This is a genomic window from Pseudoalteromonas sp. PS1M3 (assembly GCF_016865405.1).
Classification (GTDB): Bacteria; Pseudomonadota; Gammaproteobacteria; order Enterobacterales; family Alteromonadaceae; genus Pseudoalteromonas; species Pseudoalteromonas marina.
The window spans coordinates 57,672-980,417 of record NZ_AP022624.1 but is presented as its reverse complement, the minus strand read 5'-3'; the positions used below and the strand labels follow the sequence as shown (position 1 = coordinate 980,417).

Genomic DNA, 922,746 nt, shown 5'->3' with positions numbered 1-922,746 from the left:
TGCAAAGCAATACCCAACGCAGCAATGTGCATCTATTTTTGCAGAAGTTAATATGCGTTTAACACACAAAGCGTCTGGTGATGTAGTGTGGTTTGCAACGTCGTCAATAGATAGTGCCAGCTTTCACCGAGAGCCGCTAATTTACAGCTTAAGTGAAGAACAAAGAATTACAAACGAACTAGAGGTTGTTGCATTTATCCACCAGCAAAACACAGAAGAAGCACGTTTAGCTAGAGTGGGTAAAGAGGTGAAAATCCCTGAGTATCAAATGCTGTCTAAATTATCTAGCCTAAGTAAGTTAAGTGGTCCGTGTAGCCGCACAGAAGTCAGTGCTCTAACACCTATGATGCAATTTTACTTAAGCAGTATCTTAATAGATAAAATTAAAGTTCAGTAAAAGTAACATTTGCTACATTTTTTTACAGATTAAGGGTACACCTTAACAATATACTACGCACTATAACAACAAATAATCAGGCTCAACGTGGATGAAATATACCTTACTTAACCGTACTCTTTTTAGTATTGTCTTGTTCAGTTTGAGCCTTATAGCGACCTCAGCCCAAGCAAGTAATCGTTATTATGCAGACAACACGCTTGAGCCAACTCAAGGCTTTGCATGGGACTGGAGCGCAGGGGCAAGTTATTTTGTAGAAGATACCTACCTAGTCGGCACTAATGCCTACGACACCGATTTAGAGCTCGATTTAAGCCTTGCTGTATCATACGACCGATTTTATCTCGACTTTGACCATAACCAACTCAGTGGTGGTCTTATTATCGGCTACAGTATCATTGATAAGTATGATTGGGGCTTGGATATACTGGGCACGAACACCCAAGCAGGCTTTGACGAGAAAGGCCTTGGCTTTTATAACAGTGGTGTAATTGCAGAGCTTGATGGCATAAAGTCTCGTCGCTATGATTTTGGTGTTGGTCTAAGGCTTACACGCCGATTCGAAAACTCTCAAATCTCATTTGAATACCTTTATGATGTTTCTGGCGCCCATAACAGCTGGGTTGTTAACACCTTCTTTAGCCAAATTTTACCGTGGCGAAACTGGGAATTTAGATCCGGTGTTGGCGTAAGTGCTTATTCAGCTGATTTTACAAATTATTATTTTGGCATTGACCAAGAAGAAGTAGCCGAAAACCGACCTTTTTATGATGCACATGCAAGTACCAGCCTAATATTTGAATTTCATGCTGAATACCCAATGAGCCAAGATTGGGTTTTTCTAGCTGGCTTTCTTTCCACATGGTTTTCAGCAGAAATCGACGACAGCCCAATTATTTCTCAAGGGTATCAGCATAAAGCCAAGGTAGGCCTACGTTATGTTTTTTAGATGGTTTTGTTCGCTAATAATTTTTCCTGTATCAGCGCTTGCGCAATCTAGCGATACACAAAATACTTTAACCGCGGTTCCTGATACGTGCGTAGCTCTTCGTGAAGGCCGCGATTGTTATGCCGACGTTGTTATTACGTGGCACCAACCCATTATTGGTAATTATTGCCTACGCGATGCAACATCAAAATACATTATGCAATGTTGGCTCAAACAGCAACAAGGCACATTAAATTACGCGTTTGATTCTAAGCAAAGTATCGCATTTGAACTATTTGATAGTAATACATCAAAAATAATTGGCACTGCAGAAGTAAAACTTCAGTGGGTATATCAAAACAGACAAAAAAAGCGTCGCTGGCGATTATTTTAGCCACTGCATTAAGGATAATTTATGGATAATTACGGCACTATTTTATTAGTAGAAGATGATGCATCATTGGCTCAGTGGGTAGCCGAATACCTAACTGAACAAGGCTACACTACACATGTTTGTCACCGAGGTGATGAAGTTGTCAGTCAGGTAAAAACCTTGAACCCAAACATTGTCCTACTTGATATTATGTTACCTGGTCAAGATGGCATTAGTGTATGTAGAGAACTTCGTAGCTTTTATAATGCGCCTATTATTATGCTTACAGCACGTGATGAAGAAATGGATGAAGTTATAGGTTTAGAGGTAGGTGCGAGCGATTATATAATGAAACCAGTACGCCCGCGCGCTTTGCTCGCTCGTATAAAAGCGGCGCTTCGTCAAAGCAGTGAGCCCAATAAATTGGAAAAAGTAGAAAGCACAATTTCGGTCGGTTCGCTTAATATTAATACCGAATCGAGAAACGTGAAATTTAACGGCCAAGACGTTAATATTTCCAGTGCAGAATATTTACTTTTGCATTATTTGGCAAGTAATGCGGGCCAAGTTGTATCACGTGACGCGGTTTTTAAAGCCACTAAAGGACGTGAATACGACGGACTTGATAGAAGTGTCGATGTGCTTATTTCTGCACTAAGAAAAAAGTTTAGCGACGACCCACAAAACCCTGAAAAAATTAAGACAATTTGGGGGCGTGGTTACTTGCTCGTCTCTACTGCATGGTAACTTACAGCTGTATGCTTAAATGAAAAAGTTTTACATATCACTACTTGGCAGCGCACTGGTATCTATTGTGGTTTTAGGGTGGCTTATAGACGCCTTTAGCCAGCAAGCACACACCCCACAAGACGAATTTAGTGTGCAAAGCAAAATGATGATGGGGTTTAGTAAGCAACTGGCAAATATTCCCACCTCTGAACGTGGCGCATATGTTAAGCAGCTAGGTGAAGAGTTTGATCTATCAATCGATTATAAACCTAATGAATCACTTGCTTTACCTCCTTCATTATTACTTCAAATGCATGCTGTCGGCGGATTGATTTTAGAAGATCAGCAAGGTTTTTATATGCTGTATAGCAACCAAGCGCTAAACCCCTTTCATATTTCTATGCGACTTAAAAAAAGCGCAGACACCGATAAACGAAATGATATATTTTTAACTTTGCTTTTTTATGCTGGCTTATGCATTTTAATGGGATTCATTATTGCGCCACTCGCTAAGCGACTAAGTGTACTCAATGAGGCTGCTAAACAGTTTGCATCAGGCAATACACAAGCCAGAATTAACGCCTCGCATTTCACGTATATAAGAGATGTAGAGTTAACGTTTAACCGTATGGCGAGCCAAATTGAAAAACTTGTCGCTGAGAATAAATTAATGGCATCAAGTTTATCGCACGATATACGCACCCCTATTGCCTGTCTTCGCTTTGGCTTAGATGCCGCCTTAGATACCCATGATGAGAAAAAAATAAAAACCTATTTAGAGCGTATGGAAAACGATTTAGATCATATGGAATCCATGCTTAAAAGCTACTTAGCGTTTGCAACACTTGAGCAAAACGCAAACAAATTGACGTACTCTTCTACAAATATAAAGCATTACCTTGAAAACATTTTAGTTCAGCTTGCCCCAAAGTTAGAATCACAAATGCTAAGTGTTGATCTTAATAGCTCAACTGACATTATTGTGGCCGACCTTCATTGGTTAGCACGTGCAATTACAAACCTGCTGACCAATGCCTGCGATTTTGCCGAACAATATATCTACTTGAGCGCCAAAGTTCACGAACGCCAACTTATCATAACTGTTGAAGATGATGGCCCAGGGATTGCCCAAGAAAACTTTAAAAATGTATTAAGCCCATTCTTTAGAGAAGAAGATCATAGAAACCGCGCAGATAAAAGCTATGGCCTTGGCTTGGCTATTGTTGAAAAGGTCGCTGACTGGCATAACGGTACTATTACTGTTAGCAAAAGTAAGCACTTAGGCGGAGCCTGCTTTACCCTTAGTATTACCCAGCATTATAAATCGTAAAGTATAAATTACGCGGTGTAATTAACATTTTTAAAACAAAATCAACCCATTAATTTTAATCTACTCCTAACATTTACTAAAAACAGCGCATTAATCACACCACTGGAAAACTAAATTATGTGGGATCAGCAAATAAGCACTTTTTATTTTTTTACATTTCCAGTAGATTGTCAGCGCCGTTAAAAAACAGAGAAGTATAATAATATGAGCGCAGTTAGAGGCGAGTTTAGTTCTCGCTTTGGATTTATTATGGCCGCCGCCGGCTCTGCCGTAGGTTTGGGCAACATATGGGGCTTTCCCACACAAACAGCCAGTAATGGTGGTGCCGCATTTTTAGTTGCCTATTTAGTGTTAGCTTTCTTTTTAGCTTATCCTGCGCTAATGGCCGAACTCATGATTGGTCGGCACGGGCAAGCCAACGCCGTCGTTTCTTTAACTAAAGTATCTAACAAACCTTGGCAAAAAAACTTTGCATTTATTGTCGGCTTTGGGGGTATTTTATGCGCCGGCTTTATACTTAGTTTTTATGCTATTGTTGCAGGTTGGATGCTCAGCGCAACAGCCCAACCTATCGCCGCCTTGGCCGGAGCCGACGCAGCATCAACTTGGCTAAGCGAGCAATCACTTACTCGCAACGTTATTTTTACCCTTGTTTTTATTGTTTTAACAATAGCAATCATTAGTCGTGGTGTTGAAAACGGTATCGAAAAATGGTCAAAGCGCTTGATGCCCGCTTTATTGGGGATTTTATTTTTATTAATTGCTTATGTACTGACTCAAGAAGGTGCAATGGAAGGGTTAAAAGCCTACTTGTTACCTGACTTTTCGTCTATTTTTGACACTCAGTTAATTGTGAGCGCCTTAGGTCAAGCGTTTTTCTCATTATCGCTTGGCACAAGCGTTATGATTATATACGGCTCGTATATTAGTAAAAAAGAAAACCTAGTGTCTCTTGGTGCATACGTAACGTTAATTGATGTGTTTATTGCCTTTGTTGCTGGTTTACTTATTATTCCTGCTATGTATGTAGCTCAAGCACAAGGTGTTGAGATATTTTCTGCCAGCGGAAAATTACTCTCAGAAGATACTTTAGTATTTCAAGTATTACCCGCTTTATTTGAAGGTATGGGCAGTGTAGGTTTATTTGTTGGCTTTGCATTTTTTGCCCTAATGAGTATAGCTGCGCTCACTTCGTCAATATCAATGCTTGAAGCACCTGTTTCCTATGCCGTAGAACGCTTTGCCTTGAAGCGCATTCAAGCAACGTGGGTCATTGGCGCCTTGATAGCAGTTGTTAGCATTACGATTGTGTGTAACCTAGGCGCATTATTTGGTTTAGTGATCACACTTACCACTAAGGTTGCGCAACCATTACTTGGCTTAATGTGCTGTATTTTTGTAGGCTGGATTTGGTATAGAAATTCATTACTACAAGCCATTCAACAGGGCAATCCCGAGGTACAAACTACGCTATTTTGGAAAATATGGCCTTGGTATACTAAGTTTGTGTGCCCTATCGCAATAGGTGCAGTGTTTGTCCACTCGTTATTAAGCTAACAACAACTCATATAAAAGCCCACACTTGTGGGCTTTTATATGATTATAAATTTAACTAGCCGTTGTTAGTTTTTAGTACCATATCTTGATGCGGTATACCGTCCTCTAAATATGCATCCCCTGTACACTTAAAACCAAATGACTCATAAAAGTCCAGTAAATAGGTTTGCGCACCGATAACTATGTCCCGTTCAGGCCAATGCGTTTTACAACACGCTATTGCCTGTTCAACCAATTTACTAGCGATCCCCTTTCCTCTGTGATGCTCACTAACTAGAACACGTCCAATTGCGCTGTACTGTCCGTTTTTTTCATAACAACGGGCGTAGCTCATTAACTGCATATTATCTAACGTATAAATATGCTGAGTAGTTTCAGAAGTATCAACATCATCCAGCTCAGGGTAAGGGCACTTTTGCTCTACAACAAATACGTCTACGCGCCCTTTCATAATTAAAAACAAGGTATGAGGGGTCAGTTTATCAAATGGTTCACAGTTAAAATGCATGGTAATCCTTAAACAAAAACCCAGCAGAAGCTGGGTTTAGTATCGCTATAGTACGAAATGAAAATAAAATTACATTCATCGCTATACAGTATAAAAAGTATTAAGCGAATAAACGCTCTAACTGATCACATAATTGAGACAAGTTTACATGGTCATGCTCAATGGTTACATCAATATACCCATCGCCTCTAAATGCACGGTCAAGCTCAATTAAAACGTGAGTTTTGTGGGCTTCTGGTACAAATGACAACTCGATTTCTTGAATTCCAAATAAACTTCTGCTGTTAGGTTTATATTCAAGCTCTTGGTAACACCCTGAAACTGAAGCAAACGTAGAGGCACGTAAAAAACCTTTTTCAACATCGGCTTTAGATAAACTAAAACCTAATTTATCCATTGCCTGCATACACGTTTTCACTGCTTCATTTGGGTAAATATGAAGATGGTCTTTGTCTGTTGGATCTAGTGCTAAATCAATATCTAGTCCAGTTTCTAACCAAACATGGGACTGGTTGTAACCCGCGTTAATTTCAGTGATCGGTGTTTCTGAATGCAAACGCGCTTCAAAAGGTATGCTTTTTACGTCACCGGGTTCCAACTTACCTATATCGGTAATTCGCCATTGATCAATTACATGATTAGTAAAATAATCACCTTCATCTCCAGCCACTTTAACACGGGTCATTAGTAGTAAATCTAAGCCTGCAATTTCTTGACTAACGTCACCCGCTGTAATGACAATATTAGCGTTAAAAAGTTGCCCTGGTTGCAGATGTTCAGTCTCTAAAATAGTGTCAACTTTTGCTGCACCAATACCAACTGATGCTAAAATTTTTTTAAACATATAATTCTCCTTAAGCTGAGCCGCTCTTAAATATGCCCTAACTTAAACGTCTTCGTTACCTCATCTTAACCATAATTAAAAGCCGTTGTCAGTTTAAAAGTAGGATTAAAATGCTTTTAACGGTTAAATATGCATGATTTGTGCGTTTATTATCCAAACAACGTGTTAAAAGCGACTAAATAAACAAAGCTCAAGTGGTATATTTAATTTTCATTAATCGCTGTTTTTAGCTACACTGCAGTACCAAATGATGTAATTTTAAGTATTATGGAACTAATCTACTTTGCTACCGCATTTGTGTGTGGTTTTGCCATTTATCAATTAAAACTTCCCCCTCTTATTGGCTTTTTGCTGGCGGGCTTTGCGCTTAATTTAGCTGGTTATAAAAGTACAGAATTACTTGATACAATTGCCGCATTGGGCGTTACTTTGTTGCTATTCAGTATTGGCTTAAAACTTAAAGTAAAAAGCTTAATAAAACCCCAAGTGTGGGCACCTGCTTCCCTTCATATTATATTTAGTAGCGCTATTTTTAGCGGTTTCATGTTGTTATTAGGTGTGTTTGCCCTGCCCCTTTTTGTTGACTTAAGTTGGCAAAGTGCCTTGTTGGTCGGCTTTGCTCTTAGCTTTTCAAGCACTGTATTTGCGGTAAAAGTATTAGAAGAGCGCGGTGAAATGGCCAGCCTACACGGTAAAATCGCTATTGGTATACTTGTAATGCAAGATATTTTTGCGGTTATATTTTTAGCTATTAGTACAGGAAAAGTACCCAACATTTGGGCGCTGGCTATTGTTATTGCCTTGCCTTTAATACGCCCTATTATGTATTTTATGCTCAACCGTTCTAAACATGGTGAACTGCTTCCTTTATTTGGTTTCTTTTTTGCGCTTGTTGCTGGTTATAATGCATTTGAATTTGCAGGCCTTAAAGGTGATTTGGGTGCGCTGATCATAGGCATGATGTTTGCCCCACATAAAAAAGCGGGCGAGCTATCAAAATCCTTACTCAACTTAAAAGATATTTTACTTGTCGGTTTTTTCTTAAGCATTGGTTTAAATGCTGAATTAACAGTTGATTCGCTTATCATTGCCATTGTGCTTATTTTTGTACTCCCTGTTAAAGTTATTCTTTATTATGTGTTTACTAACGCGTTTAAATTACGTGCACGTACCTCGCTACTTACCGCATTTACCTTATCTAACTACAGTGAATTTGGCTTGATTGTATGCGCTGTTGCAGCTTCAACAGGTATTATTACCCCTGAATGGTTAGCCGTTATGGCTATTGCGGTATCTATTACCTTTGTTATTGCCTCACCCCTTAACAAACGCTCTAATGAATTATATGTAAAAGTAGAAAGCTGGTTAGTAAAGTTTGAAAGCAAAACACGCCTAGCCGAAGAATTACCAGTAAACCTTAATGATACAAAAATTGTTATTTTTGGTATGGGCCGTATTGGCACCGGTGCTTATGAAACTATTAATATGACTCACCCCAATTTAGTAGCGGGTATAGATATAAAACCCGAAGTTGTCGATAAACATATAAGTAGAGGCCGTAAAGTACTGATTGCAGACGCTACCGACCCTGACTTTTGGCAACGTGTAAACCACTCTCACGTTGAAATGGTCATGTTAGCAATGCCAAAACACATGCAGAACATTTTTGCATTAGAGCAGCTTCAAGCGTCAGGTTACACAGGGCAAGTTACTGCAATTGCAAACTACCCAGATCAACAAAAAGAGCTTGAAAGTATGGGTGTGCACTCAACGTATAACTTTTACTTAGAAGCCGGTAGTGGTTTTGCTGAACATGTAAAACAAGAATTGTTTGGTGAAAAATAGTATTTACTATGTGTAAAGGCACAAAAACAATTCTTTTTCATTAGTAAATAAATAAAAAGCAATTGTATTTACATTCCTTTACAAGTGCATGCACCACGTCTGCAAAAAACAGGTAAACTGTCTTCGTTGGTTAAATATAACCCATGTTAAATACAACCTAGTTAGACTCCAGCTAACAAAAGTTGTGTCGGGCTTTTTACACCAACAAAAATTCTTAAATCAGAGGGCCTACTCCCTCACTCAATAGGCTGTTTCTTGCCCGTCACAGCCTATTTTATTACTCTAAAATACCTTACACTAACCCCATTGATACACTTAAAAGCAAACCTATGGATCCGGAACAATTAAAAATTGCCATAAACACTAAAATGCCGTTTGGAAAATATTCAGGTCGTCCATTATTATTACTTCCCGAACCTTACTTAGTTTGGTTTAAACAGCAAGGTTTTCCAGATTCAAAACTAGGCAGTCAGTTAGCTATGATGTACGAGGTTAAGCTAAATGGCTTAGAGCAAATGCTTATGCCATTGCTAGAAAAAAAATAAAATTTTACGAAACTATTTTATAAATTGACGGTCTATTTAATTGCTACTTGTTGATTTTGGTTTTAACCACAAAAAAAGCGCCTTTTGGCGCTTTTTTTATTTTTTAGTTTTGCTCTATGGGTAAGCTAATAATGAACTTTGCTCCACCTAAAGACGAATGTTCAATACGATAACTTCCCTGATGCCAAGCAATAATTTTAGCAACAATCGCTAACCCAAGGCCAAATCCACCTGTTTTTTTGCCTCTACTTTTATCAAGCCGCGTAAAGGGCTTAAATACGTTTTCTCGCTCTATTTCAGCAATGCCCCTGCCATCATCTTCAATTACAAACTGTACTTCGTTATGCTGAGTAACAAGCGATATTTTAACTTGGCTATTAGCGTATTTAATTGCATTACCAATTAAATTTTGAAAAGCGCGCGCCATAAAATGCGGATCACATTGGTAAATCAGGCTGCTTGGTAATGCTTCATCCAAATTAATTTTCTTATCAAAATTAAGCTTTTCAACGCTAACTTTTATTAACTCAACCAAATCAGTTGGGTATGGTTGTAGGCTAGGTTGTTGAGAGTCTAGTTTTGCGTAGTCAAGCATCTCAGAAACTAAACTTTCAAGCTCATTAATATCGCTGTTCATATTAGCAATATAAACTTCACTTTTTTCATCTGATAAACGTTCATCTAGCATTACTGTTGCAAACTTTAAGCGAGCTAAGGGGGTTCTAAATTCATGAGAAACCGACGAAGTCAGCTCTTGTTGAGCGTTTAATAAAAAACTGATGCGTTGTTGCATTAAACTGAGTGTTTCAGTAATTGGTAAAAAAAACGATTTGGAAGTATCAGAGAGTTGAAAGTCTTGAGCACCTTCAACGGCTTTACAAGCATTACGCAATTTAGAGAAGTCACGCCAAAGTAGAAAACTCCATAAGCCTACGGGAATACCCACAATAGTGAGCAATAATACGTATGGCCATACAGAGGTCGTTACGGGGGTATCTAATCCTATAGGCCCTACCTGCAAAAGCTCATTGTCATTGAGGGTAATATACCAAACAACTCGCTGTTGTTTGTCATATAAATATAGATAGTGCTGACTATTTAACTGAGCCAGTTGTTCTTGAGGTAGTGCTAAATCAGCACGACTAATAACAAGGCTGTTGTAGTGCTCCTTTAATTTTGCTAATCCATTGGGTGTTTGTGAAAGCAGCCAAAGAGACTGCCCAAATTCGTCATCAAGAAAAACGTGCTGTTGCGATTCATCATATGGCCATAATTGTTCTATAACACCGCTAACAACAAACAATGAAACCACAATATAAATATATAAACTTGCAAACAGCTTTCCCATTAATGCCTATTAACCTTGTATTTAAAGATCCCACGCATCGGAAACAAATAAGTAGCCTTGACCCCATACTGTTTTTATACGAAATGGCTTGTCGCTATTATCACCCAGCTTTTTACGGATACGCGACACTCGAACATCAACGGTGCGATCGAGCCCGTCATATTGGCGACCAATCATATGTTGATGTACATGCTCTCTACTAAGCACTTGGCCAGCGTTTGAGGCTAACAACCAAAGTAACTCAAACTCATGTGACGTTAACACAATCTCTTTGTCAGATAATTGCACTATACGGCTAGTCTTATCAATGATTAAATCACCAAACTGTAATTCTTCACTCGTTTTTGTCACTGTTTGACCACGGCGTAATAGCGCATTGACTCTTGCGAGTAACACACGAGGCTCAGCTGGTTTAATAACATAATCATCTGCGCCAAGTTCTAAACCCAATACTTGGTCAAAATCTTCGCTTTTAGCGGTTAACATTAAAATTGGTAGAGAAAACTTATCACGCACTTGACGACACACGCTAAATCCATCTTTGCCCGGCAACATAACATCTAAGATCATTAAATCGGCGTGATTATTTTCTAAATAACCAAACACCTCATCACCACGTTCTAAAACTGCGACTTCTAATCCATTATGTTCAAGGTAATCTTTTGTGAGTTGCTGTAAACCAAGATCATCTTCAACAAGTAGAATTTTTGGCATTGATTGCTCCTAAATTAAAAAAAGCTCCATGGTGAACGAAGCCGACGCCTACTTTTTTGTACATGAGTACTTTGTACTTCAACCTGTGCTTTAGCTATTAACACGCCAGATTCCGAATTGATTAAAGAGTATATGGTTTCGACCTGAACACGCGCTTTATAATTAAACTCTCCTGCGCGCTGCTGTTGCCAGCAATGTATCTTTTTACTCTGTTCATATATGCAAACATCCCCCACCACATCGCCCTGCCATTCAAACTTTAAATCAAGATCGCAAAAGTCCTGTACCTGAGAAATGACACATACTTTGGGTGACACAGTAAACGACGCAGCTTGCGCATTACTGAGAGGGATAAGTAGTGGCGCTAAAAATAAAATGACCATTAATTGTTTCATATTAAAAAGTGCGTTCGAATCCTATAAATGCAGTCATTGAATAGTCACGCTCTAAAAGCGGACTATCATTAATAGCCGAGTAGTCATAATAAGCTAAATGGAAACGAACAGAATATTCATCTCTTAAGGGTAATCGCCCATCAATTTTTGCATAAGGTTGCCAACTGCTGGCAACCTCAACATGGCCCAATAAAGTTTCGCCGTCTTTAAGGCCATAATAATAGGTATTTAGTTCCGCAGATTTATAATTTAAACCAAACGATGGTTTAATATTTACGGGCCCAAGTTGGGTATGGTATTGCCACTGTAATGCACCGCGAACACCGTTATAAACATTTGTCACATCATGCAGTAATTGAACAGAAAACACATGGTGATCATTCACATAATGATAAGCAAGCCCTGTGTCTAAGGCTAAGTGGCGTTTATGTAGGTCATTTAAATTAACATTTTTTACTGAAGAGGCCTCTGCAGCTTGCAAATAAAATGGGCTATCTGCATTGCTGCTTTGCAGCGTAAACACATTACTTGGATGCCAATCTATAAAAAAACGAGACTCAGTATTAAGCTCGCTAACAACGTTAAATTGGTGTTTAGAAGTTTGAAGTAAAGAATAGCCTAAACGACCATTATCAAAAAACCAATCTTCAGCATAAAACGCTATTTGAGGAATAACGACTAAAGGAACATTATCACCACCACGCACAGGATTAGTGATCACACCGACCCCTGCGTTAATACTAAAAATTAGCTGATGAGATTGAACATGCTGCTCTGAGAACTCTTGATCCGAATACGTATTTGGCTTGGCACTTAACGTAAAACAAGTGAGCAAAAAATTTAAACAAAGAATGGTAAATAGAAAGAAATTAAACCGCATCAGCGTAAATCAGAGCATAAAATTATTCATTTACGGATAGTAACAAGGTTACCTAAAACTATCTGTAGCTGATTACAATCATTCACACTTTTTATGCACAAAGTAAAAGTTTAAACCCCTTATAAAAATTAGATATCAGGGGCTATTTCTACTCGGTTGCGTCCATGTGTCTTAGCAATATAAAGTGCTCTATCGGCACGCTCAACCAGCACTGAGCTTTTTGTAAACGGTCGTAGCATAGCTAATCCAAAGCTTGCTGATATTGCACGTTTGTTATTTACATCTTGTTTTTTACGAATAGCTAATTTCGCAATTTCTTGCCTTATACACTCAGCAAAAGCAACTAAATCATTTATGGTGTCAAAATAAGCAGTAATACAAAACTCTTCCCCGCCATAGCGATACGCTTTTGCTTTGTCGGTTAAGTTTTCTTTTACTTTTTTTGCCACTAGCTTAATAACTTCATCGCCTTTTTGATGGCCAAAGTCATCGTTAAATCGCTTAAAGTGATCAATATCAAACATAATCAGTGCAGCAAGGGAGCTTTCTGTCGTTTGCTCTGAGTACTCACGGCAAAAGTCATTAATATCAGAGTCAAATTTACCTCTGTTATAAAAACCTGTTAATGGGTCTGTGTCGGCAGCTTCTTTAGAAAGATTAAGCGCTTCTTTTAAGTCTTTAATTTCATTATATGCAACCGATAGCTTTGTTTGAAATTCGCGAGCAGAGTCTTGCATTGCAATTGACTCATCAGTCAAACGCTCAACACAACCAAGAATATCATTAAAAGAGTTAGTATCTATCAGGCTGTTTATTTCGTTCTGCGAGTCAATCAGTGAAGTACTGAAACTTTTAGAATGACCAAGTGTGATACTTATATCTTGCTGGATATTTTCAACCGTATTATGAAATTTATCCGACATTTCCTGAAAAAGAGCTAAATCTTCATCACTAAGATGCTTATCAAATATTTCTTTTGCTTTACTTTGAGTGCATGTTTGGTGCTCTGAAATAACTTGATCTAATTCAATGTTTAAAGACGGTTTATTACCCTGAAAATAGCAATACCAAATAGCATAATTAATAGGCGTTACCGGCATACGGTACTTCACCATCATGGGTACTGCTTTTTTTAAATACTGAGCGGAATGAGAAAGTGATACAGCATTATTCATAAAGAACTCTCAAGCGTCATTTTTATTATTAGCATTCAATGTTAAGTAATAGTAAACCTTTACGCAAGCCATAATAATACTATTTTATGAACTTATTTAACGGTAAAAAAATCTAAATCGCTTTTGCGTCTAAAGTTTGTGCAATATTCCACAAAGCACTAATAGCGGGGTCGTTGAGCTCTTTTCTTAAAACGGCTAAGCCAATGTCAAAGCCTTCAGGGGCTTGCATTTTTGGTGTGAGTATCTGTACTTTGTCTTTTAGTGGGCTGTTATCTAATACTATTTTAGGAACCATTGCTACACCAAATCCTAGGCTAACCATAGACACCATTGCCTCATGCCCCGCCACTTGTGCATAAATTTTTCCGTGAATATTGTTTTTTCGCCACCACATTTCTAGGCACTGCCTAGAAAAACCCTGTTCAGGCACAATAAACTCTAATTCAGACCAATCAAGCTCTGTATTGTTTGATGTTAATTTTTCAGTAATCGTACATTGAACTTTTGGACCAATAAGCACTAATGGTGAATGGCCTATATCTACAAAAGCAATTTGCGCGGGTAATTTACCGGGTTTAGCTGCTATTGCCATTGATTCATGACCATCGAGCACACGGTTTATAGCTAGTGCAGGGTCGCCCGTATTTAAAGTTATTTCTATATACTGATGCTGCGCTCTGAGTTGCTCTAAAATTTGATGCAAAAAACTATAAGAGGCGGTAACAGAGCAATAAATACTGACTTTTCCATAAATATGTTGCTGTGGCTCTTTCACATTAGCTTTAAATCGTTGCCAGTTAGCGAGGGTAGCAGTGGCGTAATCAATAAAAGACTCTCCCTCTTTTGTTAATTTTACACTGCGGTTATCGCGCATAAATAGCGCAACGCCCACCTCTTCTTCTAGGTGTTTAATATTACGACTTAATGTAGGCGCACTCACATGGCAAAGCTCACTTGCTCTAGCAAAGTGCAGTGTTTTAGCCAACGCTAAAAAATATTTTAAATGCTTATGATCCATAGCAACACCAGTATTTCATATTTTGAAATACTTTAATTCAAATATATCATTTTACGCAAGTAACATTTTTAAATATGGTGTTTACAAGCGCAAAATACAGCGCATCTAACAAACATATTTATAGGACACTAACAATGGCGAATTACTTTAATACCTTACCTTTACGCGAACAATTAGCGCAATTAGCGCAATGTGAATTTATGGACGCAAGCGAATTTACAGACGGTGTTAACGCACTTAAAGGAAAAAAACTAGTTATTGTAGGCTGTGGCGCACAAGGTTTAAACCAAGGCCTTAACCTACGCGATTCAGGTTTAGACGTGTCTTATACGTTACGCGATTCAGCTATTACTGAGCGCCGCCAATCATTTTTAAACGCATCTGAAAACGGCTTTACTGTAGGTACTTACCAAGAGCTAATTCCAACAGCTGACGTAGTACTTAATTTAACGCCAGATAAACAACACACAGCAGTCGTTAACGCCATCATGCCGTTAATGAAGCAAGGTTCTACACTTGCTTACTCACATGGCTTTAATATTGTTGAAGAAGGCATGCAGGTTCGCGAAGATATCACAGTAATCATGGTTGCACCTAAATGCCCAGGTTCTGAAGTACGTGAAGAGTACAAACGTGGTTTTGGTGTACCAACACTTATTGCCGTTCACCCAGAAAACGACCCACAAGGTCATGGCCTAGCACAAGCTAAAGCCTACGCTGCTGGCACAGGTGGTGACCGCGCAGGTGTGCTTAAATCGTCATTCATTGCTGAAGTTAAATCAGACCTTATGGGTGAGCAAACTATTTTATGCGGCATGTTACAAACGGGTTCTATTTTATGTTTTGACAAAATGATTGAAAAAGGAATTGATGCAGGTTACGCATCTAAACTAATTCAATTTGGTTGGGAAGTGATCACAGAAGCTCTTAAATACGGCGGCGTAACAAACATGCTTGACCGTTTATCTAACCCAGCAAAAGTGAAAGCATTTGAACTTAGTGAAGAGCTAAAAGTTATTATGCGTCCACTTTATAATAAGCACCAAGACGACATCATCGACGGTACATTTTCACGTGTAATGATGGAAGATTGGGCAAACGATGATGCTAACCTTCTTAAATGGCGCGCAGAAACAGCTGAAACTAATTTTGAAAAAACACCCGCTGGTGATGTAGAAATTTCAGAACAAGAATTCTTCGACAACGGTATTTTGATGGTCGCTATGGTTAAAGCAGGTGTTGAACTTGCATTCGAAACTATGACAGCGGCTGGCATTATTGAAGAGTCTGCATACTACGAGTCGCTTCACGAAACACCACTGATTGCTAATACCATTGCACGTAAAAAGTTATTTGAAATGAATCGTACTATTTCAGACACTGCTGAATATGGGTGTTACTTATATAACCATGCTTGCTTACCATTACTTGCTGACTTTATGAAAAATATTGACACAGATGTAATTGGTAAAGGCTTAGGTGAGCAAAGTAACCAAGTAGACAACAAAGCGTTAATTGAAATTAATACAGCGCTGCGTGAGCACCCGGTTGAAATAGTAGGCGCTAAATTACGTGGCTATATGTCAGCCATGAAAAAAATTGTTTAACGTTATCCTTTAAGTTTCGCTTGTTAGAAACCAAGCTCACATGCTTTGCGTGTGGGCTTTTTTATGCCCTATAGTTTAGTTAAAAAAGGGCTATTTTCATGTTCATTCGCATTATTTAACTCTAAATAAATTGTGTGCTAACATCATATTCTACTTCGTTGTAAAAAATTATTATAAAATGATACAAAAACTCTCTATTACCCAAAAAATCACAGCACTTGGCAGTGGCATCGCTATTTTTGTTGCAGCACTCATTGGTATTACATCGTTATACAGTTCTGAAGATATAATAGAACAACGCATGATTGAGTCAGAGCTACCAGGTAAGTTGCAAACAATTAGTAACCACATTGGTGGTGAAATAAATATGCTAATTGGTGCTGCAGAGCAACTCTCATCTAACGAGTTTATTTTACAATGGTCACAAACTAATAATAACGATGCATTGCTTTTAAAAGAGCTTAACCGCTTGGTAGAACAATACGACCTAGCCACTGCATCGTGGGCTAACCGAAACACCGCACAATACTGGAATCAGGATGGTTTTTTACGCGTATTAAAAAACGATGAAGCCGATGGGTGGTTTTTTGCCTTCAAAGAATCAAGAAAACCCTACTCTATCAGTATTTACCAAGAGTCAGTGAACGACGTAAAAATGTTCATTAACCACCAACAAGTAAATGGTAAAGGTTTGGCAGGGCTTGCAAAAAGTATTACTGACATGCAAAAGCTACTGCAACAATTTAAAATTGAGCAAACAGGGTTTGTATTTATTGCTGATAAAAGCGGCCTTATTCAATTGCACAAAGATTCGAGTAAAGTAGCAAAAGCAAACATTGACTCGGTTTATGGATCGAATATTAGTAATCAAATATTAAGCTCGAATGGCTTTAAGTTAAAAGAAATCGACCTCGATGGCCAAGCCACTCTCGTAGCAGCGACCCCGATAGAAAATACTGACTTATTTATTGTGGCTCAAGTGCCAAAAAGTGAAGTATTTGCAAGTGTAAGTACGCTTCAGTGGCAAATATTTACATTTACTTTAATCATTGCCTTAATTGCTAGCCTAATTAGTTACTTATTAGCGCGTTCGTTGTCTTCGCCGTTATTTAAAATGGGCGAATTATTCTCTCGTTTAGGTTCTGGCGACGCAAACTTAGCATACAGGTTACCCGAATCAAGCCAAGCCGAGCTTAATAACTTAAGTGCGGGCTTTAATCAGTTTATTAGTAAAATTGAAGTGGCCATTGGCCAAGTTGCCACAGAAAGCCACGATATAAAGCGCAGTTCTGACCATGTGTTTGAACAAGCTAAACGTAATTCTCAGGCTATAGACAGCCAAAAAGAACAAACTATTTCTGTAGCCGCAGCCATTAACCAAATGGGTGCAACTGTTCAAGAGATTGCTCAAAGCGCAGCTAACGCCGCCAAACTTACCGATAGCAGTCGCGAAAACACAATGCAAAGCCACAATCAGGTAATGCAAAGCCAAGCAACTATCTCTGCGCTTGCAAGCGACATTGACGGCATAACAGAGCAAGTGTCACTGCTCTCTAAAAAGACGGTTGATATTGCCAGTATTATTGATGCGATTCGCAGTATTTCAGAACAAACAAATCTATTGGCGTTAAATGCGGCAATCGAATCTGCTCGTGCTGGTGAGCATGGCAGAGGGTTTGCGGTTGTTGCCGATGAGGTAAGAGCGCTGGCAAACCGCACTTCACAATCAACTAACGAAATTCAATCAATGATTGAAGAGCTGACCCAAATATCAGATGACGTAGTAAAAGATATTAGCCAGTCAAAAGATAAAGCGCAGCAAAGTGTGGGGGCCATGCAAAACTCCGTTGAGTTACTTGATGTGATTAGCGAAACATCTAATCAAATAAATGACATGGCAACCCTAATTGCAACGGCTACCGAACAACAAAGTAATGTAGTCGCCGATGTAGGGCGTAACATTGAGCAAATTAGCGAAATTAGTGACAACGCCATGAGTGAGCAGATGAATACTGAGCAAGCTATTCGTGACCTAGCAAGCAGCGCTCAAACATTAGATGCCTTAGTGGCAACCTTTGAAAAGCACCGTTAAAACCTCTGAACTATACCAATTCGCTTAATCAATGATCCCAATGGGTTGATATCAACGCGAATTGGTATTAAACACCTCCTCTAAACAAAATTGCGACTACAATTAGTTTGGAGGTGGTTATGCAAACTAATCAATTTAAGTTTTTGATCATATTTGTAGGGCTATTTGCGCTGGGCGCATGCAGCTCAACACCGCTTGTCGCACCCCCGGTTAAACTGACCCAAATAAATTCGTTTGAGTCACATACTCTAGAATCACCAGAACAAATATTTACTCTCAGCGACAGCCTCAAGCAGCAGCTCAAAAGCCATTTAAAAAGTAAGCAATCTGCCCAAACGCTAGCACACAATATATTGAGCTTTTTACTTAAAAATGGTGATGATTCGCTTTCATATCAATCGGGGGCAACCCTCACCGCATCAAAAACCTTTAAAAACTTAAATGCAAATTGCTTATCGCTCTCTATTTTAGCGTATAGCCTTGCTGACTATTTAGGTATAAAAGCTCGGTTTAATAACGTTCATATCCCAGAATATTGGGCTCTTAACAATGGATTTAACCTACTGACAGGCCACATTAACTTAAGTATTGATACCGCCACTGAACCTTCTAACCAGTCGGTATTTATTTACCAAGGCAAAAAACGCTTAATAATAGACTTTGACCCTAATAGCCGTCAGGCTCGCTTTAAAACAACACCTATTGCATATTCCGGAGCATCGTGAACAGTGATTCCGGCCCATCGTGAACACCCGTTCTGGTTTTAGCGTGAACGCTCATTCCGGTTTTATCGTGAACACTTTTGACTGATTTTCCGGAATCGGTGTTCACACCAAACCAGTACAATTTCAACGCATTGATTATTAATTACTTTGTTAAGCTATTTCCTTTTTGTATTACTGAGGAAGGGATATGGCGACTAAGAGGATCACAATGCGTAAAATTCGAGAAGTGTTGAGGCTACATTTTGCTGCCCAACTCAGTGTCAGAAAAATAAGTGCCAGCACTAAGATCAGTGTCGGTGGTATTCAAAAACTACTCACTAAAGCCAGAGCTTTATCGTTAAGTTGGCCACTGCCCGACGAGCTTGATGATTCTGTGCTTGCTAGTCAGTTCTATCCTCGCGCCGACACTCGGCCATCCCAGCGATTTGAAGTGCCAGATTGGCCAGCCATTCGAAAAGAATTAACGGGCAAAGGCGTCACCAAGAACTTACTCTGGGAAGAATATACTCAGCAATATCCGAATCGTTGTTACAGCTATTCTCAGTTCTGCGATCGCTATATGACCTGGCTTAAAAAGCAAAAACGTTCGATGCGACAAGTGCATAAAGCAGGAGAAAAACTCTTTGTCGATTATGCGGGTCAAACGATGCCCATTGTTTGTAATGCGACGGGTGAAGTGAAGTTCGCCCAGATATTCGTGGCGGTGATGGGCGCATCAAATTATACATTTTGTGAAGCAACCTGGAGCCAAAGTCTACCCGACTGGATCGGCAGTCACGTGCGAGCATTTGAATTTATCGGCGGTATACCTGACATGGTTATCCCCGATAATTTACGCAGTGGTGTCAGTAAAGCGTGTCGCTACGACCCTGATGTTAACCCGAGTTATCAGCAATTGGCCGCGCATTATGGCACCGTGATTGTGCCTGCTCGTCCCAGAAAACCACAAGATAAAGCCAAGGCCGAAGTGGGCGTGCAAATCATTGAACGCTGGATACTCGCCAAGTTACGACACCAAACCTTTTTCTCATTAGCTGAGCTAAACCATTGCATCAAAGCCTTACTGCTTGAGGTCAATAATAAGCCCTTTAAGCAACTGAGTGGGACACGACAATCATGGTTCGAGTCAATCGACAAACCCGCCCTCGCGCCTATGCCCAAACTAGCTTATCAATTCACGGATATTAAACACGTCAAAGTGAATATTGATTATCACGTTCAGTATGATAACCATCTTTACTCGGTACCCCATCACTTGGTGGGTGAAAAGCTTGAACTTCATGCCAAAGACAACTTGATTGAGGCTTATTTCAAGCATAAACGCATCACCAGTCACCCGAGAAAATATCATCCGGGCATGACCACCACATCCGAGCACATGCCTGTAAAGCATGAGAAGCATCATAAATGGTCACCAGGGCGTTTAATGAATTGGGCGAAAGATATTGGAGATGACGTTTTGCTCTGGGTGAAAGCACAATTGGCACAGAAACAACATGAAGAACAAGCGTATCGTGTGTGCTTAGGCTTACTCAACCTATCAAGAAGCTATCCCGCCGATCGGCTCAATAACGCCTGTGCGATAGCCAATCAATACAGTTTATATCGGTTAAAACATATCAAAGACATACTCAGTAGCAACCAAGATAAATTGCCGCGAACGCAAGAAGAGCCGTCGACGTTATTGCCACAATCCCATGAAAATATCCGTGGTCCTAAAAGCTTCCATTAAGGTAAGGAAATTCTATGTTAGAACAAACGATAACTCAGCTTCGTCAACTCAAACTCAGTGGTATGGCCAACGCCTTAGTGAGCCAAATGGAACAACCAAGTACTTATGAAGGGTTGTCCTTCGATGAGCGACTACAACTGCTAGCAGACAGTGAAGCCCAAGACCGAGAGAGCCGAAAACAACAACGCTTACTTAAAGCGGCAAAACTTAAATTAGCCGCTAACGCCAGAGACATAGATTATCATCACCCGCGAGGTCTCAATCAATCGATGATGGCATCGCTACTGCAATGTGATTGGCTGAATAAATCACAAAACTTACTGATCACAGGCCCTTGCGGTAGCGGTAAAACCTATATCACTTGTGCGCTTGCGCATACAGGATGCATGAAAGGCTACAGCGTTAAATATTACCGACTCTCAAGGTTGATGCTTGCGCTGACACAAGCCAAAGCAGATGGCACTTACAGTCGAATGTTACAGTCACTCGCTAAGATCGACTTACTCGTTTTAGATGATTGGGGGCTTGAGCCACTTAAAGCGGCACAACGAAATGACTTAATGGAGATCATGGATGATAGGCACGGCAGTTCATCAACCGCCATCATCAGTCAATTACCCACCGAAGAATGGCATCAATCCATCGGCGATAATACCTTAGCCGATGCCATTTTAGATCGACTAATGCACAATGCTCATCGGATAAAATTAAAGGGGGAGTCTATGAGAAAAATTCAATCTAAAATTGACCATCGTGAACACTTAGGTTAAAAATGTCATGAACCCAATGCGTGGAATTTAAGTGTTCACGATAAAACCGGAATCGGTGTTCACCATCACCGGAATACGCACCTATTAGCAAAAACACTATCACAGCCATGTTTTATAACAATAAAGGGGCTATTGCACTTGTTAATAAGCAGTACGACTTAGCTTATAACTACTTTCGTAATGCAGTTAAAGTCGACTCTAGTTTTAGTGCTGGGTGGGGGAACTTAGGCGTGTTGTTTAGACAGTTAAACTACCTAGCTGAAGCAGAACAAGCATACAACTACGCAATTTCTCTTAATCAAAACAACAATACTGCACAGGGTAACTTAGCTGCTTTATATCAGTTAACAGGCCGGTCGAAGTTAGGTACTGACATCTTAAAAAAATTACACATCAAGCGCCAAAACAACCCTTATTACTATATATCCCTTGGTAATACAGAGTTTGAGCAATCTAATTTTGCACTTGCATTAGCACATTATAAAAAAGCCTATAGCCTTGCGCCCTCATTACACGAAAGCCACTTTGGCCAAGCTAGCGTGTACTTTAAATGGGGAAACACCCAAAAAGCGATATACCATCTTGAACAAGCAGGCAAAAAAGCTGACTTTTTACATGACAAAAAACGTTATGAGAGTAAATTAAACGCATTACTTTCATTAACAGCAAAGCTATGACCATTAAATACTTTTTATGCTTAATTTTAATATGTGTGTGCACTAATAGTTATGGAAGTGCCCTACACATGCAGCTTATTGATGATTTAAACCATTTAGCAAGCAATACGCTCATGGGCCGAAAAACAGCAACAGAAGGTGCAGCAAACACGCGAGCATACCTACATAGTAGGCTTTCTAAGTTTAATCTAAATGTAAGTGAGCAAACGTTTACTTATAAGTCAGGCATTTTTGAGCATGCACAAGGCATAAATATTATTGCAGTGCACACCAAATCTACACAACGTAAAAAAATAATTATTACTGCCCATTACGATCACCTTGGTAAGCGAGGTGGACAATATTATTTTGGGGCAAACGACAATGCAACAGGCGTTGCTGCCCTGCTTTACTTGGCGTCTTCGTTACAAAATAAAGAATTCCCTTACGAATTGGTATTTGTATTAACTGACGCAGAAGAAAATGGCTTACATGGCAGTAAACACTTTGCACAAACGCTTAACTCAAATAACGTTTTAATGAATATAAATTTAGATATGCTTGGGGTGAAAAAACATAAATCCCGCGTGTATGCATTAACATCCTACTCATTAAAACAAAAACTTAAGCCCGTATTCACCGCCTTAAATAACACTAAAATAACAGTCAAACCTGTCTATTCGTCAAAACAAATGAATCGGCTAATTAAATCACAAAATATTGATTGGCATAAGGCAAGCGATCATTATTCATTTGCGCAAAACAACATACCGTATGTTTACTTTGGAATGGGTCACGACCCTCACCACCACACAACTAAAGACACCGTACAGCACATTGATATACCTAAGTATGTAAGTACCGTACTCGCAATAGAGGGCTTTATTAAAAAGTTAGCGCACCATCATTATGATGATTTAAACGCTGAAACATAAGCCTCTTTTTTTGCCCTTGGTAACTTTTTTATTTTACACTCAAGCTTACTCGCTTCGCTTTTACTCCCAACTTCCTGCTGATGAATAAGTATAAGAGGCCCTTTACCTTTTAAATTTTTCGCCCCTTTACCCGCTTGATGCGTTGCAAAGCGCTTATCTACATTAGTAGTAATGCCGGTATACCAGTGCCCAAACCGTGTTTGCACTATGTACAAGTGCCATAAAGTGCCTGAAGTATGTGTTTTTGGCTCTAGGGTTTGTAAACTTTTTTCATTATTGGTGGTCAAAATATTACCTTAATACCCTTAACTCAAAACAATTGCTTAAAAGGGTTTTACCTTCAGTGACTAATCGGTATCATGCAGATTATAAAAAATAAGGATCACAACAAACAATGCAGTCGTTAAAAACTTTTTCTCTTTGGCTTATCGTCGCTTTAACACTTAGCTCTGCAGCAGGTTGCTCTAGCTGGGTATACAGAATAAACATCCCTCAAGGTAACTTTTTAGAGCAATCGGATGTTGAAAAGCTTCGTGTAAACATGACTCGAGACCAAGTTATTTATGTATTAGGCCGTCCTATTGCCACAGATGCTTTTGATAACAACACATGGCGTTATGTTTACAGCTTTAATAAAGGCCGTGAAAACGAGCAACATAAAGAGCTAGTGATTAACTTTGAAAATGAAAAACTTGTTTCGCTTTCAGGTGACTACGATCAGCCAGAAAATTTCAACACCCCTTTAGAACAATAATATTGTCGCTAAAGTAAAAAGGTAAGCTTTGCTTACCTTTTTTTATACCTAAATTATCGCTCGAGTGGGCGACCACCCGTTATTTTATTTGCTCGGCCTTCTTCTTTTGCCTTTTCAGCGCGTTTTCTTCGTGCATCTTTAGGGTCTGCAATTAATGGACGGTATATTTCAATACGATCACCATCTTTTAATTCGTAGTTTGCCTTAACCGTTCTATTCCATACACCTAATGTAAGTGCATTTGCGTCTATTTCAGGGCACTTTTCAATAATACCCGACTGAATAACCGCTTGTTCGGCCGTGCAGCCTGGCTGCACCTCAATCGATAAACAGGTTGCAGTAGTAGGTAAAGCAAAAACAACTTCAATGTTAATCATATTCGCGCTCCGTATACTTCTTTAGCCCGCGAAGTAAAAGCACTTACCATATTTTTTGCAACATCATTAAAAATTTTACCAAACGCAAGCTCAATAATTTTGCTCGAAAATTCAAATTCAAGCTCTAAATAAACTTTGCATGCATGGGCATCTAATGCTTGAAAATGCCAACGCCCTTTAAGCGTTTTAAATGGACCATCAACCAGTTTTAATAACACGGTTTGTTCGTCTATAAAGGTGTTTTCGGTGGTAAACCACTTTTTTATACCCGCCTTAGATATTTCTATACTCGCGGTCATGTTATTATGCTGCTGCGAAACAATTTTTGAATCAGAACAATTTGGTAAAAACTGAGAATAAGCTTCTACATCATTAACTAGATCAAACATTTCTTTAGTGCTGTACATAACCAGCGCACTTTTTTCAATTTGTGGCATACTCACTCCCAAATGTGTGGGCGAATTTTAGCAAGCTTTGTTCGTTTCCCCAAACTTTCATGACGCATAAATTAGATCTAATTTTTTAAAATCATTACTAAAAATCGATGTAAAACATCTCACATTACGTATATTATAGGGCACTATGGCTAAGAAAAATTCATCAAAATCGACAAGCAATACCATCGCGCTAAACAAAAAAGCGCGACATGAGTATTTTTTACACGATAAGTTTGAAGCAGGTGTCGAACTACAAGGCTGGGAAGTAAAAAGTATCCGAGCTGGTAAAGTAAATATCTCTGAAACTTATATACATCTTAAAAACGGCGAAGCATTTTTACTTGGTAGTCAAATTCAACCATTAAATAGTGCCTCTACTCACGTTATTTGCGACCCTATGCGTTACCGAAAGCTTTTACTAAGCAGACGAGAACTTGACCGCTTAGTGGGAGCAACTGAACGTGACGGCTATTCATTAGTGGCTACAGCCATGTATTGGAAAAAATGTTGGGTGAAACTTGAGTTTCATTTAGCAAAAGGTAAAAAAATGCATGACAAACGCGAAGACGGTAAAAATAAAGACTGGTCGCGCGAAAAAGAGCGCTTAATGAAGCACAAAGTTTAAATAAAACGCCTAACTCAGTTAGGCTTTTTTTTATAAAAAAACCAAGCGCCATTTGTTTTATTAATACACAACAAGACCATTATTCAGCCTAAATATACCTATAAATAATTTATTACAATTTTATTGTGAATCAATTAATTTAATTATTACTCTCAATGAGGTTGTATTTTTTATTTCTAAAATAAAGCATATGCGCCTATTTAAACCTGCTTCAGCGCATAACATCTGCTTTAAAATCATCCCAAATCACACTAAAACCCATACTAAAATCACATTTCAGTCTCATTGCTAACACTTAAGTTACATGATATTAATGTCGTCGCTTGTTATATCAATCCGCTTAAGTATGGGATTTATTTAACAATTTAAAAGGATTGGTATTGAGCAACTAAACTTATTACATATCAACAAGGATTTAAGGATGAAGCAATCAATTGCATTTACGCCAAGTATTATTATTGGCGCAACACTTTCATTATCAGCGGGCTTTACAACAACAACTTACGCCGCTGAAGAAGCAAAAAAAGTAGAACGCATTGAAGTTACAGGCTCGCGTATTAAACGCTCTGACATTGAAGGCCCATCACCAGTGCAATCAATCAGTAAAGCCGATATTGAAAACATGGGTTACGATAACCTTCAACAACTACTCGAAAGAATGCCTGTTGCAGGCAGTGGTACTTTTTCTACACGTGGTAACAACCAAGATTCGACGGCAAATGGAGCTGCCGCTGTAAGCTTGCGAGGCTTAGGTGCCGACGCAACACTTTACTGATTAACGGGCGCAGAGTCTCAATTAGTGCGTTTGCAGAAGGGATAACTAATTCGTTTGTCGATATAAACAGCATTCCAGTATCGGCTATTGAACGAATAGATATTTTAAAAGACGGTGCATCTGCAATCTATGGCTCTGATGCTGTAGCCGGTGTTGTTAACGTTATTTTGAAAAAAGATATCGATGGCGTAGAGGTAAACTTAGGGTACGGCGGCACTGATGGCCCTAACTATGAAGAAACGACAGCAAGTGTTGTTTGGGGTACCACTAGCGAAAAAAGCAGTGCGTCAGTAATCATTGATTACTTTAAAAACACATCGCTTTCATCAGATGAAATGGGCCGCTTGGGTACCGCAAACCAATCTCCTTATGGCGGTGAAGATTTCCGTTCATCTCGTGGCTTCCCTGGCTACTTTTACGTTGATGGTGTAAAAACAATTGACCCAGATTGCCCAGCAGAAAACGCAACTGCAAGCGGAAGCTGTTTATTTGATTATGGCCCGTTTGGCTACATAGCCCCAGCTGCTGAACGTATTGGCGCAATATCGCAATTTGAATATCGCTTTGACAATGGCATTACGGGCTTTTTAGAAATGGCCGTTCAGCACAATACGTCGGTTGCAGCGGGTGCACCAACCCCACTTGACGAAGATGCAGGCCTAACGGTACCAGCAAATCATCCTAATAACCCATTTGGGCAAGACATCGAAATTGGCCGCTACCGTACTGTAGACGCGGGTGCCCGCCAATGGGATATTGAATCAGACACAATGCGAATTGTGGCTGGCTTAAAAGGCGAAATTAACGACTGGAGCTGGGAAACAGCAGTACAAAAAGGTCGCAGTAAATCAATGCAAACCGGCGACCGCTCGCAAGGTTGGGTTCGTACTGATTTCTTACAACAAGAAATTGACGCAGGTAATTACAACCCATTCGGCGGTACATACAACGACCCGGCAGTTGTAGACAGAATTACCACCAGCCTTGTTCGTCGTGGCGAATCGCATATGACTTCATTTGACGCAAACATTACTGGTGAAGCATTTAGCTTTGGCGACGATGTTGTAATGATGGCCGCTGGTATCGAATACCGTGAAGAAGACGTCAGCGATATCCCAGATGATCAATTCCAACGTGGTTTAATATTTGGTACTGAATCTGTATCTGCATCAGCAAACAGAGACCAGTACGCCGCGTATGTTGAGTTTTCAATTCCACTTGCAGAAACCCTAGAGCTACAACTGGCTGGTCGTTACGATGACTACAGCGACTTTGGCACCACTACCAACCCAAAGGTTGCACTTCGCTGGGCACCAACCGATGAAATTACGGTTCGTGGTTCATGGGCGCAAGGCTTTAGAGCCCCTTCTCTTGCACAAGTTGGTTTAGGTCCATCTCAAGAAAGTCAGTTTTTTGTAGACACGTACCGCTGTCAAGCAACAGGGAAAGACTGTAGCGCACTTGATTACAACATTGAGTTTGCAGGTAACCCCGATCTACAACCAGAAGAATCTGAATCTTGGAACGTTGGCTTTATTTGGGCACCAACAGCCGAATTTGGTCTGAGCGTAGACGTGTGGAGCATCACACAAGATAACAAAATTGACGAGCAAGAATTTGGCCCTATTTACGCCTCTGAATGTAATAACCAAAACAGCACAGTATGTGTTCGTTTATCACCAAATGGTGGCGATGCGTTAGGTACTATTCAAAAAATATTTAGCACCTTTGAAAACGTATCATCGCAAGAAGTGTCGGGCGTTGATATTTCAACAAACTACAATCACTCGCTTGACGATTTAGGCTTATTAAAATTCAATTTAGAATGGGCATACCAAGATAAATTTGAAAAAGATGGCCGCGATTATACCGGTGAATATGGGTACCCAGAGCACCGCTTTATCTTCTCAACTAACTGGGAAATGGGCGCGTTTAACACTAACTTAAACATTAGTTATGTTGGTGAGTTTGAAGATACACCAGATATCGACTTCGATGGTAACTTAGATTTCGATACTAATACATCACGTATGGTTGACTCGCAAACACTGGTTGACTTACAAACGTCTTACCGTGTTTCTGACTCTGCTAAAGTATCGTTAGGTATTAATAACTTATTTGATGAAGAGCCACCATTTACAATTGGTGACGGTGATTCTGATTTATACGGCTACGCCTCGGGTGTTCATAACCCACGCGGTCGTTATATCTATACTAAAGTAAGCTTTTCTTTCTAAACGCTACATAAATAAAAAAACCGCCAACTGGCGGTTTTTTTTATTTAAACAAAAGGGCTAAATTATAGCTCGCCTTCGTTTTCAGAAAGGAACTTAGCAACACCTTCAGGGCTTGCATCCATACCTTTTTTACCTTCAGTCCAACCAGCAGGACAAACTTCACCGTTCTCACTGTGGAACGCTAGTGCATCAACCATACGGATCATTTCGTCAATGTTACGACCTAGAGGTAAATCGTTAACTACTTGATGACGTACGTTACCTTCTTCGTCGATTAAGAACGAACCACGAAATGCAACACCCGCTTCAGGGTGTTCAACGTCGTATGCTTTACAAATTTCGTGTTTAACGTCTGCAACTAGTGCGTATTGTACTTTACCAATACCGCCGTCAGCTACAGGCGTGTTACGCCATGCATTATGAGAAAACTGAGAATCGATAGAAACACCAATTACTTCAACGCCACGCTTTTTAAACTCTTCAAAACGCTTATCAAATGCAATAAGTTCAGAAGGACATACAAAAGTGAAATCTAATGGGTAAAAGAAGATTACAGCTTTTTTACCTTTAATTGTTTCGTGTAGATTGTAGCTATCTACAATTTCACCATTACCTAAAACTGCTGCAGCGGTAAAGTCTGGTGCCTGGCGGCCTACTAATACACCCATTTTATTCTCCAAATATTTTGAGTTTGTTTTCAATTGCTTTCGCAATGCTGGTACATATATGGGCGCTAAAAGTTAAAAACCAATAGCACCTACACATAATTTTTTTGTATATTAGATATAAAGTTTTAAAAAAGATAATCGTATTTACCGATGCGGGCAATCGAAAATACCGAACAGAAAATTAAAACACCGCAAATACAAAAAACCTGCAAATGCAGGTTTTTTTTAAAATGTTTAGTCCATTATATCCGACGGCATATCGCCACGAATTTTTTGCCAAATTTCACCCGTTTGATGACCATATTTACGCATCATCGAAATTGCACCATCGTGCTCATTATTTTGCGCTAATACAGTTAAATCTTTATAAAACTGACGGGCAAGCTCGCGGGTACCCGGATCTGAAAAGTAATGACAACCAATTTTAGAATAGAACCCTCTAAAACCGTTTAAAATTAAAACATAAATTCGGTTATTACCTGCAACGGCCAATTCGTGATGCACTTTATAGTCATAATCAGCAAATGCTTGTGCTGTATCTTCAAGTTCGTGACTTAATGATAAAATTTCAATTACACGTTCAGGATTAAGCTTAATCGCAGCACGGGTATAAATAGCACTTATATTTGTTCGTGCAGACAATAGCTGATCTGTCAGCTCAGGCATTTTATCTTCATCTAAACGTGCTAACGTTTCTAATATGTTTAAGCCCGACGTTTCCCAAAAGTTATTAACCTTTGTTGGTTTGCCGTGCTGAATAGTTAGCCAGCCGTCTCGCGCTAAACGCTGTAACACTTCGCGTAATGTGGTTCTTGTTACGCCAATTAACTCAGAGAGCTCTCTCTCAGCTGGTAGAATTGAACCTGGAGGGAAATCGCCATTCCAAATAGACTCAACTATGTATTCTTCAGCAAATCCTGCTGGGCTTTTCGCTTTAAAAATTCTCATCCAATTCCCACTCGAATTAATCTACAACGTTTCGCTTACGCGAATAACTGACTGATTGTACCAGACGAAACTCAACTAACAAGTAAAGTAAGATATATTGTTAAATTGAACATACACATCAAGGTAGAGTTACTGAACGGCAAGAGCGACTGGCCATTTAAAAGGAACAAAAATCGCTTTTAATAAACAAATTCATTGAAAATACCATATTACAATTAGGCTAAACATAGGGGAAATATTGCAAGTAACGAGACTCAACTTAGTGGCTGAACTAACAGCCAATTGTACACATTGAAGATTTTAAATGTCTGAAGTCAAGATTTGACCCCAATCACTCTTATTGTGGAATCGATTTACACGCCCGATTACTTTACGTCTGTATCATTGATAATACAGGACTTATACTTGTTCACAAGAAAATTAAAGATGACCCAGAAGCACTATTAAAACTACTAAAACCGTATATCGGTGACATTGTAGTTGGCGTAGAATGCATGCACTGTTGGTATTGGGTCGCTGACTTTTGTAAAGAACACACTATCGACTTTATTCTCGGTCATGCTTTGTATATGAAAGCAATTCATGGCTGTAAAGCCAAAAACGATAAAATAGATTCATATAAAATTGCCAAACTCATCCGTGGGGGGAACTTTCCACTTGCTTATGTGTATGACAAAGATATGCGTGCTACGCGCGACTTATTACGCAGAAGAACTAAAATTGTTCGCCACGGAGCTGATTTAAAAGCCCATGTCGCCAATACCGCCAGCCAGTACAATTTACCTGCCCACAACGTGAATTTAAAGAACGTCTGCGACAGAGAAAAGATGCGTTATTACTTTCCTGATCCCGTTGTTCAACGCTCTATTAATTTAAACATGGCCATACTCGATTGCTATCACAGCGAGCTTAAGCCTTTAGAGCATTATATTGAACAAATGGCCAAGCAACACAATCCTGTTCACCTTAATATCTTGCAAACAATAAATGGTATAGGCCGCATTCTCGCACTTACCATTATTTATGAAATTGGTGACATCAATCGCTTTTCAAGCGTACAAAAGTTCGCTTCATATAGTCGGTTAGTCAAATGTAAAGCAGAGTCTGCCGGTAAAACCTATGGCACCCAAGGCAACCAAATTGGCAATGCACATCTAAAATGGGCGTTCTCCGAAGCCGCTGTATTGCTGCTGCGTCACAATCACAACGCCAACAAATACCTCGAAAAACTACAAAAACGAATGAGCAAAGCCAAAGCATTGTCAGCGCTTGCGCATAAGCTTGGTCGCTGTGTTTATTATATGCTTAAAAAAGAGACGGTATTCGATGAAGCAAAATTCTTAAAGAGTTAGTCACGGTACTGAGTGAGCTGAACATCTAACTGGATATAAGGCTGAGCATCAATCAATTGGGTGAGCTAATAACCAACAAGGTTTAACCTGATTATATACCTACAGACCTAAGCCACTTGTCTTGATTAGACGCTCAGTACGCGTGCATTAATACAATAAACAAAGTCGCTTACACCTGACTTGAGCCTGAAACTAACTGGATCATAATGATGAAACCAGCCGCCTTGAATAGTGCCATGATGAGGTTAACCGATGAATGTCTAGTGCCCCAGCAACCCCAAAAGGATATAGGAAAAAGCTGGCTGCGATGAGATCGCAATAAGAGAGCCTCTATATGTGTTTGCCGTAAGCTACTTGCTTAACAGCCGTATCGACAGACGAAGTAAACGAATTTGTTTATTGATTTAGAATTGACCGTCAATTTATAAAAACGGTCAAAAAGAACACTAATGCCTATTGACAGAGTTAAGGCTCATATGTGTTAGGTAACAAATTACACCTTACCTAGCTTTGTGGCAAACTCTAAAGTACTTCTATCATTTGCCCACGTATTAAGTTTTACAAAAGACTCTTCAAGTAACTCATATAAATCCGTTTTGAAGTCATCAATTTTCAAAGCCTTTATGGGAGTTTCGTGCTTCCAGAAACGTTCATTAGCTGTATCTTCAGATGCACACAACCATAAATTAAAATATCCACCAGTTTCAGATGAAAGGTAAAGCTGAATTAAGCATCTAACGTTAGTGCCCCAAACAATTGAGCGCTCTGGACAATCTTTCTGATTTTTTGTAATTATTAAACTGTGTTTATTAGCAAATTTTTCGAAGATAGGATCTAGTTCTAAAAGAGGTTTTTCTAATTGATTAAAATCCATAATATAAATTAAACGCTATACGTTCCTTGTTACCTAACATGTTTATAGCGAGCTAATCGCGCGTATTTCTACCATAGCGTAGCTCGTTTTCTTATTGGTTTATTTTTAACAAACTTGCCAACTAATTGCCAGTGTTATTAAAATTCATACATGCGCGTTTTCTTCTCAGTATAAAACGAGCGACTGAGCTATAACTGTATATAAATACAGCACCAATTCAATGGATTGAAAATGAAAACTCGCTCTGCGTATTTAAATTACATTGCAGACTATATGCTCACTCGACAGTATTCAGTATTCACTAAGAACTATTAATGCTTATTTGAGTTGGATCGCAAACTTTATTCACTTTCACAACAAACGCCACCCAAGCTCAATGGGAAATTCAGAAGTCGAAGCGTTTTTGGACCATATTGTATTAAAACGTAACATTTCAGCTAAAACACAAAGTGCAGCTTTAAATGCACTAGCTTTTTTATATAAACATATTGTCAAAAATGAACTTTCGTTAAACTTGAACTTTGCTCGAAGTAAACGACAACCCAAATTGCCTGTTGTAATGACACCCGATGAGGTCAAACAATTAATGATTCATCTATCTAAGCGATATTACTTAATCGTGGGGTTGATGTATGGTAGTGGCTTGCGAGTGATGGAAGCTGTGCAACTGCGAGTAAAAGACATTGATTTTGATTATAAATGTATTCAAATTTGGAACGGGAAAGGCAATAAACATCGTATCGTTACCCTTGCAACTGAGTTGCTCCCGTTACTTAGAAATCAAATAATGCAAGTTGAAGAATATTTGCGATTAGATTTACAAAACGAACAATACACTGGCGTATGGATGCCAAACGCTTTAGCTCGTAAATATTCGTCAGCTAACAAATCACTCGCGTGGCAATACTTATTTCCTTCTTATAAATTAAGAAGTGATCCAGAAACTGGCGAGATACGGCGTCATCACTTCCATCCAACATGTGTTAGGAAAGCGGTTAAAAAGGCATTAAAGCAAACCAATATTACAAAGATTGTGACCACTCATACCTTTCGCCATTCTTTTGCAACACACTTATTACAAAGTGGAGCAGATATAAGAACGGTGCAAGCTCAGTTAGGCCATACAGATGTTAAACCACGCAGATTTACACTCATGTCTTACAGCAAGGGGCAAACGGTGTTGTTAGCCCATTAAGCAAAATTTTCTAGCGTAAAACCCGCCATGAGGCAAACAAATGGACAAAGCACATATTTTCCAGTAGCAAGAATGTAAATCCATCAAAACCACAATATGCATAAAAACATATCACAAAGTATTTCAATATAGCCATTTAGAATACTGAAACAATATTTGGAGGATATCTATAAAACTTTTTTATATACCTCTTTTTGTTGCCGCGTACTTTTTCGTGCGTCATAATCTAACGCCTTATTTATTAGCGGACTTTTTATGAACTGGCTTGCGCAATTACCGACTCAACGAACACCTTGGCTTTTATTCACTGCGATTGTTTTTATGCTAGAAGTAACCGCATTGTTTTTTCAATATAAAATGGGGTTAGCGCCCTGCATTATGTGTATTTATCAACGTACCGCGGTGTTAGGATTACTTGGCGCGGGTATTGTTGGGTCAATTAATCCACAAAGTAAAATAATGCGTATAGTTGCTTACATTACTTGGGGTGTATCGAGCATTTGGGGGTATTTAATTGCCCGTGAGCACATAGATATGCAAACAACAACAGATCCGTTTGCGTTTAGCTGCGAGTTTGAGCCTAACTTTCCATCGTTTATGCCGCTGCATGAATGGATACCGAGCTTTTTTGAAGCCACTGGCGATTGCGGTAACATAGATTGGGAGTTTTTATCGCTCAGTATGCCGGCTTGGATGGAAATTATTTTTGGGCTATTCGCTCTAACATTTTTTATTGTATTAGGTAGTCGCTTAATACTAAAAAGAACGGTTTAATAATTATGTTTACCTTTTTTTCTAGTCAACTTAAACAGTTGCAACATTTAAAAATACGCGAGAGACAGCTTGTTATAGCACGGTCTTTATCAATGCTGTCACCTACCGACCGTGTATTACTGCGTATTATCAAAATATTGCTATTAAGCCCGTTGTTTTTAATATTTACACTTTTTGAAGGTTGGATAATCATTCCCTTTTTAATACTCGGTGGGCTTTTTTATCCGTTATTAACCTCTCCGGTCGATATAAATTTTGCCAGAAAAAACTTAGACGATGCACTACAACAACATGAAAAGGGCGCTTAGCGCCCTTTTGCTAAAGTTTAACTTTTCCTTCTAACTTAGCCATTACTTTTTTGCCAATCCCCTTCACTTTGGCCAAGTCCTCAAGGCTTGTAAATGAACCATTTTCATCTCGGTAATTTACTATTGCTTGTGCTTTCTTTTTACCAATTCCAGGAAGTTTAGCCAACATTTTTGCATCTGCATCATTAATACTTACCGCTTCGATGGGAGCCATAGATTTGCTCACTTCAGGTAATTGCGCGTAAGAGGTAGTAATGGGTAGGATACTTAGCAAACTTGCTATAAGTAAAAGTTTAAATATTTTCATTTATTCGTCCTTATTGTCCATTTTAGAACATATTTATTTTAATTATTAGGGAAGACCATAAATGACAAACGCGAGGCTAGCCACTTTGGAAGTACCTAAATGCATTATCACTTTTATCCGAAATCCTTAAAATGCAGCTGGTACAACCAAGTGATATATTAAATAAAGTTAAGTTACCGTTTTTTGTCAAATTTAAGACACTTAAAAATTACAACTCTGCGCTTGCATATTTACTTGTAAACCTTTACTGTATATAAAAACAGTAATCTTATGGTTTTTTATAAACCACAGTGCCAAGCAAGTTTGCAGGAGAAATCATGGCTGTTGTTGTTAAATATGTTGTAGAACGAAACGGAGTCGAGCGTATGACGTTTACTACTAAGAAAGAAGCTGATGCCTATGACAAAATGCTAGACATAGCAGAATCACTTGAGCTGATGCTAGAAAAAGTAGACGTGCCATTGAGTGAGCAACAAATAGAATCGCTTGCGTTAGAAATAGCAAAAAGTAAAGACGACTTTATGTCGGTACTTAAAGGTGCCAAAGAGCCTACTACTAAAGCGGCAAGTAAAAATAAAAAATCAGATAACGTTGCATCTATTGACGATAACAACGCTAAACAAGCAAGCTAAACATTTTGCAAATAAAAAGGGAGCAACTTAGTTGCTCCCTTTTTTATAGCTTTTATAAAAACGAATATTAATTAAAGCTCTTTTTCAACTTCATCAAATAACGTTGTTATATCTGAGTTAGGCTCATTGGTTGCTAAACTTACAACTACAATAGCAATACTTGCAAGTATAAAGCTTGGGACAATTTCGTACATTACGCTACTTAAACTTTCACCGTTGATTGTGAATGGGCCGTAAATCCATAGTAAAACAGTAACTGCACCCACAACCATACCTGAAAGCGCACCCGCAAAGTTCATACGTTTCCAGTAAAGGCTAAACAATACAAGCGGGCCAAATGCAGCACCAAAGCCAGCCCATGCATTACTCACTAAGTCTAAAATAGAACTGTCTCTATCGTATGCGAGGTAAATAGCAAGTATTGCCACAATAGACACACTAATGCGCCCTACTAGTACAAGCTCTGCGTCACTGGCTTCTTTACGTAAAAATGTTTTGTAAAAATCTTCAGTTAGTGAGCTTGAGCTTACTAATAGCTGAGATGAAATTGTACTCATTATTGCAGCTAATATTGCCGCAAGTAAAAAGCCAGCAATAAGTGGATGAAACAACAGCTCTGACAGGATCAAGAATATAGTTTCAGGATCATCCACAACTATATTGTTTTCATAAGTGTATGCTGCACCAAAAATACCCGTACCTACCGCACCAATTGCAGCGACAATCATCCAAGACATACCAATACGACGTGCTGTTGGCATATCTTTAACACTGCGCACCGACATAAAGCGAACAATAATATGTGGTTGACCAAAGTAACCCAAGCCCCACGCCATTGCTGAAATAATACCTAGCGCAGACCCTGCGCCTATCCAACTTAGCATGTCTGGATTAACACTGTTTAGGGTTGACTGCAGTGGTTGCTCTAGCAAAGAGTAAGCTACAGCGGGTACTAAAATAAGTGCAATAAACATAATACAGCCTTGCACGAAGTCAGTTAAGCTAACCGCTAAAAAGCCGCCAAAGAGTGTATACAAAACAACAACACCCGTTGTGATGTATAGCCCCATTTCGTAGCTTAAGCCAAATGAGCTTTCAAATAGTTTACCACCGGCAACAACACCTGAAGAGGTATACAGTGTGAAGAACACAATAATTACAACAGCCGACACAACACGGAGTAAATTTGATTCATCGTTAAATCGGTTAGAAAAGTAATCAGGGATGGTAATGGAGTCATTAGCTTTCTCAGTGTAAACCCTTAAACGCGGCGCGACTAAAAAGTAGTTTAACCATGCACCGGCAATTAAGCCAAATGCAATCCATGTGCTACTTAAGCCAGTAACAAACATGGCGCCAGGTAACCCCATTAAAATCCAGCCACTCATATCTGAAGCACCCGCTGAGAGTGCTGCAACACTTGGCGACAAGTTTCTACCACCCAGCATATAACCAGAAACATCACTTGTTGACTGCTTATAGGCATATAAACCAATACCTAACATAACAACAAAATATAGTGACAATGAAATGATCATTCCTGTTTCCAAATTCGCCTCCATAAAACAATTAAAAGTAGCAGGCTTTTGATCCGAATATTGACTCTTAAAATTTTATAATAAAGTCACTATTAGGATAAAAGCATTCCTTTGGACTATATCATGCTTGTAACAAAAATCTCTATTTGTTGCATTTTCTTAGTTTAAAAATAATCATGTTGAAAACAATTGCTAAAAAAACTTTTTTACACGCAAAAAAATAGCCAAACGCTTTTATTTAATAATGATATTTTATTATTTAGTAAAATATACAGCATGCTATTTTGTATGTTTTCTAATATATTATTACAATAGCGACTGACTCGACTGACACGGATTTTTTTATGTATTTTTATGCTGCGCGCCAACCTATTTTAAATCGTGATAAAGAGCTTATTGGTTATGAGCTTTTATTTCGTGATGGCGTGGATAATGTATTTCCCAATATAGATGGTGACGAAGCAACTACACGCTTAATTGAGGGCAGTCAGTTTAACTTTGGTTTAGAAGACTTAACCGATAACAAACCCGCTTATATTAACTTTACACTAGAAACCTTACTTAAGGGTTACCCTACCCTGTTGGGTAAAGACACCATTGTTGTAGAAATACTTGAAACAATTCAACCGGGTAAACGTTTACTTGCGATTGTTAAAAACCTCAAAGACAAAGGCTACACCATCGCGCTCGATGATTACATTCACCAGCCGGTGTGGCGCCACTTTTATCCGTTTATCGATATTATTAAAATCGACTTTTTAACATGTGATTTAGCAACAATAAAAACCATTATAAAAGAGCTAAAGGCGCACCCTCATATAAAGCTTTTAGCTGAAAAAGTAGAAACCTACGAAGCATATAGCTTAGCGTTAGAGCTTGGTTTTGATTATTTTCAAGGGTTTTTCTTTTCAAAACCAGAAATGGTGCAAAGTAAAGCGTTACCACCATCAGAAATGGCACTTGCAGAATTACTTTACCAAACGTCAAGTGTAGAGATGGACCTAAAAAAAATCACCGATGTATTTGAGCGCGACGTAAACCTATCTTACAAACTGCTCCGATACTCAAACTCAGCAGCCTTTACACGACGAGCTGAAATAAGCACTATAAAACAAGCACTTATTGTTTTAGGTGCCCAAGAGATCAAAAAACTTCTCTCTTTGTTATTTGCTGCACAAGTATCGGCTGATAAACCGGTAGAGTTAATTAGGCTATCACTTACACGCGCTCGCTTTTGTGAACTGTTAGCTATTTCACATGGCCAAATGAAAGACACCGGCATGGCATTTTTAACCGGTATGATGTCGTTAATGGACGCTATTTTAGATGAAAGTATGCAAAGTGTGATGCAAAAGCTTCCTTTGTCTAACGATATTAAGGCAGCTCTGTTAGATAACGAGGGGTTATTAGCGCAATACTTAAACCTTGTTAAACATTACGAAAAGGCTGATTGGTCACAAGCAAACGACATTTCAACAGCACTTAATATTGCAGATAAAGTACCTGATGCGTATCACGAGGCACTTAGTTGGGTGAACGAGCAAATGAGTTTGATGGTTAATACCTAATACTTGCCAAGCATTATTCTATAAAAACGCCAGCATTAAGCTGGCGTTTTTATTTTGATTTGGCTTATAAACTTTCTAAAAAGTCTTCATCAAAGTCGGCAGGCTCTTCTTTAATTGGCGGGTTGCCATCGTAAAGTTCGAATAACTGACGCTGAAAATAAATATCTTTTACAAATAAATACGGGTCAAGTGAGTCATTTAAAAGCCCTTCTTGCGCCATCAATGAAGCACGCGCTTCTACCGCTTTTAACGCAAATACTAGCACCGTTTGTGGCGTAGTTAAGGCAATTTCAGGCAGAACAAAGTTGTCTACTACGTCACCGGTTAAGTTTCTTGCTGTAGTAGGCCCCATTGCAGGTAGCATTAAGTATGCACCATCACCAATGCCCCACACACCCATTGTTTGGCCAAAATCTTCATCAACTCGATTTAAACCAAGCGAGCTAGCAACATCAAAAATACCAAAAATGCCCACGGTAGAATTCACTAAAAAGCGCGCAAGGCTTACACTTGCGTTACCCGGTTTACCCTGTAGCCCAGCATTTACTATATCAACCGGTGCAGTTAGGTTATCCGTAAAGTGAACAATGCTTTGACGCACAGGCACAGGAGTCACGGCAACATAACCAACCGCTGCTGGGCGAAGTATGTAAGCGTCTAAAACATCCATATTAAAGTCATACAACGGACGGTTAATACTTTGCAGTGGATCTCTTTCATCAACTTTGCTTTCTGGTACTTGCGCACAACCGGCCAGTATCAAAAAGCTTAAAAAAGCTAAACTTTGTCTTAACATTTTTCGTCCTTAAGGTATTAATGTATCTATTTTAAGTTGGTATTCACTTACACTTTCACGCTTTAATGAGCCAGAATGCCCTTCTAATTCACCTGAACTTGGCATAACAGAGTCATCAAGCGAAATACGCGCCGATATAATAATATCTTCTGCGCTAGACAAGTTCATACCTTCAACCATGGCAGTGCTATCGTTTAACTCAACTGTAACAGGGAATGAATATGAAGTGAGTTTTACAGCAGCAATCGGCATTGGCGAACCATTTGCCGCTTTTGCAAATACAAATAAAGTCCCCTTTTCAGGCAGTTTATTTATAAGCTCACTAGCAACATTAACGGTAACAGCAATGCTGTTGGCTTTAGTTACTGGCATTACCGAGCCTTCGCTTTGCATTTGCAGTTCTATATCTGCAATACGCTGAGATATTAAACCATAGCGAGAATCATTTTTTTCCATACTGGCTAGCAATACTTCAAAGGCGGCTTTAGCTTGAGGCCAGTCTTTTCGCTCGTAAGCAATGAGCGCTAATAACGAAATAGCATCTAAGTTAGTCGGTTCTGCGTTTAACACTTTAGACAACATACCCGCTGCACGCGTCATATTCGCTTCGCTACCCTCAAGTAGCAAGATTTGGCTGTAACTTATTAACACCTGTTTATTATCAGGGTTCATGCGCAGTGCTTTATCAAATGACTGCTGAGCCATATCAAATTCATTCAGTGACATGGCAACACGACCAAGTAACATCCATGCCATTTCATCATCGCCTGAACGGCTTAACTTGGTGCGTAACGCCAGTGCAAATGCTTGTAACTCATTTTGAGTAAGCTGCTCGCCTTTTTGCATCACAGCGCGCTCACCGTATTCGGTCAGGTTATCCATGGCATCGTGCCATGCTGAAATTTGCTGTTGACTACCCGTTAAACTATAAAAAATACCGCTTAGTGCAATAACAAATGCGCCCCCTGTCAGGGCAAAAATACGGTTGTTACCTTTGCTAATTAATGACTTTTCTGGAGAAAGCTCATTAAGCAAACGGCGTTTTAGTTCAACTATCGATTCAGAATAGTTAGCATCATCTATACGTTGATTATCTAAATCGGTTTTTAAATCAACCAAACGTTGTTCGTAAATACTTATAAGCTCGGCATTTGCGTTGTGAGTAATTGTTTTAACACGCTCTTTTTGTAAAAAAGGCAGCATAACAAACGCCAGTGCAATCAGTGTGAGTAAAGCAAAACACGCCCACATTAAAATCATTTAACTTTGCTCCTGACGTTTATTTTGTTCAATTAGCTTATTTAAAAGTACTTCATCTTGGTTGCTCCAAGTCTGCTTTACAGACGCTTTACGCTGACGAATGACAATAAAACCAAACCCAACAATAACAATTAATACCGGCAACACCCAAAGTACTAGTGTTGCAGGTGTAACAGGTGGGTCGTAATGAACAAAGTAACCATAGCGGTCAATCATGTAGTCAATTACTTCATCTTTGGTGTTGCCTTCTTTAACTAGCTCTACCACTCTTTCACGTAGGTCTTTGGCAACAATAGCGTCTGAATCAGCAATGTTTTGATTTTGACATTTAGGGCAACGAAGTTCTTTTGTAAGCTCTTCAAAACGAACCGCTTGCTCGTCGGTATCAAATACGTAGCGATCAGTTTGCGCTAATGCACTCGTAGTTAGTAAAAGGCTGAGTGAAAACAATAGCCACTTCATTATTTTAGCTCCTGCATCATAGGTGCAAATTTAGAACGCCATACTCGTGGATTTATATCACCGGTATGGTGTAGCAAAATAGTGCCGTTTTTATCGATTAAAAATGTTTCTGGCGCACCTGAAACACCCAAATCTAACGACAGCGTTCGATGTAAATCCAAAATATTAAACTGATAAGGGTTACCCGCACGCTCAAGCATATCTTGTACTTCAGTACGTAGTGCTTGCATGTCAAACGGGCCATCAAAGTCGGCGTCGTAGCCTTGCACATAATACAAGCCAATAATTTTAATGCCTTGCTCTCGCAGCTTTGTTAAGTAGCCCAGCTCAGCTAAACAAGTTGGGCACCAAGTGCCCCATACATTTAGTAAATATACCTCGCCTTTTAACGCTTCGTTAGTCCATTGCTTGTTGTCTTGCATTAAATCAGGAAGCGTAAAAGCAGGCATTTCATGGCCTATTCGCCCAGTTTGTATTTCGCGTGGGTTTGCAAATAAACCTTGGTATAAAAACACACATACAAAAGCAAATACTAAAAGAGGCGCTATAGCTAACAATTTACGGTTCATAACACACTCTCCGCTGCTGCTTTTCGAGCTGTTTTTGCAGATGTACGGTAACGTTTATCAAACAAAATCATAAACCCTGCAAGTGAAATTAATACACCACCAATCCATAACCAACGCACAAACGGCTTGTGGTATATGCGGAGCGACCAAGCCCCTTGGCTTAATTGCTCACCGAGAGCAAGGTATAAATCACGTGTAAAGCCAGCATCAATGGCGGCTTCTGTCATAAATTGCATGCCAATATCGTATTTACGTTTTTCAGCGTATAAACGAGTGACTACATCATTGTTTTTTAGCACCGTAACAACACCAGCATGGCCACTGTAATTAGGTCCACGGATTGTTTTAACACCTTCAAAGCGGTAGTTGTATTGATTAAGCTGCACTATATCGCCTTTCTTCATCGATACATCACGCTCAACAGAGTACGCAGAGGTTAACGCAACGCCCGCAATAACAAATGCCATACCAATGTGGCCTAGCACCATTGCCCAATAACTAACACCTAAGCGTTTTAACCCTTCTTTTAATGTGCCATGCACTGCGGCTTTAGTGTAAATGTCAATCAAGGTTGAAACAGCAACCCACACACCCAGCGTTGTTGCTAAAAGCGTAAGTGGTGTCACTTCGTCGTAAGCTGAGAACAACCATACACAAGTGATCGCCACACTGGCCAAAATACCCACAACAATTTTATTTTGTAAAAACGCCCATTTGTTTTGCTTCCAGCGTAAAAAAGGACCAATGCCCATTAAAATAGCAAATGGCACAAGTAGTATTGCAAACATTTTATTAAAGAACGGTTCACCTATAGAAATACTGCCTAAGCCCATTTCTTTGTGCACCATAGGCAATAAAGTACCCAATAATACAATTAAGGTCGCCACAACTAAAAAGATATTGTTTAGCCACAATGCCACTTCGCGCGATACAAATTTGTAGCGTCCTTCGCTGTGAACTTGCGATACGCGTAATGCGTAAAGCGCCAAACCACCGCCAACAACTATTCCTAAAAAGGCGAGTATAAACAGGCCTCTGTCGGGATCAGTTGCAAACGCATGAACTGATACAATAATACCTGAACGCACAATAAACGTTCCCAGCAAGCTTAACGAAAATGCTGCAATTGCCAGTAATACGGTCCACGATTTAAAAATGCCGCGCTTTTCTGTCACGCTTAGCGAATGAAGTAAAGCGGTTGCAACAAGCCAAGGCATAAGCGACGCGTTTTCTACTGGATCCCAAAACCACCAGCCACCCCAGCCAAGCTCTGCATAAGCCCACCAACTGCCAATAGTAATACCTAAACTTAAAAAACCCCACGCGGTCATTGTCCACGGACGTGACCATTTAGCCCACGTGTTATCAAGCTTACCTGTTAAAAGTGCTGCAATAGCAAACGAAAAAGCAACCGATAGCCCAACATAACCCATGTAAAGTAATGGCGGGTGAATGATCATACCGGGGTCTTGTAAAAGCGGATTCAAATCTCGCCCTTCTACCGGAAAATAAGGAAGTAAACGTTCAAATGGGCTTGATAATAGTAAGGTATACATCATGAAACCAACACCTAAAAAACCAAGCACGCCTAAAACACGGGCACGTAGAACCCAAGGTAATGACTTTGAGCGAGCAGCAACAACAGCAGTCCATCCTGCTTGCATCACTAACCAAAGCAATATTGCTCCTTCATGGCCGCCCCAAGTCGATGTTATTTTGTAATACCATGGCAGTGTGCTACTCGAATGATACGCCACATAAGATACGGTAAAGTCGTCAGTTAAACTTGCGTAAATAAGCGCAGCAAACGAAATTAATACAAACGCAAACTGACCAATAGCTAAAGAGGGGGCAGCACGCATTAAGCGAAGATTACCTGTATGCGCGCCCCAAAGTGGAAAAATACATAATAAAACGCTCAGCACCATGGCAAGCGTTAAAGAAAAATAACCAATTTCTGGGATCATAGCTAATTACCACTATCTAAGTTGTATTTTGGTTTTTCATGCTTAATACCTTTAACCGCTTCAGCAACTTCTGCAGGCATGTATTCTTCATCATGCTTGGCCAGTACTTCAAACGCTTCAATGACATTAGGCTCAATTAAAACACCTTGCGCAACAATACCCTGCCCCTCACGAAACAGATCAGGCAATATTCCCTGATATTTCACAGTCACTAATGGACCTGTATCAATTAATTTAAAACTCACTTCTAAGCTTTGCTCGTTTCTTTCAACAGATCCTGGGACTACCATGCCACCAATACGAAGCTTTTGACCAATAAAAGGTTTTTCTTTGTTTGGGCCTTTGCCATCAATCAATTCGCTTGGGGTATAAAATAAGTTTATGTTTTCTTGTAAAGCATAAAGCACTAAGCCAATGGCAGAACCCAAACCAAATAAAATAGCAACAATCACTAATAAGCGTTTTTTACGTCTAGGGTTCATGATGCTTGCTCCTGCTTGGCTTGTTTTATACGCTCTTCACGCACAATCTGTTGCTCTACTGAAGCCATAATATGCTTAGTATCTCTTAAAGAGCTCACTAAAATACCCAGTAAAATAAGTGCGCATGTGCCAAATGAAAGCCATACATAAAATCCATAGCCTCCCATTGCAATAAAATCAGAAAAAGAGTCAAACTGCATAATTACCCCCTATTAAGCAACTGGCGCACCCATGGGCGATGCTTTTCACGTTGCAAAATTTCATTTTTAAGACGAATTAAAGTGACTGTGCCAACAAACGCTGCAAAGGCTAAAATATTTACCATTAATGGCCAAAACATGCTTGGGTCGACCGCATTGGTATTAAATTTAGTGATGCTTGCTCCCTGATGGAGGGTGTTCCACCACTCAACCGAAAAGTGAATGATTGGTAAATTGATCACCCCTACAATCGCTAAGATAGATGCAGCACGGCCCGCTGATTTTTTATCTTCAAAAGCGTGGTATAACGAAATTACGCCCAAATATAAAAATAATAAAATAAGCTCCGATGTGAGTCGTGCATCCCACACCCACCAAGCGCCCCACATAGGTTTACCCCAAGCAGCCCCGGTTATAAGTGCTATTGCAGTCATACATGCGCCAACAGGTGCAATTGCTATAACGGCAAGCTCTGCGTTTCTGAGTTGCCATACAAGCGCAACAATGGCAGCAATGGCCATAGAGGAATATGCCCCCATTGATAAAATGGCAGAAGGAACATGAATAAAAATGATACGGTAGCTGTCTTTTTGTTGGTAATCGGCAGGTGCAAAACCAAGCCCCCACACCCAACCAACGAGCATACTAACAACCGTAACTACGGCAAAATAAGGCAGTAACGTATTGCATAACTGGTATGCACGCTCTGCTTTAGCATAGGGATGTAACCACTTCCACATTAACTTATACTCACTTTTAAAGCTGACGATATGGCGATTGGTGCGCTAATTATAGCGATGACTAACATAGCACCAAGGATGGCAAGTTGCCCGCTATAATCCAGCGACATAACACTGGTGTCGATAGCCGACGTTGCAAAAATTAGAACAGGAATATACAAAGGCAGTACGAGTAAACTCATCAAAATACCCCCTTTTTGTAGCCCAACAGTAAGCCCAGCACCTATTGCACCAATAAAACTTAATAACGGTGTACCCAATAATAACGTTAAAACAGTGGCCACCAGCGCATTACTATCTAAATTAAGTAATAAAGCGAATAACGGGGTCATTAATACAAGGGGCAACCCCGTCACAACCCAATGTGCAGCCACTTTTGCAAGCACTGTAAGTGACAATGGGTACGATGAGGCAATTAACTGTTCGAGAGATCCATCATTAAAGTCATCTCTAAACAGTTTATCTAAGCCCAACATGGTAGAGAGTAAAGCTGCAACCCAAATGATACCGGGCGCCATTCTAGCAAGTAGACCGGGCTCAGGACCTATTGCTAACGGAAACAAAGAAATAACAATTAAAAAAAACAATATTGGGTTTACAATTTCAGCTCGCTGGCGAAAAGCAAGCTTTATATCTTTAGTAAAAACCGCACTGAATAGTAACCAATAAGAGTGTTGACGAGTCATCAGTGGCGGTACTCCAATGTGATTGTTTGTAAATCACTAAAGTGAGTAGTTAGGTCTTGGTGGGTAGTTAATAATATGGCGCCATTATTATTTAGATGTTGAGTAAATCGCTGCTGCAAAAACGCAACACCGCTTTTATCGAGCGCAGTAAATGGTTCGTCTAATACCCATAAATTTGCGTCGCTTAGCCAAAGTCTAACTAATGCAACTCGTCGTTGCTGGCCTGCCGACAGCATTCTAACAGGCACATCTTCAAGACCGACCAAGCCTAGTTTTGCTAAAATTGGGTAAAGGTCAGGCTCATTTGAATAACCGTTGATCCGTAACCAAAAGCGTACATTTTCAACAGCGCTCAACTGAATGTTAACACCCGTTTTGTGGCCTATAAAAAGTAAGTCGTGGGCGAACTCTTCATAGTATTTATTTATTGAGCGTTCTTGATACAAAACCTCGCCTTCATCAGGCGCAGAAAAGCCAGCGATGATACGCAATAACGATGTTTTACCAGCCCCATTAGGACCCGCTAATTGCATGATTTGACCGCTTTTAAGGCTAAAATTAAGGTCCGCAAACAAACAACGTTCTTGCTTGATGCAGGAGACGGACTTAATGTGTAACAAGATGACGATTCTCTCTGCCAAAAATTAGGCGTTAGTCTACCATAATGATAGGGTAATACGAATATTGCTTTAAAATCGATTCACTTAAAATAGAGAAAACTTGATTTAAAATAATGAATACGCCAACGCAAATAACATTATCCAATTCATTGGTTATCAATTCATCAACTAATAACCAAACCAATGAGTTACCACAATTACCAAGTGAAGTACTTGCGGCTAAAAACATTCAATTTTCAAAAGACTCTATCACGCTAGAAGTGCTGGTTAATAAGCAATGGCAAACGCTCAGACTAGGCACAAGCAATGCCCCTCAATCTTTAGATAAAATTGCTAGCGCGCGCATTCAACTAAGCGCAGACGGAAAGCAGCTATCTATTTTGCCAAATGCAGCAACAATTAAACTTAACCAGCCTGCCCAATTACAACGCTTATTAAATTTTATTAGTACCGGCGCAGAGGTTGAAAGCAAGCCACTTTCAGTTCAGCTTGCTTTAGCGCCAGCACCAAAGCTAATTATTGATAAGCTCAATGCTAGTATTGCTATTAATAAAGAGGTTGCTCAGCTACTCAGCACAGAGCAACCTTTAAAACTAGTCATAAGTACCAACAGTAAAGGCGCGCAAATTGATGTTATTAACCGCTTTGCTGATACCGTTCATACCCAGCCGTTAAGCCAAACAAAGCTGGTTAAAATGCTAGCAAGCTTGTTACCCAATGCACAACTACAGGCAACGCCTAAATTAGCCATTATAACGCATCCGCAAAAATCAGGCTCTTTCACCACGCAAGTATCAAACACGCAGCTTGCTGAACTGCCTAACTCGCCCGTGAAAGTGACTGTTGCAAATCAAGCCGATAAGCTTGTAATAACAACACAAACTCAAAGCGTAAAAGTGATGCTGAGTAACTCTTTTACTAAACCTTTTAATGAATTACTTACTGCGCAACACGCTAATTTACAAACCGCGCCAGCGCAGTTCAATAACACCGTTAAAGCAAGCCCGCTGGTGAGTACTCATAGTCCTATAAAGTCTTGGCTGCAAACTAGTTTTAGTGATTTTAAAACACGAATCAATGATGCAGTAAATTATTTTGAAAACAAATCGTTTGCAAACGAAAACAAATCTCAAATCGCACAATCACTCACTTTACAAAAACAGTTTATCGCCCCGTCCTCACTAACAAGTAGAATTAATTTAATTGAACATGCAGGTATACAAGTTCCTAATAGCGCGCAAAAGCCAAGTACTGAACTTGTTAATATTTTACCTAAGCACTTCTCTCAATTACCCCCTATTGTGCAGTTAACACAGCTAATAAAAGCAAATGTTGCTGTTTGGCAGCCTCCTGGTGGCAAAGTTATCAGTAGTCATTTGCCTATACCCAATGCTAATACGGCAAATACACCAGAACATAACCCCCAATCAATCGAAAAAGCCTCAGCCCAAAGTAAAGCTGAGGTAGGTGCACAATCAGGCGCACTGTTAAGCACTCAAACAAAGGCAGAACCCGCAACCAAAAATACAGAGCAAGTATTAAAAACCCAAACAGTGCAAGTTCAATCCACCTTGAGTAACGACCTACAAAAACAAACGACAATTAAAGAGTTAAATTCTCTTCCTGTTACAAAAGTGGGGCTTAGCCACGCTCAACAATCTAATGCAGATAATAAACTGGCCACACTCCCTACCCTGAAAGCCAATAGCCCAGCAACCCAACAAACACATGCTGTATCTTCTACACCAGCAAGTAACACCCTATTTAATACAGTATTTAGTAACACAACAACTATTGCCTCACCAAGCCAAATGTTGCAACCTATTGAAGCTAAGATATTAACGCCGCTTTTAAAGCTGCCACCATCGCATGATTCAACTCACAAACTCACTGAAGAAAAAATTTCATTGAGCAGTCAAATAGCCGATATTCAAGTTAAAGCGACTAAGCAAACACCTGACCTCAATGCGCTGGTTAATCAAGCTTTTAATCGTATGGTATCAAGCAGCAACGTTAGCCCGACTGCCGTGCAAAGAGAGATATTAGCGACGCTGCAGCCTCACAGCCTCACGCATGACACCCTGCAAAGTAGCTTTACCAAAGGGCTTGAGCAGCTAGCGGTTAGTATTTTGGCGGCGCCTATTATTAACCAGTCTGTAACCCCAATTACCTTTGACTCAAAAACAGGCATTGATGCATTACTACAGGTGCTTATGCCTACGTTTAAAGCTGGCAAAGCAAGTTCAAAAATACTAGAGCAACTTCAGCAATCACAAGTGCAAGCACTTGCTGGAGAGCTTACTCAGGTTAAAAACACGCTCACACAGGTAAGTGTTTCAACACCAAGTCAGCAACCCGAAAGTAACCCGCTGGCACAGTTTTTACTTCCGATGAAATTACCGCCAGAAGCAGCCCAAACAGAAATAACACTAGGGCAATATAAAAAACCATCGGCCGATAAGCTAGAGCCTAAAAATGTCTGGTTTGTTAGATTAAATTTTGATTATGCTGATCTCGGTCAACTACAAATTACCGCCGAGCTAATGGACAAATCGCTCGATTGCCAATTATTAGCATCAAGCCAAGAAGTGAGTGCCATTGCCCACCCTCACCTTGATAACCTGCGCTCAAAACTGGCTAAACACGGCTTACAAGTTGCTGAACTAAACCTAAAACGAGGGGAGGCAACCCATGCTGCTTTTTATAAATCCCATGCAATTATTAATATTAAGGTGTAGCTATGAGTGATTCCCCTAAGAGCAAGTCGGCAATTGGCCTTTTATACGAAGCAGGAAGCACGCCTTCAGTGAGTGTTAAGGGGTTTGGGGAGTTGGCGGAAGAAATAATCGCTGCAGCAAAACAAAAAGGGATCATGATCCACGAAGATCCCGATTTAGCTAAAACCTTATCGCACCTCGAATTAGGTGAAGAGATTCCAAAAGAGCTTTATTTTGTGATTGCAGAACTGATTGCGTTTTCGTATGTATTACGTGGGCAGTTCCCACCAGGGTGGCAGGATTTTCAAGGTAAGCTAAATATAAAAGCTTAAAATTGAAAAAGGCGCAAAGCGCCTTTTTCATTTACTTTGGTAAATTAGTCATTTTTTTCTGCTCAAGCATTTCTTTCCAGTGCATTACTTCGCTGGGTAAAATAGGGGTTTTACCTTCAAAGCCAGCCACTTCAAGCATTTCTTCAATACTTATAACACCTTTTTTGCTTTTAAATACGCCACGTACGTACGCAATCGCATGCAAACCACGATCAGAATTAAATTTCTGCTCAATGTAAAAATACTTATGATCCCAGCCCACTAACTTAGTGCTAATAGTGTATTTTTGCATGGGTTTAATATCACGGATGTAAGTAATAGCTGTTGCATTAACAATAGGAAACCAACGTCGTTTCATTATTTGTTTTAGCAAACCTACTCGCTCAGTCATCCACGTACGCGACAAGTCCATCATGGCCAAATAGCGCGAATTAGTTAAATGTAAATTAATATCACAATCTGTAGGAAGTGCTTTGTAATCAATATCTACCGTATCGAGTAAATCTTGATAGTGTTTATTACGCTTAATTTTAAAAAATAATAATAGGAGTCGAATATATAAGTTCACAACAAAGGTCTTACCAGCAAAATTTTACTGAGTGTATCACAAGCACTTGCTAAGACGTATGTTCTCCCTTACTCTTTATTACTCATATATATAAAAATAAAATGCTTATGAAACCTCTACTACATATAATTACGTTTATTGGATTACTCGTACCAAGCTATTCAGCACTCGCTGATTTTTCATTACCCGGCAAAGGCACTATTACCTACTCAACGGGTATACAAAAAGAATTTGACTTTGGTTTTGCTTGGCAACAAAAAGCTGAACAATTTAAAATTGGCGCTAAAAGCTACAATATGCAAAGTATTCCAAGTTCATACTCAGTTGCAATTACACTATCAAAAGATGAAAGCCAGGTATGGGTTCAAGAGTTTAACAATGGTTTTATTGAAGGGTTTAATTGGCAAATTGGTGAGCATACTGTGTCACTAAAAAAACAAAAGTTTAGCGACCGAGTAAAAGGCGACTATGTAATTGAGCTTAACAACCGTAGTTACTTTTTTACGCGCAACAATGCCAGTATTGTTATTAACTTTAATGAAGACGGTATAGAAACGATTGCTATTGATGGTGTTACAAAAAACATGGGGACTAAAAGCTAGTCCCCTGTTTTAATTTTAGAGTCATCTAAACCTTAACGGTTTTTCTGTTTATACCGTAGTCACGCAACTTATTTGCCACTGCGGTATGACTAAGCCCTAAACGTTTAGCTAGTTGCCTTGAGCTTGGGTAAGCAGGGTAAAGTTTACGCAGCAACGTTGCCTCAAAACGCTTCACAGCTTGATCAAGCGAGCCTTCAAAGTCTGACTCCAAATACCCTAACTCATGTGTAAAGGTAGGTAGTTGTAAATGCTCTAAACGTAACTCGCTATCATCTAACAATGAGACTGCGCGGTAAATAGCATTTTCAAGTTGGCGAACATTACCAGGCCACGGATATTCTTGTAAAAAACTCAAGCACTCTTGTGATAATAACGGAATAGCATGGCCATTTTGCTGGGCATATTTTTGGATAAAATGCTCTGCCAGAGGACCCACATCGGCTTTGCGGTCTCGTAACGGAGCAATTTCGAGAGTTAATACATTAATTCGATAGTACAAGTCTTCTCTAAACACACCTTCTTGAACCATTGCGGGTAAGTCTTTTTGAGTAGCGGCTACAATACGAACATTAACCTTTACTTCGTTCTCATCGCCTACTTTTCTAAACGTTCCGTCTTGTAAAAAGCGCAAAAGTTTAGTTTGTAGCTGGGTCGACATTTCACCCACTTCATCTAAAAATACTGTACCGCCGTCAGCTTGCTCTAGTACACCGCGTTTAGGCGCTGCATTTTCTTCGTAGCCTGCATAACCAAAAAGCTCAGACTCCGCTACATCATCAGGTAACGACGCGCACGAAAGCGCAATAAATGGCTTCACAGAACGGTTTGACGCATAATGACACGCTCGCGCAAGTAACTCTTTACCTGTGCCTGTTTCACCCGTGATGAGTATGGGTGCTTCTAACTGTGCCATTTTTCGTGCTTCACGCACAACACGGCGCATAGCAGTACTAAAGTTATGAATGGTGGCAAAGCTTTCTTGTCCGTAGCGTCTAAATGCACTAACTTGCTGACCTAAACGGCTTTGCGACTTAATGTTAATAACCGCACCAGCTAAAACATCGCCTTCACTGCCTTGTGGCACGGCAATTGGTAAAATATCTGCAATAAAGTCTTCGCCAGCTACTTCAACCCGAGTCGTTTGGCCTAACACTTCCTTGCCTTCTAACCAACGCGTAAAGTTAAAGCCCTTTAGTAGGTTATTTATGTTAGCACCAATAACTTCTTTTTCACTTAACTGCAGGTCTTTACAGGCAGCATCGTTGCATAAACGTACCCAGCCCTTAGCATCAATAGAAATAACACCATCAGGTAATGCACGTAACAAGGTATTTAATTCGTTATGCTCTCGCTCAGAAGGGAGAAAAGCGGTAGTGCGTACATCATGCACACCATCAATCAGACGGATAGAAGGCATGATTTTTTGAAACTGCTCAAACTCTATTTCTGGGAAGCTCACATACATACGGCAATTGACAGAATCGACCTCAATACCTTTTAAATCAACACTGTAGTTAACTAAAATATTAAGGATTTCTTGGGCGATACCGATCCTATCAGCACAGTGAATATCTAGACGCATACATCCTCAAAGCAGGAAAAACTAAATTAGCCGAATAATACGCTAAGTCGCTTTGATAAGGTAGCTTATTGTAAACATTTTTGGACAAGTCTGCGTTTTAATTAACACATAAGAATAACAACATAAACACGCTACACAGCAGAGCTAGCCTGCTACATAGCTAAATTACTTTTAACCTTGAGGGTAAGCAGACCATTCTTCGCCATCAAGTTGTATGTAAGGTCGTTTATTAACATACATCATGATTGTGCCCGCATTTTCAGCAACTTTTGGTGCTTTTGGCAAGTTTTCAACTAAATTGGCAATGCTGTTATTACCCCCAAAAACATTTGTCTCAAGTGTTTTTGCAACAATTTCAGATAAGGCAAAGTAACTAGTCGATTCGTTAATCATAATTTGCGAATAACTTTTAACGTCTGGGCCAATAAATTTAATAGCAGCTGGTACAGATACAATAGTAGGGCTTGGTATTTCACGAAGGCCAGCAAACTGTACCTTGTCACCTTTTAATGCTGCACCATGTTCGGGTACTACCATTAACATGACATTACGGCCGCGCTTTTCAAGGTTTTGAATAAAACGATTAATATCAGATAATAAATTAGCGTGCCTGATTGGGTAACTTTCAAGGCTATTCATGCGTTTTTTATTGGCAAGCTGGTTACCATCGTGAAGGCTTGTTGTGTTGTAATACATTGCACACGGCTCACAATCTTGCGCTTCATTTTTAAGCCAACTATCTAGCACTGCACCGTCAGAATAAATAGGACTGTCGTCAAAGCCGTATTGCGCTACTGGAAGTGAATCAATATTAAGTGGTTTATAGTTTAGGCCACCAAAGCGATTAACCAAGCCTTTAAAGTCATCGAAGTGGCCATCGTGGTTCATCACAACGCTGCTTTGATACCCTAATTTTTCTAAGTTTTTAAATAAATAACATTGCTCTGGTGCATCACTGAATAAAGCCGTTTGGCTTGTTTGCCCACAACTTGCGCGTAAAAGCCTAATAGCTGCAGGCCCACTGTATGATGTTGCTGAGTTAAAATCTGAAAACACCACATCAAAATCATTAAACATGTCTTCAACACTAACGCCAATAGCGTTCAAATCATCAATCGCCATTGAACAAATATTTAAAACGATGACATCGAACAGTTCGCCATTAACTTGCGAAGGAAAATGGCTAATTAAATGGCTTTGTTGTTGATAAAAGTCTGACAATTTTTGATCAGGCGTTTGGCTTTCGCGCGTGATGACTTGTGCTTGATTAATAGGCTCATTTCTAATTGTTGTATTTGTAGAGTTGGCATTTACTATTGTGCCTGGTTGTTCACCCTCTCCTTGCCATCCAATCAAAAGTAGCCCAACAATAGTAATTGTTGTAAAACGTAACCACTGAGATGTATACCAAAAACACACGGTAATAACGAATAATGCCAATAGCATATCTACACTGATGACACGTGCTAAAAGTTCAAAAAAATAGCCAAAGCTGAAATCTTGAACATTACCAGCTTGCTTTGTCAGCCTATTTATTGGGGGCAACCAAGAGTCTTGGTAAAGTATGACAATCGCAAAAATACCACCAAGTACATGTTTTAACTTTTCAATAATCGCTTTTTTAAATTTGATTGCTAAAAGTGCTGCAAGGGCTGCATTGGTTAATACATTAAAATCAATTGCGCCGTAATAAAACAAGGCAAATTTAGCTAAGAAATAAAGATTCCACGCTCCTAAACCTGATAATTTCACTGCTCATCCTTCTTTTTTTTATTCGGTGTATAAGGTTCAAGTACTTCGTGTTTAAAAGTAAGCTTGTAATAATATGTTTTTACTCTGGCCAATATTTGAGTTGCCGACATGCAAAGTACAATACCGACTATAATTGCCAAAATAACGGTAATAAAAAGCTGATTAATACTCATTGGTTAAGCCTTTAATCTCATTACAAATGACACAGCATCGGGGCGCGCATCATTTGTAAACTCAGGTGTGTCTAACGACTCAGTAATCCCTTTTGACACTCCGGGTTCAAACTTATAGCTATCATTCTCTGTTAACTGTTTAGAATAATCAGTAACCTGTTTACCGCTATAAAGCCGCCTTAATTGCTTACATTCTTGCTGTATATGAAAATGATCTGAAATAACATTTTGCTGCACAAAAAAGTCACTCGTTTGTAGCTTGAATAAATGCTTAATTGCATTATTTACGTCGTTCTCTCTACACGCATGCAAGTACAAATACACGGTGTTATCTGCAAGGCTAAATACATCCCCTTCACGCTTAATATGAAACAAGTGTAAAGGGTGAATGGGCTCTATGCGGGGTAATAACTCAAGCTTAACCAATACGCCGCTAACACCCAGATTAACAGCAGAGTCACTATGAACCTCTACTTGGCGCGTAAATTCATCAAAAGGTAAATAGCCTTTAGAAAACGTATTTTCTGTATATTTCAGAACGTGCTCGACAGATGGCGGTAACGGTCTAGAAAATTGAAACCCTTGAATAGATTGAATTTGAGATAATAATCGCGAAGGTTCAGAAAAGCTATACAAAATAAGGTTAACGCCTAAAGTTAAAAATAAACATTCATCTTGATGGCGAATAACGCCATCAACATTTTGTACTACCAATTTCAACCAACGACCGCAGCTTTTCCTCAGTTCAAAGCACTGTTTACCAAGCAGTGCTAAATCTGTGTAACGCGTCACAGCAAACACCAATGTTGCCGCTTTTAATTTGGGGCCTTTGTCAAACAGCTCATTATTGTCTTTTGCGGTATAATAATGCGTAGGCAATTTTGTACCGATTGGTACCGCGCTTTGCACTAACCAAACATCGTCCTCATCTGGAAAATGCGAGCCATTGAATACTTTTAGATCGTTTACAGTTCCCTCTTGTACCAAAAACTGATTATCTTCAAGCGAAAGTTGAAACTGCATATCAGCAAATACACCCGTAGTGTGATGCCAATAATCGTACTCTAAAACGCGGGTAGCGGAATCATTATCTACAAAAATTAATCCATCAAAAGATTTATTAAGCTGCCTTATTAAAAATCGATAGTGTGTTACTTCTGGACCAGATAGCAAAAATAATAAGGTAACCCCTGTTTTTTTTGCAAACTCACTGTAATCGTTCATTATTGTTTTTGTGCTAGCTTCGGTTGCTACACTCAATAGCTCTGTGTTGAAGTGGATAAACACTAGCGCATTTTTTAATTTTTTATACGCGCCTATCTCTTTAATTATGCCTTTGTTTATTCGCTCTATTGAGTAATGCTGTGTCTCAGATGAGAGAGAAAATGGATGAACTTTACTGCGTTTGTACGCAGTATTAATTGCTGCAGAAAATGACGACTCAAAAAAAGATTCAACGTCTTGAGAAACAATGTAAATATCGTTTGCGCAATTTTGGTTAATTGCATGTAAAGCAAACTCAACCACAAAATTATCTAAAGGCGCTAAAACAGCATAACTTGAAGCCGATTTTAACTCTTTTGCAGCCGGCTCTAAACCCGTTATGTTAAAGTTATGCACTTAAAAAGCCCTCAAAAAAAATACTTTTTTACTAGTTTTACCCGCTATTCTATATATAATAGCCAAATATTGTCCACTTTTAATAAAAATAAATATTACGCTTACAAAGGTTGTGATGAACAATTTAGCTACAAAAAGCTCACAAATACTCACATCAAGTGACATAGAAAACCTAGCTCGCCGTTTTGGTGGGAAAAGTGACGACTACATAGAAATTATGAATACACAAAAAAATCAAAAAACAATTAACAAGTATGCGCTATTGAAAGAAATTGATGACGCATTAAAAACATCTAAAGAAAAAAAATAAAAAAGGTAAACTCCATTGCAAAGGATTTTTATTAAAGGTATCAAAGGCGGCGTAGGTAGCACATCAGTTGTTGCAAACTTAGCGTGCGTTTTGAAAAAATCTGATGTTGATGTGGTTGCCATAGACCTAGATGCTAAAAGTGACCTCGGTTTGCACTTTGGCCTTAAGTGGACAGCCACAAAAGGTTGGAGCAACGAGAGTACTTTTGACGATGCGTTATTGCATTTTCGCAAAGACAGCGATGGCGTTCTTTTTTTACCCCATGGCGATAATGAATCAACGTTAGATGAAATTATATCCACAATTAACAATTGCAAAAATCTGGATTATAAAGAATCTGCTTGGATAATATTCGACTGCCCTTCACACATTAATATTTCTCACTACCCGTTGGAAGAAAACGATATTGTTATTGAGCTAGTCACTTGCGATGCAATTTGTCATAGCCTCATATACAAGCGCCTACAAACCCTTAAGTCAGTAGAGTCAAGTTGGAAACACTTTTTTGTTGTTAATCGTTACAACGCAGCCTCAGTGTTAGAATTTGATCTATTTTCTCTTTGGCAATCTACATTACCATTTATGGCGCCGTTTTTTATCAACAGTGATGAAGTTATTAAAGAGGCCACAGCTAATCGTAATGTAGCCCTTAATTGCGCACCATACAGTGTAGCGAACGATGACTTTGAAACACTGGCTGGTTGGCTTGTAAGTAAGGCGGCGAACTGACGATGAGCTTTACTCTTTTTTACAAAAGGCCCATACACAGCACATTGTATATTCTATTGAGTATATTATTCACTGATAAGCTTGTGCGTTACATTTTATTTAAATTTCATAGTTACTTTAATCAGCACAAAGTAAATGTAATTGAAGCCTTTTTAATGCCCTTCATAACTTTGTTCGGTTCATTATTTGTAAATATAAAAAAGAACAAAGAAAACTTTGAGTTAGCGTTATATAACTATTATCCACACTTAAGGTTACCATACAGAACTTATATCTATTCCAATATTATACGCTTTGTTATTCAGAGCATATTTTTGCTTTTTGCTGTTCATAAACCCAAAAAAAAATCAGTGTCCATAAAAAAGCATGCTGTAAATTATTTTTATGACGGGGTCAGTTACAGCCTAAGGCAACTTCGTTGGTACGACCTTAAATTAGGCCGATTAATAAGGCGCCTTTTTTCCAAAAACAACAAGCCTAAAAAAAGTGCTTTTAAAACAATGGCAGACGCTCGTATTTGGCAGAACAAACTTATTAAATACATCGTTGTTGCACTGATATTATTCTTGCTTGCCATATTTGTTACCATTCCCTTTAGCCTTGAAGCGCAAGCAGTGTTTATTAGCTTTATTTTACTGGTTGCTTACGCGCTCAAACGCGTAAAAGGCCATATGGCCACGATTGTAATGATTACCTTATCTGTCACTACATCTTCGCGGTACTTGTGGTGGCGATACACTGAAACACTTAATTGGGATGACCCTTTAGCACTTACATTAGGTGCAGGCTTGTTACTAGCAGAAACATACGCATGGATGGTACTTATTTTAGGTTTTTTTCAAACTATTAACCCACTTGAAAGAAAACCTGTCATGTTGCCAAAAAATACTGACTTATGGCCAACGGTAGATATTTACATTCCTACTTACAATGAACCTTTAAGTGTTGTAAGGCCGACTACCCTTGCCGCATTAAGCATAGATTGGCCAGCAGATAAGCTGAAAGTATATATTTTAGATGATGGTAAACGTCCTGAGTTTGGTGAATTTGCTAAACAAGTGGGTGCGGGTTATTTAACAAGACCAGATAATAACCATGCAAAAGCCGGAAATATGAATAGTGCTATGCGCTACACAGATGGTGACTATATTGCCATTTTTGATTGCGACCACGTACCTGCTCGTTCATTTTTGCAAATGACCATGGGACAGTTTTTAAAAGACAGTAAAGTGTGTTTAGTACAAACACCACATCATTTTTTCTCCGCAGATCCATTTGAGAGAAACTTAAATAACCACAGTCAAATTCCAAACGAAAACATGTTGTTTTACGGGCTTATTCAAGACGGAAACGATATGTGGGATGCTACGTTCTTTTGTGGTTCGTGTGCGGTACTCAAAAGAGAAGCGCTTGATGAAATAGGTGGCTTCGCTTTTGAAACCGTCACCGAGGATGCTCATACTGCGCTGCGAATGCAACGCGCAGGTTATAAAACTGCCTATATAAATATCCCTCAAGCTGCTGGCCTTGCCACTGATAGTTTATCAGCTCATATTGGCCAGCGAATTCGTTGGGCACGGGGCATGGCGCAAATATTTAGGCTCGATAACCCGCTGTTGGGCAAAGGCTTGAACATCCCTCAGCGACTTTGCTACTTAAACGCTATGCTGCATTTTCTATCAGGTATTCCGCGCATTGTATTTTTAACCGCGCCCCTGGCACTTATATACTTTAATGCGTACATTATTTACGCGCCATTTTTAGCTATTTTTATCTACGTTGTACCTACACTTATTCAAATAAAAGCAACTAACTCACGAATACAAGGTAAGTATCGCTATTCGTTTTGGGGCGAAGTTTACGAATCTGTGCTTGCTTGGTACATATTAAAGCCAACAACAGTTGCTTTGTTTAATCCAAACAAAGGTAAATTTAACGTTACCGAAAAAGGTGGATTAAACGATAAAGAGCATTATGACTGGGGTATTTCTAAGCCATATTTGGTTTTACTCGCTATTAATTTAGTCGGTATGTTAGTCGGTATTTTACGCCTGTTTTTTGGCGACCCTACGCAAGTTGGTGTACTGCTGATTAGTATGGGGTGGGCGCTTTATAATATTATCATTTTGGGTGCTGCGGTTGCCGTGGCAGCAGAAGCTCGCCAAGTTAGGCATTCACACCGCATTAAAGCAAACTTCCCAGCGGGAGTTCGTTTAGCAAATGGCCACACGTTAAAAGTAAAAATTACAGATTACTCCGATAACGGCGTAGGAATAGAAACCGACCATGCGCATGCTTGTCGTGTAAACGATAAAATAGAATTATTAATGAGCCGCGGTAATAAGCAATTTTCGTTTACTACCCATGTTTGTAATACTCGGGGTAATCAAATTGGCTTAACCATTAAAGATTTATCTCTTGAAAAACAGCGCGCGTTTATACAATGTACATTTTCACGAGCTGATGCGTGGCTTGACTGGCAAAATAACTTTAGACATGACCGCCCATCTTACAGTTTTAAAGAAGTGCAAAAAACAAGCCTTAGAGGGTTTAGTAACTTGCTCTTCCACGCACCAAGAGTGCTTCAACCTATCATTCAGTTTATGACTAATTTAGTTGTATACGTAAACTCATTTACTCCAAAAAGACCAATAGTGCATAATAATTATGATTAAAAAGTTGCTTAATATATCCCTAACATTGTCGCTTATTTGTTGTGCTTATTTTGCGCATGCAATTGAGCCATTACAAAATAAATCAATGTTCATTAATGGATACCCTGAGAGCGCTCAGGTGTCGAGTTTACGCTTAGAGTTTGAAGCGTTAGGCTTTACAGGTTTTAGGCTCAACGGGGTAAATAATAACTCCCGCGTTGACTTTACAAACCGAATAGATAAATTGAGCACCAATTTAAAGCTTAACTTTTCGTATACTAACTCGCCTTCATTAATCGCGAATGTTTCGCACTTAAAAGTATACTTTAATGATAATTTAGTCACTGTTTTACCTATTAACGAACAACTTAGTATTGTAAAGAACACAGTGCAGCATAGCCTCGATCTTAACGCTAAATACATTCAAGATTACAACCAAGTCCGCTTTGAATTGGTTGGTTATTACGACCTTAGATGTCAAGACTACTTCAGCCGTACTATTTGGACAGAAATAAATAAATCAAGCAACATAACGCTCGATCAAAAGCAACTCGCTATCGATAGCCGTTTAGAATACCTCCCAGAGCCGTTTTTTGATGAAAAGGATTACAATAAGCTTAACCTTCCATTTGTATTTGCTAAAACACCCAATACCCAAGCTATTGAGGCAGCAGCAACGCTATCGAGTTGGTTTGGAGCCCAAGCTGATTGGCGTGGATTTAATTTTCCCGTAACGTTAAATAAATCGCCTGATCAACACAGTGTGGTTTTTATTACTAATGATTCAAAACCTGATTTTTTGAAAGATTACCCAGATGTTGAAAAACCAACAATTGAAATCATTTCAAACCCATTTAATCGTTATTATAAAATGTTACTCATATTGGGCCGTGATGAAGCTGATTTAAAAACAGCGGTGACTGGCCTTGCATTTGGCCACAAAGTAATGACAGGAAGAAGCGCAAGTATTGAAGCCATAAATCAGTTGCCACTTCGAAAAGCGTATGATGCACCACGCTGGCTTAGAAGCGATCGTCCAGTGCATTTTGACGAGCTTATTGACTACCCTACACAACTACAGGCGCAAGGTCTTAATAATGGTCCTGTAAAACTAAACATTCGCTTTGCACCTGATCTATTCACGTGGCGTGAAAGAGGAATACCTATTACTCTTCAGTACCGTAGCACGCCAGAATCAGAAGCCATCGACTCTCGTTTAAATATGCTAATAAACCAAGAATTTATAAGTGGTTTTTTACTCGATAAAAACAACGATTTATTACAAACAACACAAGCGTTGTTGCCACTAGTTGCCAATACCGACACCACACAAAGCACTGAAGGCTTTTCTGTAAATGGCATTAATTTAGCTAACAGAAATGAGCTTAACTTTGACTTTAGATTTGGTGTACTCAAAAAAGGTGAATGTGCTGTTGCACCTCCTGGCGGTGAGTTTGGTGTTATTGATGGCGATTCAAGCATTGACGTAAGTGAATTTGATCACTATATCGCATTACCAGATCTGAACGTATTTGCTAATAGTGGCTTTCCTTTTACCAAATATGCTGATTTACAACAAACACTGGTGCTTATTGATGAAAACCCAACACCAAATGCTTTAACCGTTTTATTTAACTTAACGGGGCACTTTGGCGCGATCACCGGTTACCCAACCCATAGAATGAGTGTTGCTCATTTAAATGAGGACGCTGATTTAGATGATAAAGACATACTCGTTATTGCTAAACCTAACAGTATTGCTAATGACTTAGATGAAGATGCACAAACAAATGTTTTGCTTAACAATAATCAGCGCGCAATTAAACAAGCAATTTATAATGGTGCATACGACGAACAAACGACCGATAAAGTAGAGGTTAGTATTAAAAGTAGTGGCGATATGGCTGTTATAACAGGGTTTCAATCACCGTTTGACTCAGACCGCTCTATCGTCTCGTTGAGTGCTACGACGCAAAATGCATTTACTATACTTGACGATGTTCTAATGAACTCAGAAAAATTAGCTCAAGTAAAAGGTAGTGCAGCCATTATCAACTCACAGGGTATTAAAACCATTCAAGTAGATGAGCAATACTTTGTAGGCCATATCCCAGTCCATACATTAGTGTGGTTTCACTTATCTGATCATCCATTTATTTTGGCATTACTGTCTATTTTAACGCTATTGCTGATCTCATTTATCTTATGGCGATTATTACAAGCATTAACTTACAAGCGTTTAGCTGAAGGAGACGAATAATGAAATCACTCGTTAATATGTTTTTTACCGTGATGGCACTATTTGCTTTCAATGCCAACGCACAAGTTGAACAGTGCGAACCTTGGCAGTCGTGGCAAGTGTTTAAAAATCATTTTATAAGCCAAGACGGCCGCGTTATTGACTTGGGCAGTGATCAAAGTATCACAACCTCTGAAGGCCAATCATATGCACTATTTTTTGCGCTTATTGCCAACGATAAAGCCGCTTTTGATTCTGTTTTAAATTGGACCCAAGAGCATTTATCAGAGGGCGATTTAAGTACGCGTTTACCAGCATGGAAATGGGGACTAGATAAAAACCGCGTAGGGGGGATTTTAGATTCAAACCCTGCGTCAGATTCAGACCTATGGATTGCCTACAGTTTATCGCAAGCGGCAATTTTATGGGATGAACGCCGCTATAGTATTTTAGCCGCAGTGCTTGCTCAACGTATAATCAGAGAAGAAACCGCCTACATAACGGGCCTTGGCCTTTCTTTACTCCCCGCACCTGCCGGTTTTGAGTTTGACAATGAGCGCTATAAGCTAAATCCTAGCTACTCGCCGTTATTTATTTACCAGCAATTTAAAAAGCTTTATCCACATTCACCGTGGCATCAACTGCACGAAGGATCAGCTAAGTTAATTTTAGATACCGCACAGCAAGGCGTTAGCCCTGATTGGGTTATGTTTGATTCAAACCGCGGTTTTTACTACGACAGAAAAAATACAGATTTAGGTAGTTATAATGCAATTCGTGTTTACCTTTGGGCAAGTATGATGGCAAAAGATTCACCCTACAAACAAGAGCTTCTTACTCAGTTTGCACCGTTTATGGACACTATTGAAGAGCGCGGCCATGTTCCTTTAAATACGTACGCTCAATCAGGTAAATCTGAAAAAAGAGGGCCTTTGGGCTTTAACGCTGCCCTGTTGCCTTTGTTAGCAGAGCAAGGTAATGATGAGCTAGTAATGGCCATTCAGCAAAAGCTAATGATTGATAAGTCTTTTACGCAAACACGTTATTACGACAGTGTATTGCATTTATTTGGTGAAAGTGCTGTAAACAAGCGCTTTAAAATAACGGCTGATGGAACGCTACAACCTACTTGGAGCACTGAATGTCGTTAAGGTTGGCCTTAGCTTGTACATTGGCACTAAGCACTAATTTAAATGCCGCAACAATAAATGATATTGATACACAATCGGTTGATTGGTTATTAAACCAAATTAGTATTGGTGAAGCACAACAAAACAAAAGACTTGTTGAAGATAGCCTGCAGAAGTTGGTTGCAATTGCCCCTACCCGAATAGAAACGCAATGTGCGCTTGCACATTACGACTTTACGAATGGCAATACAGACCAGGCAAACTTGTTATTAAGTAAGCTTGATAACCAACTAACACAACAAACACCTTGCGTAAAAAAACTCAAGGTTATGTCTCGTATTCAAGGTAAAGACAAGGCAGTAATTCAAGAAGCAAAGCTGCTTGCTCGTGCCGGCAGGTATGAACAAGCACGTCAAATTTACAATAAAATATTTAATGATGTTTATCCTACTTTAAACTTTGAGCTTGAGCATTTAAGCTGGTATGCCCAGGACAGCGCTCAATGGCAAGGGGTTAAAAATGGTTACAAACAATTATTAAAACGCTATGACAACCTAGGCACTATAGAAGTTGCTTATGCCAGACATTTACTAAGACGTAACCCACGCGATAAAGCAGCTATGCGTATTTTAAGTAAGTATGGATCGACATCGGGTTTTAGTGATGAAGTTGAAAGTATTTGGCTCTCTGCATTAAAAAATATGCCAATAAACAGTAATACTGACAAGCAATTTCAGCAATACTTTATACTTTACCCGTTTAGTAATAAGGGAGAGTTACAGTATCAAGACTTTAAAAAGCAATTAAAAGCACGCCAAAAATTATTAGCCGACCCGGCTTATCAGCTCTGGTTAAAAGGCAATAATCTACTCGAACAAGAAAAGTTAAAAGCAGCAGAACCTCTTCTGTTAAAAGCCTTAAAAGGCCGCCCTACTGACGGCGAAATCATGAACAGCTTAGGCATACTTTACCTACAACTAGGTGAAAATGGTAAAGCCTATAATTATTTTACACGTGCACAAAAATACACTGCCGACTTTGCAGAGCGAAATACCCTTAAAAGCATGGCTAAAACAGCTAAGTTTTGGCTGTATATTCGCCAAGCAAGAGACGCTATAGATAGCAGTGAATTTAGAGTTGCTAAGCTAAAACTCGATTTAGCCGCCGCATTAGAAGAAGAACCTAATACCGTATTGGCGAATCGTGGCACCTTACAATTTACCCAAGGGCTATATTCACAAGCTGCGCTTACCTACCAAGTGGTGCTTAAAAGCGAGCCTTTAAACGAAGGCGCCCTATTTGGCTTACTTGAAATTGCAAAGCTTGAACAAAGTGAAAAAACGCTCACATCTTTTTTTAATCGACTTTCATTTTCACAAAAAGAAATATTAAGAGCGTCATATTTAAGCTCATTAAGTAGCGTGTATAGAGCTAAGGCAACAAAGCTAACTGAAGCTGGTGAATTAGAAGAGGCTGAAAAAATATTAAAAGAGGCTATTCAAGCAACACCAGAAGAGCCTTGGTTATATTACGACTTAGCGTTTATATATCAACAAAAAGGACTCACCGACAAAGCCCGCTCATTGTTTAATAATGTATTGTGGCAATTTCCGCTAAATTCACAGCTTAGGTATAGCCATGCACTGTTTTTGCGTGCTTTAGACGATTACCAAGGTGCGCTTGCTACGCTTCAGTATATTCCATTTAAATCTCGCGATGCTGACATTGTATCTCTTGAACAACAGTTACAACTTAATGAGTCTTTAGCTCAAAGCGAACGTTTTATTAATTCTCAAAATAAAGCGGCTGCTATTTATCACTTAAGTGCGTTAGAAGCACAAAATTTAACGCCACCAATGAAAGCTGAGCTAGCACGAAGCTGGTTTAGCATAGAAGAACAAAACCACGCTTTAAAACTCATGCGTGACGCATTAGCTGAAGACCCCTCATTATCAGCCTATTGGCATATGTTGTATGGAGAATGGCTTTTAGCACAGGGTAATAAAGCTCAGACTACGGATTGGTTTAATCGTTATCGGCTTCCTGAAAATGCCTCTGAGAGTGAAATAGATCAGTTTGTGCAATTACAAAATGCCTATTATTCTGAGTATTTTAGTGGCAGTGATCTTATTGCGAAGCTAAATCAGCTCGATCGAAAATACCCAAGTTCAGCAGCAACAACAACTGCGCTAATAAATGCAAACTTAGCACTTGATCAAAACCAATCAGCGATTATTTTATACGAACAAAAACTAAAAAATAATCAGTTAATTGAACCCCAAGCTTTAATGGCAATATCCAAAGCCTATAGAGCACTTGGTGATGATTTCCAAGCAAAAGAGGTCACACAGCTCGCCATTGAACAAAGTACAACGCAAGAAAGTTATTTTCAGCGTCAAATTATGGAATCGTTAAACGATTTTAATTACGCAGGTGATGCCCTTTACTTAGCCGAGCAACTTATTCAAAAAGCACCTAATGATTTAGAGCTTCGTTATTTAGGCGCGCAAGTTGCTGCTAATTTTAATGAAACAGAGCAAGCACAAACGTGGTACGCACAAACGCTTTCACCTAATCGTCAACTAAATGAAAAAGAACTCTACGCATCACTTTCGCGCATTAATGAAAACGACGAGTGGTATATAAACGGTGCCAAACGAGAACTACTCAGCCAACAAAACAAAAACCAAGCCTACATTGCTGTTGGTGTAAATTTTAGCGGACAAGTAAGTACTGAAAGTGAGGCTACATTGGGCGCTGGTTTAGTCCCTATTGAAGCGTACTTTCCGCTTTGGCAGGGGCAAGGCTTTGTAAAAATAGATCCTACAAGTATTAGCGCGCAAACAACACGATTTGACGAGCAATTTGCTGGCAGTCGATACGGTCAAGGCGCTTTGTGTATATTTACCTGTGGTATTGACGAGGTAAGTCCTGAGCAAGATGGCGTTGATATTGGCATTGGTTGGCAAAACGAAAACTGGCGCGTAGATATTGGTACAACACCACTGGGCTTTTTAATCGAAGACATTGTATGGGGTATTAATTACTCGGACGACTTTGGTGACTTTGGTTATAGCCTTGAATTAGAAAAACGACCAGTAACCAGCTCAGTACTGGCCTATGCTGGTCTTGAAGACGTTAATACCGGTAAAATTTGGGGGGGGTTCGCTCAACCGGTTTAACCGCTAATGTTTCTCATGATTTAGGCGGCGATTGGGGGTTTTGGTCTAGTGCTGACTTTACATTATATAAAGGTCAAAACGTAAAAGATAACCAGCGCTACCGCTTGATGGGCGGTACCTATTATCGTGTAATAAGTAATCAAGATCGCGAATTTACAGTGGGTGCAAGTTTATTGCATTGGGCGTATAAATTTAATTTAAGTGAAGAAACCTGGGGCCACGGCGGCTACTACAGCCCACAGAACTATATTGGGTTATCGGTTCCTTTGACCTACGATGCACGATGGGGTGATGACTTTGTATACCGCGTAAAAACAGGCGTGTCGTATTCGCAAACTAAAACGCAAGCCATCGATTTTTTTCCTAATGATCCTGACCTTCAAGCTGAAGCCTTTGTTCGCCAACTTGAAACCGGTGTAGACCCTGCCTTTGATTCAGATACCAGTGCGGGCGTATCGTACAACTTAGAAGGCAGCTTTGAATACAGAATAACCCCACATTGGTTCTTTGGTGGTTATTTAGCTATTGATCGTTCTGACTTTTACGAACCTAATTTTGGCCAACTGTATATCCGTTACTACTTCAATCCTGTTTACGGGACCCTAGAGTTTCCGGGTACACCTATTATCCCTTATGCTGAGTTCTAACTTAGCATAAGGTGATACACCGCTCAGTACTTCCCCTCGCCTTGAGGTATATGTATACTTATGCGCAATTGTAGCTAGGATAAGGGTGTGTCTCTTACCTTGTGGTGTTACAGCCATACAGCAAATCATTATCTTAGATACAAATAATATACTGGTGGTCGAGCACTTTAACCTTATAAACAGGCTAACTGAGCTAAAGCAAAAAATTATAAGGCCATCACAACAATTCTTTAAGTTAGGAAGTAAATATGAGTTCAGCTCCAGATAGTGGCTGGTTTGGCCACCCTAAAGGACTTTCGACATTGTTCTTCACTGAAATGTGGGAACGAATGAGTTATTACGGTATGCGAGCTATGCTCGTATTATTCATGACAGCAAGCTTACAACAAGAAGGCCTTGGCTTTACGGTTGCATCAGCGGCTGCAATTTATGGTTTGTACACAGGTGCGGTATACTTTTTAGGCTTACCTGGCGGTTGGTTAGCAGATAGATTATTTGGCGGCCAAAAAGCGGTTTGGTACGGTGGTATTATCATTATGTGTGGCCACATTATTTTGGCCGTTCCACATGAATATTCATTTTTTATTGGTTTAATTTTTGTTGCAACAGGTACGGGCTTACTCAAGCCAAATATCAGTGCAATGGTAGGCCAGTTGTACAGCGATGCTGATGAGCGTCGTGATGGCGGTTACGCTATTTATTACATGGGTATTAACTTGGGTTCTTTAATAGGCTACTACGTATGTGGTTACTTTATGGAGAACGTAGGTTGGCACTGGGCATTTGGTGCAGCAGCTGTTGGTATGGCCATTGGTTTAGTACAATACAAACTTACCCTTGATAACTTACCAGAGCACAGCGCTTTACCTGCTAATCCATTAAGCGCTAAAGGCACTTCACGTACTTGGGGCGCTATCGCGTTGTTTGTGGCTGTTGTTGCGGGTGTTACCATAGCCGCTATGACTGGTGCTATCATTATAAACCCTTCAGTTGTAGCCGGTTATACAGCTGTTATATTTACTGTTATATTCTTTGTGTACTTTGGCCTTATTTATTTTAAAGGCAAATTAACAGGCGAAGAAAAACAAAGAATGTGGGCGTTATTTTTAGTGTGTGTTGCCTCTGCATGTTTTTGGTCTGGTTTTGAGCAAGCCGGCTCTTCGTTAAACCTATTTGCCCGCGATTACACCGACCGACTAATTGGTAAGTTTGAAATTCCAACTACGTGGTTTCAATCTTTAAATTCAATTTTTATTATTGTTTTATCACCTTTTTTCGCTGCGCTTTGGATAAACCTGTCTAAAAAAATGATATCGCCTACTTACAGCGTAAAATGTGCATTTGGCTTAATTATTATGGCCTCAGGCTTTTTAGTCATGTTTATGGCAGCACATTATGCAGCAGAAGGCTTAAAAGTAGCGCCTTACTGGTTGGTAACTACGTACTTTTTACACACAGTGGGTGAGCTTTGTTTAAGCCCTGTTGCATTAAGTGCAGTAAGCAAGTTATCGCCTCGTCGCTATACGGGCCAGTTAATGGGTGTGTTTGTTTTAACTTACTCTATTGGTAATGTTATCTCGGGCATACTTGCTGGTAACTTTGATCCTAATAACGTTCAAGAAATCCCTACCCTATACTTACAAATTGCATTATTTAGCATTGGTGTAGGTATTGTTTTAGTGCTTATGAGTTTTAAAGCGAAAATATGGGAAAAACAAGGATTAGAGACCTAATTCGGTTAATCCTTTTGTACTAATAATTATTTACTGCATATTCCAAATGTAGTAACAAATAAAAAATGCCCCCATAATTGTTATGGGGGCATTTTTATACAGCTATGCTCCCATACTTTTAACTGATATTATGCATTAATAAATTGTTAAATTAGACACCCGAGGACTGCTGTATATGTTATTGGACAAGTTATTAAAAATAGCTGCAATACCATTTTTGCTCTTTATGTTAAGTGCATGCGGTGGTGCGAGTGATGCAGTAACGGTTAATCCAAATGATCCTGTTGAACCCGAGCCCACCCTACTTTCTTTAACTGCTGCTAACGGCTTAAACTCAACGTTAGATAACGGGGGGTTTGAATTAATTATCCCTGCAAATATAGCTTCATCAAATAGCGAAATCACTTACGAAAAAACAACGCTAGATGATGCCAACGCACAGTTAAACATTATCTCTGATTTACACACCCTTATACCCGACCCTGACATTTCATTTTCAGACTCCTTTACTATTAGAATAAAAATACCTGAAGACTATGTACTCGGTGGGCAATTATTCATAGCCAGACAGTTAGGTCTAAATAGTTGGGAAACGATTATTAACTCAACCGTAAGCGATGATTATGTCAGTGCACAAGTGAATCAAGTCGGCACTTATGCAATTCAAATGCAGCGTAAAGAAACATTCGCCGATATTGGTCCAACATGTGAAGCGAGCGCAACAACACAATCGGTACGCTTTGTTCATGTAGCAGACTTACATGCTCGTTTTGGGTATGAGGAACAATACTTTAGCCGTATTAAAGCCTATTACAATCAAGTCGCCAACCAAACACCACATACCCTATTTACCAATGGTGGTGACGATTATGAAAAAGGCACGGTAGCAGAGCAACTTTCACAAGGTACAGCAACCGAAGAAGCCATTAAAGCGATGCAGTTTGATATCCGTGTTGTGGGAAACCACGACTATGCATGGGGGCCAGAAAAGCTACTGAGCTATTCGCAAGATGATAAAGCGATTGTGCTTGCAAGTAACACTCGCTATGAAGGGGAGCAACTTCAAGATTTTGCCGCTGTGAGCTTTGCAAAAGTGCAAGTGGGCTGTGTTACCTTAGGTGTATTTGGCATGACGTCGGTGCCATGGAATGAATTAGATGAGCCACAGCAAGACGATCCAATCCCAGATTTTATAAAACAATTTAAAATGAGCTGGGAGTGGCAACAAGTCGCACAAAGCATTGTAAACCAATACCGTGATGATGTTGATTACATGGTAATGCTAAGCCATCTAGGAGTAGGCCTAGACACAGATATGGCAACTGACGTTGCAGGTATTGATTTAGTATTAGGGGGCCATACCCATGGCGGCGAAAGCTTTGATACACTAGAAAATGGCGCCATTGTTATTCAACCTGACTTTTATGCAAAAGGGATAACCGACTTAACACTTGAGTTTAATTTAGCTGATAGAACATCACCTGTTGTGAACTATCAAACGATTGCCACTGAAACTATTACTGAACGTGATGAACCAACAAAGCAAGCCATTGATGAAATTATGGGCCGTTACGCTCCTGATGCACAAACCGAAATAGCTATTTCAGAAAACTACCCTAGTGCAATTGAGTTAGCTGAAATAACAGCATTAGCCGCGCAACACGAAAGTTCAATCACAGCTGCACTTTTAAACCCCGAACTGGTTCAAAAGCGTTGGACACCCGGCACGCTCACACAAGAAGATTTTCACGAAGCATTTTACGTAGAAAGACAGCCTTCAAATACACCCGGTTTTAACGCAATATATAAAGTGACAGTAACAGGTACAGACTTAACATCTATGTATGCAAGCCAACCTGACTGGTTTTTACTCACACCGGATAACATTCAAGCAACCAGCAATTATGATGTCGCTTTATTTAAAGGCGCAGCGCTTAACCCTGAATTATTTTTTAATGGTGTCACATTTTCAAACGTAGAACCCATTGCCGAAGCATGGTGGTTACTAGATCAGTACGCCCGATTTAGAACAAGCCAGTGCTTATACCTAGATACCAACAATCAACTGTTTTCATGTACAAACGAAGAAAACATAACGGTATGGAATTTTGATAATACAGCAAGCCCACTTACAGCAGATTTTGGACCTTCAGTACTCAGTTACTTCGATCCTGAAGAAAAAGACTGGGGCCCAGAAGAAACTCAATATAAAACCACTACCGAACTGGGCATTAGTGATTTGAGTGATGGGCCGTCAGGTGTAATGGCATTTTCAAGGCATGCACCAACCGAAGGCCTACATATTAACTTAAACACACCCGCTAACGGCGATTATGCCGCTGATGGCATGGTTTCAGACTACACACTTGTAATGGATTTATACTGGCCAGCAGAAGGCCAAGATATTTACCGTGCGGTTGTTCAAGCGGATACCGTTAACTACTTAACCGACGATGCCGACATATTTATTGACCCAAGTGGTGGTTATGGTAAATCAACCAGCGACAGCGGCTATTTTGGCAATACACAACCCGACTCTTGGCATCGTGTCGCTTTAGTATTTTATACTGCACCTACCAATGGCGTATTTGAAGTGTATATAGATGGCGAACTAGTGGGCGTAAAGGAAGATGGAGAAATAAACAACCGCTGGGCACTCAAAGACGCAGTGCTGCTGTTTAATGATGACAACTTTGAAACCGAGCCAGGCTACTTAAATGCCATGCTTTATGCCGGCCGTGCAATGAGCCGCGACGAAATAAAAAGCTTAGGTAATGCGCAGCAAAAACTCACTTACGAGCAAGCAACACGCGTACTTAATCAAACCATTGAACGCCATTACCAAGCTGCGCCTGAAATAAAACCAAACTTGTGGTTACAACAGCGTAGCAAGTTTTTTGGTGAACACGCCAAAAATGTAAACAATTAATTACACCTAACCCTATTTCATACCACTTCAAAAAAGAGAGTTTAGCTACTTAAACTCTCTTTTTTATTACTACAATTCATAAACTTAACCAAAAAAAAGCCACTAAAACTGTTTACTTTTACAGCGTAAAAATTTTCTACTGTATTGACTCAAAACAACTTGGACACAAACGTCCTATAAAATTTACACACCACTCAATTACTAAATACCTGGCTGCTCTTCCCCTAAATCTAATTCTGGTTAATTATCTTGCCATTAACACAACAACAAATAATCACAGTGCTTACATTGTGGGAGTAATTAAAATGAGTGAAGTAACTAACTATTTAGGTTTAGTCGGTATTGAATTTACTGAATACGCCACGCCTGATGCAGATTACATGGACAAAGTATTTACTGACTTTGGCTTTTCAAAGCTTAAAAAGTTTAAAGGCAAAGACATTGTTTATTACAATCAAAACGACATTCACTTTTTACTGAACAACGAGCGTGAAGGTTTTTCTGCTGAATTTGCTAAAAGCCATGGCCCTGCAATTTGTTCAATGGGTTGGCGTGTTGAAGATGCTCAAAAAGCATTTGAAACTGCAGTAGAGCGCGGTGCAAAACCTGCAACCGATTCTACACACAAAAACCTTCCTTACCCTGCAATTTACGGTATTGGCGATAGCCTAATTTACTTTATTGACCAATTTGGCGATAAAGGCACTATTTATGAAAGTGACTTTGAAGATTTAGCAACGCAAACGGTTGTTGAAGACAAAGGCTTTAAGCGCATCGACCACCTAACTAATAATGTTTATAAAGGCACAATGGAAACATGGGCAAACTTTTATAAAGATGTGTTTGGTTTTACAGAAGTACGTTACTTTGACATTAAAGGTCAAAAAACGGCGCTAATTTCATATGCGCTTAAATCTCCATGTGGCACCTTCTCAATTCCAATCAATGAAGGTAAAGGCAACGACAACAACCAAATTGACGAATACTTAGGTGAATACAATGGCCCAGGCGTTCAACATTTAGCATTTTTAACTGACGATTTAGTTAGCTCGCTAGACAAGCTAGATAAATCAACTATTGCAACGCTCGATATTATTCCTGAATACTACGACACCATTTTCGACCGTGTGCCGTGGGTAAAAGAAGACAAAGACAAAATTCGCGAACACCAAATACTGGTTGATAGCCAAAGCGAAAATTGTTACCTACTACAAATTTTCTCTAAAAACTTATTTGGCCCAATTTTTATAGAGATGATTCAACGCGTTGATGATGGCGGTTTTGGTGAGGGTAATTTCCAAGCGTTATTTGAATCAATTGAACGCGATCAAGAGCGCCGCGGCGTTTTATAATCTTTTTGAGTAAATTAAAAGCAGCGACCTTCGCTGCTTTTTGTCGTTTTAATATTTAAAATGTATGGCTTAAAGTGCAAGTATGCTTAAATAAATACTCCATTGTTGCCATACAGTTAAACCAAAGGAAATGTAATGAGCCTAATTAACGAAACCCATGATATTAATTTAACAAGCTGGGTAGAGTCAGCGAATGTTGCCAATTGCGACTTCCCTATTCAAAACTTGCCATTTGCCGAGTTTCGTCGCAAAGGCACTAACGAAGTATTTCGTGGCGGTGTTGCGATAGGTGATCAGGTTATCGACCTTGCAAAACTAAATGAGCTAAATGTATTTACAGGCGACGCTAAAACAGCACTCGATGCAGCGAGCGAGTCAACGCTAAATACATTTATGGGTTTAGGGCAGCAATATTGGTCAGCACTTCGTTTAGCCCTTTCAAAAGCATTACGCGAAGGCGCTGATTTTCAAAAAGATATTGCGAGCGTATTAATATCGCAAGCTGATATTGAATTTTCATTACCATGTCGTATTGGTGACTACACCGATTTTTACACTTCTATTTATCATGCAACAGCAGTAGGTAGTTTATTTCGCCCTGATAACCCATTATTACCAAACTATAAATGGGTACCAATTGGTTACCATGGCCGTTCTTCATCTATTGATGTGTCTGGGCAAACATTTCACCGTCCTAAAGGACAAACTAAAGCACCTGATGCTGATGTACCCTCGTTTGGTCCATGTAAACGCCTTGATTACGAGCTAGAGCTTGGCATTTACTTAGGTAAAGGAAATGCGCTTGGCGATGCAATTGCAATCGAAAATGCAGAAAATCATGTATTTGGCTTTTGTGTGTTTAACGACTGGTCGGCCCGTGACCTACAAGCTTGGGAATACCAACCATTAGGTCCGTTTTTAGCGAAAAACTTTGCATCAACAGTGTCTCCTTGGATTGTTACAACAGAAGCACTCGCACCGTACAGAACAAGTTGGACCCGTGATGAAAACGATCCACAACCTATGGAATATCTAGAGTCTGCCGCTAATCGCGAGCAAGGCGCATTTGATATTCAAATGGATGTAAAAATTCAAACCGAAAAAATGCGTAGCGAAGGGCACTCTCCTACCCGCGTATCTACCTCTAGCTTTAAGCATTCGTACTGGACTGTAGCTCAAATGGTCACTCACCATACGGTTAACGGGTGTAACTTTATGCCGGGTGACATGCTGGGTTCGGGTACGCAATCGGGCCCTAAACATGAAGAAGCGGGCTCTTTACTTGAACTTTCTCGTGGCGGTAAAGAAAAAATAACGCTAAGCAATGGCGAGCAACGCAGCTTTTTAGAAGATGGCGATAACGTTATCATGCGCGGCTGGTGTGAAAAAGAAGGCTTTGCGCGTATTGGTTTTGGTTCAGTTGAAAGCACGGTTTTAGCCGCAAAATAATCTCAATCAAACATACTTAAATGAAAGGGCTGCTTTTAAAAGCAGCCCTTTTTTATTAATTTTTGAACAGTTACAATTTTTTTCTGGCTTTTTAAGCTCAGATTGATACATTATTCCGGTTAGTAGCCAGTGTTTATATGCCATGTCAGTATTTATAAAGTCTTACAAAAAACTTTTTCCAGCTCGCCAACTCCTTATTCGTCAAAATGGCGAGGTTAAGCATGTTGTTTTAGCGCCTTGGTTACAACTTTTTGCAATAGTGCTTATTTTAGCAACACTTGTATGGGTGAGCATTTCTAGCTTTCGTGTATACACACAAACTAACCATATCTCTGACATAGAAAAAAATCAGCTTAACAAACAAGTACTATGGGAACAAAAAGTTAGCGAGCAACAACGTCTTCACGAGCAACAACTCAAACAGCTAGTAACTCTTGAACAAAAACAAGCGCTACTTCAAAGCATGATCGAATCTTTACCTGCTTCAATCAGTCAAGACGTTATTCAGTTAGGTGAAGAGCTTGAGTCACCTATTAACGAAAATAAAAGCGAATTTCATGAACCCTTAGTTGATGAAGACCCAAATGCTAAGCAAGTTGATTTAGGTAAGCCTATTAGTTTTGAAACACGTTTGGCACATTTAAATGAGCAATACGAACAAAGCTTTAATTACCTAGACAAAAAAATAAACGAACGACATAACGCTATTTTAGCCATGCTTAAAGGCGCAGGCCTTGATGCCGCTTTGGAAGAACACCTAGCAATTAACTCTTTGCATATTGCTCAAGGTGGCCCTTTTGATGTATTCGATGAAACAAATATACCCGGTCATTTTTTGGCTATAGTTGATAAGTTAGTCGCGTTAAATAATCTAGAAAATTTATTAACTGAATTACCTAACACCCTGCCCTTACCCGCTGCAAAATATTATATTTCAAGTAGCTTTGGCTTACGTAAAGACCCAATGAATAACCGCCGAGCATTTCACAAAGGCGTAGACTTAGCGGGTTGGCACAAAACCGAAATTTTTGCTCCGGCCGACGCTGTGGTTCTTCGTGCAGGGCGTAATGGCGGATATGGTAACTTTATTGAACTCGAACACAAAAATGGCTTAGTAACTCGCTTTGGCCATTTAAATAAAATAAAAGTAAAAAAAGGCCAGCACATTGCCAAGCACGATGTAATTGGTTTAATGGGGAGCACTGGTAGAAGTACTAGCACTCATTTACACTACGAAGTATTGGTTAATGGCGAACAAGTCAATCCTCTAAAAATAACAAAGGCGCTTTCTCGTGTTCGGTAGAAAAAAATCAACAAGTACTAACCTAAGAAAGGTTAATCATACCCCCTCTATTATTTCTGAAGATGTGCGCCTTACTGGCACTTTAATAAGCCAAGGTGAGGTTCAACTTGATGGTCGCATAGATGGCGACATAAAAGCCGAGCAGTTAGTTATAGGCTCCTCCGGTGTAGTTGAAGGAATTGTTGAAGCAGTAGGCATTGTTGTTAAAGGCACTGTTATTGGTTCTATCAATGCAAGCGAAGTAAAAATACAAAGTGGTGCTCACGTCCATGGCGACGTATTTCATGATTCATTGAGTATAGATGCTGGCGCTATAATTGAAGGCAACTTAAAGCAACGCACTGAAAAAGAGACAGTAGAGTTAACTGCTGAACCAACTGAAAAAGAAGTTAAAACACTGATTGAAGAAGATGACAGCGGCTTGTCGTTTGTAAATAAACAAGCCACGGATAAAAGCGAGCGGTAGGCTATTTTTTCTCAGTAATATACATTGTAATATCTGCAGTGAACACGAGTTCGTTGCGGGTATTATAAAGCTTTACTGGTACTACTAAATCTTCTTTATCAATCCACTGGCGTGGCAAATCAATTTCAGCAATAGCCGTAACGTCTGTATCAACCTTTGCCAAATATTGTACGGTCATTCCCTTGGGTATCCAACGATGGGTTTTTACCGGTACAGTCGCGTCAACCATTACCCCTGCACATAACTCAGCCAAATTACATTGCGCAATTGCATGAATCGTTCCAATGTGGTTATGAACACTACGACGATTTTTAACAACAGCACTACAGTGCCCTTCTCGCAGATCTAATACGTAGGGCTTCATTGAGCCAAAGTAAGGTGCTTTAAAACAAACAGCTTTAGTAAAAAGCCAATTGCCAAAGGGTAAGTTTTTAAATTTATGCCACGTTTTAACTAGTGGTGATTGATTTGCCATTTTTATTATCCAGTTACAGTTACTTTATTAACGCTAACACATCAGACCAGTTTAAAAAAGCCGTTTTAATTACGGCTTTTATTATGTGTTTAACAAAAAATACGAATGACGACGTATGCATAGGCCAAAAGCCCTTTCTTTTTTACGAGTGCCCCCCTAAAATACGCGAAAAAGGAGACTCAATGCATACACAGCCCGCAAAACCTAATCTAACTTTATTACTTATCTTAGCGTTGCTCGTTATTTTTTGCCCTATGGCTATTGATATTTATCTGCCCGCTTTTCCTACCATAGCAGAGCAATTTTTGGTGACTGAGCAACAAGTGCAGCAAACTGTTGCCATTTTTATGTTAACCGTTGGACTAGGTCAATTAATTGCAGGGCCATTAGCAGATAGATTTGGCCGAAAGCCTGTCGCATTAGTGGGTATTAGCTTATATGCAGGCTCTGCGTTACTTGCTTACTGTGCCCCTTCGTTTGAAGTATTACTTTCTGCTCGTGCATTACAAGGGTTAGGTGCATGCGCCACATTTGTTGTCGCTTTCGCTATTGTAAGAGATAAATTTGGTAGCGAACGTAGCGGCCAAATTATTACCTACTTGAATGGCATTGTGTGCTTTATTCCTGCGTTAGCGCCCATTTTAGGTGCTTGGTTAACTGTTAAGTTTGGCTGGGAAATGAACTTCTTATTTTTAACTGGGTTTGCATTGGTAGGCTTTATTGTTACGTTTTTCTTTTTTAGAGAAACACGACCAGCTGATAGCGTTTATCAGGGGCATATTCTCGATTTAAGACGCTTTATACCCATTATTTCAACGCCACTATTTTTATTTAATAGCTTGCTTTGCATGGTTACTATGTCGGTTATTTTAGTGTTTGTCACCCTCGCACCTGGCTGGATAATTACTGAGCTTGGCGGAAGCGTAGCTAATTTTACATTTTGGTTTTCACTTAATGCCGTTTTAAGCATTATTGCCAGTTTTATTATGCCACTGTACATCAAACGCCACCCCAAACGTGCTTTAAAAATAGGGTTACTGCTATTGGTTGGCTCGGGGTTACTTATGTTCCTGTTTAGCCAATATAAATCAGCTTTGGCGTTAATGATCCCCATGTTTGTGGCTGCATTTGGTTTTGCGCTCACTCTTGGCTCTGCAGCAGGAAGAGCATTAAGCTTGTTCCCTAAACAAGCGGGCACAGCTTCAGCGTTGCTTGGTGCAATGCAAATGAGTGGGGCAAGTTTGCTGGTATTTATTACTCAATTTTTACAGTTGCAGACCCCTATATTAATTGGCGTCCACTTTTTATTATTGGTCCCTTTTAGCTATTTATTGTTTCGCAAAGCGCAGTTTTCATAACCCCCCCCAACAAAAATTCATCATTAATGGGTAAGTAATTTTTATTTACCCCTTTCACTGCACATTAATCACCCAACCAGAATTATTTCATTTTTATTAACAATTCACTATTGCAATCTAGGTACAGCTGCTCTATCGTTGAATTAAGTTAACACGTGGTTAACAAGATAATTCTAGGATGTAAAAATGAAAAAAAATAAACTTGCCTTAGCATTAATTTTATCTGGTCTATGTACTGCAGGTAATGCAAGTGCACAAAACGATCGTTTCATAATTCAAGTCGATAACAACAAAAAAGGTGTGGTAAAAGCACTTACTAAAAAACTCGGTGGTGATATAAAAGTTGACGGTAATGGGTTTATTGCCGCTAAATTTACTGGTCACGATTTAACAAGCTTAAAAGGTTTACTAAATAACCCTCACATAAAACTTATTGAAGAAGACCAAAAACGTGTTCCTTTATCATTATTCAATGATGACGCCGGCAATGCAATGCAACAACAAATTACACCGTATGCTGTTTATCAATCTCAAGCTGATCAGGTAACATTTGACGCGAATGCGGGTATGAAAGTATGTGTTATTGACTCCGGTTTAGACAGCACAAACCCTGATTTCATTTGGGGAAATATCACTGGCGATAATGACAGCGGCACAGGTAACTGGTTCGATAATGGCGGACCACACGGGACTCATGTGGCGGGTACTATAGGTGCTGCAGATAACAACTTAGGTGTTGTAGGCATGGCACCAGGCGTTGCTATGCACATAATAAAAGTGTTTAACGAATCAGGCTGGGGTTATTCATCAGACTTAGCACAAGCTGCTAACTTATGTTCTCAGGCAGGTGCAAATATTATCAGCATGAGTTTAGGTGGTGGTGGCTCAAATAGTACTGAGTCAAACGCTTTTGCTAATTTCACTAACGCTGGAGGCCTTGTAGTTGCAGCGGCAGGTAACGATGGCAATAACGTTCGTTCATATCCAGCTGGCTATCCATCAGTTATGATGGTAGGCGCAAATGATGCAGATAATCAAATTGCTGACTTTTCACAATTTCCAAGCTGCTCATCAGGTAAAGGTAGACGTGTTACAACTGACGAAACAGTATGTGTTGAAGTGACTGCTGGTGGTGTAGATACGCTTTCAACATACCCTGCTGGCATGGCATCCGCAGCAAATATGTCTGCTGACGGCACACCCTACGCTTCATCCGCAATGGAAAATACTGGTCAAGCATCAGCATCTGCGTACTTTATGGGAACTGCACAAAATATTGATAATGGTGCTGCTGGGAAAGTATGTTTAATCGACCGTGGTGTCGTTTCTTTTTATGACAAAGTAGCAAACTGTGAAAACTCAGGTGGAATAGGCGCTGTTATCATTAACAACGAAGCTGGTATGCTTTACGCAACACTAGGCGATACTAACAATACAACAATTCCGGCTGTGGGTGCCGCATTTGAAGATCGCACTGCACTGCTTGGCAGCACAACGATTACAATAGATATTGGCGCATCAGATTATGGATTCATGAGTGGTACATCAATGGCAACGCCTGCAGTGTCGGGTATTGCTGCTCTTGTATGGTCAAATCATACTGACTGTACGGGTACAGAGATTCGTGATGCTCTAAAAGCAACTGCACAAGATCAAGGCGCAACAGGGCGTGATGATTACTTTGGACACGGTATTGTAAAAGCAGCCGATGCTGATGCCTATTTAACTGCGAATGGTTGTGCAGGTAGTGGTAATGGGGGCGGCGGTACCGACCCAGAGCCTGTAGGTGACATAACGCTTTCTGCTTCAGGTTATAAATCAAAAGGCACCAAGTATATTGACCTTAATTGGGCTGGCGCAGCAACAAGCCAAGTTGATGTTTACCGCAACGGAAGCAAGGTGACAAGTACAGCTAATACTAATAGCTTCACTGATAGAATATCTACCAAAGGTGGCGGCACATATACCTATCAAGTATGTGAAGCTCAAAGCACAAGCGCCTGCTCTAACAACTCAACCGTTACTTTTTAATAAAACGTAACTTAAAAAAGCGGGCAACAGCCCGCTTTTTATTTACCTAGTTGCTTGATAAACTCACTCATATTTAACAATCAATTCTAATAATGATTAATCCCGATTTTCTCTTCTCTTTTTTAGTTGCTAGTTTTTTAATGGCGGTTGCCCCAGGCCCCTCGAATGCGTTTTTAATGGCACAAACATTTGCAAATGGCCGTACTGCGGGTATGCAAAGTGCGTTTGGTTTTGCATTAGGTGGTGTTGTGCATACCTTTTTTGCCGTAATAGGCTTAAGTGCTATTTTAAAAGCATCACCCGCTGCCTATAGTGCTGTTCAATATACCGGTGCAGCTTATTTGTGTTATTTGGGCTTTATGATGATAAAAAGCACGCTAAAAAACACAGCTACTGCCACACAAACACAAAGTGAAGATAAGCCACACGTAAGCACCGCTAAAAAATCTAATGTGATGTTTCAAGCCATGATGACCGAGGTACTTAACCCTAAGGTCGCTTTATTTTTTATTGCTTTTATTCCACAGTTTGTAGACCCGAGCTTATCATCAGCCACTTTTCAGCTCGCATTTTTTGGCCTGCTATACCCTATTTTTGCTTTTCCAATAGACTGCACGTATATTTATTTTGGCGACAAAATCGCACAGTTTTTTAGGCAGCATCCAAACAGTCAACTTTGGATTGATAGAGTAACGGGAATGATATTTATTGCCCTAGCTATTAATCTACTATTATAACTTTCCTAAATTTTGCTAACAGTTGATGTAACTATGAGCATTTAGGCACAAATAAAAAGAATTAATATGGAACAAAAAACGCAATCTCTCCCTGCAAAGAAAAATATTGCCCTTGTTGCTCACGATGGCAAAAAAGCCGCGCTAAAGCTGTGGTGCGACAAACATAAAAATACACTTAGCAAGCACACCTTATACGGCACAGGTACAACGGGGCATTTAATTCAAAAAAGTACAGGGCTTGATGTTGTTCAGCTTTTAAGTGGCCCTATGGGTGGCGACCAGCAATTGGGCGCAAAAATAGCAGAGCATGAAATTCATGTTTTAATATTTTTTTGGGACCCTTTAGCTTCTCAGCCTCATGACCCTGATGTAAAAGCATTACTGCGCTTAGCGGCAGTGTGGAATATTCCTGTAGCGTGTAACGAGGTAAGTGCTGATATGCTGTTAAGCTCTCCTTTAATGGAAAACGAGCTTGAGCGTACCTTGCCAGATTACGAAAAATACCTCGCAACCCGACAAATAAGTCTTTAAGCCTTTTAAGTTACTTATAAAGCATGCTGGCCCATTTCGTCAGGCCAGCAGTTACACTACCAAAATGGTCACCATTGACCATATTAATATCACCTAAGTGCTCGCTAAGTGCTGCTTTAATTAGTGGAGACTGCGCACTGCCCCCCGTTAAATAGATAACGTCTGGTGTTGTTTGTGCATCGTTTATTGCTTGTTTTGCCAAAGTGACTATTTGGCTAATACTACTCTCTACAGCTAGCGATAAATCATAAACAGATAAGTTTTTACTAAGTTCAGTATCTAAAAAGCGCAAGTCACAGTTAAAGTCAGGTGTTGACGAAAGGGCTATTTTTGCGGCTTCACCTTGTTGAACAAGTTGATGCCCTTGCTTATTTTGTTGTAAGTTAATTAAGCGCTTATAAAGATCTGGTGCACTTACATCTCGCAACTGTGCATTAAGCTCTCGCGCCTGACTTTCACTGTAAAATTGGCTTTGCAAATTAACATCGTTAATTTTACATGCCTGCCAAAATGGCTGATTTGGCAAAGGTAATCCCGATTTAAATGTACTGCCAAGCCCTAATAAGGGCATTAACCCATGAAAGCTCAATGCAATATCTAAATCGTTTCCACCAACGCGTTTACCGCTGTGAGCTAAAAAGTCGTTATCGCGCTGACTATTTCCTCTAAAACTTGGGCCCATTTGCACAAACGAACAATCACTGGTCCCCCCACCAATATCTATAACCAACACTTTCTGATCGTGTGTTAAATCACTTTCGTAATCGATACCTGCTGCTAGCGGTTCGTATAAAAAATTAACGTCTTTAAAGCCTGCACGTTTTGCAGCTCGCTCTAAAATACCCACAGCTTGCTGGTTCGACTGTTCACCGCCTACCGCCTGAAAGTTTACAGGGCGGCCAATAACAGTTTGAGTAAGTACTTTTTCTAAAGACTGCTCTGCGCGTTGTTTTATTTTTAAAATCATTGCTGTTGCAATGTCTTCAAAAAAGTTAATTTGGCCTTGCTTTAAACCGGTTGCACCAAAAAACGATTTGGGTGACTTAACAAAGTATCCTTCTTCAGGAAATTGAACGTATTCACTAATTGCTTCACGGCCAATAAATAAGGTCTCATCTGAAGGTTGTAAATCAAGGTCTGATTTAATTCGAGGCAATGAGTTTAAAAGGGCTTGGCGTTGAAATTTAAAATCTTGTTCATGCGCGGTTCCTTTCAAATGCTTAGCAACAAAATCAACTACCAAAGCACTGTGATGCGTATAAAGTGTAGAAGGTAAGTAATGCTTGCCTTGCTCTAAAGGCACTAACTGAACATTATTATTGTTCATTACACCCATAGCACAATTTGAACTACCGTAATCAAAACCTACAAACATATACCACCACACATTACCAAAAAGGCCGCGCAATTTAGCATATTTAAGATCACTTTTAAATTGCTATATGCTTTCCCTTACTCTTAAAAAGCTAGCAAAGCGAGGAAGGCCATTTTTTGTCAACCCATGAAAACGATAGGTAACGGTGCTACCAATGGCCGGTGGGTTTTGACGTTGTGCATCGCTAAATCCTGTACCAATTGAAAATAGCTGCCCAGAGGCTGACTTAACGCGCAGCGCACCAAGCATCCCCGTGTATTTACCTTTACCCGGCAAATGAGCAATGACAACCGCCTCAGCATCAAGGTAAGGCTTTAACTTTAACAAAGCACCACTTCGTCCACTTTTGTGTTTAGCATCAGCTAAGTGCAACATAACGCCTTCTGCACCCTGCGCAGTTATGTTATTAAAATAGTCAGAAAGCTGTTTGTTATTTTTAAATCGACGCTGTTTAACAGCTTGGATATGGGGCTGATTAATGTGTGTAACAAGTTGGGAATAATTTTTATAACGCTCGCTAAAAACTAAGGTTTTATCTGGCATATCAAATATCTTGTAAGTGACGGCTTGCCAGTCTTTGTTATTTGGGATTTTAGTTCTTACTATACCGCTTAATGCAGCAAAGTGTTCTCGTTTAGTCCAAAGCTCGCCATCTAACCACGTATTGGGCAGGGATGCAGTAAACCAATGTGGTGCATTAATTATATTCCCTTTGCGAGTAACAAACTGTGTGCCCGTCCATATAGCTCTTACACCGTCAAATTTTTCGCTGACTAAATACGCACTAATATCATTGTGCTTTTCTTCATCATACACTTTGGCTAATAATACAGAAGGCTGAGAAGTATAAGCCGAGCAGCTAAACAAAATAACCGTAATTAATAACATCCATTTTATAGCAATCATTAGCGCATCCAAGCTAGGTAATAGTGACTTACACTATAGTTGAGATTGCACCCATTGCCAAAACTCATCAAGGTCACCCATGCAATAGGTCGCTTTGCTAAAGTCATGATCTTTGGTGTGGCTATTAGCAATAGCAACCACCCTTAAACTCGCATTATTTGCGGCGCTTACGCCTGTAAACGTATCTTCTATGGCTATCGCATTTTCTGACTTTACGTTTATTTGCTTTAAAGCGAGTAAATACGGGTCGCCTGCAGGCTTAGGGTTAATTACATCGTCTTTAGTAACAAGAGTATCAAACAGCTCATAAAACCCTAACCCTTTTAGAATTGGCATAGCTTCGCTTGTTGCACTTCCGGTGACAAGCGCCATTTTTAAGCCACTATTTTTAACCGCTTTTAGCGTTTGTTCTACATATGGCATAAGCGGTGGTAAGTTCGTTTTGACGTATTCACCAAATAATCGATATTTTTCAGCAGCTAAAAACTCAGCACTGACTGATAAATTATTCTCACTTTTAATTTCAATTGCCGCTTCTAGTGTAGGACGCCCTGAAAACCGCTGACAAAATTCATCTTCTAAATAACTTACCTCAAATGGCGCTAACAATGTGCTCCAACATAGAAAATGCATCGCTTCTGAATCGACTAGCGTGCCATCCATATCAAATAAAATGGCCTGTAAGCTCATGATCTCTCCTTAAATTAAAGTGCTAAAAAAAGGTGCTAGAGCACCTTTTTTTCATTATTACTGGGTTAAACCCGCCGGCGGCTCACCAAAAGCTTCTTCACCGGTTTCAATATCAACTAACTCATAACCACGGGCTTTACGAACCACCTTAAGCACAGGTTTTTCAAAAGCAGTTTTTAAGCGCTCCGAGTCATCTTTTAATTCATCAAGCGTTGTACCAAACGGTGCTGCGCCTGTTTCTGACCAGTTAGTTACTTTACCATTTAGGTTATATTCTACTTCGTGTATTTGATATTGCGCCGCTTCATCTTTTGTTGCTTCACAAAAAATCACACGGTAATTCCAAAATCCAGCCATTATATTTCTCTATCAATAAACCAATTATGCGCTACTTTAACAGCTCTAAAAGGGATCACAAAATAAAAAGCCTGCACAAGGCAGGCTTTTAAATGTAAATTTCTAATCTATTAATTAGAAAAATTTAACTTTAAATTCAGCACCAACATAACGCTCTTCATTAACAATACCCGTGTTATTGTTAAAGTCGATTGCGCCTATTGCTTGTTGCTCATCAAATAAGTTACGAACAAAACCAGCAACTTCGTATTCGTAGTCACCTTGTGCCCATCTGTAACCTGCACGAAGACCAACTTCAGTTAAAGGCTTGCCTTCAAACTCTACAGATTCATATAAGAACATGTTGATTTTGCTGCGGTAAGAAATGTCACCATTTGCAAAGAAATCACCATCTTCAAGCTCTTTAGTGTAACGAAGTGTAAAGTTAGAAATCCACTCTGGTGCATGCGGTAAGCTGTTACCGTCTAAAATTGCACGAGCTTCAGGACCAAAAGGACCTGCAACTTGGAAAGTTGGATCTGTCACAGTACACTGGCCACACACAGCTACAGCTAGGTCATTATCTTTAAGCTCAGTTTTGTTATAGCTTAAGTTAAATGTTGCATTAAGCTCGTCGCTTAATACCCACTCAGTGTCTAACTCAAAACCGTAGCCCGTGGTTTTATCTGCATTGATTAAGCGGTTAAAGTTTGCGCCACCACCTACAGCAGTCAATTGCTGATCGCTCATTGTGTAGTAGAACACAGTTGCGTTTACGCGACCTTGTCCGTCTAGCACGTCTGATTTAATACCTGTTTCGAATGAAGTCACTGTTTCAGAATCAGCGGTTGTTACTTCATCACCAAACAAAATACGACCTTGTAAGCTTGGTGCACGGAATGTGTTAGCTACACGGCTGTACCAGTTTACATCTTCGTTTACTTTGTAGTTTGCAGATAAATCCCAGCTCACGTGGCTATCGCTAACATCTTGCTCGATAAATAAAGCACCACCGCCAACAGGGCTAAGTGTACGATCTGCAGAGAAATCTTTTTTATCATCAGAGTAACGAAGACCTGCTGTTACTTTTAAATCATCCGATACAACATAATCAACCGAGCCAAATACTGCCCATGCTGTTGTGTCTTGCTGCTGTTTTACATACCCGTTTAAGGCGCCAGCATTTGGTGATGAAAACGTGTCATAGCTAAAGTTTTCAATTGTTAGCTCTTCGTCAAAGTAAAAAACGCCCACTTGATAGTTTAAGTCGCCGTCAAAGTTACTTGATAAACGAAGCTCTTGAGTAATTTGATCTTGCTCAGGGATACCATCGGCACTTTCTGAAGGGAAAGGAATAAAGCCAGGCCCCATGTAATCAGGAAGGAAGACAGCACCGTAACCACCGTCAATATCACCACGAGAGTATATTTCAGCGCTTTCCCATGCAGAGATAGACGTTATAGTGTGGTTTTCAAGATCCCACTCAAGTCTTAGACTCATACCTTCAGATTCTACTTGTTGAGTAGAACGAGCACCGGCATCTTGATATACAACATCGTGCTCATAGTTATCGACTAATTCGTTAGAACCAGACTCAATAACATTTGCGCGGAACGCGATAGGTGAACCATCTAAATCACGTGTGTGATAGTTTAATAAAGCAGAAAAATCATCGCCTTCGTATAAAAACTGAATACGTGCTGCTTTTTCAGTATAACCGCCCTGTTGATCTTTAGCTTCAAAATTAGGTGCTTGGTTATCTATGTAATCATCTTTATCTTGCCATAATAATGAAACGCGAGCAGATAAACGATCTGTTAACGCACCACCTACAGCACCTTCAGTGTCTACTGCGCCACGGCTACCGTATGAAACCGCACCGTAACCGTCGAACTCTTGGCTAGGTTTAACTGAGTCAAACTTAACAAGGCCTGCTGGCGTATTACGGCCAAATAAAGTACCTTGCGGACCACGTAATACTTCTACGCGTTCAACATCAAATACAGGAAAGCCTTTTAAAATCGCATTTTCTTGAACAACTTCATCAACAACTAACGATACAGGTTGAGACGCATTTAAATCGAAATCCGTGTTACCTAAACCACGTACGTAAAAACGTGGGAAAGAACGGCCAAATGAAGATTCGATAGACAAGCTTGGAATTTTTGCGTTCATAAAACGAATATCCATGCCTGCCGAGCTGTATGCATCAAGGTTATCACCTTGCAGTGCAGATACAGCTACAGGCACCTCTTGAGCATTTTCTACACGTTTACGCGCAGTAACTTGAATAACTTCTAATTGGTTATTTTTTTTAGCCGTTTCTTCTTCAGCAGCAAATGAAGAAACAGAAGTGCCAGCAGCAGATAATAGTGCGGCATTAATGATTGTCGCTATTGCAGATTTTTTAATTGCTTTCATGTCGGGTTTTAACCTTTTGTATGCACTCTTGATCAACGATTTTTTGTGTTGCGCAATGTATTCATTGCGGGCTCGTACAATTTTTCGCGACTTGGCTATATGCGCGCGGACCTCATTATCGAGAGTACAAAAACGAAATAATGAGGCTGAACGAACGAGTGAGATTATACCACTGTGTGATAAATTTACTGCATAAAATCTTTGTAATTTTGAAACTTTTTTGCAACATTTAACCACAAGATAGCGGCTTTTTATTACTTTTTAGATGTAAAAACCCAATTATAAGGACATATGTCCTTATCAATAAAACTGCAAATAAAGTAGCAATTTTAAAGTTTTAACTTAAAAACCTAACTTAGGTACGCTTTTTGCTAACGAAGAAAAAACCGCACTAGGCGGTTTTTTCCTCAATGCTTTATCACGTTCGTTTTAAGGCTATTTCTCCATCTATATGAATGTCTCGTTGAGGGAACGCAATCACTACATTATTTTGCTCAAATACATCGTACAGACTAAAGCGAATATCACTGCGCACGGTTCTAAGCATGGTTTCAGATTCAGCACATACCCAAAAAACAGCGTTAAAAACTAATGAGCTATCGGCAAAGTCGTCAAATAGCACTGCCGATTTTGGTGTTTTTAAAATCGCTTTATGCTCATCAAGCACCTGTTGGATGAGTTTTTTAACTAAAACTACATCCGATCCATAAGCAACACCTACGCTTACCGACGAGCGTGCATTACCATCAATTAACGTCCAGTTTGTTACTGTGTTTTCTAGTAATTGGCTGTTGGGGATCAACATATGTACGCCATCATTTCGACGAATCCGCGTTGAACGTGTATTTATAGTTTCGACGACCCCCTTGGCACTGCCTACTTCTAAAAAGTCACCTATTCGAATAGGACGCTCCCACATTAATATCCAACCGCTTATAAAGTTATTAATTATATTTTGCGCACCAAACCCCACACCTATTGCAATAGCACCCGATACAAATGCAAAAGCCGTTAATGGAATATTTAATACTTCTAGCGAGGTAAAAACTAATATGGCGATACTTAAAATAAAATAAATACGCGTGAATAAATGAACAGCATCTTGGCTTATTTTTTTGGCGAGTAGAGTTCTTTTTATTAACTTACCAATGTGTGTCACCACAAACCACATTGCAAATAAAATAAGTGGCACCTGAATTATTTTTGCCACTGTGAGTTGTATATCGTTGTAACTAAATACAACAAAAGAAAGGATTTCGTTTATTTGTTCTAAATTCATTTATTTTCCAATCAGGGGGTCTTTAATATTATTATAGAGTGAATGTGTTTTAATTAACTAACATTAGCACGCCACAATGCAATTTAACTGACTTTAAAAATTGCACTTTGTTATTTTGCAGTACTTGTGCCACCAAAAAACAAACAACACAAGCTACTTTTACCTACCTAAACATCTATTTTTAGCTAATTTGCGTTTAAATCCTGCATAATCTCGATAAACTTTATTGTATATAAATCAAAATTTGGTAAGTTAAGTGGGTTTTTCGACTCGAAAAGCCTATTCCGGCTAATCTTTCTATGGAGTTATTATGCGTAAAACCCTAATCGCCACTACAATTGCTAGTGCATTATTACTATCTGCCTGTTCAGAAAATAAATCAGAAACACAAACAATGGCAAAAGAAAGCGCAGCACAAGTGCAAGACGTAAACGCAAGCAATGTGTTATTCAAACCAAGTCCTTTACAATACATGGCACCTGAGTTTGATAAATTTGGTACTAAAGATTACGAAGCTGTATTCGACGCGGGTATTGCAGAGCATACAGCTCAAATTCAAGCAATTGCTAATAACCCAGAGCCAGCAACATTTAAAAACACATTAGTTGAAATGGAACTATCTGGTGAGTTATTGAACCGTGTATCAACGGCATTTTATAACTTATCGGGCCTAATTTCAGATGACGAATACCAGCGCATTAGTAAAAAAATGGCGCCAGTATTATCGGCTCACTCTGATGACATTTATTTAAACGGTGCTTTATTTGAGCGCGTTCAAACAATCTATGATAACCAAGCAGCACTAAGCGCTGAAGATCAACGCCTTGTTGACTTTTACTACAAGCAGTTTGTAAAAGCCGGTGCTAAATTAAGTGACGAAGAAAAAGCAAAAATGCGCGAAATTAACGCACAACTTGCTAACTTATCTACTGCGTTTTCGCAAAACGTTTTAAAATCGTTTAAAGAAGATGTAATTGTTGTTACTGACAAGTCTAAACTTGCAGGCCTTTCTGAGGGTGAAATTGCAGGCCTAGCAGCTGCAGCTAAAAAAGCAGGCAAAGAAGGTTACATAATCACGCTTGTGAACACCACGCAACAGCCTATTTTATCAAGCCTTGAAAACCGCGAGTTACGTGAGCAAATTTTTACTGCCTCAGCAAACCGTGCAGCACAAACAAATGGCCCTATCATCATTGAAGAAACAAACTTACGTGCACAAAAAGCAGAGCTTTTAGGCTACAAAGATTGGGCTTCGTATGTAATGACCTCGCGTATGGCGCAAACAACTGAAAATGTATACGGCATTTTAGATGACCTTGCCCCTAAAGCAGTTGAAAAAGCAAAAATTGAAGCAGCAGCTATCCAAAAAGTAATTAATGATTCGGGCGAAAGCTTCGAACTTAAACCTTGGGATTGGGCATTTTACGCTGAAAAAGTACGTGCTGAAAAATACGACCTAGACCCTGCGTTAGTTAAACCTTACTTTGAAATGAGCTCAGTAATTAACGATGGTTTATTCTTTGCGATGAATAAACTATACGGTATTACGTTCAAAGAACGTCAAGACTTACCGGTTTACCACGAAGATGTAACCGTTTATGAAGTATTCAACGCTGACGGCAGTGCAATTGGTTTATTTTACATGGACCCATACGCACGTGAAGGCAAGCGTGGCGGCGCATGGATGAGTGCATACGTAAGCCAAAGCGGCTTAAAAGGCACTAAACCTGTTATTTATAACGCGCAAAATATTCCAAAGCCTGCTGAAGGCGAGCCAACGCTTATGACCTTTGACGAAGTGTCGACTATGTTCCATGAATTTGGTCATGCGGCTCACGGTTTATTCTCAGATGTTAAATACCCAAGCCTTGCTGGCACTGCAACAGCGCGTGACTTTGTTGAATTTCCATCTCAAGCACATGAAGATTGGATGATTGAGCCTAGCGTACTTGCAAATTACGCTAAGCACTACAAAACAGGTGAGCCAATTCCACAAGCATTGCTTGATAAAGTATTAGCATCGCAAAAATTCAACCAAGGTTTTGGTACGACTGAATATTTAGCGGCTGCTTTACTGGATATGGAATGGCATTCATTTGGTTCAGATAAGAAAATCAATGATGTTCAAGAGTTTGAAAACGCAGCGCTAAAAGCTCATGGTATTGATTACTACCCTGTACCACCGCGTTATAAATCAAACTACTTTAGCCATACATTTGCCGGCGGTTACTCTGCGGGTTACTACGCATACCTTTGGACTGAAGTATTTGCAGCCGATGCATTTGCACACATGGAAAACAACGGTGGTTTAACACGTGAAAACGGCGACAACTTCCGTAAAGAAATCTTATCAAAAGGTAATAGCCGTGACTTAATGCAAAGCTACATTGAGTTTAGAGGTCAAAAACCAACAACCGACGCACTACTTAAGCGCCGTGGTTTAGTAGAATAATAACTTAACTTATTATTTTTAATATAAAAGCCCGCTTGCGGGCTTTTATTGTTTATACCTTAATTTATAACAGATAAACTTAGCCAATTAGTTATTACACAATGATGGTTATGGGCTATTTATTTGCAGTGACCCTACTTTGGGCATTTTCGTTTAGTTTAATTGGCGTATATTTAGCTGGGCACGTTGATGCATGGTTTAGCGTATTAATCCGTGTTGCGCTAGCTACATTGGTATTTTTACCGTTTATCAAACGCCTTCCTCCCGCCACCGCAATCAGGCTTATGTTGATAGGCGCTGTGCAACTTGGGGTTATGTACAGTTTTTACTACCACTCATTTTTGTTTTTAAGCGTCCCTGAAGTATTGCTTTTTACTGTTATGACGCCGCTCTATATTACTTTATTAAACGATACCCTTAACAAACAGTTTAATCCGCAATTTTTTATTGTTGCCTTAATTGCCGTGCTGGGTGCAGTAGCAATTCGTTATGAAAATCTCGACAATGACTTTTGGCTAGGGCTGTTGCTTGTACAAGGAGCCAATTTAAGTTTTGCAACTGGGCAAGTTACATACAAACGGTTAATCCAAGGCAAGCAGCTTGACGACAAGGCGGCATTTAGCTGGTTTTTTATTGGCGCCCTTATTGTTGCAGGCTTATGTTACGCATTATTTGGTAACTCGAGTAAGCTGCCAAGCACAAATACACAATGGGGGATTTTAATTTATTTAGGGATAGTGGCCTCAGGCTTGGGTTATTTTTTATGGAATAAAGGCGCAACGCTTGTCAATGTTGGGGCGTTGGCGGTCATGAATAACTTACTCATCCCTGCCGGTATTATTGTTAATATTGTTATTTGGAATAGAGATGCCGATATTTTTAGGCTAAGTATTGGTGCAGCAATAATGCTTTTAGCGTTAGTGGTTAATCAGATAATGACGAAAAAATAAGTTCACTTTTCTGTCGTTTAATTGTCATTAAGAGTTACTAAGGTAGTGCAACTTTTATTTTTTAAGGATAAACAATGAAGCGTATTACCTTATCTGCCAGTTGCCTTCTAATTGTTGCACTTACCGGTTGTGACGATGAAGTTAAAGTAGTCGAAAAAGACGTTTTAGTAACTAACACTGAAGTTGAAATTGTAGAAGTACCCACGCCAGTCGTTGTAGAAGTGGCCCAAGGTAGCAATGTTCAACTTGGCACACGCCCTGATTATTTAATTAACGACATGGCGCCAAGCGAGTTAAAAACACAATTAGCATCATGCCAAGATGGCCCATTTTATAAGACAGACTTTTCAATTGGGCATCGCGGTGCCCCAATGCAATACCCTGAACATACTAAAGAATCTTATATTGCAGCAGCGCGAATGGGCGCAGGTATTGTAGAGTGCGATGTAACGTTTACAAACGATAAAGAACTAGTGTGTCGCCACTCACAATGTGACTTACATACTACCACTAACATTTTAGCTATCCCAGAACTTGCCGCCAAATGCAGTGTGCCATTTACCCCAGCCGATCCAAATACCGGGGCTTCCGCTTCAGCAAAGTGCTGTACAAGCGATATTAGCCTGAGCGAATTTTTAACCCTTGAAGGAAAAATGGATGGTGCGAATCCTAAAGCCACCACAGTGGCAGAATACCTTGACGGCACCCCAAATTGGCGTACCGATTTATACTCAAAAACAGGAACGCTATTAACCCACAAGCAAAGTATTGAGTTATTTAAAGAGTTGGGTGTAAAAATGACCCCAGAGCTTAAGTCGCCTCAAGTTAGCATGCCTTTTGATGGTATGAGCCAAGAACAATACGCACAAAAAATGCTTGATGAGTACACGCAATTAGATGTTCCCGCAAATCAGGTATACCCACAATCGTTTAATTTAGACGATGTTAAATATTGGATTAACACCAACCCTGAATTTGCAGATCAAAGTGTTTATTTAGATGGTCGCGATAGTGAAGCTGGTTTTGACCCGAGCAATCCAGCAACATGGCAACCAAGCATGGCTGAACTGGTTGCTGACGACGTTAAAATACTTGCGCCTCCCATTTGGATGATGCTTACCATCGATAACGATAACAATATTGTTCCTTCACAATACGCAATTGACGCAAAAGCGGCAGGTTTGAAGCTCATAGCATGGAGCCTTGAGCGCTCAGGGCCGCTAAATGAAGGGGGTGGTTATTATTATCAGTCAATTGCTGATGTAATCAATAACGATGGCGATATGATGACTGTAGTTGATGTTTTAGCAAAACAAGTGGGTGTAATGGGTATATTTTCTGATTGGCCGGCCACGGTAAGCTACTACGCAAGCTGTAATAAAATGCCAGCTAGCATTTAAAAACGCATTTCAGCGGTCGTTTATTCTGCTGCGCTCAGTTACCATAAAGGAATTACCCAACCTTTTTAACTGAGCGCTTTTATGATCATCCAACAACATAATACCGACTTACCAACGCCAACAGGCCTAATGCGAACCACAGTGTATCGTCCACAAGCCGATGGGCAGTTTCCTGCCATTGTTTTTTATTCTGAGATTTTTCAGCAAACGGCTCCTATTGCTCGAAGTGCCGCACTTTTGGCAAGCCATGGTTTTGTTGTACTCGTGCCTGAGGTATTTCATGAGTTAAACCCTATAGGGACTGTACTTGCTTACGATGATGCAGGTAAAGACAAAGGCAATGCGGATAAGTGGAAAAAACCGCTTGAGCATCACGATAGCGACACACAAACATTAATCGATTTTGTAAAATCGCAGCAGTATTGCTCAGGTTCAGTGGGGGCGATGGGCGTATGTATTGGCGGACATTTAGCTTACAGAGCTGCACTTAATCCCCAAATTAAAGCAGCGTTTTGCTTATACGCAACGGATATTCACAGCAATACATTACCAGCTCAAGAAGGAAACAATTCATTTGAGCGCATGGCCGATATACAAGGTGAAATACATTTTATTTGGGGTAAACAAGACCCTCATGTACCACAAGAAGGCCGCAGTAAAATTTATCAGCAATGTGTAACGACAGGCATTAACTACCAGTGGCAAGAAGTTAACGCGCAACATGCCTTTATACGTGATGAAGGTGAGCGATACGACGGTGCATTGGCAATCGCAATGTACCAACAAGCCGTGGCGCTATTTAATCGCACTTTATAAACACTTAAAAAAACGTCTTACTAAGTACTTTTCAGCATACCCAGCGCGGTATGCTGCTTTACAAAGTAGGCTTTTAAATAATCAATAAATAACCTAAGTTTTTTAGAGCCTGTAGCGCCAGGCGGAAACACCCCGTAAAGCTCAATATCTTTAGTTTTGTAATCGTCTAATATGATCTCTAGTAGCCCAGCTTGCACTTTTGGCCAGGCATCATATAAAGGAATACGGCCAAGGCCATGCCCTGCCTCTACAAATGCCGTGCGTGCTGCCGCATTATTTGTGCTTAAACCACCTTGCATTGTAATGTCGTGTTTTTTGCCATCTTTTTGAAGCGTTAAAGTTTTACTCCCCAACTGATACACAACCCATTTATGCGCTTTTAACTCAGCTGGCGTTTTAGGTTTACCAAAATAGTTAAAGTAATCTGAAGAGCCACAAATACAGGTACTCATTGTGGTCAGTTTTGTCGCTTGTAAGTTTGAGTCACTTAACGCAACACCTCGAATGGCAATATCAAAACCATTTTTTATTATATCTACTACGTCGTCGGTTAGCTGTAGGTCGATTTCAATTTTTGGATATTGGCGCTTAAACGTATTTATAGCGGGTACAATTAATTGCATCCCTACATTAACGGGGCAACTCACTTTAAGTAAACCTTGCGGCTCGCTTTTTATATTCTCTATTTGTTGATTAGCGGCATTGGCTTGCTCAGTAATAACGCGACAACGCTCGTAGTACGCTATACCGGCCTCTGTAAGTGTCATTGTGCGAGTAGAGCGGTTTAAAAGTGTAACTTCAAGCTGGGTTTCTAATTTTTTTAAGTGATAGCTTGCCACAGCACGTGTTAAACCTAATTGCTTAGCGGCGGCTGTTAAACTTCCCTGCTCTACAATTTGTGCAAACACCACCATACTTTTTAATTGCTCAAACGACACTTTCATGGCTTTTCCGCCTAGTTAAAATTCAACCTACTCATTGTATCAATTATTAAACCAATAAAGTCAAATTTATCATCGTTGTTTAAAGTAATTTAAATGCATATAGTAATGATACGAGTTTGGTGAATACCAAATACTAATTAACTCAATTATCGAAGGAATATAGTTATGGCTAAAAAAATACTTATGGTACTTACTTCACATGCGGATCTTGGTAACACAGGTGAAAAAACCGGTTTTTGGGTTGAAGAATTTGCAGCACCTTACTACGCATTTGTTGATGCTGGCGCTGAAGTGACACTTGCGTCTCCTGCTGGTGGCCAACCGCCAATTGACCCTACAAGCACACTTGCTGATTTTCAAACCGATGCAACTAAACGTTACGATGCAGACAGCGCAGCGCAAGCGCTAATGGCCAACACACATGCACTAAGCGAAGTAAACTCAAGCGATTACGACGCAGTATTTTACCCAGGCGGCCACGGCCCATTATGGGATTTAGTAGATAACACCGATTCTGTATCACTAATTGAAAGTTTTGTTAAAGAAGAAAAACCAGTTGCTGGCGTTTGTCATGCAAGTGCTGTGTTTTTAAATGTTAAAGATGCAGACGGCAACGCATTGGTAGCAGGTAAAAAAGTGACTGGTTTCACCAACAGTGAAGAAGAAGCTGTACAACTGACCGACGTAGTTCCTTTTTTAGTGGAAGACGAGCTAATCAAAAAAGGTGGCGACTACCAAAAAACTGAAGATTGGGGTGTACTTGCCCTAGAAGATGGTTTGCTGATAACGGGTCAAAACCCTGCAAGCTCAGAGCTTGCTGCTAAAAAACTATTAACTAAATTGGGTTAATAGCATTTAAATACTAAAGGCCAACGCGGCCTTAATTAAGCACAGCATTTGAGCTGTGCTTTTTATTTGCTTTTCATTACCAAATACAATTCCTATACTGGCAACTGTTTAAGGTCAATTAGGGAAATTTATGACAACCAAGCCTACGTCTCTGTCATTACTAACAACGACTCGCTTTGCTATATTTAGCATTGTCGCTGCTTGCTTTGTACTTCAAGTTATTAATAGCCTTCCTGGTATAAACCTTAATGGTTTAGGTATTTACCCGCGCAGCATACAAGGATTAATAGGCATACTTTGCGCTCCCTTTTTACACGGTAGCTGGTGGCACTTTGCCAGTAACATGCTGCCTTTTGCGGTGCTCAGCTGGCTCATTTGTCAATACAGTGTTAAACGGTTCTACTCTGTATTTATTTTCACCGCACTTTTGGGCGGGTTATTAGTCTGGGCATTTGGCCGTAGTAGCCTTCATGTTGGTTTGAGCGGCGTAATATACGGGTTGTGGGGTTTTATTCTCTGCTATGGCGTGGTCAGGCGTTCGCTAAAATCAATCATAATCGCTATCGTTGTTGCCATACTTTATAGCGGATTTATTTGGGGCGTATTGCCGCAACGCTTTCATATTTCGTTTGAAAGCCACTTATTCGGAGCCCTAAGCGGGTTGTTTTTGGGTTATAAATTAGCAAAAGCAGATAGACAAAAAGGTTTGTAAAAAATTATTTTAAGTGAATCAATCTAACAGTGAGGTTATTTATGAGCGATACAAACGATTACACACCAGCCAAAGTGTGGACGTGGGAAAGTGAAAGTGGCGGTAAGTTTGCCAGTATTAATAGACCCATAGCTGGGGCAACTCATGACAAAACCTTGCCTATTGGCGAGCATTCATTTCAACTGTACTCGCTGGCAACGCCTAATGGCCAAAAAGCCGCTATTATGTTTGAAGAACTTTTAGAGCTTGGCCTTAATGATGCGCAATACGATGCTTATCTAATTAATATTGGCGAGGGAGATCAGTTTGGTTCTGACTTTGTTGATATTAATCCAAACTCAAAAATCCCTGCGTTACTCGATCACTCAACAACACCGCCAACTCGTGTATTTGAGTCGGGCTCTATTTTGCAATATTTAGGTGAAAAATTTAACGCACTTATACCCAAAAGCCTTGTAGCAAAAACCGAGTGCCGTAACTGGTTATTTTGGCAAATGGGCTCTGCACCCTACTTAGGTGGCGGATTTGGCCACTTTTATAGCTATGCGCCAAGTAAGATGCAATACCCCATTGACCGCTTTACTATGGAAACCAAACGCCAACTCGATGTACTTAATCAGCATTTAAGCAATAACGACTACATGGCAGGTGATGAATATTCAATTGCCGACATTGCTATTTGGCCTTGGTATGGCTCACTTGTTTTAGGCGACTTGTACGATGCTGCTGAGTTTTTAGACGTTGCCTCTTATACGCATGTTGTTAGATGGGCCAAACAAATTTCTGAGCGTCCAGCGGTTAAAAGAGGTCGTCGTGTTAATCGCACATGGGGGCCCGAGGAAGAGCAGTTAGCTGAACGACATAGCGCAGACGACTTTAAATAAAGTGCTAGAATGCATCAAAAAAGCCAGCTTAAATGCTGGTTTTTTATGTCCGCTATAAATATGGCGCTACTAAAATGATCACATTAACCTGCCTGAAAGTAGAATATTTAAACATATCAACCTAGTATAAATTTACTTACCTAAAAGCAGTGTAAAGCCGTGGTCAAACTAACAAAAGAGCAAATTTATAAGCGCCTTAACAATGAAGAAGATGCTAAAGCCTGCAAAGAAATTGATGAGTCTGCATGTAAAGAGGTGCCCGGTAACTTCATTATTTTATTACTGAGTCAGCTGTTTAGTAAGTTTGCAGACGCACTACTCAACCCCAAAGTTACGCTTCCCTGGTTAATGCATAGCTTAAACGTACCTGGCAGCTTTATAGCGTGGCTTGTGCCAATAAGGGAGTCTGGCTCTTTACTTCCGCAGTTGGCCATTGCCGATGTGATCCGCAAATTATCTGTTCGTAAATGGGTGTGGGTAATTGGCGCTATTGCGCAATCGATATGTATATTAGCCATGGTAGGCGTTGCTTTTGTATTAGAGGGAAAACAAGCAGGCTTCGCTATTTTAGGTTTGTTAATATTATTTAGTTTAGCGCGAGGCTTTAATTCAGTCGCAGCAAAAGATGTACTGGGTAAAGTGATCCCCAAAAAACAGCGAGGCAATATTAGCGGCTTAGCGGCAAGTATTGCAGGTTTGGCAACCCTAACCTTTGGACTACTGATGTGTTTTTTTTCACAGCAGAAAGAACAAAACACAGTATTAATTGCCTTGGTATTGGGCGCAATAATGTGGATTGTGGCGGCCTTTTTTTATAGCCGCATAAATGAATACAAAGGGGCCACCGACGGTGGGAAAAACGGGCTACTGCATGCATTTACAAAACTTAAACTCCTTTACCAAGATAAGCAATTTGCCCACTTTGTTGTCACACGTGCTTTTTTATTGTGCTCAGCTTTAAGCGCGCCATTTTATATTATTTTAGCGAGTCGCCAATCGTTTGAGTTTTCGTTACTTGCAACATTTATTGCTGTATCGGGGTTAGCCAGTTTAGTGTCCGCGCCAATTTGGGGGCGATTAAGCGACCTATCAAGCCAACGAGTTTTAGTACTTAGTGCCATGCTTGTAACTTTTAATGGCTTAACGGTATTTGTTATTGCAACCTGGTTTAACCATTTATTGAGTGTTTGGTGGCTACTGCCTACGCTTTACTTTTTACTCTCTGTTGCTCACCAAGGTGTTCGCCTTGGCCGCAAAACGTATTTAGTCGATATGGCACAAGGAAACAAGCGCACCGACTATGTTGCAGTAAGTAACACGGTTATTGGCGTACTTTTACTCATGTTAGGCAGCATTGGATTACTTGAGAGCTTTTTATCTACCGCTGAACTTATTTTGCTCTACAGCCTGCTTGGGTTTTGTGGCGCCATTAGTGCATTATTTTTACCTAAAATAGAGTAATTCTAACCATACCAACTTGCACAAATACCTAAAGCAGCTTACTTGATTAAACTGCACTGTGGACAATAAACCTATCTTTAGCAAATATGTTCAGCTCTTAGGTTAATTAAGCTAACTAGCATAAACATTTTATTACAATTACTTACACCCTAACGTTAGTTTTTGCCGTAGGCTGAAAAGAGTTAAATATTCGCCTACTTAAAACTATACAAAGGGATTTACCATGTTAAAACCGTTTAGTGCATTACTTATATTGCTTGCGCCTAGTACTTTATTAGCGCAAACCATGTCGATTAAAACCACTGAAGGGTTAGTAACAACCGACTCGACAACATTATTTGCTTTTAACAAAGAGCTTAAGCAGCTAGAACGCATTGATTTACTATCAGCACAAAACTCTCAGCTCGTTCTGCCTGACAATGCAATTGGTTTTGACGTGGCAACACTTGCGAATACAAATGATAAGCAAGCGCTTGTGGTAGCAAGTGACGGCATTTACAAAGCGGATAAAGAAAAACCTTCACTTTTATTTGCATATACATCAGTAATAAACCAGTTAGAAGTAACAGAGTTTGAAAAAATAAACTTTATCATTGATGCCAACAAAGATGGTCTGAGTGATATTTTGCTTCCAGACTTAAACCAAACAACCCTTTATATTCAAACTAACAACGGCCAATTTACCCCTCATACTTTTGAAAAAAAGACGCAGTTTACTGGTGATTTTTCAAAAGATGGTCTCACCCTTGAGGTTGATATTAATAACCAACCTACAATTACGGATTTTAATCACGACGGCCTAAATGACTTAGTGTTTTTAAATAAACAAGGCGCCGATGTGCTTTACGCAAATACTAATGGTTACAACAAAGCCATGGCTGACGTTAATTTTAATATTGAGTTGGGCGAGCTTAGTAACGGTGAAAAACGCAAAATAAAGCAGCTTCTTGATATAAACAACGATGGCTATTTAGACTTTATTACCAAGCAATATAAGCCAGTGGAAGGTATGGATTCGCTCGATATTGACATAGCGCATAACCTTTATTTGGGTAATAAAACAGGGTTTAGTCAAACACCTATTAAATTGTTAAATACCAGCGGCCCTAGTCAGCTTGTATTTGAAACAGACTTTAATAACGATGGCTTAATAGACCTGCAAACAATGGACTTAGACATTGGCCTTGGCACTATTGCCTCTATGGCTATGGGCGGTGGTAAAACTGACGTAGATGTAGAAATGAATATATATAAGCAACAAACCGATGGCTCATTTGCTAGTAAATCAAGTATAGAAATTGACCTTGAGATGGAAATAAATATGAGCAATGGCGATGCAACCCCACCTTTATACATAGGCGATATAAACGGGGATGACAAAACTGATGCGGTATATAAATACAGCAAAAAAACGCTCTATGTTTACTACGGCGAAGAGAACAATTTGCTGAACAAAAAGCGTAAAAAAATAAAGTTAACCCTACCTAAAAAAAGTAAAGATATTTTGTTAGTTGACATTAACCAAGACGGTAAAAAAGACTTTGTATTTAAATTTACCGAAGAAGATGGCACCAGTAAAATTAAAACCCGCTTAAACTAACCACCTATACAAAAAGCCCAGTATTACTGGGCTTTTAATGTCAGCTTTTACACATATTTACGCTTTAATACTGAGTAACGAATCAGATTCAGACAAGCCAAACTTTTCTTGAACAGCCGATAGTATAGCGTCTTTATCTTCATCGTTTATTTGGCTTGAATACTGCTCGAGTAATTCATCAAGGTAACTTACTACATCTTCTGTATTAACTTGCTCTAGTGAATTTTGTGGCGGTGGAGGCGGTCTTTGCCCTTCAGGGCGGCCAGCATCACCAATACTTTTAGCATCAAATTCAAGCTCGCTCATTAATTCTGCCAGCTCTTTAGTGGGTGAAATACCCTGCTCTTCAAACGCAGCTTGAATGCTCTTTGCATCTTCAGAGGTTAAGTTTTCGGGATCAAATTGCGCTAGCGTTTCTTTTACAAAATCACTTTGTTCTGATGTTAGCGATACAGCTTGGCTTTTTTGCTGCGGCATAAAATTAGTAGCGTTATTGTTTATTGAATTGATCATGTTAGTTTCCTTTCAACGTTCACGACGAGGCGGTTTATGTTCACTTAATTCTTGCTCGCTGATTTCCCCATTACCGTCAGCATCAATTTCATCAAAAATAGTCTGTGCGTCACCGTGAGGTGGCTTTTTAGTATTAAATTCATCAAAACTAATTGCACCATTGCCATCGGTGTCGAGAGTTGAAAAGTCTGGCTTAGGCGGTTTGTTATTACTTCCTTTTGCAGCAATATTGGCCGAAAAAACAATGCTAAGTAATACAATTATTGCCGTTGATGTTAAATGCTTCATAGTAATAACCTTATATTTAGGGCGTGTTGATACCGTAAACTTACACCTTAAAAACGCAAAAAATGTGCAAACAATAAGGAAGTATTAAATAATTTAAAAAATTGATGTGTTCTAGGGCGTTCTGGTTGCTCAATTTACAATCAGCAGATAAGCTAACGAAAGCATGTGTAAATGCGCGTAATACTGCCCTTAATTCTCAAAGCTGATATACTGCTTGAGCATATAAAACAACTAATTACAGAGCACTTTTTTAAATAATGATTAATAACCAACTCCACTTAGCAGGCAAGCTGTGAAAACACCAAAACGCTTACAACCCCTTATCGATGACGGTTTAATTGATGAAGTACTTAGCCGACTAATGAGCGGTAAAGAAGCCGATGTATTTGTAGTTCGCTGTGGTGAACACATTCGGTGTGCAAAGGTTTATAAAGATGCTGTTAAACGCAGTTTTAAAAAAGCCGCACAATACCAAGAAGGCCGAAAAGTTCGCGGTGGTCGCCAAGCTCGCGCAATGGGAAAACGCTCAAGTTACGGGCGCCAGTTAGAAGAAGAAATTTGGCAAAATGCTGAGGTTGATGCTCTTTCTCGTTTAGCTAGAGCCGGTGTGCGTGTACCCGATACATATTTTTGTGTTGATGGTGTTTTACTTATGGAGCTTGTGTCTGACAGCGAAGGCGATGTTGCGCCGCAGCTAGGCCATGTAAGTATGAGTAAAGAGGAAGCTATAAAACAACATACACTGATGATGCATTACATTATGCTTATGCTGTGCGCGGGTATTATTCATGGAGACTTATCAGAGTTTAACGTGCTTGTTGACGATAAAGGCCCTGTGATTATTGATTTACCGCAAGCTGTAAATGCGTCTGCTAACAATAGCGCTGAAGCCATGTTTGCTCGTGACGTAAACAACATGCGTCGTTACTATAGTGAGTTTGCACCTGAGTTGTTAAATACCCAATACGCTAAAGAAATGTGGGCGCTATTTGAAGAGGCAAAACTTACACCTAATTCTATACTCACCGGTGAATTTGAAGATGACAGCGAAGAAGCTGACGTTGATTCAGTACTAGACGAGATACAAGCTGCAGCCGATGAAGAGCAAGAGCGACTAGCGCGCATTAACTTTTCAGACGAAGAATAAAACGCCAACGTTTTTGTTAATCGCTTTGTTCCCTTATTGCGGGTGTACAAAGCGATAACCTACCCCATAAACAGATTGAATCACACTCTCTGTTTTAGTTAATTCATCCAGCTTTTTACGCAATTTTTTTATGTGGCTGTCAATCGTTCTATGACTCACAATACGCTGATCGGTGTACATGGTATCCATTAAGCTATCTCGTGAATAAATTCTACTCGGGTTATTAAACAAAGGTTTAAACAACTGAAACTCAAAGTTAGTTAGCTCGATGTCGTTATCTTGGTATTTTACTTTATAGGTGGTTTCATCTAATTGCATTACCGATGTTTGTACTGCTGAAACGTTGAGACGCCTTAAAATAGCTTTTACCCGCGCAACCAACTCTGCGTAACTAAACGGCTTACAAATATAATCATCTGCGCCTAACTCAAGCCCTAGCAAGCGATCTATTTCTTCCACTTTGGCCGATACCATAATAATAGGCACATTGGAAAAACGCCTAATCGCTTTACATAATTCGATTCCGCTTTGACCTGGTAACATTACGTCTAGCAAAATAAGACTTGGCCTATTAATTTCAAGCCATGGAAGTACGTCATTCCCATGGTGTATTTGATGAGTATTAAAATGATGATTCATTAAAAAATCACTCATTAGATTAGATAGTTTTTCTTCATCTTCAACTATCAAAATGTGTTCACTCATTGGCACCTCTATTCGTAACGTAAATTCAAACCACTTAATAAAGTAGGCAATTTAAAGATTAGGTTTAAACATTGTTAAATGGTTGGCAGGCGTATAATAATAGCTAAACCACCTAGGTCCGCTTTTTCTGCGACTATCTCACCATTATGACCTTCAACTATATGTTTACAGATTGATAAACCAAGGCCTGAACCACCTTCTTGGCGGTTACGCGCACCGTCAACTCGATACAGGTATTCAAACAAATGCGCTAAATGTGAAGGCTCTACCCCAACTCCATTATCCTCAATACTCAGCTCAATAAATGACTGCCCTTTTTTACTTATGTTTTTAGCTGTTATTGAAATAGTCGTGCACTGAGCATAATGAACTGCATTCATTAAAATATTATCAAACAACTGCAGTAGCCGTGTTTTATCAGCCTCAACATTGGCGTATTGAGCACTATTTAATAGATAAAGTTTGATTGTATGCTGCTCAAATATAACCTGATATTTTTGCTCGATTGTATTTAACAGTATTGTTAAATCGGTTGGCTGCATGGTGTAGTGCATCCCCCCTAATTCGGCACTATTTAGCATATGTAAATCATCTATTAGGCGCTTTAAATGCATCGCCTCATCATTAGCTGAACTAATATTTTGGGTGTTAGGCTCACGTACGCCAAGTAACATTGCTTCAAGTTCACCCAGCAAAATACTCATTGGTGTTCTTAATTCGTGAGAAATATTTGCTAACCAGCGTTTACGTACTTGCTCATCTTTAGCTAGTGTAAAGGCCAGTGTATTAAAATCTTCACTTAATTGGCCTAATTCGTCTTTTCTATCAAGAGTCAGCTTAGTAGTGAAGTGACCTTGCGTAAGCTGATGCATCCCGGTTGCTATTTTTTTTACCGGACTTACTAAATGCCGTGATAGTAAAAAAGTTAACAGCAACGTAAATAAAGCAGCAGCTATAGCAATAAACCATAAGTAGTCTGTTTGCTGTTCTAAAAAATCAAGCTCGTAGCCATCAACCAAATTATCTCTTTTTGAAACAGCTAAATAACCAATGACTATATTGTTAACAGTAATTGGCGTATTGATATAGGTGAGTTCATCGAGATAACGCCCTCTTATCGGTTGCTTATTTTTATCAAGTAACGCGTAATGAGCAATATCGTTTGGTCTAGGAGGGCCTTTCATATCAAAGCGACCGCGTTCAGGTGGTGGTGGCCTCATTAACCGGCCTCTAGGACTTGGGCGCTCTGCAAATTCAGAAAATTGGCTGCTTTGTAACTCGGCTTCAACAAGGCGTCTAAAACTTTTATTGTCACGGATGACTTCGTCCCACGAGGCACTGCTTTCATATTGCTTTGCGAGCTTTGTTACAAGCGGCTCAAGTGCTTTTATTTCTTTTGCATTCACATAATCAATAACACCTTGGCCTATGCTCCATTGTATAAGCACCACCAGCCCCGCAATAATGCTAAAGGTAAAGCTAAACAAAATTAAAAAAAGTTTATTGTGAATTTTCATGGGGAAGCGTTCACCTTAAAATTAAACCGCCACTTATAACTTGGCCATATTTAAATAAGTTTAACAACTAAACGTGCAAACAATGTGCACCTACTTAAAAAAATTGTACAAAAAAGGCGACCTAAGTCGCCTTTGTATTGTTTAGTTTTTTAAATGTTTATCAAAAAAATCTAAAAAAGCCTGCAGCGTTTTAACGCGATGTGCTTGATGCGATAAATAATGATCGCCATCTTCTAACTCAATATAAGTAACGTCTTTATTTTCATCGTCTAATTCATCTTCCATTTCCCGGCTATGGTAAACAGGCACTACACTGTCATCACTGCCATGAACCAATAATATAGGTCGGTTAATGTGCTTTGCATACGTTACAGGAGAGTTAGCTTCTAGCATATCGTCGTCTGTACCAAACTGCTTTCTGACTATTTCTTTATTGGTAAAGTAACGCGCTTTAAAAACAAGGTGTTCTAAATCACTTACGCCTGCAAAACTGGCAGCACATTTAAATGTTTCAGGGTGCTTAACAACCGCCATTAACGCTGCATAACCACCATAACTTGCGCCACCAATACAAATTTTTTCAGGTTGTGCAATACCTTGTTCAATAAGCCAATTGGCGCCATCTTGTAAATCGTCTTGCATGGCTAAACCAAAACCTTGAATCGATTGCATTAAAAACTCATAACCATATCCGCTTGAGCCTCTAAAGTTTGGCTGTAATACAGCGTAACCATGATAAGCCAATAATGCAGTCCAATAATCAAAGTTAGCGTAATCTCGCGCCATTGGACCACCATGCGGAAATATTATAGTGGGTAATTTGTCGCCCTTTTTATACCCTACAGGCAACGTTAAATAACCTTCAATGGTTAATCCATCTCTCGCTTTGTAACTAATGCGTTCTTTACCGCCGTATACTGTTTCATCAATTTGCGGATAGGCATCGGCAATGGCGCTGACCTGGTTTTTTGTTCTATCTCCTAATAAATAACTACCTGACGACTTTGCTGAACTAACGTAAAGTATGTATTTTTGTTGATCTTTAGTGGTGCTTAAAATATCAATATCGTAGTCGTCTTTAGGAAGCGATACTCTTAAAGAGCGGTGAAGTTTATCTAAATCTGCATCCCAGTAGTTTACCCCGTCCTCTATGTGAGAATCAGTAAACCCTGCAACCTCGCCTGTTTTGCTAGAATAAAAAATAGAACCATCAAAGTCGTATTTATCATTGCTGTAAATTAACTCGCGCTCTTTGGTAGTTAGGTTAAGTCTAAACAATGCATCTCGCCCGTTGTGCAAAGCCGAGATATATAAAAGGTTAGGGTTTTTATCAAACCCTAATATAGAAATACTTTGCTCACTAAATACTTCGTAATCAAATAACGTGTCCCAGTCTCCGGTCTCAGCGTTAAGTAATTCATAAGTAAATTGTGTTTCGTCCATTTTTTTAGCGATTCGCACATTACCTTGCCTGTCGGCAAACCAATCTGTTACGTTATTGCGCTGTCTTTGTACTTTACTTTTGCGCAATGTATTAAGATCTAGCTCGTATACAGCAGGGTTATTTGGCACTGTAAAATCACCCTGTACCAAAATTTTATCTTCTTGTTCTGGTAGAAAGCTCACTATACGGTCTGCAAATTGAGGCTGACGCTCATCTCGAGAAGGGACAGCTCTAAACGCTAATTTAATCCCATCTTTATTTGTGAGATTGTACGAGTACAAAAGTGTAGATGTATATTTAGCCCCGCCAAATTGGTACTTAATAAACCTAGCACCCAGCAAAATAACGTTATCATTAGCCCAGCTATACCAATCAAAAAATACAGTGCGGTTGTCTGCATTTAAAATTGCTTTTGTATCTCCTGTTTTGAGGTTTTTAACCATTAACACTAAGGTGCCTTTGTGGTTTCGAACAAAGGAAAGGTTCTCACCATTGGGAGATAGTTTAATTTGGCTAAAGTCTTTTAAGCCCGCAAAGGCTTCTATCGGCAATTTTTTATCTTGTGCGGCGAGAGTATTAAAGCTAATAAGAGTGATCAATGCAGCAGCAATAAGTTTACGCATCAAAAGTCCTTTTATTTTTATGTTTTTAAATCAGGTCCGTATTCTATAACTGAGGGCGCTTAAGAACAAATTTATCTTTTGTCGTACTAAAGTAATCGCCACCCATTTTCCCTACAGCCTCTAATCGAGCAGGATCAATATAACCGTTTACTAATATTTCATCATCAACACATATACCAACAATATCCAATAACATCATTTTTCCGCCACCGGCTTTTTCTGAAACCGTAATTACATCACGCAAGATACATTCATAGCGAACTTTAGAAGCCTCTACACTTGGCGGACTCACTAATAAACTTGGCGTCTGTTGTATATTTACTTCATCAAACTCGCTCACGTTATTGGGGTAATTGGCACAGCTTTGGTTCATTTGTTTAACTAAGTTATGGCTAACAATATTGACCACACACTCTTTAGTCGCCAGTAAATTAGTTAACGTGTCTTTGTTAGCGTGATCACGCGGATTTACCTGAGTAACACTTAATACAGGAGGATTACAGCTTGCTACGGTAAAAAATGAGTACGGAGCAATGTTCGCAATCCCTTTTTCGCTTAACGTGCTGATCCATGCAATGGGGCGCGGGCTTATACCGCCCACTAAATATGAATATACATTGTGATCAGCATTACTAGTTAAATCTAAAAACATATTTTTCCTTATTCTTATTAAAACTAAATCGCAATTTAAAACCTTTACGTACTAACAACTTTAACTTTTTATTTTATTGCGTTTTTTGTAGCAAACAGTACCTGTTAATGAAAATACAAACGCAATAAAACACCAAATAACGTGAACATTAATATACTAATTTAAGCTAAGAGTCGTAAATTAAATGCGTGAAAAAATAAATATAGTGTGGTTTAAACGCGATTTACGCTTAAGCGATCATCAGCCATTAAAAAGTGCGTTTGATACTGGCCTACCTACCTTACTAATGTACAACTTTGAACCACTTCTGCTGGAGGATGCTCATTATAATGAACGACACTGGCGCTTTGTGTACCAGTCTATTGTTGATTTAAACTCTCAATTAGCGCGCTTTAATGCAAAGGTGTATATATTTAACGAGAACATGCAAACTCTGCTTCAAAGGCTTAATAAGCAGTTTGAAATATCATATATTTTTAGCCACCAAGAAATAGGGCTAAATAATACCTTTGAACGCGATTTAGCAATTAAAGCTTGGTGCCACCATAACCATATTAACTGGCAAGAGTCGCCAACAGGCGCTGTTATTCGTGGTAAAAAAAACCGTGACAATTGGAACGAACGCTGGCAAAAAACAATGCAGGCTCCGCTTGCTATACCCAATTGGAAGAATGTTAATTCCGTCAAACTTAAAAATTATAAAAATCCAGAATTATCTGAAACATACACTCAAGATGATGACAATTTTCAGCAGGGCGGCCCGCTTCATGCAAGAGAAGTTTTGCAAAGTTTTTTTACTCAACGCGGTAAAGGCTATCAAAAAGGAATATCTAGCCCTAGCTTAAGCCGCACCCATTGCTCTAGACTATCGCCATATTTAGCATGGGGAAATATAAGCCTTAGGCAAGTTTATCAAACTGCGATAGACGCTTATCATTCAAACCATCCCGATAAAAAAGGTTGGAAGCGCCCGCTTGCTGCTTTTGTATCTCGTTTGCATTGGCATTGCCACTTTATGCAAAAATTTGAAAGCGAATGCACTATGGAGTTTAAAGCATTAAATCCGGGCTATCATTCATTTCCGTATCGTACCGATAAACATGTAAAGCATGATATTGAGCGTTGGGCGCAGGGGCAAACAGGCGTGCCTATAATAGATGCATGCATGCGCTGTTTAAAGGCCACCGGTTATATTAACTTTAGAATGCGCGCTATGTTGGTGAGCTTTGTAACACACCATTTAAATATAAGCTGGCAGCAAGCAAGCTTTCCATTAGCTAATTATTTTTTAGACTTTGAACCAGGTATTCATTATCCGCAAATTCAAATGCAGGCATCGGTTACGGGTATTAATACCATTCGCCATTACAACCCGATAAAACAATCAGAAGATCAGGACCCAACAGGCGCCTTTATAAAAAAGTGGTGCCCTGAACTTGAAAAGCTCCCTATTGAATATTTACACGAGCCGTGGGAGCAAACACCAATGGAAGCGCTTTTTAACGATTTTAAACTGGGTGAAGATTACCCCGAGCCTATGCTTGATTTAACACTCGCCTCAAAAGACGCCCGCGAGCGATTATGGCAATACCGAGATCGTCCTGAAGTTAAACGTGCCATAGGAAAAATACTTAGAAAGCATGTTGCAATCACACCTAACACAAGCAAAGTAAAAAATAAAAACACCGCTAAAAATAACACTAAGGTTAAGTAACTATGGCGCATAAAAAACTAAACCTACCGCAAAAAATTTGCCCTATCTGTAATAAACCGTTTGCGTGGCGTAAAAAATGGCAACGAGATTGGGACAATGTCATTTATTGCTCAGAGCGGTGTAAACGAAATAAAAAGTGATTGCAATATACTGGCGTCTATTTTGCAACATCATCTGAAATTAATGTTTTTTCGGTTTTATTTAAGCTTTTTGTAAATAACGCTTACCTAATCTGAAAAACTTACATTTAAACAAGGAGAAGATGATGACGATTAAAAAAACGGCAAACTCAACCTGGTCTGGCGATATTAAAACAGGCAAAGGCAGTATTTCAACGCAAAGTGGTGCACTTGATAAACAGCCGTACGGCTTTAATACCCGTTTTGAAGATGAGCCAGGCTCAAACCCTGAGGAGCTAGTAGGTGCCGCACACAGTGCCTGTTTTAGCATGGCGCTGTCGCTTGCATTAGGTGATGCTGGTTTTACAGCAGATAAAATTGATACCAAAGCAACGGTAAGCCTTGATGAAGTAGACGATGGCTTTGCAGTGACGCATATAGCACTTGAAGTAAAAGCACGTATTAGTGACATAGCTAATGAGCAGTTTCAGGCCTTATGTGAGCAAACTAAAAAAGGCTGCCCTATCTCAAAGCTGCTTAATACTGAAATGTCGCTTAATGCCACACTCGATAGCGCCTCATAACCGACTCATAGTTATTTTCAATAATATGCAACTTAAGCCAAGTAAGTTTTTCACTTGGCTTTGCATTCATTAGCCAACCCTTTTTGAGTTGTTTAAATCTAGTAAATCGTTAAGTAGTGCAATCCCCATACCCAACGCAGGCCATATTACCCATAAATAATTTGGCGAGGTAATTAAATTAATGACTGTTAACAATGTTAATACAGCTAAATAACGCTTTAGATTTTCAAAAAATGTTGATGTATTCATATTTACTCTCCTCTTTGTGTATAGGGTTATTTTTAAGCATAAACAAAACAAATACAGCTGTTAAAAGTCACTCAATATTATGACAAGTGTCATTAGTTAGGTCTTACTTATTAGTTACTTATTACTAGTTAAAGTATAAAAACCCATACTTTAACTTGTTTGTGTTAAGATCCATCTTAAACTAACCTTAAATACTTATATTAAAAAGGCCGAACTAAATGAATGAAAAATCAACAAATTGCACAAAAGTTACCTGCAGTAACTGTGAAGATGCAAACACACTTGAGTTTGATTTTTCAATGGCGTTTCAACCGATCATAAATTGCCAAAGCAACAATATTTTTGGCTACGAGGCATTAGTGAGGGGACTAAACGGCGAATCTGCTTATTCTATTATTTCTAAGGTAAACGAAAGTAACCGCTATGCGTTTGACCAGCTTTGCCGTATTAAAGCAATTGAACTTGCAGCCAAACTAGGCATTACCTCAATGCTAAGCATTAACTTTTTACCCAACGCTATTTATAAGCCTGAGCGCTGCATACGTACTACATTAGAGGCGGCTAAAAAGTATAATTTTCCTATTAAAAACATCATGTTTGAATTTACCGAGGTAGAAAAAGTAGAAGATACTGCACATATAAAGCGTGTAGTTGATTATTACCAATCATTAGGCTTTAAAACCGCCACAGACGACTTTGGTGCAGGTTACTCTGGCTTAAATCTACTTGCTGACTTTCAAACAGATATCATTAAGCTAGATATGGCACTTATACGAGATATAAACAGCGATAAAAAACGCCAATTAATAGTAACCCACTGCTTAAATATGTTTCGTGATTTAAATATTACAGCACTGGCTGAAGGTATAGAAACAGTAGAAGAATACGTGTGGCTTAAACACGCGGGGGTTGAATTAATGCAGGGGTATTTATTTGCAAAGCCTGGCTTTGAGTGCTTACCCAATGTGAACCTTGATTTGTAAAGTAGAGAATAATCGCACACCTTAAATTTATACAAAGCTTGATTAATGCCGCTCATTGTAAAACGGCATTAATCTGTTAAGTCTGGCCTACTGCTTACCTGACCATGCCTGCACTAATTGGGTTAATTGCTGTTTTATATCATTACTAGCAATTGCCTGACTTAGGGTTTCAGTTAACACTTTAATTTCGTCCTGATTACTATTTTGTGCAATAACCTCACCTAACTGCTGCCCAAACATCGTAATTGTTTGATTAACATTATTAGCATTGAGTGTTTTATTGAGTTCGCTTAAATGAGAATGTGCGCTACTTTTCTCAATGACACTAACTAGCTCTGCAACACTGCTTTTATCTGGCGCTTGGTGTAATAAGCTTTGAAGTGTTTCATTAAGTACATTAAAGCCCTGAGAGCTATCTAAATTGGCCAAACCTTCGCCAACCGTGCCAATTGATGCATTGTAATCATAACTTAAGTTACTTTTACTAAGCTTACTTGCAATGCCCTCTAACGCCTCATGCAAATATCCCATTTGCTCAACCGCCATCATTACCGGGCTACCAGCACCATCAAGTTTATTTAACCTAACAAAGTCACCTTTAATTTGCTCATAGCGCGCTTGTTCTTGCACTGTAGCAGTACCACGCAGTTCACCTAACTTAAGTAGATTCTCTTCAGAGCCTTTACTGAGTGTTTGAGCCTCACCTCGGTAATGATCGCAAATTAAATTCTCGAGCTCTTCGTCATTCATAGCTGCTACAACTTTTTCAGCCATTTTATTCATATTACGGTAGCTACCTTGTAGCTTGAACGGCGGCTCTGTACGGTAGTTGTTGTCTTGCGCAGCTGAAGCAATATATTGCGCATTTACTTTTAATACGGTGTCTCTAATAGTGATCAGTTTATTAATTACCGCTTTAATTTCGTTTACCTCAGCTTGTGAGTAACCATACTCAAGCTCGTTAAGTGGTATATCTTCACCTTGGCAAATACGCACAAATTTGTATAAATCGTCCATATTTCTGTTTGCCAGCGGTGCAAGCACGGAGTTAGATGTAAGGGCATTTTCTATAAAGCTCATTGCAAACTCTTGCTCGCACCCTGCTAACGTATCACCTAAGTTATAAATATCGGCCCTGTTAGCAAGCATATCCGGTATTTTAAAGCTCTCACCCGATTCGGTATAGGGGTTACCCGCCATAACCACAGCAAACTTTTTACCACGTAAATCATACGTTTTACTTTTGCCATTCCACACGCCATCAATTCGGCGCGAGCCATCACATAGCGAAATAAACTTTTGTAAAAATTCAGGGTTTGTATGCTGAATATCATCTAAATAAAGCATTACGTTATTGCCCATTTCAAAGCTTTGATTGATTTTAGCAATCTCTTTTTCGGCAGTTGCGTTAATGGCTTGAGATGGGTCAAGTGATACTTGGTCGTGCCCTATTGACGGGCAATTTACTTTTACAAATGTTAAGCCTAGGCGGTTAGCCACGTATTCAACTAACGTAGTTTTACCATAACCAGGCGGCGATATAAGTAATAGCATCCCCATTAAATCGGTGCGTTTGTTTTTACCCGCTGAGCCAATTTGTTTTGCTAAGTTATCGCCAATAATTGGAAAGTACACTTTATTAATAAGCTGGTTTCGCACAAATGAACTCAAAGGCCGCGCTTTAAATTCATCTAATTGTAAGCGCTCTTTTTGCTCAGCTAAAATTTCACTGCGAAGAGAATGGTATTGCTCAAAGGCAGGGACTTGTTCAGTAATATACTCTCGCGTGCGTGCATAAAACGACGCATAATCAACTTGAAGTGTTTGCTCACTTATTTGCTTATGCTGCCCCATTAATCCACTAACAGTGTAATCGGCATTTACATCTAAAACGCTGTATTTGAAAGAAGTAGAGGCTGTTAAATGAAGGTAATTCGCAGCTTCAGCTTGAACTTCAGCGCTAATATTACTGTGTTGTAAACAATAGGCATTTAGCCAACTTAAATAAAGTAGACCGCGCTCATCTGTGCTATTAAGTGTGGTATTAGCTTGGGTTAGCTCTTTGCTAAACCCCTTACTATTTGCATCACTATTAAACTGCTCGGCGAGGTTTTTAGCTTGCTGAGATACTATAAACAGAGGCTCATCTGCACTTTTTTGCTGCGCCAATTGCTTAATTAAATATGCTGCGCTGAGCTCACTTGATAAATTACTAAAGTGCACAAGCATACGAGGTATCGTATTTAAAAACTCGCTGATATATTCACTCAGTTGAGATGTTAAAGCGCTAATAAAGTTAATTGCGCCAAAGTGCGTTTCCATCAACAATGCATTTTTTGCTTGGTGATAAAAAGTAGCCAACTGTTCTGCTGACAATTGTGCGCTGTAAAGCTGCGCAACTACCCTACAACTCACTGGGTAAATGAGTAAATCAAGGGTGCTTTTTTGATTAAGTAAAGACTCTATTATTGCGCTTGCGTCATGATCGTGAATGCCCTTTTCGTAACCTTCTTGGTAACGGGGCTCTGCAAATTTTTGCACTACATTTAAAAGCGTACCGTTGTCTTTAGCTTGCTGTAATTGTGTAAATGTAAGTGTATGCTCACTATTTTCGCAGGCTAATAAAATTTGCGCAGCTAAATATTCACCACGATAAATAGCGCTGTTTTCAGACACGAGCGCTTGCTGCCACAAGTGACGGCTTTGCGCTAATGTTTCAACACTTTTTGCGTCGGTAATCGGCTCAAAGTAATCGGTCCCTGTTAAATGCAGCATTAGCTGCTCATCGCGAGGCAGTAACGTTAAATCAAGTAATTGTTTATTAACACTAAATGCGTGTTTACCTATACTTACCGTATTACCGCCATCGGTAAATATATCTTGTTTATCACGTAATGAGCGAATGCCCTGATCTTTGCTTGCTTTTAGTTTTGACTGAATATCATCGGCACGTATTTCGTCGCCAATATCTTTTAACTCTTGCGTAAGTGCTCGTAACTTACTGATCATCGGATCAGCTGCAAAGTAGGTGTTTAACGCATCTAACTCAGTGAAGCTTTGCGAACGTCGATTAACGCCCTGTAAAATACGCTCTGCGGCATTTGCTAAATTAAGCGCACGTCGCTGACGCGCATCAATTAGGCTTTGCTTATGTGCTTCAAAGCTTTCGTAAACGTCGTCTCGCTTGGCTATTATTTCACTAAGGTATTCATCAAAATCGCTAAATTGCGACTCGAGCTCTTCTAGCTGTATTAGCAAACGCGATAATTGATCGTCACACGCTTCTGGGGTTTTTGCATTATTTAATGCATTAGTAATACTCTGCGAAAACAACTTAAAACGGGCGGCAAACTCAGCTTTAGCCTCAATGCTGCCTAAGCTTTTTTGGCGTATTTCTATGCCTGCTTTTGCCCTATTAACTAACGCATACACACCGCTAATATCTTCTAAAATTTGGGTGCGAATACGGCTATCGTCTATGTCTAAATCAAGCATAGTGTGGTTAAGTAAATCAAGTTCCACACTTTGTTTATCAAGCTCAGCAACATAGGTTTTGAGTTCGGTTACGCTTTCACTCTTAGCGCTTAGCTCTTCGAGTTCTTTTAACTTTTTATGATACGGCTCAAGTGCTGTTGATTGCTGTAAAAAAGCAGCAGTAGCTTGGCTTACACCGCTCAAATGCTCATCTACATCAGCTTGTAACTGGTTAAGTGCATCGGTGTCTATATACTTAATATCTTCAAGGCTGATTATTTGCCCTTTTAGTACTTTTAACGCGTCTATTGCCGTAACAAATTCAGACACTGCTTTAAAGCTATCGGGGCGAACCTCTCGTGTTACTTCTGTGTACTGTTTAGTTATATCTGCAAGTGCTTGCTTAGCTTTGTTCTGTATTTCAGTTACTTTTTCAAACTCATCAAGTACTTGTTCTGCTGTCTCAAAAATACTGTGCAAGCTTTGCGCTATGTCAGCAAACTCATTTTCATTAAGCCAATGATAGCGATCAAATATATTTCGACTCAGCGAAATCATATCTTCGTAGTGAAACAAACTTGGGCTTTGCTCGTTAATCGCTTTGCATACACTATATAAATCTGAAATACCGCGTACTAAATCGGGGTTACCAATTTTTCCAAAAAAACTCGTTAAAGCAGGTGCATTGGCGGCAAACTCAGCTGATACAAATGGGCTTTGCCATATTTGGATTGGGTGTACGCGTTCAGCTTGTTCATTATCGGCTTTGAAGGTTAACGCGATGCCATCGTTGTAAATACCATAACCGTGACAGTAGATTGGGTTTTGTAAGTTTTTATCAATAATATTGTAAGCAAATAAAGCATAGCGTCCTTCGCTTGGCTCATAAAATACATACAATACATCTTCGCCATTGGGCGATTTAACTTGGCGATGAAATTCTAAATCATCAATTTGTTCTTCAAATGAGCGAGCCTGTCCCGACTGCAAATAGTAACCACCGGGAAAAATAATACCGTGGTCTTCGGGCAGCGTAACACATGCGCTACCAATGGCATCTTGGCGCATGACCTGCAAAGTGCGGCTGTTAAAAATAAAATAGCGCCACTGCTTTTCTCGGTATGGCAAAATTTTAAGTAAAATCAAGTCACCCACTTGCGCGTATTCAACCTCGCTATCAGCAAGCGATTGGTTTTTATCTTCAACAGGTTCTTGATGAATGCCTTCGCCGGTTTCGGTGCTGTTTTCTATTTTTATGGTGAGTGTGCCACCAATGGTTTCTACAAATACGGTATCAGCAATATTTATATGACCGTGACGCCCTTCAACATGGTCACTGCGGTCTGTTTGTTGCCATTCAAAATCATAATCGTGTGCGTGCTTTATATCGCGTTCACCGCGATTATCTATATAATGAATAGTGTTATCTGGGTGTATCTCCCATCTAAACACTCGCACATCAGAGAGCTTTTCACCAATCTGAAACAGCGCAAATAACTTACCGTTTTGCTGATATAGGTGCTGCAGCTTAGTTTGCTTGTAGTAAGTATAAAGCTCTTCAAAATCTCTAATAAAACGGGTATCGGTTAAAAATAAGGTTTTTTCTGGGTATGGCTCAATTTCAAAGTGATCCTCTTGCTGAACCAATTTGTGCACACTAAATACATCATCAATCGAGGTTTCTTTTTTCAGACCCAAAAACACGTTGTAAGCAAAAATAACCTTGTCGCCTACAATCACAATATCGCGAGGCGTACAGTTTTGCTCAGTTCGCGCACGCACGCGCCCTTTAACTTGAAGCTCTGTACTACCAAACTCGTTAATGCGTGAGGCATTAACTTTATCTGTTTGCGTTTTTAGTGTTACGCCAAAATTATTTAAACGACGCTTAATTAAATCGTACGATCCCTGCTCTAAAGCATGTTGTGTTGAGTCCGTCATTAAACCTTTCCTGCAGTATTACTTTTGTATGTGTGATCAAAAAAGCCGTAAATTATAAATTACGGCTATAGATTGAGAGGGAGTTAGTCTTGCGGATCGAGTTTTATTTTCTCGTCAAGGCCGCTGCCCATATTGCTCCCTAACATACTTAGTAATTGGCTTTTTTCAGCAGCAGTAGTGTTACTCAATTGCTTTAATAATTTACTCATATTAAGGTTTTTCATGGTTTCAGCTGAGCCGTTAGCGCCCGCTAATACTCCTTTCAAATCCTCAATTAAATTGCGATCACCATTTAAGTGATCTTTAAATACAGTTTGTACTGTTTTGCTTTCATCTACTAAACCATCTATTGATTTACCTAAGCTAATAGCACTCATAAACTGGTTAAAGAACTGACCATCGCCGCCCATAATATTAATATCGGCATCGCCTAGTGCTTTGCTCATCACTTGAGCTTGATGCTCTGCTATGTCTTTGCCTGCCTCAATTTTAGCCAGCACTAGCTCTTTTTGCTGGTTTAGTTGCATTGTAAAGCTTTCGTAGTCACGGGCATCTTGGTCCATCGCATTAAGCGCTTGTAGTTTTTCTTCAAGACCTTTGGCCTCTGCAAGCATCTTACGTTCAAGGTTAATGGCTTCAACTTCACCTTGTTTCTCATTCGCATCAGCCATGGCTGTTTGTACTTGCGCTTGAGATAGCCCTATTTCACGGTTACCTTGTGCTTCTGCTTCTAATTTTTGACGCAATACTTTAGCATCCACTTCACCCTGCATTGCGTTTGCTTGTGCTTTAGCTGTAATTACGTCTGCTTCAGCTAAGCCCTGTGCCGCTGTTTCAACTTGTTGTGCTTGGGCAAGTATCTTTTTAGACTCAGCTTGCTGATTAGCAATACGCAGCTCTGCATTAGCCATTGTTTCAAGTTCACGGGCTTTAAATTCAGCAGCTTGATCTTGCGCTTTAGCAGCTTCAATATCTTTAACTAATGCTTCTTCTGCTTCTGCTTTAGCTCGGATTATAATGGCGTCTTTTTCACGCTCTGCACCGGCTATAACCTGTACATCTTTAATACGCTCTTGCTCTTCAGCTACCGACTTTTCGACTATTACGCGGTCGCGCACTACATCTGCAATTTCTTTGCGTTCTACTTCAAGTGCTTTTTCTTTGTTAATACGTAAAATTTCAGTTTCTCTTTCTCGTTCAATAACTTCTATTTCACGAGAGCGTAAAACTTTTTCTTCTTCAATACCCAGTACTCGCAGTCGGTTTTGCTCTGCAATATCAAGCTCACGTTGCTTGTTTTGCTCGCTAATTCCAATTGATTCTTCAGATTGAATTCGAGCCTGTTCTGATTTTAAACGCTCTTCGTGGCGTACTTTTTCAGCTTCGGCGTGTTCACGCGCTTTAACGGTTTCAATTTCACGAACTTGACGCGACATTGCATCTTGTTTTTGGCGTTCTATTTCAAGTGATTTTTCAGTGGCTTCTTGGTTTTGTATTTCTACTTTTGCGCGCTCATCACATTTTAACTGATTGGTTAATACATTTTGCGCTGCTGTCATTTCGGTAATACGGCGAATACCTTCTGCATCAAGAATATTTTGTGAATCAAGCTTTTCAATCGACGTTTGTTCTAGATAATCAATGGCAACATCTTCAAGTGTATAGCCAGATAAGTCCTGCCCTATCACTTCTTTAATGTTGTCTCTAAATTCGTTTCGGTGAGTAAATAACTCAACAAAATCCATTCGCTTACCAACCGTTTTAAGTGCCTCTGAAAACTTAGCTTCAAATAATTCTTGCAGCGTTTCATGCTCTGATGCACGTGCACAACCTACTTGCTTTGCTACACGTAAAATATCGTCTTTGTTTTCATTAACACGAATATAAAACGTAATGGCGATATCGGCACGTATATTGTCTCTACAAATCAAGCCGCCTTTGTCTTTACGTTCAAGTACCATGCGCTTTGTTGAAATATCCATCACTTCCATTTTATGGATAACAGGGTAAACAATGCCACCGGTAGTGGTAACGTCTGGCTCACTTTTCATTTTATTTATAATGAGAGCTTGGCCTTGTTCCACTTTGCGATAAAACTTGCCAACAATTAACAAAATAGCAAAAATGACCGCTATCGCTATACCTACAAACGTTAATATAGGTAGTAAGTTATCTAAAAATTCCATGTTATGTCCTAACGTAATTATCAATTTATTATGTGTTATTTACAGCAAAAAACGGCGTTGTGTTACCAAGGTTTGGCAGTAACAATATAACAATGCTGCTTTTTTATATGCTCAAGTAATATTACCGTATCACCTGCGCTGAAGGGGTATTCGTCATGCGATCTTATTTCAATGAGTTGCTCAGTGCCTTGAAAATTAACTCTGCCTTGACCAAACGTTGGCGTCACCTTTCCAGTAACAACCGTGCACTCAAGACCCAATAAGTCGCTACTGCGAGAAGTTTCTACACTTGAGAAAAAGCGTTGTAATGGTTTTGAAATAATAACTGCAATTGGTAAAGCAATAATCGCGCTTACTACCAGCATCACTAAGCCAAACACATAAAATAAAACACCATCACCAAGTAGGTAAGCAAAAAACTTATGTGCATAAATACTAATTAGCCAGCTAAGCATAACCACTAAACTAATTGATACCGTAATAGGAATACTGCCAAAACCAAAGTTTGACGCTGAATGGGCGCTATTTGAATTAGATGAACTGGGCTCTATGTCTAAATCAGATTCAAACATATCAATGTCAGCAAACCCTAATAAAGTGATCATCCAAAAAAGGATTACAACCAAAAGCAGGGCCGTGAAAATAATGGTAGGAAACGTAAGTGCTAAATTCAAAAAGTCCATATTACTGCTATCCATCTGTATTAATACATTTACACAGTATGATTTTTACCATTTTGAAGAGAGTTTGTTAAGTTTTTTATAATAATTAGCCATTGGTTTATAAAGAATTGTAAATAGCTCACCTCTATTTTAATTACCTCATTATAAACCCACTATTTGTAGGCATTTTTCAACGGTCAATTTAGCTCACTTACTTTTAGATTGAAGTATTCTATCTGCACGTATGACTTTTTAACGATAGCTACTATATCACTGCAAGTTACACCGATAATAATGACTACGATCAATACAATATTCGCTTCGTGGCCCAACTTTAACAGATACAAAAAAGCCGCCTTACTAGTTAAGCAAGGCGGCTTTCATATTAAAACACTGATAACTTACATATTACCTAGCTCAATCATCATTGCGGTATACATGCGTAAATTAAGCTCTAATTGCTCAAGTGTAATAAATTCATGCTCAGAGTGGCCTGTATAACGTTTACCAGGCATTGAAGGTCCAAACGATACTGCATTATCAAATAGTTTTGCGTTAGTGCCTCCACCAATTGATACAAAATCGGCTTTTTCGTCGCCGGTAAAGTGCTTAAATATATCTAGTAGCTTTTGCGCATGCGGCGCATTGTCTAACAGCATAGGATTACCTATCACTGTATCTATACTCTCGAGTGTAACGTTATTGTTAGCTTGCCATTGATTAACGGCTGTCTCTATTTGTTGCTTTAATACATCTTCACTTTTACCAACAGGGCGACGAGCATTAACAGCTAACGTTAGTTTATTCCCGCTGCGCTCAATGACGGTTGGGGCTACGGTCATTGGGCCCATAAAGTCATGCTTATAGGCAATATCGCCAAACTGCTTACCGTGAAGATCTAACCCTATCAGTTGATTTACAAATTTAATAAGTTGTCCATCGCTATTGTTTTCAAGTGCGATTCCATCAAATAGCTCGGCTAAATGTGCAATAGCGTTCACGCCAGATTCGGGCTCAGATGAGTGCGCAGACATGCCCTTTACATTAATGGCAATGGCGTTATTTTTTTTACTAAAGTTAAATTCAACTTGATTTAGTTGCTTTGCTTTTGTTTTTAGTTGGTTAACTAGCGCATTGTTTGCATTATGCAGTACTAAACTTGCATCTTCTGGTATTTGGCTTTTGAAAGCACCACCAGCAAGGTCGCTTACATACACTGCTTTTTGATCTGATATGGCATTAAATGTAGGAGAAATTAAGCTCCAACCTTTTTCAGCAACCACTACCGGGTATGATGCATCAATGGTTACTGCATACTTTGGTTGCTCATATGTTTTCATGAACTCAGTAAGTGGGCCCCAATCAGACTCCTCAGCCAGATAAATCATCAGCTCAATGCGGTTATTGAGCTCAATACCTTTATCTTTAATCGCTTTCATGGCGTAAAGCGCGGTAGCGATAGCGCCTTTGTCATCTTCGGTACCACGGCCAACTAATTTACCTGGCTCAGAGGTATCAATAATAAAGGGGTTTTGCTTCCACTTACTCGCATTAGCTGGCTGCACATCACCGTGTGTTACCACTGTTACCTTGTCTGTTTGTTTACCCATGCCAATAAGCACGGTGTAACCAAGGTCTTGGTAGTCGAACCCAAGCTCTGCAGCTTTCATTTTTAATACCGATTTAAAGTTAATAAAATCTGGGTTTTGTGGTGCGGGTATTGAATCTTTATTTACTGTAGGAAAAGCAACTAAGTTAGTTAGCGTGTGTACTTGCGCATTTTGGTAGGTATTTACAGCGTAATCGGCAACATTATCAATATTTTTATGTAACTGTGCGTGCGCGCTAAACGCGAACAAAAGAGCACTGGCTAAAGCTAACTTTTTCAAAACTTATTCCATTTAATTAATAACTAAGGGCTTTAATTATAGCGCCCACACAGCATTACAAATAGCGCTTTGCGGTAATTTAACAAACTATTAAGTGTAAATATTTATATGGCGGCTTTAATATGGATAGCGGTATAATAAGCGGCTTAAAATAATTGGGGTAAATCAGTGTGAATCGTCGTAAAAAAATAGTCACAAAGTTTCAAAAGAAAGACAAACGCGCTAACGCTAAATTACACAAAAGTAATAAGCCCGCGTATATATCAAAAGCAGAACGCGAGAAGCAAGAACAACAAGCAGAACAATCAACCCAAATTGAACAAAACCAAGAGCAGCCGTAACCTGCTCTTAGTTGTAAATTATATAATCACCTTAAAATGCGACACTCATCCCTATATTAAACGAACGCCCCTGCCCTGCGAGCTGCTCAAAACCAGTGCTTTCGCCTTTTTTAAGCTGCGCAATGCTCACCCCACCAAGCGGTAGTTGATAGTACTCGTCAAATAAATTACTCACTTGTGCACTTAACGTTAAGTCGCCCCATGACGCTTTTGAACCTAAATTTACAGTGTTGTAACTATCGGTTTGGTTTTCTAATCGGTTGTTATCGACGCGTGTTTTAGCATCATTCCATTGCCACGACAGCGTATTTTCAAAGCGGCCGAGTTGATGGTTAATTGCAAGCTTAGTATGCAGTGGTTTTATTTGATAAAGCGGCTGGTTGGTATCATCTCGCTTTGCACGTGTATTAGTAATATTGGCATTTAATTGCCAATTACCGAGTGCTTTAGATTGATGAATATTAGCGGCTAAATCTAACTTAACCCCATACAATACGGCATCCGTATTAGTAAATTTAAGTATGTTACGTGTTGTGTTTTCTAAGCCAAATCGATTGAAAGACCTGACGATGTCTGCATCAATGTAGTCAGATGCATTGGTATACCAAATGTTAGCACTTACTTGCCAGTCGTCGTTTTGAGCCGATTTAATATAAGTAGAGCTTATTGTATGCGCGGTTTCTACTTCTAAATTTTGGTTGCCTATATAGCCATTGCCATCACCGTACCAACCAATCATGGTGGTTGCCATATTGCTCACACCCCAGCTGTATCGCTCATACAAATTAGGTGCTCTGTTTTTGCGAGCAAGACCAAGCTGTAGCTCGTCAGTATGAGTAAGCTGATAATTAAGTAATACATTGATATCAACCACCGTGTCTGATTTATCGTGCTCTTTGCTATTAAAAGCAGCAGCGGCACTTGCGTTACTGGGCTGCATTGGCATGGCGCTCATAGTCATCATTGCCATACCTTCATTATATGGCTGAACATTGTCAGCACGAGTATTTACATGCTCAACACGTATACCTGAATTTAACCACAACTGAGTATTTATTTGGCTCTCAAATTCTGCAAATGCTGCAATACGCTTACGCTGACCATTATTTATATTAATGTAATCGTTAGGGCCCATCATGGCGGAACCTTCAACAGCAGACCACCAATCATCAATTCGGTAATCATAAAATGCCTGTCCTAGTAATAGACTACTATTACTATTTAAGTTTAAACGCCATTTAATTTGAGAGCTTATATCGCGCGCATCGGTATTCATTGGCATCATGCCGGTTTTCTCAAGGCTAAAAAAACCCATTTCGTGTTTAACCTCATGCCAATTAAGTTGGGCTTCCAATTCACTGTTTTCCAATACACGCTTGTATTGGGCTGTAGCGCCATAACTTGTGTTATCAGTCATATCCATATACTGATTAGCAAAGCCCTGATAAGGTGTTTTTTGATGTGTAAGCTTAATTACAAACTGTTGTTTTTCGTCTCGTATTGCTGCAGAAAGCGCATGGTTTTGAACGCGATATAAGGTATCAAATACTAAATTTCCATTTCCGTCTTCATAACTTTTAGCATCACTAAATGCACCTTGGTAATTAAAGCTCAAATTATCACTTGTTATACGTGCCCCAACGCCCACTTTTCGTGCATTATTTACGCTATTATATTGAGCAGATACATAACCCGAATGCCACCCTAGGCCACTACTTTCGCTGTACTGTGGTGAAATAGAATTAACGCTTATTACCCCAGCAATATTATCACCACCGGCACTTACCGCTGATATACCCGCAATAACATGATAAGCCGTAATTTGATTAGCAGAAACATACGAAAGCGGAGGGTTCATATGATTAGCACATGCCGCTGTAACATCAGCCCCATCGACTAATACTTTTACTCTATCCCCCATCAAGCCATTTAAAATAGGCAAATTAGACACCCCACCTGCAGCAGAAAAATCCACACCTAAATCATTTAGTAATGATTCTGCAGAGCCAAGTGCAAGGTGTTTATTTTGCGAATGTCCATGAACCTCAATAACTTCTAAAGAGGTGTCGGCTGCAAAGACTGCTGAAGAAAATATGCTGCCTATAAAAAAAGCCAAAGGCGTTAATAAATATGTGTTTGGAGTGTTGCTTAAATCTGCCATTTTATAATTATGCCACTGTAATAGTTGGACTAATTATAATTCTTGAGGCTAGAATAAAAGCGCGACAAATTGTCGCACTTTGCTCATTTTATTTTAAATATGCCTGCGTTATTCATCATCAAAAATATCTTCTATTTTTAATTCAAATAACCGCGCTGCTTTAAACGCCAGCGGTAAACTGGGATCAAACTTACCTTTTTCAATTGCATTAATGGTTTGGCGCGATACATTTAATAATTCAGCTAGTTTAGCCTGTGTTAGATTTTGCTCAGCTCTGAGTACTTTTAAGCGGTTTTTCATTCATCGCCCTCATCACAGCTGTAGCGTTTGTTAAGTATGCAGGTGCTAATTAAATAATATAAATCGTATTTATTTAACTCTATCTAATGACTTAGCCTACCGCTTAACTTAAACTAAATGCCTCAAGTTTTTCTATATTCATTTCAAAAATTTTTGCATTTATAACCCATAGTGCTTTTTTGCTCTGGCGTTACTTTTTTATATTTAAACATCTAATTCAAAGGGGGTTTATGAAACCTGATGTTACATCTATACCCAATCAGCTAAATAAAACGGCTATTTTAATTGTGCTGGCGTTAGGCACCTTTATTTTAGGTTTATCTGAATTTTCGATGATGCCAATGTTGCCCCTTATAAGCGAAACATTTGGTACTACACCTTCTCAAAGTGGTTATGCTATAAGCGCTTATGCTATGGGCGTAGTGGTTGGCGCGCCAGTGTTAATGCTAACAACGGCTAATATGCGAAAACGAAAAGCACTGCTGATTTTTTTAAGTTTAATGTGTGTATCTAATGGGCTTAGTGCATTGGCTACGTCGTTAGAGCAGTTAATCATATTTAGGTTTTTGAGTGGATTGCCTCATGGCGCTTATTTTGGTGCTGCCATTTTGCTTGCATCTGATATTGCGCCGCAAGGTAAACGAGCCAGCTTTATGTCAAAAGTATTTATGGGATTAACCATTGCAACTATTGTTGGTGTGCCCGTTGTAACATTGGTAGGCCAAAATTTAAGTTGGCGTTACTGTTTAGCTGGTGCCGCAGCGATTGCTTTTGTTGCATTTATTTTAGTTTATAAAGTCGTGCCCAACATAGACAACGCTAAACCCTCTAACTTATTAAACGAGTTTGGTGTGCTCAAAAACAAGCTCGCATGGTCAATTTTAGGCATTGTTATTATTGGCTTTGGTGGTGTTTTTTGTATTTATACCTACATTGCTGACACCATTTTAGATGTAACAAATACAGCGCCTTATACTATCTCGGTGGCAATGGTAATGTTTGGCATTGGCTGTACACTGGGTAATTACGTTTTAGGAAAAGCTGCAGACAAGTCGGCAATAAAAACGACTGGCTTTGCGCTTGTATGCACCATTATTTTTGCATTTGCTTATGTTACGGCAAGTTATAATATTTGGGTGCTTTATGCGGTTATTTTTTTCATCGGTTGTAGTGTCGGTTTAGCGACATTAATTCAAAGCCTACTAATGGATGTAGCACCTGAAGGTCACGCGATGATAGGCGCATTAGTTCAATGTGCATTTAATACAGCAAACGCAATTGGCCCGTGGGTAGGTGGAATCGCGATTGCCAAAGGGGCTGCGCCAAATCAAACTGGCTATGTCGCTGCGGCATTATTTTTAGGTGGCTTAGGAATGTGGTTGCTGAGTTATTTACAACTTAATAAGTCTCCCGATTTAAACACAGTTAATTAATCACAACACAAAAAGAGCGACTGATAAGCCGCTCTTTTACTTTCATATCAATAATTTTTACGAATCTAACGACGCCATATCAATGACAAAACGATAACGTACATCTGAATTTTCCATCCGTTCGTATGCAGTGTTAATTTCGTCAATGTTAATCATTTCACACTCAGGTAATACATTGTTTTCACCACAAAAATCGAGCATTTGCTGCGTTTCTGCTATACCACCTATAAGTGAACCTGCAACCTGACGTCGTCCCATTAATAATGGCACTGTATTTAACTCTTCAACAGGCCCCACTTGACCAACAATAATTAATGCTCCATCTATATCTAATAGCGGTGTATAAATTGATAGGTCGTGTTTAACTGGCACTGTATCAATGATCACATCAAATGCTGACTGCGATTCTTTCATTTCGTCATCATTTGTTGAAACTAAGTAATGCTGGGCACCAAGTTTAACAGCATCTTCTTTTTTAGATTCGCTTCGGCCAACAACAGTTACCTCAGCACCCATTGCTACGGCATTTTTTACCGCCATATGACCTAAGCCACCCAGGCCTACAACTGCAACACGGCTGCCTTTTTTAACGCCCCATTTATGTAGTGGAGAATACGTAGTAATACCTGCACATAACAACGGTGCTACGCGTGAGAGATCTAAATTCTGTGGTATTGAAAGTACAAACTCTTCACGAACTACAACATGCTTAGAATACCCGCCTTGGGTCATTTCTCCGGTTTCTCTGTCTTTACCGGCATAAGTGCCAACCATGCCCTCACGGCAAAATTGCTCTTCATTATTGTCGCACTGATCGCAGCTTTTACACGAATCAACCATACAGCCTACGCCAACGGTATCACCTTGTTTGTATTTTTTAACATCGCTACCAACCGACTTAACTTTGCCAACAATTTCATGGCCTGGCACGAGTGGGTATTTTACACCGCCCCAATCGTTTCTAACGGCGTGTAAATCTGAATGGCAAACACCGCAGTATAAAATTTCAATTTCTACATCGTTATTTCGTAAATCGCGGCGTTCAAACTCAAACTCTGTAAGCTCAGACCCTTGGCTTTTTGCTGCATATCCTACTGTTTTCATCATAACTCCATAGTTGTTTAAAAATTTAAAACGCATTGAGTATGTACTTTGAGGAGTGAATACAAACTGAAAAGCAGCCACAAAAAAGCCCAAATATTATTTGGGCTCAATCACATACTACTATTTAAGGCAGTGTTACTTAGTAAGCTCTGCGTTAATTTCGTCAATTAAAGTATTAATACGCTCGGCATTTTTACCTAAATCGCTGCGACCAACACGTGATTTACTTCTTATATCAACAAAACGCTCAGTACCTTCATCAACAATACGAACAACAACATCGTCTTTAAAGCCAAACCACGTTGTGGTGTCTGTTGCTTCTATTAAACCAAGTGGTTTATTAGCGCTTACCAATTCCCAGCCTAAATTTTTAATTGCTTGCTCGGTTGCTGCAATTAAATCACTTTGCGACTGTGCAAAGTTAAGGGTTGTTAGTTCTGGGTAAGCTTTACGTTGTTGTACCGCGGTTTCTTCCCCTGCGTATTCAACTGGATTTGGTGCGTCAGCGCGAAGTGGTGCAATAGCAACAAATTTAGGCGGGTTAACCAAGTCGGTTGAAATATCATGAATTGGCGGCACATTTTTGGCTTTATTCATCATGTTAAGCGGCATAGCAATAGCAACCACAGAAAATACTACAGCAACGATAGCACTACCAAATGAAGCGGTTTTACGCATAAATATTAACTGTACTAGCAGTAAAACAAGTGCTGCACCACCCACATACACGCCGTATCTAAAGCCTGTAAAAGCAAGGCCTAAATCAACCACGCCAAACTTGTATAAAGGGCCTGGTAATACAACCAGTAAAAAGGCGATTAAACTCACCAAGCTGACTAAAATCTTCATTCTTGTGCTCCATTTTGTGTGTAATTGTTATTTTGTAAACAGCACTTATACTGCGCGTGCTTGATTATGGTTTACCATTAGCAACTAATTACATAAAAAAGTCCAATGTTGTGCGATCAAAGTTAGTCAGATTAGGAAATATGTCGCTCAATTCAGATGATGAAACGCCAAACCATTGCGCCAATGAGGCAAAGTATTGCTCATTTGCCACGCTTGGGATGAGCCTGCCACTGCCAACGTCTTGCGGGCCGTCTAAATGCTGCGTTAAAAATTCACCATAGATATCGCCTCCTTTAACCGCTCCTCCCATTACTAGTTGATTGCCAGCCCAACCATGATCGGTGCCATCACCATTTGAGGTCAGCGTTCTACCAAAGTCCGACATCGTAAAGGTCGTTACTTTTTCTGCCATATTTAGCTCTTGCATTGCGCTATTAAATTCGCTCAAGCTTTGCGCTAATGAATTTAACAAAAGCGGGTGAGTTTCTAATTGGTTGTCGTGGGTGTCAAACCCGCCCATTGAAACAAAAAACACTTGGCGCTGTGTTGCTAAAGTAGACTGCACACTAATTGCTTTTGCCACTGCGGCCAATTGCTGAGAAACACTAGAATCGCTGAATGGTGTTATCAGCTCTGGGGCAGTCTCTAACGCATTGTTCATAGTTTGAGTATTGTTAATAGCCGAATTAAAGCTTTTTGCATAAGCATCACTAAGCGGATGATGAGTATTGCCCATTATACGATTCATAATGTTAGTTACGTGGTCTGTGCGTGGTTGATAACCGCCAAATGCATTTATACGACTAATCCCACTTTTATTTAGTGCAAACGCTTTTGTTTGGCTGCCTGTTTGCCACAGATTAGTTCCATCTAACGACACATTGGCAGCAAACTGATCCTGCTGATTTAAGCGCTCTAACAAACGTGCTCCCCAACCACTGTTCAGCGACTGTTTTTCACGGCCATACATCCAAGATGCTTGCTGATCATTATGAGAAAATAAGTGCTTAGGTAACGCCACTGCATTATTTTTGTAATCGTTATAACTTGTTGGCGCAAGCAAGGTACCCACCCCACCAACAAACGCTAAATTAGATTCATTAAAAACACGTTGAATAGGCGACAATGATGGATGCAACCCTACACCACCTGCAAACTGGGTTGCAGTATTTAAAGTAATTGGCGATGCAACAGCTAAATTTTGTCGGCTTTGTTCGTACAAACTACGCTGCTCACCTTCAAGGGGTACCAACATGTTGAGTGAATCGTTACCGCCGTATAAAAAAATGCATACTAGTGCTTTGTAGTCGCCTAGTTCAACTGCATTAACAGAGCCTGTAAGCGCTTGTAGTTGCAAACTAGTCAGTGCGGCTGCCGATACACCGCCTTTTAAACATAACGACAAAAATTGTCTTCTATTAATGCTCATTATGTCTCTCCTAGTACTGCAAATTAAATTCAGGTGAAATAGCAATCATATAAAGTAAATACGATACCCGTTCGCGATATTGATCGTCATCAAAATAGGCATCTAAATCTAATAATGCTTGGCGTGTGTCACTACTCATAGAGCCTGCAAAATACAGTACGTTGTATTGATCGAGTAAGTAGTTAACCCCATTGTTTTGCAAGGTATTCATATCGTTAATGATGTAAACATAAATACCGCTTGGATTTAAATCGGTGTGCGCCTCTGCAGTACTCCACACCAAATCGGCAAAGTGCTCGTTCATGGTGCCTATAATCGTTGCATCACCGGCTATTTGTAGCTCAGGAGCCACTAATGAATTTGTTCGCAACTGAGCAGGCTGGTAGTCAGGTCTAAAAAAGTTAAACACCGAACTCGACTGCATAGGTCCTTGCCCATATCGGTCAACTAAATTCCATGTTTTGTAATAACCTTCGGGTGACCTTGCGTTTAGGTTTCGCCAAAATTGGACTGTTTTAAGAAGCGGTTCTTTTATTTTACCTTGGTAGCTTAATACACTGCCATAATGACGAGCTTCATCATCTAAATATATAGCTTTTACTACTGCTGCTAGATCACCTCGAACGCCTTCGCCATTATCATTAAACACACTGGCAATTCGCTCTACATATTGCGGTGTAGGGTTTGATGTAATTAGTCGTTGTATTAACTGCTTACTGATAAAAGGCGCTACATTTTGATGGTTAAATAAATTATCAAGCGCTAGTTGTAACGACTCTTGCGCACCATACCCTTGGGGAATAATGTCGCCGTTTAATAACGTTTTTTGCTTTTGTGAATGGTACTCTTCAAATGCTTGCATAGGCGCAACATAGTCGCGACTTTTGCGCTTAAATGTTTCACTGCCTGCAAATGTCCACCCTGTAAATACACGAGCAAACCCTTCTATTTCTGCTTGGCCATACGTTGCAATAGTATTACCGTTAGCGTCTAATTTAGCGGTACCGTCTTGGTTTAGCTCATCAAGCCCGATAGTAAATAACTGCATAACCTCACGGGCATAGTTTTCATCGGGGCGAATATTAAGTGCATCATCGGCCTTTTCGTTACCCAAATGGCTAAGATAAGTGCCCATGATTGGCGATAAAGTTACCGCCTCAAGTAAATCACGAAAATTACCAAATGCATGCGTTAGCAGTAAATCGTAATATGTCACCATGCCTTCTGGCTGAGAGCGTAAATCGTTATTGAGATCAGACACTACAAGTATTTCACTCAGCGCAAAGGCCACGCGCTGGCGTAGTTGATCGTCGCTTTGCATTACGGCTTTCCACCACGCGTCTATTCGGCTTATATACCTAAAATCTTCATCGTCATTAGTAAACACCATATAGTCACGATGATACTTAATGGGCAATGCCAGTTGGGCATCAAGCCATTGCAGCTCACTTTGACCTTGCGCGTTTTGTATTTCTACAAGCGTTGGCCCCATGCTTCCTTGATGCAACAACCGAGCTGCAGAAAATGCATCCATGCTATTGCGGGCAAAAAAATTGACCGTTTTAACGGTAGTGGCCCCTTCGTTATCGGTCGCGGTAACATTAAACGCATACTCTGAAGGCGTGTAAGTTAATGCATCAGCCAATTTAACGCTAACTGAGCTTGCGTTTACTGGCTCACTTAACACAGTAGGCCCCGAAGTTTGTTGCCAAATTACACTTGCGATGCTGCCGTCAGCATCGCTGGCTGTTGCTTTTAGCTCAATAGTTTGGCTTTTTATGATATCACTGGGTAAGCCCAACAGGGTTAAAGAAGGAAGTTTGTTACCATTAACGGTTGGAGTATCATCTGAGCCAGAACCACCGCAGGCACTAAGAAAAAAGACTGAGCTTACTATCAAAACTAATTTATAATGCATGTTAAATCGCCATGATATTTTGGTTTAAGTAAGCAATTGCCTACTTAGTTTAATGCATTAATTGAAACACAAAATTTACATTTTTTCCTTTTATTTTTTGTAATCGAAACTTGACTAACGTTCAAAATTGCACAAACTACGGGGGTTAAACAGCCAGAGACTCACACATGAAAACAGAAATTAGTTATCGTTTTGAATCATCGCAAGTGGCCAACCGTTTTTTACATGAGTTAAAAAACTGGCCAGTGAACGATGTTAAAACACGTCTTTTTAATGGAGGTGATAGCGTAAAAGTAAGCTATGATTACGACGAAACAGGCTTCGATTATACCATTGCCGAACTTGATGATTTAGCCGAGCAACATGGAGGAAAAGAAGTTTAGCGCAGCGTAATATGTATTAAACTTTTAGCATTAATAGTAACAATTCGCGATGGTGGTTTAATTATATTGATTTAATTAAGGCTCTATCTCTTCCGGTGTTTTTTGCCTCGTACAGCATAACGTCTGCATCTTTAATTAATGATTTGGCTGTGATGCTTTCATTATCCATAGCCTTTGCCGTTGCAAAAGCACAGCCTACACTTATAGTTAAAGCATCACTTACTTTAGAGCCTTTGTGAGGTAATTTAAGCGCATTTACATTTTTTCGTAATTGTTGAGATATTAGTTCAAATTGCTCAAACGAAAGCTGGTTAAACAGCATTATAAATTCCTCACCTCCATAGCGTGCTGCTATACCATTATTTGATTTGGCGGTTTCTTTTAAAACACGACATAGTGCTTGTAAGGCACTATCTCCTTCTTGATGACCATAACAGTCGTTGTACAACTTAAAGTAATCAACATCAATTAGCATTAATCCCAACGTTGTTTTTTGATTGTGGGCATCATGCCACTGTAATGTGTAAATTTCTTCAAAGGCACGTCGGTTATAAATTTGCGTTAACTCGTCTATTTTACTTATTTTTTCAAGTTGTTCGTTTTGTTTTTTGACCTCTTTTATTAAGGAATTAAAACCATTTATAAGTACACGCATTTCTAAAAACTGATTTTTAAAATGAAGCGGTTGAAGGTCATTTTTAAGTAACATTAAATTGATTGCCGATGCACCATTAATTAATGGTGTAATAAAAAAGCGATTAACTATGTAAAAGCCAATTAGTGAGACAATAAAAAACATTAACAAAATAATTATTAAGTATTGGTCAAATAAAACGGGGATACGCTGGTGATGATGCTTAATATCCATAAGCAAAATTGGGTTACCATTTATATCTAATAATGTCCTTTGGCGCTCTGTGGCTATTTCCTCATTTTGAATTCCATCACTAAGAGCAACTGCTTTTTGTGGTGCGCTGTCTTTGTTTATTAAAGTGTAGCTTAGCTTTACTTGTGCCATTTCTGCCATTTTAGCAAATTGTGACTCCCTTACTTTTTTAATAAAAACAATACTACCAACAGGCTCTCCTGTTTTATTTGTTCGTTGAATTACGTGCGATGCAAACATAACAGGACCATGCTCTGTACTTAAAAAACCAAAGCGTTCTGACGTATTTTTTTTATAAGGTAGGATAGTACGGTTAGGTAAATGAGTATTTAGATCAAATTCTGGCAGCTCAAAGGATTGCTCCTGAATGTAATCAAAAGTATGCCCATAAACTTGTTTAAAGTTCATGTCGTAAATAAATACACCATCTATTTTGAGTGATTTAAAGGTATCGTCCACATAATTTGACTCAATATAGTCTTTATCAAAGCTCGTCATGTAATCGTAAGAGTCATCCCACACCGAATAATCGTAATTTAGGGTTTTTAAGAAAACAAACTCTCTGTTTAAAGCAATTTCTAGGCTTAATAGCTCTCTATTTTGGTAGTCTTTAATGTTTTCATTTATTGCTGGTAGCGTAAAAAAATATCGATAGCTGACCAATAAGCTAGTCACAAAGCACATTAAGATTAAGGTACCTATTATTACAAAAAATCTTAATGTCATTATTAGTCCCCAGGGTCTGAAGTAGCTTAATTAATTTTATAAATAGCGCTTATCTATAGTTTTTTAAGTGTGCTTGGGTTTATTCTGCGCCAATATAACTAGTTTAATGATGATTCCGGCATTAATGTTATTGGCATAGTACAGCGCATTAGCGTACCTTCGCCAAGCTCACTTTCTACCTCAATTGAACCATTATGCTCTTTTAGCACGTTATAAACGATGGCCATTCCCATCCCCGTTCCCTTCCCTACTGGTTTTGTTGTATAGAATGGTTCAAAAATATGGCTTTTAGTTTGCTCGTCCATTCCACAGCCATTATCAGCAATTTCAATATAAATATTTTTTTCGTCTGAAAATAACTTGATGACTATTTTACCTTGCTTGCCATCAACTAAATCACACGCATATTTTGCATTTAGCAGTATATTTACAAACACTTGGTTAATTGCCGATAAATTACAATAACTCAATGGCAGCTCTTCATAATCACATTCCACCTGACAACTTTTTAGCTGATTGGCGAGTAACTTAATGGCACCATTTAATGACTCAGTAATATCAGCCATAGCCAATAAGTTATTTTTCGGTCTGGCAAAGTTAAGCAAATTATTTACTATGGCAGCGATACGTTGAAGTCCCTCATGAGTGTCGCCGAGCAGTTCATCTAAATCTTCTAAAATAAAATCTATATTCGTTTCTTGGTCGAGCTTAACCAATTGTGCTTCAAGCTCTGAAGCCGAGATAGACTTATCTATGAACTGCTTAGATATCTGCATTAATGAATGAAGTGTTGGTTTAAAGTACTTAATGCTTTCTACATTACTCATTACATAAGCAAGCGGGTTATTTATTTCATGTGCTACGCCTGCCGATAACGTACCGAGTGTTGCCATTTTATCGGTTTGCATTATGGTTACCTGCTGGCTTTTTAGCATGCTCAGCTTTTCTTTTAACTCTTGATTAGCGCAAAATAACTTACGTGTTTTATCTTCAAGTAAAACTTCTAACTGATCTCTTGCCGCTTTTTCACGCAAATACGCTTTTTTGTAGTTATAGTCGTCTTCAGCCATTTAAAGCCTCATACTTCACTTCAATAACGCACTTGTCAAAGCCGTCGTGCATACATTCAACATGGTTTAAAGAAACATCAATACCGTAGTGCGAAGCCGCACCATAAATAAGCCCTTCTGCGCACATACATAACTGCCTTTTAGAACGGTAATGCATTAAAATAAATCCATCTTCAATCAGTTTAGACTCTATTTCTGGTAGGTTTGGTTCATGGTATAGCTTAGCGACTTCAACATGAATGACCTTATCAATCCCCATTATTAACTCTGCAAAACTATTAAAGCCTTTCGCAACCGTTGGGTGGCTTCTGTTTAAGTGGCCAAACAAATACTCACCAAATGCTTTTAATACTTCGGGCATAGTCATCGATAGGGCTGTCGCTTCATCCTGGGCTAAACCAATTATCTCTTCATCTGGGTAACTTTGTGCAGAAATATACACACGGCCATCAGGGGCGTTTTTTTCAAGTAACTCATCCCATGCCGCCATACCGCACTTTTCAATAACCAGTGCCTCTAAGCCTCTAAAAATTATGCCTTTCATGTTTTATCCTTATTTATTACTTAACCACCATTGCTCTATGTCGGGAAATAGCGCTAAGTCATCTATAAAATCAAACTCTTCAAGATTAAAGTTAAACGCATTATTGCAAAACACATGTTCAACAATCATGTGAATCACGGTTAATGATATGCTTTTTTGTGAGGGTAATTCATCAATCAATTGCGCATCGACTATTTTTTGGTCAAACCCCCAAAGCGCCAGTAAATAAGCACTTAACACAAACTTAGGTACAACTTCGTTATCTAAGTCGCCATGAGGATCACTCGTTATAATTAACTCACCTATAACACTTAATAACCCTACAGCACATGCGAGTAATTGAGTTTGGCGATCTTGCTTTATATATTTTGCTAACGATTGCGATAACTCTGCTTTTTTATAGCCTTTGTCTATTAAGTGATTAATTGCTTTTTGTTTATTTTTACTAAGTAACTGATGAGATAACTCTGAAAAAACCACGATTGCTCTGAGGTTTATTAAGCCAATCCTTACAATCGCTTCTTTTACACTTGAGGTGCTACTATCAAACCCCATAAAAGCCGAGTTAGCAATTTGTAAAACTTTACCAGCCAGTAAAGGATCGTGCCTAACATCTTTTTCTAAAATAGAAATATTAGGCTCGCTTTTATTGAGCTCATTGAGTAGGTTTTGCGTTACCTCACCTAAAAACGGAAGCTCAGAGAGTTGCCCTAAAATAATGCGATGCTCACCGCTAATAGGAAGTGTTTTTAAAACAACAGCACTATTTATTACGCTCTCTAAATGTGACTGAGCAAAAGGCTTAACTAGGTGAAAATGGATTACATTATTTAATTGTAGCTGGTAATTCCCACTCATATCACCTGTTAATAAACACCTAAGCGCAGATGGGCAGAGCTCTTTAGCTTGTTCTAAAACGTTTTTCCCCGTGGGAAGTTGCATCATCGAATCACAAAAAATAATATCAGGTAAGGCGTTGTTATTTATTTGCTGTTCAAATTGAGTAGCAACTTGAACTGTGTGCACATAAGCACTGGGGCATAAACGGTTAAGCGTGCGTATTAACGCACGTAACAGCAGTTCGTCGTCATCAATAATAAGAATATTGATTTTTAAATCATGCATCTACTACACCTAAAGCTATAACGTACTAGTTTATAATTAAAGCGTAGTATATTTTTATCAATACCCCTACTTTCAAAGGCGCTAATTAATAAAAAGTAAATGCATGGTTTTATTCATGATATTTACGGATCATCGCCACTTTACCGTTTTCAACTTCTATTACTTCCATCATTACTGATGTGTACTCAATTGGCTGCTTACTTTGTGGGTGAATGCCTTTAGCGTGGTTTTTATAACGAATCGCAAAACCGCTATCGTTAAATATAAAAGTATTGAGTAGCTCACTTTCATAGTGGGTATGCGCGCCTAAGTAAAAGCTCATGCCTTTGCGCATTAGTTTTTTGCCTTCGGCAGTGCGAGAGTCATCTACTTGATACGGTATGTGCTGACTGCCAACATCGTCCGTTAATAAGCTAAGGTAGGCTTCAAGCTCTTTTTCACTTGCGTTAGGCGCTTGCGTTGCGGTCATGGCGCTGTAGTAATGCTGTGCAAATTTGTTTAAGTCCAGTGCCTCTTCAGCATCAACCAAAAAGGTACTCACTAATAGCAAACCAAATGTAAATAGTCGCTTCATCACTTCTTCCTTGTAGTTAAAAGTATTGATTTATTTATAGGTACACTATATTCATATGCTCAAAAATAAAACAAATACTTTTAAGTTAATAAACCTACATTTTGCTTTTTACTCTATTGGTTGCCACGCTGTTGGCTGGATCGTCGGGCCAAAAATGCTTGGGGTAACGTCCTTTCATTTCTTTTTGTACATCGCGATAACTACTAGCCCAAAAGTGCGCAAGATCTTGCGTAAGTTGTAAAGAACGCTTACCTGGTGAGAGTAATTCCATAAGCAGTGGCAGCTTGCCATTTGCAAGCATTGGCGTACTTGTTAAGCCATACACTTCTTGCATGCGCACGCTAAGTTTTGCGGGGCCATCTAGCTGGTAATTAATTTTTATATTTGAGCCACTCGGTACCGTTAACCTAAGCGGTAACAGCGTTTTTAGGGCTGTTTGCTGTGTCCAGTCAAAACAATTTTGCAGTGCTTCAAAGTAGTTAAACTTTTTAAGCTGCTCCAGCGTTTTTATATCCTGTAAATATACGCCTAACCAATCATCAGCTGTTTCGATAAGTTGCTGCTCGCTTATTGCCGGGAACGTATCTGGCATAAACTGACTAGCTAAACTCATGCGTATTAATAATTGCTGCGCATCGGGTTGTTCATTAAATAATGCAAAGCCGTGTTTAGTAAATAAATTAAGCCACGCTTTGGCGCGCTCGGTTTTATCAAGCTTTTGCTTACTTGGTTGGCTTGTAAGCGTAATGGCGCCGAGCTTTACTTCGTCTTGATGGATAAAGCGCGCGGTTTTTTCATCAAACTCACAGCGGGCAAGCGTAGTAAACAAATGCGGTAAGTAATCTTTTAGCTCAAATGGGCTAAGTGCGGTGGCTGCAAAAATACGCGTGCCTTTATGGCCGCCCATGCTTGCAATAGCAAGGTAGTCATCGTTATGCCAGTAATCGGTGTTTAAATCAGCGCCCGCACCATTGGCAAGTAAGTAGCCATTACCGCGTTTTTTTGCAATGCGATCGGGGTAAGCTAATGCCACCAGCAAACCTAAATACTCGGTGTTTAGCTCACTGTTACTGTCGGTTACTTTTAAACGGCTTTGCCAGTATTTTAACTGCTGTTTAAATACTGGGTGTGGCCTTTGCTGTTGGCTATGTAGCGCCAAGCTTAGCTCGTTGGCGGTGTTTATTCGGCTCTCAAGCAGCGCCACTAAATAAAGTGCTAAACGGTAAATACCAGGGAGTTCTATCTCAAGCGCCTGCGCTTTTAAAAGCATATGCGCTAAGCGAATATCCGCCCCAAAACCCAGCATGTTGCTGCCCAACTTGGTTAGCTTGCCTTTGCCGTCGATGGCTTCAAGCATAGTTAGTAAGCTCATTGCTTGTGTGCATTGCTGCGCTGTTGGCGTATCAAGCAAGGTGAGTTCGCTAATATTTGCGCCCCACTGTTTTGCTTCAAGCATAAGTTGGCTTATGTCTGAGGTGAGTATTTCGGGGCTATCGTGACTATTACGTCGCTCAAAGGTTTGCTTTGAGCCAAGCCTGTAAACAACACCGGGTTCTATTCGCCCTGCACGCCCTGCACGCTGCACGGCAGAGGAGCGCGATATACTTTGTGTTGTAAGCTCTGTTACACCTGTTCTTAAGTTATAGCTCGCTGCGCGGCGTTTACCGCTATCAATAACAATGCGAATGCCTTCAATGGTTAAGCTGGTTTCGGCTACATTGGTGGTAAGCACTATTTTGCGCATACCCTCAGGCGCAGGAGCAATCGCCGCTTGCTGATTGTCTTTATCTTGCTCGCCAAATAACGTGACAACTAGGCAATTACTTGGCAAATCATTAAGGGCCTGTTGTACGCGTAATATTTCAAATTGCCCAGGCAAAAACACCAGCGCACTGCCGCTTTGCTCTTTTAGTGCTTGTTTTATTAAAGAGGGAATAGCATCTAACCATCGACTTTCATCTTTTATGGGTATATATACTTCGTCTATGGGGTAGCTTCGCCCGCTTGATTGTATAACTGGGCAATCAAAAAATTGTTTATAGCGCTCGGTATCAAGGGTGGCCGACATAAGTAGTATGGTTAAATCGTCACGCAGTGCACTTTGGGTCTCTAAAGCAAAGGCCAGGGAGGTATCGGCTGCAATTGAGCGTTCATGAAACTCATCAAATATCAGTAAATCAATGTCGCTTAATTCAGGGTCGTTTTGTAGCATGCGGGTAAGCATGCCCTCGGTGACTATTTCAAGGCGCGTATTACTGCTTACTTTACTCTCGCCGCGTACTCGCAAACCAACACTCTGGCCCACTTTTTCGTTTTGGCACTGTGCTAAGTAATTGGCAATATTACGTGCTGCTAAGCGGCGCGGCTCCAGCATTACAATACGTTTAAAATGGCTGTCGCGCATAAGCTGTAGCGGCAACCATGTTGATTTACCTGCACCAGGCGGTGCTTGTAATAACGTTATAGGATTGCTTTGTAATGTAGTTACGAGTTGTTGATATATGTTTTGAACCGGCAGCACTGCTATTTACCCAAAATTGCTTTGCAGGCATTGTAGCAAAAAATAATCGTGCGACGGCGATTCATATTATTAGTATTTGATGACTATAGGCGTAAAGCACTATCAAATTAAATAGTAACTAACTTTCATCGACTCTCTCAATGAATGAAAATTTTAGCTTACTAATTTTAAAATCTCTTAAAGTAACATCTCAAAAAAGAGGGCTGCCAGCTCATGTCTCCCAGATACGTCTGCTTTTTTATAAATAGCAGATGATTGATTACTTATAGTTTTTTCTGACTTTTTTCTAATGCTAGCAATTTCTGATGTTGATAATCCTTTTATCAACAATAGTGCAATTTCTTTTTCAGTCGCCGTTAATCCCCACTTTTGGAACTGCATTTTAATTTCATTAAAAAATACGACTTTTGAATTTTCTAATTGCTGATTAAGCAGCCTAATATTTTCTTTCGAAACCGTTAACTGTGCCAAATTTAACTTTTCATTGGTAGTACGCCTGTGAATATCAATCATCAAATAAACGAACAAGGCTAGCGATAACACAATTAACATGATCTCTTGCCAAATATGCACAGGTTCCACATTGCTTAAAATATCTATTGATAAATCAATCAATTTAAAAATAACGATTAAAATTAATGTAAAAGAAATCAGTTTGTCTTTATGCATTTTCACCCAGCCATTAAAAAAGCCACAATAATGTGGCTTAGTTATTATAGTACATCTAATTACTCTAGCTCAGCCTCAGAGGCAAGTATGTATTGATTACCGACCCATTGACCTTCAATTTCGATAATACTGCCAACAGTTAATGCCGCCATAAAGGTTGTTAAATTTACATCTCGGTCATTAAGCTCTAATTCTGCATTTGCAGAGAGTCGTACTTCATAGCCATTAATCATAAAGCTGTTTGCAGTTAAAAGCTCAGTGACTGTTCCTTCAAATTCAACATAGCCACCGATATGGTCGCCATTGTCGCCGTCATCACCGTCATCACCGTCATCACCGTCATCACCGTCATCACCGTCATCACCGTCATCACCGTCATCACCGTCATCATTCTCAAGTTCAACTTTACCAAGTACAAACACATTATTTGCATCGTATTGACCTTCAATTTCAACACGATCACCCACAACAAGCTGTGCTAAAAATGTTTCTAACGAAACCAATACATCATTAATAATGTATTTTGCATTGGCATCTAGCTGTATTTCAGCGCCGTTAACTGTGATTGAATTGCTTAAAATAGCAGTTACCTGCCCTTTCATTTCCCATTCTTGGTTATATTCGTCTTGATCTTCTTTTTCTATTTTTAAAACACTTAAAAGCGGCGACGTGTTCAAATAAGCTATCTCAACGTAATCGTTAATATTTAAAGAATCAAAATTAAAGTATTGCTCGTCATCGTCTTCAAATCGGCTAAATTCGTTAATTGCATATACCACACCATTAACAGTAATCGTTTTATTAACAGAATCTATATCTTCAATAATGCCTTTTACTTTTCCGTCTGACGAGTAGTCTGGGCGTTTTAGTTCAACCGAAGTGACTTGATTGTTATTAATGTAAACCTCAACAAACATACCCACGGTTAAATCATTAAGTAATGTGCCTTCAACGTCAATATTATCAGCAAAGTCAAACACTTGACCATTAACTCCCATAGACGTTGCGCTGATTTGCGTAATTAACCCCTCGATTTCGTATCGTAGTACGCTATCGTCATCAACATCTAATGACTCTTCAACTGTTCTGGCATCAACCTCTGTTGCCACCATAACATCGCCAAGTAAATTACCCTCTACTTTTACGTAGGTATCGTTTGTCAATAAGCCATCAAGTACGGCTGAGCTGTAGTCAATCACTACATTGTTAATAGTAAACTGTAATGCGGCTTCATCTAAATTCGACACAATGCCTGCCGTGTATTCATGATCGTCATTATTTACATCCGTATCGGCCTCAATGTACGACGCTAAAAAAGTACCATCTGCTTGCGGGTAACCACTTATTTCAACCCTTTGACCCACACTAATGAGCGCCTCTGACGTATCAATAAAGTGAGTTAGGTCGTTATAATAGACAACCGTATTAGCTATCAGTAGTTGGCCTGTGCTGCGGTCAATACTTTGTATAGTGCCTTCAATTTCGGTATCGTATTCAACATCTTGGGCAATCCATTCGCCTGAATCATTTTCTTGTGCTGAAAAACTAATTTTCATACCAACACTAAGCGCGCTTAATTGAGTGCTTAAACCATTTTTCATTATGTTACTTGTGTCTGTATTGTACTTAACACCATCAACATAAATACTGCCAAAGCCCGTGATCACACCTTGGGTTACAACAAGCTTAGGTGAAACAGACTCAAGCGATGAATTAACAGCATCAAGTATTGGCTGCTCTTTTTGCTCAGAACCACCACACGCGGTTAATATGGTAAGCGCACTAAAAGTGGTGAATATATGTTTATTCATTTTTTTCATACTAATAATCCTAGAGGTTAATTGTATATACTTTATACATACTGCATAGATACTTCAATTAGAACTATTGACCTATATAAGCCATTAGTAAATAGGTAATTATACCTACCCCTCCTAACATTATGTTTTTAAAAATAAAATCAGATAAAATATTTAATAGTAAAATTAAGAAATAATTACATACTGCTATGTATAATTTTTAATAAAAACTCAACACCAAAAACAATACCACCTAACATAAAAATATAACCAACTAATAATAAGAACAATAAATTCATTATTATCTCTTGGTACAAGGCTTGCTACTTTATAACTGACAGTCAATTCACTAACCTAAAGTAAGGATAAACTTATGAACAGCGATCGTATGAAAGGTAATTGGAACGAACTTAAAGGTAAGGCGCAACAAAAATGGGGCGATCTTACTGACGACGATTTAGACAAAATTGAAGGTAGCCGTACAGAGCTAGTGGGTAAAATCCAGCAGCAGTATGGTAAATCTAAAGAAGAAGCAGAGCGTGAAGTTGATGAGTTTGAAAAAACTCACTAATCGCTAACTTCTAAAAAAACCGCCATTTGGCGGTTTTTTTTGTTTAATGGCTAAAAAGTACGCTATTTACACTTTTAATTGGTTACCTATAGGCAGTTGCCTAATGCGCTTACCACAAGCGGCAAAAATAGCGTTACACAATGCGGGTGCATAAACAGGTGTTGCGGGCTCGCCTACACCTGCAGGTGGGGCATCGCTTTGTATTATTTCTACTTCTACCTCTAAAGGTGAATCGCTCATACGCGGTACGCGGTAATCATGAAAATTACTTTGCTGTACGCGACCTTTATCAAAGGTAATACCGTCGCTAATAGCAGTGGTAATACCGTAAATAGAACCACCTTGCGTTTGGTTTTTAACGGTATCGGTGTTTACTACCGTACCCGCATCAATAGCCACCCACGATTTAATCACGTTTAAATCACCAGCGTCCGATACCTCTACCTCAACCACAGTAGCCACATAGGTTAAAAAGCTGCGGTGCGCAGCAATACCTAAGCCGCGCCCTTTTGGAAGTGTTCTCCCCCAATTTGCCATACTCGCTGCTTTTTCAATAACATGACGCAAACGGCTTGTTTCAAGTGGATAAACCGCTTTATCGCCACCGTAGTTATTATAGTTTGCGTTCTGGTTTGCAAAATCGATAGTACGCGCTGGCCCAATGGTTTCCAATAAATAATCTTTTGAGTCTTTACCCGCCTTGTGGGCAGCCTCATTTATAAATGACTGCACGGCAAACGCATGAAAAATATTTGTGACCGAGCGCATCCAGCCTATTCGGGCTTTTGCTGGTGCTTCACCTCGTTCCAGTTTCATATTGGGTGCTAAAATTGGATTATCAGTAAAACCTAGGTCTAGCTCAAAGCCACCAGGTGCAGATGCTCCCTCTTGAAAGGTAGACATAATTGGCGAAAACGCCGTGCGATGTAAGTAAGCCTCAATATTACCTTTTTCATTGAGTGAAGCTTCAATATGTTGAGCCGATACCGCATGATAAAAACTGTGCTGAATATCATCCTCTCGCGTCCACTGAACGCGAATAGGTTTTCCAGTTTTCATTGAAATGTAGGCGGCCTCTGCTGAAAAATCAGGTTTTGATTTACGCCCAAATCCGCCACCTAACATGGTGACATGCACGTTAATTTTACTCTCGTCCATACCCAGTAATGCAGCCACAGTTTTCATATCGGCTTGCGGGTTTTGCGTTGCAGCCCAAATATCTACACTGTCTTTATTGTACATTGCCGTGGCGCAAGGTGGCTCCATGGGTGCTTGAGTTAAGTGCGGCGCGTAATAGTCGGCTACAAGCTTATTGCTCGATTTAGCCAACACGCCCATGGTATCGCCTTTTTCGCGCACATGCGCTTGCGGCTCACTTACTGTTTGTAATAACGACTTTTTAAAGTTTTCTGAATTATAATCGCCGTTTTTACCATCAACCCACACTATTTTTAGTGCTTTACGCGCCTGCCATGCAGCCCAGGTATTTTTAGCAACAATAGCAATGCCGCCTTTTGGCTGAAATTGCGGCGCGCCTTTTGGTACAGGCATTTCAATAATATCAACTACGCCATTAATTGCTTTAGCGGCGCTGGCATCAAACGATTTAATCACACCACCTACTACCGGCGGGCGCTCAATCATAGCCACCAGCGCTTTTGGCTCGCGTACGTCGGCAGCAAATGTGGCTTTACCGGTTACTAAATCGGTTAAATCTATGTGCGCCATACCGGTATTTATATAGCGCCATTCTTTACGTGTTTTAATTGTTAACTTGTCAGGCTCTGGCGGGGTAACGCCAAGTGCTAAGTCAATTAAATCTTTATAAGCCAGCGTTTTACCCGAGCTGTGGGTAACCACGTGCTGATTAGCTGTACAGGTGTGTGGCTCAACTTTCCAATATTTAGCAGCTGCATGCTGCATCATGTAGCGTACGCTTGCGCCCATTTCGCGCAGGCGCTGCATGTTGTAGCGAATACTGCGCGAACCATCGGTATTTTGATCCCCATATTTAGGGTCGCCCTTACCTTGAATAACCACTACTTTGTCCCACGAGGCTTCCATTTCGTCTGCCACAATTTGGGCAATAGCGGTACGAATTTGTTGGCCCATTTCAGAGCGGTGACAGGTTATTTCAACCATGCCATCGGGGCGCAGTGCTATAAATAAGTTAGCACGTTTTGCTTGCTCAGAGGGCTGCTCTAACACGCCTGCAAACGCTTTTGGTGCACTGCCTACAAAATAAGTGCCTAATACTAATGCGCCTATTGCGCTGGTTTTTAAAAATTGGCGACGGTTTAGGTCAAAGTACGTATTGTCGTTTTTCATACTTGTTCCCCTTGTTCATTAGGGTCAAAATATTCAACGCCCGCAATGGTTTTAGCCGCCGACTTAATTGCTTTATGAATACGCGGATACGTGCCACAACGGCAAATATTGCCCGACATATTACTCACTATTTCATCATCAGTGGGGTTGGGGTTAGCGGCTAATAAGCTTGCCGCTTGCATTATTTGCCCGCACTGACAAAACCCACACTGCGGCACTTTATGCTCAACCCAGGCTTTTTGTACGGGGTGGTCGCCCTGCTCGCTTAGCCCTTCAATAGAGGTAATAGCACGCCCTGCCACAGCCGATACCGGTAATATGCACGAGCGCTGCGCTACGCCATCAATATGTATGGTACATGCACCACATTGCGCCATACCACAGCCAAATTTAGGCCCGGTTAAATTTAATTCATCTCGAAGATACCAAAGCACCGGCGTTGACGGATCGCCTGTAAACTCATGTTTATTACCATTAACGGTTAGCGTGATCATATTTAACTCCTTGGCAAAGCGCTTTAAAGGAATGCCTTGTTGCGCGAGAACGGTTTGAATACTTGCTACTTTTTTAGCCTACCACTTAGGATTGATTTATTGAAATTTTTATCGGTAAGTGGCTTTAATAAGCTTTGGTAAGTCGCTAAACATAAAAACCGCCCTATGGCGGTTTTATGTATAAACTAAATGTCAGTTATTTAGTTAGTGCTAATTTAACCGCGGCCTGTGCATGAATTTGGGTGGTATCGTAAAGGGGCACCGTTGTATGTTGCGGCTCTACCAATAAGGCAATTTCAGTACAGCCTAAAACAATAGCCTGTGCACCTTTTTCAAACATACGCTCAATAATATTTATAAACTCAGCTCGGGCTTCATCATTAATAATACCTTGGCATAACTGATTGTAAATTATGTCGTGAACACGCGCTCGCTCATTAGGCTCGGGTATTAACACTTCAATGTTATGCCTATCGGTTAACCGCCCTTTGTAAAAGTTTTGCTCCATTGTAAATTGCGTGCCCAGCAACCCTACTCGCGTTATTTTATCGTGTTTTAACTGATCTGCGGTAGCATCGGCAATATGCAAAATAGGAATACTAATATTGCTGGCGATATGGTCAGCCACTTTGTGCATGGTGTTTGTGCAAATAAGTAAAAAATCAGCCCCACCAGCCTCTACCGATTTAGCCGCCTCGGTAAGTAACTTAGCTGTTTGTTGCCAATCACCTTGATGCTGCATCGTTTCAATTTCGGCAAAATCAACACTCATCATAAAAACTTTGGCACTATGTAGCCCGCCCAACGCATTTTTTACACCCAAGTTTAACGCTTTGTAATAACTAGTGGTTGACTCCCAACTCATACCACCAAGCATGCCAATCGTTTTCATAAAATTGCCTTTTTAGTTTACTAAAAAAAACTAAGCAGTTATCCCAAGGTATCTTAATTAGCTGAGGGAGTAAGCTATAGCTATTTTTTAATGCCTCTTTCGGTTTTACAAACGATTACAATAGCGGTAATAAAATTAAAGAAAATACCAAGAACAAACCAAAGTAAAGCACTTCGGCCTGTAGATTTAGCCCACCAAGCACTGAAAAAAGCAAAAAATAATACAGCCAATACACTACGATTAAATTCCTCTTCTAACTTTTCTGTGTCGTAAGACAAGCTCGATAACTCATTTTCTAACTCGTTGACCTTTTTAGTTAATAGCATAATTTCTTCACTTTGCTCATTTTGTGCAGTGACTGTTTCTATAGGCTGAGCGTATGCCAATAATGAGCTTGCAACCCATATCATAATGCAGAGTATAAATTTCATTTTATTCCTTTAAATTATTTTAACTTAAACAGGCAATTAACCAAATGACGTTAATTGAGGTTGAGATAAAAAACCAGTATTTAAAGCTTTTCTTTGTTTATTAAAGCTCTTTCTTTAACTGCAGATTGGCGAATAAAAAACATTATTACGCAGCCTGCAATATTCCCACCTATTAATAAATTGAGTATGGCTAAAGTAGTTATTTGATTAACTTTTCTCTTAGATACAGCCCATAAATGCCAAAAAGCATAACTACAAAGGCCAAGTACTGCCAAAACTAGCGCAAATGGATGTACACTCCCTTTTTTGAGAACAATAAATACCATTCCAGAAGCAAGAATTAGTGACAAAACGCAAAGTCCGACCAGAAAAAGCTTTACGAAAAAACCCAGAGTCGAAAAACTAAATTCATGTTTAGTTTTATTTAATTGAATAGTTTCTTTAGTCATAATATCCCTTATTAATAAAGTATAAACAGCTTATCAAATACCATTTGAGGTTCCTTCAAAATGGTTTCCATTTCCTCACCCAATAATTTCACTTAATAAACTTATTGTAAACAAGTAATTACCTAAATTTGAAAAGATATTAGATAGTGCTACGTAATAAAAAACGAGCCTAATTTGGCTCGTTTTTCTTTTACTGATAGCTGACAGCTAAAAACTAACCGCTTCACTATTCAACCACTTCGCTATGATTCCGGCTCATACCCCAAATTAGGCGATAGCCACCTTTCTGCCTCTGCGAGTGTCATATTAGTTCGCTTGGCGTAGTCTTCTACCTGATCCTTTTGCACAGCGGCTACGGCGTAGTATTTTGCCTCTGGGTGTGAGAAATACCAGCCCGAAACAGCAGCTCCTGGCCACATTGCATATGAGCTGGTGAGCTGCATGCCAATGCGTTTTTGGGTATCGAGTAACTGCCAAATTTTCTTTTTCTCGGTGTGCTCTGGGCACGCAGGGTAACCCGGCGCTGGGCGAATGCCTTGGTAGTTTTCGCGAATTAGCTCATCGTTACCCAGGTTTTCATCGGGTGCATATCCCCAGTACTCTTTACGCACTTGTTCGTGTAGGTATTCAGCAAAGGCTTCTGCGAGCCTATCGGCAACCGCTTTAATCATTATTTTATTGTAGTCGTCTTGCTGTGCGTCGAACGCATTGGCTAAGTCGTCTTCTTCTAAACCGCCCGTTACTGCAAACGCGCCAAAGTAATCAGGTGTACCTTTTGGCGCAATGTAGTCAGCTAAACAATAGTTAGCAAAGTCGGTTTTTTCAGTTTGCTGGCGTAAATGGCATGAGGTAGTTAACAGCTCTTTGCGGGTTTCGTCGGTGTAAATTTCTATGTCATCGCCCACGCGGTTTGCAGGGAATAAACCAATTACACCCAATGGTTGCAAACTGCCTGACTTTTCAAGGTCGTCGAGCATGTCGTTAGCGTCTTTAAATAAACTACGTGCTTGCTCGCCAACGACTTCGTCGTCCATTATGCGCGGGTATTTACCGGCGATTGACCACGTCATAAAGTATGGGGTCCAATCTATATATTTACGCAACGTGGCGATTGATACATTTTTAAACTCAGTCACGCCCAGCTTTTTAGGCACGGGTGGCGTGTAGTTATCCCAATCGAGTTGTGCTGCGTTATCGCGGGCACGCTGTATAGTAACCGGTTTTGAACGTGGCTTTTTGCGCGCTTGTTGCTCGCGCACTTTTACGTACTCGGCTTTAGTTTTTTCTAAAAAGGCTGGTTTTAGCTCTTTAGATAACAAGCTCGATACCACGCCTACCGCACGGCTGGCGTTATTTACGTACACGACGCCTTTGTCGTACTGTGGCTCTATTTTAACTGCGGTATGCGCTTTTGAGGTGGTTGCCCCACCAATCATGAGCGGCAGCTCAAAACCTCTACGAGTCATTTCTTTGGCTACGTGTACCATTTCGTCAAGCGATGGGGTAATTAAACCCGAAAGGCCGATTATGTCGGCTTTTTCGTCAATAGCGGTTTGCAGTATTTTTTCGGCAGGTACCATTACGCCTAAGTCGATTACTTCGTAGTTATTACATTGCAGTACTACGCCTACAATGTTTTTACCTATGTCGTGCACATCGCCCTTTACGGTGGCCATAACTACTTTACCATTAGTGGCGCCTTCTTCTTTTTCAGCTTCTATGTATGGGTCTAGGTAGGCCACTGCGCGTTTCATTACGCGGGCCGATTTAACAACTTGCGGTAAAAACATTTTACCTGCGCCAAATAAATCCCCTACCACGTTCATGCCATCCATTAATGGCCCTTCAATTACGTGAATAGGTTTATCGGCTGCAGCGCGGCACTCTTCGGTATCTTCATCTATAAAGGTGGTAATGCCTTTTACAAGAGCGTGCTCTAGGCGTTTTTCAACAGGCCATGTGCGCCATTCTAAATCTTCTACGCGTTCGGCTTGTGCCATACCCGAAAACTTAGGCGCTATTTCTACAAGGCGCTCACCTGCACCGGGGTCGGTGTTAAGGATTACATCTTCTACTGCTTTGCGAAGTTCCTCGGGGATGTCGTCGTAAACCGCGAGTTGCCCTGCGTTTACAATACCCATATCCATACCCGCTTTTATTGCGTGGTATAAAAACACCGAGTGAATGGCTTCACGCACGGGGTTATTACCTCTAAACGAAAACGAGACATTAGACACCCCACCCGACACTTTACAGTGGGGTAAGTTTTGCTTAATGCGGCGTGTGCCTTCTATAAATTCTACGGCGTAATTGTCGTGCTCTTCTATACCGGTGGCCACGGCAAATATATTAGGGTCAAAAATAATGTCTTCTGGCGGGAAGCCAATCTCTTCTACTAATATTTTGTAGCTGCGTGCACATATTTCGTATTTACGGTCTGCGGTGTCGGCTTGGCCGTCGGTATCAAACGCCATAACAACAGCAGCTGCACCAAAACGTTTAATAATTTTAGCTTGGTGTTTAAACGGCTCCTCCCCTTCTTTAAGCGATATTGAGTTAACAATAGCCTTGCCTTGAATACATTTAAGGCCTGCTTCTATTACTTCCCATTTAGAGGAGTCGACCATAATAGGTACTTTAGAAATATCGGGTTCTGAGGCAATTAAATTTAAAAACTTCACCATGGCCGCTTTTGAGTCCAGCATGGCTTCGTCCATGTTTATATCAATAACTTGGGCGCCGTTTTCTACTTGTTCGCGGGCAACATTCAGGGCGGTCTCGTAATCTTCTTCCATGATTAAGCGTTTAAACATGGCAGAGCCTGTTACGTTTGTACGCTCGCCGACATTGGTAAATACTGCAATTTGTTGGGTCATTGGCGGCTCCTTAATTTAAGTTACAGGCTTCAAGGCCTGATAAACGCATACGAACATCAAGCTCTGGCAATGGGCGAGGTTTTACCCCTTCAAGCCCTTTAGCAAACGCACGAATATGTTCAGGCGTTGTACCACAGCAACCACCCACAATATTAATAAAGCCCGATTTGCCCCAATCTATAATCTCGGCTGCCATTTCAGGGGCCTCTAGGTCGTACTCACCAAATTCGTTAGGCAAACCGGCATTTGGGTGTACTGAGGTAAATGTTTCGCATACCCGCGAAAGCTCTTCTACGTATTGGCGCAGTAAATCTGGCCCTAGGGCGCAGTTAAGGCCAATCGAAATAGGTTTTATATGGCGAATAGAGTTATAAAATGCTTCGGTTGTTTGCCCCGAAAGCGTACGCCCAGAGGCATCGGTAATTGTGCCCGAGATCATTACGGGTAATGTGCGCCCGGCTTGCTCAAACGCTTCTTCTACTGCGAATGAGGCTGCTTTTGCATTTAGGGTGTCGAATATGGTTTCAATAAGTATTAAATCAGCGCCGCCTTCCATTAATGCAAGGGTAGACTCTACATACGCAGTAACCAGCTTATCAAACGTTACGTTTCGGTAACCTGGGTCGTTTACATCTGGCGAGATAGAACAGGTTTTAGATGTTGGCCCTAAAACCCCCGCTACATAGCGTGGTTTTTCTGGATTTATAGCGGTGAACTCGTCACATATTGCGCGCGCGAGTTTGGCCGACTCAAGGTTTACTTCACGGCTTATGCTTGCCATGTCGTAATCTTCCATCGAAATGGTGGTTGAGTTAAAGGTATTAGTTTCAATAATATCTGCACCGGCAGTTAAAAAGCCGCGGTGTATATCGGCAATTAACTCGGGTTTGGTGAGGCTTAATAAATCGTTATTGCCTTTTATTAGCACGTGCCAATCTTTAAAACGCTCGCCTCGGTAGTCTTCTTCTTCAAGTTTATGAGTTTGGATCATAGTACCCATAGCGCCGTCTAAAATTAAAATACGCTCTTTAAGCGCTTCACTTAGTTCGGCTTGTTTGTTGGCGGCTGTATTATTCGGCATAGTTGTTAGTCCTCACATCTTGGCTAACTAAATTAATATCATACGGTGTGGTTTGATACACGTAGTAATTTAACCAGTTCGAAAAAAGTAAAAAAGCATGGCTTTGCCACGTTTTTGACGGTTGCTTGCTTGCATCATCATCGGGAAAATAGTTTTCAGGTTTTGGCGCATCTGGGCTTTTTTGTAAATCACGCTCGTACTCCCCTTTTAGGGTGTCGGCATCGTATTCTGGGTGGCCTGTTATAAATACTTGGCTACCCGATTTGTTTTTTAATAAGTAAGCACCCACTCGCTCAGAGCCTGCTAATACAACAAGATCGTCACACGCATTTATTTTTTTTATATCAATGTGTCCATAACGTGAGTGTGGTACTAAAAAGGTATCGTCAAAACCGCGAGTTAATGCCCCGTGTTTAAAATGGCATTGGTGAGTAAATACGCCACACAGCTTATTGGGTTTTAAGTCGCGCTTTAAATTGTAGCTATGGAATAGCGCTGCATGAGCCGCCCAACACGAAAATAACGTAGAGGTAACATGTTGCTCTGCCCAATCAATAATGACTTTAAGCTCTTCCCAGTAGGCAACATCTTCATACTCTAAATGTGCTAGTGGTGCGCCTGTAACTATAAGCGCATCGTAATTGTTATTTTTTACCTCTGAAAAATAGCGGTAAAAGGTATCTAGGTGTTCTTCTGAGTTATTACTGCTACGGTGAGTGTCTAGGCGCAGCAGCTCTACATTTACTTGCAAAGGAGAATTTGCAAGTAAGCGAATAAACTGTACTTCGGTTTCTACTTTATTAGGCATTAAGTTTAATATAGCCAAACGCATTGGGCGGATTTCTTGCGTTTTTGCACGGCTTTTTGGCATTACGAATACGTTTTCTTGGCGCAAACGTGCAATGGCTGGAAGCTCATCCTTTACGGTAATTGGCATATTTTTAACTCCTACTCATAAAAACTTGCGCTAATTATGAACTGAAAGCAAAAAATATCAACCTCTAGATGTATAGATGTCTAAATGAAATTTATTCATTATTACTTAAGTATGTGGCAAGCAATGAGTCACCCCCTTAAAAAGAGGCTTAACTCACTGCATTTAAAATAATGAACTAGTTATTGCCCACTAATATTAAATTTTGCTGAGGGGGAATTAAATACTCAGCGCCGTTTTTGGTAATTACAGCCATTTCTTCAACAGAAATGGTTTTAAACTCGGTGTTGTTTAAAGGCCAACTAAAAAAGCCATCAAAAGCAAACACCATTCCTTCTTTAAGTTTACGATGAGCAGCAGGCCTTACTTGGGCACTGCGAGAGCCACCTAAATTGGGCCCGGTATCGTGTGCAACATACCCTACTGGGTGGCCGGTACTCCATGGCACAGGCTCTGAGTTATATTTATTCATTAATACGGTTTGAGCTTGATCTACGTCTATACCCCTTACGCCGGGTTTCATTGCATTAAATGCGGCAAAACCGCTATCTCGGGCATTAATCCAATATTGCTGAATGTTGGCTGGTGCAGAGGTTTCCCCTTCTTTAAGTACATAAGCAAAACGCTGAATGTCACTTACCCAGCGATTGTAGAGCTTTACGCCAAAATCAATTTGAATTACGTCGCCAGGCATAATGACTTTATTTGTAGAATGCGAATGCCCGCGATCGGGACCTGAATTTACGTTAGGATTTTGATCGGCAGCCCATGCATCGGTTACACCTTGTGCTTTTATTTTAGCTTTTAAAAATTTAGCTACATCGGCATCGGTGGTTTTACCCGGAATAATAGTTTTATAAGCCTCTATTTGCCACGTTGCTGAAAGCATTGCGGCCTCTTTCATTATTTCAACTTCAGCAGGTAACTTAATTGAAAGCCATTGATAAACGACTTCTTCAGAAGATACGAGCTTTGCTGTTTGCTTTGCGCCTAATAAGTTAGTTAATTGCTTGTATTGCGAGTGCGATAACCCATCTGCCTGTGCATTAAGATCAGAGACATTTATTGCTATACGCTCAAAGGGTTGTTTTTTTATAAACTCAGCCGCGTATTTTAACGCAGACACACTGCGTGGCACCGAGATCACTTCTTCATGTATGTTTAGCTCGTCGAGTGCTTTTGCTTCGCTTGAAGGTGAGTAGGCTACCGAATGAAACGCCCCTTTATTAAAATAAAATAAATATGCCGCTGACGAACCTGCGTTTTCACAGCCAACATGGTCAGCCAATGGGTCGTTGTTATTTTCTCTACAAACAATAAGCCAAGCATCTACCTTAGCTGCTTTTAAAGCGTTTGGCAGGAGTTTATTTATTCTTTGTTTTCTTATTTCGGGCCAAGGAGAATCGACAGCGTTAGCTTTGGGGGTTGTGGTAAATAACGTAAGCAAAGCCAACATTATTATTACTTTTTGTATAGTCATGGGTTTTTCTTATTTTTACTATGGTTTAAATACGTTAGCACACCCAAATAAAACTATACATTTAACGAGATAAAACGATAAAGATATATTCCCACCCGCCATTCGTTGACTGTTTCACCTCTCAACAACTACAATACAACATTAAAATTTTTATTATTATTTGAAGGCTTTCCTCCATGGTTTTACCTGATAAGTTTATTTTCTCGATGAGTCGAGTATCTAAAGTTGTGCCGCCTAAGCGTACAATTTTAAAAGATATTTCGTTGCACTTTTTTCCTGGCGCCAAAATTGGTGTGCTTGGTTTAAATGGTTCTGGTAAATCATCATTGCTACGTATTATGGCCGGTGTTGACCAAGACTTTGAAGGTGAGGCGCGCCCTCAGCCTGGTACTAAAATTGGTTACTTACCGCAAGAGCCAGTACTAGACGAAAGCAAAACAGTACGCGAAATAGTTGAAGAAGCTGTTGGCGAAGTAAAACACGCCCTTAATCGCCTTGATGAGGTGTACAATGAGTACGCAATGGAAGGTGCTGACTTTGACGCACTGGCTAAAGAACAAGGTGAATTAGAAGCAGTTATTCAAGCGCACGATGGCCACAATATCGATAACGTACTAGAGCGCGCTGCTGATGCACTTCGCTTACCTGAGTGGGATGCTAAAATTGAGCACCTTTCAGGTGGTGAACGCCGCCGTGTTGCTATTTGTCGTTTGTTACTAGAAAAACCAGACATGCTTATTCTTGATGAACCAACTAACCACTTGGATGCTGAGTCGGTTGCATGGTTAGAGCGCTTCTTACATGATTACGAAGGTACTGTTGTGGCAGTAACGCATGACCGTTACTTCCTTGATAATGTTGCTGGCTGGATATTAGAGCTTGACCGTGGTGAAGGTATTCCATGGGAAGGTAACTACTCTTCTTGGCTTGAACAAAAAGACGCGCGCTTACAGCAAGAACAAAAATCTGAAAAAGCACGTCAAAAATCAATTGCGCAAGAACTTGAATGGGTGCGTTCAAACCCTAAAGGTCGTCAGGCTAAGTCTAAAGCACGTATGGCGCAGTTTAGCGAGCTACAACAATCAGATTACCAAAAACGTAACGAAACAAACGAGCTATTTATTCCACCTGGCCCACGTTTAGGCGACCAAGTATTAGAAGTTACTAACTTACGTAAAAGCTTTGGCGACCACGTATTAATAGACGACTTAAGCTTTACAATGCCTAAAGGCGCTATTGTGGGCATTATTGGTGCCAACGGCGCGGGTAAATCTACACTATTTAAAATGTTAAGTGGCGAAGAGCAGCCAGATAGCGGTAGTGTTAACGTTGGTGAAACCGTACAACTAGCAACGGTTGATCAGTTCCGCGACGATATGGACGAAAGCAAAACAGTTTTTCAAGAAATATCTGACGGACAAGACGTTTTAAAAATTGGTAACTTTGAATTCCCAAGCCGTGCTTACGTTAGCCGTTTTAACTTTAAAGGTAACGATCAGCAAAAGTTTGTAAAAGACTTATCGGGCGGTGAGCGTAACCGTTTACACCTTGCTAAATTATTAAAAGCCGGTGGTAACGTAGTGCTACTGGATGAGCCAACCAATGATCTAGACGTTGAAACACTTCGTGCGCTTGAGAATGCTATTTTAGAATTCCCAGGTTGTGTAATGTGTATATCGCATGACCGTTGGTTCCTTGACCGTATTGCTACGCACATTTTAGATTACCGCGACGAAGGACAAATTAACTTTTTCGATGGTAACTATACTGAATACGAAGAGTGGCTCAAAAAGACCTACGGTGCAGAAGCCGCACAACCTAAGCGTATAAAATACAAAAAAATTGGTTAATCGCTAAATTAACTGAAATACCTTTAAAACCCTGCTTTTCGCAGGGTTTTTTATGCCTTAAATAAACTATGTGTGTTTGTAGCTAGCAACTGTGTAATTTAAAGCTATGCTTATACCAATTTTATTTAAAATATTATGCATTTGATTGATGTTGAATCACTCGCTAACTAAATAAAAAATTATTTACATAGAACAACCATATGCCGTAATTTTAGTGATTATTAATGAGTTGTTTTATTCGCACTATTACTGAACACTAATTTAATGCTATTGATATTACTAAAAAAACAATAAGGCAGAGTCATGCAAGAACGTCGTCAATTTTCACGTATTTTATTTTCAACCGATGCGCACATAATTTTTCAAGAAAATGAGTACCCATGTACCTTGCTTGATATTTCATTGCACGGCGCGTTAGTCAGTAAATGTGATGTGTTAAATGATCAAATAGAGAATGATGCCATACTGCGTTTTATTTTACCCGACAGCGAAATTGAAATAAAAATGGAGACAACGATTTGCCATATAGAAGCCAATCACATTGGTTTAAAGTGTAAGCATATTGATATTGATAGTATTACCTACCTAAAAAGACTCATTGAACTCAACTTAGCGGACGATGAATTACTTCACCGCGAATTAGCCATGCTTATTCACGACTCGCAAGAATAGACACTTTGAGGGGAGTTGATTACCATAGGGGAAACTTTATAGCCTGTGTGAATATGACTCTAAACCCTCATTTACCATTAGTGTACCATCCAAACTACTCGTTTAGTTTTGATCCTAAGCACCGCTTTGCAATGAGTAAGTTTGCTAATCTATACGCACACGTTAAAAAGCTAGGCTTAATTGGTAATAACCTCACACAACCTGTTTTAGGCTCTCCCGAGCCTTTAGAGTTAGTGCATTGCGACAACTACATTCACGATTTATGGAACAATCGCTTAGACGATAAAGCCATGCGTCGTATAGGATTACCTTGGTCAGCTCAATTAATGGCGCGCACATTTACTGCCCCGCAGGGCACATTACAAACCGCTCGCTTAGCGCTAAAACACGGCATAGCCTGTCACCTAGCAGGAGGCACGCACCATGCGCACTTTGATTTTGGCTCAGGATATTGCATGGTGAATGACTTAGCCTTTACCACCCAGACCTTGATTAATAGCGGCGAAGTAACCAACGTGCTTATTTTTGATTTAGACGTACATCAAGGTGATGGCACCGCTGCTATGCTTGCGCATCAGCCCTATGCTTATACCTGTTCAATACACTGCGAAAAAAACTTCCCGTTTAGGAAATCGGCTAGCGATTTAGATATTGGCTTAGCAAATCATATGCAAGATGCCGAATACTTAGCCATTGTTGACGATACCTTAAGCTACTTACTTAAAGAACTGAACCCAAGCTTAGTACTGTACGATGCCGGTGTAGATATTTGGCAAGAGGATGGCTTAGGCAAACTGGATATTAGTTGGCAAGGGATAGAAAAGCGCGATCACTTAGTACTTAAACGCTGCCTTGCAAATAATACTCCTGTTGCCACTGTGATTGGTGGAGGCTATGACAGAGATCATCAGCGCCTAGCAAAGCGCCATGGCATTGTTATAAAGCAAGCGGCTAGTTTTTAATTATATTTTTAACTGACTTGGCGTAATGCCGGTCCAACGCTTAAATGCACGGCGAAAGTTAGGAATATCATAAAATGCAAGCCGATCAGCCACTCGTTCATTACCTTGCTGGCACACCCCCAGTAAATGCAGAGCTTTAAGTTTATTTTGCTCATCTTGTAATTGAGAGAAACTGACACCGTGTTGTTTTAACTTACGTTTAAACGTAGCAGAGCTCATGGCAAAATGCTCAGCACTGTTAGCAAGGCTGTTGTTTTTATCACGGTAAATGCGCTGGCACACAGCCTCAACAAAAGACTGTGATACATTCTTATGTAACTCACTTTGCGCTATGCACTGCTGCCACCTAAGCTGACTAGCCTCTGGGTTTGTGCACTTAAGTAGTTGTTTATTAAAGTGCCAACGGGTATAGGGTTGTTCAAACCGTATTCGTAAGCCTAAGTGCTGCTCATATTCTTGAATATGTCGAGGGCGTTTACAAGTAAAGTCAAAATAACAATGTGGATACACATTACATACTCGTTTTAGTAAGCTCATTAACGCAGCGCTGTATATTTCAAAACAATAATTTTTTAATGACTCGTCCATACCGATACTCGGTTGCAAGTACAGATATAAATCGTCTTGAAATATATGCTTACGGGTAAATAATAAAGGGGCAATAACGGTACTAATTTGTTGTAATTGCTTCAAAGCCATACCTAAACTGGGGCTTAAACGCACACTTTGCACTGCAGGGCTAACGTCATTAACCAATTGATGACCCAGTAAAAAGCCACTATCATTACTCTTCATTAAGGCTTTAAACTGGCTAATTAAAGCCAATAACTGCGATAAACTAAAGCGCTGTGATAGATCATATAAATCTTGCTCAAAAATACCCGTACCACGCAGCAATTTATGCAGCGGGATCCCTCGCCCTTGAGCAAGCTCCACCAGCGCAGTAATAATCCCCTCCGCGCTGAGGTATTTATCATCTAGGCTAATATACTGCTGCACCTACAAGGGCCTTTTCTTGTTGTAATTGTTGATGTAACTGGCTGGTTTGCTGCACTGGATCTTGCGCTAAATCCATTGCCATGGTGGCGGTTAAAATATGCTGAAACTGTGCGCCTTTGCTTTTTGCGACTTTAAACGCACAATGGTTAAGCGCCGCTTTCATTTGCGCTAGTAATTCTTTGGCTTGGCTTTGGCTGGTATTCGGCATAAGCACAATAAAACAATCGCCAGCATAGCGACAAAGCACATCATTTAATCGGCAATTCATTACTAATAAATCACTAATTTCTCTTAGTAACCTATCACCTTCACTAAAACCAAACTGCGCATTAAACTTTGCAAAATCACGAATATCAATAACACCTAAAGTGCCGCCTTGTTGCTCTGTTTGTTGTTGCTGCATGAGTGAATGTAAGTAGTTAACTCGGTATAACCCTGTTACCGGACAGACCTTTTCATGTTCGCGAAGATGCGCTTCACGACGACGCAATTGACGATTTAAAACAAATTGCTCTTGATGCCAATAATAAAGCCCTGCGCTGGTAAGCGACATACCAAACGGCGCTGGTAGTGACTCAAACCAGGTGAGCCATAATTGTGAAGGTTGTTTTAACCACTCATCAAGTAAATCGAGTGTAGCTGAGAACATAAACAAACCTAAACCTAACACTAATAAGGTAGTGACTTTGCCTGGCGGACGTGAAATAAGTAACGCAACTATCCAGCTGAGGGTCATCAACACAATACCGCCCTCACCAACAATATCGAGCCACGCAATTTCTTGCCATTGCTTAAGTTCGCCAAAGTAAGCGCATATTGCTACAGCAATAACCAATAATAAAATTATGGTGTTGGTTAATTTTGCATGGCTGGTAAATGGGTTATATCGCATTGTTTAAGTCTTCTAAGATTTACACTATTACGTATGCTAGCGCGGTACTGATTTATTAGGCAGAGTCATTTTGGCTCATTGATATGACATTGAGATTAAAGTTTTTAGGTATTTAACCTAGTAATAACCATTTTTAGTGCGCTGGAGCCGTGTTTAAACAGCTCAAATGTCTGTTTAAAAAGCGCTAAGTTGGCGTTTTGTCAGGAATTAACTGTAAAACTGTCACATTAGCGTCATTAACTTTTTTTAGTTTGCTCACCAAACCAAGGACAACCGGAGCAAATCAATGAAACAATTTAAGTTAAATGCTGTTGTGGCGGCATTAGCACTGAGCCAATTTAGTGTTAGCGTGAATGCAGAGGAACAAACATCGCCAAGGGAACCTGAAGTAAAGGTTTCTGAAGAGCTTGTGGTATACGGCGAGATTGGTTATCGCAACCGCTCGCAAGAACTAGCACCGACGCTTGAATATTCACAAGAATACTTTCAACGTTTTGAACCACTTACCGCCGGTGATGCGCTAAAGCGTGTTCCTAGTGTGACTTTTTTATCTGACGTACTTGAATCAGACGGCGCACGTATGCGCGGCTTAAGCCCTGCTTACACAAAAGTACTTATTAATGGCGAAGAAGTTCCGGGCGCCGGTGCTGACCGTTCATTTTTTGTCGACCGTATTCCAGCAGAATTAATTGAGCGTGTAGAAATTATTCGTTCATCAAGTGCCAACCGCTCTGCCGATGCTATAGCAGGCACACTTAATATTGTACTTCGCGATGGCTACAGCTTAGACGGCGGTTATATTCGCGCTGGTGGCTTACGTTACGATGACGGCGAACTAAAAGAAAGCTTTGCAGGCGTTTACGGCACTGAGTTTGCGGGTGGCCGCTTACTCGTAGGTGCCAATTTACAAGGTCGTTATAACCCAAAACAAAAATCAAGCAGACGTTATGGCGATAGCCCTGAAAATAACCCTAATTACGCTACAGACGATTTTGATAACCGTGAAGATCAATCTGATACCCGTGATGGCGATGACACATCATTAAATGCCAGCTTTGAAAAGGTGTTTGATAACGGTGGCAAGTTTGATATTAGCGCCATGTGGGTTGATACCGACCGTACCGAAGATGAGCGCTCTTTTGAATACGACGACGCGTCTGCAACCTCAGGCTCTGTCGTTGAGGGTGGTAATTTAATCTCAGATAACGCAAACGTTTCGTTTATTGATCAAACCAACTACAACATTAATTCTGGCTATGAATTACCACTACTGGGCGGTACCAGCAAATTTAAGTTAGGTTATGCCAGCTTTGAAGAATCAGTGTATGAGCAAGAGGTTGAACTTGATACGTCAGAGCTCCCCATGGTGTTTGAGGAAGCTGAAGAAACCGTTGATATTGATGATAAAGAATGGTCATTACAATGGCAGCACAGCTTACTGGTAGGTGACTCGAAAGAAGTTCAGTTTGGTGCTTTTGTACAAGGCAAAGAGCGCGATACCGCCATTTTTGTCGCTGAAGATGAAAGTGAGCAAACACTGACTGGATGGGCTCAATTTAGCGAGACGCCAATGTCATTAGCACAATTTAACAACGAATTTGAACCAGTAGACGGCGGTGTTAATAAACTTGAAGAAGATCGTTTTGATTTATTTGCGCTAATCAAGCACGAAGCGGATGTGTTCTCGTGGGAGATGGGGGTGCGCTGGGAGTCAACTGACTCAAGTATTACCGATACCAATGAAGGCGTTACTGCCGAAAATGATTATGACTTTTTCTTACCGTCGGCTCACTTTCGTTACAGCGTCAGTGATAACGGACGAGTCAGCGCCTCTGTTGCTCGCAGCTTACGTCGCCCTGACTTTGACTACATGACACCCGCCCTACTTGAAGAAGAGCTCGCTGATAATGACTTTTTAGGCAACCCAAGCCTTAAACCAGAATCATCTTGGGGTATCGATTTAGGTTACGAATACCGTTTAGGTAAAAGTGGCGTTGTTGGTGTAAACGTATTTTACCGTGACGTTAGTGACCTTATTGAAATTGCCAGTACCGGTGTTGAAGGCTCAGAAGGCGAAGGCACATTTGTACTACAACCACAAAATACTGGTGATGGCACAGTTCAGGGTATTGAGTTTGATTTATCAACCCCACTGAGCGCCTTAAACATGCCTAACACAGGTATCTTCTTAAATTACTCTTGGCTCGACAGTGAAGTTGAAGACAGTTTTGGTAAGCGCAAATTTAATGACCAATCGGATTATGTTTATAACGTTGGCTTTATCCAAGATTTACCAACACTACGCGCATCATTTGGGGCAACGTACCGTAACCAAGGTGATGCATACGGACGCTTCGTGGGTGAAGAAGTGACAACCTCTTACGGTGCTGATTTAGAGCTTTTCGTTGAAAAGCGCTGGGATGACATCACTCTACGCCTAGTTGGTTCAAACTTACTGGATGCCAGCAAAGACGAAGTTTTCAATAAGTTTGACTCGCTTGATGATCAAAACAATCGTGCCTTTGATGAGTACGAGCTTGAATCGGAAGAAGCAGGCCCTGTGATTCAAGTAATGCTGCGTTACGCATTCTAATCACACGTATTGTCATTTTAAGCACGTAATGGCAAACCATCGCGTGCTTTTTTGGAGTTAAAACATGTTTAAATTGTCTTTCATAATGGCCGCGATACTGTGCTCATCAGCGCTTAGTGCAGACGAGCCTGTTGTTTATAAAGATGCGCTATACCAACAACAAAAAATAGCTAAGTTAACTACGTTGCCTAATAGCCTTAACTTTATGGTTATTGGTGATTGGGGACACAACGGCCACTTTTACCAAAAAGAAGTGGCTCATCAGCTAGAAATTGCTATGTATCAAACCGATGCCGATTTTATTGTCTCGACTGGCGATAACTTTTACCCAAATGGCGTGGCAAGTGTGAACGATCCTCTTTGGCAATCAGCCTTTGAGAACATATACCATGGCCCGCACACATTTGAAGATTGGTATGTTGTTTTAGGTAATCACGATTACTTGGGTAATGCCCAAGCACAAATTGACTACACCGAAAAAAGTCAACGTTGGCAGTTACCTGCAAGGTACTACAGTAAAACATTTTCGCTTGAAAACAACGAGCAAGTGTTAATGGTGTTTTTAGATACCAACCCAATTCAGCCTGAATATAAAGACCGTGATAAATACCGTTCAACCCAAGGACAAGACTATAAAACCCAACTTACTTGGCTTGAAACCCAACTTGCTGGCAGTAACGCAAAATGGAAAATTGTGGTAGGCCATCACCCGCTTTATTCAAGTGGTAAACGCTTTGGCCGCAACCAAGGGCTTCGCGACATTTTAGAACCTATTTTGGAGCGTCATAACGTGCATGCTTATATCGCAGGGCACGAGCACGACTTGCAATACAACCAACCAAAAAATAGCAAGGTGGCTCACTTTGTCTCTGGTGGTGGCAGCGAAGCGCGGTTTGTAAAACAACGTGAATTTACCCGCTACGCAGAAGCAACACCTGGTTTTTTAAGTATCTCTATCAATGGCGAAACTCTCAGTGTAAGCGCGATTAATCACCTTGGTGAAGTACGTTTTAACACTGAAAAGCACATAGATAAGTAAAGGATAAAATAATGAACTTTAAACTAAATACAATTTCAGCGGTGCTATCAAGTGCTGTGCTTGTAACTGCGCTTAGCGGTTGTACAAGTAATGAGGAACCTAGCAGCCAAAGCAACGCAGCTATGGTAAAAGCAGCAATAGCAGTGGAAAAATTTGGCCCTCAACAAAATATGCAAGGCTCACAGGCAGCAGCGCTGGGTAATAACCAATGGTTGATTGCCAGCGAAAGCCAAGGCTTATTAGTGGCAGATAAAGACCAAAGCAGTGTGTTATTAGCGGGTAACTTTGAATCTATCTCACTGAAGAAAATCACAGAGCAACAATTTTTATTGGCTAGCCTAGATAACAATCAAGACAATGTGGCTATTTTTAAATTACTGAAAACGGATTCGTCTTGGCAGCTAACTGAGCTTACACGTATCAGTCCACCACAAGCTCAACCTGATGCTGTGTGTTTATTTAAAAACAGCAATACCGAGACTGTATCAGCGTTTGTGCCAGATGTTCGCGGCCTGATCAGCGAAACGGTTATATATGATTTAGCAACTAACCAAGCTAAAAATATTGCAGTGCGTGAGTTCTCTGCAGTCACTGAGGCTTCAGGCTGTGCTGTTAATGATGAAACTAAAACTTTGTATGTGGGCGAAGCAGAGCTAGGTGTGTGGGCCATTAATGCTGATGCGGAATCAGATGCCAACAAACAACCTGTGGCTTTAGTACAACCATACGGTGAATTAAACAGTGAAATAGGAGCATTATCAGTATCACAAGACGGTACTTTATGGCTTACTGCCACTGATGGCAATATGATCTATGCTTACCACGAAAATACTGAAAAACTAAGTCAGTGGTCACTGGCAGGTGAGCACACAATTGAATCTGTTGCAGCGAGTTTGCTCGATAACAATCAAGCGCAGTTGGTTTTAATTGATGATGAAACAGGTGCCTACATTCAAGCAAATGTTAACTACACTGCGCAAACAGTTACTTCACAAAACAAAGTCGCTATGACTCACATTCATGCCAGGACACAAACGACGCCAGTTGCTGCGTTTGGTGATGCAGCGGATGACCCGGCAATTTGGATAAATGAGCAAGACGCTAAAAACAGCTTAATTTTAGGCACAGATAAACGCCGCGGCTTGATGGTTTATGACCTTGCTGGCAACAAAGTACAGTCGCTCAATATAGGGCGTTTAAATAATGTTGATGTGCGCCAACATCAAGCTATAAACAACGAAACCCATACATGGATCACTGCCAGCAACCGTACGCTTAACAGTATTAGCGTATTTACTGTTGATGGAGAAAACAAAGTAAACCATGTAACAGAAATAGCCACTAACCTACCTGAGATTTACGGTATGTGTATGTATTCGTCTGATTCTGGCCATTACGTATTTATTAATGATAAATCAGGTTTATTTCAACAATACAAATTAACTGGTAATGCTAATTCCGTAACAGGTGAATTGGTCAGAGAATTTACCCTACCTAGTCAGCCAGAAGGCTGTAGTGCTGATGATAAACTAGGCCAATTATTTGCAGGTGAAGAAGATGCAGGTATTTGGTATATCGGCGCAGAGCCTACCGCTGGTAACAAAGCAGTAAAGCTACAAAGTGTTAATGAACAACTGGTGGCAGATGTAGAAGGTATGGAAATTTATCATGCTAATGATGCGCGCTATTTAGTGGTATCAAGCCAAGGCGATAATAGCTATGTGCTTTACAAAATCTCAGATGATACACAGCCTAGCCTCAGTTTTGCAGGTAAGTTTAATGTGATTGCTAACCTAGATAAAGGCATAGATGGCGTAGGTGAAACTGACGGTTTAACCGTTACAGCAATGGCTTTGCCTGGTTATCCTGAGGGCATGCTTATAGTGCAAGACGGCTACAACCGCATGCCACTGCAACCGCAAAACTTTAAAGTTATTGACTGGCGCGAAGTGAAAAAAGCAATTAAGTAAAAACCTACCATATTTAAACACAATAAGGCTCTTACGAGCCTTTTTACTATGTGTATTTGAAATAAACCTATTAAATTTAGAGTTATTAAAGCTATATACTACACTTTAAGCTCATAAATTGATTGGGGTTATTATGCGTTTAATATTTACTTTATTGTTGCTTTTACTAAGTACTACAGCGCTTGCTGAAGAAGAAAAAGTAGAACTTCCACCATTAGATCCTAGCTACAATGCAGTTCACCCCATGGCACTAGTTAATAGAGGGTCTTCTATTTTTGCTATTAATCTTCCTTCTTATAGATCGCCACATGACTTGCAAGTTGTTTACGAAGTTAAAAATTCAAACGTTGCTTTTTTAAACTTTGCGAAAAATGCCGACATGATCACTATTAAGCCGCAAAAGTTTAATATTCAACATTTAATGCGCGGGGATGAAATAACAATTACAGCCGACATTTACGAAGGTGATTACCGCCAAGGGGGTACTTTAATTTATGAAGCTAAACAACTTGAGCTTGATAAGCAACTGTACGCCAGAGAACTAAATGAGCTAAGCGAATCTTCGCAATGGCATGAGTACGATATGATTGAGCTAAATGGTACAGAGCGTATTTATGTACATAAAATTCAAAAAGCACCAAGCTTCAACCACCTAATTTTTGTGGACTTGGTTAATGCCTGTATGCAGAAAGTTCGTACATCAAAACGAGTTCCTCCTGAAAACGAACTTACTTATAAATTTATAAACTGCGGAACCTTAAAGCCTCTTTTTTACGATGGCGAAAGTTTACTTAAATAAAATAACTATGCCTAGGTATGATTGATAGGTACGAAGTTAATAAGAAAAAATGAAAGAAAAGGTATTTAAAACTGTTACATATACTGTTGATTAGTAGCTATAGGGAACAAAACTTAGCTTTGGGGCAGCAAAATAAAAACGGCTTAAACTCAACATAATTGAATTTAAGCCGTTTACACACTAATAATATCTTCACACACAATATAAAGATTCTGGTTTTAGACTGCATGGCAATTGTAGGGAAATAAAAACAACCCAAGCTAAGTCACCACCGAACTTGAGTTGCCTTTCACACTGACAACATCTTCACACACAATATAAAGATTCTGGTTTTAGATTGCGTGGCAATTGTAGGGAAATAAAAACAACCCAAGCTAAGTCACCACCGAACTTGAGTTGCCTTTCACACTGACAACATCTTCACACACAATATAAAGATTCTGGTTTTAACTGCGTGGCAATTGTAGGGAAATAAAAACAACCCAAGCTAAGTCACCACCGAGCTTGAGTTGCCTTTCACACTGACAACATCTTCACACACAATATAAAGATTCTTTGTGTTAGTTATACACTAACGAATTCTGGCCATTGCCTATAAACACATTTTACTTTGCTAAAGCTACTGATTAAGCTCTTAGCCGTGTCTATGGGTTAACTTTAGAGTTATTACTCAAATTTCACAAGCGATAAAAATAAACCTGATAGATGAAAAAAACTAAACTATAGACCTTAGTCTAATAGCCATGCTTTTAAGTAACGAAATATTTGCCTGTAAGGCACTCAGTACATATTTACTCTATTAGGCATAGAACAACTCAATGCTCCAGTATGAAACTAAGTAAACCTTTATTCTTTAATGTTATTTATGACTGAACCTGTCTGTCTCTTATTAAGTAAAATGAATTTTTAAGTGGAATTTGTATTCGTTCCGTGAAAAGCAGGCACAAAAAAAGCGCTATAAAAGCGCTTTTTGTTCTAAAAAAATATTTAAATTATTTGGTTTTCTTTCCAAGCTTGCTCTTTAGCTAAGCGCTTTTTGCGCTTGTCACAAGGATCATCGCAATCACAGGCTTTATCGATGCCTACCGAGCCTAATCCACCGCAGCTGCTGGCCATCGATTTTCTTTGCACGATCATACCTACAGCCATTGCTGTAACAATTAAAATTAGTAAGCCAAAAGTAAGAAAAAAAAGTGACATTGCTTAGCCCCTATTGATCAGCAATAAATTAAGCCCAAACTATTTTTGAGCAGTTAATATTATATACCCAACCTCTATGGAAATAAACCAGCTTTGAATACTTACAAGTAGGGTTCAAATGCAGGGCTTGAATACGTAACTAAGCCATCAGGCGATTTAGCAATTAGATAAACTGCTAAGTTATTAGCTTGTGCATAAGCTTGTGCTTTTTCCATACCCATAACTGTTAAAGCAGTTGCTAAGCCATCTGCGGTCATTGCACTTGGGTGTAATACTGTTACAGAAACTAAGTCGTGCTTAATTGGCATCCCTGTTACAGGGTCAATCAAATGGGTGTATGTTTCGCCATCCATTATATAAAAGATACGGTAATCCCCAGATGTAGCAATTCCCATAGTGCCTGGTAGTAAAATTCGGTGCACTTCACGCTTACCTGGCTCTGCATCTGGTTGTTCTATTGCAATTACCCAGCCTTGTCCATTTGGCTTTTCGCCAGACATACGCAGCTCACCGCCAATCTCAACCATGTAATTAGTAATGCTATGGCTTTCTAGTAATTGCGCTACTTTGTCTATGCCGTACCCTTTAGCAGTTGCAGAAAATGATAGTTCTAGTCCATCAACTGTTTTTGCTAGACCTTGTTCATTTAATACAAGCTTATCTACACCAATATTTGCAACCATTGCCTGAAGCTCATCATCAGTGGGTCGTTTGGTCGGCTTTTTATCAGGGCCAAATCCCCATAAATCAATCAATGGTCCCATTGTTACATCAAGTGTATTAGTAGACTCACCGATACGAATGGATTCGCTTATAACAGCTCTGAAGCCTTCACTTATTGGCATAAATTGATTTGCAGGCAAGCGATTAAATGTATTTATCTCCGAGTCTTTGATGTATGTAGACATAGACTGGTTTACGTCGACTAATACAGCATCTATTTGTTCTTGTATTTGAAGAGCAGATATTACCTCTTGCTCGTCATAATATTTAATATGATAGGTAGTCCCCATGGTTTTACCTTCTAAATAGGTTTCCTTTGGGACCGATTCTGCGCATCCAGATAACAGTAAAGTCAGCGTAATGATAAATAAGGCGATTATGCCCTGGGGAGTATTTACTTTGTTCATAACAACCCTACTTAATAGGTTAAAAATTAATATATAAGAATAAAAAAACCTCGTAACACAGAGTGCTACGAGGCTGATATTTTAACCAAAACTAATCTGTTTTGATATGCGTGTTAGCCACCGAAATCATCTAATAAGATATTTTCGTCTTCAACACCTAAGTCTTTAAGCATATTGATAACTGCCGCGTTCATCATTGGAGGACCACACATGTAGAACTCACAATCTTCCGGCGCTTCGTGGTCTTTAAGATAGTTCTCAAATAACACGTTATGGATAAAGCCAGTATAGCCTTCCCAGTTATCTTCAGGTTGTGGATCTGAAAGCGCTGTGTGCCAAACAAAGTTATCGTTTTCAGCAGCTAGGCCGTCAAAATCTTCAACGTAGAACATTTCACGCTTAGAACGCGCACCATACCAAAAACTCATTTTACGCTTAGAATTTAAACGTTTAAGTTGGTCAAAGATATGTGAACGCATTGGTGCCATACCTGCACCACCACCTACAAATACCATTTCAGCGTCAGTTTCTTTAGCGAAGAACTCACCAAATGGACCTGAAATAGTCACCTTATCACCTTCTTTAAGTGACCAAATGTACGAAGACATTTTACCACAAGGTAGGCTTAGGTTTCTTGGCGGCGGCGTAGCGATACGCACGTTAAGCATGATGATGCCTTCTTCTTCTGGGTAGTTAGCCATTGAGTAAGCACGAATTGTTTCTTCGTCTACTTTTGACTCCAGGTCAAAGAAACCAAAATGATTCCAGTCGCCACGATACTCTTCAGGAACATCGAAATCGGCATATTTAACATGGTGAGCTGGTGCTTCTATTTGGATGTAACCACCCGCACGGAAAGGCACTGATTCACCATCTGGAATTTGTAGCTTAAGTTCTTTAATGAAAGTTGCTTTGTTATCGTTAGAGATAACTTCACAGTCCCATTTTTTAACACCGAAAATTGACTCTTCAAGTTCAATTTCCATGTCATTTTTAACATTTACCTGACACGCTAAACGACAACCTTCGCGGGCTTCACCTTTAGAGATGTGATCAAGTTCAGTTGGTAGAATATCGCCGCCACCTTCTTTAATGTGAACGCGACACTGACCACAAGAGCCACCGCCACCACATGCAGAAGATACGAAAATACCCGACTCAGATAGTGCACCTAATAGCTTACTACCTGCTGATGTTTTAATGGCTTTGTCTGCATCGCCATTAATACCGATGATGATATCACCGCTTGCAACTAGTTTAGACTTAGCACCAATGATGATTAAAACTAGTATTACAACGATAGCGATAAAAACACCAACGCCTAAGAAAATATCCATGATTGACCTCGCTATTATTACAGTGAAATACCAGAAAATGACATAAAGCCAAGACCCATCAAGCCAACAGTGATAAAGGTAATACCTAAACCACGTAAACCATCAGGTACATCTGAATACTTCATTTTCTCACGGATACCTGCAAGTAATGTAATTGCAAGCGCCCAGCCCACACCAGCGCCAATACCATATACAACAGACTCGCCGAAGTTATAGTTACGCTCAACCATGAAGGCTACCGCACCAAAGATTGCACAGTTAACTGTGATCAATGGTAAGAATATACCTAATGCGTTGTATAGTGGTGGAAAGAACTTATCTAATGCCATTTCAAGAATTTGCACTAGTGCTGCAATAACACCAATGAAAGTTAAGAAACGTAAAAAGCTAAGATCAGCTTCTGGGTAACCAAGCCACTCAAGTGAACCTGGAGCTAATACCGCGTGGTAAACCAAGTTGTTAACTGGTACAGAAATACCAAGTACAACAATAACCGCTACGCCTAGGCCAATTGATGTAGTTACTTTTTTAGACACGGCTAAAAATGTACACATACCTAGGAAGAACGCTAAAGCTAAGTTTTCAATAAAAACGGCTTTTACAAATAAACTAATATAATGTTCCACTTATCGCCCCTTACGCTTTAGCTTCTACTTGGTCTTTCTTATAAGTACGTAGTACCCAAATGAATAAACCAATGATGAAGAATGCACTCGGTGGTAAGATCAATAGACCCATAGGTTGGTACCAACCACCATTTTGTACTAATGGAATAATATCAACACCGAATAGTGAACCCTTACCGAATAGCTCACGAATGAAACCAACAGTAAGAAGAACTACAGAGTAACCTAAGCCGTTACCAATACCATCAAGGAAAGACATTAATGGTGGTGACTTCATCGCGTATGCTTCAGCACGACCCATTACGATACAGTTAGTAATAATCAGACCAACGAATACAGAAAGCTCTTTTGCCGTAGCATAAGAGAAAGCCTGCAGTACTTGGTCAACAACGATTACTAATGACGCAATAATCGTCATTTGTACGATAATACGCACTGACGATGGGATGTGATTACGAATAGTCGAGATAAAAAGGCTTGAAAATGCGGTTACCAAGGTCAATGCGATTGACATGATTAATGCGTTTTTTAAGCTAGACGTTACAGCCAACGCAGAACAAATACCGAGTACTTGAAGTGCAATTGGGTTGTTAGCGAAAACTGGCCCAAACAGGACCGCCTTCATTTCTTTAGTATCAGCCATTATTTCAATGCTCCATTACGTACTTTAGCAAGGAAAGGGCCAAAGCCGTTTTCGCCAGTCCAAAAATCAACCGCGTGATCAACACCGTTAGATGTTAATGTAGCACCTGAAAGACCATCGATTTTATGCTCATCACCGCCCGCAGTTCCTTTAACGATCTGGATTGGTAATTCTTTACCTTCCCACGTTGCAGTCCACTGTGGGTTTTGAATTTCACCACCTAGACCAGGTGTTTCGTTGTGCTTATAAAAGATGATGTCTTTAATTGTTTCGCCATCGCTTTCAAGCGAAATAAAACCGTACATCAAACCCCATAAACCATAACCCTGGATAGGAAGAATAATTGCATCTGTAGAGCCATCGTCTTTTTTAGAGATGTAAACAGGTGCACGCTTAGTAATACGTTGTATACCAGCGATGTCCTTAATTCCATTCTCTTTTAAAGATTTGCTCAGCTCTGCATCATATTTGCTTTTTTCAAAGTCAAAGTCTTCTACAGGGTCTGCAAAATCACCGCTTTGCATATCAATAAAGCGTGTTTCGATTTTAGCTTCAAACGTTTCAGCAACGTTATCAACTTTGCTAATACCCGCGGCTGCTAAAATATTGCTTTGAATATCTTTTGCTTTGTTTGCTTTTTGCAAAGGGCGAAGTTGCACTGACGTTAGCGATACAATTACTGCACACACCAAACATAATGAGACAACAACAGCTAGCGTTTTGCCAATTGATTCGTTATTACTAGACATTACGTGCCAACCTCCGCTTGATATTAGCTTGCACTACAAAGTGATCGAATAATGGTGCAAACAAGTTAGCAAACAAGATTGCCAGCATGATGCCTTCAGGGTATGCAGGGTTAACAACACGGATCATGATAACCATAAAGCCAATAAGCGCACCGTATGCTAATTTACCTTTATCAGTAAATGCAGCAGATACAGGGTCAGTAGCCATAAAGAACATACCAAATGCAAAGCCACCTAGCACCATGTGCCAGTACCAAGGCATAGCAAACATTGCATTAGTTTCTGAGCCAATTGTGTTTAGTATTGATGAAGTAATCACCATACCTAGGAATACACCTAGCACAATACGCCAAGAAGCAATGCGCACGTAAATTAAGAACAAACCACCAATAAGTACAGCAAGCGTTGACGTTTCACCCATAGAACCTTGGATAAAGCCGTAGAACGCATTCCACCACATTTGCATGTTAGCGTAACCTAAGTCACCGCCTAACGTACCTGCAAATGCTTGACCTAGCATAGTTGCACCAGAGAACGAGTCTACGGCAGTCCATACTGTGTCACCTGAAATTTGCGCTGGGTATGCGAAGAATAAGAACGCACGACCTGCAAGAGCAGGGTTTAAGAAGTTACGACCAGTACCACCAAATATTTCTTTTGCGATTACAACACCGAAAGTAATACCTAGTGCAACTTGCCATAAAGGAATTGTGGCAGGCAAAATTAGTGCAAATAGCACTGATGTTACGAAGAAACCTTCATTTACTTCATGCTTACGCACGGAAGCAAACAACACTTCCCAAAAACCACCAACAACAAACGTTGTTGCATAAATAGGTAGGAAGAAACACGCTCCGTAGAACATTTTTGCGCCCCAACCTGCATCGGCAGTCAAATCACCACCTAGTAGCTGGAACAAACCTACTTGCCAAATGTTAGCTAGCTCAAAACCATTACCAAGCGCCATAGCTGCTTGATGACCGATGTTGAACATACCAAAAAACATAGCAGGGAACGTCGCCATCCACACTAAAATCATCATACGTTTTAGGTCGATGTTATCGCGAACGTGAGTTGAACCTTTGTTTACATAACCTGGTGTGTAAAAAATAGTCGCGGCTGCTTCATACAGTGCGTACCATTTTTCGTGTTTTCCACCTGGTTCAAAATGCGGCTCGATATCTTCTAAGAAAGTTTTTAAACCCATTTTAGCCTTCCTTCTCGATCGTAGTTAAGCAATCGCGTAGGGCTGCGCCGTACTCGTATTTGCCAGGACAAACGAAGGTGCATAACGCTAAATCTTCTTCATCTAATTCAAGCGCACCTAATGAAATTGCACTGTCTAAATCACGAGACAATAAGTCACGTAGTAATAGCGTTGGCAAAATATCAAGTGGCATAACACGCTCGTAGCTTCCAAGTGGAACCATGGCACGTTTTGAACCACCCGTAGACGTTGTCATTTTGAATAAACGACTCGGAGTAAGGTGAGACAAGAATGTACGCGTTACAGAGAATTTATCACTACCTGGTGCAATCCAGCCAAACAATTCCTTTTCGCGACCTTCAAGTAAAACAGATACTTGAACATGGTAACGACCTAAGAATGCATGAACACCAGACGACGTAGCACCTGCAAGTACAGAACCAGAAATAACACGGTTATCACCGTCTTCTAATTCCCCTGCCACTAAGTCATCTAATGAAGCACCTAATTGTGTTTTCACTAAACGTGGATTTTTAACGCGAGGACCTGCAAGAGAAACAACACGATCTGTGTAAATTTCACCAGTAAGGAATAGGTGACCATACGCAATAACGTCTTGGTAACCGATATGCCAAACTTGCTTGCTAGCAGATACAGGGTCAAGGTTGTGAATATGAGTGCCTACAAGTCCAGCCGGATGCACACCACCAAACTCATGTACTTCTACTTGAGCAATAGATGAGCTAGGGATTTGGCTGCCAGCTTGCTTACAAACAAATACTTTTCCATCGGTCAAACGCGATACAACAGCTAAGCCTGCTTCGAACGCTTGCGCATTTTCAGCAATAATCACTGCAGGATCTGCAGCAAGAGGATTAGTGTCTATAGCGGTAACAAATATAGAGCTAGGATTTGCATCCACAGCCGCTACTTTGCTGAATGGGCGAGCACGTAGTGCTGTCCATTGACCTGACTGAATAAGCACTTCTTTAGCTTTTTCACGATCTAAGCTTATAAGCTCAGATTCAGAGAAAGAGTCAAAGGTGATTTGCTCACTGCCGTTTACTTCAATAACAACAGATTGCAGCACACGTTTAGCACCACGATTTATTTCTTTTACAACACCAGAAGCTGGTGCGGTAAATAGGACGCCTGGGTTCTTTTTATCTTCAAAAAGTACCTGGCCTTTTTTAACTTGGTCATCCATACGAATATGCATGGTTGGACGCATACCTATAAACTCTTCACCTAGCACGGCTACTCTTTTGACGGGTGAACCGTCGTGAATAACTTGCTGAGGTGCGCCATCTAATGGTAAATCCAGACCTTTTTTTATGTTGATCATACGCACTTGCACTACATTAACGGAAAGAAACTGAAAAATCGTACCAACCACGTCGCCATTTAAGCTACCCCAAGTTATTTCAATGTATAAAAGAAAAACTCGCTTTGGTCATTAAACAGGCAACGCGGTAAAAACTCTTCACATATTGCCTTAATTTTAACACCATTGTGGGTGACTATGCGAGTGTATTTATGAAAATTATACGACTGAAACGCTTATTTGGTTTTGTTAGCTAGATTTAATAAAATTTAAGTTAGACCAAAGTGGTAGCTTAAGCAAAGAATGAGGTTTTTTAATTGATAAAAGTCGCATGAAGCGACTTTTAAATTAGGGCATGTTGACTTTATAGGATTAAAGCTTACTGAATCTTAAGGCGGTACCTGTTTAGCAATAATACTTATTTATGGGCAATAACCACACAACATCAGTTCTGTATTACCGAAATGCCAAACAGTTTACCAAAAAAGACAAGCAAGCCCTGACTATTCACTTAATTGATTAATCAATCATATTTGCAATTGCTTGAACTGGCTCTACATCTTGGTCGTAATCAACTGACTCAATGCCAAAACCAAATAAGCGTAAAAACTCATTGTGATAACCAACGTAATCTGTCAACTCGTCAATCGTGCTGGTATCTACTTTGTCCCATACTGCTTGGATACGTGCTTGAACATCGTCTTCAAGTTCTTTGTAGTTTTGAAATAAGTGTCCGCCATCATCAAAACGCGGCGTTTCACCGTACAGGTTTTCGGTAAATAAGCCATGAATTTGCTCAATGGTGCCTTCGTATGTTCCGTCCGCCTTCATTACCTTGAATAAAGCTGAAATATACAATGGCATAATTGGTATAGCAGAGCTCGCTTGTGTTACAACAGCATTTAGTGATGAAACATACGCTTGGCCATTTAACGCTTTAGTTGACTCTTTTATCGCAACCGTTGCACGGTCTAAGTCTTCTTTTGCTTTACCAATAGTCGCATGCCCGTATATTGGCCACGTTAATTCTTTGCCTATGTATGTGTAAGCTGTGGTTTTAAAGTCATCTGCTAGCACGTCAGCGTCTTGAAGTGCATTAATCCACATTTCCCAATCTTCACCACCCATTACTTTAATGGTGTTGTCGATATCGTCTTGTGTTGCAGCCTCTACAGTAATTTCGTCAATTTCACGCTTTGACGTATTTAGATTTTTTGTTGTAACTGCGTTGCCGATTGGCTTTAACGTTGATGAGTAAACGTCACCCGTATTTGGGTCAGTACGACGAGGCGACGCTAAACTGTAAATGACCAGATCAACCTTGCCTAAATCTGCTTTAATTGTATCAATTGCTTTTTGTTTTATTTCGTTTGAGAAGGCATCACCGTTGATATTTTTAGACCATAAACCGGCTTCGTCTGCTGCATTTTGAAAAGCAGCCGTATTATACCAACCTGCTGACCCTGTTTTACGCTCGGTACCTTCTTTTTCAAAGAAAATACCCAATGTTTTAGCGCCGCCACCAAATGCTGCCGTAATACGCGATGCCAAGCCGTAGCCTGTAGATGCACCAATAACTAACACATTTTTTGGCGCGCTTTTTAATGCACCTTGTTGTTTTACATAGTTAATTTGCTCTTGCACATGTTCACTACAGCCTACTGGGTGAGCGTTTGTACAAATGAATCCACGAATTTTTGGCTTAATGACCATTGATGATCCTATATCTTTTACTATAAAAATTAGCGCTAGTTTAAAGGCTAATACTTAAAACACTGATCTGATCAGTTAAATATGGTTGTAAATAACTGTCAAACCTCAATTAATCAATCTAATTTAGATCCACCTAAACAGTTTGGCGATGCTGGCGCTTCGCCGCCATGTTCAGTGTATTCGTCAGGAGTGTAAGTATGAATAGCCAATGCATGTATGTGGTTTGCAAGCTCTTCTTTTAAAATTTCATTAATTTGACGATGGCGCTGCAAAAGGCGTTTACCTAAAAACTCTTCGCTTACCACAATAACTTTAAAGTGCGAGTCAGTGCCTTTGCTGTGCATATAACTTTCGTTAATAACATTTAAATGCTTACACGCAATAGCATTGCTGACTTTTTCTTGGATTTGTTGCTGCATTGACATATAAAACCATTATTTATAGCTAATTTATGAACTTATCATAGCAAGCAGCCCTGCCCGTTGGCTAACTAAATTACGCAACTAGCCTTGTTTTATATATCTAAAGGTTAAACTTATTCGCGGGTGCACTAAGCTGGTTTGCTTCAAAATAGCATGCTGAAAGTCTCGCTGGCTATTGCCACTCATGACCAAACAACTACCACTGTGTAATTTTAAATCCGTTATTTTATTACTGGTTTTGTCTTTTAGCTTTAATACTCGCTCTGCTCCAAGCGATATACACACTATAGTGGGCTGATGGCCTAACTCAATTTCATCATCACTGTGCCACCCCATAGTGTCGTTGCCATCGCGATAATAGTTGACTAATAAAGAATTAAAAGGCTGGTTTAAATGTGCCTCTAACCTTTTTCGCATTGCCATTAATGCACTAGGCCAAGGTTCAGTTATTAACTTACTGTTTGAATAGCCGTATTCAATTTTATGGTCGCCAATAAAGCATTGCAGCCGTGGAATTGGTCCAGTTTTAGAGTAAACCGTGACTTCTGGCTGCTGCCAGTTAAGGTTTTTTTGCAGATAATAAAATAAATCGAGGCTTTTTTGTGCGCTAAGCGCCTTTGTTTGATAAGAAAAGCCATTAGGCAACTGTTGGGGGTTGGCGTTTTGCCGTTGCATGTTAGAATTTACCTACATTAGTTTACTGATACAAAAACCACTATGACGACGCAAGCCCAGCTAGGCGATAAAACTTTTACTCTTGAACGCTTCCCTTTGGATCAAAAAAACCGCAGTTTACAAGCGTGGGATTCGGGCGATGAGTACCTTATCAATTATGTTAACGAACATCATCCTGATTGTCGCTCATTGCTTATTTTAAATGACAGCTTTGGTGCTCTTGCCTGTAGTTTTAATCAATTAACGGTTTGTTCAGTTAATGACTCGTATATTAGCCACCAAGCCGCAGCATATAATTTACAAGAGAATAAGCTATCTACTGTGCAATTTACGCAATTGGACAGCCTCTCGGCACTTCCAGAAGACGTAGATTTAGTGTTAATCAAAATACCACGTAATGTTGGCTTTTTGCAGTTTCAATTAAGTGAGTTAAGCGAAGTTCTTGCACCAGGCACACCTGTTATTGCAGCTGGTAAAACGAAAGATATTCACAACTCAACAATTAAGGCGTTTGAACAGTTTATTGGTGAGACTAAAACAAGCTTAGCGGTGAAAAAGTCACGCCTTATTTTAAGTAGCGCAAAAGGCGGCTATAAAGCTGCTGATTACCCTGTTTCATGGCAACTTGAAGGCACCGAGTTTAATATTACAAACCATGCAAATGTGTTTTCGCGTGATTCGTTAGATATTGGTGCGCGCTTCTTTTTTAACTACTTGCCGCAAACACCAAAAGCTAAACAAATTATTGATTTAGGCTGTGGTAATGGCGTAGTTGGTGTTATGACCTTAGCGCGCTGCCCTAAAGCCTCTGTAACGTTTGTTGATGAATCGTACATGGCGGTCGAGTCTGCACGACTTAACGTAGAGCAAAACATGGCAGAACGATTTGATGATTGCGAATTTATCGAAAACGATTGCCTAACCAGCTTTGAAAAAAACAGTGTAGATATGGTGCTATGTAATCCACCATTTCACCAAGCACAAGCGGTTACTGATCACATTGCTTGGCAAATGTTTAAACAAGCTAAAGACACGTTAAAAGAAGGTGGTGAGCTGCGTATTATTGGTAATCGTCATTTAGATTATCATGACAAGTTAAACCGAATGTTTGGTAACTGTAAGCTATTAGGTTCAAACAAAAAATTTGTGGTTTTAAGTTCAACTAAAAATAGTGGGGTGTTATAACAATGACAATAATAAACCGTATATTTGGCTGTGCTGCATTTTGTATTTTAGCCGGCTGTGCAAACCAACCAAGCCAAGTCATACTTAACCCGGTTTACCAAAGTGGCCAAGTGAGCACTATAAATAGTAGCCTGAGCACGAGTGTTATTGATGTACGTGGCGATACTTCTACCCTAACTCTAGTTGAGTCAGACAAAACCAAAACATTTGCAAGCCAAGGTATTACAGAGTCTATTAAAAGTGCACTAGACAGTGCACTTAGTCGTAATGGCGCGAGCATTTCAAATTTAGCCACCACTCGATTTGAGCTAGATATAAATGCCTTACAAGCAGTGGTTACTGAAACCTTAGTAAGCCATAAAAGTGAAGCAAAAATTGAACTGAGTGTTCGCGTAATCCGTGCTACAAGTAATTTTACAAAAAAGTATAGCGGTAATGCAGCGCTAGAAGGCCCGCTTGGCCATGACAGAGCTAAAATAGAAGGTCAACTCAATAAGTTGACTGAACAAATGATAACCCGCATTGTGTCAGATCCTGAATTAATACAGTTTTTAGAAGGTTAACCATGAAACGACTTTTTATACTTTGTTTAGCTCTTTGTTTTAGCGCAGCAAGTTTAGCAGCCCAAGAGGGCAGATTTGTACAAAAAGACAATATGTTTCCACGTGTTGAAATAGTGACATCACTAGGCAGTATTATTGTTGAGCTAGACCGTTCTCGGGCCCCTATTACAGTTAATAACTTTTTGACTTATGTATCAGATAAAAGTTATCAGGGTAGTATTTTTCATCGTGTTGAGCGCGACGAAGAAAACGAACGCGATTTTGTTATACAAGGTGGTGGGTATGATAAAGACATGGAAGGCTTACATCAAAACGATCCTATTTTTAATGAAAGCGGGAATGGTCTAAAAAATGATATGTACAGTATTGCCATGGCATACCAAGACAGACAGCCGCATTCAGGTACTCGCCAGTTTTTCTTTAATATGGATAACAATGACCATTTAAATCCTGGAAGAGACTGGGGATTTGCGGTGTTTGGTACTGTAATGGATGGATACGAAACCCTTGATAAAATTATGGCTGTTAAAACAATTTACAACGAAAAAATTGGTTATGACTTTGTGCCAGAAACACCAGTGGTCATTTTAAATATTAAAATGATTGAGCCAACACCATTATAATTAATGAGGTGCGGTATAGCTGCACCCACTCGCCAATGAAGGCCCTATGAGCAACTCTCTCTCTTTCAGCGAATACTTTTCGTATTTTAAAGATAAACGTTTAATTAATGTGTTTATTTTTGGTATTAGCAGTGGTTTTCCCTGGGTATTAATTGGCTCTGTAATGTCGGCATGGCTAAAGGATGAAGGCCTGAGCCGAAGCATGATAGGCGTATTTGGTATTGTATTTGGTGCCTACAGCATCAACTTTTTGTGGTCGCCCTTAATCGACCGTACAAAACTGCCTATTTTATATAAGTGGCTAGGCCAACGCCGTAGCTGGATATTGTTTTGCCAAAGCTTTATTTTTTTAGGAACATTACTTCTTGCTGGCCTTGACCTCAAAGCTAACTTGGCGATTGCTGCAGCACTGTGTTTATTAATTGCAATTGCATCTGCCACACAAGACATTGCGATAGACGCATTTAGAATAGATACCCTAAGCGAAAGTGAATCACACAAAGCAACTGCTGCCGCAGCCATGGCCACCTCAGGATGGTGGACAGGCTACGCGTTATTGGGTGCGATTCCATTTTATATGGCAGATATTCCTTCACTCGGTTGGCCACAAGTTTACTACTTTTTAGCTGCTGTGATATTGGTATTAATGGGAGGAGTGCTATTTGCTAAAGAGCCCGTTTCTAATAGAGAAGCCATTCACGAAGAACTAGAACGTGTTTACATTGAAAAGCTTGCTACTATTAATCAAACACCTCTCAATAAAGTCGTTGCCTGGTTGGTTGTTACAGTAATTGACCCTTTTAGAACATTTTTTGCAAAGAACGGGGTTAAAACTGCACTCGCATTACTTGCTTTTATTTTCTTATTTAAAATTGGCGAAGCGTTTTTAGGACGAATGTCGATTGTTTTTTATAAAGAAATAGGTTTTAGCAATAGCGATATAGCTACTTTTTCAAAAGTTGGCACCGCAGTGCTCACCATTGCCTTTACCTTCGTAGGCAGCTTATTTAATCAAAAATATGGCATTGTGAAAGGGTTATTTGTTAGTGGTGTAGCCATGGCTGCATCTAATTTAGCTTTTTCTGCTATTGCATTAGTGGGCCCTAACTTAGGTTTATATGCTTTTGCTATAGTAATTGATGGCTTTACACAAGCATGGTCTCTCGTTGCTATGGTCGCGTTTATATCTATGCTATGTGACAGAGCGTTTAGTGCAACACATTATGCGTTGTTGGCGTCGCTGGGGAATTTAGGAAGAACATTACTTTCGAGTTACAGTGGGGTTGTTATTGATGATTGGCTAATGGGAAATTGGTCGTTATTTTTTGTATTAACCGCTTTAATGGTGCTCCCCTCTTTACTATTTTTGTATGCAATAAGACACAAATTGTATGAGCTTGAGAAAAACTACCATAGTAGCTATTAAGCTTAATGCATCCATGCATTAATATTTTGCTTAGCACATTTAATATGCCCCTGAATGAACTAAGCAACACACTATTAATCTACTTTAAGCAGGCTTAGTGCTTCATGTGGGTCAACTTCTAGCGCTGTACAATAACGAACAAACTCAACTACATCTAAACGGCGTTCTTGATTTTCAATTTTGCCGATAAACGAGTGAGGCGTTCCAAGCACCTGTGCAAGGCTTCTCATTGTATGGCCTTTTTCATGGCGTTTGCTTTTAAGCCATGTTGTTAACTTAGCGTTCTCTTCTGAAGAAACAGTTTTCCCCATCATTTTACATCTCCTACTAGACGATTAGACAACACCACAAAAGCAGCAGTCGTTACCATAGCTGTAGGCAAGTAAGCAGTAACTTATGTTTTAAATAGCAATCTATCGCTTCTCAAAGCACTGGTTGCTACTCACTCCCACCCACATAGCTAAAAACGACGCTTAAAATGTGGTAAAAAGTTTTTGTTATTAGAATGAAATTTTGCCCGTCTCATTCTTGGATACATTATATACTATTAACACTTTGGTTAAATAGTTAATTGCTCGCCTTAGTCAAAATCAACCCCAGTGAACATTTACAAACACTGAATATTTCAGCTAAGTTATCAAAAACATTAAAAATAATATTTTTATTATAAAAATATAAATAGGCATTTTTATAACAAATTTATTTCATGTTAATGTTATTCGTTTAATATTAGGCAATAATCAACACAAAAAAGGTTACATAATGTTCAGGCTTCTTTTTTTATTACCGATTATTTTATGTGCAGGGTGGTACTTATTCTTGCGCCATAATGGCGTGCCAATTAAGCAAGGTAAAAAAGGGTTTATGTATATTTTAGTACTATCTGCATTTGTACTGGGCTTTTTTGTATTGATGATGCAGATCACAGAGTATGCCCCCTCTAATTTATAGGCATAAAAAAAGCCGCTAATGCGGCTTTTTTTATTAGTCTGTGTTTACACACTAAAACTTGCACCACAACCACATGTGGTTGTGGCGTTCGGGTTAGATACAAAAAAGCGTGCACCTTCTAAGCCCTCAGTATAGTCAACTACACCGTCAACTAAATATTGAATACTCATAGGGTCAACCACTAGCGTTACGCCATTTTTTACAATTTCTAAATCGCCAGGATTTGCTTTTTCATCAAAAGTAAAACCGTACTGAAAGCCAGAACATCCACCACCCGTTACGTAAACACGCAGTTTTAGTTCTGGGTTTTCTTCTTCATCGATTAATTGTTTAACACGAACAGCTGCTGCATCGCTAAACTGAATTGGTAATTCTTCTGACATTTTAAAACCCTCAATATCGTAATGGCGTGATTATCTAATACCCGAGTGTTTTAATCAAGTATAGTCAATTAACGCTTTGCTCTAAGTTATACCCATAAATACATTAAAAATGACTGTATATCGCTTATATCGACTGAAAAAAAACAGCAATTTAATATGCAACTAATGGCATGTGAAATGAGCAATTATTTTAACTAAAAAAACTTCGTTTTATTATTTGCCATAAATAGCTAATTTAAGTTAATAATTTTATAAAATCACAAGGACTTAGTGGTTGGCTTTTGCTAAAATACAGCTGAAAAATGCACTGAGGAAAAAATGCATGTGGCTGGAGCAGCTCAGGCGTCGACTCGCACAACCTAAAACATCTGTACAATTATGCCTTTTAGGCGTAGTTGCTGGGTTAATTGCTGCATTTTTTATCATTTTATTCCGCTTAACAATTCTATTTTTTCAAAGTTTATTTTTAGAAACCCCAGACGACTTTACAACCTTGCCAACTCTTGAACGTGTTTTAATGCCTTTAATTGCAGCATTTTTAATTGCGTCATTTGCCGCTTTTACTGGTTTCAAACATTATCGGTTAGGTATCCCATTCGTTATTCACCGTATTAAACGTCATTACGGGCAAATGCCTTTATACAATACACTCAACCAATTTGTTGGGGGTGCTTTGGCATTAATCAGTGGTTTTTCGGTTGGGCGAGAAGGCCCATCGGTACATATGGGAGCAACGGGCGCCAGTATTTTAGCCGATAAACTCCACTTACCACACAATGCCATGCGTACATTAAGCGGCTGTGGTGTTGCTGCGGGTATTGCAGCATCCTTTAACACGCCTCTTGCCGCCGTTATTTTTGTTATGGAAGTCGTGTTAAGAGAATACAAAGTTCATATTTTTGTCCCTATTATGCTTGCTGCAGTAACAGGTGCACTTGCTACTCAGTTCGTATTTGGGGGAGGATCAGAACTTGCACTCATAACAATTGCTCCCTTGAGTGGTTGGCACTATCCATATTTAATTTTATGCGGTATGGCACTGGGCGCGATTGCATACAGCTTTAATCAAAACTTAATGTTAATTATTAAAACATTTAAACCTTTAAGTATGTTTCCTCGTTTACTCATTGCAGGTTGTATCGCAAGTTTAATTGCTTATGCCGTTCCCCAAGCTATGGGATCTGGCATGAGCGCGATAGCTATTGCGGTGGAGTCGCCAGATAATGTGCAATTACTCACCACTATTTTAATTGCTAAATTACTAGCAACTTTATTTGCTATAGGTTTGGGTATACCGGGAGGGTTAATTGGTCCTGTTATTGGGTTAGGTGTTTTAGTTGGGACTATGATGGCATTTTTTGCTCAGTTTATTAGCCCTGGTACTGATATTGCCGGAACTTATGGTGTATTGGGCATGGCTGGGTTAATGGCTGCCACATTACATGCACCACTTGCAGCGTTAACAACAGTAATGGAGCTTACATCGTCGCCAGAAATAATTGTTCCAGCGATGCTTGTGATAACAACAGCTTATGTAACCGCATTACAAGTGTTTGGTAATCGCTCAATATTTTTGCAGCAACTTGATTTTCAGGGGCTTCCCTATCATGTTTCCCCTGCCACAGAAGCGCTACAAAAGGTGGGAATAATGGATGATATGGATGAAAACTTTAAATTGCTGTTTTCAAATGACAAAGAGCAAATAAAAAATACGCTCGATGCCATGGACAGCCAAACTCCATTGATTGTGTTTGACGAAGAAAACGGGTATCGACTTGCAGAATACGATTTAAGCTTAATGTCTGATCAAGCAATCAACCTGAACTATGTAAACTTACAAGGTATTAGCAGTCAAGCAACGTTAGCTGATGCCTTTGATATACTAAAAGATAAGCGCAGTGGCGCTTTATATGTATACAACCTGTTAGATAATCAACAAATAATGGGGCTGTTACGTTGGGATCAAATTCATCATATTTTAACCATCCGTAACAGCTTACTATAAATAATAAGGGTTATTATGAGCGCATTACTGATTTATAAAACGCTGCATATATTTTTTATGATTGCATGGTTTGCAGGCATTTTTTACTTACCACGGTTATTTGTTTACCACGCAATGAGCCAAGAGCGTGCATGTAACTCTATGCTAAAAGTAATGGAACGCAGGCTCCTTTATTTTGTAACGCCATTTGCTATTTTAACGGCTGTTTTTGGTGTACTAACGATTGTGGAATATGGCCGTGAATGGTTTAAATACAGTATGTGGCTGCACTATAAACTAGTGCTAGTTATAATTTTATATTTATACCATGCGTACTGCTTTAAATTACTAGCCGACTTTAAACACGACAGAAATACTAAAACAGATCGTTTTTACCGAATTTTTAATGAATTACCTGTTATTGCATTACTTATTATAGTTGCACTGGCAGTGATTAAACCGAGCCTTTGAGCTATTTGGTATAAAAAATACCGTATTAATTACACACGACTTAAAATCTAATATGCGCGATTGCGTGCCCCATATTATGGATTATCGCGCCCTTTTGAAAAACTAGGAATAACCCCATGTTAAGTTTCCAAGGTGAACATATTCTGTCTGTTAATCAGTTAGACAGAGACTGCATTGAACGTATTTTTGCAGTAGCAAAAAAGATGGAGCCTTATGCTAAAAAGCAAAAGCAAACAACGGTGCTTGAGGGCGCCATTTTAGCTAATTTGTTTTTTGAACCCAGCACACGTACGCGCGTTAGTTTTGGAACCGCGTTTAACCTGCTTGGTGGAGGCGTGCGTGAAACAACAGGCATGCAAAGTTCAGCTCTTGCTAAAGGTGAATCTTTATACGATACAGCGCGTGTTATTTCAGCTTATGCAGATGCGGTTGCTATGCGCCACCCAGACGCAGGCTCGGTTAGTGAATTTGCCGAAGGCTGTACCGTACCTGTAATTAATGGCGGTGACGGCCCAAATGAACACCCCACTCAAGCACTGCTAGATTTACTTACTATAGAACGTGAGTTACACCGCTTTGATCAAAACATTGATGGTATGCACATCGCTTTGGTTGGCGATTTAAAATACGGTCGTACTGTTCATTCGTTATCAAAACTATTGTGCCATTACAAAAACGTTAAATTTTCAATGGTGGCACCCGATGGCTTGCAAATGCCAACCAGTATTTTAGATGCAGTAGAAAATGCTGGCCATAAAATAGAACTAGTGAACAAAATGGAAGGTAACTTAGCGGCCGATATCGTGTATCAAACACGTATTCAAGAAGAACGCTTTCCATCTCAAGAAGAAGCAAATAAATACCGTGGCGGATTTAGAATTAGCCAGTCAATTTATAATGCACACTGTAAGCCTAATTCAGTGCTAATGCATCCGCTTCCTCGTGATAGTCGTACTGAAGCTAACGAGCTTGATAACGACTTAAACAGCAACGACAATTTAGCTATATTTCGCCAAGTACAAAACGGCGTATTAATTCGTATGGCACTGTTTGCTTTGACGCTCGGCGTAGAAAACAAAGTTGAGCAATATGAAGTAGACGTGCCTTGGTTTAGCCGCAAACGCGACAGCTAACCCTTTTTTAAGTGACAATTTATAGGATTTTTCATGACAATTAGCCAAGACTTATTTGAACGCGCTCAAACCTCTATTCCTGGTGGCGTAAACTCACCAGTGCGCGCTTTTAATGGCGTAGGTGGCACACCATTATTTATCACAAAAGCTGAAGGTGCATTCACCTTTGATGCTGATGGTAATCGTTATATCGATTACGTAGGTTCGTGGGGCCCAATGATCATGGGCCACAATCACCCTGCTATAAAACAAGCGGTTCATGAAGCAGTTGAAAACGGCCTTAGCTATGGCGCGCCAACTGAAGCTGAAATTTTAATGGCTGAGAAAGTAAAAGCGCTTGTACCGTCAATTGAAAAAGTACGCATGGTTAGCTCAGGTACCGAAGCAACTATGAGCGCAATTCGCCTAGCGCGTGGCTTTACTAATCGTGACAAAATTCTTAAATTTGAAGGCTGTTACCACGGCCATGCCGACTCACTTTTAGTTAAAGCGGGCTCGGGTGCATTAACTATGGGCGTGCCTAATTCACCAGGTATTCCTGAAGACTTTGCTAAACACACATTAACAGTATCGTTTAATAACATTGAAGAAGTGAAAGCTATTTTTGAAAAATACGCTGACGAAATTGCCTGTATTATCGTTGAGCCGGTGGCGGGTAACATGAACTGTATTCCACCTGTTGAAGGCTTTTTAGAAGGCCTGCGCGCAGTATGTGATGAATACAAATCAGTGCTTATTTTTGACGAAGTAATGACCGGTTTTCGTGTGGCTCTTGGTGGTGCACAAGCGTATTACAACATAAAACCTGACCTAACATGTTTAGGTAAAGTAATAGGCGGCGGCATGCCGGTAGGCGCATTTGGCGGCAAAACTGAAATTATGGATTACATAGCTCCTGTTGGCCCAGTATATCAAGCCGGAACACTGTCTGGTAATCCAATAGCTATGGCTGCAGGTTTAAAATCATTAGAGCTATTAAGTGAGCCTGGATTACACGACAAACTAGAAGCTATTTCAAAAGCAATATGTGAAGGCTTTGAAGCAGGCGCTAAAAAAGCAGGTATCGCACTTACAACAAACTACGCGGGCGGCATGTATGGCTTTTTCTTTACTGATGCTGAAAAGGTAACCACTTACAAACAAGCGACTGAGTGTGACCTGGAGCGTTTTAAACGCTTTTTCCATCTTATGCTTGAAGAAGGCGTATACCTTGCGCCATCAGCATTTGAAGCTGGTTTTGTATGTGCTGCGCACACGGAACAGGAAGTACAAGAAACTATAGCTGCAGCAGAGCGTTGTTTCGCAAAGCTTTAATCGCAAGTATTGCCTAAACGGGGTTTATATACCTACTTTTAAAACAGGCAATCAATACTAAAGATTGAAAAAGCCCTTTAAGGGCTTTTTTATTTGTAAATTGATATAATTGAATGATAATTAAGCGTAACAAGGTCTACTTATCTTCACCCTACTTTATTAAATACAAGAGAGTCTTATGTCTGGATTACGGCAGTTAGCTGCGCCTGCAATGCGCTTAATGGCGAATCTAAAATACAAAACTAAAATAAGCATCACGTTTGGCATTCTCTTGATCCCACTTGCACTAAGCATGTTTTTTTTGGTGTCGTTATTGAGTAAAAGTATTGATGTGTCGAAAATGGAACAGCAAGGTTTAAAAGGCTATCGGGCAATACTTACCAATCAAATACAAGGGACAACCGATAAAAATATAAATGTGGCACGCTCGCTGGGCTTTAAAATTAAAGACAGCGAAGTAGACGATGTACTTGAGCTTGTTTCTATTCAATCTAATTTAGCGCTAGATAGCGAACTTGCCAGCGCCTATTTAAATCGTGCATTGGTAACCCGTGTCCCTGCTTTTATCACTCAAATAAACCTAACTGCCGCGAGCGCAAATACAGTACTGAACAATAACCAATTTACTCCAGATACCTTTATTACACTTTCAAACCTAAGTAAATCGTTACCCCAATTTGAGCAGCAACTTTTAAAAACACTAGCTATTTCAACGTCAGCGGATAAATCGGTAAATAAAGCGCTCTCTCCCACTTTAAATGAACTACAAAAATCAGTCTCAGCATTCAAGAACGCGATAGATAAAAAACTACTGGAACCCGACGACATAGAGTTAACTCAGCGTGAATTTTCAGCACTCACTGACAATGTTCAAAAAAATATTAGCGCTTTAATCAACATCAGTATTCCAACTCTAGAATCGTTAATTAGTAATAAAATACAAACCCAGCAGTGGACCAGAAACACTGTTCTGATTGCCTCTATAATAAGTTTACTGTTTGCTCTTTATTTAATGGTTGGGTTTTATTTTGCAGTCGTTGACACCATAAGTCGCTTCACTAAAGCAGCCACTAAAGCAGCTAACGGTGACTTAAAGGCAACCCTTAACTCAATCGGGAGTGACGAAATGAGCGTTATTGCTGAGCAATACAACGCCCTACTCAATGCCTTTTCACATCTACTTTCAGATGTTAAAGCCAGTACCAAAGAGTTATGCGATGCCACTCAGTCTCTTTCGCATGCCAGTAGTCAAACCAGTGACGACGTAATAAAACAGCAAACGCGGGTAAATGCAATTAGCCATGCATTAAGTGACATGGCGCAAACTGCACATACAATTGAAGAATCAGCCCATCAGGCAACACTTACTGCACAAAATGCCGCTGAGCATGTAAAACAGGGGTCGAGCAATACCATGGAGCTTGCTCAATACATGCAAGATTTAAAAATGGAGTTTACCGAAAGTCAGCAAGCACTTGACCGACTAGCTCAAGATAGCCAAGAAATTAGTAAAGTAAGTAAAGGGATCAGTGAAATTGCCGACCAAACAAACCTATTAGCACTCAATGCTGCAATAGAAGCAGCTAGAGCGGGTGAACACGGACGTGGTTTTGCGGTGGTCGCAGACGAAGTAAGAACACTTGCATTACGCACACAAACACAAACACAAGAAATTCACCAAATTATTAGCTCACTGCAAAAGGCATCTGACGATACACAAATTAAAATGCGTTCAAGCGTTGAAAAAATGGAGTTATCTGTCGAAGCCGCAAACCAAACAAACACAGTACTGCAAAGCGCAGAAAGTAGTATGGGGGATATAAAGCATCAAGGCGAGGTCATCGCTGAACGAGTTAAACAGCAAGCCAATGCGACGACTCAGGCACTTAATGACTCGCAAGAAGTTAATAACTTAGCTGATCATACATTAGTGTCAGCGCAATCAACGCTGCAAGACGCCGAGCAGCTTTCACGCTTATCGAATGATTTAACAACGTCAATGCGCTTTTTTAAGTCTTAACTTTTAATATCTATAAATAGCGGCTTTGTTATTTGAGTTATCAATTTATACAGCGAGGCCTTGGCTCAAATTCACTCACTCTTAATGGAAGCTGTATCACTTTCCCACACCCTGGAGGAGCTTGTTTACCTGTGTGCTCGTTTACAAAGGCCCAACGGATTGAAGGGGGGCGAGTATCTGCAATGGCTTGTGGGTTGAGTGGTTTTAAATAACGGATATAGGCTTCTAGCGCCCCGACACTGCCAGTTAAACCGGTGCTTTTATTATCATCGCGGCCAAGCCATGCAACGGTTACCGTGTTTTGATCAAACCCTGCAAACCAGCTGTCACGTAAATCATTGCTAGTCCCTGTTTTACCAGCTAGTTGAATAGACGGAAAGTGTAAGTTTAACCGCTTTGCTGTGCCGTCTTTTGTTACACGCTTCATTGCATATTTGGTCATGTACACAGAGGCTTCATCAAAACGAGGCTCTGCACTTACTTGATGTTTGTATAGCACGTTACCTACAGAGTCAGTAAGTGCTGATATAGACGTCAACTTCTTATACTCACCGTCATTTGCTATGGTGGTGTAAAGCTGGGCAACATCAAAACTAGATAACTCTAAAGCACCTAAGAGTAAAGACGGGTATTCATCTATTTGATCTTCCACTCCGAGTGATTTAAGCGTGTTTGCAACTTTTTCCACTCCTATATCTAAGCCTAAATTAACAGCAGGTATATTAATACTATTACTAAATGCTTGATAAAGCGGGATTGCACCACGGTATTGGCGATCAAAATTTTCAGGCTGCCATACATTACCTTCTTCGTTTGTTACCTGTAACGGCGAATCATCAAGTAATGTGGCTAAATTATAATTTGGTGATTGTAGTGCTGTTAAATAAACTGCAGGCTTAACTAAAGACCCTATATTTCTTTTTGTATCTAGCACTCTATTAAAGCCTGAATATCGAACGTCACGCCCTGCTACAAGGGCCGATACGCCACCTTTATCTGAATTTACAGAGATCATAGCAACCTCAAGCTTATCTGTTTTAGGGCGTTTCTCTAAATAAGGTAAGCTTTTCTCAACCGAGTTTTCCATTGCTGTTTGTTTTTGTAAATCAAAGTAAGTAAACACCCTAACACCAGCATCTAGTATCTGCTGATCGGGTAGTAATTTGTTTAATTCACGGTTCACCAGTTCTAAATACCCTGGGTATGATTTTTGTAAACTTTCTTTCATTGGCGCAATGTCAATTGAGCGCTTAAGGGATGCTCGGTATTCTTTTGTGCTTATTAATTTATTTTCAACCATGAGGCGAAGTACTAAATCGCGACGCTCCATAGTGCGCTCTTTGTAGCGGCGAGGGTTGTAATAAGACGGCCCTTTCACCATCGCTACTAGCAACGCTATTTGATCGTATTCAAGCTCATCTACTGGTTTTGAAAAATAAAACTCAGACGCCAAGCCCATGCCATGCACGCCTTGGTTATAAGATTGCCCTAAATAAACCTCGTTTAAGTAGGCCTCTAATATTTGGTCTTTTGAGTAACGATAATCAAGAATAAGCGCAATAAATGCCTCATTGATTTTTCGCAGCAGCGAACGTTCACGGGTTAAATATATATTTTTAGCGAGTTGCTGCGTTAACGTGCTACCACCTTGGACTGTGCGCCCTGCTCTAATATTGGTATATAGAGCGCGTAAAATAGAAAAAACAGATACACCGTGGTGTTCATAAAAATTACGGTCTTCCACCACTAGCAAAGTGTCTTTTAACATAGCAGGAAACTTATCAAGGGGAACAAATTCTCTATCTTGCTTCGAATCGTTACCAATGCGGGCTATCTGAACAGGTTCTAATCGAGCATTGTTCAAGCGCCTACCAAATTTATCTTTTACAGAGGCTACCTTTTGTCCCGCAAAACGCAGTTCAACAATCTTAGACTTCTCCAGCCCATCATAAAATTCAAACTCTCGTCGGTAAATTTTAATGCTATCAGCCGTTTTTACGTATTGGCCGGTCCGGCTGAGCCTATTAACAGATGAATAATTTAGACGTTCGAGCTCAAATTCTACTTCTTGACTTGATAAAAATTGCCCTGGGTAAAACTGCATTGCACGCGCATACACTTGAGCCGGGAGTTGCCATTTATTTCCTTCAAATACACGTGTGGTTTTTGAATCTAAATAAATAAAGTACATGGCCATAGCAATAAAAACAGCCAAACTCAGCTTCCAAAAAACTGACCATGTTTTTCTCATAAATGAGCGTTTAACAACAGTAGTTGCCGTTTTTTTTGTAGATTTGGGTTTAGCTTTACGTGGCGAACTGCTTGCTTTCGTTGCACGCTTTGAAGGGGTTTTACTACTAGGTGTTTTTTTATTATCAGCCATGTAAGTGTAATGTGTTCCAACGGTTTATTTACAAAGGGGAGCTTAGCATATTGGCCATAACCCTAACACCTGAAAAATTAACCTTCCCTGAAACGAAAAAAGCTCTACCTAAAGTAGAGCTTTGATGAACACACTATATAAATTTAGTTATTACGAACAGATACAAACTCAGGGTAAGCTTCTACACCACAGTCGTGTTGATCCATACCGTTAAGCTCTTCTTCTTCTGTAACACGTATACCCATTGTGTATTTTAATATAGCCCACACAATAAGCGATGCTACAAAAACAAATGCCAAGATAGTTACTAAGCCGATTAACTGATTAATAACGCTTGCATCACCGTTTGAAAGTGGAACCAGCATAATACCTAGTGCACCACATACACCGTGTACAGAAATAGCACCTACTGGGTCATCAATCTTAATTTTATCTAAAGCTATAATGCTAAATACAACTAATGAACCACCTAGTAAGCCTAGTAGACAAGCCATTAATGGGGAAGGTGAAAGAGGGTCTGCAGTAATAACAACTAAGCCCGCTAACGCACCATTAAGTACCATTGTTAAATCAGCTTTGCCCCATAATACTTTACATACAAATAGTGCTGCAATTGCACCCATTGCCGCAGCCGCGTTAGTGTTAAGTAAGATTTGACCTACAGCCGTTGCGTTTTCTTTATCAGAAAGTAATAACTGTGAACCACCGTTAAAACCAAACCAACCCATCCACAAAATAAATGTACCTAAAGTAGCAAGCGGTAAGTTAGAACCTGGAATTGGATATACTTCACCATTTTTTCCGTATTTACCTTTACGAGCACCTAGTAAAATTACACCAGCGAGTGCTGCTGCTGCACCTGCACCATGAACAATGGCAGACCCTGCAAAATCAACAAAGCCCATTTCAGACAAGAAACCACCGCCCCATGTCCAGTAACCTTCCATTGGGTAGATAAAACCAGTTAAAACAACAGTAAATGCTAAGAAAGCCCATAGTTTCATTCGTTCAGCAACCGCACCAGATACAATTGACATGGCTGTTGCAACGAAAACTACTTGGAAGAAAAAGTCAGACTCTAAAGAGTGGTCGGCATCAGCAGCTTGCGTACCAATTAACGCGCCCAGCGATGGCATAATTCCGCCCTCAGCGTTGTCTACATACATAATGTTGTAACCAACTAACAAAAACATGGTACACGCGATTGAATAAAGCGCTATGTTTTTAGTTAAAATTTCAGTGGTGTTTTTAGAACGAACTAAGCCCGCTTCTAACATGGCAAAACCCGCAGCCATCCACATAACTAATATACCCGATATCAAAAAGTAAAATGTATCGAGTGAAAATTTAAGTTCTACAATTGTATTTTCCATAAGCCCCTCTTAAATTGCCTCTTCGTCAAGTTCGCCAGTACGGATACGAACTATTTGATCTAAGTCGTACACAAAAATTTTGCCGTCACCAATTTTGCCTGTTGATGCAATTTTTGTGATTGCTTCAACAACGCGCTGACAATTTTCTGTACGAGTTGCAATTTCAAGTTTGATCTTTGGAATAAAATCGACTTGGTACTCTGCACCACGATATAACTCTGTATGACCTCGTTGACGTCCAAAACCTTTAACATCAACTACAGTCATCCCCTCAATTCCTAAATCAGCGAGCGCTTCACGCACATCATCTAATTTAAATGGTTTTATGATTGCACTAATCATTTTCATAGCGGCCCCCTCGGACTCTTTATTGTTATCCTGTTGGGTAACATAATCCAACCTTTGTGCCACTATTTAATTTAACTTAAAAACAATAACTTAACCTTTAAAGCTGAACTCACCATAAAAAAACGCACCATTTAGGTGCGTTTTTTTAACAACTCAGCTACATTGGTGCACATATAAAAACGCCCCCCAAATTGCGCTATAATATAAAAAGTTACCCGATACAGTTTCTGCCTTTGCTTTTTGCTTCGTATAACGCTTTGTCGGCAACACGCATTGCATCTTTTAAATTGGTATTTTGAAACTCTGCAAGCCCAATACTCGCTGTTATCGTGCAAGACTTGTCACTAATAGAAAAATCGTAACTCGCCATTTTTTTTCTAAACGCTTCTAAATATTCGCGTGCTCTGGCTAAATCGATATCTGGTAGAACAATAGCAAATTCTTCACCACCCACCCTTGCTACAGTAAATTTTGCAAAAGTTGAGCGAATAAGAGACCCAACCTGCTTAAGCGCCTGATCGCCGCCTTCGTGACCAAATGTATCGTTTATATTTTTAAAAAAGTCTACGTCGAGTAGCGCTAGCGTATTATTTTGATTTTGATTTTTTAATAACTTTTCAGCATATTGATAAAAATAACGTCGATTGTATAAACCGGTTAAGTGATCTCTAAAAGCACTTTCTTTGATATCTGCAATCAGTGATAACTGCTCCATTGTTTGCAACACCCTGCAATGAAACTCTTCATTCATAAAGGGTTTAGTCAAAAAGTCGTTTGCGCCATATTTTATAAAGCGTGCTGATAAACCGTGCTTGCCTGCTCCAGATAAACCAATTACAGCTAAATCGTCTCGGCCTCTAAAATTACGGACTGCTTTAACTAGCTCAAAACCATCCATTGTTGGCATAGCGTAATCGGTCATAAGCAGCTTTATATCAGGATCAGCTTTTAATATTTCAAGCGCTTGCTGGCCGTCATTCGCGGTGCTTACATCAAACAATTGCTTTTCGAGCATTTGCTTCATTAACGAACGACTCAACATAGAATCGTCCGCAATTAATGCCTTACAACCTTGGTTTCTTAAAAGTTGAGAAACCAATTTAACGGCATAATGATAAGAATCACGGTTATCTTTTATAACGTAATCTACCACACCATCTTCTAGCATTTGCTGACGTTTGTACTCGTCTATCTTTGATGTAAGCACAACCGTAGGAATTGCTTTAGAAAGTGTATATTTGGCAACTTCGCCATTTGGGGCATCGGGGAGAGTTAAGTCAACAAGTGCTAGGGAATAGTCATACTTTTCTACGTGCTCCTGGCATTCAGCTAATGACCAGGCAAAATCAACGGCAACATCTAAATACTGGGCGGTTAAGTGGCGTAAAACCTGCTGGACTACTTTACTGTCTTCAACCACTAATACTCTTTGCATAGACCTTCTCTTTGTTCTCATTATTTTTGCAACATCTGCTGCAAACACAAAATAATAAAACTTACTGGTACCACACTTTAAGCAGCAAAAATAAGTAAATAAAAAACATCCCAGAGCCATTGTTATTTAACGCTTTAAATATTAAAGCACATTCCATTAACCAGCTTGTAAATCAATAATTGTAATAAAAACAAACTTGCTGGCAAATATACCCGATTTTAATTCTTAGCTAAATAATTAAACAAAAATTTACACCATAAATAATTGATTATTTTACTTATCGGCTTATGTTAATTAACTCAACCAATAATATCGGCAGCTAGTCTCATTACTTTTGTTATTTCACTTATTTTTATCTTTAATACGTTATCAAATATAATAAGGACACCTCATGAAGCTTAGTCGTATTTTACCAATCACGGTTTTTGCATTAATGCTCAGCCCGCTTGCTGATGCTGATAATCAGCGCCGTATTGATGTAGACAGTAAAGTAGTCACCCAACACAAAGCTAAAATTAATGGTCAACGCTTTAATTATACGGTTGCAACAGGCACTCAACCCGTATGGGACGACAAAGGTGATGCCGTTGCTACACTACAATACACGTATTACACGCGCGATAAAGTTGATGATAGAGCCAAACGCCCATTGCTCATTTCTTTTAATGGTGGCCCTGGCTCAGCCTCAGTTTGGATGCACTTAGCCTACACAGGCCCTCGCGTATTAAAAATTGATGATGAAGGCTATCCTATTCAGCCCTATGGTGTAAAAGACAACCCGTACTCTGTGCTTGATGTTGCCGACATTGTTTACGTAAACCCAGTAAATACTGGCTATTCGCGAGTTATTGAAAACGAAAAAGGCGAAATGCTTTCTAAAGCTCAACAAAAAGACATGTTTTTTGGCGTTAACGCCGACATCAAATACCTTGGCGAGTGGTTAAATACTTTTGTAAACAGAACAGAACGTTGGCGCTCTCCAAAGTTTTTAATTGGCGAAAGTTATGGCACAACGCGCGTATCAGGCCTTGCACATGAATTACAAAATAGCCAATGGATGTATATCAACGGTGTTGTATTAGTGTCACCAACAGACATTGGTATTAAACGCGAAGGCCCCGTTAAAGCGGCAAATCGCTTGCCGTACTTTGCAGCCACTGCGTGGTATCACAAAGCACTAAACGCCGACTTACAAGCAAAAGACTTAGATGAACTCCTTCCTGAAGTTGAGCAATTTACTTTAAATGAACTAATACCCGCATTAGCAAAAGGCGGTTTTTTAGCGCAAGACGAAAAGCGTCGTATTATTAAAAAAATGGCTGAGTATGCAGGCCTTTCAGAAACCTTTGTCGAGCAAAACAACCTCGATATCCCTACACAATTCTTCTGGAAAGAATTATTGCGTGACCGAGGACAAACAGTCGGCCGTTTAGACTCTCGCTACCTAGGTATAGACAAACGCGATGCTGGTGACTCACCTGATTACTGGGCAGAGCTGACTTCATGGTTGCACTCTTTTACGCCTGCGATTAATTACTACCTACGCGAGGAGTTAAACTATAAAACCGACATCAAATATAACTTATTTGGTAACGTTCATCCTTGGGATAGAAGTGGCAATAATACCGGTGAAAACCTTCGTCTTGCGATGGCTCAAAACCCTTACTTGAATGTAATGGTACAGGCGGGTTATTACGATGGTGCAACTAATTACTTTGATGCCAAATACACAATGTGGCAATTAGATCCAAGTGGAAAAATGAAAGACCGTCTAAGCTTTAAAGGCTACAGAAGTGGGCACATGATGTACCTTCGCCATGCTGATTTAGAAAGCTCAAATAACGACTTAAGGGAGTTTATACAAAACTCACTGCCTAAAGATTCTAAAGCAGCCAAATATTAAAATATTGATCAACCACCTATAAATGGCGTACCTGAGTCATTTATAGGTGAACACCCTTCCAGTTTTACAATAACTTATTTAACGGTTAGTTCGCGTAAATTACAACTTCCAACTTTAATAACCGGTTCGATTGCGGTGTAGCTTTTAGTTTCTAACATTGTCCGTAAGTTAACGAGCGTTTTGAAGGTACTTTTAAGACCCACTTTATTGTATAGCCACGTTGGTATATTTCCCCCTGGTAAAGCGTAAACCTGATACTCAATATTTAAATCTTCGCCCTTTTGTGTAAGTAACCAATGTGCGTTTAGCGTTTTTATTCTAACTACCCGCTTAGTGACTGGTAACTCTTTAGGACGCGATTCAATAGAAAGCTTGGTTTGCTGAGGAGAGAGTCTTGAGTAACACGAATAGGTAACGGCATCACGGTTTGCCACTGGCCAAGGGGAGTCGATATAACTATAAACAAGGTTTTCTGAAGGGCTTAAAGCTTTAATTACACGTACTTTAGACGTGTTTTCAAGCCAGCTTGAAGCAATACGCGTATCACTTAATAAGTCTAAAAAGTCATTGGCTGTTACATCTTCAATATTAAGCTGACCTTTTACAATAAACGTATCATTAGAGAATTGCTGATATTCAATATTTACTCCTTGCTCGTTTTTGTATAATTGCCAACGGGGCTCAGAGTAAGTATTAAAGCTTAACAAAATAATTAATAAACTAATGCACTTTTGCATAGGGGTTAACTTACAAAAGTGCTTTATCATCATTTTTGCCAATAAGGCGCTATGTCATACGAAGCAAGTCTACTTTGCTCCATTGCACTGACTAAATATTCAGACTTTTGCTCCAACCAAGATTGAATTTTTGCAAGGTGCTCATCGTCTTGACCTGCGCATAATTGCTTTAAGTACTCTAGGGTACTGAGTTCATAAACACCATGCGAAATATCTAACCACGGCAACCTAAACTCAAGACGTTCTTCTTTATCGAACATCGATCCTAAGCAATTACCACTTAGCAAGCTGTTTTCAAGCTGCATTCTTAAATTAAGGTAGTCAAGTACACCTAGCGTTTGCTCTTTAGGCAATAATTGATGTAGGTTTTTCCAGTCTTTATTAAACAATCTTTCAGCAATAGAAGACACTGGATTTTCTGCAGCTTGGAGCTCTACCTGCCCCCAATCTTTTCGCCATTGCTTGTCAATCAACCACGTTGTTAACGAGAGCAATAAACGATTGTAACGAGCACTATGAAAAAGCGCATTAATGTCATCAATACTAGGCTGTAGCTCTTTTAAATCGTTAATAACTTGCGCCAAAGCTGGCGCCGCATTTATTTTTTTATAAAATGCATGACGCTTTGACGTATAAGTTTTTAACTGAATTGCATTTTCTACCCATGCTAACTCACTCAAAAGCCACTTAAGCTCGGTACGAAGCTGTTCGGTACTGTCTTTAGAAACTATATCGTCAAACAACCAAAAAGTATGGCGAATTAAACTAATACCATCAGTCACCCTTTTTAAGGTTTTTAAGCTCGGTTTATCGAAATAGCACTGCTCATGCTTTTGCACAAACCGAATACCAAAGTTCATTGCTTCTTTTAAAGCGCTTTCTTGGGTTGCAGAACGAGGAAGCTTAACAAAGCCAATCGACTTACTAGGCTTAAGCGGATTGTCGTCGGCTAAACGGTAGCCGCGTGCTGCTTTTGAATATAAACCGAGTCGAATACAGTTTTGGCTAACTAAAATATCAGCCAAAGCAAACAGCTCATTGCGGCTGCCTTCAATTAATTCTATTTCCAGCTCGCTGATCATCTCAACTTGCCCAGAGGCTGCAATTTCGCCTTTATCAAGCACCACTTCAATTTTTGCACCAGCTTGCGTTTCAATTAACCACGTACGGCGAATAAAGTTAGTGCTGAAAATAGGATACAAATTTTGTGAAATTGCATCTACTTGCATGCCATGTGGCCAAATATCAGCACTAAACGCCATTAAGTTAGGGCGGCTGGAATCAATGGGTAAGTTATATTCTGGGCGCTGATGAAGGCCCCCTACAACTTCGCCGGCAAGCTTGATAGTTTGTTCGCACTGATTGTCAGAACAACGGGTTCTAAAGCCAATATCAAGTGCTCGAAGTTCACGGCTTGGCGTATCGTAATAGGCATTTTGCAAACTACGCGATGGTTTATTTATAACCGTTTTAGCAAATTGAGTAATTAGTGAGGGGATCAGTGGGACAACGGCATCTGATACCAAAAATTTCAGTTCTATCTCAGTATCCATTCGGTCTGCGGATTACCTTTAAAATAAATAAGTGGTCAAAATAAACAAAGCGCTCTAACAATGCAAATTTTTTAGGCTTATTAAGTGCTTTAATCATGTCAGGGTTACAATATCAGCCTTGCTTTTAAAAGGCTAAATCCCTACTATCTTGCATTATATGTGAATTAAAAAACCATGTTCATAACGGACTCAGTAAGAACAACAAGGTAGATAAATGCTAAAACATTGTTTATTCGGGCTACTTTTAACAGCCACTACGTTTATAAGCTACGCACAAGATGAAGCACAAACAGCGAGCTCATCAGATGCAAATACCGCTTACGTTATTGATAATTTGTATACATTTATGCGTTCAGGCGCGAGCAAAAATTATCGACTACTTGGCTCTGTAGACGCAGGAACAAAAATAACCGTACTATCTAGCGAAGAAAACGGCTTTATTAAAATAAAAGACGATAAAGACCGCGAAGGTTGGATTGAAACTAAATTTATTTCTACTACACCTGGGTTACATCAACAATACCAAGTTTTAAGCAGCGAAATGAGCACCATGCAGGAAAATTTACGCCTTGCTCAAATAGAACTACCGCAGCTACAAAAGCAAAATCAAACCTTAACCGATCAAAACCTGCAATTATCAGCGCAAATTACAAGCCTGCAAACAACACTCGCGCAAGAGCGCACGCAAAAAGAAGCCGCTAGTTCAAAAGAAAAACGACAACTACTTACCTACGGCGGTGCGATTGCATTTTTAGGGTTGTTTTTGGGAATTATTTTAACCATTGTTTTGTCGCGCCGTAAGCGTTACGAAGGCTGGGCATAAATTAATTGAATGAATGTTGGTTCAATAAAAAAGCCGCTATTAGCGGCTTTTTTATTCGCATATCAAATATTGAGCTATGCATATATAGCACTGGCTTAACTATAAAAAAATAGATTAACTTACGATTTTACCAGCGGCTGTACTTCTTTATTTTCGTTCATCTCTAACTTTGGCGCATTCATTCCCTTTAATAAACGACCGAATATATCAGCACCAGTAATAATACGCTTCTCATCACCCCATACCAGCACAACGTCGTGATCAATAGCACCATCAAACGATTTATCGAGCGAATGATTTGCGCGTATTTTTAAAATAACCTCACTTAAACGCAGTGTTTCATCCGTTACAATAATAGGTCTGTGGCAAAAATGGTAAGGGTCAAAAATATCTGGCTCAAATAATGCTGATCTTAAAAAACCATCTGCATCAACCACTAATAACGGCCACCCATCGTTGTTAGTCAAAATTACCCAGTTATAGCCCGATTTGTGTAATTTACGTAAAAACTCATTATCGGCTGATAATGTCAGTTCAGGAAAAATAGGTAAATCAAGTTTAGTAGGTAAAGAGATTATAGAATCTGGATCAATTATTTCCCCTTCTTTAGTTACACTGATTTCGTCTAAGCTAAAAAAGTTAAGTGCACCAATACCTTCAACATGTTGCACATCAGCTTCTTCTGCCTCAATGTGTTTACGTATTATTCCTCTAAGCTCGCTTTCAGCAAAATAGGTAATACCTTCTTTGCCCAGCCATGCATCAAGTACCAAGGCCGTTGGTTTAGCAACAACATAAAACAAAACTTGATAAAACTTTATTAATGGCGAAAGCATACTCGCCATTTTTAATGCATTACGAGAAAAATAAGCTTGAGGTGTTATCTCACCGATTATCGTAATCGCAATCGTTGAGAATAAAAACGAGCTAGCGCCCATTAATACAGAATCAGAGAGCAACGTGAGTAAAACGTTAATACCCACGTTACCCCACAAAATGGTTGCTAGTAAAAAGTTAGAGTCGTTACGAAGTGCCATAACCTTAATTGCCGCTTCGTTTCTTTTTGAACTTTCCATTTCAAGCTGTAATCGGCTTAACGAAAAGAACGCCAAATTCAAGCCCGAAAATATTGCCGATTGCGAAATACACAGAGCAATAGCACACCAAATCATGACATCAAACGTCATTTTATTTTCCTGTTAAAAAGTTTATAGCAGCAACAAACTGCCTAAACCTAAAAAGGTCACAAACCCAACAATGTCGGTAACCGTTGTTAAAATAACAGAGCCAGATAACGCTGGATCTATTTTCATTTTGTCTAAAATCGATGGTATTACAACGCCCGCGAGCGAGGCCGCTACTAAGTTTAATAAAATAGCGACTGTAATCGTTACACTTAACATCAAATCGTTAAACCATAAGTAGGTGAGTAAACCAATTACAAATGCCCACACTAAACCGTTAACAGCCCCGACTCTTAGTTCTTTTTTAAGTAACGCATTGCGGTTTGAATCAGTCACCTGCCCCAAAGCCAAACCACGCACGATAACGGTTAATGTTTGACTACCCGCAATTCCTCCCATTGAGGCTACAACCGGCATAAGCACCGCTAAAGCAACCACTTGTTCTATAGTGGCGCCAAATAAACCAATGAACCACGATGCTAAAAATGCAGTGGCCAAGTTTATACCTAGCCAAATACCACGGTTTTTGGCACTTTTTCGCACACTGGCAAATAAATCTTCGTCCTCTCGTAAACCACCGGCCTTTGCGGTGGCTTCATCGGTTATTTCTTGGCGAAGTTCGTAAGCAGAGGCAATTGTTAATCGCCCTAATAATTTATTATCTGAATTTACAACCGGCATAGCCATTTTCTCAGAGTGAATTACGACTTCAGCAGCTTCATATAAATCATCGTCTGCATGCAATGATGAAAAATCATGATTTGCCAGTGTCATTAAATTATCGTTATCGTGTGCTTTAATAACATCGTTAATGGCCACTTCACCAATTAAACTGCCTTTGCGGGTCACTAAATAAATAACTTCGCTGTATTGCGGTACACCTTTGAATAAAAGTTTTTTTGCACCACCAGCGGTTAACTTGTCAGACACCTTTAAAATATCAAAACCTAGCCAGTGACCTAATTGTTCTGGTGGGTATTGCTGTGCTAAATCGTACTGCTTGGTTTGCGCTTCATCTAATTGCTTTTTTGCATAGTCGACAAACCGCTCAGGTATAACTTCTTCTAATTCGAGTAGCTCTTCTACATTTACTTCATCAAGTAATTTAAATGCATCACTGTCATCAAGTGTTTGCAGTAACCATAAACAACTGTCAGGGCTTAAATTTACAAAAATTTCATGCTGTGTATCTTCGTCAAGCAATTGCCAAATTTCGAGTCGCTGCTCTTTGGGTATTGCTTCAAACAATAAAGATAGATGCTCTGTAGAAAGTGTGCTTTGTGCGTCGATCAACAGTTTATTCTTACGTTCTGTGGTGTCGCATTGCAGTAAGTCGTTTATGAGTTGTGGAAGCTGATCTACCGGATACTCAATCATTAAAAAAACCTTAAAATTAAAAAGCACATTATTTACAGTTTACCTTCTCAATTAAAAATTGCAGAAAAAACGGTACTTTAATTAAAGATGTGCATGCTATTTTGCGCATTGTATGGGCAAAACAAAGGCAGTACTATTTATTTTTATATAAATTAAAAGTATGAAATTAAAGTATTAGAAAATAAAAAGGGAAAGAAGTTGGGCAACTATGAATACTAAAGCATACAAGCATTATTTTGTATGCTTTAAATATGTGGGATTAAATTTCGATTAATAACCCTTTGTCTTTTTTTACTTTTTCAATAACCATATAAGTATGGTGTGTGCCTACACCGGGGATATCAACTAAGTCACCCAACACTTGCCTGTACTCTTCCATGTTAGATACACGTATTTTTAATAAGTAGTCGTAACCGCCTGCAACCATGTCACATTCTACAACTTGTTCCATTTTTAATATGTGTTCTTTAAATACTTTAAATACAGCAGTATTTGAGGTAACCAACGACACTTGAACATGAGCCACTAAGCTTTGGTTTAACTTAGCTTCGCTTAATTTAGCATAATAACCCTCAATATAGCCTTCTTGCTCTAATCGCTTTACGCGATCAAGGCATGGGCTTGGGCTTAAATTAACTTGTTTTGCTAAGTTAACGTTAGAAATTCTGCCGTTTTTTTGCAAAACGTCTAAAATTGCTAAATCAATGCGATCTAGCATGCGTAATCTATTTGGATTTGTCATACAGAATTTTATGCGGATAAGTTAAATTTATGCCCTGTAAATTATCGTAAATCGACAAATTTAACCAGCATATTCTGCTGAATTTTATTTAGAATGCACTCTCAATATCACTGGTATTTTATTGGTAATTAAATTTACTTTAAATCTTAACACTGCTAAGGGTTGCTTATGTTATTCAACGGCGATTTAACAACTGACTGTCCTATAAGACAAAAAATCCGTGACTTTTACCGCATAGACGAAAATGCGGTTATCGATCATATTTTACCGCTTGCAGAAGTAGGCGTTAAAGCACGAAGCCGTGCCTGGGAAAGAGCCCGCCAAATTGTTTTAAACATTCGTAAAGAACAAGATGGTCAAGGCGGTGTAGATGCGCTACTGAATGAATTCTCGCTTTCAAGTGAAGAAGGCGTAGTGTTAATGTGTTTAGCCGAAGCGCTGCTTCGTGTACCAGACAAAGAGACCCAAGAAGCCCTTATTCGCGACAAGTTAGCAAAAGGTGATTGGAGCTCTCATTTAGGCAGTAGCGACTCTTTATTTGTAAATGCATCATCTTGGGGCTTATTAGTAACCGGTAAAATGGTTAACTACACAGATAAAACCAAAGACCAACAGTTTGGTATGCTTAAAAAGACAATTGGTCGTTTAGGTGAGCCTGTTATTCGTAAGTCTGTAAACTTTGCAATGAAAATTATGGGCAAGCAATTCGTTATGGGTCGTACCATAAACGAAGCAATTGAACGTGCTGCCGACACAGAGCAAAAAGGCTATGTATATTCTTACGATATGTTGGGTGAAGGCGCGCGCACAAGTAAAGATGCTAAACGCTACTTTGACAGCTACATGAATGCCATCCACTCAATTGGTAAAGCGGCAAATGGCCGTGGTCCTATTAAAAGCCCAGGTATTTCTGTAAAGCTTTCGGCTATTCATCCGCGTTATGAATTTACGCATAAAGACCGAGTAATGGCTGAAATTGTACCTAAGCTAAAAGAGCTTGCTCTGGCTGCAAAACAGTACGACATTGGTTTTACCGTTGATGCAGAAGAAGCTGACCGTTTAGATATTTCACTGGATATTATCGAAGCCGTATTTAGCGATAAAGATTTAGATGGCTGGCAAGGGTTTGGCTTAGCTGTTCAAGCGTATCAAAAACGTGCGATTTTTGTTATTGAGTGGCTAACAGAGCTTGCTACGCGTGTAGGTCGTAAACTAATGGTGCGCTTAGTTAAAGGCGCATATTGGGATACTGAAATTAAAACTACACAACAAGATGGTTTAGATCACTACCCTGTATTTACCCGAAAAGCGACAACCGACGTATCTTATAAAGCATGTGCAATTAAAATGCTAGAAGCACGTGATGTGCTATACCCACAATTTGCAACACACAATGCATACACTGCAGCAACTATTCTAGAAGTGGCTAAAGGCGATAACACAGGGTTTGAATTCCAACGCTTACACGGGATGGGTGAATCGTTATTTGACCAAATTGTAAATGCGGAAAAAATTCAGTGCCGTGTATACGCTCCCGTTGGCCAACACGAAGACCTATTGGCCTATCTTGTTAGACGTTTACTAGAAAATGGTGCAAATTCATCGTTTGTAAATGCCATAGTTGATACCTCTAAACCGGTAGAAACACTGCTTCCAGATCCGGTAGAAACGCTGCAAGGGCTTCGCAACAAATACAATACGCAAATTAAAATGCCAATTGATTTATACGGCGAAGAACGCGCTAACTCTAAAGGCATGGACTTAACCGATATAAACGTGATTACCCCGTTTAAAGAAAACCTAGACAACTGGTTTAACGAGCACCTAATAGATCAAAGCCAAGTTCCTGATGGAACACTTGCTGTTAAAAACCCAGCAAACCATAAAGAAATCATCGGCCATGTAAAACTACAAAGTGGCGATGAGATGAAAACACTACTTGCTAATGCAGAAGCAGCGTTTGAGTCATGGTCGCAAACCCCTGTAAAAGACCGCGCTAATTTATTACGCCGCATTGCTGATATTTTAGAACGTCATCACGACGAGCTCGTTGCTATTTGTATCAAAGAAGCGGGTAAAGTAGCACAAGATGGCATAGACGAAGTACGTGAAGCAGTCGACTTTTGTCGTTATTACGCAGCACGAGCCGAAGATCTCTCAGAAGATGAGCGCTTTGAAGCACGGGGGGTAATTCTGTGTATTAGTCCATGGAACTTCCCACTTGCTATATTTTTAGGGCAAGTGGCTGCTGCCATTGTGACGGGTAATACTGTTATTGCCAAACCGGCTGAACAAACAAGCTTAATTGCATTGCGTACCATTGAACTTATGCTATCTGTGGGTTTACCAGAGCACGTCGTGCAACCTGTTATTGCACGCGGTAGTGAAGTGGGTAAAACAATTGTTCCTGATGAACGTATTCAAGCAGTTATGTTTACAGGTTCAACTGAAACCGGCACATTAATTTCTCAAACGCTTGCAGCAAGAAACGACATACAAGTGCCATTAATCGCCGAAACAGGTGGTCAAAACTGTATGATTGTTGACTCTACAGCACTGCCTGAGCAAGTAGTTGATGATGTTATAAGTTCGGGTTTCCAAAGCGCTGGTCAACGTTGTTCAGCACTGCGAGTATTGTTTATCCAAGAAGACGTAGCCGACGGCATCATTGAAATGCTTAAAGGTGCTTTGGCCGAATTACATATTGGCGATCCATCATTGTTATCTACCGATGTAGGACCAGTAATAGACGAAAAAGCACTTAAAAACTTAACCGAACATGTTGAGTATTTAAAAGGCAATGCAACACTTCATTACGAATGTAAAATTCCGGATAACAGTGAAAATGGTGCGTACTTCTTTGCGCCACGCCTTTACGAAATAAAAGACCTTTCTGTACTTAAGCGCGAAGTATTTGGTCCATGTGTTCATATTATTCGCTTTAAAGCGAATCAACTTGATGACGTAATTGATCAAATAAACAATACAGGTTACGGCTTAACAATGGGTGTGCATTCACGTATTGAAGAGCGTTGCGAGTATCTTGCTAAAATGTCTCGTGCGGGAAATGTCTACGTAAACCGTAATATGATAGGCGCAATTGTTGGTGTGCAACCTTTTGGTGGCCGAGGCCTATCGGGCACGGGTCCTAAAGCCGGTGGCCCTAACTACCTACAACGTTTGGTGAAAGAAAAAGCATCGCCAGAAAACGTACAAATGACAAACCTAACGCCAGATGAGCTTGATTTACACCACTACAGTGGCGCAAATGCTCAAGTAGAAAAGCTAATGGCTAATTCAATGCGCGATGAAAAAATTTGGCGAGCAACCCCGCTAAACGATCGTGTATCTGCTGTTCGTCAGCTACTAGCCAAAATTGCTACGGTAGAAATTATTGATGACCTTGCTGACGATTTAGCTTTAACGCTAGCCGATGCGCGCGCACAGCTAAACCGCCTTGAAAAGCATATGCGTAAATTTACAACGTTGCCTGGGCCAACGGGTGAGTCTAACACGCTTCACTTAGAAGCTCGCGGCTGTGTTGTTTGTTATGCGGATAAGAGTACCTCTTTTAACTTTTGGGCGTTATCTATTATCACTGCATTAGCTGCGGGTAATACGGTAATTACAGTTGCCTCTGAAATGTTTTACGAAGAAGCTGAAGCATTCAGAGAGAAGTTTATTGCCACAGGTGTTGCCGAAGGGGTATTTCAGGTAGCTAAACCTAATCAGTTACAAGCTATTTTGGGTCACCCTCATTTAGCAGGTGCAGTTGTTGCAGCGCGTTCGTCGCGTTTAGGTTACTTCAGCCAGCAACTTGCACAACGTAAGGGCGCTATATTACCTGTGATCAGTTCTGAGTATTACGACACATTAATCAAGCGTCTTATTACTGAAAAAACAATTAGTGTAGATACAACGGCGTCAGGTGGTAATACATCCTTGATGACCTTAGTTGAAGATGATGATTAATTAAGCTAATACTAATTACTTATAATGTTTATTAAAGGCACCTTTTGGTGCCTTTTTTCTATTTAAAGTACGTAAAGTTTGCTATTTTCAATATAGATTTAGTAGTTAAGTAGTTAAGTAGTTAAATTGAAAAAGCTCCCTGTTTCTAAATTACTCCCTGGTATGTTTGTGCAAAGGGTCACAAAACAAACGGGCAGAGTAAAAATAAAAAGCCAAGGCTGGGTAAAAACCCAAACGAGTATTGATAAGCTTATTAAGGCGGGTATTTTAGAGGTCGAAATTGACCCAGATAAAACACTCACCGAAACAGTGCCTGAAAAAGAACAAACCAAAACACCTGCCACAAAAATAAAACGCGATCCTTGGCAAAAAACGCATAGTGCAGCTCAAGAAATGAATAAAGCTAAAAAGCTTTATGACGAAGCTAAAACGCTGCAAATAAAAGCATTTAAAGATATAAAGTCCGGCCTGAACATTGATATTGCTCCATTTAAAGAGCTTGCTAGCGGTTTTATGGATTCAGTTTTTAGAAACCAAGACGCCCTAGCCTGCCTCACGCAAATGCGCCAAAAAGATGCATACTTACTAGAGCACTCTATAAACGTATCTATCTTAATGGGTATTTTTGCAAAACACCTTAATATTGAAAAAGACATTATTGTAGAGCTCACCACAGGTGCGCTGCTGCATGATATCGGTAAAATAAAAACGCCAGATGAAGTCCTCAATAAGCCTGGGCGCTTAACCGAAGCCGAATTTGAAATAATGAAGCAGCATGCGGTTTACTCTAAACAAATTTTGGAAGAGTCAGGTTTAACTGGTATTGCTGTAGATATTGCAGGCATGCACCATGAACGCATAGACGGAACTGGTTACCCTTTTGGTAAAAAAGGAAATGAAATAAGCCAGTATGTTCGCATGGCTTCTATTGTAGATGTATACGACGCCCTAACAGCAGAGCGAGTTTATAAATCGGGCATGGAACCCATTAAGGCATTTAAAATATTAAAAGAAGGCTGCCCAAATAGCTTTGACGGCGAATTACTAACTAAGTTTATTCAGTGTATTGGAATTCACCCTGTGGGCACATTAGTAAAGCTTTCAAGCCAAATAGTCGGGCTTGTGACAGAAAGTAATCCCGCGATGCCATTAAAGCCGATTGTTAAAACCTTTTATAGTGCAAAGCACAGCCGTTATACAGAAGTGCTCGATATTGATTTGTCGAACAAGCGAATTGAAGACTCACTCGAAACAACCGTAAAAGCCGGCGATTTCAACATTGATTTAGAGCGTTTTTACAAAAACTCCGTATTACCTTAAATAGTCAAAATAAGCTCAATGTTACTCATTGAGCTTATACTTTTTGTTACTCTGGCCAATCCTGCAAGGCTTTTAAACTAAACTCGTAACCGTCAAAATCTATTACGCTTTGCTCAGGTGTAATTTCTTTTACCATTAATGCACCAATACTATCACCTTCGTGAAGCTCTCGCCCATTTAGCTTTATCCAGCGTTTATCTGCACTTGATGAATAAATATGTGCTTGATACTTTATCCTAGGTAGCATTGCTTGTAGGCCATCTGGTAACAATTCTACAGGCTCTACCCGAGATGACGATTTAGAGGCCTGAGTTACCTCATAATCTTGGTTTTTATCGACATCTTGCACTGCCTGCGCAAACGCATTTTTAAGTGTAGTTGGCACAGCATCAAGCTCAGGGTCACTTTTAGGTTCAGCTTGCGTTACACCACTAATTGGCTTACCCAACACTTTATATTTACTCATATCAATAGTTGCTGACGACGTACTTTGAGTTTGTTCAAAACCGCCTTGGTTATAAGTTAACTGTGTATTTGAATTAAGTTGACCTTGGTTTGGCTGATTATAATTTTGCGTATTTACAAGCGAAGGTTGATTAAAAGTTTGTTGGATGCCACTAGCTGCACCTGTTGATGGCATTGGAATATACTGCCCAGTTGGTGTTAACAACATTTGCTGAATACCCGTGGGTGTTTGCACGTGCACTAATTGCCCTTCAATAGTTGCGGTGTTGCTTGGTGCTTTTTCAGGTTTAGGCTTTACATTCACCTCAGCTTGTTCAGTGGCAGGTAATGCTGCTGTCTGTAACTCAGTCGTTACTTGTTCATTACTTTGAGTGCTAACTACATTTGAGGGTTCAACAGAACCAGGTGATTGGACCCATTTACCAAAAGTAAATCCGGCCGCCACCGTTACAAAGGCCGCCAAGCTGCCACCCAAAACAAAGGCGATACGCCGGTAGCGAGCGAGTGCTTGTTGCTGTTTTAACTGCTCCGACTGTAAATCGTATTGCTCGGCGCTCATATCAGCTTGTTGAGATTGCTTTAATGCATCTAATAAATAAGACATAAATCACCTAACTATAAAATAAAGGAAAGCCCAATACCTGCGGCAAACAAAGCGCCGAAAGCAAAGCAATAAATTAAAATCGATGGCGACTGCTCAGGCTTATTCGTTGTTGCAACAAAGTCAGAAGGTAGTGATTCTTGCGCAGATTGTTTAACAATTTCAGCATCTACAACAAGTTGCTGCTTCGAAAAAGTACCCACTAAAGCTCGTTCACACACTAGGTTCATCAAGCGAGGTATACCGCCTGTCATTTTATGAACCATCTGCATTGCATCCATCGAAAACAATCCTTTATCGCACCCAGCAATATGCAAACGGTGCTTGATATACGCCACTGTTTGGCCTTGTGTTAAAGGTAATAAGTGATAACGCGCGGTGATCCGTTGAGCAAGCTGCCTTAACTCATTACGTTTTAGTAAATCTTGAAGTTCTGGCTGACCTACAAGCACGATTTGCAATAGCTTTTTGTGGTCGGTTTCTATATTAGTTAATAAACGAAGTTGCTCAAGCACGTTGGGGGCTAGAAGCTGTGCCTCGTCAATAATTAAAATAGTATGGCCACCCGCCTTGTTATTACTCTCTAAGTGTTTTTTTATTATATCGGTTAAACTTTTAAGCGTCGCATTTTGTGCGTCATAACTAATTTTCAATTCATCGCAAATACTGGCTAACAACTCAAGTTCTGACAGTGCAGGATTATGAATCATCGCTACTTGTGTATTTTCAGGTAATTGCTCTAGCATGCTGCGGGTAATTGTTGTTTTTCCGGTGCCTACTTCACCCGTAAGTAATACAAAACCACCGTCTTCACCCAATCCATAGGTTAAGTGTGCTAAGGCTTCTTTGTGGCGCTCGCTTAAAAATAAATAATGAGGGTTAGGCGAAATCGAAAAAGGTTTTTCGTTCAGGCCAAAATAGCTTAAATACACCGCGATGTTCCTTCGTAATTAAATCACCGCCTATAATGGCAAAAAAACGCGCACAGTAACATCGTTGTAAGCGCTTTATTGTTGAAATAAAGTAAATTTATGTAAAAACAAAAAAGCGCAACTACCGGAGTCACCTCCAATAACTGCGCTTTTTAATCAAACTTATTTGGTCTTTATTTTTCGTAGCGAACTAGGCGTAAATAAACATCACTGGTTTTAGGACGTAAACTATTTAGCCCGCTGTCAAACTGATACACCCAGGCCGAACTCATACTGCTAACACCCGATGTGCTAGACCAATAGTTTTGAGATTTAGTGCCTAAAAAAACAACTTCATTTATGCTTGGCTCTGTACAACTGTGCTCTAAAATACTGGCTAACTCTTTAATATTAGGCACCTGCCAATCATCATAATTTGCAGTTGTATCGTTAGTCGCGCCTCGTAAAGCTTCTTGCCACGTCACTGCAGGCGTAGACCCTTCGCACAGTAATGTTTCTGTATTATAGGTTTGAGAATAACTACAACGCTGCCACATTAAGCCGGTTTCAGTGTCAGATACTGTCCCATCGGTATTAACAGTAAACCTATCAGTTGGGGTTGTTGTGTCGGCACCGCCGTAACATGTTTGCGCCGCCACATTAAAACTAAAGCCAAAAACTATGAACGTATTTAATAATTTTAATTTCATAACACTCTCCTATCGGCTTCTGACTAAACGAACATACGCGTTGTTCTCTTTTGGATAGGCAAGATCATTACCGTTACTCATATCAATAATATAAGCCTGCGATAAACTGGTGCCATCCGCAGCAGTTTGAGATGTCCAATAAGGTAAGTTAACGTTTTCAATGGCGCCTGGTTCAGGCATGTTTGGGAAAAAAGCCGTGTCAATTAATACGCTTTGCCCTTGCTTACCATAATCAATTAACCCCAAAAGCTCTGTATACGTGGGGACTCGCCAATTTGTTCCCCCACAAAAATCGATGGCATTAACTGCATTTACATAGGTTTGTAAGCCACAACTTGTGTCGTTAGGGCATGTTGTATTTGCCGTACTATCTGCATCGGTAGTTGTGTCGCCAATGTCCCAATAATAACTGTTTTGCGCATCCCGTAACGTTGTATTTGGTAAAATACCAGATGAGGGTGACTTAACTTCCCAAACAAGCCCAGTTACGTTGTCACGAATACAGCTAAATACCTCACTTGAGTCATCCACCTCGTCGGCAAACTGATTAAGCTTTGTATAATCAAACGCGAGATTACCTATGCCTGCTTTATCTATGCGGTTAGCAAAGCTATCTCGACCGAGCTCTGCGTCTTGCTCAGGAAAGTCATCACTGCCACAATTTATGCGCTGCGTATTGTTGTAACATTCTCCCATACCACTGTCGTTTATCAGGCCAAGCGCTTTTGGCGTTATATCAATAAACACCGTATCGGTATCGGTGCGTCCTTTCGAATCGGTAACGGTTACTTCAAAGCTAAGCGTGGTGTTGGTGTCTACATCGGAGGCAAAAAAGGTAGATACACACTGTTGGCTATCGCTTAGTGTTTCGGCATTCCCGGTTAATTGTTGCCACTCGCACTGATAAGTATCCGTGACTGTTTCGCTATTGCTTGCATCTAGTGTTACCTGGTCAAATTCTTCAACATTTTGATCATCCCCTGCATTTGCGGCAACTAGCTCATTAGTTTTATTAAGGCTCATTGTGAATTGAGTACTGGCTTCGCCACCCTCATCGTCAGTAACCGTTAAGCGCCAAAGCAAAGTTGTGTTTGCTTCTAACAAAGGGTGAGTAAAGCTTAATGTTGAATTATCAAAGCTAGAAATATCTAAGTCAGGGCCTGATATAAGTTCCCAAAAATAGCCATTTACTATTCCATTTTCATCCGGATCGCTTGAGTCTAGAGCACTTAATATAATGGTATCTTGGTATACAGAAGGGAGCGTAGCTGGCGCTGTTTGGGTTATTACAGCTAGAGGCAGTTGATTGTTAGAACTAACCGAAATTAAAACGTCGTCACTTACTGTGCTATTGCCAGTGCTTTGATAACTGACCCTTAATACAATTTCGCTATCTGCTTTTACATCAGGTGCAGTCAGTGTTTGCTCAGCGCCTTCAAGTGGAAAACCATCTATACTTGGTCCGCTAACTTGTTGCCAAGTAAAAGTTCCATCAGCTGGAGAGCCTTGGGCGGTAATTGTAAAATCAATTTTTTCGATTACTTGTATGTCCGGACCAGCATTCACAGAGGATTCAATATTTGTGGTACTGTCACCACCGCCGCCACCGCCGCAGGCTGTGATAAAAATGCAGGAAAAAAGAGGGATTAACGCTAACGCTTTCATTCGTAGCACCTTGTGTGTCAAATAATTACCATGAGGTAATCACAAGCAAAAAAGGTGCCACTAAAGCTTACATGTAGGCGTCTTGATGAATACGAACAAATAATTTAGTGCCAATTTTACTGTAATCAACTTTATATTCACGCCCATCTAACGACTGAATAAAAAGTAACTGCTTTTCTTCACCAAATACTTCGGCACTACTTATATACACCATTTCTAGGTAACGGTCTTTTGCGTCGCGTCTATTTTTTGGTAACTCTTCTTTAAAGGGCTCTAAGCCGTTTTGAGTTACTTTAATTCGTGGGTGGATGTCAGAGTTAACAACCACTAAATCAAGTTTTTTGTCTTTATGTATTATGGTATTACGACCACTTTTTAAAAAGGCTCTTTCTTGGCTCATTGTCTTTTCCTACAGCCGCAGTTTAATCTTTAAGCTGCGACGCTATAAACTGATGTGGCTCGCGCTTCCACTTATTTAAATTAGCGCTAAAAGCCCAAATATCGCTGTCTAGTACACTGGCAGGTAGTAATAAATCATACCCTGTTAGCAACTTAAGGTGCTTGGTTCTGTTTGCAAACATAGCTATTAAACCATTATAGCTAATTCCGCGCGCAGATCGATGTTGTGTATCTTCTACTAACCATTCTGATGGGCAATTGCCATTTTTGCAATGATTTTGAACAACCTGCATAAAAAAGTGTCGTTGTTCTATAAGTAATTTACCCGCAATTCTAGGGGTTATACTCATTAAAAACTCATCAATATCATTTAGCTTTAGCCCAACCGCGTTTAGCTCTAAATGCTCTAAGCCTTTTTCTACTTTTGGAACACCGCAAGAATGAAAGTTTTTATGAGATAGACACCAACGGCCATATTTATGCCTATACTCTATAGCAGATTCGCTCAAAATTAAGCTGTAATAAGGTTCTTGAGTTTTTAAAAAACCCACAAAAATAGCCCCAAGGCAGGCACTGACTAAAAAAATTTCAACAATGCTAATAGTGCCTGATCTTAGTAAATTAAATGCCATAATAAATACTAAACCAATAGCGCCCACAATCAGGATTTCAATACCATTACGTGAACCTTGCGCACGGTATTTAATGCGTTTTTTAGTGTGTTTATCCATACTGATAAAAAACCATATAAAATATAAACATAATAATAGCCCATAAAATTACTTTCCTGGCTGTCAAACAGGTCTTGCAAGATGTTTTAAAATTCATATATTTATCGCTTTAATTAAACAAAAACCGGTACACACCTTTAATATTACTTACTTTTACGCCTAACGCACAAAATTATGAGACACATAACAGACTTTATCCGGTCTTATTTCGTACAATACTTATAATTAATTTTCAGGTATGAAAACGATGTACTCTAGACAATCAGGCAAAGCTCTTTTTCCATTCATTATTACACTACTTTTAATATTTAGTGTTTACTTATATTTACCCTCAAGCCATGGCGAACAAGCCAATTTTTCTAACATGTCTACACAGGTTTCTGCACATACAGTAACTTCGCAAGAAAACGCTGTAATGATAGAAGCAATTGGTAGCGCACGCGCAAATCAAGCTATTTACATTAAAAGCGCACAAAACGACTATGTTACCGACATATTTTTTAAAGATGGTGATTTAGTGAGTAAGGGCCAAAAACTTGTGCAATTGCAAAGCAGACAAGAAGAGTTAGCCGTTGAAGAACTCAGCATTAATTTACAAGAAGAAAAGCGTCAGCTTAACCGTCTTACAGAACTTTCACGTACACAGTCTACAGCTAAATCGTTGCTAGAAGAGCAGTTGTCTGTTGTAGACGCGACCAAGTCACAACTCGAAAGCGCTAAAACAACGTTAAGTGAAATGACCATTCGTGCACCTTTTTCTGGCCTGCTAGGTAAACGTGAAATATCCGTAGGTGCTTATGTTAATAATGCAACCATACTCACTACCCTCGATGATATTAGTATTATAAAAGTCGACTTTAAAGTCCCTGAAAAATATTTGGCGCAACTTGCCATTGGCATGAAAGTATTAACGCAAAACGACGCTTACCCTGGCCAAACATTTACAGGCAAGGTCACGCATATTAGTTCGCGTATTGACGCCGTTACACGCAGCATTGAAGTGACCGCTAGTTTTGCCAACAAATCTGGCTTATTACGTCCAGGCATGCTGCTAAATACCGCACTTGAGTTAAGTACAAGCCAAGCACTTATGGTCCCAGAAAAAGCCGTTATACCACTGCAAGATAAACACTATGTGTTTAAAATTACAGATGGCGTAGCCAACAAAATAGAAGTACATGTTGCAAGCAGAAATAACGGTTGGGTAGCTATTGATGAAGGCTTAACCGATGGCCAGCAAATTATTACTGAAGGGCTGATTAAAATTCGCTCGGGCAGTAAAGTTAGCGTTAAGGGGTAATACGTGAAAATTACCGACACTAGCGTTAAACGCCCCGTTTTTGCGATTGTAATTAACTTATTGCTACTAACCTTTGGTTTAGTAGCATTTAGCATGTTACCGCTACGCGAATACCCTGACATTGAAACTCCGATTGTAAATATTAGCACCTCATATACCGGGGCATCAGCGGAGATAATCGAAACTAAAATAACCCAAGTTATCGAAAACCGTATATCGGGTATTGAAGGTATTAAAAGCATTAATTCGTCGAGCCGTAATGGTCGCTCAAACATTACTATTGAATTTAATATTAGCCGCGATATAGATGCAGCATCTAACGATGTACGTGAACGTGTTGCACGTGCACTCGACAGCCTACCTGAGCAAGTTCGTCCGCCTGAGGTATCTAAATCAAACAGTGATGAAAGCCCTATTGCATGGTTTGTACTTAATAGTGAAACCATGGACTCATTACAGCTTTCTGATTATGCACAGCGCTTTATTGTTGACCGCTTAGCCGTTGTGGATGGCGTATCTAATGTGCGAATTGGCGGCGAGCGTCAATACGCTATGAAAATTTGGTTAAACCGCCAAGCAATGGCTGCGCGCGGCATAACTTCAAGCGACATAGAAAACACTCTGCGCACAGAAAATGTTGAGTTACCTGCCGGTGAAATTGAATCAATTGATCGCGACTTTACGGTACGTACGGCCCGAAGCTACAAAGATCAGCGCGACTTTAAAAATTTAGTTATTAAACGCGGTGAAGATGGCTATTTAGTTCGCCTTGGCGAAGTAGCCGATGTTCAACTAGAGGCCGCCGACGACGAAAGTTTGTTCCGTGGTAACGGCCGCAACATGATTGGCCTGGGTATTGTAAAACAAGCTAAAGCAAACACATTAACCGTGGTAGACAACGCACGTAGTGAGCTTGAAAAAATTAAACGAAACCTGCCTGAAGGCACAACAATTCAAGACAGTTACGACTCGTCTGTATTCATTAAAGAATCGATTAGCGAAGTATACAGCACGCTTGCCATTTCAATGGGCTTAGTTGTTTTAGTAATATTTTTGTTTTTAGGCAACATTCGTGCAACGCTTATTCCCGCTGTTACCGTACCGGTAGCTTTGGTAGGTAGCTTTATGTTTTTACTCGCTATGGGGTATTCAATCAACTTGCTAACACTACTTGCGTTAGTCCTTGCCATTGGTTTAGTTGTTGATGACGCTATTGTAATGCTTGAAAACATTCACCGCCGCATAGAGCTTGGCGAGCCACCATTACTTGCAGCGTATAGAGGCGCACGAGAAGTTGGCTTTGCAATTGTAGCAACTACACTTGTGCTTATTTCGGTGTTTGTTCCTTTAGTATTTATGGATGGCCGGATAGGCGCGTTATTCACCGAATTTGCAATGGCTGTAAGCGCAGCTGTTTTTTTCTCAAGTGTGACCGCGCTTACGCTTGCACCAGCATTGTGTTCAAAAGTTCTAAAAAGCGCCGACAAGCCTAATAAATTCAGCCAATGGATGGACCGCCAGTTTACTAAATTAGAGCGCAGTTACCGTAATTCACTTTCAACAAATATGACCAAAAAATGGGGCTTGTTAGTCAGCTTAGTTTTAGCGGGTTTTGTGAGTTATTCACTATTACTGCAAGTGCCATCAGAGCTAACACCTAAAGAAGACCGCGGCACCTTTTTCATTATGATGAGCGGACCTGAGGGTGCTAGCTACGAAAATAATGCCGCCAATATGGCAAAAATTGAAGAACGCCTTATGCCTTACTCTGAGTCTGGCGAGCTAAGCCGTGTGCTTGTTCGTGTTCCTGGCTGGGGCGGTAGCGGCGGTGTTGCTATTGTTGGTATGGCTGATTGGGACAAACGCAAGCGCTCTACGTGGGAAGTAATGGATGAAATTAGTGGCAAAATGCGCGAAGTCACCGATGTACGTGCGTTTGCTATTATGCGCCGAGGTATTGGCGGTGGCGGTTCATCTCGCCCTATTGAATTTGTTCTACAAGGTAATGATTATGCTCAGCTTGCCGATTGGCGTGACCGTATTATCAAACGTGCAGAACAAAACCCAGGCCTTGTTAGAATCGATCATGATTACAAAGAAACATTCCCACAGTTTTTAGTAAGTATTGATAAAAATAAAGCGGCCGATTTAGGAGTGTCTGTGTCTGATGTTGGTCGTACACTCGAAACCATGCTGGGTCAGCGTCGTGTGACAACCTTTATAGATAGAGGTGAAGAATACGATGTCATTTTGAAAGGTACAAAAGAAGACTTTAATAACCCGACCGATATTTCAAATATATACCTTAAATCACGCAGTGGTGAGCTTGTTCCGCTAGACAGCTTAATCAGCTTAAAAGAAGAGGCAACGGCCTCACGCTTAAACCGTTACAACCGTATGCGCTCAATAACCTTAAGCGCAAACTTAGCCGATGGTTACACACTCGAACAAGCACTTAACTTTTTAAACAATGTTGCCGCAGAAGAAAACGACATTGACGGCGCAATAGACTACAAAGGTGAATCTCAGCTTTATTACGAAGGCGCATCAGCAATGACCTACGTATTTGTATTAGCGCTAACAGTCACCTTTTTGGTATTGGCAGCGCAATTTGAAAGCTTTATGCACCCATTTGTAATTATGCTAACGGTCCCCCTTGGTTTAATGGGCGCGATGTTTGGTCTTTGGTCTACCGGACTGACGCTTAATATTTACAGCCAAATTGGTATTGTTATGCTCATAGGGTTAAGCGCTAAAAATGGGATACTCATTGTTGAATTTACCAACCAATTACGCGACAAAGGTGTAGAATTTAGCGAAGCAATATTACAAGCGGCTACACAACGTTTACGCCCAATAATAATGACATCGCTAACAACGGTTATGAGCTCAGTGCCATTGGTATTAGCATCAGGCCCTGGCGCTGAAAGCCGTATGGTAATTGGTGTTGTGGTATTTACCGGGGTTATTGTTTCAACGCTACTTACTTTATTTGTTGTGCCAGCAGCGTATTATGCGCTTGCTCGTAACACACAATCACCTGAATATTTACAACAAAAACTTAATAAACAAGCAGCCGAAAAACCGCTTGAAGAGATCTAAGCAAGCTAACGCGTCGTAACCTTGTTGTTATGGCGCTAAGCTTTATGCTTTGCGTGACCTTTGTCAAATATTAGGAATAATTATGAGTTCAACAACGCAAGTAGCAACCTTTGGTGGTGGCTGTTTTTGGTGTATTGACGCAGCATTTAGGCGTGTAAATGGCGTGTCTGATGTAAGCTCGGGTTATACCGGTGGCAATACTGACAATCCAACATACAAATCAGTATGCAGTGGTACAACGGGCCATGCCGAAGTAGTAAAAGTTGAATTTGATAGCACTATTGTAAGCTTTGAAACATTGCTCGCTATGTTTTTTACTTTGCACGATGCTACGCAATTAAATCGCCAAGGTAACGATATTGGCACACAATACCGAAGTGTTGTTTATTACCATAATGACGAACAACTTGCGCTTACTAACACTATGATTGAACAGCTACAAACCCATGTTAGTGAGCCTATTGTTACCGAAGTCAGCCCGGTGACAACTTACTACCCTGCTGAGCACTATCATCAAGATTACTACAACGAAAACCCGCAACAGGGTTATTGCAGTATCTTAATCGCACCAAAATTACATAAGTTTGAAACCGTATTTAAAGAGTTTTTAGCTGAGTAAAAACACAAAAAAGCCCGGTAAAACCGGGCTTTTTATTTAGATTATTTAAAACTGGTAATCTATGCCAGCAAAAAAGCGGCGCTCTGGCGTGTTGTAGTAATACACCTGCCCTGTTGTAAAATCAGCGTTAGAATCGACTACGTTGTATTCCTTATCGAATACGTTTTCTATACGAAGCGACACCGTAATTTCATCATTTACTTGGTAATTGCCTGCTAAATTCCAAAGCGTATACGAACCCAATTGCGAAACCGCCCCTGCTCGCTCACCGCGATATTGCATTGCTATGCTTGTATCAAATGCACCAAACTGTTTTGTAAGCTCCCAATTAAAGGTTCGTTTGGCAACGTTTCTAAGCGCTTCGCCTGTTTCTTTATCTTCGGCACTTAGGTAAGCAAAATTCACATTACTATCAAAACCCAAAATTTGATTGGCTAAACTAAATTCAACACCTTCATATTGGGCCTCATTAATATTGGTGAGTGCAAAATTAGCGTCATAATCAATTTTATCCTCAATTTCATTTCTAAAAATAGCGACATCGACACGTACAGTATCAAAGTCGACGTTTAAGCCAAGCTCACGATTCACTGACGTTTCAGGTTGAAGATTGGCATTGCCGTAAAGAGGAAAGTACAAATCATTAAATGTTGGCGCTTTAAAGCCCGTGCTTTGGCTTATTCTAAATGTTGCGTCTTCAGATAAGTGATAGCCAGCTGCCGCTGTGTACGTTGTTTCATTACCAAATTGCTCATCGTCATCTTGACGAACAGTTAAATTGGCAAGCAACTCATCCGCATCGTAATATGCGCCAACAAATACAGCTAATACATCGCGCTCTTGCACTTCAAACGTGGTTGAGCTTTGTGATACGTCATCATTGTACCAATTAATACCACCACTAATGTTTAACGTGTCGTTTAAGCGGTATTGGCCGTTGTAGTCAATTTGTGAGCGCTTAGTAACAAACGTACTTGTTGTTGGCCCTTGAGAAAAATCAACATAACGGTTGTCTGAGTCATCCGTTGCAAATGCTATATCAAGGCTGTGAGTTTGGTTTTTGTAGTCTTTATTCCAACCAGCCGAAAGCTGGTAATTTTTAAAATCCCCTCGCTCAATCGTACTATCGGCAGGACTAAAGCGGCTGTCGTAATCAGCAAAGCCTTCGTTGTATTGCCCTAGTAACTTAAAGTTACCGAAATGTGTGTCGGTGTAGTTTACTTTAAAGCCAAGGTTTTTATTTTCAAAACCGTCTTCATCGGGTGCTGCGCCCTGAAGTACATCAAAGTTGTCCGTCTTTTCAAACCCTGCATTAAAAGCCGTTGTTACATCGCCTGCTTTTACAGAACCAGCAATCTGGTAGTCTTGGTACGCGTCAGATCCAAACGTAGCACTGACCGAAAGGTTATCTGACTCACGAGTAATAATATTAATAACACCTGCTAACGCATCAGAGCCATAAATAGCTGCACGTGAACCTTTAATTATTTCTATGCGTTCAATACTATTTAATGGCACATTACTTAATGCTTTTTGACCAAGCGTTGCCGAACCGGTGCGTACACCGTCTATTAAAATGAGCGTATCACCTGACCCTGTACCGCGCAATGAAACACCGGCATTTTGACCAAAACCGCCGTTAGGGTTGACCTGAAACCCAACTTGAGTGGTTAGTAGCGTTGGTAAGTCGCGAACATTACTGGTTTCAATGTCATTACGAGTTATAACATTTACACTCGCTAATACATTAGTAATTGATTGTTCAAACTTATTAGCGGTTACCGTAATGGTTTCGATTGATTGCTCTGCAGCAGATACAGATAGTGACAGCGCAGCAGTAATTGCAACGCCAAGAGTTGTTTTTTTTAACATGAAGTTCCCCTTCTTTGCCCACCGCAAAGAACTAAGTAAGATTACATCAAGGCCGGTCTCCGGACTCAGTAAATACATAGCTTTATGTATTACTTTACCGTTGCGGGGGCAGTGTTGGGATTGTAGTCATCATGAAAACGCACCAACTTCCCGATTATCTTATTAAAAAAATCAAACCATTGAAAAGATTAATAAGCACCTTGAAAATAGGCCGCTATTGTGAGGAGTTTAATAAAAAATGTCAACGGACGTCTATACAGCTAAAAAGAAAAACAATTAAAAACAATTAAAAACAATTAAAAACAATTAAAAACAAAAACTATGCCGCGTTCATAAAAAAAGCCAAATAACCTGCGCGGCTATTTGGCTTTTTATTTATAAAGCGCCCAAAAGGCTTTTATAATTAATCGCGGAAGTTTTTAAACTGAAAAGGCTGACCTAAATCGGCAGTGCGCACCACTTGCATAGCAGCTTGTAAGTCATCACGCTTTTTACCCGTTACGCGTACTTCCTCGCCTTGAATAGCCGCTTGCACTTTTACTTTAGAATCTTTAATGGCTTTTACTACTTTTTTAGCCACATCTTTTTCAATACCTTGCTTTAGCGCAACGTTACGAAAAACATTTTTACCTGCACGGCTAATATCTTGTAACTCTAAGCTCGCTACATCCATACCACGCTTAGAAACTTTACCCGCTAAAATATCAAACAATTGCATAACCTGTGAATCAGCTTCAGCTTTTAGCTTAATTGTTTTGTCGTTTAGCTCAATAGATGCATCAACACCTCTAAAGTCAAAGCGAGTCTCAAGTTCACGGTTTGCATTATCTACCGCATTTTGTGCTTCGTTCATTTCTACTTCAGATACAATATCAAATGAAGGCATTGGTTTTCTCCTAACTATTCAATCTTAATTTTATGGCGCAATTATAACGCTAAAATTATAAATCTTTACATTTTTCTGCATCTTGTTCAGGTGCGATACTAATTTAGTTTGATATACTTAAGCTTCTTTTTTAAGCGACTCTAGGATTTTACGTGACAAGGCGTGTTTACCAAGCTGTTTTTTTACTCAGCATCGTAGCGTTTACTTTTTTATTTGCCAAAGAAATAAAAGGCGCAGCTAACCTATTTCCACACATTGATAAAGTAGCCCATTTTGGGATTTTTTTTGTGCTTGCTATTATTATGGATAAAGCGTTTAAGCTTCCCTTATACGCACAAATTTTGTTATTGGCCGGTTACGGCGCATCAATTGAAATTATGCAAGACGCACTCCCCTACAGGCAGGCCTCTATTGGCGATTTTATAGCTGATTTTGCTGGTGCTGCTAGTTACTTTTTACTAAGAGTTATTTTTACACCTCGAAAAAAGAATCCCTATGACTAATATTTTAATTGTAGGCGATGGCGCTATTGGCTTGTTACTAAGCCACTTTTTAAGTCACAAAAATAATGTTCATGTTTTAACACGCAAACCAACCTGCAATACGCGTTTTTATAGCCGTAAAAACGCTCCGTCAGATAACATTAATGCACGCTTTATTAATTTAAGCGATCTGGCGCAACAACCTAGTTATGATGTTGTTATTTTTACAGTTAAAGCTTTTCAGGTCCAAGATGCGTTTTCACAAATAAAACCTTATCTTGCTGCAAATTCAATATTAGTCGTTTCTCATAATGGAATGGGAAATATTGAAGAGCTTATTCCTCAGCTGAACACTCAGCAAGCACTATACTTTTTAACCACCAGCATGGCCGGATTTAAGTCTACCCAGTACATTGTGCAACATACCGGTGAAGGGCAAAGCGTGATTGGTGGCTGTAATAAACTTGCAGCTAAAAACTCACAATTTATATCACCACTACTTCAAGCAATTCCCAATTTAAAAGTGGTCAATAACATTGAGCAACTTCGCTTTGAAAAGCTGTTGGTTAATGTGGCTATTAACCCACTAACTGCACTTCACAATATAAAAAACGGCCAATTGCGTGCCCCTGTATTTAGCGCAACGATAATGAGTTTACTCTATGAGGGCTGCAGGGTTGCTAATGCAAAAGGGTTGAATATTGCTTTAGCTGATGCGTTAAATAACGCTTACACCGTAATGGCGCTTACCGCTGAAAATTATTCTTCAATGCAGCAAGATATTGCTAATAACAGGCCAACAGAAATAATGGCTATTTGTGGGTATATTAGCGAGCAAGGCAAACGATACAACATTAAAACCCCAGCTAATAATGAGTTACTTGCTAAAATTCAGGCAAAAAAAAGCGTGGTTTAAACCACGCTTTATAAACTATTAACGTATTTACTTAACCTTTAAGGACGATACACTTTTACAGTTGTAAAGCCTTGCTCGTGTAAAATAAGCGCTTGCAACTGGCTCATTACACCTCTATCACAATATAGGTAGTAGTCTTTATCTTTTGGTAGGTCGCCAAACTTTGTAGCTAAGCGGAAAAACGGTAGGTGGATTACTTCAATACCTTCAATTTCAAGCGGCGCCGCGTCTTCTTCTTCTGGCGAGCGAATATCAACAACAACTGAACCTGGCGGTAAATCGGCAACCGATTCTGCCTCTTTAAGCTCTTGCTTAGCTTCTACGTCGATATCACGAACATCCATAACACGCGCGTTATCTATAACGGTATCAAGTACATCAAAGTCGAACTTTTCTTCTTCGCCTTTAATCACGTCTATTTTTGCTTTTACCGTTGGCTTTTTAGATATAACACCACAGTATTCTGGCATAGTTTCGGCCATTTCAGCGGTACCGATTTGGCGCGCAATGTTTATAATCTCTTGCTTATCATGCTGAATTAGCGGGCGTAAAATAAGCGTTTCGGTTACGCGGTCAATCACACTTAAATTAGCCAACGTTTGGCTAGACACCTGCCCAATACTTTCACCCGTTACAAGCGCTTGAATATTTAGTTTTTCGGCCACTGCGCTACCGGCACGCATCATCATACGCTTGAGTACAACGCCCATTTGGCTGTTCTCAACGTTTTCTAAAATTTCGGCAACAACAGGTTCAAAGTCGACCGTAATAAATTTTACTTTATGAGTAGAGCTGTATTTTTTCCATAAAAAGTAACTCGCTTGTTTAACGCCAATTTCGTGGGCAGCGCCACCTAAATTAAAGAACAAAAAGTGCGTACGCGCGCCTTTTCGTATCATTTGGTAGCTAGCAACACCTGAGTCAAACCCACCCGACATTAACGACAGCACATCTTCTTGAGTTGGCAAAGGGAAACCCGCCATACCCAAATGTGTTTGAGTTACAATGTAGGCTTTGTCATCTTTTACTTCTAGACGAATAGTCACCTCTGGGCGGCTAAGTTTTACGCGGGCACCTTCAACGTGTTGGTTTAAACCACCACCAACGTAACGCTCTAAATCAGTTGAGGTAAAGTCGTGTTGGCCTATACGTTTTGCACGTACACAAAATGTTTTACCCGCAATTGTGTGACCAATTAACTCAAAGGTTTTTTGATAAATTTCGTCCAACGTACTAAATTCGACTTCGGTCACTTCAATAAATTGCACTATACCTGGAATGCGTTGCAAACCATCAATAAAGTCTAACCGAGTTTGTGCGTCAGTTAATTTGGTGACAACTGAAATGTTATCCCAGTTGTTTCTTACTTGTACTTTTTCGTCAATACGACGCAATACAATTTTAATGTTATTTTCTAACACTTTAGTAAAGCGTTTACGAACCGAGCGGCTTTTAATAGCTATTTCGGGGTGTAGTTTGACGATAAATTTAAGCATAGTTCACTCTTAGACTGCGGGAATTCGCGCTCCCAGGCATTTGGCGCGCGATTATAGCAAAAATTTTAACGTCTAGGAAACAGCCGATAAATTAGGCGTTGGTATGACTCCCATTGTCAAGTTAAACGCACTGATCCTTGCCTAACTTTTTAAGCCATAATTATTTTAGCTCGAATTAGAGCGAGTTAATACATAGGATGAAGCAAGTAATGTCGTCGGTTATCTTGCTGATATTCGTTGGTTATTACTATTTCTAGTAACAGAGCAGACCTTACTTATTTCGTCGTGGCACCTGTCTTCAGTCTATGTTCGTGGTTCAATGCAGCGTTAGCTGCATTGCCATCCTAACGCCGTCGGTGGTTGTGCCACACCCGATGCTTGATCCCATGCATTAACTCTAATTCTTTTATCATGCGGGTACTCTTGCCAATCTAAGTTTTTTATTCACTGGCGTAAGCACCACTTCTCTTGCAATAGCCCATATGTACGCAATCATTTCTCGGGCAATGGCGGTAACAACCAGATTGTAGTGTTTCCCTTTGGCTATCATTTTTTTATAGCGTTTGCAGAGCCTAATCTGTGCTTTCCACGCAATATCAATAATGTCCTTTGGTAAACCTTCTTGTCGTTTTTGCATATCTGTGGATATATTTGCTGCATAGCGATAAGTATGTGCACCTTCCACAAGAAGGCGCCTTGCTCGGCCGTTCCCGCATTTTGTGATGGCGCCAATATGGCGTTTGCCACCACTCGAGTGTTCACTGGGTACAAGACCGAGATAACTCATTAATTTGCGGGGATGGTCGAAACGCGATAAATCGCCAAGCTCAGCAACAACGCCAGTGGCGACCAACAAACGGACACCACGCATAGCTTGTATTGCTTTTACTACAGGATAATAACGCCACTGGTGAACGTGGTGTGTTAGTTCATTATCTAGCCGCTCAAGTCGGCTTATTCGTTCGGTAATTGTGTGTAAAAATTCTTGTAAGACGATGTGCTGAGCGGGGTGTGGCAACACAAGCTCAGTGAGCCAACGTAAATGTTTTTGTGACCAATTCGCAGTGCCTTTGTAATTAATATTATTGCGAAGCAGCAGCGCCTTTAATTGATATTTGGCATCTTTTAAATCCTTCATGGCTACTTCGCGTGCACGAGATAAATCACGTACAGCTTCATCTTCAGGCTCAGGAACATAGATAGGTGTTAAATCTTCAGACTTAAGTAATTTAGCAAGCTTAAGGGCATCACGTTTATCGGTTTTAATTTTCTCACCAGGTTTTTTAGGAATAAGAGAAGGTGCAACCACATAACAGCAATGGCCAAGGCTGGTAATTAATCGGTAAATCCAATAACCACATGGGCCAGCTTCATAAACAAAATGAAGTGTTGCGCCAGGGTATTTCGATTCGAACTGGCGAACAAGCTTTTGAACGGCCATTTTGGAAGACGAAACTCGGCCAAGATGAACAGGTTGCGCACCTCTATGTTCTTCAATATAGGCAACTTCATTGAATTCTTTATGTGTATCAAGACCGATAAAAAGTATGCTATGTTTATTCATGTTAGCCTCTGCTGTTTAGTTAATTGACAAACTAATTATGGCTCTGGCTTTGAATTAAGCTAACCCACGAAAAGCGGAGGCTAACACCGTGTGGGAGTCATTATGTCTATGCTACTGCCGGTGCTTGCTGTGCAAGTGCCGTGTACTTTTCGCGAAGTTGGTTCATCTGTACACTGCTTTTTTCTGTGCTGTAGGCCCTAAATAAAGCCAATACTTTTAAAATACCATAATAAATATCTTGCTCAGCAAGCGAACCACTGGGTCTTCGTGCTTTTATGTAAGGTGTCCAAAAGCTAACAGTGAGTTTAAGTGTGTGGGCTAACTCGGTCACGTCTTGTTCGTCAATGGCGATCATGCCTTTATCGCGCAATCCCAAAATAACGTTACGAACTTGCTCTAATAACTCAAGCTGAAAATCAATATACGCTTGTTTTAAGTCGGTATCTCTAGAGAGGATATCGCCAAGGTTGTCGTAAAAAAAGTGAAAACGCCACATAAGTTCAAATAGCGAGTCGAGATAAGCAGTTAAATGACTAAATGCATCGTCGTCTTTATCAATAGGCTTAAAGTGTGTACTTAAGTGATCACGGTAAAGCGCAAAAATATGGCGAATAATATCTTCTTTATTTTTAAAGTGATAATAAAGATTACCCGGACTCATCCCTAAGCTCGATGCAATATGGTTCGTTGTGATTGCACGCTCACCATTTTCATTAAACAACGAAATACTGGTGTGTATTATTTTTTCCTTGGTATTCATATGCTAATACTCAAATAGTCTATTGGCTACATTACACTCAAATTTGGATAGGCAGTATAAACAAAATTAACAATTAAAACACGCCCTAAACAATGCTTAAAATTACCCCTAATGGCTGCACTAGCAACTGGGCTGATTTGTTCTGTAAACACTGTTAAACTGCTACAAAATTATAATTTGTGAACCTTATGAACGTTACTGCAATTTACCCAGGCACTTTTGATCCACTTACTAATGGGCATACAGACCTAATACAACGTGCTGCCAAAATGTTTGACACTGTTTTGGTTGCTGTTGCTAATAACCCAAGTAAACAGCCATGTTTTAACCTTGAAGAACGTGTGGCGCTAGCAAACACAATATTAAGCCACTTAGATAACGTAAAGGTCATTGGTTTTTCTGGATTACTGGCCGATTTAGCGCGCGATCACAATGCACACGTACTTATTCGCGGTATAAGAGCGGTGTCTGACTTTGATTATGAATTTCAATTAGCAAACATGAATCGCCGCCTAAACCCCGATCTTGAAAGTGTATTTTTAACACCTGCTGAAAAAAATTCTTTCATTTCATCTACTTTAGTTAAAGAAGTGGCGCGTCATCATGGCGATGTAAGCGAATTTGTAGACCCTATTATTGTAAAAGCACTCAAAGAAAAAATAGGCTGCAATACTAATTAAGCCTAGTGAGTGCTTTACGAAAGCAAAAAATATAGGGGTATTAAGCCTCTAATAATACATTAAGCACGTGTGGTTAGTTTTTTAGTTAACCACACCAGTTTTAACACATCTTTATTTGTAACAAGTACGACAGCCATTGTTATATCAACAAGCGGCATCACTAACCCGTAAACTCCCCATAACCACCAATAACCGCAATATGGGTTTACTATAAAATCAACATGCATTGCCAGAAAAAGCGTGGCGTTAATAGACAACCCCCCTACCAAGTAGTAAAAGCTGACAGGGATCACTTTTCCTAGGCTGTAACGCCAAATAATAATAGTCGCAATCGTAACCGCATCAAAAATAAATAACTGTAAATGCCTAAGTGGTGTATACATATCTATGTATAAACACAAAGTGTACGAAACCATCATAATGAATGAGAGTTGAGTTCGGCTATTATCGGTTTTATTAATAGCCGCAGACAAGTTATATAAAAAGGTGAAAACAAATAGCCACGTTATAAAAATACCAAAAGGTTCAGCTATTGAAACCATCATCCAAAAGTAATCTTCCAAAAAACTACCCATTAAACAGCAACCTGGTTTTTACGATTTAGCAAACTATTTTTTAATTTAACCAACCCTAAAATATCTTTATTGATAATGAGTACTAAAGCCATGATTAATTCGTCAAAAGGCATCAATAAACAGTATACCCCCCATAACCACCAAAATTTGTAATTCTGATTGATTCCATTATCTATATGCATGGCCAAAAAAAGCGATGCGTTAATGCATAGACCTACAATTAAATAGTAAAAAGCAATGGGAGATACTTTTACAAAACAAAACCGCCAAATAAAAATAACGGCAATGGTAACTACATCAAAAGCTAACACCTGAAGGTGAGCAGAGTATTGGCTTATATCTATATATAAACTCAACGTATAAGAAACCATCATAATTAATGACAGTTGAGTTCGGCTATTATCAGGTTTATTAATAGCCGCAGACAAATTATATAAAAAAGTAAAAACAAATAGCCAAGCTATAAAAATACCATAAAGTTCACCGATAGAGACCATAAACCAGAAAAAGTCTTCCAATTTACTCCCCATTACATAACTGCCTGTGTTTTACGATTCAACATAACATTTTTTAATTTAACCAACCCTAAAATATCTTTATTAATAATGAGTACCAAAGCCATTATGAAATCAACAATAAGTGTTGAAAAGCCATAAAGCATCCACAACCACCAAAATTCGTAATTTAGGTTTACTATTATATCAATATGCATGGCCATAAAAAGCGATGCGTTAATGCACAGCCCAACGATTAAATAATAAAAGCCAATAGGAATAACTTTACCTAAGCACAACCGCCAGATAAAAATAACGGCAATAGTGACCACATCAAAGGCAAATAATTGTAGATACAGTAATGGAGTATACATGTCTATGTACAAACTCAACGTATAAGAAACCATCATAATGAATGACAGTTGAGTGCGGCTATTGTCAGGTTTATTAATAGCAGCAGACAAGTTATATAAAAATGTAAAAACAAATAACCACGTAATAAGTATACCCAAAAGCTCACTAATTTCAGCGAGACTACAAAATAAGTCCTCCAAAAAACTCCCCATTACCTAGCCACCGGTGTTTTACGATTCAACACAGCATTTTTCAATTTAACCAAACCTAAAATATCTTTGTTAATAATGAGTACTAAAGCCATTATTATATCACTAGAAACCTGTCCAATAGCATACAATCCCCAACCCCACCAATAATCATAATTAGCCGAAACAGCATAATGAATCGCCCCGAGTTCATCGGAGACCAGTTTGTTTAAGTCAGGCCACTTTACCTGACTCGTTTAAATTATCATAGTAGTCTGTTTCATATTGAGCTGGTGAAATATACCCAATTGAAGATAATAAGCGTTGATTATTAAACCAATTGACCCACTCTAACGTTGCGTATTCAACAGCATCAACATTCTTCCACGGGCCATTTCTGCGAATAATCTCTGTTTTAAATAATCCATTTATTGTTTCAGCCAATGCATTGTCATAAGAGTCACCCACACTGCCTACAGACGCTTGAATTCCAGCTTCAGCAAGTCGCTCAGTGTATCGTATAGACAAATATTGGCTGCCTCTGTCGCTGTGGTGAATTAACCCTTCGGGGTTGCCACGATGCCAAATAGCTTGCTCTAACGCATCAAGAATAAGCTCTGTGTGCATTGTCGTTGATACACGCCAACCTACAATGTATCGTGAAAAAACATCTATCACGAAAGCGACATAAACAAACCCACTCCATGTGGCAACATAGGTGATGTCAGCTACCCAAAGTTGATTTGGCTGCTCAGCAGTAAATTGACGATTAACTAAATCAAGTGGCTTATCTTGTTGCTCGTCAGGTATCGTTGTCTTATGTGCTTTACCCCGACGAACACCTTGAATTCCCATAACTCGCATCAATCGTTCGACTGTACAGCGGGCGACTTGATGGTCGTCAAGCTGTAGCTGCTTCCATATTTTTCTTGCACCATAAACTGACATATTATCCTCCCACACTTCGCGAATGAGTATTATCAGCTCAGCATCACGCTTTTTGCGGTTAGACAGTCGCTCAGGCTCTCTTTGTATCTGTTTATGAGAATAATACGTTGATGGTGCAATCGGCAATTCCTTGCAAATTGACTCGACACCGTAATGCTCTCTGCAAGCATCAATAAAATCCACTATTACTTCTGTTTGCGGTCGAGCTCCGCTTGGGCGAAAAAAGCGGCAGCTTGCCTCAGGATATCATTCGTTCGCTTGAGCTCTTTATTCTCGCGCTCTAAGACGGCAAGGCGTTCTTCAGTTGATTGCGTATTAGAAGAGGGTTTAGACGGTTGAGCTTGAGATTTCTTGACCCATGCTCTAAGTGTTTCTGGGGTACATCCCAGTTTATCTGAAATCGATACTAGCGCAGCCCAAAGAGAAGGGTATTCATGCTGTTGTGTGGTAACAAGCCTAATTGCACGTTCACGAAATTCTGATGTATAGCGATTTGATTTTTTCATAGTTCCAGTTTCTCAAGTTATTGAGTCTCTGGCAAACACGGGGCGATTCATAATCGTAATGCATAACCAAAAACAGCATAGCGTTAAGACTCAAACCAAGAATAAGATAATAATATGCAATTGAGTAAGGCGCTTTGTAAAAGTGTGAAAAGGTCACGATTGCAAAAATAGCAACCACGTCAGATAGAGCAAAATCTAAATAAAACGAAGTCGTAATCATTAACTGCGCTTTTCCCATTATTAAGGTCAGCGTATACGACACCATCATTATTAAAGACAGAAACATAACGCTTCTGTTTTTAACATTTATGCTTATTGTTAAATTATAAAGAAATGCAACAGCAAAAAACCATGTGATAAAAATACTCAAATGGGCATTGATTGAACCAAGCATTAATGTGGCATGTTCAAGCACTTATAAACTTCGACTCAATTGTTTGTATATGTATGATTTTGCTTTAACCAAACCTAAGAAGTCTTTTTTAATGAAGAAAACAGCAACCATGGCAAAGTCGTTAAAGTTAACTAGCCAAGAGTAAAGTACTGTAAAAAGCCACGTTTCGTAGTTTTTATAAACCACGGTATCTAAATGCATTCCTAAAAATAGGATAGCATTTACTGAGAGCCCCGTTAATAAATAGGCGGATATAAGCCTCTCTTTAATAAATAAATTAAGCACCACTAGGGCAAAAATAGTGGCTATATCAAAATAAAAAAAATCGAGGTACCGTATTGTTTGAATATCTATAAAAAGGCTTGATAGATATGAAACAGTCATCACTAGAGATAACCAAACACGCTTTTTGTCAGCCTTATTAATGCTAGAAACGAATGAGTACAAAAAGGCCATTAAAAACCCCCACTGCACCAATGCCCCAATATAAAAACTTACATCAGGACTTAACATCAGGTCATCTAACATAATAATCGCTAATGTAATAAGAGCAGGTCATTCTGGTCGGTAAGTGCACGTTTAATTTGATAGGTTTGCATATGTTTGAAACCAATCTGAATAAAAAAGTCATTAAAAATACCCATTATAAAAATGCACTAATGTACATAGATAATTGGGGCTAGTTTTAAAGCGTTTCATGATTTAGTTGTTTACCAAGTTTTAGGAGTATGCTTTTATTTTACAGTCTAAAGCTAAGTGACATGTGACTTAATACTTTATAATGGCTGGTAGTCGTACCATAGTCACTTAGAGTAAAGCTACCGTACTTTAATTTATGATTTTTTATTTTTTCACCGCAAAAATAAAAAATAATTTTAAGCTAGGGCATTTTTGAATTAGCGCTTGGATTTAGTAACGTGCAGGTTGCATTTTTAAGCTTATGCAGCCCTAAAATATCTCTATCAACTATTAATGCTACAATCATAGTAAAATCTATAAGATTCACAGTATAAATATATACCTCCCAAAACCACCAATACTGGGTATTTTCATAAATTTCGCTATCAACATGCATTAATAAAAATAAGATTGTATTGATGCTTAAACCTAATACTAAATATAAAAAAGATAGGGTGGTTTTTTTTACTATTTTGTAAACTAAAATAAGTGCAAAAATTGTAGCAATGTCATACAAGGCAAAATTTAAGTAAAGTGAGTTTTTAAGAGAAAGCCATGTAAGGAAATAATCTGATAAAGTGTATGAACACATCATTACAAAAGAGCTAAATAAAAGGGTGGTGCCTTTTTTTAAACCAATTGTATAAATAAACACATTAAAAAAAAAGGCCATTAAAAAACCCCACATAAAAAATGCGGAGAGAGAAAATAACCCAAATAAGTCTTGTAAGAACATCTAACGCCTTAAATTATCACTTTGGTCTGGTGTAGCCCGGCTTCACAATACCAGCACGGTTTAGGTCAGCACTTGCCGCACTTAAACCTTCTTGCGAGAAACTTACTTTATCAGATTGTAGGGTTTTAGTGCTAGCAGTTTGTTCAGCTGCAGGCTGTAATTGTTGTGTTTTGTTGTATGCTTGCATTTGTACTTGGCTATTAGCTGAAATTTGCATGTAATTGATCCTTATAAAAGTTTAAATTTAATTGGCATAAAACTAAATCACACCATTGTGTAGGTATATGCACTACTCATGGTGGTAGTTGCTATTTTATAACTACGTAACTATTAGCAAGCTGTATACCAACTTTTATTTAAATTTTATTTTTAAGTAAATTACTAGGAGTTGACACAATCAAAACACCTCCGACCAGATTAACTCAGGCATAAAAAAACGCACAGGGGTAACCGTACGTTTTTTGTATCCAGGGAGTTTAAGCCACGAATTTACACGGGATCGCCGCTTTATTACTTGGCTTTAAAATGTATTCCATTGCTACTTCGTCGCAGTTTTCTTTACGAAGGCACAATTCACAATCTTTCATTACTTTTTCTGGCAGGCTGTCTTTACTGCAAAAAACAAAATCTTGTTTTTCAAAAAAGTCTGGCACGCGAGTAAGTACAATTACGCGATTAAGTGCCAATTTTTTGGCTTTTATTAGTAAATGGTCAACTAATTGCCGCCCTTGCCCAGTTACCGCACTTTGCGGGTCAATACCCAAAGAGCGTATCTCTGCAAGGCCGGTATCGTATATATACAGCGATGCACAGCCCGACACTTTGCCGTCTATTTCGGTTACAGCAAATTCATTAATCGAATGCACCATGTCGCTTTTAGCACGCGGCAAGTTTTCGCCGACCGTTGCCCAGTGTTGAATAAGTTTTGCAATTGATTCAACGTCGTCTAGGTTGGCATCACGAACCGTTATCTGCTGTTTTTTTTTGGCTGCTTTAATTGCGCTAGTGACTTGCTCAATGGAGGTGCCGCCAACTGCTTGACGCGCTTTAATACAGGCGTCTATTTCAAGTACCGGATAAACATCGTCTTCAAACACATCATTTACTGATTTATATTGTTCAAGTGAGAGCTCCTCAAGGGTTTTATCTTCACTTATTGCAAGCTGTACCAACACACCTACAATATGATGCCCCTCTCTGAAAGGTACCCCCTTAGCAACTAAGTAATCAGCCAGCTCGGTTGCATTTGCATGGCCGCCTTTTGCCGCAGCTAATGTGCGCTCACCTTTTACCTTTACGCCTTTAATACACGCTTGTGCCATGTGAATACACGCAAGCCATGTTGGCATCGCATCAAAAATGCCTTCTTTGTCTTCTTGCATATCTTTATTGTAAGCAAGAGGGAGTGCTTTAAGGGTCATCATCATGGCGCTAAAGGCACCAAATACACGACCTGTTTTACCACGGATAAGCTCAAGTGCATCTGGGTTCTTTTTTTGCGGCATTAAGGACGAGCCAGACGTAACATTGTCGGCAAGTTCAATAAAGCCCGCTTCACCTGAGTTATAAAAAATTAAATCTTCAGACATACGCGATAAGTGAATCATTGAAATAGACGCACAACTTAATAGCTCAACAACAAAGTCACGGTCAGATACACCATCAAGGCTGTTTTTAGTTGCACCTGTAAAGCCTAAGCCTTGTGCAAGTGTTTGGCGGTCAATTGGGTAAGCAGTGCCTGCCAATGCGCCGCTGCCTAGCGGGCAATAGTTCATACGGGCTTTAGCGTCTTGCAAACGGCTTTCGTCGCGTTCCAGCATTTCAACATATGCCATGCACCAGTGGCTAAATAGTACGGGTTGTGCACGTTGCAAATGGGTATAACCAGGTAAAATAGTACCTAGTTCGCGTTCGGCCAACGCAACAAATTCAGCTTTTAATTGCGCTATGGCTTTTAAAATATGATCGGCAGTATCACGGCACCATAATCTAAAGTCGGTGGCTACTTGGTCATTTCGACTGCGACCTGTGTGTAACTTTTTAGCTAGGTCACCCACTTTATCAATTAGAGCCGCTTCAACATGCGAATGAATATCTTCAGCACCGGATGTAGCTACAGCCGTTGGGTCAGCTTTTACCTCTTCGAGTAGCTCGTATAATGCCGATACTAATTCTTTGTGCTCATCGTTTGATAACACGTTAACTTGTTCAAGTGCGCCAGCCCATGCAACAGAACCAATAATATCTTGCTCTGCTAGTTGGTAGTCAAATGGAAGAGAGTCGTTAAATTGCTTAAACGCCTCGTCTGGACCCGTAGAAAAACGTCCGCCCCATAATGCCATGAAATATCTCCAAACCCTGAAATGCCCCTTTTACAAGGGGCGTAAAATTTACTTTTTAGACAAAGCCGAAATTCTGCTTGAAAGCGAGAATAAACGAATAAAGCCTTCAGCATGTGATTGGTCATACACGTCATCTTCGCCAAAGGTCGCAAAGTCTTCGCTGTATAGGCTGTTAGGTGATTTTTTCTGAACCGCAGTCACTTGGCCTTTATAAAGCTTAAGTACCACTTCACCCGTTGCTAATGTAGATAACGCCTCGGCGCCCGCTAAAATAGAGTCTTTAAGTGGCGTGAACCAACGTCCGTCGTACACTAGGTGCGAAAATTCGCCGCCTAATACTTCTTTCCACTTACGGCTTGATTTATCAAGTACTAGCTCGTCTATTGCTTGAAGGGCCGCCATGATCACGGTACCACCTGGGGTTTCGTAACAACCACGCGATTTCATGCCGACTAAACGGTTTTCTACTATATCAACACGGCCAACACCATGCGGTGATGCAATGTCATTTAATTTAACTAAACAATCATAAGGTTTAAGCTCTTCGCCATTGACGGCAACCACTTCACCTTCAACAACTTTTAATGTTACTAGCTCGGCTTTATCGGGTGCTTGCTCAGGAGAGTTAGTCCAAGTCCATACTTGATCGCTAGGCTCACACCATGGATCTTCAAGCTCGCCGCCTTCGTGCGAAATGTGCCATGCGTTAGCATCACGGCTGTAAATTTTTGTTGCTGAAGCAGAACACGGAATATCACGCTCGGCTAAGTAATCTAGTAGTGATTCACGGCTTGATAAGTCCCACTCTCGCCATGGTGCAATGACTTTTAAATCGGGTGCAAGCGCTGCAAAGCACGATTCAAAACGTACTTGGTCGTTACCTTTACCCGTACAACCATGCGACAGCGCATCGGCACCTACTTTACGTGCAATTTCAACTTGCGCTTTAGCAATGATTGGACGCGCCATTGAGGTACCTAGTAAGTAAGTACCTTCGTAAATAGAGCCCGTTTTAAGCGTTGGGTAAATGTATTCACTTACCATTTCATCTTTTAAGTCAACTACGTAACACTCTGATGCACCTGATGCGATGGCTTTTTCTTCAACGCCTTCAAGCTCTTCTGCGCCTTGGCCTACATCGGCAACAAACGCGATTACTTCACAGCCGTAATTTTCTTTTAACCATGGCACGATAGCAGATGTATCTAGACCACCTGAATAGGCTAAAACGACTTTTTTAATTGAACTCATAGGTGTTCCTTAACAAAATTTGGATTTAGTAATGTAACTAGCAGAGCATTTTGCGCATGCATGCGATTTTCTGCTTGTTGAATAATTTTTGATGCTGGGCCATCCATTACCTCAGAGGTAATTTCAAACTCACGGTGTGCCGGTTGGCAATGTAATACCGTAGTAGCCCCTGTTTGATCTAGCAATGCTTGGTTTAACTGATAAGGCATATATTTTTCTTTAACTTGCTCAAGAGGCGTATCATCGCCCATAGAGACCCATGTATCGGCGTAAACAACGTTTGCGCCAACCGCCGCTTCTACACGGTCACTCACCATTACTGATGCGCCATTCATAGCTGCTATTTGCTCTGCTTTTTTAAGAATTTGCGAATCCGGAGAGCTGCCTTTAGGCGTTACTGCCACAAAATCGGTACCCAGTGTTGCAGCAAGTAACATAAGTGAATGAGTTACATTATTGCCCTCGCCTAGGTAAGCTACTTTAAGCTCGCTCACATCGCCATGTACTTCTTGAAGCGTTAAAAAGTCTGCCAATGCTTGGCATGGGTGATACAAGTCACACAAGCTATTAACCACAGGAACAGAAGAGTACTCACCTAATATGGTTAACGTGCTGTGCTGGTTTACACGCGCTACAATACCGTCAGCCCACGTTGAAATATTTAGTGCAAAATCTTTTACTGATTCACGTGCGCCCATAGCGCCATTTTGCTGGTCTAAATATACAGCGTGACCACCTAAACGGTTAATACCAATATCAAACGATAAACGTGTACGTAAGCTTTGCTTTTCAAATAGTGTAACAACTGACTTGCCCGCTAGTACTTGACTGTATTTTTCTGGCTTTGCCTTTAAATCACGCGCCAGCTTTAATAAATTAAGTGCGCCTTGTTGGTCTAATTCTAGACCCGTTAAAAAATTCTCTAACATGGTAACCCTATGGTGTAATCTTTGTTCCGACATGCTCGCCTTGCAGCAAAGCAGTTAAATTTTCTGGCTTTTGCCAGCTGGAAATATACACACCGCGTCGTAAGTGTAGGGCAGCGTGAAGACTGGTCTTAACTTTGACCTCCATCCCGCCCACAATTACTCCCTCTGCAATTAAAGTCTCAATGTGTTTTGTATCTAATTGATGTAATGGCTGCTTATTAGCGTCAAGCACGGCCTCTACATCAGTCATAAAAATAAGTTCTGCATTTAAATTATTGGCGATAGCTGCCGCTGCCTCGTCTGCATTAACGTTGTACCAAAGCCCTTGCTCGTCAAAACCTATAGAGCTAACAATTGGTAAGCGCCCGACGTTTAGTAAATCGTTAATAATAGAGTCGTTGTTACTTTCGCACTTTCCTACTAGGCACAATGCTTTGAGCTTTTGCGATGCCGTTACGCCTGCTTCGTAAAGGCTTAACCCAACAGGTTTATGGCCAGAAGCAATAGCTTGAGCCATTAACTGCTTGTTTGCACAACCTGCAAGTGCACCAACTATGTGGGGCATTTGTTCTGCAGGGCTAATACGTAAACCTTGATGCTTAGCGCTAACAAAACCGGCTTCTTTTAACCATGTATCGACTAATGCCCCGCCACCATGCACAATTACAAAGTTATGACTTGGCTGATTAGACAACACATCAAATAACGCACGAGCTGCGTTTTCAGTGTTAAGTACAGCGCCGCCAAGCTTAATAACCCACGTTTTTTTAGCCATTAAAACGCTCCTTTTAAGCCTGTGGTGTGGTCTAAATTCATTGATAAATTAATACACTGCAGAGCTTGCCCTGCAGCACCTTTTAGTAAATTATCAATGGCTGCCATAACAATGAGCTGAGAGCCTTGCTGCTGCCAACCAATATCAACATAAGGCTGCTTTGCAACTCCCTTAATTGACGGGATCTTACTACCTAACAAGCGGATTAAAGGCTCGTTTTCAAGCACGCTGTAGGCCTTAGCCACTTGCTCACTTGTAACATTAGGTTTTAGTTGCACGTAAATGGTTTCTAAAATACCGCGAGCAAAGTTCCCTAAATGAGGTGTAAATAAAACCTGGTGACCAAGGTGTTGCTCTATTTCTGGTCCGTGGCGATGATTAAATAAACCATATGGCGCTAGCGACACTTCACAAAAGTGAGTACCTACACTGGCTTTACGCCCTGCACCAGTTACCCCCGACACTGCATTAATAATAATTTTGTCGTCGCTTAACAAACCTGCTTGCTGTAGTGGCTTTAACGCATTCAGCGCTGCAGTAGGATAACAGCCGGCAACAGCCACTAAATTTGCATTTGCAATGTCGTTGCTATTCCATTCAGCTAAACCATAGGCCGATTCATTTAATAACTCAGGGTGCTTATGTTCAAAGCCGTAATAAGTAACGTAATCATCATTGCTTGCAAGGCGATAACCACCCGATAGGTCAAACACCTTTTTGCCCATCGCTAAAAATTGCGGGGCTAAATCTACACTTACTTTATGGTCGGTACACAGGCATACGTAATCTGCATTCGCATTAATGTCGTCGAACGCTGACTTTGTAAGAGGAAGTAAAGGAGTATCAAGCAAACCTAGGTGCTCTGGATATAAATCACTCAGTAATTTGTGTTTATCTAGGCTTCCTTCAGATACATAGCTACCTGACAGTTTTAAATTTGGGTGTTTAGCCACAAGGCTTGCTAGTTCTGCGCCGCTGTATCCGCTTGCGCCAATAATCGCTACATTCATTATTTACTCATTATCTTAAAATCTATTACTACTTATTTGTGTGTTCGCTTACACTAGCTTAGGTGCTAAGTAAGTCTTTTTTGTTAATGAATTTTGATTATCGTCGCATTATCATCATTGTGTTACTTAATATATTTATGCTTAAAAAGTGAATTGATATTCATCATAAATACTTTTATATTGTTATGCAATTAAATTGAATAGTTATTTTGGAATTTTTTATGTCTTTGCCTTCGTTTATTTCTATGTACCAGCAATTAATTGCAGCCCCGTCTATCAGTGCAATTGAAGACAGCGAATGCATGAGTAATAAAAGCGTTATCGAGTTACTTGCCATCTGGTGTGAAACGCTCGGTTTTACTTTTGAAATAATAGAACTGGAAGGTAAAAAAGGGCGTTATAACTTATTAGCTAAACGTGGCGTCGGGGATGGTGGTTTAATGCTTGCTGGGCATACCGACACAGTGCCGTTTGATGACAGCCGCTGGAATCATGATCCGTTTAAATTAACAGAACTCGACAACAAACTGTATGGGCTAGGTAGTATTGATATGAAAGGATTTTTTGCTTTCGTATTACAAGCTATAAGCGAACTAGATGAAAAACAACAAACACAGCCAATTTTAATACTTGCCACTGCAGATGAAGAAACCACCATGGCAGGCGCACAGCAAATTTGCAAACATCCTAACTTAAAGCCGGCACGCTGTATTATTGGCGAACCCACTGATATGACACCAGTATTTACACACAAAGGGCATATGAGTACTGCAATAAGAGTTGTCGGTCGTTCTGGCCATAGCTCCGATCCCGAACGTGGTCTTAACGCCATTGAAGTTATGCATAAAGTGACTTCAAAATTACTGATCTTAAAAGAGCAGTTAAAGAATAAGTATTCACTAAGCCACTTTGAAATACCTTATCCTACTTTAAATTTTGGTAATATTCATGGTGGTGACAACGCAAATAGAATATGTGGGTGTTGTGAAATGCATATTGATATGCGCCCATTGCCAGGGTTGAGCGTACAAGAGCTACAAGCACTGCTGCTAGATGCAACAAAAGACATAAACGAGCAATACCCAAACTCAGTAAGTGTTATTGACCTACATGACCCAATACCAGCATTTACTGGCAGAACCGACAGCGCGCTAGTTCAACTTGCGGAAAAGATAGCGGGCCAAAAAGCCATTGCTGTTAATTACTGCACAGAAGCACCTTTTATTCAGCAACTGGGTTGTGAAACCATAGTTATGGGACCAGGTTCTATTAATCAGGCGCATCAACCTGACGAATTTTTAGCAATGGAAAAAATAAAGCCTTCACAGCACATCATTAGCAATATTATAAAAGCCTGTTGCTTTTAGCTAAGCAATAAAAAAGACGCTTAACAGCGTCTTTTTTATAAATGCTAAATTTACTATTTCATGTATTTGCTTAAATACTTTTTAAATACTGGGTCTGTTTTAGCAAGCTCTTTTTGCTCAGCTAATATCTCTTTTAAAATCACACCCGAGGTAAGCGGGTTAGCCAGTACAACCCTAAACACAACCGTAGGTTGATTATCGTATTGAGCTGGGGTCAAACGAGTACGCGATACAAACGAGCGTCCAGACTCACGCTGGCGTTTTTGCATACTGGCTGTAAAACGATTTAGTGAAGCAAAAATATCAATCCGTGTTTTTTCATCAGCCTCAGCAATCGCTTGTTTTATTTGCTTAGGCACATAGCGATAAGTAAGCAAACATAGCTCAGGCTCTGAAATAAGTTCAAAATCTTCGTCTGCCTTGATTAAATCAGCAAAATACTTTGCCTTTTTTATACTTCGATCGATTAGCATTTCATAGCCTTTACGGCCAATAACACGTAAGCAAGCATGCACTAACATAGCCATACCAGGGCGGCTACCCTCTAGTGTGTGGCTACCTAAATCTTTAGAGCCCTTACGCAATATATACTCAGCATGATGCTCTATTGCATCGGTTGCAGCGGGATCTTTAAACAGCACTAAACCTGCACCCATCGGGACATACATTTGTTTGTGGGCATCAATTGTTATTGAGTCTGCTCGCTCAATACCATTGAGCAGAGGACGATAAGTATTAGATAATAACGTTGCCCCACCCCAAGCAGCATCAACATGAAAATGACAGTTAATCTCTTGCGCTAAATCAGCCATTTCGTTGAGGGGATCAATATTGCCGGTTTCGGTTGTGCCTGCAACACCAATAATTGCCATTACTTTAATGCCTTTAGACTCAAGCTCGCGGGCTTTGTCTCGCATGGCATTTACATCGACCTTGTTGTCATCAGTTGTTTTAATACCAACTAAGTTGTCGCGCCCTATCCCTAATAAATCAACCGATTTACCTAATGAATAATGACCACGTTCTGAAATTAATACCGCAAGACCTCTGTATCCATAGTGCAGCATACCTGCCACAATTCCTTGCGATGCAATACCGGTAAATTCACCATCGGCTTTTAACAAACGATTTCGAGCAATCCAAAGCGCAGTAATGTTTGCAACCGTACCACCAGAGCAAAATGCACCTAATGACGTTTTAGCGCTGTGCATCCATTTAGAGTAAAACGCATCGTTTTGGCCATAGGCTAAATGATGCATCATACCTAACACCTGTCGCTCAAGGGGGGTAAACGCCTTAGATGTCTCAATTTTTACTAGATTTTGATTTAGTCCCACCATCAACTTTGAAAGTGGCAGTAAAAAATGCGGTAAAGCTGATGTCATATGACCAATAAAACTTGGTGCAGCCGTATGCACAGAATGAGCAACAAGTTGCTCCATTATGTCTTGAGCATAAGCAGATACAAACGTTGGGTTTTCTGGGATCACCGCAGCTTGAAAGTCTTTTTCAATTTCATGTAATGGTTTTTCGATTGCCGCTATATTTTCGTTTAAAAAACCTGCTAAATTACTCGATATTTCAAGCTCAATTTTGCTTAAAGTTGAGTCAGGCGCTTCAGGTACAGTAAATATACGCTTGAGGCTTTCTTTAGAGGCGACGGCACAACGCTTTTGATCCATCTTAATACCTAGTGTGTGTGTTGCTAAAACACCTGTTTAACTAGTAAAAACGCCCAAATATGGCGGTAAGTTAAGCAATAGTGTTTCTAAATAATTGCTCTAACTGTACTGCAATATAAGTAAAATGTCTCGTTAAAAGCCTTAAAAGCAACACCACGCATGACAAAAAAGTGTTAATTTAATTAAAATTTTATTTAATCTAATAAATACTAATTATTTATTGGGCAATTTTGTATTTTAAGTATAATCATTAAAACAACAAAAAAGGGACAGGCAATGCTTAAGGGAAGAGTGAAAGTGAGCTGGTTAGTGGCTGGTTTTGCTTTATTTTTAGTCAGCTTAGTGGTCTATATTTACTACACCTACCACACAACCCGCGCTGAAATTATGGAATCTGTTGATGCGCGCCTTCTTAATGCCGCAGCCAGTGTTAAGCATATACTCGGTGATGACTACCTAAATACCATGAATCAAAACGGTCAAATTAATTTTTTTGACTATGAAGTCAAAAGCAGGCAACTTTCTGAGTTTGCACAAGCGCTTGATGTGGCATATGTATATGCAATGATATTAAAAAACAACCGCGTATACTTTACTGCATCAAGCTATACGCAAGACGATATGAACAATGGCAAAATAACGCAATATTTAGATATATACCCAGAAGCAACTGATCTCAACATAAGCGCTTTTTACTCCACTGAGCCGGTATTTGAAGTGTCGGCCGATCAATGGGGACACTTTAAAACTATATTTATCCCTTTTGTTGACGATAAAACTGGTAAAACTTACCTTACTGGCGCTGATATAACGATTCTTGATCTTAACCAAAAGCTAAGCGAAAGCGTCTCCAAAGCAGCAGCTATGGCAAGCTTCTTCTTTTTTATAGCTATCCTTGTTGCCGCTATTTATGTTTACTTACTTAAGCGCTCATTAGCAACCGACTCCAGTACTGGGTTTGAAAACCACATTGCGTTGGAGTACTTACTTAAAAAAAGTAACAGTCATCATATGCAGTTAGCTGTTGTCTGGGTTAATGAAATTGAAGATATAAATAGCTTTTACGGCACCGAAATTGGCGATAAAGTAATGAAAAACTTGCTTATGCATTTTAAGAGCCGCTGCTCTGCCAACTGTCATTTATACCGCTTAGCCACCAATAAATTGGTGCTGCTATCACCTAAAGAAACACCTTATGAAGAGCTGAGCGATTTAATCGAAACCTATAATGCCAATACGCCTTTATTAACTGATCCATTTATATACATTACATTGTGTGCTGGTATTGCGACGGGTAATAAATCGCTATTACTTGAAAATGCTCATATTGCTGCACTACAAGCAAAGCAAGGTAGGCACACAGTTATTAATTATTCTAAAGCACTTCACGATGTTAAAACTCAATATCAATATAATGTAGAAATGGCCAAAGAAGTGCATGATGCATTTGATAACAACCGTATTGTGCCTTACTTTCAGCCAATAATAGATACCAAAACAAATCAGATAGTTCAGTACGAATGTTTGGCGCGAATGGTTACTGCAAGCGGAGAAATTTTAAAACCCGATGCGTTTTTAAATGTAGTTACTCGCTCCAGAATGGACGGGTTATTAACCCGCACTATATTTTCACAGTGCATTAGCCGCTTTAGAAAAACAAACATTTGTTGGAGCTTAAATATAACAGCGCAAGACATGTTAGACCCAAGCTTGAATGAATTCATCACAAACGAGCTTAAGCGCTATCCGCACCCAAGCAATATCACTTTAGAGTTAATAGAAACCCAAGCGATTGCAAATTATTCTGAAGTTAAAGCATTTATTTCTATGGTTAAAAGTAAAGGCGTTAAGGTAATAATTGATGACTTTGGTAGCGGTTATTCAAATATTTCAAATGTCCTAAAACTTGAAGTTGACGGTATTAAGTTAGATGGCGGATTGATAAAACAGATAATACACGATAACGACATTTACTTGTTTATTGAGCATATAGCGGCATTTGCTAACCAATTAGATTTACTGCTTATAGCTGAATCTGTCGAAAATGCAGCCATTGTAAATGCGTTAGAAAAAGCAAATGTGACGCTCATGCAGGGTAACCATTTTGCCCAACCTGCGCCACAATTTGCTACACCAGAAAATGCTGACTTAATCAGTTAATTAACCAAACGTTAGTGATAAAGCTATTTTTAGCCGATAGAAAAACGCTTAAACATAACTTAGGTTAAATCAATAACAAGCCGGTGACTTTGTTGGCCACTGGCCCAATACTTTCGCTCAAATGGGGTGATTGCATCGTCGCTGTGATAAGGCTGCACTTCGCAAATATGGCTGGTTAGTTCAAGCGCCCTTGCAAATTCTTTAACATATATATCCCAGTTACTGCGTACTTCTAATAAGCCACCTAACTTAACAATATAAGGAAATATAGCTGCTCCGTGCCATCTGCGTTGAATATGTTTAGATTTAGGCCATGGATTTGGATACAACAAATAGTGGTGGCTAGGCTGCCAATTTGCTGCAACTGCTAAGCGCCAAAAATCATTTAAATCAGCCTGTACCAAAATATACTGACCACTGTCGCTTTGCTTATATTGAACGTCGTGTTTATCAAGCCTATGCGACGACTTATCAATCCCGACCACAAGAGCTTCAGGGTGAAGCTTAGCTAAGTTAGCTGTACTTTCACCTACACCACAGCAAGAGTCTAAAATAAGAGGGCCATTGAATGCCTTAACTTTTTCATTAACCTCATCAAATGCCGCTTGCGTGTGTGCTGCAATGGGCTTTTTAAACTCGGCGCTTAAATGCTTATTTACTATTTCATCAAGCTTTTCGTGAATACCGGCCTGATTAGATACAATACTTCGAGAATTTGCATCACTCATTAGTGTCTTAGCCCCACACCTTTTTTGATTAATGTAAGCGCAACAGTAAATAGCACGGTAATAAACACTAAAATAACACCTAATGCGACGGTTAAATCAACATCCGATACACCTAAAAACCCGTACCTAAATGCGTTAACCATATAGATGATGGGATTGATTTGCGATACGTTTTGCCAAAACTCAGGTAGCAAAGTAATTGAATAAAATACGCCACCTAAGTACGTTAGCGGAGTAAGTATAAATGTAGGAATAATACTAATGTCATCAAAGCTATTAGCGTAAATAGCGTTAATTAAACCACCTAGCGCAAACACCGCCGAGGTTAAAATTACCGTTGCCATAATTACAAATATATTGTGTATTTGAATATCAACAAACAACAGCGATACACAGGTAACAATAAAGCCCACCATCATGCCGCGAGTCATACCACCGCCCATATAGCCTAGTACTATTATGTAATTAGGCACTGGCGCAACAAGCAGCTCCTCTATACTTTTTTGAAATTTAGTTGAGTAAAAACTAGAAGCTACATTAGAGTATGAATTTGTAATAACCGACATCATTATTAAGCCCGGTACAATAAACTCCATATAACTAAACCCACCCATTTCACCAATGCGCGAACCTATGAGGTTACCAAAAATAACAAAATACAAACTCATTGTTATGGCAGGTGGTACTAGAGTTTGCACCCAAATACGTAGAAAACGAATACACTCTTTAATCCATATACTTTTTAGCGCTACGCCATATTTAAACATTTATTCGCCCCGCCCTTGCTCTAGTAATCCCACAAATAGCTCTTCTAATCGATTGGCCTTGTTACGCATACTTAATACAGTATTGCCTTGCTCTGTAAGCGCACTAAACACTGCATTTAAGCCCTGTGATTTAGCCACTTCAACCTCAATAGTGTGATCGTCCGTCATGGTAAATTTATAACCTTGCAACGTGACTGGCTTAGCTGGCATTTTTAAATCAAGTACAAACGTTTCTTTATCAAGCTTTGCAAGCAGTGCTTTTATCGTCGTGTTTTCAACAATGCGACCGGTATCGATAATGGCAATGTTTTTACACAATAGTTCTGCTTCTTCCAAGTAATGGGTAGTTAAAATAATAGTTACGCCTTGTTCATTAATTTTGCGTAAAAACTCCCACATAGAGCGTCGTAACTCTATGTCTACACCCGCTGTTGGTTCATCAAGTATAAGTAGCTTTGGCTCGTGCATCAGTGCGCGTGCAATCATTAAACGACGCTTCATACCGCCTGATAAAGTACGCGCTTGTTTATCTTTTTTCTCAAGCAAACCAAGCTGGGCTAAATATTTATCAGCACGCTTGTGTGCCTCGCTACGCGGTACACCATAATAACCGGCTTGGTTTACTAATATTTGGGTCAACGTTTCAAATTGGCTGAAGTTGAATTCTTGTGGTACTAAGCCTAAATGCGCCTTGGCAGCTTCAAGATGGGTATCTATATCGTAACCAAATACCTCCACTTTACCTTCAGTTTTATTGACCAAAGACGAAATAACACCAATCGTTGTTGATTTACCTGCACCGTTTGGCCCAAGTAATGCAAAAAAATCGCCTTCTTCTACTTGTAAATCAACACCTTTAACAGCCTCTACGCCATTTTTGTATACCTTGGTAAGGCCTTCAATATTTAATGCAATACTTTGCTTACTCATTACTTACCCTCACCATAACCCCAACGTTTTGTTAGTGTATGCTCAATGTTTAAATGATCTAAAATGCGAGCCACCATAAAATCGACTAAATCATCTATGCTTTGCGGCTTATGATAAAAGCCCGGCGCTGCAGGCATAATGGTAACGCCCAAACGCGATAGCTTTAACATATTCTCTAAATGAATCTCGCTAAAAGGCGTTTCACGCGGCACTAAAATAAGCTGGCCACGTTCTTTAATCACTACATCGGCCGCTCGCTCTAGTAAATTATCAGATGCGCCTACAGCAATCGCCGATACTGACCCCGCACTGCATGGGCACACAACCATTTTTTTAGGCGCTGCAGAACCAGAGGCTACAGGACTAAACCAGTTATCTTTACCAAATACTTGTAATTGTTGTGGCTGTGCATCAAATAGCGTATTTAACTGCTCAGTAGCTTTATCTTCATTTGCCGAGAGCTTTATGTTTGACTCAGTATCAAGCACAACGCGGGCTGCGCTCGAAATAAGTACATACACTTGGTATTGCTGCTCTAGTAACACTTCAAGCAGCTTTAAACCATATGGTGCGCCAGAGGCACCACTGAACGCTAAGGTGATTTTATCTTTAAATTGCAAATTATTCTCCGCTGAATTTATCAGCCAAACCATCTACTAGTTGCTGATGAAGGCCGTTAAAACCGCCATTACTCATAATTAAAATATGTTGATCAGGCTGCACATTTTTAAGCACCGTATTAATAATAGCTTGTGTACTATTAAAACATTGCATGCCCGCTTTTTGAGCTTGCTCGTTAAGCGACCAGCCTAAGTTATCTGGTTCAAACAAAAGTACGTCATCAGCATCAGCTAATGAAGCGAGTAGCGTATGCTGATGTACACCCATTTTCATGGTGTTTGAGCGAGGCTCTAAAATAGCAATAATTTTTTCATCGCCAACTTTAGCGCGTAAACCCGCCAAGGTTGTTTTAATCGCTGTTGGGTGATGAGCAAAATCGTCATAAACCTTAATACTGTTTATGTCGGCCTTGAGTTCCATTCGCCTTTTCGGACTTATAAACTCGGCAAGTGCCTCAATACTGTGGCTAACCGCAATCCCTACATGGCGCGCTGCAGCAATTGCCATAATCGCATTTTTAACATTATGTTCGCCAATTGCGCCCCAATTAACCGTACCTTGCCATTCATTATTCAAAAGTACTTTAAACTCACTGCCATCGGGTTTAATTAGTTCGTAACCCCAATCAATGCCTAGCGTTTCGCTTTCACTCCATAACCCTTGCGATATAACGTCTTCAAGTGCTTTGTCTTGTTTTGGCCAAATTACTTTACCGCTGTGAGGTAGTGTACGCATTAAGTGGTGAAATTGTTTTTTAATTGCGTTTAAATCATCAAAAATATCGGCGTGATCAAACTCTAAATTATTCAAAATTAATGTGCGCGGTAAGTAATGGACAAACTTGCTGCGCTTATCAAAAAAAGCGGTATCGTATTCATCTGCCTCAATAACAAAAAAAGGGGTTTCACCTACCTTTGCCGACACACCAAAATTTTGCACTATGCCGCCAATTAAAAACCCCGGTTTTAAACCAGCATATTCTAATATCCAGGCAAGCATACTCGCTGTGGTTGTTTTACCATGCGTACCAGCTACCGCAAGCACCCACGAGTTTTGCAATAAGTTATGCTTTAACCACTCTGGACCTGAGGTATAAGGTAAGCTGTTGTCTAACACATATTCAACACACGGATTACCTCGGCTCATCGCATTACCAATTACTACCATATCGGGTTTTGGCTCTAATTGAGATACGTCGTAACCTTGAGTGAGCTCAATACCAAGATCTTCAAGCTGGGTGCTCATAGGTGGGTAAACGTTTTGGTCTGAACCTGTTACTTTATGGCCAAGCGACTTAGCAATAGCTGCAATACCACCCATAAACGTACCGCAAATGCCCAAAATATGAATATGCATATACTTTCCTTAAACCGTCTGCTCACTTTGCAGCTGTGCAAAGTTTAATGGCGCTATAATGCCAAATTTCGCGCTTACTTGCCATTATATGTAGGTATTTTACTAATGCTTAAAATCATTATTACAAACAAAAAAGCCTTCTAAATTAGAAGGCTTTTTGCAAAGTAAATTAATCTACATACTTAAAAAAACAATTAAACCCAAGCCTAAAACTAACCGGTAAATTACAAAAGGTAACATTCCCATTCGTTCAATCACTTTTAAAAATAAATAAATACACGCATAAGCAGATAAAAAAGACAGTACCACACCTAGTAGTAATGTACCCCACTCAACAACATGGTCTCCCAATGCAAGTTCTATTGTGTAATAAAGCCCCATCATTGAAATTACAGGAATAGCGAGTAAAAACGAAAAGCGCGCTGCACTTTGCTTATTCATGCCTAGCATTAAACCCGCTGTCATTGTAATACCTGAACGAGAGGTACCCGGGATCATAGCAACGGCTTGCGCCAAGCCAATCATTAAAGCCGACTTCCAATTAAGTTGATAAATTGTTTTAACTTGTTTCCCTTTAGCATCGGCGTACCAAAGCAATAGGCCAAAAATAATCGTCGTGGCTGCAATGACCCATGCACTTCGTAGGTATAACTCAACAAAATCCTTAAGTAACAAACCAAATACAGCAGCAGGTATTGTCCCTAAAATAATCCACCAGCCGAGTTTACTGTCGTCTGTTTTACCTTGTGTGCCAAACGATTTAAACCACGCACTAAGAATATCAGCCACCTCTTTACGAAAATAAATAACAACCGCTATTAATGTCCCTACATGCACTGCAACATCAAAAGCAAGTCCTTGGTCTTCCCACCCTAATATTTGTGAGGGTAAAATTAAATGTGCCGAGCTAGATATGGGTAAAAACTCAGTAAAACCTTGAATTAGCGCTAAAATTATTATTTCTAAAATACTCATGGGTTAGAAAACTCCACCTTCCATAGTTTTTGTTGAGGGTTATTATATGCATTCCATAATTGAGCAATTGTTTGCTTAGCTACAGGGTGATAAAAACCGGGGGCAACCTCACTGAGAGGCTGTAATACAAATGCATTTTTAGTTATTTCGTCACGTGGTAATTGCGCGGGGCTATCGCAGATAACATCATCGTAAAACAATAAATCTAAATCAAGGGTTCTTGGGCTGAACTTTTTATCGTTTGGTGTGCGACCATTATCACGCTCTATTTTTTTTAGTAATGCACACACTTCAGCTAACGGCTTGTCTGTTTTTGCCCCAACGACCGAATTATAAAAGTTATTACCTACGAAACCGACAGCTTCGCTTTCAAAAACAGACGAGTGCTCTATATTCGTAAAATGCGTTTTAAGTGCTTTTAAGGCACTTTGCATATAGTGCTCTTTGTTAATATTTGACCCAAGGCTAATAAATATTTGCGCCATTTAAACGCTTGCCTTATTACGTGTTATTTCTACTCCAACAGTTTGCGCTTGCGCAACTGCAGCAGGTTTACTCACTCTTATTTTAACTTGTGTTGTATTAAACTCAGTTAAAATAATGTCTGCCAATTGTTCAACAAGTGTTTCAAGTAACTCAACAGGTTTAGCTGTGCTATGCGCAATGACACGCTCGCTTACTTTTGCGTAATCAAGTGCTAAATTAATGTCATCATTTGCGGCGGCTGGTTTAATATCACTTAGCATTTCAATATCAAAATAAAGGCTCTGTTTACTTTCTTTTTCAAAGTCGTACACTCCAATAATAGTGTCGACGTGCAATTGAGATATAAATACCTTATCCATTGATACTCCAAAAGACCAACAACTGTTCTAACCACATAAACTAATTATAAATTAATATTGTATATGCTTTAATCAGTGTTTAAATATGTAAAAATTCCTTCTACAATAGCAAAATAACGCGTTTAGCTAAATTTGGTAGAAGTATATTAATTTTCACGATAAATTTTGCCGCCAATAATAGCCCAAAAACGATGTTAATTGCATTAAATGTAATGGGTATAACGATAAAAATATAAGGAACTATGTGTTAGCTATTTTGATGTTTGTTTTAGCGTACCTACTTGGGTCGATTTCATCGGCTATCTTAGTGTCGCGTCTATTTAAACTTCAAGATCCCCGCACACATGGCTCAAATAATCCAGGCGCAACTAATGTTTACCGCTTAGGTGGCGCTTTTCCTGCTGTTTTAGTTCTTGTTTTTGATATTTTAAAAGGCACGATACCCGTGTGGGGGGCTTATTTTTTACAACTTGAGCCTTTGGTACTTGGCTTAGTTGCCGTTGGCGCCTGTTTAGGCCACATGTACCCTGTATTTTTTAATTTTAAAGGAGGTAAAGCCGTCGCAACAGCATTTGGGGCTTTACTCCCAATAGGTTTATCCCTAGCTGGGTTATTAATTACTACTTGGCTAATTATAGTCGCAGTGAGTCGCTATTCTTCTCTTGCCGCCCTAGTCACCGTTTTACTCGCACCGCTTTATACGTGGTTAATTAAGCCACTCTATACACTGCCAGTGGTTTTTATTACGGTGCTTATTATTTTTCGCCATCGAACAAACATAGTGAGACTATTTGCTGGTGAAGAACCAAAAGTGGGAGCTAAAAAAGCCCCCACTGATGAAAACAAACCAACATAACCAAGCACTTAAATAGGCTCGAGGCTGTCTATTGGCCACCGAGGCTTAGTTTTCATATCAAGGGTTGCAAACTGCCCTGCTTTTAAACGTTGCATACCGGCATAAGCAATCATTGCACCGTTATCAGTACAAAACTCCGTACGCGGATAATACACTTCGCCCTTCATACCCTGCATGACTCTTTCAAGCTGAAGCCTAAGCTGGGTATTTGCACTTACACCGCCCGCAATCACTAAACGCTTGATACCTGTTTGCTTTAGCGCTCGCTTACATTTAATAACCAAGGTATCAATAACAGCGGTTTGAAATGCATGCGCGATGTCTGCTTTAGTTTGCTCGTCATCGTCATTTTCACGAATGGTAATCGACGCCGCAGTTTTTAATCCACTAAAACTAAAATCAAGTCCGGGTTTATCTGTCATTGGGCGAGGAAAGATAAATCGCTTTGGAATACCTTGCTCTGCTAATTTTGCTAAGCGGGGACCACCCGGGTAATCAAGACCTAATAACTTAGCTGTTTTGTCAAAGGCTTCACCTGCAGCGTCATCAACAGACTCGCCCAATACTTCGTATTGGCCAATTCCTTCAACTTTTACCATCATGGTGTGGCCACCAGAAACAAGTAAAGCAATAAACGGAAACTCTGGCACCTTGTCTTCAAGCATGGGAGCAAGTAGATGCCCCTCCATATGATGAACCGCAACAGCAGGGATATCCCATCCGTAAGCCAATGAGCGACCAATTGAAGTACCCACTAATAGCGCCCCAACTAAACCAGGGCCGGCTGTATAAGCAATACCGTCTAAGTCTTCAGGACCACAACCAGCTTGAGCAAAAGCTGCATCAATAAGCGGAAGCGTTTTACGAACATGATCGCGTGACGCCAGCTCGGGAACCACGCCACCGTAGTCAGCATGTACTTTTACTTGGCTATATAACTGATGAGCTAATAAGCCTTTCTCGTCATCATATATTGCTATACCTGTTTCATCACATGACGATTCAATGCCTAAAATTCGCACTGTACTTCTCCTGCTTTTTTATCACTACTTAACCAAAGTTCAAGTTACTTAATTTGTTTATAACGCCAAACCAATATTTGTTTGACCATCAACAACAGCAAATTTTTTCAGCGCCTTTACACTTTCTGAAGTAATACGCCCCATACTTTCAACAAAGTCAATAAGCTCGGCTAGCACTTCAATTTCGTACTGCATTAAAGGGTGCTCCCTAACAGCCGTGTTGTCTGCAATTTCACCTTCAACTGTCATCTGGTATTCAATAAAGCGCGCAACGGTTGCTTGCGAAATTTTACTTACACTTACAAACTCTTTATCGTCTTGTGCCATTAAACCATGCATCAAGCTCAGTAATGACGTTGCCGCATCAATAGCTGGGTATGTACCAAACATATCAAAATCAGCGAGTTCTGGAACATTAGGTTCCACTTTTTCAACTTGCTTTTCTAAGTCAATCTTACTTTTTGGCAGTAAGATTTTTTCCCAACAAACATTAAGCGCATTACGAAGTAACGTTTCATCACCAAACCCCGTAGCCTCACTAAATAAACCATAATTTGGCAACATACGTTCAATTAGCGCACTTGCTAATACCGCTTTTTGTAAATAGTTTAGCTCTCTAATACGCTGAAAATTATTTGCTTTAGTCATTCTTTAACGTCTCACATGACCAACAAAAATCAAATGTTGATCCATTATGCTCATTACAGTTAGGACAAACCCAATCTGGAGCGGATTGTTTTACTTGCTGATAGTTTACCAATATTTGTCGCGCATGGCGCTCTTTTATCGCATAAACCTGCACACTCACTTGCGCCTGATCGAAAGGAATTTCCCCAAGTGCACCTTGAAGCATTTCTCCTGCAACTTTACACTCTATTCCACCCGCTTGAATTAACCCCTTAACAATATTAGCCTCTAACGTGTTGGCTGCCTTATAAATTGTTATCCAATTAAAAGCACTATCTGTTGTGTTTTTATAAGTTTGCAATATCGACCTCGATTATTTTGTGTGTACAATACCTTAAGGTATTGAGAAATTTATTAAACAATATTCAAAAAGGCGCAAGCATGACACTTACAACTCCGGGTCTACTTTTTCCAGCTATATCTTTGTTACTTCTTGCTTATACAAACCGATTTTTAGTACTTGCGCAATTAATAAGAGAGTTAAATGCCAGAGAAGGCGAGTCAATTCGCCCTGTGGTGGTTGCGCAAATTACCAATTTAAGAAAGCGCATAAAGCTCATAAGAACTATGCAAGTTTACGGTGTAGGCTCTTTTTTATTATGTACCTTGTCTATGTTTGCTCTTTTTATTGAGTTTAATACCACAGGAATTATTTTATTTGGCGTAAGCCTAACCTGTTTAAGTTTATCTTTACTAACGTCTTTATTTGAAATTCATATTTCATGTGATGCAATAGAAATTGAACTTCAAAATATTGAAAACAAACCATTAAGTAACAGAGCAAACAAAAACTTTGATAATAAAACAAGCTAAAAGACTAAAATTCGTGCAAATATTTTAATTATTGCTTAATCAATGCCCTACTTTGTGGCATACTTTTTCATTAATTAGCATAATAAATTTACCTAATATTTTTATTTATAGATTTATACCTGCTTTTTAGTATTAACTTTGCCAGATAAGGATGTTAGGTAAATAAAAAATTATTAGTCTTTAGTCTAAAGGTTAATACTTTTTAACATCTTTACACTTTTATTATTGTGCAAACAAATATATTGTGTAGTTTATCTTTTTTAAATTTAGATATATTTATTAATAGCTTAGACTGACAGAAAATTGATGTATTAGTACATCACAACTTACTTATAAAAAGGGACTATAAAGTGAGATTTGACCAATTAGAACAATTTGTAGCACTGGGTGTGTTACGCCACTTCAGACAAGCCGCAGAAAAAACAAAAATTAGTACTTCTGCACTTACCCGCAGTATTCAGACCCTAGAAGATGAAATGGGCTATGAGTTAGTTACGCGCTCAACCCGCTCAGTAAAACTGACTCCTGAAGGCGAACTATTTTTAGATTACGCCAAAAATACACTTGGCGAATTAGAAAACACCAAAAAACGCCTGTTTCAGTCTGTTCATGGCAATGCCGATGAAAAACTCATTATTGGTTATACTAATAAAGCGAGTAACATTGTGCCTATTTCATGCGGTCAATTTTTAGCGCAATACCCACATGTAAAAATCGAAATGCAATTGCAAGAACAGCATGAGTTAACACGCAAGCTTCAGGAAGGTGAAATAGACATTAGCGTTTATTCTCAAGCTGTAAATAGCATTGGTAGTGATATTCATTTACCTGATCAGCTTATTTTATTTGTATCTAAGCATCACCCGCTTGCCCAAAAAAATGACATAAGCAAACACCAACTAGACTCCTATTCAGCCTTTGGTTGTTTCTCTCAATCAAAACAAGTTCAAAGCATGCTGAACGAGGCCATTGATTCTTTAAATAAATCATCAACTATCAAAATGGGCAGTATTGAACAGGTTATCTCTGGCATTATTAAATCCGATAGTTTTGCAATCGCCAGCATTGAGCATGCAAACACTGTGGCAGAACACACCGATCTTGTTCAGTTAAAAACGAATAAAGATTTAAGCCATGAGCAACTAATTGTTCAAACAAACCAACAAACCACAGTTACGGAGCACTTAGCACATTTGCTTTCGCTTATTAAAAAAGCAGCCACAACCCTGAATTAATTCAGCGTTCTTTTTTGAGACAGGTGCGACATAAAACAATAGCTTTTTACTCTTTTTCGGCTAAACTGGCGCACCTTCAAAAAAAGAACCTCCTAAATGATCAACTTTTCAACCGATGGCCCGTTTTATAACGATATTGAAAGCCGCGGTTATACAGTTATTCCCAATGCCTTAAACAAAGAATTGATAGCTAATTTAATGGCTGATTGTTATCGCATAAATCCGCATTTTAGCCATGCTGGTATTGGTCGCTTAAATCATTTACAAATTGACGATAATATTCGAAAAGATAAAACTTATTGGTTTGATGGTTCGTCCCAAGCACAATTAACCTACCTAGCTGTTATGGAAAGTATTCGCACAACGCTCAATCGCACTTTTTTTATGGGGCTGTTTGATTACGAATGCCACTACGCAAAATACACTCACGGTGATTTTTATAAAAAACATGTCGATGCATTTAAAGGACGATCTAATAGAGTATTTACTAGCGTTTTATACTTAAACACGCCCAATGCGGGCGGTGAGCTTGTTATTTATAAGCCTAAAAGCAAAGTGGTTGAAGTGAGCATTTCGCCAGAAGCGGGGACATTAGTTTTATTTGAAAGCGAACGCTTTGTTCACGAAGTATTACCAGCAGTAGATAATCGGTATTCAATTGCTGGCTGGTTTAGAAAAAACGCATCCATTAGCGGAATAGTTGATCCACCTCGTTAATATAGCTAAATGTTAATGGGGTACGAGAGCAATAAACCAATAAAAATAGCCATACCAACATAATGATTATTTAAAAAAGCTTTAAAGCATTCGTTTCTATTACGCTTTAAAATTAATACTTGTTGGTAAACGAGTAATGCTGTGGCTATAAGTAATCCAGCCCAAAAAGCCATATTTAACTGGTTAATTACCCCAATATAAGCAACAAGTGCGATAAATAGAGCATTTAATATAAAAATGATATGGCGGTCAAAGCGACCAAATAAAATAGCGGTAGATTTAACACCAATTTTAATATCATCATCTCTATCGACCATGGCATACATGGTATCGTACGCAACCGTCCAGCATACATTAGCAACAAACAGCAACCAAGCCTGAAGAGGTAATGCATCAATAGATGCCATATAAGCCATAGGAATTGCCCAACCAAATGCTGCACCCAGCACGACTTGTGGCAACTGGGTATATCGCTTCATAAACGGATAGCAAAACGCGAGCGCAAGTGCTCCAACAGACAATAAAATAGTGTTAACGCTCAGCATTAAAACCAAAATAAACGCTAAAGTGATCAGTAATAAAAATAGACTTAGCGCTTCGCCGCTTGCGACAGTACCAGATGCAAGAGGACGTTGGGCTGTGCGTTTTACAGAACCATCTATTTTTCTATCTGCAAAATCATTTATCACGCAGCCTGCACTACGCATTACTACAACCCCCAAAGTAAACACTATAAAATTAATTAAGCTCGGCATCCCACTATTTGCGAGCCATAAAGCCCAATAGGTTGGCCATAAAAGCAATAAAGTACCTATGGGCTTATCAACACGCATAAGCTGTAAATAATAAGAAAAATGTTTTGCTTTTAAACCTGCTAATTTCATGAGTAAAGGTACGCCCCAGGTAAAAATACTTCCGCCACCAAAAATTGGTAATCATTTAACGAAAACACGCTACGCCTGCCTAATAGAGTTTGAGTTGGTAAATTTAGCTGGGTAACCAAATTCTGTAATGAATGTTTGCTATCAAAACGCGCGATTTCAATATTTTGACGAACAAGCTCAGGTTGTTGAAAAATAACATCGCCTAAAGGGCGCTCCCCCATATTATGAAGCGAGTTGTGCGTTTGGTTATTTGGCAGCCAACTTTGAGCGTAAACCATGGGGTTACTATCGCACAACAGAAGCACCTCTCGGTTTAACGCCGATGACGTTTTACAGCCTAGTAATTGCTGTTGTTCATGACTTAAATTAAACGCCTGTTCGCTGAGTACTTTTACACTAAAAGAGGTTGCTTTACTTTTTAGCTTAGCGGTTAAAGAATGCGGCTCAAAAAGCCATTCTTGCTCTGTAGGTGTTAAGTCATCGGTTTGTATATCCGATAGCCAGTTAGCTGATAAAGATAAAGGAAAAGTTGTCACAATAACTCAATAAAATATAATCCAAGCAAATGATAACATTGCCTAAGCATTTGAAAAAGTGCCTATTCACCAACCTAAGTAACTAATATAAATAATTGCTTGGCGCTGTTTATTACCTATTATTAAGTATAAACTATTTACAACAGGTTTTCGGAAACGCTTTAAATATGAAAAAAATAGTATACGTAGGTCTTTTTACATTAATTATGAGTTTAGTGAGCCTAAGTGCCCGTGCAGAGTCAACGGTTGGTTATTTTGGTTTTGAACCTGACATAATTACTAATTATATTGGCGCATCAAGTAAAAAAATGGGTTACGTGCGCGTTACCGTTGACCTAATGCTTAGTAACAATTCAGACATTGCCATTGTTGAACATCATACCCCTTTATTAAGAGATGCTATTGTAGAGATTTTTTCGAAAGAGCCAGAAGAAAAAATAAAGTCATTGACTGGTCGAGAAGAAATTCGCGCAAAATGTATAGAAAAATTAAAAAGCCTGTTAAAAGAAGAAACAGGCCAAGAAATTATACGTGAAGTACTATTTACAAAGTATTTGTACCACTAAATTCAACTATTTGTATGCTTTTTAGTAAACAGTTGAGCGGTGTAGGCAAACGCCATTCCGCTCACTAGCCCTCCTAAATGTGCCCAATTAGCCATTCCAATAAACAACACATCAGCAAAACCAAGTACTAACCAAACAAGCATAAAACCTATAATTGAGGTACTCACCAATGCGGGTTTTTCTGGATTTAAAAAGCTATGGATCCAGCAATACCCCAGTAAGCCGTATACCACGCCACTTAGCCCACCAAAATTAGGCCCAACAATTAAATATTGCGCCCAACTACTAATTAAAGCAGTAATAAAAAACAGGCCAATTAAGCTCAATTTTCCGCATTGTTTTTCAATATTGTCACCAAGCGATATCCACCAAATTAAGTTAAACACAATATGTATAGCACTAAAGTGAACCAAGGCTGGCGTAAACCACGTCAATGGGTATGAGGGGTTAAACTGTAATGCAGAATAAATGCTCTCGAAACCACCCAGTAAAAATGCAACATAAATAACAATACTGAGTACACTTACCGATTGATTAAGCCAACTCAGCGCTTTGAACCGCGCTTTAAGGTTAAGCGATTGCCCTTGGTATTTTAAAGGTGATTGCGTACTACCTACACTCCAAGAAGCTTGCTGGTAACGAGAATGGCCTGGGTTTTGAGTAAACTCAGCCCAAAGCGGCTGTACCTGATGAAAATGCTCTTCAGATACGCTAATAATAACGTGACTACCATCAGTTGAATGTAAGTGCCCGTCTAAACCTTGGCTTTTTAAATAATCTATAAAGCCTTGTGCGGCACGCGGGTTATTTAAACTGCCAAGCTCTATCATCGTTCAACATTCTCGCTGTAGGCCGCTTCCCAGGCTGTAAAACCACCATCCATGCTATATACATCCTCAAAACCTTGCTCAACTAAGTAACTTGCAGCACCTTGCGAGCTCATGCCGTGGTAACAAACAATAATAATGGGCTGATCAAACTCTTTTTCCATCATAAACTGGGCAATATTTGCGTTCGATAGTGCCTCGGATCCCGGAATATGACCTGCTTGATACGAGTTAGGATCGCGTATATCTGCAATTACTACGTCTTCTTTGTCTAATAACTCATGCGTTTGCGCAATAGATATATGTTTAAATGCCATTGAACTCTCTTTAATAAATAAAATAAAAAAGGCGGCCATAGCCGCCCTTCTTGCAATTTTTTATGGAATTAATCCCAGTTTAAAATTACTTTTCCTGACTGACCTGAAATCATCATATCAAAGCCAGCTTGGAAGTCATCTACAGAATATTGATGTGTAATGATTGGGCTTAAATTAAGACCTGACTGTATTAAACTTGCCATTTTGTACCAGGTTTCAAACATTTCGCGACCATAAATACCTTTAATCACTAAACCTTTAAAAATAACTTGGTTCCAATCTACTGCCATGTCTGATGGTGGAATACCGAGCATGGCAATTTTGCCACCATGGTTCATATTGTTAAGCATTGAATTAAATGCACTTGGCACGCCCGACATTTCAAGACCAATATCAAAGCCTTCTGTCATGCCTAGGTCGGTCATAACATCTTCAAGCTTTTCATTTGCAACATTCACCGCGCGAGTTGCGCCCATTTTGCGGGCAAGCTCTAATCGGTACTCGTTAACATCAGTAATTACTACATGACGCGCACCTACATGTTTTGCAACAGCTGCAGCCATAATACCTATAGGACCGGCACCAGTGATTAGTACATCTTCTCCTACTAGATCAAACGAAAGGGCTGTGTGTACAGCATTGCCAAATGGGTCAAAAATAGAGGCTAATTCGTCAGATATGTTGTCTGGAATTTTAAATGCATTAAATGCTGGAATGACTAAGTACTCAGCAAACGCGCCTTCGCGGTTAACACCAACACCTGTGGTATTACGGCATAAATGCACACGTCCAGCACGACAATTTCGACAATGCCCACAGGTAATATGACCTTCGCCAGATACCCGGTCACCCACTGAAAAACCGCGAACTTCTTGACCCATATCAACCACTTCACCAACGTACTCATGACCAACAACCATAGGTGTAGGAATTGTTTTACTCGCCCACTCGTCCCATTTATAAATATGAACGTCGGTGCCACAAATCGCTGTTTTACGTATTTTAATTAACAGATCGTTATGGCCCACTTCAGGCTTAGGTGCATCTGTCATCCAGATACCCGGTTCTGCTTTTAATTTAGATAATGCTTTCATAATTTACGCTCACAAAAACCAAGTCATTTCTTAGTTTTAAAAAATTAAATAACGCCCATTTCTTTGCCAATGCGGGTAAAGGCTGCAATCGCTGTATCTAGCTGCTCTATACTGTGCGCTGCTGATATTTGCGTACGAATACGTGCTTGGCCTTTTGGTACAACAGGGAATGAAAAGCCAGTCACATAAATACCTTCTGCAAGTAATTTATCAGCCATAAGTGAGGCTACTTTAGCGTCACCTAGCATTACAGGAATGATGGCATGATCTTTACCTGCACAGGTAAAGCCTGCTGCTTCCATTTGCTCACGGAAGTACTTCGCATTTGACCAAAGCTTAGCGCGAAGTTCGCCGCCATTTTCAAGCATCTCTAGTACTTTAATTGATGCAGTTACAATTGAAGGCGCTAATGAATTTGAGAATAAGTATGGGCGAGAACGCTGACGTAACCACTCAACAATTTCTTTTTTACCTGAGGTGTAACCACCTGATGCGCCGCCCAGCGCTTTACCCAATGTACCAGTAATTATATCTACACGGTCAAGTACGTTACAGTACTCAGGTGTGCCCTTACCGTTTTCGCCAACAAAACCTACAGCGTGAGAGTCATCAACCATAACAAGCGCATCGTACTTATCTGCTAAATCGCACACGGCTTCTAAATTACAAATTACGCCATCCATAGAAAACACACCGTCAGTGGCAATTAACTTTGTTTTAGCGCCCGCTTCGTCTGCGGCAATTAATTGCTTTTCTAGGTCAGCCATGTCGTTATTTGCATAGCGAAAACGCTTAGCTTTACATAAACGAACGCCATCGATAATCGAAGCATGGTTAAGTGAATCAGAAATAATTGCATCTTCAGCACCTAAAATAGTTTCAAACAAGCCTGTATTAGCATCAAAACAAGAAGAGTATAAAATGGTGTCTTCGGTTTCTAAAAATGCACTAATTTTTTGCTCAAGTGTTTTGTGAATGTCTTGCGTACCACAGATGAAACGCACAGAGGCCACACCAAAACCGTGGTCGTCTAAACCGCCTTGCGCTGCTTTAATTAACTCAGGACTATTTGCTAGGCCAAGGTAGTTGTTAGCACAAAAGTTAATAACTTTATCGCCAGATGCTACTTCAATTTGAGCTTGTTGCTGCGAGGTAATTATACGCTCGCTTTTATAAAGGCCTTGGGCTTTAACGTCTTCAATTTGCTCTTGTAATTGGCTAAAAAAAGCAGATGCTCTCATCTGTAGTCTCCATTTAATTGAACGGGTAAACAACAACGTTTATGCCACTGTTTATGATGGTGTGTATTGTAAAAGTTTAACGAGAAAAATGCACGGTTTGCAGTTCGTCGCAAACGCGCTCAATGTAAGGAATATGTGCCAGTTTACACGCTTAAATAAAGCGTGTTTTCATAACGGTAAACGTTTAGTTAAATCATCTATTGAATCAATCACTAAATCAGCATGTTGCTTTGCGCTTTCGTCAAAGCTTTGCCCCGAGCGCACTAATACTCGGGTTGCAATACCGGCTTTTTGAGCGGCTTGCATGTCACTGAGCTTATCACCAACCATAATACTCTGCTCAGGATCAATATTATGCTCCTTTATGCCCTGCAGCAACATGCCTGGGGCTGGCTTTCTACAATCACATTGCTTTAAATATTCGGGCAACGCCTTTTTAGGGTGATGCGGGCAAAAATAAACATCGGCAATTTTAATGTCGTGGTTACTAAATTGCGTTTTCATCCACTGAGTAAGCACTTTAAATTCAGCCTCAGTATAATAACCTCGCCCAATGCCTGATTGGTTTGTGACTACTATAATTTTATAGCCCGCGTCGAAAAATGTTTTACAGGTACTAAAAATGCCTTTAATAAATTCAAACTTTTCATTTTGATATACATAGCCGTGGTCTACATTTACCACGCCGTCACGGTCTAAAAAAAGCGCTTTATGTAGTTTAATACTCATTCAAGCCCCTCTTTGTTCACAACATGGTCAAACATTGTTTTTACGCTATCTGTCGTTATTTGGCTCATTAAATCATCCCCTTTAACTCGGGTACCCCAGGGGACTTGCTGCGCAGTTTTACCCGTTTGATCAAGTAAATTTTGATGATAAACCTCTACCACATAATCTTGATATAAATAAGGGCCAGTGCGTGCAGGGTTCGAGTGAGCATATAAACCAACAACTGGTGTGCCAACCGTTACTGCCATATGAGCAGGGCCAGTATCGGGGGCAAGGACTAAATCAGCTCTTTTTAAAACACATAGCAGCTCTTTAAGCTTTGTTTTACCAACTAAATTTAAAATTGGGCTATTGCTATGTTTTATAATGTTATTCGCTAAATTTACTTCAAGCTCAGTAGGCCCGCCGGTTAAAGCAACATTAAAACCTTGCTCATGCGCGTAGTCAGCAAGTACAGCATAACGTTCAGGCAACCAGTTTCGCTGAGCTTTACTAGCCGCTGGCGAAATTACAAATAGCTTGTTGGCTAAATACTCTTGCCCTAGTAACTCATCTGCTTTGTTTTGATCTTGTGCGTTGTAAGGCATTCGCCATGTAGGCGTGTAATCATCTACACCAATTGCACCCGCAAACCCTTTAAATCCCTCTAGCACATGCGCTTCTTTTTGTGGGGCTATACGTTTATTTATAAACAAACTGTGTAGTTCTTTTGAGCGTGCCCAATCAAAGCCTATTTTTACTTTTGCAGGTATACAGCGTGCTACAAAGCCTGCTCTTAATGCCACCTGCATATTAAGAAGCACGTCAAACTGCTTACCATTAAAGGTGTTTTTTAATTTTTTAAGCGCAGCCTTACCTTCTTTTTTATCAAAGATCACCAGCTCTACGCCTGGTAAATCAGCAAGTAACATAGCCTCTACTTTACCCATTACCCAGGTTATTTTTGCATTAGGGTGCGCTTTTTGAATTGCTTGAACAGCACTAACAGCATGGCATACATCACCAATAGCAGAGAGTCTTAAAATACAAATAGAGGAGTAGTTAGGCACTTGAGTCACGCATTCCGTTAGGCTTTAAATAGTATGCTGGGATCTTAAATTATACTCGCGTTAATGCAAGCACTTATCCTGCGCCATAAAACACGTTAATATATACCTATTATTGAATTATTTTAACGAGCTATGTTTAAAACACTAACGCAAGGCAAGCACACTATTTTAAGCCATCCAGATTATTTTAACCTTGTTGATATAAGCTGGTTTGATGCAACTTATTGGCAAAAACAAAATAAAATAGTGGGCGCTAAAAAAGGCCGCGCTACAGCATGGTTTTTTAAACACGATGATTTAACTGCTGTACTTAGGCATTATTGGCGTGGCGGTTTGGTTGGTAAGGTATTGAGCGATCAATACCTTTATCCTGGCCTTGAAAGCACCCGTGTGTATAAAGAGTTCAGCTTAATGATAAAGCTTATTGAACTCGGTCTAAATGTACCCAAGCCAATTGCAGCCAGAGTAAGCACAAGTGGTTTGATTTACCGCGGCGATATAATTACACAAGCGGTTAGCGGCGCTAAAAGCCTGCTCGACGTCCTAATTGAGCGCCCTTTAAATAGTAGTGAGCTTGAAAGCATAGCCAACACTATTGCGCTATTTCATAACAAAGGGGTGTATCACGCCGATTTAAATATCAATAATATTTTATTTAATGAAGACGGCGACGTATACATTATCGACTTTGATCGCGGGGAGTTAAAAGCACCTAACCCGCAATGGCAACAAAGTAATATGGCGCGCTTAAAGCGTTCATTCTCAAAAGAGCAACGCCGTAATAGCGTCTTTAATTGGCAAAGCAATGATTGGGCAACGTTAAATGCCCTTTATAGCCAAAAACTATCTGCGTAGAGCCAAATACTGCTGAGCTACTAGCTTAGCATCCACTTTTTGCAAAATATCGGCGCTTTCCACACTCGGCTTATTTGCTAAAACGTGTTTTATTTTAGCCGATAGCTCTTCGCTATTTCCTATAGGTACTAAGTAATTAGTCAGCTCGCCTGTTAATATTTCGCTAGGCCCAAACGTACAATTAGTACTTACTACCGGCGTGCCAACAGCTAATGCTTCAATTAATACTGTTGGCAACCCTTCAAAGTCAGAGCTCAACACCAATGCTTCAGCCTGCTTAATCCAATTATACGGATTTTGTTCAAACCCAGGGACAATCAGCTGCTCTTCAATGCCATACTCTTTTGCAAGCTTAAATGCTTTACTAGGCTTGTTACATAAAAGAACCAATTTGTATTTTTTATCAAGCTTGGCAAATGCCGCAAATAAAATATCGTGGCGTTTTTGCTTAGCTAAGCGCCCTACATGAATCAAATAAGGCGACTGCGGAATAGCTATATTAACGTCATCAGATTGGCGTTTTATTTCGGCTAAATTAAAGGGGTTATAAATAGTGGTTATTGCACTTGGCGTAATTAAATTGCCTTGAGTGATTTCTTGCTCTACACCTTTAGATACACAAACAAGTGACTTACCATTTAAGTTTTGCTTTGATTTTTTAAGATAGCGATAAGAGAACGGACCTAACTTTTTTTGCCTAGCAAGCTCTGAATTTACTGAGTTATGCACAACAAAATGCACATTTTTAACCGTGCTTTTAGCGAGTAAATTATTACTTCTATCGAGGTTTGAAAGTACTAAATCTATAGTACCTATATCTCTTTGTTTATTGTTAAACCAGGCTTCTAACTTCGCAACGCTTTTATTTATGTTCCAAAAGCGATCGACTTTTGAAGCCCTATCAGGAAATAAACTATCGACATTAATGCATTCAGGGATGTCATATTCAATGGAGCTTGCAATTGACAATAAAGTAACGTGATGCTCAAGTTCAACAAGTTGCTCAGCTAAAGTAAGCATAACTTTTTCTGCACCACCGCCAACAAGGGAGTCAATAACAATCACAATGTTCATGCACGGCTTCCTGCAAGCATATTTTTTACCGCACTCGTAATTACGCTATAGCTTTGAGGGCTTTCTAATTTACGATATTTAGCCAAGAGAGGCTCATAGTGCCTATCATCTATTGCGTATTCAATTTTAGACACTATATCGTCAGGATTAAGGCTTGCTTTGATGGCTACGCCTGCATTAACACAATTTTCTAGGCGGGTATGTTGGTCTTTTGAAATAGCACAAGCTATAACAGGAGTTTGCAATGCAATAGCCTGCAACAAAGTATCACCAGCACTCAATAAAGCTAACTTTGCTTGACTCAATAATGCTAAAAAATCAGTTCCCTCTAAACTTGTTAAACAAATAATCTCGCTTGTTTTTGGTAATATTTTTGTATAATTAGAACCAAACACGACCACTGTTTTTAAACCCGTTTTTTTACCCGCTTTGAGCGCGATATCGAAATAGGTATCTGCACAATTTAAATTATTAAATGTATGCCCACCAGAACCTGCATTTACTAGTAAGTAATTATTCTCTTCAAGCCCGTACTTGTTCAACACTTGCTTTTTTTGCTCCTCTGAAGCGTGTGCAACAAAAGGCCCAACATTGCGTGGATGAGCAAGGGGAAACATATCTAGCTTTGTATTTTCTACCCAACTTAAAGGCGCAATACAATAGTCTGGCTGTACAACCCAATGTACATCAATTAAATTTGCACGATTGAGCTTTAACCCTTTTGCGCGCTTTTTTTCATGTTGAGAAATAAAAACAACTTTAGCACCCACCTCTTTTGCCGCTTTCATATGTGCTGCGCGCCCAGCACAATCAAAAACAACAACGTCGGGTTTGTATGCAGTGATAAAGTCACACACTAATGCAACTTCCTTGGTTGCTGAGCTCTCAAGTAAAGTGGTATCAAAGGGGCAAACATCGGCGTAAGTTGTGTGCTTGTTTAAAATAAAATGAATATCAAGCATCCCGGCAAACTCAGCGAGCAACCCATTCGCCAACAACAACGAGCGCATATATTCACCAATCCCTTCTGGTGACGATACTGGAATAAATAAAAGTCGTTTGTTGCTCATTGCATTCTCAATTTCCTATTTGATCTTTAGTATATCAATCAGCACTTTGTTGCGATAGATAGGTTACATTTTTATACATTTAATTGCCCCTATAAACTTGAATATTTACTGCAATAACATGCTTAGATTGGTAAACTTGCCAGCAATCTTAATCACAAGGACCTGAACTTTGCGACACAGAATTTTTATTCTTTCAACATTATTTAGTGCTATCAGTTTATCTGTTAATGCTGAACCATGGGTTAAACCAGATGACTATGGACTAAAAGCTGACATACAACAGCTAGCCGACGCCGGTATTATTTTAGCGCCGGTAACAACATACCCATTAATGTGGAAGAGCTTTATTAATGATGTTAACAGTATGCCCATCGAGCAATTATCTCCAAGCTTGCAAGACGCATTACTGCGTGTAAAGCATCGTTATAAATCTGAAAACGCAAGTTCACATAGTGTGCAATTATCAGCTTATGCAGCCACAGATCCAATACATACAACGAGCTTTGGCGCGACCAACACTCAAAAATCAGCGCTTTCGGCAGCGTATGCCTACCTAGGTGATAATTTTGCCGCCAAAGTTGCACTAAGCTCTAGAAAAGACGGTAAAAAATGCTTCATTAACGGAAAAACTAGCGATGACATTGTAAAAGATGAGCAAGCATTAACTGATTGTGACGATACCTCATTTGATGGTAGTTACGTAGCCTATAGGCTAGGTAATTGGATATTTAGAGGCGGTGCTGTTGAGCAGTTTTGGGGACCTGGTATCGACAATAGCTTGATAATGTCTGGCAATGCAAAGCCGCTTCCCGCTTTAAGTATTACGCGTGAACAAAGCACCGCCTTTGAAACACCTTGGTTAAGCTGGATAGGCCAATGGAGTTTTACAGCACAAATGGCCAAGCTCGAATCAACCAGAGTGATTACTGATGCATTACTGTGGAGTAGTCGCTTAAATATACGTCCACTGCAACAATTAGAAATTGCAGTAAGTTGGTCGGCGCAGTGGGCAGGTGAAGGTCAGCCAAGTTCTGCTGGTGATTTTATTGATGTTATTACAGGGCAAACAACTTGTATTAATGGTAATGAAAATTGCGACAGTCAGCTAGAGTCTAAAATTGGAAATCAACTTGCAGGGCTCGATATTCGTTGGTCTGACACATTGTTTAGCCACCCATACGCCATTTATGCCAGCACCATAGGTGAGGATGCCAGCTCACAATTTAAACCTGCTGACCGAGCTTATTTATTTGGTGTGCAAACGACCCAACGTATTTACGATCAAAATGTATTAGTGAATGTAGAATACATAGATACGGGTGTTTCGTGCGCAGCGGAATCAACCAATGAAAACTGTTATTACGAACACTCAGATTATAAATCAGGTTACCGTTACCATGGCCGCACCATAGGCTCAACGTTTGATAATGATGCGCAATCAGTTGTATTAACAATACTTGGGCAACTTTCAAACGGCGATGATTGGCAAGTAAAGCTACGCAGCGTGGATTACAACAGCGATAATCGCGATCGTTACCCTAATAACCCTGACATTGGTAACTCAATAACCAAGACTGGCTACAGTTCTAAACAGCTTGAGCTTCGCTATAGAAAAATCACTATGGGTGGGCGTTTAACATTAGGTGCTTTTGCATCTCAAAATGACGATGCAGAAAATGACACATCTGCCTTTGCTAAATACGAATATAACTTTTAGCCAGTATTCTAAATACACTATATTTAGGCTTTAAAAAAAGGGATGAAAGCAACACTTTCATCCCTTTTTTATTCGCAAAATATACTTATTGCTTTATTTTGCTAATCACTTTTGACGTTGAACAGCCATCTAAAAATGTCAGCACTTCTACTTTACCGCCATGGCGCAGTACATGATCGGCACCGGCTATTTGCTCTACGGTATAATCGCCACCTTTCACTAAAATATCAGGGCTTATTTGCTCGATTAATTTAGCGGGTGTATCGTTTTCCTCAGCGCTGCCAAACGGAATAACCCAATCTACAGAGGCAAGTGCACTTAATACCATTGCGCGCTCATCAAGCGGGTTTATCGGGCGCTCGGGGCCTTTTAAGCGAGTGATTGAATCATCATTATTTAGCCCAACAACGAGCCTATCTCCACGCGCTTTGGCTTGTGCTAAGTAGCGCACGTGACCTGCGTGTAAAATATCAAAACAACCATTGGTAAATATAATGGTTTCGCCGTTTTGCTTTGCAAACTCAATATGCTGCAGTACATCATCAAACGGAGTTTGGTAGTGCTCGCCATTAGTGTGTAAGTATTGGCCTAGCTTTTGGCTTAGCTCTTCTGGTGACACTGTGGCTGCCCCAAGTTTACTTACTACAATACCGGCGGCTAAATTAGCAATTTCTACTGCATCTTTAGGGGCCATACCTGCCCCAAGCATTACAGCTAAAGTTGCAATTACGGTATCGCCTGCGCCAGTTACATCGCTCACTTCTAATTGCTGCGCTGCAAAGTCGTGTTTTTCATCGGCATTAATTAACGACATACCTTGCTCTGAGCGTGTAAGTAGCATGGCTTTAATACCATTTTTACTAATAAGCTCACGGGCACTTTGCGCTAAAATGTCCTCAGAGCCGGTTTTACCACCCGCTAAATTAAACTCATGCAAGTTAGGCGTAATGTAGTCTGCGCCCTCGTATAAGTGTAAGTCTGGCGATTTAGGATCGATAAGCACGGTTTTACCCGCCGCTTTGGCAATACTCACCATCTCTTTAATTAAGCTGAGCGAGCCTTTACTGTAATCAGAAAACACCACAAAGTCGTATTCATCTAGCACAAGCTCTAAGCGATTTAATAACAGTTGGCTATGCTGTTCGCTAAAGGTTTCTTCTAAATCAAGGCGTACAAGTTGTTGATGGCGGCTAATAACACGCATTTTAGAAATAGTCGGTAAATCACATACACTCACAAGTTGTGAGCTAATTTTTTCACCTTTTAAAATTGTTTCTAAAATTTGCCCGCTTTCATCTTCCCCAATTAAGCCAAGTAGCCCTACTTTGGCATCAAGCCTAGCAATGTTTTTAGCAACATTGGCGGCGCCACCGGCTTTGTCTTCAAACTTGCTTACCTTAACAACAGGTACTGGCGCTTCAGGCGAAATACGCCCAGTGTCACCGTACCAGTAGCGATCAAGCATTACATCGCCCACCACTAAAATACGCGCTTTAGATAAGTTTTTTAATAGCGATAAATCCATTACTGCTGCTCCGCAACAACCATATCTATGGCTTCACATAACCAGTGGCCAATAAACATATGCGCTTCTTGAATACGTGCTGTTTCATCGTTTTTGATAATAATTGGCAGCTTGGCAATGTCTTTTACTTTTCCGCCATCACGGCCTGTTAATGCAACTGTAAATGCGCCAATTTTATTAGCCGCTTCAAGTGCTAAATTGATATTTGCACTGGTACCTGAGGTTGTTAAACCAATGACTAAATCTTCTGGTTTACACAGTGCCTGAACTTGGCGTTCAAACACGGTATCAAAATGGTAGTCGTTACTGTGCGCAGTAAGAATTGACGTATCGGTTGTGAGTGCCATAGACGCAAGCGGTCCACGCTCTAATTTATAACGTACTACAAATTCGGCCGCCAAATGCTGAGCATCCGCTGCACTTCCGCCGTTACCAAACCAAATAACCTTACCACCAGCTTGTAATGCACTATGGCATACTTCTAATAACTGCATAGACTCTTGATGATAAGCCTCCATCGTTTCAAATAAGGCTTGATGACGGTTTAAACTTTCAACGTAGCTTGTTGCCACAGAATCGATAATTGACATGAAAAATTCCTCTAGGAACTGAAATGGCAGGAAAAAATTAAATCCATTATTCCACAGTTTTATTTAGTTGTGTGTATTTTATAGGAATATAGCTGAACTGGAACATAATTTAGTGCTTCACATGTTCAGAAATTATCACTTTCGCGTTAAACTAAGGGCACTTACCTCAATAAAAGTTCAGTATGGCACGCATTTTCTACTCATTCGCTTTAATTTTAATTAGCCCGCTGATTGTATTTTACTTATATGTATTAAGAGGTAAAAAAAACAAGGGCTATCGCGCACACTTTAAAGAGCGTTTTGGCTTTGTGAGCAAAAGCTTATTTACAAGCAAAGGCAAACCGTTAGTTGTGCACTGCGCCTCTGTAGGTGAAGTACTTGCAGCTGCACCTCTTATTAAAGCGCTGCAAAAACAACACCCACAGCTTAATATACTCATTACCTGCAATACCCCTACAGGTCGCGAGCAAATAATCAATCAGTTTAAAAATACCGTGGCGTGTAGTTATTTACCTATGGACTTTGCGTTTTCGACCGCCCGATTTTTAAAACGTATAAACCCACAAGCGCTATGCATATTAGAAACCGAGCTTTGGCCAAACTTAATGGCAATAAGCCATAAAAAGAATATTCCGGTACTGGTACTTAATGCTCGCTTGAGCGAAAAATCGCAACAAGGGTATCAAAAGGTTGCCAAGTTAACGCAAATAATTATGCGTTCAATCACGGTACTTGCAAGTCACAATAAAAAAGATGCCGCGCGGTTTATTGAGCTAGGTTTAACCCCCTCAAAAAGCCATGTTACAGGCTCAATTAAGTTTGATATAAATCCAAGCAATGAGCAGCTAGCCTCAGTTGCAAACCTTAAAGCAGAATATAAAACCCAAGAGCGTTTTGTATGGGTGGCAGGCTCTACTCACCCACTTGAACACGAAATGATATTAAATGCCCACCAGCAACTATTAAAAAAGTACCCAAATGCACTTTTAATCATTGCCCCTAGACACCCTGAGCAGTTTGATAAAGTAGCCGATACGTTAGCTCAAAGCCCACTTAGCTTTAGTCGTCGCAGCAACAATAACTATCAAAATGAACACGTACTATTGGCCGATACACTTGGCGAGCTACAATGTTTATATGGGGCTGGTAATGTCAGTTATGTAGGCGGTAGTTTAATTCGCCGCGGCGGGCATAACCCACTTGAAGCTGCAGCTTTTTCGGTCGGTGTTATAACTGGCCCACATACGTATAATTTTGATCATGTATATCCTGAGCTTATAAAATTAAAAGGCGCTGTAGTTGTTGAAAATACAGATGAACTTGCTACACAATTAATTAATTTAAGCCAAAACACTAAAGCTTGCCAAACTTTAGGGAATAAAGCGCAGCAGTGCGTATTAAAAAACCAAGGCGCCATTAAAAAAACATTAACCATAATTAATCAGTATTTAGAGCCATAAGCATGACCAATTTAGCTATTACTCAAACCCGTGAGTGGGTATCGTCTGTTATTGTAAAATATAACTTTTGCCCATTTGCCCGCAAAGAAGTTGAGAACAACTGCATACATTATGTACTTAGCCCAGCAGTAAAAATTGATGATGCGGTAATGGATATGCTTGAGCAATGCACACAGCTTAATCAAAATCCAGAGCGCGAAACCACATTAATACTGTTTGATAACGGCTTTAGCGATTTTGAAGACTTTTTAGATTTAGTTGATTTAGCCAATGCGCTACTAGTTGCACAAGGCTTTGAAGGTAAATATCAAATTGCTAATTTTCATCCCGATTACGTGTTTGCCGACAGCGACGAAGATGATGCCGCAAATTACACAAACCGAGCTCCCTACCCTACATTGCATTTAATTCGCGAATTAAGTATGAGCGAAGCGCTTGATAACTATAACGAGCCTGAATCTATACCAGAGCACAATATAAAACTTGCAAGGCGCAAAGGATTCGACTTTTGGCAGCAACTTTTAGAAGGCATAAAAAAACCGAGCGCATAACGGCTCGGCTTTTAAGTATCAAATTCAATGTTACTTTTTAACCCAGCTGCCATTTACTTCAACATAATGACCACTTTGGGTTTTTTCGATTGTTTTAGCCGCTGCGAGTGCTTCTACTTGGGCGAGCGATAAATTGTTCTTTTTAGCTAGTTTTAAATACTGAGCTTTACGCTTTGCGTTAATTTCTTCAACAACAGCTTTAGCTTCGCTATTTTGTACTACTAAGCCTAAATAACCCGAACTGTTCTCACCCACTAACCCTTGGCTTTTAGCATCATCTAAACTAATCGCCCACGCCGAAAACGACAAACATACCGCACTTACTAGAGTGGCAATACTTAATTTATTTTTTATAGTCATCATTTAGCTCCTAAAATAATTCACTGTCGTCACTGAACAGGGTATCGAGTTCTTTATCTACTTTTACTCGAATTTCGTGATCTACTTTTACATTTAAATTGATAGTTATTGGCTCTTTCGCTGCCACCTCTACTCTGTGAGTACATGCGCTTAAAGCGCTAATAGCAGCAAAGGCTATAATTGCCTTAATGCTTAACGAATTTTTCATCATTAGTTTCCTTTTTGAGAATATTGCTGCTCAACTTTTTGTGTTATTTCGTCACTTAATCTTAGCGCTCTTAGTAGCGTAAACACGTTTTCTTCGTGATTATAATTAAAATTAACTTGCTGCTGTTGTGGCTCATTAAAGCCTTGTAAGTTAACACCTAAATTTAACCAACCATCACTTTTAAGTGCCACTGTACTATTAAGTTTTTGTATATCAAGGTTTTTAAGTAAGCCCAGTACAGGTTGTAATTCTTGTTGCTGTTGCATAACAGCGTCAAACGCTTCGTTATTGTTAATAATGAGCTTACCTTCACCTTGGTTTAATAAGCTGCCGTTTGTAACCTCTACGCCACTGTCACTAAAATGAAGTGGCAGCCACCCTTTTAATCGGCCCGTTAAGGTAATTCCCGACTTGTCATCAAGGGTAATAAGCTTACTCGCATCAATATCTTTAAAAGTAACAATAGCTGATTGCTGTTGCTTTAAAAGCGTGTATTTATCTAATTCAAATACCCCACCAAACACATTACCGCTTATATCAAATGCTTGCGCGCTATTATTAACCACTTTTATTTTACCGTTGATATTATTTACTACCGCGCCAGCCCTTAATTCATCAACGTTAAAGGTAGTTGGCTCAACATTAAGCTGCCCTGAATCATATTGCCCACTAAGTTGCGCACTAAACTGGTTAGCTAAGTAATCGTTATAAAGCGCGCTGGTATCATCAATAGTTAAATTAAAATTGGCTTTTTGTAAGTTAACATCGCCACTAATACGCCCATTAAACTCGCCTTGAGTGAGTTGAGCTAACGGTTCAAATTGGCTAACGAGTGAATTTAACGAAAGCACACTTTGCTGCGGTATAATCACTTCAAACGGATGCGCTACCTTTGAAACATGGTGATTGGCCACCAGCTCAACACCATTTACAAACACGTGATGAGACGCTTTAAGCGCGCGACTTTGCAGCCCGGTTGACGTTACGTTTATTGTATTTAAATCGACATTTGGGCTTGTCAGTGTATTTATTTGGGTGTTTGCACTTAAGTGAGCAAATAACTCTCCCACACCTAAGTTTGCCCTTGCACTGAGGGTGTTATTAATACCGGTGAGTTTATACTCTTCGTATTGAGCGCCTTTAAACTCACTTTTTAAAACCACGCTTGCATCGAGCTTTTCACTCATACTTGCCACTAGTTTACCTGTGTAAGTGTTAATAGTAGTGCCATAAGCAACGGCTTTATCAAAGCTAAATGTAGTACTTACTTTACCTACGGGTTTAGAGTCAACAAGTTGAGTAAGTGTAAAGTCGCCATGGGCTTTAATATTATTAGCCTCAGCCGGTAAAAATTCAGGCAAAGCGGTAAGCGTAATATCGTAATTGCCACTTAGTTGTGCGTTTTCAAGCTGCGTATTTAGCACTACAGCGTTTATATCATCTGTGTGTAGCTGCGCTTTAAGCTGCGTGCGCGCACTTTGCAACGGTGTAGCTATATTTATAAACGTATCTGTAAAAGTTATGTCCACCTCTTGTCCTGTTTGCTCATTGCTTTTAAGCGTTATTAACGGCAAGGTTAAATTATTATCCACTAGGCTTATTGGTCTAGGTAAAGCCCAGTGCCAATTAAGGGGAAGTTGCTTAACTGCAAAGGCCTTGTAATCACCTTCAGGAATAAGAGATTGGCAGTTATTACTAATCGTTACATTGTTTTTAAGCTGGCTTGGGTCTATATCAAGCTTTTGGCTATTTAAGTTATATGTAGCGCTTAGTACACCTTTTGAGCTATTTGTTATACCACAGCTTTGTATTTTATAGTCATACAGGGTTTGTAAATTACCAGCAAGGCTCGCCTCTATCCCGTTAAAGCTAAATGTTTGCGTTGTATTAAAGCTAAGTCCACTTAATAGCTCGTTATCTGTTTTAAGTAACTGCTTAAGCAATTCATCACTAACTTTAAGCTGCCCTTGTACCTTATTATTGTAAAGCGTAGCACTGGCACTTAAATCACCATTTACGACAAACTGGTTAAGCGTGGGCTCGGTGATATTTAGCATTAGCGGGCGCTTTAAAAATGCACCGTGTATAGTTAAATGCTCAACTGTAATTGTTGGCCTTTTTTCGGGCAGGGCTAAATCTAAAATTTTTGCAGGGCTGCTTACTTTATTACTTTGAGGAAATGGATTTACATTGAGTACGGCGTGTTTAACTTTAACATGCTTGGTATTAGCAGTAATACCTGTAAGAGCAAGCTCTTGATTTTGGTAACTTAAACAGGCTTTTTGTACGTGCACATTTAACTTACTCGTAAGCGATAAATCTAAGCAGCTCAAGGTAACACCTGCTTTTTCAAGCTGAGGCGCTACAGCCCATTGTAATAGAGGCAAACGAAATACGTAGCCAAGCAACACTATACTTAGCAATACAGCACCCATAATTAAACCAACGCGCTTTAACATACTGTCCTTATAAGCTTTTATTTATACCTTACAAACTATCGTAATTTTAAATCTACGCACTCAAAAAAGGCTGCACAGTGCAGCCTTTTTTATTTTACAGCTAGATTATGAATCTAACTTGTATATGTCGTTTTTAACCTACATTTTTACGTGCGTTGCGGAACATACGCATCCATGGGCTATCCTCTTTCCACTCATCTGGGTGCCACGAGTTAGCAACAGCGCGGAATACACGCTCAGGGTGCGGCATCATTACAGTGGCACGGCCATCAGTAGAAGTAATACCGGTAATACCTTCTGGTGAACCATTCGGGTTAGCCGGGTATCGTGTTGTCGGGTTACCATAGTTATCTACAAATTTAACCGCAACAGTGCCGCTTTCAAGCGCAGCTTTAGTGGCGGCATCGTTTGCAAATTCTGCATGGCCTTCACCATGAGATACAGCAATTGGCATACGCGACCCAGCCATTCCATTAAAGAACACAGACGGGTTTTCTTGTATTTCAACTAAGCTAAAGCGTGCTTCAAAACGCTCTGACTTATTTGTTACAAAACGTGGCCAATGCTCAGTACCCGGAATTAACTCTTTCAATGTTGATAACATTTGACAACCATTACACACACCTAAGCTAAAGGTGTCTTCACGGTGGAAGAAGTTTTGGAACTGATCGCGTGCCATATCGTTAAACAATATAGACTTAGCCCAGCCTTCACCGGCGCCTAATACGTCACCATAAGAGAAACCACCACATGCCACTAAGCCTTTAAACTGCTCAAGGGTTAAACGCCCTTCGAGGATATCGCTCATGTGCACATCAACAGCGGCAAAACCAGCGCGGTTAAACGCAGCAGCCATTTCTAAATGCGAGTTAACGCCTTGCTCACGCAAAATAGCCATTTGTGGTTTAGCACCCGTTGCAATGAATGGCGCAGCTATATCTTCGTTTAAGTCAAAGTTAAGCTTCACGTTTAAGCCTGGGTCTTTTGCATCAAACTTGGCATCAAACTCTTGCTTAGCACAATCAGGGTTATCACGACGTGCTTGCATTTGGTACGTTGTTTCGGCCCAAATAGTACGTAATTCAGTACGAGTATGATTAAGTACTGTTTGCTCACCACGGTTAAATACAATGCTATCGTCGCTATTAAGCGAGCCAATCACGTGGCTAATTGCAGCAACACCGTGTTGCTCAAATACAGCATTTACGGCATCTAAATCGCTGTTAGCCACTTGAATTACCGCGCCAAGCTCTTCGTTATAAAGTGCTTCTAGGTCTGTCCCGGTTAAACCAGCTAAATCAACAGTCACACCGGTGTGCCCAGCAAACGCCATTTCAGTTACAGTAGTAAATAAACCACCGTCTGAGCGGTCATGATAAGCAAGTAACTTGCTATCAGCGACAAGTGCTTGCATGGCATTGTAAAAGCCTTTAAGTAGCTCAGGGCTGTCTACATCTGGTGTAACATCACCAAGCTGTTTATAAACCTGTGCAAGGCTTGATGCACCCATGCGGTTTTTGCCAGCACCTAAATCAACTAAAACAAGCGAAGTGTCACCTTTATCAGTACGTAACTGCGGAGTCACTGTTTTACGCACGTCGTCAACACGGCCAAAGGCTGTAATAATAAGCGATAACGGCGACGTTACTGATTGCTCAGCACTATCGTCTTCGTTTTTCCATGTCGTTTTCATCGACATAGAATCTTTACCTACAGGTATAGTTAAACCAAGTGCTGGACAAAGCTCTTCGCCTACCGCTTTTACGGCTTCGTAAAGGCCTGCGTCTTCACCTGGGTGACCCGCTGCAGCCATCCAGTTAGCAGATAGCTTAATATTCTCTAGGCTGCCAATGTTTGCACAAGCAATATTAGTGAGTGACTCAGCCACAGCCAAACGCGCCGAAGCTCCATAATTTAATAGTGCCGCCGGCGTGCGCTCACCCAGGGACATAGCTTCACCGTGGTAAGTGTCGTACGTTGCCGCAGTAACCGCACAGTTAGCAACAGGTACTTGCCAAGGGCCAACCATTTGATCACGTGCTACTAAACCGGTAACCGAGCGGTCACCAATAGTAATTAAGAATGTTTTTTCTGCAATTGTAGGTAAGCGTAACAAACGCTGCGCGGCATCAGCTACGTTAATATCGTTTGCATCAATGGCAGTGCCCGTTACTTGCTGAGATGTTACATTGCGGTGCATTTTAGGCGCTTTACCTAATAAAACATCAAGCGGTAAATCAACAGGGCTGTTATCAAAGTGGCTGTCTGCTACGGTTAAATGGCGCTCTTCTGTGGCTTCACCAATTACTGCGTACTGTGCGCGTTCGCGCTTACAAATGGATTCAAAACGATCAAAGTCTTCAACCGCTACAGCCAGCACATAACGCTCTTGCGATTCGTTACACCAAATTTCATGTGGTGCCATGCCAGGCTCATCGTTAGGGATATCACGTAGTTGGAATTTACCACCACGGCCACCATCGTTTACCAGTTCAGGAAACGCATTTGATAAACCACCGGCGCCTACATCATGTATAAACGCAATTGGGTTTTCATCGCCTAACTGCCAGCATTTGTCGATGACTTCTTGGCAACGACGTTCCATTTCAGGGTTTTCACGCTGTACAGAAGCAAAGTCTAAGTCTTCGTTTGATTGACCCGATGCCATACTTGATGCAGCACCACCGCCTAAACCAATATTCATAGCAGGGCCGCCTAGCGCAATTAGTTTTGCTCCTACTGGAATCTCGCCTTTTTGAACATGATCAGCACGAATATTACCTAATCCACCGGCAAGCATAATTGGTTTGTGGTAACCACGTACCTCTTCACCATTGTGGCTTGTTACTTTTTCTTCGTACGTGCGGAAGTAACCTAATAAGTTAGGACGTCCAAACTCGTTATTAAATGCAGCACCGCCCAGTGGGCCATCCATCATAATATCAAGCGCATTGACTATACGACCAGGTTTACCAAAGTCGCTTTCCCACGGTTGCTCGTAACCCGGAATACGTAAGTTAGAAACCGTAAAGCCAACTAAACCGGCTTTTGGCTTAGAACCACGACCTGTTGCACCTTCGTCACGAATTTCACCACCTGAGCCGGTAGCCGCCCCCGAAAACGGTGCAATAGCCGTTGGGTGGTTATGCGTTTCTACTTTCATTAATATTTCTATGTCTTCTTGATGATACGCATATTCACCTTGCGCATTCGGGAAGAAGCGACCCGCTTTTGAGCCCTTCATTACTGCCGCGTTATCTTTATACGCCGACAATACATTTTCAGGATTGTGCTCAAATGTATTTTTGATCATTTTAAACAGCGATTTTGGCTGTTCAATGCCATCAATTGTCCAATCAGCATTAAATATTTTATGACGACAATGCTCTGAGTTTGCTTGGGCAAACATAAACAATTCTATGTCGTTAGGATTACGTCGTAACTTTATAAAGTTTTCTACTAGGTAGTCAATTTCGTCGTCGGCAAGAGCAAAACCTTGCTCAATATTTGCGGCAGCTAATGCTTCGCGTCCGCCACCTAAAATATCAACTGATGACATTTCACGAGGAGAATCATTACGGAACAACTGTGCTGCAGCTTCAAGCTCAGTGTGTGTAGCTTCAGTCATACGGTCGTGTAATAACGCCGTTGCTTGTGCAAGTTGCTCTGCACTTAGTTCACCTTCTATATAATAAGCAATACCGCGCTCTACACGGTGAACCTGTTTAAGGCCACAGTTATGCGCTATATCGGTTGCTTTAGATGCCCAAGGCGAAATGGTACCAGGGCGAGGTGTAACTAAAATAAATGTGCCAGCTGGGGTATGCTCGGCAATAGTAGGACCGTAAGTTAATAGCTTTTCAAGCTTGGTCTGCTCATCAATACTCAAAGGCGATGTTAAATCGGCAAAATGAGCATACTCGGCATATACGTTGGTGACTGGAAGTTGCGATTGTTTGCAACGCGCTAAAATTTTATTAACTCTGAACTCTGACAGTGCTGGTGCACCACGAAGGATCAACATAGATAATTTCATCCGGGGTTAGGGATTGAACGATATTTTAGGCACGCATTATAGTCCAATTAGCCATCATATTTAACTCCAAATTGCGCTTTTCATAAAATTAACTTTTTAGCTTTATTTATAATCCGTTTTAGCTAATAAAATAAAAGGGAAAGTGACGAAATGGCTAAGTTTTGTTATAACGGGTGTTAGCGTGTTAAAGGGGCACTCAATGTTCAAAGAAAAGCTAATAATAATCATCACTTTAGTTATGCTGTTATGTGCATGTAATATGCAGGAACAGCCAACTCAACTTGCCCACATCAAAGAGCAAAACAAAATACGTGTTGGCACGTTAGCAAGTGCGAGCAATTATTATCAAGCAGTTCAGGGCGAGCAAGGCTTTGAATATGAGCTTTCTCAGGCTTTTGCTGATTACTTAGGTGTTGAGCTTGAAATAGTCCCCTTTTTTAATTTATCTGATATGTTTGATCGCCTTGAAAGTGGTGACTTAGACTTAATTGCCTCAGGACTTACTTACAATAAAACGCGTGCGCAGCAATACAGGTATGGCCCAACTTACAGAACAATTAGTCAAAAATTAGTATATAAACAAGGCCGTGTTCGCCCTCGTAAGTTTGACGATCTAGATGGAAATTTTACGGTTATAGCAAAAAGCAGCCACTCACTTACCCTGCAAAAAGCTCAAAAAAACAACCCATCACTCAGCTGGATAGAAAGTGAAGAATTTGACGAAGAAGAACTTTTACAAGCAGTTATAGATGGTGAAATAGACTACACCCTTGCTGACTCCCACTCTCTTTCGCTATTTCGCCGGTATCACCCTAATTTAAGTATTGGCTTCTCAGTAAGTCATAATGACCCAATTGCGTGGATACTTCGCAAGTCAAAAGATGATTCTTTATATGCGCTGCTCGTGCCATTTTTTGGTGAAGTAAAACAAAACAACCAACTTTATGTACTCGAAGAAAAATATTTTGGTCATGTGCGCCAGTTTAACTACGTAAATACATTGGCTTACATAGAAGCAATAAAAGAAACGTTACCTACATATCAGCCATGGTTTGAACAATACGCAGGAGATCTTGATTGGCGTTTACTAGCTGCATTAAGTTACCAAGAGTCGATGTGGAACCCTCGCGCTAAATCACCAACGGGTGTTCGCGGCATTATGATGCTTACACGTAGTACAGCTAAACAAGTTGGTGTAACAAATCGTCTCGAGCCTGAACAAAACATTCGTGGTGGAGCTCAGTATCTAAGCAAATTAATAACCCGTATTCCTGATAGAATTCCTCAACCAGACAGGACGTGGCTTGCTTTAGCTGCTTATAATGTTGGTTGGGGTCATGTGAACGACGCGAGGATTATCACCCAACAACAAGGGGCAAGCCCGGATAAATGGGCCGATGTAAAAAAACGCTTACCGCTATTAATCAAAAAACGATATTACCGTAATACACGTTATGGCTATGCCCGTGGCGATGTGGCAGTAAAATATGTTGATAATATTCGTAGATACTACGACGCGCTGGTATGGCTTAATGAAAACAATGCGATGACCGAAGAAAATATCACTACAGAGCGTAATGACAACAGCAATATAAAACAAGATGAGTCGCCATAGCGGAGCATGGATTAATGAGAAATTTTTTAATTATGAAAGTTTACGGCTTCAAAGTAGTGGGTAACTAAAATATCTGTTTACTTGTCATTAAATGATCACTAATGTGTGGTAATTGTATATTTCAATTTTTTCAAAGATATACCTTGTGCCTTTCTCACTCTCACGCATTAGGAGAACACATGCTAAAACGTAGACGCACACAAAAATTAAAAAGAAACGTTATTTATTCAACGGCGACACGTCGTCGTATCATGTTACGTGGTTTACACAAAAAAATAATATGGCGTCGCCGTATGTTTGCTATGCAACAAATGGAAGCACAAGACACTATACCAGCGGGCAATTAATAATATTTTTTAAGCCCCTCGAGCAGCCTTCTTGGCTGCTTTAATTTGCGCCCTTCTTCGCTTAAAAAATTCAGATATAGTGTTACCACATTTATCGGCTAATACCCCTCCAACAACTTCAACTTGATGGTTAAGCCTTGGTTCTTGCAGTAAATTCATAATAGATCCAGCTGAACCGGTTTTAGCATCAGGAGCTCCAAATACTAAACGCTTTATTCTGCTATGTACTAATAATCCTGCACACATAGAGCACGGCTCTAGCGTTACATATAACGTGCAGTCAACTAAGCGATAATTATTGAGTGCTTTGCCAGCTTCTCGTACTGCAATCATTTCAGCATGCGCTGAAGGGTCATTATCAGTTATAGAACGATTGTATCCAGATGCTATAAGTTGATTATCTTTTACTAAAACAGCACCTACTGGTATCTCATTAAGCTGCTCCGCTTGTTTTGCATACAAAAGCGCTTGTTCCATCCAATAAGCGTCGTCAAATGGCTTGTTCATTATTTCTTCTTAAATTACGTTTTATGCTTTAATTATACCTAGTTAACATCCTAAAGCCCGGCAATGATTACTTTATTGCAAAAATAAAACACTATTTAGCTGTTAATAATGGCTCACTGCCGCCGATTTACGTTATAATCTCTCGCTTTTTTTATTTAGCTCACAACACGGGTAGCGAATGAAATTTCCTGGACGCCGCAGGCATAAACATTATTTTCCAGTGGAAGCCAAAGATCCACTAACTAATCAACTTAACGCAACAGATAGATTACAACGTAGCTATATTACGGGTATCGATCAAATCGTTGTTGATATAGAAGCAAAAGTTGATCAAGCTTTCCTTGATGAGTTTCAACTACGCAGAGGGATGTCACAAGTTATAGACAGTGACATAACAAATGCTCTGTACGACCGCTTAAAATTAAACGACATGGTTGATTATGAATTTGCAGGTGGAACCATTGGTAACACAATGCACAACTATTCTGTACTTGCAGATGATCGCTCTGTTTTATTAGGCGTAATGAGCGAAAACATTAAAATTGGCAGTTACGCATATCGCTTTTTATGTAATACCTCAAGCCGTGTAGACTTAGATTATTTACAACCTGTTGATGGGCCAATAGGCCGTTGTTTCACACTCATTGATGAAACGGGCGAACGCACCTTTGCAATCAGTGCGGGTTTAATGAATTACCTACGCCCAGAATCAATAGATAAATCGTTGATAGAAAACTCATCGGCTTTAGTCATTAGTGCATACCTTATGCGAACACAAGATGACGAAACCATGACAGATGCAACGATGCAAGCCGTAAAATATGCTAACGATGCTGGCGTACCTGTTGTTCTTACACTCGGCACTAAATTTTTAATTGAACAAGATCCTGCTTGGTGGGCAAACTTTGTTGAAAAGCATGTAGATATTCTTGCTATGAACGAAGAAGAAGGCTTTGCTATTACAGGGTTTGAAGACCCGCTTTTAGCAGCAGATAAAGCACTAGATTGGGTAGATCTTGTTATATGCACTGCAGGTGAAAAAGGGCTATTCATGGCAGGCCATGTTGACGACAGCTTTAAACGTGAAACCGAATACCCATTACTACCTGGTGCTATTGCAGACTTTAATCGCTATGAATTTTCACGCGCTATGCGTAAAGCAGATTGCGAAAACCCTATAAGAGCATACAGCCATACGGCTCCTTTTATGGGCGGACCTGACTCAATCAAAAATACAAATGGCGCTGGCGATTGTGCACTCGCTGCTGTACTACATGACTTATCAGCAAATGTTTATCATAAGCTTAATGTCGCTAACTCAGCAAAGCACGATCAACAAGCTATTACATACTCATCTCTTGCACAAATTAGTAAATATGCAAACAGAGCAAGCTATGAAGTACTTGTTCAGCACTCTCCCCGCTTATCGCGTGGTTTACCTGAGCGTGAAGATTGTTTAGAGCAGGTTTATTGGGAGCAATAAGCTCCCTTCATCTCTCTAAAAGATAGAAATATCAAGCTTTTTAGATAGCAGCTCTAATGCTGCTATTCCTGCTACTGAGTTACCAAACGAATTAAGCCCTGGGGAATAAACGGCTACTGTAAACTTATTAGGTAATACCGCAAGAATAGTTCCTGACACCCCTGATTTACCTGGCATACCGACCCTATACCCAAAATCACCCGCAGCATCATATAAACCACTGGTAAATAATAATGAATTAAGCTGTTTATTTTGACGACTACTTAAAACCTGCTCACCAGATAGCTGATCAACTCCTTTATTTGCCAAAAAGCTATATGCCTTAGCGAGTTCAACACAATTAAGCTCAATAGAGCAAAAGTTGAAATACGACCAAAGCACATCATCAACGTCATTCTCAAAATTACCAAACGATTTCATCAAATGCGCCATAGCAGCATTGCGGTGTCTAAATTCATACTCAGAATTAGCCACTTTTTTATCAATCACAATGCCGCGATTACCTGATAGTAATCTGAATGTTTCGAGCATCGAGTGCATTGGTGCAGACAAGCGGCTATAAAGCGCATCACAAGTAACAATAGCACCCGCATTTATGAATGGGTTACGCGGCACGCCTTTTTCAAATTCAAGTTGCGTAAGCGAGTTAAACGCTGTACCTGAGGGCTCCTTACCTACCCTGCTCCAAAGTTCGTCACCATAACGCTGTAACGCCATGGTTAATGTCATCACTTTAGATACTGATTGAATGGTAAATCGCTGAGAACAATCACCTGCGCAAATGATTTCACCCTCAGTAGTGTATATAGCAATAGAAAACTGCTCAGGGTCAACCTCAGCAAGTGCAGGGATATAATCAGCTACTTTCCCTTTAGACAGTAAAGGGGAGACTTCTTGAGTAATTTCATTTAATACACGTTGGTAATCTGTAGTAGGCAATTAACACCTCAAATAGATTTAGCTAAATGAAAATATTACCATGCCTCAGATTAAACGAGCTAGTTTAGTTAGATGAAATTAATTGTATTGTGAATTATATTCGCAATAAACATTCTAAAGCGAGGTCAAACGACAAGAAAAAAAATTAATGATAAGTACCACTAATTGGCAAATTCAATAACCTATTTATATCACCTAAACATAAAGCTATTATTCACCAAACCTTAAACTCTTTAACAGTAATATTTAATCAACCCCTGATAGAAAAGCTGACGCTTATAGGGTTAAAGGTATCAGTTATTAGACAGAGATAAATAATATAACCTTGTTGTTTATATTATTACCTTACTTAAGACTAGATCCTTTAATTATACGAATTAGTAAAGCTCACCTTGAAATTGTAACTTAATTGATTTACTTCATTTCAAAATACAAAAAGCGTCACTTTACTGCAACAGGCTTCGCTTAATTAAAGTCGTTGCACCACTCACTTGAATACCCGAGGGATAAAAAGTCACATCGCTGATAGCATACTTTCATTGTGTTGGTCGGTATTATGTAAGCTCACTTTAGGATTGGTATTATTACTGAACTCGGTATGCTTAACGCTAATTTACTAAACCCCAGACAGCAAAAAAACCGTTACATTGCTGTAACGGGTTTCTCTTAATTAAATCCTGGTAATGTCCTACTTTCACATAGCAAATGCTACACTATCATCGGCGCTGTTTCGTTTCACTACTGAGTTCGGCATGGGATCAGGTGGGTCCAAAACGCTATTGTCACCAAGAAAATTCTTTTCAAATTTCTTATTTTTATTAAGGTTAAAGTCCTTCGACTGAATTTGAAGCCTGGTAATGTCCTACTTTCACATAGCAAATGCTACACTATCATCGGCGCTGTTTCGTTTCACTACTGAGTTCGGCATGGAGTCAGGTGGGTCCAAAACGCTATTGTCACCAAGCAAATTTGGGCGTTAATCCGTATTCCTACGCACTAACTGAATCTGGAAAATATCTGATAATATTTTTTAAGTCTTTCTGTCAGTAATATCTACTTTAGTTATTAACTTCTGTCTTAACTGTCACACAAAACGCGTTTGGCGTTGTATGGTTAAGCCTCACGGGTAATTAGTACAAGTTAGCTTAATGGCTCACACCACTTCCACATCTTGCCTATCAACGTTGTAGTCTTCAACGGCCCTTCAGAGACTTTAAAAGTCTAGTGAGAACTCATCTCGAGGCCTGCTTCGCGCTTAGATGCTTTCAGCGCTTATCAGTTCCGAACGTAGCTACCGGGCAATGCCATTGGCATGACAACCCGAACACCAGCGGTTCGTTCACTCCGGTCCTCTCGTACTAGGAGCAACCCCTCTCAATTCTCAAACGCCCACGGCAGATAGGGACCGAACTGTCTCACGACGTTCTAAACCCAGCTCGCGTACCACTTTAAATGGCGAACAGCCATACCCTTGGGACCGACTTCAGCCCCAGGATGTGATGAGCCGACATCGAGGTGCCAAACACCGCCGTCGATATGAACTCTTGGGCGGTATCAGCCTGTTATCCCCGGAGTACCTTTTATCCGTTGAGCGATGGCCCTTCCATTCAGAACCACCGGATCACTATGACCTACTTTCGTACCTGCTCGACGTGTCTGTCTCGCAGTTAAGCTGGCTTCTACCATTACACTAACCGTACGATGTCCGACCGTACTTAGCCAACCTTCGTGCTCCTCCGTTACTCTTTGGGAGGAGACCGCCCCAGTCAAACTACCCACCAGGCACTGTCCGTAACCCCGATTCAGGGGCCAACGTTAGAACATCAAAACTACAAGGGTGGTATTTCAAGGACGACTCCAACAAGACTAGCGTCTCATCTTCAAAGTCTCCCACCTATCCTACACATGTAGGTTCAATGTTCAGTGCCAAGCTGTAGTAAAGGTTCACGGGGTCTTTCCGTCTAGCCGCGGGTACACAGCATCTTCACTGCGATTTCAATTTCACTGAGTCTCGGGTGGAGACAGCGTGGCCATGGTTACACCATTCGTGCAGGTCGGAACTTACCCGACAAGGAATTTCGCTACCTTAGGACCGTTATAGTTACGGCCGCCGTTTACCGGGGCTTCGATCAAGAGCTTCTCCGAAGATAACCCCATCAATTAACCTTCCGGCACCGGGCAGGTGTCACACCGTATACGTCATCTTGCGATTTTGCACAGTGCTGTGTTTTTAATAAACAGTCCCAGCCACCTGGTCACTGCGGCTCCCGTCCGCTTAGAGAGCAAGTCTCATCACAGATAGGAGCGTACCTTCTCCCGAAGTTACGGTACGATTTTGCCTAGTTCCTTCACCCGAGTTCTCTCAAGCGCCTTAGTATTCTCTACCTGACCACCTGTGTCGGTTTGGGGTACGATTCGGTATAATCTGAAGCTTAGAGGCTTTTCCTGGAAGTATGGCATCAGCAACTTCACTACCGTAGTAGCTCGTCTCGTGTCTCAGGTTTAATGTTCGTCCGGATTTACCTAAACAAACGCCCTACTCACTTTCACATGGACAACCATCGCCATGCTTGCTTAGCCTTCTCCGTCCCCCCATCGCAATTATACCAAGTACGGAAATATTAATCCGTTTCCCATCGACTACGCCTTTCGGCCTCGCCTTAGGGGTCGACTTACCCTACCCTGATTAACATGGGATAGGAACCCTTGGTCTTCCGGCGTGCGGGTTTTTCACCCGCATTATCGTTACTCATGTCAGCATTCGCACTTCTGATACGTCCAGCATACCTCCCGGTACACCTTCAACCGCTTACAGAACGCTCCCCTACCACTCATACAAAGTATGAATCCGCAGCTTCGGTGCATAGTTTAGCCCCGTTACATCTTCCGCGCAGACCGACTCGACCAGTGAGCTATTACGCTTTCTTTAAAGGATGGCTGCTTCTAAGCCAACCTCCTGGCTGTCTGGGCCTTTCCACATCGTTTCCCACTTAACTATGACTTTGGGACCTTAGCTGGCGGTCTGGGTTGTTTCCCTCTTCACGACGGACGTTAGCACCCGCCGTGTGTCTCCCGGATATTACTTTACGGTATTCGGAGTTTGCAAAGGGTTGGTAAGTCGGGATGACCCCCTAGCCTTAACAGTGCTCTACCCCCGTAAGTATTCGTCCGAGGCTCTACCTAAATAGATTTCGGGGAGAACCAGCTATCTCCCGGTTTGATTAGCCTTTCACTCCTAGCCACAGGTCATCCCCTAACTTTTCAACGTTAGTGGGTTCGGTCCTCCAGTTGATGTTACTCAACCTTCAACCTGCCCATGGCTAGATCACCGGGTTTCGGGTCTATACCTTGCAACTATTCGCCCAGTTAAGACTCGGTTTCCCTACGGCTACCCTAATCGGTTAACCTCGCTACAAAATATAAGTCGCTGACCCATTATACAAAAGGTACGCAGTCACAGAACAAGTCTGCTCCTACTGCTTGTACGTACACGGTTTCAGGTTCTATTTCACTCCCCTCACAGGGGTTCTTTTCGCCTTTCCCTCACGGTACTGGTTCACTATCGGTCAGTTGGGAGTATTTAGCCTTAGATGATGGTCCACCTATATTCAGTCAAAGTTTCACGTGCTCCGACCTACTCGATTTCACTTAAAATGTCTTTTCATGTACGGGACTATCACCCTGTATCGTGGCACTTTCCAGAGCCTTCCATTAACACATAATAAGCTTAAGGGCTGTTCCGATTTCGCTCGCCGCTACTTTCGGAATCTCGGTTGATTTCTTTTCCTACGGGTACTTAGATGTTTCAGTTCTCCGCGTTCGCCTCGTTAACCTATGTATTCAGTTAACGATACCTGCAAGCAGGTGGGTTTCCCCATTCGGAAATCCTAGTCTCAAGTGCTTTTTACTAGCTTGACTAGGCTTATCGCAAGTTAATACGTCCTTCATCGCCTCCAACTGCCAAGGCATCCACCGTGTACGCTTAGTCACTTAACCATACAACCCAAACGGGTCTTTGTTTTGTGACAGTTTAACTTCGCCAGAAGTTAATATTGAATACTAAAGTAGATACCAATCAATCGACTCATAAGAGTGATTAAATGGCACTGAATGATACTGCTATCATTCTTTTTTACTTTTGAAAACTCTGTACAAATAACAATGTTATTCATACGAATTTTATTATCAGCTTTTCCAAATTTTTAAAGAGCATATTAATTAACTAAGCCAGTGGCTTAACTAACTAACAATCATCTGTGTGGACACTACGAACAAATAAGTTCTAAATCGTATAAGGAGGTGATCCAGCCCCAGGTTCCCCTAGGGCTACCTTGTTACGACTTCACCCCAGTCATGAATCACTCCGTGGTAAACGTCCTCCCGAGGGTTAGACTATCTACTTCTGGAGCAACCCACTCCCATGGTGTGACGGGCGGTGTGTACAAGGCCCGGGAACGTATTCACCGCGTCATTCTGATACGCGATTACTAGCGATTCCGACTTCATGGAGTCGAGTTGCAGACTCCAATCCGGACTACGACGCACTTTAAGTGATTCGCTTACCTTCGCAGGTTCGCAGCACTCTGTATGCGCCATTGTAGCACGTGTGTAGCCCTACACGTAAGGGCCATGATGACTTGACGTCGTCCCCACCTTCCTCCGGTTTATCACCGGCAGTCTCCTTAGAGTTCTCAGCATTACCTGCTAGCAACTAAGGATAGGGGTTGCGCTCGTTGCGGGACTTAACCCAACATCTCACAACACGAGCTGACGACAGCCATGCAGCACCTGTATCAGAGTTCCCGAAGGCACCAATCTATCTCTAGAAAGTTCTCTGTATGTCAAGTGTAGGTAAGGTTCTTCGCGTTGCATCGAATTAAACCACATGCTCCACCGCTTGTGCGGGCCCCCGTCAATTCATTTGAGTTTTAACCTTGCGGCCGTACTCCCCAGGCGGTCTACTTAATGCGTTAGCTTTGAAAAACAGAACCGAGGTTCCGAGCTTCTAGTAGACATCGTTTACGGCGTGGACTACCGGGGTATCTAATCCCGTTTGCTCCCCACGCTTTCGTACATGAGCGTCAGTGTTGACCCAGGTGGCTGCCTTCGCCATCGGTATTCCTTCAGATCTCTACGCATTTCACCGCTACACCTGAAATTCTACCACCCTCTATCACACTCTAGTTTGCCAGTTCGAAATGCAGTTCCCAGGTTGAGCCCGGGGCTTTCACATCTCGCTTAACAAACCGCCTGCGTACGCTTTACGCCCAGTAATTCCGATTAACGCTCGCACCCTCCGTATTACCGCGGCTGCTGGCACGGAGTTAGCCGGTGCTTCTTCTGTCAGTAACGTCACAGATGTGAGGTATTAACTCACACCCTTTCCTCCTGACTGAAAGTGCTTTACAACCCGAAGGCCTTCTTCACACACGCGGCATGGCTGCATCAGGCTTTCGCCCATTGTGCAATATTCCCCACTGCTGCCTCCCGTAGGAGTCTGGACCGTGTCTCAGTTCCAGTGTGGCTGATCATCCTCTCAAACCAGCTAGGGATCGTTGCCTTGGTGAGCCATTACCTCACCAACTAGCTAATCCCACTTGGGCCAATCTAAAGGCGAGAGCCGAAGCCCCCTTTGGTCCGTAGACATTATGCGGTATTAGCAGTCGTTTCCAACTGTTGTCCCCCACCTCAAGGCATGTTCCCAAGCATTACTCACCCGTCCGCCGCTCGTCAGCAAAGTAGCAAGCTACTTTCTGTTACCGCTCGACTTGCATGTGTTAGGCCTGCCGCCAGCGTTCAATCTGAGCCATGATCAAACTCTTCAATTAAAAAGTTTTGTGTCTTTCGACAGCTCAATGAATTCTGAATTTATTTAATATCTTTCGATATTGAATTGACTGTGCTGCAATTCCTACCTAAGTAGTTATTGCTGTTGGTCACTCAGTTTCAATTGAGACTCTAATTTATTTGCCTCACTACCTAAGTAGCTTGGCTGTTAGAACTCAATCTGTACGAGTGCCCACACAGATGATTGCTTTATATTGTTAAAGAACGTTTGAGTTGCCTTAGCGACTCAAGGGAAGCGAATCTTACGCTTTCCTGTGTTTTTGTCAACACTTAATTTTAAATTTTTTAAAATCTAAACTTAAGTTTTACTCGACTCACTAAGTGACTTGCTTGCCTCGCTAAGCGTTGCCTGCTCTGCCGTCTCAGTGGGGTCGCATTATAGGGAGGCGCGAATTTAACGCAAGCCTTTTTTAGCTAAAAAAGTGATTTAAATTGCACCCCAAGCAAGCGCACACCCTAAACACAAGTTACTCACAAAACCCTGTGTATAACTTTACTTTTTAAGCTGATTTTCTCTGCTTTAACATCTAAGAGCCATCAATAAAAAAGCACCTTTAATAAAGGTGCTTTTATTTAGCCGAACTTATAATCAGCTTTTAATATAAAATACTGTATAGCTTTCTACGGTATTTAGCTGCGAGCGCATCGCCATCTGGTAGAGAAGCTATTATAGCTAAAAAGCTTGGTTTAGCTTCGTTATAGTTAAGGTCCTTTTGTAGTACTTTGAATAGCACTTCTAATGCCTCTTCTTTTCTTCCTGCTTCGTTTAATAAAGCACTGAGCTCTTCTTTAAGTTCTAAATCGTTCGGATACTTATCTACTTGCTGTTGCTTTTGTTGTATCTCTGGAGAATCTTTTGCATCTAAAGCAGCTTCGCATTTTGCTTTGATGTTATTGAAGTACGCATCTTGATCTTGCGAATCAATCGTTTCTATTAATGCTTGAGCTTCATCTAATTTGTGAATTTGAATACAAATATCTGCAAGCACTAATTTAATACGTACATTAGTATTATCTATTTCGTATGCTTGCTTTGCATAATTAAACGCTGCATTGAGGTCTGATTTAAGTAGAGCCTGCTTAGCTTGTTCTAATAGCAAATCCTGTTGAGCAGGTAAGTGCTTAGATAGGGCTTCCCGTATTTGTGACTCAGTTTGGGTACCTGCAAGCAAATCGACAGGGGCAGAGTCTTTTAATAGCACAAGCGTAGGCAGCGTTTGTAAGCCAACCTGTTGTGCTAATTGTGAAGCTAATGCTTGCTCTGCATCACAATCTAAATTTGCTATTACTATATGGCTTGTATAGTCAGCCGCTATTTTATCTAAAATTGCAGCCTGCCCAATACAATCAGGACTTTGAGGTGAGAAAAAGTTAAGTAATACTAATTTTTGTTGTGATGTTTCTCCAAGGACCTGCTGAAGGTTTTGTGCATTAATACTTACTATATTACTCATTGAATTGATTGCCATACTTATCTATTTAGGGTTTTATATGGTGATTAACATAATAAATACAAGTCGTATAACTAAATCACTCGGCATACATAATCAATTAATGAGGCAAATCATGAAACTATCTTACCTTAGCGCTGCATTTTTATTTGCAGCTCCGCTTTTGCAAGCTAAAGGACTTGACCTAGACCTAGACCTAAACAAAACAATGCCTAGTATTGAAAAGTTTTACCTCGATTTACATCAATCGCCAGAACTTTCATACAGCGAAAAAAATACAGGTAAAAAAATAGCTAACAAGCTTAATATGCTTGGATTCGAGGTTACAGAAAATGTAGGTGGGTATGGTGTTGTTGGTATTTTTAAAAATGGCAATGGCCCAACAGTTATGATACGCACAGATACGGACGGCTTACCTATTACCGAGCAAACAGGTAAACCCTACGCTTCAACTGTAAAAGTTATTGACGAGCATGGTGCAAAAGTTGGTGTTATGCATGGCTGTGGCCATGATATTCATATGAGCTCATTTATAGGCACTGCCGAGCAACTCATTACTCATAAAAATAAATGGAAAGGGACATTAATGATGGTTGCACAACCTGCAGAAGAGGTTGGAGGTGGAGCTAAAGCGATGCTAAATGAGGGTTTATTTAGTAAATACGCAAAGCCCGACCACGTTATTGCATTGCATGTTAGTGCCAGTGTACCTGCTGGTAAAGTAACTATGAAAAATGAATATACCATGGCAAGTGTGGATTCTGTTGATATTAATATAAAAGGTAAAGGCGGCCATGGCGCGTACCCTCATACCACTATTGATCCGGTAGTTATTGCTGCGCGCACAGTACTTGCTTTACAAACGATTACAAGTCGCGAACTTTCACCTTTAGAACCATCTGTTATAACAGTCGGTTCTATACATGGCGGCTCCAAACATAATGTTATTTCTGATGAAGTGAAACTGCAACTTACACTGCGTAGTTACAACCCAGATGTACGCAATGCGCAAATTGCTGCAATAAAACGCATAACCGCAGGTATTGCGCAAAGCGCAGGGCTTGATGAAAGTGATTACCCTGCTGTTATAGTTCATGAGGATGAATCAATTCCATCTACTTATAATAATCCTTCGCAAACTAATATAGTACGAAGTGCTATTAAAAATGCGATAGGCGACACAAACGTACTTGAAACCCAAGCCGTAATGGCAGGTGAAGACTTTGGTCTTTATGGCCGTACCGACGAAAATATCCCAATTACATTATTTTGGTTAGGCGGTGTTAATCAACAGCAATACGCAAAAGCAATAAAAAACAACGAAACACTCCCTTCATTGCACTCAAGTAAATTTGCACCTGATTATAAAGTAGCTTTACCTACTGGTATAAAAGCCATGAGTAATGTGGCAGTTGCATTATTTAATACAAAATAAATCCCACTTAAGGGCTCAGCCATTAAACTGTTGTTGAGCTCTTTTTATAATTAGATTTTTTAAATGGTGCTTTTTTACTGCGCTTGGCAAAACGCTTTTTAGGCGGTGTTTGGGGCAGTTTTGAAAATACATGGCTATCGCAATTAGCTGCTTGCATTACAAAGCCTTCAAGCTCCACCAGTAACGGTTGTAAAAATTGTTGGTAGCTCATTGCTTGTTGAGCAATGCTTCCTAAACTCGCCTCCCACTTTGCTGTTAAGTCAGGACTTGCTAAACCTTCAGGCAAAACACTAATTAATGCAAGGCCTGTTTCGGTGGCTTTGATTGTTTTGCCTTCACGCTTTAAAAAGCGCCGTTTAAATAGCAACTCTATAATGCCTGCACGAGTAGCCTCTGTACCTAAACCATCAGTATCTTTTAATACTTTTTTGATATGTGGATCTTTTACATAACGGCTAATCCCCGTCATAGCACTCAGTAAAGTTGCATCAGTAAAATGAGCGGGAGGTGAAGTATGCTTTTCTACTACATCACCTTGTGTACATATCAGGTCCATCCCTTTTTCAAGGTAAGGTAAAGTAGCCTCTTCTTTTAATTCTGATTTACCCATTAATACCTTAAAACCCAAACTGACTTCTTGTTTAGCGTTGGCTTTAAATAAACCACCAGCAATTGTCACCTCTGCTTTAGTTTCGTTATAAATATAGTCTGGGTAAAACTGAATCAAATAATGCCTACAAATAAGCTGATACACTTTTGCTTCATCCTTGGCTAAGCTAGCTGACTTTAATTGCTTTGCCGTAGGTACAATAGCGTGATGCGCAGCTACTTTTGCGTCATTAAAGCACTTACTGCGCTGCTTAGCATTTGCACCATTTACTAACTCCACTTTTTGACCGTCATTAGTTGCAATTGCTTTTAAAATTGAAGGTGCATCTAAATGATGTTCTTTAGGCAAATATCGATTATCTGAGCGAGGATAAGTAATTAATTTATGGCGCTCATAAAGTGTTTGGCAAATATCAAGCACCTGTTGAGCAGCCATACCAAATGCCTTTGCTGCATCTATTTGCAGTGCTGATAGATTATAAGGTAGAGGTGCACTTTGCTTTTTTTGTTTTTGTTCAAGCGATGTCACCTCTCCTGTTTGATTAGTTATACGCGAAGCCACGTTTTCGGCCAATGCTTTATTTAGCACTCGCCCCTCTTCATCTTGATAAGGTTCGCAAGCTTTACTCGGTACCCATTTTGCTTTAAATACCTGCTTCTCAGGAGTAACTAAACTAGCTAGCACCTCATAAAATGGTTTTGATATAAAATTAGCTATCTCAGTATCACGATTTACCACTAAACCCAAAATTGGCGTTTGTACGCGCCCAACTGAGAGTACATTACCAAACCCTGCTTTTTGTCCCGCTAAAGTATAAGCCCGAGTGAGGTTCATACCAAAAAGCCAATCTGCTCGTGAACGTGCAAGTGCTGATACACTTAATGGAATAAATTCCCGATTAGAGTGCATACAACTAAGCGCTTTTTTAACTGCAGCTAAGTTTAAATCGCTTATAAGTAGACGCTGAATACCTTGCTTTTTAGCTTTGCTTATTTTGGCTTGTTCTATCACTTCATCTACAAGTAACTGCCCTTCACGGTCGGGATCGCCAGCATGAACTAACGTTGATGCCTGTTTGATTAGCTTTTTTAGAATAGTTAATTGCTTACGAGTTTTAGGTTTAGCTTTTAACTGCCATTGCTCAGGTACTATAGGGAGATGTTCTAATTGCCATTTTTTATAGCGTTCATCGTAATCATCTGGTTCAGCTTGTTCTAACAAATGGCCAATACACCACGAAACACAATCACCATTGGCGACTTCAATGTAACCGTCGTGTTTTTTATGTGGTTTTGGGAGCGCATCTGCAATTGCACGTCCAAGTGATGGTTTTTCTGCGATGTAGAGTTTCATGTGCCGGCCTACAACTGGTTATATAAACAGTAGTTTAGCATAACTATTTTAAAGAGGGAGAGTTTTTGATTTATTGTCAGGTTCAATAAATAGAGACTGGTAATAATTTGTAAAACTTAAAGCTGGGCTACTAATTAAGCCCAGCTTTATAATTTGAGCATTATCTCACATCAATAAGATCAGACTCTTTTGCCTTACCTTGTAATATAGATATTTCAACTCGGCGATTCCGACGTCGGTCTTCATTTGTCTCGTTAGGCACAAGCGGCCGAGTTTCAGCTCGCCCTACAACCATCATTCGTGTTTTATCAAACCCTTGAACTGTTTGCAATTCGCTAGCAACAGCCACTGCACGCTTAGACGACAAATCCCAGTTATTTACGTATAACTCATTTGATACCTGAAAATCATCTGTATGCCCTGATACTGTAATTTCACCTGGTACGTCTTTTAAAAGTTCGCCAATGTCTTGAATAATCGGTTTAAACTTAGGTTGTAAAAAAGCACTGCCCGAAGGAAACGAGCCATTTTCTCTAATACGAATAATAATTTGCTGACCTAATGATTCAAGTTCTATTGCACCATCTATTATTTGCCTTTCTAACTGCTGCGCTATTTTTTTAACCAGCTCATTTGTTTGCTCTTGATCTGCAGCGGATATTGCTTGTTCTGATGACTGCTCTTGTGAGGTACTTCTAGATTCACCGCCACGTTTATCGCCTCGCTGTTCTTGCCTGCCGCCCGCTGAACTTTCATCACCAGCCTGAAACTCTAGCATTTGCTGGGTCATTTCAACGGTTTGCTGTTGAATAGTTTCAATTGGTGTAGGCTCTGGCTTACCTGGAGTAAATTCCATAGCGATAACCGATGTCCCTTTTGGGATATCTTTAACTTCAATTTTATTTTGCACACCAAAAGCAAACTTCATTGAACCTGCAATTTGTTTAAATTTAAGTACATCCATTTCTGAGAATGCCAATAAGAGTACAAAAAAGCACATCAATAGCGACATTAAATCAGCAAATGTACCCATCCAAGCAGGCAAACCGGGGGGTGGGCATTTGCACTCTTCATCAGACATGGTTACTCCTCGGTATCAACTTTACGCTTAGACTCAGCCAAGTAGTTTTTCAAAATACCTTCAATAACTTTGGGGTTTTGACCATCTTGAATTCCTAAAATAGCATCGAGAATCAAACGCTGATTCATCGCTTCTTCGTCTTTACGCAGCTCAAGTTTTACCTGAATCGGAATTGCTACTACATTCGCCAAAAATGCACCATACAGAGTGGTCAATAGTGCCACGGCCATTGCAGGTCCGATAGCTTTGGGGTCGTCCATGTTTGATAACATGGCAACGAGGCCTATCAATGTACCAATCATTCCCATTGCGGGAGCTATGTCGGCAAGTGCTTTAAATAAGCCAGCACCTAGTTCATGACGGGTGGTGGTTAGGGAAATATCTTTTTGAAGTGTAGCACGCACAACATCTGCGTCATGACCGTCAACAAGCATGTCAACGCCTTTACGCATAAATGGGTTTGGGATTTCAGCTTCTTCGAGTGCTAAAAAGCCACCTTTACGGGCAGAATCCGCAAGCTCTACTGCTTTTTCTATTAACTCTTCAGGCGACTCAATTTTAAACATGAATGCCTTACCAACCACCTTACCTATCCCTAAAAACTGAGACATAGTGAAGTTTGATAAAACAATAAACAGCGAGCCACCAAATACAATTACACTTGAAGGCGCATCGGCAAACATGCCCATTTCACCGCTACTACTCATAAACATAGACATGACAATTAAGCCTATTGCGCCTAGGATCCCTATTATGGTTGCTAAATCCACATTTCCTCCAGAGATTTCATGTTTAAATGCCTTATCATAAACTTTTTATTATTAACTGCTTATCGGCAACATACTGAATTGCTTAAGTCATTTTTGTAAATAAACATAAAAGTTATATTTATTATTTTATATCAAGTTAGGCGCACTGCCTAATTATCGAGTTTTCCTGACTAATAACACTGATTAACACGCGATTAATCGTGCTAAATGTAAAAAACTCATATCATCCTTTGACCTAGTTTAGCATTCCCCCTAAAATTGGCTCCTAAATTTATCATGTAAGCTGAAATAAAGATGGCGACTAAAAAACCTGAAAACTTAAGTTTCGAAAAAGCACTAGAAGAATTATCAACAATTGTTAGTGAAATGGAACAAGGTGATTTATCGCTTGAACAATCATTAAAGCAGTTCGAGCGTGGTATTGCACTCGCTGGTGCGTCATCTGAAAAACTACAGCAAGCAGAACAAAAAGTTTCTATTTTAATGGGCAATAGCGAAAAGTCAGCACTTACAAACTTTAATAATGATATGGAATAGTTGTGAGCATAAAAGACTATATTGAACGTGCTCAAATAGATGTAGCTACTACACTCAATAGCTACTTTGAACAACCGCTCGATAGCGATAAAACAATAAAAGAAGCCACTCATTACAGCTTATTTAATGGTGGAAAAAGGCTGCGCCCTTTTTTGGTGTACGCTGTTGGTGAAATGCTAGGCGCTAAAAAAAGTGACTTAGACGTTTTGGCTGCAGCCATAGAATGCATTCATAGTTATTCATTAGTACATGACGACCTACCAGCTATGGATGATGACGATTTACGCCGCGGCTACCCCACTTGCCATATTGTGTATGGCGAAGCGCAAGCCATTTTAGCGGGTGATGCATTACAAACTCTCGCCTTTGAACTTATAGCCACACATAACTTTAATTGCTCAGCGCAATCACAAGTAAAAATGATTGCTGCACTTGCACATGCATCAGGTATTGAAGGGATGGTGGCAGGACAAGGTTTAGACATTGCCGCAACTGACAAAGTTGTTTCTGTACAAGAGCTTGAGCGCATCCATAAGTTAAAAACCGGTGCACTAATTAACTGTGCTATAACACTAGGTGCACTGTGCAGTGAAAAAGCAGATGAACAAACTTTAGAAAACTTGAGCGTTTTTGGGTATGCTATAGGGCTGGCATTTCAAGTACACGACGATATTTTAGACGTGGAAGGTGACACCTTTATACTAGGTAAACCACAAGGCTCAGATATAGAAGCGAATAAAGCGACATACCCGGCGTTATTAGGTATGCTAGGCGCTAAAGAAAAGGCGCAAAATTTAATAACACAAGCCCACGAAGCGTTAGCACTTATTGATGCAGATACTACGCTTCTTGCGTCGCTGGCAAATTACCTTATTGAACGTGACCACTAGTCACAGTTTAAGCGTATTGCAAATAGCACTGACATTATTACTTAACATTCGTTGTTCACTCCCATTTGAAAGCGAATGTGATCGAAGGATATAAAAAAGCCATGACACTTGATAGTAGCAAGTATCCATTACTTAACTTGGTTGATAAACCAGCTCAATTACGAGACTTAGCGCAAGATAAACTTCCCGAGTTTAGCAATGAGCTACGTGAGTATTTACTTAACTCTGTATCGCAAAGTAGCGGTCATTTAGCGTCTGGTTTAGGCACAGTTGAGCTTACAGTTGCACTTCATTATGTATATAACACACCAGAAGATCGTGTAGTGTGGGATGTTGGGCATCAAGCCTACCCGCATAAGATCTTAACGGGTCGCCGCGACCAAATGCATACTATTCGCCAAAAGGATGGTCTGCACCCATTTCCATTTAGAGATGAAAGCGACTACGACACATTCAGTGTTGGCCATTCTAGCACCTCAATTTCTGCAGCTTTGGGCATGTCAATTGCAGCACAAAAAGAAGGCGCAGGGCGTAAAACGGTTGCTGTTATTGGTGATGGCGCTATTACTGCGGGTATGGCATTTGAGGCAATGAACCATTTAGGCGATGTAAAATCAGACATGCTTATTATTCTAAATGATAACGAAATGTCGATTTCAGAAAACGTTGGCGCATTAACCAACCACTTTGCGCGTATTCTATCTGGTAGCTTTTACACCAACATTCGCGAAGGAAGTAAAAAGTTACTGTCTGGCGTACCGCCTGTTAAAGAGCTTGCCAGCAGAATGGAAGAGCATCTTAAAGGCATGGTTATCCCTGGTACGTTTTTTGAAGAACTTGGCTTAAATTATATTGGCCCAATTGATGGGCACGATGTAAACATGCTGGTTGATACATTGCGTAATATGCGTAATTTAAAAGGCCCACAACTTCTTCATATAAAAACGCAAAAAGGTAAGGGTTACAAGCCAGCTGAAGCCGACCCTATTGGTTACCACGGCGTCCCTAAGTTTGATCCAAACACATCTAGCTTGCCTAAATCAAAACCGGGCGCCCCTACATTTTCAAAAGTATTTGGCGACTGGCTATGCGACATGGCGCAGCAAGATGATAAATTAATGGCTATCACTCCTGCCATGCGTGAAGGCTCGGGCATGGTGCGCTTTTCAAAAGAACATGCTGATAAGTATTTTGACGTCGCAATTGCTGAACAACATGCCGTAACTCTAGCCGCAGGTTTTGCATGTGAAGGCTTAAAGCCTGTTGTTGCTATCTATTCAAGCTTTTTACAGCGCGCATACGATCAGCTCATTCACGATGTTGCATTACAAAACCTCCCTGTATTATTTGCCATTGACCGAGCAGGTATTGTTGGTGCCGATGGCGAAACACATCAAGGCGCATACGATCTCAGCTTTATGCGTTGTATACCTAATATGGTTATTATGGCACCTAGCGATACTAATGAATGCCGCCAAATGTTGTACACCGGTTACAAAGCTAATTGCCCGGTTTCTGTTCGTTACCCTCGCGGAAGCGCTGGTACGGCAGATATTCAGAGCGATATGCAACTTTTCGAAATTGGTAAAGCAAATACAATAAAAGAAGGTTCAAAGATTGCCATTTTGTCATTTGGTACATTGCTTGAAAACGCACAACTTGCTGCAAATGAACTTAATGCAACGCTTGTTAACATGCGCTTTATAAAGCCACTTGATACTTCACTGTTAAACGACATTATTAAAAATCATGATGTCATTGTTACACTTGAAGATAATGCCATTGCCGGTGGTGCAGGCTCTGCGGTTAACGAATACTTAGCCAGCCAGCAGGCCAATGTTAAAATACTTAACTTAGGTATTCCTGATGAGTTTATTAAGCACGGCACGCAAGACGAAATGCACGATGAAATGGGCTTAGGCGAGCAAGGTATTTTAAGTTCAATAAGGTCATTTACTGCTTAGTTAATTATTTTAACTGTTTATAAAAAGGAGCCTGTTGGCTCCTTTTTCGTTTTTATCATTATTTTTTGCATCCAATTTAACTTTTAAGCCGTTATTGCTGTGAGGTTAACATGTAAATAATCAGTGCTGCTTAGTCTGTGCTTTATAAGCAAGCCCTTTATTTACCTAAATTTAATGGAATATTTAAAAGGTAAAAATGATGAATAATGCTAATTTAACAACTCATACAGCACAAAAAAACACATTGAAACATACGCTTAGTTTTTCAGCGTTAACACTTGCAGTATTAATCGGCATTACAGGCTGCAGCTCAGACGATGGTAAAAACGGCGTAGATGGTATTGCAGGCACCGACGGACAAAATGGTACCGATGGATCAAATGGCAACCCAGGCTTTGCATCAGCCACATTTATTTTGGCAAACAATGGAGAAACCAACACGGGTACCATTGATTTAATTGACCAAAGCGCTTCTAAATTAAAAACTTTTAACACAACAGCTAACGAAGGCGTCGCTTTTGATAGCTTGGGTAATTTATTACAAGCAAGCGACAGCGAAAGTGGCAGTATTAAAACTATCTGTCAGCTTGCTAACCGTGCTGATGGCAGCAGCTATGATACAAATACTGATCGCGAAATAACAGGTGCTAACACTACGCTCGTAAACCCTAAAGGAATTGCAGTAGCACAACAAAGTGGCCTTATTTTTATTGCTGACTTTGGCGCGATGCAGGTAACGACTTTTGGCGCTACAGCCGCAGGTAACGCAATGCCATTAGGCACAACCATAACAGAAGCTGCACCGTGGGATGTTGATTATGATGAAACAAATGACCGTCTGTATGTAGCACTTACAAATGGTGATGTAGCCGTTTACGATAATTTTGTTGGTGGTGAATTTGCCGCTATGCCAAGTCGTACAATTACCCCTAGCAATAATGATGGTACGCAAATATCTGTAAATATTCATGGCATTGTTTATGATTCAAATACTAATAAACTTGTTTTATCTGATGTAGGCAGTGCATCAGATGCAACCGATGGTTCGTTATTTGTAATCAATAATGCATCAACCGCAGATGGCTTAGTGAGCGTTGCACGCAGTATTGCCGGCCCAGCAACAATGCTTGGTAACCCGGTTGATATTAGCCTTGAAGGGAGTGATTTGCGTGTAGCCGAAAAATCAAATGATGCTGTTCTTGTATTTAGCAATATTTTTTCAGGTGAAAGCGGCGATATTACTCCTGACTTAATCACTTCAACTATTAAACCTGAGTCAATTACTAAAGTGGGTATGCAAAATGTAATGGCTGACATTTCAGATAGCGATACCGCTAATATGACGCTACTTGGGGTTGCCGTTAGCAGTAACCCGGGTACTACAGGTGAAACAACGGGGCAAATTAGTCGATTAAGCTCTCAACTTAACACTGAAATTGGCAACTATAATGCGGGTCAAACTATCGAGAGTGTAACTTTTGATAAAGCGGGTAATAGCTATACAACGTTCGATAACAGTACAACTTCTATTGGCGGTATTGTCATTTCAAATAAAGTGGCAATAAACAGAGATGGGCAAGCGTATAATACAAACCAAGACAGTGTTATTACAGGGGCAAATACAGGCCTTATATCTCCTAAAGGTCTTGATGTAGCTTCTGATAGCGGTATGATTTTAGTTGCAGAAAATAATGCAGATACACCAAGTATCTCAATATTTTCAACGTGTACCACAGGAGATGCAAGCCCATTAATGACGCTTACTTTTGCTAACGGTGCGCGTCCTTGGGATGTTGATTACGATGTAAACACTGACCGTGCTTTTGTCGCACTCACAAATGGAACCGTTGCTGTATTCGACGAAGTCAAAAGCAAGCTTATGGCTGGAAATGTAAATATTGCTGTTGAAGACAGACTTATAACACCTGCTAATGCTGGAACCGCGGTAGAAGCGCCAAGCAATATACATGGCATCGATTACGACTCGCTTAGTGGCTCGTTAATTCTTTCTGATGTGGGTAGCGCCGCGGTTGCTGACGATGGAAAAATATATGTATTAAATAACGTGGCAATGGCATCGGGGTTGGTAAACATCAGCACCACGATTAGCGGCCCAAATACCCTACTGGGTAACCCTGTTGATATTATGTATACCGGGACAGATTTATACGTAGCTGAAAAATCAAATAATGTAGTTATGCGTTTTAACAATATTTTAAGTATTGCCGGCGGTGATATTAGCGCCGATGCAAGCACAGCATTTACGGCACCTGAGTCAGTTGCAATATTACCAGCTTGGCTTAATCAATAGCGTTAACCTCACCATACCTGACCAATCACTTTGGTCAGGTATTATCGCATCCACACTTTTATATCGGCCAAACCATTTTTCTGTAGCATACCCAGTTGCTGCTCTACATTAGAGTTTTGTTCAAACTCAAATGCATCTAGCTGCTCGTCGAAAGTAATATGCGCTACACCGTCACCACCGCGTTTTTTAACTTGATGAAGCGAAATGTCAGCTAAATTAATAGAGGTTTCCCAACTAATTACTTGCCCACCAAGTAACGGTAATGGGTAGAAAGACCAACCAATTGAGGCTGTTATATTTGTCATATTTCCGTTAGGTAATTGGAAAGAGTACTCTGCAATCGCTTTACAAAGCTCTGAAGAGTAACTGTCTATTTTATTGCACTTAAAGTCACGTAAAAGTAATAAAAACTCATCACCACTCCAGCGCGCTACGTAGTCAGAGCCCTGCGTACGCGAGTTTAATAGCGCAGCCATTTGCTGCAAACAGCTGTCACCTGCAATTGGACCAAAGGCATCATTTATACGGCTAAAGTTATCTAAATTAATAATAACCAGTACAAGTGATTTCCCTTGAGCCTGTAATGACTGTGAATTACGTTGAAAATGCTCAATATCTTTTGGTAATTGATCAAACAAGAAACGACGGCTACGCAAACCTGTAAGCTCATCAGAGTGGCTTACAAGTTTAAGTTGTGAGTTAACTTGCCCAAGCTTATCATTCGCTTGTCGAAGCTCTAACGTACGCTCTGTAATTAAACCTTCAAGCACTTCTTGTTTTCTGCGCTCTTGCGCTTTAAGCACCCAAAATACTAAGTAAAGAAGTAAAATAAAGCCACTGGTGATCAGTAATCTAAAGTAAATTGTTTCATCAAACCGCTCTGGTACAATAAACCCATATTCTACGTATTGCGCCTTTGACCAATCTTCACCTTGGCGTTTTGCCTCTAACTGAAATAAAAATGCCCCAGCTGGTAAGTTGGTATAAATAGCCTCGCGGCGCGTGTTTGCATAACGCCAATCATTGTCCAAACCACTTAACTGATACCTAAACTCAATACTGTTTGGCGCATAATAGTCTATCGCCGTATAGGTTAGTGTTATGTCTCGCTCGTCAGTTTCTAAAGTCGGCTTTTTACCTAGCGCAGCCGTTGTTAAATTACGCTCAGGAGTTGTAATTGTTTCAATAGTTGGTTTTAACGACAGCACCCCAAATAGCTCTACATTTTTAGGTATCTCAACAACACCTTGTAGGCTCGGATACCACATTGAGCTGCCCATATTGACAACTGCATCATGGCCTAAACCACTACAACACTGGTTAGCTTTGCCATCAAGCTGGCGATCGAATGACGAAATCACCTCTTCTACTTTTAAACTTTCTATGTTTGTTTTGAACTGCTCCGCTGGCATTCTGTAAACACCTTTCATGGTGCTCACCCACACGTTATTTAATTTTTCGTCGTACTCTAAGCTAAATATAGAGCCATACGGTAACCCATTTGCGGCATCAAGCTGTCGCCATTGGCCCTGCGTGCTTCGGTAAAATAACCCATCATTAAGCGAGCCTATTAAAATACCCACGCCATCAATGTGCAAAACACTTGTAATATAAGCACTTTCAAGTGAAGTTTGATCCCCGACCTTTTCGATACCGCGATCAGTAAAGTAATACGCACCTTTACTGGTACCTATGACACCAAAGTTTCCTTTGTCTAATACATAAGTTATAAATTTACTGCCTAAAAAGGCGTTATAAGCAAAGGGAGTTAAACCTGCAAAGTTGAGCCTGTAGAGCCCACGGCCGGTGCCAATCCAAAACCCACCTTTACTAGAGCGACTTATAGCAAAAACGGGATTGTCACGCAGTGCACGCCCAGGCACACTAAAGAGTTTATCGTCTTCGTATACGAACAACCCTCGCCCTGTGGCGATGTATACGCGCTCTCCATCAAACTGTAAATCGTGTACTGAGGCACGCCCATACTGACTACTTGGAATTAAATTAATATAACTTTTATTCAAGTCAAAATAACCAACACCACTTTTATTAGCGACCCATAATTTACCATCTGGAGCTTGGCTCAGCGCCATAACCGCTTCAGTCATTTGTGAAACAGCAGCGTGCCTTTCTACTCGCCCTTCGTGAGCAAGCCACAACCCTTCACTGAAGCTTGCTAACCAAATATTATTTTTATCATCTCTAAAAATATCAGCAAACCAAATACTTTGATCTAGCTGGCTCGGTTCAACCCATTGCCATTGGCTGGATTTATCTCTGAATAACAAACGCCCATAGGTCGAAATCCATAAACCACCATCGCTGTCACTCATAAATTTATACACAGCAGAGTTATTCGCGTTGGGTAATGGAAAGGGCCTTAACTCGTCGTCTAAATCTAAAAAGTAAGCGCCTAGCTCCGAAGCTAAATATAAATTCCCATTTAAAAATGCAAGATCATGAACGATAGTTTGAGCTAAACGCTCGGGTAACGATATTTTAGCAGTAAGCTCTAAACGCAGTTTGGCAAAATCGGAGGAGTTTTTAGTTAAGCGTAACAAGTGACGATCGTTTACAAGCCAAATACCTTCTGGCGAAAGCGCCATTTGACTCACTGAACCCACTATTTGAGTTATAACGGTTGCATTAGCCGTTGGTAAAATAGCTTTAGATTGACCGCGTAAGTTAACTTGACCACGACCAACGTAATATAACCCGTTTGCGGCTATCCAAGTGCCCCCTTTGGAGTCTTCTAGAATATCCCTTACAGGGCCTTTAATGTTAAATGCCTGCGCTGCAAAGGTCGCTGGATTAATAACCACTAAACCACTTCTCGTTCCGACCCAAAGTAATCCATTCGAATCGATTAAAAGCTTATTAATGCCATTGCTTGGTAAAAAAGCGCTATTTTGGGTATTGTAGTTTGTAAACGTAGTGCCATCAAAGCGGCTCAAACCAAACTGTGTGCCTAGCCAAATGTAGCCTTGCTGATCTTGCACTACGCTTTTTAATGATTGTGACGGTAACCCGTCTTTAATATTCCATTGTTTAACAACATAGTCAGTAATTGAAGCCCCACTTGGCATTGCGCACAACATCAGTACACACACCAGTAAAAATCGCATCATACGCTGCCACCTAGTTAAACTAATCAAATATAAACACTAAAAGGGTAGTAAACCTGCTTTTATTAATGCTTGCAAACAAATCAATGAAAAAATACCCGCTAACACGTCATCCGCCATAATCCCAAAGCCACCATGTACGCGTTTGTCTAACATACGAATCGGGCCTGGTTTTGCAATATCAAAAAAGCGAAAAAGTAAAAAGCCAACTAATAAAGTTTGCCAATTTAATGCTGCACCTATCATGGTGATGTAGTAGCCAGCGACTTCATCCCACACAATAGCAGGATGGTCATGCACACCCAGATCATCAGCTGTTTTACCGCATGCCCAAATACCAAATACACTGATCACAACTGCAAATACTATTTGTAACCAGATTGGATAATGCATTGTTATAAATATAAATGGCAATGCTGCAAATGTGCCAAATGTACCCGGCGCTTTTGGTGCAAGACCAGTACCAAACCCTAAACCAAAAAACTGGTGTGGGCGTTTTAAGTTAAATAATCGGTTCTTATTCAAACCTGCTCCTTTGTAAAATGCTCAAAGCCCTGTTGCTCAAAGTTAAACATTTCACCATTTTGTAAAAGCTCAATCTTACCGTTACCACTTTTTATCTGCCCAATACAGGTAATATCCACACCATATTGGCTTAGCTTTAAATCAAGCATACCTTTATTGTTATCGGGAACAGTAAAAATTAATTCATAGTCATCGCCGTAGCTAAGAATAAACGGTAATTGCTTATTAAAATCTAAGCTTGCTCTCATTGCCTCTGATGTAGGAATACTCTCAACATTAATCTCTGCATTTACTTGGGACATTTCAAGAATATGTGTTAAATCGGCAAGTAATCCATCTGATACGTCAATAGCGGACGTTGCAAGCCCACGGATGACCTGACCCGCAGCAACGCGCGGTGTTGGGTAGTCAAATCGATTGTTTAAGTATTCTAAATGCGTAGGATCTATATTAATACCTTGCTTCCGTGCTTCAATAGCAAGACCCGCGTCCCCTAAAGGACCCGTAACATAAATCCAATCACCTACTTTTGCACCACTTCTACGAAGTGCCTTACCTTCCGGCACGGTACCTTTAGCGCAAATAGTAATGGTAAGTGGCCCTTGAGTGGTATCGCCACCAATAATTTGTACATTGAAGTATTCTGCAATTTCATGCATGCCTTCAGTAAATTCTGCAATCCACTGAGAATCTATTGTCGGTAACGTTAGTGCAACAGATACCCACGTAGGTTCAGCACCCATTGCAGCTAAATCACTTAAATTAACAGCAAGCGCTCTATGCCCCAATGCGCGAGGAGAAATATCTTCAAAAAAGTGCACGCCTTCAACCAAAGTATCGGTTGTGACTGCAAGTTGGCAGTTTTGTGGAACAGTGACAAGCGCGCAATCATCCCCTATACCTAGGTTAACATCACGACGAGAAATACCGCGACCTTTAAAGTAGCGGTTAATTAATTCAAATTCCTTCATACACAAAAAAGCCGACCTATGCCGGCTCTCCTTTTAACGGTTATATAAAGTAAATCTCTGAAAGCAAAGTCAGAGAAAAATACTATTACTTGCGTAAATGCTTTACAGCTTTATCAAGTACACCGTTTACAAATTTATGACTATCTTCTGCGCCAAATATTTTGGCAAGCTCAATACCTTCGTTGATAGCAACTTTGTAAGGTACATCTTCACGGAACTTAAGTTCGTAGCTGCTTAAACGTAAAATTGCTCGCTCAACCATATCTAAGTCATCAAATGGACGCGTTAAATGAGGTGATACTGATTCATCAAGTAGCTTATAATTTACAGCTACACCTGAGGCTAAATCTTTAAAGTATTCAACATCAATTTTAGTAACGTCGTTTTCGATCAACATTTGTTGCTCGATGTCGGCAATTGCATTACCGCTTAATTGCCAAGAATAAACGGCTTGAAGTGCTAAGATACGTGCTTTACGTCTTGCTGCTGGTTTCACAAAAATTCCTTAAACTTAAATTTTATCTAACACATTAACCATTTCAAGCGCACCCAAAGCAGCTTCGCCGCCTTTGTTACCCATTTTGGTACCTGCGCGCTCAATAGCTTGTTCAATGCTTTCAGTGGTTAATACGCCAAATGCAACCGGTATATCATACTCAAGTGATACTTGCGCAAGACCTTTGTTTGACTCGCCAGCAACTAGGTCAAAGTGTGGTGTTCCACCTCTGATCACTACGCCTAAAGCGATGATTGCATCATACTCTTTTTTTGCTGCAACGCGTTTTGCCGCTAAAGGTAATTCAACTGCACCCGGTACATAAATCACAGTAATGTCGTCATCAGATACACCACCGGTACGTTTTAGCTCATCAACAGCACCTTCAAGTAGGCTGCTACCAATAAAGTCATTAAAACGAGAAATGACAATGGCAAATTTTTTGCCCGGTGCGTACTTATTACCTTCAATAATTTTCATTTGATAACCCTAAAAATAAGTTCAAGCGGTTGCGATTGCGCAAAAATTGCTGCGCATCATACCATAATAATAATAAAATAGCCTAGTTTAAGCGTTTGCCTATTGTGGCTCAATGTAATCAATAACTTCTAAATGAAAGCCCGAAAGTGCATGGTATTTTTTAGGGCGGCTCATTAATCGCATTTGCTCAATTCCTAAATCTGCAAGAATTTGTGAGCCTACACCAACAGTACGAGAAGTACCTTGAAATTTACGCGGTGTAACATTTTCACCAGCGTCTGCAGCAGCAAATGCTTTAACTGTTGCTTCAAGCTCTTCAGTACTTTCTTGTTTACCTAAAATGACTAGCACACCGTCATTTTTAGCTATGTATGCCATTGCATCCGATAAGCCCCAGCTTCTGTCTGCGCTTCTATCCGAAAGTAAAATATCGTTAAATGTACTTTGTAAATGCACACGCACCAAGGTTGGTTCTTGCGCTTTAATTTCACCCTTGAGCAGTACGTAGTGTAACTGACCGTCAATAGTGTCTTTGTAAGTGACTAAGTCAAATTCACCATGCTCTGTTGGCAGTTTACACTTAGCCACTTTTTCGATTGTGGTTTCGTTTAAATTGCGGTATTCAATTAAATCAGCAATTGTGCCAATTTTAATGTCGTGCTCTTTAGCAAAAACTTCTAAATCAGGGCGGCGTGCCATGGTGCCATCAGCGTTTAAAATTTCAACAATAACAGAAGACGCTTCAAGCCCTGCTAAACGCGCTAAATCACAACCGGCTTCTGTATGACCTGCACGTGTTAATACACCACCTGGCTGTGCCATAATCGGAAAAATATGACCCGGCTGTACAATATCGCTAGGAACAGCACCTTTAGCGATAGCTGCTTGTACCGTGCGTGCTCTATCTGCTGCTGATATACCTGTGGTTACGCCTTTTGATGCTTCTATCGACATAGTAAAGTTAGTTGAAAACGCAGCGCCATTATTTTTAACCATTAAAGGCAAGTCTAGTTGCTCACAACGCTCTTGTGTCATCGTTAAACAAATTAAACCACGGCCATGAGTAGCCATAAAGTTAATTGCTTCTGCGCTAATATGTTCAGCAGCTATTATTAAATCGCCTTCATTTTCTCTGTCTTCATCGTCCATTAAAATAACCATTTTACCGGCTTTAATGTCATCTATAATTTCTTGTGCGCTGTGTAAATTCATAAATTCGCTCGTGTAAGTTGTCAGTTTCGTTATTTAATAAAGCCCGCTTTTGCGAGTAAGCTCATTGATATATCTGCGCCGGTTGGCTGCTCTGCGCCTTTGATAAGACGCTCTAAATAACGTGCAATTTGATCGACTTCTAAATTAACTTGAGTGCCTACTTTAAAGTCGGCAATTGTTGTTTGACCGCTGGTGTGCGGCACAATTGTTAATTTAAATTTATTACCTTCAACAGCGTTAACTGTCAGGCTTATACCATCAATACATACCGACCCTTTGTACGGTATGTATTTCATTAAACTTTCATCGGTTGTCAGCCAATATTCAGTAGCTCTTGCATTAGCTGTAATCGCCGTTATTGTTGCAATACCATCAACATGGCCAGACACTAAATGCCCACCTAAACGCGAAACCGGTTGCATCGCTTTTTCAAGGTTAACTGTTTGCCCTATTGAATAATGTGCAAAACCAGTTAAATGAATTGTTTCGTTAGATAAATCAGCGCTAAAACCATCAACATGTTTATCAACTACCGTTAAACACACGCCATTTGTTGCAATACTGTCACCCAGCTTTACGTCACTCATATCAAGGTCGGCGCTTTGAATACGAATGGCTAAATCGCCTTGTTTTTTTTGTAATAAAGCAATTTTGCCTGTGGCTTCTATTATCCCAGTAAACATAGCGCTACTCTTCTTTGTTAAATGATTTTAATGCGTGCTTTTTTAACGCGTTGATACGTAAATCGTCACCAATGCGAACACACTCATTAAAAGATAAATCGATAGTATCTTGCATACTCGTCAATTCAGGGAAGTTTACTAAACTTTTAGCATCATAACCCATCAGTTTTGGTGCGATATAAAAAACATACTCGTCAATTAAATCAAGCTCGGTCATTTTCCCCGCAAGGGTTGCCCCAGCTTCCAGCCATATATTATTAAACTGATGCTTTGCTAGTGTTTGTAATACATCGGTTAAATCAACCTTACCCTGTTGCTCGCGCACCGCTATGTGCTTAACAAAATGCGGCCACTGCATTGAATTATCAACCTTGGTAGTAAATATAATTACCGGGTGCGCTATTTTAAATAGCGCGAGGTCAGGTGTTAATCTGTTTTGCGAGTCTATTATAACACGCACCGGCTGACGTAGCGGTAAGTTGGTTGGTAATGAATACGGTAACTCACTTGCTCGAACATTAAGTTTTGCATTATCAACAAGAACCGTATCGGCCCCCGTTAAAATGGCACAGCTTTGAGCGCGGTATAGCTGCACATCTTTTCGTGCAGCAGGACCTGTGATCCACTTACTTTTTCCGTTTTTTAGCGCTGTTTTACCGTCTATACTGGCTGCTAATTTACAAGTTACGTAAGGAAGCCCTTGCTCCATACGCTTAAAAAAACCAAAGTTTAATGCGCGAGCCTCTTGTTCAAGCAACCCATGAGCAACTTCTATTCCGGCGTCACTCAGTATTTTAAGGCCTTTACCTGCCACTTGCGGGTTGGTATCAACCATGGCTGCAATCACCTTTTTAATACCAGCGGCCTTAAGTCCTTCAGCACAGGGGGGCGTGCGCCCGTAATGGCTACAAGGTTCAAGTGTTACATAGGCAGTTGCACCCTTTGCTTTTTCGCCGGCTACAGCAAGTGCATTTACCTCTGCATGTCCTTGCCCTGCTAACTGATGAAACCCTTCACCAATTATCTGATTATCTTTTACAAGTACACAGCCAACATTCGGATTAGGTGTTGTGGTAAACCGACCTTTTTTAGCAAGCTCAATAGCACGCGCCATATATAGTTTATCGTGCTCGGTAAATGCTGATTGGCTGCTCATGCTTATTCCCCTAAACGGGCAATTTCTTCGCCAAACTCTCGTATATCCTCAAACGAGCGATATACTGACGCAAACCTTACATAAGCGACTTTATCTAACTTTTTAAGCGCTTCCATAATGCATTCACCCACCAAATGGCTTGAAATTTCTCGCTCACCCGTTGCACGTAATTGCGACTTTATTATATTGACTACTTCATCAACCTGTTCTGTACTGACGGGACGCTTCTCAAGTGCACGATTTAAACCATTTAGTAACTTATCTTCGTTAAACGGTTCGCGACTGCCGTCTTGTTTTACAACACGCGGCATAACCAGCTCTGCCCCTTCAAACGTGGTGAAACGTTCATGGCAATCGTTACACTCACGACGGCGGCGAACTTGATGGCCACCGCCAACAAGGCGGGAATCTATAACTTTGGTGTCTTTTGCTGTACAAAATGGGCAATGCATAACTAAAGGTATCCGTTTTAAAAACAAAAAAGCCGCTAAAAAGCGGCTTTTATAATAGCATGATTGCTTATGTGATCTAAATTACCGTTTTACTTTATTAAGCGTAAACAGGTAGTTTTGCACAAATTGCTTTCACTTTTTCTTTTACTTGCGCTTGAACAGACTCATCAGCAATGTTGTCTAGTACATCACAGATCCAGCCAGCAAGCTCTTTAGATTCAGCCTCTTTGAAACCACGGCGCGTGATTGCAGGAGAACCAATACGTAAGCCAGACGTTACAAATGGAGAACGCGGATCATTTGGAACTGAGTTTTTGTTAACCGTAATGTTCGCATTGCCTAATGCTGCATCAGCATCTTTACCTGTAATGTCTTTATCGATTAAATCAAGTAAGAACAAGTGATTGTCTGTTTTACCAGAAACAACTTTGTAGCCACGCTCTTGTAATACGCTAACCATTGCTTGCGCATTTTTAACAACTTGTGTTTGGTATTCTTTAAACTCTGGTTGTAAAGCTTCTTTGAATGCCACTGCTTTTGCAGCAATAACGTGACATAAAGGACCACCTTGGCCACCAGGGAATACAGCACTGTTAAGCTTTTTGTAAATTGCTTCGTCACCACATGCAGAAATAATTAAACCGCCACGAGGGCCCGCTAATGTTTTATGCGTTGTTGTAGTAACAACATGTGCAAATGGTACTGGGCTTGGGTAAACACCCGCAGCAATTAAACCTGCAACATGCGCCATATCAACAAACAAGTAAGCATCTACTTTGTCTGCAATTTCGCGAAACTTAGCCCAATCAACAATACCTGAATAAGCAGAAAAACCTGCGATAATCATTTTTGGCTTGTGCTCTAGTGCTAACGCTTCAACTTGTGCGTAATCAATTTCGCCAGTCTCTTCGTTTAGGCCATACTGAATTGCGTTATATGTTTTACCTGAAAAGTTTACGTGTGAGCCATGAGTTAAATGGCCACCGTGTGCTAGGCTCATGCCAAGTACTGTATCAAGCGGGCTTAATAAGGCTTGGAAAACAGCGGCATTGGCTTGCGAACCCGCATGTGGTTGCACGTTTGCGTAATCTGTACCAAATAATTCATTTGCGCGGTCAATCGCTAACTGCTCAACCACATCAACGTGCTCACAGCCACCGTAGTAACGTTTGCCCGGGTAGCCTTCAGCATATTTGTTAGTAAGTTGAGAACCCTGCGCTTCTAGTACGCGTGGGCTACAGTAGTTTTCAGATGCAATTAACTCAATGTGCTCTTCTTGACGTGATGTTTCTTTACTCATCGCGTCAAATAACTCTGGATCAAAGTCCGAAATATTCATGCTACGTTCTAACATTGGGGGCTCCTGGGCAACGTGTATGGTATTTTTTAGAGGCTATATTGTACGCTTAAAACCGCACTTTGCCTACGTTCTTAAGTTGAGGATATTTAATCAGGGATTGAAACTATTTCACACCCTTTTTAAGATGATATTTTTAAATAACTTACATAATTATTTTAAATGTTTTTTATTTATTACATTTAATTAGTTAATTAAAAAAGCTATTTCACGGTTTAAAATGTGCAAAAAAGCGGCCATAGCCGCTTTCGTGTTTACTTAATATTTAAGCTAACTTAGCCAGTATTTCTTTACGCAAAGCGTCGTAATCGGCGTTTATGTCGCTTGCAAGACATGGTTTAGCCAAAGCGTCGCTCAATGGCTTTGGCATATCAAGTTCAATATTTAGTATACCTTCTACACTTTCTTTAAACTTAGCTGGATGTGCAGTTGCTAAAAAGATGCCCGCAGCACCCGGAGCTCGGTTATTGACTAAACCTTGGTAGGCAATTGCTGTATGTGGCTCTGCAACATACCCTGTTTGATGAATATTTTTCATCACCGTTTGAGTGTTTTCTTCGTCAACACTAATTGAGTAAAAGTTATCGTAACTAAACCAGTTGTTGTCCAACATAGTTTGCACACGTGGCCAGTTATTCGGCTTACTCACGTCCATCGCATTTGAAAGCGATTCAAGCGTTGCATTAGGCAACCAATTTTTATCAAGTATAAAACGAGGAACGGTGTCGTTTTGGTTGGTTGTTGCACTTAACTTTCCAACTGGCAACCCTATTACAGCGCCAATCATTGCAGCGCATACATTACCAAAGTTACCACTTGGTACAGAAATATGCGCTGTTGCACGCTTTTCTTTTGGCAGTTGTGCAATCGCTTCAAAGTAATAACACACCTGAGCGACTAAGCGGCTTATGTTTATTGAATTTGCTGAATTTAAACCAAGTGTAGATTTAACTTCTTCATCTAAAAACGACTTCTTAACAAGTTCTTGGCAATCGTCAAAACTGCCATCAACCGCGTAGCAGTGAATATTGCCACCTAATGTAGTAAATAGCTTTTGCTGAGCAAGTGAAATTTTTCCTTTGGGATAAAGAATAACCACATCAATGTTTGGTTTATTGTAAAATGCATGTGCAACCGCTGCACCAGTATCACCTGATGTTGCTGTTAAAATAGTCACCTTTTCACCTTGGTTAAACTGCGCTAAGCATTCAGCCATAAAGCGCCCACCAAAATCTTTAAAGGCAAGCGTAGGACCATGAAATAGCTCCAAACAATAGGTATTTTCTTCTACCTCGACTAACTTAACTGGAAAATTAAACGCATTTTTAACCATGTCGGCAACAGTGCTACTTGGCAACTCATCACCAATTAAATGTGATAAAATTTTGCTACTGCGCGTAACAAAATCCATATCAAGTAATGCGTCAACATCAGCCATGGGCGCTAACGATTCAGGAAAAAACACACCTTGGTTACGCCCAAGCCCTGTTTTTACTGCTTCAACAAACGACACTTTTTGTGAGTTATCTTTTAAATTATGTAATTGCATGACTTCTAATCCTATAAAACATTTAATTGACGCGTGCCGTCGTTATCTAATTTACAAATATGGCAAAAACCTTGCTCATTTATATAATTATCTTTTAACCATTTAGCGCATTGCTCGGCCGATTCAAGTGTTTTACATACAGTAAATAAGGTAGGTCCTGCGCCTGAAATACTAACCACCTCAGCTCCAAGTGCCGGTAAACTTGCTTTCGCCTCGCTAAAACCAGTGATAAGCGGTGCACGGTAAGGTTCTGCTATTTCGTCTTTCATTATGCTTAATGCATCGTCAAAGCGTGCTGTTAATAACAAGCTACTAAAAGAGGATAAACGCTGCGCAAACTCAACGCTTGCATGCATGCTAAGATCTTTTGGCAAAACAGAACGCGCTTTTGCCGTATTAAGCGAAAAGCCTGGAAACGCCGCAACGTAATACCAGTTTTCATCAACCGGTAGTTCTATAGATTTATTAGGAATTAAATCGCCAGTTAGCTGCAAACCGCCCAAATAACAGGGCGTAATGTTATCGTAATGGCGTCCGCCACTTACAACTGCTTCAAAATCTGCCATCAACTCAATTAGCTGTACTTGACTTAGCTGTGTTTTTGCAAACTTATCAAGCGCTGCAAATGTAGCAACCACCGAACAAGCGCTCGATCCTAACCCAGAACCAATTGGCAGGTTTTTTTGAAGCTCTAGCTTTACCGTTGGCATATCTGGGGCGACATGAGCTCTAAAGTGCACTAAACACTGATATGCTAAGTTTTCTTTCGCATCGCTTGGTAATTTATGAGCATATTCGCCTGAACAAACAAACTCATCACTAGGGGCTGCGCTAACAAGTGCTACATCTCCCAATAAACTACCATCAATTGGCGCAAGAGCAGCACCTAGCGCATCAAATCCAACTGCAAAATTACCAATAGATGCAGGCGCATATACTTCAATCATTTTCGACTCCTAGCGCGATAATGTTTTTAAAACGTCTGCAAATACACCTGCAGCAGTTACTTCAGAGCCAGCGCCGTAACCACGAATTACAAAAGGACGTGGTTGGTAGTATTGACTTAAAATTGCAAGCGCATTTTCACCATCGCGAATAACATTAAGCGCATGTGATGAATCAACAGCCTCAATACCTACTTTACAGTGGCCTTCTTTAATTGTGCCAACGTAACGAAGAACTTTCCCTTCACTTGCCGCTTGCTCAATACGTGCGTTAAAGTCAGCGTCTAAGCTAGGTAATTTTGCCATAAACTCATCAATACTGTCTCCTTCGGCAAACCCTTGTGGTAATACCGACTCTACTTCAATGTCGGTTAGCTCTAATTTCATACCTGCTTCACGCGCAATAATTAACAACTTACGCGCAACATCAGTTCCCGATAAATCATCACGAGGATCTGGCTCTGTAAAACCACTTTCTTTTGCTTTAATGGTTGCCTCTGACAGTGATAAACCATCTTGCAAAGCGCCAAACATGTATGACAATGAGCCCGATAAAATACCGCTAAATTCAAGTAATTCATCTCCTGCACCAAATAAAGACTGCAAATTATCGATAACAGGAAGGCCTGCACCTACGTTTGTTTCGTATAAAAACTTGCGGTTATTTTTTTGTGTAGCAGCAATCAAATCTTGGTAATACGTATATGAGCTGGTTGTTGCCTTTTTATTGGCTGCAACAACATGAAAACCCGCATTTAAAAAGTCAACATATTGCGCTGCAAGTGCATCAGACGATGTACAATCCACCAGCACAGGATTAACTAAGTGATTTTGTTTAACAAATTGCTCAACGAGTTTTAGGTCAAATGACTGCTCTGATACTGCTAATTTTTGCTGCCAATCACTAAAGGCAATACCCTCGCTATCAAGATGTAACTGACGAGAGTTAGCAACGCCGTACAAATTAAGTTTAATGTTACGCTTTTCAAGCCATGCTTGTTGGCGCTCTAATTGAGATATCAGTTCTTGCCCTACTAAGCCACACCCTAGTAAAAACACATCAATTGAAGGCACATGCGTGAAAAAGTTCTCATGGCATATTTTCACTGCGTCGTTGCATAACTCACCGTCAATTACAGCTGAAATAGCACTTTCAGTAGAATCTTGTGCAATTGCCACAATGTTTACTTGTGCTTGAGAAAGGGATGCAAAAAACTTAGCGGCTAAACCACGATGTGCCCGCATATTATCACCAACAAGCGTTACTATGGCTAAATTACGCTGTACTTGAACAGGCTCAATTAAACCTGCTTGAGATTCAAGCTCAAACGCTGTTTGTAAAGCAGTTAAAGCAAGGGCTAAGTCGCTCTCATGTACACAAAAGCTAATGCTAAATTCACAAGACGATTGCGTGATCAACACAATAGATACGTTATCGTGGGCAAGCGCATTAAAAACTTTAGAGGCCATGCCTACTTTGCCTTTCATTCCTGGACCCGAGACAGTCAGCATAGCTAAATCTTGCAGGCTTGAAATTGCTTTTACGGGCTCGTCTGATGAATAATCATTTCCGATTAGCGACCCTTGGGCATCAGGGTTATGCGTATTTTTTATTTCACACGGCACGCCCGCTTTGGCACAAGGCAAAATAGTTTTTGGGTGAAGTACTTTAGCGCCAAAGTAAGAAAGCTCCATTGCCTCTTTGTATGACAAAAAGTCAACTTTAGTGGCTTTTTTGATATAACGAGGATCTGCGCTGTAAACACCATCAACATCAGTCCAAATTTGGCAAACATCTGCCTCTAAACACGCCGCTGCAATAGCCGCTGAGTAATCAGATCCATTGCGCCCCAGTGTTGTAAGCTCGCCTTTATCATTGCTTGCTGTAAAACCGGGCATAATATAAATCGTGGCTGGCTTTTCTTTTAATGCCGCTTGAAAATGCGCTTTACTTGCAACTAAATCAACTTCAGCATCAATAAAACCACCTGTTGATGCAACGCAACTTGTCGCCTCTAAATAAACCGCCTTATGTGAGTTTAATAAGCGCTGCATAAGCGACACACTCACTCGTTCGCCAAAGCTTATAACAAACGCACGCACTTGATCGGGGCAGCACTTAATTAAAGATACACCATCAAGCTTATTTTTTAGTTCTTCAAAATTTGGCCAGTGGTCAATTGGGCCATACCCTTTTTCTACGGCTGCTTTTAGCTCGTTACAACGACTCGTTAAAGCCTCCCATAAAGAGCTAAAGTCTTGGCCTTGTTCTGCCGAACTCGCTAGAGCAACTAGTGAGTCGGTCATTCCACCGGGCGCCGATAATACCAAAAGCATTTCATCTTTTAATTGTGCTTTAACTAATTGAGCTACCTGCTCAAGGCAGGCAAAGTCGGCAAGTGATGATCCACCAAATTTTAAAACGCGCATTGTTTATGTTCCTCATCCCATAAAACGAAAAAAGGCCTGTGCTCTAAGTGAACACAGGCCTTTAAATTTGTTGCACCGACCTATGCCACTATCCAGAAAGAATGGTGGTTGTAATAATAATGGTCAGTACGCGATTAAATGTTTTCATGGGGTAAGACTGCCTTAACAAAGGCTATGCTGTCAAGTGCAAATTAAAAGATAAAACAGCCTTTTTCGATATAAAAAAACCTAATGAATGCCAAATTTATGCAAAATATTGTCCATTCTTGTTTTATCTATTGGTTTATTAATAAAATCGATAGCACCTAACTGAGCTACACGTAATTTCATTTTCTCTTGTATATCAGCAGAAATCACAAGTACAAAACACTCAATCTTGTTTGTTTTTATGTATTCAAGAACGCCAACGCCGTCAATCTCAGGCATAGTTAAATCCAAGCATAGCAAATCAAAGCGGTTAGTTTTCAGTAATTCAATAGCTTGTGCGCCATTTGTAGCTTGCTGAATATCTGCATCTATACACTGTTGCAAACATCTGATTACTTGTTTTCGTGCAACTGTTGAGTCATCACACACTAAAATAGAAAAATTCATATTATAAAACTACTAAATAAGCATAATTAATGTCGTTAAGGGCGGCTGTCGTTGGTAAGCTCATACCCCAGTGCAATAGTACCTATATTTACAACATAATACCTGGGCTTTTTGTCCACATTTTGTAACAATCTATTATTGAATAAACTTAACAAGCCAAAAGGGATAGTTTATTATTACTTAAAAGTATAAAAAACAAACAAAAACTAGTTAATCAATAATATACAAACACTCTTAAGCAGTTAGTATGTGGCAAACAAAAGCAAAAATCAGCCCTTATTTATCATAAAATAAATCATTTATTATTTGTTTTTAAGCATTTATTGACTAAATTTTAAATAGTAGTGTAAATACTTAATTATATCTCAAGGAATTGTTGACCTCTCATGCTACAGAAAAGCCTTTCTAAAAGATTACTGACCAGTGTGTTATCGGTCTATTTTTTGCTTACCTTTGTAGTGACATGCGGGCAGGTGCTTGCTGAGTATTTAAACACTAAAGATTACATAAAAGATGAATTAGCAACCTTACAAAAAACCTTCAGCCGTAGCTTAACACGAGCTATTTGGGAGCTTAATACAAAACAAACAATCACCACCGCAGAAGGGCTACTCGCCATCCCCATGATAGAAGGGATCATAGTGCGTGATGACAGTGGTGAAGTTATTTCGCAGCTTGGTCGCTCTTTAGATATTCATAAACTCTATAGCCAGCAACTTGTCCAAGAAGAAGCCATGCTAGAAGACTCTAAATCGGGCTTGTTTGGGTATACATTTCCACTCATATTCGAATTTTCAGGACGAGCCACACAAGTCGGTGATGTTACGTTATTTTCAAGTCGAGAAGTTGTATTAAGCATAATAATGGTATCAATCTACTTTTTGATTGGTAATGCCATGATTAAGACTACATTCTTAATTATTTTATTTTTAATGGCCTTTAGAAAGCTACTTACCGACCCGCTTTATCAGCTCACCGAACAAATTGAAAACCTGCAACTCGATGAGCTAGAAGGGCAACACATCGAAATTGAGACCGAAGAACACAATGAGCTTAAGGTAATGGAACACTCTTTTAATAACTTAATCGATAAGGTGGTTCAGTACAGAAAAGAGCTTGAACGAACTCAAAATAAATTAATTGTTAGCAACGAGAAGTTAGACCAACATAACATACAATTAGAGCAGGATGTTGCGCGTAAAACGTCTAACTTAAGTCAAGCAATGATGGAATTACAACAGCAAAAATATGAATTAGAAAAACAAAAAATAGTATTAACAGATGAGGTAGACCTTCGCCGCAGTACCGAAAAAGAACTGATCACCAAACAAGCGGAATCTCAACGCTATATTGATGAATTAAAACTGGCTCAAGAGCGACTCGTTGGTACAGAAAAAATGGCGGCATTAGGTGGCCTAGTTGCGGGGATCACTCACGACATAAACACGCCTATTGGCATCGGCGTTACTGCAGTATCATTTTTAGAAGAGCGTTTAAATAAGTTAGAAAGTGCCTATGCTGAAAAAACACTTTCCCCTAAGGCGTTGGAAGAGTTTATTAACGAAGCAAAACAAAGCACAAGCTTGCTTACAACAAATTTAGATAGAGCCTCTGACCTTATTGCAAGTTTTAAGCAAATTGCTGTAGACCAAGCCAGTGAAGCTGTGCGTACCATAAACTTTAAAGATTATGTAAATGAAGTAATTCGATCGCTTCACCCTAAATTGAAAAAAACATCGCACACTATTAATCTACAATGCCCTGATGACCTAGTATTAAATTTGCCAGCCGGCGCCATAAGCCAAATATTTACTAATCTCATCGTTAATTCGCTTATTCATGGTTTTGAAGGTAAAGACAATGGTGTTATGGACATTAACATCACAAGTGACGAAACCAACCTAACCATTAACTACAAAGACAACGGCAACGGAGTCACCGCTGAGCAGCTTGAAAAATTATTCAATCCGTTTTTCACCACAAAACGAGATGAAGGTGGTAGTGGTTTGGGCACTCACATAATGTTTAATTTAGTTAAACAGACATTAAGCGGCTCAATTGAAGCGACAAGCGAACCTGGCCAAGGATTGCACTATTTTATACAATTTCCTAAAAACATGGCTAAGCCTCTGTCTATATTCAATCAAAGCTAATTCAAATAGTCGTTAATCAGTCATTTCGAGGAGCGACTTTTATTGCTATGATTGAGCAAATTTTTCAGATGGATTATCTCCCCTATGTGGTTTAGTAACCTTATTTGTTACCGCTTTAAACAAGATGTTTCGTACACACAAGAAGACTTTGATAAAGCATTAGAACAAGATCTATTTCGTCCTTGCACAGGTCAAGAGCTCTCTACGTTTGGCTGGACGAAAGCATTTGGAAAGCATAGCGAAGCACTTTCTCACTTCTCTCAAAAAAGTATTTTAGTGTGTGCTAAACGCGAAGAAAAAGTATTACCGGCATCAGTCATCAACGAATTAGTTGCCGAAAAAGTTGACCAAATCGAAGCTGAAGAAAACCGCCCTGTTAAAAAGAAAGAAAAAGACGAACTTAAAGAAAATATTCTTCACACCCTACTTCCGCAAGCATTTAAAAAGTCGAGCTTACAATTTGCATTTATTGACCAAGAAAACGGTTGGGTTGTGGTTAATAGTGCAAGCTTTAATAAAGCTGAAGAGCTGTTAGCACTGTTACGTAAATCGTTAGGTACGCTTCCAGTTGTGCCTGCATTTGCAAATTATGACCTTGATGTATTTTTAACTGATTGGCTAACTAACTTCAGCACACCTGAAGGCTTTGCAATTGGTTCTGACGCTGAGCTTGAAGAAGCTGATGACAGTGGCGCGCAAGTTAAATTAAAAGGCCATGACTTGTCATGTGATGAAGTTAAATCACATCTTGAAAGTGGTAAACGCGTTACCAAGCTTGCCCTCGATTGGCAAGAACGTGTTAAATTCATGCTTCAAAATGATGGCTCAATTAAACGTCTAAGTTATTCAGATACACTGAAAGAAGAAAACGCTGACATACCTAAAGAAGATATGGCAGTAAAACTTGATGCTGACTTCATTTTAGCATCAGAAGAAATTAAACAATTGTTAGAAGAGCTAACCCAAGGTTTAGGCGATGCAGATGATTTAGCCAATCCATAACCGAAAGTTTAATGGCAATAAAAAAGCACGATTAAATCGTGCTTTTTTATTGCGCTAAATTTAAGGCTTAATTAGCTAAACATGTCTTTTACATCTGCAAGCATTTCATTGTATTCATCGCTTGAGAACAACTGCATAGATGAAATAACACCTTTATCTATATACGTTTGTAAAGCAGCTGATTTATCAGATACCTGCAAAGTGCCCTCTAAAATAGCCCCAATTCGAATAAAATCTACATAACTTATTTGCTCTGGTTTATAGCTTGGATCTGCCCAACTTAGTGCTACATCGGAGAACTCTGCAGGAAATTCCCACGCATCCATGATTGATGAGCCAATTTTACCACTTAGTTTTTGAATGGCATGTGCTAAAAAGCTAGGATTTGCAAACACTTCAGGGTGACGCTCAGCCTCAGTTAAGATAGGCAGCACACCAATATTATAAACTAAGGCAGCTAAGGTAATTGAGTCGCGATTTAACGAGGTACGTTTATTATTTTGTAAGTAAAACTCCATTAGCGTAATGGAATGACTCGCCACCGTTAATGTTTTTTGCCACGCCTTACCCATATAGCCTTTAATAAGGTCGTTGTTAGAAACAAATAGTTGTTCCATTGCCATCGCTGTCGCTATATTTTTAATTTGGCGCAATCCAATACGGGTGACTGCTTGATGTAAGGTAGATACCTTAACCGCACGTCCCATGATTGCACTATTAGCCACTTTGATCATACGAGCAGATAACGAAGGGTCTTGTGAAATAACTTCCGACATTTGCATCAAATTAACTTCAGGATCGTCTGCAGCTTGGCGAACTTTAATCGCAACCTCAGGGAGTGTAGGTAATACAAGCGTATCGTTATTTATTCTATCAACTAATATTGTTAATAATGCATTCTCTGTAGACATAAAGCAGTCATCCTTTTTAGTTGTAATATTACTACACGCTACAACAGTTAATTTTTATAATAATGAACTTACAATCAGTATTGCCTAACTTACCGTTAAAGTTAAGAAAATTTTATAACTTTATTTCTGTCTCTCATTTTCAACGACACTATTGCCCATACACCGCCTAATACTTGCTATTTACTGTTTAGGTTTGCTTTAATGCTGGCACAATATAGTAGCGTGCCGTCAACGAGCCTCCCAACAAGCATCTACTTATCATTAAATTAACTTTTAAATAGGCAAAATAATGATCTTAAATAAAATTAGCCAAGCCATTTTACTCTCTGGTGTTGTTTTTCTGAGTGCGTGTTCAGATAAACCTTCGTCACCTGCCGAGACCACATCGCAAACACCCGTAAAAGTAATGGGGCCTGAGCTTATTAATGTTGATGAACAACGCTTAAATATATACACCGACTTTAGCTTACAAAGCGATTTATCACACTTGAGTGACAATCAAAAAGCAATGATTGTCATCCTTATAGATGCGTCAAAAATAATGGATGCCTTATTTTGGAAACAAGCATTTGGTGAAGATAAAGAGACATTTTTAGCAAAGCTAACCGATCAACAAATTCGCAAATTTGCTGACATAAACTACGGCCCGTGGGATCGTTTAAATGGCGATGAAACGTTCCTTTCAGGTTATAAAGAAAAGCCATTAGGTGCGCAGTTTTACCCAGCGGATATAACTAAAGAAGAGCTTAACAACGCAGACGTTGAAGACAAAACAGGCTTATACTCAATTATCAAACGCGACGAACAAGGCAAGCTTTACAGTGTGCCTTACTCAAAAGAGTACGCAACAGAACTTGCACAGGCAGCCGACCTTCTTCGCCAAGCTAGCAAACTTGCCGACAATAAAGAATTTGCAAATTACTTAAATCTTCGTGCGGACGCGCTGCAAAAAGATGACTTTCAGGTTTCTGATTTTGCGTGGATGGACATGAAAAACAACCCCATTGATGTTGTTATTGGACCAATTGAAACGTACGAAGATCAACTATTTGGCTACCGTACTGCCTATGAATCTTATGTATTAATCAAAGATTTAAAGTGGAGCGAACGTCTTGCCAAATTTGCAGCCTTTTTGCCTGAACTTCAAAAAGGTTTACCTGTTGATGACAAATATAAACACGAAGTACCTGGTTCAGATGCTGACTTAAACGCCTACGACGTTGTTTATTATGCAGGTCATTCAAATGCAGGCAGCAAAACCATTGCAATCAACTTACCTAACGATGAACAGGTACAGTTAGAAAAAGGCACGCGCCGCCTACAACTTAAAAATGCTATGCGCGCTAAATTTGATAAAATTTTAGTGCCTATTTCAGAGCAGTTAATCGTGCCTGAACAACGAAAGCACATTACCTTTGATGCTTTTTTTGCAAACACCATGTTCCATGAAGTAGCGCATGGTTTAGGTATCAAAAATACCATTACGGGTAAAGGAACGGTTCGCCAATCATTACAAGAGCACGCAAGCGCACTTGAAGAAGGTAAAGCCGACATTTTAGGTTTATACATGGTTGAGCAATTATTAAATAAAGGCGAAATCAGCGAAGGAACCATTGAAGATTACTACATTACTTTTATGGCCGGTATTTTCCGCTCAGTACGCTTTGGCGCGTCAAGTGCACACGGTAAAGCAAATATGATTCGCTTTAACTTTTTTGCACAAGAAGGCGCATTTTCTAAAAATGAAGAAGGCTTTTACCGCGTTAATATGGAAAAAATGAGTATTGCTATGGCGAAGCTTTCTCGTCTAATTTTAACTTTGCAAGGTGACGGCGATTACCAAAAAGTCGACCAGCTGATTGCAACCCATGGTGATATTAAAGAGTCTCTCACCAAAGATTTAGAAAAACTAAGCCAAGCAAACATCCCTGTAGATGTGACCTTTAAACAAGGTAAAGACGTACTTGGTCTTAACTAATTAAAACTAAAAAGGCGTTACAGTTAACCTTGTAACGCCTTTATTTTTATTTGCTTATAACATCACGCACTTTAGATTCAAGGCTTTTCATCCCCCAACGTCTTCCTTTTTCGAGTGCTTCGTCAACGCTTAATCCGTCTTCATGGGCTGATAAAGCGATTAAAGCACCGACCCGATTACTACTTGCACAATGAACCAAAACTGGCTCACCGTTTAGCCTTTTAAGTAAACTGGCTAGGTTGCGGGCATTTTCTACTGTAATATCTTGCGCGCCAGAAATAGGTAATGCGTGATAATCCATGCCAAGCGCCTGAACAAACTCGCCTTCATCCCAATCTTGTTCATTTGCTCCACGTAAATTTATAACGTGCTTCACATCTGCTTTAGACAATTGCTTTAATTGCTCTTTACTAGGCTGCGCAGCCGAATACACAAGGTTGCTATGAGCAGCAAAGTTCTTAATATCTGCCTTTTTTACAACCTCAGTATTATTTAGCGGCTCAGTAGCTGTAACATAACCGCCCGATAGCGCAATAATAAATAAGCTAGTACTCAGGGTTTTAAGTAATTTCATATTAATCCTCACTTGTGTAAATGTTTTCGCTTTTAAAAACGTGTTTTTATTTTTTCTATTTGCTCTTCAGTGTAAGGGACCGCCGCAAACTTACCCCATATTGGCGCAGGCCACGCCTTATCAGTTTTAAATCGTGCAATATGATGAATGTGTAATTGCGGCACCATATTCCCCAAAGCCGCGACGTTTAATTTATCTGGGTTAAAAACCTCAATAAGTAACTTACTTAGTTTTGCAGACTCTTTTAAATACACCACTTGATCGTCTTCAGATAAGTCGATTATTTCTTTTAAACCAGCTTGCCTTGGCACTAATACAAACCACGGGTATAGGCTATCGTTTAATAAAAGCACCTTGCACAGTGGCCAATCGGCTAACTCTATACAATCTCGTTTAAGTTCAACGGCCAGTTCAAAGTCGCTATCTGTCATTGTGTTTTTCCTTGTTAATCTTTAATAATTGCTACTTTATAGCATTTAGTTGCAGTTGCACACGCTTGGCTTTACCATTCAAAATAATATTTATACTGAGCTAAGGTAACCTTGTGCTAAAAAAAATAAAACACCTCTCACTCGCTGTACCACTGATTGTGGGCGCTATCAGTGTTCAAGCAAAACCTTTATCGCTAGAGCGCATTTTTGATGATCCAAGCCTCTCAGGCAAATCTCCCGTTCAACTTAAATTTTCGCCAGATGGAAGCCGTGTAACTTACCTACAGGGTAAAACTGACGACTACAACCGCTACGATTTGTGGGAATACAACTTAGAAGATAACACTAATCGTGTATTGGTCGATTCAGCCGAATTATTTTCTGGCCCTGAAAACCTATCAGACGAAGAAAAAGCACGCCGCGAACGCCAACGTATTTTTGGCAAAGGTATTCTAGAATACACATGGTCAACCGATGGCAAAGCACTTTTATTTCCGCTTAATGGCGATCTGTACTACTACGACTTAGCCTCAGCTAAAAGTAAAAAGCTAACTAACACAGATGCATTTGAAACCGATGCACGCTTTTCGCCAAAAGGAAACTATGTATCGTTTATACGCGAACAAAACCTATACGCGTTAGCTCTTAATTCAGGTAAAGAAATTCAATTAAGCCAAGACGGTGGCGGCGTTATTAAAAATGGTATGGCCGAATTTGTAGCGCAAGAAGAAATGAGCCGCATGACTGGCTACTGGTGGTCGGGCGATGAAACTAAAATTGCTTATACACGTGTTGATGAGTCACCTGTTAAAGAAGCTATTCGCAACGAAATATACGCTGACGAAGTAAAGCTATTTAATCAACGTTATCCATTTACCGGTACCGACAACGTTAAAATTCAACTCGGTGTGGTTAAATTAAACAACCAACATGTTGATTGGATTGATTTAGGTAAAGACGAAGATATTTACATTGCACGCGCTAAATGGTTAAAAGACAGCAAAACACTTTCTTACCAGTGGCAAAACCGTTCGCAACAAACACTCGAACTTCGCTTTTATGACTCTGAGTCTAAACAGCAAAAAGTAGCCCTAACCGAAAACAGCGATACATGGATCAACCTACATTTTGACCTCGTTTTTTTAAAAGACAAAAAACACTTTGTGTGGGCTTCTGAGCGTGATGGGTTTAAACACCTTTATCTTTACCGCACAAATGGACAATTAGTTCGTCAAATTACATCGGGTGACTGGGCTGTTGATAGCCTAAAAGGCATTGATGAGAAAAAAGGCATTGTGTACTTTGCTGGCAGAAAAGACACACCACTTGAAAGCCACTTATATAGCGCACCTTTATTTAAAAAAGGTGACTCTAAACGAATTACTGAAGAAGGCCAGTACCACAACGTAGTGCTAGCAAAAGATAATAAAACCTTTATTGACACAAGTTCTTCTGTTAATAAGCCTAAGTCGGCAGCACTGCGTAAAGTTAACGGCGAATTTATTACTTGGCTTGAAGAAAACAAGCTAGATAACAGCCACCCACTTACACCTTATTTGAGCAATTTAGCAACACCTGAGTACGGCACGTTAAAAGCCGACGATGGACAAATAATGCATTACCGCTTATTCAAACCAACTAATATGAGTGCGGGTAAAAAGCACCCAGTCATTGTTAACGTATACGGCGGCCCGCATGCTCAACGCGTTACAAACAGCTGGCGCAGTAAAAATTTATACTTTCAATATATGGCGCAGCAAGGTTATGTAATTTTTCAACTTGATAACCGTGGTTCGTACAACCGTGGTAAAAAGTTTGAAGACGCGATATACAAAAACCTAGGTGACGTTGAAGTAAGCGACCAAATTAAAGGCGTTGAATTTTTACGTACACTTGACTACGTAGATGCTAAACGCATTGGTATTTACGGCCATAGCTACGGTGGCTATATGGCGCTTATGACCATGTTTAAAGCTGGTGACTACTTTACTGCCGGTGTATCAGGTGCTCCGGTAACTGATTGGGCATTATACGACACTCATTACACAGAGCGTTATTTAGGTCACCCTGATACAAATGCAAAAGGTTATGAAGCTAGCGCAGTATTTCCATATACCGATGGTCTTAAGGGACCACTAATGATTTATCACGGTATGGCAGACGACAATGTATTGTTTACTCATGCAACTAAACTATTTAAACAACTACAAGACAGTGAAAAACAGTTTGAAATGATGACCTACCCAGGTTCAAAACATAGCTTGCGCGGTAAGCAAGTTCAAACACATTTACACCAAACTATTACAAATTTCTTTAACCGTCATTTTGATGTTAAATAACAAACAGTAACTAACTTATTAAGGCTGATTTTTAATCAGCCTTTTTTATTTAAAAAGAGTCTTAAACTCAGCCTTAGTTAAATGCCCCAAATACAGCTTTAAATTTAACCTCGAAATATAAACTAGCCCTAGATTAAACCCATATTTTTACTAAACTTATTTGGTGCACTTTTTTGTGCAAATAATTAAAGGATACGCACATGCTTAATCTTCGACGTTTTAGTATTTTTCAGCGTTTTGCTATGTTGGTTGGCATTGTTATTTTTGGCTTGATTGTATTGAGTGTTTCTAGCTTAAACAACCAATATAAAGCCCTTAAATACGAACAATACCTAAAAACACAAAATGTAGTGGAAACCGCTTATAGTATTATTGAACACTTTCACACACTTGAACAAAACAACACACTCACACAGCAGCAGGCACAAACGCAAGCAATGAATGCAATTCGTGCTTTACGCTATGACAAAACTAATTATTTTTGGATAAACAACTACCAACCAGAAATGGTAATGCACCCAATAAAACCCGCCCTTGAAGGTAAAGATTTAACTAACAATAAAGATCCAGACGGTAAAGCGTTGTTTGTTGAAATGGTTAATATTACTAAAAAAGATGGCGAAGGCTTTATTCCTTACAAGTGGCCAAAACCCGGTGAAGAACAACCCGTTGATAAAGTTGCCTTTGTAAAAGGGTTTAACCAATGGCAGTGGATAATTGGCTCAGGTGTATATTTAGATACCATAGATGCTGCTTTTTCGTCTCAACGTAACCTTATTATTTTAAACGCCGTAGTGATGATCATAGCTGTTATTGTGTTTAGTTACTTTATAGGGCGTAGTGTATTACTACCAACACGACTTGCCGCCAACATGATGAAAGATATTTCGCAGGGTGAAGGCGACTTAACCCGCACTTTAAATGAAGAAGGTAACGATGAAATTTCGAAGCTATCGCATTCATTTAATTTATTTGTTTCAAAAATGCGTGAATCGTTAGTACATGTGTCGCAAAGCGCAAACGATGTTAACGAACACGCACACACAGTTGATGACTCAACAAAAACTAGCCAATCATTCATAGAGCTACAAAACGACAGCTCGACACAAGTTGCAGCGGCAATGGAGCAAATGACCCATCAAATACATGATGTGAGCAGCAACGCAGAAGCCGCAGAGCAAGCCGCTAATGATGCAGCACATAACGCTTTAACGGGTAAACATGTAGTCGCAGAAACAATTACCGCCATAGAAACACTCTCGGCAAACATCGAGACAGTAAGTCGTGTAACAGAAGACTTAGCAAATGAAAGTCAGAACATAGGCTCTGTACTGGATGTAATTAGAAGTATTTCTGAACAAACAAACCTACTCGCGCTTAATGCTGCGATTGAAGCCGCACGTGCTGGTGAGCATGGTCGGGGTTTTGCAGTCGTTGCCGATGAAGTACGTACGCTTGCCAGTAGAACAGGACAAAGCACTGACGAAATTCAATCAATGATCAGTAAACTACAAGAAGGTACCCGGGCGGCTGTAGACGCAGTTAAAGCCAGCCAAACGCTTTCTGTATCAACCGTTGAACAGGCATCCTCTGCTAATAACTCACTCAATGAAATTGAACGACTCGTATCTGTTATCACTGAAATGAACAGCCAAATTGCACGTGCAACAGAGCAGCAAACTCAAGCTGCAGATGAAGTGAACCTGCGCATAAACGATTTATCTCAATCAACTGAGCAATCGTTAGATAATACCAAGCAACTCAATAGCGCCAGTGACAAGCTCAAAAAAAGTAGTACCGAACTTTCATCTATTGTTAATCGATTCAAATTAAACTAAGTAAAAAAAAGCCCTGTTGAACAGGGCTTTTTCATTTAAATAGTTAACTGTTTATAAGCAGTAACAGGCAAATAAACTAGCAACAGATGCGGCTGTTGGTTTGCCATGTTGCCAATCACCACCTTCAACACCACTACCGGCAATATCCATATGCACGTATGGCAACGGCTGTGTAGAGTCTGTTCCGTGCTTGTCTAACCCGCCAACAACAGCTAAAAACGCCATAGGGAATTGGTGACCACGTGCCGTTACTGCAGAAGCTGCGTTGTTACTTGAAAGCACATCATCCGCCAAGGTACGAGGCTTAATAAAGTCGTAATCTTCACGGCGCGATCGCGATACTTCTGCACCATCAGCCCATAAATCGCCACAATCAGCAATTTGGCGCGAAACTTTAGCAAGCCTTGCTGGGCCATTTTCTACATAGGCACCATAAGGACCCATTGCTCGTGCGGCATGACCTGTAAGCGTTGCAACAGTAAATAATGTAGGGTTAACCTCTGTTTTAGCTAAATCTTTCATTTCGCTTAGTAGATCACCCATTGCCAAGCGCCCTTCAGCATCCGTGTTACCAATACGCACGCGCACACCTTCACGGCTTGTAATTATCTCATCAGGTACAAAACAGTCAGACCCAATTGAATTACGCACAACCGCTAGGTAAGCAATAACCTTCACACCTTCTGGTTGGTAGTCAGCCACGGCTTTCATAAACCCTGCAACCGAGGCAGCACCGCCTTTGTCACGGCTCATACCCGCCATATAACCACCCACTTTTAGATCTGCACCGCCGGTATCGTAAACTAGGCCTTTACCAACAAACATAAGAGTACGGGTAACTTCGCCCTCAGGCACATACTCAAGCTTAACAACTCGTGGATGATGACGCTCAACCGCATAAGATGCACGCGCAACAGTACTTAACATAGGGTAATTTTTATCAATAGCCGTAATATCGTCTATTACATCAACGGCTATATTTGTGCCTTTAAATAAATCAACACAGTAATCAGCAAAGCGAGGTGGCGCCATGCGCTCAGGCTCGGTACCACATAAATCACGAGCAGCATACTGCCCAGCCGCAATAGCATTAACAGCTTTAACTGTTTGTGAACTGGCATTAATTAGCCCAATAGTGGCTATCGGCTCAATCTTTTCGCCGTGGTACTCACGCGCTTCTAAAGGCTGCCAAAGTGCTTGGCACATACCTAAAAATGAAACTTCTAACGCATGCTGATAACGGCTATCGCCTGACAAACTTGGTAAAAACAATGCTGGATTAACACTACCTGATAACTTGGCTTCATTGATTGCCAGTTTAGCGGCATCAAAATAACGACGAACATCGTCGTAGTCTCTATTTAGCGGCCCCGTTGGCGCTAAAATTACACGCTTATTTTCAATAACAAGTAAGGTTACCTGCTTGCCAATGCGCGCATCAATTTTTGACTGAGCTAAAACGGCATCGCGAAGAGAGTTATTAGGTAATTTAGAAAAGTCATCACTTATGATGATCAGTGCGTCATGTGATGCACATTCAAGACTAGCGCTTGTTAATTGGGCTAACACAGCTTTAGGGTATGCCATAAATACAGATCCTGTTAAAAACATAGACCTTTATTATCGTCGATTTGTATATTGAAGACCAGTAAGATGCGATAAGCGTTTAATTTATCTAAAACGCTTTGTAAATGCGTCACGCATCAATCCAAAATACTCAATTGTAAATTATGCTCAGGCTGGCTTTTAATACCGACGCCAATGCCTAATAACCTAACAGGTTGCTGCAAACCACGTTGATACGCTTTAGTAAGTAACTGAACAAAAATTTCAGTATTTAATTGATGATAAGCCTGATCGGCTGAGGTCACCACAAAATTAGCAAACTTCACTTTTACACTTAATTTATTAATACGATTTTGTAATTGTTGCTTATCAAGCCTACGCGTTAATTCATCTATTAAGCTAGGGATCTGATCCAAGCATTCTTGCAGACTGGTTTTATTGTATTCGTAGGTATGCTCAACACTTAAAGACTTACGTATTCGCTCGGTTGAAACGCTACCAATGTATTCTCCCGCACATTTTTGATAAAGCGACACACCAAAATTACCAACGTGTTGCTGCATCCAGTTCACCCCTTTTCCACGCACATCTTTCCCTGTATAAAGCCCTTTAAGATTTAATCTCTCTAGTGTCACTTTACCCACACCGGGAATTTTTCCTAGCGGCAGCTGTTCTAAAAATGGGTCAACCTCATTAGGCAGTACAACAAATTGGCCATTTGGCTTATTTTCATCACTGGCTATCTTGGCAATAAATTTAACTGGGGCCACACCAGCAGAAGCAGTTAGCCCTGTTGCGTTATATATATCAGCTCTTATTTGCTTAGCAATGAGTGTCGCACTGCCTTTACATGCTTGGCTGTCAGTAACATCAAGGTAGGCTTCGTCAAGAGAAAGTGGCTCTACAAGGTGGGTGTAACGACTAAACACTTCGCGTATTTGGCTCGATATTTCTTTATAAACAGCCATACGTCCGGGCACAATAACCAAGTCGGGACATAATTGCTTAGCATGGTAATTAGACATCGCAGAGCGCACGCCAAACTCTCTGGCTATATAGTTGGCGGTAGATAGCACGCCACGCCGACTGTTGCCGCCAATAGCAAGCGGTACATTTGCGAGCTTTGGGTTGTCTCGCATTTCTACCGCCGCATAAAAGCAGTCCATATCTATGTGTATAAACTTTTTCATCACCACAATAAAGACTGTTTATTTATACAGTCATTATTATGTAATCCCTATTTATAATCAAGCTCAGTGGCAATTAAAAAAGACGTTTAGTGCTTTCTTGCTCTTTCATACTTCGTAGCCAAAGCAAAACTTCAAAAAAGAACCCTGCCAAAATAAGAATAATAGCACCAGAGGCGTTACCCATTGCATAACAGGTAAACGACGCTATAAAAACTAAACTAGCTAATAACCAATTAATTATATTTTGCATGTGTGTGCTCCTGTGTGTGTTTTTTAACTGTATACCAAAATCAATTGGTTACAAAGTTTTTAAAACCACCTAATTATAAATTCCCTTGAGCTCACTAGTTCATATTGATAATCTAAGTGCTTTAAAGTTAAGAGCTATAAGTACATGCAAAGGTTCAAAGATAATCACCCTATTCATACCGACATCACTGTAGCATGGGCCGACATGGATGCCCTTCAGCACGTTAACAACGTGGTATACCTGCGTTATTTTGAAATAGCCCGAATAGACTTTTTAAATAAACTAAACTTATTCGACACCATTAAACCCGGTGGAGTTGGCCCTGTTATAAGTGAAAATACTATTCGCTATAAGCGCCCCGTTACCTTTCCCGACACTCTAACTGTTGGGGTCACTATTTCAGATATTAAAACCGACCGATTTGTAATGAATTACAGTGTATTTAGTCACGCACAAAGTGCGATAACCACCACGGGCACATCAAAAGTAGTGATGTTTGATTTTAAAACGGGTGCAAAAGCCCCAATTACAGAACCACTTTTATCAGCCTTACTAAAATACGCACAAGACGAGTCATAAGGAATTCCTATGCAATACAGCCCACTTGGTAGCAGCGGGGTTAACGTTTCAAGAGTCGGTCTAGGCAGTATGACTTGGGGCGTTCAAAACACTCAACGCGACGCAGACGATCAAATAGCCTATGCATTAGAGCGTGGCGTAAATTTTATTGATACAGCTGAAATGTATGCCGTACCTCCCTCGCCTGAAACCTACGGTAAAACAGAGCAAATTATTGGCGACTGGCTTTCTCGTAATCAACAAAAACGAAGCGACATAGTACTGGCAACAAAAGTAGCGGGTAACGGCCTATCGTGGGTACGAGAGGGTGGCGATATAACCCGCCAAGCAGTTATAGAGGCGGTTGATAATTCCCTTAAGCGCTTGCAAACCGATTATATTGATTTGTACCAATTACATTGGCCTAATCGTTCAACACCCCACTTTGCAAGGCAGTGGCCAGGAATACTTAAATTTAGTGATGTAGATACACAAGCTCACCAAGCTGGCATGCTTGATATTTTAGAAGGCCTTAACGACTGTGTTAAAGCGGGCAAAATTAAACATTGCGGACTGTCTGATGACACACCTTGGGGGATTAGCCAGTTTGTAAGTTTGGCAAAAGAGCACAACTTGCCACGCATGGTGTCGATTCAAAATGAATTTAGCTTAGCTCATGCTAAAGATTGGCCTTATTTGATTGAGCAATGTGTACATGAAGATATTGCTTACCTGCCTTGGTCACCTTTAGCAGCCGGTTTGCTAACAGGTAAATATCTAGAGGGTGCTCGTCCAAAAGGCTCGCGGTGGAGCTTCGCACAACGTAATGGTATTTTTAGAGATACCCCTAATGCCCAACAAGCAACAAAGCTATATGCAGAGCTTGCTCATGCAAACAATATGACGCCAGCACAACTTGCTCTTGCGTGGTGTAATCAGGTAGATGGAGTAACGTCTTCTATAATTGGCGCCACAACTATGGCGCAGTTAAAAGAAGATATAGACGCTTTTAATATCACTTTGAATGAAGAAACCTTAACGAGCATAGGGACTATTTTCAAAAACTATCCTATGCCTTACTAACTTTAGTTTTTTAAAAGTATAAAAGCAGGTAAATCACTACCTGCTTTTTTTAACTAATAAAAAATGATTGTTTATTATTGTTAATTACTATCTATACTAAAAGTATTACTTTTTAAAGAAAGTTTATGCAATGGTAAAACGCGTATTAATAATTAGTTTGTTATTTTCATCGTTCACAGCACTTGGTAAAACTAAGCAAGCAGAGCCCATTAAAGAAATAATTTGGCTACAAAGCTACACCCCCCCTTTTCACATAACTAAAAGCGATAAAGCGCCACAAGGTGGGCTTTGTGACAACTTAACAGAGCAACTAATTAACACAATTACTGATGTAAAGCATACACGGCTAGTTGTGCCACAGCAGCGTATAAATAAATATTTAAATGAAGGTAAAAATGTATGCTTTCCATGTGTTATTTATAAAAAACAAAATAATCACATACTCAAACTATCAAACCCAACCACTGTCTACCCGCCATTCTCCGTATTAACAACCACAGAATTAGCCCCAAAATTAACAAAAAAACACGGCTTACCAATTAATTTAATTAATTTATTAGCCGATCAAAACTACATTTACGGCCAAGCCGCGGCACGCAAATTTTCAAATAGAATAAACACAATTATTAGCAATACAAAACTTAATAATAGCTCGTCATTTAGCTGGAGTAGCGAAAACGAAAGCCAAGCCGTGATTGCGCGCTTAAGCCGTGGCTTTTTAGACTACTCTATTGATTACCCATTTATGGCTGACTACTTTAATAAACAAGGAAGGTTTAATAACATAACCAGTATCCCTTTGGCTGAAGAGGAAGATGGCTTTATACGAGGTGCAGTGGGCTGTGCTGTAAAAGCAAAAAATAACTTTGCAACTCAAGCAATAAAAAGGATTAACAATGCATTAAAAACAACCATTTTACAGTCACCTGAGTACATAAAAAGTCAGCATGCTTTTTTAAACCCTAGTTTTGCTGACTTCAACAAACACTATCAACAGCAGGTTATTAACTTTAAGCTACCTGCCACTGATGCTCAATCAAACACTGTTCATTAGCGTACAGAGCAACAGAAAAAGTACTGTTTTCAGCCACTTCACCAACACCTGAAGGCGTACCAGTCATGACTACGTCACCATCGTCTAAGCTCATAAACTCGCTGATTTCTTGTAAAATAGCATCGGGTTTACTTAGCATGAAGTGAGTATCGCCTTGCTGAATAACGGCGCCGTTAATTTTTAATTCAAATTTAAAGTCATGTACGCTGCCACTTAATGCAACAAACTCACTAAAAACAACTGAGCCATCAAACGCCTTTGCGCGCTCCCATGGTAATCCTTTATTTTTTAGTTTACTTTGTACGGTGCGTTTTGTTAAATCAAGCCCAAGACCAACACCTACAAATTTTCTGTTTTTTACTACAAAGCATAACTCTGTCTCGTAGTGCAAAACATCGCCATTATGCTGGGCTCTTAGAGTGTGTGTAATTGCGCTGTTAGGTTTATTAAATAACACCATTTCATCGGGAGTTTCGTTATTTAACTCTGCAATGTGGGCTGTATAATTCCTGCCAACGCAGACGATTTTTGAAGGCGTTAATCTTTCAGAGTCTAGTGTTATAAACTGCATATAATTTAAACCTCACGCTTTAACTTATAAGTGTTTCTAATAAGCCTAAATTAATAGGTTTTAATAAAACACGATCAATATTTAAATCTTTTATCTCTTTTGGATCAGGTTCCGCACCACTCACAATAACTAATCGCAACTCAGGGTATCGCTCGTTAACCTGCTCACCTAAGTCAATTCCGCTGCCATCTGGTAAATGCATATCTAACAATACTTTATCAAATTGCTGATCGTGGTTAAGTATTTGCAAACACTGCGCACAGCTTGACGCTATAACCGTCTCTACTCCTAAGCTTTCTAAAAGCAACTGGGTTATTTGTGCAGCATCGTCATCATCTTCTACCAATAAAAAGCGCTGCCTTTTTTCACTTAGCGCTTTGACTTGAATATCTTTTGCCTGAGGCGCATTTTCAGGCGAAACTAAGTAATCCTGAAGGCATTGATATAACGCACTGCTGTCAACTGGTTTTGGTATTACGTCATTAAAACCTAGTGCTGCAAGCTCTTCATGTATTCCTTTCATTGTGGCAGCTGTAAGCGCAATTATTGGCCCTTTGTAGCCCATTTTTCTAAGCTCAATGGTTGCTTCTTTACCACCCATTATTGGCATATGAATATCAATAAAAATAATATCGTATGGCGCTTTATAGGCGTCGGCTATACGCACTTTTTCAAGCGCTTGCTGGCCATGCTCTGCGTAGTCTACTCGCGCGCCGCAGCTACTGATCATATGCCCTACCAGCATTCGTAAATCGCGCAAATCATCAACAACCAGTACTCGCCCGTGGACTTTACTGGGTGTTAATTTACTTTGTAACTGTGGGGCACTGCTAAAGTTGAGCACTTGTCGCTCAACATCACTTATGTCACCTGGGTATACCGAAATAGTAAAGGTCGACCCTTTGCCTATTTCTGAATGCAAACTTATATTACCTTGCATACGAGACAATAGCTCGGCACATATTGCCAAGCCCAAACCTGCACCGCCAACTGAACGCGACTCTACATCGGCTATTTGTTCAAATGGTTTAAAAATAAGCTGTTGCTTTTCGGGTGCAATCCCCATGCCTGAATCTTTAATGCTAAAAAAGAGCATCTCTGTGCCGTCAACATGCTGCGTCCAAGCCTTAACAACTATCTCGCCTTTATCTGTAAACTTAACGGCGTTATTAATTAAATTTATTAGTATTTGACGAACACGCGTCGCATCAAGGCGGGCAACTAGCGGGAGCGCTTGGTCTGATTCAAACTTAAGTGCTAACCCTTTATCAAGCACTGATACACGCATTAACGTGTATACATCTGCAAGCATGCTATCGAGGTTTACTTCACTGGGTGTGAGCTCTAGTTTATCTGCGGCTATTTTTGATAAGTCTAATACGTCATTAAGCAGGCTAAGTAAGTGTTTACCATTTCTGTAAATAACCCCTAACTCGTTTTCGGCTTGTTGACTAAAGTCGCTTTGCATTAACAATTCTGTGTAACCTAAAATTGATGAAAGCGGTGTACGTAACTCGTGGCTTAAATGCGCTAAAAAACGGTCTTTTGAGCGGTTTTCAGCTTCCGCTTTTAAACGTTCTACGCGCTCACCCTCAACATCTTTTCGGGCAAGGGCGTAACGAATTGCACGGGCAAAACGGCTTGAGCTCATTTCTCCTTTAATCAAGTAATCAACAGCTCCAGCGTCAAGTGCCGCAGAATCTAGTTCATCATCCGATTGCCCCGTAAGCATAATAATAGGCCCGCTAAAGCCATTAGCTATCGCTTCTTTTAAAACATCGAGCCCATTAGATGCCCCAAGGCGGTAATCAAGCAAACAAATATCGTGCTCGTTTTTACTTAGCGTTTCTATTGCTTGCTCTGGAGAGCTTACCCATTGAACGTTAAACGTATGTGAGTCTAATTGCTCCAAATAGTCGCAGGTGAGTATGTAATCATCTTCATCGTCTTCTACAAGTAGCAACTGAGTCACTTTATCTAACATACAATCTCCATTAATCGTTAAACGTACTTGGCAACTCTACAAACTCAACCCAATATTTCCCAAGGGTTTTCATCAAATCAACTAAGCCATCAAAAGTTACAGGCTTAGTAATGTATGAAGCTGCACCTAAGTTATACCCTTTAACCATATCTTCTTCTTGTTTCGATGTGGTTAAAATAACAACTGGAATCCCTTTTAAATTTGGGTTTGCTTTAATCGCCTCTAACGCCTCGCGGCCATCCATTCTTGGCATGTTCAAATCAAGTAAAATTAGCCCAGGACGCGGCGATACTTCTTTATCAGCAAACTTTCCTTTGCGCTCCAAATACTCAAGTAACTCAACACCATCTTCTACAAAGTGCAGCTCGTTAAGTACTCGGCTTTCAGCAAGTGCATCTTGCGTTAATAAACGATCATCTTCGTCGTCGTCAGCCATTAAAATAGTAATTGGTTTAACTTTTGTGTAGGGCATTTAAGCCTCTCCTTGCAAGGTGAAAAGCGCAGCTTCCACTGGTAGTTTTATAATGAAGGTTGCACCTTCACCGTCTTTACTTTGAGCTGTAATAGTACCGCCATGGCGCTCTACAATCCGTCTGCACACAGAAAGACCAATACCTGTCCCTTTATATTGTGAGCGACCATGCAAACGCTGAAACGGTACAAATATTTTATCAGCATAGTCTTGAGAGAACCCTATGCCATTATCCTTTATGGTAATTACTTGAAAGCTTAATTCTGCATTGTGATCTTCATTAAAAATAGCCTCATGTTCGTAACTAATTTTTATATGCGGACTCACATCTTGGCGTCTAAACTTAACCGCATTCGAGAGTAAGTTTAAAAAAAGTTGCTGCATTTGGCTTTTATCTGCTTGAATAACAGGCAACTCTGCCACTTCAATTTGTGCATCTGACTCTTTTATTGCAATCTCTAAGTCGCTAAGAATATCGTCAACTACTTCATTTAAGTTAGTATCATCAAAGTCTTTACCACGCGTAGTAACACGCGAAAACTCTAACAAGTCGTTAATTAAGTTCGACATTCGCTGTGCGGCGTTTTTCATACGGCCAATATAATCCAAGCCTTTTTCGCCTAAATCATCTTTGAACATGGTTTCTAACCGGTCACTAAATGCTTGAATTTTTCGAAGAGGTTCCTGCAAATCATGGCTTGCCACAAAAGCAAACTCTTCCAACTCCCGGTTACTTCTGCTTAACTCGTCTGAATACAAGGTTAGCTCTTGCGTGCGTTCAGATACTTTACTAGCCAATGTTTCGTTTTGTTTCTCAAGATCAAATCGATATTGAGCGGCATTTCTGAGGTTTAAGCGTGTCATTACAAACATGCCTATAATCAGTATTGCACTAGTAATCGCGGTAATCGCAAACGTAATTTTGGCCTCGTTTTTGATTTGAGCAAGCTTTGAAAAATGGCTCACTTTAAACAGTAGTTCGCGATCTTGTATATCATTTACACGTTCACGAATTTGCTTGTAAAGCTCTCGGCCGTTGTGGGTATTTAAAATAGCTAAAGCACGGCGCTCTTTATCATCAAGCGCTAAGTTAACTGTTTTTTTAAGCTCTTTAATTTTACTTTGTACTAAAACAAGTAGCTGTGCTATCCGCTCTGATTGGCCATCAATTTCCGAATGCAGTGATTTAACATGATCTATTTGTGCTTCTAACTGGCCAATTGCATCGAAGTAAGGTGTAAGGTAATCATCTTCTTCCGTTAATAAATAGCCACGCTGCCCAGACTCAGCCTGTACAATAGATAAATGCAATTGCTCTATTGCCGAACTTAGCATGCTAGTGTTGTCTAAGCTTTTTTGTGTTTGGGTTAACCCTTGAATTGTATTTAATGCCAAAAATGCATTGCCCACAATAATAGATAACAACACAACTATAAAAGCCGCCCACGTAACATTCGCTTTACCTTGTTGTTTTTGCATGCTTATTTACTTTCCTGTTTGCGCATAAAACACGCTTTCATCATTGTGAATCAACAATTTTTTGTAAGCTTTCACTGCATTGTTGGCAATTGCTAATAATTTTATTTAGTGCCTCGAGTGCCTTTTCTTTTGGCATATCGTTTTCAAGTACTAACTTAATTAGCTCAGCATTCATTGAAATACGATTTAAAGGGGCTCTTGCGTCATGAACTAATTTATTAAGCGGCTCCGGTTGATTGTTCTGTGTCATGTTACCTCTCAACTTATTTATACTCGCCAATACCACCGTAAGCATTAAGGCGGTTATAAAGTGTTTTAGTGCTAATTCCTAGCATTTGTGCGGCAAGTGTTTTATTCCCTTGTACCTTGTCGAGCGTTGCATGAATGAGCTCTTTTTCAACTTCTTCTATGGTTTGTCCAGCCGACACTGCGTTATCAGCACTTTGATTATTTACACGTGAAAATGGCGACTCTAGATTATCTGGCAGTGTCACTTCGCCTGATTTAGGGTCACTCATGATAAAGGCACGGTGAATAGCATGGCGAATTTCACGCACATTGCCCGGCCACTCATAACTTTGCAGCTCTTTAAGCTGTGCAGCAGTCCAACTAAATGCGGTGCCATTCTCATCGTTTAGCTGATCTAAAAATGCTTTTGCTAACAGTGGAATATCGTCTTTTCGATCTCTTAAAGGCGGAATATCAATAGGAAACACTGCGAGTCTAAAGTAAATATCTTCACGAATAACGTTGTTTTGAGCCAAGTCTTCTAACGTTCGGTTAGTTGCAGAGATTACTCGACAATTGGTTGGAATTTCTTTATTGCCCCCTACACGCGTTACTTTTTTAGTCTCAAGAACACGTAATAAATTAGGCTGCATATCAATTGGCATTTCGGTTACTTCATCTAAAAACAAAGTACCGTCGTTTGATTGCTCAAACACCCCTTCTTTGCGCGCAATTGCACCTGTAAATGCGCCTTTTTCATGGCCAAATAATTCACTGCCAATCAGCTCTTTCGAAAGTGCACCACAGTTACTAGCCACTAATGGGCCTTCGCACTGGCTGGCATTGTGTATTGCCTGAGCCACAACTTCTTTACCTGCGCCACTTTCGCCCATTAACATGACATTGGCATTTGTTTTGGCTACTCGCTCAATCATATTGTAAAGTTTGTGCATTGGCTCTGACTCGCCAATTAAGCTGCCAAAATGACGCGTAATACCACTGGTTTTTGCCTTTTTAACGGCTACTTTTTTAGGGCCATTTAAAACAAGCTCTAAATCTTCGCGTTGAAGGGGTTTTAGAAGGTGCCCAATATTAGGCTCACACATATCAGCCAATATTCCCTTCACTGAAGGGTGGCCCGATATGAGTGTAATTTTTGGAGATTGGCCAATTATTTTTAAATGGTCAAGCAAATGAAGTCCGCTTCCATCAGGTAACATGAAATCAAGTAACACATGATCAAAGGTATTATTTTCAAACCATTGGTGTGCTTCTTTTAAACTGGTTGCGGTGCTTATATTGTGGCCGAGGAATTCGACTATGTGGCAAACAACGTCACTAAATTCAACGTCATCATCTACTAAAAGTATGTTTAACATGATAAATCCCTGTTCTTTTTTTTTATTCTACGCACCCTAAGAACTAATTTAAAGGTGCGTATTGAGCTAATCTTTTAAAATAACTTAAATGATTTATTGTCCTATTATATCAACCCTCTATTTACGTAAGCTGAAAGCATAACGATCACAATAAAAACAATTTTTATTTGCAAGTAACACTTATACAGCTGATATACTCGTATGTTAATAAAAGGAGATGAAATGCAGCAATTAAAAACCTTAATCCACTCTGGTATTAATATAAACCAAGGCACTCATTTCACACGTATTACCGCTCGTGCCATTGTAATAAAAAACAATAAAATATTACTTATGTACACAAATCGTTATGAAGATTATAGCCTACCTGGCGGTGGTGTAGATGAGGGCGAAAGCATTGAACAAGGCTTAATTCGCGAGTTGAGCGAAGAAACCGGCGCTAAAAATATTACTGTGGTTAAAGATTTTGGTCTCTACGAAGAGTATCGCCCTTGGTATAAAAACGACTTTGATATTATTCATATCAAATCGTATTGCTACGTGTGTAATATTGCCGATGAATTTGGCAAAGCAAAATTAGAGCACTACGAACAGCAAAATGGCATGACCGCAAAGTGGGTTGATATAAACGATGCAATTGCACATAACGAACGCACATTAGCCAATAGTGAAAAACAAGGCCTTTCTATTTTACGAGAAACCTACCTGCTCAAACAAATTGCACAAACGCTATTTTAAAGCCAAGTATAATTTATTAATCAGTTTGTAAATTTTGCACTGACCAGTACTTTTTACTTTATCTAATTTACAAAATTATAAATTAAAAAAGTAAAACAAGACTTTAAAAATAAAATAGCCAATAACAATCAACAAGTTAAAACAAAACCATTCCTGCGATTATATTGGCCTTTGATTTGCACCTATCTGCTTACATAAATTGTAAGGAGATAGGAATGAGCAATACAGTTAAAACGATTAATCCGGCAACTGAGCAAACCATCGATACCTACACGCTACTTTCTCAACATGAGGCTGAGCAAGTAATCGAAAAATCTCACGAAACATATTTAAAGTGGCGTTTAACGTCATTTAGCGAACGCGCAAAACATTTAAATGCCCTCGCAACACTTTTTGAAGAACAAAAAGAAGCCATTGCTAAATTAATGACCGAAGAAATGGGTAAAGTTTACGAGCAAGGCTTTCAAGAAGTTGAACTATGTGCCGGAATTTGTCGTTATACAGCTGAAAACGGCCCACAAGTTTTAGCGGACGAAGAACGAGACATGGACGGTGGCCGCGCCATTATTAGTTACCAACCTACGGGCGTTTTATTAGGCATTCAACCTTGGAACTTCCCGCTTTATCAAGTTATTCGCTACAGCGTAGCTAACATTATGGCCGGTAACACGACCGTGCTTAAGCACGCAGGTAACGTTTTTGGCATGGCTGAAAAAATCGAAGCCCTATTTAAACAAGCCGGTTTCCCGGAGCATTGCTTTAGCAATTTACTTATTGATGGTAAAACAGCAAGCAGCCTAATTGCCCACAAAGCAATTAGCGGTGTAACCTTTACAGGCAGTGATGGTACGGGTAAAAAAGTAGCCGAAGAAGCCGGTAAACACGTTAAAAAAACAGTACTGGAGCTTGGCAGTAACGATGCTTACTTAGTACTGGATGATGCCGATTTAGAACTTGCCGTTAAAACCTGTGTAACAGGACGTATGATCAACAACGGTGAAACCTGTGTATCAGCAAAACGTTTTGTTGTAGTTGAGTCACTTTACGATGACTTTAAAGCACAAATTAAAGAACAATTTGAAGCCCTTAAAATGGGTGACCCCATGGCTGATGACACAGACCTTGGCCCAATGGCACGTGAAGATTTACGCGACGGTATTCATGACCAAGTCATGCAATCGGTTAAAGCAGGTGCAAATATTGTAACGGGTGGTGAAATTCCATCGCAAACGGGTTACTACTACCCGCCTACAATTCTCGATAACTTATCGCCGGGTATGCCCGCATACGACGACGAATTATTTGGCCCCGTTGCTTCGCTAATTAAAGCAAAAGACAACGACGATGCTATGCGCATTGCCAACGACTCTCGCTATGGTTTAGGCGGTGGTATTTTTTCAAAGGATGAGAAAAAAGCCATCGAACTGGCTAAAAAGCACTTTGACACCGGTATGATCAACATTAACGGTTACGGCCTTGCACAGCCTAACCTACCGTTTGGTGGTGTTAAAGAAAGTGGCTACGGCCGAGAGCATGGTGGCTTTGGTATGCGCGAATTTGTGAATATTAAGAGCATTATGATTGCCAACGCATAATAAATGCAACATACCTGTTATTGAATAAAATAGCAGCAATAAATATTAAGCCTAAAAGCGAACTGCCGCTTTTAGGCTTTTTTATGCTTAACAAATAAAAGCTCGCTAAGCGCTAATAATCAAAAATAGTTTAGCAAACATACACTGTTACAAATTTAGGGTTTTAAGCCAGCTTAATGGCTGCTAACTTATTTACTACTCATTAAATATTTCATAAAAAGCTGAGTGCCTTAATAGCAAAAGTCTCAATTAAGTAGAGCAGCATAAAGGATTAAATATGAATAAAACGATAAAAAAATTAGTCGTTATTGCAGCGGTTGCATTGTCAGCAGGTGCTTTAGCACAAACCTACAATGCATATAACCACAAAAAAATGGCTGCCATTGAATGCGGTGGTGAAAAAAACATAAAAAGCGTTTCAAGTAAAAAGTTTGAATGTATTGAGCAAGCTAGAAAAACACTATAAATGCGACAAAATCAGAGCTTAAAAATAAGATAAAAACCCGAGGGTTGGCCTAAAAGGCAACGATGAATTCACAATGCAAAGCAACCTTTACCAAGGTGAGCGCTAGTTTGGGAATAATAAGAGGAAACTTTCCTTTTTTCTACATGCTTAAATAACCTACATTAAGCATAATATTTATAGCTGGCAATAAGTTACACTATTTGCTAACAGTAAAAACTCATGAAATAAGGACCTTTTTACGCAAATATGGGGAAAGTGTCCTTTGATTAAATTGTTATAAGCCATGATGATCGAATTAGTTTTAATCTCAGCATTAGTATCATTTGTTAATACCGATACATATGAAGTAGATTCATGTATTGGTGAAAAATTTGCGTTAATCGAAACTGTGAATCCTCAATGGCCAATTCATTCTGAACGGATTTTAGGTATCGGTTACGTAGATATCAAAATTACCGTTAATGGTGAAGGTGAGGTTATTGAGCGTCAAATAACTCGTTCTCAACCGAGAAGAATTTTTGATAGGCAAGCGCTTAGAGCCTTAACTAAATGGAAATTCAATGCCTCAAAGCACGAAGAACGTTGCTTTGAAGTAACTTTTAAATTTGATTTCGACAATTTTGAGTAAATGGCTTATAACAAGCCGTTTAACGAAAACGCCAGCAAACAACGCTGGCACGGACTCGCAAAAAGCGCTCGCCCGTTAACGGAGCGTTGGTATGACTCCCATTGTCAAGTTAAACGCACTGATCCTTGCCTAACTTTTAAGCCATAATTATTTTAGCTCGAATTAGAGCGAGTTAATACATAGGATGAAGCAAGTAATGTCGTCGGTTATCTTGCTGATATTCGTTGGTTATTACTATTTCTAGTAACAGAGCAGACCTTACTTATTTCGTCGTGGCACCTGTCTTCAGTCTATGTTCGTGGTTCAATGCAGCGTTAGCTGCATTGCCATCCTAACGCCGTCGGTGGTTGTGCCACACCCGATGCTTGATCCCATGCATTAACTCTAATTCTTTTATCATGCGGGTACTCTTGCCAATCTAAGTTTTTTATTCACTGGCGTAAGCACCACTTCTCTTGCAATAGCCCATATGTACGCAATCATTTCTCGGGCAATGGCGGTAACAACCAGATTGTAGTGTTTCCCTTTGGCTATCATTTTTTTATAGCGTTTGCAGAGCCTAATCTGTGCTTTCCACGCAATATCAATAATGTCCTTTGGTAAACCTTCTTGTCGTTTTTGCATATCTGTGGATATATTTGCTGCATAGCGATAAGTATGTGCACCTTCCACAAGAAGGCGCCTTGCTCGGCCGTTCCCGCATTTTGTGATGGCGCCAATATGGCGTTTGCCACCACTCGAGTGTTCACTGGGTACAAGACCGAGATAACTCATTAATTTGCGGGGATGGTCGAAACGCGATAAATCGCCAAGCTCAGCAACAACGCCAGTGGCGACCAACAAACGGACACCACGCATAGCTTGTATTGCTTTTACTACAGGATAATAACGCCACTGGTGAACGTGGTGTGTTAGTTCATTATCTAGCCGCTCAAGTCGGCTTATTCGTTCGGTAATTGTGTGTAAAAATTCTTGTAAGACGATGTGCTGAGCGGGGTGTGGCAACACAAGCTCAGTGAGCCAACGTAAATGTTTTTGTGACCAATTCGCAGTGCCTTTGTAATTAATATTATTGCGAAGCAGCAGCGCCTTTAATTGATATTTGGCATCTTTTAAATCCTTCATGGCTACTTCGCGTGCACGAGATAAATCACGTACAGCTTCATCTTCAGGCTCAGGAACATAGATAGGTGTTAAATCTTCAGACTTAAGTAATTTAGCAAGCTTAAGGGCATCACGTTTATCGGTTTTAATTTTCTCACCAGGTTTTTTAGGAATAAGAGAAGGTGCAACCACATAACAGCAATGGCCAAGGCTGGTAATTAATCGGTAAATCCAATAACCACATGGGCCAGCTTCATAAACAAAATGAAGTGTTGCGCCAGGGTATTTCGATTCGAACTGGCGAACAAGCTTTTGAACGGCCATTTTGGAAGACGAAACTCGGCCAAGATGAACAGGTTGCGCACCTCTATGTTCTTCAATATAGGCAACTTCATTGAATTCTTTATGTGTATCAAGACCGATAAAAAGTATGCTATGTTTATTCATGTTAGCCTCTGCTGTTTAGTTAATTGACAAACTAATTATGGCTCTGGCTTTGAATTAAGCTAACCCACGAAAAGCGGAGGCTAACACCGTGTGGGAGTCATTATGTCTAGTTGTATTGGAGATAACAAGTGAATAAATGGAATAAAGGTAACAACATTAAAAGCCCCGTGGGTTTCGGAATTGCTATTGGTGTAGCCATAGGTTCAGGAATAGGAGTTGCAATGAATAACTTGGCCTTGGGCATGGGTGTTGGCATAGCTATCGGAGTTGCAATTGGCTTATCTATAAATAGCAAGCAAGACGATGATGAGTCCGGCGAATAAAAATCATACTCAACAAATTTACATGCAAACAACTAACAAGAGACTATGGCGTCAATAGTTAATTATTAACTTTTGGCGCTTCCCACATTACACCGTCTCTTAGCATCGAATTTAATATCACAATCATCTTTCTAATACAGGCGATGATGGCTACTTTTTTGGGTTTCCCTGCTGCTAATAAACGTTGATATGTTACTTTGAAAACTGGGTTTGATTGCATCGCTGACATCATCGCCATGTATAAAACCGTTCTCACTTGAGGTCGACCACCCTGAATTTTTCGATGGCCTTTATATCGACCACTTTCTCGGTTCATTGGGGCAACACCAATCAGGCTACTTGCTTGTTTGCTGCTGATGTAACCCAGCTCAGGTAGGTTACTGATGATTGATGCAGCAGCTATTTTTCCAATACCAGTCATACTCTGTAATATCATATTTTTAGCCTGGTACTCAGGGCAGCTTTCAATGAGTTTAACGATTTTTTCTTCAATCTTTTTTATCTGATTATTAAATAAAGTTAGTACTGGTTTGATTGTCATCGCCAATGCTTTGGGCATTATTTGTAAGCGATTTTTCTCCATTGTTTGCATCGTAAGCAACTGGTTACGTCGAGTCACTAAATCACTCATTACCTGCATGGTATCTGGCTTAAGCTGTGATAATTTAGGTTTAATCGCTTCACTATAATGCGCAATTAATTGCGCATCAAGCTTATCGGTTTTGGCTCGTTGACCTATTGCTCCCGCAAACCGTTTAACATGAATAGGGTTAGCGATTGTGAAAGGTAAATTGGCATTAGCGCAAGCCAAAATAAAGGGCATTTCAAGCCTACCAGTGGCTTCAATTACGATGCGCTCAGGCTTGTATTTCTTAATCGTTTTGACGGCTTCTTTAATGCCTTTATCATCATTTGGAACAGTGAAGTAAATGTCCAATGGACGGATATAAATATCGAGTTGGTACTTTCCGGTATCAACACCTACGTTTATGTTTTGCTTTGTTTTTGTATTCATAATAAGCTAACTCTTACTTGCATAATGCGGGTTCGAGACCCAGTAGACTATTCGAGTGTGGTGCTTGGAGTCCTTTGTCGCGTTCGTTCTTGTTATCGGTCTCTCAACAGAGGAGCCTTTGCTCAATCGAACTACGACAAGGAAAGCTTAAGTTGCTGCTTAAGCCTGGGTCTCACATTACCCGAAAGGGGTTTAAATAGTAATTAAGATGGATGTATTATCCATACAAGGCTTATTAGATCTATTGCATATGAGGAACAATATTTTGACACATGCGCTAAATTGTTATGCCAATTCACGCTATCTGAAGATAAAACTGAGAATTACAACTCTATCAGAAATATTTTAAAATCACTGTTCCAACTATATTTATCTGGTACTCATGCAACCAAAGAGCAGCGATTAAATGTTATAAATAATTTAATTGCTAGCGACACTGAGAATAGCATTGAGCTAGCTTTTGAGCTTTTAGATTCATCTCTAGAAGCTTGGCACTTTTCCTCACACCATAACTTTGATTTTGGTGCAAACCCAAGAGACTTTGGTTACAGACCAAAGACCAACCAAGATGTTGAAGACTGGTATAAACTATTCATCGAATATACCGCTGAGTTAATAGCCAGTGATTCTCAAGTTTCGTCATCCGCAAAGAAAATACTCAGTAAAAATCTACGAAGCTTATGGCGAGTAAGTTGCCTTAGAGATGTAATTGAAAAGATATGTGTAGAAATAAGCAAATCAGGAATGTGGAGCGATGGCTTTCAAGCAATCAACCCCCCTGTGTCAGGATAGTTGTCGCCTCTAACATTTAGCAGAGGCAAATAAAATGAAACGTCAATTTACACAAGAGTTTAAAGTTCAAGCTGTTGAAAAAGCATTATCTCAATGTGATGATGTTCGCTTAGAAGATATTGCAGATGACTTAGGTGTCGGTTATTCAACGTTACAACGTTGGATAGCACTGGCAAAAAAGCATCAACTTGAAATACACCAGACGGGTAGCCAAATGACAGCAGAAAAACGACCACAAGACTGGAGTTTAGAAGAAAGACTCAACGCAGTAATTGAGTGTGGAAGTTTAGATGAAGCCGCCATAAATGAATACTGCCGTAATATAGGGCTTTATCCGCATCATATTCAGCAATGGAAGAAAGACTTAGTAACACCACCTTCAAATAAAACAGTAAAGTCAGACAGTAAACAGCTTAAGCAAGAAATAAAGCAACTGCAAAAAGAACTGAATCGCAAAGATAAGGCCTTAGCTGAAACTGCCGCTCTACTTGTACTCAAAAAAAAAGCGGATGCACTTTGGGGTTTCAACGAGGACGATTAACAACAGCGACTGAGCGACATGAATTAATAACGCTTATCACAAACGCACAGGCTTCAGGGGCAAGGAAAGAAAAGGCATGTGAGTTACTTGGACTGACACTAAGAACCGTTCAGCGGTGGATTGAAGCAGACGATATGACTGACAAACGGACGAGTACGAAAAAACAGCCGCCTAACCGTCTCACAGAGTTAGAGCGGCAGCGCATTATTAATACGGCTAATTCAGCCGAATATGGGCATTTACCGGCCAGTAAAATAGTCCCTAAGCTGCTTGATAAGGGCATATGGATAGCGTCTGAAAGTTCGTTTTATCGTGTCATGAAGGCACATAACTTATTAACGCATAGAGAAAAAGTAAAGCCAGCTAAGCCGATAAAAAAGCCAAGAGTATTGAAAGCAGTGCGTGCAAATGAAGTCTACACTTGGGATATCACCTATTTACCAACGAGCGTAAAAGGGCAATTTTTATACTTATATTTAGTGATGGACATTTTTAGTCGAAAGGTTGTTGGCTGGCAAGTTTACGACTCACAGTTAAGTGAATTAGCCGCAGATTTAATGAAGGATATTTGCAGTCGGGAGCAAATAAAGCGCGAGCAAGTTACGTTACACTCAGATAATGGCAGCCCAATGAAAGGCGCGACATTACTGGCAACATTACAGGAGTTAGGGATTGTGCCATCATTTAGTCGACCGTCAGTAAGTAATGACAATCCATACTCTGAGTCGTTATTTAAAACGTTAAAGTATCGCCCAGAATACCCAGAAAAGCCATTTGAAGATATAAGCGCAGCAAGAGAATGGGTAAGTGGGTTCGTTGATTGGTACAATAATGAGCACCTACACAGTGGTATAAAATTTGTGACGCCAAACCAACGTCATTCAGGTTTAGATAAAGAAATATTAGCTAAGCGTCAGCAGGTAAACGACGCAGCTAAATTGAATAACCCAAGCCGTTGGTCAGGGAAGTCACGAGACTGGTCAATGATAAATGAAGTAAATTTAAACCCTGAGAAAAAAGAAGAAATGCGGGCGGCATAAAATTTAACTTGAGGCGACAACTAACTTGAAAAACTCCGCAACTTAATATTGAGGTTTGACAGTAGTTCCTTAAATGAAGATGATATTCAAAGGTTAAAGTCAATTTCTGAGCTACTATCACCAAATTCTCTTCTAGACGATATAGATATGTACGTTTTATCTGAGCCGTGGAGATTTTATGACCTAGAAGAGATAGATGATAATGGTAAAATAATTGAGCATGGGTATAAAAAAGGCCAAGAATACTCTTTTAAATTAGGTATTCAATTAGCAAATAGACCGCCAAAAGAGCTTGAAGATATTCTTTTCAAACTAATATCATACCCAGAAATAAGTTCTAATTTATTTGCATTCGGCAAAGGGTACGCTGAAGGAATAAAAAATAACTCTAAAGCATTAACTAGAGTAGTAGGTGCACTAGAGAACCTTCCAGAAAAAGAAAGAAATCTTGATTTTTTACGTGGTCAAATATATTACCTTTCAAAAAATAATATCGAACTTACTAACCATTTCTTAGATTGCATATTCTCTCCAGCTTTGATCACCCAATTGCATTAACTTTGATCGCTTATTCTCATTAAGCTTTGATCACTAAAATCACTTGTAAATGATCACATTTATGCTCTTAATGATTTTGCCGATCAAAGCTTAATACCACTCGTAACCGAGTTCACGTTTTATCATTTTTGTAGGTGTGTTAAACCGTTATCTGAATCGTTTGATGAGGATAACAACAATGACAACAAGACCTATATCTATGAGTAAATTACATTCCATTTTACGGCTGAAGTACTCAGCACAATTATCCCATCGAGAGATTGCCAGAAGTTTAAATATTTCACCTGGTACTGTGGCTAATTACCTTAAAAAGGCCAATGAGTTAGGCTTAAATCAATGGCCAATACCAGAGGATAAACAGCAAAATACATTTTTCAACACCAAACTCAAGCGCTTCTCAACGCGTAAAAAAAGACACCCAACGCCTGACTGGTTAAATATCAATAAAGACTTAAAACAACATAAACACCTAACATTACAGCTCGTATTTGATGAGTTACTTGAAAAAGTGGGTGAGCCTTATTACAGCTACAGTCACTTCTGCCGAGCTTATAAACAATGGTTAGGTACCCAGCGACTCTCAATGCGTCAGCAGCATAAAGGGGGTGAAAAGCTGTTTGTGGATTATTGTGGCCCCACAATTACCATTACTTGTCCGACGACACAAGAAAAGCGCACTGCTCAGATATTCGTTGCTGTACTAGGTGCATCAAATTATACCTATGCTGAAGCAACGTATAGTCAGCAACTTGAAGATTGGGTAATGAGTCATGCGCGTTGCTTTGAATTTTTAGGCGGCGTTCCTGACGTTGTTATTCCCGATAATCTCAGAAGTGCTGTCAGTAAAACCTGTCGCTACGAGCCTGATTTAAATCCGACGTACCACCAGTTAGCCGAGTACTTTAACGTTGCTGTCATTCCGGCTAGACCTTATAAACCCAAAGATAAATCGAAGGCTGAAGTCGGCGTACAAATTGTTGAGCGTTGGATCATGGCACGCTTACGTAACCAAACCTTCCACAGCTTAGCGCAACTCAATCATGAAATAGCAAAGCTACTGGATATGATGAACAATAAGGTGATGAAGCAATATCAACAATCACGCAAACAGCTATTTGATATGGTGGATAAAAACGCATTAAAGCCATTGCCTGAAAAGCCCTATCAATATACACAAATCAAAACAGTACGTGTGCATATTGATTACCATGTTGAAATAGAAAAACATTACTACAGCGTGCCTTATCTGTGGGTTAAAAAACAATTACGCGCACACATATCCAATCAACTCGTGCAGCTTTATTATGACGGCACTTTAATAGCACAGCATCCTCGCTCAAACCGTTTAGGCGGACATACGACACAGACACATCATATGCCAAAGGCGCATCAAAAACAGCATGAGCAGTCACCGATAAATTTACGCTCATGGGCATTGAGTATCGGTGATTATACTCATCAAGTCGTTGAATTATTGCTTAATAGCAAACGTCATCCAGAGCAAGCTTATCGCACCTGTTTAGGGGTATTAAGTTTAGCTAAAACGTATTCAAAAGAACGCCTCGAGCGAGCATGTTACCGAGCAATTTGCATGAATACGACCACACACAGATCTATTAAGCAAATGCTGCAAAAAGGGTTAGACCAACAACCATTACCCACACTCCAAACAGAGCCAGAAAAGCCAATTACACACAGCAACATACGTGGCACAGATTACTACCATTAAGGAATGTAAACATGATAGAAACAATTAATCAGCAACTTCAATTGCTCAAGTTATCGGGTATAAAGCAAGCACTCAAGCAGCAGCTTGAACAGCCAAACCTATATCAAGAACAAAGCTTTATAGAGCGCGTCAGTTTATTGCTAACGCATGAAATTGATACGCGTAACCAAAGAAAAATAGAGCGACTGGTGCGACAAGCAAAATTCCGCGTACCGGGTCAGTTAAATCAACTCATTTACTCGCCGAAGCGTAATCTAGATAAAGCACAAATACGCGGCCTCAGCCAAAGCACCTGGCTGAGTTTACATCAGAATATATTAATTACAGGCGCCACAGGCTGTGGCAAAACCTACCTCGCGTGTGCATTGGGTCACGAGCACTGTTTACAAGGAAAAAGTGTCTTCTATATTCGATTAAAAGAATTACTTGAAAGTCTATTTCTAGCACAGGCCGATGGCAGTTATCGAAAATTATTGGGTAAACTCATTAAATACGACTTACTTATTTTAGACGATTGGGGGCTAGAGCCACTCAGTGCTCAGCAACGAAGCGACTTACTTGAATTAATCGATGCTAGATATGGTTATAAATCACACATCATCATTAGTCAGTTACCACAGGAAAACTGGCACCAAATGATCGGCGAATCAACGCACGCTGATGCTATTTTAGATAGGCTGATTCATGGTGCAATTAAGTTGAATTTAAAAGGAGAATCGATACGAAAACAGTTAAATGAATTGACTGATGATGATCAGTTAAGTTAATTTAAAAATGGCTCTACAAAATGATAAATCAAGCGATCAAAGCTGATGAGAATCGGTGATCAAAGTCATGAGAATACGCACTTAGATAGCCTTCTAATTCATCCTACACTTAAACAACACTTCATCAGAGTTCAACTAAGTTACCCAATCGATACAGAGTCTACTACTCGTATTATTCAAGCACTACAGCAACATACATGCCAAGTAAGGGATTATTATGACCTAGCATCCGGAAGAAGGCACGAACCGATACCGGATGAAATATTATGTGAAATTTTGGATTTGATTTGGCACTACGGTGGTGGGCTGAAAGTTGCTATCGATATATTATCAATGCGCTTTCATGGACTAAAGCAAAACCAACACTATGTTGTTTCAGACTTGCTAAAAGAGAAATCAGCATCACTTTTAGCATCATTCGATTATTCAGAAGAAAGAGAGTCTTCCGGTGGCAGCGATCATAGCTTAACCCAAATAGCCAATGTCTGCTTTTCTGCCGGTACAAATGAAGAGTATGCTTTAACTGTTCTAAAAGCTATTAAAGCAAAAATCTTGAATCATATTATCGGCAGATATGATTTCCCAGAATTTATGTCCACAATTATTCAATTACATCCTATTTTAGCCCTTGAAGTATTTATAGGTAAAAATAAAGAAATAGAACCTCAGATAAGAAATGCAATAAAAGGTAGGCTTGATAAGAAAGTAAGTCCATTTTCGAAAGTTGATATAAAAAGCACGTTAGATTGGTGTAAATGCAACGGTAAAGATAGCTATCCAGCTCTCGCATCAATTATTACACCTTACCAATCAAATGAAAAAACTATTGAGTGGACACAATTAGCGATTGAATTGTTACAAGCTTGTCCAGAACCTGCTGTGGTTTTGGACGAATACTTATCTAGCTTCACTCCAAATGGAGGGACGGGTTCATGGGCCAAGATACTTGAGTCTCGATTACCTTTATTTCAACCATTAATAGATTCAACTGACAAAATAGTATCCGAATGGGCTTTAGCTAAAAAGCCACAATGGGAAGCTTACATTGCAAGAGAGTATGAAAGAGAAGCAGAGCGTGATTCAGAGAGCAATGAGAGGTTTGAGTGGTAGTTAATAGCAGAAATGCGGCGGGCCAGGTTTTGTTTCTTGCCAAGACCAAACACCAATCTCGCGTTTAACACCCTTCCCACGTCATCAAGTCCTAAAAATAAGCAATTGATGAATAATAGCGCATGGATGCGCGATAAGGCGAAACTAGGCCATGGATGGCCTATCTTCGCAGTTTACGTTCACATCAATTGTGGTTTGAAGGATTAAGCGTGATGCTCGGGTGCGCTGGAAGAGTCCAGAGAGGGGTCAGCGGCAGCCTCTCTTTGGCTGCTGTCGCCAGCGCGACAAAACCTTGAATTAGGTTTCTAATCCCTCAATGAGCCAAAAGCAAACAAAGTATGCGCCAACAACAATTAAACAACTTTTGGGCTGCGCCCAACACGCCAGCAAGCTGTGCGTCTACAATGTTTAAACATACAAAAAAGCCGCTACATTACTGCAACGGCTTTTATAATTTTGATAAATCCCACTCTACAGTAGAACTTACTACCCATTAAAGTTCAAAAATTAGTCGCGGTTCTTAGTCGCGGTAAGTCTCAACCGCTGGGCATGAACATACTAAGTTACGGTCGCCGTATACGTCATCTATACGTGTAACAGTTGGCCAGAACTTGTCTTTAGCTACCGAAGGCACTGGGAATGCAGCGTAAAAACGGTCATACGCGCGGTCCCATTCGTTACCAAGTACGTCAGCTTGTGTATGCGGTGCAAACACAAGTGGGTTGTTTTCGATTGACCATTCGCCAGAGATTACTTTGTCGATTTCGCCTTTGATAGAGACCATTGCTTCGATAAAGCGGTCTATCTCGCCCTTAGACTCAGACTCAGTTGGCTCAATCATTAACGTGCCCGCTACTGGGAACGACATAGTGGGTGAATGGAAGCCGTAGTCTTGTAGGCGCTTAGCGACGTCCATTTCAGTAATGCCTGACGCTTCTTTTAATGGGCGTAAATCAACAATACATTCGTGAGCAACACGATTGTTACGGCCACGGTATAAAATTGGGAAGTGCTGGCTTAACTCTTGCGTTAAGTAGTTAGCGTTCACAATGGCCATTTCTGTGGCTTGTTTTAAGCCCTCTGAGCCCATCATGGCAATGTACGCCCATGAAATAGGTAAAATAGCGGCTGAGCCGTAAGGCGCTGCCGATACGGCACCGTTGTTAATGTTTGTACCTGGTACGTTAATTACGCTGTGGTTTGGCATAAATGGCGCAAGGTGCGATTTAACACCAATTGGGCCTACACCTGGGCCGCCGCCACCGTGTGGAATACAAAACGTTTTGTGCAAGTTTAAGTGCGATACGTCTGAGCCAATAAAGCCCGGGCTTGTTACACCCACTTGCGCGTTCATGTTTGCGCCGTCCATGTAAACTTGGCCGCCGTGCTCATGAATAATGTCACATAGTTCACGAATGGTTTCTTCGTAAACACCGTGGGTAGATGGGTATGTGATCATGGCACACGACAGGTTTTCAGACACGTCTTCAGCTTTCGCTTTTAAGTCTTGCATGTCGATGTTGCCGTTTTTATCACAGTTAACCACCACAATTTTCATGCTCGCCATTTGTGCCGACGCTGGGTTAGTACCATGCGCTGAGCTTGGAATTAAACATACGTTACGGTGTGCATCCCCTCGTGACTCGTGGTATTTACGAATGGCAATTAAGCCTGCGTATTCACCTTGTGCACCCGAGTTTGGCTGAAGTGAAACCGCATCGTAACCCGTAATGTTAACTAGCCAGTCGTGTAGCTCGTTAATCATTATTTGATAACCTTCTGCTTGGTCTAGCGGGCAGAATGGGTGAAGGTTTGCAAACTCAGGCCATGTAACTGGGATCATCTCAGCGGTCGCGTTTAGTTTCATGGTGCATGAACCTAACGAAATCATTGAGTGGTTAAGCGCTAAATCTTTGTTTTCAAGGCGCTTAATGTAGCGAAGCATGTCTGTTTCGCTGTGGTAGCTGTTAAAGTTTGGATGCGTTAATACTTCGTCATCACGAACTAAACTCGCTGGAATAGAGTCGCTACCGTTTGCTTCAATATCGGCTGCAATACTGTCTACGCTTAGGCCGTGGCCTTCACCTAGTACAATATCAAATAGCTCGGCAACGTCTGCACGGGTTGTGGTTTCTGAAACCGAAATTGAGTATTCGCCGTCGTGGTTTGTAGCAAAGTTAACGCCTTTGGCAAGTGCACGTGCTATTACGTCGTCTTTGTTGTCGCCAACAATTGTTAGCGTATCAAACCACGTGCTGTGCTTAAGGGCGATGCCTTTGGTTTTTAGGCCAGCAGCTAAAATATCAGCAAAGCGGTGTATACGCTGCGCGATAGTTTTTAAGCCTTGTGGGCCGTGGTACACCGCATAAAACGCCGCCATGTTGGCAAGTAATACCTGCGCTGTACAAATGTTTGAGTTGGCTTTGTCGCGGCGAATGTGTTGTTCGCGCGTTTGCATTGCCATACGCAGTGCGTCGTTACCTAAACGGTCTTTAGATACACCAATAATACGCCCTGGTAATGAACGCTTGTACGCGTCACGTGTTGCAAAAAATGCAGCATGTGGACCGCCGTAACCCATAGGTACACCAAAACGCTGAGCCGAACCAAGTACTACATCAGCACCTAGTTTACCCGGTGCTTTTAATAGTAATAAACTCATAATGTCGGCAGCAACACAGGCAATGGCTTTTTTGCTTTGAACACCAGCAATTAGGTCGGTTACGTCAACTATTTCGCCCGATGTAGACGGGTATTGGAATAATGCACCAAAAATGTCGTGGTTAACGGCGTCGGCCGCTTTACCAATAATGATTTCAAAACCAAACTGCTCAGCACGGGTGCTTACTACGTCGATAGTTTGTGTGTGTACGTCGTCGGCAATAAAAAAGGCATTGGCTTTTTTAGCTTTAGATACGCGTTTTGCAAGGCCCATTGCCTCGGCTGCAGCGGTTGATTCGTCAAGTAACGACGCGCTTGCTAAATCAAGGCCGGTTAAATCTAGGGTCATAGTCTGGAAGTTTAGTAATGATTCTAAACGCCCTTGTGCAATCTCTGGCTGATACGGCGTGTACGCTGTATACCAACCCGGGTTTTCAAGTACGTTACGTAAAATTACGTGCGGTACATGTGTTGGGTGGTAGCCTTGGCCAATGTACGATTTGAAAACTTTATTTTTGCTTGCTACTGATTTTAAGTAGCTTAGTGTTTCAACTTCAGTACGGCTTTCGCCAATGCTTAGCGGTTGCTCTAGGCGAATGTTAGCCGGTACAGTTTGATCGATCAGCTCTTGTACACTTGATACTTCAAGAGCGCTTAGCATATCGCTTACTTGCGCTGGGCTTGGCCCAATATGGCGGCGAATAAAATCTTGCTTTTGCTCTAACTGTTCAAGAGATTTGGCGTTTGACATGTGTCCAGATTCCTATGATCCTAAATACTAATGGGTAACTAGTATTGATTAAAATATATGATGATTTGGCAACTTACTGGGTATGGGCAATAAGCTGTAAAATCATAAAAGCCCCGATTGTTTACTCAACATGCGGGGCTTTAGACAAAAAGTGATTACTCTTCGTCGATAGTGTGCGAGTAGCCTTCAGCGTCTAATAGGTTGTCTAGCTCAGACACATCAGATGCTTTAAGACGGAATAACCAACCGTCGCCGTACGCGTCGTTGTTTACTGTTTCAGGTGCGTCTTCTAGCTCTTCATTAATAGCAATCACTTCACCACCAATTGGTGCGTAAATGTCTGAAGCAGCTTTAACTGACTCCGCTACTGCACAGTCTTCGCCTGCGTCTACTTCGTCGCCTACTTCTGGTAATTCAACAAACACCATGTCGCCAAGTAGTTCTTGCGCGTGTTCTGTAATACCAACTGTAAAGGTACCGTCACCTTCGTCGCGAACCCACTCGTGTGAAGAAGCGTATTTTAATTCAGTAGGGATATTGCTCATTATCTTGTTCCTTTGGTTATGATACCAATCAACTTAAATATTTAACCACTCTAGCGGTCTAAACAAAGCGCTAACATCGTTATTAATTTCTTAGGTAGAACAACTACATATCAAAATTAATACCTTGTTATCACTCTATTTATCCGTCGCTATAAGTGATTAATAACTCAACATGATTGGTATTATTGGGTGATAACACCAAATTTTAAATTATTGATTTACCGTTACGTACAAAGCTAGGCTTCACTACTTTAACGTTAACTAATTTTTTGCGCATTTCTACTTGAGCAGTGTCGCCTGTTGAACGTGGTACACGTGCAAGGGCTACACTAAAACCAAGTGTAGGTGAAAAAGTACCTGAGGTAATAACCCCTTCTCCACCGTCAACAATTACTTTTGAACCGCTACGCAATACGCCTTTTTCTTCAAGTACTAAACCAACAAGCTTGTCGGTACTTTTTTCAGCGCGTTGTTTAACCAGTACGTCACGGCCAATAAAGTCACGATCTTCTGGTTCCCATGCAATGGTCCATGCCATGTTAGCTGCAAGTGGCGATACGCTTTCGCCCATATCTAGGCCGTAAAGGTTCATACCTGCTTCTAAACGTAGCGTGTCACGTGCACCTAAACCAGCTGGCGCTACACCTGCGTCTAGCAGTTGTTGCCATAAATCGGCTGCTTGGTCGTTTGGTACTACAATTTCGTAACCGTCTTCGCCAGTATAACCCGTTGTAGCAATAAATAAATCACCCACTTGAACACCAAAAAACGGCTTCATGCCTTCAACTGCAGCTTGTTGCTCTGCATTTAAAAGCGTGCCTGTTTTTTCGCGTGCGTTAGGGCCTTGCACTGCAATCATTGCAAACTCTGGGCGCTCAGTCACTGTAACGGCAAAATCGCTCGATACATTAGCTAAATGCGCTAAGTCTTTTTCGCGCGTAGCCGAGTTAACCACTAAGCGGTAAAACGTTTCGCTGAAAAAGTAAATAATAAGGTCGTCAATTACGCCGCCTTGCTCGTTAAGCATGCCGGTGTAAAGTGCTTTACCTGGTACGGTTAATTTAGCCACGTCGTTTGCTACAAGCTTACGTAAAAATGCTTTAGCTTGGTCGCCTTCAATATCAACAATGGTCATGTGTGATACGTCAAACATGCCTGCATCGTTACGCACTGCATTATGTTCTTCTATTTGTGAGCCGTAGTTGATTGGCATTTCCCAGCCATGAAAATCAACCATTTTTGCGCCCGCTTCTAGGTGCTTAGCATGGAGTACAGTTTTAGAAGTCATAACATTCCTTCACGTTTTAAATTAACCCTTAATGGGCGTGGCTTAAATTAAAAACAGGCAAACATTATTATGTTTACCTGTTAGTTGTTTTTGTTATGCGGCCTGGTTTTGCATTACTGCAAAACCCTGCGTTTGCATATAGCTTTGCCATTTTTGTAGCTCTGGCGCTTTAGCTATGAGCACAAAATGCTGCTCATCTTTGTTATCAATCGCGGTAATAAATACCTCACCGCTTTGCGCACCGTAGCATAGTTGTGCGTCAGATAATCGCAAACCGGGTGTTAATTTAAAGGCGTCAACTAGCGTATCAAAGGCGTTTTCGCCGCTTAAGGTAAAGCTAGTTAGGTCGGTACGAATAACGTAGTCAATATCAAAACGAAGCTGTTGTTCGTTTATAAGTGACTGTAATTGCAGGCTTGCGCTGTGAGGTAATACAAATCGAAAAGCGGTTTCGCTAAAATAATACACGGCGTAACTAAAGTCAGAATAAAAGTCGCCATCTAATGTGCCTTTTAAACCTAAACCGCTGGCCGTTAATTTTGTTAAATCGTGGCCTAAAATACTGCTTAAAAATACAGAAGCTTCGCTGCCGCTAAAATCCATTACAACTGTGCTGTTATTTGCCTGCAAAGCGTTTATAACCGCGCTGTTAGCGTTGCTGTGGCGGGCAAACATTATTGGGTTAAAAGTCATAACAAACACCTGTGTATTTTTAATCTTAAAATTATATTGCGCGGGGTCTGTAACAACAAATTGTAATTATTTATCAATTGATAAATAATACTTATATATGTAGCCACATAAATTGTAATTTTAAATATGAAAAATATATCAACCGACAGTTTACGTACCTTTGTAATGATTGTAGATGTAGGCGGATTTGCCAAAGCCGGCGACTTTTTGGGGCTTTCGCAACCAGCGGTAAGCTTACAAATAAAGCGTTTAGAAGATGTATTAGGCTATAAATTATTTAAAAAGCAAGGCCAGCGCCAAGTATTAAACCAGTACGGCGAACTATTATTGCCCATGGCAAAACAAATGATGCAATACAACGATGCCATTTTGCAGCAATTTACCTCAGAGAGCATTACCGGAAAAGTACGTTTAGGCATACCTAGCGAATTTGCTGCGCGTATACTCCCTTCTATTATTGGCGACTTTGTGGCGCTGTACCCAGAAGTATCGCTTGAAGTTAAATCGCGATTAAGTAAGCATTTGCTTTCGGCTTCTAGGCAAGACCAATTTGATCTAGTGCTTGCGCTAAACGAGCAACTTACCTCAAGTAAATTTCCTATTTTTATGCAAGACCAATTGGTGTGGGTGGGTGATTTAAACCAAGCAAAAAACCAAGTGGTTACCTTAGTAACCGCGCCAGAGGGATGTATTTATCGCCGCCGCGCTACCGATGCGCTTAAAAATGCCGGCATAAAATACCGTATTGTATATAGCAACGCCGACTTAACGGGGCTTATTGCGGCATTAAAAGAAGGGCTTGGTATAACAGTACTGGCAAAAAGTACCGTACCCAGCGAGCTTAATTACCAAGTACACACTAAACACTTACCGGCACTGGGCAACATTGGTATTAGCTTGGTTAAAAGTTCGGGGGAGTCAGAAAATGCGGTAGATAAGCTTGCTGAGTTTATTGCCCTGCGTTTAGGCTAATAAATTAAAACACCCACTTTGTACCTAGCCTCATGATTACAAAATAATACAAAAGAAACAAAAAAGTTAACCACGTTGCATAACCCTGTGTTTTTAGTTCTAAAAAAATGAATAGTTTTATACTAAATAATATTGATTCGCATTCGTTAACGTGTTCAAATTACGCCAATTCAGAAAATCAATGTGATTAGGACAAAAATGAACACTAAGTTTTTAGTATCTACTCTTGCAACTGCGGTTGCTTTGTCTTTTACAGCTACTGCAATGGCTAAAGACACCAGCGATAAAGAACAGCGCTTTGAACAAATTACAGTTATTGGCTCACAGCAAGCTATTAACGACATTCCAGGTTCGGCTACTTTTATCTCTGACGAAGAACTTCAAAAATTTGAGTTTACCGATATTTCGCGTGTTTTAGCGTCTGTTCCGGGTGTTTACGTTCAAGAAGAAGATGGCTATGGCCTTCGCCCTAACATTGGTATGCGCGGTACTGGTACCGGCCGTAACGATAAAATTTCTGTAATGGAAGACGGTGTATTAGTCGCACCAGCGCCTTACTCTGCGCCTTCTGCTTACTACTTCCCTACTATGGGTCGTATGGAAACAATTGAAGTATTAAAAGGTGCTGCCTCAGTTAAGTACGGTCCTCGTACTACAGGTGGCGTTTTAAACTTACTTTCTCGTAGCTTACCAACCGAGCCTAATAGCTCTAAAGGTATGGTAGATGCAGCCCTTGGTAGCGATGGCTACTACAAAGGTCACGCATACTTTGGTAAAGAAAAAAACAACACGTCTGGCTTGGTTGAAGTATTTACTTACGGCGCCGATGGCTTTAAAGAGCTTCCTGTTGGCAGCGATAATACGGGATTTGAAAAAACTGATTTACTATTAAAGTTTGGTCATACGTTTGGTAAAAACGATGCCCACAATATTGAGCTAAAAGTAAAATACTCTGACGAAACATCAGACGAAACTTACATGGGCTTAACTGACGAAGATTACAAAGCAAACCCTAATCGCCGTTACGCTGCATCGCAAAACGATGAAATGAACACTCGCCACAACGCTTACCAACTAAACTACGCGTACCGTTTTGGCGAAGGCTACGAATTACTTGCAACCGCTTACCTAAACGATTTTCATCGTAACTGGTATAAAGCAAGCAGTGTAGGCACAAGCACACTTGAACAATATAGCGATTTTGAAGCAAATCCAACAAGCGAAGGTATCGAAGGTATTGGTGTTAAAGCTAACAACCGTGATTACCAAGCAAAAGGCATTCAGTCTGAATTACATATTCCTGCAGGCGATCACTACGTTACTGTTGGTGTGCGTTACCACGAAGACGAAATGGATCGTTTCCAATGGCAAGACACGTACACGCTTAATCAAGACCTAAGCATGACACTTACATCGCAAGGTGTACCAGGTTCAGATAGCAACCGTGTAGATAGCGCAAAAGCAAGCACGTTATTTGTTCAAGACGAATGGACACTAGAGGCGTTAGTTATTAATGCAGGTCTTCGTTACGAAGACATTACCATTACGCGTGAAGAATGGTCTAAATCAGATCCAACTCGTAGCAATGGCTTAACTAAAGATATTTCTAACGATACTGAAATTTTAGTGCCATCGTTAGGTGCCACTTACACACTTAACGATAACGTTACGTTACTTGCGGGTATTCAAAAAGGTTACGCTCCAGCAGCACCGGGTAATGCTGACCAAGAAGAAGAAGAAAGTGTAAACCTTGAGTTTGGCTCTCGCTTTAATATGAATGGCTTTAACGGTGAAGTGATTGCGTTTTTCTCTGATTACGACAACATGCACGGTAACTGTACTGCTGCTGTGGGTTGTAGCGACGAAAATATTGGCGACCAATACAACTACGGTGAAGTAGAAGTATCGGGCTTTGAATTTAGTGCGGGTCGTACTTTTGCAACAGACGCTGCGCAATTTCCAGTTAAATTAACGTACACATACACTGACTCTGAGTTTAAAAACACGTTTGATTCAGAAATTTGGGGCTCGGTAGAAAAAGGCGATGCAATGCCTTACGTACCTGAAAATCAAGTTGCTTTATCGTTAGGCGCTGAGTTTGCATCGTTTGTTGTTAACAGCCAAATACGTTACGTATCTGATTCTCATGCCGACCTATCTGACTCAGGCTTAAACGCAATAGATAGCCGTGTAGTATGGGATTTAGCTGCTAAATACTTAATCGACGACAACCAAAAAGTATACTTAACGGTTGATAACCTGTTTGATAAAACGTACATAGCTAACCGTGCTAATGGTGGTATTCAGCCAGGTAAGCCTCGTAGTATTCAAATGGGCTACACATACAGCTTTTAAGTAGTTGCTGAGTAAAACGACTCGTTAACTAAACCGTTTTACTCACACCATACTTAGCAAATAGTAGATACAAAAAAGCCGAGATTATTTAATCTCGGCTTTTTTAATGCTTAGCTTTAAACTAACGCAATTTAATTATTTGCGTTACGTTGGCGTAATACTTCAAATAAACAAATACCGGTTGCAACCGATACGTTTAAGCTAGACACCGACCCTGCCATTGGAATTTTAACCAATACATCGCAATGCTCTCGCGTTAAACGGCGCATCCCCTCACCTTCTGCGCCCATAACTATGGCCATTGGGCCTGTTAAGCTTGCATCAAATACATGCGTGTCGGTTTCGCCAGCAGTGCCAACTACCCATACGCCAGCATCTTTAATTTCACGAAGCGTACGTGCAAGGTTAGTGACCTGAATAAGGGGCACTGTTTCTGCTGCGCCACACGCTACTTTTCGTGCTGTACCGTTAAGCTTTGCCGACTTATCTTTAGGAACAATGATCGCATGTACGCCAGCGGCATCTGCACTTCGCAGGCATGCACCTAAGTTATGCGGGTCGGTTATGCCATCAAGTACGAGTAAAAATGGAGTTTCTTCACGCGCAATGATCACATCTAAATCTTTTTCGTTGTACGTTGGCGCCGCTTTTACGTTAGCAATAATCCCCTGATGCTGCTCGTCTTTCGACTTGTTATCAAGTGCTTTACGCTGCATAAATTGTACTGAAATACCAAATTTACGTGCTTCATCAATAATCGGTGTTAAGCGTTTATCATCACGGCCTTTAAGGGCGTAAATTTCTAAAAATCGCTCAGGCTCTTTTGCTAAAATTGCTTCAACAGAGTGAAAGCCAAAAATTAATTCATTACTCACGTATTTTATGCTCCTGGGCTTGTACGTTTACGGGCATTTTTGCCTGGTCTTTTAGGCTTTTTAGCCGATTTCTTTTTCGGTTTTTTCTTTGCGGTGCCATCACTGGTTTTAACCGCCGACTTACCAGCAGCTTTGCCTTTACCGGCTGGCTTTTTTTTACCTTTTGGCTTGTCGTCTGACTTTTTACCCGGTACTTTGCCTGCTTTTAATTGTGAGCGTACACTCGCAGGGCCTTTACCTTTAGGTGCACGACGGCGTGAATACCTATCTTGTGCTACATCGCCTTTAAGTACTAAGTTTATACGGCGATCGTCTAAACTGACTGAGGCAACTTGCACCGTTACTTTATCGCCAAGGCGGTAAACGGTGTGGCTGTGTTCACCAATCAGGCAATGTTTTGCAGCATCATGTGCAAAAAACTCGTCGCCTAAATTAGTAACATGAATTAAACCATCAATTTGTAAATCGTCTAATCGTATAAATAAACCAAAGTTTGTAACCGACGAAATAACCCCGTTAAACTCATCGCCAACGTGGTCTTGCATAAACTCACATTTAAGCCAGTCGGCTACTTCTCGAGTCGCATCGTCTGCACGGCGCTCAGTGGTTGAACATTGCTCGCCTAATTGATCTACTTCATCGTCAGTGTACGCGTATGCGCCTGACGTTTGTTGACCTTGTGCTTTTAGCACCGCTTTAATTGCACGGTGTACAACTAAATCTGGGTAACGACGAATAGGCGATGTAAAGTGCGCATAAGCCGATAACGCTAAACCAAAGTGACCTATGTTATCTGGCTGATAAACCGCTTGTTTCATTGAGCGCAGCAGCATAGTTTGAATAAGCTCGGCCTCTGGGCGCTCGCCTAATTTAGCTAATATTTGCGTAATTTCTTTAGGCGTTGGTTCGTCACCTAATGTGCTCTGAATCCCTAACTCAGTTAAAAACTGTGTAAAGTTACCTAGCTTTTCACTGTCGGGTTCATCATGCACACGGTAAAGTGCACTGGCCTCGTGCTTTTCGAGTAATTTAGCCGCTGACACGTTGGCTAAAATCATACATTCTTCAATGAGTTTGTGCGCGTCGTTGCGGATAACTGGCACAATAGACTCTATTTTACGATGTGCATTAAATACAAAGCGTGTTTCGAGTGTTTCAAATTCAATAGCACCACGCTCTTGGCGTGCTGATTTAAGCGCCATGTACATTTGCTGTAAATCAGTTAAATGTGGCACTACGGCGGCGTATTCGTCGCGAAGCTTTTCGTCATTTTGTAAAATGGCGTTTACTTTAGTGTAAGTTAAACGGGCGTGAGAATTCATCACCGCTTCGTAAAATTTATAACCCGACAATTTACCTGCCGCTGATACGGTCATTTCAGCAACCATACAAAGGCGGTCTACTTTAGGGTTAAGTGAACACAACCCGTTAGACAGTACTTTTGGTAGCATTGGAATAACTTGCTCAGGAAAATACACTGAGTTACCACGTGCAATGGCTTCTTTGTTAAGTGGTGTATTCATGCCTACATAATGCGACACATCGGCAATAGCAACCCATAAACGCCAACCACCCGATTTTTTAGGCTCACAGTACACGGCGTCGTCAAAGTCGCGGGCGTCTTCGCCATCTATCGTAACAAGCGGTAAGTCGCGTAAATCTACGCGGCCTTGTTTGTCTCCATCTTCTACAAATTCGCCTAAGTGGGCGACTTGTGCGTCAACTTCTTCTGGCCAAACATGCGGAATGTCGTGATTACGAAGGGCAACTTCAATTTCCATACCTGGTGCTAAATGCTCACCTAGTACATCAACCACTTTACCTACTGCGTTCATATTGCGGCTAGGATTTTGAGTGATTTTAACCTGCACCATTTGGTTGTGGCGGGCACCGTTTTCGTTGCCTGGTAAAATCATGATGTCTTGCGTAATACGCGGATCTTCAGCGACTACAACTGCAACACCATGCTCAACAAAATAACGCCCTACAATAGGGGCGCGCTCGTTGGTAAGCACTTTAATAATACGGGCATCGCATTTTGAGCCAGAGCCACGTTTTGTACCTTTAGCTAGTACAATGTCGCCATGTAACACCATGTTCATTTGATGTTTGGCAATAAACCAATCTTTGCTCTCGCCTTCAACTTCTAAAAAGCCAAAACCGTCTCTGTGGCCTATTACTTTACCTTTGGTTAAACCGGCTTCGTCAATAAGTGCATAACATTTAAATTTATTAAAATATAACTGACCATCACGCTCCATGGCACGAAGGCGACGTTTAAATGCAATTTGACGCTCTTCATCATTAACGGCTAGTTCTTCACATAATTGTGCGTAGTTAGCTGGTTTTGAACGCTCTTGAAGATGAGTAAGTATAAACTCACGGCTAGGGACGGGGTTTTCGTACTTTTCTTGTTCTCGACTGAGATTTGGATCTTGGTTTGACATTCACTATCTTGTTAGTTGGTTATGAAGGTTATTTTAACCCATATACGTAAAATGAGACAGGTAAAAGCACTTAATATTTAAACAAAGCTCACCTATCGGTTATTTAGCTTTTTAAACTTAGCGTACAGGGCCTTAATATGTCCTTAATTATGCAGCTTAATTGTGTCATTGTGATTAAGCTGCATCAGTGACTAAGCCATTACTTAGTTTTATGAAGATTTTTGTATAACATTTTACTGACGTTATCGATAAAAGCGGGGTCTTCTTCTTTAATAGTTTGCAAGATGTGTTTGTTCATTTGCGATTTGTTTTGAGCGTAAATCCAACGGTTTTTATTAAACTGCGCTGCAAATTCAAGTACACCGGCTTGCAGTTCGTCACTGTTAGAAAATACAGCTTCTATAACGTTGTTCTCAAACAGTTGTTGTGCCCCCACCCGTTCGCCCGTCATTGCTAGCCTATTAAAGAAGGTTTGCGGTATCGCTTTATTAATAATAGGAAACATAGACGGTACAAAAGGCACCAGTACATCAACTTCAGGAAAGCAAAAAAAGCCTTTGTCTGATTTCATAAATCTAAAATCACAGGCACAGGCAAGCACGGCTCCATTACCATAAGTATGACCATTGAGGGCTGCAATAATAGGCATAGGAAACGTAACAATACGTTGTAGCAACTGTGTTATTTGCAACATAAAGTCAGAAATAGCCGCTGGTAAAATGCTTGGGTTTGCCATCCACTCAAGGTCAATACCCAACGACCAGCTTTTGTCGCTTGCTGAGGTAAGTACCACCGAGTGAATGCTTTTATCAGCCTCTATATGATCAAGGTGTAAATTAAATTCAGCCAAAAACGCTGGATTGTGTCGATTTTCTGCGGTGTTCATTGTTAAAACTGCGACACTGTTTTTTACTGTTAAATCTATTAAATTTGCCATTTAACCCTCTTTTTGCGAATTTTAAGCTTACTTTAAGCGTTGTTCGTTACTTTTGTTGTTATGACTAACATAGTAAGGGTTTGTGTTAAATTTATAAACCTTAATCACATGTGTTTATAACCACCCTTTTTGTTTAGCTATACGTGCTGCGTCGATTCGGTTTGTTGCATTAAGTTTGGCAATTGCGTCTGAGAGATAGTTACGCGTTGTGCCTTCACTTATAAATAACTGTGTGGCTATTTCGCTCGTTTTAAGTCCATCGCTTGCAAGCTTTAATGCTTTTCGCTCTTTGTCGGTAAGTGGATCGGCGTCGTCTAGAGCGTTAATTGCAAGCTCTGGGTCAATCACTTTTTGCCCTTGCATTACCTTTTTGAGTGCGTTGATTAGCTCGTCACTCGGGGCTTCTTTTAATATAAATCCTTTAACACCGGCACTTAACGAGCGCCTAATATACCCAGCGCGTGAAAATGTGGTCATGATCACCATTTTTATAGCCGGAAATTGCATTGCTATTTTTTCACTAAGTTCTATGCCGTTCATTTTAGGCATTTCAATATCGGTTAAAATAATATCTGGCATTGCATCTTCATCAAGCGCATTAATAGCATTTAGAGCATCTAGCCCGTTGCTTGCTTGGCCAATTACGTCAATATTAAAATCTAGGCTAAGTAGTGCACTAACAGCGTCACGCACTAGCGCCTGATCTTCCACTAAAAATATTTTGATCATTGTAAATCCTCAGATGAAATTGGCAGTACTACGTTTAATGTAAATTGTTCACCACAGGTAAAAGTTGCACTACCTTGTATTTGCTCTGCTCGTTCTTTTATACCGTTTAAACCGTTGCCTGCCTCGAGCCTGCCACAGGGTGCATTATCTATTACTTCAATAAGTAATTGCTGAGGTGTTTGCTTAATTGTTATAGCGCTGTTTTTAGTTGAACTATGGCGTAGTAAGTTAGTGACTGACTCTTTAATTATTAAACTAGCAATGCCCTCTACCTTGGCAGGTAGCACTGATAACTCAACGTTAAACGTAATATTAAAATCTTGCTCTAATAACCGTTGTTTTAACTGAGCAACTTGGCTTACCAAATTAAGCTCTTTTAAGTCGCTTACGGCACTGCGTACATCGCTAAGTAGCTGCCTTGCAAGGTCTGCTACTTGGGCTATTTCGTTGTTTGCTTGCTCGTAGCGCTCACCTTGGTTTAGCTTATTAGCCAGCTCGGCCTTTAATGCAATAGATGAGAGTGAGTGGCCTAAAATATCGTGTAGGTCACGCGCTATACGTTCACGCTCAGCAATAGCAGCTAATTGCTCTAATTGGTTTGCACTTTCTTGCTCGCGCTTTTTATGGTCGCGTTCTCTTTTTGCTGCAATTCCATAACTAAATAAGGCGGCACATAATATTAAGGCCACAGCCAAAAAGTATTGAAGCTTTCCCATATCGCTTAAATACGAACTTGTAAAAAGCGCCACCACAATGGCTAATGCAGCATAAAACCGCTGTTTTAAGTTATAACTATACCCAGCTACATAGGCAACAAAGCCATATAAGGTAGGTGTGCCGGAGGTAAAAAAAGTGGCGCTAAAACAAATAGCGAGCAAGGCTAAAAATAAGGTGGTTATTTTTGTGTTATCGCAGTTAATTGCTTTTACATACAAGATAATAAAGGCAATATAAAAAGCTAAACATAGGCCCATTTGGCTTTTTGTAAATTGGTCAAAATTAATAATTAATGGCAGTAAGTAAAAGCCTGTAAAAATTAAATGGCCGTATTTCCAAAACGTTTTATCCGTTTGATGAGAAAAGCTACTTTGCGAACTCATGCTAGCACCTCTGGTGTATTATTTTTATTTAAAGCACTCTTTTTATTAATAAATATAGATACCACAAAAATGCTTATCAGCATAAAATAATCAATGTAATTAATAGTAAAATTAAGCGAATCAAAAAACTCGCTAATATCAAGACTCATTAAAACTAAACTATTCATAGCACTCTCCTGTTAAGTAGGATAACTATGCCAGTACGTAAAAATAATAAGAGTGTGAAGTGTCATTAACTTTGCTGACATTTGTCATGTTTCAAAAAATTCATCTTATTGACGCCCCCTCGGTGATAACATATTAAAAAAAGGAGATGATGTTTAAATGCAGCCACAACAGCAAAGCTTAATTTACCTACATATTGCCGTGTTACTTTTTGGGGGAACCGCCCTTTTTGCCAAACTCATTGGTTTAAATGCTCTGGATATTACAGTTTACCGAACAGCTATTGCTGGTATGGCAATATTGGCAATGCTTTCATTCGGGAAAAAACAAATTAAGTTAAACAATCCCAAAGACTACCTTATTGCTTTATTTTTAGGTGTTACAGTAGGGCTACATTGGGTGACTTATTTTGCAGGTATGCAAATGGCAGGCATAACCATTGGTATGCTTGCATTTTTTAGCTACCCAGTAATGACCGTGTTTTTAGAGCCTTTATTTAATAAAAGTAAACCTCAAGCAAAAGATATAATAAGCGCTGGCGTAGTTGTTTTGGGTATTTATTTATTGGTACCAAGTGCTGATTTAGGTGACGATGTAACACTTGGTGTTATTACTGGCGTGGTATCTGCGTTGTTTTTCTCTGTCAGAAACATTACTCACAAACGCTATTTTAGCCAATACGGCGGCCCACAGACGATGTTTTACCAAACCTTGGTAGCGAGCATAATGCTGTGCGCATTTATTGAAGTGCCAGTGTACGAGGTGAGTAATCAAGATCTTGTATTAATTGCCGTCGCTGGCATTATATTTACCGCTACACCGCACTCGCTATTTGCAGCAAGCCTAAAACATTTATCAGCCGCAACGGCAGGGCTAATTTCATGCTTACAACCGTTGTACGGTACTATTTTGGCTATTATTATTGTTCACGAACGCCCAACATTAATGACCCTGATTGGCGGCGCACTTATTGTAAGCGCTGCATGCTTTGAAACATGGTCAATAACCAAGAAGGCTCGACAATGAAAATTTTTGCACACAGGGGTGCTAGCGGGCACTTTCCCGAAAACACTAAAAGCGCCATTTTAGAAGCCTTAAATATGGGTGTAGACGGCATTGAAGTAGATATTCAAAGCGCTACCGATGATTACATGCTAATACATGACTCGTGGCTAGACAGAACCACCAACGGAAAAGGCAAAGTTAGTGAGTTTGATGCAGCAACCCTTACAAAACTTGATGCGGGTAATGGCGAATGTATACCAAGGCTACAACAGTTATTTGATTGGAATAACAATAAAACCTTACTTAATTTAGAACTTAAGCATACCTTTGAACTTGAAAAGTTTGCTGACCAGCTTGAACGTAATATCAGTGCGGGAACCATTTCATGTGCTAATATTTTAGTATCATCGTTTGATCATCATCAATTACAATGGCTTAAAAAGCGTTTACCCTGCTTAAAAATAGGCGCTTTAACGTCTTCTATTCCAATTAATTATGCAAAGTTTGCACAAGACTTAAATGCATTTAGTGTGCATGTAGATAAAAATTTTATTAACAAAGCGTTTGTAGATGATGCTAAAAAACGCGGGCTTGAAGTTTACGCTTATACAGTGGATAAACAACAAGATATTGCACTTATGCGTGACTTCGGTTTAGACGGGATTTTTACTAACTTTCCCATGCAATCCAAGGCATATTTGCTATCGTTAGCTGATAAATAGAGTCGCTTATACCTTGCAAATGCCTGCGTAAAAGCGTTCAAACATAGGTTTAAGCAAGATGAGTGGCTTAATGAAAATTTATAATTATATCGAACAAACATTCTTTTTTACTCTAACGCGTAAAATTGTTGGTAACTTGAGTTTTGTTTTTTTGTTTCAGGCTATTACTTTATTTTGGCTTTATGACAGCTTAAGTGAGCAACAAAATCTTGGCCTTTTTTGGCTACTAACCTTAGTTATTATTTCAGGCTTTGCGTTTACGCTTTTTTATATGCGCTTTTTGATTGTTCGCCCTGTAAAAGCTATGTGCGATACGCTTATTAAAATTAATCAACAAGATGCCAATTTAAACGCTAAACTTCCGCATTTTTCATACGACGAATTTAAAACGTTAAGTACGCAATATAACGATTTTACAAGCCACTTAAGCCAATTACTTAACACGACTTACACAAGCGCTGAAGCCAGCGCACAAAGTAATAAAGCCGCAACTGAGTCAATGCAAAGTACGGAAAATTCGAGCGAACAGCAAATTACCTTAAGTCATACAATTATTGATGCCAGTAACCAAATAACACAAAGCTTGCAAAATATTGTGGGCAATACCGACAGTGTTCATACTGTAAATAATGAGCACTTAGCCTTTGTAAAACTCTCAGCTCAAGATCTGAGCTCTCTGGTTGAGAAAGTGCAGTTAATAACTGATATGTTAGGCAGTTTTGCGAGCACCGTTGATGGCTTGAAGGAAAACAGTGAGAATATTCGCAGTATTTTAAAAATGGTTGAGGAGTTTTCTGATCAAACTAACTTACTCGCGCTTAACGCCGCGATAGAAGCTGCGCGAGCAGGAGAAGCCGGGCGTGGTTTTGCTGTTGTTGCTGATGAAGTACGTACCCTCTCGGTTAAAGTAAGTGGAGCTACTCGCCAAATCAGTGATTTTATAACCCAAATGAATGATTTGGTCAGTGAAACAAATAAAGAGTCAGAGCAACTTATTAACCATTCTAAAAATGCACAAAGCTCAATTTGTTCAACCTCTGAAGGGTTTAGTAAAATGCTTAATGAATTTGAGAGTAATCAACAGCAATTACAGCAAATTGCCAGTGCAGTGCATTTATTAGAGGATACGCAAAATTTAACCCATCAATCAGTAGAGCAAATTGTTGAATTAGGCGAGCAGGCTAAACAGCAAATAGACACCGCTCTTGCCGACAGCCAATTATCGCAAGAGTTAAGCTTACAAACACAGCAGCAATTGAAGCGCTTTGTACTTTAATTTTTATCATAAACGCGGTTTACGCTTAAACACCTATTGATGCGTAAACCTCAACACACCCCTGTAATTATGCTAAATTACAGGGCGATTATTTAATATGCGTGAATATGTGTGAGCAACCTAACTCCTGACTACCCTAAATTAGCCCAGCAAATAAAAGCATGGGGAAAAGAACTCGGCTTTAGCGAAGTAGGGATCACTGATATAGATTTGACTAAGCATGAACAACAGCTTCAGCGTTGGCTTGACGCCGGGTTTCATGGCTCAATGGATTATATGGCGGCACATGGAATGAAACGCGCTCGCCCTGACGAGCTTATTCCCGGCACACAACGTGTTATATCGGTAAAAATGAACTACCTGCCCCCCGATGCTGGCTTTGCTAAAACATTAAAAAACAAACAAAAAGCCTATATTAGCCGTTACGCACTTGGCCGAGACTACCATAAATTAATTCGTAATCGATTAAAAAAGCTCGGCCAAAAAATAGAACAAGAAGTAGGTGAATATGGTTTTAGACCCTTTGTTGATTCAGCCCCTGTATTAGAGCGCCAATTGGCTGAAAAAGCGGGGCTGGGCTGGCGTGGCAAACATTCATTACTAATAAACAAAGAAGCTGGATCGTGGTTTTTTTTAGGTGAATTGTTTATTGATTTACCTTTACCTGTTGATAATGAAAATACCTTTGAAGGCTGCGGTAAGTGTGTAGCCTGCATAACTTTATGTCCTACAGGTGCAATTGTAGAACCTTATGTGGTTGATGCGCGTAAGTGTATTTCATACTTAACAATAGAACACCAAGGCCCTATTCCTGAGCAATACAGAACTTTATTAGGTAACCGAGTTTATGGCTGCGACGACTGTCAATTAGTTTGCCCGTGGAACCGCTATGGACAAATAACCGACGAACGAGACTTTCATCCGCGTACGCAGTTAAAAGACAAAGACTTACTTGAGCTGTTTAGTTGGGATGAAACCACATTTTTAAAAAATACCGAAGGCAGCTCAATTCGCCGAATTGGACATGAACGTTGGTTACGTAATTTAGCCGTTGGTTTAGGTAATGCAAACTTTGACCCTGACATTATTAGCGCGTTAGAACAAAAAATTGATGGTTGTAGTGATCTAGTAAAAGAGCATATTCAATGGGCACTGGATCAGCAAAACAATAAACAACCCTCACTTAGAAAAACGCAAAGACTTATTAGGATAGTGGAAAAAGGCTTACCACGAGATGCATAAATTCATAGAAGCCTATTTAGTACTAAAGCAAATCAGAGCTATTGGAGTGTGATTATTCGCCATTATAGGGCGATAAACCTGATATTAATGGCAAACAAGCCCTAAAAGTAAGTCTATGTGTTTATTATTGGCTATGGTTTAGCAGTATCGAAAGCTCTGTTTCAATGTCTGCGAACGCCTCTTTTACTTGAATAACAGACTCCTCGCGGGCTACAGAATTTTGAATTGTTTCATCTACTTTTTTATAGATAAAAATTTCTTGGTCTTCGTCTAAACCCATTGTTGGAATTCTAACCTCAAGCTCTTCCTGAAGTTTTTTAAATACTTGTTCGTTGTTTAAGCGATTTTCATTAAGTAAATCTATCAAACCATGAAATTTACTGTGTACTGTACTTGCTACTGCGTTTAGTTTTACCTGCTGCGCATCTAATAAGTTCTTAGTTATTATGGCGCGTAACTGCTGTTCTGTAACACTAACAATAAAGCACACGTGATCGCGTATTCTGCCGTGTTTATCAGGATCGTGTCCTGGCATGTTTAAGATGAGTAAACTAATTAGCTCGTAGTTAACTAATAAGCGCTGCGAAAACTCATGCAAACGGCCTTTGTTTTTAAGCATTTCAAATAGCTCGATCACAATAGGCGAACAAACACCATGTAAAGCATAATGTTTAACAATAGAGTCGTATCTAAATTCTACATTACTTTGTAAATCAAAAGATTGTAGGCAATCAATAAGTGCTTTTGCTAAATCGTCTGGGTTAGTTATGAGCGCTATGTTTTCTACGTAATTGACTATTTGCCCCATTTCGCTGCTGTTAGCCATAGCATTGAACGCGGTTGAAGTTGCCGCTTCTACTTGTTTTTCTAGACTTTGTTTCTCTACTAATACTTGGTTTAGATTTTTTAATTTAGATCTAAGCTCATCATGCCCAAATGGTTTTACTATGTAATCTTCAGCGCCGGCTGAGTAGCCTTCCATGCGCTCCTCCACAGTTCCTCTTGCAGATACAAACATAACAATAATATGTGCGGTATTTGGGTTTAATTTAAGTGTTTTACACACTTCGTAACCACTCATCTTCGGCATGCTTACGTCAAGTAAAATAACTTGAGGCATATAGTCCTCAACCATATCCAAGCACTCAGGGCCACTGTTGGCTAGCCTTAACTCAAAATCTAAGTCTTCTAAAATTTCTTCAATTATTTCAAGGTTAAAGGGCTCGTCATCTACTGCTAGTATTTTTGTTAAAGCCATAACTAAATCATCCTTTTAAATTCAAAAATAAATTGTATAAACATAAACAACTTACTGTTTTAGCGTACTTTTATTCATCGACTAGGTGTTCGTCTAAATTTATTTCAAGTGGTAATTTTATATGTACTGTGGCACCACCATTGGTATTATTACACGCGCTAATTTGACCTTGATGCAACGATACAAATTCTCGGCAAAGTGCTAAACCTAGCCCCGTACCACCTGCACCACTGTTTGTTTTACTGCTTTGCACAAACTTTGTGAAAATATGATCAAGCTCATCTTCAGGAATACCTATACCGCTATCAATGACTTCAATATCAGCAAATTGGCCATCCGATGCTAATTTAAGCGTGATGTTACTTTTGGGCTCACTAAACTTTAATGCATTGCCTAATACGTTGCGCAACAACTGATTTATTTGCTCTTCATCGCATTGCACAATGACCGGTGAATCTGGCGCAGGAAAAATAATATTAATTTGTTTTTCCATCGCCGTGCCCGACACATCGTCAATGCTTGTTTTAATAATGCTTTCTAAATTATGAGGGCGCGGGTTAAACGGAAATTTACCTACATCAAGCTTTGATAAATCAAGAAGGTTATTTAACAAAGATAGCAGCCTATCGCCACTACACTCGATACGAGATAAGTATTTTAGTAACTTTTCTCTAGCAAAGTCGCCAGCTTCTAGCTTATCGAGTCCAAAGCGTGCAAAACTTAAAATTGAGTGCATGGGGGTTCGCAGCTCATGTGACATATTTGCTAAGAAGTCTGATTTACTTAAATTTGCCGCTTCGGCTACATTTTTAGCATGCTCTAACTGCGATGTACGGGCTTTGACCTCTTCTTCTAGTAACCCTTTAGCTTCTTGAAGTAGCTCTTCTTTTTGTTTTAAGTGAGTTACATTTTTGAAAATTACAGCCAGTGCAATCTCACCATGGTGATCTATTTCGTTAAAAGAGCCAAACAAAGGCACTGTGCCACCGCTTTTAATGGGTAGACGTAAATCGTAACTGAACTGACGATTGCTGTTTAATGTTGAAATTTTTTCTTTGATTCCAGCAATCGAATCGTTATCTAAAAAATCAAATAACGATTTACCAGAAAGCCCGCTAAACGGTAGATCTAAAAGTCTTAAGCAAGCGTCATTTGCTTCAATAATTTGACCGTTGCGTTTAAATAGCATGATAGCGTCAGGGGTGTGTTTATAAATAACTTGTAGCAAGCTGTCTTTTTCTATTAGTGCATCGACAGTTTCTTGAAGGCGCTCAACTAACTCGGCATTGCGGCGTTTTAATAATTCAGTTTGCCAAAGCTTATGCACTGATTGCAGTAAAATATTTTCATTGAGCGGTTTAATCAGTACGTCTTCAACACCTTGGCGAATAGCTTCAATCATTGAAACTTGGTCAGGGCGGGAAGTGAAAAGCAAGCACCGTGCATTTGGTTGCGACACTTTTAATTTTGAAAATATTTGAAGACCAGTCGCTTCACCGAGGCTAAAATCGCTAATTAAAATATCGATTTTATTACTTTTTGCAATAGTGAGTGCGTCATTTAAGCTGCTTGCCGTAAGGGTTTTAATATGTGCGCCAATTAAATTGCTCTTCATATTATCAAGGCGATTTTGGATATGATCGACCAACAATATAGTGGGCAGTTGCATCATATGGTTAGAGTCTAGCTCTAACAAGCTCTCTAAAAGAGAGGTGATCTCTTTATTAGAGAAGAAAGGATAAACAACCGTAGCATCAGGTACTATTTTATTTAGGCCAGCAAATGCGGTTAACTGCTCTGTATTTTCGGTTTTAGGGGCAAGTAATAATAAACGCCCATGAGATAGTTTATCAATTAGCGGCTTAATAGGGGCAACCGGCACGCCGTGAGCTATAACAACTAAATCGTAATTTTCGGCGTGAGTAAACATCTCAAGCATAGAGAAATGAATCAGCTCAACATTACACCCAATGAGCTCTAAGAGTACTTTTACTCTCATTGCTATGATGGTGCTGCTGTCTATGATTAATATTTTTCTAGCCATTAAACTACACTTACAACCAATAAAATTAATATGTTACCAGCGTAGTATAAAAACACGAAAATAACACACATTCCTGTGCGTTATTTGTAAACAAATATGACCAATAAATAAGCGTAACTTATTCTAAATGCTTACCAAATATGGTTAGGCTGTATAAGTTATTATCCATAACGGCAACGTTTGGTAACTCCCCCCACACATCAAAACCAAAGTGCTTAAATAACTTTACGCTTGGCAAATTATGGCTAAAAATAAAGCCAAGTAACACGTTAATATCAAGCTTTTTAGCCTCCGATTGCGCAAACTGCATTAACTTTTTACCCAAGCCTTTACCTTGTGCATTTTTAGTTATGTAAATGCTCATTTCTACGGTTCCGTCGTATGCAGGGCGTCCGTAAAACGATTTATAACTCACCCAGGCAAGTACAGTATCGTTTTCGCAATACACATAAATTGGGCGTTTTTGTGTATGACTATTAAACCAATCTTTTTTTTCTTCAACGGTTACTTCTTCGGTATCTGCCGTTACCATTCGCCCTTCTATGGTTTCGTTATAAATGGCGACAATATCATTAAGGTCGTCAATAGTTGCTAAGCGAGTTGTCATAGTAAATTTAAGTGGTTGATCAATTTCCTCCATATTAGCGTATGATCAGCCAATCAAACAATCGGATAGTTAGGTAATATAATGCTTAAAAAAATGATAATAGGGTTTACTGCGTTGCTGGTTAGTTCAACTTTAATGGCACAAACACAGCCAAATAATGAAGCCGTAAATCCCCAAGCCTGTGACGATTTTACTAACGTTGATATCCGAAAGCTTCGCTCTAAAGAGTCCATTAATTTATGCGACTACAAAAACAAACCTCTGTTAATTGTTAATACTGCGAGTAACTGTGGCTTCACCCCTCAGTTTGAAAGCTTAGAAAAACTACACAAAACATACAAAGACGAAGGGCTTGTAATATTGGGCTTCCCTTCTGATGACTTTTTTCAAGAAGAAGATAACGAAAAAGAAACGGCCAAAGTCTGTTTTATTAATTATGGGGTCACCTTTCCTATGTTCGCCACCAGCGAAGTGAGAGGAAGTGATGCAAATCCTATATTCAAGCATTTAAACGAGCAAACAAGTTCGCCCAATTGGAACTTTTATAAATATTTAGTATCTGCTGATCGTAAAACAATTTTACGATTTAACAGCAAAGTAAAACCAGATTCAGAAAAAATGATTAAGGCAGTGGAAAATTCCCTGTCTAAAATCTAAATTTATACTGGTACAATTTGTACAAACTAACTAGTATGGCAATACACTAGGTTAAAAAAACACCACTTATAATCAGGAGATTTTATGGCAGTGGCAAGCGCACGACACATTTTGGTAGACAGCGAAGCACAATGTTTAGACTTAAAAACAAAAATTGAACAAGGCGAAGACTTTGCTGAATTAGCAAAAGTACATTCTAATTGTCCATCAGGACAAGACGGCGGCGCTCTGGGTGAGTTTGGCCCGGGTATGATGGTCCCTGAGTTTGATAAAGTGGTTTTTTCTGCCCCAATAAACCAGGTACAGGGCCCTGTACAAACGCAATTTGGTTACCATTTACTTGAAGTTACTAGCCGTTCAGAATAAATTGAGCTTTACTGCTATTAACGTTTAATAAAAGCCGCTTTAGCGGCTTTTTTTTGGAGTGATTATGCAATTAATTGGTTCTGTTCCTTCACCTTACGTTCGCCGAATTAGAATATGGGCTCTGCAAAACAACTGTAATATAGAGCTTATAAGCTTAGACATATTTTCAGCTCAAGACCGCCCTAAAATGGCCAATAAAAACCCAGCCCGTAAAATACCTATTTTAATTGATGGTGATTTAACACTGAGCGACTCAAACTCAATAATACGCTACTTATTAGAGAAAACAGGCAAATCAAAGCTAAACTGGCCGCAAGAGCACTTACTTACCACTATTAATGCATGCAACGACTCGCTTGTTGAAATGCTATTATGCAAGCGCTCAGGTTTAGATACACAAAGCGATGCATTATTTTTTAATCTGCAAAATGAGCGAATAGAACAAACATTAAGCTTTTTAAACAATCATTTAAACGATGAACAATTTAAAAGCTGTGAATACCTCAACATCAGTTTATACTGCCTGCTTGATTGGATTAGCTTTCGTGAATTAACTGACTTTAGTCAGTACAGTGAACTTGTTGCATTTCATGCACAATTTAGCGAACGTCAATCAGCAATAGAAACTAATCCTCGTCACTAACTTAATAAGGTAAACACATGAGCGATATTGAAATTGAATCACAGCTAGTTAACTTCGTAGAAAAAGTACGTGTTAGCGAAGTCATTTGGGCACTGGGCGCAGAAGATAATGGCTTTGTAGTGTGCGACTCAAACCAATTTGACGACACTGATGTTTTACTGCTTTGGGAAAGTGAAGAAGCGGCTAAAGCGCAGTGCAAAGAAGAATGGAAAGATTACAGTCCGGTAGAAATTAACCTTGATGAATTTTTAGATGCATGGGTTGAAGATTTAAATGAGGACGACGCATTAGTTGGCATTAATTGGAATGATGACCAAGTATGTGTTGAGATTGAACCAACGGGTTTAGCTCGTGCATTAAGTGAATAATAATTTACACACAGGACCTTAAAGCCTGATAACCCGACTAGCATCTAGTGCTAGTTGGGTATAAAATAAAACATATCACTATTTTCAAGGTATTACGTTGAAAACCCATCTTGGTCGCCGCCCTTTTTCAGCCATGGAACTGCACACTATTTATAATGGATATATATACGGTGATGTTCGACTCCCTCGCGAGCAAGCAAAACATTGGCACTTTTGGCTGCCACTAATAGCCTATTACAGCGGTGCTTACAGTGATGAAATTGGCTGTTTAACACTTGATGATCTTTGTATTATTGATGATATTTTATGTTTTAGCTTTCATACTCACGGTAAAATAAAGCCCCGCTTAGTCCCTGTACATAAAGCACTTATCGATGCAGGATTTAGCGATTATGTTGAGTTTATAAAGTCTAAAAACCACCAGCGACTTATGTTTGATCTCCCGGCTAAAACAGGCAGATACAGTGAAAAAGTACGTATTTGGTTTTCGGGTGAAGGCGATCGTGCCGGCTATTTGCAAAAATGTGATATCCCCAACGTTGACCAGCTCGGTATGAAAACCGCCATTAGTAGCTTACGCCTTAACTTTGAACAACAAGTGCGTATTTATGCGCTTCAGGCTAACTCTAAAGATGCTTTTAATTATTTAATGGGTTTTAATGAATACCCAGATAATCAGTTTGATGAAATCAGCTTATTAAATACGGTTATTCAACAAGTACGTATTATAAATACACAACTCAGCTGGCAACGTTTTCTATCACGCGAAAGCCACTGACAAACTTTGTTACTATTTACCATCAAAGCCACTTCTTAAATCAATTACGCGCCTCACAAAAACTGGTAGGATAAACTGTACCCATAAAAATCTGGGCGTTTCTAACAATAAACAAGGGATCACTATGTTTCTTAAAAGCCTCTTAACTGTGAGTGTTGCGCTAGCAATAAATGCAGCAAACGCTAACGAATTCGTTATCGAAAAACTCGCAAAACCAAGTTCGCAAAATGTATCGCTAACGCTCGACCCAAGCAAAGATACATTCACAGGGATGACTGAAATTGCCTTAGAAGTATTAAAACCAACACATTACATTGAGCTAAACGGTGTGGATTATGCTGTAAAAATGGCGCAACTTTTAGGTAAAGAAAACTGTGACTTAAGTAATGAAATACTTAAAACAGGTAAAGTTAAATTTAGCTGTGATGAAAAAATCCAACCGGGTAAATACACGCTTAATATTGATTTTTCTGCTCCCTACAACCGCCAAAGTGTGGGGTTATACAAAACATTGGATCAAGGTACGCCTTACTTATTTACCCAATTTGAAATGAGTGATGCACGTCGTGCCTTCCCCGTTTTTGATGAACCAAGCTATAAAATTCCTTTTCAGTTAACAATAACGGCTCCAAGCTCACAAAAAGTATATGCCAATACACCAGAACTAAAAACAACAATAAATGGTGATATGACAACCCACTTTTTTGATAAAACACCGCCTATTCCATCATATTTAGTTGCAATGGCTGTTGGCCCGTTTGAAGAAATAGACATTGAAGGTATGCCCATTCCTGGGCGCGTTATTACTCCTCAAGGTAAAATTCATTTAGCCGAATATGCTAAAGATAATATGCCGCGCGTACTTGCAGCATTAGAAGAGTATTTTGGTATTCCTTATGTGTATAAAAAACTCGACTCAGTTGCCGTGCCTGAATTTCCATTTGGCGCAATGGAAAACTCTGGTTTAGTAACTTACCGCGAAGACATTTTACTCGTTGATTTAGCTGCAGCGACACGCAGTAAAAAACAACGTAACGTATCTATTATTGCTCACGAACTAGCACACCAATGGTACGGTAACTTGGTAACCATGAAGTGGTGGAATGACCTGTGGTTAAACGAAGCGTTTGCAAGCTGGATGGCAGCTAAAATGACCAAGCAGCTAAATCCTGAGTTTGAATCACATTTAGACTTACCACAAAATAACGTAATGGCATTAGACGCCCGCTTAAGCACTAAGCCTATTCGTAAGCCAATTAAAACCGAAGCTGACATTATGGACGGTTTAGGCCTTGCATACAGTAAAGGTAGCTCAGTCCTTGCAATGGTTGAAAACTGGATTGGCGAAGAAGCATTCCAAAAAGGGATTCAGCGTTACTTAAAAGATTTCTCTTATAAAAATGCAGAAGCGGCTGATTTATGGCAAGCACTAGGTAAAGCATCAAATAAAGATGTAGCTAGTGTTTTAAAATCATTTATCGAGCAGTCTTCTTTTCCTCTTGTAAGTGTTAAACAGCAAGGCAAAAAAGTAACCATTTCACAAAGCCGCTTTGTAAATGCAGGTGTTGATGCGCCAGCACAACTTTGGAATGTGCCAGTAACGATTAAATACGGTGCAGGCGACAACGTTAAAACAGCCAGTGTTTTACTAAACAAACAAAGCCAAACGCTTGATTTAGATTTTGCACCAGAGTGGATTTACCCTGACCAAGGTGCTCTTGGCTACTACCGCTGGGTAATGGATGACGCGCAATTTAACGCATTAATTGAAAACGCGCCAACAGTGCTGACTGACCGCGAACGTTTAGCGCTATTATCGGCCACCGATGCACTGCTTAAGGCTGGCGTTATCTCTGCCGCCAAGTTAATGCAAACACTTGAAGTATTTGTAAGTGACAGCCACCCTCGTGTAGCAAATACTGCACTGGGCTACTTGGTATCGCAGCAACGTACGTTCAAAGATGAAAGCAATAAAGACTTATGGCCTGCATTTATCCGTGACGCAGTGACTCCTGCTGCTAAAAAATATGGTTTAGAGGCAAAAATTGACGAAGATGGTGCAGTATCGCAACTTCGTGCAGCCGTTATATCACGCTTAGGCTTTGATGGCGAAGACCAAAACGTAATCAATAAAGCCAAAGAACAAACGCAAGTGTATTTGACTAATCCTCAAAAAGTAGACCCATACTTAGCAGGTGTTTATTTAAGACTCGCGGCTTTTCATGGTGATAAAGCCTTGCTTGATCAATTCATGACAACATTTAAAACGACTAAAGACCCTCAAGTGCGCACTAACATGCTAGCTGCTATGGGCTTTTTTGGTGAGTCTGAGTTACAAAATACAGTGCTGGCTTACAGCTTAACTGATGAAGTAACCGCGTCTGATATGCGTACTATTTTATCTGGGCAAAGTTACACAGAAGAGCGCCAAGCATTATTTATCGATTGGGTTTATAACAATTACGATAAAGTAACAGCAAGTTTGCCGCCGTTCTTTATTCCTAATTTACCGTACTTTACAACCGTAGGCTGTGATGCCAAAAGCTTAGCAACCACTCAAAACTTCTTTAACGATAAAATTTCAGAAGTGCCTGGGTACAGCCGTACATTGAGTAAACTAGAAGAAAGTACGCTTGATTGTATTGCACTAAAAAAACGCGAGCTTGATTCGGTTAATAGCTTCTTAAACAGTAAATAACCACTATGTGATTAAGCTATAAAAAAGCCGCTGAGTATTCACTCAGCGGCTTTATAATTTTAGGGCGAAACTAATTAACTCGAATTCTGGATAATAAACTTCTTAACTAAAGTTCAGATTAATTACCAATGATCATCGTCAACTTAGCAATAAAGTCTTTTGCAGCTTGCTCTGAATTTATTTTAAATGCGACACCATAATGAATTGGTTGGGCGCTTTTATATATACGAGTTGGAAAACGGGTCATTTCACTGCTATGAAAATACCCTTGTGCACGTGTTACACCATCTATGTCATTAAAGTCATCGCTAAATACTTCAAACGCAGGGCGAATCACTATTTTGCCTTTACCGCTTTCACTGTGAGTGTAAAAGGCCTCTTTAGAATTAACTAACATGTATTCAGCAATGTTTTTAATTTTAAAATTACTTCTGCATTGTAGTTTTATAAGCTGCTCTGTTAACTCATCTGCACTGTACGCCATGTTTATCCCTATTCGTTAATTTGCGTATTACCTTAACGCATACGCAGTTTGAAGTCTTACTTTATTGTGTTACGTCGCATACAAATGCAAGCTTATCGTTGTTGTAACTCATTCGGGTGATATTTGTTTCGCAGTATGTGCTTAAATCAAGCCATTGCGATATCTCATTACTGCCATCGAGCTTACGTTGATAAACACGATTTTTAATAGCGTAAGCAATTGTTTTATCATCTTTTAAAATGAAGTCTTGTACCTGAGTGGGGAGCCTTAATAAATCGCTTACTTGTTTATTTTGTGGATTAAAGCTCGCTAAAATATGCTGATCATTTTTAGTATAACTAAATAAAAACATCGCCGCGTTGTGGTTATAAATAAGTGTACGAGAAATATCACTGGCAGCTATTTCACCTCTAGCAGCGTCTACTGAGGTGTATTGAAGCGTATGCGGCTGACCTAAAATAAACATCACTAAATCGTTTTTAATGCCCCAAGCATGGTAGCCAACAGGCTCTATCCAATCAAAAATACGACTAGGCGCACTTTGTGTATCAAGCGGATACTGCCACAACTTTTGTTTTGAATCAGCCTCTACAACAATGGCTGATAAACTTGTTTTATTAGGCATTAACGTTGGCGAATACTCACTGACAGGTGTATTTGTTAAGTTAGTTATTTCACGTGTTGTTAAATTGTAGTGTGCAATATCGGTTTGGCTTTGGTTATTAGTTATTACCTCATGGGTAAAGTATAAATCGTCATTAATTAAGTAAGGCTGGTTATTGTAACTTGTTTTGTCGCTTACTATGGTCACTTGAGCACCATATGGCGTATTTAAATCAGCAAGTAATATTTGGCTTTTAGGCATGTTAGCGTGCGCACAACCTGCGGCTAACGCACTTAATGAAAAGAAGCTAAGTAATGGTTTTAAAAGTTTCATGCTTTCTCTCGTTTTAATTTTAAGCACCTCATGATAACGTTATTTGCTGATGGCGTCACTTGAGCTTAGTCAGTCAACACTTAAGATACCCAAACGACTTAAAAAAGTGTTAAGTTTAGTCTGGTTATATAGCCTGGTCCTAAAAAAGAGAATTAACATGTCAGCTAAAAATCCTATCATTGCAATTACTGGTTCGTCGGGTGCGGGTACAACCACCACGACCAATGCCATTAAGCATATTTTTCGTAGCCTAAATATTCAGGCAGCATTTATTGAAGGTGATAGCTTTCATCGTTATACACGCCCCGAAATGGACAAAAAAATACGCGAAGCCCAACAAGAAAGTAAACATATTAGTTACTTTGGCCGTGAAGCTAACGACTTTGGCGCCCTTGAATCGTTATTTAGTAATTATGGTGAAACAGGGCAAGGCAAATTGCGCCGCTACTTGCACACCTTTGATGAAGCTGTACCTTATAACCAACTGCCAGGCACATTTACTCCTTGGCAAGACCTTGAGCATAATACAGATATTTTGTTCTACGAAGGTTTGCATGGCGGAGTTGTTGACCAAGACGTTGATGTAGCCAAGCATGTTGATTTACTCATAGGCATGGTACCTATTATTAACCTTGAATGGATACAAAAGCTAATCCGCGATACTTCAGAGCGAGGCCACTCTCGCGAAGCCGTGATGGGGTCAATTGTGCGTAGTATGGACGATTACATAAATCATATTACCCCTCAGTTTTCACGTACGCATATTAACTTTCAGCGTGTGCCTACCGTAGATACATCAAACCCATTTAGCGCAAAAGACATTCCATCACTTGATGAAAGTTTTGTTGTGATCCGCTTTAGAGGCATTGAAGATGTTGATTTTCCTTATTATTTGAGAATGATTGAAGGCAGCTTTATGTCACGTATTAATACGCTGGTAGTACCGGGCGGTAAAATGGGCCTTGCAATGGAGCTTGTATTAACACCGCTGATAAAAGATATTATTATGAAAAAGCGCGCACTAGAGAACCTTGCTCCGCTTGATTTGCCTATTTAGTATTATCGCTTTAGTGCTCTTTTTTGTTTAACAGAAGTCACGTACACTGCTGATTTTACTCAATACGAGATCAGCATGTCATCATTGTTAAAAGTTATAGTTGGATCTAAAAACCCAGTAAAAATAAATGCAGCAAAGCATATTTTTACTATGTACTTTCCAAATAACACCATTGATTGCCTAGGTGTTAACGCTCCTTCAAACGTGCCAGATCAACCTATTGGTGAAGATGAAACACGTATTGGCGCGCAAAACCGTGTTAACTATTGTAAAAAGCACTATCAAGCCGATTACTACGTGGCAATGGAAGGCGGTGCAGAGCAATTTAGCTATGGTGCAGCGACCTTTGCCTATGTTGTTATTGATAACGCCACAGAACAGGTTGTAGGGCGAAGCAGTAACCTTCCATTACCCAATATACTTTTTAAAGCATTACTTAATGGCGAAGAGCTTGGCGATGTAATGGATAAAGCATTTAACACCACAAATATAAAACAAAAAGGCGGCGCCATTGGTCTGCTTACAAATAACTATGCAACACGTGAAAGTACCTATACCCAAGCACTAACCTTGGCCATGGCACCCTTTTTACATAGCGACCTATATCGCAAATAAAATACAGGAAATTGAATGAAATACAGCTACGTGTTGTTTGATGCAGACGAAACTTTATTTAGGTTTGATATTTTAGCCGGTATGACCCGTATGTTTAAAAATTACGGCGTTAATTTTACGCAAGACGACTACGTTCACTATCAAAAAACCAATAAACAACTGTGGGTTGATTATCAAAATGGTGTTATTAGTGCTGATTACTTGCAGGTAACCCGCTTTAACGAATGGTCAGCAAAATTAAATGTCCCCGCTAAAGAGTTGAACGATGCATTTTTAGATGCAATGGCGCAAATTTGTGAACCATTACCAGGCGCTATAGAGTTGCTTAATAAATTAAGACCTCATGCTAGGTTAGGCATCATTACTAATGGCTTTGCTCGTCTGCAAACAGTACGTTTAGAGCATACTGGTTTAAAAGATATGTTTGAATGGTTAGTTATTTCTGAGCTTGTAGGTATAGCAAAACCTAACAAAGCTATTTTTGAACATACGTTCGAACTGATGGGTAACCCAAATAAGAGTCAAATATTAATGGTGGGTGATACCGCATCAAGTGACATACTTGGCGGTAATAATGTAGGTATAGATACATGTTGGTTGCAACACCCTGGTGAACAATTACCTGAAGGAATAACCCCCACTTACACAATAACCAAATTAGAACAGTTACAGCCCATTTTAGGTATTTAATTTTTAAAACTTACTATTTTAAAAGAATAGATACATAGCAAAAAAAATGACGCTAATAAGCGTCATTTTTTGTAACTGTTTTAAGTGTGTACTTTAAAGTGCTTGGTTAGGCTGTTGCTAACTCAAGACCGGGTGCAGGCATCGTTACAGGCGTTTCAAATGTTGCCCACTCCCACGCTGACTCGGTTGCCATTACTTTACGAAGCAACTTATTGTTTAAATCGTGACCCGACTTAAACGCAGTCACCTTACCTAAAATGTTGTGGCCTGTCATAAACATGTCACCAACACAGTCTAGTATTTTGTGCTTAACGAACTCATCGCTGTAGCGTAAACCATTTGGGTTTAGTACTTTAAACTCGTCAAGTACTACTGCGCTGTCCATGCTGCCACCTAAAGCAAGGTTATTAGCATGCATGTATTCAATATCTTTCATAAAACCAAAGGTACGAGCACGGCTAATTTCTTCAGTAAAGCTTTGAGCGGTGATGTCTAAACCAACACGCTGACGACTTTCGTTAATAGCCGGGTGATCAAAAGCGATTTCAAAGTCGATGTGAAAACCGTCGTACGGTTCTACTTCGGCCCATTTGTCGCCTTCTTCGATACGTACTTTTTCTTTAATACGAATAAAGCGTTTAGCGGCATTTTGCTCTTCAATGCCGCCTTTTTGTAATAAATAAATGAATGGTAATGCACTACCATCCATAATTGGCACTTCTGAGCTGTCTAATTCTACAATTAGGTTATCAATCCCCATTGCTGCAACTGCAGCAATTAGGTGCTCAGTAGTTGATAAACGAACGCCATCTTTGTTAATTAAACAGGTACACAACTGCGTATCGCCAACGGCTTCAGGTGTTGTTTCAAATTCAACAACCGGATCAAGGTCGACACGACGAAATACAATCCCAGTATTTGCGCTCGCAGGTCGGAGAGTTATTGTGACCTTCTCACCTTTATGAAGTCCAATTCCTATGGCTTTGACTACTTCTGCAATCGTACGCTGTTTAATCATAGGTTCGCTCACTTAAATTTATTACAGTTAGACGGCGGATAGTAACATATATACGCGCGCCTTACAATATTCGCTCAATTTACCAGCAAAATAACGTTTTTTATTAGTCTGCTTGTTTGCGTAAAAATGCAGGGATGTCAAAGTAATCACCACCCTCTGATTTATCCGCTTTTTTACTCGTTTGCGACGACGAGCTTGCTGTATTGCTAGAACTTGCTGAACTCGCTTTTTCTGCGCTTTCAGTTTGTGCTTTAGCTGCACTTTCATCGGTGCTGTCTTGGCTTGCAAAGCTAGGCACATACATGCTGCTTGCTTGGTTAGACGTGTTTGCAACATCAGAACCCGAAGCCTTTTTAAAACCGTTATCAACAATACCAAACTGTGGACGACGATCGCCGCCTAACCCCGTTGCAACTACAGTTACACGTAACTCGTCGCTCATTTCAGGATCAATTACCGCACCCACAACAACCGTTGCGTTTTCAGAGGCAAGTGCTTTAACGTGGTTACCGACAATTTCGAATTCTTCAATCGCAATATCCATACCCGCGGTGATATTAACTAAGATACCTTTGGCACCTGTTAAATCAACGTCTTCCAATAATGGGCTTGAAATAGCAGCCTCTGCGGCTTCTTGTGCACGATCAGGACCTGACGCAGATGCAGTACCCATCATAGCAGTACCCATAGCAGACATAACAGTTCGTACGTCAGCGAAATCCACGTTAATTAAACCAGAGCGCGTAATGAGTTCTGCAATACCTTGTACTGCACCAAATAATACGTCATTAGCTTTAGCAAATGCATCTAGAAGTGTAGTGCCTTTGCCTAAAACTTTAAGTAATTTATTGTTTGGAATTGTAATAAGCGAATCTACAATTTCTGACAACTCGCTGATACCTTGTTCAGCTGCCGCTGCACGCTTCTTACCTTCAAAGTCGAAAGGACGCGTCACTACCGCAACAGTTAAAATACCCAGCTCTTTAGCAATTTTAGCAACCACAGGCGCTGCACCAGTACCTGTACCGCCGCCCATGCCCGCTGCGATAAATACCATGTCGGCACCTTCAAGGCTTGCACGAATAGTCTCTGCATCTTCTTCAGCCGATTCGCGGCCTACTTCAGGGTTTGCACCCGCACCTAACCCAGAGGTTATTTGTGTGCCTAATTGAACGGTTACATCAGCAGCCGAATTTCGTAATGCTTGCGCATCTGTATTAGCGGCAATAAAGCGCACGCCTTCGATTTGCTGTTTTACCATGTGCTCAACAGCGTTACCGCCGCCGCCGCCCACGCCAATTACTTTTATTACAGCTTCTTCGCTGTGTTGTTCCATTATATCAAACATGTTCACTCTCCGACTTGAGTCTTAAAACTCGCCTTGAAACCATTTAGTAATGCGGTTCCACCAATTATTGTTATCCTCTGCTTTCGACTTTTGTGCATTCATCGATTGCATGGTGCGCCCGTATTGTAACAAACCAACAGCGGTTGCGTACGAAGGATCATCTACGTAGTCTGTTAAACCAACCATCCCGATTGGTTTACCTATTCTTACTGGCATTTGAAAAATGTCTTCCGCCACTTCCATTGCACCAGTCATTTTGGCAGTTCCGCCTGTTATAACGAGACCTGCCGCAATTTGGTCCTCTAAACCTGAACGACGAATTTCTTCCATCGCAAGTTCAAATAATTCTCTGAAACGAGGCTCTACCACCTCTGATAATGTATGACGTGACATTAATCTTGCAGGGCGCCCGCCTACACTTGGTACTTCAATAGTGTCTTCGCTGCTTGCCAATTGGCTGCTTGCACATGCATATTGTACTTTGAGTGACTCTGCATGCGATATAGGTGTACGAAATATTTTTGCAATATCACCCGTTACCTGATTACCCGCCACAGGGATTACTGCTGAATGGCGCAGCGCACCGTTGATATAAATAGTGATGTCCATTGTACCACCACCAATATCGAGTACCGCGACTCCAAGCTCTTTTTCATCATCTGTGAGAACTGAATAACAAGAAGCCAATGCTGTAAATATCAATTGGTCGACTTCAAGGCCACAACGCTCAACACATTTTTCTATGTTTTTGGCCATGTCATTGGAGCAGGTAATAATGTGAGCACGTGCCTCCATACGCACACCGCTCATGCCTAGTGGGTTTTTAATCCCTTCTTGCATGTCTATGCTGTACTCTTGCGGTAGTGCATGCAGCATTTTACGTTCAGCTGAAATAGGCACAGAACGCGCAATGTGAATCACATTTTCAATATCTTCGTCTGTTACTTCAGTATTATTAATAGCAACAACACCGCTTTCGTTCTGGCATTGAATATGTTTACCAGAAATCCCCAAGTACACCGAACTAATTCGACAATCTGCCATTAATTCGGCTTCGTCTATAGCGCGGCGAATAGACTCAGACACTAAGTTTAAATCGTTAACGCCACCTTTATCCATACCATGGGATACCTGGCTGCCCACACCAACAATGCTGAGCTTGTTATCTGCGGTGATTTCACCTACCGTGGCTACCACTTTCGAGGTACCAACGTCTAATCCAATCACGAGGTTTCTTTCTGCTGACTTAGTCATGCCTTACTCTTATTTTGTAATTGTTCTTCTTGCACTGGCTTAAAGCTCACTGCAAGGCCGGTATCATACCGTAAATCGACTGCATCTATCTGTGCTTTTTCTGGATATTCCATACGTGGGTAAACGTCTATAAAACGTTGTACACGCTTGGCTTTATCCCTACGCCCTAAATTTAAGCGCACCCCGCTATCAAGCCAAAGCTGCCAAGAAAAACGCTCTGATAACGCTAAACTTTTAAGCGTTAACGCGTTTACTTTAAGCATTTCGTCAAACTGCTTAAAGGCAATCCATGCTTCTTGTTCGCTCCCTTCTGGGCCAAATAACTGAGGTAAATCTTTACTTAACTTATCGCTGCGAGCTTGAAAAGCCTCACCGTTGTTATTAATTAACAAGTCACTATTCCAATGCGCAACCGCCTCGTGTTCAACAACGTAAACCTGAATCGTATCAGGCCATTGTTTTCGCACCGATACAGTGGCCACCCAAGGTAGATTTTGCACTAGCTGTTGTACATGTTTTACATCAAGCTCAAAAAAACTACTTAAATCCGCTTTTTTTATTGCTGTTATTATTGCGGTTTCATCTGTGTATTTAGGATGCCCTTGCACCGTTAAGTGCTTTATTTGTGCATCTTTATTTTTTACTAACCAATCAGATACACCCGTTGTAATTTGCACTAAGCCTATAATAACAAATAAAAAAAAGCTCACGCCAAAAATCAGCGACCAATTTAGGTTCTGTTTGATTTTATGAGCTTTTTCTAAAAGGGGATGCATATTAAAGCGTTTGCTCCAAAATGCGAACAACTAATTGCTCAAAACTTGCCCCATTTGCTTTAGCTGCCATAGGCACTAATGATTTTTCTGTCATTCCGGGTACAGTATTAACCTCTAATAAATAAAAGTTGCCTTGCTCATCTTGCATTGCATCTACGCGGCCCCAACCGCTTGCGCCAACTAAGTCAAACGCCTCTAACGACATAGCCTGTAATTGCTGCGTATCGTGCGTCGATAAATTGGCTGGGCAATGATACTGCGTAGTATTTGATTGATACTTTGCCTGATAATCGTAAAAGCCATTTGGCGTTGTCATTTCAATTACGGGCTGTACTTCATCACCTAAAACAGTCACTGTAAATTCACGGCCCGTTATCCACTGCTCAACCAACACTTGGCTATCAAACTTAAATGCATTGATTAATGCATCTTCAAGTTCTTGCGCAGTAGTTGCTTGTGCCATACCAATGCTCGACCCTTCATGAGAAGGCTTAACCATCACTTTTTTAAATTCAGCCATGATAGCGTGTGCATCAAAACCTTTTTTAGCATCTACAACGGCATAAGGCGCGGTGCTTAAGCCAGCTGATTTAAACAAGTGCTTACAACGAATTTTATCCATTGCCAGCGCTGACCCAAGTACGTTACTGCCGGTGTAAGGTAAGTTCATAAACTCTAACGCACCTTGAACAGTTCCGTCCTCACCACCTCGGCCGTGCAGTGCGATAAAAACACGATCTACATTTAACTCTTTGAGTTCCCACAACGACCGGTTTTGAGGATCGAATGCAATCGCATCTACACCGCAATTTTGTAATGCATTAAAAACAGCCTGACCCGACTTTAATGACACTTCACGCTCTGCTGAGTTACCACCAAGCATTACCGCTACTTTACCAAATTGTGCATTTACTTGGGTCATACTTCACCTTGTTTTAATTTTTCTATCGACATGCCTGTTGCTGCTAACGTTTTTACTAACTGACCTATATTACCCGCACCTTGGGTCAATACTAAGTCATTATTTTGCAAGTTATCTGCTAATACACCCGCAAGCTCTTTACTTGATGCTACATGCAATGGCTCTTTGCCACGTTGACGAAGGCTTCGGCATAAACTTTTACTATCAGCGCCCACTATAGGCTCTTCGCCTGCGCCATAAACATCTAATAATAAGAGCTGATCTACATCGGCAAGTACTTTTACAAAGTCTTCATATAAATCACGAGTACGACTATAACGATGCGGCTGATAAATCATTACTAAGCGTTTATCGGGCCACCCCTCGCGTACTGCCGCAATAGTTGCTGCAACCTCTGAAGGGTGATGACCGTAATCATCCACTAACATTATATTGCCGCGTTCGTTTTCAAATTCGCCGTAGTGTTGAAAACGACGGCCAATACCTTCAAACTTTTGTAATGCTTCTAAAATTGCTTGGTTAGCAATATTTTGATCTTTTGCTACTGCAATCGCTGCTGTTGCATTCAATGCGTTATGTTTGCCTGGCATATTTAGGGTTGCCGTTAAACACTCACCTTGTTTATTGGTTACCGTAAACGTACACGTATTAGCTGACTGGCTAAAATCACTCATACGATAATCAGCCGTTGACGACTCGCCATATGTAATAATAGGACGCCCAAAACGAGGAATTAGTTCGGCGGCTACCTCAGAGTCGATACATACAACAGCCAGACCATAAAATGGCAGGTTATGTATAAAATCGACATAAGTGTCTTTCATTTTTTCAAGGCTGCCACCGTATGTATCCATGTGATCTTCTTCAATATTAGTGATCACCGATACCATAGGTTGTAAGTGTAAAAACGACGCATCACTCTCATCAGCTTCTGCAATTAAAAAATCGCTTTTACCCACTTTAGCGTTACTGCCTGCACTATTTAATAAACCACCAATAATGAAGGTTGGATCGAGCCCAGCTTGTGCATAAATGCTGGCAATTAAACTTGTTGTTGTGGTTTTACCATGTGTACCTGCAATGGCTATACCATGGCGGAAACGCATTAATTCAGCTAGCATTTCAGCACGACGCACAACAGGAATTCTTGCAGCTTTTGCGGCAATTATTTCAGGGTTAGTTTCGTCAATAGCACTTGAAACTACCACCACATTGGCATCTTTTACGTTGTTTTCGTGATGACCAATGAATACCTCTGCACCCGCTTTAATCAAGCGATCTGTCATCGCACTATGCGCAATATCAGACCCTGTAATACGGTAACCTTCAAAAGCGAGCACTTCGGCAATACCGCCCATACCCGCCCCACCAATACCAATAAAGTGGATGGTTTCTATTCGACGCATTGCAGGTCGTATACTTTTGTTTTGTACTGATGCTTCTTTCACTTACGCTCTCTTATTTGATACTTGCTCACAGTGCGCGGCTACGCTTGCTGTGGCATCTAAAATGGCTTGTTTTTTTGCGTTATTAGCCATTTTATTAATTAAACTAGGGTTTACTAAGTAAGGGGTTAATAGCACAACAATCGATTGCTCATTAAATGCACTTTGCTGCATGAGTAACGCTCCATCTGCCTCAACCAAATATTGGGCGTTAGCCGTTTGATGGTCGTCAACTGCATGAGGAAACGGCACAAATACAGCCATTTTTCCCGCAGCTGCAATTTCACTTACCGTTAGCGCACCAGCTCGGCAGATAACAATATCAGCCCAAGCATACGCTGCATCCATGTCATCAATAAATTCCGCAACTTTTACATTATCGCTTTCAAACATGTGCGTTTTGTATGCTTGCTCAACGCTGTTTAAATGTCCTTTACCTGTCTGGTGCCATACATTTATTGCACTGGTTTTGTTAAGCGCTTTAAATGCACTTGGAAGTGTTTGGTTTAGTACCTGAGCCCCTAACGACCCTCCCACAACCAACATATTAACCGGTGTTGAAACGTCACGCGTTGCTATGTCTATTACACTTTGACGAACTGGATTGCCGACAAGTTCGGCTTGTCCTGCATCAAAAGCGCTTGGAAAAGCCGCTAAAACGCGATTAGCAAATCGTGAAAGCCATCGGTTACTCATACCAGCAACCGCATTCTGTTCATGAATAACTAACGGAATACCTAAACTTTTTGCAGCAATACCTGTTGGTCCAGTTACGTATCCTCCCATAGCAAGAACAACATCTGGACGTTGATTTTTCAATACCTTACGCGCTTGCAATATTGCATTAATGACCATGAATGGCGCTTTAACAAGGCGTTTTAATCCGTTGCCACGCACGCCTTTTACATTAATAAAATCAATTTCTATATTGTGCTTAGGAACAACGCTTGCTTCCATTCTATCGGGTGTGCCAATCCAAGTAACTTGCCACCCCTGTGCTTTTAAGTAATCAGCAACTGCAATACCTGGAAATATATGCCCGCCAGTTCCACCAGCGACTACAACACACTTTTTACTCATCGTTTACCTCCGCCTGAGGTCGCTTGCTTGGTTGCCATTTTAGTTTCAAAGTCAACGCGTAATAATATTCCAGTTGCTATGGTCATAATCATCAAACTAGAACCACCATAAGAAATAAACGGTAATGTAAGACCTTTAGTCGGTAAAATTCCCGCACTTGCCCCTACATTCACCATGGTTTGAAACGCAAACCAAATACCTATTGCAAAGGCAAAGTAGCCTTCGTATTCTTTACCGCACTTTAAGGCTTGCTGGCCAATTAATAGTGCTCTAAATACTAAAGTGGCGAGCACCATTAAAATGCTTACCACGCCAACTAAACCAAGCTCTTCGCCAATAACCGCAAAAATAAAATCATTGTGTGCTTCAGGAAGGTATTGCAACTTTTGCACGCTATTACCTAACCCTTGGCCAAACCATCCACCTTGGCTGTATGCCATTAACGATTGAACGAGCTGGTACCCTTTTCCGAATGGGTCGTCCCAAGGGTCTAAAAAGCCAACAACACGCGCCATACGATAAGGCTCAACAATAATCAACAAAACAACCAAGCCAATCCCGGTTAAAATAAGGACAAAAAACTGCCATAGTTTTGCGCCCGCTAAAAACAATAAGCCAACTGTTGTTACAAACATAACAACTACGGTGCCTAAATCAGGCTGCAACAAAATAAGCAATGCATACACAGCAAACACTGCAATAGGCTTTGCAAAACCTTTAATGTTCTCTTGTACTTCTTCACGCTTTCGGACCAAGTAACCCGCTATGTAACTAAAAAAGTACAATTTAGCGGCTTCAGCCACCTGAAAACCAATAGGTCCAATTGGGATCCAACGCTTGGCACCATTAACCTCGCGGCCAATAATTAATACAGCAATGAGCAATACCATGCCCAGTATCAATAAATATGCATTTGAGCGTTTCCACCAATCCATTGGCACACAAACCGTGATCCAAAAAAGAACAAACGCAACGGCCAAAAACATCCCGTGACGAATAGCAATATGATGTGAGTTATCAAAAAGGCGCTCTGCCGTGGGCATAGACGCACTCATCACCATAATAAAGCCAACACCAATTAGCATTAGCATTGAATAAAGCAAAGGCACATCATAAAGCTGCGGCGAAGGTTTTGGTGTTAATATGTCTTTTATTTGTGCAAGCGCAATCATATGTTATCCGCCAAAACACATTTAACAAAGTCATCACCACGTTGCATATAGTTGTTATACATATCAATGCTTGCACATGCCGGCGCTAATAAAACTACATTACCCGGCGAACTAAGCTGCTTAGCTAAATTAACCGCCTCACTCATGTTATTTGTTAAATGGCTTTTGCTGCTCAGAGCCACTAGCTTTTTGGCATCTTTACCAAAACAGATCAGCGCTTTTACATGCTTTTGTAAGTAAGGTTTAAGCGGGTTTAAATCAGCGCCTTTTGCATCGCCTCCCGCTATCACAATTAAGTTTTGAGTTTCTGTGGCCAAACTGTCTATGGCTGCTATGGTAGCGCCTACGTTTGTTGCCTTTGAATCGTTAAAGTATTTAACGCCATGTTGCTGAGTAACAAATTGGCAGCGATGAGCCAATCCGCTAAACTCATTTAGTGCCTTTTTATAAGCCTCTTTACTAATATTAAAGGGGCTTAGTAACGCCATAACCGCAAGCGTATTTAAATAATTGTGCTTACCTACAACAGCAAGTGTATCAACAGGTAAAAACGCTTCATTGTTAGCGAAAAAATACGTACTGCAGTTATGCTGCCCTAAACAATATTTACCCTGTTGAGTACCAAAACCAATTTTAGCCGTAGCACTGCTACTGGACGGATGCGTTTGTTTGTCATCTTCATTTACAACAAGACATTGTGTACCGTTGTAAATAGATAGCTTTGAGTCTATATATGCTTGGTAGCTATCGTAACGATCTAAATGATCTTCAGATACATTTAACACCGTGGCACTCACCGATTTTAAGCTTGTTGTGGTATCTAATTGAAAGCTCGAAAGCTCAAGCACATAAACATCAAAGTCGTCATTGAGTAAATCAAGTACTGCGGTACCAATATTGCCGCCAAGTGCCACATTAAAGCCAGCCGCTTTTAACACGTCATAGGCTAAAGTCACTACGGTTGATTTACCATTTGAGCCAGTCACTGCCACTACAGGTTTAGTATTAATGCGCGCAAATAGCTCAACATCACCTATGACTTCAACACCCGAATTAATAGCACTCGCAATGGCAGGCGTTTTAAGGCTTAACCCAGGGCTTACAATAATCATATCACTGCTATTAAGCCCAGCAGCATTTAAGCTGCCAAAGTGTGTATTTAAACTAGGCGCATGACTGCTCAGCCATTCAATCCCTGGGGGATTTGCTCGGCTGTCGACAACCTTTGGCGTTAAACCGTGAGATAGTAAAAAACGCACAATGCCCAGACCGGTTACACCGAGTCCGAGCACTGTTATTTGTTTATTCTTTATCTCGTTTAAATATTGCATTTATCTTATCTTTAAGGTCGCAAGGCCTGCGAGAACCAACACAATAGATATAATCCAAAAACGCACAATAACGCGCGGCTCCGGCCAACCTTTTAATTCGTAATGATGGTGAATAGGCGCCATTCTAAAAATTCGTTGACCTCGTAACTTATACGAGCCGACTTGTAAAATCACCGATAACGCCTCCATTACAAAGACACCGCCCATGATAATAAGTAGAAGTTCTTGACGAACCAGCACTGCAATAATCCCCAGCGCTCCACCTAATGCTAATGAGCCTACATCACCCATGAATACTTGCGCCGGGTAGGTGTTAAACCATAAAAACCCAAGCCCTGCACCAACAATGGCAGTACATACAACCACAAGCTCACTGGCTAATGGCAAATGAGGAATATGTAAATAAGCAGAAAAATTAATATTACCGGTTAAGTAAGCAATTATGGCAAGTGCCGCCGCAACTAAAATAGTCGGTACAATAGCGAGACCATCTAGACCATCAGTCAGGTTTACAGCATTTGATGTTCCAACCAATGCAAAATAGGTAATAACAATGTAAAACAAGCCTAACTGCGGTAAAACATCTTTAAAAAACGGCACAACTAAAGACGTTTCTGCAGCTTGCGTACTTGTAAAGTACAATGCAGTTGCAACCACAAGTGCAATTACTGACTGCCAAAAGTACTTCCATTTCGCTATAAGCCCTTTTGGATCTTTACGGATAACTTTTCGGTAATCATCGATAAAGCCGACAATTCCCAGTGAGCCAATTACAAATAACGTTGCCCACACATACTTATTAGAGAGATCGGCCCACAATAAGGTACTTGTAAAAATTGCCGCTAAAATAAGCAGGCCACCCATAGTTGGCGTACCCGATTTTGATAAGTGTGATTGTGGGCCATCATCGCGTACTGTTTGCCCAATTTGCATTTTTTGCAAACCACGAATTAGCTTTGGCCCTAAATACAGAGACATAATGAGCGCAGTTAAAATCCCCAAAATAGCGCGCAGTGTTAAATACGAAAAAACATTAAAACCACTAAAATACTGTGTTAAATACTCAGCCAGCCAAACTAACATTATGATACTCCATTGATGGCTTGTTGCTGGCCATTAACTAAATCGGTTACTAATAATTCCATGCGAGAACTGCGTGATCCTTTCACGACGATGGTCGTTTTTTTATTTACTTGATTAATTGTGGCTTGAATTTGTTGCTGCATCTGCTCACGGTTTGAGAAGTGACGATTCGCAAGCGCAAATACATCGCTTGCACACTTACTCAACACACCTAGCGTAAATAACTCATCAATGCCTTTTTCAAGCGCATATTCGCCAACTTCTTGATGGTATTTACGTGCGTCTTCACCAAGCTCACCCATATCACCCAGCGCTAAAATACGATGCCCTTGCATATCACTCAGTAAGTCAATGGCAGCCTTAACCGATTTAACATTGGCATTGTAAGTATCATCAACCACTGTGAGCATGTCAGACACTTCTATTAAGTTTACGCGCCCTTTTACATCACCCATCGTCGCCAATGCATGAGCAATATCATCTAAAGTGACATCAAGCTCGCTTGTTAGTGCAGCTGCAATAAGTGCATTGCTAATGTTATGTTTACCCGGTAATGCGAGAGTCACGGGTACTTTTTTTTGTTTTGTACATAACGTAAAGCTTGCACGTGCATTAGCATCTAAGCTTATATCTTCAGCCCAAATATCGAGTTTTTCAGAGGTTGAAAAGCGCTTTATGTTGCGCCCTTCAAGTTTATCTAGCCAATATTGACTAAACTCACTGTCGCAATTAATTATGGCTACGCCATTTTCTTTAAGGCCATCAAAAATTTCGCCTTTTGCTTTGGCCACGCCCATCAAGCTACCAAAACCTTCTAAATGGGCTGGTGCTACATTACACACTACCGCTACATCAGGTTTAGCCATTGCCGTTGTGTATGCAATTTCACCTAAATGATTTGCACCCAGCTCTATTACTGCAAAACGGTGTTGTGGCTCTAAACGCAACAACGTTAGCGGTACGCCAATATCGTTATTAAAATTACCTTTGGTTGCCAGCACATCGCCATGCACAGATAAAATAGCCGCGCACATTTCTTTTACTGTGGTTTTACCCACACTGCCCGTAATAGCGATTGTTTTAGGTGCTACTTGCGCCATAACCGCTGTACCAATAGCGCCTAATGCTATACGCGTGTCATTCACTATAAACTGGGCAATATCAACATCGACTTTATGATCGACAATAACGCCTATCGCGCCTTTTTGTTTTGCCTCAGCTATAAATTTATGACCATCAAAATTTGGCCCTTTAAGTGCTAAAAACACTTCACCTTCGCATACTGTGCGAGTATCTGTATTTATGTTGAGCACTTGCTGATTATCACCCTGATAATCGGTTGTTAACACATTGGCTAACCAATCAAAATCCATCGGGATCATGCTTGAGTCCCTCTATCTGTTTTTATTAATTGTTCTTGTACAAACTGGCGATCGCAAAAGTCGATACGTTCATCGCCTATAATTTGATAATCTTCGTGGCCTTTTCCCGCAATTAACACCACTTCATTAGAAGCTGCATTATTAATTGCATAACTAATTGCTGACGCTCTATCAGCTTCTAAATGGGCGCTTTGAGGTGCAGCTAAACCTGAAGCTACCTCTGCAATAATCACATTTGGATCTTCTGAGCGTGGGTTATCGCTGGTAATAATCACTTTGTTAGCATTTTTTTCAGCAGCTTGAGCCATTAATACGCGCTTCCCCTTGTCCCTGTCACCACCACAGCCAAATACACAACTCACGCCACCTGGCACATGTTTTTGCAATGCTTGTAGTGCTAAAGCTAATGCTTCTGGCGTATGCGCATAATCAACTACGCAAGTTGGTTTACCCGCAACACTAAATGCTTGCATTCGTCCTGCTACTGGCTGAAGTTGTTGGCAACCTGCAATAAGTTGCTCAAGGGGATAACCTAAACCCAATAACGTGGCTAAAGCAGCCGTTAAGTTATAAAGATTAAATTCACCAAACAGCGGCGATTTTACCTTAATATCACCCCAGCTTGTAGATAATTGCGCCGAAATACCTTCAGCCGAATAATCAACATCTGAAAAGTACACATACTGTGCATTTTTAGGCGCTAAATTTTTTCGTCCGTAGCAAATTAAATTATTAAAATCGTATTTTTCGAGCCACAGCCCTACTTGGTTGTCATCTTGGTTTAGTACAACAAGCTGTGGGTCAAAATCACGAAATAGCATGAGTTTTGCATCACCATAACTCGCCATATCACCGTGGTAATCTAAGTGATCGCGAGAAAGGTTAGTAAATACAGCAGCTTTAAACTGGCACTGTGCAACACGGTGCTGCACAAGTCCGTGCGACGACACTTCCATTGCCACCAGCTTTTTATCTGCTTGATGTAAATCGCTCAATATATGTTGTAAATCGACTGCTGAAGGCGTGGTGTTTATGAGCGGCGTTAAATTATCTGGATGGCCAAAACCAAGCGTACCAATAATTGCTGACTGCGTATTACAATACTGCGCTAAATGAGCAATCATAGCCGTGGTAGTCGATTTACCGTTTGTACCAGTTACACCAATTAAATCAAGGCTATGGCTCGGTTTATCGTAAAAACGACTAGCCAGTTCAGCCAACTTTTTATCAAGTTCAGACACTAAATAAAGTGGCTCAAATGCAACATCAAACTCGCACAGTCTGTCGGCAATAACTGCGACAGCGCCCTTTTCAATTGCTTTAGCTATAAACTGCCCGCCATCTAGCTCATGGCCCTTTATTGCTACAAATACATCGCCTGGGTTGACGTCTCGGCTATCTAATCGCAAATGACTTACAAGCTGCGATGGTGCATCTATTTCTATGTATTTTAAAATGCTTTTTAAATCACGCATCGTTCTTTTTACCTTTTACGTACGCAACTTCTTCCTTGTCGGGTGCGACGTTTAATATTCTTAATGCGTTAGAAACGATTTCTGCAAATGCAGGGCCTGCAGTGGCACCTCCATAGTACACATCACCGCCAGGTTCATTGATCATTACTACCACAGCTAAACGTGGATTACTTGCTGGTGCAACACCTGCAAAATAACCAACATATTCATCACCGTAACCACCTACTGCGGCTTTTTTAGAAGTACCCGTTTTACCCGCTGCACGGTAACCATCAACTTTAACGTTATGTGCAGTACCACCACTTTCAAATACGCTTTCCATCATGTTTACTACCGCTTCAACATCTTGCTGTTGAAAAACGCGATCCCCTTCTGGGATAGAATCTTGCTTTAGTACAGTGAGCGGTCTGTTGACACCTCCCGCACCTAACATGGCATAGAAGCGAGCCATTTGCGCAGTACTAACAGCAATATTGTAACCAAATGACAATGCAGCAATTTCGTGATCAGACCAACGACGATTTGGGTAAAATAAACCACTGCTTTCACCTACCATACCCGTGCCAGAGTCAGATCCGAATCCGACCTTTTGGAATAAACCCACCAGGTAGTCTTTTGGAACCAACTGAGTAACCTTAGTTACCCCCATATTTGACGAATATTTTAGTATTTCTCGTAGTGACATTTCACCATGGTTACGCGTATCTTGGACTAAACTTCCCCCTAAACGCATCCAGCCTGGGTAGGTGTCAATTTGTTCATCGGCTTGAATTGCGCCGTAGTCTAGCCCAGCTAAAATGGCCAGTGGCTTAACGGTTGAACCCGGTTCGAACAAATCAGTGATAGCGCGATTTCTGCGTTTATGGGGAGCCGCATCGGTTAGATTATTTGGATTAAAAGACGGGCTATTAACCATTGCTAATACTTCACCGGTTTTAACATCAACCACCATGGCTGAACCCGATGTAGCCTTATAAGATAAAACCGCTGACTTCACAGCCTTATAGGCAATAGCCTGAATACGTTGATCAATACTTAGTTGAATACTTTCGGGCTCTACACGTTCTCGCTCATCTAGCACTTGCACTTCACGGCCTTGGGCGTCTTTTCTTATAGTTCGACGACCTTCTTCGCCGGTTAAAGCGTTTTCATAGAGCTTTTCAATGCCTTCAATGCCTTTACCATCGATGTTGGTAAAACCAATAATATGCGCGGTCACTTCGCCAGCCGGATAGTAACGCTTAGACTCATCTAATAAATGAATACCAGGAAGACGCAAGCCACCAATATAATCGGCTACTGCAGGGGTTACTTGGCGTTTTAAATAAACAAAACGACGACTCGGATCATTTAAAAGTCGGGAGTTAATTTTTGCCTGATCAATACGTAATACATCAGCTAATTCGCGCCAACGTAAATCGTTTTTGTAATACTGTGTGGTGCGTTTGTTTAGCTCTACTGCATTATCTAACAACGCTTGTTTGTCTTCACCATTTTTTCGCGCTTGCCTAACAACTTTAGATACCAGCGATTTATGTAAAGCCTTAGGGTCAGCATACACACTCACAACGGGTACGCTGACCGCGAGCTCTTTGCCATTGCGGTCAAAGATCATTCCGCGTTGCACATGAAGTTTTTCGACGCGTACTGTACGTTTGTCACTTTCCGAACGTGCTTTATCAGGTTCAATTACTTGTAAATAGGCGGCACGAGACACTAGCGTCACAAACACCAAAAACACAACCGAACACACCAGCATAAAGCGCCATGTGATCAAGTTGTTAACTGGTTTTTTGCCTCGATTTCTCATTTTACTATAATTACCTGTTCATCCTGACTCATCGGTCTTTTCATTTTTAATTGCGAGGTTGCCACTTCTTCAATACGCGCATGCTGAGAGTAAAACTCCTCCTCAACTAGTAAGTACCGCCACTCTAAATCAAGCTCATCTCGTTCCTGCAGTAGTTTATCTTGTTCAATTAATTGCCCGCGCGCTAAATGCGTGACTTGCACTACGCTAAAGCCAGAAACAAATATCGTAACCAACAAGGCCAAGGTGAGCTTATTAGCACCAAGGCCTTTAATTATTTCGAAAAATAAATTGGGAGGTTGACGATGATTTGCTTTTGTATTCATCCCAACCTCTGAGCAATCCTAAGTACAGAGCTTCGTGAACGCGGATTGCGCGCTACTTCTTCAGTGCTTGGTTTAATAGCTTTACCCACTGCTTTTAACGTCAGGTTTTGATTTATTTGTGCATCGGTTAAAGGCAGACCTCTGGGTAATGCTTCTCCCTTACTCTGTTTTCTAATAAATTGTTTTACTATGCGATCTTCAAGTGAATGAAAAGAAATGACCACTAAGCGACCGCCCGGCTTTAATACTTTTACGGCCGATTGCAGCGCCGTTTGTATTTCTTCAAGTTCGCTGTTTATATAAATACGAATAGCCTGAAAAGTGCGTGTTGCGGGGTGTTTAAACTTATCTTTCACTGGTACGGCTTCATCAACTAAATCAGCAAGCTGCTTAGTTGTTGTGATGGGTGTGTGCTCTCGAGTTTCTAAAATTTTATGTGCAATACGCTTACCGAACTTTTCTTCACCCAACTTTTTAATGACGTGGGTGATATCATCTAACTCAGCTTCTGCCAACCACTGAGCAGCACTTCGGCCGCTTGTTGGATCCATGCGCATATCAAGCGGGCCATCTTTCATAAAACTAAAACCGCGCTCAGCATCATCAAGTTGTGGAGATGACACACCAATATCTAATAAAATGCCATCCACTTTACCAATGAGATCGTTTTGCTCAGCTACATCGTATAATCTTGAAAATCGAGTGTGTGCTATAGCAAAGCGGGAGTCATCGGCAAATTTTTCAGCCGACTTTATAGCCTGTGGATCTTGGTCTATTGCTTGTAAGCGTCCTGCGTCGCCTAAACGAGCAAGTATTTGACCTGAATGACCGCCTCGTCCAAATGTGCCATCCATATATATGCCGTCTGGCTTAATTGCTAGGGCATCAATGGTTTCGTCCATCAAAACGGATACGTGTTCAAATTGCGCTGTCATTAGCTATTGTTTGCCTTTTTTTGTGCCGTTAAAGTGTAAAGTTATCTAAATCTGAATTAGGCTCAAAATCACCTAGCCTCTCAAGCTCAGTGTCTTGGCGCATTTGCTCGTTCCAACGCGCTTCATCCCAGATTTCAAATTTATTCATTAACCCAACTAGCATTATTTTTTTACCAAGGTCTGCATGCGCACGTAACGACGGCGCTAACAAAATCCGACCATTTTTATCAAGTTGATACTCTGTCGCATTGCCTAACAACATGCGTTGCATTCGACGGGCGCGTGGATTCATATTGGAAATCTTAGCTAAACGACTTTCTATTTCTTGCCATTCAGCCAATGGATACAACCACAAGCAGGGCTCATTTAACGCGACGGTACAAATCACTGTTCCCTGATCTTCAGATAGCAGCGATTCTCGGTACTTGGTCGGCACCGCAAAACGTCCTTTATCATCCAAACTCAGTGAACTCGCGCCACGGAACATAATTAGCCTGCTTTAAATTATTTTAATCAGCTATTAATCTATGCTGATCCAGTTTGATCCACTAAAAACCACTTTTTACCACAGTGCTCCAGTTTAGGGCTTGACAAGCCTTTTTGTCAAGTAAGCTGACCTCCTTTAACGAGTCTCTAAGCTAGAAAAAATAAGGGTTCAGGCGAAGCGGTTGAATTACGTGGGAAAAAGTGGAGATACAAACAAAAAAATATTTTTATCCATTTTAATAACTTTTTGTTTACATGGTTTGATTACTGAATAAACAGTGAATAATTACAATTTTTTAGCGGGTTTTACTCACTTTGTAATTTTTACTTAGATCGGCAGTAAGAGTTACTACATCGTTTTTATTATATATTCAAAATGCTTCACCAACAAAATACAATAACAAATAAAATCAACATCTTATGTAAACATCACAGTCTGGTTTAATTGTTGCTTCAGTTAATGCACTACTTAAATACTTTTACTCATTAAGGATTGATTATGGCTACTGCTACGACGACTAAACAAAATACGACTACAGATATTAAGTCTGACACTAAAGCACAAACGACTGATGCCCCACTGACAGAAAAAGCAACATCAGCTGCTCACGATGCTGTTGATGCACTGTCTACAAAAGCAGCAACAGCTGAAAGTAGTGTGAGAAAAGGTGCATCTAGTTCTGCTGAGGCACTTAGCGAAAAGCAATTGATTGCTCGCGAAAAGCTAGGCGAGTGCACAGCTAAAACACGTGCCTTCGCATCTGAAAATCCTTTAGCTACAGCAGGGATTGCATTTGCAGCGGGTATGTTAATTACGTCATTGTTCCGTCGTAAGTAAAACCTGATGGAAAATTTCCACTCGAGCACAACCAAGGATGGTAAAGCGCAAAACCAAACGACTGATCAACAGTATCAAAAGGACGATTGGCAAGATCATATTGCAAAACTCTTAACGTATTCAAAACAGCTCAAGGATGATTATCATACTCAAGGAAAGATCACCCACCAGCTTGCAAAGGCTGAATGGCGCTTATCGTTAAGATCGCTTGCATTGATCTCTATATTTTTAGGCTGTTTTGCCAGTGGTTTGGTTTTGTTGTGGGCGGGCGTATTAGGTGCAGCAGGTTATGCGATATACGACCTATTTGGTTCTGTGTGGGTAAGTATTGCAACCGTTACACTATTACAGGTCGCATGCTTATTTTGGCTATGGAAAAGCGTTGCGTATTTAAGCAACAAAATAGGTTTTAGCAAAACCCTTAAAAGCATTAAACAATTATTAAACTTACAAGGACATTAATATGTTAGTTGATATGTTGATTAAAAACCCTGGTGCAAACGTAAAAGCACTGACTAAACAAATGGATTTACAAAGCGAGCTTAAGCGACAACACCAAGCCGCGTTCGTATACCGATTAAAGCGTTTTGCAGCCAGTAAAGTAGGCTTAAGCAGCGCATTTATAGCTGGCGTTGCCGTTCAATCCGGTAAAAGTGAAACCAGCCTCATAAGAAAATACGGCTGGCTAATTAGGTTAATTGGTTAGCTGGTTAACTATGCCCTGCCATGTGCTTGCAAATAATTTATTTCTGGCCCTTTTGGTACAATCTGGGTGGGATTAATCATAGTGTGGCTAAAATAGTAATGCCGCTTGATATGATAGAAATCAACCGTATTTGCAACTCCCTCAACTTGGTACAAATCCCTTAAGTATCCACTCAACGAAGGGTAACTCTCAATTGTGCGCAAATTGCATTTAAAATGCCCTACATACACACAATCGAACCTAATTAACGTTGTAAATAAGCGCCAATCTGCTTCCGTAATTTTGTCACCCGCAAGGTAGCGTTTTTTACTCAGTATTTTTTCAACTTTGTCTAGAGCTGTAAACACATCGTCGAATGCTTGTTCGTACGCGTGCGTTGTTGTTGCAAATCCAGCTCGGTAAACACCGTTATTAATATTTGGATAAACTAACGCATTAAGTTCATCGATTTCACTACGAAGTGATTCAGGGTAGTAATCGTCTTTATTACCTGTTATTTCATTAAACGTACTATTAAACATGCGTATTATATCGGCAGATTCATTACTAACTATCTTGTTTTGTTTTTTGTCCCACAAGACAGGAACAGTTACTCGTCCTGAGTAATTAGAATTATTTTTAGTATAAACTTGGTGTAAGTAATCACTAGCAAATAAGGCATCACCCGTGCTGTGGTTATTTTGATCAAACTCCCAGCCATTAGCCAACATGTCAGGGCTTACAATCGATACAGAAATAAGTTCATCAAGCTTTTTTAACGTACGGAAAATAAGTGTGCGGTGTGCCCAAGGGCACGCTAACGAAACATATAAATGATAACGCCCAGCCTCAGCTTTAAAACCACCTTCGCCAGTTTCACCTGCGCTACCGTCTGACGTGATCCAATTTCGTAATTGCGCGGCCTCACGCTCAAACTTTCCGTCGCTTGAATCTGTGTCATACCATTTATCTTGCCATTGACCATTAACAAGTAATCCCATTATTTGCTCCTCAAAAATTAAATAAGTGTGCCAAATTGACCATTTTGGTAATCATGAACGGCTTGCTGTATTTCGGCTTGTGTTGTCATAACAAATGGCCCCATGTGTGCAATGGGTTGCTTGAGCGGATTACCCGCTAAAATTAATACACCTGCACCATGTTGCGTTGCTATATCAATATCGCTACCTTGCTCTAAAATTAGTAACTTACCCGCCTTGAATGTTTGATTATCTGGCGCGATAAGGGATCCCGAATGTATGTAAAGCATCACATTTTGTTGTTTTAAAGGAGCAAGCTTTAGCTGCTTACCAGCAGGTAAAGTTACATCGGCTAAAGCGGCATTTGCAGAGAGCTTTTGAATACTTGATGTTAATTCAACTGCCTCAAATTGCCATGAACCAGCAAGGGCAGTTAATGTAACACCGCTTTCATTTTTAAAGGTTGGAGCTGGGCTTTGCGTTGTATCTTGATAAATGGGATCGCGCATTTTTTCTTTGCTTGGCATATTGATCCAAATTTGAAAACCATGGAGTCCGTCTTTGGCATCAGGCAGAGGCATTTCGCTGTGGATCACTCCATTGCCTGTACTCATCCATTGCACATCGCCTGCTCTGATCGCTTTTTTATTACCCATTTGATCTTTGTGCTCAAATCCTCCTTTAATAATATAAGTAAACGTTTCCATACCTCGGTGCGGATGCGCAGGAAAACCGCCCATATAATCAGCCTCGTTATCTGACTTGAGCTCATCGATCATTAAAAACGGGTCAAGGTATTTACCATCGAATCCAGGGATACGGCTTATATTGACACCGTCACCATCTTGAGTTGCATAAGATGTTAATATTTTTGCTATATTCATTTTTTAAATCACTATCTGAAATATTATCTATACTTATTTAAGCACTGATAAAACCAAACAACCATGTCTTTATATCGCGCTAACCATTCGTTTTTTTAGAATGATTTGATAGTAAAATATTTTTTCATAACAACTTATAAAATATGGTTTTTTTATATTTTATTGACTACAATCACCATTAAATTTACTCAAAAAAGGGACAGAGTATTTTAACCTCATCGCTCAAAAGTCAATTTTATAGGTTACTAATCATTATTAGTATCCCGGGCATTCTTGTGACATTTTTAGCCCTATGGGCAGAACGTGAGGCTGCGATTGAAAAAAGCGAAGAAAAAGTCGTTAATATTGCTAAGCATTTAACCCACCAACAAACAGCAATGATTGGAGAAACTGAGCAACTCACTCGGTTTTTAGCAAACACAATTGCTGCAAAACCTAAACTTCCGGACACGTGCCCTGGCTATTTTTACCAAATACAAGAGCTCTACACAAACGTTGCCAATATTGGTGTAGTTGATGACAAAGGAAACTTAATTTGTGTAACCAATGGCATAGTAAAAAATGTGTCTATTAGTGATAGGCAATACTTTAAAAATGCCATAGCAAATAAAAGCTTTTCAATTGGGTATTTTCAATACGACAGAAGCATTCAAGCACCCAGTGTTAACTTTGCTCACCCTATTATTGATAAGCAAGAGCAATTAAAGGGCGTTGTTGTTACAGTGATTGCACTTGACTGGTGGAGTGCAGCTTTAGACAAAGCCGAATTCCCAATTGGTTCGAACGCTGTTATTGCTGATTCTAATGGCCTTGTACTGGCAAGTTACCCAAACTCATTGCTACCTTTAGGGGAAAAAATTAACAACAAACACTTTTTACATAGCGATAGCTCATTGGCTATGTTTAAAGACGATAACAACGTCAATCAAATCTTTCACCGAGCAACTATTTATAATGACATTAATAACAATAATTTAGAAATTTACATCACATCGCCCACTGATAAATATATTAATCGAGCAAATAAACACTTTTTAGAAACTATTATTTTATTTTTTAGCGCTATTTTAATTATTGCTTTTATTGGCCACCATTTAATTAAAAAAAGTATTTTTTACCCTATTGAAAAACTCTCCCAAGCAACCGACCTATTAGCACAAGGCAATATGCCCGCTCATAAAATAAAACCTAATAGTCCTGAATTATCAGCTTTGTATACGCGCTTTGAAGCCATGGCTGAAACACGTTTGCAAACAGAAGCCGATTTAAAAAACAAACACGACGAGTTGACAGGGTTACTAAATGCCCTCCCCGATATGTACCTTAGATTCAACAATACGGGTACTATACTTAACGTTAGCGGCACCATTATCCCGCTATTCGCCGCAAGCAGTAAACTGCCTGAAAACTTATTAGACATATTACCAGAAGGTATCACTGAACAAATTTTGAGTGAAGCATCCAACCGCGAAGACGTCATCACTTTTGATTTTAAAATCAGTACAGGTGTGGCGGATCACTATTTTGAGGCGAACATAAATCATCTTGAAAAAAGTGATGAGCTAATACTTGTGCTTCGTGATATTAGCCAACGCAAAGTAAATGAAGACTCGCTTCACTTAGCGTCTCTTGTTTATGGTAACAGTAGCGAAAGTATGGCAATTACAGATGCCAACGGTATTATTTTTGATGTAAATCCTGCCTTTTGTGAAACAACACAATATTCTAAAGACGAAGTAATTGGCCACTCTACCCGCATACTTTCTTCAGGTGAGCACTCAAAAGAGTTTTATGAAAAAATTTGGGCATCAATAAATGCCACTGGTCGCTGGCAAGGCGAAATTATAAACCGTAAAAAAAATGGGGTACTATTTACTGAGTGGCTAAATATAGACACTGTTTACGATGAAAATAACAAACCTGCACGCCGAATAGCTATCTTTACTGATTTAACTGAAAAAATACAAGCAAATAAAACCATTTGGCGACAAGCTCACTTCGATCATTTGACCGATTTACCAAATCGATTAGAGCTTAAAATACGACTAAATAAACAGTTTTCTAATTCAAATAATGAAAGCTTTGTAGTGATGCTTTTAGATATTGATCATTTTAAAGATATTAATGATACTTTAGGCCACCACTATGGAGACAACCTATTAAAAGTGGTGTCGCAGCGTATTGTAAATTCAGCTAAAAATGCCAAATTTGTTGCGCGTATTGGTGGTGATGAATTTGTTATTGTTTTTAATCATATTAAAAGTACTCGCCATATAAACCAGATTGCTAGCAATATTTTACAAAGCTTATCGTCTGCGATACATGTTGAAAATGAAGAAGTATTTATAAGTGCCAGCATGGGTATAGCCTGTGCGCCCGAAGATGGTGAAAATACCGAGCAGCTATTAAAAGCAGCCGATCAGGCAATGTATAAGGCTAAAAATAATGGCCGTAATGGCTTTGAATTTTTCTCTCGTGATATGAGAGAGCAAGCACAAGCTCGTATGTTATTACTCAAAGACTTACGCTGTGCAATAGAATATAACCAGTTCGAATTATTTTATCAGCCTATAGTGTCGCTAAACGGTTTACATATACACAAGGCTGAAGGCTTAATACGCTGGCAACATCCACAAAAAGGGTTAATAAGCCCTATTGCGTTTATTCCTCTTGCTGAAGAAACAAGGCAAATTAATGCCATTGGCCAATTTGTATTTTCCCAAGCAATAGAAACACTCACCGATATAAAAAAATTTACTGATGACGATTTTCAAATAAGTGTAAACGTCTCCCCTGTACAATTATCTACTGCTAATAGTGGTATTGATGATTGGTATGCCATGCTTGATGCCGCTAAAATTTCCCCCTCTTCTATTGTTGCTGAAATAACAGAAGGCTTAATGGTTAACCCTGAGGAACTGACGCAAAAGCGCCTCAAGCAAATTGTGAAATCAGGGATGCAACTGGCGCTTGACGATTTTGGTACAGGCTACTCATCGCTTGCCTACTTGCAGGAAATGGATACTGACTACTTAAAGATTGATAAACGCTTTGTTGATAATATTCAAGCTGATAGCCAAGAACTATCGTTGTGTGAAGCAATAATTGTAATGGCTCACCAGCTTGGTTTAAAAGTAATAGCAGAAGGCATTGAAACACCATTACAATACCAGCTACTAACTGAGGCTGGTTGTGATTATGGGCAAGGTTACTTATTTTCCAAGCCTTTAAATAAAAGCGATTTTATGGATCTTATTGCTGAGAAAAAGGTAATTCTTTCAAAGTAAACTTACCGTGATTAATGAATTTTGTTAGGGCTGGGTTAAAACATAAATTAATCTATTTCTGTTATGCAATTAAAAATGCGTCTATACGGTCAAGTCCAAGAAGCAAATAAATTTCTAACAGGATTTCAAATGGCAAAACCCACATTAGATCAATGGCGGATGTTTAAAGCCGTGGTAGAACATGGTGGTTTTGCTGGCGCCAGTGCCGCGGTATTTAAAAGCCAGTCAACGGTTCATCATGCAGTGCAAAAACTCGAAGCCGCTTTGCAAATAAAACTACTTGAGGTGAAAGGCCGTAAAGCGTTTTTAACGGAAAGTGGAAAACTTATATTACGCCGTGCAGAGTTTTTAATTGAAGAAGCGAATAAAATAGAATCTGTTGCAAATACACTAAGTGAAGGAGTGGAAAGTACATTAAAAATAGCAGTTGATGAAGTATTCCCTCAGCCCATTTTGTATCAAGCACTTGCTAAAACAAGTGAGCTTTATCCATTACTAAAAATCGATTTGATCGAAAGCGTGCTAACCGGCGCCAATGAATTACTTAACAATGCGGTGGTTGATTTAGCTATTTCATCAGTTCCTATTTATGGCATTAGTTGTAGCAAATTAACTGATGTTGAATTTATTGCCGTAGCGCATAAAAATCACCCACTTAACAAATATGAAGAACAATTAAGCTTTCGAGATTTAAAACAACATCGACAAATTGTAGTGCGCGATTCTGCAACACACACTAACCAAGACGAAGGTTGGTTAGGCGCAGATATGCGCTGGACCGTTAGCCACTTACGTAATTCAATTGATATGGTGAGCCAAAATCTAGGTTACGCGTGGCTTCCGTTTGATCAAGTCACTCATCTTATTAATGATCATACACTCAAGGTACTAAACCTTGAGCAAGGCATTACGCGTCCTCTTAACTTATATTTAATGTGTAACGATGTTGATAGATTAGGCCCTGCAGCACAAGAATTTAAAGATCAACTTACAGCAATAATTGCAGCAGAGTAACGATTGATTAATCGTTTTTGATACCCAGGTGATCAGCAACATACGCGCCGCGTTCACCTAGCTCTTTCTCTGGTCCAATTGTGCTGTCTTTTGCCGTTTGCTGCTCTGTTTCTGCGTTAATAACGGCTCCCATGGTGACGATGTACGCGCTTATATATAACCACATTAGCATGATGACCACCCCACCCAAGGATCCATAAGTTTCGTTATAACTTGAAAAGCGCGATACATAAAATGAAAAGCCAATAGATGCTATAATCCAAAATACGGTTGCAATAGCAGAGCCGAGCGTTATCCAACGCCATTTAGCCGCTTTTCTATGCGGTGCGTAACGGTATAAAAGCACCAATGCAAAGTTAAACGTAAGGGCTAGTATTGGCCACGACACGACCTTAATTAACAAATCAATACTGTCTTTGAGACCTACTAAATTTAGTACTATAGGCAAAATACCTATAATCAATAGCGCAAAAATAGCGACTAAAATAGCACCTACCGAAAACATAAAACGAACAAACTGCGCCCTCAAGAAAGAACGTTTTTCATATTCATGATAACTTATGTTGCAGGCTGTAATTAATGCTTGGCTTCCCTTAGAGCTACTCCAAATAGTGAGTAATAACGTGCCTAACGCCCCTAAAGTTAGCCGCGCCTGAGAGCTTTGCGTGAGCTCTGAAATTTGCGATAAAATCAGTTCACGCGAACTATTTGGTATTAAGGTTGTAAACTGCCTAAGGTGCTCACTGATCTCTGCAGGTGAAGCAAAATAAGCGTATATAGAAACCAAAGCAGCAATAGCTGGAAAAATAGCAAGTAACGCATAAAATGCCACTCCGGCAGAAACCAAAGATAAATTGTCTTTGCTCATGCGCGCAAAAATACGCTTAGCAATATCCCACCAGCCCTTAATTGGAATATGTGCTGGTTGCTCTGCATGTTGACCTCTTTTTGGCTTTTTCATACTTAATCTCACTATAGTTAGTACTTTAATGAAGCAAAATAACTGCCAACTTAAAAAAGGTGTTTGGTATTAAACTTGCTGTTAAAGTAAAAGTAACTAAACACGGAAGAAACCCAATGCCTACAATAGCATCAGACGTACCATCAGCTGCCAGTACCCCCTCATTGAACCCCGTAATGGAAGGAAATGTGTTTTCGTGGCAATTTTTTTATGACCAAAGCATGCAATTAGTTCACGCTACAGCGCAAATATTACCCACCTTATTGTTAGGTTTACTCTTACTCACTATCAGCTATTTTACAGCAGGCCCTCTTTCACGCTTGCTCATAAAACCTATCAATTTAGTAACCGATAGTAAGCTAGTATTGCTGGTTGTAAGGCGCGGAATTAGCACTTTAGTCATTTTATTAGGCCTATATCTGTTTTTACGTTTAGCAGGGCTTACTGAATTTGCGGTAGCCATAATGAGTGGGACCGGTTTAATAGGCTTAATATTAGGCTTTGCTTTTAGAGACATCGCAGAAAATTTTATAGCAAGCTTACTTTTAAGTGTACAACGCCCGTTTAAAATAGACGATGTAATTGAAGTAGATGGACGTTTAGGCGTTATAAAAAAAGTAACGGCTCGTGCCACAACGCTTGTTGATTACGATGGTAATCACATTCAAATTCCAAATGCTACGGTATATAAAAATACCATCAAAAATTTAACTGCCAACCCCAAAATGCGCGGTAAAGTGGAAATAGGTATAGGCTACGATAACGACATACGCAGCGCGCAAACGCTTGCTCTAAATATAGCAAACAAACAAACGGCCGTATTAAACGATCCCCCAGCACAAGTACTTATAAAAAATTTAGGCTCATCAACAATAAACTTTATTTTATATTTTTGGGTTAATAGCGAGCAGCATAGTCCACTTAAAGTAAGCTCTCAGCTTATGCGTGAACTAGTTAATGAATTTACTGAGCAAAATATAAGTATGCCGGATGATGCTAGAGAACGAATTTTATTAAATGCCTCTGGCAAGGAATTTTCAAGCTCAGCAGTAAAAGAGCGTTTAAATGAAAAGAAACCACCGGAAACCCACGAGCAAACCGAAACACTTAACGATGTAAGCAGTGATACTGACGAAATACGCGAACAGGCAGAGCAGTCAAGGGATCCTGAACAAGGAAAGAATATTATTTAAGTTAATAAAATTTAGATGCAAAAAAGCCCGCAGCGTTAACTGCGGGCTTTTTATTGAATGAGTGAGTCAGCCTATAAGCCGGGTTTTGTCCTTTCCGAAGAAAGTGATAATCATTCGTCTAGGCCATAAATCGCTCTATGGCTCAAGCAACCTACCCGGTTCCAACGTGGGCCACGCCATAAGGAACCCTATTTGGTCTTGCTCCGAGTGGAGTTTACCTTGCAACCGACTATTACTAGCGGCCCGGTGCGCTCTTACCGCACCCTTTCACCCTTACCAACCGAAGTTGGCGGTCTTCTCTCTGCTGCACTTGTCGTGGGCTCACGCCCCCCAGCCGTTAGCTGGCACTCTGCCCTGTGGAGCCCGGACTTTCCTCCCCCTGATCATTTTCGTCACAGGCAGCGATTATCTTGGCTGACTCGGCGCGCAGTATACATGACGCTAAAGCCAAGCGCAGTAATATTTACTCTTTTTCTTCAATAATTGTTTTGTATAGTGCATTTTTTTTCATGCCAAAGTACTCAGCTACAACACCGCACGCTTTTTTCATTGGCATTTCTTTTTCAAGTAGAGCCAACATTTTACGAGCCTCTGGTGGAATGTCGTCTACCACCTTAGGTTTGCCAGGCAGCATGAGAACTATTTCGCCGCGTTGCTTAGTGGGATCATCGGTTAAAAACTGCTTTAGCTCACTCACTGAGCCATTAAAAAAAGTTTCGAACGTTTTAGTTAGCTCTTTGGCAAATACGACCTGCTGTTCACTGCCAAGTGCAGTTTCTAAATCGTCTAGACTTGCCATAATACGGTGCGTACTTTCATACATTATACTGGTAATACTTGAGTTAATAGCATCAATAAAAAAATCTTGGCGAGCCTTACTTTTAGCGGGCGTAAAGCCAATAAACTGAAAACGATCGGTAGGCAGCCCTGAACAACACACCGCGGTTATAGCAGCGCACGCACCTGGTATTGGGGTTACGCTTGCCCCTTGCTCACGACATAAGTTTACAACCGCATATCCAGGGTCACTTATGAGTGGCGTGCCTGCATCCGATACTAAAGCAATATTTAATCCTTGATTAAGCTGGTCGATAATTTGCTGTGCTTTTTGTTTTTCGTTGTGATCATGTAATGCAAATGTTTTTGCCTTAATACCAAAATGGCTAAGGAGCTTACCTGTATGGCGAGTGTCTTCAGCAGCGATTAAGTCAACCTGCGATAATGTCGCGATAGCACGCTGACTTAAGTCGTCATAATTGCCAATTGGGGTGGCAACAACGTAAAGAGTGCCAATTTTATGTGAATTCTCCTCATTTAACATTGAGGTCTCCTGCGTCAGTCAGTAATATAAGCAAATCGCGTTAACGTATTGGGAAATCATTGTGCGACTTAAACTAGTTGGTCTATTAATTATATTGTCAGGGTTATCGGCGTGTAGCACAACCGAAAAACCAATTAAAAAAAGCGATAACTTCAGCAGCAGTGCTAATGCGCTAAAAAATCAAGCGACTAATGCTCAATCTATCTATCAATTGGCCGTAAATCGCGAAGGTGCAGATAAAATACAATTATTGTATAGCGCACGTGATGCTGCTATTTCTGAGAAGAACTGGCCATTATTAGAGCAAATTGGTAGCGACCTAGAGTTAACAGCGAGTGTTGATCAAACTCAAAATCGCCTTTATATTGCATACGCGCAAAAGCAACAAAATAAAAATGACCAGTCTTTGATTATTTTACAATCGTTAGATGGTCAACTGACACAACCTGAACACTTTGCATGGCATCAGTTTTTAACAGCCAGTATTTACGCCTCACAAAATTTCCCTAAAAAAGCGACTCCCTATTTTTTTAGAGCATCAGAAACATCTACAAAAAATAATATTGATATACCACAACTCGACCAACAATTATGGGATAACCTAAAACAGCTTTCTTCTTATGCGCTGGAGCGTTTTAACCGTGGCTCAGTTATTCAACAAGGCTGGGTAAATCTTGCTTTATACCATCAAGTATATGCAGGTAGCGGTGTAGAGTTAGATCAAGCAATAAATAATTGGCGACGCCGTTACGTGGGGCACCCTGCTGGAGCCGTGTTACCTAAACAAGATGAAAACTTTGTTGAATTAGCACCTTTGAACATTGACCGCTTAGTTTTGTTATTCCCTCAATCAGGTCCTAACGAACGCCTAGGTGATGCTTTAAAAGCAGGAGCTTTAGCCGCATTAGATAAACAAAATATTAATGAAGCTATTTTTATTGATGAAAATTTAAGTACTGCAGACATTGCAGCAAAACTTGACCAAATTAACCCTGACTTTGTAGTTGGGCCACTACTTAAAGCGAACATAGATAAGCTTACGGCAGCTGAAACGCTTATTAATATTCCTACGTTGCATTTAAATACATTCGATGGAGACACTATTTCGCTCCAACACTACTATTTTGCCCTAAACCCAGAGCACGAAGTTGAACAAGCTTTAGAGCATTTTCTAGCTATGGGGTATCAAAAACCCATGCTACTCGCTCCAGAAAATACGAATGGCCAGCGCTTAGTTGATTTTTTTAATCAGCAATGGCAACGCTACAGCGAGACTAAACCTCAAATTGGTTTTTATGAAAACAATCAAGACATGCCAAAAACGATTAGTAGCTTATTAGAAGTTGATCAATCTAAAGAGCGTATAAAAACAATAAAAGCCTTATTTAAGCAAGAAGTTGAAAGTGAAACACGCTCACGCAGTGATATTGATGTAATTTATATTTTAGGTGATGCAATAGAAACACGCTTAATTAAGCCCTACCTTGATGTAAATGTGAGTACATTCTCAGAGCGAATTCCGCTGTATGCGAGCTCAAAAAGTCACAGTAAGCAAATTGATTCAACCGACAAAGGCGATTTAGACGGCCTGTATTTCACAGAATTACCTTGGATGCTTAATTCACAAATCACACAACATAACTTACGTGAGCAGTATAATTTGCTTTGGCCCGAGCAAGCAGATATTAGCCAGCGCTTATTCGCCATGGCATACGATGCAGTACTCGTTATTAACGATATTAGGCAGTTGAGCTTAATGCCAGGCAATAAATTTAGCGGTTTGAGCGGTAAGTTATCAGTTAATAGTAATGGTCACCTACAACGCGTACTTGATTGGGCTCAATATACTAATCGCCAAATTAAGTCTGTGCAGTTAAAAACACAACGCCCTGTGCCCTTATTTATGCAATCGGCTAGCGGTGTAAAAACGATAAATTAAGGGGGCGGCATGTCGTGGTTTAAAGAGCTGTGGCAAAATAGTCGTGAAAAAGGTCAGTACTACGAACTACAAGCGCAAAAATACCTAGTAGCGCAAGGTTTAAAGCCTATAGAGCGTAATTATTACTGCCCCTTTGGTGAGCTCGATATTATTATGAAAGAGGGTAACACCCTTGTTTTTGTGGAAGTGAAGTTTCGCAAAAACAATGCTCGAGGTGGTGCTAATTATGCGCTCAGCGCTCAAAAACAAGCACGGCTTAAACGTAGTATTTATCATTACTTAGCAGCTAAAAACTTAACAAATCAGGCATTAAGAATTGACTATGTAGCCATAACCGGAGAATCATCTCCTACATATAATTGGCTTAAAAACGTATTTTAAAAATACTAAAAAGAATTGGTAGGCTATGCAAGACACGATAAAAGAAATTTTCACAGAAAGTATTCAAGTTCAAATAGCCGCTGGAGAGGTCCTTCCCAGTGCGCTTGAATCGGCCGCGTTCACAATTGCACAAAGCCTTATTAACGGTAATAAGTTAATTTGTTGCGGGACAGCTAACTGTCATATGCTTGCGCAACATATAGCGGGTATATTGGTCAATCACTACGAAACAGAGCGTCCTTGCTTGCCTGCTATTGCTTTGTCACAAGAAAATATAAATCTTGGGCAGAACAATCACAGTGATGATCACGATACATTTGCCCGTCAAATCCGTGCATTCGCTCAACAAGGTGACTTACTATTGGTATTAGCAATTAATGGCAATGAAAAGCAGGTAATTTCAGCCGTTGAAGCTGCGCTTACACGCGATATGAAGGTCATTGTTATGGTCGGTGACGATGGCGGTGAATTAGTGGGTTTACTTGGCCCTAATGATGTTGAAATAAGAACACCGTCTAAACGTCCAAGCCGTATTATAGAGTCGCATTTAACTAACTTACATTGTTTAAGTGAACTTATAGATTTAACGCTTTTCCCGCAGGATGAAAATTATGTTTAAACGCTCCCTTATTATTTTAGGTACCGTTGTATTATTACAAGGCTGTGCTGCAGCTGTTGTAGCCGGCACTGCCAGTGCAGTAACCGCTGCAAACGACCGTCGCACTATAGGCTCTCAAATCGATGATAACAATATAGAAATTAAAGCTAGCATTGCTATTAGTGAAGTTGAACGCCTAGAAAAGTCTGCTCGAGTTAACGCTATAAGTGTCAATGGTATTGTTTTGCTTGTTGGTCAAGTTGCTAATCAGGAAATGAAAAACGAAGCACAAATAACCGTAGAAGCGATTGCCGGCATTCGTAAAATTCATAACCAACTTCGTATTGGTTCAAATATTGGTATAACAACTCAAACTCATGATTCGTGGCTTACCTCAAAGGTAAAAGCACAGTTACTAGCAGCTAAAGATATTAGTAGCAATAACATTAAAGTGGTTACAGAAAACGCTGAGGTTTATTTGATGGGCTTGGTGTCTCAAGATGAAGCTAATCGTGCAGTTGATATTGCACGTAATGTGTCGGGCGTTGAGCGAGTAGTAAAGGTATTTGAATATATTAATTAAAAGCCACTAAATTACAGTGATAAAAAAACCGCTTTTAAGCGGTTTTTTTGTAATCTACATATTATTTAATAACACGTAAATGTGAGCCTTTTTTCTTTTCAGGTTTTTCTGGCGGTGTTTCATCTATATTCTCAGATGAATCAACACTTTCTAGCCCTGTATCAAACTCGTCTTCGTCCTCTACAAACTCGTCTGCAGTAAAGACTGTACCTTCGCCATTCTCACGGGCGTAAATTGCAAGCACAGCACCTAAAGGTACATAAACTTGCATTGGCTGACCGCCAAAACGCGCGTTAAAACTAAGTTGGGTTAGGTCTAACGAAAACTGTGTTACTGCTGATGGGCTAATGTTAAGCACAATTTGTCCATCTTGCACAAATTGTGTAGGCACTTGCACATTCGCAAAACCAGCGTCCACCACAATATGTGGCGTACATTCGTTATCGACTATCCAATCAAAAAAAGCACGTAATAAATAAGGACGATTAGGCGTCATTATAAACGGATCTCACGCTCAGCTTCAGTTAAAGAGGCTTGGAATGATTCACGTTCGAATAAACGGATCATGTACTCTTTCATCTCTTTAGAGCCTGCACCATTAAGCTCAATACCAAACTCAGGTAAACGCCATAGTAGTGGTGCTAAGTAACAATCTACTAAGCTAAACTCTTCACTCATAAAGTAAGGAGCTTCGCTAAAGATAGGAGCTACTGCAAGTAATGCCTCAGTTAACTCTTTACGAGCTTGTGCTGCATCTGATGTGTTATTGCTGATTTTAGCAGCTAAGCTGTACCAATCAGTATCAATGCGGTGCATCATTAAACGGCTACGACCACGCATTACCGGGTAAACAGGCATTAGTGGAGGATGAGGGAAACGTTCATCAAGGTATTCCATGATGATATTTGCCTGATATAAACCAAGCTCACGGTCAATCAGTGTTGGCACTGTACCGTAAGGGTTAATTTCGTGAAGTGCTTCTGGCAGATTATCCTTTTCAGCCAAATGAATATCTACACTTACACCTTTTTCTGCAAGTACGATACGTACTTGATGGCTATACATACAGTTAGCCCCAGAGAAAAGGGTCATTACAGGGCGCTTATTGGCAGCTACGGCCATGCCTACCTCCATTAAATAACTAAAACAGCAATAGGGGCTTAAGCCCCTATTGCAAAATTACCTTTAAATATGTTCAAAATTAATGAACATCTCTCCAGTATTCTTTCTTAAGCATAAATGCCAAGATAAACAGGATAACTAAGAACCCAATTACCTTAATACCTAGCGCTTCCGATTCAAGTCGAGTAGGTTCACCTACGTACTCTAGGAAATTCGTTAAATCACGAACAGCTTGGTCATACTCATCTACACTCATCTCGCCTGAGCCATCTGTTTCAGTACCTGTGATATGTACAGTTGTTACACCGTCAACAGTTACTTCTTCAGTTATAGGAGTAGGAACACCCTGAAGTTCTTGTAGAACATGTGGCATACCTACCGATGGAAATAACGTATTATTTACACCAAATGGGCGAGACTCATCTTTATAAAATGATTTCAAGTACGTGTAAATCCAATCACTTCCGCGTACACGTGCAACATTGGTTAAATCCGGCGGAGCCGCACCAAACCATTTTGCTGCATCATCTTTAGCCATTGAGTTCTTAATATGGCTGCCTACTTTTGAACCATCAAAAATAAGCTGCTCTTGGCCAACTTCCGTTGGAATACCAATATCACGGAAAGTACGTTCATAACGCTGATACTGCATTTGGTGACAACCAAGACAGTAGTTCATGAACAACTTAGCGCCGCGCTGCAAAGATGGCTGATCAGATATATCGTTACCCGCGTCCATTAGTGGAACTGACGGGCCTGCCGCCATTGCAGGTAACATATTTACTGATAAAGCGAATAAACCAATTATTAGTTTTTTCATCATTTCGTTAACCTCTCAGGCAATGGCTTAGTTTTTTCATTCTTACTGTAAACAAATAACAGTACGAAGAACATAAAGTAAGTCACAGTACAAACTTGCGAAACAATTGTTTTAAAGTCAGTTTGCGGTGTAGCACCAACCCAACCTAAAAGAACAAAAGTAACAACAAAGCCTGCAATGTTCCATTTGTGGAAACCACAACGGTAACGAACAGAGCGAACTGAACCACGGTCAATCCAAGGTAATAACGCAAGTACTACAATTGACGCCCCCATTGCTGCAACACCCATTAATTTATCAGGGATTGCGCGCAAGATTGCGTAGAATGGCGTGAAGTACCAAACAGGGAATATATGTTCCGGTGTTTTAAGTGGGTTTGCCGCTTCAAAGTTTGGCGCCTCTAAAAAGAAACCACCCATAGCAGGCATAAAGAACACAACCCAGCAGAACAAGATTAAGAAACCAACCACGCCCACAATATCTTTTACTGTGTAATAAGGGTGGAACGGAATAGCATCAATAATGTCTTTTTTATCAGTGTAGTATTCATGGAACTTAAATTTAGGCTTATCTTCTTCAGGAACCGTGCCTTTTTTACGTTTGTTATCAATACCATCTGGGTTATTAGAACCCACTTCGTGTAGTGCAACAATGTGTAAAAATACTAAGATAACAATAACCAATGGCAGTGCAATTACGTGTAATGCAAAGAAGCGGTTAAGCGTTGCACCAGAAATTACGTAGTCACCACGGATCCAAAGTGTAAGGTCATCACCAATAACAGGAATAGCCCCGAATAATGAAATGATTACCTGTGCACCCCAGAACGACATTTGGCCCCATGGTAATAAGTAACCCATGAATGCTTCAGCCATTAGGGCTAAGAAAATAAACATACCAAACAACCACAGTAACTCACGTGGTTTTTGGTAAGAACCGTAGATCATGCCACGGAACATATGCAGGTATACAACAATGAAGAATGCTGATGCACCGGTTGAATGCAGATAGCGCAGTAACCAGCCATAATCTACATCACGCATGATATATTCTATTGATGCAAATGCACCTTCAGCAGACGGTACGTAGTTCATTGTTAGCCAAATACCGGTCAGTATTTGGTTAACTAGTACTAACATTGCTAATGAGCCAAAGAAGTACCAAAAGTTAAAGTTTTTAGGTGCTGGATATTGTGCAATATGCATGTTCCAAACACGTGTCATTGGGATTCTGTCGTCAATCCAACCAATAATCTTACCAAACATTAGGCCACCCCTTGTTCTTCGCCCACTAAAATAGTGGTTTCATCAAGAAAAGTATATGGTGGAATTTCTAAGTTTAATGGTGCTGGAACCGATTGAAAAACACGGCCAGCCATATCAAATTTAGAACCGTGACATGGACAATAAAAACCATCATCAGTCCCTTCCACTTTTTCACCAAAGCCACCTTGTAAAAAGCTAGGTGAACATCCTAAATGCGTACAAATACCTACAGCGACAAAAATCTCTGGACGTAATGAACGGTAGTCATTTGTTGATGATTCTAATTGTTGTGGCTCTTGCGATTGCGGATCACGAAGTTGACCTTCGTGTTCTTTCATTTGCTCAAGCATTTTTGGGGTTCGTGATACAACCCATACAGGTTTACCACGCCACTCGACACGTATTAATTGTCCTGGCTCAAGTTTGCTTATATCTACTTCTACAGGCGCACCCGCAGATTTAGCTCGCTCACTTGGATTCCAAGACGCAATAAAAGGAACAGCAGCCCCAGCCGCACCAACACCACCAACAACAGAGGTAGCTATGGTTAAAAAGCGACGTCGGCCATTGTCTACAGGCGCATTGCTCATCCACTTATCTCCACTTACGATTCTCAACACTTGCTATATTGAGAACATCAGTTACAGCAGGTTAATTATTCGAAATTTTTAAAATAGAAATGATCATAATTAAAACCCTTGTTTAAAACAAGGTTATTAACAACTCAGGTCTTGAAAAATATTAATTTCACCAATGGTTTGATTAAGCTAGTTCGAGCACGAGCCGAAAAGTAATAATATCACTTCTGTAAAAACGATGTAGTGACCAAGATCAACTCCACTAAGCGGAAGTTTTAAGACTACACATAGTGTTATAAAACTTGATCGTTTTACTTCCACGCCAATTGTAGCAAAAAATTCCATCAATTAACTGATGGATTTAAACTAATTACGATAATTATTTAACTTTTTTGCACCTATCTGGCTATTTACTTCCTTTCGTTCAATTAATACGCCGTTATTGCACTGTGTGATCATCATAAACAGTAATTTGCAATTACAGCTTAGGCTAACAATTTTTTAAAGCTCAAAGGAATCAGAAGAAATTTATCGCCAATAACAAAAAACCCAGCATAAGCTGGGTTTTTGAATTCTTGATAACGTATAGATTAACGTTTTGAGAACTGTGGACGCTTACGCGCTTTCTTAAGACCCACTTTCTTACGTTCAACTTTACGTGCATCACGAGTAACAAAACCTGCTTTACGAAGTTGTGGACGTAGTGACTCGTCAAACTCCATAAGTGCACGAGTGATACCGTGACGGATAGCACCAGCTTGACCAGTTGTACCACCACCAGAAACGGTGATGAAAAGGTCAAATTTTTCAGTCATATCAACAAGCTCAAGAGCTTGATGAACAACCATGCGTGCTGTTTCGCGACCAAAGTACTCTTCTAAAGAGCGCTTGTTGATTACGATGTTACCAGTGCCTGGGCGTAAGAATACGCGAGCACTTGAACTTTTACGACGACCTGTACCGTAGTATTGATTTGCCATGATAGTGCTCCTTAAATGTCTAGAACCTGAGGCTGTTGTGCAGCATGGTTATGCTCAGTACCTGCGTAAACTTTAAGTTTACGGTACATAGCGCGGCCTAAAGGACCACGTGGCAACATGCCTTTAACTGCTTTTTCGATGATCATTTCAGGCTTTGCAGCTTGAAGTTTATCAAAAGTAGTAGACTTAAGGCCACCTGGAAAACCAGAGTGAGCGTAGTACACTTTATCTTTGAATTTGTTACCAGTTACAGTAACTTTCTCAGCGTTGATAACGATGATGTAATCACCAGTATCTACGTGTGGAGTGTATTCAGCTTTGTGCTTACCGCGTAGGCGATGAGCGATTTCAGTAGCGATGCGACCTAAAGTTTTACCTTCAGCGTCAACTACGTACCAGTCACGTTTTACTGTTTCTGGTTTAGCAACAAACGTTTTCATTTATAAAAATCCAATGTTTTTCAATTAAAACCACAAGTAGTTAATATTAACTACTGCTCTAAGTTTGCTATAACCCCTTCGAGTTTTAGACTTTTGCGCCGCTCATTAGTGGCTAAACTATATGAAGGCATAGAACGCAACGTGGCAGACGCGGGAGTATACCAGCACTTAAATCACATTGCTACCGATCGGTTGTTTTTCCCACAAGAAAATTATCGCTATTTACAAATAAGTGTTGAGAGCGCAAAACGACCGGCATTCTAATTTTTATTAAGCTAAATGTTCTCTTGCCAAATACTCTAACGACTGCATTTCTTGTAAACGGCTTATGCAGCGTTTAAATTCAAAATTTAAGTTACCTTGGGTGTAAAGTTCGGTAATCGGTTTTTCTGCTGAAATAATTAGCGTCACGTGGCGTTCGTAAAATTCATCTACTAGAGCAATGAAGCGCCTTGCTGCATCATCATTACTTTGGCCAAGCTGTTTTACATTAGAAATAATTACCGTGTTATATAAACGGCTAATTTCCATATAATCAACTTGGCTACGTGCAGTCTCACACAATTCACTAAATTCGAATAGCACGACACTTTGAGCTACTTTGCGCGTTTTTATTAAGCGCCCTTCTATTTCTATAGGGTGATCGAGTTGACCCGGTTCAGCTGACAACTTATCAAAATATTCAAATAGATTTTTATCAGCTTGTTCATCAAGCGGGCTGTGAAAAATCTCAGCTTGTTCTAAGGTTCTCAGTCGATAGTCAATACCCGAATCTACATTCACTATTTCAGTATTAAGTTTTACCAGTTCAATGGCAGGCATAAAACGAGCCCGCTGTAGGCCATTTCTATATAAATCGTCAGGCACAATATTAGAGGTAGCGACTAAAACAATTCCACGAGCAAAAAGCGCTTCCATTAAACCACCCAGTAACATGGCATCCGTTATGTCTTGCACAAAGAATTCATCAAAACAAATGATGTCTGTTTCTGATTTAAATATATCCGCTACTTTTTCCAACGGATTGGTCGTGTTATTTAGTTTTTTTAATTCATCATGCACACGGTGCATGAAACGGTGAAAATGCACGCGCATTTTTCGATCACTTGGTAATGCCTCATAAAAAGTATCAACTAAATACGTTTTTCCACGCCCAACTCCGCCCCAAAAATACAAGCCTTTAATAGGTTCTGGTTCGTTTTTACCAAATAAATTAGCGAAAAAGCCTGTTGATTTTGGTTTTGCTTGCGTGAGGTCATCGTATAGACGTTGCAAGTGGCGCACAGCATTTTCTTGTGCTGCGTCGTGTACAAAGTCATCTCGTTTTAAATCTTGTTGATATGTTTGCCAAGGAGTCATATGTATTTTCAGTCAAAACGCAGTTTAATTTGTAAAGCATATTAACACGCATCATAACTCGGGGTATATTACACTTAATATGATTTATAAATGAATCAGCATTCTTTCGTTATTTTCCCAAAGGGGTAGTTTATGGGCACAGTTATATGGGTAGGTTTAATCGTTATTGTTGCGGTTATAGCATTTTTTATTGGTGCATTTGTTACTAAAAAACAGTTCAAACAAGATGAGTTAAAAGAGCAAGCGGAACAAGCGCAAAGCGAACTTGAGCAATACCGCCAAGACGTAGCTGACCATTTAGCAAGCACCAGCAAGCTTGTAAATAAAATGAAAGATAACTACAACCAGCTCTTGAGTCATGTAGAAGAAACTAATCAATTACTGTTAGAAGATAGAAATAAAGAACCAGCAGCCCCTTACTTTTCAAAAGAAACAACAGAGCAATTACAAGCATCTTTAAAAGAGCGTCGTTCTGATCGCTCTTCAGCAGAGGCGCAACCGGCAGACTTTGTGTCAGGTGAGTCTGGTTTATTTGCTGGTGAAAATAAAGTACAGGACCGCTCTAAAGCATCTTGATGAACTTTTTTTTGACCCCATAGTCTTTAGATATAACAGCTTTGTTGTTTTATCTTACTAACAAACTAAAAAAAGGCTGCTTATGCAGCCTTTTTTAATTTTTGTTTTTCCTAAGTGGAGTAAACCTTGACTATGAAAATGAAATTATCACTTATCAGTGCTGCTATTTTATCTACAAGCTTATTAATGAGCCCGGTAGCGTCTTACGCAAAGTTACCAATAGCAGTTAATGGGCAACAGCTACCGACTCTTGCACCTATGCTTGAACAAATCTCCCCTGGTGTTGTGAGTATTCAGGTTTCGGGCTCTAAAGAGGTTCGCCGCCGCGCCGATCCACTTGAGTTCTTTTTTGGCCAGCAACAACCTCGCAGCCAAAAGCGCCAATTTAGTGGTTTGGGTTCAGGTGTGATTATCGATGCAGATGAAGGTTATGTGGTTACTAATAATCACGTGATCCAAGATGCTGAAAAAATGATCGTTACACTCGAAGATGGACGTGAATTTGAAGCTACTAAAATTGGTACAGATAAAGAGTCTGACATTGCACTACTACAAATAGACGCTGATGACCTGACTGAAATCAAACTTGCTAACTCAGACCAATTACGAGTCGGTGATTTTGCAGTTGCTATAGGCAACCCGTTTGGTTTAAGCCACACCGTCACCTCAGGCATTGTTAGTGCCCTTGGACGCAGTGGCTTAAACATCGAAGGTTACGAAGATTTCATTCAAACAGACGCCGCAATTAACCAAGGTAATTCTGGCGGTGCTTTAGTGAATTTAAATGGAGAACTAATTGGCATTAACACCGCTATTTTAGGTGCATCTGGTGGTAACGTTGGAATTGGTTTTGCTATTCCTTCAAACATGATGAAAAACTTGGTTGATCAGATTATTGAGCATGGTGAAGTACGCCGTGGCTCGCTAGGCATATCGGGTCGTCCACTTGATGCGGGCTTAGCCAAAGCACAACAGCTTGATGTTAAACAAGGTGCTTATGTAATGCAGGTAATGGATGATACTGCTGCAAGTAAAGCAGGCATAAAAGCCGGGGATGTTATTGTAAGCATTAATGGCAGCGATATAAGCGGCTTCCATGAACTGCGCAGTAAAATTGCTACATTAGGTGAAGGCAGAGAAATAAAGCTCAGTATTTACCGAGATGGAAAAATAAAAACGCTCAAAGTCACACTCGACGGTGCATCTGGTGTTAAAGCGGTTGGCGAAGAACTGCACCCCGCATTTCAAGGGGCTGAATTAGAAAATGTTCAGAAAAATAACGCAAAGGGGATTGAAATTACCTCTGTCGATCCTCGCTCTCCTTCTGCACGGGTAGGCCTAGAAGAAGGTGACATGATAGTTCAAGTGAACCGCCAACGTGTTGAGACTATTCGCGATATGAATAAAATCATCGAAAATACGAAAGGTAATATTGTACTAGGCGTTAAACGTGGACGTGAGTCTATATTTATCCTAATTCAGTAATTAATCGCAGTATATGTGTAATAAAAATAACAGTGGCACTTGCCGCTGTTATTTTTTTTGTGCCATCATAAAGGGATTGCTCCTTTAATATTAAGAAACTTGTGCTGAAATTCATTAAATTTGTCCTCCCTCCTCTATTTGCAGGTCTCAGTATTGCTTTTTTGGTGGTTTTTTTCAGCCCAAATATGAGAGCAGCGCTGCTGCCTAATATTCCTATCCCTAGTGCAATGAGTGCAAGCCACTTAAGCTTTTCTGATGCAGTAAAGCGCGCAGCCCCGTCAGTCGTTACTATTTTTTCTGAAAGTATTTCAAAGGAGCCCCGCTACAAAAGAAAAAACACCGTTCAGGAGTTGGGCTCTGGCGTTATTATGTCGCCAGATGGCTATATACTTACTAATTATCATGTTGTTAATAATGCTGATGTCATCATGGTGATTTTAACTGACGGCCGACGTTTTTTTGATGTGCAGCTTATAGGCTTTGATACAATTACAGATCTAGCACTACTTAAAATAAATGCAGAACACCTTCCTGTTATTCCCGTGAACGATGACTATACGACTAGCGTGGGAGATGTTGTATTAGCGATTGGTAACCCACTCAACTTAGGGCAAACCATTACACAAGGGATTATTAGTGCCACAGGTAAACAAAAAATTACCGATAGCCCGTTTAATAATCTACTGCAAATGGATGCAGCAATTAATGTAGGAAATTCTGGAGGTGCACTCGTTAATTCAAATGGTGATTTAGTGGGTATTACTTCGGCGCAATTTAAAACCCGCGAAAACTTAAACATCCAAGGCATCTTTTTTGCTGTCCCCTACACCCTAGCGAAGGAAGTAATGGCTAAGCTAATTCGCCATGGTCGTGTAGTGCGTGGTTACTTAGGGTTTGAAGGCACAGCTGTAGACAGTACAGGCAAAGAGGTTAATGACAACTTAACCCCTGTGAGCGGCATGCGTATTACAAATTTAGATCCATTAGGGCCTGCGTGGCAAGCAGGCATTGAAGAACAAGATATTGTAATAAAAATTGCGGGGCTTTCAGTGGCTAATCCACAAAAAGTACTCGAAAAAATTGGCAATACTGAACCAGGTAAAGAAATAGAGTTTGAATTGTATAGAGATGGGAAAATCGAAAAAATAATGGTTACTGTGGCTGAGCTTGAAACCAAACTCTAAATAAAGAAAGGTCGGTGTAATCACACCGACCAGCATTTAAACGTGTTAGCTTGCTTTACGCTTTATGTTAGCGCCTAGTGCGCTGAGTTTATCCTCAATACGCTGATACCCTCTATCAACGTGATAAATACGATCAACAACGGTTTCACCTTGCGCTACAATCCCTGTAAGGATTAAGCTTGCTGATGCTCGTAAATCCGTAGCCATAACTTGAGCGCCAGAAAGACTTTTAGTCTCACCACATATTGCTGTGTTGCCTTCTAAGCGAATGTTTGCACCCATGCGCTGTAACTCAGGCACATGCATGAAACGGTTCTCAAAAATAGTTTCTGTAATTGTCGCGCTGCCGTTAGCCACTACATTAAGTGCAGTAAACTGAGCTTGCATATCGGTTGGGAACCCAGGATGCGGCGCGGTTTTAACATTCACGGCTTTAAGCTCACGACCACGCATATCTAGGTAAATGGAATCGTCTTTCACTTCAAGTAAGGCATTTGTCGCGCGCAGTTTTTCAATAACCGGTTCAAGTGAATGAAAGTCTGTGTTTTTACACAATACTTCACCACCAGCCATTGCTGCAGCAACTAAGAACGTGCCCGTTTCAATACGATCCGGTAAAATTTTGTGTTCACAACCGGATAAGCGCTCTACGCCTTCAATTTCAATACGGCTCGTTCCAGCGCCTGTAATTTTAGCACCCATAGCAATCAAGCAATTTGCTAAATCGGTGATTTCAGGTTCACGGGCTGCGTTTTCTAGTACTGTTTTACCATCGGCCAGCGCTGCTGCCATCAACAAGTTCTCGGTTGCGCCTACACTGACCATCTCCATAAAGATCTCAGCGCCTTTAAGGCGACCATCCACTTTTGCATTGATATAGCCATTTTCAACACTAATTTGCGCACCTAAACGTTCCATGCCTTGAATGTGAATATCAACAGGGCGAGCACCAATAGCACAGCCGCCTGGCAATGAAACTTGTGCCTCACCAAATCGAGCAACTAAAGGTCCTAATGCTAATACAGACGCGCGCATTTGCTTTACTAAATCGTATGGTGCCAACGTTTTATCAACAGTTGCACCATCTATGACGAGGGTATCACTGTGCCAATTTACATCTGCACCTAATGTTTTTAACAAAGCTTCTGTAGTTACAATATCGCGTAAGCGTGGCACATTGGTAAATGTACTTTTACCATCGGCCAAAAGTGAGGCAAATAAAATAGGCAGTGCTGCGTTTTTAGCACCAGAAATAGTCACCTCACCAGCAAGTGAAGTGCCACCTTGAATAACAAATTGATCCATTAGGAGGCCCTATTTATTGCGGTAAAATAAATTTTTGTTCGCGTTTCCACTCAGTCGGTGTAAAAGCACGAATAGAAACTGCATGAATAGTACCGTCTGAAATAGTATTCATTAGTGGACCATATACTAGCTGTTGCTTTTTAACTCGGCTTAAACCGTCGAAGCACTCACCCACGGCAACAACTTCATAATGGCTTCCATTGGCTTTTACATGAACTTCTGCTAATTGAAGTTCTTCGCGTAATAATGTTTCGACTTGGCTAGTTTCCATAACTCTCACTCAAATAGGGTTGTAACTTGACCCAATTGCATTAAATTTTGCAATTGCTCAGGTGGATTTTGCAATTCAAGGCGAATACCTTGCTGCTTTAATTCTGCAAAAGAGTGAATTAACCAAGCTAAGCCGGCTGTGTCAACCCTTGACACCCCACTTAGGTCAAAATAGATGGTTTTATGCTTAGTTTGTAGCTGCTTGTTCAGAAGTTGTTCATCGCCAATTGAATTTCGAGAGAGCTCGCCGCTCGCTCGAAACTGTTGATCATCAATTTGGCTTATCGCCAATTTAGTCATTCGAGCTGCTGCCTCTAAATTGAACTGGAAGCTTACTTTTTTGCTCTAAAAGGTCACTTACCTTATCAATACCTTGCTGACGCAAAATACCTTGTAGCTCACTTTGCTTAGCATCTAACAAGCTTATCCCTTCAGCAATCATGTCGTATGCACGCCATTGCCCACTGCGATCTTCACGAACTTTAAAATCAATGCGAATATCTGGCTTACCATCTTCAATAATTTTTGTTTTAACTACAACCACATCCTGACCTTTAAATGGTTGCGGTGCACCAAATTCAACGTGTTGGTTAGTATATTGGGTAAATACACCTGCATACGTAGCAACTAAATACTCTCTAAACACGTCAATAAAACGCTGAATGTCTTTAATTGCTTGTGCTTTTTCAGCATCATCTGTGATTGCTCGTACTTTAGATACTTCACTTCCTAAAACACGCAGTGCTGCGTATTTATAATCAATATAGGGCATCAACTCTTCTTCAACAATAACGCGAAGATACTCTTGATCTTTAACAATCAGTGGTTGATCTTTTTTGATTCGGTCAAATGTATACTCTGATACCTTGCGTACCATTTTATTTGGATCGTCTAACTTTACTTCTGCAGCACTCACCGTTTGCAATATGCTCAATGCGCTAAGCGTTATAATAGCTAAATACTTTTTCAACATAATAATTACTCACTACCTTGGTTGAATAAAAACTGCCCAATTAATTCTTCTAACACAATGGCAGACTTGGTATCAATAATTGAATCCCCATTCCCTAGCGCCTTACTCTCTACGCCAAATAAGTCATCAATTGCAGTATCTTGTTCATTGTTGGTTACTGTTTCACCTAAACAACGCTGTTCAGCTGAGCTGGAGGCAATAACAGGATTTATACCTAAGTATTGCTCGCCTAAAATACCCGATGTAAGTATGGATATTGAGCTTGTATCTGAAAAACGACATAAGTATTGCGCATCGATAGTCATATCAACCACAGGTAAAAACTCTTTTGGATGAACATAAATTGACTCAACGCGACCAATTACCACACCACCTACTTTGATAGGAGCTCGTGCCTTTAATGAGCCAATGTTTTCAAACTTTGCATTGAGTGAATAGGTTTCGCCTGAGCCACTAATACCTGCATTCGCCACTTTAAGCGCTAACATAGCAAAAGCTAAAATGCCAAGCGCTACAAAAAAGCCAACTAAAATTTCTAATTTCCGTGAATTCATTATTTATACCCTAATTAGCTGGTAAACATTACCGCTGTCAAAATAAAGTCGAAACCTAAAACGGCCAATGACGAATGTACTACTGTCTCGGTAGTTGCCTTGCTGATCCCTTCCGACGTTGGAACACAGTCATAGCCTTTGTAAAGTGCAATCCAAGTAACCACTATTGCAAATACAAAGCTTTTAATTATGCCGTTTAGTACATCTGCCTGAAACGACACTTGCGATTGCATAATTGACCAAAAACTACCGGTATCTACACCTAACCAATCAACCCCGACTAAATGAGCCCCTATAATTGCAACGGCAGAGAATATAATTGCAAGTAAAGGCATGCTAATAAAACCAGCCCAAAAGCGAGGTGCGATAATACGTTTAAGTGGATCAATTGCCATCATCTCTAATGATGATAATTGTTCGGTGGCTTTCATGAGGCCTATTTCTGCGGTAAGTGCACTACCTGCACGCCCAGCAAATAATAGCGCGGTAACGACAGGGCCTAGCTCACGCAGTAAACTCAATGCTACAAGTGGCCCTAAGCTATCTTCAGCACCATACCCTACTAATACGGTGTAGCCTTGCAATGCGAGTACCATACCGATAAACAAGCCTGATACCATAATAATAAGCAGCGACTGCGAACCCACCATATAAAGCTGGCGAATAAGCAGCGGAGTGCCTTTTTTAAAATTAGGAACATGCGCGAGTGCGCTGAACAACATGTAAGCTGAGCGACCAAGGGCAGCAAAGCGACCCAGAGTTTTATGCCCTAACTTTTGAAACAAATCCAACATTAGGCTTTTTCTCCAAGCAACTCATCTGCATAGGCTTGCGCGGGGAAATGAAATGGCACAGGACCATCAGACAAACCTTTTAAAAATTGCTGAACTAGCTCAGATTCATGATTGCGCATTTCATCTGGCGTACCTGAGCCTATTACGCCCTGATCGGCAATAATAATAACGTGATCGGCAATACTCATTACTTCAGTTACATCATGGGTCACAATTAAAGACGATAAACCCAATACTTGATTGAGCGATTTAATTAACTTTACAAGCACGCCCATTGAGATAGGATCTTGGCCAGCAAACGGTTCGTCATACATGATGAGTTCTGGGTCGAGCGCTATTGCGCGAGCAAGAGCAGCACGCCTTGCCATTCCACCTGATAACTCTGAGGGCATTAAATCTTTAGCACCGCGTAAACCTACAGCCTGCAGCTTCATTAACACCACTAAACGAATAAGATCTTCACTTAGTTTTGTGTGCTCACGAATCGGAAAAGCAATATTGTCAAACACAGACATGTCAGTAAACAAGGCACCACTTTGAAATAGCATGCTCATTTTTGTACGCGCTTCATATAATTCTGAACGCGTCATGGAAGGAATACTGCCACCCTCAAATAAAATATCACCCGAATCAGGTTTTAATTGGCCACCAATTAAACGCAACATCGTGGTTTTACCGATACCGCTTGGCCCCATAATCGCAGTGATTTTGCCTTTAGGCACACTAAAGCTCATATTTTTATATATGACCCTATCGCCCCTGGAAAAGCTAACATCCTTGACTTCTACTATTGATTGCGACAAGTCGCTCTCCATAAAAATGTTCACTAGTGCCCCTATTTTAAATCTTTTTGATCCAATATGGAAAAAACAATTCGTAAGATTTTGTAATCTACGTTTAAAACACACATTAAGACTCACCCATCTTCACTTAACCAACACTTAAACTGGGGCTGTTACCTATTAAGGTTAAATTTTCAGCAACCTATTTAGAATTTTGGCAAGTCAGTACCTGGTGGTGTAGTTATTCCCCATACATCAGTAAAACTTTAGTACTGAAAGCCTAACAGGCTCGACTAATTAATTTAGTAAAATGAATAAGCCTACGTAGTTGACCTTACTCTTTTATTTATACTTTCATCGTGGCATTTGTTACTATTCGCGCCATTCCTATTTTGAATAACTGGCTTAATACAATGGTTACCTCGTTTGTTATTTTGATTCTTGGTTTTGCAGCCCTAGTTTGGAGTGCTGACAGGTTTGTTTATGGTGCGGCCGCACTGGCTAAAAACTTTGGCGTACCAACCTTAATTGTTGGTTTGACTGTTGTTGCCATGGGCTCATCAGCACCTGAAATGATGGTATCAGCCTCTGCTGCATTGGCTGGAAAAACAGACACAGCAGTAGGTAACGCAATTGGCTCAAATATCACAAATATTTTACTGGTATTAGGTATTACCGCTTTATTTAGGCCTCTTAGCGTTTCTTCAAGTACATTAAAACGTGAAATCCCGTTAGTGCTTATCGTATCTCTAGCGACTTGGTATGTTTTTTCAGATAACTACTTTTCGCTTACTGAAGGCGTTGCGTTATTAATTGGTTTTGTCGTCTTTATTGGCGGGCTGATTATTGTTTCGCTACGTGCTAAAAATCAAACAGACCCATTTGTATCAGAAGCGTGTGATGAAGTACCCAATGACGTACCAACAAAAAAAGCAGTCATTTGGTTAGTTATTGGTATGGTCTTACTCCCTGTCAGTGCACATTTTTTAATAGATTCAGCGGTCGATATTGCAAAATATTTTGGCCTAAGCGATTTAGTCATTGGCTTAACAATTATTGCAATAGGTACAAGCTTGCCCGAGCTTGCAGCTTCAATTGCAGGGGTTCTTAAAAATGAAGATGACTTAGCACTGGGTAATATTGTTGGCTCTAATATTTTTAATATTCTTGCCGTGCTGCCTTTCGCAGGCATTATTAACCCTTCTGTTATAGACCCATCTGTTGCTAACCGCGATATACTTATTATGATTGGTGCCACAGTTGCGCTTATTATCATGTCATTGAACTTTAGAGGTGCTCAGCGCATCAATAGAGTAGAGGGCGGCTTATTATTAATCGCTTTTTTAGGCTACCAAGGGTATATTTTCAGTCAAGTAGGGTAAGTAATGGCAACGCTAAATTTTATTGAACAAGGCCTACGTGTATTAGACATAGAGCGCCAAGCATTGAGTGATATTGCACAATATGTGGATGAAAATTTTCATCAAGCATGTCAGTTAATATACGACTGCCAAGGCCGAACTATTGTTATAGGCATGGGGAAATCGGGTCATATTGGCAATAAAATAGCGGCGACATTAGCAAGTACTGGCAGCCCTGCATTTTTTGTACACCCAGGTGAGGCAAGCCATGGCGACTTAGGTATGATCACTAAAAATGATGTGGTTATGCTAATTTCTAATTCTGGTGAAACAAGCGAAGTCCTCAATATAATTCCCGTTTTGAAACGCCTCGGCGCAAAAATGATAGCCATGACAGGCAACGCTAGCTCAACAATGGCAACGCTTGCAAACGTACATATTTGCATAAAAGTACAAAAAGAAGCCTGTTCGTTAGGCTTAGCCCCTACAGCAAGCACAACAGCAACACTTGCAATGGGCGATGCCATGGCAGTTGCACTGTTAGAAGCCCGCGGCTTTACAGCTGATGACTTTGCGCTATCTCACCCCGGCGGCAGTTTAGGTAAACGTTTACTGCTGACCCTAAAAGATGTCATGCATAGCGGTAAAAACACACCTATTATTAACGTTACGCAAACTATAAAAGATGCACTGATAGAAATGTCGGCAAAAGGCTTAGGCATGACAGCCATAGTTGATTCTCAGCAACAACTTGTAGGGCTCTTTACCGACGGTGATTTACGTCGTATTTTAGAACAACGAATTGATATACATACAACACAAATAGATGTTGTAATGACCAAGTCCTGCACAACGGCAACGCAAGATATTTTGGCCGCTGAAGCACTTAATATTATGGAGCAAAAGCGTATTAATGGTTTAATTATCGTTAATGAGCAAAACCACCCTATTGGTGCATTAAATATGCAAGACTTATTAAAAGCAGGAGTATTATAAATGCAATTTGAAGAGCTCTATCAACCATTGAGTGAAGACGCAAAAGCACGTGCAAAAAAAGTAAAGCTACTTATTTGTGATATTGATGGTGTGTTTTCTGATGGTCGCATTTATTTGGGTAACCAAGGCGAAGAGCTCAAAGCATTTAATACAAAAGATGGCTTTGGCATTAAAGCGCTAATTAATAGTGGCTTTGAAGTTGCGGTAATTACAGGACGCCACTCAAAAATAGTACAACAGCGTATGACAAGCTTAACAATACAACATATATACCAAGGCCAAGAAAATAAATTACTCGCTTACGAAGAACTAAAAACAAAGCTCAATTTAAATGATGAGCAAATTGCCTACATTGGCGATGATGGCCCAGACATGCCAGTGATGGAGTTAGTAGGGTTTGCTGTTGCAGTAAATGACGCACATCCGCTAATAAAACGTTTAGCACATTATACAACACAAATGCCAGGTGGCTTTGGTGCAGTGAGAGAACTAACCGACCTGCTAATGCTTGAAAATAACAAACCTTTGACCACAAAAGGGACTAGTTCATGAATGCAGCGCGCATAATATTAAGCGTTTTATTCATCAGCTGTATGGTTTGGCTTTGGTACCCTTATTTTACACAAGTAAATTTACCACAACAAACCGAAGCAGACATAATTGCAAAGCCAGATTACACAGCCATAGAGCTAAAACAAACAGCGTATGACGAAAATGGGAAAATCAGCCATAAAGTAACGGCAGCGCGAATGGAGCTATATCAAGAATTAGGGTTTACCTTTTTTGATAAACCTATTTTTACGCTATACAACAACAAGCAAACATGGCGAATTAACGCTAATGAAGCAACATTATACGAAGGCAGACAACTAATATTAGAAGGTAACGTTGTTGCTAGTAATTTAACTGATAACGCAATGATAGATAAAATTAATGCTGATAACATTCAGGTAGATATAAAATTACTAACGATGCAATCAGAGCAGCCTGTCATTGTTACAGGGCCCAATTTAAAAATCACCGGTAAAGGCTTAGAAGCCGATTTAAAAACCGAAGTGATAAAATTAATTAACCATACGCGAACTATTTATTATGACCAATAAACTATCAACACTCTTTATTATTCCAACATTTTTACTTGCATTAGGTACTAATGCCGCTGAACCAACAGCGCCAATTTCTGCAAATCAAATTTCGATTAGTGCGGATAAACAAGAGGGTCAACTAAAAGAAAACGTAGGTATCTTCGAAAAAAATGTTGAAATTATTCATGGCGACAGAAAAATTACCGCAGACCGCCTTGAGGTTCACAAGCGCGATGAGCTAGGCGACAACAAGCAATTGTTAATTGCCACAGGTACGCCTGCATATTTTGAAGAAAAACAAGCCGACGGCACAATAATGAGCGCCAGCGCTAATGAAGTTAGGTACGATGTTTCAACGCGTTTTTTAACATTAATTGGAGATGCAGAGATATCTCAAGCTGGGCAAAAAATGAATGCTAAAAGCATTACCTACGATATAGAACAGCAGCTTATTAGCGCCGAAAAAGATGAAAGCTCAACTGACCGTGTACACACTATCTTAGTGCCTGTGGAGCCTAAAAAAAATGACAAAGGCCAACCATGAGCACATTAAAAGCAGAGCTACTAGCCAAAAGCTACAAAGGCCGTGAAGTTGTAAAAAATGTGGGCTTAGAAGTTAAAGCTGGCAGTATTGTAGGCTTGCTTGGGCCAAACGGCGCAGGTAAAACAACAACCTTTTACATGATTGTAGGCTTAGTCCCTAGCGACAAAGGCAAAATATCTATCGATGATAACGATATTACGCTTTTACCTATGCACAGTCGTGCTAGATTAGGCATTGGCTACTTACCACAAGAGTCGTCTATATTTAGAAAATTAACAGTGTATCAAAACTTAATGGCTATTTTAGAAACTCGAAAGGAGCTCACTAAACAAGCCAGAGAAGATACATTGAATAATCTATTAGATGAATTTAGCATTCAACACATTCGCGACAGCAAAGGCATGGCATTATCGGGCGGAGAACGTCGCCGAGTGGAGATTGCACGTGCTTTAGCCGCAGATCCAAAGTTTATTTTGTTAGACGAACCATTTGCCGGTGTTGACCCTATCTCAGTATTAGATATTAAAAAAATTATTGAACACCTGAAAAACCGTGGGATTGGCGTATTAATAACAGACCACAATGTAAGAGAAACCCTTGATGTTTGCGAAAAAGCCTACATTGTTTCTCATGGGGAACTGATTGCTTCTGGTACCCCTGAACACGTATTAAATGATAAAACTGTACGCGATGTATATTTAGGCGAGCAATTTAGGCTGTAACATTTACGCCTTATTTATAAGCATCTGCTAGTATTAATTATAACAACTTAAAAGGATTGTTAGAGATACATGAGGCAATCACTACAGCTGCGCATGGGCCAGCAACTTACAATGACACCTCAGTTGCAACAAGCTATTCGCTTGCTGCAATTAAGCACATTGGATCTTCAGCAAGAAATACAAGAAGCGCTCGACAGCAACCCATTACTTGAGGTTGAGGAGCAAGACTATGCCGATGATCTTGCGGGCAAAAATGAGCAAAAAGCGGATAACGATGAAGTTACAGTAACCGTATCTGCAGATGAAGCCCCTAGCGAGTATGAACAAGACAGTGGTGAAGCGCTTGCTAAAGATACCGTAAGTGACGACATGGCAATGGACGTTAGCTGGGATGAGTACATGAGTGCAGCCCCTGCATCTTCTTCAGGACCAATGCCTGAAGATGAGTCTATATATCAGGGCGCATCAACTGAAACGCTTCACGAATACTTAATGTGGCAATTACAATTAACGCCATTTAGCCCTACAGATGAAGCCATTGCTATTGCTATTGTAGAAGCAGTGGATGATTCAGGCATACTGACACTCAGTTGCGAAGAGATTTTAGAGAGCTTTAATCAAGATAACGACGATGACGTTGAGGTTGAACTTGACGAAATAGAAGCGGTTTTAAAGCGCATTCAGCTATTTGACCCAGTGGGTATTGCGGCACGTAGCTTACAAGAGTGCTTGTGTATTCAGTTAAATCAATTTGATAAAGGCACGCCTTTTATTGATGAAACAAAAATGATTTTAACCGAGCACATTGATTTGTTAGCTGCTCGTGACTACCGTACATTAATGAAAAAAACGAAGCTCAAAGAAGATGAGCTTAAAGAAGTAATGACACTTATTCATACGCTCAACCCTAAGCCTGCAGACACAATAGTACGAGAAGAGTCTGAGTATGTAATACCTGATGTGTCAGTTAAAAAAATTAAAGGCCGCTGGATTGTAGAGTTAAACCCAGACAGCATGCCAAAAATTCGTGTAAACAGCCAATATGCAGCGATGTCGCGTACAGTTAAATCAAGCGGCGACAGTCAATTTATTCGCTCACATTTACAAGAAGCTAAATGGTTTATAAAAAGCTTAGAAAGTAGAAATGATACACTTTTAAAAGTAACTAACTGTATTGTTAAACAACAACAGGGCTTTTTTGAACACGGGCCAGAAGCCATGAAACCGATGGTTTTAAATGATGTTGCCGAAATGGTAGAAATGCACGAATCAACAATTTCGCGCGTAACTACGCAAAAGTATATGCACACACCGCGTGGAATATTTGAGCTTAAATACTTTTTCTCAAGCCACGTAAGTACCGAAAATGGTGGAGAATGTTCATCTACGGCAATACGTGCACTTATTAAAAAATTAATCGCAGCAGAAAACTCAGCAAAACCATTGAGTGATAGCAAAATTGCGGATATATTGGCTGAGCAAGGAATTAAAGTAGCGAGACGTACAATCGCAAAATATCGCGAATCTCTTGCTATTCCACCGTCAAATCAGCGAAAGAGCCTGATCTAAGACGCTAAACAAAGAGGGTAATGCTTATGCAACTAAATTTAACTGGTCGTCATGTAGAACTAACTGATTCATTAAGAGACTATATAAATACCAAATTTGCGAAGCTAGAAAGGCACTCTGATCATATTAATAATGTTCATGTCATTCTTGATATAGAAAAATTAAATCAAAAAGCAGAAGCAACTATTCATGTAAGTGGTGCTGAATTATTCGCATCCACTGAACATCAAGATATGTATGCAGCTATTGATTCATTGATTGACAAGCTTGACCGTCAAGTAATTAAACACAAAGAGAAGCTTGCTCGACACTAATATGATGAAATTAAGTTCACTTATATGCCAGGACTGCAGTAAAGCTGCGGTCCTTTTTAATAGTAAAAAAAGAATTTTAGAGTTTATTAGCGAGCTGGCTCACGATAAATTACCGTATTTATCTCAACAGGATATTTTGGGCGCTTTATTAACCCGCGAAAAGCTAGGCAGCACAGGGATAGGAAGAGGTATTGCTATTCCACATGGCCGAATGAGCGGCGCACAAGAACCTTTAGCATTGGTGTTAGTAAGTGAAACACCGATTAATTTTGATGCTATAGACAACCGCCCTGTTGATATTTTTGTTGCACTCATCGTACCTGAAGGCGATAACCAACAGCATTTAAAGACGCTAGCAACGATAGCTGATAAACTAAAAAATAAAGAATTTTGTAAGCAGCTTCGCTGTGCTAAATCGGATGCTGAGTTGTATCAAATTATTGTTGACCAATCGTAACAAATTTAAAGGGTGATTAATGGAGTTGATTATCATAAGTGGCCGTTCTGGTTCTGGTAAGTCGGTTGCTTTACGCGTTGTTGAAGATCTAGGTTATTATTGCGTAGATAACATTCCAGTAAATTTATTACCTTCTTTGGTAAGAAGCGTTTCTGATAACTACGATAAAATTGCCGTTAGTATAGATGTGCGAAATTTACCAAAAGAGCAAGATGAATTTAATCACATCATCGAATACTTACCGGGTTTTACAAAACCAACGCTGTTCTACTTAGACAGTGAAGATCAAACCCTTATTAAACGCTTTTCTGAAACCAGACGCTTACACCCTTTATCAATAGATTCACTTCCGCTTGATTTAGCCATAAAAAAAGAAAAAGAACTTCTCGATGTGCTAATTACGCGCGCCGATTACATGATCGATACCAGTGAGCTAAGCGTTCATCAACTTGCTGAATCAATTCGCGAAAAAATATTAGGTAAAAAAGACAAGCAGCTAATTGTTACATTTGAATCTTTTGGTTTTAAACATGGCATTCCTAAAGAAGCAGATTACGTATTTGATGCGCGTTTTTTACCTAACCCGCATTGGGAGCCTGAACTAAAACCACTTAATGGCCTAGACCAACCAGTAAAAGATTATTTGGCTAGCCACAGCATAGTTCAAAAATTTACATGGCAAATACAAACCTTTGTACAAACTTGGCTACCACACCTAGAGCGAAATAACAGAAGCTATTTAACTATTGCGATTGGCTGTACTGGCGGGCAACATCGCTCTGTATATTTAGCGCAAACAATTGGCGAAAGCTTTGCAGTTACGCATCCCAATGTAAAAATACGTCACCGAGAACAAGAAAAGTAATTTTACAAAACTAATAACCTGTTCAGCTTTGATAGAGTAATGTATGCGTATAGAAGACACTTTTTTAATACAAAATAAATTAGGACTGCATGCCAGAGCCGCAACTGTATTAGCCCAACTCGCTGTAAAATTTGATGCTTCAATCACCTTATTTCAAGATGATAAAGAAGCTGCTGGTGATAGTGTATTAGCACTGATGCTACTTGAAAGTAGCCAAGGTAAAGAAGTTAAAGTGGTATGTGAAGGGCCTGATGCAGAGCAAGCTTTAAATGCCATTGGAGAACTTATTTCGCAACGATTTAACGAACAAGAGTAACGTTAATTTTTAACATTTAAATAAAATAACTATAATCAAAATAACTGGCTGCTAGGTCGTACTCCCCCACCCACTAGGTAACAGTTACAGTATAAATAAAGGACGCCAATGCCCGAAGCTTTTGAACAAGACTACCCACTACAACAACTAAAACAAGTGACCAAGTCACTTAATAGTGGTCAGTTTGTTCAAGTTAGGCGCATGCTCGCAAAAACAGCGCCATGTGATACTGCGTTATTATTAGAATCATCTCCACACAAAATTCGTCGCTTGCTATGGCAGTTAGTTGATCCTGATGTTCAAGGTGATGTACTCGAAGAATTATCAGAAGACGTGCGCCTGGGTATTATTGCCCAAATGGAGCCTGAGCACATTGCTGCTGCCACTGAAGACATGGGTCACGATGACCTAGGTGAAGTATTACGTAGTTTGCCTGACACCGTTTACCAAGACGTTGTTAGCGCCATGGACACCCAAGATAGAGAGCGCGCAACACAAGCGCTATCTTATCAAGAGCGTTCTGCTGGTGCACTCATGAACACCGATACGGTAACTATTCGCCCAGATGTGACCATTGATGTCGTACTACGTTACATTCGACTTCGCGGAGAGTTACCTGAAGGCACTGATGACCTGTATGTGGTTGATAAACATAACTGCTTTATTGGTGCTTTATCGCTGAGTACATTGCTAACTAATCCACCAGAAAAAATTGTTCGCGATTTAATGGATGAAGAATGTGAGTCAATTCCAATTTCAATGGATGAAAGTGAAGTCGCACAACTGTTTGAGCGCCATAATTGGATCTCGGCCCCAGTTGTTGATGACAACGATCAGCTACTTGGTCGTGTCACGATCGATGATATTGTTGACGTAATTCGTGAAGACGCCGAACATAGTTTACTGAGTTTGGCGGGCCTTGATGATGAAGAAGATACCTTTGCTCCTGTCTTAAAAAGCTCTAAAAAACGCTCAGTATGGTTAGGAGTTAACTTATTAACTGCGCTTGCGGCCGCCTTTGTAGCCAGTTTTTTTGAAAGCACACTCGATATTTTACCCATATTAGCAGTGCTTAATGGCATTGTTCCTTCTATGGGCGGTGTTGCTGGCAGTCAATCACTCACACTTGTTATTCGTGGTATAGCTGTTGGTCATATAAATCAAACCAACCAACGCTTTTTAATGATGAAAGAACTCGCTATTGGAGCACTCAATGGCATTTTGTGGTCATTGTTGATAGCGGGTGTCATTGCACTTTGGCAGTGGGATTTTATGCTCGGCGGCGTACTCGCTTTTGCCATGTTTATGAACTTAGTTGTGGCTGGGGTTGCTGGTGCAAGTATTCCAATTTTACTTAAAAAAATGAATATAGACCCTGCACTTGCAGGCAGTGTAGTGCTAACAACAGTGACAGATATTGTGGGTATTTTTGCCTTTTTAGGCACCGCCACTTGGCTGTTAATATAAATTTAAAAGCTGTTATAAAAAAACGCGCAGTTAATTTATAGCTGCGCGTTTTTATTGTCTCGGTAATAACTATCTGGCTTTGTGCCTATTTCCACCCACTTTAGGTTTTGTATTAGCCTTTTTAAATTGGCTAAATCCCGTATGACGTGTAAGCGCTGGGCGAGCCCCTTTACGGCCTTTATTAACGGTTTTACCCGCTTTTTCATCGCGGCCTTCTTCTGGCACTAAACAGTTTGGCCCTTTGCCAATTAAGTTGGCTTTACCCATTTTGCGAAGTGCTTCACGTATCATTGGCCAGCCCGATGCATCATGGTAGCGCAAAATAGCTTTGTGTAATCTGCGCTGGCGTGCTCCTTTTGGCACTGGCACTACTTCACTATTATTCTTGATATTACGCAGTGAGTTCATCTCTGTATGGTAAATAGTGGTCGCATTGGCCATTGGGGATGGATAAAAGTTTTGCACTTGATCCAACTTAAAGTCGTTAGACTTAAGCCATAAAGCCATGTTTACCATATCTTCGTCTTTAGTTCCTGGGTGCGCAGAAATAAAATACGGAATTAAATACTGCTTTTTACCCGCTTCTTTCGAGTACTTATCAAATAATTCTTTAAATTGATCGTAAGCACCCATGCCTGGCTTCATCATTTTTGATAATGGACCGTCTTCAGTATGCTCTGGCGCTATTTTTAGATACCCGCCCACATGATGTGTCACCAGCTCTTTAACATAGCGAGGATCGCGTACAGCAAGGTCATAGCGAACGCCCGAAGCGATAAGAACTTTTTTAATGCCTTTTACATCACGTGCTTTTTTGTATAAGTCGATTGTAGGCGTGTGATCCGTGTCCATATGCTTACAAATATCAGGGTATACGCACGATAAGCGTCGGCAGGTACTTTCTGCTTTTTTGCTTGTACAACGTAATTTGTACATGTTGGCCGTTGGCCCACCTAAATCGGAAATAACGCCAGTAAAACCGGGCACTTTATCTCTGATCTGTTCAATTTCTTCAATAATGGACTCTTGCGATCGGCTTTGAATAATACGCCCTTCGTGCTCTGTAATCGAACAGAATGAACACCCACCAAAACAGCCACGCATAATATTCACCGACGTTTTTATCATGTCGTAAGCAGGTATTTTAGCGTCGCCATAACGTGGATGAGGAATTCGTTGATAAGGTAATCCAAATACCGCATCCATTTCATGTGTTTCTAAAGGATAAGCCGGTGGATTCACCCAAATAGAGCGATCGCCATGACGCTGGAACAAAGCTCTTGCACAACCAGGGTTAGTTTCTTGGTGTAATATCCTTGAGGCATGCGCGTATAAAGGTTTGTTAACACTTACTTGCTCGTACGCTGGAAGTTTAACATACGTTTTTTCCCATGGCTTAGGACGCGCTGGCTGCACGGTAATAGGCTTTGCAGCTTCTGCTTTTAAATCAATACCTGCTTGTTTAAACTCAGACTTGCTACAGCCAACATCATCGGCTCCGTAAGGGTTTGGAATGGGGTCTATTTTACCTATTTTATCAATAGCTGTTGAATCACTCCCCCGCCAGCCCGGCAAAGGTTCTTTACGAATCACAGCGGTACCACGAATGTCTTGAATCGTATCCATCGTTTCACCACCGGCAATACGGTGGGCAACTTCTACTAATGGGCGCTCAGCATTTCCGTAAATCAATATATCGGCTTTTGAGTCAAACAAAATGCTACGGCGCACTTTTTCTTGCCAATAATCATAATGGGCTATCCTGCGAAGGCTGGCCTCAATACCGCCAATAACAATAGGAATACCTTTGTATGCTTCACGACACTTCTGAGAGTAAATCATCACCGCTCGATCCGGGCGTTTACCACCTACGTTGTCTGGTGTATAAGCATCATCGTGGCGCATACGCTTTTCAGCTGTGTAACGGTTAATCATTGAGTCCATGTTACCAGCAGTTACACCAAAAAATAGGTTTGGCCTGCCAAGCTCCATAAATGCGTCTTTTGTATCCCATTTGGGCTGAGCAATAATACCTACTCTAAAACCTTGCGCTTCGAGCACACGTCCGATTACTGCCATCCCAAAGCTTGGGTGGTCAACATACGCATCACCACTAATTATTATTATGTCGCAGCTATCCCAGCCAAGTGCATCCATCTCTTCGCGTGATGTAGGTAAAAATGGTGCAGTGCCGTAACACTCAGCCCAATACTTGGGGTAAGAGAATAAGGCGCGCTTAGCTTTGAGTGTGCTCATAAATGTGACCGTAGAATAACAAAAGGCGCAAATTATACATCATAGACTTGTTTATATATACAACATTACAACGTATGAAATACCTTTAACACTAAGCCTATAACTATCTATGTTTTTCGTTTACTAATGAACTCTAATAACTTGTTTTCAGGCATAGGTTTAGCATACATAAACCCTTGTACTTCATCGCATCCTAAGTCTTTTAAAAACTTAGCTTGTTCCTGCGTTTCAACACCCTCTGCTATTGTTTTTAAACCTAACTTTGCACCTAACGATATTACTAATCCAGCAACGGCACCGGTATCACCATTATTAAGATCTTTAATAAACGACCTATCAATCTTTAGTCTATCGATAGGAAGGCTTTGTATATAACTTAATGAAGAAAACCCTGTGCCAAAGTCATCAATAGCAACTTCAATACCCAACGCCTTGAGCTCCCTCAGAGTGTTAATAACCGTGTCTAATTCATCCATTACTACGCTTTCAGTGACTTCAAGCTCAATGTTTTTTGGGTCCACACCGTATTTTAGTAAGGTATTTTTTACTGTTTGCGCATACCCTTTAACTTTAAATTGCGGAACCGACACGTTAACAGCAATACATATTTCAGTTCCTTCATTTTCTAATCGCTTTTGCTGTTGGCACGCTTGCTCTAACACCCACTGCCCTATATCAACGATGAGTCCAGCGTCTTCAGCTAAAGGTATGAACACTGCGGGTGAAATGTAGGTGCCATTTTCCAACGGCCAGCGTAAAAGAGCTTCGCAACCAATTAATGACAAATCATCAAACGATAACTGCGGTTGGTACCATACTTCGAGCTTCCCTCTGGCAAAATCATGGCGCAGCTGTCTAATTAAACCTAATCGCCACTCCATTTTTTCTTGCATATCAATACTGTAATAAACACCTTCCTTGTGCTTTATTTTTTTAGCATGATTTAAAGCAATATAAGCCACTTTTAATGTTTCTAAACCAGAGCCTTGAAAGTCTTGCTGTTGGCATAAGCCAATTCTAAAATCGATGGGTAACACATGTTCCGCAGCAGAAAACGACGGACTTAACTTTTCATTAAAATCAGTTAAAACAAATTCACTTTTTGGGATTAAAAAACCAAATACATCAGCACCTACACGAGAGAGTAATTGAGCTGTGGGGACAATTGCTCTCAAACGCTCAACAATAGCAATAAGTAGCTTATTACCTACATCTTGCCCTAAGCCATCATTTATATCTGAGAAGTTAATAACGTCTAACAAAACAAACACATATTTGTTTTCACTGACGTTTTGAAAATCATCTATGCGCTCAATAAAATCAGTTCTATTTGAAATACCAGTGAGTAGGTCTTTATAAGCTGCATCTCTTAGCTTTACAAACAACCGTATATTATCGAGCGCAATACTAATATTAGTTAAAAATATTTCAGCAAACTGCAGTTGAATATCTGTCGGTGCTCCACCACTCTCAATATATAAAGCAGCTTTGCGGTGCTTACTTTTTAAAATAAAGGTGATGCTGTTATCTGTATATTGATGAGTGAGTTGTCCAAAACAGGCCTCAACCTGAGATAACGCAGTTTGGTTAACATTAACTAATTTTTCACCAAAATATTCTTCGTACTTTTCACACCCGCCCAGAACCTGAATAAAATTTTCACCATCAAGCTTGGTACAAATTAATCCGTTAGATTTACAACCTAAAATAACCCCCATAAATTCAAGTGCTTTATTGCACAATACTTTTACATCTGTTTGCCCCAAAATGTATTTAGAGGCAGATAAAATAGTATTCATCGCTTGCGCTTGATACTCAAGTAGGCATATCTGTTCGTAAGAACGAATAGCAGCAATAAGCGTTGTCACAAGTTTTGAGCGTGTCAGCTCTGTTTTAGTTTTGTAATCGTTTATATCGTATTCACGAATAACTTTTTCTTCGGGGATATTAGCGGCTTGGCCCGTACGTAAAATAATGCGAACGCGTTTGTTATTAAGAGTGTCTCTGACATGTTTAACCACCTGAAAGCCGGCATCGTCAGTTTCCATAATAACGTCTAAAAAAATAACAGATATATCATTGGGCTGAGTAAGTATATTTTTGGCCTCAGCGCCAGAATATGCGTGATGAAACCTAAGCCTAGCACCACCATACTCTAGTCCAGATAATGCGAGCTTTGTAACCGTATGAATTTCTTCGTCGTCGTCTACAATTAAAATATCCCAATATCGAGATGGCTCAACAACTATTTCGTCGTCTTGCTGTGGGTCTAAAAATAGAAAATCATTTTGTTCAGACGACATATTTACCCTTTTTCTGGTACTGCTTAATGCTTAAATATTCTAACGTAATGTTTAAAAAGCTATAAATTTAGTTTTTGGCTTATGATCTAATTCATACTATAGTCGATTAACAAAAAGTTGTTACATATATAGTTAAAAAAACTACCAAAGGTATGGTTATTAAATTATTAAAAGTACTGTTCAAATATGTATTAGTTTTACTACTTATAATAGTCGTAGTCGGATTACTGCTGCCACAAGATTATCGTGTAAGTAAACACGTAGAAATTAATGCCAATACCAGTACAATAAAAACACTTGTTGCCGACTTTAACCAATGGCACACATGGTCACCTTGGCAGCAAGTAGACCCCACCATTGAGTTTATTGTTAATGAACCTGGTGCTGGTGTAGGCGCTCATCAATCATGGATAGGAAAATGGGGATATGGTGAAATGACTATAACCTCCCTAAGTGATGATGAAATGTCGTTCAACATATTGCTAAATAATGAACACATTATTGAAGGCACACTCACATTTTCACCGCAGGCAAATGCCAATATCGTGACCTGTTATATTGAGGGACAATCAACGACTCTTCTCATTTCAGGCTATATGGCACTCGTATATGAGTATATTTTAAATAACACTCTAGAGCTTGGGTTAAATAATTTAAAAACCGTAGCACAATTAAGCGATATACAAAGCGTAGCAAATAGCCATGACAGTAAAAACAGCACAAGCACGGATTAATCTAGCTAATATAATAGAATCGTTACTTGGCTACCCTGTGACTAAGGTGCCCAACAACGACACTTCGCCATCATCAGAACAAAGTTACAATACAAAAGGGCAAGTAAAACCGCAGTACCATATAAATAGCGAACACCCTTTGCTGACTCGCGCAAAGCAAAGACACGATTTACTGGCTATTAAGCGCCAACAAAATATAGAAGCTATCTTAACCAAAGCAATGGAGTTTTGCCCCGATGTAGCTAGCAATAAACACCCTGATGCAGATTGGGTTGAACACTTTATTGCTTTATGTGAGGACACATCAAATAGCTCTATGCAAGCATTGTGGGCAAAAATTTTAACCGGTGAAACATTAAGCCCGGGGACTTTTTCAATTAAAAGCTTACAAACACTAAAACACATGACTCAGCGCGAAGCCGACTCTTTGCAAAAATGCGTGTCTTTGTCAGGTTATAATGAAAAAGACGATAGCCACTTTATTTTACTTGGCTTTTATAAAAAACCGTCTTTATTTGACCTACTTCGTAAGGGAAATAAAGTGTCATTAAATTTAGGTAAAACAGGAATAGGCTTTCCTGATATTTTAACTTTAATGGATTTGAATTTGCTTTACAGAAAAGAAATCGAATCTGCGGTGCTTAAAGCTGGCCAAGAACTCACGTTGTCGTTTTTATCTCAAAAGGTGACGCTTAAAGCAAAAAATAGTGATTTGGTTTTAAGCTATTACAAATTCACACAAACCGGCGATGAACTATCTAAACTCATACGATTTCCTGTAAATAAAGTATATAAGCAGCTGGTAAACACGGCACTAGAGGGAGAGTTTGATTTAGCGTGGCATCCTACAAAATAGGACGCCACGCTTTGTTCAATTAGAAGGCACTAATTAAAAATGAACCTGAATACCTGCAAACGGACCCGATGCGTCAATATCAGTCGTAATGTCATCAATATCGTCAAGCTCTAATACCATTGATCGGTAACCCGCTTTAACAGCAATATCTACAGCTAAGTTATCTACAAGTTCCCAAGCAACACCTACTTGATAATCTTGAACTTTACTATCGTCAATTGCCAAAAGGCTGCCTTCAAAAAACACACTTAAACCTGTAAGTGGTAAGCCTGCTTCTGCACGCGCGTATGCAAGTGGCACAAAACCAGAAAACTCAACCGTTTCAGTAAAGTTTGCGCCACCATCTTGCGTAGTACCATTAACAATGATGTCACCGTCAAACTGCTTCGCGTTTAAACCTAAATCGATAGAAATCAAATCATTATCAAATATTTCGTAATACAAAATGTAATCTACATGCGTTAAATCGCTTACAGAATTAACGGTTGTACCCACTACGTAGTCTGAACCATTAAAGCTAAATGTATCATTTAGCACTGTAGAGCCATTTAGCTCAAGTTCTGTATACTTTAATTTAAGATTAGGAACTAATGGCACCGGATGCTCAAGCGCAGCGTAATAGCTTATGTATGTTTCATCTTCAAAGTTAAAATCTTGAGGTGCATTTGCTTTGTAAGAAAGCTGACCCTCATTATCCGACTGCCAACCATCAACACCTACATATAAACCTAATAGGGTATCAGCCTGAGCTACAGGTGCTAAACATGCCATAGATAAGGCAGCTGCTAAACAATACTTTTTCATTTTTTATCCTTGCGCTAATAGTTCGCTAAGTTCGATTAAAGCCGCGTTGGCTCTAGAAATATAATTTGCCATAACAAGAGAATGATTAGCAACATAGCCAAAACCATTTCCGTTTAAAATTAGTGGGCTCCACACGGTTTCTTGCGTGGCTTCAAGTTCACGAATGATTTGCTGTAAGCTAACGCGTGCGTTTTTCTTTTCAAGTACATCGTTAAAGTCATACTCTACAGCTTGTAAAAAATGCAGTAACGCCCACGTTGCACCACGAGATTCATAAAACACATCATCTATATCAAGCCATGGTGTTCTTACTTGCTGCTGCAATGGAGCAAGCGTTGCTTGCTTATTTGAAGAATTACCAGCTAAGTCAGTATTAACTTTATCTTGCCCAACACTTGCACTTAAACGCTGACTTAGACTGCCTAAACGTTTTTCAGCTTCTTTTAACCAACTACGTAAGTTATCAGCGCGGGCATAAAACTGACTATCGCGCTCATGCTGATGAGCCATTTGCGTACGGTAAACAATTAAGTAATCAATCCCTTTTTGGTACTCGCCCTCAGCACTTGGCCACGCCCAAGCTTCAGAACTTATATTAAATTGAGGTTGTGCTTTTTTAAGCGCTTCGTGTTCAGTTGATTGCGATTGAGAGCGGCTAAAATCTTTTCTCATAGAAAGTGATAAATCACGAACCATTTCAAGTGCGCCATATTCCCAAGCAGGCATATCATCCATAATAATGCTAGGTGGTATAACGTCGTTTGATAAATATCCGCCTGGCTTATCAAGCAGCGTATTTGCAACAGTGATAAGTGTTGATGTAGTAATGTAACCCGTCACCATTGTTTCATTTCGAAGTTGCGCTTGCTCTTTTGCACTTTCAACCACATCAAAACGTGAAGGCTCAGTACTCCAGTAAACGGCAATGGCGTAAAATATAATAAGCAGTATAGCTATAATGCCTGCTATTTTTCCTTTGTGTTGCGACATGTAAACTCCTAATGATGAGAATGTTGTGCTGACGACTTAGCTTTATTTATTTGCGACTCTAGCGTAACCACTTCAATATTTGTAAATAAACGATTACCATCACTAAAATATAGCGTTAGTTTGCGTTCTTGCCCTGCTTTTAAAGGCTCTTGTGGCTCAAATACCATTAAATGATAGCCTCCAGGCTGAAAATCGACACTTTCATGCGCTTTCACAATGACCGATTCGACCTTTTGCATTTTCATCATACCATCAACATGTGCATGCTCATGTATTTCAACACGTGCTAGTCCGTCAATACTGGCCTTTGTTAATATTGCATTTGTACCACTATGATTGGAAATAGTTAAGTAGGCGGCACTTGCCTTACCGCCAGGTAAGAATTCTCTAACTTGCGCGTTACTTACTTCAAGTTGTGCGGTATCGGCTGAATGGTTATGGCCAGAGTGCGCAGCCAAAAATGACGAAAAAAAACTAAAAGCCAATGCAGACACAAAAGATAAACACAATTTTGTCATCATTTTAATCCTTGTAAAAACGTAATATCACACGTTAAATTTAACATAGTTAACGGGGAATAGTGAGTTAAATTAAGGATTAAGAAACCACTTTTTTGTTATCAGCCACTAACCAGCACAATACGGCAATAAATAATAATGGCCATGCAATCATCACTGAGCCAAATAGCAAAGCCAAAACAGTACCAATAACAGCCACTGCTGCTGCACCAATCAAACCTAAAGTCACTAACGCAGCAATTGCGGCAACGGCTACAATGGCTATAAGTACACTCACTAATTCAACACCAACCCAGCTCATATCTGCAATCCACAATGGAAACTGCCACGTGTCAAAGTTTAAAAATGAGAATGAGTTAGTAAAAAACACCAAATAAATGAGTATACAAACAGCTATAGCTTTCATTTTAAAATTCCTTAATATGCTTTTCTTCTAAACAGCAATGCGCAATAAAATAACTAAGCGCAACTACAAACGGAAAACTTAAAAACAGTAAAATAGTAACCAAACGTGTTGCCCACACCGGAAAATCTAATCGGTAAGCTAAGCCACTACATACACCAGATATCTTTTTATTTAGCGTGTCTTTAAACCAACCACGCTGATGATTAAATCGACTCATAATTCCCCCTAGGCGCTTTGTTTAGAACTAACATTTAAGCGTGCTTTTAAACTAGCCAGCTCTGTTTCAATTTTTTCGTTTTTAACAAGTGACTCGATTTGAGTTGCCGTCGAATTAGCCTTATCAGTTAACTCATACGCCTCGACTTGTGCTTCAATACCCTCAACACGTTGCTCTATTTGCTCAAAACGAGAGAGTGCATGAGCTACTTTATCGCTATTTAACTGAGTATTTATATGCGACCTGGCAACGGCTACATCATGGCGCTGCGCTAGTTGAGCTTGCTTTGTTTTTGCCTCTGCTATTTTTTGTTGAAGGCGTTCACAGTCAGATCTAATTTTTAATAAAGACTCTTGTAAAGTCTCACGTTGAGCTTGCTTCTTTTCAATGCTTTCGCTTACAGCTTGTTTAGAAATGAGTACTGACTTTGCAAGGTCATCGCGACCTTTTTCAATTGCTAACTCAGCTTTAGATTGCCATGTCGCAAGCTCTGCTTTTTTAGTATCAAGGTGGCGGGTAATTGCTTTTTCTTCACATAAAAGCGCAGCGGCTGTGCTTCGGCATTCGTTTAATGCATCCTGCATATCGTTAAGCATTAAGTTAACAAGTTTTTGAGGATCTTCAGCTTTATCAAGCATTGCGACTATATTTGATTGAATAACATCGTTTACGCGATTAACTATTCCCATTGTATTCTCCTGTTGATTTTTAATTGATTACAACAAGTAGATTCCAAGAGTTATGCCAAGTCACTTTATATTAATAAAAGAAGCTTATTATCAAAGAGTTGAAATAAAAAAGATAACATTAAAATGACCACACACTGAATAGCGCTAAGTATAATTGGCCAATAAATTATGTTTTTGACTAATTTTTAGGATCAAAAAAAGCCACTGTATAAGTGGCTTTATATGTTACGTTTGAAAAAATTACTCGGGGACAAAGCTAAGTGCTTTATCCATTACAGATAAATCAGCCTGCTTACCATGGCCATTCTCTGAAAGGTGACGTCTAAAGCCACGCGCACCAGGTTGTCCCTGAAAAATACCTAGCATATGACGTGCAACATGCCAAAAATTAGCGCCTAATCGCATTTCCTCTTCAATGTAATCATACATAGAGCGCACAACATCATGACGGGTTTGCGTGTTAGCTGTATCGCCGTAAATTTTTTCATCAACCTCGTTAAGCATAAACGGATTACTGTAGGCCTCGCGCCCAACCATAACCCCGTCAATGTATTGAAGATGCTCTAGACTTTGTTCAATCGTTTTCACGCCGCCATTAATACTTAAATCGAGTTGCGGATAATCTTTCTTAAGCTGATATACACGCGGGTAATCAAGTGGCGGAACTTCACGGTTTTCTTTAGGGCTTAAACCATTTAGCCATGCTTTGCGCGCATGGATAATAAAGTCATCACAGCCTACTTTATGACTTGCTTCAATTAACGCACATAAAAACTCATACGAATCTTGCTCGTCTATACCAATGCGCGTTTTAACAGTCACCGGAATACTAACTTCATTTTTCATTGCCGCAACGCACTGAGCAACCAATTCGGGTTCGGCCATTAAACACGCACCAAAGCGACCATTTTGAACCCGATCTGACGGGCAACCTACGTTTAAATTAATTTCATCATAACCACGCTCACCGGCAAGCTTTGCACATTTTGCCAATGCCTCAGGATCAGAACCACCCAATTGCAATGCAACAGGTCCCTCATGCTGGTTAAAATGCAAGTAGTCGCCTCGGCCAAACAAAATAGCGCCCGTGGTGATCATTTCTGTGTATAGCACGGTGTGCTTTGTCATTTTACGATGAAAAGTACGACAATGACGGTCAGTCCAATCAAGCATTGGGGCGACAGAAAAGCGTCTGTTTAAAGTTGGTTTATCCAAAATATATTCATCCAAATGTAAAACCCTAGTGGGTATAAAAGCAAGGCGTTTAAAGGAGGCGCATTTTACACAAAACCCCGACTAGCAGCAATATTAGCTATATACCTGCAAACCAAAGTAATGCGCTATACCATTTAAAATATTAGTTACTGCAACAGAGCTTAAAATAAGTCCCATTATTCTACTTATAATACTCGCGCCACTATCGCCAATAACTTTATGCACATGTGTTGCAAGTAAAAGTAATATGAGTACCAAAGCTAAAACAGCAAGCATCATCGAGGACGTCATGAGTTGCTCAATCCAAGTAAACTCTTCATTACGCGTCATAAGCACAGCACCTAACATAGCGCCTGGGCTCGCGATTGAAGGAATAGCCAATGGAAAGATGGCTGTTTCAGTGCTGTCACGTACGCTTTTTATTTCAGTTTCGGGTTTGCTTTCACCAAAAATCATCGACAGTGCAAAAAGCAGCAGCACTATGCCGCCCGCAATCTGAAAAGCCGACAATGGAATTTCAATCGCATTTAATAAAAGCTCACCAGCTACAACAAAAAATAGCAGCACAACAGCCGATACCCCAACGGCCTTAAAGATGACTTTGCGCTTAAATTTATCATCTTCTCCTCGGGTTACTGCGATAAATACAGGTACAGTTCCTATTGGGTCTATCACCGCAAAAAAGAAGATAAAAATGGCTAATAATTCGTTCATTTCGGGGTTTCCTAAATAAAAAGCGCCTAATAAAAACACTGCAACTACAACACAGTATGTTAGTATATCATGGTAGCGTAAGGATAAGAGAATGATGAATATAGAATCACTAGTTAGTAAAGCTAAGCAAGTATGTGACAACCGTGGCGCTCGTTTTACGCCTATCCGTGAAAAAGTATTTCGCTTATTAGCCAGTGCACAAGGTGGTGTAGGTGCCTATGATCTACTAGAACAACTCAAAATTACTGAGTCTGGTGCCAAGCCAGCCACTATTTATCGTGCATTAGACTTTTTAGCCGAACTAGGATTTATTCATAAAATTGAAAGCACCAACGCATTTATGTTGTGTCATCATTTTGATCATATTCATCCTGTACAATTGCTAATTTGCGATAACTGCGGATATGTTAAAGAACTTCACTCTACCGTTATCTCTCATGAGCTAAACAACTTAGCGGCAGAAAGTGGGTTTGTAGTATCAGGGCAAACAATTGAAGCTCATGGTAAATGTGAGTCTTGCAGAGCTTTATAAAAACAAAATAATTCTTTATGGCTATACTAGGGGCTGTTGATCTTTGTAGTACATATATCAATCAGCCCACATTGGTAGCCACATCATAGTAAATGCTAAAGCGAGCATTGAATGATAATTTCGTTCAAGCTTTTCATACCGCGTGGCTATCCCTCTATATTGCTTAATACGGCCAAATGCATTCTCAACCAAGTGCCGATATTTATACATGCACCAGTCAATATCTTCATTGCCTACTAAACTGTTGCCCTTACGTGGAATAACGGGTGTAGCGTTATTATCACGAACAAACGCTCTCAGTTTTTCACTGTCGTAGCCTTTATCTGCGACAACCATATTACTTGTTGGGCAATTAGCTACGAGTGACTCTGCATGGACGATATCATGCGTATTTCCACAGGATAATTCATAATAAACAGGCAACCCTCCGCTATCGACTGCAAGATGAATTTTCGTAGAATTTCCACCTCGGCTCTTTCCAATTGATTCATTGTCAGCAGTTCTTGCACCGCAACTATGTTGATGAGCCCTGACAATACTGCCATCAATGAAGACCCAATCCATGTCCGCATCACGAGATAATGCGCGAAACAGTTCATTCAAAATCCCTTTTTTGGACCATAAATTAAACCGTCTGTAGATAGCACTCCAACGGCCAAAATCAGAAGGTAAATCTCGCCATGGAATACCTGTGCGCATCTTATACAGTATGCCTTCGAGCGTTTTTCTATGGTCGGGCTTATTATAAATTCGACCACTTAAGTACATTACTTTTGATAAGACATTCCATGTCCCGTCTGTTAGCATTAATCTTGGCATGTAGGTTCGGTGTAAAGTTTTCTGGCGAATTCAATTATACCTTATCTTCATGCTGTTTGTTTTTCATACCACAAAGATCAACACGCCCTAGTAAGTTGTAGCCATTCAATAGCACAAATTTAAGAGTATTCAGTATGAATGTAGAGTTTATCAATCCTTTTTTATCATCATTAATCAACGTGTTAAGCACCATGGCACAAACACAGTTGAAACCTGGTAAACCGCGCATTAAAACTGATGAAGTCGCCTGTGGCGATGTATCTGGTTTAATTGGTATGGTTGGCCCGCAAACGCGTGGGTCGTTCTCAATCACATTTGACGAAAGCCTAGCTCTTACAATTATGGAACGTATGCTTGGCGAGCGCCCAGACACTATTAATGAAGAAGTCACAGACATGGTGGGTGAAATCACTAATATGGTAACCGGTGGTGCAAAAAACCTGTTAGGCGAAAAAGGGTTTGATTTTGATATGGCTACACCTATTGTTGTTTCAGGTGCGGGCCATACAATAACACATAAAAGCCAAGGCAAAAAAATCATAATGCCATTTAGTAGCGACGCTGGCACAGCCAATATAGAAGTTAGTTTCGATACACTATGAGTTGGCAACAAAAAACAATTTCACTAAAACCTCGCTCTCGGGGTTTTCACTTAATTGATGATGACGTTTTAAACCAACTCCCCGAAATTGCCCACTACAAAGTAGGCTTACTGCATTTATTTATTCAACACACATCAGCAAGTCTAACGATTAACGAAAATGCCGATCCTACTGTGCGTATGGATATGGAAAGTCACTTCAATATATTTGTACCTGAGCGACAGCCTTATTATCGTCATGATTATGAAGGCGACGACGATATGCCTGCCCACATAAAAACCAGCACACTTGGTTGTGAGTTAAGTATTCCAATTTCAAATGGATACTTAGCTTTAGGAACTTGGCAGGGTCTTTATTTAGGCGAGCACCGAGATGTTGGTGGCGCAAGGCGCATTATAGCAACTATTCAAGGTGAGCTGTTTTAACTGAAACTTCAAAACATCTCAGTCAAAAGTACCCCCCCCTCTTGCTTCAACTATACGACCTCAGGTTAAAATATCGCTTTATTAATGAAAAGCTGGCTCTGCGCAAAAGTGATAACGTCAAATAATCAAAGCCTGAATGCTGAATATTACAAATAGGAAAAATTAGGTAATAAAGGTTTGAATTATGCTTTTTAATGTAGGTATTTTGAAGGGATAAAAATATTGGAGCGGTACACGAGGCTCGAACTCGTGACCTCGACCTTGGCAAGGTCGCGCTCTACCAACTGAGCTAGTACCGCATTTTTACTTCTTTAGTTATTTTACGTTGGTGCGCGACAGGTCGCGTTCAACACTCTAGCAACTGAGCTAGTACCACATTTTTGGTTAGAAATTGGAGCGGTACACGAGGCTCGAACTCGTGACCTCGACCTTGGCAAGGTCGCGCTCTACCAACTGAGCTAGTACCGCATTTCTATATTTTAACTCCAATTTCTTTGGTGAGAAATTGGAGCGGCACACGAGGCTCGAACTCGTGACCTCGACCTTGGCAAGGTCGCGCTCTACCAACTGAGCTAGTGCCGCATTATGGTTAGTCAGTAATTTGTCCGTTGGTGCGCGACACGTCGCGTTCAACATTCCGGCAACTGAGCTAGTGCCGCATAATCGCTTGCTCAAGCGCACTAACCCCGCGGGGGTTATCGTCTTGAGCGGGGCAGGATTCTACAATAATACGATGTGTTTGCAAGTGTTTTTTACAAATTAAAGAATTTTTCTCTGTATACCTTCAATTCCATAATCGAATCTTTAATGTCGTCTAAGGCAAGGTGAGAGCCTTTTTTATTCACTTGAGCGAGCACTTCTGGTTTCCAACGTCTAGCAAGTTCTTTAATCGTACTTACATCAAGGTTGCGGTAATGGAAAAAATCTTCGAGTTCACGCATATATTTATTCATAAAGCGTCTGTCTTGCCCAATTGAGTTACCGCACATTGGGGATTCACCTGCTGGCACCCATTGCTTTAAAAACTCTAATGTTTGCGCTACCGCATACTCTTCATCAAACGTACTTGCTTTACAACGCGCAGTTAAGCCTGATTTACCGTGCTGAGTAGTACACCACTCATCCATACCATTAAGTAATTCATCGCTTTGATGAATAGCAATAGTTGGCCCCTCGGCTAATATATTAAGGTCTGCATCAGTGACAACAGTTGCAATTTCAAGTATTTTATCGGTCGCAGGTTCAAGTCCGGTCATTTCCAGATCGAGCCAAATTAAGTTTGATTTATTAATAGTCATAATTACCTTAAACGGTGCTTTTCTTTAGATCCAACGCATTTCGATATATCATATTAGCATCAACCGTCGAGCTAAAGCTTTTTTTATACCAACTCGGTTAAGTATTATTGCGAATTGGTATTATGCTCAGAGCCGACATTTAAACAAGGTTATAGGCCAAACGTGGCAAAACAGAAAAAATTAAGTAAAGGCCAATCGCGTCAGATCAAGGCCAATCATCAAAAGCGTATTAACAGCGCAGGTTCAAAACCAGCTAAAAAAGGTGCCCAAGAGTGGCAGGCAGATAATTTAGGTCAGGTTGAAAGCGCCATTGTAATCAGTCGATTTGGCCAGCACGCTGATGTTGAAACGCAAAATGGAGACGTGCTTCGCTGTAATATACGCCGAACTGTATCTAATTTAGTATGTGGCGACGAAGTGCTATTTCGTCGCGCTAAAGTAAGTGAAGGCGATTTAGCCGGAGTTATTGAAGCAACACAAGAGCGTCGCTCGCAACTTACTCGCCCCGATTTTTACGATGGGGTAAAAGTAATTGCTGCAAATATTGATCAAATACTTATGGTTTCTGCTGTATTACCTGAGTTTACCCCTAGCATTATTGATCGCTATTTAATTGCCTGTGAAGACATGGGTATTGAGCCTATTTTAATCCTCAACAAAATCGACTTAATCGACGAAGCCGGCCTTAAAGATATTCAAAACGTGCTCGATATTTATCGCAAATTAAATTATCGCGTACTGCTTGTCAGCAATATAACCGGAGAAGGAATTGATGAGCTTAAAGACATGCTTGTTGGTAAAAATAATATTTTTGTAGGTCAAAGTGGCGTGGGTAAATCAACCCTAGTAAATACTGTACTGCCAAATGCCGAAATATTAACGAAAGAGGTATCAGAGAACAGTGGCTTAGGCCAACATACCACAACGGTATCTCGCCTTCATCACTTACCCACTGGCGGTAACTTAATTGACTCGCCGGGTATTCGTGAATTTGGGTTGTGGCATTTAGACGTTGAGCGTGTAACTTGGTGCTTTAAAGAATTTAGAGAATTTATAGGTGGATGCCGCTTTAGAGACTGCAAACACTTAAATGACCCGGGCTGTATAATTAAAGAAGCCGTAGCCAATGGCGACATTTCGCAACTACGCTTTGACAGCTACCACCGAATTTTAGAATCAATGGCCGATGGCCGTGCCGGCGCTCGTGCGCCGCGTGTATAATTAAGGAAAAATACCGTGAGCTTAGACAAATTTAAAATCGCAATGCAGTACGCAATGCCAAAACACTTTATTTCGCGCGTTGTGGGTAAATTAGCAGCTGCAAAAGCCGGTGCGTTAACAACAACGCTTATTAAACTGTTTATCAAGCAATATAAAATAGATATGAGTGAGGCTAAATATTCAGACCCGTCTCATTACAAAACATTTAACGAGTTTTTTACTCGTCCACTCAAAGACGGCGTTCGTCCAATGGTTGAAGACGCTGATACAATAATTCATCCAGTAGATGGTGCAATTAGCCAGCTAGGCGACATAGTTGATGGGCAGCTTATTCAAGCCAAAGGCCACGACTATAGCTTGCAGGCACTTCTGGGTGGGTCTGAGGACGATACTACTGCGTTTTTAGGTGGTAAATTTGCAACTATTTATTTAGCACCGAAAGATTACCACCGTATTCATATGCCTATTGATGGCACATTAAGCAAAATGATTTACGTACCGGGCGATTTATTTTCGGTAAATCCGCTTACAGCGCAGAATGTTCCCAACTTATTTGCGCGTAACGAGCGTGTAGTGGCTATTTTTGAAACGGAAGTAGGTCCACTCGCTATGGTATTGGTAGGCGCAACTATTGTCGCTAGCATAGAAACTGTTTGGGCCGGTACTGTTACTCCACCAGCAGGTAGTGATGTATTTAGTTGGAATTACCCGACCAGCGGTGAAAACGCAATCACACTTAAGAAAGGCGAGGAGATGGGTCGCTTTAAATTAGGCTCAACGGTAGTGCTTGCATGGGGTGCTAATAAAGCAAACATACTAGACGATCAACTACCAGAAGTGGTTACTCGCTTAGGGACTGCGTTTGCAAAAATTAAAGGAAGTGAAGAGCTATAAGTTTTTAGTTTTTAGTTAAAGATTAAAAGCACCGCGTTTATGACAAATGCGGTGCTTTTTTATTGGTAGACGAAGAGCTTGCTCATGTTAGAAGCGCAGCTTCTCATGGCTTAATCCCAAGTTTAGCCCCGCGAATTACCTCTTATTTTATCCACCACACTCTTTACAGTTTAAATCTTTAACTACTTTAAAATGTTGCTGCTTTAAACTCAGCGCATCAAAGGTAATAAATGCACTCCCCTCAACATGCCCGAGTAAAAAATTAAGCGTAAGTTGTGCCTGCATAGAACCAACAATCCCTAATAAAGGGCTTATTACCCCCGCATTACTACAATTAATAGCGGGTGCTTCACTCGTTTTTGGAAATATACAGCCGTAGCAAGGGCTTTGAGTCTGTGTAAAATCAAAGCCCATTAACTGCCCGCTTGTCGCGATAGCAGCGCCAGCTATTAAACGCGTTTTATTCGCTAAGCAATACCGGTTAACTGCATAGCGCGTGGTAAAATTATCTGAGCAATCAAGTACTACATCGGCATTGCTTAAAAGCTCAGCGCAATTCTCCTCATCAAGCTTTTTACTGTGCGTCACTATGTGTATTTGATTATTGAGGCTCGTTAACACTTTACCAGCGGCCGCTACCTTGCTTTGCCCTAAATGATTAACTTTATAAAGCACTTGGCGTTGTAGGTTTGAAAGCTCAACGGCATCATCGTCTATTAAAATAAGCGTTCCAATACCTGCCGCCGCTAAATACAAAAGTGCAGGACTGCCTAAACCACCTGCACCGACTACAGCAACAGTGGCAGACTTTAGTGCTAACTGCCCTTCAAGCCCCACTTCTTTTAATAATAAGTGGCGGCTATAACGCAGGGTTTCTTTATCGCTGAGCTTATCCATTTGGCTGGTTTATAGCACTTTGAAGCGCACTAATAGCTGCAATATAATCACCCGCTTCGCTAATTGCACGTACTACTGCAACACTACCGACGCCGGTATTAGCAACTTCATTTGCGCGGGTTAAATCAATTCCGCCAATGGCAACCGTTGGGTAACTTTGCATTAATGGCACACACTTTTTAAGTTTATCGAGCCCTTGTATTTGCCCTGTCATATCTTTGGTCGTGGTAGGATAAATAGCGCCAAATGCCATGTAACTTGGTCGGTAATTATGCGCACGCAGCATTTCATAAAAACCATGAGTCGAAAGCCCAAGCCTTAAACCCGCCTCTTTAATGGCGGCTAAATTAGCAATGTCTAAGTCTTCTTGGCCTAAATGCACGCCATAAGCACCGTGCTTTATTGCTAACTTCCAGTAGTCATTTATAAATACATGCGCGCGGTACTTATTACCCAGTTCAACAGCCTGTTTTATGAGTTCATCAAGCTCAGTATCCGTTTTATTTTTAACACGTAATTGCGCTGTTTTGATCCCTTGCTGTAAGCACTTTTCTAGCCAGTCAATACTATCAACAACCGCGTACAAGCCTAATTGTTTACTTTCACAGGGTGCAAAATCAGCGGCCATATTAAACTCAAGCGGCACATCAAAATCAAGTTCATCACCAAGCCAGCTACCTGGCTCTATAACTTGAGGATAGTCATCTAAATGTGTAGGAAATGATGTTTGCGCTACAGGCCCTATTCCTTCACCGTATCTAACCGACTGCTTTAAACCTTGGTTTATATAAGCTTTGGCTAAAATAAAGGCATCTTTTAGTGGGTAATCTTTTGCTAAACACGCTGCAATAACCGACGCCATACTGCACCCCGTACCATGGTTGTGTGGGGTTTGAATTTTTTTATTACCTAGCCAATATTCTTCATTATTTTGTATGCAGTAGTCAATACAGTAACCACTAGGGAAATCCCAATGCCCACCTTTAATAACCACTGACTTTGCTCCCCAACTTAGCAACTTATTTGCTGCCTCTTTAACGGCGCTTGGGCCAATTAAATATACGCCGGTTAATAATTGAGTCTCGTGAGTGTTAGGTGTTATTACATCCACCAGCGGCAATAAGCACTCTTTAATAGCGCTTACGGTATCTTCTTCGGTTAATACATCACCGCTTGAGGCAATAGCAACGGGGTCGTAAACAATCACTGGTGGAACTGGCCATTTAGCTTTGTAGTGGCTTATGTGTTCACTGATTAATTGAATTTGCTGCACATTTGCTAACATGCCAATTTTAATTACTTTGGCCTTCATGTCTTTTTCAAGTGCCAAAAGCTGTGATTCAATAATATCGGTAGACACCGCATTAATAGCTTCTACACCTAAACTATTTTGCGCCGTAAGCGCAGTAATTGCGGTACAGCCATGTACACCAAAACTTTGCATCGCCTTTATATCGGCTTGAATACCTGCGCCACCGCCAGAATCAGATCCGGCAATTGTCCACACTACGTTATTCATATATTTTATTTCCTTACTGCTGATGCCAAAACGGCATGCCCATTGTAGGAGTTGAGGGTGCTGCGAGGTCTTTTTCGGGCATTGCTTTAGCGTTATACGCAAAACGCCCTGCCTCAACCGCCGCCTTAAATGCACGGCTCATAGTTATTGGGCAACCCGCCCCAGCAATGGCTGAATTTAATAATACAGCATCATACCCTAATTCAAGCGCTTGGCAGGCATGCGACGGTAGACCTAACCCTGCATCCACAATAAGTGTTGTATTTGGTAAGCGCTCACGAATCGTTTTTAAATTGTAACTATTTAACAAGCCTTTTCCTGTACCTATTGGTGCCCCCCATGGCATAAGCACTTCGCATCCTAGGTCATTTAAACGCTGACAAAGCACTAAATCATCGGTGCAATAAGGCAGTACTTTAAACCCATCGTTAATTAGTATTTCTGTGGCTTCAAGCAAAGCAAATGGATCAGGTTGCAAGTTATAGTCATCACCTATCAGCTCAAGCTTAATCCAATCGGTAGCAAATACTTCACGACACATTTGAGCAAGGGTTACCGCTTCTTTTACACTGTGGCATCCGGCCGTATTGGGCAATATTTTTAAACCCGTATTTTTTATCAATTGCCAAAAGTCATCACCTGCTTCTGCACTTTGCTGGCGCCTTAGTGATACCGTGACAACCCCCGCTCCGGATGCTTCAATTGATTGCGTCATAATATCTGGCGATGGATACAAAGCAGTGCCAATTAGTAATCGGCTATTAATTGCTTCACCATAAATATTTAACGTGTCTTTTACTTGCATGCGCCTACCCACCTTGAATGGGCGATAACAATTCAATGCTATCCCCTTCATTTATAACAAAACCGTTATGCTGACTTTTTGGTATAAATACGCCATTAACAGCCACCGCATAAGGGGCAATTGCTCCATACTCTTTTAATATCTCAAGTAACGCATGAGAGGTTAAATCTAAAAGCTCACCGTTTAACGTAATCTTCATTTAATACTCACCTATGTACGATAGCGCTTGTGCAACAAGAACAGGGGCTAACATATAGCCATGACGATACAAGCCATTAATGCTAATAACATTTCCTGATTTTTTTACTTGCGGTCTGTTGTCACTAAACGCAGGGCGGAGCCCTGTTTGAACCCCTAATAAACGCCCTTCTGCAAACCCACTATGCACAGTGTAAGCTGCCGACAATAGTTCTAGTGTTGAACGAACAGTTGCTGGGCCGCTGTCTTGCGATTCAATTTCAGTTGCACCAATGACATATTCATTATTAGGTTTTGGTGCAATATAAATAGGATACCGCGGATGCATTAATCGCACTGGGCGCGTTAAATTAACTTCTGGTGCATAAAGTCGCGCAACCTCACCTCTTACACCACGAAGCAGTTGATCCTTTTTTGCGCCAAGCCCTCTGCAATCAATAATAAAATCAAACGGGCGATTATTAATTTCACCATTTTTAATAGTTACCCGCTGATTAAACACAAACTTTACTTTTCGCCTGTTAAGCATGCTATAGCTTGCTTTATAAAAGGCTTGATTATCTATTTGCCCTTCACAGGGTAAAAACACACCTTGGCTAAAACGATTCGCAAGTTCTGGCTCTAACTGCGCTATTTTCTGAGTATTTAAAGCCTCAGCATTGTGCCCAGCTATGGGTTTTATTCGCTGGGTAAAGCTTTGTAGGTCGCCTTTATCTTGTTGATGTGCAACCACTAATGTGCCTTGCTGCTGAAAAAACACATTGTGTTCAAGCTCTTCTATTATTTGTGGCCAGCGATTAATCGAATCCAATCCCATTTGCGCTAAATCGGCTTCACACAATACCGACTCAGCCAATGGCGCAAGCATAGCTGCTGCAACTTTGCCTGCGCTATTGAGAGCATGTTCATCATCGGCCTCAAACACACTCACATTGTGCTGCTTACTTAGCTCAAGTGCAGCAAGCCTTCCTGCTAAACCAAATCCAACAATGGCAATATGGTACTGCATAAAAAATCCTTCATTGGCTGGCCGCGAGTCACAAACTACATGCAATCTTGTGCTAAGGTAGCCACCTCATTGCACGTAGATAGATATCCGCAGCCTAAGGTCGAGTTATATCGCTTTGTGATAAATTTCAGAGCCCGTTTGCTTAAACTCCTCTGATTTAGCTTTCATTTGCGCTTCTACATCAATCATTTTAATTTCAATAGCCTCACCCGCGTTATTGGGATCAATACCACGCTCCTCTAAATCGTTAGCGTAATCGCGTACTTCTTGGCTGATTTTCATAGAGCAAAATTTAGGGCCACACATAGAGCAAAAATGAGCTACTTTGCCCGACTCTTGTGGCAGTGTTTCGTCGTGATATTCGCGGGCACGTTCAGGGTCTAAACCAATATTAAATTGGTCATGCCATCTAAACTCAAAACGCGCTTTTGACAAGGCATTATCGCGCTCTTGCGCGCCTGGGTGTCCTTTAGCTAAATCGGCGGCATGCGCTGCAATTTTGTAGGTAATTAAACCTTCTTTGACGTCTTCTTTATTGGGCAAGCCTAAATGCTCTTTTGGCGTTACATAACACAACATAGCACAGCCATACCACGCTATTTGCGCCGCTCCAATACCCGATGTAATGTGGTCGTACCCTGGTGCAATATCGGTTGTTAGTGGGCCTAGAGTATAAAATGGCGCTTCGCCACAATGTTCTAGTTGCTCATCCATATTAGCTTTGATCATATGCATTGGCACATGCCCTGGCCCTTCAATAAATACTTGTACGTCATGCTTCCATGCTATTTGTGTTAGCTCGCCTAATGTACGTAACTCACTAAATTGTGCTTCATCGTTAGCATCAGCAATAGAGCCTGGGCGAAGGCCATCGCCTAATGAAAAACACACATCGTATTGTTTTAAAATTTCACAAATATCTTCAAAGTGCGTGTATAAAAAGTTCTCTTTATGGTGCGCTAAACACCATTTGGCCATAATAGAGCCACCGCGCGATACAATACCTGTAACACGTTTTGCCGTCATAGGTACGTAGCGCAAAAGCACACCGGCATGAATAGTAAAGTAGTCAACGCCCTGCTCTGCTTGTTCAATTAAGGTATCGCGGAATATTTCCCACGTTAAGTCTTCAGCTACACCGTTTACTTTTTCAAGGGCCTGATAAATGGGCACAGTACCAATGGGTACAGGCGAGTTACGTACTACCCACTCACGTGTTTCATGAATATAGCGCCCTGTTGATAAATCCATTACGGTATCGGCGCCCCAACGAGTCGACCACACCATTTTTTCTACTTCTTCTTCAATAGATGAAGTGACCGATGAATTACCTATATTAGCGTTCACTTTAACCAAAAAGTTACGGCCAACAATCATTGGTTCGGTTTCTGGATGATTGATATTGTTAGGTAAAATTGCGCGGCCACGCGCTATTTCGTCACGTACAAATTCAGGGGTTATAAAATCGGGAATACTCGCGCCAAATGACTCGCCCTTATGCTGCGCAGCTAATAACTCTTCGCGAATCTTTGCACGCCCCATATTTTCTCGCACTGCAACGTATTCCATCTCTGGCGTTACAATACCTTGGCGAGCGTAATGCATTTGTGTGACATTTTTGCCCGCTTTACCACGGCGAATTTTTGGTAGGTGATCAAATCGAATATGATCAAGTCCATCATCAGCCATACGCTGCTGTGCAAACTGCGAGGTGACCGAATCGAGTACTTCTGTATCGTTGCGCCCTGCAATCCATTGCTCACGAAATTTTGGTAACCCTTTGCGTACATCTAATTCAAAATTTGGGTCAGTGTACGGGCCCGATGTATCGTAAACACGAAGGGGCTCATTAGATTCATACACCGGATTTTCGTCGGTGCCACCAATAAACGTATCACTGAGTGTTATTTCGCGCATACCCACACGCACGCCTGGCTGGCTACCTTCAACGTACACTTTTTGAGAATTTGGAAATGGCTGCCCTGTTAAATTATAAATATATTCAGATGCAGCTGCGCGCGTTTCGCGACGCGATGATTTATTTGTGGTGTTTGACATGACTTACCTCATAACTAAAGGGTTGTCTTGTCAGATATTCCAAAAGGAATAGAGAAAGATCGTAAAGTAGCTTCATGCCACTTTGCAGCCTATAAAAATGGGTATCGCTTTATTGCACGCATAAAAAAAGACGCACAAGCGTCCCGTTTAAGGCAGCTTGTTCCCTACGCAGGTATTAACCTGATCAGGTTCACGGATCCCGCTTTCGCGATCTCAGCCTAAGCAACATACTTAGGCACTCCGACAAGTATATAAATTGTTCGTTGATTTAATAAACAATCTCATTAAATCTGCGTTGAGTGTACGCCAGTTAAAAAAGACCCGCAAGGGGGCATTTTTTAAAACTCTAAAATTTATTTAGCAACAAATACAAACTTTTGCTCGCCTTGCATAACTAATTTTTGACCTTGCATGCTAAGCGTTGCACCTTGCTTTAACGTTTTTAAAAACTGCTGTTCAAACTTATCTGTTTTTTCGCCGCAAGATTTTCGGGTCATTCCAACTTTTTGCACACTAAGGCTACTTTCGTTAAGTTCACCCTCACCAAAAAATCGGTTACATCCTGCAAATCCATTTACTTGAAGCGCTTCTATAAAGCTAACGGAGGCCGTGTATTGTTCCTCTAAGGCTAAATCATCAATTGTCGATAACTGCCATTGTGTGTACTTTAGCTGCTCACTGGTAACGGTCCCTGTTGATGCGCAACCAACACATAAACCGATTAAAAGCATCGGTATTGCTGCTAATTTCATACTGCTACTAACTCATTGTCTAATTAATGTCATAATAACAATATTTATGCGATTTATCCGTTAAATTTGCATGTTTTAAATGTAATTTTTTGTTCATAAAACGTTATTTATAGAATATGAGTTAGCTTAAATCATTATTGTTGAATAGGGTTTGCATTTCGGGTGGTAAAAAAGGACGCCCTTTTTCGTTCACCGCAGTACCTATTACTTTTGCTTTAAGCATCACTTGCTGGTCGTGTTTACGTACAATAGTTTGCTCAAACGCAAACTTTAATCGACTTAGACGAACGGGCTTTACAGACACATAAAACTCATCTTCTGGCACCAATGAGTGCTTGTAATCAACTTCACTACGAATCACAACTAAATTAACTTTTTGCTTAGCAAGTAATGCAAAGTCAACACCGTTCGAAAATAGGAATTCATGGCGGGCATGTTCTAAATAATTAAAATAAACACTGTTATTAACGATCCCTTGTAAATCGCATTCGTAATGACGTACTTTAAAATCAACTTTAAAAGTCATATTAGTAATCCTAGTTTTTTTACGTATAATCGCTGCGTTATAACACAGGTATAAAAATAATTACTAGGGTCAGTTTGTCTTTTAAGATTAATACTAAAAGGTCAACAGACCCCAGCATAAGCCCCTAAAATGGAGTTAAGTAACAAAATGAACTTACGTTTGTCTTTAATCACTACCGCACTTTTGCCGCTAATGAGTGCCCCTTTTTCAGCTAATGCTGATGATAGCGACATAGAAAAAATAGTGGTCACCGGTGACTTTCAACGAGAAACTATTCAAACTTTAAGTGCCAGTGCAAGTTTACTCAGTGAAGAAGAAATAAGCCTACGTGGTGCAAGTTACTTAGACGAAATATTAGGCAGTGCCGCTAACGTAAACTTCACTGCGGGTGCGTCTCGTGGGCGTTTTATACAAATTCGCGGCGTGGGTTTACGCTCACAATTTGTTGACCCTATTAACCCTTCGGTTGGTTTAGTTATTGACGGCATTAACTACTCCGGCCTTGGTGGCAGTTCATTATTATTTGATATTGACCAAGTAGAAATTTACCGTGGACCACAAGGAACACGCTTTGGTGCAGATGGCATGGCCGGTATGATCCAAATGCAATCAGCTAAAGCAACTAGCGATCCGAGTTTAAAACTGCACTTAGGTGCTGGCACATACAACAGCCATGAAACAGGCCTTGCAGCAAGCACTGGTTTGACCGACGATACAACGGCTCGTGTTAGTTACTTTCGCAGAAAATCTGACGGCTACGTAGACAACTTATACCTGAACGAGTCAACACAAAATCAAGACGAGCAAGTTGCACGCTTTAAGTTAAACTCTCAGCTTACTGAAAACCTAAACACTGAGTTAAATTTTCATTATATTGATATAAACAATGGTTACGATGCCTTTACGCTCGACAACAGCCGCGACAGCGTTGCGGATGAACCAGGTCAAGATAACCAAAAAAGTTACGCGGTAGGTATTGCTAACACTTACACGGGTTTCGATAAATTTGATGTAAGCCTTAATGTTTCAGCAATCGATAGCGAGTTACTTTATAGCTACGATGAAGACTGGGTTTGTAATGATATTAACGAGCCGCAACTTTGTGCTGCAGGCTTACACCCTTGGGGTTACAGCTCTACTGATATTTACAATCGCGATCGCGATGATCAATCAGCTAACTTACAGTTTAACGATAAAACCGATAACTGGGTTGCGGGTCTTTATTATCAAAACCGCGATGTTGATTTAGAGCGCCAATACACATGGCTTGCAAGCCCATTTGCCTCTACTTATGAAACCAGCAATATTGCATTGTATGGTCAAGTAGCAACCCCTATTGGCCCAAAAACCACTTTAATAACAGGCCTACGTGTTGAGCAATACCAAGGTGATTACACCGACAGTAACGGTTTTATACAAGAAACCGACGATGTTATGCTCGGTGGTAAAGTCGCGCTTGAGTATCAAGTAATAGATCGCACTATGATCTACGCAAGTATTACGCGCGGTTACAAAGCCGGTGGTATTAACTCTGAAGCGCTTGCAAAAGCAAAAGATGAAGGCTTAAACCTAGACGCTAACTTTTTTCAACAACACACCAGCTTCGACCCTGAATACTTATGGAGCGGTGAGTTTGGCGTTAAAGGATCATCACTCGATGACGCTTTAACACTTCGCCTAGCGGCATTTTATATGCACCGCGACGACATACAGTTAAAAGCATGGCAAGTTGAAGGCCAGCAGTTTACAGGCTACGTTGATAACGCAAGCTCTGGTAGTAACTACGGCCTTGAAATTGAAGGTAACTACCGACTCACCGACAACCTATTATTAACCGGTAGCGCTGGTTACTTAGACACAGAAATAGATAACTTTGTAACGCAATCTGGTTTAAACCAAGATGGCCGTGAACAAGCACAATCGCCTAAGTACCAATATGCATTTACTGCACGCTACAATTTTACCAACGCTTTTTATGCCATGGTGGGTATTGAAGGGAAAGACGATTACTATTTCTCAGACAGCCATAACTCTAAAGCGCCTAACAGCAACTTAGTTAACTTAAGCTTTGGTTACGACGCTGACATGTGGTCAGTTCGTGCATGGGCACGCAACGTGTTTGATGAAGCTGTGCCGACGCGTGGCTTTGAGTTCGGGAACGACCCACTTGATGGCTACGAAACGCATACCTACACACAATTAGGTGAGCCAAGAGTAGCAGGTATAACATTTACGTTAGAGCTGTAAGTTGTCAGTTAAAGATTAGAAAACACCGCGCTTAATTAAAGCGCGGTGTTTTTATTTAAGACATCAAGCTTGCTCACGTGAGAAGCAACGCCTCTAATGACTTTAATTTAAGTACAATCGATATAATCAAACAACCTTTCAAAACCTTGCTTTAACGCGCCAGCAAGCTGTGCGCTTACAGGGCAAGTATCAGGCTCTATCTACATCAAAGGCAATTACATCTTTAATTTTGTCTTTGTTAGTTGCTAGCATTACCAGCCTATCAATCCCCAATGCTACACCTGAACATTGCGGTAAACCGTGTTCCAATGCAGCAATTAAGCGCGAATCCATCGGAACTTGTTTTAAACCGTGCGCTTCACGATACTGGTTATCTTCATCAAAGCGTTTAGCTTGTTCTGTTGCGTTGGTTAGCTCGTTAAAGCCATTCGCAAGCTCCATATTTTTATAATAGAGTTCAAAACGACCAGCGACTCGCTCATCGTGTTCACAAATTTGCGCTAATGCCGCTTGTGAGGCAGGAAAGTGATAGACAAAACAGGGTTTAGTTTGCCCAATGCTCGGCTCTACTTTCATACAAAATAACAGCTGTAGCAAGGTATCTTTATGAGTTTCGTTTTTAGCTATGTCAGCAAAGCCGTGCTCACAAGCATGCGCCTTTAGTTGATCTAAAGATGCTGTCAATGGATCCAGGCCTAATACTTGTTTAAATGCATCCTGATAAGTAATACGCGTTGCTGGCTCCACATTAAGTACACACTGCATTAGCTCATCCATTTCATCCATCAATGCAAATTCGTCAAACCCAGGGCGATACCACTCAAGCATCGTGAACTCAGGGTTATGATGGCTGCCAGCCTCTTCATTTCTAAATGCTTTGCAAAGCTGAAAAATAGAACCTGAACCGGCCGCTAACAAGCGTTTCATTGCAAACTCGGGGGATGTTTGTAAATAAAGAGGCAAACCACCAGCATGCCCAGGGCCCATAAATGAAGTATTAAAACTTGCCAAGTGAACATCAGTGACACTAGCAGCACTTAAGCTCGGTGTTTCTACTTCCATTACATCTCGTACGTAAAAAAACTCACGAATTGTGCGTAAAATTTCTGCGCGTTGTTTTAATGTTTTTATATTTGCGCTGGGCGCCCAAAGTGTTGCTGACATATTTTCTCCAAAAAAAATCCCAGCATAGGCTGGGATTTATACCAATTCGCTTAGGTCGTGTTGCTCTTTGCGGATTGGTATTATTAAGCTACGTTAAATATTACTTAACACGGCCTACGTACTCACCACTGCGTGTGTCTACTTTAATTACTTCGCCAATTTGAACGAATAATGGAACACGAACTACTGCACCCGTGCTAAGCGTTGCTGGTTTACCACCCGTGCCCGCTGTATCACCTTTTAGGCCAGGATCTGTTTCAGTGATCTCAAGCTCTACAAAGTTTGGTGGAGTAACTGCAATTGGGCTGCCATTCCATAGTGTGATAGTACATACATCGTTTTCAACTAACCATTTGCCAGCATCGCCTAATGCTTTCTCGTCAGCAGCAATTTGCTCAAATGTTTCGTTATTCATGAAATGCCAAAATTCACCGTCTGTATAAAGATACGCTAAGTCCGTATCCATAACATCAGCACCTTCAACCGATTCACCTGATTTAAAGGTTTTTTCAAGTACCTTGCCAGAAATAAGCTTGCGGATACGAACACGGTTAAACGCTTGGCCTTTACCAGGTTTTACCATTTCATTTTCTAAGATACTGCAAGGCTCGCCGTCCATCATAATTTTTAGGCCGCCCTTGAACTCGTTGGTGCTATAATTCGCCATCGTTTCCTCTATTTTAATTTTTCGAGTAATCTACGTGCCAATGATACAAAGAAATGAAGCAAATTTGCATAAAAACTGGCAAAAAGAATTAGCAAATGTAGTTACCTGTCCAAAAACCTTGCTTGAAATGGTTGGTTTATCGAGCCAAGTCCATGAAAACGACCTAAAAGCTCGCAGTTTATTTCCGGTACGGGTGCCAGTGCCTTTTATAAAAAAAATGCGCAAAGGTGATGCAAACGATCCTCTATTGCTGCAAGTTATGCCTCGCCATCAAGAGTTTTTAAAAAAATCGGGGTTTAATAAAGATCCTTTGCTTGAGCAAGACAACGATCAACCCGGGATTTTACATAAGTATAAATCGCGTGTTTTAGTTATGTTTAAAACCGGTTGCGCGGTAAATTGTCGGTATTGTTTTAGACGTCATTTTCCGTATCAAGAAAACCAACTTAATAAAAAAAGCCTGCTAGATGCCCTTTGCTATATAAAATCAGATACCAATATAAACGAAGTGATCTTAAGTGGTGGCGACCCGCTTATGGCCAAAGACGATGCCATTAGCTGGTTTTTAGATGAGCTTGAAAAATTACCACAAATAAAACGTATGAGAATACACAGCCGTTTGCCTGTCGTAATACCTGCGAGAATTACCGACGAGCTATGTGCCCGCTTACAAAAATCACCGCTAAAAATTGTATTTATAAACCATATAAATCACGCCAACGAAATAGATGGTGAGTTTAAAGCTGCAATGCAAAAGCTTAAACATGCAGGCGTTATGCTATTAAACCAAGCGGTTATTTTAAAAGACGTGAACGATACGGTTGACGCACAAATAAATTTAAGTGAAGCGTTATTTGATGCCGACGTGCTGCCGTATTATTTGTATTTGCTAGATAAAGTTGAAGGCGCAAGTCACTTTGATATTAACGAAGAGCAAGCAATAAAAATAATGGCAGAGCTTTTAAAAGCTCTGCCCGGATTTTTAGTGCCTAAATTAGTAAGAGAAATAGGCGGTCAAAAAAGTAAAACCCCTATCGATCTCAAAGTCATTTAGAGCGACATTTAAACGTATACGTTTATGTTATTACCAAGTGTTGCAGTCACCGATTTAGCCGGTGTTTGCGCACTTGATGATTGCGCAGCACCTTCAATTAGTGCAAGCGCAGCTGCGCCGTCTGCCTGTTGCTGTTTTTTAGCCAAAGAAGCGCTGTAAACTTCACCACTTTCGCTAGCCCCTGACATAACGGGTAAACTTGAACCTGATATATTCATATTACTAACCTGACTTTTAAATGTAATCCACGTATTATATCGGCCATGCAGTACAAAGCTTTAGGAAAACCATGGATTCTATAATTGAACAACTCAACGCTAACTTAAAAATTGTTTATCGTCAGGCACTTGATGCCGACAAAAAACTAGACGAATTACAACAACAAGGCCATGGTAAATTTAAAGCCTTATTTGGAAAAGACGCTGGTTTTGACTTTGAAGCAAAGCGTTTCAAACCCTATGTACTAGACGTTGCAGCAGACGTAGAAAGTTTATCAACCGATGGCTTTAACGAAGAAAAGTTAAAAACGACCGTCATTAAATTACAACAGTTACTCACTTTACTTGCCACGTTTAAGTAAACAAAGTTAATCACTTGCCGCTCTTAAGCGGCAAGTTAACTCAATCAATACTTGTTAATACTTGTTCGCCAAACCACTGTGTGAGTAATCTTTTTTCGTGGTCAAATGACTCCTCTCGGCCTCTTCTTATTCTATCCATAAAGCCCATGTCTTTGAGTTCAACATCATTTGCTTCACTTATTACATCGCCTTCTTTATTAACTAACGAATAGTTCAGGTTAATACGTGGGAAAAAAATAGGTTCAACAACGCGAATTTCACTTGTGCCACTGAAACGTACATCACCAGCTAAATCAACATCTGTAATTTCGACATTTAGCTTATAATCTTTTGGCAGTTGCTCAGCAAGCTTGGAAAAGTGTTTTTCAAACTGCTTCGTAATTTGCTTATGGTAAGACGCTTTAGTTTGGTTTGATGCACGCACATCGCGATAGTCTTTAAAGTCATGCCACTTAACTGCAGACTCGCCAGCATGTGTAAATAGTGGCAATACAACACACAGTGCCATTGAAATTTTTGTAACTGAGTTCATAGCTATCTCCAAAAAGTAATCCATAACACAATGTATATGGTATGATTTTGTTGCTTACCTTAATTAAATTATCCTAACAGATATATATTAACTATAACTTAATCATAGTTGTTAAATGTAATTATAAACGAACAAAATGTAATCTGATGTACCTTTTAAAACTACGTTAAATCATCTTCTTTGCAAACTAAAAATTAAATATAAAGCATGTAAACTATGCAATTTTATGTTGAAATTAAAACAACTGAATAAAGAACCCTACGGAGCTTTCATGACTATTTTAGTAACCGGTGGCGCAGGCTATATTGGCTCGCATACCGTTTTAGAACTTTTGCAACAAGGAAGTGATGTTGTTGTTATAGATAATTTAGCAAATTCATCGCAAGAGTCTCTGGCTCGCGTTAAACAAATTACGGGAAAAGAAGTAACTTTTTATCAAGGTGACATACTCGATAAAGCTTTTTTAGATTCAGTATTTGCAAAGCATACGGTTAACAGCGTTATTCATTTTGCAGGCTTAAAGTCGGTTGGCGAATCGGTTGCTAAACCAGTAGAGTATTACCAAAATAATGTGCAAGGCACGTTAACCTTAGTTGATGCTATGCGAGATGCGGGCGTATTTAAGTTAGTGTTTAGCTCATCTGCCACCGTTTATGGTGACCCGGCAAGTTTACCTATTAAAGAAGACTTTCCTGTTGGTGGCACAACTAACCCATACGGTACCTCAAAATTGATGGTAGAAATGATGCTTCAGGATATCGCTAAATCTGACGAGCGCTTTGCGTTTGCTATTTTGCGTTATTTTAATCCTGTAGGTGCTCACGAATCGGGCCTAATTGGTGAAGATCCTAATGGCATTCCTAACAATTTATTACCATTCATTGCTCAAGTAGCAGTGGGTAAACTCAAGCAGTTAGCCGTATTTGGTGATGATTACGACACCATTGATGGCACAGGCGTACGCGACTACATTCACGTTGTAGATTTAGCTATTGGCCACTTAAAAGCGCTTGATAAAATAGCTACAAATACGGGTGCACTTGTCTATAATCTTGGCACTGGTAATGGCTATTCTGTTCTGCAAATGGTTAATGCATTTATTAAAGCAAGTAACCAAACAGTACCATACCAAGTATCACCTCGTCGCCCTGGCGATATTGCTGCATGTTACGCCGCACCAGAAAAAGCCCTTAATGAGCTGGGCTGGGAAGCTAAACGCGGAATTGATGCCATGATGCAAGATACATGGCGCTGGCAGTCAAACAATCCAAATGGCTACAGTAAGTAAAGTAATTAAATTTGCGCTTAGCCATAAACCGTTAAGCGCGTTTTTTACCAATTTTGCATTTCTACTAGCCGCGATTGCGTTCGCGCATATTCAAAGCTTAGCTTTTTACCCACATATAAATGCTCTATATTTACCTGAGCATTGATGATCAGTAATTTTTGACAGTCATAAAATTCATCCACTAATGCAATAAAGCGCCGAGCCTCGTCGTCTAAAGTGTGTTCTTCAAGCGTTTGCTTTTCCCGCTGGTAGCTATCTTCTATTCCATGCACAATCGTTTTACCCGTTGCGGTTTCACCCATTTTAGGCACATTATTAACGTACAATACATCAAACTGGGATGCTAAAAACATATAGTCGTTAGCACTACGTGGGCCTGAACATAAAGCCATAAAATCAATAATTACGGCTCTAGGCGCTTTTAATTGGTAGCTAAGTTTACGGCCGTGAATCGTTATTACATCTGAAAAAGTAACCTGCGAATACGCTTGCACAAAAATAGCTTTAAAATCATCACTCGGTAAGTTGATATAATAGTGGCGGCTATTTTTACCATATCTAAAGCGATGATCCTCCTCACCGGCCACATTGACTATATGGCAGTGGTTGTTAATTAAATCGATAGTAGGTAAAAATCGCGCGCGTTGCAGACCGTTGCTATAAAGCTGTTCTGGTTTTGCATTAGAGGTAGCCACCAGCACTAAACCTTGCTCAAACATCGCTTTAAACAATCTAGCCATAATCATGGCATCGCCAATGTCGCTGACAAAAAACTCATCAAAACATAATACTTTAATGTTTTTAGCCCATTTTTTCGCTATCAATGTAAGCGGATTAGCGTGGCCTTGTAGCTCAGCTAATTGACTATGAACATGTGCTATAAAATGATGAAAGTGAAGTCGCTGTTTTTTTACCACTGGCACATTGTTATAAAATAAATCCATTAACATAGATTTACCGCGTCCTACTGGCCCATACAGATAAACTCCGTTTATATTTGGTGTTTTTTGCCACCATTTCACCGGTGTCTGAAGTTGTAGGCTTAATGTATTTAATGCCATAACCGCACGTTGCTGGGCAGCATCGTACGTCAGCTCACCAGAGGCCACTTTGGCCTTATACAGGTTTAAAATTAGTGTGCTGTGCACTGTCATGGTATTTCACTATCGGCTATAATCGCGCCCATTGTAGCCGACTAAAAATGTGAACCAAAATGAAATTCCCTTGCCGTTTAGATAAATTTATTAGCCACTTAGCAGAAGTACCGCGCACGCAAGCTCGCGCCAGTATTAAGCGTAAAGAAGTAAGCGTAAATGGTGAGGTGATCACAGCACATAACTTTCAGTTAGCAAAAGAAGATGCCGTATTACATAACGGTGAGCCATTAGTATTTTTAGGTAAACGTTACTTTATGCTAAATAAGCCTGTTGGTTATGTGTGCGCAAATAGTGACGACTTACACAAAACAGTTTTTGACTTACTTGATGAGCCAAATATGAGTGACTTTCACGTAGCAGGCCGATTAGATATAGACACAACAGGCTTAGTTATTATCACTAACGATGGCGACTGGTCACATAAAATTACCTCACCACGCAGTAATAAATTTAAAACATACCTAGTTGAAACCCAAGAACCAATTACCGACGAAGCGCTTGAGCAATTACGCGAAGGCGTTATGCTACACAATGAAAAAGATGCCACCCGCCCTGCTATTGCTGAGCGCTTAGCTAACTACGGTTTACGCTTATCAATTAGTGAAGGAAAGTACCATCAGGTAAAGCGCATGCTTTACGCCGTTGATAACAAAGTGGTTGAATTACACCGTGAGCAAATTGCGGGTATTAAGTTAGATGAAGACTTAGCGCCAGGCGAATACCGCTTGTTAACCGAGAATGAGATAAAACTATAGGGCGGTCTAATAACGAACCACTTTCCCTTACGATTTAATTTGCACTAAATCAAAGTCTGCCATGCCCGGTACAATCGCTTGTAAGCGAGATTCGGTGACATCTAAGGTGTTGAGGTATTCGCAATATTCTGATGCTTTTAGCTCTAATTGGTCTGCTTTTTTTTGCAATGACTTATCAATCTCTTTCGTGATGATATCCATGCGTTGACCCATATCGTTGATGCGATCCTCAATATTGCCTTCACGCGATTTAAACGCATCCCCTAAAGACACTAAAATGGCACCTAACGAGCCATGAACCGCCGAGTGGATTTTTTGGCTTATTTCTTTTGTAAAAAAGTCATCAATTTGAGAGAGTGATTGAGGAGCTATAAAAAAAAAGTCGTCGCCTCGCTTAAACTTATCCATCAACGCGCGTTCTACGTATTGCAGTTGGGTTTTAAGTACTTCAGGCTCTTTATCCGACATGCCCTCAACCACCTGCTCAATAGCACTCAGCCCTAAATTAACACCGTCGGTGGCTAAATTTACAAGCTCAGGTACTGTTTGGCGAATGCCTTGGCTAAATTGCTCCAGTACTTTGCTTTCATCTTCACCTAAATCGACCCAATAGCCACGAATAAAGAGCTGGGTATTGTTGTTAATTTGTACTCGTGTTTGGCCTTTATCAACAATTCGTATTACGTCATCGGTAATAATTAGACCATGTCTGAGTTCAACATCACACGGTTTTTGAGCAAAGGCAGCGGTACTTGAAAGTGCAATGGACAGCGATAAAATCGCACGAGATAAAAACGCCATATACACCTCAAAAAGACAAAAAATGGAAGGCAAGTAGGTTAACAAAAAACCAATTTTATGCAAGAAAAAACAGCGCTTGATACTATCGAAGCGCTGCTTATAAAGGCGTTTAAAGCTAAGGGCGGTTTAACTTACGCCCTAAAAATTAAATGGGTGAACCTGGCGGTATAGGTAGAACTTTAAAGTTACTAGGCCACTCTCCATTAGCTAAAAAGTGTTTTACCTGCACTGCTAGGTATTGCTTAAATGCGCTTTCACCGGTGCTTGTATTACTCAGCATCGTGTTTTGATTAAAGTCGTCACTTAACTTAACTAAGTAATAACGAAGTTGCGCTTGTACCTCTGGGCTTACATTATTATTTGCCACTAAGTCAGCAAACGTTTTTGCTGTTAAAAACTGTATACGCTGGGTTATTTTGCCTTTCATTGTGTCGGGTGACGATACATTATAAACATGGCTATACAACTGCTTTAATAACGCATCTAAACTGTAAAATTGGTTATTACGGGCTTGTTGTTGAGCTAAACGATTTAAGCGCTGTGGATTAAGCAACAACGATAAACTATGCTGCACTCCCACCTCTGGTAAAGCCATTCCATCAAGTGTTAACCCTGTACGCCCCACTACGCTTTCGCGCGATTTAGACTCACCATATGCTTTTGGCGGAATTAACGATAATACCGATTCAGGTATAACTAAATTTTTGGCTGTAAGCGTTGCTAATATGGCATTAACTGCATCTTGTTGCACTTGCTTATCAACAACCTGAGCGCCTTGGACAGGCTCATCACCGCGTGTTTCATATTCGTAATTTACACCTGCAATTAACTTAACCACAGACTCAACTTGAAAACGATGAAATAAATAAAGTGGTACAAGCTTTTCTTCTAACTGAGATAGCGCAACACCGGACTTAATATTATTAATACCAAATTGCGAAAGTGCCTTTTTACGAACATCTAAAACACGTAAAAGCTCTTCTGATGGGTTAGCGCCGTTATCCCATAAGTGAGCCGTTGGGTGAGCGCCCCCTTTAGCCCGCGCGTCAGAATCTGAAATAAACGCTAGCCCTTTGGCTTTATTCTCTTTTAAAATTGCGGCCAGCTCTGCGCTTTCATCTTGATTGGTAAAGTCGCTATAACCGTATTTAATTACCTGCGTATCCCATACGCCCATACCTGTTGCATAGCCTCGTGTTACATCAAGCTTGCCTTGTTCATTAAAGCTCAATAATGGGTGCGGGTAATCCATTACTGAGGCTCTATCACTTACTGATGCCGCAAAGTTATGGGCAATACCTAATGTATGGCCAATTTCATGGGCGCTTAACTGGCGAATACGATCAAGCGCCATAGCGTGTAAGTTTTTAGCAACTTCATCGCCTTTAAAATAAGGAGCAGCCAGCGCTTCTGCAATTAAAATATCTTGGCGAACACGAAGCGAACCCAACGTCACATGGCCTTTTAATATTTCACCGGTGCGCGGATCAATAACTGAGCCTCCGTATGACCAGCCACGTGTTGCCCTATGCACCCACTGAATTACGTTGTAACGAATATCCATGGGATCAACATTGGTTGGTAATACTTTAACAATAAACGCGTTTTTATAACCTGCAGCGCTAAATGCATCATTCCACCACTTACCGCCTTCAAGTAAGGCGCTTTTAACTGGCTCTGGTACACCGGGATCTAAATAATAAACAATAGGCTCAACCGGCTCGCTAATAGGTAAGCTCGGATCTTTTTTTGCTAAACGGTGACGCGGTATATAACGAACATACATCGACTCGCCTAAAGGCGCTGCGTAATCTTTGTGTTCAATGCTCCAAAAGCCCGATTGCGGGTTAAATTTACGTGGTGTGTAATTATCATCTGGTAATTGAACAAGTGAATGGTGCATATGTACGGTAACAGTGTATGGGTCGGCGCTAACTTGGCGTACAAACTTACCCGGCTTTGCGCCTTTAAATGTAAGCACGGCTTCAAGTTCGGTGTTTTTTACAAAGGCTTTTGAACGCGCCATGTAAACCGCACTTCGTGATTCATCAAGGTTAAAATTACCCTGCTTACGCGCAGCTAATGTACGGCTTACTCCATGTACATCGCTCAATAAATAAGGCGTGTAGTCAATAAGTGCCGTGCTTTTGTCTTCTGCAACCACTTTAAAGCCCGCCAATATGCTTGATGCAAATGCCTCTTTGATACTTTGCTGCTCGGCTTTATTACTAGTATTAGCACGGTAGTAAGTATTTACAGCACGCAGCATAACTTTATCGCCAAAGCGCTCAAACTGTACCAAATGCGTGTTGCCAAGCTGGCCTCGATCAAGCCCAATATCGTTTGACCCAATCCCGTATGGCAAACTTTGTTGTAATAAAAACTGCTGCTCAAACTTATCTACTTTTAAATACACTTTGCCGTTTTGGGTATCGTAATAAAACGAGTAGTACCCCGGAAAGTGGTTCATTTGTGTAGTAAATTCATCAATTGACTTAATTGCTGCGTGCGCTTGAGTTATGATAGAGCACAACACAGTAAAGAATATGTAACTTAGTAGTGGTATTTTTTTCATAATCTTATCTTTGTTATTGGCGTTTTAGGTACGATTAGGTTCCCCCATTATAGGGCGGTATTTAAACAATACAGATATTTAAGACGAATTTCAGCGCTCTAAACTAATCTCTCTCACATTATGATTAGTTTTAACACGTTATCAGGAAAATAGAATGCGTAGACTCCCTCCAGTATTGCTAGAAGACGGTTGCCCAAGAGAACTATTATCATTAATCCGAACTATTTTAGCGGCATGTAAAGAAATATCTTTTCGTGTTGGCCAAGGCGCACTTTCAGGCGTATTAGGCTCAACACTTGATGAAAACATTCAAGGCGAAACTCAAAAAAAGCTCGATGTATTATCTAATCAGCTATTAAAAGATATTTTACTGGAGTCGGGCACAGTTAAAGCCATTGCCTCTGAAGAAGAAGACTACACCGTTGCAGGAAACCCAGACGCTAAATATATTGTAGCATTTGACCCACTTGATGGTTCGTCAAACACCGATATTAACTCGCTGGTAGGGACTATATTTTCAATTATGGAAGCGCCTGAAGGCTCAGATGCAGCAGACGAAAGTATTTTTATGCAACCTGGCCACAAGCAAGTTGCAGCAGGTTATGTACTTTACGGCCCATCAACAATGTTGGCGCTTAGTACAGGTAAAGGCACACGTATGTTCACCCTTGATAAAACCCAAGGTAGCTTTTTACTAACAGAAGACTTTGCCACTATACCTGCAGATACAAACGAGTTTGCGATTAATGCGTCTAATCAGCGTCATTGGCAACCCGCTATGCAAAATTACATAAATGATTTGTTAGAAGGCGATACCGGCCCGCGCGCTAAAAACTTTAATATGCGCTGGATTGCGGCCATGGTAGGCGATGTTCATCGCGTACTAAGCCGAGGCGGTGTATTTACTTACCCAACTGATACTAAAGATCCTAAGAAACCCAATAAACTGCGCCTACTTTACGAAGCAAACCCAATGGCTATGCTAGTAGAACAAGCCGGCGGCATTGCCTCAACAGGCTCTGAACGTATTATGGATATTCAGCCAGACGCTATCCACCAGCGTGTAGCGGTTATTTTAGGATCTAAAAACGAAGTAGAAACCTGCTTGGGATATCACAAGTAACCACGTTGTCAAAAAATACTAAAACCGCATTTAATTTAAATGCGGTTTTAAGTTAACCTAAACTTTAACCCTTTAACAATGCCAGTATTTTTTCAAGCTTTTGGTGATCAAGCTCGCCCATTTGCTCGCTATTACTAAGCGCATAAATAACGCCCTCGTGTTGAGCGCAATCAACGTCTTTTCGTGACTCAATAACGTTAGCCCAAAGCTCTAAGTCATCTAAATTTATTTCACCACTCAAACAGCGTTTAATTACACCAACTAATACGTCAGTTTTTAATGTATATAAGGGCGCTTGACCATATGCAGGCGTTGACACAATAACCGATATTGCATTGTCTCTTTGTGCCGAAAACGTAATAAATTCTGCTAAGGCTTTTTGTATATTCATAATATTTGTTATTCTTGGCGCTCTACTGTTGATAAGAACTAAAATGACTCAAACAAACTGCAGCCAATGTAATACAGTGCTTAACTGTAATGTAAATAATATAACCGCATGTTGGTGTAACCAGTTACCCGCTATTTTACCCCTAGACGCAACAGCAACAAGCTGTTTGTGCCAAACCTGTACACTCAATAAAATTAATCACTACCTTGAAGAGCTTTATACTCAGCCAATAAAAAGCCAAATAGAGTTTGCGAAAGCATTTAGAGGAAACGATAACTTAATTGAAGAGCTCGACTACACTATGCAAAATGGCTACATGGTATTTAGTAAGTGGTTTTTTTTAAAGCGAGGAACCTGTTGTAAAAATGGCTGTAATAACTGCCCGTATGGATACAAGCTGTAAAAGGTTTCAAAGTGAATAAAACATTATTATCACCACAGAGAAGACAAGGAGCAGTGCAGGAGAAGTAATTTTAAAACCAATCAACCGTTACGCTCTTCTCAGTGTAGCGCGCTGCGCCTCGGTGCGCTCGGTGGTAATTAAATGCTATTAAGTAATACAACAAAAAGTGACTTATTCACCACAGAGAAAACAAGGAGTAGTGCAGGAGAAGTAATTTTAAAACCAATCAAACGTTACGCTCTACTCAGTGTAGCGCGCAGCGCCTCGGTGCTCTCGGTGGTAATAAACATTTAAAGTTACCCACACGTAGGCGTGAAGCTTGCTCACGCAAAGGTTGTTAATGTGACTATGTATAAATTAAACGTGCCAGCAAGCAAGGCGCCTACAAAAATTGCTTGTTATGGTATTTTCACTTATACATCTTTGGTGATAGGCAATGAATCACTCGCGCCCCACTCACTCCAAGAACCGTCATAAACACTTAAGTTTTTATAACCACATTCATCAGCAAATAAAGCTAAAATACACGCTGTAATACCTGATCCACAGCTAAATTGAATATACTCTGCAGTACCTACAGCGTTCTCAAATTTTATCTTTATTTCTTCAAAAGCTTTAGCCTCGCCATCGGTTAATAAATCTAAAAAAGGCAATGAACGGCTTTGTGGTATATGCCCACCTCGCATGCCTTTTCGAGGTTCGCTCTCTTCACCAGTAAAGCGTTTATAGGCACGCGCATCTAACAATATAGTATTCACATCATCTATGGCTGCTAATACTTGCTGGCGGTCAATAAAGTAATTTGGATTATAACTTGCTTCAAAATTACCACACGTTAAAGCCTCACTATAACCTTGCTGCACTGCATAGCGGCACGCTAACCACTTTTTAAGGCCGCCATTTAAAACCTTTACATTGTGATGCCCCATGGCTTTTAGCATCCACCACGCCCTTGCAGCACTAAATAAGCCAGCATCTTCGTATACCACAATAAACGAATCATGGTTTACACCCGCATGCTGCATAACCTGTGTAAACTGCTGTGCATTACACATTGTGCTTGATAGCGGGTTTGATTTATCTGCTAGCTCATTTTTTATGTCAAACCGCTTTGCATTGGGTAGCATAGCTTCAGGCATATAAGTTCTTAAAACCCCGGGGCGAAGCATACCCGCATCAAAAATAACTAAGTTAGTTTGTTCTAAACGTATCTTAAGCCACTTTGCATCAACAAGATATTTCATAAAAAATTCCCTGTAGTATAAAACAATATAATCAAAAAATTTGATTAAATAATACTAAGTAATTAGGCAATATTAACTCTAGCATTTATTATTTTAAAAATAGCTATAAAAACAGCTATAAAAATGGTCTTAAAAGTAATACTTTGGAATACTATAGTTACTAATATGTAGATGGATTTATGTTTGGGTCTATCGTCAATAACTTAATTATGAGAAGAATATTTTGAAACTATCTGTTTGTATTATTTGTAAGAATGAGGCAAGTACAATTGCCCGCTGTTTAGAATCAGTTAAATGGGCTGACGAGATTATTCTGCTTGACTCCGGCAGCACAGATAATACACTCGAAATTGCAAAAAAATACACCGATAAGATATTTATTAGAGAGGATTGGCAAGGGTTTGGCGAGCAACGTCGAAGAGCTGAACAGTTAGCTAGTAACGACTGGATTTTTGCTATTGACTGCGATGAAGAAGTTAGTGAAACATTAAAAAATGAGATACTTAATACTTTACCTAGGTGTAGTGAAGAAAATGTATTAAGAATAAATCGGCTAACATATTTTTGTGGCCAGTTTATTTATCATAGTGGCTGGCACCCTGATCATATTGCCCGTATTTATAACAAGAAAAAAACCAGTTACAACAAAAATTTAGTGCATGAATCTGTTGTAATAAAAGACTGTGAGCTAATTACATTAAAAGAAAACATTTTACACTTCCAACACCAAGATATTTTTACATATCTTAATAAAAGAAACCACTACGCTAACATAGGCGCAAAGCAAATAATTCAAAAAGGAAAAAAAACCTCATTATCAAAAGCTACAGGCTCTGCCATATTTGCTTTTATTCGACATTATTTTTTAAGGCTAGGTTTTTTAGATGGAAGAGCAGGTTTCGTTATAGCTGTTATCCAAACCCAATACAGTTTTAACAAGTACCTTTTCTCAGTTTATAAATAATATATAGCTTCGATAGAGTAAAATTATTGAGTCTCATTACATAAACTGGATTTTTTAAATAAATCTATTTCGCTTAAAGACTATTAAGCTACAACAATAAAGTAATTAAAAAATGAAAACTTCGATATTTATTATCAATATGAAACCTTGTGAATCCCGTTGGTATGAAGTTCAAAAGCGACTTAAAGATCTTAATATAAGTGCAGAACGCTTTGAAGCTACTATTGGTAAAAATCTTGGTGAGCAAGAGTTTCTCAACTGGTATTGCCCGAAAAAGAATAAAAACTCATATCATCGCAACTTAACCCTAGGAGAAATAGGTTGTTACATTAGCCATATGCGAGTCTGGGAGCATATAGTTACACATTCGATACCTATATGCGTAATACTTGAGGACGACATTATAATTAAATCGCATTTAACTAATACGATTGAATCAGCAGAAAAATTAAAAAATTGGGATCTTATAAAACTTTCTGATAGCCGAGATTTACCATTTATTAATACACAATCCCTTGAAAGTGAATTTGTTTTAGGGAATTACTTTAAAATCCCAAATGGAGCTCAAGGATATATATTATCTTTAGAGGGGGCTAAGAAACTTCTGCACAGAAAGCCATTTTTTAGACCTGTTGATGTTGATATGCAATTTCATAGTGAAGTTGGGCTCAATATCGTAGGTATTAAGCCATATCCAATTGCCACTGATAGCCAATTTGAAAGTGAAATAGCAAAGGCAAATTCAGGTAGGCATTCTAATAAGAGTACATTTATTAGAAATTTAAAACACAGATTAAATTTACATATGCAACGCAAAAAAATATCAGCTAATCTGTCAATGATAACTAGAAAGCTATAATTGTGGTTCTATATATTTGCTGCATGACTGCGACCTACTATATGTTAATAATATCGCCTCTTAATGGCGCCATTTTTGACAAAATTTTATTTTGAATAGGATGAGGTATGTTTTGCTCATTCATGGCATTCACTAATAAATCAACAACATGATTAAAATCTTTTTCTGTTATATTCATGCCGGTGTGTATGTCTACCATTGAATCACCTGCGTAGCTGTATTTACACGGACCATCGGTAAGCATGCACATATGCAAAATAAAACCTTGGCGAAAATGCGCTATGTTTGTGTGCTCAAAGTAGTGAAATACCTGCTCGTCATTGCCAATTTGATTAATAAAGCTATCAATTAGTTTTTCTATGCCGGCGTTACCGCCAATTTGGTAATATAAAGTAGGCGGTGCTTTATTCGCACAGCCCATTAAAATACCAACACATAAAAACCCAACTGCAATTAACTTCATTACCAATACCCTGTTACCGATAAGTACCAACCGGTTTGATCGTCTGCCCCTGCAATACGCCCTAAATCTAAATATGCGGCAGTTACACTCACATTTTTATTAGGCATCCAGGCAACAAAAACATCTTTCCAGTCTTGCTCACCCAGGTTTAAGTTATTCGCTTTTTGACGATACTCAATACCGATTGCCAATTCACGACTTAAAAATACAGCGGTGCTACCTTCAAATAAAAACGCGCTGTCAGCATTGCCGCCACCATAACCGAGTAGTCCAAGTTCATTGGCTTCACTATAGCGTGTTGTTACATTCCAAAACCAGTTATAACCTGCAAAAGCACCTAAGTGAAGCTTACTGGCAGCCAAGTAATAATCTGTACCGCTGGTATCCTCTGCACCAACAAGTTTGGCTACGGTGCCGTCATCTAGCGATTTATGCTGTATACCTAAACTTAATTGCGGCCATTGGCTGTAAACAATATCACCATATAAACGTATTTTTGCACTAGTAATCGATTGCTCTATTTCGGTGTTAAGTGCTGGCACGTCAAACTCTTGTTTTGCGTAACTTAGCTCCACCCGATTAAATAAGTTTAACTGCGCACCACATACATTTAATGCGTAATCGCTTACATCCGCTCGGCTACAAAAACCATTTACCGAAAATTCATCTTCGCTCGCATAACCTGCAAGCTGAGCCCAAGGCACAATACCGCCACCGCCGCTACCTTCAACTTGAGATACACCCGGTGTTGCTAGTAACTTTCCGCTACTGTTGGCAACCGTTGGCAAACTTATTAGCAATAAAACACTGACAAATAAATGCTTAATTTTTACCATAGTATTCTTCCAGCCATTGTTCTAATAAATCAGCTTTTAAAGGCCGGCTAAGGTAGTAACCTTGTGCATGGTCGCACTGCATTGTTTCAAGTAAAGCTAACGACTCTTCGGTTTCGACCCCTTCAGCCACCACCGAAAAACCTAACTGATGCCCAAGCGTAATTGACGACTGCACTATAAATTGATCTTTTTGAGAGGCATCTAGTTTTAAAATAAAACATTTATCGAGCTTAAGCTCATCAATAGGTAACATTTTTAAACGCCCCAGCGATGTTTGCCCTACCCCGTAATCGTCAAGCGATATTTTAACGCCAATTTGTTTTAAATCTTTAAGCGCTTTAATACCCTTTTCTTCGTTTTCTATCATGTCGCGCTCGGTTAATTCAATAGTGATTAACCTTGCATCCACATTATGTTTTTTTAGCGTAGCGACTAACGCGGCATGAAACCCCGGAAACGCAATATCTTGTGCAGATACATTAATAGCGGCTTGAAGCTCAATGCCCTTCGATTTCCAGTCGGCAACTTGTGCAACAACGGTATTTATTACCCACGCCGTTAGTTCAACAATTAGCCCTGAGCGCTCAGCTAAATCAATAAATAACTCGGGATTAACCCAGCTGCCATCTTTACGCTGCCAACGAATAAGCGACTCAACTTTATCTATTTTTTGAGTTTGCATATGCAGCTTAGGCTGGTAGGTCATAAACAGCTGACCATCGTCGTCGCTAATAGCTTGCTTTAATTCATCAAGCATAATTAAACGATCTAAGTGGGCCTCGTCCTCGCCATCTTGGTAATAATGTATATGGTTTTGGTTATTGGCCGCATTTTCTACGGCAATAAGCACTCGCCTTACTAAGTCGTCACTGGCAGTACCTTGCGATGGGTACTGCAATACCCCGGTACTAAACTGTAAGTTAATTTTTAGCTTTTGAATGGTATAACACTCTTGAAGCCTAGCAATTAATCCCTCTATGCCGCACTTTTTCTCGCTAACCGCACTGCTTGGAAATACCGTTAAAAACTCATCTCCCCCAATACGCGCATGAATCCCACCAAACTCATCCGAAAACTCACTAATTCTGCATGCCACGGTTTTTATACATTCATCGCCAATGCGCGGGCCCAGCTTGTCGTTTATATGGCGTAAGCCCTTTATATCTATAGCTACAAGCGTATATTGAGTTAATTCGCTTAATTCTTTGTCCAACACTTCTAACATCGCAGAGCGATTATAAAAGCCGGTTAAAGTATCGTGTCGTGCCTGAAAACTAATTTGTTGTTCACGCTTGTTGATGTCGTTACCCATGTTGTCGAACGCATTGACTAAGGTCGTTATTTCTGTGCTTTGTTTTTTACCTTTAAACTCAAAATTATAATTACCCTGTGCAAACTGCTTAGCAATTACAACAAGCTGAGAAAGCGGCGTTGTTAAGTTATTTGCTAATAAGCTACTTGTTATTACACCTACAAACATCGTTAAGATAGACAAAATAATAAGGGTAAAAAATAGCTTTTCAAAATCGCTATAACTTTGTGTTAAATCGGCGCTTAATAAAATAATAATTGGGTGTGTTGCCAAAGAGGCTAAATTAATATCTCGGTTTCGGTAAACCGGGTACTCGCCAAATATTCGTGAGGTGGTGGCCGAGTTAAAATAACTCACCGGTTCAAAAGGCGTTGGGCGCTCATCTAACGAGCTAATAACTAGGTTGTCGGCACTGCCTACAAAACTTACATCCATACCCGTTAAGCTTTTAAGCTCGCTTGCAACACTGTCGTCTATTTTAAAGCCCACTAAACTGTAAGCTATGGTTCTTGGGGCTTTTACAGGTAATAAAATGACCTGGTAAAGCTCATTGTTTAACACTACAAATGTAGATTGCTCTTGTGCGTTAAAAAGCTCTGCGAGTAAAGGTCGCAAGTCGTCTTCAAAGGCACCTTGCTCTAAATTTGACGAAATTAGCTGACCCGATAAATCTATAAGCAACATTAATTGCGCGTCTATCCGTTGGCTGTGATTATACAAAACACTGCTTATGGTACCCGCATCGCGCGTGGCAACCGCTTGTTTAAAACCAAAATCGGCAGTTAATACTTTAGCCGCAGTTAACAGGAGGCTTTCTTTTGAGGTTAAATATTGCTTATAAACGTTTTGCGCAACACTTATGTCTTGGTCTACTTTTTGTTCCTGAAACTGACTTGTTGACCACCAAAAACTAGCAACACTCACCAGCGTTGTTAATAACACCAGCCCTACGCAGAGTGAGGTAATTCGGTTTTTTAAACTATGAGTCATTACCAGCCTTAAATTTGCTACCAAAGGTGTTTCTTGGTGCTGGTGTAGATGTGTTTACCGTTATGGTGTGTTTGCTTTTAGCGCTTACTGTTATAATTTTTTTATTCTCCAAAGGTGCTGTTTGCAAAGCGTGCCATACGCTTAATTCAATCGGTAATAGGTTATTTGGCAAGGTTACTTTGCCTTGCTTATTTGTTTTATAAACATGTTTGCTACCTGCCACATATATGTAGCCAACCATGGAGTCGTGAATATTACACCCCAAAACAACGACCCCTTGATTATCAAAAGTAATAGGTGCTTTTGGTTGCCCTGAATATAACTTTAGCTGAAAAGGCTTAGCTTGCGAAAAAGAATACACATGGTGGCGAATATTATCGCTATTTGGAAAGTCAACTTGCTGCCCTTTTTGCACAACTAATAGCTCTGGCAAAAACTGTTTATGAACTTGGTCCATAGTGGCTACAGGAAGATTTGGCTTGGCTAATTGCTCGGCGTTAAAGTGTAGCTCAATAACAGCATTTGCTAGTTTACTACCGTGTTGATCTTCTACTACCAACTCCAGTGCAGCGGCGTTAGAAAAGTAACCAAAAAACAAACCCATGGTTAAAAAACGGCAACTTTTAGTTATTTTTTGCAAACAACGTTCAAACATAACAACACCTAACTATTAACGTTAGGTTAAGGTAATTAATTACAGGGGTTAATTGCAAGGAATATAGCCCAGTAACTAAAAATAAAAAGTTAGCCACTGGGTTTTTTAGTTCTTTAGTATGGCTATTTTACAATTAAGCCATAATCAGCGTCTAAAATAGAAATGACCTCTTGGCGCGGATCTTCAGGAATAGTAATTGCTTCACCAACTATTTTGCTGGCAATACCCACATAAGTATTAGACACTTCAAGCATGACTGATTCGGGTAAAATATACTCTTTTGCTAATTTTTCACGCTCAGCCATGCGATCTTTGTTTAGTAATACGTCGCTTTCTGGCACGTTATTAATTAACAATTGGCGAAAGCCTTCTTTAGAGTTTTCAACAATTTTACCATCTCGATACGCAGCGCCATCCCATATACGCGATGAATCTGGTGTACCCACTTCGTCGATATAAATAAGCTGTTGTGCACCATTTAGGTCTTCTACATAACCAAATTCAAACTTGGTATCTACAAAAATTTGGTCAAGCTTGGCAAGCTCTTTACTAATTAAGCCAAAGCCTTCTACTAACAGCTTTTCGTATTTTGCAACGTCGTCTTCCGACTTAAAATTAAATACGTCTAAGTTATTTGTTATGTTCTCGCGGGTAATATTTACATCGTCTACTGGCGGTATGTCGGCAACGCCTTCAATAATCCCCTTGGTTGATGGCGTAATAAGTACATTATCGAGTTTTTGATTCGCGTTTAACCCTTCAGGTAAATCTATACCGCAAAAGTTACGTGTCCCTTTAGCGTAATCACGCCACATGCTACCCGTAATATATTGGCGCGCTATCGCCTCTACCTTAACTGTGCTTGCTTTACGAACAATCCATACATATGGGTGCGGAATATCCACAATATGATTGCCAGCTAGGCCTGCTTCGTCAAATAATTTAAACCAATATGATGCAACGGTGTTAAGTGCTATTCCCTTACCCGGCACACCATTTAAGCCATTTTCACCTTGCCAAATACAATCAAATGCTGAAATACGGTCCGAAATTACCATAATAGCCAGCTCAGTACCTGCGGGTACTTTGTAGCCTTTATCTTTAATTAATCGTGCACTGTCTTCGTCTGTTAGCCAGTAAACCGAACGCACTTTACCACTGTGTACTTCACCTTTGGTGCGGATGGGTAAATCATCGTTTACGTCTAAAACTTTATAGCTAGTCATGCTATCTCCGGGGTTAGGGATGCTCTATGAGCAAAGTATGGTATGGGGTTATGTGCGGTATGATAATCCAGCCAACTTCAAAGCTCAATCTTGGGCTTGAAACTAAATAACCTGAACTTTGGTTAAGAGATTTAGCAAGAATATTTATATGGTTGTCACAATCGGGTAAACTAGCTGTGCTAAAGAGTCGAGGAGCTAGCTTGAACTACTTAACCACCACCAAAAATAAAAAATACTTAATGTATATATCTCAAAATTATTCATACGCAATTTTGAGGCCTATTCAGGCGGCCATATTAGCGAATGGTGGTCAGGTACGCTGGTTTTTACAAGGTAGCTCTGTAAACCCTGACTTTTTAACACCCGATGAAATACGCCTTAATTCAATAGACGACATTCACAACTGGAAACCCGATGCTACGTTTGCACCGGCTAATTTAATTCCTACGTTTTTTCCGGGTATTAAAGTGGGTGTATTTCATGGTTTTGATGCCGGAAAACTTGATAAAAAAGGTAACAACGACCACCTAAAAGCAAGGGGCTGCTTTGATCTTTACTGTACTCAAGGCCCCAATACCACAGTGCCATTTAAAGCCTTACAAAAAAAGCTGGGTTATTTTAAAGTGACTGAAACTGGCTGGCCAACGCTCGACCGCTTGTTTACTGGCGAATTACAAACCCCATATACCAGCAAAGCCGACACTCGCCCTACACTTTTAATTTGTTCTACTTTTTCAAAACGTTTATCACTTGCACCTAAACTTTACGAGCAAATAAAGCACTTTAGCGAAACAGGAAAGTGGCGCATATTAATGCAGTTTCATCCTAAAATGCCTATTGAGCTTATTGATAAATACAAAGCGTTAAGTAATCAAAACTTAACGTTTATCGAAACCGACGACGTAGTCCCCTTATTAAAGTCGGCCGATGTAATGCTGTGTGATACCTCATCGGTGCTTTTAATGTTTATAGTGCAGCGAAAGCCTGTTGTGACCTTTTGTAATAATGCCCCAGACAAGCATTTACTAAACGTAACAGATCCAAATAAGCTAGAAGACGCGATAGACCTTGCATTTACCTCCCCTAAAACATTGATGCAAAATATAGAAAGCTATTGCCAACAGCTGCACCCATACACAGACGGTAAATCAAGTGAGCGAGTAGTGGCTGCAACGAATGAGTTTTTACTTAGTGACGAAAAGCTAAAACCTAAACCGTTTAATATTATTAGGCAGTTTAAAACGCGCAAAAACCTTAATTATTGGAAGTGGTAAACAAAACAATGATAAGCCTTAATAACGTTACTTTTAAATGGCATAAAAACGATAAAACGCCCACGCTAACTATTAGCAAACTTAACATTGAAAAAGGCCAACATGTTTTTTTACATGGCCCAAGTGGTTCGGGAAAATCAACCTTACTTGCCTTACTTGCCGGTATAAATGAAGCCACCAGCGGCAATGTCACGTTACTAAACCAGACCTTAAATACCCTAAGTAACACTCAACGAGATGTATTTAGAGCTGACCACATTGGTATTATTTTTCAAAACTTCAACTTACTTTCATATCTATCGCCTATTGAAAACGTAATACTGGGATGCCAATTTTCAAAAAAACGCCAACAAAAAGCATTAAGCCACTCTGCCGCGTTAAATAATGAAGCAACACGGTTACTGAACTCACTGGGTTTAACCGAGCAATATCATAATAAAAATGTGGCAGAATTAAGCATTGGCCAACAACAACGCGTGGCCGCCGCACGCGCATTTATTGGTAACCCTGAAATTATAATTGCCGACGAGCCAACCTCAGCCCTTGATACACAAAACCGCGAAAGCTTTATTAACTTATTGTTTGAACAAGCGAGTAATACAAACAGCACACTGATATTTGTAAGCCACGACGAAAACTTAAAGCCGCTGTTTAATCGCTCAATCGACTTAATAAGTTTGCAGGAGGCATTATGATCCTTACAAAGCTTGCTTTTAAAAGCCTATTAAATAGACGTGCAAGTGTTGTTTTAACACTGTTTACCATTGCCGTTAGCGTTATGTTATTGCTAAGTATTGAACGTGTTAGAGTTGATGCTAAAAGCAGCTTTAGCAATACCATTTCGGGTACCGATTTAATTGTAGGAGCCCGCACCGGCGATATTCAATTACTGCTTTCATCGGTGTTTAGAATTGGCCACACCAATAATGGCGTGAGCTGGCAAAGCTACAAATACATAACAAGCCAACGCGGCGTAAAGTGGAGCATTCCTATTAGCCTTGGCGACAGCCACAAAGGCCAAGCCGTGTTAGGCACAACCCCCGATTACTTTACCCATTACCGCTTTGCTAAAAAACAACATTTGAGTTTTAGTGCAGGTAATCCTTTTAGCACTATTCACGGCGTGGTATTGGGCAATGAGGTAGCTACAAAACTAGGCTATAAGCTGGGCGATAGCATTGTAATATCCCACGGTATGGGTAATACCAGTTTTCATCATCACAACGACAACCCGTTTGAAGTAGTCGGTATTTTAAACCCGACGGGTACCCCGGTCGACAAAACACTGCATATACCGCTTGCCGCTATTGATTTAATTCACGGCGGTAACGCAAGTCATGAACACGATGAACATAACAACCTAACTGGTCACCCTAAACAAGTCACTGCATTTTTAATGGGGTTTGACTCGCCTTTGTATACACTACAAATTAGGCGCAATATAAATCAGTACAAGCCCGAGGCCCTATTAGCCATTATGCCTACCGTCACGCTAAAAGACTTATGGGAAATGCTCGCCATTGTTGAAAAAATACTACTACTTTTTTCATTTGTTGTCGTGCTGATAAGCCTGCTTGGTATGTTAACCACATTACTTGCAAACCTTAATCAACGCCGCCGTGAACTTGCTATATTACGCTCAGTTGGTGCAAGGCCATGGCAGCTATTTACACTTATAAGTATGGAATCCTTGCTTACAACGTTTTTAGGCTGTGTGCTTGGGTGTGCATTATTTTACGCCACATTACTTTTAGGAGCCGACTACCTACAAAGCCATGCGGGCATTAGTGTAAATATAGCTATGCTTTCACGCTATGAACTCACCCTCATAGGCGTTATTATGGCGGCGGGTTTTATTATTGGCTTAATACCAGCAACTCGTGCTTATTTTTACTCACTCAGCGACGGCATGAGCATAAAAACATAATGTTTAGGAATTTTATGACACTTTTTAAAACGGCATTAAATGCTTTTTGCATATTAAGCTTAGCTATTATTAACTTTTCAAGTAACGCTAACCCACCTAAAGAAATTTTTTGGGAAGACTTAATTCCAAAAGGCCATGTGCAAATAGATACCCAAGCACAAGCAAACCACGAAGGCAGCGATCAAAACTGGGTACAGCCCGACCTAGACGCTCCTGTAGTAAAAGAACTAGACGGGCAATCTGTCAGCTTACCCGGCTTTGTTGTACCGCTAGAGGGCGATAGCGAAGTAATCACCGAATTTTTATTAGTACCGTATTTTGGCGCCTGCATACACGTACCACCACCGCCACCTAACCAGCTTGTACACGTTACTATAAAAGGCGGCGTACCAATCGAAAGCCTTTACGATGCAATTGTCGTCACCGGTGTCATTACAACAGAAACTTGGTCAGGTGAATTAGCGCAGGTAGGTTACAAAATGAAAGCCGTAGGCGTAGCGCCGTTTGAGCTTTGAAAAACTTTTCAGTTTTCTTGCACCGCTCCTTACCTTCTGCGCGGTGATAATAACGTCTCATTTAGTATATAAGTAGGTACAAAAACTAAGTTACAAAACAATTTTGACCACCGAGAGCACCGAGGCGCTTCGCGCTACACTGAGAAGAGCGTAATACAATATATTTGTTTTAAGCTCACTCCTCCTGTACTACTCCTTGTCTTCTCTGTGGTGATAATAATGTTTTATTCACTTTATCAACTAGTTGCAAAGCCTAAGCTACAAAACAATTTCTACCAGCGAGAACATCGAGGCGCTTCGCGCTACACTGAGAAGAGCGTAATACAGTATATTTGTTTAAAAATTACTTCTCCTGCACTGCTCCTTGCCTTCTTTGTGGTGATAATTATGTTTTATTCACTTTATCAACTAGTTGCAAAACCTAAGCTACAAAACAATTTCTATCACCGAGAACACCGAGGCGCTTCGCGCTAAACTGAGAAGAGCGTAATACAATATATTTGTTTAAAAATTACTTCTCCTGCACTGCTCCTTGTCTTCTCTGTGGTGATAATAATGTTTTATTCACTTTATCAACTAGGTGCAAAGCCTAACCACAAAACAATTTCTACCACCGAGAACACTGAGGCGCTTCGCGCTACACTGAGAAATGCGTAATACAATATATTTTTTTAAAATTACTTCTCCTGTACTACTCCTTGCCTTCTCTGTGGTGATAATAATGTTTTATTCACTTTATCAATTAGGTGCAAAGCCTAAGCTACAAAACAATTTCTACCACCGAGAACACCGAAGCGCTGCGCGTTGCACGGAGAAGAGCGTAATATTACTTCTCCTGTACTGCTCGGTGCTCTGTGTGGTGACATCATCACTTTTATATCAAAACAACGCGCGGGTAAAGCCTCTGCTACAACGAAACCTTCTAAAGCGCAGCGTCTCTAAGCCTCTTTGTGAATAATTGACATTTAAATAAAACCTTAATGCGCAACGAGAAGCGAATGAGTAGTAAATGATAAAACCAAAGCCAATTAGTTTGAGTTATTTTACAACATCTAACACACTGAAGCGCTGCGTACTACTCAGATAAAATATACTATTTGCTAGTAACTTCTCCTGCACTACTCCTTGCCTTCTCTGTAGTGCAAAAATCGCTTTTGTAAATAACGCTCACCAATACAAACCTTAGTGACTATTCTGATGACTTCCAAGTACCTATGATCTGATAACTAACCACTGACAGCTGCTTTCTACTAATTCATATTTGACAACTAAATGGGGCCTTAAAGCTTTTCTAGAACATGTTCCGCACGGCTTACTGTAAAATCTTTGCCTTCTTCTACAAATAACCCAGTAACAACCGCGTTATTTACAATCATCGCGTAGCGAGATGAACGAATACCACCAAAGCCAGCGGTGTCTTTTTCAAGCCCGAGTGCTTTGGTAAAGCTTGCATCACCATCGGCTAGCATTAAAATTTCTTCAGCGTTTTGCGAGTCGCCCCATGCTTTCATTACAAAGGCATCGTTTACCGAAACACAATAAATAGCATCAACACCTTTTGCTTTAATTTTATCAGCAAGCGTAATAAATTCAGGTAAGTGCGCATTTGAACACGTTGGCGTAAACGCCCCCGGCACAGCAAATAACACCACTTTTTTACCATCAAATAATTCTTTGTTAGTCAGTGTTTGCATACCTTCGCTTGTTAACTGCGTAAGTGTAACCTCTGGTAAGTTTTGGCCTTGTTCAATCATGATAAACCCTTAAAAATATAAATAACGAATAGCCCATAGCATAGTGGGTTTTGCTAATAGACGCAGCTTTATTATCAATAAGCATAAATACAAATTTTTCACACAATATAAGTTAAGGTACAAGCTGGAATGCTCATCGACTAATGCGAACTTACAGTCGCACAGCGAATTTAATGTAGGCGCTTTGCTTGCTAACGTACTTTGTTTATAGATAGTTAAATAAATAACCTTTTGCGTGAGCAAGCTTCACACCTTCTTTGAAATAACTCAAAAAATTAATTACCACCGAGAACACTGAGGCGCTGCGCGCTTCACAGAGAAGAGCGTAATACAATGCATTGGTTTTTAAATGGCTTCTCCTGCACTGCTCCTTATCTTCTCTGTGGTGATAATAATGCCTTATTCACTTTATCAGGTAGATAGAAAACTTGCCTATAAATAATTTTGACCATCGATAAACCGCAATCAGCTTTTGTAGGCGCTTTGCTTGCTGGTGCGTTTAATTTACACATAGTTACATTAACAACCTTTTGCGTGAGCAAGCTTCACGCCTACGTGGAAATAACTCTAAAAAGTAATTACCACCGAGAACACTGGGGCGCAGCGCGCTTCACAGAGAAGAGCGTAATACAATATATATGTTTTAGAATTACTTCTCCTGTAATGCTCCTTGTCTTCTCTGTGGTGATAATAATGGCTTATTCACTTTATCAACTAGGTACGGCGCCCAAGTTACATAACAAGTTTGACCACCGAGAGCACCGAGGCGCTGCGCGCTACACAGAGAAGAGCTTAATACAATGAATTGGTTTTAAAATCACTTCTCCTGCACTGCTCCTTGTCTTCTCTGTGGTGCATAAATCACTTTTTGTTGTATTTCTTAATGGAGTTTAATTACCACCGAGAACACTGGGGCGCAGCGCACCACACAGAGAAGAGCGTAATATAATATGTATGTTTTAGAATTACTTCTCCTGTAATGCTCCTTGTCTTCTCTGTGGTGATAATAATGGCTTATTCACTTTATCAACTAGGTACGGCGCCCAAGTTACATAACAAGTTTGACCACCGAGAGCACCGAGGCGCTGCGCGCTACACAGAGAAGAGCTTAATACAATGAATTGGTTTTAAAATCACTTCTCCTGCACTGCTCCTTGTCTTCTCTGTGGTGAATAAGTCACTTTTGTAAATAACGCCCATCCCCCTGTGTCAGGATAGTTGTCGCCTCTAACATTTAGCAGAGGCAAATAAAATGAAACGTCAATTTACACAAGAGTTTAAAGTTCAAGCTGTTGAAAAAGCATTATCTCAATGTGATGATGTTCGCTTAGAAGATATTGCAGATGACTTAGGTGTCGGTTATTCAACGTTACAACGTTGGATAGCACTGGCAAAAAAGCATCAACTTGAAATACACCAGACGGGTAGCCAAATGACAGCAGAAAAACGACCACAAGACTGGAGTTTAGAAGAAAGACTCAACGCAGTAATTGAGTGTGGAAGTTTAGATGAAGCCGCCATAAATGAATACTGCCGTAATATAGGGCTTTATCCGCATCATATTCAGCAATGGAAGAAAGACTTAGTAACACCACCTTCAAATAAAACAGTAAAGTCAGACAGTAAACAGCTTAAGCAAGAAATAAAGCAACTGCAAAAAGAACTGAATCGCAAAGATAAGGCCTTAGCTGAAACTGCCGCTCTACTTGTACTCAAAAAAAAAGCGGATGCACTTTGGGGTTTCAACGAGGACGATTAACAACAGCGACTGAGCGACATGAATTAATAACGCTTATCACAAACGCACAGGCTTCAGGGGCAAGGAAAGAAAAGGCATGTGAGTTACTTGGACTGACACTAAGAACCGTTCAGCGGTGGATTGAAGCAGACGATATGACTGACAAACGGACGAGTACGAAAAAACAGCCGCCTAACCGTCTCACAGAGTTAGAGCGGCAGCGCATTATTAATACGGCTAATTCAGCCGAATATGGGCATTTACCGGCCAGTAAAATAGTCCCTAAGCTGCTTGATAAGGGCATATGGATAGCGTCTGAAAGTTCGTTTTATCGTGTCATGAAGGCACATAACTTATTAACGCATAGAGAAAAAGTAAAGCCAGCTAAGCCGATAAAAAAGCCAAGAGTATTGAAAGCAGTGCGTGCAAATGAAGTCTACACTTGGGATATCACCTATTTACCAACGAGCGTAAAAGGGCAATTTTTATACTTATATTTAGTGATGGACATTTTTAGTCGAAAGGTTGTTGGCTGGCAAGTTTACGACTCACAGTTAAGTGAATTAGCCGCAGATTTAATGAAGGATATTTGCAGTCGGGAGCAAATAAAGCGCGAGCAAGTTACGTTACACTCAGATAATGGCAGCCCAATGAAAGGCGCGACATTACTGGCAACATTACAGGAGTTAGGGATTGTGCCATCATTTAGTCGACCGTCAGTAAGTAATGACAATCCATACTCTGAGTCGTTATTTAAAACGTTAAAGTATCGCCCAGAATACCCAGAAAAGCCATTTGAAGATATAAGCGCAGCAAGAGAATGGGTAAGTGGGTTCGTTGATTGGTACAATAATGAGCACCTACACAGTGGTATAAAATTTGTGACGCCAAACCAACGTCATTCAGGTTTAGATAAAGAAATATTAGCTAAGCGTCAGCAGGTAAACGACGCAGCTAAATTGAATAACCCAAGCCGTTGGTCAGGGAAGTCACGAGACTGGTCAATGATAAATGAAGTAAATTTAAACCCTGAGAAAAAAGAAGAAATGCGGGCGGCATAAAATTTAACTTGAGGCGACAACTAACTTGAAAAACTCCGCCATCAATACAAACCTTAATGACTATTCTGATAACTGCCGCCAACTTAAACGGAAAACTAACACCTGTAACTGCCATCTAATATCTAGAAACTTCACCTTATAATTAGCAACTTAAAACCACTATGTATTAACGCTTTTTTCTTTCTTACTAACGTATTTATTGCTAACCTCGCATTAACGTATTTACTTACTTTAAAAATTGGCTAACGGAATAATTATGCTCAAAAAAATATCGCTACTTATAGCATTAGCATTAAGCACAAACGCTTTAGCTAAAGGAGGCGTGTCGCCCTATTTACCTTTAAACCAAGCACCAGAATTAGAGCATAATGTAGAGCGCCTTTTAGCAGTAAGTAAAAATACCCACATTATGAGCAGGCCTTATAAAGCGCACGATATATACAATGTGCTGCAAACCATTAGACATAGTTACCCAGAGCTTTACCAAACCCTGTCGTACCAAATAAGCCCGTATATTCAAAGCGATGCAGGCGCATTTGCTAAAGCAACCCTTGCTGCTGGTACAAAAAACAAAACACTGCCAAACCAACGAGGGCAAACCACTAAAACCAACTTAATTGTTGAAGGTGGCGCTTACGCTAACTTTGGCCGTTACTTTGGTGTAAGTGTGGCAGGCATTGCAAACGAAGACGAAATACTCCCAACCCAAAGCTTTATTTACCTAGGTAATAAATACGCACAACTCGATATAGGCTACCGTGAGCATTGGTATTCACCTTTTAACGACAGCGCCATGCTATTAAGCACGCAAGCTAAAACAACACCGTCAATTACCATGAGTAATGTTGAGCCAATAACCAGCTTTAATATTCGATACGACATATTTATTAGCAAAATGACTGAGCAGCGTGGAATTTTAGAAGGGACAAAGCAAAAAGGAGTTACTCGTGAATACAAACCAGGCAAGCCTTATTTATTTGGCCTTCATACCAGCTTTTCTGCAACAGATAATTTAACGATTGGCCTAAGTCGCTTAATGCAATTTGGTGGTGGCCCGCGCAGCGTTACATTGAAAGATTTTGCTGAAGGTTTTTTTGACCCTGGCGGAAAAGATAATGTAAGTCGTGCTGATGCCGAAGAGGTTGATGCAAATTTCGAACTGGGCGACCAATTAGGCTCAATCACCTTTGAATACAATAACAACCTATTTAATTTGCCGTATGAGCTTTATGGTGAAATTGCGCTTGAAGATACACTTGGCGGCTCTCGCAATAATGCATACAGCTTTGGGCTTTATTTACCTTTTGTTGCAAACGAACACAGCCTACGTTTTGAACATAGTAATTTACAAAAAAGCTGGTATGCAAATAGTATATACCAAGACGGAAATCGTAATTCAGGCAATGTTATTGGCCACTGGGCTGGCGATGAGCACGACTACACCGACTATACCCCAGCTAAATCGATGAGTGTTAATTGGCATTGGCAGCTTAGCGCTAAAGAAAGCTTAAATACAACATTTCGTGGCCTTACAAACAAACGTGATGGTTACGAAACCAGTTATGAACTACAAACAGCCTATACGCGTAAACTAAACAAACCTGTTTGGGGTGCTAAAAGCCTAGGCGCTGAGCTTTACCTAGGTAAAGATGTATATGGCGAAGCATTTTCGAGAATCGCCCTCTCAGCTAACTTTTAAATTTGAAAGTGCGAATTTATTTCGCGCTTTCAAAGGCGATATAATACCTATCCAAAACTGAACGTCACTAAATACCACCAGAGTATTCAAGCTTGTTTTTGTAGGCGCTTTGCTTGCTAGCGCGTTTAGCAATTTTCGCGTGTGCAAGCTTCACGCCTACGTGGAAATAACTCTAAAAATAATTACCACCGGGGGCACCGAGGCGCTGCGCGCTACACTGAGTAGAGCTTAATACAATAAATTGGTTTTAAAATCACTTTTCCTGCAATGCTCCTTTACTTCTCTGTGGTGATAATAGTGTTTATTCACTTTATCAGCCAAATACAAAGCTTGCCTAAAAAACAATTTCTACCACCGAGGGCACCGAGGCGCTGCGCGCTACACTGAGTAGAGCTTAATACAATAAATTGGTTTTAAAATCACTTTTCCTGCACTGCTCCTTTACTTCTCTGTGGTGATAATTGTTTATTCACTTTATCAGCCAAATACAAAGCTTGCCAAAAAACAATTTCTACCACCGAGGGCACCGAGGCGCTGCGCGCTACACTGAGGAAACATACTATTTTTTAGCATCTCTTCCTTTACTTCTCTTTGTCTTCTCTGTGGTGATAATAGTGTTTTTTTTCACTTATCATCTAGGTAAAAAATTTAATCGCAAGACAGTTTTAACCACCGAGCGCACCGAGGCGCTGCGCGCTACACTGAGGAAACATAATATTTTTTAGCATCTCCTCCTTTACTTCTCTTTGTCTTCTCTGTGGTGATAATCGTGTTTTATTCACTTTATCATTTAGGTAAAAAATTTAACCGCAAGACAATTTTGACTGCTGAGAACACAGAGGTGCTAGGCGCTAAATAGAGAAGAGCTTATTACAATAAATTGGCCTTAAAATCACTTTTCCTGAACTGCTCCTTGTCTTCTCTGTGGTGAAAACAATGTCTTATTCACTTTATCAGCCAAATACAAAGCTTACCTAAAAAACAAAAAAACCGTGTTTAAACTAAACACGGTTTCATAATTTTAAAATAAGCCAAATTGTTTATTACAAATTAACCACATTGTTAAGTGTTGGTGCATTTTCACCATTAACCAATGTATTTAAATGCTGCGCAAACTCTTTACCCAGCTTTTCATCGCGCATACCGTATTCAACAATCGCCTTTAAATAACCAAGCTTATCGCCACAGTCGTGCGCGCGGCCACTCATATGAAATGCCTCAACCGTTTCTTGTGCCATTAACGCATCAATCGAGTCAGTTAATTGTATTTCGCCACCCGCCCCTACTGGTGTTTTAGCAAGTAATGGCCAAATGTTTTTACTTAATACATAACGGCCAACAACAGCAAGGTTTGAAGGCGCAACATCAACATCCGGCTTTTCAACCATAGTTTTAATTTTAGCGCTTTCACCTGGCGCTAATTGCACCCCATTAATATCGGCAATACCGTATTTGCTCACATCATCCATAGCCACAGGTTCAAGCATAATTTGGCTTGCTGCCGTCTCATTAAAACGTGCAATCATAGCGGCTAGGTTTTCTGTTTTTTGGTTAGCCGTGTATGCGTCAAGTATTACGTCAGGTAATACAACTACAAAATCGTCATTCCCTACAATAGGTTTTGCACACAAAATAGCATGGCCTAAGCCTTTAGCCTCACCTTGGCGAACGTGCATAATGGTTACATCACTTGGGCAAATAGAACGCACTTCTTCAAGCAGTGTGCGTTTAACGCGTTTTTCAAGTGTTGCTTCAAGCTCGTAACTGGTATCAAAGTGGTTTTCAATCGCGTTTTTAGAGCTATGAGTAACTAACACAACCTCTTTAATACCTGCAGCTACACATTCATTAACAATGTATTGAATAAGGGGCTTATCAACAATAGGGAGCATTTCTTTAGGGATTGCTTTGGTCATGGGTAGCATACGCGTGCCAAGGCCAGCAACAGGAATTACAGCTTTCATGGGTAGTCCTTTATTTTTTGAATTAATTATTTTTAAACTAACAGATTAAATGTAGATAGAAGATGAATAAAAAATACATTGTCAGTTGTCAGTTAATTAAAAATTCAGCTTATATAAAGCTGTGTTTTTAAACTTATAAAGCTTATTTATAAAAGCTTTTATACCACTTAATTAACTCGCTAACGCCTTGCTTAACACCAACTTGAGCTTTATAGCCCGTGGCATTAAACAAGTCTTGCGTGTCTGCATAGGTTTTATACACATCACCCGCCTGCATTTCACGGAAGTTTTTGCTTGCCTCGGTACCAAGCTCGGCCTCAATGGCTTCAATAAACTTCATTAGGTTTATTGGGCTACCATGGCCAATATTATAAACCGCATAAGGAGCAGAGCTTGTAGCTGGCGAGCCGCTTTCTACACGCCAGCTTGGGGTTGCTTCGGGTATTACATCGGCAGCACGTACAACACCTTCTACAATATCATCAATGTAAGTAAAGTCGCGCCACATATCACCATTGTTGTTTATATCAATGGTATTGCCGTCGAGTATTTTTTTAGTAAAAATATACGGCGCCATATCTGGGCGCCCCCATGGGCCATAAACCGTAAAAAAGCGTAAACCTGTGGTTGGTAAACTATATAAATGAGAATAGCTATGTGCCATTAGCTCATTTGCTTTTTTAGTTGCTGCATAAAACGATACCGGGTGGTCAACACTGTCGGTTGTTTCAAATGGTGTTTTTTCATTCAGGCCATAAACAGAACTAGACGACGCATAAACAAGGTGCTTAACATTGTTATGCCTACACCCTTCAAGCACATTTAAGTGACCTACTAAGTTAGAGTCGGCATAGGCGTCTGGGTTTTCTATTGAATAGCGCACACCCGCTTGCGCAGCCAAGTGTATTACTTTATCAAACTGCTCTGCTGCAAATAATTCACTCATTGCTTTACGTTCGCTTATATCAAGCTTAATAAACGTAAAATTATCGTGACTTTCAAATTGCGCCAAGCGTGCAAGCTTTAAATTTACATCGTAATAATCATTTAGGTTATCAATACCTATAACCACATGGCCAGCAGCCAATAATTTTTGACACGTTGCTGCACCAATAAAACCTGCAGCACCTGTAACTAAGTATTTCATAATTTTCCTAATTTAAAGCTAAAAGCCGCATCAACCTAGATTTCAGCGGCTTTTAAAGCAGTATCTAATAACTGATATCTGATAACTAATATCTTAATCAATCGCTACCAAATAAATCACGCGTATATACTTTATCGGCAATGTCGCTTAGCTCTTCAACCATTCGGTTCGAAACTACAACGTCAGACATTTGCTTAAACTCATTTAAGTCTTTTATAACGCGTGAATGGTAAAACTCATTTTCTTCAAGCACTGGCTCATAAACAACCACCTCAATGCCTTTGGCTTTAATACGCTTCATAATGCCCTGAATTGCAGAAGCTCTAAAATTATCTGAGCCGGTTTTCATTACCAAGCGATACACACCCACAATTTTCGGGCTGCGTTTAATGATTGAATCGGCAATAAAGTCTTTACGTGTTGTGTTTGCGTCTACAATTGCGCCAATAATATTGTTTGGTACGTTTTGGTAGTTAGCACGTAGTTGCTTGGTGTCTTTTGGTAAGCAGTAGCCACCATACCCAAACGATGGGTTGTTATAATGATTACCAATACGTGGGTCTAATCCAACACCTTGTATAATTTGCTTGCTGTTTAAACCGTGTGCCTCTGCGTAGCTATCTAGCTCATTAAAGTACGCAACGCGCATAGCTAAGTAAGTGTTAGAAAATAGCTTAATGGCCTCAGCTTCAGTTGAGTCAGTAAATAATACTTCAACATCTTGCTTAATAGCGCCTTGCTTAAGTAAGTTTGCAAAAATAGTAGCGCGCTCACTTTGCTCACCTACAACAATACGTGACGGGTGTAAGTTATCGTAAAGGGCTTTGCCTTCACGTAAAAACTCAGGGGAAAATATTAAGTTTTCAGCGTTAAGTTGCTTTTTAATATCAGCCGTAAAGCCAACCGGAATAGTCGACTTAATAACCATAACCGCATTAGGATTATGTGCCATTGCATCTTTAATTACGGCTTCTACTGAGCTGGTATTAAAGTAATTATTTTCAACGTCGTAATCCGTAGGCGTTGCAATTATCACAAAGTCAGCATTTTTATAAGCGGCAACTTTGTCGGTAGTGGCTGTAAAATTTAAATCATCACGCGTTAAAAATTCACTAATTTCAGTATCAACAATCGGCGATTGCTTGTTATTGAGTAATGCTATTTTTTGCTCGTCAATATCAAGTGCAACCACTTTATTGTGTTGCGATAAAAGCATAGCGTTCGAAAGGCCTACATAGCCTGTACCTACCACGGCAATTCTCATGTTAATCCTTTAAGATTTAATTGGTATTTAGTAAAGCAATTCTACCAGACTTGTTAAGTTATGCTAATAATTTAATGTTTAACTAAGCCTATAGCTTTTGCAGGAACACTACCAAATATAGTTAAATTCCCGTATACCGGTTTAGAAACTGTAGAGTTTTCTGCAAGTAGGTTTTAGCTTGAAATACTAGCACCGACTGTTAAAGTTAGATTAGCACTAATCCAAGTACCTTCACCAATAAAACAGGTGCCTTATTAAAAACCCCGAATCTATATGAATTATTAAAAACACTGTGGTTAACTAATACTAAAAAAAAAGTAAAACCAATCATAACTTCGTCTTCTAGTGCTACCAGCACAATGGCATTTAAACGACATTCGGAGCCAAATACATATCTTTGCCGAAAGAGGAGTTTTATAAATTTATAAAAATAGCATAAGAGAAAATTTGTAAGTTCACACCACACCGCTTCATTGCAATCCCATACAGAAAGCCCCTAAACCTCATTAAAAAAAGGAATATATGGTAAAAGAGTAACAAACAATATAAATCTTTCTCATAACAAAAGTAACTTATGTTTCATAGTACAAGTCCTTTACCAAACCTAATACTTTTTTCACATTAGAACTGGCTATATATTCTTCTGTACTTTCACAGTAACATCTAAGTTCTGGGGCATTACCAGATGGGCGTAAATGAATCATGTCACCATTACTTAGCGTTATGCGTAAACCATCTGTTGTATTAGTTTCATAAACACCTTCTACACCTAGTTTTTTTAAAAAAGGTGTAGCATTACTTTTAAGCTCATTGATTAAATATAAGCTATGTTCTTTAGCAAAGTTTTTTAACCGATCACTTGCTGTAAAACGCTTTGGAAGGCCTTTTATCAGCTCACAAATACTTTGTGGCTGAGTCAATAACATAAATGCAGGCAGTAATGCATCACGAGTAGGTAGTGCGTTTAGTAGCTTATCGTTAAGGGTTACATCTGTACCAAGCAAGTAGCCGCCGTTAGCCTCAAAGCCAGCTACCGAAGAAAATGATTCACTTAGCTCTGCAAACTCAGAAATTACATAAGGGGAGCCAATTTTGGTGCGCACTACATGTTTAAAGTAATCAGATTTTTCTATTGCCGTATTACAACTCACAGGTATAGCTAACGCTTCAATATTCAGCAACTTACTGCATAACAACCCAAGTATATCGCCTCGCAGCCACTCCCCTTTTTCATCGGCTATTAACGGACGGTCGCCATCACCATCTGTTGAAAATATCGCATCAAAACCATGCGTTTTTGACCAATCACGGGCTTTTTGCTTGTCTTCATCCGACACGGCTTCAGTGTCTATAGGCACAAAGGTATCACTTCTTTCTAAACTAGTTACTTCTGCGCCTAGGCTTTCAAATAATGCTTTATATATATCACGCCCCGCGCTTGAGTGCTCGTATATGCCTATTTTTTTACCCGCGAGAGCATTAGCACTAAATAGCTCTGCATATCGGCTTATATACGCTTGCTCTGCTGCATTACTCACAGTTAATACTGATAACTCAGCCAGCGGCGTAAAAAGCGCATCATTATTGAAAATGGCTTGCTCATCTTCTTTCGTTATTTCACCATCCGGGCGGTAAAACTTTAAGCCATTGCGATCAAAAGGGATATGGCTGCCTGTAATCATTATACATGGCATTGCGTCTTGCATCGCTTTATAAGCCAGGGCAGGGGTAGGTATTACACCATAGTAAACGGTATCAATATTAAGTTGCTTTAACCCTTGCGCGCAAGCTTGCGCCATTGCATAACTGCTTGGTCGGTTATCTATCGCCAATGCAACAGTATTAAAACTAAATTGTTTATTAATTGATTTTACAAATGCGATAGTAAATGCAGCACAAACATCTGGCGTAAAGTCATTAACTAAGCCACGTGCACCACTTGTGCCAAATACAACGCCATTCTTTGCAATGACTTCAGAGCAAACTAACTGGCTATCCATAAAAAACCTATTTAATTAATTCTTGTTATGTACACAGCCAGCCCGAAAACTATACTAACTGGATACCTTTCAACTTTTATCTCGTGATTTTTCTTATTTCACTCGCCCATAGCGATCTTCAAAACGTACTATGTCGTCTTCGCCAAGGTAAGAGCCTGATTGCACTTCAATTAACTCTAAATCAACCTTGCCAGGGTTTTCAAGTGCATGAACCGCTGTGATAGGAATATAAACCGACTCGTTTTCTGTTACATACTGCTCTGTATCATCAATTTGCACTTTGGCCGTACCAGAAACAACAATCCAGTGCTCTGCACGGTGGTGATGCATTTGCACAGACAACTTAGCCCCCGGCTTCACAGTGATGCGCTTAACTTGAAAACGCTCCCCATTATCTACAGAATCATACTTACCCCACGGGCGGTAGACCTCTCTGTGTAATTTAGCCTCCGTTCGCTGCTCACCTTTTAATTGTTGAACAATTGCTTTTACATGCTGAGACTTGTCTTTATGTGCAACCAATACCGCATCTTTAGTATTTACGATAACTAAGTCTTCAACACCAACGGTAGCAACAAGTTTATCTTCGCCAAACACTAGGGTATTTTTTGTATCAACGGCTTTTACATCACCTTTAAACGCATTGCCATTTTCATCTTGTGCAGATACTTCCCACAGGGCAGCAAATCCACCCACATCACTCCAGCCTGCATCCATAGGCACAACAACAGCATCTTTAGTGTGCTCCATTACTGCATAATCTATCGATTCGTCTGGGCATACTTCAAACGCGGCTTTATCTACACGCACAAAATCCATATCATCATTTTGTACTTGCATCGCTTTTTCACACGCAGCATATATATCTGGGCGGAATGCATTTAGCTCCTCTAGATAACGACTTGCTTTAAATAAAAACATGCCGCTATTCCAGTAATAATCACCGCTTTTAATATACTCTTTAGCTGTGGCTTCATCCGGCTTTTCTACAAAACGTTCTACCACAAACCCTGACTGATACTGCTCACCACGCTTAATATAGCCATAGCCTGTTTCGGGCCTATTACCCACAATACCAAAGGTCACTAACTTACCCTGCTCAGCAAGCACAGCTGCTTGGTTAACACTTTGCTGAAATGCACTCGTATCATTAATAACATGGTCTGCAGCAAGTACCAGTAGTAACGGGTCTTCACCATTTTCTAATGCTTTAAAAGCAGAAAGTGCAATAGCTGGGGCTGTATTACGCCCTACCGGCTCTAAAAATATGCCACTGTGGTCAACACCTAATTGACGTACTTGCTCTGCCGCAATAAAGCGGTGCTCTTCATTACAAATGATCATGGCTGGTAAATGAGCTAGCCCATCTAAACGATTTAACGTGCTCTGCAGCATCGTATACTCACCGCTTAAGGTTAAAAATTGCTTGGGGTAATTACCGCGCGATAGCGGCCACAAACGTGTGCCTGTGCCACCCGCCATTATTACTGGTAAAATCATAACATATCCAATAGGTTAAATATAAATATAAGATTTCGTAGGCGCCAATGAATACAGTCACATCACCCACAAATAAAAACACTATTCGTAATCTTTTTTGAACAGTTTATATAAACCACTTTTTTAATTTTTTAATATCAAATAAGTAACTTAGGAAAAAAGTGGAAGCTATGCTGATGAAAACTATATAGCTAATAGAGCCTCTTAAAACGTCATAGTTGAGATTAAGCACTCTTGAAAGGACGTACGAAGAACCTGTTATAAATAATATATGATAACACAAAACACCTAATGTCCTTTTCCCTAAATAAACTAAAGCAGGACCAAAGAAAGTACTTTCAAGAAAAATGGAAAAATAGATGATTGGTATGAAAAACAACCCCCCCAGAAGAATATAATCTATATAATAGCCTACATTACTAACCGAAATATCATAATAATTCCCCATCATAAAAATAGAAAAAAACAAAAACAATGAAAGAGAAATCAAAATAAGTATATATTTAGAGTCTAAGCACAGCAACCAGCCTTTATAAAATCTCCCGACATAAAAAAAGGGGATAGCTAAAATCGTCGCGTTTAAAGTAAAAGGGATAAGAGTGAAACTAAATAAAATAGAAATAAAAATTGGTATAAAAACAAAATGAGCTGCCAATCCAATTTTTTTTTCTAAGTAATAAACCACCTGAAAGTAAAAATTATAAAAAAAGTACGACAACAGAAACCAAAGTGGACCATTAGGTGATAGGTTTCCATCGTATGCACTACCAACTAAATAATCAATCGCTTTCATGGTTAATGCTTCATAAGAAAAAACATCAAATTTTATATAGCTTACCAATAAAAAAAAAAGCAAACTCCAAACTACGGCTTTGTAATAAGTACCTATGAGATTCCCACTTTTAAAAGCAATATATTGAATAAGGTCATTACTATGTTCTTTAAATAGAACACCATATAGTATAAAGAAAAATCCCATATGAAAGCTATAAATAAAACGATGTAGCTCATCCCCCAAAGGCTGATGACCAAAAACGACAAGCAAAATCAGCAATCCTTTTGCCACATCAAAAATATTATTATGATTTAACACTTGCTATTCCTTTTATAAAAACATTTACTAAAACAAGATATACCCAGCTAAAAGCAAAATAAAATGGTGTTGATGTAGACCAGTGAAGTAAAGAAGCTAGAAGAGAAGTATAAAGAAATACTTTAGTTAAAGCATTAGTATTAAAAGTGAAAATTTTAAAAAAGCTTACAATCCATAAAGATATAAAAAAAACAAATGAAAACAAGCCACTTTCAGCGATTACTTTCAAAGGAAAAGAAGCTAAACCTATACTTTCTTTAATTGAATAACTCCCTAATCCAGCTCCAATAAAAACATTTTCTTGGAAAATGGAAACCCCGTCAGACCAACGCTCTAAACGCTCTAACTTGCTTGAGTTATCCCCAAAAACCTTACTTTCAATAACAGGAGAGAGAAAGTCATATAAAAAATAAAAAGAAGATAAAAAAAACAATCCAGATAAAACAAAATAAAGCGGCTTTCTATTTAACTTAAATAGCGTAAGTATTATAGAAAATAACAAAACAATAATTCCAGTAGCAGAAAAAGTTGTTATTAAGGAAGAGAAATACAAAAAAAACATAAAAAAGGCTTTTTTTCGCTCATTTATATGAAAGAAATATGCAATAAGTAATAAACCAATTGTGTTTAAATACCACGCAAAAAAGCCTGGCTCTTGAAAAATAGATTTACTTCGAAAAAAACCAGAAAAATGACCATAATTTATTGGATATTCTGAAGGAAAATACAATATTACTTGACCAATAGAGAAACCTAGAAAATTGTATACGAAAAAATCTACAAAACCAAAAATAAGAACAACTAAAAATGAGTTATTAGTTATATAAAATACCTTATTTAACTCTACTTTACTTAACATGATAAGTGGCACAGCAAAGTAAAAAAAGCACATTAGTATAATTCCGAAAAAGTGGTTAGCATTTACCTCTTTCCCTAAAAAAACATTTATTGTAAAACTAATTGTCACTGCTAATAGAATTGAATAGCTTAAAAATATCAAATTACTATCAACTTCTTGAACTTTTTTCGTGGGAAGAGTGAAATTTAGTAAAAGAAAGAAAGAAGATAAAACCAAAGGTATAGGCAGATACGCACTCAAGGAGAAAACCGGAGTAAAAGGAAATAGGAAAAAGAAAATATATACAACTGACCTAACAGGGTGTAACAACATAAAGCTACCTTGGGAGATTTATTTAAACCAATTATGGTTAGTTTTAAAGGTTCAGATAATTAGATATTATGAACAAACTACCCAAGAGTTAGACTCAAAGTCATATAGCTTTAATATCCTAGCCGGATTGCCAGCTACCACACTATAGTCTGGCATACTTTTAGTTACCACTGAGTTTGCGCCGACAACACAATATTTTCCTATTTTTACCCCTGGGGATATGTGAGCACCGAAGCCTATAAAAGAACCCCTACCGATTTTAACGGGGAAAGCTTCTTCGGAAATCCGATTTCCAATTTTAATGCTTGAAAGTATATTATTATAAGGGTGAACAACATCAACAATAGAGCAATGACCAGTTATTGTTACATCATCTTCAATCGTTATTGCTACCCTACCGATAATGTGAACATTCTGCTCAATATTAACATTATCACCAATAGATATAACTACATCTGACTGGGGATCAACGACTTCTAATCTTAAGCCCTTTCTTAGTAAACAGCCTTTACCTATTCTTATATACTTTTCATTATGTAAAAGGTATGGACGATATATGGCAGTTCTAGGGCCTACACTTTTAAATAAAAATGAATAATAAAATTTAGTAATAAATAATGCTAAAGCTTTTTTTAATGACATTAGTGTTATATCCATTCTTTTTTCTCTAAACAGTATCTTTTTATTAATTTTGCAGGATTACCTGCAACCATAGAATAATCAGGAAATGACTTAGTTACTACAGAGCCAGCACCAATAATACACCAACGCCCTATACTTACATTAGGCAATACAATAACTCCAAAACCTAGAAAAGAATTATCGCCGATCCGAACACTTCCTTTATCCTCCCAAGGTTGTTCCATTATTCTGATATCCCCTGGTGTAATACCGTGAGCGATAGTCGAAATATAAACATAGTCACTTAAAACAACATTTTTACCCAAAGATATTTCTGAAGCAGTATGCAAATTAAAGAATCTGCCAATATAGGTATTGGCACCTATATAGATACCATTTAGAGCAACATTCTCTATTTTAGAGGTAATAAAAGTCCCACCATAATGGAGAGAGCAACCTTTGCCAATTTTTTTTTTACTTCTATCAAAATATTTGTATGAAATATTAGATATATATTTTCTTAAATTCATAAACTTTCACCGCTGAAAAAGTAAGCTACAACTCTTTTTTAAAATTTTCTATCGTATATTGCAAATCACTTAAAACATCTCTTGGTGAAAAAGTCGATATATACTTTTTTAATTTAGATATGTCAGTTGTAGGGAATCTTTCATTGAAATTTTTCACTTCATGCCAATTAACCTCACAGCCAGTATGCTTTATAAGTGTATCTGCAATTTCCTTTGCGCTGACATTATAACCTGCGGCTATATTAACTATTTCTCCGTGAACGTTCTGATTAGTTGCTAGGTTAATACAACAGCTGGCCACGTCCTGAACTGAGACATAGTCTTTAGAATACTCACAAGGTATGTACATATCAACTTTACCAAACGTTATTGCATTGCGTGTTATTGATGGTAAGAATAGGGGGCTATTCAAAGCAACACCGTAAACATTGCTTGGTCTCACAATGCAAACCTTTCGTTTACTTTTCAAACAAAGCTCTTCACCTAATAACTTTGTTAAATTAAACAGCCTTCTTTCATCATCGCCACATATAGTCAAGCTTGCAATCTCATTTGACGATTTTTGATTCATATAAACTCTCGTAGAGGACATATAAAGCAAATAATCAAATTTTGCTTCCTGTAGGAGGCGTTTAAGTAAGGAAACATTTGCTTCGAAAACATCAAAAGGTGCGTTACAATTCCCATGACCGGCACAATAGATCACACATCCCAAATCTTCTTTAAATACTCTGCCATCACCTCTTTTAGGTACATAAACCGTATGGCCAGAGTCAGTTAATTGGTTTACTATTTCAGAACCTATAAAACCACGACCACCAAACACTGTATACAGAGCCATTACTTATCCCATCCATTTAAAAGCTTACCCTTAATTTCGTTTAGCGTAGGTTGCACTTTATCTTTCTCTGATAACAAAGGAGCACTCAGCGGCCACTGAATTGCCAAGTTGTCATCATTCCAAAGCAAGCCGCTTTCGTCACTTGGGTCGTAGTAATCTGTACACTTATACTGAAAGTCTGCGGTTTCACTTAATACACAAAAGCCATGAGCAAAACCTGGAGGCACATAGAATTGCAGCTTATTTTCACCTGTCAATAATAATGCTTCATGTTGGCCAAATGTATCTGAATTTGGTCGTAAATCTACGGCTACATCAAACACTTCACCTTCAGTAACTGACACAAGCTTACCTTGTGGCTTTGTTTTTTGAAAATGAAGCCCCCTCAGTACCCCTTTTGACGAACGAGATCGGTTATCTTGTACAAAACAAGCATTAATTCCAGCAGCCCTATATCGCTCTGCTTGAAATGTTTCGTAGAAGAAGCCGCGATCATCGCCAAATATTTTTGGTTCAATAATGAGCAGGTCTTTTATTTTGGTTTCTATTACATTCATATTTTTAAACTAACTTGTAATGTTTAATAAGTATTGACCATACCCGGTTTTACTTAGACTATTACCAACATCTTGCACTTGCTTCTTACTTAACCAACCTTGATTTAATGCAATTTCCTCTAGACAAGCTATTTTAAATCCCTGTCGCTTTTCAACAGTTTGTACAAACTGAGATGCTTCAAGTAGCGAGTCATGAGTACCTGTATCTAACCAAGCAAATCCACGACCTAATTGCTCAACGTTGAGCAAACCTTGCTCTAAATAAGCCTGATTCACACATGTAATTTCAAGCTCGCCGCGAGAAGAAGGTTTCACATTTTTAGCTATTTCGATCACTGAGTTATTATAAAAATAAAGGCCAGTCACAGCCCAATTCGACCTAGGTACAGTTGGTTTTTCTTCAATTGAAAGAGCCTTGAAGTGTTTGTCAAACTCAACAACTCCAAAACGTTCAGGATCCATAACTTGATAACCAAAAACGGTTGCACCAGTTAAATTTTCAGCTGCATGCTTTAACTGCTTACCAAATGCCTGACCAAAAAATATGTTATCACCCAATGCTAAACAAACATCGTCCGAACCAATGAACTCCTCACCTATAATGAACGCTTGCGCTAGGCCATCAGGATTTGGCTGCACAGCATAGGTGATACTAATACCAAATTGAGAACCATCGCCAAGTAGACGAATAAACCCCTCCTGCTCATCAGGGGTCGTAATAATTAAAACCTCATTAATGCCTGTAAGCATCAATACCGATAACGGATAGTAAATCATAGGCTTATCGAATATTGGTAGTAGCTGTTTAGAAACACCTTTAGTAATTGGATGTAAGCGACTGCCTGAGCCACCCGCTAAAATAATTCCTTTCATAAATTGCCCTAATTTAGTTCGTATTCACAATGTACAATAATATAGCATTATTGATAAATTCCTAACCGCTCACGTTTATATGAGCCATCCTGCACATTTTTGCACCACTGCTGATTTGTTAGGTACCACTCGATAGTTTTACGCAAACCTGTTTCGAATGTTTCCACTGGCGTCCAGTTAAGCTCTTCACTCATTTTTGATGAGTCAATAGCATAGCGTCTATCATGTCCAGGCCGATCTGTTACATACGTAATTTGTTCAGCATACTTAGATTCTTTTGGTACTAAAACATCTAAAATTTCACAAATAGTTTGTACAACTCTGATATTCTGTTTTTCATTGTGACCACCTATATTGTAGGTTTCTCCAACTGTACCTTCGGTAACTACTTTATATAACGCGCGAGCATGATCTTCTACATACAACCAGTCGCGTATTTGGTCACCTCTACCATAAATTGGCAAGTCTCTTCCTTCTAGAGCATTCAATATCACTAACGGAATTAATTTTTCTGGGAAATGATATGGTCCATAGTTATTGGAGCAATTGGTTACAATAGTAGGAAGGCCATAAGTACGAAACCAAGCACGAACTAAATGATCGCTTGATGCTTTGCTTGCTGAATATGGACTGCTAGGCGAATATGATGTTTGTTCTGTAAACATAGGAAGCTCACCACCTTGTTCATCAGGATGGGGTAAGTCACCATAGACTTCATCTGTTGAGATATGGTGAAACCTAAATGCTAACTTAGTAGACTCTGTCAACTTCTCCCAGTAGCAGCGAGCTGCTTCAAGTAGTTGATAAGTACCCACTATGTTAGTTTGAATAAACTCTGCGGAACCTATAATTGATCGATCTACATGACTCTCTGCTGCCAAATGCATTACTACATCTGGTTTATGTGCTAAGAAAACACGATCGAGTTCAGAACGATTACAAATATCAACTTGTTCAAAAGTGTATCGTTCACTATCAGAAACTTTCTCTAAAGAATCTAAATTGCCCGCATAAGTAAGCTTATCTAAGTTAATAACCGCGTCAGTAGTATTTTCGATAATATGGCGAACAAGTGCTGAGCCTATAAATCCTGCGCCACCAGTAATAAGAATTTTCATCATTATTCCGTATTTTCTAGTAAATTAAATTTAGTAACTTAGAGGCTAAAGTAACTTCGTTATATTTTGAAATTTTATCCAGGTTACTCACTACATTATTTTGATACTTATCTAGAGCTGCTTCGAGAGAACCTCGAAGAGCATCTATATCATCAGCTCTATATTGAATATGAATAAATTCTTTAAGTTCTATAAATGGAGGTATGTCAGTAGCTACAACAAATAAGTTTGCAGCTGAATATTCTAATATAGGTATACCAAAACCTTCATATATTGATGGGAAAACACCTATATTAGCCTTCTTTATGTTTGAATAAAGTTCTTGGTCACTTGAGACTGAAGTTTTAATTGATACATTAGAATTATATTTGGTTATTGTAGATCGTACCTCATCTAATTCACCAAAGTCTCGTCCTATAAGTAATAAACTTGAGCCTGTTGGCAAAGCTTTTATTAGCTGAATATGTCGTTTATGTTTAGCGAAGCTAGATACATAAACGAAATCATACTCTTTTTGAGGAGTTAAGCTCTGTAGGAGATTAATGTTTAATTGCCTAACACCATTGTGGATAACAAAAATTTTATTATGGGCAGTATTGCACTGTTCTGCTATTTGATTTTTTGTATAATGAGAAACAGTTATTATCGTGTGGGCTAACTTACTAAATAATTTATAAATAATTTTCTTGCCTCTCCCCCGCTTAGCTTTACTATCGAAAGCTTTAAGATCATGTATTGTCAAATAAACATTTTTAAGAAAAACAGGAGCAAAAATTACTTCTGTTATAACTTTGTGTCCTTTAAAAGCTAAAAAGCATACTTGGAAAAAGTATAGAAACCTATCCACAATGGGAACTTTGGCTAGTAAGCTTAATATTTTAGAGTTTTCAATATATTCCTTACTATAAAAGAAAGACTTTACTCTATGTTCGCTCAGACCGGACATTAAAAAATCAATTCTGCGAGTCGCCCCAGTATTAAACCCTTTCTCATAAGGGTTATAAAAAATTATCATATTAAAACCTGTAATTTAACGTAAATATAACTAATATTAATCTACAAAAACTATAGAGAATTCGAGTCTAATTTAGGACATTCCTAAGCCATTTATTCAAGGTATAATCAGAAATAGAACTAGGCGGTTTAGGTTGATAATTTTTAATTAGCTGAACTGGTAAGTTTAAATTCTCTCTATCTAAAGCATAAAAATGACCTTTAAACTGAGTTAATTGTCTAATATTTGAATTGGTGGTGATAAGTAAACGCCCTGATGCTAAACTTTCAAAAGTTCTCATCGTAAATCCTGATTGCATTATATTTTCGATATCCAAAATGGCTTTAGATTGGAAATTAAGACTCGCAACTTCATTTCTAGATAAAATTTGAAATTTAACATCTTTATATGAAACATCTACCGATGAAAGAATTTTTAGCTTAATGAAGTCTATAAGAGAGATGTATAAATGAAAATAGTAGCTAATATTGGCTCTTTCACATTGCTGTTTTATATTTTTTAAAGTTTTATATCTCTCATTATTAAAAGAGGCTACATATACTAAATCATACTTGATATTCCCAATGTTTTCTTGGTAGTTATATTCTTCACCACAGAACAAAGGCAGATACTCCAAACCAAAATTTTTGCTATCAGCAAAGTCAAAAGTTTTTATTTTATCAAAGTATTTTACTATCCGTAAAAAATCTACTACTTTATTTGAGTCCCATTGATATAAAGTCCGCCTAATATTTGGATTTTTAATTATTAACTTTTTTAGAAACTTTTCACTTATAACTTCCCCTCTAATACAAAGAAACTCGTCATATTCTTTATCTAAAAGCCCAAGGTAAGTGCAAAAATAATAATTATAAAATATTTCAGAGAGTGATTTAGGAAAAAAACGCTTTATAAACGAATAAATGTATCGCCTAGGCCTCTCATTAACGCTAGTAACATCATAACCCATTAGTAAAAGCTCTGATTCAATTTTACTTTTATAATCATAAAAATCTGGGCATACCAGTAGTAGCTTTTTCATAAAACTCCAATTAAAAAATAATGAACTATCTGAAAACATTAAATGCAGTAGTAAAAAACTTACAGCCTAGTTGACCCTTAACACTTCATATCAAGTTTCAACTTAAAATGTACAGAAGCATTTATTCACAATAGCTATTTCTTAAGAATTAAATAATCTTTGCTATAAACACAATAAACGGAAAAGAGCGATAAAATGAAACAATAAGTAGCTATAGGAAGCATTAAATCAAACCATCCATGTTCTTTATAAAAAAAGCTAATATGGATAAAGGGATAAATAAAAATAGCTAACATAGGTAGAAATTTATTTAGAAAAATTAATTGACATTGATTGCGTTTTTTATAATCGAGACCTAAATAAAAACTACCTAAAAATACTGATATTGCATAAGAGCCTACAACGCCATAATAACTGAAATAATATCCTAATACAAAAGCTAGACATATGTTAACTAATGAGATTATTAATTGCCCTTTCAAATTACTAAAAACGTTACCATCGGCTAAATTAGCAAAGTACAATGGAGCAATCGGTATATTAGCCATCATACAAATACTAAGTAACAAAAAAGTATAAATAAAAATACTATTTACCTCGCCGATCCAAAGCATTGATATTAAGGGAGAGGCTGAATACATACCTGAAAAAATAATTATATTAACCGGTAAAAGATAATTGAACGTTTTTATAACAATATCATTACTTTCATTTCCATCAGCTATTTTTTTAGAAATGATAGGTACTAATAACTGACAACCACTTATGGCTAGCATTCTAACTTGTGAAACTAACTTCGAAGCCATTTCATAAAACACCACGAATCTAATCTCTGCGTAATGACCTATTAATATTTTAACTAAGTTGTCACCAAATAAAGAAAGTATGGATATCAGTTGAAGATTCATTGAGACTTTGAACATACTCTTAAAGTGCTTTATCGAAAACAAATTCAGTACAAAGAAATAACTGTTTATTTTTTTAAATATATAAACACTCGACGCAACGAATACAAAAAGGCCTTGCAAAAGGTGCGCTAGAACAAGCCCTTCTATTCCTATACTCTGCCCTAAGACTAAAGCAAATAGAGCATACACAACTACGCCAAGCATTGTAACTTTTGCTCTATAATGGCCATCTCCCCATCCATCCAGCGACAATAGTAAAGAGTTAGCGACCGCTGTTATAACGAACGATGGTAGTCCATAAAGAATTAAAGTGTTTGCTATATTTAACTGTTCAATATTGAACAATCTATCAGCCAAAAAGTAAAAAGCTGTAAAAATTAAACAGGCTATTATAAGCCCAAAAAAAAGTACGGAAAAAAAAGCGGTTGCAATAACCTGTTTAATATCCCTAGTATTATCTTTACTAATTGATTCAGATATAAATTTTGGCATAGCGCTTGCCAAACCAAAATCAGCCAGCTTTGCAGCACCTGATATTGACATCACTAGTGCCCATATACTGGCCAGCTCTGAACCAAACTCTGTTAGAGCATATTTATAAATAATAAATAAAGTAATTGCGTTAACTAAAACACTGCTTAGAACAAATACAATATTTTTTTTATTTTTACTCTCCATAGTTTATTTCGTTACTTCTAAGTATAGTTGTAATGTTTTTCTGTACATTGCTTCAAATGTGAAATACTTTATATAATCGGCTCTATTTCTAACCCCAATAGAAGCTCTTAAACCTTTGTCTTGAATTAAATTTTTAAGTCTTTCAGTTAACAAATCACTATCGCCCCTTGGGATTAAATAACCATTTATAGCATCATTAATAGCCTCCGACACCCCTCCTACATCAGAAGCAATTATAGGTAGAGAACTTCTCATAGCCTCTAAAATCGATCTTGGAAACCCTTCCCAGTTTGCAATTAATAAGAAAATATCCATTTTTAGTAGATATTTATCTACATCATTTCTTTCACCTAAAAAAGTAATTTTGTTTGACAAGTTTAGAGATTCAACTAGTTTGATATTTTCTTCTAAGCCCGGGCCTTTACCTATTAAATGCAAATGCCACTTTTCATTTCTCAATTGTTCTAACGCTTTAAATAAAGTTTTGTGATCCTTTTGTTCACTGAATCTAGCTACCATTACTAAGTTACAAATATCACTACTTCTTTCGGAAAGATTGCGCTCGCTTTCTATAGGTAAGTCATACATTCCATTATGAATTACAACTTGTCTATGCTCACTTGCAACTTTGTACTTTATAGCCAAGTTTTTATCTTGTTTAGAAACAGTTATTATTTTATTAGCAAATCTAGAAAGGAACTTCTCTATTCTTATATATTTTTTCTTTTCTTTTTCATCAACCCCATTAGCAAAAGCCCAGCCGTGCGCAGTAAAAATAACTTTAATATTTAGCAACGCACATGCTATCCGCCCCAGCGCCCCTGCTTTCGATGAGTGTAAGGAAACTATATCGGGCTTAACTCTCTTCAATACTTTTAGTATTTTCCATAATGCCCGAATGTCTTTTTTAATAGAAATAGAACGCTGTAAATCATTTACTACGTACACCTCTATTCCCATTTCGTAAAGATAATCAACTAAAAGTCCCTTCTCTCCAGTAATTACTACTGGTGTGTGTCCATCCTTTAATAAGCTTTTCGATAAATCTCGGATGTGAATTTGAGCACCACCAATCTCGTCCGCTTTAGTAATTACATAACAAATTTTCATTAACGGCCCATACCAAATATAACTGTTCGTACTGTCATTAATAAAATTTTGATGTCTAGTAAAGCTGAATGATGCTTTATGTAATGAATGTCATACTTGTGCTTCCATATAGCGTCTTCAACCGATGCGCCATATGGGTAGCTCACTTGTGCTAACCCCGTTACACCTGGTTTAACAGCGTGCCTAAAACGGTAGTAAGGTATTTCTTTTTCTAAGTCTTTTATAAATACTTCACGCTCTGGCCTTGGGCCAACTATCGACATAGTTCCTTGTATAACATTTATTAACTGCGGAATTTCATCTATGCGTGTTTTACGAATAAATTTACCTACTTTAGTAACGCGTGCATCGTTTTTTGAAGCCCATTGAGCTCCATTTTTTTCTGCATCGTTTCGCATAGAACGAAATTTATACACTTCAAACTGTTTGTTATATTGGCCGGTACGCTTTTGCTTAAATAATATTGGCCCTGGGCTTTCTAATTTAATAAACAAAGCAGCAAATATTGAAAATGGAATAGTGATTATAAGGAGTAAAATAGCACTCACAATATCTACACAGCGCTTTGCTACTTGGGTACGTTTATTTGATAAAATAGAAAATGCTTTTTGGTGTAAAAAATAACTGCTATGTAGTAAACGCACTTCTGTGTACTTTAACCTGTCGTCTAAATAACTTACTAAAGGCTCAACCCATGCACCACACTCTGTGGCATTAACTAAAAACTTACGCTGTTGTTTACTTAAATGCGCACTTTGATAATGGCACACTACTTTTTTAGTGAAGTCAGTAATACTGTAATCGTTAATTATTATATCGAATGAATAATCATCAATAATTTCACCTATATTACTGGCACACTCTTCTGGGCAAAATACATAAATTACACTTTGCTTTAGTGCTTCTGATTTTGATTTAAAGCTTTCTATTAAGCGACAATTACGGTGGCCGGTCTAGCGACAATTATCTTGGCCGGTTGATCTGATAAGGTTCGGTACAGCAGAACGGAGGAGTTCACTGTGCCGGGAACACGAATCACTGATCAGCAGGTCACTATTTATATGAAACATAGAAAGCGTAATAGCCAAGTTATCGCGGCTGCGAAAGCAGGTATTTCTGAACGTTCAGCAAGGCGCATTGATAAACTGGATGAGCAGCCATTGTCTAATAAACGCCAATGGCGAACACGTATAGATCCACTTGAATCTATCTGGGACAGTATTGTTGTCCCTCTACTTCAAGGTGATGCTACGTTAACTCCAGTGGGAATTTTTGATCATCTTTGCGAGTTTCACACCGACAAATTTAACCCGAGCTCACGGCGTACATTAGAGCGTCGAATTCATAAATGGCGGGCACTGTATGGCTCAAGCAAAGAGGTCGTATTCCTGCAAACACACGAGTATGGCCTATTAGGTATATGTGATTTCACACATGTGAAGTCACCCGTTACCATTGCTAGTGAACCCCTTAAGCATATGTTGTTTCATTATCGTATGCCCGCCAGTGGCTGGGCTTACGCCCAAGTGATTTACGGCGGTGAAAGCTTTGCTGCTTTTTCTGATGGTGTGCAAAACGCATTTAAAGCAGCCGGCGGTGTGCCTAAAGAAGTGCGTACAGACAGTCTCAGTGCCGCCTATCGTAATCATACTAATGATAATGATTTTACAGAGCGCTTTAATGAGCTAGTTATCCATTATGGCTTTAAAGCGACCCGTAATAACCGCGGTATTGCGCATGAAAATGGGGCTATTGAGAGCCCTCATGGGCATCTTAAATCGCAACTGGAGCAAGCATTAAAAATCCGTGGTAGTTATGACTTTCAGACAAGAGAAGTCTATGAATCGTTTGTTGCAGACATTGTTGCTCGCCGTAATCGCCGTGTAAGTGATAAGTACGCAGTAGAGCAGCGACAATTACACGCTTTACCACGGACGATGAGCGTCAATTACACCGAGCATTATCTAACGGTGTCACGTACGAGTACTATTTCATTGAAACGTGTTACCTATAGCGTCCCGTCACGCCTTATTGGTAGCCGATTACTTGTTCGTTTATATGACAACCGCTTAGAGCTGCGCTATGGCAGCGATTTAGTTCAAACGTTAGCGCGTGTCTATGCTTCTAAAGGGTGCCGTGCACGCAATATTAGTTACTTGCATGTTATTGACGCATTGGTTAAAAAACCATTGGCATTTCGCTACTCACAACTACGTGACGACTTACTCCCAAGCGACAATTACAAAGCTATTTGGGAATACGTTAATACTCATCTTTTAGCGGATGAAGCGAGCTATTACATGGTAAAACTGCTCCATTTAGCAAAACAAAGTGGGTGTGAACGTCAATTAGGACGATTTGTAGCAGTGTCAATTACTCAGCGACAATTACCGGCCATCCGAGAATGTGAAGCGCAATTTTTAGTGATTGCATCAAACATACCCACAATAAAAATAAAGCAACACAGCTTGAGCGCTTATAGCAGCATGATACCGGGAGGTCTACATGGATAACTTCACGGCCTCGTTACCTTTAATGCTGAAACAATTAAAGCTTAGCACCATGCTTCAACAGTGGAATACCCTGGGAAAAAAAGCGATGGAAGAACAATGGAGCCCGCAGCAATACTTGTCTGAGCTGTGCCATGTTGAACTTGCGACACGCGATGACAAACGCCTTCAGCGGCTTTTAAAAGATGCAAAATTGCCAATGGGTAAACACCTTAGCAGCTTCGACTTTACCCTTGTTGATGGGGTTAGTAAGCCCCTTGTTGCTGATTTAATAAATCAGCCGGATTGGTTGAAGCACGGTGGCAATATATTGTTATTTGGCGCCAGTGGTCTTGGTAAAACGCATATCGCCAGTAGCATCGGTTATGGCCTTATCGAGCAGGGCCATAAAGTTAAGTTCGTTGCCGCGTCAGCGATTGTTCAACAACTCCAGCAAGCAAAGCGACATTTACGCTTGCAAGACGAACTTGTAAAGCTCGATAAATACAGCTTATTAATCGTTGATGACGTTGGTTACGTTCGAAAAACTGAACAGGAAACGAGCGTGCTGTTTGAATTGATAGCCCATCGCTATGAGCGACACAGCATGATCATCACATCAAACAAATCATTTGAGCAATGGGATGAACTATTTGAAGATTCAACGATGACAGTCGCGGCAATCGATCGTTTGGTTCATCATGCCACGATTATTCATTGTGAAGGTGACAGCTACCGACGCAAAACAGCGCTCAATAAGAGTAAATAAAATTCGGTATCAACCGGCCAAGATAATTGACGCGGAACCGGCCAAGTTAATTGACGCTAGATAGCTTTCAGTTATGAATATCGATTCTAGCTGTTCTTTATTACTTATAGGCTCTTCATTCATATCGGGTGTACCTACTTTCAGGTTCATGTACTGCTCTTTTTATTTATCTGATTTATATTCGTAGTTGTAATAACCATAGTACCCATATGCATTACTGGCTTTTTTAACTACACCGTTGAATACTAAGCCCTTTACGTCTATGCCATTTTGTTCAAAACGGTTACGGGTTAGGTCTATTTCACGCAAGTGGTTTTGCCCAAAACGCGCTACCAATAACGTAGTGCCTGTGTGCGCACTGACTATAGCTGGGTCGGTTACTGCAAGTATTGGTGGTGTATCTATAATTACTATGTCGTATGCTGCGCTTACCTCTTCAACCAGCTTGCTAAAGTTGCTGTGCATTAATAGCTCTGAAGGGTTAGGTGGTATTTGCCCGCGGGTAATTACATTTAAGCCTTCAACTTTAGTTGGTTTGGTTATTTGTGCTAAGTTTAAACGGCCCGACAGGTAATCACTAAGGCCATCGTCCCACTTTAAGCCAAATTGGGTTTGTAGGTAGCCTTTGCGCATATCGGCATCAATAATAAGTACTTTTTTACCACTTTGTGCTAATACTGCCGCTAAGTTAACCGATATAAACGATTTACCTACACCCGGGCTTGGGCCCGATATAGCAATAATATTGTTTTTAGCTTCCATCATCGCAAAGTGTAAACTAGTACGTAAGCTACGCAGCGCCTCTATAGAAAGGTCGGCTGGGTTATCAAGCGCCAGTAGGCTTTTTGCCTTACCTACCTTATTTTTACGGGCAGTAAAGCCGGTTAGTTTATCTTGGTAGTCTGAGTGGGGTACACTTGCGTATACCGGTATGCCTAGGCCTTCAATCTCGCTTGGGTCTTCAACCCCTTTATGCATGGCTTTTTGTATAAGTACAATAGCCACTGCAAGCATGCCACCTAGCATGGTTGCCATTATTACTATTAATGCCTTTTTAGGTTTTACCGGCTTACTTGTATTTACCTCGGCGTAGTCTATTACACGCACATTACCTACGGTACCAGCACGCACTATGTCAAGCTCTTGGGTTTTACTTAAAAGCAAGGTATAAATTTGGTTGCTTACCTCAACATCGCGCTTTAAACGTAGTAGCTCTTGTTGGGTTTCTGGTAGGTTACCCACTTCTCCAATGAGTTCATTCTTTTGGCTTTCTACCGCTTGAATTTGCTCAATTATACCTTGGTATGCTGGGTGGTCTTTTTTAAATTTACGGCCAAGCTCTAGGCGTTTTAAGTTTAGCTCTTGTAGTTTGGTTTCAAGCTTGACTACTTGCTCAAGCACGCCTTGAGTCTCAAGTGTTATATTTATAGACTGGCGTTTTATTTGGTAGTCGTTAAAGCGTTGTTCGGCGTATTCTAGCTGTTTTTTAATTTCAGGTAATTGTACTTCTAAAAACTCGAGTGACTTTTGCGCTTCTGCACTGTTGCGCTCTACATTACGGCGTACGTAAATAGCCGCTACTTTATCAAGTACTTTTTCGGCGTAGCTTGGTTTAGTGCTTTGTAAGCTTAAATTAATAATGCCTGAGTCTTTACCTTTTTCGCTTGCGCCAATAGCTGCTTGCAAATCGAGTATTGTATTTAAACGGTCTTTACGGGTAATTATAAACTCAGTACCTGGGTGTGCATTAAGCTCGCGAACTGTTAGGTTAAACTTACCATTAGTAAGCTCCGAACCTACTTTACCTGCTAGTATTTGGTCGCCATCATCATTTAAAAGCGCAACACCATTACCTTCTTGTGTTACAAGTACAAACTCTTGGTTTACTGCAGTGCGAGGTACGTCAAACCTAAATATGTTTATACTTTCGCCGCCCCATGCATAGCTGCTTGCACCAAAACTTGGGTTGGCTAGGTCGCCCTCTTCCATTGGGGTAAACTTACGGTATGCACGGTTACCAATAAACGGGAATAGTTTTGGCTCGACTACAATGTCAAGTTTTAATGAGTCTACAGCCTCACCAATTACACTGCGTGATTTAAGTAGTTCTATTTCGGTTACCGCGGCCGATGTGCTTTCAAACATGCCAGCCATGTCGTCAAACCCAGGGACTGATGCACTGCCGTCTTCAACTTGTATCATGGCGGTGGCTTGGTAAACTGGCGTGCTTAATACCGCATAAACCACACCTATAAACATAAACAGCGCCGTTATGCCTGCTATAAAGTATTTGCGGTCGAGTAATGCACCTAGTAGTGCCATTAAATCGATTTCTTGCGTGGGTTGTGCGGTGTTTTTATTTTTACTTTCAGGCTGGGTATTCATTAAATTAGCCATTCCTTATAAATACTTTTGCCAAGCGCTGCAGGCGCTATCGATTAATGTGTAAACGTGTTCAAATGCTTCGGTACTTTGGCGGTAGGGGTCGGGTATTTCGGCGTTGTTAATCCACTTACCGAGTAAAAATGTTTTACCGCGTGCCTCGGGGTAGCGTACATGAACATCGTTTAAATGGCGTTCTTCCATAACCAGTATTACGCTATTTTGCGCAACAAGCGCAGACGACAACTGCCTGCCTTGGTGCTCGTCCATGTTTACACCATGTGCTTGCGCAATTTGTTTTGCTTTTGCATCGGCAGGTTTGCCTTCAAGTGCGGTTAACCCAGCCGACGACACTTTAATATTTTTACCTTCAAGCTTTTGCTTTAATACATATTCGCCAGTAGGGCTGCGGCAAATATTACCGGCACATACAACTAATACAGAATCGAACATTGTTAAGCGCCTTAATTATTAATGTCGTTTAGGTTATCAACGGTTGCTACCGACGGTAGTAATAAGCTTATTACGCGGTTCCAACGAGCCAATGGTGCCGATGTTACGTATACAATGTCGTGAGGTTGCAGTTCAAACTGCTCGGCTAATACCATTGCGGTAATATTTTTAGCATGCAGCTGGTATACGTTTGCAATAACACCTGTTTGCTCTACGTTACTTTTACGCAGTACAAACACGCCGTTAGCGTCGGCTGTGGTTTCGTTTAGGCCGCCAGTGTCGCTTAGCGCTTCGGCTAGGTTTAAGCCGTATCGGTTTAATACAATAGAGCCTGCACGTTTTACATCGCCCAGTACAAATACTTTTTGTGCGTCGTTACGCGTCACATGAATTATGTCGCCATGTTGCAGTAAACGGTTTTGCGAAATATCACCGTGTGAATAAAAGCTGTCGAGCTGTATGGTTTCTGTTTTGTTACCACGAGTAAATGTTACTGTGCGCCAATCGGCGGCTTCGGTTAAGCCACCCGCTTGGTTTAGCGCGTCTATTAGGGTAAGTGGTATTTCGGTAACTGGGTATACGCCAGGTTTGTTTACTTCACCGGTTACGTAGGCTTTTTGGCTTCTAAAACCCACTACTTTTATGTCTACTTGTGGGTCTTCAATTACGCGGCTTAGGCGTTTAACTAGGTCTTCGCGTACTTCACTGATGGTTCGTCCTGCTGCAGGAATATCTGGCGCGTAAGCATAAGTAATGGTGCCGTCTTTTTGTACGCGGAAGCCGTCAAACTCAGCTGTACGCTGTACTGCTGCGGGTATTGTTAGCTCTGGGTGATCCCATACGCCTATGGTGAGTACATCACCTACACCTAGTTTGTATTCGTAATTGCTTACGTTTACACCTGCGGTGTTAGATATTGGCTTTGCAGATGCACGTGCTTGCTTTTGTTGTTTAATTAACGACGAGTCGATAATTTGAATATTTACTTTTTCGAGATCTTGCTCAAGGTTTTGTGTTTGCTCGCCAGATTCTATGCCTTCAAAATGGCTGCCTGGTACTATGGTGCAACCGGTAACTGATAGTAATGCGAGTGAGGTGATGAGTGATTTACAGCTTAACGCCATTGTAGAATCCCAAAATTATTTTAAATATTTTGTTCCTCACCAACCTTGGTGAGTACTTGTATTTTTGTGCGGTAATTAAAGCATGAGAGGGCTATTCGCGCAAGCCGAAACGCGCTTTTGAATTACTGCTTTCTTTTAAATAAGTATTTAAGCTTACTCAATGTTTTATAAAATATAGGTAGCAAATAGGGCTGGTTTATTTTGTGATATTTTAACTTTTTTGCGCTTTTATATTAAAAGTTTAATAGTAAAAAGTTAAATAACTCCTGATTAGTAGCTGTATGGTTATTTTAACAAATAACTTACCTGTAAATTGCACAAAGAGGAGCGAATGAGAACTAAATGAGTAACTGCCAAGCACTTAAATAAGGTTAATATTCTTGTTATTAAATTAAATCGTTACTTAGAAGAGCTCTAAAGCGCAGCGCCCTCTTAACCTCTTTGTGAATAACTTACTTATAAATTGCACAAAAAGATGCAAGTGATAACTGAATGAGTAGCTGCCAAGCAATTAAATCAAGTTAATGTGCTTTTTATTGTATTAAATCGTTACCTTGGAGAACTTTAAAGCGCAGTACTGTCTCGCTCCAGCTTGAAAGCAAAACTTTTTGCTTATATAGCCCTTCGGGCACGCTTCCGCCCCTAGGTTGCAGTTCCTACTTACTGATAAATTACCTATTTTTATAAACAACGTGCTAGTAGGCTACACGCCTACAAAACCCTTAACCAAATTCAATATCTGTATTATCTACGCTCATTTCTACCTGCTTATTTAGCAAGTTAATTAACAAAATACTGCGCAGGTCGCCGTCGGGCTCTTTGTATATTGCGTCTATATTTTTAAACGAATTATTATTTACACTTACTGCATCGCCCTGTTTAGGTAATTGCGATTCAACAGTATTTAAGTTGTGATTATTTAAATGTTCAATTATTGCTAGCGGTACAAGCTGGTAATTAGCGCCATATGTTACAAAGCCACCTATACCACGGGTATTTTTTACTGCAGCAAAGCACCCATTTTTTGAGTTTAGGCAAACAAATAAGTAATTTGGAAATAAAGGAACTTGTTTGACGGTACGACGACCTTTAACCAGCTTTTCAGTGGTTAATATGGGGTAAAAAGCTTCAATTCCTTGATTATTCAAGTTGGCTTTTGCCCGCTCTTCTTGGCGCGGCTTACACGTTACTAAATACCAACTATCCATGGCAACCTTACTACTTACTATATTGCAATAAACACAAGATTAAACTAAATCGAGCGTCATTATAGCCAGCCTATAATGCCTATGTAAATATGCTTGATAAGTTATTGGTTACTTACATAACCCAAGTACATTGTTATTGTTTACGTAACAATTACTTAACCAAAGTTGAAATTTAAAACTACCACATTGGCACCGTTCACTTTTCACTCAAACAGTGCATTAATTTTATATTTTGCAAATTACAAAAATGTTATCTACCTTAGGTAATTAACAAGTTTTTTTAGAGTAAATGTATATGAACATACTTCACCACGGCGCGGTTAATGGTGTTACAGGCTCATGCCATGAGCTTTTAATTGATGATCAATCAAGCGTACTTATTGATTGTGGGTTGTTTCAAGGCGAAGACTCTAAAGACGATTTATCAATAGAGTTTGATATTAGCCACGTTACCGCGCTCATTGTTACGCATTGCCATATTGATCATGTGGGCCGAATTCCCTATTTGTTTGCCGCGGGTTTTAAAGGGCCCATATTTACCTCGCAAGCTTCAGCAAGTTTATTGCCTCTAGTAATAGAAGACGCACTAAAAGTGGGCGTTACGCGCGACCCTAAAATTATAAGTGCCTGCTTAAACCTACTAAAGCGCCGTATTGTACCTGTAGATTTTAAAACGTGGTTTGACTTGCCATGCAATGGACAGCAAAAAGCGAAAGCCCGATTTCAGCGAGCTGGGCACATTTTAGGTTCGGCCTATGTTGAAATTGATATTAAAAATCATAAGCAAGGCACTAAACCAAATGGTACTCATCGCGTTGTATTTTCGGGTGACTTAGGTGCCCCCTACACGCCCTTACTTCCCTCGCCCAAAGCACCTTATAAGGCCGACACTTTAGTGATTGAATCTACCTATGGTGATAAAAATCATCAAGGCCGAAAAGAACGTACCCAAACACTTAAAAATGTAATAGAGCGTGCGGTTGCCGATAATGGAGTAGTATTAGTGCCTGCGTTTAGTATTGGCCGAACCCAAGAGCTACTTTACGAATTAGAACAACTTATACATAGCTCTGGCAAGCATTCAAAGTGGCGAGATATTCACATCATACTCGACTCCCCCATGGCGGCAAACTTTACTGACCAATATAAAAAGTTTAAGCATTTATGGGATAACGAAGCAAAGCAAAAAGTAGCCAAAGGCCGGCACCCACTTGATTTTAAAAACCTAACCACGGTTGATACGCACAAAGAGCATATAGCCATTATTAATTACTTAAGTACGCGCCAAACGCCTGCCATTATTTTAGCCGCCAGCGGTATGTGTACCGGTGGGCGAATAGTTAATTACCTAGAGCGATTTTTAACTGATGCAACCACCGATGTTTTATTTGTAGGCTACCAAGGGCGAGGTACGCTAGGCCGCGACATTCAACAATATGGCCCACGTAATGGTTACGTTTTTATAAACAATGCACGCATAACCATTAATGCCAAAGTACACACCATTAGCGGCTACAGTGCGCATGCCGATCAAAACGGGTTAATTAAGTTTGTAACGGGTATGCATAAAAAGCCAAGCCATATAAAAATTGTGCATGGCGACGATGATGCAAAAGTTGCATTGGCAAATAAGTATAAAGAGATTTTGGGGGAAAGCGTTAAAGTTGAGATAGGAAATTAGCTTTAACGCGCCAGCAAGCAAGGCTCCTACGTGGCGTTATACCTCAATACTAGTGGCTTGGGATACCTTTGTAGGCGTGAAGCTTGTTCACGCGAATTGCTAAGACCTAAAACACCTACAATCATTTACCGAAAAAGCCACTCAAGAACTACTTATATTAGGCAAAACGGTAACATTTGATTGGCTAGCTTGTTTTTCTTGCCAGTTAAGGTCGCAAATACCATCTGTAGGAGAAAAAGCTGTGGGCGCCTGTAAAAGTAATTTACGAATTTGAGGATGGTCAGACTCATCACATGCAATTTTGAGGTTAGCTAAAAAGGTATCTAATTCAGCCCATGGCATTTTTATTTCGTGGGCGCTTAGTATTCTAGGATGATCAGTACCAGTAACATTATCGCCAATTAACAACTCTTCGTATAACTTTTCACCTGGGCGCAAACCAGTACATTTAATTTCTATATCGCCATTTGGTCGTTTTTCATGCTTAACTTCAAGCCCTGACAAGTGCACCATTTTTGTTGCTAAGTCTTTAATTTTTACAGGCTCCCCCATATCAAGCACAAACACATCGCCACCGACACCCATTGCACCGGCTTGGATAACAAGCTGTGCGGCCTCTGGTATGGTCATAAAGTATCGCGTTATGTCTTGATGGGTTAATGTTATTGGGCCACCTGATTTTATTTGTTTTCTAAAAAGCGGCACAACCGAACCCGATGATCCTAAAACGTTACCAAATCTAACCATGGTAAAGCGCGTGGTGTCTTGCACCTCTGAAAGGCCTTGCAAAACAAGTTCGGCCATACGCTTAGTTGTTCCCATTATATTTGTTGGGCGAACAGCCTTATCGGTAGACACTAAAACAAATGTTTCTACATTGGTAAAAATGGCTGCGGTTGCTACGTTATAGGTTCCGAAAACATTGTTGCGAACACCTTCAACTACGTTATGTTCTACCAGTGGAACATGTTTATAAGCTGCGGCATGGTAAACAGTTTGAATACTAAAAGTTGAAAATGTAGATTCAACTAATTTTTTATTTTGTATAGAGCCAAGTATAGGTAACACTTCAATATTTAGGTTGTTGGCAACGCAATATTCTGAAAGCTCTTTTTCAATAGCGTATAAAGCAAACTCAGAAAGCTCAAATAAAACAATTTTTGTTGGGTTATTTTTTACTATTTGCCTACACAGCTCTGACCCTATTGAGCCACCGGCACCAGTAACCATTACGGCTTTATTAGTAATATTTGATGACATTAAATCTTGTCTTGGCTTAACTGACTCTCTTCCGAGTAGGTCATCAATTTCTACATCCTTAATTGCATCAACGCTTGTAGTGCCCGACACTATATCGGCCATGCCCGGTATGGTCATAACTTGTAACTTGTACTTTTCGATCGAGTTAAGGACTTCTTTTCGACGACTTCGAGAGGTGCTTGGTAGAGCAAGTAAAATTTTGTTAACAGATTTTTGCTCGGCAACTTCAGCTATCTGTGTAGGTGAATACACGCACACACCTTGTATTAGTGATAAGTGTTTTTTAGGGTCATCATCTATAAACGCAACTGGTGAGTACTCTGGTCCGCTAGCCAGTGCTATAGCTAATTGACGGCCTGCTGAACCCGCTCCATATATTATAACTCCTTCTTTACGACGCATGGATATCTGTCCAACAACCGCGCGAGCAGTGAGTCTTGCTCCGCCTACAAATAAAATACAGAAACTAGCATATATAATCGGCACAGTCCGGGGAACAGGGGCGCTCAAAAAAAAGGATAATACAGTTAAAAATGCAGTAGAAAGCACAACACCAGCAACGATAGCCCATACCGCTTGCGTATTCATGTAGCGTAAAACAGCTCGGTACAGACCTAGTTTTACAAAACTCAATAAGCTCAACGGAAGTAATATTGCCAAAAGCCCCCAAGTGTGTGTATTTTTTAATACAGCGGCGCTATCAAGCCTAAGTAAAAAGGCAAGCCAAAAAGCAACAATGATAAAAATGCTATCTATAACAAGTGATAACACTCTTTTTTGTGGGCGAGGTAAGTTAACTAAGAATTTTAAAAACACTATACATTTCCCTGAAGCTAGCAGTGATACTACTATTCTATTAATTACAATTTTACTACAAGATGAACAACCATTGCACTTAATAGTTAAAGACTATATGCAAAAGATAATATAGTCTTTATGTATTTAGTTATTTTTTGTAAATTTGTGTATGTAATTTGGCTATTTTACTCTATCTCCACTACCACTTCCTGTGACCGTTTTCAGTATATAAATAAAGTAATGTTTAAGACTTAATGTGGAAATCATTTTTGCATCGGTTTCAGCTAACAACTCTGGAGTAGACATATCTATTTCGTTCACTTGTGCTAAGCCAGTAATGCCAGGACGCACATTGTATATATTTTTAGCCTCACGAGCCTGAGTAAGTTCTTGTTGATTAAATAGTCCAGGGCGTGGTCCAACTAAACTCATTTCACCTTTAAGTACATTCCAAAGCTGTGGCAGCTCATCTAATTTTGTTTTACGTAAAAAACCACCAAACGGTGTAATAGATGCAGTGCTTGCTAAATGGCTTGCAACCGATGCTGTATCTACTGTCATTGTTCTAAATTTAACTAAAGTGAAAGGTTTTTTATTACGACCAACACGCTCTTGCATAAAAAGCGGCGAGCCAGTATCAAATAGGCCAATGATAAAAAGTATAATAAAAAATGGAAGAGCAAATACTAATCCAAACAATGCGATAAAAAAATCTAAAATACGTAACATTAATATCTACCCAAATCTATTTCTGTTAAAAGTTTGTTTGCTTTCGATGAGTCGACAACAAAGTTATCAAGCAATACATTTTCACGTTCTTTTTGGCCTAGAACTCTTAACCCCAAACGAAGCAATATTTCAGGAAAGTAAAAGTGCTTAATATTTACTTTTTCTTTACCTGCAAGATAATTCAATACTTGTTGGAGTGATAGAGCTTTTTCATCAGCTAATAGGTAGATTTCACCATTTGCTTTGTCGCTCATTAAGCAAAACTTGATGAAACTAAGTAGTTTATCTACTGATAAGTATGAACGCTGGTTTTTTATTGCTTTGAAAGGAAAAACGTGAACTTTAGAGACTAATCTAGCTAAGGTTCTTATATTTCCTGGTGCATCATAGCTTAAAATAAGTGCGGGGCGAATTATAATGTAATCAATACCTGAATCGGAACAAAAAGTTTTTACTAAATTTTCTGCGATGATCCTCGTTTGAAGTTGTGGTACTCCTTTAATTAACGAAGAGTTTTCATTAACATCTAAGTCAGCGCATTTACCATGAACATACGCTGTACTAAAGTAAATAAACTTTTTTATATTATTATTTTTACATGCTACTAATAAGTCTTTTAGGGCTCCAATATTTGTTTGCTCAAGCTCTTGAATAGTTGAAGCATGTTTATGGGCAAACGATGCTAAATGAACAACTTGAGAGCATCCTTTAACCGCACTATCCCACTCTAAAAACCCAGATAAGTCACCTGTTACTACAGATTTCACTGCAGCTTGAGGAATCACTTCGCCAGCTCTTTGTGTTATCGATATCGAAAAATCCTTTGATAGATAATCAACAAGCTTTTTACCAATAAAGCCATTTCCACCCGTAATTAAGACTCCCATATTAACTCCTAAAAGAATCTATTTTTAAGTCTTAAACTAGGTGCTTCAACTAGTTTCCACGAAGCTGTAGAGACAACAAAAATAGTCGTAAATAGCACAAAGTAAGATGAAACCGTATTAAACTCAAAACCGTTTGCTATAAACAACTGAATTATCGGAAAATGAAAGATATATACGCCATATGAAATATCGCCCAACTTTTTAAATGAAAGCACATTAGGTAATGAAATAAATACCAATGTAATGAAAACAGCAATTACAAATGGTTGTAAGTAATATAAATTCAACCACATCAAAATAACTGATGCAATTAACAATGCTGAAAACTGTCTTTTCAAAATATCAAAGTATTTAAAGCAAAATATACCTGCAATAAAATACATCATTTGCCCTGGCAGCTGAGATGCCAGTGTTTCAGCCATTGGGATTGTATCTTTATGAAATAAGATGAAATCTTTATAAATAAAAGATAGTACATAGATTGCCAACATGTATAAATAACTATATTTGCGTTCTAAGAGCATGTAAAAAATAGGTACCATGCAGTAAAACATAACTTCTATTTTTAAAGTCCACAATGAGCCATTAATAAAGGGCTCTGGATGCGTTGAAAATACACCATCAATAGTAGGTGCTAAAAAATTCAAAAAAATTCCATTTGCTACAAAGTACTTAATTTCAGACGTATAGCTCCCAACCGAACTCCCGTCTCCGACAAGAAGATATAAACAGCTAGAAAACAAAATTAACAAAATGTAAGCAGGATAAAGACGAAGTAAACGCCCCCAAAAATAATTAATTATGGTTTTTTTTCTGTCGTAGCTCATATAAATCAGAAAGCCACTAACGATAAAGAATGTAGACACTGCACTACCTGATAGCCAATGTAATGACTCACTAACTGACTCCGTCAGTGGTGTTTTAGCTAAAAAAGCTAAATGCAAAAACACTACCGCCGTAGCCAATACTAACCTTAAAAAGTCTAGATTATTGCTTTTATAAACATATTTCATTTATGTGCTACCTTAAAAGGGCCATGTAAGTTTCAAACCATAAAGCTGAGTCAGGAAATAATTGCGCCCTAGTGTGTGAAGCTAAGCGAATATCGTTATATGTTTCAACATCAAATAGCTTACTAATTTGTTTTAAGCAGTCATGCACATCATCTTCTTTATAAATCACGCCAGCTTGATCTAAAACTGAATGAGCATAATCAAGGTCTGGGGCAATAACAGGCAGATCGTAAAACATAGCCTCTATTAGTGGATTACCAAAAGTTTCAGATTTTGAAGGGAAAATAGCCGCAAATGCAAAGTCTTGATAATACTGTTTGAGATCTGCCTGAGGTAACTCCCCTAAGTTATTGATCGGTAGATGTTGCTCTTTTATAGCCGCTATAAACTCTGCCGCTTCAGGTATTGATTCATCAACCGTAATATTAATAACGACAGGCAATGCCTTTTCTTTTATTGCAGTAGCAAGTTTCAATAAAAATGCATGATTTTTATGTGCATAAAAGCGACTAACATAAAGTAGCTCTTTTACTTTGGGCAACTCCTGCTTAGTTTGAAGGCTTACAATGCTCTCTCTTTTGAAGTTGTCGCTAATTGGATTAAAAATAATTTCAGAATCAATTGTTACTTTTTCATTTAGCAACTTTTGCATGTAGCTACTTTGAACAACAACTGTGTCAACAGCGTTAACTGTTTTACCAAAAAGGTAACGTTTTATTTTCTCAGCTATTTTTGCAACTCCACTCAAACTACCATATAAACGGTCATCGACGATGTATGGGTGATGAAGTAAGACTACTTTTTTATGATTACTTTTAATACCGAACAAAAAATTACCGAAAGCAAGAATTGCTTTAGGCTCATATTTGTTTACTAACGAATTCATCAGTGAAAAGTTGACTTTAAACACATTCAATAAGGCTTTAATACTGCCTGGTACCACATCAACAACTACAAATTTGCAATTTTCTGTCTCTGAATATGTTAGAAACTCTGGCAAGTTTGGAACAATAAATACGAACTTCTCACCACTTTGAAGTGCATTGCGAATAAAGTTATTAGCAATATTTTTGGGGCCTGCAGCAATCTGATTTGAAAAGTTAACGAGATACATTCTTCTTGCCCTCAAATAAGTAAATAAACAAAGTGAATAACATCAATAAAACGAATATGGTTAATGTGTTAAAAATAAAAGCGTTTGAAATACCAAACCCTGTCAACATCATGAAGGCATAAAAAGAAACCCATAAAGGTGCAAACTTTGAGCTGATCATTACCTGATAGAAATATTTTAAAACCATGCCTGTCAAAATTGCATACAAAATAACTCCAACAGGCCCAAAGTGAACATAACCTGCAGTTACACGGCTTAGAGGCCAACCGACAGGGATCATGTACTTAAATGGTGAGTTAATTGCAATATTATTCCCTTGAGCGAAATTATAGATATAAACACCTTCATCTAGTGGTGGTTTAGCCTCATAAAATGAGCTTGGAATAAACCCAGTAAAGAAGTCTATAAACGTACTACCAAACCAAAGCTTATTAATAGAGTCAAAATATGGAAAAATGAATAGCGAGATATCAATATCACTGAATCGCTTAAATAACTCGCCCATATATGGCAGGGCGTCAGGTATTAATGAGCCTGGATCTGACATATAGTAATCTAATGCTCCATCAACCCTTAAAATAGGTGCAAGAGAAGCAAAGAAAACTAAAAAGAATAATAAGAGTAGGTTTTTAACAGAAAAAACATTTACGTTTTTAATTTTATAATTCCACATTAGAATTAAGAAAACTAAAAGTAGTAGTGGATTTTTTCTTTCGCCGTAAGATGCGAGCATGGCAAAGAAAAACACTGATATAAAAAATAGAAAAAGGTAATTTTTAAGCTTAATTTTTTTCAATGACAAGTAAGTTATGTAGTAGCCTATAGACAGCATCGCGGATATAAAAAATATATTCCTATACATTGCAGTACCTTGAACTACCAAGGTTTTATTATCCATATTACTTATCAGAAAGAAGAAACCGCCTACTTTATGAAGGAACAAAGCAAACATTAGTATCGTGAGGGCAATAAAGAAATAGCTCGCATATTTAAATTTTACAACCTTCATACCTACGCCAACACTAGATACGCCAAAAAGTTTTCCCTTAGGCTCAAAGAAAGCCATGGTAAAAATGCAAACTATTGCAAATATTAGCTTGTACATAACATGCTGAAAAAAAGCAAAACTAAAGTCATCTAAGTAATAGATAACTTTCGGGTGAAGTTCTTGCGGATTATGAGCGATAAAGTATAGATATGGCACCTCAGCCATAGAAAACAAAATAAAAAAGGGAATAACATGAAAAAAATCTTTCTTACCCTTTTTTAAGTAAAGAAGTAACAGCAATAGAATAATAAAGTAAAAGGTTATAAATGCATCAATCATTGTACTGTTTTATTCTTTTTGCAGGTACACCACCAAAGATACATTGTTTTTCTGTAATAGACTTAGATACAACCGCAGCACTCGCAATAATCGTCTTTGCAGCAATACTTTCAGCGGTTTCTAATAAAATTGCACGTGTACCTAACCAGCAATTTGCTGCAATTTCCTTTTTGATGCTAACTGGCTTACTTTTAGGGTCGTAGCCATGGCTATGGCTGTAAATGACAACACCTTCTGATAACAAGGTATTATTTCCAATAGTTAATCCACCTGTGTGATCTAGATGGCAATTTCGGCATATATGTACTTTATCCTCTATAATACATTCACCTGTGTTGTTCTCTGATACAAGCAATGTTCCTTTTCCAATAAAAACCCCATCACCTATGCTTACAAGCTTAGGTGACTCAATTCTAGCACCAAACTCGATACGAACATTTTTGCCAACTTTTTTACATACAGCCTTATAAAATAGAGTATTTAAGATATCGAAAAAAACTTTTAGAAAGCGCAAAGGAATTCGTACACAGAAAAGTAGTAAGCCGCTGTCTTGATAAAGCTTCGTAATACGATCAATCATTTGATAAGCCTATATTTAAAAATATATAAATAAACAACACATGAGGTTAGGTAATATACACTGAATGATATTGCTAAACTCTCTGCACTTGCAGTTACTGTTAAAATATATGCGCCCATGACTATCGCAGAAGTTAAGGCAACATAAAAAAGCTGATATGTTTTATTCATAACAACCATTACTCTATTGAATGCTAAGGCAACAGAGTAAAATAAACAGATTAAAGTTACTTCTAAAAATAAATCTGCAGTGTATTTATCACCATATAAAAGTAAAAAGTAATCGTAAAGAAAATAGCCAACACCAACGAATAGTAGGCATGACAACGACATATATTGCATAGCATAGCTGAGAAGTTGCTTTAGATTGCTTCCTGACTCATGGAGCTTTGTTAAATTTCGTAAAACAATATTACAGATGATATTTAACAGGATTGAACAAATCATAAACATCTGAAATGAAACATCGAACTCAGCGAGTGCTACAAAGCCATTCTCACTATTAGCTGTTACATACCTTACAAACCAAAAGATAAAAGCATTAATTGCAGAACCAACAATTACTGGCTTTACCGTATTTAATACTCCTTTAGTTTTCTGAAAAAGCACATCGTATTCAATGTTTTTTATAATATGTGTGTGATTAATCAATGCATTACATACTTTAACTGTTAAATCAGTAAGCTGATAAATAAGCATATAAAATAAAGCTATTTCTACATTAATATCTTCATATGTATAGAAAATAACAGCGGTTGATAAAACAATACTAATTACTGTTGAGAAAAAAATTACTTTATAAATCCCTTTCCCTATATACACAGAGATTGAATAACCATTTAACAGAGTCAGTGAAATTAATATTACTACTGTCAAAACTATTTGGAGCGTCAAAAAATCAAAGGAAGATAAACTTCCTATCAATTGACTACTAGCCCATAATAACAAGCATGAGGTGGAGATGATTAATGCGGTAAATGCATAGAAGACACCATATGCAAGCACTGAAACTTTACTAGAGTTCTCCTTAGAACTCTCTTTAACAGCAAAAGGATTAACTGCTGAGCTAAATGTAGTCTCAAATAAGTTAATTGTACTTCGCAAAAACGCAAAAGTTCCATAAGTATCTTTTGATGTGTAACGAGCAATTAAAATATTAAGGATTAATATAAAACCTTTCGCTATTAAAGTACTAAGCATTAATAGAAATGCACTAGAAAAGAGTTTTTTTAGCATTGGATTAAACGCTCAACCCAGTTTTCTATGGCGTAACTTTGATAAACTTCATTACTAACTGGAACATATGGAGAAGTTAAAAAATCGGCTAGTTCTTGGTCGTTTTGCTGGCCAATTACAAAAATATTTTCAGTTTTATAAAAAGGTTCTTCCATAACTAGTTTATTATTAGTAATTAGCTTTTTGTTTATTCCTAAGGTCTCAATGGTTCTCATTGTCAAGCCTGTTTGATCAGGATGCCCATAATCAATAATAACCTCAGAATCACACATTACATCAGAAACAGCTTGAACACTGAGTTTGTCAAAAGAAACCTCTTCAATTGGTATCTTTCGAAATGTTTTGTTAATAACTTTAAGTACTTTAAAAACAGGTTTGCTAGGGTAGTAAAAAAATGTGTAAGCAGGTTTATTAAGATTCTTTTCAACTAAAGAAGCCATCCCTAATACATCACTAAAGCGATTAGAGTGCAATGTTCCAACAAAAGCTGCCGAATACTTATTTTCTGACACTCTACTTACCTTTCTGCTGTATTCTCTGCTGTAAAAAAGAGGTAAGTACTCAAAGTTTTCAATATTCTGGCAATCAATCCTATCGAATGACTTTATAGCATCAAAATACTTAAATTTTCCTTTAGCGCCTTTTACATTAGACAGTGAGTCCCAGGAGTAATACACGAATTTAGCTTTGCTAAAGCCTTGCTTCATTTTATCAAGTAAACACTCTGAAAGGCCTTCACCTTTAATGACAATAATTAATTCATAGTCGCCTTGCCAGTTAATTTCATTTATGAAATGTTTTTCTGTTAACTTACTTGTAAGGCTTGGCATTAACCTTGATTTTACTCGATCAAAGTTACTCTTTACATAAATGTGATTAATCCAATTAACTGAATGGCCTTTTGACTCCAACACATTTATAATTTTTTTGTAGTAGCCAAACGTATCTGGACTAAAGAGTAAAACTTTCATACTTGTTGTAAAATTCCGTAAATGAATTAATCATTGATTCTAGGTCGTCTTCGATAGTGGCAGGATTAAAATCAACCACACTTTGCAGTTTGCTAATATCAACTTCAGAAAAGGCTTCATTGACGTTACTTTCAAACCAATTTACTTTACAGCCTGTTTTATCAGTTATTACCTTTGCAATTGTATCCGCTCGAGTATTTCTTCCTGAGGCAATATTGAAAATCTCATTACTTTGTATATCAGCTTTAGCTAACTTGTAAATGGCATCAGCCACATCAACTACTGAGACATAATCTTTTTGATAATCCTCGCGGATATACATATTTACTTCATTTTTAGCGATCGAGTCTCTAACTATTGAAGGTAGAAATAGAGGGCTATTTACCGCTAATCCATAAACGTTACTCGGTCTAACTATGATTGCTTTATCTACTAGGTTTAAGACTAAATTCTCCGCCGTAAGCTTTGTTAAGTTAAATAGCGCTCTGTTATCTTTAGCACAAACAGTAAGGTCAGCACTTTCAAAACTTGCTTGCTGATTCATGTAAACACGCGTAGATGAAATATAAATAAACCTATCAAACTGGCTACATTCTAGAATTTTTACTAAGTAGCTGACGTTTGAATCGAGTACTTTAATTGGATTATTAGCGCAGTCGCCATGGCCTACAGCATAAATCACTGTGCCTAATGCTTTAGTAAAAACACCCTCATCCAGCTTTTCTGGTACATATACTTGCTCACCAGCTTCTCTAAGCTGCTTTACAATCTCACTACCGATAAACCCATTACCACCAATAACTGTATAAATCATGCGCTGCCAAGCCTCTCACGTTGATAATTACCCGACTGAACATTTTTACACCATTGTGAGTTTTCTAAATACCATTTAACTGTTTTTCGAATGCCTGACTCAAATGTTTCAAGTGGTTGCCATCCAAGCTCTTTATTTATTTTTGAGGCATCGATTGCATACCTTAAGTCATGACCGGGCCTGTCCTGTACAAATGTAATTAACTCTTTAAAATCATCTAAACCATCAGGCTTATCTGTAATTAGCTCATTCAGATGGTTACAAATTGTTGTGACTACTTCAATATTTTGTTTTTCATTGAAGCCACCGATATTGTATGTTTCGCCAAGTTTGCCTTCAGATACAACTTTATAAAGTGCTAGTGCATGGTCTTCAACAAATAACCAATCTCTTACTTGCTTGCCATCGCCATATACTGGAAGTTTCTTGCCCTCTAGCGCATTAAGAATAATTAACGGGATCAATTTTTCGGGAAAATGATATGGGCCATAATTATTTGAGCAGTTTGTTAGCACTACTGGCAGTTGAAAAGTTCTGTTCCACGCTCGAACAAGATGATCCGATGCAGCTTTAGATGCAGAATAAGGTGAACTAGGCTCATAAGGCGTTTCTTCAGTGAAAAGACCTGTTTCCCCTAAGTCGCCGTATACTTCGTCTGTTGAAATGTGGTGAAAGCGAAATACTGCTTTCTTTTCATCACCTAGAGAATCGTAGTAAGTTCTAGCAGCTTCTAGTAGTTCGTAGGTTCCAACAACATTTGTCTGAATAAATTCACCTGGTCCATCAATAGAGCGATCAACATGGCTTTCCGCAGCTAAATGCATGATAAAGTCTGGTTGAAATTTGGCAAACGTAGCGTTAACTATCTCACGATCACAAATATCGCCTTTCACAAAATGATATCTTTCATTTTGCTCTACACATGCTAATGACTCTAAATTACCCGCATACGTAAGCTTATCGAAGTTAACTACCGTATGTTCGGTTTCATTTATTAAAAAGCGAACTAATGCAGAACCAATAAAACCAGCCCCGCCAGTTACAAAAATTATTTTACTCATAAATTACTCGATTAGAAGGTAGGAGCATCTGCTAACATTAAGCCAGCTTCATCTTTGGGTGATAGCAATGGCTGCATACTATTCACGAGAGGCCATTGAATCGCAAGACTAGGATCATTCCAGAGGACGCTTTGTTCAAATTCAGGTGCGTAGTAATTTGTGCACTTATAAACAAATTCAGCAGATTCAGTTGTTACATAAAAACCATGTGCAAAACCTTCTGGTACCCAGAGCTGTTTATTATTATCACTGTTCAATAAAACACCTACATGCTTTCCAAAAGTTGGGCTATTTTTACGTACATCAACGGCTACATCATAAACTTCACCAGCTATCACACGCACTAATTTACCTTGTGTTTGCTCCGTTTGATAATGCAGACCTCTTAAAATCCCTTGTCCAGACTTGCTATGATTATCTTGCACAAAAGTTACATCTGCAACATGCTCTCGAAACCAGTCTTCACGAAACGTTTCTAAAAAAAAGCCTCGCTCATCACCAAAAACTTTAGGCTCTAAGATTTTTACATCAGGAATAGCTGTGTCAATTATATTCATGAGAAGACCCTCCTTGAAAGTAAGCTCAACAAATACTCACCGTAACCACTTTTGACTAATGGCGCAGCTAATTGCTGCAGCTGTTGCTCATTAATATACCCCATTCGAAAAGCGACTTCTTCTGGACAATTTACTTTTAATCCCTGTCTTTTTTCTATGGTTTCGATAAATTGTGCTGCTTGCAACAGGCTGTCATGAGTACCAGTGTCTAACCAAGCCGTTCCGCGTCCCATAATTTCAACATCTAAAGAGTTAGTGTTTAAATACTGTTCGATAACATCTGTTATTTCTAGCTCACCTCTAGGTGAAGCTTCAACATTCTTCGCGTACCCAACAACTTTGTTATCAAAGAAATATAAACCTGGAACAGCATAGTTTGACTTTGGCGATTCTGGCTTTTCTTCTATAGAAATCGCTTTACCACTCTCATCAAACTCAACAACACCATATGAACATGGGTTTGCTACATGATAACCAAAAACAGTTGCTCCAGACTTTCTAGAAGCAGCTATTTGCAGTGACTTAACAAGGTCATGACCATAGAAAAGGTTATCACCTAAGATCAATGCAACATTGCTACTACCAATAAACTCTTCACCCAGCAAAAATGCCTGAGCTAAACCATCTGGCGATGGTTGAGTCTTGTACTCAATATTTATACCCCAATCTTTACCATCACCTAGCAATTCTTTGAAGCGGTCTAGTTCTACTGGTGTTGTTATGACTAGGATATCTTTGATGCCTGCATTCATTAAAGTAGCGATCGGATAATAAACCATCGGTTTGTCATAGACGGGCATAAGTTGTTTACTCACGACCTTCGTTAATGGGTAAAGGCGAGTCCCGCTTCCACCAGCTAAAATAATACCTTTAGTCATATAGCTTCCATAATAGTAATTCCTGCGCTTCAGGCTTAACTTAAAAAATGATGATATTGAGTGAACTGTATAAAAGAGCCAAGTTATCAAACACTTTCTTGTTCTCTAAAATAATTTTTACCCAAGATAATTAGAATACCAATTAAAATGCCAAACAATGCCCCTACAATGCATATAAGAGCTCTTTTTGGGCTGACTCTTTCTTCGGGAACTAAAGCAGGATCAATTGTTTTGAAGACATACTCATCTCGAACTTCAGCAAACATAATTGTTTTAGCTTGCTCCTCGATAAGCTGAAATAATACTGTTTTAATATCTGAAACTTTCGTGGTTTCGATTTGTTGCTTTAAAAATTCAGTACTTTTAATTGCTTCAGCAACATCTCGTTCCTTCATCTCTTTATTAATATCTTCAATAAGCCACAGAACCCATTGTTGAGCAATATAAGGTGAGATATGTTCAACAGAAATTGTAATCATGCCGGTATCTTTTGAAGAGTTTATATAAACGATCTCTTTAAATTCTTTGTAAGCCTCCTGTAGTGATGGCTTTGGCTTAAATGGAAATTCAACATCTCTGACCCAGGAGTTTGTTTTGGTATCATAGATATCCTCATCATAGGCTATAGCATTCACTTCATATGACCAGCTTTCGGCAGCCATTAAGTCTAGTAAAATGTTATGGCGCTCAATGAACTCACTTGTAAATTTTCTAGATTTTAATACTTCAATTGCTAATGCTGACTTATCAGAAGAACCTGCACCTAAATCAATTCCAGCCATACTGGCTAGACCACCAAATTGACCTGCTAGTGCAGCTAACCCCCCATCACCTTTTCCATTTTCCGCAGGAAAAAGGAGTGCTTCAGCTTTATAAATATTAGGAAGACTAAGAGCTAAAGCAACAGATAACCCCGTAAAAATGATGGTTACCATTGCAATTATTAATTTGCCCTTCCAAATATTTAAGAAGAAACCTTTAAGATCTACGCCTTCATCTTCAGCATACATACTTTGTTGAGTATTCTGTGAATCCACACTTTTTTCCATTAGTAAGTTATCTCATTTATTTAGAGTTACTGAAATTGAATACTGGGTAACTATTAAATTACAGACTGCCAATCGCAGCAACCGCTACACCTAGTTGATAAAGGATCTGCGTCGCTGTGCTCCACAGTGTTAGCTTATCCATGTGCCCAGTATCCATTGGCACTACTATTGTATCGCCTGGCTCTAACTGGTTTGCATTATTAGCAGCAAACCAGCCTCCTGTATTTGGAATTTCAACAGAGCCGTTGGCTTTAATAATGTAAATGCGGTCTTCTGCAGCTCGCTCTTTAAGGCCGCCGCTGAGGTCAATGTAATCATCAACACTTACACCAGCTTTATAAAGATGCGATGTAGAATAGTTAACTTCACCAATAATGCTTATAGAATCACGCTTACTTGGTACGTAAAGCGTATCGCCATTTTGTAGTACTAAGTTTTGTTGGTTATTTACTATTAATGGTAAATCAATAACTAAACGTCCTACCGCTTCAACACTAGCTAAATCGTTTAGTAGTTTATCCATCTCATCGTATGAAAGAGAGTTACCGCTAACTGAGTTTTGGAAGCTTTTAGAAGCAATATCGCGGCGAAGCTCGGTTGATAAACGAGCAAGCTGTTGTTGCTCTTGCTCTTTTATAGAAACACGGGTAAATATTGCTGCGTTTTGTTCTGCAAAATCAGAAAATCCACCTGCACGTTTAAGTAAATCAGTGAGCGTTTCGCCTCGGCGAATAGTGTAGGTACCCGGGAATTTCAGTTCGCCTTTTAGCTCTACCTTTACATTTTCTTGCCAGTTAGGAATCGAGAAAATGTTAATGCTGTCTTTACTACGAAGGGTAATATTGTTTTGTGATTCACCTTTTAGTGCACTTTCAAGATCAAATCGTACATGTTCTACCTGCGAGGCATCACCTAAAACAATGCGCGTTATTTCAGCTTGTTTAGTATAAGCCGATTCTAATAAGCCACCGGCTGCGGTTACTAAGTCGGCTACTTCGCCACTCACTGTAAGAGGGTAAATACCCGGGTAAGTGACGTTACCGTTAATTTCAACTAGTTGCATAGCTTGCGATATTGATGCTTGCTGTTTTAACTTTTCGATAATAGGAAGAAGTAAGTTATGGCGACTAAAAAAAGCATAGTCTTCTGCTTTTAATTCTTTCGATTGTTGATTCGCTTTACGTTTTGAGAAATCAGCAATTGTAAGCCCTTGCTGATTTTTTTTAATAGTTTCATCTTTTTGACTTATACCGATGTATTTTTCAAACTCTTTTTGTTTAAACTTATGCCATTGCTCAGCTTTAAGTTGTTGCTCTTGTTGCTTTTGGCTTAGCGCCATGTTTTCAAGCGCTGTTTTTTCTATTTCTTTTTCTTCAAAGCGGCTAAATACAATGATTTTATCATTAGCTTTTAGCGCTAGGTTATTGTCAGCGTTTTTAATAATCGCTTGCGCTACATCAAATTGGTGCGCTTCTATGTCACCATTAATGTTTGTTTCACGAATTAATAAACCGTAGCTTAAATCTGCCTGAGGGAGTAAATCGCCGCGCACGGACTTAAGCACATCTGAAATGCGTTTACCTTGATACCACTGATAGTTACCTGGGCGAGCAACTGCACCAATTAGGCTGATTGAGTTTTCGTATTGTGAACTTACCGAATTAAAACGAACTCGGTCGCCATCTTGTGGAATATAGTTAATGTTACTTTTGCTAAAATCAACAGAGAGTATTTCTTTACGCTGATTATTAAAACGCTCAACAACCACGTTTTTAGCATAAGCCTCTGGTTTTAATCCGCCGGCCATGTTTAAAAGTTGTTTAGCCGTTTCACCTTGTTTAAGTTCAAAAATAGCCGGGCGTTTTACAAGGCCTTCAACCGTTACTTGTGAACCAACAGAAGGTACAAATACAACGTCCCCAGGTTTTAATACTATATCTTTACTGCTATCACCTTTGATCAGTAAATCGTATAAATCGAAGTTACTAACCACTTTACCAGCGCGTTTAACTTGAATATTACGAAGAGAAGCAATGTCAGATACACCACCACTGACAAATAATGCATGCGATACGGTGGTTAAAGACGAAACACTATAGCTACCCGGTTTGTAAGCCTCACCTAATACTAAAATACGCATACTGCGTAACTGCCCAAGCGATACAAACGCTTTTACGCCAATAACTTCTTGCTCTACCTTAGCATTAATAAGCGCTTTTACTTCTGCAAACGTTAAGCCTGCTACTTGGACTGGTGTTAAATCAGGAATGCTAATTCTGCCTTCACGATCGACTGTAACATCAAAACTTTCACTTTCTTTACCATAAAAGTTAATGTTTAACTGATCACCAGGGCCGACTAAATAAGTATCAGGAACTGCTGCGCTTTCATTTGGCATAAAAGTGGTTGGCTCACCGGCAAACAGTGAATAACCAAATGGTTTTAATTCATCTTTTTTTGGATTAAAGCGCTCGTCATCGCTGAGTTCTGCTTGCTGTGGTTCTTCGCGTTCGCCAATCGTAGGCTGATCGGTTTGTGTTTGATTGCTTGGTTGATTTGATCCTGTGATTGAAGAAAGGTCAACACCATACTGCCTAGCTAAGGCTTCTTGCTGTGATTTAGGTAGTTTTTTAAATTGCTCTAGCTGCGAAGCAGTTGGCGTAAAAGCCATAGCGTTGATGCTAAATAAAAGAACAAAAGCACTTAATAATTGTGTAAAAACTTTCACGAGTAGGTATATCCCTAGGTCTACAACCAAAATTGGTGGCTATAATACATTAATCTGAGGCAAATAAAAAAGGGACTTTCGCCCCTTTTGTCATTTTAGTGTCACTAATTTAATGGTTTTGGTTAAAAACTGTAAACTAGTGTAAATGACGTCTCTGTGTCTGTGCTTTCTTTGTCATCAGCAACGTCTGAGTTGTTGGTAACATTAAAAGCCACTTTCATTTGTAGAGAGCCATTAATTTTAGCAAGCAATGCCGTTTCTGAACGTGTTTTAGTGTTCGTGTCACCGTATTCAACCGCCACTAGCTGCGTAAAACGTGCATTATCAGAAATTTGCCAATTGTAGTCTAATTTACCAAGGGCAATCACTTCACCTTCAAACTCACCGGCAAGTGGATTGCCATTTTCGTCTACTTCAGTGCTGTCATCTGGGTACTCAAAGTATTTGTAACCCGGACCAATCTCTGCGCTTAACCACATTGTTTTTTCATTTAACAAACGTAAGCCATAACCCGCTGAAATTACAGACTCACTGCGGTATGCGCCAAAGTAGTCTGAAACGTGTGAACCATAAATGAATAAATGAGAATGCTCTTCATTTAATTTGTAGTTACCTTGAGCCGAAATTGAGTACTTTTCGTTTGTACGTTGAGTAACTTTGTTACCGTTAGCATCATCAACTTCATCTTCTTTGTAGATTCCGTCAAGCTTGTACTCGTTGTTCCAGCTTTCTAGGTTGTGTTGTACTTTAATACCACCTTTAAGCGTTGTTGTTTCAGTGTTACCACTGGTAACAATAGCACCAAGCTCACTGGTAACTTCCCACGTTTTTTGCTCTGTATCTTCAGCGAAAGCGTTAGTCGCAGCAGATGCTGCAACTAACACTGATAAAAGCTTTAATTTCATTAAAAATAACCTATTTAATACTAAAAATTAGTCTTGCTTGTGTAAATGAACATCCATTTGCGGAAATGGAATTGAAATATTTGCGTCGTCTAATGCAATTTTAATATTTTCCATTAATGAAAAATATGTAGGCCAGTAGTCAGCAGCATTAACCCAAGGACGCACAACAAAGTTAACGCTTGAATCACCTAGTTCAGAAACAGCTACGGTATAAGCAGGGTCTGTAAGTAAGCGTGTTTCTGCATCAAGTACTGATTTTAATACTTCTTTTGCCTGACGTAAATCAGCATCGTAACCAACACCAATTACTAAATCGATACGGCGAGTTGATTCGCGCGATACGTTTGTAATCGCACCTGACATAATTTGAGAGTTTGGCACAATAATTACTTTATTATCTGGTGTGCGAAGTTCTGTAGAGAATATTTCGATTTTTTTAACCGTACCAGATTTGCCACCGGCTTCTACAAAATCACCCGATTTAAACGGACGAAGTAAAATGATTAGTACACCCGACGCAAAATTAGACAGTGAACCTTGTAACGCTAAACCTACCGCTAAGCCGGCTGCACCTAAAATAGCAATGAATGACGTTGTTTCAATACCAATTTGCGAAAGCGCCATTAGTACTGTTAGTGCAAATACAAGGGTATACACAATACTTGCTACGAAAGAGCCAACCGCTTTATCTACTTGTTTTTTCGCAAAGCCCTTTTCTGTTAAGTTTGAACAAAACTTAGCAACCCTACTACCTATTAAAAAGATAATAAGCGCAACAACTGCTTGAATACTATAGTGTAAAATTAAGCCTGAGTTATCATTAAGCCAATTAAGTACTGAATCCATGTTTACTCCAAATGTTTTTGATTAGTATTTTTCCGGATAGCATTATACATTAATTTACAATTTGTTCTCATTTATTAATGAATTCATACTATATATATGGCGAATTGTTTATAGTTTTTAATCGCGCATAGCTTGAAGAAGCATTACTGAACTTTCGCTGTACGAGAGTGAATTTTTAGATTTTATTTTTAAATTTAATTTTTTTTAATTTAAGGCTTCACAAGGTTTATTATTTTATGTATTATGCGCGCCACACCAAACAAGGTGTGTAGTGGCGGTTGTAGCTCAGTTGGTAGAGCCCCGGATTGTGATTCCGGTTGTCGCGGGTTCAAGCCCCGTCAATCGCCCCATTTTTTCTTCCCTCCAGAACTTTAAAACCCTTTACGTTTCAGTAAATTAAATTCAAAAATATTTATACCCATTAAATCTGAACTTTTAACTTTTTTTCTTCGATAATACGCTCTGGTACATACCCTGTGAGTGACTAGGTACATTTGCTTACTTTGCATTACTATTGCGTCTAATAACTGACATTAACACTAAACATTAATATCCTCTGATTAACTTCCACCATACAGCTTTTTTAGGTCTGCCTCCGGTCCTAAAGATCTTACACGTGTTAAATTTTGTTATACAGATACTGATTCAATACTGCTATGCACATCTGGGATATAGCCACTAGCTAGAACATTTACAAATGAGCGAGTTATATTTAACCCGCAACGAGCAGAAACGCTTTAGAGGGAAAGGATTGTTCTTGCCAGTTCCAGGCTTTTGTGAATATTAATCCCTCTTACTAATACGACTCCTTATTCAAATAGCTTATCATAAGTAAACTCAATAAAATCACCTGAATTTTCTGGTGATTCGTAAATGAACCCAAACTCTAAATCTATAACTTTATCCATATTCTTAAAAAATTCAAAGTCTGTATCAGTTGGTTCAAAACCGCCAGATACTACAATCAACTTTTCACCTTGTTTTTGTATATCAGGATGGAGTGTGTATCTTAAAAGCTGACCAACGGCCATCTCTATATTTTGAATTACGGAGTTAGTGTACTTAAGCTCTGCAACTACATACTTATTATCTTCTGTATAAACAACATCTCTTCGAAATAAACCATCTGTATCTTGAGAGCGAGCGTGTATACCTTTTGAAGCTTTCAGCCAATTAACAAATCTCCTCTCCATTTCTTGTTCACGAAGAACAACGGAGGTAAATTCTGATAATTTTCGCCTAATTATTTTAGCGTCTGCATTATCGCTCCAAATATCTGTCGAGCATTTAGCAGAAGGAGCTCTAAAACCATCAAACTCAAACCTATCAAGGATTTTATCAATATTAGCTAAACATGGTTGAATGTCGGTAGCATTTATAGGGATGTAATAGTCAAAAACATTATCAACCTCTTTAACTCTTATTACGCAATCACTAGGTAGCTCACCTAGAGCAATATTGATAAATTCTTCATTTACAACTTTAGAGCTATTTAATGGTGCAAACCTTATGCGAACATTATTCTTATTTGGTGTAACAGAAACCCTTCCTTTAGATTGATTCATACCAAACACTAACTTCACAGTGGCATCTTTTCGCCATTTAGTTGAGCCTGTATAAAATTGAGATAGATGAATATCCAATACCATACATACTTTTTTGTACTTTGGATTAGCATCAAACCAAGCTTTTGCTTTCTCAGTTGCTGTATTTGACATTATTTTCCTTAAATTTTTCACAAAAAAAAGTTCTATTAATTATATCGAGTGTTTTTGCTCTCAAAATATCAATAATGCAAGCGCTCTATTACCAAATATTCTGCTCAGATAAACCATCCTTACAACCCACCTCCCACCTAGAAAAAATTGGGTGAACCAAAGATTTAAAATGTTTGCAAAAAACAACAAGCCTCAATTGGCTTTATTAAATCCTTGTGGGAAGCATTCATTCTGGCTCTATAAAACTATCCCAAAACTTTCCTAGCTACACAAGCTAAGTCGACCAAAAAACACTACGAACCTTCGTCTGCTTTGTTGGGCTAGCTCTGCAGTATAAAATCAATACAGCTACCCCTTTATCGCTCTTTTGATTTACAGATAAAACCGAATTAGCTATTACTTTCAAACATATATTAATTCTTTGAATATATTCCGGAGAATTATTATGAACAAACGATTCAAATTCACAGATAAGCTCATTCAATCACTACCTGCACATATTCGTGACTCCCGTGCAACTGAAGCTGAGTATAGCGACACTGATATTACAGGTCTAAAGTGCCTTATTGGGAAAACAGGGAATCGTCGATTTCTGTTTAGGTACACCTTTCATAGTCGAAAATACAGTATCTCGCTTGGTAAATTTGGCGATATAAAGGTATCTGATGCTAAGCGTATTGCTCAAAAACACCGAGTCACATTGTTAGAAGGTCGTAATCCCAAAGTTGAACGGGATGAGCATGCCCACATGACTTTGAATGACTTTTTCGTCAACCATTACCTACCCCTTGTACGTAAACGAAAGCGAACATGGCAAGATGACTTATACCGCTGGCAACGTATTATTGAACCACAACTCGGCTCGACACTTCTTTGTGAATTAAGAACGCTTGATGTGCAAAGGCTACATATTGAACTTGCCGATACTAAGCATAAATATGGAAAAACCTATGCTCCTGCAACCTGTAATCAAGTGCTATTAATATTAAAGGCCATTACACGGTATGCATTAGAAGCTGGAGTTATTGACGAAGATGTCTGTAAGCCAATTAAACTCTATAAGTTAAACAATGCTAGGACGCGCTTTTTAACTAAGTTTGAAGTAAAGCGCTTATTAAAAGAGTGTAAAGCCTATTCAAATAAGGTCATTGCAGGCTACATTGCTACATTAGCGCTAACAGGCCTTCGGTGCTCTGAGGTATCAAATATTAAAGTAAAGGATATGGATATAAAAAACCGTGTTATTCATATTCCTCATACTAAAAATGGTAAACCCAGGACGGTCTATATAACGGATACCTTGCTTGGCTTTATTGGTGCGATACCACTACAACGTAATAACCCTTACTTATTTGCAAGTAAGGTTGAAGGCAAGCCTTTAAAAAGCGCACGTAAGACTTTTAAGAAACTATTAATAAATGCCAAAATTGATCCAAGCGATGTATGTCTTCATACACTGCGTCACTCGGTAGCATCAAATCTTGTCAGTGCTGGGGTAAGTCTTCGTCTTGTTCAAGAGCAACTTTCTCATGCATCAATTGTGAGCACACAACGTTATGCAAAGCTTACCTCTGAATCAATGAGAAATACTAGCGAACAACTTGCTCACTTATTTAAATAACCCTATCTAACCATAGAGCCCATCCAATCGGATGGGCTTTTTTTGTGGAATTTTATGATGAGAATCCTAACTGAATACCCAACCAGTTTAAGTATCGGCTTTGACGAGCTCACTAATAAAGCGCTGTTAGAGCACATTAATGAACCATTTACTAACGAAAAGGAGGCACTATCATTTTGGCAAAACACATCGACTTTAATTATTGTCATTGAACCTTTGGATGACTACCTCCCCCTTTTGCACTGCTTTAATAAGCGTCTTATTTTGCTTATACATGAAGCCCTTGAATACCCCGAATATGAGGAGCCACTATCTGATGAATACCGGGTCAATTTAACCGTATTTAATGATGATGGGAGTGGTCTATATCTCGTTTATCCAACAACCCGTAAGGAACAATTATTCAATGCTGTTAACGCTATTAATAACCCAAACCTGTGACGCAGATAAACCTATTTTTATTCGCGTTCTTTCAAATCACATTCTTAATTTAATAACTCGAGGTAACTATGAAAACACACTCTAAAAAAGACGTACAAGATAACGTTCAAGACAATATTCAAAATGATGACTATACAACGGTATTGGTAGGGTTAGCGAAAAAGTTATCGCCTAGCTCAACAGGTTTAATTGGCTATGAGGTCGCTAAAGACTTGAAGAGTAATGTGCTCTATATCAGGCTGACAAGTAATTCAGATGGCGGCTTATTCTCTAAAGAATGGATAAAGTTAGATGAAATTTACGACTTAATACTCACGCTCGGTGATAAGCCATTTAACTCATCCGTATTTAAAGCGCTATTTAAAAGCGGCTCAGCCAACAATACATCATTTATTGCAGCAGTACTTCGTCATGAGGAGCTTGCATTAATTCAGCCTACTGAGAAAAAGGTATTTCTACACTTAGCTAACCCCCTCATTGTTAATCAACAAGACCGGATTGCTAAGCTTAAACCTTTAGCAACACCTAATAAGGTGACTAAGTAACTTTAGTCATAACAACGTTTCATACACCCTTAACTCACTCCACCAGCTTCAACGCAACTAAAAAGAGAACTCATTATGTCAATTTCCCTGAGCAACATTGGGCGCATCTGTGTGCCTGATAATTTAGTACGACAATTAGATTCACTTCTGATTGATATTGATACTAACAACCTAACATCAATTACATTTAACTTTAGAGATCCAGAATACAGCCCAAATAGTGGAGGCTTTCATCCAGTTGAGATCCGTTTAATGAAAGACAACGGAAAGTGGTTAATAGATTACTTCACAGACTTTAGTTATGCAGGTGCATATGCTGAGCTTGAGAAAGAAGTCGATATTCTATTTCAAGAAGGGACAGTTTATTTAGCATTCTTCGGCACGCTAAAAAACCACCTCGCAACTGAGCTGGCTAAAACAACGATATCCAATTTTATTTCATACTATAATATGGATGTGTATCAGACCCAAATAAGTACTGATTAACCCGCTATAGACCGGAACAAGGGGGTTTACTTTCTAGAGGTAGACGCCCTTGATTCATCAAGTCAACAACCACGTTAACTAATGTTAGTGACCCTACAAAACTCTTCTCAGAGACAGTCGAATTACTAATCCGGTTAACGCTATAAGAGCAAATTTATGGATAACAGAAATGATAGGTATCATTCCTCATTTAAATGAATTTAAGAAAAGAAGAGTCAAACCGGTAATAGGCAGTGGTAGTAGCATCAATTACTCAGCGACAATTACCGGCCATCCGAGAATGTGAAGCGCAATTTTTAGTGATTGCATCAAACAGGCCCACAATGACAATAAAGCAACACAGCTTGAGCGCTTATAGCAGCATGATACCGGGAGGTCTACATGGATAACTTCACGGCCTCGTTACCTTTAATGCTGAAACAATTAAAGCTTAGCACCATGCTTCAACAGTGGAATGCTCTGGGCAAAAAAGCGATAGAAGAGCAATGGAGTCCACAGCAATACTTGTCTGAGCTGTGTCATATTGAACTTGCGACACGCGATGATAAGCGCCTTCAGCGGCTTTTAAGAGATGCAAAATTGCCAGTGGGTAAGCACCTTAGTAGCTTCGATTTTACCCTTGTTGATGGGGTGAGTAAGCCCCTGGTTACTGATTTAATAACTCAGCCGGATTGGTTGAAGCACGGTGGCAATATATTGTTATTTGGCGCCAGTGGTCTTGGTAAAACGCATCTCGCCAGTAGCATCGGTTATGGCCTTATCGAACAAGGCCATAAAATTAAGTTCGTTGCCGCGTCAGCGATTGTTCAACAACTCCAGCAAGCAAAGCGACACTTAAGCTTGCAAGATGAGCTTGTAAAGCTCGATAAATACAGCTTATTAATCGTTGATGACGTTGGTTATGTTCGAAAAACGGAACAAGAAACGAGTGTGCTGTTTGAATTGATAGCCCATCGCTATGAGCCGACACAGCATGATCATCACATCAAACAAATCATTTGAACAATGGGATGAACTATTTGATGACTCAACGATGACTGTCGCGGCAATCGATCGCTTGGTTCATCACGCAACGATTATTCATTGCGAAGGCGAAAGTTACCGACGCAAAACAGCGCTCAATAAGAGCAAATAAAATTCGGTGTCAACCGGCCAAGTTAATTGACGCTAGATAAAATTCGGACGTTTTCTATTTTTTATATCAAAATGTTTTGACATTACCAACTATTTGAATATTATATTATCGTACAATTATTTTAAATTTAAATGGATATTATTTATGAAAAAAACTGTTTTATTAGGCGCTGCCTTTTCTGTATCAATTTTGTCTGGTTGCATGTCAACAGGTGAAGACTCTGTAAATCTTGCTAATATGGACTTTAACACGTTATCGTGTGAACAAATTGACAAAGCATTTAAAGATTACAAATCAAATGTTGATTCTGCTGATAACCTATCAAGTTTAGTGGGAGTGGTGAGTTCATCAGCAGCTTCTGCTGCAAACTCTGCAAAATCAACAGCAATGACCGCCTACTATACAGCTAAGGAAGCTGCTCAACCTGCAATTAAAGCTAAAGGATGTAAAATTTACATCTAAATCTTATTCTATGTAAAAGCTCGGTATTGCCGAGCTTTTTTTGTTTTTAACCCTCTGTTTTATAATACCGTCGTTTAAAAAAACTGTTTAAAGGAGTAAACAATTCTATGCTGCACTCTAAATTTTTTATAGCCATCGTTTTAGTAACTTCGTTAGTGCTAAGTGCATGCTCAGATAATGAAAAAGTTGACAATGCTTCCACAGCATCTAAAGAAGAATCAAATACGGACAAAATAGAAAAAATAATAAGTAATGATTCAGAGAGTTCTTCAGAAAAAGAGCTCGACACAATAGAAAAAACTGAAAAAATGGTTCCTTCTAAGAATAGCGCTGAAATAGTGAAAACTTATGTGAGCCCAGCCATTGTCTTTGCTAAAAGTGACGATTATCAAAGTGATCTTCCTATTTCCTCTCCAAAGATTGATGGCGCCTCTACCCGACTGAGACGTACAACAATAACTATTGATGACAAAGAACATCAGTATGAAAAGGTCACATACGGTAGTGAAACGGCTAGCTATAGTGCTGGTGTACATACTTTTATGTCAAGAGCATTAAAGCCAGGTGTAAATGAATTCAAAATAGAAAAGCAGTTAAATGATGGCACTATTGAAATTGCTGATATAACTGTGACAAGTCAGGCGACTAAAGAGCCGTACATGCATGTAGTGGCTAGTCAAAGTGTCGGCTATGAATCCCTAAATGTAACTTATAATGTCACTACTAACTTGGATGTTGAACAAGTTTTTGTGGATATAGATGAAGATGGGAAGTTTGAATTTGAGCAAACGGGAAGCTCCTTTGTACATAACTATAAAAAAATTGGCGTATACCAACCTAAGGTTATGGTTAAACTTAAATCCGGTTTATATGTTACAAGCATTAGAGAGCAGGTGGATGTCATAACAGTAAGGCCAACCCCTGTGTTATTGCATCAAGGTGTCTTAAATAATGTTATTGATATTGAGGAATACAATGGTGATTTATTTGCCTTGTCATCTGCAGGGCTTCACGAAATTGATGGAAGTAAACCTGAAGATATTATTGATATAAAACTAAATGGTTTGCGTAAAGCTCAAGGTTTTGGCATGGATTTCAACGGAAATGTTTATGTCGCTAATACCGGAAGAAATCAAATAGCGATATATACAAGAGAGTCTAATTATAAAAGCAAAACTAAGTTTGGTAAAAAGGGAACTGATGTAGGTAAGTTCACTTCACCACTTGATGTAGCAATCGACTCGTTAGGAGTCACTAATGAAATATATATCCTCGAGCAGTCTAACAAGCGCGTACAAGTGTTTAGTGATGATGGTCACTATTTAAGATCTAGAATAATATTTGATAACAAGAATGGAGCGGACTTTGAAGGGACCAATATTGTCAATACACCCAATTTTGTTGTGGCTGACCTGAAGCGAGGTACTATTTCTCAATTTAATGGTACAGGCACGGATAAACATGGTGTCGAACTATACAAAAAATTAGGTGTTGGCCGAATAAGCTATTCGGATGGAAACGTATTTGCCACTGAAGAAAGCTCGGTAAGAAAAATTCCATTAAATCGATTGTCAGCATACAACATTCCTATTAAAGGAGCGTTACAAGCTATATCATTTGGTGATGGTTACATTGCGATTGTTGATAAGAAAAGTAACAGTTTAAGTATTTATCATGACCCAGACATTCCTTTAGCGTCTAATGCTGAATCGATAGTTAAACAATTTGTTGCAGCAGTAATTAGCCAAGATGTAAAAACCTTGTTTATGCTTTCAGGTTCTAAAAGTATTAGCGCACGAGCATTTTCACGAAATATTCCTCAATTTAGTCAAGACCTACAAAATAACTTAAGTGTTGAAGTAACAGAATACGGTATGGATGCATTAGGGATTCTAACATTCGACGTCAATGGTGAGCGAAGACGTGTAGAGCTAGATGTAGTACTAGAAAATAGCCGTTGGCTCATCAGGTAGGATAACGATCATGACAATATTAAAAAAAGTAACATTCGGCCTAGTGGGAGTAACTTTATCGCTACCAAACTTAGTTTGGGGTCATGAAGTCAACTCACATCAAGCGCAAATGATGTGTGCAACAACACCAACAAGCAATGGGTGTAGCGATCGGCAGCGAGCTGTTAATCTGCATAACTTTGTAGGTAAAGAAGGGTTAAATATCGCGAGCAATAAGTATGAGTGCGCAAGATATAAGGGTTACGATTTTGCGCTGGAAGACAATGGACTGATAGGTTGTCCTAATGAAAATGGTGCGTTTACCTCATATATGGAATATGCTCAGTTTGGCGAGCAGGTTTTCAAAGATTACAATATTTTACTCCATTCAACTGATTATTTATCAATGTTACAAGCCGGCGTGGTACTTGAAGATGCTGTCTGGCCAAGAGACGATCATGATGGTGATGGGCGATTTAACTCTCATTTTTTTGCTCCTCAATTGAAAGGTAAAAAGTTAATCCAAGGAAAGTGGGGGAAAAATACAGATGCGGTCACCTGGGCAATTGACGGAGCAGTCTTTGATGTTCTGGGGCCTGAGTTTGTTTCTGGAGCTAATCGCTCAAATGAATACTCACTTAAATCGGCTATTGAATATTACCGACAAGGGGTTTTCGCAGAAACGAAAGAAGAGCGAGACCAAGCGCACGGTAGTTTGTTTGTTGCCTTAGGGCATGTTGTGCATTTATTGCAAGATTTACATTCACCAGCACATACTCGAGACGACGGCCATGCGCAAGGTGATGTGTTTGAACGGTTTGGTCGATGGAAAAGTGGCGGTTTTAATCTTAAAAAAGGAAATCTTAATGGGGAAAACGATAAAGATATTACGCAAGCGGTTATATCTAGCGCATCAATAAAATATTCAAGCTATAGAGATTTTTTAATTAAAGAGGCGGAGCATGTTTCAACGTCATTTTTTAGTATGGATACGATTTGTTTGAATTCGAAAACCGACGACTTTTATGAATCGGATGAAAGGCGTGAAGATGAGCAAACAGACACGTTCACATTGGATACTTTTCTTGATGGTAAAGATGGGTTTAATTGTTATCGAGAAGTAGAAACTAGCATAGGAAATTATCAAAGAGGTTACGATCAACCTAGTCCACGTATAGAAGGTATAGAACTTTGGGATGAAAAACATAAAAATAAAATTGGCGACTTGCCAACAGAACTAAAAGAGCTTGATGCATATTTTAAGGATAATGACCCAGGTGATGGGCGATTTACATATTCTTTAAAAAGCGAAACAAGAAGCGAACACCTGCTAGGAAAAATGCGTAATGATTATGTTCATAAAGGAAGGGATACCCTTCGTTTTCCTGATGATGAGAGCGTGCTTAAGCAAAACGGTCAAGATTTATTTGCTCGCTCGGTTGGTTCGTCGGAAGGTTTTCTTGATTACTTTTTCAGGGGCAGAATTTTAGCCGTTCAATTAACGAAATCTGACGTAGCTGATACCGATGTTAAAGCGGGATTATACATTTTTAATAACTCAGACCGGACTACAGTAACCAGTAGTGACAATGTAAAAATAGAAAAAGGGGCTACACTCACCCTCTTTGTTGACAATACAGAAAGCCGTAAAAGGAAGTTGTTACACAATATAAAAACCTCCAACGTTTTGTCGTCATGTGAGACTATTCCCGCGGTTGTAAATGCTGATTTCATTAGCTCTACATCTTGTGACTACGAATTTATACCTCAAAGTACAATAACAGCCCGTTATTTAGCTTTAGCCTCTGAAATTGAAGATAAGAATACTGAAGATACTATACAAGGCTCTATGCCAAATACGATACCAACTAATACAAGCGCGACTAAAGTTATCAAAAATAACAAAGCGGCTTTTGGCCCGCTGGTCACTGTATTTATTGAAGGCCTATCGCATGTTAATGTTAATGCTAAAGGTGAAAGTGAAACAATATTAGCGGCAACAACGTCTGAGTTACAGTTAGAGTTAGGTGCTTTTTCAGTTGTTGGCTATGAAAACAATGTAATACCAATACTTTATGGTGTTCACGTGAAAACAGGTACTAAAAAACGTCCGGGTATTTTAGTCAACGATTTAGCTATTTGGGAAATGATAACGAGCCATTTTGAACGGGATGTTCAAATGGAACGAGCTCAAAATGGTTTGCCTTCTTATTACAGTGCAAAACTTGTATTTTGCGAAGGGGATAAAGAAATATCTGCAGCGTCGTGTGACCTAAAAATGTATTTTGATGTATTATCTGAGGACAACCCGACGCATTTAAAATCAATTGAAAGAGTACGTGGCAGTCTTAGGCGTCATTCTGAACTGACAGATGCAGGATTGGGCGACCTTGCCGAATACAAAGAACGTGAAAGTACTGAAAACTATGGCGAGTTAACAACAATTCGTGGCAGCTCAGATAAGGCTCATCTCGGTGATAAAAAACTGAAGTTAGCGCTACTTATTTCGACTCCCTTGACCACTGGTGTCGATAATTTATTAATCGAGAGTTCTACGCCAGATGAACTGTATTCAATGGTTGGTCTAGATCATTACAACGTAGCCGTTTCAAGAAATGATGCGAATTCAAACTATTTAAATAAAACAAAGGCTTTTAGAGCTCGTGATAAATTGGTCGTGTTAGGTCAAAATTCTTCAACGGTTGTAACAGGTTTTTTACCTAACCCGAAGGATATTGTTCGAAGAGAAAAAGGGGGGGATGCTCCTTTTGATTACGACAGTGTAAATTTAGGTGAAATAAAAGTTGAATTGTATGATATGTCAATGAATAAACTTAAAAATTTAGATACTGGAGTGAGCGGTCAATTTGTAACGGTAGACACAACAAATATTAATGCTGGCATCCATTATTTGAGATATCTAAACCCATTTGTAAAAGACATTTATGCGGCAGAAGTTGAAAGCGACGGTAATCGTTTTAAGACCGGTATCAATATTGGAACTTATGGCTTTGTACAGCCGATAATTAAGACAAATAAGGTTAATATTTCAACTGACTTATTAAGTGGTACATTTGAATACGATGTAACTGAAAAACCGCTCGTATACAAAACCTCAGACAAACAAACAATAGAAGCAAAATTTTCCTTAAGAGATAATTTCGAGTTTTTCTTCCAAAGAGAACGCACAGGAAAATTGTGGGCAAAGCTGCATGATAAAAAAATGAAGACCAAAGAACACCATAAGAAGCACCCTGTTTATAAAGCTTGTGGTAAAGGTTTTTATCCAGGAAAACCAGAAATAACTATTATCTCTGAGCCAAGTGTTGATCGTTACTATTTAGATAAAGCAGTATATATCGTCAATGGGTTGCTGCATTTAGATCTAAACTATAAATGCGAAAGTTTTAGTAATAACAATGATAAAAATGTTAATTTTTACATTAAAGCAGAATTCGATAAAGTAGCGACACTAGGTTGATAGTAGTTGAAGTGATTTATGGGGCAGTCACGTTTTTTAAAAGTAGACACTTTATTGCTTGAGCTTACATCTAAAAATTGATTGTTTCAATATGTTCCTAATAAACCACTCGTACGAGATAGCATATTGGCAATAGTAGCGGTTAACTTCTATCTCACTGAAGGAGAACGTGAAATAGGGTATTTATTTTAATGCTTTTTTAAGTTAATGATTTCTAGATGTGCTTAAACTAGTCATTGATAAAAGAACATACTCGCCACACAAAGAAACGTGTGCTCATGATGGACGCTTAACTTTGATTTAATAATCCTCGCTTTATAATACGGCTAAGCATAACTTTACTCTGGTTGATTATAGGAAAGCGAACCGTCTTATTGAGTAAATAATTGTTGATCTTGTAATTTGATTTTCTTGAGGTATATAAACAGATATAACTTGATGCTGATAATATCCTGTGAGTTTTCACAAATACGTCATTACACATTAATCTAAACTCATCTAAGTTAAGTCGATAAATTATCTTCGTTATTACACATCCAACTAAATCCTATACCGACAGCTGGATTGTGATTCCGGTTGTCGCGGGTTCAAGCCCCGTCAATCGCCCCATTTTCTCTCCTTATCTCTTTTCAAAATACATAATTAATCATTAAATATAACTCCTTCTAGTTCAATTATATTTTCCCTATATCGCTGGCCCTGTATAACTCCCCATGAATTACTATTTATGCTCATAGCTAAATATCATTGAATTCATTATGTATTTTTTATTAAAAACGCTTATTTTCTGTTCAAGACATAATTTAATTTGCTCAAACCATTTTAGTAAAAAATTTATACCAATTCGCTTAATTAAGTGATGTATTTTGAGGCTGGAAAACGAGTTGATAGCTAGGCAAAACTCACTATTTAGTTGTTCTAAATGAGAGTTTTTTAACGTAGGTAGCGGCACGTTTAGCCCCGCAAAATGATTGTGTATTATTGCGAATTAATAATAGATGCCCTGCCGTTCCCTAAACACTTAAGTAAAGTGTCTGAGTATGCATTAGGCCATCATGAAAAACTCGATGGTACAGGTTACCCAAGGGGTCTCACCAAAGAGCAAATGTCGGTGCCTGCTCGGTTAATGGCAATTACCGATATATTTGAAGCACTTTCAGCGGTAGATAGGCCTTACAAAAAGGCAAAGCCGGTAAGTGAGTGTTTATTTATACTCGGTACTATGGTCGAAAAAAACCACTTAGACCCTGATATTTTCGCTGTTTTTATCGAATCCGGCGTGTACAAAAATTATATTAGTGAATACGCAAACCCAGAACAGCTTGATAACGTAGACCTTGATAACCTACCTGGATATAAACCGATCCGTTAATGCCCCACTAAAATTAACGACGCTGAACAAAAAAATGCCACCTTACGGTGGCATTTACACACGGGGTTATTTCTACTTATAGAAATCCTTTTACTTTTTATTTGGTTTTTAGTGTTGTTTTATTAACAAAAAATATGTGGCAAAGGTAGCACTTAGTCCTTGCTGTATCAATAGCAAAAAGAAAAGTTCATGATTTCGCCATATTATTGTAATAAACAAACGTTACCGAAACACAGCCTAAGAACCTTAAGCGTAAAATCGCGGATTGCTATTAAATTTTAATACACACGTACTTTTCTTCTAGGTATTCATTAAGTCCTTGGTGTCCACCCTCTCGCCCTAAGCCAGATTGTTTTACCCCACCAAACGGAGCAACGGGGTTTGATATTACCCCTTCATTTACGCCTATCATTCCAAATTCAAGCCCTTCGCTAATGCGGTAAACTTGTTTTAAATCTTGGCTATAAAAATAAGCGGCTAAACCATAGGGCACATCATTAGCAAGCGCAAGCACTTCTGCTTCTTCATCAAAAGGGATGACCGTTAGCACAGGGCCAAATACTTCTTCGTGGTATATATCCATTTCAGTCGTTACATTAGTAACAATGAGCGGGTTTTGAAAGCTGCCGCCTAAACTGCTGTTATCCCCTATTAGGTCTGCGCCTTTATCAAGTGCATCTTGCACAAGCTGCTGCACTTTATCTTTCGCTTTTGGGTAAATTAGCGGGCCAATATCTACGCCCTCTTCAAACCCATTGGCTACTTTTAATGCAGCTACTTTAGGCGTAATTTTCGACAATACTTTATCGATAACACTACGCTGAATAAAAATGCGGTTTGCGGCTACACATGCTTGGCCACTGTTTCTAAATTTAGCCGCCATAAGCCCGTCAATCGCATCATCCAGATCCGCATTATCAAAAATGATAAACGGCGCATTGCCGCCTAATTCCATTGAGGTACGCTTAACCATGTCGGCACATTGCTTAAGTAATTGGCTACCAACACCTGTAGAGCCAGTAAAAGTAAACTTGCGGACAATATGTGAGTCAGTGAGCATTTTACCCACTGTTTTTGCGTCTTGCGATACAAGTACGTTAAATGCCCCTTTAACAAAGCCAGCTTGGTCGGCTAGGTATGCTAATGCAATCGCGCATAGCGGCGTATGCTCAGAAGGCTTTAATATAAAACTACAGCCTGCAGCATATGCTGGCGCCACTTTACGTGTCACCATAGCAACCGGGAAGTTCCAAGGAGTAATACCTGCTACAACGCCTACAGGCTGCTTAAAACTGGTTAAACGGTGGTTATTGTCGGTAGGTGGGATCACATCGCCATAACTTCGCTTAGCTTCTTCTGCAAACCATTTTATAAAGCCTGCACCGTAATCTATTTCGCCCAGCGATTCTTTAAGTGGCTTACCTTGCTCTTTGGTCATTAGTTCAGCTAGTGTTTTTTTGTGCTTGATCACAAGCTCATACCAGCGCATTAGCGTTTCACTACGCTCAGTGGCGTTAGTGTTTTTTAATTTTACAAAAGCGCCCTGTGCGGCAGTTATGGCGCTATTAACGCCTTGCTCGTCTATATCACTTACTTCAATAATACTTTGTTGGGTAGCGGGATCGTTAACGCTAAAGTGTTCATTGGTTTTATAAAACTCACCATCAATAAACGAGTCACAAAAAATTAGATTACTCAAAGTACACCTCCGAAAAATATTTTAGGGGTTAGCTTTTAATGCGTGGCATAGAGCCAAGGCTAACTCTTTACGTCTACAAAATAACTTACGAGCTTTACTCGTCACGCCTACAATTTACAAACAAAAAAGCCGCTGTATTAAACAGCGGCTTTTAATATAATAGTCGTTAATTAAAAACTAGTGCTCTTCATTAACGATATTGAGATTGTACTTAGGTATTTCAACCACTAAGTCTTCATCTCTAATTATTGCTTGGCAACCAAGGCGCGACTCAGGCTCTAAGCCCCACGCTTTGTCTAGCATGTCGTCTTCTAGGTCGTCACTTTCATCAAGTGAATCAAACCCTTCACGAATAACTAAATGACACGTAGTACACGCACACGACTTTTCACATGCGTGTGGAATGCTTATGCCATTTTTAAGCGCCGCGTCGAGCACAGTTTGCCCCTCAGGTGCTTCAATTGCAGCGCCGTCAGGACACAATTCAGGATGTGGAAGAAAAACAATTTGTGGCATTCTAATCTCTCTTAAATGTTGTCTACTGACTGACCCGTTAGGGCTTTTTTAATTGATGCATCCATTCTGCGCGATGCAAATTCACTACTGGCGTTATCTACTTTTTCGATAGCCGCTTTAATTTCGCTAGGTTGTTGAGCATTTTCGCGCACTTTTACCAGCTCTGCAATTTCAGCTCTTAAATTTGTAAGCTGAGCGTCATCAAGTAACGCGCCATCAGCATCTAATGAAGCATTTAGTGCCTCAATAACACGAAGAGCCTCAACTTGTTGCTCTTTAAGCATACGTGCTTGCATGTCGTCTTTTGCGTTGCTCATCGACTCTTTTAGCATGTTAGCCACTTGGTCGTCAGATAAACCAAACGAAGGCTTAACCTGAATTTCAGCTTGCACACCCGTTGATTTTTCCATCGCTGAAACACTTAATAAACCATCAGCATCTACTTTAAAGGTAACTCGAATATGCGCAGCGCCAGCTGCCATTGATGGAATACCTTTTAAGCTAAATTTAGCAAGTGAACGACAATCGTCAACCAGCTCACGCTCACCTTGTAATACATGCAAAGACATCGCCGTTTGGCCATCTTTAAACGTCGTAAATTCTTGAGCACGCGCTACCGGAATAGTGGTGTTACGCGGAATAATTTTTTCAACCAAACCGCCCATGGTTTCTAGTCCAAGCGACAGTGGCAGTACATCAAGTAATAACATATCTGAGTCTGGCTTATTGCCAATGAGCACGTCTGCTTGCAGTGCTGCACCCAATGCCACAACGCGGTCAGGGTCGATTGAGGTTAGCGGTTCTTTATCAAAAAAGCTATGTACTTGGCTGCGTACCAGTGGCATACGCGTTGAACCGCCGACCATAATAACTTGTAAAACTTCTTCGTTTTCAATGCCAGCATCTTTAACAGCTCGGCGACACGAACGCAGTGTTTTTTTAACCAGTGGCATCGCCATTTCGTCGAATGTTTCGCGCGTTACTTCTACCGTGTGGTTTTGCCCGTCAAATTCAAGCCCTACATTTACTTTTGCGTATTGGCTTAACGCTTCTTTACAGGCTTTGGCTTTGTTAATAAATAAACGTAAAACCGAAGGTGATAACGCTGATACACCGGTTTGCTGCTTAAAGTAGTCAACGAGTAGTGAATCAAAATCGTCACCACCTAAACTTGAGTCGCCGCCGGTTGCCATTACTTCAAACACACCTTGGTGTAAACGAAGAACAGAAATATCAAATGTACCACCGCCTAAGTCGTAAACGGCAATGATACCTTCTTGGCCCGAATCTAAACCATAGGCAACAGCCGCCGCTGTTGGCTCGTTTAACAAGCGTAATACATTAATGCCAGCAAGCTCTGCGGCATCTTTAGTACTTTGACGCTGAGCATCATCGAAATACGCAGGAACGGTAATAACAGCCCCTAAAATTTCTTGATTACCAAAACTTTGTTCTGCACGCGCTTTCAACGCGGCTAATATGTGGCTTGACGCTTTAACTGGGCTGACTTTTCCAGCCTCAGTTTGAATAGCAAGCGAGCCATTATCTTCACAAAATTGATACGGTAATTGGCCGTAGCTGTGCTCTATTTCAGCCTGTGTTTTACCTAAAAAACGCTTTACCGAAATAAGTGTATTTGCAGGGTCTTGTGTTGCAGCTTGAGCCGCATCGCTACCCACAGTAATACCACCGGCTTGATAACGAACAACCGACGGTAACATTGCAGCCCCTAACTCATCGGTTAAAGTGCGCGCTTCGCCACTTTGTACGGTAGCAACTAATGAATTAGTGGTGCCAAGGTCAATACCTATGGCTAGTTTATGTTCGTGTGGTGCCGCGCTTTGCCCCGGCTCAGCAATTTGCAATAATGCCATAATGCTCTTTAAACTCGTTTTGCTCGCTTTACAGCAAGTAATTAATCGTCAAATAAACTGTCTTCAATGCGTTCTAGTTCGTCACGTAATTTATAAACAAACTTCAGTTTACGAATATTATCGGCAGCTAGTTGGTACTGTTGCTCGTTGCTGCTTGCTAACTGTTCTGCAAGTTGTGCACTGTATTGCTCGTTAAGTTGTTTTATTTGTTTTTCAAAATTAGCAATGGCCGCATCCGGGTCACTCGCTGATGCAAGCTCTTCAAGTTCTTCGCGCAATTCCATTTGTTGCATTAAAAATAATGGATCTTGCAGTGTTTGTTGCTCAGCGCGAATATCAACACCCAGCTCGCTTAACATATACTCAGCACGTTTAACTGGGTGCTTAAGTGTTTGCAAGGCATCGTTAATTTCTGCAGCACTTTGCACAGACATTAACTTTTCACGGCTGCTTGCATTGGCATGGCGGTCGGGATGTACAGCACGCTGTAATTCTAAATAATTTTTATTAATCGTTGCTAAATCAATATTATAATCAACGGGCACTGCAAATAATTCAAAGTAACGCATAACTTCAACCAGTAATATTCAGAAATAACAAAGCCCTACAGTTGCAGGGCTTCAAAATACAATTACACGTAGCAATTAAACGGTAAAGCTTTCGCCACAACCACACTCGTCAGCTTGATTAGGGTTATTAAATTTAAACCCTTCATTTAAGCCTTCTTTAGTGTAGTCGAGCTCTGTGCCATCGATGTAAACTAAGCTTTTTGCGTCAACTATCAAAGTAACGCCTTTAGCCGCAAAGGTTTCATCGTCTTCGTTTAACTCGTCAACAAACTCAAGTACATAAGCAAGACCTGAACAGCCCGTCGTTTTAATGCCAACGCGCAGACCTAACCCTTTGCCGCGGTTTGCTAAAAATGATTGTACGCGGTTTGCTGCCGCATCTGTCAATGTCACTGCCATGAGTTTCTCTTCTTACTTCGCTTGTTTGCTTTTGTAGTCTGCAATTGCTGCTTGAATTGCATCTTCGGCTAAAATTGAACAGTGAATTTTCACTGGTGGTAATTCTAGCTCAGCACTGATATCCGTATTTTTGATTGTTGCTGCTTCGTCGAGTGTTTTACCTTTAACCCACTCTGTTACAAGTGAAGAAGAAGCAATTGCGCTACCACAACCATAGGTTTTGAATTTTGCATCTTCAATAACGCCTTCAGACGATACTTTAATTTGCAATTTCATTACGTCACCACATGCTGGTGCGCCTACCATACCCGTTGCCACTGACGGATCGTTTTTGTCTAGAGCACCTACGTTACGTGGGTTTTCTACGTGGTCGATTACTTTATCACTGTACGCCATAATTCTATCCTCATTACCTGCTAGGGTATGTGCTTACATCACTAAGTATTAGTGGTGAGCCCATTCAACTGAATCTAAATCAATACCTTCTTGATGCATCTCCCAAAGTGGAGACATTTCACGTAGGCGACCGATAGAGTTTTTCATTAATTCAACGGTGTAATCAATCTCTTCTTCGGTAGTAAAACGACCAATACTGAAACGAATTGAGCTGTGTGCTAATTCGTCGTTACGGCCAAGTGCACGTAAAACATAAGAAGGCTCTAAGCTTGCAGATGTACAGGCTGAACCTGACGATACCGCAATGTCTTTTACTGCCATAAGTAACGATTCACCTTCAACAAAGTTAAAACTGATGTTTACAATACCCGGTACTGATTGGTCTTGTGTGCCGTTAAAATATACTTCGTCCATATCAGCCATAATGCCGTCAATTAGGCGTTTACGTAATGCGCTGATGTGTGCAAAATCTTTTTCAAAATCTTCTTTTGCGATTCTAAATGCAGTACCCATGCCCACTAACTGGTGAGTTGCAAGTGTGCCTGAACGCATACCACGCTCATGACCGCCACCGTGCATTTGCGCTTCTAAACGAGCGCGTGGTTTACGACGAACGTAAAGCGCACCTACACCTTTAGGGCCGTATGCTTTGTGCGCAGAGAACGACATAAAATCAACTTTGAGTTGTTGTACGTCAATAAGTACTTTACCTGCACTTTGCGCAGCATCTACGTGGAACATGATTTTACGTTCACGACACATTTCGCCAATCGTCGCGATGTCTTGAATTACACCTAGCTCGTTATTCACGTGCATGATGCTGACAAGTACTGTGTCGTCACGCATTGTGTCTGCTAGCTTTTGCAGATCAAGCAAGCCATTTTCTTCAACGTCCATATAGGTTACTTCAAAACCTTGACGTTCTAATTCGCGACATGTGTCGATGACTGCTTTGTGCTCAGTTTTAGCGGTAATAACGTGCTTACCTTTCTTTTTGTAAAACTGTGCTGCACCTTTAATAGCTAGGTTATTTGATTCAGTTGCACCCGAAGTGAACACAATTTCACGTGGGTCTGCATTTACTAAATCAGCAATATCTGTACGTGCTTGGTCAACGGCTTCTTCAGCTTGCCAACCAAAACGGTGTGAACGTGATGCAGGGTTACCAAATTTACCGTCCATTGTAAGGCATTGCATCATTTCTTTAGCAACACGCTCATCAACAGGCGTGGTTGCTGCGTAATCTAAATAAATCGGTAACTTCATTTCTCTCTCCGCTGCAGGTCAACCTTAAAGTTGACAGCTTACTTGAATGTTTTCCAACTGCTTAATTGCGTTATTGATACTGTTATCTTGGCGCGATGCAATTTCTTTCACATCTGATTTTTCCACCAATTCAGCAAGGGTAATACTGTTCAAAAATTCTTCTATACGTGCGCTCAAGTCTGACCATAAATTATGGGTTAAACAGCGCATACCGCTTTGGCAGCCAGTGTTGGCGCCTTGGCAACGTGTTGCATCAACCGATTCATCAACTGCGGTAATAATGTCACCAACAGAAATAACACCGGCTTCTCGCCCTAGTAAATAGCCGCCACCAGGTCCTCGAACCGAACTTACCAAGCCATTTTTACGCAGCCGAGCAAATAATTGTTCAAGGTATGACAAAGAAATTTCTTGTCTTTGTGAAATATCAGCAAGGGCGACAGGACCAACACCTGTGTGCAGCGCAACATCAAGCATCGCTGTAACGGCATATCGGCCTTTTGATGTTAATTTCATAACGCCCCCTGCACAAAGAGTGCAAATTTTAATTACCAGAGTAAATTAGTCAAGTATTATCACTTGATAAAAATTTGATTTAAAAACATATCGCTCAAAGTGAATGTAGTTAACAAATTTTTAATACCTGACCTGTTTGGTCAAGTATTGTCTCCATTGTAATTACCTGAGTAATTTAGTCAAGTATTAGCCAGTTATTTAAACACCCGTTTATATAACTAATTGCTATACCTTACTTAGGAATCGATTTATTTATAGAGGTAAGAATACCGCGCAAAATGTTCATTTCAGCCTCTTCTGGGCGTGCACGGTTAAATAAACGACGAAGCTTTGTCATCACAATACCTGGGTGCTGTTTGATAATAAAACCTGTGTTATAAAGTGTTTCTTCTAGGTGATCGTAAAATAACTCTGTTTGTTTTGAGTTAGGGTAAACGGTGTCGTCTTGTGCTTCTTGCTTAGGTTGCTTATTTAAAAATGCCATACGTGTTTCGTAAGACAAAGTTTGCACAGCCATAGCAAGATTTAGCGAGCTATATTCTGGGTTAGCTGGAATGCATACATGGTAATTACACAGCTGTAGCTCTTCGTTAGTTAAACCACTGTTTTCACGGCCAAACACTAATGCCACAGGACCATTTTCAGCTTCTGCCACCAGCTTTTCACCACACTCGCGAGGCTCAACCATAGGCCATGAAAGCGTGCGCGAACGTGCGCTTGTACCAATGGTTAATGCACAATCAGCAATAGCGTCTTCAAGCTTATCAACAATCACTGCATTGCCTAATACATCGCTGGCACCTGCAGATAACGCACTTGCATGGCTATCAATTTCACAAGCAGGGTCAACTAAATAGAGTTTTGATAAACCCATTGTTTTCATTGCGCGAGCCGCCGAACCTATATTACCTGAGTGTGATGTGTTAACTAAAACAACGCGAATATCGTCTAAGATCATTGCTGTGCTTCTTACTAATGCCAAAAAATTGCGCGAATTCTAACATAAAAGCTTAAAAAGATCCTAGATCCTTAAACCCGATCAACACACGTAATAGGGGCCTTTAAACCATGGCTGCTTTTACATACACATCAAAACGGTTCTTTTTAGTTTTAATTTGCATACTGGGGGTTTTGTCATTTAAAAACGGGGCGTAATCAGGGCGCTTAACCACCACTCGCTTGCTAGCAAGTGGGTAGGCAAATTCAAGTAAATCATCAGCGTCGGTATCTGCACCTACTAACTCTTGAAATACGCGCATTTCTTTTTTTACTAAGGCTGACTTTTCACGGTGTGGGAACATGGGATCTAAATAAACCACATCGGGCATGCTTTCACATTGGGCAAGTAACGTGTGGCTGGAGCCAAACACTAAGCTCATATTCTCTTTCATCCAAGGGCCAATTTCACTGTCGCTGTAAGCTCTGTTTAAACCATCGGCAAGCAGTGCAGCAACCACCGGGTGGCGCTCATGTAAAATAACCTTGCACCCTAATGATGCTAATACAAAGCCATCGCGGCCCAAACCTGCGGTTGCATCAAGTACTACAGGCGTTGCCCCTTTATTAAGGCCAACCGCTTTTGCAATAGCTTGCCCCTTACCGCCACCAAATTTTCGCCTGTGAGCGGCTGCTCCGGTAACAAAATCAACATTAATGGCACCTAACTTAGGTTCATCAGTTTTAAATAAACTCAGCCCTGTATCGTCATAGTGCAGGCTAAAACCTTGGCTATTTTGTTGCCAATTTACTAAACCAAAACGCGTTTCTAATTCATTTAAATACGGGCGACACTCTTTAAAGGCACACTGAATAACCACAATACACTCCGACGATAAAATACCGTCAGAGTATATCAACCAGCGAGCTTAAGCGCACTAAAATAGCTCTATGTCAGGGTCTTGGTTATTTGCCAGCTCAATGTCTTCAACTTTATGGCGAAAACTCTGTAAAAACTCACTGCGGCTTTGTGTTACTTGCTCAAACTGATATTTTATAAACGCTAAATCGCTATTGGCAGACACCAGTAACTGCATAGTATGTTCGAGCTGCGATATACATGAATCAATATCGGCGGGGTTTAAATTATTCTTTTGAAGCTCAATGGCTGTATTTAATGCCTCTAGTTGTGCACAAAACTGCTCTGCTACATTACTTTGCGTGATATTTTGAGCATTAAACTGGCTTATTATATCTTCCAGTGCCGTGCTAATTTGTTCAGCTTGCTGGTAATTTTTTTCGTTTCTTTCCATAGTAACGACCTTTTCATTGGTAACCTCTAAAATATGAGGAAACAAATCTTTATAACGCCCATATTTTTCGCTCTCATCGACGGGCATATTTTTTACCAGCAACGATAGTTTTGGGTAATTAATGATAGTGCTCTCGCCTATATCAACAAACCGCTGTGCATCTTTATGTTGCGCCAATAACTCCTGCACTAGTGGGCATACACCACCTTGTAAGCTGTAAAATTCACTTTTATGTTGATACCAAAATACAACCACTACATCCAAATTAAGAGGAGTAAAAAACCCTAAGAAGAACTCACTCAACGTTTGTAAGCTGTTGGCATGATAACTTTGTCCAACGTAGCGCATAATTCGACCCATATCTCCCGACTCGGTCATCGCCATTGCAGCCGTTTTATTGGCTTTGTTTATGTCGCTTTCGAGTTTGACGCATTGCTGACGATACGCATAAAGTATTTTAATACGCGCCATTAGCTCCTGTGCGTTAAACGGTTTCATTATGTAGTCAGATGCACCAACGCTGTAGCCTTTCACTCGGTCGATAAGCGCTTCTTTTGAAGAGAGAAACATAACCGGAATATCTTTTGTATCGGCATTTTGTTTTATTTCTTGGCAGACTTGATAACCCGACTTACCCGGCATTTCTATGTCGAGAAGGATAATATCGGGTTTATGTTCGTTTATTAACCTTAGCCCCTCCTCGCCCTCTTTAGCATGAAGAAGTTTACAAAACCCAGCTAGAGACTCTTCAATAATGAGGTGGGTTAATTTATCGTCATCAATGGTAAGTACTAACTTTTCCATACACAAATCCGTTTAGTTGAGCATGCTTAGAGCATAGTACGGCGTGCTGAAATTACTAACGTTTATAGCCTATTATCTAAAAACAATAAAAAAGCGCCTAAAAGGCGCTTTTGTTAAATTTAATAAACGACATATTTTTAAGCTGCGATGCCGCTGTGGCGGAGTAACGCATCAACGCGTGGCTCGCGGCCTCGGAAGTTTTTAAATAATTCCATAGGCTCTTCACTGCCGCCTTTTTCTAGAATATGCTGCATGAAGGCTTGCCCTGTTTGTGGGTTAAAAATTCCTTCCTCCTCAAACTTAGCGTAAGCATCGGCCGATAATACTTCAGCCCATTTATACGAGTAATAACCGGCACTGTAGCCACCTGCAAAAATATGACTAAACCCGTGCTGAAAACGATTAAACTCTGGAGCGTGAACAACCGATGTACGACTGCGCACATCATTTAATACCGACTGAATTTGACACGGCTCGCCCGCGACATAATCGTTATGAATTTTAAAATCAAATAACGAAAACTCAATTTGACGCAGCATTTGCATGCCTGAGTTATAGTTTTTAGCGGCCAATAACTTATCAAGCAATTCTTTTGGTAATGGCTCGCCGGTTTCAAAATGGCCCGAAATAAAGCTCAACGCTTCTTCCTCGTAACACCAGTTCTCTAAGAATTGACTTGGTAGCTCTACGGCATCCCATGCTACGCCATTAATACCTGCTACGGGAGCAGCATCGACTTGAGTCAGCATGTGGTGAATACCGTGGCCAAACTCATGGAATAAAGTCGTTACTTCATTATGGGTGAACAAAGCTGGTTTATCGCCTACCGCTTTATTAAAGTTACATACTAAGTAAGCTACAGGGGTTTGTAACTCGCCATTAGCGCGTACCTTACGACCCATACAATCGTCCATCCACGCGCCACCGCGTTTGCGATCGCGTGCGTAAAGATCTAAGTAAAAACGTCCTCGTAGCGTGTTATTGCTATCAACAATTTCAAAAAAGCGCACATCTTTGTGGTATGTGTCAAAATCGGTTACTTCGTTTACGCTAATGCCAAATAAGCGGTTAACTGTTTCAAATAAGCCACTCAATACTTTATTAGCAGGAAAATAAGGACGTAGTACTTCATCTGATATTGCGTATTTTTCTTGTTTTAGTTTTTCGCCATAGTAGCCAAAGTCCCACGCTTCTAACTCTGTAATTCCGTGTTTTTGTGCTGCATACGCTCTGAGTTCTGCCACTTCTTGCTCTGCTTGCGGCTTAGATTTAGCGGCTAAATCTTCTAAGAACGAAAACACTTGCTCTGGTGTTTCAGCCATTTTTGTTGCTAATGATTTTTCAGCGTAGCTTTTAAACCCTAATAACTGCGCAAGCTCATGGCGAAGTGCAAGTTCTTCTTTCATAATGTCTGAGTTATCAAACTCACCCGCATTTGGGCCTTGATCAGATGCGCGTGTGCTAAATGCGGTATAAGTTTCTTTACGAAGTTCACGATTATCAGCGTAAGTCATAATTGGCAAGTAAGATGGAAAATCAAGCGTAAATACCCAACCGTCCAGCTCTTTACTTTTGGCTGTGTCAGAAGCAAGCGCTAGTGCAGACTCGGGGAGTCCGGCTAAATCGGCTTCATCAGTAATGTGCTTGTGCCACGCTAAAGTCGCATCCATTACATTGTTACCAAACTTTGATGAAAGCTCAGATAAACGCGCACTAATTTCGCCGTAACGCTTTTGATCTTCGCTCGCTAATGCAATACCCGACAATTTAAAGTCACGCAAGGCGTTAGTAATTGATTTTTGTTGTGCTGTGGTGAGTGTTTTAAATTCGTCACTGTTGTGCAAAGCATTATACGCTTCGTATAAACCTTGATGCTGACCAACAAACGTAGAGTACTCAGAAATAAGCGGTAAACACTGCTCGTATGCTTCACGCAGTTCGTCGTTATTCATAACAGAATTTAAATGAGAAACAGGCGAAAATAGTCGCGATAGTTTATCGTCGGCCTCTTCAAGTGGTAACACTAAGTCATCCCACGTGTATGACTTTTTCGCGAGTACGTCATCGATGGCTTTTCGACAATTTGCTATTCCGTCTTTAAGTGCCGGTACTACAAATTCAGGCTTAATTTTAGAAAATGGTGGTAAGCCTTCAAGGCCAATTAGTGGGTTGCTCATAAATACTCTCTTTGCGTTAATGCATTTCATTTTTAGATTGGGTCTAAAAGTTAAAAAACAACATACTTTTACTAATCTAGCTATTCGAAAGCCATTAATAACTACTTTTAGGCTCTGTAATAATGAAATGCCTACAGGTAATGCAATCTAAAGCGAGCCCGGTTACGTACTGCAGATATTCTGTTTGGTACTGACTTAACGTATCGCTTTATATCGATAAGGCTGTAAATGTGAATGTTTTTTTACTCAACATAGGTCATCTAAACACTCTTTATTTTTAAAACTTAATGTTATGCTTATGCGCATAAAACTCAACGCCTAAGGACTTAAAATGACACAACACTTTGATTATATTGCAATTGGCGGTGGCAGCGGTGGCATTGCTTCTGCAAACAGAGCTGCAATGCGCGGTGCTAAAGTGGCACTTATTGAAGCAAAACACATGGGTGGTACCTGTGTAAACGTAGGCTGTGTGCCTAAAAAGGTTATGTGGCACGGCGCACAAGTAGCCGAAGCAATTAACTTATATGCACCCGATTACGGTTTTAACGTTGAGGTAAAAGACTTTAATTGGAGTAAGCTAGTAGAAAGTCGTGAAGCCTATATTGGCCGAATTCATAAAGGGTACGACAACGGTTTAGCAAGTAATGGCGTTACCGTTATTAAAGGCTTTGCTACCTTTATTGACAGCAAAACAGTAGAAGTAAATGGTGAACACTACACCGCCGATCATATTTTAGTGGCTGTAGGCGGGCGCCCTACTATTCCAAACATTCCGGGCGCTGAGCATGGTATTGATTCAAATGGCTTTTTTGAACTTAATGAACAACCTAAACGCGTAGCTGTAATCGGTGCAGGTTACATTGCCGTAGAAATTGCAGGTGTATTACATAGTTTAGGCACAGAAACACATTTATTCGTGCGTAAAAGTAAGCCTCTGCGTACATTTGACCCTTATATTATCGACACGCTCGTCGATATTATGGCTAAAGAAGGCCCGACTCTTCATACTGAATGCTCCCCTAAAGAAGTAATCAAAGAAAGTGACGGCAGTTTAACTATTCATTTTGAAAACGGTTACAGCCAAAATGTTGATCAGGTTATTTGGGCAATTGGCCGCACACCTACAACAGACAGGATAAATCTTGCGGCAGCCGGTGTAGAAGTAAATGAAAGCGGTTATGTAAAAGTAGATGAATACCAAAATACGACTGCTAAAAACGTTTATGCAGTGGGTGATATTATTGAAGGCGGTATTGAGCTTACTCCTGTGGCAGTTAAAGCAGGCCGCACGTTATCAGAACGCTTATTTAATAAAGCACTCCCTGATGATTTAAAAATGGATTACAGCCTAGTACCAACAGTCGTATTTAGTCATCCGCCTATCGGCACTATTGGTTTAACCGAGCAAGAAGCGATTTCTCAGTACGGCGCAGAAAACGTAAAAGTGTATAAATCAAGCTTTGCAGCTATGTACACAGCGGTAACTCAGCACCGCCAAGCATGCAACATGATGCTAGTTTGTGCAGGAGAAGACGAAAAAGTAGTTGGCTTACATGGCCTTGGTTTTGCCGTTGATGAAATGATTCAGGGTTTTGCCGTAGCAATGAAAATGGGCGCAACTAAAGCTGACTTTGACGCTGTTGTTGCACTGCACCCAACAGGATCTGAAGAGTTTGTTACTATGCGCTAAGTTATTTAAGCTAAACTCTGGATAATAAATCACTTAATCAGAGTTCAGGTTATTTACTAATTTAACAACTTTAAGCCCCTTACACATACGTGCAAAGGGGCTTTTTATTAAGGTTAAATTTGCTTATTAGCTAAATAACTCAATATACTAGCGTGTGTTTATCAACATACCTACAACTGGATATTATGATTACTGATATATTGCTACACCCGTTTCTTGTTTCAATTGTTATGCTTAGTTTTGCACTAGGATTAAAAGTACTTGTTGATAAATTAGCGAGAAACCGCGCAGAAAAAAAAGACAAAGATATTCGCTACATTGCACATAACATTAAGCATTTTATTAATTTTGTGTTGGTGCTGTCGCTGTTGTTTGTGTGGTCGACTGAAATTCAAAATTTTGCGTTATCTATTGCGGCCTTTGCGGTTGCCATTGTTTTAGCTACGCGCGAGTTTATTCAATGCGTTATTGGCTTTTTTTACTTAGTCACCACACGCCCATTTAGAGTCGGCGACTGGGTGCAAGTCGGTGAATATTATGGTGAAGTAGCAGAAACAGACTGGATAAAAACAACCATGCATGAAATCGACATGCATACTTATCAGTTTTCTAGAAAAACGATTTACATACCTAATAACAAACTCATCACCAGCCCAATTAAAAATCTAAATTATGTAAAACGCTTTGCAACACATAGCTTTTCTATTGTTCGAAAAGAGAGCTTTAACCCTTACCCAATTTACGACACGCTCTCGGTAAAAGCTAAAATGTACTGTGAAGAGTTTGAAGAGCTCGCCACTCGTTATAACTCGATTATTGAGCGAAAACTAGATGCAAAAATATCGGGCCCAGCACCAGAAATACATTTTGGGACAACCGAATTGGGTGAGTTTAGAGCCCGCTTTACGCTATTTTGCCCAACCGAGCAGGCACTGGACATAGAGCATAAACTCACTGAGTGTTTTATGGCGCTATGGTATGAAGAAGAAATGAAGCATAAAATTGCATTCAGCGAAGTAAATAACCAAGTAACTAACTGATAAAGTGGCTAGGCGCGAACGGTTTCGCGCCTAAATTTTAGCGTTTAGACCTTTAAGCTGTTCCACCTACCGTTAGCTGATCAATTTTAAGGCTCGGTTGCCCTACGCCAACCGGAACACTTTGCCCATCTTTACCACACACGCCAACACCTTTATCAAGTGCTAAGTCGTTACCTACCATTGAAATATGCTGCATGACTTCAGGGCCATTACCAATTAGGGTTGCGCCTTTGATTGGCTGTGTAATTTTACCGTTTTCAATTAAGTACGCTTCTGATGCACTAAATACAAATTTACCCGAGGTAATATCAACCTGCCCGCCACCAAAGTTAGGTGCAAACACGCCTTTTTTAACGCTACTGATAATATCGGCTTGGCTATGCTCGCCACCTAACATATAGGTATTTGTCATACGTGGCATAGGTAAATGAGCATACGACTCACGACGTGCATTACCGGTTGGGTTTACCCCCATTAAACGTGCGTTTAGCTTATCCTGCATGTAACCTTTTAAAATGCCGTTTTCGATAAGCACATTATAAGCAGCAGGCGTGCCTTCATCATCTACGTTTAGAGAGCCGCGACGATCGGCCATGGTGCCATCATCAACGACGGTACATAGCTCAGAAGCCACTTTTTGCCCTACTTTGCCACTAAACGCTGATGCGCCTTTACGGTTAAAGTCGCCTTCAAGGCCATGGCCTACCGCTTCGTGTAAAAGTACACCTGGCCAACCATTTCCTAATACCACTTCCATAGTGCCAGCTGGCGCGTCAATAGCTTCTAGGTTGACTTTAGCTTGGCGTACAGCTTCTTGTGCAAACTCCATCCAACGTGGTTTACCGTTTACCAGCTCTTTAAAATAGCCGTAATCTAAACGAGCACCGCCACCTGCGCCACCGCGCTCACGACGACCATTTTTTTCAAGCAATACTGAACAGTTTAAACGAATAAGCGGGCGAATATCGGTCGCAAATGTACCGTCACTGGCCGCAATTAATACTTCTTCGTATACTGCTGACATAGAGCTAATTACTTGCTCAGCGTCGGGTGCCAATTCTCGAATGTAGTTTTCAAGCTCGCGTAATAAACTCACTTTATCGCTATCGCTCATACTTGAGATTGGTTGATGTGGCGCAAATTGCATTTTTGCTGATACATCACTAAATACTTTAATGGTTTTATCTTCACCTGAATCGGCAATACTGCGAGCTGCTGTAGCGGCTTTGTTTAGCGCTTCTAAGTTGATAGCATCCGAATATGAAAAACCTGTTTTCTCGCCGCTTACTGCACGTACGCCAACTCCGCGCTCAACATTGTATGAGCCCTCTTTTACTAAGCCATCTTCCAGTACCCACGACTCGTGATGACTCGATTGAAAGTATAAATCGGCGTAATCTACTTTGTGCTGATGTATGTAAGCGAGCGTTTTTTCGAGCTCTTCTCTATTTAGTTGGCTGTCGTGTAATAAATGCTGTTCAACCGAATTCATAATAAATGCTCTCTAAATCGTTGATGAGACTGCACAGGCATATCTCGTCTAATTTTTTGTAACGGCTCTAAATCAGCGTTAGCGCTAATAAAACCTGTACCGCTGGGTAAATTACTTAAAGTATTACCCCAGGGTGAAATAATAATACTGTGGCCATATGTTTGGCGGCCATTTTCATGTGTGCCGTATTGGGCTGCAGCAACCACATAACATTGGGTTTCTATCGCTCGCGCCGCTAATAATGGTTGCCAGTGTGCTTGACCAGTCACCATTGTAAATGCACTTGGCACTAAAATAACTTCAGCACCTTTACGTGCAAGCGCATTAAATAAGGCACTAAAACGCAGATCATAACACACTGTTAGACCTAGTTTACCAAAGGGAGATTCAACCACAACCACATCACTACCTGCTTGGGTAAAATCAGATTCGCGGTAACTCCCTGTCTTATCATCAACGTTTACATCAAATAGATGTATTTTATTATACGTTGCGATGCACTCACCTTGATTATTATATAAATGTGAGGCGGCATAATATTTAGTATTATTGTATGGCTCTAGTATTGTGCCTGCGTTTAACCAAATATTATGGTGTTTACATAATTGGCTTATTTGACGTTTGTATTGCTCAATGTGCTTAGCTGTTGAGAGCGTATCGTGACCGCTTTTGCTAAACACTAAAAAGGCCTCAGGGAGACATACAAGCAATGGCCGTGTTGCGGGAAGTGTGTTTAATGCTTTTTTAAGTTCTGCAATATTGTCGTCAGCATTTAGACCAGAACACATTTGTAAAGCAACTATATTGTGGTTATTAGGGGTCGCTAAATTAGTCATTAGTTGCGGCTACTTCAGCATCTTTAAGTTTTAAATCGACTGAAGCTTGAGGCTGGTTTTGCGCCGCTTGTGGTAATGTAACTTCACGGCTTTTACGGTCGAGCTCCTGAACAACAGGCTCACTCATGGTGCCAGTCACTTTAAAGTTAATTTCAGAAATTACACGCGCAGAGTGTATTACTTTATCTAGTGCCAATGCTGCTAGCCCTGTCACTGGGTTTACCATCCACGCTACAATAACGGGAATACTTGAGGTGACCTGCGGTGCAACAGCGAGATCGTAGTTGATATCAAGCGTATTTAAATTTGCGTAGCCTTTAATGGTTAAATCAGCCGGAACGCCATCCATCTTAGTGTCTTTTGTATAAGCGATACCGTTCTCTAATTGCATAGAACCTTGCATGCTGTTGTAGAAAAACCCTTTTGAAAATACGTCTCTAAAATCAAGTTTTAGTTTTCGCACCAACGAATCTAAGCTCAACAACGAAAAAACCCGTGCGCCACCATCACTAATTTCAGTTAGGTGCCCTTCTCCTAAATCCCAATCAATTTCACCACTGAGGCTCGGAACATCAAATGAGTAAGGTGCGGCTTGCCAAGCAAGATTGTAATTTATAGTGGCCTTAGAGCCCTTAATAGCCGTGGTAATATCAAACTCATCAAACAACGCGCCTATATCATCACTTTTAACTTCACCGCTTAACTGTGTGGAGCCATCTTTCCATTGCCCTTTCGTGCGCAAAATATGATCGCCTTTATCAACAACCAACTCAGAAATAACCAAACGTTTACCGTCACCAAGTAACGAGGCACTTACTTTATCTAATTGATAGTTGGTAATTTTACAATCTGCACATTCAAACTCTATAGCTGGTAAGTTCGTCAGCCACGTTAAATCGGTGTCAGGGTCTGCTTTTGCAGCCTCAGTGATAGGCGCTTCAATTTGCTCTGCAAAATTAACCCGTAAATAATCTGCGTTAACTCTAATTGGCTGGCTGCGCTGCGAGATAGGAATAAATACACCTGCGCGCAGTTCTTTGGCGTTTAATTTTAAATACACATTGCTTTGCTCAGGAGCTAGGCGCATTTCAAAATCATTAAACACCATACTACTAATATCGAGCATGCCAATATTTGCGACTATCTCATTAAGTGGTGGCATGATACCTTGTGATTCAGGATCATCCTCATTTTGAGCCGCGCTAATTATTTGATCAATAAGATCAACCCAAGGTACAAGTTCGGTTTGCTCTAGGTTTATTGAAACGCTTAAGTCTTGTGAATTTAACCCTAAATCTTGCTTACCTATAACAAAATGCGCATTACTAAATTGCGATTTTCCATTTTCTAATATTGCATTAAAATAAAACTGCTTATTTATCTGTGCAGTTATAAGGTTTGAAATGTCATCGCCTTGAACAACCGCATCAAGAACCCACGGTTGTGTCTCGGCTTTTTTGTATGGTGCTGGCAATTTACTTGTTAACCCAACAAGGTCAGATTTAACCTGTGCACGATAATTAAACCCTTGCTCGGTAAAATTAAGCACTAGTCCAATATCAACTGCACTTTGCCCTACTAGTGACCCTTTTAAAATACCTTGCCCGCTATCGATTAAAGTATTGGCATCAAGTTGTGCATTAATATCTATGTTTGCTTTGTAGTCACTCGCTTCACTTTGGCTGTTGTAATTAATTGCCAGCGGCATCCCAAGCCATGTAGCGGTGGCATTTTTAAGTTCGATATTATCGTTTTTAAAGTTAAGCACGCCAGTTAAGTTATTTAACGCAATACCGGGTGTGGCAATAAATACGGGTAAATCATCTAGCTTGACAGTGCCGCTAACACTTGCACCACCTTCAAACTTTGAACCTACCAGTAACTCAATGCTGGCATCGGCTTCACCTTGGCCTTGTATTACCTCAAAAATATCAGCTAACGGGCTCGCAATGGGCGTGGCTTTAAAAAAGGTGTACAGGTTTTCCATCGGTGCTTTTTTATCTATTTGCACCACCAGCTCATCGGCATTCATTAAATCATTAATGCTAACTTTAACGCTATTACCCACATCTAAATTAACCAAAGAGCCTTGTTGGCTGTAAATGTCCATGCGTTCATTAGCAAAATGTAGCTTTACCTTTGCACCTGTTACTGCTGGCCACTGCGGGTCGAACTGGTACGTGGCATTGTCAATTTGAGCAAGTACATCAAATTGCCCTGAGCCATCTTTAAATGGAAATCCTGATAACGGACCTGCAAATAGAACCTGCGCTTTTGATATTTCGCCGCCTTTTATAGCCCCGTTTAGGTAGCTAACTAATTCTGGGCTCATCGCTTTTAACGGAAAATAATGACCGGCAATACTGGCATCCTCTGCAAATGCCTCTGCGTATAAATCAAGACGCGGTGTATCACCAAAGCTCAGCTGCATTTCTGCGGCTAGCGTTATCTCATTATTATCAAACCAAATATTATCACTGCTAATACGCCAGTTATTATTTTGCTTTGCGAGGTCTAATTCTATATTGAGCTGGTTATAATTAATATTGTCACTAAAACTATCGCCAGTTATTAAAGTGCCATTTTCGCCAAATAAGCTGATACGGCCTTTATCTTGATTTAATAAACCGCTTACGCGTAAACCTTGCGCAGCAGGCACTGAATTAAGCTCTTGCCAGCCTATGTTATTGGCGTTAAACCATACTTGCCACTGCTGGTTACTCTCGTAATTAACGTACGCCTGCTGTATTTGACCACTTGGTTTGCGTTTTAAAAACGGGTCGAGAGAGTCAAAATTTGTCAGCGCTGCCAAGTTAGCCAGTAGCGCTATATCTATTTGATTTAACCAAATTTGATTATTTTCACCAAGTTGAGCCTCAAACTCTAAGCTTGGCCATGTCGTATTATTGTTATTAAACGCTAAACCAGTGCTTTTTAAAAACCAATTACCTTGCTCGGGATAAAGATGAAAGCCACCTTCACTTAAACTAACTTGCTGGCTTTGAGATTCATTAAACCAAGTAACAGAACTAGGTAGCCACTGCATTTTTATATCGTCAATTAGGCCTTTTTCAATTTTTAGCCAAGCTTGTAAATTGATATCGCTAGTTAATTGTTGTTTTTCAGTATTTATATATTGCGCCAACCAATTAGAGACATCCACCTTATTGGCTTGGACATACATATTGCCAGCAACTTCTTCTAAGCTTTCACCTTTGAGAGCAATGCGTGCATCAAAGGTACCTACTGTGATGCCTGGTAAAGCTAATGTTCCGCTACCTAAATGTTGAGACTCTTCATTTTGCCAAATGATATTTTCAAGCAGGAGTTTTCGCTCTTTGTTATCGTCTAACACAAAATTAATACTGGAGTTTTCTATTGCAAAATGACCGGTATTACCTAAAAACAGCCCTTCTATAAGCTCTTTTTGCTCAAACGAAACATCATCTTGGTTACCGCTTTCAAACAGGTCTGCCACGTTTACCGTGGTATGAAAGCCATTTATAACAAAGTAGTTAGACTTTAATTGCAGGGTTTTAATGCTTTCCCATAAATTAAGCTCTAAGCTGGTTTTTGCAATAGTGAGGGAAATTGGCGCAGTTTCGTTGTCTTTAAACGATAGATCTTCAAGCACAAGGGCTGGGCCATTTCCCTGCCAGCTTGCTGAAATAGCGCCAATAGACAAACTAATAGCAAACTTTTCGTCTAGGTAGGTTTCTATATCACCTTTGTAATCATTTGCGTAAGGGAGTGTGTACTTTAATATTGAAACAATAACGGCCAGTAATACTAAAATTATGGCGCAGGTTTGCCATAACTTTCTAAAACAAAAAAAACAGACCGCTTTTGCATTCATTACATCATTACCACATCAAACTGTTCTTGGCTGTATAAGCTTTCTGTTTGTATGTGTACTTGCTTACCTATAAATAGTTCAAGCTCAGCAAGATTGTGGTATTCATCATTAAGTAAGGCTTCACTTACTGCTGGGGCTGCATAAACCATAAATTTATCGGCTGCGTAGGCGCGGTTTACGCGAACAATTTCACGTAATATTTCGTAGCATACCGTTTCGACTGTTTTTTGTGAGCCACGCCCTGAACATGCCGGGCATACATCACATAAAATATGCTCTAAGCTTTCGCGGGTGCGTTTTCGGGTCATTTCAACTAGCCCAAGTGCCGACAAACCATTGATATTTGTTTTAGTGCGATCTTTAGCTAGCGCCGATTCTAGCGAGTGTAATACACGACTTTTATGCTCTTCGCTGACCATATCGATAAAGTCGATAATAATTATTCCACCTAAATTACGAAGTCTTAACTGGCGCGCAATGGCCGACGTTGCCTCGACATTAGTGTTAAAAATAGTCTCTTCTAAATTACGATGGCCGACAAACGCACCGGTGTTTACGTCAACCGTAGTCATCGCTTCTGTTTGATCAATAATGATGTACCCGCCTGACTTTAACGTGACTTTGCGATGCAGCGCTTTTTGCACTTCGTTTTCTACATCGAATAGGTCAAATATAGGTCGTTCACCCGGGTAGTACTCGAGTACCTGTGAAAGTTGCGGCACAAATTCTTCGGTAAATACTTTTAGCTCTTGGTAGGTAAGCTTTGAGTCAACACGAATACGCTCCATATCTTCACCTACGTAATCACGCAGTGTTCTAAAGGCAAGCGTGAGGTCTTCATGTAATATGGTTGCTTTACTGGTTTTTTTACGACGTGCGGTTATTTTTTCCCATAATTTTCTTAAAAAACCAGCGTCATGTCTTAACTCTGCTTCGCTTGCGCCTTCAGCCGCGGTACGTACTATAAAACTGCCATTTTCATCGCCATATTCAGCAACAATTTTTTTAAGTCGAGATCGCTCTTCTTCAGTTTCTATCCGTTGGCTTACACCAACATGCGTTGCGTCTGGCATAAATACTAAGTAGCGAGATGGAATAGTGATGTCGGTAGTGAGTCTCGCGCCTTTCGTGCCTAATGGATCTTTAACCACTTGCACCATAATGTATTGACCTTGGCGCACTAACTCTCGTATATCTTGCACTTTCTTTATTGGTACGTCGTCAACACCTTCAACAATGGAGGCACTGTTTACTATGTCTGATGCATGTAAAAATGCGGCTTTTTCTAAGCCAATATCAACAAAAGCGGCCTGCATTCCAGGTAAAACGCGGCTTATTTTTCCTAGATAAATATTGCCAACAATGCCTAGGTTACCAATTCGTTCTAACTGAATCTCTTGAAGCACACCGTTTTCGATTAGGGCAACACGACTTTCACTCGGTGTTACGTTGATCAGTAATTCTGTACTCATGCTACCCTCTTAAAAATGCGTGTAATAATTGTTCAGTCTCATATAAAGGTAAACCGACAACACTAAAATAGCTACCCGCAATATGTGTAACAAAGCGACCACCTAGCCCCTGAATACCATAACCACCGGCTTTATCTTGCGGCTCACCACTTTGCCAGTAGGCTTTAATCTCTTCATCGCTCAGTTTTTTAAATGTCACATCGGTACTGATAACTTGGCTAAGCACTTTATCTTCAGTCGCAAAAGCAATAGCGGTTAGTACATGGTGAGTGTTTCCAGACAAGCGTTTAAGTGTATGCGTAAAATCGGCTTCATCGCGTGGTTTACACAACGATTCATTATCAATAACAACTACTGTGTCACTACCTAGTACTGGCCGGTCTGTGTAACCAAGCTTGACACCTGAGCAAGCTTTTAGCCTCGCTAAGCGCTCTACATAGGCATGAGGAAGTTCATTAGGGAGTTGGCTCTCGTCTGCATCAACACTAAATTGCGAAAATTCGATACCAAGTTGAGCCAATAGCTCTTTACGACGAGGAGAAGCTGATGCCAGATATACGGCAGTATTCATTATCTGATCCTAAAATGTCTGCGGTATTTACGAAGTAATAAAAACACCCAAAACCAACTAATCATGCCAGTAAATACCGGCCATAAGTATTGTGGGTTGAAGTAAACACCAAGCAAAAAATGGTTTAGCCAAAACTGCATTAAATGATACAGCGTTAAAAACAAACCAATTAACAAACTTTGCTGCCAAAGCGAGAAGTTACGAATTTTTTGAAAGTTACTTGCGGTAATAAATATACATACCGAAAATGTCAGCGAGTTAACACCTAAAGGTGAGCCTGACGCTAAATCAATGAGTAAACCGACCACCCAAGCAGTACCAATATTCAACCGGTGTGGCACGGCCAATGACCAATACATAAGTACTAATAAGACCCAATCCGGTCTAAATGGTTCAAACGAAAATGGCAACGGCATTAGCGCCATAATTAAAGCAAAAAATATGCTCAGCGCAATTAACAATGAATAACGGTTAATCATCGTTTATTTGCTCCTGCTGACTGCGCCATAAAATTACAAGTAAGCGAATACGGTCAAGCAACGCAATAGGCTCTGCATATACTTGTGCAAATGGACGACCTTCATCTCGGTTAATTTCTGTCACAATGGCGACAGGGTACCCCTCAGGAAATGTGCCCCCAAGCCCTGAAGTCACTAATACATCACCAATACGCACATCTAAGCTGTGTGGAACATGCGAAAGCTTAACCACATTAATTTTACCAATGCCTTCAACTACGGTTCGTACGTCGTTTCTAAGTATGCGCACAGGTGTTGCGTGAGTTGTATCGGTCATCAATAATACGCGCGACGTAGTGGAACCTACTTTAGTAAGCTGCCCTACCACCCCCATTTCGTCTATTACAGCTTGTCCTTCGCTTATGCCGTCTGTAGTACCACGGTTAATAACAACTTGATGACTGTAGGGGTTTGAGTGAACCGATAATACTTGTGCAATAATTTTACGATTAGATTGTTTTGCTGACGAACCAAGTAATGCACGTAACTTTTGGTTTTCTCTGGCTAAAAATTGGTACTGTTGCAGCTGCTCACTTTGTAGCATTTGCTTTTTTTTCAGTGCTTCGTTTTCAGTAAGGAGTTGGTCTCGCGTGTGTAAGCTTTTAGCACCAATGCTAAATAACTCATAAGGTAAGTTGGCAACATAAATAAGCGGGCTAACCAGTGTATTTAAACCGGTGCGCACAACGGTTCCACCTTCTGTGTACCTATCTCCAGCTATGAGTACGATACTCAAAAGCACTGCGACAAAAAGTCGCAGTTGCAAAGAGACAGTGCGCCCAAACATTAATTTCATTAGTCGTAACTAAAAACGTCACCACCGTGAACATCAATCATTTCTAATGCTTTACCGCCGCCACGTGCTACACACGTTAATGGGTCGTCAGCAACAACAACAGGAATGCCTGTTTCTTCCATTAATAAGCGATCTAAATCTTTTAATAGTGCACCACCGCCAGTCAGTACCATACCGTGCGCAGAAATATCTGATGCAAGCTCTGGTGGTGATTGCTCAAGGGCAACCATTACTGCACTTACAATACCCATTAGAGGCTCTTGAAGCGCTTCTAAGATTTCATGTGAGTTAAGCGTAAATGAACGTGGAACACCTTCAGCTAGGTTACGGCCACGTACTTCGATTTCAATTGGCTCATCTGTTTTAAACGCAGAACCAATTTGGTGCTTAATGTTTTCAGCGGTTGCTTCACCAATTAAACTACCAAAGTTACGGCGTACATAGTTAATAATAGCTTCGTCAAATTTATCGCCACCAATACGTACTGATGATGAGTAAACAACACCATTTAGTGAAATAATAGCAACTTCAGTTGTACCACCACCAATATCAACAACCATAGAGCCTGTTGCTTCTGATACCGGTAAACCCGCACCAATTGCCGCAGCCATTGGTTCTTCAATTAGGTAAACTTCTCGAGCGCCAGCGCCCATTGCAGATTCACGAATTGCGCGTTTTTCTACTTGCGTTGCACCACATGGTACACAAATAAGTACGCGCGGACTTGGGCGCATAAAGTTATTGTTATGCACTTGCTTGATGAAGTGTTGTAACATTTTTTCTGTTACATAAAAGTCAGCAATTACACCGTCTTTCATTGGGCGGATTGCTTTAATATTACCCGGCGTACGACCTAGCATCTGTTTTGCTTCGGTACCTACCGATGCAACACTTTTAGGGCCACCAGCACGCTCTTGACGGATAGCAACAACTGAAGGCTCGTTTAGAACAATACCTTCTTCTTTTACATAAATTAGGGTATTGGCTGTACCCAAGTCGATCGACAGATCGTTAGAAAAAATACCACGGAGTTTTTTAAACATGAGGCTGGATGACCTTTGAAATACGTTCTTATATTAGCTACCTCACTTTAACATGCTCATTTTGATGAGCAATATAAAGTGCAGCGCCTTTGTGAATTTGTTAAAAAAGGAAGCAATGCTTCCTTATAAGTTTATCTCTCGCGAACTAAGCGAAAACCAATGTAGTTTGATCTAAAATCAGGCGCTAAAATTAATCGTGTTGATACGCGTGCAAGGCTTGGTGCAAAGTTCCATGCTCCACCTCTTACTGCCACATCCGATTCACCTGATTTTTTACCGGTCCATTCCCATACGTTACCTACCGTATCGTAAAGTCCAAACGCATTTGGAGAAAAAGACCCAACCGGTGCTGCGCGCTTGTTTGACCATTCACTACCACACCAACCACAGTTAGCTAAGTTTTTACCAATTTCGTTACCCCAAGGGTACTCAGTTTCTGTACCTGCACGAGCTGCATATTCCCACTCAACCTCGCTAGGTAAACGAAACTGCTGCCCTGTCTGGCCAGATAACCAGTCAGCATATGCTTTTGCATCGTTATAAGTTAAACATACAGCCGGAAAGTCACTGCCTTGTTCAAAGCCAGGATTGCGCCAGTTTAAAGCCGCTTCCCATACTGGCTCGCCATTTAAATAATATGCGCAGCCTTTATTTATTTCTGCTTCTGTTTTATACGCCGTATTAGCAACAAATTTTTCATAGTCGCCTACAGTCACTTCCTTGCTTTGCATAGCAAAAGAGTTAGCAATGGCTTTTTCAATAACGGGGCGCTCATTAGCTAATCCGTTACCATTGATATCACCCATTTTAAATTTGCCAGCAGGAATAACCACAACAGGTGTTTCTACATTTGCGTTTAAAACGTTAACATTTTCGCTTACTCTGCGTGTTTGTGTTTCTGGTTGCTCGCGAGTATAGGTCGGTGCAGCAATCGACTTAGGCTTTTTTACTAAGTTAGCATTAATTGTTTGCGCTTTATTTAGGTTTACACGTGCTTGGTAAGGCTTGTAACCTAATTTACGAATTTCAATTTCATGCACACCTTTTGGTAAACGCGTAATTAAACGAGTAGAACCAAAGCTTACACCGTTAATGAATACTTCATCATCGTATACATTAGAGCGAAGTGTTAACTCTACCGACTGATCTTTTTTTTGTTCAACAACCGTGTAATCAGACTTAGACTGAACTGGCTGCTTAACAGAATAATCGCGTACAGGCTTGTTGTTTAAACGCGATACCGAAACTGTATTGTTATTATCCGCGCTATTGCTGAATGTTAACTGACTATCTGAATAGGTAGTGCCATAAGTTGGCTGGTAAGCTGTATTTAGCGGTGAACCGTATTCTGAACAATAACGGTTATCTATACTTAATAGGTTACATAAACGGCTGCTATTCACTTCGCCGCGCATTGAAACGCTTAAGTTAACGTTGTAATTACCTTGGCCGCTAAACGCACTATTAACCACATGGCTACTTAAAATTTGTACTTGCGCCCCTGCTAAATTGCGTTTTGGTTCAACTATGCGCTCTTCGGTTAAGTTTGCAAAAATTTGATCTACAAAGCGTTTGGTTGCTTTTTGTAAACCCATTTGCTGACCACGTTGCTCACAGGCTGCAAGTGTTTCGGTGCGCTTACAATTTATTGTATGGTTAACCTCAAGCGTACCTTCACGCGTAAACTCGTTACGCAAGCGCTCAACACGAGCTGTTGTTAACTGCTCTTTTAAACTTTCTAAGGTATTTAGTAAAGTGTGCTTAGCAACTCGTATTTGCTCAATATCTTTTCGGTGAGATGCAATTGCCGCCAACTGCATAGAGATATCATCTTTATTTTGCTTGTGATCAACTACCGCCTGTTGATAGCGAGATTGAGCACTTGTAATATTTATTGATGGATCATCAATTAAACGGCGATACATTTCGTTCATCGCGTCGAGCGCTTGGTTTTTTTCTTTATCTAGCTCAGTTGAACGAGAACGAAGTAGCTCTAATTGATTTTGTAACTGACTTTCTTCTTTTAAATGTTTATCAAGTATTCTTGTCGAGTTATCGTATTCTGTCTGTTTAACACTAATCTCTGACTCAATTCCAGTTACGGTAGCTGTGTCTTGTGCAAATGCACTACTTGCTAACAAACTAGCTGTAATTAACAGAGATAAAGGAGTAATTCGCATATATTCCAGTCCCAAAAAGCGGCAATTATTTGGTCGTTATTATTTTTTTATAATTAAAGTCTTATGCTATGTACTTGCAGCGCAAAACACAAGCTTTGTTCAATTATTATCTTAGTTTACAACTATTCGCCCGTTTCACGCTAGTAAATAACCTGATCATTTACTCTAAACCCGATAAATTGTGAAACAATGCTTAGATTCTCATTAAATTCATAAACTTACACTTAACAGTGAAACTATTTTATTTTAGGTTATTGATCACCGTTAAGTGTCACTTTGTATTAAAGCTAGCGTATTTGCGTTATTTAACCGTTAACCATTAAAAATAACGTTATCAAATAAACTAGCAAACTTATAAACACTTATTTTTTGTACTAACACTCAGACGTAAATACGCTTAAAGCGGGTGCAGTAATTATATTTTGTTTAGTGTTTTTTTTGGCTTCAACATATTCAATACGGCAATTATCCACTGCAGAATAACTGTTGGGATAAATAATAGCTTTTGCAACTTGTGGGTTGCTAGTAATATTAAATTCCCCAGTATTATCACTCGCAAACTTAGTATCTAAAAATGCTTTAAAAGCGGCCTCGGTTGCAGCAGGGTAGCCGTAAACAATATCAACCATGTTTTCTGAATCAAGCTCGATACTAGCATTAGCTTTATTATGCACACTTTTTATAATGGCTTTTCCATGCACAACGCTTATTTCAGCTTGAATTGATACTTGCAGTGTTTCAAGAATGGATGCGTGTGCCTCACCTTGAAGGTTTAAAAAGCGCGGGGCAAAATAAACAGCTAACGCACCAAAAGTGACAATAACAATGATTAGCTGCAGTAACGAAAAGCCAACCTGTTTTTTTATAAGTATTGTTTCTTGAAATTGCTTCTTCATAACTAAACTCCCTTTACAATTGGTTAACTTTAAAACATGTTTACCAATCTAGCTACTCAAAATTTAATCAACGCACTGTTACACACAACAATCCGTCGTAATTTTGCATAGCCCCTTTTGTTTATAAGCTATAAAATTGGTCATGTATTTTATTAATCCTTTTAATTGAGAAAAAATGCCTGCATCTTTCAAAATAAATGAAACCACTATTACGCAAACAATTGATGATCCGTGGTTAAAAAGTAAAGGCATTGAGTTACTAGTAAAACGAGATGATTTGCTTCACCCTCTAATAAATGGGAATAAGTGGCGCAAACTAAAATATAATTTATTAAAAATGCAGTCGCAGAATAAAACTGAGCTACTTACTTTTGGTGGGGCGTTTTCAAACCACATACATGCATGCGCCGCAGCTGGAAAAATCTTTGGTTTAAAAACACATGGGATTATTCGCGGGCCTAACTTAGATCTAAGCAACCCAACAATTCAATTTGCACAGCAGTGTGGCATGCAGCTTCATGTTGTTAATCGCATTGAATATAAGTTACGAAACGATTCACAATACCTTGCTGAGCTTCAAGAGAAGTTTCCAGATGCGTATATTCTTGCCGAAGGCGGGACAAATACCTATGCAGTACCCGGTTGTGCAGAGCTTGCACAAAGTTTACCAGAACACGATTACCTAATTTGCCCCACAGGAAGCGGAGGGACATTAGCAGGGTTAATTGAGGGGAGTAATACAGCAACACAAATAATAGGAATTGCAGTTTTAAAGCAAGCGCAATATTTAATAGATGAAGTCCGGGAGCTAAGCTGCAAAGCAAAGTCACAAACTAACTGGCAATTACTTTGCGACTTTCATGGAGGTGGTTACGGTAAATTTACCCCTGAGTTATGGGCGTTTTGCCAATATATGGATATTACACACAATTTACCATTAGAGCCTATTTATAGTGGTAAAATGATGTACGCAATATGGAACCTAATAGAGCAAGATTATTTTCCTTCTGGCAGTAAAATAATTGCGATTCATACCGGTGGCTTGCAGGGGCTAGAGGGTCTAAAATACAGAAAACTAATTTAGGCATACTTCTTTTCGGTTTAGCCCCACTGCATAAGGCGTTAATTTACAAAGCTGAAATATTTTAGTGAAAAACAGCCTGAGTTAGCTCTTGTAAAGGCTCCGAAAAATAAAAACCTTGTGCGCCAGCAACGCCCAATTTAGTTAACATAATGAGCTCTTTTTGAGTCTCAACGCCTACGGCATAAACAGGAAGGTTTAACATTTTACCTGCATTAACAATCTCTTTAATACATTTTTGATTATGCGCTTTTTCATTAACTAAGTGAACGAGTTCATAGCTTAGCTTTAAGCCTATTACCTCTTCACAGTGAATCAGCAAAGGAATGTTTTCACTCGTTTTCACATTATCAATAATAATATTAGATCTGTGTTTTTTTATTATATTTAACGTATTTGCTAACGCATTTTTGTTGTTGCAAAAGAAAGATTCACTCATTTCAAACTGTAATTGACAGCTTAGATTAAGCTTATCCATTTGCATGGTTAACCAGCTCCAAAACTTATCGTTAAGCCAGTTTTTAGGATGCATATTAATACTTACGCTCAAAGGCGACTTCTCTGCCATTACAAGTGTTAGTATTTGCGACAATACCGCCTTATCTAGAATTAGCGCGTCATCTTTACTCTCAACTTGGTTAATAAAATACTGAGCAGCTAGTAATCCATGCATGTCGTGTCTTACTCTAATTAACGCCTCATGCTGGATAAGATCACCACTAATCAGATCGAAAACAGGCTGAAAAGACAGCATAAATTTATTTTTCTTAATATTGTTTATAACCTGCTCATTACAAAATAACACTTCTTGGCTTTTGCTCAGCGCCAACCGGTGACGGTGTAATAACATACTATTTTTTGAAAGCGTTAGGGCCGACTGCGCTATTTGCAAAACCTTTGATTGATCTGCTCCTAGACGAAAATTACACGCACCCAATTTAACATGCTTACGAGTCGTATTTTTTTGATGGCTTTGGCACACATTAAAAATTATTTTATGCAAACGCTCCGTGTACCGATCAAGCTCTGCAATAGGTACGTTGTAAAGCATAATGGTTAGCTTGTCTGGATTAATAAGTTTCACAGCTACTTTTTTTATCTCTGGAATACCTTTTAGAATAAAAACTTTAAAACTAGTTTCTAAGTCGGTATTTTTGTCAAACTTACACTCCCAACTGACCAAAACAAACAAACTATGATACTGTTCAGCGGCAGCATATAGTGAGGCTAACTCCTCACTTTCAACATTTTTAACCACATTTAAATTGGAAATACTACTAGTCAATTTTGTCGTCTTGTGATGACGACCTCGGTGTTTTAATTGTCTAAAGTTAGTAGCGCTTCCCCAACGGTATAATGAAATAGCGGCACCCACTATCACCAGGTTAAGTAAAATAAATAAGTAGCTTTCCATTATCCACACAGGTGAATGGTAAAGGCCTAAGTTCAATGTTTTATATGAAAACACCTCAAGCTGCGGCTTTATAATGTTTTTAAAGTGGAGGGAAGACGACTCAGGTGCAAGCATAAAGCCATTACTTTGCGCTAAAACAGACAGTGTTTTTTGATTCAAAGGGGCATTTAATTGTAACTCATAAACTTGCTTTGTAAGCTGCTGGCCAGCCCTATGCACTTTTAAATGTAACGCATTGCTTAAAATGAGGTTAAAGCCGATAAGCGATGCAACAAGCATGACCAAACAAATCGGCTTAAAATATCTTAATAACCAATACTGCCCCTTAGACATAACTCACCCACACGTAATATTAGTCACTAAAGTGTTGTTCAAAAAAGCCATAAGCACAAGGTAGCCAATTAACTTTAAATGTAAAACAGTACTTAAGCTAATTACCATTATTAGCAACACGAGAAAATTGGCTAACATTGATGGAGTGAAAGACATAAAAAAGCCGCTTAATAGCGGCTTTCTATAATTTTAAATCAACAGTTATGATTTATGTATTCCTCAAAACGGAATGTCGTCGTCAAAATCTATTGTTGGTTCCATTGGATTTGATGCGCCGCCTTGTGGTGCATTTTGAGGCTTAGGTGCAAAACCACCTTGCTGCTGTGGTGCACTATTTTGCTGTGGAGCAAAACCACCGCCTTGTGGCTGATACTGGTTATTTTGCTGTGGTGCAGGCGCCGATTGAGACTGTGCAGCAGGTGCAGCTTGCTGCTGTGGTGCATAACTACCTTGCTGGTTTTGATTATTTTGTGAATAACCGCCTTGTTGGCTACCTTGATAACCACTGTTTTGCTGGCCACCTTGATTGCCTTGGTAACCGCCACCACTTTGCTGGTCTCCACCGCGAGCACCTAGCATTTGCATTTGACCTGTAAAGCCATCAACAACGATTTCTGTGGTGTATTTTTCTTGGCCTTGTTGATCAGTCCATTTACGTGTTTGAAGTTTACCTTCTACGTATATTTGTGAACCTTTACGACAATATTCGCCCACAATTTCAGCCAGTTTCCCAAAAAATACAACACGGTGCCATTCAGTTTTATCAACCATTTGGCCAGTGTTTTTATCTTTATAGCTGTCTGAAGTTGCTAAGGTAATATTTGCTACACCGTTACCGTTAGGCATGTAACGAACTTCAGGATCTTGCCCTAAATTACCAACCAAAATTACTTTGTTCACACCGCGTGCCATGAAACCATCTCCTATAAACGTTAGATTAAACCAGCGACTTTTCGTGCTTGGTCTAGGTCAAATTCTTTATCATTAATCTTTAAGTAGCTACGGCTTTCGTCGCGTACTACTGTTGCTTCTATTACACCGGGTAAAGCAACTAACTGAGAAGCCAATGTTTGAGCATGCTCCTCAGAACTTAATTTGGTCATTAAACTAATAACTTTACTTTTGGGTGGTACTTCCATTTTCCACGCAACAACAAGCCATATTAACCCAACAAGTGCCGCTGCCGCAAACACAGCTTGCGTACTTGTAGTTTGGGCAACATAACCACCTAACACCCCGCCCAAAAAGGCACCTAAAAACTGGCTAGACGAGTACCCGCCCATGGCTGACCCTTTTTGGCTAGCAGGCGCTAAACGCGAGACAAGCGCGGGCATTGTTGCTTCTAAAAAGTTAAACGCAACAAAATAAAGCAACATACATATTGCAATTCCTACCACACTATTAATCCATACTGACATGGCAAGCATGCTGACTGTTAACAGCGCTACAGAACTTATAAATGCTTGCTTTTCTTTTTCTTTTTTTATGGCCACAATCATAATGGGCACCATTAATAGAAATGCTAAAAGCAAGACTGGAATATACAAATACCAATGTTGTTCTGCCGCTAGGCCTTCTTTTATTAGCTGGCTGGGTAACACAACAAAAATGGTTGTTAATGTTAAATGCAACAGTAATACACCGGCATTTAAGCGTGCTAACTGCGGGTGTTTAATCAGTTTTTTAATATCGCTAAAGCTTGCAAGCGTGTCGCCTTTGGGGGCTTTATTAACCGCTTTGGGCACTAAAAACGTAATAATAAAAATACCACATACCGCAAGTATTGCTGTTAGCCAAAAAACGCCAGCAACACCCCACGACGCGGCAACAATAGGCCCTAATAACATAGCAAAAGCAAAGCTCATGCCTATGCTCATACCTATAACCGCCATTACTTTGGGTCGTTGTTCGTCTCGGCTTAAGTCGCTGGCAAATGCAAGCAAAGCACTAGCAATAGCGCCCATGCCTTGTAATGCACGCCCTACGGTTACCATTTGAATAGATTCAGCTAATGCGGCTATGACTGAGCCAATAGCAAACACAACTAAGCCACCAATAATAACTTTTTTACGGCCTATTTTGTCTGACAAACGGCCCATAGGTATTTGCAACACAGCCTGCGTTAGGCCATACGCACCAATAGCAAAGCCAATCCAAATAGGTGAAAAACCGTCAAGCGACTGGCCATAAATCGCTAATACCGGCATCAGCATAAATAAGCCGAGCATTCTAAATGCAAACACACTCGCTAGCGATACAGCGGCGCGCTTTTCTCGTGAATTAAGTGAAGATGCAGTCATTATCAGCAAAATCTTACGATGTGAAAAAATTAGGCAAGGATTCTACCACAAGCTTGGCAATAATTAATCGCTTAAAGCTAAGGATTTTTCATGATCAAGGATTAATATTGCAGCGTATTATGAGATACTCAGTAAATAATTTTGGTAATTAACGAGATAGCATGGAAAACATTGAAGTCCGAGGCGCCCGTACGCACAATTTAAAAGACATCAGCCTAACCATCCCACGTGATAAATTAATTGTTATCACAGGCCTATCTGGTTCGGGAAAGTCATCACTTGCATTTGATACTTTATACGCTGAAGGGCAACGCCGGTATGTTGAATCACTTTCTGCTTATGCAAGACAGTTTTTATCCTTGATGGAAAAACCCGATGTTGATCATATTGAGGGACTGTCTCCTGCAATTTCAATAGAACAAAAATCAACTTCGCATAATCCGCGCTCTACCGTAGGTACAATTACCGAAATATACGATTACTTACGTTTAATGTTTGCCCGTGTGGGCGAACCTCGTTGCCCTACACATGATTTACCTTTAGCCGCACAAACAATTAGCCAAATGGTTGATACCGTTTTAGCGCTGCCAGAGGGCACTAAACTGATGCTTTTAGCACCAGTGGTTAAAGACCGTAAAGGTGAGCACGTTAAATTACTTGAGCAGCTTGCAAGCCAAGGTTATATCCGTGCCCGAATAGATGGCGAAGTGTGCGACTTATCAGATCCGCCGACACTTGAACTTCATAAAAAACATACTATTGAAGTGGTTGTTGACCGCTTTAAGGTAAAAGACGGTCAACAGCAGCGTTTAGCTGAGTCGTTTGAAACAGCACTTGAAATGTCGGGCGGCGTAGCAAATGTAGCCTACATGGACGACAGCAGTATTGAAGAAATGTTGTTTTCAGCCAACTTTGCCTGCCCTACCTGTGGCTATGCAATGACCGAATTAGAACCACGTTTATTTTCGTTTAATAACCCTGCCGGTGCGTGTCAAAGTTGTGATGGTTTAGGCGTACGCCAGTACTTTGACCCTAACCGCGTAGTGCATAACCCAGAGTTAAGCTTAGCCGGAGGTGCTATAAAAGGGTGGGATAAACGTAGCTTTTACTACTTCCAAATGCTTCAAGCCGTAGCAGAACATTATAAATTTGATTTAGACGTACCGTTTGAAAAGCTGGCTAAAGACTCTCAAAAAATTATTTTAGAAGGTTCTGGCAGTACAAAAATAGCCTTTAACTACCGTAACGACAGAGGCGATTTAATCACACGCAACCACGAGTTTGAAGGCGTGTTAAATAACATGAACCGTCGCTATCGCGAAACTGAGTCAAACTCGGTACGTGAAGAGCTCGCTAAATATCAAACCAGCCAAGCCTGCCCTAGTTGTAAGGGGTCGCGTTTACGCCAAGAAGCACGCCACGTATTTATTGGCCAAACTAACTTACCTGCTATTACCACCATGAGTATTGGCGAAGCGATGGACTTTTTCGAGAGCTTATCGTTAAGTGGCCAAAGAGCACAAATAGCAGAAAAAATTCTTAAAGAAATTCGCGACCGTTTATCGTTTTTAATCAATGTTGGCCTTAATTACTTATCGCTTGAGCGCAGTGCCGATACCCTCTCTGGTGGTGAAGCGCAGCGAATTCGTTTAGCCAGCCAAATTGGTGCGGGTCTTGTTGGTGTTATGTATGTATTAGACGAACCATCAATTGGTTTACACCAGCGCGATAACGATCGTCTATTACAAACATTGGTGCATTTACGCGACCTTGGTAACACCGTTATTGTTGTTGAGCATGATGAAGACGCCATTCGCGCAGCCGATCATATTATTGATATTGGCCCTGGTGCGGGTGTTCACGGCGGACATATTATCGCACAAGGTACACGCGACGATATTTTAGCCACGAAAGACTCAGTAACTGGCCAGTTTTTATCAGGCGTGCGAAAAATAGAAGTACCAAAAAAGCGTAACCCAACCGGCGATAAATGGCTTGAGCTATTTGGCGCAACAGGTAACAACCTTAAAAATGTCGATTTAAAAATTCCGTTTGGTTTAATGACCTGCATAACAGGGGTGTCGGGCTCTGGTAAATCAACACTTATAAACGATACGCTATTCAAACTAGCGCATACTGAATTAAACGGCGCAACCACAGCCGAAGCCGCACCGTATAAATCAATTAGTGGTCTTGACCATTTTGATAAAGTAATTGATATTGACCAAAGCCCTATTGGCCGTACACCACGCTCAAACCCTGCTACCTATACCGGTATTTTTACGGGGATTCGTGAGTTATTTGCGGGTACACAAGAATCACGCTCTCGTGGATATAAAGTGGGTCGCTTTAGTTTTAACGTTAAAGGTGGACGCTGTGAAGCCTGCCAAGGTGATGGCGTAATTAAAGTAGAAATGCACTTTTTACCTGATGTATATGTACCCTGTGATGTATGTAAAGGGGCACGCTACAACCGCGAAACTCTAGAAGTACAATACAAGGGTAAAAACATTCACCAAGTACTCGAAATGACCGTTGAAGACGCGCACGACTACTTTGATAAAATACCTGCAATAGCCCGTAAGCTTAAAACGCTAATGGACGTTGGTTTATCGTATGTTCGCTTAGGACAAGCAGCTACTACACTCTCTGGCGGTGAAGCTCAGCGTGTAAAACTTGCCCGTGAGCTTTCTAAACGCGATACAGGTAAAACACTGTACATACTTGATGAGCCCACAACTGGCCTACATTTTGCTGACATTGAACAACTGCTTGTTGTATTACATCGCCTGCGCGATCACGGTAACACCATCGTGGTTATTGAGCATAACTTAGATGTGGTTAAAACTGCAGACTGGGTGGTTGATTTAGGCCCTGAAGGGGGCGCTGGCGGCGGTGAGATACTTATTGCAGGTACGCCTGAAGAAGTAGCCGAATGTGAGCGTTCGCACACAGGTCATTACCTAAAGCCATTGCTTTAATACCAATAAAAAAACACCAAGTAATTTAACTACTTGGTGTTTTTTATATTTGGCTCCCAACTGTTAGTCCTTGATAAACTTTTTATTCATCCCAACTAATTTGTATAATTTGCATATCTTTGTATTTAGCACCCGTAAATAAAATTTCGTTATCTGAACTCACCTCAAAAGTGATAGGCCGAAAGTCCACGTGTGTATCTTGCACGGTACCCTCTTTTAAATTGAGCCTTGCAATTCTTGAAATAGAATCTGAGTAATAAAAATAGTCTTTGCTTACTCCATATACATTCGCCTTTCTGGCATTTTTAGGTAATGCCCAGCTTTGCTTATCTGCGAGACGAATTAACTGATCAAGTGTTATTGCGTAAGCGTTACCTTCACTATCCGAAATGAGCTTATTGGCTTTAATGTCTTCAATTACGCGAGTATCTCGGGTTAGCAAGTTCAACTCAACGACTCTATTTTTTGAATCAAGCTGCTCAATATAAATAATACTTTCGTTATTTTTTGACCAAATATAACTCTCTATTTTTCGCCCACTTAACATCTCTAACGGGTAGAATTTTTGCGTGTTTAGGTCATAAAGTGAAAAGCGCTTATTTTTTATTAATAATATACGCCTCTTATTAGGGGATACTTTTAACCCTCTTAATTTATAGGTAGAGGAGTCATCGTCGTAATTAAAAAAACTAAGTTGCTTAGTTAGCCCATTTTGAGCAATCCATAATTGGCTGCTACCAGAGCGCTCTGATACAAAAACATGCGCTGGCCCAGCTTTATTTATTACTTCCACAATACTGTAGTCGTCATTATCACTTGTATACAAAGGTTCATAAACTGGATTGTCGCCAAAGGTATCCGTTGCTTTAATTAATGAAAATGCTTGTGTTTTATTTGCTGAGTAAAACAGACTATTAGCAGACTGAACTGCAATATAATAAGGTGAAATTGCGGGGGTAACATTTAGAGTATGTTTAATTATATTATTTTCATTAAACGTAATGCTTGAAAGATCAGAGTCTTCAAACACAATGACGCCTTTATCATTTGAAAGCCAATCGAACGCGAAACTGATGGTTCTTCTCTTTGCCTTAAATAATCGCTTAGTCTCACGTGTGTTAAAGTCGTAACTAAATACAGAAAATGGCTGGCCTTTTTGGCTTAGTATGTACGCTATTTTATTACCCGAATGAGATAAACGCGGCATTATTACACCATACATTACACCTGGCGGAGGAATAACAATCGACTCCTTTTGTAATTCTAAATCAAATTTGTATAACCCTGAGCCATCTTGCTCATTTTTGTATTCGGTATAATAAACATACTCACCATTTTGATCTAATTGCGCATAACCTGTGTATCTGAGGTCACATTTTTTTATAAGTTTAGCGTCTCCAATAATAGGAAACTGGCTTAAATCAACTAATACCATTTCGCATTGCTGCTGTTTTAAGTTTGTCGCTTGTAATAGCACAGCATGTTGGTTTAGCTGCCACGATAAAATAGATACCTGAAAACCAGGGTATGTAATTTCTACTTCTCTCTGATCAGAAAGTCGCTTAACAAATGCACGATTAAAATCCTGTTCAGGTTCAACATTGGTATAAGCTAAATAGTGTTTATCTGAAGATAGCTCAGGGTGAACCTCACTACCTATATTCCACGTACTCGCAACCTTATTTACCGTAACTTGTTTAATTACATCACCAGCGCCTTCACTTGTATAAAACAGTACCAACCACACAATAGAAAAAATACAGGTGATGACTAATAATGTATAAGCCAAAAGCGTTTTGATGTTCTTTTCTGGAACCGGTTTTGAAATAGTTGCAGCAGTAAAATCATCACTATTTGTAGTGTCAGTAGCCTAGTCAGATATTGAGTTTACAGGCTTTTCAGTAACGCTTTCTCGTGTTAACTGTTCAGGTACTACCGTAAGGCTATATCCTTTACGGTAATGCGTTTTTAAAAGCGGTGCTTTTTCAGCTGGATGAGCAAGCTGTTTTCTTAGCTCTGAGATAGCTCGGTTAATCGCGTTATCGTCTACATAGCTTTGTTGCCATACACTTTCGATTAGCGCTTGGCGGGAAACTATTTGTTGAGGCTTATTTACAAAGTGCAGTAATAACTTTACTAAAAGTGGATCTAATTCCCTTTCTAAGTTATTTGAAGTAATCACACAGCGATTACTTATAAATTGCCAAGGTCCGATTTGATAATTCATAGTCTTTAGGTATTTTTATTTTTATTTTTATTTTTATTTTTATAAACCGTACCACATCAACTCATTATTGTGTATAAAAAGCATTTAAAACCTTATATCAACAATATAAGGTTTTGCGCTAACCCATTGAATTAAAACAATTAAATACGATTAAAACCTTATCTATTAATTGCTCATAACTAGATAAGCGACTCTCAGTAAATTCAGCGATATTCTTTAAACCGTCATCAACAAGCAGCTTACTAAAAATCATTTGCGATTCTAAATTAGCTGCAATTAAAAATATAAAAGGTTTAATTATGAACAGCACAATGAAAAAAGGTCTATCTACTCTACTACTAGTAACTGCTTTTAATACTACATCAGCCTTCGCAGTTGATACGAAACAACACATATTTAAAAAGAGCGTTGAACAGTGTGTAATTGGTGAACATCCAGAAACAAACAAACCAACTAACAAAAAGCAGCAAAAAACTAACACAGTAAATGCAACTGAGTCTTTAAAAACTCATGTCGATACGCAAACACTGCTTTCTTCAATAGATGAAAAAATATCAGCTGAACTTGATTCTTCAATGAGCAAAATAAACACAGAAATTGACGAAAACCTTTCAAAAGTAACATCGTCAATTACTGCTTATTTCAGCAATATTTTATCTAACTAAAAACAACAAATTTTAAAGTATTAGGAAGTTATTATGAAAAATTTTACAAAAAAATTAGTGTCTGCCAGCGTTTTACTTGGTTGCAGCTTGGTAGCAAATACAGCACAAGCTCAAAGCTCTGTATGGCAAGTAAGCAAAGGAGATGACTCGTTATTTATTGGCGGTACTGTACATATTTTACCTAAAGCTGAAATGCCATTACCCGTTGAGTTTAATCATGCCTATGAACAAGCCGATACAATTGTTTTTGAAGCGCCAGCAGCAGACCCAGCTGATACTAATGCTCAAATGCAAATGCTTGGCGCGCTTTCATATACTAATAATGAAACGTTAAGTGAAAAGTTAGAGCCTGAGGTTAAAGCTTCACTCGAAAATAAACTGAGTGAGTTTGGCGCTAACCTAGAAAAGTTAGATGGTTTTCGCCCAGCCATGGTGGGTATCGTTTTAATGTCCATGGAACTGCAAAAACAAAACTTAATGGGTGAAGGTGTTGATGCTTACTATACGAAAAAAGCGACTAAAGACAACAAAACAAAAAACTACTTAGAAACAATGGAGTTTCAGTTAGAGTTATATAAAACAATGGGTCAAGGTAACGAAAATGACTTTATCAAACGTAACCTAGCAGAGCTAAATAACTATAATGATATATTTAAAGGATTATTAACTGCATGGCGAGAAGGTGATACCGACACACTAAACAAGGTAGCGGTTGAAAATATGCAGAAAAATGACCCAAAAAGCTACAAGCAGCTACTTAAAGATAGAAATAATAATTGGTTACCAAAAGTAGAGGCAATGTTTAATAACGACAGCAGTGAGTTTGTACTAGTTGGGGCTGGACACCTTGTAGGCCAAGATAGCTTGCTTACATTACTTGAAAATAAAGGCTACAGCGTTTCTTTAGTGAGTATTAATAACGCACAAGACATAACTGTAAAAGGAGCCGAATAATGGATAAAACAGACAAATTAGCAGTATCGCTACTGTTTTTATTTGGGTCTATCATGTTGATATGTGCCATATGAAAAATGCCGCTAATAAGCGGCATTTTTATTTCAATAAACCTATCCGCGTGGAATAAACCCTAATGCATCGTATACCGATTTAAGCGTTTTCTCGGCACGTACACTGGCTTTTTCAGCTCCAGATTTCATTATGTTATCAAGTAAATTTTGATCTTCTCTAATTTCTTTAAAGCGAGCTTGAATTGGTTCAATCATGCTTACTACTGCATCGGCTGTATCTTTTTTAAGATGACCGTACATTTTACCTTCAAACTCTGGCACTAAGTCCTCTATTGAGCGCTTAGTCGCTACGCTTAATAAAGTAAGTAAGTTAGATACACCTGGCTTTTCAGTTCGGTCAAAGTAAATACGCGCTTGCTCGTCTGAATCGGTCACTGCTTTTTTAAGCTTTTTCTCAATCTTTTTAGGCTCATCTAATAACATAATGTAGCCGTTTGGATTTTCGTCAGACTTTGACATTTTCTTGAGTGGGTCTTGTAGGCTCATTACACGCGCACCAAACTCTGGAATGTAAGGCTCTGGCAGTTTAAAAACGTCACCGTATAAGTTATTAAAGCGTGTCGCTATGTCACGCGTTAGCTCTAAGTGTTGTTTTTGATCTTCGCCTACTGGTACCTGATCGGCTTGATAAAGTAAAATATCGGCCGCTTGTAAAACTGGGTACGAAAATAAGCCCACGTTTACATTGTTAGCATGCTTTGACGACTTATCTTTAAACTGGGTCATGCGGTTAAGTTCACCCATTTGCGCGTAACAATTAAGTACCCACGCTAACTGTGCGTGCTCTGGCACTTGAGACTGAACAAATAACGCTGACTTTTCAGGGTCGATACCGCATGCAGCATACAATGCAACGCCATCTAGTACACGAGAGCGTAATAATTCTGGCTCTTGGCGAACGGTGATTGCATGCAAGTCAACCAACATAAAGAAACTTTCGTGATCTTCCTGTAACTTTAGCCACTGGTTAATAGCGCCAACATAGTTGCCTATTGTCATACCACCGGTTGGCTGAATGCCGCTTAAAACTACTGGTTTACTCATGATTTTCCTTTATTTACTTAATTATTAATATTTAACGCTGTGTTAGGACAGGTATTATATCTAAGAAGTTATCGCATAGGTACTGTGGATTATAATCAGCAAGGTTTTCACCTTGATTATAGCCATAGCCTACTGCAATTACATCAATACCCGCCGCTTTTGCAGCAAGTATATCGCTTTTAGAATCGCCAATCATTATTGCTTTAGAGGCCTCAATATTTAGCTTTTTACACGCAAACAATAATGGCTCAGGTGACGGTTTTTTTGCCATATCATCGCCACAAATAATAAGCTCAAAATGATTGGTAAGTGCTAACTTATCAAGAAGTTTTTCAGTAAAAATTCGAGACTTATTAGTTATCAATGCTTTTTGCATACCACGTAAAGCTGCAAGCCCTGTTTCAACATGTTGGTATAACACGCTGTATTGGCCTACCTGTTGTTCATAATGCTTATGAAACTGTGCAATGGCTTTATTAGTTAGTGATTCATCTAAATGCTCACTAACCTGTATATCACCACTCAGTGCCCGCTTTACCAACATATCTATACCATTACCTACCCAGCTTTCGACCAAAAGTTGGCTTACAATAGGAAATGCCAAGTCGCTTAATGTTAAGTTAATTGAGATATATAGGTCATATACACTATCGACTAGTGTGCCATCCAAATCAAAAAATGCCGCATCGTACTGCATTATTTTACACTCTCAAGTTGCTTACGCATTTGATCAATAACTACTTCGTAGTCTGGCTGATTAAAAATAGCAGAGCCTGCTACAAACATATCTGCACCGGCCTGAGCTGCTGCAGCGATATTATCCACCTTAATACCACCGTCCACTTCTAGTCGAATATCTCGACCTGACTCAACAATTCGTTGCTTTGCCTGCGCTAACTTTTTAAGTGTATGAGGAATAAAGCTTTGCCCACCAAATCCGGGGTTAACAGACATGAGTAAAATAGTATCTAGCTTATCAATTACATGATCTAAATAGCTTAAACTGGTCGCTGGGTTAAATACTAAGCCAGCTTTACAGCCATGATCTTTGATTAATTGAATCGTGCGATCAATATGCTCACTCGCCTCTGGGTGAAAAGTAATTATTGAAGCCCCCGCCTCTGCAAACTGTGGAATGATGCTATCGACAGGCTTAACCATTAAATGCACATCAATTGGCGCGGTGATACCGTAGTCCCTTAGTGCTTTACACACCATAGGTCCAATCGTTAAGTTAGGTACATAGTGATTATCCATTACATCAAAATGCACTACATCTGCACCTGCGGCTAAAACGCTATCAACATCTTCACCAAGCTTTGCAAAATCAGCTGAAAGAATTGATGGGGCAATTAAGTATTTTTGTTCTGGGCTAAACATAGCAGATTCACCAATGAGTAAAATATTACGTTAATGTAACTCAATTGATGACGTTACCCAAGCAACTAAGGCGTAATACTGTTGCGTTTGAAGTGCTTAAGTGGCTATTTTTGACATTTAATTAATAGTCTTTATTAGAAACAAGTTTGTTATTTGAGCAGTTTTTGTTATGCTTAAAAAAGTAACAAAATATTAGGTTCAAATCATGCGCGCTTTTAAAATTGGGATATTAATTGCATCTGCATTATTAGTTATTGGGGTAGTAAATTTTACGCCAAGTTCAGGGCAAGAGTTAAGCTCGGTTAATAATTGTGCTCCGCAATCAACACACGAAATAAACACAAGTAAACCCTGTTTACATGTACTTGAAGAAGACTCTTCTTGGTTTTCTTGGATCACTGGTGATAGCCGCAGCGCTCAGTTTCACTACTTGGATTTACTTGAGTTATTAACAAGCTCAGACGACAGCAAGAAAACACCTTCTTTAAAGCCTTTATTCTAGAAAATGCGGCACTTTATTAGCGCGTTGCAAAGTGTGCTAGCCGCATTTTTTGGTGTTCAATCAGAACAAAAGCGCCGCGCAGATTTTCAAGAACACTCTATTTCCTCAATCATTGCTATTGCGATAATACTATTTATCGCTTTTGCGCTTTCAATTTATGCTGTGGTTGTTTTAGTGGTAAGTACATAGCCATTAACTCGCCTACTTTATTACGAGTTCCGCCCTTAGGGCTTATCGTTCTTTTTACTTGAATTTGATCAAGTGATGCTTGGCTGTATATTTTCCGTGTCCATACTGTATCGTGATTTGAAATAAGCACTGGGGTGTTATTTTCAAACGCCGCTTTTTCTGCCAAATTAGCTAAATTAGCCTGATCATCTAAATTAAACCCGCCCTTAGCATAAGAAGTAAACGAAGCCGTTTTACTCAAAGGGACATAGGGTGGATCGCAATAAATAACCGCGTTATTAGGAACCAGTTTAAATACGTCATCGTAGCCTAAGCATGTAAACGTCGCTTGCTGTGCTTTTTCAGCAAAAAAGTACATTTCCTTTTCAGGAAAATAAGGCTTTTTATATTTACCAAATGGTACATTAAAAATACCTTTTAAGTTATAACGGCATAAGCCGTTGTAACCAAAACGATTCATGTATAAAAATAGCATTGACCGCTCATATACATCACGGCTTTGATTAAACTGAACTCGGTATTCGTAGTACGCATCGGGGTGGTTATTTAAATCAACGAATAGCTTTTTTGCATCACTAATAAACTCATCGGGTGAATTTCTTAATTCTTTATATAAGTTGATTAAATCAGCATTAATATCGTTAAGAATATAATGCTTAAAATCGCTATTTAGAAAAACGGAACCGGCACCAACAAAAGGTTCAACCAAGGTATCAGCATGCGAACTTGCTTGGTTTAATCGCGCGTTAATATCATCAACGAGACTGTATTTTCCGCCAGCCCATTTAAGGAAGGCTCTACTCTTTTGCTGCATTGGTTCTTTACTTCAATCTGGTGTTGCGCGATTTTACACTAAAGCGATTTATATTACTGATCAACTCGTGCAATTTCTTGTTTTATTTTACTAATTTTTTTATAAAACGGCTTATTTTTTAAGATACTTGCAGGTAGGTTTTTCATACCTTGCTGTGCATCCTTCATGCTTGTAAAACTGCCGGTTGTCACCACCCACCATGTTTTACCATTTCTTTGAGTTTGATAAGTGTACGCCGTTATTTGGAGTGCATACTGCTTTATAAAATCATCTACAACTTGCTTTTGTGTTACTGCAAGTAACTGAATCACCGTATTTGAATCATTTTGCTTAGAGTACCAAGAGCTAGCTTCGTTAATGGGCAGTTGCACTGATGATGCATTAACCTCATTGTTAACTTTTGATTGCACAAGCTCTTTAACAGGTTCATCTTTTATGAGTGTATCAGAGCTAATAGGCTCATTGATCTCGTTGCCTGCATTTAAGCTTTGCATGATCGCGGATATATCGTTTTTTCTTTCACCTTCAGCGGTAGGCTGTATGTCGGCTACTTTTTCTTTTGTTACTGTGTCAGGTATAGGTGCAATAGCCTGGCTCACTGGAATAGCAGTGCTATCAACCTCAATGGTGCCTTGCTCATAATGCTTTTGCCACCAATCACTCATATCTGACTTATATAACAAGCCTATAATTAAGAACATAATGAGCAACATAAGTACCAGTAAATGTACACGCCATGATACTTTATCTTTAACTTTGATATCTGCGATGTACTCATCCTGTTGCCATGCAAGCAATAAACTAGGATTACCATTAGCTTCAGCTAAAAAAGCTTGGAAAACAGGCTCTTCATCGTGAGGAAGCTTTTCAAAGTACCACCCCATTAACTGCTTACTTTCATGAAGAGGAAGCCGTTCAAGATGAATTTCAACTGCATGTTCAACCGGCAACTTTGCAGCTGAGGCAATCATAATATAGAGAGTGATTGGGCTATTTTTAGCTAGCAGCTCCAGCTCAATTAAAAACTCTTCTGATAAGTGCCTACCACCGTCAATAACCCATAAACAGGAGCCCGGTTGTTGTTGATTAAGTAACTGATAAAAATTTTCAGACAAACTTAAATTATGATCAACCAACGGGTTGTTAAAGCTTTGCTCTAATAGATCGCTCATTAACTGAGCGTCCGTCAATTTTGCACTCGACTGTACAAATGCTTTATTAAAGTCGTTGTATTTATCGGTAATAAAGGTTTCAAGTAGATAGCTTTTGCCTAGGCCTGATGTGCCCAGTAAAACAATGAGGTTTTGACCATATTCAAATTGCAGTGCGATTCTATCCACCAAAGCCGCACGGCTTGGTAAAATTTGTGACTGCATTTAGTGCTCGATTAATGCTCGGACTTGATCGTCAGATACATCGTCTACCAATGCACATTGACCAAATTGAGTGGGTAAAATAAAACGGATAGTTCCTTTTTTATTTTTTTTATCTTTGCGCATGTGCAATAAAAATTGTTCACTCGTCATATCTGCAGGTACTTCAGTTGGTAAGTTATATTGTTTAATAACATCCACAATACGCGCTACATCCTGCTGCGTTAAGTCACCTCGAGTGTGAGCCAACTGAGAAGCTAACACCATACCCGTAGCAACAGCTTCACCATGAAGCCACTTACCATAACCCATTTGGGCTTCAATTGCGTGACCGAAGGTATGCCCCAAGTTTAGCAATGCTCTGAGACCTTGCTCTTTTTCATCCTCAGCAACTATTAACGCTTTAATTTCACAGCACCTGTAAATGATATGCTGCAGGCATGTTTCATTTAGCTGCTGTAAGTTTTCAACATTTTGCTCTAAATAAGTAAAAAGCTCGGTATCGTATATTAAACCATACTTGATAACTTCAGCCATTCCTGCCGCAAACTCTCTTTTTGGGAGTGTATGAAGAGACTGAGTATCAATAAAAACAGCTTGTGGCTGATAAAAAGCCCCAATCATGTTTTTTCCTAACGGATGGTTCACCGCTGTTTTTCCACCAACAGATGAATCCACTTGCGATAAAAGTGTTGTAGGTATTTGAATAAACGGCACGCCACGTTGATAACATGCAGCTACAAAACCAGTTAAATCACCAACTACGCCACCACCTAATGCAATCAAACAAGTATCGCGACCACAATTATTTTGCAGTAAAAAAGCGGATATTTTTTCAAACCACTCTAGTGACTTGTATTGCTCACCATCAGGTATGATAAAGGAAAGAGGATTTAATTCAGCTAATGAATCAAGTAAGCCTTGTAGATATAAAGGTTCAATTGTGTCATTAGTAATGATGATAGGCCGACAATCACCAATATGATGAATTAGACGGCCATTATCTTGAAGTGCAGATTGCCCAATATAAATAGGATAACTTCGCTCGTCCAAATTAACAGTTAATTTAAGCATGCTCAGCTAATCCTTTATTATGTATTGGTTTTAAAAATCTAGTTTCTCAATGATTTGATTTGCAACAACTTTAGCGCTTTGCTCATCAGTGCGTACAACAAAATCAGCCACTTCTTTATATAACGGTTCGCGTTCTTCTGCTAAGCGCTCTAGTACATCACGAGGTGCTTCTTCTGTTTGCAGTAACGGGCGACGCTTGTCGCGTTGTGTGCGTGCAACTTGCTTTTCAATAGGTGTCTCTAGGTATACAACGATACCACGAGCCGAAAGCTTGTTTCGAACTTCTTTACTCATTACTGAACCACCACCTGTAGCAAGTACAATACCTTGCATTTCAGTTAAGTCGCCAATAACAGATTCTTCACGAAGTCTAAAGCCTTCTTCACCTTCAAGATCGAATACCCAGGCAATATCTGCACCCGTGCGGCGTTCGATTTCTTGATCAGAATCAACAAATTCAAGGTGTAATTGATCGGCAATGTGACGACCAATTGTGCTTTTTCCAGCCCCCATGGGGCCAATTAGAAATATATTACGTTTCTCAGCCATATCTTTTAGTACAAACGAACTCTAAAATTTGAAATAAAACCCCGCCTAACGACCTGGCCCCAAAATTAAGGAGGGGATTATCTCAGTAATTGCAGGGGTATTTCAAGTCAATTAGAATAAAAAGCCACATAACGAGCAATTAAACTAAATAATCACCCGTTGATTAACAAAAAAGTACCTTATTTTAATCTATTTGTATTTTTGGTGTCACGAAAATAAGCAATTCACGCTTTTCATTAAATTCACTGGTGCTTTTAAACAACCTACCAACATAAGGAATATCACCTAATACCGGCACTTTATTTGTAGTGTTGATTATCTGCTGTTGGAAAATCCCACCCAGTACGATAGTTTGCCCGTTTTCTACTAATACTTGTGTTTGAATTTCTTGAGTATCTATCGAAACGGCCTCACCGGTACCTGTTTGTACAGTATCGCCACGTGTATCTTGCGTGATAATTAAGTCTAAAATTACTTTATTATCAGGCGTTATATGTGGTGTCACCTCTAAACTAAGTACTGCTTTTTTAAAGCTTACCGTTGTTGCACCACTAGAAGCTGATTCTGTATAGGGTATTTCAGTACCTTGTTCAATGCGCGCTTTTTGCTGATTGGCAGCAATAATACGCGGGCTTGCAATAATCTCGCCTTTATTCTCTTCTTCAAGCGCACTTAACTCTAAATCGATTAATGTCCCGTTGGCGAGTTTTGCTATGTGGAGGCCTATACTTGCCGCTGGGTTTGTAATAGGTAGATTTACATTTAATCTATCTGTTAAGTCAGGGATTACCCCATTTGAAATGGTTTCAGCACCTTCTAAAGAACCAGATATGCCATCACTACCTTGCTGATCGCTAAATCCCCAACGAACACCTAGGTCCTCAGTTACGTTATCACGCACTGTTACCATACGAGATTCAATAACAACCTGTTGAACCGGTATGTCCAGGGTTTCAATCATACGTCTAATATTTTCTATGCTCTTAACAGTATCTTTAACGAGTAAAGTGTTAGTACGCTGATCAACCGACACACTTCCGCGTGGGGTAATGATGCTATTAATATCTGTTTTAAGTAAGTCAGCAAAGTCTTCAGCTTTGGCGTAATTTAATCGCATATATTCGCTATAAAGCGGCTCTAAATCTTCAACTTGCTGCTTTGCTTTTAGATCTTTTGCTTCACGGGCTGCAAGCTCTTCTGCTGGCGCTACCATTAAGATAGAGCCATCCATGCGCTTGTCCAATCCTTTTATACGTAATACGACATCAAGTGCTTGGTCCCACGGCACGCCATCTAAGCGCAAGGTAATGTTACCGGTAACGGAATCGCTTGTTACTAAGTTAAAGTCGTTATAGCCTGCGATAATTTGTAATGCTGCACGGACTGAAATATCTTGAAAGTTTAAGGTCATTGGTCGACCTTGATACTCTTTACCACCATCTAGGTAAGCATTTTGAGTTTCATCTTTTTCAACTGTGAGGGTAAGAATATTGTCTATTTGCTGATACGTGAATGTAAACTCGGCATTAGGTTCTATAACAACGCGGCTTCGCCCTTCTTCTTTAAACGTTTCGATAGTACTAACAATGGTACCAAAGTCTAAAACATCCAACTCATAAAGTAGATCGTCCAGAATATCTGTATGGTGAAAATCTGCGTAAATTTTGCCGCCACTTTCGTGAACCTCTATAGCAGCTTGAGTGTCTTGTAAAAATACAAGTACCTTTGCCTCACCTTTCTCACCACGCCTAAAATCAATAGATTGGATGCGGTTAATGTAGTTTCCACTCACATCACCTGTCAGAACGGCTTCATCTTCAGTTACTGAACCGGTTAATGGGTTATCCGATACTCGTATTGAAACTAAGTTGTTATTAACTTCTGTTTCATACATTTTTAATCTGTCTAGATTAACTGTTACCTTTAAACCTTGCTCAGATAACACATTGGTGACACTACTAATACCTGCTTGATTAACTTCAACGTCATTTAATCCTAATTCTAACTCTGCGGTATCAAAAAACATTTCAATACGCGCTGGGCTGTTAAATACTTGAATTTGTGGTTCTAAAGTTATCTCTTCGTCGAAAACAAGCTGTAGTTCGGTTTCACCTTTAAGTAATGGGTTATAACGTACATCGTAAAGCAATGGTCCTGCCAAAGCATTGTTAGCACAAACCAAAGCGGCTGTTGCAAATAAAGCTCTCGCAATGCGATTAAACCAAAGAACATCCTTATGCATGTTATTTTTACCTTTTTTATTATTAATTTGCGCCATCAGTTGCCGCCTCTAACATTTCCAGTTTAGTCAGGCGCTCTTTCCAACAACCAGAGCCATCAGGGATTAATTCAACTAATTCTATAAAATCGTTACTCACAGCTTTTACCTTGCCATCGTAACTGCCCAAATAATTACCAATCGTTACACGATGTAATGTTTCATCTGCAGCAGTTATAAGCGCCCAAACTTGACCACTTGAACCAATTGTACCTTTCATTGCTAAATTATCTAACGGGTATTTTTCTAATGGCTCTCTGCGCCTGTCTGGATCTGGATGTAAACAGTTTTTTATTTGCGTCAGTTTGTTCTGAATTATTTCAGGTTGAGGTGCCACAAATGGACTTCGTAAATTTCCAGCACTATATTCAAAAATCTCAAATTGAGTAAGTTCAGGAATCGACTCAACTTTAGGCGTTGTGCTTGCTTTTACCTGGTCAATAAACTCTTTTTGTTCCGAGGTATCGTCGTTACACCCCACTAACGCAACAACAGCCAATAGCGGCATTAAATGAAGGAGCCTCATTTTTTAACTCCTTCTTCATAACGGTAAGTTTTTGCTACAACACTAAATGTTAGTTGTTTTTCGCCAGAAGACGTAATAGAAAAGTCATGCAAACTAACTATTCGTGGTAACTGAGCAACTTTGCCAACAAATTCACCAAATTCATGATAAGTACCTACTACTTCTATTTTGATAGGTAGCTCTGTATAAAACTCTTTCTCTACTTCAGGTAACCAACCAATTTTTAAAAATGTTAAACCGCTCGTTGTGCCAACATAAGATAAATCGTCAAGTAAGCCTGGTATTTCGTTTGATGTCGGTAACCGCTTAAGTAATTGAGAAAACTTGTCTTCCATTTCTATCATTTGTTGGCGATAAATATCTAGCTTACTCGCTACAGCGTATTTTGTTCTGTAGGTACTTCTTAAGTCGACCTCTTTTGATACCGCATTATGGTAGCTATCAATCTCGTCAGAAACTAACAGGCTATAGCTAAAAAATAATATGAGCCCAGCAACAAATGCACAGCAAATTACCTTTACAGCAGCAGGCCAATCACCAATATTGTCTAACTCAATTTCATTCCAATCTATTTCGCCAAGCGCTTTAAAATCAAGGTTCATTACGTACCTCACCAATCTCATCAAATGGTTTTACGTAAAACTCCATACTAAAGTCACTTAGTAAACGCGAAGACTGATCACCTGCAACAATATCCTGCATGGTCAAACGCTCTAACAAATATGAACTTTGTACCTGGCGGATCATAGTAGATAAACGGTTATTTGATTCACTTCGGCCAAGTACATAAATCTGGTTCCCTCTGCGTTCCAGCTTTGTTAAGTAAATACCTTGAGGTACTATTTTTGTTACTTCATCCATAATTTGTGTGCCAAGGTTACGGCTACTTTGCAGCTCTTCGATTAATCGCATTCGCTGCTGTAGGTTTTCTTTTCGTTTGTCTAATTCTCTAATATCACTGATCTTTCGATCAAGCATGCTTATTTCAGAACTTAAGTAATTATTTTTTAAGTTTTGTCCGTCTTTTAATGCACTGTAAAACATACTTAATAAGTACATACTTAAAAAACAAGCTAAAACAATTCCAACTAGTATGGTTACAAATTTCTTTTTAGATTCTTCGCGCTGCAGTTCTCGCCAAGGCAATAGATTTATATGTGGCATGATGAAAAGCTCCTTAATGCCAAACCTGTTGCAATTGCAAACTGTGTTCGGTGACGCTGCATAACATTACGATCTACTTTTGGCGAAATTTCCATATTTGCAAACGGTTCTGCAACAACACTGTGTATACCTAATTCTTCAATTAATAAGCGATCAAGCCCTTTGATCATAGAAGTTCCACCAGTAAGCACAATGTAGTCTATTTGTTCTTTACCACTCGTTGTTAAAAACATTTGCACCGCTCTACGTACTTGCTGAAGCAACGCTGTTTGAAATGGCGCTAATACCTCAAAGGTATAGTTAGGTGGTAAGTCGCCTGATGTTTTACCTATTTCAGCTTCATCAAACCCTTTGTTGTAGTAGTTAACAATACTATTTGTGTATTGATCACCACCAAAAACCTGGTCACGTGTATAAATAGTTTCACCAGCTTGCACAACACTTACAAGCATGAGTACGGCACCAATATCTACAACAGCAACACACTTATTGAAGGCATCGCTTGGTAGCTGTTGATAATAAACGTCCATCGCACGGCTTAAGGCGTAACTTTCTACATCAACAATCTTAGTATCGAGATTAGCCTCTTCTAATGCGCCAACACGTGCTTCAACACTTTCTGTTCGGGCTGCTGAAAGTAATACATTCATTTTACTCGGATCAGCTTCGTTAGTAGAGAGCTTTTCAAAGTCTAAGCTAACTTCATCAAGGGGGTAAGGTATTAAACTATCTGCTTCAATTTCAATTTGAGATTCAAGTTCTGCATCGCTCAACGACACATCCATAAAAATTACTTTTGTAATAACCGTTTGCCCTGACACCGCCACTGCTGCATTTTTAAGTGACTTAGGTAATTTTCTTTTTAATTTTGTTATTACATTACCAATCGCTTCAATATCTTGAATCGTTCGTTCACTCATGGCGCCTTTAGGCATGGGCTCAATTGCTAGGGCCTCTAATCGAAATCCACTTTCAATTTCTCTCAGAAGCACCGCTTTAATCGAGTGCGATCCGATATCAATTCCTACCATCATTGGCGACGGCTTTTGAAATAGTTGACTTAGCATGTTTGCAACTTGGCCTTTGTTTTAATAATAAACAAGTTATAATTTTTTTCTGAAAAAATATTATTCATTTTTTAATCAATATATACTATCAGTCCAAACTCGCAATTGGGAGTCCATTTAGGGAAATATAAGTGATTTTATTAAAACGAACTTTACAATTTTTTATCATTTGTACGTTAATCGGTCTGATAACTTTGGTCAGTCTTTATTACTACGTTAAACCTGATATCCCCAGTGTGCAAGTTTTAAAAGACGTGCAATTACAAACTCCTATGCAAGTATTCACTAAAGATGGCCTTTTGATCAATCAATTTGGTGAAAAACGTCGAATTCCGGTCACTATTGATGAAATCCCACAACCTTTAATTGATGCATTTTTAGCAACTGAAGACAATCGCTTTTATGACCATATAGGTATAGACCCTATTGGCATAGTTCGCTCTGCTATTGTTCTTATTTCTACAGGCGAGAAAAAACAAGGTGCTAGTACTATTACCATGCAACTTGCACGTAATTTTTTCTTAACCCGAGAAAAAGCTTATATCCGTAAAATAAAAGAGATATTCATCGCTCTACACATAGAAAATGTACTTACTAAAGATGAAATTTTAGAACTTTACCTAAACAAAATCGAGCTAGGTAACCGCGCCTTTGGTATTGGAGCTGCCGCTCAAGTTTATTACGGTAAAGAGTTAAAAGACTTAACGCTTGCTCAAATGGCGATGATTGCTGGCTTGCCAAAAGCGCCTTCGGCGTTAAACCCAATTCGCAACCCTACCCGTGCAAAAGCACGCCGTAATGTTGTACTTGGTCGTTTATTAACTGAAAATTACATAACACAAGACGTGTATGATGATGCAACAAGCCAACCTATTACCGCTTACTTTCATGGTGCTGAAATAGATTTATACGCACCGTACATTTCTGAAATGGTGCGTGCAGAAATGGTTTCACGTTACGGAATAGACAAGGCATATAATTCAGGCTTTAAGATATTTACCTCTGTTGAGTCTAAAGTACAAAAAGCGGCGCAAACCGCGCTAGTTAATAATCTTCATAGCTACGATATGCGTCATGGCTTTAGAGGCCCAACCGCTATTTTATGGGATCCTGAAAAACAATCAGCGCTAAGTAAAGAGAAAATACTAGCTAAACTCAATGAAGCCAAAGAGATAGGAACGTTAAAAGCAGCTGCTGTTATTAACGTGGATGAAAAAAATGCCACGGTATTGCTTAAAAATGCAGAGCAAATAAACCTGAATTGGGACAACTTAAAATGGGCACGCAAATACATAACTCGTTATCGCCAAGGTTTTGCTCCAACTACGGCAGCTGAAATATTAACGCCAGGAATGCAAATCTGGGTGCGTAAAAACAGCAATAACGAGTATGAACTAAGCCAATTACCTGAAGCATCAAGCGCAATTGTTTCACTTGACCCACAAGATGGCCGCATTAAAGCCATTGTTGGCGGCTATAGCTTTGAACAGAGCCAATACAACCGAGCTATTCAAGCAAAGCGCCAAGTGGGGTCAAACATAAAACCATTTATTTATTCTGCTGCGCTTGAAAACGGCTATACGCTCGCCTCAATTTTAAACGATGCGCCAATTAATCAGTGGGATAAAAGCCAAGGTGTGGCATGGCGACCTAAGAATAGTCCGGCTGTTTACAATGGCCCAATTAGAATTCGTCGCGCGTTAGCACAATCTAAAAACGTAATATCAGTTCGTTTGCTCCGAGGTGTTGGTTTGCAACGAACAGCAGATCACTTACTAAAATTTGGCTTTAAAAATTCAGACATCAACCGCAGTGAATCCTTAGCACTGGGCAGTGCTTCAATTACTCCAATTGAACTAGCTCGCGGTATGAGTGCATTTGCGAATGGTGGGCATTTGATTGAGCCGTACTTTATCTCAGAAATCCAAGATGCTTACGGTAACAGTTTGTTTAAAGCTAATCCTTCAGTAGTGTGTGACGACACTTCAGATCAGTCATTAACCCCAGACAATACTACTGGATTATTCCCACAACAAAATACTGATACGCCACAATTAAAATGTGCCCCTCAGGTCATATCAAAACAAAATGCATTTTTAATTGCTCAAGCAATGCATAGCGCTGTTTGGGGAGGTGGAAACTGGTCACATAAAACGGGTTGGTCAGGAACAGGTTGGCGCGCTCAAGCATTAGGCCGTCGTGATCTATCAGGGAAAACAGGCACAACTAATGACTCTGTAGATACTTGGTTTAGTGGCTTTAATCGAAATGTTATGACCTCGGTATGGGTTGGTTTTGATAACCCTGGCAACCCGCTAGGCAGAACTTCATACAATAATAATCTTGATAGCGGGCAAATATCAGGGGCTGAATCTGGCGCTAAAACAGCACAACCGGCTTGGGTTGAGTTTATGAAAGTTGCGCTTGAAGGTAAACCTGAAGCCCCCATAGAGCCGCCAGAAGGTTTAGTGTCTATTCGGATTGATTTAGAAACCGGTTTATTAAGTCATAAAAATGATTACACCAGTCGCTTTGAGTATTTTGACAAAGGCACCGCCCCCACAAAATACGTAATGTCTCAACCAACAGATATATTTGAAGAAGACACTAAAACAGAAGAAGAACTGTTTTAAATAAAGAACGGCAGCCATTGGCTGCCGTTTTTAGTTAATACCAAATTTAGCTGTTCTAAATAAGAATTTTTAACTCAGATAGCGACACGTTTAGCCCCGCAAAATGATTAGGTATTATTGCGGATTGATACAAGGCCCTTGTAACCTTTATTTTATATTTTGTACCAACCAATATAAGTCAGAATGAATACCCGCAGCGGTTACTTCCTTACCCGCACCAGGCCCTTGAATCACAAGAGCGTTAGCGCTATACCACTTACTATTAATGACAAAAATATTATCGCCAGGTGTTAAATTAGCTAACGCATCACCAATAGGAGTATAAGTAATACCTACTTGAGCGGTTACTTTGTTTTCCGTAATTTCAAGTAAACCCGTGTAACGAAGTACGGAACTTTGTGCCTTGGCATTTGCAGCATGAGCGTCAATAAAGTCATTGAGGGTGGATTCATTAGCTAAAAAGTCGTCCCAACTTCCTATAGCAAGCGTTTCGGGCATGAGTGCTGATAAGCTTATATCATCAAGGTCGAGTTCTAAGCCAAGCTCTCTGGCAAGTATAAGCAGTTTACGCTGCATATCACGCCCTGACAAATCTTCACGCGGATCGGGCTCTGTGAACCCCATCTTTTGTGCTTCAAGCACCAGATCAGAAAATGGTATTGTTCCGTCAAACTTACTGCATAACCACGATAACGTGCCTGAAAAAACACCTTCAATACGAGTGATTTTGTCACCACTGTTTTGCAAATCTGCCAATGCAAAGTTAACAGGTAAGCCTGCACCTACGCTTGTGTTGTAGCGCCAATGCAAATTTCGCTCACTAATACTCGTACGCAAAGCTTTATACCATGCTGTATCTGCAGTTCCAGCGTATTTGTTAGCACTGATCAAGTGGCAATCTAATGCAACAAACTCCGGGTATAACTGGCTAAATGCCTCGCTTGCGGTAATATCAACAACCACTTTATGCTCATAATCAAGTTCACTAATTATGTTTAGTAATGTTTGGTTATTATAAGCTTTGCTTTCTGAGAGAAAATGCGTTTTCCAATCAGCAATGTTTATACCACTGGGATTAAAAAGTAATGTTTCAGAGCGTATTAACCCGACCAATTTAATTGTAAAGTCACCAGATAAACGCTCGAATTGAGCTGACAACTGCTCTATAAATACCTCTCCCACATTGCCAAGGCCCGCGATTATTAAAGCGACTTCTTGGCCTTTATTAATAAGCTTATCGTGTAAAACACTGAGTATATCGCTATCTATAACCTGATCCGTTAATAGTAAAATGTATCCACTGTCTTGGTGAATAAAGCGCGGCTCGATGGCATGAGCATTTAACGTATCAATAGCCAATACATTCAATTTTGAAATATCATTAACAGGCGCTACAACCGCACAGCCATTTAAGCTCGACTCGCTAATGTTTGCTCTACCCTCAAAATAACTAACAACTTTATATGATGAAGCAGAGGGGACAACTAAATAAGTTTCACCATTTTGACTAAAGTGATGAATGCTGTGTTGAATCAGCTGGCTAACATCTGCGACTTCGCCTTCGGCCAGCTTTTCAACTGTTAATAAATCGATGTTGTTTAACGTGGTAATAAAACGCTTTTGTTTTACATTTCCTTCTTTAACTATATCTGTAGGCGTTGCTTGCACATCAAAACTACTACGAACAGATAGTTTTATGTCGCTGTTTCTTAAAGGAGAAAGCGTTTTAGCGTGTAAAACAGGATTACCTAATCGAGCTAATAGGTTAGCTTGACCTCTACACACTTTATTGTATTTAACCGCTTTACTAACTTTGCGAGGGTCTGTGCTGTATACACCTTGTGTATCGGTCCAAATACACACCTGTTTAGCATGGCAGTAATTAGCGAGTAAGGTTGCACTATAGTCACTCCCATTGCGACCAAGTGTAACCGTATCACCCAACGTATTTGATGCAATAAAGCCTGTGACAACATTAATGTAGTCTGGGGTTATAAACTTCGCACATTGCTGCGCATTTTGGGTATGTAACAATTGCCCATTATTTAATGTAAAAAGTGTTCGAGCATCAAGGTCACAAGCATTAATATTTAATTGCGTAAGGTAAAGCGCCAATAAGCGTGCAGACCAGACCTCACCATGAGCAAGCAAGGGAGCCTCTTTCAAGCCTTGGTTTTTTATCAATTCACTAATCGCTGTTAGTTCACTATGCAAAAGCCTTAAAGCAGTTCGCTTAAGATCTGCATGAAGTAACTGTGTGATTAAATCAGTTTGATGATTATTTAATTGCAGCAATATATCAGCAACGACATGCGTATCCTGTTGCTGATAGCTTTGCCATAACTTCACCAAAGTATCGGTTGTTTTTCCCGCCGCAGATACAACAACACAATCGCCCGGCTGAGTATGCTCTAAAATAATACTCGCAACTCGCTCATACCGTTGAGCCGAACTAAGGCTTGAACCACCAAATTTATGTACCGTTTGTGTCATATTGTTCACCAAAGCGCTGGATGAGCGGCACTTAATTTAATGTCACCGCCTGCTCCTTTGTTTAAACTTGCTTTACTGCCTGGCTTTACAAGCTGAAACACGCGCTCTAAATCAGCTAATAAGTCGTTTATATCTTCTATACCTACTGAAACTCGAATAAGTGTATCGCCCACTCCCGCTTCAAGACGTGCTTTAGGCTCCATGCCAGCATGGGTCATGGTTGCAGGATGGCATATTAGGCTCTCTACTCCTCCCAAAGACTCTGCCAAGCTAAAGTCACGTAAGCTGGTTAAAAACGCCGCAGCATCGTTTATGTCACCTTTAATATCAAAACTCACCATGCCACCAAAGCCTAGTTGCTGCGCTTTGGCTAATTCATGCTGCGGGTGTGATTCAAGACCAGGGTAATAAACTTGGCGAACAAATTCCGATTTTTCTAAATATTTAGCAATCGCTAATGCGTTTTCTTGATGCTGCTTTAAACGCACATTTAGTGTTCGCAACCCACGCAATGTTAAATAACTATCAAATGGCGCACCTGTAATACCTATATTATTTGCCCACCATGCCAGTTCATCGCCCAGCTCTTGTGAAGCAGCAATCACCGCACCGCCCACTACATCTGAATGACCATTGATGTACTTGGTGGTGGAATGTACAACTATATCAACACCAAATTTAATAGGGTTTTGTAATGCTGGTGATAAAAATGTGTTATCGGCAGCGACTAAAGCACCGCACTGCTTAGCAACATCGGTTATTGCTTTAATATCAGTTAAACGTAGTAATGGGTTACTTGGTGTTTCTATCCAAATTAGCTTAGGTTTAATTGCTAAAATTTTATCTATACTTTGTGCTTGTGTTAAATCTAAAACTTCTAGCTTGAGCAAACCGCGCTTTTGCAGTGAAGTAAATAAACGATAGCTTCCGCCGTAACAATCATGTGGGATCACTAACGTATCGTCATGATTTAGGATTTGCGTAGCCAAGTGAACGGCAGACATACCCGTGGCAGTAATAATACCGCGTACGCCACCTTCAAGCTCAGCCAAGGTTTCAGCTAAAATATCACGATTGGGGTTACCACTTCGCCCGTAATCGTATTGACGCTTTGTATCAAAGTCGGCAAACGAATAGGTGGTTGATAAGTAAATAGGTGCGACAACTGCGCCATGATGTTTGTCTGCTTCAACACCACTTCTCACTGCAATGGTTGCTTTATTTTTTTCGCTCATATTCGTCACCTATTTAATTTGGATGTTTAGACGTCTAAAAGAGTAATTTATCTTATTAAAGATGTCAAAACATTTAAAGCTCCAGATGGCTAAACAACTAGTATTTGACTATCTTTTTTAAATCGATAGAATTTCACGCATATTCATATGTATTGTAGTGCATATGAGCAATTATTAATCTGAGGCGACGATACATCTTATGGCTAAATGGAATGGTGAGTATATTCACCCATACGCAGAACACGGGAAAAAATCAGAACAAGTAAAAAAAATTACCGTTTCAATCCCACTAAATGTATTAAAGGTATTAACGGACGAACGCACGCGTCGTCAAATTAATAACTTACGTCATGCAACAAATAGTGAATTACTTTGTGAAGCATTTTTACATGCATTTACCGGTCAACCTTTGCCTAACGACGACGACTTACGTAAGGATAACGCCGAAAAAGTACCTGAGGAAGTGAAAAAAATAATGCAAGAAATGGGGCTAGAAGTGCCTGTTTTAAACGAAGACTAAACCTAATTTAGACACAAAAAAACCTCAATTAATTGAGGTTTTTTTTGTGTCTAAATTACAACTTAGTCGTTATTCCATATAGTTTTCTGGTAAATCAATTTGTGCAACACCTGACTCTACAGCAGCTATTGCAACCGCTTTTGCAATGCGTGGTAATAAACGAGGATCCATTGGTTTTGGAATAATATACTTATCACCAAACTCCAGCTTATCAACACCCGCAGCCGTCAGTACTTCAGCAGGTACAGGCTCTTTGGCAATACTTCTAATCGCTTCTACAGCTGCAATTTTCATTTCATCATTTATTGCACTGGCGCGTACATCAAGAGCACCGCGGAATATAAACGGAAAACACAGTACATTATTAACTTGGTTAGGGTAATCTGATCGACCCGTTGCCATAATTAGATCGTTTCGAGCAGAATGAGCCAGTGCAGGATCAATTTCTGGATCTGGGTTTGAACAAGCAAACACAACTGGTTTTTCTGCCATTAGTTTTAAATCATCGGCAGCTAATAAATTAGGCCCCGATACACCAACAAATACATCTGCATCTTCAATAACATCTTGCAACGTGCGCTTGTCTGTATTGTTAGCAAAAAGTTTTTTGTATTCATTTAAGTCATCACGACGAGTATGAATAACACCTTTACGGTCAAGCATATAAATGTGCTCGCGCAAAGCACCACACTTAATTAACAGCTCCATACAAGCAACCGCAGCAGCACCAGCACCCAAACACACAATAGTCGCATTTTCGATAGACTTGCCTTGCACCTCAAGCGCGTTCAACATACCCGCAGCAGTTACAATGGCAGTACCGTGCTGATCATCATGAAATATCGGGATACTGCAGCGCTCAATCAATGCTTTTTCTATTTCAAAACACTCTGGCGCCTTAATATCTTCAAGGTTAATTCCGCCAAACGTGTCGGCAATATTAGCAACTGTATTAATAAAGTCTTCAGTAGTGCGGTGTTTCACTTCGATATCAATAGAATCAAGGCCAGCAAATCGCTTAAACAGTAACGCCTTACCTTCCATTACAGGTTTTGAAGCAAGTGGGCCTAAATTACCTAAGCCTAAAATTGCAGTACCATTAGTGATAACCGCAACCATATTCCCTTTGCCTGTGTATTTATAAGCGTTTGCAGGGTCTGCAGCGATTTCACGTACGGGTTCTGCAACTCCTGGGCTATATGCTAATGCGAGATCTTTTACCGTTTCAGCAGGCTTTGTTAGTTCAATGCTAATTTTTCCTGGAACGGGGTGCGAATGATAGTGTAGTGCTTGTTCACGAAAGTCTGACATAACGCGATTGTATCCTGCAATTAAAGTAAAAGTGAGAGGTGAAGTTTAGGCTACGATACCCTTATTATTTTTAAATTCCAAGCAATATCAGGTCTATCCTGTTATATGCTAGTTCGATTAATTTTAAGAGGTTTTTCAATAACTTTTGTAAATTATATCGACACTTTATAAATAAAAATTCATCCAATAACGGATTCTAAAGGCACAATTGTTCTTTCATTATTTTTTATAAAATATCTTAATAAAGTCCTATAAAAATAAGCAAAAATAGGCTTATCCACATACTTTAAAAACATATAACTTCACGTTAGCTGCATTTAACCACTTAGTTAAAAAATGAACTAATTAAAAATATAGAGAATAATTTGCGGTTTGTCTGTAAAGGTTTATGCATATTCAGAATAAGAACAGGAAATAGTTATGCATAGCAGGGGAATATGAAAATCGAGCATCAAGCTAAATAATTTGTTATTTAGTTGTCCTATATTAAAAAACATTGACGCCGTTCGTGTAAAACTTAATTTTTTAAATCGAAACGTTATTACTATTAAATTGGTATAACTAAATTAAAAGCATAAAAAAAGCACCCTAAGGTGCTTAATTTAACGAGACAGCAAAAATTACTTCTTGCTACCAAGTGCACCGAAACGCTTGTTGAAACGATCAACACGTCCGCCAGTGTCTAAAACTTTTTGCTTACCAGTGTAAAAAGGGTGACACGCTGAACATACGTCAAGGTGAATGTCTTTACATAGAGTAGAGCTTGTTTCGAATTTATTGCCGCATGAACAAGTTGCAGAAATTACTTCGTACTTAGGGTGAATACCTTCTTTCATAGAAACCTCTAGTTAAGGCCGCATCGCTCTCCAAACCCGAAGTCTGGCACCATACGTCGTTAAAACAAATTTGTTGGTCGCGGATTTTATCCAACTACCATCAAACACACAAGCTATTATTAACTGTTTTGCTAAAAAAGTAGGCAGACACTTAAGCAAGCAATATTTGCTAGTAGGTTTTTAACGTTATTTTTAGTACATTACATCATTAATTTTATGAGTTGAGTTGCTATGTGTTTTGCTGAAGTCGCTATAAAAGTCCCCTTACCGCGCACCTTTGATTATAAAGTAGATAAGCAACTCGATGGCATGGCATCACCACTTAAACCAGGTATGCGTGTGTTGGTGCCTTTTGGTAACCAAAAAAAAGTCGCCGTTGTTTTAGCTATTAAAAGCAAGACCGACGTCCCCGAAAACAAAATAAAATCCATCATCGAAATCATTGATGACGCGCCTATTTTATCATCTGAACACATTGCGCTTTTGAGTTTTACATCTCGCTATTACTGTTACCCACTCGGCGAAACAATTCATATAGCGCTACCTAGTGCGCTGCGCCAAGGTGAGTCACCGGATAAAACCAGTATCAATATGGTTATGCTGACAGAAAAAGGATCAAAACTTCCGTCACTCAAAGCAAAAACTCAACTTAACTTATTAAAGCAACTTGCACAGTCAGGTAAATCATCATTAACCGAGCTTAAAGCACTCGGCTTTAGTAAAAAGACTATCGATAGCCTTATTGCAAAAGCGCTTGTTACACAAACCATAGAACATGATAATCAGTGGCAAAGTACTGCACCAACAGTGGGTAGTAAGCCTACACTGAATAAAGAGCAAGCCGTAGCTTGCACTGCAATTAATCAAAGTAAAGGCTTTAACACGTTTTTATTAGAAGGGGTTACTGGTAGTGGTAAAACCGAAGTCTATCTTCAATGTCTTGAAGAAGTATTAAAGCGAGGTGAACAAGCCTTAGTACTTGTCCCCGAAATAGGCCTTACCCCTCAAACGGTAAACCGCTTTCGTCGCCGCTTTCCAGATACACCCATCATGTTATGGCATTCTGCACTTACCGATAACGAACGCCTACAAACATGGCGCTTTTGCGAAAAAGGGAGTTGCGCTATTGTAATAGGTACGCGCTCAAGTATTTTTTTACCCTTTTTAAAGCTCGGTATGATTGTAGTTGACGAGGAACATGACTCATCATTTAAACAACAAGATACCCTTCGTTACCATGCTCGAGATTTAGCAGCTTATCGTGCATTCCAGCATAAAATCCCACTTATACTCGGCAGTGCTACTCCAGCGCTCGAAACCTTGCATAAAGCCATTAATAATAAGTACCAACTATTAAGCTTGACTGAGCGCGCTCAAACCTCAACCGATAACCAATTTAAATTACTCGACATGAAAGGCCAGCCCGATCAGGCGGGTATTGCTCACGCAAGCCTTGCTACTATGCGCCAACATTTGAATCGTGGTAAACAGGTTATGGTATTTTTAAATCGTCGTGGTTTTTCACCTACACTTATTTGCCATGAATGTGGTTGGTTAAGTGAATGTAACCGTTGCAGTACTAGTGCCACGTTCCATAAAGCGATTGGTCAAATGATTTGCCACCATTGTGGCGACCAACATCAAGTACCTCATCAATGCCCTGATTGCGGGAGCACGCAAATATTCCCTAATGGCAAAGGTACTGAACAAATAGAAGAGTTTTTAACAAACGAGTTTCCTGATACGCCAGTAACCCGTATTGATCGCGATTCAACTCGTCGTAAAGGCAGTTTAGAAAAAGCCCTCGACGAAATTAATTTAGGTGGAGCGCGCATATTAGTTGGTACGCAAATGCTTGCAAAAGGTCATCACTTTGCTGATGTAAGCCTTGTCATAATTTTAGACGTAGACAGCGGCCTATATTCCTGCGACTTCAGAGCAACGGAACATTTAGCGCAGTTAGTGACTCAAGTAGCAGGACGTGCTGGCCGCTCAGGAGAGCCTGGCCAGGTGTTATTACAAACACATTTTCCCGAACATCCACTTTTACAAGATTTGGTCAATAATGGTTACCAAGATTTTGCACGCTTTGCGTTAAGCGAGCGTGATGACGCCGACTTACCTCCCATCACAAATATGGCTATAGTCCGCGCACAAGGGCTCAGTATTAAACTAGTCGTCGACTTTTTGACAGATTTGGTTCCAGTTAATGGGGTATCTGGTATACAATTGCTCGGTCCGATCCCTGCCCCATTAGAGAGAATTGCGGGTATGTATCGGTTTCAATTGCACATTCAAGCGCAAGATCGCCGCATATTACATCAGTATCTTGCGCAAATGGTTGATTATTTAAGCACCAGTAAACTTGCACAAAAAGTTCGCTGGAGTTTAGATGTAGACCCTATAGATATGATTTAGGTTAAGGCCAAAATAACGCTATGGCACAGCACGATTACATTAATAAAAAACCAAAAAATAGAAAAAACACCAAAAAAGAACCTGCTAAAAAGCCATTCCCTTATCTTTTGGTAATTGTTGCAGCTTTGCTTGTGGGCGGTTTTGCCTATGGATTATGGTTTATTAAAAATAATGCCGACCCCGAGCTTGTTGAAAAACAAACTAACCCAGCCGAAAAAGAAAAAATAGAAGTGGTCGTTCCTCGTGCGCCTGAATTTATAAAAGAAATCAGAAACCATGAAGTGCAAGTAGAAGTAAAAGAAATTGAACAAAAAGGTCCTTATGTTATGCAATGCGGCTCGTTCAGGACTCATGAACAGGCTGAATCGTTAAAAGCTAAAATAGCCTTTGCTGGTCTTATATCTGAAATAAGAGAAACCAAAGGCGAAACAGGTATTTGGTATAAAGTACGTTTAGGGCCTTACAAAACGAAGCGCCAAGCAGAAAGTGATAAAAATAAACTCAAGCGTGTCAAAGTCGTCGGCTGCGGAATTTGGGGCTGGACTTGAAAATAAACCATTCACCCATATAACCTCATCATAATCGTTTTTAACGAGTTGCCCCTGCAACTCGATGATGAGGAATAACATGACCACTATTGTAAGTGTACGCCGCGACAACAAAGTTGTAATTGGTGGCGACGGCCAAGTTTCATTGGGTAATACCGTAATGAAGGGTAACGCCCGTAAAGTTCGACGCCTTTATAATGGCAAAGTAATCGCAGGTTTTGCCGGCGGTACTGCTGATGCCTTCACCCTGTTCGAACGTTTTGAAAGCAAACTAGAAATGCATCAAGGTAATCTCACCAAAGCTGCTGTTGAAATGGCGAAAGATTGGCGTAGTGACCGTGCACTCAGAAAGTTAGAAGCCCTGTTAGCTGTAGCCGATGAAACTGCCTCTTTAATTATCACCGGTAACGGCGACGTCGTTCAGCCAGAAAATGACTTAATTGCCATTGGTAGTGGTGGTAACTTTGCCCAATCGGCCGCAACCGCGTTATTAGAAAACACCGATTTAAGCGCTCGTGAAATAGTAGAAAAAAGCCTAACTATTGCAGGTGATATCTGCGTATTTACTAACAACTTCCAAACTATTGAAGAATTATAATAGGAACCGCTATGTCTGCTATGACCCCAAGAGAAATTGTTCACGAGTTAGATCAACATATTATTGGCCAAGCTAACGCAAAAAAAGCCGTTGCTATTGCACTTCGTAATCGCTGGCGCCGTATGCAATTAAACGATGATTTACGTGCAGAAGTAACGCCAAAAAATATTTTAATGATTGGTCCTACAGGTGTTGGTAAAACGGAAATTGCGCGCCGCTTAGCCAAACTTGCTAATGCCCCTTTTATTAAAGTAGAAGCAACCAAGTTCACCGAAGTGGGTTATGTTGGTAAGGAAGTTGAAACCATCATTCGCGACTTAGTTGAAGTGTCTATTAAAATGACACGTGAACAACAAACTAAAAAGTTTAAACACCGCGCAGAAGAAGCGGCCGAAGATCGTATTTTAGATGCACTTTTACCACCTGTTAAAGATCAATACGGTGAAACTCAGCGTGATGAAAACTCATCAACACGCCAAACATTCCGTAAAAAGCTTCGCGAAGGTCAACTAGACGATAAAGAAATTGAAATCGATTTAGCACAAGTACAACCAAACGTAGAAATTATGGCGCCTCCTGGTATGGAAGAAATGACCAACCAGCTACAGGGCATGTTTCAAAACATGGGTGGCGATAAGCGCACTAAGCGCAAGCTCAAAATTAAGGAAGCCTTTAAGTTACTAACCGAAGAAGAAGCGGGCAAATTAGTAAACCCAGAAGAGCTAAAAGAGCAGGCTATATTTGCTGTAGAGCAAAATGGTATTGTGTTTATCGATGAAATAGACAAAATTTGTAAGCGCGGAGATTCATCGGGTCCAGATGTTAGTCGAGAAGGTGTACAGCGCGATTTACTTCCGCTTATTGAAGGTTCAACAGTAAATACTAAGCACGGTATGGTTAAAACTGACCACATGCTATTTATTGCCTCTGGTGCATTCCAAATGGCTAAACCATCAGACATGATCCCTGAACTACAAGGTCGTTTACCTATTCGCGTTGAGCTTGAAGCTCTTACTGCAAACGACTTCAAACGTATACTTACAGAGCCTCATGCATCACTCACAGAGCAACAGCGCGAGCTACTTAAAACTGAGCAAGTTGATGTTCAGTACAGTGATGACGCTATTGAGCGTATTGCAAAAGCGGCATGGCAAGTTAACGAGAAAACCGAAAATATTGGTGCTCGTCGTCTTCATACCGTGATGGAAAAGCTAATGGAAGAGATTTCATACGATGCGTCTGAGCAAGCTGGGTCGTCGGTAGTTATTGATGCGGCTTATGTTGAAAAACATTTAGGTGCACTAGTTGAAGATGAAGATTTAAGCCGCTTTATTCTTTAATTGGTACTATAAGTAGTTATACTAAAAGCCTCCATATTGGGGGCTTTTTTAATGGGATACAAAACATGAAACACGTAACAAAAGTGCATTATCATAGCGTGAGCAAAAATTTAGATGTTTACTTTGACGATGATAGTAAAGCCGTATTTAGTTGTGAATTTTTACGTGTTCACTCTCCATCAGCAGAAGTACAAGGCCATGGCTCTGGCCCTATGAAGCTGGTTTTAAACAAGCAATCAGTCGGGATAAAAAAAATAGTCCCGGTTGGGCATTACGCATTGCGCCTAGATTTTGACGATGGCCATAATAGCGGGTTATTTAGCTGGAACTATTTTGCTAAGCTGCAAGAACAGCAGACTCAGTTATGGAATGAGTATTTAGAACGTGTGAGCGAAAACACAAAAAACAAAGACAGTGTGCCAATAAAGTTTATTCCTTAAACTTTATTGGCTCTTTAATAAATTTAGACTTTAAATTTATCTATCGCAGCATATAGTACGCGACCTTGCTCAGATACCTCTTCACTGGTTTGCGCGTTACGCGATGCATGCTCTGATGCATCTTGTGCAATATCTCTAATACGTACCACGTTTTTATTAACCTCTGATGCAACTTGGCTTTGCTCATCAATAGCAACGGCAATTTGTGTACTCATTTCCATAATGGTTTGTACATCTTCAGTAATAGCACCCAACAACTCGCCCGCTTTAATTGCCTGGGATGCACTTTCATCACCTTGTGAGCGACATTGGTGCATAATGCTTACAACTTCCTGAGTACGTTGCTGTAGGGTATTAATAATCCCTTCTATTTCACTAGTAGACTCTTGCGTACGCTGGGCTAATGAGCGCACTTCATCAGCAACCACCGCAAAGCCGCGACCTTGCTCGCCAGCACGAGCAGCTTCAATTGCAGCATTAAGCGCAAGTAAGTTAGTTTGTTCAGCAATACCACGAATAACATCAAGCACCGAGCCAATCGTTTCACCGTCTTTTTCTAGTTGAGACACCACATCAGATGCACTGCCTAAAGATCCAGACAATTCTCTGATATGGTTAACGGTTGATTCAACTTCGCTACGGCCTTGTTGAGCACTCAAGTTTGTAGACTCCGCTTTTTTAGCAGCCGCTTCAGTGTTGTGCGAAATATCCTGAATAGTCGCTTGCATTTCTGTTGCTGCGGTAGCAACCATGTCAGCTTCGTGTAATTGCTCTTGCATACCTGAGCTTGTGGCTGCTGTGCTCTCAGATAAATGATCTGTTGCTACATTGAGAGTATTTAGTGCGCCATTAACCTCATAAATCAGGTTTTTAAAGTCACCTATTAAACTGTTAAAGTCAGTCGTCATGATAGTGATTTCATCTTTACCTGTTTGCTCTATCATTACACTTAAGTCGTTATTACGTCTTATATCATTTATGCTGTGATAAACGCGTTCAATAGGCACAATGATTGAATGGCTAGTAAAGTAAACAAGTAATAAAACAATAACGCCTGCAATAACGAAAATAGTAATTGCCAAAAACTGTGCCTCACTTACGCTGTTTTTGACATGAGTTACTGTTTCCTCAACAATTTGGCCAACCACAGTGTCACTTTTTGATACGCTTTCTCGCATTTTACCAAGAGCTCCTGACTCTAAGTTTACCCCTAATTCAACTTGGGCTTTTACCAGCGCCTGAAAAGAATTCTGATAAGTAGCAATTAAGCTATTGAGCTGTGATTTGGTGTTTGAGTCTATTGTTGAACGAGAAAGGCTTTGTTCAAGCTTAGTAATTGTGTCATCAAAACGGGGGAGATACTTGGTATCTAAACGCAGCATAAAATCTTTTTCAGCACGTCTTAATTGCAGCATAAGCACGAGCAACTCATCGCTTTGCTGCTCGTTAAGTAAGGTTTCTACTTTATGCACTGCACTTCTTAGTTCACCATAAAGAGCATCTTTGGGATTTAAGCCTATTTTTCTTTGAAGAGAGACTACGTTATTAAAATCGCTATTATATTTAGCAACTAAGCTTTTTAATTGCGCTGCTTTTTGAGTATCAATATTTAAACTAGACATTAAAGCCTGTAATTCAGCTAACTTTGTATCCAGGACTGCATACTCTTTTTCGAACGACTCTAAAGAGCTCTCTGTTTTGTAAAACAAAAAGTTTTTTTCATGCTTTCTTAACTCTAATTGCTGAATATTCAGCTCTTTCGCTAGCTGTATAGTCTGATTTAATTTAAGATTTTCCTTTCCCTCAAAAATAGTTACACATAATAGAATAACCATTGCTAAACCAACTACCAAAGCATTAAGTTGCAATCGCCTCTTAATCGTTAAATTTTCTAAAAAACTCATTTCAAACACCTTTGGTTAATATGCAACCTTATTATAGACTAATGTCTTAATCTGCTTTTATTTTTTTTAGCTTTTTGCAAACTGGTCATACCTGAAAAATGTATGGCATTACAAATTAACATTTCCCCATAAACCTCTGTGTAGTAATTGAGTTTTATGCCACTGTTTTTGTAATAACCAATCTACAAGTGGTTCAGGGTCGCTAGGGTAATTAATTTGCCTGTTTTGAGGTGCATTATTCCAGTCATCTAATGCTTGTGGATTTAAGTAATTCATTACATGAGCCATTCCCATAGTGAGTAATGTTTGTGCATTTTCACTTTGTTCAAACTGGCCATCTAACGGCTTTAGTAATAACTTTTTACCCAACTTTAATGCCTCACTGGCAAGTTCAAACCCGGCATTACCAATCACGCCGCTTGTATTGGCTAAATCATTTAAAAAGTCAGATCTTGAAGGCGAACGTAAATGTATATTACCCAGCGATCTATTTTGCGCATCGGGGTGATAACAATAAAACTCTTTTTCGGGAAAGTCCTTTAGGTAGTCAATAATGCTAGCAAGGTTTTCAAAGGGTAAGTACACCAATACTTTGTTAATAATCGCAACAGGATTACTATGTTCATGATGTGCAATAAATGGTGGAATAATGTTTTCAGCAAATGGCTGCCAATGAACCCCTAAGTACGTATCAGCAGGTGCATAATATTTTATTAACGACTTACGTAAAATACCTCGGCTAAACATAGGAACACTGTTAGATAAAAAAGCCGCCTGGTGACTGATACCAACCACAGGAACACCCGCTCGTTTAGCTGCCCATGCAGTAATTGGCTCGAAGTCATTAAGCACAAAGTCATACTGCTTTACATCGAACGATTTAATGTCTTTCACTAACTTACAAATACGCGCATTTTTAACGGTTTGAAGGCTTTTTACTTGCCCGTTTTTAGTATTAAACGACAGCCCTCTAAAGCTTTTATAGTTCGCAAAGTCGTGCATATCAAAGTAATCTTTATTTGCACGTCCTGAAAAAACATAATCAACGTCAATATTTAGTTTTTTAAAGCAGCTAGCCATAACACGGGCCCGTGTTATATGGCCATTCCCAGTGCCTTGAATACCGTATAATATTTTCATGCTGGCACCACTAGTGCCAATGCAAATAACCCACATGAACTACCTATGAGTGCACCAATAATAATATCAGCAGGATAATGGACCCCCAATACCACTCTCGATATTGCCACACCACCAGCCCAGCCTAAAAATAGCCATACATACTGAGGGAAAAAGTGGCACAAAATAATAGCAACTAAAAAAGCGGCAGCACTGTGACCTGACGGTAAGCTAAATTTGTCACTCGGTACTATATAAGCATTGGTTACTAAACAATCACATGGCCTTATTCGTGCAAAATACTTTTTAGCTAAAAAGTAAATGGGCCGCTCAATAATAAAGCCAAGCATTATCGCAATTGGTAGTAGCTGGTGCAGCTCATTTTTACTAAGCCACCACACACCTGCACATATAACTAAATACAATCCGCCGTCACCACTTTTAGATAATCCAAACGCCATTTTTTTTAGCCACTTAGGTGAGTTACAGTTAAACAAAGTTAAAAATAATCGCTCGTCAAACTGAGCTACTTTTTTAAGTATATTATTATTTCCCATTGCTTATTCCTCATCGCATAATATATGAACACTGATTTAGCTTAGGTGTTGTAAATAACAATTGAGTGACGATTTTAAGACACTATTGTTGCCATTCTTGATTTACTCCTTGTTTTGCTTAAATTTACTACGATTAAGTCGTTGTTATTGGTTATAAGGCAGGTATACTGAGTTATAAATTAATGTACCTTTTGAGGATAAAATAATGGATTACAGCACTTCTGATTTATGTGACCACTTTGCTGACGTGGTTGACGTGCTAGAACCAATGTTCATCAACTTTGGTGGTCGACACAGTTTTGGTGGCCGCATTAAAACGGTTAAATGTTTTGAAAATAATGAACTGATCCGCGAAATACTATCTCAAGACGGTACAGAACAAGTGCTATTAATTGACGGTGGTGGCTCTACTCGCCGTGCACTTATTGATATTGAACTTGCTGAACTAGCTTTTGAAAACAATTGGAATGGCATTGTTGTGTACGGAGCTGTCCGCCATGTAGATGAGCTAGAAGAGCTTGATGTAGGTATTCAAGCCATAGCATCAATCCCTGTGGCTGCCGACAGCGAAGGCGCTGGCGAAAATGGCATTGGTGTTAACTTTGCTGGTGTGTCGTTTTTCGATGACGACTTCATCTATGCCGATAGCACGGGTATTGTGCTATCTGCTGAAGAACTTGAGTTGGAAGTTGTAGAAGTATAACGTGATCCCTCAGTTAAAAGTATATGATGAAAGCGCGGTTAAAGCTTTATGCTCTACCCGCGCAAACGAAAAAAAAGCATGGCAAGCCATGTCTTTACTCGACACTCACGTAGATGTTCAACAAGCCCTTGTTGATGCCGCTGAGTTTGGTATGCGCTATGTGCTTTTAGGCATATGTGAAGACATTGGCCCTAAAGCCAATTTAGGCAATAGCGGGGCAAGTGAAGCTTGGCCTGCTTTTTTATCTAAATTTTTAAACCAACCCCATAATCAATTTATTGCCACTCAAAAAGTGTTGTTACTTGGCGAAGTCCACGTTGATGACCTAATGGCGCAAAGTAACCAATTAAACAACAAAAGCCCTGAACAACTTCAGCAATTACGTTTGCTATGCCAACAGTTAGATGAGCGCGTAGAAAGTGTATTAAATCTAATATTTAAAGCGGGTCTTGAGCCAATTGTGATTGGTGGCGGGCATAATAACTGCTTAGGGATTATTCGTGCACTTAGTGGTTCACAGCATACACCAGTTAATGCAATAAACTTTGACCCTCATGCTGACTTTAGAGAATGCGAAGGACGCCACAGTGGCAATGGGTTTCGATATGCTTATAACGAGAAGCTACTCAATAATTACCATGTTATTGGCCTACACGAGCAGAAAAATAACCAAGCAATTATTGATGCCATGACGCAGGCAAACTTCACGTTTGATAGCTACCAGTCACTCAAAGTAAAACGCGACATAACGCTTACTCAGTCTATTGATAAGGCTATTAACGGTTTTGATTCATTACCCCTAGGCATTGAAGTAGATCTAGACAGTATTACATTTATGCCTGTAAGTGCCTATACATGCTGTGGATTTAGTGTCAGCGACACTGAACATTTTATATATAAAGCAGCAAGTAACCGAAACGCTAAATACTTACACTTATGTGAGGCATCACCAAGCCAACATCCAAACGGACCTGAAATAGGCGCGGCGCATGTAGGACAAGTGATCAGTGCATTGGTAAATAGCTATTTACTGGCAAAAGAAAGCGAGTGCTCATTCAAATAAACTTGCTCGTGATGTGGGGCTATAAATTAATAGATAATGTAACCTTAGCAGCATTACTCTCCTGTATTACAACCTTGAAACGTCAGTGAGGTAGCGCAAAAAGAAGCCCTTTGTGCTCACTCTAATTAACCTTGTGCTTGTTGCCACTCTTTTAACCAGCTCATTAAGCCTATGCTACTAAGCGGATGGCCAAAGTAATAACCTTGGGCAGCATAGGCATTTAAACTTTTAACAAATTTAAGTTGCTCAAGGGTTTCAACCCCTTCAAAAATGACTTTTGTTTTTTGCTGATTATGCATTTCAACCATACCGCCAACTAAACTGCGGATATTATTTTGGTTGCTAAAATCAGCCGTTAATGACGGCGCTACTTTTATATATTCCACCGCTAAGCTAGGTAACTTAGAAAGCAGTACAGGGTTATCACCTAAGCCATCAACACAAAGCTTTAAGCCAATATTGTTCAGCCTTGCGATCATCGCTCTGCCTTTATCATCGAGCCCCGTAAATATATGTAATGGACACTCAACAATTAAATCCCCCATTTGTAAGTTGTGCTCTGTTATTACATTATCAACAAACTCAACAAACTCTTCATTAAGCATTTCTGGGCCAAATACGTTAATGCTTAGCGGTATAGCTATGCCTTCTATTCTAAGTGCCATAGCAAGTTCTGCAGCCCGCTCTATAACAAACTTAGCAAGTGGGTAACCAAGCCCTGCAATTCTAATATCATCAATAAAACGATTAGCAGATAAAATCCCTTGCTTAGGATGCTGCCAACGCAATAACAATTCCAAAAACTCAATTTGACCATTTTTATTACAAATAACCGGTTGAAAATACAACTCAAGTTCGCTTGCAAAGTCAATGTTAGCAAGTTCTTTTAAACGCGCTTGCTGTTCTAATTGCTCAATCATCATTTGCTGGTGATAAGGCACCACTTTTTGAGTAGGCTGGCTATCAAGGGCTAAGTAGGCATAGGAAATTAAATCGTCAAAGTTAGTATCTTGCTCGTTACAGGCAACATAGCTTGCTCGCGCTTTCACTTCAACCGTGCAATTGGCGACATTAAAAGGCTTAAGTGTTGCACCGAGTATGGTATTAATAATTTGTTCGTGTAAATGCTTGTGATTGGCTAAGCTGCAAATAAACGCAAAATTTAATCCACCTAAATGGGCAAGCTTTTCATTACCCACTAAAGTAATCACTTCTTCGCTTTCTAATTGTTCTTGTATTCTATTTGCTGATTGCGCTAATAAAATATCGCCAAAGCCACGTCCTATATGCTGATTAACTTGCTCAAAGCCTTCAAGTCGAATAATAATAAGCACGGCTTCAACTTGAGTATCATCACACCACACATAGTAACCTTGACGTAACTCTTTTTTACTAGCAAATACTGAAAGGGGTGACTCTTCTACAAAGGCGTCGTCGACCTGCTTTGGCACCATGCTAACCTTGGGCTCGTCACTTTCATCATTTAGCAAACCAACTACAGCACACAGTAGTATGGCTAGTACCACCCAAAATAACGGCACATCCAATAACAAATGTGCTGAAAACAACACCACAAATAACAGTCCAGCGGCAGAGCTGGTAATAATCATACTCCAATTATTACGCTCAAATGATTGCCATAAGTGAAAACAAAAACCAAAGGCCAATAAAATAGCTAACCATGCTTCACCGCTACTTAAAATAGCTAAACCTACAACACCTATGCATAAATAACTAAATTTAATGTTGGTATTTTTTACCGAAAATAAAGTGGTGATCATCGCCATTAAAAGCGCACCACTAAAAAAAATCGGAAAATTACTGTCGGTTAATATATTCAAGTTAACGGCACTCGTATTCGTAAAAAAACTTTAACAACAACATGTTAAATATGAACAAAAATAATACAAACTAATTAAGTTTACCCAAAATCCATAAATTTGACAGTTTATTTACGCCGAATTGGTAACTTAATTGCGATGGGTGGCTTATTTGCCAATGTGCAATGTCGGCTCTGGCTCCCACTTTTAACACTCCTCTATCATTTAATCCCAGAGCTTTAGCTGCGTTACTGGTAACACCTGCCAGTGCTTGCTCTGGTGTTAATCTAAAGAGTGTACATGCCATATTCATCATTAATTGCACCGAACACAGCGGTGAAGTACCTGGATTAAAGTCGCTCGCAATCGCAATTGGCACCTTATATTGATTAAGTAGCTCTATGGGGGGCTGTTTAGTTTCTCTTAAAAAATAAAATGCCCCCGGTAAAAGCACAGCTACAGTGCCAGCCTTTGCCATGGCTTCTACACCTTGCTCATCAAGGTACTCTATATGATCTGCCGATAATCCATTAAATTCGGCCACCAGCTCAGCACCATGCTGATTAGATAACTGCTCTGCATGGCATTTTACTGGCAAATTATGTTTAGTCGCCGCCGCAAATACGCGCTTAGTTTGCTCATAACTAAACCCTACATTTTCGCAAAACACATCAACGGCGTCGGCAAGATCACCTGCAACGACTTGCTCAAGCATCTCGTTGCACACCAAGTCAATATATTCATCTGCACGGCCTTTGTATTCCTTAGGTAATGCATGAGCGCCTAAAAATGTTGTTTTTATATCAATAGGGTGATGCTCACCCAGTAGTCTTGCCACTTCTAATAGTTTAATTTCGTTTTCGGTATCAAGCCCATAACCCGACTTAATTTCAACTGTTGTTACGCCTTCTTTTAACAGTGTATTGAGCCTGTCTTTGGCATCAACAAATAGTTGCTCTCTATCTGCAGCTCTGGTTGCTTTTACTGTACTTGCAATGCCTCCGCCTTGCGCTGCAATTTGTTCATAGCTTACGCCTTGTAATCGCTGCTCAAATTCTTGCGCACGAGAACCAGCAAATACCAAATGTGTATGGCAATCTATTAAACCAGGTGTTAGCCATTGCCCTTTTATGCTCAAAGTTGGCGTTGCAAAAGCGTCAAATGGCGGTAACGATGCTTGTTCACCTAACCATACAATTATTCCGTTTTTAATGGCTAACGCTGCATTTTTGATGATCCCATAAGGTGTATCTCTAGTAGGATCCATTGTGGCAATATTTGCATCGATTAAAAGTAAATCGATATTTTCTAAGTTATTATTTTGTTGAGTGTTTTGCATATTGCAGTCCATACATACCCTGACATGATTGAAATATAGTCTAACAACACATCTTGTATATACAAGAGGATTGTGTCATCTTATTTAATATAAATTACTCCTAATGCAGCTACCCAGTTAATGACAACACCTAAATTTGCGCAAATAAAACAATTTATTGTTGATAAAATTCGCAGCGGTTTGTGGCAAGAAAACCAACGCGTTCCCTCTGAAAACGAGCTAAGCACACAATTTAGCGTTAGCAGAATGACTGCTCGCCGCGCACTTAGCGAATTAACAGAATCTGGAATACTTACGCGTAGCCAAGGCCTTGGAACATTTGTTGCTTCGTTTAAGTCGCAGTCTTCATTACTTGAAATTAAAAATATTGCCGATGAAGTTAAAGAACGTAACGGCAACTACACCTGTAGCGTGCTTATACTTGAATCAATAAACGCGGTGGCCCCTATTGCTATCGCACTAGGAGTAGAAGTAGATAGCGTCGTGTACCGAAGCGTACTGGTTCATAACGAAAACGACAGCCCAATACAGCTTGAAGAACGCTTTGTAAACCCTGCGCTTGCTAGCGGCTATTTACAACAAGATTTTAGTGCAACGACTCCTCATGAGTATCTTTCAAGTGTTGCACCTCTCACCCAAGCTAGACACACAGTAGAAGCCATTATGCCCAACAACGAAATGTGCCAATGGTTAAACCTATATAACGAAGAGCCTTGCCTGCAAGTTATTCGCAGAACATGGTCAGTTAACGGTATTGTAAGTTTTGCACGACTTGTATCGCCTGGTAGCAAATACCGCTTGGGCGGACACTTAACGTTTAAAAAATAAGATAAACAAAATTGCGCATCATGCGCTTTTTTTGTGACAAATCACCTTGTATATACAACAGGAGCAACACATGACTAACCGACTCGACACAAGTCGCGTAATACGTGCACCGCATGGCGATATGATAAGCGCAAAAAGCTGGCAAACTGAAGCGGCAAAACGCATGCTCATGAACAATTTAGACCCTGAGGTTGCAGAGCATCCTCACGCATTAGTTGTTTATGGTGGTATTGGTAGAGCGGCACGTGATTGGCCAAGTTTTGATAAAATAATAGCAACCCTAGACCGATTAAATGATGACGAAACATTGCTTGTTCAGTCAGGTAAACCTGTTGGCGTATTTAAAACACACAGCAATGCTCCTCGCGTTTTAATTGCAAATTCAAACTTGGTACCCCACTGGGCTAACTGGGAGCACTTCAACGAGCTAGATAAAAAAGGTTTAATGATGTACGGCCAAATGACGGCTGGATCTTGGATTTATATTGGCTCTCAGGGCATTGTACAAGGCACATACGAAACATTTGTAGCTATGGCTAAACAACACTTTAATGGTCAAGCTAAAGGTAAATGGGTGTTAACAGGTGGCCTTGGTGGCATGGGCGGCGCGCAGCCACTGGCGGCAACTATGGCGGGCTTTTGCGCCTTAGTTGTTGAGTGTGACGAAAGCCGCATCGATTTTCGCATTAAAACTGGCTACGTTGATGTAAAAGCCACAAATCTTGAACATGCACTGCAGTTAATTACTGACGCATGCGTTAACGACAAAGCAATTTCGGTTGGCTTGCTGGGCAACGCTGCAGATATATTTAGCACACTTGTAAGCAGTGGCATTACACCCGATATAGTGACTGACCAAACATCAGCACACGACCCACTTAATGGTTACTTACCACAAGGTTGGACTATGGAGCACGCCGCAAAAATGCGTGAACAAAATCCAAAAGCGGTTGTAAAAGCAGCCAAACAATCAATGGCTGTACAAGTTAATGCCATGCTGGCGTTACAAAAAGCAGGCGCGGCAACCACTGACTACGGTAATAATATCCGCCAAATGGCATTTGAAGAAGGTGTTACAAACGCATTTGATTTCCCTGGCTTTGTTCCTGCTTATATCCGCCCATTATTTTGCCAAGGTATTGGCCCGTTTCGATGGGTCGCTTTATCGGGCGATCCAGAAGATATTTATAGAACAGATGCTAAAGTAAAAGAACTAATCCCTGATGATGCGCATTTGCACAACTGGCTTGATATGGCGCGCGAACGCATTCAATTCCAAGGCTTACCGGCTCGTATATGCTGGGTGGGTTTAAAAGACAGAGCACGCTTAGCACTGGCATTTAATGAAATGGTAAAAAATGGTGAGCTTAAAGCACCTATTGTTATTGGCCGTGATCATCTTGATTCTGGCTCAGTAGCAAGCCCTAATCGTGAAACAGAAAGCATGAAAGATGGTTCAGATGCCGTCTCTGATTGGCCATTGCTTAATGCGTTGCTTAACACTGCAAGCGGTGCTACGTGGGTATCACTTCACCATGGCGGTGGTGTAGGAATGGGCTTTAGCCAACACTCAGGTGTTGTTATTGTTGCCGACGGTACTGACGAAGCGAAAGCACGTGTTGGTCGCGTGCTTTGGAATGACCCCGCTACCGGTGTAATGCGCCATGCAGATGCCGGTTACGACATCGCAAAAAACTGTGCCAAAGAGCAAAACTTAGACTTACCAATGCTGAACGAGGAATAATCATGGTCGAACTAACTCTCACACCCGGCTCACTTGATTTAAATAGTCTAAGAAAGATTAATGCATCAAGTGTAAAAATAAACCTTGAAAAAAATGCCGAATCTCAAATCGCTGCCAGCGCACAAACCGTTCAAAATGTCATTAATGAGCAACGCACAGTGTATGGAATTAACACCGGGTTTGGCCTGCTTGCTAATACCAAAATTGCCGATGACGAGCTTGAGCTACTTCAGCGTTCAATTGTGCTTTCTCATGCCGCTGGTATTGGCGAGTACATGGACGACAGCACAGTAAGATTGATGATTACACTAAAAATCAACTCACTTTCTCGTGGCTTTTCAGGCATTCGCTTACAAGTCATCGAGTTCTTTATACAGTTGCTAAATAGTGAAGTTTACCCATGTGTTCCTAAAAAAGGCTCTGTTGGCGCTTCGGGTGACTTAGCTCCACTTGCACATATGTGCTTACCCTTGCTAAGCGAAGGCCAGATGCGCCATCAGGGTAAAATAATCAGTGCGGCTGAAGGTTTGAAAATAGCAGGGCTTGAACCGCTTACGCTTGCAGCAAAAGAAGGTTTAGCGCTGCTTAACGGTACTCAAGCGTCTACCGCTTTTGCATTACAGGGGTTATTTAGAGCAGAAGATTTATATGCGCAAAGCTGTGTAATAGGCTCTATAAGTATTGAAGCAGCAATGGGGAGCCGCGCTCCCTTTGACTCACGTATTCACGAAATTCGTGGGCAACGTGGTCAAATAGATACCGCACAAGTGTTTAGAGACTTGCTTGATACTCAATCACAAATTAGCGACTCACATGTAAACTGTGAAAAAGTACAAGACCCTTATTGTTTACGTTGCCAACCTCAAGTATTGGGTGCGTGTTTAACACAAATACGCCAAGCAGCTGACGTATTGCTGTGCGAATCAAATGGTGTAACCGACAACCCACTCGTATTTGCCGATGTAGGCGATATTATTTCTGGCGGAAACTTTCACGCTGAACCTGTCGCTATGGCCGCCGACAACCTCGCTGTTGCAATTGCTGAAATTGGCGCTTTAGCAGAGCGCAGAATTGCTCTACTTATTGATTCTAACTTATCAAAATTACCGCCCTTTTTAGTTGAAAACGGTGGCGTAAACTCTGGCTTTATGATTGCTCAAGTAACAGCAGCAGCATTGGCATCTGAAAATAAATCGCTTGCGCATCCCGCGTCTGTAGATAGCTTACCAACATCTGCCAACCAAGAAGATCACGTTTCAATGGCTACGTTTGCCGCGAGGCGGTTACAAGAGATGGCAAATAATACACAAGGTGTTTTGGCTATAGAGTGGCTTGCATCAGTACAGGGCTTAGAATTTAGAAAACCGCTAAGCCCGTGTGAAAAAGTATTAAAGGCAAAAAATTTACTACGCGAATACGTGACCTACTACGATAAAGATCGCTATTTTGCACCCGATATAGAACAAACTAACGCCCTATTGAGCGAAGGTAAATTGTGCGACTTTATTGACCACAACCCACTCCCTTCTTATTAAAATAAGTGTTAAATACCGTACTGGTAAGTAAAGTCTAACGCCTCTATCGCTGAGCCAATAACCTTGCGCTCAGCTTTTTCATCGCTCGTAAATTTTGGCATTTCGCCACCATGCTGCTTACACTTTAATGCATAGTAATCGGCTTTTGTTGGGTGCTCGGGGTTAACGATATTGTAAATATTTTGCCCTACTTGCCAATGCGCTATTACCGCAAAAATAGCATTTATTACATCTTGCTGATGCACCATATTCACCACTTGCTGACTTGAAGTATTAAGCTCTTTACCCGCAACAAACTTACCAGGTTCTCTGTTTGGGCCAAGTAATCCTGCAAAACGCAGTACCTTACCGTTTTGCTCAAGGACTTGCTCTTCGGCCTGATATAATTTTGTTTGCCTTGGATTGGCGCAAGCAATATCGCTACTTTCACTGTATACACCGGGTTCTTGGTCGTAAACCCCTGTGGATGAACATAATAAAAACCCTTTTGCATTTAACTTTTTAGACAACGCCAAGGCTGCAGTAAGTGTTTCTGGGTAATTACTCTCGCTATGACGACTTCGTGGTGGAATAGCACAGACCCAAAACGCATTGTCTAAATCAACCTGATGTATTAGCTGATTACCTTCTAATTTAAACTGGCGCTCAAAATCAAATTCTCGTGTATTTGACCGATGAGTACCCTGCACCTTCCAACCTGCCTGTTGGGCATTAACACATAGCGCATGACCTAACCAGCCAGCACCCAATACAACTAATCTATTCACCTTATTTTGCATGTTGACACACACCTTCGCGTTCAGCGCACCATTGTTTAATGCTGTTATCTGAGCATAATTTTCTAAAGTTCACAAATGTAACGCCCCCCTTGTTTTTAATTTTTTAAGCACCATATATCCACAGTTCACTACTATTTTTATGGTAATGAGTTAATACCACGGCTTTTTTAGAATGCAGATCAAATTTTTCTATTTTATATACAGATCTTTTGGCTGAGATAGTTTGTTGTTTGGCAGAGTCTGGTATAGTAGCGCACGTAATAAACAGTGCTTTTTGAATGGTTTAATACAAAATTGCTAATTAATATGTACTAAGTGTTACTTAAAAGCACATATTAATTACCAATTGTTAAAAATGGGTTAGCCGATACGCGGCTAACAACGAATTGATTGTAACGGTTTTATCATGATATCTAATTTATTTACCAAGATTTTTGGTAGTCGCAACGACCGCACTATTAAAAACTTTAGAAAGACGGTCGCGCTAATCAATGCGCTAGAAACGCAGTTAGAAGCCCTTTCTGATGAAGATTTACGCGCTAAAACAGCTGAATTCAGAGAACGTTACGATAACGGACAAAGCCTTGACGATATTCTACCTGAAGCATTTGCTGTAGTTCGTGAAGCATCTAAACGCGTTAATGGCATGCGCCACTTTGACGTACAGTTACTAGGCGGCATGGTTTTACACGAAGGACGCATTGCAGAAATGCGTACCGGTGAAGGTAAAACACTTACAGCAACCTTACCTGCTTACTTAAACGGCTTAACAGGTAAAGGGGTTCACGTTATTACCGTGAATGACTATCTTGCTAAGCGCGATGCTGAAACTAACCGTCCGTTATTTGAATTTTTAGGCCTAACGGTTGGCTGCAATGTGCCTGGCATGATGCCACAACAAAAAAAGCAAGCGTATGCTGCTGACATTACCTACGGTACAAACAACGAGTTTGGTTTTGATTACCTTCGCGACAACATGGCATTTAGTATTGATGAGCGCGTTCAGCGTCCATTATTTTACGCTGTAGTCGATGAAGTTGATTCAATCCTAATTGATGAGGCGCGTACACCGCTTATCATCTCAGGCCCAGCCGAGGACAGCTCACAGCTATACACTGAAATAAATACCATCGTTCCTTTACTTGAACTACAAGAAAAAGAAGACGAGGAAGGTGTTGAAGGCGACGGCGATTACACTATCGATGAAAAGTCTAAGCAAGTTCATTTAACTGAGCGTGGCCAAGTTAAAGTAGAAGAATTACTTAGCGAGCGTGGCTTAATTGAAGAAGGCGATTCGCTATACTCTGCCGCAAGTATTACCTTGTTAAGCCATGTATATGCTGCACTTCGCGCGCACAAATTATATCAAAAAGATGTTGATTACGTTGTTAAAGAAAACGAAGTTATCATCATTGACGAGCATACTGGTCGCTCAATGGAAGGTCGTCGTTGGTCTGAAGGTTTACACCAAGCTGTAGAAGCTAAAGAAGGTGTTAAAATTCAAAACGAAAACCAAACTTTGGCATCTATTACGTTCCAAAACTACTTCCGTTTGTACGAAACATTAGCGGGTATGACAGGTACTGCCGACACCGAAGCATTTGAGTTTCAGTCAATTTATGGCCTAGATACCGTTGTTATGCCAACTAATAAGCCAATGATCCGTGATGATCGCGCTGATTTAGTTTACCTAACGCAAGAAGAAAAATACGAAGCTATTTTAGTTGATATTAAAGACTGTCAAGAACGCGGACAGCCTGTACTGGTAGGTACTATCTCAATTGAAAGCTCTGAGTACTTATCACAGTTTTTACGCAAAGAAAAAATTAAGCACAATGTACTTAATGCTAAATTCCACGCACAAGAAGCTGATATCGTCTCAGATGCAGGTTTACCTGGTACTGTTACCATTGCAACTAACATGGCCGGCCGTGGTACCGATATTGTGCTAGGTGGTAATTGGAATAGCGAAGTTGAAAAACTAGATAATCCAACTGATGAAAAAATTGCTGAAATTAAAGCAGCATGGAAACTTCGCCACGATGCAGTTATTGATGCTGGCGGTTTGCACATTATTGGAACTGAGCGCCATGAATCGCGCCGTATAGATAACCAATTACGTGGTCGTTCTGGCCGTCAAGGTGATGCTGGTTCTAGCCGTTTTTACCTTTCGATGGACGATGCGCTTATGCGTATATTTGCCGGCGAGCGCATGACTAACATGATGCGTAAACTAGGTATGCAACGCGGTGAAGCAATTGAACACCCATGGGTTAATCGCGCAATTGAAAATGCACAGCGTAAAGTAGAAGCACGTAACTTTGATGTTCGTAAACAGCTACTTGAATACGATGACGTAGCAAACGATCAACGTCGTGTTGTTTACTCTCAGCGTAATGAATTACTTGAAGAAGGTGATATTTCAGAAACTATCACTGCAATTCGTGGTGACGTACTAAGCAATACAATAGATCAATACATTGCTCCACAAAGCCTTGCAGAAATGTGGGATGTACCAGGTCTTGAAGAGCGCTTAAAACAAGACTTCTTAATTGAGCTACCAATTACTCAATGGTTAGCAGACGACAATAAACTATACGAAGAAAAACTTCGTGAGCGTATTGAAGAAGCTGTTGAGCAAGCTTACAAGCAAAAAGAGCAGCAAGTTGGTGATTCAGTTCTACGTCAATTCGAAAAAGCAATTATGCTTCAAAGTCTTGACCAACATTGGAAAGATCATCTTGCGGCGATGGATCATTTACGCCAAGGTATTCACTTACGTGGCTACGCGCAAAAGAATCCAAAGCAAGAGTACAAACGCGAGTCGTTTGAACTGTTCTCTGAAATGCTTGAAAACTTAAAAGTTGATGTAGTTAGCATTTTAAGTAAAGTACAAGTACGTGCAGAAGAAGATGTTGAAAAAGTAGAAGAGCAACACCGTAAGAGTGAAAATGCCCCTCGCGAGTACCAACATGAAGAAGCTGAGCACGTAGGCGGCGAAGCACCTCCAAGTGCTACGGTAATGGCCAGAACAGAGCCAAAAGTTGGTCGTAACGATCCGTGTCCTTGTGGTTCAGGTCAAAAATTCAAGCAATGTTGTGGTAAATTAAAATAACCACGCATTGTAAGTAATTAAAAAGCGGCGCTTGCGTCGCTTTTTTTATGGGGTAAAGATATGACAATAAAAATAGTAAATGTAGCCGTTGGTGTAATTAAAAAAAATAATGCAATATTTATCTGCAAACGTGCCGATGAGCAACATCAAGGTGGCTTATGGGAGTTTCCTGGTGGTAAAGTTGAAGCGAATGAAAGTGTATTTGCAGCGCTTAAACGTGAGTTGACTGAAGAAGTAGGTATTACTATTCACAGCTCTAGCCAACTCATGGTGATCGAACATGATTATGGCGACAAATGCGTAAAACTCGATATTCACGTTGTCAGTAACTTTAGCGGTGAAGCGCATGGCGCTGAAGGGCAACCTAGTGAATGGGTAAATATTAGTGAGTTAACTCACTATGACTTCCCTGCCGCTAATGCTGAAATAATTGAAAAACTGCAATCTCGATACGCTTGATTAAGTGAGTTACAATGAATAACACTGTACAAAATACGTTGAGTAAACTGCTAAAACTCAACCCTGAAACAACTCAGTTGAGTACCATCAGCAGCGGCCATATCAATAGCACATGGCTACTAACACATTTTGATCAGCGATTTATTGTGCAAAAACTTAACACTCATGTATTTAAGTACCCAGCTCAAATTGTCAGTAACGCACAACTTATTGAGCAACACCTAAATACTAAGCAGAAGCAAAAAAACTATCCGCTCGATATTGTTAAACACATTAACACAGGCAACAACGAGTATTTAACCATACTTAATGAAGAGCCATATCGCGTACTTAACTATATTGAGCACAGTTACAGCGAGGATGTTGTTAAAAACCCAGAGCAAGCGCATCAAGCTGCTTTGGCCTTTGGTACTTTTGCAAGTGCCTTACACGATTTTGACACAGCCACACTGCATACTGTGATTGATGATTTTCATAACTTGGCTATGCGCTTTGAGCAGCTAAACACAGCAATAACTCATAGTGATGAAAGCAGGCTTAACCGCAGTAAAAAAGACATTGAATTTTGCTTATCGCAACAACACTTAGTAAATGAACTTAAAGCTATAACTCAGCATTTACCTATTCGAGTTTGCCACAACGACACTAAAATCAATAATATGCTCTACTGCAGTAAAACTCATAAAGCGAAAGCTGTTATTGATTTAGACACCTGCATGCCTGGTTTTTTATTACACGATTTTGGCGATATGGTACGTACATTTTGCTGTGCAGAAGCAGAGGATTCGACACGTCTTGATAAGGTTGTTATTAGAAAAGAGGTTTTTGAAGCACTCGTTAAAGGTTACTTAGCACCACTCAAACCAATATTGAGTAAACAAGAACAGCGCAGTTTACTTTTAGGCGCTAAGATAATGCCCCTGATGCTCAGCGTGCGCTTTTTAACAGATTACTTAAATAACGACGTGTACTTTAAAACCGCACACACTGAACACAATTTAGTACGCACTCAAAACCAACTCGCTTTATATAAAAACATTTTAGTTAACGAAGCATGGATGTACGAAACCCTAATGAAACAATAAAGTAAGCGTTTAAAATTTCGTATCTAAAAAGCCAGTAAGTTAAACTTACTGGCTTTTTTATTCACTGGTTTTTAGTTAACTAATACCAATCTGCTTAATTAAGTGATCTATTTTGAGGATAGATAAACGTGTTGATAGCTAGGCAAAAAATTCGTTATTTAGTTATTCTAAATGAGAATTTTTTAACGCAGATAACGACACTTTTAGCCCCTAAAAATAATCAAGTATTATTGCGGATTGGTATAACATTATCTGATTACCAAATTTTTACGCGATCTTCTGGTTTGATATACATTTTGTCGCCTTCTTTTACATCAAACGCTTCGTAAAACTCTGGCATATTAGACAAAATACCAATTACACGATAATGGCTTGGTGAATGCGAGTCGGTCATTAAACGGTTACGTAATTCTTCATCGCGGTAGTTACGACGCCAAATTTGCGACCACCCCATAAAGAAGCGTTGATCGCCTGTGTAACCATCAATAACTGGCGCTTTATTATCACCTAATGATAGCTGATATGCCTTATACGCCACTGTTAACCCACCTAGGTCACCAATATTTTCGCCAAGCGTAAGCTCACCATTTACATTCGCATCGTCAAACGGTTTGTACTTGTTAAATTGCTCAACTAACGCACCTGAACGCTCCTCAAACTGTTTAAGGTCGCTTTCAGTCCACCAGTTACGTAAATTACCATCGCCGTCGTATTTAGAACCTTGGTCGTCAAAACCGTGACCAAGTTCGTGTCCAATTACCGCACCAATAGCACCATAGTTTACCGCATCATCCGCTTCTAAGTTAAAGAATGGCGGTTGTAAAATAGCAGCAGGGAATACAATTTCGTTGTTTACCGGGTTGTAGTAGGCATTCACTGTTTGCGGTGTCATGTACCATTCTGAACGGTCAACAGGTTTGCCTAATTTGGCAATCATGTCTTTATACGCCCATTGGCTGTAACGGATGTAGTTACCTACTAGCTCGTCTGAATTAATTTCAAGCTCAGAGTAATCCTTCCACTTATCTGGGTAGCCAATTTTAGGAATAAATTTGTCTAGTTTTTCCTGTGCTGCAATTTTTGTTTCAGGTCCCATCCAATCAAGACCTTCAATTGCAACGCTGTAACCTTTAATTACGTTATCAACTAGCTCTTCCATACGTGCTTTAGCTTCAGGCGGAAAATTGTCTTTAACGTACACTTTACCTAAAATTTCACCTAACACACTGTTAGACGCATCTACGGCTTTTTTCCAAAGTGGTGCTTGCTCTTCTACACCACGTAATGTCGTACTGTAAAAGTTAAATTTAAGGTCAACCAAATCATCATTTAATAGCTGCGCATAGCCACTCACAAAATGAAACTTAAGGTAGTTTTTCCAGGTTGCTAAGTCGGTGTTTTGATAAATACCACCCAGCGCTTCTAAAAAGCTTGGTTGGCGCACGATAATATCAGCGGTGTTTACACCTGCCTCTTTAAAAAACGTCGATAAATCAAGCTCTCCAGCAAGTTTATTAGCCTCTGCTAGGGTCATTTTATTGTATGACTTAGTTGCATCACGGCTTTGTACACGGCTCCACTGCGCATCAGCAATGGTTTTTTCAAAGGCAAGTACGCTTGCTGCTGCTTGTGCGGCCTCTTTGACACCCGCTTTAGCTAATACATCAGTTATGTATTGCTCATAAGAGGCGCGAATTTTAGTAAATTTCTCATCGTCTTTTAAGTAGTAATCGCGATCAGGTAAACCCAAGCCAGATTGAGATAAATACAAAGCATATTCGCTTGAATTTTTAGCATCGTTATTGATAAACCAACCAAACGGTAGAGTGCCGCCTTGCTGTTGAATAGACGCCATAAGGCTAATTAGATCAGACTTAGATTTTACACTATCAATACTATCTAGCGACGGTTGCAGCGGTGTAACACCAAGCTCATTACGGGCGTTTTTATTCATATAGCTTTTATAAAACGCGCCAATTTTGTACTCGTCGCTGCCTTTTTCAGCCGACTTATTGGCCGCTGCGTTTTCAAGCGCCGTTTTCATCGCTTTTTGCGACTCATCATATAATTGCGAAAAAGAACCATAGTTAGACTTGTCACCTGGAATTTCGGTTGTTGCTAACCAAGTGCCATTTACATGGTAGTAAAAGTCATCCTGCGGGCGAACTGAGCTGTCCATATTAGCCAATTCAATACCTAGCTCTAACGGTTTTTCTGCCGGTGCTGTTGCTGCTTGAGTGTCGGCTACTTGGGTTTCTTGTTGTTTTTCGCCACAACCTACTAAGCCAAGCGCAAGTGCAATACTTGCAGCGGCCATTGTTACTTTATTCATAATTAATCCATTTGTTAGTCAATTTTATAAATTGCTCATACCAACTCCATTAAGCTCTTTCACAAGATAGCAGTCAGCTTTTACTTAATGGAATGGGCATCAACTTACACTAATTATTGAGTGCAATAACGCTATAATAAACCTGATTTTGAGAACATTGAAATAGATTATGTAACAAAGTATTTTGAATGAGATAAACGTTCTAAATTGCCCTATCAATAACTTAATAAAGTAGCCGGCAATTAACTCTTATTTTTACCGTGTAAGGCCAAACGTTGTAACTTCTCTTTTAATGAAGGTGGTGCTGAGTCGGCAATCGCATTTAAATAATCGGCTGTTTGTTCACTCATTTTACGTGAATTTGTGACGGCGACTGATGCGGGTTTGTTGGCCGAACTTAATCGCTGAGTTGCCTGTGGATTAGCTGTAATTTTAATTTGCCCTAGTTCGGCCATACCTGCCGCTCTAAAATGCGAAAGCATATCCATTTTTAAATAATTAAGTCGAAGCGCTATCGGGGCCGATACCGCTTCAATCATTAAAGTACCATCGCGATAATTACTTACGCGGCACTTATCCCCTAATTTAGGGCCTAAAAAATCTTTAAGTAAAGTTTGCTGAGTATCAAGAGCTTGGCTTTTACCAGCGTAAGCCGACAGACGGTTGTTTAGGCCCGCCATAATATCGGTGAGTGGTTTTGGTGCGTATCTATCTTTAGCCATTAAATATCTCAACTCGTACTTATTTACACACTTAAATTTAGCACCATCAGAGTAAACTTAAGTGTGTCCATAATTAAGCATAAATCAGGTATTAAGCACCCGCTATTTGCATTTGCTCGATTAGAACAGAGCCAGTTTGAATGCCGCCTCTGCGCTCAATATCACCACCGATAGCAGAAATTCCTTTAAACATATCTTTTAAATTACCGGCAATCGTAATTTCACTTACTGGATATTGGATCTCTCCATTTTCAACCCAAAAACCACCAGCACCTCGAGAGTAATCACCTGTTACTGTGTTTACGCCTTGCCCCATAAGCTCAGTAACTAACAAGCCGGTACCCATTGTTTTTAACAATGCTTTTAAATCATTATGCGTTTGTTCTACTAACCAGTTGTGAATACCGCCGGCATGACCTGTAGGGGTCATATTCATTTTACGCGCGGCGTAACTTGCTAATAAATAAGTTTGTAACTCACCACCTTGAATTATTTCACGATCAACCGTTTTAACACCTTCGCTATCAAACGGTGATGAAGCTAATCCTTTTAAAATATGCGGGCGTTCAGCAATATTTACACAATGACTAAATACTTGCGTACCTAAACTATCGAGTAAAAAGCTCGACTTACGATAAAGTGCGCCACCGCCAATCGCTGACACTAAATGACCAAATAATGAGTTTGCAATATCAGCCCTAAATATAACCGGGACTTTCATTGTTCCTAATTTTTGGCTGTTTAATTTAGCCAATGTTTCTGATGCGGCTTCAAGCCCAACCGCTGCTGCATCAGTCAGACCTGCTTGATCGCGGGCAACCGTGTATGCTGAGTCGCGTTGCATTTGTTCACCATCTTTACCAATTACCATGGTGCTGATGCTATGACGAGTGCGAGGAAAGCCAGCAATTAAACCATGGCTGTTTCCATAAACACGAAGCCCTTGATGCGATGAAAAACTCGCACCATCAGAATTTACAATACGTTCATCAGCATTTAATGCCGCTTGCTCGGCAGTATGGCAAAGCTCAATACCTTGTTCTGGGTTTATATCCCAAGGGTGGTATAAATCGAGATCTTGTGGATTAAACTCAAGTAGCTCTTTATCGGCGACCCCATTGAAAGGATCGTCTGATGTGAACTTTGCAATATCAATCGCTTTCTCTACCACTGTGCGCAATGTTTTAGGGTTTAAATCAGCCGTTGAGGCAGACCCTTTATTATTGCCAACATAAACACTTATACCCAGGCCACCATCTTGGTTAAACTCAATGGTTTCTACTTCACCCATTCGTGTACTCACCGATAAACCCGACGTGCTAGACATTGCAGCTTCAGCTGCTGTAGCACCTAATTTTTTAGCATGTTCGAGTACTTCGGCTACCGCATCTTTAACCTGCGATATTTGAGAATAAATTGGATCGTTTTGTTGGCTTTTCATAAATTAAGTCCTGAGCCTTAGAGGCATAATGCACGCATTTCTTATAGTTAAATGCTAACACACTCACTGCACCACATCAGCTAATATTAATCACTAAAAGAATGGCGTATAATGTCACCAGTTATTTTTATTTAAGAGCACCCCATGGCGAAGAAAAAAGGCAAGCCTGCTGAAATTGAAGAAGAAATTGAATACGTATCAAGAACAGAGCTTAAGCGCGAAGCACAAGAATTTCATCAGTTAGGTTCTGAAATTGCCAAAATGGGTAAAAAGCAGCGTGAGCGCCTACCATTAAATGACGATTTAAAAGAAGCGATGGTTGTTGCTGATAAAATTAGTAATAAAAGTGATGCATACCGTCGTCATTTAAATTACATTGCAAAAACGCTTCGCACAGTAGAAAACATTGAAGATATTAAAGCTATTATCGATGTAATGCTTAATAAAAATAACCAAGCTGAAGTATTGGTTAAAAAAATAGAGCAACTGCGCTCAGACCTAATAGAACAAGGTGATAGTCTTATAAACGAGACTATTGAGCAGTTCCCATCGCTTGATCGTCAAAAAATGCGTCAATTAGTGCGTAATGCAGCAAAAGAGGTCAAAGCCGAAAAGCCAGGAAAAGGCTATAAAGAGCTTTTTCAGTATTTAAAAGATGCGCATACCGTCACGTATTAACGCGTAATACGTTGTGATAAAAAGGTGCTTCGCACCTTTTTTGTTATAGATCAACATATCTCCTTAGTTACTTTTTTATAATCACGGCTCTAGTTAAAACTTAGGTGCGCGTGATGATAAAACTTCCTCAATGGGACCAAGCTCTCATTAATAAATACAATGTGTCTGGTCCGCGGTATACATCCTACCCTACCGCATTATCTTTGAATGAGGGATACGATAAACACGATTTAATCAGCGCTGTAGAATCATCTCAATCTCGTTCGCTTTCTCTATATGTTCATATCCCATTTTGCAGTCAGCTTTGCTACTACTGTGGTTGTAATAAAATAATCACTCGCCACCAATCTAAAGCCGATACATATATAGACTTTTTAGCAAAAGAAATTGCCGCACAAGCACCTTTATTTAAGCACTACAGCGTTGAGCAACTGCATTTAGGTGGAGGCACTCCTACCTTTTTAACCCCTCAACAAATGAAACGCTTAATTGCCCTGCTTGAACAGCACTTTAATTTTACCAGCACAACAGAGCGCGGTATTGAAGTTGACCCACGATCGCTTGCTGAAAATATGTTGGTTGATTTAAGAATGCTTGGTTTTAACCGAGTGTCGTTTGGGATCCAAGACTTTAATGACGACGTGCAACTTGCAGTTAATCGCCCTCAACATGCCGATACCGTTAAGCAGTTAATTACTCAGGCACGTGAACTGGGCTTCAAATCAATTAACGCCGATATGATTTACGGGCTTCCACTGCAAACCCCCGAAAGCTTTAAACAAACAATAGAGCAACTCATTGAGCTTAGCCCCGATCGTGTTTCAGTATTTAACTACGCTCACTTACCAGAGCGATTTGCCGCACAACGCAAAATAAAAGAGCGCGACTTACCAAACGCTCACGACAAGTTAACCATGTTTAAAAATACCTTAGAGCAAATGACACAAGCAGGTTATCAGTTTATTGGTATGGATCACTTCGCGAAAGCAGACAACGAGCTGGCTATCGCACAAAATGAAGGTAAATTGCATCGAAACTTTCAAGGTTATACAACGCATGGTAATTGTGATTTATTAGGGCTGGGTGCATCATCTATTTCACAAATTGGCACCGCTATTTTACAAAATAAAAAAGAGCTAAAGCATTACTACCACAGCATTGAAACGCAAAGCGGCTGCGCACTTAGTAAAGGTATGCATTTAACCCATGATGATGTTATTCGAGCGGATGCTATTAAGCAGCTTATTTGTCAGTTTGAACTAAACATAGAAGAGTTTGCTAAAAAGTATCATATTGAATTTGATACCTACTTTGCGGAGGCATTGGTTTCTCTTAAACCACTTATAGACGATAACATGGTGATTATTGAAAACAATCACGTCAGTGTCACATCACGGGGTAACTTATTCATTCGTATAATTTGTATGTGTTTTGATGCCCACTTACAAAATAAAATCAACGCAACGCGTTTTTCTCGAGTCATTTAGCCCCCTAATTAAATATTATTTGGGCACAAAAAAAAGCATACCTAGGTATGCTTTTTTAATGTTATGTACGAGATTTAGTTAAAAACTACGTTTTCACTACCTGGAGCAGCTTTGAACTCAGAAATAATTTTAACGCAATCAGCCTTAATCTCATCACTGTAGCTTTCTTCTGCGCGCCAACGCGCCGTGTCTTGCTTAAATATTTCTTTTTTAGAATATTTTTTGCGGGCATCGTGTGTCGGCATTTCTTTTACCACTTGGTACATCTTATAAATGCCAGGATACTGTATGGTTAAATCTCGCTCGTCTTCAAAGCCATATTGCGACATAAGCACCCACACGCGCAAACATCCTTCTGAAAACTCACATTGATCTTCTTTCATTGCGCGCGCAATTAGATGAATACTGTCGGCAAGCTTAGCATTTCGCTTTAAACGAGATGCTGCAAGCTTTTGCTTTTGCTCTGCTTGCTTTTTAGCTATTAACTTTTTTTGTGCACTTAACTTGTACAACAACTGACCCGCATAAAATGCCAAACCAGCTATAATAATAGCGCCTAAACACAAGGCAACGATCACAGCAGTACTCATTGATTACCCTTAATTACTTATCTTCGTCTTCATCATCGCCTAGCCATTCACTGGCAAGATCGTTTGATAAATACTGGTCGAAGTCTGAATTACTCTCTTCGCCAAAGTCATCTTCATCATCAAACTCGTCTTCATCCTCAAGGCCTAATAATTTGCATAGAACCTGATGGCGAGCAATTCGACTATTAAAGTACTTAGCATCTTTACCAGTCAGCATCTCACCGCCTTCATGACGCTCAACCAACTTAAGTAAGCGTACATCATTTTCAAGCTCTTCAAGCTCTTGCTCTGGTGTAAGCTCTGGCTGAACTACTTTTTTAAGTTCGACCACTGGTTTTAAGTTACGTTTCATTTCTACTTTTGGTTCAGCAGCAACAGGCACTAAAGACACCGGCTTTTTACTACCAATACGTTTATCTCTTGAACCTGAATGCGATGTTTGGTTTTGTTCTTCAACCAAATCTGGCGCATTACGAGAACCAGGCTTAGCACCTTTGGTTTTTTTAACACGCTGCTCTTTTAACGCACGCATTTCTTTAAGCTTATCTTGGCTTAAGCGAACAGGTCCATTTGATGGGATTTTGCGTGACTTTTTCTTTCTACTCATATCTTGATCATCTCACTTAAGAGGTTTTGAGCGAGGCCTATATTAATAGGCATCGCAATGCTGGCATAGCCAGAAGAATTCAGTTTGCGCTTTAGAGGTTGGGCTTCTCTTTAACATGACGCACTAGCATATTGCTAAACGGTGGGTATTGTAACAGGACAAATAAAAAGGCGGTAGAGAAAACATCTCTACCGCCTACTAATCTGAGCGCCATAAAATGGACACTTCTCCCTTCGACTTTTTTAGTCTTTGTTATTTTTATTATTATCAGTCCGTATTGTTATTATTTTTACGTTCCTTGTTTCATTCCATTTTGTTTTTATTATTAAACTTCCATGAGTTATTTTATTATTTTCGGTCATCCTGACTCTTTTGTAGTATTTCCTTTAGTAGCACAATCTTTGTGCTATGTAGTCGTGCCGCGCTACTTTCCTTATAGCTGTTTCCATTTTTTTATTGTTTTTTGCGACAGCTGTTAATTTACTCGTTAATAATTTTGTTACAACTGGTTTATATCTTTTTTCTTACATTACAGCCATACATAAATAAAAGCCTATTTAAATAACAACAACTTAACAAATAAAAGACATTTAAAATAAGACTTTTACCATACATCCGTATGGTCAATGTCTCACAAAGTGAAAGACGATATCGCGAATTTCAGACACAAAAAAAGCAACCGAGGCTGCTTTTTTTTCATATTACACTGTAGTTGGTATCTAAATTTAGATAAATACGACTTTAGTGTAAACCGCCTAAGTACTTAGAAAGCACTTCAATATCTTTGTCTGTTAGCTTTTTAGCGATGTCACCCATCATACCGTTTAGGTCATTATGGCGTGTACCATTACGAAACTTTTCAAGCTGAGACTTTATGTACTCTGGGTGCTGAAAAGACACTTTTGGAAACTTAGCTAACGATGAGCCGTTACCACGAGGACCATGACACGAAGCACATGAAGGAATTCCTCGCTCTGCATCACCCGCTTTATAGAGCATAGCGCCAACTTCAACGACGTCTTTAGGTGTTGAACCCTCTGACATGTTTAGTGACGAAAAGTAAGCTGCCAGATCTTTCATGTCTTGTTCGCTTAGTGGCATTGCCATTGCGCTCATTACAGGATCCATACGGCCTTCTTTCCCGCCTGATGTCATACCTAGTTTCAAATCCTGAAGTTGCTTTAGGATATAATCTGGGTGTTGGCCTGCAATTTTAGGGTAAATAGTAATCGGTGCATTACCGTCTGGGCCGTGACATGCCGCACACGTTGCTGATTTTTGTTTACCTGCGTTTACATCGCCATCAAATGCTGTTGCGTTGCTTGCTGACAACGCACCAAGCAATATTGTTAAAGATAGTGCTATTTTTTTCATGGTGAATTCTCTGTTCCCGACCCTGTATCATCTACAATCATGATGTTGCAATACATATATTCTACACGATAATAAATTCTCTGGCACGTTTTCTACACATATTAAGCTTATAATTTACAGGGTTTTGACTAAGGTGAAGCTTTAATATGCTTTAAATGTACCACAGACACTGATTTAAGGTATTTAAATACGCTTTTTAATACATCTTTTATAGTATAAAATACGTGCCCTAAGTAAATTTGGTTTACTTAACGTTATTTTTAAAGTTTTAGGAGAGCCTGTGCTCAAATCTCGTATCAAATATAATACCGCGTCTTTCGTTACAAGCGCTCCAGACATTACTAAATTACCTGCTGATACGGGAATTGAAGTTGCGTTTGCGGGTCGTTCTAATGCTGGTAAATCAAGTGCGCTAAATGCATTAACCGATCAAAAATTAGCACGTACGAGTAAAACCCCTGGGCGAACTCAGTTAATTAATACGTTTGAGTTAGCTGATGTTGATAACATGCGCCTCATAGATTTACCAGGCTACGGTTTTGCCAAAGTACCAATTGAAATGAAGAAGAAATGGCAAAAGTCATTAGGTGAATATCTTCAAAAACGCCAAAGCTTAAAAGGAATAGTTGTTTTAATGGATATTCGTCATCCGTTAAAAGATTTAGACCGCGACTTAATTAATTGGGCGATTGGAAGCGAGATTCCAGTATTGGCCCTGCTAACAAAAGCTGATAAATTAAAGCAAGGTGCAAGAAAGGCACAAGTACTACAAGTTCGCCGCGAACTAAGCGAGCTGGACGGTGATATTACTGTCCATGCATTTTCATCTTTAAAAGGCACTGGATTACCAGAAGTAGCTAAAAAACTAGACGAATGGTATTTAGGCCCCGTTATCGCGGTACCACCTGTAGAAAAAGTAGCTGACGAAAGCAGTTCAGACACAAACACTGCAAGCTAACTTAAGTAAAACACCTCACCTGCAGATTGAATAAAATAGCCGAGCTCATCAGACTCGGCTTTTTCTGCCCACTGATAAAACACACTTCTTGCTATACGTGCACTACAACCAAAAGGTAATATTAAATAAGGTACTTTAGCGCCCTTATAATTTTTTACCCGTAAGGGCTGTTGCTGGCAAACAATCCACTGCCTGGCTAAATTATCAATACAACACAAAGCCTCGCCTTCATTAGTTTGCTTTAAAAACCAATCAACAATAATAAACGGCGCATCTTCTACTGTAATCGTTACTTTTTCGATAGGTGTTTTTAAATAAAAATGTGCACCCTCTTTGCACAATACAGAAGCAAACAATTTGACCATAGGTAGTCTTGTTATTTTACTACCATCGTAAAACCATTCCCCTTGGTCGTTAATAACGATTGGCAACTCACCACAATGAGAGGGTTGCCAACTATCAAAGGGCTTACTCGGCTCACTTAACTGTTTACTGAGCTCATTAAGCGAAATCACTGTTTATTAAGCGTTAATGCAAATGAAACTGGGATAGCCGTTGCAATCGAAGGCAAACCAGCAAGCTCTTGTAACTGTTTAACTCCCTCTGTCACACCAAAGTCGCCACTATTTATGATGACTGGCGAAAATGAAGCAAGCGTCAAATCACCACTTTTATTGCTATTTACCAGCACATCAATTGAAAGCGATTTTTTGTTACCATGAAAATCAAGCTCTGCGCTAATACCTTTTAATACGTAACTACCCGGTTTTTTAATTATTACTAACGACTGCTTCAAATTAGCTGTTAGCACGGCTTTTGGGAATGTATTTACTTCAAACAAAAGGCTTGTAAGCCTTTGATTACGAATAGGTATATACGTTTCTACTGATGCTAAATTTATATAAACATTAAACTCACCTTTATCGTTAAGCTTACCTTCGATTGCAGTGAAGTGATGGGCTTCTGCAATTGTGTCTTTCTTTATAGAAACAAAACTTACCTGGCTTTTATCGTTGTCTAGCAGCCAATTAGCAAAGGCAAAATTAGACATAAATAAACTTGATAACGAAAGGCCTGTAATCACTAACGCTTTAAACATAACGCACTCCTTTAAACACATAGATGAAGGTAAAACCTCATTGAATACTATCATTTAGAAATAGCTTAAACCATACTAAAATATGAGATTGTAATATCGTAACTAATACTGGCTATAATTACGGGATTTAAACGTAAAGATGATCACAATAGAAGTAATAATTAGGTCGAGAATACTGAAAAGTGCGGAATAAAAAACGGCCTAATAAAAGGTTATTAGGCCGATATAGCAAACTGGGGAGTCGCTAACAATTTGTTGCATCTTTACAGACGCATCATCAACAGGATGTCCTACAGAGTAGGACGGGCGGGACTTTAACAAAAGCGCGCATAAAAATACAATCATATTCTGCATTAATAGTTAGAATTGACGAACATGTAACCATTTGGCATAAATAATTACCTATTTTAACCAATTATTAACTAAATTCTGTTTATATAAAATTGACCGGTAAGGTACTACTATTTTTAATACACATAAAAAAAGCGCCTATTGGCGCTTTTATTATTTATAAAGTTTAGTGGGCTTGTTCCCAGTTTTCACCTTCGTCAGCCTCTACTATTAAAGGTACATCGAGTGAAGCAGCTTGTGACATTAACTCGCAAATTTGTTTTGTGTAAGCCTCCGCACAATCAGTTTTAATCTCAAATACTAATTCATCGTGCACTTGCATAAGCAGCTTCACGGTATTTGGAGCTTGTTCGTACACCCACTGATTAACACTTAACATAGCCTTTTTAATTATATCAGCAGCAGTGCCTTGCATAGGCGCATTTATAGCAGCACGCTCCGCGCCTTTACGACGGGCTCCGTTACGGGCATTTATTTCAGGTAAATGCAATCTGCGTCCAAATATTGTTTCAACATATCCATTTTCTGCTGCTTTTTCGCGTGTTGTTTCCATGTACTCTAATACGCCTGGAAAACGTTCAAAATATTTATCAATATAATGTTGAGCTTCATGGCGTGGTACATCTAACTGGCGTGCTAAGCCAAAAGCCGACATACCATAAATAAGACCAAAGTTTACGGCTTTTGCTTTACGGCGCATGTCTGTTGTTACGTCATCTAAATCAACACCAAACACCTCGGCCGCGGTCGCACTATGAACATCTAAACCGTTTGCAAAAGCATTAAGCAAACCTTTATCTTGTGAAAGATGCGCCATTATGCGTAATTCAATTTGGCTGTAATCGGCTGCCACTATTTTATAACCATCGGCAGCAATGAAGGCTTCTCGAATACGACGACCCTCTTCTGAGCGAATAGGAATATTTTGCAGGTTAGGATCGGTAGAACTTAAACGCCCTGTCGCTGTTACAGCTTGATGATATGACGTGTGTACACGCTGTGTTTTTTCATTAACCATAAGCGGTAGTTTATCGGTATATGTTGATTTAAGTTTTGATAAACCACGGTGTTCAATAATAACCTTAGGTAACGGGTAATCATGAGCAAGCTCTTGAAGTACCTCTTCTGCGGTTGAAGGTGCACCTTTAGGTGTTTTTTTAATTATTGGCAGCTCTAGCTTTTCAAACAATAATACTTGTAACTGTTTTGGTGAGCTCAGGTTGAAGGGTTCACCTGCAATTTCAAACGCCTCTTTTTCAAGTTCAATTAAGCGCTCACCTAAACGTTGGCTATGCGCGCCAAGCATGTTGCTATCAATTGCAACCCCTGTGCGCTCAATATCTGAAATGACGCTTACCAAAGGCATTTCAATCTCTTCAAATACCGATTTAAGCTTTTCATCTGCCTCAATTTTAGGCCACAGTACTTCGTGTAAGCGAAGTGTTATGTCCGCGTCTTCTGCTGCATAAGGCGCTGCTTTGTCGAGTTCAATTTGATTAAACGTCAGCTGCTTTTTACCCTTGCCTGCAATATCTTCAAAGCTAATATTTTTATGACCTAAATACTTTAATGCCAACGAATCCATATCGTGACGCGTACCTACGCTGTTAAATACATATGACTCAAGCATAGTGTCAAATTTAATACCATTGAGTTCATAGCCGGCATTGGCTAATACGCTTTTGTCGTATTTAAGATTCTGCCCTACTTTTGCTTTATTAGCGTCAGCTAAAATTGGCCCAAGCTTTTGCATCACAAATTCAAGGCTTAGTTGATCTGGTGCATCGGGGTAATCGTGCGCAACAGGTAAATATGCAGCTTCTCCTGCTTTAACGCTAAAACTCATGCCTACTAATTGCGCTTGCATATAATCGAGGCTAGTTGTTTCTGTATCAAAAGCAAAAAGATCAGCGCCATTAAGTTGCTCTATTAACGTATCAAACTGCGCCTCTGTTAAAATAGTCTCGTAATGAGCCTCTTCAACTTTTGGTAATTCTGTTTCTTGCGATGGAACTGCTAAGTGAGTTTGTGCATCACTTGGGTTATCTAGTAGCTCAGCTAACCAACGACGAAATTCGCATTCACCATATAAAGCAATTAATTCGTCTTTATTTGGCTCCTGCAATTTAAACGTATCAAGATCTGACTCAACCTCAACGTCACACTTAATGGTCGCCAACTCATAGCTTAAAGGTAAATGATCTAATGCATTTGCTAATTTTTCACCAATTTTACCTTTAATTTCGCCTGCGTTATCCATTACACCTTGCAGAGATCCATATTTTTGTAACCATTTTACAGCTGTTTTAGGGCCACAGCCTTCTACGCCAGGAATGTTATCAACCTTATCGCCCATCAGTGCTAGGTAATCAATTATAAGATCTGGGCCCACACCAAACTTTTCAACAACTGTGTCAGGATCTGAAATACTGTCGGTCATCGTATTAATGAGTGTCACATGCTCATTCACAAGCTGGGCCATATCTTTATCGCCGGTCGAAACCAGTACATGGCGTTTTTGCTCAGAGGCAATTCGCGCAAAGGTTCCAATGACATCGTCTGCTTCAACCCCTTCAATACTAATAAGCGGAAACCCCATTGCTTTAATAATACTGTGGATAGGTGCTATTTGGGTGCGTAAGTCGTCAGGCATAGGTGGGCGATTAGCTTTGTATTCGCTGTACATGTCGTTACGGAATGTTTTACCTTTGGCGTCAAATACAACCACCATATGCGAGGGATCATACTGTCTGATCAAGCTTTTCAGCATATTAATAACGCCATAAATAGCGCCCGTAGCCTCACCTTTAGAATTAGTTAGATGTGGAGGAGAATGATAAGCACGAAATAAATACGACGAACCATCAACTAAAATAAGTGGATTTTCGGGGATCTGAGCCATGGTGAATTTGGATCCTAAATGCTAAAAATTATGATAATTGTAAGCATGCCATAAGGGTTAAAATAAAACGACTATCAATTGATATTCGGTATTTTATTAAAATAAGAGCAAGCTGTGGATAAGTATGTAGATAACAGGCACAAATAATTCTTCCAAGGCCTATTTGAACGCCTAGAAAAATGATTAACTATATGTTTTAATTTAAAAAAGATAATACGAAGTTCTTTTTTTATTATTTTTAAACCAATGTGGAAAAAGGTTTTGTATGGCTACTAGTGCCATCATCTACTTTGGTTATTCGTGTCCAATTAAATAACCGGAGGAGTATTCTAGCATAATGGATCGAAGATCATAGCGATCCTTTATACTTTTTTTTATTGGTGCTAATTGTGAAATGGCATATGCCGCATTGCAACTTACTTAGCGGATAATTTTCACATAAAAATTAATTTAAATAGGCAATTTCGTCCGTGTTAAACTTCAAACTATAGACTGAATAAATTAAATCAAGGAGCACAAAAGCATGAAAAAAGTAGCCGTGTTATTAGCTGGAAATGGTGTATACGATGGTGCCGAAATTAATGAAGCCATTTTGACTCTTTTACACATAGCTAAAAATGGTGCAACCTACCAGTGTTTTGCACCAGACATAGAGCAACTTCACACTATTAATCATCTAACGGGTGAGGAAATGAGTGAAAAGCGTAATGTATTAGTAGAAGCTGCACGTATTGCCCGAGGTGATATAAAAGCGCTTAACCACCTTAATAGCGATCAATTTGACGCATTAATAGTTCCAGGTGGTTTTGGTGCTGCGAAAAACTTATGTGACTTTGCGGTCAAAGGCGCACAAGCGACCATTAACAACGACGTATTAAACGCCTGTAAAAAATTCGCTAATGCCAATAAACCAGCCGGCTATATGTGTATCGCGCCTGCGTTAACTCCATTTATTTACGACGATGCAAAAATCACTATTGGCAACGATAAAGACACAGCAGCCGCACTCACTAAGCTTGGCGCAACACACTTAAATTGTGACGTTGATGACGTTGTAATTGATCAACACAATAAAATTGTGACTACACCTGCTTACATGCTAGCGCAATCGATTGTTGAAGCAGATGAGGGGATCGAAAAACTTGTTAAATCCGTACTAGCATTAAATTGATTGTAACAAAGGTTATTTATTAGATGACCAGGTATATTGGCTAAATAAATACGCCAAGGCACTTATTTTTGTTGAGCTAACGCAAAAAGTAGCCAGTTTTTAGTAATAAAAATACCTCTTAGCATTTTATAAATTGCCTCAGAGAGTTATAATCGGCGTAATTTCCGTCATCTATATCGTGATTGATCACGTTCAAATCGAAGTGAGCAAGGCAAAATGAAAAAATTAACAGCATTAGCATTATTAGTGTTAGCAACTACAGCATACGCACAGCCATATGATAACTCTATGACTGAAGATGCAATTAAAAAGCGTTTAGCACCTGTTGGTGCTGTGTACCTTGAAGGTGATAAAGCTGCAGTAGCTGCCGCGCCAACAGGGCCTCGCTCTGGTGAGCAAGTTTACCAGGCTGCGTGCTTTGCATGTCATGGTACAGGCGCATTAGGTGCACCTAAATCTGCAGACGATTGGGCACCGCGTATTGCCAAAGGCAAAGATACGCTTCTTGAGCATGCAATTAACGGCTTTAATGCAATGCCAGCTAGAGGCACATGCATGGATTGTTCTGACGATGAAATAAGCGCAGCAATCGACTTCATGACAGCAGAATAACGCTCAGTTATACATAAAAAAAGGCTTAACTTGTTAAGCCTTTTTTTATGCCCAAAATACCGCGTTAACCATTATTTTTATTAGAATATCAGCTTGACGCTAAGCACTAAAAGTGAAAGTATAAGTCTAATAACTATACAATAATAATATCGGTTACATCATTGGAAGATAAACTCCCTTCATCGCGTAGATTAGCGTATCAAAATAAACGCCTCAAAACCCTACTCGAAAAGTACAAGCAATCACACCATTTGCAAAATGCGCTTATCCAACTTTCTGAGCGCGCGAGTACGGTTGCGGAGTTAACACTACTTTATCCCGCTATACACGATATTTTACAAAAGTATGTCCCCAGTAAAAGCTTTTACGTTGTTTTACAAAACCAGCAGTGCCAAACATTAGAGCTTTCTTATTTTTCAGATGAAAAAGATGGCATTGCAGTACCACTAAATCACTCTAATAGTTTTGATGAAGGTGCTACCGGTTACGTATTTAAAGAAGGTAAAACCACATACTTTACAAAACAGCAAATGCAAGAGGCAGCCGCTAATGGCTTATTCAAAGCGCTAGGCACACCCGCTGAACATTGGGTAGGTGTACCTGTGTACCAAGAAAAAAATATTATTGGTGTGTTAGCCGCTCAAAGCTATGACGTAAATCAAAGTTATAACTCCCAGCAAATACAACTTCTTGAAGTGATGTCGCTGTATTTAGCGACGGCGATAGAACGTGTAAAAAAACGTGAGTATTTAGAGTCAGAAGTAAAAATTCGTACTCGAGCACTGACTCAAAGTAACGATGCACTTAATCTTGAAGTAGCTAATCGTAAACGCGCGCTGCAACGTCAACAAATTTTATTTAAAGTATCTGAAATCGCCACTCAAGCTAAAAACCTTGATGATGCTTACGTTAAAATACATGGCATAATAAAAACAATTACCTACGCAGAAAATCTTTATATTGCACTCTATGACAAAGACTCAGGCTGGATAACATTCCCTTACTGTGTTGATGAATATAAGGAAAATACTCAGCCCCGTCAGTTTGCCAAAGGCTACAGCGAATTAGTAATAAGCACCGAAGAAACGCAGCTTATTAACCCAGAAAAAGCACAAGCATTATTAAATAGTGGCGTGGTACAACGTTCAGCCCCCGTTCCTAACAAACAAAAAGCGACGAGCTGGCTAGGTGCACCTTTAAAAACATCGCAGGGTGTTATTGGCCTTATTGTGTGCCAAGCATACAACAATAAACATATTTTTAGTCAAGACGATAACGAATTAATTACGTTTGTATCGCACCAAATAGCGGCTGTTTTACAAACTAAGCTAGCAAATCAGGCTATAGCTAAAAGTCACCAAGAGCTTGAATTTAGAGTAAACGAAAAAACAAAAGAACTGCAACAAACTAATTTGCATTTGCAAATGCAAATTGAAGAACGAAAAAAAATAGAGCAGCAGCTTTATCATGACGCCCATCACGATTCGTTAACAAGCTTGCCAAACCGCAGTTTATTTTTAACCCAATTAGAAAAAACGCTTCAACACTTTCAGCGTTTTCCAGAGCGTCAATTTGCTGTTCTGTTTATTGATTTAGATAAGTTTAAAGATATTAACGACCAACTAGGTCACCAAGCTGGCGATCAGTTCTTAATTAATGTGAGTGAGCTGTTTTCACAATGTATTCGTGAACATGATTTATTAGCCCGTTTAGGTGGAGATGAATTCGTTATTTTACTAACGCATTTAACCGAACCACAACAGGCCGAAGATGTGGCTAATCGTATTATCGATTTAATGAAAAAGCCTTTTAATATTAAAGGTACTTTGCTGCAAAGCGGTGCTAGCATTGGGATAAACTACTCAAAACAAAGCTATAAACATACCGACGAAATTATTCGTGATGCTGATGCCGCGATGTATCATGCAAAAAATTCTGGGAAAAATCGTTACGAGCTGTTTCATCCGTTACTCACTCAATCAATAGCTGATGTAGGGCAAAAAGCACTGCATCATCTTGATGTTATGCCAATGAGCTTTAGAAGCTCAGAAATTATTACACTAAACGAGCAACAGCAATCTGAATCGCTATTTGAAGCGTTCGGTGAGCACCCTATTTTAGGGTTTACCAGTTTTGAGGTTTTGAAAAAATTTGCTACCGACAAAGAGCAACACTTAAAAGTAGAGTTGCAACTTCTAGAGTGTGCTTACACGCAGGCCATAAATGCAAATGTGGCAATGGCATTAGTACCATGCTCTTGCTTATTACTTGAAAAACACGAATTTACTTTATTTGTTGATGTGTTAAATAAACAACGTGGCCCAAGCCAACTTTGTTTACTTTTTGATGAGCAAGAAATTCGCCATGCATGTGCTACTCAGCTAGAAAATCTTAAGCAATTATCTTTGTTAGGCTACTCAATTGGCTTAAATAATTTTGCTAAAGACAGATGTGAACTTAACCTATTAACCGATGTAAATTTTGACTATCTATTGCTTAGCTCCACCTTTAGCAAGCGAATATTGCAACAAGATAGTTACGACCTGCAACTACAAGGTGTGCTTCCTATCACTAAGCTCAAAAAAATGAAGGTCATTGCAAAAGGACCCTCTATTCTTAATTTTAGAGCCTTATTGGAGAAACATGGCTTGTCATATTTTGTTGGCAAACAGCACACTTTAACTTGCCCTGAGTCACAGCCAGAACACGTCAGTCAATCAGTTTAAGCCCAGCTTTGGTTATAAAAAAGCCTGATTTCACTCAGGTTTTTTAAACATAGCTCGTAAATTTGCGACTCTGGCTTGCCCTTTTTCCATTCGCTCTGCCTGAGAACTTGGCGCTTTTTTGTTTTCAAATGCCAAATCATCTTGCGGCAACTCTTGCACAAATCGACTTAACTCTGTTTCAGAGGTTTCACCAAACTGGCGGCGGATTTTTGCATATGTAAGTGTTAACTCTTGCTGCGCACGCGTAATACCAACGTAAGCGAGTCGACGCTCTTCATCTACATTGTCTTCATCAATACTAACCTGGTGAGGTAGCAACCCCTCTTCCATACCAACCATAAACACATACGGATACTCTAAACCTTTAGAGGCATGCAATGTAAGTAACTGAACAGCATCGGATTCATCTTCTTCCTCATTACGCTCTAACATATCGCGCAGTGTCAGTTTACTAACCACTTCGGCAAGCGTCATCGGCTCGTTATCAGCGTCTCCGGTTAGCATGTCTGTGATCCAACGATACAATTCAGAGACATTTTTCATTCTCATTTCGGCCGCTTTAGCACTAGGCGATGTTTCGTAAAGGTAAGCTTCGTAATTAATATTACGCACTAAATCTTTTACTGCCTCTAGCGTATCACTGCGTACCGCGTTGTCTGACAATTCGACAATCCATCGAGCAAACCCAGCTAAAGCGTTAAAACCACGCCCTTTTAGCCTGTAACTCAGGTCGTTATCAAAACAAGTAGCAAACAAACTTTGATGTTTTTCGTTGGCTAAAGTGCCCAGTTTTTCAAGTGTTACCGTGCCTATTTCTCGTCTAGGCGTGTTTACTATACGTAAAAATGCGTTATCGTCGTCTTGGTTTACGAGCAAACGTAAATACGCCATGATGTCTTTAATTTCTGAACGCGCAAAAAACGACATACCGCCACTTATTTTATAGGGAATGCGGTTGCTCATTAATGACTTTTCAAAGCCACGTGCTTGGTGATTACCACGATACAAAATAGCGTAGTCTTTGTAGCTGGTGCGCTTCATAAATTTATGCGAAATAATTTCAGCAACTACACGCTCCGACTCATGCTCTTCATCACGACACCCAATAACTTTTATCGGCTCACCGTACCCTAACTCACTAAATAGTTTTTTTTCTATATCGTGCGGGTTGTTGGCAATGAGTATATTGGCAGATTTAAGTATTCGCTGCGCGCTTCGGTAATTTTGCTCAAGCTTTATAAGCCTAAGTCCGGGATAATCTTTACTCAAAAGAACAAGGTTTTGCGGACGTGCACCACGCCATGAGTAAATCGATTGGTCATCGTCGCCCACTACAGTAAAGCGTGCTCTCTCACCTACGAGTAGCTTTACAAGCTGATACTGGCTGGTGTTGGTATCTTGGTATTCATCCACCAGCAAGTATTTAAAGCGTTGCTGCCAACGCTCACGAGATGTTGCATTGCTAGTAAGTAGTAACGTAGGGATCATTATTAGATCGTCAAAATCTAATGCATTATAAGCACGTAATTGTGTTTGATAGCGCGCATATAGCTGCGCGAATAACGCCTTTTGCGCGTCACGCGCTTCACGTATTGCTTGCTCTGGCAATACTAATTCGTTTTTCCAGCTACCAATTTCCATTTTAAGTAGCTTGAGTAAATCTTTGTCTTTTTTTAATTCATCTTCAGTGAGCTCCGACAACAGCTGGTTGGTATCTTGATCGTCAAACAACGAAAAACCAGGTTTAAAGCCAAGTGTACTTATTTCTTTTTTTATTATTTCTAAACCCAGTGTATGAAACGTTGATACCCATAACCCTTTTGCTTCTTGCTTGCCAAGCGTTTGTAATACACGCTCACGCATCTCTTTAGCCGCTTTATTAGTAAAGGTAACCGCTGCAATATTACGTGCTTTGTATTCACATTTTTGCACTAAGTAAGCAATTTTGTTTGTAATAACGCGGGTTTTTCCAGAACCGGCACCAGCAAGTACTAGACATGGACCACTAATGTATTTTACTGCTTCATCTTGTTTTGGATTGAGTTTCATAACGACCAGAAAGATTTAAAAGACGCGCAATTTTAACGTAACCATTACTACAGGCATAGCAATTGCCATAATTAATTACCTAAACATGATCATGTGTTAAATGAGGTGGGTATAAGGTAATATTAGTTATATTCATTTTAGGCAAGGCCGAAGGGACAATTATGATCAACCCAGCAAAACTAGAAGAAATTGCTAAGCAAATTACGAGTAATATGCCACAAGGTGTAAAAAATTTAGCAGACACGCTAGAAGGTAAAACAAAGCAAGTTTTACAAAACAAACTTGCTGAGATGGACTTTGTTAGCCGAGAAGAATTTGATATTCAAAGCCAAGTACTTATCCGTACACGCGAAAAACTAACTGAGCTAGAAGCTAAAGTCGCTATTCTTGAACAGCAACTAAACGAAAATACAAACGCAGAATAATTAATTCAACACATAAAAAAGCAGCCTGAGCTGCTTTTTTATGTCTAACAAAAATCTAGATAAATAACTCATCAAGCACATAATATTTTTGCGCCTCTTTTTGCTCTAAGCTCACCGCTAACATTTTTAAAGCAACTTGCTTTCCTGTTATAGGTTTATAACGCTTTAAGAAACCAATTTTTGTAAGCAATGGTAAAATCACACTGCCTATTTTTTCAGCTAATCTAAAGTGATCTCGCTCACCTATTAACAACGACGGTTGAAAAATACTTATTTTATTAAATGCTAATGGCACAACCTGTTGCTCTAGCTGCCCCTTCATTTTTAAATAAGCGCTATTGCTATTTGCGTTAGCACCACTTGATGACACTAAACAATAATGGCTTATGCCATTGCATGCTGCAAGTTGTGCGGCGATAAATTGATAGTCAAAATCCACTTTACGCTGCGCATCTACAGAGCCCGCTTGCTTAAGCGTAGTCCCTAAGCACGAAAAAAACACATCACCTTTAAAGAAATCGCGGTATTGAGTCAACTTTTCAAAATCAATAACGTGATTAGTTAACTGAGGATGGGAAAGTGGTAACGCTCGGCGTGTTATCGCGACAACCTGACTATACTCAGCGCAACTGAGTAATGCAGTTAAAAGCTCAGACCCAACTAAACCTGTTGCGCCAATAACAACCGCCGTTTTTGTCATTTATTTACTCACAACCTGCTTTTTTAAAAACATGTTGTATTGCACGTTTATAACTGTCCGACTCTTCTTCCGCGCACGTAACAACGGCTTCTAAATCATGTAAGTGGCCGTTTTCTAAACCATAAACCCAACCATGTATTGTTAAATCTTGGCCGCGCTCCCATGCATCTTGCACAATATTGGTACGGCATACATTGCGTACTTGTTCTATTACATTAAGCTCAATAAGGCGACTTAAGCGCTGCTCTTCGTCAATGCTGTTAAGTTGCTCTATGTGCTTTTCTTTTACATCGCCAACATGTCGAAGCCAGTTATCAATAAAACCAAACTTTGCATCACTTAGTACAGCTTGAACGCCACCGCACCCATAATGGCCAACAACCATTATGTGTTTAACTTTTAGTACTTCTACCGCATACTGCATAACAGATAAACAGTTATGATCGGTATGTACAACGACATTTGCTACATTACGGTGTACAAATAATTCTCCGGGTAATAAATCAACTATTTGGTTTGCGGGTACACGAGAGTCTGAGCAACCAATCCATAAGTACTCAGGGTTTTGCTGCATAGATAAAATTTTAAAAAACTCTGGATTCGCTTCGCTTGTTCGCGCAGCCCAGTTTTTATTATTATCGAACAAATTTTTTAATTTTCTCATTGCATCTCTTATTAAGCCAAAACGACTAGTTGTTGGTTGAAGGGTTAGTATTGGCAAGAATTAAAATATTCCGAGGCGTTAACTGCTTTTCACAAAAGGTTTTAATACTTACTTGATAGCCATGCTGTTGCAAATATAAAGCACGATCGAGCACAAGCCAAACCTCAATTGCTCTTCTGAACACATGTCGAACCAGTTCAACTCTGTCAGTGATCTTTTTTCGAGCCACACCCACTGATAAAAAATATTCATAATCAACATCTTGCGGTATTTTTAAGGCTTTTTTATCGCCCGCCCACTCACAAAATGATTTAAATGAACCTGAGAACACGGCCTTATTAACAGAGGGAACACTAACATAGTGCAATTCATTAGTAATTGACCTCCTGAGTGCATCAAAGCCCAACCGCCACTCAAGTTCTGTTTTTCGTATTTTATCAACACGAGTTGGCGCGGTTACTGTTTCTTGCAAAGCCAGTTTTAAATCACGATGAGTTAATCTAAGCTGACTTTGCTTGGCAAGCTCGCTCATTGGTAAGTAATCGTTAGGTGTGAATAAATGATAGCAACAAGGTGAAAAGCTAATTTGCTGCACGTTTGCAGCTATTGCTTTGCGCATCATAGCCTGATGTAAAGCGCCGCATGCATGAAGCGCCACAGCATGCATCTGTGTATTAAAAAGTGATGTAGTATCATCTTTTAATACATCAACTTGGCTAAATTGCATTGCCAAGCCTTGTTGCAGTGCTGCTTTTTGGCCTTGTTCGCATAATGTTGCTTGCAACTCAACACTGCTGACCTGCGTGGCACCGTTAAATGCGAGCATACGACCTAAGTGCCCTTTACCCGCACACCATTCTAATACCGGTAATTTTGTGTTTGGCAACGCAGATACAAAGTCTTGGAGTTGTTCGAATTTACGCCCTTTTATGCCGTTACTAATCCAAAAAGGGTAATTATATCGGAGGGTATTTGCCTGAGGTAATTTACATAATAGCTGTAATTCATCAAGTAACTTAATGTGTGGATTAAAGAAGTCTATTAATTCATTCTGCTTGGTATCAAGCGTTGCTACTTGCTCATCTGTTAAGCTATTTAATATGCCTCGCAGTTCGGGCCAAGGGATCGCATCAAAGTCAAAAGCGGTGCACTGCCAATAGGTACGAGTACGCTTTAAAATAGAGTCAAGTGAAGTAAATTGCTCGGCTAATGTCATAACAGCTTAATTTATTGAAAGGTAGCCAATTGTATCAGTAACATTAACATTAACAGCCATTAAACGGTTATTTTTTTACTAAACATTAAGCGCAAATACAACGGTATAGAGATAACACTCACAATCATCGCTGCAATTAACATCCACGATAGTTCCATTTTTTCTGGTCGCTGATATTTATAAATAAAACTGGCTTTAACATTATCAAAATCAGTTTGGTGAATACCGTACAAGTCTGCAATTAGGCGCCATTTTGGAATAGACATATGCCCCAGGCTAGTTGTTGCTGGCATAATGTACTCTTTTAATACTTCAGCCTCGTATGCTAATTCATGGAAACTTTTGTTAGGTGCGTAAAGTATTTGGGTAACCGCAATGGCCTCATCCATATTCATCATTGCGTAGCGCCACCCCTTTAGGCTGGCTTGGTAAAATTTTTCAACGGTTTCTGGGGATGTGCTTAACATTTTTCCAGTGGTATATAAGATATCTGCATAAACGTCTATACCGTAACGCTGAGGGCATATTAGGCGATGTGATATACCTCTTTGAGTCATATTGTAGGGCTCTGTAGATAGATAAACTTGCATCGCATCGAGCCTGTTCTCAATCCAGGCTTGGCTTGGGTTGTCACCGTTGTATACACTAAGCAAACGCGTATTAACTCCGCTGCGTGTCAGCATAGCCATTAACTCATTGCTATCATTGTGACTCACTTTACTTATACGCTTATTTACAAAATCACGAGGATGAAAAATATCAGAGGTGTCTTTGACCATCCAGCAATAAGGTGAATATTGCAAGATAGGCGCCATTGCTACAAAAGATTGGCCGTTTATACGTTCCTGTAAAATACCCGAGTGACCTACACCAAACTCGGCGTCGCCATTAGCCACAGCACTAAACGCATCGGGCATTGTTAGATCTGCTGGGTTTATGGTTACATCAAGACCCACATCTTTATAAAACCCTTTTTCTTTAGCCATGTAGTAACCAGCAAACTGAAACTGATGCGTCCATTTTAATTGTAAAGTGACCGATTCTTGCGCCGCAATTTGGCCACAAAAAAAACACAATCCAAGTATTAATCCTTTAAGTAACAACCAAGTTTCCTCAAGTTAATGACGGTATCAGTAACTATATGTAAAACAAATGATAAAGCAAGCACCCTTGTAAGGTACTTGCTCTTTAATGGCTGTTAAACTGAAGCGAGCTTTGCGGTTTTTTCTGAAAGAGGTTGCGTCGTTAAAAACTGTGTAAAACACGGATTATGCGTTTCATCTTGCACGCTATAGCCTAAGTCATTTAAATGCTCGTTAAAAGTCTCAAATTGCTCAGGTTCAATAGCAAAACCGGCTAATACATAACCCATTGAGCCGCCTTGACTCCGATAATGAAATAATGTGATATTCCAATCGTTGCCTAGCGTATCTAAAAAGCGCGCTAGTGCGCCGGGGTATTCTGGAAACTCAAAACGTAACAAACGTTCATGCAGTTTTTCGGGTGCTTTACCGCCAACCATATAGCGTACGTGCAATTTAGCAAGTTCATTATCTGATAAGTCGCAAAATGTGTAATCGTTTTGAGTTAGGTCCTGCTTGAGCTCATTGAGCTCCTGCTCTCCTTGGCGCAGAGCAATACCTACAAATATTTGCGCTTCACCAGGCCCTGCATAACGGTAGTTAAACTCAGTAATAGCACGGCCACCTAAAGACGCACAAAACTGTTTAAAACTGCCTTTTTCTTCTTTGATGGTAACGGCTAATAACGCTTCGTTTTTTTCACCTAGCGCAGTGCGCTCAGCGACATAACGTAAGCGATCAAAGTTTAAATTTGCGCCCGAAAGCACAGCTGCTAAATGCAACCCTTTTAAGAGCGATTGTTGGCTCCACTTTTTAAGCCCTGCCGTTGCAAGAGCGCCAGAAGGCTCTGCAATTGCACGAGTAGACACAAAAATATCTTGCATGGCGGCGCAAATTTCATCGCTAGTCACAGTGATTACTTCATCGCAAAACTTTTGTGCTAAGCGAAATGTTTCCTTGCCAATAATTTTAACCGCTACACCATCGGCAAAACTACCTACTCGGTCAAGCTCTACCGGTTCACCCGCTTCAAGTGCAGCTTGTAAACAGGCGCTCTCATCAGCTTCTACGCCAATGACTTTGATATCAGGACGAAGTGACTTTATATAAACAGCCATGCCTGCCAGTAAGCCACCGCCTCCAACGGGAATAAATACCGCATCAAGCTCATTGAGCTGCTGCATGAGTTCTCGCGCTACAGTACCTTGCCCAACAATAACGTCAGGATCGTCAAATGGTGGGACAAAAATGCCATTACGCTGCTCTGTGAGCTCAAGCGCGTGCGCTTTAGCTACATCAAACTGATGTCCATGCAATACAACCTCACCGCCTAAAGCGCGTACGGCGTTAACTTTTATTTCTGGTGTTGTAACAGGCATTACAATCGTTGCCTTATGCCCTAAATGCGAAGCGCTTAATGCAACACCCTGAGCATGGTTACCAGCCGATGCAGTAATTACAACAGACCCTTTTGGCAACTTATTTAATTTATTGTATGCGCCGCGTAATTTAAACGAATACACGGGCTGTTGATCTTCACGTTTAAGCCATACATGGTTGCCAAGTTTAGCGCTAAGGTCAGGCATTTCACTGACCTCAGTGACTTTAGCCAAGGGCTCCATATTTGCTTGAATAATTGCACGAAAATAATCGAGCTCTTGAGAAACCATAATTAGCTCAGCTCCTCCAGTTTCTCTAAGTCACGCACTGCGCCCTTATCTGCACTAGTTGCAAGTAGTGCATAGGCTTTTAATGCCGACGAAACATAACGCTCACGGTCAAGGGGCTTATACGCCTGTTTACCACGCGCTAATTGCTTTTGCTTACGCGCTTCAAGCTCTTCCTCGCTTAATGCAAGCGTGATCTCACGCGTTGCAATATCAATAATAATTTTGTCGCCATTTTCAACGTACGCAATAGCACCACCGCTTGCCGCCTCTGGCGATACGTGGCCAATAGATAAACCAGACGTGCCGCCCGAAAAGCGTCCATCTGTGATCAGCGCACACTTTTCAGCTAAACCTTTTGATTTTAAGTAGCTCGTTGGGTAAAGCATTTCTTGCATACCAGGACCGCCTTTAGGGCCTTCGTAACGAATAACCACAACATCACCGGCTTTTACTTCGTCGTTTAAAATGCCTTCTACTGAATCATCTTGTGATTCGTATACCACTGCAGTGCCTTCAAAATGCAGCATTTCGTCAACTACGCCCGCGCTTTTAACAATACAGCCATCAACCGCTAAGTTGCCTGAAAGTACAGCTAAGCCGCCATCTTGTCTAAATGCGTGTTCAACACTGCGGATACAACCATGTTCGCGGTCGTTATCGCCTTCATCCCAACGACACTCTTGGCTCATTGCTTTTGTAGTACGAATGCCAGCTGGTCCCGCGCGGTAAAACTTTTGTGCCGCTTCGTTTTTAGGATCTGTCGCATCCCATTTTTTAACAAGCTCACCCATAGTCATACCTGCAACGTGGTTTACCGATAAATCAACTAAACCGGCTTTGCCTAGCTCACGCACAATTGCCATCATGCCACCAGCGCGGTGAACATCTTCAATGTGGTACTGCGCTGTTGCTGGAGCTACTTTACATAAAAATGGGGTTTTACGAGATAACTCGTCAATGTGCGACATGTCAAAATCTACGCCAGCTTCTTGTGCGGCTGCTAGTAAATGCAGTACGGTGTTAGATGAACCACCCATAGCAATATCAACAACCATAGAGTTCATAAAGGCTGTTTTGTTAGCAATAGCGCGTGGCAATACGTCTTGGTTATCTTTTTGGTAGTACTCACGGCATAAATCAACAATGCGAGCACCCGCTTCTACATATAGCTGCTTACGATCTTTATGGGTTGCAAGCGTTGTACCGTTACCCGGTAGTGCAAGGCCAATAGCTTCTAATAAACAGTTCATTGAGTTTGCAGTAAACATACCTGAACACGACCCACAAGTAGGACATGCAGAGCGCTCTACTTGCTCTGAATCTGCATCACTTACTGTTTCATCAGCGCCTTTTACCATGGCATCGACTAAATCTAATTTGATATCAATGTTAGCAAGTTTCGTTTTACCCGCTTCCATTGGTCCGCCCGATACAAAAATAACCGGTATGTTTAAGCGTAGCGCTGCAAGCATCATCCCTGGGGTGATTTTGTCACAGTTAGAAATACAGATCATCGCATCGGCGCAGTGGCCGTTAACCATGTACTCAACTGAGTCGGCAATGAGATCGCGCGAAGGCAGTGAGTAAAGCATGCCCCCGTGGCCCATTGCGATACCGTCATCAATTGCAATAGTATTAAATTCTTTTGGTACACCACCCGCTTGCGTGATTGTTTCAGCCATTAACTCACTTAGCTGATTAAGGTGTACGTGCCCTGGCACAAATTGCGTAAACGAGTTAACTACAGCAATAATTGGTTTACCAAAGTCGGTGTCGGTCATGCCTGTTGCGCGCCATAATGCACGTGCGCCTGCGCGTTTACGTCCTTCAGTTGTTGTTGCACTTCTTAATTTAGCCATAGTTACCTCTGTTTTGCCGCTGTGTAAGCGGGCATTCCTCATTCTAAAAATTGGTGAGTAACAGTTATTCAATTACTCGTAAATTTGTGTTGTTAGCAATTACACAGCTTGTTGCTGTAAATTTTGTAAAGTGATTTCTTTAACGTCCACCAGCTTATTTAACTGGCTTGTTAAAAGATGGATTGGTTTATCGCTGTCTACTGTCATTGCAACATTGTAGTGGCCATCATCCATATTGAGCTGAAAATGCGTAAGATCAAAACCACGGTGACGCACTACACGTAAAAAACGCTCGACCGCTATACTTTGGCTCTTTAATGCAATAGTTAGGCTGTGTTTCATTGTGCTTTCTCCGTAATCATTTCGTCATTTGCAGCCCCTGGTGGTACAAGTGGCCATACGTTTTCTTTATCGTCTATGCAGGCATGTACTATATACGGCCCTTTGCTGTTAACTAATGCTGTTATTGCATCATCAACTTGATTTGCATGTGTAATTGTTTGCCCAGGAATACCAAATACAGCGGCTAACTGAACAAAATCAGGGTTATCTGAAAGGTTTGTTTCAGAGTAACGTCCTTCAAAAAATAGCTCCTGCCATTGGCGAACCATACCTAAGCGTTGGTTATCTAATATTAGTATTTTTACTGGTAAATTGTTACGGCGAATAGTCGCAAGCTCTTGAATGTTCATCATGATTGAGCCATCACCCGACACCGTTATTACAAAATCGTCTGGACGTGCTACTTGTGCGCCAATAGCCGCTGGTAAACCAAAGCCCATAGTGCCTGCGCCACCACTACTTAAATGGTTGCTCGGGTGGCTAAACTTCATGTGTTGCGCTACCCACATTTGATGCTGCCCTACATCACAGCACACTACGCCTGTTTTTGGCATACGCTGGCTTAATTGGTTCAATAAATACGGGGCAAATACTTTTTCGCCTGGGTAGTCATATCGCCACGCATGTTTTACGCTTAACTGCTTATTTATATCGCACCATGCTTTAGAGGTTACAAAGCACTCAAGTGCCGGTAATGAGGTTTTTAAATCAGCAATTAATGAGGCTTTAGCTGGTTTACGTTTACCTACTTCGGCCGCATCTATGTCTAAATGAATTACTTTTGCTTTAGCGGCAAATTTAGCTAAATCCCCAGTTACGCGGTCATCAAAGCGAGCGCCTATACACACTAAAACATCACACTCTTGCACCGCTATATTAGCGGCTTGTGTACCGTGCATGCCTAGCATGCCTAGGTAGTGTTCGTAATCTGGTAATACGCTACCTAACGCTTTAAGTGTTGATACCGCAGGCATCTGCGTTTTATTTAAAAACTGCATTAACTCATTTTGCGCATCAGCGGCTTGTACACCGCCACCTACATACGCCACAGGTTGCTTAGCTTCACTTAATAACTGATTGGCAATGGCCACTTGGTTTAAATCAAGCTGCGGTAAGTATTCATCAGCGGCTAGCCATGGTTTAAAAGGCACTTGCGCCATTTGAATATCTTTTGGAATATCTACAAGCACAGGACCTGGGCGACCACTTTGGGCTAAGTGCATGGCCTCTTGTAGTATTTCGGCTAAATCTTCTGGACGCTCGACCATGTAACTGTGTTTTGTACATGAAAGCGACATACCTAGTACATCCACTTCTTGAAATGCATCAGAGCCAATGGCTGCAGTAGGTACTTGGCCAGTAATTGCTAATAATGGTACTGAGTCCATCATTGCATCTGCAAGTGCTGTTATTAAGTTAGTAGCCCCAGGGCCTGATGTTGCTAAACATACGCCTAATTTACCTGTGCTGCGGGCATAACCTACAGCAGCAAAACCAGCACCTTGCTCGTGGCGAGTGAGGTAATGCTTGACTGGCGCACCATACAGCGCATCGTAAATTGGCATAATGGCTCCACCAGGGTAGCCAAATACCTCTTTAACGCCGTGTTTGGCTAATAAGTCGATTGTGAGTTCTGCGCCTGTCATTAATAAATCCTCATTCTTCAGTGACAACCTAATTAATTTTTACCCTTAAAACTAAAAAGCCCTCCGAACTGTTAAGTGCGGAGGGCTTTTTAATGCTCAAGTTTATAGCACTACAAAGCCCTCGCGGGAATAATCACCACGATAATAATAAGGACTAGTTTAAGTGCAGTTGTAAGCATGTAATTAACACCAAATTTAAATAATTTGTTGCGAAAGTTTATCTCTCGCTCTGTTATGTATTAGTACCGCGCTGAGCGGCTTAAGTCAACACCAAATTCAATTCAAAAAAACTGCTAAAACTCAAATTAAGTGGTTTTAAAATTCACTAAATACAACCATAAAGGAATTTTTATGTTTTAATTTAAAGTATAGAAATTCACTATTCTTATATTCCCCATTTATGGTTTGATTAATTTTTGAGTTTTAGTAAAAATTAAATTAATTTTTTATACAGATAATGTTTAGACCTTCCGAATAGTTTTAATAATCATGGTTTGCAACTGTACTAAATCAAAAAACGTAAATAGAACAAATACTCCACTGAGCGCACATATTAGTACCAATAACCTCACAAAAGACGATTGATAAATACTGAATTTAGCACTGCTGTATAGGCAAATTTAGGTTAGTATTTGTTTGACTCAACAACAGGATTTGAAGGACAAACTATGAAAGCGATACCTCGTATTAGTCATTTTTTTATTATGGTGCTATTTACAGTACTTAGTTTTAATAACGTTGCGGCACCAGCTTTATATAAAGTAGAAAAAAATGGCACTAGCTCGTATTTGTTTGGCACCGTACACGTAGGTGACGCCAGCATGAAAGGCTTACCAGCAAACGTTACCAAAGCGATTGATGAGAGCGAACACGTTATTGTAGAAGTGGATATTAGCAAACTGACTCCATTTCAAATGCAACAGCGCTCAATGCCATTAATGATGCTTAAAAATGGTAAAACATTACAAACAGAACTATCAAAACAAAACTACAATAAGCTTAAAAATTACTTTGCAAAAAAATCGATTGATATTGCTATGTTTAGCAACTTCAAACCTTGGGCTGTAATGGTGACTATGATGCAAATTGAGTTTCAAAATGCAGGCTTTTCTGATCAAACAGGCATAGACAAGCAAGTACTTGCTTACGCTAAAGAGAACAACATTAAAATTGGTGAACTAGAAACCCTAGAGCAGCAGTTACAAATGTTTGATGGTATGGCGCTATTAAGTAATGAAATGATTGAAGAAACCTTTGAACAGCTTAGCGATATTAATACATACTTTATTAAGCTAGTAAACGCATGGAAAAATGGCGATATGGATACCCTTACCGAGTACTACAATATGAGTTTTGACGAGAGTAATTATGGTGAAATAAGCGAGCAAGTCATGCTAATAAACCGTAATAACAAATGGGTAGAGCAACTTGTTCCTCGCTTAAATAACGAAAAGCTATTTATTGCAGTAGGCGCGCTGCACTTACCAGAGCAGCATGGTTTAATAAAGCAGTTAAAAGATAAAGGTTTCAGTGTTACTCGACTCTAACCTCATTGTTATACCTAGGGTGATATTAATTGCCCTAAGGGTTGCTAATATTATTAGTTTAAGCTCTATTAAAAAACGTAAATCAATGCGCTAAGTTCAACAAATACTAATTAAGAAACCGATTTTGATTTAAAAAACACTGTTGATAACAAGTTGAATTTTCGTTGTTCAATTTTTCTAAATAGGCGTTTTATAGCGCAGAAGGCGACACGTTTAGCCCCACAAGATGATTAAGTACGATGGCGGATTGGTATCCCACTTACAGAAAAAATACATGTAATTTTCTCAAATAGAATCTCTCTTTGAAAAAGACCAATTGAGCGTTTTAGATTACCTATTGCAAATAATTTTTACTAAATTAACGCTGAAAATAACGCTATATAATCAATTTATTATTTAGGGTTTAAGCTACCTATTAACACTTCAGCTAACGTTTGCGTGCTGATAGGTTTAAAAACATGCCCATTTGCACCTAATTGAGTGGTAATTGCAATATCACTTTCTGATGTATTAGCGGTAACCACAATAATAGGCGTATTAGCGTCAAAAATGCGTATTTTTTTAATAGCCTCAAAGCCATCCATTATTGGCATATTTAAATCCATAAAAATGACTTGGTATTCGTTTTTAGTTGCCATCTCGCATGCGGCCTTTCCGTTTTTTGCACATTCATAGCTGTAGTTAAGCTGTGAAAGAATACGGGTTAAAATGTGCATGTTTAACGGGTTATCTTCAACAACTAAACAATGCATATTTTTAGGTAACAGTGCACTTAACGAAGGTGCACTTTCATCAATCACAACGGGCATTTTCAGCGTAACGCACACCCCATTTGGCGATGTATTTTCAAACACAATATTTCCGTCAAAAGCATCAACAATGTACTGCACCCTTGCAAGGCCTGTTCTTAACCCTTGAAAGTGATTATTTTGATTAGATGAATCAAAGGTTGACCTGCTGACTGGCTTGGTTAACCCTGAACCTGTATCCGTGATTGTTACTGTTAATTGCTTATTGCTAACACAAGCCTTAACAGTAACAGCCCCCTCTTCTGTAAACTTTAATGCGTTGCCAACTAACTCAGCTAACACTTGCTGAAAGCGTTGATGATCTAGTTTTATAGCTTGGTCAAGTGTCGAATCAAGTGCTCTAACTAAGGCAATGCCTTTTTGGTTGTAACCAAATTCATACCCTAAAAGCACTTTATTGAATGACTGAAGTAAGTTTTCATTTGACGGTTTTAATGCCCAACGGCCCAAACTAAGCGCCTGTAAATCTTGAAGTTCGTCAAGCATTGCTATTATTCTTGATGCGCAATAAGAGGCCTGTGTTTTAATCGATTTTTGGCTATGACTGACCTCTAACGAATCAATCGAGGTAACAAAACCTTGTAGGGGCGTTCTAAACTCATGACTTGCTCGAGCTATAAAGTGTTCTTTATTTTTACTCACTTGCTGCGCAAAATCTTTTTGCTGTTGATACTTTGATAACGCCTTAGTGATCTGCTTTTCCATCGGTATGAACACAAAACGTAATACACCAATAAGCAATAACATAGTTAGCAACCAAAAAAATAGCTCGGCTGAAGACACCCAGGCCACTTTTTTAACGGACGCTTTTTCAAATAAGCCAACAGCTTGATCTAAATACTTTAGTAACTCTTCCATGCGCTTAACAGAAAACACATTGGGGTTTATTTTTTCCTGTTTATACAGCAGCCCTTCTACCTGTTGGATAAATTTTTGCACGCGCAAATCTAGCTCAATAGGTGATTGTATATATAACTTTATAAGCTCAGGGCTGAGGTATTTATATTGACCATTATCGTTTTTTAACAATAAATATTGATGGTTTGCTTTAAATAGACTGAGCGATGCATCTAAAGACTGCTGATGACTAGTACTAGGAACTTGCGAGGTTAATAACTTATCACCATGCCATGCAATTTTTGCGACAGCATTCGCTGTTTACCAGCAATGTTAATAATGTTTGCATCATTTTTTTGTACTGAAAAAAAGTACTGCATTAGTGATACAGAAACACTAATTAATACCGCAATAGCGATTAATGCCCACCGATTACGTAGGCGAATATTTGCGACAACTTCAAACATAGTTAGCCTAACTTTTTGGTTTAAGTGTAGTCCAATTACATCAATATCTATGCGTAATCTATAAATATAAAAAAGCCCAACTCAGAGCTGGGCTATATAAGAGGGCTTACTATCTATTTTCTAAACGGTTGTAATCGAACAAGCCATATTCAACACCACGGTATTTTTTTGCTGTAGCGTGTAAAATATCGCTGTATTGCCAAAACTGTGGATGAGAACGTCTAATTCCAAATTTAGTTTTTAAGGCTGCGTAATCAGCTTCTACTTGCATCATAGGTAACTGTTCAGCAAAAGCCTCAACCTGTTGTTCATTATTTAAATACCAAATAGAGGCTGGGTAGTCACCTATAAAGCCGGGGACGATTGTTGCCGTGTCTTCGTCAAAAGCTCGTTGACCGTCTTCATTTAATAAGCTCGAAATATTGTAATGCGCGTTATGATGAATAATCGTGTAAGCCTTATGGCTATCGTCATCTTGCTTTACTAATACAAACGATAACTGCGGTAATAAATTTACTGCTTTTGCCGGCATAGCATTAATGGCACTTAACGATTTAGGTACTTGCTTATAATCGTAGTGCTCACTTAGCACTGGACTTAGCGCCTCTTTCATTAGTGCATACAATTCTTTTTGAGGGGTATTTGTTTTATAAGTTATTCCGCTTGGCTGACTAAATTCACGGTTATTTTTAAAAAACTCAGCAAGACTTGGTGGTGATTTACGATACCACTGGTCTTTGATTTTTTCTCGTTTGTTTTCTGGTAATAATGCTAAGAAGTTTTGTTCTCCTTCTAGGCGTAAAAAGTCCATATATAAACGCGTAACTAACTGGTGCCCAATATTGCCGTAAACATCAAAACCAGCAACCAGTAAATAATGTATACGCTCGAATAAGGCATAATCTAAAATCCAAGTTGTTTTTGGCTCTTGGCCAATAAAACCTTTCACCACAGTGGCACTGTCAAAATGACGAAAAATAGTCAGTGCTGCATTTTTATTATGACCATCTCCTTTCCACAATAAATCTGTTGTTAAATGCTCACCGCCTTTAAACATCTCATTTGCTAAATTGACCTTTGCTTTCAAATACTTTTGCTCCAGAGCTGAGTATTTAACCCAATTAGCAATAGGGAACGCATTACTTTCTTCTGCAGCTGGTAATTCAAGTGCGTCTTCATGCTGCATTATCATTTGTCCAACCGCTGGGGTGGCCACTTTATTTGGATCAGCAAAAGCAACCCAAAAGTGGTCGTTAATCACATTTAACGCTATCTGACCACGACAGACAGGCCCTTTAATAAAGCCCATAATAATCAACTCAGCTTCATCAAGCATAAACTGATATTTAGAATCAATTGGGATCACTTCAAACGTTTTAAACGGATTAGATGCAGACTCTGCCTTATAGCTAGGCATACTTTTAACCGTATACTCTGGTGCAATGAACTGTTGGTACAAGCGCGTCAACTTTTCATCATTTAGCTTAAGAGGTAAGTGAGTTTTAGATAAAACAGTGCTGCGATCATGCAAAAATCGGTAGTAAACACGGTTAACTTTAGGGTCGTCATAAGGTCGACGTGTGCTTATTAATTTTATTTTTTCGCCTGGAGGTGTGCTCGAACGGACGAGCTTAAAAAAGTTATCAGGGGTCTTTTGATCAAAATATATGTGAGCTAAAAACCAATGCTCGTATATATAGCGAGCCGATAACTGATACTTCAAATCATCTTGGTTTAAAAATGCTTCCCAACGCTTAACCTGCTCAAGTTCAAACTCTGTTGGCGGGTCAATATGCGCCATTTTACCGCCTGCTTTGAGCCACTTCTGCAAATGATTAAATTCATCACGGGATACGCCCGGTAATCCATAAGGCATACCAGCATGAGGTTGCTCACCCGCTAATTGATCAAATTCTCCCATAGTGGCACAGGTTTGAGAGCGGCTCAGCGAAAAATCAAATTCATTATTTAATATTTCATTTGCAGGCAATTCATGGCTTTGTTTCAGTACTAAACTATTAAACAAGACGCTACCAGCTAAGTTAGCTTCCTCAGTTTGTACTCGCTCATTTAAAACAGGAGTAAAGTTCTTTTCTCGCCATTGCTCTGTGGTTGTAGCATCAAATAACAATCTACTCGGCTTTGTAGCAAGTAAACGAGTTCCGTCGTAAACAAGGTCTTTGCTTATCCCTCTATCTATCCCTTCAGGGGATGATAGCTTTAACTGACAAGGTGCATCGTAACAACCATGACACACAACACACCGAGTATCGAGCACCGGCTTCACATTCTGTAAAAAATTAGCCCCTTCGCCAGTAGTATGAGATACGATACGCTGCTGGGCCTGCTCAGTGCCAAATAGCTCATTGTAATGAGCATTACCTAAGTATGCACAACCACTTAAAATAACTAATGTAACGATGCCTATGAGTTTATTCATTCGCCTTCATCACCTAAATCAAAGGTCGGCATCATATCCATTTGCGGAGATATAAATACATCTTGATTCTCAGTATTTAGTACAACACTCAATAGAGGGCCATGATTTAAAGTTATTTGCGCGTGGTGTGATTGTTCTAACATATATTTGTAAGAAGGATCGGCTATTAACAGCTCATAACTTGTTATTGTAATAGCTATGCTGCTGTCTTCTGAGGGATTTTGGCAAATTTGAGCAAGTAACTCATCATCGAGCGCTACTGATATTTCAAAATCAGGCTGCTCTACATCCCTTTCACTTAAGGACTCGTTTAATAAAAATAACGGGAGCGTTAAATTGCTATCTTGTTCAAATTCCATGGTCTACTCAACATGCATAATTTATATAACTGGCATTATAACAAAATAACAAAAAATTAAACGTTAATGCCAATAACCAAAGTAGCTTAGTGCAAGACAACTCTCTCATGTACTTATCAGCATATTGTAAACGCTTTAATCCTTCGTTTGGATCACCGAAAAAACAGCACCTTGAGGATCACAAAGAACACCAAATCGGCCAACGTCTGGTACTGTAGTAGAAGGTACACATACTTGGGCTCCCAGCTTTTTCGCCTTATTAAGGGCAGAATCACAGTCGTCAACTGCAAAGTAAATCATCCAATGAGGTGGGACATCATCAGGCCATTCGCTACTCATTTCCAGCATTCCAGCAATCGGCTTACCATCTACCATAAATAAAGTATATTCCATGTTGTCCATAGGTTTCACTTCGCTCTTCCAACCTAGTAAAGCACAGTAAAACTCATTACTTACTTTGCTATTTCGCGTCGCTAACTCATGCCAATAAGGCGTTGATAGCTCTGATAAACGTTTACATCCTTTATGATCTTTTCCTTGCCATAATGCAACGGTTGCTCCCCCCGGATCAGTAAACATCAGCATACGACCTGCATCCATAACATTGTGCGGACCCGCAATTATTTTAGCCCCAAGCTCTTTCGCTTTAATTGCACAATGATCTACATCATCTACAGCAATGTAAGTTAACCAACTGCTTGGAACACCCTCCTGAATTTGCTCTTTTGGCATTTCGTACATAGCGGCAATGTCGTCACCCTCTTTCTGGAGCATAGTGTAAAAAATACCATCGCCAATTGGCTGATCATCATGACCCCAATCAAATAGAGAGGTATAAAAAGCTTTACCTTCTTTCCAATTATGTGTGCAAAGCTCTGACCAACAAAAAATACCCTGAGGATAATTATCCATATAAAAGCCTTTGTTATTTTTATATCAAACATACTCTTGAAATATAGTACGCAAGATTATTTTTTAATTAGCTTAGATCAATAACTGCTAAGAGTCGATGAGATATATAGGGAACTTGCTGAAATCTAAATGATGCTATCTAAAACAGGGGCTGTATTTCTGAATACCATCTAGGTTATTAGCTCCGTGTATTAAGAAAATTGGGCAAAATGAGCTTACTAGGGTAATACTGTATATCTAATTAAGTTATTTATCAGATAGCCATGAAGAAATAGTTGATCAAGTATAGGGGTAGTGAATTTACTAAACCCCAGACAGCAAAAAACCCGTCACATCGCTGTAACGGGTTTCTCTTATTTGAAGCCTGGTAATGTCCTACTTTCACATAGCAAATGCTACACTATCATCGGCGCTGTTTCGTTTCACTACTGAGTTCGGCATGGGATCAGGTGGGTCCAAAACGCTATTGTCACCAAGCAAATTTGGTTGTTAATCCGTATTCCTACGCACTAACTGAATTTGGAAAATATCTGATAATATTTTTTAAGTCTTTTTTAAGTAATATCTACTTTAGTCATTAACTTCTGTCTTAACTGTCACACAAAACGCGTTTGGCGTTGTATGGTTAAGCCTCACGGGTAATTAGTACAAGTTAGCTTAATGGCTCACACCACTTCCACATCTTGCCTATCAACGTTGTAGTCTTCAACGGCCCTTCAGAGACTTTAAAAGTCTAGTGAGAACTCATCTCGAGGCCTGCTTCGCGCTTAGATGCTTTCAGCGCTTATCAGTTCCGAACGTAGCTACCGGGCAATGCCATTGGCATGACAACCCGAACACCAGCGGTTCGTTCACTCCGGTCCTCTCGTACTAGGAGCAACCCCTCTCAATTCTCAAACGCCCACGGCAGATAGGGACCGAACTGTCTCACGACGTTCTAAACCCAGCTCGCGTACCACTTTAAATGGCGAACAGCCATACCCTTGGGACCGACTTCAGCCCCAGGATGTGATGAGCCGACATCGAGGTGCCAAACACCGCCGTCGATATGAACTCTTGGGCGGTATCAGCCTGTTATCCCCGGAGTACCTTTTATCCGTTGAGCGATGGCCCTTCCATTCAGAACCACCGGATCACTATGACCTACTTTCGTACCTGCTCGACGTGTCTGTCTCGCAGTTAAGCTGGCTTCTACCATTACACTAACCGTACGATGTCCGACCGTACTTAGCCAACCTTCGTGCTCCTCCGTTACTCTTTGGGAGGAGACCGCCCCAGTCAAACTACCCACCAGGCACTGTCCGTAACCCCGATTCAGGGGCCAACGTTAGAACATCAAAACTACAAGGGTGGTATTTCAAGGACGACTCCAACAAGACTAGCGTCTCATCTTCAAAGTCTCCCACCTATCCTACACATGTAGGTTCAATGTTCAGTGCCAAGCTGTAGTAAAGGTTCACGGGGTCTTTCCGTCTAGCCGCGGGTACACAGCATCTTCACTGCGATTTCAATTTCACTGAGTCTCGGGTGGAGACAGCGTGGCCATGGTTACACCATTCGTGCAGGTCGGAACTTACCCGACAAGGAATTTCGCTACCTTAGGACCGTTATAGTTACGGCCGCCGTTTACCGGGGCTTCGATCAAGAGCTTCTCCGAAGATAACCCCATCAATTAACCTTCCGGCACCGGGCAGGTGTCACACCGTATACGTCATCTTGCGATTTTGCACAGTGCTGTGTTTTTAATAAACAGTCCCAGCCACCTGGTCACTGCGGCTCCCGTCCGCTTAGAGAGCAAGTCTCATCACAGATAGGAGCGTACCTTCTCCCGAAGTTACGGTACGATTTTGCCTAGTTCCTTCACCCGAGTTCTCTCAAGCGCCTTAGTATTCTCTACCTGACCACCTGTGTCGGTTTGGGGTACGATTCGGTATAATCTGAAGCTTAGAGGCTTTTCCTGGAAGTATGGCATCAGCAACTTCACTACCGTAGTAGCTCGTCTCGTGTCTCAGGTTTAATGTTCGTCCGGATTTACCTAAACAAACGCCCTACTCACTTTCACATGGACAACCATCGCCATGCTTGCTTAGCCTTCTCCGTCCCCCCATCGCAATTATACCAAGTACGGAAATATTAATCCGTTTCCCATCGACTACGCCTTTCGGCCTCGCCTTAGGGGTCGACTTACCCTACCCTGATTAACATGGGATAGGAACCCTTGGTCTTCCGGCGTGCGGGTTTTTCACCCGCATTATCGTTACTCATGTCAGCATTCGCACTTCTGATACGTCCAGCATACCTCCCGGTACACCTTCAACCGCTTACAGAACGCTCCCCTACCACTCATACAAAGTATGAATCCGCAGCTTCGGTGCATAGTTTAGCCCCGTTACATCTTCCGCGCAGACCGACTCGACCAGTGAGCTATTACGCTTTCTTTAAAGGATGGCTGCTTCTAAGCCAACCTCCTGGCTGTCTGGGCCTTTCCACATCGTTTCCCACTTAACTATGACTTTGGGACCTTAGCTGGCGGTCTGGGTTGTTTCCCTCTTCACGACGGACGTTAGCACCCGCCGTGTGTCTCCCGGATATTACTTTACGGTATTCGGAGTTTGCAAAGGGTTGGTAAGTCGGGATGACCCCCTAGCCTTAACAGTGCTCTACCCCCGTAAGTATTCGTCCGAGGCTCTACCTAAATAGATTTCGGGGAGAACCAGCTATCTCCCGGTTTGATTAGCCTTTCACTCCTAGCCACAGGTCATCCCCTAACTTTTCAACGTTAGTGGGTTCGGTCCTCCAGTTGATGTTACTCAACCTTCAACCTGCCCATGGCTAGATCACCGGGTTTCGGGTCTATACCTTGCAACTATTCGCCCAGTTAAGACTCGGTTTCCCTACGGCTACCCTAATCGGTTAACCTCGCTACAAAATATAAGTCGCTGACCCATTATACAAAAGGTACGCAGTCACAGAACAAGTCTGCTCCTACTGCTTGTACGTACACGGTTTCAGGTTCTATTTCACTCCCCTCACAGGGGTTCTTTTCGCCTTTCCCTCACGGTACTGGTTCACTATCGGTCAGTTGGGAGTATTTAGCCTTAGATGATGGTCCACCTATATTCAGTCAAAGTTTCACGTGCTCCGACCTACTCGATTTCACTTAAAATGTCTTTTCATGTACGGGACTATCACCCTGTATCGTGGCACTTTCCAGAGCCTTCCATTAACACATAATAAGCTTAAGGGCTGTTCCGATTTCGCTCGCCGCTACTTTCGGAATCTCGGTTGATTTCTTTTCCTACGGGTACTTAGATGTTTCAGTTCTCCGCGTTCGCCTCGTTAACCTATGTATTCAGTTAACGATACCTGCAAGCAGGTGGGTTTCCCCATTCGGAAATCCTAGTCTCAAGTGCTTTTTACTAGCTTGACTAGGCTTATCGCAAGTTAATACGTCCTTCATCGCCTCCAACTGCCAAGGCATCCACCGTGTACGCTTAGTCACTTAACCATACAACCCAAACGGGTCTTTGTTTTGTGACAGTTTAACTTCGCCAGAAGTTAATATTGAATACTAAAGTAGATACCAATCAATCGACTCATAAGAGTGATTAAATGGCACTGAATGATACTGCTATCATTCTTTTTTACTTTTGAAAACTCTGTACAAATAACAATGTTATTCATACGAATTTTATTATCAGCTTTTCCAAATTTTTAAAGAGCATATTAATTAACTAAGCCAGTGGCTTAACTAACTAACAATCATCTGTGTGGACACTACGAACAAATAAGTTCTAAATCGTATAAGGAGGTGATCCAGCCCCAGGTTCCCCTAGGGCTACCTTGTTACGACTTCACCCCAGTCATGAATCACTCCGTGGTAAACGTCCTCCCGAGGGTTAGACTATCTACTTCTGGAGCAACCCACTCCCATGGTGTGACGGGCGGTGTGTACAAGGCCCGGGAACGTATTCACCGCGTCATTCTGATACGCGATTACTAGCGATTCCGACTTCATGGAGTCGAGTTGCAGACTCCAATCCGGACTACGACGCACTTTAAGTGATTCGCTTACCTTCGCAGGTTCGCAGCACTCTGTATGCGCCATTGTAGCACGTGTGTAGCCCTACACGTAAGGGCCATGATGACTTGACGTCGTCCCCACCTTCCTCCGGTTTATCACCGGCAGTCTCCTTAGAGTTCTCAGCATTACCTGCTAGCAACTAAGGATAGGGGTTGCGCTCGTTGCGGGACTTAACCCAACATCTCACAACACGAGCTGACGACAGCCATGCAGCACCTGTATCAGAGTTCCCGAAGGCACCAATCTATCTCTAGAAAGTTCTCTGTATGTCAAGTGTAGGTAAGGTTCTTCGCGTTGCATCGAATTAAACCACATGCTCCACCGCTTGTGCGGGCCCCCGTCAATTCATTTGAGTTTTAACCTTGCGGCCGTACTCCCCAGGCGGTCTACTTAATGCGTTAGCTTTGAAAAACAGAACCGAGGTTCCGAGCTTCTAGTAGACATCGTTTACGGCGTGGACTACCGGGGTATCTAATCCCGTTTGCTCCCCACGCTTTCGTACATGAGCGTCAGTGTTGACCCAGGTGGCTGCCTTCGCCATCGGTATTCCTTCAGATCTCTACGCATTTCACCGCTACACCTGAAATTCTACCACCCTCTATCACACTCTAGTTTGCCAGTTCGAAATGCAGTTCCCAGGTTGAGCCCGGGGCTTTCACATCTCGCTTAACAAACCGCCTGCGTACGCTTTACGCCCAGTAATTCCGATTAACGCTCGCACCCTCCGTATTACCGCGGCTGCTGGCACGGAGTTAGCCGGTGCTTCTTCTGTCAGTAACGTCACAGATGTGAGGTATTAACTCACACCCTTTCCTCCTGACTGAAAGTGCTTTACAACCCGAAGGCCTTCTTCACACACGCGGCATGGCTGCATCAGGCTTTCGCCCATTGTGCAATATTCCCCACTGCTGCCTCCCGTAGGAGTCTGGACCGTGTCTCAGTTCCAGTGTGGCTGATCATCCTCTCAAACCAGCTAGGGATCGTTGCCTTGGTGAGCCATTACCTCACCAACTAGCTAATCCCACTTGGGCCAATCTAAAGGCGAGAGCCGAAGCCCCCTTTGGTCCGTAGACATTATGCGGTATTAGCAGTCGTTTCCAACTGTTGTCCCCCACCTCAAGGCATGTTCCCAAGCATTACTCACCCGTCCGCCGCTCGTCAGCAAAGTAGCAAGCTACTTTCTGTTACCGCTCGACTTGCATGTGTTAGGCCTGCCGCCAGCGTTCAATCTGAGCCATGATCAAACTCTTCAATTAAAAAGTTTTGTGTCTTTCGACAGCTCAATGAATTCTGAATTTATTTAATATCTTTCGATATTGAATTGACTGTGCTGCAATTCCTACCTAAGTAGTTATTGCTGTTGGTCACTCAGTTTCAATTGAGACTCTAATTTATTTGCCTCACTACCTAAGTAGCTTGGCTGTTAGAACTCAATCTGTACGAGTGCCCACACAGATGATTGCTTTATATTGTTAAAGAACGTTTGAGTTGCCTTAGCGACTCAAGGGAAGCGAATCTTACGCTTTCCTGTGTTTTTGTCAACACTTAATTTTAAATTTTATAAAAATCTAAACTCAAGTTTTACTCGACTCACTAAGTGGTTTGCTTGCCTCGCTAAGCGTTGCCTGCTCTGCCGTCTCAGTGGGGTCGCATTATAGGGAGATCCGAAAACAGATCAACCCTTTTTTTGAAGAAAACTTGAAAAAACATGCTTTTCGATGAGTTTCTAAACTAAACACACTAAAAAAACAACATTCCTTTCATTTTATTAACATGTATCGTCAATTTTGCTTTGAAACGGTAGGCTAAGATCCAACGATCTTCATATACAAACTCACTCCCCACAAGATCACAAGGATCATTAGTGAAAGCGTGACGGCTGCAGAGCCCATATCTTTTGCTCTGCCTGACAAGACATGAAGTTCTGTGCTTACACGATCAGTGAGTGCTTCAATTGCTGAGTTTAATAATTCAACAATTAATACCACTAGCAGTGAGCACATAAGAATTGCCCAATGAAGTAATGAAGATGCCAGCAGAAATGAAAAAGGAAAAAGGATTATGCAGATCAGTAACTCTTGCCTGAATGCAGCTTCTTCTTTAAACGCTGCTTTAAATCCTAGATAGGAGCAGTATGTGGCTTTAAATACACGCTTGAACCCTAATCCATTTGGTTTGAATACATCTTTCATTAAATAAGCTCTTTTAAAGGTCAAAAGAAAGCCCCGCAATGCGAGGCTTTATATTTTAGGCTACGCCGTATTTATCACGATACGCTTTTACTGATACTAAATGTTCACCCATTGTCCCTTGGTTTTCAAGGTAACTAATCAAATCAGCAAGTTTAACAATAGAGATTACCTGTGTATTAAAGTCGCGCTCAACCTCTTGAATAGCAGAGAGCTCAGCTTTACCTTTTTCCTGACGATCTAGTGCTATTAATACACCACTTAAGTCTGCGCTATTATCTGCGATGATTTCCATTGATTCGCGAATTGCGGTACCCGCAGTGATCACATCATCCACCAGCATAATTTTACCATTTAATGGTGAGCCTACTAATGTACCGCCTTCACCATGCGCTTTTTTCTCTTTGCGGTTAAAGCAATAAGGTACATCTTTATTGTAATGATCTGCTAATGCTACAGCTGTGGTGGTAGCGATTGGAATACCTTTATAAGCTGGTCCAAATAAAACATCATATTGTATAGCCGCATCTTCTAGAGCTGCAGCATAAAAACGGCCTAACCGTGCTAAATCACGTCCAGTGTTAAATAAGCCTGCATTAAAGAAGTATGGACTAGTACGGCCTGATTTAAGGGTAAACTCACCAAACTTCAGAACCTGCTTTTCTAGCGCAAATTCAATAAATTCTTTTTGGTAATCTTTCATTTTTTTGCTACCTACCTACTTATTTATGCTAATGCTTGCTTTTGAACGTCAATGATCTCTCTAATAGAGTGTTTTGCTAATGTAAGTAACTCATCAAGCTCATCAAACGAAAACGGTTCGCCCTCTGCCGTGCCTTGAACTTCAATAATTTTACCTGTTTCAGTTAAAATTACATTCATATCAGTTTCTGCCGCTGAGTCTTCAATATATTCTAAATCACTTATAGCTTGGCCCTTATATATGCCAACTGAAATTGCAGCAATCATATGCTTAAGCGGGTTTGAATTAATCATACCCTTGGCACGCATGTGGGTTAGTGCATCGACAAGTGCAACACAAGCACCGCTTATTGATGCTGTGCGTGTTCCACCATCGGCCTGAATGACATCACAATCAATAGTAATCGTGTTTTCGCCAAGTGCTTTTAAATCAACTGCCGCGCGAAGTGCACGTGCAATCAAACGTTGAATTTCCATTGTTCGGCCACCTTGCTTACCACGAGACGCTTCTCGAGCATTGCGCGTGTGTGTTGACCTTGGAAGCATGCCGTACTCAGCATTTATCCACCCCTTACCTTGGCCTTTCATGAAACGCGGAACGCCCGATTCAACCGTAGCTGTACAAAGTACTTTGGTATTACCAAATTCAACAAGTACAGACCCTTCTGCGTGCAAAGTATAATTACGTGTAAATGATACGGGTCTAATTTGATTTGGTGTTCTTTGGCTTGGACGCATTGACGATCCCCTTAATTCATAATTTGCCACATTATAAGTGTATGTGAGTACAGATACCATGCTGATTTAACAAATACCTGGTTGCAAAACATTCAGCTACTTAAATTTTCCCTAGAGGTTGGAGAGTGTTTCGGTATAATAATAATTAATTATGTATTATAAAACTTAGGAAACCATCCATGATCCACAGTATGACAGCTTATGCGCGTCGCGAGATAAAAGGCGATTGGGGCACTGGCACTTGGGAAGTTCGATCAGTTAACCAACGTTACCTTGAAACCTTTATTCGCGCACCAGAGCAATTTCGTGGGATGGAGCCTGTTATTCGTGAACGCTTACGTAAACATCTACAGCGCGGTAAAGTAGAAGTATTTTTAAAGTTTGTTGCAAACCCAGCTCATATTGGTGAGTTATCAATCAATCAAGTATTGGCTGAACAACTTATAAATAGTGCTAAATGGGTTCAACAGCAAAGTAATGGTGACATAAACCCTGTTGATATTTTACGCTGGCCTGGTGTAATGGAAGCCGAAGAACTGGATATGGACAGCGTAAACACAGCGCTAATTGCAGGGCTTGATGAAGTAATAGAAGACTTTAAATCAGCACGAGGTGATGAAGGCGCAAATTTAGAAGAGATGATAGCAACTCGCCTTGATGCAATTATAGAGCAAGTAAACACTGTAGAAACTCACATGCCAGAAATTACTAAATGGCAACGTGAGAAACTTGAACAAAAATTGGAAGATTTAACGACAAATATTGACGAGTCTCGTCTTGAGCAAGAACTAATTTATCTGGCACAAAAACAAGATGTAGCCGAAGAACTTGACCGCTTAAAGTCTCATGTTAAAGAAACTAAAAAAATTCTTAAAAAAGGCGGCGCATGTGGCCGTCGCCTAGATTTTATGATGCAAGAGTTTAACCGAGAAGCAAATACCCTCGCTTCTAAGTCTATTAATAGCGATATTACTAATGCGGCGGTCGAGCTTAAAGTTTTAATTGAACAAATGCGTGAGCAGATCCAGAATATTGAATAGCGTAAAGTACGCCTGTGACTCACTTGAGCACAAATAGCTAAATAAAGTACAATGTAATAATTAAAGGCTTGGGTTATTTATAACTCAAGCCTGTTTATTTTTTGATAGAGAAAAACATGGCTCAAACTCGCGGAAACTTATTTATTTTATCAGCGCCATCAGGTGCAGGTAAGTCTAGCTTAATTAATGCCTTACTTAAGAAACATGCAGATATGAAAGTATCGGTATCGCACACCACTCGCTCACCTCGCCCAGGTGAAGAAAATGGCGTTCACTATCACTTTGTAACTACTGATGAGTTTAAGGCATTAATTACCAAAGATGATTTTTTTGAGTGGGCACAAGTTTTTGATAACTATTACGGTACATCAAAACAAGCTATTGAGTCGCAACTTGACGCAGGCATAGATGTATTTTTAGACATAGACTGGCAAGGTGCGCAGCAAGTTCGTAAAATTATGCCAAGCGTACAGACTATTTTTATTCTACCGCCTTCTAAAGCAGAACTTGAACAACGCTTAAATAACCGCGGCCAAGACTCTGCAGATGTTATTGCGTCACGTATGGCCAAAGCACAATCTGAAACATCTCATTTCAACGAGTACGATTTTGTTATTGTAAACGATGATTTTGATACTGCCCTTGGTGATATCGAAACGATTGTTATGGCGCAGCGTTTAACATTAAGCGCTCAAGAAATTCGTAATAAAAAATTACTAAATGACCTTTTAAAGTAAATTAAGGGCATTTAATTAGGTCATACTCAGTAAAACTGATAAAAATTGACCACTACCTATTGGCGAAAGTCCCTGCGTACAGTAAACTACGCCTTTGCTTTTAAATTATTTTTGGAGTGCTGAGATGGCTCGCGTAACAGTTGAAGATGCAGTAGATGCAGTTGGTAATCGTTTTGACTTAATTTTAGTTGCGGCTCGTCGTGCCCGCCAAATTGCTGTTGGTGGTAAAACTCCACTAGTAGACCCTGAAAACGATAAACCAACCGTTGTTGCTTTACGTGAAATTGAATTAAACCTTGTTGATAGCTCATCAATGGATTTAATTGACCGTGAAGAACAACAACATCAAGAAGCAGCAGAACTTGCTGCTGTTGCTGCTATTGTTGGTGGCAACCAATAATCGACCTCCCGGTCTGATTTAGCCAACGGCGCAGTATTTCTACTATAGCCGTTGGCAATCCTTTCTTTTCATCGTATATTCTTAACTTACCGTTACCTAATTTGCTTCACTAGAACATTGGAGTGTGAATGTATCTTTTTGAAGGTCTAAAAAAGAAAATTTCTGAATACTTACCTGCTGCTGAAGTTGAGCTGGTACAAAAATCTTACGTGGTAGCACGAGAGGCCCATGAAGGTCAAACTCGCTCAAGCGGCGAGCCTTACATTACTCACCCCGTTGAAGTAACTCAAATCCTCGCAGGTATGCACCTTGATCATGAAACGCTCATGGCCGCATTAATGCACGATGTAATTGAAGATACCGACTTTAGCCAACAAGACTTAGCTGAGATTTTTGGCGAAACCGTCGCAGAACTTGTTGAAGGTGTAAGTAAGCTTGATAAGCTAAGCTTTAAAGATAAAAAAGAGTTTCAGGCTGAAAACTACCGAAAAATGATCATGGCAATGACACAAGACATTCGGGTTATTTTAATCAAACTTGCCGATAGAACACACAATATGCGCACCCTTGGCGCACTTCGCCCAGATAAACGCCGCCGCATAGCGCGTGAAACACTTGAAATATACGCACCCATTGCAAACCGTTTGGGTATTCACGATATAAAAAATGAACTGGAAGACTTAGGTTTTCAAGCATTATACCCTATGCGCCATCGTGCACTTAAGTCGGAAGTGGCTAAAGCCCGTGGTAACCGCAAAGAAGTTATCTCCAATATTCAAACTGAAGTAGAAGCTCGCTTAGAAGAATCGGGCATTGCTGCTACTGTATCTGGACGCGAAAAACACCTTTATAGCATTTATAAAAAAATGCTAAATAAGGAGTTGCTGTTTAATGAGGTAATGGATATTTATGCGTTTAGAATTGCCGTCGATTCAATGGATACCTGCTACCGTGTATTAGGCGTTGCGCATAATTTATATAAACCTATTGAAACTCGCTTTAAAGATTACATTGCGGTACCTAAAACAAATGGTTACCAGTCGTTGCATACTTCGCTTGTTGGCCCGCATGGTATTCCTGTAGAAATACAAATTCGTACTCATGATATGGATCATATGGCCGACAAAGGCGTTGCAGCACATTGGATGTATAAAAAAGCAGGCGATGGTGCAGGAAATACGTCTCAGCAACGTGCTCGTCAATGGATGCAAAGCTTACTTGAACTTCAACAAAGTGCAGGGTCGTCATTTGAATTTATTGAAAACGTTAAAACAGAATTATTCCCTGAGGAAATTTACGTATTCACCCCTGATGGCCGAATAGTTGAACTACCAATGGGCGCTACTGCGGTCGATTTTGCGTATGCAGTTCATACCGACGTAGGCAATACCTGTGTAGGCGCGCGTGTTAACCGCAAACCTTACCCGTTAAGTAAACCACTAGACACAGGCCAAACAATTGAAGTGATCACCAGTTCAGGCGCTCACCCTAATGCTACTTGGCTTAACTTTATTGTGACGGGTAAAGCGCGCTTAGGTATTCGTAATTACCTTAAGAGTCAGCATCATGAAGAAGCTATGTTGCTTGGTAGACGCTTACTCGACTCTGCACTAGGCGAAAACAAGCTAGATAGTATTCCTGATGAAAATATTGCACGCGTTCTTGAGGAGCATGAACTTTCGACCTTACTTGAGCTGCTTGTAGAAATTGGCGCTGGTAATTTAATGAGCGTACTCATAGCCAAGCGTTTATTGCAAAATGATTCTGACGACTTGACCGACATAACGAAACAAGCCAAAGCGACCATTATTGGAACAGAAGGCATGTTAGTCAATTACTCTAAATGTTGCCGCCCTGTCCCAGGTGATGCAATTACTGCACACATAAGCCAAGGTAAAGGATTAACAGTTCATCGCCAAGAATGTAAAAATATTCGTGGCTGGGAAAGTGAACGATCTAAATACTTGGTCGTAAAATGGGATGATAACCCTGAAAAAGAATACATAGCAGCCCTTAGGGTAGAGATTATTAATCATCAAGGTGCGTTAGCTAAGTTAACCAACGTAGTTGCCACAACCCACGCTAATATTGTTGAAATAGCGACTGACGAAAAAGAAAGTAATTTATATGTGATAGACCTTGGAGTCACGGTTAAAAACCGTGTCCATGTTGCCAATATTATGCGAAAAATTCGCGTAATGCCCGATGTGCAAAAAGTCTATCGAAAAAAATAACATAGGAAAAACATGAACAAAGCATTTATATCCACCGAAAAAGCACCTGCAGCAATAGGTACTTATAGCCAAGCAGTTAAAGTTGGCACTGCAGTATACTTGTCTGGTCAAATTCCATTAGTACCTGAGACTATGGAAGTTATATCAGAAGACTTTAGTGAGCAAACACATCAAGTATTTAAAAATATCACAGCAGTGTGTGAAGAAGCCGGTGGTAAAATTCAAGACTTAGTTAAAGTAAATATTTATTTAACTGATTTATCTAACTTTGCTGTCGTTAACGAAGTGATGAGCCAGTACTTTAAGCAGCCATACCCTGCACGTGCAGCAGTTGGTGTACGTGCTTTACCAAAAGGTGTACAAGTTGAGATTGACGGAATAATGGAACTGCCTTCAACTAACTAATATTTTCCTGAGCTATAGACCCACTCTATAGCTCACACCTGTCCTCTTTTTATACTATATTGTTATTCTTACTATCTTGACTCCGTCTTCAATTTCTATCACTCTGTAACTATGTCATTAATTTACTAAAACTTTAGTGGTTAAAAAGGATTAGCTGTGTTTAAGCTTGCTCATAATGGGAATGTTTTACTCGATGTAAATAAACACCCGCCTCCAAGTGCTACATTTGTTATTGAAGCAATAGAAATGTCTAAATTTTGCGACTGTAAAATTGATTACGACGCAATTAATGCATTCTTCAAAGATAAAAGTGCAGAGCCAGTACTTATCGTCGCGACCAAATACGATGCAAAGTTAGAGGTTGTCATCAGTGATGATAAAATGATGGCTACTGGCGAGCTTACCGTCGCGCAAGGCGGTGATTTCCTCAGCCTTGATGATGCAAAAAAACAGCTAGTCAAAGCAGGTATAGTTCGTGGTTATAAGCAAGCATATTTAGAACAACTATTACAAAAGCAATTTACTGCTAAAGCAGGTGAGGTTGTGCAGGGTATTTTGGCTCAAGGCCGCCTGCCCAGTGATGGCTTAGCAACTAAACTCGTTACCAAAGTAAGAACCTTAAAAGACCATCTAAAAACCCCAAAGTTAAAAGAAGATGGCAGCGTTGATATGCGTGACTTTGGTAAAATGGCAAGTGTTGAGCCTGGTGCGGTACTTATACGCCAGCAACCCGCAACTCCAGGAAAAGAAGGCTTTACTGTACTTGGCGATATACTACCAGCGAAACCGGGTGACAATAAACAACTTGTTGCCGGTGAGGGTACCGAGATCTCTAAACTTAACCCTCTAGAGTTAGTATCAACCATATCAGGTGTGCCTATTGAAATTACTAACGGAATGCGCGTAGACGATATTTTTACTATTCCCGATGTCAACGTTAAAAGCGGTCATATTGATTTTGAAGGCAGTGTGATTGTTACTCGAAATATAGAACCTGGAATGAAAGTAACCGCCAAAGGTGATATTACAATATTTGGTACTGTTGAATCTGGTGAGTTAACGGCCGGCGGTAATATTACTGTTAAGCAAGGCGTTATTGGGCATCAAAAATCTGACGACAAATCGCTTTCGTGTAAGCTTATATGTGAAGGCGACATTCATGTATCACACTCACAATATTGCTATTTAGAAGCTGCAAATATTTTTATTGAGCGACAAACTAGCCACTGTATTATGAAGGCACGTCATGCTCTTAAGGTGGGTCAACCAGATTTACCTAAAGGTAAGATATTTGGCGGCGAGATTTTAGACGCGACAACATTAATTGCTGGTGAAATTGGCAACGAATCGGGTGCTAAAATGGTTATTAATTTAGCAAGCTCCGGCGGTGATATTACTGCTGAAACTGACGAGTGCTTTAAAGAGCTTGCTAAAACGGAGCAGCAATTAGACTCCTTACAACCTGCATTAGAAAAAGCAGACTTGCTTAAAGATCCAGAAAGAAAAAACGAACTTATCAATAAAATTGGTGCTACTCAGTTACATCTATGTCAACAAGCAGAGCAATATGAAAGGCAACTCTCATCATTAGAGAATAACCTTCATGAATTACTTACAAATACACACTTAATCGTCAATACAGTTTTACATTCAGGTGTGGAAATACATATTTTTGATAAAGTTCTTAAAACAAACCGTAATTACCCACCTTGCACAATAAAACTGATGAATAACAAAGTAGAAGTTGAGTTTAAAACATCGTGAATATAGAGTGCTAAAAGCAGCACTCTTATATCTTTCATTAGAGTATACCGTCAACACTTGCATGTGTTTGTGTTGACCATACTCCAACTTGAACTTGTCCAATATGTTCCTTTTGCAGCAATAACATAGCCAAACGTGATTGCCCAATACCTCCACCAATAGTTTGTGGAAACTGACTTTTTAATAATGCCTTATGCCAATCCAATTGCAGGCGGTCATCATCTCCTGTAATCCTCAACTGAGTTTTTAGTATCTCGGGGCTTACACGAATCCCCATTGAAGATATCTCAAAGGAATCTTCCAGTATTGGATTCCATACTAAAATATCACCATTGAGCCCTATATATTGTTCGCTCGTTGGTGTAGACCAATCGTCATAATCAGGCGCTCTTACATCGTGAATTTGACCATCGCCTAATTGACCGCCAATCCCAATTAAAAATACAGCACCATATTTTTTTGCTATTGCTTTTTCGCGATTTTTAGCCGTAAGGTCAGGGTATATTTTACGAAGCTCTTCACTGTGCACAAATTGAATATCACTTGGTAAAAAAGGGTCAAGTGAAAAGTGTTCGCTAACAAATTGCTCTGTTTCTTTTATGCCTTTATAAATTGATTCAACTGTACGTTTGAGGGTAGTTAAAGAACGTTCTGTTGATTCACAAATTACCTTTTCCCAATCCCACTGATCAACGTAAACCGAGTGGATAGGACTTAGCGACTCTTCATCAGGGCGCAGTGCCTTCATTTGAGTGTAAAGGCCTTCACCTTTACTAAATCCATACTCGCCTAACGTTTTACGTTTCCACTTTGCTAGCGAATGCACAACTTCGTATTGGCTATCGGCAATCGCTTTTACATTTACTGCTACAGCGTTTTCATGACCGCTTAAATTATCTTGTGTGCCATCACCTACTTTTGCAAGAATAGGTGCCTGCACTTCGACTAGCCCTAACTGTTTTTCCAATTGCCGTGAAAAAAATTGCTTTACGCTGCTTATTTGCAACTGCTGCTGCACATAGTGTGAACTCATAATAATTGGCCTCATTCCCAGTTATTGTTACTTACTTTATTTTTAATAACGCACCTAATAGATGCTGCTAATGAAGTTACTGTAACGATTTAAACTTTTAATTCAATAACCCATAATAAAAATAGCTTTAATGTGTTAATTCGACTAATTTACAGGGTATAAAAATGTGAATTCACTAATTTAAATAAGAAAAAATAATGGAAAATTATCAAATCGATAATCTCGATAAACAGATACTTCACGCTTTAATGGAAAACGCCCGTACAGCTTATGCAGAATTAGCTAAACGTTTTAACGTAAGTGCCGGTACTATTCATGTGCGTGTAGAAAAATTAAAACAAGCAGGAATTATCACAGGCACCCAATTAAGTATAAATACAAAGCAACTTGGCTATGACGTTTGCTGTTTTATTGGTATTAATTTAAATAATGCACGCGATTACCCTGAAACACTCATTAAACTCGAAGCGCTTGAAGAAGTTGTTGAAGCCTATTACACCACCGGTAATTACAGCATTTTTATTAAAGTAATGGCTAAATCAATCGACCACTTACAGGATGTATTAATAAATAAAATTCAAGCGATAGAAGCTATTCAGTCCACCGAGACACTTATTTCTCTACAAAACCCAATTAGCCGCACAGTGATGCCTTAGTACATAAAATTTCGTATAATTAACAAAAAAGAGGATCACCATGCAGCAAAATCGCTATCAACGAATTAAAGACGTCTTATCGCGTCGCCAAACCGACTTAACCGTGTGCCTAGAAGACGTGCACAAACACCATAACCTATCGGCTATTGTAAGAAGTGCAGATGCAGTGGGTTGCCACCATGTACATGCTGTATGGCCTGAAAACCAAAAATGGCTAACTAATAACACCTCTGGCGGGAGTAAAAATTGGCTGGAAACCCACCTTCATAAAAACATTGATGATGCCGTAACCATGATGCGACAGCACAACCCAAATGTACAAATATTAGCCACGCACCTGAGCGAAGATGCCGTTGATTTTAGAGAAATAGATTACACAAAACCCACAGCAATTATTGTTGGGCAAGAAAAAACAGGGATCTCAGCACAAGCCCTTAAGCATGCCGATCAAAACATAATTATCCCTATGCAAGGCATGGTGCAATCTCTTAATGTTTCTGTGGCTGCAGCACTCATTTTATTTGAAGCACAACATCAACGCGAAAAGGCAGGGCTATATAACCGTAATATGTTGAGCGAAGATATAAAACACCCTATGTATTTTGAAGGCTACCACCCCGTTATAGCTAAACAATGCCGTATAAAAAAACTACCTTACCCGCCACTCGATGAAGAAGGTGAAATAATTGCTGACGATGAATTTTGGCACGCCTTAAAACATGCTTGATGCTTAGCGAGCCTGTGAGTACACTTAACTCATTCACAAATAAAAAGATTTGAGCCTACATTGTCTAAACCTAGCTTAAACCAATACCCCATTACGGAACTTAAAGGGGTCGGACCCAAAATGGCCGAACGCCTTTTAAAGCTAGGTATTAAAAACGTGCAAGACATGCTCTTTCACTTACCGCTTAGGTACGAAGATAGAACCCGTATTTATTCCATCAACGAACTGTCATTACACAGCCACGTGAGCATTGAAGCCACAATAGAAACAAGCCAGATCACATTTGGCAAAAGACGTATGCTCGTTGTGCAAGTAAATGATAATACAGGGAGGCTCACACTTAGGTTTTTTAATTTCAGTGCAGCACAAAAAAATGCATTAAGCCCTGGAAAAATAATACGTTGCTTCGGCGAAGTTCGCCGCGGGCGTGTTGGCTTTGAAATGAGCCATCCAGAATACAGTTTAAGTGATACACCAAATGAGCAACCAACAGCTTCAACATTAACGCCAGTATACCCAACAACAGATGGTTTAAAGCAATTATCTATTAGGGCCCTAAGTGAACAAGCTGTAGAGCTGCTTAATAAATACTCTGTTGAAGAACTGTTACCCGTGCAATGGCAACCTTCTCAACTTGCACTAGCTGATGCCTTATTGTTGCTTCATCGCCCACCTAGTGATATCGACGTTAATGAACTAGAGCAAGGCACACACCCTGCTCAGCAGCGTTTAGTATTTGAAGAATTACTTGCACAAAACCTAAGCTTATTAAAAGTAAGAGAGCAAGGACAGCAAGCAAAAGCTGTGTCTCTAAGTTCTACAAATAAATTAGAGCCTCAATTTTTATCACAATTGCCTTTTGCGCCAACCAATGCACAAAATCGTGTTGTGTCAGAAATTAAAGTTGATCTAGCATCTCCTTATCCTATGATGCGCCTAGTTCAAGGCGATGTAGGCTCTGGCAAAACCTTAGTTGCGGCATTAAGCGCATTAACAGCAATAGCTCAAGGGTTTCAAGTAGCTTTAATGGCACCTACTGAAATACTAGCAGAGCAGCATGGTATAAGTTTCACATCATGGTTTAAACAATTAGGCATAGACGTAGCATGGCTTGGTGGAAAAACAAAAGGTAAAGAACGTACAGCAACACTAGAAAAGATTGCCTCTGGTGAAGCACAAATGATTGTAGGTACACATGCTTTATTTCAAGATGAAGTAAAATTTAACAACCTAGTACTTATAATTATTGATGAACAACATCGTTTCGGTGTTCACCAGCGTTTAACACTAAGAGAAAAGGGACAATTTAATGGCTGTTATCCACATCAACTAGTGATGACCGCAACCCCCATTCCACGTACTTTAGCAATGACAGCTTATGCCGACTTAGAAGTCTCAATTATTGATGAGTTACCACCTGGCCGAACACCTATTACTACAGTAGCACTTCCAGACACGCGTCGTGACGATATAATTACTCGCGTTAAATCAGCTTGTAATGAACAAGATCGCCAAGTTTATTGGGTATGCACACTCATTGATGAGTCTGAAGCACTGCAATGCCAAGCAGCTGAAGATAGTGCTGTGCAATTGAAGGAAGCCTTGCCAGATTTAAGTATTGGCTTAGTACACGGACGAATGAAGCCAGCAGAAAAGCAGTCCATCATGGAAGACTTTAAAAAAGGCCTTATACATGTTTTAGTTGCTACAACAGTAATTGAAGTAGGTGTTGACGTACCTAACGCAAGCTTAATCATTATTGAAAACCCAGAGCGCTTAGGTTTAGCACAATTACACCAGTTACGCGGGCGAGTGGGAAGAGGGAGTATTGCCTCCCATTGTGTTCTTTTATACCATGCACCACTTTCGCATACCGCTCAAAAACGCTTGGGTGTACTTAGAGACAGTAACGATGGCTTTGTGATAGCCGAGCGGGATTTAGAAATACGCGGCCCAGGTGAAGTCCTAGGAACTAAGCAAACAGGCTTAGCAGAATTTAAAATTGCTGATTTAACCCGAGATAAACAAACTCTAAATCAAGTAAGACCCATTGCACAACAGATGTTAAGTCAATACCCTCAATATGTAGATCAACTCATTCAACGCTGGTTGGGCAATAAAACAAACTACGCACAAGCATAACCCCATTATACTTATTCCAACATCACTCTAGGTTATTAAATTTCTGGGATCTTGAGCTAATTAAATATAGTTTTAGCGTCGGGAGTCGCTACGCTTGCCCGAACTGCGTATTAGGTAGTGGGTGCGTGTGCATTACTTTTGTATATCTTACTTTTCTGCAGATGTAAAAAAGCCGCTTCATTTCTGAAGCAGCTTTCTCGTATTTGAAGTCGGTGCGCTACGCAGTAGAATGTCATGGTGCCCACAGCGGTAAAAAGTCACATAGCAAATGGGATGCTACGTTGTGCCTGTCGCCTTTTGCGGGGCTTGCCTTCGCGCTGTTTTGTGTCGCTACTGAGTTCGGCATGGGGTCTTGGCTTTTACTAAACCCCAGACAGCAAAAAACCCGTCACATTGCTGTAACGGGTTTCTCTTATTTGAAGCCTGGTAATGTCCTACTTTCACATAGCAAATGCTACACTATCATCGGCGCTGTTTCGTTTCACTACTGAGTTCGGCATGGGATCAGGTGGGTCCAAAACGCTATTGTCACCAAGCAAATTTGGTTGTTAATCCGTATTCCTACGCACTAACTGAATTTGGAAAATATCTGATAATATTTTTTAAGTCTTTTTTAAGTAATATCTACTTTAGTCATTAACTTCTGTCTTAACTGTCACACAAAACGCGTTTGGCGTTGTATGGTTAAGCCTCACGGGTAATTAGTACAAGTTAGCTTAATGGCTCACACCACTTCCACATCTTGCCTATCAACGTTGTAGTCTTCAACGGCCCTTCAGAGACTTTAAAAGTCTAGTGAGAACTCATCTCGAGGCCTGCTTCGCGCTTAGATGCTTTCAGCGCTTATCAGTTCCGAACGTAGCTACCGGGCAATGCCATTGGCATGACAACCCGAACACCAGCGGTTCGTTCACTCCGGTCCTCTCGTACTAGGAGCAACCCCTCTCAATTCTCAAACGCCCACGGCAGATAGGGACCGAACTGTCTCACGACGTTCTAAACCCAGCTCGCGTACCACTTTAAATGGCGAACAGCCATACCCTTGGGACCGACTTCAGCCCCAGGATGTGATGAGCCGACATCGAGGTGCCAAACACCGCCGTCGATATGAACTCTTGGGCGGTATCAGCCTGTTATCCCCGGAGTACCTTTTATCCGTTGAGCGATGGCCCTTCCATTCAGAACCACCGGATCACTATGACCTACTTTCGTACCTGCTCGACGTGTCTGTCTCGCAGTTAAGCTGGCTTCTACCATTACACTAACCGTACGATGTCCGACCGTACTTAGCCAACCTTCGTGCTCCTCCGTTACTCTTTGGGAGGAGACCGCCCCAGTCAAACTACCCACCAGGCACTGTCCGTAACCCCGATTCAGGGGCCAACGTTAGAACATCAAAACTACAAGGGTGGTATTTCAAGGACGACTCCAACAAGACTAGCGTCTCATCTTCAAAGTCTCCCACCTATCCTACACATGTAGGTTCAATGTTCAGTGCCAAGCTGTAGTAAAGGTTCACGGGGTCTTTCCGTCTAGCCGCGGGTACACAGCATCTTCACTGCGATTTCAATTTCACTGAGTCTCGGGTGGAGACAGCGTGGCCATGGTTACACCATTCGTGCAGGTCGGAACTTACCCGACAAGGAATTTCGCTACCTTAGGACCGTTATAGTTACGGCCGCCGTTTACCGGGGCTTCGATCAAGAGCTTCTCCGAAGATAACCCCATCAATTAACCTTCCGGCACCGGGCAGGTGTCACACCGTATACGTCATCTTGCGATTTTGCACAGTGCTGTGTTTTTAATAAACAGTCCCAGCCACCTGGTCACTGCGGCTCCCGTCCGCTTAGAGAGCAAGTCTCATCACAGATAGGAGCGTACCTTCTCCCGAAGTTACGGTACGATTTTGCCTAGTTCCTTCACCCGAGTTCTCTCAAGCGCCTTAGTATTCTCTACCTGACCACCTGTGTCGGTTTGGGGTACGATTCGGTATAATCTGAAGCTTAGAGGCTTTTCCTGGAAGTATGGCATCAGCAACTTCACTACCGTAGTAGCTCGTCTCGTGTCTCAGGTTTAATGTTCGTCCGGATTTACCTAAACAAACGCCCTACTCACTTTCACATGGACAACCATCGCCATGCTTGCTTAGCCTTCTCCGTCCCCCCATCGCAATTATACCAAGTACGGAAATATTAATCCGTTTCCCATCGACTACGCCTTTCGGCCTCGCCTTAGGGGTCGACTTACCCTACCCTGATTAACATGGGATAGGAACCCTTGGTCTTCCGGCGTGCGGGTTTTTCACCCGCATTATCGTTACTCATGTCAGCATTCGCACTTCTGATACGTCCAGCATACCTCCCGGTACACCTTCAACCGCTTACAGAACGCTCCCCTACCACTCATACAAAGTATGAATCCGCAGCTTCGGTGCATAGTTTAGCCCCGTTACATCTTCCGCGCAGACCGACTCGACCAGTGAGCTATTACGCTTTCTTTAAAGGATGGCTGCTTCTAAGCCAACCTCCTGGCTGTCTGGGCCTTTCCACATCGTTTCCCACTTAACTATGACTTTGGGACCTTAGCTGGCGGTCTGGGTTGTTTCCCTCTTCACGACGGACGTTAGCACCCGCCGTGTGTCTCCCGGATATTACTTTACGGTATTCGGAGTTTGCAAAGGGTTGGTAAGTCGGGATGACCCCCTAGCCTTAACAGTGCTCTACCCCCGTAAGTATTCGTCCGAGGCTCTACCTAAATAGATTTCGGGGAGAACCAGCTATCTCCCGGTTTGATTAGCCTTTCACTCCTAGCCACAGGTCATCCCCTAACTTTTCAACGTTAGTGGGTTCGGTCCTCCAGTTGATGTTACTCAACCTTCAACCTGCCCATGGCTAGATCACCGGGTTTCGGGTCTATACCTTGCAACTATTCGCCCAGTTAAGACTCGGTTTCCCTACGGCTACCCTAATCGGTTAACCTCGCTACAAAATATAAGTCGCTGACCCATTATACAAAAGGTACGCAGTCACAGAACAAGTCTGCTCCTACTGCTTGTACGTACACGGTTTCAGGTTCTATTTCACTCCCCTCACAGGGGTTCTTTTCGCCTTTCCCTCACGGTACTGGTTCACTATCGGTCAGTTGGGAGTATTTAGCCTTAGATGATGGTCCACCTATATTCAGTCAAAGTTTCACGTGCTCCGACCTACTCGATTTCACTTAAAATGTCTTTTCATGTACGGGACTATCACCCTGTATCGTGGCACTTTCCAGAGCCTTCCATTAACACATAATAAGCTTAAGGGCTGTTCCGATTTCGCTCGCCGCTACTTTCGGAATCTCGGTTGATTTCTTTTCCTACGGGTACTTAGATGTTTCAGTTCTCCGCGTTCGCCTCGTTAACCTATGTATTCAGTTAACGATACCTGCAAGCAGGTGGGTTTCCCCATTCGGAAATCCTAGTCTCAAGTGCTTTTTACTAGCTTGACTAGGCTTATCGCAAGTTAATACGTCCTTCATCGCCTCCAACTGCCAAGGCATCCACCGTGTACGCTTAGTCACTTAACCATACAACCCAAACGGGTCTTTGTTTTGTGACAGTTTAACTTCGCCAGAAGTTAATATTGAATACTAAAGTAGATACCAATCAATCGACTCATAAGAGTGATTAAATGGCACTGAATGATACTGCTATCATTCTTTTTTACTTTTGAAAACTCTGTACAAATAACAATGTTATTCATACGAATTTTATTATCAGCTTTTCCAAATTTTTAAAGAGCAAGAGATACAAAAACCTCTCAAAATTAAACACACTCTATTCTCAGGCGATTTAGCTGCCCGATAAAGAATATTTATTTTTAAGAAGTAAAAGTGGTGGAGCTAAGCAGGATCGAACTGCTGACCTCCTGCGTGCAAGGCAGGCGCTCTCCCAGCTGAGCTATAGCCCCACATATGCTGGTCTTATTGTTTAGTTACCGACTTCGTGAAGAAGTGGTGGGTCTGAGTAGATTTGAACTACCGACCTCACCCTTATCAGGGGTGCGCTCTAACCAGCTGAGCTACAGACCCAAACAATAAGTGTTGTTCTCTTTACAATAACAATCATCTGTGTGGACACTACGAACAAATAAGTTCTAAATCGTATAAGGAGGTGATCCAGCCCCAGGTTCCCCTAGGGCTACCTTGTTACGACTTCACCCCAGTCATGAATCACTCCGTGGTAAACGTCCTCCCGAGGGTTAGACTATCTACTTCTGGAGCAACCCACTCCCATGGTGTGACGGGCGGTGTGTACAAGGCCCGGGAACGTATTCACCGCGTCATTCTGATACGCGATTACTAGCGATTCCGACTTCATGGAGTCGAGTTGCAGACTCCAATCCGGACTACGACGCACTTTAAGTGATTCGCTTACCTTCGCAGGTTCGCAGCACTCTGTATGCGCCATTGTAGCACGTGTGTAGCCCTACACGTAAGGGCCATGATGACTTGACGTCGTCCCCACCTTCCTCCGGTTTATCACCGGCAGTCTCCTTAGAGTTCTCAGCATTACCTGCTAGCAACTAAGGATAGGGGTTGCGCTCGTTGCGGGACTTAACCCAACATCTCACAACACGAGCTGACGACAGCCATGCAGCACCTGTATCAGAGTTCCCGAAGGCACCAATCTATCTCTAGAAAGTTCTCTGTATGTCAAGTGTAGGTAAGGTTCTTCGCGTTGCATCGAATTAAACCACATGCTCCACCGCTTGTGCGGGCCCCCGTCAATTCATTTGAGTTTTAACCTTGCGGCCGTACTCCCCAGGCGGTCTACTTAATGCGTTAGCTTTGAAAAACAGAACCGAGGTTCCGAGCTTCTAGTAGACATCGTTTACGGCGTGGACTACCGGGGTATCTAATCCCGTTTGCTCCCCACGCTTTCGTACATGAGCGTCAGTGTTGACCCAGGTGGCTGCCTTCGCCATCGGTATTCCTTCAGATCTCTACGCATTTCACCGCTACACCTGAAATTCTACCACCCTCTATCACACTCTAGTTTGCCAGTTCGAAATGCAGTTCCCAGGTTGAGCCCGGGGCTTTCACATCTCGCTTAACAAACCGCCTGCGTACGCTTTACGCCCAGTAATTCCGATTAACGCTCGCACCCTCCGTATTACCGCGGCTGCTGGCACGGAGTTAGCCGGTGCTTCTTCTGTCAGTAACGTCACAGATGTGAGGTATTAACTCACACCCTTTCCTCCTGACTGAAAGTGCTTTACAACCCGAAGGCCTTCTTCACACACGCGGCATGGCTGCATCAGGCTTTCGCCCATTGTGCAATATTCCCCACTGCTGCCTCCCGTAGGAGTCTGGACCGTGTCTCAGTTCCAGTGTGGCTGATCATCCTCTCAAACCAGCTAGGGATCGTTGCCTTGGTGAGCCATTACCTCACCAACTAGCTAATCCCACTTGGGCCAATCTAAAGGCGAGAGCCGAAGCCCCCTTTGGTCCGTAGACATTATGCGGTATTAGCAGTCGTTTCCAACTGTTGTCCCCCACCTCAAGGCATGTTCCCAAGCATTACTCACCCGTCCGCCGCTCGTCAGCAAAGTAGCAAGCTACTTTCTGTTACCGCTCGACTTGCATGTGTTAGGCCTGCCGCCAGCGTTCAATCTGAGCCATGATCAAACTCTTCAATTAAAAAGTTTTGTGTCTTTCGACAGCTCAATGAATTCTGAATTTATTTAATATCTTTCGATATTGAATTGACTGTGTTGAATAACTACCTAAGTAATTATTCTGTTGGTCACTCAGTTTCAATTGAGACTCTAATTTTTTTGCTTCACTTAGCGAACTAAGCTTGGCTGTTAGAACTCAATCTGTACGAGTGCCCACACAGATGATTGCTTTATATTGTTAAAGAACGTTGCGACGTTGTCGCTAGGGATGCGTATAATACATCCTTTATTTTTCGAGTCAATACTTTGTTTTAAACTTTCTTATGATAATTTAAAACCGAAGTTTTACTTAACTCTCTGAGCCGCTAACACTTTGCTATGCTTCGGCGTTTCCCGTCTCAGTGGGGTCGCATTATAGGGAGATCCGAAAACAGATCAACCCTTTTTTTAGATCTTTTTACTGTTCGAACAAAATTAGAACAAAACCACAAAAAACCATGTTAAAACACGCTTAAATTGATGTTTTTTTACACTGCTTTTTATAATTTCATATAAATATCATTGCTAAGTTCGTTTAAGACGTTAAGATAGCAAGTTCACAATGTTAAATTAATGTTTATTTCCTGTTTATTGGTAGATCTAAAATGAAATTACCCGATCAAAAATCTTTTATCTTTTCTGTTGTTATTGCTGTAGTTGGTTTTGTTATTGTTAAGTTCGCCCTTGGAAGCTTAGAACTTGACCCTGCAATTGTATTTGCTGTTGGCTTATTAATAGGTGGGCTAGTTATTGCTGCTATGTCTTCTGACGTTTTAGAAGAGGCCGAAGTAAAAACTAAAACACTTTACGTTGGTAACCTTCCTTACCGTGCAAACGAAGGTGTTGTTCGTGCTTTGTTTGAAGAGCAAGGTAAAGTATTCAACGTTCGCCTATTAAAGGATAAAAATACAGGCAAACGTCGTGGCTTTGGTTTTGTTGAAATGGCGCAAGCTGATGCAGACAATGCTATTGCTAACTTGAACGATAGTGAGTTCCAACAACGTACTTTAAAAGTTCGTGAAGCAAAACAAAAACAAGAAGATGATTCTAATACGCTTCGAGCTCAGGCGGATCAATCAGTTTAACTAGCTTAACCGCAAGTTTATCGCTGATCACATTAGCCGTTGCATAGTATTGCAATGGCTTTTTTATGCCAGGTATATTTTGTGCTAATAAACCTGACTCAGTTAATAGATAAATAACCCTATTTGCTATTGCTGCACCAGAATCCACCAGCTGAATGCTATTTTTAAAGTGCTCACTAATCTGCTTTGTAAGTATTGGAAAGTGAGTACACCCCAATACAATCACATCTGTTTGCTTTTCAATATTCAAACCTTCAAGTACAGCATGTAATTTATTTGTATCTAAATAGCCATTAAAGAAAAGTAATTCAGCAACGTTTACCAACTCAACACTGCTATATAAGTTAACAGTTACATTACTAGCGTGCTGCGCTATTAACTTTTTTGTATATGAGCTCGCTATTGTGGCAGGTGTTGCCAGTAAAGCAATGTGATTTAAACATGTTAATTCTGCGGCGGGCTTGATTGCTGGTACAACACCAACTATGGGTATATCTGTAATTTTGCGTACAGCACTTAATGCCGATGTGGATGCCGTGTTGCATGCTATTACAATTAAATCGACGTTTAGCTTGTTTGACTTAATGAAATGAATGAGCGAACACAAACGATTAATAATTGTTTGTTGTGTTTGAGCTCCATAAGGTAAGAAAGCATTATCCATAAAATAGCTATATTGAGCATTCGGGATACGTTGCTTTATATGATCAAGTACTGTTGTGCCACCAATCCCTGAATCAAAAACCATTATATGCGCTGACAAACTACCGTTCCTATTATTAGATTAGAACGGCAGTTTGCCATGTGATTTTTGCAAAAGAAAGTAGTTTAATGTTGAGGTTAAACTTCCTCTGCTGTTTGCTTTGTCGCGCTATTTATCTTATTAAGGTTTTCAAACATAGCTTTTGTGTAATCAACCAGTTTATCGATCTCACTTTGATCTTCATTAAGCCACTGCATAATACCTGATAATTGATTTTGAATACCTAGCTCGGTTGCTTTAGAAAATGCCTCTCGGAGGTCATCATTAAAAGGCGCTACTTTATCTGCAATTACTTTTTCTGGAGCCGGTTTATTTTCTTCGTAACCCTTTATTGCAGCAACTGTTTTGGTTTGGCGTAAATCCATTGAAAATGCGACAAGTTGTTCATTGCCTAAACTAAGCTCTTGCGCCTCTTCAAATGCCTGCTCTAAATCGCCGCTAAAAAAGGTCTTGCTTACGTTTTGTAGGTTTTCCATTAACTCATTAATTGCTTCTTGCTCTTTATCATTAAGGTCGCCGTTAACTGATATTGAAAATGAAAGCTCTCTCGATTGTGATGATTCACTTACGAATGCCTCCCCTCCCTCAGCACGCTGATAGCTACTAGCAGACTGAGATTTAAACGCATCGGCAAAACTTATCGTTACTTCATCACCTTCTGCGGTTGTGAAACTGTACTGAGCATTATTACTTAAACTTGTGTATTGTGCTTGAGTTACCCCCACACTAGCGGGCATTGGGTTGAACAAGTTATCTTCAAACTTATCAAGGCCATCAAAAATACCTTCTTTTGATTTGTTGATTCCCTCTTGGGTTTCATCGTTCAGAACGCCGGATTCTTTTAACTCATCAACAGCGTCATCAATACCTATTTGCACCCCCTTACGGGCATCACTTAGCATACCTTTTAATTTATCGTCATCGGCACCATCAGCTTTTGCTTTATTAACGGCGCCGGTGACAAAGTCGAGTACATTTTTAACTATTGCTTCAAAATCAAAAAGGGGCTTATCTGCTTTTTTTTCTTGAACAGGCAAACCAAGCTGCTCTGCCATTTTATCACCTAAAACTTTAGCAGCTAATTCTTTACCTCGTTGCTGATAGCTGTCTTGCGGAGACGCGATGGTAGGTTGTTGTACATCAGCTTTGTTGTTGAATTTGTTTATGTTCTGGCTTGGTACAAAGCCATAATTGCCTATTTTCATGAATCGTCTCCTGAGCATGCGTAGTTTGTTATCGGCCAGGGCATAAAAAACTAAAGTAAACCGTGCAAAAAAACATCATTTATTCTAGCCAAAACTAGACAAATGCGAACCGCTCCCTACAATAGCGCCGATAAACAGATCTTAGATAAGGTAGTAACGCGAATGGCAGTTATTAAAATAGATACCACACAGTACCAAGCGCAGTTAAGTGAAAAAGAACAGCGTATAACTTCACAGTTTCAACGTTTTGGTGTGGAGCAGCTAGAAGTATTTAGCTCGGAGCCAATTAACTACCGCCAACGTGCCGAATTTAGAGTATGGCATGATGGAGACGATCTGTTTCATATAATGTTTGATCAGCAAACTAAAGAAAAAATACGCGTTGATACGTTTGACCCTGCGGCACCGCTTGTTGGTGAAATCATGCAGGTGATGATTGAAAACCTTAAACCATGCGAGGTTTTACGCCGGAAGCTATTTCAAATAGATTACCTGTCTACACTCAGTGGTGAAATTTTAGTGAGCTTGCTTTATCACAAGCCGCTTGATGATGAATGGCTACGTGAAATTAAGTCACTAAAGGCAAAACTGAGTGAAAAATATAAAATAGATTTTATTGGCCGAGCACGTAAGCAGAAAGAAGTGCTAGGTGATGACTTTGTAACAGAGCAATTAACTGTAAATGGCCAAGAACTAATTTACCAACAAGTAGAAAATAGCTTTACGCAACCTAATGCAAAAGTAAATATAAGTATGCTTGAGTGGGCACAAGATTTATGTAAACCACTTAAAAATGATTTACTGGAGCTTTACTGCGGTAATGGTAACTTTTCTATTGCGCTAGCGGGATCTTTTAATAAAGTACTCGCAACTGAAATATCTAAATCGTCTGTTCACTCTGCTCAATATAATATTGCCAAAAACAATGTAGACAACCTAGATATTATTCGTATGTCGAGCGAAGAGTTTACTCAAGCAATGAATGGCGAACGTACTTTTTCTCGTTTAGACGGTATTGACCTTAAAAGCTATGACTGCCAAACCATATTAGTCGACCCGCCACGCGCTGGTATGGATGAGTTAACCTGTGATTTAGTGGCTAATTACGAAAACATAATTTATATATCGTGTAATCCTGACACACTGGAACGCGATTTAGATCATTTAACGCGTTCGCATAACGTTAAGCGCTTTGCGATATTTGATCAGTTCCCTTATACACATCACATAGAGTCGGGTGTTTTCTTACAGCGTAAATAACCAACCAAAATTAAAGTGCCAGTGCTTTTATAAGTGCTGGTATTTGCTCTTCACTAAATACTTGAACTCCATTCTTTATTAATAATGCTGCAGTTAAACCTAGACCTTCGATTTTTATTCCGCGATGCTTTCCATCATATATTGTATTTCGTCCGCAAGAAGGGCTCGATTCTTTAAGTAAAGCAAAACGAACTTTATTTTTTTACAAAGTTCTAGCGCTATATTAGCCCCAGTTTGAAATTGCTCTGTTACATCTTCTCCTGAATTAGTAATTACTTTCCCCTGTATTATTTCAGCAGGAGCTCTAGGAGTAGATAGCCCACCAGCCACTTCAGGACAAAAGGATATTATTTTCTTATTACTTTGCCATACCCGTAATTGTGGATGCTGTAATGTTTGTCCTTTCCCATCATAACGAACAGGCTGCCCTAGCAAGCAACTCGATACTAATATTTTTTTCATTGCTACATCCTTATAAAGCAAAAAAGCTCCTTAAGGAGCTTTTTTGCTTTTAGCTAAACTTACTTGTTAGCTAAGTAATTAATTAATTTACTGATATCTTCAGGAGCTGTAACACCCGATTCACGGCCTAAGTTTAATTTATACTTACCGTTTACGATAAATGTGGGTACACCACGAAGAGCACCTTTTTCTTTAAAGTATTCTTGATCACGTTTCATCTTAGAACTTAATGTACGAACCGAAAAGCTTTTAAATAACTTATCAAACTTATCGCCATCAACACCTTGCGCAACAAACACATCTTTCACGTCAGCTAATTCGTTAAATTTAGCGCGCTTAGTGTGAATATGATTAAAAATAGCTGCGATAAGTTTCTCTTTTTGAGGAAGTACTTCAGCAGTTGCAAGTGCTTGGCTCATCATTTGTTGGTTTTCTGGATTACGAACACCCACAAAGTCAACGTGACTCTTTTTAAACTTAACATTTTTATCTAGTTTAGGCTTAAATTCGCTGATCAGTGACTCGTAGTTATTACACGCCGGGCAGTAAAAAGAGAAAAACTCTTTTACTTCTGGCTTTTTAGTGGCACGTTCAGCAATAACATCGTAATGGACGCCTTCTTGGTAGTCCGCCGCAAAGCTTGTTGCTGCCATCGGTAATACTAATGCAAGTAACCCTGCTTTAAGTAGTTTAATCATTCTTATGCTCCAAAATTTATAATGCTAATAAAAACGCAATTAACTCATCAAGTTCTTGTTGGTTTTTTATGGTGTTAATATTGATTTTGTATTTATCGTTAACAATAAAAGTAGGTACACCAGTTAACGCACCTAACTTTGAATATTTGTTTTGCTTATCTTGCATTGCTTGCTCTTCGGCAATAATAGGCATGCTTGCAATCGCTTGGTCAAATGTGTCGCTATCTATTCCATTTACTTCCAATAGCTTTTTAAGGTCTTTAACTTCTGTTAAAGGCGCACCTTGAATATGGATACTTCTAAAAATTTGGTCAGCTATATTTTGTGCTTGCCCTTGTTGTTTTGCGATTAAGTAAGCAAAGCTTAAATTACTTTGTGCCTGTGGAGATACACCACCTAAAAAGTTGACGTGACTTTTAACAAAATCAGTGCCTTCAGGCAGTTTTTTTTCAATTGCTTTAGCCACTGGTTCAAATTTAAAACAGTGCGGACAATAAAATGAAAAGAACTCTGTTACCTGGGGTGTTGTGCTTTTTTCAGTTTTAATAATCGTGTATTGGTTATTTGCCTCAAACTGTGCAGCAAAGGCTGCAAATGGTAAACATAAAAGAAGTAGGCTCAGTTTTAGTTTTTTAAGCATTAGTGTCTCGTTGTACTCGTCATTAAAAAATAATTTACGGCAATAACTTTAACGGCGGTTCTTGCAGTGCAGCAAGTTGTTCTTTAAGCGCTAAAATTTGTTGCTCCCAGTATTTGTCATCAGCAAACCATGAAAAGTTCCGCACAAAAGCTGGATCGCTCCACCTTTTTGCCACCCATCCCATGTAGTGAATAATACGCATTGCTCGCAGCGGTTCAATTAATTTGAGTTGAGCGTGGTCAAAATCACAAAATTCTTCATACGCTCCCACCAAAGTGTCTAACTGTAACAGTTGCGTTGGTCTGTCGCCACTGAGCATCATCCATAGATCTTGAATAGCAGGCCCTTGACGACTATCGTCTAAATCCACGAACATTAGCGCATCGCCAGCCCATAATATATTGCCTGCATGGCAATCGCCATGTAAGCGAATACTATTTGTATCTTGATACTGCTTTTGTGTCTGCTCAATTACCAAATCTAAAATAGTATAAAAAGCAGTGCTTAATCCCATTGGCACCAAGTTACTTTTTTGAAGATGAACTTTAGCTGTATGCAAGTATTCTTCACAGCTTATTGTTGGTCTGTAAGTAAAGGGTTTGGTTTTAGCTACTTGGTGCATTCGACCAATTAAACGTCCCATAACATCAAGCTGATCTAAATTATCTACTTCAAATAACCGCCCACCCACACTTGGGAATACCACAAACATATAGCCCTGGTGTTCAAACAAGCTTTGTCCATTATGTAAAACAGGGGCTACAACGGGTACTTCAGCGTCAGCAAGCTCAAAAGCAAAATCGTGCTCCTCTTGAATTTGTGCTTTACTCCAACGCTCGGGACGATAAAACTTTACTACGTAACGCAGACCGTCTTCGGCTTTAAATTGATAAACTCTATTTTCATAACTGTTAAGCGCTAGTAACCCAGACTCGGGATAAATACCTATGGTTTCTATCGCATCAAGTATTAAATCTGGGGTTAAATCTATAAAGCTAAATTTGCTCATGCTCTTCTTATATAAATGAAAAGCGGGTTGAACCCGCTTTTGTTATTGCTATATTTACCGAATTAGAAAGTACGGCTATCGCGCTCTAAAAAAGTTGCTCGATTGCGAAATTGTTTCATCCGGTTCATTAACTGGCGACAATACAAAATTAAACTCTGTTATAGGCGCTTTTAAGTCATAAGGGTCCATAACGAGTGATAATGGCACATTATGCGATTGACCTGCTTGAACAGTAAATACTTGTTTACCTATGTATTTAAAGTTTTCTAGCCCCGCCACTTTAATGTTAAAGGTTTGCTCATATTGCGCCTTATTGATGACCTTTAAGGTATATGTGTTTTCAACCAAGCCATTAAAGTCGACACGATATAGCTGATTTCGATCACGAATAATATCAAAGTCCATTGGTTTACGCAGTGCAATATTTGCAACAAGCGCGCCTGTTAGCAACACTAGTATGACCGTATACCCAATAATTTTGGCTCGTAGAGGATTGGTTTTATTTTCTGGCGTCTCAAGATTACGTTCTGTGGTATACGAAATTAACCCTCGCGGGTACTCCATTTTATCCATTACGCCGTCACACGCATCAATACACGCACCACAATTTATACACTCAGCCTGCAAACCGTTTCTTATATCAATGCCTGTTGGGCAGACTTGTACACATAGGTTACAGTCAATACAGTCACCTATTTCTAAATCAGCGTGGGCAACCTTACGTGAGCGAGGGCCCCGGCTTTCACCTCGGCTTTCATCATAGGTTACTGTGTAGGTATCTTTGTCAAACATTGCCGACTGAAAACGTGAGTAGGGACAGATATGCAAACACATAATTTCACGCATCCAGCCTGCGTTGCCATATGTACACACAGCAAATACTAAAATGCTCACTAGTGCATAACCGCCAACATTAAAGGTTATAAAATCAGGGAGTAGCTCTCTTATCGGTGTGAAGTAACCAACAAACGAAATAGAAGTATACAAAGAAAACAACACCCAGCTGGAATGCTTAGCTGTTTTTCGCCAGAACTTGTCAAAGTCCATAGGCCGTTGATCGAGCTTTTTACGTTGATTTGCTGTCCCTTCAAGTTTTTCTTCAAACCAGATAAAAATGAAGGTCCAGACCGTTTGAGGACAAGTATATCCGCACCAGACTCGTCCATAAAATGTAGTTACCAAAAACAGCGCAAAAGCCGCCAGCATGAATATAAACGCCAGTATGGTGAAGTCTTGAGGCCATAAAGTTAGACCAAAAATATTGTATTTTTGTGCTATTAAATCAAATAGCACGGCTTGCTGGCCGTTAAAGTTTATCCATGGCAAAACCATAAATACGAGCATGCCTAAAAAACCAATGCGCTGTCTTAGTAATTGGTGAAGACCTTTTACGGCTCTCACATAAATGCGGTTACGGGGGTTAAATCTATCATCTTGACGGCTTAAATCCGGCTTTTGAATTTTTACCTCAACAGGAATGTTTTTTACTTTAATCTGTTTGTCCATCGAAGTTCCTCAACACCGCTTGGAAAATAAAAGCTGAGCACTAATCAAATGCTCTATACTCATAGTGTAGCAAGTAACTTGCTAAGTAAGACTTGTTTAATGAATCATAAATTAAATACTTTCAGATATTTCAGAAATATCTAACTTTTGTCAGTTATTATATCAATATTGGCTAAAATTACTGGTATAGATTACAACTAATTTATTCATCTCAGTTACTTGCTTTTAAAAGGCAGTTTATTACACTGCTTGATAATTCAACCCTATTTAGATCAAGGTTTACGTATCCATGAAGAAGTTTATTATTTTGATAATTGTGATCCTTGCGTTTTTTACCATTGATCATCCACTTGTAAAAGAACCACGCGAAAAGCTATTAGGCGAAGGTATTGGCTTTTTAAGTGATGCAAGTAAAGTAAATAGAAGCCCTGCTGCTAATTTAGCAAAAAACAGAATTAGTCATGAGCTAACACTTTCAAGCTCAGAAAAAGAATACGTAGAAAAAACATTCACCACTGATGACGCAGTTCAGCTATTTAATTTGCGCTACTGTCGTGAACGCGACTTAAACCTATACTTCTACGCTGAACGCTTAAATAAAGTGTGTAAAATAGTGTCTGAATCACTCGAGCAAAAACGGGCTAAATAATGGACTTTTCTAATTTAAACAAAAAAACCAGTGATTCGTTTCACAAGCAACGTAATATGCTTAAACAGTTAGCACAAGGTAAAACGCTAAAATGCGAAAAATGTAATACGGTACTCACACTCGATTTAGCCACCAGCGAAGTGGGAAAAGGCGTGGTGAAGTGCAAGCAAGGCTGCACAGATATTATTTTAGATCTTGGCGCTTGATATTAATTAAAGCGCCATTATTAAAAAGTTTAACGCTAACTACTCGTCCCAGCCATCATCGTTATACAAACCACTATTGAGCGCCACTATTTCTACTAGCTCTGCAAAACCAAGTGCAAAATCCCCCATAAGGTCATATTGTTGCTCACACAACTGCAATGTATTCATTGAATTTTGTGATGCTATTTGAGAGATAAGCTGTGTATCTAATGCAAAAAAGCTGAGGGTTGCTTGTGCGGTTTCTAAGGCCTCTTTGTACTGTGCATCTAACTTCGTTGCTGCTAATAGCTTTTGCGTGTAAGCATTACTTGCTGTTAAAAAGCCTTGGCTCCACTGCGAGCAAAATGCACTGTCGTACTGTGGTGGCAGTTTATAACCTACTTCAAAAACCTGTTCACTTATTTGATGGTAAAACGCCATAAATAAAAATAGCGTTTCTTCATCTAATTCGTTTGCTGAATTATTGAGTATCACATCAACCCATTCGTGCACATCAAGAGGGTCGGGTGAACATATAACGCCAAACAAATAACCTTGGCTTTGTTCAAAGGTCATGGCTTGAGGTTGGGTATTTAGAAATGTGCTGAGCTGCTTAGCATGCAGCTCAGTGAATTGCGGTAGTTGCATTAAAACTCTTTATATCAAAACATTAAAAATTGAGCGGGTAACGACCTTGGCTATCTGGTCGGCCTAAAAACTTAACCGCATCGTGAACATCTTTTGGTAAGCTAGTATCTGGTTTTACATACCCTGCTACGCTAAAGTCAAAGTTAGCTTTAAGAGTGGCATCGGCTTCAAGCCCGAGGGTGTTATCAGGGTCGATTAATATTGCCACATCGCCCGACTTACAGCTTAACTTGCCAGCCAGAGGCCCTATATTAAACCAACCATTTAAGCCTTGCACGTCGATATTTGGGCTCGCTATTTCACCGATTAATGATTCACAGTAAGGAGCACCAGAGGTGTATTCATCTAGCTCAAGTATTACACGCCCCTTTGCTGTAACAGGTAATGGTAACTGAACTCGTTGCATAGCTCGCTCTACCGTTGAGCGAACTAAACCATCTGTTACTTTTAAAGTATGATTAAACAATCCATAACTGACGGTTGCATATCCCGATATATCGGTGCGTTCGCGAGCATTTCCAAACTTTATATTAGTATTTAAATTGCCAGTAAATAATGCCCAACCGGCGATATCCCAGCGCACATTGTTTAACTGCTCGCCATCAAAACGAACTTGCATTAATTGGCCTTGCCATACAGTGCCTACCGCCTGCCCTACTTCTAACTGCTTAGGAAAATGAGGTTTTGCTAAATCAAGCGCGATAGCAGCGGGTAATTTAATAATACAAAACACAATAAAACTAATTAAAAAGACAGCCGATAATATAATTATTCTTTTCATTTATTAATTCTCTAATACCAAACGGCTTACTCTTACATAACCCGATTTATCGTCGCGACTTAAATCTAAGTTTTCGATTTTTAAACCATGCTGATTCACTAATTCATCGAGCCATTCTACTAGTTTATTAAACTCTACTGAGTCGAGCGTTAAACGCAGCGAACCATCACTAGGCTGCATTTTACTAATATTGATTTGATAGCGACTGCGGGTAGAGTTAACCACTTGGCTTAGATTTTGACTACTCGCAACACGCGTATTACCCGCTGCTTTTAGCTTTACTATGCTTTCGTCAACCCACACGAGCAAAGCCTGTTGCTTAATTTTCGATTGTTCCGCTTTTGTTATGGCGTTATTTAACGGCCTGAATATCCCCATCACAAGAATAAAAATAACAAATATACCACCAGCAACCATAATAAGTTGCTGCTCTTGTTCTTTTAAAGAACGCCAGTATTTTATCGCTTGTGCTTTCATGCAGCACCTCGCAATTTAATCTCACCTACCACAAAATCACCATCGTTATTTAAAGACCCTTGCTCTACCGTTAAGCCTTGCTTTTCGAGTATGGTTTTTACTTTACCAAAGGTTTGAAAGTCTTTAGCACGGGCGCGAATACGTAACTCGTTTCTTCGTTTGTCGTAACGTAACGTTTCTGGTGTGAACTCATTCACTTGTGAAAATACATCAACCAAATTAGTCGTCAGCTCTAAAAAACCGGATTCATCAGAGCCTTCTATTCTATCTAATGCGCCTTTAATCTGATTTTTTATCAAATTAGGATGCACTTTAGATCCGGGGAATGCTGTCTGGTATCGCTCAACTACTTGGTTTTTTACTATATCGACCTGAGAATTAAGCTGTTGCAACTCAATTGCCTTTATAACTAAAGTAGAGCCCAATGCGACGGCTGTAAAAATTGCCGCGCCTTTCCAGTAACCCCACCAGAGCGCGCTTTTCTTTTTAAGCTGGTAAACACCTTGGCGAAGGTTGAATTTAACGTTATTTAATTGCTTAGCAAATAAAGCTAACGGGAGATCGTACTGACTTGTTTGCGCTTGTAAATTCGTCCCCTCTGGGAAGTCTTCCGCTGGGCTAAAGTGTTTAACCTCAGGATTACCTAACGCAGTCAAGTAACCTGACAACCAGCTTAATTCAACCGCACTAATATGCCATGCCCCTTGCTTAAACAGCCACTGCTGATTGAGCTCTATAGCACTAGCCTCTCCCTCACCTACAGAGGGTAACAACAGTGCATCAGGTAATATTTTATAAACAGGCAGCTCATGTTCCACAAACAACGCGAGCCATTGCTCAAACCATTCGCGGTCAGTCATAGCAACCTGAATAGCATGCTGCTCACCAACCATAGTTGCTTCGCCTATAGCTATATACAAATCGTCTACATCGCAGGCTATATCTTCTTCAAGCATGTAAGGGAGTGCTTGCTCTAATTTGCGATTCCACTTTGTGGGTAGTGTTACCGTTTTTAATTGCACTTGATCGCTCGGCAATAAAACAACCACTTCCCTGTTGGCTGCTTTTTCACTTAATTCATTCAAATTGCCTGCGCTTGATAGCTCACCACTGGCTATTATTTCTTGTTCTTGTGGTGAATATACAAGCCAATTTAATCGTTCTTGTTGGGTTTGACCCGTACGGATCAACAATATTTCTGTCACTGTACGCCTCCAAATTTTCGCGCCAGTATCGTTACTTCGCCGTCTTTGGCGTGCAGTAAGGTGGTCATCGAAAAACGCAGATCTACAAAGTTTGCCTGCGTTTGTAATTTAAAATATTCGCTTTTAATACTAAATAAGTCTTTCACTGATTCAGTGTTTGTACCGCCTTGTTGCTGTACTTGTTCAAAAAATTCTTCTAAAGAATCAAAACCTGTTTGTGGCCTTGCAGCAATAACAGCCTCTGCAGCCGACAAACTTAAATTATCCATCAGCGCGCTTAGTAGTAAAGCCTGTTCTGGTGCTATTGTATTAATGTTAATTAAAAGCTGAGTGCTCCCCGGAATAACACACACATAAGGCAGTACTTTTTCCATTACTAGCGGGTTAAAGCCTTTTACCAAGCGAAGTTCCGATGGAGATGCAAATAAACTATTAGCAGTCATATACGGAAATTTACGAGATAAGTACTCTCCCTCTTCAGCACCTGAGCGATAGGTTATGCTATTTTCATCCAGCCAGTCGAACACGCTATCAGCCATTGCTTCTTCCGATTCATCCGCTGGTAAATCTTCTATATTTTCAAGTAAGGCAAACAGTGCTTTGTGTGCAGGGTTTGTTTTATCAGCGCTATTTGTATCGGGTTCATTCGCTATGGCGTTTAAATTTAAACATGATTGCAAGTCAGTAATTGAACCACTTAATGTGCCGTTATCAACTGGGTATGCTGCGTTACCTTGTGTTGCCCATACTTGATCAAGCGTTGTTTTATCTGGGTCATCTTTCTTGCTTTGAATGAGCCCTTTAATAGCTAACTCTTCAGCACCGTAAGCATACCATTTTGCTTGTTGGTGACCTTGTAAATTAGTACTTTTTTGCACTTGCACCATTAAATTAGCACTCATTTCTACGGCTAAAATAGCAGCTAATGCAACAATAAATAACACAATAACCAGCGCTGCTCCGCGCGAAGACTGCCTACCCATTACTTCTACTTCCTTGCCCAGGAACTAAAAATACACGACGAATAGGTTCGGCCTCTATTTGTTGTAAAGTAACCGCAACCGCTTTAGGCAATGCTTTTACTTCCCATTGTTCTTGCCACTTATTGTCACTGTCTAAAAATTCAAACTTAAGCTCTTCGACGTTTTCTAATACCTGCTGTACACGTGGCTCCATATTATCAAGCTGATCAACGTACACGCGATACACACGCTCAAGATTATCATCTATGACCCTATATCCAACAGCCTGCAGCTCTGACCTAGGCAATAAATTTATTGGGTTTATCCAACCGTCTCTTACAAATGCAATGCCGTCATATTGGCTTTCAAGCACATAACGCCCTGCTAATAAATAATATTCTTGTACGTCACCAGACTCGTTTCTAACTGCACGTTTAGTCATTTGGCTAAAGTCTTGGTCCATAAGTCTAAACGTGGTTTGTAAGCCATTAAGTTCCGCTATTTTTTCGTCCGATGCGTCTTTTGCTTTAGTTGTGCTGTCTAGTATTTGGTGCGTAGAAATAACAACAAAAGCTAAAATCCCCAAAGCAACCATTACTTCAAGTAATGTAAATCCGCGCTGCTTCACTTACTTTTTACCTTTATTTAAATACGTTGAAAGCTCATAGACTGACTGTTCGTACTTTTCATCGATAAATACATTTATGGTTAATTTAACAAAGCTTTTATCTGCAGTGGGCACAACCTCTTGCTGCCAAAACCATTCAACACCCCCCATAACCTCACTACCACGTAAGTTATTTTTACCTTGCCATTGTTCGCCTTTTACCCGTTGTTCGATAATGACATTTTCAGCAACCCAGGAGGCATATGTTTGTTCTTCAATTGTTGTTAGGTGATGAATATGCTCGCCAGTGGCTTGCATTGCTGCAATACCTGCCATTGCACAAATACTCAAAGCAACAAGTACTTCTAACAAGGTAAAGCCTTTACTTAATGTCATTACTCTGGCTCTCTTCTTAAATTTACTGGTGCTGTAAATTCACCCTCAATAAAGTAAACAGGGTCACTTTGATCTTTTAGCTCAAGAATTAACTGAAATGCGCTTACTTCGCCCGACGATAAAATAAGTACTTGAGGTATTTTAAGCTTTTTAAGTTCGAGTAAGCTATCGTCTTCACCACCACTCATAAGCTCTCGCCAATTAGACTGTTCAAGTAGATTATCTTGAGCCCATGCAAGGTCTTCTAAGTTGAGGGTAAGCTTTAGGCGTGGCTCCAACTCTATGGGTTTAAATAACTCTTCTCTGTCAAAGGTTACCCATTTTTCTCCATCAAATACTAAGTATTCTAGGGTATTTTTTTCAACGAGTAAGCCAAGCTCTACCTGATTTAAAATTGCAAATTCTGACGCCATATTAATGGTGGTATGCAACCTAAGCGCTTGAGCATCTAACTCATCTTCAGCGCCGCCATCTAAGCTGTATACCACCATTTTTGTTGCAAAAGCGATAACCACTAATACAACTAAAATCTCGATTAAGCTAAAGCCCTTTTTCTTGTGCATTGATTGAAGACCTACGTTCATAGTAAGTCTTCAAAAAGTACATTTAGGTTAAGCTCAGTAGACTGACTCATTACTGCTTTTCTTCATCCCAGTTACCAATGTCGTCGTCGGTACCGACTTCACCGTCTGGTCCCATAGAGAAAATATCAAATTTACCAATTTCACCTGGGCTTATTAATAAGTATGTATTACCCCATGGATCTTCTGGTAATTCGCTGATAAAGCCGCCATCAGGAAAACGCTTTGGAACAGGCTCAATAGACGTTTTAGTCACTAACGCTTCAAGACCTTGCTCTGTGCTTGGGTAACTTTTATTTTTAAGCTTGTATAAGCTCATCGCATCTTCAAGCTGCTGAATATCTAAATGCGCTTTATCAATAGCGGCCTCTTCTTGTTGGCCCATAATATTTGGCGCAACAATAGACATAATCATCCCGATGATAACCAGTACCACCATTACTTCTAGTAAAGAAAAACCTGATTGTTTGTTCACGTAATTACCTCATTATTCTAAAAACACTAAGCAAAAATGGTTTAGGTAAAACCATTAATATATAAAAACTATTTAAATTTAGAGCCCAACTGCTTTGTTCATTGCCATAATAGGCTGCAAAATGGCCATAACAATAAATAAAACGATAACAGCCATAGATGCAATCATTGCAGGCTCTAATAACTTAAGCGATACGTTTACCATGCTTTCAAATTCACGGTCTTGGTTATTCGCTGCACGCTCTAGCATTTGCTCTAGCTCACCTGATTTTTCACCACTGGCGATCATATGTAGCATCATCGGCGGGAATAATTTAGTTTGCTGCAAAGCCGCTCTAAGGCTTGCACCTTCGCTTACTCTGTCAGCTGCGTCGGCTACCGACTTCTTGATTTTTTCGTTTACGAGTACATCGCCAGAAATCCGCATTCCTTCAAGTAGTGGAACAGAACTTGAAGACAAAATACTTAACGTACGAGCAAAGCGAGCGGTATTAATACCACGAGCCACCTTACCAATACCCGGCATGTGCAGCACACGGTCGTCCCACCAAAAGCGCACTTGTGGTTTTTTTAATGCGTACTTAATGCCAATCGCAATGCCGGTGATGGCTAGTAGGCTAATAAACCAGTAATTTTGTACAAAATGACTCCCAGCCATTACCCACTCGGTGGTCCAAGGTAATACTTGTTTAGTTTTTTCAAAGGTTTTTAGTATTTTAGGAACAACAGTACCTAATAAAACCGACACTATACCAATGGCAAAAATAACTAAAATAGTTGGGTAAACCATAGCCTGTGTTATTTGACTACGCATATGCTGACGCTGCTCGGTGTAATCGGCTAAGCGATTAAGTACTTGGTCAAGATGCCCTGACTTTTCACCCGCAGCCACCATTGAACGATATAAGTCGTCAAACACATGGGGAAACTCACTCATACCATCAGCAAGGGTATAGCCTTCAACAACTTTTGAACGAACCGACATTAACATACGTTTTAAACGTGGTTTTTCACACTGCTCAGCCACCGCCATTACCGCACCTTCAACTGGTAATGCTGACTGAATTAACGTTGCTAACTGGCGTGTTATGAGCGCAAGTTCAGATGTAGAAATACTTGGTTTAAAAAGGCTACCAAATAAAGGTGCTTTCTCCCCCTTTACCTGTTTATCACTCTGAGCCGCAGGCACAACCTCTAAAGGGGTTAAGCTTTTATCGCGCAGAAGCTGACGAACTTGCTTGGCGGTGTCGGCCTCTAAAATACCTTTTTTTTCTTTGCCGCGGCCATCTAATGCCCGATATTCAAACGCAGCCATTATTAGCCTTCCTCACGGGTAACACGCAGCACTTCTTCAAGCGTGGTTTTTCCTGCAAGCACACGGCTGCAACCATCTTGGCGAATACTTGGGCTATGAGTGCGAATGTATTTTTCTACACTTTGCTCGCCTTTACCGTTGTGGATCATTTCTCGTATTGTTTCATCTACAACAAGTAACTCGTGTATACCAGTACGGCCTTTGTAACCATTAAAGTTACATTCTTCACAGCCTATTGCACGGTAAATCGTTGGCTTGTTCTCAAATGGTACACCTAAAAGCTGACATTCACGTTCGTCTGCCACATGCCCTTCTTTACAGCTGTTACACAAGGTACGTACTAAGCGCTGAGATAAAACACCTAATAGCGATGAAGAAAGCAAAAACGGTTCAACGCCCATGTCTTCCATTCGAGTAATAGCACCAGATGCCGTATTTGTATGCAGTGTAGACATAACTAAGTGACCGGTAAGTGATGCTTGAACCCCTATTTGTGCAGTTTCAAGATCTCGTATTTCACCCACCATTACCACATCGGGATCTTGACGCAAAATAGCACGTAACCCTCTTGCAAACGTCATATCTACTTTTGTATTTACTTGCGTTTGACCAATACCAGGGATCTCGTACTCAATAGGATCTTCTACAGTCAGAATATTTCGATCGCGAGAATTTATTTGGCTCATACCTGCATACAAGGTGGTACTTTTACCAGAACCCGTTGGCCCTGTTACCAAAATAATACCGTGCGGCTTGCTAATTAAGTCAGCAAACAACTCACGGTTTTTTGGAGTCATACCTAAATCTTCTAGGTTTAGGCGAGCATTGTTCTTATCAAGTAAACGCAATACTACTCGCTCTCCAAAGCTCGACGGCATGGTTGATACACGCACATCTACTGCACGTCCTGCAATACGCAAGCTAATTCGACCATCTTGCGGAATACGTTTTTCAGCTATATCGAGTTTTGCCATTACCTTAATACGCGATACAAGCAATGAGGCAAGTTTCCGATTTGGCTTTAGTACTTCTTTTAAAACTCCATCAACCCTGAAACGAATAACAAGTTCTTGCTCGAACGTTTCAATATGAATATCTGACGCCCCCTCTTTAATAGCCTCGCTAAGCATGGCATTAATGAGCTTTATAATAGGCGCATCGTCATCACCAGCTAATAAATCTTCAGTTTGCGGGAGCTCATCAGCTAAAGAAAATAGATCAACTTCGTTGCCAATATCTTCCATCATTTGCTGAGTTTCAGAGCTATCGCGTTGGTAAGATGACTCTAGCAACAATTCAAACTTGTCATCTTCAAGCTGCTCTAATTTAAAGCCATGACCTGCGACTCGGCGAACTTCTAGTAATACATCTAAATCAAGCTCACCACGAAAGTACACGGTAGTTTGGCCTTGATATTCACTAAGCAAAACACCTGCACGTCGCGCGTACGAAAATGGTAAACGTTTTGCTGGCAACTCAACGAGTACGTCATCAGCTAAGGGTTCATCTGCACTATGCGTATTAGGATGAACCACGTCTTGGTTTATCTCTTGTATCGCATTAGTCATCTTTACGCTCTTGTGCATTTTGTTTACGTAAATGCTCTTCATAGGTTGGCGGAAGTACTAACTCATCATTCCACTCTGGTAATACAGGGGTATCGGTCATTGGCATTAAATCAATACCATCTTCTTGCTGCTTAGTTTGCTCACCACGAATAAAGTTATACTTGTTAAAACTTAACTTATTCATGCTCACCCCATCACGGATGATCGTTGGGCGGATAAATACAATTAAGTTACGCTTACGGCGAGTCGTGTTTGTTGACCTAAATAGGTGCCCTAAAACAGGAATATCACCTAATAATGGAACTTTAGACACACTTTCTTGAACGTCTTCATCTATTAAACCACCTAAAACAACCATACCACCATCATCAGCAATAACCGTTGTTTTAATAGCACGTTTATTTACTGAAATATCAACCGCGGTTGCACCGCTTACGCTTGATACTTCTTGCTCAATGGTAAGCTGTACCGCTGAGCCATCGTTAATTTGTGGCGTTACAATAAGTTTAATACCTACTTCTTGACGCTCAACCGTTTGAAATGGATTGCTATTGTTAGTGCCTGTTTGAGATCCGGTAATAATGGGTACTTCTTGCCCCACTAAAATAGAGGCTTCTTCGTTATCCATGGTGGTAATTGAAGGCGTGGCCAAAATATTTGAATTGGTATCAGTTGCTACTGCCTGAATAATTGCGCCCCAGTCATTTTTTATAACGCCCAGTGCTAAGCCATTAATACCACTAAGTAATGATGCAAGCGGTCCGTAATCACCTTCCGTTGTTTCTGTGTAAGGTGTAACCGTGCCTGACTCTGTACCTATAATTGTTTTAGTTACTGTTTGATCTGCAGCTTGCTCTGCTGCAACAGCTAACGACCCAACAGGTACCGTTGTGCCATTATTAAACTGCAGCATGCCACCTTGCTCTGAAATCCACTGCAAGCCTAAATTAACGCCATCACCTTCCATTACTTCAATAATTATTGCTTCAACTAATACTTGTGCGCGACGAATATCTAATCGCTCAATAACTGATTCTAATGAACGCATAGTATCTGGCTGTGCAGTAATTATTAGTGAGTTTGACTCTGGGTGTGCCTCAATGCTTGTTTCGTTGTTACTACGCGAACGCGTTTTAGTTGCGCTACCTTGAGCTTCCTCGGTTAACGACTTACTTACACCCTGAAGAACCTTAACTAAGTCCTCCGATTTGGCATAGTTTAAATAAAATACTTTAGTGTTGCCTTGGCTTTCAAGCTCACCATCAAGACGCTTAATTAGCTCGATTGCACGTGTGCGGGCTTGCCCTTCACCACTTACAATTACGCTATTGGTACGGCCGTCGGCTACGACTTTAGGAATCAAAAATTCTGGTACGCTTCCTTTGCCACTATCTTTATAAATATTTTCTACTACAGAGACTACGTCATCAGCCGTTGCGTATTTAAGCTTTACAATATCAACACGCTTATCACCGGCTTGATCAACTGAGCGAATAATTTCCACTAAGCGGTTTACTGATGCAGCATGGCCAGTCAACATCATTACGTTTGCAGCATTAAAGTTAGCAACATGGCCACCATCTTTTTGATCGCTAAATTGACGAACTAATGGTCCGAGCTCTTGCACGCTTACATTTTTTACGCGCACTACACGGGTGATCATCATATCGCCCGATGCAGAACTGTTTTCAGTAATTAGTGGCACATTCGACTTTTTGGCGTCAGAACTTTTTTCTACTTTAATAATGCCATTATCCATTTCAACAGCTGAATAGCCGTAAACTTCTAATACATTTAAAAAGAATTGATAGTAAAGATCTTCATCCATTAACTCATAGCTACGTACATTTACTTTGCCACGCACGTTGGGATCTATAATCACCGTTTTATTAAGGTTTTTACCAACAATATTAATAAACTCGTTGATATCAGTACCCTTAAAATTTGCTGCATATTCAACTGCAGAAACAGACAAAGATATACTTGCCGCCAAAAAAAGTGCTGCGTACTTAGCTAACCCTTTTTTAATTTTTGTGAGGTGTAGCACCTGAACCATTATGTTAAAACTCCAAAGCTAAGTTATTGCAGGCTAAATTGCACATCTATTTGCTCACCATCACGCTCAATAGTGATAGTAGCATCGGTGCTATTGCGCAGCTCATTAATGGCTGACATGGCCTGTTTTAAATCTGTTAGTTGATAGCCGTTAATAGAAACAGCTAGATCGTTATTTTTTAATCCCATTTGCTTAAATAGTGCAGGCTCTTTTCCCGGACTTAAGCGATAACCAATGAGTTCGCCTTCACTCATTGCTTGAGATACACGTATGTAATCAAAAAGCTTACCGGGTTCTTCTAATAATTCTTCACGTGTTTCTATAATGGCTTCTTTTACTTCTGGGTCTGCAGTCGCATTTATTAGTTCTTCACTTTCTTCTAATCGTTGCGGCCCCATTTCTTGCTCATCTTTTGCAGCGAGCACCGGCATAGAGACTGTTTTGGTGAAATCGAGTCCATCAAGCATTAGCGTTTCAAAACGAGCATTTACACTTAAAATGACACGGTCAGGAAGTATTTGCGCTACTTTTGCGCGCGTCCCAGATACAACTTCATCTACAAGGTAACTAACCTGCTTGCCCTGTGATTCAATAATTGCAACGCCTGCTTTATCATCATTACTTACAGCTACTATACCTGTTAAGTTAATACTTAAACGTGTTTCAGGGGCATCATTAATAATTTGTGATTGTTTTGCAGTATTAGCGCTGTTTGTTACCGTTTTTTTACCAAACAAAAACTGCTCAACAATGCGTTGCGCAGAATTATTACTTGTTCCCGATGACTGTGTGGCAAACTGAGTAGGACTAAGTAAAGATACCTGAGGTTGAGGCCATAAAAGCCAAACCAATTTTGATAATAAAAATGCAAGGTAAACAACAACTAATAGCGTGACTAACGCACTTAATTTAGCATGCGGTAATCGAGTTAAAATGTGTTTTAACTGTTGGATTTGCTGTTCCATAAATAGTGTTCTTTTTTTAATTTACTGCGTAAGCGCGACCCCATAGTACCCTTTCATTTTTCATTCAACAAGCACACTAATATTAAACTTTGTAAACAGAATGAATAACTTCTATTTACTTGAACAAAAAACAAACGCCCACTGTAATACCTTCATCCTAGATAGATTTCGTGGTAAATTTTAGATAACAAATTACTGCAGGTACAAATGCGTTATGAGTAAAAAAAGCAATAGTAATAAAGACTCTGACCTCGTAGATAACTTAAAAGTTCGATTAGATAAATGGTTATGGGCAGCACGTTTTTATAAAACACGTGCGATAGCAAGGGAAATGGTACAAGGCGGTAAAGTGCATTATAATGGACAGCGAACAAAGGCGAGTAAAATAGTCGAGGTTGGTGCGGTAGTGAAACTCGCTCAAGGCGTAGATGAAAAAATCGTAACCATAACTAAGGTGCTTGAAAAACGACAAAGCGCCCCCATTGCTCAGACCTTGTACCAAGAATCTGATGCTAGTATCGCCAAACGCGAAGAAAACAGCATCGCACGTAAAAATAATAGCTTTTTTGCTCCTCATCCGGATAAAAAACCCGATAAAAAGCAAAGACGCGAACTTTTAAAAATGAAATCAAGTTAGGTATAGCCGCTCATGCAACAAGATTTACTTCACCGTTATTTATTCAACGAACTAGATGTTCGTGGCGAACTCGTTCAAATTGAGAGTGCCTACAATGAAATGATTGCCAACCATAACTACCCTACACCTGTAAAAGCTTTACTAGGTGAGCTATTGGTCGCTACTTGCTTACTGACAGCTACATTAAAATTTGAAGGTGAAATAGCCGTGCAATTGCAAGGTGACGGACCCGTTAAATATGCAGTAATAAATGGTGATGATAAGCAAAATATGCGTGGTATTGCTCGTCTACAAAATGAAGTGACAGGCAGTACTGTCAAAGAACTAATCGGTAATGGCTATATGGTTATTACTATTACGCCAGATAAAGGTGAGCGCTACCAAGGTATAGTCCCTCTAGAGCATGACACTCTAAGTGAGTGTATTGAAAGTTACTTTGAGCAATCAGAGCAGTTAAAAACTCGTTTATGGTTTGCAACCAATACAACCGAAGGCAGTGCAAAGGCATGTGGTTTATTTTTACAGGTACTGCCTGTTGATAAACAGAAGTCAATTGAAGACTTCACCCACCTAGAAGCACTCAGCAATACGATAAAAGATGAAGAGTTATTAAATCTTGATGCAAATACAATCTTAACTCGTTTGTACCATGAAGATAATCCACGTGTTTTTGAACCACAAAGCATACGTTTCAAATGTGGCTGTAGTCGCGACAAAACAATCACCGCATTAGTTAATGTAGGACAACAAGAACTACTCGATGATGTAGCAGAAAACGGCAGTGTTAATATCAACTGTCATTACTGCTTAAAAGAATATACGTTTAATGAGCAAGACATTAAGAGTATTTTCAACTAAAAACTCCATCTCAGCTCATCTTCCTATATAAAGCCGCAAAATATGCGGTTTTATATTATAAAAAGATGATACCGGTGTCATAAAAAGTGACATTTAATGACACCGGTATCATTGAAATTATTCATGTTTTTTTGCAAATATATATGTTTTTAAGGGCTTTACAGGCTCGAATATCTGAAAACCTTCTGTTACTATCATTACAGCTGAAGGGCACTATTTACCCAGAGCTATCCCGTTCAAACTCTCATACATAGTTAGGTATAAACATGATTACAAGCGCTACACGTTTTGTCGATTTAACCGCAGCTGAACTTGTCGAGCATGCGATCCGCCGTGGCGAAGGAACTTTAGCCGCAAATGGTGCTTTCGTAGCCATTACAGGAAAACGAACAGGCCGTTCACCTCGAGATCGTTTTATTGTACAAGAAGCTACAACACAAAATGAAATTCAATGGGGCAATGTAAACCGTCCTTTCGATGCTGACAAATTTGATGCTTTATGGGCACGCGTAGAAGCACATGTGCAAAGTAATGACCACTTCACCTCTCACCTAGAAGTTGGCGCTGACCCAGAGCATTATTTACCTGTAGTTGTCACAACAGAAACTGCATGGCATCACATTTTTGCCAAAAACATGTTTATTGAACCTAAAAACTATAACGCTTCAAACTTACCACAATGGCAAGTGATGAACGTACCATCGTTTGTATGTGAACCAGAACGTGATGGCACTAACAGCGATGGCACCGTAATTATTAACTTTGCACAACGTAAAGTATTACTGGCGGGAATGCGCTACGCCGGTGAAATGAAGAAATCGATGTTCTCAGTTCAAAACTTCTTATTACCAGCTAAGGGTGTATTACCAATGCACTGTTCGGCTAACGTTGGTGAAGCTGGCGACACAGCATTATTCTTCGGTTTATCTGGCACTGGTAAAACAACGTTATCAGCTGACCCAACTCGCTTCCTAATCGGCGATGACGAACATGGCTGGGCACCTGGTAGTGTATTTAACATCGAAGGCGGCTGTTACGCAAAATGTATCGACCTTTCACAAAAGAATGAGCCTGTTATTTGGGATGCAATCCGCTTTGGCACTATCTTAGAAAATGTTGTGCTTGATGATAGAGGTGTGCCAGATTTTAACGATACAAGTCTGACCCAAAATAGCAGAGCTGCGTATCCATTAGAACATGTTGAAAAGCGTAAAGTAGAAAACCGCGCAGGTGAGCCTAAAGCTGTTGTATTCTTAACATGTGATGTGAGTGGCGTATTACCTCCTGTATCTGTACTGAGTGAAGAAGCCGCTGCGTACCACTTCCTAAGCGGGTATACTGCTAAAGTAGGTTCAACCGAAATTGGTTCAACAAGCGATATAGAATCTACATTCTCAACCTGTTTTGGCGCACCATTCTTCCCACGTCCTGCAGGGGTTTATGCTGAGCTTCTAATGAAACGTGTACGTGAGTTTGGCGCTAAAGTTTACCTAGTGAATACTGGCTGGACTGGCGGTCCTTACGGTATCGGCAAGCGTTTTGATATACCAACTACACGTGCTGTAATTGACGCTATAGTGTCAGGTAAATTAGCCGGTGTTGAAACTCAACATATTGATGCATTGAACTTAAACGTACCAGTTGCAGTACCTGGTGTTGATAGCAACCTTCTTAACCCTATTAACACGTGGGAAGATAAGGCTAAATATAATGAATATGCAGCTAAATTGGCTGCTGACTTTACAGAAAACTTTGCTAAATACGACGTATCTGACGATATTAAAAATGCAGGCCCTAAAGCTTAAAAATAACCTTTAGCCTCATAATTAAAACGCCAACCTTGAGTTGGCGTTTTTGATTCTAATTTTTACCCCAGCGACTAAGTTTCTTTAATAAATAACCGAATACATAAGATAGAACACTCCAACACCACAAGCCAAACTGTTAAAGGTTAACAGTCATATAAAAGTCTACTCTTTCGAGTCGGACTTTCTTTCATTTAGAGTAGGGTAACGGCTTCATAGCAGTGGCGCTGGACCCTGCGCTAAAAAGCTAATTCTGCGTCATCATCTGGTAATGTATTAGATAACCAAAACACTCTTCACAATGAGGCGCTTCGTTTGGGAGACGCTCCGCTTTAGAGAAGGAAATGTTGAATGTCACTTTTCTGCAGACGTAAAAAAGCCCGACTATTTCTAGTCGGGCTTTCTACAATTTGAAGTCGGTGCGCTACGCAGTAGAATGTCATGGTGCCCATCGCGGTGGAGAGTCACAGTGAAATGTTGCCTACCATAGGCCAGTGTATTGAATAGCCAAAACACTTTTCACAAAGAGGCGCTTTGCTTAAGAGACGCTACGCTTTAGAGAAGAAAATGTTGAATATTACTTTTCTGCAGACGTAAAAAAGCCCGACTATCGCTAGTCGGGCTTTCTACAATTTGAAGCCTGGTAATGTCCTACTTTCACATAGCAAATGCTACACTATCATCGGCGCTGTTTTGTTTCACTACTGAGTTCGGCATGGAGTCAGGTGGGTCCAAAACGCTATTGTCACCAAGCAAATTTGGGCGTTAATCCGTATCTCTACGCACTAACTGAATTTGGAAAATATCTGATAATATTTTTTAAGTCTTTCTGTCAGTAATATCTACTTTAGTTATTAACTTCTGTCTTAACTGTCACACAAAACGCGTTTGGCGTTGTATGGTTAAGCCTCACGGGTAATTAGTACAAGTTAGCTTAATGGCTCACACCACTTCCACATCTTGCCTATCAACGTTGTAGTCTTCAACGGCCCTTCAGAGACTTTAAAAGTCTAGTGAGAACTCATCTCGAGGCCTGCTTCGCGCTTAGATGCTTTCAGCGCTTATCAGTTCCGAACGTAGCTACCGGGCAATGCCATTGGCATGACAACCCGAACACCAGCGGTTCGTTCACTCCGGTCCTCTCGTACTAGGAGCAACCCCTCTCAATTCTCAAACGCCCACGGCAGATAGGGACCGAACTGTCTCACGACGTTCTAAACCCAGCTCGCGTACCACTTTAAATGGCGAACAGCCATACCCTTGGGACCGACTTCAGCCCCAGGATGTGATGAGCCGACATCGAGGTGCCAAACACCGCCGTCGATATGAACTCTTGGGCGGTATCAGCCTGTTATCCCCGGAGTACCTTTTATCCGTTGAGCGATGGCCCTTCCATTCAGAACCACCGGATCACTATGACCTACTTTCGTACCTGCTCGACGTGTCTGTCTCGCAGTTAAGCTGGCTTCTACCATTACACTAACCGTACGATGTCCGACCGTACTTAGCCAACCTTCGTGCTCCTCCGTTACTCTTTGGGAGGAGACCGCCCCAGTCAAACTACCCACCAGGCACTGTCCGTAACCCCGATTCAGGGGCCAACGTTAGAACATCAAAACTACAAGGGTGGTATTTCAAGGACGACTCCAACAAGACTAGCGTCTCATCTTCAAAGTCTCCCACCTATCCTACACATGTAGGTTCAATGTTCAGTGCCAAGCTGTAGTAAAGGTTCACGGGGTCTTTCCGTCTAGCCGCGGGTACACAGCATCTTCACTGCGATTTCAATTTCACTGAGTCTCGGGTGGAGACAGCGTGGCCATGGTTACACCATTCGTGCAGGTCGGAACTTACCCGACAAGGAATTTCGCTACCTTAGGACCGTTATAGTTACGGCCGCCGTTTACCGGGGCTTCGATCAAGAGCTTCTCCGAAGATAACCCCATCAATTAACCTTCCGGCACCGGGCAGGTGTCACACCGTATACGTCATCTTGCGATTTTGCACAGTGCTGTGTTTTTAATAAACAGTCCCAGCCACCTGGTCACTGCGGCTCCCGTCCGCTTAGAGAGCAAGTCTCATCACAGATAGGAGCGTACCTTCTCCCGAAGTTACGGTACGATTTTGCCTAGTTCCTTCACCCGAGTTCTCTCAAGCGCCTTAGTATTCTCTACCTGACCACCTGTGTCGGTTTGGGGTACGATTCGGTATAATCTGAAGCTTAGAGGCTTTTCCTGGAAGTATGGCATCAGCAACTTCACTACCGTAGTAGCTCGTCTCGTGTCTCAGGTTTAATGTTCGTCCGGATTTACCTAAACAAACGCCCTACTCACTTTCACATGGACAACCATCGCCATGCTTGCTTAGCCTTCTCCGTCCCCCCATCGCAATTATACCAAGTACGGAAATATTAATCCGTTTCCCATCGACTACGCCTTTCGGCCTCGCCTTAGGGGTCGACTTACCCTACCCTGATTAACATGGGATAGGAACCCTTGGTCTTCCGGCGTGCGGGTTTTTCACCCGCATTATCGTTACTCATGTCAGCATTCGCACTTCTGATACGTCCAGCATACCTCCCGGTACACCTTCAACCGCTTACAGAACGCTCCCCTACCACTCATACAAAGTATGAATCCGCAGCTTCGGTGCATAGTTTAGCCCCGTTACATCTTCCGCGCAGACCGACTCGACCAGTGAGCTATTACGCTTTCTTTAAAGGATGGCTGCTTCTAAGCCAACCTCCTGGCTGTCTGGGCCTTTCCACATCGTTTCCCACTTAACTATGACTTTGGGACCTTAGCTGGCGGTCTGGGTTGTTTCCCTCTTCACGACGGACGTTAGCACCCGCCGTGTGTCTCCCGGATATTACTTTACGGTATTCGGAGTTTGCAAAGGGTTGGTAAGTCGGGATGACCCCCTAGCCTTAACAGTGCTCTACCCCCGTAAGTATTCGTCCGAGGCTCTACCTAAATAGATTTCGGGGAGAACCAGCTATCTCCCGGTTTGATTAGCCTTTCACTCCTAGCCACAGGTCATCCCCTAACTTTTCAACGTTAGTGGGTTCGGTCCTCCAGTTGATGTTACTCAACCTTCAACCTGCCCATGGCTAGATCACCGGGTTTCGGGTCTATACCTTGCAACTATTCGCCCAGTTAAGACTCGGTTTCCCTACGGCTACCCTAATCGGTTAACCTCGCTACAAAATATAAGTCGCTGACCCATTATACAAAAGGTACGCAGTCACAGAACAAGTCTGCTCCTACTGCTTGTACGTACACGGTTTCAGGTTCTATTTCACTCCCCTCACAGGGGTTCTTTTCGCCTTTCCCTCACGGTACTGGTTCACTATCGGTCAGTTGGGAGTATTTAGCCTTAGATGATGGTCCACCTATATTCAGTCAAAGTTTCACGTGCTCCGACCTACTCGATTTCACTTAAAATGTCTTTTCATGTACGGGACTATCACCCTGTATCGTGGCACTTTCCAGAGCCTTCCATTAACACATAATAAGCTTAAGGGCTGTTCCGATTTCGCTCGCCGCTACTTTCGGAATCTCGGTTGATTTCTTTTCCTACGGGTACTTAGATGTTTCAGTTCTCCGCGTTCGCCTCGTTAACCTATGTATTCAGTTAACGATACCTGCAAGCAGGTGGGTTTCCCCATTCGGAAATCCTAGTCTCAAGTGCTTTTTACTAGCTTGACTAGGCTTATCGCAAGTTAATACGTCCTTCATCGCCTCCAACTGCCAAGGCATCCACCGTGTACGCTTAGTCACTTAACCATACAACCCAAACGGGTCTTTGTTTTGTGACAGTTTAACTTCGCCAGAAGTTAATATTGAATACTAAAGTAGATACCAATCAATCGACTCATAAGAGTGATTAAATGGCACTGAATGATACTGCTATCATTCTTTTTTACTTTTGAAAACTCTGTACAAATAACAATGTTATTCATACGAATTTTATTATCAGCTTTTCCAAATTTTTAAAGAGCATATTAATTAACTAAGCCAGTGGCTTAACTAACTAACAATCATCTGTGTGGACACTACGAACAAATAAGTTCTAAATCGTATAAGGAGGTGATCCAGCCCCAGGTTCCCCTAGGGCTACCTTGTTACGACTTCACCCCAGTCATGAATCACTCCGTGGTAAACGTCCTCCCGAGGGTTAGACTATCTACTTCTGGAGCAACCCACTCCCATGGTGTGACGGGCGGTGTGTACAAGGCCCGGGAACGTATTCACCGCGTCATTCTGATACGCGATTACTAGCGATTCCGACTTCATGGAGTCGAGTTGCAGACTCCAATCCGGACTACGACGCACTTTAAGTGATTCGCTTACCTTCGCAGGTTCGCAGCACTCTGTATGCGCCATTGTAGCACGTGTGTAGCCCTACACGTAAGGGCCATGATGACTTGACGTCGTCCCCACCTTCCTCCGGTTTATCACCGGCAGTCTCCTTAGAGTTCTCAGCATTACCTGCTAGCAACTAAGGATAGGGGTTGCGCTCGTTGCGGGACTTAACCCAACATCTCACAACACGAGCTGACGACAGCCATGCAGCACCTGTATCAGAGTTCCCGAAGGCACCAATCTATCTCTAGAAAGTTCTCTGTATGTCAAGTGTAGGTAAGGTTCTTCGCGTTGCATCGAATTAAACCACATGCTCCACCGCTTGTGCGGGCCCCCGTCAATTCATTTGAGTTTTAACCTTGCGGCCGTACTCCCCAGGCGGTCTACTTAATGCGTTAGCTTTGAAAAACAGAACCGAGGTTCCGAGCTTCTAGTAGACATCGTTTACGGCGTGGACTACCGGGGTATCTAATCCCGTTTGCTCCCCACGCTTTCGTACATGAGCGTCAGTGTTGACCCAGGTGGCTGCCTTCGCCATCGGTATTCCTTCAGATCTCTACGCATTTCACCGCTACACCTGAAATTCTACCACCCTCTATCACACTCTAGTTTGCCAGTTCGAAATGCAGTTCCCAGGTTGAGCCCGGGGCTTTCACATCTCGCTTAACAAACCGCCTGCGTACGCTTTACGCCCAGTAATTCCGATTAACGCTCGCACCCTCCGTATTACCGCGGCTGCTGGCACGGAGTTAGCCGGTGCTTCTTCTGTCAGTAACGTCACAGATGTGAGGTATTAACTCACACCCTTTCCTCCTGACTGAAAGTGCTTTACAACCCGAAGGCCTTCTTCACACACGCGGCATGGCTGCATCAGGCTTTCGCCCATTGTGCAATATTCCCCACTGCTGCCTCCCGTAGGAGTCTGGACCGTGTCTCAGTTCCAGTGTGGCTGATCATCCTCTCAAACCAGCTAGGGATCGTTGCCTTGGTGAGCCATTACCTCACCAACTAGCTAATCCCACTTGGGCCAATCTAAAGGCGAGAGCCGAAGCCCCCTTTGGTCCGTAGACATTATGCGGTATTAGCAGTCGTTTCCAACTGTTGTCCCCCACCTCAAGGCATGTTCCCAAGCATTACTCACCCGTCCGCCGCTCGTCAGCAAAGTAGCAAGCTACTTTCTGTTACCGCTCGACTTGCATGTGTTAGGCCTGCCGCCAGCGTTCAATCTGAGCCATGATCAAACTCTTCAATTAAAAAGTTTTGTGTCTTTCGACAGCTCAATGAATTCTGAATTTATTTAATATCTTTCGATATTGAATTGACTGTGCTGAATAACTACCTAAGTAATTATTCTGTTGGTCACTCAGTTTCAATTGAGACTCTAATTTGTTTGCCTCACTACCTAAGTAGCTTGGCTGTTAGAACTCAATCTGTACGAGTGCCCACACAGATGATTGCTTTATATTGTTAAAGAACGTTTGAGTTGCCTTAGCGACTCAAGGGAAGCGAATCTTACGCTTTCCTGTGTTTTTGTCAACACTTAATTTTAAATTTTATAAAAATATAAACTCAAGTTTTACTCGACTCACTAAGTGACTTGCTTGCCTCGCTAAGCGTTGCCTGCTCTGCCGTCTCAGTGGGGTCGCATTATAGGGAGATCCGAAAACAGATCAACCCTTTTTTGAAGAAAACTTGAAAAAACATGCTGCTCGATGAGTATTTGAGCTAAACGCTCAAAAACACAACTAATAGTAAGTTTTATTTATGTAATAGCGCCATTTGACTAAGTGTATGATGATAAATATCTTTCTAGTGCTTATTTGAAAGGTAATTATGGTAACAACCATATTAGCTTATGATTTTTCTTAGGTGTAACGTTACCGTTTTTATAGTAATGCTACTCACTTAGCTAAATCATTAATGAAATAGAGCCGTGTTGTAGATGACTAGAGATTAGTGGTAGATAGGTAATAGGTAAATATAGTAATGCAAAAATTTTATTTATAATTTCCAGGCATTAAAAAGCCGAGCATAAGCTCGGCTTTTAGGTTTCTTTAAGACTTACTCTGCAGACTGTGCGTCTTCTTGAACTTCTTCGCTAGTCGCTGGGCGACCAACTAGTTCAATATAAGCCATTGGTGCATTATCACCAGTACGGAAGCCACACTTAAGAATACGAGTGTAACCACCTGGACGATCCGCGTTACGTGGACCGATTTCACTGAATAATTTACCAACAACTTCATTGTCGCGTGTGCGAGCAAACGCTAAACGGCGGTTTGCTACACTGTCAGTCTTAGCCAGTGTGATTAAAGGTTCAATTACACGACGTAACTCTTTCGCTTTTGGCAAAGTAGTTTTGATGATTTCATGTTTCACCAAAGAACCTGCCATATTGCTGAACATCGCTTTACGATGGCTACTGTTACGGTTTAATTGACGACCACTCTTACGATGGCGCATGACCCTATCCTTCTAACTAAACTAATATAGTGATTTAGATTATTCAGCTAAACTTGCAGGTGGCCAGTTTTCTAGGCGCATACCTAGAGAAAGACCACGTGAAGCTAGCACGTCTTTAATTTCAGTTAGAGACTTCTTACCTAGATTAGGCGTTTTAAGAAGCTCAACCTCAGTGCGCTGAACTAAATCACCGATATATTGAATTTGCTCGGCTTTCAAACAATTTGCTGAGCGTACTGTTAGTTCAAGATCATCGACTGGACGAAGCAGAATAGGATCGAATTCTGGTTTCTCTTCTTTCTCTTCTGGCTCAGTTACATCGCGTAAATCTACGAATGCATCTAATTGCTCAGCTAAGATAGTAGACGCACGGCGGATCGCTTCTTCAGGATCTAATGTACCGTTTGTTTCCATATCAATGATTAATTTGTCTAAATCTGTACGTTGCTCAACTCGAGCTGATTCAACCGAGTACGCAATACGTTCAACTGGGCTGAATGATGCATCAAGCAACAATCTACCAATTGGACGCTCATCGTCATCAGAGGATAAACGACTAGATGCCGGCACATAACCACGACCGCGCTCAACACGAATACGCATGCTGATCTCGCTGTTACCTGTAGTTAAATTACAGATAACGTGATCTGGATTAGCAATTGTTACATCGCCATCGTGCTGAATATCAGCCGCAGTAACAGGGCCTACACCAGATTTAGTCAGGGTCAGAAAAACTTCATCTTTGCCTTCTAACGTTACTGCTAAACCTTTAAGGTTTAATAGTATTTCAATGATGTCTTCTTGAACGCCTTCTTTCGCGCTGTACTCATGTAATACACCGTCGATTTCTACTTCAGTTACTGCACATCCAGGCATAGATGAAAGTAATATACGGCGTAAAGCATTACCCAGAGTGTGACCAAAGCCACGCTCTAATGGTTCTAAAACTATTTTAGAACGCGTTGGGTTTATAGCGTCGATGTCGACTAACCTTGGTTTTAGAAATTCTGTAACAGAACCCTGCATTTTATCCTCTCTTAACTCTTAACTTTACTTAGAGTAAAGTTCGACGATTAGTTGTTCATTAATGTCCGCAGACAGGTCTGAACGCTCAGGTAGACGCTTAAAGCTGCCTTCCAATTTCTTACCGTCAACTTCAACCCAAGTCGGCTTTTCACGTTGCTCAGCCAACTCTAGAGCAGCGATGATACGTGCTTGTGTCTTAGACTTCTCACGGATTACTACAGTATCTTCTGGAGTAATTACGTATGAAGGAATGTTCACAACACGACCATTAACTAGAATCGCTTTATGGCTTACTAACTGACGTGCTTCAGCGCGTGTGCTAGCAAAACCCATGCGATATACAACATTGTCTAAACGTTGCTCTAAAAGCTGTAACAAGTTTTCACCTGTATTACCTTTAAGGCGAGCAGCTTCTTTATAGTAGTTACGGAATTGCTTTTCTAATACACCGTAGATACGACGTACTTTTTGCTTTTCACGTAATTGTAAACCGTAATCAGATAGACGACCTTTACGAGCGCCGTGCTGACCAGGTGCAGTCTCAAGTTTACACTTAGAGTCGATAGCTCTTACGCCGCTCTTAAGGAACAGGTCAGTACCTTCACGACGACTCAGCTTGAGCTTAGGGCCCAAATATCTTGCCATGTTATTTCTCCTAACCTATTGTTAAACGCGACGTTTCTTCGGTGGACGACAACCATTATGTGGTATTGGCGTCACGTCAGTAATGTTTGTAATACGGTAACCAGCAGCATTCAAAGCACGTACAGCAGATTCACGACCTGGACCTGGACCTTTGATGAAAACTTCTAGATTTTTTAAACCGTATTCTTGAGCAGCAGTACCTGCACGCTCTGCAGCAACCTGAGCAGCAAATGGTGTAGATTTACGTGAACCACGGAAACCTGAACCACCGGCAGTAGCCCATGATAGTGCATTACCTTGACGGTCGGTAATCGTTACAATAGTGTTGTTGAAAGAAGCATGAACATGAGCCATACCATCAGCAACTTGTTTTTTAACCTTTTTACGACGAATTGGTGTCTTAGCCATAATACTATCCCCTTATCGCTTAATAGGCTTACGAGGACCCTTACGGGTACGCGCGTTAGTCTTAGTTCTTTGACCACGTAGTGGTAAAGAGCGACGGTGACGTAGGCCACGGTAACAACCAAGGTCCATAAGGCGCTTGATATTTAATGTAACTTCACGACGAAGGTCACCTTCAACAGTGTACTTGCCAACTGCATCACGCAGTACGTCAAGTGTTTCGTCAGAAAGTTCACCGATTTTTGTGGTCTCGGCGATACCAGTCGCTGCTAAGATAGACTTAGAGCGAGTCTTACCTATGCCATAAATAGCTGTTAAACCAATAACTGCATGTTTATGATCAGGGACGTTAATGCCAGCAATACGGGCCACTAACACATCTCCTATATTCGAATTTGGTAATCAAAAGTTTGAAAAGCCCGTAAGGATACTCAAACGAAGACCAAATCACTACTAAAAACACAGGCCGAGAAATCTCAGCCTGCACGACTGTTTACTTAGCCTTGCCTTTGCTTATGCTTAGGCTCACTGCAAATTACGCGTACTACACCAGCACGTTTAATAACTTTACAGTTACGGCATATTTTCTTAACGGAAGCACGTACTTTCATTGCTCAACTCCGTAAACTGACCTTATCGACCGTAGCCTTTAAGGTTCGCTTTTTTCAGCACAGAATCATACTGATGAGACATCAGGTGAGTCTGTACTTGTGCCATAAAGTCCATGATTACAACAACGATAATCAAAATTGATGTACCGCCGAAATAGAATGGCGTTTGCCATGCCATAGTCATGAATTCGGGCACCAGACAGATAAAGGTTATATACAAAGCACCTGCCAATGTCAGGCGTGTCATCACTTTATCAATGTATTTAGATGTCTGCTCACCTGGACGAATACCTGGGATAAATGCGCCAGATTTCTTAAGGTTATCTGCAGTTTCACGAGGGTTAAACACCAACGCTGTATAGAAAAAGCAGAAGAAGATAATTGCCGCAGCTAATACAAGTGAGTACAAAGGTTGACCTGGAGTCAACGTTGTAGCAACAGCTTGTAATGCATCAGCGACAGGACCTTCACCTTGGCCGAACCAGCTAGCAATTGTACCAGGGAACAGAATTATACTACTAGCAAAGATTGGTGGAATAACACCCGCCATGTTTACTTTTAGTGGTAAATGCGTGCTTTGAGCAGCAAATACTTGACGACCTTGTTGGCGTTTAGCGTAGTTAACAACAATACGACGTTGTCCACGTTCGAAAAACACTACAAGATAAGTAACAGCGAATACTATAACCGCAACCATAAGTAGTACAAAAACATTCAAATCACCTTGGCGCGCCATTTCGACTGTCGAACCAATAGCAGACGGCAAGTTAGCTACAATACCAACAAATATTAGAACTGAAATACCGTTACCGATACCACGTTCTGTTATTTGTTCACCCAACCACATAAGGAACATAGTACCAGTTACTAAGCTCACCACAGCGGTGAAATAGAAACCCATACCCGGATTAACAACTAACCCGTTCATCATGCCCGGTAAGCTAGTAGCAATACCGATAGATTGAATAGTAGCTAGCACAAGCGTGCCGTAGCGTGTGTACTGGCTAATTTTTTTACGCCCTTGCTCACCTTCTTTCTTAAGCTCTATAAACGGAGGATACATATGCGTTAATAGTTGCGTAATAATCGAAGCCGAGATATACGGCATAATACCCAGCGCTAACACTGAAGCTCGCTCAAGTGCACCACCACTGAACATGTTGAACATTTCAACAATGGTGCCCTTTTGTTGCTCGAAGAAATCGGCAAGTACAGCGGCGTCAATCCCAGGGATCGGCACAAATGAACCTAGACGGTAAATTATGATAGCGCCCAATACGAAGAGTAATCGACGCTTCAATTCCGAAAGCCCACCTTGTGCACTTTGTGTATCTTGACCTGGTTTAGCCATTTGTACTTCCTTAGTCTTCTACCTTGCCTCCGGCAGCTTCAATAGCTTCGCGTGCACCCTTAGAGGCTTTAAGACCTTTAAGTGTAACAGCGCGTGAAACTTCACCAGATTTAACAACTTTAACGAAAAGAACGTTCTTTTTAACTAGACCAGCTGCTTGTAACGCGCTTAGGTCTACCACATCGCCTTCAACTTTAGCGATTTCAAAAAGGTTAACTTCTGCAGATACTAACGATTTGCGTGAAGTGAAACCAAATTTAGGTAGACGACGTTGCATAGGCATTTGACCGCCTTCAAAACCAACGCGTACTTTACCGCCAGAACGTGACTTTTGACCTTTGTGACCACGGCCACCAGTCTTACCAAGACCAGAACCGATACCACGACCAACACGTTTAGGGGCAGTTTTTGAACCTGCAGCAGGTGAAAGTGTATTCAAATGCATGAAATTAACCCTCTACCTTAACCATGTAAGAAACCTTGTTTATCATACCACGTACACATGCTGTGTCTTCTAACTCAACAGTGTGATTGATACGACGTAAACCAAGACCGCGTAATGTAGCTTTATGCTTCGGTAAACGACCGATAGAGCTTTTTACTTGTGTTACTTTTACAGTTTGATTAGCCATGGTTACCCCAGTATTTCTTCTACGCGAAGGCCACGTTTTGCAGCGATAGACTGTGGAGAATTCATATTCTCAAGAGCCGAAATCGTTGCACGTACTACGTTGATTGGGTTAGTAGAACCGTAACATTTAGATAGTACGTTCTGAACACCAGTCACTTCTAGTACTGCACGCATAGCACCACCTGCGATGATACCAGTACCTTCAGAGGCTGGTTTCATGAACACTAGTGAGCCAGCATGACGTCCCTTAACAGGATGCTGTAATGTATTGCCATTTAGGTCTACATTGATCATGTTGCGACGTGCTTTTTCCATTGCTTTTTGAATAGCAGCTGGAACTTCACGTGCTTTACCATAACCAAAACCTACTTTACCTGCGCCGTCACCAACTACAGTTAGTGCAGTAAAGCTAAAGATACGACCACCTTTAACTACTTTAGACACACGGTTTACCGCGATTAGCTTTTCAGCTAGATCAGGCTGTTGTTGCTTTGCTTCTACGTTAGCCATTGTCTACTCCTAGAATTGCAAACCGGCTTCACGCGCAGCATCAGCTAGCGCCTTCACACGGCCGTGATATTTAAAGCCACTGCGATCAAAAGCAATCTTTTCGATGCCTTTGTCAGCCGCACGTTCAGCAACCGCTTTGCCAACTGCTTGCGCAGCTTCAACGTTACCGGTGCCTTTAACTGTTTCGCTAATAGCCTTCTCAACAGTAGAAGCAGCAGCCAGTACATTACCCTCAGCATTAATTACTTGAGCGTAAATGTGACGTGGCGTGCGGTGGATAACAAGACGCGTTGTGCCTTGTTCAATATAATTTCTACGAGTGCGTTTAGCACGACGTAGACGAGCTGTTTTTTTATCCATCGTCTTACCTTACTTCTTCTTAGCCTCTTTACGGCGTACATTCTCATCTGAATAGCGAACACCTTTACCTTTATAAGGCTCAGGTTTACGGTATGCACGAATGTTAGCAGCTGTTTGACCAACTAACTGCTTATCTACGCCCTTAACTAGAACTTCTGTTTGGCTTGGAGTTTCAATCGTAATTCCTTCAGGAACTGCGAAATTAACTGGGTGTGAGAAACCAAGTGTTAAGTCTAAAACTTTACCCTTAGCTGCAGCACGGTAACCAACGCCTACTAACTGAAGTTTCTTCTCGTAACCTTCATGCGTACCAACAACCATGTTGTTGATTAGAGCGCGAGCAGTACCTGCTTGTGCCCATGCATTTGCTACGCCTTCACGAGGTAAAGTTGTAATAACGTTGTCGTTAACTTGTACTTCAACTGCGTCGTTGATAGTACGAGTAAGTTCACCGTTTTTGCCTTTAACTGTGATTTCCTGGCCTTTCAATGTAACTTCTACACCGGCAGGAACATTAATTGGTGCCTTTGCTATGCGAGACATAGTTCCCCTCCGATTAAGCTACAAAGCCAATGATTTCACCACCAACACCAGCACTACGTGCTGCGCGGTCTGTCATTAGGCCTTTAGAAGTTGATACGATAGCGATACCAAGACCACCCATTACCTTCGGTAATTCGTCACGTTTCTTGTAGATACGTAAACCAGGGCGACTTACACGCTGGATATTTTCAATTACAGCTTTGCCTTCGAAGTACTTCAACTCGATAGAAAGCTCAGGTTTAACTTCACCGTTAACTGCGTAGTCTACGATGTAACCTTCGTCTTTTAGTACTTTAGCTAATGCTACTTTCAGCTTTGAAGTTGGCATCGTTACAGATACTTTCTTCGCTGATTGACCGTTACGGATACGTGTGAACAAATCCGCGATAGGATCTTGCAAGCTCATAGTCTTACTCCCATGATTCTATTACCAGCTAGCCTTTTTAAGGCCAGGAATTTCACCGCGCATAGCTGCTTCGCGAACTTTAATACGGCTCATGCCGAATTTGCGAAGGAAACCATGTGGGCGGCCCGTAATGTTACAACGATTACGTTGACGTGCAGGGCTAGAATCACGAGGTAAAGCTTGTAGCTTAAGTACCGCGTCCCAACGATCATCTTCAGATGTATTAACATCACTGATGATAGCTTTTAGTGCAGCACGCTTTTCAGCATACTGAGCAACTAGTTTTGTGCGCTTTGCTTCGCGCGCTTTCATAGAATTCTTTGCCATAACCCTACCCTTATTTCTTAAATGGGAAGTTAAACGCTTCTAACAACGCACGGCCTTCCTCATCAGATTTCGCAGAAGTAGTGATAGTGATATCCATACCGCGTACACGGTCTACTTTATCGTAATCGATTTCTGGGAAGATGATTTGTTCACGTACGCCCATGCTGTAGTTACCACGTCCATCAAAAGACTTAGCACTTACGCCACGGAAGTCACGAATACGTGGGATAGCGATTGATACCAAACGCTCAAAAAAGTCCCACATACGCTCGCCGCGTAGGGTTACTTTACAACCAATTGGGTAGCCTTCACGCACTTTAAAGCCAGCAACAGATTTACGTGCTTTAGTGATTAAAGGTTTCTGACCAGAGATTGCAGTTAAATCAGCTACAGCGTGATCTAAAATTTTCTTGTCAGCTAGGGCTTCGCCCACGCCCATATTTAATGTGATCTTTTCGATCTGAGGGACTTGCATGACAGAGCTGAAACCAAACTTCTCTTGAAGCTCAGCAACTACTTTGTCTTTATATACTTCATGCAGTTTCGCCATCATTCTACTCCAACTATTAGATAGTTTTACCAGTAGATTTAAAGATACGTAATTTCTTACCATCTTCAATCTTGAAACCTACACGATCTGCTTTACTCGTTTCCGAGTTGAAGATCGCAACGTTTGATGCGTCCATAGACGCTTCTTTCTCAACAATGCCGCCAGCTTGGTTCAATTGTGGAACCGGCTTTTGGTGTTTCTTGATCAAGTTTATGCCTTCGACAAAGATTCGACCAGATTCAGTAACAACTGAAAGCACTTTACCGCGCTTACCTTTGTCTTTACCTGCTAGTACGATTACTTCGTCACCACGACGGATTTTTGCTGCCATGATTGGCTCCTTACAGTACTTCTGGGGCTAGTGAAACGATTTTCATGAACTTGTCATTACGAAGTTCGCGAGTCACAGGGCCGAAAATACGTGTACCAATTGGCTGCAAGTTATCATTTAAGATAACAGCCGCGTTGCTGTCGAAACGGATCAGAGAACCATCTGGACGGCGAACACCTTTTCTGGTACGCACAACTACCGCGTTTTTAACATCACCTTTCTTCACTTTACCGCGAGGAATAGCTTCTTTTACAGAAACTTTAATGATGTCGCCAATCGCTGCGTAGCGACGGTGTGAACCACCAAGGACTTTTATACACTGCACTTTGCGAGCGCCGCTGTTATCAGCAACTTCCAGCTGAGTTTGCATTTGGATCATGTTAATGACCTCCGGTGTAGTAATTACAACGTGTCTTAAAATTGTTTAAAATCAAGACATTTCGATTAAATCCCACTCAAAAACAAACGAGTTGTCTCTTAAGGGCGGGCAATTGTACCAGCATTGAGCATGTAGCGATAGGTTATTTTTTAATTAATTTAAGGACTGAGGGGATTTTATTAACGTTGGTAAAGCTATGTGACTATTTTTTCAATGGTTATAAAATAAACAAGACACTTAAAAAGTGCCTTGTTTATTTTACTAGTGGTTATTTAGCCAAATAGTCCCTTTAATTTGTCTTTTACTTTATCTTTGGCTTTCTCTTTCGCTTTTTCTTTTGCGTCATCTAGTTTCTTTTTTGCTTCATCTTTTAAGGCATTACTTACATCAAGTTTAATTCCCACATCGTGAAATGGTCCTTTTATGCGTAACGGTATTTTAAAGCCTGTACTGTCATCGGTAGTGCCTTGACCTTCTATTGAATCTACAATCCCTGTTACCAAACGGTAATCAACTTTAGTGAGGGGTAAATCCACATCTCCTTCACCGGAAATACGAATCAGAGGGCTAATTAGTGAAAGGTCAGTATTGCGTCCAACACCTTTAATAAAATCAAAGCTACCTGTAAGCGCAGAAAAATCTGTTTGTTCTGCCTCTTCAAAGCCAGTATCTAACCCTTCAGAAGCGGCGCCAAAATTACCAGATATAATCTCTTTACCTCTACGAACCATTTCAGCAATGTTCGCCCCTTTTACAGCACCATCTGCAAACTCAAATGCCAACTTACCATTTAGCGCATCGATAAACGATTTTTGACTTTGCCCAGCTGTAGATAAATTCCAATTTAAAGAACCTCTACCGAGTACCTTGTCAAAACCGGTTGCATCAGTTAATAACGGCTGGGCATTTATATCTGTTAAATTAAAGTTTGTAGCTATTTTATAAGGCGCATTTTGAGCATCAATAGTAATTACACCTTTACCAGCGCCTTCATAGGCTGAAAAGCTATCTAAACTTAATTTAGCTACACCTTTATTTAGCGCCACTGTAAACTGGTTCGCACCCAGTTTTATATCATTTGCTATTAATCCACTAGAACGAATTACTACATTAGCATCTTGTGCTTTAAGGACACTTAAATCAATTTGAGTGTCATCCCAAACAATTGGCTCTGCCGGTTTGCTATCGTCTTCAGTCGGCTGTTCTTTTTTAGCAACGGCATCTGGCAAATAGGGATTAAGATCGAGCATCCCCAAATCTACATTTGCATTAATGGCTAAACGATTACCTAAACTAATTTCGCTTTTACCTTTAATTTGAAGTTCATCAAGCGTTGCTGTTAACTCTTCAAGATTGAATTTTTCACCCAGTAAATGCATTTTACCATTTACACTAAATGCATTAAACGCATTATCTTTCGCATTTAGGGCAACCCCCTGCCATTTAGCAATATTTTTTACCGACTCGCCATTGAGTGCTAATTGACCTTTTATGTCTTGCCCTTTTTTTGCGATTGAGCCATTAAATGTCAATTCAACCAAGCGCGAATCTAAATTTTGCGATACATTAAAAGCCTGACCTTCAATCGCTTTGGCAGGAGTATCGAGTTTTACATCTAGTTCAAATCGCTCCTGCATATAGGTAATCCCCCCTTTAACTTCAAGGGTTTTACGTAATGAAGGAAGTAAAATAACCAGCTCTAAATCGCTAATTTGCTGCTTGGCGCCCGTTTGACCATCTAGATATGTAAATGTACCGCCATAAATAGCGACCTCACCCAGCTCAATATCAAAGCTAGCAGGCAGCTTAATTGCCTCACCAGGCTCAGTTTGCTCTGTAGGTTGCTCTGCTACAGCATCAAACAACCGCCAGTTAGCTTTACCATTTTTATCTGTCTCTAATAAAATATCTGGTTCGTTAATAACAAACTTATCAAGCTTAAACTCACCGCCAAATAACGAGAACCAAGGTATATGTACTGCCAGCTGCTGCATACTTGCCATATCAGCTCGCGAACCTGTTTGCATGTTAGCAAAGTGGACATCATTCAACTCTAACTTTAGTGCAGGAAACACACTAAGCGTTTTGTCACCATTAATTGTTAGCGTTCTTCCCGTCGTTTTTTGAACTTCCTCTGATACTTTATTAAAAATAGTATCGGTAGGAATTAAAAAAGGCGCTGCCACAATTAAAGCAATACAGAGTAAGAGTATTACACCAAAAATTTTGAGTAAGGTTTTCATGTTCGTCCTTTAAGCGGTCAAATTATGTTTTTATCATAGCGAGTGTTAAGCCTAAAAGCATTGCTGTAGATAAAAAAAGCTCATAAAAGCAGTTTACTTATTTCATATGAATCGTTCCTGAAACATTTTGATACCTTTAGGTTACAAAAAATAATTGACTCATTGATACCTCAAGGTTACATTGACACCCAGAGGTCACATAATGTTAAATTTTAAAAGGAAATGATATATGTCAAATCATGATATTAAAAATGAAGAAAAGTTTATGGGCCAAAATGCTTGGTTCTCATTATTCATGGGAGTCACTTTATTAATCATCAGTGTTTACCCACTGCTTACTCAAACATCAGCCCCACTGTTGTTTTTTGGCACTGCTGCTTTTTTAGGTTCATTCTGTATGTTTGTGATCAGAGGCGGGTTTACATGGAAAATGAAATACCACCTTACCTACAAAGATGAGTACTTAAACACCATCGACACCATTGCCTATAAACATGTAGTCCTTGGCTTACTTTTTAGCATGGGTGGCGTTTACTTATTCTCAGATGATTTGGCTTTAGAAGTGTCTCACACCATGATGGCCTCGTTTTATCTTGCTGTAATGTGTTTAATATATGGCGTATCAATTCTTTGGCAGAGCCGTGATTAGGAGTCAAAGTGCAAAATAACATAGCAAAATTTCGTAAAGAGGCAGGGCTTTCGCAGCAAGAACTTGCCGATGCTATAAGCGTATCGCGTAAAACAATAAGCACTGTAGAAACAAATCGATTTACGCCATCGGTCATTATAGCCCTTAAAATCGCAGCTCATTTTCACGCATCAGTTGAAAGCCTCTTCATATTAGAAGAGACTGATTAATAACCGAGCTGGTTAGATTAACCCCGATTTTAAACACCATAATAATGCAGCGCGCAGGACAGCGCTGTTGTTATTAGTGTATTTGAGCTAAAATAAACAATGCTAATACATATATATAAATCCGGAGTATCTACAAGGCATGAAAAAACTGCTAATTTCACCGTCAAAAATGACACTAGGCGAGCAAGAAAATCAAATCTATCAGAACATTCTGAAACAATCTTCAGAATTAAGCCTTAACCTTATGGCCGTGAAAGTAGAAAACCATCCTGATGATTTTTTACCTTGGTGTTACGAGCTATTAAACGCAAGCAGAGACCGTATTAACTACGATTTACTTGAGCCGCAACAGCTACCTGTTCTGAAAAAGCTGCATGATCAACTTATTTCAGCTATTAGCTTTTTACAAGTTAAAACGCTTCGTGTAGCCCCTTGGCCTGTGGTAAGTGTATTTATAGAGCAACATAAAGACGTTATTGCACTTGATGAACAACTTCGTTTAGCAAGTTACGTAAAAAGTATTCGTGAGCAATCATTAAAAGACATGATCCCTGAAGACCTTCTTGCTTTTACTGGCAAGCATATGGCTTCACTAGATCCAAGCACTTACGATTTTGATGCTGAGTGGTTTGCATCAACTAAGAGCGCTAAAGTTTTCCACCAACTCATTGGTGATTTACCGGGTGCGTTTGATGAAGCACTGGCTAATATTCCTCTTGAAGGTGATATTACCCATTACGAGTACCAACAGTTTGTAGCTGCTTATAGCAAAATATTTACTGATAGCAGTGAAAAGCCAACACTTGCTCCGGCAACAAGACTACTTGCAATGCGTCGCCCTGATATTTTTACGCCAATTACAAATAGCCGTTTAGACGCGTTATGCTCAGCGCTTGCGGTTACTAAACTCAAAAATAGTGATTTTGAGCGTTACTGGCAAGATATTGTAAAAGGCATTCAAGCTATGTCATGGTACAAAATGGCAAATGCTTCAAATGAACTAGAAGAGCAACTAGTGTCAATTAAAGCGCTTATTCCGTGCTTTTTTTACTACGCGGATAACAAAACACCAGATAGCTCTAACTATATTAAATTACTTAATAAACCAAAGCGTAGCACCACTAAAACGGGTAAAACACAACGCAGAGGTAAAGAGTCTGCTGAAATTTTAGTTGACCGCGCTTTGGCTGCCGATGATATTCCTGAGCATATTCGTAGCAAACGCGACTCAATAATCAGCGAAGTTCAAAAAGGCCGCAGTGTAAACGAAACAATTAGTCTAATGCGCACCATATTTGGCTAAATAATTCTAAACAAGCTGTACTTTCATGGTGCAGCTTGATTATTTTATGCACCAGCGATGTGCGATAAAATATTTTTTCCGCATAATCTAAAGCACCCACCCCAAACGCAAGTCATTGTTAATAAAATATAAAATTTAATTTTAAAACAAAATAAACCAAGCTGGCACACACAGTGCAATTCTATTCTCAGTTAAACAATAAAAACGCATAAATCAAAAGGCTACGGTACTTCATAATAAAAAGCCTTCCTATGCAAAAAATCATATAACGGGAAATGGAACATGTTAAAACTAAAAAAAACAATCGCTTTTAGCGCCGTGGCATTAATGGCTGCAACGTCACTTACATCAACAGCAGTAAATGCTGAAGTATCTGCGAATGTAGCAGCTACCTCAAATTACTTATGGCGTGGACAAGAACAAACTGGCGGCGACGCTGCTATTTCTGGTGGTATTGATTACGCTGACGAATCTGGATTTTATGCTGGTACATGGGTATCTAATGCATCTTGGGCTGACGAAATGACCTACGAGCTAGATTTTTACGCAGGCTTTGGTGGCGATATTAGCGAAGGTGTTAGCTACGATGTAGGTTACATTTATTATGCTTACCCAGACGCGGCATCAAGTGCAGATGCTGATTTCTCAGAAATTTACGGTAGCATCAGTGTCGAAGGCTTTACCTTTGGTGCATCAGTGCTTGCTACATCTGCTGCAAGTAGCGACGGTACAGACTTTGGTGATTCACTTTATTTGACAGCTGATTACGGCTTTGCCGTAGGCAGCAATGGTACAGAAATGGCTTTACACATAGGTCATTATTCTGGCGATTTTATTGGTGACGAAGACATCATTGATTACGGTGTGTCTGTATCAAAAGATGGATTCACATTTGGCGTATCAGACACTGATATGGACGAGTCAGATGTAAAAGTTTACGTTGCTTACGCTGTAGACTTCAGCCTATAAACAAACATGTGTTACTTGCTGCAACTGAAGGGCCATTTGGCCCTTTTTTAGCACCTAGCATCTTTTCTTTGTATTGGGTTATATTTAAATTATTACTCAGCTTTAAAAGGTACCTTAGTGCAGCTCACTTCAACTGTTTTAGGGTACCAAGCCGGGCCTATCTGATTAACTACAACCTCCGCTACTCCATTACTAAATGACTTATACGTGTGCACCGTTTGCCATTGCCCTTGTGGGCAATGCTCACTTAAGTCAACCGCATCAGATCCTTCATACAAAGCTAAAGCAAAATTATGATGCCACTGAGAACTATTGTGCGACTGGTTATTAACTTTTTCAGGTACACCATTATCAAAGTAAATATTTGTGCAACCAGTTAACATAGCAAAAGTAATACTGCCTAAAATTAATTTAAGATTCATAACGCCTCCTGCGTATTTTGCTCTTCACACCATACCTTTATGGTATGTGGTGAATAAATGCCTAGCGTAATTAAACCCAACGCACCATCGCTAAATGTTTGTTGCGACTGCATTTGAGCCGCTTGTGTATCTGTACAAATCTGTTTTACATCCACACGTTCCTCTCCTACTAATCCCCATAAATAAAATGGACGGCTATCTTCGTAGGTCGCTTTACTTGTAATTTTTGCGATAGCGTGTGGCTGTATGGTAACCGCAGAACAGGCGCTTAAGCCTAATACTACAAACCCCATTATTAATGATTTCATGTTTGTCCTTACTTGGTACTCACTTTCAGTAAATAAACCTTACAGTAAACCAGTAAAATAATGAGTAAAAAGCTGTGCGAAAAATGTAGCCAGCCTTACAGATTTCAAACAGTTTTTTACACAAAAAAAGGCCGCAAAATTGCGGCCTTTGAGTAAATGTGCTGTCAGCTATTAAAACTTAGCTAAGTTATTTACGTTATCTTTATCAACCAGTTTTACGTACGGATCGACTCCTGCAAATAAAGGTTTTTCTTTTACCTTTAACTCAATAATATTAGTACCCGTTACTATTTGATGTTTTTGTGAGTAAATCACAAAATCTTCAGCGAGTAGATTTTCAGGATCGTCACTAAACAACACAATATCAATTAACTCATCGAGTGGCTGCTCTGTTTCTTCACCTTGACCATCAGCACGTTGCTTAACAGCTTCAACGTTTAACGTAACACTGTAAAAGCCCTCACTGTCGGCTTCGTCTGAAATCGAAACCTCTTTCATTTCCAGCTCATACAAAGTGATATATTTAAACTGATCGTCAATAAAGTTTTGCTCAGCTTGGGTTGCGTCTTGTTTTAAATAACTTAGTAAATCAAGTGTTGTTGGGTATGGCGTTGACTGATATCTAAACTCATTTAAAAATGCCTTAAGGGCAGCGTTTAGGCGTTTTTCACCTAGGCGATCATAAATCGCCATCATAACAACAGATCCTTTATTGTAATGAAGGTATTGCTGAGCCTGGGTTTTATATAGTGGCATCTCTTCAAACGCTTCTCCAGTACGGCCCATTAAGTACCTATCTAGCTCGTATTTTAAAAACTTACGTAGCTTTTCTGGGCCAAAGCGTTTTTCAAGCACCATAAGCGCACTGTATTGTGAAAGCGTTTCAGACATAACTTCACTCCCCTCTACATTGGCGCCTGATACTTGATGACCCCACCATTGATGCGCTACTTCGTGTGCAGTTACGTAATAAGGCAGGTCAATTTTACTTTCATCCCTTGAGTCTGTAACAAAACCAATGCTTTCTGAATAAGGAACAGTATTAGCAAAACTTTGCGCAAATGAGCGATAGCGAGGAAATTCAATAATACGTAATTGCTTATGCTGATAGGGGCCAAATGCTTGTGTAAAATAATCTATCGAGTCTTGAACCGATTCAATCATGCGGTCAACATTCCACGCATGACTTTTATGGAAATAAACCTCAATATTTACACCATTATGCTCAACCTTTTTACTTTCCAATTCAGCCGACTGCACCGCATAAAAATTTATAATAGGTGCATCCATTTCATAAACAAAGGTTCGGCGCCCATCTTTTACGCTTTCACTTTGTAAATAACCAGGTGTAATCGCAAATTGCGATTCATCGGTCGTTACCCTGGCCCTAAAGTTAATAAACCCAGTAGCTTGACCAAAATCACTTTGTGTATAGTACTGGCTATCTTCAAGTTTATTTGCTCGTTCTAGCTCTGGTAAGTCATGTTTACGGCGCTTAAATTTATCAGCCACCTGTAAACCACGGTTGTACCCAAAGTTAGGAAAAAGCTCCCAATTATTAATAAACGTACCATTAGCCACTAACTGTGTATCGGAGCCACTATCGGTAAAGCCTGTATGCTCGCGAGTGACAGACAGCTGCCCTTCTCTTACCTCGTCTGGCATAAGGGGCTGATCAAATTCAAACCATGCAGAATAAAGCGCTGGTAATTTTTCAACAATTTTACCGCCAGCCATCGTTACATCCCAGCTTTTGGCGTGTTGCGGTGAGGTGATCAATACTCGCGAAATTGGCTCATTAGATGTATTAGTAAACTTAATTTTTGCAACTGCACTTAAAGCACGCTTTTTAGGGTAAATATCAACAGTTAAGTCAACATCGGTCACCATAGGCACTGCTAAATCTTTATATTGTGCAAACTGTTTTTCATAGCTTACTTGCTTGTCTTGAAACGCATCGCTTGTGATAAATTCGTTTAAAACACGCGTATTGTGATAAATGTTATAACCTGCACCAACAAACACCAGTGCACTAACACAAACAATTACTTGCCCCTTTAACGACATATTATAACGAAGCATAGACAGGCGTGTACGCAGCGTTTGTGAAGGTCCTCTATGCCATAACGCAAATCCTACAATAGCCAAAACAAGACTTAACGCGCCCCAATACAATGTGTACCAATGCGCTGCTTGCAAAAAGTGTCCATAGCCGTTTATATCAGAGTACGGTACGCTACTGCTTTTCGAAAAATGATACATATGGTGTTCAAATCCATACGAATCCATTACCATTTGCACTATGTAGTACAAAATAAATAACCCCATTCCTACATATTTATTTGGGCTAATAATTTGTAAAAAGAAGGCAAGCACCGTAAGCATAATTAACGGTAAAAGCGATAAATAAACAATCCTGAATAAATACTGCCCTAACTCTAAATTAAATTGCCCTTTAAATAACTGCACTGTGATTGTTAGTATCATTCCAACAATAAACAAGCCTGAAATAGCTGTTATTAACGCCAGTATTTTTGATACCCAAAAAACACTGTTGTGTACTGGAAAGCTGTCAACAATATCGCCCATACCACTTTGACGTTCTCGCCAAACAAGCTCAGCGCTATAAAAAGCGATAATAACAAACAAAAACAAACCCGAAATACCGCTAATAATATTGACCATATTCGCGGTAATTGGCCAGTTAGTTGTACCGTAAGCGCCAATGGGAGCAAACAGCGGGATCATAAGCGTTACAATACTTACACCCGCTAAAATCATAAATGGCGCGCTAAATATTACTTGTTTAAGTTCAAATATACTGCGCATTATTAACTGCGATTGCGTACTCGCTCCTGCAGACTTGTAATTTTTAGCATTATTAATCAGTGCAGCTTGTTTATTTTGCACAAATGCAGAGACTTTAAATTGCTTTTTCTGTTTTTTAGCTACTATGCGGTTACTTAATTTTCCAAGGCTAAAAAACATAGCTAAGCCCAGTACAACCCACAATATACGGTTAACTAAAAGGTCACCTGTGAGGGTTAGCACTTCTGTGTTTTTATCACTCACAGTCCAGTAACGCGTCAAATCAATTAAAGACCCCAAGCCAAATGGGTCGGCGTAAACAACTATATTTCTAAATGCTAAATCATCAAAATAAGCACTGGCTATTTGATAGGCGATAAAAATAACAACGGCTGCGACATACACCGACATCATGGTTTTAAAATAGACAGCCACACTGTTAAAAATAGCCGAAAGCACCAGCAAACTGGGTACTGCAATATAAAAATAAGGTGCAGCGTAATACACAAACTTATTTGGACCCACTAGCTCACTATCGAGCCATCCAACAGATAAGCCAAACTGCGACCCTAAAAGTACTCCTAACGGCACGGTTAAAAATACAACCAGCACCACTAAGTAAGCACCAAAAAAGCGCCCAGTTTGATAAGGGACAGGATTAACAGGCTTACTAAAAACCAGTTCATCCATTTTAGTTTCACTATTTCTAATAGCGGAGCTGGCAACAAAGTTAACTACCAAAAACATCGCAAATACACAAAATGTAATGGTCAACATCATAATTGAAAAAGGCGAATTCATATGTACATTAGCGCCGCCTAGCGGAAATTTGCTAGAAGAGCTGATAAAAAACGCCATAAAAAAGAACATTAATGAAATGATATAAAACGAAGGCTGGCGCACAAAATAGCGCAGCTCAAACGCGAGCATATTAAAAAACATAACGCCTCCTTATGCTACTTGGCTATTACGATGATTGAGCAAAGTAGAAAAGTACACGTCTTCTAGGTTTGCATGGCTTGATTGAAAACCTTCAGGGGCTTGTTCCGCTAATACATGCAATATGGTTTGCCCAGCAAATAAGCGTTTAGAAATAACAGGTAGCTGTGGCTCAAGCTCTTGCGCTTCTTCTTGGCTCATGGCTTTGCGCCAAATTTGGCCTTGCAGCTTGTCGGTGAGGGCAATCGGGTTACCCTCTAATAAAATTTTACCACCAGCCAGTACCGCCATATTAGGGCATAGTTCAGCCACATCTTCTACTATGTGGGTTGATAATATAACGACTTTTTGCTCGCCTAAGCTTACTAACAAGTTATGAAAGCGATTTCGCTCTTCAGGGTCTAGCCCTGCGGTTGGCTCATCAACGATTAGTAAATCAGGGTCGCCCAATAACGCTTGAGCAATACCAAAACGCTGGCGCATCCCGCCCGAAAAGCCACTTACCGCTTTTGAGCGATGTTGATATAAATTAGTATGTGCTAGTAGGCCTTCAACCGACTCTTTACGCTCCCCTTTATTATGAATCCCCTTTAAAACAGCCATATGGTCTAGCAAGTCGTAAGCACTAACACGCGGATAAACACCAAAATCTTGCGGAAGGTAACCTAAACGTTGGCGCAGTGCTTGTGGGTCTTTAAATACATCAATACCATCAAAGGTAATTGCCCCCGCGTCGGCAGATTGTAACGTTGCAATAGTGCGCATTAGCGATGACTTCCCGGCACCATTTGGCCCAAGTAGCCCAAACATGCCTTTACCTATTGATAAATCAACACCTTGCAGAGCGTGCACGCCGTTGTCGTAGGTTTTTGATAACCCTGTTATTGATAGCATTTTTTACTTCCTTGAATTGTAAGTATTATTTTTATACTGTTTTATACCACATTAAAAACGGGAACATAAGTTACGCTGTGGCCAACTTTGTAACAATAAATAAACAGCAACACACTCTAATAACACTTGCTAAGAAGTGAGCCTCTGGGTATAAAAACCACACACCATTGATAAGAAGCGAAAAGCCATGCAAGAACATAAAAACCAGCCATTGACCGATTTTATAGAATACTCACACGATGAAATGTTAGCCCGTGCAAATGAATTTTTACAAACAAGCCAGCGCCGCCATAGCATTCGCAGTTTTAGTGACCGCCCAGTGCCAAAAGAGATTATCGAAACCTGTATAAAAGCAGCGGGTACAGCACCTAGTGGTGCAAACCACCAGCCTTGGCATTTTGTGGCTATTAACAGTAGCGATGTAAAAAAACAAATACGCGACGCGGCTGAAAAGCTAGAGCGCTCTTTTTACGAAGGGCGAGCAGGCGAGGAGTGGCTGGATGCATTAAAACCATTAGGGACTGACGCGAACAAACCCTATTTAGAGCATGCACCTTGGCTTATTGCTGTGTTTAGTCAAAAAAAGGGCGGCGTGAGTACTGACGATAAAAATACAAATTACTATGTGCATGAGTCTGTTGGGCTAGCAACCGGGTTTTTAATACAAGCTCTGCACAGAGCAGGCCTTGCAACGCTTACTCACACCCCAAAACCTATGAGCTTTTTAACAGACATTTGTGGCCGCGATAAAGATAACGAGCGCCCTTATATGCTATTAATTGCAGGCTATCCGGATGAGCATGCAACAGTACCAATGCATGCACTAGATAAAAAATCGATTGATGAAATAGCCAGTTTTATTTAATCCCGTGCAAGGGGGAATAATCAATAGCAAGAATATCTCCCTCTTTAAGGCCAGCAATTACATGTTGCTTGTTATTAACCATTGTACCTAACCTTACGAAACGTTTAACTGGCGTTTCGTTTTCTAGTACATACACCATGTTTAATTGCCCAAACTCATGTACCCAGCTTGGCTCAATTAAAATACCTTGAGCGCTTTTTGTAGGCAACTGCAACTGTGCGTAAAGACCAGGAATTAACCCTAATTGTGTATTCGTGTCTAGGCGAATAAGCAAGCTACGCGCGCTACTGTCGGCAACAGGGACTATCTCGCTTACTACGGCAGGTGTTGTTATTGACAAAGATGGAAGAACCACATTTAAGCTATCTCCGAGTTTTAATTTTACAGCTTGTTGTTCACGCACATTAAATTCGAGCTGTAATTGCAATGGGTTATACACTGTAATAAGTGGCTTTCCCGGTGTTGCGGTGTCGCCAGGCTCTGTTAAACGCTCAACCACAACCCCCGAAATAGGCGCTATAATTTGAGTATAATTTAGCGCCACTTTTGCTTGTGCTTGCTGCTGCTGAGCGGCGGCTAAATTAGCAGTGAAATTATCAAATTTAGCTTTAGCATTATCTAATTCACTAACAGGCACCAACCCCTTCGCATTTAAATCACTCACTCTAACTAATTGCTTTTGAGCTTGCGTCAACGATGCTTTCACCGCGTTAATATTCGCGTCGCTTTGTGCTAACGCCGCTTTAAAATCATCTTGCTTGAGGGTAATAAGTAAATCGCCTTTAGTGACCTTATCGCCCGCTCGTACTTTTAGCTGCTCCACCTGCGCCATCACATTTGATGAAATTTGCGTATTTTGTTTAGCAATTACACTACCCGGTACCTGCTCAATACCGGTGATGCTTTGCAGCGCAATGGTGACGCGCTGCCCCTGATAATTACTTTGTTGTGATTCTTTTAAACCAGCCGTTTGTTGGTCAGAAAAGCTGCCTGCCATGTAAAGCACAGCCATAATAATTACCAATAAAGCGATTAAAGCGCCGATTAGTTTTGATTTACCCTGCATGCGCTTCACCCTCTGAACTTGCAAACACTAAATAATAAACAAGTGGCACTACAAATAACGAAAATACAGTAGACGCCACAATACCAAAAATTATCGCAATCGCGAGCCCGCTGAATACCGGGTCAAGTGTGATTACTAAGTTACCCAATAAGGTCGTGCCTGCGGTTAGTAATACAGGGCGCATGCGCACTGTTCCAGCAGCAACCAGCGCATCTTTTATAGCCATACCTTGGCCTCGGGCTTGATTAATAAATTCAACTAAAATAAGCGAATTACGAACCACAATACCAGCAAGGGCAATCATCCCAATCATTGCTGTGGCGGTAAATAATACCGGCTCAGGAGCGCCAGCTATAGCACGTTCACCAAACTGATTTAATAACCAAAAACCTGGCATAATACCTATCACCGTGAGCGGAATAGCCGACATAATGATTAGCGACAAGCTCGCAGATTGTGTTTGAACACGTAAAATAATAAATATGGCACTAAGTGCAAAGGCAAATGCAATTCCCATATCCCTAAACACATCTATGGTAATACGCCACTCACCCTCACCACTAAAGTTGGCATGAGTGCCTTTAGGTAATTGCCATGGTGCAGTACCGCCATTGTTAAAAAAGTGGCGGTTTATCCACGGTGTTTTTTCAAAATAGGTAGGCTCGGCGTTAAAATCAGCATTTACGTCTGCAATAACCTCTGCTGGCGTTCGCCCGTTTAGCTCAGCCATAACATAAATTACATCGCGTTGATCTTTACGAACCCGGATGTCAGCAACCTGATGTTGTGTAAATTCACCGAGTTCTGAAAGCGATACTAACGGCCTTGGCGCACTGCTTAAACCAAACTCGTTACTGGTTTTAGCTAAATCTCTGTCGCCCCTTACCTGAAGTGCAAGTAATTGCGAAAGCTGATTTCGCTCGCTGTACGGTAGCTGTAATTTAATATCAACGGGCTCTGTTTCATTGCTCACATAAAGTACACCTACGTTTTCACCTTGAGAGGCAATACTGAGTGTTTGTGCAATATTTTGAGTTGAAACCGCACTAAGTGCGGCCTTGGTTTTATTGGTAACAAAGCGCTGTAATGGCGAGGGTGCCACCATTGAGGTATCGACTTCAACTACATGAGGCTCTTGTTGTAAACGCGCAGCTAACTGCAAGGCAGCTTGAGAATGTGTTTGCTCATCAACAAAAGCATCTCGGTAAACCTCAGCAACTAAGGTACTCAGTACCGGCGGCCCTGGAGGTACTTCAACCACTTTTATTACAATGCCATCGGTTGCTAGCATCGCGAGCTGTTCGCGAAGGCGCATAACCACTCCATGAGATTGATGATCGCGCTCAGACTTATCCACTAACAATACTCTCAGCTCGGCGAGATTCGCTGCCTCACGGCGATAATAGCCGCGCACCATACCGTTAAAGTCCATACTTGAAGGTTGACCAACATAGGCCGCTATTTCACTTACTTCGTTTAATTGCCATGTGAGTGTTTGGATTTGTTTAGTAAATGCAACTGTGTGCTCCAGATTAGTCCCCTCTGGCATATCTATCAGCACTTGCAGCTCATTTTTATTATCAAAAGGGAGTAGCTTTAAAGGCACCAAACGCATCACGGGTAACATGGCGCTAATAATAAATAATGCTAGGGTTAGCCACAAAACAAGTTTAGCTCGCCCCTTAGAAGCCAATAATGGGCTTAATATTCTTTGATATGCACCAATTTTAGGAGCAAGCTCGGAGGGTTGTTCGTTATCAGGCTTGAGTAACTTCATCGCAAGCCAAGGGGTTACAAAAAATGCAACAATGGTAGAAACCATCACGCTAACCGGCACATTAAATGCCATAGGTGCCATGTACGGCCCCATCATTCCGGTGATAAACGCCAGTGGAATAAACGCCACCATTATAGTGAGTGTCGACATAAGTAAGGCATTTCGAATTTCGCTCATTGCACCAACAATCTGCTGTTTTTTATCGCCTTTTTTATTCAAAAAGCGGCTAATATTATCAATACCTGTGATTGGGTCATCTACCAGTAAACCCAAAGATAAAATAAGCGCAAATAAGGTCACCCGGTTAATGGTGTAACCAAATGCAAAATCTAATGAGAGTGTAATGCCATAACAAATAGGAACCGCCAACCCAACCACAACCGCCGGACGCCAACCTAAAAACACCCCCACAAATATCACCACAGTAAAGACCGCAAAGACTAAACTTGAAGTGAGGTTATTTACTTTTTCATCGGCAGTTTGGCCATAATCTCTTAATACCGCATAGCTCACTTCAGGGGGTAATAGCGTGCGTGTTAGCTGCGCCATCATTTGATGAACATCGTTGGCAACTGCAACAGCGTTCGTGCCGGTTTGTTTTGCAACGCTTAGTGTTACCATTGGCAAATGCTGCTGGTTTGCCGATTGAGCAAGCCATTGGTAATACTTAGCTTCACTTGGGCCATCAATAACGTTTGCAACATCAAGCAAGTAAACACTTTTGCCATTAACAACATTCACTACCAGCTGTTCTACAGCAGATTGACTTCGTAGAACATCACCTGCTTGCAATTCAATTTGCTGCTGATTATCAACCACACTGCCTACTTGCGTTAGTTGATTAGACACGCTTAATGCATAAAAAACGTCATTTACGGTTGTTTGGTGGGCAGCCAATGCGCTGGCATTTAAATTAATGGTGAGGGTTCGTTTACGACCAGCAATGACTTTTACTTCACTGGTGTGTTCAATACGTTGTAAACTGTTGGCTATTTCGTTAGCAAAGCGGGTTAACTCGTAATCACCATAAAGTTGTGGGTCTTTACTGTATAGCCCCAGCATAACAATAGGTACATCATCCACTTCAACGGGCCGTATTTGCCAACTTTTGATAACAGAAGCCATAGTATGTTGATAACTGTTAAGTTTTGCATAGGTATCTAAAATAGCTTGTTCGCGGTCATGGCCAACCTCAAAGCGAAGTGTAACCACTGCGGCATTCGTTTGTGTAGTGGAATAAATATGTTCCACACCGCCAAGTTGGGCAAGTAGCTTTTCAAGTGGCTGGGTAACCAATCTGGCCACCTCTGGAGCTTCTACGTTGGGCGCCGATACGTATATATCGAGCATAGGCACCACTATTTGTGGTTCTTCTTCTCGCGCTGTTTGTTGTAAAGCAAATAAGCCAAACAAAATCGACAACACAAAAATAATAACCGGAATACGGCCACTTAAGCTGCTTTTTACTGCGTTATCAATCATGCTCATAACTTTTAGCCCTTGCAAAACAGTCCATATAATGTGCCTAAAAGATGAATAGCATTCTGATCAATCACACGGTAATAAATAGTTTGGCTTTCGCGGCGAGTAGCCACTACATTGGCTTTGCGCAGTGCCGCTAGGTGCTGTGATAACGCAGACTGCGCTAGCGGTACGGCTTCGTTAAGCTGCGAAACACTCATTTCGGTATCTTGTAATGAGCATAAAATCATTAGTCGATTTTTATTCGCTAATATTTTTAATAGCTGCTCAGCTTGATCTACATTAGTCGCCATCGCTGTAAAGTCAATTTTCATACTATGCTCTTATTCTAAAATATGCACTTAGTATAAATTGCTAGATAAGAAATGTCTAACATTAGAATTTACTAATTTAATAATATCTAATATAGTGACTGTACTGAACTAAATAACTGGCCTACTATTATGAAACTCAATAACGCACTTCGTCTTATCGCTGGCATCATGATTGTTGTATCAATCCTTTTGCAAACGTATCACGATCCGAAGTGGATATACTTTACCGCTTTTATCGCTGTAAACTTAATTCAATCAGCTTTTACTAGCTGGTGCCCAATGATCACTCTATTACGCAAACTTGGCTTTAAGGAATAATCACCATGCTTACATCTATCCCCGATTTACTAAAAATTATTACGCCTAATCAACGTCGTATCGACGCCGAACAAGCTAAACAGGAGATCAGTGAAAACAAAGGATTACTCATTGATGTGCGTGAACCGGCTGAACATGCAACCAAAGCCGCTACCGGCGCAATTAATATTCCGCGCGGCTTACTTGAAATGAAGTTAATGGAAATAGAAAAAGACGCAGCACGCCCTATTTACTTACATTGCGCTAGTGGTGCGCGTGCAACATTAAGTGCTGAAGCACTGACACGCGTAGGTTATGAAAACGTCACAGTTATTACCTGTAAAGCAGAAGCTGTTTGTCAGGCATTTTAAAGGCCAAAAATTAAATCACTCGGCGATCAACCGATCGCCGAGCTTAAATAACATAATCCAAATTTAAAGGAACACTATGTTCAATTAAAATCAAAGATTGAAATTAATAAACTTCAACGCTAGTGTATAAAAAAGGAACACCCGTCTAAGGAAGACTTTATGAAAAAAGTTGCCGCTTTATTACTATTTTTACTCGGTATTGCTCACTCTGTAAATGCTGATGACAGCATTACCTTAATGGCATGTGAAGATTGTAATTATGACAGAGCCTCTGAACTAGCAAAAAGCAATGTACCATTAGCTCAATGCCACACTACACCCTCTGATCAAAAAGCTGCTATTGCTGATCAAACATGTGATTCAAATCCGCATAAAGTTATTATGATGGATGTCTCTGGTAACAACCACTTTGCATTTTTTGTGGGAAATCATAGTAAAAATGAGTCAGATAAATATATAGAAGCTACGATATTAAATAAAAATGATCTTATTGCTATATCTAAACAAAAAGCAATTGATGAGCATTTCTCAACATTTAAACACACACTTCAAACTGAACTAAGCCTAATGCCACTTTATCAAATAAGTCAGTCTTCTCATCTAGATAGACAAAACAACTGCCCCTCCCATGTAAATAATGCAGTAAAGGCTGTATTTGAAGAATATACATCATCTCGAATTCAAAACTGGGTAAATCATAAAGTTGAAAATAATATTAAAAATCCTGATAGCTTTTTTACATCAAAACCGATCATAGTTGGTGAGACCTTGTATCAGAGTCCGTGGAGTGAGGTGAGTAAGAATTTAAATTTAGAAGTTAATCTTAACAATGGAAGCGACGGGCAATACCGTGTTATTTTTTTAGCGAAGTGGATAAAAGAGTTAGGTGCGTTCAGTTTATCGGTAAACCCTTATTTAACTTATTTAGACGGTATTGCATTAAATCACTATAAAATATCAGCGCCATCAGTCTCCCAATGCTTAAAAAATGCTTTAGATAGAAATCTGTCATCATCAATGTCCTCGTATATTTCGAGCACTAATAATGGAGATACTTAGGGTTAGCATGTTGTAGGCGTCATCGGATGGCGCCTACAAATAAACAAGCCAAAAGCAATCCTTACTTAACCATATTCCCTTTAGCTCCCTATATGACCTAATCATTTTTTCTCTTCCAGAAGTGTAACTAGCATTTGCTCGATGTTTTTTACGCTGTAGGTAAGCGAGCGGATGAGCTCTACTTGGCTTTGTGGTTCATCGTTATTAGATTGGGCTGGCTGATCTGAAGTGAGGTTATCTTTTTGAGTTAAAATGGCTTCACGAAATTCACTGGCATTAACTACCCCAAGTAACGATACTAATGCACCGTGACCAGACTGCCCTGCAGTTTCAAAGCTTAAACCAAATAAACGCATCAACGGGCCTTGGCTTAACCCGACGTCAGTGATTTTTTCAAGTGGGATGGACTTTTCTTCTTTAAAAAACACACCGCGTTTTACTACTAGCTTACGCTCTAATAAGTTAGCTGACATTGCTTTAAGCATACGCCCTGCCACGATCCAAATTATTAAGGCTACGATTGGAATCAATGGGATACCAACCAAACACACTAAGCAGGTAATAACCCCTAGCGTGATCCAGTAAGATTTTACTTTAGGGTTAAAACTTGCGGTTTTCAGGGCTAACTCAGACATTCATTACCTCCTTGATATTTATTCTATTAACCTAGGGAATATTGTGGCTGAATGCAACTATAATAAAAAAGCCGAGTATAAAACTCGGCTTCGGCTATCTTAGTGAAAGCTTATTGTAAGTTAACAATAATAAAAGGCGCTTCGAGATCATTTGCATTAACCACAAAGCGATATTCTCCTTCGGTTTCAATTAACAAGCTCAAGTTATTATTAGAAGCCGCTAAAGGTGTTTCACTCCCTAATATTACTTCTGAACTATCTCCACCAGCTCCTAAATTGACAGTACTCCAATCACTGGTAGCAACTTTAAACTCATATGCATCACTTTGTGCACTTAGCTGTTTAGAAAAAGTATATAAACCATCACCTGTGTATGTGAATTGATCGTCTGTCCCCCACAAACTATCTGCCTCATTTAAACTGCCACGTAAATACAACGACACATTTCCAAATGGCCCTATTTTTGTCACTGTCAGAGTTGGGTTTTCTTTATCTGAAGCATTAAACGAGAACAAATAGTTATCTGCGGTGTCTGCCGTAAAGCTAATATTAGCTCCATTAAAACTAAGTTGTTTTTCTACTCCCAATTGAACAACAGCCTCTTGCTCTGAATTAGCACCAAAATTCACGAGTTCCCAACTCTCTGAAGCAACTTTGAAACCAAAGCTCTCCCCAGCTGTCAGCGCCTTCATAATTTGATACTCGCTACTGCCAACATATTCAAATTGATCAGAGAGCCCCCACTCATTTAAATCACCACGAAGATACACCTCAGTGCTGCCATAAGGGACGATATCTGGCGCACCAACAGTTGCATCAGCACTCAAGCCAGCGCCTTGGCTCTCGCCTTGTGGTTTAACAAACACAGCCATAGTGTAAGCAGGCACAGTGAACGTGCCGTCGGTTTCGTTTTCACTAAAACTCACACCCGCCATGGTACTATCTACACCATTTTTAAGAATAGGATGTAATTCAAACCCAGCAGCGGTTGGTACCGTATGTGAAAGCGCTTGCTCAGTGGCATTAATTACTACTACGAGCGCGTCAATTTGGTTATCTAAATCTGCAAAACCTTGACCGTCATCAATACTCATTACAATCAAACCATGTTGCTGGTTTTTACCAACATTGTGAAAACCTACACGGTCAATAACATCTTGCTCAGTGGTTAATCTAAATAACGGGCTTGCGCTACGGATAGCTAAGAACTCTTGGAATACATCACCTGCATAGGCAATGTCTTGTGGCATCGCCTGTGCATCTGCATTAGCTGAAATAGGCATTATTTCAGACCATTTTTCTTGGTTCTTCTCTGCGTTAGGTAGACCAATGTTCCAGTTATTATTCTCTTTGGTTAAATCAACAGCATTAAACCAATCACCGGCATTATAACTATCACGATCCATTGACTTAGAACGCAGTAAATCAGCACCCAGTTGCATAAACGGAATGCCTTGGCTCATAAGTGGAATAGACAACGCCATGTTGTGCGCACGCACACGTTGCTCAATACTCATGCTTGATGCATGCTTATATTGCAACTGATCCCACAGTGTTTCTCTATCATGCTTTGATACGTAGTTAATGGTGTCTGCTGGGTCTAAAGCATAAGCCGTCGGCTGCGTATTCCAGCTAAAGCTATTACCTTTTGCCGAATTACCTTTAAAGTCTTTCAGGATATAGTTTTGTAAATTACCCGCCAGTGATAAACGCAGAGTATCTTGGTCTGCTAAATTACCATCGGTCGGGTTATTGCTAAACATAGCCCCACCGCGCACAGCCTCACGGATGCGGTCATTGAATGTGCCAACTTCAGAGCCTGCCATATCAGCTTGCTTAGCTTGAGTGAACAATCGGTTATTAGCCACTTCACCAAAATCCCAGCCTTCGCCATAAAAGTAGTTGTCAGGGTCAACAGCTTGCACCGCTTCACGCGCTGCTAAAATTGAGGATTTAGGTATGTGGCCCATTACATCAAAACGGAAACTGTCATAACCAAAGTCGCGAGCAAGTATGACCAGTGAATCGCTAACAAACTTGTCCATCATCACATGTTCAGTTGCTGTGTTTTCACAACAGGTTGAGCGCTCTATCGTGCCTGATACTTCATTGTATCTGTGGTAATAACCAGGCACGAGTTTATCAAACACTGACTTTTCCCAAATGCCTGATGAGGTTGTGTGGTTGTATACCACATCAAGAACCACACGAAGACCGACTTCTTGCAGTGATTGCACCATGGCGCGTGTCTCTTTAACCCGAGCAATGCCCTCGCTGCTTGAAGCATACGAGCCTTCAGGAGCAATAAAGTGATGCGGGTCGTAACCCCAGTTAAAGCCGTCTAAATCACGCATCGCGCTGGCAAGTGCTTGAGCATCATCAGAACCCGGGAAGTAGCTTTGCATTAAATCAGCAATGATGCTGTTTTTATCTTCGATTTTACAAGCATCGGCGGTATCGTCTATTCGCTCACATAACTTACCTAGGGTGTCAGTGATTTCAACGCGCTTATCCGCATCTTCCTCAATGGTGCCAATGTCAGTGACTGGTAGTAAGTGAAAATGCGTTAAACCTTTGTCAGCTAGTTGCTTAAGGTGCTGCATTGGCACGCTTTCAAGTTCAGTGAATGCGAGGTATTTACCACGGTTTGCTTCGCTTACTGATTGATCACGCACACTAAAATCACGTACATGGCCTTCATAAATAACCGCATCTTCTGGGTTAGTAATCGTAGGCACGATACGCTCATCCCAGCCTTCTGGTTTAGTGTCTTCATCGGCTAAATTAATCAGCTGGCTGTATAAGCCATTGGCAGATACATTGAGTGAGTAAGGGTCTGTACTCCATAGCGACTCTATTTGCTGAGTCAGTGGGTGGTAAACATCAAAATTAAAGCGATAGTAATGGCGGTCATATTGCGTATCTAAACTTACTTGCCAAATACCTGTCTGCGTATTTAATGTCATTGGCGTGGAGTGCACTTGTGTTTTTGCATCATCAAACACGTTTAGCACCATGTTATTAGCGGTGGGTGCCCACACAGTTACATCAATCGTGTTATTGCCATAATTTACGCCAAGTAATGCCTCGTTAGCATCGTCTTCGCCTTGTGTGTAAAGGGCATCGAGTGCTTTAGCGGTTTGTACAAAGGTTGCTTCTAGTAGCTTGCCATCGGCATCGTAGCCTGCAACAACAAGCTGTTGCTTTATAAGCTGCTTTGCAGCGTCTGCATCCCAACTACCTTCATAAGCAGTCCAATCCGTTAAGTGTGGTACTTTTGCAGCTTGCTCATCACTTAACTCGCTTGCAGTCAGCTCAACGGTTTCACCATTTAGCCCAGTGTCTAAATCAACCACCAAGTCAGCGGCTGCTGAAGAATGTAACTTAATGATTTGTGTAAGCTCATTACTTGGCTTATATAATACTGTATTTAAATCAATCCAATGTGCTGATGCACCATCTATCGCCACCGGACGTTCGCCCAAGCTTAAAATAGGGTATTCAAACACCGAAGGCTCACCATGAATGGTAAAGTTCATACGCTGAAACTTTTCATCGTCTTGCATAAGCGGCATGGTTAAATCAACATCACCAAACGCTTTACCCGATCCTTCTGTGCCAATGTGCACAATAAAGTTAGCACACTCGTTATAACCTTCTTTGAGGTCAATTATCCAGTAGGCACCGTAGTTTGGGTCAATCCCATCGTATTCATGGCCGTTAGCCCAATCGCTCGTGTCAAACGGAGGTGCGTAAGCATCACACACATCGTTATTCCACGAATGTAATCGGTAACCTTCGTAGTTATCGTCGGCTAAACGGTTATAAAATAAAACTGCCTCACCTTCACCAGCAAATACAATAGGATCAGGCAATGTTGGGTCGGCGCCCACTACACAGCTTTCGTTTTTATCATCCGGTACAGTAGGCGCTGCACACGTTATAGGCTCAGGGTCCACACATTGCGAGCCTGCTTCGTTTGGTACTTGTGGCACATTACAGGTTAAAAGCTGCTGCCCCGACTCAACTTCATCTGTCCCACCACATCCTGCTAATATCATTAACCCTAAGGCTATTAGCAAATATTTAGACATTGTTATAATTTTCATTTTTAAACGCTCCGTTTGCTAATTAATGACTGTATGTAAAACCAAGATAAAACTGACGACCAAAGTACTGAGTAGTCCCTGTTCGCTGCTCTGAGCCAAAGTAACTTTGGGTTGGTTCATCGGTTAAGTTATTAACTTGCAAAAGCATGGTGAGTGAATCGCTAAAGCGATAAGACGTTTGAAAATCGATGACTGTTTCAGCATCAAAATTAACCACTTGTTCGTTAATGGCAACCTGCTCTGATACAAACTCATCGCGGTAACGTACATTAAGGCGGGTTTCAAAATCGTCTAAAGCATAAAATAACGTAGCATTAAGCACATTATTAGATAACCCAGGTAAAGATTGAACGAGAGTATCGCCCCCTAAACTGGTTATCGATTCAATTTCACTTTCGGTGTATGAGTAACTTGCATTAGCGCCTAAGCCATTAAATGGCTCTGGTAAAAAGGTAAACACTTGCGTATAGGCAAGCTCTAGCCCTCTAATGTAGCCACCTTCGCCATTATTAACTGCCGTGGTGTAAATACCGTTTGTTGTAGCAACTTGCTCACCACTGACCGGATCTTCTATAGAATCAGGGACATTAAAGCCATTACCTTTAAAGTCGAAGTTCTCAATCGATAACGTTTCAACAAACGAGTCTATATTTTTATAAAATAACGCCGCAGCAACAGTGCCGTTACCTTCTTCAAAATAATATTCGTAAGATAAGTCGTACTGGTCAGCATAAAAGGGTTTTAAAAATGGGTTGTTATTACTTGAACCGTTAATAACACCATCGTCACTTACGTTTGCGCTGGCATCGCCCGCTAAACGGTTAATTGGTGCACGCGACATGACTTTAGCCGCAGCAAAGCGTACAAGTGAATTGTCGTTAAGTTGCAGGTTTAAATTTAGCGAAGGCAGGTAATCTGTATATTTAGTGCCTAATACATTAGGCGCGTATAAGTCATTAACAATGCCGTTCTCATCAACAATATTTTGCGCACCTAAGCGCGCATCGCCTGCTACATTTTCAAGTACGGTTGCTGATTGGTCGGTTTCGATACGGCGCACACCCACATTACCTGATAGGTCAAGGCCGGCAATTTGCGTGTTAATGTTTACCATCACGTACGCGGCTAGCACATCTTCAAACACCGAACCGCTTTGTAACACTGACCACGAATAGTTAGTTGTGTAACCTTGCGCGTCGTCTACGCCATCGGCGTTGCCCCATGTTTGAACGGGTTCTGGCGTGCCATCTGGAAACCATGCATTAAGTGCTTTATCTAAATCAATGGCTAAATACGATGGGAAATAACTAAAGTCGCCCTGCCAATCAACCACTGATGCCATATCGTCGGTTAAACGCAAAGGGGGCTGCGTTGTTGAAAATGCCCCGTCGTTACCGTACTCAAACACCGAGCGCTTTCGGCTGTATTCTCTATCTGAATAGCGTGCACCAAATTCTACTGAGCTAAAAATATCGCTTTCTAGCTCGTATTTAAAATCGAGTCTAAATGCCGTTACTTCATCTTCGGTTTGATCAGGGTAAATACCATATTTACTGACCATTACTCGGTCTATATCGCTAAAGGCGGCCGCCTGATTAAACCCAACGTCAGGTAAATTTAAGCCATTTAATTGATAGTTAATTGCAACGTTGTTATCAAATACCGGCGTTTCTGCATTGGCATCTTCAGCCACTAAGCTCCACAACAAACCGTTTCTAAAATTACTTTTTGCGCGAGAAAGCGCTACATCAGCATTAACATTTAGTCTATCGGTTACTTGCCAATCGGCATTAACGCCAAAGCTGTCTACTTCGTCAAAATCTTGGTTGTCGTCATTCACTATTTCAACACGGGTATAACTTTTCGAAGTACGATTAACAGCAGCACCAATTACAGCATTACCATCAAGTTGCGCATTTGCGTATGCTGCAGATGGGCCGCCTAATTTAACCCTAAAACCGCGGGCAAATGACTCTTTATCAAAGCGCGATAAAAACGCATCACCTTTTAATTTAAAATTATCTACCGGTGCCCACTCTATGGCAGCCAAATAGCCATTACGGGTTTCTTCACCGCCTAAATGCTGTAGCTCAAAGCCCTCGCTAATGTATTCACTTTCTGGGCTATCTATGGGGCCATTTGTGTCGTTTGGTGCGCCATCAACATCTTTTCTATCGTTGTATGCAAGGCCAATAAACTGTGTTGCTACACTTGGCTGAAATAAACGCGCAAACCCCAGTGCTACACCTAATGTATCGTCTAAATATTTACCTTGATACGAAAAGCTAATTCGGTCACCAAACTCAGTGGCATCCGATACCTCAGATGCACGGTCGTTATACATACCGCGCACATTAGCTACAAATTTATGCTTTTGATCATTATTGAGTGGGCTGGCTGTTTCAAGCTCTACCGTACCTGCCACACCACCTTCTATAAGCGATGCCTTTGGCGATTTATATACTGCCGCAGAGCTAATTAATTCTGATGGGTATTGGTCAAACTCAATACTGCGGCTACCACTTGTAGATACCTGCTCACGACCGTTAAGTGTTGAAAATACAAAGCCGCCCGACAGCCCGCGTATATTAATTTGTGCAGCCTGCCCGCCAGTGCGCACAGCTGAAATACCCGGTAAACGAGTCAGTGCATCGGCCATTGAAATATCAGGCAATGCGCCTAGGTCATCAGCAGAAATTTGTTCTGACACCGTATCGCTAAATCGCTTTTGGTTAAGCGATTGAATTAAGCTGCGACTAAAGCCGCGCACTTCAATCACTTCTACATCGGTTTGAACTTGAGCGGGTTTACTCGTCTCTTCAGGTGGTTCTTCAGTAGCTGCAATAGCACTATTGGCGGCAAATAATGCCAGCATGAGCGCATTTAATTTAAACTTTTGCATGTGTGTGCCTTTTGGTTATTGTTTTGTGTGGTGTGTCAGTGCAGTAAAAACACAACCAACAAATTGTAACCAAAAGGTGAATATTTTGTGATGAATACGTATGCAGTATAGCCTGCTTAGGCTGTAGCTATTTTGAGCAATTTAGCTAGCAATAGCTTAAATACTCACTACCACCCTAATGGCTAAGGCAACAAATACAAAACCCAGTACTTTGTCTAACCATGGATTGTGTTTAGTAAACCCAAAACGGTTTTTAGAAAACTCTGTTAGGGCGGCAACAAGTAAGTACCAACCGGTATCAATCACAAATACAGTTAAACACATCACCATTGCAATGCTTAGGGTAAGATTTTCTGGATCAATAAACTGTGAAAACAAGGCTAAAAAGAAAATAGCAAGTTTGGGATTTAAAAAGGCAATGGCAAACCCATCTTGTAATGCTTTAATGCTACTCACTTCGCTATTTTGTATTTTAAGTTCATCATTGTTGGGTTTAGACAATAAAATTTTAATTCCTAGGTAAGCTAAATAGGCAGCGCCTAAATACACTAACACCTGATACACAGTAGGAAACTGTAGCATTAACGCACCCAAGCCAAGTAATGAGGCTCCCGCATATAGTCCCACTCCAATACCATGACTTAGCGCCGCTAGCATGCCGTTTTTCATACTGCCGTTGAGCGAATGCTTTAATACAACCGCAAGGCTTGGACCCGGCGACATTGCGCCCATCATACAAATAGCAACTAGGCCTAACCACATAGAGAGTGTCATTTACAGCTCGTCAATTTCAATAAACAATGTATAACCATGCACTTGCCCATAAAAACCGGTTATTGGCACTGCGCTAATTACTTTCCAGCCATCTTGATTTAATTCCTGTATGCGGTCATTCAGTGCGGCTATATCTACCCCACCCATAAAGCGGGTCTTTCTAAATTCGATTACTTTTTGCATTTAAATCCCTGTGTATCTTATAACGTGTATTGAAAATCGTAGTAATGTACACCGTTTTCAATGCGTATTTTCATACTGCCAGCTAATCCTTCTAGCTCATCAGTGCCTGAGTCGGAAATTACAGTTAAAATTAGGCTGTCTTGGCCTTTATCCATAGTGCCAAAATGTTGTAATACAAAACTGCCTTTTTTGCCTTCAAGTTCGCCTATTACTTGCTCTATTGCTACATAACCAGCACTGCCTTGCACAGGTGTCATAGCGCTTAACATTTCGCCTTGGCTAGAAGCATTAAGCTTGCCTGTAAATGTTTTATCAATCGACATACGCCCTAAATTAATGCCGTTTTGTCCTTTGGCATAGCCATCTAGTGGGGCTAATGCCACCGTAAATTGGCCTGTTACTATGTTGCTTGTCATAACAATTCCTTATTGATGATTTTTAAAGCTATTGATTTTTAATCCAATGATGCCATAATCTATACCTCAACTTATAAAAAGAATCCACTATGCCAAACAGTACCCCCGCAACTGAAAAAGCTGCCTTTAGCAGTTTATTGCCTATTTTTGCATTTATAAAACCCTATAAATGGATGGTTATAGCAGCCCTTGGCGCTTTATTAGTAACGGCTGGCGTTAATTTATCGTTAGGCCAAGGGGTTAAGTTTGTTATAGATCATGGCTTTATTGCGGGCTCTCAAGCGCAACTTCAACAAGCTGTATTGGTACTTATTGGTTTAATTAGCTTATTGGCTGTAGGCACCTTTAGCCGCTTTTATCTAATGTCGTGGATTGGTGAGCGAGTGAGTAACGATATTCGTAAAGCCGTGTTTAATCGCATTGTTACTTTGCACCCTAGCTACTTTGAAGAAAACCGCAGTGGCGAGCTTATGTCGCGTTTAACAACCGACACCACTTTGCTGCAATCAATTATTGGCTCATCGTTTTCTATGGCGCTGCGTAGCGCATTAATGCTGGTTGGCGGTTTGGTAATGTTATTAATTACCAACTTAAAGCTTACGCTCGTAGTGGTTGCGTGTGTGCCGCTGGTATTAGTGCCGATGATGGTATTTGGCAAAAAGGTGCGTAAACTTGCAAGCTCGAGTCAAGACGCCATTGCCGATATAAGCACCTATGCCGGCGAGATCATTCAAAATATTAAAGTGGTACAAAGCTATAGCCACGAAACACAAGAGCAACATGCTTTTGCACTTGAAACCGAAAAAGCCTTCAACGTTGCCAAAAGCCGCATTAAACAGCGCTCGTTTTTAATTGCCGCTGTAATATTTTTAACCTTTAGTGCCATTAGCGCAATGCTTTGGGTTGGCGGCAGTGATGTACTGGCAGGCACTATGACCGGGGGTGAACTGGGTGCGTTTGTGTTTTACGCTATTATGGTGGCAATGTCGGTGGCAACGGTTGCAGAAGTGTACGGCGAATTGCAAAGAGCGGCAGGCGCAGCCGCCCGCTTACTTGAATTACTTGCGGTAAAAAGTGAAATTGAAAATCCTGAAAACCCGCAAGACGCTCAGCTACAAAATAACGCAAGTTTACCTGCAATCTCGCTTGAAAATATCAGCTTTAATTATCCGTCTCGCCCGGATGTCAGTGCACTTAACAAAATAAGCTTAAGCATTTCGCAAGGTCAAACAGTCGCTATTGTTGGCCCATCTGGCGCAGGTAAAACAACCTTATTTGAGCTACTACAGCGCTTTTACGACCCAGCTAGTGGCGCAATAAAATTTCACGATATTGATATTAAGTCGCTCTCTTTAAACACTCTGCGCGATAAAATGGGCATGGTGGCACAAAACCCTATTTTATTTAGCTCAGATGTAATGCATAACATTCGTTACGGCAATCCAAACGCCACTGATGAACAAGTATACGCTGCTGCAAAACATGCTCATGCCGATGAATTTATTAAACAATTACCACAAGGTTACAACAGCTTTTTAGGCGAGCAAGGCGTTAGGTTATCGGGTGGGCAAAAGCAGCGTATTGTACTTGCTAGGGCTATTTTAAAAGACCCTGAAATACTCCTTCTTGATGAAGCAACCAGCGCACTCGATGCGCAAAGCGAGCACCATGTTCAAGCCGCGCTTGAGCACTTAATGCAAAATAGAACCACGCTTATAATTGCGCATAGGCTAGCAACAGTTATCCACGCAGATATGATTGTAGTCATGGAGAATGGCGAAATTATTGCAACGGGCACTCACCAAGAATTAGTCGCAAGTAACCCGTTGTATCAAAAGCTGTGTGAATTACAGTTTAATAAGGATTAACCCTCTGTGTTTGGCACTATTTGAATTTCTACACGGCGGTTTTGAGCACGGCCATTTGCAGTATCGTTAGTGGCAATTGGGCGTGTTTCACCAAAGCCGCTAGTGCTAATACGCGCTGCCATAATGTCTTGGTTGGCTAAGTAAGCTTTTACACTTTGAGCACGTTCGCGCGATAAGTTCATGTTGTAGCTATCTTGCCCTGTGCTATCTGTATGCCCTTCTACGCTTAGGTAGGTTTTCTCATACTTGTTCATAACTTTAGCAATGGCGTTTAGGGTATCGTTAAACCCTGTTGAAATGTATGATTGGTCGGTTGCAAACGTAATATTAGATGGCATAACCAAGCGCAAGTTATCGCCTTCACGTACCACCTCAACACCCGAGCCGGCTAATTCATCACGAAACGCTTCTTCTTGCTTATCCATGTAGTCACCTACAGCAGCACCTGCTAATGCGCCAATAGCAGCACCAATAAATATACGCTTGTCTTTGTGGTTACCTGTTGCTTTACCCAACACGCCACCAGCAGCTGCACCAATTGCCGCGCCTTTGCCGGTGTTATTCATTTCGCAACCTGAAAGTAATACGGCTACCACTGTAACGCTTAAAAGTGATTTTGATAATGTCATGATGATGTCCTATTCATTTAGAATTTAGCAACAGTATGAAATTACCTGTATGAACAAACTATGAAGTGCGTAACAATCGCCTTATAATTTTGTTATTAACCCTACAAAATTGAGTTTTAATAAATATGTCACATTCCTTTGTGACAATTTAATGAATTCAAAAAAGGATAAAAGCGCAATGCTAATTGCTATTTTTAGACAGTTTTTTTTACTTGGCTGCATGAGCTTTGGTGGTCCAGCGGCACACTTAGGCTATTTTAAGCGCCACTTTGTAGATACACTAAACTGGATCACCAACACACGCTACGCGCAATTAATTAGTTTAAGCCAAGCGTTGCCGGGGCCTGGTTCGAGCCAAGTAAGCTTTGCTATTGGCGTTGAACGCGCAGGGATATTAGGTGGTATTACCGCGTTTGTTGGTTTTACGCTGCCATCTTTTTTAATTATGGTGATATTGGCTGTTAGTGCACACCAATTTGATGCCGTTTACTATGCCATTATTGCGGGCTTAAAATTATTTGCCGTGGTTATTGTAGCCGACGCCACACTGTCTATGGCTAAAAGCTTTTGCACAAGTGCGGTGCTTAAGTTACTTGCCGTATTAAGCACCTTAGCGCTTGTTTTACTGCCCGTGTTAAGCACGCAAATTGCAGTTTTAGTTATTGCTGCAACTGTTGGTGCTATATGGCCTTTATTAAAATTAGGCGAGGCAAATCAAAATACGAATACCGACACAAAAAGTAATATTAACTGGGTTGCTCTGAGCTTATTTGCATTATTACTGGCTATTAGCTTTGCCCCGCTTGGAAAAGAATTTGCATTATTTGCGCCTTTTTACCAAGCAGGCGCTATGGTGTTTGGTGGTGGGCACGTTGTATTACCCGTACTGCAAGCTGCTGTACCTGCGCTGAGTGACGATCAGTTTTTAAGTGCTTATGCCAGCGCTCAAGCAATCCCTGGCCCTATGTTTACTATTGCTACTTATTTAGGTGCACAACTTAATACTGCGCAGCCTTTATTTGGCGCACTGGTTGCTACGTTATTAATTTTTGCACCCGGCTTTTTATTGATGTTAGCATTTCAAAAAAGCTGGCTTAACTTGGCTAATAAACCGCGTTTTGCTAGTTCAATTGCCGCACTTAATGCCGCCGTTGTGGGCTTTTTGGCCGCAGCTTTATACTCACCTATTTGGACATCGGCAGTGCACAGCTGGTTACATATTGGGTTAGTTGTTGTAGCTTTTGCATGGCTACGACTTAAAAAGCCACCTATTTGGTGGCTATTAATATTATTTATTAGTGTGGGTCTTGCACAGCATTATTGGGCACTTTAATACTAGGCTTTTCAGTTTGCCCTGCATTGGTTGTTGGGCTTAACTGCCCACTCACACTTTGATAGGCGCGCAATCCAAAAATAGGCAGCACGGCAAGTAAGTGATCCATTATTTCGGCTTGCAAATGTTCGTAAGAAATCCAGCGCTTATCTTCACTAAAGCAGTAAAACTCAATAGGTAAACCGTGGTTTAAAGGTTGAAGCTCCCGCACCATTAAAGTAAGCGAAGAGTTTATTTTACTATGCTGCTTTAAATACCCTTCGGCATAACGACGAAACAGCCCTAAATTAGACACAGGCTCTGGCAATGCCGATACACGAATATACTCGTGCAGCGGAATAGCGGCGTCTATTTGCGCTCTAAACTCGTCGTTTACTAGGCAAATGCTGTTCATATCAATATTGAGTGAGCGCTTAATACGCCTTCCACCCGACTCCTGCATACCACGCCAGTTTTTAAACGAGCCTGCCACCAGCATGTACGTAGGAATAGTCGTAATAGTGTTATCCCAGTTACGTACTTTTACCGTGTTTAAGCCTAAGTCTATTACCTCACCATCGGCGCCATAATTATCAACTTGGATCCAATCGCCATAAGTCACTAATCGGTTAGCCGCAATTTGTATACTGGCAACAAACCCTAAAATCGTATCTTTAAATACTAATAAAGTGACGGCGGCAATCGCACCAAAACCCGAAAGAATATACGTCGGTGATTTTTCAAGCACAATACTAACAATTAAAATGCCACAAACAATAAAGGTAATTAGCTTTACAACTTGCACAAGGCCCTGAATGGGGACTTCTCGAGCAAAGTCTAATTGGTTATAAATAGCAGCAGCGATACTGACAATGCTGCTGATAATAAAACCGGTGTAAATAATTAATAAAGCTTGGCCTATGGTTTTAAGTATTTCAGCCGCTAACTCACCAACCGGATAAAAACTGTCGAAGGTGGCTAAAAACAATACACAACACAGTAGCCCAGCAATACGCTTATTAAGCTTAGTTAACATTGGAGAAAGCGCGCCAATACGCTCAGGCGATAACTTAGTAACCACCTTTTGAATACCTGGCAGCATAAGCCTGCGAGTAAATAAATACACAACAAATAACGAACAAATGCCAATGGCGGTAGCCGTTAATGCACTAAAAAAAGCAGCGTCGGGGACGTTTTCAAACCAAGGGGCAATTAGCTCTTGTATATGGGTGTTGGTCATAGTGTTTTGGCTTCCTTACTAATTTGTGCATCTGGCATAGCTTGCTGAGCATAAATACCTGCCAATTGCTTATCTTTTGCAACCCATAAGTCGTTCACATATTGTTGAAAGTTAGCTTTGAACGCTTCATCTGTTTGGTAACTACCTAACATAGTGTCGGTAATAGCCATTACATCAATTGATACGTGAATAGAGTCTAGCTCACCTTTTAATAAGTTGCGGCACACATGATCTGACTTACCCCTATAGACCAAACTGGTATTTAACATAGCATCAAACTGGGTTCCGAGTACCTCAAGTGCAAATGCAATTCCGCCTGCTTTTGGCTTTAGTAAATGCTTAAACGGGCTTTGCTGTTGTGCATGTTTAGCGGGGGTATAACGCGTTCCTTCAACAAAGTTGATAATAGTTGTTGGATGGTTACGAAAGTTACGACAGCTGTTTTTGGTACGCTCTATGTCTAACCCTTTAAGCTTTGGGTTTTGAGCTATTTGCGCTTTGCTTACACGTTTCATAAATGGCATTCCCATCGCCCACGCACCTGTGCCAATAAATGGCACATACTTTAAATCGTCTTTTAAAAAAAACTTAGGGGCGGGTAACGCATGCATCGAACTAAGTACCGTAATATCTAACCAACTCATATGGTTACAAATTAGTAAGTACCAACTTTTTGAGTTTAAATCACCTTTTACATCAATTTTAATATCTGGGCAGCCTAGCCATAAACCTAACCGATTACCGTTACACCATCCCCGATAAGCGCTATGTAATAAACGATTAACAGCATGGATAGGCAGTAATAACTTCACTAATCCTAAAAGTAATACCAATACGCCAAAAATTATAAGATTAGTAAATAATACGCAGCCTACAATTAGGCCATTTAGCCAATTTGGTAACCATTTTTTTAGCATAACTGTAAGCTCACCGTGTTATTTTGTACTTGTTGGGGCGTCAAGTGATTGCAACGTTTGTTCTTTTTCTTCCCATAAACGATTTAACTCGCTTTGAAAACGAACTCTAAATTCAGAATCACCCGTGTAATCACCAATTAACTCATCACTTACCGGCATGACATTCACGTGTACATTAATATTTTTTACTTTCCCACCAGCAAAGTCCATAAACGTAGGAATACCGTCAGGGTAATGCAAAGTAACATTCACTACTTGAGAAATTTGCTCACCCATTGCTTGCATAACAAAGGCAATGCCACCGGCTTTTGGTTTTAATAAATGCGGAAATGGGCTTTGCTGTTTTGCATGTTTACTTTGTGTAAAGCGCGTACCTTCAACAAAGTTAACTACCGTTACAGGCATTTCTTTAAATTTTTCGCAGGCTTTACGTGTTGTTTCTAAGTCTTTGCCACGTAATTTAGGGTTCTTTTTAAGCTGACTTTTGCTCGTGCGCGTCATAAATGGAAAGTCGAGCGCCCACCAACATAAGCCCAAAATAGGCACATAAATAAGCTCTTTCTTTAAAAAGAAATTTAAAAACGGAATTTTACGATTAAATACGCGCTGTAATACTAAAATGTCTACCCAGCTTTGATGATTGGCAATCACCAAGTACCAATCTTTTAGTTTAAGAGAATCCAAGCCCGTCACGTTAAGTTTTGTTGGTGTAAGTAACAACTGGTTTAAGGTATTGAACGACACCCAAATAGTAGCGCACTGTTTAGCAACCCAACTCAATAACTTTTGTAATGGTTTGATAGGAATAAGCTTTAATAAGCCACAAATAAAAATAGGTATAAACCAAAAAAGTGTGTTTAATGCATAAAAAATAAGACTAAAAACACTACGAATAACTGACATTACTTCTATTCCTTTAACGGTGCGCAGCATTAAACACTGCGCATTTATACTTAAAAATTAATCTTCAAAATAGGTATAACCTTCAAGGCCCGCATTGAGCTCGGCTAAATAACCCGCTTTACACTGCTCTGAGGCATCTAGTTTATTAATTTGATAAGCAAAATTTTCGGCTAAAATAGCGCTATCGTAATCAACAAACTTTAATACATCCTTAACGCTATCACCTTTTATGGCATTGGTTAATACATAGCCGTCGTCGTTTAGCTCAACATGCACTGAATCGGTATCACCAAATAGGTTATGTAAATCGCCTAAAATCTCTTGATACGCGCCAACCATAAACATAGCAAGGTGGTATTGTTCGCCATGCTTATATTCAGGAATTGGCAAGCTGGTTTCAATACCTGCACCTTCAACGTATTCGCGAATTTGCCCATCCGAGTCACAAGTAATATCTTGAATAATGGCGCGCTGAGTAAGCGGTTGCGTTAAGTTTTCGATTGGCATAACCGGAAACAACTGCTGTATGCCCCACACATCTGGTAACGACTGAAACAGTGAAAAATTAACAAACAGTTTATCGGCTAATTTTTCATTTAAATCGTCGAGTACTTCTCGGTGAGCTCGCGCGTTATTGCTAAGCGACGCACGCACGCGATGCAAAATAGTAAAGTAAAGCTGCTCTATTTTCGCCCACTCTAGCATGCTTACTAAACCGTGTACGTACTGATCGTGTGCTTCGCTAAATAAGTGCATCGCATCGTGATAAATTTCGAGCGCCATACGCGGATTCAAACGCTGTAAACATTGCCACATTTCATCAAGCACTAACACGCTGTTTTCAAGCGGTGGTTCAGGATTTAAATGATTGGGTGCTTTTTCAACGTCAATTACGTCGGTAATGAGTACCGCATGATGGGCTGTTAAAGCGCGGCCTGACTCGGTAATAATAGCTGGATGGGTTAAATCGTGTTGGTCGCACACTTCCGCAAACGCATTGACTACGTTGCGGGCGTATTCTTCCACTGTGTAGTTCATTGAGCACGCACTGCGAGAGCCCGAGCCTTCATAATCAACGCCTAAACCGCCACCTACATCAACCGTATTCAGTGGTACGCCTAGTTGCGTTAACTCTGCAAAGTGACGCGCACACTCACGAAGTGCGCGGTGTATATCACGAATATTGGCAATTTGAGAGCCAATATGAAAATGTACCATTTGCATTAAGTGTAATTTATTGTGTTTTTTAAGCACTTCTACTGCGCTTAATACTTGCCCTGCAGTTAAACCAAACTTACCTTTTTCGCCACCCGTATTTTGCCACTTACCTTTACCCACCGAATTTAAGCGTATACGAATGCCAATTGCAGGCTCTATGCCTAAGTTATCTATTTCTTCAAGTAAGGTGGTTAGCTCTGATAGCTTTTCGACCACTATTTTTACGCTGTGCCCCATGGCCTGACCAATACACGCTAAACGTAAAAACTCACTGTCTTTGTAGCCGTTACATACAATGGTAATTGGCTCTTTTGCCACACCTAAAATAGCCATTAGCTCAGGCTTTGAACCCGCTTCAAGACCAACTAAACCACTTGGGTGCGCCAATAACTTACTCACCACAGAGCGCTGCTGATTTACTTTAATAGGATAAACACAGGTGTATTTGCCATTATATTCGCGGCTACTGCGCGCTTTGGTAAAAGCATTAGTAAGCGTATCTACACGATTTTTTAAAATGTCGGTAAAGCGCACTAAAACAGGCAATGTTAGCCCTTGTTGTTTAAATTGCTCTGTTAAGTCTGTTAAAGAGATTGCGGCTTTATTTTGATCGCCGTCGGGGTAGGCAACCAATTCGCCTTGTGCATTGATATCAAAATAGCCATCACTCCAATGAGCAACATTATAAGTAGCACGTGCTGTTTCTAAACCCCAGGTCATGGCAACTCTTCTTTAGTCAATTAGGTATAAAGGCGCATTTTAATACGTCGCTATCCCCTAGGCTAACAAAAATTGAACTTTCACTCACTCCTCACTAACTTTATTCGCTAAATCAGTTAAAATGTCATTGAGCAAACCGCCAAGCACTGGCAGAATTGCCCTTTTTTTACCTTAACCTAAAAAGTGTATCAGCAACTATGGCAAACTTAGATCAAAGTAAGTGGTTTACTGAAATTAGCGTCCGTGACGGCAGCGCATTTTCATTACGCATTAACAAAAAGTTAGATGAAAAACAGTCTCCTTTTCAAAAAGTAGAAATGTTCGAAACCACAGACTTTGGTAATTTAATGATCATCGACGGGTGTACCATGGTATCAACCCGCGAAAACTTTTTTTATCATGAAATGATCAGCCACCCTGCACTTTTAGCACACCCAAATCCTAAAAATGTGGTTATTATTGGCGGCGGCGACTGCGGCACGTTACGTGAAGTATTAAAACACCCTGGCGTAGAAAGCGTAACGCAAATTGACATAGACGAAGTAGTCACACAAATGTCGTTAAAATACTTCCCAGAGCTGTGCGAGTCTAATAACGATGCACGCGCTACAGTTATGTTTGATGATGGCATTAAGTACATGCGCGAAGTGGCTGGTGAGTCTATCGACGTGGTTATTGTTGATGGCACCGACCCAGTAGGCCCAGGTGAAGGTTTATTTAACCATGCGTTTTACACTAGCTGCTTAAACGCACTTCGCCCTGGCGGTATTTTAGTGCAACAAAGCGAATCGCCACTTATGCATATGCCACTATTGGTTGAAATGCGTGAAGCGATGTTAAGCGTTGGCTTTAACGATTTACAAACATTGCCATTCCCTCAGCCTATTTACCCAAGTGGTTTATGGTCGGTAACACTTGCTCGTAAGTCTGAAGCATTTAATGGTTTTAGAGAAGACGGCGCAGCACACGTTGCAACGCAAAGTGAATACTACAACAGTGGTATTCACCATGGGGCTTTAGCAACACCTAACTTTATGAAACGCGCGTTTGATAAAAAATAATCAGTGTTAATATTCTAAAAAGGGAGCTCTACACGCTCCCTTTTTGTTACGTTAAACCTTAAACCGGTTAACTAATCGATTAAGCTCGTCTGTTAACTGCTCCATTTTATTTGATACATCTTGCGTTGTGCGCGCCAGCGACCCACCCTCTAAGGTTTGATCGTTAAGTGATGATAAGTTATGGCTTATTTCATCAGAAACCGTTGTTTGCTCTTCGGTTGCTTGCGCAGTTTGCATAGCCATATCGTTTACTTTAGTAGATGAACTTTGCATGGCATTGAGTATATCGTTAGTTTGCGAAAACGATTCCACAGCATCATCTGCAAATTGCTTACTCTCACCTATAGCATTAATCGACTGCGATACACTCGATGCAAACAACTCAATCATTTGTTGAATATCGTTGGTACTATCTTGTGTGCGCGTAGCGAGCGTCCTTACTTCGTCAGCCACAACCGCAAAGCCTCGTCCGTATTCGCCAGCACGTGCCGCCTCTATTGCTGCATTAAGTGCTAATAAGTTTGTTTGTTCTGCTATGGCACGAATCACCTCAAGGACTTTGGCGATGTTGTCAGAACTTTGTTGCAGCTCAGTAGAGCGCGCCATAGCTTGCTCCATGTTGCTAGAAAGAGAGGTAATTCGCGAACTAGAATTGGCCACCGCACTAAGCCCTTGTTGCGCTAGTTTTAACGAATTATCGGCTTCGCTTGATGACTGCTGTGCAACCCCTGCAACCTCTTTGCTAGCGGTGCTCATTTCATGTACTGCGCTTACAATAGATTCCGACGCTTGCCCCAAGGCTTGGTTTACACTGTTATTTTGGGTGGCCACTTTGCTAAGCTCAACACCTAAACTATTTAACTCTTTAGATTGCTCTAATATATCGCGTATTAATTGCTGTAAATTATCTAAAAAAGTATTAAATTCGGTGGCTAAGTCAGAAAACTCATCTTTAGACGTTACTTGTATTCGGCCAGTTAAATCGCCATCCCCTGAGGCAATATCACTAATACGCTTAGTCACATAATTGATTTGGCGAGTAAGTTGTTTAGGCACAATGTAACTAAACCAACTCGCTGCAATTAAAATAATAGCAACCACTGTCAGCATCATCATTTTTGTTGAAATGATATTGGATGAAAGCGTGATGATTTCTTGCTCCGAGGTTTTTTCAGCCAGCTCACCGGCTTTATCAAGCCTAATCCTTAAAGTGGCAAATGCTTGCTCTGAATTCGTTTGTTTAGCTTGGCTATTTTTATCAGCCATGTAGCTTTTTGACGCTGCAAGCCAAGCATTAAAGTCGTTTTCAAAGCCATTTAGCTCTTTAGCTATACTGGGGTAATCTTTCATTAAAGATAAATACTGATTAAGTTTATCAGTAACTTGCATTGCATTTTCTTCGTGCTCTGCCTGGTACTTTTCTGTATTTTTTGAATGAGCTACTAAATTTAATTCGGCCACTTTAGCTTGGTATAGGTCGCGGTCTGCGTTTAAAGCAAGAGACAGCGCCTTAATAAACTTTTCAGACTGCACATCAAGTGCATTTTTTTGTAAGGTTATTAAGTAGGTATACCCCACAATTAACGAGAGTATGGCAAGTCCTAATACAACAATAGGAAACGACACTTTAACGCGAATACTATGCAAATTCATTTTATCACCCTGCAAGGCCCTAAACGCCTCTTACAAATTAAACCTAAAATTGCAGTAGGTTGATAAAACCTAAAACTTCCATTGCGTGTTAATCATTACTTGCTGCTGCGAAGCTCGCTGCTGCAGCCCCATTGCAGCTCTATTGTCTACAAAACTTTTTAGTGCTGAGCCTTCAATACCAATTTGACCATGTTTGCTAAACGCGTAACGCCAAGAGGCTGTTACCCCTTCGCCATTGCTTGCATTTGGGTCAAATACCGTCGTGTCGTTATCGGTTACATTAAAGTAATCGTACCGCAACGATACTCTATGCTTACCTTCTTTATGGCTTAGCATTAAATAATGGCTATAAAAGTCGTTATCTATTAATTTGCTATGCCCCATTTCGGTTTTACCGCTTAGTACCTGTGTTATAAAACGCATTTTATTATTAAATTTATATAACCATGCAGCACTGGTAAAACGTGTATTCCATGCATATTGTCCTGAGCTAATGTTCAGTTTAGTTGGATCGCCATTATTGTCGTAATAATAAACTCTAAATTGTGATTGTTTTAAATAATCCCAGTGAACACCAAGGTAATAACCAAAGCGCCCATCAACTTCTTCAAATGGTAAAACCTGATTTGCCTGCCAACGCAATGCATATTCGCTAAGTGCTGCAACGGGTGCAAACCTAATACCTTCGTTAAATGTAGTTTGCCTGTCGTGCATGGCAAAGCCACGCCAAGACAGCAGCGTGCCTGTAGGGTCGTTACCTTTAAATGTTGCCCCCACTAAACTAAAACTATGCGGGCTGTTAAAACGTTTAGCGGGGCGTTTTATTGTTACCTCTGCGCCAACGGTTCTAAGCTCTTCACCTATCCAACTATTAATTGCTGAATTGGTATAGTTGTAAGGAGATGTCCAGCCAATATCTGGGTTCTCTAACGACATTAGCGGATAAAACCCACCCACTCGTACATGCCACTTATAAGCGCTACTAGTTAATGGTTTATATGTAAAATAGGCTTGTGTTAAACCTAAACCTACATCAGGGTCCTGATTAACGTTTAACACCCCATGAGCAGACCAACTTGTTGCTAAATCGGCGCGCACGTCAATAATACCTTGCGATAATAAAACCCCATCGCTTTTAGCATCGTGTCGGTATAAGCCGGTGCCTCCGTCTTGAAAACTTTTTAGCGCATCACCTTGAACTGCACGCACTTGTAGCAGCCCCTTAACCTGTGCACTGATTGACGCGCTAAATAAAAGCACACCACTCACAACCGCATATTTGAGCATGTGGTTAATAATCATCAAATTCATCCGTAGCAAAATCAAACTGCTCGGTTATGGCTTGCTTCACTTTATAAATAAATGGAGCTTGCCCTATGGTTACTTTTTTAGACTCAACATGGCTTATATCGCCAAACCCAGAATGCCACACATTAAGTGTGTACTCACCTGGCTCTACGGTTAAATTTACATGTCCGCTGTTATCGGTAATATCAAAAATAGGGCTATCAACAACCACAATATAACCAAGCATCCAGTCATGAATGTTACATCCCAACTCAACAACACCGGTTTGATCAAACACTAATGGCGCCTTGGGTTGTTCCTTATATAACTTTAATTCAAACGTTTTTGCCTCAGAAAACGAATACACATGATGCAAAATTGAATCGGCGTTTGGAAATTCCACTTTTGCATTTTGTGGTACAACTAAAATGCGCGGTGTAAACTCCCTATCTTTTTGCACCATAGAATAAAGCGTATCCGCTTGGCTGGATTGACTAGAAAGCACCTCAGAAGTCAGCCACACCACGGCATCAGCCATAGGCTCGTTTTTATTATTGTTAACCGTGATAGAAACCGCTTGCGCCTGCCAAGTTAATAACATGACTATAATTAACGTTAAATATTTGAACATCATCTTACTATTCTTATTTTTCAAATTATTTACAGTATAGACCTATTAGGTGACTTATTTCTTTCTATTTTATTGATAAATGAATACGTATGTAGATATTCGTATTTGTTAACAACAGCCTTTATTCTGATAAGTCACACTGACACAGTAAGGATCTCTTAAATGAGAACATCAGCACTTTTGCTTTTCGCTTTTTCGGGCAGCTGTTTTGCACAAACAGCCACATTACAATCGCCCAACGGCAATATTAAAATAACTATTTCTGACGAATTAACGACCCCAAGCTATTCAATCGACTTTAAAAACAAACCGGTTATTAATAGCTCCGCGCTTGGTTTTAAATTTAAACAACAAGCCCCCTTTAGCGAAGGTTTTAAAATAACCCACACACAACAAAACACACAAAACACCCAGTGGCAACAACCCTGGGGCGAGCGACAAACCGTTACCGACAACCATAACGAAGTTGCTGTTACATTTAAAAAACCACAAGGCGGCGTATTTACTGTTAAATTTAGAGCCTTTAACAACGGCGTGGGCTTTAGATACGAAGTACCCAAGCAACCCGGTTTTGAAAATATAGAAATCACAAAAGAACTTACCGAATTTGCCATTACCGACAGCCAAAGTGCAACAGCGTGGTGGATCCCAGCCCGAGGCTGGAACCGTTACGAATATGTTTATAACACCACCCCAGTTAACGACGCTCCCTTAGTACACACCCCTTTTACGTTTAAAAACAAAGAGGGCGTACACGTTAGCATTCACGAAGCAGCCCTTGTCGATTATGCAGGTATGACCCTTAACCAGCGTCGACCAGGTGTTTTTCAAGCTGATTTAACACCGTGGTCTGACGGCATTGCAGTAAAAAAGCAAGGCGCATTTAATACACCGTGGCGTACTATTCAAATAGGCAGTAAAGCAGTCGACCTGATTAACTCCGATATTATTTTAAACCTTAATGAGCCAAATAAATTAGGTGATGTTTCGTGGGTAAAACCGGGTAAATACGTCGGTATTTGGTGGGGTATGCATATAAATACGCAAACATGGGGCAGTGGTGAAAAACACGGTGCTACAACTCAAACAACCAAATACTACATGGACTTTGCCGCAGAGTATGGCTTTGACGGCGTGCTAGTAGAAGGATGGAACATAGGCTGGGATGGCGACTGGTTTTTTAATGGCGATGTGTTTAGCTTTACACAACCCTACGACGACTTCGATATTGAGGAGCTTACCCGCTACGGTAAGCAAAAAGGGGTGCAGTTAATTGGCCACCACGAAACCTCAGGCAATGTAACTAACTATCGCAATCAAATGGAAGATGCCTTTGCCCTTTACGAAAAGTCAAACGTAAGCCAAGTTAAAACGGGCTATGTGGCCGATGGCGGAAACATAAAACGCATAGATGAAAACGGCATTGCCCGCCATGAGTGGCACGACGGTCAATTTATGGTTAACGAATACCTTTATAACGTAAAGCTCGCTGCTAAACATAAAATTAGTATCAACACTCACGAACCTATAAAAGACACTGGCCTGCGCCGTACCTACCCAAACTGGATTGCGCGCGAAGGCGCACGTGGGCAAGAGTTTAATGCATGGGGCACACCGCCTAACCCGCCAGAGCATATCCCTATGCTTGCGTTTACCCGTATGCTGGCAGGGCCAATGGACTTTACTCCCGGTATATTTGATATGGGCTTTAATGGCTTAGGCGATGATACAAACCGCCCACAAACAACGCTTGCCAAGCAACTTGCACTTTATGTTGTGCTGTATAGCCCGATTCAAATGGCTGCCGACCTACCTAAAAACTACTTAGCTAAACCCGATGCTTTTCAGTTTATTCAAGATGTACCAACCGATTGGCAGCAGAGTATTGCGCTTGATGGCGAGGTGGGCGACTTTATTGTATTCGCTCGTAAAGAACGAAAACGCGATAAATACTCAGGAAACGATTGGTACTTAGGTGCAGTGACTGACGAAAAAGCCCGCACTATTGAAGTAAAACTCGACTTTTTAGAAAAGGGTAAAGAGTTTGAAGCGCATATATACCAAGACGGCAAAAACGCTGAATGGAAAAACAAGCCGTATGATTTAGATATCGAAAAGCGCGTAGTTAGTGCAAACGATAAGCTAACTTTAAAACTAGCAACAAGCGGCGGCACTGCCATCCGCTTTAAAGCACTTTAGGCTTCACGGTTATATCAGTTTTACAGATATTTAAGTGTTACAAATACAAAACTCTGCACAGGTTATTGTGCAGAGTTTTGTATTTTTATAGGCAGATAAATTTGTGCACGTAAGCCGCCTTCTTCGCTCATTCCCTCACGACGTAACATGATACAAAGCACCTTCGAACTCTAATATTAACGGCCTAGCCACTTTTTTACCTATCTATGTTAGTAAATTAATAACTAAAGATTAAGCACTAGTCGGCTAAAAAGCAAAAAACAAGACCTGACCCCATAAGCAATTAGCTGTAGACATAAATTTAGATCTTTGATGTCTGAAGTCAAGATTTGACCCTAATCACTTTAAAAACGAGGCTAATTATAGTACCAGTTTGTAGACTTTTAAGGGGTTTGCAAGATGCAAGACCTGACCCTGTTAATTTTTCAAAGGATAAATTCATTAAGGTTTACATTTAATTTTATTACCTGCTAAATAGTAAATACCATCCAGTGTACCAACTAATGATGGTAAATTAGAGAAACACTGAGAAGTATATTTAATAGGGAAGTAATTCCTTATTTTTTGCTGTTCATTATTATAATCTTCCCATGTAGCTTCAATCATACCGTTCCATAAATTGATACACTCGTCATTATTAGTGAATATTACTGGCTGAATATATTCAACTGAATTAGATTTATCCCAATAAACATATCCCATGTAAATATTACCTAAACTATCTTCAAAATTAGTTCGAACTAACAACTGATAATTATTTAAATAGTCTTCTTTTTTAAGCGGACGTACTGTAAGTTCATCTTCAACTGAGTCATCCAATGGGAAATACCACACTGGACACCCTTTAATGTCTTCTTCTTTTAAATCATAAACTTGCTTATCCAAATCTAATCAACCTTATTGTATCAGATGTTCAATTGACCGATATAAATCAGGCCGTCCTAAATCATTATACGCTTTTTCTAACCCTGTTCTTATTTGTTCTGAACTATATTCAGCTTTTTTACCTCCAACCATTGGGGGGAGGTACTTTCTAATTGCACTGTGCATGGATTTTGGATTTCCCGCACCTGTATGAGAAAACTGCGTTATCATTGTAGCAGGATGATTTTTCATCATACTTTCAGTGTACCCTAACATTTTCCCTAAATACCTAGGTAAAATATGATGCGCTTGAAAGCCTTTCGCAATTCCTTGCAAATTGGCGAAAGTAGGACTAATTATTGGTATAGAAAATGATGCTCTTATCCCTTGCTGAGCTTTACTTGCCAAAGTTCCAGGAATTATTAATGTAGCATACTGTTCCCACCCTGCTTCTTTTTCATATGCATCCATATCAGCAACACTTTGTGGAGATGGATGTAACCAAGGAAGTCGCGAACTATTTCCGTACAAAATATCAAATGATGCTGTCTTAACTACTGACTTAAGATAGCCAAAGGCACGACTACCTGATATAGGCGTTATACTTCCTGAAGTAAAGTCACTTAAGTTATTAGCAGTTTCGCTCGGTGAGTTTATATCTGGTAAATTTGGTCCTGTAGCTCGCGCTTTCTCTTGTTTATTTGGTGCTCCATTACTAGGTGTATTGTTTATGGGTGCACTAGGGTTATCACTATTACCATCTCGACTCGTATCTCCAGATGCTGCGCTATTACTAGGGTTATTTTGTTCTTCCTTTGCACAAGGATCCGGAGCGCAAGTTATCACAATATCAAGAGGCTCCTCTTCATAGCCTGAAGGATCATGCCCATTCACAGGATTATTCATTATATACGAGTAAGGATTAATACTCTGGCTATTCGTTGGGCTTTGAATAACAGGATCAACACTCATAAACCGACCTAGGTTATAATCGTACACCCGACCGTTCATATGGATTAGCTCTACACTATCTAAATGCTCATGGTCAGTAAAGCCTCGATTCGTTTTTGCATCCGCCAAATCATCTAGTTTTGAAGCCCCAAATGATTTTAATCCACCACTGGCTAAACGTGGTTTGCCAAATGGGTCGTAGTTTCGCTCTGATTCTACTTGCCCGTTGTGGTCGGTAAATACCCGCGCACTGCCTAGGCGATCGCGGTGGGTATAGCGGATGGTTGCGCCCTCATTAGTGGTTTGGCTTATTACGGCAATGTCGTCTATGTAAGCTCGCCAGGTGGTTTTTGTGCCAGTAACTTCTTCTTCATATAATTTATCACTGTAAAAAGTAGTCACGCTGCCATTTACTTGTTTAAAGCGCATATGCTGCGGGCCATAAGTAAAATTGAGAGTTTTACCGTCCTTTACTATTTGTGTGGGTTTATCCATCGCGTTATAGGCAGCGCTGGTTAAACCATCACCACTGGTCATGTTGCCTCTCGTATCATAACCAAACGACTTCCAACCACCGCGATAAACACGTTTTACTGCATTGGGCCCGCCTGTTACGCCGTTTTCATAATCATACTGCGTTGCATAGTCTGATTTTGATAACAAATTACCCACCGCATCATAGCTATAGTTGATTGTGCTGATACCATTAACGGCATTACTCTCTAAACGGTGTAGTGCATCGTAGCTGTAAGTTTCACTAAAGCTATGCTGATTGCCAATATTACCTGTCGTAATATCAACTGCTTTTAAATTACCAAAACCATCGTACGCGGAGTAATCGATGTTCATAATGTTGCTATTATTTTTAGCTATTGTTTTTAGGAGCATTTGCCCACTTTTGTTACTGTAAGCAGTATTTTCAGTGAGTCCATTACCTAGCGTATTTTGAGAGCCATTACCAAATATGTCGAATTCAGTTATATTTTTATACACATAACCACTAGCCGCATTTTTTACCTGCGTTTGATAGCCTACGTCATTGTAACTGTATTCAAGTGTGAGGTTGTTGGGGTAACGCAGCCCTTTTACGCGGCCATAATTACTGTCGTAGAAGGTGGTTGTGGTATAGCTTTTACCACTGCCTGCAATGGTTTGACCGCTTGGGCGACCGCGACTGTCGTAAGTGTAGGTTTTGGTTACGCCATTGCCTGTGGCTTGGTTTAACTGCCCTAAACCATACGTTGCGCTGTCATAGGTATACGTTAATGTATTTTCACCTGTGGCGGTGCGCCGCGTTACACGGCCTAATACGTCGGTGACATAAGTCAATGTTTTACTGCCAACGCGTGCCTCTCGTTGCAGCTCACCAAAGCCGTTGTACTCAAAATTAGTGACGCCTTGGTTAGGGTCATCCACCTGTGTTTTTTGGCCTAAGCCGTTGTAGGTTGCCTCTATGTTGTTGCCATTAGCATCTTGAATAACAATAGGTAAGCCTTGGTTATTATAGCTGTAACGAGTAACACCATTATCAGCATCCACCGTTTGCATAAGCTGTTTAAGGCTATTGTAGGTACGCGACATATCCAAGGTGATGCCATAACAACTATCATAGACCTCAATATCTGTCTTAAGTCCACTGTAGCTGTAATTAGTAGTCATGTTACCGCAATGTTGATTGGTTACTTTTTCGATTACGCGGCCAAGTGCATCGTGTTCGGTGTATGACGTACCATAAACTGCACCTCCTTCTTTATAGGGCATAGATTCAAACGTTTTATAGCCAAGGCTGTTATAATTAACGTCACTAAACACCCAGTCACCATCGAAATTCTGCACAGCTGTACGTAATGTTCGTCCCAGCGCATCTAGATAGATTTTTTGCATAGGCTGCCCTGCTGAGACATTTAACACTTGTATTATTGCATTAGCTGGTGCTTGTGCGTCAGGTGTTTGCATTGCACTGTAACGGGCCGGACTGCCATCAGTCTGAATACTGTAAGGGCGGTTATAATCATCGTAACCAAAGTTTGTCACTTGATAGCTATTGCTACTAAGCTGCTGACGAGTTTGGGTTATCTGCCCTGTTGCAGGGTTTACTTCGGTGTAGCTAATATGCCCTTTAGCATTAGTTTGTTTATATGGAAAATAACCGTCAGTAGCTTCAACAGTTCCGTCTTTACTGTAGGTGGTTGAAGTTGTACGTGTTTGGTCGATCCAACTACCACTACTATTACGCACTTTTGTGGTTTGACTAACAGATAATGGAAGGCCGTAGGCATTATAGATAGTATCTATTTCACTCCCATAACCAGATGATGAGCCACCAAGTGTTGCTGTAGTTGTTATTGTTTGTGGCTGTCTACTACCATGGTAATTACTGTATTCACTTCTAATGCTCGTTTCTTGATCTAAGTCTGCATCCGTTATTGGGTCGTTTGTACTGCGCCCAGCTACACGAGCTATAGTTTGTATTTTAGTATTAAGTTTATTTAACCACCAGTTACTTTCGTTACCCTCATACTCGCGTGTTTCACTTGTGGTATACGTACCCCAAGCGTCTTCAACTTGCGTAGATGATGCAGTTACATTGCCATATTGATCTAACCTAGTAATATTTTTATCGATGCGTGTTAGATCTTGTTTAGTAACTAAATCTCGAGTAATTTGTGTAGTTTCATTTGGGTATAAATTATAAACGTCAGTTACACTGTGAGTTGAGTTCTCTTGCCACTCAGTATTTGAATAACTTACCGCATAGGTTTCATTATCACTAATACCTAGGTGCCCGCTTCCCCTTGTTGCATAATCATCTTCGCTAAATGTAGCTTGTCGCTTTAGCTTGCCTTGATACGGAAAAATTTGCTCAAAATCAGTTTGAGTGACTAAAGCACGATCTACATCTTTTTCTATAATTGATTTAAAACCCATAAAACCACGGCCTTGCGTTTGGTAAACACCATCAATGTAGTGGTATTGCTTACTACGTGTTTCACCAAGCCCGTTCGGCTGCTTAAATTTAGCAACAACTTTTTGTGAAGACCCTAGCTTTCTCAATGTCACATCAGCTAAAGGCGCATTATTAACACTGTAAATACCTGTACTCAAGTTTGCATTGCGGCCAAGTTGTTGGTATTCAAACTCTGCCACTAAACCAAAGTCATTATCAATGCGTTTTAACGTCCGACTTGTCCCACCTTCTAATGCATATGTATAAATCCCCGCATCAGGTGCTGCATCAGGATAACAATAAAAACGACCGCTTGAATAAGGTATTTGTACACCGCAAGATGTATCTGAAGAATGTTGCCTAAAGCCAAGAGCTGTAACTACTTCTTGCCAGCCATCACCGTTTACATCAACAACACTCGTTGTTGCTAAGCCGCCTAATAAATCTGCACCATCGGCTTGTAATATTATCTCTTCAAATGTTAAACCATTTTCGTTCGGTTTAAGAACACGCCAAGTCCACACATCATATTTATGATAATAACTACGCTCCCCTGTATCTTCATCCCTAATTAAACAAACTTGATTGTTGGTTGCATCCCAACAATGGTAAGCATATGCTCTTCTATAAGGGGCAAGAATATCCATTCGCCCGTCATTATCATAATCAAACACTTGTACAAAGCTATTAATTGTCGACTCTTCATATGTATTTTCACGTGCATCAGCCCACACATTAAACTCTGGTAGCCCTGTGTTTGATCCTGTTGAAAATTGCCCGCCACCAAAATTAAGGTGCATAAACCAATACAACTTGTTCGTTGACCCATCTTCTTTTAACGTCATTATATCAAGTAAGTTATCCCCGTTGACATCAAGCCATATAGCCTTTTTCATACGCGAAGGAAAGAAGTCAGGATTTATTCCTAAATCATGATTAGTGAATAACAATGTGCTACCTGCTACAGAGAGCTCAACCCACTTCCCAAAATCAGGATAATAAACATCAGGTGTACCATCCCCATTAATATCAGCAATACTAAATTTAGGAATACTTAAGGCTACGTTACCAATATGAATGAAGCCACTAATAGGCTTACCTGTAGCATCGGTGTTTCTAAGGTAAACTTTGAGCTGGCCATTCGCTCTATCTTGGATGATAAAATCCGCGTAGCCATCACTGTTCATGTCTTGAGCAAAACTATTACAAGGCTCACTCATCGGATTATATCTACCATCATTAACGACAACCAAATCACACGCCGCAGGGATATTTGTAGAAAAGACATCCTCATAAGCTCCTGTCTCACGATTTAGCTCAACAATAGATAATTTTAAATTGGAGTCTAAATAAACAAAATCAGCGATGCCATTCAAGTTATAATCGATATAACCACTAATTTTATGAACATTCACAGCACCATTATTAAACTGGGAATAGTCAGGGAAACTCGTAATATCAAAAGTTGTTTGATTACCTGCAATTTCTTGCACCTGTTCAAGCATTTTTATGTCATTCAGACCATCACCAGTATAATCGCTGCTGGTGTCATAAAATGAGCCTGAAGCCAAAACCATATCTGTTGGCTCTATCGCAACATTTGCATAAGGATGGTCATCGGTATTACTAAAAGAAAGCTCTTCTATATTCCATGCAAAATCAGTAGCAGCCAATTGATTGCCCGTATTGCAAGTGGATGACTTACACAGCTCTAGGCGACTTAAATAATGCTCATCATAAATAAGGTGGTAACTTTTCTCGACACTCTCCGTAGAGTCATCTGGAATGATATCTATCCTAGCAAGGTTCTGTGTGTTTTCGTATTTGCCACCCCATACATAACCAAAACCTGATTTGTAACTTGATTGATATACAAAGCTGATCATTTTATCGCCAGAACTACTTATATTAGCACTCGATTTAGTGTAATAAATACCAGTTAAAAGCTTCTCACTAACACCAAAGTCACCGTATTCATAGTTTATAAAGTTGTTCTCTGTTGCATCGTGTTGATACTGCATTAACCAAGAGTAAGTAGCCGTTTTACCACTATGAACTAACCGTGATTTTGCGTCTTTACCAAAATAAGCAACTCGGCCATTTTTATATTCAACTCTGAACCATGTAGATGAGCCATTTAGTGAACCACTTTGTGTTACACGCACAAAGCTATCTATTTCAGTACGATATTCAGTCCCTGAGCTTCCATAGCTACCTGATGTATTAATTAAACGCTGACCCTCTAAGCACAGCCTGTCATTACTATTATATTGTGGGTTTTGCATGAAGCCATCTTGTGCATATGTGGCTGCGCACCTTGTAATACTTGAGCTAGCAGATAGCGACCACCCCATTCCGGCAATACCATTACCACTGCGGGATGAATAATTAAGTGATACTTCAGGCTGCATGCCAGCTCTGCCCGGCGGTAATTGGATTGGAATATGATACGTTGAGGCGCCACCACTTACACCAGCTTGCCCCTCCAAGGTACCTATTAATTGGCTACTAGGAGCAACGGTGTCAATAAAGTTACTTGCATCATTTGGGGTCTGTGTAGTAAGTGTCGAGTGTGGGGTTAACAAAACAGTAAAGTCTTTGAATGTTATGTCACTGTCACTCCAATTTGATTTAACTGCTTTTGCACACACTCTTTTGCTCTGAGTTAAAGAAAAAACAGGAGCAGAAGACTGCCAGCCTGAATTAGTACAACTAGCATTAAGTGATATTAATTTATATTTTATAGTTGCGTTTTGATTGGAGGTTATCGTTATATTGTCGCCAGCTGTCACTTTATTTAAGTCAGGTTTAATAGATGGTTTATTTAATTTAAGTAAATAGTCTTTACTTACAGTGTCGCTATTTTTCCAACCAGCCTTTACTGTATAAGCACACACTTTTTGGCTTGCTCTAAGAGTAATTGGTGACGAATAAGAATTTACAGAACCATTTGTACAACTACTTCCTCTTGAAACTAATTTATATTTAATAGATGCATTTTGCTGAGAATAAATTGAGACTTTGGCGCCATCAACTAATGGAGTTGTTACATTAAAGATTGGAGGCTCTAATTGCAAAGTGTAACTTTTAGATTGTGTGTCACTATCTTTCCACCCGCTTTTATTAGCTTTAGCACATACATTAGCTGACGAAGAAAGCTTAAATGCATTTTTGTAAACCTTCCAACCATCAAGATTTGAGCATGATGAACCTAAACCAATAGTTTTATAAAATATTGTTGCAGAAGGCTCAGAAGTAATTGAAACATAAGTGTTGTACCGAATAGTACTTGTCGACGGAGCAATAATTGGCTTAGGTAGTTTTTTTACTTCAGGAACTATTATGGGAGGGCTAACTAAATAATCACTGTACTTATTTTCGCCATTAATTTTTTTTACAGCTCGAACCCTAAATACGTGTTTGCTATATCCCGCTAATGAAAAGTAATAACTCTTGTAGCTTAACCCTTCTGCTACTACCCTAAAAGAACTATCATCCTCAGATACTTCGACCGAAAAAGTGGTTTCTGAATCGCAAAAACCGCTGCACGGAAGTGCTACTGCCGATGAACTACCACTACCATATAACAACCCTCCACCATCATCATAGCTTCCCCAACTCCAAGAAATTCTGATTGAACTCTCATCTTTTGTAAATGCGAAAGCTGTTGGAGCTTTTGGATTAATTGTTATTGGTTCTACTGGATAAAACATCCCCATAGAGCTTGCAGGAAAGCAAAAAACGCTTAGCAATATAGTAAAAAAAACAAGGGGTACAAGATTATTGTTGGGATAAAACGAGATTTTCACACTTTGTTCCTTAAAGTTTAACAGCCGACGCATATTAACAAAAAAAAACAAACATCAACATTTTAAACCTTAAAAGTTAACAGTTTACTGTAGTCGGCTATTTAAAAATAATTAGGAGTTAGGTGTATGGGATATAGACTTGTGTTTACAAGCTTAGTTAATGACTTACTTTTACTTAACACTTGCCACCAGCGGCGGCACTGCCATCCGCTTTAAAGCACTTTAAGCTTCACGGTTATATCAGTTTTACAGATATTTAAGTGTTACAAATACAAAACTCCGCACAGGTTACTGTGCAGAGTTTTGTATTTTTATAGGCAGATAAATTTGCGCACTTAAGCCGCCTTCAGGCCGGTTTTCAAGTTTTACTTTGCCGTCGTGCATATCAACAATACGCTTAATAATAGCAAGGCCTAGGCCACTGCCCTCACTGCCTCGCGCAGCATCACCTTGTTTAAACGGTTCAAATACCGACTCTAATTCACTTTCAGGAATACCTGGGCCATTATCGTTTACCGCAATGACCACATACTTCTTATTGGAGTTATAATAACTAAGTACCTCTATATCGCCGTCAGAATAACGAATTGCATTTTCAATCATGTTAGTTACAACACGCTTTATAGCCACGCTGCTGAGCGGAATACTCTCTATACTTGGGTTACTTTTAAAGGTTATAGAACGCTGATGCTTTAACTCACAATTAACGACTTCACCCACTAACGCGTTTATATCTTCACAACTGAGTTCTTCGCGTTTGTGGTGACGTAAATATTCAATAAATTGATCGATAATACCGTTCATATCTTCAATATCGTAAATAATCCCTTCGCGAAGATACTCGTCTTGGTCGCTCATCATCTCGGTTGCTAAACGAATGCGGGTAAGTGGTGTGCGTAAATCGTGAGACACACCCGCCATAAGTAAACGCCGGTCGTTTTCAAGGGCAGCGATACCGCGCGACATTTGGTTAAACGCACGCGTTACTTCTATTACTTCAGTAGAGCCTTCTTCTTCTAGCTTGGTGCTAAAATCGCCTTTACCTACTTTTACAGCGGCTTGTTGCAGTGCTTTAAGCGGGCGGTTTAGGTGGCGTGCAAATAACCAACCACCTAGCACACTCAAAAAGCCAATACTTGATAAGTAAAACGTTAAAAATTCGAGGTTGTTTTCTTGATACCCTGAAAGCGGAATTTTAACCCAATAGCCAGGCGCTTGCGGGGCCTCTATCCAATAAACGAGTGGGCCAGTTTGCGTAATACGCACCCGCGCCGAGCCATTTAACTGCGCAGACATACTACGTGAAAGCATGGGGTATTCACGGGTTTGACCAAGCCCTTGGCGCATGGCTTCGCGCTGGGTCATGACATCAATACCGGTTATTTCAAAAAACTTTTCTGATAAGTCGTCGTTTATTTCTATACCGTCTTCCCAGTCAATAAAAACAGTTTTAACTTGCTTAGCAAGCATTAAATTCACTTGCTCTATGGTCGGTTTTACAACATATAAACTGACTGTTACATAAGACACAACTTGGTTTATAAGTAATAACGCCGCTACCAAAAATACAGTTTGCCCAAACGCACTACGTGGAAAAAATCCCATAAAAACTACTTTTCACCGTCAGGAACAAACACGTACCCTAATCCCCACACAGTTTGAATATAACGCGGGTTAGCCGCATCTATTTCAATCATGCGGCGAAGGCGCGACACTTGCACATCAATACTGCGCTCTAGGGCACTGTAATCTCGGCCACGCGCTAAGTTCATGAGTTTATCGCGGCTAAGCGGCTCTCTTGGGTGTGACACAAGCGCTTTAAGTACGGCAAACTCGCCGCTGGTTAGCGATATTGTTTTATCGCCTTCGCTCATTTCACGAGTGGCTAAATTAAGCGTAAATTTACCAAAGGCAATTAGGTTTTCTTCTGCGGCGGGCGCACCTGGCACTTCTTTAGCGCGGCGGCGTAATATGGCTTTAATGCGCGCAAGTAACTCACGAGGATTAAATGGCTTTGGAATGTAATCATCTGCGCCAAGCTCTAAACCAATGATGCGATCGACTTCGTCGCCCTTTGCGGTGAGCATAACAATAGGGATTTCGTTTTCTTTTTGGCGTAACCTACGGCAAATAGATAAGCCATCTTCACCGGGAAGCATTAAGTCGAGAACCATTAAGTGAAAGTTTTCACGCTCTAAAAGCCTATCCATTTGCTCTGAGTTTGCAGCGGTTCTAACAATAAAACCTTGCTCTACTAAATAACGCTCCAATAAGCTGCGTAAGCGCATATCGTCGTCTACAACCAATACTTTTGTCGTTTCGTGTCCCATTACCTGTTTCTTATTTTTATATCCAATTAAGTATTAATATAAATGAAAAAACAAATAATCAAAAACTAATTACGGCCTTAGATTGTTACTGAACATTTCAAACAACAATAATGGCTGCTTTAAACACTTTAAGCTCGACAAATTTTTCTAAGTTTATTACCGTGCCCATCATTAGAGCTAATAATTAAAAGTCGATGAAAACAAATTTAATTACCCGTGAAGGCTATTTGCAACTGCAACAAGAACACGACCACCTGTGGAATGTAAAACGCCCTGAAGTAACAAAAATAGTCAGCTGGGCAGCAAGCTTAGGCGATCGCTCTGAAAATGCCGACTATCAATATAATAAGCGACTGCTGCGCCAAATAGACCGACGTGTTCGCTATTTGCGAAAGCGTATTCCCGATTTAAATATTATTGATTACTCCCCCGTGCAAGACGGAAAAGTATTTTTTGGTGCGTGGGTCGAAATAGAAAATGAGCAAGGCGACATAAAAAAGTTCAGAATTGTTGGCCCAGACGAAATTTACGACAGAAAAGACTATATTTCTATCGACTCACCCATGGCTCGGGCGCTTATTAAAAAACAAGTTGATGACGATTTTGAAGTAATGACACCGCAGGGAAAAAAAGAATGGTACATAAACTCAATTGAATATCAAAAAACGGCTAAGTAGTATTTGATTCAGATCATATTAACTTTTGATTGTTTAAATTATCTCATTAGGCTATATATAAATAGCTCGCACATAATTTTAATGTGAGATTAGCAAAGGTTGTAATGGTTATGTCAAACGTAGTACAGCGCATATTTAGTAATGCCGTATTGTTTGCACTTTTTATGAGTGTGAGTTTGACTTTGCATGCCAGCAAGCAAAACACCAACCTTGAACACCCAACCGTTTTAAATAATTTAATTGCCTTAGATATTCCCGATCAGGCAACTCCTGACTTTGACGAAGATTCATTTGTTGATGTCACTTCCCTTAAGGCAGCTCAACCACTCCCTAAAGGCGCTCACTCTTTTTACAAGAGTTCATCTTTTAGCAGACCGTTTAGCACTGCGTACCAACGTGGGCCCCCTGTTATTTAATTTAATTTATTACTTTCAATTTAATTAAATTTTTAACTAATAGGTGGATATTATGTCTAACTTTAAAGAATTACGTACCCAAAATATCTCTCATGGTGTTATTGCAAAATCATTTGCTGACAATCAACCGTTAATCGATTTGGCCTCACCCGCTTTAAAAATGGTGAATAACTTTACACAAAAAAAACCTGTTCGAGCACAGCACGAAACAATAATCGCTGATGCCCTAAAACAAACGAGCAGCCAGCAGTCTGACTTTGTATTAGTAATGGATGACGACCACAAGCTAATAGGTATTGTTTCAAGTGCTGATTTACAAAGTGCTAAAATTACTATTATTGCTCAACGTTTAAATACACCGCGAAATGAAGTGAGCCTTCGCCATGTAATGACCCCAATAAACCAGCTAATGGGTGTCAGCATGCAAAGCTTAAGTTATGCCTGTGTGGGCGATGCTTTGCAAACAATGGAGCATCAAGGGGCGATGTTTTTATTAGTAACAACAGCCAATAACGAAATATGTGGATTAATTTCAGCTCGCCAAATTGCTAAAACATTACATATTCCGCTGCACATTAGCCCAATTGCCACTTCGTTTAGCGACGTACTAGAAAGCGTAGACCACCCTCATTAGAGGTTGTTTTATCGCTTAACTATCTCAACCAAAGCAACCGTCTTAAAGCAAGTTAAATAGCTTGCTTTAAGAGCTTTTTATTACAACTTCATGTGATATTATTCAAGCAATTAGCCGACCCAGATATTTATTTCTGGTCTTATTTTTTGTTTAAAAAGGTTTTTGCATGAGCGATATCTCTGCACGTTTAGCCAGTGAGCTAAATGCACAACAACAACAAGTTGTTGCTGCAACAAAATTACTTGATGAAGGCGCAACTGTTCCCTTTATTGCCCGCTACAGAAAAGAAGTCACCGGCGGTTTAGATGACACTCAATTGCGCTTACTAGAGCAGCGTTTATCTTACCTTCGAGAACTTGAAGAGCGTCGTAGCTTTATTTTGTCGACTATCGAATCTCAAAAGAAGCTCACCGCAGAGCTCAAAGCCGACATCACTAGCGCGCAAAGTAAAACAGAACTCGAAGATTTATATCTTCCATATAAAGCAAAACGCCGCACCAAAGGCCAAATAGCCATAGAAGCAGGTATAGAGCCCCTAGCCGATGCGTTATTTACCGACGCGAGTTTAAATCCTGAGCAACACGCTGAGCAGTACATTAATGCTGATAAAGGCTTTGATGACACAAAAGCCGTGCTTGATGGTGCTAAATTTATTTTAATGGAGCGTTTTGCCGAAGATGCAAAATTACTCGCTAAATTAAGAAGTCACATAAGCCAAAACGGCGCAATACAAAGCACGGTAATTAAAGGTCAAGAACAAGCGGGCACTAAATATCGCGATTACTTCGATCATCAGGAGCTACTTACTAAAGTACCTTCTCATCGTGCATTAGCTATGCTGCGAGCTCGCAACGAAGGCATACTTCAATTAAATGTAAACCCTGAACCAAGTTCTGAAAACCCTGCTCAACTTTGTGCAAACATGATTGCACAGCACTACCGCTTAAATATTACCGACCAAACAGCGAGTGCTTGGCTTTTAAGCGTGGTGCAATGGGCTTGGAAAATTAAGCTAGGTTTACACCTAGAAAACGAATTTTTTGCAGCCATGCGCGAAAAAGCAGAAGCAGGCGCTATTGATGTATTTGCTAAAAACTTAAAAGACTTACTAATGGCGGCACCTGCAGGTCCACGCACAACACTTGGTCTTGATCCCGGTTTACGTACCGGTTGTAAAATTGCTGTTGTAGACAGCACAGGTAAACTGCTAACTACGCAAACTATTTTCCCTCATGCCCCACAAAATCATTGGGATAAGTCGCTGCGTACACTAGAGCAACTTTGCCGCCAACACAAAGTAGAACTTATTGCCATTGGTAACGGTACAGCGTCGCGCGAGTCAGACAAATTGGTTGCTGAACTAATGAAAGCAAATACCGAGTTAAAACTTAATAAAATTATGGTGAGCGAAGCTGGCGCGTCGGTTTACTCAGCATCTGAATTTGCAGCTAACGAATTTCCTGACTTAGATGTGTCATTACGTGGCGCGGTATCGATTGCACGTCGCTTGCAGGATCCGCTTGCTGAACTTGTTAAAATAGAGCCTAAATCAATTGGTGTAGGGCAATATCAACACGATGTGTCGCAAAGCCAACTCGGACAAACACTGACAGCCGTTGTTGAAGACTGTGTAAACTCGGTAGGTGTTGATTTAAATATGGCGTCGGTTCCTTTACTTACACGCGTATCAGGATTAAACAAAACCTTAGCGCAAAACATTGTAAATTACCGCGATTCCAATGGATCATTTACAAAACGTAGTGAGCTAAAAAAAGTAGAACGCTTAGGGCCAAAAGCATTTGAACAAGCTGCTGGTTTCTTACGAATTAACAATGGCAGCGACCCACTTGATAACTCATCAGTTCACCCTGAAGCCTACCCTGTTGTTAAGCAAATTTGCGAAAAAAACAACGCAGAAGTAACCACATTAATTGGTAACAGCGAATTTTTAAACAAGCTCGTTGCTAACGACTACACCAACGAAAAATTTGGTTTACCTACGGTTACCGATATTATTACTGAGCTTGATAAGCCGGGTCGCGATCCCCGTCCAGAGTTTAAAACGGCTGAGTTTAAAGCGGGTGTAGAGAAAATAAGTGACCTAAAACCAGGTATGATTTTAGAAGGTGTTGTATCGAATGTTGCAAACTTTGGTGCGTTTGTAGATGTAGGTGTTCACCAAGATGGGTTAGTGCATATTTCAGCTATTACGAATAAGTTTATATCTGATCCTCGCGAAGTAGTTAAAGCGGGCGACATTGTAAAAGTTAAAGTAGTGGAAGTTGATGCCTCGCGTAAACGTATTAGCTTTACCATGCGTTTAAACGACGAAATAGACACCAGCAACAAGCCAGCCCCTGCTGCACAAAAACAACAGCCGCGCACTAACAATGCGCAACCAAAAGCTGCTAAACCTAAACGTGATAGCGGTAATGCGGTTATGGGTAACGCGTTTGCTGATGCATTTGCGAATGCCAAAGTAAAAAAATAGCAGGCCATATAGCTTGTTTAGCTTTTAAGTAAAAATCGGAAAGCGCTCTACGCTTTAAAATAAAAAAACCGCGAAAGCGGTTTTTTTAATTCAAATCAGTAAGCATTAAAAGCAATTTATTGAGGAAAGTTTAATATTCGGAGTTCAGGCTATTGCTAAGAGATTGCTGAAAAACCACTTTGTGTGGATGGCGAAGTTGCCATTTGATAAAAATTAGCAATTCGCCCTGCGCGTGCTTCAACGTCTGCATCTCGTGTTTGCTCTTCACTTTCTGCCGTTTTAGTTTCTTGAGCTTCACTGCTTGTGAATGACGCTTTACTATTGTTTTCAGCGCTGTCGTCTTCCTCATTTTGAGGCGCTGCAAGTTCAGCCTGAGCTGCTACCAGCTTTTGAGTCGCGTCTGACGCTATTGATCGATCAGCACCCGAAGGCTCCGCTGGAGCTAGGGCTGCAGCTCTAACCGTTTGCATTTTTTCTATGGTTGCTTGGGGATCACCTGGTATTTCAGCAACGTCAATTTGTACCTCGCCGCCCACTGCATAGTTAGTGCCGTCAGGACCACGTTGATATTCGTAACTTGGCGAACCGGCATATTTACCGCCTACAGAAGCATGGGCTTGTTCGTGAATACGCACTTCAGTATCGCGCGCTTTTAGCTCTTTTATTTGCTGCTGCTCTTGCTCTAAAACTTGCTGTTCTTGCTCAGACTCTTGTTGCTGCGCTTTTTGCTCTTCAGACTCCTCTGGATTCTCGGCGTTTTCATCGTCGCGCGCTTGAACCACTTTTTCGTCAGCTAACTTACCTGATGCACTATACGTTGCACCCTCATTATTACCCGGTAGTTTGGCTTTTTCTGCATCGCTTTGCGCTTTGGTTTCGGTATTACTTGCGCTATTTGCAGAAGGAGCAGGAATGACTTCCCGCAGTTGATTGTCACGCCGAGCGGTTTCCGTATAAACATTAGCTGTGTTTATATTGATTGATGGAAATGGCGTGACAATATTCATTACATTACACTTTTATGTCGACTAACGTACCTAGTACGTCATCAGCTGTTTGAATTGTTTGCGCATTAGCTTTAGCGTTAAATTCTTCAACTTTTAGGTTAACAAGTGATTCGTCAATACGCGCAGGCTGAGCAACCGGTGCTGTTACTGCTTCGTCTGGCGTTGCTGCAACTAACTGTCGCTGTTGTGCAAGTTGCGCATCATCTTGCTGTTCTATACTGGCACGGTTTATTTCTGCGCTGGCCTTTTCAATACCTTGGCTTGCACGGTTAAACCCTTCAACACCATTATTAAATACAGATCCGATTGACATGGTAAACCTCCACCACTTAAATATTGTTTAATTATCGCTCAGTTTGTGCGCAAAATAAAGCTTTACGGGGAGCAATTATCGTCGCATTTTTAAAGCATTGATTTAACGATAGATAAAAACTCATTTTTGTGAGAAATAAACGGAGCATGAGATGCTTTATCTATTACTTGGTATTCAAACTCAGCATTTAGTACTGACATTTTAGCTATTGCTTTATACGGCACTAATGCATCTAAGCGACCAAATACACCCATAATTTTTACCGGACACGTTGCAAATAAATCGCGTAAATCATCATTTTGTAAAATATCTAAACCGGCGGTTAACGCCTCACTGTTGGGTTCTGAATATTTATTTAGCAATTGTTTAAGCTGCTTTATGTCATCTCTCGCTGACTCACTTCCCATAGCCTGAATAGCCAAAAAGCGCTCAATGGTTTTTTCTCTATGATTAACCAATTGGTCTTTAAACTGAGTTAGTACTTTTTCACTAATTCCCGGCCATTCACAATGCTCTGCAAAATAAGGTGTCGATGCGACTAAAATAACCTTCGATACTTTTTCAGGCCAATGTTTTGCAATGTATAGAGCAAACAAACCACCTAAAGACCACCCCATTAAAATAGAATGAGGTTTTAACTGTTGGCTTAATTGCATAGCGGCATCATGCAAATTATACGGGGTTGGTAATGTGGTTGCGCTATTACCAAACCCAGGTAAATCAAGGCTACGTACTTGTCCTGTATATAAGTTTTCAAGCTCTGGCTGTATAAGTTGCCAAACGCCTTGATTCATTCCCCAACCATGTAAAAGTACTAACTCTTTTTGCATATTTGCATATTCTTAACCAAACTTAGGCTCATAATAACGTTTAAAAAGATGATTGCAATGGAAGGCACTATCTCATGAAAGGTCTGTTTAACTGGCTGTTCCCGTCGTATTGCGTACAGTGCAAAAGCCCTGTAAGTGCAAGCCTAGGTTTATGCGAATATTGCTTAGAAGATTTAGCATTACTAGATGTAACTAAACACCCAAATTTACTTCACCGACCTGATATTGTTGATATGTTTCCTAACTGCGAATTTGACAGGTTATTTGCTTGCGCTTTTTACCGCCCTCCATTTGAGCAGTGGCTAACCCAACTTAAATTTAGTAACCAAATTCATTACAAAAAAGCACTTCAGCAGGTTGTACACAGGCAGCTCAATGCGTTTTTTAAATACAGCACGCAATCTCCTGATTTATTCATAATTTTACCTTTGCATAAAAGCCGATTTTTAAAGCGAGGTTTTAATCAAGTAAGCCAAGTATGGCACCCTTGTTTGTGCTCTCGCGTTGTTTTAAATAATGCGCTTATTCGTAATAAGAAAACCCATGCGCAATCGCAGCTCACTAAAGCAAAACGTATTAAAAATCTAACCAATGCATTTATATGTACTGAAGATATGAGCGGTAAAACAGTCGCTATTGTTGATGACATTATGACAACCGGCGCAACATTAAATGCCGCAACTCAGGCTTTAAAGAAGGCCGGCGCTAAACAAGTGTGGGCATTCACAACCTGTTTAACGCCAATTTAGTTAATTTATGTTACTGACCACTTGCGCGGAATGTATGGCCTAAAAACAGTGCATTGCTAAGCAATCGACTTGTACCATACCAGTAACCTCTAAATACGGGGTTGTCGGTCATAGCAATAACACTGCCGCGTCCGTACGAATGTGCTATTAAACCAGCGCCTTCAGCTACTTGTTCTACATTTACAGAGTCAGTAAAGCCAGCTAACAACGGGCGTTTTGTGTAGGTTAGTACATTTACAAAAGGGGCATCTGACGCTTCAAGTAACCATGTACTGTTTTTAAATACCGGTAAGGTGTCGCGCGTGAGTGAGAAAGTTAATGGGTGCGTTAAATCCACACTAGTTTTAAAAATAGCCCCAGCAATACGCTGACGCCCCGCTAGATGATCTTTATCGCCATAGCTTAGGCCTTCAGTTTTGAAAGCACCAGCTAAATCCTGTCGCGATAAATAATTTGCTTTAAGTAGTTGCTGGTCGACTAAAAATTTAGCGCCGCCTTTGTGGCCCCAAATAACACCGCCTTTTCTTACCCAGCTTTTAATCGCTACTTTTTCTGCATCTGTTAAGCTATTGTAATTGCCGTGGGCCAACACAATATGGCTATAATCACTAAGCTCAAGTGAACTTAAACGCGTCATTTCAACAATTGTGGGGGCAACACCTACAAACCTATCTAGGTAATACCACACTTCACCTACTTCGTACTGGCTAGTGCCTTGGCCGCCAATCAGTAAAACCTTGGGTGCTTTAACAACTGCCATAGAGCGTGAACCTAAATCAGCACCTTTACTGGTTAAGCCTGTTGTAATAGGTTTTATGGCAATACCAAATTCACTTTGCGCAGTGTTTAACAAAGAAATCCAGTTTTGCTGTGTTTGTAAACCAGCCGGAATAATAATACTCCCTGGCTCAAAATTTATGTCGCCCGCGCTCGATTTTGCCGTTAAGGCGCTCAATGCCACGCGTGCTTTTATACCTTGCTTTAATAATGTATTTAGCATTTTAGGCGCTAAGTAGTCGTCCCATGCAAAACCAAATGCATACGCTGACTCTAAACTTGTTAGGGGCGCTTTAGGTGCTTTATTCCAAGGTGTGTCTGCAACGTCTAGCCCCCAGTTACTTTTTACTTTTGCAAAGGGTAGATTGAATGCATGCGCTAATGTCCAACCAGATACATCGTAAAATGTATTGTCTGCAAAGTTTTTTTGCTCGCTAAATATCGCTTTAACTAGACGATATTGAGGCTGCGCTAAAGGCACATAATAGCTGTTGGTGGTAAAGTTTACGCCACCTGCTTTGAACGGTTTAGTAAGTTCAAATGCCTTTATTTTATGTTGCTCCAATAGCGCTAAAAAGTCAGTAATTCGGGTGCTGTCTTTTGCACCTTCAACAACATAACCTGCAAAGTTTTCATCACCTGCAAGCTCTGCGGCTTGATCATAAAATTTAGCTTGGTAGTCAAGCAATGCTTGACGGTTTTCAACCGCCGCTTTAAAGGTAGATAAGCTCGTTAGTAACTGATTTTTTATAGTAAATGGAAACGTTAAAGGGCCATTAATGGTCTCTTGTATATGGCCTCGAGAGCTTGCTTGCTCAAACAAAATACCTATACCTCCGTTCACGTCTGGGTAAGTTGAACCTTTACCGTAGTAAAAATCGTCAAAGCTTTCTTCTGTAAAATACAGTGCATTATTTTCATCCAATGTTTTGGCATGATAATTAGCAATTGCTTTGGTTAATGTTACGTTTTCAATTGGCGTAATTGGGTGCTTTCTACTTGGAATACCCGGCTGAAAAAAATAGCTGCTGTTTGGGCCCATTTCATGAAAGTCGGTAAGTACATTTGGTTTCCACTGATGAAATTTTGCAATACGCGCACGCGACTCAGGGTGCTGTAGTAATAGCCAATCTCGGTTTAAGTCAAACCAATAATGATTAGTACGGCTGCTTGGCCAGTTTTCGGTATGCTCACGAGTTTTAGGATCTGATGACAAATTCATGCCGCGGTTACTGTTTGCCCAATTAGCAAAACGTGCAAGTCCGTCGGGGTTTAATGATGGGTCGAGCAAAATAACGGTATTGTTTAATAGGTTATTTATTTCATCACCTTGTGCTGCAGCTAAGTAATAAGCCGTTAAAAGCGATGCATTGCTTCCCGATGATTCGTTACCGTGCACACTTTAGCCCATCCACACAACTGTAGGTTCATCGTTTGCTTTTTTGCTGTTATTACCCAAACGAGCCAAGTGCGCTTGGCGTATTTGCTCTATTTGAGTTAATTTATTTGGCGCTGTAACCGTTAGCATTACCAGTGGTCGTTGCTCATGTGTGCGGCCAATTATCTCAAAGTTTATTCTGTCGCTCTTTTGAGCAAGTACTTCCATGTAGCGCACGAGTTGGTCGTGTCTTACATGCCACTCACCTACTTGATAACCCAATACTTCTTCTGGCGTAGGAATGGCTGGGTCGAATACAACATCGTCTTCAAAATAGTATGAAAGCGGTTTTGCTACACTTGAAAAGCTAAGCATTACTACCATTATTGTTATTAATAAACGCATATAGATCACTCTAAAAATGTTTGTTAATTGCACGCTAGCATTGCTTAAAATAGATGCCAACTTTTTACGCTCAACACTAGCCGCAACACGATGAGCGGAGTATGATATGCAGTATCCGAGTAATTTAGTCAGGTATAAAGCCGTTTTTATGATTTCTATTTCCGAAACAGCACAAGCACATTTTGCTAAACTATTAGCAGATCAATCACAACAGACCAATATTCGCGTTTTTGTTGTAAACCCTGGTACATCACAAGCCGAGTGTGGTGTTTCTTATTGTCCAGAAGACGCCGTTGAAGACAACGATATTCGCTTAAATTTTAACGGTTTTGATGCCGTTGTTGATGCTGAAAGTGCTCCTTTTTTAGAAGAAGCTGAAATTGATTTTGTTACCGACAAAATGGGTACTCAGCTAACGCTTAAAGCACCTAATGCAAAAGCACGTAAAATTGGTGATGATGCATCATTAAACGAACGTGTTCAGCACATGCTTGAAACAGAAGTAAACCCACAACTAGCTAACCATGGCGGCCAAGTAAGCCTAGTAGAGATTACAGCTGCTGGCGTTGCAGTGCTTCAGTTTGGTGGCGGTTGTAATGGGTGTTCTATGATCGATGTAACGTTAAAAGAAGGCATCGAAAAAGAAATGATAGCTAAGTTTGACGAGATCACAGGTGTTGCAGATATTACTGATCACGAAGCTGGCGAGCACTCTTACTATTAAGCCAAGTAAATGCTAAAGCCTCTTATATACCGCTTAGGGAGCAACCCTAAGCTGAGTTTAAAGCGGTTTTTTCGCGGCGTAGCACTGTTTGTGCTAGCCGTGATTTTTATTTTTGCGGGTTACTATAGTCATTACAGTTTGCAAATTATTGGCGTTTTAATTTTAATACCTGCGCTATTTTTTGCTTTTTGGGGCTACAGTGGCATTTTTGCCAATCGCTTTTCGCAAGTAATTAAAGAAATAGGGCCCAAACATCACGATCCTGATCTGTGGAAATAAGCCTTAATCTAGCAGCTGATTATTAGCTTTAAGCGTTTGATATTTTATTATTAATGTAACTCCACGCATTAGCATAAAGCAGCTCATCGCAAGCCATAGCCCATTATTTTGCCAATCATTAAATACCCAAAATACACCAAAAAACCCAATAGCTGCCGATAGCAACATACTATTTCGCATATCTTTAGCGCGCGTTAAACCAACAAATACACCATCAAATAAAAAGCAGCTCATTGCTAATAATGGCAAAGCAATTACCCATGGTAAATATTGCGTAGCCTCATTAATAACCTCAGGTACGTTGGTTAATAGCGTAATTATATAAGCGCCAAACACAGCAAAAAACACGCTATAAATCACACCAAATAATATTCCCCAAAATACACTTATTTTTACCCACAGCTGTATTTTACTTACACTTTGCTGACCTTTAGCTTGGCCTACTTTAGCCTCACTTGCGTAAGCTATGCCATCCAGTGCAAAGCTGACTAACATTAAAAAGTTTAGTAATACTGCGTTCGCTGCAAGGGTTGTTTCGCCAATACGCGCGCCATAAAAAGTCATAAAGCTAAAACACAACTGAAGTATTAAAGAGCGAATGAAAATGTCGCGATTTAAACTCAATAACCCTGCCATTTTTTTAAAGCTAAACCAGTGCGGAGTACTTAACACTACACCTTGTTTTTTTGCGAGTTTAGTCACTAAAAACAGCGCGAATACCAGCGCAGTATAATCAGCGATTAACGATGCCCATGCCGCGCCTGCTACAGCCCAATCTAAAAAAACAACAAAATAAATATCAAGCACAATATTTACACTATTTGTTACCAACAATAAGTAAAATGGCCCTCGTCCATAATGAACGCCTAACATCCAACCCAATAAAACCAAGTTACATAGTGCCGCTGGCGCGCTAAAAATTCGAATACTAAAATAAGTATAGGCCTCGCTTAGCACGGCATTATTAGCGTCTGATAAAAATGCTATTGCGTGTTTTATTAAAGGAGACATAGCAATAAGAAATAATGCCACTATGCTGGCAAGTAATAGGCTTCGTTTTAGTAAAGCAGCTAACTGGGTTGAGTCATTTTGGCCATAGGCTTGTGCAACCATGCCGGTTGTGCTCATTCTTAAAAAACCCGCGAGCCAAAATAAAATGGAGATAACAGCTGAGCCCAACGCAATACCAGCCAAATAATGAGCACTGCCTAAATGGCCAATGACCGCGGTATCAACTATTCCTAACAGTGGCACGGTGATATTTGATAATATCATTGGTCCTGCTAACAACAGCAAGCTTTTATGGTGTGCTTTATTATGTATAAGAAATTGTTTCATTTATTTTTATTGACTCTTATTGGGTTATCTTTACGTGCTCATGCTGGTGTTATTTTACAGTACCACCATGTAAGTGAAACCCTGCCGGCGGTCACTAGTGTGAGCGAAGAAACGTTTACAGAGCATCTAAACTATTTAAAAAATAATAATTTTAATGTTATTGCCTTAAATGAACTACTTGATGCTTTAAAACAAGGCCATACCTTACCTGATAAAACCGTCGCCATCACGTTTGATGATGGTTACAACAATAATTATGATCAAGCCGCTCCAATACTCGAAAAGTTTGGCTATCCATACACAATTTTTGTTAACCCTAAGCTCATAGATGAAGGTAAACGCTATGTGATGGGTTGGGATAAACTTAAAGAACTGAGTAAAAAAGGCGCACTTATAAGTAACCACACCGCACAGCATGACTATTTACATGTAAAACTTGACGGTGAAACTAACACGCAATGGAAAAAACGTATCACCCAAGATATTGTTCATTCACAACAACGTATAAAAGAGGAGATAGGCCACAACTATAAATATTTAGCTTACCCCTACGGAGAGTTTGATAACGAGTTACAAGCTTTAGTGACAGAGCTTGGCTATATAGGCATTGGCCAGCATTCTGGTGCTCTAAATAAACACGCTAACTTTAGTCGATTACCTCGCTTTCCTGCATCTGGCGTTTATAGCGACATAAAAACACTGGCAACCAAATTAAATTCTCAGGCATTTAATATTACTCAATTAAGCTATGAAAATAGCGTAACAACCCAAAACCCACCTGTGTTAACTATTGGGTTTGAAGTTGATGATTTTAACAAGTCTCAACTGGCTTGTTATGTGTCGGGGATTGGCAAAGCAAACTTGAACTGGGTGACTGATAATACGGTAGAGGTAACATCACCTAAAAAACTGAACAAAGGCCGTTCACGCTTTAATTGTACAGCGCCTTCAATTAAAAAACCGAACAGCTATTATTGGTTTTCTCAGCCTTGGGTTATTCAATAAATTTGAGCTTTCTATTTAGTTAGGTTTAACTGCTTGGCTTAATAATCGCTCAGCCATTTTATCAAGTGCAGCCACTTCATTGGCTGCATTTAAATCAATGGCGGCTTTAGGCATTCCCCACACAACTGATGAGTATTCATCTTGCGCTAATGTGTATGCACCGTTTTGCTTCAGTGCTAACAGTCCTTTAGCCCCATCAGCGCCCATACCTGTAAGTATTGCTGCCACTATATTTTTTGATCCACAATTTACAAGCGAATCAAATAGTACGTCAACGGCTGGTTTATGCCGATTTACAGGCTCACCATCGTCGAGCTGGCAATACAAAGCAATTCCTCGCTTTTTTACGCTTAAATGAAGCCCGCCGGGGGCAATATAAGCCCAACCTGGGCTTAGCTTGTCGCCATGTTGTGCCTCTTTCACATTAATTAAGCATGTTCTATCCATACGCTCAGCAAACGAGGCACTAAATACGGGAGGAATATGCTGAGTAATTACAATAGGAGGGCAATTAACTGGCATTTTTATTAGTACTTCTTTTATTGCCTCGGTACCCCCGGTAGATGCACCAATTGCAATCACTTTATTTAATAAAAATTCAGTCTCTGAACTTATAGGTTTTGTATCGGGTGGCGCTTTTTTAAAGCTGCGTATTCGTGCACCGGCGGCTATTCTTACCTTTTGTTGAACCAGTGACGCGTAATGACTCAGCTGGGCTCTTACGTTACTTGTTGGCTTAGCAATAAAATCCACAGCACCTAGCTCTAACGCCTCTAATGTAATGGGCGACCCCTTCTGCGTAAGCGTAGAAATCATAACCACGGGCATAGGCCTTAGGCGCATTAGGTTTTTTAAAAAGCTAATCCCATCCATTTTTGGCATTTCTACGTCTAAGGTAAGTACATCGGGATTAAGTTTTTTGATCATTTCGCGTGCTTGGTATGGATCTTCAGCACAGCCCACTACGTTAATGTCGTTAGCTTGTTGCAGTATTTCTGTAAGCAACCCTCTAATTAAAGGGGAGTCATCGATTATTAATACATTTATCATAGCGACTCCTAAAACAACTCTATATTCGATACCACTTCTTGCTTTTTAAGGTTTTGCAAGTAACGTACTTCGCGCTTTTCAATGGTATCGTTATGTAATTTTTTAAGTTTTTTCATATACACTTTACCCGTTTGTGGATGAAAAAATATTTTTCTAGGCCACGGGCCGCCCATATCATGGGCCACTAAATTTAAGGCTTCTTCTTTGACATAGGCGGTAGCAAAACTAATATTACCCAGCCCAATATCTGTCATTGCACTAATTATTTTTCCGCCACCAAATAGCTTAATTTTTAAATTATGACGAGACGCACCGTTTTTTAATACTTCATTAATTAGGTATTCCATAGCCCAATTACCATAACGGCAGTTTAAGCCGTGTGCACTTTTAAGCTCTACGCCTTTTTGTATCGGCAGCATAAAATGATTCATCCCGCCAATACCTAACACTTCATCGTAAACACAGGCCGCAATACATGAGCCAAGTACCGTTGAAATCAATTCATTATTTTTAGATACATAAAATTCTCCTGGAAGCACTTTGGCAACAACATGATTTCTTCCTGAATCCCAGTAACGCTTAATGTGTTCAAAACTGGGTAAAACACTTCTAAATTCAGCCTGCATGTGCTCTCAATTGATACATAGTTTTTCCTAAATTTTTATAATTTGAGTGCTCTTTACCCATACTCTCTGAGTGACCTAAAAATAAGTAACCGTGATCGCTTAGAATATTTGCATAGCGTTTAAATAAATGATCTTTCGTTTCTTTATCAAAATAAATAACCACGTTGCGGCATAAAATAAGATCAAACGGCCCTTTCATTGGCCAGTCTTGCAATAGGTTTAAGCGCTTAAAAGAAATACGCTCACGCAGCGTGTCTTTCACTTTATAGTGTTCGCCATCTTTACTTTTTAAAAACCAACGCTTTAGATGAGTGGCATCTAAGCCATTTACGTTTGCCGCGGTATACACACCTTTTTGCGCTTTTTCTAACACGTTAGAATCTAAATCGGTGGCTAAAATCTTTACATCCCAATTACTTGGAAATGCATTATTTAGCGTCATTGCTAAGCTGTAGGGCTCTTCTCCTGTTGAGCAGCCTGCAGACCATATTCTGACCCGCTTGGTGTCTTTGTTCGCCTTTATTAAGTTAGGTATAAGCTCAGATTTAATAAATTCAAAATGATGAACTTCACGAAAAAAAGACGTTAAATTAGTGGTAATTGCATTTATAAACGCATCAAACTCTTGGTCTTTATGCGTATCTAAGTAGGCTAAGTAGGCTTTAAAGTCGTTTAATTTTAGCGCTCTTATCCGCCTTGCTAAACGTGAGTACACCATTTCACGTTTATGATCGCCTAATACAATACCGCAAGCGTTGTAAACTAAATTGGCAATGTCTTTAAAATCGCGATCGGTACACAGAAACTCTTTCATTAGCAGCTCTCATACATAGTAGTGAGTGTGGCCTTATTGAGCGCTTTTCCAATAAGGCCTGTAATCAAATAATTAAAATTCTTCCCACTCGTCTGCCGAATCAATAAAATTATCGCCTCTTGGCTTGCTTTGTACTGCGTTACTTTGTGATTTGTGAGCTAAGCTTGGGGTATTCATTGTGGGCGACATAATAGCCATGTCTTGCTGACCCAGTGAAAAGAAATTAAGAAGTCTGCGCATTTCATTTGCTTGCTCAGCCATTGATTCACCTGCAGCCGATGCTTCTTCAACTAAGGCTGCGTTTTGCTGGGTCATTTCATCCATTTGAGATATAGCTTTATTTACTTGCTCTATACCTGCACTTTGCTCTTCAGATGCCTCTGTAATATCTGAAATCATTTGCGTCACTTTTTGTACCGACACCACAATTTCTTTAAGCGTTGCACCTGATTCATTAACAAGCTGAGAGCCATCTGCTACTTTACCTACACTATCTCTTATCAGCTCTTTAATTTCTTTTGCTGCACCCGCAGAGCGCTGAGCTAAATTACGCACTTCACCTGCAACAACCGCAAAGCCACGCCCTTGCTCTCCCGCTCTAGCTGCTTCAACGGCCGCATTAAGTGCAAGCAAGTTAGTTTGAAATGCAATTTCGTCAATCACACCAATGATGTCAGCAATCTTTTTACTCGATTCATTAATTGCCGACATACTCGTCACAGCACGATTAACCACTTCACCACCTTGAATCGCTTTATCGCATGTTTCTTCTGCGAGTGTATTTGCCACTTTAGCATTGTCTGCATTTTGACGTACTGTACTCGTCATTTCTTCCATACTTGAGGCGGTTTCTTCCAATGATGATGCTTGCTCTTCCGTGCGCTGACTTAAATCTGCGTTCCCCTGAGAAATTTCTTCTGCGCCACTGGCCACTAAGGTTGCTGATGAACTTATACGATTAATAACCTCCGTTAATTTATCTGCCGTGGTGTTTGCGTCGCGTTTTAATTTATCAAACGAGCCTTTGTATTCTTTTTCAATTCGCTTAGATAAGTCACCTGTTGCCAAGGCATCTAGCATATTGCCAGTATCTGCGACCGCATCGTCAACAATTTTAACTAAACTGTTTAACCCTTGTGCCAAGCGTAAAAAGAACCCCTCTTTACCCTCTTCCATTACACGCGTATCAAGGTCTCCCTCTCCTGCAGCACTCACTAATTGCGCTATTTCTCTTTCTATTGCAACTTCTGCGGTTCTATCTTCCCACTCTACAACGGTGCCAATTCTCTCTTGCTCTGGGGTTATTATTGGGTTTGCAACCAAACCAAATGTGCGTCCACCAACCTTTATTTGCGTGCTATAAGTATTTTTTAACGTTGCTAATAGGTTTTGTTGGTGCGCTGGGTTTTTATGAAATACATCAATATTTTGATTAAGTAGATTTTTGCTATCAAAATTAGGTAAGTCTTTTCGAAGGTCATTTTCAGCAATACGCATCATATTTCTAACAGCTTTATTCATGTACACAATGACATTTGATGAATCTGCAATCATGGTATTAGTCGCGACAGTATCAAGTGCTTGACGCACACGAAGGTTTTCTTGTGCTATGGCACGCTCTGCGTCAGCTTTAGCAACCTTTTCAGTAATATCGTCCCACTCAACAATGGTACCGAGTTTCTTTCCTGCTTGGCTGTACCATGGCGTCGCTATTAATGTAAAAATAAGCCCCGCTAAACGCAGCTCTGCTTTATAAGGCTTATCTAAATTTTTTAATAAATCTCGTTGGTGTGACGGCTTCTTATGAAAATCATCAACACAAGTACCTATTAAATTATCAACAGAAAATTGTGGTAATACGGTTTGTAGGTCTTTTTCTCGCGCTTTTAACATATCTTGCACGCGCTCGTTTACGAATACAATATTGAGGTCTTGGTCTGCAATCATTACATTTGCTTGGCATACTTTTAAGGCGCTGGCTAAGTCTGCAGTTTTACGCGAAGATTTTTCTAATTCTTTTTGAGCTGTTATATCGGATGCGTATTTAATTACTTTAAATGGCTTGCCATTCATATCATAGATTGGGTTATAAGAGGCCTGAATCCAAACTTCCTGACCTTGTTTACCTATTCTTAAATATTCACCCGAGTCAAATTCACCGCGCCCTAACTTAGCCCAAAAAGCTTTATATTCATCACTATTTGCGTGTTCAGGTGTAACAAATAATCGGTGGTGCTGCCCTATAATGTCGTTAAGCTGATACCCCAACGTATTTAAAAAATTATCGTTTGCATCAATAATAGTGCCGTCTAAATTAAACTCTATTACTGCTTGAGACTTACTAATTGCATTAATTTGCCCTCTTGCCTCTGCTGCAGCGAGTTTTTGTGGTGTTATATCCGTCGCAAATTTTACAACCTTAATAACTTGCCCTTGGGAGTTTATAATTGGGTTATAAGTGGCCTGAATCCAAACCTCCTTACCGCTTTTGGTAAAACGCCTAAATTCTTGAGATATAAACTCGCCGCTGTTTAATCGTACCCAAAAATGTGTGTAGTCACTCCCTTGAGCCTCGGTATTATCAACAAATAAAGAGTGATGCTGGCCTTGAATCTCTTCTAGTTGATATTCCATTACGCGAAGAAAATTAGCATTAGCGGTAATTATTTTACCGCTTGGCTCAAACTCAATCACAGCTAATGACTTATTTAATGCGCTTACAATTAAATCATTATTTGATTCAGACTGTTTTGGATTACTAAACCATCCCATGCTCATCACCACCTTTAAGTTATTTTTACTTTATTTAGCAAATACTGACTCTAAATATTCATTGTTTTTTGCAAGTCGATTAACGCCACCATTTTTTCACCCACGTTAACTAACCCTGCCACATAATCGTCGTTATTTGTCTCTGAAATACTTGGTACCGCTTTGGCGTCTTGCTCTGAAATACTGTAAACCTCAGAAACAGCATCAACGGTAATACCAATAATTTTACTGTCGTGCTCAAACTCTATTTTTACTACAATTACCACTGTAAGCGGCCCGTACTCTATACTGGGCAAGCCAAATCGCAGCCTTAAATCAATAATCGGCACTATGGTGCCACGCAAATTTATAACGCCTTTTACAAATTCGGGAGCGTTGGGTAAAACGGTTATTTCCTCCCAGCTACGAATTTCTTGCACAGTTAAAATATCTACGCCGTACTCTTCATCAGCCATAATGAATGTTAAAAATTGTTTCACGCCCTTTTGCTGCTGCAGATTTAGCTCCGAAATCATAACGCCTCCAAAGCAGCTTGCGACTCAATACTTAACTCTTGGCTGCCCGGCTTTTTTAATCCTGAAAGCTTTATCAACCCGCTTATATCAACTATCAATGAAACCCGTCCATCGCCCAAAATAGTCGCACCGGATATACCATCTACTTTTTGGTAATTTGCCTCTAAACTTTTAATAACAACCTGTTGTTGCGATAGGAGGTCATCTACCAATAAACCCACTTTTTGGTTGTCGGTTTCTACGACAACAAGCAGGGTTTTATCAAGAGACTCAATGGCGTTATCATGATTAAAAATATCGTAGAGTCTTAAAATTGGAATGTATTCATCACGCAATCTAAGTACGTCTAGGTTTTTGCCTACACGGCTTACTTTGGCAATATCAATTTGCAGAGATTCAACAATAGAAATAAGCGGAATAATATAGGTATGCTGGGCCACTTTAACTAATTGGCCATCTAAAATAGCCAGTGTAAGTGGTAATCTAATTGTAAACGTTGATCCTACACCTGGCGCGGATGTAACCTCTACAGAGCCATTTAATGACTGAATATTACGCTTAACTACATCCATACCAACACCACGGCCAGATAAGTCACTCACTTCATCCATAGTGGAAAAACCAGGCATAAATATAAGCTCGTTTATTTCCTCATTGCTAAGGTGGTTGTCGGCAGAGATCAGTTCATTAGCAATGGCTTTTTCTTGAATTTTTTTAGTGTTTAGCCCTTGCCCATCATCCATTATTTCAATAACAATATTTCCGCCTTGGTGAAATGCATTTAAAGTGACCGTTCCTACTGGATCTTTTCCGGCTTGCAGTCTTTTCTCAACCGTTTCTAGGCCATGATCTAATGAGTTTCTAACCAAATGAACCATAGGATCAGAAATTTTTTCCATCACGGTTTTGTCTAATTCGGTTTGCTCGCCTATCAGCTTCAATTCAACCTGTTTATTTAGCTTTTGCGCAATGTCGCGCACCAAACGTGGGAAACGGCTAAATACAAAATTAATTGGCAACATGCGGATACGCATTACGTTTTCTTGTAAATCGCGAGTGTTGTGCGCAAGTTGCGCTAAACCTTCTTGCAATGCCGTAATTGTTGCTGGCGTAATGTCTTGCTCGCTAAGTTGATTAAGCATAGCTTGAGTAATAACAAGCTCACCCACCATGTTTATTAATGAGTCAACTTTATCAATCCCAACGCGAATAGAAGTCGACTCGGGTGTTGTTGATTTTTTATTCGTATTAGCAGAAGTTGGCTTTATAGGCTTAGCTTGTTCCGCCAGATTCGGCACTGGTTCTTGGATTAATGGCTCTTGAGCTACTGTACTGCTGTCATTTTCAGGAGTGGGTAACTCATCAGTAAACAGGCCGCCACACAATTCAATGGTAATATCAGCATCATCTTCAACCCATTCGAACACCTCTTTAATTGCGCTTTCACCATGGCTGGTATTTAAGAAAAAACGCCAATGTAAAAAGCACTCATCACTACTCAAATTGGTTATTTCAGGGACTTCATCATAAAAAACGGTGGTATCTAACTCGCCTAACTGCTCAAGCTCACTAATCATAATGAGTGGTTCATTACCTGTTTTAAATAAGTGATGATGAGGCTTAAAGTCTATTTGGTATGTATCGCTATCAGACTGGTTATCAGAAGTTTGAATGTTGGACTCTTGCGATGTGCTATTTATTCCTAGCACTTCTTCAAATTGTGCTCGTAGTGTATCGGCTTCAGTTAAGTCGGGCTCTTGCTCTGCCTGCAATCCAGCCAGTAACGAACGAAGGCAATCAACCGCTTTAAGTAATAAATTAACGTGCTCGGTTGTCAGGGTGCGCTCGCCTTGACGAATTTGGTCCAGTAAGGTTTCAAGTACATGAGTAAAATCAGACACCGATGAAAAACCAAATGTCCCACTTCCCCCTTTTATTGAATGAGCGGCTCTAAAAATAGTGTTAATAGTTTCTAAGTCTTCCTCACCGGGTACTAAGTTTAAAAGCTCAGCTTCCATGGTATCGAGGCCTTCAAAACTCTCTTCAAAGAAAACTTCAAAAAATTGACTTAAATCTATACTCACTTTGCGCTCCTTGACTAACGAATAACCTTTTTAATTACCGCTAGTAACTGCTCAGGATTAAATGGCTTTACTATCCAGCCTGTTGCACCAGCCGCTTTACCTTCTACCTTTTTTTCTAAGCCCGACTCGGTTGTTAGCATAAGTAGTGGCGTAAATTTATAATCGGGTAATGTACGTAGCTCTCGAATTAATGTAATACCATCCATAATGGGCATGTTTACATCTGAAATAACCGCATCAAAACCTTGCTGCTTAGCAATAGCCAATGCCTCACTGCCGTCTTTGGCCTCTGTTACATCAAAGCCTGCGGTTTTTAAGGTAAAGCTCACCATCTGACGCATTGATGCTGAATCATCAACTGCTAAGATTTTTTTCATATAAACCTCTAACTATTTCTTTCGATTGTTAAATAATGACTTAAGCCAAGCTGATTAATGGTATGTGCTAATGCTGCACTACTGCCGACCCATATAATTTTGTGTTGGATGGTAAGTAAGTGTTTTTGAAGCGCACATAACAGCTGAATAGATGCAGTATCTGCAGACACTACACCGCTAATATCAAGACTGATATCGTCGTTGCTATTGAGTTCTTGTAGTAAGTCTTGGTGGAGCGTTTCAACTTGGGTAATCACAAGTTCGCTTGGAAGTTTTAACATTTAAAATTGTGTAATCCCTTTCATTTCAATTCATAACAAAAGCTTAGCTCTAGTTGTTAAAATTGCCATAAAAGGGTCAAAAAAAAATTTAATAAATTTATAAACAGGAATGAAAAAACAAAAAAGGGAGCCTAAAGCCCCCTTAAAATACGTGAAAATTTAAAAAGTCAGTTTTTAGTAGTAGTTTGCAATAACTTTAAACTCTTGCGTTAATTGAGTTGAATTAATAAGCGGCACACTGCCTTGTTTAAACTCAGGTTTGAAAATAGCTCTTAGCGCTCCTGTATCATCAACCAACGCAACTGATGCGCTATGATCAACCGCATAATCAGCTTTTGTTGTATCACTAATTGCATAAATGAGGCCAAGCTCTCTTACTACTGGAAAAAGATCTTTGTGCTCCCCTGAGACAGCCAAAAAATTGGGGTTAAAGTAATCTATATATTGTTTTCGTTTTTCTGCTGTATCTCTGTTTGGATCGACCGACACAAACCAGACTTGTAATGGGTAATCAGCTTCCAGCTCTTTATAAACTGCGTTTAACTTAGCCAATGTTAACGGGCATATATCGGGACAACTTGTGTATCCTAAAAACACTAAATTCCATTGCCCTTTAAATTGCGCTTTTGTCACTGGTTCGCCGTGCTGATTTTTTAACGTAAAATCCGAAAGTGATTTAGCGTTTTCATAAACAAGTGCATTTAAATTTTGAGGATCGTTTTCACTTGAGCACGCTGATAAAAATAAACTTAAAACAACAATTACTAAAAGCCATAACCGTTTCATAAAGGAAGCCATTTATCTATAAATAAGATCACGAAGAGTACCATTAAATGCACTATCGAAAAACGAAATAAATCCATAGCCTTGTCGTTATTAGCTGCAAATTTTAACTTAATGGCTTTGTACATAAACACACTATTTAGCGCACAAGCACCCACTAAGTAAATACCTCCTGACATACCAATTAAGTATGGCATCACACACACTAAGGCCAATAAAACTGAGTACGCAACTACACATGTTTTACAAAAGTCGATACCGTGGGTAACCGGCAGCATTGGAATTTTTGCACGCTCGTAATCACTTTTTCGGGCAATGGCTAAAGCCCAAAAATGAGGAGGAGTCCAGGTAAATATAATCATAACAAGCAACCACGGCGCTGCCGCCATTTGGTTTGTTTCAGATACCCAACCAAGCAATGGCGGCATCGCTCCAGCAAGTCCGCCTATTACAATATTTTGAGGTGTTGCACGTTTTAAAAATGACGTATAAATAAAGGCATAACCCACTAATGCAAATAACGTTAATATTGCTGTAAGCGTATTAGCCCACACCATAAGCATGATAAAACCAGCGATACCAATGCTTGCTGCAAACGTTAATGCATGAGTTTTACTTAAACGCCCTTTAGCAACAGGGCGATGACGCGTTCTTGCCATTTTAGAGTCTATTTCGCTATCTACTACATGGTTAATAACGGCAGCGGCAGCAGATAACAGCCCTATTCCTAATAGACTAATCATCTGAACGCCTATCCCACGTCCAACATCCGGAGCTAATGCTAATCCAACCCAGGCTGTTAAAACCAACATCGCCACCACTTTAAATTTACTGATGGCTAAGTAATCTTGTAATAGATCGTAAGCACGCAAGCTAAGTGATTGAGTATGTGCAGGCTGTATTGTTTTTTTGTTTATTGTTAGTGCCATTATATTTCTCCTTTATGTGCGTGATTTTAGGTAATAACACAACCTAACCATACTTAATAACAGTATGGCAGCCATTAGGTTATGCGCCAGTGCTACACCCAACGGAAAGTGCCAATGTACCAAAATGAGTCCTAAGCTAATTTGGCAAAATAAAGTAACCAATACTGCTATTACGCAGCTTTTAATTTTTTGAGAGTAAGCGTGACTGTAAATTTTCCACATAATAAGCGCCAAAACTATGCAGGTTACTAATGCCCAAATACGGTGTAATAAGTGAATAGACATTCTTGCTTGTTGTGAAAGCACACCAAACTCGTAGTTGCTGTGCTCAAGCGGTAACTGAAAAACACTCCTCAGTGAAAAAGGCTGAGCGTAATCACACAAAGGTAAACCATTACAGTGTGGTGCTGCGTAATTAGCCGCAAGCCAGCCGCCAAGCGCTATTTGTAAAATCAGCACAAAAAGAGCAATCAAACTTATTCCATAATACCGCTTAGCCCCCGCATCTCCGCCCATAATGGGTTTTGCTGTTAACCTTAAATACAGCAATGTAATTAGCGATAAAATACTAAAGCCACCTAGCAAATGCCCCATTACAATAAGTGGCTGCAGATTCATAGTGACAGTCCACATACCTAAGGCAGCCTGAAACACAACAAGTAATAGCAATAAAGATGTGAGCTTTAATGGTGTAGTTGGAAATTGACGCTTTAAAAAAGCAACAATAAACAGCGCTAAAATCATCAATCCTAAGGTGCCCGCAAAATACCTATGAATCATTTCTTTCCAGGCTTTTGCTTTTTCAAACACCATATCAGGGTAGCTTTGTGTTGCTAAAGCAATATCAGCTTCATGTTTAGGAACCGTTAAAAAGCCATAACATCCGGGCCAATCTGGGCAACCCAGCCCTGCATCACTCAAACGAGTGTATGCACCCAGTGCAACAACAACTAAAGCAAAAAGTCCGGTCAATAAAACCCAATTCTTATAATTTTTGTACATCTTTAACCTCACACTAAACGGATTAGCTTGAACGAGAATAATTAAGTAGTTTTTTTAAATCTTTTAATAGCCCTTTTTGAACTAAGCGGTTTTCTTGAGGCTTTGCTTTGTATGGGTACTCAAGTACCACAAGCCCCATATGATCAATTAAATACAAACTTGCGGGGGTCAAGCTTGCTTGCTGGGCCATTTTTTTCCATGGTAAGTCAGCTTGTGAAGGACTTCCCATAACAGCCATATCTACCTTTCCTTGATTTTTACCAAGCGCTATATACAAATTATTAAGCGCCTCAAGTTGCTCGTTACATGACGCACTGCACTCACTCGAATAATTAAGCGCTATAGTCCATTGTTTAGGATTATTTTGTTGCCAGTTTTCTAGTTTTATCTCTTCATTTAGAAATTCACCGTGATTTGTAACCGCACTAGGTAACCAATCGAATTTGAGCGCGCTATAGGCTAAAAACAAAGGGATAGCACAACAGGTTACAAACAATAAAAGGGGTTTATTTTTCATTTTTATTCCTTTTTTTACTCGCAAAAATGGCTACAACAACACATGCAAAGGCGATTAAAAACCACTGCACCGCATAGGCGTTATGTTTTTGTGGGCTCATTACAACCGCTTCGTAATGCGGTATCGCAATTTCATCACCCTCACCTTGGCGGTAAGCCATAAAGTTAACCAATGGGTAATTAGTGTGTGATTGTATAAAGCTTAAGTCGATTGATTGAATGCGTTTGGGAAAATCACCACTCGAGGTCTTATCTTCTAGGGTAAAACTACTGAGGTTATTTTCTTTAATTTGTGCTTTGACCGTAAACTCACCTTTAGGCATAACTATTGTGGGTAAAATATCCCGTGATAGCGGGGCTCTCACCCAACCTAAATTAACCAATACTGCACGCATATCATTATTTGGTTTTAACAGGGCGAGTAGGTCGTAACCCACTTGTCCGTTATATACTTGATTATCTAACAACCAGTAATGCTCGCTTAAAAGTGTCCCTTTAAGCTCGACTAGTACACCGGTTTTATTCCACTGCTTTGGTAAATTAAGCAACTGCGACCAACTCATAACACCATGAGTTTGTATTTGAGCAATGGCAGTGAGCTGTTGCTGTTTTTTTTCACCTCGTTCTAATTGCCAAAAACCTAGGCGCACACATACCAGCACAACAACCACAACCATACAAATTGTGATTATTGAACTAAGCTTTTGTTTGTGCCTTAAAACTACTTGCATAAAGGGTCAACTCAGTGATTATTAAAATTATTATTGTACTGTTGTTAATGTTTATACTTTTTAACTTATTTAGAGCGCTATTTATTATGGTGTCTGGGAAAACAAACGGGCGACCTATGTCTCACTTTTTAGGGCGCCGAGTGTTGTTTTCGGTTGTTGTATTAGTGGTTGCAATCGCAGCAGTTAAGCTCGGTTATATAAAGGCAAATAGCTCGCCCATAAACGTTACAGCACATATACAAACACAAATAAACACAGCCATACCACATCAACAAAATGCCAATACCAAGCAGCAGCTTGAAACGCAAAGTGCTTTTCTTTGGTAAAATGACCTTTTAATATTCGTATTAAAATTATAAATAAAAGTATGGCTCCGAGTGTGACATGCATGCCATGAAAGCCTGTAAGCAAAAAGAATGTATTACCGTACACACCGGCATCTAATGTTAGATTTAAGTCATTATATGCATGAACGTATTCCTCTACCTGCAATGCTAAAAAGCACACGCCCAATAACACCGTAAGTCCTAAAAATACTTTCAGTGGTTTACGTTTGTTGTTTTCCATTGCAACATGGGCAAAATGTAACGTGACCGATGAAGCGATTAAAATTAACGTATTGATCAATGGTAGGCCTTGCCACCCCATAGCTTGGGTTGTGTCACCGGAAGGTGTAACAACCAAAGGCCACATAGCTTCAAAAGTAGGCCACAACACTTCATTAGTCATAGCATTGTTACCCGCGCCCCCCAACCAAGGCACCGAAATCATACGTGCATAAAATAACGCACCAAAAAAGGCCATAAAAAACATAACCTCAGAAAAAATGAACCAGCTCATGCCTTGTCGAAAAGAACGATCCATTTGTGCTGAGTACAACCCTTGGCCTGACTCGTGAATAACATTTTTAAACCAGCCAAATAACATATATAAAAGAACGGCTATACCGGCATAAAGTAAATAAACACCGCTCCCCCCTTCCTTGCCAACTTCCATAACTGTTAAGCCTGCGCCTACGGCGATAAAAAACAACGCAACCGCTCCTACAATGGGCCACGGGCTTTGCTCTGGTACGTAATAATGCTCATGTTCTTGATTCATTTTACTTGCTCCTAGTTTCGCACTAGTGTTTGTTGCTAGTTATTACTGGCAACTAGTTGCTCACTAATATCAAATACGGTGTAAGACAAAGTTAGCTCTTCAACATCACTTGGAAGCGCTGTATCAACATAAAAAAGCAATTTAAATTCGAGCTCTTCCCCCGCTTTTAGGGGTTGTTGATCAAAGCAAAAGCAGGCCATTTTGTGTAAATATTTTGCCGCTTTGCCTGGTGAAACAGACGGTACTGCCTGCATAACTTTATCGAGTTCACTACTATTTTTTGCGCTAAAAACGACTTCTCGCATTTCTCCGGGTTTCACAACCACACTGTACTCTTTTGATTTCACCTCAAAAGGTGCACCGCTTTGTGCATGAGTTGTAAAACTCACGCTAACGTCCCTTGTTTGCTCAATCACGCTACTTTGCTGCGCTTGCTCTAACGATGGCTTACCATTTAGCCCGGTTAAGTCACAAAACACGTCGTATAACGGCACTAAGGCAAACGCAAACGCAAACATACCTATGCTGATAATAATCAAGCGTTTAAGGAGCGGTGCGTGGGTCATTATTTAATTTCCGGTGGTGTTGAAAAGGTATGGTAAGGCGCAGGGGATTCAACTTCCCACTCTAACCCTTCAGCGCCATCCCATACTTTTGCAGGGACTTTTTCGCCGCCTCTTGCACATTTAAAAACAACCACTACAAACAACAGCTGAGATAAACCAAATGCAAAACCACCAATACTTATAATTGCGTTGAAGTCTGCAAATTGCAGTGCATAATCAGGAATACGACGAGGCATACCAGCCAAACCCACAAAATGCATTGGAAAAAACAGCACATTTACACTGACTAACGACAACCAAAAATGCCACTTAGCCAGCGTGATATTAAACATATTGCCAGTCCATTTTGGCAGCCAGTAATAAGCACCAGCCATGATAGAAAATACCGCCCCTGTCACTAACACATAATGAAAGTGAGCCACTACAAAATAAGTGTCGTGGTATTGAAAATCAGCGGGAGTAATAGCAAGCATCAACCCTGAAAAACCACCTAATGTGAACAGCACTATAAAAGCAATACTGAACATCATAGGGACTTCAAAGCTAATAGAACCGCGCCACATGGTGGCTACCCAATTAAATACTTTCACGCCGGTAGGTACCGATATCAGCATTGTGGAGTACATAAAAAATAGCTCTGCAGCTACCGGCATACCGGTGGTAAACATGTGATGCGCCCACACAATAAAGCTTAACAATGCTATAGATGACGTTGCATAAACCATAGATGCATAGCCAAATAGCTTTTTACGCGAGAAAGTGGGCACTATGGTTGAAATGATACCAAAGGCTGGCAAAATCATGATGTAAACTTCGGGGTGACCAAAAAACCAAAATATATGCTGGAACATCACCGGATCGCCACCGCCGGCAGCATCAAAAAAGCTAGTCGCAAAATATTTATCGGTTAAAACCATGGTCACCGCCCCTGCCAAAACGGGCATAACAGCAATGAGTAAAAATGCCGTTATTAGCCATGTCCATACAAACAGGGGGAGTTTCATCCACGTCATCCCAGGTGCACGCAAATTAACTATAGTCACAACCACATTAATAGCACCCATAATTGAGCTAATACCCATAATGTGCACCGCAAATACAAACAAGGCAGTATTGTCGTTACTGTATGTGGTTGAAAGCGGAGCATAGAAGGTCCAGCCAAAAGCAGGACCTCCTCCAGGCATAAATAAAGAAGCAAGCAAAATTAAGAATGCGAAAGGTAAAATCCAAAAGCTCCAGTTATTCATTCTAGGTAATGCCATATCTGGCGCACCTATCATTAACGGTATCATCCAATTGGCTAATCCCGTAAAGGCAGGCATAACGGCGCCAAACACCATTATTAAACCGTGAACTGTAGTCATTTGATTAAAAAAGTGGGGATCGACCAACTGCAACCCTGGCTGAAATAATTCGGCCCTGATCACCATAGCCATGGCGCCACCAATTAAAAACATGGTCAACGAAAATATTAAATATAAACTGCCAATATCTTTATGATTTGTTGTATAAAGCCAGCGCTTAAAGCCTTTAGCTGGATGATGAGCATGATGCGCTTCATTGGCGTTTGGTTGTTCTGCTATGCTACTCATTAGTTAGCCTCCACGTCGGCATCAAGTGCTGCTTGAATCTCACTAGGCTGAATAACATCACCGGTATCGTTACCCCATGCATTTCGCTTGTAAGTAATAACCGCAGCCAATTGTTTTATAGATAACTGCTTGGCAAATGATTGCATTGCCGTGCCTGGGCTCCCATGAATAAGTATGTCTATATGACCTTTTATATCGCCAAGTACAATTGGGCTGCCTTTTAGAGCCGGAAATACGCCCGGTAGCCCTAACCCCGTAGGTTGATGACATGCTGCACAACTTGCCATGTATACTTGAGCGCCCAGCTCCATTAGCTCTTCTTTAGGTAATGTTTGATCAAGTAAAGCGGCATCAGCTAAAGCTGCTTGTTGCTTAGCTTGTTTAGCATCGGCCAACCATACTTTAAAGTCAGCCTCAGATTTGGCCTCTACCACAACGGGCATAAACCCGTGATCTTTACCGCACAGCTCGGCACACTGACCTCGGTAAATGCCTTCTTCGTTTATGTTGGTCCATGTTTCGTTAATAAAGCCTGGGTTGGCATCTTTTTTAACGGCAAAGTCTGGTACCCACCAAGAGTGGATAACATCATCTGAGGTCATTAAAAAACGAATTTTTTGATTAATTGGCAGTACGAGGGGTTTGTCTACCTCAAGTAGATAATTTGGGTTTTTATCAGCTAAATTAGTTATTTCATCCTGAGGAGTTGCAAGCATTGAGTAAAACTCTACATCTTCTCCCATGTATTCATAATGCCATTTCCACTGTGAACCTGTAACTTTAATTGTTAAGTCGGCTTTACTGGCATCTTCCATCGCTATTAACGTTTTTGTAGCTGGCACTGCCATAGCAATTAAAATAACAAATGGAATGGCGGTCCAAAGAATTTCTACTTTGGTGCTTTCGTGGAATTGAGCGGGAACCGCTCCTTTAGATTTGCGATGATGAATGAGTGCCCAAAGCATAATGGCAAACACTATTATCCCAATCACACAACATATAAAAAATATGGTCATGTGTAATTCGTAAACATTTTCACTTATATCTGTAACGCCTTTACGCATATTAAATTGGCTATTTGCCAAGGCTAACTGCGGAAAAACACACAATATAAGCCACAAGGTACAACTAAGTTTACCCATGTGACGACTCCTTTGATGCTGTTGCTAGTGCAAAGCGAAGAGGCATACGGCTTAAACGCCAATTCGTTATTTTTATTTTTTTATTAATGCCGTTTTATTTATAAAAATTGGCATTCACTGCGCTAGCAAAAGTTTATTGTGTGTGCTCAAAACTTAAAAGCGATGAGTATTGCCAGCGTCAGCTTATTAACAATTAGTTAATATTTAACCACCATGCAAGTTTTTTGTATTAAAAACAAACAATAAATATATAAAAAGTAGAGAGTTGACTTAGTTGAACGTAGAAGAAAATGGCTCAAATCGAGAGGTGGTAAGGGCTAAGGATGAAATGAAAGAGTGTGAATAAAAAACAAACAAAATTTTAAAAATAAAAAAAGCGCACCAAAAAAGTGCGCTTTTTATAAAATAAGAAAGAACTACATCCAGTCCGCGTTACGAATTACACCCACTGCTAAGCCTTCAATGTTGAACGACTCAGTTTCAAGATCGACCTTAATTGGTGCAAACTCGTCATTTTCGGCATGAAGCAACACCTGGCGACCCGCCTTTTCAATGCGCTTTACGGTTACATCGTCATCAACACGGGCAACCACAACTTGACCATTTTCAGCCACTTGTGTTTTATGCACAGCAAGTAAATCGCCATCCATAATACCTATATCTTTCATACTCATACCGTTTACGCGCAGTAAAAAGTCGGCAGCTGGTTTAAACATTAATGGGTCAATTTTACAGTGGCTTTCTACATGTTCTTGCGCCAAAATAGGGGAACCTGCCGCAACTCGGCCAATAAGCGGTAAACCTAATTGTTCTGGCTCCTCTTCTTCAACAAGTTGAATTCCACGGCTTGCGCCAGGTTTCATTTTAATCACCCCTTTTTTGGCAAGGGCTTTTAAATGTTCCTCAGCGGCATTTGCACTTTTAAACCCTAACGTTTGTGCTATTTCGGCACGTGTAGGCGGCATACCAGTGTCTTTAATAAACACTTTAATTAATTCGAGTATTTGAGCTTGGCGTTTAGTTAATGGGCGCATACAACTGGTTTTCCATACAGTACATTTAACTGTGAGTATATACAGTTAAATAAAAATCGCAAATTTAAATTATTCGTTCAAATAGCCAAATTACTTCCTTACGTGTACATTTTAGGGGCTTTCTAAAATAGCCTATAAAAATAGTAACTTGCTACATTAAATTTAAAGGAGTCTATATGAGTATTTGGCATCAACCCATTACATTAGCATTGTGTAAACAATTGGACGAAGGCATCAATGGCCAAGGGACGCTAATGAAAACCATGGGAATAGAAATAACAGAGATAGGCGACGATTATCTAGTAGCAACCATGCCTGCAATCCCTTCACACCATAACCCTATTGGCATGGTTCATGGCGGCGCAAACGTTGTACTCGCAGAAACCGTAGCGAGCTATGCTGCTAATTTTGTGGTTGATTTCACAAAGTTTTACTGTGTTGGGCAAGAAATAAGTGCAAGCCATTTAAAGGCTTCTCGCAATGGTACATTAACGGCAACAGCACGCGCATTTCATATTGGAAAACGAAGCTCTGTTTGGGAAATAAAAATCACAAACAGCCGCAACGAGCTGTGCTGCGTATCAAAAATGACCGCAGCCGTTGTTGAGCGAAAGGCGTAAGTTATTTTTCGAGAGGGTAAATTGTTATTTCCATACCCGCGCCAATAGCAGATATACGCAGTAGTGTATCTGCATGTAAAGCTTGATTAAAACACTTTGGCGACGTGCCTGACTCAAACCCTATATCAAACGTTCTACGTGAGCAGCTCAACCATTGCTTTAATGCATTGCGTGAACATGACTCAATAAGCTCACATATATGGTTTATTGCTTTGTCTGGTGATTTTACATCGCCAGCTACCTCAATACGTGCTAATTGACGGTATTCGTCTTTGTCATAATGTAAAATCGTTGCGACTTTTTTTAGGTCGGCCACCAGCACACTAATATCTTGTTTTGACTCAAGCTCTAGATCTACATTTAAAAATTGAATTTCCGACATTGTCTCGTATTTATCCTCTAATGGTTACCATGCAAACTTTAACGCAGTTTTACCTTTATACCAAATCAACACCCTATAAATAGACGTTTTATATGGTAATACTCTTATTTTAGAGTGCGATTGCTACTTACAATTGGCGCTATTGTGCTGAAACGCTATTTTGAATGCACTAGTGCGACATTTTGTCGCACTCACCTTGCTCAACTATCGCGTAAAATGTCTTGTAAAAATAATAAGATAAGCACACATGAAAAAAATTTTTAAACCAACACGTAAACTTCATAAATGGTTGGGCTATTTATTAGGAATACAAATACTAGCTTGGTTGCTTGGCGGTTTGGTTATGAGCGCTATTCCGCTTGAAAAAGTACATGGTAAACACTTAGCAACACGCACCCTGGCTAACCCCTTTAAAAGCAGCGATTACGTCGCATCAATTGATAATATTGTTTCACAAGTAACTAATCCGACTAAGATAACCTTTGCGCATTTTTTATCTACCCCACTTATAACTGTAACCAGTGAAGGCAACCCTCAAAGTTTTAATGGCATTACTGGGCAACCATTTAAAGCCCCCAATAAACAGCAAATAATTGCTAATGCACACGCGCATTTACTTATTGATGCTCAACCAGTAAGTACCACTTTATTAGGTTTAGGGCCAAGAGAAAGCGGTTATAAAAAAGATGTATGGAAAGTACAATTTAACGATACATTTAGTACCACACTCTATTTGTCATCAGATACGGGCAAAGTGATTACTGTGCGCAGCACACTGTGGCGAATTTTCGATTTTTTTTGGATGCTGCATATTATGGATTACGATGAACGTGAAAACTTTAACAATCCTCTATTAATTAGCTTTGCTGCAACCAGTGTGCTTTTTTGTTTAACTGGCTTTTTACTGCTATTGCAAAACATAAGGATTAAACGCAGATTTAAATAAGTTTATGTTTGCCTGTTGAGCCAGTAAACTAGGGGCTCCTGTAGTTCACGTATGTGATGGATATGACCCGATTGATTTTGGCCTTACTGGCTTGCTGTGTCTGTTTTTCGGTATCAAGTAAAGACTTTACTCGCTTCTCTACTGCTAAAAAGCACTTAATAAAAACGCTACCGCACAATGCAAAAAGCCTGTATTGCGGTTGTGATATTAAAAAACAAGGTAAAAAACTAGTGCCAGATCTAACGGGTTGTGGCTATGTACCTCGTAATACATTTACCCGCTCAGGCAAAGTAAACCAGCGCGCTTTACGTATTGAATGGGAGCATATTGTATCGGCATGGGAGTTTGGGCATCAACTACAATGTTGGCAAAATGGTGGGCGGAAAAACTGCCGTAAAGTCAGCGAAAAATTTCGAAAAATGGAAGCTGATATAAATAACTTAGCCCCCGCAATTGGCGAAATAAATGCTGACCGCTCTAATTATCGTTTTGGCATGCTAGGTGGAGCCGCGACTCAATACGGCCAATGCGATGTAAAAGTAAACTTTAAGCAACGTGTTGTTGAGCCACCATTTTATGCCCGTAAAAAAATTGCCGACGCCTATGCTTACATGCAAAAAACCTATGGTTTAAAAATTTCAAAACAACAACAAAAACTTTTTAATGCGTGGCAAAAGCAAGACCTAGCACTAAAAAGCACTATACAAAAAATGTAATGATATTCCCGCTAATAAGCGAACTTAAAATACTGCTTTACCAATAAAAAATGACACAATTATTTACATAAAGAAAAAGCAAAACGTTGAATAAATAATCAGGTGTTGTAGTATTTTAAACAACTTATTTACAGGAAGTACCGAATATGTTTAAAAACAACACTCTATCGCTTGCAATTATTAGCGCGCTCTCAGTTTTTGCTTTAACAGGTTGTGGTGGAGGCGGAGGTAGCAACACTACACCAGCGCCTGTCACGCCACCTACAAGTAGCACACCGACATGGACTGCCGGTGTATTTGAACCTTCAGACGAACTCAAAAACTTTTGCGAAAACCCACGTACAGGTAACGACCCGTTTAATAATAATGAGCCTTACCCTGACCAAGCTGGTTCAGCCTTATACGAAAAACTATGGCTTCGCTCATGGAGCGACGAAACATACCTGTGGTATGACGAAATAGCCGATAACGACCCTGAATCGTTCGATACCGTGGCTGACTATTTTGCTCAACTAAAAACCGAAGAGCTAACCGATTCAGGCGCTAAAAAAGATAACTTTCATTTTTCAGAACCCTCTGAAGATTACTTCCAAGAAGCACAATCGGGCGTTACCTCTGGTTATGGTATTAACTGGGCATTTATTGGTGATCCAGCCGATAGAATTTTACGTGTTGCTTACCTTGAAGATGACTCACCAGCTAGCCAAATTGGCTTTCAACGAGGCGATACCGTACTTGAAGTGGATGGCGTAAGCATTAATACCAATACCCAAGCAGGGATTGATACTTTAAACGAAGGCTTATTTAGCCCAACCAACGGTGATTCACATACAATTGTTGTTCGCAGTAACGACGGCACGGAAAAAACATTTAACGTCACAGCGGGTAACATTGAGCAAACGCCTGTTCAAAATGTAAAAACGATTGTAACAAGCAATAACACGCGCGTTGGTTATATGCAGTTTAATAGTCATATAGGTATTGCCCAAGAGGGCCTAATTGATGCAGTAAATAAATTTAGAACCGATAACGTAGACGAACTCGTTATTGATTTTAGATACAACGGCGGTGGTTTATTAGCGCTGTCTGCGCAGCTAGCGTATATGGTGGCAGGAAGTGCCAATGTACAAAACCGCTTTTACTATCAAACACAACAAAATGATAAACAGCCTGTCGATTCTCCATTTCCGTTTATTGACGAAGAAATAGATTACTCAACGTTTTTTAGTACTGGCGATAAATTACCTGATTTAAACTTATCTAAGGTATATGTACTAAGTACATCAGGTACCTGTTCAGCCTCTGAAGCATTTATTAATGGCTTAAAGGGAATAGATGCAGAGGTGGTACTTATTGGCGACACAACCTGTGGTAAACCATACGGATTTACGCCTACACACAACTGTGGAACAACCTACTACACCATTCAATTTAGTGGTGTTAACAGTAAAGGCTTTGGCGAATATGCCGCAGGCTTTACCCCAACACCAACACCACAATTTAATGCCGATGTACAAGGGTGTGTTGTTAGTGATGACTTTGATAATCAACTTGGTGATAGCAACGAAAGGTTACTATCTACAGCACTTTTTCATATAGATAATAACGGCGCATGCCCAATCACAACAACGGTCGCTAATAGTAAAGTAGATGTACCAAGCTTTGCTGCAACGGGCGAAAAACTGCAGCCTTTAAACGCACCAAATGATCTTACCCGCGGTAACATGGACCTTACATGGCCTACGTTGTCTGAGGAGCAATAATGGTAAAGTTTCTAGCGATACTCACTGTATTAATAAGTGTTGGGGGGTGTAATAGTATGAGTAATGCCGCTGCAAAGCCTGCGCTATTAACAGAGGTTAACCCAGGCGTTATAACTGTGCTACAACAGGCAATTATAAAAGCTAAAGGCGGTACGCTTGTTACACTGGCCGACACCGTTTTTACCAAACGCAGTGAGCTTTTACTAAGCCATGGCACAAGTAAAGATCCCAATGGCATCCCCATTATGAGTGCGCATAATATCAAGTCTGAAAAGTTTGTTTTACAAATTATTGGCGATCAATGCGTGCTGTATTACCCTAAAAAAGATCTCACTATTGAGCTTAAAAACGTAAGTTGTAAAGCACAGTAATTTAAAAACTAAAAAGGCGTACAACTTGTTGTTGTACGCCTTTTCATTGTAAAACTATAAAAAATGCTGATTGCCAAAAAATAACTCGATCGGGAGCCCTTCAATTTTTTTACTTAGCAAGTTTATTAAAATGCGCCTTTAATAAGCCTGCAAAAGCTTGTACTTTCGCGGTGCGATGCACTAAATGGTGGGTCACTAACCACACATCTGTGGGCCAATTTAATTCACTATGTAGCACAGGGACCAAATCGCTATATTGCGCTGCTACATCATGTTGTAAACCACCAATTCCTAAGCCTTTAATAATCGCGCGCGTGGCCTCGGCAGTTTCTGATACACGTAATTTGATTTGCGATGCAGGAATGTTTTCGTCTGCCCAAGCAAAATAAGGTACGCGCGCATTATATCCCGCCACTCCTGATACAAAATTATGCTGCAATAAATCACCTAATGATTTAGGCATACCATGCTTTGTAATGTAACGTTTGTTAGCATACAAACCCGATGTAAGCTTTGCTAAGTGCTGAGCAATGTAATCCCCTTCATCAGGTTTAGGGCCTGCACGAAGCGCAATATGTGCTTGCCCGTGATCGAGCCGCAAGCGTTTTTGCTCCAAAATAACTTCAAGCTGCACTTGTGGGTGTAATGCCTGAAATTGCTCACATACATCACCCATAACATCAATAAACCCACTCACCGTAGTAAGTAATAAACTTCCGCGTAAAGTACTGTCGGCAGCGGCAATATCGTTATGTAGCTGTTCGAGCGAGGTATCTATAGTTTGCGCTGTCGCAAATAATTTAGCGCCAATTTCAGTTACCTTGTAACCACGAGCATGGCGATGAAACAAGCGTGTATCTAGGTTTTTTTCAAGGCTGTTAATTCGTCTTAACACAGTGCTGTGGTGCACATTAAGTGCCTCTGCTGCAGCTGTAAGTGTGCCAAGCCGCGCCACTTCAAAGGCCACTTTTACGTCTTGCCAGTCATCAAATTTAATTGCCATGCGCTCTGCCTTTAACTTGTGTGCATATATGCACATAAGTGTTGCGTTTATTTGGGTTTTCTACAAGTAAAAGTTTGCTACATTAGGTATGTAACTTAAAACATAAAAAGGCCATACTCATGTCAGCACCAAAAATTATCGCGCTAGCGGGCAGCTTACGTAAAGAAAGCTTTAATCAAAAACTTATTAATGAAGCAGCACGTTTTGCTCTGCAAACAGGTGCTGAAGTAGAAGTTATTCAGTTAAACGAGTTAGATATTCCACTATTTAACGAAGATATTGAAGCACAAGGCACACCCGCTGATGCACAACGTTTAAAAGACAAACTTCGCTCTGCAGATGGTATTTTACTGGCAAGCCCAGAGTATAACGGCTCGATCACTGCGCCATTGAAAAACGCTATAGATTGGGCGTCACGCACTGAGCAAGGTGCAGTACCGGCGTTTCGTAATAAAGTTGTGGCCTTATTTGCTACTTCACCGGGTGGATTAGGAGGTTTACGCGGTTTAAACCACGTACGTGATATTTTAAGCGGCATTGGTTCGTTAGTGCTTGCCGACCAACTTGCTGTACCGTCTGCGTTTTCTGTTTTTGATGACAATGGCCAAATTAGCGACCCAGAAATAGCTGATAAAGTATCTTCGCTTGCTCATCAATTAGTCAGTGTTGCAAGCAAATTAAAGTAACCTTATACGCTTTACTTTTGCTTTGTCGCCGCTATTTTTGCGGCGATAAAATCAACATGCGTTACATATAATAGACCCGCTATTTTACGTATTACGTACTCTTCTTGTGGGTCTATTTCACCGTCTGCGTAGGCTAAACGCCACAGCAATTCTATTATCTCTATTCGCTCTGCCGCACTGCAATGCTCATTAATCTGTTTTGAAAACTGAAAGTAATCAATTGCACCATCTAAACTACTTGCTGCATTGGTAGTGAGTTCTTCAACCTCAGAATCAGTTAAATTAAAGTACTTTTTTAAGGTTACAGTCAGGGTGTGTTGTTCATCATGGTCAAGCTTGGTATCTGCACGCATTACTTCAATTAACAACGCTGCTACCGCCGTTTTTAAATCGTGTGGTTCTATACTTGGCGCTGGATCATCGAATGCTGTAAAAAGCTGTTTTATTTGTTTGAACATCACATTATCTCTTTTGGGTGTTAGACTTAACGTACATAAACCGAACTTGTATGAGTATTTAATGGGTATTAAGTTCGCAAATTAAAGGATACATTTTATGAAAGGGTTATATTCACCGCGCCTTATCATTAGTTGCGTACTGGTGGGCCTTTCGAATACAGGCACTGCACTGGCCGACACCGTCGAAAAAGAAAAATCATACGACTTTGATAACAAAGTTCATTATTATCAAACCAAAATTGACAACAGCAATTACAAAATAGAAATACAATCAGACGATTACAAACACTTTGCTAATCAAAGTATGTTTTTACTACGCCATGCAGACAGGTTATGCCGTGGTAACACCTTTATGTTAAAAGTGCTTGAAGGCGTGCAAGAGTACGAACGTTTTCCTACTAAACCACGCGCTTATCAACCTCCTTTAACGGTTTTATTGCAATGCGAAAAGCCTGAATAATAAGCTTACTCTTCGTATCCCCATGGTGCAGCGGGTGGCGTAATAGGTTTAGTTAAATCAAAGTCCACCTTAAACTCGCGCCCTTGGCGAATTAACCGATACGTAAATACCTCAGGATAAATATACATTTGCCATGTATTACCTGCCGACTGTTCAATACCTTGTGCTACAAATAATTCTTTAGAGTATTGATCGGCCGGGAAAGACTGCATTTGTGCAAAACCCGCATCAAGTGTATGACCGCCATACATAGTAGATACGTCGTCTGTGCCATCTTTATGGCGATGATCATGCTTTAAGCTCAAACCACTGCCCGTTTTAGTAATGATCCACGTACGCGATGCATCATCACCCACATGAAATGGCACTTGTAGCTCGCTATCAGTACATTTACGTACATGCATAACTAACTTTTTATTATCAAATGAGCTTGGGCCTTTTGCATTATCTACACTTACTTTGCCCTCAAACGCCTTACCACAATGCGCAGCTATATTATTAAAAAACGCATCGTGTGTCGGTATAGATACCAAAGGCGCAGGGCGCGCAATAGCGGCTGATGAAGCAAGTAATAACGTTGCTGCCGTTAATAATTTCATAAAGTACTCTTATAATAGTTTTTTAATACCATAGCGGTTTAAGTTAATAATGGGAAATAGCTGCGACAAGTGGCTTTTCTGCTCTGTTTTTCATTAATGTTAAAAGTGAATAATGGAAGTCTTTAAAAATAACCTCTCCCCATATACGCGAATAAACACCAAAATTTGTATTATCTTGCACAGTCGTTTTTAAAGTTAAAATTGTATTGCCACTTTTATCTTCACTTAACGCATACCCACCATACAGAGGTGAAAAGTATTCGCCGCCTAATTTTACGTGTTTATCGAGTGCATCATCGGGAATAGCATCAGGGTCTATCTCAAATCTATAAAGCATCTGTTTATTTGGCTGCCAATCCGTAATAACTTCTTTAAATATAACCCCTTTTTGCCATTTACTCGTTCTAATTGCACCAACACCCGTAGCATTCATATTTGCCTCTAAAGGTTTAGGTACACCGATTAACTGGGTAAGCGAAAATGGCAATTCTTGTGGCTCTATGGTGCTTACATTTGCAAGCTGCTGCCATACACGATTTATAGGCGCTTCAATAATTATAGAGTTGGTGACTTCGTACGTTTTTGATAAGTTTAAATAATTTACCTCAATAGGTGAGAGTAACACAGGAAGCAAAGCGATTGAAAGTAAAGGCCGGTTAGCGTTTTTTGTTTGACGGTTTTTAATAAAGCCTGCCAATAAACCACCCATACTTGCAAAGAGCATAAAGGCAGGCAAAGCCATTGCCACACAAATACTGCCTTCAAGCAGTGTAATAACGCTTACAAGTAAAAAAACAAAAATTGGCTGCCAAGCAATAGTCACCATTTGCCTTTTAGTTAATGTATTTGAGCTTTTAAATTCAAAGTGAATACGAATATAACCAATTGCAACGGGCACTAAAAACATAAATGAAATGGATACAAGGCTACTTAAATTATAAGTATCAAGCAGCTCGACAAACAGCCGCATAAATATGCCGTAAAGCGTACCAAGTAAAATACCAATTGATTTAGGGGAGTTGAATTGCATCTCTATTCTTTATTGTTGTTATTAACAATCAGAAAGTAACAGATGTATTATTCCACCACAAATAAAACAAAATTAACGGCTCCCGCAAACAAATAGCTTGAAATAAAACAACTTTAACAACCACTAAGACTAAAGGATAATAACCTGCCGTTAACACGATACTATTTCTGCAAATAGCTCTGAGCATCCTTAATGACACATTCAAGAGCATGATCTATATAAACTTTTAATCATTTTCTGTAATTTATGACTTTTAGTGTAAAGCTGTTTTTTAAATTAACTGTATTAAAAACAACCATACACGACCTTTTGCCTATACATTCCTGAGTAAAAGCTGATCTACCCTGCCCCTTCACTATTCATTTGCTTTAACAAAAGCCGTATTAGTAAATAAGCAACGAGTAACAGGAGGGACTATGTCAGTAACCCCAAAGGGTCACAACTCAGATCACAAAAATAAATTGCACGACAATACCAACAGCTATCAAAACAACCATAAACCCAGTTCAGAGTTTAATACCCGCGACGAATACCTAGAGCACGAGCTACAAATTATGCAGCCCAAGCGCTGGCGGCCTAATTTACCTTTTAGAGACTACCGCTTTGAATTTGAAGACACGATTCCAGCCATGGCGGGCACTATTGGTAAAGTGGTTATGGTGGGTGCTATTGCCGCTACATTTGCAGCGCCACTAGGTTTAAGCGATGCGTTTGTGTTAGAGAACGTACGCTATGAATTACTGATTGTTTCTATTTTTATTATTTTGTTTTCGGGCTTTATTTTACCTACCGCTAACTTAGCGGGTACTCATGGCCCACTTATTCCACTTATTCCTATTGTGGTTGCCGCTGGCGGCCATCCTATGGCGTTTGGCTTACTGATTGGTGCCTTTGGCTTTATTTTAGCCATAACCAAAGGAGGGAGCTTGCTGGCACGCTTAACAAGTAAAGGCGTGTGCGGGGGCTTACTTATATATTTAGGCTTTATTGGCACAATTTCGCAGGTTAAAAAACTGTTTGCATGGGCTGAGGCCATTGATATGGCGCACATTGCGTTTATTGTTATTTTGGCGACCATTTTATTGTATGCGTTACTTGAGCACTTTAAAAAGCGCTGGTTAGCTGTGCCACTTAGCTGCCTTATTGGCGGTGTGGTTGCATTTGCACTCGGTGCGCCGTTTGAATTTAATACCGCGCCGGGCTTACCAAATATGAACCCAGCTTATTGGTGGGGCGAAAACACAGGTTGGATGCTGGGCTTACCTACGCTTGAAAGCTTTGTGGTTGTGCTGCCTTTTGCGGTATTAGCTGTGGCTATGTGGTCACCGGATTTTTTAGGGCATCAAGTATTTCAAAAAATTAGTTACCCGCAACGCACTGAAAAAGTTCAAATGAACATAGACGACACCATGCTAAGCGCATCGGTTAGACAAACCTTTGGCTCGCTAGCCGGTGGTGCTAACTTTACCTCATCGTGGGGAACTTACATTGTCCCTGCCGCTATTGCTAAACGCCCTATTCCGGCGGGTGCCATTTTAACAGCCGTATTTTGTATTGTTGCGGGTTTATGGGGCTACCCAATGGATTTAGCCATTTGGCAACCCGTGCTTTGCGTTGCGCTTATTGTAGGTGTGTTTATTCCGCTGCTTGAGGCGGGTATGGAAATGACACGCGAAGGTAAAACAACGCAATCGGCCGCTATTGTTGTGTTTGCCTCTAGCTTGGTTAACCCTGCTTTTGGTTGGTCTCTAACTATGCTGCTTGATAACTTAGGCTTAATTGGCTGTAAAGAGCGCAGTGCTAATTTAACTAAAATGAGCCGCTGGGTTGTACCGCTCATTATGTTTGTGGTTTTAACCACAGTAATGGCCATTGTTGGCATGCTGCCAGGCATACCCGCGCTAATGGCAGATTTTAGACATTAATAATTAGAAAACTTAAACATAAAAAAGCGCGGCTTATATACTCAGCCGCGCTTTGTTTTCATATGTAATTAATTGCTTTTTTTACTGCCAAGGGCGCTCAGCAGCAAGTTGTTTTTCAAACGCATCAATGTGTGGATTTAGCGTTTCGGTCACACCAATAAAATCTAAGCCACTTAATAAACGCTCTTTTACGTCTTTACGAATATCAAAACTAATTGGCGCAAACTTATCGCTTGTTAGTGTTTGGTTTTCAAGATCGATTTGAATGTTTATATCGTCGTGTTGCTCACTAAGTACAAACAATTGTTCAAGCGTATCAGCTGGTAGGGCAATGGCTAGCATTTGGTTGTTGCCACAGTTATTAAAGAAAATATCGGCAAAGCTTTCCGCTAAAATTACTTCAAAACCATATTGCTTAAGCGCCCACGGCGCATGCTCGCGTGATGAGCCACAACCAAAGTTGTCGCGCGTTAATAATATTTGCGCACCTTGGTAGCATGGGCGGTTTAAAATAAAATCAGGATTTGGTTCGCCGTTTTCTAGGTAACGCCAATCGTAAAATAGTGCTGCATCAAAACCATCACGGCTAGTAGATGTTAAAAACTGCTTAGGAATAATTTGGTCTGTATCTACATTGTTTTTATCAAGTGGGGCCATTAAGCCACTAAAAAATACGCTCATTAGGCTTCTCCTCTTATATCAACAAAGTGACCATGTACTGCAGCAGCGGCTGCCATTGCTGGGCTTACTAAGTGCGTACGCCCGCCACGGCCTTGGCGACCTTCAAAGTTACGGTTAGACGTAGATGCACAGCGTTTGCCCGCCTCTAAGCGGTCGTCGTTCATTGCTAAACACATTGAACAGCCCGGCTCGCGCCACTCAAAACCTGCCGCTTTAAAAATATCGGCTAAGCCTTCGTCTTCGGCTTGCTTTTTAACAAGACCAGAGCCCGGTACAATTAATGCCTCTATGCCAGCTACTACTTGCTTGCCTTCAACAATTTTTGCCGCGGCACGTAAATCTTCAATACGGCTATTTGTACACGAACCAATAAAGACTGTATCTACTTTTGCGCTTGATAATTTATCGCCCGCTTTTAAATCCATGTATCTAAGTGCGCTGCGAATAGCGTCGGCTTTAATTAAATCTGGCTCTTGGTCTGGATCTGGTATGCATTCATCAATACCAATTACTTGCTCTGGGCTTGTACCCCAGGTAATTTGTGGCTGAATGTCGTCAGCTTCAAGCTCAACAACTAAATCAAAGTGTGCACCTTCATCTGTTTTTAATGTTTCCCAATATTCAACTGCTGCGTCAAAGTCAGCGCCTTTTGGTGCAAACGGACGACCTTTTAAGTAATCATACGTAATTTGGTCAGATGCTATTAAACCCGCTTTAGCACCCATTTCTATGCTCATGTTACATAGCGTCATACGGGCTTCCATTGAAAGTGCTTCAATGCCTTCACCGCAAAATTCAGCAACATAACCTGTGCCACCAGCGGTACCTAACTTGCCTATAACCGCCATAATTAAATCTTTAGAAGTTACCGTTGGGCGAAGCACACCGTTAATTTGAATTTTTAACGATTTTGCCTTTTTTTGCTGTAGCGTTTGCGTTGCTAATACATGCTCAACCTCAGAGGTACCAATACCATGTGCTAATGCGCCAAACGCACCATGCGTAGAAGTATGGCTATCACCACATACAATGGTAGTACCAGGCAGCGTAATACCTTGCTCTGGGCCCATTACATGCACAATACCTTGGTTAATTGAGTTTAAATCGTAAAGTACAATGCCAAACTCTTTACAGTTCGCATCTAGCGCCATTAACTGGTTTTTAGAGACTTCGCTTGCGGCATCAAGTGATCGGCTTTTAGTCGATACATTATGATCCATCGTTGCAAAGGTTTTTTCTGGGCAACGCACCGTACGGTTTTTTTCACGTAGGCCAGCAAAAGCCTGTGGTGATGTCACCTCGTGTACTAAATGGCGGTCAATATAAAGTAAATCAGTTTGCTCGTTTATGCTGGCAACGGTGTGTGCTTGCCAAATTTTGTCGTATAACGTTTGGGCCACTTGCTAATTCCCTACTTTGTTAAGTCGCAGCATAACGGTGCTGCGATTTATATATTAAATACGTGAAACGATGGCAGCTGCCACATCGCTTGTGCTGTATCCACCTTGTGGGTAGATATCTGGCGTGCCAACGCCTGCTTCTACGGCTTCGGCTACGGCTTTTTCAATGGTGCGTGCTGCTTCGTCTTGCCCTAATGAGTAACGTAGCATTAGTGCGGCACTTAAAATTTGTGCTATTGGGTTTGCAACGCCTTTACCTGCAATATCTGGCGCGGAGCCACCAGCAGGTTCGTACAAACCAAAGCCCGATTGATTTAAGCTTGCCGATGGTAATAAGCCCATTGAGCCTGTGATCATCGCACACTCATCTGACAAAATATCACCAAACAAGTTATCGCAAAGTAGCACGTCAAACTGGCTAGGCTGTTTAACTAACTGCATAGCTGCGTTATCTACGTATATATAATCTAGGCTGACTTCTGGGTAGTCTTTACTTACTTCGGTGACTACTTCGCGCCATAATACGCTTGATGCAAGTACGTTGGCTTTATCTACCGAGGTAACATGGTTACTACGTAATTTTGCTGCTTCAAAAGCAAAGCGGGCAATGCGTTCAATTTCTTTACGCGAGTAGTTTTGCGTATCAAAGGCAAACTCTTCTTCGCCTTCGCCACCTCGCCCTTTTTCACCAAAGTAAATGCCGCCGGTAAGCTCGCGTACACACAAAATATCAAAGCCTTTTTCGCTAATATCAGCACGTAATGGCGATGCTGCGCTAAGCGCCGGTAAAAGCTGTGCTGGGCGTAAGTTACAAAACAAACCAAAGTGCTTACGAAGCGGTAAAAGCGATGCACGCTCAGGTTGCTCATTTGGTGGAAGGTTTTCCCACTTAGGGCCACCTACTGAACCAAATAAAATGGCATCGGCGTTTTCGCACGCGCTTAGTGTTTTTGGTGGTAATGCTTCACCAAATTCATCAATGGCTGCACCACCAATAGCATGATGCTCGCGGTTTAGAGTAAAACCAAACTTATTGCTTACAGCATCAAGTACTTGCTCTGCTGCTGCCATTACTTCTGGGCCAATACCGTCGCCTGCTAATACGGCAACGCTGTAGTTTGTTTTACTCATCCTGCTTTCCTTTGTTGTTTTAAATCAGACACTTTTTGTGCACGATAAATTAAGTTGTAAACACGGATCATGGCGCGTACCGACGCTTCTACCACATCCGCTGCAATGCCTGCACCGTGGTAAGGGCGGCCATCGTATTTAGCTATAATATTTACTTGGCCTAATGAGCTTGCACCTTGGCCTGTCGCTTCTAAGTTATATTCAATCATTTCAACGCTCATACCGGTTAAGCGCTCAATAGCTGCAAACGACGCCTCTACTGGGCCATTACCTGTTGCGGCTTCTTGCTTAACTTCGCCATCAATCACCATACCGATAGTAGAGCTGGCTACCGATTGCGAGTTAGACGCTGAGTTAACAAACTCTAACTGGTATTTTTCGTCTTTGTCGTTAATTTGATTTAAGTAAATCATGGCTTCAAGGTCGTAGTCGTACACCGTGCCTTTTTGATCAGCTAGCGCTAAAAAGCTTTCGTATAGACTGTCCATATCGTAGTCCGCTTTTTGATACCCTAACTCTTCTAAGCGGTGCTCAATAACATGACGGCCCGAACGCGAAGTCATATTTAATTGGTTGTTTGGTACGCCTACGCTTTCTGGCGACATTATTTCGTACGTATTTTGTGCTTTTAATACGCCATCTTGGTGAATGCCCGAGCTATGTGCAAAGGCGTTTTCGCCCACAATAGCTTTATTTGGCTGCACTGGCATATTACAAATTTTTGCCACTTGGCGAGATGCGCGATAAATTTCTTCGCTTTTAATATCGGTGTGAACTTTTAAGTGGTCTTTGCGCATTTTCATGATCATCGCCACTTCTTCAAGCGAGCAGTTACCCGCACGCTCACCAATACCATTTATTGTACATTCAATCTGGCGAGCACCCGCTTGTACCGCGGCTACCGAGTTAGCGACAGCTAAACCTAAATCGTTGTGGCAATGCACACTTAAGCGTGCTTTATCAATATTTGGCACGTTATTCATTAAATGGCGGATCATTGCAGCGTATTCGTCTGGCGTTACAAAGCCAACGGTGTCGGGTAAATTAATAGTAGAGGCACCTGCGTTAATGGCCTGCTCAACAATTTTACATAAATCCCAGTGCGGCGTGCGCCCTGCATCTTCACACGAAAACTCCACATCGTCTGTGTAGTTGCGCGCTAATTTAATTGATTTAACCGCCATGGCCGTAGCGTCATCTAGGCTCATACGTAATTTATGTTCAAGGTGCAAAGGGCTTGTGGCAATAAAAGTATGAATACGGCTTTGCTGTGCTGTGCGAAGTGCCTCACCACAGGCTTCAATATCTTTTGCTACTGAACGTGCTAACCCACAAATAATTGGACCTTTTACTTCAGTTGCAATTCGTTGCACCGAGCGAAAGTCAGCAGGGCTGGATACCGGAAAACCCACTTCCATCACATCAACATTCAAACGGCTAATAGTATGCGCTAACTGAATTTTATCATCTTCAGTAAGGCTTGCCTTAAGTGCCTGCTCGCCATCACGTAAAGTGGTATCAAAAATCCATACTTTATCTTTGTCTTGCATAACTGCCCCTCATTCCTATGTTACCCAAATTTCAATTTATCCCAGCCGCGAGATAAAAAAAACCCCGCAATTGCGGGGTTTTTAATGTTCAACTCAATGCAAACACACTAATCCCCGCTTACTTGCCATAGCAGTAAGAGATTAAGTTTTAGTGTAATTAAACGAATATTTTGCATCTTGTTTCTTGTGTGTGTGTTCAGTGAGGCCTATTTTTAACATTACAGAGAGATCGAAGCAAGCATAAATATTCCACAAAACACCTTTAAAACACAATCATAAAGAAAATAAAAACCAAAAAACCTTAAATAATAAGATTAAAAATACCAAACACGCTTCTTGCCACCATAATTAAATCGGCTTTAAAGTGATCCCCGATTAGATAAGTTTTGTCACTTTTATTTAAGTTTATAAAGTAATCACATGTTTAATGATTAAAAAGTGCCATTACTCACTTTATGGCCGAAGAGCCGAAATGATTTGAGCCATATTGAACCTACTTTCACATCCATGGAACTCGTTTATTATTTTCAATATAACCAGTTAATAGATACACCACAGGGCTGGCACTTCCTTTACTCATGTCATGCATAATTAGTTGCTCTGTGCTTTTTGGTTGGTAATAGCAATAGGCGCTATGCTTCTAAGCCCCCACATTCTCATTTCTTTAGTGCGTATTACCTGCTGTTCACCGGTTAAAATATTAGTTTGGGTAATAATACTATAAGTAACTGGCTTGTTATTTTCATCGACTTCATCCCTAGGATTATAGCCAAATTTAAGGGTAACATCTTCATCAAGTGAAAAGATTACGCCATTTCCCTCCCCTTTTTCTGAGTGCTCTATTTCAGGGTTTGCAATATTCACCCAATGAAAGTGGGCTTTCGGTCTGGCGTGGGTCATAAACGCTAAATACTTGCCATCGGGCGAAATTCGATGGTTTTTCATTCTCCACTTACGTGGAAAACCAAAGTTAACTTTGCGAACCACTTCACCATTAAACTTATGTATCCAAAAGCCATCATGCTTTATGACTAAAAACTCTTTATCTCCCGGAAGTAAAAAAGCAGCTCCACTGTGGTGAATTTGCGGCCGAGGGGTTAGCTCCCCTGTTGGAACATGGTAGTTAAAGTTTTTGCCATCTGAGTAAAAAATCACATTTTTACTGTCTGAGGTCCAGTTAAACCACGGGTAGCCGCCTCCGCCTGACACGGTAATTAGCTTTTTCTCTTTAGTATCGTATAACTGGCGTGTCGCTCTATCATTTATATAACCCGAAATAGCAATATAACGGTTATCTGGTGAGCGTGCTGGTGGATGCAATCCCGCAGGCTCCATTTGGGTAAATATTTTCTCAGGAATAATTCGGCGCCTATCTGAGCCATCTAACCGTGATGACCACAGCGTGCGCACTTCACTGTATTTATATTTATTCCAAAACATTAATCGCGGGGTTGAGAAGGTATCTGCATCGCCGTACACCTCTTCGCGTATTTCTAGTGGCCACTCTGGATGGTTTTTATGCTCTTTAGCCCATGGATATTTAGCAACATCAACCTCTGCTTGTGCTGAACTTTGAGATGAGGGCTCTGAGCACCCGCTTAGCAATAAGCTAAAACAAACGCTGAGGGCGCAAAGCATGCTGTGATTTTTTAAAAACGTCATTAAAACTATTCTTTTACTAAATGCATTTATTTACGAGGTAATATAAGTAGCAACTTGGCTTGTAGTACCATTATCCAAAGCTACAGATGGAAATCCTTTACGAGTTATTCTCACGCCACTGGGCTTGTCCTGAACCAAGCTCGTGTAATACGCGACCTGTTCTATTCATTCCTGAGCTTGTATTTGATAGCCACACTTTTATTTCGCCAGTTTCGCCCATGCCAACAATTAAATAAGGCCTGATATTTTCTTCTACTTCTCCTGTACTTACCCATGTATAAGCAGGTAAATTTTTAGCTAATTTATAACCATTTTTATCTATTGCCACTTCACCAAAGTAAATTCTATTTTCTGACTTATCTAACCATTCAACAGCTACTTTTTCTGGGAATTTTTGATCGTAAACGCCACTTGTTTTACCGGCACTTTGCCAGCAACAACCAAGGCTCCCCATAGGAATACCCCAACTATTATCAAAAGTAATTGATTGCACCCAAATTTCATTACCCTTTTGTGTCGCACCGCCTGCGACCATGTAATCAATTTTACCTATTGACGAGCAACCCATTACAAATAATGTAAAGGTCAATGTGGTGAGTAATTTTAAGATTTTGTCCATAATCTATATCCATTTATTAATTGTGACTGCCATTGCTCACTCTTTTCAGCTTGTTCTGGCTGATTGTAAAAAAGCTCGCGCTGTTGGTTTTGGTAGAGGTGAATTCAGCGTCTTCTTCTGGGTCATGAGCTACGGGCTGCCTCTGCGAATACTTTATAGAACATGAGCTTAGGGTAGTGGCTTTACTACTTATTCTCACGCCACTGTGCTTGCCCTGAGCCTAGTTCGTGTAATACACGGCCTGTTCTATTTCTGTCAGATCGTGCATTTGATAACCATACTTTTATCTCGCCACTTTCCCCCATGCCAACAATTAAATAAGGCCTAATATTTTCTTCTACTTCTCCTGTACTTACCCATGTATAAGCAGGTAAATTTTTAGCTAACCTATAACCATTTTTATCTATTGTCACTTCACCGTAGTAAATTCTATTTTCTGACTTATCTAACCATTCAACCGCGACTTTTTCTGGGAATTTTTGATTGTAAACATTTACAGTACCACCAGCTTGTGCGTAACAACATTCTATTGCACCGGAAGGAATACCCCATTCATCATCAAATACCACAGAGCGCCCCCAAATTGCATTGCCATTTTCGGTGCCGACACCTGCGACCATGTAATCAATTGTTCCTGTTGACGAACACCCTACGGCGAATAATGTTAAAGCGAGTGCGATGAGTGATTTTATGAGTTTACTCATAATATATTTCCATTTAAGTTCAAGCTGCTCTTGAGGAATGGCTTAGTTACTTATTCTCACGCCACTGTGCTTGCCCTGAGCCTAGTTCGTGTAATACACGGCCAGTAAATCCAGCTGATGGCGTATTCGTAACCCAAACCTTTATCTCACCTGATTCACCCATACCAACTATTAAATATGGTTTTACATCTTTAAAAACCTTACCTGTATGCGCTGTGTATGAAGGTAAATTTTTAGCTAATTTATAACCATTTTTATCTATTGCCACTTCACCAAAGTAAATTCTATTTTCTGACTTATCTAACCATTCAACCGCAACTTTTTCTGGGAATTTTTGATCGTAAACACCAACCATAGCTCCCGCAGTGGCTCGACAACAAGACATAGTTCCTGCGGGTACATCCCACTTGTCATCAAACTTAATTAAAGTCACAAATATATTATTGCCTTCATCTGTTGAACCCGATACAACCATATAGTCGATTTCACCTGTTGTTGCACAGCCGTCTAGTAATACAGCAAACAAGCTAGTAAGAAGTAACTTTAAGATTTTGTCCATAATCTATATCCATTTATTAATTGTGATTGCCATTGCTCACTTGCTTCAGCGTGTTCTGGTTGATTGTAAAAAAGCTCACGTTGTTGGTTTTTGGTGGTGAATTCAGCGTCTTCTTCTGGGCCATGAGCAATCGCATCAATCGTTGCTGAATATTTAACACTGTGGTGGATGTAATCTTTATATAAAGCTTGCCAGGCATCACTTTGTGGGCCAAAGCTACGGGCACTATCAACCAGTATTTTAAGCTCGCTAGGTAAAGCATAAGGTATAGCTTGGCCGTCAGCTTGTTTGCGGTTAGCAAGTTCCGTTAAGCTTTGTAGTGGCACCCCTTGGTTAACCGCCGCTTCATACATTAGCGCTAGGCTATAATGGGGTAAGGTATTATTTAAATTGCGCCGCCAATACGGTTTATAGCCGGTATAAACCGTATACTCTGATTCATTACGAATTCGCTTTGGCTTTCTGTTCATCCTTGGCCTACTTGCTTTAAATTCAATATTAATTGTTGGCCAATAATATTTTTGCTCAAGTGACTTTTTAAGCTGCGCTAATTCTTTATCGTGCTCTGGCTCTCCGGCTTGCCCCGCAATATATTGCCACGGGTATAATATGGTTGTTTCTACGGGGCCATAACCGCCGCCAATATCTGAGTGCACACCCGGTAATTCAATTTCCTGCTGGTTTTTAAGGAGCTGCTTATTACGAGTGCGTAATGAACTGAGTGGAAATTTATCTCGCTTTTCATCAAACGCCGCCAAATGCATTACAAACCCCGCACTACTACTTGCTAGGTTTAAATTAACGGGGTAATCAAGCTCATCATTGGCATAAAACTCACTGTGGTTGTTATCACCATCGCCACCAATAGAGGCAACGCTGTCGAATAAACCAACAAAGCGAATAACCGGCTTAATACCGCCCCAATAGTGTGGATTATTTTTATATATCGCATTTACTTGATTAACAAATGCCCGCGCTTGCGCTGCACCACGGCTAAAACCAAATACATCAATAGAGCAAACTTTAATAGTTTTAAATAAATTGCGAATCAAATATGCTTCCATTTCGAGTAAAGACCTTTTAATTCGCTCATCAAAACTAAACGCTAAACCCATGTCTAAGGTTGAATCGCTTTCGTGGGCTTTAGTGCCAATACCTTCTGCATAATAGCGTGATTGATATTTTTGAAAGGGATATAACTCAAACAACTTAACCACATTAGTCGGTTCTTTGCCGTCGGTTGAATCTTGTATGTCGTTAAGGCGGTTATTTCCCGTGCCATCAAAAAATACACCAAAGCTAGGGGGCTCTGCGAGCAAGGTTATTTCAATATGGCCTTTTGGTAATATTTTATGTTCGAGTAATTGCGGCCCGCCTTTTTCACCAATATTGAATGACTGAACTTTTAACAGGTCAAAATAATCTGCAAAGCTTTGTTCGTTAATAAGGGTTAATTCTGTTTCGCCCGCTATAATTACTTTTAAGGTGTAAAGCGCTTGTTGTGACAGGTTTTTAAAGTGGTATTGTTGATTGCCCTGTTGCTCCAAGTTAACCGCGCTACCTTGGCTAAACAACTGCGCTTTTATATCTATATCACCAATCACTTTAACTATGATATGTTTTTGTAACGCACCAACATTTGTTTTTATAACTAGTGTGTTAACTTTATTGACTGCCATGGGCATTGCTTGGCTCATAACTTAGGCTCCATAAACATAAACAAGACGGCTTTTAGTAACCGGCCCTGCAATGCCGTCTACCTGTAGTTGTTGCGCTTGTTGAAATTCCCTCACACCGGCTTTGGTTTTTGCACCATTAATGCCATCAACCTTGCCGCAATTAAACCCCAACATATTACAACGTCCCTGCACGCCAGAAAGCGTGTCGATTGGATCTAGATTGCCTATTTGTACCGCAAAGCTTTTAGTTGGTGTGGTTTCGCCTGCTTTTAAATATAAATCGACGTTGCCAGTAAGGGCGTCGTTATTATTAAGCTCTACTTCGATAAGCCCATCACTTTGCAATACGGTATCGATTGTTTGGCTGCCGATATTAAGCACAACGCGTTTACCGGTAATATCATCGCCGTCGTCGTACGATACTTGCAGGCGAAAATATTCTTTTTCGTTTTGTACAACAAAGCTATTAATGCTGTTGGTGCGCAGCGGTATAAACTTTTCTTTTTTTGGCGGAATCGTAATTTTATCACCCGGGTAAATTAAGTTTGGATCGGGGCGTAGGGCTTTAAACTCTGCATTGCTTGGGTGGTTGTAAAGCGCTTTAGATGTTTGGTAGCCGTATTGCTTTGCTATGCGCAATAGCGTTTCACCTTGGGCTACGGTGTGTTGTTGGGTCATTGTATATCCTTAAACTTTGCCTACAGACCAATCTTCGCTGTCGAGTTCAAAAAAGCTGACTTTAGCGTTTTCAAAGTCGGGGCCTGATACGTTGGCATAGCCGTTTTGGTCAAGCTGCCCGGTAATAATGTGGCCGTTGCGTAGGCGTATTTTGTAGCCCATGTTAGCTTGTGGCTCGCCAGCTTCGTCGAGTAGTTCTATTTCGTAGGCTAAAGTGGGTTGTTCAACTGTAAATGTGGTGGTGTCGGTTGCGCCACTGGCCGTTACCGTAACATTATAAATACCCGGTTTTACTTCAGCGTAGTGCTGCCAAAACGAGACTTCGTCGGGGCGTTTTTTTTCTAGTTGTAGCGTTATTTGCCCACTAGTTGGCCCTTGCCACTGAATAACTACACTGCGGCTGTTACTGCATGAGCCTTCAATATTAAGTTTCCAACCATTGGGGACTATTAAGCTTGTGCCTGCTTTTGCAGGTTTGCGTTCGCTATAGCCTAAGTTGTAATCGTAAATTAAGTTGGCATTTTTATAGCCGGTATATTGCTGTGCGAGTTGCTCTACGGTTTCGGCGGCGCTAAGTACGTGAGTTGTAAAATTTTGCCTAACTGTGTGCGATGCTTTTAATAGCATTGTGCTGTTTAGCTCTGGCTTATAAATGCGTATAGCGGGGGTATACTGCTGCGCAGGGCGAGGTTTTTTTGTTGTTTTAGCCTTATAGCTTTGCTGGTTTATATACTGTGGTGTATTTTGCGCCGCTGCTTGGCTATTAATAAATGCAGGTGTATTAGGGGCTATAACCCCTTTATTGGTAAAGTTATTACTTTGTAGCGCTGCTTGCGATGATGCTATTGAGCCATTATTAATTGCGCCTGAGTATTTTGTGGGTGCTTGAGTTTGTTTTGGATAAATAGCAACACGCGTACTTGCGAGCTTGTAAGCCGAATACGACACTTTTTGCCACTCTTTATTTTTTACCCAGTATTGGCTGCGTGTATCGTCGCGCAGGCAAGCAGCTTGATACTTGTCTACCACACCAAATAAATTACTTTGTAATTTGCTCTGTAGTACTTTTGGCAGTTGGCAAAATTGAGCACGGCTCAAATGAGAGAATGTAACCACGGGCTGAGAGTTTTCAAGCTCGTCATGTGGTTGTTCAAACAATGGGGGGTAATTTAAGTTCACCGGATCCTTGGTGAGCATTTGCATCCTCGCTTTCTCTTTGTAAGAGAGTTATTTATTTTTTACTTTCTAGGTAACGCGCTGCTGTTACAACGCGTAATATAATGAAATTAGAACAATAAATCTACAATGTTTTATGTAAATAATTTAAATTAGTCAGCCTTTTCTCTTACATAATGGGTTGCACCACGCGTTATGTAACGCAGCTGCCAAATAACACGCTCAACAAGTTCGTCAAGTTGTTGGCCTTCTATATCTAATGCTTCAGCGCCGGCATTAAATACCAGTGTTACCATGGCTTCTGATTGAATGTAGGCGTGCATGGCGTCGCACTTGGTTTCGCTTTCTAAATAGTGGGCAAGCTCTAAAATAAAGTGTTTGATTTCGCGTGCGACTGCGGCTCTAAATGCCTTAGATGTGCCAGAGCGCTCACGCAGTAATAACCTAAATTGGTTGCTTGAGCTGTCTATAAATTCCATAAACGTAACAACCGAGGTGTTGATTACACTGCCACCGTCGTTTGCTATGCGTCTTCGGGCTTGGCGCATTAGCTGGCGAAGGGTTAAACCGGCTTCGTCCACCATGGTTAAACCTAGCTCGTTCATGTCTTTAAAATGGCGATAAAACGAGGTGGGCGCAATGCCGGCTTCGCGGGCTACTTCGCGTAAACTTAAATTCGAAAAGCTGTGATCTGCACTTAGCTGATTAAATGCCGCCTGAATTAAGGCTTGTCGTGTTTTTTGTTTCTGTTGCGCTCTAACACCCGACATCAACAACTCCCTGAATAATTTTATATTAATATTTAGTGATAATAGCTCAATTCCCCAGTCTAATACTTGACGGCGAGAGTTTGAAATACTATTTTAGCTTACAGTTGTACGCTGAGATTGAGAATGATGAATAAACCACCGATTATCTGGACAAACGTCCTATTTTTTAGCCTTACCTTTTTAGCGGCTATCACACTTGTTCCTTGGTATGGCATTAGCTACGGATTTACCAGCGCACATTGGATTGCTTTTGTAGCCTGTATGTTTTTTGCGGGCCTATCTATCACAGCCGGTTACCACCGTTTATGGGCACATAAAACGTATAATGCTCATCCTGCCGTTGAATTTATTTTTGCCCTTGGCGGTGCGTTTGCGTTGCAAAACAGCGCTCTGCACTGGAGTAGCGATCACCGTATACACCATGGCCAAGTTGACGACCCAATAAAAGACCCTTACGCCGCAACCAATGGCTTTTGGTACAGCCACATTGGCTGGATGTTACGTGACTACCAAGGCGATAGCTACGGTGATTACAGTAATTGTCGTGATTTACAGCGTAATAAAATCGTTATGTGGCAACACAAGCACTACCTAAAACTGGTTATTGCGATGAATGTTGGCCTACCATTGGTACTTGGTTTATTGGTGGGCGACGTGTGGGGTATGCTTATTTTAGCGGGTTTACTGCGTTTAGTATTAAGCCAGCACTTTACCTTTTTTATTAACTCGGTGGCTCACATATGGGGTTCGCGCCCATACACTGAAAAAAATACCGCGCGCGATAATGGCTTTTTAGCGTTATTTACTTATGGCGAGGGTTACCATAACTTCCATCATATTTTTGCAAGTGATTACCGTAATGGGATTAAGTGGTTTCATTATGACCCCACTAAATGGATGATTCGCTCTTTAGCTGCTGTTGGTTTAGCCAGTAAATTAAAGCGTACCCCTGTTGAGCGCATAGAAAAAGCCAAAGCCGATACGCTTATGAGCAAAACGCAAACACGCCTTGCAAAATTGCCTTTAGCGCAAGATAGGCTTACATTATTACAACAAGAATACGATTTATTGCTGAAAAAACTGCAGACTTATTGTTCACTTCAAAAACAAGTTTTAGAAGTTAAAAAAAATAATATGGCAAAGCAGTGTGAACGTTCAGCTTTAATGGCACAATATCACGAGCTGGAAGCCGCCTGGGAAAATCAAAAACAGGCATGGCTAGCACTTAATGCGAGGTTATTAAAAGCCTCTTTTAATTAATTTAGGAGTGGCTGTGGCCAAACAACCAGAACAGAAAAAAGCACCCGTAAGTTTCCAATATGACGCAATAATTATTGGTACGGGCCCTGGCGGTGAAGGCACCGCCATGAACCTTTCGAAAAACAACAAAAAAGTAGCGGTTATAGAGCGCCAAGAAACAGTCGGCGGCGGTTGTGTACATTGGGGAACTATCCCTTCTAAGGCATTACGTCACTCGGTTAGCCGCTATATTGAATACAAAGCCAACCCGTTGTTTAATATTGGTGAACGCCCGAGTCGTTTAACGTTCCCTGATATTTTACGTCACGCAAGTTCGGTTATTTCTAAGCAGTCTAATTTACGTAGCAGCTTTTACGATCGTAATCGTATTCATATGTTTCAAGGTGATGCGAGCTTTGTTGATAAACACACTGTTGAAGTAAAACGCCTTGACGGTTCAACCGAGCGCATTACTGCAAAAACAATTGTTATTGCTACGGGCTCTCGCCCTTACCGCCCACCTGAAGTTGATTTTAGCCATTCTCGTATTTACGAGAGCGATACTATTTTAGGCCTTGAGCACGACCCTCAGCGCGTACTTATATACGGAGCAGGGGTTATTGGCTGTGAGTATGCTTCTATTTTTAAAGGTTTAGGCGCTAAAGTTGATTTAGTGAATACTCGCGACCGTTTACTTGCCTTTATGGATGCTGAAATATCTGATGCACTTAGCTACCACTTTTGGAATAGCGGCATTGTTATTCGTCATAACGAAGAGTTTGATCGTGTAGAAACGCGCGACGATTGCGTTGTTATGCATTTAAAATCGGGCAAGCGTGTAAAGGCTGACTGTATTTTATTTGCGAATGGCCGCACAGGTAACACTGACACACTTAACCTTGAAGCCATTGGCTTAAAAGCCGACGGCCGTGGGCAAATAAAAGTAAACGAAACCTACCAAACTGAGATTGAAAACGTTTATGCGGTAGGCGATGTTATTGGCTACCCAAGCCTTGCTAGTGCTGCATTTGACCAAGGCCGGATTGCCGCAGATGCCATCGCTTGTGGTAACTGCGATGAAAAGCTGATTATTGATATTCCAGCCGGTATTTATACTATTCCTGAAATGAGTTCTGTTGGTAAAACAGAGCAGCAATTAACTGCCGCAAAAGTACCGTATGAAGTGGGGCGTGCGCAATTTAAACACTTAGCCCGTGCGCAAATTGCAGGTACCGATGTGGGTAGTTTAAAAATATTGTTCCACACCGAAACCAAAGAAGTACTTGGCGTGCATTGCTTTGGTGAGCGTGCTTCTGAGATTGTTCACATTGGCCAAGCTATAATGGAACAAAAAAATGGTGGCAATACCATCGACTACTTTGTAAATACTACGTTTAACTACCCAACAATGGCAGAAGCTTATCGAGTTGCGGCATTAAATGGTTTAAACCGCTTGTTTAAGTAAACACTTTAAAGCGTATAAACAAAAAGCCCGCTGTTAAGCGGGCTTTTTAGTATTAATGCATAAAACACATTAATTATTTGTGATACTGGCCGCTAAGCTCGTGCACGGCATTAATAAATACACCGGCATTTTCTGGGTCAACATCTGGCGTAATACCGTGACCTAAGTTAAACACATGGCCATTGCCTGTACCAAAGTCTTCTAAAATAGTGCCTACTTCTTGGCGTATACGATCTGGCGTACCATGTAGCATTGACGGGTCCATGTTACCTTGCAAGGCCACTTTATCGCCTACACGGCGTTTAGCATCGCCAATATTAATGGTCCAATCTAGGCCTACTGCATCACAACCTGTGGCTGCAATGGCTTCTATCCACTGGCCACCATTTTTAGTAAATAACGTTACTGGCACCTTGCGGCCATCGTACTCACGAATCAGGCCATCAACAATTTTGTGCATGTATTGCAGTGAAAACTCGTTGTAGTCGCGCGGGCTTAATACACCGCCCCACGAATCAAATACCATTAACGACTGCGCGCCGGCTTTTACTTGTGCGTTTAAGTAGTCGATTACTGAATCAGCAAGTTTATCTAGTAATAAATGAAGTGTTTGCGGCTCTGCAAACGCCATTTTTTTAATTTTACCAAATACTTTGCTGCTACCGCCTTCAACCATGTATGTAGCAAGTGTCCATGGTGAACCAGAAAAGCCAATAAGTGGTACTTCGCCTTTAAGTTCACGGCGGATAGTACTTACTGCGTTCATTACATAACCAAGCTCGTCAGTTGGATCGAGCTTAGGTATTTTTTTAACATCTGCAAGCGACGATATAGGACGTTCAAACTTAGGGCCTTCACCTGTTTCGAAGTACAAACCTAAACCCATTGCATCAGGAATCGTTAAAATATCGCTGAACAAAATGGCCGCGTCTAATGGGTAACGACGCAGTGGCTGAAGTGTTACCTCACAAGCAAGCTCAGCATTACGGCACAGGCTCATAAAATCGCCCGCTTGCGCACGTGTAGCACGGTACTCTGGTAAATAACGTCCAGCTTGACGCATCATCCATACAGGCGTTACATCAACGGGTTGTTTTGCAAGTGCACGTAAATAACGGTCGTTTTTTAATTCGCTCATGGCGTAAATGATCCTAATGCTTATAGAAATTGTGCAAGATTGTACCACCATATTCATCGCCTCTCTATTTCTTAAAGACGAAAACACCTTTACATAGAAGCAGATCAATAATATTGATGGTTTTAATCCATTTTGATTATAAATTAGGCAAAAAACACTAACATTTAAAACTTTTTGTTAATATGTTTGCAACATAACAAAAACCTTGGTATTGTCTTTCCCGCGTTAACAAAAACAATAATAAATTATTAAAACAATAAAAATAAAAAGTTTTAAATAATAACAATAAAAATCATTTAATAAAAATAAGAAAGCTTGTTATAACAAGCCACTTGAAGAAATTAGACCACCTTAACCGGTGGTTTTTTCTTGCCTGCAATAAAATGTTTAGCCTTTCAATAAATAATTCTTCTGCACGTTTACAACATCTGCATTACTTGTTGATATACACGCAAATTAAATATATCTTGATGTACATAAAAACGAATGTAACTAAAAACCAACCCAGCTTAGGAGAACAGTTATGCTGACGCGTGTAGAAAAAGCTCAACAGAAATGGGGTGGTAGCCATACAGTAATCGATAACTGGCTTAATGAACGCCAAGAACTTATTGTACTGTATTGCAAGATTGCAGGGTTTGCGCCTTATGATAAAAAAGATCACGCGCTACCAGAGCCTGAACAAATACAGTCTTTTTGCCAACTCCTTATGGATTACCTCTCTGCAGGGCATTTTGAAGTGTACGATGATATTGCTAAAGCCTGTGAAAAAAAGGGCTTAGAGAGCCAAAAGCTTGCAAACTCAATTTATCCGCGTATTTCAAGCACCACCGATGTCGCACTTGATTTTAATGACAAGTACGCTGAAGTAGATAAAGAAGACTTATTAGAAGGGTTTGATAACGATCTTTCAGTTATTGGTGAGTCATTAGAGCTTCGTTTTGAGCTTGAAGATGAACTGATTGATAACCTGTTTTCTAATCATACTGATTAAATTAAGATTTAATTAAGTTACACGAATTAAAAAAGGGACCCTAAGGTCCCTTTTTACGTTTTAAGCTTGGCTTATTCTGCAGGTGCTTCTGCATTTTGAATTTCTAGTAATTCAACTTCAAAAACAAGTGTTGAATTAGCTGGAATTTTACCAAGGTCACGATCGCCGTAAGCAAGCTCTGAAGGAATAGTAAACTTGTACTTAGACCCTACAGGCATAAGTTGTAAACCTTCCGTCCAACCAGCAATTACGCGATTAAGTGGGAATGTAGTTGGTTCGTTACGTGCGTATGAGCTATCAAACTCAGTGCCGTCTAATAAAGTACCTTTGTAATGTACTTTAACAACGTCTGTTGCTGCTGGCTTTTCGCCTTCGCCTTCGCTTAATACTTCGTATTGTAGGCCAGACTCAGTTACTGTTACGCCTTCTTTTTTAGCGTTATCAGCTAGGTATTGAACACCTGCCGCTTTGCTTTTTTCAGACTCAACTTTTGCTTTTTCTTCTTGCTTAGTGCGTACTGAGGTATCTAAAGCTGTTAACACTTCACGAATTTTTTCTTCGTCAATTTTTGCATTGCCAGCAAGTGCATCTTCAAAACCACGAATTAATAGCGCTTGGTCTAGCTCAATGCCAATTTCAGATTTGTCTGCTAGGTCTTTATTTAAAAAATTACCTACAGAAGCACCAATACCGTATGCTTGTTGTTGCTCTACAGTGTCTAATGTTACTTCAGCTTGCTCTTTTTTTGCTTCTTGATTACAAGCTGTAAGCGCTAAAACCGACGCTGCAATCAATGACAATCTAATCGTCTTTTTCATTTTAAATCTCCGACATACTTTGCAGTTGTCATTTATTGTAATATTACTAGTTAAAGATTAACGCCCTACATGGTAGGCTGTTTGTTTAATAACTAAAGTCTGTATTGTTAGCTAAACTTAGAAATATATATCCAGTGATTAGACAAACAACCTAGGCATTTAACGCACCTAGTCTAACCTCTCAGTCACTAAGAGTTAAGAGGAAATACCTGTAAGATGTCGATATTTCGTACTTTTTTAATCGTTTTTAGCTGTTTTTTAGCCATTGCCTGTACCGATAAAAAAAATCAATCGGTAGAAAGCTTTGAGCATACCGCACAAGGTGCATTTTCGTCAGCTCTCTCTCACGATGGAAAGTACAGTTTAATCTCTTCTATCAACCATGGGGTCGCGCTGTGGGATAATCAACAGCACGTTTTAAAATACCAATGGTTTCAGCAGCAATCTCAAGACAACTTAGTTTACAGCCTTGCTATTGCCTTTGATAACAGCGTGGCGGTTACCGCAGAAAAAACAACTTTCGCAGTGTGGGATATCAGCACTGGCGAAAACAAAGGCTACTACAAAATACAAAAAGCCACGATTCGAGATATTGCCATTAGTAACCAAGGCCGCAGTGTTTTATACGGCAGAAGCGACGGCGTGGTTGTATTTTTAAACCTTGAAACTGGACGTCGCATTGAGTTTTTAGGCCATCAAGATAAAGTTAACACCGTTGATTTGGCGCCAAACGGACGTTATGCATTAAGCGGCTCTAACGACTATGTTGCCTATTTTTGGGATACCAATACAGGCCAAGTTATTCATCGCTTTAGCCACCCAACTCGTGTTACTCAGGTAACCCTTGATCCACAAGGTCGCTTTGCATTTACCGCCGACAGTATGGCACAAGCACATGTATGGAAACTGACTACAGGTGATCTTGTGAGTAAACTGGCGTATATTGCGCGTCAGAAAATTTTTACCGCCGTGCGCTTTAACGAGCAAGGCACATTGCTGGCAACGGGTTCGCCTAATAAGCGAGTTGATTTATGGCAAATATCAAGCGGTGAAAAAATTCAAACGTGGCAAGTTACGCCGCGAGAAGGCAGTAAACCAAAATCGGCCGTTGTGCTTGATGTGGCATTTATAGATAACGATAAGTCGTTGTTAACCGAAAGCTCCAGCGGTATCGCAGAGCGATTTATTATACGAGACACTAATGAACACAATTGAACACCGCGTAATGGAACTTGAAGCCAAAGTGGCTTTTCAAGATGAAACGATTGAAATCTTAAACGATGAGATCAAAGTGCACCAGCAAATGCTAGCTAAAATGAAACGCCAAACAGAACTGCTGGCAGAAAAAATTAAAGAAGCGCAAACCTCGCCTTCTATGATGTCTAATATGCCAGAGCCACCGCCTCCGCATTACTAAAAGGTGTGTACCTAAGCAATAAAAACCGGGTTAGTCGCCCGGTTTAAACACACCAATGACTTGCTCAAATTGGCGAGTTGACGCCTGAACAGCGTTCTCTGGTTGTGACATTTTATGCCCACACTCAACACACTCTACTTTTTCAACATCATGTTCTCTGTAAAGCATCATTGTATCCATGGCTTTGCAGTCAGGGCACGATGCACCAGCAATAAATCGCTTCTTTTGTCTCACAACATTTTTCCTGTGGTTTGAACTACAACTATTTTATCGTATAACATCACTTGTTGATACGCTTGATAAGCGCATTAAGTTCTATGGTATGATAGCGCCAACTTAACAAGGGTACAGTAAAGTAACGCATTCATGATCCAAATATCAGAAATAGAACTCCTTCGTGGCGGAACAGCCTTATTAAAAAATGCATCAGCTACGTTATTTCCAGAGCACAAAGTAGGCCTTGTGGGCGCCAATGGCTGTGGAAAATCAACCTTATTTGGTTTACTAAAATCTGAATTGCAACTTGATGCTGGTAATTGCAGTATTCCTAAAGATTGGTCTATTGCTTCGGTTAAACAAGAAACCCCTGCCCTCGAAATAAGCGCGATTGATTATGTATTGCAAGGACACCCTGAATACTACGCGCTGCGTATTGCGCTGAGAGAAGCAGAACAAAATAACGATGGCGATACTCAAGCCAAAGTGCATATTCAGCTAGAAAACATGAAAGGCTACAGCATTGAATCGCAAGCTGGCGAGCTGTTGCATGGGTTAGGCTTTGCTAATAACCAAATAGAAAACCCTGTTAGTGCGTTTTCGGGGGGGTGGCGCATGCGTTTAAACCTTGCCCAAGCACTTATTCGAAACGCTGATTTACTATTACTCGATGAACCAACAAACCACCTTGATTTAGATGCCGTATATTGGCTTGAACGCTTTTTACGTGCCTATACAGGCACATTGGTACTTATATCGCACGACCGCGAGTTTTTAGATGCAGTGGTTGATCAAATTTGGCACATAGATAAACAACTTATCAATGTATACAAAGGTAACTACTCGCAGTTTGAACGCCAAAAAGCAGAGCGTTTATTACAACAGCAAGCCATGTTCGAAAAACAGCAAGAGCAAATTGCCCACCTAGAGCAGTTTATTACTCGCTTTAAAGCAAAAGCCAGTAAAGCTAAACAGGCGCAAAGCCGTGTTAAAGCTCTTGAACGTATGGAAAAGCTTGCCCCTGCACATGCCGACTCACCATTTAATTTTGAGTTTGCAGAGCCATTAGCGCTACCAAACCCACTCATGACGCTCGACAAAGCTCAAGCCGGGTATGGCGACGTAACTATTTTAAATAGTATTAAGCTGAACTTAGTACCTGGCAGCCGTATTGCACTGCTTGGTAGAAATGGCGCAGGTAAATCCACATTAATTAAATTACTTGCCGGCGACTTAAAACCACAAGCAGGGGATGTATTTCAGCACCAAGGCCTTAATATTGGCTACTTTGCACAGCACCAGCTTGAATCCCTTGACTTAAAAGCCAGCGCAATTACACATTTACAACGTTTAAATCCTAAGGCTAGCGAACAATCGCTACGTGACTTTTTAGGCGGTTTTGCCTTTATTGGCGATAAAGCGCTTGAGCCTGTAGCACCGTTTTCAGGTGGAGAAAAAGCCCGTTTAGTGCTGGCTATGCTGGTATATCAAAAACCAAATTTACTGCTACTCGATGAGCCTACCAACCACCTTGACTTAGAAATGCGCCATGCACTTGTTATGGCCCTGCAAGGCTTTGAAGGCGCTATGGTTACCGTATCGCATGACCGCCACATGCTGAAAAACACCGCCGATGAGTTTTACCTTGTAGACAGCGGTGAAGTAACCCAATTTGGCTACGAACTTGACGATTATTACCAATGGCTTCTTAATGCTAATAAAGCGGCTACTAAATCGGAGCAGGCCGATGAGCCAAAAGCAAACTCAGGGGTTAATAGAAAAGAGCAAAAGCGCTTAGAGGCTGAATTTAGAAAAGCCATTCAACCGCTTAAAAAGCAAATTGAGAAACTTGAAAAGCAGCTCGACAAACACACCGCAGAGCTCAGCGAAGTGGAAGTTGCACTTGGCGATAACGAGCTCTACAACGATGACAACAAAGCCCGGTTAAAAGAGTTAATTGCTAAGCAAGCCACGCTTACGCCTAAACTTAACGATATTGAAGAAGAGTTACTTATGGCGCTTGAAGAAATGGAAGAAAAAGAACAGGCCTTTGCCGATGAACTTGCTCAATAAAGACGACTTTTGGCAGTTTGCGTGTGACCTTTATAGCAAAGGTGACATGCAAACGCGTCTGTTGGATTATCAAAACCAGCAAGGTAAAAATGTAAACCTGTGTTTGTTACTGTATTACCTAGACTCTCTCAAGCTAGCAGTTAGTCAAACTCAGCTAAACAAGCTTGAACAATCAATTTGTGAATTTGACCAGCAGGTACTGAAGCCCCTTCGTGCTACACGCGTCTATCTAAAAGCAAATCAAACCGAGATTGCAGATTACGCTGTAATTCGTAAAGAGCTGCTCAGTACTGAGCTCAAGCTCGAGAAACAACAACAACAGATGTTAGTAGAAAAAGTGAATACTTTAACATTAGAGCCTGATTCGAGGACCACTAATGTAATGCTATATGTTGGAGAGCTTTAAGCATTCGTTTTTTGCTGCAACTGCAACCCTGTTAGGGTTGCTAAAGTAATAACTAACAATGAAACAGGCAACTCTATAATGGAAGTCTCACTGAAAAAGTAAAACTCTTGCAATATCAATGAGACAGTTACTGTACCAAGCAAAGAGCCTAAAAAGTAAACATAAAATGTATATCGCCAAGCATAATTATCACTGCGATATGCCATTACACCGTATAGTAAAAAAGATAAAACACTAGAAGGCATGATTGCAATAAGAATGTAATCGCCAAGCCTCGATGATGCATAGCGCTCAAAACCAACAACAGTATTAAGTAATGTCGATAAGGCAATTTGCAGCAGCATAATCACTAAAGTGTATTTAACTATCCGTGTAATGTTCAATGCCTACCACCATTATTACTAGGTATAAAAATAAAGCTATAAAGAAAAATTATAAGCCCAAGCAGATGTTATTGCTACTAAGCTTGTAGGAACCAGCTTTAGCTGCGAATAAATTTTGCATTCCCCTCATTTACTTCTCATTCTCTCTTTGTGCAAAAAACTATTTAAATAACTGACTCACAATGAGGCATAGAGGCGCTTCGCTTTAAGAGAAAAACAAAGCCGTGATTTAGCTCAGCAAACTTACAATAAAAATTATCGCCATAAATGACGACCTACAGTAATTCATTACCTTGAAACTGCTTTTTATCATTAATTCTCGTTGGGTTTCGCTATGCTCTAGCCAACCTATTTGATCCAAATCAACTTCTTTACGACTCTTTTAATAATCAGGAAAATAGCTTGATCTGGATCAGTTCAGAGCTGCAAAAATAGACCTATGATTACCCCATAGACATCAGGAGGCAATTATGGACGTATTCTTTAGAGATTTTTTTAGCGACCCAGTGTTATTTTTATCATTTGGCTTTTTAGGCGTCGTTATTAGTTTATGCCTATTTTTTGTGTATTTTTTCATGAAAAAAGTACACGACGCTGATCTGAAAGAACAACATTAAAAAATTAAGCACGACGCACAAAGCGCCTAATTAGTTATTAATTAGGCGCTTTTTATTCTTTTTGATACACTAACGCTTCGTTTTTGCAAAGTGTGTAGTATAAACATGACTCATAAGTTTAAACCCGCATGGTGGATGACCAATCGTCACGTTCAAACCATAATGCCGCGTTTTTTCCGCCCTTTTCATAATACTCGCTACGAATTAGAACAGCTTGATACACCCGACGGTGATTTTATTGAGCTTGCATGGTCACTTCCGCATAACGAAAATGCTCCACTTGCCATTGTATTGCATGGCCTTGAAGGCAATATTAATAGCTTTTATGCCAAAGGCATGATGAAAGCGCTAAAAAAGCAAGGGTATGCCGTTGTACTCATGCATTTTAGAAACTGCTCAACAGAAGTTAACCGCCTTCCCCGTGCATACCACAGTGGTGACACAGACGACTTAGCTTTTTTTATTAATCACTTAAAACTACAGTTTCCAAACAGGCCTTTATTTGCGGTTGGCTTTTCGTTAGGTGGTAATGTATTGGCAAAATATTTAGGTGAGCAAGCCCAGCGATGCCCATTAAATGCAGCAGCCGTTATATCAGCACCGTATGATTTATCATCATCAAGTGATGTAATACGCAAAAGCTTGGGTAAAATTTATCAAAAGTATTTGCTCGATCGTATGAAAAAATCGATGCAGCGCAAGTTGCCTCAAATTAAGCAGCAAATACCCATTACAACTGATGAATTAATGGACATTAATGATTTATTAGAATTTGATAACCATATAACAGCCCCTTTGCATGGCTTTGAGAATGCACATGATTATTATCGTCAAGCCAGTGCTATGCCCTACTTAAAACATATTGCTGTACCTACCTTAATCATTCATGCGAAAGACGACCCAATGCTGTCGATTAAAGCAGTGCCTAGCAAGCAAGATGTGAGTGAAGATGTTACCCTGTGCGTCTCTGAAAAAGGTGGGCACGTTGGATTTATTAGCGGTAGTAATCCGTTTAAACCCATTTTTTGGTTAGAAAAAGCCGTACCCAGCTATTTTGGCCAACACATAATAAACAAAAACGAGTAACAAGCAGTAATGATTATCCCTTTTGAACAACTTGATAAAGACACACTATACAATTTAATAGAAAGCTATGTACTGCGTGAAGGCACTGATTATGGCGAGCAAGAGTTTAGTATTGAAAGTAAAGTAGCGCAGGTAAATCAACAATTAAAAAGCGGCGAAGCCATGGTGTTTTTTTCTGAGCTGCACGAATCGGTCACTATCATCTCAAAGAGTGAATTTAAAGCACTGCAAAGTGAAGAGCACCAACAAGCGTCGTATGATTAGAGTGTAATACTTGTAACTTTTTAGCTGAGCGTACACAATGGCTTTTTACCCAAAGAGCCAAAACATGATAAAACTCAGCACTCTAGTGGTAGCCGTATCACTAGCTTTAACAAACCAAGCCTTTGCAGAGCAACCTGTTAGCGCGTCAGACAAAGCGGTTAAACTTGCCAAAGACACTATTTTAATCGACACCCACATTGATGTACCTTACCGTATTCACGATACGTGGGCTGATGTAACTAAAGCGACTCAGGATGGCGATTTTGATTATCCTCGCGCAGTAAAAGGTGGCTTAAACGCGCCATTCATGTCGATTTATATTCCTGCTCATTTAGAGTTTGAAGGAAAAGGTAAAAGCTATCAATTAGCAAATCAGTTAATTGATGGGATGGAAGCGATTGCACAACGCGCGCCCGCTAAATTTGCAATGGCAAGCTCTACAAACGACATAGAGCAACAATTTAAAGATGGCAAATTGTCTATTGCTATGGGAATGGAAAACGGCTCTCCTATTGAAGGTGACTTAAAAAACCTTCAGCACTTTTTTGACCGTGGCGTACGTTATATCACTCTTGCTCACTCACAAAGTAATCATATTTCTGACTCATCTTACGATATTCGCCGTAAATGGAAAGGCTTAAGCCCCTTTGGTAAAGAGCTGGTCACTGCAATGAATAATATGGGTATGTTAATAGATGTGTCGCATATCTCAGATGATGCGTTTTATCAGGTAATGGAATTGTCTAAAACTCCTGTTATTGCCTCACATTCATCGCTTCGTAAATACACTCCGGGTTTTGAGCGTAATATGAATGACGATATGCTATTAGCCCTTAAAAAGAACGGTGGTGTGATTCAAATTAACTTTGGTTCAAGCTTTGTTACAGCAAAAGCAGGTGCATGGGGTAAGCAACTAAAAAGTACAAAAGAGTCTGCTAAAGAACAAGGCACTAAGTTAAGTAATAATTTTGATGCGGCTTATCGCGCTAAAAATCCGTACCCTTTTGCCAGCCTTGAACAAGTGCTTGATCATATTGATCACGTTGTAGAGTTGATTGGCATTGATTATGTTGGCATTGGCTCTGATTACGACGGTGTTGGCGATTCGTTACCTATTGGCTTGAAGGATGTGTCTAGTTATCCAAACTTAGTACAAGGCCTTATGGATAGAGGCTACAGCGATGGCGACATAAAAAAAATACTAAGTGGCAATACACTAAGAGTATGGAAGCAAGCTGAAGCATATGCCAAAAAACACTAAGCTGTAAAATTTGTCAGTTATCAAAAAGTTTAATTAATAGCACGGCTTAAAGTCGTGCTTTTTTATGTGTTAAGTATAATTTAACACCAAGCTACTAATAGCTGAAAACGAAACACTTTTCTTTAGGCATTAAAAAACCCGAGACTAAGCTCGGGTCTTTTAGTATTAATTAACTTAAACGTTAACTATCACTCATTGAACGTTGCTACAAAGCACCTACGCTTAAGGTAAGAGCGCCACCTTCACGTGAGGCAAATTGCAGGCATTAAAAAACCCGAGACTAAGCTCGGGTTTTTTTAGTATTAATTAACTTAAACGTTAATTATTACTCTACGATAGTTGCTACAACACCAGCACCTACAGTACGGCCACCTTCACGGATAGCAAAACGAAGACCTTCATCCATCGCGATTGGTGCGATTAGAGTTACTGTCATCTTGATGTTATCACCAGGCATTACCATTTCTACGCCTTCTGGTAACTGTACGTCACCAGTTACGTCAGTTGTACGGAAGTAGAACTGTGGACGGTAACCTTTGAAGAATGGAGTATGACGACCACCTTCATCTTTAGAAAGTACGTATACTTCTGAAGTGAATGTAGTGTGTGGGTTGATTGAACCAGGCTTAGCTAGTACTTGACCACGTTCAACGTCTTCACGCTTAGTACCACGTAGTAGTGCACCAATGTTCTCACCAGCACGACCTTCGTCAAGAAGCTTACGGAACATTTCAACACCAGTACAAGTAGACTTAGTAGTCTCTTTGATACCAACGATTTCAACTTCGTCATTCACGTTGATGATACCGGCTTCAACACGACCAGTTACAACAGTACCACGACCTTGGATTGAGAAAACGTCTTCGATAGGCATGATGAATGGCTTATCGATGTCACGCTCTGGCTCTGGGATGTAAGAATCTAGTGCTTCTGCAAGCTCTACAATCTTGTCTTCCCATTGCTTCTCGCCTTCAAGTGCTTTAAGTGCAGAACCTTGAATTAGTGGTAAGTCGTCACCTGGGAAATCGTACTCAGAAAGAAGTTCACGAACTTCCATTTCTACTAGTTCAAGTAGCTCTTCGTCATCAACCATGTCACATTTGTTCATGAATACGATGATGTAAGGTACGCCAACCTGACGAGAAAGAAGGATGTGCTCACGCGTTTGTGGCATTGGGCCATCAGTCGCAGCTACTACTAAGATAGCGCCGTCCATTTGTGCAGCACCAGTGATCATGTTTTTAACATAATCGGCGTGACCAGGACAATCTACGTGTGCGTAGTGACGAGTTGGTGTGTCGTACTCAACGTGTGAAGTTGAGATTGTGATACCACGCTCGCGCTCTTCTGGAGCGTTATCGATTGATGCGAAATCTTTAGCAACACCGCCGTATACTTTTGCAAGTACGTTAGTGATTGCTGCAGTTAGTGTAGTTTTACCGTGGTCAACGTGGCCGATTGTACCAACGTTTACGTGCGGTTTTACGCGTTCAAACTTTTCTTTTGCCATGACGGAACCTATCAGTTTTGTGTATCTAGATTACATATGAAAATAATCCACCGAAGGTAGATTAAGTTAATTTTTTCAAATAGTATTTTCTGACAGATAAAGGAAGTAATCAAGAAGATTCTTAAGACTGGTGCTGATAGGCAGAGTCGAACTGCCGACCTCACCCTTACCAAGGGTGCGCTCTACCAACTGAGCTATATCAGCAACACAAGAACTGGAGCGGGCAGCGGGAATCGAACCCGCATCATCAGCTTGGAAGGCTGAGGTAATAGCCATTATACGATGCCCGCGTTAGGAATCTGTTCTTAATCTACCTCTAACCGTCAAGAATAAAGTGGTGGAGGGAGCTGGATTCGAACCAGCGAAGGCTGAGCCGTCAGATTTACAGTCTGATCCCTTTGGCCGCTCGGGAACCCCTCCACGATAATTCTCTACTAATTCACTTTCGGTAAAAGGAAAGTGGTGCCGACTAACCGAGTCGAACGGTTGACCTACTGATTACAAGTCAGTTGCTCTACCAGCTGAGCTAAGTCGGCACTGCTTTAGTACGGGGCGAGATATTAGAGTAAGGTTTATTGGGATGCAACAATAAAATTAAAAAAAATGCGATTTTATTGGTTAAATGTTCAATATTCATGCAAAAGTCGCTGATTTTTCTATTTTTAGCTTGTTTTGCTTAAATCTCGCCAAAAATTTAAACCTTTCATTACTAATAAAGAATCAAAAATACTACCTTCAAATTGTTGCTGTAACAGTGCGCCATAACCACCAGCAAAAACAATTTGTACTGTTTTTGTGCTATTTTGCACGCCTAAGTGTAATTTAGCTTGTTCCACCGCCCCGATGGTCGCAACCAACGCACCATTTTTTAAACCGTTAGGTGTATTTTTCCCTAATTGATTCTCAAAGGGGGTTTTTTCGTCGTCAAATACTCGTTGGGTGTTTTGTGTCAGCGATGACGTCATTAAATCGAGCCCAGGTAAAATCCATCCACCTAAATGGTGGCCTTCACTGGTTAACACATCAATCGTTGTGGCGGTACCAGCATCAACCACTATACATGCTTGGTTAGGGTGCAATGTAAAACCAGCAATAAGTGCAAGCCATCTGTCTATGCCTAGGTTATTTACTTGCTCGTATGCGCAGCTTAATCCTTGAAGTGTTTTAGTCACCGTTGCTTCATAACATGCTATATCATGCTTAGCAGCTTGGGCTAATAATTTATTAAGTAAGTCACTTCGCCCTACACAAGCGTATACAACTTCTGTTATTTGCAGCCAGGGTAAATTATTTAAATCTGCTGGTTGTGCCTGCTGATTGTGCCAAAGAACTGCTTTTAAAGATGTGTTACCTACATCAATGAGTAATCTCATAGCTGTGCCTTTCTCAGTGATATTTCACCGCCATAATAGCTTTTTACCTCGCCGTCTTGGCGAATACGAATCCCACCTTGAGGGTCAATTCCTTCGCATATTCCCCACCAACTTCTATGGCCTGTATTTAACTCTACGCACTCACCCGCAAATGCATTAAGCGAATTCCATTGCTCGTGCATTGTGTGTAACCCACTTTTACGATACTGATCTAACCGGTGCTCTAAGTGGTAGGTGAGTGATGCCACCAGCTCGTTTTTATCTAGCTGCTGGGTATGCTGGCTTAGATCTGTCCATGCTTGATCTATGTGTTGACTAAAGCTCTGTGGCATTTGCAAATTAATACCAATTCCTAACACTAACTGACACGGCCCTTGCGGCTGCCCATCTAGCTCAACAAGTACACCAGCAAGTTTTTGTTTATTTAGGTAAATATCATTTGGCCACTTAAGCTCTAACTCTATGTCGTAAAGCGCTTTAATTGTATCGTATACCGCTAATCCGACCGCAATCGACACCCCCATAGCTGCTTGAAGGCCATCATCTAAACGCCAAAAGTAGCTGTAATAAAGGTTTGCACCAAACGGTGACTGCCAAACACGGCCTCGTCGTCCTCGGCCAGCCTGCTGCATTTCAGCCACAATCACGGTACCCGACTCAAGCGCTGTTTTAGCTTGTATCCGCCTCATAAGTTCGGAATTGGTTGAGTCAATTAAAGGATGTACTTCTACGTTCACTGACTGTGACTTTAACTGGCTAGTTAATTGATTAAAATACTGCTGTATTTTGGTTTGATTTAAAAGCCCAGCGTGGTTATTTAAGCTATAGCCTTTACCTGTTACTTTAAAAATATCTAAGCCCATAACTTGTAAGCTATTTATGTGTTTGCTCACTGCCGCGCGACTAATACCGAGTTGCTCACCTAGCGCTTGACCAGATACAAAACCGGGTTGATTTAACGCTTTCAATATAGCGAGTTTATTGCCATCGGGTGCTTTCACTGTGTAACGTCTCCTTGTATGTAGCATTCATCGGTTGTGTTTATTAACCGTACTTCATGCTCAAGCAGTATGTTGTAACGCGAATACACAACATGCTGAATATGCGTGATCATAGCAATCAAGTCTTCGCCTTCGCTGTTACCATGATTAACCAATACCAGTGCTTGTTGTCTATGAACCTCAATACCCGCTACGCGATAACCTTTAAGATTTGCGTTATCGATTAGCCAACCCGCAGCTACCTTATGCTCACTTTGCCCATAGGCGTAATAAGGCGCATCAGGAAACTGCTTTAACAACGTTGTTAACTGTTGATTGGTAATTATCGGGTTTTTAAAAAAACTGCCCGCATTTGGTAACGTGTATGGATCTGGCAGTTTACTATTACGAGTTTGAATAACGTGTTCAAATACGGCGCGTGGTGTCACGTTTGTTAGCTGTTTTAATGGCCCATAACTCAGTACAGGTTGCCATTGCTTTGGCAATGCTAGTAATACCCGTGTGATAACGGCTTTATTTTTTAGTCCATGTTTAAATACAGAGTCGCGGTAGCCAAACTCACATTGCGCGTTAGTCAAACAAACAAGTTTCTTGCTGTGTATGTCAAAGTACTCAACCGACTCTACAAACTTAGAAAGCTCAACACCGTAGGCTCCAATATTTTGTACAGGTGACGCCCCAACTGTACCAGGTATAAGTGCTAAGTTTTCAAGCCCTGGTAAGTTTTTATCAAGCAAATAACTTACTAACGCGTGCCAATTTTCACCAGCGGCAACGCTTATTAAAGTATCGGTTTCACGGGGTGTAATAGTAATCCCTTTGGTGGCCATTTTAATAACTGTACCGTGGTAGTCGTTTAAAAAAATGGTATTACTCCCCTCCCCCAACAAACAAAATGGTGACGAAAAGCTTTGAGTATAAAGTTGCTCAAGGTGAGTAATTTTAACTAAATTTTGGCATTGATTATGTAATGCAAAGGTGTGTAAAGGGTGTAATGCGTACGCCACAAAGCTCTCAAGATAAACCGTTAACTAATCGTAATAGTTTACCTCATCGTCGCAAAATGCGCATCAGATTGTAAAAATTGCTCAACCCACCCAGCCAATCGTGATATAAAACCTGCACTTTTTATTTGTGTTCAGGGTAATTATGAAAATTAAACCTCTCTTTTTAAGCCTCGCTATGGCAGGTATGTGTTCGCAAGCAATGGCGAATGCGGTTGATCAAAACTCATACGCCAATCTTGACGATGTTGTTACAACTCACCTTAGCCTTGATTTAGATGTCGATTTTGACGACAAGCAATTAGAAGGCTTTGTTGAGCATACGCTTAAATGGAATAACAGCAAAAGCAAAAAACTAGTGCTTGATACCCGCGACTTAGACATTGATAAAGTAATGTATCAAACACAAACAGGCAGCTGGCACAAAGCTAAATTCACTTTAGCGAATCGTGATGATGTTAAAGGCTCAAAGCTTACTATTGAATTTAAAAGCCAAGCTAAAATAGTGCGTATTTATTATAACAGTCGCCCAGAAGCATCTGGTCTACAATGGTTAACACCTACGCAAACTGCCAGTAAAACGCACCCGTTTATGTATAGCCAATCGCAAGCGATTCATGCCCGTAGTTGGTTACCCGTACAAGACACTCCAGCAATGCGTGTAACCTACTCTGCACGAATTACCACACCTAAAGATATTCGTGCGGTTATGAGCGCAGACAACAAAGACGCGCTTTATAAAGATGGCGACTACCATTTTGAAATGCCGCAAGCTATTTCGCCATACCTAATTGCCATTGGTGCAGGTAACCTAGAATTTAAAGCAATGTCTCATCAGACGGGTATATTTGCAGAGCCTGAAATTTTAGAAGCCTCTGTTGCCGAATTTAACGACACGCAAGCCATGATCGATAAAACCAATGCCATGTATGGCGACTATGCTTGGGGCCGTTACGACTTACTCATGCTTCCGCCAAGCTTTCCGTTTGGTGGCATGGAAAATCCACGTTTATCGTTTATTACCCCTACCGTTGTTGCAGGCGATAAAAGCTTAGTTAACCTTATTGCGCATGAGCTTGCTCACTCTTGGTCTGGTAACTTAGTGACTAATGCGACGTGGGAAGATTTATGGTTAAACGAAGGTTTTACCTCATACGTTGAAAACCGTATTATGGAAGAAGTGTTTGGCCGCGACCGTGCCGTTATGGAGCAAGCACTCGATGCAGCAGGTCTTCGCGCACAGCTTAAAACCATTGACGCGCCAGACACACGCCTTAACTTAAAGCTTAATGGTCGTGATCCAGACGATGCGTTTAGCTCGGTACCATACACTAAAGGTCAATTATTCTTAATTTACTTGGAAAACAAGTTTGGTCGTGACAAGTTTGACCCTTTCGTAAAAACTTATTTTGACGAGTTTGCTTTTAAATCGTTAACGACTGCACAATTTGTTACCTATATTGAAGCTAATTTAATTAACAGGTACCCAGGTATTGTTAGCATGGATAAAGTGAACGAGTGGATTTTTGAGCCAGGTTTACCAACAGATGCCCCTAACCCTACCTCTGATGCGTTCGATAAGGTTGATACTGCAACCACAGCCTGGTTACAAGGCGCAAAAACTGCTGCTCAGTTACCTACAGCAAACTGGACAGTACACGAGTGGTTGCACTTTTTAAATAACTTACCACGCGATTTAAGCATTGAAAAAATGACTGAGTTAGATGACGAGTTTAACTTAACGCAGTCAACCAACTCAGAACGTGCATTTGCATGGTATATGCTAGCAGTAGGCAACGGTTATCAGCCAATTTACCCTGCACTTGATGCGCATTTATCAGGTATTGGTCGTCGTAAGCTAATTGTGCCGCTGTACAAATCACTTATCACTAACGGTAAGAAAGACTGGGCGCAGAGTGTTTACTTAAAAGCACGTCCCGGATACCACCCACTAGCACAAGGCACTATTGACGCATTATTTGAATAATAAATAATGTAAAGTAACAACTAAAAGGGCCTAATTTGGCCCTTTTTTAATGCTTATTTTAAATAGCTTAGTTTGTTACTTTTTCTAAAAAAGCTTTGCGCTCAGCAACTGTTGCTTGCTGCCACCAAAAGTCGAGCATTTGCGCCGCACTTGGCATGCCTTTGCCTGTAATAGGCGCAATAGGTTTAATTGGCCTACTTGGCTTTTCTGGACCCGCTGGTGCTTCTCGCATAGTTCTAACAGTCGCTTCGCTAGCAAGTTGATTATTAGAGACAACACTCAAAGGCGCAGCTAACGCACTGCCTTTTGCTTTTAAACTTACCATGGGCGATTGAGCAAATACTTTAGCCGCTACTGCATTTTCAGCACGATTAAATACCAAGGTATAATCTGTACCCGCCTCAATTGTAATATCAACCCAAAAAGGCTCTGACTCAACCACCTCATGCATATCGTAATCTTCATCGTATAAGTCGGTATACTTGAGCTTTAGCCGATACGACCCCGGCGCTAGCTCTAAATCTTCTACACGGCTAAACAAAGAGCTTTCTATTATTCGCTCACCGACTTGCAACGGCACAAACTCTTCAGGAAAGTGAATATTTTCTGCCATACTCGATACACTAAATAGCAATGCAGCTACACTGCTCATTAACACTGATTTACGCATATTAACTCCTTTGGTTGATTTGAGTTTGACACTGCTTTGAAAATTTGTCATTAGTGAATCTAAATTTCATACCACTTGATAAGGAACACACAATGAGCCAAGAGACTATCTTTACAAAAATAATCAACCGCGAGATCCCAGCAAACATAATTTACGAGGACGAAAATACTCTCGCGTTTGAAGATATAAACCCTCAAGCTCCTTTTCATGTGTTAATTATCCCAAAAATTGCAATTCCTACCATAAATCATATAAATGATGATAACGCACATTTAGTAGGTAACTTGTATGTGGTGGCCGCTAAGCTTGCAAAAGAACATAACTTTAGTGATGACGGCTACCGTGTTGTTATGAACTGCAACGATCATGGCGGACAAACCGTCTATCATATCCATCTTCACATGCTTGCCGGTAAGCAAATGGGGTGGCCTCCTTATCAAGATAATAAAAAAGAAATCGCTTAATTAAGCTCAGTTACTACATGCTATGTAAAAGCATGTGTTCCTATAAATTAAAAAACAATTACTTATTTGCAACATTTTATGTTTAAATAATCATAAAATTGTACTTGTTTTTAAGTACGATAGCGGTTTTCTAATACTAAAGGTGTGGGAATCGTGATAAACTTAATCAGTCAGCTTTATAAAAGAGTATAAAAACATGAGCAGTTCTGCCTTTTTGTTATTAGATAAAGATCCAATTAATACTATTGGTATTAACGTATTAGAGCCATTGCTAAAAACGCAAGGACTAGACGTAACAACAGGTACTAATATATTGGATACACCTGAAGGGACTCGCTTACTTTTTATTGAAACATCTAGCAATGACGCGTGGGGAAAATTAAAAGAACAACTAGTAAACCTTCGTGTTAAGTGCGATATCATATTATTTAACTTAGATGAAAACCCAGAGCTTGCTAATCGAGCACTACTCAGCGGTATTCGTGGTGTATTTTACACGACCGATAATGCAGATGTGCTAATGAAAGGTATTCGACTCTTATTAGAAGATCAGCTTTGGTATCGTCGCGACATCATGTGTAATGCATTAAATCGCATGTTGCAGTTTAATAAAGACGCACTTCACAAGCTTACAGAGGGCGATATTGAACCTGTCAAACTTACTAAGCGAGAAAAAGCGATTATTTCATTAATGAGTAACGGTTCTAAAAACAAAGAAATTGCTGAAGAACTTAGCATTAGCCCACACACTGTAAAAACTCATTTATACAGCGCATTTAGAAAGACCAAGTGTCGTAACCGTATTGAGCTTTTGTCGTGGGCACAGCAAAATATACCAGACGAAATTCGCTAAACGCTGACTTCGACTGAAATACAAAAACAGACACTTAGGTGTCTGTTTTTGTATTTAATATAAGCGCTTGTTAAGTTTATAATTTTTAATTAATCTAATCAAAATCACCTGCTGGAAAACCCATGCTTGACTCATACACTTTATATTTTGCCAGCATAGCCGTTATTGTCGTCATGACTTTTTTGAATATTTTAACTTGGCGAACCAATAAGCAAACCCCAGGGACACTGATATACATTTTTTATCCAGTATTGATGCTATGTGCTGTCGTTGCATTTTCGCTTGTAAGTAGCTCACATAACTTACTTGTTATAAATGCAGCGTGTAGCTTAATGTTTGCAGCCTCTATTGTGCACTGTTTTGCTATTAGTCAATTTTTAGATTATCGCGGACCTGGATTTAAGCTTCTTTGTTCAGTGACCGCATTTAGTGCAATGGTATTTGGTTATTATAGTTTTTTTGATCCTTCTTTAGCTGGTCGTGTTATCGCATCCGACCTACAACATATTTCAGAAGCCTTTTTTTTACTGTTTATATTTATAAAGTACGCTCGTAAACCTTACCCCAACGGCAGTATTGTATACATTACAATTTTAACACTCGTGGTGTTAGCCTTTATTGCGCGTTCAATTTTTATGAATGAAATTGAGCAAAAAGATCTCGTCTCAAGCAGTTGGTTTAGCACTGTATTATTCTTAAATGGCATCATTGCACCTATGTTCTATGCCGCTGGTATGGCACTGTTATGTAATGAACGCCGAGAGCATCACCTCAATACGCTCGCCGATAAAGCGCAGAAAGATTTAGAAATACGAGGGCTATTTTTATCGACTATTAGTCACGAAATACGTACACCACTCAATGGTATTTTAGGTAGTGCACAATTGGTCATGAACCAAACAAGCGATACGCATAGCAAAGCCTATTGCGAAGCAATTATTAATTCTGCCGAATCACTAAACCTACTGGTCGATAAAGTACTTGAATATGCGAGTCTAGACCAAAGTGACGAAGCCCTTTATGAAGAAGATATTGAATTTAAAACATGGCTAAATAACTTATGTTTATTGCTCAGCCCATTAGCAGAACAAAAACAGCTTAAATTTGAGCTTATATGTAATATTCCTGAACAAGCATGCTACTACTGTGACCAGCAAAAGCTTCGACAAATAATTATTAACTTAGTTGGTAATGCTATTAAATTTACTGACCGTGGCGTAGTAAAAATTCAAGTTGATTTAGTTTTAGAAAAACAACTAGAACACACTATAAAAGTGAGTGTTAAAGATTCAGGCCCAGGTATCGAAAATGAAGAAATTGCCTACTTAACAGAGCCTTATGTACAAAGTAGTGCAGGCAAGGAAAAGGGCGGCACCGGTCTTGGACTTGCAATTACCAGTCGCTTATTAGAAAAACTCGGTAGCCGCCTTGAAATTTCTAGTCAACTGGGCACTGGTAGTGTGTTTAGCTTTACGATTACTTTTGCGCTGGGTGAGTTAAGCCTTGTAGAGCAACGCCATCAAACAAAAGATTATTTAACAGGGCTAGATGTTCTTTTGGTGGAAGATTTAGACTTAAACCAAAAAATTGCTATTGAGTTTATGGCCGACGACGAACACAAAATTAAGCTCGCTAAAGACGGTAAAAGTGCCATTGAGTTAATGCAAGCTCATCATTTTGACGTCGTCTTACTTGATATGAATCTACCCGATTTAACAGGTCAAGAAGTTCTTAAACGCCTTAAACGCCTTGATCACAAAAACCAGCGTACACCTGTACTCGCCTTTACTGCGAGTTTAAGCCCTGATGAAGTTAAAGAGTATTTAGCGTTGGGTATAAAGGACATTGTTGGTAAGCCAATTAAACACCAAAAACTGCGCCAGGCATTAAGCGATTCTCAATCAAATCAAACCACTAATATTGCAGTAGAACTTATAGATACTCTGTACGATAAGACAGCTATTGAAACACTCGCCAGCTCGTTTAGTGAGGATGAGGTATCGTCTATTTATAATGAGTTTGTACTCTCTGCTCGTAATAAGCTGATACGCTGCCAAGACTTAATAGACCAGCATCCTGAACAGTGCATTAAACTTTTACACCGCCAAGCAAGTACTGCATTGCAATTAGGGTTTAATCGTTACGGCATGGAACTTAAAAAAATTGAGCGCCGCCTACTCGACAATAAGCCTCATAATGGCATGCTTGATGAGGCACTTGACCTGTGGCAACGCAGCCTTGAGAAATACTTAAAGTTTGTGCGTAGTGAATTAGGCTAAGGCGGTTTACTTTTAAAAGTAAAGCAGCTTAATACCTTCCGTATATATCATTAAATCGCTCAATGTCATTTTCATCAAGTATGGCACCCGTTTGTACCTCAATAACAATTAACGGCACTTGCTGGTTATTCGCTAAGCTATGTAGTTGTTTAGCGGCAATATAACAAGATTGATCTTGGGTGAGCATTAATACTTGGTCGTCAATACGCACATCTGCCACCCCAGATACAATAACCCAATGCTCTGCACGGTGCTGATGGCGCTGCGTTGAGAGCTTAGCGCCAGTATTTACAGTTATTTTTTTTACTTTAAAACCAGCGCCCTCAACTAATGTGCGATAGCTACCCCATGGACGATACACAACCTGATGGTGGTTGAGTTTATCGCTTTGGCTCAGTGCTAATTGTTTAAGTAATAAAGGTAAGCCATCGAGCTTATTTTTATCGGCAACCAGTGTGGCGTCGTGGGTGTGAATAATGGCTAAATCACTTACACCAAGCGTAGCGATACTATGGTCGTGTTCGCTAATAACAAAATTATTGGTACTGTTTTGTGCCGTATGGTTTTCGCTTTTGTTGTTGCCATAACTATCTTTTTTGCTCAGGCTAGCAAGCGCACTAAAGCTGCCCACATCATTCCATTTAAGTGCTACAGGCATAACAGCAACATTGTTACTACGCTCTAAAATAGCATAATCAATTGAGTCACTTGGGCAAAACTCAAGCGGTTCACTATCGGGCCTAGTAAAACCTAAGTCATGTGAAAAATGAGAAGCCACCTTCACGCTGTGCGCTATTTTTGGCGCAAAACGTTCAAGCTCATTTAAATAAGCACGTGGCGTAAATAAAAACATGCCGCTATTCCAACTATAACCGCCTTCAGCTAAGTATTTTTGCGCCGTAGCTAGGTTTGGCTTTTCTTTAAACTCGGCCACTTCAAAACAGTTTGAGCCTGAAATTTTACTGCCTTGCTTTATATACCCAAACCCAGTGTGGGCCATTGAAGGTGTAATTGAAAAAGTAACCAACTTTCCTTGCTCTGCCAGTGTTACAGCATCGTTTATTTGTGATGTTAGCGGAGAAAAATCCTTTATATGATGATCAGCAGGCATCACCAACATAGGACCTTTAAGCCCACTTTGAATTGCGTAATGGGCAGCAAGTGCAATAGCAGGAGCCGTATTTTTACCTGTAGGCTCTAGTATTAACCCAAACACTTTAGCTGCACTACTTTGCTCTTTAGCAATAAATCGGTGCTGTTCATTACACACTAAAATTGGCTGTGAAAACTCAGCCCCAGAGACGCGATTTAATGTATTTTGCAATAATGAGTTTTCATTATTCAATAGTGGCAAAAATTGCTTAGGCATTGCTTGGCGCGACAAAGGCCACAACCTAGAGCCAATACCACCAGCTAAAATAACAGGAGTGATTAAAGTGTTCATATTGCTAATTAGCCGCCAATCAATGTAATAGCGTCTATTTTAACACTTAATATGTTTAGTGCTATGTGAAGATGATTTAAGTCAGAGTAAACGTATCAGCATCTAAATAAGCAGGGAAAGCCGCTTTAAAGGTCTCTAAATGTTTTTTTTCAAGTGTCACTGTTACTAACTGCTCTGTGTTATCGGCCGCCTTAGCTAATGCCTCTCCCTTAAAATTATAAACTGCAGTGCCACCATTGTGAGCAACACCATTGCCATCGTCGCCTATACGGTTAACCCCTACCACATAACATAAATTCTCTATTGCACGAGCTGCCAATAATGTATCCCAAACGGGGCGTCGCACCGCTGGCCAATTTGCTACATTTACCATTATGTCGTAGTCATTTTTATTGCGCTGAAACACCGGAAAACGCAGGTCGTAGCACACCTGCGGTAATAGTTTAAAGCCATTAATTTCAAACACTTTTCGCTCACTTCCTGCTAGTACATAGTCTCCCTCATTTCCTAAGCGAAATAGATGGCGTTTATCGTAATAGCTCACTTCACCACATGCTTTTACCCAATAAAAGCGGTTGGCTTTTTTATTACCTTGCGCCACCAGCACCGATCCAGCAATCACTGCATTATGTTTTTTTGCTTGTTGTTTTAACCACGTAAGCACCAAGCCATTTTCTGGCTCCGCGCAGTCAAGGTTTATAGCAAAGCCAGTGGCAAATGTTTCAGGTAATAAAATAAGGTCAGGCTTTTCTGTTAGCGCCTCTAGCTGCTTATCAAGCATCGCTAAATTAGCGCTTTTATCAAGCCAGTGAAGAGAGCTTTGCACCAATGTAAGCGTTAAAGTTGACATAAAATATGGGCTGCCTCTTTTAGGGTTTCATTATTTTTTGCAAAACATAAGCGGATAACTTTATCACCCGGTGGCGTTTGATAAAAAACACTTAAAGGTATTGCCGCAACACCTGCTTGCTCAACTAGCCAATGGCAAAATTCAACATCGTTTAAATCAGATACATCACTATAATCTAGCAATAAAAAGTAGGTTCCTTGGCTTGGTAAAACTGTAAATCGACTGCCGAGTAAATGACGTATAAGTAAATCGCGCTTTTGTTGATAAAAATCACTGAGCGAATCTACATGCTCGCTTTGTTGTTCTAACATGTCGGCCAATGCATGCTGAGCAGGTGTGAAGCTAGAAAAGGTCACATATTGATGAATTTTTCTAAACTCGCTCGCTAAATGTTCAGGGGCAATGCAATAACCCATTTTCCAACCTGTACAATGAAATGTTTTACCAAAGCTCGAAATAACAAAACTTTGAGCTAACAGTTCTTTATCTCGTAATACACTTAAATGTGGTTGCTCATCAAGTGTAATATGCTCATATACCTCATCGCTTACAATATATAGCTTGTAAGTACCAACCAACCTTTTAAGCTCTGTAATGTCTTGCTGAGTTATCACTTTAGCGGTTGGATTATGAGGCGTATTTATAACAATAGCGCGGGTGTGCTTTGTAATTTTTTGCTCTACCGTACGCCAGTTAATCGTATAGTCGGGGGCCTTTAATGCCATATGTACGGACCTCCCGCCTGCAAGCTCAATCGCGGGTTTATAAGCGTCATAAGCTGGGTCAAATACGATGACTTCGTCGTTTGGGCGAACTATTGTTTGAATGGCAACAAAAAGAGCTTCGGTTGCCCCCGATGTGATGGTTATTTGCTTTGCAGCATTAAGCTCTGTAGCGTATTTTTTTTGTATTAAACTTGCAATTTGCTGCTGTAATTTAGGTACACCACTTGAAGGAGAATATTGATTAACACCATGTTGAACATAATGAGTAATCTGACTTTTTAAAAAGTTTGGTGTGTCGAACTCAGGAAACCCCTGCGAAAGGTTAATTGCAGAGAACTGATTCGCCAGCTCACTCATTTGGCTAAATATACTCACACCAACGTCAGGTAATTTACTATTGAACACACGCTTTCCTTACTTCATTTTTGGAACCACTCAAAATAAACACGCACCTATTACATCTGTTTATTTTAACCTACTTATAATTTTCGTAAATTTTATCTAATGGCTCCGAAAGGCCACTTTCTTGAACTATACGCACATGTTCGCGTTTAAGCTCTCGTGCACTTGTTACACCGCATGAGTGAGCAATAAGCCCCGCGCCATAGTGAATATACTTATTGTAGTTAGCCACTCGCTGCGCTTTATCCGCAACGTTTAAACCGCGCTGCAAGCGTTCGTTATGAGTAGTAATACCGGTTGGGCAAGAATCTTTGTTACATTGCATTGCTTGAATACACCCTAATGCAAACATATGTCCGCGAGCCGACACAACAAAATCGGCCCCAAGCGCTAACGCCCAAGCAACCTTAGAAGGCACAATAAGCTTACCCGAAACAATGATTTTAACGCGATCACGCAGTCCGTGTTTTTCAAGCATATTGACTACTAGCGGTAAACTTTCACGAAGTGGTAATCCCACAGAATCCATTAAGGGCTGAGGAGCAGCGCCGGTTCCACCGTCAGCACTATCAATGGTAATAAAATCAGGAGCCGACTCAATACCACGGTGATTTATTTCAGCAAATAAGGTTTCTAACCAGCCATACGCACCAATAACAGCCTTAAAGCCGGTTGGTTTACCTGTGGTATTTCGTACCGTCGCAATCATATCGAGAATATCACTGGGGTTTTTAATTTCAGGGTGCCCATTGGGACTAATAGAATCTTCGCCCTCAGGAATACCGCGTATTTTTGCTATTTCAGCATTCACTTTGCGCCCAGGAAGCATGCCTCCCTTACCGGGTTTAGCACCTTGACTCATTTTAAGCTCAAACATTTTAACCTGCTCGTGTGCTGCAATCTGTTTGAGTTTTTCGATACTGAGCTGGCCATTTTCATCGCGTACCCCGTATTTAGCAGTACCAATTTGAAAAACTAAATCGGCCCCCCCTTCAAGATGATAAGGGCTCAAGCCCCCCTCACCCGTGTTCATCCAACAGCCAGCGAGCTTTGCCCCTTTAGAAAGAGCACGCACAGCGGGCTTAGATAGCGCACCAAAGCTCATTCCCGATACGTTAAATAAAGAATTGGTTGAATAAGGTGTTTGGCAATAGGGACCAAGCGTTACTTCACTTGGCGCAAGCGCTTCTTCATCAAGCGTAGGGAAGGCGCAGTTCATAAACATTACTGTACCTGTGACCTCTAAGCTTTGTGTAGATCCAAATGCCGCGGTACGGTCTACATTTTTTGCAGCGCGATAAACCCAACTACGTTCGGCACGATTAAAAGGCATTTCTTCCCTGTCGAGGGCAAAAAAGTATTGTCTAAAAAACTCGCCTTGACGTTCAAAAAAATACCTAAAGCGTCCAATTACAGGGTAATTTCGTCTAATTGCATGCTTTGTTTGTGTAACATCGCGGATATAAAAAACAGCCACAATTAAAACTAATAAGCCTAAAAAAACAATAAATAGACTCGCAAATACGTCAATACTAAACATTATAAAGTTGTTCATTGGTGATCCGCTGCTGTAAAAATAAAAAAGTGCTATATCCAAAATGACATAACACTTTTATGCATTCAAGAATTAACCATCTGTAAGTTAACTCTTCTGTTTGGCTAACTCTTCATTAATATATAAACGTACTTGCGCCTCTAAAACTGATAAAGGGACAGAGCCATGGCGTAATACCTGATGGTGGAACTCCCTAATATCGAAGCTTTGCCCAAGTGCTTGCTCAGCCTCTTTACGTAAACGTTTAATCGTAAGCTCGCCAATTTTGTATGACAGTGCTTGGCCAGGCCAAGTTATATAGCGATCGGTTTCGGTTTTCACATTGTGTAACGACAACGCTGTATTTTCGCTCATAAACTGCATAGCGCGCTCTCTGCTCCAACCATACATGTGCATACCGGTGTCTACCACTAAACGAGCAGCTCGCCACATTTCGTAAGTTAAACGACCAAATCGGCTATATGGACTTTGATAAAAGCCCGCTTCAATGCCTAAGTACTCAGAATAAAGCCCCCAACCTTCACCGAATGCCGATAAATACGCATCTCGACGATAACGTGGCAAGGTTTCTAATTCTGCATTTAATGATATTTGTAAATGATGACCCGGTACCGCTTCGTGCAAAGTGAGCGCTTCTAATACATACAGTGGGCGTTTATCAAGTGCGTACGTATTCACCCAATAATAGCCCGCCTCATCATCTCTATTTGACCCTGAGTAGCGACCCGTTGTGTATTTGGGCGCTATGCTCGCGGGTACCGGCGCAACACCATACGGTTTACGAGGCAAGGTATGAAACAGCTTAGGCAGTTGTGCGTCCATTTTTTTTGCTATATATGCTGCCTCTTTAAGTAGCTCCTCCGGTGTGGTTGCATAAAATTGCGGATCGGTTCGTAAAAAGTGAATGAACTCTGCAAATGTTCCCTCAAACTCAACTTCTTTTATAATGGCTTCCATTTCGCCGCGAATGCGTGCAACTTCTTTTAACCCCAGCTCGTGTATCTCTTTAGGGGTCATCTCGGTAGTGGTGTAATATTTAGCTCTATTTTTATAAAACGATTCGCCGTTTGGCGTATTTGAAATACCTATCGAAGTGCGCGCACCGGGGCGATACTCCTGTGTAAAAAAAGCTAAATAATTTTTATATGATTCAATTACTTTATCTTTTATTACAGACTGCGCCTGCTGCTGAAGTGATTTAAACTCACTCTCTGGCAAGCCTGCGTTATTTTTTAAAAAAGGTTTATAATATTCAGACGTTGTAACATCCTCAACTATATAGGCTGATATTGATTCTTCGTACCCTTCAAGCACGGCTTTAGGCTGCGTTAAACCTGTTTCAAGACCTTTTTTCATCCAATAAATATTTTGTTCAAAAAAGCGAGGGACCTGAGCCAAACGTGCTAAATAGGTTTGATAATTTTGCAGTGTTTTATATTGGCTGCTGTTTACAATATACGATAAGCCAGAATGAAAACCGTACTCAGAAGTTAGCGGCATGTAATGAGCATTAAATACATATTCGTCAACGCTGTTTTGTACTTGAGCGCGAATAATACTGAAGTTTATTTGGTTTTCATCACTCAGGGACGCTGCATCTAAGGCGTCTAGCTCAGCCAAGAACTGAGTTTTTTTATTGTATTGCTGCTCTAAAAACTCAGGCGATAGATTCGCTAACAAATAACCATTAACACCCTCAATGTTGCCGTAAGGGCTGGAACTTTGTCGGTAATCAACAATGCTATCTGCAACCGCTGTAAACTGACTATCGGCGTTATAGTTTGTGGTTTGACAGGCACTTAAAGTACATAAAAGCGTCATGCTGATAAGTGTATTGCGGATTGGCTTAAGTAATAAATTATTCGTCATAATAAAATTTAGTCAGATAATGAATTTCACAAAGCTATCGCAGACTCAGTAAATAGCAAGTAAATGAGACAAGTATCGTTGATCATAACGCCCTACCAGGCTTAAAGCTTATTCAATAAAAGGGCAAGCTATGATATAGCATATAGCTATTACACTGCGCTATCAGGCGCATTTGCAATAGCCTCACTTTATAACGTGCCTTTACCTTAATACTAAAACAACCACTGTAAGATGAAGTTTTAAATGAAAATCGACTCTAAAAGTACAGTTTTAAAAAGTATTTATTAAACGATCAATCCTATTAAATGAGTTAAAAACAAGCCTAATTGATGAGAAAAGCAGCTATTAAGCGACTAAAGTAAAATTTAAGTTCCCTTGGCCCTATTTTTGCTTTTTAATAGCAGTTATAACGAATACAGTAGTAAAAAATAATAAAAAAGCTTGGACGCACAATCGACTCATGGAATGAAATTATAAATTAAGCATTGATGCGTACTTAGTTGGTATTAAATAATGATGTTCCATGATTCCATGGCTATTGCTCAAGAGAAAATGACTCAAGTGTGTATGTTCTTAGAACGCTATGCATTGCCGCCAACGCCCCTGAACTTTCAAGTTGTTTACACCTACGTTAGCCAAGCAAATTTAAAATTAAATAAAGCATTAGATCGCGCTATTTCCACCGATGAAAACATTGATGGCGTATTAATAGAGCAACTTTACTTTGAATTTTTAAATGTCGGACACAATACGCAAGTGTCGATGATTCAAAACGTAGACGGCGTTATTACTTCATTGTCTAACAATGCGCAAAATACAGAAAAACAAATCAGTCGCTTTGCAGATCAAGTGAGTGAATGTGTTCATTCGCTTGACGAAAACAATATAGAACAAAGCCGCCAAGCACTTAACAAACTTGATAAGCAAACTGCTGAGTTACTCGCTCAACATAAAAAGTTTAAGCAAGAGCTAACGAGAGCAAAAAAACTACACGAAAGAACACAAAAACAACTTTCTCAACTTCGTAAGCAACACATTATAGATAGTCAAACTGGCTTATTTAAACGCCATTACTTAACCCAACAAACTGAATTATGGGCGACTCAAGACAAGTCTATTTGTGCCATTGCCATTCAAATAGATAATTTAGCGCATTTTGTTGATAACTTTGGCGATATTATTGGTGAAGTGATTTTAAATAAAGTGGCTAAACAAGTTCAAAAGTATGTAATGCAAAGTGGTTTACCGGGGCGTACCGCTAAAGATCAGTTCACTGTTTTATTAGCTGACATTGACCCTGAAACAGCGATTCTCATTGCTGAAAAAGTTCGTAAAGGTGTAGAAAAACTGCGTTTTGTAAGCTCAAAAAGTGGCGCAAAACTGCCCAGCATTAACTTATCGCTTGGAATCGCTCAGCATCAGCAAAAAGAAGACTTTAACCAACTGGCTAAAAAAGCGTCCCATGCGGCATTTAAAGCCCGCTCTCTTGGCCAAAGTAGTTTTACCGCCGGCCAATAAAACACCTGATAAATCATATTCAAATTGCACCTTCGGTGCACAATAAAGTACACTAGTGCTTATTGCCACGATAGAGATTAATCATGAACGAGACCCCAGAAAAGACCACGCACTTTGGCTACAAAACCGTTGCTGAAAACGAAAAAGCATCAATGGTTGCAGATGTATTTCACTCTGTTGCGGCTAAGTACGATGTAATGAATGATTTAATGTCTTTTGGTGTCCACCGTTTATGGAAACGTCAAACTATAGCCAGTTCAGGCGTGCGTAAAGGCCATCATGTTCTTGACTTAGCCGGTGGTACAGGCGATTTAACTGCAAAATTTAGTCAACTGGTCGGTGAAACTGGCCAAGTGGTTTTGGGCGATATTAACTCATCTATGCTCAAAGTAGGTCGTGAAAAGCTTCATAATTTAGGCCTTGTAGGCAATATTGACTACGTACAAATGAATGCTGAAATGCTGCCATTTCCAGATAACAGCTTTGATGTGATCACCATCGCCTTCGGTTTACGTAATGTAACCGACAAAGACAAGGCGCTGCGCTCAATGTATCGCATACTAAAGCCAGGTGGTCGTTTGTTAGTATTAGAGTTTTCTAAGCCAAAACACGAAGCACTTAGCAAAGCGTATGATTTTTACTCGTTCAATTTATTGCCAACAATGGGCAAGCTAGTTGCTAACGACAGTGAATCTTATCAATATTTAGCAGAGTCAATTCGTATGCACCCAGACCAAGATACGCTTAAAGCTATGATGGATGAAGCTGGGTTTGAACAAACAACGTATCAAAACCTAACAGGCGGAATTGTTGCCCTTCACCGTGGTTTTAAATATTAAGGCACAGAGTCATGGCGCTTGATCAAGCATCTGAAAAAAACAGTGATAATACAGATACATCGACCTTTTTGATGCTACCTAACTTTGTACTTTCGCTTGTTGAGCGCATTTTAAATCAAGCACTTAAACTCGACCCTAACGTTGCCCAAAAGCTAAACACGGTAAAACAACAGCGTTTACTTGTTGAAGTTAGAGACTGGCAACAAACCATACACGTTGTTTTTGCTGACGAAAAATTACACCTTTATGCCGCTGACAACAGCGATTATAGCGATTGCATGATCAGCGCCGATATAGACACGCTTGTTGCTCTTAAAAACCCAGCCATGCTTACACAGCTAATTCGTCAAGATAAACTCGATTTACAAGGCGACTTGAATATAGCGCAAGCATATAGCGGTGCATTTTCGGGGTTAGACATAGATTGGCCCGAACAGCTATCAAGCTATATTGGCGATGCGCCAGCTCAACAACTTTATTTGCATTTTATGTCGCTAAAGCGCCATGGTAGCAAAATTAACGCGCAACTAAGCACCACGTTGACAAGCTTATTTCAAGACGAGCTAGCTATTACGATTCACCCTTTAGAGCTTGCACAATTTAAACAACAAAACCGAGAGCTAAAAGGCCAAGTTGCCGCCATAGAGCAGCGTATAAACACTTTATTAAGCGCCAAAACACGCTAAGGACTTTTTGTGTCTTCTTCACGATTGTATTACATCACTAAAACATTACTTAGCTATGGTTTAGACGAATTAGTGCCTAAAAGTAAAACACCTTGGTTTGCAAAAATTGCCAGGGGGTGTTTATTTTGGCTACGAAATCAGCATAAAGAAAAACCTGCAGGACTGCGCTTACGTTTAGCATTACAAGAGCTAGGACCTGTATGGATTAAATTTGGCCAAATGCTGTCAACACGTCGCGATCTACTTCCTCACGATATCGCGCAAGAGCTTGCCTTTTTGCAAGACCAAGTTCAGCCTTTTGAAGGTGAATTGGCGCAACAAATTATAGAAAATGCACTCGATATTAATGACATTAGCGAGCTGTTTAGTGAATTTTCACAAACGCCATTGGCATCTGCATCAATAGCACAAGTGCATACTGCAACACTAGTTGACAACGATAATATTGAGCAAGATGTTGTTATTAAAGTAATTCGCCCAAACATCCATGAACAAATAAATGCAGACTTAGCATTAATGGAAAAGCTTGCTCAGGTGCTTGCTAATGTTCATAACGAATCAAAACGCTTGCGCCCTGTTGAAGTAGTAAAAGAGTATAAAAAAACACTGCTTGATGAATTAGACCTAATGCGTGAAGGTGCCAATGGCATTCAATTAAAACGTAATTTTGATGATTCAGATGCACTCTATATCCCTACTGTTTACAGTGATTACAGCCGAAGCAACGTGTTAGTGATGGAGCGTATTTACGGTATACCCGTGTCAGATACCGAGTCGTTAATAGCGCAAAATACAAATATGAAATTGCTTGCAGAACGTGGAGTAGAAGTGTTTTTTACACAAGTATTCAGAGATAGTTTTTTTCATGCAGACATGCATCCCGGTAATATTTTTGTATCTCGCGAGCATCCCGAAAACCCTAAATATATTGGTATTGATTGCGGTATTGTTGGTACCTTAAGCAAAGAAGATAAGCGCTATTTAGCAGAAAACTTTATCGCCTTTTTTAATCGCGACTATCGCCAAGTAGCCCAACTGCATGTTGACTCTGGCTGGGTTCCTGAAGATACCAGTATCGAAGAGTTTGAATTTGCTATTCGCACTGTTTGCGAACCTATTTTTAATAAGCCACTTGCTGAAATATCATTTGGGCATGTACTGGTAAATTTATTTAACACCGCGCGTCGATTTAATATGCAGGTGCAACCACAATTAGTACTACTTCAAAAAACATTACTCTATGTTGAAGGGCTGGGAAGACAGCTTTATCCTCAACTAGATTTATGGAAAACGGCTAAACCCTTCTTAGAGCAGTGGGTTAAAGAACAAGTAGGGCCGTTATCTGTCTTAAAACAAATGTATGCAAACCTACCATTCTGGGCAGAAAAAATGCCTGAGTTACCTGACTTGATTTATCAAAACTTAAAGCGCCCAGTGCGCACCCACGCAGTTGTAAAGCCAGCTTCTCATAAAGCGTTAGTGCTTAGCTTGTTGGGGAGTGCTACTTTGGTAGTGTCTGCACTGTGTTATTTGCAACATGATTTAATTGCTGCGGGCGTTACAGCAACCTGTTCCGCCGCGTGTTTTATTGCGGCATGGCGACACACATAAACAAAGTGCTATTTACGGTTTAGGGCGTATAATTAGTATTTAAAATATACATTTAATCATTTTATTATTTTATTATTTGGAGAGAACCATGGGATTGGGCGGCATTAGTATTTGGCAATTATTGATTGTTTTGGCAATCATTGTACTTCTTTTTGGTACTAAAAAATTACGCGGCATGGGGGGTGACTTAGGCGGTGCTGTTAAGGGGTTTAAAAAAGCAATGTCGGATGAAAAACCAACTGAAACAGACTCCCCTGAACAAATTCAAACGTCACAAAAAACGACGACTGATACTGAAAAAACAAAAGACACCGATAAGGCTTAATTAACATGGGCATGTGGGAGCTAGTTGTTGTTTTTATTGTAGGGCTTGTTGTATTAGGGCCTGAACGTTTACCCGTTGCAATAAGAACGGTTAGTCGCTGGATCAAAACTGTTAAATCTCTTGCTAACTCAGTTAAAGCTGAAGTGAGTGAAGAATTGCGCGTACACGAGCTCCACGAAAACCTAAAAAAAGCTGAGCAACAAAACCTACAAGACTTAAGCCCTGAATTACAAAGCTCATTAAGTGAGCTAAAACAGGCTGCAGAATCAGTGACTCACAGCTATAAAAAACAGCCACAAGAATCAGAACCTAACCAACAAATTGATGAAAAAAAGTGAATTTAATTTACCTTTCTATGGTCAACTTACTAAATGGTATAAATAAAAATGGTTGAGGAAGTAAAATCGGGGTTTGTAGCTCATTTAATAGAGCTGCGTGACAGGCTTATAAAATCACTGTTGAGTATTTTAGTTATTTTTATTGCAATAGTGTATTTTGCAAACGATATATACGCGTTTGTTGCACAGCCGTTAGTCTCTCATTTGCCAAGCACTGCAACCATGATTGCAACCGATGTCACTGCCCCCTTCTTTGCCCCATTTAAGCTGACTTTATTTGTTGCATTATTTGCGTCTATACCTTGGATATTGCATCAAATTTGGGGGTTCATAGCGCCGGGATTATATCAGCATGAAAAGAAAATGCTGATGCCTATTCTTGCTTCCAGTATTTTACTATTTTATGGCGGTATCGCATTTTGCTATTTTGTAGTGCTACCCATTATTTTAGGTTTTTTCACCAATACGGGGCCTGAAATGATGACCCTAGCGCCAGATATAAGTAGTTATTTAGGGTTTGTATTAAAGCTGTTTTTCGCGTTTGGCGTCGCATTTGAAATTCCAGTTGCTATTATGCTTTTGTGCTGGAGTGGTGCAACGACAACAACGAGCTTAAAAGAAAAGCGCCCTTATATTGTGGTGGGTGTTTTTGTTGTGGCGATGTTTTTAACGCCGCCCGATGTTTTATCGCAGACATTATTAGCATTTCCGATGTTGCTTTTGTTTGAATTAGGTTTAATTTTAGCGAAATTTTACACCGCTAAACCACGAGAAGAAGTTGAGGAATAAAATGAAAAAACAAATACTCTCACTACTGGTTATATTGAGCGCACCTGCATTTTCTGCGCAGTCAGACATTAATACTCAAACGCTAAAAGCGTGTAGCTTTATCGAAAATGACTTTAACCGTCTGTTGTGTTACGACAATACAATGGCGGGTAAACCACTTACACAATCTACAGTAACCCAAAAAGTGACAGCGCCAACAACAGCCACCAATGTCCCTGTTGTTGCAGTTGAAGCGCCAAAAGAAGACTTCGGTCTAGAGCACAAAGAAAATCACACAGAAAAAGACAGTGAAATAAAAGCAGCGGTCACATCTGTTGACAAAGCCCCCTATGGCGAGCTGATCATCACTTTAGATAACAACCAAAAATGGCGCCAAATTGGTTCTGATAGCATGCGTTTGAAGGAGTCTGATACTGTAACCATTACCCGCGGTGTATTTAACTCATTTTTATTACGTAAAGATGGTCAAAACCGTTCTATTCGCGTTAAACGAACTAAGTAATGCCTTACACACTGGTTGATGCTGGCGTTAACTTAACAAACCACCAGTTTGATGATGAGCATTCAGATGTCATCTCCCGCGCTCAAAGCGCGGGTGTTGAAAAAATGCTGCTTATTGGTTGCGACATCTCATCAAGTGAGCAATCTTTAGCACTTGCTAAAAGCTATCACTTGTTTTCAACCGCCGGTATTCATCCACATGATGCCAAAACAGCAACTGATTCATTAGAAGACCAATTAACATTGCTTGCCACTCAACCTCAGGTTGTTGCTATTGGTGAATGCGGGCTTGATTATAACCGTGATTTTTCGCCTCGAAATGTTCAACGTAGCGTATTGAGACGCCAACTTGCACTAGCCGAAAAGTTAAATTTACCGGTTTATTTGCATGAGCGTGATGCGAGTGATGACATGATCAATATTCTTACGGAGTTCAATGTTCGCGGTGTGCTTCACTGCTTTACAGGAGACGAAAACGCACTCAAAAGCTATTTAGCATTAGGGCTATACATTGGTATCACAGGGTGGGTTTGTGATGAAAGACGCGGACAAGCATTGCAAGCTTTAGTCCCAAGCATTCCCTTAAACCGCTTACTTATAGAAACTGATGCGCCTTTTTTAATTCCACGCACAGTTAAACCAAAGCCTAAGTCGCGAAGAAATGAGCCAGCACTATTAACGCATGTCTGCCAAACACTTGCCGAGCTATATCAAATAGATGCCAAGAGTGTGGCTAAGCAAACAACAGATAACTTTTATACTGTTTTTGGTTTAGAAGCCCGTTAATGAACAGTTTAAAGGCTGCTATTTGCCTACTTATAGTGCTTTTCACTTTTAAAAGCTTTGCGTCTACCGTAGTAATAAATTCAGATTTTTCATCCCATATCGTTACAAATCTCACTTATTCTTTTGAGCCTTCATCGATAGAAACAGCTTTACAACTTGAGCCTAATCAATGGCATTCGGTTAACACCAAACTGTTAAATTTTGGCCTAGAAAGCCGCCCTGTTTGGGTTACGTTTGAAATAAATAACACGTTAAATAGTCGCTTTAGTCCATTAATTTTAATAGACAATCCATTTTTAAATGAAGTTCAGCTGTTTCACTTGAGAAATGCACAAATACTGTCAGAAATGCGGCTAGGTGATTCATTCTCACTTGACGAACGTACTATAAAGAGTGAGTTTTTGTTAACTAAATTAACGCTTCCAGCAAGCTCCTCCACTCGGGTTATTCTCAAAGTTAGTAACCCATCAGGTTTACGTATCCCTATCAGTTTATGGCAACAAGATGTTTATTTAACTCAAAAAGAGGGTTTTAACTTAGTTTATGGATTAATGGTCGGCTTTTTAGCAGCACTGGCATTAAGCTGTATACTTTTGTATGGATTTACTCGAAAGCGCTATTTTGCACTAGCGGGAGCGATCACTTTCACGCTAGGGCTTTTTTTAGCGTACCTTGGCGGCTTTGGATTTCGTTACTTGCACCCAAATATTCCCACAATCCAACAAGTAATAATGCCAATATTACTTATTTTAATCGCGCTATTGTTTTTCCCTCTTCAACAACAAATGTGCAAGCCTCACGCTCAAAAAATTATACGTGTGCAAAAGTTAATAACAAAATTGCTTGCTGTCTCTCTATTATTTATTTGGCTACTTCCTAACTGGTTGGTCACTGCATATTGCCTAATATTAACCCCTCTTGTTTTAAGTCTGTACTGTTTAACAACCTACTTATCTACTCGCTCCCACCCTTCGAAATCTATAAATGCATTATTACTAGCTTTAGGCTTTTTTAATGCAGTAACGGTTTATTTTATTATAACCGTGATGGGATGGTACACCTTTGAAACGATGGGGTTGGTCATTATATCGGTGTTATTTTTTAGTTGTACATTTTGCTTGTGTTATGCAGTTATGAAGCAATTTATAACTGAACGAGATGAGCAGATAATCGAACAACAAACTGTGATTGCAGAAAGTACGGCTCAAGATACACTGTTAAAAGAGCGACTCGCACTTCAAGAAGAAGCTCAGTACGAGCTTGAATCACAAGTAGACGAGCGCACGTTTGAACTACAAGTAACACTTAGAGAACTTGAAGAAAAAAACAGAGAGCTTGAACAGCTCAATACAGAAGATGCACTAACAGGCGCTAAAAATCGCCGCTTTTTTGATAAGAAACTAGTAATGGAACTTCGTCGTTCTCGAAGAGAACAAACACCGCTAAGTATTATTATGATTGATATCGATCACTTTAAAACAATTAACGATACCTACGGGCACTTAAGTGGCGATAACGTGATAAAAGCAACTGCTGATATTATTAAACGCTTTTTGAAACGACCGCTGGATGAGGTCGCTCGCTATGGCGGTGAAGAGTTTGTAATTTTACTCCCTAACACTGCAAACCAAGGCGCCTTTGATATAGCAGAGCAAATACGACTAGATATATACCAAAACCCAGTCATTGTTGCAGGTGCTGAGATTAAATTTACGATTAGTGCCGGTGTATATACATTTATCGCTGATGATATAAATACCCCTGAGTTATTCACTGAATGCGCAGATAAAGCACTTTATAGCGCTAAGCAACAAGGTCGTAACCAAGTTGTTAATTTTGAAACTATACAATAGGAGCATAGTAATATGGCCCAATCTGGACTAGACCTTTTCCCATATACTCGTATGCGCAGAATGCGCCGCGATGACTTTTCTCGTCGTCTAATGGCCGAAAACCAACTTAGTGTAAATGACCTCATTTACCCTGTTTTTGTACTAGAAGGTAAGAATCGCCGAGAAATCATCGAATCAATGCCTGGAATTGAACGTTTATCGATTGATTTTTTGCTTGAAGAAGCGAAAGAGCTTGTAGATTTAGGTGTACCTGCCGTGGCTATTTTTCCGGTAACCCCTGGTGACAAAAAATCCCTGATGGCTGAAGAAGCCTACAGTGAAGATGGCTTAGCACAACGTACTGTACGCGCTTTAAAAGAAGCTTTTCCTGAGCTTGGGGTTATTACCGATGTAGCCCTTGACCCATTTACTACTCACGGTCAAGACGGCATTATTGATGATAAAGGTTATGTAATGAATGACATAACCACTGAAATTCTTGTTAAGCAGGCGCTTTCGCACGCCGAGGCAGGCGCAGATGTAGTTGCGCCATCTGACATGATGGATGGTCGTATTGGCGCTATTCGCGAAGCACTTGAAGCAGATGGCCATATTCATACACGTATTATGGCTTACTCAGCTAAATATGCGTCTAGCTACTACGGGCCTTTTAGAGATGCTGTAGGCTCTGCAGGTAACTTAAAAGGGGCCGATAAGAAAACCTATCAAATGGATCCTGCCAACTCAGATGAAGCAATTAGAGAAGTCGCGCTTGATTTACAAGAAGGTGCCGACATGGTGATGGTTAAACCCGGTATGCCCTACCTTGATATTGTGCGCCGCGTTAAAGACGAATTTGGTGTACCTACTTTCGCATATCAGGTTAGTGGAGAATACGCAATGCACAAAGCAGCGATTGATAACGGTTGGCTGAGCGAAGAAGCCACAATTATGGAGTCTTTACTCGCTTTTAAGCGCGCAGGGGCTGATGGCATATTAACCTATTTCGCTAAGCAAGCCGCGCAATACCTCACTAAAAAGTAAGTAATTGATAAAAAGGCGGTAAAACCGCCTTTTCGTTTACATTCATTAACATAATTGTATTATTTTTGTCATTTAGATTCTCTAAACTGGTGTCCCATTTTGGGATTTAAATACACGGGAATAATAAAAAATGTTAAAAACAAAAATAACGCCACTGGCGCTTGTACTAGCAGGTCTTAGTGCACCAGCGTCCGCTGATCTAATCATTTCTGAATATATTGAAGGTAGCAGTAATAATAAAGCCATTGAACTTTATAATAATGCTGATACCGAGATTTCTCTTGAAGGCTATGTTTTAGGACTTTATTCAAATGGTAGCAGTTCAGTTGGTAACTCGATTGATTTAACAGGTACATTAGCCGCTAATACTACCTACATAATTTCAAATCCGGGTGCAACAGCCGACATACTGGACATTGCAGATACAACTAGCACTGTGACTTACTACAACGGTGATGATGCCCTTGTTTTAACTAAAGACGGCGTGATTGTTGATAGCTTTGGCCAAGTGGGGGTTGATCCTGGGTCATTTTGGTCCGATGCTACGGCACAAACACAAAACAAAACGTTACGCCGTAAGCTAAGCATAACGTCAGGTCGCACCGATTCAACTGCTGAGTTTTTACCAAGTGAAGAGTGGGAACAGTTTGATATTGATACCTTTGACGGTCTCGGTTCTCATGCGGGTAATGGTGGCGGAACAGAGCCTGAACCAGATCCAATTGATCCAATCGTATGTGCTGCAGACAAAACGCTAATTAGTGCTATTCAAGGCGAAGGAAACGAAAGCCCACTAGTTGACACACTAGTAGAACTAGAAGGTATTGTTACTGCCGACTTCCAAGGCGATGATGAACTTAAAGGTTTCTTTGTAACTTCTCTTGCCGCTGATGAAGATACAAACCCACTAACTTCTGAAGGTGTGTTTGTTTACTTTGCAGATACAGATGTAAACGTTGGCGATCACGTACGCGTTCAAGGTACAGTTGATGAATACTACGATTCAACGCAAATTTCTGATGTTGTTCAAGTTGCGGTATGTGCAACGGGTCAATCAGTAAGCGCCACTAAAATTTCTTTACCTTTAGCAAGCCAAGATGATTTAGAAGCCTTTGAAGGCATGCTGGTTACTTTAGACCAAGAGTTAGTTGTAACAAATAACTTTGGTTTAGGCCGTTACGGTGAAGTTGAGCTTGCAACAGAACGTTTATACCAAGGCACACAAGTTGCTATGCCTGGCGATGCAGCTAACGCTGTTGAAGTAGAAAACCTAACTAAAAAAATCTTAGTTGATGACGGTTCAACTGTTCAAAACTCAGATCCTACTGCTTACCCGACCCCAGGTTTATCAGCAGAAAACACATTACGTACAGGCGATAGTGTGAACAGCGTAACAGGCGCATTAGCGTATAGCTTTAGCACATACCGTATTCACCCAACAGTTGCACCGCAGTTTATTGCAACTAATCCACGTGAAGACGCACCGGAACTAAATCCTGAAGCAGACTTACGTGTTGCAAGCTTTAACGCTCTAAACTACTTCAACGGTGACGGCCAAGGCGCTGGTTTCCCAACCAGCCGCGGTGCTGACTCACTTGAAGAGTTGGTTCGCCAAGAAGCTAAGTTAGTAAGTGCAATTAGCGCAATGCAAGCTGACGTTGTTGGTTTAATGGAAATTGAAAACGATGGCTTTGGTGAGTTTAGTGCAATTGCAAGTTTAGTAAACGCACTAAATGATGCTGACAGTGCTAACGAATATGCTTTTGTAGACTTTAATGTTAACCAAGTAGGTACTGACGCAATTACAACAGCACTTATTTACCGCGCAAACAAAGTTGAAGAAGTAGGGTCTGCTGCTATTACTACCGCAGCACCATTTGATTTCAGCAACCGTACACCTATCGCACAAAGCTTTAAATCGTTAGAGTCGCAAGAAGTATTTACTGTTGCTGTAGCGCACTTAAAATCAAAAGGCGGTTGTGGTAGTGCAAGTGGCGCTAATGAAGATCAAAACGATGGTCAAGCATGTTGGAATGAAATCCGTACAGAAGGTGCAAGCGCATTTGCTGATTGGTTAGACAGCAAACCAACAGGTGTAGACGACGAAGATATTATCTTAGTGGGTGATATGAACGCCTACGCGATGGAAGATCCAATTCGCAAATTTGACGAAAAAGGCTACAAAAATGTTGTTGCTGAGCTTGATGGTAATACATTAGCTTACTCTTACAGCTTCTCAGGCCGCGCTGGTAGCCTTGACCATGCTGTGGCGACTGAGTCTTTACTTAGTAAAGTAGTGGCTGCTAAAGATTGGCACATTAATGCCGATGAGCCTATCGTACTTGATTACAATGTAGAGTTTAAGAGCGAAGGGCATCAGTCTACTCTTTACTCAGAAAGTGCATACCGCGCGTCTGATCATGACCCTGTGATTGTTGATATCAAATCTGAAGTTGTGCTTACACCAGAAGAACAGACTCCTGTGGTTGCCCCAGATCAAGTATTCTCTATTGATGAAAACAGCGCTGTAGGTACTGTTATTGGCATGCTTGATTACTCAGATCCTAACCCTGAAGATTCACCTGTTGTTAAATTTATCGTGTCTGAAAACGATAGTGTGTCAATTAATGATCAAGGTCAGCTAATTGTTGCTGGTGAAATTGATTATGAATTTGAAAACCGCATTACGTTTACTGTACAAGTTGAAGATAGCGTTGGTAACGTATCAAAAGCTGAAAAAGTTGCTGTGAAGGTAAATAACTTGCGTTCAGATGATGATAACGATGCTGGCTCATTGCTTTGGTTATCTCTTCTTTTAGCACCACTTTCTATAGTGCGTCGCTTTAAAAAGAAATAATTAGCTTAAAGTAAGAAATAAAAAGCCGCATTCGCGGCTTTTTTTATTCCTCTGTAAAAATAATTCAGACAAGCTTCAGCTATCCCCCCTTAATATCTTTTGCGTTAGGTAGTTCATTTTTTATTAAATGTAACTTTACAAACCTCGTAACTTCAGTACTTAACATCAAATTCATAGATTAATTTAGGCTTACCCATTAAGTAAAAAAATCACTTTTAAATGTGACCTAGCCGTTTTCATAAAGGAAGAAAAAATGAAGCAACTTATCAAATTAACAACACGATGGCAGTCTCATACTAAATCGATTTTGGGTTTATTTATTGCACTTTCAACATTTGCAGTTAGTAACCAAGCATTAGCAAGTACCACCAAAGCCTCTATTTCACAAAGTAGTTTATTTGATGTTATCAGCGCACGTGCAAAAAAATTAGCCAGTGAAGACTATAAGGCGCCAAACAATATTGAACTTGATGCACTAAATAACATTAATTATCAAGATTACCGCTCCATTCGTTTTAAGCAAGATCAAGCTGTTTGGAAAGATGATGGTTTGTATGAATTACAGCTATTTCATCCTGGTTTTTTATACAAAACACCGGTGACAATAAATACTGTTGATAGCGACTCAAAACACAGCAGACTTCCCTTTAATACTGACTTTTATAATTACGATGGAACGGCTGCACCGCTAAAAGATGAGTTAACTAAAAGCACAACCAATACACAGCTTGGCCATGCAGGTTTTAGGCTTCACTACCCTTTAAATACTAATACTTATAAAGATGAGATTATGGTGTTTCAAGGTGCTTCTTATTTTCGTGTTGTAGGTCCAAACCAAGTTTATGGCCTTTCAGCTCGCGGATTAGCAATTGATACAGCGCTAGCATCTGGCGAAGAGTTCCCTATGTTTAAAGAGTTTTGGCTAGTAAAACCGACAGCAGAACAGACTAACATTGTACTGTTTGCATTACTTGATAGCCCATCAGTATCAGGCGCTTATAAATTTAATATTGACCCTACTACCAACACAACCGTTAAAATAGACATGCAAATATTTGCCCGTAAAGACGTGAAAAAGTTAGGCATCGCACCACTAACAAGCATGTTTTATCATGGTGAAAATAGCACAAAATTTTTTGATGATTATCGTCCTGAGGTGCATGACTCTGATGGTTTGTTAACTCAATCACAGGATGACAAGTGGGTATGGCGCCCACTGAATAATCCATCGCAACTGAGTGTTACGTCATTTGCGTACGAAAACCCTAAAGGTTTTGGGCTTGCGCAACGCGACCGTGACTTTAATAACTATTTTGATATAGAAGCACATTACCATGATCGCCCAAGCCTGTGGATTGAACCTCAGGGTGAATGGGGCAATGGCCGTGTTGAGCTAGTAGAAATTCCAACAGATACCGAAACAAACGACAACATTGTTAGCTACTGGGTACCAGAAAACCCCTTCAAAGCAGGTGATTCATTAAAACTTAGCTACAAAATGAGTACGTTTAATAGCAGTTTAAACAAACATGAAAAAGCACATGTAGTTCGTACTCGTATCGGCAGCGCGGCATTGCCCGGTGAAGATAACCCGCCACCACAAAGTCATCGTCAATTCACTGTTGATTTTTCAGGCCCTGCTCTAAATGCTCTCTCTGAACAACTTAAGTTAAATGCAGATATTCAGCTAACTACGGGTGAAGTAAGTGATGTATCCGTTCAAAAGCTGCCTGAAGGGTACGGCTGGCGTGTTGCTTTTAAAATTGCACCACAAGACGACAAACCCGTCGATATGCGCTTATCGTTAAAACTACGTGACAAAGACATTAGTGAGGTATGGAGCTATGTTTGGTATCCAAATGACATTAAGTAAGCAAAAAAAGGGAACGACAATGCCATTTAAAACAGCTCGTGTATGGCTTTTTGCAATTGCCGCTATATTCATATCAGGCTATGGCATATCAATCATGTTCGACATACTTAACTCAAACGGCATGACGTTGCTTGAGTATGCACTACTTGTCTTATTTTCTATTACATTTGCATGGATAGTAACGGCATTTTGTAGTGGCACAATAGGGTTTGTATTACAGCTATTTCGTATCGATCCACTTACCTTAAAGCGCATAAAACCAATCGCGATCCACGCCCAAGCTATTGCTAAGCAAAAAACAGCGGTTGTAATGCCTATTTACAACGAAGACACCCACCGTGTAATTGCTGGTTTTGAAGTAAGTCTAGCGTCGCTTAAAGAGACCGGACAGCTCGAACACTTTGACTTTTACTTACTAAGCGATACACAAGACCCGCAGATAGCCGAGAATGAACTCAATGCATGGCACGCAATGTGCGAGCGCTTAGGAGATACTGCCAAACATATTTTTTATCGCCGCCGTGAAGACAATAAACACCGCAAAGTAGGCAACCTAACGGATTTTTGTGAACGCTGGGGTAGTAAATACGATCATATGATTGTACTCGATGCAGACAGTATAATGACTGGCAAGTGTATGCTTGAGCTAACAACTAGCATGCTAAATAACCCACAAGCAGGTCTTATTCAGACAATCCCTATTCCGGTTCGCCAAGATACTTTTTTTGGTCGCTTTTTACAATTCGCATCGGTACTCTACAGCCCCATGCTAGCTACTGGCTCTGCTTTTTGGCAAACCGATCAAGCTAACTACTGGGGACATAACGCAATTATAAGGGTCGATGCCTTCATTAAATGTTGTGGCTTACCTACGTTAAAAGGGAATGCCCCCTTTGGTGGTGAAATTCTCAGCCACGACTTTGTTGAAGCTTCTTTACTTCACTCAGCAGATTGGGATGTATTGTTGTTATCTGAAATTGAAGGTAGCTATGAAGAAGTTCCAAGCAATATATTAGATTACGCAATTCGTGATAGGCGCTGGGTACAAGGCAATATTCAACACCTTGGTTTATTGTCATCAAATAAATTAAAGCTTATGAGTAAGTTTCATTTTTTACTGGGTGCCACAGCATATATATCGTCGCTTATTTGGCTATCAATGCTCGCATTAAGTACTATTGATGCAGTTACCCGCGCATTAAACAGTGATGTCTATTTTAATCGTGCTTATCAGTTATTTCCTACATGGCAAATAGCTAAAACAGATTTAATTGACTCATTACTTTATTTAACCATTATTATTTTATTAATGCCTAAGTTAATGGGGGTCATTGTTACCCTAGTCCACAGAAATAAGCGTTTTGGTGGGTCAATTAAACTCATAGCTGGTTCAATTATTGAAACTTTGTTTGCCGTTATTGTGGCACCGCTGATGATGGTTTTTCATGCTTACTTTGTAGTATGTGTATTTTTAGGTAAAAAAGTAACGTGGGATGCTCAACCGCGAGAAGGCCGCATGGTGTCGTGGAAAGAAGCCTTTGGCTATACACTATTTTCAACCGTAGTTGCAGTTGTTTGGGGCGGGGTTGCTTATTACTTTACCCCTGTATTTTTCTGGTGGTTATCACCTATTTTATTAGGGCTGATACTTGCAGCTCCCATTGTTCGTTACTCGAGTAGTATTAAGTTTGGCTTAGCGCTCAGAAAACTAGGTATATTTATATGCCCTAGTGAAGTCGATAACAGCAAAACACTCGCTGCACTTAAAGTACATTTACAAACAGTATCAGTACCAAGCAAAGGACAATACCCTGAAGCTTTGCCAGTACTACCAGCAGAGCAATTAACAACAATGCCAGTACAACGTTTTCATCGTGTTCGTAAGCTAAAAATCAAAACCCTCAAAGCAAAGTTAATTAGAAGGTTTAATTAACCGTACCATCACACTAAAAAGGAGCGCTTAGCGCTCCTTTTTTTATGCTTAAAATATATGCTAACTATAGATTTCACAGAAGCTAGAAAAAATTTTAACCAATAAAAAACCCGCAACATGTGCGGGTTTTTTTAGAGTTTAAAAGGCTAATTACTTAGCAGCTTTTTTCTCTTTTTCTGCAGCGATTACCGTTTCAGATACGTTAGCTGGACAAGGTGCGTAGTGTGAGAACTCCATAGAGAACTGACCACGACCTGATGTCATTGTACGTAGTGAACCGATGTAACCAAACATTTCTGATAACGGAACGTCAGCTTTAATGCGAACGCCAGTTAAACCAGCTTCTTGGTCGCTTAGCATACCACGACGACGGTTAAGGTCACCGATTACGTCACCAACGTGATCTTCTGGAGTGAACACGTCAACTTTCATGATTGGCTCAAGAAGTTGTGCGCCCGCTTTAGGGATCGATTGACGGAAAGCGCCTTTAGCAGCGATTTCGAATGCGATTGCAGATGAATCCACGGCGTGGAAGCCACCGTCGAAAAGTTCTACTTCAACGTCAAGTACAGGGAAGCCAGCTAGCACACCCTCTTGCATCATTGATTTAAAGCCTTTCTCAACTGCAGGCCAGAATTCTTTAGGTACGTTACCACCAACAACTGATGATGTGAACGTGAAGCCTGAACCCACTTCGCCTGGCTTGATGCGGTAATCAATTTTACCGAACTGACCAGAACCACCAGATTGTTTCTTATGCGTGTAGCTATCTTCGATTTCACGAGTGATAGTTTCACGGTAAGCAACCTGTGGTTGACCAACAATAAGGTCTACACCGTAAGTACGCTTAAGGATATCTACTTTGATATCTAAGTGAAGCTCACCCATACCTTTAAGGATAGTTTCGCCTGAATCTTCATCAGTCTCAACTTGGAAAGATGGATCTTCTGCAACCATTTTACCGATAGCAACACCCATTTTCTCATTACCGCCTTTATCTTTAGGCTGTACAGCAATCGAGATTACTGGCGTTGGGAATACCATTGGTTCAAGTGTTACTGGGTGCTTGGGATCACAAAGAGTGTGACCAGTTTGCACGTTCTTCATACCAACGATAGCGATGATATCGCCCGCTTGCGCTGAAGTAAGCTCTTTACGCTCGTCAGCTTGCATTTCTACCATGCGGCCAACACGTTCTGTTTTACCAGTAAACGCATTAAGGATAGTGTCACCCTTGTTAAGCTTACCAGAGTAGATACGTACGAATGTTAATGCACCAAAGCGGTCATCCATGATTTTGAATGCAAGCGCTTTGAAAGGTTCGTCTGCAGAAACAATTGCAAACTCGCCGTTTTCATTACCTTCTTCATCCATAAGAGGTTGAGGATCAACTTCTGTAGGAGCAGGTAAGTAATCAACAACAGCGTCAAGTACAAGTTGAACACCTTTGTTTTTAAATGCAGAACCACAGAACGTTGGGAAGAACGCAAGGTCACGAGTACCTTTACGGATACAACGTTTGATATCTTCAACAGAAGGTACTTCACCTTCCATGTACGCTTCCATTAGGTCATCGTCTTGCTCTACAGCAGTTTCGATAAGCATTTCATGGTATTCTTCAGTTTTTTCTACCATGTCTGCAGGAACGTCTGTGATTTCGTAGTTTTCAGGAAGACCAGTGTCATCCCAAACGTATGCTTTTTTCTCTAATACGTCTACAACACCAACAAAATCATCTTCAATACCGATTGGTAAAGTCATGATTAATGGTACTGCACCAAGTACTTTACGTACTTGCTCAGTTACACGGTAAAAATCAGCACCCATACGGTCTAATTTATTTACGAAAATAATACGTGCAACTTCTGATTCGTTCGCGTAGCGCCAGTTAGTTTCTGATTGTGGCTCAACACCACCAGAACCACAGAATACACCAACACCGCCATCTAATACTTTAAGTGAACGGTAAACTTCAACTGTGAAGTCAACGTGTCCAGGAGTATCGATAACGTTGAAACGGTGATCTTTCCAGAAACAGCTTACTGCCGCAGACTGGATAGTAATACCGCGCTCAGCTTCTTGATCCATGAAATCGGTAGTAGATTCACCATCATGAACCTCACCTGTTTTGTGGATAGTACCTGTAAGCTTCAGGATACGCTCAGTAGTCGTGGTTTTACCCGCATCAACGTGCGCGAAAATACCAATGTTTCTGTACTTCGATAAATCTGCCATTATTTTACTCTTAATAAAGTCGATAAATTATTCGGCGGGAGTATAGCATTACTTAAAGCGAACATCACCATAGAAGTCGCTTAAAATGCAATCAATTCACTATATTTTTTTTACAAAGAGAATATATTAACGGTACAACACGCTGTTTATTATATAAACCAATAAAAACGTTAGGCTTTATTTCATAAACACTGCATTTTAAATAATGCTTTTTAATTTTGTATCGGTAACTTAAAAGGCCTTATTGATATCGAGCATATTGTTATGTTTAATAATTTTTACTGCAGCTGCGCCCTTTAAGGTATAAATAAATAGTCGTAAATTCTCCCATAAACACATTGAAGAAAGGTTTATTTAATTAAAGTTAAAGCAGGCGAGTATTTAAAAATAACGCATTACTAAAGCTCTTCACGATTCAATCTGTATGATAATATCGATTAAAAATAGGCCACTATATAAACCTATAAGTGGTATGCATTAATAACAAATAATAAGAATTAAAAATGAAACGGACATTTCTTTACCCTCTTTATTGGCTACTAACATGTGTTTTATTTCTATGTAATGCACCAGCTTATGCTACGCAATATAAAATAGATGCACCTGGTAATTGGGTCACCCTACATGACGTAAAACAGCCCCAAAAAAGTGATATGGCAAAAGTGCGCGATGGCACACTATACCTATTACTCGACAACCAAACTTATGTTCCTGAACGTCAAAAGCAACAACGATACACACGCCTAGTAATGCAAGCACTTAATCAAAGTGGCGTTGACTATATAAGCCAGTTAAGCCTCGATTTTGACCCAAGCTATCAGACCCTAACATTACACACACTCTCCATAATTAGAGATGGTAAGCACATAGATAAGCTTTCAACTGCAAGGTTATCTGTTATCCAGAGCGAGCCTGAATTAGCTGATAAAATTTATAACGGAAGGCGTTCTTTAAATATCATTGTTGACGATATGCGAAGCGGAGATATGCTCGATTATAGCTACAGTGTTACCGGCAGTAATCCTATCTATGCCAATAAATTTAGTACTCGGCGCACACTAAGGTGGACAGTGCCCGTAGTGCAACAGTATATGCGTGTTTTATGGGGTAAAAAAACACCTCTTAATATAAAAACCATAAATGGCACTGCCGAAACAAAACAGACTGAAAACCAATACGGTACGGACTACTCTATATCAGAGTTCGAAGCCCCTTTACTCACGCAAGACTCTGAAACACCCACCTGGTACAACCCATACATGCAAGTTTATCTCTCTGAATATAATAGTTGGGACGAAGTTGTTAATTGGGCATTACCACTTTATGAGTCAGCAATCGAAACACCCAGTAGTATTAACGCCATAGCGCAATCTATACAGGCACAGCATACCAATACATCCGATAGGATTGCCGCAGCATTACGCTTTAGCCAAGACGAAATACGCTATTTAGGTTTAGAAATGGGCACCAATTCTCATCAGCCAACACCTGCCTCAGAAACGCTATCTCTACGTTATGGTGACTGTAAAGATAAAACAACTCTACTCATTTCATTATTAGAAGCGATGAAAATAGAGGCATACCCTGCTCTTGTAGATACAGAAGAAACGAAGCGCTTAATAGAACTACCGGCCACAGCAAGCGTTTTTAACCACGTAATTGTAACTCTTGAGTACAAAGGCAAACGCTATTGGCTGGATCCAACCATTAGTTATCAACGAGGTACACTTCCCTATTTAGCGCAGCCCGATTACGGATACGCACTTATTATAAAAAATGGCGAAAATACATTAACGCCTATGGCACAAACTCCTGTGCATAAAAAGGTAACAGTAAACGATCAATTTTATATTCCTAAAACAGTAAAAGAACCGGTCCTATTTACTACCGAATATTCTTATGCCGAGTTTCAGGCTATTAATCGCAGAAGTAATTTAGCGCGCAACGGGCTAGACAGCGTTGCAAAATCATACCTTGAATACTACCAAGGTTTTTTTGACGAGCTCAAAATCGATAAACCCATGGCGGTAAGTGAAGACCAACAAACAGGTCAGTTTATCACTAGCGAGTCGTACCTTATTAGCCAATTTTGGGAAAAAACCAGTGACGGATATGAAGCTGATTTTTACGCCTCTGAAATACAAAACAGTGTTTACGAGCCAAAGCAAACTAATCGCACAGACCCACTTTATTTTGAATACCCCAATATAATTGACACCAGCATAAAACTTCATTTTACTGAAAAAAACTGGGCGTTTGACAATAGCCAAGACGAGATTGATAACGACTACTTTTATTTAAAAACATCCGTTAGCTTTAATGATAATGTTTTAACGCTAAGCTATCATTTTTACGCAAAGAAAGACTATATTCCCGCTGATAAAATCAGCGACTACCTAGCGCAACGAAACAAACTTATTTCAGCCACGCACTACTCAATTTTAAAGTACGCAAACACAACCGAGGCGCCTCAAACAACGGCCGACATACTCGATAACCTTGGAGGTAACTGGCTTAAATACGCACTTGCCGGTTACCTTTTATTATTTATTTTCTTTATTGCAGACTGGCGACTCGAGTCGGCAAAGCGCCCTACTTTTGAAAATAACCCATTTTACGCTGTATCGGTTAGCAAGTTTATTATTTACAGCATTTTAAGCTTAGGTATTTATATTAACTATTGGTGCTACCGTAACTTTAAAGCTATAAAGCAGCACAGCAATGCCAATATAATGCCTATTGCCCGCGGTATTTTCGCCATTTTATGGTATTACCCCCTTTATCAAGTACTGAAGCAACACAGTGAATTGCAATCAAGTAAAAGTAAAATAATCCCAAGCTGGGGGGCTGCTGTTTTATTTTTATTAGTACTTGCAACCACATTGGTTTACCGCATGGAAGAATACGCCACTATCGCATTGCTGGTTATGCCTTTCCTATGGCTTCCATTAGTGAGTTACATAGAGCACGCAAACACCAACCAAAAAGCTTTGCATTACAACTCTTACTGGCGAGTCAGACAGTGCTTTATGTCTCTGGCGCTTTCGCCAATATTACTCTTCGGTGTACTTCAAGAAGCTAATATTTTACCTGGTAGCGCTATAATAAAAGGCGAAAAGTTATGGGCTTATCAAACTCACTTTTTAAAACGTAACCGCCTAACACCAGAAAATGAAGACGTTCTCTATTTTTATAGTGATGCCATGTTTGACTATCGAGACGATGGAAACGGAATAACTGATAATTATATTTTTAGCTACTATAAAAACGATGCTGGAAAGCTTGAGTCAGACCTTAGTCACTTTAATGACATTGATAAAATAGAAACCTCATACGGTAAAACTGAACTAGATAACACCACTATTAAAGTAATAAAAACAGATGGAAGTGATTTTTTACTTATTGTTAGCAGGTTTAATAAGCTCGATGAAGTGCTAGTTGATAAAATAAATTTACGCTTAAGTGAAAATAAAAAAGAGTAGTTATTTAACGCTAACATACCGATTTAAAAGAGAATAAAAAACGCACATCAAGATAATGATAATTATTTGCATTTGAGTGTTGACAGACACTTAGATCTAATTGATAATCACTATCAACAAGGCAGAACATACAGCTTTGTAACGGAATGAATAACTTGTTTCTCGACCCTGAAACAACGTGTGGCGCACGTTAACAGCTATGGTTACTTGTTATTAACCGCAACGCCCCTTGATGTTGATGATAAGTAACCGCCCTACTATTTTACTTGCTACATTGCTCATATCGGTGACGGTAGATATGAAACTAAAAAAGCCCTTACGGGCTTTTTTTATGTCTGAAGTTTAGTGAGCAACATACTCACATAAGCTCACAATTTAACGGCGGTTTTTTCGTGCGCGTGCACGGCGCTGTTTTTTCTCTTCTTCTTTAGCAGCTTTTTTAGCTTCTGCAGCGGCGCGTAATCCGGCAACCATTATTTCTTCTTCTTCACGCATGGCTGGTGTTTCCATGGTAATGCGACCAATAATGCCATCTCGAAGTTCGTTAATGAGTATTTCAGACATTTTATACGTGTCTATTTGATTACCACCACGAATACAACCACGCTTTTTACCCGCCATTTCCACAAATTCCCAATCGCTTTCTGGCAATTCGTTTAACTTATAGCGCGCTTTTAGTAGTTCAGGGTAAGCATGTAATAGGTATTCAGCGGTGTAACTAGCAACTTCTTCGTACTCAAGTGCAGTGTCGCGTATTGCACCCGTTGCACCTAAACGATAACCTGAATTTTCGTTCTCTACTTTTGGCCAAAGCATCCCTGGCGTATCGTATAGCATAATGCCGTCTTCAAGCTTAATGCGCTGCTGCGCCTTGGTAACCGCAGGTTCATTACCCGTTTTTGCCACTATACGACCAGCTAATACATTAATTAATGTAGATTTACCCACGTTTGGAATACCCATGATCATAGCTTTTATTTGCTTATCGGCACCCACTTTATGCGGCACTAACTTTTTACAAAGCTCATTAATACGGTGTACTTCAGCGGCTTTATCATGACCAAACGCAATGGCTTTAACACCACTTTCTTGCTCAAAGTAGTCTCTCCATACTTGAGTCATTTTAGGATCGGCTAAATCAGCCTTATTTAAAATTTTGATGACCGGTTTGCCTTCACGAAGGGTTGTCACCATTGGATTTTCGCTACTATAAGGAATGCGTGCGTCAAGCACTTCAATGATCACATCCATTTGTGGCATTATTTCTTTAATTTCATTTCGGGCTTTATTCATGTGCCCAGGGAACCACTGGATAGCCATTTTTAACTCCTAACGTATATTTAAGCGCTATTTTAACTGGCAATTCATTTAATTGCGCTATACTGGCGAAAATATTTTTAGATTAGTTGTTATGGCTCTTAAATCAACCATTATGAAGGCACAATTATCGCTTAGCGATATGGATCGCCATGTTTATCAAGACACAAATTTAACTCTGGCTCAGCATCCATCGGAAACTGACCAGCGGTTAATGATTCGCCTGCTTGCGTTTGCACTTAACTATTGTGATGGTTTAGAGTTTACCAAAGGGTTAAGTGCTGATGACGAGCCAGAGCTTTGGCACGTTAATTACAGTGAAGAAGTAGAGCTTTGGATTGAGCTAGGCTTACCTGACGAAAAGCGCCTTAAAAAAGCCTGCAATAAATCTAAAAAAGTTATCCTTTATACCTACGGTGAAAACAACCAGGCTATATGGTGGCAAAAACACCAACCAAAATTGTACGAATTTAAAAATTTAAGTATTTTTAGTTTAGACTATGCAGCAACACAGGCACTTGCAGACCTAGTTGATCGCAACATACAGCTTACAGTTACCATTCAAGATGGTGAGGTATGGGTTAACACTGATAATACAAATATTGAGATAAAACCACAGCAATTAATGTAATTGCAGTTGCTTTAGGGGTTATATGAAAGTTAAACACGTTATTGTTTTACATGGCTTGTATATGTCTGGCTTTGTTATGCGCCCCCTTTGCTCTAGGTTAGAGAGCTCAGGCGTTAACGTGTTAAACCTTACATACAATACTCTTGACCCAAATCGTGATGCTATTTTTAAACAAATAGATGAGTTTATTGGTAATGAGCCCACTGCTTTAGTATGCCACTCTATGGGTGGGTTAGTGGCTAGAGCTTACTTAGAAGCTAACTCAAGCGCCAGCCAATTCGTTACAAAAGTAGTAACGCTTGGTACTCCCCATCAAGGCAGTCACATTGCACAAAAAATGAAACAAAAAGGGTTTGAAGCTTTTTTAAAAAATAGCGTTGAGTTTTTACTCACACAAAATGGTAACTGGCCATTTAAAGCAAAGCTTTATAGTATTGCTGGCGACCTACCAATCGGCTTAATGCCTCTTATTGTAAAGGGTAGCAAGTCAGACGGCACGGTTCTTCTTGATGAAACTAAACTAAAAGGTATGGCAGAACACAAAGTGTTTCACTTAAGCCATACCAGTATGATTTACTCACGTGAAGTGGTCGATTATATTTTAAAGTGTTTAGGCGAAGGCAGTTAATCTTCTGCTGCCTCAGCTATTTTATAACTTAGTAAAACAATAACCCCAAGCACCAATGGAATTGGCGCAGCTATATAACCAAACACGTCTGAGTTAGCGATACTTGCACCCGCTAAATGAGCTACCAAACCGAGCACAAATGCCACCAGCGCAATACATACCACAATTAACTCTGCTTTATTTTGTTTGCCTGTTTTTGCGTACATGTTCACTCTCCTAATTAATTCAGCACCATTATTATGCGCTTTCAAAAAGAGTGATTTTTGACCTAAATCAAAAAATAAATTAACAAATTTAATAACACCTTCTAAGCTTGTTTTAGATCGTATTTTAGCCAATAAACCACCTTAAAAAACTGAGGTGAATTTTAATAATTAGACCCCATGTCTGTATAGAGCAAACAAAACTTATGTACCAGTCATTTAATAGGTTTTAACTATTAACTCCATAGATATAAACAGTTTTACTAATCTAACTAAAAAAGTAATACTTTACTCAAGTTAACAAACAAACGGTTCTTAAGGAGCAAGTTATGTCACATGTAAATGCAATTGGTTTAAACAGCGCAAAAAGCGACGACATTGTAAAATCACTTAATACTTTACTGAGCAGCTACCAAATACAGTATATGAATGCTCGTGGTTTTCACTGGAACATCAAAGGCCGTAACTTTTTTGAATTACACGTTAAGTTTGAAGAAATTTATAACCTGTTACTTTTGAAAGTAGACGAGATTGCAGAGCGTATTTTAACGCTCGATGGCGCGCCGTTACATGCATTTTCAGATTACCTTGAAGTAAGTGAAATAAAAGAAGCAAAAGGCATAAGTGATGGTGTTACTGCCGTAGAAAATATATTAGCGGGCTACAGTACATTAATTAAAAAGCAACGTGAGATTTTAAACCAAGCAGGTGATGCAGGCGATGAAGGTACAGCATCATTAATGGGAGACTACATCTCTGAACAAGAAAAACTAGTTTGGATGCTAAAAGCTTACTTGGATTAAGCTAAACGTTATTCTGATTTTGAAAGCCTCAGCTACCACTGAGGCTTTTTTGTTTATTTAACAAAATGTATCATTCAACCAGCGCAATAAAAAATGCCATTTCAAGTGCTTTTTCTTCCAAGCTTTTAAAGCGTCCAGATGCGCCGCCATGACCTGCGTCCATATCGGTTTTAAATACCAATATATTATTATCTGTTTTGTATTCTCGCATTTTAGCAACCCACTTCATGGGCTCCCAGTACTGCACTTGCGAATCATGTAGGCCGGTAGTGACTAATATATTAGGATAATTTTGTGCGCTTATATTGTCATAAGGCGAATACGCATCTATTACATTATAAAACTGTGGATCGTTTGGGTTTCCCCATTCATCGTACTCATTGGTGGTCAGTGGAATACTCTCGTCCAACATAGTGGTGAGTACATCTAAAAATGGCACATGACACCCTACACCACAATATAACTGTGGAGCTTGATTCAGCACCGCCCCCATAAGCAAGCCACCCGCACTACCACCGGATGCAAATACTTTGCTGCTATCACAGTATTTTTGTTCAATCAGCGCTTTTGTTACGTCGATAAAATCACTAAAACTATTTTGTTTATGTGTTTTTTTACCTTGCTCATACCAATTGCGGCCTAGCATTTCGGAACCACGCACATGTGCAATGACATAAACAAAACCACGGTCAAGTAAGCTGAGCGACGTGCTAGAGAAGCTCGGATCAATGGTGTAACCATAAGCCCCATACCCATATTGAAATAATGGGTTGGTGCCATCTTTTTTAAAACTATCTTTTCGGTATACAACAGAAGCAGGTATTTTGACGCCATCACGCGAAGTAATCATCAGCCGCTCAGACTTATAATCTGTGGCTTTAAAGTCACCTAATACCTTTTGCTGTTTAAGCAATGTTTTTTCACCCGTTATAAGGTCAACATCGTACAAAGAACCTGGAGTGGTTAAGCTTGAGTAATAAATGCGCGCCGTTTTAACATTGGGCTCTGGGTTCATTGCAACAGCAGCGTAATAGCAAGGATCGTCGAACTCAAGCGCCATACGCTTGCCTTCTTTATTTACTACAACAAAACGTGCTTGTCCTTGCTCTCGTTCGCTGAGGACTAAAAAATCATTAAAAAGCTCAACGCCTTCAAGTAATACATGTTCCCTGTGGGCTGTATGCTCTTGCCACTGAGTTTTATCTGCAATGGTCTGCTCGGTTGCAGTCATCAATCTAAAGTTTTTAGCTTGCCAGTTCGTGACAATATAAAATGTGTCACCTAACTTATCGACATCAAACTCATGGCCCTCTTCTCTTTGCATGAGTGCGCTAAATTGACCTTGCGGATTATTGGCATCAAGCACCCATGTGTCGTTGGACTCAGTAGATGCCAAATCAATTATAATTAGCGCTTCATCTCGGCTTTTACCCAGTCCCATAAAAAAGCTGCTGTCGTGTTCTTCATACACCAACACATCTTGGCTTTGCGCACTTCCCAGCTCATGCCTAAATACTTGGTACCCTAATAAAGTTTGCAGATCTTTTTTAACATAAAAAACGGTTTTATTGTCGTTTGCCCAAACAACTTGCCCTTCTGTATTTTCAAGCTCATCAGTGAGCATTTCACCTGTTGATATATTTTTAAAACGAACGTTATAAATACGGCGACCCTCAGTATCTTGTGAATATGCCATAAGCTGCTCATTAGGGCTTAATGCAACTTCCCCAAGGTCAAAAAATTCAAAATCTTGTGCAAGTTCGTTTACATCTAGCAAAAGGGCTTTATTTTCAGCTTTAATACTTGTGCTACGATAATGACGCGCATATTCATCGTCACCGCGCACTTCAGAGTGATACCAGTATTTTCCATCTTTGACGGGCACGGAATTGTCGTCTTTTACAATACGCGCTTTTAACTCTTCGAATAAGGTATTTTGCAAGGGTTTAATACATGCTAATTGCTCATCGCAATAGTTATTTTCGGCTTGTAAATGTGCGAGTACTTTTTCATTTTTGCGCTCATCATCACGCATCCAATAGTAATGGTCGGTTCTTTTTTTATTATGTGTAGTTAATGTATGGGGCTGTTTTTCAGCAACAGGGAAATGAGGCAGCAAGCTTAAAGAGTAGTCTGGACTAGGCACAAATAAACCAAATTAAAGAAGTAATAATGCTCGCAGTTTATCATAAAAATAAAAAAGCCCACTCAATAGTTGAGTGGGCTTAAAGGCAACCGATTTATTCCTAAACCTGTAATACCTATGGGAAGAAACATGTAATTAACTAATTTATAATTGCAGCCAAGCCATAGCCCAACTTTTACCTATCCCTGGTTCAAATATTGAATGTGTATCCTTTGCTTTTCGACAAAACTCGTTAAAAGGCCAAGGCCTACATTGATATATGCAACCATCTTTAGGCTGTAACACCTTAGTACCTGCGTTATAGCGTTCACTATGCTCAGGGTAAACATACTCATACAAACGTTGAGTACTCATGTCACGATCGTCGCATTTTGCAATACAATGAAAATCAATATGCGCTTTGCATATACCGCTACTTTGCAATGCAAAGATTTTATTATTCCGATAAGCGACTACTAAACCGTGTTCAGTCATTTTTCCTGCACTAACCAAAGGAATGTGAACATTAATGTATTCTGCTATCAAACGCGGCCAAGCGTGGGGCTCCCCTTGTTCAAATGAAGTAATTTTAAAATCAAACGATAAGCTAATTAGCTCTCCTTGCATGTCATAAAAAGTTACTTTCACCACATCACCAATAAATAATTGAGTGTGATGATTTAAGCAACCAATTGTTGACCATTCCCCGCAGGCCAACGACGTATGCATAAACACGGCTACACCTTAAGAGTGACATAGTTTATTCACTATGAATAAACAACAAGCACCAATAACAAGTAATACTGCAAACCACTAACTTGCCAAGGAAGGATTAATTATAAATACCCACACCCTAACAATCAAACAAAAGAATGTAACCGAGATTTACAACCAGTAATTAAGGACCACTTTAAAGCGAATTTATCCAAATAAGTACTGTAAAGGCTCTTGCCCCCAAGTAAATGCGAGTACAATTAGTAAGCCTGCAAATATAGCCCACGCGAGCCAAGGCGACTTAGTTACGGAGCTTTGTACACTGTTTGATTTTGATGCTTTTTCTCCAGTAATCATTGCTTTTACTAAAGGCTTACCTTTAATCTTGTACACAACAATTGCCGCTATATGCAAGCCTATTGCATACAGCAATATGTCAAAATTAAGGTGATGCAGCCAATTAGCAAAATCGACCGTATCACTCGATACATATTCAACAAGCGGGCCGTCAGTTAAAATACCGTCGCTACTCATCAACCCGGTAATTAATTGCGTTGATATAAGCGTAAAAAAAGCAAGAACCATATAGCTGCCAGGAGCAGAGTGTCCAATGGTGTCAATCGGGTTTTTAAGCCCCTGTAACACAGCCTTAGGTGAGTGAAACAAGCCACTTAATTTTGCTGTTCTGCTGCCAACAATCCCCCATACTATTCGCGTAACAATGAGCGCTAAAGTAAAGAACCCAGCAACAAAATGCAGCTCAATCATGCCTTCTTCTACACTAAAATATAAAACAGCAATACTAATGACTAACAGCCAATGAAAACACCGTATAAACCCATCCCATACTTTTATCGTCGTCATTGTGTTTACCCTCTAAAAAACAGTATTATTAAAATGCTAATCAACCTCATAATAAGGTGTCATTATCTGCCATTCTACAAGCCAGCAAGGTAAATGCTATGCAACCAGTTAAAAAAGCGATAATAAAAGGCTTTTTTGATATGCTTCCGCTTTGCTTAGCCGTTATTCCATGGGGAATACTCTGCGGCTCTTTAGCTATTCAAAATGGATTTACAGCTCTTGAAACACAAGCCATGTCGTTACTGGTTTTTGCAGGTTCAGCTCAACTTGTCGCTATTGAACTTATGGCGGGTAACACCCCCTTACTTACCATATTATTCACCACGTTTATAATTAGCTCTCGGCATTTTTTATATGGACTTGCTGTTAGACACAAAGTCATAGATCAACCAATGCGATGGCGCCTACCTGTTAGCTTTGTATTAACCGATGAATTATTTGCGTTTTCTCATCACCGTAAAGCTTATCGTACAAAAGTGCGTTTAGTTTATGCGCTTAGTGCAGGCTTTAGTTTTTACATCGCATGGAATATATGGACATTAATAGGCATTGTTGCAGGATCTATGCTTCCTGATTTAACTAACTTAGGGCTCGACTTTGCAATTGCAGCTACTTTTATCGCCTTAGTTATTCCAGGTATTAAAAATACCGCCTCTTTAGTGACTGTTATTGTGGCAGGTATTACTGCTACGTGGTTAAAAAGCACAGGGTTTGAATTATGGCTAGTGTGCTCCGCATTATTAGCAATGAGTGCAGGCTATACAACGGCAAGGCTAACAGCGAAAAAGGACACTAAAACATGATGACCACTATTTTACTCATGGCCTGCATTACGTTTTTTACGCGTTATTTATTTTTACACCGTGCATTGCCTTTTAAAGTAGGCCCTAAAATGCAGCAATTTTTAAGCTTTAGTGCACCGGCCGTGCTTACCGCTATTTGGGTTCCTATTGTATTTTTGGGTGACGAAGGCATAAACCTACATTGGCAAAACCCTTACTTAAGTGCTGCTATTGTAGCCATTATTGTAGCTTATAAAACACATAACATTTATTACACAACACTTGCCGGTATGGGTTTGTTTCTAATTTTAAATTAGGGCTTATTACCCTCTAAAGTTAAGTTTTAGCAGTCTGAGGATTGTTTATTATTTTTCACCTACAAGGATGTGGAATTAGGTATAAGCAATACGCAAAATTTAGCTCAAACTATACCAAGGCCGTTAGGTCACATATCTCGCGTCACGAGTATACTTTATACTTTATGTGCAACCTTTACCGCGTTAAAGTATACCTAACAACAATAATAAGAAGCCACCATGCAAAAGTTTCATCAATTAAGCGCAACAAGTCTACAAGGCCAACCTATTAACTTTGATGACTTTGAGGGAAAAGTTGTACTCATTGTTAATACTGCAAGTAAATGCGGATTTACCTACCAGTACGCATCTTTACAAGCGCTTCATGAAAAGTACGCCAGTCAAGGACTTGTGATTATAGGCTTTCCGTGCAATCAATTTGGCCAACAAGAACCTGGAGATGCGTCGCAAATAGAGCAAGGGTGCTTAATAAATTACGGAGTCAGTTTTTTAATAACAGACAAAGTTGATGTGAATGGAAAAAATGCACACCCTGTATTTCGCTTTTTAAAATCAGCTTTACCGGGGTTTTTAACTCGAAAAATAAAATGGAATTTCACTAAGTTTTTAATTGCAGCCGATGGCACACCAATTAAGCGCTATGCCCCTTTTACTAAGCCAGAAAAGATAGAGCTCACTATACAAAAAGCATTAAGTAAGGCTAAAAGCACACAGTAAAAAGTAATAAAGAGGCTATTAGCCTCTTTATTGCCAATGTAACAACGGCTTAAGCGTACTTGTCTGTGCACTTAGCTGCCGTTATTAATTGGTATTGTATTTATACTAGTGCAATTTAATCAATGTAATCGCTTAAGTCATCTTCGCCTAGATTTTTGCGCAAGCGTTTTTGCTCAAGGTAGTCTTCCAACTTTTTCTTAACCTTTTGCTTGTTTTTATCGTGTTGATTTCGACCGACCATTTCGTATTCGTCTTCAACAAAATCATCATCTAGCGCATCGTAACTAAATGTCTTACCCACAACCCACTCCATAAAGTGTTTGAGACCAATTACGCTTTAATTAATGTAATTGGTAAATTAAAAAATTTAACACCAATATGCTGTGCAAATTAGCATCAAAGTAAAGCCACAAAGCCATAGTAAATAGCCTTCATGTCATTAATGTGAATAAATAGCGCTAAATTGCAATTGTGGAAAGTGAGAGTTTTTTATCGTATCGATAAATTTTTTTTATAAATTTATATTCATTGGTTAATTTCACTAAAATATAGTCTAATAATAAAAATTAAACAGACCTTTAAACCTAGTATGAAATGCAAGCCATTGCTTTTGTTGATAAAAAAATAGTGGCACCAAACTTGTTATTAGTTATTTGTTATCAACAAAAAATAGAGTCATCACATGAAAAATTTACTATTAGTTAGCGCATTAATCTGTACACCTGTTGCTATGGCACACAACGATAATGATTCAACAATTTCATTTAGCAACGATCAATGCGACGTAGAGTTTAAAAATGATGTTCGCATCAAGCCAAACGAACTAGAAATTTTTACAGCAAAAAACCAAGCTATGCAATTCAACAGCAATGGCGATTTAATGGTAAACGGTGAGTTTGTAGCGCTTAATAACTCACAACGCCAAGCTCTTACTCAATACTCTGATAGCTTACGTATACAGCTACCCGAAGTCGCTAATATAGCATTAGACGGCGTAAAAATCGCCGGTGTTGCTTTGGAAGAAGTTGGTAATGCTTTTAACATTAATGGCTTAGACGATATGTCATCGTTAATGGACGATATACGCGTAGAAGTAGAAAACACGTTTTATCAAGAAGGCACCTTTGTTATGGGCCAGCAAAGTTTTAACCAATTTGGTGAAAACTTTGAGCATCAGTTTGAAAAACAAATAGAAACAGCCGTTGAATCAGCAGTCATGCAATCTATGGGTAGTATACTGGTTGCGCTTGGATCGGAGTTATTAGGTTCTGGCGGCGATATGGATGCATTCGAAGAACGCATGGAAAATATGGGCGCACAAATTGAAGAGAAAGTAGAGTTACACGCGAACAACTTAGAGCAACGAGCTAATTCGTTATGCGGTAATTTTGCTGAAATTGCAAAACAAGAAGAGCAGCTAGTAACGTTAGTTCCTGAGCTAGAAGGTTATCAATTATTTACCTTTAAACACGTTAAATAACCCGCAATTAACTCACTATATTTAACATCCCTTCAGCAGCATTTTATTTTATTGAATGCTGCTTTTTTGTATCTGTTCTGTCTCTTTTTTCTCGTTTATGTTGTTCGGCTCAGAATAAGGGCCATTGGTCTAGTTAGTACTTGCCTAAGTAAACAACTCTATGGCTTTATACAAACATAGACTGCGTTCGTTATTTATCGTTATAAACAATAAAGATAAAAGCAGCGTTTTATGGACATAAATTTAACTCATATGCCCCCCTGTTTTTGATAACACTAAAGATTTAATCATCCAATTTTTAGTGGCTAAGCAAGACTAAAATATTCAGCAAGCAATTTGCTTCAAAATTTATGCCCTTAGCAAAAAGCTGAGAGGCTCCATCCCCAGTTAGACACGTTTAAACGTAACTAACACTAAAGCGCCTGCCTCATAGCAGGCGCTTTTTATTTATTAGAGAAGCACACTATTAAAAAATCGTATTTTTAAGTCAATTACTATTTTAAATATCAAATTATTGACGATTTTTATTGCGCTAAACATAACTACTAGCTGCAATAAAAAACACTACAAACACAATGATTAAAACCTAAATAAAATAATCTGAATAATTACCCATTTAAAACAATCGAATATGCATAAATAAAAAACAAAAATAGTAAAAATACATTTAAAACAACAAACTAAAAAACAACCAAGTGAAATAAAAATTAAAAAACAGAAAAAACACAATTAAACATTTGATTAACAATCACCACTTCAGATAAAAATAACTAATACCTCACAGGTAATTTTTATCGTTTTATTTTTGTACACTTTGCATGCAAAATGCGCATGTTTTCAACAGACCTAAACCGGAGCCAAGTGATGAACCCTATAAATACATTAAACCAAACAGCAAACACACAAATTGCAGTTAAACCAACCAACCGAAAAGCAAAAATGCTAGCTAGACTTAATACGCTTGGAAAAAAATTAGCACTTGGCGGCGCAGCGCAATATAAATAATCACCCAACCATGGTTATTTATTCGGTGCAGCAAACACCCAACCACTAAAAAGTCTCTTTTTTAGCTCCCACAGTTTGCTGCAACCTCTTTATTTTATTAATAATTGCCTTATTTTCCCCTAATTTGTAAAAAAACACGTATTTACGTTTATTTTTTAGGCAAACAGACATTTTGCTATTTACACACCCCCATCACCTAAGTATTATTCTGCGTCACGGAGAGATGGCAGAGTGGTCGAATGCACCGGTCTTGAAAACCGGCATAGGTTTGTAGCCTATCTAGGGTTCAAATCCCTATCTCTCCACCATATTTTAGTTGGTGGTTTTTTATATCATCAATACAACCGGTTATGCGTTGGAGAGGTGTCCGAGTGGCCGAAGGAGCTCCCCTGCTAAGGGAGTATAGAGTTTGTAGCTCTATCGAGGGTTCGAATCCCTCCCTCTCCACCATATACTATATAAACCACTTAACTGTGGTTTTTTTGTGCCTAAATTTTATAAAAATTAAACAAATTGTAACCCGCTATGACTTAGTGCATTATTACTAAAACGATAGCCACTTTAGGTTTGCTATGAACAGGTTCATATTGTTAATTACATGCACAGCGCTACCTTTTTTTT

The 922,746-nt window shown here is 40.1% G+C and carries 812 protein-coding genes, 12 tRNA genes, 13 rRNA genes, 1 other RNA gene, 8 pseudogenes, 2 riboswitches and 1 other annotated feature (2 of these 849 running past the window's edge); of the genes and pseudogenes, 317 read left to right on the top strand and 529 right to left on the bottom strand.

What is annotated here, in order from left to right:
* From PS1M3_RS04510 to PS1M3_RS04485, 6 genes are all read left to right on the top strand, one after another.
* Window positions 1–397: the end of a hypothetical protein gene (locus tag PS1M3_RS04510; protein ID WP_039038535.1), read on the top strand. Its footprint begins 407 nt before the window's first position; the window shows 397 of its 804 coding nt (coding positions 408–804); its start codon lies off the left edge, out of view; its stop codon occupies window positions 395–397.
* A 91-nt stretch (window positions 398–488) separates the two neighbouring features.
* Window positions 489–1,346: a MipA/OmpV family protein gene (locus PS1M3_RS04505; protein ID WP_203986483.1), complete on the top strand. Its 858-nt coding sequence runs from the start codon at window positions 489–491 to the stop codon at window positions 1,344–1,346.
* Window positions 1,336–1,719, top strand: coding sequence for a DUF3019 domain-containing protein (locus tag PS1M3_RS04500; RefSeq protein WP_203986481.1), 384 nt, complete (start codon window positions 1,336–1,338; stop codon window positions 1,717–1,719). The genes PS1M3_RS04505 and PS1M3_RS04500 overlap by 11 nt, the downstream gene beginning before the upstream one ends.
* Window positions 1,720–1,740: 21 nt before the next feature.
* Window positions 1,741–2,445 (top strand): response regulator transcription factor, encoded by a 705-nt coding sequence (locus tag PS1M3_RS04495; RefSeq protein ID WP_006793914.1) that lies wholly within the window; start codon window positions 1,741–1,743, stop codon window positions 2,443–2,445.
* Between the two features lie 19 nt (window positions 2,446–2,464).
* A complete protein-coding gene (locus tag PS1M3_RS04490) occupies window positions 2,465–3,757 on the top strand; it encodes a HAMP domain-containing sensor histidine kinase (protein WP_203986479.1) in 1,293 nt (430 codons plus the stop codon).
* 204 nt (window positions 3,758–3,961) lie between these two features.
* Window positions 3,962–5,314, top strand: coding sequence for a sodium-dependent transporter (locus PS1M3_RS04485; protein ID WP_203986477.1), 1,353 nt, complete (start codon window positions 3,962–3,964; stop codon window positions 5,312–5,314).
* Window positions 5,315–5,369: 55 nt separating this feature from the next.
* Here PS1M3_RS04485 and PS1M3_RS04480 read toward each other — a convergent pair whose 3' ends face one another.
* Together PS1M3_RS04480 and PS1M3_RS04475 are read right to left on the bottom strand one after the other, a co-directional pair.
* Window positions 5,370–5,822, bottom strand: coding sequence for a GNAT family N-acetyltransferase (locus PS1M3_RS04480; RefSeq protein WP_203986475.1), 453 nt, complete (start codon window positions 5,820–5,822; stop codon window positions 5,370–5,372).
* A gap of 100 nt (window positions 5,823–5,922) precedes the next feature.
* Complete coding sequence (locus PS1M3_RS04475; RefSeq protein WP_006793918.1) at window positions 5,923–6,666, bottom strand: sporulation protein; 744 nt, start codon at window positions 6,664–6,666, stop codon at window positions 5,923–5,925.
* Window positions 6,667–6,933: 267 nt separating this feature from the next.
* Here PS1M3_RS04475 and PS1M3_RS04470 point away from each other — a divergent pair, with 267 nt between their 5' ends.
* On the top strand, window positions 6,934–8,511 hold the full coding sequence (locus tag PS1M3_RS04470) for a cation:proton antiporter family protein (RefSeq protein ID WP_010557217.1): 1,578 nt from the start codon (window positions 6,934–6,936) through the stop codon (window positions 8,509–8,511).
* Between the two features lie 329 nt (window positions 8,512–8,840).
* Window positions 8,841–9,056 carry a DUF3820 family protein gene (locus PS1M3_RS04465; protein ID WP_006793920.1) on the top strand — a complete coding sequence of 72 codons (216 nt, stop codon included), beginning with the start codon at window positions 8,841–8,843 and terminating at the stop codon, window positions 9,054–9,056.
* A 103-nt stretch (window positions 9,057–9,159) separates the two neighbouring features.
* On the opposite strand, the gene PS1M3_RS04460 is transcribed toward PS1M3_RS04465, so the two are convergent.
* The 6 genes from PS1M3_RS04460 to ilvY form a co-directional block, all read right to left on the bottom strand.
* A complete protein-coding gene (locus PS1M3_RS04460) occupies window positions 9,160–10,404 on the bottom strand; it encodes an ATP-binding protein (protein WP_203986473.1) in 1,245 nt (414 codons plus the stop codon).
* Window positions 10,405–10,425: 21 nt separating this feature from the next.
* Entirely contained in the window at window positions 10,426–11,118 is a 693-nt protein-coding gene (locus PS1M3_RS04455) for a response regulator (protein WP_006793922.1), read from the bottom strand.
* Window positions 11,119–11,132: 14 nt separating this feature from the next.
* A complete protein-coding gene (locus tag PS1M3_RS04450) occupies window positions 11,133–11,513 on the bottom strand; it encodes a DUF3019 domain-containing protein (protein WP_010557219.1) in 381 nt (126 codons plus the stop codon).
* Between the two features lies 1 nt (window position 11,514).
* On the bottom strand, window positions 11,515–12,234 hold the full coding sequence (locus PS1M3_RS04445; RefSeq protein ID WP_203986471.1) for a MipA/OmpV family protein: 720 nt from the start codon (window positions 12,232–12,234) through the stop codon (window positions 11,515–11,517).
* Window positions 12,235–12,521: 287 nt separating this feature from the next.
* Window positions 12,522–13,568, bottom strand: coding sequence for a GGDEF domain-containing protein (locus PS1M3_RS04440; protein ID WP_006793925.1), 1,047 nt, complete (start codon window positions 13,566–13,568; stop codon window positions 12,522–12,524).
* 112 nt (window positions 13,569–13,680) lie between these two features.
* Window positions 13,681–14,586 (bottom strand): HTH-type transcriptional activator IlvY, encoded by a 906-nt coding sequence (gene ilvY / locus PS1M3_RS04435; RefSeq protein ID WP_203986469.1) that lies wholly within the window; start codon window positions 14,584–14,586, stop codon window positions 13,681–13,683.
* 134 nt (window positions 14,587–14,720) lie between these two features.
* On the opposite strand from ilvY, the gene ilvC reads away from it, so the two are divergent.
* From ilvC to PS1M3_RS04400, 7 genes are all read left to right on the top strand, one after another.
* A complete protein-coding gene (gene ilvC, locus PS1M3_RS04430) occupies window positions 14,721–16,193 on the top strand; it encodes a ketol-acid reductoisomerase (RefSeq protein ID WP_203986466.1) in 1,473 nt (490 codons plus the stop codon).
* A 178-nt stretch (window positions 16,194–16,371) separates the two neighbouring features.
* On the top strand, window positions 16,372–18,285 hold the full coding sequence (locus PS1M3_RS04425; RefSeq protein WP_203986463.1) for a methyl-accepting chemotaxis protein: 1,914 nt from the start codon (window positions 16,372–16,374) through the stop codon (window positions 18,283–18,285).
* A gap of 119 nt (window positions 18,286–18,404) precedes the next feature.
* Window positions 18,405–19,010, top strand: coding sequence for a hypothetical protein (locus tag PS1M3_RS04420; RefSeq protein WP_239104480.1), 606 nt, complete (start codon window positions 18,405–18,407; stop codon window positions 19,008–19,010).
* A gap of 187 nt (window positions 19,011–19,197) precedes the next feature.
* Window positions 19,198–20,742 carry an IS21 family transposase gene (istA, locus tag PS1M3_RS04415; RefSeq protein ID WP_024600838.1) on the top strand — a complete coding sequence of 515 codons (1,545 nt, stop codon included), beginning with the start codon at window positions 19,198–19,200 and terminating at the stop codon, window positions 20,740–20,742.
* Between the two features lie 14 nt (window positions 20,743–20,756).
* Window positions 20,757–21,512: an IS21-like element helper ATPase IstB gene (gene istB, locus PS1M3_RS04410; RefSeq protein WP_008108839.1), complete on the top strand. Its 756-nt coding sequence runs from the start codon at window positions 20,757–20,759 to the stop codon at window positions 21,510–21,512.
* Between the two features lie 107 nt (window positions 21,513–21,619).
* Window positions 21,620–22,189, top strand: a complete 570-nt coding sequence (locus PS1M3_RS04405) for a tetratricopeptide repeat protein (protein ID WP_239104479.1) — start codon at window positions 21,620–21,622, stop codon at window positions 22,187–22,189.
* A gap of 68 nt (window positions 22,190–22,257) precedes the next feature.
* Window positions 22,258–23,103, top strand: a complete 846-nt coding sequence (locus PS1M3_RS04400) for a M20/M25/M40 family metallo-hydrolase (protein WP_239104478.1) — start codon at window positions 22,258–22,260, stop codon at window positions 23,101–23,103.
* Here the strand turns inward: PS1M3_RS04400 and PS1M3_RS04395 are convergent.
* Entirely contained in the window at window positions 23,076–23,390 is a 315-nt protein-coding gene (locus PS1M3_RS04395; protein WP_006793932.1) for a GIY-YIG nuclease family protein, read from the bottom strand. The genes PS1M3_RS04400 and PS1M3_RS04395 overlap by 28 nt on opposite strands.
* A gap of 107 nt (window positions 23,391–23,497) precedes the next feature.
* Here PS1M3_RS04395 and PS1M3_RS04390 point away from each other — a divergent pair, with 107 nt between their 5' ends.
* Window positions 23,498–23,857: an outer membrane protein assembly factor BamE gene (locus tag PS1M3_RS04390; RefSeq protein WP_006793933.1), complete on the top strand. Its 360-nt coding sequence runs from the start codon at window positions 23,498–23,500 to the stop codon at window positions 23,855–23,857.
* A gap of 53 nt (window positions 23,858–23,910) precedes the next feature.
* On the opposite strand, the gene PS1M3_RS04385 is transcribed toward PS1M3_RS04390, so the two are convergent.
* Window positions 23,911–24,234 carry an RnfH family protein gene (locus PS1M3_RS04385; protein ID WP_008130063.1) on the bottom strand — a complete coding sequence of 108 codons (324 nt, stop codon included), beginning with the start codon at window positions 24,232–24,234 and terminating at the stop codon, window positions 23,911–23,913.
* Entirely contained in the window at window positions 24,231–24,671 is a 441-nt protein-coding gene (locus PS1M3_RS04380; RefSeq protein WP_006793935.1) for a ubiquinone-binding protein, read from the bottom strand. Before PS1M3_RS04380 ends, PS1M3_RS04385 begins: the two co-directional genes overlap by 4 nt.
* Before the next feature lie 145 nt (window positions 24,672–24,816).
* Between PS1M3_RS04380 and smpB the strand changes: the two genes are divergently transcribed.
* Complete coding sequence (gene smpB, locus PS1M3_RS04375; RefSeq protein WP_006793936.1) at window positions 24,817–25,296, top strand: SsrA-binding protein SmpB; 480 nt, start codon at window positions 24,817–24,819, stop codon at window positions 25,294–25,296.
* Window positions 25,297–25,717: 421 nt separating this feature from the next.
* Window positions 25,718–28,308: pseudogene (locus PS1M3_RS04370) on the top strand (TonB-dependent receptor).
* A gap of 62 nt (window positions 28,309–28,370) precedes the next feature.
* Here PS1M3_RS04370 and PS1M3_RS04365 read toward each other — a convergent pair.
* Both PS1M3_RS04365 and fadR read right to left on the bottom strand, forming a co-directional pair.
* The gene (locus PS1M3_RS04365; protein ID WP_006793938.1) at window positions 28,371–28,976 is read right to left on the bottom strand and encodes a peroxiredoxin; all 606 of its coding nucleotides are present in this window, start codon (window positions 28,974–28,976) and stop codon (window positions 28,371–28,373) included.
* Window positions 28,977–29,210: 234 nt separating this feature from the next.
* On the bottom strand, window positions 29,211–29,924 hold the full coding sequence (fadR, locus tag PS1M3_RS04360; RefSeq protein WP_006793939.1) for a fatty acid metabolism transcriptional regulator FadR: 714 nt from the start codon (window positions 29,922–29,924) through the stop codon (window positions 29,211–29,213).
* Between the two features lie 308 nt (window positions 29,925–30,232).
* On the opposite strand from fadR, the gene PS1M3_RS04355 reads away from it, so the two are divergent.
* On the top strand, window positions 30,233–31,276 hold the full coding sequence (locus tag PS1M3_RS04355; protein ID WP_203987270.1) for an IS110 family transposase: 1,044 nt from the start codon (window positions 30,233–30,235) through the stop codon (window positions 31,274–31,276).
* A 493-nt stretch (window positions 31,277–31,769) separates the two neighbouring features.
* Here PS1M3_RS04355 and PS1M3_RS04350 read toward each other — a convergent pair whose 3' ends face one another.
* The gene (locus tag PS1M3_RS04350) at window positions 31,770–32,150 is read right to left on the bottom strand and encodes a hypothetical protein (protein ID WP_138740470.1); all 381 of its coding nucleotides are present in this window, start codon (window positions 32,148–32,150) and stop codon (window positions 31,770–31,772) included.
* 231 nt (window positions 32,151–32,381) lie between these two features.
* On the opposite strand from PS1M3_RS04350, the pseudogene PS1M3_RS04345 reads away from it, so the two are divergent.
* The 3 genes and pseudogenes from PS1M3_RS04345 to PS1M3_RS04335 all read left to right on the top strand — a co-directional run bounded on the left by PS1M3_RS04345 (window position 32,382) and on the right by PS1M3_RS04335 (window position 34,427).
* A pseudogene (locus PS1M3_RS04345) lies at window positions 32,382–33,359 on the top strand (integron integrase).
* A 241-nt stretch (window positions 33,360–33,600) separates the two neighbouring features.
* Window positions 33,601–34,119 (top strand): disulfide bond formation protein DsbB, encoded by a 519-nt coding sequence (gene dsbB, locus PS1M3_RS04340; RefSeq protein ID WP_138740469.1) that lies wholly within the window; start codon window positions 33,601–33,603, stop codon window positions 34,117–34,119.
* 5 nt (window positions 34,120–34,124) lie between these two features.
* Window positions 34,125–34,427, top strand: coding sequence for a DUF6170 family protein (locus PS1M3_RS04335; protein ID WP_138740468.1), 303 nt, complete (start codon window positions 34,125–34,127; stop codon window positions 34,425–34,427).
* Between the two features lie 10 nt (window positions 34,428–34,437).
* On the opposite strand, the gene PS1M3_RS04330 is transcribed toward PS1M3_RS04335, so the two are convergent.
* A complete protein-coding gene (locus tag PS1M3_RS04330) occupies window positions 34,438–34,734 on the bottom strand; it encodes a helix-hairpin-helix domain-containing protein (protein ID WP_138740467.1) in 297 nt (98 codons plus the stop codon).
* A 317-nt stretch (window positions 34,735–35,051) separates the two neighbouring features.
* Here PS1M3_RS04330 and PS1M3_RS04325 point away from each other — a divergent pair, with 317 nt between their 5' ends.
* Window positions 35,052–35,366, top strand: coding sequence for a YebG family protein (locus tag PS1M3_RS04325; RefSeq protein WP_008127619.1), 315 nt, complete (start codon window positions 35,052–35,054; stop codon window positions 35,364–35,366).
* Between the two features lie 71 nt (window positions 35,367–35,437).
* On the opposite strand, the gene putP is transcribed toward PS1M3_RS04325, so the two are convergent.
* Window positions 35,438–36,916, bottom strand: a complete 1,479-nt coding sequence (gene putP / locus PS1M3_RS04320; protein ID WP_138740466.1) for a sodium/proline symporter PutP — start codon at window positions 36,914–36,916, stop codon at window positions 35,438–35,440.
* A 332-nt stretch (window positions 36,917–37,248) separates the two neighbouring features.
* Here putP and PS1M3_RS04315 point away from each other — a divergent pair, with 332 nt between their 5' ends.
* On the top strand, window positions 37,249–38,472 hold the full coding sequence (locus PS1M3_RS04315; RefSeq protein WP_138740465.1) for an EAL and HDOD domain-containing protein: 1,224 nt from the start codon (window positions 37,249–37,251) through the stop codon (window positions 38,470–38,472).
* Between the two features lie 64 nt (window positions 38,473–38,536).
* On the opposite strand, the gene PS1M3_RS04310 is transcribed toward PS1M3_RS04315, so the two are convergent.
* The 10 genes from PS1M3_RS04310 to ccmA are packed head-to-tail and all read right to left on the bottom strand — an operon-like array spanning window position 38,537 to window position 46,209.
* Window positions 38,537–39,268 (bottom strand): VacJ family lipoprotein, encoded by a 732-nt coding sequence (locus tag PS1M3_RS04310; protein ID WP_138740464.1) that lies wholly within the window; start codon window positions 39,266–39,268, stop codon window positions 38,537–38,539.
* Between the two features lie 9 nt (window positions 39,269–39,277).
* The gene (gene ccmI / locus PS1M3_RS04305; RefSeq protein WP_010557078.1) at window positions 39,278–40,528 is read right to left on the bottom strand and encodes a c-type cytochrome biogenesis protein CcmI; all 1,251 of its coding nucleotides are present in this window, start codon (window positions 40,526–40,528) and stop codon (window positions 39,278–39,280) included.
* Window positions 40,529–40,990: a cytochrome c-type biogenesis protein gene (locus PS1M3_RS04300; protein WP_008127607.1), complete on the bottom strand. Its 462-nt coding sequence runs from the start codon at window positions 40,988–40,990 to the stop codon at window positions 40,529–40,531.
* Window positions 40,990–41,559, bottom strand: coding sequence for a DsbE family thiol:disulfide interchange protein (locus PS1M3_RS04295; RefSeq protein ID WP_138740463.1), 570 nt, complete (start codon window positions 41,557–41,559; stop codon window positions 40,990–40,992). Before PS1M3_RS04295 ends, PS1M3_RS04300 begins: the two co-directional genes overlap by 1 nt.
* A complete protein-coding gene (locus PS1M3_RS04290; RefSeq protein ID WP_203986458.1) occupies window positions 41,556–43,526 on the bottom strand; it encodes a heme lyase CcmF/NrfE family subunit in 1,971 nt (656 codons plus the stop codon). Before PS1M3_RS04290 ends, PS1M3_RS04295 begins: the two co-directional genes overlap by 4 nt.
* A 2-nt stretch (window positions 43,527–43,528) precedes the next feature.
* Window positions 43,529–44,008, bottom strand: a complete 480-nt coding sequence (gene ccmE, locus PS1M3_RS04285) for a cytochrome c maturation protein CcmE (protein WP_006791393.1) — start codon at window positions 44,006–44,008, stop codon at window positions 43,529–43,531.
* Window positions 44,005–44,208, bottom strand: a complete 204-nt coding sequence (gene ccmD, locus PS1M3_RS04280) for a heme exporter protein CcmD (protein WP_006791394.1) — start codon at window positions 44,206–44,208, stop codon at window positions 44,005–44,007. Before ccmD ends, ccmE begins: the two co-directional genes overlap by 4 nt.
* 2 nt (window positions 44,209–44,210) lie before the next feature.
* Entirely contained in the window at window positions 44,211–44,948 is a 738-nt protein-coding gene (locus tag PS1M3_RS04275) for a heme ABC transporter permease (protein WP_008127600.1), read from the bottom strand.
* A complete protein-coding gene (ccmB, locus tag PS1M3_RS04270) occupies window positions 44,948–45,634 on the bottom strand; it encodes a heme exporter protein CcmB (RefSeq protein ID WP_006791396.1) in 687 nt (228 codons plus the stop codon). The genes PS1M3_RS04275 and ccmB overlap by 1 nt, the downstream gene beginning before the upstream one ends.
* On the bottom strand, window positions 45,634–46,209 hold the full coding sequence (ccmA, locus tag PS1M3_RS04265) for a cytochrome c biogenesis heme-transporting ATPase CcmA (RefSeq protein WP_006791397.1): 576 nt from the start codon (window positions 46,207–46,209) through the stop codon (window positions 45,634–45,636). Before ccmA ends, ccmB begins: the two co-directional genes overlap by 1 nt.
* Window positions 46,210–46,367: 158 nt before the next feature.
* On the opposite strand from ccmA, the gene PS1M3_RS04260 reads away from it, so the two are divergent.
* Together PS1M3_RS04260 and PS1M3_RS04255 are read left to right on the top strand one after the other, a co-directional pair.
* Window positions 46,368–48,992 (top strand): flagellar hook-length control protein FliK, encoded by a 2,625-nt coding sequence (locus PS1M3_RS04260; protein ID WP_203986455.1) that lies wholly within the window; start codon window positions 46,368–46,370, stop codon window positions 48,990–48,992.
* Window positions 48,993–48,994: 2 nt separating this feature from the next.
* Window positions 48,995–49,303 (top strand): EscU/YscU/HrcU family type III secretion system export apparatus switch protein, encoded by a 309-nt coding sequence (locus PS1M3_RS04255; protein ID WP_008127583.1) that lies wholly within the window; start codon window positions 48,995–48,997, stop codon window positions 49,301–49,303.
* Between the two features lie 31 nt (window positions 49,304–49,334).
* Here PS1M3_RS04255 and PS1M3_RS04250 read toward each other — a convergent pair whose 3' ends face one another.
* Complete coding sequence (locus PS1M3_RS04250; RefSeq protein ID WP_203986452.1) at window positions 49,335–49,871, bottom strand: thioesterase family protein; 537 nt, start codon at window positions 49,869–49,871, stop codon at window positions 49,335–49,337.
* A gap of 107 nt (window positions 49,872–49,978) precedes the next feature.
* Between PS1M3_RS04250 and PS1M3_RS04245 the strand changes: the two genes are divergently transcribed.
* Window positions 49,979–50,473 (top strand): hypothetical protein, encoded by a 495-nt coding sequence (locus tag PS1M3_RS04245; RefSeq protein ID WP_008127581.1) that lies wholly within the window; start codon window positions 49,979–49,981, stop codon window positions 50,471–50,473.
* 25 nt (window positions 50,474–50,498) lie between these two features.
* On the opposite strand, the gene tyrR is transcribed toward PS1M3_RS04245, so the two are convergent.
* The 4 genes from tyrR to bcsE form a co-directional block, all read right to left on the bottom strand.
* Entirely contained in the window at window positions 50,499–52,055 is a 1,557-nt protein-coding gene (gene tyrR, locus PS1M3_RS04240) for a transcriptional regulator TyrR (protein ID WP_006791402.1), read from the bottom strand.
* Window positions 52,056–52,226: 171 nt separating this feature from the next.
* Window positions 52,227–53,807 carry a cellulose biosynthesis protein BcsG gene (gene bcsG, locus PS1M3_RS04235; protein ID WP_203986450.1) on the bottom strand — a complete coding sequence of 527 codons (1,581 nt, stop codon included), beginning with the start codon at window positions 53,805–53,807 and terminating at the stop codon, window positions 52,227–52,229.
* On the bottom strand, window positions 53,804–53,980 hold the full coding sequence (locus tag PS1M3_RS04230) for a hypothetical protein (RefSeq protein WP_006791404.1): 177 nt from the start codon (window positions 53,978–53,980) through the stop codon (window positions 53,804–53,806). The genes bcsG and PS1M3_RS04230 overlap by 4 nt, the downstream gene beginning before the upstream one ends.
* A gap of 3 nt (window positions 53,981–53,983) precedes the next feature.
* Window positions 53,984–55,600, bottom strand: coding sequence for a cellulose biosynthesis protein BcsE (bcsE, locus tag PS1M3_RS04225; protein ID WP_203986440.1), 1,617 nt, complete (start codon window positions 55,598–55,600; stop codon window positions 53,984–53,986).
* A 115-nt stretch (window positions 55,601–55,715) separates the two neighbouring features.
* Between bcsE and bcsR the strand changes: the two genes are divergently transcribed.
* From bcsR to PS1M3_RS04165, 12 genes and pseudogenes are all read left to right on the top strand, one after another.
* On the top strand, window positions 55,716–55,910 hold the full coding sequence (gene bcsR, locus PS1M3_RS04220) for a BcsR/BcsP family cellulose biosynthesis protein (RefSeq protein ID WP_006791406.1): 195 nt from the start codon (window positions 55,716–55,718) through the stop codon (window positions 55,908–55,910).
* Between the two features lie 15 nt (window positions 55,911–55,925).
* Window positions 55,926–56,639, top strand: a complete 714-nt coding sequence (gene bcsQ / locus PS1M3_RS04215) for a cellulose biosynthesis protein BcsQ (protein ID WP_203986438.1) — start codon at window positions 55,926–55,928, stop codon at window positions 56,637–56,639.
* A gap of 2 nt (window positions 56,640–56,641) precedes the next feature.
* A complete protein-coding gene (bcsA, locus tag PS1M3_RS04210; RefSeq protein WP_006791408.1) occupies window positions 56,642–59,314 on the top strand; it encodes a UDP-forming cellulose synthase catalytic subunit in 2,673 nt (890 codons plus the stop codon).
* Window positions 59,307–61,553, top strand: a complete 2,247-nt coding sequence (bcsB, locus tag PS1M3_RS04205; RefSeq protein WP_203986435.1) for a cellulose biosynthesis cyclic di-GMP-binding regulatory protein BcsB — start codon at window positions 59,307–59,309, stop codon at window positions 61,551–61,553. The genes bcsA and bcsB overlap by 8 nt, the downstream gene beginning before the upstream one ends.
* The gene (gene bcsZ, locus PS1M3_RS04200) at window positions 61,553–62,683 is read left to right on the top strand and encodes a cellulose synthase complex periplasmic endoglucanase BcsZ (protein WP_008127560.1); all 1,131 of its coding nucleotides are present in this window, start codon (window positions 61,553–61,555) and stop codon (window positions 62,681–62,683) included. The genes bcsB and bcsZ overlap by 1 nt, the downstream gene beginning before the upstream one ends.
* Window positions 62,674–66,491: pseudogene (locus PS1M3_RS04195) on the top strand (cellulose synthase subunit BcsC-related outer membrane protein). Before bcsZ ends, PS1M3_RS04195 begins: the two are co-directional and overlap by 10 nt.
* 248 nt (window positions 66,492–66,739) lie before the next feature.
* The gene (locus PS1M3_RS04190; protein ID WP_008127557.1) at window positions 66,740–68,224 is read left to right on the top strand and encodes a peptide MFS transporter; all 1,485 of its coding nucleotides are present in this window, start codon (window positions 66,740–66,742) and stop codon (window positions 68,222–68,224) included.
* A 175-nt stretch (window positions 68,225–68,399) separates the two neighbouring features.
* On the top strand, window positions 68,400–71,153 hold the full coding sequence (locus PS1M3_RS04185; protein WP_203986431.1) for a metallophosphoesterase: 2,754 nt from the start codon (window positions 68,400–68,402) through the stop codon (window positions 71,151–71,153).
* Between the two features lie 305 nt (window positions 71,154–71,458).
* Window positions 71,459–72,505, top strand: coding sequence for a 4-hydroxyphenylpyruvate dioxygenase (gene hppD, locus PS1M3_RS04180; RefSeq protein ID WP_006791414.1), 1,047 nt, complete (start codon window positions 71,459–71,461; stop codon window positions 72,503–72,505).
* Window positions 72,506–72,640: 135 nt separating this feature from the next.
* On the top strand, window positions 72,641–73,954 hold the full coding sequence (gene fahA, locus PS1M3_RS04175; RefSeq protein ID WP_203986428.1) for a fumarylacetoacetase: 1,314 nt from the start codon (window positions 72,641–72,643) through the stop codon (window positions 73,952–73,954).
* A gap of 142 nt (window positions 73,955–74,096) precedes the next feature.
* Window positions 74,097–75,257, top strand: a complete 1,161-nt coding sequence (locus PS1M3_RS04170; RefSeq protein ID WP_006791417.1) for a M23 family metallopeptidase — start codon at window positions 74,097–74,099, stop codon at window positions 75,255–75,257.
* The gene (locus tag PS1M3_RS04165) at window positions 75,247–75,723 is read left to right on the top strand and encodes a polymer-forming cytoskeletal protein (protein WP_010557060.1); all 477 of its coding nucleotides are present in this window, start codon (window positions 75,247–75,249) and stop codon (window positions 75,721–75,723) included. The genes PS1M3_RS04170 and PS1M3_RS04165 overlap by 11 nt, the downstream gene beginning before the upstream one ends.
* A 1-nt stretch (window position 75,724) precedes the next feature.
* Here PS1M3_RS04165 and PS1M3_RS04160 read toward each other — a convergent pair whose 3' ends face one another.
* The gene (locus PS1M3_RS04160) at window positions 75,725–76,198 is read right to left on the bottom strand and encodes a hotdog fold domain-containing protein (protein ID WP_006791419.1); all 474 of its coding nucleotides are present in this window, start codon (window positions 76,196–76,198) and stop codon (window positions 75,725–75,727) included.
* Window positions 76,199–76,380: 182 nt separating this feature from the next.
* Here PS1M3_RS04160 and PS1M3_RS04155 point away from each other — a divergent pair, with 182 nt between their 5' ends.
* The 4 genes from PS1M3_RS04155 (at window position 76,381) to PS1M3_RS04140 (ending at window position 80,855) form a co-directional block, all read left to right on the top strand.
* Window positions 76,381–77,556 carry a multidrug effflux MFS transporter gene (locus tag PS1M3_RS04155; protein ID WP_203986427.1) on the top strand — a complete coding sequence of 392 codons (1,176 nt, stop codon included), beginning with the start codon at window positions 76,381–76,383 and terminating at the stop codon, window positions 77,554–77,556.
* 186 nt (window positions 77,557–77,742) lie between these two features.
* Entirely contained in the window at window positions 77,743–79,587 is a 1,845-nt protein-coding gene (locus tag PS1M3_RS04150; protein WP_203986425.1) for a S8 family serine peptidase, read from the top strand.
* A gap of 92 nt (window positions 79,588–79,679) precedes the next feature.
* Window positions 79,680–80,324, top strand: coding sequence for a LysE family translocator (locus tag PS1M3_RS04145; protein ID WP_203986423.1), 645 nt, complete (start codon window positions 79,680–79,682; stop codon window positions 80,322–80,324).
* A 66-nt stretch (window positions 80,325–80,390) separates the two neighbouring features.
* The gene (locus PS1M3_RS04140; protein ID WP_006791424.1) at window positions 80,391–80,855 is read left to right on the top strand and encodes a methylglyoxal synthase; all 465 of its coding nucleotides are present in this window, start codon (window positions 80,391–80,393) and stop codon (window positions 80,853–80,855) included.
* Between the two features lie 10 nt (window positions 80,856–80,865).
* On the opposite strand, the gene yegD is transcribed toward PS1M3_RS04140, so the two are convergent.
* The 6 genes from yegD to PS1M3_RS04110 form a co-directional block, all read right to left on the bottom strand.
* Window positions 80,866–82,230, bottom strand: a complete 1,365-nt coding sequence (gene yegD, locus PS1M3_RS04135) for a molecular chaperone (RefSeq protein WP_203986421.1) — start codon at window positions 82,228–82,230, stop codon at window positions 80,866–80,868.
* A gap of 63 nt (window positions 82,231–82,293) precedes the next feature.
* A complete protein-coding gene (locus PS1M3_RS04130) occupies window positions 82,294–83,136 on the bottom strand; it encodes a DNA ligase (RefSeq protein ID WP_203986419.1) in 843 nt (280 codons plus the stop codon).
* A gap of 33 nt (window positions 83,137–83,169) precedes the next feature.
* Window positions 83,170–83,826, bottom strand: coding sequence for an HAD family phosphatase (locus PS1M3_RS04125; protein WP_203986416.1), 657 nt, complete (start codon window positions 83,824–83,826; stop codon window positions 83,170–83,172).
* A gap of 57 nt (window positions 83,827–83,883) precedes the next feature.
* Entirely contained in the window at window positions 83,884–84,183 is a 300-nt protein-coding gene (locus PS1M3_RS04120; RefSeq protein WP_006791428.1) for a hypothetical protein, read from the bottom strand.
* Between the two features lie 114 nt (window positions 84,184–84,297).
* A complete protein-coding gene (locus PS1M3_RS04115; protein ID WP_203986413.1) occupies window positions 84,298–86,583 on the bottom strand; it encodes a TonB-dependent receptor in 2,286 nt (761 codons plus the stop codon).
* Between the two features lie 418 nt (window positions 86,584–87,001).
* Complete coding sequence (locus PS1M3_RS04110) at window positions 87,002–87,862, bottom strand: mechanosensitive ion channel family protein (RefSeq protein WP_006791430.1); 861 nt, start codon at window positions 87,860–87,862, stop codon at window positions 87,002–87,004.
* Between the two features lie 310 nt (window positions 87,863–88,172).
* On the opposite strand from PS1M3_RS04110, the gene PS1M3_RS04105 reads away from it, so the two are divergent.
* The 4 genes from PS1M3_RS04105 to PS1M3_RS04090 all read left to right on the top strand — a co-directional run bounded on the left by PS1M3_RS04105 (window position 88,173) and on the right by PS1M3_RS04090 (window position 93,480).
* Window positions 88,173–90,314 carry a M3 family metallopeptidase gene (locus tag PS1M3_RS04105; RefSeq protein ID WP_203986410.1) on the top strand — a complete coding sequence of 714 codons (2,142 nt, stop codon included), beginning with the start codon at window positions 88,173–88,175 and terminating at the stop codon, window positions 90,312–90,314.
* A 101-nt stretch (window positions 90,315–90,415) separates the two neighbouring features.
* Window positions 90,416–91,264, top strand: coding sequence for a DMT family transporter (locus tag PS1M3_RS04100; protein ID WP_203986407.1), 849 nt, complete (start codon window positions 90,416–90,418; stop codon window positions 91,262–91,264).
* Window positions 91,265–91,338: 74 nt separating this feature from the next.
* On the top strand, window positions 91,339–92,664 hold the full coding sequence (locus PS1M3_RS04095) for a glycerophosphodiester phosphodiesterase family protein (protein ID WP_203986404.1): 1,326 nt from the start codon (window positions 91,339–91,341) through the stop codon (window positions 92,662–92,664).
* A gap of 81 nt (window positions 92,665–92,745) precedes the next feature.
* Window positions 92,746–93,480, top strand: a complete 735-nt coding sequence (locus PS1M3_RS04090; protein ID WP_203986401.1) for a dienelactone hydrolase family protein — start codon at window positions 92,746–92,748, stop codon at window positions 93,478–93,480.
* A 20-nt stretch (window positions 93,481–93,500) separates the two neighbouring features.
* Here the strand turns inward: PS1M3_RS04090 and PS1M3_RS04085 are convergent, their stop codons facing one another.
* Window positions 93,501–94,424: a LysR family transcriptional regulator gene (locus PS1M3_RS04085; protein ID WP_039037780.1), complete on the bottom strand. Its 924-nt coding sequence runs from the start codon at window positions 94,422–94,424 to the stop codon at window positions 93,501–93,503.
* A gap of 165 nt (window positions 94,425–94,589) precedes the next feature.
* Between PS1M3_RS04085 and PS1M3_RS04080 the strand changes: the two genes are divergently transcribed.
* From PS1M3_RS04080 to PS1M3_RS04060, 5 genes are all read left to right on the top strand, one after another.
* Complete coding sequence (locus PS1M3_RS04080; RefSeq protein ID WP_006791436.1) at window positions 94,590–95,273, top strand: type 1 glutamine amidotransferase domain-containing protein; 684 nt, start codon at window positions 94,590–94,592, stop codon at window positions 95,271–95,273.
* Window positions 95,274–95,403: 130 nt separating this feature from the next.
* A complete protein-coding gene (locus PS1M3_RS04075) occupies window positions 95,404–95,985 on the top strand; it encodes a rhomboid family intramembrane serine protease (protein WP_058429567.1) in 582 nt (193 codons plus the stop codon).
* Window positions 95,986–96,026: 41 nt separating this feature from the next.
* Window positions 96,027–96,869: a glutathione-dependent disulfide-bond oxidoreductase gene (gene yghU / locus PS1M3_RS04070; protein ID WP_203986398.1), complete on the top strand. Its 843-nt coding sequence runs from the start codon at window positions 96,027–96,029 to the stop codon at window positions 96,867–96,869.
* A 159-nt stretch (window positions 96,870–97,028) separates the two neighbouring features.
* Window positions 97,029–98,330 (top strand): MFS transporter, encoded by a 1,302-nt coding sequence (locus PS1M3_RS04065; protein ID WP_203986395.1) that lies wholly within the window; start codon window positions 97,029–97,031, stop codon window positions 98,328–98,330.
* Window positions 98,331–98,553: 223 nt separating this feature from the next.
* Window positions 98,554–99,930, top strand: a complete 1,377-nt coding sequence (locus PS1M3_RS04060) for a VCBS repeat-containing protein (protein WP_203986393.1) — start codon at window positions 98,554–98,556, stop codon at window positions 99,928–99,930.
* A gap of 57 nt (window positions 99,931–99,987) precedes the next feature.
* On the opposite strand, the gene PS1M3_RS04055 is transcribed toward PS1M3_RS04060, so the two are convergent.
* A complete protein-coding gene (locus tag PS1M3_RS04055; RefSeq protein WP_008132298.1) occupies window positions 99,988–100,443 on the bottom strand; it encodes a hypothetical protein in 456 nt (151 codons plus the stop codon).
* Between the two features lie 12 nt (window positions 100,444–100,455).
* The gene (locus PS1M3_RS04050) at window positions 100,456–100,731 is read right to left on the bottom strand and encodes an EF-hand domain-containing protein (RefSeq protein WP_039037775.1); all 276 of its coding nucleotides are present in this window, start codon (window positions 100,729–100,731) and stop codon (window positions 100,456–100,458) included.
* Between the two features lie 292 nt (window positions 100,732–101,023).
* Here PS1M3_RS04050 and PS1M3_RS04045 point away from each other — a divergent pair, with 292 nt between their 5' ends.
* Entirely contained in the window at window positions 101,024–101,878 is an 855-nt protein-coding gene (locus PS1M3_RS04045; protein ID WP_008132303.1) for a PA4780 family RIO1-like protein kinase, read from the top strand.
* 33 nt (window positions 101,879–101,911) lie between these two features.
* Here the strand turns inward: PS1M3_RS04045 and PS1M3_RS04040 are convergent, their stop codons facing one another.
* From PS1M3_RS04040 to PS1M3_RS04025, 4 genes are all read right to left on the bottom strand, one after another.
* Window positions 101,912–102,583 carry a response regulator gene (locus PS1M3_RS04040; protein ID WP_006791444.1) on the bottom strand — a complete coding sequence of 224 codons (672 nt, stop codon included), beginning with the start codon at window positions 102,581–102,583 and terminating at the stop codon, window positions 101,912–101,914.
* A gap of 74 nt (window positions 102,584–102,657) precedes the next feature.
* Window positions 102,658–104,100 (bottom strand): ATP-binding protein, encoded by a 1,443-nt coding sequence (locus PS1M3_RS04035; protein ID WP_203986390.1) that lies wholly within the window; start codon window positions 104,098–104,100, stop codon window positions 102,658–102,660.
* Between the two features lie 141 nt (window positions 104,101–104,241).
* Window positions 104,242–106,167, bottom strand: coding sequence for a S9 family peptidase (locus PS1M3_RS04030; protein ID WP_203986388.1), 1,926 nt, complete (start codon window positions 106,165–106,167; stop codon window positions 104,242–104,244).
* 43 nt (window positions 106,168–106,210) lie between these two features.
* On the bottom strand, window positions 106,211–106,819 hold the full coding sequence (locus PS1M3_RS04025; protein WP_203986386.1) for a flavin reductase family protein: 609 nt from the start codon (window positions 106,817–106,819) through the stop codon (window positions 106,211–106,213).
* Between the two features lie 184 nt (window positions 106,820–107,003).
* On the opposite strand from PS1M3_RS04025, the gene PS1M3_RS04020 reads away from it, so the two are divergent.
* The 3 genes from PS1M3_RS04020 (at window position 107,004) to PS1M3_RS04010 (ending at window position 109,236) form a co-directional block, all read left to right on the top strand.
* The gene (locus tag PS1M3_RS04020) at window positions 107,004–108,533 is read left to right on the top strand and encodes a cryptochrome/deoxyribodipyrimidine photo-lyase family protein (RefSeq protein ID WP_203986384.1); all 1,530 of its coding nucleotides are present in this window, start codon (window positions 107,004–107,006) and stop codon (window positions 108,531–108,533) included.
* A gap of 2 nt (window positions 108,534–108,535) precedes the next feature.
* Complete coding sequence (locus PS1M3_RS04015; protein ID WP_006791449.1) at window positions 108,536–108,673, top strand: DUF2256 domain-containing protein; 138 nt, start codon at window positions 108,536–108,538, stop codon at window positions 108,671–108,673.
* A gap of 125 nt (window positions 108,674–108,798) precedes the next feature.
* A complete protein-coding gene (locus PS1M3_RS04010) occupies window positions 108,799–109,236 on the top strand; it encodes an OsmC family protein (RefSeq protein WP_006791450.1) in 438 nt (145 codons plus the stop codon).
* Window positions 109,237–109,305: 69 nt separating this feature from the next.
* Here the strand turns inward: PS1M3_RS04010 and PS1M3_RS04005 are convergent, their stop codons facing one another.
* Entirely contained in the window at window positions 109,306–109,485 is a 180-nt protein-coding gene (locus tag PS1M3_RS04005) for a 2TM domain-containing protein (protein WP_203986382.1), read from the bottom strand.
* Between the two features lie 218 nt (window positions 109,486–109,703).
* Here PS1M3_RS04005 and PS1M3_RS04000 point away from each other — a divergent pair, with 218 nt between their 5' ends.
* Window positions 109,704–110,468: an EAL domain-containing protein gene (locus PS1M3_RS04000; protein WP_010557036.1), complete on the top strand. Its 765-nt coding sequence runs from the start codon at window positions 109,704–109,706 to the stop codon at window positions 110,466–110,468.
* Window positions 110,469–110,555: 87 nt separating this feature from the next.
* Here PS1M3_RS04000 and PS1M3_RS03995 read toward each other — a convergent pair whose 3' ends face one another.
* From PS1M3_RS03995 to PS1M3_RS03980, 4 genes are all read right to left on the bottom strand, one after another.
* Window positions 110,556–115,883: a DNA repair ATPase gene (locus PS1M3_RS03995; RefSeq protein WP_203986380.1), complete on the bottom strand. Its 5,328-nt coding sequence runs from the start codon at window positions 115,881–115,883 to the stop codon at window positions 110,556–110,558.
* A gap of 83 nt (window positions 115,884–115,966) precedes the next feature.
* Window positions 115,967–118,069 carry an SPFH domain-containing protein gene (locus PS1M3_RS03990; protein WP_203986378.1) on the bottom strand — a complete coding sequence of 701 codons (2,103 nt, stop codon included), beginning with the start codon at window positions 118,067–118,069 and terminating at the stop codon, window positions 115,967–115,969.
* A gap of 62 nt (window positions 118,070–118,131) precedes the next feature.
* On the bottom strand, window positions 118,132–118,752 hold the full coding sequence (locus PS1M3_RS03985; protein WP_203986376.1) for an OB-fold-containig protein: 621 nt from the start codon (window positions 118,750–118,752) through the stop codon (window positions 118,132–118,134).
* 380 nt (window positions 118,753–119,132) lie between these two features.
* Window positions 119,133–120,620 (bottom strand): dipeptidase, encoded by a 1,488-nt coding sequence (locus tag PS1M3_RS03980; RefSeq protein ID WP_203986373.1) that lies wholly within the window; start codon window positions 120,618–120,620, stop codon window positions 119,133–119,135.
* A gap of 170 nt (window positions 120,621–120,790) precedes the next feature.
* On the opposite strand from PS1M3_RS03980, the gene PS1M3_RS03975 reads away from it, so the two are divergent.
* Entirely contained in the window at window positions 120,791–120,961 is a 171-nt protein-coding gene (locus PS1M3_RS03975) for a DUF2986 domain-containing protein (protein WP_082014437.1), read from the top strand.
* Between the two features lie 31 nt (window positions 120,962–120,992).
* On the opposite strand, the gene PS1M3_RS03970 is transcribed toward PS1M3_RS03975, so the two are convergent.
* Together PS1M3_RS03970 and PS1M3_RS03965 are read right to left on the bottom strand one after the other, a co-directional pair.
* Window positions 120,993–123,122, bottom strand: coding sequence for a TonB-dependent siderophore receptor (locus tag PS1M3_RS03970; protein WP_203986370.1), 2,130 nt, complete (start codon window positions 123,120–123,122; stop codon window positions 120,993–120,995).
* A 108-nt stretch (window positions 123,123–123,230) separates the two neighbouring features.
* Window positions 123,231–123,422: a helix-turn-helix transcriptional regulator gene (locus PS1M3_RS03965; protein WP_203986368.1), complete on the bottom strand. Its 192-nt coding sequence runs from the start codon at window positions 123,420–123,422 to the stop codon at window positions 123,231–123,233.
* A gap of 230 nt (window positions 123,423–123,652) precedes the next feature.
* Between PS1M3_RS03965 and PS1M3_RS03960 the strand changes: the two genes are divergently transcribed.
* Window positions 123,653–124,855, top strand: coding sequence for an MFS transporter (locus PS1M3_RS03960; protein WP_203986366.1), 1,203 nt, complete (start codon window positions 123,653–123,655; stop codon window positions 124,853–124,855).
* 57 nt (window positions 124,856–124,912) lie between these two features.
* Here PS1M3_RS03960 and PS1M3_RS03955 read toward each other — a convergent pair whose 3' ends face one another.
* The 4 genes from PS1M3_RS03955 to PS1M3_RS03940 form a co-directional block, all read right to left on the bottom strand.
* Window positions 124,913–125,959: an NAD(P)-dependent alcohol dehydrogenase gene (locus PS1M3_RS03955; protein WP_008132337.1), complete on the bottom strand. Its 1,047-nt coding sequence runs from the start codon at window positions 125,957–125,959 to the stop codon at window positions 124,913–124,915.
* A 135-nt stretch (window positions 125,960–126,094) separates the two neighbouring features.
* Window positions 126,095–126,808, bottom strand: a complete 714-nt coding sequence (locus PS1M3_RS03950) for a DUF1499 domain-containing protein (RefSeq protein ID WP_010557025.1) — start codon at window positions 126,806–126,808, stop codon at window positions 126,095–126,097.
* 88 nt (window positions 126,809–126,896) lie between these two features.
* Window positions 126,897–128,237 carry a DUF1501 domain-containing protein gene (locus tag PS1M3_RS03945; RefSeq protein WP_203986364.1) on the bottom strand — a complete coding sequence of 447 codons (1,341 nt, stop codon included), beginning with the start codon at window positions 128,235–128,237 and terminating at the stop codon, window positions 126,897–126,899.
* A gap of 10 nt (window positions 128,238–128,247) precedes the next feature.
* The gene (locus tag PS1M3_RS03940) at window positions 128,248–130,155 is read right to left on the bottom strand and encodes a DUF1800 family protein (RefSeq protein WP_203986362.1); all 1,908 of its coding nucleotides are present in this window, start codon (window positions 130,153–130,155) and stop codon (window positions 128,248–128,250) included.
* A gap of 167 nt (window positions 130,156–130,322) precedes the next feature.
* On the opposite strand from PS1M3_RS03940, the gene PS1M3_RS03935 reads away from it, so the two are divergent.
* The gene (locus tag PS1M3_RS03935) at window positions 130,323–130,538 is read left to right on the top strand and encodes a hypothetical protein (protein WP_006791468.1); all 216 of its coding nucleotides are present in this window, start codon (window positions 130,323–130,325) and stop codon (window positions 130,536–130,538) included.
* A gap of 61 nt (window positions 130,539–130,599) precedes the next feature.
* Here PS1M3_RS03935 and PS1M3_RS03930 read toward each other — a convergent pair whose 3' ends face one another.
* The 8 genes from PS1M3_RS03930 to PS1M3_RS03895 form a co-directional block, all read right to left on the bottom strand.
* Entirely contained in the window at window positions 130,600–132,150 is a 1,551-nt protein-coding gene (locus PS1M3_RS03930) for a diguanylate cyclase domain-containing protein (protein ID WP_203986360.1), read from the bottom strand.
* A gap of 98 nt (window positions 132,151–132,248) precedes the next feature.
* Window positions 132,249–133,220 (bottom strand): sensor histidine kinase, encoded by a 972-nt coding sequence (locus tag PS1M3_RS03925; protein ID WP_008132344.1) that lies wholly within the window; start codon window positions 133,218–133,220, stop codon window positions 132,249–132,251.
* Window positions 133,213–133,764 (bottom strand): heme NO-binding domain-containing protein, encoded by a 552-nt coding sequence (locus PS1M3_RS03920; RefSeq protein ID WP_203986358.1) that lies wholly within the window; start codon window positions 133,762–133,764, stop codon window positions 133,213–133,215. The genes PS1M3_RS03925 and PS1M3_RS03920 overlap by 8 nt, the downstream gene beginning before the upstream one ends.
* A gap of 9 nt (window positions 133,765–133,773) precedes the next feature.
* The gene (locus PS1M3_RS03915; RefSeq protein WP_008132345.1) at window positions 133,774–134,889 is read right to left on the bottom strand and encodes an HDOD domain-containing protein; all 1,116 of its coding nucleotides are present in this window, start codon (window positions 134,887–134,889) and stop codon (window positions 133,774–133,776) included.
* 109 nt (window positions 134,890–134,998) lie between these two features.
* The gene (locus tag PS1M3_RS03910) at window positions 134,999–135,463 is read right to left on the bottom strand and encodes a nuclear transport factor 2 family protein (protein WP_008132346.1); all 465 of its coding nucleotides are present in this window, start codon (window positions 135,461–135,463) and stop codon (window positions 134,999–135,001) included.
* 94 nt (window positions 135,464–135,557) lie between these two features.
* On the bottom strand, window positions 135,558–137,984 hold the full coding sequence (gene hrpB / locus PS1M3_RS03905) for an ATP-dependent helicase HrpB (protein ID WP_203986355.1): 2,427 nt from the start codon (window positions 137,982–137,984) through the stop codon (window positions 135,558–135,560).
* Window positions 137,985–138,161: 177 nt separating this feature from the next.
* Window positions 138,162–138,653 carry a LuxR C-terminal-related transcriptional regulator gene (locus PS1M3_RS03900; RefSeq protein WP_203986351.1) on the bottom strand — a complete coding sequence of 164 codons (492 nt, stop codon included), beginning with the start codon at window positions 138,651–138,653 and terminating at the stop codon, window positions 138,162–138,164.
* 59 nt (window positions 138,654–138,712) lie between these two features.
* Window positions 138,713–140,473 (bottom strand): DUF5666 domain-containing protein, encoded by a 1,761-nt coding sequence (locus PS1M3_RS03895; RefSeq protein ID WP_203986348.1) that lies wholly within the window; start codon window positions 140,471–140,473, stop codon window positions 138,713–138,715.
* A 352-nt stretch (window positions 140,474–140,825) separates the two neighbouring features.
* Between PS1M3_RS03895 and PS1M3_RS03890 the strand changes: the two genes are divergently transcribed.
* Window positions 140,826–141,023, top strand: a complete 198-nt coding sequence (locus PS1M3_RS03890) for a CsbD family protein (RefSeq protein WP_002958133.1) — start codon at window positions 140,826–140,828, stop codon at window positions 141,021–141,023.
* Window positions 141,024–141,089: 66 nt separating this feature from the next.
* Here the strand turns inward: PS1M3_RS03890 and PS1M3_RS03885 are convergent, their stop codons facing one another.
* From PS1M3_RS03885 to PS1M3_RS03845, 9 genes are all read right to left on the bottom strand, one after another.
* The gene (locus PS1M3_RS03885) at window positions 141,090–143,351 is read right to left on the bottom strand and encodes a xanthine dehydrogenase family protein molybdopterin-binding subunit (RefSeq protein WP_203986345.1); all 2,262 of its coding nucleotides are present in this window, start codon (window positions 143,349–143,351) and stop codon (window positions 141,090–141,092) included.
* Window positions 143,348–143,845: a (2Fe-2S)-binding protein gene (locus PS1M3_RS03880; RefSeq protein ID WP_064386863.1), complete on the bottom strand. Its 498-nt coding sequence runs from the start codon at window positions 143,843–143,845 to the stop codon at window positions 143,348–143,350. The genes PS1M3_RS03885 and PS1M3_RS03880 overlap by 4 nt, the downstream gene beginning before the upstream one ends.
* Before the next feature lie 196 nt (window positions 143,846–144,041).
* Window positions 144,042–144,737 carry an aspartate/glutamate racemase family protein gene (locus tag PS1M3_RS03875; RefSeq protein WP_203986342.1) on the bottom strand — a complete coding sequence of 232 codons (696 nt, stop codon included), beginning with the start codon at window positions 144,735–144,737 and terminating at the stop codon, window positions 144,042–144,044.
* Window positions 144,738–144,817: 80 nt separating this feature from the next.
* Complete coding sequence (locus PS1M3_RS03870) at window positions 144,818–145,168, bottom strand: hypothetical protein (protein ID WP_203986339.1); 351 nt, start codon at window positions 145,166–145,168, stop codon at window positions 144,818–144,820.
* An 80-nt stretch (window positions 145,169–145,248) separates the two neighbouring features.
* Entirely contained in the window at window positions 145,249–145,617 is a 369-nt protein-coding gene (locus PS1M3_RS03865) for a hypothetical protein (RefSeq protein WP_039037748.1), read from the bottom strand.
* Window positions 145,618–145,859: 242 nt separating this feature from the next.
* Window positions 145,860–148,493: a methionine synthase gene (gene metH, locus PS1M3_RS03860; protein ID WP_203986336.1), complete on the bottom strand. Its 2,634-nt coding sequence runs from the start codon at window positions 148,491–148,493 to the stop codon at window positions 145,860–145,862.
* Between the two features lie 10 nt (window positions 148,494–148,503).
* Window positions 148,504–149,574, bottom strand: coding sequence for a homocysteine S-methyltransferase family protein (locus PS1M3_RS03855; RefSeq protein WP_203986333.1), 1,071 nt, complete (start codon window positions 149,572–149,574; stop codon window positions 148,504–148,506).
* Complete coding sequence (gene metA / locus PS1M3_RS03850; protein ID WP_006791480.1) at window positions 149,564–150,511, bottom strand: homoserine O-succinyltransferase; 948 nt, start codon at window positions 150,509–150,511, stop codon at window positions 149,564–149,566. The genes PS1M3_RS03855 and metA overlap by 11 nt, the downstream gene beginning before the upstream one ends.
* Window positions 150,512–150,686: 175 nt before the next feature.
* Window positions 150,687–151,988: a Xaa-Pro peptidase family protein gene (locus PS1M3_RS03845; RefSeq protein WP_203986330.1), complete on the bottom strand. Its 1,302-nt coding sequence runs from the start codon at window positions 151,986–151,988 to the stop codon at window positions 150,687–150,689.
* A 176-nt stretch (window positions 151,989–152,164) separates the two neighbouring features.
* Between PS1M3_RS03845 and ettA the strand changes: the two genes are divergently transcribed.
* The 3 genes from ettA (at window position 152,165) to PS1M3_RS03830 (ending at window position 155,472) form a co-directional block, all read left to right on the top strand.
* The gene (gene ettA / locus PS1M3_RS03840; protein WP_203986327.1) at window positions 152,165–153,838 is read left to right on the top strand and encodes an energy-dependent translational throttle protein EttA; all 1,674 of its coding nucleotides are present in this window, start codon (window positions 152,165–152,167) and stop codon (window positions 153,836–153,838) included.
* 303 nt (window positions 153,839–154,141) lie between these two features.
* Window positions 154,142–154,510: a PilZ domain-containing protein gene (locus PS1M3_RS03835; RefSeq protein WP_058429598.1), complete on the top strand. Its 369-nt coding sequence runs from the start codon at window positions 154,142–154,144 to the stop codon at window positions 154,508–154,510.
* A 53-nt stretch (window positions 154,511–154,563) separates the two neighbouring features.
* Window positions 154,564–155,472, top strand: coding sequence for a histone deacetylase (locus PS1M3_RS03830; protein ID WP_203986325.1), 909 nt, complete (start codon window positions 154,564–154,566; stop codon window positions 155,470–155,472).
* Here PS1M3_RS03830 and PS1M3_RS03825 read toward each other — a convergent pair whose 3' ends face one another.
* Window positions 155,473–156,471: an AraC family transcriptional regulator ligand-binding domain-containing protein gene (locus PS1M3_RS03825; RefSeq protein WP_203986323.1), complete on the bottom strand. Its 999-nt coding sequence runs from the start codon at window positions 156,469–156,471 to the stop codon at window positions 155,473–155,475.
* Window positions 156,455–157,363 (bottom strand): GGDEF domain-containing protein, encoded by a 909-nt coding sequence (locus tag PS1M3_RS03820; protein WP_010391112.1) that lies wholly within the window; start codon window positions 157,361–157,363, stop codon window positions 156,455–156,457. Before PS1M3_RS03820 ends, PS1M3_RS03825 begins: the two co-directional genes overlap by 17 nt.
* Before the next feature lie 286 nt (window positions 157,364–157,649).
* Here PS1M3_RS03820 and PS1M3_RS03815 point away from each other — a divergent pair, with 286 nt between their 5' ends.
* The 4 genes from PS1M3_RS03815 to PS1M3_RS03800 all read left to right on the top strand — a co-directional run bounded on the left by PS1M3_RS03815 (window position 157,650) and on the right by PS1M3_RS03800 (window position 163,764).
* Window positions 157,650–159,956 (top strand): TonB-dependent siderophore receptor, encoded by a 2,307-nt coding sequence (locus PS1M3_RS03815; RefSeq protein WP_203986321.1) that lies wholly within the window; start codon window positions 157,650–157,652, stop codon window positions 159,954–159,956.
* Window positions 159,957–160,020: 64 nt separating this feature from the next.
* On the top strand, window positions 160,021–160,995 hold the full coding sequence (locus PS1M3_RS03810) for a metallophosphoesterase (protein ID WP_178955373.1): 975 nt from the start codon (window positions 160,021–160,023) through the stop codon (window positions 160,993–160,995).
* An 11-nt stretch (window positions 160,996–161,006) separates the two neighbouring features.
* Window positions 161,007–162,965: a phytase gene (locus PS1M3_RS03805; RefSeq protein ID WP_203986319.1), complete on the top strand. Its 1,959-nt coding sequence runs from the start codon at window positions 161,007–161,009 to the stop codon at window positions 162,963–162,965.
* Between the two features lie 133 nt (window positions 162,966–163,098).
* Entirely contained in the window at window positions 163,099–163,764 is a 666-nt protein-coding gene (locus PS1M3_RS03800) for a hypothetical protein (RefSeq protein ID WP_203986317.1), read from the top strand.
* Between the two features lie 987 nt (window positions 163,765–164,751).
* Here PS1M3_RS03800 and nqrM read toward each other — a convergent pair.
* The 11 genes from nqrM to PS1M3_RS03745 all read right to left on the bottom strand — a co-directional run bounded on the left by nqrM (window position 164,752) and on the right by PS1M3_RS03745 (window position 174,790).
* On the bottom strand, window positions 164,752–164,964 hold the full coding sequence (nqrM, locus tag PS1M3_RS03795; protein WP_010557000.1) for a (Na+)-NQR maturation NqrM: 213 nt from the start codon (window positions 164,962–164,964) through the stop codon (window positions 164,752–164,754).
* A gap of 101 nt (window positions 164,965–165,065) precedes the next feature.
* Window positions 165,066–166,094: an FAD:protein FMN transferase gene (locus PS1M3_RS03790; protein WP_203986315.1), complete on the bottom strand. Its 1,029-nt coding sequence runs from the start codon at window positions 166,092–166,094 to the stop codon at window positions 165,066–165,068.
* Between the two features lie 113 nt (window positions 166,095–166,207).
* Window positions 166,208–167,431, bottom strand: coding sequence for an NADH:ubiquinone reductase (Na(+)-transporting) subunit F (nqrF, locus tag PS1M3_RS03785; RefSeq protein ID WP_010556998.1), 1,224 nt, complete (start codon window positions 167,429–167,431; stop codon window positions 166,208–166,210).
* A 17-nt stretch (window positions 167,432–167,448) separates the two neighbouring features.
* Window positions 167,449–168,057, bottom strand: a complete 609-nt coding sequence (gene nqrE / locus PS1M3_RS03780) for an NADH:ubiquinone reductase (Na(+)-transporting) subunit E (protein WP_006791490.1) — start codon at window positions 168,055–168,057, stop codon at window positions 167,449–167,451.
* A 10-nt stretch (window positions 168,058–168,067) separates the two neighbouring features.
* Window positions 168,068–168,700, bottom strand: a complete 633-nt coding sequence (locus PS1M3_RS03775; RefSeq protein WP_006791491.1) for an NADH:ubiquinone reductase (Na(+)-transporting) subunit D — start codon at window positions 168,698–168,700, stop codon at window positions 168,068–168,070.
* A complete protein-coding gene (locus PS1M3_RS03770) occupies window positions 168,700–169,449 on the bottom strand; it encodes a Na(+)-translocating NADH-quinone reductase subunit C (RefSeq protein ID WP_010556997.1) in 750 nt (249 codons plus the stop codon). Before PS1M3_RS03770 ends, PS1M3_RS03775 begins: the two co-directional genes overlap by 1 nt.
* A complete protein-coding gene (locus PS1M3_RS03765; protein WP_006791493.1) occupies window positions 169,442–170,656 on the bottom strand; it encodes an NADH:ubiquinone reductase (Na(+)-transporting) subunit B in 1,215 nt (404 codons plus the stop codon). The genes PS1M3_RS03770 and PS1M3_RS03765 overlap by 8 nt, the downstream gene beginning before the upstream one ends.
* Before the next feature lies 1 nt (window position 170,657).
* Entirely contained in the window at window positions 170,658–172,001 is a 1,344-nt protein-coding gene (locus PS1M3_RS03760; RefSeq protein ID WP_138740207.1) for a Na(+)-translocating NADH-quinone reductase subunit A, read from the bottom strand.
* 498 nt (window positions 172,002–172,499) lie between these two features.
* A complete protein-coding gene (fabV, locus tag PS1M3_RS03755; RefSeq protein WP_203986313.1) occupies window positions 172,500–173,693 on the bottom strand; it encodes an enoyl-ACP reductase FabV in 1,194 nt (397 codons plus the stop codon).
* Between the two features lie 113 nt (window positions 173,694–173,806).
* Entirely contained in the window at window positions 173,807–174,118 is a 312-nt protein-coding gene (locus PS1M3_RS03750; protein WP_138740209.1) for a BolA family transcriptional regulator, read from the bottom strand.
* A gap of 78 nt (window positions 174,119–174,196) precedes the next feature.
* Complete coding sequence (locus tag PS1M3_RS03745) at window positions 174,197–174,790, bottom strand: alpha-ketoglutarate-dependent dioxygenase AlkB (RefSeq protein WP_138740210.1); 594 nt, start codon at window positions 174,788–174,790, stop codon at window positions 174,197–174,199.
* 42 nt (window positions 174,791–174,832) lie between these two features.
* Between PS1M3_RS03745 and PS1M3_RS03740 the strand changes: the two genes are divergently transcribed.
* From PS1M3_RS03740 to PS1M3_RS03725, 4 genes are read left to right on the top strand one after another with little or no spacing between them, the layout of a single operon-like run.
* Window positions 174,833–175,975, top strand: a complete 1,143-nt coding sequence (locus PS1M3_RS03740; RefSeq protein WP_138740211.1) for a methyltransferase — start codon at window positions 174,833–174,835, stop codon at window positions 175,973–175,975.
* 2 nt (window positions 175,976–175,977) lie between these two features.
* On the top strand, window positions 175,978–176,538 hold the full coding sequence (locus PS1M3_RS03735; protein WP_138740212.1) for a YajG family lipoprotein: 561 nt from the start codon (window positions 175,978–175,980) through the stop codon (window positions 176,536–176,538).
* A 2-nt stretch (window positions 176,539–176,540) separates the two neighbouring features.
* The gene (locus PS1M3_RS03730; protein ID WP_006791500.1) at window positions 176,541–177,161 is read left to right on the top strand and encodes a peptidylprolyl isomerase; all 621 of its coding nucleotides are present in this window, start codon (window positions 176,541–176,543) and stop codon (window positions 177,159–177,161) included.
* A gap of 46 nt (window positions 177,162–177,207) precedes the next feature.
* Window positions 177,208–178,587, top strand: a complete 1,380-nt coding sequence (locus PS1M3_RS03725; protein WP_138740213.1) for an MFS transporter — start codon at window positions 177,208–177,210, stop codon at window positions 178,585–178,587.
* 74 nt (window positions 178,588–178,661) lie between these two features.
* On the opposite strand, the gene PS1M3_RS03720 is transcribed toward PS1M3_RS03725, so the two are convergent.
* Window positions 178,662–178,901 (bottom strand): helix-turn-helix domain-containing protein, encoded by a 240-nt coding sequence (locus tag PS1M3_RS03720; RefSeq protein WP_006791502.1) that lies wholly within the window; start codon window positions 178,899–178,901, stop codon window positions 178,662–178,664.
* 448 nt (window positions 178,902–179,349) lie between these two features.
* Between PS1M3_RS03720 and PS1M3_RS03715 the strand changes: the two genes are divergently transcribed.
* On the top strand, window positions 179,350–179,538 hold the full coding sequence (locus PS1M3_RS03715) for a hypothetical protein (protein ID WP_006791503.1): 189 nt from the start codon (window positions 179,350–179,352) through the stop codon (window positions 179,536–179,538).
* Window positions 179,539–179,582: 44 nt separating this feature from the next.
* Here PS1M3_RS03715 and erpA read toward each other — a convergent pair whose 3' ends face one another.
* Window positions 179,583–179,921, bottom strand: a complete 339-nt coding sequence (gene erpA / locus PS1M3_RS03710; protein ID WP_006791504.1) for an iron-sulfur cluster insertion protein ErpA — start codon at window positions 179,919–179,921, stop codon at window positions 179,583–179,585.
* A 322-nt stretch (window positions 179,922–180,243) separates the two neighbouring features.
* On the opposite strand from erpA, the gene PS1M3_RS03705 reads away from it, so the two are divergent.
* From PS1M3_RS03705 to PS1M3_RS03685, 5 genes are all read left to right on the top strand, one after another.
* The gene (locus PS1M3_RS03705) at window positions 180,244–181,926 is read left to right on the top strand and encodes a chloride channel protein (RefSeq protein WP_006791505.1); all 1,683 of its coding nucleotides are present in this window, start codon (window positions 180,244–180,246) and stop codon (window positions 181,924–181,926) included.
* A gap of 15 nt (window positions 181,927–181,941) precedes the next feature.
* Window positions 181,942–182,376: a CopD family protein gene (locus tag PS1M3_RS03700; protein WP_006791506.1), complete on the top strand. Its 435-nt coding sequence runs from the start codon at window positions 181,942–181,944 to the stop codon at window positions 182,374–182,376.
* A 116-nt stretch (window positions 182,377–182,492) separates the two neighbouring features.
* Entirely contained in the window at window positions 182,493–183,509 is a 1,017-nt protein-coding gene (locus PS1M3_RS03695) for an aspartate carbamoyltransferase (RefSeq protein ID WP_006791507.1), read from the top strand.
* 33 nt (window positions 183,510–183,542) lie between these two features.
* Complete coding sequence (hemL, locus tag PS1M3_RS03690) at window positions 183,543–184,823, top strand: glutamate-1-semialdehyde 2,1-aminomutase (RefSeq protein ID WP_010556989.1); 1,281 nt, start codon at window positions 183,543–183,545, stop codon at window positions 184,821–184,823.
* Window positions 184,824–185,001: 178 nt separating this feature from the next.
* The gene (locus tag PS1M3_RS03685; protein ID WP_138740214.1) at window positions 185,002–186,843 is read left to right on the top strand and encodes a methyl-accepting chemotaxis protein; all 1,842 of its coding nucleotides are present in this window, start codon (window positions 185,002–185,004) and stop codon (window positions 186,841–186,843) included.
* A gap of 40 nt (window positions 186,844–186,883) precedes the next feature.
* On the opposite strand, the gene mrcB is transcribed toward PS1M3_RS03685, so the two are convergent.
* The 4 genes from mrcB to PS1M3_RS03665 all read right to left on the bottom strand — a co-directional run bounded on the left by mrcB (window position 186,884) and on the right by PS1M3_RS03665 (window position 192,382).
* Window positions 186,884–189,226, bottom strand: coding sequence for a penicillin-binding protein 1B (gene mrcB, locus PS1M3_RS03680; protein ID WP_203986311.1), 2,343 nt, complete (start codon window positions 189,224–189,226; stop codon window positions 186,884–186,886).
* A 143-nt stretch (window positions 189,227–189,369) separates the two neighbouring features.
* Window positions 189,370–190,599 (bottom strand): ammonium transporter, encoded by a 1,230-nt coding sequence (locus tag PS1M3_RS03675; RefSeq protein WP_006791512.1) that lies wholly within the window; start codon window positions 190,597–190,599, stop codon window positions 189,370–189,372.
* Window positions 190,600–190,608: 9 nt separating this feature from the next.
* Window positions 190,609–190,947 (bottom strand): P-II family nitrogen regulator, encoded by a 339-nt coding sequence (locus PS1M3_RS03670; RefSeq protein ID WP_004587162.1) that lies wholly within the window; start codon window positions 190,945–190,947, stop codon window positions 190,609–190,611.
* A 211-nt stretch (window positions 190,948–191,158) separates the two neighbouring features.
* Window positions 191,159–192,382 (bottom strand): response regulator, encoded by a 1,224-nt coding sequence (locus tag PS1M3_RS03665; RefSeq protein WP_006791513.1) that lies wholly within the window; start codon window positions 192,380–192,382, stop codon window positions 191,159–191,161.
* Window positions 192,383–192,773: 391 nt separating this feature from the next.
* On the opposite strand from PS1M3_RS03665, the gene PS1M3_RS03660 reads away from it, so the two are divergent.
* The gene (locus PS1M3_RS03660) at window positions 192,774–194,285 is read left to right on the top strand and encodes a S10 family peptidase (protein ID WP_203986308.1); all 1,512 of its coding nucleotides are present in this window, start codon (window positions 192,774–192,776) and stop codon (window positions 194,283–194,285) included.
* A gap of 74 nt (window positions 194,286–194,359) precedes the next feature.
* On the opposite strand, the gene PS1M3_RS03655 is transcribed toward PS1M3_RS03660, so the two are convergent.
* Window positions 194,360–195,052, bottom strand: a complete 693-nt coding sequence (locus tag PS1M3_RS03655) for an START domain-containing protein (RefSeq protein ID WP_138740232.1) — start codon at window positions 195,050–195,052, stop codon at window positions 194,360–194,362.
* On the bottom strand, window positions 195,052–196,575 hold the full coding sequence (locus PS1M3_RS03650) for a CYTH and CHAD domain-containing protein (RefSeq protein ID WP_138740218.1): 1,524 nt from the start codon (window positions 196,573–196,575) through the stop codon (window positions 195,052–195,054). The genes PS1M3_RS03655 and PS1M3_RS03650 overlap by 1 nt, the downstream gene beginning before the upstream one ends.
* Before the next feature lie 214 nt (window positions 196,576–196,789).
* Between PS1M3_RS03650 and PS1M3_RS03645 the strand changes: the two genes are divergently transcribed.
* Window positions 196,790–197,398 carry a TIGR04211 family SH3 domain-containing protein gene (locus tag PS1M3_RS03645; protein WP_006791519.1) on the top strand — a complete coding sequence of 203 codons (609 nt, stop codon included), beginning with the start codon at window positions 196,790–196,792 and terminating at the stop codon, window positions 197,396–197,398.
* 119 nt (window positions 197,399–197,517) lie between these two features.
* Here PS1M3_RS03645 and PS1M3_RS03640 read toward each other — a convergent pair whose 3' ends face one another.
* From PS1M3_RS03640 to PS1M3_RS03630, 3 genes are all read right to left on the bottom strand, one after another.
* Window positions 197,518–198,585 (bottom strand): DUF21 domain-containing protein, encoded by a 1,068-nt coding sequence (locus PS1M3_RS03640; protein ID WP_138740219.1) that lies wholly within the window; start codon window positions 198,583–198,585, stop codon window positions 197,518–197,520.
* A gap of 21 nt (window positions 198,586–198,606) precedes the next feature.
* A complete protein-coding gene (locus PS1M3_RS03635) occupies window positions 198,607–199,959 on the bottom strand; it encodes a magnesium transporter (protein ID WP_203986306.1) in 1,353 nt (450 codons plus the stop codon).
* 259 nt (window positions 199,960–200,218) lie between these two features.
* Window positions 200,219–200,701 (bottom strand): winged helix-turn-helix transcriptional regulator, encoded by a 483-nt coding sequence (locus PS1M3_RS03630; RefSeq protein WP_033035753.1) that lies wholly within the window; start codon window positions 200,699–200,701, stop codon window positions 200,219–200,221.
* Between the two features lie 168 nt (window positions 200,702–200,869).
* Here PS1M3_RS03630 and putA point away from each other — a divergent pair, with 168 nt between their 5' ends.
* A complete protein-coding gene (gene putA / locus PS1M3_RS03625) occupies window positions 200,870–204,673 on the top strand; it encodes a bifunctional proline dehydrogenase/L-glutamate gamma-semialdehyde dehydrogenase PutA (protein WP_203986304.1) in 3,804 nt (1,267 codons plus the stop codon).
* Between the two features lie 162 nt (window positions 204,674–204,835).
* Complete coding sequence (locus PS1M3_RS03620) at window positions 204,836–205,993, top strand: HD-GYP domain-containing protein (protein ID WP_371816610.1); 1,158 nt, start codon at window positions 204,836–204,838, stop codon at window positions 205,991–205,993.
* Window positions 205,994–206,039: 46 nt separating this feature from the next.
* Here PS1M3_RS03620 and PS1M3_RS03615 read toward each other — a convergent pair whose 3' ends face one another.
* From PS1M3_RS03615 to PS1M3_RS03590, 6 genes are all read right to left on the bottom strand, one after another.
* The gene (locus PS1M3_RS03615) at window positions 206,040–207,062 is read right to left on the bottom strand and encodes a general secretion pathway protein GspB (RefSeq protein WP_203986300.1); all 1,023 of its coding nucleotides are present in this window, start codon (window positions 207,060–207,062) and stop codon (window positions 206,040–206,042) included.
* Between the two features lie 11 nt (window positions 207,063–207,073).
* Window positions 207,074–207,991, bottom strand: a complete 918-nt coding sequence (locus tag PS1M3_RS03610; RefSeq protein WP_010556976.1) for an ExeA family protein — start codon at window positions 207,989–207,991, stop codon at window positions 207,074–207,076.
* A 173-nt stretch (window positions 207,992–208,164) separates the two neighbouring features.
* Window positions 208,165–208,680, bottom strand: a complete 516-nt coding sequence (locus PS1M3_RS03605) for a DUF1566 domain-containing protein (RefSeq protein WP_138740223.1) — start codon at window positions 208,678–208,680, stop codon at window positions 208,165–208,167.
* Between the two features lie 9 nt (window positions 208,681–208,689).
* Window positions 208,690–210,345, bottom strand: coding sequence for a DUF1566 domain-containing protein (locus PS1M3_RS03600; protein ID WP_203986298.1), 1,656 nt, complete (start codon window positions 210,343–210,345; stop codon window positions 208,690–208,692).
* Between the two features lie 67 nt (window positions 210,346–210,412).
* Window positions 210,413–210,745 carry a hypothetical protein gene (locus PS1M3_RS03595; RefSeq protein ID WP_010556974.1) on the bottom strand — a complete coding sequence of 111 codons (333 nt, stop codon included), beginning with the start codon at window positions 210,743–210,745 and terminating at the stop codon, window positions 210,413–210,415.
* A 22-nt stretch (window positions 210,746–210,767) separates the two neighbouring features.
* Window positions 210,768–211,475: a DUF2982 domain-containing protein gene (locus PS1M3_RS03590; protein ID WP_138740225.1), complete on the bottom strand. Its 708-nt coding sequence runs from the start codon at window positions 211,473–211,475 to the stop codon at window positions 210,768–210,770.
* A 247-nt stretch (window positions 211,476–211,722) separates the two neighbouring features.
* On the opposite strand from PS1M3_RS03590, the gene PS1M3_RS03585 reads away from it, so the two are divergent.
* The 3 genes from PS1M3_RS03585 to msrA all read left to right on the top strand — a co-directional run bounded on the left by PS1M3_RS03585 (window position 211,723) and on the right by msrA (window position 216,496).
* Window positions 211,723–212,775, top strand: coding sequence for an efflux RND transporter periplasmic adaptor subunit (locus tag PS1M3_RS03585; protein WP_006791531.1), 1,053 nt, complete (start codon window positions 211,723–211,725; stop codon window positions 212,773–212,775).
* A 3-nt stretch (window positions 212,776–212,778) separates the two neighbouring features.
* Entirely contained in the window at window positions 212,779–215,877 is a 3,099-nt protein-coding gene (locus tag PS1M3_RS03580; protein ID WP_006791532.1) for an efflux RND transporter permease subunit, read from the top strand.
* An 82-nt stretch (window positions 215,878–215,959) separates the two neighbouring features.
* A complete protein-coding gene (gene msrA, locus PS1M3_RS03575) occupies window positions 215,960–216,496 on the top strand; it encodes a peptide-methionine (S)-S-oxide reductase MsrA (protein WP_203986296.1) in 537 nt (178 codons plus the stop codon).
* Between the two features lie 45 nt (window positions 216,497–216,541).
* Here the strand turns inward: msrA and PS1M3_RS03570 are convergent, their stop codons facing one another.
* Together PS1M3_RS03570 and PS1M3_RS03565 are read right to left on the bottom strand one after the other, a co-directional pair.
* Window positions 216,542–218,368, bottom strand: coding sequence for a TonB-dependent receptor domain-containing protein (locus PS1M3_RS03570; RefSeq protein ID WP_203986293.1), 1,827 nt, complete (start codon window positions 218,366–218,368; stop codon window positions 216,542–216,544).
* A gap of 32 nt (window positions 218,369–218,400) precedes the next feature.
* Window positions 218,401–218,564: riboswitch (cobalamin riboswitch) on the bottom strand.
* Between the two features lie 207 nt (window positions 218,565–218,771).
* Window positions 218,772–219,254 (bottom strand): YajQ family cyclic di-GMP-binding protein, encoded by a 483-nt coding sequence (locus PS1M3_RS03565; RefSeq protein ID WP_006791536.1) that lies wholly within the window; start codon window positions 219,252–219,254, stop codon window positions 218,772–218,774.
* Window positions 219,255–219,406: 152 nt separating this feature from the next.
* On the opposite strand from PS1M3_RS03565, the gene PS1M3_RS03560 reads away from it, so the two are divergent.
* The gene (locus PS1M3_RS03560) at window positions 219,407–219,757 is read left to right on the top strand and encodes a VanZ family protein (RefSeq protein WP_006791537.1); all 351 of its coding nucleotides are present in this window, start codon (window positions 219,407–219,409) and stop codon (window positions 219,755–219,757) included.
* Window positions 219,750–220,652: a ketopantoate reductase family protein gene (locus tag PS1M3_RS03555; RefSeq protein WP_203986290.1), complete on the top strand. Its 903-nt coding sequence runs from the start codon at window positions 219,750–219,752 to the stop codon at window positions 220,650–220,652. The genes PS1M3_RS03560 and PS1M3_RS03555 overlap by 8 nt, the downstream gene beginning before the upstream one ends.
* 38 nt (window positions 220,653–220,690) lie before the next feature.
* Here the strand turns inward: PS1M3_RS03555 and thiI are convergent, their stop codons facing one another.
* From thiI to PS1M3_RS03540, 3 genes are all read right to left on the bottom strand, one after another.
* A complete protein-coding gene (gene thiI / locus PS1M3_RS03550; protein WP_008129371.1) occupies window positions 220,691–222,148 on the bottom strand; it encodes a tRNA uracil 4-sulfurtransferase ThiI in 1,458 nt (485 codons plus the stop codon).
* 409 nt (window positions 222,149–222,557) lie between these two features.
* Window positions 222,558–223,712 (bottom strand): IS110 family transposase, encoded by a 1,155-nt coding sequence (locus PS1M3_RS03545; protein ID WP_138740772.1) that lies wholly within the window; start codon window positions 223,710–223,712, stop codon window positions 222,558–222,560.
* Window positions 223,713–223,818: 106 nt separating this feature from the next.
* A complete protein-coding gene (locus tag PS1M3_RS03540) occupies window positions 223,819–224,472 on the bottom strand; it encodes a TetR/AcrR family transcriptional regulator (RefSeq protein ID WP_006791540.1) in 654 nt (217 codons plus the stop codon).
* Between the two features lie 188 nt (window positions 224,473–224,660).
* Here PS1M3_RS03540 and coaD point away from each other — a divergent pair, with 188 nt between their 5' ends.
* Window positions 224,661–225,152, top strand: a complete 492-nt coding sequence (gene coaD, locus PS1M3_RS03535; RefSeq protein WP_203986288.1) for a pantetheine-phosphate adenylyltransferase — start codon at window positions 224,661–224,663, stop codon at window positions 225,150–225,152.
* 59 nt (window positions 225,153–225,211) lie between these two features.
* On the opposite strand, the gene PS1M3_RS03530 is transcribed toward coaD, so the two are convergent.
* From PS1M3_RS03530 to argC, 12 genes are all read right to left on the bottom strand, one after another.
* Window positions 225,212–225,727 carry a hypothetical protein gene (locus tag PS1M3_RS03530; RefSeq protein ID WP_203986286.1) on the bottom strand — a complete coding sequence of 172 codons (516 nt, stop codon included), beginning with the start codon at window positions 225,725–225,727 and terminating at the stop codon, window positions 225,212–225,214.
* A complete protein-coding gene (locus PS1M3_RS03525; RefSeq protein ID WP_203986284.1) occupies window positions 225,727–226,257 on the bottom strand; it encodes a hypothetical protein in 531 nt (176 codons plus the stop codon). Before PS1M3_RS03525 ends, PS1M3_RS03530 begins: the two co-directional genes overlap by 1 nt.
* The gene (locus PS1M3_RS03520) at window positions 226,257–226,787 is read right to left on the bottom strand and encodes a hypothetical protein (protein WP_203986283.1); all 531 of its coding nucleotides are present in this window, start codon (window positions 226,785–226,787) and stop codon (window positions 226,257–226,259) included. The genes PS1M3_RS03525 and PS1M3_RS03520 overlap by 1 nt, the downstream gene beginning before the upstream one ends.
* 210 nt (window positions 226,788–226,997) lie before the next feature.
* Window positions 226,998–228,217 (bottom strand): IS3 family transposase gene (locus PS1M3_RS03515; protein WP_223230517.1). Its coding sequence is split into 2 segments (ribosomal slippage): window positions 226,998–227,929 and window positions 227,929–228,217, totalling 1,221 coding nucleotides; the frame shifts between segments, so codons are not numbered across the junction.
* Window positions 227,823–227,939 (bottom strand) — a sequence feature (AL1L pseudoknot). It overlaps the preceding gene by 117 nt.
* Window positions 228,218–228,632: 415 nt before the next feature.
* Entirely contained in the window at window positions 228,633–229,139 is a 507-nt protein-coding gene (locus PS1M3_RS03510) for a hypothetical protein (RefSeq protein ID WP_203986281.1), read from the bottom strand.
* Window positions 229,140–229,491: 352 nt separating this feature from the next.
* Window positions 229,492–230,025 carry a hypothetical protein gene (locus PS1M3_RS03505; protein WP_203986279.1) on the bottom strand — a complete coding sequence of 178 codons (534 nt, stop codon included), beginning with the start codon at window positions 230,023–230,025 and terminating at the stop codon, window positions 229,492–229,494.
* Between the two features lie 16 nt (window positions 230,026–230,041).
* Window positions 230,042–230,242 (bottom strand): hypothetical protein, encoded by a 201-nt coding sequence (locus tag PS1M3_RS03500; RefSeq protein ID WP_203986276.1) that lies wholly within the window; start codon window positions 230,240–230,242, stop codon window positions 230,042–230,044.
* Between the two features lie 259 nt (window positions 230,243–230,501).
* Complete coding sequence (gene argH / locus PS1M3_RS03495) at window positions 230,502–232,367, bottom strand: argininosuccinate lyase (protein ID WP_203986274.1); 1,866 nt, start codon at window positions 232,365–232,367, stop codon at window positions 230,502–230,504.
* Window positions 232,368–232,415: 48 nt separating this feature from the next.
* A complete protein-coding gene (locus PS1M3_RS03490; RefSeq protein WP_008130621.1) occupies window positions 232,416–233,618 on the bottom strand; it encodes an argininosuccinate synthase in 1,203 nt (400 codons plus the stop codon).
* Window positions 233,615–234,547 (bottom strand): ornithine carbamoyltransferase, encoded by a 933-nt coding sequence (locus tag PS1M3_RS03485; RefSeq protein WP_203986272.1) that lies wholly within the window; start codon window positions 234,545–234,547, stop codon window positions 233,615–233,617. The genes PS1M3_RS03490 and PS1M3_RS03485 overlap by 4 nt, the downstream gene beginning before the upstream one ends.
* A gap of 7 nt (window positions 234,548–234,554) precedes the next feature.
* Entirely contained in the window at window positions 234,555–235,322 is a 768-nt protein-coding gene (argB, locus tag PS1M3_RS03480; RefSeq protein WP_203986270.1) for an acetylglutamate kinase, read from the bottom strand.
* Window positions 235,322–236,332 (bottom strand): N-acetyl-gamma-glutamyl-phosphate reductase, encoded by a 1,011-nt coding sequence (gene argC / locus PS1M3_RS03475; RefSeq protein WP_008130610.1) that lies wholly within the window; start codon window positions 236,330–236,332, stop codon window positions 235,322–235,324. The genes argB and argC overlap by 1 nt, the downstream gene beginning before the upstream one ends.
* 221 nt (window positions 236,333–236,553) lie before the next feature.
* On the opposite strand from argC, the gene argE reads away from it, so the two are divergent.
* Window positions 236,554–237,699, top strand: coding sequence for an acetylornithine deacetylase (gene argE / locus PS1M3_RS03470; protein ID WP_203986268.1), 1,146 nt, complete (start codon window positions 236,554–236,556; stop codon window positions 237,697–237,699).
* Between the two features lie 53 nt (window positions 237,700–237,752).
* Here argE and panP read toward each other — a convergent pair whose 3' ends face one another.
* Entirely contained in the window at window positions 237,753–239,381 is a 1,629-nt protein-coding gene (panP, locus tag PS1M3_RS03465) for a pyridoxal-dependent aspartate 1-decarboxylase PanP (RefSeq protein ID WP_006791558.1), read from the bottom strand.
* Between the two features lie 276 nt (window positions 239,382–239,657).
* On the opposite strand from panP, the gene PS1M3_RS03460 reads away from it, so the two are divergent.
* The gene (locus tag PS1M3_RS03460) at window positions 239,658–241,541 is read left to right on the top strand and encodes an EAL domain-containing protein (protein ID WP_008130606.1); all 1,884 of its coding nucleotides are present in this window, start codon (window positions 239,658–239,660) and stop codon (window positions 241,539–241,541) included.
* Between the two features lie 59 nt (window positions 241,542–241,600).
* On the opposite strand, the gene PS1M3_RS03455 is transcribed toward PS1M3_RS03460, so the two are convergent.
* The 8 genes from PS1M3_RS03455 to folB all read right to left on the bottom strand — a co-directional run bounded on the left by PS1M3_RS03455 (window position 241,601) and on the right by folB (window position 247,763).
* On the bottom strand, window positions 241,601–242,269 hold the full coding sequence (locus PS1M3_RS03455; RefSeq protein WP_008130603.1) for a tRNA (guanosine(46)-N(7))-methyltransferase TrmB: 669 nt from the start codon (window positions 242,267–242,269) through the stop codon (window positions 241,601–241,603).
* Window positions 242,269–243,036, bottom strand: a complete 768-nt coding sequence (locus PS1M3_RS03450; protein ID WP_006791561.1) for an ABC transporter permease — start codon at window positions 243,034–243,036, stop codon at window positions 242,269–242,271. The genes PS1M3_RS03455 and PS1M3_RS03450 overlap by 1 nt, the downstream gene beginning before the upstream one ends.
* Window positions 243,037–243,966: an ABC transporter ATP-binding protein gene (locus PS1M3_RS03445; RefSeq protein ID WP_138740093.1), complete on the bottom strand. Its 930-nt coding sequence runs from the start codon at window positions 243,964–243,966 to the stop codon at window positions 243,037–243,039.
* Window positions 243,966–244,586, bottom strand: coding sequence for a flavin prenyltransferase UbiX (locus PS1M3_RS03440; RefSeq protein ID WP_203986265.1), 621 nt, complete (start codon window positions 244,584–244,586; stop codon window positions 243,966–243,968). The genes PS1M3_RS03445 and PS1M3_RS03440 overlap by 1 nt, the downstream gene beginning before the upstream one ends.
* 1 nt (window position 244,587) lies before the next feature.
* Window positions 244,588–245,943 carry a UDP-N-acetylmuramate:L-alanyl-gamma-D-glutamyl-meso-diaminopimelate ligase gene (gene mpl / locus PS1M3_RS03435; RefSeq protein ID WP_203986263.1) on the bottom strand — a complete coding sequence of 452 codons (1,356 nt, stop codon included), beginning with the start codon at window positions 245,941–245,943 and terminating at the stop codon, window positions 244,588–244,590.
* A gap of 174 nt (window positions 245,944–246,117) precedes the next feature.
* Window positions 246,118–246,918 carry an undecaprenyl-diphosphate phosphatase gene (locus tag PS1M3_RS03430; protein WP_006791565.1) on the bottom strand — a complete coding sequence of 267 codons (801 nt, stop codon included), beginning with the start codon at window positions 246,916–246,918 and terminating at the stop codon, window positions 246,118–246,120.
* Window positions 246,915–247,403 carry a 2-amino-4-hydroxy-6-hydroxymethyldihydropteridine diphosphokinase gene (folK, locus tag PS1M3_RS03425; protein WP_006791566.1) on the bottom strand — a complete coding sequence of 163 codons (489 nt, stop codon included), beginning with the start codon at window positions 247,401–247,403 and terminating at the stop codon, window positions 246,915–246,917. Before folK ends, PS1M3_RS03430 begins: the two co-directional genes overlap by 4 nt.
* On the bottom strand, window positions 247,404–247,763 hold the full coding sequence (gene folB / locus PS1M3_RS03420) for a dihydroneopterin aldolase (protein WP_006791567.1): 360 nt from the start codon (window positions 247,761–247,763) through the stop codon (window positions 247,404–247,406).
* Window positions 247,764–248,007: 244 nt separating this feature from the next.
* On the opposite strand from folB, the gene plsY reads away from it, so the two are divergent.
* A complete protein-coding gene (gene plsY / locus PS1M3_RS03415; protein WP_006791568.1) occupies window positions 248,008–248,619 on the top strand; it encodes a glycerol-3-phosphate 1-O-acyltransferase PlsY in 612 nt (203 codons plus the stop codon).
* 8 nt (window positions 248,620–248,627) lie between these two features.
* Here plsY and tsaD read toward each other — a convergent pair whose 3' ends face one another.
* From tsaD to PS1M3_RS03400, 3 genes are read right to left on the bottom strand one after another with little or no spacing between them, the layout of a single operon-like run.
* The gene (tsaD, locus tag PS1M3_RS03410) at window positions 248,628–249,641 is read right to left on the bottom strand and encodes a tRNA (adenosine(37)-N6)-threonylcarbamoyltransferase complex transferase subunit TsaD (RefSeq protein WP_008130598.1); all 1,014 of its coding nucleotides are present in this window, start codon (window positions 249,639–249,641) and stop codon (window positions 248,628–248,630) included.
* 57 nt (window positions 249,642–249,698) lie between these two features.
* Complete coding sequence (locus PS1M3_RS03405; RefSeq protein ID WP_008130596.1) at window positions 249,699–250,289, bottom strand: YjaG family protein; 591 nt, start codon at window positions 250,287–250,289, stop codon at window positions 249,699–249,701.
* Entirely contained in the window at window positions 250,282–250,629 is a 348-nt protein-coding gene (locus PS1M3_RS03400) for a DUF2007 domain-containing protein (RefSeq protein ID WP_008130594.1), read from the bottom strand. Before PS1M3_RS03400 ends, PS1M3_RS03405 begins: the two co-directional genes overlap by 8 nt.
* Before the next feature lie 80 nt (window positions 250,630–250,709).
* On the opposite strand from PS1M3_RS03400, the gene PS1M3_RS03395 reads away from it, so the two are divergent.
* The 3 genes from PS1M3_RS03395 (at window position 250,710) to PS1M3_RS03385 (ending at window position 253,093) form a co-directional block, all read left to right on the top strand.
* Window positions 250,710–251,141, top strand: coding sequence for a DUF2721 domain-containing protein (locus tag PS1M3_RS03395; protein ID WP_006791572.1), 432 nt, complete (start codon window positions 250,710–250,712; stop codon window positions 251,139–251,141).
* 350 nt (window positions 251,142–251,491) lie between these two features.
* Entirely contained in the window at window positions 251,492–252,376 is an 885-nt protein-coding gene (locus PS1M3_RS03390) for a LysR family transcriptional regulator (protein WP_006791573.1), read from the top strand.
* 96 nt (window positions 252,377–252,472) lie between these two features.
* The gene (locus tag PS1M3_RS03385) at window positions 252,473–253,093 is read left to right on the top strand and encodes a 2OG-Fe(II) oxygenase (RefSeq protein ID WP_138740090.1); all 621 of its coding nucleotides are present in this window, start codon (window positions 252,473–252,475) and stop codon (window positions 253,091–253,093) included.
* Window positions 253,094–253,098: 5 nt separating this feature from the next.
* Here PS1M3_RS03385 and ubiA read toward each other — a convergent pair whose 3' ends face one another.
* On the bottom strand, window positions 253,099–253,977 hold the full coding sequence (ubiA, locus tag PS1M3_RS03380) for a 4-hydroxybenzoate octaprenyltransferase (RefSeq protein ID WP_008130671.1): 879 nt from the start codon (window positions 253,975–253,977) through the stop codon (window positions 253,099–253,101).
* The gene (locus PS1M3_RS03375; protein WP_008130670.1) at window positions 253,974–254,513 is read right to left on the bottom strand and encodes a chorismate lyase; all 540 of its coding nucleotides are present in this window, start codon (window positions 254,511–254,513) and stop codon (window positions 253,974–253,976) included. The genes ubiA and PS1M3_RS03375 overlap by 4 nt, the downstream gene beginning before the upstream one ends.
* Window positions 254,514–254,680: 167 nt before the next feature.
* Between PS1M3_RS03375 and PS1M3_RS03370 the strand changes: the two genes are divergently transcribed.
* A complete protein-coding gene (locus PS1M3_RS03370; protein WP_008130669.1) occupies window positions 254,681–255,079 on the top strand; it encodes a flagellar basal body-associated protein FliL in 399 nt (132 codons plus the stop codon).
* Window positions 255,080–255,081: 2 nt separating this feature from the next.
* Here PS1M3_RS03370 and glpG read toward each other — a convergent pair whose 3' ends face one another.
* From glpG to PS1M3_RS03340, 6 genes are all read right to left on the bottom strand, one after another.
* Window positions 255,082–255,909, bottom strand: a complete 828-nt coding sequence (gene glpG / locus PS1M3_RS03365; protein ID WP_008130667.1) for a rhomboid family intramembrane serine protease GlpG — start codon at window positions 255,907–255,909, stop codon at window positions 255,082–255,084.
* Window positions 255,906–256,223, bottom strand: coding sequence for a thiosulfate sulfurtransferase GlpE (gene glpE, locus PS1M3_RS03360; protein ID WP_033025582.1), 318 nt, complete (start codon window positions 256,221–256,223; stop codon window positions 255,906–255,908). Before glpE ends, glpG begins: the two co-directional genes overlap by 4 nt.
* A gap of 68 nt (window positions 256,224–256,291) precedes the next feature.
* Window positions 256,292–257,317 carry an L-threonine 3-dehydrogenase gene (gene tdh, locus PS1M3_RS03355; protein ID WP_006791580.1) on the bottom strand — a complete coding sequence of 342 codons (1,026 nt, stop codon included), beginning with the start codon at window positions 257,315–257,317 and terminating at the stop codon, window positions 256,292–256,294.
* Between the two features lie 44 nt (window positions 257,318–257,361).
* The gene (locus PS1M3_RS03350; RefSeq protein ID WP_006791581.1) at window positions 257,362–258,558 is read right to left on the bottom strand and encodes a glycine C-acetyltransferase; all 1,197 of its coding nucleotides are present in this window, start codon (window positions 258,556–258,558) and stop codon (window positions 257,362–257,364) included.
* Between the two features lie 168 nt (window positions 258,559–258,726).
* Window positions 258,727–259,287 (bottom strand): D-glycero-beta-D-manno-heptose 1,7-bisphosphate 7-phosphatase, encoded by a 561-nt coding sequence (gene gmhB / locus PS1M3_RS03345; protein ID WP_138740089.1) that lies wholly within the window; start codon window positions 259,285–259,287, stop codon window positions 258,727–258,729.
* On the bottom strand, window positions 259,284–260,345 hold the full coding sequence (locus PS1M3_RS03340; RefSeq protein ID WP_138740088.1) for a glycosyltransferase family 9 protein: 1,062 nt from the start codon (window positions 260,343–260,345) through the stop codon (window positions 259,284–259,286). Before PS1M3_RS03340 ends, gmhB begins: the two co-directional genes overlap by 4 nt.
* A gap of 123 nt (window positions 260,346–260,468) precedes the next feature.
* Here PS1M3_RS03340 and PS1M3_RS03335 point away from each other — a divergent pair, with 123 nt between their 5' ends.
* Window positions 260,469–261,191, top strand: a complete 723-nt coding sequence (locus PS1M3_RS03335) for a 3-deoxy-D-manno-octulosonic acid kinase (protein WP_138740087.1) — start codon at window positions 260,469–260,471, stop codon at window positions 261,189–261,191.
* On the opposite strand, the gene PS1M3_RS03330 is transcribed toward PS1M3_RS03335, so the two are convergent.
* Both PS1M3_RS03330 and PS1M3_RS03325 read right to left on the bottom strand, forming a co-directional pair.
* Entirely contained in the window at window positions 261,180–262,265 is a 1,086-nt protein-coding gene (locus PS1M3_RS03330) for a glycosyltransferase (protein WP_138740086.1), read from the bottom strand. The two genes, PS1M3_RS03335 and PS1M3_RS03330, sit on opposite strands and share 12 nt — an antisense overlap.
* Window positions 262,262–263,335, bottom strand: coding sequence for a glycosyltransferase family 1 protein (locus PS1M3_RS03325; RefSeq protein ID WP_203986261.1), 1,074 nt, complete (start codon window positions 263,333–263,335; stop codon window positions 262,262–262,264). The genes PS1M3_RS03330 and PS1M3_RS03325 overlap by 4 nt, the downstream gene beginning before the upstream one ends.
* A 169-nt stretch (window positions 263,336–263,504) precedes the next feature.
* On the opposite strand from PS1M3_RS03325, the gene PS1M3_RS03320 reads away from it, so the two are divergent.
* Window positions 263,505–265,052: a capsule assembly Wzi family protein gene (locus PS1M3_RS03320; protein ID WP_203986258.1), complete on the top strand. Its 1,548-nt coding sequence runs from the start codon at window positions 263,505–263,507 to the stop codon at window positions 265,050–265,052.
* Between the two features lie 85 nt (window positions 265,053–265,137).
* On the opposite strand, the gene hldE is transcribed toward PS1M3_RS03320, so the two are convergent.
* Together hldE and PS1M3_RS03310 are read right to left on the bottom strand one after the other, a co-directional pair.
* On the bottom strand, window positions 265,138–266,577 hold the full coding sequence (gene hldE / locus PS1M3_RS03315) for a bifunctional D-glycero-beta-D-manno-heptose-7-phosphate kinase/D-glycero-beta-D-manno-heptose 1-phosphate adenylyltransferase HldE (protein WP_203986255.1): 1,440 nt from the start codon (window positions 266,575–266,577) through the stop codon (window positions 265,138–265,140).
* Complete coding sequence (locus tag PS1M3_RS03310) at window positions 266,577–267,167, bottom strand: SIS domain-containing protein (protein ID WP_006791589.1); 591 nt, start codon at window positions 267,165–267,167, stop codon at window positions 266,577–266,579. The genes hldE and PS1M3_RS03310 overlap by 1 nt, the downstream gene beginning before the upstream one ends.
* 182 nt (window positions 267,168–267,349) lie before the next feature.
* Here PS1M3_RS03310 and waaA point away from each other — a divergent pair, with 182 nt between their 5' ends.
* Together waaA and PS1M3_RS03300 are read left to right on the top strand one after the other, a co-directional pair.
* The gene (gene waaA / locus PS1M3_RS03305) at window positions 267,350–268,627 is read left to right on the top strand and encodes a lipid IV(A) 3-deoxy-D-manno-octulosonic acid transferase (protein ID WP_203986252.1); all 1,278 of its coding nucleotides are present in this window, start codon (window positions 267,350–267,352) and stop codon (window positions 268,625–268,627) included.
* A 2-nt stretch (window positions 268,628–268,629) separates the two neighbouring features.
* Window positions 268,630–269,178, top strand: coding sequence for a DUF1415 domain-containing protein (locus PS1M3_RS03300; RefSeq protein WP_039037688.1), 549 nt, complete (start codon window positions 268,630–268,632; stop codon window positions 269,176–269,178).
* Window positions 269,179–269,208: 30 nt separating this feature from the next.
* Here the strand turns inward: PS1M3_RS03300 and PS1M3_RS03295 are convergent, their stop codons facing one another.
* The 4 genes from PS1M3_RS03295 to purL form a co-directional block, all read right to left on the bottom strand.
* Window positions 269,209–269,538, bottom strand: a complete 330-nt coding sequence (locus PS1M3_RS03295) for a YdbL family protein (protein WP_203987268.1) — start codon at window positions 269,536–269,538, stop codon at window positions 269,209–269,211.
* Window positions 269,539–269,548: 10 nt separating this feature from the next.
* Entirely contained in the window at window positions 269,549–269,746 is a 198-nt protein-coding gene (locus PS1M3_RS03290) for a YnbE family lipoprotein (RefSeq protein WP_033025578.1), read from the bottom strand.
* A 2-nt stretch (window positions 269,747–269,748) separates the two neighbouring features.
* Window positions 269,749–272,205 carry a YdbH domain-containing protein gene (locus tag PS1M3_RS03285; RefSeq protein WP_203986249.1) on the bottom strand — a complete coding sequence of 819 codons (2,457 nt, stop codon included), beginning with the start codon at window positions 272,203–272,205 and terminating at the stop codon, window positions 269,749–269,751.
* A gap of 133 nt (window positions 272,206–272,338) precedes the next feature.
* Complete coding sequence (gene purL, locus PS1M3_RS03280) at window positions 272,339–276,229, bottom strand: phosphoribosylformylglycinamidine synthase (protein WP_203986247.1); 3,891 nt, start codon at window positions 276,227–276,229, stop codon at window positions 272,339–272,341.
* Between the two features lie 211 nt (window positions 276,230–276,440).
* Between purL and mltF the strand changes: the two genes are divergently transcribed.
* Both mltF and PS1M3_RS03270 read left to right on the top strand, forming a co-directional pair.
* The gene (gene mltF / locus PS1M3_RS03275; protein WP_138740078.1) at window positions 276,441–277,856 is read left to right on the top strand and encodes a membrane-bound lytic murein transglycosylase MltF; all 1,416 of its coding nucleotides are present in this window, start codon (window positions 276,441–276,443) and stop codon (window positions 277,854–277,856) included.
* A 179-nt stretch (window positions 277,857–278,035) separates the two neighbouring features.
* Window positions 278,036–278,203, top strand: a complete 168-nt coding sequence (locus PS1M3_RS03270) for a hypothetical protein (RefSeq protein WP_006791597.1) — start codon at window positions 278,036–278,038, stop codon at window positions 278,201–278,203.
* Between the two features lie 9 nt (window positions 278,204–278,212).
* Here the strand turns inward: PS1M3_RS03270 and tadA are convergent, their stop codons facing one another.
* On the bottom strand, window positions 278,213–278,710 hold the full coding sequence (gene tadA, locus PS1M3_RS03265; protein WP_138740077.1) for a tRNA adenosine(34) deaminase TadA: 498 nt from the start codon (window positions 278,708–278,710) through the stop codon (window positions 278,213–278,215).
* A 178-nt stretch (window positions 278,711–278,888) separates the two neighbouring features.
* Between tadA and PS1M3_RS03260 the strand changes: the two genes are divergently transcribed.
* A complete protein-coding gene (locus PS1M3_RS03260; RefSeq protein ID WP_010556927.1) occupies window positions 278,889–280,193 on the top strand; it encodes an inosine/guanosine kinase in 1,305 nt (434 codons plus the stop codon).
* A 15-nt stretch (window positions 280,194–280,208) separates the two neighbouring features.
* Here the strand turns inward: PS1M3_RS03260 and glsB are convergent, their stop codons facing one another.
* From glsB to PS1M3_RS03230, 6 genes are all read right to left on the bottom strand, one after another.
* Window positions 280,209–281,132: a glutaminase B gene (gene glsB, locus PS1M3_RS03255; protein ID WP_138740076.1), complete on the bottom strand. Its 924-nt coding sequence runs from the start codon at window positions 281,130–281,132 to the stop codon at window positions 280,209–280,211.
* A 675-nt stretch (window positions 281,133–281,807) separates the two neighbouring features.
* Window positions 281,808–281,922 (bottom strand): 5S ribosomal RNA (gene rrf, locus PS1M3_RS03250).
* Window positions 281,923–281,981: 59 nt separating this feature from the next.
* Window positions 281,982–282,096, bottom strand: a 5S ribosomal RNA gene (gene rrf / locus PS1M3_RS03245).
* Between the two features lie 145 nt (window positions 282,097–282,241).
* Window positions 282,242–285,128, bottom strand: a 23S ribosomal RNA gene (locus tag PS1M3_RS03240).
* Between the two features lie 296 nt (window positions 285,129–285,424).
* A 16S ribosomal RNA gene (locus PS1M3_RS03235) occupies window positions 285,425–286,960 on the bottom strand.
* Together the 16S, 23S and 5S rRNA genes form the textbook arrangement of a ribosomal RNA operon.
* Window positions 286,961–287,575: 615 nt before the next feature.
* Window positions 287,576–288,433, bottom strand: a complete 858-nt coding sequence (locus tag PS1M3_RS03230) for a tetratricopeptide repeat protein (protein WP_138740787.1) — start codon at window positions 288,431–288,433, stop codon at window positions 287,576–287,578.
* Between the two features lie 112 nt (window positions 288,434–288,545).
* Between PS1M3_RS03230 and PS1M3_RS03225 the strand changes: the two genes are divergently transcribed.
* Entirely contained in the window at window positions 288,546–289,865 is a 1,320-nt protein-coding gene (locus PS1M3_RS03225) for a M20 family metallopeptidase (RefSeq protein WP_138740788.1), read from the top strand.
* 22 nt (window positions 289,866–289,887) lie between these two features.
* On the opposite strand, the gene PS1M3_RS03220 is transcribed toward PS1M3_RS03225, so the two are convergent.
* From PS1M3_RS03220 to pomA, 3 genes are all read right to left on the bottom strand, one after another.
* Entirely contained in the window at window positions 289,888–291,828 is a 1,941-nt protein-coding gene (locus tag PS1M3_RS03220) for a DNA topoisomerase III (RefSeq protein WP_138740789.1), read from the bottom strand.
* 160 nt (window positions 291,829–291,988) lie between these two features.
* The gene (locus tag PS1M3_RS03215; protein ID WP_138740790.1) at window positions 291,989–292,909 is read right to left on the bottom strand and encodes a flagellar motor protein MotB; all 921 of its coding nucleotides are present in this window, start codon (window positions 292,907–292,909) and stop codon (window positions 291,989–291,991) included.
* 2 nt (window positions 292,910–292,911) lie between these two features.
* On the bottom strand, window positions 292,912–293,679 hold the full coding sequence (gene pomA, locus PS1M3_RS03210) for a flagellar motor protein PomA (protein ID WP_008132143.1): 768 nt from the start codon (window positions 293,677–293,679) through the stop codon (window positions 292,912–292,914).
* Between the two features lie 294 nt (window positions 293,680–293,973).
* Here pomA and PS1M3_RS03205 point away from each other — a divergent pair, with 294 nt between their 5' ends.
* The 4 genes from PS1M3_RS03205 (at window position 293,974) to PS1M3_RS03190 (ending at window position 299,381) form a co-directional block, all read left to right on the top strand.
* On the top strand, window positions 293,974–294,216 hold the full coding sequence (locus PS1M3_RS03205; RefSeq protein WP_006794260.1) for an exodeoxyribonuclease VII small subunit: 243 nt from the start codon (window positions 293,974–293,976) through the stop codon (window positions 294,214–294,216).
* A 2-nt stretch (window positions 294,217–294,218) separates the two neighbouring features.
* Entirely contained in the window at window positions 294,219–295,106 is an 888-nt protein-coding gene (gene ispA, locus PS1M3_RS03200) for a (2E,6E)-farnesyl diphosphate synthase (RefSeq protein WP_006794261.1), read from the top strand.
* A gap of 101 nt (window positions 295,107–295,207) precedes the next feature.
* Window positions 295,208–297,070 carry a 1-deoxy-D-xylulose-5-phosphate synthase gene (dxs, locus tag PS1M3_RS03195; RefSeq protein ID WP_203986245.1) on the top strand — a complete coding sequence of 621 codons (1,863 nt, stop codon included), beginning with the start codon at window positions 295,208–295,210 and terminating at the stop codon, window positions 297,068–297,070.
* 199 nt (window positions 297,071–297,269) lie between these two features.
* On the top strand, window positions 297,270–299,381 hold the full coding sequence (locus PS1M3_RS03190) for a hypothetical protein (protein ID WP_203987265.1): 2,112 nt from the start codon (window positions 297,270–297,272) through the stop codon (window positions 299,379–299,381).
* 41 nt (window positions 299,382–299,422) lie between these two features.
* On the opposite strand, the gene PS1M3_RS03185 is transcribed toward PS1M3_RS03190, so the two are convergent.
* The 14 genes from PS1M3_RS03185 to PS1M3_RS03120 all read right to left on the bottom strand — a co-directional run bounded on the left by PS1M3_RS03185 (window position 299,423) and on the right by PS1M3_RS03120 (window position 315,355).
* Window positions 299,423–302,509 carry a ligand-binding sensor domain-containing diguanylate cyclase gene (locus PS1M3_RS03185; RefSeq protein WP_203986243.1) on the bottom strand — a complete coding sequence of 1,029 codons (3,087 nt, stop codon included), beginning with the start codon at window positions 302,507–302,509 and terminating at the stop codon, window positions 299,423–299,425.
* Window positions 302,510–302,545: 36 nt separating this feature from the next.
* On the bottom strand, window positions 302,546–303,031 hold the full coding sequence (locus tag PS1M3_RS03180) for a phosphatidylglycerophosphatase A (RefSeq protein ID WP_006794265.1): 486 nt from the start codon (window positions 303,029–303,031) through the stop codon (window positions 302,546–302,548).
* Window positions 303,028–304,002 carry a thiamine-phosphate kinase gene (gene thiL, locus PS1M3_RS03175; RefSeq protein ID WP_203986232.1) on the bottom strand — a complete coding sequence of 325 codons (975 nt, stop codon included), beginning with the start codon at window positions 304,000–304,002 and terminating at the stop codon, window positions 303,028–303,030. The genes PS1M3_RS03180 and thiL overlap by 4 nt, the downstream gene beginning before the upstream one ends.
* Before the next feature lie 85 nt (window positions 304,003–304,087).
* On the bottom strand, window positions 304,088–304,498 hold the full coding sequence (gene nusB / locus PS1M3_RS03170) for a transcription antitermination factor NusB (protein WP_006794267.1): 411 nt from the start codon (window positions 304,496–304,498) through the stop codon (window positions 304,088–304,090).
* 15 nt (window positions 304,499–304,513) lie between these two features.
* A complete protein-coding gene (gene ribE, locus PS1M3_RS03165; RefSeq protein ID WP_006794268.1) occupies window positions 304,514–304,978 on the bottom strand; it encodes a 6,7-dimethyl-8-ribityllumazine synthase in 465 nt (154 codons plus the stop codon).
* 99 nt (window positions 304,979–305,077) lie between these two features.
* Window positions 305,078–306,190 (bottom strand): bifunctional 3,4-dihydroxy-2-butanone-4-phosphate synthase/GTP cyclohydrolase II, encoded by a 1,113-nt coding sequence (gene ribBA, locus PS1M3_RS03160; RefSeq protein ID WP_006794269.1) that lies wholly within the window; start codon window positions 306,188–306,190, stop codon window positions 305,078–305,080.
* Between the two features lie 29 nt (window positions 306,191–306,219).
* Window positions 306,220–306,873 carry a riboflavin synthase gene (locus PS1M3_RS03155; protein WP_006794270.1) on the bottom strand — a complete coding sequence of 218 codons (654 nt, stop codon included), beginning with the start codon at window positions 306,871–306,873 and terminating at the stop codon, window positions 306,220–306,222.
* A gap of 4 nt (window positions 306,874–306,877) precedes the next feature.
* Window positions 306,878–308,029, bottom strand: coding sequence for a bifunctional diaminohydroxyphosphoribosylaminopyrimidine deaminase/5-amino-6-(5-phosphoribosylamino)uracil reductase RibD (ribD, locus tag PS1M3_RS03150; protein ID WP_138740793.1), 1,152 nt, complete (start codon window positions 308,027–308,029; stop codon window positions 306,878–306,880).
* Between the two features lie 2 nt (window positions 308,030–308,031).
* A complete protein-coding gene (gene nrdR, locus PS1M3_RS03145) occupies window positions 308,032–308,481 on the bottom strand; it encodes a transcriptional regulator NrdR (protein WP_006794272.1) in 450 nt (149 codons plus the stop codon).
* A gap of 97 nt (window positions 308,482–308,578) precedes the next feature.
* A complete protein-coding gene (gene glyA / locus PS1M3_RS03140; RefSeq protein ID WP_006794273.1) occupies window positions 308,579–309,835 on the bottom strand; it encodes a serine hydroxymethyltransferase in 1,257 nt (418 codons plus the stop codon).
* A 268-nt stretch (window positions 309,836–310,103) separates the two neighbouring features.
* Window positions 310,104–311,387 carry a threonine synthase gene (gene thrC, locus PS1M3_RS03135; protein WP_203986229.1) on the bottom strand — a complete coding sequence of 428 codons (1,284 nt, stop codon included), beginning with the start codon at window positions 311,385–311,387 and terminating at the stop codon, window positions 310,104–310,106.
* Window positions 311,388–311,398: 11 nt separating this feature from the next.
* Complete coding sequence (gene thrB / locus PS1M3_RS03130; RefSeq protein ID WP_203986227.1) at window positions 311,399–312,334, bottom strand: homoserine kinase; 936 nt, start codon at window positions 312,332–312,334, stop codon at window positions 311,399–311,401.
* Between the two features lie 9 nt (window positions 312,335–312,343).
* Window positions 312,344–314,761 carry a bifunctional aspartate kinase/homoserine dehydrogenase I gene (thrA, locus tag PS1M3_RS03125; RefSeq protein ID WP_006794276.1) on the bottom strand — a complete coding sequence of 806 codons (2,418 nt, stop codon included), beginning with the start codon at window positions 314,759–314,761 and terminating at the stop codon, window positions 312,344–312,346.
* Window positions 314,762–314,989: 228 nt separating this feature from the next.
* Window positions 314,990–315,355, bottom strand: a complete 366-nt coding sequence (locus tag PS1M3_RS03120; protein WP_006794277.1) for a response regulator — start codon at window positions 315,353–315,355, stop codon at window positions 314,990–314,992.
* A 386-nt stretch (window positions 315,356–315,741) separates the two neighbouring features.
* Between PS1M3_RS03120 and PS1M3_RS03115 the strand changes: the two genes are divergently transcribed.
* Both PS1M3_RS03115 and rdgC read left to right on the top strand, forming a co-directional pair.
* A complete protein-coding gene (locus tag PS1M3_RS03115; RefSeq protein ID WP_203986225.1) occupies window positions 315,742–317,508 on the top strand; it encodes an ATP-binding protein in 1,767 nt (588 codons plus the stop codon).
* An 84-nt stretch (window positions 317,509–317,592) separates the two neighbouring features.
* Complete coding sequence (rdgC, locus tag PS1M3_RS03110) at window positions 317,593–318,510, top strand: recombination-associated protein RdgC (protein ID WP_006794279.1); 918 nt, start codon at window positions 317,593–317,595, stop codon at window positions 318,508–318,510.
* A 71-nt stretch (window positions 318,511–318,581) separates the two neighbouring features.
* Here rdgC and PS1M3_RS03105 read toward each other — a convergent pair whose 3' ends face one another.
* Window positions 318,582–319,421, bottom strand: a complete 840-nt coding sequence (locus PS1M3_RS03105; RefSeq protein WP_006794280.1) for an HDOD domain-containing protein — start codon at window positions 319,419–319,421, stop codon at window positions 318,582–318,584.
* Window positions 319,422–319,710: 289 nt separating this feature from the next.
* Here PS1M3_RS03105 and PS1M3_RS03100 point away from each other — a divergent pair, with 289 nt between their 5' ends.
* Window positions 319,711–321,399 (top strand): Zn-dependent hydrolase, encoded by a 1,689-nt coding sequence (locus PS1M3_RS03100; RefSeq protein ID WP_203986223.1) that lies wholly within the window; start codon window positions 319,711–319,713, stop codon window positions 321,397–321,399.
* Window positions 321,400–321,445: 46 nt separating this feature from the next.
* Here PS1M3_RS03100 and PS1M3_RS03095 read toward each other — a convergent pair whose 3' ends face one another.
* Window positions 321,446–321,973, bottom strand: coding sequence for a protein tyrosine phosphatase family protein (locus PS1M3_RS03095; RefSeq protein WP_203986221.1), 528 nt, complete (start codon window positions 321,971–321,973; stop codon window positions 321,446–321,448).
* A 32-nt stretch (window positions 321,974–322,005) separates the two neighbouring features.
* Window positions 322,006–322,404 (bottom strand): HIT domain-containing protein, encoded by a 399-nt coding sequence (locus PS1M3_RS03090; RefSeq protein WP_203986219.1) that lies wholly within the window; start codon window positions 322,402–322,404, stop codon window positions 322,006–322,008.
* 113 nt (window positions 322,405–322,517) lie between these two features.
* On the opposite strand from PS1M3_RS03090, the gene PS1M3_RS03085 reads away from it, so the two are divergent.
* Together PS1M3_RS03085 and PS1M3_RS03080 are read left to right on the top strand one after the other, a co-directional pair.
* Window positions 322,518–324,743: a S9 family peptidase gene (locus PS1M3_RS03085; RefSeq protein ID WP_006794284.1), complete on the top strand. Its 2,226-nt coding sequence runs from the start codon at window positions 322,518–322,520 to the stop codon at window positions 324,741–324,743.
* Window positions 324,744–324,943: 200 nt separating this feature from the next.
* Window positions 324,944–326,581: a methyl-accepting chemotaxis protein gene (locus PS1M3_RS03080; protein ID WP_203986216.1), complete on the top strand. Its 1,638-nt coding sequence runs from the start codon at window positions 324,944–324,946 to the stop codon at window positions 326,579–326,581.
* 51 nt (window positions 326,582–326,632) lie between these two features.
* On the opposite strand, the gene PS1M3_RS03075 is transcribed toward PS1M3_RS03080, so the two are convergent.
* From PS1M3_RS03075 to PS1M3_RS03065, 3 genes are all read right to left on the bottom strand, one after another.
* Entirely contained in the window at window positions 326,633–328,168 is a 1,536-nt protein-coding gene (locus tag PS1M3_RS03075; RefSeq protein WP_203986214.1) for a leucyl aminopeptidase family protein, read from the bottom strand.
* A 116-nt stretch (window positions 328,169–328,284) separates the two neighbouring features.
* Window positions 328,285–329,337 carry a DNA polymerase IV gene (dinB, locus tag PS1M3_RS03070; protein WP_203986210.1) on the bottom strand — a complete coding sequence of 351 codons (1,053 nt, stop codon included), beginning with the start codon at window positions 329,335–329,337 and terminating at the stop codon, window positions 328,285–328,287.
* A 73-nt stretch (window positions 329,338–329,410) separates the two neighbouring features.
* A complete protein-coding gene (locus tag PS1M3_RS03065; protein WP_006793665.1) occupies window positions 329,411–329,587 on the bottom strand; it encodes a hypothetical protein in 177 nt (58 codons plus the stop codon).
* Between the two features lie 144 nt (window positions 329,588–329,731).
* Between PS1M3_RS03065 and PS1M3_RS03060 the strand changes: the two genes are divergently transcribed.
* The 3 genes from PS1M3_RS03060 (at window position 329,732) to PS1M3_RS03050 (ending at window position 332,282) form a co-directional block, all read left to right on the top strand.
* On the top strand, window positions 329,732–330,166 hold the full coding sequence (locus PS1M3_RS03060) for a thioesterase family protein (protein ID WP_006793666.1): 435 nt from the start codon (window positions 329,732–329,734) through the stop codon (window positions 330,164–330,166).
* Window positions 330,167–330,175: 9 nt separating this feature from the next.
* Window positions 330,176–331,228, top strand: coding sequence for an aldo/keto reductase (locus tag PS1M3_RS03055; protein WP_203986201.1), 1,053 nt, complete (start codon window positions 330,176–330,178; stop codon window positions 331,226–331,228).
* Between the two features lie 130 nt (window positions 331,229–331,358).
* Window positions 331,359–332,282 carry an ABC transporter substrate-binding protein gene (locus tag PS1M3_RS03050; RefSeq protein WP_203986199.1) on the top strand — a complete coding sequence of 308 codons (924 nt, stop codon included), beginning with the start codon at window positions 331,359–331,361 and terminating at the stop codon, window positions 332,280–332,282.
* On the opposite strand, the gene PS1M3_RS03045 is transcribed toward PS1M3_RS03050, so the two are convergent.
* The 6 genes from PS1M3_RS03045 to PS1M3_RS03020 are packed head-to-tail and all read right to left on the bottom strand — an operon-like array spanning window position 332,239 to window position 338,395.
* Entirely contained in the window at window positions 332,239–332,853 is a 615-nt protein-coding gene (locus tag PS1M3_RS03045; RefSeq protein ID WP_203986196.1) for a fumarylacetoacetate hydrolase family protein, read from the bottom strand. The two genes, PS1M3_RS03050 and PS1M3_RS03045, sit on opposite strands and share 44 nt — an antisense overlap.
* A 19-nt stretch (window positions 332,854–332,872) precedes the next feature.
* Entirely contained in the window at window positions 332,873–334,837 is a 1,965-nt protein-coding gene (locus PS1M3_RS03040; protein ID WP_058430250.1) for a response regulator, read from the bottom strand.
* 10 nt (window positions 334,838–334,847) lie between these two features.
* Window positions 334,848–335,309, bottom strand: a complete 462-nt coding sequence (locus tag PS1M3_RS03035) for a response regulator (RefSeq protein ID WP_008126515.1) — start codon at window positions 335,307–335,309, stop codon at window positions 334,848–334,850.
* Window positions 335,310–336,794, bottom strand: a complete 1,485-nt coding sequence (locus PS1M3_RS03030) for an ATP-binding protein (RefSeq protein WP_203987262.1) — start codon at window positions 336,792–336,794, stop codon at window positions 335,310–335,312.
* A gap of 34 nt (window positions 336,795–336,828) precedes the next feature.
* Window positions 336,829–337,038, bottom strand: a complete 210-nt coding sequence (locus PS1M3_RS03025; RefSeq protein ID WP_006793673.1) for a hypothetical protein — start codon at window positions 337,036–337,038, stop codon at window positions 336,829–336,831.
* 13 nt (window positions 337,039–337,051) lie between these two features.
* Window positions 337,052–338,395, bottom strand: coding sequence for a sigma-54 dependent transcriptional regulator (locus PS1M3_RS03020; RefSeq protein WP_006793674.1), 1,344 nt, complete (start codon window positions 338,393–338,395; stop codon window positions 337,052–337,054).
* A gap of 222 nt (window positions 338,396–338,617) precedes the next feature.
* Here PS1M3_RS03020 and PS1M3_RS03015 point away from each other — a divergent pair, with 222 nt between their 5' ends.
* From PS1M3_RS03015 to PS1M3_RS03000, 4 genes are all read left to right on the top strand, one after another.
* Window positions 338,618–339,133: an NUDIX hydrolase gene (locus PS1M3_RS03015; protein WP_006793675.1), complete on the top strand. Its 516-nt coding sequence runs from the start codon at window positions 338,618–338,620 to the stop codon at window positions 339,131–339,133.
* A gap of 215 nt (window positions 339,134–339,348) precedes the next feature.
* Window positions 339,349–340,728, top strand: coding sequence for an NAD-dependent succinate-semialdehyde dehydrogenase (locus PS1M3_RS03010; RefSeq protein WP_008126503.1), 1,380 nt, complete (start codon window positions 339,349–339,351; stop codon window positions 340,726–340,728).
* 277 nt (window positions 340,729–341,005) lie between these two features.
* On the top strand, window positions 341,006–341,194 hold the full coding sequence (locus PS1M3_RS03005) for a hypothetical protein (RefSeq protein WP_203986193.1): 189 nt from the start codon (window positions 341,006–341,008) through the stop codon (window positions 341,192–341,194).
* Window positions 341,195–341,477: 283 nt separating this feature from the next.
* A complete protein-coding gene (locus PS1M3_RS03000) occupies window positions 341,478–341,822 on the top strand; it encodes an energy transducer TonB (protein ID WP_058430245.1) in 345 nt (114 codons plus the stop codon).
* A gap of 396 nt (window positions 341,823–342,218) precedes the next feature.
* On the opposite strand, the gene PS1M3_RS02995 is transcribed toward PS1M3_RS03000, so the two are convergent.
* Both PS1M3_RS02995 and PS1M3_RS02990 read right to left on the bottom strand, forming a co-directional pair.
* A complete protein-coding gene (locus tag PS1M3_RS02995) occupies window positions 342,219–343,373 on the bottom strand; it encodes an IS110 family transposase (protein ID WP_138740772.1) in 1,155 nt (384 codons plus the stop codon).
* A 381-nt stretch (window positions 343,374–343,754) separates the two neighbouring features.
* Window positions 343,755–344,711, bottom strand: coding sequence for an IS110 family transposase (locus PS1M3_RS02990; RefSeq protein WP_203984765.1), 957 nt, complete (start codon window positions 344,709–344,711; stop codon window positions 343,755–343,757).
* Window positions 344,712–344,993: 282 nt separating this feature from the next.
* On the opposite strand from PS1M3_RS02990, the gene PS1M3_RS02985 reads away from it, so the two are divergent.
* From PS1M3_RS02985 to PS1M3_RS02960, 6 genes are all read left to right on the top strand, one after another.
* Complete coding sequence (locus PS1M3_RS02985) at window positions 344,994–345,503, top strand: hypothetical protein (RefSeq protein ID WP_239104475.1); 510 nt, start codon at window positions 344,994–344,996, stop codon at window positions 345,501–345,503.
* A 34-nt stretch (window positions 345,504–345,537) separates the two neighbouring features.
* Window positions 345,538–347,084 (top strand): IS3 family transposase gene (locus PS1M3_RS02980; RefSeq protein WP_086007399.1). Its coding sequence is split into 2 segments (ribosomal slippage): window positions 345,538–346,018 and window positions 346,018–347,084, totalling 1,548 coding nucleotides; the frame shifts between segments, so codons are not numbered across the junction.
* Window positions 347,085–347,231: 147 nt separating this feature from the next.
* A complete protein-coding gene (locus PS1M3_RS02975; RefSeq protein WP_203986189.1) occupies window positions 347,232–347,642 on the top strand; it encodes a hypothetical protein in 411 nt (136 codons plus the stop codon).
* Window positions 347,643–347,820: 178 nt separating this feature from the next.
* Window positions 347,821–349,371 carry an IS21 family transposase gene (gene istA / locus PS1M3_RS02970; RefSeq protein ID WP_008466912.1) on the top strand — a complete coding sequence of 517 codons (1,551 nt, stop codon included), beginning with the start codon at window positions 347,821–347,823 and terminating at the stop codon, window positions 349,369–349,371.
* Window positions 349,372–349,382: 11 nt separating this feature from the next.
* Window positions 349,383–350,138 carry an IS21-like element helper ATPase IstB gene (istB, locus tag PS1M3_RS02965; protein WP_203984839.1) on the top strand — a complete coding sequence of 252 codons (756 nt, stop codon included), beginning with the start codon at window positions 349,383–349,385 and terminating at the stop codon, window positions 350,136–350,138.
* A gap of 45 nt (window positions 350,139–350,183) precedes the next feature.
* The gene (locus PS1M3_RS02960; protein ID WP_203986185.1) at window positions 350,184–351,248 is read left to right on the top strand and encodes a hypothetical protein; all 1,065 of its coding nucleotides are present in this window, start codon (window positions 350,184–350,186) and stop codon (window positions 351,246–351,248) included.
* Between the two features lie 520 nt (window positions 351,249–351,768).
* Here PS1M3_RS02960 and gcvP read toward each other — a convergent pair.
* The 4 genes from gcvP to PS1M3_RS02940 all read right to left on the bottom strand — a co-directional run bounded on the left by gcvP (window position 351,769) and on the right by PS1M3_RS02940 (window position 357,186).
* A complete protein-coding gene (gcvP, locus tag PS1M3_RS02955; protein ID WP_203986182.1) occupies window positions 351,769–354,660 on the bottom strand; it encodes an aminomethyl-transferring glycine dehydrogenase in 2,892 nt (963 codons plus the stop codon).
* A gap of 155 nt (window positions 354,661–354,815) precedes the next feature.
* A complete protein-coding gene (gene gcvH / locus PS1M3_RS02950) occupies window positions 354,816–355,205 on the bottom strand; it encodes a glycine cleavage system protein GcvH (protein WP_006794102.1) in 390 nt (129 codons plus the stop codon).
* Between the two features lie 205 nt (window positions 355,206–355,410).
* Window positions 355,411–356,493, bottom strand: coding sequence for a glycine cleavage system aminomethyltransferase GcvT (gcvT, locus tag PS1M3_RS02945; RefSeq protein WP_203986179.1), 1,083 nt, complete (start codon window positions 356,491–356,493; stop codon window positions 355,411–355,413).
* 93 nt (window positions 356,494–356,586) lie between these two features.
* Complete coding sequence (locus PS1M3_RS02940; RefSeq protein WP_006794100.1) at window positions 356,587–357,186, bottom strand: hypothetical protein; 600 nt, start codon at window positions 357,184–357,186, stop codon at window positions 356,587–356,589.
* A gap of 126 nt (window positions 357,187–357,312) precedes the next feature.
* Between PS1M3_RS02940 and PS1M3_RS02935 the strand changes: the two genes are divergently transcribed.
* Entirely contained in the window at window positions 357,313–358,158 is an 846-nt protein-coding gene (locus PS1M3_RS02935) for a LysR family transcriptional regulator (protein WP_008127667.1), read from the top strand.
* A gap of 198 nt (window positions 358,159–358,356) precedes the next feature.
* Entirely contained in the window at window positions 358,357–360,513 is a 2,157-nt protein-coding gene (locus PS1M3_RS02930; protein ID WP_203986175.1) for a TonB-dependent receptor domain-containing protein, read from the top strand.
* Window positions 360,514–360,644: 131 nt separating this feature from the next.
* Here the strand turns inward: PS1M3_RS02930 and rlmB are convergent, their stop codons facing one another.
* The 6 genes from rlmB to PS1M3_RS02900 form a co-directional block, all read right to left on the bottom strand.
* Window positions 360,645–361,388, bottom strand: coding sequence for a 23S rRNA (guanosine(2251)-2'-O)-methyltransferase RlmB (gene rlmB, locus PS1M3_RS02925; RefSeq protein WP_006794097.1), 744 nt, complete (start codon window positions 361,386–361,388; stop codon window positions 360,645–360,647).
* 5 nt (window positions 361,389–361,393) lie between these two features.
* Window positions 361,394–363,835, bottom strand: a complete 2,442-nt coding sequence (gene rnr / locus PS1M3_RS02920) for a ribonuclease R (protein WP_203986172.1) — start codon at window positions 363,833–363,835, stop codon at window positions 361,394–361,396.
* Window positions 363,836–364,034: 199 nt separating this feature from the next.
* The gene (locus tag PS1M3_RS02915) at window positions 364,035–364,772 is read right to left on the bottom strand and encodes an enoyl-CoA hydratase/isomerase family protein (RefSeq protein WP_039036399.1); all 738 of its coding nucleotides are present in this window, start codon (window positions 364,770–364,772) and stop codon (window positions 364,035–364,037) included.
* A gap of 114 nt (window positions 364,773–364,886) precedes the next feature.
* Window positions 364,887–365,501, bottom strand: a complete 615-nt coding sequence (locus tag PS1M3_RS02910; protein WP_058428366.1) for a DNA-binding response regulator — start codon at window positions 365,499–365,501, stop codon at window positions 364,887–364,889.
* Window positions 365,498–366,601 carry a sensor histidine kinase gene (locus tag PS1M3_RS02905; protein ID WP_138740401.1) on the bottom strand — a complete coding sequence of 368 codons (1,104 nt, stop codon included), beginning with the start codon at window positions 366,599–366,601 and terminating at the stop codon, window positions 365,498–365,500. The genes PS1M3_RS02910 and PS1M3_RS02905 overlap by 4 nt, the downstream gene beginning before the upstream one ends.
* Entirely contained in the window at window positions 366,598–366,768 is a 171-nt protein-coding gene (locus PS1M3_RS02900; RefSeq protein ID WP_006794092.1) for a hypothetical protein, read from the bottom strand. Before PS1M3_RS02900 ends, PS1M3_RS02905 begins: the two co-directional genes overlap by 4 nt.
* Before the next feature lie 157 nt (window positions 366,769–366,925).
* Here PS1M3_RS02900 and PS1M3_RS02895 point away from each other — a divergent pair, with 157 nt between their 5' ends.
* The 4 genes from PS1M3_RS02895 (at window position 366,926) to queG (ending at window position 371,011) form a co-directional block, all read left to right on the top strand.
* On the top strand, window positions 366,926–367,792 hold the full coding sequence (locus PS1M3_RS02895) for a DMT family transporter (protein ID WP_138740402.1): 867 nt from the start codon (window positions 366,926–366,928) through the stop codon (window positions 367,790–367,792).
* Window positions 367,789–368,493 carry a glycerophosphodiester phosphodiesterase family protein gene (locus PS1M3_RS02890; RefSeq protein WP_138740403.1) on the top strand — a complete coding sequence of 235 codons (705 nt, stop codon included), beginning with the start codon at window positions 367,789–367,791 and terminating at the stop codon, window positions 368,491–368,493. The genes PS1M3_RS02895 and PS1M3_RS02890 overlap by 4 nt, the downstream gene beginning before the upstream one ends.
* A gap of 58 nt (window positions 368,494–368,551) precedes the next feature.
* On the top strand, window positions 368,552–369,769 hold the full coding sequence (locus PS1M3_RS02885; protein WP_138740404.1) for a methyl-accepting chemotaxis protein: 1,218 nt from the start codon (window positions 368,552–368,554) through the stop codon (window positions 369,767–369,769).
* A gap of 111 nt (window positions 369,770–369,880) precedes the next feature.
* Window positions 369,881–371,011 (top strand): tRNA epoxyqueuosine(34) reductase QueG, encoded by a 1,131-nt coding sequence (gene queG, locus PS1M3_RS02880; protein ID WP_138740405.1) that lies wholly within the window; start codon window positions 369,881–369,883, stop codon window positions 371,009–371,011.
* 124 nt (window positions 371,012–371,135) lie between these two features.
* On the opposite strand, the gene PS1M3_RS02875 is transcribed toward queG, so the two are convergent.
* The 3 genes from PS1M3_RS02875 to PS1M3_RS02865 all read right to left on the bottom strand — a co-directional run bounded on the left by PS1M3_RS02875 (window position 371,136) and on the right by PS1M3_RS02865 (window position 374,920).
* A complete protein-coding gene (locus PS1M3_RS02875; RefSeq protein WP_010555695.1) occupies window positions 371,136–372,269 on the bottom strand; it encodes a PleD family two-component system response regulator in 1,134 nt (377 codons plus the stop codon).
* A gap of 70 nt (window positions 372,270–372,339) precedes the next feature.
* The gene (locus tag PS1M3_RS02870; RefSeq protein ID WP_010555694.1) at window positions 372,340–374,313 is read right to left on the bottom strand and encodes an ATP-binding protein; all 1,974 of its coding nucleotides are present in this window, start codon (window positions 374,311–374,313) and stop codon (window positions 372,340–372,342) included.
* A gap of 118 nt (window positions 374,314–374,431) precedes the next feature.
* Window positions 374,432–374,920 (bottom strand): GNAT family N-acetyltransferase, encoded by a 489-nt coding sequence (locus PS1M3_RS02865; RefSeq protein ID WP_033024928.1) that lies wholly within the window; start codon window positions 374,918–374,920, stop codon window positions 374,432–374,434.
* A gap of 81 nt (window positions 374,921–375,001) precedes the next feature.
* Here PS1M3_RS02865 and PS1M3_RS02860 point away from each other — a divergent pair, with 81 nt between their 5' ends.
* From PS1M3_RS02860 to PS1M3_RS02835, 6 genes are all read left to right on the top strand, one after another.
* Entirely contained in the window at window positions 375,002–375,577 is a 576-nt protein-coding gene (locus tag PS1M3_RS02860; RefSeq protein WP_006794084.1) for a glutathione peroxidase, read from the top strand.
* Between the two features lie 84 nt (window positions 375,578–375,661).
* A complete protein-coding gene (locus PS1M3_RS02855; protein ID WP_006794083.1) occupies window positions 375,662–375,943 on the top strand; it encodes a peptidylprolyl isomerase in 282 nt (93 codons plus the stop codon).
* A 64-nt stretch (window positions 375,944–376,007) separates the two neighbouring features.
* Entirely contained in the window at window positions 376,008–376,586 is a 579-nt protein-coding gene (locus tag PS1M3_RS02850; RefSeq protein WP_138740407.1) for a glutathione S-transferase family protein, read from the top strand.
* Window positions 376,587–376,603: 17 nt separating this feature from the next.
* Window positions 376,604–376,954, top strand: a complete 351-nt coding sequence (locus PS1M3_RS02845) for a DUF2750 domain-containing protein (RefSeq protein WP_006794081.1) — start codon at window positions 376,604–376,606, stop codon at window positions 376,952–376,954.
* A gap of 97 nt (window positions 376,955–377,051) precedes the next feature.
* Window positions 377,052–377,732, top strand: a complete 681-nt coding sequence (locus PS1M3_RS02840) for a hypothetical protein (RefSeq protein WP_033019772.1) — start codon at window positions 377,052–377,054, stop codon at window positions 377,730–377,732.
* 124 nt (window positions 377,733–377,856) lie between these two features.
* Window positions 377,857–380,430 carry a M1 family metallopeptidase gene (locus tag PS1M3_RS02835; RefSeq protein WP_203986169.1) on the top strand — a complete coding sequence of 858 codons (2,574 nt, stop codon included), beginning with the start codon at window positions 377,857–377,859 and terminating at the stop codon, window positions 380,428–380,430.
* A 118-nt stretch (window positions 380,431–380,548) separates the two neighbouring features.
* Here the strand turns inward: PS1M3_RS02835 and PS1M3_RS02830 are convergent, their stop codons facing one another.
* Window positions 380,549–380,914, bottom strand: coding sequence for a hypothetical protein (locus PS1M3_RS02830; RefSeq protein WP_006794078.1), 366 nt, complete (start codon window positions 380,912–380,914; stop codon window positions 380,549–380,551).
* 61 nt (window positions 380,915–380,975) lie between these two features.
* Complete coding sequence (locus tag PS1M3_RS02825; protein WP_203986167.1) at window positions 380,976–381,851, bottom strand: hypothetical protein; 876 nt, start codon at window positions 381,849–381,851, stop codon at window positions 380,976–380,978.
* Window positions 381,852–382,008: 157 nt separating this feature from the next.
* On the opposite strand from PS1M3_RS02825, the gene PS1M3_RS02820 reads away from it, so the two are divergent.
* From PS1M3_RS02820 to yjjG, 3 genes are all read left to right on the top strand, one after another.
* Window positions 382,009–382,908, top strand: a complete 900-nt coding sequence (locus PS1M3_RS02820) for a phosphoribulokinase (protein WP_138740409.1) — start codon at window positions 382,009–382,011, stop codon at window positions 382,906–382,908.
* 75 nt (window positions 382,909–382,983) lie between these two features.
* Entirely contained in the window at window positions 382,984–383,523 is a 540-nt protein-coding gene (gene yjjX, locus PS1M3_RS02815; protein WP_203986165.1) for an inosine/xanthosine triphosphatase, read from the top strand.
* A 15-nt stretch (window positions 383,524–383,538) separates the two neighbouring features.
* Window positions 383,539–384,213, top strand: coding sequence for a pyrimidine 5'-nucleotidase (gene yjjG / locus PS1M3_RS02810; RefSeq protein ID WP_203986163.1), 675 nt, complete (start codon window positions 383,539–383,541; stop codon window positions 384,211–384,213).
* Between the two features lie 106 nt (window positions 384,214–384,319).
* Here the strand turns inward: yjjG and lpxC are convergent, their stop codons facing one another.
* The 16 genes from lpxC to mraZ all read right to left on the bottom strand — a co-directional run bounded on the left by lpxC (window position 384,320) and on the right by mraZ (window position 402,057).
* Window positions 384,320–385,231, bottom strand: coding sequence for a UDP-3-O-acyl-N-acetylglucosamine deacetylase (gene lpxC / locus PS1M3_RS02805; protein WP_008126813.1), 912 nt, complete (start codon window positions 385,229–385,231; stop codon window positions 384,320–384,322).
* Between the two features lie 103 nt (window positions 385,232–385,334).
* The gene (gene ftsZ / locus PS1M3_RS02800) at window positions 385,335–386,579 is read right to left on the bottom strand and encodes a cell division protein FtsZ (protein WP_010555688.1); all 1,245 of its coding nucleotides are present in this window, start codon (window positions 386,577–386,579) and stop codon (window positions 385,335–385,337) included.
* 21 nt (window positions 386,580–386,600) lie between these two features.
* A complete protein-coding gene (ftsA, locus tag PS1M3_RS02795; RefSeq protein WP_010555687.1) occupies window positions 386,601–387,833 on the bottom strand; it encodes a cell division protein FtsA in 1,233 nt (410 codons plus the stop codon).
* Window positions 387,830–388,609, bottom strand: coding sequence for a cell division protein FtsQ/DivIB (locus PS1M3_RS02790; RefSeq protein ID WP_058428356.1), 780 nt, complete (start codon window positions 388,607–388,609; stop codon window positions 387,830–387,832). The genes ftsA and PS1M3_RS02790 overlap by 4 nt, the downstream gene beginning before the upstream one ends.
* Window position 388,610: 1 nt before the next feature.
* Complete coding sequence (locus PS1M3_RS02785; RefSeq protein WP_006792147.1) at window positions 388,611–389,531, bottom strand: D-alanine--D-alanine ligase; 921 nt, start codon at window positions 389,529–389,531, stop codon at window positions 388,611–388,613.
* Entirely contained in the window at window positions 389,528–390,979 is a 1,452-nt protein-coding gene (murC, locus tag PS1M3_RS02780) for a UDP-N-acetylmuramate--L-alanine ligase (protein WP_138740413.1), read from the bottom strand. Before murC ends, PS1M3_RS02785 begins: the two co-directional genes overlap by 4 nt.
* Entirely contained in the window at window positions 390,980–392,056 is a 1,077-nt protein-coding gene (murG, locus tag PS1M3_RS02775; protein WP_138740414.1) for an undecaprenyldiphospho-muramoylpentapeptide beta-N-acetylglucosaminyltransferase, read from the bottom strand.
* Window positions 392,053–393,228 carry a cell division protein FtsW gene (ftsW, locus tag PS1M3_RS02770; RefSeq protein ID WP_138740415.1) on the bottom strand — a complete coding sequence of 392 codons (1,176 nt, stop codon included), beginning with the start codon at window positions 393,226–393,228 and terminating at the stop codon, window positions 392,053–392,055. The genes murG and ftsW overlap by 4 nt, the downstream gene beginning before the upstream one ends.
* Window positions 393,225–394,559, bottom strand: coding sequence for a UDP-N-acetylmuramoyl-L-alanine--D-glutamate ligase (gene murD, locus PS1M3_RS02765; protein WP_203986161.1), 1,335 nt, complete (start codon window positions 394,557–394,559; stop codon window positions 393,225–393,227). The genes ftsW and murD overlap by 4 nt, the downstream gene beginning before the upstream one ends.
* Window positions 394,560–395,642, bottom strand: a complete 1,083-nt coding sequence (gene mraY, locus PS1M3_RS02760) for a phospho-N-acetylmuramoyl-pentapeptide-transferase (RefSeq protein ID WP_006792142.1) — start codon at window positions 395,640–395,642, stop codon at window positions 394,560–394,562. It lies immediately after the preceding gene.
* Window positions 395,642–397,024 carry a UDP-N-acetylmuramoyl-tripeptide--D-alanyl-D-alanine ligase gene (gene murF / locus PS1M3_RS02755; RefSeq protein WP_138740417.1) on the bottom strand — a complete coding sequence of 461 codons (1,383 nt, stop codon included), beginning with the start codon at window positions 397,022–397,024 and terminating at the stop codon, window positions 395,642–395,644. The genes mraY and murF overlap by 1 nt, the downstream gene beginning before the upstream one ends.
* Window positions 397,021–398,499 (bottom strand): UDP-N-acetylmuramoyl-L-alanyl-D-glutamate--2,6-diaminopimelate ligase, encoded by a 1,479-nt coding sequence (gene murE / locus PS1M3_RS02750; RefSeq protein WP_203986159.1) that lies wholly within the window; start codon window positions 398,497–398,499, stop codon window positions 397,021–397,023. Before murE ends, murF begins: the two co-directional genes overlap by 4 nt.
* Window positions 398,492–400,309: a peptidoglycan glycosyltransferase FtsI gene (locus PS1M3_RS02745; protein WP_008126791.1), complete on the bottom strand. Its 1,818-nt coding sequence runs from the start codon at window positions 400,307–400,309 to the stop codon at window positions 398,492–398,494. Before PS1M3_RS02745 ends, murE begins: the two co-directional genes overlap by 8 nt.
* On the bottom strand, window positions 400,306–400,635 hold the full coding sequence (ftsL, locus tag PS1M3_RS02740; RefSeq protein ID WP_203986157.1) for a cell division protein FtsL: 330 nt from the start codon (window positions 400,633–400,635) through the stop codon (window positions 400,306–400,308). Before ftsL ends, PS1M3_RS02745 begins: the two co-directional genes overlap by 4 nt.
* A complete protein-coding gene (gene rsmH, locus PS1M3_RS02735) occupies window positions 400,632–401,570 on the bottom strand; it encodes a 16S rRNA (cytosine(1402)-N(4))-methyltransferase RsmH (RefSeq protein WP_008126786.1) in 939 nt (312 codons plus the stop codon). Before rsmH ends, ftsL begins: the two co-directional genes overlap by 4 nt.
* A gap of 28 nt (window positions 401,571–401,598) precedes the next feature.
* Complete coding sequence (gene mraZ / locus PS1M3_RS02730) at window positions 401,599–402,057, bottom strand: division/cell wall cluster transcriptional repressor MraZ (RefSeq protein ID WP_006792136.1); 459 nt, start codon at window positions 402,055–402,057, stop codon at window positions 401,599–401,601.
* 498 nt (window positions 402,058–402,555) lie between these two features.
* Between mraZ and PS1M3_RS02725 the strand changes: the two genes are divergently transcribed.
* From PS1M3_RS02725 to PS1M3_RS02715, 3 genes are read left to right on the top strand one after another with little or no spacing between them, the layout of a single operon-like run.
* The gene (locus PS1M3_RS02725) at window positions 402,556–402,894 is read left to right on the top strand and encodes a hypothetical protein (protein ID WP_006792135.1); all 339 of its coding nucleotides are present in this window, start codon (window positions 402,556–402,558) and stop codon (window positions 402,892–402,894) included.
* Window positions 402,895–402,900: 6 nt separating this feature from the next.
* Window positions 402,901–403,356 (top strand): hypothetical protein, encoded by a 456-nt coding sequence (locus PS1M3_RS02720; RefSeq protein ID WP_008126785.1) that lies wholly within the window; start codon window positions 402,901–402,903, stop codon window positions 403,354–403,356.
* Between the two features lies 1 nt (window position 403,357).
* Window positions 403,358–403,600 carry a hypothetical protein gene (locus PS1M3_RS02715; RefSeq protein WP_203986155.1) on the top strand — a complete coding sequence of 81 codons (243 nt, stop codon included), beginning with the start codon at window positions 403,358–403,360 and terminating at the stop codon, window positions 403,598–403,600.
* An 8-nt stretch (window positions 403,601–403,608) separates the two neighbouring features.
* Here PS1M3_RS02715 and PS1M3_RS02710 read toward each other — a convergent pair whose 3' ends face one another.
* A complete protein-coding gene (locus PS1M3_RS02710; protein ID WP_008126784.1) occupies window positions 403,609–404,580 on the bottom strand; it encodes a glutathione S-transferase family protein in 972 nt (323 codons plus the stop codon).
* Between the two features lie 17 nt (window positions 404,581–404,597).
* Window positions 404,598–405,443, bottom strand: coding sequence for a pirin family protein (locus PS1M3_RS02705; protein WP_203986152.1), 846 nt, complete (start codon window positions 405,441–405,443; stop codon window positions 404,598–404,600).
* Between the two features lie 275 nt (window positions 405,444–405,718).
* Between PS1M3_RS02705 and PS1M3_RS02700 the strand changes: the two genes are divergently transcribed.
* Together PS1M3_RS02700 and PS1M3_RS02695 are read left to right on the top strand one after the other, a co-directional pair.
* Window positions 405,719–408,730, top strand: coding sequence for an EAL domain-containing protein (locus tag PS1M3_RS02700; RefSeq protein ID WP_203986150.1), 3,012 nt, complete (start codon window positions 405,719–405,721; stop codon window positions 408,728–408,730).
* A gap of 129 nt (window positions 408,731–408,859) precedes the next feature.
* On the top strand, window positions 408,860–409,744 hold the full coding sequence (locus PS1M3_RS02695) for a LysR family transcriptional regulator (protein WP_058429143.1): 885 nt from the start codon (window positions 408,860–408,862) through the stop codon (window positions 409,742–409,744).
* A 7-nt stretch (window positions 409,745–409,751) separates the two neighbouring features.
* Here the strand turns inward: PS1M3_RS02695 and PS1M3_RS02690 are convergent, their stop codons facing one another.
* On the bottom strand, window positions 409,752–410,705 hold the full coding sequence (locus PS1M3_RS02690) for a YihY/virulence factor BrkB family protein (RefSeq protein ID WP_008130339.1): 954 nt from the start codon (window positions 410,703–410,705) through the stop codon (window positions 409,752–409,754).
* A gap of 176 nt (window positions 410,706–410,881) precedes the next feature.
* Between PS1M3_RS02690 and PS1M3_RS02685 the strand changes: the two genes are divergently transcribed.
* On the top strand, window positions 410,882–411,898 hold the full coding sequence (locus tag PS1M3_RS02685) for a mechanosensitive ion channel family protein (RefSeq protein WP_371816609.1): 1,017 nt from the start codon (window positions 410,882–410,884) through the stop codon (window positions 411,896–411,898).
* A 58-nt stretch (window positions 411,899–411,956) separates the two neighbouring features.
* Here PS1M3_RS02685 and rnpB read toward each other — a convergent pair.
* Window positions 411,957–412,320: RNase P RNA component class A (gene rnpB, locus PS1M3_RS02680), an RNA gene on the bottom strand.
* 41 nt (window positions 412,321–412,361) lie between these two features.
* A complete protein-coding gene (rsmI, locus tag PS1M3_RS02675; RefSeq protein ID WP_203986146.1) occupies window positions 412,362–413,219 on the bottom strand; it encodes a 16S rRNA (cytidine(1402)-2'-O)-methyltransferase in 858 nt (285 codons plus the stop codon).
* A 61-nt stretch (window positions 413,220–413,280) separates the two neighbouring features.
* Here rsmI and PS1M3_RS02670 point away from each other — a divergent pair, with 61 nt between their 5' ends.
* The 4 genes from PS1M3_RS02670 to dolP are packed head-to-tail and all read left to right on the top strand — an operon-like array spanning window position 413,281 to window position 416,720.
* Complete coding sequence (locus tag PS1M3_RS02670; protein ID WP_203986144.1) at window positions 413,281–415,158, top strand: penicillin-binding protein activator; 1,878 nt, start codon at window positions 413,281–413,283, stop codon at window positions 415,156–415,158.
* A 9-nt stretch (window positions 415,159–415,167) separates the two neighbouring features.
* Window positions 415,168–415,539 carry a YraN family protein gene (locus PS1M3_RS02665; protein WP_203986142.1) on the top strand — a complete coding sequence of 124 codons (372 nt, stop codon included), beginning with the start codon at window positions 415,168–415,170 and terminating at the stop codon, window positions 415,537–415,539.
* Between the two features lie 25 nt (window positions 415,540–415,564).
* On the top strand, window positions 415,565–416,158 hold the full coding sequence (locus PS1M3_RS02660) for an SIS domain-containing protein (protein ID WP_006792123.1): 594 nt from the start codon (window positions 415,565–415,567) through the stop codon (window positions 416,156–416,158).
* On the top strand, window positions 416,151–416,720 hold the full coding sequence (gene dolP, locus PS1M3_RS02655) for a division/outer membrane stress-associated lipid-binding lipoprotein (RefSeq protein ID WP_008130334.1): 570 nt from the start codon (window positions 416,151–416,153) through the stop codon (window positions 416,718–416,720). Before PS1M3_RS02660 ends, dolP begins: the two co-directional genes overlap by 8 nt.
* A 61-nt stretch (window positions 416,721–416,781) precedes the next feature.
* Here dolP and PS1M3_RS02650 read toward each other — a convergent pair whose 3' ends face one another.
* From PS1M3_RS02650 to zapE (PS1M3_RS02615), 8 genes are all read right to left on the bottom strand, one after another.
* Complete coding sequence (locus tag PS1M3_RS02650) at window positions 416,782–417,216, bottom strand: ClpXP protease specificity-enhancing factor (RefSeq protein ID WP_203986140.1); 435 nt, start codon at window positions 417,214–417,216, stop codon at window positions 416,782–416,784.
* Window positions 417,216–417,842, bottom strand: coding sequence for a stringent starvation protein SspA (gene sspA, locus PS1M3_RS02645; RefSeq protein ID WP_006792120.1), 627 nt, complete (start codon window positions 417,840–417,842; stop codon window positions 417,216–417,218). The genes PS1M3_RS02650 and sspA overlap by 1 nt, the downstream gene beginning before the upstream one ends.
* A gap of 79 nt (window positions 417,843–417,921) precedes the next feature.
* A complete protein-coding gene (locus PS1M3_RS02640; protein WP_006792119.1) occupies window positions 417,922–418,665 on the bottom strand; it encodes a cytochrome c1 in 744 nt (247 codons plus the stop codon).
* On the bottom strand, window positions 418,662–419,927 hold the full coding sequence (locus PS1M3_RS02635; RefSeq protein WP_006792118.1) for a cytochrome b N-terminal domain-containing protein: 1,266 nt from the start codon (window positions 419,925–419,927) through the stop codon (window positions 418,662–418,664). Before PS1M3_RS02635 ends, PS1M3_RS02640 begins: the two co-directional genes overlap by 4 nt.
* Complete coding sequence (gene petA / locus PS1M3_RS02630; RefSeq protein WP_006792117.1) at window positions 419,927–420,517, bottom strand: ubiquinol-cytochrome c reductase iron-sulfur subunit; 591 nt, start codon at window positions 420,515–420,517, stop codon at window positions 419,927–419,929. Before petA ends, PS1M3_RS02635 begins: the two co-directional genes overlap by 1 nt.
* 578 nt (window positions 420,518–421,095) lie before the next feature.
* Complete coding sequence (gene rpsI, locus PS1M3_RS02625; protein ID WP_086007041.1) at window positions 421,096–421,488, bottom strand: 30S ribosomal protein S9; 393 nt, start codon at window positions 421,486–421,488, stop codon at window positions 421,096–421,098.
* Between the two features lie 8 nt (window positions 421,489–421,496).
* Entirely contained in the window at window positions 421,497–421,925 is a 429-nt protein-coding gene (rplM, locus tag PS1M3_RS02620) for a 50S ribosomal protein L13 (protein ID WP_002957960.1), read from the bottom strand.
* 270 nt (window positions 421,926–422,195) lie between these two features.
* On the bottom strand, window positions 422,196–423,284 hold the full coding sequence (gene zapE / locus PS1M3_RS02615) for a cell division protein ZapE (RefSeq protein WP_006792114.1): 1,089 nt from the start codon (window positions 423,282–423,284) through the stop codon (window positions 422,196–422,198).
* A 132-nt stretch (window positions 423,285–423,416) separates the two neighbouring features.
* On the opposite strand from zapE (PS1M3_RS02615), the gene PS1M3_RS02610 reads away from it, so the two are divergent.
* The 3 genes from PS1M3_RS02610 to PS1M3_RS02600 all read left to right on the top strand — a co-directional run bounded on the left by PS1M3_RS02610 (window position 423,417) and on the right by PS1M3_RS02600 (window position 426,529).
* Window positions 423,417–423,860 (top strand): YhcB family protein, encoded by a 444-nt coding sequence (locus PS1M3_RS02610; RefSeq protein WP_008130322.1) that lies wholly within the window; start codon window positions 423,417–423,419, stop codon window positions 423,858–423,860.
* A gap of 132 nt (window positions 423,861–423,992) precedes the next feature.
* Entirely contained in the window at window positions 423,993–425,345 is a 1,353-nt protein-coding gene (locus PS1M3_RS02605; protein WP_008130320.1) for a Do family serine endopeptidase, read from the top strand.
* 101 nt (window positions 425,346–425,446) lie between these two features.
* Window positions 425,447–426,529: a trypsin-like peptidase domain-containing protein gene (locus PS1M3_RS02600; RefSeq protein WP_203986139.1), complete on the top strand. Its 1,083-nt coding sequence runs from the start codon at window positions 425,447–425,449 to the stop codon at window positions 426,527–426,529.
* A gap of 45 nt (window positions 426,530–426,574) precedes the next feature.
* Here the strand turns inward: PS1M3_RS02600 and murA are convergent, their stop codons facing one another.
* Genes murA through PS1M3_RS02565 form a run of 7 tightly spaced genes read right to left on the bottom strand, consistent with a single transcriptional unit; the run spans window position 426,575 to window position 431,240 of the window.
* Window positions 426,575–427,834: a UDP-N-acetylglucosamine 1-carboxyvinyltransferase gene (murA, locus tag PS1M3_RS02595; protein WP_203986137.1), complete on the bottom strand. Its 1,260-nt coding sequence runs from the start codon at window positions 427,832–427,834 to the stop codon at window positions 426,575–426,577.
* 13 nt (window positions 427,835–427,847) lie between these two features.
* Window positions 427,848–428,105, bottom strand: coding sequence for a BolA family protein (locus PS1M3_RS02590; protein ID WP_006792109.1), 258 nt, complete (start codon window positions 428,103–428,105; stop codon window positions 427,848–427,850).
* A gap of 5 nt (window positions 428,106–428,110) precedes the next feature.
* Window positions 428,111–428,404, bottom strand: coding sequence for a lipid asymmetry maintenance protein MlaB (locus tag PS1M3_RS02585; protein WP_006792108.1), 294 nt, complete (start codon window positions 428,402–428,404; stop codon window positions 428,111–428,113).
* Window positions 428,397–429,077, bottom strand: coding sequence for a phospholipid-binding protein MlaC (locus tag PS1M3_RS02580; RefSeq protein ID WP_203986135.1), 681 nt, complete (start codon window positions 429,075–429,077; stop codon window positions 428,397–428,399). The genes PS1M3_RS02585 and PS1M3_RS02580 overlap by 8 nt, the downstream gene beginning before the upstream one ends.
* A 5-nt stretch (window positions 429,078–429,082) precedes the next feature.
* Entirely contained in the window at window positions 429,083–429,631 is a 549-nt protein-coding gene (gene mlaD, locus PS1M3_RS02575) for an outer membrane lipid asymmetry maintenance protein MlaD (RefSeq protein WP_006792106.1), read from the bottom strand.
* Window positions 429,632–429,645: 14 nt separating this feature from the next.
* Window positions 429,646–430,425: a lipid asymmetry maintenance ABC transporter permease subunit MlaE gene (gene mlaE, locus PS1M3_RS02570; RefSeq protein WP_010555663.1), complete on the bottom strand. Its 780-nt coding sequence runs from the start codon at window positions 430,423–430,425 to the stop codon at window positions 429,646–429,648.
* Window positions 430,425–431,240, bottom strand: a complete 816-nt coding sequence (locus PS1M3_RS02565; RefSeq protein ID WP_074210176.1) for an ATP-binding cassette domain-containing protein — start codon at window positions 431,238–431,240, stop codon at window positions 430,425–430,427. The genes mlaE and PS1M3_RS02565 overlap by 1 nt, the downstream gene beginning before the upstream one ends.
* Before the next feature lie 380 nt (window positions 431,241–431,620).
* Here PS1M3_RS02565 and PS1M3_RS02560 point away from each other — a divergent pair, with 380 nt between their 5' ends.
* From PS1M3_RS02560 to mgtE, 12 genes are all read left to right on the top strand, one after another.
* A complete protein-coding gene (locus PS1M3_RS02560) occupies window positions 431,621–432,589 on the top strand; it encodes a calcium/sodium antiporter (protein ID WP_203987259.1) in 969 nt (322 codons plus the stop codon).
* A 3-nt stretch (window positions 432,590–432,592) separates the two neighbouring features.
* Window positions 432,593–433,564: a KpsF/GutQ family sugar-phosphate isomerase gene (locus PS1M3_RS02555; RefSeq protein WP_006792102.1), complete on the top strand. Its 972-nt coding sequence runs from the start codon at window positions 432,593–432,595 to the stop codon at window positions 433,562–433,564.
* On the top strand, window positions 433,565–434,116 hold the full coding sequence (kdsC, locus tag PS1M3_RS02550; RefSeq protein WP_203986133.1) for a 3-deoxy-manno-octulosonate-8-phosphatase KdsC: 552 nt from the start codon (window positions 433,565–433,567) through the stop codon (window positions 434,114–434,116).
* Window positions 434,113–434,667 (top strand): LPS export ABC transporter periplasmic protein LptC, encoded by a 555-nt coding sequence (lptC, locus tag PS1M3_RS02545; protein WP_006792100.1) that lies wholly within the window; start codon window positions 434,113–434,115, stop codon window positions 434,665–434,667. The genes kdsC and lptC overlap by 4 nt, the downstream gene beginning before the upstream one ends.
* Window positions 434,657–435,193, top strand: a complete 537-nt coding sequence (lptA, locus tag PS1M3_RS02540; protein WP_203986131.1) for a lipopolysaccharide transport periplasmic protein LptA — start codon at window positions 434,657–434,659, stop codon at window positions 435,191–435,193. Before lptC ends, lptA begins: the two co-directional genes overlap by 11 nt.
* Window positions 435,190–435,915, top strand: a complete 726-nt coding sequence (lptB, locus tag PS1M3_RS02535) for an LPS export ABC transporter ATP-binding protein (protein ID WP_006792098.1) — start codon at window positions 435,190–435,192, stop codon at window positions 435,913–435,915. Before lptA ends, lptB begins: the two co-directional genes overlap by 4 nt.
* 69 nt (window positions 435,916–435,984) lie before the next feature.
* Window positions 435,985–437,484 (top strand): RNA polymerase factor sigma-54, encoded by a 1,500-nt coding sequence (locus PS1M3_RS02530; protein WP_006792097.1) that lies wholly within the window; start codon window positions 435,985–435,987, stop codon window positions 437,482–437,484.
* Between the two features lie 26 nt (window positions 437,485–437,510).
* On the top strand, window positions 437,511–437,798 hold the full coding sequence (hpf, locus tag PS1M3_RS02525; protein WP_006792096.1) for a ribosome hibernation promoting factor: 288 nt from the start codon (window positions 437,511–437,513) through the stop codon (window positions 437,796–437,798).
* A 4-nt stretch (window positions 437,799–437,802) separates the two neighbouring features.
* Window positions 437,803–438,255: a PTS IIA-like nitrogen regulatory protein PtsN gene (ptsN, locus tag PS1M3_RS02520; RefSeq protein WP_006792095.1), complete on the top strand. Its 453-nt coding sequence runs from the start codon at window positions 437,803–437,805 to the stop codon at window positions 438,253–438,255.
* A 19-nt stretch (window positions 438,256–438,274) separates the two neighbouring features.
* Entirely contained in the window at window positions 438,275–439,120 is an 846-nt protein-coding gene (gene rapZ / locus PS1M3_RS02515; protein ID WP_006792094.1) for an RNase adapter RapZ, read from the top strand.
* A 43-nt stretch (window positions 439,121–439,163) separates the two neighbouring features.
* A complete protein-coding gene (locus PS1M3_RS02510; protein ID WP_006792093.1) occupies window positions 439,164–439,436 on the top strand; it encodes an HPr family phosphocarrier protein in 273 nt (90 codons plus the stop codon).
* A 108-nt stretch (window positions 439,437–439,544) separates the two neighbouring features.
* The gene (gene mgtE / locus PS1M3_RS02505) at window positions 439,545–440,903 is read left to right on the top strand and encodes a magnesium transporter (protein ID WP_006792092.1); all 1,359 of its coding nucleotides are present in this window, start codon (window positions 439,545–439,547) and stop codon (window positions 440,901–440,903) included.
* Window positions 440,904–440,972: 69 nt separating this feature from the next.
* Here the strand turns inward: mgtE and PS1M3_RS02500 are convergent, their stop codons facing one another.
* Together PS1M3_RS02500 and PS1M3_RS02495 are read right to left on the bottom strand one after the other, a co-directional pair.
* Entirely contained in the window at window positions 440,973–443,159 is a 2,187-nt protein-coding gene (locus tag PS1M3_RS02500) for a YgiQ family radical SAM protein (protein ID WP_039036367.1), read from the bottom strand.
* 107 nt (window positions 443,160–443,266) lie between these two features.
* Complete coding sequence (locus PS1M3_RS02495) at window positions 443,267–445,462, bottom strand: EAL domain-containing protein (RefSeq protein ID WP_058428334.1); 2,196 nt, start codon at window positions 445,460–445,462, stop codon at window positions 443,267–443,269.
* Between the two features lie 152 nt (window positions 445,463–445,614).
* On the opposite strand from PS1M3_RS02495, the gene PS1M3_RS02490 reads away from it, so the two are divergent.
* Entirely contained in the window at window positions 445,615–446,196 is a 582-nt protein-coding gene (locus PS1M3_RS02490) for an SRPBCC family protein (RefSeq protein ID WP_039036365.1), read from the top strand.
* On the top strand, window positions 446,165–447,052 hold the full coding sequence (locus PS1M3_RS02485; RefSeq protein WP_203986129.1) for a TIGR03899 family protein: 888 nt from the start codon (window positions 446,165–446,167) through the stop codon (window positions 447,050–447,052). Before PS1M3_RS02490 ends, PS1M3_RS02485 begins: the two co-directional genes overlap by 32 nt.
* Window positions 447,053–447,085: 33 nt before the next feature.
* Here the strand turns inward: PS1M3_RS02485 and PS1M3_RS02480 are convergent, their stop codons facing one another.
* The 8 genes from PS1M3_RS02480 to PS1M3_RS02445 all read right to left on the bottom strand — a co-directional run bounded on the left by PS1M3_RS02480 (window position 447,086) and on the right by PS1M3_RS02445 (window position 452,605).
* Window positions 447,086–447,856, bottom strand: a complete 771-nt coding sequence (locus tag PS1M3_RS02480) for a TIGR04219 family outer membrane beta-barrel protein (protein WP_006792087.1) — start codon at window positions 447,854–447,856, stop codon at window positions 447,086–447,088.
* A 3-nt stretch (window positions 447,857–447,859) separates the two neighbouring features.
* Complete coding sequence (locus PS1M3_RS02475) at window positions 447,860–448,846, bottom strand: DUF2333 family protein (RefSeq protein WP_006792086.1); 987 nt, start codon at window positions 448,844–448,846, stop codon at window positions 447,860–447,862.
* An 8-nt stretch (window positions 448,847–448,854) separates the two neighbouring features.
* Window positions 448,855–449,364 (bottom strand): copper chaperone PCu(A)C, encoded by a 510-nt coding sequence (locus tag PS1M3_RS02470; RefSeq protein WP_203987256.1) that lies wholly within the window; start codon window positions 449,362–449,364, stop codon window positions 448,855–448,857.
* Between the two features lie 79 nt (window positions 449,365–449,443).
* Entirely contained in the window at window positions 449,444–449,770 is a 327-nt protein-coding gene (locus PS1M3_RS02465; protein ID WP_008130274.1) for a hypothetical protein, read from the bottom strand.
* Window position 449,771: 1 nt separating this feature from the next.
* Complete coding sequence (locus PS1M3_RS02460) at window positions 449,772–449,987, bottom strand: PspC domain-containing protein (RefSeq protein ID WP_008130273.1); 216 nt, start codon at window positions 449,985–449,987, stop codon at window positions 449,772–449,774.
* An 8-nt stretch (window positions 449,988–449,995) separates the two neighbouring features.
* Window positions 449,996–450,676 carry a PspA/IM30 family protein gene (locus PS1M3_RS02455; RefSeq protein ID WP_203986127.1) on the bottom strand — a complete coding sequence of 227 codons (681 nt, stop codon included), beginning with the start codon at window positions 450,674–450,676 and terminating at the stop codon, window positions 449,996–449,998.
* A gap of 240 nt (window positions 450,677–450,916) precedes the next feature.
* Window positions 450,917–451,849, bottom strand: coding sequence for a tRNA dihydrouridine(20/20a) synthase DusA (dusA, locus tag PS1M3_RS02450; protein ID WP_039036785.1), 933 nt, complete (start codon window positions 451,847–451,849; stop codon window positions 450,917–450,919).
* A 135-nt stretch (window positions 451,850–451,984) separates the two neighbouring features.
* Window positions 451,985–452,605, bottom strand: a complete 621-nt coding sequence (locus PS1M3_RS02445) for a MarC family protein (protein ID WP_006792079.1) — start codon at window positions 452,603–452,605, stop codon at window positions 451,985–451,987.
* Window positions 452,606–452,699: 94 nt separating this feature from the next.
* Between PS1M3_RS02445 and PS1M3_RS02440 the strand changes: the two genes are divergently transcribed.
* Window positions 452,700–453,137, top strand: a complete 438-nt coding sequence (locus PS1M3_RS02440; protein WP_033019044.1) for a transcriptional repressor — start codon at window positions 452,700–452,702, stop codon at window positions 453,135–453,137.
* Window positions 453,138–453,194: 57 nt separating this feature from the next.
* On the opposite strand, the gene PS1M3_RS02435 is transcribed toward PS1M3_RS02440, so the two are convergent.
* Window positions 453,195–453,956, bottom strand: a complete 762-nt coding sequence (locus tag PS1M3_RS02435; RefSeq protein WP_024600859.1) for an IS5 family transposase — start codon at window positions 453,954–453,956, stop codon at window positions 453,195–453,197.
* A gap of 134 nt (window positions 453,957–454,090) precedes the next feature.
* On the opposite strand from PS1M3_RS02435, the gene PS1M3_RS02430 reads away from it, so the two are divergent.
* Complete coding sequence (locus PS1M3_RS02430) at window positions 454,091–454,558, top strand: chemotaxis protein CheX (RefSeq protein WP_006792077.1); 468 nt, start codon at window positions 454,091–454,093, stop codon at window positions 454,556–454,558.
* Window positions 454,555–454,983, top strand: a complete 429-nt coding sequence (locus PS1M3_RS02425; RefSeq protein WP_203986123.1) for a secondary thiamine-phosphate synthase enzyme YjbQ — start codon at window positions 454,555–454,557, stop codon at window positions 454,981–454,983. The genes PS1M3_RS02430 and PS1M3_RS02425 overlap by 4 nt, the downstream gene beginning before the upstream one ends.
* 223 nt (window positions 454,984–455,206) lie before the next feature.
* Here PS1M3_RS02425 and PS1M3_RS02420 read toward each other — a convergent pair.
* The 4 genes from PS1M3_RS02420 to orn form a co-directional block, all read right to left on the bottom strand.
* A tRNA-Gly gene (locus PS1M3_RS02420) sits at window positions 455,207–455,282 on the bottom strand.
* Between the two features lie 93 nt (window positions 455,283–455,375).
* A tRNA-Gly gene (locus PS1M3_RS02415) sits at window positions 455,376–455,451 on the bottom strand.
* Window positions 455,452–455,489: 38 nt separating this feature from the next.
* A tRNA-Gly gene (locus tag PS1M3_RS02410) sits at window positions 455,490–455,565 on the bottom strand.
* A gap of 170 nt (window positions 455,566–455,735) precedes the next feature.
* Window positions 455,736–456,281 (bottom strand): oligoribonuclease, encoded by a 546-nt coding sequence (orn, locus tag PS1M3_RS02405; RefSeq protein WP_203986120.1) that lies wholly within the window; start codon window positions 456,279–456,281, stop codon window positions 455,736–455,738.
* 162 nt (window positions 456,282–456,443) lie between these two features.
* Between orn and rsgA the strand changes: the two genes are divergently transcribed.
* The gene (rsgA, locus tag PS1M3_RS02400; RefSeq protein ID WP_203986117.1) at window positions 456,444–457,502 is read left to right on the top strand and encodes a small ribosomal subunit biogenesis GTPase RsgA; all 1,059 of its coding nucleotides are present in this window, start codon (window positions 456,444–456,446) and stop codon (window positions 457,500–457,502) included.
* Between the two features lie 15 nt (window positions 457,503–457,517).
* Entirely contained in the window at window positions 457,518–458,396 is an 879-nt protein-coding gene (gene asd, locus PS1M3_RS02395; RefSeq protein WP_008130259.1) for an archaetidylserine decarboxylase, read from the top strand.
* A 147-nt stretch (window positions 458,397–458,543) separates the two neighbouring features.
* Here the strand turns inward: asd and PS1M3_RS02390 are convergent, their stop codons facing one another.
* The 8 genes from PS1M3_RS02390 to PS1M3_RS02355 form a co-directional block, all read right to left on the bottom strand.
* Complete coding sequence (locus PS1M3_RS02390; RefSeq protein WP_008130255.1) at window positions 458,544–459,293, bottom strand: HesA/MoeB/ThiF family protein; 750 nt, start codon at window positions 459,291–459,293, stop codon at window positions 458,544–458,546.
* Window positions 459,286–460,812: a thiamine phosphate synthase gene (gene thiE, locus PS1M3_RS02385; protein WP_203986115.1), complete on the bottom strand. Its 1,527-nt coding sequence runs from the start codon at window positions 460,810–460,812 to the stop codon at window positions 459,286–459,288. Before thiE ends, PS1M3_RS02390 begins: the two co-directional genes overlap by 8 nt.
* A 13-nt stretch (window positions 460,813–460,825) precedes the next feature.
* Window positions 460,826–461,617: a thiazole synthase gene (locus PS1M3_RS02380; RefSeq protein WP_039036358.1), complete on the bottom strand. Its 792-nt coding sequence runs from the start codon at window positions 461,615–461,617 to the stop codon at window positions 460,826–460,828.
* 4 nt (window positions 461,618–461,621) lie between these two features.
* A complete protein-coding gene (gene thiS / locus PS1M3_RS02375; protein WP_006792068.1) occupies window positions 461,622–461,816 on the bottom strand; it encodes a sulfur carrier protein ThiS in 195 nt (64 codons plus the stop codon).
* On the bottom strand, window positions 461,817–462,824 hold the full coding sequence (locus tag PS1M3_RS02370; protein WP_203986111.1) for an FAD-dependent oxidoreductase: 1,008 nt from the start codon (window positions 462,822–462,824) through the stop codon (window positions 461,817–461,819).
* 105 nt (window positions 462,825–462,929) lie between these two features.
* Complete coding sequence (thiC, locus tag PS1M3_RS02365) at window positions 462,930–464,882, bottom strand: phosphomethylpyrimidine synthase ThiC (RefSeq protein WP_008130246.1); 1,953 nt, start codon at window positions 464,880–464,882, stop codon at window positions 462,930–462,932.
* Window positions 464,883–465,026: 144 nt separating this feature from the next.
* Window positions 465,027–465,135: riboswitch (TPP riboswitch) on the bottom strand.
* Window positions 465,136–465,235: 100 nt separating this feature from the next.
* Complete coding sequence (locus PS1M3_RS02360; protein ID WP_033025531.1) at window positions 465,236–465,634, bottom strand: META domain-containing protein; 399 nt, start codon at window positions 465,632–465,634, stop codon at window positions 465,236–465,238.
* Window positions 465,635–465,755: 121 nt separating this feature from the next.
* On the bottom strand, window positions 465,756–466,160 hold the full coding sequence (locus PS1M3_RS02355) for a thioesterase family protein (protein WP_008130241.1): 405 nt from the start codon (window positions 466,158–466,160) through the stop codon (window positions 465,756–465,758).
* A gap of 147 nt (window positions 466,161–466,307) precedes the next feature.
* On the opposite strand from PS1M3_RS02355, the gene PS1M3_RS02350 reads away from it, so the two are divergent.
* Window positions 466,308–468,407, top strand: a complete 2,100-nt coding sequence (locus PS1M3_RS02350; protein WP_008130239.1) for a TonB-dependent receptor — start codon at window positions 466,308–466,310, stop codon at window positions 468,405–468,407.
* A gap of 189 nt (window positions 468,408–468,596) precedes the next feature.
* Here PS1M3_RS02350 and epmA read toward each other — a convergent pair whose 3' ends face one another.
* Together epmA and efp are read right to left on the bottom strand one after the other, a co-directional pair.
* Window positions 468,597–469,571, bottom strand: a complete 975-nt coding sequence (epmA, locus tag PS1M3_RS02345; protein ID WP_203986108.1) for an elongation factor P--(R)-beta-lysine ligase — start codon at window positions 469,569–469,571, stop codon at window positions 468,597–468,599.
* Between the two features lie 100 nt (window positions 469,572–469,671).
* Window positions 469,672–470,238 carry an elongation factor P gene (gene efp / locus PS1M3_RS02340; protein WP_006792061.1) on the bottom strand — a complete coding sequence of 189 codons (567 nt, stop codon included), beginning with the start codon at window positions 470,236–470,238 and terminating at the stop codon, window positions 469,672–469,674.
* Between the two features lie 40 nt (window positions 470,239–470,278).
* Between efp and epmB the strand changes: the two genes are divergently transcribed.
* The gene (gene epmB, locus PS1M3_RS02335; protein ID WP_203986106.1) at window positions 470,279–471,292 is read left to right on the top strand and encodes an EF-P beta-lysylation protein EpmB; all 1,014 of its coding nucleotides are present in this window, start codon (window positions 470,279–470,281) and stop codon (window positions 471,290–471,292) included.
* An 8-nt stretch (window positions 471,293–471,300) separates the two neighbouring features.
* Here epmB and PS1M3_RS02330 read toward each other — a convergent pair whose 3' ends face one another.
* The gene (locus PS1M3_RS02330; protein ID WP_006792059.1) at window positions 471,301–471,510 is read right to left on the bottom strand and encodes a hypothetical protein; all 210 of its coding nucleotides are present in this window, start codon (window positions 471,508–471,510) and stop codon (window positions 471,301–471,303) included.
* A gap of 71 nt (window positions 471,511–471,581) precedes the next feature.
* Between PS1M3_RS02330 and PS1M3_RS02325 the strand changes: the two genes are divergently transcribed.
* Entirely contained in the window at window positions 471,582–471,872 is a 291-nt protein-coding gene (locus PS1M3_RS02325) for a hypothetical protein (protein WP_008130233.1), read from the top strand.
* Window positions 471,873–471,912: 40 nt separating this feature from the next.
* Here PS1M3_RS02325 and PS1M3_RS02320 read toward each other — a convergent pair whose 3' ends face one another.
* The gene (locus PS1M3_RS02320; protein WP_006792057.1) at window positions 471,913–472,404 is read right to left on the bottom strand and encodes a DUF3016 domain-containing protein; all 492 of its coding nucleotides are present in this window, start codon (window positions 472,402–472,404) and stop codon (window positions 471,913–471,915) included.
* A 271-nt stretch (window positions 472,405–472,675) separates the two neighbouring features.
* Here PS1M3_RS02320 and galE point away from each other — a divergent pair, with 271 nt between their 5' ends.
* The gene (gene galE / locus PS1M3_RS02315) at window positions 472,676–473,692 is read left to right on the top strand and encodes a UDP-glucose 4-epimerase GalE (protein ID WP_203986104.1); all 1,017 of its coding nucleotides are present in this window, start codon (window positions 472,676–472,678) and stop codon (window positions 473,690–473,692) included.
* 44 nt (window positions 473,693–473,736) lie between these two features.
* On the opposite strand, the gene zapE (PS1M3_RS02310) is transcribed toward galE, so the two are convergent.
* Window positions 473,737–474,846: a cell division protein ZapE gene (gene zapE / locus PS1M3_RS02310; RefSeq protein WP_203986102.1), complete on the bottom strand. Its 1,110-nt coding sequence runs from the start codon at window positions 474,844–474,846 to the stop codon at window positions 473,737–473,739.
* 59 nt (window positions 474,847–474,905) lie between these two features.
* On the opposite strand from zapE (PS1M3_RS02310), the gene rsuA reads away from it, so the two are divergent.
* Entirely contained in the window at window positions 474,906–475,604 is a 699-nt protein-coding gene (gene rsuA, locus PS1M3_RS02305) for a 16S rRNA pseudouridine(516) synthase RsuA (protein ID WP_203986100.1), read from the top strand.
* A 27-nt stretch (window positions 475,605–475,631) separates the two neighbouring features.
* On the opposite strand, the gene PS1M3_RS02300 is transcribed toward rsuA, so the two are convergent.
* Window positions 475,632–476,405, bottom strand: coding sequence for a YggN family protein (locus tag PS1M3_RS02300; RefSeq protein WP_006792053.1), 774 nt, complete (start codon window positions 476,403–476,405; stop codon window positions 475,632–475,634).
* Window positions 476,406–476,550: 145 nt separating this feature from the next.
* Window positions 476,551–478,980 carry a zinc-dependent metalloprotease gene (locus PS1M3_RS02295; protein ID WP_203986098.1) on the bottom strand — a complete coding sequence of 810 codons (2,430 nt, stop codon included), beginning with the start codon at window positions 478,978–478,980 and terminating at the stop codon, window positions 476,551–476,553.
* A gap of 154 nt (window positions 478,981–479,134) precedes the next feature.
* Between PS1M3_RS02295 and PS1M3_RS02290 the strand changes: the two genes are divergently transcribed.
* The gene (locus tag PS1M3_RS02290) at window positions 479,135–480,103 is read left to right on the top strand and encodes a class 1 fructose-bisphosphatase (protein ID WP_008130217.1); all 969 of its coding nucleotides are present in this window, start codon (window positions 479,135–479,137) and stop codon (window positions 480,101–480,103) included.
* A gap of 64 nt (window positions 480,104–480,167) precedes the next feature.
* Here PS1M3_RS02290 and PS1M3_RS02285 read toward each other — a convergent pair whose 3' ends face one another.
* Complete coding sequence (locus PS1M3_RS02285) at window positions 480,168–480,494, bottom strand: hypothetical protein (RefSeq protein WP_008130215.1); 327 nt, start codon at window positions 480,492–480,494, stop codon at window positions 480,168–480,170.
* A 43-nt stretch (window positions 480,495–480,537) separates the two neighbouring features.
* Here PS1M3_RS02285 and PS1M3_RS02280 point away from each other — a divergent pair, with 43 nt between their 5' ends.
* Window positions 480,538–480,897 (top strand): DUF5522 domain-containing protein, encoded by a 360-nt coding sequence (locus tag PS1M3_RS02280; RefSeq protein WP_203986096.1) that lies wholly within the window; start codon window positions 480,538–480,540, stop codon window positions 480,895–480,897.
* A gap of 413 nt (window positions 480,898–481,310) precedes the next feature.
* On the opposite strand, the gene PS1M3_RS02275 is transcribed toward PS1M3_RS02280, so the two are convergent.
* Entirely contained in the window at window positions 481,311–482,141 is an 831-nt protein-coding gene (locus PS1M3_RS02275; protein WP_203986094.1) for a sulfurtransferase, read from the bottom strand.
* Window positions 482,142–482,364: 223 nt separating this feature from the next.
* Between PS1M3_RS02275 and PS1M3_RS02270 the strand changes: the two genes are divergently transcribed.
* Both PS1M3_RS02270 and PS1M3_RS02265 read left to right on the top strand, forming a co-directional pair.
* Complete coding sequence (locus PS1M3_RS02270) at window positions 482,365–483,105, top strand: glycosyltransferase family 2 protein (protein WP_008130207.1); 741 nt, start codon at window positions 482,365–482,367, stop codon at window positions 483,103–483,105.
* 112 nt (window positions 483,106–483,217) lie between these two features.
* Complete coding sequence (locus PS1M3_RS02265; RefSeq protein ID WP_008130205.1) at window positions 483,218–483,964, top strand: glycosyltransferase family 25 protein; 747 nt, start codon at window positions 483,218–483,220, stop codon at window positions 483,962–483,964.
* Between the two features lie 37 nt (window positions 483,965–484,001).
* On the opposite strand, the gene PS1M3_RS02260 is transcribed toward PS1M3_RS02265, so the two are convergent.
* The 5 genes from PS1M3_RS02260 to PS1M3_RS02240 all read right to left on the bottom strand — a co-directional run bounded on the left by PS1M3_RS02260 (window position 484,002) and on the right by PS1M3_RS02240 (window position 489,446).
* Window positions 484,002–484,427: a group 1 truncated hemoglobin gene (locus PS1M3_RS02260; RefSeq protein ID WP_010555622.1), complete on the bottom strand. Its 426-nt coding sequence runs from the start codon at window positions 484,425–484,427 to the stop codon at window positions 484,002–484,004.
* Complete coding sequence (locus PS1M3_RS02255; RefSeq protein WP_058428313.1) at window positions 484,427–485,263, bottom strand: DUF3034 family protein; 837 nt, start codon at window positions 485,261–485,263, stop codon at window positions 484,427–484,429. Before PS1M3_RS02255 ends, PS1M3_RS02260 begins: the two co-directional genes overlap by 1 nt.
* Window positions 485,250–487,565: an EAL domain-containing protein gene (locus PS1M3_RS02250; protein WP_203986092.1), complete on the bottom strand. Its 2,316-nt coding sequence runs from the start codon at window positions 487,563–487,565 to the stop codon at window positions 485,250–485,252. Before PS1M3_RS02250 ends, PS1M3_RS02255 begins: the two co-directional genes overlap by 14 nt.
* Window positions 487,555–488,220, bottom strand: coding sequence for a methylamine utilization protein (locus PS1M3_RS02245; RefSeq protein WP_138739978.1), 666 nt, complete (start codon window positions 488,218–488,220; stop codon window positions 487,555–487,557). The genes PS1M3_RS02250 and PS1M3_RS02245 overlap by 11 nt, the downstream gene beginning before the upstream one ends.
* 122 nt (window positions 488,221–488,342) lie before the next feature.
* On the bottom strand, window positions 488,343–489,446 hold the full coding sequence (locus PS1M3_RS02240) for a phosphoribosylaminoimidazolesuccinocarboxamide synthase (RefSeq protein ID WP_006792040.1): 1,104 nt from the start codon (window positions 489,444–489,446) through the stop codon (window positions 488,343–488,345).
* Between the two features lie 200 nt (window positions 489,447–489,646).
* On the opposite strand from PS1M3_RS02240, the gene PS1M3_RS02235 reads away from it, so the two are divergent.
* From PS1M3_RS02235 to PS1M3_RS02220, 4 genes are read left to right on the top strand one after another with little or no spacing between them, the layout of a single operon-like run.
* Window positions 489,647–490,720: a CDP-glycerol glycerophosphotransferase family protein gene (locus tag PS1M3_RS02235; protein WP_203986089.1), complete on the top strand. Its 1,074-nt coding sequence runs from the start codon at window positions 489,647–489,649 to the stop codon at window positions 490,718–490,720.
* An 8-nt stretch (window positions 490,721–490,728) separates the two neighbouring features.
* The gene (locus tag PS1M3_RS02230) at window positions 490,729–491,415 is read left to right on the top strand and encodes an ABC transporter ATP-binding protein (protein WP_203986086.1); all 687 of its coding nucleotides are present in this window, start codon (window positions 490,729–490,731) and stop codon (window positions 491,413–491,415) included.
* Window positions 491,412–492,647, top strand: coding sequence for an ABC transporter permease (locus PS1M3_RS02225; protein WP_203986083.1), 1,236 nt, complete (start codon window positions 491,412–491,414; stop codon window positions 492,645–492,647). Before PS1M3_RS02230 ends, PS1M3_RS02225 begins: the two co-directional genes overlap by 4 nt.
* Window positions 492,648–492,661: 14 nt before the next feature.
* On the top strand, window positions 492,662–493,162 hold the full coding sequence (locus PS1M3_RS02220; protein ID WP_203986080.1) for a DUF3299 domain-containing protein: 501 nt from the start codon (window positions 492,662–492,664) through the stop codon (window positions 493,160–493,162).
* A 1,280-nt stretch (window positions 493,163–494,442) separates the two neighbouring features.
* Here PS1M3_RS02220 and PS1M3_RS02215 read toward each other — a convergent pair.
* Window positions 494,443–494,916: a peroxiredoxin gene (locus tag PS1M3_RS02215; protein ID WP_203986078.1), complete on the bottom strand. Its 474-nt coding sequence runs from the start codon at window positions 494,914–494,916 to the stop codon at window positions 494,443–494,445.
* Between the two features lie 1,252 nt (window positions 494,917–496,168).
* Between PS1M3_RS02215 and PS1M3_RS02210 the strand changes: the two genes are divergently transcribed.
* Together PS1M3_RS02210 and PS1M3_RS02205 are read left to right on the top strand one after the other, a co-directional pair.
* Window positions 496,169–497,715 (top strand): IS3 family transposase gene (locus PS1M3_RS02210; protein ID WP_086007399.1). Its coding sequence is split into 2 segments (ribosomal slippage): window positions 496,169–496,649 and window positions 496,649–497,715, totalling 1,548 coding nucleotides; the frame shifts between segments, so codons are not numbered across the junction.
* A 256-nt stretch (window positions 497,716–497,971) separates the two neighbouring features.
* Complete coding sequence (locus tag PS1M3_RS02205; protein WP_203986075.1) at window positions 497,972–499,414, top strand: capsule assembly Wzi family protein; 1,443 nt, start codon at window positions 497,972–497,974, stop codon at window positions 499,412–499,414.
* A 1,043-nt stretch (window positions 499,415–500,457) separates the two neighbouring features.
* Here PS1M3_RS02205 and galU read toward each other — a convergent pair.
* The 18 genes from galU to PS1M3_RS02115 all read right to left on the bottom strand — a co-directional run bounded on the left by galU (window position 500,458) and on the right by PS1M3_RS02115 (window position 519,754).
* Window positions 500,458–501,378 (bottom strand): UTP--glucose-1-phosphate uridylyltransferase GalU, encoded by a 921-nt coding sequence (gene galU, locus PS1M3_RS02200; protein WP_203986072.1) that lies wholly within the window; start codon window positions 501,376–501,378, stop codon window positions 500,458–500,460.
* Between the two features lie 142 nt (window positions 501,379–501,520).
* Window positions 501,521–502,525 carry an NAD-dependent epimerase gene (locus PS1M3_RS02195; RefSeq protein WP_203986069.1) on the bottom strand — a complete coding sequence of 335 codons (1,005 nt, stop codon included), beginning with the start codon at window positions 502,523–502,525 and terminating at the stop codon, window positions 501,521–501,523.
* Between the two features lie 97 nt (window positions 502,526–502,622).
* On the bottom strand, window positions 502,623–503,789 hold the full coding sequence (locus PS1M3_RS02190) for a nucleotide sugar dehydrogenase (RefSeq protein WP_203986067.1): 1,167 nt from the start codon (window positions 503,787–503,789) through the stop codon (window positions 502,623–502,625).
* A gap of 572 nt (window positions 503,790–504,361) precedes the next feature.
* A complete protein-coding gene (locus tag PS1M3_RS02185) occupies window positions 504,362–505,789 on the bottom strand; it encodes a phosphomannomutase (protein WP_203986057.1) in 1,428 nt (475 codons plus the stop codon).
* A gap of 93 nt (window positions 505,790–505,882) precedes the next feature.
* Window positions 505,883–507,289, bottom strand: a complete 1,407-nt coding sequence (locus tag PS1M3_RS02180) for a mannose-1-phosphate guanylyltransferase/mannose-6-phosphate isomerase (protein ID WP_203986055.1) — start codon at window positions 507,287–507,289, stop codon at window positions 505,883–505,885.
* Window positions 507,290–507,395: 106 nt separating this feature from the next.
* A complete protein-coding gene (locus PS1M3_RS02175; RefSeq protein WP_203986052.1) occupies window positions 507,396–508,382 on the bottom strand; it encodes an acyltransferase family protein in 987 nt (328 codons plus the stop codon).
* Entirely contained in the window at window positions 508,369–509,553 is a 1,185-nt protein-coding gene (locus PS1M3_RS02170; RefSeq protein ID WP_203986050.1) for an O-antigen ligase, read from the bottom strand. Before PS1M3_RS02170 ends, PS1M3_RS02175 begins: the two co-directional genes overlap by 14 nt.
* A gap of 66 nt (window positions 509,554–509,619) precedes the next feature.
* A complete protein-coding gene (locus tag PS1M3_RS02165) occupies window positions 509,620–510,210 on the bottom strand; it encodes a DapH/DapD/GlmU-related protein (protein ID WP_203986048.1) in 591 nt (196 codons plus the stop codon).
* A complete protein-coding gene (locus PS1M3_RS02160) occupies window positions 510,201–510,704 on the bottom strand; it encodes a DapH/DapD/GlmU-related protein (RefSeq protein WP_203986046.1) in 504 nt (167 codons plus the stop codon). Before PS1M3_RS02160 ends, PS1M3_RS02165 begins: the two co-directional genes overlap by 10 nt.
* A gap of 25 nt (window positions 510,705–510,729) precedes the next feature.
* Window positions 510,730–511,545, bottom strand: a complete 816-nt coding sequence (locus PS1M3_RS02155) for an NAD(P)-dependent oxidoreductase (RefSeq protein WP_203986044.1) — start codon at window positions 511,543–511,545, stop codon at window positions 510,730–510,732.
* The gene (rfbC, locus tag PS1M3_RS02150) at window positions 511,545–512,102 is read right to left on the bottom strand and encodes a dTDP-4-dehydrorhamnose 3,5-epimerase (protein ID WP_203986042.1); all 558 of its coding nucleotides are present in this window, start codon (window positions 512,100–512,102) and stop codon (window positions 511,545–511,547) included. The genes PS1M3_RS02155 and rfbC (PS1M3_RS02150) overlap by 1 nt, the downstream gene beginning before the upstream one ends.
* A gap of 9 nt (window positions 512,103–512,111) precedes the next feature.
* On the bottom strand, window positions 512,112–512,975 hold the full coding sequence (rfbA, locus tag PS1M3_RS02145; protein WP_203986040.1) for a glucose-1-phosphate thymidylyltransferase RfbA: 864 nt from the start codon (window positions 512,973–512,975) through the stop codon (window positions 512,112–512,114).
* Between the two features lie 47 nt (window positions 512,976–513,022).
* Entirely contained in the window at window positions 513,023–514,093 is a 1,071-nt protein-coding gene (gene rfbB, locus PS1M3_RS02140) for a dTDP-glucose 4,6-dehydratase (protein WP_203987253.1), read from the bottom strand.
* Window positions 514,094–514,109: 16 nt separating this feature from the next.
* On the bottom strand, window positions 514,110–515,108 hold the full coding sequence (locus PS1M3_RS02135; RefSeq protein WP_203986038.1) for a glycosyltransferase: 999 nt from the start codon (window positions 515,106–515,108) through the stop codon (window positions 514,110–514,112).
* 67 nt (window positions 515,109–515,175) lie between these two features.
* A complete protein-coding gene (locus tag PS1M3_RS02130) occupies window positions 515,176–516,129 on the bottom strand; it encodes a hypothetical protein (protein WP_203986036.1) in 954 nt (317 codons plus the stop codon).
* A gap of 134 nt (window positions 516,130–516,263) precedes the next feature.
* Window positions 516,264–517,715, bottom strand: coding sequence for a lipopolysaccharide biosynthesis protein (locus PS1M3_RS02125; protein WP_203986033.1), 1,452 nt, complete (start codon window positions 517,713–517,715; stop codon window positions 516,264–516,266).
* A 3-nt stretch (window positions 517,716–517,718) separates the two neighbouring features.
* Window positions 517,719–518,825 carry a glycosyltransferase family 4 protein gene (locus tag PS1M3_RS02120; protein ID WP_203986030.1) on the bottom strand — a complete coding sequence of 369 codons (1,107 nt, stop codon included), beginning with the start codon at window positions 518,823–518,825 and terminating at the stop codon, window positions 517,719–517,721.
* Window positions 518,825–519,754 (bottom strand): exopolysaccharide biosynthesis polyprenyl glycosylphosphotransferase, encoded by a 930-nt coding sequence (locus tag PS1M3_RS02115; RefSeq protein WP_203987250.1) that lies wholly within the window; start codon window positions 519,752–519,754, stop codon window positions 518,825–518,827. The genes PS1M3_RS02120 and PS1M3_RS02115 overlap by 1 nt, the downstream gene beginning before the upstream one ends.
* Before the next feature lie 90 nt (window positions 519,755–519,844).
* Here PS1M3_RS02115 and istA (PS1M3_RS02110) point away from each other — a divergent pair, with 90 nt between their 5' ends.
* Window positions 519,845–521,338 (top strand): IS21 family transposase, encoded by a 1,494-nt coding sequence (istA, locus tag PS1M3_RS02110; RefSeq protein WP_203984280.1) that lies wholly within the window; start codon window positions 519,845–519,847, stop codon window positions 521,336–521,338.
* Window positions 521,331–522,083, top strand: a complete 753-nt coding sequence (istB, locus tag PS1M3_RS02105; protein ID WP_008108712.1) for an IS21-like element helper ATPase IstB — start codon at window positions 521,331–521,333, stop codon at window positions 522,081–522,083. Before istA (PS1M3_RS02110) ends, istB (PS1M3_RS02105) begins: the two co-directional genes overlap by 8 nt.
* 9 nt (window positions 522,084–522,092) lie before the next feature.
* Here istB (PS1M3_RS02105) and PS1M3_RS02100 read toward each other — a convergent pair whose 3' ends face one another.
* The 5 genes from PS1M3_RS02100 to rfaH form a co-directional block, all read right to left on the bottom strand.
* Window positions 522,093–522,233, bottom strand: a complete 141-nt coding sequence (locus PS1M3_RS02100; protein ID WP_203986028.1) for a hypothetical protein — start codon at window positions 522,231–522,233, stop codon at window positions 522,093–522,095.
* A gap of 12 nt (window positions 522,234–522,245) precedes the next feature.
* Window positions 522,246–524,468, bottom strand: a complete 2,223-nt coding sequence (locus PS1M3_RS02095) for a polysaccharide biosynthesis tyrosine autokinase (RefSeq protein WP_203986025.1) — start codon at window positions 524,466–524,468, stop codon at window positions 522,246–522,248.
* A gap of 15 nt (window positions 524,469–524,483) precedes the next feature.
* A complete protein-coding gene (locus PS1M3_RS02090; protein ID WP_203986022.1) occupies window positions 524,484–524,918 on the bottom strand; it encodes a low molecular weight protein-tyrosine-phosphatase in 435 nt (144 codons plus the stop codon).
* An 11-nt stretch (window positions 524,919–524,929) separates the two neighbouring features.
* Entirely contained in the window at window positions 524,930–526,042 is a 1,113-nt protein-coding gene (locus tag PS1M3_RS02085) for a polysaccharide export protein (RefSeq protein WP_203986019.1), read from the bottom strand.
* A gap of 722 nt (window positions 526,043–526,764) precedes the next feature.
* A complete protein-coding gene (rfaH, locus tag PS1M3_RS02080; RefSeq protein WP_203986016.1) occupies window positions 526,765–527,250 on the bottom strand; it encodes a transcription/translation regulatory transformer protein RfaH in 486 nt (161 codons plus the stop codon).
* A 295-nt stretch (window positions 527,251–527,545) separates the two neighbouring features.
* On the opposite strand from rfaH, the gene PS1M3_RS02075 reads away from it, so the two are divergent.
* A complete protein-coding gene (locus PS1M3_RS02075; RefSeq protein ID WP_203986013.1) occupies window positions 527,546–528,931 on the top strand; it encodes an MBL fold metallo-hydrolase RNA specificity domain-containing protein in 1,386 nt (461 codons plus the stop codon).
* Window positions 528,932–529,072: 141 nt separating this feature from the next.
* On the opposite strand, the gene PS1M3_RS02070 is transcribed toward PS1M3_RS02075, so the two are convergent.
* The 17 genes from PS1M3_RS02070 to PS1M3_RS01990 form a co-directional block, all read right to left on the bottom strand.
* Complete coding sequence (locus PS1M3_RS02070) at window positions 529,073–531,007, bottom strand: nucleoside-diphosphate sugar epimerase/dehydratase (protein ID WP_203986011.1); 1,935 nt, start codon at window positions 531,005–531,007, stop codon at window positions 529,073–529,075.
* Between the two features lie 162 nt (window positions 531,008–531,169).
* Window positions 531,170–531,718, bottom strand: coding sequence for a sugar transferase (locus tag PS1M3_RS02065; protein ID WP_203986008.1), 549 nt, complete (start codon window positions 531,716–531,718; stop codon window positions 531,170–531,172).
* Complete coding sequence (locus PS1M3_RS02060; protein WP_203986007.1) at window positions 531,718–532,605, bottom strand: NAD(P)-dependent oxidoreductase; 888 nt, start codon at window positions 532,603–532,605, stop codon at window positions 531,718–531,720. The genes PS1M3_RS02065 and PS1M3_RS02060 overlap by 1 nt, the downstream gene beginning before the upstream one ends.
* Before the next feature lie 8 nt (window positions 532,606–532,613).
* Window positions 532,614–533,618 (bottom strand): acyltransferase, encoded by a 1,005-nt coding sequence (locus PS1M3_RS02055; protein WP_203986005.1) that lies wholly within the window; start codon window positions 533,616–533,618, stop codon window positions 532,614–532,616.
* Window positions 533,619–533,625: 7 nt separating this feature from the next.
* Window positions 533,626–534,732: a glycosyltransferase gene (locus tag PS1M3_RS02050; RefSeq protein WP_203986003.1), complete on the bottom strand. Its 1,107-nt coding sequence runs from the start codon at window positions 534,730–534,732 to the stop codon at window positions 533,626–533,628.
* Window positions 534,719–536,059 carry a hypothetical protein gene (locus PS1M3_RS02045; RefSeq protein WP_203986000.1) on the bottom strand — a complete coding sequence of 447 codons (1,341 nt, stop codon included), beginning with the start codon at window positions 536,057–536,059 and terminating at the stop codon, window positions 534,719–534,721. The genes PS1M3_RS02050 and PS1M3_RS02045 overlap by 14 nt, the downstream gene beginning before the upstream one ends.
* Window positions 536,052–536,639 (bottom strand): acyltransferase, encoded by a 588-nt coding sequence (locus PS1M3_RS02040; RefSeq protein WP_203985997.1) that lies wholly within the window; start codon window positions 536,637–536,639, stop codon window positions 536,052–536,054. The genes PS1M3_RS02045 and PS1M3_RS02040 overlap by 8 nt, the downstream gene beginning before the upstream one ends.
* Window positions 536,636–537,874, bottom strand: a complete 1,239-nt coding sequence (locus tag PS1M3_RS02035) for a hypothetical protein (RefSeq protein ID WP_203985995.1) — start codon at window positions 537,872–537,874, stop codon at window positions 536,636–536,638. Before PS1M3_RS02035 ends, PS1M3_RS02040 begins: the two co-directional genes overlap by 4 nt.
* Entirely contained in the window at window positions 537,868–538,845 is a 978-nt protein-coding gene (locus PS1M3_RS02030; protein ID WP_203985993.1) for a hypothetical protein, read from the bottom strand. Before PS1M3_RS02030 ends, PS1M3_RS02035 begins: the two co-directional genes overlap by 7 nt.
* Window positions 538,826–539,659 (bottom strand): NAD(P)-dependent oxidoreductase, encoded by an 834-nt coding sequence (locus PS1M3_RS02025; RefSeq protein ID WP_203985991.1) that lies wholly within the window; start codon window positions 539,657–539,659, stop codon window positions 538,826–538,828. Before PS1M3_RS02025 ends, PS1M3_RS02030 begins: the two co-directional genes overlap by 20 nt.
* Window positions 539,656–540,720, bottom strand: a complete 1,065-nt coding sequence (gene rfbB, locus PS1M3_RS02020; RefSeq protein ID WP_203985989.1) for a dTDP-glucose 4,6-dehydratase — start codon at window positions 540,718–540,720, stop codon at window positions 539,656–539,658. Before rfbB (PS1M3_RS02020) ends, PS1M3_RS02025 begins: the two co-directional genes overlap by 4 nt.
* An 11-nt stretch (window positions 540,721–540,731) precedes the next feature.
* Window positions 540,732–541,277, bottom strand: coding sequence for a dTDP-4-dehydrorhamnose 3,5-epimerase (gene rfbC, locus PS1M3_RS02015; protein WP_203985987.1), 546 nt, complete (start codon window positions 541,275–541,277; stop codon window positions 540,732–540,734).
* Window positions 541,274–542,155 carry a glucose-1-phosphate thymidylyltransferase RfbA gene (gene rfbA, locus PS1M3_RS02010; RefSeq protein WP_203985985.1) on the bottom strand — a complete coding sequence of 294 codons (882 nt, stop codon included), beginning with the start codon at window positions 542,153–542,155 and terminating at the stop codon, window positions 541,274–541,276. Before rfbA (PS1M3_RS02010) ends, rfbC (PS1M3_RS02015) begins: the two co-directional genes overlap by 4 nt.
* A gap of 86 nt (window positions 542,156–542,241) precedes the next feature.
* Entirely contained in the window at window positions 542,242–543,204 is a 963-nt protein-coding gene (locus tag PS1M3_RS02005) for a Wzz/FepE/Etk N-terminal domain-containing protein (protein WP_203985983.1), read from the bottom strand.
* A gap of 58 nt (window positions 543,205–543,262) precedes the next feature.
* Window positions 543,263–545,932, bottom strand: a complete 2,670-nt coding sequence (locus PS1M3_RS02000; RefSeq protein ID WP_203985981.1) for an SLBB domain-containing protein — start codon at window positions 545,930–545,932, stop codon at window positions 543,263–543,265.
* A 122-nt stretch (window positions 545,933–546,054) separates the two neighbouring features.
* Entirely contained in the window at window positions 546,055–546,837 is a 783-nt protein-coding gene (locus PS1M3_RS01995) for a YdiY family protein (RefSeq protein ID WP_203985979.1), read from the bottom strand.
* A gap of 27 nt (window positions 546,838–546,864) precedes the next feature.
* Window positions 546,865–547,683: a mechanosensitive ion channel family protein gene (locus PS1M3_RS01990; RefSeq protein WP_058428275.1), complete on the bottom strand. Its 819-nt coding sequence runs from the start codon at window positions 547,681–547,683 to the stop codon at window positions 546,865–546,867.
* Between the two features lie 274 nt (window positions 547,684–547,957).
* Here PS1M3_RS01990 and PS1M3_RS01985 point away from each other — a divergent pair.
* A tRNA-His gene (locus PS1M3_RS01985) sits at window positions 547,958–548,033 on the top strand.
* A 459-nt stretch (window positions 548,034–548,492) separates the two neighbouring features.
* Here the strand turns inward: PS1M3_RS01985 and PS1M3_RS01980 are convergent.
* Window positions 548,493–549,401, bottom strand: a complete 909-nt coding sequence (locus tag PS1M3_RS01980) for a hypothetical protein (RefSeq protein WP_203985975.1) — start codon at window positions 549,399–549,401, stop codon at window positions 548,493–548,495.
* Window positions 549,402–549,846: 445 nt separating this feature from the next.
* Between PS1M3_RS01980 and PS1M3_RS01975 the strand changes: the two genes are divergently transcribed.
* The 10 genes and pseudogenes from PS1M3_RS01975 to PS1M3_RS01935 form a co-directional block, all read left to right on the top strand.
* Complete coding sequence (locus PS1M3_RS01975) at window positions 549,847–551,022, top strand: site-specific integrase (RefSeq protein WP_203985972.1); 1,176 nt, start codon at window positions 549,847–549,849, stop codon at window positions 551,020–551,022.
* Window positions 551,023–551,076: 54 nt separating this feature from the next.
* Window positions 551,077–551,463, top strand: coding sequence for a hypothetical protein (locus tag PS1M3_RS01970; RefSeq protein WP_203985969.1), 387 nt, complete (start codon window positions 551,077–551,079; stop codon window positions 551,461–551,463).
* Window positions 551,464–551,531: 68 nt separating this feature from the next.
* Entirely contained in the window at window positions 551,532–552,008 is a 477-nt protein-coding gene (locus tag PS1M3_RS01965; RefSeq protein ID WP_203985966.1) for a hypothetical protein, read from the top strand.
* Between the two features lie 111 nt (window positions 552,009–552,119).
* On the top strand, window positions 552,120–552,494 hold the full coding sequence (locus PS1M3_RS01960; protein WP_203985963.1) for a DUF2787 family protein: 375 nt from the start codon (window positions 552,120–552,122) through the stop codon (window positions 552,492–552,494).
* Between the two features lie 381 nt (window positions 552,495–552,875).
* On the top strand, window positions 552,876–553,496 hold the full coding sequence (locus PS1M3_RS01955) for an ATP-binding protein (protein WP_305791975.1): 621 nt from the start codon (window positions 552,876–552,878) through the stop codon (window positions 553,494–553,496).
* Window positions 553,468–553,629, top strand: coding sequence for an ATP-binding protein (locus PS1M3_RS20140; protein ID WP_305791974.1), 162 nt, complete (start codon window positions 553,468–553,470; stop codon window positions 553,627–553,629). The genes PS1M3_RS01955 and PS1M3_RS20140 overlap by 29 nt, the downstream gene beginning before the upstream one ends.
* A 144-nt stretch (window positions 553,630–553,773) precedes the next feature.
* The gene (locus PS1M3_RS01950; RefSeq protein WP_203985960.1) at window positions 553,774–554,091 is read left to right on the top strand and encodes a hypothetical protein; all 318 of its coding nucleotides are present in this window, start codon (window positions 553,774–553,776) and stop codon (window positions 554,089–554,091) included.
* A 107-nt stretch (window positions 554,092–554,198) separates the two neighbouring features.
* Window positions 554,199–556,064 (top strand): hypothetical protein, encoded by a 1,866-nt coding sequence (locus PS1M3_RS01945; RefSeq protein ID WP_203985957.1) that lies wholly within the window; start codon window positions 554,199–554,201, stop codon window positions 556,062–556,064.
* Between the two features lie 10 nt (window positions 556,065–556,074).
* Complete coding sequence (locus PS1M3_RS01940; RefSeq protein ID WP_203985954.1) at window positions 556,075–559,524, top strand: hypothetical protein; 3,450 nt, start codon at window positions 556,075–556,077, stop codon at window positions 559,522–559,524.
* 991 nt (window positions 559,525–560,515) lie between these two features.
* Window positions 560,516–560,896: pseudogene (locus PS1M3_RS01935) on the top strand (HD-GYP domain-containing protein); the annotation flags it as partial.
* Window positions 560,897–561,167: 271 nt separating this feature from the next.
* Here the strand turns inward: PS1M3_RS01935 and PS1M3_RS01930 are convergent.
* The 12 genes from PS1M3_RS01930 to prlC form a co-directional block, all read right to left on the bottom strand.
* Window positions 561,168–562,595: an NAD-dependent succinate-semialdehyde dehydrogenase gene (locus PS1M3_RS01930; protein ID WP_203985951.1), complete on the bottom strand. Its 1,428-nt coding sequence runs from the start codon at window positions 562,593–562,595 to the stop codon at window positions 561,168–561,170.
* Window positions 562,596–562,772: 177 nt separating this feature from the next.
* Entirely contained in the window at window positions 562,773–563,111 is a 339-nt protein-coding gene (fdx, locus tag PS1M3_RS01925; protein ID WP_006791979.1) for an ISC system 2Fe-2S type ferredoxin, read from the bottom strand.
* Between the two features lie 11 nt (window positions 563,112–563,122).
* On the bottom strand, window positions 563,123–564,985 hold the full coding sequence (gene hscA / locus PS1M3_RS01920) for a Fe-S protein assembly chaperone HscA (protein ID WP_203985948.1): 1,863 nt from the start codon (window positions 564,983–564,985) through the stop codon (window positions 563,123–563,125).
* A gap of 41 nt (window positions 564,986–565,026) precedes the next feature.
* Window positions 565,027–565,554, bottom strand: a complete 528-nt coding sequence (hscB, locus tag PS1M3_RS01915) for a co-chaperone HscB (protein ID WP_203985945.1) — start codon at window positions 565,552–565,554, stop codon at window positions 565,027–565,029.
* Window positions 565,555–565,629: 75 nt separating this feature from the next.
* Window positions 565,630–565,953 (bottom strand): iron-sulfur cluster assembly protein IscA, encoded by a 324-nt coding sequence (iscA, locus tag PS1M3_RS01910; RefSeq protein WP_006791976.1) that lies wholly within the window; start codon window positions 565,951–565,953, stop codon window positions 565,630–565,632.
* Between the two features lie 12 nt (window positions 565,954–565,965).
* A complete protein-coding gene (gene iscU, locus PS1M3_RS01905; RefSeq protein WP_008131649.1) occupies window positions 565,966–566,349 on the bottom strand; it encodes a Fe-S cluster assembly scaffold IscU in 384 nt (127 codons plus the stop codon).
* A gap of 48 nt (window positions 566,350–566,397) precedes the next feature.
* The gene (locus tag PS1M3_RS01900; protein ID WP_006791974.1) at window positions 566,398–567,615 is read right to left on the bottom strand and encodes an IscS subfamily cysteine desulfurase; all 1,218 of its coding nucleotides are present in this window, start codon (window positions 567,613–567,615) and stop codon (window positions 566,398–566,400) included.
* 24 nt (window positions 567,616–567,639) lie between these two features.
* Window positions 567,640–568,131 carry a Fe-S cluster assembly transcriptional regulator IscR gene (gene iscR, locus PS1M3_RS01895; protein WP_006791973.1) on the bottom strand — a complete coding sequence of 164 codons (492 nt, stop codon included), beginning with the start codon at window positions 568,129–568,131 and terminating at the stop codon, window positions 567,640–567,642.
* A 232-nt stretch (window positions 568,132–568,363) separates the two neighbouring features.
* Window positions 568,364–569,089 (bottom strand): tRNA (cytosine(32)/uridine(32)-2'-O)-methyltransferase TrmJ, encoded by a 726-nt coding sequence (gene trmJ, locus PS1M3_RS01890; protein WP_039036282.1) that lies wholly within the window; start codon window positions 569,087–569,089, stop codon window positions 568,364–568,366.
* Between the two features lie 103 nt (window positions 569,090–569,192).
* Window positions 569,193–569,948: a class I SAM-dependent methyltransferase gene (locus PS1M3_RS01885; RefSeq protein ID WP_203987248.1), complete on the bottom strand. Its 756-nt coding sequence runs from the start codon at window positions 569,946–569,948 to the stop codon at window positions 569,193–569,195.
* Between the two features lie 57 nt (window positions 569,949–570,005).
* Entirely contained in the window at window positions 570,006–571,184 is a 1,179-nt protein-coding gene (locus PS1M3_RS01880; protein ID WP_203985941.1) for a PleD family two-component system response regulator, read from the bottom strand.
* Between the two features lie 137 nt (window positions 571,185–571,321).
* Window positions 571,322–573,361: an oligopeptidase A gene (gene prlC / locus PS1M3_RS01875; RefSeq protein ID WP_203985938.1), complete on the bottom strand. Its 2,040-nt coding sequence runs from the start codon at window positions 573,359–573,361 to the stop codon at window positions 571,322–571,324.
* A 331-nt stretch (window positions 573,362–573,692) separates the two neighbouring features.
* Here prlC and gorA point away from each other — a divergent pair, with 331 nt between their 5' ends.
* Together gorA and PS1M3_RS01865 are read left to right on the top strand one after the other, a co-directional pair.
* Window positions 573,693–575,054 carry a glutathione-disulfide reductase gene (gorA, locus tag PS1M3_RS01870; protein WP_203985935.1) on the top strand — a complete coding sequence of 454 codons (1,362 nt, stop codon included), beginning with the start codon at window positions 573,693–573,695 and terminating at the stop codon, window positions 575,052–575,054.
* A gap of 185 nt (window positions 575,055–575,239) precedes the next feature.
* A complete protein-coding gene (locus PS1M3_RS01865; protein WP_203985931.1) occupies window positions 575,240–576,094 on the top strand; it encodes a mechanosensitive ion channel family protein in 855 nt (284 codons plus the stop codon).
* 52 nt (window positions 576,095–576,146) lie between these two features.
* Here PS1M3_RS01865 and tldD read toward each other — a convergent pair whose 3' ends face one another.
* The 10 genes from tldD to PS1M3_RS01815 form a co-directional block, all read right to left on the bottom strand.
* Entirely contained in the window at window positions 576,147–577,586 is a 1,440-nt protein-coding gene (tldD, locus tag PS1M3_RS01860) for a metalloprotease TldD (RefSeq protein ID WP_203985928.1), read from the bottom strand.
* Window positions 577,583–578,422 (bottom strand): carbon-nitrogen hydrolase family protein, encoded by an 840-nt coding sequence (locus tag PS1M3_RS01855; protein ID WP_203985925.1) that lies wholly within the window; start codon window positions 578,420–578,422, stop codon window positions 577,583–577,585. Before PS1M3_RS01855 ends, tldD begins: the two co-directional genes overlap by 4 nt.
* The gene (locus PS1M3_RS01850) at window positions 578,415–582,278 is read right to left on the bottom strand and encodes a YhdP family protein (RefSeq protein ID WP_203985922.1); all 3,864 of its coding nucleotides are present in this window, start codon (window positions 582,276–582,278) and stop codon (window positions 578,415–578,417) included. Before PS1M3_RS01850 ends, PS1M3_RS01855 begins: the two co-directional genes overlap by 8 nt.
* Window positions 582,278–583,750: a ribonuclease G gene (rng, locus tag PS1M3_RS01845; protein ID WP_203985919.1), complete on the bottom strand. Its 1,473-nt coding sequence runs from the start codon at window positions 583,748–583,750 to the stop codon at window positions 582,278–582,280. Before rng ends, PS1M3_RS01850 begins: the two co-directional genes overlap by 1 nt.
* Window position 583,751: 1 nt before the next feature.
* Window positions 583,752–584,321, bottom strand: a complete 570-nt coding sequence (locus PS1M3_RS01840; protein ID WP_203985916.1) for a nucleoside triphosphate pyrophosphatase — start codon at window positions 584,319–584,321, stop codon at window positions 583,752–583,754.
* Window positions 584,321–584,800, bottom strand: coding sequence for a rod shape-determining protein MreD (gene mreD / locus PS1M3_RS01835; RefSeq protein WP_006793123.1), 480 nt, complete (start codon window positions 584,798–584,800; stop codon window positions 584,321–584,323). The genes PS1M3_RS01840 and mreD overlap by 1 nt, the downstream gene beginning before the upstream one ends.
* Complete coding sequence (gene mreC, locus PS1M3_RS01830; protein ID WP_203985912.1) at window positions 584,793–585,635, bottom strand: rod shape-determining protein MreC; 843 nt, start codon at window positions 585,633–585,635, stop codon at window positions 584,793–584,795. The genes mreD and mreC overlap by 8 nt, the downstream gene beginning before the upstream one ends.
* Complete coding sequence (locus PS1M3_RS01825) at window positions 585,635–586,678, bottom strand: rod shape-determining protein (protein WP_002958401.1); 1,044 nt, start codon at window positions 586,676–586,678, stop codon at window positions 585,635–585,637. Before PS1M3_RS01825 ends, mreC begins: the two co-directional genes overlap by 1 nt.
* A gap of 131 nt (window positions 586,679–586,809) precedes the next feature.
* Window positions 586,810–588,858 carry a formylglycine-generating enzyme family protein gene (locus PS1M3_RS01820; protein ID WP_039036274.1) on the bottom strand — a complete coding sequence of 683 codons (2,049 nt, stop codon included), beginning with the start codon at window positions 588,856–588,858 and terminating at the stop codon, window positions 586,810–586,812.
* A gap of 374 nt (window positions 588,859–589,232) precedes the next feature.
* Complete coding sequence (locus PS1M3_RS01815) at window positions 589,233–589,754, bottom strand: type II secretion system protein (protein WP_006793120.1); 522 nt, start codon at window positions 589,752–589,754, stop codon at window positions 589,233–589,235.
* A gap of 175 nt (window positions 589,755–589,929) precedes the next feature.
* Between PS1M3_RS01815 and PS1M3_RS01810 the strand changes: the two genes are divergently transcribed.
* Entirely contained in the window at window positions 589,930–590,838 is a 909-nt protein-coding gene (locus tag PS1M3_RS01810) for a 1-aminocyclopropane-1-carboxylate deaminase/D-cysteine desulfhydrase (protein ID WP_203985909.1), read from the top strand.
* Between the two features lie 61 nt (window positions 590,839–590,899).
* On the opposite strand, the gene PS1M3_RS01805 is transcribed toward PS1M3_RS01810, so the two are convergent.
* From PS1M3_RS01805 to PS1M3_RS01795, 3 genes are all read right to left on the bottom strand, one after another.
* A complete protein-coding gene (locus tag PS1M3_RS01805) occupies window positions 590,900–592,582 on the bottom strand; it encodes an EAL domain-containing protein (RefSeq protein WP_239104474.1) in 1,683 nt (560 codons plus the stop codon).
* A 219-nt stretch (window positions 592,583–592,801) separates the two neighbouring features.
* Window positions 592,802–593,494: a single-stranded DNA-binding protein gene (gene ssb, locus PS1M3_RS01800; RefSeq protein ID WP_203985906.1), complete on the bottom strand. Its 693-nt coding sequence runs from the start codon at window positions 593,492–593,494 to the stop codon at window positions 592,802–592,804.
* 20 nt (window positions 593,495–593,514) lie between these two features.
* Complete coding sequence (locus tag PS1M3_RS01795) at window positions 593,515–594,882, bottom strand: MFS transporter (protein ID WP_203985903.1); 1,368 nt, start codon at window positions 594,880–594,882, stop codon at window positions 593,515–593,517.
* Window positions 594,883–595,043: 161 nt separating this feature from the next.
* On the opposite strand from PS1M3_RS01795, the gene uvrA reads away from it, so the two are divergent.
* Window positions 595,044–597,863 carry an excinuclease ABC subunit UvrA gene (gene uvrA, locus PS1M3_RS01790; protein WP_008131688.1) on the top strand — a complete coding sequence of 940 codons (2,820 nt, stop codon included), beginning with the start codon at window positions 595,044–595,046 and terminating at the stop codon, window positions 597,861–597,863.
* A gap of 82 nt (window positions 597,864–597,945) precedes the next feature.
* Here uvrA and PS1M3_RS01785 read toward each other — a convergent pair.
* A pseudogene (locus tag PS1M3_RS01785) lies at window positions 597,946–600,090 on the bottom strand (winged helix-turn-helix domain-containing protein).
* Between the two features lie 299 nt (window positions 600,091–600,389).
* On the opposite strand from PS1M3_RS01785, the gene PS1M3_RS01780 reads away from it, so the two are divergent.
* The gene (locus PS1M3_RS01780) at window positions 600,390–600,755 is read left to right on the top strand and encodes a hypothetical protein (protein WP_008131695.1); all 366 of its coding nucleotides are present in this window, start codon (window positions 600,390–600,392) and stop codon (window positions 600,753–600,755) included.
* Window positions 600,756–600,788: 33 nt separating this feature from the next.
* On the top strand, window positions 600,789–601,709 hold the full coding sequence (locus PS1M3_RS01775) for a TraB/GumN family protein (protein ID WP_008131696.1): 921 nt from the start codon (window positions 600,789–600,791) through the stop codon (window positions 601,707–601,709).
* A gap of 113 nt (window positions 601,710–601,822) precedes the next feature.
* On the opposite strand, the gene trpS is transcribed toward PS1M3_RS01775, so the two are convergent.
* Genes trpS through rpe form a run of 3 tightly spaced genes read right to left on the bottom strand, consistent with a single transcriptional unit; the run spans window position 601,823 to window position 604,207 of the window.
* Window positions 601,823–602,827 (bottom strand): tryptophan--tRNA ligase, encoded by a 1,005-nt coding sequence (gene trpS / locus PS1M3_RS01770; RefSeq protein WP_006793110.1) that lies wholly within the window; start codon window positions 602,825–602,827, stop codon window positions 601,823–601,825.
* Window positions 602,828–602,858: 31 nt separating this feature from the next.
* A complete protein-coding gene (locus PS1M3_RS01765; protein ID WP_008131697.1) occupies window positions 602,859–603,524 on the bottom strand; it encodes a phosphoglycolate phosphatase in 666 nt (221 codons plus the stop codon).
* Window positions 603,524–604,207, bottom strand: a complete 684-nt coding sequence (rpe, locus tag PS1M3_RS01760; protein ID WP_008131698.1) for a ribulose-phosphate 3-epimerase — start codon at window positions 604,205–604,207, stop codon at window positions 603,524–603,526. The genes PS1M3_RS01765 and rpe overlap by 1 nt, the downstream gene beginning before the upstream one ends.
* A gap of 205 nt (window positions 604,208–604,412) precedes the next feature.
* Here rpe and PS1M3_RS01755 point away from each other — a divergent pair, with 205 nt between their 5' ends.
* Window positions 604,413–604,709 (top strand): hypothetical protein, encoded by a 297-nt coding sequence (locus PS1M3_RS01755; RefSeq protein WP_006793107.1) that lies wholly within the window; start codon window positions 604,413–604,415, stop codon window positions 604,707–604,709.
* Window positions 604,710–604,712: 3 nt separating this feature from the next.
* Entirely contained in the window at window positions 604,713–604,898 is a 186-nt protein-coding gene (locus tag PS1M3_RS01750; protein WP_074210163.1) for a DUF2970 domain-containing protein, read from the top strand.
* Here the strand turns inward: PS1M3_RS01750 and PS1M3_RS01745 are convergent.
* The 9 genes from PS1M3_RS01745 to PS1M3_RS01705 form a co-directional block, all read right to left on the bottom strand.
* Window positions 604,843–605,712 (bottom strand): Dam family site-specific DNA-(adenine-N6)-methyltransferase, encoded by an 870-nt coding sequence (locus tag PS1M3_RS01745; protein ID WP_006793106.1) that lies wholly within the window; start codon window positions 605,710–605,712, stop codon window positions 604,843–604,845. The genes PS1M3_RS01750 and PS1M3_RS01745 overlap by 56 nt on opposite strands.
* A gap of 53 nt (window positions 605,713–605,765) precedes the next feature.
* Window positions 605,766–607,088, bottom strand: coding sequence for an SPOR domain-containing protein (locus PS1M3_RS01740; RefSeq protein WP_138741068.1), 1,323 nt, complete (start codon window positions 607,086–607,088; stop codon window positions 605,766–605,768).
* Complete coding sequence (gene aroB / locus PS1M3_RS01735; RefSeq protein ID WP_008131701.1) at window positions 607,089–608,159, bottom strand: 3-dehydroquinate synthase; 1,071 nt, start codon at window positions 608,157–608,159, stop codon at window positions 607,089–607,091.
* A gap of 30 nt (window positions 608,160–608,189) precedes the next feature.
* Window positions 608,190–608,708, bottom strand: coding sequence for a shikimate kinase AroK (aroK, locus tag PS1M3_RS01730; RefSeq protein ID WP_006793103.1), 519 nt, complete (start codon window positions 608,706–608,708; stop codon window positions 608,190–608,192).
* A 184-nt stretch (window positions 608,709–608,892) separates the two neighbouring features.
* Complete coding sequence (locus tag PS1M3_RS01725) at window positions 608,893–610,986, bottom strand: type IV pilus secretin PilQ (RefSeq protein WP_039036262.1); 2,094 nt, start codon at window positions 610,984–610,986, stop codon at window positions 608,893–608,895.
* Entirely contained in the window at window positions 610,973–611,512 is a 540-nt protein-coding gene (locus tag PS1M3_RS01720) for a pilus assembly protein PilP (RefSeq protein WP_006793101.1), read from the bottom strand. The genes PS1M3_RS01725 and PS1M3_RS01720 overlap by 14 nt, the downstream gene beginning before the upstream one ends.
* Window positions 611,509–612,114: a type 4a pilus biogenesis protein PilO gene (locus PS1M3_RS01715; RefSeq protein WP_006793100.1), complete on the bottom strand. Its 606-nt coding sequence runs from the start codon at window positions 612,112–612,114 to the stop codon at window positions 611,509–611,511. The genes PS1M3_RS01720 and PS1M3_RS01715 overlap by 4 nt, the downstream gene beginning before the upstream one ends.
* Entirely contained in the window at window positions 612,104–612,676 is a 573-nt protein-coding gene (locus PS1M3_RS01710; RefSeq protein ID WP_006793099.1) for a PilN domain-containing protein, read from the bottom strand. The genes PS1M3_RS01715 and PS1M3_RS01710 overlap by 11 nt, the downstream gene beginning before the upstream one ends.
* The gene (locus PS1M3_RS01705) at window positions 612,664–613,743 is read right to left on the bottom strand and encodes a pilus assembly protein PilM (RefSeq protein ID WP_006793098.1); all 1,080 of its coding nucleotides are present in this window, start codon (window positions 613,741–613,743) and stop codon (window positions 612,664–612,666) included. Before PS1M3_RS01705 ends, PS1M3_RS01710 begins: the two co-directional genes overlap by 13 nt.
* A 131-nt stretch (window positions 613,744–613,874) precedes the next feature.
* Between PS1M3_RS01705 and PS1M3_RS01700 the strand changes: the two genes are divergently transcribed.
* Window positions 613,875–616,376, top strand: a complete 2,502-nt coding sequence (locus tag PS1M3_RS01700; RefSeq protein ID WP_033025746.1) for a penicillin-binding protein 1A — start codon at window positions 613,875–613,877, stop codon at window positions 616,374–616,376.
* Window positions 616,377–616,523: 147 nt separating this feature from the next.
* Here the strand turns inward: PS1M3_RS01700 and metL are convergent, their stop codons facing one another.
* Together metL and metB are read right to left on the bottom strand one after the other, a co-directional pair.
* Window positions 616,524–618,869 carry a bifunctional aspartate kinase/homoserine dehydrogenase II gene (metL, locus tag PS1M3_RS01695; protein WP_008131713.1) on the bottom strand — a complete coding sequence of 782 codons (2,346 nt, stop codon included), beginning with the start codon at window positions 618,867–618,869 and terminating at the stop codon, window positions 616,524–616,526.
* 5 nt (window positions 618,870–618,874) lie between these two features.
* Complete coding sequence (gene metB, locus PS1M3_RS01690) at window positions 618,875–620,104, bottom strand: cystathionine gamma-synthase (RefSeq protein WP_008131714.1); 1,230 nt, start codon at window positions 620,102–620,104, stop codon at window positions 618,875–618,877.
* Window positions 620,105–620,303: 199 nt separating this feature from the next.
* Between metB and metJ the strand changes: the two genes are divergently transcribed.
* Window positions 620,304–620,624, top strand: a complete 321-nt coding sequence (metJ, locus tag PS1M3_RS01685) for a met regulon transcriptional regulator MetJ (RefSeq protein ID WP_006793094.1) — start codon at window positions 620,304–620,306, stop codon at window positions 620,622–620,624.
* A gap of 69 nt (window positions 620,625–620,693) precedes the next feature.
* On the opposite strand, the gene PS1M3_RS01680 is transcribed toward metJ, so the two are convergent.
* Window positions 620,694–621,935 (bottom strand): malic enzyme-like NAD(P)-binding protein, encoded by a 1,242-nt coding sequence (locus PS1M3_RS01680; RefSeq protein WP_006793093.1) that lies wholly within the window; start codon window positions 621,933–621,935, stop codon window positions 620,694–620,696.
* A gap of 620 nt (window positions 621,936–622,555) precedes the next feature.
* Window positions 622,556–622,771, bottom strand: coding sequence for a 50S ribosomal protein L31 (rpmE, locus tag PS1M3_RS01675; protein ID WP_006793092.1), 216 nt, complete (start codon window positions 622,769–622,771; stop codon window positions 622,556–622,558).
* Between the two features lie 231 nt (window positions 622,772–623,002).
* Between rpmE and priA the strand changes: the two genes are divergently transcribed.
* The 5 genes from priA to PS1M3_RS01650 all read left to right on the top strand — a co-directional run bounded on the left by priA (window position 623,003) and on the right by PS1M3_RS01650 (window position 628,115).
* Window positions 623,003–625,189 carry a primosomal protein N' gene (gene priA / locus PS1M3_RS01670; RefSeq protein WP_138740918.1) on the top strand — a complete coding sequence of 729 codons (2,187 nt, stop codon included), beginning with the start codon at window positions 623,003–623,005 and terminating at the stop codon, window positions 625,187–625,189.
* Window positions 625,190–625,209: 20 nt separating this feature from the next.
* Window positions 625,210–625,737 carry an SPOR domain-containing protein gene (locus tag PS1M3_RS01665; RefSeq protein WP_006793090.1) on the top strand — a complete coding sequence of 176 codons (528 nt, stop codon included), beginning with the start codon at window positions 625,210–625,212 and terminating at the stop codon, window positions 625,735–625,737.
* 79 nt (window positions 625,738–625,816) lie between these two features.
* Window positions 625,817–626,335: an ATP-dependent protease subunit HslV gene (hslV, locus tag PS1M3_RS01660; protein WP_006793089.1), complete on the top strand. Its 519-nt coding sequence runs from the start codon at window positions 625,817–625,819 to the stop codon at window positions 626,333–626,335.
* A gap of 11 nt (window positions 626,336–626,346) precedes the next feature.
* Window positions 626,347–627,675 carry an HslU--HslV peptidase ATPase subunit gene (hslU, locus tag PS1M3_RS01655; protein WP_006793088.1) on the top strand — a complete coding sequence of 443 codons (1,329 nt, stop codon included), beginning with the start codon at window positions 626,347–626,349 and terminating at the stop codon, window positions 627,673–627,675.
* 65 nt (window positions 627,676–627,740) lie between these two features.
* Complete coding sequence (locus PS1M3_RS01650; RefSeq protein ID WP_008128222.1) at window positions 627,741–628,115, top strand: gamma-butyrobetaine hydroxylase-like domain-containing protein; 375 nt, start codon at window positions 627,741–627,743, stop codon at window positions 628,113–628,115.
* A gap of 23 nt (window positions 628,116–628,138) precedes the next feature.
* Here the strand turns inward: PS1M3_RS01650 and PS1M3_RS01645 are convergent, their stop codons facing one another.
* The 3 genes from PS1M3_RS01645 to PS1M3_RS01635 form a co-directional block, all read right to left on the bottom strand.
* A complete protein-coding gene (locus PS1M3_RS01645) occupies window positions 628,139–630,019 on the bottom strand; it encodes a methyl-accepting chemotaxis protein (protein WP_008128220.1) in 1,881 nt (626 codons plus the stop codon).
* A gap of 108 nt (window positions 630,020–630,127) precedes the next feature.
* Complete coding sequence (locus PS1M3_RS01640; protein WP_203985901.1) at window positions 630,128–631,159, bottom strand: MJ1255/VC2487 family glycosyltransferase; 1,032 nt, start codon at window positions 631,157–631,159, stop codon at window positions 630,128–630,130.
* Window positions 631,156–631,695, bottom strand: coding sequence for a phosphatase PAP2 family protein (locus PS1M3_RS01635; protein ID WP_006793084.1), 540 nt, complete (start codon window positions 631,693–631,695; stop codon window positions 631,156–631,158). Before PS1M3_RS01635 ends, PS1M3_RS01640 begins: the two co-directional genes overlap by 4 nt.
* A gap of 205 nt (window positions 631,696–631,900) precedes the next feature.
* Here PS1M3_RS01635 and rraA point away from each other — a divergent pair, with 205 nt between their 5' ends.
* Together rraA and PS1M3_RS01625 are read left to right on the top strand one after the other, a co-directional pair.
* Window positions 631,901–632,398, top strand: coding sequence for a ribonuclease E activity regulator RraA (gene rraA, locus PS1M3_RS01630; protein WP_006793083.1), 498 nt, complete (start codon window positions 631,901–631,903; stop codon window positions 632,396–632,398).
* A 1-nt stretch (window position 632,399) separates the two neighbouring features.
* Window positions 632,400–633,461, top strand: coding sequence for a formimidoylglutamase (locus PS1M3_RS01625; protein ID WP_203985898.1), 1,062 nt, complete (start codon window positions 632,400–632,402; stop codon window positions 633,459–633,461).
* Between the two features lie 125 nt (window positions 633,462–633,586).
* Here the strand turns inward: PS1M3_RS01625 and PS1M3_RS01620 are convergent, their stop codons facing one another.
* Entirely contained in the window at window positions 633,587–635,248 is a 1,662-nt protein-coding gene (locus PS1M3_RS01620) for an EAL domain-containing protein (RefSeq protein WP_203985895.1), read from the bottom strand.
* 124 nt (window positions 635,249–635,372) lie between these two features.
* The gene (hutI, locus tag PS1M3_RS01615; RefSeq protein WP_203985891.1) at window positions 635,373–636,620 is read right to left on the bottom strand and encodes an imidazolonepropionase; all 1,248 of its coding nucleotides are present in this window, start codon (window positions 636,618–636,620) and stop codon (window positions 635,373–635,375) included.
* A 120-nt stretch (window positions 636,621–636,740) separates the two neighbouring features.
* Here hutI and hutC point away from each other — a divergent pair, with 120 nt between their 5' ends.
* From hutC to hutH, 3 genes are all read left to right on the top strand, one after another.
* Window positions 636,741–637,448 (top strand): histidine utilization repressor, encoded by a 708-nt coding sequence (gene hutC / locus PS1M3_RS01610; RefSeq protein WP_203985887.1) that lies wholly within the window; start codon window positions 636,741–636,743, stop codon window positions 637,446–637,448.
* Between the two features lie 70 nt (window positions 637,449–637,518).
* A complete protein-coding gene (hutU, locus tag PS1M3_RS01605; RefSeq protein ID WP_203985884.1) occupies window positions 637,519–639,192 on the top strand; it encodes a urocanate hydratase in 1,674 nt (557 codons plus the stop codon).
* 2 nt (window positions 639,193–639,194) lie between these two features.
* Window positions 639,195–640,727, top strand: coding sequence for a histidine ammonia-lyase (gene hutH, locus PS1M3_RS01600; RefSeq protein WP_039036250.1), 1,533 nt, complete (start codon window positions 639,195–639,197; stop codon window positions 640,725–640,727).
* 8 nt (window positions 640,728–640,735) lie between these two features.
* Here hutH and PS1M3_RS01595 read toward each other — a convergent pair whose 3' ends face one another.
* Complete coding sequence (locus PS1M3_RS01595; protein WP_203985879.1) at window positions 640,736–641,506, bottom strand: NADP-binding protein; 771 nt, start codon at window positions 641,504–641,506, stop codon at window positions 640,736–640,738.
* Between the two features lie 406 nt (window positions 641,507–641,912).
* On the opposite strand from PS1M3_RS01595, the gene secA reads away from it, so the two are divergent.
* The 3 genes from secA to PS1M3_RS01580 are packed head-to-tail and all read left to right on the top strand — an operon-like array spanning window position 641,913 to window position 646,165.
* The gene (gene secA / locus PS1M3_RS01590) at window positions 641,913–644,621 is read left to right on the top strand and encodes a preprotein translocase subunit SecA (protein WP_203985876.1); all 2,709 of its coding nucleotides are present in this window, start codon (window positions 641,913–641,915) and stop codon (window positions 644,619–644,621) included.
* A 60-nt stretch (window positions 644,622–644,681) separates the two neighbouring features.
* Window positions 644,682–645,080: an 8-oxo-dGTP diphosphatase MutT gene (mutT, locus tag PS1M3_RS01585; RefSeq protein ID WP_008128201.1), complete on the top strand. Its 399-nt coding sequence runs from the start codon at window positions 644,682–644,684 to the stop codon at window positions 645,078–645,080.
* A 14-nt stretch (window positions 645,081–645,094) separates the two neighbouring features.
* On the top strand, window positions 645,095–646,165 hold the full coding sequence (locus tag PS1M3_RS01580) for a phosphotransferase enzyme family protein (protein ID WP_203985873.1): 1,071 nt from the start codon (window positions 645,095–645,097) through the stop codon (window positions 646,163–646,165).
* A gap of 256 nt (window positions 646,166–646,421) precedes the next feature.
* Here PS1M3_RS01580 and PS1M3_RS01575 read toward each other — a convergent pair whose 3' ends face one another.
* The 3 genes from PS1M3_RS01575 to pmbA all read right to left on the bottom strand — a co-directional run bounded on the left by PS1M3_RS01575 (window position 646,422) and on the right by pmbA (window position 650,660).
* Complete coding sequence (locus PS1M3_RS01575; RefSeq protein WP_203985870.1) at window positions 646,422–648,497, bottom strand: M13 family metallopeptidase; 2,076 nt, start codon at window positions 648,495–648,497, stop codon at window positions 646,422–646,424.
* Window positions 648,498–648,739: 242 nt separating this feature from the next.
* Window positions 648,740–649,219, bottom strand: a complete 480-nt coding sequence (locus PS1M3_RS01570; protein WP_203985866.1) for a DUF721 domain-containing protein — start codon at window positions 649,217–649,219, stop codon at window positions 648,740–648,742.
* A 91-nt stretch (window positions 649,220–649,310) separates the two neighbouring features.
* Window positions 649,311–650,660, bottom strand: a complete 1,350-nt coding sequence (gene pmbA / locus PS1M3_RS01565; RefSeq protein WP_203985863.1) for a metalloprotease PmbA — start codon at window positions 650,658–650,660, stop codon at window positions 649,311–649,313.
* A 144-nt stretch (window positions 650,661–650,804) separates the two neighbouring features.
* On the opposite strand from pmbA, the gene yjgA reads away from it, so the two are divergent.
* Both yjgA and hemN read left to right on the top strand, forming a co-directional pair.
* On the top strand, window positions 650,805–651,338 hold the full coding sequence (gene yjgA, locus PS1M3_RS01560) for a ribosome biogenesis factor YjgA (protein ID WP_006793069.1): 534 nt from the start codon (window positions 650,805–650,807) through the stop codon (window positions 651,336–651,338).
* 113 nt (window positions 651,339–651,451) lie between these two features.
* Window positions 651,452–652,825: an oxygen-independent coproporphyrinogen III oxidase gene (hemN, locus tag PS1M3_RS01555; protein WP_203985860.1), complete on the top strand. Its 1,374-nt coding sequence runs from the start codon at window positions 651,452–651,454 to the stop codon at window positions 652,823–652,825.
* Window positions 652,826–652,899: 74 nt separating this feature from the next.
* Here hemN and PS1M3_RS01550 read toward each other — a convergent pair whose 3' ends face one another.
* The 3 genes from PS1M3_RS01550 to PS1M3_RS01540 form a co-directional block, all read right to left on the bottom strand.
* Window positions 652,900–653,415, bottom strand: a complete 516-nt coding sequence (locus PS1M3_RS01550) for a DUF2489 domain-containing protein (RefSeq protein ID WP_039036242.1) — start codon at window positions 653,413–653,415, stop codon at window positions 652,900–652,902.
* Between the two features lie 13 nt (window positions 653,416–653,428).
* Window positions 653,429–654,022 carry a Der GTPase-activating protein YihI gene (gene yihI / locus PS1M3_RS01545; RefSeq protein WP_203985857.1) on the bottom strand — a complete coding sequence of 198 codons (594 nt, stop codon included), beginning with the start codon at window positions 654,020–654,022 and terminating at the stop codon, window positions 653,429–653,431.
* A 741-nt stretch (window positions 654,023–654,763) separates the two neighbouring features.
* Window positions 654,764–655,396 carry a cytochrome c gene (locus PS1M3_RS01540; RefSeq protein ID WP_006793065.1) on the bottom strand — a complete coding sequence of 211 codons (633 nt, stop codon included), beginning with the start codon at window positions 655,394–655,396 and terminating at the stop codon, window positions 654,764–654,766.
* Window positions 655,397–655,676: 280 nt separating this feature from the next.
* Between PS1M3_RS01540 and yihA the strand changes: the two genes are divergently transcribed.
* Window positions 655,677–656,354 (top strand): ribosome biogenesis GTP-binding protein YihA/YsxC, encoded by a 678-nt coding sequence (yihA, locus tag PS1M3_RS01535; protein ID WP_008133243.1) that lies wholly within the window; start codon window positions 655,677–655,679, stop codon window positions 656,352–656,354.
* Here the strand turns inward: yihA and PS1M3_RS01530 are convergent.
* The 3 genes from PS1M3_RS01530 to polA form a co-directional block, all read right to left on the bottom strand.
* Window positions 656,351–656,869, bottom strand: coding sequence for a DUF1285 domain-containing protein (locus tag PS1M3_RS01530; RefSeq protein WP_006793063.1), 519 nt, complete (start codon window positions 656,867–656,869; stop codon window positions 656,351–656,353). The two genes, yihA and PS1M3_RS01530, sit on opposite strands and share 4 nt — an antisense overlap.
* Window positions 656,866–657,453 (bottom strand): YceI family protein, encoded by a 588-nt coding sequence (locus PS1M3_RS01525; RefSeq protein WP_203985854.1) that lies wholly within the window; start codon window positions 657,451–657,453, stop codon window positions 656,866–656,868. The genes PS1M3_RS01530 and PS1M3_RS01525 overlap by 4 nt, the downstream gene beginning before the upstream one ends.
* 517 nt (window positions 657,454–657,970) lie before the next feature.
* The gene (gene polA / locus PS1M3_RS01520) at window positions 657,971–660,706 is read right to left on the bottom strand and encodes a DNA polymerase I (protein ID WP_008133247.1); all 2,736 of its coding nucleotides are present in this window, start codon (window positions 660,704–660,706) and stop codon (window positions 657,971–657,973) included.
* Between the two features lie 523 nt (window positions 660,707–661,229).
* On the opposite strand from polA, the gene elbB reads away from it, so the two are divergent.
* The 3 genes from elbB to PS1M3_RS01505 all read left to right on the top strand — a co-directional run bounded on the left by elbB (window position 661,230) and on the right by PS1M3_RS01505 (window position 665,215).
* On the top strand, window positions 661,230–661,877 hold the full coding sequence (gene elbB / locus PS1M3_RS01515) for an isoprenoid biosynthesis glyoxalase ElbB (protein ID WP_008133249.1): 648 nt from the start codon (window positions 661,230–661,232) through the stop codon (window positions 661,875–661,877).
* 216 nt (window positions 661,878–662,093) lie between these two features.
* Window positions 662,094–662,489 carry a cytochrome c5 family protein gene (locus tag PS1M3_RS01510; protein ID WP_006793059.1) on the top strand — a complete coding sequence of 132 codons (396 nt, stop codon included), beginning with the start codon at window positions 662,094–662,096 and terminating at the stop codon, window positions 662,487–662,489.
* A gap of 161 nt (window positions 662,490–662,650) precedes the next feature.
* Window positions 662,651–665,215 (top strand): diguanylate cyclase domain-containing protein, encoded by a 2,565-nt coding sequence (locus PS1M3_RS01505; RefSeq protein ID WP_203985851.1) that lies wholly within the window; start codon window positions 662,651–662,653, stop codon window positions 665,213–665,215.
* Between the two features lie 30 nt (window positions 665,216–665,245).
* Here PS1M3_RS01505 and rep read toward each other — a convergent pair whose 3' ends face one another.
* Window positions 665,246–667,264: a DNA helicase Rep gene (rep, locus tag PS1M3_RS01500; protein WP_203985847.1), complete on the bottom strand. Its 2,019-nt coding sequence runs from the start codon at window positions 667,262–667,264 to the stop codon at window positions 665,246–665,248.
* A 161-nt stretch (window positions 667,265–667,425) separates the two neighbouring features.
* Here rep and PS1M3_RS01495 point away from each other — a divergent pair, with 161 nt between their 5' ends.
* Window positions 667,426–667,689, top strand: a complete 264-nt coding sequence (locus PS1M3_RS01495) for an accessory factor UbiK family protein (RefSeq protein WP_006793056.1) — start codon at window positions 667,426–667,428, stop codon at window positions 667,687–667,689.
* Between the two features lie 55 nt (window positions 667,690–667,744).
* On the opposite strand, the gene PS1M3_RS01490 is transcribed toward PS1M3_RS01495, so the two are convergent.
* The 8 genes from PS1M3_RS01490 to ilvG all read right to left on the bottom strand — a co-directional run bounded on the left by PS1M3_RS01490 (window position 667,745) and on the right by ilvG (window position 676,868).
* Window positions 667,745–668,389 (bottom strand): hypothetical protein, encoded by a 645-nt coding sequence (locus tag PS1M3_RS01490; protein WP_008133255.1) that lies wholly within the window; start codon window positions 668,387–668,389, stop codon window positions 667,745–667,747.
* A 4-nt stretch (window positions 668,390–668,393) separates the two neighbouring features.
* Entirely contained in the window at window positions 668,394–669,053 is a 660-nt protein-coding gene (gene can, locus PS1M3_RS01485; RefSeq protein ID WP_039036235.1) for a carbonate dehydratase, read from the bottom strand.
* A gap of 25 nt (window positions 669,054–669,078) precedes the next feature.
* A complete protein-coding gene (locus tag PS1M3_RS01480) occupies window positions 669,079–670,269 on the bottom strand; it encodes a methyltransferase (protein WP_138741110.1) in 1,191 nt (396 codons plus the stop codon).
* 59 nt (window positions 670,270–670,328) lie between these two features.
* Window positions 670,329–671,372 (bottom strand): ABC transporter substrate-binding protein, encoded by a 1,044-nt coding sequence (locus PS1M3_RS01475; protein WP_138741109.1) that lies wholly within the window; start codon window positions 671,370–671,372, stop codon window positions 670,329–670,331.
* A 95-nt stretch (window positions 671,373–671,467) separates the two neighbouring features.
* A complete protein-coding gene (gene ilvA / locus PS1M3_RS01470; protein ID WP_203985843.1) occupies window positions 671,468–673,021 on the bottom strand; it encodes a threonine ammonia-lyase, biosynthetic in 1,554 nt (517 codons plus the stop codon).
* Window positions 673,022–673,023: 2 nt separating this feature from the next.
* Window positions 673,024–674,880, bottom strand: coding sequence for a dihydroxy-acid dehydratase (ilvD, locus tag PS1M3_RS01465; RefSeq protein ID WP_008133264.1), 1,857 nt, complete (start codon window positions 674,878–674,880; stop codon window positions 673,024–673,026).
* Window positions 674,881–674,979: 99 nt separating this feature from the next.
* Window positions 674,980–675,222 carry an acetolactate synthase 2 small subunit gene (gene ilvM / locus PS1M3_RS01460; protein ID WP_006793049.1) on the bottom strand — a complete coding sequence of 81 codons (243 nt, stop codon included), beginning with the start codon at window positions 675,220–675,222 and terminating at the stop codon, window positions 674,980–674,982.
* Window positions 675,219–676,868 (bottom strand): acetolactate synthase 2 catalytic subunit, encoded by a 1,650-nt coding sequence (gene ilvG / locus PS1M3_RS01455; protein WP_138741107.1) that lies wholly within the window; start codon window positions 676,866–676,868, stop codon window positions 675,219–675,221. The genes ilvM and ilvG overlap by 4 nt, the downstream gene beginning before the upstream one ends.
* Window positions 676,869–677,536: 668 nt before the next feature.
* Between ilvG and PS1M3_RS01450 the strand changes: the two genes are divergently transcribed.
* Window positions 677,537–678,415 (top strand): TraB/GumN family protein, encoded by an 879-nt coding sequence (locus PS1M3_RS01450; protein ID WP_138741106.1) that lies wholly within the window; start codon window positions 677,537–677,539, stop codon window positions 678,413–678,415.
* A gap of 392 nt (window positions 678,416–678,807) precedes the next feature.
* Here the strand turns inward: PS1M3_RS01450 and PS1M3_RS01445 are convergent.
* From PS1M3_RS01445 to rph, 10 genes and pseudogenes are all read right to left on the bottom strand, one after another.
* Window positions 678,808–680,528: pseudogene (locus tag PS1M3_RS01445) on the bottom strand (response regulator).
* A gap of 109 nt (window positions 680,529–680,637) precedes the next feature.
* Window positions 680,638–682,968, bottom strand: a complete 2,331-nt coding sequence (locus tag PS1M3_RS01440; RefSeq protein ID WP_203985841.1) for a fatty acid cis/trans isomerase — start codon at window positions 682,966–682,968, stop codon at window positions 680,638–680,640.
* The gene (locus PS1M3_RS01435; protein ID WP_203985838.1) at window positions 682,965–683,327 is read right to left on the bottom strand and encodes a hypothetical protein; all 363 of its coding nucleotides are present in this window, start codon (window positions 683,325–683,327) and stop codon (window positions 682,965–682,967) included. Before PS1M3_RS01435 ends, PS1M3_RS01440 begins: the two co-directional genes overlap by 4 nt.
* A 135-nt stretch (window positions 683,328–683,462) precedes the next feature.
* Window positions 683,463–684,239 (bottom strand): VOC family protein, encoded by a 777-nt coding sequence (locus PS1M3_RS01430; protein ID WP_203985835.1) that lies wholly within the window; start codon window positions 684,237–684,239, stop codon window positions 683,463–683,465.
* A 362-nt stretch (window positions 684,240–684,601) separates the two neighbouring features.
* Window positions 684,602–684,716 (bottom strand): 5S ribosomal RNA (rrf, locus tag PS1M3_RS01425).
* Window positions 684,717–684,860: 144 nt separating this feature from the next.
* Window positions 684,861–687,747, bottom strand: a 23S ribosomal RNA gene (locus PS1M3_RS01420).
* 296 nt (window positions 687,748–688,043) lie between these two features.
* A 16S ribosomal RNA gene (locus tag PS1M3_RS01415) occupies window positions 688,044–689,579 on the bottom strand.
* Between the two features lie 549 nt (window positions 689,580–690,128).
* Window positions 690,129–690,515 (bottom strand): diacylglycerol kinase, encoded by a 387-nt coding sequence (locus PS1M3_RS01410; RefSeq protein ID WP_006794747.1) that lies wholly within the window; start codon window positions 690,513–690,515, stop codon window positions 690,129–690,131.
* Window positions 690,516–690,570: 55 nt separating this feature from the next.
* Window positions 690,571–691,215 (bottom strand): orotate phosphoribosyltransferase, encoded by a 645-nt coding sequence (gene pyrE / locus PS1M3_RS01405; RefSeq protein WP_203985832.1) that lies wholly within the window; start codon window positions 691,213–691,215, stop codon window positions 690,571–690,573.
* A gap of 23 nt (window positions 691,216–691,238) precedes the next feature.
* Window positions 691,239–691,952: a ribonuclease PH gene (gene rph / locus PS1M3_RS01400; RefSeq protein WP_006794745.1), complete on the bottom strand. Its 714-nt coding sequence runs from the start codon at window positions 691,950–691,952 to the stop codon at window positions 691,239–691,241.
* A gap of 179 nt (window positions 691,953–692,131) precedes the next feature.
* On the opposite strand from rph, the gene PS1M3_RS01395 reads away from it, so the two are divergent.
* The 6 genes from PS1M3_RS01395 to PS1M3_RS01370 all read left to right on the top strand — a co-directional run bounded on the left by PS1M3_RS01395 (window position 692,132) and on the right by PS1M3_RS01370 (window position 698,532).
* Entirely contained in the window at window positions 692,132–692,992 is an 861-nt protein-coding gene (locus tag PS1M3_RS01395) for a YicC/YloC family endoribonuclease (RefSeq protein WP_203985829.1), read from the top strand.
* A 116-nt stretch (window positions 692,993–693,108) separates the two neighbouring features.
* The gene (gene gmk / locus PS1M3_RS01390; RefSeq protein WP_203985825.1) at window positions 693,109–693,729 is read left to right on the top strand and encodes a guanylate kinase; all 621 of its coding nucleotides are present in this window, start codon (window positions 693,109–693,111) and stop codon (window positions 693,727–693,729) included.
* A gap of 124 nt (window positions 693,730–693,853) precedes the next feature.
* On the top strand, window positions 693,854–694,129 hold the full coding sequence (rpoZ, locus tag PS1M3_RS01385) for a DNA-directed RNA polymerase subunit omega (RefSeq protein WP_006794742.1): 276 nt from the start codon (window positions 693,854–693,856) through the stop codon (window positions 694,127–694,129).
* Window positions 694,130–694,257: 128 nt separating this feature from the next.
* A complete protein-coding gene (gene spoT, locus PS1M3_RS01380; RefSeq protein ID WP_008130682.1) occupies window positions 694,258–696,363 on the top strand; it encodes a bifunctional GTP diphosphokinase/guanosine-3',5'-bis pyrophosphate 3'-pyrophosphohydrolase in 2,106 nt (701 codons plus the stop codon).
* 12 nt (window positions 696,364–696,375) lie between these two features.
* Window positions 696,376–696,768 (top strand): RidA family protein, encoded by a 393-nt coding sequence (locus PS1M3_RS01375; RefSeq protein WP_006794740.1) that lies wholly within the window; start codon window positions 696,376–696,378, stop codon window positions 696,766–696,768.
* Between the two features lie 156 nt (window positions 696,769–696,924).
* On the top strand, window positions 696,925–698,532 hold the full coding sequence (locus PS1M3_RS01370) for a DUF342 domain-containing protein (protein ID WP_203985822.1): 1,608 nt from the start codon (window positions 696,925–696,927) through the stop codon (window positions 698,530–698,532).
* A 37-nt stretch (window positions 698,533–698,569) separates the two neighbouring features.
* Here PS1M3_RS01370 and asnA read toward each other — a convergent pair whose 3' ends face one another.
* Window positions 698,570–699,565, bottom strand: coding sequence for an aspartate--ammonia ligase (gene asnA, locus PS1M3_RS01365; protein WP_138741026.1), 996 nt, complete (start codon window positions 699,563–699,565; stop codon window positions 698,570–698,572).
* A 197-nt stretch (window positions 699,566–699,762) separates the two neighbouring features.
* Between asnA and asnC the strand changes: the two genes are divergently transcribed.
* Genes asnC through recG form a run of 3 tightly spaced genes read left to right on the top strand, consistent with a single transcriptional unit; the run spans window position 699,763 to window position 703,090 of the window.
* A complete protein-coding gene (asnC, locus tag PS1M3_RS01360; RefSeq protein ID WP_039038562.1) occupies window positions 699,763–700,221 on the top strand; it encodes a transcriptional regulator AsnC in 459 nt (152 codons plus the stop codon).
* A 40-nt stretch (window positions 700,222–700,261) separates the two neighbouring features.
* Complete coding sequence (gene trmH / locus PS1M3_RS01355) at window positions 700,262–700,948, top strand: tRNA (guanosine(18)-2'-O)-methyltransferase TrmH (RefSeq protein WP_138741027.1); 687 nt, start codon at window positions 700,262–700,264, stop codon at window positions 700,946–700,948.
* A gap of 60 nt (window positions 700,949–701,008) precedes the next feature.
* The gene (recG, locus tag PS1M3_RS01350) at window positions 701,009–703,090 is read left to right on the top strand and encodes an ATP-dependent DNA helicase RecG (RefSeq protein ID WP_203985819.1); all 2,082 of its coding nucleotides are present in this window, start codon (window positions 701,009–701,011) and stop codon (window positions 703,088–703,090) included.
* Window positions 703,091–703,511: 421 nt separating this feature from the next.
* On the opposite strand, the gene rrf (PS1M3_RS01345) is transcribed toward recG, so the two are convergent.
* The 5 genes from rrf (PS1M3_RS01345) to PS1M3_RS01325 form a co-directional block, all read right to left on the bottom strand.
* Window positions 703,512–703,626: ribosomal RNA gene (gene rrf / locus PS1M3_RS01345) — 5S ribosomal RNA — on the bottom strand.
* A 144-nt stretch (window positions 703,627–703,770) separates the two neighbouring features.
* A 23S ribosomal RNA gene (locus PS1M3_RS01340) occupies window positions 703,771–706,657 on the bottom strand.
* Window positions 706,658–706,964: 307 nt separating this feature from the next.
* A tRNA-Ala gene (locus tag PS1M3_RS01335) sits at window positions 706,965–707,040 on the bottom strand.
* Window positions 707,041–707,084: 44 nt separating this feature from the next.
* A tRNA-Ile gene (locus PS1M3_RS01330) sits at window positions 707,085–707,161 on the bottom strand.
* A 75-nt stretch (window positions 707,162–707,236) separates the two neighbouring features.
* Window positions 707,237–708,772 (bottom strand): 16S ribosomal RNA (locus PS1M3_RS01325).
* A 622-nt stretch (window positions 708,773–709,394) separates the two neighbouring features.
* Between PS1M3_RS01325 and PS1M3_RS01320 the strand changes: the two genes are divergently transcribed.
* Entirely contained in the window at window positions 709,395–709,874 is a 480-nt protein-coding gene (locus PS1M3_RS01320) for an RNA-binding protein (RefSeq protein ID WP_010558141.1), read from the top strand.
* On the opposite strand, the gene murI is transcribed toward PS1M3_RS01320, so the two are convergent.
* Together murI and PS1M3_RS01310 are read right to left on the bottom strand one after the other, a co-directional pair.
* Window positions 709,837–710,637, bottom strand: coding sequence for a glutamate racemase (gene murI / locus PS1M3_RS01315; RefSeq protein ID WP_138740673.1), 801 nt, complete (start codon window positions 710,635–710,637; stop codon window positions 709,837–709,839). The two genes, PS1M3_RS01320 and murI, sit on opposite strands and share 38 nt — an antisense overlap.
* A 77-nt stretch (window positions 710,638–710,714) precedes the next feature.
* Window positions 710,715–711,842 carry a DUF5610 domain-containing protein gene (locus PS1M3_RS01310; protein WP_138740672.1) on the bottom strand — a complete coding sequence of 376 codons (1,128 nt, stop codon included), beginning with the start codon at window positions 711,840–711,842 and terminating at the stop codon, window positions 710,715–710,717.
* A gap of 162 nt (window positions 711,843–712,004) precedes the next feature.
* Between PS1M3_RS01310 and trmA the strand changes: the two genes are divergently transcribed.
* The gene (trmA, locus tag PS1M3_RS01305) at window positions 712,005–713,102 is read left to right on the top strand and encodes a tRNA (uridine(54)-C5)-methyltransferase TrmA (RefSeq protein WP_006794650.1); all 1,098 of its coding nucleotides are present in this window, start codon (window positions 712,005–712,007) and stop codon (window positions 713,100–713,102) included.
* Between the two features lie 10 nt (window positions 713,103–713,112).
* Here trmA and PS1M3_RS01300 read toward each other — a convergent pair.
* From PS1M3_RS01300 to ccoG, 5 genes and pseudogenes are all read right to left on the bottom strand, one after another.
* Window positions 713,113–713,564, bottom strand: a pseudogene (locus tag PS1M3_RS01300) (DUF523 domain-containing protein).
* 59 nt (window positions 713,565–713,623) lie between these two features.
* Complete coding sequence (locus PS1M3_RS01295) at window positions 713,624–714,262, bottom strand: thiol:disulfide interchange protein DsbA/DsbL (protein ID WP_006794648.1); 639 nt, start codon at window positions 714,260–714,262, stop codon at window positions 713,624–713,626.
* 16 nt (window positions 714,263–714,278) lie between these two features.
* Window positions 714,279–714,902: a thiol:disulfide interchange protein DsbA/DsbL gene (locus tag PS1M3_RS01290; RefSeq protein WP_010558136.1), complete on the bottom strand. Its 624-nt coding sequence runs from the start codon at window positions 714,900–714,902 to the stop codon at window positions 714,279–714,281.
* Between the two features lie 34 nt (window positions 714,903–714,936).
* The gene (locus tag PS1M3_RS01285; RefSeq protein ID WP_006794646.1) at window positions 714,937–715,911 is read right to left on the bottom strand and encodes a serine/threonine protein kinase; all 975 of its coding nucleotides are present in this window, start codon (window positions 715,909–715,911) and stop codon (window positions 714,937–714,939) included.
* 75 nt (window positions 715,912–715,986) lie between these two features.
* Window positions 715,987–717,417, bottom strand: coding sequence for a cytochrome c oxidase accessory protein CcoG (gene ccoG, locus PS1M3_RS01280; protein ID WP_138740671.1), 1,431 nt, complete (start codon window positions 717,415–717,417; stop codon window positions 715,987–715,989).
* 289 nt (window positions 717,418–717,706) lie between these two features.
* On the opposite strand from ccoG, the gene PS1M3_RS01275 reads away from it, so the two are divergent.
* Together PS1M3_RS01275 and PS1M3_RS01270 are read left to right on the top strand one after the other, a co-directional pair.
* Entirely contained in the window at window positions 717,707–718,066 is a 360-nt protein-coding gene (locus PS1M3_RS01275) for a hypothetical protein (protein ID WP_008129647.1), read from the top strand.
* Window positions 718,066–718,272 (top strand): hypothetical protein, encoded by a 207-nt coding sequence (locus PS1M3_RS01270; RefSeq protein ID WP_006794643.1) that lies wholly within the window; start codon window positions 718,066–718,068, stop codon window positions 718,270–718,272. Before PS1M3_RS01275 ends, PS1M3_RS01270 begins: the two co-directional genes overlap by 1 nt.
* A 39-nt stretch (window positions 718,273–718,311) precedes the next feature.
* On the opposite strand, the gene PS1M3_RS01265 is transcribed toward PS1M3_RS01270, so the two are convergent.
* From PS1M3_RS01265 to gspC, 13 genes are all read right to left on the bottom strand, one after another.
* Window positions 718,312–718,899 (bottom strand): UPF0149 family protein, encoded by a 588-nt coding sequence (locus PS1M3_RS01265; protein WP_006794642.1) that lies wholly within the window; start codon window positions 718,897–718,899, stop codon window positions 718,312–718,314.
* A 22-nt stretch (window positions 718,900–718,921) separates the two neighbouring features.
* Entirely contained in the window at window positions 718,922–719,680 is a 759-nt protein-coding gene (locus PS1M3_RS01260) for a type II secretion system protein N (protein WP_138740670.1), read from the bottom strand.
* 3 nt (window positions 719,681–719,683) lie between these two features.
* Entirely contained in the window at window positions 719,684–720,157 is a 474-nt protein-coding gene (gspM, locus tag PS1M3_RS01255; protein ID WP_010558132.1) for a type II secretion system protein GspM, read from the bottom strand.
* Entirely contained in the window at window positions 720,154–721,362 is a 1,209-nt protein-coding gene (gene gspL, locus PS1M3_RS01250; RefSeq protein WP_008129637.1) for a type II secretion system protein GspL, read from the bottom strand. Before gspL ends, gspM begins: the two co-directional genes overlap by 4 nt.
* The gene (gene gspK / locus PS1M3_RS01245; RefSeq protein ID WP_138740669.1) at window positions 721,359–722,345 is read right to left on the bottom strand and encodes a type II secretion system minor pseudopilin GspK; all 987 of its coding nucleotides are present in this window, start codon (window positions 722,343–722,345) and stop codon (window positions 721,359–721,361) included. The genes gspL and gspK overlap by 4 nt, the downstream gene beginning before the upstream one ends.
* Complete coding sequence (gene gspJ / locus PS1M3_RS01240; protein ID WP_006794637.1) at window positions 722,338–722,952, bottom strand: type II secretion system minor pseudopilin GspJ; 615 nt, start codon at window positions 722,950–722,952, stop codon at window positions 722,338–722,340. Before gspJ ends, gspK begins: the two co-directional genes overlap by 8 nt.
* Window positions 722,953–723,327: a type II secretion system minor pseudopilin GspI gene (gene gspI / locus PS1M3_RS01235; protein WP_006794636.1), complete on the bottom strand. Its 375-nt coding sequence runs from the start codon at window positions 723,325–723,327 to the stop codon at window positions 722,953–722,955. It abuts the gene before it with no gap.
* Window positions 723,327–723,890: a prepilin-type N-terminal cleavage/methylation domain-containing protein gene (locus tag PS1M3_RS01230; protein WP_006794635.1), complete on the bottom strand. Its 564-nt coding sequence runs from the start codon at window positions 723,888–723,890 to the stop codon at window positions 723,327–723,329. The genes gspI and PS1M3_RS01230 overlap by 1 nt, the downstream gene beginning before the upstream one ends.
* Before the next feature lie 70 nt (window positions 723,891–723,960).
* Window positions 723,961–724,383, bottom strand: coding sequence for a type II secretion system major pseudopilin GspG (gspG, locus tag PS1M3_RS01225; protein ID WP_006794634.1), 423 nt, complete (start codon window positions 724,381–724,383; stop codon window positions 723,961–723,963).
* A gap of 78 nt (window positions 724,384–724,461) precedes the next feature.
* Window positions 724,462–725,697 (bottom strand): type II secretion system inner membrane protein GspF, encoded by a 1,236-nt coding sequence (gene gspF / locus PS1M3_RS01220; protein WP_006794633.1) that lies wholly within the window; start codon window positions 725,695–725,697, stop codon window positions 724,462–724,464.
* Between the two features lie 2 nt (window positions 725,698–725,699).
* The gene (gene gspE / locus PS1M3_RS01215) at window positions 725,700–727,265 is read right to left on the bottom strand and encodes a type II secretion system ATPase GspE (protein WP_239104473.1); all 1,566 of its coding nucleotides are present in this window, start codon (window positions 727,263–727,265) and stop codon (window positions 725,700–725,702) included.
* Window positions 727,258–729,321 (bottom strand): type II secretion system secretin GspD, encoded by a 2,064-nt coding sequence (gene gspD / locus PS1M3_RS01210; protein WP_203985815.1) that lies wholly within the window; start codon window positions 729,319–729,321, stop codon window positions 727,258–727,260. The genes gspE and gspD overlap by 8 nt, the downstream gene beginning before the upstream one ends.
* A 23-nt stretch (window positions 729,322–729,344) precedes the next feature.
* On the bottom strand, window positions 729,345–730,286 hold the full coding sequence (gene gspC / locus PS1M3_RS01205) for a type II secretion system protein GspC (protein WP_203985809.1): 942 nt from the start codon (window positions 730,284–730,286) through the stop codon (window positions 729,345–729,347).
* Between the two features lie 214 nt (window positions 730,287–730,500).
* Here gspC and hslR point away from each other — a divergent pair, with 214 nt between their 5' ends.
* The 3 genes from hslR (at window position 730,501) to PS1M3_RS01190 (ending at window position 733,586) form a co-directional block, all read left to right on the top strand.
* Entirely contained in the window at window positions 730,501–730,923 is a 423-nt protein-coding gene (gene hslR, locus PS1M3_RS01200; protein WP_203985807.1) for a ribosome-associated heat shock protein Hsp15, read from the top strand.
* Between the two features lie 12 nt (window positions 730,924–730,935).
* Complete coding sequence (gene hslO, locus PS1M3_RS01195) at window positions 730,936–731,781, top strand: Hsp33 family molecular chaperone HslO (RefSeq protein ID WP_203985803.1); 846 nt, start codon at window positions 730,936–730,938, stop codon at window positions 731,779–731,781.
* A 266-nt stretch (window positions 731,782–732,047) separates the two neighbouring features.
* Window positions 732,048–733,586: a phosphoenolpyruvate carboxykinase gene (locus PS1M3_RS01190; protein ID WP_006794627.1), complete on the top strand. Its 1,539-nt coding sequence runs from the start codon at window positions 732,048–732,050 to the stop codon at window positions 733,584–733,586.
* A 638-nt stretch (window positions 733,587–734,224) separates the two neighbouring features.
* On the opposite strand, the gene rrf (PS1M3_RS01185) is transcribed toward PS1M3_RS01190, so the two are convergent.
* The 21 genes from rrf (PS1M3_RS01185) to PS1M3_RS01085 form a co-directional block, all read right to left on the bottom strand.
* A 5S ribosomal RNA gene (rrf, locus tag PS1M3_RS01185) occupies window positions 734,225–734,339 on the bottom strand.
* A 145-nt stretch (window positions 734,340–734,484) separates the two neighbouring features.
* Window positions 734,485–737,371, bottom strand: a 23S ribosomal RNA gene (locus PS1M3_RS01180).
* A gap of 296 nt (window positions 737,372–737,667) precedes the next feature.
* Window positions 737,668–739,203 (bottom strand): 16S ribosomal RNA (locus PS1M3_RS01175).
* A gap of 808 nt (window positions 739,204–740,011) precedes the next feature.
* Window positions 740,012–740,413 carry a 50S ribosomal protein L17 gene (gene rplQ / locus PS1M3_RS01170; protein WP_006794892.1) on the bottom strand — a complete coding sequence of 134 codons (402 nt, stop codon included), beginning with the start codon at window positions 740,411–740,413 and terminating at the stop codon, window positions 740,012–740,014.
* Window positions 740,414–740,452: 39 nt separating this feature from the next.
* On the bottom strand, window positions 740,453–741,439 hold the full coding sequence (gene rpoA, locus PS1M3_RS01165) for a DNA-directed RNA polymerase subunit alpha (RefSeq protein ID WP_008127834.1): 987 nt from the start codon (window positions 741,437–741,439) through the stop codon (window positions 740,453–740,455).
* Window positions 741,440–741,463: 24 nt separating this feature from the next.
* The gene (gene rpsD / locus PS1M3_RS01160; RefSeq protein ID WP_002959461.1) at window positions 741,464–742,084 is read right to left on the bottom strand and encodes a 30S ribosomal protein S4; all 621 of its coding nucleotides are present in this window, start codon (window positions 742,082–742,084) and stop codon (window positions 741,464–741,466) included.
* A 21-nt stretch (window positions 742,085–742,105) separates the two neighbouring features.
* Entirely contained in the window at window positions 742,106–742,492 is a 387-nt protein-coding gene (gene rpsK / locus PS1M3_RS01155; protein ID WP_002959471.1) for a 30S ribosomal protein S11, read from the bottom strand.
* Between the two features lie 12 nt (window positions 742,493–742,504).
* Window positions 742,505–742,861: a 30S ribosomal protein S13 gene (gene rpsM, locus PS1M3_RS01150; protein ID WP_203985800.1), complete on the bottom strand. Its 357-nt coding sequence runs from the start codon at window positions 742,859–742,861 to the stop codon at window positions 742,505–742,507.
* A 125-nt stretch (window positions 742,862–742,986) separates the two neighbouring features.
* The gene (rpmJ, locus tag PS1M3_RS01145) at window positions 742,987–743,100 is read right to left on the bottom strand and encodes a 50S ribosomal protein L36 (RefSeq protein WP_002959476.1); all 114 of its coding nucleotides are present in this window, start codon (window positions 743,098–743,100) and stop codon (window positions 742,987–742,989) included.
* Between the two features lie 22 nt (window positions 743,101–743,122).
* A complete protein-coding gene (gene secY / locus PS1M3_RS01140) occupies window positions 743,123–744,451 on the bottom strand; it encodes a preprotein translocase subunit SecY (protein ID WP_006794251.1) in 1,329 nt (442 codons plus the stop codon).
* Between the two features lie 10 nt (window positions 744,452–744,461).
* Complete coding sequence (rplO, locus tag PS1M3_RS01135; RefSeq protein WP_006794250.1) at window positions 744,462–744,896, bottom strand: 50S ribosomal protein L15; 435 nt, start codon at window positions 744,894–744,896, stop codon at window positions 744,462–744,464.
* A 4-nt stretch (window positions 744,897–744,900) separates the two neighbouring features.
* Complete coding sequence (gene rpmD / locus PS1M3_RS01130) at window positions 744,901–745,083, bottom strand: 50S ribosomal protein L30 (protein ID WP_002959482.1); 183 nt, start codon at window positions 745,081–745,083, stop codon at window positions 744,901–744,903.
* A 2-nt stretch (window positions 745,084–745,085) separates the two neighbouring features.
* Complete coding sequence (rpsE, locus tag PS1M3_RS01125; RefSeq protein WP_006794249.1) at window positions 745,086–745,592, bottom strand: 30S ribosomal protein S5; 507 nt, start codon at window positions 745,590–745,592, stop codon at window positions 745,086–745,088.
* A gap of 9 nt (window positions 745,593–745,601) precedes the next feature.
* Window positions 745,602–745,952, bottom strand: a complete 351-nt coding sequence (rplR, locus tag PS1M3_RS01120) for a 50S ribosomal protein L18 (protein ID WP_006794248.1) — start codon at window positions 745,950–745,952, stop codon at window positions 745,602–745,604.
* A 9-nt stretch (window positions 745,953–745,961) separates the two neighbouring features.
* On the bottom strand, window positions 745,962–746,495 hold the full coding sequence (gene rplF / locus PS1M3_RS01115) for a 50S ribosomal protein L6 (RefSeq protein WP_006794247.1): 534 nt from the start codon (window positions 746,493–746,495) through the stop codon (window positions 745,962–745,964).
* A 13-nt stretch (window positions 746,496–746,508) separates the two neighbouring features.
* Window positions 746,509–746,901: a 30S ribosomal protein S8 gene (rpsH, locus tag PS1M3_RS01110; RefSeq protein WP_006794246.1), complete on the bottom strand. Its 393-nt coding sequence runs from the start codon at window positions 746,899–746,901 to the stop codon at window positions 746,509–746,511.
* Window positions 746,902–746,922: 21 nt separating this feature from the next.
* Window positions 746,923–747,228 (bottom strand): 30S ribosomal protein S14, encoded by a 306-nt coding sequence (gene rpsN / locus PS1M3_RS01105; RefSeq protein WP_006794245.1) that lies wholly within the window; start codon window positions 747,226–747,228, stop codon window positions 746,923–746,925.
* Between the two features lie 10 nt (window positions 747,229–747,238).
* Window positions 747,239–747,778: a 50S ribosomal protein L5 gene (gene rplE / locus PS1M3_RS01100; RefSeq protein ID WP_006794244.1), complete on the bottom strand. Its 540-nt coding sequence runs from the start codon at window positions 747,776–747,778 to the stop codon at window positions 747,239–747,241.
* Window positions 747,779–747,794: 16 nt separating this feature from the next.
* Entirely contained in the window at window positions 747,795–748,109 is a 315-nt protein-coding gene (gene rplX / locus PS1M3_RS01095; protein ID WP_006794243.1) for a 50S ribosomal protein L24, read from the bottom strand.
* A 10-nt stretch (window positions 748,110–748,119) separates the two neighbouring features.
* On the bottom strand, window positions 748,120–748,488 hold the full coding sequence (rplN, locus tag PS1M3_RS01090; protein ID WP_002959498.1) for a 50S ribosomal protein L14: 369 nt from the start codon (window positions 748,486–748,488) through the stop codon (window positions 748,120–748,122).
* A gap of 272 nt (window positions 748,489–748,760) precedes the next feature.
* On the bottom strand, window positions 748,761–750,731 hold the full coding sequence (locus PS1M3_RS01085) for an AsmA family protein (protein WP_008127825.1): 1,971 nt from the start codon (window positions 750,729–750,731) through the stop codon (window positions 748,761–748,763).
* A gap of 229 nt (window positions 750,732–750,960) precedes the next feature.
* Between PS1M3_RS01085 and PS1M3_RS01080 the strand changes: the two genes are divergently transcribed.
* The 4 genes from PS1M3_RS01080 to PS1M3_RS01065 all read left to right on the top strand — a co-directional run bounded on the left by PS1M3_RS01080 (window position 750,961) and on the right by PS1M3_RS01065 (window position 753,861).
* Window positions 750,961–751,380: a hypothetical protein gene (locus tag PS1M3_RS01080; RefSeq protein WP_008127824.1), complete on the top strand. Its 420-nt coding sequence runs from the start codon at window positions 750,961–750,963 to the stop codon at window positions 751,378–751,380.
* Between the two features lie 8 nt (window positions 751,381–751,388).
* Window positions 751,389–751,589: a helix-turn-helix transcriptional regulator gene (locus PS1M3_RS01075; protein ID WP_008127823.1), complete on the top strand. Its 201-nt coding sequence runs from the start codon at window positions 751,389–751,391 to the stop codon at window positions 751,587–751,589.
* A 139-nt stretch (window positions 751,590–751,728) separates the two neighbouring features.
* Window positions 751,729–752,892, top strand: coding sequence for a hypothetical protein (locus PS1M3_RS01070; RefSeq protein ID WP_033025140.1), 1,164 nt, complete (start codon window positions 751,729–751,731; stop codon window positions 752,890–752,892).
* A 282-nt stretch (window positions 752,893–753,174) separates the two neighbouring features.
* Window positions 753,175–753,861, top strand: coding sequence for a TorF family putative porin (locus PS1M3_RS01065; RefSeq protein ID WP_008127821.1), 687 nt, complete (start codon window positions 753,175–753,177; stop codon window positions 753,859–753,861).
* A 92-nt stretch (window positions 753,862–753,953) separates the two neighbouring features.
* On the opposite strand, the gene PS1M3_RS01060 is transcribed toward PS1M3_RS01065, so the two are convergent.
* From PS1M3_RS01060 to PS1M3_RS01045, 4 genes are all read right to left on the bottom strand, one after another.
* A complete protein-coding gene (locus tag PS1M3_RS01060) occupies window positions 753,954–754,283 on the bottom strand; it encodes a Bor/Iss family lipoprotein (protein ID WP_008127820.1) in 330 nt (109 codons plus the stop codon).
* The gene (locus PS1M3_RS01055; RefSeq protein WP_010557717.1) at window positions 754,280–754,591 is read right to left on the bottom strand and encodes a Bor family protein; all 312 of its coding nucleotides are present in this window, start codon (window positions 754,589–754,591) and stop codon (window positions 754,280–754,282) included. Before PS1M3_RS01055 ends, PS1M3_RS01060 begins: the two co-directional genes overlap by 4 nt.
* Before the next feature lie 171 nt (window positions 754,592–754,762).
* A complete protein-coding gene (locus PS1M3_RS01050; RefSeq protein WP_203985797.1) occupies window positions 754,763–758,341 on the bottom strand; it encodes a M1 family aminopeptidase in 3,579 nt (1,192 codons plus the stop codon).
* A gap of 9 nt (window positions 758,342–758,350) precedes the next feature.
* A complete protein-coding gene (locus tag PS1M3_RS01045) occupies window positions 758,351–759,232 on the bottom strand; it encodes an ABC transporter ATP-binding protein (protein WP_008130025.1) in 882 nt (293 codons plus the stop codon).
* Window positions 759,233–759,419: 187 nt separating this feature from the next.
* Between PS1M3_RS01045 and PS1M3_RS01040 the strand changes: the two genes are divergently transcribed.
* Window positions 759,420–760,097, top strand: coding sequence for a nitroreductase family protein (locus PS1M3_RS01040; RefSeq protein ID WP_008130030.1), 678 nt, complete (start codon window positions 759,420–759,422; stop codon window positions 760,095–760,097).
* On the opposite strand, the gene PS1M3_RS01035 is transcribed toward PS1M3_RS01040, so the two are convergent.
* The 3 genes from PS1M3_RS01035 to PS1M3_RS01025 are packed head-to-tail and all read right to left on the bottom strand — an operon-like array spanning window position 760,090 to window position 764,736.
* Window positions 760,090–761,163 carry an efflux RND transporter periplasmic adaptor subunit gene (locus tag PS1M3_RS01035; RefSeq protein WP_203985794.1) on the bottom strand — a complete coding sequence of 358 codons (1,074 nt, stop codon included), beginning with the start codon at window positions 761,161–761,163 and terminating at the stop codon, window positions 760,090–760,092. The two genes, PS1M3_RS01040 and PS1M3_RS01035, sit on opposite strands and share 8 nt — an antisense overlap.
* Window positions 761,153–764,428: an efflux RND transporter permease subunit gene (locus PS1M3_RS01030; protein WP_203985791.1), complete on the bottom strand. Its 3,276-nt coding sequence runs from the start codon at window positions 764,426–764,428 to the stop codon at window positions 761,153–761,155. Before PS1M3_RS01030 ends, PS1M3_RS01035 begins: the two co-directional genes overlap by 11 nt.
* 5 nt (window positions 764,429–764,433) lie before the next feature.
* On the bottom strand, window positions 764,434–764,736 hold the full coding sequence (locus PS1M3_RS01025; protein WP_203985788.1) for a metalloregulator ArsR/SmtB family transcription factor: 303 nt from the start codon (window positions 764,734–764,736) through the stop codon (window positions 764,434–764,436).
* A gap of 129 nt (window positions 764,737–764,865) precedes the next feature.
* On the opposite strand from PS1M3_RS01025, the gene PS1M3_RS01020 reads away from it, so the two are divergent.
* From PS1M3_RS01020 to PS1M3_RS01010, 3 genes are all read left to right on the top strand, one after another.
* Complete coding sequence (locus PS1M3_RS01020; RefSeq protein ID WP_008467276.1) at window positions 764,866–765,054, top strand: DUF2892 domain-containing protein; 189 nt, start codon at window positions 764,866–764,868, stop codon at window positions 765,052–765,054.
* 5 nt (window positions 765,055–765,059) lie between these two features.
* Window positions 765,060–765,404 (top strand): rhodanese-like domain-containing protein, encoded by a 345-nt coding sequence (locus PS1M3_RS01015; RefSeq protein ID WP_008467278.1) that lies wholly within the window; start codon window positions 765,060–765,062, stop codon window positions 765,402–765,404.
* A gap of 159 nt (window positions 765,405–765,563) precedes the next feature.
* Window positions 765,564–766,463 (top strand): hypothetical protein, encoded by a 900-nt coding sequence (locus PS1M3_RS01010; RefSeq protein ID WP_008467280.1) that lies wholly within the window; start codon window positions 765,564–765,566, stop codon window positions 766,461–766,463.
* A gap of 101 nt (window positions 766,464–766,564) precedes the next feature.
* Here PS1M3_RS01010 and PS1M3_RS01005 read toward each other — a convergent pair whose 3' ends face one another.
* The 6 genes from PS1M3_RS01005 to PS1M3_RS00980 all read right to left on the bottom strand — a co-directional run bounded on the left by PS1M3_RS01005 (window position 766,565) and on the right by PS1M3_RS00980 (window position 775,482).
* Window positions 766,565–767,098: a PH domain-containing protein gene (locus tag PS1M3_RS01005; protein ID WP_203985785.1), complete on the bottom strand. Its 534-nt coding sequence runs from the start codon at window positions 767,096–767,098 to the stop codon at window positions 766,565–766,567.
* Between the two features lie 110 nt (window positions 767,099–767,208).
* Complete coding sequence (locus PS1M3_RS01000; RefSeq protein ID WP_203985782.1) at window positions 767,209–771,207, bottom strand: alpha-1,6-glucosidase domain-containing protein; 3,999 nt, start codon at window positions 771,205–771,207, stop codon at window positions 767,209–767,211.
* 22 nt (window positions 771,208–771,229) lie between these two features.
* The gene (locus tag PS1M3_RS00995) at window positions 771,230–774,109 is read right to left on the bottom strand and encodes a TonB-dependent receptor (protein ID WP_008129863.1); all 2,880 of its coding nucleotides are present in this window, start codon (window positions 774,107–774,109) and stop codon (window positions 771,230–771,232) included.
* 156 nt (window positions 774,110–774,265) lie between these two features.
* Window positions 774,266–774,883 carry a LysE family translocator gene (locus PS1M3_RS00990; protein WP_058551409.1) on the bottom strand — a complete coding sequence of 206 codons (618 nt, stop codon included), beginning with the start codon at window positions 774,881–774,883 and terminating at the stop codon, window positions 774,266–774,268.
* A complete protein-coding gene (locus PS1M3_RS00985; protein ID WP_058403592.1) occupies window positions 774,884–775,066 on the bottom strand; it encodes a hypothetical protein in 183 nt (60 codons plus the stop codon).
* Window positions 775,067–775,083: 17 nt separating this feature from the next.
* Window positions 775,084–775,482: a DUF3224 domain-containing protein gene (locus PS1M3_RS00980; protein ID WP_006794216.1), complete on the bottom strand. Its 399-nt coding sequence runs from the start codon at window positions 775,480–775,482 to the stop codon at window positions 775,084–775,086.
* Between the two features lie 89 nt (window positions 775,483–775,571).
* On the opposite strand from PS1M3_RS00980, the gene PS1M3_RS00975 reads away from it, so the two are divergent.
* A complete protein-coding gene (locus PS1M3_RS00975; RefSeq protein WP_006794215.1) occupies window positions 775,572–777,350 on the top strand; it encodes an ABC transporter transmembrane domain-containing protein in 1,779 nt (592 codons plus the stop codon).
* On the opposite strand, the gene PS1M3_RS00970 is transcribed toward PS1M3_RS00975, so the two are convergent.
* The gene (locus tag PS1M3_RS00970) at window positions 777,347–777,979 is read right to left on the bottom strand and encodes an OmpA family protein (RefSeq protein ID WP_008129859.1); all 633 of its coding nucleotides are present in this window, start codon (window positions 777,977–777,979) and stop codon (window positions 777,347–777,349) included. The genes PS1M3_RS00975 and PS1M3_RS00970 overlap by 4 nt on opposite strands.
* 178 nt (window positions 777,980–778,157) lie before the next feature.
* Here PS1M3_RS00970 and chrA point away from each other — a divergent pair, with 178 nt between their 5' ends.
* On the top strand, window positions 778,158–779,312 hold the full coding sequence (chrA, locus tag PS1M3_RS00965; RefSeq protein ID WP_203987239.1) for a chromate efflux transporter: 1,155 nt from the start codon (window positions 778,158–778,160) through the stop codon (window positions 779,310–779,312).
* Here chrA and PS1M3_RS00960 read toward each other — a convergent pair.
* The 4 genes from PS1M3_RS00960 to speA are packed head-to-tail and all read right to left on the bottom strand — an operon-like array spanning window position 779,275 to window position 784,289.
* Window positions 779,275–780,531, bottom strand: a complete 1,257-nt coding sequence (locus tag PS1M3_RS00960) for a mechanosensitive ion channel family protein (protein WP_008129857.1) — start codon at window positions 780,529–780,531, stop codon at window positions 779,275–779,277. The two genes, chrA and PS1M3_RS00960, sit on opposite strands and share 38 nt — an antisense overlap.
* Window positions 780,528–781,448: an acetyltransferase gene (locus PS1M3_RS00955; protein ID WP_203985779.1), complete on the bottom strand. Its 921-nt coding sequence runs from the start codon at window positions 781,446–781,448 to the stop codon at window positions 780,528–780,530. Before PS1M3_RS00955 ends, PS1M3_RS00960 begins: the two co-directional genes overlap by 4 nt.
* Window positions 781,449–781,466: 18 nt before the next feature.
* On the bottom strand, window positions 781,467–782,351 hold the full coding sequence (locus PS1M3_RS00950; protein ID WP_008129852.1) for an acyltransferase: 885 nt from the start codon (window positions 782,349–782,351) through the stop codon (window positions 781,467–781,469).
* Between the two features lie 57 nt (window positions 782,352–782,408).
* Complete coding sequence (gene speA / locus PS1M3_RS00945) at window positions 782,409–784,289, bottom strand: biosynthetic arginine decarboxylase (RefSeq protein WP_058430130.1); 1,881 nt, start codon at window positions 784,287–784,289, stop codon at window positions 782,409–782,411.
* Between the two features lie 197 nt (window positions 784,290–784,486).
* Between speA and speE the strand changes: the two genes are divergently transcribed.
* Window positions 784,487–785,350, top strand: coding sequence for a polyamine aminopropyltransferase (speE, locus tag PS1M3_RS00940; protein WP_008129849.1), 864 nt, complete (start codon window positions 784,487–784,489; stop codon window positions 785,348–785,350).
* A gap of 51 nt (window positions 785,351–785,401) precedes the next feature.
* Here speE and PS1M3_RS00935 read toward each other — a convergent pair whose 3' ends face one another.
* The 3 genes from PS1M3_RS00935 to PS1M3_RS00925 all read right to left on the bottom strand — a co-directional run bounded on the left by PS1M3_RS00935 (window position 785,402) and on the right by PS1M3_RS00925 (window position 788,921).
* Window positions 785,402–787,003, bottom strand: coding sequence for a methyl-accepting chemotaxis protein (locus tag PS1M3_RS00935; RefSeq protein ID WP_008129848.1), 1,602 nt, complete (start codon window positions 787,001–787,003; stop codon window positions 785,402–785,404).
* Between the two features lie 69 nt (window positions 787,004–787,072).
* Window positions 787,073–788,305: a hypothetical protein gene (locus PS1M3_RS00930; RefSeq protein WP_008129847.1), complete on the bottom strand. Its 1,233-nt coding sequence runs from the start codon at window positions 788,303–788,305 to the stop codon at window positions 787,073–787,075.
* Window positions 788,295–788,921, bottom strand: coding sequence for a methylamine utilization protein (locus PS1M3_RS00925; protein ID WP_033025471.1), 627 nt, complete (start codon window positions 788,919–788,921; stop codon window positions 788,295–788,297). The genes PS1M3_RS00930 and PS1M3_RS00925 overlap by 11 nt, the downstream gene beginning before the upstream one ends.
* Before the next feature lie 162 nt (window positions 788,922–789,083).
* Between PS1M3_RS00925 and PS1M3_RS00920 the strand changes: the two genes are divergently transcribed.
* Window positions 789,084–791,120, top strand: a complete 2,037-nt coding sequence (locus PS1M3_RS00920) for a glycoside hydrolase family 97 protein (RefSeq protein ID WP_008129845.1) — start codon at window positions 789,084–789,086, stop codon at window positions 791,118–791,120.
* Window positions 791,121–791,561: 441 nt separating this feature from the next.
* Here the strand turns inward: PS1M3_RS00920 and PS1M3_RS00915 are convergent, their stop codons facing one another.
* From PS1M3_RS00915 to ompR, 4 genes are all read right to left on the bottom strand, one after another.
* Window positions 791,562–792,005, bottom strand: a complete 444-nt coding sequence (locus tag PS1M3_RS00915) for a hypothetical protein (RefSeq protein WP_008129844.1) — start codon at window positions 792,003–792,005, stop codon at window positions 791,562–791,564.
* Window positions 792,006–792,017: 12 nt separating this feature from the next.
* The gene (locus PS1M3_RS00910; protein ID WP_239104472.1) at window positions 792,018–799,691 is read right to left on the bottom strand and encodes a SpvB/TcaC N-terminal domain-containing protein; all 7,674 of its coding nucleotides are present in this window, start codon (window positions 799,689–799,691) and stop codon (window positions 792,018–792,020) included.
* 288 nt (window positions 799,692–799,979) lie between these two features.
* The gene (envZ, locus tag PS1M3_RS00905; RefSeq protein WP_006793807.1) at window positions 799,980–801,296 is read right to left on the bottom strand and encodes a two-component system sensor histidine kinase EnvZ; all 1,317 of its coding nucleotides are present in this window, start codon (window positions 801,294–801,296) and stop codon (window positions 799,980–799,982) included.
* 5 nt (window positions 801,297–801,301) lie between these two features.
* The gene (gene ompR / locus PS1M3_RS00900; protein WP_006793806.1) at window positions 801,302–802,021 is read right to left on the bottom strand and encodes a two-component system response regulator OmpR; all 720 of its coding nucleotides are present in this window, start codon (window positions 802,019–802,021) and stop codon (window positions 801,302–801,304) included.
* Window positions 802,022–802,215: 194 nt separating this feature from the next.
* On the opposite strand from ompR, the gene greB reads away from it, so the two are divergent.
* From greB to PS1M3_RS00880, 4 genes are all read left to right on the top strand, one after another.
* Entirely contained in the window at window positions 802,216–802,698 is a 483-nt protein-coding gene (greB, locus tag PS1M3_RS00895; protein ID WP_006793804.1) for a transcription elongation factor GreB, read from the top strand.
* 110 nt (window positions 802,699–802,808) lie between these two features.
* Window positions 802,809–803,114: a hypothetical protein gene (locus tag PS1M3_RS00890; RefSeq protein ID WP_008129110.1), complete on the top strand. Its 306-nt coding sequence runs from the start codon at window positions 802,809–802,811 to the stop codon at window positions 803,112–803,114.
* A gap of 52 nt (window positions 803,115–803,166) precedes the next feature.
* Window positions 803,167–803,748, top strand: coding sequence for a CBS domain-containing protein (locus PS1M3_RS00885; RefSeq protein ID WP_008129108.1), 582 nt, complete (start codon window positions 803,167–803,169; stop codon window positions 803,746–803,748).
* Between the two features lie 166 nt (window positions 803,749–803,914).
* Window positions 803,915–806,239, top strand: coding sequence for a Tex family protein (locus PS1M3_RS00880; RefSeq protein WP_203985775.1), 2,325 nt, complete (start codon window positions 803,915–803,917; stop codon window positions 806,237–806,239).
* Between the two features lie 155 nt (window positions 806,240–806,394).
* Here PS1M3_RS00880 and PS1M3_RS00875 read toward each other — a convergent pair whose 3' ends face one another.
* The 3 genes from PS1M3_RS00875 to bioH form a co-directional block, all read right to left on the bottom strand.
* Window positions 806,395–807,246, bottom strand: a complete 852-nt coding sequence (locus PS1M3_RS00875; RefSeq protein WP_203985772.1) for a putative metalloprotease CJM1_0395 family protein — start codon at window positions 807,244–807,246, stop codon at window positions 806,395–806,397.
* A gap of 4 nt (window positions 807,247–807,250) precedes the next feature.
* Entirely contained in the window at window positions 807,251–807,559 is a 309-nt protein-coding gene (locus tag PS1M3_RS00870) for a hypothetical protein (RefSeq protein WP_006793799.1), read from the bottom strand.
* Window positions 807,560–807,648: 89 nt separating this feature from the next.
* Complete coding sequence (bioH, locus tag PS1M3_RS00865) at window positions 807,649–808,389, bottom strand: pimeloyl-ACP methyl ester esterase BioH (RefSeq protein WP_203985769.1); 741 nt, start codon at window positions 808,387–808,389, stop codon at window positions 807,649–807,651.
* 74 nt (window positions 808,390–808,463) lie between these two features.
* Here bioH and PS1M3_RS00860 point away from each other — a divergent pair, with 74 nt between their 5' ends.
* Window positions 808,464–809,138: a ComF family protein gene (locus PS1M3_RS00860; protein ID WP_006793797.1), complete on the top strand. Its 675-nt coding sequence runs from the start codon at window positions 808,464–808,466 to the stop codon at window positions 809,136–809,138.
* A gap of 10 nt (window positions 809,139–809,148) precedes the next feature.
* Here the strand turns inward: PS1M3_RS00860 and PS1M3_RS00855 are convergent.
* A pseudogene (locus PS1M3_RS00855) lies at window positions 809,149–811,698 on the bottom strand (M14 metallopeptidase family protein).
* A 148-nt stretch (window positions 811,699–811,846) separates the two neighbouring features.
* Between PS1M3_RS00855 and nfuA the strand changes: the two are divergent.
* Both nfuA and PS1M3_RS00845 read left to right on the top strand, forming a co-directional pair.
* Window positions 811,847–812,422 carry a Fe-S biogenesis protein NfuA gene (gene nfuA / locus PS1M3_RS00850; protein ID WP_006793795.1) on the top strand — a complete coding sequence of 192 codons (576 nt, stop codon included), beginning with the start codon at window positions 811,847–811,849 and terminating at the stop codon, window positions 812,420–812,422.
* A gap of 9 nt (window positions 812,423–812,431) precedes the next feature.
* A complete protein-coding gene (locus PS1M3_RS00845) occupies window positions 812,432–812,701 on the top strand; it encodes a hypothetical protein (protein ID WP_006793794.1) in 270 nt (89 codons plus the stop codon).
* A 3-nt stretch (window positions 812,702–812,704) separates the two neighbouring features.
* On the opposite strand, the gene PS1M3_RS00840 is transcribed toward PS1M3_RS00845, so the two are convergent.
* Window positions 812,705–813,976 (bottom strand): MATE family efflux transporter, encoded by a 1,272-nt coding sequence (locus PS1M3_RS00840; protein WP_203985766.1) that lies wholly within the window; start codon window positions 813,974–813,976, stop codon window positions 812,705–812,707.
* A gap of 42 nt (window positions 813,977–814,018) precedes the next feature.
* Here PS1M3_RS00840 and PS1M3_RS00835 point away from each other — a divergent pair, with 42 nt between their 5' ends.
* Window positions 814,019–815,044, top strand: a complete 1,026-nt coding sequence (locus PS1M3_RS00835; RefSeq protein WP_203985763.1) for a polysaccharide deacetylase family protein — start codon at window positions 814,019–814,021, stop codon at window positions 815,042–815,044.
* A 15-nt stretch (window positions 815,045–815,059) separates the two neighbouring features.
* On the opposite strand, the gene PS1M3_RS00830 is transcribed toward PS1M3_RS00835, so the two are convergent.
* The 13 genes from PS1M3_RS00830 to PS1M3_RS00770 form a co-directional block, all read right to left on the bottom strand.
* Window positions 815,060–816,094 (bottom strand): chemotaxis response regulator protein-glutamate methylesterase, encoded by a 1,035-nt coding sequence (locus PS1M3_RS00830; protein ID WP_010557756.1) that lies wholly within the window; start codon window positions 816,092–816,094, stop codon window positions 815,060–815,062.
* An 8-nt stretch (window positions 816,095–816,102) separates the two neighbouring features.
* A complete protein-coding gene (gene cheD, locus PS1M3_RS00825; RefSeq protein ID WP_006793790.1) occupies window positions 816,103–816,720 on the bottom strand; it encodes a chemoreceptor glutamine deamidase CheD in 618 nt (205 codons plus the stop codon).
* Window positions 816,710–817,534 carry a protein-glutamate O-methyltransferase CheR gene (locus tag PS1M3_RS00820; RefSeq protein WP_006793789.1) on the bottom strand — a complete coding sequence of 275 codons (825 nt, stop codon included), beginning with the start codon at window positions 817,532–817,534 and terminating at the stop codon, window positions 816,710–816,712. Before PS1M3_RS00820 ends, cheD begins: the two co-directional genes overlap by 11 nt.
* A 72-nt stretch (window positions 817,535–817,606) precedes the next feature.
* Window positions 817,607–820,306, bottom strand: a complete 2,700-nt coding sequence (locus tag PS1M3_RS00815; RefSeq protein ID WP_203985760.1) for a methyl-accepting chemotaxis protein — start codon at window positions 820,304–820,306, stop codon at window positions 817,607–817,609.
* 50 nt (window positions 820,307–820,356) lie between these two features.
* Window positions 820,357–820,821 carry a chemotaxis protein CheW gene (locus PS1M3_RS00810; RefSeq protein WP_006793787.1) on the bottom strand — a complete coding sequence of 155 codons (465 nt, stop codon included), beginning with the start codon at window positions 820,819–820,821 and terminating at the stop codon, window positions 820,357–820,359.
* Window positions 820,818–822,905, bottom strand: a complete 2,088-nt coding sequence (locus tag PS1M3_RS00805; protein WP_203985757.1) for a chemotaxis protein CheA — start codon at window positions 822,903–822,905, stop codon at window positions 820,818–820,820. Before PS1M3_RS00805 ends, PS1M3_RS00810 begins: the two co-directional genes overlap by 4 nt.
* A gap of 14 nt (window positions 822,906–822,919) precedes the next feature.
* Window positions 822,920–823,282, bottom strand: a complete 363-nt coding sequence (locus PS1M3_RS00800) for a response regulator (protein WP_006793785.1) — start codon at window positions 823,280–823,282, stop codon at window positions 822,920–822,922.
* An 8-nt stretch (window positions 823,283–823,290) separates the two neighbouring features.
* Window positions 823,291–823,563: an STAS domain-containing protein gene (locus tag PS1M3_RS00795; RefSeq protein WP_006793784.1), complete on the bottom strand. Its 273-nt coding sequence runs from the start codon at window positions 823,561–823,563 to the stop codon at window positions 823,291–823,293.
* A gap of 174 nt (window positions 823,564–823,737) precedes the next feature.
* Window positions 823,738–824,349 (bottom strand): SCO family protein, encoded by a 612-nt coding sequence (locus PS1M3_RS00790; protein WP_203985754.1) that lies wholly within the window; start codon window positions 824,347–824,349, stop codon window positions 823,738–823,740.
* Entirely contained in the window at window positions 824,346–825,275 is a 930-nt protein-coding gene (gene cyoE / locus PS1M3_RS00785; protein WP_006793782.1) for a heme o synthase, read from the bottom strand. Before cyoE ends, PS1M3_RS00790 begins: the two co-directional genes overlap by 4 nt.
* Window positions 825,276–825,287: 12 nt before the next feature.
* A complete protein-coding gene (locus PS1M3_RS00780; RefSeq protein WP_010557761.1) occupies window positions 825,288–826,277 on the bottom strand; it encodes a heme A synthase in 990 nt (329 codons plus the stop codon).
* A 22-nt stretch (window positions 826,278–826,299) separates the two neighbouring features.
* The gene (locus PS1M3_RS00775; protein ID WP_006793780.1) at window positions 826,300–826,794 is read right to left on the bottom strand and encodes a hypothetical protein; all 495 of its coding nucleotides are present in this window, start codon (window positions 826,792–826,794) and stop codon (window positions 826,300–826,302) included.
* On the bottom strand, window positions 826,784–827,524 hold the full coding sequence (locus PS1M3_RS00770) for an SURF1 family protein (RefSeq protein ID WP_203985751.1): 741 nt from the start codon (window positions 827,522–827,524) through the stop codon (window positions 826,784–826,786). Before PS1M3_RS00770 ends, PS1M3_RS00775 begins: the two co-directional genes overlap by 11 nt.
* Window positions 827,525–827,571: 47 nt before the next feature.
* Here PS1M3_RS00770 and PS1M3_RS20150 point away from each other — a divergent pair, with 47 nt between their 5' ends.
* The gene (locus PS1M3_RS20150) at window positions 827,572–827,850 is read left to right on the top strand and encodes a DUF2909 domain-containing protein (RefSeq protein WP_335682263.1); all 279 of its coding nucleotides are present in this window, start codon (window positions 827,572–827,574) and stop codon (window positions 827,848–827,850) included.
* On the opposite strand, the gene PS1M3_RS00760 is transcribed toward PS1M3_RS20150, so the two are convergent.
* From PS1M3_RS00760 to lexA, 5 genes are all read right to left on the bottom strand, one after another.
* Complete coding sequence (locus PS1M3_RS00760; RefSeq protein ID WP_203985748.1) at window positions 827,750–828,625, bottom strand: cytochrome c oxidase subunit 3; 876 nt, start codon at window positions 828,623–828,625, stop codon at window positions 827,750–827,752. The two genes, PS1M3_RS20150 and PS1M3_RS00760, sit on opposite strands and share 101 nt — an antisense overlap.
* 35 nt (window positions 828,626–828,660) lie before the next feature.
* Entirely contained in the window at window positions 828,661–829,191 is a 531-nt protein-coding gene (locus tag PS1M3_RS00755) for a cytochrome c oxidase assembly protein (protein WP_010557765.1), read from the bottom strand.
* Window positions 829,191–830,783, bottom strand: coding sequence for a cytochrome c oxidase subunit I (ctaD, locus tag PS1M3_RS00750; RefSeq protein ID WP_006793775.1), 1,593 nt, complete (start codon window positions 830,781–830,783; stop codon window positions 829,191–829,193). Before ctaD ends, PS1M3_RS00755 begins: the two co-directional genes overlap by 1 nt.
* Window positions 830,783–831,925: a cytochrome c oxidase subunit II gene (gene coxB / locus PS1M3_RS00745; protein ID WP_006793774.1), complete on the bottom strand. Its 1,143-nt coding sequence runs from the start codon at window positions 831,923–831,925 to the stop codon at window positions 830,783–830,785. The genes ctaD and coxB overlap by 1 nt, the downstream gene beginning before the upstream one ends.
* Before the next feature lie 416 nt (window positions 831,926–832,341).
* Complete coding sequence (gene lexA, locus PS1M3_RS00740; protein WP_006793773.1) at window positions 832,342–832,959, bottom strand: transcriptional repressor LexA; 618 nt, start codon at window positions 832,957–832,959, stop codon at window positions 832,342–832,344.
* A gap of 176 nt (window positions 832,960–833,135) precedes the next feature.
* On the opposite strand from lexA, the gene PS1M3_RS00735 reads away from it, so the two are divergent.
* Window positions 833,136–833,579, top strand: a complete 444-nt coding sequence (locus PS1M3_RS00735) for a PaaI family thioesterase (protein WP_203985745.1) — start codon at window positions 833,136–833,138, stop codon at window positions 833,577–833,579.
* Between the two features lies 1 nt (window position 833,580).
* Here the strand turns inward: PS1M3_RS00735 and PS1M3_RS00730 are convergent, their stop codons facing one another.
* Window positions 833,581–833,961, bottom strand: coding sequence for a hypothetical protein (locus PS1M3_RS00730; RefSeq protein ID WP_006793771.1), 381 nt, complete (start codon window positions 833,959–833,961; stop codon window positions 833,581–833,583).
* Window positions 833,962–834,208: 247 nt separating this feature from the next.
* On the opposite strand from PS1M3_RS00730, the gene PS1M3_RS00725 reads away from it, so the two are divergent.
* From PS1M3_RS00725 to PS1M3_RS00710, 4 genes are all read left to right on the top strand, one after another.
* The gene (locus tag PS1M3_RS00725; protein ID WP_203985742.1) at window positions 834,209–834,907 is read left to right on the top strand and encodes a hypothetical protein; all 699 of its coding nucleotides are present in this window, start codon (window positions 834,209–834,211) and stop codon (window positions 834,905–834,907) included.
* A gap of 62 nt (window positions 834,908–834,969) precedes the next feature.
* Window positions 834,970–835,623, top strand: a complete 654-nt coding sequence (locus PS1M3_RS00720; protein WP_371816598.1) for an endonuclease — start codon at window positions 834,970–834,972, stop codon at window positions 835,621–835,623.
* A gap of 146 nt (window positions 835,624–835,769) precedes the next feature.
* Window positions 835,770–837,386 (top strand): S41 family peptidase, encoded by a 1,617-nt coding sequence (locus PS1M3_RS00715; protein WP_203985736.1) that lies wholly within the window; start codon window positions 835,770–835,772, stop codon window positions 837,384–837,386.
* Window positions 837,386–837,757, top strand: a complete 372-nt coding sequence (locus PS1M3_RS00710; RefSeq protein ID WP_203985733.1) for a hypothetical protein — start codon at window positions 837,386–837,388, stop codon at window positions 837,755–837,757. Before PS1M3_RS00715 ends, PS1M3_RS00710 begins: the two co-directional genes overlap by 1 nt.
* A 109-nt stretch (window positions 837,758–837,866) precedes the next feature.
* On the opposite strand, the gene PS1M3_RS00705 is transcribed toward PS1M3_RS00710, so the two are convergent.
* On the bottom strand, window positions 837,867–838,760 hold the full coding sequence (locus PS1M3_RS00705; protein WP_006793766.1) for a LysR family transcriptional regulator: 894 nt from the start codon (window positions 838,758–838,760) through the stop codon (window positions 837,867–837,869).
* A 119-nt stretch (window positions 838,761–838,879) separates the two neighbouring features.
* Between PS1M3_RS00705 and PS1M3_RS00700 the strand changes: the two genes are divergently transcribed.
* Window positions 838,880–839,446, top strand: a complete 567-nt coding sequence (locus PS1M3_RS00700; protein ID WP_010557771.1) for an NADPH-dependent FMN reductase — start codon at window positions 838,880–838,882, stop codon at window positions 839,444–839,446.
* Window positions 839,447–839,457: 11 nt separating this feature from the next.
* On the opposite strand, the gene PS1M3_RS00695 is transcribed toward PS1M3_RS00700, so the two are convergent.
* Window positions 839,458–839,904 (bottom strand): TerB family tellurite resistance protein, encoded by a 447-nt coding sequence (locus tag PS1M3_RS00695; RefSeq protein ID WP_008129052.1) that lies wholly within the window; start codon window positions 839,902–839,904, stop codon window positions 839,458–839,460.
* A gap of 97 nt (window positions 839,905–840,001) precedes the next feature.
* Between PS1M3_RS00695 and PS1M3_RS00690 the strand changes: the two genes are divergently transcribed.
* Window positions 840,002–840,364: a hypothetical protein gene (locus PS1M3_RS00690; RefSeq protein WP_203985730.1), complete on the top strand. Its 363-nt coding sequence runs from the start codon at window positions 840,002–840,004 to the stop codon at window positions 840,362–840,364.
* A 5-nt stretch (window positions 840,365–840,369) separates the two neighbouring features.
* On the opposite strand, the gene PS1M3_RS00685 is transcribed toward PS1M3_RS00690, so the two are convergent.
* Together PS1M3_RS00685 and PS1M3_RS00680 are read right to left on the bottom strand one after the other, a co-directional pair.
* Window positions 840,370–840,963, bottom strand: coding sequence for a hypothetical protein (locus PS1M3_RS00685; RefSeq protein WP_203985726.1), 594 nt, complete (start codon window positions 840,961–840,963; stop codon window positions 840,370–840,372).
* 43 nt (window positions 840,964–841,006) lie between these two features.
* Window positions 841,007–841,993, bottom strand: coding sequence for a hypothetical protein (locus PS1M3_RS00680; protein ID WP_203985723.1), 987 nt, complete (start codon window positions 841,991–841,993; stop codon window positions 841,007–841,009).
* A gap of 416 nt (window positions 841,994–842,409) precedes the next feature.
* Here PS1M3_RS00680 and PS1M3_RS00675 point away from each other — a divergent pair, with 416 nt between their 5' ends.
* Window positions 842,410–843,918: a DUF3360 family protein gene (locus PS1M3_RS00675; RefSeq protein WP_203985720.1), complete on the top strand. Its 1,509-nt coding sequence runs from the start codon at window positions 842,410–842,412 to the stop codon at window positions 843,916–843,918.
* Between the two features lie 81 nt (window positions 843,919–843,999).
* On the opposite strand, the gene leuD is transcribed toward PS1M3_RS00675, so the two are convergent.
* The 12 genes from leuD to fabR form a co-directional block, all read right to left on the bottom strand.
* Entirely contained in the window at window positions 844,000–844,599 is a 600-nt protein-coding gene (gene leuD / locus PS1M3_RS00670; protein ID WP_203985717.1) for a 3-isopropylmalate dehydratase small subunit, read from the bottom strand.
* Window positions 844,599–845,999 carry a 3-isopropylmalate dehydratase large subunit gene (gene leuC / locus PS1M3_RS00665; RefSeq protein WP_203985714.1) on the bottom strand — a complete coding sequence of 467 codons (1,401 nt, stop codon included), beginning with the start codon at window positions 845,997–845,999 and terminating at the stop codon, window positions 844,599–844,601. The genes leuD and leuC overlap by 1 nt, the downstream gene beginning before the upstream one ends.
* A 54-nt stretch (window positions 846,000–846,053) precedes the next feature.
* Window positions 846,054–847,130 carry a 3-isopropylmalate dehydrogenase gene (gene leuB / locus PS1M3_RS00660; RefSeq protein ID WP_006793757.1) on the bottom strand — a complete coding sequence of 359 codons (1,077 nt, stop codon included), beginning with the start codon at window positions 847,128–847,130 and terminating at the stop codon, window positions 846,054–846,056.
* Window positions 847,127–848,680 (bottom strand): 2-isopropylmalate synthase, encoded by a 1,554-nt coding sequence (leuA, locus tag PS1M3_RS00655; protein WP_010557777.1) that lies wholly within the window; start codon window positions 848,678–848,680, stop codon window positions 847,127–847,129. Before leuA ends, leuB begins: the two co-directional genes overlap by 4 nt.
* Before the next feature lie 591 nt (window positions 848,681–849,271).
* On the bottom strand, window positions 849,272–850,342 hold the full coding sequence (locus tag PS1M3_RS00650) for a PD40 domain-containing protein (RefSeq protein ID WP_008126727.1): 1,071 nt from the start codon (window positions 850,340–850,342) through the stop codon (window positions 849,272–849,274).
* Window positions 850,343–850,439: 97 nt separating this feature from the next.
* Window positions 850,440–850,961 carry a DUF2931 family protein gene (locus PS1M3_RS00645; RefSeq protein ID WP_008126729.1) on the bottom strand — a complete coding sequence of 174 codons (522 nt, stop codon included), beginning with the start codon at window positions 850,959–850,961 and terminating at the stop codon, window positions 850,440–850,442.
* Between the two features lie 185 nt (window positions 850,962–851,146).
* A complete protein-coding gene (locus PS1M3_RS00640) occupies window positions 851,147–851,665 on the bottom strand; it encodes a DUF2931 family protein (RefSeq protein WP_008126731.1) in 519 nt (172 codons plus the stop codon).
* Between the two features lie 46 nt (window positions 851,666–851,711).
* Complete coding sequence (locus PS1M3_RS00635; protein WP_008126733.1) at window positions 851,712–852,224, bottom strand: DUF2931 family protein; 513 nt, start codon at window positions 852,222–852,224, stop codon at window positions 851,712–851,714.
* Entirely contained in the window at window positions 852,209–853,921 is a 1,713-nt protein-coding gene (locus PS1M3_RS00630; RefSeq protein WP_008126735.1) for a DUF2235 domain-containing protein, read from the bottom strand. Before PS1M3_RS00630 ends, PS1M3_RS00635 begins: the two co-directional genes overlap by 16 nt.
* A 3-nt stretch (window positions 853,922–853,924) precedes the next feature.
* Window positions 853,925–854,581 carry a peptidoglycan-binding protein gene (locus tag PS1M3_RS00625; protein ID WP_138740769.1) on the bottom strand — a complete coding sequence of 219 codons (657 nt, stop codon included), beginning with the start codon at window positions 854,579–854,581 and terminating at the stop codon, window positions 853,925–853,927.
* Between the two features lie 9 nt (window positions 854,582–854,590).
* On the bottom strand, window positions 854,591–855,760 hold the full coding sequence (locus PS1M3_RS00620) for a hypothetical protein (RefSeq protein ID WP_239104471.1): 1,170 nt from the start codon (window positions 855,758–855,760) through the stop codon (window positions 854,591–854,593).
* A 149-nt stretch (window positions 855,761–855,909) separates the two neighbouring features.
* Window positions 855,910–856,527, bottom strand: a complete 618-nt coding sequence (gene fabR, locus PS1M3_RS00615) for an HTH-type transcriptional repressor FabR (protein WP_006793750.1) — start codon at window positions 856,525–856,527, stop codon at window positions 855,910–855,912.
* Window positions 856,528–856,653: 126 nt separating this feature from the next.
* Between fabR and PS1M3_RS00610 the strand changes: the two genes are divergently transcribed.
* Together PS1M3_RS00610 and sthA are read left to right on the top strand one after the other, a co-directional pair.
* The gene (locus tag PS1M3_RS00610) at window positions 856,654–857,787 is read left to right on the top strand and encodes a fatty acid desaturase (protein WP_006793749.1); all 1,134 of its coding nucleotides are present in this window, start codon (window positions 856,654–856,656) and stop codon (window positions 857,785–857,787) included.
* A 13-nt stretch (window positions 857,788–857,800) separates the two neighbouring features.
* Window positions 857,801–859,231 (top strand): Si-specific NAD(P)(+) transhydrogenase, encoded by a 1,431-nt coding sequence (gene sthA, locus PS1M3_RS00605; RefSeq protein WP_203985711.1) that lies wholly within the window; start codon window positions 857,801–857,803, stop codon window positions 859,229–859,231.
* A gap of 73 nt (window positions 859,232–859,304) precedes the next feature.
* Here sthA and hemE read toward each other — a convergent pair whose 3' ends face one another.
* Window positions 859,305–860,369: a uroporphyrinogen decarboxylase gene (hemE, locus tag PS1M3_RS00600; RefSeq protein ID WP_008126752.1), complete on the bottom strand. Its 1,065-nt coding sequence runs from the start codon at window positions 860,367–860,369 to the stop codon at window positions 859,305–859,307.
* Window positions 860,370–860,892: 523 nt separating this feature from the next.
* Between hemE and rsd the strand changes: the two genes are divergently transcribed.
* Complete coding sequence (gene rsd, locus PS1M3_RS00595) at window positions 860,893–861,363, top strand: sigma D regulator (protein ID WP_203985707.1); 471 nt, start codon at window positions 860,893–860,895, stop codon at window positions 861,361–861,363.
* Between the two features lie 71 nt (window positions 861,364–861,434).
* On the opposite strand, the gene fkpA is transcribed toward rsd, so the two are convergent.
* Window positions 861,435–862,181, bottom strand: coding sequence for an FKBP-type peptidyl-prolyl cis-trans isomerase (gene fkpA, locus PS1M3_RS00590; protein ID WP_008126756.1), 747 nt, complete (start codon window positions 862,179–862,181; stop codon window positions 861,435–861,437).
* A 216-nt stretch (window positions 862,182–862,397) separates the two neighbouring features.
* Between fkpA and PS1M3_RS00585 the strand changes: the two genes are divergently transcribed.
* Together PS1M3_RS00585 and PS1M3_RS00580 are read left to right on the top strand one after the other, a co-directional pair.
* Window positions 862,398–863,396: a WD40 repeat domain-containing protein gene (locus tag PS1M3_RS00585; RefSeq protein WP_008126758.1), complete on the top strand. Its 999-nt coding sequence runs from the start codon at window positions 862,398–862,400 to the stop codon at window positions 863,394–863,396.
* Window positions 863,383–863,598, top strand: coding sequence for a SlyX family protein (locus PS1M3_RS00580; protein WP_006793743.1), 216 nt, complete (start codon window positions 863,383–863,385; stop codon window positions 863,596–863,598). The genes PS1M3_RS00585 and PS1M3_RS00580 overlap by 14 nt, the downstream gene beginning before the upstream one ends.
* Window positions 863,599–863,628: 30 nt before the next feature.
* Here PS1M3_RS00580 and PS1M3_RS00575 read toward each other — a convergent pair whose 3' ends face one another.
* The gene (locus tag PS1M3_RS00575; protein ID WP_010557786.1) at window positions 863,629–863,832 is read right to left on the bottom strand and encodes a YheV family putative zinc ribbon protein; all 204 of its coding nucleotides are present in this window, start codon (window positions 863,830–863,832) and stop codon (window positions 863,629–863,631) included.
* Window positions 863,833–863,964: 132 nt separating this feature from the next.
* Between PS1M3_RS00575 and PS1M3_RS00570 the strand changes: the two genes are divergently transcribed.
* Window positions 863,965–865,887, top strand: a complete 1,923-nt coding sequence (locus PS1M3_RS00570) for an ATP-binding cassette domain-containing protein (protein WP_008126763.1) — start codon at window positions 863,965–863,967, stop codon at window positions 865,885–865,887.
* On the top strand, window positions 865,871–866,293 hold the full coding sequence (locus tag PS1M3_RS00565; RefSeq protein WP_008126767.1) for a TIGR02444 family protein: 423 nt from the start codon (window positions 865,871–865,873) through the stop codon (window positions 866,291–866,293). The genes PS1M3_RS00570 and PS1M3_RS00565 overlap by 17 nt, the downstream gene beginning before the upstream one ends.
* Here the strand turns inward: PS1M3_RS00565 and PS1M3_RS00560 are convergent.
* A complete protein-coding gene (locus tag PS1M3_RS00560) occupies window positions 866,290–866,676 on the bottom strand; it encodes a hypothetical protein (protein ID WP_008126769.1) in 387 nt (128 codons plus the stop codon). The genes PS1M3_RS00565 and PS1M3_RS00560 overlap by 4 nt on opposite strands.
* A 722-nt stretch (window positions 866,677–867,398) precedes the next feature.
* Between PS1M3_RS00560 and PS1M3_RS00555 the strand changes: the two genes are divergently transcribed.
* The 3 genes from PS1M3_RS00555 (at window position 867,399) to PS1M3_RS00545 (ending at window position 869,904) form a co-directional block, all read left to right on the top strand.
* Window positions 867,399–868,379 (top strand): hydrolase, encoded by a 981-nt coding sequence (locus tag PS1M3_RS00555; RefSeq protein WP_008126771.1) that lies wholly within the window; start codon window positions 867,399–867,401, stop codon window positions 868,377–868,379.
* 9 nt (window positions 868,380–868,388) lie between these two features.
* Complete coding sequence (locus PS1M3_RS00550) at window positions 868,389–868,643, top strand: YheU family protein (RefSeq protein WP_008126773.1); 255 nt, start codon at window positions 868,389–868,391, stop codon at window positions 868,641–868,643.
* A gap of 64 nt (window positions 868,644–868,707) precedes the next feature.
* Window positions 868,708–869,904, top strand: coding sequence for a dipeptidase (locus PS1M3_RS00545; protein WP_203985704.1), 1,197 nt, complete (start codon window positions 868,708–868,710; stop codon window positions 869,902–869,904).
* 325 nt (window positions 869,905–870,229) lie between these two features.
* Here PS1M3_RS00545 and tuf read toward each other — a convergent pair whose 3' ends face one another.
* From tuf to murB, 8 genes are all read right to left on the bottom strand, one after another.
* Window positions 870,230–871,414 carry an elongation factor Tu gene (tuf, locus tag PS1M3_RS00540; protein WP_006791257.1) on the bottom strand — a complete coding sequence of 395 codons (1,185 nt, stop codon included), beginning with the start codon at window positions 871,412–871,414 and terminating at the stop codon, window positions 870,230–870,232.
* A 128-nt stretch (window positions 871,415–871,542) separates the two neighbouring features.
* Window positions 871,543–871,618, bottom strand: a tRNA-Thr gene (locus tag PS1M3_RS00535).
* Between the two features lie 11 nt (window positions 871,619–871,629).
* Window positions 871,630–871,704: transfer RNA gene (locus PS1M3_RS00530), tRNA-Gly, on the bottom strand.
* A gap of 45 nt (window positions 871,705–871,749) precedes the next feature.
* Window positions 871,750–871,834: transfer RNA gene (locus tag PS1M3_RS00525), tRNA-Tyr, on the bottom strand.
* Between the two features lie 40 nt (window positions 871,835–871,874).
* Window positions 871,875–871,950 (bottom strand) — tRNA-Thr (locus tag PS1M3_RS00520).
* A 126-nt stretch (window positions 871,951–872,076) separates the two neighbouring features.
* Window positions 872,077–872,787, bottom strand: coding sequence for a type III pantothenate kinase (locus PS1M3_RS00515; protein ID WP_138739889.1), 711 nt, complete (start codon window positions 872,785–872,787; stop codon window positions 872,077–872,079).
* Window positions 872,784–873,788, bottom strand: a complete 1,005-nt coding sequence (gene birA / locus PS1M3_RS00510; protein ID WP_008132261.1) for a bifunctional biotin--[acetyl-CoA-carboxylase] ligase/biotin operon repressor BirA — start codon at window positions 873,786–873,788, stop codon at window positions 872,784–872,786. Before birA ends, PS1M3_RS00515 begins: the two co-directional genes overlap by 4 nt.
* On the bottom strand, window positions 873,785–874,795 hold the full coding sequence (gene murB / locus PS1M3_RS00505; RefSeq protein WP_008132262.1) for a UDP-N-acetylmuramate dehydrogenase: 1,011 nt from the start codon (window positions 874,793–874,795) through the stop codon (window positions 873,785–873,787). The genes birA and murB overlap by 4 nt, the downstream gene beginning before the upstream one ends.
* A gap of 142 nt (window positions 874,796–874,937) precedes the next feature.
* On the opposite strand from murB, the gene PS1M3_RS00500 reads away from it, so the two are divergent.
* Window positions 874,938–876,779 carry a M1 family metallopeptidase gene (locus tag PS1M3_RS00500; protein WP_008132263.1) on the top strand — a complete coding sequence of 614 codons (1,842 nt, stop codon included), beginning with the start codon at window positions 874,938–874,940 and terminating at the stop codon, window positions 876,777–876,779.
* Between the two features lie 67 nt (window positions 876,780–876,846).
* On the opposite strand, the gene PS1M3_RS00495 is transcribed toward PS1M3_RS00500, so the two are convergent.
* Complete coding sequence (locus PS1M3_RS00495; protein ID WP_008132267.1) at window positions 876,847–877,449, bottom strand: DUF2057 domain-containing protein; 603 nt, start codon at window positions 877,447–877,449, stop codon at window positions 876,847–876,849.
* Between the two features lie 92 nt (window positions 877,450–877,541).
* On the opposite strand from PS1M3_RS00495, the gene PS1M3_RS00490 reads away from it, so the two are divergent.
* The 3 genes from PS1M3_RS00490 to PS1M3_RS00480 all read left to right on the top strand — a co-directional run bounded on the left by PS1M3_RS00490 (window position 877,542) and on the right by PS1M3_RS00480 (window position 881,045).
* Window positions 877,542–877,913, top strand: a complete 372-nt coding sequence (locus PS1M3_RS00490) for a histidine triad nucleotide-binding protein (RefSeq protein ID WP_006793873.1) — start codon at window positions 877,542–877,544, stop codon at window positions 877,911–877,913.
* Window positions 877,914–878,109: 196 nt separating this feature from the next.
* Entirely contained in the window at window positions 878,110–878,766 is a 657-nt protein-coding gene (locus PS1M3_RS00485; protein ID WP_008132268.1) for a response regulator transcription factor, read from the top strand.
* Window positions 878,767–878,888: 122 nt separating this feature from the next.
* Window positions 878,889–881,045, top strand: a complete 2,157-nt coding sequence (locus tag PS1M3_RS00480) for an ATP-binding protein (RefSeq protein WP_138739888.1) — start codon at window positions 878,889–878,891, stop codon at window positions 881,043–881,045.
* A gap of 28 nt (window positions 881,046–881,073) precedes the next feature.
* On the opposite strand, the gene PS1M3_RS00475 is transcribed toward PS1M3_RS00480, so the two are convergent.
* The 5 genes from PS1M3_RS00475 to PS1M3_RS00455 form a co-directional block, all read right to left on the bottom strand.
* Window positions 881,074–882,489 carry a mannose-1-phosphate guanylyltransferase/mannose-6-phosphate isomerase gene (locus PS1M3_RS00475; RefSeq protein WP_203985699.1) on the bottom strand — a complete coding sequence of 472 codons (1,416 nt, stop codon included), beginning with the start codon at window positions 882,487–882,489 and terminating at the stop codon, window positions 881,074–881,076.
* Between the two features lie 76 nt (window positions 882,490–882,565).
* The gene (locus tag PS1M3_RS00470; protein WP_138739886.1) at window positions 882,566–883,339 is read right to left on the bottom strand and encodes an amidohydrolase; all 774 of its coding nucleotides are present in this window, start codon (window positions 883,337–883,339) and stop codon (window positions 882,566–882,568) included.
* Window positions 883,327–884,469: a methionine aminotransferase gene (locus PS1M3_RS00465; protein ID WP_138739885.1), complete on the bottom strand. Its 1,143-nt coding sequence runs from the start codon at window positions 884,467–884,469 to the stop codon at window positions 883,327–883,329. The genes PS1M3_RS00470 and PS1M3_RS00465 overlap by 13 nt, the downstream gene beginning before the upstream one ends.
* 70 nt (window positions 884,470–884,539) lie before the next feature.
* Entirely contained in the window at window positions 884,540–886,021 is a 1,482-nt protein-coding gene (locus PS1M3_RS00460) for an FMN-binding glutamate synthase family protein (protein WP_006793867.1), read from the bottom strand.
* An 87-nt stretch (window positions 886,022–886,108) separates the two neighbouring features.
* On the bottom strand, window positions 886,109–887,890 hold the full coding sequence (locus PS1M3_RS00455) for a DUF885 family protein (protein WP_138739884.1): 1,782 nt from the start codon (window positions 887,888–887,890) through the stop codon (window positions 886,109–886,111).
* Window positions 887,891–888,421: 531 nt separating this feature from the next.
* Between PS1M3_RS00455 and PS1M3_RS00450 the strand changes: the two genes are divergently transcribed.
* The 14 genes from PS1M3_RS00450 (at window position 888,422) to mdoH (ending at window position 904,822) form a co-directional block, all read left to right on the top strand.
* Window positions 888,422–889,408 carry a GGDEF domain-containing protein gene (locus tag PS1M3_RS00450; protein WP_203987236.1) on the top strand — a complete coding sequence of 329 codons (987 nt, stop codon included), beginning with the start codon at window positions 888,422–888,424 and terminating at the stop codon, window positions 889,406–889,408.
* Between the two features lie 83 nt (window positions 889,409–889,491).
* The gene (ubiE, locus tag PS1M3_RS00445; RefSeq protein ID WP_006793864.1) at window positions 889,492–890,247 is read left to right on the top strand and encodes a bifunctional demethylmenaquinone methyltransferase/2-methoxy-6-polyprenyl-1,4-benzoquinol methylase UbiE; all 756 of its coding nucleotides are present in this window, start codon (window positions 889,492–889,494) and stop codon (window positions 890,245–890,247) included.
* Between the two features lie 11 nt (window positions 890,248–890,258).
* A complete protein-coding gene (locus PS1M3_RS00440) occupies window positions 890,259–890,933 on the top strand; it encodes an SCP2 domain-containing protein (protein WP_039038481.1) in 675 nt (224 codons plus the stop codon).
* A 9-nt stretch (window positions 890,934–890,942) separates the two neighbouring features.
* On the top strand, window positions 890,943–892,544 hold the full coding sequence (gene ubiB, locus PS1M3_RS00435) for a ubiquinone biosynthesis regulatory protein kinase UbiB (RefSeq protein ID WP_008127149.1): 1,602 nt from the start codon (window positions 890,943–890,945) through the stop codon (window positions 892,542–892,544).
* A gap of 88 nt (window positions 892,545–892,632) precedes the next feature.
* Complete coding sequence (gene tatA / locus PS1M3_RS00430) at window positions 892,633–892,869, top strand: Sec-independent protein translocase subunit TatA (protein ID WP_008127151.1); 237 nt, start codon at window positions 892,633–892,635, stop codon at window positions 892,867–892,869.
* Window positions 892,870–892,874: 5 nt separating this feature from the next.
* Window positions 892,875–893,207, top strand: a complete 333-nt coding sequence (gene tatB, locus PS1M3_RS00425) for a Sec-independent protein translocase protein TatB (protein ID WP_006793860.1) — start codon at window positions 892,875–892,877, stop codon at window positions 893,205–893,207.
* Between the two features lie 48 nt (window positions 893,208–893,255).
* Window positions 893,256–893,996 carry a twin-arginine translocase subunit TatC gene (gene tatC, locus PS1M3_RS00420; RefSeq protein ID WP_006793859.1) on the top strand — a complete coding sequence of 247 codons (741 nt, stop codon included), beginning with the start codon at window positions 893,256–893,258 and terminating at the stop codon, window positions 893,994–893,996.
* A gap of 1 nt (window position 893,997) precedes the next feature.
* The gene (locus PS1M3_RS00415) at window positions 893,998–894,498 is read left to right on the top strand and encodes a hypothetical protein (RefSeq protein WP_008127154.1); all 501 of its coding nucleotides are present in this window, start codon (window positions 893,998–894,000) and stop codon (window positions 894,496–894,498) included.
* Window positions 894,498–895,283, top strand: coding sequence for a TatD family hydrolase (locus PS1M3_RS00410; protein WP_203985694.1), 786 nt, complete (start codon window positions 894,498–894,500; stop codon window positions 895,281–895,283). The genes PS1M3_RS00415 and PS1M3_RS00410 overlap by 1 nt, the downstream gene beginning before the upstream one ends.
* Complete coding sequence (locus PS1M3_RS00405) at window positions 895,283–897,136, top strand: diguanylate cyclase (protein ID WP_203985691.1); 1,854 nt, start codon at window positions 895,283–895,285, stop codon at window positions 897,134–897,136. The genes PS1M3_RS00410 and PS1M3_RS00405 overlap by 1 nt, the downstream gene beginning before the upstream one ends.
* Window positions 897,137–897,148: 12 nt before the next feature.
* On the top strand, window positions 897,149–898,159 hold the full coding sequence (hemB, locus tag PS1M3_RS00400; RefSeq protein WP_203985688.1) for a porphobilinogen synthase: 1,011 nt from the start codon (window positions 897,149–897,151) through the stop codon (window positions 898,157–898,159).
* A 130-nt stretch (window positions 898,160–898,289) separates the two neighbouring features.
* Window positions 898,290–901,016 (top strand): ExeM/NucH family extracellular endonuclease, encoded by a 2,727-nt coding sequence (locus tag PS1M3_RS00395; protein ID WP_203985685.1) that lies wholly within the window; start codon window positions 898,290–898,292, stop codon window positions 901,014–901,016.
* 253 nt (window positions 901,017–901,269) lie between these two features.
* The gene (locus PS1M3_RS00390; protein WP_203985682.1) at window positions 901,270–902,889 is read left to right on the top strand and encodes a glucan biosynthesis protein; all 1,620 of its coding nucleotides are present in this window, start codon (window positions 901,270–901,272) and stop codon (window positions 902,887–902,889) included.
* A complete protein-coding gene (gene mdoH, locus PS1M3_RS00385) occupies window positions 902,861–904,822 on the top strand; it encodes a glucans biosynthesis glucosyltransferase MdoH (protein ID WP_203985679.1) in 1,962 nt (653 codons plus the stop codon). The genes PS1M3_RS00390 and mdoH overlap by 29 nt, the downstream gene beginning before the upstream one ends.
* 150 nt (window positions 904,823–904,972) lie before the next feature.
* Here mdoH and fusA read toward each other — a convergent pair whose 3' ends face one another.
* Window positions 904,973–907,057: an elongation factor G gene (fusA, locus tag PS1M3_RS00380; protein ID WP_010558083.1), complete on the bottom strand. Its 2,085-nt coding sequence runs from the start codon at window positions 907,055–907,057 to the stop codon at window positions 904,973–904,975.
* A 503-nt stretch (window positions 907,058–907,560) separates the two neighbouring features.
* On the opposite strand from fusA, the gene PS1M3_RS00375 reads away from it, so the two are divergent.
* Entirely contained in the window at window positions 907,561–910,539 is a 2,979-nt protein-coding gene (locus PS1M3_RS00375; protein WP_203985676.1) for a DUF3857 domain-containing transglutaminase family protein, read from the top strand.
* A gap of 375 nt (window positions 910,540–910,914) precedes the next feature.
* Here the strand turns inward: PS1M3_RS00375 and ylqF are convergent, their stop codons facing one another.
* The gene (gene ylqF / locus PS1M3_RS00370; protein WP_006793849.1) at window positions 910,915–911,859 is read right to left on the bottom strand and encodes a ribosome biogenesis GTPase YlqF; all 945 of its coding nucleotides are present in this window, start codon (window positions 911,857–911,859) and stop codon (window positions 910,915–910,917) included.
* Window positions 911,860–911,950: 91 nt separating this feature from the next.
* On the opposite strand from ylqF, the gene PS1M3_RS00365 reads away from it, so the two are divergent.
* Both PS1M3_RS00365 and PS1M3_RS00360 read left to right on the top strand, forming a co-directional pair.
* On the top strand, window positions 911,951–912,487 hold the full coding sequence (locus PS1M3_RS00365) for a YaeQ family protein (protein WP_203985673.1): 537 nt from the start codon (window positions 911,951–911,953) through the stop codon (window positions 912,485–912,487).
* 22 nt (window positions 912,488–912,509) lie between these two features.
* The gene (locus tag PS1M3_RS00360) at window positions 912,510–913,115 is read left to right on the top strand and encodes an alpha/beta hydrolase (RefSeq protein ID WP_203985670.1); all 606 of its coding nucleotides are present in this window, start codon (window positions 912,510–912,512) and stop codon (window positions 913,113–913,115) included.
* Here PS1M3_RS00360 and PS1M3_RS00355 read toward each other — a convergent pair.
* Complete coding sequence (locus PS1M3_RS00355) at window positions 913,112–913,321, bottom strand: hypothetical protein (RefSeq protein WP_058552761.1); 210 nt, start codon at window positions 913,319–913,321, stop codon at window positions 913,112–913,114. The two genes, PS1M3_RS00360 and PS1M3_RS00355, sit on opposite strands and share 4 nt — an antisense overlap.
* A gap of 326 nt (window positions 913,322–913,647) precedes the next feature.
* Here PS1M3_RS00355 and PS1M3_RS00350 point away from each other — a divergent pair, with 326 nt between their 5' ends.
* A complete protein-coding gene (locus PS1M3_RS00350; protein WP_006793845.1) occupies window positions 913,648–914,121 on the top strand; it encodes a Dps family protein in 474 nt (157 codons plus the stop codon).
* Window positions 914,122–914,191: 70 nt separating this feature from the next.
* On the opposite strand, the gene PS1M3_RS00345 is transcribed toward PS1M3_RS00350, so the two are convergent.
* The 3 genes from PS1M3_RS00345 to PS1M3_RS00335 all read right to left on the bottom strand — a co-directional run bounded on the left by PS1M3_RS00345 (window position 914,192) and on the right by PS1M3_RS00335 (window position 917,824).
* On the bottom strand, window positions 914,192–916,267 hold the full coding sequence (locus tag PS1M3_RS00345; RefSeq protein WP_203985666.1) for a S9 family peptidase: 2,076 nt from the start codon (window positions 916,265–916,267) through the stop codon (window positions 914,192–914,194).
* 144 nt (window positions 916,268–916,411) lie between these two features.
* Window positions 916,412–916,975 (bottom strand): hypothetical protein, encoded by a 564-nt coding sequence (locus tag PS1M3_RS00340; protein ID WP_010558090.1) that lies wholly within the window; start codon window positions 916,973–916,975, stop codon window positions 916,412–916,414.
* Window positions 916,976–917,167: 192 nt separating this feature from the next.
* Window positions 917,168–917,824, bottom strand: coding sequence for a cytochrome b/b6 domain-containing protein (locus tag PS1M3_RS00335; protein ID WP_203985661.1), 657 nt, complete (start codon window positions 917,822–917,824; stop codon window positions 917,168–917,170).
* 98 nt (window positions 917,825–917,922) lie between these two features.
* Between PS1M3_RS00335 and PS1M3_RS00330 the strand changes: the two genes are divergently transcribed.
* From PS1M3_RS00330 to PS1M3_RS00320, 3 genes are all read left to right on the top strand, one after another.
* On the top strand, window positions 917,923–918,627 hold the full coding sequence (locus PS1M3_RS00330) for an AzlC family ABC transporter permease (protein WP_203985658.1): 705 nt from the start codon (window positions 917,923–917,925) through the stop codon (window positions 918,625–918,627).
* Window positions 918,624–918,923 (top strand): AzlD domain-containing protein, encoded by a 300-nt coding sequence (locus PS1M3_RS00325; RefSeq protein ID WP_006793840.1) that lies wholly within the window; start codon window positions 918,624–918,626, stop codon window positions 918,921–918,923. The genes PS1M3_RS00330 and PS1M3_RS00325 overlap by 4 nt, the downstream gene beginning before the upstream one ends.
* Before the next feature lie 219 nt (window positions 918,924–919,142).
* Entirely contained in the window at window positions 919,143–919,640 is a 498-nt protein-coding gene (locus PS1M3_RS00320; protein ID WP_010558094.1) for a glutathione peroxidase, read from the top strand.
* 115 nt (window positions 919,641–919,755) lie between these two features.
* Here PS1M3_RS00320 and PS1M3_RS00315 read toward each other — a convergent pair whose 3' ends face one another.
* Window positions 919,756–919,941 (bottom strand): PA3496 family putative envelope integrity protein, encoded by a 186-nt coding sequence (locus PS1M3_RS00315; RefSeq protein WP_010558095.1) that lies wholly within the window; start codon window positions 919,939–919,941, stop codon window positions 919,756–919,758.
* Between the two features lie 381 nt (window positions 919,942–920,322).
* Between PS1M3_RS00315 and PS1M3_RS00310 the strand changes: the two genes are divergently transcribed.
* The 5 genes from PS1M3_RS00310 to PS1M3_RS00290 all read left to right on the top strand — a co-directional run.
* The gene (locus PS1M3_RS00310) at window positions 920,323–921,120 is read left to right on the top strand and encodes a YggN family protein (protein WP_203985655.1); all 798 of its coding nucleotides are present in this window, start codon (window positions 920,323–920,325) and stop codon (window positions 921,118–921,120) included.
* 864 nt (window positions 921,121–921,984) lie between these two features.
* On the top strand, window positions 921,985–922,125 hold the full coding sequence (locus PS1M3_RS00305; RefSeq protein WP_008128321.1) for a hypothetical protein: 141 nt from the start codon (window positions 921,985–921,987) through the stop codon (window positions 922,123–922,125).
* A 217-nt stretch (window positions 922,126–922,342) separates the two neighbouring features.
* Window positions 922,343–922,433 (top strand) — tRNA-Ser (locus tag PS1M3_RS00300).
* A 49-nt stretch (window positions 922,434–922,482) separates the two neighbouring features.
* Window positions 922,483–922,575 (top strand) — tRNA-Ser (locus tag PS1M3_RS00295).
* Between the two features lie 122 nt (window positions 922,576–922,697).
* Window positions 922,698–922,746, top strand: the beginning of a protein-coding gene (locus PS1M3_RS00290) for an RNA-binding protein (protein ID WP_203985651.1). 440 nt of this gene lie beyond the right edge of the window; the window shows 49 of its 489 coding nt (coding positions 1–49); the start codon lies at window positions 922,698–922,700; its stop codon lies beyond the right edge, outside the window.

Coding starts and splice junctions, on each gene's coding strand:
- PS1M3_RS00305 (WP_008128321.1), top strand. CDS start 921,985: ATGAACCCTATAAATACATTAAACCAAACAGCAAACACACAAATTGCA.
- PS1M3_RS01595 (WP_203985879.1), bottom strand. CDS start 641,506: ATGCAAAATAAGGTGAATAGATTAGTTGTATTGGGTGCTGGCTGGTTA.
- ribD (WP_138740793.1), bottom strand. CDS start 308,029: ATGAGCAGCCAATCAGCATTTACCGAGCACGATAAACTATATATGGCG.
- PS1M3_RS04390 (WP_006793933.1), top strand. CDS start 23,498: ATGCAGTCGTTAAAAACTTTTTCTCTTTGGCTTATCGTCGCTTTAACA.
- PS1M3_RS03715 (WP_006791503.1), top strand. CDS start 179,350: ATGTTCAGGCTTCTTTTTTTATTACCGATTATTTTATGTGCAGGGTGG.
- PS1M3_RS03670 (WP_004587162.1), bottom strand. CDS start 190,947: ATGAAAATGATTAGTGCAATCATAAAACCATTTAAATTAGATGATGTG.
- PS1M3_RS00375 (WP_203985676.1), top strand. CDS start 907,561: ATGAAACGGACATTTCTTTACCCTCTTTATTGGCTACTAACATGTGTT.
- yjjX (WP_203986165.1), top strand. CDS start 382,984: ATGTCATCATTGTTAAAAGTTATAGTTGGATCTAAAAACCCAGTAAAA.
- rapZ (WP_006792094.1), top strand. CDS start 438,275: ATGGAGTTGATTATCATAAGTGGCCGTTCTGGTTCTGGTAAGTCGGTT.
- uvrA (WP_008131688.1), top strand. CDS start 595,044: ATGGAAAACATTGAAGTCCGAGGCGCCCGTACGCACAATTTAAAAGAC.
- PS1M3_RS02430 (WP_006792077.1), top strand. CDS start 454,091: ATGAATGTAGAGTTTATCAATCCTTTTTTATCATCATTAATCAACGTG.
- PS1M3_RS00645 (WP_008126729.1), bottom strand. CDS start 850,961: ATGGACAAAATCTTAAAATTACTCACCACATTGACCTTTACATTATTT.
- PS1M3_RS02705 (WP_203986152.1), bottom strand. CDS start 405,443: ATGAATATAGCAAAAATATTAACATCTTATGCAACTCAAGATGGTGAC.
- dolP (WP_008130334.1), top strand. CDS start 416,151: ATGTTTAAACGCTCCCTTATTATTTTAGGTACCGTTGTATTATTACAA.
- PS1M3_RS03605 (WP_138740223.1), bottom strand. CDS start 208,680: ATGAAATTAAAATTATTAAATACGTTCATAGTTTTTGGCTTTAGTTTT.
- PS1M3_RS00840 (WP_203985766.1), bottom strand. CDS start 813,976: ATGATATTATCAAATATCACCGTGCCACTGTTAGGAATAGTTGATACC.
- PS1M3_RS03835 (WP_058429598.1), top strand. CDS start 154,142: ATGCAAGAACGTCGTCAATTTTCACGTATTTTATTTTCAACCGATGCG.
- PS1M3_RS01975 (WP_203985972.1), top strand. CDS start 549,847: ATGAACAAACGATTCAAATTCACAGATAAGCTCATTCAATCACTACCT.
- lptC (WP_006792100.1), top strand. CDS start 434,113: ATGAATGCAGCGCGCATAATATTAAGCGTTTTATTCATCAGCTGTATG.
- PS1M3_RS02160 (WP_203986046.1), bottom strand. CDS start 510,704: ATGAATTTAAGAAAATATATATCTAATATTTCATACAAATATTTTGAT.
- PS1M3_RS00630 (WP_008126735.1), bottom strand. CDS start 853,921: ATGAGCCAAGCAATGCCCATGGCAGTCAATAAAGTTAACACACTAGTT.
- PS1M3_RS00890 (WP_008129110.1), top strand. CDS start 802,809: ATGTCAAACGTAGTACAGCGCATATTTAGTAATGCCGTATTGTTTGCA.
- PS1M3_RS00320 (WP_010558094.1), top strand. CDS start 919,143: ATGCAAAAGTTTCATCAATTAAGCGCAACAAGTCTACAAGGCCAACCT.
- PS1M3_RS03095 (WP_203986221.1), bottom strand. CDS start 321,973: ATGAAATTACTTAAAACCCTGAGTACTAGCTTATTTATTATTGCGCTA.
- tatB (WP_006793860.1), top strand. CDS start 892,875: ATGGGCATGTGGGAGCTAGTTGTTGTTTTTATTGTAGGGCTTGTTGTA.
- PS1M3_RS02565 (WP_074210176.1), bottom strand. CDS start 431,240: ATGGAGAGCGACTTGTCGCAATCAATAGTAGAAGTCAAGGATGTTAGC.
- PS1M3_RS02185 (WP_203986057.1), bottom strand. CDS start 505,789: ATGGATAGCCAGTTAGTTTGCTCTGAAGTCATTGCAAAGAATGGCGTT.
- PS1M3_RS00715 (WP_203985736.1), top strand. CDS start 835,770: ATGTTTAAAAACAACACTCTATCGCTTGCAATTATTAGCGCGCTCTCA.
- PS1M3_RS03705 (WP_006791505.1), top strand. CDS start 180,244: ATGTGGCTGGAGCAGCTCAGGCGTCGACTCGCACAACCTAAAACATCT.
- PS1M3_RS00440 (WP_039038481.1), top strand. CDS start 890,259: ATGGCGCTTGATCAAGCATCTGAAAAAAACAGTGATAATACAGATACA.
- PS1M3_RS03940 (WP_203986362.1), bottom strand. CDS start 130,155: ATGCATTATAAATTAGTTTTGATAGTAAGCTCAGTCTTTTTTCTTAGT.
- PS1M3_RS02165 (WP_203986048.1), bottom strand. CDS start 510,210: ATGGATATAACACTAATGTCATTAAAAAAAGCTTTAGCATTATTTATT.
- PS1M3_RS00735 (WP_203985745.1), top strand. CDS start 833,136: ATGAGTATTTGGCATCAACCCATTACATTAGCATTGTGTAAACAATTG.
- PS1M3_RS00935 (WP_008129848.1), bottom strand. CDS start 787,003: ATGAATTTGCATAGTATTCGCGTTAAAGTGTCGTTTCCTATTGTTGTA.
- hpf (WP_006792096.1), top strand. CDS start 437,511: ATGCAACTAAATTTAACTGGTCGTCATGTAGAACTAACTGATTCATTA.
- PS1M3_RS02910 (WP_058428366.1), bottom strand. CDS start 365,501: ATGATCAAAATATTTTTAGTGGAAGATCAGGCGCTAGTGCGTGACGCT.
- PS1M3_RS04260 (WP_203986455.1), top strand. CDS start 46,368: ATGAATACGCCAACGCAAATAACATTATCCAATTCATTGGTTATCAAT.
- PS1M3_RS02330 (WP_006792059.1), bottom strand. CDS start 471,510: ATGAATATATCAGGTTCAAGTTTACCCGTTATGTCAGGGGCTAGCGAA.
- PS1M3_RS00365 (WP_203985673.1), top strand. CDS start 911,951: ATGGCTCTTAAATCAACCATTATGAAGGCACAATTATCGCTTAGCGAT.
- PS1M3_RS00640 (WP_008126731.1), bottom strand. CDS start 851,665: ATGAGTAAACTCATAAAATCACTCATCGCACTCGCTTTAACATTATTC.
- PS1M3_RS03260 (WP_010556927.1), top strand. CDS start 278,889: ATGAAATTTCCTGGACGCCGCAGGCATAAACATTATTTTCCAGTGGAA.
- PS1M3_RS04110 (WP_006791430.1), bottom strand. CDS start 87,862: ATGAATTTAGAACAAATAAACGAAATCCTTTCTTTTGTTGTATTTAGT.
- PS1M3_RS00325 (WP_006793840.1), top strand. CDS start 918,624: ATGATGACCACTATTTTACTCATGGCCTGCATTACGTTTTTTACGCGT.
- PS1M3_RS04145 (WP_203986423.1), top strand. CDS start 79,680: ATGATTAATCCCGATTTTCTCTTCTCTTTTTTAGTTGCTAGTTTTTTA.
- PS1M3_RS04440 (WP_006793925.1), bottom strand. CDS start 13,568: ATGAATAATGCTGTATCACTTTCTCATTCCGCTCAGTATTTAAAAAAA.
- PS1M3_RS03650 (WP_138740218.1), bottom strand. CDS start 196,575: ATGGATACTGAGATAGAACTGAAATTTTTGGTATCAGATGCCGTTGTC.
- PS1M3_RS01015 (WP_008467278.1), top strand. CDS start 765,060: ATGCTTACATCTATCCCCGATTTACTAAAAATTATTACGCCTAATCAA.
- elbB (WP_008133249.1), top strand. CDS start 661,230: ATGAAAAAAGTAGCCGTGTTATTAGCTGGAAATGGTGTATACGATGGT.
- PS1M3_RS00350 (WP_006793845.1), top strand. CDS start 913,648: ATGTCACATGTAAATGCAATTGGTTTAAACAGCGCAAAAAGCGACGAC.
- PS1M3_RS04085 (WP_039037780.1), bottom strand. CDS start 94,424: ATGAAAGTGTCGTTTGAGCAATTAAAAAGTATGGTGGTGTTTGCACAA.
- PS1M3_RS03525 (WP_203986284.1), bottom strand. CDS start 226,257: ATGGGGAGTAAATTGGAAGACTTTTTCTGGTTTATGGTCTCTATCGGT.
- murD (WP_203986161.1), bottom strand. CDS start 394,559: ATGCAATATTTAAACGAGATAAAGAATAAACAAATAACAGTGCTCGGA.
- thiC (WP_008130246.1), bottom strand. CDS start 464,882: ATGTCAAACACCACAAATAAATCATCGCGTCGCGAAACGCGCGCAGCT.
- PS1M3_RS02895 (WP_138740402.1), top strand. CDS start 366,926: ATGCAGCCACAACAGCAAAGCTTAATTTACCTACATATTGCCGTGTTA.
- PS1M3_RS03820 (WP_010391112.1), bottom strand. CDS start 157,363: ATGCGATATAACCCATTTACCAGCCATGCAAAATTAACCAACACCATA.
- rplM (WP_002957960.1), bottom strand. CDS start 421,925: ATGAAAACGTTTGTTGCTAAACCAGAAACAGTAAAACGTGACTGGTAC.
- tldD (WP_203985928.1), bottom strand. CDS start 577,586: ATGAATTCGGTTGAACAGCATTTATTACACGACAGCCAACTAAATAGA.
- rpmE (WP_006793092.1), bottom strand. CDS start 622,771: ATGAAAGAAGGTATTCACCCTAAGTACGAAGTAATTTCTGCAACTTGT.
- PS1M3_RS01070 (WP_033025140.1), top strand. CDS start 751,729: ATGAAAAAACTGCTAATTTCACCGTCAAAAATGACACTAGGCGAGCAA.
- PS1M3_RS00455 (WP_138739884.1), bottom strand. CDS start 887,890: ATGACGAATAATTTATTACTTAAGCCAATCCGCAATACACTTATCAGC.
- PS1M3_RS03090 (WP_203986219.1), bottom strand. CDS start 322,404: ATGACAGATAGCGACTTTGAACTGGCCGTTGAACTTAAACGAGATTGT.
- hemE (WP_008126752.1), bottom strand. CDS start 860,369: ATGAGCGAATTAAAAAACGACCGTTATTTACGTGCACTTGCAAAACAA.
- PS1M3_RS03915 (WP_008132345.1), bottom strand. CDS start 134,889: ATGCATGATTTAAAAATCAATATTCTTATTATTGATGACGACGAACTG.
- PS1M3_RS02995 (WP_138740772.1), bottom strand. CDS start 343,373: ATGAATAAACATAGCATACTTTTTATCGGTCTTGATACACATAAAGAA.
- leuB (WP_006793757.1), bottom strand. CDS start 847,130: ATGAGTAAAACAAACTACAGCGTTGCCGTATTAGCAGGCGACGGTATT.
- PS1M3_RS02820 (WP_138740409.1), top strand. CDS start 382,009: ATGTCAGCTAAAAATCCTATCATTGCAATTACTGGTTCGTCGGGTGCG.
- PS1M3_RS01815 (WP_006793120.1), bottom strand. CDS start 589,754: ATGAAGAAGCAATTTCAAGAAACAATACTTATAAAAAAACAGGTTGGC.
- PS1M3_RS00340 (WP_010558090.1), bottom strand. CDS start 916,975: ATGCATACGTCGTTGGCCTGCGGGGAATGGTCAACAATTGGTTGCTTA.
- PS1M3_RS00870 (WP_006793799.1), bottom strand. CDS start 807,559: ATGTCAATCGGATCTGTATTTAATAATGGTGTTGAAGGGTTTAACCGT.
- PS1M3_RS02065 (WP_203986008.1), bottom strand. CDS start 531,718: ATGTTACGTATTTTAGATTTTTTTATCGCATTGTTTGGATTAGTATTT.
- PS1M3_RS01525 (WP_203985854.1), bottom strand. CDS start 657,453: ATGTTTAAAGCGTTAGTGATTACAGGCCTTTCGTTATCAAGTTTATTT.
- PS1M3_RS00515 (WP_138739889.1), bottom strand. CDS start 872,787: ATGAGATTACTCATTGATGTAGGTAACACATCTTTAAAAGCAGTTCTT.
- istB (WP_008108712.1), top strand. CDS start 521,331: ATGGATAACTTCACGGCCTCGTTACCTTTAATGCTGAAACAATTAAAG.
- glpG (WP_008130667.1), bottom strand. CDS start 255,909: ATGATAGAGCTTGGCAGTTTAAATAACCCGCGTGCCGCACAAGGCTTT.
- ccmI (WP_010557078.1), bottom strand. CDS start 40,528: ATGATTTTAATGTGGGCGTGTTTTGCTTTACTCACACTGATTGCACTG.
- PS1M3_RS00335 (WP_203985661.1), bottom strand. CDS start 917,824: ATGACGACGATAAAAGTATGGGATGGGTTTATACGGTGTTTTCATTGG.
- ubiE (WP_006793864.1), top strand. CDS start 889,492: ATGAACGAGACCCCAGAAAAGACCACGCACTTTGGCTACAAAACCGTT.
- rpoA (WP_008127834.1), bottom strand. CDS start 741,439: ATGCAGGGTTCTGTTACAGAATTTCTAAAACCAAGGTTAGTCGACATC.
- PS1M3_RS02940 (WP_006794100.1), bottom strand. CDS start 357,186: ATGACTTTTAACCCAATAATGTTTGCCCGCCACAGCAACGCTAACAGC.
- PS1M3_RS02710 (WP_008126784.1), bottom strand. CDS start 404,580: ATGGGATTACTTGTTAATGGTCAATGGCAAGATAAATGGTATGACACA.
- rpsH (WP_006794246.1), bottom strand. CDS start 746,901: ATGAGCTTGCAAGATCCTATCGCGGATTTGTTCACACGTATCCGTAAC.
- hslV (WP_006793089.1), top strand. CDS start 625,817: ATGACCACTATTGTAAGTGTACGCCGCGACAACAAAGTTGTAATTGGT.
- PS1M3_RS01050 (WP_203985797.1), bottom strand. CDS start 758,341: ATGTTTTTTAATATGCTCGCGTTTGAGCTGCGCTATTTTGTGCGCCAG.
- PS1M3_RS04245 (WP_008127581.1), top strand. CDS start 49,979: ATGAAACCTCTACTACATATAATTACGTTTATTGGATTACTCGTACCA.
- greB (WP_006793804.1), top strand. CDS start 802,216: ATGAAAACAAATTTAATTACCCGTGAAGGCTATTTGCAACTGCAACAA.
- PS1M3_RS04490 (WP_203986479.1), top strand. CDS start 2,465: ATGAAAAAGTTTTACATATCACTACTTGGCAGCGCACTGGTATCTATT.
- metH (WP_203986336.1), bottom strand. CDS start 148,493: ATGACCCAACAAATTGCAGTATTTACCAATGTCGGCGAGCGTACAAAC.
- PS1M3_RS04075 (WP_058429567.1), top strand. CDS start 95,404: ATGACAACCAAGCCTACGTCTCTGTCATTACTAACAACGACTCGCTTT.
- PS1M3_RS04160 (WP_006791419.1), bottom strand. CDS start 76,198: ATGGCAAATCAATCACCACTAGTTAAAACGTGGCATAAATTTAAAAAC.
- PS1M3_RS02990 (WP_203984765.1), bottom strand. CDS start 344,711: ATGAATACAAAAACAAAGCAAAACATAAACGTAGGTGTTGATACCGGA.
- rplN (WP_002959498.1), bottom strand. CDS start 748,488: ATGATCCAAATGCAAACTCAGCTGGAAGTTGCTGATAACAGCGGCGCT.
- PS1M3_RS03290 (WP_033025578.1), bottom strand. CDS start 269,746: ATGAAAAATTCGTTAAGCATTAAGGCAATTATAGCCTTTGCTGCTATT.
- PS1M3_RS04185 (WP_203986431.1), top strand. CDS start 68,400: ATGTTATTGGACAAGTTATTAAAAATAGCTGCAATACCATTTTTGCTC.
- PS1M3_RS01310 (WP_138740672.1), bottom strand. CDS start 711,842: ATGAAAATAGGCAATTATGGCTTTGTACCAAGCCAGAACATAAACAAA.
- PS1M3_RS04125 (WP_203986416.1), bottom strand. CDS start 83,826: ATGAGCTTACAGGCCATTTTATTTGATATGGATGGCACGCTAGTCGAT.
- PS1M3_RS03925 (WP_008132344.1), bottom strand. CDS start 133,220: ATGGCTGAAGACGACTATAACTACAAAAAAGCGTATTTGCGTGAAAAA.
- PS1M3_RS03220 (WP_138740789.1), bottom strand. CDS start 291,828: ATGAAACTCTACATCGCAGAAAAACCATCACTTGGACGTGCAATTGCA.
- asnC (WP_039038562.1), top strand. CDS start 699,763: ATGGAAAATTATCAAATCGATAATCTCGATAAACAGATACTTCACGCT.
- PS1M3_RS01710 (WP_006793099.1), bottom strand. CDS start 612,676: ATGCCACATATAAATCTATTGCCTTGGCGAGAACTGCAGCGCGAAGAA.
- PS1M3_RS03205 (WP_006794260.1), top strand. CDS start 293,974: ATGGCGACTAAAAAACCTGAAAACTTAAGTTTCGAAAAAGCACTAGAA.
- PS1M3_RS02180 (WP_203986055.1), bottom strand. CDS start 507,289: ATGATTTTACCAGTAATAATGGCGGGTGGCACAGGCACACGTTTGTGG.
- PS1M3_RS03955 (WP_008132337.1), bottom strand. CDS start 125,959: ATGAAAACAGTAGGATATGCAGCAAAAAGCCAAGGGTCTGAGCTTACA.
- PS1M3_RS03490 (WP_008130621.1), bottom strand. CDS start 233,618: ATGAGTTCAATTAAAAAAGTCGTTTTAGCCTATTCAGGTGGTCTAGAT.
- gcvH (WP_006794102.1), bottom strand. CDS start 355,205: ATGAGCAATATCCCTACTGAATTAAAATACGCTTCTTCACACGAGTGG.
- mraY (WP_006792142.1), bottom strand. CDS start 395,642: ATGTTAGTTTGGCTGGCTGAGTATTTAACACAGTATTTTAGTGGTTTT.
- PS1M3_RS01950 (WP_203985960.1), top strand. CDS start 553,774: ATGAAAAAAACTGTTTTATTAGGCGCTGCCTTTTCTGTATCAATTTTG.
- PS1M3_RS01020 (WP_008467276.1), top strand. CDS start 764,866: ATGAAACTCAATAACGCACTTCGTCTTATCGCTGGCATCATGATTGTT.
- bcsZ (WP_008127560.1), top strand. CDS start 61,553: ATGAAATCACTCGTTAATATGTTTTTTACCGTGATGGCACTATTTGCT.
- PS1M3_RS02055 (WP_203986005.1), bottom strand. CDS start 533,618: ATGAAATATGTTTATAAAAGCAATAATCTAGACTTTTTAAGGTTAGTA.
- PS1M3_RS02610 (WP_008130322.1), top strand. CDS start 423,417: ATGGGCACAGTTATATGGGTAGGTTTAATCGTTATTGTTGCGGTTATA.
- PS1M3_RS02275 (WP_203986094.1), bottom strand. CDS start 482,141: ATGAAATATCTTGTTGATGCAAAGTGGCTTAAGATACGTTTAGAACAA.
- PS1M3_RS00565 (WP_008126767.1), top strand. CDS start 865,871: ATGAACTTGCTCAATAAAGACGACTTTTGGCAGTTTGCGTGTGACCTT.
- PS1M3_RS01620 (WP_203985895.1), bottom strand. CDS start 635,248: ATGGCGATGATCACCACTTTATTTTCGGTAAAAAATACCAACATTAAA.
- PS1M3_RS00705 (WP_006793766.1), bottom strand. CDS start 838,760: ATGGCAATTAAATTTGATGACTGGCAAGACGTAAAAGTGGCCTTTGAA.
- PS1M3_RS02605 (WP_008130320.1), top strand. CDS start 423,993: ATGAAAATGAAATTATCACTTATCAGTGCTGCTATTTTATCTACAAGC.
- PS1M3_RS02870 (WP_010555694.1), bottom strand. CDS start 374,313: ATGGCTAGAAAAATATTAATCATAGACAGCAGCACCATCATAGCAATG.
- PS1M3_RS02445 (WP_006792079.1), bottom strand. CDS start 452,605: ATGAACGAATTATTAGCCATTTTTATCTTCTTTTTTGCGGTGATAGAC.
- PS1M3_RS00880 (WP_203985775.1), top strand. CDS start 803,915: ATGAGCGATATCTCTGCACGTTTAGCCAGTGAGCTAAATGCACAACAA.
- PS1M3_RS02195 (WP_203986069.1), bottom strand. CDS start 502,525: ATGAAATACTTAGTTACAGGTGCTGCAGGTTTTATTGGTGCAGCAACG.
- ubiA (WP_008130671.1), bottom strand. CDS start 253,977: ATGAAATTAGCAGGTTTAAAAGCAAAACATTTTTCTTATTATTTACAG.
- PS1M3_RS02320 (WP_006792057.1), bottom strand. CDS start 472,404: ATGAACTCAGTTACAAAAATTTCAATGGCACTGTGTGTTGTATTGCCA.
- PS1M3_RS04385 (WP_008130063.1), bottom strand. CDS start 24,234: ATGATTAACATTGAAGTTGTTTTTGCTTTACCTACTACTGCAACCTGT.
- tadA (WP_138740077.1), bottom strand. CDS start 278,710: ATGAACAAGCCATTTGACGACGCTTATTGGATGGAACAAGCGCTTTTG.
- hemB (WP_203985688.1), top strand. CDS start 897,149: ATGGCCCAATCTGGACTAGACCTTTTCCCATATACTCGTATGCGCAGA.
- PS1M3_RS03505 (WP_203986279.1), bottom strand. CDS start 230,025: ATGTTCTTACAAGACTTATTTGGGTTATTTTCTCTCTCCGCATTTTTT.
- PS1M3_RS00780 (WP_010557761.1), bottom strand. CDS start 826,277: ATGTACAAAAATTATAAGAATTGGGTTTTATTGACCGGACTTTTTGCT.
- mdoH (WP_203985679.1), top strand. CDS start 902,861: ATGTTTGGTATCCAAATGACATTAAGTAAGCAAAAAAAGGGAACGACA.
- prlC (WP_203985938.1), bottom strand. CDS start 573,361: ATGAGCAACCCACTAATTGGCCTTGAAGGCTTACCACCATTTTCTAAA.
- PS1M3_RS03455 (WP_008130603.1), bottom strand. CDS start 242,269: ATGAGTGATGCAAATTCTCGAAGTATTGTATCTAATCAGGCCGGTATT.
- PS1M3_RS01580 (WP_203985873.1), top strand. CDS start 645,095: ATGAATAACACTGTACAAAATACGTTGAGTAAACTGCTAAAACTCAAC.
- PS1M3_RS03735 (WP_138740212.1), top strand. CDS start 175,978: ATGACAATAATAAACCGTATATTTGGCTGTGCTGCATTTTGTATTTTA.
- glyA (WP_006794273.1), bottom strand. CDS start 309,835: ATGTTAGAACGTAGCATGAATATTTCGGACTTTGATCCAGAGTTATTT.
- PS1M3_RS03105 (WP_006794280.1), bottom strand. CDS start 319,421: ATGTCTACAGAGAATGCATTATTAACAATATTAGTTGATAGAATAAAT.
- PS1M3_RS03960 (WP_203986366.1), top strand. CDS start 123,653: ATGAAACCTGATGTTACATCTATACCCAATCAGCTAAATAAAACGGCT.
- PS1M3_RS01065 (WP_008127821.1), top strand. CDS start 753,175: ATGTTAAAACTAAAAAAAACAATCGCTTTTAGCGCCGTGGCATTAATG.
- iscR (WP_006791973.1), bottom strand. CDS start 568,131: ATGAAATTAACATCAAAAGGCCGATATGCCGTTACAGCGATGCTTGAT.
- PS1M3_RS00450 (WP_203987236.1), top strand. CDS start 888,422: ATGGCTATTGCTCAAGAGAAAATGACTCAAGTGTGTATGTTCTTAGAA.
- PS1M3_RS00395 (WP_203985685.1), top strand. CDS start 898,290: ATGTTAAAAACAAAAATAACGCCACTGGCGCTTGTACTAGCAGGTCTT.
- secY (WP_006794251.1), bottom strand. CDS start 744,451: ATGGCTAAACCAGGTCAAGATACACAAAGTGCACAAGGTGGGCTTTCG.
- PS1M3_RS03005 (WP_203986193.1), top strand. CDS start 341,006: ATGAATAAAACGATAAAAAAATTAGTCGTTATTGCAGCGGTTGCATTG.
- ompR (WP_006793806.1), bottom strand. CDS start 802,021: ATGGGACACGAAACGACAAAAGTATTGGTTGTAGACGACGATATGCGC.
- PS1M3_RS02695 (WP_058429143.1), top strand. CDS start 408,860: ATGGCAAAACCCACATTAGATCAATGGCGGATGTTTAAAGCCGTGGTA.
- PS1M3_RS03830 (WP_203986325.1), top strand. CDS start 154,564: ATGACTCTAAACCCTCATTTACCATTAGTGTACCATCCAAACTACTCG.
- thiI (WP_008129371.1), bottom strand. CDS start 222,148: ATGCTTAAATTTATCGTCAAACTACACCCCGAAATAGCTATTAAAAGC.
- rplR (WP_006794248.1), bottom strand. CDS start 745,952: ATGGATAAAAAAACAGCTCGTCTACGTCGTGCTAAACGCACTCGTAGA.
- PS1M3_RS02485 (WP_203986129.1), top strand. CDS start 446,165: ATGACAGTAAAAACAGCACAAGCACGGATTAATCTAGCTAATATAATA.
- PS1M3_RS00995 (WP_008129863.1), bottom strand. CDS start 774,109: ATGCAAAAGTTTAAATTAAATGCGCTCATGCTGGCATTATTTGCCGCC.
- PS1M3_RS03895 (WP_203986348.1), bottom strand. CDS start 140,473: ATGAAAAAAATGAATAAACATATATTCACCACTTTTAGTGCGCTTACC.
- msrA (WP_203986296.1), top strand. CDS start 215,960: ATGAGTTCAACAACGCAAGTAGCAACCTTTGGTGGTGGCTGTTTTTGG.
- PS1M3_RS03645 (WP_006791519.1), top strand. CDS start 196,790: ATGCTAAAACATTGTTTATTCGGGCTACTTTTAACAGCCACTACGTTT.
- PS1M3_RS04475 (WP_006793918.1), bottom strand. CDS start 6,666: ATGTTTAAAAAAATTTTAGCATCAGTTGGTATTGGTGCAGCAAAAGTT.
- PS1M3_RS02530 (WP_006792097.1), top strand. CDS start 435,985: ATGAGGCAATCACTACAGCTGCGCATGGGCCAGCAACTTACAATGACA.
- PS1M3_RS02025 (WP_203985991.1), bottom strand. CDS start 539,659: ATGATTTATACAGTTATTGGTGGTAATGGGTTTATCGGTAGTGAGATT.
- rng (WP_203985919.1), bottom strand. CDS start 583,750: ATGAGTACAGAATTACTGATCAACGTAACACCGAGTGAAAGTCGTGTT.
- PS1M3_RS02490 (WP_039036365.1), top strand. CDS start 445,615: ATGGTTATTAAATTATTAAAAGTACTGTTCAAATATGTATTAGTTTTA.
- PS1M3_RS04170 (WP_006791417.1), top strand. CDS start 74,097: ATGTCAGTATTTATAAAGTCTTACAAAAAACTTTTTCCAGCTCGCCAA.
- hutH (WP_039036250.1), top strand. CDS start 639,195: ATGGTCGAACTAACTCTCACACCCGGCTCACTTGATTTAAATAGTCTA.
- cheD (WP_006793790.1), bottom strand. CDS start 816,720: ATGCAGGCTGAATTTAGAAGTGTTTTACCCAGTTTTGAACACATTAAG.
- ccoG (WP_138740671.1), bottom strand. CDS start 717,417: ATGGACAAACAGATTAAAGTAAAAAACATTCCTGTTGAGGTAAAAATT.
- mpl (WP_203986263.1), bottom strand. CDS start 245,943: ATGCATATTCATATTTTGGGCATTTGCGGTACGTTTATGGGTGGTATT.
- PS1M3_RS00675 (WP_203985720.1), top strand. CDS start 842,410: ATGTCAGTAACCCCAAAGGGTCACAACTCAGATCACAAAAATAAATTG.
- PS1M3_RS04115 (WP_203986413.1), bottom strand. CDS start 86,583: ATGAAAGCAATTAAAAAATCTGCAATAGCGACAATCATTAATGCCGCA.
- PS1M3_RS03025 (WP_006793673.1), bottom strand. CDS start 337,038: ATGACACAGAACAATCAACCGGAGCCGCTTAATAAATTAGTTCATGAC.
- PS1M3_RS01540 (WP_006793065.1), bottom strand. CDS start 655,396: ATGAAAAAAATAGCACTATCTTTAACAATATTGCTTGGTGCGTTGTCA.
- PS1M3_RS01820 (WP_039036274.1), bottom strand. CDS start 588,858: ATGCGAATTACTCCTTTATCTCTGTTAATTACAGCTAGTTTGTTAGCA.
- mlaE (WP_010555663.1), bottom strand. CDS start 430,425: ATGTTGGATTTGTTTCAAAAGTTAGGGCATAAAACTCTGGGTCGCTTT.
- PS1M3_RS01190 (WP_006794627.1), top strand. CDS start 732,048: ATGATTACAAGCGCTACACGTTTTGTCGATTTAACCGCAGCTGAACTT.
- rplF (WP_006794247.1), bottom strand. CDS start 746,495: ATGTCTCGCATAGCAAAGGCACCAATTAATGTTCCTGCCGGTGTAGAA.
- PS1M3_RS02510 (WP_006792093.1), top strand. CDS start 439,164: ATGCGTATAGAAGACACTTTTTTAATACAAAATAAATTAGGACTGCAT.
- gspK (WP_138740669.1), bottom strand. CDS start 722,345: ATGGGTAGGCAGTCTTCGCGCGGAGCAGCGCTGGTTATTGTGTTATTT.
- PS1M3_RS02240 (WP_006792040.1), bottom strand. CDS start 489,446: ATGACTAGCTATAAAGTTTTAGACGTAAACGATGATTTACCCATCCGC.
- PS1M3_RS03900 (WP_203986351.1), bottom strand. CDS start 138,653: ATGCATAAAGACAAACTGATTTCTTTTACATTAATTTTAATCGTTATT.
- PS1M3_RS02585 (WP_006792108.1), bottom strand. CDS start 428,404: ATGACTAAATTGGCGATAAGCCAAATTGATGATCAACAGTTTCGAGCG.
- PS1M3_RS04275 (WP_008127600.1), bottom strand. CDS start 44,948: ATGTGGAAGTGGTTACATCCCTATGCTAAAGCAGAGCGTGCATACCAG.
- PS1M3_RS00710 (WP_203985733.1), top strand. CDS start 837,386: ATGGTAAAGTTTCTAGCGATACTCACTGTATTAATAAGTGTTGGGGGG.
- PS1M3_RS02470 (WP_203987256.1), bottom strand. CDS start 449,364: ATGACAAAATTGTGTTTATCTTTTGTGTCTGCATTGGCTTTTAGTTTT.
- argC (WP_008130610.1), bottom strand. CDS start 236,332: ATGAATGTAGCGATTATTGGCGCAAGCGGATACAGCGGCGCAGAACTA.
- chrA (WP_203987239.1), top strand. CDS start 778,158: ATGCTAATTGCTATTTTTAGACAGTTTTTTTTACTTGGCTGCATGAGC.
- rpmD (WP_002959482.1), bottom strand. CDS start 745,083: ATGGCTAATCAAACTGTAAAAGTAACACAAGTAAAAAGCTCTATCGGT.
- hutC (WP_203985887.1), top strand. CDS start 636,741: ATGACAACACCTAAATTTGCGCAAATAAAACAATTTATTGTTGATAAA.
- PS1M3_RS00980 (WP_006794216.1), bottom strand. CDS start 775,482: ATGACAAGCAACATAGTAACAGGCCAATTTACGGTGGCATTAGCCCCA.
- PS1M3_RS04190 (WP_008127557.1), top strand. CDS start 66,740: ATGAGTTCAGCTCCAGATAGTGGCTGGTTTGGCCACCCTAAAGGACTT.
- PS1M3_RS02440 (WP_033019044.1), top strand. CDS start 452,700: ATGAATATAGAATCACTAGTTAGTAAAGCTAAGCAAGTATGTGACAAC.
- bioH (WP_203985769.1), bottom strand. CDS start 808,389: ATGCAAAAAGAGTTAGTACTTTTACATGGTTGGGGAATGAATCAAGGC.
- fkpA (WP_008126756.1), bottom strand. CDS start 862,181: ATGAAAAAGACGATTAGATTGTCATTGATTGCAGCGTCGGTTTTAGCG.
- PS1M3_RS03060 (WP_006793666.1), top strand. CDS start 329,732: ATGCAAAGGTTCAAAGATAATCACCCTATTCATACCGACATCACTGTA.
- leuD (WP_203985717.1), bottom strand. CDS start 844,599: ATGAGCGTATTTTTTAGTGGCTTAATGGCCCCACTTGATAAAAACAAT.
- PS1M3_RS00875 (WP_203985772.1), bottom strand. CDS start 807,246: ATGAATATTGTCACGCCATTTCCATCAATCAATATAAACACAGCTAAT.
- PS1M3_RS01290 (WP_010558136.1), bottom strand. CDS start 714,902: ATGCTTAAAAAACTAAAACTGAGCCTACTTCTTTTATGTTTACCATTT.
- rsd (WP_203985707.1), top strand. CDS start 860,893: ATGCTGACGCGTGTAGAAAAAGCTCAACAGAAATGGGGTGGTAGCCAT.
- ccmD (WP_006791394.1), bottom strand. CDS start 44,208: ATGCAGTTTGACTCTTTTTCTGATTTTATTGCAATGGGAGGCTATGGA.
- PS1M3_RS01275 (WP_008129647.1), top strand. CDS start 717,707: ATGAAGAAGTTTATTATTTTGATAATTGTGATCCTTGCGTTTTTTACC.
- rsuA (WP_203986100.1), top strand. CDS start 474,906: ATGAAATTCCCTTGCCGTTTAGATAAATTTATTAGCCACTTAGCAGAA.
- murA (WP_203986137.1), bottom strand. CDS start 427,834: ATGGATCAATTTGTTATTCAAGGTGGCACTTCACTTGCTGGTGAGGTG.
- secA (WP_203985876.1), top strand. CDS start 641,913: ATGATATCTAATTTATTTACCAAGATTTTTGGTAGTCGCAACGACCGC.
- PS1M3_RS03890 (WP_002958133.1), top strand. CDS start 140,826: ATGAACAGCGATCGTATGAAAGGTAATTGGAACGAACTTAAAGGTAAG.
- PS1M3_RS00610 (WP_006793749.1), top strand. CDS start 856,654: ATGAATAAACCACCGATTATCTGGACAAACGTCCTATTTTTTAGCCTT.
- ptsN (WP_006792095.1), top strand. CDS start 437,803: ATGAAATTAAGTTCACTTATATGCCAGGACTGCAGTAAAGCTGCGGTC.
- rdgC (WP_006794279.1), top strand. CDS start 317,593: ATGTGGTTTAGTAACCTTATTTGTTACCGCTTTAAACAAGATGTTTCG.
- gorA (WP_203985935.1), top strand. CDS start 573,693: ATGACACAACACTTTGATTATATTGCAATTGGCGGTGGCAGCGGTGGC.
- PS1M3_RS03885 (WP_203986345.1), bottom strand. CDS start 143,351: ATGAAAAACGACAATACGTACTTTGACCTAAACCGTCGCCAATTTTTA.
- hslO (WP_203985803.1), top strand. CDS start 730,936: ATGCAACAAGATTTACTTCACCGTTATTTATTCAACGAACTAGATGTT.
- PS1M3_RS04005 (WP_203986382.1), bottom strand. CDS start 109,485: ATGAATACATCAACATTTTTTGAAAATCTAAAGCGTTATTTAGCTGTA.
- PS1M3_RS04310 (WP_138740464.1), bottom strand. CDS start 39,268: ATGTTAAGACAAAGTTTAGCTTTTTTAAGCTTTTTGATACTGGCCGGT.
- PS1M3_RS03920 (WP_203986358.1), bottom strand. CDS start 133,764: ATGAAAGGCATAATTTTTAGAGGCTTAGAGGCACTGGTTATTGAAAAG.
- cyoE (WP_006793782.1), bottom strand. CDS start 825,275: ATGGCACTAACAATAAACAAAAAAACAATACAGCCTGCACATACTCAA.
- PS1M3_RS04130 (WP_203986419.1), bottom strand. CDS start 83,136: ATGATTGCTATAAAATGGATGTTATTAATTACGGTTATTTTGTTTAGC.
- mreC (WP_203985912.1), bottom strand. CDS start 585,635: ATGAAATTAATGTTTGGGCGCACTGTCTCTTTGCAACTGCGACTTTTT.
- epmA (WP_203986108.1), bottom strand. CDS start 469,571: ATGTCAGCAACACTTTGGGCGCCCAGCGCAAATATAAAAACATTAAAA.
- PS1M3_RS01035 (WP_203985794.1), bottom strand. CDS start 761,163: ATGCAGGGTAAATCAAAACTAATCGGCGCTTTAATCGCTTTATTGGTA.
- istA (WP_008466912.1), top strand. CDS start 347,821: ATGACAACAAGACCTATATCTATGAGTAAATTACATTCCATTTTACGG.
- fusA (WP_010558083.1), bottom strand. CDS start 907,057: ATGGCAGATTTATCGAAGTACAGAAACATTGGTATTTTCGCGCACGTT.
- PS1M3_RS02475 (WP_006792086.1), bottom strand. CDS start 448,846: ATGTCGCAACACAAAGGAAAAATAGCAGGCATTATAGCTATACTGCTT.
- lexA (WP_006793773.1), bottom strand. CDS start 832,959: ATGCGCCCATTAACTAAACGCCAAGCTCAAATACTCGAATTAATTAAA.
- PS1M3_RS00830 (WP_010557756.1), bottom strand. CDS start 816,094: ATGATAAATGTATTAATAATCGATGACTCCCCTTTAATTAGAGGGTTG.
- PS1M3_RS04040 (WP_006791444.1), bottom strand. CDS start 102,583: ATGAGTGAACACATTTTGATAGTTGAAGATGAAGAAAAACTATCTAAT.
- PS1M3_RS00985 (WP_058403592.1), bottom strand. CDS start 775,066: ATGCAAAAAGTAATCGAATTTAGAAAGACCCGCTTTATGGGTGGGGTA.
- rplE (WP_006794244.1), bottom strand. CDS start 747,778: ATGGCGAAACTGCATGAAGTATATAAAGACAAAGTAGTTGCTGAGCTT.
- leuA (WP_010557777.1), bottom strand. CDS start 848,680: ATGCAAGACAAAGATAAAGTATGGATTTTTGATACCACTTTACGTGAT.
- PS1M3_RS02935 (WP_008127667.1), top strand. CDS start 357,313: ATGAAAAATATATCAACCGACAGTTTACGTACCTTTGTAATGATTGTA.
- PS1M3_RS01825 (WP_002958401.1), bottom strand. CDS start 586,678: ATGTTTAAAAAACTCCGTGGTATTTTTTCTAACGATCTGTCGATCGAC.
- PS1M3_RS00570 (WP_008126763.1), top strand. CDS start 863,965: ATGATCCAAATATCAGAAATAGAACTCCTTCGTGGCGGAACAGCCTTA.
- PS1M3_RS00650 (WP_008126727.1), bottom strand. CDS start 850,342: ATGACGTTTTTAAAAAATCACAGCATGCTTTGCGCCCTCAGCGTTTGT.
- thrB (WP_203986227.1), bottom strand. CDS start 312,334: ATGATTGAAGTATATGCGCCTGCATCTATTGGTAATTTTGCAGTTGGA.
- PS1M3_RS00730 (WP_006793771.1), bottom strand. CDS start 833,961: ATGTCGGAAATTCAATTTTTAAATGTAGATCTAGAGCTTGAGTCAAAA.
- rpsE (WP_006794249.1), bottom strand. CDS start 745,592: ATGGCTAACGTAGAAGCAAAGCAACAACAGCCTGATCTAGCTGAAAAG.
- PS1M3_RS03185 (WP_203986243.1), bottom strand. CDS start 302,509: ATGATGCGATTTTTACTGGTGTGTGTACTGATGTTGTGCGCAATGCCA.
- PS1M3_RS04155 (WP_203986427.1), top strand. CDS start 76,381: ATGCATACACAGCCCGCAAAACCTAATCTAACTTTATTACTTATCTTA.
- PS1M3_RS03930 (WP_203986360.1), bottom strand. CDS start 132,150: ATGACATTAAGATTTTTTGTAATAATAGGTACCTTAATCTTAATGTGC.
- PS1M3_RS00480 (WP_138739888.1), top strand. CDS start 878,889: ATGCTTGACTCATACACTTTATATTTTGCCAGCATAGCCGTTATTGTC.
- PS1M3_RS00770 (WP_203985751.1), bottom strand. CDS start 827,524: ATGCAAGTAGTTTTAAGGCACAAACAAAAGCTTAGTTCAATAATCACA.
- PS1M3_RS04425 (WP_203986463.1), top strand. CDS start 16,372: ATGATACAAAAACTCTCTATTACCCAAAAAATCACAGCACTTGGCAGT.
- rfbC (WP_203986042.1), bottom strand. CDS start 512,102: ATGAATGTAATAGAAACCAAAATAAAAGACCTGCTCATTATTGAACCA.
- PS1M3_RS03655 (WP_138740232.1), bottom strand. CDS start 195,052: ATGATAAAGCACTTTTGTAAGTTAACCCCTATGCAAAAGTGCATTAGT.
- rplQ (WP_006794892.1), bottom strand. CDS start 740,413: ATGCGCCATCGTAAGAGTGGTCGTCAATTAAACCGTAACAGTAGCCAT.
- efp (WP_006792061.1), bottom strand. CDS start 470,238: ATGGCGAATTATAGCACCAACGAGTTCAAGGGCGGCCTAAAAATTATG.
- PS1M3_RS03385 (WP_138740090.1), top strand. CDS start 252,473: ATGATCAACTTTTCAACCGATGGCCCGTTTTATAACGATATTGAAAGC.
- rfbB (WP_203985989.1), bottom strand. CDS start 540,720: ATGAGTAAAATAATTTTTGTAACTGGCGGGGCTGGTTTTATTGGTTCT.
- fabR (WP_006793750.1), bottom strand. CDS start 856,527: ATGTCGGGTGTTAGAGCGCAACAGAAACAAAAAACACGACAAGCCTTA.
- lptB (WP_006792098.1), top strand. CDS start 435,190: ATGAGCACATTAAAAGCAGAGCTACTAGCCAAAAGCTACAAAGGCCGT.
- PS1M3_RS02960 (WP_203986185.1), top strand. CDS start 350,184: ATGAGAATCGGTGATCAAAGTCATGAGAATACGCACTTAGATAGCCTT.
- PS1M3_RS01850 (WP_203985922.1), bottom strand. CDS start 582,278: ATGAATGCAAAAGCGGTCTGTTTTTTTTGTTTTAGAAAGTTATGGCAA.
- rpsK (WP_002959471.1), bottom strand. CDS start 742,492: ATGGCTAAGACACCAATTCGTCGTAAAAAGGTTAAAAAACAAGTTGCT.
- ftsA (WP_010555687.1), bottom strand. CDS start 387,833: ATGACTAAGTCAGCAGAAAGAAACCTCGTGATTGGATTAGACGTTGGT.
- PS1M3_RS02480 (WP_006792087.1), bottom strand. CDS start 447,856: ATGAAAAAGTATTGTTTAGCAGCTGCCTTATCTATGGCATGTTTAGCA.
- PS1M3_RS02380 (WP_039036358.1), bottom strand. CDS start 461,617: ATGCAAGTAAAAGACACGTTAAATATTTATGGTGAAGCAATTAATAGC.
- galE (WP_203986104.1), top strand. CDS start 472,676: ATGACTATTTTAGTAACCGGTGGCGCAGGCTATATTGGCTCGCATACC.
- PS1M3_RS02280 (WP_203986096.1), top strand. CDS start 480,538: ATGACTCAAACAAACTGCAGCCAATGTAATACAGTGCTTAACTGTAAT.
- PS1M3_RS01640 (WP_203985901.1), bottom strand. CDS start 631,159: ATGAAAATATTATACGGTATTCAAGGCACTGGGAATGGCCATATAACA.
- PS1M3_RS03965 (WP_203986368.1), bottom strand. CDS start 123,422: ATGAAAAACCGCTTAAAAGTACTCAGAGCTGAGCAAAATCTAACACAG.
- PS1M3_RS03720 (WP_006791502.1), bottom strand. CDS start 178,901: ATGATGGGGAAAACTGTTTCTTCAGAAGAGAACGCTAAGTTAACAACA.
- PS1M3_RS02100 (WP_203986028.1), bottom strand. CDS start 522,233: ATGAACCTGAAAGTAGGTACACCCGATATGAATGAAGAGCCTATAAGT.
- PS1M3_RS03115 (WP_203986225.1), top strand. CDS start 315,742: ATGCTACAGAAAAGCCTTTCTAAAAGATTACTGACCAGTGTGTTATCG.
- PS1M3_RS02495 (WP_058428334.1), bottom strand. CDS start 445,462: ATGTCGTCTGAACAAAATGATTTTCTATTTTTAGACCCACAGCAAGAC.
- yihI (WP_203985857.1), bottom strand. CDS start 654,022: ATGAGTAGAAAGAAAAAGTCACGCAAAATCCCATCAAATGGACCTGTT.
- PS1M3_RS03080 (WP_203986216.1), top strand. CDS start 324,944: ATGCTTAATCTTCGACGTTTTAGTATTTTTCAGCGTTTTGCTATGTTG.
- dusA (WP_039036785.1), bottom strand. CDS start 451,849: ATGCTTGATTGGACTGACCGTCATTGTCGTACTTTTCATCGTAAAATG.
- PS1M3_RS02560 (WP_203987259.1), top strand. CDS start 431,621: ATGGTTACCTCGTTTGTTATTTTGATTCTTGGTTTTGCAGCCCTAGTT.
- PS1M3_RS02085 (WP_203986019.1), bottom strand. CDS start 526,042: ATGGCGTTAAGCTGTAAATCACTCATCACCTCACTCGCATTACTATCA.
- hscA (WP_203985948.1), bottom strand. CDS start 564,985: ATGGCATTATTGCAAATTGCTGAGCCGGGGCAAAGCGCGGCACCACAC.
- yegD (WP_203986421.1), bottom strand. CDS start 82,230: ATGTTTGTAGGTTTTGATTACGGTAGTTCAAATTGTGCTATGGGTGTA.
- PS1M3_RS02830 (WP_006794078.1), bottom strand. CDS start 380,914: ATGGCGTACAGTGCAGATGAGTTAACAGAGCAGCTTATAAAACTACAA.
- PS1M3_RS03640 (WP_138740219.1), bottom strand. CDS start 198,585: ATGACGTTTGATGTCATGATTTGGTGTGCTATTGCTCTGTGTATTTCG.
- PS1M3_RS02640 (WP_006792119.1), bottom strand. CDS start 418,665: ATGATGAAAAAACTAATAATTGGTTTATTCGCTTTATCAGTAAATATG.
- trmH (WP_138741027.1), top strand. CDS start 700,262: ATGCAGCAAAATCGCTATCAACGAATTAAAGACGTCTTATCGCGTCGC.
- PS1M3_RS01260 (WP_138740670.1), bottom strand. CDS start 719,680: ATGAAAAGAATAATTATATTATCGGCTGTCTTTTTAATTAGTTTTATT.
- PS1M3_RS02885 (WP_138740404.1), top strand. CDS start 368,552: ATGAGTGGCTTAATGAAAATTTATAATTATATCGAACAAACATTCTTT.
- hemN (WP_203985860.1), top strand. CDS start 651,452: ATGATAAAACTTCCTCAATGGGACCAAGCTCTCATTAATAAATACAAT.
- PS1M3_RS01775 (WP_008131696.1), top strand. CDS start 600,789: ATGAAAAATTTTACAAAAAAATTAGTGTCTGCCAGCGTTTTACTTGGT.
- PS1M3_RS03865 (WP_039037748.1), bottom strand. CDS start 145,617: ATGACTAAAGAAACTATTCAATTAAATAAAACTAAACATGAATTTAGT.
- aroK (WP_006793103.1), bottom strand. CDS start 608,708: ATGGCTGAGAAACGTAATATATTTCTAATTGGCCCCATGGGGGCTGGA.
- PS1M3_RS03485 (WP_203986272.1), bottom strand. CDS start 234,547: ATGTTAGAGAATTTTTTAACGGGTCTAGAATTAGACCAACAAGGCGCA.
- PS1M3_RS01285 (WP_006794646.1), bottom strand. CDS start 715,911: ATGAGCAAATTTAGCTTTATAGATTTAACCCCAGATTTAATACTTGAT.
- gcvP (WP_203986182.1), bottom strand. CDS start 354,660: ATGTCAAACGCCAAATCTCTTGAACAGTTAGAGCAAAAGCAAGATTTT.
- PS1M3_RS03040 (WP_058430250.1), bottom strand. CDS start 334,837: ATGTTAGATAAAGTGACTCAGTTGCTACTTGTAGAAGACGATGAAGAT.
- PS1M3_RS01395 (WP_203985829.1), top strand. CDS start 692,132: ATGATCCACAGTATGACAGCTTATGCGCGTCGCGAGATAAAAGGCGAT.
- PS1M3_RS03730 (WP_006791500.1), top strand. CDS start 176,541: ATGAAACGACTTTTTATACTTTGTTTAGCTCTTTGTTTTAGCGCAGCA.
- PS1M3_RS02265 (WP_008130205.1), top strand. CDS start 483,218: ATGAAAACTTCGATATTTATTATCAATATGAAACCTTGTGAATCCCGT.
- PS1M3_RS04025 (WP_203986386.1), bottom strand. CDS start 106,819: ATGTTTTTAGATTTAACTAGTAATGCTGATCACAATGTATATTCATAT.
- hslR (WP_203985807.1), top strand. CDS start 730,501: ATGAGTAAAAAAAGCAATAGTAATAAAGACTCTGACCTCGTAGATAAC.
- ilvG (WP_138741107.1), bottom strand. CDS start 676,868: ATGACAGGCGCAGAACTCACAATCGACTTATTAGCCAAACACGGCGTT.
- PS1M3_RS02790 (WP_058428356.1), bottom strand. CDS start 388,609: ATGCATCCCCTTTTAGAAAAAGCTCATAAAATCAAACAGAACCTAAAT.
- PS1M3_RS00460 (WP_006793867.1), bottom strand. CDS start 886,021: ATGAACAACTTTATAATGTTTAGTATTGACGTATTTGCGAGTCTATTT.
- tdh (WP_006791580.1), bottom strand. CDS start 257,317: ATGAAAGCATTATCTAAATTAAAAGCAGAACCGGGTATCTGGATGACA.
- PS1M3_RS01040 (WP_008130030.1), top strand. CDS start 759,420: ATGCAAGAACATAAAAACCAGCCATTGACCGATTTTATAGAATACTCA.
- PS1M3_RS01855 (WP_203985925.1), bottom strand. CDS start 578,422: ATGACTAATTTAGCGACCCCTAATAACCACAATATAGTTGCTTTACAA.
- PS1M3_RS03870 (WP_203986339.1), bottom strand. CDS start 145,168: ATGAAATTTATACTCTGCATTATGATATGGGTTGCAAGCTCATTATTG.
- ribBA (WP_006794269.1), bottom strand. CDS start 306,190: ATGAATTTACACAGCGCACAAGAAATTATAGATGACATTAAAGCCGGT.
- PS1M3_RS00330 (WP_203985658.1), top strand. CDS start 917,923: ATGCAACCAGTTAAAAAAGCGATAATAAAAGGCTTTTTTGATATGCTT.
- ilvM (WP_006793049.1), bottom strand. CDS start 675,222: ATGAAACACAGCCTAACTATTGCATTAAAGAGCCAAAGTATAGCGGTC.
- bcsB (WP_203986435.1), top strand. CDS start 59,307: ATGATTAAAAAGTTGCTTAATATATCCCTAACATTGTCGCTTATTTGT.
- PS1M3_RS01995 (WP_203985979.1), bottom strand. CDS start 546,837: ATGAAATTAAAGCTTTTATCAGTGTTAGTTGCAGCATCTGCTGCGACT.
- ctaD (WP_006793775.1), bottom strand. CDS start 830,783: ATGAGTAGCATAGCAGAACAACCAAACGCCAATGAAGCGCATCATGCT.
- kdsC (WP_203986133.1), top strand. CDS start 433,565: ATGCAATTTGAAGAGCTCTATCAACCATTGAGTGAAGACGCAAAAGCA.
- PS1M3_RS04035 (WP_203986390.1), bottom strand. CDS start 104,100: ATGAAAATTCACAATAAACTTTTTTTAATTTTGTTTAGCTTTACCTTT.
- PS1M3_RS01265 (WP_006794642.1), bottom strand. CDS start 718,899: ATGCAACTACCGCAATTCACTGAGCTGCATGCTAAGCAGCTCAGCACA.
- PS1M3_RS01430 (WP_203985835.1), bottom strand. CDS start 684,239: ATGGATAATTATCCTCAGGGTATTTTTTGTTGGTCAGAGCTTTGCACA.
- PS1M3_RS03565 (WP_006791536.1), bottom strand. CDS start 219,254: ATGCCTTCATTTGATATTGTATCTGAAGTAGAAATGAACGAAGCACAA.
- PS1M3_RS00680 (WP_203985723.1), bottom strand. CDS start 841,993: ATGCAATTCAACTCCCCTAAATCAATTGGTATTTTACTTGGTACGCTT.
- PS1M3_RS04500 (WP_203986481.1), top strand. CDS start 1,336: ATGTTTTTTAGATGGTTTTGTTCGCTAATAATTTTTCCTGTATCAGCG.
- PS1M3_RS01045 (WP_008130025.1), bottom strand. CDS start 759,232: ATGCTATCAATAACAGGGTTATCAAAAACCTACGACAACGGCGTGCAC.
- thiL (WP_203986232.1), bottom strand. CDS start 304,002: ATGAAGGAATTTGAATTAATTAACCGCTACTTTAAAGGTCGCGGTATT.
- PS1M3_RS03950 (WP_010557025.1), bottom strand. CDS start 126,808: ATGAAGATTTTAGTCAGCTTGGTGAGTTTAATCGCCTTTTTACTGGTT.
- purL (WP_203986247.1), bottom strand. CDS start 276,229: ATGTTGATCCTTCGTGGTGCACCAGCACTGTCAGAGTTCAGAGTTAAT.
- PS1M3_RS01010 (WP_008467280.1), top strand. CDS start 765,564: ATGAAAAAAGTTGCCGCTTTATTACTATTTTTACTCGGTATTGCTCAC.
- PS1M3_RS03510 (WP_203986281.1), bottom strand. CDS start 229,139: ATGTTAGATGACCTGATGTTAAGTCCTGATGTAAGTTTTTATATTGGG.
- PS1M3_RS03450 (WP_006791561.1), bottom strand. CDS start 243,036: ATGTTTAAATATGGCGTAGCGCTAAAAAGTATATGGATTAAAGAGTGT.
- PS1M3_RS00810 (WP_006793787.1), bottom strand. CDS start 820,821: ATGATTTCGGAGCTAAATCTGCAGCAGCAAAAGGGCGTGAAACAATTT.
- PS1M3_RS02095 (WP_203986025.1), bottom strand. CDS start 524,468: ATGAATACCCAGCCTGAAAGTAAAAATAAAAACACCGCACAACCCACG.
- PS1M3_RS02295 (WP_203986098.1), bottom strand. CDS start 478,980: ATGAAAAAAATACCACTACTAAGTTACATATTCTTTACTGTGTTGTGC.
- PS1M3_RS03800 (WP_203986317.1), top strand. CDS start 163,099: ATGCGTTTAATATTTACTTTATTGTTGCTTTTACTAAGTACTACAGCG.
- rnr (WP_203986172.1), bottom strand. CDS start 363,835: ATGTCAAACCAAGATCCAAATCTCAGTCGAGAACAAGAAAAGTACGAA.
- polA (WP_008133247.1), bottom strand. CDS start 660,706: ATGGCTCAGATCCCCGAAAATCCACTTATTTTAGTTGATGGTTCGTCG.
- fahA (WP_203986428.1), top strand. CDS start 72,641: ATGAGCCTAATTAACGAAACCCATGATATTAATTTAACAAGCTGGGTA.
- hutU (WP_203985884.1), top strand. CDS start 637,519: ATGACTAACCGACTCGACACAAGTCGCGTAATACGTGCACCGCATGGC.
- ftsW (WP_138740415.1), bottom strand. CDS start 393,228: ATGATTGCGCTTGCACAAATAAAAGACATATTAACACCAAAACCTTCG.
- PS1M3_RS02690 (WP_008130339.1), bottom strand. CDS start 410,705: ATGAAAAAGCCAAAAAGAGGTCAACATGCAGAGCAACCAGCACATATT.
- PS1M3_RS04050 (WP_039037775.1), bottom strand. CDS start 100,731: ATGAAGCATTTAACATCAACGGCAATAATTGTATTACTTAGCATTGTT.
- hslU (WP_006793088.1), top strand. CDS start 626,347: ATGTCTGCTATGACCCCAAGAGAAATTGTTCACGAGTTAGATCAACAT.
- mltF (WP_138740078.1), top strand. CDS start 276,441: ATGTTCAAAGAAAAGCTAATAATAATCATCACTTTAGTTATGCTGTTA.
- PS1M3_RS01955 (WP_305791975.1), top strand. CDS start 552,876: ATGGATAACTTCACGGCCTCGTTACCTTTAATGCTGAAACAATTAAAG.
- metJ (WP_006793094.1), top strand. CDS start 620,304: ATGGCTAAATGGAATGGTGAGTATATTCACCCATACGCAGAACACGGG.
- epmB (WP_203986106.1), top strand. CDS start 470,279: ATGATACAAAGAAATGAAGCAAATTTGCATAAAAACTGGCAAAAAGAA.
- PS1M3_RS00690 (WP_203985730.1), top strand. CDS start 840,002: ATGAAAGGGTTATATTCACCGCGCCTTATCATTAGTTGCGTACTGGTG.
- trpS (WP_006793110.1), bottom strand. CDS start 602,827: ATGAGTAAACCAGTAGTTTTAAGCGGCATTCAGCCAACCGGTGGTATG.
- PS1M3_RS03500 (WP_203986276.1), bottom strand. CDS start 230,242: ATGCAAATTTCAGCTAATAGCCAAGTACAAATGCAAGCATACAACAAA.
- PS1M3_RS02860 (WP_006794084.1), top strand. CDS start 375,002: ATGCTTAAAAAAATGATAATAGGGTTTACTGCGTTGCTGGTTAGTTCA.
- PS1M3_RS01440 (WP_203985841.1), bottom strand. CDS start 682,968: ATGAATAAACTCATAGGCATCGTTACATTAGTTATTTTAAGTGGTTGT.
- PS1M3_RS04000 (WP_010557036.1), top strand. CDS start 109,704: ATGAATGAAAAATCAACAAATTGCACAAAAGTTACCTGCAGTAACTGT.
- PS1M3_RS03335 (WP_138740087.1), top strand. CDS start 260,469: ATGTTTAAAACACTAACGCAAGGCAAGCACACTATTTTAAGCCATCCA.
- PS1M3_RS01570 (WP_203985866.1), bottom strand. CDS start 649,219: ATGGCTAAAGATAGATACGCACCAAAACCACTCACCGATATTATGGCG.
- PS1M3_RS00635 (WP_008126733.1), bottom strand. CDS start 852,224: ATGGACAAAATCTTAAAGTTACTTCTTACTAGCTTGTTTGCTGTATTA.
- PS1M3_RS02685 (WP_371816609.1), top strand. CDS start 410,882: ATGGAAGGAAATGTGTTTTCGTGGCAATTTTTTTATGACCAAAGCATG.
- ilvY (WP_203986469.1), bottom strand. CDS start 14,586: ATGGATCATAAGCATTTAAAATATTTTTTAGCGTTGGCTAAAACACTG.
- PS1M3_RS01320 (WP_010558141.1), top strand. CDS start 709,395: ATGAAATTACCCGATCAAAAATCTTTTATCTTTTCTGTTGTTATTGCT.
- PS1M3_RS04095 (WP_203986404.1), top strand. CDS start 91,339: ATGAAGCGTATTACCTTATCTGCCAGTTGCCTTCTAATTGTTGCACTT.
- PS1M3_RS01450 (WP_138741106.1), top strand. CDS start 677,537: ATGAAAGCGATACCTCGTATTAGTCATTTTTTTATTATGGTGCTATTT.
- coaD (WP_203986288.1), top strand. CDS start 224,661: ATGAACGTTACTGCAATTTACCCAGGCACTTTTGATCCACTTACTAAT.
- PS1M3_RS00685 (WP_203985726.1), bottom strand. CDS start 840,963: ATGAAATTATTAACGGCAGCAACGTTATTACTTGCTTCATCAGCCGCT.
- PS1M3_RS00720 (WP_371816598.1), top strand. CDS start 834,970: ATGACCCGATTGATTTTGGCCTTACTGGCTTGCTGTGTCTGTTTTTCG.
- PS1M3_RS01650 (WP_008128222.1), top strand. CDS start 627,741: ATGAAACACGTAACAAAAGTGCATTATCATAGCGTGAGCAAAAATTTA.
- PS1M3_RS03120 (WP_006794277.1), bottom strand. CDS start 315,355: ATGAATTTTTCTATTTTAGTGTGTGATGACTCAACAGTTGCACGAAAA.
- PS1M3_RS04485 (WP_203986477.1), top strand. CDS start 3,962: ATGAGCGCAGTTAGAGGCGAGTTTAGTTCTCGCTTTGGATTTATTATG.
- PS1M3_RS03985 (WP_203986376.1), bottom strand. CDS start 118,752: ATGGACTTTTTGAATTTAGCACTTACGTTTCCTACCATTATTTTCACG.
- PS1M3_RS01945 (WP_203985957.1), top strand. CDS start 554,199: ATGCTGCACTCTAAATTTTTTATAGCCATCGTTTTAGTAACTTCGTTA.
- PS1M3_RS03600 (WP_203986298.1), bottom strand. CDS start 210,345: ATGAAAGCGTTAGCGTTAATCCCTCTTTTTTCCTGCATTTTTATCACA.
- PS1M3_RS03555 (WP_203986290.1), top strand. CDS start 219,750: ATGACTAATATTTTAATTGTAGGCGATGGCGCTATTGGCTTGTTACTA.
- PS1M3_RS02435 (WP_024600859.1), bottom strand. CDS start 453,956: ATGCCAAGATTAATGCTAACAGACGGGACATGGAATGTCTTATCAAAA.
- PS1M3_RS04290 (WP_203986458.1), bottom strand. CDS start 43,526: ATGATCCCAGAAATTGGTTATTTTTCTTTAACGCTTGCCATGGTGCTG.
- PS1M3_RS02835 (WP_203986169.1), top strand. CDS start 377,857: ATGTTTCTTAAAAGCCTCTTAACTGTGAGTGTTGCGCTAGCAATAAAT.
- PS1M3_RS00695 (WP_008129052.1), bottom strand. CDS start 839,904: ATGTTCAAACAAATAAAACAGCTTTTTACAGCATTCGATGATCCAGCG.
- PS1M3_RS01645 (WP_008128220.1), bottom strand. CDS start 630,019: ATGAGTTTTTTAGAAAATTTAACGATTAAGAGGCGATTGCAACTTAAT.
- PS1M3_RS01495 (WP_006793056.1), top strand. CDS start 667,426: ATGATCAACCCAGCAAAACTAGAAGAAATTGCTAAGCAAATTACGAGT.
- thrA (WP_006794276.1), bottom strand. CDS start 314,761: ATGCGCGTTTTAAAATTTGGTGGATCATCACTTGCCGACTTTGCCTGC.
- PS1M3_RS02665 (WP_203986142.1), top strand. CDS start 415,168: ATGTCGTGGTTTAAAGAGCTGTGGCAAAATAGTCGTGAAAAAGGTCAG.
- PS1M3_RS02390 (WP_008130255.1), bottom strand. CDS start 459,293: ATGGATAAGCTCAGCGATAAAGAAACCCTGCGTTATAGCCGCCACTTA.
- PS1M3_RS00700 (WP_010557771.1), top strand. CDS start 838,880: ATGTCAGCACCAAAAATTATCGCGCTAGCGGGCAGCTTACGTAAAGAA.
- PS1M3_RS03215 (WP_138740790.1), bottom strand. CDS start 292,909: ATGTCTGATGAAGAGTGCAAATGCCCACCCCCCGGTTTGCCTGCTTGG.
- PS1M3_RS01705 (WP_006793098.1), bottom strand. CDS start 613,743: ATGCTAAGTCAACTATTTCAAAAGCCGTCGCCAATGATGGTAGGAATT.
- yjjG (WP_203986163.1), top strand. CDS start 383,539: ATGAAATACAGCTACGTGTTGTTTGATGCAGACGAAACTTTATTTAGG.
- PS1M3_RS04350 (WP_138740470.1), bottom strand. CDS start 32,150: ATGGATTTTAATCAATTAGAAAAACCTCTTTTAGAACTAGATCCTATC.
- PS1M3_RS03020 (WP_006793674.1), bottom strand. CDS start 338,395: ATGTTAAACATACTTTTAGTAGATGATGACGTTGAATTTAGTGACGTT.
- PS1M3_RS03370 (WP_008130669.1), top strand. CDS start 254,681: ATGAAAAAAATAGTATACGTAGGTCTTTTTACATTAATTATGAGTTTA.
- PS1M3_RS02170 (WP_203986050.1), bottom strand. CDS start 509,553: ATGTTGTTACACCCTGTTAGGTCAGTTGTATATATTTTCTTTTTCCTA.
- PS1M3_RS01990 (WP_058428275.1), bottom strand. CDS start 547,683: ATGGATTCAGTACTTAATTGGCTTAATGATAACTCAGGCTTAATTTTA.
- priA (WP_138740918.1), top strand. CDS start 623,003: ATGTGTTTTGCTGAAGTCGCTATAAAAGTCCCCTTACCGCGCACCTTT.
- PS1M3_RS03910 (WP_008132346.1), bottom strand. CDS start 135,463: ATGAAGCGACTATTTACATTTGGTTTGCTATTAGTGAGTACCTTTTTG.
- rplX (WP_006794243.1), bottom strand. CDS start 748,109: ATGGCAGCAAAAATCCGTCGTGGTGACGAAGTAATCGTACTAGCAGGT.
- tuf (WP_006791257.1), bottom strand. CDS start 871,414: ATGGCAAAAGAAAAGTTTGAACGCGTAAAACCGCACGTAAACGTTGGT.
- orn (WP_203986120.1), bottom strand. CDS start 456,281: ATGACTATTAATAAATCAAACTTAATTTGGCTCGATCTGGAAATGACC.
- PS1M3_RS03000 (WP_058430245.1), top strand. CDS start 341,478: ATGATGATCGAATTAGTTTTAATCTCAGCATTAGTATCATTTGTTAAT.
- PS1M3_RS00970 (WP_008129859.1), bottom strand. CDS start 777,979: ATGACATTATCAAAATCACTTTTAAGCGTTACAGTGGTAGCCGTATTA.
- PS1M3_RS00920 (WP_008129845.1), top strand. CDS start 789,084: ATGAGAACATCAGCACTTTTGCTTTTCGCTTTTTCGGGCAGCTGTTTT.
- metB (WP_008131714.1), bottom strand. CDS start 620,104: ATGAGCGAAAAAAATAAAGCAACCATTGCAGTGAGAAGTGGTGTTGAA.
- PS1M3_RS03945 (WP_203986364.1), bottom strand. CDS start 128,237: ATGAGCATTAATAGAAGACAATTTTTGTCGTTATGTTTAAAAGGCGGT.
- rfbB (WP_203987253.1), bottom strand. CDS start 514,093: ATGAAAATTCTTATTACTGGTGGCGCAGGATTTATAGGCTCAGCACTT.
- PS1M3_RS02060 (WP_203986007.1), bottom strand. CDS start 532,605: ATGGGAGTCTTAATTACGGGTGGAAATGGCTTTATTGGTAAAAAGCTT.
- PS1M3_RS03035 (WP_008126515.1), bottom strand. CDS start 335,309: ATGCCCTACACAAAAGTTAAACCAATTACTATTTTAATGGCTGACGAC.
- PS1M3_RS01005 (WP_203985785.1), bottom strand. CDS start 767,098: ATGTCTGAGTTAGCCCTGAAAACCGCAAGTTTTAACCCTAAAGTAAAA.
- PS1M3_RS03990 (WP_203986378.1), bottom strand. CDS start 118,069: ATGGAATTTTTAGATAACTTACTACCTATATTAACGTTTGTAGGTATA.
- PS1M3_RS04405 (WP_239104479.1), top strand. CDS start 21,620: ATGTTTTATAACAATAAAGGGGCTATTGCACTTGTTAATAAGCAGTAC.
- PS1M3_RS02455 (WP_203986127.1), bottom strand. CDS start 450,676: ATGGGAATAGTTAATCGCGTAAACGATGTTATTCAATCAAATATAGTC.
- PS1M3_RS02255 (WP_058428313.1), bottom strand. CDS start 485,263: ATGGTAAAAATTAAGCATTTATTTGTCAGTGTTTTATTGCTAATAAGT.
- PS1M3_RS00795 (WP_006793784.1), bottom strand. CDS start 823,563: ATGTTAAAACTTCCAAGCGAACTTGTGATTACCCAAGTTGAAACGCTC.
- PS1M3_RS02005 (WP_203985983.1), bottom strand. CDS start 543,204: ATGGAAAAAAGTGTGGATTCACAGAATACTCAACAAAGTATGTATGCT.
- hscB (WP_203985945.1), bottom strand. CDS start 565,554: ATGCGTTACTTTGAATTATTTGCAGTGCCCGTTGATTATAATATTGAT.
- PS1M3_RS03685 (WP_138740214.1), top strand. CDS start 185,002: ATGTCTGGATTACGGCAGTTAGCTGCGCCTGCAATGCGCTTAATGGCG.
- PS1M3_RS01510 (WP_006793059.1), top strand. CDS start 662,094: ATGAAAAAATTAACAGCATTAGCATTATTAGTGTTAGCAACTACAGCA.
- hldE (WP_203986255.1), bottom strand. CDS start 266,577: ATGGATTTATCGCTATTAAAAAACTTATCTAAAGCGCGTATTTTAGTG.
- PS1M3_RS01030 (WP_203985791.1), bottom strand. CDS start 764,428: ATGAGCATGATTGATAACGCAGTAAAAAGCAGCTTAAGTGGCCGTATT.
- PS1M3_RS03725 (WP_138740213.1), top strand. CDS start 177,208: ATGAGCAACTCTCTCTCTTTCAGCGAATACTTTTCGTATTTTAAAGAT.
- PS1M3_RS02900 (WP_006794092.1), bottom strand. CDS start 366,768: ATGAATAGTTTAGTTTTAATGAGTCTTGATATTAGCGAGTTTTTTGAT.
- PS1M3_RS02825 (WP_203986167.1), bottom strand. CDS start 381,851: ATGAAACTTTTAAAACCATTACTTAGCTTCTTTTCATTAAGTGCGTTA.
- PS1M3_RS04330 (WP_138740467.1), bottom strand. CDS start 34,734: ATGAAAATATTTAAACTTTTACTTATAGCAAGTTTGCTAAGTATCCTA.
- PS1M3_RS02230 (WP_203986086.1), top strand. CDS start 490,729: ATGATAAGCCTTAATAACGTTACTTTTAAATGGCATAAAAACGATAAA.
- nfuA (WP_006793795.1), top strand. CDS start 811,847: ATGATTTCTATTTCCGAAACAGCACAAGCACATTTTGCTAAACTATTA.
- PS1M3_RS03770 (WP_010556997.1), bottom strand. CDS start 169,449: ATGTCTAGTAATAACGAATCAATTGGCAAAACGCTAGCTGTTGTTGTC.
- glpE (WP_033025582.1), bottom strand. CDS start 256,223: ATGGCATTTAAACATATATCTATTGCGCAAACGCATGAGTTATTAGAC.
- bcsA (WP_006791408.1), top strand. CDS start 56,642: ATGAGCTTTACTCTTTTTTACAAAAGGCCCATACACAGCACATTGTAT.
- ftsZ (WP_010555688.1), bottom strand. CDS start 386,579: ATGTTTGATATAATGGAACAACACAGCGAAGAAGCTGTAATAAAAGTA.
- PS1M3_RS03665 (WP_006791513.1), bottom strand. CDS start 192,382: ATGCAAAGAGTATTAGTGGTTGAAGACAGTAAAGTAGTCCAGCAGGTT.
- PS1M3_RS01900 (WP_006791974.1), bottom strand. CDS start 567,615: ATGAAGTTACCGATTTATTTAGATTACGCAGCAACCACGCCTGTTGAT.
- PS1M3_RS02850 (WP_138740407.1), top strand. CDS start 376,008: ATGCAATTAATTGGTTCTGTTCCTTCACCTTACGTTCGCCGAATTAGA.
- PS1M3_RS01765 (WP_008131697.1), bottom strand. CDS start 603,524: ATGCAGTACGATGCGGCATTTTTTGATTTGGATGGCACACTAGTCGAT.
- PS1M3_RS02590 (WP_006792109.1), bottom strand. CDS start 428,105: ATGGAAACTAGCCAAGTCGAAACATTATTACGCGAAGAACTTCAATTA.
- fadR (WP_006793939.1), bottom strand. CDS start 29,924: ATGAGAATTTTTAAAGCGAAAAGCCCAGCAGGATTTGCTGAAGAATAC.
- PS1M3_RS03050 (WP_203986199.1), top strand. CDS start 331,359: ATGGTAAAACGCGTATTAATAATTAGTTTGTTATTTTCATCGTTCACA.
- PS1M3_RS00415 (WP_008127154.1), top strand. CDS start 893,998: ATGAAAAAACAAATACTCTCACTACTGGTTATATTGAGCGCACCTGCA.
- PS1M3_RS03100 (WP_203986223.1), top strand. CDS start 319,711: ATGATCTTAAATAAAATTAGCCAAGCCATTTTACTCTCTGGTGTTGTT.
- ilvA (WP_203985843.1), bottom strand. CDS start 673,021: ATGGTTTCTCAAGAGCTCGATTATTTTCGTGCAATTATTCAAGCAAAT.
- PS1M3_RS02425 (WP_203986123.1), top strand. CDS start 454,555: ATGAGTTGGCAACAAAAAACAATTTCACTAAAACCTCGCTCTCGGGGT.
- PS1M3_RS04080 (WP_006791436.1), top strand. CDS start 94,590: ATGGCTAAAAAAATACTTATGGTACTTACTTCACATGCGGATCTTGGT.
- PS1M3_RS01375 (WP_006794740.1), top strand. CDS start 696,376: ATGAACAAAGCATTTATATCCACCGAAAAAGCACCTGCAGCAATAGGT.
- metL (WP_008131713.1), bottom strand. CDS start 618,869: ATGACACAAACGGTACATAAATTTGGTGGTTCAAGCCTTAGTTCGGCT.
- PS1M3_RS02580 (WP_203986135.1), bottom strand. CDS start 429,077: ATGTTGAAAAAGTATTTAGCTATTATAACGCTTAGCGCATTGAGCATA.
- PS1M3_RS01940 (WP_203985954.1), top strand. CDS start 556,075: ATGACAATATTAAAAAAAGTAACATTCGGCCTAGTGGGAGTAACTTTA.
- PS1M3_RS04255 (WP_008127583.1), top strand. CDS start 48,995: ATGAGTGATTCCCCTAAGAGCAAGTCGGCAATTGGCCTTTTATACGAA.
- PS1M3_RS00930 (WP_008129847.1), bottom strand. CDS start 788,305: ATGATTATTAACCACATGCTCAAATATGCGGTTGTGAGTGGTGTGCTT.
- lpxC (WP_008126813.1), bottom strand. CDS start 385,231: ATGATTAAACAGCGTACGATTGCAGAAGTAGTCAAAGCCATAGGAATT.
- PS1M3_RS00555 (WP_008126771.1), top strand. CDS start 867,399: ATGACTCATAAGTTTAAACCCGCATGGTGGATGACCAATCGTCACGTT.
- PS1M3_RS04315 (WP_138740465.1), top strand. CDS start 37,249: ATGTATTTTTATGCTGCGCGCCAACCTATTTTAAATCGTGATAAAGAG.
- rpsN (WP_006794245.1), bottom strand. CDS start 747,228: ATGGCAAAGAATTCTATGAAAGCGCGCGAAGCAAAGCGCACAAAACTA.
- gspF (WP_006794633.1), bottom strand. CDS start 725,697: ATGGCTGCGTTTGAATATCGGGCATTAGATGGCCGCGGCAAAGAAAAA.
- PS1M3_RS03750 (WP_138740209.1), bottom strand. CDS start 174,118: ATGTCAATGCAGCAACAAATCCAAGAAAAAGTCAGCAATGCTATTGCG.
- PS1M3_RS00775 (WP_006793780.1), bottom strand. CDS start 826,794: ATGAAAAATAAACCCCTTTTATTGTTTGTAACCTGTTGTGCTATCCCT.
- gmk (WP_203985825.1), top strand. CDS start 693,109: ATGGCTCAAACTCGCGGAAACTTATTTATTTTATCAGCGCCATCAGGT.
- PS1M3_RS03405 (WP_008130596.1), bottom strand. CDS start 250,289: ATGACTAAAGCAAATAATTTTCAGCGTATTAGAGAGCTAAACTATTTA.
- PS1M3_RS01810 (WP_203985909.1), top strand. CDS start 589,930: ATGCCTGCATCTTTCAAAATAAATGAAACCACTATTACGCAAACAATT.
- mutT (WP_008128201.1), top strand. CDS start 644,682: ATGACAATAAAAATAGTAAATGTAGCCGTTGGTGTAATTAAAAAAAAT.
- PS1M3_RS03540 (WP_006791540.1), bottom strand. CDS start 224,472: ATGAATACCAAGGAAAAAATAATACACACCAGTATTTCGTTGTTTAAT.
- PS1M3_RS03700 (WP_006791506.1), top strand. CDS start 181,942: ATGAGCGCATTACTGATTTATAAAACGCTGCATATATTTTTTATGATT.
- pmbA (WP_203985863.1), bottom strand. CDS start 650,660: ATGAAAAGCCAACAAAACGATCCAATTTATTCTCAAATATCGCAGGTT.
- metA (WP_006791480.1), bottom strand. CDS start 150,511: ATGCCAATTACCGTAAAGGATGAGCTTCCAGCCATTGCACGTTTGCGC.
- PS1M3_RS02155 (WP_203986044.1), bottom strand. CDS start 511,545: ATGGCTCTGTATACAGTGTTTGGTGGTCGTGGTTTTATAGGTTCTGAA.
- nqrM (WP_010557000.1), bottom strand. CDS start 164,964: ATGTCACTTTTTTTTCTTACTTTTGGCTTACTAATTTTAATTGTTACA.
- mreD (WP_006793123.1), bottom strand. CDS start 584,800: ATGATTAACCGTTATTCATTGTTAATTGCGCTGAGCATATTTTTTGCT.
- PS1M3_RS04150 (WP_203986425.1), top strand. CDS start 77,743: ATGAAAAAAAATAAACTTGCCTTAGCATTAATTTTATCTGGTCTATGT.
- PS1M3_RS01295 (WP_006794648.1), bottom strand. CDS start 714,262: ATGATTAAACTACTTAAAGCAGGGTTACTTGCATTAGTATTACCGATG.
- PS1M3_RS04100 (WP_203986407.1), top strand. CDS start 90,416: ATGATGGTTATGGGCTATTTATTTGCAGTGACCCTACTTTGGGCATTT.
- dinB (WP_203986210.1), bottom strand. CDS start 329,337: ATGAAAAAGTTTATACACATAGATATGGACTGCTTTTATGCGGCGGTA.
- gcvT (WP_203986179.1), bottom strand. CDS start 356,493: ATGACTTCTAAAACTGTACTCCATGCTAAGCACCTAGAAGCGGGCGCA.
- PS1M3_RS02225 (WP_203986083.1), top strand. CDS start 491,412: ATGATCCTTACAAAGCTTGCTTTTAAAAGCCTATTAAATAGACGTGCA.
- PS1M3_RS02040 (WP_203985997.1), bottom strand. CDS start 536,639: ATGATTGATCGTATTACGAAGCTTTATCAAGACAGCGGCTTACTACTT.
- PS1M3_RS03075 (WP_203986214.1), bottom strand. CDS start 328,168: ATGGCATACCCTAAAGCTGTGTTAGCCCAATTAACAAGCGCTAGTCTT.
- rsmH (WP_008126786.1), bottom strand. CDS start 401,570: ATGACAGCGCAATTTGAACACGTATCCGTTTTGATGGACGAAACCATT.
- envZ (WP_006793807.1), bottom strand. CDS start 801,296: ATGGGATTTTTTCCACGTAGTGCGTTTGGGCAAACTGTATTTTTGGTA.
- PS1M3_RS01435 (WP_203985838.1), bottom strand. CDS start 683,327: ATGGAATTTGAACAAGATAGCAATTTAACGCTCCCGTTATTTTTATTA.
- sspA (WP_006792120.1), bottom strand. CDS start 417,842: ATGGCCGTAGCTGCCAATAAGCGCCCTGTAATGACCCTTTTCTCTGGG.
- PS1M3_RS01080 (WP_008127824.1), top strand. CDS start 750,961: ATGTCAAATCATGATATTAAAAATGAAGAAAAGTTTATGGGCCAAAAT.
- ftsL (WP_203986157.1), bottom strand. CDS start 400,635: ATGAATACAAAAGCAAATCATCGTCAACCTCCCAATTTATTTTTCGAA.
- PS1M3_RS03055 (WP_203986201.1), top strand. CDS start 330,176: ATGCAATACAGCCCACTTGGTAGCAGCGGGGTTAACGTTTCAAGAGTC.
- PS1M3_RS02745 (WP_008126791.1), bottom strand. CDS start 400,309: ATGAGAAATCGAGGCAAAAAACCAGTTAACAACTTGATCACATGGCGC.
- PS1M3_RS03995 (WP_203986380.1), bottom strand. CDS start 115,883: ATGACGGACTCAACACAACATGCTTTAGAGCAGGGATCGTACGATTTA.
- PS1M3_RS03350 (WP_006791581.1), bottom strand. CDS start 258,558: ATGAGAGCATCTGCTTTTTTTAGCCAATTACAAGAGCAAATTGAAGAC.
- PS1M3_RS04020 (WP_203986384.1), top strand. CDS start 107,004: ATGCGTGAAAAAATAAATATAGTGTGGTTTAAACGCGATTTACGCTTA.
- PS1M3_RS00950 (WP_008129852.1), bottom strand. CDS start 782,351: ATGTCAGTTATTCGTAGTGTTTTTAGTCTTATTTTTTATGCATTAAAC.
- PS1M3_RS01965 (WP_203985966.1), top strand. CDS start 551,532: ATGAAAACACACTCTAAAAAAGACGTACAAGATAACGTTCAAGACAAT.
- PS1M3_RS01665 (WP_006793090.1), top strand. CDS start 625,210: ATGGCACAGCACGATTACATTAATAAAAAACCAAAAAATAGAAAAAAC.
- PS1M3_RS02215 (WP_203986078.1), bottom strand. CDS start 494,916: ATGATTGAACAAGGCCAAAACTTACCAGAGGTTACACTTACGCAGTTA.
- PS1M3_RS02660 (WP_006792123.1), top strand. CDS start 415,565: ATGCAAGACACGATAAAAGAAATTTTCACAGAAAGTATTCAAGTTCAA.
- PS1M3_RS20150 (WP_335682263.1), top strand. CDS start 827,572: ATGTTTATACTTTTTAACTTATTTAGAGCGCTATTTATTATGGTGTCT.
- ilvC (WP_203986466.1), top strand. CDS start 14,721: ATGGCGAATTACTTTAATACCTTACCTTTACGCGAACAATTAGCGCAA.
- thiE (WP_203986115.1), bottom strand. CDS start 460,812: ATGAATAACGTAGTGTGGACAATTGCCGGATCTGATTCTGGCGGTGGC.
- PS1M3_RS03660 (WP_203986308.1), top strand. CDS start 192,774: ATGAAGCTTAGTCGTATTTTACCAATCACGGTTTTTGCATTAATGCTC.
- PS1M3_RS04470 (WP_010557217.1), top strand. CDS start 6,934: ATGGAACTAATCTACTTTGCTACCGCATTTGTGTGTGGTTTTGCCATT.
- yghU (WP_203986398.1), top strand. CDS start 96,027: ATGAGCGATACAAACGATTACACACCAGCCAAAGTGTGGACGTGGGAA.
- PS1M3_RS03815 (WP_203986321.1), top strand. CDS start 157,650: ATGAAACAATTTAAGTTAAATGCTGTTGTGGCGGCATTAGCACTGAGC.
- PS1M3_RS00485 (WP_008132268.1), top strand. CDS start 878,110: ATGAGCAGTTCTGCCTTTTTGTTATTAGATAAAGATCCAATTAATACT.
- PS1M3_RS02650 (WP_203986140.1), bottom strand. CDS start 417,216: ATGACGCCTAATCGTCCTTATTTATTACGTGCTTTTTTTGATTGGATA.
- PS1M3_RS00925 (WP_033025471.1), bottom strand. CDS start 788,921: ATGTTCAAATATTTAACGTTAATTATAGTCATGTTATTAACTTGGCAG.
- PS1M3_RS01840 (WP_203985916.1), bottom strand. CDS start 584,321: ATGAATACTGCCGTATATCTGGCATCAGCTTCTCCTCGTCGTAAAGAG.
- PS1M3_RS02975 (WP_203986189.1), top strand. CDS start 347,232: ATGTACGTTTTATCTGAGCCGTGGAGATTTTATGACCTAGAAGAGATA.
- PS1M3_RS03430 (WP_006791565.1), bottom strand. CDS start 246,918: ATGAGTATTTTAGAAATAATAATTTTAGCGCTAATTCAAGGTTTTACT.
- PS1M3_RS03330 (WP_138740086.1), bottom strand. CDS start 262,265: ATGAACATTGTGATTGTTATTGACTCCCTTGTTGGCGGTGGTGCAGAA.
- rfbA (WP_203985985.1), bottom strand. CDS start 542,155: ATGACTAAAGGTATTATTTTAGCTGGTGGAAGCGGGACTCGCCTTTAC.
- PS1M3_RS01060 (WP_008127820.1), bottom strand. CDS start 754,283: ATGAATCTTAAATTAATTTTAGGCAGTATTACTTTTGCTATGTTAACT.
- PS1M3_RS02725 (WP_006792135.1), top strand. CDS start 402,556: ATGGCTACTGCTACGACGACTAAACAAAATACGACTACAGATATTAAG.
- dsbB (WP_138740469.1), top strand. CDS start 33,601: ATGAACTGGCTTGCGCAATTACCGACTCAACGAACACCTTGGCTTTTA.
- PS1M3_RS03630 (WP_033035753.1), bottom strand. CDS start 200,701: ATGACAAATCCAAATAGATTACGCATGCTAGATCGCATTGATTTAGCA.
- PS1M3_RS04380 (WP_006793935.1), bottom strand. CDS start 24,671: ATGCCACAAATTGAAAAAAGTGCGCTGGTTATGTACAGCACTAAAGAA.
- PS1M3_RS03010 (WP_008126503.1), top strand. CDS start 339,349: ATGAGCAATACAGTTAAAACGATTAATCCGGCAACTGAGCAAACCATC.
- PS1M3_RS03015 (WP_006793675.1), top strand. CDS start 338,618: ATGCAGCAATTAAAAACCTTAATCCACTCTGGTATTAATATAAACCAA.
- PS1M3_RS00495 (WP_008132267.1), bottom strand. CDS start 877,449: ATGCGTAAATCAGTGTTAATGAGCAGTGTAGCTGCATTGCTATTTAGT.
- PS1M3_RS03445 (WP_138740093.1), bottom strand. CDS start 243,966: ATGAGTAAGCAAAGTATTGCATTAAATATTGAAGGCCTTACCAAGGTA.
- rraA (WP_006793083.1), top strand. CDS start 631,901: ATGGATTACAGCACTTCTGATTTATGTGACCACTTTGCTGACGTGGTT.
- PS1M3_RS02845 (WP_006794081.1), top strand. CDS start 376,604: ATGAGCGATATTGAAATTGAATCACAGCTAGTTAACTTCGTAGAAAAA.
- PS1M3_RS20140 (WP_305791974.1), top strand. CDS start 553,468: ATGATCATCACATCAAACAAATCATTTGAACAATGGGATGAACTATTT.
- rsmI (WP_203986146.1), bottom strand. CDS start 413,219: ATGTTAAATGAGGAGAATTCACATAAAATTGGCACTCTTTACGTTGTT.
- PS1M3_RS03745 (WP_138740210.1), bottom strand. CDS start 174,790: ATGCAACGGCAAAACGCCAACCCCCAACAGTTGCCTAATGGCTTTTCT.
- rpsD (WP_002959461.1), bottom strand. CDS start 742,084: ATGGCAAGATATTTGGGCCCTAAGCTCAAGCTGAGTCGTCGTGAAGGT.
- pyrE (WP_203985832.1), bottom strand. CDS start 691,215: ATGAAAGATTACCAAAAAGAATTTATTGAATTTGCGCTAGAAAAGCAG.
- PS1M3_RS03065 (WP_006793665.1), bottom strand. CDS start 329,587: ATGCAAAATATAATTAATTGGTTATTAGCTAGTTTAGTTTTTATAGCG.
- PS1M3_RS01750 (WP_074210163.1), top strand. CDS start 604,713: ATGCGGCACTTTATTAGCGCGTTGCAAAGTGTGCTAGCCGCATTTTTT.
- PS1M3_RS00390 (WP_203985682.1), top strand. CDS start 901,270: ATGAAGCAACTTATCAAATTAACAACACGATGGCAGTCTCATACTAAA.
- PS1M3_RS02890 (WP_138740403.1), top strand. CDS start 367,789: ATGAAAATTTTTGCACACAGGGGTGCTAGCGGGCACTTTCCCGAAAAC.
- PS1M3_RS01480 (WP_138741110.1), bottom strand. CDS start 670,269: ATGACATTAGCCGAGCAATTTACTTCACTTGACTCTATTTTAAAGCGT.
- PS1M3_RS00820 (WP_006793789.1), bottom strand. CDS start 817,534: ATGAAAGAGTTTCTGTGTACCGATCGCGATTTTAAAGACATTGCCAAT.
- PS1M3_RS03545 (WP_138740772.1), bottom strand. CDS start 223,712: ATGAATAAACATAGCATACTTTTTATCGGTCTTGATACACATAAAGAA.
- trmJ (WP_039036282.1), bottom strand. CDS start 569,089: ATGATCTTAGACGATATTCGCGTTGTTTTAGTTAACACATCACACTCA.
- PS1M3_RS02460 (WP_008130273.1), bottom strand. CDS start 449,987: ATGAGTCGATTTAATCATCAGCGTGGTTGGTTTAAAGACACGCTAAAT.
- PS1M3_RS00360 (WP_203985670.1), top strand. CDS start 912,510: ATGAAAGTTAAACACGTTATTGTTTTACATGGCTTGTATATGTCTGGC.
- argH (WP_203986274.1), bottom strand. CDS start 232,367: ATGGCATTATGGGGCGGACGTTTTTCTACGGGTCCAGACGAGGCGTTT.
- PS1M3_RS03765 (WP_006791493.1), bottom strand. CDS start 170,656: ATGGGTTTAAAAACTTTCTTAGAAGATATCGAGCCGCATTTTGAACCA.
- PS1M3_RS01000 (WP_203985782.1), bottom strand. CDS start 771,207: ATGAAAATTATAACAATGTCTAAATATTTGCTAATAGCCTTAGGGTTA.
- PS1M3_RS02635 (WP_006792118.1), bottom strand. CDS start 419,927: ATGTTTGGTAAGATTATTGGTTGGATTGACGACAGAATCCCAATGACA.
- PS1M3_RS00860 (WP_006793797.1), top strand. CDS start 808,464: ATGAAAGGTCTGTTTAACTGGCTGTTCCCGTCGTATTGCGTACAGTGC.
- PS1M3_RS00760 (WP_203985748.1), bottom strand. CDS start 828,625: ATGAATCAAGAACATGAGCATTATTACGTACCAGAGCAAAGCCCGTGG.
- ilvD (WP_008133264.1), bottom strand. CDS start 674,880: ATGGCTAAATTAAGAAGTGCAACAACAACTGAAGGACGTAAACGCGCA.
- PS1M3_RS04030 (WP_203986388.1), bottom strand. CDS start 106,167: ATGCGTAAACTTATTGCTGCTGCATTGATCACTCTTATTAGCTTTAAT.
- PS1M3_RS02865 (WP_033024928.1), bottom strand. CDS start 374,920: ATGACAACTCGCTTAGCAACTATTGACGACCTTAATGATATTGTCGCC.
- PS1M3_RS00475 (WP_203985699.1), bottom strand. CDS start 882,489: ATGAACACTTTAATCACTCCTGTTATTTTAGCTGGTGGTATTGGCTCT.
- fdx (WP_006791979.1), bottom strand. CDS start 563,111: ATGCCACAAATTGTTTTTCTTCCACATCCTGAATTGTGTCCTGACGGC.
- rpe (WP_008131698.1), bottom strand. CDS start 604,207: ATGTTTAGCCCAGAACAAAAATACTTAATTGCCCCATCAATTCTTTCA.
- PS1M3_RS00845 (WP_006793794.1), top strand. CDS start 812,432: ATGCTAAAGCCTCTTATATACCGCTTAGGGAGCAACCCTAAGCTGAGT.
- PS1M3_RS04455 (WP_006793922.1), bottom strand. CDS start 11,118: ATGCCAAAAATTCTACTTGTTGAAGATGATCTTGGTTTACAGCAACTC.
- PS1M3_RS04140 (WP_006791424.1), top strand. CDS start 80,391: ATGGAACAAAAAACGCAATCTCTCCCTGCAAAGAAAAATATTGCCCTT.
- hppD (WP_006791414.1), top strand. CDS start 71,459: ATGAGTGAAGTAACTAACTATTTAGGTTTAGTCGGTATTGAATTTACT.
- PS1M3_RS03635 (WP_203986306.1), bottom strand. CDS start 199,959: ATGATTGAGTATCCGGTAGATCAGCTTCCACAACTCATAAACGACTTA.
- PS1M3_RS01085 (WP_008127825.1), bottom strand. CDS start 750,731: ATGAAAACCTTACTCAAAATTTTTGGTGTAATACTCTTACTCTGTATT.
- PS1M3_RS04465 (WP_006793920.1), top strand. CDS start 8,841: ATGGATCCGGAACAATTAAAAATTGCCATAAACACTAAAATGCCGTTT.
- bcsR (WP_006791406.1), top strand. CDS start 55,716: ATGAACAATTTAGCTACAAAAAGCTCACAAATACTCACATCAAGTGAC.
- rpoZ (WP_006794742.1), top strand. CDS start 693,854: ATGGCTCGCGTAACAGTTGAAGATGCAGTAGATGCAGTTGGTAATCGT.
- ettA (WP_203986327.1), top strand. CDS start 152,165: ATGGTTTTACCTGATAAGTTTATTTTCTCGATGAGTCGAGTATCTAAA.
- PS1M3_RS03615 (WP_203986300.1), bottom strand. CDS start 207,062: ATGTCTTATTTATTAGATGCATTAAAGCAATCTCAACAAGCTGATATG.
- PS1M3_RS03970 (WP_203986370.1), bottom strand. CDS start 123,122: ATGGCAGATTTAAGCAACACTCCAAACACATATTTATTAACGCCTTTG.
- PS1M3_RS04495 (WP_006793914.1), top strand. CDS start 1,741: ATGGATAATTACGGCACTATTTTATTAGTAGAAGATGATGCATCATTG.
- PS1M3_RS02245 (WP_138739978.1), bottom strand. CDS start 488,220: ATGTTTGAACGTTGTTTGCAAAAAATAACTAAAAGTTGCCGTTTTTTA.
- ccmE (WP_006791393.1), bottom strand. CDS start 44,008: ATGAACCCTAGACGTAAAAAACGCTTATTAGTGATTGTTGCTATTTTA.
- PS1M3_RS01270 (WP_006794643.1), top strand. CDS start 718,066: ATGGACTTTTCTAATTTAAACAAAAAAACCAGTGATTCGTTTCACAAG.
- spoT (WP_008130682.1), top strand. CDS start 694,258: ATGTATCTTTTTGAAGGTCTAAAAAAGAAAATTTCTGAATACTTACCT.
- mgtE (WP_006792092.1), top strand. CDS start 439,545: ATGCCCGAAGCTTTTGAACAAGACTACCCACTACAACAACTAAAACAA.
- PS1M3_RS03295 (WP_203987268.1), bottom strand. CDS start 269,538: ATGACTATAAAAAATAAATTAAGTATTGCCACTCTAGTAAGTGCGGTA.
- PS1M3_RS02130 (WP_203986036.1), bottom strand. CDS start 516,129: ATGAAAAAGCTACTACTGGTATGCCCAGATTTTTATGATTATAAAAGT.
- PS1M3_RS03155 (WP_006794270.1), bottom strand. CDS start 306,873: ATGTTTACTGGGATAATAGAAGCCACAGGCAAAATTGCTTTATTACAA.
- PS1M3_RS02715 (WP_203986155.1), top strand. CDS start 403,358: ATGTTAGTTGATATGTTGATTAAAAACCCTGGTGCAAACGTAAAAGCA.
- rfbA (WP_203986040.1), bottom strand. CDS start 512,975: ATGAAAGGAATTATTTTAGCGGGTGGCTCAGGCAGTCGCTTACATCCA.
- gspD (WP_203985815.1), bottom strand. CDS start 729,321: ATGGTTCAGGTGCTACACCTCACAAAAATTAAAAAAGGGTTAGCTAAG.
- PS1M3_RS00310 (WP_203985655.1), top strand. CDS start 920,323: ATGAAAAATTTACTATTAGTTAGCGCATTAATCTGTACACCTGTTGCT.
- PS1M3_RS03285 (WP_203986249.1), bottom strand. CDS start 272,205: ATGTTAAAGCGCGTTGGTTTAATTATGGGTGCTGTATTGCTAAGTATA.
- PS1M3_RS02135 (WP_203986038.1), bottom strand. CDS start 515,108: ATGATAATTTTTTATAACCCTTATGAGAAAGGGTTTAATACTGGGGCG.
- argE (WP_203986268.1), top strand. CDS start 236,554: ATGTCTTTGCCTTCGTTTATTTCTATGTACCAGCAATTAATTGCAGCC.
- PS1M3_RS03855 (WP_203986333.1), bottom strand. CDS start 149,574: ATGCCGAATAATACAGCCGCCAACAAACAAGCCGAACTAAGTGAAGCG.
- thiS (WP_006792068.1), bottom strand. CDS start 461,816: ATGAAGATTACGTTAAACGGTGAGCTTTTAGATTTAACCTCTCATGCG.
- PS1M3_RS04105 (WP_203986410.1), top strand. CDS start 88,173: ATGCGTAAAACCCTAATCGCCACTACAATTGCTAGTGCATTATTACTA.
- PS1M3_RS03270 (WP_006791597.1), top strand. CDS start 278,036: ATGCTAAAACGTAGACGCACACAAAAATTAAAAAGAAACGTTATTTAT.
- PS1M3_RS02120 (WP_203986030.1), bottom strand. CDS start 518,825: ATGAAAATTTGTTATGTAATTACTAAAGCGGACGAGATTGGTGGTGCT.
- iscU (WP_008131649.1), bottom strand. CDS start 566,349: ATGGCGTACAGTGATAAAGTAATCGACCACGTAGAAAACCCACGTAAC.
- PS1M3_RS02050 (WP_203986003.1), bottom strand. CDS start 534,732: ATGTATCTCGTTAACTTTTCAAATCAGATTGCTGCAGGCCCCAAAAAT.
- waaA (WP_203986252.1), top strand. CDS start 267,350: ATGGCACGCATTTTCTACTCATTCGCTTTAATTTTAATTAGCCCGCTG.
- PS1M3_RS04010 (WP_006791450.1), top strand. CDS start 108,799: ATGACGATTAAAAAAACGGCAAACTCAACCTGGTCTGGCGATATTAAA.
- PS1M3_RS02125 (WP_203986033.1), bottom strand. CDS start 517,715: ATGGAGAGTAAAAATAAAAAAAATATTGTATTTGTTCTAAGCAGTGTT.
- PS1M3_RS02290 (WP_008130217.1), top strand. CDS start 479,135: ATGCGTAGACTCCCTCCAGTATTGCTAGAAGACGGTTGCCCAAGAGAA.
- PS1M3_RS01550 (WP_039036242.1), bottom strand. CDS start 653,415: ATGAGTACTGCTGTGATCGTTGCCTTGTGTTTAGGCGCTATTATTATA.
- PS1M3_RS04120 (WP_006791428.1), bottom strand. CDS start 84,183: ATGGCTGGATTTTGGAATTACCGTGTGATTTTTTGTGAAGCAACAAAA.
- PS1M3_RS02325 (WP_008130233.1), top strand. CDS start 471,582: ATGGATTCTATAATTGAACAACTCAACGCTAACTTAAAAATTGTTTAT.
- gspE (WP_239104473.1), bottom strand. CDS start 727,265: ATGACTAATGCGATACAAGAGATAAACCAAGACGTGGTTCATCCTAAT.
- rpmJ (WP_002959476.1), bottom strand. CDS start 743,100: ATGAAAGTACGTGCTTCCGTTAAGAAAATATGCCGTAACTGTAAAGTT.
- erpA (WP_006791504.1), bottom strand. CDS start 179,921: ATGTCAGAAGAATTACCAATTCAGTTTAGCGATGCAGCAGCTGTTCGT.
- murG (WP_138740414.1), bottom strand. CDS start 392,056: ATGAGTAAAAAGTGTGTTGTAGTCGCTGGTGGAACTGGCGGGCATATA.
- PS1M3_RS01745 (WP_006793106.1), bottom strand. CDS start 605,712: ATGCAGCAAAAGAGTAGAGCCTTCCTTAAATGGGCTGGCGGAAAATAC.
- PS1M3_RS02190 (WP_203986067.1), bottom strand. CDS start 503,789: ATGAGAATTGCCGTGGTAGGTACAGGCTATGTAGGCCTTTCGAACGCT.
- PS1M3_RS04480 (WP_203986475.1), bottom strand. CDS start 5,822: ATGCATTTTAACTGTGAACCATTTGATAAACTGACCCCTCATACCTTG.
- PS1M3_RS01680 (WP_006793093.1), bottom strand. CDS start 621,935: ATGTCAGACTTTCGTGAACAAGCACTACACTATCATTCGCACCCCGTT.
- PS1M3_RS03760 (WP_138740207.1), bottom strand. CDS start 172,001: ATGATCAACATAAAAAAAGGTCTGGATTTACCATTAGATGGCGCACCT.
- PS1M3_RS00800 (WP_006793785.1), bottom strand. CDS start 823,282: ATGAAAAAAATCTTAGCAGTTGATGATTCAGCATCAATGCGTCAGATG.
- PS1M3_RS03585 (WP_006791531.1), top strand. CDS start 211,723: ATGTACTCTAGACAATCAGGCAAAGCTCTTTTTCCATTCATTATTACA.
- PS1M3_RS04060 (WP_203986393.1), top strand. CDS start 98,554: ATGTTAAAACCGTTTAGTGCATTACTTATATTGCTTGCGCCTAGTACT.
- PS1M3_RS03460 (WP_008130606.1), top strand. CDS start 239,658: ATGCTTAAGGGAAGAGTGAAAGTGAGCTGGTTAGTGGCTGGTTTTGCT.
- argB (WP_203986270.1), bottom strand. CDS start 235,322: ATGGCTAAAAAAACGTGGGTTATTAAGCTTGGCGGCGCTGTACTTAAC.
- galU (WP_203986072.1), bottom strand. CDS start 501,378: ATGAAAGCTGTAATTCCTGTTGCTGGCCTTGGCACGCGTATGCTACCC.
- gmhB (WP_138740089.1), bottom strand. CDS start 259,287: ATGAGTATTAAACTACATAAAGCGCTTTTTTTAGACCGTGACGGCGTG.
- PS1M3_RS02250 (WP_203986092.1), bottom strand. CDS start 487,565: ATGACTCATAGTTTAAAAAACCGAATTACCTCACTCTGCGTAGGGCTG.
- PS1M3_RS03875 (WP_203986342.1), bottom strand. CDS start 144,737: ATGAAAACGATTGGCATGCTTGGTGGTATGAGTTGGGAGTCAACCACT.
- PS1M3_RS01725 (WP_039036262.1), bottom strand. CDS start 610,986: ATGGCGCAAATTAATAATAAAAAAGGTAAAAATAACATGCATAAGGAT.
- gspI (WP_006794636.1), bottom strand. CDS start 723,327: ATGACATTAAGTAAAGGCTTTACCTTGTTAGAAGTACTTGTTGCTTTG.
- PS1M3_RS01740 (WP_138741068.1), bottom strand. CDS start 607,088: ATGCAGTCACAAATTTTACCAAGCCGTGCGGCTTTGGTGGATAGAATC.
- PS1M3_RS00585 (WP_008126758.1), top strand. CDS start 862,398: ATGTCGATATTTCGTACTTTTTTAATCGTTTTTAGCTGTTTTTTAGCC.
- iscA (WP_006791976.1), bottom strand. CDS start 565,953: ATGGCAGTGACATTGACAGATGCGGCAGCAAACCGCGTACAATCATTT.
- PS1M3_RS02090 (WP_203986022.1), bottom strand. CDS start 524,918: ATGTTCGATTCTGTATTAGTTGTATGTGCCGGTAATATTTGCCGCAGC.
- PS1M3_RS00580 (WP_006793743.1), top strand. CDS start 863,383: ATGAACACAATTGAACACCGCGTAATGGAACTTGAAGCCAAAGTGGCT.
- yjgA (WP_006793069.1), top strand. CDS start 650,805: ATGGCGAAGAAAAAAGGCAAGCCTGCTGAAATTGAAGAAGAAATTGAA.
- PS1M3_RS01025 (WP_203985788.1), bottom strand. CDS start 764,736: ATGAAAATTGACTTTACAGCGATGGCGACTAATGTAGATCAAGCTGAG.
- gspM (WP_010558132.1), bottom strand. CDS start 720,157: ATGAAAGCACAAGCGATAAAATACTGGCGTTCTTTAAAAGAACAAGAG.
- PS1M3_RS02855 (WP_006794083.1), top strand. CDS start 375,662: ATGGCAGTGGCAAGCGCACGACACATTTTGGTAGACAGCGAAGCACAA.
- istB (WP_203984839.1), top strand. CDS start 349,383: ATGATAGAAACAATTAATCAGCAACTTCAATTGCTCAAGTTATCGGGT.
- PS1M3_RS01055 (WP_010557717.1), bottom strand. CDS start 754,591: ATGAAATCATTAATAATGGGGTTTGTAGTATTAGGCTTAAGCGCCTGT.
- PS1M3_RS02370 (WP_203986111.1), bottom strand. CDS start 462,824: ATGCAGTACCATATTGCCATTGTTGGATTTGGTTTAGCAGGAAGGCTT.
- can (WP_039036235.1), bottom strand. CDS start 669,053: ATGAGAAAATTAAAAAATTTGTTCGATAATAATAAAAACTGGGCTGCG.
- PS1M3_RS01490 (WP_008133255.1), bottom strand. CDS start 668,389: ATGACAAAAACGGCGGTTGTTATTGGCGCAACAGGTTTAGTTGGGTCT.
- PS1M3_RS03045 (WP_203986196.1), bottom strand. CDS start 332,853: ATGCAGTTTATAACACTAGACTCTGAAAGATTAACGCCTTCAAAAATC.
- murE (WP_203986159.1), bottom strand. CDS start 398,499: ATGCGTGATTTAAAAAGCATTTTAAAATACATAGAAATAGATGCACCA.
- putA (WP_203986304.1), top strand. CDS start 200,870: ATGTTATTCAACGGCGATTTAACAACTGACTGTCCTATAAGACAAAAA.
- PS1M3_RS01780 (WP_008131695.1), top strand. CDS start 600,390: ATGAACAGCACAATGAAAAAAGGTCTATCTACTCTACTACTAGTAACT.
- PS1M3_RS04230 (WP_006791404.1), bottom strand. CDS start 53,980: ATGAGTATTAATCAGCTTTTTATTACCGTTATTTTGGCAATTATAGTC.
- PS1M3_RS02030 (WP_203985993.1), bottom strand. CDS start 538,845: ATGAAAGTTTTACTCTTTAGTCCAGATACGTTTGGCTACTACAAAAAA.
- PS1M3_RS03775 (WP_006791491.1), bottom strand. CDS start 168,700: ATGGCTGATACTAAAGAAATGAAGGCGGTCCTGTTTGGGCCAGTTTTC.
- PS1M3_RS03595 (WP_010556974.1), bottom strand. CDS start 210,745: ATGAGCCAAGAAAGAGCCTTTTTAAAAAGTGGTCGTAATACCATAATA.
- tyrR (WP_006791402.1), bottom strand. CDS start 52,055: ATGCGTCTAGATATTCACTGTGCTGATAGGATCGGTATCGCCCAAGAA.
- PS1M3_RS01805 (WP_239104474.1), bottom strand. CDS start 592,582: ATGTCTAAGGGGCAGTATTGGTTATTAAGATATTTTAAGCCGATTTGT.
- PS1M3_RS02300 (WP_006792053.1), bottom strand. CDS start 476,405: ATGGCGTTTTTATCTCGTGCGATTTTATCGCTGTCCATTGCACTTTCA.
- rph (WP_006794745.1), bottom strand. CDS start 691,952: ATGCGTCCAAGCCAAAGAACACCAAATCAAATTAGACCCGTATCATTT.
- PS1M3_RS04295 (WP_138740463.1), bottom strand. CDS start 41,559: ATGAACCGTAAATTGTTAGCTATAGCGCCTCTTTTAGTATTTGCTTTT.
- PS1M3_RS04460 (WP_203986473.1), bottom strand. CDS start 10,404: ATGGGAAAGCTGTTTGCAAGTTTATATATTTATATTGTGGTTTCATTG.
- PS1M3_RS02785 (WP_006792147.1), bottom strand. CDS start 389,531: ATGACCCAAGTAAATGCACAATTTGGTAAAGTAGCGGTAATGCTTGGT.
- PS1M3_RS00500 (WP_008132263.1), top strand. CDS start 874,938: ATGAAAATTAAACCTCTCTTTTTAAGCCTCGCTATGGCAGGTATGTGT.
- zapE (WP_203986102.1), bottom strand. CDS start 474,846: ATGACAGTGCACAGCACACTAATTTTAAACCTGTATAAGGCCAAAGTG.
- aroB (WP_008131701.1), bottom strand. CDS start 608,159: ATGCTTAAATTAACTGTTAATTTGGACGAGCGAAGTTATCCTATTTAT.
- ribE (WP_006794268.1), bottom strand. CDS start 304,978: ATGAAAATTATTGAAGGTAATAAGTACGCACCGGGCAAAAAATTTGCC.
- nqrF (WP_010556998.1), bottom strand. CDS start 167,431: ATGGATATTTTCTTAGGCGTTGGTGTTTTTATCGCTATCGTTGTAATA.
- PS1M3_RS01970 (WP_203985969.1), top strand. CDS start 551,077: ATGATGAGAATCCTAACTGAATACCCAACCAGTTTAAGTATCGGCTTT.
- PS1M3_RS02465 (WP_008130274.1), bottom strand. CDS start 449,770: ATGAAAGCTATAGCTGTTTGTATACTCATTTATTTGGTGTTTTTTACT.
- PS1M3_RS03805 (WP_203986319.1), top strand. CDS start 161,007: ATGAACTTTAAACTAAATACAATTTCAGCGGTGCTATCAAGTGCTGTG.
- PS1M3_RS02260 (WP_010555622.1), bottom strand. CDS start 484,427: ATGAAGTTAATTGCAGTTGGGTTTTTATGTGTTGGTATTTTAATGGGC.
- folB (WP_006791567.1), bottom strand. CDS start 247,763: ATGGATAAGGTATTTATATCTCAATTGCACGTCGACACTATTATTGGA.
- PS1M3_RS04325 (WP_008127619.1), top strand. CDS start 35,052: ATGGCTGTTGTTGTTAAATATGTTGTAGAACGAAACGGAGTCGAGCGT.
- tatC (WP_006793859.1), top strand. CDS start 893,256: ATGGTTGAGGAAGTAAAATCGGGGTTTGTAGCTCATTTAATAGAGCTG.
- murF (WP_138740417.1), bottom strand. CDS start 397,024: ATGATCCCGATGGATTTTGATTGGTTAGCCAATGTGTTAACAACCGAT.
- PS1M3_RS03620 (WP_371816610.1), top strand. CDS start 204,836: ATGTTTGTGCAAAGGGTCACAAAACAAACGGGCAGAGTAAAAATAAAA.
- PS1M3_RS03675 (WP_006791512.1), bottom strand. CDS start 190,599: ATGGAAAATACAATTGTAGAACTTAAATTTTCACTCGATACATTTTAC.
- tatA (WP_008127151.1), top strand. CDS start 892,633: ATGGGATTGGGCGGCATTAGTATTTGGCAATTATTGATTGTTTTGGCA.
- rplO (WP_006794250.1), bottom strand. CDS start 744,896: ATGCATTTGAATACACTTTCACCTGCTGCAGGTTCAAAAACTGCCCCT.
- PS1M3_RS04505 (WP_203986483.1), top strand. CDS start 489: ATGAAATATACCTTACTTAACCGTACTCTTTTTAGTATTGTCTTGTTC.
- PS1M3_RS02075 (WP_203986013.1), top strand. CDS start 527,546: ATGAACATACTTCACCACGGCGCGGTTAATGGTGTTACAGGCTCATGC.
- PS1M3_RS04090 (WP_203986401.1), top strand. CDS start 92,746: ATGATCATCCAACAACATAATACCGACTTACCAACGCCAACAGGCCTA.
- PS1M3_RS01720 (WP_006793101.1), bottom strand. CDS start 611,512: ATGAGGCTCCTTCATTTAATGCCGCTATTGGCTGTTGTTGCGTTAGTG.
- hemL (WP_010556989.1), top strand. CDS start 183,543: ATGACAATTAGCCAAGACTTATTTGAACGCGCTCAAACCTCTATTCCT.
- rep (WP_203985847.1), bottom strand. CDS start 667,264: ATGAAACTCAATCCAAAACAAGATGAAGCAGTAAAATACATTAGTGGT.
- PS1M3_RS02905 (WP_138740401.1), bottom strand. CDS start 366,601: ATGAGTTCGCAAAGTAGCTTTTCTCATCAAACGGATAAAACGTTTTGG.
- mrcB (WP_203986311.1), bottom strand. CDS start 189,226: ATGGCTGATAATAAAAAAACACCTAGTAGTAAAACCCCTTCAAAGCGT.
- PS1M3_RS00755 (WP_010557765.1), bottom strand. CDS start 829,191: ATGACCCACGCACCGCTCCTTAAACGCTTGATTATTATCAGCATAGGT.
- hutI (WP_203985891.1), bottom strand. CDS start 636,620: ATGCAAAACACTCAACAAAATAATAACTTAGAAAATATCGATTTACTT.
- PS1M3_RS04335 (WP_138740468.1), top strand. CDS start 34,125: ATGTTTACCTTTTTTTCTAGTCAACTTAAACAGTTGCAACATTTAAAA.
- petA (WP_006792117.1), bottom strand. CDS start 420,517: ATGAGCAATGCGCCTGTAGACAATGGCCGACGTCGCTTTTTAACCATA.
- PS1M3_RS04365 (WP_006793938.1), bottom strand. CDS start 28,976: ATGGGTGTATTAGTAGGCCGCCAGGCACCAGACTTTACCGCTGCAGCA.
- PS1M3_RS00990 (WP_058551409.1), bottom strand. CDS start 774,883: ATGACACTCTCTATGTGGTTAGGCCTAGTTGCTATTTGTATGATGGGC.
- PS1M3_RS00960 (WP_008129857.1), bottom strand. CDS start 780,531: ATGACCAACACCCATATACAAGAGCTAATTGCCCCTTGGTTTGAAAAC.
- PS1M3_RS02220 (WP_203986080.1), top strand. CDS start 492,662: ATGACACTTTTTAAAACGGCATTAAATGCTTTTTGCATATTAAGCTTA.
- PS1M3_RS00625 (WP_138740769.1), bottom strand. CDS start 854,581: ATGACCCAACAACACACCGTAGCCCAAGGTGAAACGCTATTGCGCATA.
- PS1M3_RS02930 (WP_203986175.1), top strand. CDS start 358,357: ATGAACACTAAGTTTTTAGTATCTACTCTTGCAACTGCGGTTGCTTTG.
- PS1M3_RS02045 (WP_203986000.1), bottom strand. CDS start 536,059: ATGATTGATGCATTTATAACCTTTTACTTTATTATTCTATTGCTGTTA.
- PS1M3_RS00405 (WP_203985691.1), top strand. CDS start 895,283: ATGAACAGTTTAAAGGCTGCTATTTGCCTACTTATAGTGCTTTTCACT.
- nrdR (WP_006794272.1), bottom strand. CDS start 308,481: ATGCATTGCCCATTTTGTACAGCAAAAGACACCAAAGTTATAGATTCC.
- ccmB (WP_006791396.1), bottom strand. CDS start 45,634: ATGACTCGTCAACACTCTTATTGGTTACTATTCAGTGCGGTTTTTACT.
- PS1M3_RS02360 (WP_033025531.1), bottom strand. CDS start 465,634: ATGAAATTAGCAGCAATACCGATGCTTTTAATCGGTTTATGTGTTGGT.
- zapE (WP_006792114.1), bottom strand. CDS start 423,284: ATGACTCCTTGGCAAACATATCAACAAGATTTAAAACGAGATGACTTT.
- PS1M3_RS00410 (WP_203985694.1), top strand. CDS start 894,498: ATGCCTTACACACTGGTTGATGCTGGCGTTAACTTAACAAACCACCAG.
- fabV (WP_203986313.1), bottom strand. CDS start 173,693: ATGGTCATTAAGCCAAAAATTCGTGGATTCATTTGTACAAACGCTCAC.
- PS1M3_RS04420 (WP_239104480.1), top strand. CDS start 18,405: ATGCAAACTAATCAATTTAAGTTTTTGATCATATTTGTAGGGCTATTT.
- folK (WP_006791566.1), bottom strand. CDS start 247,403: ATGGCGCAAATATTTATTAGCCTTGGGTCAAATATTAACAAAGAGCAC.
- PS1M3_RS04015 (WP_006791449.1), top strand. CDS start 108,536: ATGGCGCATAAAAAACTAAACCTACCGCAAAAAATTTGCCCTATCTGT.
- PS1M3_RS01230 (WP_006794635.1), bottom strand. CDS start 723,890: ATGCACAAGAAAAAGGGCTTTAGCTTAATCGAGATTTTAGTTGTATTA.
- PS1M3_RS01880 (WP_203985941.1), bottom strand. CDS start 571,184: ATGGAAAAGTTAGTACTTACCATTGATGACGATAAATTAACCCACCTC.
- thrC (WP_203986229.1), bottom strand. CDS start 311,387: ATGCAATTACATAATTTAAAAGATAACTCACAAAAAGTGTCGTTTGTT.
- smpB (WP_006793936.1), top strand. CDS start 24,817: ATGGCTAAGAAAAATTCATCAAAATCGACAAGCAATACCATCGCGCTA.
- istB (WP_008108839.1), top strand. CDS start 20,757: ATGTTAGAACAAACGATAACTCAGCTTCGTCAACTCAAACTCAGTGGT.
- PS1M3_RS00545 (WP_203985704.1), top strand. CDS start 868,708: ATGATAAAACTCAGCACTCTAGTGGTAGCCGTATCACTAGCTTTAACA.
- PS1M3_RS03325 (WP_203986261.1), bottom strand. CDS start 263,335: ATGAGCAACAAACGACTTTTATTTATTCCAGTATCGTCACCAGAAGGG.
- PS1M3_RS01980 (WP_203985975.1), bottom strand. CDS start 549,401: ATGTCAAATACAGCAACTGAGAAAGCAAAAGCTTGGTTTGATGCTAAT.
- PS1M3_RS00835 (WP_203985763.1), top strand. CDS start 814,019: ATGTATAAGAAATTGTTTCATTTATTTTTATTGACTCTTATTGGGTTA.
- PS1M3_RS02350 (WP_008130239.1), top strand. CDS start 466,308: ATGAACTTACGTTTGTCTTTAATCACTACCGCACTTTTGCCGCTAATG.
- PS1M3_RS00355 (WP_058552761.1), bottom strand. CDS start 913,321: ATGTACGCAAAAACAGGCAAACAAAATAAAGCAGAGTTAATTGTGGTA.
- PS1M3_RS02555 (WP_006792102.1), top strand. CDS start 432,593: ATGGCAACGCTAAATTTTATTGAACAAGGCCTACGTGTATTAGACATA.
- speE (WP_008129849.1), top strand. CDS start 784,487: ATGGCAAACTTAGATCAAAGTAAGTGGTTTACTGAAATTAGCGTCCGT.
- istA (WP_024600838.1), top strand. CDS start 19,198: ATGGCGACTAAGAGGATCACAATGCGTAAAATTCGAGAAGTGTTGAGG.
- PS1M3_RS00490 (WP_006793873.1), top strand. CDS start 877,542: ATGAGCCAAGAGACTATCTTTACAAAAATAATCAACCGCGAGATCCCA.
- dxs (WP_203986245.1), top strand. CDS start 295,208: ATGACACTTGATAGTAGCAAGTATCCATTACTTAACTTGGTTGATAAA.
- PS1M3_RS02720 (WP_008126785.1), top strand. CDS start 402,901: ATGGAAAATTTCCACTCGAGCACAACCAAGGATGGTAAAGCGCAAAAC.
- PS1M3_RS00725 (WP_203985742.1), top strand. CDS start 834,209: ATGAAAAAAATTTTTAAACCAACACGTAAACTTCATAAATGGTTGGGC.
- PS1M3_RS01755 (WP_006793107.1), top strand. CDS start 604,413: ATGCGCGCTTTTAAAATTGGGATATTAATTGCATCTGCATTATTAGTT.
- PS1M3_RS03520 (WP_203986283.1), bottom strand. CDS start 226,787: ATGGGGAGTTTTTTGGAGGACTTATTTTGTAGTCTCGCTGAAATTAGT.
- gspC (WP_203985809.1), bottom strand. CDS start 730,286: ATGGAACAGCAAATCCAACAGTTAAAACACATTTTAACTCGATTACCG.
- mlaD (WP_006792106.1), bottom strand. CDS start 429,631: ATGAATTCACGGAAATTAGAAATTTTAGTTGGCTTTTTTGTAGCGCTT.
- PS1M3_RS04400 (WP_239104478.1), top strand. CDS start 22,258: ATGCAGCTTATTGATGATTTAAACCATTTAGCAAGCAATACGCTCATG.
- PS1M3_RS03395 (WP_006791572.1), top strand. CDS start 250,710: ATGACACTTACAACTCCGGGTCTACTTTTTCCAGCTATATCTTTGTTA.
- PS1M3_RS01715 (WP_006793100.1), bottom strand. CDS start 612,114: ATGAACCTTGATTTTAAAGCGCTTGGCGAAATAGATTGGAATGAAATT.
- mraZ (WP_006792136.1), bottom strand. CDS start 402,057: ATGTTCCGTGGCGCGAGTTCACTGAGTTTGGATGATAAAGGACGTTTT.
- PS1M3_RS02205 (WP_203986075.1), top strand. CDS start 497,972: ATGCTCAAAAAAATATCGCTACTTATAGCATTAGCATTAAGCACAAAC.
- coxB (WP_006793774.1), bottom strand. CDS start 831,925: ATGGGTAAACTTAGTTGTACCTTGTGGCTTATATTGTGTGTTTTTCCG.
- PS1M3_RS03695 (WP_006791507.1), top strand. CDS start 182,493: ATGTTAAGTTTCCAAGGTGAACATATTCTGTCTGTTAATCAGTTAGAC.
- PS1M3_RS03225 (WP_138740788.1), top strand. CDS start 288,546: ATGAAACTATCTTACCTTAGCGCTGCATTTTTATTTGCAGCTCCGCTT.
- PS1M3_RS03790 (WP_203986315.1), bottom strand. CDS start 166,094: ATGAACAAAGTAAATACTCCCCAGGGCATAATCGCCTTATTTATCATT.
- PS1M3_RS00790 (WP_203985754.1), bottom strand. CDS start 824,349: ATGAAACGGTTATGGCTTTTAGTAATTGTTGTTTTAAGTTTATTTTTA.
- PS1M3_RS03570 (WP_203986293.1), bottom strand. CDS start 218,368: ATGTTAAAAAAAACAACTCTTGGCGTTGCAATTACTGCTGCGCTGTCA.
- PS1M3_RS02915 (WP_039036399.1), bottom strand. CDS start 364,772: ATGGCAAATTTAATAGATTTAACAGTAAAAAACAGTGTCGCAGTTTTA.
- PS1M3_RS00470 (WP_138739886.1), bottom strand. CDS start 883,339: ATGTCAACTTTAACGCTTACATTGGTGCAAAGCTCTCTTCACTGGCTT.
- PS1M3_RS00815 (WP_203985760.1), bottom strand. CDS start 820,306: ATGGGATGGTTTAGTAATCCAAAACAGTCTGAATCAAATAATGATTTA.
- PS1M3_RS03880 (WP_064386863.1), bottom strand. CDS start 143,845: ATGATCACGCTAACCGTTAATGGTAATAAACATGAGTTTACAGGCGAT.
- PS1M3_RS02035 (WP_203985995.1), bottom strand. CDS start 537,874: ATGCTAAAAAAACTCTTTTCTAGTGCATTTCTATTAATGCTTAGTACT.
- PS1M3_RS00885 (WP_008129108.1), top strand. CDS start 803,167: ATGTCTAACTTTAAAGAATTACGTACCCAAAATATCTCTCATGGTGTT.
- PS1M3_RS03300 (WP_039037688.1), top strand. CDS start 268,630: ATGACCAATTTAGCTATTACTCAAACCCGTGAGTGGGTATCGTCTGTT.
- PS1M3_RS04300 (WP_008127607.1), bottom strand. CDS start 40,990: ATGAAGTGGCTATTGTTTTCACTCAGCCTTTTACTAACTACGAGTGCA.
- PS1M3_RS03590 (WP_138740225.1), bottom strand. CDS start 211,475: ATGGATAAACACACTAAAAAACGCATTAAATACCGTGCGCAAGGTTCA.
- PS1M3_RS03810 (WP_178955373.1), top strand. CDS start 160,021: ATGTTTAAATTGTCTTTCATAATGGCCGCGATACTGTGCTCATCAGCG.
- PS1M3_RS03740 (WP_138740211.1), top strand. CDS start 174,833: ATGACGACGCAAGCCCAGCTAGGCGATAAAACTTTTACTCTTGAACGC.
- PS1M3_RS03845 (WP_203986330.1), bottom strand. CDS start 151,988: ATGACTATACAAAAAGTAATAATAATGTTGGCTTTGCTTACGTTATTT.
- PS1M3_RS03310 (WP_006791589.1), bottom strand. CDS start 267,167: ATGTCAATTATCGATTCTGTGGCAACAAGCTACGTTGAAAGTTTAAAC.
- PS1M3_RS01410 (WP_006794747.1), bottom strand. CDS start 690,515: ATGAAAGATGTATTCAAACCAAATGGATTAGGGTTCAAGCGTGTATTT.
- ssb (WP_203985906.1), bottom strand. CDS start 593,494: ATGGCACGCGGTGTGAACAAAGTAATTTTGGTTGGTAATTTAGGGCAA.
- PS1M3_RS03230 (WP_138740787.1), bottom strand. CDS start 288,433: ATGAGTAATATAGTAAGTATTAATGCACAAAACCTTCAGCAGGTCCTT.
- PS1M3_RS03530 (WP_203986286.1), bottom strand. CDS start 225,727: ATGGGTAGTTTTTTGGAAGATTACTTTTGGATGATGGTTTCAATAGCT.
- lptA (WP_203986131.1), top strand. CDS start 434,657: ATGACCAATAAACTATCAACACTCTTTATTATTCCAACATTTTTACTT.
- PS1M3_RS02500 (WP_039036367.1), bottom strand. CDS start 443,159: ATGAGCACACTCAAAGCTAAGCGCGCCTTATTCTCTTACCCCAAGTAT.
- PS1M3_RS04450 (WP_010557219.1), bottom strand. CDS start 11,513: ATGAAACAATTAATGGTCATTTTATTTTTAGCGCCACTACTTATCCCT.
- PS1M3_RS00550 (WP_008126773.1), top strand. CDS start 868,389: ATGATTATCCCTTTTGAACAACTTGATAAAGACACACTATACAATTTA.
- PS1M3_RS03935 (WP_006791468.1), top strand. CDS start 130,323: ATGAAAACAGAAATTAGTTATCGTTTTGAATCATCGCAAGTGGCCAAC.
- PS1M3_RS01575 (WP_203985870.1), bottom strand. CDS start 648,497: ATGAATAAAGTAACAATGGCCGCTGCAAGTATTGCACTTGCGCTTGGC.
- speA (WP_058430130.1), bottom strand. CDS start 784,289: ATGACCTGGGGTTTAGAAACAGCACGTGCTACTTATAATGTTGCTCAT.
- rfbC (WP_203985987.1), bottom strand. CDS start 541,277: ATGAATATAATTGACACAGCTATTCCTGATGTAAAAATCTTAGAGCCT.
- trmA (WP_006794650.1), top strand. CDS start 712,005: ATGGCAGTTATTAAAATAGATACCACACAGTACCAAGCGCAGTTAAGT.
- PS1M3_RS00975 (WP_006794215.1), top strand. CDS start 775,572: ATGCCAAACAGTACCCCCGCAACTGAAAAAGCTGCCTTTAGCAGTTTA.
- ylqF (WP_006793849.1), bottom strand. CDS start 911,859: ATGGCTATCCAGTGGTTCCCTGGGCACATGAATAAAGCCCGAAATGAA.
- PS1M3_RS01795 (WP_203985903.1), bottom strand. CDS start 594,882: ATGACTGCATCTTCACTTAATTCACGAGAAAAGCGCGCCGCTGTATCG.
- PS1M3_RS02355 (WP_008130241.1), bottom strand. CDS start 466,160: ATGACTTTTAAAGTTGATTTTAAAGTACGTCATTACGAATGCGATTTA.
- asnA (WP_138741026.1), bottom strand. CDS start 699,565: ATGAGTTCACACTATGTGCAGCAGCAGTTGCAAATAAGCAGCGTAAAG.
- panP (WP_006791558.1), bottom strand. CDS start 239,381: ATGGATCAAAAGCGTTGTGCCGTCGCCTCTAAAGAAAGCCTCAAGCGT.
- PS1M3_RS01865 (WP_203985931.1), top strand. CDS start 575,240: ATGATTACTGATATATTGCTACACCCGTTTCTTGTTTCAATTGTTATG.
- PS1M3_RS02285 (WP_008130215.1), bottom strand. CDS start 480,494: ATGAATATACAAAAAGCCTTAGCAGAATTTATTACGTTTTCGGCACAA.
- PS1M3_RS00955 (WP_203985779.1), bottom strand. CDS start 781,448: ATGCTAAAAAAATGGTTACCAAATTGGCTAAATGGCCTAATTGTAGGC.
- PS1M3_RS01635 (WP_006793084.1), bottom strand. CDS start 631,695: ATGGGAAATAATAATATACTTAAAAAAGTAGCTCAGTTTGACGAGCGA.
- PS1M3_RS03190 (WP_203987265.1), top strand. CDS start 297,270: ATGAATAATGCTAATTTAACAACTCATACAGCACAAAAAAACACATTG.
- PS1M3_RS02875 (WP_010555695.1), bottom strand. CDS start 372,269: ATGGCTTTAACAAAAATACTAGCAGTAGATGACGAGCCCTTTAACCTT.
- rfaH (WP_203986016.1), bottom strand. CDS start 527,250: ATGGATAGTTGGTATTTAGTAACGTGTAAGCCGCGCCAAGAAGAGCGG.
- PS1M3_RS04055 (WP_008132298.1), bottom strand. CDS start 100,443: ATGATCAATTCAATAAACAATAACGCTACTAATTTTATGCCGCAGCAA.